Consider the following 710725-nt stretch of genomic DNA (forward strand, 5'->3'; position numbering starts at 1 on the left):
CATGGATCTTCACCCAGTTGTTTCAGGCCGAGTGATACGCGAGTACGCTCACGATCAAACTTCAGAACTTTAACGTTGATTTCATCACCAACATTAACGATTTCTGATGGGTGCTTAACGCGTTTCCACGCCATGTCAGTGATGTGAAGCAGGCCGTCAACGCCGCCCAGATCAACGAACGCACCGTAGTCAGTCAGGTTCTTAACGATACCTTTAACTTCCATGCCTTCTTGCAGAGAAGCTAGCAGCTCGTCACGTTCAACACTGTTTTCTGACTCGATAACCGCACGACGAGAAACAACAACATTGTTGCGCTTCTGGTCAAGCTTAATTACTTTGAACTCGAGCTCTTTGCCTTCCAGGTGAGACGTATCACGTACTGGACGAACGTCAACCAGTGAACCCGGTAGGAACGCACGGATGCCGTTCAGTTCTACGGTGAAACCACCTTTAACTTTACCGTTGATAACACCGTTAACGGTTTCAGCTTCTTCGTACGCTTTCTCTAGCTGGATCCAAGCTTCGTGACGCTTAGCTTTCTCACGAGAAAGCTGAGTTTCACCGAAGCCATCTTCCACTGCGTCCAGGGCTACATCGACTTCACCGCCTACTTCAATTTCAAGTTCGCCAGCAGCGTTCTTGAATTGATCAGCCGGAATGGACGATTCAGATTTCAGGCCTGCGTCAACCAGAACGAAACCGTTCTCGATAGCAACAACAGTACCCTTAACAATAGAACCTGGGCGAGTTTCGATTTCTTTTAGAGACTCTTCAAAGAGTTGAGCAAAAGATTCAGTCATTATATTTAAATCTTCAATTTAATAAACGTCCACGGGTATCCTACCGCATGGGGTTGTTAAATATGTTAGCTATCATCCTTGCAGCTAACGGTTATAGACTGCTTATGCAGCCGATAATTTACTTTCAATAAACGCCAACGCTTGGTCGATCACCTCGTCAATAGACAATGAGGTTGAATCCAACACTAAAGCATCTGACGCAGGGCGCAATGGGGCCACCGCTCGATTGCGGTCTCGATCATCACGCTCTTGAATTTCACTTAAAAGGCGGTCAAAGGTAACATTAACCCCCTTGCCTTGCAACTGATGCTGACGCCGGCGTGCACGCTCTTCTGCACTGGCATCTAAGAAGATTTTAGCTTGCGCATGGGGAAAGACGACAGTACCCATATCACGGCCATCGGCAATCAACCCTGGCGCTCCCACAAAGGCGCGTTGGCGACGTAATAACGCTTCGCGAACACGCGGCAACGCTGCAACCTTTGACGCTTGGTTTCCTACTTGCTCGGTACGTAAGGTGCCGGAGACATCCTCGCCTTCCAATACCACCTTGACTAAATCACCTTCTGCCAAAAATTGTACGTCTAAGTTCGCGGCCAGAGGCACCAATGCATCTTCTGATGCGGTATCCACATCGTGATGAATCGCCGCTAATGCCAGTACGCGATAGATAGCGCCTGAGTCTAGCAGGTGCCAGCCTAGCCTATCAGCCAGTCGCATACACAAGGTTCCTTTCCCTGCACCACTCGGTCCATCTACTGTAATTACAGGCGCCTGTGTCGGCATAAATCTCTCCACGTTCGTCTACCCCACTCGCCATGCCCGCTCCTGAAACGTTACGGACACATCGATAATTCGGCGCATAGTATAGAAGAAATAGGCAAGGAAATCATTGCTGCTGAGCGATAACCTCAGCAGCAACGTCTAACCGTTCGTGATTACTCGTGTAAGCTAATCGCCGCGAGTTTATCGAAATAATCAGGGAACGTTTTCGAGGTACAGCCAGGATCATTAATAGTGACGGGGGTATCACTCAATGCCACCAGTGAGAAGCACATCGCTATGCGATGATCGTCGTAGGTGTCAATCGCAGCATGCGCCAGCTGCTCAGGTGGCTCAATGTAGAGATAATCGTCACCTTCCTCGACCATAGCGCCTACTTTTTTAAGCTCAGTCGCCATTGCATAAAGACGATCGGTTTCTTTGACACGCCAATTATAGACATTACGGATCCACGTCGGCCCGTCTGCAAACAAGGCGGCAACGCCAATCGTCATCGCGGCATCGGGAATATGATTAAAATCCATATCGACGCCTTTAAGCGTTTGTCGACGAGCGAGAACATAGTCATCTCCCCACTCAATCTCGGCGCCCATGGCTGCCAGTGCATCGGCAAACTGAATATCGCCTTGTACGCTGTTACGGCCAATCCCCGTGACTTTCACTTCACCGCCTTTGATCGCTGCTGCCGCGAGGAAGTAAGACGCTGAGGACGCATCGCCTTCCACCATAAAGTGACCTGGCGATTGATAACGCTGTCCAGCTGGGATCACAAACGCTTGGTAGTTATCATTTTGTACCTCAACACCAAACTGCGCCATGATCGCCAGAGTTATATCGATATAAGGCTTTGAGACCAAGTCTCCTTTAATGGTAATCCGCGTTTCTTGGCGCGCAAACGGAGCCGCCATTAACAATGCAGTAAGAAACTGGCTGGAAATGCTGCCGTCAATGCTCACATCGCCACCTGCCAGTCCGGTGCCTGTGATGTGCAATGGCGGGTAACCCTCCGTTTCCAAGTAACGGACATCAGCGCCAATGGCCTTGAGCGCTTCTACCAAATGGCCAATCGGGCGTTCTTTCATCCTTGGCTCACCGGTTAAGGTGACCTCGCCTTCGCCAAGGCAAAGTGCGGCCGTTAACGGCCGCATTGCGGTTCCGGCATTTCCCAAAAATAGCTCAGTCGGTTCTGCTACTTGAAATGCTTGCCCTAAGCCTTCCACAACGCACTCTGTACGATCGGCTGAAAGCTGATATTGCACACCCAATGAAGTAAACGCGTTGAGCATATGCCGCACATCGTCGCTATCCAGTAGGTTAGTTAACCGGGTCGTCCCTGAGGCCAATGCGGCAAGCAGCAACGCTCGGTTGGACACGCTCTTAGAGCCGGGAAGATTAATCTGACCGTTAACAGAAGAAATCGGGGAAAGTGTCAGTTGCTCCATTCTGGTTTATATCCGTGATGCTTAGTGCCCCCAGAGTAACCAAAATCCAAGCGATCTCACAATTATTATTTTTATCAAATCCTGTTACACGTCCAATCAAAAAACCGCTTCCTGTCAGGAAGCGGTCAAGGCTGAAAAACGATCAGTCACACGGTTAACAGGCCGCCACTCACCCATACCGGCTCGCAACGCCTACTGTTTACAATAGGTCAAACAACTAACCGTGTTTTTTCTCAAACACACGCATGAAGTCAACCAATGCTTGAACCCCTTCTACCGGCATCGCGTTATAAATAGACGCGCGCATTCCACCGACATCACGGTGACCTTTCAAAGCGTGTAGGCCCTGTGCGGTAGCGTCAGCAAGAAACACCTCATCGAGTTCACTGTTGGCCAGCTGAAAAGGGACGTTCATTAACGAACGGTTGTCTGGGTGGATCTCGTTACGATATAAGTTTGACTGATCAATGGCATCGTATAATAACGCCGCTTTTTGCTGGTTACGTGCGTATATTGCTTCAATACCACCTTGTTTTTTCAACCACTTAAAAACTTCAGCTGCCAGGTACCAGCCAAAGGTTGGCGGGGTGTTAAACATGGAATCTTTATCAGCCAATACCTTGTAGTTAAGCACACTCGGTAATACGTCTTTAGCAAGGCCTAAGAGATCATCTCGGACAATAACCAGTGTCAGCCCTGCAGGACCAATGTTCTTTTGCGCACCCGCGTATATGACACCGTATTTAGACACATCAATCGGACGCGATAAGATCGTTGAGGACATATCCGCGATAATCGGTTTGTTCGTCTCTGGCAGATCGTTAATTTCAATGCCGTCAATGGTCTCATTTGGGCAAAAATGGACATACGCGGCGTCATCACTTAGCAACCAGTCTTTGGCTGGCGAGATAGCTCGTTTACCTTCGCGCTCGCGTCGAACGTTAATCACATTCGGCGTGCAATAGCGCTTAGCTTCTTTAACGGCGCTCTCAGCCCAATAGCCACCATCAACATAATCGGCAATGGTCTGGTTACCCATCAGATTCATCGGCACCGCGGCAAATTGCGCACGCGCCCCACCTTGGCAGAATAGAATGTGATAGTTCTCTGGAATAACAAGCAATTCGCGAAGATCCTGCTCAGACTGACGAGCTAAAGATAAAAATGCCTGACTACGATGCGAAACTTCCATCACTGATGTACCAAGATCTTGCCAGTTCATCAGCTCTTTTTGCGCTTTAAGCATGACCTCACGCGGCAGCATCGCGGGGCCGGCTGAAAAGTTGTATACCTTATCCATGTTGGGGAGGGGCTCCTGCTTTTTTGTCATCACTTGTGTCTGTTGGACAGCAAGGATATTTTCTATTTTAAACGGCGTATGAATGATTTAACACGTTTCACCCTCATTTTGAAAGCATCCATGTGTATTCACACTCTGATTTCCTTTACGGTCTCTGACAATAGATAATAAAAAAGGGCGCAGTTCACTGCACCCTTAATCTTTAAACGCGTTCTGTGTTAAGCGTCTTGATCATCATCGGACGCTGGCGCGTCGTCCTGATGCTCGCTACTTTCTGACGAATCGGCATTTTCTGCCTTATTGGTCGCAGCAGCTTCATTCGCTAAGGCTTCCATTTCTTCTTCGTCAGGTTCCTCAATGCGCTGCAAACCAACGACTTTTTCGTCGTCGCTAACACGAATCAGACGAACCCCTTGAGTGTTACGCCCCACTTGGCTCACTTCTTCAGCGCGTGTCCGTACCAAGGTCCCGGCATTGGTGATCATCATCAGCTCATCGCCTTCACAGACTTGGATGGCACTCACCACCTCGCCGTTACGCTCGGAGACTTTGATAGAGACTACACCTTTGGTTGCACGGCTCTTAGTGGGATATTCATCCAACGCTGTGCGCTTACCAAAGCCGTTTTCGGTCACGGTCAAGATCTCAGCGCCTGCTTGAGGGATGATCAGCGAGACTACTTGGTCGTTCTCAGCTAACCGAATACCTCGAACCCCTGCAGCGGTACGACCCATTGCCCGCACGGTATCGTTTGAAGCGACAAAACGCACCACTTTACCGAATTGCGAGAACAGCATTACTTCACTGCTATCGTCCGTGAGCTGCGCGCCAATCAGGCTATCGTTGTCACGTAAGTTGACCGCAATAATGCCCGCACTACGTGGGCGGCTAAAGTCAGTCAATGGTGTTTTCTTCACTGTACCGTGGGCTGTTGCCATGAAGACATATTTATCTTCTTCGTACTCACGGACAGGAAGAATTGCGGTAATTCGCTCGTCTTCTTCCAGAGGCAGTAAGTTAACAATCGGCTTACCACGTGCATTACGTGAGGCATGCGGCAACTGATACACTTTCAGCCAATACATGCGGCCACGGGTAGAGAAGCATAAAATCGTGTCGTGGGTATTGGCGACCAACAAGCGCTCGATAAAGTCTTCATCTTTCATGCGCGTCGCGGATTTACCTTTACCACCACGGCGTTGCGCATCATAGTCACTCAAGGCTTGATATTTCACATAGCCATCGTGTGACAATGTCACAACTACATCTTCTTCGTTGATCAGATCTTCGATATCGATGTCGGCACTCGCCGCGGTGATCTCAGTGAGGCGTTTGTCACCAAAGCTATCACGCACCACTTCAAGCTCTTCGCGGATCACTTCCATCAAGCGTTCGGTACTGGCCAAGATATGCAATAATTCTGCAATTTGCTCCAACAGGCCTTTGTACTCGTCCAAGATTTTCTCGTGCTCAAGCCCAGTCAGCTTGTGCAAACGTAAATCAAGGATCGCCTGAGCCTGCTGCTCAGTCAGATAGTAGGAGCCATCATCACGGGCACCAAATTCCGGCGCTAGCCATTCTGGCCGGGCGTTTTCACCCCCAACCGCTTCAAGCATTGCCGACACACCACCGAGTCCCCAGCCTTGCTCCTGCAGTTCTTGTTTTGCTACCGCGGGAGTGGGTGCTTGACGAATAAGCTCAATCACCTCATCGATGTTCGCCAGCGCGACCGCGAGTCCTTCAAGGATATGGGCTCGATCACGCGCTTTACGTAATTCGTAGACAGTACGACGGGTTACCACTTCGCGACGGTGGTTAACAAAGCACTCCAACATATCTTTTAGGTTGAAGAGCTTAGGCTGGTTGTTATCCAGCGCCACCATGTTAATCCCGAATGATGTTTGCAGCTGCGTTTGCGCGTAGAGGTTATTCAGAACCACTTCAGCAACGGCGTCACGTCGGCATTCAATAACGATCCGCATACCATCTTTGTCAGACTCATCACGCAGCGCTGAAATGCCTTCGATCTTTTTATCTTTAACAAGCTCCGCAATCTTCTCAATCAAGCGGGCTTTGTTCACCTGATAAGGGATCTCATTAACAACAATGGTCTCTTTACCATTCTTGTCTGCTTCGATATCCGCCTTGGAGCGCAGGTAAATTTTACCGCGACCGGTTTTGTAGGCGTCTTCGATCCCTTTGCGACCATTGATCATCGCAGCGGTTGGGAAGTCAGGACCGGGAATGTACTCCATCAACTCATCGATGGTGATATCTTCATTCTCGATATAGGCCAGACAACCATTAACCACTTCAGTTAAGTTGTGAGGTGGGATATTGGTTGCCATCCCGACCGCGATCCCTGAGCCACCATTAACAAGGAGGTTAGGTACACGTGTCGGCAACACATCTGGGATTTGCTCCGTCCCGTCATAGTTGGGCACATAATCCACGGTTTCTTTATCTAAATCGGCGAGCAGTTCATGGGCGATTTTCGCCATGCGTACTTCGGTATAACGCATCGCCGCCGCAGAATCGCCGTCGATAGAGCCGAAGTTACCTTGACCATCCACTAACATGTAGCGTAGTGAGAAAGGCTGCGCCATACGAACAATCGTGTCGTAAACCGCACTATCACCATGAGGGTGATATTTACCGATAACGTCACCGACCACACGGGCCGATTTCTTATATGGCTTGTTCCAGTCGTTGCCTAGTACATTCATCGCGAATAATACGCGGCGGTGTACTGGCTTTAGGCCATCACGCACGTCAGGAAGAGCTCGACCCACAATGACGGACATTGCATAGTCGAGATAAGAGCTTTTTAGCTCCTCTTCGATATTGACTGGCGTGATCTCTTTAGCAAGATCGCTCATGGAGCCAACATCCCTTAAAATAATGTTTGCGTATTCAAATACGTGACCACGGAGAATAACACAAAGCCAACCACGAGACACGTTAATATGGCCAAGATGTATCACGGATCTCGTTAGTAAACGCGCTGAGCGAGTCTACACGGATAAAAACCCACCACTTCCGTATCCGGCTATGCATTTCCACGAATAAAAGCCCACAATCTGTCTGAGCGCGTCGGGGCGTACATGGGATGACAGTACGATTGGCGTCTTTTTATCGTGTTGGATTTCGCTATAATGCTGCAAAACCGATAAGGAAGCTGCAGTTATGACCCAGGTATCTAATGTCGATCCGGCAGAAATTCAAAAGTTCGAGGACATGGCATCACGTTGGTGGGACTTAGAGGGTGAATTTAAACCCCTACATCAAATTAACCCCCTGCGCCTCGATTATGTGATGGATAAAGCCGGTGGGCTGTTTGGTAAAAAAGTCCTGGATGTCGGCTGCGGCGGCGGGATTTTGGCAGAGAGCATGGCACAAGAAGGGGCTGATGTAATGGGGCTTGATATGGGGAAAGAGCCGCTCACCGTCGCGCGCCTCCATGCCCTTGAAGCAGGGGTTGATGTTCAATACATTCAATCAACGGCCGAAGAACACGCAAGCCACTATGCCCAGCAATACGATGTCATTACTTGCATGGAAATGCTGGAGCATGTACCAGAGCCTGCATCCGTCATTCAAGCTTGCGCTCAAATGGTGAAGCCTGGCGGCCATGTGTTCTTTTCAACCCTTAACCGAAACACCAAGTCTTGGTTATTTGCGATCCTCGGTGCCGAGAATATCCTGAAGTTGGTCCCCAAGGGGACGCATGAACATCATAAGTTTATTCGTCCCTCAGAGCTGATGAATATGATAGATGCCACTTCGCTATCAGCTACTGACATGACGGGGCTGCACTACAACCCGCTGTTCGATACCTATAAGCTTTCTAACGCTAACGTTGATGTGAACTATCTCGTTCACACGGTAGCCTCATAACCGAAAAGGAAGCAAGCTGGCATGACTCCGTCGACCGTTCTATTTGATCTTGATGGTACCCTACTCGATACTGCACCTGATATGGGAGAAGCGGCCAACCGTGTCTTATCCGAATTTGGCTTATCCCCTTTGACACAAGAGCAAATTTATACCCATACAAGTTTTGGGGCGAGAGGCTTATTAACAGCCGGATTTGGCGACCAGGCCAAACATCAGGATCCAGTCGCCCTGCGCGCTCGCTTTCTTTATCACTACGGCCAAGACATTTGCCAAGGAACGCAAATTTACTCAGGGATCGATGCTCTACTCGATAAGCTGGATCACTTAGGTGTTCCTTGGGGTATCGTCACCAATAAACCTGAAGGGCTCACGCATCAGTTACTGGCATTTTTCCCGCGTCTACAAAGGGCAAGAGTCATCGTCGGTGCAGACACCTATGCCCATGCGAAACCGCATCCAATGCCACTGCTCGAAGCCGCTAAAACCCTTAATTGTGTGCCACAACAGAGCCTCTATGTCGGAGATATCGAAAACGACATATTGGCAGCACGGGCCGCCAATATGGGATCTGTGGTTGCAGGATGGGGCTACGTGGGCGATCCTGCGCTTATTCGTAATTGGGAAGCAGATCATATTTTCTCTTCTCCAAATCAGCTTAGTGCCTTTCTTGGATCCTAGTCACACCCCACAAACTGTGGGGTTTGCTGGCTTTTCAATCAGTTAAAACCGATCACTGATCATCACGGAGATCAATCAAAATAAATTTTTTTTATTGCCAATTTTTGCCTTTCAGAGATTGAAATTTTCACTAATCTTGACGGCCTTGCGTCACTAGGTTGGTGATTACTAACTTTACGTGTGGCATCCCCAAGATATCCACACCTATCGGCACAAACCCTCGCTTGCAAATATGTGACTATATCACTATCTTGTAATCGACTCAGACGCCGACCCCTATATATAGTGTATGAGCGACATAATGTCCGCATAGAGGCCGACCAAAAAATCATCAGCATTTTATAAGAACTTGCGAAAAAGAGCAGTTTGGCAAGGAATTATTGGGAAAGCATACAAATGAACCAAGAAATTACCGTATTAAAGCGTGATGGACGCAAAGAAAATTTAAACCTCGACAAGATCCATCGCGTAGTGACTTGGGCTGCCGAAGGCCTCTCAAACGTTTCCGTTTCTCTGGTTGAGATGCGCTCTCATATCCAGTTTTACGATGGCATGCGTACCGAAGATATCCACGAGACAATCATTAAAGCGGCTGCCGATCTCATTTCTGAAGAAAGCCCAGATTATCAATACCTAGCAGCCCGTTTGGCCGTCTTCCATCTACGTAAAAAAGCCTATGGTCAATTCGAGCCACCTAAGCTGGTTGATCATGTGAAAAACATGGTAGAAAAAGGCAAATACGATAAACATATTCTGGAAGATTACAGCGAAGAAGAGCTCACCACGCTAGATAGCTATCTTGATCACTGGCGTGACCTGAACTTCTCCTACGCGGCTGTTAAGCAGCTTGAAGGTAAGTATTTGGTTCAAAACCGTGTCACTGGCGAAATCTACGAAAGCGCACAGTTTTTGTATATGATGGTGGCGACATGCTTGTTTGCGTCCTATCCCAAGGACACCCGTCTTGATTATATTCGTCGTTTCTATGATGCGGCCTCGCAATTCAAAATTTCTTTACCAACGCCGATCATGTCAGGGGTACGTACCCCAACACGTCAGTTCAGCTCATGTGTACTGATCGAATGTGACGACAGCCTGGATTCCATCAATGCAACGTCAAGCGCGATTGTACGTTATGTCTCACAGCGTGCTGGCATTGGCATTAATGCGGGCCGTATCCGTGCGCTAGGTAGCCCGATCCGGGGGGGGGAAGCCTTCCATACTGGCTGTATCCCGTTTTATAAATATTTCCAAACCGCAGTGAAATGCTGCTCTCAGGGTGGTGTTCGTGGCGGCGCTGCGACCTTATTTTATCCTATCTGGCACCGTGAAGTGGAATCACTGCTGGTATTGAAAAATAACCGAGGGGTAGAAGAAAACCGGGTTCGCCATATGGACTACGGGGTGCAAATTAACAAGTTGATGTATACCCGTCTGCTTAAAGGTGGCAATATCTCGTTGTTCTCACCGTCGGATGTACCTGGGTTGTATGATGCCTTCTTTGAAGATCAGGACGAGTTTGAACGTCTGTATACCCAATATGAAGCGGATGCATCAATTCAACGCGAAACAGTCAAAGCGGTCGATCTCTTCTCACTCATGATGCAAGAGCGCGCCTCAACAGGCCGTATCTACATTCAAAACGTCGACCACTGTAATACGCATAGCCCGTTTGATGCGTCTGTCGCCCCAATTCGCCAATCCAACTTGTGCCTAGAAATAGCACTGCCAACGAAGCCGTTAAACAATGTTGAAGATGAGAACGGTGAAATTGCGCTCTGTACGCTTTCTGCTTTCAACTTAGGCGCTCTTGAATCTCTGGATGAACTGGGCGAGCTGGCCGAGCTCACTATTCGTGCGCTGGATGCCTTGTTGGATTACCAAGATTATCCATTACCTGCCGCGCGTAAAGCGACCATGAACCGCCGTACGCTCGGGGTCGGTGTGATTAACTTTGCTTATCACTTGGCGAAACATGGGGTCCGCTACTCAGATGGCAGCGCTAACGGTCTCACCCACCGTACGTTCGAGGCGATCCAATATCACCTATTGCGTGCATCGGTTGAACTCGCGAAAGAGAAAGGTGCCTGTCCAGCCTTTAATGAAACCACGTATGCGCAGGGTATTCTCCCTATCGATACGTATAAGAAAGACTTGGATGCCATTTGTGACGAGCCGCTACACCTGGATTGGGAAACTCTGCGTCAAGATATTCAGACCCATGGTTTACGTAACTCAACACTGACCGCGCTAATGCCGTCAGAGACGTCATCACAAATTTCTAACGCCACCAATGGTATTGAGCCCCCACGTGGTTTTGTCTCGGTCAAAGCATCAAAAGATGGCATCCTGAAGCAGGTAGTGCCTGAATACCATAAATATAAAGATAACTACGAACTGCTCTGGAACATTGGTAGCAATGATGGTTACTTACAGTTAGTCGGTATCATGCAAAAATTCGTTGACCAAGCGATTTCTGCCAACACCAATTATGATCCGAGCCGGCATGCAAGCGGTAAAGTTCCTATGAACCAGCTGCTTAAAGATCTGCTCACAGCGTACAAATTGGGTGTAAAAACCCTGTATTATCACAATACCCGTGATGGCGCGAGCGACGGTCAACCCGAATCAAGCGTTGTGCAAGCTGCCGATGATGATTGTGCCGGCGGTGCATGTAAGATCTAACACAATATGCTAAGGGCCCTGGGGCCCTTTTCCAGAGGTTAATAAGATTCATGGCTTACAGTACGTTTTCAAAAATCAACAATGATCCACTTAAAGAGCCCATGTTCTTGGGTCAATCCGTCAATGTTGCCCGTTATGATCAGCAAAAATATGAAATTTTTGAAAAACTGATTGAAAAACAGCTTTCGTTCTTTTGGCGTCCAGAAGAAGTAGACGTATCAAGCGATCGTATTGATTACAACAAGCTGCCGGAACACGAAAAGCACATTTTCATCAGTAACTTGAAGTATCAAACCCTGCTGGACTCGATTCAGGGACGTAGCCCAAATGTGGCCTTGCTACCACTGGTGTCTATCCCTGAGTTAGAGACCTGGATTGAAACCTGGAGTTTTTCAGAAACCATCCACTCGCGCTCTTACACCCACATTATTCGCAATATTGTGGCGGATCCTGCGGTCGTGTTTGATGACATCGTGATGAATGAGCACATCCAGAAGCGCGCGGAAGACATTGCCCAATATTATGATGACCTAATCCAACTGAGTAACTACTATCACCAGTTTGGCGAAGGGACGCACACTGTTAATGGTCAAACAATGACTGTTAGCCTGCGCGCACTTAAGCGTCAGCTGTATCTGTGCCTGATGTCTGTTAATGCGCTGGAGGCGATTCGCTTTTATGTCAGCTTTGCGTGCTCGTTTGCCTTTGCCGAGCGGGAGCTAATGGAAGGTAACGCGAAAATCATCAAGTTTATTGCGCGTGACGAAGCCCTACATCTGACCGGCACCCAGCATATGCTCAATATTCTACGCAGTGGTCAAGATGATCCTGAAATGGCTGATATCGCCAAAGAGTGTGAGCAAGAGTGCTTTGATTTATTCAAAAAAGCCGCAGAGCAAGAGAAAGACTGGGCAGCGTACTTATTCCGCGACGGGTCAATGATCGGCTTGAATAAAGACATTTTGTGTCAATACGTGGAATACATTACTAATCTGCGTATGTCAGCCGTTGGTCTAGCGCCTGCCTACGACAACGCAACACAAAACCCAATCCCTTGGATTAACGCATGGCTATCATCTGATAACGTGCAAGTCGCACCGCAAGAAGCTGAAATTAGCTCTTACTTGGTCGGACAAATCGACAATGAAGTCAGTGTCGAAGAGTTTGGTGATTTTGAACTATGACCCGTATAACGATAGCGGTGAATGGCATGGAGGTGGGTGGCAACACCCACCAAAACTTGCTAGAACAGCTTGAAAATGCGGGAATACAACCAGAATATCAGTGTCGTAATGGTATGTGCGGAGCCTGCCGTTGTAAGCTCCATCAAGGCTCAGTCACGCAGGGCGATGCGATGGCGTTTGTGATGCCTGGTGAGATCCTCGCGTGCCAAAGTGCACCACAAACCGATATCTCGGTTGTGTTTGACTATCAACCCGCGGTGGTGAAAAAACAAGTTAACGAGGCGTGATAGCACATCACCGCCTCGCATTTCACCCTTTGCTCGTTTATCTCACATCACACTGCTTCTGATCGCAGCGCCCTAGTGTTAGTCGAGCGTGTTGGCGTCGATAAAGATGTCATCATGGCGTGTGAGAGACGCATAATCGGCGATCACTGGGTATCCACAAAGATAACGCCGCAACATGTCCAATAAGGCTGTCGCCATATAGCAACGCGCATCATCATTAGAAAGGTGCCGCTTGAAACTCAAACGTTGTCCCCATTCGCCCTCTGGGGTCGAAATAGCCACACATATTTGGCCATGAAGCTCCGGACCACAAGCGAGCCCTATTTGTCTCTCTCCTGGTGTAATCGTTGCACTCGCCATGGCCAATGACGCGGCTAACGGGTTCGCCACTGCCTGCTCAGGGATATGCACATTTGACATGACCCAGCCTTGCTCCACAAGATGTGCCGCTTGGCCATTTAATGTGCTCGACAGCCAACCTCCCGTAAACTGCTCGGCAACTTTCAAAACCATACCGTGACGGTTTACCTCAAAGGCCAGCGCTGCTGTCATTGGTTCATCTGACGAGACAACATAGTCAGCCAGTCGGTGCCGTAATGCATCTAGAATCGTGTCTTTTTCCGCATGATCAGCATCAATAAACAACTTCACTTCAATAAAAGGCAAGCTAGAGCGATACCCTAGAGTCACGTTTTCTGGAAGCACTAATGATGCCATCACATCGCTGATCCCGGACTCTGACAGGCCAAATGTAAACAAACGGTAACAAGATCGCAATTTGGCATGGTAAGTATGTAACAATTCAGGAAGGATCTGCTGTTCAACCATCGAAAAGAACTCAGACGGGACTCCTGGTGTAAAATAAAAGTGACACCCATTAAGCTCACAGTGGAAGCCACACGCTGTTCCTTTAGGATTGTCAACTAATCGTGCACCTTCTGGTAACATCGCCTGTTTGAGGTTACTCTGCGCCATGGGCTGGCCTCGGCGCTCAAAACGCTGTTTCAACTCATCAAGCCACGCTTCATTGAGGGTTAACTCAACCCCCATCGCCGATGCCATCGCAGCGGTGGTTAAATCGTCTGTCGTTGGCCCTAATCCACCATTAACAATCACGATCTCTTCCGTCTGTGATAAACGCACCAACTCAATCGCCATATCGTCCAATTCATCACCGATGGTGACACGGCGAGACATAGCAAGTCCGTTTTCAAATAAGACCCTTGAAAGCCAAGCTGCATTGGTATCCGTAATATCACCCAGCAATACCTCTTCTCCGGTAGAGAGCATTGCTATTCGTGGCAATGGGGCTTTATGTTGTTGATTATCCACCTTGCCGCTCCTTTTTTGTCGCGATCATCCGCTCTTGATTATGACATTAGACCGTGCAATGCACTACCCCACCCTGATCGTATACTTTACTTTACAACTCCGTACCTTTAACATTACACTCATCAGTTTTTTTATCTGCATAGGCAGTGCACAATGCGTATAAATTCACGTTATCTTTTGTGCGAACACAACAATTAACTTTTTATTAACACTGGTTAAACATAATATGAATAAAGTACTAGGAAGTTCGCTAATTATTGCAGGCACAACCATTGGTGCTGGCATGCTGGCTTTACCGCTCGCGTCAGCAGGCATTGGCTTTGGTGCATCCATGGCGTTGATGGGAGCCATGTGGGCATTAATGACCTATACCGCATTACTCATGTTAGAAGTGCATCAATACGCGGAGGCAGACGCGACGTTGCACAGTTTGGCAAAACAGTTTCTTGGTGATAAAGGGAAGTGGGTGGCTTCGTTTGCAATGCTTTTCTTGTTCTACTCCCTATGTGCCGCATACATTGCAGGTGGCGGTAGCCAACTGAATGAGAAACTTGCTCAATGGTCAGTCATCGAGCTCCCTCCTGCCGCAGGCGCGGTATTGTTCACGTTTGTTTTCGGCCTTATTGTCACACTGGGGACCAGTAAAGTGGATTTAATCAATCGAGGGCTATTCACTGTTAAAGTGCTGTTCTTGATTTTGGCTTTAACGCTACTGACGCCTCACGTTTCGAGTATCAATTTAGTTGAAATGCCGGTCGAGAGAGGGCTCCTAGTAGCCGCTTTACCGGTTATTTTTACCTCTTTTGGCTTTCACGGCAGTATCCCTTCTATCGTGAGATATGTCGGTATCGATTTGCCCTCACTACGGAAAGTCATGATTGTGGGATCCACTCTCCCCTTGGCGCTATACATCTTTTGGCAAGTCGCCAGCTTGGGCACTGTGGCGCAGTCTACCTTGATACAAAACGGTGAACTGTCTCAGTTCGTGGCGCTGATTCAATCCGTGGTGCACCAGGATTATATCGCCTCTAGCATCTCTCTTTTCGCGGATTTAGCGTTAGCAACCTCTTTCCTTGGAGTCAGCTTGGGTTTGTTTGACTTTATTTCAGACAGCTTTAATCGCCAAGACAGTGTGCGTGGACGCTTGCAAACAGCCGCCATTACCTATTTACCGCCTTTGGTGTTTGCACTGTATTATCCGCAAGGCTTTATTACAGCATTAGGATACGCGGCCATTGCGCTCGTTATCCTTGCTGTCGTCTTACCGGTTTTGATGGTACGTAAAGCGCGTAAAACAGTTTCAACCGACGAACACTATCAGGTCGTGGGCGGGAATATTGGTTTAAGCTTGGCCATGGTCGGCGGAGTCACTGTCGTTATCGCGCAATTTATTGGCTAGCCCCTCACTCTGTCTTTCGCCACACTCTTTTGTGGAGTGTGGCATTTATCCGCTTATCAAGCCTCGTACTAACGTACTTACCCCCGCTAAGGTACACAGTAGTAACATCGCACGACGCACAAATAGCGGCTTGACCCTTGGGGCGACGCGATAGGCTAACCAGGTTGCTAGCAACACAGCTGGCACTGCCAATACAGCCTGCTTTACATGCCACCAGGTCAGGTAATCGGTAGCACTTAAGGCCACTAATGAAAGAATACAGCTGACCACAAAGTAGCCAGCCAAACAGGCTCGCATTTTATTGACATCAGCATGTTGCAATACCAATGCCATCGGTGGTCCGCCAATACTGGTGGTGGTCCCCATCACGCCCGACGTGAAGCCGGCGACGAAAAAATTACGCCGATTCGGTGCAATATTAAAGCGCATCACACTCGCTACCACGGCAAGCAACACTGCCGTACCAATAATAATTTCAAGCATTTGCGTGGTCACCACCAGCATGATGCCTCCCGCCACCGCAGTACCAGGGACACGGCCCAGATACGCCCAACTCAGATCGCGAAACGAAAGCTGATGGCGGTATTGCCAGGCATTAATACTGGCCAACATCAGTCCGACCATTGAAATGGTCGTCGGCACCAGTTTCGGGTCGATCATTAAAAGAAGCGGAGCAGCAACAATTGCCATTCCAAACCCCATCAAACTCTGGACAAAGCAGCCCAATCCCAGGATCAGGGCCACGGCTATCGATACGCCGATATCTGGCATAATAAAGTTTCTTCACATTAAGTTAGATGGAGGGAAGTGTAACGATTTCTTTTCATTTCAGCGAGCACTGCTGGACAAGAATAAACTCGGACGTTGTCAATTGTATGTAACACGTCATACATGCGCCTGAATAGTCCACCGATTACTTTTCCGCATGAATAAGAAGATTACGCGGTGTTAACTGACGATCACAAAACTGCGTCAATGTGACCCGATAGCCGTGTTGCTGAAGAAACAAAACACGATCAAGTACCAGCCAATACTCCATGGCTCGACGGAACGCGCTTTTCACCACATTCATTTGTTCAAGTATGACAAACCTTGCTTGGCCTCGCGTATGATATTCAGCTTCATCAAAGTCGGCGGGAAGTATTAACCCTTTTTGTTCAGCTCCCCACCGACAAAACTCACCAAATCCGTGAGTGAGTTGTGACTTTTTAAGTGCCGGCAGTGGTAAGTATTGGTCACTCCCCTGCCAGTCACGTTGCCATTCATCAAAGCCCAATCGATACGTAACTTCTTGCTCTCGTTGACGACATACACGCCGCCCACCCGTTACGGCTTCTTGTACCGCAAGCTTAAGATCTGCTTTTGAGAGCACCAATGATGCGTGCTGAGCCTCAGAGGATAACGGTTGATATCTCTCGCCACTGATCAACTGATAACAACAGGGGGATACCGTGATCGCCTGCATGTCTGTGGCGATCGCTTTTTTGAGCAATTGCACATGTAGATCCCCACATGCATGGAGAGCCAGTCCATGATCGCAGCCCGCAATCACGGCCGCCGCCTCCTCGCTCATGGCATCCAATGGATGAAATTGCATGGGCAATGCTTTTTGCTCTGCGAATAATTGCCCTTGTTCACAAAGCGCAGCTTGCCACTCCAAGCTTTCCACTGGCTTACCGGTTGCCGCCGTGATACCTCGCCCTAAATAGCCTTTACCGGCACACCACTCTAGGTACCTTACCGTGCTATCCCTTTTGGGCATCGCACTCAAATATGCTTGAATTTGCGCCCATTTTCGTCCCGGGACTCCGACCCCTAATCGCGCATTGATATTGACGGTAACATGATTGGCAATCGGTACCGTCGTTAAATCCGTTAACTGAGCCAGTGCTGGCCACCATGTCGCTAGCGTTTCGATCACAGCATCTGGGTGCGCTTTAAGCGCCGCCATCTGAGTGTTCTCTAACGTTGCAAGCCATTGGCAAAGCGGCTCTGCATTTTGCCAAGGGAGCTGCGTATGTTCCATCGGTATTGGCCGCCATAGCCACTGAAATTGGGTAAGGATTTGGGTCAATTGACGAAACTGGTGACGATACAATAAGGATGACATGGCTAATCTTGAGGCTTTGGCTAACGCGTGATCAAAAAAGGCTGCCTAAGCAGCCTCGTCTATAAGGGCAGAGTCTATCGAACCGGCAACGGAATGTCCTTAAACATGTCGTCTATTTCTTGGTTGGTGCGAAGCACGACTGCCTTATCAATCATGTTACGGGTCAAGTGTGGTGCAAAACGCTCAATAAAATCATACATATAGCTGCGAAGGAACGTCCCCTTACGAAAACCAATTTTGGTAGTGCTCGCCCCAAAAATATGGCTCGCATCAATGGCGACCAAGCCCGAGTCGGCTTGGCTATCCATCGCCATACTCGCAATCACCCCCACCCCGAGACCTAGCTTGACGTAGGTTTTAATCACATCAGCATCCGTTGCCGTGAACACTATTTTCGGGGTGAGATTGGCACGATGAAACGCCTCGTCCAGTTCAGATCGCCCAGTAAAACCAAACACATAGGTTACTAGCGAATAAGCCGCTAAATCTTCAATTGTCAGGTTTTTCTTTTGTGCCAGCGGGTGATCTGGGGTCACGATGATCGAACGATTCCAGTGGTAACAAGGTAGCATCACCAGGTCTTCATAGAGGTGGAAGGCTTCGGTCGCAATGGCAAAGTCTGAGGTGCCTTTCGCCACGGAGCTCGAAATCTGAGTCGGTGTCCCTTGATGCATATGCAGTGACACTTTGGGATAGCGCGCAGTAAACGCTTTGATGACATCCGGTAATGCATAGCGCGCTTGAGTATGAGTCGTCGATATATTCAAGTTCCCCATTTCAGGGTGGGTATGCTCACTGGCAACCGCTTTAATGCTCTCAACACGCGACAAAATGCTCTGGGAGATCTCAACAATCGATTCACCGGCGGGAGTCACTTGCGTTAAATGCTTGCCACTCCGCTCGAATATTTGTACGCCTAACTCGTCTTCTAACAGCCTGACTTGCTTGCTGATCCCAGGCTGAGAGGTATAAAGACTCTCCGCGGTCGCAGATACGTTAAGGTTATGGTTAACGACTTCAACGATATATCTAAGCTGTTGTAATTTCATAGTGCAGACGCGTAAGCCTCGTGGGTAAGTGACAGCATTGGGTACATTGTTGATTATTTATATACCCAAACGCGGCTATTTAATAGGTTTTGGTTATATAAACGTTAGCGATTGCACAGTCACTAAGCAATTCGTTGCGCCACTATGCGCGGTTAGATCGCTAAAACCACATTATTCCCGTCACTTTATCGCAGATTCGAATATTATGAGCCACACTAATAGCAGCGTATGCGACGAAGCCGAAATGCAAGAATTAGAGGCGGATCACTCATGCTGCCTTCACCCCTGTATTGACGCTATCTCTGTCAGTTGAGATCGTGTATCTTAACCAGTTGAGTTTATTACAAGGAACATCGACGCTAAATTATGAATATTGCCTTGATAGCTGGCCTTTGTGTCATATTGCTCGGCCTGATTGTCGGCTACAACATATTGGCTCAACAACGTAAACAAATAGAGTCTCATAAGCGCCAAGAAATGGCTAAGCACATCGCCGTCATCGACGCGACCGAAGAGCTGATTGGTAATGCGCATAATCTGCCCTATAGCGGGACACTGTTAGTTTGTTTGAATAAGAAGATCTTGGATTCCTTGAAAGCCATGCATGAGGTTGATGGCTCTGATAAGTCGCTCAAGCAACGCATTAATGCAACACAATCACAAATGGATCAAATTAAACAAAGTTATTCCAACCGAGAATCGACGTCTTTTCGCGTCCCTGACAACGATCGGCAAGCGATCTCCATGCTAAAATTGGTAAAACGCCTTCGCTCAGTGGTTAAAGCGGAGCACTCAAAAGGGCGACTGGCCACTCAAGCATTTGTGACCGAAAATGCGCGTCTTGAGCAAATGCAATTGAAGATCAACATTGAAAACGTCATCAAGCGTGTCAATGATGCCAAAAATAAAGGCCAAATGGGCACCGCTCAACAGTTATTGAAAAAAGCCATCGACGTTGTTAGCCCAAAAACGGATGGATACTCGATGGAAATGAAACAGCATTTAGAAAAAATGCACAGCGACATTACTCATACTCTCAATACGGGTCATGAGAAATTGCAGTCTGAACAAGAAGAAGAAAAAAGTGACTTGGACGAGCTGTTTGCTCCCAAGAAAAAATGGTAGTGAGTGTAGCAAGATAGAGATTCAAAAAGGCGCTTTAACGCGCCTTTTTCGTTTTTGACCGTACCGCATCACAGTACTATCGCTGGCTGACTATATGGTCTAATACGCCATCGGCGGCCTGCTCTAGCAAATCAAGCACATGTTCAAAACCATCGTCGCCGCCATAGTAAGGGTCTGGGATAGGCCCATCCGTGTGCTTGCCCCAGCTTAAAAACAAAGACAGTTTATCTTGCTCGCTGTCCGGGCACTGCGCCTTTAAATCTGCCAAATTGCTGTCGTCAGCCGCCAAGATCATATCATGACGTATAAAATCTTCCTGACGGACTTGGCGTGCCCGGATGCCTTCAAACGAGTAACCTCTTGCTTGACCCGCTTTTTGGCTTCGTTTATCGGGCGGGTTCCCCTCGTGATAACCGGCTGTTCCCGCTGAATCGATATGCACCGTCAGACCTCTCGCCTTGGCACGGGCCCGCAGAACTGCCTCTGCCGTCGGTGAACGACAAATATTGCCTAAACAGACGACCAACACACTTGGCGACTTACCTTCGCTCACCATCGATAAAAACTCCTTCCAATAAACCTCTATTTTATCAATTAGGTACTGACCTTCCTAGTCTTCTCCCTCTATCGTCCCCGACGATTATTCCGGTGTTACGTTATAGTCCAACACAATAATATCTTCTAGGATGGGGCGAAAAACCGCTTTTAAGGCCGTATGCTCAGGATGCGGTAAATAGTGTTCACGTGCTACATGATCGCGAAACGTCATGAGAATAACATGCGAGTACCCCTGATCTTTTCCTTCAGGGCTATTATTTTCTCCCCACTCTACCGATTCAACACCATCAACTAAGCTTGGCATCGCCTTAAATTTTTCTTTCAGCGCTTGAATTTGCTCATATCGCACGTTAGAAATAAAACGCACCAGCAACACATGGCGAATCATTTTTACTTTCTCCTCTTCGCCTAAGCGATATCTATCGTTGATCATTCAAAAAGGTTTTAAACGCCTGCCACGCTTTTTGATCAGCGTGCTCTCGATAACGATCAGAGCCAAAAACGGTGAACGCATGAGGCGCACCTGAATAAACTTGTGACCAGTAAGTCACGTTAGCGCTCTCTAGTTCGTCAATAAAACGAGCAAAGTCAGTCATCGGTACCGCTTTATCAGCCCCGCCATGAGCGATAAATATCGGCGCGACACTTTCACTATAACGCTGTCCTTCCGGCGTCTCTAGTCCACCGTGAAAGCTAGCATAACCACTGACAGATATATCCCCCGGATTACGTGCTAGTTCCAATGCAACGCTCCCCCCAAAGCAATAACCGGCCACGACAGGCTTGGTGACCCCTTGGGCCTGGGCCGCCCGCATTCCTGATTCAATCAATACTTGCATACGCGCTCTGTCTTTATAAAGCTCGCTCGTCGCTGCCTTTTTCGCCTCTAATGTTTGCGGGCGATTGCCTGAACCGTACATGTCTAAGGCAAATACGCGGTAGCCTATGTCCGCCAACATATCAGCGCGTTGTCGCTCGTAATCCGTTAATCCATCCCAATCATGGACGATCACAACACTGCCTTTTTCCTCCACTTCTGGTATTGCCAAATAGCCAGAAAAGGCCTCACCATCTAGCTGGTAGTCAATTGAGGTACCGGCAAGGACGGGGAGCGAAAAAATAACCACTGAAGCACAGAGAGCGCGAATATATTTAGTCATCATTGTTCCTTTATCTCGTGGGTAGCGCGAACCATAGCGTCCCTTTACTATAGACATAAGTTCATCAACGATTGGAAATCAAATGTCAGAACAGGGTCATAAGCAACGTCAGCAAAAACTGAAAGAAAAAGTGGATGCCCGTATTGAGGCCGCTCAACAAGAAAAGGGGCTGCTTCTTATCATCACCGGAAACGGGAAAGGAAAATCGACTTCAGCATTTGGTACCGTCGCACGAGCGGCAGGTCATGGACTCAAATGCGGCGTTGCCCAATACATTAAAGGGACTTGGGCCTGTGGAGAGCGGGATTTACTAAGCCAACACGGTGTCGACTTTCATGTAATGAGTACCGGTTTCACCTGGGATACCCAAGACAAAACAGCCGATACTCAGGCCGCTCAGCAAATATGGGCGGCATGTAGAGCGATGCTCGCCGATGAGCGTTACGATTTAGTGGTCTTGGATGAGATCACCTACATGATCACGTACGACTATATCGACCTCGATGAGGTCATAGAGGCCTTACAACAACGTCCTAGCGAACAATCAGTGATCATCACCGGACGGGGTGCGCACCGTCGTTTGGTTGAGATGGCAGATACGGTTTCCGAAGTCAGAAACGTGAAACACGCTTTCGACGCTGGCATCAAAGCCCGCCAAGGCATTGATTGGTAAGCAACCAAGCCACGATATATAAAACGCTGCCCTGTACGATGTCACGGCAGCTTTTATCATGTTACCTTTCAATAAACACAGGTTATTGGATTTTTGAAGAGTGCGTCTTGGCTGATATCGAATGCGCCCACTCTACGTTATTCTCCCGACAAGGTTGGCGACATAGGCGAGCATCGATGCCTTGGTCACCGAGCAAACGCTGCCATAAAGCAGGGAGTGCACTCTCATCCAGCGGACCAGGCTCAAGCTGTTTCGGTGTCACTAACTGCCACTGCCCTTCTCCGTTTTGCTCCGCGAGTAAAAATTGAAAAGGCTGATAGCTCGCCACACCAAAGCGCAAATCGGTGACCACCTGCTGCCCGTCTCGGTCTTCAAACCGTATAAAGTCACGCGAAAACGTGCGAAGATCGGCCAACGTCTGAGAATCGGCTAATGGCCACTCACCCCGAGGCTGTATGACCCAATCTATCTGCTTATCTTTATCTAGTCGTGAAGCGAGTCCTTCCCAATAGTGGTCTTCTCCTATAACGATAACGCGCCACAGCACGGTGTTAAACGGCGTGGGCATAATAATGAATGGTTGCCCAGCCAACACGGTTCCAGAGGTTTGCGCTGTCACACGTGCTTCTATTTTTTCAAGCTGATACACAGAGCTTGCCAAGTAGGCCGTAGAAAGCACCAACCCAATACCACAGGCTTTTGCGCCACGATGTCGCCACATTAACGCCACCATCACACTGACCAGCAAGGGCACAGTGTACAAAGGGTCAATGATAAAGAGACTAGCGACTGCCACAGAGGGCACCTCTAACGGCCAGAACAACTTGGTGCCATAAACAGTCATTGCATCAAGCAACGGATGCGTAATAAGGACCGCTAACACCAGCGTCATCACTTGCCATAGCGGCCACTGGCTTCGCCAGCGCCACCAACACCAAGCAATCAATGCCCCGACCCAAGGCAACACAAATAGAGAATGACTAAACCCGCGATGATTCACTGTATTCGCTACCGGATCACCGTAGTCAATCAGCACATCTAAGTCAGGTAACGTCCCTAACGCAGCACCGGCCAATAACACGGTTGGGGAACAGCGTTTTCCCGCAACCAATCCAGCGACCGTTGCCCCCAGTGCCGCTTGGGTGACAGAATCCATAAAATGTCCTTTTCAGGGTTTTGCTTACCAAGATTAGATTACATAGCCCGATAGGTATTAAACCGATCATTGGAATAAATTAAGCAGTTTATCTGCGGTTTCTTTTACCTTGTCATCATCGGCTTTGTCGCCCAGTAGCTTTTTAATTCCACGTTGGGCTTCTTTACGTGCTTTTTCTTCCAAGACCTTGTTACTGCTTAGCAATTGCTTAATATCTAATTTGTAGCTCGGGGCCTGCCAAGTACCAGCCACGGTGACAGGAATCGTCACATCACGCAGCTCATCAATATCTTTACCACCTTGTCCTTTGCTCGATTCAACCACCGATGTAAATACATCAAAATCGAGTGTCTCTTTGAGCAGATCGGTTTGCCCCTCACTACGCACCCGCAATGCAGGCGCTTCTAATAGCAGATCATTGGTGCGTGCCATCCCATTGCCGAGGGTAAAGCTCGCAGTCAGTGCACTAAAGTCGGTTTTGCGCACTTCATTAGCGGCCGCCGCCGATTCGCCTTTTAGTGTCGCTTTGGCTTCTCTCAACATTTGTGCCAAATTAATTCCATTGATCGCACCATCTTCAAAGAAAATCGCTGCACTCCCTTGGATCGCTTGACGCAATGCATACGGCGATAAACCTTTGCCTTGTACATTGATATCGACGTTGCCTTTTCCCTCAAGCAAGTCAACCTGTGCTGCGTCTTTCAATAAAGGTAAAATGGCAATGTCGCGAGCTTGTTTACTTACTTGGTAGCGTGCTGGTGTCAAAGTCGTGTCCAGCACTCCTTGTGCAGTGACTGTCCCTTGGTATGCCTCGGTGGTGAACTCAGAAAGATCCACTTTCCCACGATTGATAGACACCTTTGCTTGCGTTTTACCAAGAGTAATATTGCTGATTTTAAGTCCTTTCATCACAAGAGAACCCGCGATATCAACCTGTTTCAACGCAGATAAGTCGGGTTCTTGTCGACTTAAAGAAGCCGTTGCGGTCTTCTTGCCTGCCGCATCGCGACTGTCAACCTGCTCACCTTCCGCTTGTTGCTCGGTGTCGTTACGATTTTTTGTCGCTAATAACGCATCCAGATCGATCCGGTTGGTATTGAGTGCAAAGCGGATCTTCGGTATCTCAGTAAGTTTTATGGCGACTTTCCCCTTCATCACCACATCGTCTGTATTCAAACGGCTTGTCATCTCAGTGATATCAAGGGTTTGCTGACTCACATCAAATACAATATCAGCCGCGAGTTCTTGGCTCAGTGACTGATTTGGCAATGCATCCCCTGAAAGCTGCGTGAGCATATCTAGCCCTTGCACCGTGACTTTGTCTTGCGTCTCAGCCACTGTGACTTGCGCTTTTCCAGAAGTTTCAACCATCATATCCGCCGTTTGCGCATTGACGTTAAAACCTAGTGTCGTCGCTTGGCCAAGCGAAAAACGATCTAACGTTATATTTGCCTCGTTGAGAACACTCTCACCTTGTTGTGCTGAGACCGTAAACGCGAGTTCACGCAATTCGCTGAGCATGGGATCAGCGGCCAATTTCAATTCCCCCTGACCTTGTGCGCCAAAGGTCGCTGCATTCTGCTCTCCGCGCAAGGACATTGAGAAGGGTGTCCACACATCGGTCTTCAAGTTGCCGACTTCAATATTGACATCGCGTAACGCTGTTTGGGTGGCGGCCTGATCATCTTTAATCACCACACTGGCATTCGTGACTCGCAATCCTTGCAGAGAAACGGTCCAAGCGGCACTTTGCCCCTTGCTGTCCGAGCTTGCTGACGCTGGGCTAGACGGTTGCTCGGGCGCAGCTTGAACAGGCTCTTGTCGCACTGGGACCAGGTTGGAGTCACCATTGACCAACGTCTGAATAAAAATATGAGGATCTTGCAACACAATCTCACCGACCTGCAGTGTCTGAGACATCAGTGGCAGCACATCAACGGATAATTGCGCCTGCGATAAACGCATCAGATCAGGCTCATCAAACGCTGGACGGTTTTTGATCGCCACATCAGCGATCGAAACCCCTAAGCTAGGCCAAAGTTGCCACTCAATATCGCCACCAATGACCAGATCATAGCCCGTCTGTTTTTCCACTTGCTCAACCAGCAAGGGTTTAAATTGGTTTGGATTAATGGTGGCAATCAGGGTCGCTAAAGCGCCAATTATGACGACCACCAATGCCGTTAAAATAAGGGCGATTTTTTTTATCATTGCGAGATGCTCCTTGTTCGCGAGACTCGATATGGCTAGCGAGGGTATTAGCGTTATCGACCATTATTTAACAGCCGGGTTCCTCGTTTTAAAAAAAATGCGCCCGAGGGCGCATTCCTATCATTCAGCCTTAATCTTGGCTAATGCGAGAGGCAACGGCCCCTTGCTGATTCTTATACTTGGCGTTATCCCTTTTATTATAGGGCTTATCTGCCGACCCTGACATGGGTTCAAAGCTTAATGCCCCAATCGGCATGCCTGGACGTAACGCCAACGGTAATCGACCATTGTTGTAAAACTCCAAGACAATACGCCCCGACCAGCCTGGATCAATCCGGTGAGCAGTGACATGGACCATTAACCCCAAACGCGCCAATGATGAGCGGCCATCTAACCAGCCGACAATATCATCTGGGAGCGTCACCGACTCATGGGTGACTGCCAATGCCAGTTGACCCGGGTGAAGATAAAAAGGATCACCATCGGCAATTTCTATCTCGTCACTCATGACACGCTCTAGTTGCGCATTCACTTCTTGTTTCTGACCCGATAAATCAATGAAGGCGGCACCATGATCATTAAACACTCGGAATTGATTACCGAGGGTCACATCAGCAGTGACACCCGAAATAGCTTCTTCAGCAGGGCGGGGATCTATTTTGATGCGGCCATCATCAAGGTGTTCTTTGATATGCCTGTCGCACAGTCGCATCGGACATTCCTCACGGTTAATAGATGGAGCGATGCTTGTCGCACCGCAATCATTCGACACGTTAGCCTAGCCCTCACCATGACAATAAAGCAATGTATGACGCCTTATATTACATGGTGAGCCACTCAGGATGATCGTTATCGTGCCTTACGCTTTCAGTAAACGTGCGATATGCGCTTTTAACACATCGATCGCAATCCGATTTTTGCCACCCCGTGGCACAATGATATCGGCGTATTGTTTCGACGGCTCAATAAACTGCATAAACATAGGGCGGACCGTCTTTTGATATTGCTCCATCACTGAATCCATGGTGCGACCCCGCTCAGCAACATCACGTTTCATTCGGCGTAACAAACAAATATCAAGTGGGGTGTCCATAAAGACACTCGCATGAATCAAGTTACGAAGGCGAGGATCGGTAAGCAAAAGGATCCCTTCGAGAATAATCACTTTCTTGGGTGTCATAGTGGTTGTGTCACCCATCCGAGTGTGCTCTGAGTAACTATAGACAGGCACATCGACCGATTTGCCTGCTACAAGCCCTTCCAAGTGTTCACACAGCAAATTATGATCCAGTGCTTGTGGATGATCATAATTGGTTTGTACGCGCTCTTCCATGCTGAGGTGGCTTTGATCACGATAGTATCTATCCTCCGTGATCACGCCGATTTGATGATCGCCGACTTTTTCCTTTAATTCCTTATAAATGGTGCTGGCGATCAGGCTTTTACCGGAAGCAGAGGCACCTGCAATACCGATAATAACGCAGTGGTGGTTGTTATCACTCATAATATGAATACCCAGAGGAAGCGTGGCGGAATCAACATAAACCGCCTGATTATAGGGAGTTGAAGCCGCTGGCGCCAGAGAAAATCACGCTTGTCTGACTGACCCGCCGCTTTAAGCCTGCTATCGCTGCGTATTGCTCAATCAGGGCGACACCGTTTGTACACTTATTTGTTCAGGTCGTGTTTCACCTTGCCAATAGAGCTGACTCGCCACCGTCGCCGCCATCTGCTGATATACAGCAGCATGATCACTGCCAGGGCGCGCCACCATACTCGGAGTTCCTGCATCGATATCTTCTCGAATAGCAACATGAAGTGGAACTTGGGCCAAAACCGGCACACCCTGCTCCCGTGCCATTTTCTCTGCGCCGCCAGTGCCAAAAATGGCTTCATGATGACCGCATTGCGAACAAATATGGTAGCTCATGTTCTCCACCACCCCAAGAACCGGCACCTCCACTTTTTCAAACATCGCCACGCCTTTTATCGCATCAGCGAGCGCGAGATCCTGTGGTGTGGTCACGACTATTGCGCCGGTCACGGGGAACTGCTGCGCCAAGCTGAGCTGAATGTCACCGGTGCCTGGCGGCATATCAACCACCAAGTAATCGAGCTCCGGCCAACGCGTTTCATTAATCAGCTGCGCAAAGGCCTTCGATGCCATTGGGCCTCGCCACACCGTTGCATTGTCTGCTGGCACCAAATAACCAATCGAGTTAGAGGCAATGCCATGGCGCATCACAGGTTCCATCAGTTTGCCATCATGGGTTTGCGGCTCACTATCTTTGGCTCCGAGCATAATTGGCAGCGATGGGCCATAGACATCCGCATCGACAACCCCTACCGATGCCCCTTCCGCCTGCAGTGCCAGTGCCAAGTTGACCGCGGTGGTCGATTTCCCCACACCGCCTTTGGCCGAGCTGACGACCAACAAATTTTTGACGCCCTTAATGAGCGACTTGTCGCCACTTTTTAGCGGTGCCACTCGCTGTACCAGATGAAACTGCTGCTTCAGTGGCGCAGACTGCGCGTTTAACCACTCTTCGAGCGCACGCATCACTGACGCCGCTGCAAATGGAAACGTCACCTTAAAGCCATTTTTATCCGCGCTGACCCAATGCGGCTGACTTGCCCACTGCTCCACCAGTTGTGGATGTGAAAACTGATTTAATAAGCTAACCGCGTCGTCCACATTAGCGAGCGGGGCAGGCGTGTCTTCTTTTTGTGTTTTTTTCTTTTTTGAGCCAAAAAACATGCATCACCATCCCATTGATTAAAATATGTTAGGCCAGACTGGCAGCGTTTAACCGATAAACGCCCTCACTCACGGCCTGCACTAGGCAAGGCATATCGTATCAGGTAAGATTTCCGCAATCATTCCATTCATATCATAAGAGCGAACAAACAAGATTATGGCTGCAAACCCACGGAAAATTCTGGTGACCTGTGCGCTGCCTTATGCGAACGGCTCGATTCATCTGGGCCACATGCTCGAGCATATTCAGGCAGATGTATGGGTCCGCTATCAGCGCCTGCGTGGCAATACCACTCACTTTATCTGTGCCGACGATGCTCACGGTACGCCTATCATGTTGAAAGCGCAGCAAATGGGTGTGGAGCCAGAAGCCATGATCGCCGGTGTGCAACAAGAGCACCAAGCCGACTTTAATGGCTTTGATATCAGCTTCGACAACTATCACAGCACCCATAGTGATGAGAACCGCGAACTGGCCTCATTCATTTATACCCAGCTACGCGATAAAGGCTATATCACCAGCCGTACTATTTCTCAGCTGTTTGATCCGGAAAAAGAAATGTTCTTGCCGGATCGCTTCGTCAAAGGCGAGTGTCCGAAATGTCACGCCGACGATCAATATGGCGATAACTGTGACAATTGTGGTGAAACCTACACCCCTGCCGAATTGATCAACCCTCGCTCAGCCGTGAGCGGTGCCACGCCTGTGATGCGTGATTCAGAGCACTTTTTCTTCGATTTACCACAGTTCGAGCAAATGCTTAGCGAGTGGATAAAATCTGGCTCGCTGCAAAGCGAAATCGCCAACAAAATGAATGAGTGGTTCGAAACCGGTCTTCAGCAGTGGGATATCTCCCGCGATGCGCCCTACTTTGGTTTTGAAATCCCCGACCAACCCGGCAAGTTTTTCTACGTGTGGCTTGATGCGCCGATTGGCTACATGGGGTCGTTTAAAAACTATTGTGACAAACGCGGCGATATCGACTTTGACGAATACTGGAAAACCAACAGTGATACCGAGTTGTACCACTTCATTGGTAAAGATATCGTGTATTTCCACAGCCTATTTTGGCCAGCAATGCTCGACGGTGCCGGTTTCCGTAAGCCAAATAACGTCTTTGTGCACGGCTATGTCACGGTAAATGGTGCAAAAATGTCCAAATCTAAAGGGACATTTATCAAAGCCAGCACCTACTTAAAGCACCTCGATCCTGAGTGCTTGCGTTATTACTACGCGGCCAAGATCAATAGCCGTATCGACGACCTCGATTTAAGCTTGGATGACTTTATCCAGCGCGTGAATACCGACATCGTCAACAAGGTCGTGAACCTGGCATCACGGAATGCTGGCTTTATCACTAAGCGCTTTGACGGCCAGCTGTCTCCTGTTTGCGCTGAGCCTGAGCTGTATCAATCATTTATCGATAAAGCCGAGCACATTGGCGAGCTCTACGAGGCCCGTGAATTCAATCGCGCTATTCGCGAGATCATTGCCCTTGCGGATAAAGCCAACCAGTACGTGGACGAGAAAGCGCCTTGGGTGATCGCAAAAGAAGAAGGTAAAGAGGCCGAACTACAGGCAATTTGCTCTGTGGGTATTAACTTATTCCGCGTGCTGATGACCTACCTAAAACCCGTGATGCCAAAACTGGCCGAGCGCGCAGAAGGCTTCTTGAACGATACCTTGACCTGGGAAAGCATTGCGACACCGCTTACCGGCCATCAAATAACCAAGTTCAAGGCGCTATTTAATCGTATAGATCCTAAAGCGGTTGAAGCAATGATTGCCACTAGCAAAGAAGATGCCGCCGCGGAACAAGCCGAGAAGGCCAAAGCACAAGGCCCGTTGGCGGATGATCCTATTGCTGATGAAATCGAGTTTGATGATTTTGCCAAAGTCGACCTTCGTATTGCCAAAATTCTTGAGTGTGAAGCGGTGCCGAAAGCAGACAAACTGTTGAAGTTTAAACTAGACATTGGCGGTGAGACACGTCAGGTATTCTCTGGGATAAAATCGGCCTACCAGCCCGAGGATCTGGTCGGTAAGCACACAGTGATGGTCGCCAACTTAAAGCCTCGCAAGATGAAATTTGGCATGTCAGAAGGCATGATTTTAGCAGCCGGCCCTGGAGGCAAAGAGATTTGGATCTTAGAGCCGCATGAAGGGGCTCAGCCCGGTATGCGTGTGATGTAAGCCAATACTCACTGGCACCGCGTCACCTTACGGTGCTGAAATGAGCGTAAAAGAGAGCCTTGATGGCTCTCTTTTTTATGCGCGCTTTTTATCAGGTATCAGTGAAACATTCAGCGATGCGTCAAAACAGTGCACCACTTCACCAGCACAGTGCGAAAACGGTTCATTTTTCTTTCATTATCGGCTACCCAGCCCCTTGCACAGGGCGTGACAAATATCTCATTTTAGGCACGATTCCTGCTGAATAAGTCATATCAGCGACTGAAACGCAAGGAGCGACTATGGAATGGCTATTAATGATAGGAACATTAGCATTGAGTATCGCAGTGGTGGTGGCGGTACAGCTTTTTCGTCAGCGTCCAGATTTGCACTTACACCAACTGCATGAGCTACGTGTGCTGTTACAGCATGCTCAGCACTTAGCCACCCAACCCAGTATTAGCTCAGACGACTATCAAGTGCTGTTGAACCAAACGCGTCACCTTCACCAACTGGCTCCCCAAGCACAAAAGCCGATGTATCGACTCTTTTTTCACCACCTTCATGCCTTACCGTCTTACGACAACGACACCCAAACGCGTATGAAAAATCGGGCACTGCAGCACATCGTCTACTTGGTGGATGAAGCAGTCCCGCCTGCATTGATCGCGCAACGCGACGACACCCGTTTGGAGGCTTATCAGCAACTTTGGTATGCCATTTTAGAACTACTGCAAGCAAGACAGCGTTACAGCCATGCGGCATACCAAGAGCAACAATCTGTGCGCAATGCCCAGCAATCTCTTACCTTACACCAGCAAATACTCGCGAAGCGCTTACGCCAACTACAGGCTTTGTCATTGGCCGACGACATCCAGCGAGAGATAACCGAGGTGTTAAACCAGCTCGCGCAGTCAGAACAACTGCCCTTTGAGCATAAAGTTGCGCTATCGCAGCGTGTAAACCGAATTATGCTTCACGTGCTCGACAGCTTTATCGCACGTGTACTGACGCGCTATCCCTGCCAACACGATGATGCACTTAGCCCCATCGCGCCGTTTCCTCAGTCAGGTTCGGGGCAATGACCTGCCTCAACAGCGTGTCGTCACCCCAATAAAAAGGGCCGGCAATCATGCCGGTCCCTTACTTTTTTAATTCCTTGACCACATTAACCAATGTGCATTTGACCGCCCATGTATGGACGCAATACCTCAGGAATTTCAATGCGGCCATCTGCTTGTTGGTAGTTTTCTAAAATAGCTACCAGAGTACGACCAACGGCCAAGCCAGAACCGTTCAAGGTATGCAGTAACTCAGGTTTTTTCTCACCTTTGCGGCGGAAACGCGCCTGCATACGGCGTGCTTGGAAGTCTTGCATGTTTGAGCATGAAGAAATCTCACGATAGGTGTCTTGTGCGGGCAACCAGACTTCCAGATCATAGGTCTTGGCAGCGCCAAAGCCCATATCACCGGTGCAGAGCAACACTTTACGGTATGGCAGGTTAAGCAACTGCAATACTTTTTCTGCATCAGCAGTCAGTGATTCCAGTGCTTCCATTGAGTCTTCTGGCTTAACAACCTTGACCAACTCGACTTTGTCGAACTGGTGCATACGGATAAGCCCACGCGTATCACGCCCGTATGAGCCCGCTTCTGAGCGGAAACAGGGGGTATGCGCTGTCATGCACAGCGGAAGATCCGCTTCATCGATGATTTCATCACGCACCATGTTCGTCAGTGGCACTTCGGCAGTTGGGATCAACGACATCCCCACCCCTTCTTCCGTCGCTGGCTGGGTATGGAAAAGGTCTTCGCCAAATTTAGGCAACTGACCCGTGCCATACAGGCTATCCGCATTGACCAAATAAGGCACATACATCTCGGTATAACCATGCTCATTGGTGTGCAGGTCGAGCATAAACTGCGTAAGCGCACGATGCATACGCGCCATTTGGCCTTTCATCACGATAAAACGAGAGCCAGACAGCTTCACTGCACTGGCAAAATCAAGACCACCGGTGAGTTCACCAAGATCGACGTGATCTTTGACCTCGAATTCAAATTGACGGGGCTCGCCCCAGCGTGAGATTTCCTGGTTCTCAGATTCATCTTTACCGCTTGGTACGTCTGCCGCAGGTAGATTGGGCACACCCATGACCACGTCATTCACTTTTTGCTGCAGCGCCGCGAGCTCTTTTTTCGCCGCATCCAATTCATCACCAAGGTTTGACACTTCTTCTAGCAATGGTGCAATGTCTTCACCCTTTGCTTTAGCCTGGCCAATGGACTTCGATCGGGAATTACGCTCAGCTTGCAGTTGTTCGGTGCGAATTTGCAGCGCTTTACGTTGTTCCTCGAGTTCACGCATAGCGCTAACATCAAGCGTAAAGCCACGACGAGCGAGTTGTTGAGCCGTTTCTTCCAGCTCGGTTCGAAGTAATTTGGAATCCAGCATGCTAATCCTGTGCTTTCGGGTTAATGACTGTAAATTGACGAATTTAAACCTTACCCAAAAAGGGTAATCTTGCCTAGCGCTTTTGCGGGCTTTTTGCATCCTGCTCAGCGAGAAAGGTGAGCTTTTCGGCGATTTTGATTTCTAGCCCACGATTGACGGGCTGATAGTAACGCACTACCCCTAACTCTGGCGGCAGATAGCGCTCCCCCGCCGCATACGCATTCGGCTCATCGTGGGCGTACCGATAGCCCTCACCATGGCCCATTTCTTCCATGAGCGCCGTCGGCGCATTACGAAGATGCATGGGAACGGCGGCATTAGCGGTATCTTTGGCATCACGCAAAGCCTGTTTCCACGCGGTATACACAGCGTTGCTTTTGGGCGCACTGGCTAAATACACGGCGGCTTGCGCGATCGCGCGTTCTCCTTCCGCTGGCCCCACGCGCGTAAAACAATCCCATGCGTTCAATGCCACCTGCATGGCACGCGGATCGGCGTTACCCACGTCTTCAGAGGCGATCGCTAACAATCGACGCGCCACGTATAAGGGATCACCACCCGCGGACACGATACGGGCATACCAATACAGCGCACCATCAGGACTCGAGCCGCGTACCGACTTGTGAAACGCAGAAATTAAGTCATACCACGCGTCACCCTGCTTATCGAATTGCGCCACTTTCTCACCGGCCACGTCTTTAAGCATTGTCATGGTGATCGGGCCATCGGCCATGTCTGCCAACATTTCCAGTAGGTTTAACGCCATCCGCGCATCACCACTGCACGCTGCTGTTAACGCCGCTTTCACGCCATCATCAAACGTTAAGGACTGCTCACCAAGGCCACGTTGTGAATCGGCAAGCGCTTGCTCAACCACCGCTTCCAAATCGCTCTCGTCAAGGCTGGTTAAACGGTACACACGGGCACGCGATAGCAACGCGTTATTAAGCTCAAACGAGGGGTTTTCCGTGGTGGCGCCAATAAAGGTCACTGTGCCTGCTTCTACATGCGGTAAAAAGGCGTCTTGCTGACTTTTATTAAACCGATGCACCTCATCGACGAATAAGACCGTCCGTACACCCGCTTGCTTATTTTGCTCGGCGCGACCAATGGCATCGCGGATCTCTTTCACCCCAGACGTTACCGCAGAAATTTGCTCAAGCTCAGCGTTGGCTTGACGCGCGGCAATATCGGCCAAGGTGGTCTTGCCCGTACCTGGTGGTCCCCAAAATATCATCGAGTGAAGCGTACCCGACTCAATCGCACGGCGAAGCGGTTTGCCTTCCGCGAGCAGATGACGCTGGCCGATGTATTGGTCAAGGTTAAGGGGCCGCATGCGCGCAGCGAGTGGACGAAAATCGTCAGCAAAATCGAGCGGTAAAGTCGACACGGTTACCTCCGGGGCAATTATCGTGGCTGGCGTTGATCGTCAACCATCACCGATTCCGGTGGGGTAAACGAAAACAAGTCCGCCTTTGGTGCCTGTCGGCTAAACTGGCTCAGCACGAATTGGCTCTGTTGCCCATCTTGTTCAACCACCTTAAAGCCCGTCAAAGTGCCATCCGGCTTCACGGTGACGTCAAATTCGCCAATCGTGCCTGTGGTTTTTGGCGTTAGGGTGAAGGTGTCGCCTGACTGTGTGATTTGGTAGGCCTGCCAATCACTTGGTTGATTGCGGGTCAGCAACACAAACGGTGTTTGCGCCGTTGCCTCTTCTAACCACATGGCGGTGACTTGCTCAACAAACGGGCTGTAGTACCACAAGGTTTCACCATCTGAAATCATAATGGTTTCATCTGGGGCCGTGGTGGTCCAATTAAACAAGTTTGGCCGCTCAATCGCCAACCGGCCTTTTGCTTGATGGATAACCTCCCCTTCAGGGCTTTGCACCGTTTGCGAAAACTGCGCAGTGAACGCATCAACTTGACTGAGTCTTTCCATCAAGTGTTGTTGCGCCTGTGTTTGCGCTTGCGCCGTGAATGCAATAAGTAGAGATATCACCGCCAATAGGTGGCGGACAGCTGAGAATCGAGTCATGAAACCTTCCATTCAATCAATCTTTGGGGGGCGGTGGCGCGATGACTTCGCGATTACCGTTATGGCCTGGTGAACTTACGACACCATGCGCCTCCAGTTGTTCCACAATGCGCGCCGCACGGTTGTAGCCGATTTTAAACCGACGCTGCACACCAGAAACAGACCCTCGGCGGCTTTCGGTCACAAATTCAACCACTTGGTCGAAAAGCTGATCCAGCTCTTCGCCATCGCCGCCCTTTGGCGCTTCTCCAGGTAGCAAGGTATCGGCTCCTTGCTCCCCTTTAGTTATTTCATCAATATATTGCGGCTTACCACGCGCTTTCCAGTTATTAACTACTCGGTGCACTTCTTCATCACTGACAAAAGCACCATGCACACGGATCGGGTGGTTGGAGCCATTAGGCATAAAGAGCATGTCACCCATCCCCAGCAATGATTCTGCTCCACCTTGATCAAGAATGGTGCGAGAATCCGTCTTGGTAGACACCGTAAAGGCCATACGCGTTGGGATGTTCGCTTTGATTAAGCCGGTGATCACATCGACGGACGGACGCTGAGTGGCAAGAACAAGGTGAATCCCCGCAGCCCGCGCTTTTTGTGCCAAGCGCGCAATCAGCTCTTCCACTTTTTTGCCCACCACCATCATCAGGTCCGAGAATTCATCGACCACCACGACGATATAAGGCAGCTTTTCCAGTTTAGGCGCTGATTCATCCATGCTGTCACCCGGTTTCCACAGAGGATCAGGGATAGGGTTGTTCGCCGCTTCTGCCGCTTTGACCTTCTCGTTAAAGCCTTTCAGGTTACGTACCCCGAGCGCGGACATCAGCTTGTAGCGACGCTCCATTTCTCCGACACACCAGCGAAGTGCATTACCGGCATCTTTCATGTCGGTCACCACTTCCGTCAGCAAGTGCGGGATCCCCTCGTATACCGAGAGCTCGAGCATTTTCGGGTCTATCATGATAAAGCGTACATCTTCCGGCGACGCTTTATACAGCATACTCACTAGCATCACGTTCACGCCCACCGACTTACCTGAGCCTGTGGTCCCCGCCACCAACATATGCGGTGCTTTACCTAAGTCGGTGATGATCGCTTCGCCAGCAATGTCATTACCCAGCACCACAGAAATGGGTGAGTGATTGTTCTTAAACCGCTCACTGCCAACCACTTCTGACATAAATACCGTTTCACGATGCTCGTTCGGTAACTCAAGGCCGATGTAAGGCTTACCTGGGATCACCTCGACTACGCGTACGGCAGTCGTGGATAAGGCGCGCGCCAAGTCTTTGGATAACCCCGATATACGGGAGACCTTCACCCCGGGGGCCAAATCTAGTTCAAACCGTGTGATCACCGGGCCTGGGTACACACCCACCACCCGCGCTTGTACTTTAAAATCTTCTAACCGCGCTTCAACCAAGCGGGCAATCTGCTCTAACTCTTCACGCGTCGCCTGCTCTGCGGTATGGCGGGCGGGATCGAGCAAGTCGAGGGTCGGGAACGGTTCCGCGGGCCTAGGAAGGTCAGGCTCATCTTTAACCAAGAAAGGATGATCCAACCCAGCCGCCTGCTGCTGAGCTTTTTGTGCTTGGCGAATCGTTTCTTGGAACGGGTCCTCATCGTCATCCGTACCGCCGCTCGCCTGCTCGGCGCGCTCAAGCTCTGACAGGCCATCTTGATTGCCATAGGTGGTGTCAGCGTGGCTGTTCGCCGATGCTATGCGCTCACTGTCCGGATTCTCGGTTTGCGATGCTTCGCGGGTTGCATCTTGATGGGCGGACGCAGGATCAACGTGTGCCTCATCAACCTCAACGCGCGAAGACGATACAGACGTAGATTCCTCGTGATCGATGGCGACATGCCACTGTCCTAATGACGGCTCGTCTGATTGATCGTCATGGTTAGCGGCAACACCCGGCTCGTCGGCGGTACGTTGGTCTGCTGCTGAACGCGCTTGCCCACCAAAGATGATCGGCGACTCGGTCTTGTCAGATGAACTCTCATCAGCAGTCGTGCTCCCCCCCTTATCCGGTGTTGTCGGTGTCAGACGGCGTAAATCACTTAGCTCCATCGGCTCAGATGCATTGTGTGTCGTGCTCGATGCACGCTGTATCTCCGTTTCTACACGCACGCCTAACTCGGTAGGCGCGTCCCCGCGTATCCGATTCACCGCCCACGTCACGCCATTGAGTGTCATCGCGCCAAGACGATCAACAACGGTTAACCAAGAAATGCCGGTGAACAGGGTAAATCCCGCCGCCCAACCAAACAGCATCACCAAGGTGGTGCCTAAGACGTTAAATAACGGCAAGGCTAAACTGTTGGTCACATCGCCCATGACCCCCCCCGATGAAAAGTGCCAAAAGTCATCAAAGTTAAGATCGGCCAAAGAACCACTGGTTAAAAACAGGATAAACAGCCCCAATATGCGCGCGCCAATAATGGTGTAGTTGATGGGCTCATCGTCGCTGCGGCGACGTAAGAAAACCCAGCCACCAAGGATTGAGGCTGGCGGCAAAGGGTAAGCAAGTATACCGAAGGAAAAGAAAAGACTGTCCGCAAGCCATGCGCCCATGGCGCCCGCTGCATTGTGCACATCACCATGCCAAGCAGTTTGCGACCAGGATGGGTCGGCAGGATTAAAAGATAACAAGGCCACCATGGTAAAAACTGCTGCCGCGAGCACCAAGATAAACCCACACTCTTTTAATCGCTGAACGCCATCTAAACGCGCTTTCGGCTGAGCCGCTTTCGGCTCTCGACGTAAAGAAAACTCCATCATCACCTGTTTAATATTGTTCGTTAACCGCATCCCTCACCCTGATTTGAGGCTTGCTTCTATTGCTCTGACTTTATCACATTCATGCCATGACGGCAGGCATGATGCGTGTTTACGCGAAATCTTTACCGAGATATCACATATTCTATCCATTCCGCACAAAAAATAAGCCGAGCTCAAGGCTCGGCTTTATTATGCATTGCACCATCCTGTCACTACACCACTAACGCGTGTGGATCACCAGGTGGTTGCTTTGTTTAACCTCTTCCATAACGACGTAGGTACGTGTGTCATTCACGCCGGGTAAACGCAGCAACGTTTCACCCAATAACTTGCGATATGCCGACATATCCGCTACTCGTGTTTTAAGCAGGTAGTCGAAATCCCCTGACACTAACGAACACTCTTGGATGTCTTCGAGTGTCTGCACGGCTTTATTAAATTGCTCAAACACATCAGGCGCACCGCGGTTGAGTGTGATTTCGACAAACACCAACAGTGATGCGTCTAAATACTGGGGGTTAAGCAGCGCAGTGTAACCAAGAATATAGCCTTGACGTTCTAAACGTCGAACACGTTCTAGGCAGGGGGTTGGAGAAAGACCGACACGTTTTGATAACTCAACGTTGGAGACGCGTCCATCCTTTTGGAGCTCGTTCAGGATGTTGCGATCAATACGGTCCAATTCCTTGGAGGGCTTGTTTTTGGTATCTACCATTTTTTATTCCACCTTGTTACTTCCTTGCAAAAAGATATACCAAATTAAATAACATCTAAACAATCTTTAGCATCAAATGCTGGTTTGTTCCCTTTATACTAGCTTGAAAATTGACAATATCAATAACAAGCCAGCCGATAACACTGAATAAACAAGAGGTGACAGCATGATCATTGGCGTTCCAAAAGAAATCAAAAACCACGAGTACCGCGTTGGTATGGTGCCAGCGAGTGTTCGCGAGCTTATTTCTCACGGCCACTCTGTCTACATTGAGACCAACGCTGGTAACGGTATTGGTTTCTCTGACGACGACTACAAAGCCGCCGGCGCATCTATCCTTTCTACGGCTGCTGACGTCTTTGCCAAGGCAGAGATGATCGTCAAGGTTAAAGAACCACAAGCTGTTGAGCGTGCCATGCTCCGTGAAGGGCAGATTTTGTTCACCTATTTGCATCTTGCACCAGATTTTCCGCAAACAGAAGACTTAATTAAAAGTAAAGCCATCTGTATTGCCTATGAAACGGTAACAGATTCTAAAGGTCGATTACCACTACTTGCGCCTATGTCTGAGGTCGCAGGTCGTATGTCTATTCAAGCAGGTGCACAAGCACTTGAGAAGTCACACGGTGGTTCAGGCATGTTGCTCAGTGGTGTACCGGGCGTTGAACCTGCGAAAATCGTGGTACTAGGCGGCGGTGTTGTTGGCTCTAACGCCGCACGTATGGCGGTCGGCCTCCGTGCCGACGTCACGATTCTCGACAAGAATGTCGATACTCTACGCCGCCTGGATGAAGAGTTCCAAGGCCGTGCCAAAGTGGTCTACTCCACAGAAGAAACCCTTGAACAACACGTATTGAACGCCGATCTGGTTGTCGGTGCCGTGCTGATCCCAGGTGCTGCCGCACCCAAGCTGGTTAATGAAGACCATATTCAGCGCATGAAGCCAGGTGCTGCCGTGGTGGATGTCGCTATTGACCAAGGCGGTTGCTTTGCAACATCGCATGCAACGACACACGCCGATCCCACTTATATCGTCGATGACGTTGTCCATTACTGTGTGGCTAACATGCCAGGTGCCGTGGCGCGCACCTCAACGGTGGCACTCAACAACGCGACCCTGCCGTACATTGTGAAGCTGGCGAACAAAGGCTATCGTGATGCATTGGTTCAAGATGAGCACCTGCGTAACGGCCTCAATGTTATCGATGGTCAAGTGACCATCAAGGAAGTCGCAGAAGGCTTTGATTTACCTTACGTCACAGCCATTGATGCGCTTAAGTCCGCGCATTAATCGGTAGCACCAATACGAGAAATAGAGGGCACCATCACGGTGCCCTTTCTTTACCTTTCTAATTTACCTACAATCAGTCCATTCAAAAAACGAACCTCTTTCCTGCTCGGAGACGTGAATGAGTAACATTAAGCATGCGAACCTGTTGATCCTGGGTTCAGGCCCGGCTGGCTATACCGCCGCTGTTTACGCCGCGCGCGCTAACTTAAACCCTGTGATGGTGACCGGAATGCAACAAGGTGGCCAACTCACGACCACCACCGATGTTGAAAACTGGCCTGGCGATCCTGAGGGACTGACCGGACCGGCATTGATGGATCGTATGAAAGCCCATGCGGAAAAATTCGAGACTGAGATTATCTTTGATCACATCAATGACGTGGACTTATCCTCACGCCCGTTCCGCTTAAAAGGCGATAGCGGTGAGTTCACCTGTGACGCGTTGGTTATTTCTACCGGTGCCTCTGCGCAATATCTTGGGCTTCCATCTGAAGAGGCGTTTAAAGGACGGGGTGTCTCAGCCTGTGCGACCTGTGATGGTTTTTTCTATCGCAATCAAAAAGTCGCGGTGATTGGCGGAGGGAATACCGCGGTCGAAGAAGCGTTATACCTATCGAACATTGCCGCTGAAGTACATGTGGTACACCGTCGCGAGAACTTCCGTGCGGAGAAAATCCTCATTGATCGGATGATGGACAAGGTCGAGAACGGGAATATTGTCCTTCATACTAACCGCGTGTTGGATGAAGTATTAGGCGATGATATGGGCGTCACCCAAGCGCGCTTGAAAGACACCCAGAGCGATGAAACCGAAACACTGGATGTGATGGGTGTGTTTGTTGCCATTGGCCATAAACCGAATACCGATATTTTCGCGGGCCAATTGGACATGGAAAATGGCTACATCAAGGTCGAGTCGGGCCTTAATGGTAACGCCACCCAAACCAGCGTTGAGGGTGTCTTTGCCGCCGGTGATGTAATGGACCATATATACCGTCAAGCAATTACTTCTGCTGGAACCGGTTGTATGGCCGCATTAGATGCCGAGCGCTACCTCGACGCATTGGCAAATAAATAAGCCCACACTCTCATGCAGGTCACCACTCGGTGGCCTGTTCAGCCTGTTGGCAGGCATGCATAAAATAATAAGACGATATGGATAAATCTAAACAGCGGGCGCTAACCCAATGGCTCAAGTCGCAGAGCACGTTAGCCAAACCCTGGTTAGTTGCGACGATCAGCATTGCACTCCTCTCTGGTGTGCTTTTGATTGCCCAAGCAGCACTTCTCGCCCACCTGCTGCATCAACTGATTATTGAACAAACAGATAAATTTGCCTTACTCCCAAGCTTTATCACCCTTGCTGGGGTCGTTGTCGTTCGCGCAGTATGTAGCTGGGCGAAAGAGCAGACCGGTTATCGCTGTGGTGAAGCCATCCGGCAGCACATTCGTCAGTTAATTTTAAATCGTCTCCATGCTCTCGGACCGGTCAGTATTCAAGGGCGCCCTGCGGGCAGTTGGGCGAGCCTCATACTGGAGCAAGTCGAAGAATTACAGGACTTTTTTGCTCGGTATTTGCCCCAAATGGCGATAGCCGTTTTGATCCCATTCGTTATCCTTGTGGCTGTTTTCCCAATCAATTGGGCATCAGGGCTGATTTTTTTGATCACCGCCCCACTGGTCCCATTTTTTATGGCATTAGTCGGCATCAAAGCCGCAGACGCGAACCGCAAGAATTTTAAAGCTCTGCAACGTCTGTCAGGTTATTTCTACGATCGCTTGCGTGGGCTCCCCACACTCAAGCTCTTTAACCGAGTCGAGGCCGAAGCCGAGCAACTACACCTAGCCTCACACACGTTTCGCCAACGTACCATGGAAGTGCTTCGCCTCGCTTTTTTATCATCGGCTGTGCTGGAATTCTTCACCGCGATTTCCATTGCCGTGGTCGCGGTCTATTTTGGTTTTAGCTTTATTGGTGAGCTTGATTTTGGTCACTACGGTGCCCCGATTTCGCTGTTTACCGGTTTATTCGTCTTAGTGCTGGCGCCCGAGTTTTACCAGCCATTGCGCGATCTCGGCACCTTTTATCACGCCAAGGCACAAGCCATTGGTGCCGCCGAGTCTATCGTGGATTTTCTTGATGCCCAGCCAGACACTGGTACACAAGGTGATGAGACACCAGATTTATCGGCGGTTGCAATCAACGCGCACGATCTTGAGGTACTCAGCCCAGACGGCACGGTATTAGCGGGACCAATGAGTTTTCATATCCAACCCGGAGAACATGTGGCTCTCGTGGGGGTCAGTGGCGCAGGTAAATCAAGCTTGCTTAATGCGCTTTTAGGGTTTCTTCCTTACCGAGGCAGCTTAACCATCAATGGGTACGAGCGCAGTGAACTTGCTTTGTCCCATTGGCGTCAGGCAATTAGCTGGGTGGGGCAAAACCCACAGCTATTCCATGGCACTATTCGCGATAACATTGCGCTGGCTAACCCAGACGCGAGCCCAGAATCCATTAATCATGTGATGACACAAGCTTACGTGGATGAATTTGTGATGAGGCTGAAAGACGGTTTAGCCCACCCGATAGGTGACCGCAACGGCGGTTTATCCGTCGGTCAGGCTCAACGTATTGCCGTTGCACGCGCTTTACTACAAGAAGGGGCTTTTTGGGTGTTAGACGAACCAACCGCAAGCTTAGATGCCCATAGTGAAAAGCTGGTCATTGAGAGCTTACAGTCTGCCACTCAGGGTAAAACCTGCCTGCAGGTCTCTCACCGCTTAGATGTGCTAGCTAACAGTGACCAAGTCTGGCTAATGGCTGACGGACAATTGGTTCAACAAGGTCGTTATCAGGAACTGACTAAAACGGGGCCACTGGCTGACATGCTGGCCTCTGCTGATAGGAGAAATCTCGATGCGTGAACTACTACCCTATCTGCGTCTTTATAAACGCCATTGGTTTGGGTTGAGTCTAGGCATGGTGTTGGCATTCGCCACACTGTTTGCCGCGATTGGCTTGCTAACACTCTCGGGATGGTTTATTGCCGCCGCCGCAGTTGCAGGCATCGCCGGTATTGCCACCTTCAACTACATGTTACCAGCCGCTGGCGTTCGGGGATTTTCGATTGGCCGTACCTTTGGCCGTTGGGCGGAGCGCGTGGTCAGCCACAACGCAACCTTCAAGTTGCTCGCGGATCTACGGGTTTCCTTTTTCCGCAAGTTAGCGCCTTTGGTCCCAGATCAGAGTCTCAACATGCGTGACGGTGATTTGCTAAACCGTATGGTGGCAGATGTCGATGCCATGGATCACGTTTATTTACGCTTAATCAGTCCCATCGTGGTCGGCGTCCTTGGCGTGCTCGCTATCAGCCTGTTCCTAGGCTGGTTTGACCCCACGCTCGGCCTTGCTCTTGGGCTGAGCCTGCTGACTCTACTTATCGGCCTACCTATTGTCTTTTACCGACTGGGCAAAGAGCAGGGGCGAGATCAGTTAGAGCAAAATGCGGCAACACGTATTGCTCTGCTTGATTGGTTACAAGGTCATGCGGAATTGGCACTATTCGGTGCCCGTGAACGCTATCGAGCACGCATCGATGATAGCGAACAAGCGATGTTAAACGCACAAGCGCATATGGCGCGTATTACCGGCCTCGCGAATGGCGTCCTGGTGGCAGCCACTGGTTTAACCCTGGTACTGATGATCTGGCTCGCCGCAGACGGCGTGGGAGAGCGTATGCCAGGCGCGATGATTGCAATGGTCGCTTTCACCACAATGGCCAGCTTTGAGTTAATGATGCCAATCAGTGCGGCGTTCCAGTACTTGGGGAAAACACTGACAGCCGCAAAACGACTCAACGCGATCACTGAACGCGAGCCCAGTGTGCCTTTTCCATCAAATGGGCATATGGGCCCAGCAACAGGCGCTATCGTGTTTGATAATGTCAGTTACCAATACCCTGGGGCGGCACACGACGCCGTGTCAAATATTTCACTGCAGATCACCCCAGGCCAAACCTTAGCACTGTTAGGCCGCACCGGTTGTGGTAAATCGACATTGCTCAGTTTGCTCACACGCGCTTGGGACCCAACCCAAGGTCAGATCCACTTGGACGGTGTGCCTTTGACCGAATGGCACGAATCCGCGCTACGCGATGCGATGTCAGTCGTCACTCAACGTGTCGACCTCTTTAATGGTTCATTACGTGACAATCTGTTACTTGCCTGCCCACACGCATCGGACAGCGACTTGGCTCACACACTTAAGCAAGTCGGCTTAGCTCGCCTATTGGACGGTCAAGGGTTGAATGCATGGTTAGGTGATGGCGGACGTCAGTTGTCGGGGGGTGAGCGCCGCCGTTTAGGGATTGCGCGTGGGTTACTACACCCCGCACCGATCATGCTGCTTGACGAGCCGACTGAAGGTTTAGATGTGCAAACTGAAGCGGAGATCCTATCCTTACTAGAAACCCATTGCCAAGATAAAACGGTGATTATTATTACGCATCGGCTTGTCGGCTTGGAAATCATGGATACCGTCTGCTTAATGGATGCGGGTCAGATTGCCGAACAGGGTACGCACCAGTCGCTCCTTGATGCTGACGGACGGTATGCGCAATTAATGCGCCGCCTTTAATCAGAGCGTATTATATGACTCTCTTCTTACCGTCTTTAGCACAAGACGATTTTCGATTTCCGCCCGTGACCGACGCTCTGACCCATCCCGATGGTTTGCTCGCTATAGGGGGCGATCTATCAGCAGCTCGGCTCATGTCTGCTTATCGTAGCGGTATTTTTCCTTGGTTTGGCGAGGATGATCCCTTGTTATGGTGGTCCCCTAGCGAACGAGCAATTATTCAACCGACTGATTTTCATGCCAGTAAAAGCTTACGAAAAGCGGCTAAAAAATCTAAATCCATCATTACGTTAAATCGTGCATTTGATGCGGTGATCGCCACATGTGCAGAGATCAGAGGACCAGATCAAACTTGGATCACTGAGCAAATGCAAACTGCGTATTGCCAGCTTCATCGTCAAGGCGATGCCCATAGTGTTGAAGTGTGGCGAGGCAATGATTTAGTCGGCGGGCTTTATGGCGTGTCAGTTGGTCGTATTTTCTGTGGCGAATCCATGTTTTCACTAACCACGAATGCATCTAAATTCGCACTGTGGCAATTTAGCCAGTATTTCGCGCAACAGGGCGGGCAGTATATTGATTGCCAAATGATGACCCCACACCTTGCCTCCCTGGGTGCAAAACCTTGGCCCCGTGATGCCTTTATCAATGCCCTCAAGGCACATCGCGACCCACCGATCCTCCGTGGGGAGCTTTCACACCCTATTGCCGATTGGAGTAAGAAATGAGTGTTGGGATCCAAGTTGGTGTCACCCCCATCTCGTCTTGCCAATACCTGGCGGATCAAAATGAACAGCTCGCCGTCGTATTGTCTGGGGACTATCATCAGCCTGAACGCTATGGTGCATTGTTGGCCGCCGGTTTTCGTCGTAGCGGCAACCTTATCTACCGACCCCACTGTCCCCAGTGTCAGGCGTGCCAAGCTCTGAGGGTAGATGTGGCTCATTACCGCCCATCAAAAAGTCAAAAACGGCACCGCAGCCAACTTAAACGCCTGACTCTGCAGGTCAGCGAAAACCTCGATGAAAATTGGTTTGCCTTATACGACAGTTATATCACCTCTCGTCACGCGACGGGCAATATGTACCCCGCTAATCGCCAAGATTTCTTGGACTTTATCAGTAGTCAGTGGCTATCACCGCGTTTTATCCACTTGTATCAGGACGAAGAAAAGGGCTTGCGCTTAGTGGCGGTAGCGGTGATAGATGTGGTGGATGATGGCCTTAGCGCGTTATATACCTTTTTCGATCCTCACCATGCTTTTTCTCTGGGGCGCGTTTGCATTCAAGCCCAGATACAACTCGCTCATGCCTTACATTTACCTTGGTTATACTTAGGCTATCAAATCGATGCCTGCACAACCATGCGGTACAAAGCAGACTACTATCCCCATCAACGCTTTATTAATCAGCAGTGGCGGGCGTTTTCCTGGACGGTTATTCCACAATAGTGGCTATTTTTTCTAGCAAGGAGCGTCCCAACAGGGTAAAATTCGCACCCGAACTTTACAGACTTTCAGAATAGAGGCATTATCTGTCGGTCAAAAAATTGGCTATCAGAATAAGCCTAAGAGGATTCAATGGCAAAAGAAGACGTAATTGAAATGCAAGGCATCGTATTGGATACGTTGCCTAATACTATGTTCCGCGTAGAACTAGAAAACGGTCACGTGGTGACTGCCCACATTTCAGGCAAGATGCGTAAACACTACATTCGCATCCTGACCGGCGACAAAGTCACTGTTGAAATGACCCCTTACGATTTGTCGAAAGGTCGCATCGTTTTCCGTTCGCGCTAATCCTCCCGAACGCGGTCAAAAAAAACCCGGCGCTCACGCCGGGTTTTGCTATCTAAAGGATCGCTCTCGCGATTACGCGGGCTCCATTTGGTCACTGAATTGAAAATCCAGCCGGTTGTTTTTCAAGACAACACGAACGGTTCCGCCATTGACCAAACAGCCAAAGAGCAACTCATTCGCTAAGGGTTTTTTCAGATTATCCTGAATCACACGCCCCATGGGTCGCGCGCCCATCGCCTTGTCATAGCCCTCTTCTGCTAACCACTGTTTGGCTTCAGACGTGACCTCCAGTGACACACCTTTTACATCCAGTTGCGCTTGTAACTCGACAATAAACTTGTCCACCACTTGCAGGATCACTTGTTCATCCAAGTGATTAAACCAGATGATGTTATCTAAACGGTTACGGAATTCCGGTGAAAACACCTTTTTGATTTCCGACATCGCATCGTGGCTGTGATCTTGCTGAATTAGACCAATCGATTTGCGTACCGTTTCCGCAACACCCGCATTGGTCGTCATCACTAAGATCACATTACGGAAATCCGCTTTACGACCGTTATTGTCAGTCAGAGTCCCGTTATCCATCACCTGCAGCAGCAAGTTAAACACATCTGGATGCGCTTTCTCGATTTCATCCAGTAATACGACACTGTATGGGTGCTTAATCACTGCATCGGTCAGTAAGCCGCCTTGGTCGTAACCCACATAGCCTGGAGGCGCACCAATCAAACGGCTTACCGTGTGACGCTCCATATACTCAGACATATCAAACCGTTGCAGTTCGATACCCATGGCACGAGCCAACTGTACCGTTACCTCAGTTTTACCGACGCCTGTCGGTCCCGCAAACAAGAACGAACCAACCGGCTTGTTATCGTCTCCCAGGCCCGCACGGCTTAGCTTAATCGCCTCAGATAAGGCAGTGATGGCGGTATCTTGTCCAAACACCAGCATCTTTAGCTTATCGTCTAATGACTGAAGTACATCTTTATCGGATGAGGAAATGGATTTCTCCGGGATCCGTGCCATTTTTGCAATCATGGTTTCAACGTCGGGGACATTGACCGTTTTTTTACGTTTACTGGCAGGCGCCATGCGACAACGTGCGCCGGCTTCATCGATCACGTCAATGGCTTTATCGGGCAGGTGACGCTCGTTAATGTATTTTGCCGACAATTCCACCGCTGCGCGGATGGCTTTATTGGTGTAACGGACTTCGTGGTGTGCTTCATATTTGGGCTTAAGGCCCATCAATATTTTGGTGGTGTCATCAATTGATGGCTCAATGACATCAATTTTTTGGAAACGACGTGCCAGCGCGCGCTCTTTCTCAAAGATCGAGCCATATTCTTGATACGTCGTTGAACCAAGACAACGGAGTTTCCCGCTACTAAGTAAAGGCTTGATCAGATTTGCAGCATCAACCTGACCACCACTTGCCGCTCCCGCCCCAATGATGGTGTGGATCTCATCAATGAACAGCACGGCATGATCTTCTTTCTCAAGCTGTTTTAAAATGGATTTGAAGCGTTTCTCAAAGTCACCTCGATACTTCGTACCAGCAAGTAATGACCCAATATCGAGCGAATAAATAACACAGTCTTTGATGACATCTGGCACTTGGCCTTCAACGATTCTCCATGCTAAGCCTTCCGCAATAGCCGTCTTACCGACTCCCGCTTCACCGACTAACAATGGGTTATTCTTCCGACGACGACACAACACTTGAATGGTACGTTCCAACTCTTTGTCTCGACCGATTAGCGGATCGATGCCGCCCACCCGTGCCAACTGATTCAGGTTAGTCGCAAAGTTCTCTAACCGATCTTCACCCGGATCGGCGCCAGCCTCTTCTGTGCCCATATCACTGCTAGGGAGATCTTCACTGTCATCTTTGGTCGTGCCATGAGAAATGTAGTTAACAACGTCTAGTCGGCTAACATCATTCTTTTTAAGCAGGTACGCCGCATGAGATTCTTGCTCACTAAAAATTGCGACTAACACGTTCGCACCGCTGACTTCGCTACGGCCCGATGACTGCACATGGAATACCGCCCGTTGCAGGACACGCTGAAAGCTCAATGTCGGCTGTGTTTCACGCGACTCATCATCCACAGGGATCAGTGGGGTTGTTTGTTCAATGAATGCGTCTAGTTCTTTGCGTAGCGCCTCCAGGTCAGCCCGACATGCTGTCAGTGCATCATTCGCTGCCGTATTTTCGATCAACGCGAGAAGCAGGTGCTCCACCGTCATGAATTCGTGACGTTTCTCACGCGCACGTGCAAACGCGCCGTTCAAACTGGCTTCAAGTTCTTTGTTAAGCATAAAGGCACCTCCCTCAAAAACCGCGCTACAGTGTGATGGTTCCGCTTACGCTTTTTCCATCGTGCACAGTAGCGGATGGCCATGCTCTTTGGCATACATCATTACCTGTGCCACTTTCGTTTCAGCAACCTCGGCAGTAAACACGCCACAGACCGCTTTTCCTTCATAGTGCACCGTCAGCATCACTTGTGTTGCTTTGTCTACGTCCATGGAAAAAAACGTCTGGAGCACATCGATAACAAACTCCATGGGCGTGTAGTCATCGTTCTTTAGCACCACCTTATACATCGATGGCGGTTGTAACTTTGTTTTTTCTGACGCTTCGATGTCTGCGTCAGGCAAACCCCATTGATTCCAATTACTCATAACCACTTCGTTGCATTTTAGGGTGTCAAGGTAAGTATTGGTGTGGCGGGGCACTCACTGCCTTCCACGACTCCCGTCCACCTATCTTTAAAGTTAAGCCACAGATTGTATTCCAGCAACCTTTTCAATGCGAACATCGTCTGCCTGAGCAATTGTTAATCACGTTTGATGATGTCTTTGTATAGTGTCCAAATCATCAATTCGTTCACTATTAACGATAAAGAAGCTAACGATAAAGAAGCGCGCCACCGCCCTGCATAGTGATGCATAAAAAATAAGGCACCCTCTGGTTGATGGTAGCAGCTCGCCTTCATCATGGACGGCGAACATTTAGCCAAAACCGATTCAGTTCGCCTACTATTCCAATATTCACAAAACGTTCATGTTTAATCACTTATGCGTCACCACCTCTCAGTTATTCTCAATGGTTCCAACAAAACAAAAACAAGATTAAAGACAAAAAAATGGTATTAAAAACACCAAAACCGGCATTAAAGTGGCTTTAAAAACCTAATACGGCGAAATAATCAGAACTAAAACAGATAAAAATACCTAAAAACTATGCAATTGAGCTGTCGGTTTCTTTATGAGAAATCGCCTCTCCCTCACACTTTTTCGATTTGTTATTACATTAGTGTTATAAGTTATAGCCAACACTTGACTGCCTAAAAGTATCTACTAAAGTGAAATGTGTGGTAGATAAACTGACCACGTTGTTTTTGGTCGCACGGTGCGCTTATGCTAATGCGAAGCAAACGTCGACTAGAAGAAACGAAGGCATTTATCGCAAGGTATGCAAAGTTTGATGCAAGAAGGATGTGTCGCATGGAAACTGGTACAGTAAAATGGTTTAACAACGCAAAAGGATTTGGTTTTATTTGTCCGGGAGAGGGAGAAGGCGATGTGTTCGCGCACTACTCTACAATTCAAATGGATGGATACAAAACATTAAAAGCGGGTCAAACCGTCAGTTACGAGGTTCAGGAAGGACCAAAAGGCTATCACGCCAGCCAAATTGTGCCAGCCGATCAAGAGGTTGCGAAGTAATACCGAAAGCGATCGGCAAAACCAGAAAGAAAGGCGAGTCCGTTTACTCGCCTTTTCTGTATCACGCCTTTACAAATACTTAGAGCAACCCAAGCATTTGCTTGTAATGGCGGCGACAAACAGAAACGTAGCGCTCGTTCCCACCAATAACAACCTGATCACCATCAGCGATGGCGTTTCCCTCTGGATCTTGTCGAACCACACGACTTGCCTTTCGTCCGCAATGACAGACCGTTTTTAATTCCACGAGCTTGTCCGCCCAAGCAAGAAGATACTGCGATCCTTCAAAAAGCTCTCCCAGGAAATCAGTGCGTAGTCCGTAACACAGTACAGGGATACGTAACTTGTCGACGACATCCGTCAACTCCAAGACCTGTTGTTTGGTCAAAAACTGGCTCTCATCAATTAATAAACAGTCTACCTTCTCCTGACCCAAAATCGTGGCAACATGCTCAAACAACGACGTTTGGCTGTCGTAAAGGTGAGCGTCTGCTTCTAGTCCGATGCGTGAACTGATCTTTCCGTATCCATCTCGATTATCGATAGCAGCCGTAAACAGCAAAGGCTGCATTCCCCGCTCTTGGTAGTTAAACGCCGATTGTAAAAGTGTGGTCGACTTACCTGCATTCATTGCAGAATAATAAAAATATAACTGAGCCATAAGTGTCTCTACACGTAACGCCCTCTTTAAGGGCTAACATCATTTAATAAACAGGCATGCTACCGAACTGGTCCAAAAAGAAAAGCCCCTGCTTAGCGGGGCTTAAATTATTAGGCTTTTCGTTTGCTAGGCCGCTTTTTCAGCCACAACAAGCCTGCACAAAGCATGATGAAAGCAAGCGTTGTAGCAGCCAGTGACCACAGCAAGGACGCGGTAAAGCCTAGGACCAAGAAACCAAACGTTGACACTACGGCACCGCCAATGGCGTATGGCAACTGAGTGGCCACGTGGTCGATATGTCCACACCGAGCCCCTGTTGATGACAAAATGGTCGTATCTGAGATCGGTGAACAATGATCGCCAAAAACGGCACCGGCTAATACCGCAGAAAGCATGGGTAACATCAGAGCGATGTCGGTGGCCGCGGCGAGATCACCAGCAATTGGCAGCATAATCCCGAATGTCCCCCAAGAGGTACCCGTCGCGAACGCCATCACTGCCGCCAGCAAGAACAGTACAACAGGTAGCAATTGTGGAGATAAGTTACCTTGTACCAGCGATGACAAATACTGGCCGGTTTGTAAATCACCAATAATGTGACCAATGGACCAAGCAAACAATAAGATAAGGATCGCACCAAACATCGATTTCGCACCGACCCATAAGGTCTTAGCAATATCTGGCACCGCGATACGTTGTTTAATGGTCATGGTCAGCGCGACGAGTAATCCGGCAAGTCCTCCCCAAAGCAATGACATGCCCACATCAGTATTTTCAAATGCGCCCAAAATAGAAAACGCATGATGGTCTGCGGCTAATGCTTGCCCACCGGTGAACAACATAGCGCCGACGGTCGCGAATACGAGCATGACAATCGGTGCCACCAAATCGGCAACCGTGCCATTAACACTCTCTTCGATACCTAAATCATCGCAAATATCAGCACAGTGTTCGCTTTCATCCCCCAACCGGCTTCCCTTCTGTGCCTGATACTCGAATTGGCGCATCGGGCCAATATCAAGCTGGAACCATACAACGGCAAAGACCAAGAGCAGAGCAAAAATGGCGTAAAAATTCATCGGGATCATGGTGACAAACGCCCCTAGTGCCGAGTAGTCAGTCACACCATGGGCCACCAAAATAGAGCCAATCACGGTGATGATATAAGCCCCCCAACTTGATGCCGGCGTAATCACACACATAGGCGCCGCCGTAGAGTCGAGAATATATGCTAGCTTAGCACGGGAAACATGGAAGCGATCTGTCACGGGACGAGAGACGGCACCAACGGCTAAGCTATTAAAGTAATCGTCAACAAAGATGAAGACCCCTAAGAAGGCAGCAAGCAACGTGGCACCACGTTTACTTTTAATTCGACTCTGCGCCCAATTGGCAAACGCACGCGTCCCGCCCGACAGGGACAGCAAAGCCGTGATCATGCCTAATAAGATTAGAAAGGCGAGAATACTCAAATTCCAGCTATTTAATCCACCATCGGCGATGAATAGCCCCGTAATCACATCGAGTAAATACTGGCTAGCAGGTATTAGCGAGGCGTCATTGAGTAAGACAGTGCCAAGGACTATCCCCATACCTAACGACAATAAAACACGCCGTGTCGCTATCGCTAGGCCTAAGGCCAGCAAAGGGGGGAGTAATGATAAAGCGGATGAAGAAAAGTCTGTTAAATTCATGATCTCAGTGTCAACCAAGTGGTTGGAGATCTACTGCAGAAACGAAGACGGTAAGGCGTGGTATCACACGGCAAACAACTTGCCTCCTACATACAGTAGCGCTCCATAGTGTGTTTCTAAATACTATGGCAGTGCTGATCCTATTCGGTAACAGCCCCAGCTCAATCGGTGTGATGTCCTGATTGGCTTCGGCGTTGCTTCCTTTTATGCACCCTCATCGGTATCACCCTCTTGTGCATGACTCATAAACAACGCACCTCTACGTTAAGCGTGGTGCATTCTACACAACGTGCTCACTATCGCAACTCTTTATGTTTGAAAAACAGGCGGATTAACCTCTCCCCCTACCATGCCAATTAAAACATTCTCATATTCTATTTTTTTAGACACAGGATTCAAAAAGCCTCCCAACATTTAAACTTGGATTGCGAACAACTTGAAAATAATGAACAATATAGCGTATTAATATATGTAATATTGTATATTTCATTTATACTGCTATCATTCTTTCAATTAACATATAAATCAAATAGGAACCAATAATGTCTGATGCAATGAAAGCCTTACTTAACTTACGCAGCCTACGTGCCCTTGCTAAAGAAATGTCGACTGAACAACTGAATGAAGCGCTAGAAAAACTGCAAACCGTCGTAGAAGAGCGTAAAGTTATCGATCGCCAAGCAGAAGAGCAAGAAAAAGAACGCTTAGAGAAACTTGAAAAATATCGCGAAATGTTAGTTGCTGATGGTATTGAACCAGAAGAATTAATGACATTATTGGGCGGTACCACTAAAGCAAAATCACCAGGTAAGCGCGCCGCGCGCCCAGCGAAATATCAATACACAGATAATGATGGTTCACATAAAACATGGACTGGCCAAGGTCGCATGCCAAAAGTTATCCGTGAAGCCACAGAAAGCGGTACGGCTAAACTCGAAGATTTCCTGATCCCAGGACAAGAAGCTTAACACCCACAGAACCTGCATAAATAAAAAAAGAGGCTTATGCCTCTTTTTTTATGTCTCTTTAATCAAATTTAATTCTATCGGCTAAATGGCTTACCGCAAGCGCAAAGTAATGCGAGCGGTTCCACTTCAACAAGCTTTGATAGTTGTTATAAACTAAATAGGCTCTACCTTTTTCATCATCAGGCTGGATAAGCCAAGCTTGGATATCGACGTTAGGCAATGCTTGCCCACTCATCCGTCTGACGCCTTTGGCCTGCCAGTCACTTAATGATAACGCTTTTTCACTATCCGTCCCTAAATAAGCGCGATCCAGCCGTGTTGGTAATTGGACTTGTCGCCCCCAAGTATAGGTATCATCCCAGCCCGCTCTTTTGAGGTAGTTAGCAGCAGACGCAAAGACATCTGCTTCTGTTTGCCAAATATCCTTCTTACCGTCTTGGTTGCCATCAACCGCATAATTGATAAATGAGCTTGGCATAAACTGGCATTGTCCCATCGCCCCCGCCCAAGATCCTTTCATCTCTTCTGGCGCTATGTGTCCTTGCTGCAATATCGTTAATGCCGCCATGGTTTCTTTACGGAAAAACGCTTCACGACGACCATCAAATGCCAACGTAGATAGTGCTTCAATCACATTATAACTGCCTTGAAGCTTACCGAAATTACTCTCTACACCCCATAATGCGACAATAAAGCGTGGCTGAACTTGATATTGCTCACCCACCTTTTTTAACGCATCGTAATGTTGATTGTAGAGTTTTTTTGCTTGTGCGACCTTCCAGTCTGGCACCGCACGAGGAATATACTCATCTAGCGTTAGACGGCGCTCGGGTTGATTTCGGTCTGAGCTTACAGCGCGCTCATGATATTCGATGCCTTGGAATGCTCGTTCCAACAGCACATCGCTAATCCCTGCCTCACGAGCTTCCTCTTTCAATGAAGCCACATATTGATCAAACCCAGGCTTCGCCATTACCGGGCTAACGGCTAAAGCAGCCGCTATACAGGCTGAAATCATACCTTTGCGCATAGTCTTCCTTTTACAGTTTTTCGTTTCTATTACGAATGGTCTGCAATGCCGTATCGGGGGGGGGGCAATTGCACAAAAAACCCGTCGGATTCCAGACTTTGTTTCACCTTATTGATATCGACGACTGCAAGCTTCTTTCGCTTATTTAAGTCGATCATCATGGCAAATTCTGGTTGCCCGAAGCTGTTCATCAGCGCGTCAGGCACTGCATCAAATTTATCTTTCTCTACTAGATAAAGATAGGTGCCTTCTTTCTTTTTGCTACGATAAATTGCGCAATACATCTCAAAAGTCCTCACGAGCATGCCATAAAACAGGCGATACATTGTCATCCTCGGGTTAAGGTTTGTTAAGCTCTGCCACAAAATGTGTCAAAACACGTATTTGCGATTATTTCTCACTATAAAGCCAAAAACATCATTAAAGCGAGAAATACAGCTCGAATAGCAAACCTTACTTGCCGCATCCGTGCTGTGAATATACCATGCTATCCAACGTCTGATAATGCGCGTCTGACTCGTGTTTCAACGACAGAACCGGGATCGAATAACATGCTCAAACAACCGGAGTTGAAAGGCTCAACTTTTACCCTATCCGTCCTCCATCTGGTTGACGATAACTTTAATGCGGCTGCCGACATTTTGGCCGAGAAGGTTACCCAAGCACCTGGCTTTTTTGAAGGTGCTCCCGTCGTGGCTGATATTAATCGCCTTTCTCAATGCCCTGATATCAACGCGTTAAAACGTTGTTTACAGGCAACAGGGATGATCTTGGTCGGATTGACGGGAGTGACACACAACAATACGCGACAACTGGCTCTCGAATCGGGGCTAGCCGTATTAAAGTCCAGCAAACAGTCACGGATTGCAGATCCTATTCAAACACCAGCCAAGGTGATCACTACTCCTGTTCGTTCCGGTCAGCAAATCTATGCCAAAAACGCAGATTTGGTCGTTCTCAATCACGTCAGCGCCGGTGCTGAAGTGATCGCCGATGGCAGCATTCATATTTATGGCGTATTGCGTGGCCGAGCGATAGCTGGGGCAAGCGGACAAAAAAAAGCGCGTATTTATTGCCAGAACCTTCAGTCAGAATTATTGTCAGTGGCTGGTAGCTACTGGCTTAGCGATAAGATCCCTCAAGAACATGTAGAGCGGCCAGCAATGGTTTCGCTTAATCAAGAAAGCTTACAGATTGACCCCCTCACGCTATAAGAGAATAAGGACGAGGAATGGCACGAATTATTGTAATTACCTCTGGGAAAGGTGGCGTTGGAAAAACAACCTCAAGCGCCGCATTAGCGACCGGATTAGCATTAACTGGCAAAAAAACAGCGGTTGTCGATTTTGATATCGGCTTACGTAACCTCGATCTCATCATGGGTTGTGAGCGTCGTGTTGTCTACGATTTCGTGAATGTCATTAATGGTGAAGCGAACCTTCATCAAGCACTGATCAAAGATAAGCGCGTTGAAAACTTGTTTATCTTACCAGCATCTCAAACACGAGATAAAGACGCGCTAACCAAAGAAGGGGTTGAGCGTGTATTAAGAGATATGGACGAATTAGGTTTTGAATACATTATTTGTGATTCGCCTGCAGGTATTGAGGCGGGTGCATTAATGGCACTGTATTTTGCTGATGAAGCCATTGTTACAACCAATCCTGAGGTTTCTTCCGTTCGCGATTCCGATCGAATCCTCGGTATTCTCGATTCAAAATCTCGCCGTGCGGAAAATGGCGAAGAGCCGGTCAAGCATCACTTATTGGTTACCCGCTACAACCCTGCACGTGTCACCAATGGTGAAATGCTCAGTGTTGAAGACGTCGAAGATATTCTGCGTATTCCATTACTGGGGGTCATCCCAGAGAGTCAATCGGTATTGCATGCCTCCAATAAAGGTGAGCCTGTTGTGCTCGACCAAGAGTCTGACGCAGGTCAAGCCTATGAAGATGCCATTGCGCGATTATTGGGTGAAGAGCGTCCCTTCCGCTTTATTGAAGAAGAGCGTAAAGGCTTCTTAAAACGCTTATTTGGAGGCTAATGTGGCATTGCTAGAATTCTTCCGGCCCTCTAAGAAAAAATCTGCCAATATCGCCAAAGAGCGTTTGCAGATTATTGTTGCCGAGCGTCGTAGTGCGGACAGCCCTGCCCCTACCTATCTGCCACAGCTTAAGCAAGATATCTTAGATGTGATCCGCAAATATGTTGATATTGCGCCTGATCAAGTCTCTGTCAGTCTCGAGCAAGGCGATGACGATCTCTCAGTATTAGAGTTAAATGTTACCTTGCCAGAGGAAGGCAAAGACGTCTAAGTTCGGCGGTTGTCTTTCATCATGAAGGAGCGGTGCAATTGCACCGCTTTTTTGTTATGCACCTGGCTTTGTGGGGATTATCGTTAGCAGCGCCTTCCCCACTAAATGGTAACGCCAACCTCTGGCCAAATCAGGACGAGTATCGTCATCGCTTTGCTCTCTCCATACCCAAGTAATGAGCTGGTTGAGCTGTTTTTTAGAGCCAATAAACTCAGGCACTAAGCCAGCTTGATCTGCCACCTCTTGTACCTGCTCCTTAATGGCCTTAATCACAGCTTTATAGCCTGGCTCATCCACTAGCCGAACAATCTCAGATGGACACTTATCCGCTGGCACTTTATCCGCTTGTGTCGCTATTTTAATCAGCGTTTGCGCGTGATAGCGGACTTCAAACTTGTCAAACCCGTGCTCATTCATTTGCTCAACACTGCGGATTTGGTATCGCGCCATTTTCCAAAGGTGTTGTTCTTTAACAATAAAATTAAGCGCCATATTACGACGACGAGCCTCTTTGGCTCGCCACTTCGCCAAGGCTTGCAACACGGCCAATTGTTGTGGTTTAAGCTGCCACGCATATTTTATGTCAAGAAATGCGGCTTCATCCTGTTTAGGCTGCTGTTTTTTACGACAAAGAAGCTCACACTCTTCCAACATAGCCGCTTGCCATGGGGTTTGTGCTAGAGCCTCTGATAATGCCCGATACAGCGGGAGTAAATAATAAACATCCGCCGCGGCATAATGCTTTTGCTTCTCCGTTAGTGGCCGAGCACACCAATCCGTGCGTGATTCGCCTTTATCTAGCGCCACACCCACGTAGCGTTCGACTAAACTTGCAAATCCTTCAGACACACCATGTCCTAAGAAAGCCGCCATTATTTGAGTATCAATCACTGGCGTGGGCAGCGCCCCTGCATAGTGTTGAAACACCTCTAGATCTTCACTACTGGCATGCAATACCTTAGTGACAACAGGATCCGCCATAAGCGCCCACAAGGGAGAAAGATCATCAATCGCGATCGGATCTACCAGCACCAAGCTCTCCCCATCATAGAGTTGGATTAGGCCTAACTGTGCATAAAAGGTACGAGTACGCACAAACTCGGTATCTACCATCACGGTTGTTTGCTGACGCAGGCGGATGCAAATATCCGCGAGCTGTTGATCAGAGGTAATTTGTCGATAGTTCACAAAAAAGCCCATAAAGAAAATGCCGGCAGCGCCGGCATTTTGTGATTCGTTGAAGACAGTTTACCCTTTTCTGGGCAGGTGCGCATTAGGCCGACGCTTTTTGCTCGGTTGCGTTAGGTTCGTCCCTTAACTCACGCCGCAAAATCTTCCCAACGTTCGTTTTGGGGAGTTGTTCTCTAAACTCAACCAAACGCGGGACTTTATAGCCAGTTAAATGCTTACGGCAATGAGCCACCAAATCATCACGGGTCAGCGACGGATCTTTTTTGACTACGCAGATTTTGACCACCTCACCAGAATTCTCATCTGGCTGACCAATGGCAGCGACTTCCAACACTTTGTCATGCAATGCAACCACATCTTCTACTTCATTCGGATAAACGTTGAAGCCAGACACCAGGATCATGTCTTTCTTACGATCCACAATGTGCAAAAAACCATCATCATCAAATTGCACGACATCACCCGTTGCCAACCAGCCATGCTCATCAATACTATCTCGCGTTGCTTCAGGACGGTTCCAATATCCCTGCATGACTTGTGGTCCACGAACCAGTAATTCACCTGGTTGATTATCGGCGACATCCTCCCCCTGATCATCGACAATGCGTACTTCGGTAGATGGCACAGGCAACCCGATCGAGCCATTATAATCACGTAAATCATAAGGATAAGCAGCCACCAAGGGTGAGCACTCGGTCAAGCCATATCCTTCCAGTAAATACTTACCGGTCACTTTCTTCCAATTTTCAGCCACAGCGCGCTGTACCGCCATGCCGCCACCAACAGTTAAACGTAGGTTTGAAAAGTCTAGCTCGTGGAAATCCTCATTGTTGAGTAAGGCATTAAACAAGGTATTCACACCGGTAATGGCCGTAAACGGATATTTATTCAGCTCTTTAATAAAGCCTGGAATATCACGAGGATTGGTGATCAATAGGTTCTGTCCACCCATTTCAATAAACAGCAGGCAGTTTACAGTCAGTGCAAAAACATGATAGAGCGGTAACGCTGTCACCACCAGTTCTTCGCCCGCCTTCAATACGGGTTGGTAGGTCCCTTTAGCTTGGTATACGTTAGCCAGCATGTTGCGATGGGTCAAAATAGCGCCTTTCGCCAATCCAGTGGTTCCACCCGTGTACTGGAGGAAAGCGACATCTTCACCTTTCAAAAATGGCTTAACATATTGCATCCGGCGGCCACGACGAAGAGCCTGACGCATCGAGGTTGCGTGGGGAAGATGATACTTCGGCACCATTTTCTTGACATACTTAACGACAAAATTTACCAAGGTGCCTTTGGCGCGTGGCAGCTGTTCGCCTAAGCTGGTCAAAACCACATGTTTTACTGGCGTATTGTCGACGACTTTTTCCAAGGTATGAGCAAAATTACTCACAATGACAATCGCTTTCGCCCCGGCGTCAGTCAACTGGTGCTCCAGCTCACGTGGCGTATATAACGGGTTAACATTCACCGCCACACAACCGGCACGTAAAATACCAAACAACGCAATCGGATATTGCAGTAAGTTTGGCATCATGATGGCTACGCGATCGCCCTTTTTCAGTTTCAGCTCATTTTGTAGATAGGCAGCAAAGGCGCGGCTGCGCTCTTCCAACTTACGAAATGTCATAACCTGCCCCATATTGATGAAGGCAGTTTGGTCCGCATAGTGCTGAACAGAATGTTCAAACATCTCAACGAGAGAGCGATGGGCATCTGGATCTATTTCCGCCGGCACATCCGACGGGTAACGATTAAGCCATACCTTTTCCACTGGCTTTCTCCTATATTTTAGCTTGCAGGCTATATTGCCTGCTTCGATCGACGCGAGGCATAATTCAAACAGGCGTTTAACCTATACACCATAGCGTTAACATTATTGTTACACGAGCATTTTAAGTGCGCGTTTGAATTTTGGTCACAAAATCCGTTATCAACGACACAGTTTGTTGCGGTTGTTGAAGGTGGCAATGATGCGTCCCCGGAAGCTCCTCGAGGGTCAGTTGCTGGAACCATGTTGCTCGGCGCGCCGCATCGGCTGAGCGAAGCGCAGGATACCCATCTGTCGCCCGAATCGCTAGTACAGGACAGTTGATCGCTCGAATAATCGACTCACTGTGACCAGGCGCCATCCGATAGAGGGCATCCTCTTTTAGCTTAGGATCATGGCGCCAGCGCACGCCTTGCGGGCAATTCATTACTCCACGAGCGATCAAGGGTAAGAGTTGTTCACCAGCCACTTTGTTTATCGACGCACGTAATTTTAACGCCTTAACTGCGGAGTCAAAGGTTCGGGGCGCTTTTTGGCGCGACATGAATCGCTGGTTTAGGCTGCTCGTGATCCGTTCGGTGATTTTCAGCTCAGGCTCCGCGATCGGGCCTAACGCTTCTATGGTGACTAAGGCATCTGTCGCATTAGGGAAACTGGCGGCATAGCAACTCGCTACTAGCCCTCCTAGCGAGTGGCCAACCAGCACCACGGGACCACACCCTTTTTGCTGGTGAAAGACAGGATGATTGAGCACTTGATGCAAATCATCGAGATAATCAAAGAACGGATAGTAATAATCACCGGGCTTATGATCAGACAAGCCATGCCCAGGCCAATCGAACAAAACGAGGCCGTCATCTTGAGGCAGTAGGGGAATTAATGAATGGAAGCTCGCCAGGTTATCCTGCCAACCATGCATCAACACTAATGTAGGTGCCGATCCTCTAGCGGGGCGTACTGCAGCAGCCACATTAACGCCATTTAACGGAATGTGAACCGGTACGAGCCCCGAAGAAAGGCCTAACAGGTGTGGTTCACGATCCAGTAAGGCATCAAGGGAAGAAGTTAGTTGGGCTGGTGTCATAGCTCGCGCAATTCGTTATACAGCTAAGGGAGCGTAATCACACTTTGAACGCGCCCAGTGCCCACACCAATGCGCACTCGGGAGCAGTGCAGCCCATAGCAATATGGTCTGTCGTCATCAACGACTTGCTGATCGATATTCCATAATTGATGACCTTTGACCTTGAGCACGGGATAATCATACTTGTAATCATCGACCTTACCCGTTTGACGAGATTGAAAGTCACCCAATACAGTAATGGGTCGCCCTTGGGCATAATCAGCAGGCTCCACAAACCCATCAAAAATAGCTTTAAAACGCCCAAGGGATGAGGCATTAATCTGTGGACGCCCTACTTGTGAGGTCGGTAGTGCAACGATTTCTACGACAGAATCACTCTCGCGATTCTTAACGTCAACAATCATTCCCCCCAAACGTACCTCTTCCCCTTGATTAGCATGAGTCATTTTCGCCACCACTGCATACTCAGTAACAGGTTGATCCATGCGGCCTTTTAGCGTTTCAGGCAAGGTTGTGCAGCCACTTAACGTCAGGATACCTAAAGCCATTGTGAACAGATAAGACTTCATCGAATACGCTCCTTGAAAGCGATATTACACATAGATATCGACCCCAACCAACGTCATCAGTTCCTCTCGTCTCGCTTGGTTTAACACCGCGAAATAAGATTCCATCGCTTGTCGGCCACGACCATCAGGTAAATCATATTGCACATACTGTTGCGCTTGCTCAGCGTGTGCAACGGAGACAGGATCGACTCGTTGGCGAACGGCTTTCGCCACTTGTGTTGTTTGGGGCGTCTGCTTACGGTTCGCTTTATTTTTGTTCGCCGTGCGTTGAGATTGCTGAGGCCGGGCCGACTGTGGGGACGATACACCGTTAATCGATACCATATTCGTTTCCTATGCTTTCCGGCCTACAACAGGCTTATTCTCGCCCTGGTAGCTTCTTCCACGTCACTTTATCGCGTAGGTACGTGGGGCTTGCCAATTCTGCTGCTACCGCATCACCTGCTTGGTAGGCGTGCTGAGCAATGTCTATCATATCTTGCGCTTGAGGGTATAGCACCTCTGACACAACACTTTGCAGCGCCAAGCGGCTTGCTAGATCAGGATAGGCTGACCAGCCGGTTCCTGCCAATGTCCACACGCCTTCACTAGATTCAGGAGCCAGCGCTTCAGGCGCAACAACAGCCTCTTGGCCTAGGCGCTGCCAAAGACCAGTTTGTGTACGTTGGTACTGACCGACGTACAACTCTCCCATCCGCGCATCAATCGCGGCCAAGACATGGGTTGCACCGCTAAGGCGATAACTTTGTGCCGCCATGGCTTCCAACGTAGAAACCCCAATCATGGGTAAGTCTGCGCCAAAAGCCAAACCTTGTGCAATACCAATGCCAATCCTTACGCCGGTAAAGCTACCCGGCCCTCGGCCAAAAGCCAGTGCATCCAATTGGGTTAACGCAATCCCTGCCTCCGCCAGTACTTCATCAACCATCGGCAAGATCTTAGTGGTGTGTTCGCGAGGGGCAATTTCACTGCGTGCAATCACTTGATCACCACAGCAAAGTGCAACTGAACAGTTCTCCGTCGCCGTATCAACGGCAAGTATTTGTAGCGTCATTTAACCCTCTATAGGTTGATGTAATGGATGCGAATTCACGTTTTCAGTCTCAGTCTCGATCTCGGTGCCCGACAAAAAAGCGTCAATATGGTTAAGATCCCGAGTTCGAGGAATGGCAGGTAAACTGCGTAAAAAGGTCGCGCCATAGGCACGGGTCACTAATCGATTATCACAGATAATTAATGCCCCATAATCCTGTTGATCACGAATCAACCGCCCTACACCTTGTTTTAGCGTGATCACGGCCTCAGGGATTTGCACTTGCGCAAAGGGGTCACCACCTTGCAATTTACAATCTTCGATCCGTGCTTTTAATAAAGGATCGTCCGGGGAGGCAAAAGGAAGTTTATCGATGATCACACAGCTCAGCGCTTGCCCACGCACATCAATGCCTTCCCAAAAGGCTCCCGTTGCCACCAGCAATGCATTGCCCAACGACAAATATTCTGCCAATAGGCGCTGCTTGGGCATCTCTCCTTGCATGAGGACGGGCAATGACAGCTGCTCACGAAACAAGGCTGACAGCTCTCGCACCATTTGATGCGAAGTACATAAGAAAAAACAACGGCCTTGGTTACGTTCAATCACCGGCCCCAATAACGTAGCCAACTTGTTGGCTCGACGGTAGCTATTGGTCTCGGGGACATGGCGAGGCACGCAAAGCCTAGCCTGATTGGGGTAGTCAAAGGGGCTTTCCAATGTCATTTGTTGCTTGGCATCGATCCCTAGTCGATGATTAAAGTGAGAAAAATCTCCTTCAACGGCCAAGGTGGCAGAGGTAAAGATCCATGCGCCACCCTGTTCGGCCATTTGCTCACGGAAACGATCCGCAACGGATAATGGCGTAATGTTCAAGCTGAAATGATGGCGCGTGCATTCATACCAGTAAGAATAGCCGGTCACGGACGTATCTCGTAATCGAGTCAGACGCGCCTTAAATAGAGTAATACGGTCGAAAGCTGCGTCAAGTAATTGACACCTTCCCAGCGATAGTTTGACCACATCATGGACTAAATCCAGTGCATCGGCCAACCGTACCAACTCTTTTTCGACCACAGGTGACACTTGAAGCTCGCGCCAATTACCTCGAAACCCTGGCTCCCCCATCACTAACCGCATATCCATCGACGCTTGCGAGAGACGATCTGCCACTTTTTCAAGTTGGCGGGTGTCACGAAGCTCGGTCCGGTAGGCGATATGAATGTCTTTGGCGGCGTCTTGGAGCTGGCGACTCGATAAAGACTGACCAAAATATTGGCTGGCGATATCTGGCAATTGATGCGCCTCATCAAACACCATCACTTCCGCCTCAGGGATCAGCTCACCAAACCCGGTTTCTTTGATCGCCACATCCGCCAAAAATAAATGATGATTCACCACCACCACATCGGCATCCATCGCACGACGTCGGGCTTTGACCACGTAACAGTCTTCATAGCTGGGGCACTCTTTCCCCAGACAGTTATCATTGGTGGAGGTCACAACAGGAATGAGCGGGCTATCTTCGGCAAGGGCATCACATTCACTCAAATCTCCCGATTCAGTATACGATGACCACTCACGAATTTTGACCAACTGACTAAGGTGTCCAGGCTCACTATCAGGGCGATGACATTCGCTGATTTGCCGCTCTAAACGTTCAGGACAAAGATAATTCACCCGGCCTTTCAGTAACGCTGTAGTACCAGTATAGCCCAGTGTCGATTTCATTAACGGCAAGTCACGATGATAAAGCTGTTCTTGCAGGTTTTTCGACCCGGTGCTGATGATGGCTTTTTTGCCACTCAATAAAACAGGCGCAAGATAGGCATAGGTTTTCCCGGTCCCTGTGCCCGCTTCAACCACTAACTGACCTTGATCGCGAATAGCCGTATCAACGGCAATCGCCATATCTGTTTGCGGCTGACGAGGCACAAAGCCATCAATCGCTTTAGCCAGCGCACCAGCCTCTGAGAAAACCTTACGGATCATTGAATAAATACACAGGGGGAAAGCGGGCATTATGCCAAACCCCTTAAAGGGATGGAACCATTCACAACGTAAACCGGATACAACAAAGAAAATCACTTTGACCTGGTAGGCCAGACAGGGTAAAACCAAGGGTTTAATAATAAGTAGCACACTATCAACATGGAACGAAAAACACTTCTCACGGACTGTCCTGACGCCCAAGGTTTAATTGCCACCATTACCACTATTTGTTACAAGCATCAGCTCAATATTATTCATAATCGCGAGTACGTGGATAATGCCACCGGGCAGTTTTATATGCGCACCGAGTTAGAGGGAGTTTTTAATGATCATACCCTGCTACTCGACCTTGACCACGCTCTACCACCAGGCAGTCAACGCCAATTGGTTGGCTCACGACGCAAGCGTGTGGTGATTATGGTGACCAAAGAATCGCATTGTCTTGGTGATATTTTGATGAAAGCCTATGATGGCTCACTCGATATCGAGATTGCTGCTGTCGTGGGAAATTACGACAAGTTACAACGCTTAACGGAGCGATTTGATATCCCGTTTCATTATGTTAGCCATGAAGGTCTGAGCCGTCACGCGCATGAACAAGCGATGCTCAAGGCCATTCAAAACCACCAGCCTGATTATATCGTCTTAGCGAAATATATGCGGGTGCTGACACCTGACTTCGTTGCACAGTACCCCCACAGGATCATTAATATTCACCATAGCTTCTTGCCTGCCTTTATTGGGGCCCGTCCCTATCACCAGGCCTTTGAACGCGGAGTTAAAATCATTGGTGCGACTGCCCACTTCGTGACTAATGACTTGGATGAAGGTCCCATCATTGGTCAAGATGTGATTCACGTTGACCATAGTTTTAGCGCACAGGATATGGCAAAAGCCGGCCGCGACGTAGAAAAAAGCGTCCTCAGCCAAGCTATCGCTTGCGCGGTTGAAGATCGCGTGTTTGTCCACGGCAACAAAACCGTGATCCTGTAGCTAGATCATCACGCCGTAAAGCCGGCGATTAAACGCTGGCTTCACTGGCAATAATATCGCTTAGCGAAAAGGGATGGAACTTGACACACACGCCGTTTTCTTTGAATGCAATGGTTGGGTTCGCTAATCGCTCGCCACTCGCTCGCGGCTCACTGCGCTTTATTTTTACCGTCTCAATGCATGCCGCGCGCGCTAATAGCCCCGGAAAGTGTGTTGTCAGTGCCTTTTCCAACTCGGCCATTGTCGCCGCGAAGCATGGCACAACAAACTCCACATGCTCCCAGCCTTGCTGCTCATACCGCTTTTGACTCGGAAAGGGCAGTTCAATCAGCGCCGTTTGCCATCCGCCAAGCTTAATCGGCGCCTTTAATTGGTAAATATGGATCGGCCGTCCATTCACTGATGCTTGCGAGATCAATGTTCCTTGCTCGGCTAAATCGTCGGCTAGCCTTAACGTCAATGCCTTATCATGCGTACGGATCGCAATGTGATCGAGTGTGAGTGCAGAACAATCAATCGCAAGGTTATCAAGCAACTGGTTGATTTTATCTGAAAATGTGGCTTTATCTCGCATCAGCGATGTCCAGTTGATGGCATCATGCATAGTGACCTCTCAGGGTTAAAAGGTGCTCGTTGTATTCCGGCGCGTAAAGATATCAAGGAAGGCGTTGAATAACTATTGCCAATGCCTGCTGTTTTATGGGTATCATTAGGGATTGTCCGCGTCGATTGACGTCATGGTTCGCAACACTACAGCATCCCGCCAACACTGTGCTTGCACGCTCAATGATGCTTCAGTGCAGTGTTGGCGGATTCTTGTATTAATAAGCTGGAAGCCCACATAACGGGTCGTTCATAATCAGCCCGGCTAGTAGTAAAGGTAAGCAAGTGAATATTCAAAGTCTTCTCAACGAAAAAGTTTCTGCTGCGATGGTTGCGGCGGGTGCGCCTGAGGGCACGCCAGCGGCAGTGCGTCAGTCTGCAAAACCACAATTTGGTGATTATCAAGCCAATGGCGTGATGGGTGCAGCTAAAAAGCTAGGATTTAACCCACGCGAATTTGCTCAAAAGGTATTGGATACACTCGACCTTGGTAGCATGGCAAGTAAAACGGAGATTGCCGGTCCCGGCTTTATTAATATCTTCTTAAATGATCAGTGGTTAGCCAAACAAGCTGATGCCGCACTCTCTGATGATCGCCTCGGCGTTCAACAACAGACAACACAAAATATTGTGGTGGACTATTCGGCGCCAAACGTCGCCAAAGAAATGCACGTCGGCCACCTACGTTCCACCATTATTGGTGATGCGGTGGTTCGCACACTGGAGTTCTTAGGCCACAAGGTAACCCGAGCGAACCATCTTGGTGATTGGGGCACCCAATTCGGTATGTTAATCGCCAACCTTGAGCTACATGAGTCACGCGGTGATGATGTATCAATGGAACTCGGGGATATTGAAAACTTCTATCGTGAATCTAAAGCGCGCTATGACGAAGACGAGGCATTTGCGGCAACAGCACGTGACTATGTCGTACGCCTACAGCGCGGTGATGCGTACTGTAAAGAAAAATGGGAGAAGCTGGTTAAAGTGACGCTAGAGCAAAATCAGCAGAACTATGACCGTCTTAACGTCTCCCTGACCCAAAAAGATGTGATGGGCGAGAGCCTTTACAATGATATGCTCCCAGGTATTGTTGAAGACTTAAAAGCCAAAGATATCGCGGTCGAAGATGATGGCGCGCAAGTAGTATTCCTAAACGAATACAAAAACAAAGATGGCGAGCCAATGGGTGTTATCATCCAAAAACGTGATGGTGGCTACTTGTACACCACAACGGATATCGCCTGCGCTAAATATCGTTATGAACAATTTAATGCTGATCGCGTGCTGTATTTTATTGATTCGCGTCAGCATCAGCACCTGATGCAAGCTTGGACGATTGTTCGCAAAGCAGGCTATGTGCCAGAGTCAGTCAGTCTTGAGCACCATGCATTTGGTATGATGTTGGGCAAAGATGGCAAGCCATTCAAAACACGTTCAGGTGGCACCGTTCGTCTTGCGGATCTGCTCGACGAAGCTGAAACCCGTGCTAAAGCACTGATTGCCAATAAGAATCCAGAGATGGATGCCGACTTACAGCGTGAAATTGCAACCACAGTCGCGATGGCCGCGGTTAAATATTCGGATCTGTCGAAGCACCGTACCACTGACTACATCTTTGACTGGGACCACATGCTGGCCTTTGAAGGGAATACCGCTCCCTACATGCAATACGCCTATACGCGAGTTGCCTCGGTGTTCGCAAAATCAGGGGTCGATCGTGACTCCCTTGACGGCGAAATGGTCATTGAGCATGAAAAAGAGAAAGCATTGGTTGCTAAGCTACTTCAATTTGAAGAAGCCGTGAAATCCGTCGCCCGCGAGGGTCAACCACACTTAATGTGTAGTTACCTTTTTGAACTTGCTGGGTTATTCTCCAGTTTCTATGAAGCTTGTCCGATCTTGCTTTCAGAAGGACAAACACGCCAAAGCCGTCTACGCATGGCAGCACTGACAGCGAAAACCATCAAGCAAGGCTTGTCACTATTGGGTATCAACACGCTTGAGCGTATGTAGCTCCTGCCTATCACCAATACGCAACCATCTGCACTAGCCAAGAGCCCACCCCTAATAGGTGGGCTGTTTATTCACCTTGACCAAAACGCTGTTCAGTCTCACTCAGCCATAGGCGTTCCTCTGGCGTTGATAGCCGCCCCATCACCGCATTACGATGCGGGAACCGACCAAATGTACTGATAATATCGTAGTGTTGGCGTGCATAATCATAGTACTGCTCATACCAATGCCTCGCCTCGACACTTACGTGTTGACGCAATTGATCAAACCGGAACAAGGCTTCTTGTTGGTCCGCTTCATCTTCAGCGTGCTCTAACGGAAGATAGAAAAAAACACGTTGCAGGGGTGCCAGAGTTTGGTCATCCCCTTTCGCCAAGCCTGCTTTACAAAGCGCCAGCGCTAACGCGTCATAGCGATATGCGGCAGAAAGGCCGCGATAGAGGTTACGCGGAAATTGATCAAGCAAGATGATAAGCGCTAGCCGCCCTTCCGCGGTATCGACCCAATGATTCAGTGAGCCAGCACCCGCTGCACTGACCCAAGTTTGAAAGCGCGATCGAATAATGTCATCTGTTTCCGAGCCTCCACCAAACCACCGCTCTTGGCATTCGGAGGAGGGGATTTGGCGCTCATCGTCCTCACCAAACCAGAAAACTAAGACGTCTTGATAGTGCATGCCACCTCCTATCGTGCTTTAACACGGGCTTTAATATCAATGGCCTGTTCTAAGCGTACGTGCTTTTTAAGTGTGATGACCTAATTCCTAGCGCAGAGTTAAGACTTTGTGACCCTCTAGTGGGTTGTGATGTAAGCTAGACGCATGTATTTCAATACGGGGTCTATATGTCTTTTTCACTTCACTCACGTTTAGCGGCCGACAGCACTTATGTTGGTGATTTTCCACTCTGTCAGTTACGTCTCGCTCACGCTGATATTGGCCCATGGCTGTTATTGATCCCTAGACAACCTCATTTAAGGGAAATTCATCACCTTGGCCCAACGGATCAACACGCTTTATGGCAAGAATCCGCTCAAGTATCTCGTTGCCTAGAAACCCTCTTTACTCCCGATAAACTCAATATTGCCGCGATTGGGAACATTGTGCCACAGCTTCATCTTCACCATGTCGCCCGATACCAAAATGACGCGGTGTGGCCCAACCCTATTTGGGGTCATCTAGACGTCAGCCACCGCCCTGAGTCGCAACAAGCCACACTGGTGGCGCAGTTTCAAGATGCATTAGTCCCCGAAGGATTAGTCATTTATCCCTAGGCACGCTTCGTTACTTTCGTCAAAACCCCCAAGCCAAGACCATAAAATAATTAAAAATCAACAATTTATTTTTTATGAGAGATTGGCGGATTTTTCATAACAGTGGCAGAAAGAATTGGGTTAAATTAGAGGCCTCTTGATAACCATTTCAACTGGGTGGGCTCGCCCCACCTCCGGCAGCAAGCGAAGGTGTCTTTGACACCCGTGGCATGGCTCCCCGGCTGTGCCACGTTTTTCTTTTCACACTATTGTTAACTATTCGCACGTCAAAGCGTCGGCCTGGATTATCAATCAACCCTATCGGCCACCGTCGACTTAGCCATAGATCGCCTATAATACGACGGGCTCACCCCAAAGTGGCTTTTGAAGCGCTGGCTGAAATACGCAGGGTCACGATAGCCACACGCCTCGGCCACATCCGCAACCGCATTGCCTCGTTGCAGTAACACGGCAGCATCACTGAGCCGTTTCTGCGTCACGTAGGCTTTCACCGTTATCCCGAAATACTGACGACACTTACGCTGTAAATTACGCTCAGACATTGCCAATGCTTCAGCGAGTGCGACGGTTGAAAAATCCGGCTCTCTGTACCGTACCAGTACGGCTTGTTGAAACTGTATTACCCATGCCTCGCTTGGCTGCATATCCGGCTTGGCACACTCAAGGCGTGGATATATAGATAAATCAACGTGGGATTTATCCGTTAACGAAGGTCGGCGGCTCGCTGTCAATACAGATGGCTCTGGCTGGTCCATACATGGGTAAGTTTGCCTTGCTTGTTGGTTTTGTTGCTTGAAAGCCAGTACCACTGCAGCCATCACTAAACTGCTAAAAAACATAAGTACAAGCCCATTCACCATATGTGGCAGAACAGGCATTGACACGGCAATATCTAACATCGTATGAGATGCGCCATCTCGTGGAATAGCAATGCGTAATTGGTAGTTACCCCCTACCATGTTCGCCAATGAGATGGTCTCGCTACCTGTTTGTTGCCAAGCAGCAAGCTTATCAGCCATCGGTTGATCTGATTGCCGGTAAGGGACTAATTGATAATGCACTCGAGTGACTTGTCGCTCTGGAGGCCAACTCCCCCATGCCAGTTTGGCAGGGCTTTGCTCAAGGAGTGTCACCGCCGTTTTTTGGCGCGGCCCAATTCGCCATCGCTTGTTTTGCTGCCAGACGGCACCCACCACAACCTGTGGGGGTTTACGTAGAGAAAACGCAAGTTGATCGGTATCAACCCGGTATTGATTGCTCCCGGTCATGATTGTTAACTGGTGAGGACGTGTCGCATAACATGCCACCCGTTCAGATTCAGTCGGTAAACGAAAGGTCCGTACAAAGCCCCGAGGTGTGATATGAATTAAAGCTTGATTACTGTAAGCCCAAATTCCATCATCATTACCCGTAATACAACGAAAGCCCTCATTTGACTGCGATAGATACGCAACAGAGGTCGATTCAGCCAAGTTTGGGGCGTACTGATAAACCCCCTTTGCACTCGCTAACCATAAACGTCCGCGTTCATCGGTATACATATCCGATATCGGGAGCAGCGGTTTTGCTATGTCTACCGATTGGAACTGACCGTTCCGATAACGCGTTAATCCTTGACGATGGCGGATCCAAACATTGCCTCTTCCATCATCGTAAAAACCCAGTATCTCCTCCGCATCAGGCTGCCAACGCGTACCATAATCAATTAAGGCCTGAGAATCCGGCCAATAGCGCATAAGCTGATTATCGAGTGACAGCCATATCACGCCTCCCGCATCAGCATATAACTGTTGGGCGGCGAGTGTGGCTAGACGATCAGGAAGCACGACCTCCTTACCCGTTTGCGTGTTGATCCCCTGCACCCCTGCAGGGCTCGACCACCATAAGCGCTTTTCATCACGTGTCGCACTATAGTAGTTAACGACGTTATTATTCGCTCCCGTTACAGTGCGATAACCATTTAAATCCTGCCAGCCATCCCGATAATGGCCCCACGGATTACTACTTGCCATAAAGCCTTGTGTTAAGGCAGAGGGAAAGTCTTGGTGATCATGAGCAATCCAACGCTGGCCTGGGGCGCGATATCGGGTGGATTGATCCGTTGAGAACCATATTCCGCCTTCAAAATCGGCCCACAAAAAGGTCACCGCGTGACCTGGAATGGCATCGTCTCCTGGCTGCCACACAGGCGTCGCGACACCATCAAGTGAAAGACGAAATAGCCCCTGCGCATTGCTAGCCCAAAGCCCACCAGATCCAACCGTCAAGCGTTGATATCCACCTTGCCTATTCAGTAGATGTCGTGCTTTTACCTCAAGCTCCGACAACGCTAATAGATACACGCCTGATTGGGTGCTCACCCAAGCTCTGTCTATCTTCCCTGTTATCGCAGTAATAGGAGTCTTAAATCGCGTAAGCTGCCTAATTCCCCCATCACCAAGCCGATACAAGCCTTTTCCTATCGCAACCAGCCGATGTCCAAGAGTAAGCCAAGTCTTATCAGCCCGCCAAGGACCCGCTCGCCAGATACGAAACGTATCGGCTTTCACTTGATAACGGCTTAGTTGCCCATCTTGAATGTGCCAAAGCGTATTGTTCACCGCCGCCAGTCGGGGCACACTCGCTAATGATGAATCCAGCCCTTGTCCTGCTTGTGACAACGCGTAGCGTATGAGGGTATTGTCCCCCGGCTGAAAGCGATAGATCCCATGTTGACCCGCCATCCAAAGCGATTGATGTGCATAAGCGATTGTCAGGATTTTTTCATCGGGGACGTTCAAGACGTCTTTCAACGGGTGGGACTGATGGCCATCAAAGAAGTAAATATCTCCTTGATTATCAAGCAACCACATGCCTCCCGTTGATTGGACTGCTACATCACGTACGTCGCCGAGTGCATTGAGGCCATCATAGGATTGAAATGAGGTTTGCAACGCATCATGCGCCTGCAAAGGTAGACAAGGTAAAACCAGAGCTAGCCAGATTAAACAAAGACATTGGCGTTTCATGTACAAGGAGCGAGACAGGGTTGCAGGGTTAAGTCGCATAGTGTCCTGCGAGCGGACACTAAATAAAACCCTGCCTCCCTAAATGTGAGCGAGCCCTCACATTATTGATATTTCTTAGCCATTCAAACGCCGTGACAGTGCTTGGTGAGCACGCTTTGCCTGACGCTGAAACTCAGGGCGCTCTGCATCCGGTACAGGGTGCGCTTCTGGCAGCGGCACTTTCATTGCATTCACTGGATGGTCATATTTTAATAGCTCAAAATGAAGATGCGGACCGGTAGAGCGACCCGTATTTCCGCTCTGTGCAATTCGCTGCCCCATTGAGACATGGTCGCCAGGCTTGACCAAGATACGGTGCAAATGGAGATAACGGGTTGAATATTCACGGCCGTGCTTAATCACCACATAGTTGCCGGCTAACGGGTGTTTACGGGCCTTAACAACGACGCCATCGCCTGCAGCTAATACCGATGTACCCACGGGAGTGGCAAAATCCGTTCCGTTGTGCGGTGAAATTCGCCCAGTAATTGGATGCTTTCGATGCGGGTCAAAGGACGAACTAATACGGTAGCGTTTTGCGGTTGGGATACGGCGAAGCGCGCGGTCGAGGCTCTGCCCTCGCTCATCATAAAAACGACCATCACTGTGCCGATACACAAAAATATCGCGATTACCTGCGCGGTATAGCATGGCAGAGACAGCGCCTGATGATACAGGCTGATTATCGATAAACTCTTTATCTACCTGAACGGCAAACTGGTCGCCCTGATGAGATTGCCGACCAAAATCGAACCGCCATTGCAATGCAGACACAAGGTTTTGGATTTGGTTCGGTGTTAGGCCGGCTTGACGAGCTTGCTGATAAAAGCTGCTATTCACCCGCCCAATCAATGTGACTTTCTCAACGTCACCTTTCGTTTCTAGACGTTTATAATCGACACCCCCCTTATCAAAACGATACTGGTCGCGGTATTTAAGCGATTGATAGAGGGTCAAGGTCAATAAACGTCCTTCATCATCGACCTGCCATTCCATTTTCTGACCACGACGAATATCTCCCGCCTTTTCATTTGCATCAAGCATCTGATAAAGCTGACTGATCGCCAGTCCATATTGGGAGAAAATGTCACCTAAGGTGTCGCCCGTAGTCACCGTATGTTGATGGGTTCGTGGTGCCTCCGATGTGATGTCTTTTTCTAGTGCGTCCTCCGGCACAGTCAGTGCGGGATCATCAGCCTCTAAGCCTTGTTCTATCGGTTCGCTGCGTTCAACAGCTGTCGAGCTTTGCGTGTCGCTAGAAACCGGTACCGGCTGACGATCATGAGAAGACGTAAAAGGATGAGGCTGCCACATCAAGGCAGCGCCAACTAGAAGGGACAGTGATGCAAGTGCTAGCTTGTGCTGGCGCGGTAACTTGGCCGTGACAACTAGCCAATTAGTTAGTGGTTTCATGCTTTAAACAACGTGTGAAACGCTTTCCCATATCTTTTAAAAACACCTGATAGCCATCAGGTGTCACCTGGATTGACGTAGCTAATGGATCAAGTTCAAGGACATTGACGTCATTATGTCGGGTCACAGCCTCAATCAATGCGGGATTAAACTGCGGCTCAGTGAAGATACAGGTCGCATCATGATTAAGCAATCCTCTACGAATGGTCACTAACGTTTTAGCCCCCGGTTTTTGGCTTGGATCGACGGTAAAGTGCCCCGTTTTTTCCAATCCGAACGCATCCTCAAAATACCCATAGGCATCATGAAAAACAAAGTAACCAGACTGTGTGCGTGCTGACAGCTCACTTTCAATTTCCGCCATCGCCTGCTCGATCTGGACATTAAAGCGGTTTAGATTCGCACGATATTGATCTGCTTTATTAGGCGTCGCATCAATCAATGCCTCGGTGATTGCCCGTGCAGCGACACGTGTGACGTCAGGACCCAGCCAAAGATGCGGATCGATATTGTGATCACCGTGATCATGCCCATGATGATCATGCCCGCCATCATAATGGCGTAACGGTAGCCCCTCGACCTGTGTCAACGTCAGTGCAGAAGGTTGGTCAGCCAACAGTTTACTCAGAAAAAGTTCAAGCTCTGGCCCTACCCATATCGTGACATCAGCTTGATTCAGAGCTCGTATATCTGATGGCTTTAACGCATAACTATGCGGCGAGGCGCCAGGGGGAAGCAGTACGCTCAAGTGATCGTCCTCAGCAATCAAACCTGCCGCAATGAGCTGAAGTGGTTTGATAGACGTCATGACAGTAGTCGCTTGGGCCGGTAACACTAGCAATAGAGCAAAAAATGCTCCAATGATTCGAGCAGTCATCGTTCCTCTCATTCTTTTTGTTTTCTCAATGGCAAGAAATGTTATAATATAACAATTACAAATCACAATGCTTTTTTTCACTATGACTGACCCACTCGTCTCGCTTGATGCTGTAACCGTGACCTATAATGGCCGAAATGTGTTAGATAAGGTCTCTATGCAATTAAAACGAGGGCAAATTACCACGCTAATTGGCCCCAACGGTGCTGGTAAGTCGACCTTAGTAAAAGCATTAATTGGCTTGGTTAAGCCCGCATTGGGCACGGTTCGCGTTGCTAAAGGCGTGAAAGTCGGTTATGTCCCACAAAAGCTCCAGCTTAACCAAACACTACCACTAACTGTCGATCGTTTTATTCGGTTAGGAACGCGCTATACCAATAAACAAATAGATAAAGCCTTAACAACTGTTAATGCACAATCTCTGCAATACGCGAACATGCATACACTCTCTGGGGGCGAAACACAGCGCGTACTGTTAGCGCGTGCCATATTAAAGCAACCCGATGTGCTGGTCTTAGACGAGCCAGTACAAGGAGTCGATGTCAGTGGCCAACTGGAGATGTATAGCCTCATTGGCCATCTGCGCGACACCCTTAAATGTGCAGTATTAATGGTCTCGCACGACTTGCATTTAGTGATGGCAAAAACTGATGACGTGATATGTCTTCAGCATCATGTCTGCTGCTCAGGCGAACCCGATGCGATTTCTCAGCACCCATCGTATGTTGCGATGTTCGGTCGACAAACCAGTGAGCAACTCGCGTTGTATCATCACCACCACCATCATAAACACGATCTTGCCGGCCAACCTGTAAGCTGCGAGCATCAAGGACATCAACATGATTGAGTTCCTACTTGCCCCCATCATGGGTGGACTACTTATCGCCGCGATTGCAGGGCCATTAGGCTCCTTTGTGGTATGGCGACGCATGGCCTATTTTGGCGATACGCTGGCGCATGCCTCACTATTGGGGTTAGCGCTAGGCTTTCTACTGCAAATCGATTTAAACCTCGCACTCGTAGTAACTTGCTTACTCCTTGCGATTTTATTAGTTGGACTACAACGCCAGCACCTTGTCTCAACCGATACTTTATTGGGTATTTTAGCCCACAGCGCCCTGTCTTTAGGGTTGGTTGCGGTCAGTTTTCTCGACAATATGCGGGTCGATTTAATGGCCTATTTGTTCGGAGACCTCTTGGCTGTTTCATTTGCCGATCTCACTTGGCTGGCAGTCGGTGCCTGCTTCACCCTTGCTGTACTGGCCTATTATTGGGAACAACTTCTGTCGATGACCGTCAGTGAAGAGCTGGCCAAAGTAGAAGGCATTGCAGTCGAGAAGTTGCGGCTTTTATTGATGCTATTGATTGGTTTAGTGATCGCATTAGCAATGAAGTTTGTTGGGGCACTTATCATTACATCAATGCTGATCATTCCAGCGGCAACAGCCCGGCGGCTTGCCTCAACACCCGAGCAAATGGCCGCATTTGCGAGCTTAATTGGTATGTTTGCGGTGATGTTAGGGATGGCAGGATCATGGTTTTATGACACACCTGCGGGGCCATCCGTGGTTGTCGCGGCAGCCAGTGTGTTTATGCTCACGCAACTGGTCCCCTCTCGCGCTGTCCACTGAGCATCTTTCACATGGATAGCACTTGATCTGATGACATCTTCCCTGGCTCCGATAATAAAAAAGCCGCTCGAACGAGCGGCTTTTGATGACTGGGAATGATATTTACCAGTTGGTTTTTTCACGTAGTGCTTTACCAATATCGGCCAAGCTTTTCACGGTCGTAACACCTGCCGCTTCTAGGGCGGCAAATTTATCGTCTGCAGTCCCTTTACCGCCAGAAATAATTGCACCCGCATGGCCCATACGTTTACCTGGAGGCGCAGTAACACCGGCGATATAAGCCACCACCGGCTTGGTCACATTCGCTTTAATATAGGCAGCCGCTTCTTCTTCTGCTGTACCACCGATTTCACCGATCATTACAATGGCTTCGGTCGCAGGATCTTTTTCAAACATCTCCAGGATATCGATAAAGTTTGAGCCTGGAATAGGATCACCGCCGATACCCACACAAGTTGATTGGCCAAAACCTTCGTCAGTGGTTTGTTTTACCGCTTCGTAAGTGAGCGTCCCTGAACGTGACACAATGCCTACTTTACCAGACTGGTGAATGTGTCCCGGCATGATACCGATTTTAGACTCGTCGGGTGTAATCACGCCTGGGCAGTTTGGCCCGATCATACGGACACCTGCTTGATCTAGCTTGACCTTCACTTCCAGCATATCCAACGTTGGAATCCCTTCCGTAATACAGACGATAAGCTCAATACCTGCGTCAATCGCCTCAAGGATCGCGTCTTTACAGAAAGGCGCAGGAACATAAATGACCGAGGCGGTCGCACCGGTTGCTTCAACCGCATCTGCGACTGTGTTAAAAACAGGTAAACCTAGGTGAGTCGTCCCGCCTTTACCGGGTGACACACCACCGACCATCTGCGTACCATATTCAATCGCCTGCTCTGAATGGAAAGTTCCTTGGCCACCAGTAAAGCCCTGGCAGATGACTTTGGTCTCTTTATTAATCAGCACTGACATTGTTATTTACCCTCCGCTGCAGCAACGACTTTCTGTGCGGCTTCGGTTAGCGATGTTGCCGCAATGATGTTCAAACCACTATCGGCCAGTTTTTTAGCACCTACCTCGGCATTATTACCTTCTAGGCGGACCACAACTGGGACCTTAACACCGACTTCTTCAACGGCACCAATAATGCCATCAGCGATCAGATCACAGCGCACAATACCGCCAAAGATGTTAACTAAAACCGCCTTCACGTTGCTGTCAGACAGAATAATTTTAAAGGCTTCTGTGACACGCTCTTTTGTTGCACCGCCCCCAACATCGAGGAAGTTTGCAGGACTACCACCATGCAAATTGACAATATCCATGGTACCCATTGCCAAACCAGCACCATTGACCATACAACCTATGTTACCGTCGAGTGCAACATAGTTCAGCTCCCATTGCGCCGCATGGGCTTCACGATCATCGTCCTGGCTTGGGTCATGCATTGCACGGACCTTCGGCTGACGATAAACCGCATTACTGTCGAGAGACAGCTTGGCATCCAAACAATGCAAATCACCTTGTTCAGTAATCACTAACGGATTGACTTCAACCAAGGCCACATCTTTATCCAGGATTAACTGACCAATGCCGACAAAAATTTTGGTGAACTGCTTAATTTGCTCGCCCTTCAAGCCCAGCTTAAATGCCAGTTGACGGCCTTGATAAGGTTGCGGGCCGACCAAGGGATCAATTGCCGCTTTGTGGATCAGCTCGGGAGTTTCTTCAGCGACTTTCTCGATCTCAACCCCACCTTCAGTCGATGCCATAAAGACAACACGGCGTGAGCCGCGGTCAACCACCGCGCCCAAATACAACTCTTGATCAATATCGGTACATGACTCGACGAGAATTTTGCTGACTGGCTGACCTTTCTCGTCAGTTTGGAATGTCACCAAGTTTTTGCCCAACCATTGCTGCGCAAACTCGCGAATTTCTTCTTTTGAGGTAGCGAGTTTTACTCCTCCCGCTTTTCCGCGGCCACCGGCGTGTACTTGACATTTAACAACCCACTTGTTGCCGCCAATTTTATCGGCTGCTTCAGCAGCTTCTTGTGGTGTATCGCAAGCGTAGCCTTCTGAAACTGGTAGACCATATTCAGCGAACAGCTGCTTTGACTGATATTCGTGCAGATTCATGATGTTCTATCCGTGTTAGTGTCCATTATTGTGTCTTTGTGCTTTCCAAATAAGGGGACCTCCGTCCCCTCAAAATGGGCCTGTCAACCCATGTGCTGGGTTGATAGCCCCATTAAACGTCTAGAAGCAGACGTGTAGGGTCTTCTAGAAGTTCTTTGATGGTGACCAAGAAACCCACCGACTCTCGGCCGTCGATTAGACGGTGATCGTAGGAAAGTGCGAGGTACATCATTGGCAAGATTTCAACCTTGCCATCCACCGCCATTGGACGGTCTTGGATTTTGTGCATGCCAAGGATGGCAGCTTGAGGCGGGTTAATGATCGGTGTTGACATCAATGAGCCAAATACACCGCCATTCGTCAGGGTGAAGTTCCCCCCTGTTAATTCGTCAACGGTTAACTTGCCATCACGACCTTTAATCGCGAGATCACGAATACCTTTCTCTACATCCGCAAACCCAAGCTTGTCGCAGTCACGCAATACTGGGGTTACAAGACCTCGAGGCGTCGATACCGCCATGCTGACATCAAAGTAATTGTGATAAACAATCTCATCACCATCGATCGACGCATTCACTTCTGGGTAACGCTTCAGTGCTTCAACGACTGCCTTGACGTAGAACGACATAAAACCGAGACGAATATCATGACGTTTCTCAAAGCTTTCACGGTATTGCTTACGCAATTCCATAATCGGCTTCATGTTAACTTCATTAAACGTGGTCAACATCGCCGTGCTATTCTTGGCTTCCAATAAGCGCTCAGCAACACGTTTACGCAACCGTGTCATGGGTACACGCTTCTCACCACGCTCTGCCACTGGCGGTACGTCTTGCGTTGCCGCTTTCTGTTCACTGCCCCCGGCAGGCTGTTTTTTAAGATGTGCTTCCACATCTTCACGGGTGATACGACCACCCACGCCGGTACCTTTCACCGCATCCGCTGACAAATCATGCTCAGCAAGCAGACGACGTACTGCGGGGCTTAGCGTATCGTTACTTTCTTCTTCTAGCGAAGCTGTGTGGCGTTTATCCGGCGATGACTCTGATTGTGCAGGCACATCTTTAGTCGGTTCTCCGGCTACCGCGCCTTCTTTAATCTTGGCAATGGCTTGCTTCGCCAATACGGTTGACCCTTCATCTTCAATGATGGATTCCAGCACGCCATCAGCAGGGGCTGGGACTTCCAGCACAACCTTATCTGTTTCAATATCAACCAGTACTTCGTCACGGGTTACCGAGTCACCTGGCTGTTTGTGCCATGTGGCAATGGTCGCATCAGCCACAGATTCGGGTAAATCGGGAACCAGAATTTCGATTGTCATATCGTAGTTATCCTTAATGTTCTAGTTCTTGCTTTAGGGTCAGAGCGTCTTGTACTAACGCTTTTTGTTGTTTCTGATGGACAGACATATAACCTACCGCAGGCGAGGCCGATGCCACGCGCCCTGCATAAGCGAGTGTGGCGTCATCTGGTAAAGCGGCACGGAAATTGTGCTGACTGCTGTACCACGCCCCTTGATTTTGTGGCTCTTCTTGACACCAAACAAAGTCTTTTGCATTGCTGTAAGGGGCAATGACGTCTTTTACTGCCTCGAGTGGGAAAGGATATAGCTGCTCAATACGGACAATGGCAACATCGTCTATCTCTTGCTCACGGCGTGCTTGGAGTAAGTCGTAGTAAACCTTACCCGCACACATCACCACTCGCTTAACCTTGCTCGGTTCAAGCTCATCCATCTCACCGATCGCAGGTTGAAAATCCCCGTCGGTGAGATCCTCCAAGCTGGAGACACAGAGTGGATGGCGCAATAAAGATTTGGGTGACATCACCACCAGCGGCCGACGCATAGGACGAACCACTTGACGACGCAGCATATGATAAACTTGAGCCGGACTTGATGGTACGACGACCTGCATATTTTGTTCTGCGCATAGCTGTAAGTAACGCTCAAGACGTGCTGAGGAGTGTTCGGGACCCTGCCCCTCATACCCATGCGGTAATAGCATGGTCAGGCCGCACATGCGACGCCACTTTTGTTCACCTGAGCTAATAAATTGGTCGATGACAACTTGTGCGCCATTACCAAAATCACCAAACTGCGCTTCCCAAACGGTCAAGCCACCAGGCTCTGCAGTGGCGTAACCATATTCAAACGCCAATACGGCTTCTTCAGACAACACCGAATCATAGATCTCGAATGGCCCTTGTTTGTCATGAATATTAGCAAGCGGAAGGTAGGTGCTCCCATCGTCTTGATTATGCAATACCGCATGACGGTGGAAGAACGTCCCGCGACCAGTGTCCTGACCTGTGATTCGAATACGCTTACCATCATCTACCAGCGTGGCATACGCCAGTGTTTCTGCCATGCCCCAGTCAACAGACTTTTCGCCATCAACCATCGCCTTACGATCTTTATACAGCTTAGAAACACGGCTCTGCAGCTTGTGGCTATCAGGCAGCTGGCAGATACGGTTACCGAGCTCTTTTAAGCGCTTGGCATCAAACTTATTGGCCCATTCCACTGTCCAGTCATGGCCCAAATAAGGAGTCCAATCAACCGAGTGCAGTACCATTGGACGCCACTCTTTCACCACACATTCACCACTGTCGAGCAGATCACGATATTCATTGATCAATTCGGTCGCTTTTTCCAAGTTAGCGATGCTCTGTTGATCAAGCACGTCGGCATAAAGCTTACGTGGCGTGGGGTGCTTCTTGATCTTTTGGTACATCATCGGTTGAGTCGCATTAGGCTCATCCGCTTCATTGTGACCGTGGCGACGGTAACAGACCAAATCAATCACAACATCACGCTTAAACTCATTGCGAAAATCGAGCGCTAAACGCGATACAAAAGCAACGGCTTCAGGATCGTCGGCATTAACATGGAAAATCGGTGCCTGAACCATCTTGGCAATATCGGTACAGTATTGCGTTGAGCGCGAGTCAGCTGGGTTAGAGGTGGTAAAACCAATCTGGTTATTCACCACAATCCGCACCGTGCCTCCAACTTGGAAACCTCGGGCTTGAGACATATTAAAGGTCTCTTGCACGACGCCTTGTCCCGCAATCGACGCATCACCATGGATAGTGATCGGCAAAACGCTTGAGCCCGTGCTGTCTTCGAGTCGATCTTGGCGTGCACGCACGGAGCCCATGACGACCGGATTGACAATTTCAAGGTGAGACGGGTTAAAAGCTAAAGCAAGGTGGACATCACCACCCGGCGTAGCAAAATCAGACGAGAAGCCCTGATGATATTTCACATCGCCGGTACCCCAGCTTTCGTCTTGTTTCCCCGCGAATTCATCAAATAATTCTGAAGGTTTTTTACCTAGAACATTAACTAAGACATTGAGTCGACCGCGGTGAGCCATTCCAACAACAACCTCACGCCCACCTTTGCTACCCGCATGACGGATGAGCTCTTTGAGCATAGGAATGAGTGAATCTCCCCCTTCAAGAGAGAAACGTTTTGCCCCTGGGAACTTGGCACCTAGGTATCGCTCAAGGCCTTCTGCTGCGGTTAGCTCTTCCAAAAAGGTGAGCTTTTCCTGCTCAGAAAATTGAGGCTGTCCAACGACGGATTCTAATCGGCTTTGGATCCAGCGCTTTTCTTCCGTGTCAGTAATGTGCATGTACTCGGCACCGATAGATCCGCAATAGGTTTTTTTCAGTGCATCATACAACTCACCCAATTGCATATTGTCTTTACCAATCGCAAATGAGCCAACATTAAAGGTTTCGTTGAAGTCCTGCTCGTTGAGAGAGTGAAAAGCAGGTGATAGATCAGGTACAGGTTTGCGTTTCCATAACCCAAGAGGGTCTAAGTTGGCCTGTTGGTGGCCGCGGAAACGGAAAGCATTAATAAGTTGAAGAACTTTGACTTGTTTCGCGTCTACGTCTGGGTCATTGACTGAAGCACTTGCACGCGATGTATCGGTAGCTAAGCGTCGAAAGTAATCACGAACTCGAGAGTGAGGTTGTTCTACCGCGGTGTCATTCACCACAGGCAGTTGGTCAAAGACCGCTCTCCATTCTTGATCAACTAACTCCGGGTCACTGAGGTACATTTCGTAGAGATCTTCTACGTACGTTGCATTGGCGCCAGCCAAATGAGAGGACTCCATCCAAGCCTTCATCACGCCATTTTGCATTGTTATCCCTTAACCACTAGTTATTTATCCAAACACCGGTCTGAGGCCGGGTTACCTGTTATAAGCCCCGTCCTAAAACGGGGCATTTTATCTACGTTGTTGGTTCAGCGTTTTAAACGCCGCGCTGAATCAGCATCGACTTAATATGCCCAATTGCCTTGGTTGGATTAAGTCCTTTTGGACACACACTGACACAGTTCATGATCCCGTGGCAACGGAAGACACTAAAAGCGTCGTCTAGATCAGATAACCGTTCTTCGGTTGCCGTGTCACGACTATCCGCCAACCAACGATAAGCGGCAAGCAAGCCCGCAGGGCCAACAAACTTGTCAGGATTCCACCAAAATGAAGGGCATGCGGTACTACAACATGCACACATGATGCACTCATACAAGCCATCAAGTTCCGCGCGATCTTCCGGCGCCTGCAGGTGCTCACGCGATGGCGGTGTCTCATCATTCATCAGGTAGGGTTTGACACGCTCATAGTTCTCATAGAACTGTCCCATATCAATAATAAGATCACGCACCACCGGTAGACCGGGTAGCGGACGAATCACGATTTCGGACTTGTCCATCAGTGAGGACAGCGGCGTGATGCATGCAAGGCCATTTTTACCATTCATATTAACGCCGTCAGAGCCACACACACCTTCACGGCACGAGCGACGAAATGCCAAAGTAGGATCTTGCTCTTTAAGCTGGATGAGCGCATCCAGCAGCATCATGTCAGACCCTTCAGGCACATCCAGCGTGTAGTCTTTCATGTATGGCGCATTATCTACATCTGGGTTGTAGCGATAGATAGAAAACTTAACATTCATCGTTCTCGACCCCTTTAGTAACTGCGGACTTTCGGTGGGAAAGGCTCACGGTGCACTGGCGCCATATTGACGTCGCGCTTCGACATGGCTTCGGTTTCTGGGTTATAGATGGAGTGGCATAGCCAGTTTTCATCATCACGGTCTTGATAGTCGAAACGCGCATGTGCGCCACGGCTTTCAGTACGATAATGGGCTGATACCGCCGTTGAATACGCGGTTTCCATCAAATTCTCCAGCTCCAAACATTCGACACGCTGGGTGTTGAACTCGGTTGACGTGTCATCAAGACGCGCCGACTTAAGGCGTTCGCGAATTTCCTTCAGCTCTTTCAGCCCTTTTTCCATGGCTTCACCTTCTCGGAACACAGAGAAGTTTTCTTGCATACAGGCTTGAAGATCTTTACGTATTTCGACCGGATCTTCCCCTTTCTGCGTACTATTCCAGCGATTCACACGCGCCAGCGAGGCTTCAATATCGGATTCGCTCGCTTCTCTTGCTTCAACTTGCGCCGCCAAAGTTTCGCCAAGATGTAAACCGGTTGCTCGTCCAAAAACGACAAGATCGAGTAAAGAGTTGCCGCCTAAGCGGTTGGCACCGTGCACAGAGACACTGGCGATTTCACCACAGGCATAGAGCCCTTGTACTTCGATGTCATTGCCAAGTGGGTCTTGTTTAATCGCTTGCCCTGATACCTGAGTAGGGATCCCACCCATCATATAGTGGCACGTTGGAATAACGGGGATAGGTTCCTTGATGGGATCGACGTGCGCAAAGGTACGCGACAGATCGAGGATACCGGGTAAACGGGACTCAAGGACATCTTTACCCAAGTGATCAAGCTTGAGTTTAAGGTGTGGTCCCCATGGGCCGTCGCAACCGCGTCCTTCTCGAATCTCGATCATCATCGAACGAGCGACCACATCGCGGCCTGCCAAATCTTTCACATTAGGGGCGTAACGCTCCATAAAGCGCTCACCATCTTTATTAAGAAGGTACCCGCCTTCACCACGGCAACCTTCCGTCACCAATACGCCAGCGCCAGCAATACCTGTGGGATGGAATTGCCACATTTCCATATCTTGCATCGGCACACCTGCGCGCAGCGCCATACCGACACCATCCCCAGTGTTGATGTGTGCATTCGTGGTCGACTGATAAATGCGCCCCGCGCCTCCAGTCGCCAATACGGTGGCTTTGGATTTAAAATAACAAATCTCCCCGGTTTCCATACACATCGCCGTCGCACCGACGATCACGCCATCTTGGTTTTTCACCAAATCGAGCGCGTACCACTCAGAAAATATCGTGGTTTTATTTTTGATGTTCTGTTGGTACAAGGTATGCAGCAACGCGTGTCCGGTCCGGTCTGCCGCAGCGGCGGTGCGCGCAGCTTGCTCACCACCAAATTCTCTTGATTGACCACCAAATGGGCGCTGATAGATCGAACCATCATCAAAGCGTGAAAACGGTAACCCCATTTTCTCAAGCTCAATCACAGATTGTGGACCCGTTTTACACATGTATTCAATGGCATCCTGATCACCGATATAATCGGAGCCTTTCACCGTATCATACATATGCCACTGCCAATTATCTTTGTGCGAGTTACCCAGCGCTACCGTAATACCGCCCTGCGCAGACACTGTGTGGGAACGAGTTGGAAACACTTTAGATAGCAGTGCGCATGTCAGGCCCTGCTCTGATATTTGCAGCGCCGCGCGCATACCCGCACCGCCTGCTCCAATAACAATTGCGTCAAATTCGCGAACTGGAATACTCACTTACACACCCCACAATACAAAAAAACCGGCAAACACATAAATCAGTAGCGTTGCAACGACACCAAGCTGTAACACTCCGCGCAGCAAGGCTGGCTTAATGTAGTCAGTAAGCACTTGCCACATTCCGATCCAGCCGTGGATCAGCACAGACACTAACGCCAACATCGTGAAGACCTTGGTGCTGGTCTGGCCAAAAAAGGCTGTCCAAGAGGCATACGTGATCTCAGGGCCGAAGACGGCAAAACCGACCATGTAAAGTGTGTAAAGTGTGATAAGGATCGCAGTAGCACGGATCAGCACATAATCGTGCACACCGTTACGACCCACCGATGAAATATTTTTCGTTACCATACCAAAACCCCCGCCAACACAGACAGCACGCCAGTCACCACAAAGGAGACTTGAGCACTTTTCGCGCCTGACTCTAACTCCTCAAAATAACCCATATCTTGGATTAAATGACGCACTCCCCCGACGATGTGATAGGCCAGCGCTGTCAATATGCCCCAAAGCACAAATTTGACAAAAAAGCTGTCAACGATCGCAGCAGCAGATTGGAATCCATCAGGCGAAGAGAGAGAGAGGCTTAGTAGCCATAGTAGGATGGCGATCGAGACAAAGGTGATCACACCTGATACCCGATGCAAGATAGACGCAATCGCTGTAATGGGAAAGCGAATCGTCTGGAGGTCGAGGTTTACGGGTCTTGACTTTCTTTCTTTCACGATATTGCCCACTCAGCTCCATTGAAGCATTTATAGTTATTACACTCTCTGAACCTCAGTACTCAAAGCGTAAGACCTGCAACATCTGCGTAACGCGCTTCATGTACCTTATTGCTTATAACTGCAATTATCGGTGAATGGATCACGTCATTTAAGAAAGGTGTTTAAGCCCCTAAACGCCCTAGGATACTGATTTGCCCAGAGACCTCGAAAAAGTATACGTGTCGTAACAGACAATTACAAACGCACAAAATTGACCGGAATCTCACAACAGATATTTAACGCGCATTACAAATAAGTTATTAACTGACGCACACATCGATAGGTTAAAAATTGACATCATAGGGGGCGATCGGTACAACGGTCGGGTCCGTATCCTGGATGGGATTATAAAATAACAAAGGAGATTGTTATGGCAGAGAAGAAAGCTACCCTCCACATAGAAGGGAAAGCACCAATCGAACTGCCGATTATCGGAGGCACAGTCGGCCCAGACGTCATTGATGTGCGTAACCTGGTTAACGAAGGCTACTTTACGTTTGATCCCGGTTTTGTCGCAACAGGCTCTTGCGATTCGCAGATCACCTATATTGATGGCGCAGCTGGCGTTTTACTGCATCGCGGTTATCCGATAGATCAACTTGCCAATAACGCTGACTATTTAGAAGTCTGTTATATCCTGCTTTACGGTGAAGTCCCTACGAAAAAGCAATATGATGAATTTCGCTCGATGATCGTCCGCCACACCATGGTCCACGAACAAATAGCGAGCTTCTTCCATGGTTTCCGTCGTGACGCCCATCCTATGGCCGTGATGGTCGGGGTTGTAGGTGCACTTGCCGCGTTCTACCACGATTCACTTGACATCAATAACGATCAACATCGCGAAATTACGGCGTTCCGTTTATTGTCAAAAATGCCAACACTGGCTTCCATGTGTTACAAATATTCAATTGGACAGCCTTTTATTTATCCACGTAACGATCTCGACTACGCAGAAAACTTCTTGCACATGATGTTTGCCACACCATGCGAAGAGTACGAAGTTAACCCTGTGGTTGCACGTGCCATGGATAAAATCTTTACTCTTCATGCTGATCACGAGCAAAATGCTTCGACATCGACAGTGCGTCTTGCCGGTTCATCAGGCGCTAACCCATTTGCTTGTATTGCCGCAGGGATTGCCTCGTTGTGGGGGCCTGCGCACGGCGGTGCCAATGAAGCTTGCCTACGTATGCTCGAGCAAATCGGCCACGTTGATAACATTCCTGAGTATATTGAACGTGCCAAGGATAAAGATGATCCTTTCCGTTTGATGGGCTTTGGTCACCGGGTTTACAAGAATTATGACCCACGCGCAACGGTGATGCGAGAAGCTTGTCATGAGGTTCTTGAAGAACTACAAATTCAAGATCCGCTGCTAGATGTCGCAATGGAGCTAGAACGTATTGCGCTGTCAGACGGTTACTTTATCGATAAAAAATTGTATCCGAATGTCGATTTTTACTCTGGCATTATCCTCAAGGCCATCGGTATTCCAACGTCGATGTTTACGGTGATCTTTGCTATGTCACGGACCATAGGCTGGATTGCCCATTGGAACGAAATGCACACGAATCCGAATAAGCGCATAGGACGTCCGCGTCAGCTGTATACGGGTTACACGCAACGTGAATTCACACCTATCGATAAACGCAGCTGAATCAGGCTGTATTATCATTATAAAGCCGCCTAGCCAGGCGGCTTTTTAGTATCCAGCGATAATCAACCGCCTTCACACCTCAATACGATGCTCCATAATTCGCCGCCCTAGGCAAAACCAATTACACCGGATTATCAATATCAACAAAATGCACCGTTAAACCATGGTTATCAACTAACCACTCTCCCAGTGCTTTAACACCATAGCGCTCGGTTGCGTGATGCCCTGCGGCGAGATAATGCACACCCTGCTCACGCGCCGAGAAGGTCGTACGCTCCGAGACTTCGCCTGATAGATAAGCATCCATCCCTTGAGACGCGGCTAAATCAATAAAATCTTGGGCTCCCCCGGTACATAATCCAACCGTCTCAATCCGTTTTTGCTGGCCACCGTCAATGACCAGTGGAGAACGATTTAGTACGGTTGCCACCTGTTGCTCAAATTGACTCAATGTCATGGGTGACGAGAGCTTTCCATAGACAGGAATTGAAACTGGGTTACCTGGTTCAAGCCCCCCAATGAGCTCTATGCCTAGTCGTTTCGCTAATTGGGCGTTGTTACCTAATGAGGGATGGATATCAAGCGGTAAATGGTAACCGTATAAGTTGATACCGTTTTCAATCAACATTTTGATACGTTGGTATTTCATACCGCGGATTGATTGCGGTTCACCTCGCCAAAAGTAGCCATGATGAACCAGGATGGCATCCGCTTGGTATTCAATTGCCTTCTCGATTAACTCTTGGCAGGCCGTCACCCCAGCCACGATTGTTTGAACGTTATCGCAACCTTGAACTTGCAACCCATTCGGGCTGTAATCTTTAATCTGCTCAGGCTTGAGTTCTGCGTTAAGTAGTGCTTCCAGTTGAAAATTATTCATAGCAATCACATTCGCTTGCGAGACATTGACAACAGTGTAACCTGACACACGAAGATAAAAAAAGCGGCTAGCATCACTGCTAACCGCCTTTTTCAAAGACAAAACTTGCCAACTAGCTCAATGGGTCGTAGCGATTAAAAAAAGCCACCTACTTTCTCAGACTCAGCCAGCCAAACAGGCTTGGTACTGTCCTTGAGCCATACTTGATGTAAATGACTATAAATGCGAGACGCCAGTGGCGGGACAATCAGTGTTGGCAGGCAAGTGATGCCCGCAGCTACGACAACACTACGGCGTAGAACAACACGGGTTTTATCGAACGGTTTATACATAGCTAACCTCACTCATCTGACCAGTTATGTGTGGATGTTATCATTAGTTTTGTATCATTACTACATTTCTGGTGAATTTTTATCCTAAAAGCACCATTTTGTTATTAACAAACAATTAACAAGGTAATAAAGTTACACTATGAATGAGCCACGTGGGCATCTTATCGATATCGAATTATTTACGAATACCGCGCAGATACGGGCTGATATGCAATGGTTACTGACCCAGGCCCCTCTGCTATCACCCCACCAATTTCCCATGCTCCCAAAAACGCTCTGGTCGAACGTGCCGCTACCGATCCCAAAACCGTATTCAGGGCCCAAACGCATTGGCTTTTATTATCAGTGGTTGCTTACCGAGTTAATCAACCATCATCCTCAATTGCGACTTGAAGCAGAGGAAATACAAGTGAATGAGGCAGGAAAAACCCGGGGAGCAATAGACTTTCTGATTGAAAATCAAGGTCACTTAGAACATTGGGAAGTCGCGGTAAAATTCTATCTCGCCTATGAGAACCGTTGGTTGGGCCCAAATGCGAAAGATGCATTAGATATAAAAGTCACGCGGATGCTCGACCACCAACTGGCCTTGTCGAGCCACCCAAGCTTTCGTCAGCAGTATCCTCACTGGCAACCCACGCAAAAACGGCTGCTGGTACAAGGTCGGCTTTACCGCCACTACGGCTACAACATTGGATTGCCTGATTGGTCGCCTGTAAGCACAGAGAGTATTGGTGGTTGGTGGTGCTGGCCTGAAGCGCTCCCAACAGACCGTGCCTTTGGCATTTTGGCTCGTGACCAATGGTTATCACTGCCTCCGTTTAGCGACCTACCCAAAGTGGCGGCTAATACGCTCAACGAGATCACCCGTGCCCACCATTTACTGGATGAAACGCAAACGCCTTGGTTTGTGGTGCCTAAAGGTTGGCCCAACAACGTTCCGCCATTGCCTCCTATGGCCTAAAAAAACGCGCACTCAAACCGTGCGCGCTTTATGCTGCCAAAATAGAGGGTCAGTCACTAAACACCTTGATCATTAAAAACACGGTCAACAATTTGTTGTGCTTCTGTCTCAATCAAACGTAAGTGCTCAGCCCCTTTAAAGCTTTCGCAGTAGATTTTGTAAATATCTTCTGTGCCTGATGGGCGTGCCGCAAACCAACCGTAATGGGTAACCACTTTTAGCCCCCCAATAGCAGCGCCATTTCCTGGAGCGTGGGTAAGCTTCGCAGTGATCGTATCTCCCGCGAGCGTCTCTGCCGTCACCATTTCAGGACTAAGCTGACTGAGCACTTGCTTTTGTTGTGCATTGGCCATCGCTTGTAAACGATTATAAGCGGGATCACCGTGCTTATCAGCCAACGTTTGATAATACGCTTGCGGGGTTAACCCTGTAACTGCCAAGATTTCAGCGGCCAGCAAACAAAGGATAATACCATCTTTATCGGTTGACCAAGGCTGACCATCAAACGTCAAGAATGAGGCCCCGGCACTCTCTTCGCCACCAAATCCCAAAGTTCCTTGATGCAAGCCTGGTACAAACCATTTAAAACCCACCGGTACTTCAACAAGCGGACGCGATAAATCCCCCACCACTTTATCAATGATGGCGCTGGAGACCAGTGTTTTACCGACGCCCAATTCTGCATGCCATTGCTGGCGGTGGCGGAACAAGTAATCAATACACACGGCCAAATAATGGTTCGGGTTCATCAACCCAGCAGGCGTCACAATGCCATGGCGGTCGAAGTCCGGATCATTACCAAACGCCAAATCATAGTCGTCTTTATACGCAAGCAAACCGGCCATTGCATAGGCAGATGAACAGTCCATGCGGATCACACCATCCCCATCGCGAGGCATAAAGCCAAAGGTGGGATCAACATGATCATTGATTAAGGTAATATCGAGATCATAATGTTCAGCAATAGCCTGCCAGTAGCGAATACCCGCGCCACCAAGTGGATCGACAGCCAGTTTTAATCCTGCCTTTTGGATTGCACTAATATCCACCACATTGACCAAACCCGAAACATAGGGTGTCACCAAGTCTTTTTCAACGTAGTAATCACTCGCCATCGCTTCATCGATATTTGTCTGTTTGACGCCCTCTAAACACGTATCGATATAGTGGTTTGCGCGTGACTCAATCGCCTGGGTTATTTCGCCCTCTGCTGGCCCCCCATGTGGGGGGTTGTATTTAATTCCGCCATCTTGAGGCGGATTATGTGAAGGCGTAATAACAATACCATCCGCCTTTACGGAATGTTCACGGTTATACGCCAAAATCTGCTGTGAGATGCCTGGTGTCGGCGTATAACCCTGATCAGCCTGCACGACGATCGTAACTTGATTGGCCGCAAGTACTTCAATGACGGCACCAAAAGCGGGTGCAGAAAGCGCGTGGGTATCTTTCCCCACAAAGACAGGCCCCGTGATATCTCTTGCCTGGCGCTCATCACAGATCGCTTGAGCAATCGCTAAGATATGATCACGATTGAATGTCGTATTTAATGCGCTTCCACGATGGCCAGATGTACCAAACGCAACCTGCTGCTCTGGTTGGCCAGGCTGGGGTTGAGCTTGGAAAAAACGCGTAACAAGCGCAGGAATATCACACAAGTCTGAAGCTTGTGCGCGCTGCCCTGCTTGGGGATGCACTGCCATAAATCTCTTCTCCCATGAGTGGCATAGATTAAATCGCGTTCACAACCTTTTCAGTCAGATCACTCGGGAACTGCATTCTTTCCATCAGCTGCTCCACCATCTGACGTTTACGGCCAGTATTGGTATTGGTAATGACCCAAAAAGGTGTGTCTGGGATCTGCTTGGGCTTAGTCGTTTTACCGCTTTCCAACAGTGTTTGTGGGTTATCGGCAAAATACAGGCGAGTACGGCCTTTCAGGGCCATGCCATCAGCAAACCCTTGTTGGTCGACACGGTATAAGGTAGTAAGCGCTAGCATAAAGCGGCCAATGGCGCGATCTTGAGCGGCAAACTCATCCGAAATAAGTAGCGTTCTCATCGCTTTGACACGGTCAACAGACACACTCCGACCCGCATCCTTACTGACAACAATGCCGCTAGAACGAGAGGGCGTTGTCGATGCTGCTTGACTTGGCTTCGGAGCCGAATCCGACAGCAATAGGCGACGTAAAATGTCTGATGCACTCTCGCCGATATGCTGGGTTTGGCTGGCAATATACCGGTATAGATCGTCGTCAACCTCAATCGTCTTCATTGTTTTTCATCGCGTCCTGTTTATCGTTTGACGGGGCGATTATACAGAGATAGATAGGTATACTCTACGTCAAAGCCAGTAATCTGAGAGAAAAGCAACGTGTTGTTAAATGGAAAATCTCGCGGTGAGGGGTCACCGCTCGTATTAATCCACGGTTTATTCGGCGATCTGGATAATCTGGGCGGGCTGGCTAAAAGCCTCGCTGAGCATTTTTGTGTGTATCAGGTTGATCTGCCCAACCATGGACAGTCCTATCATACTGAGAACATGAATTATCAAAACCAGTCAGATGCGGTAATCGCTTGGATGGACCAGCAAGGCCTGGAGACGGTGACCTTAGTGGGACATTCTATGGGCGGCAAAGTGGCGATGGCCCTTGCTCAACGTTTCCCTGAGCGAGTCACACAACTGGTTGTGATGGACATTGCCCCTGTGGATTATCAAGTCAGTCGACATGACAATGTGTTTAATGCGTTGCACGACACGCAAAAAGTAACATTAGAAAGTCGTCAACAAGCACAAACAATCATGAATACGTCGATAGAAAACCCGGGCGTGACCCAATTTTTATTGAAATCACTCTATAAAACCGATCACGGTCACTACGACTGGCGCTTTAATATTGATAATCTTTATCAGAGCTATCGTGACATCATGGGATGGACAGCTTTTGGACCGTATTCAGGCCCGACCTTATTTGTGAAAGGACAGAACTCTGAGTATATACAGCCTGAGCATCGCGATACCATTGTCGCGCAGTTTCCCCATTCAAAAGCGCATATGGTGGCAGGCACAGGGCATTGGCTACACGCGGAAAAACCAACCGTCGTATCCAATGTTATCGCGCGCTTTTTAATGCCGGACGAGCGTTAACAGTTAAGCAACCCTTGTGGTATATTGCGCCGCAGAAGTCGGTGCTCAATGGAGGCACGCATGCTTTACGAGCACTTTCAATTGCTCGAGAAAATTGGTCTAGATCTCGTCTTCGCCGCGATTTTCTTTTTTATCGGCATGGCAATCAAAGACGTGTTGCGTGAGGGCAACGTACCAGTATTCGGTCGGCGTATCGTCTGGTTTGTTCTCACTCTAGGCTGTGTCGGCTTTATCGTAAAAGGGGTCATTCAATTGGTTTGGGAAGGGGTCGGTATCGGCTAACCAAACTGACAATGATCACCTAGGCATATGGGTGTGAAAAAGCATGGCTTTTTCTTAAATTCGAGTTAGTTGCAAACAGCAACCCACTGACAAAAACGGGTATTTTTTATATGGCGAGTGTAGGTCTCTTCTTTGGTAGTGACACGGGAAACACGGAAGCAATTGCGAAAAGCATTCAAAAGCAGCTGGGCAAAAAAATGGTCCACGTGCAGGATATCGCGAAGAGCAGTAAAGAAGACATTGATAACTTCGATCTGCTGCTGATCGGGATCCCAACTTGGTATTATGGTGAAGCACAGTGTGACTGGGATGATTTCTTTCCCGAGTTAGAGCAAATTGACTTCTCCACTAAACTCGTCGCCATTTTTGGCTGTGGCGACCAAGAAGATTATGCAGAATATTTCTGTGATGCGATGGGCACAGTGCGTGATATTATCGAAGCCAAAGGGGCAACGATTATCGGCCACTGGCCAACAGAAGGATATGAGTTTGAAGCCTCGCAAGCCCTAGTAGATGATAATCACTTTGTAGGCTTGTGTGTGGATGAAGATCGTCAACCGGAATTGACCGATGAACGCGTGAGCAAATGGGTGACGCAAATCCATGAAGAGATGTGTTTAGCCGAGCTCGAAGACTAAGGGCCCGCGACGACAGTACACTGACAAGCGCCAAGGCAAATTCAGCCTTGGCGTTTTTGTCCACTACGCGGCCTGTTTCGGTGAAGCATCACGGTACTGCCGCTTCTTTCTCACATAGAGAGTACGCTTCACTTCTGCGATAACCTCGCCATGTGCATCTTTCACATGCACCACAAATTCGGGTAATACTTTATCGCCGCGCCCCGCTTGCTGTTGGATATCAGTGAGCACCGCATCACTGATCACAAAGTCAGCATACAAATCCGTTGTCCCCGGCTTGATGAAATTGATGTCTGCTTGCTTGTCCCAAACATGATACTGAGGCCCCAAAATCCCCATCAACATAAGCGCATAGACAGGATCCGTTAATGAGAATATACTGCCCCCATATTGGGTACGATTCGCATTTTTATTCCACCAGCGTAACTTCAAACGCATGTTTACACGTTTAAAATCCTGACTGATCATATCAATATGAATACCTGCGCCCCAAAATGGTGGCCAGCTGTTGAGCGCCCACTTGACGATGCGTGGCTTATAGAAACGATACATGGCGTATTGACATCCTTATCTGGTCCAACCAGGCAATATTCACATCTTGCAAACATTGACGCAACCACAAACGAACAAATTTCGCACGAAGAAAGCTTGGCTGATGTAGCGAGACCAGCGCAATTTTGATAGGCTTGTAAGATATTTTCCTTGCTAATCCAACTGTCTTCACTCAGACAGAAAACAGGTAGATACACATGTCAGACAATAACCAGGCGTTGAAGCAAGCTGGACTGAAAGTCACACTCCCACGGCTCAAGATCCTAGAAGTGCTGCAACAGCCAGATTGCCAGCACATCAGTGCCGAAGACCTGTATAAGAAATTAATCGATCTAGGCGAAGAAATCGGTCTCGCAACCGTATACCGCGTATTGAACCAATTTGATGACGCAGGCATTGTAACGCGTCACCACTTTGAAGGTGGAAAGTCGGTCTTTGAACTCGCAACACAACATCACCACGACCACTTAGTGTGTCTTGATTGCGGTAAAGTGATTGAGTTTTCTGATGACTTGATCGAGGAGCGCCAGAAAGAAATTGCCGCACGCTTTAATGTGAAGCTGACTAACCATAGTTTGTATTTATATGGACACTGTCAGGAAGGTGACTGTAAAGCTGATCCGTCAATCCATAACGCAGGCTAATTCGACATCTCAGACACACCTAAAAAAGCCGGCGTCACTCACGCCGGCTTTTTTGTTATTTATGTCCCGTCCTGAAATACGTTGACATAAAGAGGACTTCTTTATGACAACATCAAGTAATTCAAGCCGTAAGCGCACGCAACGTGATTACACCTTAGCCTTTAAATTAGGCGTTGTAGAGCGTGTTGAAAAAGGCGAAATGACGTACAAACAAGCTCAAGCCCGTTTTGGCATTCAGGGCCGCTCAACGGTACTCGTCTGGCTCAGAAAACATGGTAGACTCGATTGGTCGAAGCCATTTCAGCATCCCCTTATGCCACATTCAAAAGAAACCCCATCCGAAACTATCAAGCGCCTTGAGCGTGAGTTAGCCGAAGAGAAACTGCGTAACCAAATCCTCAATGGTATGGTCGATATCATGGACAATGAGTACGGAGCCGGCCTCAGAAAAAAGTACTTATCCGGTACATCTGGCAAGCCAAAGCCAAAAGTAAAATAAAGTTAGCGGCGGCATGTCGTGCCACAGGCATTTCTCGGCAAGGTGTCTATCAAGCCGTTGCTCGAATGGAAAGCCGAAGAGCTGAACTATCAATCATCAGAGACTGGGTCCAATACTGGCGTAAGTATATGCCGAGGTTAGGGGCGCGTAAGCTCTACGCGTTGGTAAAGCCCAAGCTAGTTGAACACGAAATTAAGCTAGGGCGAGACGGGTTTTTTAGCTATCTGAGAAGCGAAGGCTTACTGGTTAAACCCAAGAAAAGCTACACAAAAACTACGTGTAGTAAGCACTGGATGAAGAAGCATCCTAACCTGCTAAAAGAAGACGGACTGCATGATGCTGCGCATATACTGGTCAGCGACATCACTTATGTTGAATCAGACCAAGGTGTGCACTATCTGTCACTGGTGACCGATGCCAACTCACGCAAGATAGTGGGTCATCACGTTAGCGAAGATATGAAAGTCGACAATGTAGTGAAAGCGCTGAAAATGGCCGTCAAAGATAAGCGCTATATCGGCAATGCGGTACATCACTCAGACCGAGGTTCGCAATACTGCTCAGCCGTTTATCAGAGTGCGCTACAGGAGAGTCAAATCCAGCCGTCGATGACGGATGGTTATGATTGCTACCAAAACGCGTTAGCGGAAAGAGTCAATGGCATACTGAAGCATGAGTTTTTACTGTACCGGTGTAAGACACTGACAGAGCTTAAAATATTGGTAAAAGAATCGATAGCGATATACAACGAAATGAGACCGCACCTAAGTTTAAGTATGGCAACCCCCAATCAGGTGCATAATAAAAAAGGCCAGCTACTGGAGCTGGCCTAAAAACTGTCAACCTATATTAGGACGGGACATTACCTTCTATCTTCGCCCAAGTATCTCGTAAGCCAACCGTCCGATTAAAGACGAGCGCATCAGAGCAACTATCTTTGCTGTCCGCACAGAAGTAGCCCGTGCGCTCAAACTGGTAGCCCTTCTCTGCTGGCACATTCTGCATGCTTGGCTCAACAAAACCCTGTTGTACCTGCAATGACTCAGGATTGATTGTCTCAGCGAAGTTATCGGCACTTGCTGGGTTTGGTACCGTAAACAAGCGATCATACAAACGGAATTCTGCAGGTAGCGCTTCATCGGCAGAAACCCAATGGATCACGCCTTTCACTTTACGCCCATCACCAGGATCTTTACCTAGGGTGTCGGGATCGTAGCTGCAGTATATCGTCGTAATATTACCGTCTTCGTCTTTGTCACAGCGCTCTGCCTTGACCACATAGGCATTACGCAGACGGACTTCTTTATCTAATACCAAACGCTTATACTTCTTGTTAGCTGATTCACGGAAATCTTCGCGTTCAATCCAAATCTCGCGAGAAAATGGCACCTGGCGAGTTCCCATTTCTGGCTGGTTCGGGTGGTTTGGCGCTTCAAGCCACTCCACACCGTCCGCTTTGTTTTCAATCACCAATTTTATCGGATCCAAAACAGCCATTGCGCGTGGTGCGTTTTCGTTAAGATCATCGCGTACACAAGACTCCAGTGAACTCATTTCAATGGTGTTGTCCTGTTTGGTGACACCAATGCGCTGACAAAACTCGCGAATAGAGGCCGGCGTATAACCGCGGCGACGTAAACCTGAAATGGTTAACATGCGCGGGTCATCCCACCCATTAACGAGCTGCTCTTCCACCAATTGGTTGAGTTTGCGCTTTGACATCACGGTATACTCGAGATTCAAGCGGCTGAACTCATATTGACGCGGCGTACAATCGATAGTGATGTTTTCCAACACCCAATCATACAAACGGCGATTATCTTGAAACTCTAAGGTACAAAGAGAATGTGTGATCCCTTCAAGCGCATCAGAGATACAGTGGGTAAAGTCATACATTGGATAAATGCACCACTTATCACCCGTTTGGTGGTGATGAATAAAACGGACACGATACAAAACAGGGTCACGCATCACCATAAAGGGTGACGCCATATCTATCTTTGCACGTAGGCAAGCTTTTCCTTCTTCAAATTCCCCGGCACGCATCTTTTCAAACAGCGCTAAGTTCTCTTCGACGGAGCGCTCGCGATATGGGCTGTGCTTACCTGGTTCCGTCAATGTGCCACGATACTCACGGATCTCATCAGGGGTTAACTCTTCAACGTACGCCAACCCTTTTTCAATCAGTTCAACGGCGTAACCATAGAGCTTGTCAAAATAGTTTGAGGAGTAACGAACCTCTCCCGCCCAATCAAAGCCCAACCATTGCACATCACGCTTAATTGATTCGACGTACTCAACGTTTTCTTTCTCTGGGTTGGTATCATCAAAGCGCAAGTTGCATTCACCCTGATAATCTTGAGCAACCCCAAAATTCAAACAAATTGATTTTGCATGGCCAATGTGCAGATAGCCATTTGGCTCCGGAGGGAAACGTGTCACGATCGATGTATGTTTCCCGTCCGCCAAATCTTTATCAATGATTTGACGAATAAAATTAGTGGGACGAGCTTCAGCATCACTCATCAAGGTTACCTCGTATCAAAAATGCGAATTTTAAAGCTACACAGGCTTTATGATCTCCTATTCCGCCCTGCGACTCAACCTGTTGTTGTGATTGTCGTCGTAGCATACGTCTATTTGTTACTTTTTTGCGCGAAAGCGGGGGTAACAAACGAAAAAAACGCCCAGTGGTTAGCTGGGCGTTTTGTCTCTGATTACCGCGATGAGTGATGGGTTACCTCACTTAAGGCAGTGCCACTTTCGACAAATCTTCATCTTCTGGGATTTGTTTTAGTTCACCAGCAATAATTTCGGCTAATGGGCCTAGGATAACTTGCAAGTTATTTTCACCTAGCTTGACAACGCCCATCGCACCAATGGCTTTCAATTTCGCTTCATCGACCACCTCACGGTCAGCAACCGAAAGACGTAGGCGAGTAATACAAGCATCGATAGATGTCAGATTTTGATGGCCACCAAGTGCTTTTAGGTACTTACGCGCTAATTCACGGTTGTCGCTCTTACCGTTGCTATTCACACTTGACGGCACACTTTCAACCGCTTCGTCTTCTCGACCCGGCGTTTTCAAGTTCATCGCCATGATGGCAGCACGGAATGTGGCGTAGTACAGCACAAAGAACACTAGCCCCATGAGCGGTAACATATACCATTCATTAGCAACGGGGTTTTTCGATGACAACACCAAGTCGACAAGACCGGCAGAAAAACCGAAGCCCGCTGTCCAATTGAACGTGGCGGCAATGAACAAAGAAATACCCGTCAAGAACGCATGCAATACAAACAGCACAGGTGCGACGAACAGGAAGGCAAACTCAAGTGGCTCAGTCACACCGGTAAAGAAAGACGCAAAACCCGCTGCAATCATGATAGACGCAACACGTGCTTTATTCTCTGGACGTGCCGTGTGGTAGATAGCCAGAGCCGCACCCGGTAGACCGAACATCATCACAGGGAAGAAACCAGCCATGTACATACCAGTTGTGCCTTTAATGGCTTCACCTGTTTCAAGGCCTTGTGCACCCATCCAAAAACGACCAAGGTCATTGATACCAACCGTGTCGAACCAGAATACCGCATTTAATGCATGGTGAAGGCCGACTGGGATCAGTAAGCGGTTAAAGAAGCCGTAAATACCAGCACCGGCCGCACCCAGGTTGGTGATGCTTTCGCCAAAGTGAACCAAACCACCGAATAGTACGGGCCAAACGAACATCAATACAAACGAGATGATGATCGCCACAACAGACACCAAAATCGGCACCAAACGCTTACCGCTAAAGAACGCCAAGGCTTTTGGCAATTCGACACTGCTATAACGGTTGTAGAGTTCAGCAGAAACCACGCCGATTAAAATACCGATAAACTGGTTGTTGATTTTGCTGAAAGCGAGCTCATTGTTGCCCAGTGAAACATCCACCAGCCCAATTTGACTCACCGCACCGGGCGCGCAAAGCGTGGTGATGACCATAAAGCCAACAAAGCCAGCGAGCGCTGCGGCACCATCTTTATCTTTTGACATACCATAAGCCACACCAATGGCAAACAGTACCGACATATTATCGATAATCGCAGCCCCTGATTTAATCAGGAACGCTGCCAGGGCGTTGTTGCCCCCCCATCCAGTTGGGTCAAGCCAGTAGCCGACCCCCATTAAGATCGCGGCTGCAGGTAGTACCGCTACCGGCACCATCAGCGCACGACCTATACGTTGTGCATAACCAAGAATATTCACCGTCGTTCCCCCTGTGTATTTTTCTGTGCTCTGCAAAATGTCCGCTTATCGCGCCTTTGCTTGAACAACCGCTTGAGCATTAGCCCAAGGACTTTTTGTTAAACCACTTCTTTTGTAAAGCAATGTTAGTCAACTGCAGTTTATGTCAATAAATTCGCCTCGCAAATTAAACCCGCATTATTTGTGAGAATCATCACCTAATCCTCCTAAACCAAGAGAAAATTGTTAGCCTGATCATAAAACTTATTTTATGATGAAAATAAATGAGCATATCCGTTATGCTGTTTCCACTGACTCAGACATGATTACCGAGGTGACCGATGCGACTCATCCCTTTACAAACTAGCCAGCAAGTCGGCCTTTGGTCGGCGCGTTACATCGTCGATACCATCAACAAATTTTCTCCGACCACCGATAGACCCTTTGTTTTGGGCTTACCTACCGGAGGCACGCCACTCAACACCTACAAACAACTCATTGAACTTCATAAAAAAGGGGAAGTGAGCTTTGAGCACGTGGTGACATTTAATATGGATGAGTACTGCGGGATCCCGGCCGACCATCCACAGGCGTATCGTACATTCATGTACGAAAATTTCTTTAATCACATTGATATAAAAGAAAAAAACATTAACTTGCTTGATGGAAATGCGACAGATATCGATGTGGAATGTCAGCGTTATGAAGAAAAAATCAAATCGTACGGCAGTATTCATTTATTTATGGGAGGCGTAGGCAATGACGGTCATATTGCGTTTAATGAACCCGCCTCATCATTAGCATCCCGAACGCGCATCAAAACCTTGACCGAAGACACCCGTGTGGCAAACTCTCGCTTCTTTGATAATGATATCAACCAAGTGCCTAAGCATGCCCTCACTATCGGTGTCGGCACGTTGCTAGATGCAGAAGAAATCATGATTCTAGTGACGGGTAACAATAAAGCACAAGCGCTCGAAGCGGCTGTGGAAGGATCGGTTAACCATCTTTGGACAGTCTCTGCTCTACAGCTTCACCCAAAAGCAATGATTGTGTGTGATGCCCCCTCGACCGCAGAGCTTAAAGTAAAAACCGTCAAGTACTTTCAAGAGCTTGAAGCCCAAAATATTCACCATTTATAAGGAATTTAAGCATGTATGCGTTAACCCACTGCCGGATTTTTACTGGCCATGAGGTGCTAGATGATCATGCCATCGTCATTCGAGATGATCGGATTGAAGACGTCTGTCCACAACATGCTCTGCCTACTGACATTGAAACACGTAGCTTAGACGGTGCCCTTGTGAGCCCTGGATTTATTGATCTTCAACTTAATGGTTGTGGTGGCGTGATGTTTAATGATGTCATCACGTCAGACACCATCAGCACCATGCACCACGCCAACCTTAAATCGGGTTGCACTAACTTTCTTCCGACACTGATCACTAGCTCAGATGCAGACATGAAAACGGCTATTGAGGCAATGCGCCATTATAAAACGCAGCATCCTCACCAAGCCCTGGGTTTGCACTTAGAAGGTCCTTACTTAAATAACCAGAAAAAAGGGATCCACAGTACGGATTATATTCGCCCTAGTAACGATGAGATGATTGCTTACTTATGCGATAACGCCGATGTGATCACTAAAGTAACGCTAGCGCCTGAACTCGCGCCCAATGCACATATCCGAGCACTCACAGAGGCGGGTATCCTTGTTTCAGCGGGTCATACCAACGCAACCTATGCGCAAGCCAGAGAAGGTTTTGCGAATGGTATTCGCTTTGCGACCCATCTGTTCAATGCCATGACATCGATTACGGGTCGAGAGCCTGGTGTCGTTGGCGCCGTCTACGACACCCCTGAGGTCTATACCGGCGTGATTGCCGACGGCTTTCATGTGTCATACGCTAACATTCGGCTCGCGCAACAAGTAAAAGGTGAGAAATTAGTGTTAGTTACTGATGCGGTTGCACCTGCAGGAGCCGACATGGATCACTTTATTTTTGTAGGCAAGAAAGTATATTACCGTGACGGTAAGTGTGTTGATGAAAATGGCACGCTTGGCGGCTCAGCACTCACCATGAACCAAGCTGTCCATAACAGTGTTGAGCATATTGGGATCGCCTTGGATGAAGCGTTGCGGATGGCGACACTCTATCCCGCACGTGCAATCGGTATCGATCAACACTATGGCAGTATTCGTCCGGGGAAAGTTGCGAATCTTGCCATTTTCGACCGATCAATTAACATTCAAGCGACGATCGTAAACGGACAATATCTAAAAAGCTAGGACACCTATGACTGGCGGAAAAATCGGGAATGTCGATCTAGTAAAGCAACTTAACGGTGCTGCCGTTTATCGATTAATTGATCAACAAGGGCCTATTTCACGCATACAAGTTGCCGATGTCAGCCGATTGGCACCCGCAAGCGTGACAAAAATAACCCGCCAGCTCCTTGAGAGGGGCCTGATCAAAGAAGTGGCACAGCAAGCGTCAACGGGCGGACGCCGTGCCATTTCGCTCACCACAGAATGTGCCCCCTTTCACACCCTCGCGGTCCGCTTGGGGCGGCATTTTATTGAACTATCGCTGTATGACTTGAGTGGTATTTCACTGGCTGAACACGGTGAAACCTTCCATTACCACGACCAAGATGAGCTGGTGAAGGGCTTACTACACATCGTGGGCAAATTTCTTGATACTCACCAACACGCTCTCAGAGAGCTCATCGCCATGTCGGTTGTCATGCCAGGTTTGGTCGACCCAGACTCTGGGGTGGTAGAGTACATGCCCAATATCAACATCCAACAACTTGCACTCGCCGAAACACTGCGTAATGAATTTGGCGTGCAGGCTTTTGTCGGAAACGATATTCGAGGCCAAGCTTTGGCTGAGCATTACTTCGGTGCTAGTCAAGACTATCATGACTCGATGCTGGTCAGTGTTCATCATGGCACTGGGGCCGGTATTATTGTTAATGGACAAATTTTTCTGGGACATAATCGGAATGTCGGCGAGCTCGGCCATGTTCAAATTGATCCTCTCGGCAAAAAATGTCAATGCGGCAACTTTGGTTGTTTAGAAACCGTGGCATCTAACGAAGCGATCATCGAACACGCGCAGCAATTGCTGGCTCAGGGGCATCCAAGCAATCTCAGTTATGACCAAAGTTTAACCATTGAAGCGATTTGCCAAGCGGCTGAGCAGGGTGATGAGCTGGCTCGCCAAGTCCTGGTCAAAGTCGGTAATCACCTCGGCAAAGCGATCGCCATGACGGTTAACCTGTTCAATCCACAACTCGTTGTGATTGCAGGAAAAATAACCGCAGCAAAAAGTGTGGTTTTCCCCGCAATTGAACGCTGTGTAGAAAACCAATCACTGCCAAGCTTTCACCAGAAACTATCAATCGTCAGTGCTAACCTCGAATCGCAGCCAACCATGGCAGCATTCGCATTGGTTAAACGCGCGATGCTTAATGGCGAACTGCTTCAGGAGTTGCTCGAAGAGTAATCTATGCGGGCTTGGCGTTGAGCAAGCCCGTTACTTCTCCTCCATATTTCTATTCTATATCCAGTTCAAACCTATTTTACATTCACATATTAGCCACAAAACGTGTACATTATAGCCACGTCACCGACAATCCCTTGTCCTACTCAACTTTAAAATAAGTGCAAGATATGGAACTGGTTTTTATTTCTGCCGCTTTTATTAGTGGCTATATTTTAATGCGCTGCCATCTCCCTCCTTTAGTTGGCTTTCTGATTGCGGGCTTTGCTCTGCACGCAATGGGTTATCACTCTACGCCTGTTATCTCGCAACTGGCGGATCTTGGGGTAACACTCCTGCTATTCACTATCGGGTTAAAGCTTGACGTCAAAACTCTGCTTGCTAAAGAAATCTGGTTTGGCGCAACCGTCCATAATGTGCTGACAACCGCTTTTTTCACGTTGGCATTAATGGGACTCAAAGTGCTGAGTATTCCCATGCTATCAGGCATGAATATGTCAGAAATGCTGTTGCTTGGATTCGCTTTATCTTTTTCTAGTACCGTTTTTGCGATTAAAGCCTTGCAGGAAAAAGGCGAACTTAATGCGACCTATGGCACACTGGCCATTGGTATACTCATCATGCAGGACATCTTTGCTGTCATCTTTCTCACGGTGACTTCGGGGAAAACGCCTGAACTCAGTGCCCTACTTTTATTTGGGCTGCCCCTCCTCAAGCCTTTATTAGGCAAGCTACTCGATAAAGCGGGCCATGGTGAAATGTTAGTTCTCTATGCCATCTTCCTCTCACTGGTTGTTGGCGCTGGGTTATTTGAAGCAGTAGGCGTAAAACCTGATTTAGGTGCATTAATTCTGGGGATGCTGCTCGCCAGCCATCCACGTGCATCGGAAATGGCTAAGTCTCTCTTTAATATGAAAGAGCTTTTCTTAGTCTGCTTTTTCCTCAATATTGGCTTATCCGAGCAGCCGACCTGGCAGAGCTTTAGTTTTGCCCTGATATTGATGCTGCTACTCCCCATAAAAGGTATGCTCTATTACTGGATCGTGAGCCGATTTCGTTATCGTGTTCGTACCTCCTTATTTACGACACTCACTTTATTCAACTTCAGTGAATTTGGTTTGATCGTCGGAGGGCTCGCTTACCAAACCGGATTAATGCCTGGCCCTATTCTCGTCTCTATTGCCATCGCCGTGTCGCTGAGCTTTGCCTTTTCAGCACCGCTCAATACCTTTAGTAACCCACTGTATACCTGGGCATCGCGCTGGTTACCTGAACGTGCGCCTGAGAACCTTCACCCTAGTGAACAGCAAATCAATCTCGGCGATGCCAGTATTTTGGTCTTGGGGATGGGCCGTATTGGCTCAGGGGCGTATGACGAGCTCGCCACCACACACCATCAGCCGATTGTGGGGATTGATACTCGAGAAGAGTCGGTCAACCGCCACCAGCAAGAAGGACGACGCGTTATTCTCGGCGATGCCACCGACCCTGACTTTTGGTCTCGAGCGGTCTCAGATGGGAACATATCATTGATTTTACTTGCAATGCCTCACAGCCAAGCCAACACACTGGCGTTAGAGCAAATTAGACAAACGCCGTTTGCGGGTAAAGTCGCGGCGATTGCCAAATACCAAGATGAGCTCGATCAACTCAAAGCACTAGGTGTTGACGAAGCATTCAATATCTACCAAGAGGCTGGCAGTGGTTTTGCTCGCCACGTACGAGATCGCTTTTCTACTAACGCTTAATATAGCCATTTAAACTTGCTCCCCCTTCTTTAACGCACAAGTGGCTGCCTGCTTCTTGTGCGTTTTTGCACATAAACCGTACCATTTTTAACTTTTATTCGTTATTTACGTTATTTTTTAAATTTTATACATCATTAACTCGATTTTGATAATGAATTTGTTTTGCATACTTGTGTCTTTTATCCGCGCAAGGCAGAGTGTGGTTAACCAGTCGATGCCGAGATGGCTTAATAAGAGAAAGAGAGGGAAATTATGTGTTCAATTTTTGGGGCGCTAGACATTAAAACCGATCCGCAACAATTGCGAGAGGTTGCGCTAAAGATGTCAAAAACCATGCGTCACCGTGGTCCTGATTGGTCTGGTATTTATTCATCAGACAAAGCCATTTTGGTGCACGAGCGCCTTGCGATTGTCGATCTTAACAGTGGGGCGCAGCCTCTTTATAACTCAAACCACACCCAAGCCTTGGCTGTAAATGGCGAGATCTACAATCACAAAGAGCTCCGTACAGAATTTGCAGCCGATTACCCTTTTCAAACCGAGTCAGATTGCGAAATTATCCTTGCCTTATACCAAGAAAAAGGCACGGATCTGTTGGATTATCTAAACGGTATTTTTGCCTTCATCCTCTACGATGAAGAACAAGATGCGTATTTAATTGGTCGCGACCATATTGGCATTATTCCGCTTTATCATGGGCATGATGAGCACGGAAACTATTACGTGGCTTCTGAGATGAAAGCACTGACGCCCATTTGTAAGACTATCAGTGAATTCCCTCCTGGCCATTTTTTATGGAGCAAACAAGGTGAGCCCGTTCGCTATTACAAACGCGAATGGATGGAATACGATGGGGTCAAAGACAGCACCACAGACAAAGCGGCACTCAAAGAAGCACTAGAAAACGCGGTACACCGTCAGTTGATGACCGACGTGCCTTATGGCGTATTGTTATCTGGTGGGCTCGACTCCTCGGTTATTTCCGCCATTACGAAACAGTTTTCAGCTAACCGGATTGAAGATGATGATCAAAGCCAAGCTTGGTGGCCACGTTTACATTCTTTTGCTATCGGCCTTGAAGGAGCGCCCGACTTGAAAGCGGCAAAAGAGGTGGCCGATCACTTAGGCACCGTTCACCACGAGTTCACCTACAGTATTCAAGAAGGACTCGATGCAATTCGTGACGTCATTTACCATATCGAGACATACGATGTCACCACCATTCGCGCATCGACACCAATGTACCTAATGTCGCGCAAAATTCACGCGATGGGGATCAAAATGGTACTTTCCGGTGAAGGCGCAGATGAAGTATTCGGGGGATATTTGTACTTCCATAAAGCCCCGAGCGCACAGGCGTTCCATGAAGAAACGGTACGCAAACTGCTTGCACTCAACATGTTCGACTGTGCCCGTGCCAACAAATCAATGGCGGCATGGGGGGTAGAAGCCCGTGTTCCTTTCCTTGATAAGGAATTTTTGGAAGTGGCAATGCAAATCAGACCGGACGACAAAATGTGCGGCGATGGCAAAATGGAGAAACATATTATTCGTGAGTGCTTTAGCGACTTGCTGCCTGAGTCCGTTGCATGGCGCCAAAAAGAACAGTTTAGTGATGGCGTGGGTTACGGTTGGATTGATACGTTGAAAGCCATCGCGGAAGAAAAAGTCAGCGATAAGCAATTGGTCACGGCCCAATTCCGCTTTCCATATAACACGCCGACGACCAAAGAAGCGTATATGTATCGTGAGATTTTTGCCGATCTTTTCCCACTTGATGATGCCGCCAAGTGTGTACCAGGGGGACCTTCCATTGCTTGCTCCAGTGCAAAAGCAATTGAATGGGATGAGTCATTTAAAAACCAGGCCGATCCATCAGGCCGAGCGGTACGGAATGTCCATACCAAGGCCTATCAATAACCGAACTCAATGACCACACACAAAAAAACCGCCGATTAGGCGGTTTTTTGTATTCATTCTCGTTGTAAGCTTATCCGTCCTAACGTTCCCAATACGCCTCTTCGAGGCTATCTTCTCGTTCCGGCAAGCCACGTGATAAACGCGGTGAATGCTGAGCAAGGACTTCATAACTCACACGGTTTGCATACTTACAAAGCTGAGAGAACGACGAATAGGTTAAAAATGGATATTGATGCTTGCTCGAATTAGGCACGTTATCTCGGTGATAACGGTTCGCGGACATATCATGCAATAGCGCAGACAAGGCACCATCTCCCGCTCCATTGGTGTTCTTGATTCGCTCTGGGCCACCCATGTAAGGCGCTATATGAGAATAGATTTTGAGTGGTGATTCACAATCAGCTTTCATCATTGGACGGCTAAACTCATGCATATTGAACTCTGCAATTGCCCCTGGTAACAATGGCAGAGAGGTTTCTCGTTTAGCCTTTTCTTCGCTGTAGCCAGCCATATATAAACCAATAGGGCCTGCCGTGCATAACACCATATCGACCCATTGCAAGGTCGCATCAGCGGCCAATAATGGGTCACTTTCACCCGTTAGCGCTTCGCCTTCATCTTCGTTCATGGCAACAACACTGACGTGCTCAGCAAGAAAGTCACGCCACCATTGCGGATTTTGTTCAATCACATATTTAGTGCCAAGGGTCATTACGACTGGAACGTTATACTTTTTCGCATACTCAATCGCACGCATGGTGGCTTCCGGCATCGGATCGCCTTCCTTACAACGCACCAGGTATGCCGTCAGTACTAACGCAGAGGCATGTTCAAAGATATGCTCCGGAATCGAATCAGGATGCAGCTGATTCATCAGCCCTTCATTAATTGCAAAGGTACGCTCACCGCAGTCGCCAATCAGCGCATAGCAACGGCCAATTGGACCTTGAACCGGCTGTAGGTAGTTCAAATCCATTCGGCTGGACGTATTACACAAATAACGATAAGAGTAGCTACCAATTCGGATGTCTTGGCTCATCACCCCCAGTAAGATCGACTGATCGTCGGCCAGGGCTGAATAATTGTGTAAGGTATTGCCAATGGTGCCACCTGCAAATTCATGCGTCACCAAGTTGTTATCTTTTAGCTCTTGATACAAAGCTTCAGCACGCGCATCGTCAATGACCAATGAGTGTCCTTTGCTCAAACCATAACGCTCCAGAAAATCATCACTTACTTTTGCTTCTATATCGACCAAGGTTTGGTCAATACCAATCACATGCGGACGTTTGAAGCCGCGCTCGCTGGCAGGGTTAAGCAAAGGGTCCCGGGCATGAACCGGAAAGTAGTGTTTAGACTTACGTTGTCCTGGAAATTTCATGGTTCGTGTAACTAGCTAATGGAAGGGAGGCGCGAATTCTACCACAGAATTTGCGCCTGCATAGCGTCTGTCCGACGAATTTCTCGCGCTACCAGCCTTGTGTATGGTCTGCCACCAGTGACGCCATTAAATGAATATGTGCTTCGTCATCATTTAAGCATGGGATAAAACGAAAGGCTTCGCCACCGGCTTCTAAGAAAATATCACGACACTCTGCTGCAATTTCTTCCAACGTTTCCAAGCAGTCAGACGAGAATGCGGGGGTCATGATGTCCAATGTTTTAATCCCTTTTTCCGGTAACCCCTCTAACGTTTTATCCGTGTAGGGCTTGAGCCACTCTTCGCGGCCAAAGCGCGATTGATAACTCATCATTATCGCTTGGTCAGGCAACCCTAGCTCCGCTTGTAACAAGGCCGTGGTTTGCTCACAGTGCTGCGGATACGGGTCGCCATTATCGGCAAAACGCTGAGGGATCCCATGATAAGAACACAGTAACAGATCGCCTTGTCCATGCGCTTCCCAGTGCCTTTTTACTGAGGCCGCCAATGCTGACTGGTAAGCAGGATGGTCATGATAGTGATGAACATAGCGTAGTTCAGGGATAAGTGGCTGTCCTTTGAGCGATTTAGCCACTTTATCGAATACTGCAGCGGTGGTTGTCGCCGAGTATTGCGGATAGAGGGGCAAAATCATCACTTTGTCACAGCCTTGTTGCTGTAGCTCATCAATACCCTGCGCGATAGACGGCGTGCCGTACGTCATTCCCAGCGCGACTGGATTATCTATCTGCTTAGCTAGCGCATCACGCTGTCGCGTGGCATACACCATCAATGGCGACCCCTCCTCCATCCAAACACTTTGATAGAGTTTCGCCACCTTGGGGGAACGTACCGGTAAAATCACACCATGCAGCAGTGGGCACCATAACCAACGTGTTAAATCGACCACACGATGATCATGCAAAAATTCGGATAAAAAACGCTTTACGGAAGAAGAGGTGGGCGCATCAGGCGTCCCCAAGTTGACCAGCAATACGCCAACATGGGTGTTTTTTTCGGTCATGATCATTGTCCTTGGCATCGGCTCATTCAAAGAGCGTATTTTTTCATATCATTAGGGATTAGTGTGCCATAAAAAAACCGGAGCGACTCATCGTCTGCTCCGGTTTCTGACATCAGCAATCCCGATGAATATCCGAATCGTTACAAGGCGCTATTCAATTAGCCCAGCACTTTTTGGATTTCTTCGCTTACCTGCTCAACGGCTTGGGTACCGTCAAAGGTCACAAATTGGGTGTTACCAGCGTCCGCTTCTTTTTTGTAATAAGCAATCAATGGCGCTGTTTGATTGTGATACACATTCAACCGTGCGCGTACTGTTTCTTCCTTATCATCATCACGTACTACCAGCGCCTCGCCAGTCACGTCATCTTTCCCTTCCTCTTTTGGTGGGTTGTAAACAACGTGGTAAGTACGACCTGACGCAAGGTGAGCACGGCGACCACTCATACGCTCAACAATTACGTTATCCGGAACCTCGAATTCGAGTACGTAATCAATCACAACACCGATCTCTTTCAGTCCATCAGCTTGTGGAATGGTACGAGGGAACCCATCTAGCAAGAAGCCGTTGGCACAATCATCTTGCGAGATACGCTCTTTAACTAGGCCCAGAATGATGTCGTCAGACACCAACTCGCCAGCATCAATAACCGCTTTGGCTTGTTTGCCAAGCTCAGTGCCCGCTTTAATCGCGGCGCGCAACATATCACCAGTCGAAATCTGCGGAATCCCGTATTTTTCCATGACGAACTGCGCTTGCGTCCCTTTACCCGCGCCCGGTGCACCCAACAGAATGATGCGCATAGTGATCCCCTTTATCATTATTTAGGTTTCGTTAAACTGCGTCTATATTCGCAAAGACCCGAAACATACACGCTTAACTAAACGCTATCAAGCCCGGCAATCCGGCCGGGCTTGTTCGTTAGTCACTGAGTATCTGTTCTCGACAGTCGTCTGTCGATTATACCTTAGTCAGAAGCTGGTTGACCGATGCAAGGAAGTCTGACGGATCGTCCATGCTGCCTTTTTCTGCCAGCATCGCTTGGCCCAGTAGCATTTCGACCCAAGTGCCAAATTTCTGCTCATCGCTTTCATCCGCCATACGTTTAATCAACTTGTGCTCTGGATTAAGCTCGAAAATATATTTAACATCAGGCGCTTGCTGTCCGGCCGCTTCTAGCAACTTCGCCATCTGCGTACCCATCTCAAACTGATCGGTCACCACCACCGCTGGGGTGTCAGAGAGCTTAAACGTCGTACGCACATCTTTCACCCGATCGCCTAGGTGCGATTTCACCCGCTCAATCACAGACTCAAACGCTTTTTCAGTTTCTTCGCGTTCAGCCTTCGCTTCTTCGTCATCGAATTGGCTCAGGTCAAGGTCAGCTTTGGTGATCGCTTGGAACGATTTGCCGTCGAATTCGGTCAGGTAGCTCATTAACCATTCATCAATGCGATCGTACATCAAGATCACTTCAATGCCTTTGGCTTTAAACTGCTCCAAGTGTGGGCTATGTTTGGCCGCATTGTAGCTATCCGCGGTGATGTAGTAGATCTTATCTTGCTCATCTTTCATGCGCGACACATAGTCGGCCAACGACACGGTTTGATCCGCGCTGTCTTCGTTCGTTGACGCAAAGCGTAGCAAGCCGGCAATTTTTTCTTTATTGCTGAAATCTTCCGCTGGGCCTTCTTTCATCACCAAGCCAAACTCGCGCCAAAATGTTTGATACTTGTCCGCATCGTTTTTGGCCAGTTTTTCTAGCATCGACAAAACACGCTTGGTACACGCGCCACGCAGTGACTGGGTGATCTTATTATCTTGCAGGATCTCACGCGATACATTGAGCGGAAGATCGTTAGAATCAATCAAACCACGGACGAAACGCAAGTAACTTGGCATGAATTGTGACGCATCATCCATGATAAACACGCGCTGTACATAGAGTTTCAGTCCATGTTTGTGCTCGCGATTATAAAGATCCCAAGGGGCTTTTGACGGGATATACAGCAAGCTGGTGTAGTCGTTTTTACCCTCAACCCGGTTATGACTCCAGGTCAGCGGCTCAGCAAAATCATGAGAAACATGCTTATAGAACTCTTTGTATTCGTCTGCCGAGATGTCTGATTTAGAACGGGTCCAAAGCGCTTGTGCTTTGTTAACTTGCTCCCATTTACCTTCACCGGTCTCGTTGCCTTCCTCATCTTTCTCTTGCGTCCACATTTCTACCGGAATACCGATGTGATCTGAGTACTTGCCAATCACTTCACGCAGGCGCCAGTCGTTGAGAAACTCTTTCTCATCGTCTTTTAGGTGCAGGGTGATTTCTGTGCCACGTTCTGTTTTGTGGGTAGGCTCGAGGGTATATTCGCCTTCCCCAGTAGACTCCCACTGCACCGCCTCGTCAGCCGCGAGGCCAGCGGCGCGAGTGCGTACTGTTACCTTATCGGCCACAATAAACGCGGAGTAAAAGCCAACACCGAACTGACCAATCAGGTTAGAATCTTTGCTTTGATCTTCGTTCAGTTGCTTTAAAAACTCTTCCGTGCCGGATTTAGCAATGGTACCAAGATTGGCAATGACATCATCACGGCTCATACCAATGCCATTATCAGTTACGGTCAAGGTGCCTGCATCGTTATCAAACGATAAGCGCACACGCAGATCACCCTCGTTTTCATACAACTCAGGCGCTGATAGCGCTTTAAAACGTAGCTTGTCGGCGGCGTCCGATGCGTTTGAGACTAGCTCTCGAAGAAAAATCTCTTTGTTTGAGTAGAGAGAGTGGATCATCAACTGCAGCAATTTGGAAGTATCTGAACCAAACTGGTGTTTTTCTGGGGTTTTAACGCTCATGTCAATCTACCTAACATTATGATGTTTAGAAGGCTGAGTGGGCAGTCGCCCACATCACGATGAATTCATATTCAGTATCCCTGGATATAAGGGCCACATCAGACGCTTTCAAGGTGTAACTGGTCAAATAAAAGCCAGTTAATACCAATTCAAGCAAAGAAAACGTGAGGTAAAGAAAAAGCCTAACCGAGCGGCTAGGCTTTAGCGTGTCATGGCAGCTTATGCGGCGACCTTAACGGTACTTTAATTGTTGGCGACCAATGATCGAATGCGATAGCGTGGTACCATCAACCAATTCAAGCTCACCGCCCATAGGCACACCATGGGCAATTCGACTCGCCCCCACTTGGTGCTCTTGGCAAAGCTCAGCGATATACTGCGCCGTCGCTTCCCCTTCAACCGTCGGGTTAGTCGCCAGGATAAGCTCCTGAATAGGCTCGGTTTGGAGGCGTTTTTCAAGCACATCTAGACCGATATCTGCAGGACCAATCCCATCCAGCGGAGACAGATGCCCCATCAAAACAAAATAGCGCCCCGAATACTGGCCTGTCGCTTCAACCGCCGCAATATCACCAGGGCTTTCAACCACACAGATCAATCCAGTTTGCTGCCGTTTAGGATTGTCACAAATCGCACAAACCTCTTGCTCAGTAAACGTACGACACTGGCTGCAGTGGCCGATGTCTGTCATTGCCGTGCTCAGTGCTTGCGCGAGGGCCAGCCCACCTTGGCGATTTCGTTGCAACAGGTGGTAAGCCATCCGCTGCGCTGATTTTGGGCCTACGCCAGGTAAGCAACGCAGGGATTCCATCAGTTGTTCAAGTAACTGGCTGGTTCGCATCGTTTAAAAGGGCATTTTCATGCCTGGTGGTAACTGCATACCGCCTGTCACGTCAGCCATTTTTTCTTTCTGTTGCTCTTCGACACGGCGCGCCGCATCGTTGAATGCGGCTGCAATCAGGTCTTCTAGCATATCTTTATCATCTTCCATCAGGCTGTCGTCAATGTCGACACGACGGATGCTGTGGCTACCTGTCATGGTCACTTTCACCATCCCGGCCCCCGCTTCGCCGGTGACTTCCATGCTGGCAATTTCTTCTTGTACTTTCTGCATGCGCTCTTGCATTTGCTGCGCCTGCTTCATCATGTTGCCCATTCCGCCTTTACCAAACATAATTCTCTCTCTGGTTAGGTGTCTTAAATTGGTCGAATGCTGTCTTCTTCTAACTCCGCTGCAAAGCGTTGGAGAATAAAGGTGACATTCGGATCATTATGCAGGCTGTGTGTCGCCTGCGCTAACTTTTGTTGATAGAGTTGCTCTCGCCGCTCTAAAGGTGTTATCCCCATCTCGCCGAGTTGTACCTCCAACGTTATGGGGGCGCCAAGCGCCGTCGTCAAGGCCTGAGTTAACTGCTGCTGCGCTTTTTCGGTATTGAGATGTGATTGATCAGGCCTTAAGGTGAGCCGAACATGGTCACCTTCTCGGATCATCGCGGCATTGAGTGCCATTTGTTTGACCAAGCGTTCAACCGCTAAGCTATCGGCCAGCGCACACCAAGCGTCTTGCTGGTTAGTTTCCTGTACCAGTTTATCGCGCATTGCCGGCGTTTTCTCATGCTCAAGCGCCTGCTTCAGTGTCTTTGGTGTAAGCGAAGGCGTTGCCTCTGTGTGCTGCGTAATAGGCTGTGAAGGTCGCCACTGATAGGGCTCAGACGACGCTTTTTCCTCTCTTGGTTCAACCATTGGCGCTGACGCAGAATTTGGCGTTTGATGAGCAGGGGCGGACACAGGCGATACATTCTCTGTGGCAGTCGCTACGCGATCGAGCACAGATAAAGCATCAGTCTTGGCCGGTGTCCGCCCCGCCTTTTTTGTCCCAGTCCCCGTTTGATCGGCTTGACGCTTCATACGGCTACGTAGCTGATTACGCGCCTGAATTAGACTGGACGCGGGCGAGGAAGCAGGTGGTTCACTCGCTGCTGTTGGCGCATCGCCGGACACTAAGGCATCAACTCTCGGTTGGCCCTGCTCGGCGACATTCGCTTCGCGTGAGTCTCTACCGGAGGTGTCTTCGCTGGGCGTCTCCACGCCAGACGCCTCTGGCATCGACTGCTGAGGAACCGCCGCGTGTGTGTCAACGACTCCTTGGGTGTGGTCTGCCATATCCCGATTATTGTTCATCGGGGCACCACCAATGGATCGCGGCTGTTGCGCCCGATCCTGGTTTTGCGATCCAACACTGACCGATGAGACTTGGGCTTTTAACGCATTTAGCGCTTGTGAAGGATCTTTGGCTGCTGGCTGCTCGGGCACAGATGCAGGATCCTGGGCTGGTACCGACACGGTAACCGGTTCATACGGCACCGTTTTAACCGGCTGAAAAGCCAACATACGGAGCAAGGCCATTTCCAGCCCTGCCCGTCCATCAGGGGCATAGGGTAAATCTTGTCGCCCTTGCAGGGCTATTTGGTAACACAGCTGCACATCTTGTGGTGCCAATCGCGATGCTAAGGCTTGAATACGTGCTTGCTCGCCACTGTCGTCATCATGCGTCTGTGGCAGTGCTTGGGCGAGTGCGACACGGTGAAGCTGGCTGGCTAGCTCTTTGAGTAAACCATCCCACTCCACGCCGACTTGCGCAATTTGCGCCAGCATGTTCATCAACTCAATGGCGTCATGGTTGGCTAAGGCCTCAAGGAGCAACAGTGCATTATCCGTACTCAAGGTCCCCAGCATCTCAGCCACAGCTTGAGTGCTAATCTGGCCGTTACCCAGCGCAATGGCCTGATCGGTTAAGCTCAATGCATCCCGCATACTGCCTTCCGCGGCACGTGACAGCAGCATCAAGGCACGTGATTCAGCTCCTACCCCCTCTTGAGCAAGAATATGCTCTAATTGTGTCTGGATCTGGTTAGCGTCAAAATGCTTTAAATGAAACTGCAAACAACGCGATAAGATGGTGACAGGTAGCTTTTGCGGATCCGTGGTCGCCAATAAAAACTTCACATATTCAGGCGGCTCTTCCAGCGTTTTCAACAACGCATTGAAGCTATGGCGTGACAGCATGTGTACCTCATCAATCAGATACACCTTATAGCGCCCACGTGCTGGTTTATATTGGACGTTGTCCAATAATTCACGCGTGTCTTCCACCTTGGTACGAGAGGCGGCGTCAATCTCTAACAAATCAACATACCGCCCCTCATCAATTTCACGGCACGTGCTACATTGACCACATGGCGAAGAAGACACCCCTTGTTCGCAATTGAGCCCTTTGGCAAAAATGCGCGCAATCGTGGTTTTACCCACACCGCGAGTACCGCTGAACAAATAAGCATGGTGCAAACGATCATGATCGAGTGCATTAGCTAAGGCTGTTAGCACATGGCTCTGCCCTGCGACAGAGTCAAAGTTATGGGGTCGCCACTTACGTGCGAGGACTTGGTAACTCATGTCAATCCGCTTCCTGTATGCTTATTGCTAACGCGAGATCCAGCATATTGAGTGGCATTAATGACCTGCAAATTCGCACAAGCTATAAACACGGATCCCTAGCGCTGTCAATTTCTCTTCACCGCCAATATCCGGCAAGCTTATCACAAAACCGGCGTGTTCCACTGTGCCACCTAAACGGCGTACCAGCTTCACGGTGGCTTCTATGGTGCCGCCTGTCGCCAGCAGATCATCGATCACTAGTACTTTATCATTATCGTCAATCGCATCACGATGGATTTCCAGGGTATCTTCACCGTATTCCAGCTGGTAATTTTCACTGATCACTGCCCGTGGTAACTTGCCAGGCTTACGAACCGGCACAAAAGGCAGCCCGAGCGCAAGCGCCAATGGCGCGCCAAATAAAAAGCCGCGCGACTCGGTACCAATCACTTTGGTGAACCCTTGATCTCGGTATTGCGCGACCAATGCATCAATGGTGGCTTGATACGCAGCTGGGTCTTCCATCAAGCTGGTGACATCACGAAATAAGATGCCAGGCTTGGGGTAATCAGGGATGGTTTGAATACTTTGTTTAATGACATTCAAGCTGTCGGTGCTCATGGCCAATTCTCGCCGATAAAAAACGCAAACCGCAATGTTATGAATTTTCGGCCGAGCCAGCAACAGATTCCGTTTCAGGTAGGCGGAGAAACCAGCACAAGAGCACAATTAGGCAGGTAACCAGTAAAGCTTTCAGCCACATCGCTCCGACGATATAAATGGAGAAGCTAAAACTTGCCAAGATCATCAAGGTGGCACGCCGCTTGACTTTACGGCTAATCGCGCGCTTTTGGTACCAATCGGTCAATATAGGCCCAAATGTGGGATGCGCGTGGAGCCAATTAGCGATTCGGGGAGAGCCGCGCATAAAACAACCACTGGCGAGCAATAAAAACGGCGTGGTGGGTAAAACAGGCAAAAATGCCCCTGCCGCGCCCAGCGCGACCCATAACCACCCTAACCCGTTCCATAACCAACGCCACAAGACTGTCGGTGCCTGCTGCATAGTCTTTATTACCTTTCAATGCGCTTTGGTTGCCCTTGTTCACTTACGCTAAGTGTAGTGGCAGAGACGATACAGGTACAGTATTGACGGTCGGAGTAAGGAGATAGACAAATAAGGCGGTGATTAGCCGCCAAAAATAATACCTAACCAAGTTAAGCTTGCCGGTAACGTGGGGATCAGCAAAACCAGCAGGAAGCCGATGAAGTACTTGACGTTATAGGGCTCTTTAAAATCATGTTCCATTTTGTTACTTCACTCACAACAGCATAACAACAGTGAGCCGCTACTATAGCTCAGCTTAACACCGCTAAAAACGGACTGTTTGTAAGGTTTTAACCGGATCATTGATTTACATCAGGGTAACAACTTGTGTGACTGCGTCATGATAAACGTCATTTTAGCCAATCAAGCGAACTGACCATGGATACAACAACCCTTGCCCAGCTTGGGCGTGAGCTTAACCGCGAGCGCACTGAACTGGTAGCAACATTAACGACGCGATTGCGTGAAGACTGGGACAAGCATTGCGAAAACCTCACCATATCGGATCTGATTAAAGAAAGCCAAGGGGTACCTGGCGCCATCCGATACCTCGGTGAACGTTTAGAAAAAGTCGATGCGGCTTTATGTGCCATGGATTTGGAGATTTATGGCTTATGTGCCGATTGTGAAAGTGAAATCCCACTGAATGATTTAATTAAAGATGCCGCGGAGCAGCGCTGCCCACAATGCCGTGCGTCGAATTATTATCATCACGATCCAGCCACTCGCCGCGCCACAACGGGAGCACGTAAAACCGTGTGATCGCGAGGTTGACTTTCGCTTGTCTCATCGTGGCTTAAACACAACGCGCCCAGCTGATGCTGGGCGCGTTTTTTTGACTATTCAACAAGGCAGCAAAGCAGCAAGGAAGGGTACTTACTATCAAGCATCAGCCTACAACGCTTAATCTTGGTCAATAATCCAACGACGGAACGACTTGCGCTCTTGGTCACTGGCTTTGGTATACCAAAGCTTCAACTGAGAAAGCGTGTCACCCTTAATCGACGCTTGGCCTTGATCGTCCACCTCGACCAATACATCGTTGAGGTTCTTGCTTTCACCTTGGTCGAAAATGATGCCATTCTCACGGTTATACTCCGCCACCAGCGCTTCCATATCCGCATAGGCGGCAAAACCATCACCTTTTAGCTCGATGGCGTCTAAAGGCATCACATCGCCGTTATCGAACTCAGCCTGCCATTGTGGGTTATCGTCAAAATAGCTAGTGGCTTGGCTTTTCACCCGCAGTTTCGAGTCAATATTGATAGTAGCATCGCGGTCATCGACGTCCAGCTCAAACAGATAGGGGCGAGAGGTAAAGATAACGTCTTGACTCCCCCTCTTCACTTCTCCGTCAAAGCGCATCACTAATTGATGGATGCCGTTATCTAGCTCAATCGTCTGCTGCGGAGCCCAGTTTTCAAAACTGATTTCCTTGCCATCCACCACCACAAACTCAATATTACGTGCTGAAGTAATTTCTGCCGCATTAACCACACTCGATGCTATGAGAGTACTCAGCATTAAGCCCATACCTACTACGTTTTTCATCTCTACTCCAAACCGTGATAATAAAAAAGCCGCCCTAAGGCGGCTTTTACAATCAGTGCTACATTTAACAGTGATAGTATAAGTTCAATTAGAACTTAACTTCCATGCCTGCTACGTAGCCGAAGTCTTGTTCATCACCGTCGCTGTCGCCAAGTTCTGCGTAAACGTGTGCGTTACTGTGCAGAGCATAAGTCACGTTAGCGTAGTAACCATTAAGATCTGTAGAAGTACCATCTGCGTCTTGGTTGTCGTAGCCAACACCAAAGGTGGTTTTGCCCATTGTGTAATCAGCGGCGAGTGATACATAGTCTGTATCTACGTCAGTAGCACCAGTTTTATCAGTGGTACGACCATACGATGCTGCAATTCCTACATTCTCGATACCTGCGTATTCGATTTCGAAGTTATAAGCTTCAGTATCTGCATCAGACACACGGCCCAAGTCTTCAGCCAACTGATAGTAAACACGTGCATCTACGTCAGCAATACGATAGCCTAAACGGCCTTCGTAGATAGTTTGATCGTCAGTAGTGTCATCACCTTCACTGTAGTCAGTGTAAGTCACTGCACCGTAAAAAGAACCGTTATCATAAACGTACTTACCAACTTGAGCGGCTTGGTTGATATCTACACCAAAACTATTTACTGACAACTCGTAATCTTTAGTGATACCAGAATCGTCCATCAATAGGTACTGACGACCTGCAGTGAACTGACCCCAATCACCTTTAAAACCAACATAGAGTTCGTCGTTTTCAACATCACCGCGGTTTTCTAAGTCATTACTATCTGCTTTTAAATTTTCAAATTCGAACGCCATTGCGCCGATTACAGAAAGCTTGTCTGAAACGGCAACTTCAGTGTTGATAGCAAAGTCACCGTCATCTAGACGCCACTTGCCGTCTTGGTTGTTGCCGATGTCTTGGATGTACTGAACTTCAGCTGCACCTGACGCGTCTACTTTAACGCCTTCTGCGTCATACAGGTTGATGCTTGCTGATGCTGAGCCAGCAGCCAGCAGAGCTGGTACTGCCATTGCTAGAATAGTCTTTTTCATGGTTAATCCACTGCCTTTTCTATTTAGTCATTATGAGTTCCTTCTTGGAACTCTGTTTTATGGTGACTGTCACTCTATTACCAGCAGCAAAAACGCTGCGAAGAACAAAATGCCAGTTCACTGAAACTTCGACGCTAATCGTGCAGAACATTTGTGTTTCTGTCAACTCGCTGGAAGCGCATTACAATCTAGACAAAAAAACCTTAAAAACAACAATATAGCAATATTTAATGAACTAAGATCACAGTTTAATTCACCCAAACCATCCTTTTTGATGAAAATAAACAACAAACACCAGAAGAATAAAACACTAAAGTTTATTGTTTAAAATACAATTAACAGGATAAAAAACTAATCAATAGCTTAAATCAGGCGTTTTGTTAATCAAACGGCAGATCAGCAAGATAGCGAAGAATGGTTCAAATTAAATTCGTGACCAAGGTCTCATATCTGTAAGGAAAACTTACATTTCGAGATCGTTTTCACGTTTTTGACCCGTGTTATACTGCGCATCAACCTTTGCAAATCGGACCTGTTGATGCTCAGCCCTGCCGTAAAATCAGACATTCGCGCGTGCTACCAAACGCTACAAGATCAACTTCCCCACTTTATTCCGCGTAAAGCTCAAAACTATTTAGTGGCCGAGCTGGCGAAAACTCTGGCAGGTGATTATGACCCTAAACGCCGCCTATTAGTGGCAGAGGCAGGCACTGGGGTCGGCAAGTCAATGGCCTACCTCATGGGCGCGATCCCATTTGCACTCAACAACAATAAAAAAGTGGTCATTTCCACCGCGACGGTGGCGTTGCAAGAGCAGCTTGCCAATAAAGACATTCCGTTTTTTCATCGCATCTGCCCCAAACCGTTTGATTTTATCTTGGCCAAGGGACGCCAACGCTATTGCTGTGCGCATAAACTAAGCGCGGTGGCGGACACGGAAAGTATTCAAGGGGCGCTATTCACCCAAAAACCCAAGCGTAGCGAGCAATTATTATTGAATGATCTCTACGCGGCACTCAGCCGTGGCAAATGGGATGGCGACCGCGACAGCTGGCCAAAGCCCATTGCCGATCACCTTTGGCAGGCAATCGCCTCTGATAAGCACACTTGTCATGCCGGTTTGCCCGCCCACCGCGGTTGCCCATTTGCCAAAGCGCGCGAAGCGATGGATAAAGCGGATGTGGTGGTCGTGAACCATAGTCTGCTGTTAGCCGATTTAGAGCTAGGGGGCGGTGTTATCTTGCCCGAGCCAGAACAGTGCCTGTATATGATTGACGAGGCGCATCACTTGCCCACCGTCGCGCGCGATTTTTCTGCGGCCAGTGCCAGCTTACTCGGTGTCATTGGTTGGTTAGAAAAACTCAACCAAGCCGCCACTAAACTCGGGAACACTGCGGATATCAAACGTGCGCACCGCTTTGTTGACAGCTTACTCGAGGCGATACAAACCCTGATCCCAGGGTTACGCGAGGTTAAACAACTGCTCAGTCAACTACCGCTCAACGATGATGGTTGCTACCGTTTTGCCGGTGGCGAACTTCCCGATACACTTATCTCACCCAGTGAGCAGTTAAAAGCCGCGAGCAAAAAAGCGCATCAAGCATTAGGCAAGCTCCATGATTTGATCAATGAGCGTCTGAAAGAAAATGACATTTCGGCAAAACTGGCCGATCCAGCCCTCGCTGAAACCGCCTTTTTCCTGCAACGATTAGAAAACCTTGAGAAAGTGTGGAGCTTAATGGCCCAACCCAATTCGGATAAAGGGGCTCCCTTGGCACGCTGGGTACAAGCGTGTCGAGAGCGTGAAGGGGATCTTTGGGTCCATGTGTCCCCCTTAGAAGTGGGTTGGCGCTTAGACCAAATGCTTTGGTCGCGTGCAGCGGGCGTCGGTCTGTTCTCCGCCACCTTGCGTGCCCTCAACCGGTTCAGCTATTTCTGCCGTCAAGTTGGCTTGAGCGAAACAGACGGCTCGCGTTATTTAGCCTTGCCCTCACCGTTTGATTACGCCAATAAAGCGCGCTTGGTGATCCCCACTATGCCTTGTGAGCCCCAAGCCAGTGCCTTTACTGGTGCGCTCAGCGATAAAATACTCGAACACCTGGAAGGCGAACGTGCCTCTTTGGTGCTCTTCGCTTCTTATTGGCAAATGAAGCAAGTGACACAAGCGATAGAAAGCACTTGCAAGCAACGGGGCTGGCAACTCCTCTGCCAAGGGAACCAATCACGCACCGCGCTGCTAGACGCCCATCAGAAAGCCGTGAGTAAAGATAAAACCAGTATTATTTTTGGTACCGGTAGTTTTTCGGAAGGGTTAGACTTACCCGGTAACTTATTGACGAACCTTATTATTACCAAAATCCCCTTCGCTGTGCCGACGTCCCCGGTGGAAGAAGCGCACGCCGAATATATTGAGCGCTGTGGTGGCAACCCGTTTTTACAAATTGCCGTGCCAGAGGCAAGTAAAAAGCTCGTACAATCAGTGGGTCGTCTACTGCGCAAAGAGGAGGATTCTGGTAAAGTAGTGCTCCTTGACCGGCGCATTATCACCCGTAGATATGGCCAATCCTTACTCGACTCGCTGCCGCCCTTTAAGCGCGTGATCGAACCTTAAACTAACGAGTTAACATGCTGGAACTGATTGACCTCTCTACCTTAGTTATACTGGGGCTCACTGCTTTTGTCGCTGGGTTTATCGATGCGGTAGCCGGCGGCGGTGGCATGCTGACTGTCCCTGCTCTCTTATCGCTTGGGCTCCCGCCGCATGTCGCGCTGGGTACCAATAAGCTGGCCGCAACCTTTGCCTCAAGCACCGCGGCTTTCACCTATTATAAGAAACGCCTGTTCTCGCCCTTGTTTTGGCAACATGCATTTTGGGGCACCTTGATTGGCGCAACGGCCGGCACTTTGCTGGTTGACGTGTTAAGTACTGAGTGGTTAGAAAAAGCCATTCCGATCGTGGTATTAGTCGCTGCCGTTTACACCATCTGGCACCCACATCCAAAGGGAGATAACAATCAGCTGCCTGCTTGCTGCCCGAAATTACCAATAAAACAATGGAGTCAGGGTTTATCACTTGGCTTCTACGACGGGGTGGCAGGTCCGGGAACCGGTGCATTTTGGACGGTTTCCACCATGTCGCTCTATCGGATGAATATTTTACTGTCCTCAGGGCTGGCAAAGGCGATGAACTTCACCAGTAATATTACGTCGTTAGTCGCTTTTGCACTCTTGGGCCACGTGAACTGGGCACTCGGTCTCACCATGGGCGCGTGCTTAATGCTCGGGGCATTTATTGGTGCGCATTCGGCAATTCGTTTTGGCAGCCAGTTTATTCGCCCTGTTTTTATCACCGCTGTCGTGATTTTAGCGGGTAAACTTGCGGTCGATGCTTGGTTCTAATGCCAAGCCTTTTTAGCACCTGGCTTCACTGAGAGAGACATACGATGAAAGCGCAAATGGATGCTATGTCCCAACACCTTGAGCAACTGGCAATTCAAGCCGCAGACGTCGACCGGCGTCGTGGGGAAGCCAATGCGCCTTTATTTGCCACGACCCTTTTTCACTGTAAAGGCAAGCTCCTCACCCCCTGTGTAAACGAAGCCCAAGGATTGTTAGCGGTCATGCAGCGCGATCATCAACAAGGCACGCTAACCGATGCGCGCGCGACCCATATTTGCGAGACCCTCTTATCGCAAATCACGGCCCTGCAGCGTGAACTGGCAACACAACCGTTGCGTAAGCAAGAGCAGGCTAAACGCGGGCCACGACGCCAGTCTATCGCCGAGCTCTATCAAGATTTGGCTAAACACCAAGACTGGGAGCGACGCCTGTCAGATAAACTTCGTGATGCAAATGCAAGCCTCGATATTGCGACCACCCCGGCGGTGCGACAACAGTATCAAAAGCAAGTCCTCGCCTTGGAACAGCGTCTTATGCGCTGCACAAAAGCGCGTGAACGTATTGAAACCACGATCAGTTATCGAGAAAAAAGGTAGGGCTTCGACCCTAAGATAAAACAAAAGGAGAGACACGTGCTGCCATTGATTTATCATCCCGTGTACTCGGACTTCCCTCTTCCCGAAGGGCACCGCTATCCATTACAAAAGTACCGGCTCTTATTTGAACGCCTACAAACTTTGGCGCTCCCCGTCCGCTTTCATCAGCCGGCACCAGCAACACGAGAGGTCATTGATGCGATCCATGACCCGAATTATGTCAGTCAGTTGTTGGAAGGCCATTTGCCCTTAGTGAAAATGCGTCGGATAGGCTTCCCTTGGAGCCGAGCCCTGATAACACGTAGCTTAACGTCGCTCGGTGGCACCACATTAATGGTGGATCACGCGCTGCGTTCAGGCTTTGCCATCCACCTTACCGGTGGCTATCACCACGCTCATTATGACTTTGGCAGTGGGTTTTGCCTGTTTAATGATTTAATGATTGCGGCTCGCCATGCACTCACTCAGCCAGGTGTAGACAAAGTGATGATTATTGACTGTGATGTTCATCATGGTGATGGTACCGCTGCATTAGCCGCCAATCATCCGGATATTATGACGTTCTCTGTCCATTGCGAGAAAAACTTTCCATCACGAAAGCCTCCCTCAGATTTGGATTTACCGCTACCTAAAGGCACACAGGACCAAGATTATCTAGACGCTTTTTTACCTTTATTAGATCTCGCGCTCGCACAGCATCGTCCTGATATGGTGATCTATGACGCTGGTGTCGACGTGCACCAAGATGATGCGCTTGGCTATTTGTCATTATCGGCCAACGGCATCTATCAGCGTGACGTCGGTGTGCTCTCTCGTTGCGCATACAACGATATTCCGGTCGCTGCGGTGATTGGTGGTGGGTATCACGATGATCAGCATCATTTAGTGCCTTTGCACGAGCAATTAATCCAAGCAGCGATCAACGCCTTTCCTGCAACTATTTCTCCCTTGGAGGTGTCATGACACAACCCCACTCTGCCCACTCTACTGGATTAGAAAATGCATCAGATGACGTCAAATTAGCGGTTGACCTTATCTATCTACTCGAAAGTCACAATATTGATCCGGACACGGCCTTGTCGGCTCTCGAGATCGTCAAACGGGATTTACTCACTAAAAAAAATGACTAACATCCGGCTAACTGACCAAACACGCCTAGTTTTTAAGCCGAGATACCTTTGTATAGCGTGATGCGAACGACTTTATGATGAGGCTTTGATCACATTTTATTCAGGATAAAAAGATCTAATCATTCGTCATCAATCGCGTGATATTATTCGAAGAATCGAAATATGACCGCTTTAACATCAAGTAATTAGGGTGAAAAGCATTACATTTCATTTACAGTTATTACTGCTATTATTAACGCCCAGCACCGTTCAAAAAACCACCAAATCAATAATCATCTAGTGTTTTGTCTCACAAATATCGGTATTATCCGGCGTGCTCCACGTAGTGTATCGATGTGCTAAGACATCGGTATTACCCCTAGTGGCGCACTCTGGCAACAGCCGAGCATGGATTCAAAATGCTGTTGCAGACTCAGCGTTCACTCGTTATATCACGCCACGATACATGGCTAAATCGAGTGTCTCGTTGCTCACCTGCACGGACAGCAGTGATCTCACATGGACAGTGGTTGTCGACCCTCGCTTCTTCACGATGAACGATAGGTTCGCGTTTTACGGAGCAAGGCGTCTCCCAACAGACAAAACAGAGTTTAATGATGGAACTACTTAAAAATCTATTTGTGTCCATAGTCGATACAGGTAACAGCCTCCTTTGGGGTAGCGTATTGATTTACCTTTTGATTGGCTTGGGTCTGTACTTCACCGTACGGTCTGGCTTCATTCAATTCCGTAACTTTGGCCACATGTTCAAACTAATGGCGGACAGTCGAAATGGTGCATCCGGCGGCATCTCGTCTTTCCAAGCTTTTAGCACAAGCCTCGCAGCCCGTGTGGGTACCGGCAATATGGCAGGGGTGGCCGTAGCCCTTTATTTAGGCGGTCCGGGAGCGATTTTTTGGATGTGGCTAACGGCATTGGTCGGTATGGCAACCAGCTTTGTCGAGTCAACCCTAGCACAAGCATATAAAGTTAATCATAACGATAAAACTTATCGCGGTGGCCCGGCTTACTACATTGAAAAAGGGTTGGGTCAACGCTGGCTGGGTATCCTCTTTGCGCTCTGCCTTATCATTGCCTTCGGCCTAGCCTTTAATGGTGTGCAGTCCAATTCTATTGCCGCTGCAATGAATACCGCGTTTGGTTTTAATGATTTAGCGGTTGGCATTGGTCTGGCTCTAGTGACCGCACCGGTCATTTTTGGTGGTATGCGCTCGGTTGCCCGGGTGGCTGAACTCATTGTGCCCTTTATGGCTCTAGCTTACTTGTTGGTTGCGCTCGTCGTCGTTGGGATGAACATTGAGCAACTCCCTGCCGTGCTCTCCAGCATTGTTAAAAGCGCCTTTGGCCTTGAACAAGCCGCAGGTGGTGCGATGGGCTACGCGATTGCACAAGCCATGATGCATGGTATCAAACGAGGGTTGTTCTCAAACGAAGCAGGTATGGGGTCCGCGCCGAATGCGGCAGCAACCGCGACGACCAAGCCCAACCACCCTGCAGCACAAGGCTACGTCCAGATGTTGGGGGTCTTTATTGATACCATCGTAATCTGTACCGCAACCGCATCGATTATCTTAATGTCAGGCATGCTCGAGCCAGAAAGCGGCCTAACCGGGATTGCGCTTACCCAAGAAGCCTTGGTCAGCCAAGTGGGTGATTGGGGTGCCGCCTTTATCGCAATCGCCATTCTACTTTTCGCGTTCACCTCGATTATTGCCAACTATTCCTATGGCGAATCGAACATCGAGTATATCTTTAAGTGCCGTAAAGCCATCTTATTATACCGTATTGCTGTACTTGCCATGGTATTGATGGGTGCAGTGATGGATCTGCCGTTGATTTGGAGCTTTGCTGACTTATCGATGGGGATGATGGCGGTGATCAACTTGGTCGCTATTGCGTTACTATCAGGCGTCGCCTTCGCGCTGATGAAAGACTATGAAGACCAGCGTCGCGCAGGCAAGAAACCAACGTTTGATCGCACTAAGTTTCCGAAACTGGATAAACAGATCGATAAAGACGCTTGGTAAAACCACGTTGCGTAGAACAAAACGTTTGAATAAAAAAACCACCGCATGCGGTGGTTTTTTTATTCGGTCATTTCCGCTTAGCGCGTTGATTGGTGCTACGGCTTTATCGGCTGAGCCAATATCCGATCAAGACAGTAAAAACCAAACAAGCGCCGGCATAAAAACCCAACTCGATTTTACGTGCCGTCATATCTTCTGCTTCTTCTGGCTTGAGGGTGAGCCCCCAATAGGCAAAACCAATCGACGATGACAACAACAGTACCCCAAGACCAAACACTAGGCCTTCAATTGCATGGATAAATGTCATTTATGTTCCTCTTACTTTCCGTCACTGGCTTTGTGGCACATAAAATTATACGCCTCATTGGCCACTACGGAAACCGTGCAGGAAGGGTTCAGTACTGGTTTCTTTTTTCGGGTGCGCACGTACTCGGCAGCACGAAAGGAGATAATCTTAACGCCATAACTCACTAATGGGTGTATCGGGTGAAAAGTCGTACGCGATCTGTGCTTGTAGCAACTCGGCGGTTGCTATGGCATCGGTGAGCGCATGGTGGCTTTGGTAAAAAGGCAAATGATAACGATATCGACTATCTGCGAGTCGAATCGATTCTGGAGGACGACGAACGACCCAATCCATAAAGCTTCGCTTGCCGGTTCGGTGTTTTCGCGCTTCTAGCTCCATGGTATCCACCATTGGAAAAATAATCCCCTCTCCTAAGCGCTGTTTTATTGCACGATCTAAAAACTCTCGTTCAATACGTCGATAATGCACTACCACCACTGAACCTGCCAACGCACTGAGTAATGGCTCAATCACATGAGAAAAGTCAGGCGCATTAACAATATCAGAGTGGGTGATCCCATGGATCACGATCGACGATTCCGCGAGCGGTCGATTGGGATTTACAATCCAGTGATGCGCATTTTGGCAACGAATACGGTTTAGCGTAAAAGGAACTAAGCCGATACTCACAATCGCATCTTGCTGACTATCAAGCCCTGTGGTTTCAAAATCCAATGCCACAAAGGACACTTGCGAGACAGGTGTATCGGGCGATATCCAGCCCTGTTGATAAAACGCTTGTAACGTCTCATGTTGCACGGTCTCCCGCTTGGTTTCCAACATGGCACGCCAGTCAACGTAGTCGGCATCCTCTTTTTTCCTCAAATCGAAATGAAGCATACCCTCCCCTTAAGACCGATTAGGCTGATAGCGGAATTTCAAGAACTTCTGCGCGTTACTTAATATCTGAAAAGCATCCTTGAGATTCCGACGCTCGAAATCAGACAAGTTTTCAGGCTCAATGTTATTGTCAGGTTCACGGCCCGCTTCAATATCCAATGCTTGATGACGGATCCTGACCATAGAAATAAACTCCATCGCATCACGCAAGTCAGGGCCTCGACCTTTAGGTAAGATCCCTGCTTCGATAATATCGTCCAAACGTTCGAAAGAGTTTTGTGAACGCGAATCCGTCGCCAAAGCGTGCACACGTATCAAGTCGGCTAAGGGTGCGGTACCACGACGTTTTAAGTTAATCGAATTATTATGGCGACCGTCTTGCTCCATCACAAAATCTTTAAAGAAACCGAGTGGTGGTGTCCGGTTCAAAGCATTACGTGCCATCGACGCCAAAAAACGATTATTTCGACGCGCGCGACGACCCACGAAAGCTTTAAGCTGCTCGGCCCAGTTAGTGCGGCCATGCACACCATCTAAGTCGAAGAAAATATTACTGTCGAGTAATGAGCGCGGGCTAGGATGATCAATCCAATCGGCAAAGCACTGCTCCCACTCTTTTAACGTTTTACGCCACTCGGGGTTGGTTGCCATAATATTGCCGGTGCAATAGGTATAGCCACACGCATTTAAACCGTCTGAGACCCGCTTGGAAAGCGCTTCAAAATAAGTATTGTGTTGGCGGTGATCATAGTTGTCATCCAAAATGATCGCGTTATCTTGGTCGGTGACAATCAGCTGTTCATCTCGTGCCATTGAGCCCATGGCGAGAAAGCAATAAGGTACCGGCGGCTCGCCTAGTTCCTCTTCGGCAAGTTCCAACAATCGTTGCTTAAAGCTACGTCCAATCACCGATAAAGCCGAACCAATCATATGTGAATTAGCATCTTCATTAACCATACGCACAAAGCAATCTTTTACCTGCTGTGACAAGATCACCAAGTCGTCAACTGATTGCTGACGGAAGATACTCGCGACTAAGAACAAACTGTTTTGTGACTCATAACGGGCAATATCGGATAAGGCAACGACGCCAATCGGTTTGCCATGCTGAATCACCGGTACGTGGTGCAGATTAGAACGTAGAATGGTTAACATTGCCTCGAAAATATAAGCATTGTGATCCAAGGTTATTAATTGAGGCGACATGATCTCCTGAACCTGTGTTTCATAAGGCAGCCCTTCTGCCAGCACACGATTACGTAAATCTCGATCGGTAATAATCCCCAAAACAGGCTTAAAGCCGGTATCTGGGTCAGGCTCATCTCCCATCACCAAAATGGAAGACACCGTTTCTTGTGACATAATCTGGGCGGCATATTGCACCGAGTCTGTACTCGCAATCATCACTGGATCACGAATAATCAGCTTTTTAACCTTAGAAGTGGTTAAGTCGTTGGCTTCATTATGGCTAGATACCGCTTGCCGTAATCGTGTTCGGTCTTCAACTTCAACAAAATCAGCAAAGTACTCAAAGTCATCAAACAAGCGATTAAACGTGGCTTCTGGAATAAAATAAATCAAGGTGTCTTCAATTGCTTTGGCTGGCATCCGCACCCGGTTATTCATTAAAAGGCCCATTTGGCCAAAAATGTCACCTTCAGAAATGCGATTATACAAGGTGCCATTACGGCGGAAGAGCTCCACGGCCCCGCTACGCAAGATCGCTAAGTCGTGAATCTCATCGCCGTAAGCAAAGATATCGGTCCCCGCACGGAAGTAGCTAATTTCAATGCTGGTCGCGACGTCAGCCACCACGTCTTCTGGCATTGAATTAAATGGGGCGTACTGTGCAAGGAATGTAGCAATTTCAATTTGTTCAGCTTCCATAGCGCTCACCTAAACCTGCGATATTATTCATGGAGTTAATGCCACGTGTCACTCCGTGGCAGCAACGCAATGCGCCTGCCCCATGCTATAAAAAAAGGCAGCCCCATAGGCCTGCCTTTTCTATCTTAGCTAACAATCAAGCAGTTAGCACACATCTTTATTATTTCGCACGAGGCTCAGAGGCGAGCCCCTTGAACAGCGATACCGTCGCGACAAGCAGTACCACCGCAAATGGAAAGCCTGTCGAGACCGCCATTGCCTGCAGGGCCACGAGCCCACCTCCTAGGATAAGCGCAACCGCAACCAAGCCCTCGAACACCGCCCAGAAAACGCGCTGGGAAACAGGGACATTCATTTTACCACCGGCAGAAATCGTATCGAGAACTAAAGAGCCTGAATCCGATGAGGTGACAAAGAAGACGATCACCAAAATAATACCAATAAACGACGTGATGTCAGCAAAGGGCAAGCCTTCCAACATCGCAAACAGCGTCAATGATAATTCAGCATCCACCACCGCGGTGTATCCTTCATTAACAAACTGATTAATCGCTGTACCACCGAAGGATGTCATCCACAACACACTCGCTGCCGATGGGATTAATAAGACACAAGTAATGAATTCACGCACCGTGCGACCGCGCGAGACACGCGCAATGAACATGCCAACGAATGGGGACCAAGAAATCCACCATGCCCAATAGAACGAGGTCCAACCTTGAGTAAAGTTGGCATCTTCACGGCCGAATGGCATTGCTAGCGCAGGCAGGTTTTGAAGGTAAGCACCGAGATTACCAAAAAAGCCTGTCAAAATAGCGACCGTAGGACCCACCGCGATTACAAAGATCAGCAATAAGAATGCTAATCCCAAGTTAATCTCCGACAAGCGCTTGACCCCTTTGTCAACACCCGCAACCACGGAAAAGATCGCCATCGCGGTAATCCCAATGACGAGCAGCACTTCGGTTGTATTTCCAAGTGGCGTATCGAATAAATAATGCAAACCACCCGACGCTTGCGACGCGCCAATACCCAGTGACGTGGCCAGGCCGAAAAGGGTTGCAACAATCGCCAGAACATCGATCACATGACCTGTCCATCCCCAAACGCGCTCACCAAATAGAGGATAAAACACGGAGCGAATTGTCAATGGTAGACCTTTGTTATAAGCAAACAAGGCTAAGCCCAATGCCAATACCGCGTAAATTGCCCATGGATGTAGGCCCCAATGAAAAATGGTTGCCGACATGCCCAGGCGCCGAGCCGCTTCTGTATCACCGGCTGCAGCCCCTAATGGCGCCCAATCAGTACGCATGCTATCAGCGCCAACCGTCCCCTCTAAGGCAGTTTGAAAGTGTGTCAACGGCTCTGAGACGCCGTAGAACATCAAACCTATGCCCATGCCGGCAGCAAAAAGCATCGCAAACCAACCACTATAACCGTAATCCGGGGTCGCTTCTGTCCCCCCGAGCCGTACCTTACCTAATGGCGAGAAAATCAATATCAAGCAAGCGATAACAAACACATTACCTGCAGAGAGAAAGAACCAATCTAGGTTCGCTGTCAACCAAGCACGCATATCACCAAAAATAGGGCTCATTTGGTTTTGAAAGGCTAAGGTCACAAAAACGAAGGCCATAATTGCCAGCCCTGAGACCATAAATACTCGGTTGTGAATATCAAAACCAAACGGCCCGAGTTTAAGGGCAACGTTATCCTGCCCGACCTGATAATCAGTGTCGATCGGATTTACTTGTCCGTCTGGTGTCATCATATCTTCATGGCTTTTATCGCTCACGCGTTTAACTCCTTAGTCCGTCTAGTCGGAAGCCTGTGAGTATTGGTCGACACTGCCTAAAGTGCTTGATATTTAAGCAAGAGTTAAATACCAAAAAGGGTGGCAATGACAACATCATCAGCAAGGATACCACAGCGCAATCTCTGTTTAATTAGGCCTCGAAGAGCTTGGTTAGTTTGCAACCACTCTTTCAGTCCAGTTGCCCTCACGGTGGTTATTGAATGCGCTAACCACACATTTATTCGTAGTATTGGTGGGCAATACACACCGCGAATAAAGAAGAGATAAAAAAAGGAAGGGAATACTTAAAGTTGGGGATAAAAAAAGGCAGCTACAAAAGCTGCCTTTTTGGATTAACGAACAGTTAATACGTTCGTATCATCTTATCTCAATTAACCACGAGGTTCTGACGCGAGGCCTTTAAACAAGGATACGGTCGCAACCAATAGTACTATCGTGAACGGGAAGCCTGTTGAGACTGCCATCGCTTGCAGTGCTACCAAGCCACCACCAAGGATCAGTGCAACGGCAACCAAGCCCTCAAACGAAGCCCAGAACACACGCTGTGGTACAGGCACATTCACTTTACCGCCTGCAGAAATGGTATCGATAACCAGTGACCCTGAGTCAGAAGAGGTCACGAAGAAAACGATAACAAGCATGATGCCAATGAATGACGTAATTTCAGCTAATGGCAAATCATCGAGCATCGCAAACAGTTTCAGCGAGAGCTCTGCATCTACGACCGATGTGTAACCTTCGTTAACAAACTGGCCAATGGCGGTACCACCGAATGCTGTCATCCACAACACACAAGCAGCTGAAGGAATGATCAAGACACAGGTGATAAACTCACGCACGGTACGTCCGCGTGAAACACGCGCAATAAACATACCAACAAATGGGGACCAAGAAATCCACCACGCCCAATAGAACGATGTCCAGCCCTGGGTAAAGTTCGCATCTTCACGGCCAAATGGCATCGATAGTGCTGGTAGGTTTTGTAGATATGCCCCTAGGTTACCAAAGAAGCCCGTAAGAATCGCAATCGTCGGGCCTACTGCAATCACGAAAATGAGCAGTAATAGTGCGAGGAACATGTTGATTTCGGATAGGCGCTTAACCCCTTTATCCACACCAGCAACGACTGACAGGATCGCCATACCGGTAATCCCCATGACCAGAAGTACTTCGGTGGTATCGCCTAACGGCGTATCAAACAGATAGTGAAGACCTGCTGATGCCTGTGATGCACCTAGCCCCAGAGAGGTAGCGAGACCGAACAAGGTGGCAATGATTGCGAGAATATCAATCACGTGACCCGTCCAACCCCAAACGCGCTCACCAAATAGTGGGTAAAACACCGAACGCATAGTGAGTGGTAAGCCTTTATTATACGCAAATAAGGCTAAGCCCAACGCCAATACCGCATAAATTGCCCAAGGATGTAAACCCCAATGGAAAATAGTGGCTGACATACCCAAACGACGTGCGGCTTCAGCGTCACCTACTGCAGCACCCAGAGGCGCCCAGTCTGTACGAAGGCCATCGGGACCTGTTGCTGTCCCTCCTAATGCGGTTTGAAAATGCGTCAGTGGTTCTGACACACCGTAGAACATCAAACCAATACCCATACCGGCAGCAAACAGCATCGCAAACCACGCGCCATAGCTATAATCCGGTTTTGCCTCAGTACCACCGAGTCGTACTTTACCAAGTGGGGACACAATCAAAACAAGACAGGCAACGACAAAAATATTACCCGCAGAAAGGAAGAACCAGTCTAGGTTTGAAGTGAGCCATCCACGTAGGTCACCAAAAACAGGGCCAATCTGGTTTTGAAACGCCAGGGTGACAAAAATGAAGGCCATAATGGCCAGCCCTGAAATCATAAATACTCGGTTGTGAATATCAAAACCAAACGGGCCGAGTTTTAGCGCTACGTTATCCTGACCGACCTGGTAATCAGTATCGATCGGGTTAACCTTCCCATCTGGTGTCATCATATCTTCATGGCTTTTATCGCTCACGAGTTAACTCCTTAGTCCGTTTATTCGGAAGCCTGTGAGTGTTGGTGGTGGACTCATTATTTATTGATATTCAAGCCATCTTTAACATCAATAAAAGACCAGCGCTCACCACACAATCGATAATATTAACACATCTCTAAAAAAATTTAATTAGGCCCCTAACCAAATGTTTATTTTGTGACCAGCAACTAAGAAAAAACATCCCTCATTGCCCCGTCCCTACTGGCTTAACAAGTCATTTGAACTCTTTATTTCAGAACAATAAACAATCGTGTCATTAAGGAAATTGACACAACAATGAGATCTTAGAAATCATAGCTGTATTTCCTGATGTTGTGCATAAAAAATAGCCTCTTTTCGACAGAGACTTTTGATGTATGTCTCAACGCACCCATTGTTAAGTTAAATAGACAGGCAATTATCCTTCCACCTAAACCGTCACGCAATATTCAAACGCCACCACAAACGACGTAGCAATACCGACACAAATGCAACAAAATGAAAACATAAAACAAAAAAGTGACTCTTGTCACAATTAAAAAACTGCGTACAATACCTCCGCAATCGTTTTCCACCTCAAGTTTAACGTTTGCGGAGCTTACCATGCAGTTAGGCATTGGCCTTTTGGGGATCACTGTCCTCTTCCTTGTCGCGGTCGCGTTTTCTGAAAACCGCCGAGCGATCAACTGGCGAACCGTTGGAGGCGCTTTTCTCATCCAAGTCGCTTTTGCAGGCTTTATTATTTCAGTGCCTGTTGGTCAAAAACTTCTCGCCTCCGCGTCGCGCGTCGTCTCTTCCATTATTAGCTACGGTGACATTGGTGCCGCGTTTTTATTTGGCGATCTCGCTAAGTTCAAGCTGGGTTTTATCTTCGCATTCAACGTCCTACCAACTATTGTCTTTTTTTCAGCCCTGATAGCGGTGCTTTATCATCTCGGGATTATGACGTGGGTCATCCGATCAATCGGTGGTGCTCTTCGTTATGTTCTAGGTACATCACGTACGGAATCAATGTCTGCCACCGCCAATATCTTTGTCGGATCTGTCGAAGCACCGCTGGTTGTTAGGCCTTTTTTAGCCACCATGACGCGGTCTGAACTTTTTGCGGTCATGGTGGGCGGTTTAGCATCAGTTGCAGGCGGAACCATGGTCGGTTACGCCGGTCTAGGTGTAGAAATGAAGTACCTGATTGCCGCTGCTTTCATGTCAGCACCAGCAGGACTGATGATGGCGAAAATCATGGTCCCACAAACTGAGGAACCGATGAGCCAAGCACAGCATCAATCTGTTGAGGACGCACAAGATAAGCCTGTCAACCTAATTGATGCTGGCACACAAGGTGCTTTGAGTGGCTTACAAATCGCGATGGCCGTAGGTGCCAGTTTATTGGCCGTGATCAGCATGATTGCACTCATTAATGGTGGCTTGGGCAAGCTTGGCCCTATTATAAATCTGCCTCAGCTAAGCCTCGAGTGGCTATTTGGTTATCTCTTCGCGCCTGTAGCTTGGTTGATTGGCATACCTTGGCAAGAAGCCATGGCCGCAGGCACCTTAATCGGTAAAAAAATTGCCGTTAATGAGTTTGTCGCTTTTGCCGATTTTATGAACTTAAAAGACCAGTTATCCGCCCATAGCCAAGCCATTGTGACATTTGCACTCTGTGGGTTTGCTAACCTTACCTCGATTGCGATGCTGATGGGAGGTCTAGGCGGCATCGTTCCAGAGCGCCGTGGTGATATTGCCAAACTCGGCATGCGTGCCATTCTTGCCGCGACACTGGCTAACCTAATGAGCGCAACCCTCGCGGGATTATATCTATCACTTTGCTGACTCACATACGCCCTTTCATCAACCGCAAACCACTCAGCCATAAACGGACTCTCACCATGGACGGTGAGCCCTTTCTTCTACTCGAAGGATCCCCCAAAAGTCTGTTACACTCTTTTTACTTCATATAAAGAGAGTTAGACCAATGCGATATCCTTGGGTGCTTTTTGATGCCGACGAAACCCTCTTCCACTTTGATGCTTTCGCAGGCCTCCAGCGACTGTTCTCGCACTATGATGTCGACTTTGATCGCCAAGCTTTCGCTGAATATTCAGACTATAACCAACCTTTATGGGTGCAATACCAAAATGGTGAAATCGACGCCAAGACTCTACAAACCGAGCGTTTCACCCTGTGGGGACACCGTCTTAACGTGGCACCTACCACGTTAAATCAAGGCTTTTTAGAAGCCATGGCCGATATTTGTGAGCCGCTTCCAGGAGCACATGCGCTCATCAATGCGATTAAGCCTCATGCACATATTGGTATCATTACTAACGGATTTACCGCTCTCCAGGATATCCGCTTAGAGAAAACAGGGTTAAAGTCTGCCATTTCGACACTGGTCATTTCGGAACAAGTAGGGATTGCGAAACCGGATCCTCGGATCTTTGAACACGCCTTTGAAAAAATGGGTCACCCGCCAAAAGAAAAAATATTAATGGTTGGCGATAATCCCCACTCTGATGTGCTGGGAGGAATGCGTGCAGGGATTGATACCTGCTGGCTTAATATAGATAACACGCCGGCGCCAACGGAGATCACCCCGACTAGACAGGTTGAGTCACTGTATGAACTAAAAGCGTGGTTAATGTCGCCCACGACATAAATCGTCACATAAAAAAAGAGAGCGATTATGCTCTCTTTTTATCATCAATCGCTCATCGTTGAGACTTAGCTGTGATCGCCACGGACAAAGGCCGCTTTTTCAGCGCGCTCGCCTTGGTCAGTGTTCGCAATATAGTTTACTGTACGGCTGTTCTGGTTTTGGGCGTGAATGAATACGCGACCAGACTCGTCAGTCACTTTTGCATCAAGGCCTGATTCACTGGTGACTTTTGCCCCCTTAACGGCTTGGCCTTGTTCCGTGACCGTCACCCAAGCGCCCCCTTCAGCAGGGTTCACATCGAGGTTTAGACCACTAGCCATCACAGACGTTGAAGCTAATGTTAGGGCAAAGACTGCAGCAAGTTTTTTCATGGTTATTTCCTCTTTCGTAACGGGTTGAATGCTATTAAACGCGAACCGCGCCGGTGATTTGTCACCTCAATGTCTCTATTTCGAAAACATGTGTCTGGAAGCCAGAAGCGTTGCTTTCAGTGGGTCGACAAATGGTCTGCGCTGTCGCCTTAGGACAAGCACTAGACTACGCCCGAGAAAGTGTGCGGACAATCACAATTATACGAATGACTCGTTCGAAAAATTTCACATGAATATCAGTGAAATCAGGCGTAAAAAGGAAAACCCTACCCAACAATACCTCTCGCTAAGTGATCGGCTTCTCGTTTGCCTTCGTTTTGTTCAAAGCAGTACATCAATCAGTCCCAAGTAGTCATCCGCGGATTGCACAGTCGCAGTTTGGCGTGGTGGGGAGCTAAATAGCAAAAGGGAGAACAATGATGTTAAGACACGCAATGACCAAGTTCGCAGTGATAACGACATTCCTAGCTGGTATGGGAACAGCGGTTGCGGCTCACCACAAAGGTGAGCATGATATTGTTGATACCGCAATGAAGAACGACGATTTTTCAACACTTGTGGCTGCGGTCAAGGCCGCTGATCTCGTCGAGACCTTGAAAGGCGACGGACCATTTACTGTTTTTGCCCCCACCAATGCGGCCTTCGACAAGTTGCCAGAGGGGACAGTGGAAACCCTGCTCAAACCAGAAAATAAAGATAAATTGACCGAAATACTGACCTATCACGTCGTGCCAGGAAAAGTCACCGCCGAACAGGTGATGGGCATGTCATCCGCCACCACCGTACAGGGGAGTGATGTGATGATTAAAACATCTTATGGCAAGGTAAAAGTGGATAACGCAACGGTCATCAAACCCGATGTGATGACCTCTAACGGTATTATTCACGTCATTGACTCGGTGATAATGCCGTAAAATAGCGCACAGTGATTTATGGGTCGGTCGTGAGATTAAAAAGGCCTGCTAGAGAAGCAGGCCTTTTGTATGGTGAGACGAAGGGCTGACTCGTGGTGAGTTAGGCCGCTTTGTCTGTATCGTTTTTCTGAAACTTACCCAGTAAGGCATGATAAAAATCATGATCGGAAAGCGTACCGAGCAATTGGCCATTCTCGACCAATAACACTGGGGTATTGGTGTTGTAACGAATTTCAATCGCGTCACGCATCTCAATATCCGGTGACGCCACGACAATGGTGTTATCACTGATTTGTGACAAGTCCAAAATGTCTTTTTTCCACTCTGCCACACGTAACGCTTGATTATCCGCGGTCGCGGAGAAAGTACCATTATTCTCAGCCGTCACCCAGATTTCACGCTGATCACACACTTTCCAACGATTATCAGTATGCGTCAAGTTATCAACCGTTTTCATCATTGAGCGACCCTTTAGGACATTCAATGGGTTAGTATGGGCGACAAAGTCACGGACATAGTCAGTTTCTGGACGTAAAACGATGTCTTCCGGCTTACCGTGCTGGATCAATTGGCCGGATTCCATAATTGCAATGTTATTGCCAATCTTAAGCGCTTCATCCAGATCGTGGCTCACGAATAAAATGGTTTTATTCAGTTTTTTCTGGATTTCTAAAAGCTCGTCTTGTAACTGTGCTCGGATCAAAGGATCGAGTGCAGAGAAAGGTTCATCCATTAACAGTATATCGCTGTCCATGGCAAAGGCCCGAGCGAGACCTACACGTTGCTGCATACCACCAGAGAGTTCATGAGGATACTGATACGCCCACTCTCCCAAGCCAACCAGTTCTAGCTTCTCAAGCGCTTGCTTGCGGCGTTCTTTTTTCGTGATGCCTTTCATTTCCAGGCCAAACGCCACATTATCGACCACAGTCATCCATGGCATCAGCGCAAATTTCTGGAATACCATAGAAGCGCGATTGGTCCGTAAATGACGCAAGGTTTGCGAATCAACACTTGCCATATCCACCATTTGGTCACCATCACGAACTTCAAGGCTACCCCGGCTAATGGGATTCAAGCCGTTAACGGCGCGTAACAAGCTTGATTTTCCTGAGCCAGACAGGCCCATCAGTACACAAATTTCGCCTTCTTTCACATTTAAAGAGACGTTATCGACACCAACCACTTGGCCAGTTTTTTCGATAATTTCTGACCGAGTCAGGCCTTTATCAAGCAGATCTAGGGCTGGCTGTACATTATCGCCAAATACCACATCTAAATTTTTAATTGCGATTGCGTCCATGGTTTCCCCCTTATTCGTTGCCTTGGTTTGGTGCTTTACACAAGCGGTCAAGAATGATGGCTACCAATACAATCGCTAGACCTGCTTCAAAACCTTGAGAAATATTCACTGTGTTTAGTGCTCGTACAACCGGCTTACCCAGGCCATCTGCACCGACCAATGCCGCGATAACCACCATAGACAGTGACAACATAATGCACTGGGTGACACCCGTCATAATGCTTGGCAAGGCCGCTGGGAGTTCCACTTTAAATAACAGTTTCATGCGAGTGGCACCAAATGCACGCCCGGCTTCGACCAACTCTTCCGGTACACGTGTGATCCCGAGATACGTCAAACGGATCGGTGCCGCAATGGCGAAAATAATGGTCGAGATTAAACCAGGTACAATCCCCAAGCCAAACAACACCAAGGTTGGAATGAGGTATACAAACGGAGGCACAGTTTGCATCAAGTCAAGCATTGGCCGCATCAAGGTGTAAACCAAAGGCCGGTGTGCCGCCATTATCCCCATCGGTATGCCAATTAATACGGAAATCGTTGTCGCGGCAAAAACCAGAACAAAGGTTTCCAGCATCTCTTGCCAGTAGCCCAGGTTGAGGATCAACAAGAGCGCACTCACAACAAAAATCACGATGGAAATCCGACGTTGCAGGTACCAAGCAAGGGCTGCCGTCATAAGGATAGGCCCTGCCGCTGGCATCCATTTAAAGATGTCGACCAGTAACGTGATGCTGGTATCCAAGCCGATAGAGATCGCATCAAAAAAGCCGGCGGCATTCATGGTTAGCCAGTCAACACCATTTTCCATCCATTGACCGAGTGGGATCTTGTTATCTGTAATAATATTCACAATAAAACCTTAGGGGCGGCGTTCACACCGCCCTCTCCTCTACACTTTTTTATTTACGCTTCAGTCTTTTTTAGGTATTCAGTGACCGCTTCAACGGCGTCTTCACCGTCAACCGTGGTGACACCGTCTAGCCACTTGTTCAACACACTTGGGTTGTTACGTAACCATTCACGTGCAGCCATCTGTGGCTTCTCACCGTCGTTGAGAATTTTGCCCATCATTTCGTTTTCCATCTTGAGACTAAACTCAAGATTCTCGAGCATTTGGCCCACGTTCGCGCACTGCTCTACATAGCCATTACGCACGTTGGTATGCACCGTTGCGCCGCCGTAGTTAGGGCCGAAGTATTCGTCTGCGCCAGACAGGTACTTCATATCAAAATTGCTGTTCATTGGGTGTGGGGCCCAGCCTAGGAAGGCAACCCATTTATCACGACGTACCGCACGTGACACTTGTGACACCATGCCGGCTTCACTTGACTCGATCAGACGGAAATCACCCAGATCAAAATCATCGGTATCAATCATTTTTTGAATTTGACGATTGCCGTCGTTACCTGGCTCGATGCCATAAATGCGTGAGTCAAACTTATCAGCATATTCCGCGATATCTGCGACACTCGTAACACCCGCATCGTAAACATACTTAGGCACGGCTAGCGTATATTTTGCACCTGTCAGATTGGCGCGAATGCTGTCGATAGAGCCATCTTCAAGGTACTTTTTAATATCGCCTGTTTGTGTTGGCATCCAGTTACCGAGGAATACGTCGATGTCGCCCGATGCCAGTGATGAAAAAGTCACAGGCAGTGACAGTAAATCTGTCTCTGTGGTATAGCCCATGCCTTTCAGCACTTCAGTGGTGATAGCCGTCGTTGAGGTGACATCAGTCCAACCGATATCCGAGAAACGCACGGTTTCACACTGATTGGCTGCGGCGCCAAACGCCATCATTGAGCTTAAGCCAGCCACGGTCATCAGCGTTTTGGTGGTTTTACGTTTGTTCATTGACATCTTAATTTCCTTGTAATGCTTACTGATTAGTTTCTAGTGTGTGCTCACCCTTGGGTGGCATCGTCACTCTGCGCGTTTTGATTGCGTTGCTTGTTCTGCCACTCAGCCGCAATCCATACTGGCACCTGCTCAGCAGGTAAGAGTGGTTTTTCAAGGATCATGTCAGCGGCGCGCTCCGCTACCATGATAGTTGGGGCATTGAGGTTGCCGTTTGGAATCGTCGGGAAGACCGATGAATCCACCACTCGCAACCCTTGAATTCCACGTACACGGCATTGCTCATCAAGCACCGCCATGACGTCGTCTTCCGCACCCATTTTGCAGGTACACGATGGGTGATACGCGCTTTCCACGTTCTCTTTCACCCAGCGGTCAATCGCTTCATCAGACTGAACATCATTGCCCGGCTGAATCTCATCGCCGCGGAATGTATCCATCGCGTTTTGATCCATGATTTCACGGGTTAAACGAAGGGTGTCACGCCAATCTTGGCGATCTTGCTCGGTGGTAATGTAATTAAATAAGATTGATGGTTTATCATGCGGATCCGCTGATTTGATCCGAACATGACCGCGGCTCTCTGGCTTGTTAGGGCCGACATGCACCTGAAAACCATGGCCATCAAACGCGGCTTTGCCGTCATAACGCATTGCGGCAGGCAAGAAGTGATACTGCACGTTTGGCCACTTCAACCCTTCGCGAGAGCGAATAAAGGCGCAAGACTCAAAATGGTTGGTCGCGCCCAGACCTTTACGGGTCAGGATCCACTCAGTACCAATCATGCCTTTGCTGATAAGACCCAGTTTGCTGTTCAGCGTGATTGGTTGCTTACAGTGAAACTGGAAGTAAACCTCTAGGTGGTCTTGCAAGTTTTCACCTACGCCCGGCAGCTCGTGCTGAACATCAACCCCTGCGCTTTCAAGCACGTCACGCGCACCAATCCCGGATAGTTGCAGAAGCTGAGGAGAGCCCACTGAGCCGGCGCTGGAGATCACTTCTTTATCGGCCATTACATGCTCGATGTTGCCGCCTTTCTCAAATTCCACACCCACAGCACGCTTGCCTTCTAGCAAGATCCGGCGCGTCACCACCCCTTTTTTCAAAGTGAGGTTGCTACGCTTCAAGGCACGGCGCAGATAAGCGTTCGACGTAGAGGCACGCACGCCTTTATCGACGGTCATGTGCATGGGGCCAAAGCCTTCTTGCTGATAACCGTTGTAATCGTTGGTTTCGGGATAGCCTGCTTCGACACCCGCATCAATAAAGGCTTGATACAGCGGGTTGAGTTTCATGTCGTTACCGTTACATGTGCCCACAGGCCCCTGACCGCCACGATAGGTATCGGCACCGCCAGACCAGGTTTCTGCACGCTTGAAATACGGTAAACAACTTGCGTAATCCCAACCATTGGCACCGTGCTCAACCCATTCTTCATAGTCACAAGCGTGACCACGGACATACACCATGCCGTTAATCGATGAACTGCCTCCCAGCACCTTGCCACGTGGACAATGCAGTTGGCGCCCATCAAGGCCTGGCTCAGGCAAGGATTCAAACTGCCATGCATAGCGTTTGGTATTCATTGGAATCGACAAAGCCGTCGGCATCTGAATAAAGATGCTCTTATCAGTACCACCTGCTTCAAGCAGCAACACTTGATGTTGACCCGACTCGGTCAGCCGATCAGCCAATGCGCAGCCGGCCGAACCCGCGCCGACGATAATATAATCGTAGCGTTGTGACATATTGGTCGCTCCGTTAAAAATTAGGCGTAAGGACTGGCGAAGTCGCCAAGCTCAATGAATACACTCTTGGTTTGGGTATAGTGCGTGAGGGTTTCGACACCATTTTCACGACCAACGCCTGAGTGCTTGTAACCACCGACTGGCATCTCTGCGGGTGAATCACCCCAGGTGTTTACCCAGCAAATACCCGCTTCAAGCTGATGAATAACTCGGTGGGCACGTGATAGGTTCTGAGTAAAGATACCTGCCGCGAGGCCATAGTGCGTGTTGTTAGCGCGTGCTACCACTTCATCTTCGTCAGAGAAACGCAGTACCGACATCACAGGGCCAAAGATTTCTTCACGCACATGGGCCATGCTGTCGTCACAATCAGTGAAAATGGTGGGTGCCACAAAGTTACCTTTGTCTAAACCATTCTCAGTGACACGGTAACCACCAGCTAGCAAGGTCGCGCCGCTTTGTTTTGCGGTTTCAATCGCCGTCATCACTTTATGAAGATGCTCGGTTGAAATCAGTGCCCCCACTTGGGTATTCATATCGGTCGGGTCACCAATGACGAGCTTTTCAGTACGCGCTTTTAGCTGCTCAACAAAGGCATCGTAAATGCTGTCATGCACAAACACACGCGTGCCGTGCGTACAGACTTCGCCTTGGGTATAAAAGTTAGCAACCATGGCGGCGGACACTGCGTTATCAAGATCCGCATCATCAAACACGATACAAGGTGATTTTCCACCTAATTCCATCGTGACGGATTTCAGTGTTTTGGCCGCATCACCCATCACGGTTTTGCCTGTGCCGACTTCACCGGTAAACGATACTTTGGCGATCTCTGGATGCGCGGTCAGCATTTGCCCGACACGATAGTCACCCTGAACCACGTTAAATACACCAGCAGGCATACCTGCCTCAGCAAAGATCTCTGCCAGTTTCAGTGCGGTCAAGGGCGTTTCTTCTGATGGCTTAAAGACCATCGCATTACCCGCGGCCAATGCTGGTGCTGACTTCCACATCGCAATCTGAATAGGATAATTCCACGCACCAATACCGGCACAAACACCCAACGGCTCGCGTCGTGTATAGAAGAATTGGTTGTCTGATAACGGCTGTTGCTCACCCTGCATAGAAGGAACCAGGTTAGCAAAGTATTCAATAGCATCCGCACCGGTGACCACGTCAACCTCGACCGCTTCTTGCATCGGCTTACCGGTGTCTAGTACTTCAAGTTTCGCCAGTTCATCATTGCGCTCACGTAGCAGCGCAACCGCTTTCAGCAAAATACGGCTACGTTCCATGGCGGTCATACGCGACCACACGGCGAAGCCCTGCTTCGCGGCATCGACCGCAGCTTGTACATCGTCTGCCGAGGCCTGGCCAATTTGCGCCAACGTTTCACCCGTTGCCGGGTTGACTGTTGCAAACTGCTCGCCGCTCGTTGCGGTGGTTAGCTGGCCATTAATAAAAAGCGTTTTCGCATCCATGATTAATCCTGAATTCTTGTCTATTCGTATGTGCATGTAAGGCTATAAGCGGTCTTAGCGCTGAGGGCGACCATAAAAGGTCAGTTGCTTATCTAAATAATCATTGATGATGGTGCGTGCGTTATTGGCATCAATACCTTTAGGGTTCAATGCACCACGCAACCAAATACCATCAATCAATGCGGCAATTCCCTGAGCGACCATCGCAGCCTGCTCTTCTGGCAATAGTGCGCGAAGCTCTATTCGCAAATGAGACAGCAAGCGTTTTTCGTTCACACGTTGTAAACGATGTAACTCATTGTCATGCATGGCATAAGACCAAAACGCCAACCAGGTTTTAACCACATCAGACTTTGCCTGAAACCCTTCAAAGTTCGCGTTGATGATCGCGTTGATACGCACTTGGTGATGATGACGAGGGATCTCACGCAATGCACCGATCACTGTTGCTGACAGCTCGCGTAGAACCACACGCATCGTCTCTTCCAGTAAGCCATGCTTACCACCAAAATAGTGGTTAATAATGCCTGTTGATACGCCGGCTTCCTTACTAATCAAAGAAATACTTGCCGCATGTAGCCCCACCCGACCAATCACCGTCATCGTGGCTTTAACTAACTGCGGTTTTCGTACTTCCGGCATCCCTACCTTAGGCATTTTGTCTCCATTCATTTTTAATTGAACGATTAGTTAAAGATAATCTTACACGCTAATCATTAGATCTCAAATATTATTTTTAACCAATTTGCTACACCTAACCCCACCAAAAAACAGCTAGATAAAGACAAAACAATGATTTAGGTCAATTCTAGCCACACTGATTCCACGACTAATATTTTGTGTTGATAGCACTATTTATGACCAAGGCGACGAAAAAACACACAACCCTACTCCCTAAACCAGGGATTAATAAGAGCCATAAAGAAGATCATTTCGTTACTGACTGTATGTAAAGAAGACTGGATAACTTTGAAAAAGACGATTTAAGCGGCAAAAATGCGGAAATTAGCGACAAATGCCTACACAGTATAAGCATTAAAGCACACTTACTCCTATAGACATCAAATAACATCAAGAGAAAGGACTGACACCAATGGGCAAACAGACAAACAAATGAGGTGTAATAGTTAACACCCTAAACGTTTAGGGTGACAAGTTTTTTTATTGATAGGCTTGGCTGAAAGAGTCAATGTCAGGATAGAGAGGAGGTAACGTGATGTAATGCTTTGGTGACGTGACTCACCAGATAAGAAAAGGCATAAGAAAGCGCTCAGACGTTATAAAAAGTCTGAGCGCCTCGGTGGTTACATTAACGTGGTATTAATCGTAGTTAAGCTCAGTTGCTTTACCCGAGAACACTCGGTAGACAAACAAGGTATACAAAAAGATCATCGGCAAAACGAACATCGCGCCGTAACCGACAATCAGTAATGTCCCTGTTGCACTCGCCGCTTCTTGTGCCGTCATCACCCCTGGCACAATGTCAGGGAAGAAGCTATACGCCAACCCGAAAAAGCTTAACGCGAAGAGACAGATAGCGCCAATAAATGGGAATTGGTATCCCACGTCATTCTCAACCGGCACATGGCGTAAATAGCGATCGACCAACAACATGATCACTAAACATACCAACGGAACCGGTGCGAGTAGCAAAATCTCAGGAAAGCCAAACCAACGCTCAGCCACGGTATTGCTAACCAACGGGTTAACGATACTAATGGCTAACACACCCAGTGCCGCCAACCAGCCTCCGCGACGAGACCACTTAGCGGCGCGCTTTTGTAAGTCACCCTCGGTTTTCATCACCAACCAAGTCCCACCAATATAGATGTAGGCGGCGGTAACACAAAGACCACTTAGCAGCGCAAACAAGTACGCACCTGTGCTGTCATCAAACGCCAGTACATAGCGACCAATCATGTAGCCTTGCGTCATAGACGCGATAAAGGAACCGGCTTTAAAGCAGCGGTCCCAAAGGTCTTTGCGCTCCGGCTTCACTTTGGCTCGAAAATCAAACGACACGCCGCGCAAAATAAGACCCGCCAACATCACGGACGTGGGCAAATACAACTCGGTCAAAATCAGGCTATGTGCAGTCGGAAATGCAATCAACAATATCCCGACGGCCAGCACTAACCACGTTTCGTTGGCATCCCAAAAAGGCCCAATGGATGCAATCATCCGATCACGTTGCGCTTGGTTACAGCGGGGAAGCAACATACCAACCCCTAAATCGTACCCATCTAATACCGCATACATAAATACCGTAAACCCAAAGAGCAATAGATAGATCTCTGGTAAATGAGGAGTGATGGTCATACGTTCACCTCTTTGGTTGGCTGTGCATTGCTTGCGTCGTCGAATTGATACTCTGGCAAACGTTTTTTCGCCAAGAAGAAAAGGGTGCGAATGTACGCGATCATTAGCACCGCATAGAGCGTGAGATAGATAGTCAACGAAATCCCCACATTGGCACTGGAGACTGTCGTGACTGCATCAGCAGTTTTCAGCACGCCTTGCACTAGCCAAGGCTGACGGCCAATTTCCGTCACATACCAGCCAGAAAGCGTAGCGACCCAACCAGAGAAGGTCATTGCCACCAAACCTATTAGGTGCCATTGGGGCATCGGGTGGTTACGCCACACACGATAAGCCGTAAACCAGCTCACCAGCAGCATTAGTACACCCACACCCACCATGATCCGGAAACCAAAGAACAGTGGCTTTACCGGTGGATGATAATCAAAGCTTTCCAAGCCTTTAATTTCACCATCGAGTTTGTGGGTTAGAATCAAACTGGCCAGGTTCGGGATCCCGACTTCATAGTCGTTTGATCGCGTTTCTTCGTTAGGCACCGCGAACAATAGCAAAGGTGCCCCTTGTTCGGTCTCCCACACACCTTCCATCGCCGCAATTTTCTGTGGCTGGTGCTCCAGGGTGTTTAACCCGTGCATGTCCCCCACAAAAATTTGTAACGGGATTAAGATAGCCGCGGCCGTTATCCCGACTTTCAGTGGCTTATCCGCCACATTGGATGTCGGTGACTTCAGTTTTTGATACGCCGAGATCCCGGCAATCAAGAACGAGGCGGTGAGGCCAGACGCCAGCAGCATGTGGCTCAAACGGTATGGCATCGATGGATTAAAAATCACCTCAAACCAGCTGGTTGGGTGAACAACCCCTTCAATGATCTCAAAGCCAGTCGGTGTGTGCATCCAACTATTGAGGACTAAAATCCAGAATGCAGAAATGGTGGTCCCAATCGCCACCAACAACGTGGCCAATGTGTGCACCCAGTTTGGCACACGGTTTTTACCAAACAGCATGATACCGAGGAAAGTCGCCTCCATGAAAAAGGCGGTCATGACCTCGTAACCCAACAACGGCCCCGCGATATTACCCACTTTTTCCATAAAGCCAGGCCAATTGGTACCGAACTGGAAGCTCATGGTGATCCCAGAGACCACCCCCAGCGCAAACGTCAGTGCAAAAATTTTGACCCAGAAATAATACGTATCGAGCCAAATTTGTTCACCCGTACGGTTGTGTCTAAATTTAAAAAATACCAGCATCCAACCAAGTGCAATCGTGATGGTGGGAAACAGGATGTGGAAGCTGATATTGGCCGCAAACTGGATCCGCGACAACATGAATGTATCTAACATGACATTACCCTCAGGAGTTTAACTACCCGATTCTTCGTTGGATTTGCTGTGAAACAACTTGCCCGACAGCTCAAGGAGCTTGCCGACGCTGCTGCCCAGCTTCATCAAATTTTTCAGATGTTCAGGTTTCATTTGCTGAACATCATCAAACCAATGGTTAAACAGCTCTAAAAGATCGTGGATCTCATGCAGCTGCGTCACCGCGTGACTGTCTGCGTCATCCTCACTTCGCATGAAATGCGAGCGCAGCATGGATAAGGTAGGGTCGACTTCCCGCTTCTTCCTTTCGGCGAGAACTTGCTGCGCCAACTCCCAAATAGTGCCATTAGGCACAAAGTAATCCTTTCTATCACCGGGAGTACGCTGAGAGCGGATCAAGTGCCAGCCTTGTAACTCTTTGGTTGCCATACTGACATTGCCACGAGAAATAGTGAGCGCAGAGACAATATCGTCAGCACTTAGCGGGTGCTCACTAAGCACGATCAGCGCAAGCATCTCGCCGACCGAGCGATTAAAGCCCCAACGGCTACCCATTTCACCGAAGTGCATAACGACATTTCGTAACTCTTGTGACAGCTCCATCTTGATCTCCCTCGCAGTACGTCTGAGAAATAATACGGAGTTTCTTTGTGGGGGATCAATGAAAATTTGGAAATTTCAGAAATTATTGAAAATAGAAAAGCGAAGTTGTAACTAAAGGTAAGGAGAGATTGTAAATACGTTACACTAACGAGCGATAAAACATGATCGAAGTCACACAGAGTACGTATGCATCAGGAGAAAAGAAAGGGCCAAAACACACATAGATACACAATTGTGGGATTTATAAACAGAGCGTCTCTCAACAGAAATGGTTTTTGATACTGGAACCACGATTTGGGAGGGGTACTATCACGTGAAAAACACCACAAGGTTCTACACTTGTAAATGTGCGCAGTCTTATAACTATTCAACATGACGCGCCTATCATTAATACCTGAACAAAAGGAAGTTTGCTGTCATGTTCAAAACGACGCAGCGAGAGCTGGACACCTGTCGCTCCGAAAAAGCCGCTCTCCAAGCAGAACTCGATGCTATCAATACGCATATTGCAACCATTACATTTACACCCGACGGTATCATCACCGGTGTTAACGACAAACTCTTAAGTATTATTGGCTACGCCCGCGATGAGGTCATCGGCCAGCATCACCGCACTGTATGCTTTGACGAGACCAGTCAGGCACCCAGCTATCGGCAGTTTTGGCAATCACTCGCGCAAGGAAAGTCACAAAAAGGGGTTTTTCGTCGCCGCCATCAATCCGGGCAAGAAATTTGGCTGGAAGCGACTTATGTGCCAATCAAAGATGCCAGCGGCAATGTAGTCAGTATTCGCAAGTTAGCCGCTGATGTCACCAAACAGCACCAGGATTCACGCCGACAAGAAGCAATATTAACGGCCATTAACCGCTCACTCGCGGTGATTGAATTTGAGCCAGATGGTTCCATTATCCGCGCAAATGATAACTTTCTCGCTGCAGTGGACTACCAAGATAACGAGATTAAGGGCCAACATCACCGTATGTTCTGTGATCAGGGCTTTTACGATGAGAACCCTGATTTCTGGGCGGATCTAGCGCGTGGGCAATTCACTTCTGGGCAATATTTGCGCCGCGATAAATATGGCAACGAAGTTTGGTTAGAAGCCACCTATAATCCCGTTTTTGATGCAGAAGGGAACGTTCATCGGGTGATCAAGTTCGCCACCGCCATCACCGATACGGTGAAACGAAACCAAGCAGTCAACCAGGCCGCAGAGCTCGCACAAGCGTCTTCCGAACAAACACTCAGCCATAGTGAGAATGGCAGAGCCCTGTTACAAGAAGCGGTGAAATTATCACAAAACGTTACGGAGCAAGCCGTTGAGGCGGCGAACCAAGTCAATCAATTAAGCGAACACGCACAAAGCATTGAAAACATAGTAACCACCATTAAACAGATAGCAGAGCAAACGAACCTCTTAGCTCTCAACGCAGCCATTGAAGCCGCACGAGCCGGCGAGCAAGGACGTGGGTTTGCGGTGGTCGCCGATGAGGTCCGCGGGTTATCACAACGCACCAGCAAATCCACCACCGAAATTGCGGATGTGGTCGATGAAAACCTGCAACTCATTAAAGGAGTCAGTGAGGCGATGGAAAGAGTCACTGAGCAATCTTCAATGGGGCAAGAAAAAGTGACCGCTGCCGACACTGTGATGGCTGATATTCATGCTGGTGCAGAAGAAGTGTCGGCCACCGTTCACCGCCTCACCCATTAAAAGCACGCCTACAGCATCAGAGAATGATGGGCGAAAACGGATAAGGAAACACGATGCAGACCCGGCGAAGTGACACGACAGAGTTGAAGTTATCGGAGCTTATCCTCGCTTTGAGCACAGCGCTGGACATGACGGAAGGACAACCACCCGAACACTGTATGCGCTGTGCTTGGTTGGGGATGAAGATCGCTGATGCATTGCGGCTAAATGATCAGGAGCGTCACGACCTTTTCTATACTCTGCTGCTCAAAGATGCAGGCTGCAGTAGTAATGCGGCGCGCATCTGTGAGCTGTATCTCACCAATGATTTGACCTTTAAGCAAAGCTATAAAGTGGTCGATGGTAGTTTATCCAGTGTGCTCAATTTCGTGCTTAAAAATACTGGGGTTAAGCAAGGCTTTATGCAAAAGCTCTCGACCACACTTGATATCATCCGTAACGGTGATATGTATGCACAAGAGCTAATTGAAACCCGGTGTACCCGTGGTGCCGATGTCGCGCGCGATCTGCGTTTCAACGAAACCGTCGCTGAAGCCATCTATGCGCTTGATGAGCACTATGATGGAGGCGGCCGTCCAGACCAATTACAAGCAAACCAAATCCCCTTTTTTTCACGCATCGCACTGATGACACAAGTGATTGATGTGTTCCGAACAGAGTCAGGAATCGATGCCGCACTCAATGAACTAAAAAACCGTCGCGGCACTTGGTTTGATCCCGAGCTCGTCGATACCTTTTTGCTTGTGGCTCGCGATCCACAATTTTGGCAGCAACTGGATAGCCCTACGTTAAAAGAAGAAGTGCTGTCGATGACGCCTGCCGACACATGCATTTGGGTTGACGATGATTATATGGATGACATCGCGGCTGCCTTTGGGCGTATTGTTGATGCCAAAAGCCCTTTTACCTCAGGTCATAGTGAACGTGTTGCTGTATACGCCAGCTTAATTGCTGACGAGTTAGACATCAGTGAGCAGGATAAGAAATGGTTAAAGCGTGGCGCTTTGCTGCATGACATTGGCAAATTAGGGGTGAGTAATGACGTGCTCGACAAGCCAGGCAAACTTGATGACGATGAGTGGGAGCATGTCAAACGACATGCAGCGTTGAGCAAAACGATTTTGTCTCAGATTCACCAGTTTGAGCACCTTGCCAACTTCGCCAGTGCCCACCATGAAAAGCTCAACGGCTGCGGATATCCAGAGGGGATACAAGGCGATGAAATCTCCCTGCTCACACGCATTATTACCACCGCAGATATTTTTGATGCCATCACCGCTGAGCGACCCTATCGTGGTGCTATCCCGATGAACAAAGCCTTATCTATCATGAAAGAAGAAACAGGCACAGCAATCGACGCACGCTGCTTACAGGCTTTAATCGCGGGGTTAGAGCGTCTACCTGAACACTTTATTGTTCATGACGATACATTGATCACATCATAGGCACGCCCTATCACGTATATAGGTTAACTCCATTTTCTTTTTTTATCTCGGATAGTTACTCTATCCACATCGTTCGGAACAACACCGTTTCCAGTGCTTGACGCTCGCGACTATGCGATGGGTCAAACACCTTGATTTTGCCACTTAAGGAGGCATTAGATGAGTAAACAAGCAGCATTGATCGGACTAGACAGCAGCAAAGCCGCAGATCTAGGCGCACGTTTGGATACGCTATTGGCGAATTACCAAGTGCTGTACACGAATGTGCGTGGTTTTCACTGGAACATTAAAGGCAACGACTTTTTCGAACTACACATTAAATTTGAGGAGATCTACACGGATCTTCAAACCAAAATCGATGAAGTGGCCGAGCGCATTCTCACCATCGGTGGCACAGCCGAGCACCGCTTCAGCGAATATCTCAAGGTCAGTGAAATCAAAGAGCACGCACCAGAGGCGAACGGCCAAGCGGGCTTACGCGCCATTGTTGATGGGTTTAGTGTATTAATTGGCTTACAACGCGACATCATGAACCTCGCCGGTGAAGCCAACGACGAAGGGACATCCGCGTTGATGAGCGATTACATTCGCGAACAAGAAAAACTGCTTTGGATGTTCAACGCTTACCTTAACTGATCAACACTCAGTATAAGAATCGGTAATCCATAATAAAGAGGCCCGCGTGAATGCGGGCTTCTTTGTGCACGGTTAACCCCCTCACTCATTCTTAACGGATCGAGTCAGTGGCAACGCCAACCACTCAACATATTTCACTTTGATCGCGCCTTGATACTCAAAGTGGCTGACGGTTGCACTGAAGTGCTCGGCATTGTCAGGCGATGTTGATGGGAGTTTTATCATCGTTGGCGCGTGGGAGGTTTCTGAGCGACCGGACACATAAATCGGCGTTTGCTCAACCCAGCGATAGGCATCGTCAAGCCACAGCCAGTGCGCAGCTGCCGGCGAGCAACTCGAAGGCGTATCGGGTAAATCGAACGACAGTTGTTTTTCGGGATGGCCAATCAGCTTTACCCATGGCCGACGAGGCAGCCCATACACCACCAAACTATAGTGCTGACCACCCATTGTTAATTCATAAACACCCGGGATAATTGGAGTGAGTAATCGATCTGACTCTATTTCTTGATAACCGCTTTTCGCGTTCAAGATCTCATTGAGCACCGTTTCTCCGGTTGGATCAGTGAGTGTCAGCAGCGTGTTACGCTCGACCTCCTCTGCGGAGAGCTTAATTTCATAACCAATACTTGACGCGCCTGCCCAGCGCATAAAAGCAATAGTCAGCCCTTGAGGGACCCCTTTGCCATTGGGCTCCGTTAACTGTTGGCCACAATCTGTTTGATTGATGATCGCGTGCTTTATCTTAGACCAACGCTCAGTCGGTATTGTCTGCTGAGACAAAGCAAACATAAGCTCTTGCCACGCCACCTTTGGTCGATCAGCCAACAATGCTTGGTAGGTTTCTTGCATCGGAGTTTTAGGGAGCCATGCTTGCTCAGCTCGGACATTAACGCTTAGTACCATGCATACAATGACCAGTAACCGGTATCTATTTATCTTCATTGCGCCACCAACCTGTACCCCACCCCGCGGTGAGTTTCGATAGCCAGGTCGGGAATTTTTTGCCGCAAACGCAATACATGATTATCCACGGTACGCGTCGTCGGAAAGGCTTGATAGCCCCAGATTTTATTCAGTAGCTCCTCTCGGTGGAAAACTCGCCCTTGGTTTTGCAAAAGTAACAACAGTAAATCAAACTCTTTGGGCTTTAGCGTGACCGCTTCGTCTTGCCAATATACCGCGCGTGATCCTGGCTCAACCTTAATCTCGCCGTAGAGCAATTGGCTTTCTCCAAGAGGGCGAAGCTGTGCATAAATACGGGCCAGCAACTCTTGATGCGCAAAGGGTTTAACCACATAGTCTTTGGCCCCTGCCATTAAGCCTTCAACACGTTGCTCTACTTCTATTTTTGCGGTCAACACAATGACAGGCAACGCTTTCAAAGCCAGCCAAGTGGGCAAATGTGCCAAGCTATCGCCATCCGCAAGTTGCCGATCTAAGATCACTAAGTCGGCGTGATACCAATGCTTCTCAACCTTTGCGCTTTCCATCAGCCAAGTACAACTGAAGCCTTGGTTTTCCAAAAACTGGCGTAAGCCCTCACCCAGTAATTTATCGTCCTCAATCAATAACAAATGGCTCATTGGGGTAACTCCAAGATGCAGCAAGTCGGATGCCGTTTGAGCAATAGCTTTCCGCCCATTTGACGCATTAAACGCGCCACCAAAAATAACCCGATCCCCATATTGTGTTCAGATTTTGGCGCTTTACAACGTCGCCATAATCGCTGCCACCATGAAGGAAACATACCATCATCATAGACACAAACACGCACGCGCTTACCGACACAGACTCGGATCCAAACCGTTTCTCCGCCATGCTGATGTGCATTTTTAATCAGGTTTTCCAAGCAAATAGATAACCAGTAAAACGGTAAGGTTAGCGTGCGGTCGTCTTCTAGCACATAGTCAATGCCAAAGGGTTCACACACATGATCGAGCCAATCAGAGACTAATGCGGTTTGGGTCTTAAATTGTTCACTCTTGTCAGTGCTCAAATACCCTTTGCTGGTTTCGGTCAGTTGACTCAATCTTTGATGATCGGCCAGTAACCGCCATAACACATCTTGCGCATCTTCGCTTAAGTGATCGAATTGATTTCGCAGCATTTCGACCGTTAACCCTAAGCTCGCAATCGGCGTGCGCAACTCATGCGTCAGTAGTTGAAGAATAAATTGCCGTTCTCGACGCTGTTGATAGCGATCGTAAAGGCTACGAGCAAGCCCGACCACCAAGGCGATAAAGATCATGACCAGTACTGCGGTAAACACACCTTGATAGGCTGGATGCAACTGGTTACAGATATTGCCGTAGCGATAATCGCACCCCGTCGCGTCGGTCGACAGGCTCAGTCGATAGTGTTCAGCAATGGGCGACCACACCGATTGGGGCAACACCTTCCAACCCAATTCCCCATTCAACCACAGCTGATGATCATCTAGGTACGCTCGGTAACCACTGAGTAACGCGTCACGCCCCTGAGCACTCAGGGCGCTTAATGCTTGGTGCAGCGGATGCTGTGTATTATCAAGTGTTAGGCGTTGGGTTATCTCTGGTGGCGGCGATGCCATAGGATGCTCAGCGAGGTAGCGGTCAGCGTAACTGCCTCCTGCGGGGTGCAATAGTGGGTTTTCGACAAACCATACCGGCGGCAGTGACCTCCCGCTGCACAGTGCGAGCTCAAAACGCTGAGCAATCAATAAATGTGGATCAACAATGCGGGGGTTGGCCTGACACCGTTGCACAACCTGATGCAACGCAGCGAGATCTTGCCAGTCGAAACGCTCAAAGCCTGGATACTGCGCTTGGCTTTCCAAGAGATTTTGCGAATAGGCATTAAGCGATGGCTGAGCTACCACCAAGGTACCCGCTTGCCACGCTTCATCATAAAAGCCTTTGAGTTGCGTTTGCAGCTCACTGGCTGCCGATTGGCTGCTTAATAAAGCGAACAGTAACGCAACTAACGCTCGAAAAACCAATCGACTCTCCCCAGACCTATCATTGCGACTCCTGATTAAATCATAGCTAAGCGGTAAAGGGGTGTGTCACCCGAGTGTCAACATCACCGTTCATCAAGGGGACAACGTATCGCATGAATACATCATAAGAGGGGCACACGGCGAAGCATAAGAAAAAAAGAAGATGTTGCCAACACCATAAACCTTCAAAGCTAAAAATTGAGAACAATGGTTTACGATATTTATGACACCATAAGTTTGCAAATTCGTTTAGTACTGAAGATGCAATTGTGTAGCCTTTAAATCTTTGTCTCTTATAAGATTTAAGTCAAAAACAACAAGCGCATTACATAGTAAACTCAATCACTCAGTATGAAGGGAGAAGATTATGCCAGGCGCTTTTGCTCATATCACTGCAGTTAACGTTGCTTCTGCGAACAACGTTTTGATGTCTCTAAAAATGTCCCTAGCAGCAAAAAAGGCTTTAGCTCAAAACAAAAGGTATTTGGAGCTAGGTTGCGTCAGCCCTGATTATCCTTATCTGGTTCTGATGGATTCAGCCCAAAACAAATGGGCTGACGAAATGCATTACAACAATGTCGGCAAGTTGATAAGTGCTCTCGTTCAGCAAGTGAAATCAGTAAATAGCGAACATCACGAAAAAGCCTTTGCATGGTTATGTGGCTTCGTCTCACACGTCGCTGCTGATATTACCATTCATCCCGTGGTTGAGATGAAAGTTGGTCCTTATGCTAAAAACGCTAAAGCCCACCGTGTTTGTGAAATGAATCAGGATGCCTATATCTGGTCTTCTCGATTGAGGCTGGGCGATATTGGCATGGCTGATCGTGTAAAAGAAAACATAGGCAGCTGCGTAGATATCAACAACGACAGTGCCATTGATCCAATTATCAACGACATCTGGCACATCGCACTCAATGCTGCCTACCCAGACTACGCCAGTGAATGTCAGCCAAACATCAACGCTTGGCATCAGGGTTTCCAAACAGTTGTAGATAACGCCGAGGAATCCCATCGATTGTTTCCTTGGGCTCGGCATGTTGCTTCACAACAGGGCTTAACCTACCCCCTTCCCGGTGAAGTCGATACAACTTTTATCGAAAGCCTCGAAACGCCCGATGGTGCTAAACACTATGACGAGATTTTTGATAAGGCCGTCGACACAGTCCAGTTATTTTGGGAGAAAGCCGCAGCAGCTGTGTTTGAAGACGCCGAAACAGACTTCTTCAAAAATTGGAATTTAGATACAGGTCGCTGTGAAAACGGCCAGCTGACAGCTTGGGGGAATCAATGCGATTAATCACTGCTCTTGTAATGCTTATGGCTATAGCGTCTTGCTCCACGCAAGCTAAATACTCGAATGAAGTGATGTATGACATGGCATCTATTCTTAAAGATGTATCCCAAGCTGTTGACGGTGAGCTTAAGTGGGGAAATACCGAAGGACTCAGCCAAGAAAAGATTATCTCAAATGCCACCTTGACCAACCCCAGTCAACTACCAGAGCTCGAAGTGCTCGCCAAAGAAGCGAAAGTGACTAACTATCGATTACTACAGGAGTTTCAAGGGGGCAATGCGGTCATGCTGATATGTGACGGTGACGTGGCACTTATGGAGGACGCTGGCTGCAACGCCGAATTTGACAAGATCTATTGGAAGTCGCCGAGACCAAATACCTGTAGCATTAACCTTGATGCCGCAGCACTTTGCTCAAACTAAAGCCTTATTGAGGGTAAGCCTGTCCTTGCCCTTCAATTCTGCCTGCAATTGCCCACGAGACATTAACGCCAGCGCTTTGGCTTTTCGCACCCCGATAGACACATGAATCCGTTGTGGTAGAAGGCTAACCCACTTGATGTCACCACTTTGAGCAACTGTACTTGCATAACATTTATGCCAACAATACCTGTATAACAGTGCAACAGCTTTAGATTGTATAGGACTGAATTAACTCTGATTTGGTTATCGGTTACCAGTTAAAGAGGACATCCCAAAGACTTCGCTACAGCCATCTTGCCGACAAACTTCCGACGATACTCATCCCCGTCAATTTAACTGGCAGGCTTTATCTCCAGAAATGCCTCACTCCCACCTTTATAGCTAACCCAAAAATCTGGCGTTTAAGGCAACTTTTTGCCTTCAAATTGATAGTAAAAACCTTCTGGCTGAGCCTCGAAACACACAATTTCTTTGCAATATTCGAGTGAAAGCAGGTATCGAACTCTAATGAGGATTCAACGGTAAGAATGGTACTGTTCTTTAAGCTTCAGAACTTAAAGTGATTTTTGACGCGGGAGTGCTTTAGATTGCGACGATACATGGGCGTTTACCACATGTTGTTTTATTACAAATAAATGTAGTTGTGCAAGTTTATGATGCTAATTGCAAACTTATGGTGTCAGAAAGAGAAAGTCACAAAGGGCGGAGACCTCCCCAGCTACATCCCGGCACACACGTCCCAAGCGCGAGCTGCTTCCTTCCGGACCTGACCCAGTACACAAGATAGTGTTGCGGGAGAACCAAGGAGGCCTCCATCGATATGTCGTTAAGCTTGCTTAACTGCGGGGCATTATGTGGCATGGCCGAATGCAATGCAAGAAGGATTCAATATCTCGGTGATTAACTGTTGATCTTCTAAGCAATTGTTCTTTATTCGTCATCAGGATCGTCCATAAGTAAGTACTCTCCAACCCAAATAGCTGCAAGCATAGCAGCCCATGCCACCAGTAAAGACATGGTTAACTGCCAGGGGGCAACCCAGGTAATCACCAAAAACGGTATCCCAGGCAATACATGCAACGCAAGATGGCGAGAACGCGCAAAATGAGGAGTCATCCCTACCCATTGCAGTAACCAAATCATGGCCACGATCGAGGCACTCCACAGTGCGGATGGCCACCCCACGGTTACGGCTAAAATGGGTAACACCAACCAAGCACCGTGTCGCGGCGGTTGATAGCCAGGCCAATAAATAATCGCGAGCCATACCCCGAGTAATGCCACGATTTGAAGCGCCAATAGCCAAGGTGAACCCCCTAATTTTGCTTCAGACTGCAACGCCATCATGCCTGCAAACATGGCAATCATCACAGCCCCCAATAGGTATTTAACGTGTGGGTGCCTATCAGGGTTAAACCATAACGACAATGCAGGCAAAAGCAATAAAGTACTGGCCGCCAGTAACGCCGGTAATTGGGGCAATGCATAAGCAAACGCCGTCATCGCCAGGACCAATAACCAACTAGCCACTTTTTCGGGATAGAAGAAGAATAACGAGGGGGCAACGATCGCCAAACCATGCAGCGAATAATCAGCACTGATACCCGCTGCGACCGCTATCGTTGCAACCAATGAGGGCCATATAAACGAGGTGATCCGCATGCACACTCCTTGTGCGGTGATTAGCACCTTTAGTGTAGCGATTAGTCGCTAGCACGTACCAGCATTAGCGTAGGATCATAGGTGTGATTCGTATCCGTGATCACTTTATTGACAGTGTTAGTGATAAATAAAAGACGCTCACTCACATCCACTTGTGCAGTGATCACATAATCATGCGAGGCAGAAATTTGGCGAGGATCATAGTTGAGAGAAAAATGCAGGGGGACTTGTTGCCCTTCAGTCACAAACGATTGACGACTGATTACCTTGCCTGGTGCATTCATATTTTTCATTTCCACCAAACGGACCGTCACACTGGCATCGTCAGGTAAGGCAAGGCGTTCACGGTAGACTAGCCCTCCTGAAATACTAGCCAAATCATTAGGCTGGCTATTCCCTGAACAGGCAGTAAACACTAAGGCAGTGAATAAGGCGAATAACAGAAACGTTAGTTTCTTCATTAAAGAATCCTCACTGAAGCGCGTTCAAATGCGGCAAAAACACTAAGGTTATGATAGCTTGAACAATAACAATGGAAGCATAGCATGAATCAAGGACTTATGAGCCAACCACTAAAAGAACTCTTACAACTGCTGCAGCTTGAGCGATTAGACACAGGCCTCTACCGCGGCCAAAGTGAGAACCTTGGGCTACCCCAAGTGTATGGCGGGCAAGTGATTGGACAAGCGCTATCCGCCGCGAAAACCTCGGTAGACCCCGTTCGCTTTTTGCATTCATTCCACAGTTATTTTCTGCGTCCAGGCGATCCTGAACAGCCGATCATCTATGATGTTGAGATACTCAGAGACGGAAAAAGTTTCAGTACACGGCGAATAAAAGCCGTACAGTACGGGAAGCCGATTTTTTATCTCACCGCTTCTTATCAAGAAGAGGAAGAAAGCTTTGAGCATCAAAACACCATGCCGACAGACGTGCCAGCGCCCGAGACCTTGCGCTCGGAGCAGTCACTTGTCAATGATATCGCTCACAAGCTTCCCCCTAATGTGGTCAAAGCCTTTGGGGGTGATAAGCCCATTGAGGTACGTCCCGCGACGGTGATCAACCCACTTAAGCCCCATGCCGCGCCGGCTAAGCAATATCTGTGGATCCGCGCCAATGGTGAAGTCGGGGACGATTTTCATGTCCACCAGTATTTACTCGGCTATGCCGCCGATTGGGGCTTTTTGGTCACGGCGTTGCAGCCTCACGCAGTGACGCTGCTTACGCCGGGCATGAAAGTGGCCACCATTGATCACTCGATGTGGTTCCATCGTCCGTTTAGAATGGATGAGTGGCTGCTGTTTGCCATCGAAAGCCCCTCCGCCAGTGGTGCGCGTGGCTTTGTACGCGGCGAACTTTTTAATCAGCAAGGCGATCTTATCGCCTCAGCGACCCAAGAAGGCTTGATGCGTAAGATCTCCTAACCATCAACGTCTCGAGCGTGAGTGAGTCTGAGCAACACAAAAAGGGGCATTGCGCCCCTTTTTGATTGCTTCACTCATGGCTGGACCGCTACACCTGCGCCTCTTCCTCCAGTGCGGCTAAATGCGCGCTGGCTTGCTGGAGTTGATACATCTGCCAGTAGCGACCTTGCTGACGCAGCAGGCTTTGATGACGCCCTTGCTCAATCACGCGGCCACGATGCAAGACGAGGATGTTATCGGCCTCGGCAATGGTCGATAAGCGGTGCGCAATCACCACCACTGTCATCTGTTGGCGTAACCGATTCAGCGCCTGTTGCACAAGCTCTTCAGTACCGGAGTCGATATTGGCGGTGGCTTCATCAAGGATCAGAATTTTAGGCTGACGCACTAACACGCGCGCCAGAGCCAACAGCTGGCGCTGACCGGCAGAAAAGGTCATTCCGCCCTCACCAAGTAAGATATCCAGCCCCGCTGGCAACCCTTTCACGTAATCTGCCAACGCCACTTGTTCGAGCGCATGCCAGATTTTTTCATCGTCCAGCGTCTGCCCCAGCGCGATGTTTTCTCGCAAACTCCCGGTCAGCATGTGCGGGTCTTGTTGCACCATGGCAACGCCCTCACGCAAGCTTTGATGACTCAAGCTTTCGATCGGTAATCCACCCAGCGTCAGCGTCCCCTCACCTGCGCGATAAAACCCCATCAGTAACGACGCCAAAGTTGATTTACCGCTGCCCGTATGTCCCACCAACGCAAGAAAGCCGCCCGCAGGGACGTCTACATTCACGTCTGACAACACCGGTGTTTCACCATCATAGGAAAACGATACATTCTGCAGTGCAATGGCTCCATCAGGGATCGGCGTGGTGTCATGGCCATATTGCTCAGGCGGCGTATCCATCATTTCGAAAAGCCGCTCACCGGCCGAGATAGCCTGCTGAAGCAGTGACAGTTGCTGCATCATTTCAATCAATGGCTCGGTGATCCGCCCCAAATAGCTTAAAAAGGCGTACAGCACCCCGACCCCAATTACTGCTGTGCCGCTAAAACCGAAGATCGCCACCAAAGACAGCAACGCGGCCCCTGCCAATAAATCAATCAAAGGGCGAAGATAGATCCCGTTCAGGCGTTGAATAGTCACCATGGCATCTAGGTGATCCGCAGTCATATCACTGAATCGCGAGGAGAACGCCCGCTCTTGCTGCATTAGCTGAATCAAATTCATGCCGAGCACAGATTCGTTCATCACCCCGTTGATGTCTGCGAGTCGATCTCGCGCCCGACGATACGCAGGCGCTGAACGTTTTTGATAGCGCGCCATCACCAGCACCACACACGGCAGTAGCACCAACACCACCATTGTCAGTTGCACACTGAGCATCAGCATCGCCACCAGCATCACACCAATCAGTGCGATGTTACGTAAAAAGGTAGAAAGCACCGACACATACAGCTCTTTTAACGACTCGGTGTCATTGGTCAAGCGCGATACAATCCGCCCCATTGGCACGTAATCAAAGGCTGACAGAGGCTGTTTAATCACGTTGGCGAACACCGCTTTACGAATACGTTGAATGATGGCCACCGCCATGGTGTTAAAACGCAGCTCGTACTGATACTGAAAGCCCGCGGAGACAATGGTCGATACGATATAACCCACCGCCAGTGCCCACATGATCACCGCCGGATAATGGTCTTTGGCGACATAATTATCGAGAAAGATTTGCACCAAATAAGGCCCCGTCACTTCGGCCACAGCCGCCACCAGCAAGAAAACCGTGGCAATCACAAATTGACGCCTGTCGCGGCGCATGTAGGTTAGCAATCGAAATAAGATCTCTCGCTTAGTCATGGCGCGGTTCCTCATCGGCTTCCAATGCCGCTTCCAGCTGCTGATATTGGTGCATTTCTTGATACCATCCTGGCTGTTGAATCAATTGGCGATGCTGGCCACGCTCTCGGATTTGCCCGTGGCTGAGTACCACAATTTCATCGGCGTTTTCGAGTGCCGATAAGCGGTGGGCTATCACAATCGTGGTACGGGTGTGCTGATGCTGTTGCAGGTTCTGCAAAATGCGGTGCTCGGTGTCACCGTCAACGGCTGACAAGGCATCATCCAAAATCAAGCACTCCGCTTCCACCAACAAAGCGCGGGCAATGGAAATACGCTGCTTTTGACCGCCAGATAAGGTGATCCCTTTTTCACCGACTGCGGTTTGATACCCGTGCGGCAGCTGACGGATGTCTTCATCAATACAGGCAAGTTTCGCCGCCTGTTCGATTTCCGCTTGGGTCGCATCCGGACGACCAAGAGCGATGTTTTCCGCAATCGAGCGCGAAAACAAAAACGGCGTTTGCGTCACTACCGCAAAACGTTGTCGCCATGACGACAAATCAGCCTCCGCTATCGACACATCACCATAGCGAATATCGCCCTTTTCAAGCTGGGTCAGATGAAGCAGCAACTGCAATAAAGTTGATTTGCCACTGCCGACTGGGCCGGCAATCCCCAGCATGGCCCCAGGCGGGAGCGTCACATGGATGTCGTTAAGCGCAAAACTGTCATCCGGTTGCCACTTAAACTGCTCAATGGCCAGCGTCAACGGCTGCATGGTGTCAGGCAACGGCGTGTCACCACCAACAATGTCCGGCTGTTCTTGCAGCAACGCATCAATCCGCGTCCAAGCGGCACGCCCACGCTCAATGATATTAAACAGCCACGCCACTGCGAGCATCGGCCAAATCATCAAGCCTTGATACAAGGTAAATGCGGTAAGATCCCCAAGCGAAATCTCACCAGTGGCGACCATGTAGCCGCCGCCAGACACGGTTAGGAAAAACGAAGCACCAATGGTGCCTTGGATCACCGGCGAAAACAGCGCATCCACCCGCGCCACCGCGAGGTTTTTCTCCCCGGTACGATCGGCAACTTGATTAAACTGATTCATCTGGTGCTGCTCTAAGCCGAATGCGCGCACCATACGCACCGCCGACAGTGAGGACTGACTCACTTCTGACAGCTCAGAAAACGCCGCTTGCGACTCGGTGAAGGTGTGATGCAAACGGCGACCAAAGCGATTGACCAGCACCGCCATCACCGGCATCGGTAACAGGGCTAAGAGTGTGAGCTGCCAGCTAATTTGGCTCACCATCACAATGAGCACGGCGACGCCTGTGATAATAGAATCCCCAGCGGTCAGGACCCCTTCACCGGCCGTCATTACCACCGCTTTCACATCATTGGTGGAACGCGCCATGATATCGCCACTCGGATAGCGACGGAAAAAATGCGGGGATTGGCGGGTAAAGTGATCATAAAGCCGATTGCGCAGCACAGTGCCAAGTTCAGCCGCGGCACCAAACAGCCACACTCGCCACACAATGCGTAGCACATACACCACCACCCAAATGGCCAGCATGCCTGCGAGTAGCCACATCAGTAGCTCAGTCGAAATCTCTCCCGCGACCACGCCATCAACCACATGGCCCACGGCCATCGGAGGGATAAGCTCGAAGACAGAGACAAATACCAAAATAATCATGGCACCGACATAACGACGCCATTCACGTTTAAAAAACCAGCCTAACTGCCAAAACACCTTCATGAGGTCTCCTTTTTATCCCCGCCTTTTTATCATCAGAACGACCTATCGGATCGGTAAGGCGGTGGTGTACTTAAGCGCTTCCATGGCGAATGTTGATGTCACATTATTCAGACTTGGCACAGAATTGACCAGCTTTTTATAAAAATGATCAAATCGAGTCATATCAGCCACCTGCACCTTCATCATGTAATCATATTCTCCCGCCATACGGTAGAATTCCATCACCTCTGGGAACTCGGTCACCACCTCGGTAAAGGTCTTGTACCACCGCTCACTGTGATCATTAGTTTTGATGTGGACGAAGGCGGTAAACGCGAGGCCAACGGTTTCGGGATCAAGCAATGCCACCCGACCACGGATCACCCCTTGTGATTCCAGCCGTTTCAGCCGCTTCCAACAGGGAGTCGTGGTTAGATTAACCCGTTCGGCCAACGCAGCCACAGACCAGTTGGCATCTTCCTGCAGCGCCGCGAGTAAAGTGCGATCTATCTCATCTAAAGTGATAGCCATAAAAAATTATTTCCACCAATCGTTATATAGGAGTTTATTTTTCTCTTTTGTTGGCATTATAGAGCAAAAATAGCAAGGTTTTTATCCCACGCTTTGCGTAAACTGGTGCTAATTACGCATTCGGAGACGCATGATGACAACCCCACATCCTTGCCATACTTGGGTCGGTAACGCGATTCGCCTCATTGAAGCCGACTTTAAACGCTCTGCAGATACTCATTTAATTAAGCTCGATCTCCCTAGCTTTACGGACATTGATATCTATCTGAAAGACGAGAGCACTCACCCGACCGGCAGTTTGAAGCACCGCTTGGCGCGTTCTTTGTTTTTGTACGGCTTATGTAATGGTTGGATTGATGAGCACACCACCATCATTGAAAGCTCATCGGGCAGCACCGCCATTTCCGAAGCGTATTTTGCTCGCCTGATCGGCTTGCGTTTTATTGCCGTGGTGCCGAAAAACACCGCGTGTAAGAAGATTGAGCAAATCCGTTTTTATGGCGGTGAAGCGCACTTTGTCGAGCGCTCAGATCAGATCTATGCCGAGTCTCGTCGCCTTGCTAAGGAGCTCAATGGCCATTACATGGACCAGTTTACGTATGCCGAGCGAGCGACCGACTGGCGTAGCAATAACAACATTGCCAACCGCATTTTTGATCAAATGCAGTACGAGCGCTTTCCGATCCCTCGCTGGATTGTGATGAGCCCGGGCACCGGTGGCACCTCAGCGACCATTGGCCGCTACATTCGTTATCGTTGCCAACCCACTCAGCTGATGGTGGCCGATGCTGAGCATTCGGTGTTTCACGATTACTACCTCACCGGCGACAGCGCACTGACCACCGATAAAAGCAGTCGCATTGAAGGGATTGGACGGCCACGTGTCGAGCCCAGCTTTATTCCCGGCGTGATTGATAGAATGACCACAGTGCCGGACACTCACAGTATCGCCACCATTCACTGGTTAGAAAGCCAGCTTGGCCGCAAAGCCGGCGCGTCCACCGGTACCAACCTGTACGGCGTCTTGATGTTGGCAAATGAAATGCGCGCCAACGGCGAAAAAGGCTCTATTGTCACCTTGCTATGTGACAGCGGCGAGCGCTACCTAGACACCTACTACAACCCTGATTGGGTACGCGAGCACATTGGGGATCTCGACCAAGCGACTCATGATTTACAGACCTTGTTGGGGTAATAGGCACAACAGCCTTATGGTTTGTGGTAGCGACGCTCCGGGCGACCGACGCTACCATAAGCCACCTCAGCGCAAAGCTCATCTCTTCCGACCATATATTCCAAGTAACGACGCGCTGTTGTTCGGCTTGCGCCAATTTGCTGCCCAACCTGCTCGGCATTTAGCGCTATCGTGGGAGCATTTAAAACCTCACGAATTTTATTCAGTGTAATCGCGTCTATGCCTTTTGGTAGTCGCGGTGAATAAGGTTCGCTCTTCTCCTTTACGCCCGACGCCAGTAGACCATCAACTTGGCTTTGAATGAGTGAATCCATATTTGCAAGCTTTTGAACATGCGTAGAATATTGGTTTAAAGACGTTTTTAATCGCTCGAAAACAACGGGCTTTAAAATATAATCAAATATACCGTTGTGCATGGCGGTGCGAAGAGTCTCTACCTCCTTAGCTGCCGTCACCAATATCACATCTGTATGCGCACTCTTGGCGCGCAATTCCCTCAGTAACTCCAGACCTGTGCCCTTGGGGAACTGATTGTCGAGAAGCAGTAATTGAGGTCGAAATACATCAAGCAAGTCTCTTGCATCATCCAAGTCATGGGCAATTCCCACTACATCAAACCCTTCGATTTTATCGATAAAGCGACGCTGAATCTCTGCAATTTTCGGATCGTCTTCTGCAATGACAATACTGATTAATTCTGTCATGTGTTGTCCTGATATGGATGTTGATCGAGCTCTTGCCATTTAGCTCTAGGTATATAAACCGTAAAGCGGCTTCCTGATAATCTACCTTGCTTATCACGCATATTCGGCTCAACTGTTACGATACCACCTAGGTGTGCAACTTGACGCTGAACTAAATCCAAGCCAATGCCATGACCATCGGTCTCTTTTGTTGTGTAACCACGCGTGAATATCGCCTCTGCTTGTTGGTGAGATAGACCTGCCCCCTGATCATTCACTTCGAAAATAAGCTCTTTACCGTAGTCAGAAAAACTCAGTGTGACTTGGCCATCGGGACCATAATGGTCCAGCGTTGCTTCTAGGGCGTTATCAACGAGGTTACCTAAAATACTGACCAGCTGCTCACGCGGCAAAGCCTCTGGCAAATCCTGCATATGGCTTTCTTTATCAACGGTTAATCGTAAACCTAACTCTCTTGCTCGATTATATTTACCCAACAGGCATCCCGCCAGAATGCTATCTGAAGTGACCTGCATCACCCGTTGAATAAAGGATTGGTGGCCTGAGGTTTCCTGGCCGATCATTCGCAACGCCTCATTTGTCGCCCCCATGTGGATCAGTCCAGCAAGAGTATGTAATTTGTTGTTGTACTCATGTGCTTGGCTGCGCAAGGACTCCGCATACTGTTTGATTCGCGTCAGCTTACGGCTTACCAAATCCACCTCGTCTTTCAACCTAAAGCTAGACACGACCCCCGTGATGAGACCGTTTTGCCGCAATGGAATCCGGTTAACAATAAGATTGTGATGATGAAGCCAAATCTCTTGATCAAAATCAGGCTCTCCCTCCACCAGTACAGTTTCCATTCCGGTGTCGGGTAATACATCCGTAATATGACGACCAATGTAGGGTTGGTCTTCTGGTAACGCCAGTGTCTTTATGGCTGCATGGTTAAATGTGGTGATATGCCCAGATTGGTTAATCGCAACAATCCCTTCGCGAACAGTTTCTAATGTCACATTACGCTCCTGAAACAGACGCGCAATTTGCTCAGGCTCGAGATTGAAAATCGCTCGACGAAAATGATTAGCGAATAAGATCGCGGTAATAACACTAAAGATAAAGGCTGCGAGGATGGCGAAGAACATTGTACTGGTGTGATGTATGACGATTGCATCAACAGTGTCTAGTAAGTACCCCACCGAGACAATGCCGATAATCGATTTCCCGTCAGGACTGAAAATAGGCGCCTTCCCGCGCACAGACCAACCCACACTTCCCTCGGCTTGCGCAATGTACGCTTGACCATGAATCAGCGCAGGGGCATTGGTATCTCCGTCATCATCGGCCATCGATTTCCCTAAACGATCAGGTAAAGGGTGAGCAAGCCGAATCCCCACCTCATTGCCAAACACGACAAACCGTGCTTGAGCCGAACGTGCGAGAGCAACACTTAAAGGTTGCAAAAATGTTGAGTTCTCTTTTGATACGGCTTCAACCACATCAGGCATCGCCGCGATCGTCATCGCGACCCGCATCGCTTGCTGACCAATTTGCTCATTAAGGACTCTATCGAGGTAATTGATAGCAAAGTAGCCAAGCGTCCCTGTTTGTAGGATGGCAATCACACCTAAAATCAATACCATGCGCTGCTTTAGCTTCAAGCGACGCAATGAGAGAAACTGACGCATTGTGGTGGCGAGCTCCTTTCACCCAAGCATTCTCATGTTCTGTTAGTTTATCTGCGTTATGTTTTTATTGCAGTGAACAATATGAACAAAACCACCAAAACATTTTTTATTCACATTATTTTTACAATATATGAAATGCTCAACAACAGCATTAGAGTCCTCATGAGGAAGCAATCAATACATGAGGAATCACAATGTTCAAGCAATATCGAAAAGGTAAATCAACAGCCATCATCGCAGGTGTGATAGCAGCCGCGCTAAGCATTAACGTCCAAGCGAGCGTCGACAACATTCATTTTCTAGTACCAGGTGGCGCGGGTGGTGGTTGGGACAGCACAGCACGTGGCGTCGGGGAAGTACTTTCTAAATCTGAGCTTGTCGAACAGGTTTCGTACGAGAACATGTCCGGCGGTGGCGGAGGTAAGGCCATTGCGTACCTGATCCAAACCGCTGAGCAATCTACCGACACGTTAATGGTTAACTCCACACCGATTGTGATCCGCTCTCTTGCCAAAGTTTTTCCGCAATCGTTTCGTGATTTGACCCCAGTAGCGGCCACTATTGGTGATTATGCTGCGTTCGTTGTACCCAAAGACTCAAAATACCAAAGCTTTACCGATCTTGTGGAGCAATACAACAACGATCCTCGTTCCGTTTCTGTTGCCGGTGGGTCAGCGCGCGGCAGTATGGATCATTTAGTGGCAGCGCTTGCATTTAAAGCAGGTGGCGGCGACCCACGACAAGTCAAATACCTCGCCTATGATGCCGGAGGAAAAGCCATGGCAGGGTTGCTATCAGGCGAAACTCAGGTGCTCTCAACCGGTTTAAGTGAAGCGTTGACGCTTGCAGCAGCAGGTGAAGTTCGTATCCTCGCGATGACAGGGGAAGAGCGCTCTCCCGTTGCACCCAATGTGCCTACCCTCAAAGAGCTGGGCTACGACGCGACGTTTGTCAACTGGCGTGGCTTTTTTGGCTCCCCAGAAATCAGTCAAGCACGTGCGAAAGAGTATGCACAAGTACTGGGTGAGATGTATGACACACCTGAATGGAAATCCGTGCGCGATCGATACGGCTGGACCGAAATCTATAAGCCTGGCGACGAATTCATGCACTTTCTTGAACAACAAGAAAAAGAAATCGGCGCCTTGATGACTGAGCTTGGTTTCATGTAATCGCCTTACCGCAGCGTCGCCATGCTTCTTGGCGCGCTGCTTCTCCATTTTATTGGTTCATCTAGAGAGGGAGCTCCAATGACGATAACCAAAGACCATATCGGCGGCCTAATATTTCTGAGCTTTTCGCTTGCTTACGGTTATTACGCTAATCAAATAGCGCTTATTCCTGGCGATGAGTTTCAGCCCTTTCATGCCCGCACCCTCCCCAACTTTCTTGCCGTATTAGGGAGTGTGCTCGCGCTACTACAGTTGCTCACCGCCACAAAAAGTCGACACTCAACGCTTTCATTAGCCGGCTACGATTTTTGGCTCATGAGCAAACTCTTATTATTGATGGTCGCGTTTTCGCTTGCACTGAAATGGGTCGGTTTTTTGGTATCCACCGCGCTGTTTCTTGCTGGCGGTTATTGGTTGCTTGGTGAGCGGCGCCCCAAAGTTATTCTCTTGGCCTCCGTCCCTTTTGCTATCAGCTTCTGGTTTTTATTGACCCAAATGCTCGATATCTATCTAGCTCCTGGTCAACTTTTTCGCCTAGCACAAGGAGGGTAAGCGATGTTTGATGGAATTATGTCTGGGCTTGGTACTGCTATCATGCCCTTCAACTTACTCATGGTAATTGTTGGCTGCTTTGCCGGCACCTTTATAGGGATGTTACCCGGACTCGGCCCCATTTCAGCGATTGCCCTAATGATCCCGATCACTTACGGGCTCGACCCATCATCCGGTATTATTCTGATGGCTGGCGTTTACTACGGTGCCGTTTTTGGCGGATCGACTTCCTCCATTCTTATCAACGCTCCGGGATGTGCCAGTACCGTTGTGACCGCGTTTGACGGTTATCCATTGGCGCAACAAAAACAAGCTGGAAAAGCCTTGGCGCTTGCCGCCTATTCCTCTTTCACCGGTGGCACGATCGGCGCCATCATCTTACTCTTTGCCGCGCCTGCGCTAGCAAAAGTATCTTTGAGTTTTCAATCCAGTGACTACTTTGCACTTATGGTGCTGGGACTCACTGCTGTGGCTGCATTTTCCGGTAAAGGGCGCGTGCTTAAAGCCATGATGATGACTGTCTTTGGCCTGATGATCGCGACAGTTGGCATTGATGTGATGTCAGGCAGCCCACGATTTACCTTTGGAAATGTCGATTTAATTGATGGTATCAGCTTCTTATTACTAGCAATGGCAACCTTTGCATTAACGGAAGTTGTGATGACAGTGCTGAGGGGGGAGCACAAAGAAAAAGACGCGCAGATCGATATGACCTCACTCGGCAGCATGAAGCTAAGCAAAGAAGAAATAAAACACGTCGCCCCGACCGTCGGTCGTTCATCATTTTTTGGCTTTCTTGTTGGCGTATTACCCGGCGCAGGCGCAACGATCGCCGCCTTTTTAAGCTATGGCATGGAAAGAAACTTTGCGCCTAAGGCACTTAAAGAAAGATTTGGGCGCGGAGCGTTGCGTGGGCTTGCCGCCCCAGAGTCTGCTAACAATGCCGCCTCGACAGGATCCTTTGTTCCTCTACTTACGCTTGGTATTCCGGGCTCTGGCACGACCGCCATTATGCTCGGGGCACTAATCGCTTATGGCATTCAACCCGGTCCACGCCTTTTTATCGACAATCCTGATGTGTTCTGGTCCGTGATTATCTCGATGTACTTCGGTAATCTGGTTTTGTTAATTCTCAACCTACCGCTGATCCCTTACATCTCTCGTCTGTTGGTGATCCCACGCCCCGTTTTAATCCCATTGATATTGTTTTTCTCCATCACGGGCGTTTATCTGGTCAGTTTTAATGCCTTCGATATCCAAATGATGGTCGTCATCACCATCATCGCCACCTTTTTGAAACTGCTAGACTTTCCAATGGCTCCCATGCTTTTAGGGTTTATTCTAGGCGATATATTGGAGAAAAATCTTAGCCGTACACTGACACTGACGGATGGTAGCTATGCATTCCTATGGGAAAGGCCACTAACACTTACCATCATGCTGTTAGCGGTACTCGCTTTGTTACTGCCTGGCTTTATCGCCGTCTGGGATAAAAAACGAGGTAAGAAAAGCAGTACAACCCAAGCGACCGAGCACGCGACAGATTGATAAAACGCACAAAAGTATTAATGCGCTAGTCCGTATCTTTATCTATCCGCGTCTGCAGGGCATCAAACTTGTCGTGCAGGCGCATTAGTTCAAGCTCGAGTTTTAGATTGATTTCGTAGGTGGCTTTTTGCTCCATCCTGTCTTTTGCCGCTTGGCGGTTTTGCGACATCATGATGATCGGCGCTTGGAAAGCCGCCAGACTGGATAACCCAAGGTTCAGTAAAATAAAGGGATAGGGATCGAATGACGCGTCTCCCACTAACCAAACCGTATTCACGACAATCCAGCCTATGATGAATGCGAAGAAAAGTCCGATAAATGACCAAGAACCGCCAAATGAGGCAATTTTATCCGCCACCATTTGCCCGGTGGTCAGACTTTCGTGAAAAGACTTGTTGACGTTCTCAGACACTGCGGTGCTATTGGCAATGCTTTCAATAACTTTTTGTTCTCCCGAGCTAAGGCTACCAAATGGCTGGCCGAGCAAAGCTTTGGCTAAGTTCTCGAAATATTTTTTCATCTGTGACTCCATGTCAACGTGCACGATACCAATAAGGCATCGTGCAGACTTAATCATTAAGCGATTGAAATAGAGTAGATTAACTTAGAGGCTTAGCAAGCAGAGTATCCTTTATCATACAAACTAAATCCGGCGGGCGCGAATAGTGCGACCTTTAACTTTTCCATCATTGAGTTTACGCAATGCGGCTTTGACGCAGGATTGTGACACAGCAATAAACGCCACATTGTCGAGCACATTGATTTTTCCGACCTGCTTACCGTCAATGCCTTCTTGGCCGGTCAGCGCGCCCAAAATATCACCCGCGCGTACTTTTTGTTTCTTGCCTGAGTCAATCATCAAGGTTGCCATCTCAGGTTGATAAGGCGCGGTGTCGAGCAGGTGCTGCGGCGGCAGGGCTTCGGGGAGAAAATCGCGGTCATACTGATCGCCAATCAATGCTAGTTTATAGTGCTCAGCATCGCCATATAGCGAACACGCCACGCCTTTTTTGCCCGCACGACCGGTACGGCCGACGCGGTGAACGTGGGTTTGCGGATCGTGGGCGAGTTGATAGTTGATCACCATATCCATGTCATCAATATCTAAGCCTCGCGCAGCGACATCGGTCGCCACCAGTACAGAGGCACTTTTGTTGGCAAATTTTACCAAGGTGCGCTCTCGGCCACGCTGTTCAATATCGCCATGCAAGGCGACGGCGCTAAAACCATCGTCTTCTAAATCGTCACACACTTGTTGTGTTTGTGCTTTGGTATTACAAAATACCACACAGCTTTGCGGTTGAAAGTTCAGTAACAGTAACTTTAACGCCTGATAACGCTGCTTGTTATCATCGACCTTGTAAACGTGTTGTGTGATCGTGCTCTGCGTTTGCGTGTCTTCCACTTTCACCGATACAGGGTGACTTAACACACGCTGAGCGATGGTCTTTATTGCCGGCGGGAAGGTGGCGCTGAACAGTAAGGTTTGACGCTGCGTGGGTACGTCCGCAATGATGGCATCCAAGGTATCTTGGAAGCCCATATCCAGCATCTGATCGGCTTCATCCAACACCAAGGTCTCAACATCATCAAGGCGCAAGGTGCCTTTGCGTAAATGATCATCCACACGCCCCGGAGTGCCGACAATAATGTGTGCACCATGCTCCAGCGAGCCAATTTGTGGGCCAATCGATACACCACCACACAGCGTCAGTACTTTGACGTTATGGCGGCCACGCGCCAACTTACGCATATCTTCAGCCACTTGCTCGGCCAGTTCGCGCGTGGGGCATAACACCAGTGACTGAATCCGAAAACGTTTCACATTCAGTTTGGCTAACACGCCAAGGCTAAACGCCGCCGTTTTCCCCGAGCCTGTTTTTGCTTGGGCAATAATGTCTTTGCCACTGAGCACAGACGGTAAGCTCTGCGCCTGAATCGGAGTCATTTCGGTGTAACCCAGCGTCGCCAAGTTATCGAGTAAATCAGCAGGTAACGCGAGCGAGGAAAAAGCAGTATCAGTCAAAGTCGTATCCACAGCAAAAGTAAACCAGGCCAAGCAAGGCCAAAAAGGGGACGTATCATACCAGAGTCTGATTGCTGCCACATTAACCAATTAGCACCACACACTTGATAACCGCTTTGTCGCCTCATGTATTTTGTTACGTAATTGTTAGACCAAGCTCCGTATTTACCTTTGCGCGGCTTGTCTTGTCATTGTGCTTGGTGTGCAATCAAGACACACAATTAAGGAGGATTGTCTTGTGGCAAATATCCCAGTAGAAAACTACCCGCTCTCTCATACGCAGGCGATTGTCTGGAACGACATGGATGCCCTGCAACACATCAATAACACCGTGTACTTTCGCTATTTTGAAGATGTACGTGTGGTGATGCTTGAAAAACTGGAAGTATTCGAGCTAGCCAAACGGCTGCATGTAGGCCCCGTGGTCGCCTCAACCCGCTGCGATTATCGCGCCCCTTTGGTGTATCCAGATACCATCACCACCGTCGCTTGGGTCGAGGATATTCAAGAAAAGCGCTATGCGATGAAGTATGAAATCTACAGTCACAATCAAGAACGCTGTGTGGCCGAGGGCGAGGCCTTGATTGTCTATTGCGATTTTAAAACCGGTAAAAGCTGCCCTATCCCAGCCGAGACGCTCGAAGGGTTAAAAGCCTTTGTGGCGAAATAGTAACTTTATTCCAAACTAATCTCTTCAGGCTCGCCCACTCTGGTCACGGACGGCGCGCCTGGGGCGTTCCAGCGAAACAAGGTGATATGCCAAGTGCTGGGATCTTTTCGCGACGGGTCAATTAAGCCAATTTCATTACCACTTCTCAGCGTATCGGCCACCAACCAACTGGATGATGATTCGCCTTTTACTAAGGAGGCTTGCCAATCAATGCTGGATAAGGCTTTGTATTGCTGAAGTTCAGGATGACGCAAATCCACCAGCTCACAGGGGTCAACCTGATACCGCACAAGCACGCGTGGCGTTGTGATCTGGCTGGCGTACTTTTGCATTGCCACGCGCGCACTCTCTACACTCTCGGTCAAATACAGCGCACTTTCGCCCTGACGATTATACCGACCGTTCGGTCTGTCTTTACTTTCTCGCATCAAGGCAGCGTCGATGTGCTCAGGGTGACACACTCTGACAAAAATACCCGAGATAGGCGTGCGGCACAGAAAGGGGATAGCTTGCGGTTCAAGTCCGTCCATGACTTGTGAATGTCCTTTATAAATCAACCATCAAGGCGTAGCTTAGCAAACAAAGAGGGGGGCAAATTGCGTGCTGACTAACGGATTGCATCATCGCGTCTGGCTTGCTGTCGATACCGCACAGGGGTACCATCCGTGCTCTGTGTAACACTGGGTAAGTAGCACCGCCAAAGGACAAACTGATGAAAAAAGCCGTTGTGGTATTTAGCGGAGGACAGGATTCAACCACCTGTTTGATTCAAGCGCAGGCAGCGTACGACGAAGTGCATTGCCTCACGTTCGACTATAACCAGCGCCACAAACAAGAAATTGATGTTGCCCGTGAGATTGCTGCAAACCGCAACGTCAGTGCGCACAAGGTACTGGATGTTGGTTTGCTCAATGAATTGGCGATTAGCTCGCTCACACGCGACAACATTCCCGTTTCCAATGCGCTGAACGAAAACGGCCTGCCCAATTCCTTTGTGCCGGGACGTAATATCTTGTTTTTGACTTTAGCGGGTATCTACGCCTATCAAATTGGCGCTGAGGCGGTGATCACCGGTGTCTGCGAAACTGACTTTTCTGGCTACCCTGATTGTCGCAATGATTTTATTCAATCAATGCAGCAAGCCCTTGAGCAAGGCATGGACAGAAAACTCGCGTTGGTCACACCACTGATGTGGCTGAATAAAGCCGAGACTTGGGCACTGGCCGACCAGTATCACGCCCTCGATTTTGTGCGCGACCACACCCTAACCTGTTATAACGGTATTAAAGGCACGGGCTGTGGTGAGTGTCCAGCCTGTCACTTACGTCAGCGTGGCTTAGATGAGTACCTCGCCAACCAAGCGGACGTTCAAGCCACACTGCAGCGAAAACAAGCCGAAAACGCGTAACTGCGCGCATCCACTGGCAGCGACAAGAAATAAAAAACCGCCTCACAATGAAGAGGCGGTTTTTGTATCGAGAATACAACAGCGGTTATTTATGCGGCTCATCATGCGGATGGGTATCAAACTCACCATGACTGGCCCGATGCACAGTTTCCACCGCGAGCGCTTTATCCAACTGCTGTGCCACATACTCAGGCGAGTGAGTATGAATGGAGAGCAGACGATACATCGCAGGGATTACCAACAAGGTAACAAAGGTCGCAAAGGCCATGCCGGTGAAGATCACCGTTCCAACCGCGATACGACTTTCCGCCCCCGCACCGGTGGAGAGGATCAGTGGGATCATCCCTGCCAAGGTGGTAAACGCCGTCATCAGAATCGGTCGCAAGCGACGGACTGACGCATCGATAATCGCTTTTTCAAATGCAATGCCACGGTCACGCAGTTGGTTAGCAAACTCCACGATCAAAATACCGTTTTTAGTCACCATCCCAATCAGCATAATCAAACCAATTTGGCTGTAGATATTGATCCCTTGGTTGGTCAGCCATAGGCCTAAAAAGCCGCCTAGCATCCCCATAGGCACCGTCAACATCACCACCAAGGGGTTAATAAAGCTTTCAAATTGCGCCGCTAACACCAAGTACGAAACCAAGAGCGCTAACCCAAACACCACCAGCACACTGGTTTGGTTGTCACGAAAATCTTTCGACTCCCCTGAATAGCCCACCGAGATATCGGCCGGCAGGTTCTCAGCCGCGATTTTATCCAGATAATCAAGCGCTTGACCCAGTGTCACATCCTCGCCTAAGTGCGCCGATAAAGTGATCGACTTTTGCTTGTTAGTATGGCTTAAACGCTGCGCGGACGCTGTTTCTTCCACCGTAGTCACTGCATCGAGCGAAACCAACTTGCCGCTGCGGCTACGCATATAAATACGGGTAAGATCCCCTTTGCTGCTAAAGGCCTTTTCATCGCCGCGCACATACACATCGTATTCTTCACCGCGATCCACATAGCTGGTCTGTGCCCGGCCACCAAGCATCACCTCTAAGGTATCGGAAACATCCCGCACCGAAATCCCAAGTTCAGCGGCGCGACGACGGTCTACTTTGACCACTAGCTCAGGGGTATTTTGGTTGTAGTCGTAATCGGGGCTGTCAATCATGCCCGCCTCGCGACCCATTTCGCCCAGCTTCTCGGCCCAGCGATGAAGCTCAGGGTAGTCCGGACCACTTAATACAAACTGCACGGGCTCTGAACTGCCACCCCCAAAGCCGGGCGCAAACGGGAACACTTGCACATCTGGCACACCGTTTAACACCTGACGCACTTCTCCGAGAATGGCTTGAGCGGAGCGATCGCGCTCATCCCAATCCGGCAATAGCATGATCACAAAGCCTGTTTGATCGCCGGCCCGACCACCAAACGCTGGTGTTTGTAAGCTGACCGAGCTCAGAGTCCCCGCATCGACCAAAGGCATTAAGCGCTGCTCAATTTGCTCGATATTGCCCACCATACGGTTGTACGCGGTACCTTCTGCCCCCTTCACAAATGCCAACAGTACCCCGCGATCTTCTTGTGGCACTAATTGCGACGGTAAGTGCTGCATCAATACGCCACTGCCGCCAATACAAAGTAGAATCACTACAGGTGCTACCCAACGCCAACGCAGTACATGCCCCAACGCGCGTCGATAGTAACTTTCAAGCACATCAAACCCACGGGTGATCACGCGATTCACAGGACTGGATGTTACATTTAAGCGTAGCAATTTACTGCCAAGCACCGGCGTGAGCGTCAACGCGATTAAGGACGAACAGAGCACGGTGACGGCGAGCATCACTGCAAACTCGGTGAACAACTTACCAATCATGCCATCCATGTAGGTAATGGGGAGGAACACCATCACCAACACCGCGGTGGTGGCGATCACTGCAAAACCCACCTCCCGTGCGCCACGGTAAGCGGCCACCAAGGGTTTATCGCCTTGTTGTAAGTGGTGGAAGATATTTTCGACCACCACAATGGCATCATCCACCACCAAGCCAATCGCCAAAATCAACGCCATCAAGGTCAGCAGATTGATTGAGAACCCAAGAGCAGAGGCCACAATAAACGCCGAAATCAAGGATACGGGCACAGTCACGGCCGGGATGAGTGTCGCACGTGCTTGGCCAATAAAGATATACAGCACCAATACCACCAATGCGCCCGTTATAAATAAGGTGCTATACACCTCTTCAATCGAGCGCTCGATAAACACAGTGGTGTCATAGTCCACCCATAAGCGCGTGCCTTCAGGCAGAAAGGCCTGCATTTCATCGACCAGCTTATGCGCCCGATCAGAAATATCGAGTGGGTTAGCGTCTGATTGCGGGATCAGCGCCAAACTTAAATTATTGATGCCGTTGTTTTTGTAGGTGGCATCTTCGTTACGTGAGCCAATCGCCACCTCCGCCACATCCGACAAGTAAATCGCAGTGCCGTTCGCCGTGGTGCGTACCACCAGTTGGTTAAAATCCGCCGCATCACGATACAAACGATCGCTACGCACCGGCATGGTCATCACGTCATTACGAATTTCTCCACCCGGGCTCTCTAAGTTTTCATCACGTAATGCGTCAAGAATATCTTGGGTGGTGACACCATGCCCCGCCATTTGGGTGGGATCCAGCTTCACATACATCACCTTATACAGCGCGCCGTATAAATCGACGGAGCTCACCCCAGAGATCAAACTGAACCTGTCTTCCAGCGTACGCTGCGCGTATTCCGTGAGTTGGTTGCGGTCCATCTCAGACGAGGCCAAGTTGATATAGACAGCCGCTTCACCGGTGCCGTTGTCTTTATACACAATCGGATCGTTGGCATCATCAGGCAGTCCCCCTTGTGCGCGCGCCACGGCATCGCGCACATCGCTCACCCCTTCGGTCAGCGGGTGATCCAGCTTAAATTCCACCGTTACGCGCGATGAACCGTTACGACTGACAGATGTGATTTCATCAATACCACTGATCCCAGACAGTTCATCCTCAATTAACTGAGTGACCTGGCTTTCCATAATACTGGCCGAGGCCCCTGAGTAACCGGTATAAATACTCACCACCGGGCTATCGATATCTGGCATCTCACGCACAGAGAGAGTCGAAAACGACACAGCACCAAAGACACATAACAGCAAACTTAAAACAATCGCCATCACTGGCCGTTTTACAGAGACATCAGACAACCACATTTAGCTGGCCTCCGTCTCAGACGCGGTATCATCGATACGGCTTTGGTCATCACCTTGATCTTTTGGCCGTTCTGCATTTAAAACAGACACTTGTGCACCATCACGCATATTAACCAAACCTTGCACCACAATATGCTGACCAGGTTCAAGCCCTTTACTCACCACTACTTGGTTATCAATCCGTGCACCCAGTGTAATTTCAGTACGATGGGCGATACCTTCGTCATCCACGCGAAACACATAACGGCGTGTTCCTGAGTATTGCAGGGCTTGTACGGGCACGATCACCGCCTGCTGTTTCGGCAGCGTCAATTTGGCTTCCATCAACATACCCGGCTGCAATTTTCTTTCGGGGTTGTTCAGCGCCACGCGTGCACTTACTGAAAGCGCATCCAGGTTGACACGCGAATCCACGACACTGATTTTGCCGGTAAAGGCCTGATCTGGCCAAGCTTGTGACGTCACAGTCACCGGCATTTGAGGGTATAAACGGCTAAAGTACTGCTCTGGGACTTGTATGTCTAAGTTCATGCGCGAGAGATTATCCAGGCTGAATAAGGTTTCACCCACATCTACACGCTGACCGACGCTAAGATCAAACAATCCTATCCGCCCTGAAAATGGCGCAACCAATCGGTGATCATCTAAATCAGATTGCGCAGATTGCAAACGGGCCTTGGCAATATTGACACTGGCTTGCTGTGCTTCTAGTTCGGTTTGTGTCAACGCACCACGCTGCGCGAGTTTGGTGTACTCTTTTAGCTTACGCTGTTCATCATTGAGGTAAGCCGACGCTTCCAATACGGCGGCTTGTGCTTTCGCGCGATTAAAGGTGACCAAAGGCGCGCCTTTTTGCACCGTCTCGCCCGGTTTTACGTGCACGGTTTCAATGCGTGCCGACACCTCTGATTCGATATTAATCTGCTGGTGGGCTTTGACATTCCCTACCAACGACAACGACGGCGCAATCGGTTTGGTTTCAACTTGTGCCGTCATCACGTCCACAGAGCGCGCACTTGGCGCTGGCGCCGCAGCGTCTTCGCTCACCGGCTTCGATCCGCCCCACAGCCAGAAAGCAATCCCCGCCAACATAACGACGCCTAATAGCATCCCTTTTTTCATTGCATCACACCTTATGTTTTTAATAGCACTAGTGTACTGATCTACTTTTTTTTGTCCTTAAAGAATTGTAAAGACGTTGTTTTTTATAGTTATTACATACAAATCTGAGAGTTAACTAGACGGAGTTAAGACTGTGAGAAATCAAGCAGGTTTCAAAAAACGATAAAAACTACACTTACTATCCGATTTAGTCCCCAAGGCGTTGAAAAAAGCACCAACCAACAGCTGAGATAGAGAAAACCCTTTACAGAGCCAATCGGTTTGGTAAGATTCGCCTCGTTCTCGTGGTGGAGTTCCCGAGCGGTCAAAGGGATCAGACTGTAAATCTGACGGCTCAGCCTTCGAAGGTTCGAATCCTTCCTCCACCACCAACTTTACAAAGCAAGACTCCGTGGTGGAGTTCCCGAGTGGTCAAAGGGATCAGACTGTAAATCTGACGGCTCAGCCTTCGAAGGTTCAAATCCTTCCTCCACCACCAACTTTACAAAGCAAGACTCCGTGGTGGAGTTCCCGAGTGGTCAAAGGGATCAGACTGTAAATCTGACGGCTCAGCCTTCGAAGGTTCAAATCCTTCCTCCACCACCATATTTAAGGGCCAGCATCTGCTGGCCCTTTTTCGTTCTATCTGTTCCTATTAACTAGCCATTTAAAGCAGCACGACCATGCGGTAGCCATAAATCTTGCTCAGGGCCTTTGGGAACAATGCGCGTTGGGTTGATGTTGCCGTGGCTATAATAGTAATGGGTTTTAATATGATGCATGTCGACCGTGTCAGCCACGCCTGGCACTTGGAATAACTCTTTCATATAACAAAATAAATTGCAGTAATCAGCGATACGTTGCTTGTTACACTTAAAGTGGCCCACATAGACAGGGTCAAAACGAATCAAAGTCGTGAACAGCCGCCAATCGGCTTCAGTGATCTGATCGCCTGCCAAATATCGATTGCGGCTTAAATGATCGTCCAATACCGTTAATGCGCTAAAAAGTTGATCAAACGCATCTTCGTATGCGTCTTGCTCAGTGGCAAACCCGCATTTATAAACGCCATTATTCACGTTCGGGTAAACAAACTCATTCCACTGATCGATCGCCGCGCGCAAGTTTTCTGGGTAGTAATCGTCATAATTACCCGTAATGGCATTAAACGCCGAGTTAAACATCCGAATGATATCGGCCGATTCATTACTAACAATCGTCTGGGTTTGCTTATCCCATAAAATCGGCACGGTGACTCGACCCGTGTAGTCAGACTTCGCTTTGGTATATAGCTGATGTGCGTAGTCAAAACCATATAAAGGCTCTGGCTCTGAGAAAGTCCAACCATGCTCCAGCATTTCAGGCGCGACGACCGTAACCGCTATATGAGGCTCAAGTCCTTTTAAATGGCGCATAATCAGGGTGCGATGCGCCCACGGACAGGCGAGAGAGACAAACAGATGGTATCGGCCCGATTCAGCGTGAAAGCCCGCATCACCACTTGCGCCAGCTTGCCCATCAGCGGTCACCCAATGGCGAAACCCCGCATCTTCACGAACAAAACGACCACCCGACGACTTGGTGTCATACCACACATCATGCCAAACACCGTCAATTAGTTTTCCCATATGTCCTCCTTTTGCTGCCACCAGTATAAGAAGCATCAATGAGAAAGTCGGCAGACCCACTTGTTGGAGTTATTCGAAAAAGCTGATCAAGTGCTTATTTTAAACCGTGTATTCATTTCTCCCGTGCTCTTTTTCGTTGTCATATCGAATAAAGACCCACCTCTGCATAAAACTTGTCAATATAAACCCAGATATTTCACCCCATTTCCAAGCTGAAAATGATAAAGCCGCTATAGTAAAAGAGTCTTGTCATCACAGTATGGGCTTATAATGAAATGGATGTATAACCTTAAAATGCGACTGAAACTCATGATCGCATTTGGTATTTTGGTATTATTAACCGCTCTGGTCACGCTGAATGCTGTTACTGGCGTTGCCCAACTCAATGACGAAGTCTCGGCCGCTGATGACCTCAATCGGATCGTCAAATACATAAAAGAAGTGCGGATCACCGAAAAGAATTTCATCTTACGCAGCGATAGCCGTTATGTATCTGAAATAAAACAACTGACCGACACTATCAATCAGCAAACGGCAACCACCAAAGCAAAAGTCAGCGATAAAGAAACACAAACCCTACTGACGAAAATCATGGCAGAAAACAAAGCTTACCAAGCTGCCATGGACCAGTATGTAGCGCAATTTGATAAGCTCGAACAAGCCGAGTCGAGTATGCGCGATCAAGCGCGGCGCGTTGAGCAGGCACTGATCGATATTCGCCAAACACAAAAAGATAAAGTCGAACGCTACCTCGCCCAAGGGCGATCGCCAGACGAGATCATCGCTACGCTGAAAGTCGCCGATGAGGCAAATCGCTTAATTAAATGGATGCTCGAATCTCGTCGTGCAGAAAAAAACTTCATCCTTTCTAGCGACGGACAATTTACCGATGCGATCAATACAACCTTGATCGATATGAGTAACCTCATCAACACCCTACCGGACGAGATTGATACCTCACGAGTGAGCCAAGGGGTAGAAGCCTATCGCAACGCTTTCCAAACCTATGTGAACGCCTATCAGCAGCGCCGCTCAATTAATGACACCATGTTAACCAAGGCCAGAGCGGTGGAAGATCTCGCCGAGAAAGGCCGCGACATGGGGAAACAGAAACTGGCTAAAAACGAACAAACCATGTTAGTGACCAACCTCGTACTAGCGGGCGTTGCCATTACGATCGGTGTCGCTGTCTCGTGGCTGATGACCGCGATGATCGTGCCACCTTTACAACGAGCGGTCGAAGCTAGCCAGAAAATTGCCAATGGCGATTTGAGTGTGAATATCGCCACCGATAGAAAAGACGAAATTGGTGAGCTACTCGGATCCATTTCCACCATGTCGACCCGCCTAAAAACAATGATTGGTGATTTGTCTGACAACATCACCCGCATCGCCAACTCTTCAGAGGAGCTATCTTCGCTGACTAACGAAACCTCCAACGGGGTTAAAACACAGAAACAAGATATTGAACAAGTTGCCGCGGCTGCCACACAAATGAGCGCCTCAGCGCAAGAAGTGGCCCATAAAGCGGAAGCAACCTCGGACTCGGCACATCAAGCTAACGACCAAGCACAGCGCGGTAATACTTTAGTAGGCACCACTGTGACAGGTATTTCGACACTGGCTGATGCTATTGGGCAATCTGAGTCAGTGATCAACACCGTCAAAGATGATAGCGAGAACATTGCCTCTATTTTGGATGTCATTAAAGGCATCTCGGATCAAACTAACTTACTGGCACTTAATGCGGCGATTGAAGCCGCACGGGCAGGTGAGCAAGGCCGAGGCTTTGCGGTGGTTGCGGATGAAGTCCGTTCACTGGCACAAAAAACCCAAGAGTCGACTGTCGAGATCGAGAAAATGATCGAAACCCTCAAAGCAGGCGCCGAGTCGGCGGTGAGTGAAATGGTGAAAAGTAAACAGCAAGTCGGAGAAGTGGTTGAACAAACCGAACAAGTGCGTGAAGCCCTTGAATCCATTTCGTCAGAAATTAGCAATATCACGGAAATGAACACTCAAATAGCACAAGCCGTGAAAGAGCAAGGACACGCGGCGGAAGATGTCAGCCAACGCATGAATACCATTCAAGATGTGGCCGACCAAACGTCGCAAGCGTCCGAGCAGACCTCGGTGGCCAGTCAAGACTTGGCATCAGTCGGTGAAGAGCTGCGTCGCCTCAGTACCGTGTTTAAATGGTAACCGAAATGCCACCCAGTCCACTGGGTGGCATTTTTCACAGGTCTGTCATGACGAAGGCTACAGAGGTTGCGGTTGACGATTCGGTAACCACAGTGAAATCACCGTGGTGATCAGTAAAAATACAAACGACACCCAAAGACACGCGGCGAGTCCCCAGACTTGAAAAACCCAACCGGATAACACGGTGCCAATTAAGCGTCCCATCGCATTTGCCATGTAATAAAAGCCCACATCTAGCGACACCCCATCGCCATTAGCATAGCTGACAATCAAGTAGGAATGCAGCGAGGAATTAACGGCAAAAATGGCCCCGAACACCATGAGACCAACGATAATCACCCCTTGCGGATACCACTGCTCACCAATCGCGTAAGCAATCGCACCGGTCACTACAGCGAGCGCCAATGCCCAACCTAACGCTGCTTTGCCGCCAGGCGAATGGCCAGATTGGCGCCCAGTAATTTTCGGGGCAACGCCTTGCACCACGCCGTAACCAATCACCCAAACCGCAAGGAACCCCCCGACCATACTGTGGCTCCAGCCAAAGGTGGTGCCAAGATAAATCGGTAACGCCACCACAAACCAGACATCTCGGGCGCCAAAGAGGAACATCCGTGCGGCGGAGAGAATGTTCACGCTGCGCGATTTAGAAAAGATTTCCGAAAACTTGGGCTGACTTTTGGCTTTCCCCAAATCGGCATGGAGCGATACCAGACTGCCGATAAACACCAAGACCAATACACCCGCCATGGCTGCCACTGCGTACTGAAAGCCAATCAGAGAGAGCAGTGCGCCACCAACAAAAAAGCCCACACCTTTGAGTGCATTCTTCGAACCCGTCAAGATCGCAATCCACTTAAACAACGCTCCCTGTGCGTCGTCAGGCACTAAGGTTTTAATCGCGCTTTTAGCGCTCATTTTATTCAGATCTTTCGCAATCCCAGACAAGGCTTGAGCAGCCATCACCCAGGGAATGGTGAGCCAAACGGCTGGCACGGCTAACATGGCAAGCGCGATAATTTGCATGCCAAGGCCAATATTCATGGTGCGATTGAGGCCTAAACGCGCACCGAGCCATCCACCGATAAGGTTGGTGACCACCCCGAAGAATTCGTAAAACAAAAACAGCGAGGCGATTTCTAACGTGCCGTAGCCCAACTCATAAAAATACAGCACCACCAGCATCCGCAGTGCGCCGTCGGTGATGGTAAAATTCCAATAGTTAAAGGTGACCAGCATATACTGGCGCACGGATTGGCTTAATTGAGCAAACATAGTGGTCATCGATTCACATACAAAAAAGGGCGATGCGGCACGGGGCACGCATCGCTACCCTATAAAAAAGCGATTACTGATCAACGCCGCCGACGTTGCGCACCAACTCAGCGGTGCGCGTGGCATACCCCATTTCGTTGTCATACCACGCATAGATTTTGACCATACGCTTACCCACCACCATGGTGGATAAACCATCGACAATGGTGGAGCGCTGATCGCCACGGTAATCAATCGAGACTAACGGACGCGCCTCAAAGCCAAGAATGCCGTTGAGCTCGCCGTCCGCGGCTTCTTGCAGCAGGGCGTTCACCTCATCAGCAGTGGTATCGGTTTCCACGTCAAAGATCACATCCGTCAGCGACGCATTGGCGAGTGGTACACGCACCGCATGGCCATTAATCTTGCCTTTTAGATCCGGGAAAATTTCCACGATGGCGGTCGCCGATCCTGTGGTGGTCGGGATCAAGCTCATACCGCACGCGCGGGCACGACGTAAGTCTTTATGCGGCGCATCTAAAATCGTTTGAGTATTGGTTAAATCATGAATGGTGGTGAAGGTCGACTGCGCAATTCCCAGTTTTTCATGGATCACTTTCACAATCGGAGCCAAGCAGTTCGTGGTACACGACGCTGCGGTAACGATTCGATGTTTACTCGGTTCAAATATCGCGTCATTCACTCCCACCACAATATTCGCCACTCGCTCATCTTTGACTGGCGCAGAGACAACCACACGCTTTACGCCTTGGTCCAAGTATTTTTGCAGCAAATCCGCGTCACGGTGTTTTCCTGTGGCCTCAATCACCACATCGCAGCCTGACCAATCGACTGCATCAATCGCTTTTTCTTGGCTTGTCGTCAGTGTTTGACCGTTAATCTGGATACGGTTGCCTTCGGTATTCACCGCGTGATACCAGCGCCCTTGTACCGAGTCAAACTCCAGCAAATGCGCCAGCGTTTCCGTATCTCCCGCCACATCATTAATGTGCACAAATTCGAGCTCTGGCCAATCAAATGCGGCCCGCAGTGCCAAGCGGCCGATACGACCAAACCCATTGATCCCGACTTTAATTGTCATTGCCTTCTCCTTTACACGCAGCAGGTGGGGCGAGACGCCATCTTGGCAAGCCGCGTGATATCTTCTTGATAAGTATCTTTTAGGCAGTTGGAGTCCACCAGCCCTTGAATTTGTTTGCGCATCCAGCCGGGTAAATCGGCAGCTAAACGATAAAACACCCACTGCCCTTGGCGCGTATCAACCAACACACCGCAGGCACGTAATTGCGCCAAGTGGCGTGAAATCTTCGGCTGCGAGGTGTCCAGCGCTTCGGTGAGCTCGCACACACATAACTGCCCTTCACGAGCAATTAACAGCAAACACCGCACGCGCGTTTCATCGGCCAATAATTTGAAAAACTGGTGAGGCAACATAGGCTCTCTCATAACGCTTTACTAAATGCATATATGGATATGCGCATATTAATAGACCCAAACATGCATGCAACTGGGACAGGCAGGAATTCATAAAAGCTTCATATTAAATCGTATAACGCCGCTTCATCCTTAGCGCGACATTCACCAAGGCAATCAATACGGGCACTTCTACCAGTGGCCCTATCACCCCCGCAAAGGCTTGATCAGAGTGAATGCCAAATACCGCGATCGCCACCGCAATGGCTAACTCAAAGTTATTGCCAGATGAAGTAAACGCAATTGACGCATTACGGTCATACGGGATCCCCAATTTTTTGCCCACAAAGAAGCTAATAAAGAACATCAACACAAAGTAGGTCACTAGCGGTACAGCGATACGCAACACATCAAGCGGCAACGCAATAATCGCTTCCCCTTTGAGGCTAAACATCAACACAATGGTCGCCAACAAAGCGATTAACGTCATCGGTGAGATACGTGGCAGAAAGACATCTTCGTACCATTGCTCACCCTTTTTAGCGACCAACACGGCTCGTGATAGGTAACCCGCTACAAAAGGGATACCCAAGTAAATCAGCACACTTTGTGCGATTTCCCCCATGGTGACATCCACCACAAAACTTTGTAGGCCCAGCATGGGGGGTAAAACGGTGATAAATAGCCATGCCATCACACTGTAAGTCAGGATCTGAAATAAACTATTCAGTGCCACTAGGGCTGCGCCATACTCTTTGTTACCGCCACTGATATCGTTCCACACCAAGACCATGGCGATACAACGGGCAAGACCAATCAATATCACTCCCGCCATGTAGCCTGGCTCATCACGTAAAAACAGCACCGCCAGTGTGAACATCAGAATAGGGCCTACCACCCAGTTCATGATCAGCGACAGCGTGATGGCTTTTTTATCGCGCGTGACCGAGCCCAATAAACGATAATTCACTTTTGCCAATGGCGGATACATCATTAAGATCAAGCCAATCGCCAGCGGTACATTGGTGCTGCCGACCGATAAGCGCTCACTGAGGGTCGCCACTTCTGGATAAACCCACCCTATACTGACCCCTATGGCCATAGCGAGAAAAATCCATACCGTTAAATACCGATCAAGCCACCCCATCTTTTGGGCGGCCGACGGCGCACAGGTTTCAGATTGAGTCATATTACAAATCCTTGGTGATTACTGACGTTGAATAACAGGCACCCATCATGATGCGAGAGGTTAACTATTGATGATCCTCACAAGCCGTCTTTCCCTGCATCACAGGCGTGACAGGGCTCAGAAGCGAGGGATTATTGATGGCAGTGGTGCGCAAAACACCGCTCATCCACTCAGGTAAGGCTGGATGCAATTGGTAGTAGACCCACTTTCCTCGACGCTCTCCGACAACCAATTGGTGCTTACGTAGCTCCGCCAAATGCCGAGAAATCTTTGGTTGGCTTAGGGCTAACGCCTCCATCAGATCACATACGCATAGTTCACCGTGCTCTGACAGCAGCAAGAGAGAGGTGAGCCGAGTGGGCTCAGATAAGGCCTTGTAAAAAGTGAGTGTGTGACACATCTGCATTTTCTCTTTCCGATATATACGATTAATCATATATATGAAAAATCATATGTCAAATGACGTACAGTATGCAGACAGGTAACGTATCACGAGCAAATACACCTATTTAGCGACGAATCCGTGGTTATCTAAAAAACCCTTTACATCGTCATAAAATGCTGTAGTGTGACCAAAGCTCTAGATACGGAGCATCAAAAGACATCAAGTCAAAGTCGAGACAGACCACGCTATTTCCCGCATAGACTCTCTGCAGCAATCCACTTTCGCTTTTTTCCTAGATTGATAACCCGTTAACTGAACACTTTGCTATAAACCGTTCGTTGGCATCACTTTATCTACTGTGATGCGGAATCGACATGGGCTGACTCATTAGCGGCACATGCGATTGATTGCAACACGCGATAACTCGCCACGAACCTTTAAACCTATGGAGATCCAATATGGCTGCAACAAACGGCAGACTGCGTCACTGGTATCATTTACGCCGTGCGCAAACACAACCACAAACACCATCAACCACATTAAAATCAGTAAGGAACGCCATTGATAGTTAATTTTTCTCTTCCTAACCTTGCCAACTGGCAAGTCGCGATTCATCAGTTCAATGGGGATATTATCCTCAAGCATTTGCTTCATCGTCTTCCAGTTTTGTCTCAACCTACCCTGCGTTTTGACCCCCGCACCCAAGAAGGCGCGATTTTTAGTCAAGGTGAGTGCTTAGGCGCCTTTTCGATCGCAAGCTAACCTCCCCTTTTATTCACGTACCGCGCATTCTCGTCACTTTTCGCCGAGCATTGCATTGAGGCCGCCTTTCCGTTCATTGAACGAAGCTGGTAAAGTGTCTTGCTATTAACAAGACAACAAAGGCAGCCTCACACGTGAAAATCATCTCCTTTAATATCAACGGTATTCGTGCGCGTTTACATCAACTACAAGCCTTGATTGAAAAGCATCAACCTGACGTGATCGGGTTGCAAGAAACCAAGGTGCATGATGATGCCTTCCCGCTCGCCGACGTCGAAGCAATGGGTTATGAAGTGCACTTTCATGGCCAAAAAGCCCATTATGGCGTGGCAATGCTATGTAAAAAGTCCCCTATCAGCGTGCAAAAAGGCTTTCCTACTGATGACGAGGACGCTCAACGCCGGATGATCATGGCGACCTTTGAAGACGAAAACGGCAAGCCAATCACTGTGCTCAACGGTTACTTCCCGCAAGGGGAAAACCGCAGCCATGAAACCAAATTCCCCGCCAAGCGTAAGTTTTATCAAGACTTAATGACCTATTTAGCTGGCCGTGATCCGAGCGAGCAGTTGGTGGTGATGGGCGATATTAATATCAGCCCGAAAGACGATGATATCGGCATTGGTGAGCAAAATGCCAAACGCTGGTTACGCACCGGCAAGTGCTCATTCTTGCCCGAAGAGCGTGAGTGGCTGGGCACTCTGATGGACTGGGGGTTTGTTGACACCTTCCGTGCCCTGCATCCAAGCGTGAACGATCAGTTCTCGTGGTTTGACTACCGATCGCGCGGCTTTGATGATAACCGTGGCCTACGCATTGATGTGGTGTTAGCCACCCAAGATCTTGCCAGCCGCTGTATTGATGCGGGGATTGACTACGAGCTGCGCGGGATTGAAAAGCCCTCCGATCACGCGCCAATTTGGGCCACCTTTAAATAAGCCCCCGATTGGCACCGAAAGCGTGCTTAACAATGCCGCTTAATAGTATTACGCCGCAGCACGGCCATGCTGCGGCGTTTTTCGTTGATAGCGATAAGTCTGTGCTTATAGCGACGAGCCTGTAGTGAGCACTAACTTAATGGCCGCATATGACGTAAGAAGCGACGCTCGGCCAATCGGAACATCCAGAGGATGCTAAATGTCAGCGCCATATAAAATACACCGGCGGTCAAAAACGATTCAAACGGTGCATAATAGCGCGAATTCACAATCCGAGCCGCCCCAGTGAGATCAACAATGGTGATAATGCCCGCTACGGCTGAGCCATGTAGCATAAACACCACTTCGTTACTGTACGCCGGCAACGCACGACGCATCGCACTGGGCAAAATGATCCGTGAAAAGGCTTTATAAGGACTCATGCCATAGGCAATCGCCGCTTCCACTTCCCCTTTGGGCAAGCCATTGATGGCGCCACGAATAATTTCAGCGGTGTACGCGGCAGTGTTGAGAACGAACGCGACGAGCGCACAAAACCATGCATGTTGCCACAACGAGTCTTCAACATTGACCACTTGGCTTAACCCGTAGTAAATCAAATACAATTGGATCAGCAACGGTGTACCACGGAAAAAGTAGATAAACGCCCAAGCTGGATAACGCCACAAAGGGAATTGTGCATTGCGTGCCACCGCCACGGGTACCGCGACGAGTAAGCCAATCACTAGCGCTGACGCCACAAGCCAAACCGTGGTCCAGAGTCCATCAAGATAAATCGGCCAGGTCTCAAGTACTAACGAAAAATCCATGTGCACCTACCGCGTATGAATACTAAAGCGACGCTCCATCCAGCGCAGCCCGGTGGTCGAGATGCTGGTAAAGAGCAAGAAAATGAGCGCAACGGTAAAGTAAAAAGTAAATGGCATCTGGGTCGAGCCGGCTGCCAATGCGCCTTTACGCACCATATCATCGAGGCCAATAATGGAGACCAATGCGGTGGTTTTTAATAGCACCAGCCAGTTGTTGCCAAAACCGGGTAACGCATGACGGATCATCTGCGGTAATAAAATTCGACGAAACGCCAGACTGCTACTCATCCCATAAGCACGTGCGGCTTCCATTTCACCGGAGTCCACCGCCATGATAGCGCCACGGAAGGTTTCCGCCATGTAAGCACCAAAGATAAACCCGATGGTTAGGATCCCGGCAATAAATGGGCTCACATCAATATAGTCAGGTAAATAAGATGTCCAGTCGTGATTGGGATTTTGACCGGCCATGTATTCGTTCAGCCACTCATTCATGCCATATAAGCTGTTATTCAACAGCATTTGACCGCCGTAAAAAATCAGCATCATTAGCACCAGATCAGGGATCCCGCGTATGACCGTGGTATAGACCGTCGCTATCCCACGCAGCCAGCCAAATTTGGAGAGTTTCGCCAGTGCGCCCAGCATACCCAGTAGCATGGCAAGACCTAACGAGAGCAGCGCAACCTGAAGGGTCACCCATGCGCCTTCAAGCAGGGACCACTCGTAACCTTTCAAATCAATCATATGATTCGGGCAGCACTTTCATGCTGCCCGCCTGCCTATTACTCGCCGTAAACGTCGTAATCAAAGTACTTGGCAGCAATCTCGTCATACACGCCTTTTTCACGCAACGAATCGATCGCTTGGTTAAGCTTCTTGGTCAGTTCTTTGTCTTGCTTACGTGTCGCAATCCCAAAGCCGTCACCAAACCACTCAGGGTCAGTGAGCGATGGACCAATAAACTCAAACTCATCGCCGCCGTCTTTATCGAGCAAACCTTGTTGCAATGCAGAAGCATCACCCAAAATGGATTCAATACGGCCCGCTTTTAGATCAAGATAAGCTTCATCAAAGGTGCCATAACGGACGATATCAACCGCGTCGCCATAGTTATCAGTCAGGTATTTGTCGTGGGTGGTTGCACGTTGTACACCGATTTTCACACCCTCTAAGCCTTCTTTGGTAAAGGTCAGATCCGTGCCTTTTTCGGCCACAAATTTGTTAGGGATCAGCGCATACTTGTTGGTGAAATCAACTTTTCGCTTACGCTCTTCTGTGATCGACATCGCCGCGATGATGGCATCGTATTTACGTGCCAGCAGTGATGGAATAATGCCATCCCAATCCTGGGCCACAATCTTACACTTGGCTTGCATTTCCTCACACAGCGCATTGGCCATATCGACATCAAAGCCTTTGAGGTCACCTTCATTGGTGGTCCAGCTAAAAGGAGGATAGGCGCCTTCAATACCAAAACGTACGACCTTCCAATCCTTGGCTGCAACGGAGGTTGACCCAACCGCGGCCATCACGGCGGCGGCAACTAGCCATTTTTTCATTTTCCTGTCTCCTGTCGTTTTACGATGTTGTGTGGGCATCTGCCCAATTGCATGGTTATGCTATTGATAACTCTATTTAATTAATCAGTATATGGAGGAGATAAACTGCTGCAGGCGCTCTGACTCTGGCGCATCAAACAGCTCTTTCGGGTTGCCCTGCTCTTCCACCAACCCTTGATGCAAGAACATCACATGGTTCGACACATCGCGAGCAAAACTCATCTCATGCGTGACCACCAGCATCGTCCGCCCTTCCTCCGCTAACGAACGCATCACACCGAGGACTTCGCCTACTAGCTCAGGGTCAAGCGCGGACGTTGGCTCATCAAACAACAACACTTCTGGTTCGACAGCCAACGCGCGGGCTATCGCAGCACGTTGTTGCTGGCCGCCAGAAAGGTGTCCAGGATAGTAATCGCGTCGCTCGTAAAGCCCCACACGATGCAATAATGCCTCCGCTTCTTCAATCGCCTGCGCTTTGGGCACCCCAAGCACGTGAACCGGGGCTTCAATCACGTTTTGCATCACCGTCATATGTGACCACAAGTTAAACCCCTGAAAAACCATCGCTAGGCGCGAGCGAATACGCTGAACTTGTTTATCACTAACGGGAATAGGCTCTCCGGCACGGTTATTTTTCATTTTGATCAACTCGCCATTGACCCAAATTTCGCCGCCAGTTGGGGTTTCTAATAAATTGATACAGCGTAGGAACGTGCTTTTTCCTGACCCAGATGAGCCGATGATTGAGATGACGTCGCCACGGTGAGCGTCAAGAGAAATGCCTTTGAGAACTTGATGTTGGCCAAAGCTTTTTTTGAGTGACTTAACCTGTAGCGCTACTGCATCCGTCATGCGCTAACTCCTATCATCCGTGAAATCTACTGTGTTGAGTTTATGGACTGAAAATATCACCCCTTCCTATAATGAGCAACATTTTGTTAACCTCCATAAGGCTGTTATCATAGTCAATATTACTGCATAAAAAGTCAAACAAAAAATTAACTACTGAAAAAAACAACAAAGGCTTGGTTGGTGTAGGCTCACAAACTTATCGGCCAGTGTCCCATAAGTATAGGGGGTCAAGAGCGGAAGACGGCTGTTTTTCACTTATCAAGCGAATATCAATTCGCGTTGTAGGGAGGGGATAGAGATGCACTATTTTTATTTAATCGAGATATAAATATGTGACAAAAACTGTGAACACGCTGACATGCCCTCTATATAACGATACAAGAACATCTGCAATACTAGACAGAACTTAAGACGTACGCACCTCTCGCTGTTTTGCGCGCTTCGCTTTAAGAAGCTGCAACGTTTTACGCCAGCGCTCTGCAAGCCCTGATGGATCGCGCGCTTCCCACTGATCTAGCGCGTACTCTGCAAGCGCATAATCACCCGCTTTGATCGCACTGATCGATAACCATTGCCACAACATTCGATCATCTTTCAAGCCGTATGATAGCGCCACTTGTGCCGTATCAATAACCTCTTTCCAATGGCTTAACTGGTAAGCCAGCATCACTTGCAGTTTTAACGTCTGCTTGTCTGGCTCAGTCAAATTCACCTCACTGATACGATTGAGTGCAGCAACACGTTGACGGTCTTCAATCAGGTAGCGCACCATTAACAGTTGTTCATCTCTGGTCGGAACACGACCAAGCTGCTGTAAGCCTTGTCGCCAGTACAATAACGCTTGCTTCGGCTCATCGTCATCCAGGGATGATAAGGAGAGCGTACGGTACAGCGCAATATCCGCGTTGGCACGCGCAAGATACTGTCGCGCGGCTGAATGGGATCCGGCTTTAGCATGGGCACGCGCGGCTTGTTCTAACCACTTGGGCGCGATCGTCATATCACTGGTAAGTCTATCAAAGGTCGCTGCTGCCGATTCATAACGCGACAATGCCATCTCGCTCAGTGCTTTAGTTTGTAGCGTAAAACCATCAACCGCGTCTAATGTTTGAAGCTGCCGCGCATAATCGATCGCTACATCAAATCGAGACAGCGAATAAGCAGATTGCATCGCAAGACGCCCCGATGACGGTTGTAACGTATGCTGCTCGCTAAGTTGTCGGGCGTAGTTCAACACCTCCTTGTATTGATTGACGCGAAAGGCCAAACTGATCACCGCCGCGAGAGCATCGGCTTCACTCTCTTTATTGAGCGCGTTCAGCCCTAACGCCTCCTGATAAGCACGGTAGGCGGCGGCTCGTTGCCCAAGATAGAGGTGCGCGATGCCTTGTAGACGCCACAGCTCTGCACGTTGTGAGGGTGAGAGTGCCTGTTCACCTTGCTGAGTGAGTAAGCCCTCCGTATCAGAAACGGCTTGCTGATAGCGGCCCTCTTCAATGGATTCACTTACTGTCCCAATATCGGCCGCCTGTACCTGCGCGAGAGGCAATAGCAAACATAGCATCACTGCATACCTGCAATAGACAGGGATGATCGTTCGATAATCCGTGAAGGAGGGAAATAATCGCCGCACCATGAAGATCCATTTTTAGAGGACAATACTTCGACTATAACCTATCTTTTTTATTCACTACAGCGCACTTAAAGGCGTTGTCTTTATTTATTGACACAGGTTCAAGCGACACACCACTGGAGGATACACCTAAACAACATTATCTTGCTGTTTTGTGGCACATATTTATCGCCAACATCAGTAATTTAATTACAAAATAGCCGATTTAATGGCATGATAGTCGCGACAACAGGTCTAAAACCTCGGCATAAGCTGCCGTAGCACGTAAAAAAATTACACGGTAATGATCTAAGTCAACATTCGTGAACCACCCTGTTGTTAGCATGCTGATAACGAAACAGAACACGGCCACAAGGCCAGCGTTAAAAACAAACCAAGACTGGCTAAGTCGCTGTTTCGAAAGCTTTTGCTTTCTGTAGACGAGGAACTTATGGCAACACATGCTCAAGACCGCAGTGTGAGTCACGATGAAAAGAGCGAATATCAAAAGAAGCACAAACCGGCTTCTTCATTTGCCTCCCGCGCTGACTACCTGAATCACGAACTACAAATTATGCGTCCGCGCCGTTGGGGCTTAAACCTGCCTGGCCGTGACTTCCGTTTTGAACTTGAGGATCTTGTTCCCGCACTCGCTGGTACCATCGGCATCATCGCAATGTATTCTGCGGTAATGATGTCATGGGCTGAGGGGCTTACCGCAGCGTGGGATCATATCACTTTGGGTAAAGCGTTTGCCGTTGAGGTCGCTCGCGTTGAAATGCTAATCCCTGCCCTGCTTTTTTGTGTCCTTTTGTGCGGGTTTATCAATCCACGTGCTAACTTGGCCGGTAACCACGGTCCAATGATCCCGCTTGTGGGTACCATCGCATTAGCCGGTGCGCATCCATTAGCATTGGGGATTTTGATTGGTGCCTTCGGCTTGATACTGAGTTACCTTAAAGGCGGCTCTAAATTAGTGAACCTAACGAGCCAGGGGGTGGCTGGTGGTTTGCTGATATTCTTGGGCTTTGGTGGTGCCAAAGGCCAAATTGAGAGCCTACTGGCCTGGGGTGCTGACATTAACATGGGCTATATTTCCATTTTAATTCTGGCCGTATCGATTGTGATTTATGCCTTTTTGGCACGGATCGGTAAACGCTGGTTAGCGATTCCCGTTTGTGCGGTCACTGGCGGCTTAATTGCGACCGCTCTGGGTGCTGGTTCATCATTAGACTTTGTCACTCAACCTGGCGTGCCAAACCTCAACCCTGTTTACTGGTGGGGTTCAACCGAGCAAGGTTGGCAGATGGGTTTACCTAACCTCTCGCACTTTCTCGCATCGTTGCCATTTGCGCTGCTCGCTGTCGCCATGTGGTCGCCCGACTTTCTCGGTCACCGTATTTTTCAGGAACTTAATTACCCGAAAAAGGCCGAAAAGGTATTGATGGATGTTGATGACACCATGACCGGTTGCTCTATCCGCCAAATTGTCGGTGCATCTGTCGGTGGCGGTAACATCACCTCATCGTGGGGCACTTATATGATCCCAGCGGCGATTGCGCGTCGTCCGATCCCTGGTGGGGCCATTGTCTTGGGTCTGTTATGTATTGCAGTCGCGTTAATTGGCTATCCAATGGACGTGGCAACCTGGCCACCAGTGATGACCATTGCGCTCTTATCAGGCGTATTCCTGCCATTGCTTGAGGCAGGTATGCAAATGGTGAAAGACGCCAAGTCGAGTCAATCAGCCGGTATTTGTATTTTCGCTTCCATGGCTGTTAACCCAGTCTTTGGTTGGGCAGTCACTATGCTCTTGGACAACAACGGCCTTATCGGTGATAAAGAGCGTCCTCAAACGCTATCTACCGTTGACCGTCTGGTGATTCCAACCGCCACAGTGATCATTTGTATTGCTGCCATGTTGGCAGTCGGAATGATTCCCGGCATTCCATCTTTATTGTAATAAATCACCCCGCTTTCGGGCGGGGTATCCGGATAAAATCGATGGGTCGCAGGCGTCAGCCATATTGACACAACACTATGACTGGACCTGGCCCCAACACATATCTTTTTGAAAAGACTACAGGTAGGTGCAACATGTCTGAGCACGTTTCTAATGCATGGGAAGGATTTGTTGAAGGTAACTGGAGCAAAGCCGTTGACGTTCGCGACTTCATCCAGAAAAACTATACCCCTTACGAGGGTGACGAATCATTTCTAGTTTCAGAGCCAACTAACGCGACGAGCCAACTATGGGCACGCGTAATGGAAGGCATCAAGCAAGAGAACGCGACGCATGCACCGGTTGATTTTGATACGTCTGTGGTTTCTACCCTGACGTCTCACGACGCCGGCTACATCGAGAAAAATCTGGAACAGATTGTTGGTCTACAGACTGACGCGCCGCTAAAACGCGCTATGCTGCCTTACGGCGGTATTCGTATGGTTCAAGGTTCATGCGATGCGTATGGCCGCGAGCTCGATCCACAAGTGAAGAAAACCTTCACCGAGCATCGTAAGACCCACAACCAAGGGGTTTTCGATATCTATACCCCTGAAATCATGAAATGCCGTAAATCTGGTATTTTGACGGGTCTACCGGATGCCTATGGCCGTGGCCGTATCATCGGTGACTACCGTCGCGTCGCGCTATACGGCATCGACTTCCTGATGAAGGACAAAAAAGCGCAATTCGATTCTCTGCAAGAGAAATTCGAAAACGGCGAAGATCTGCAAATGACCATGCAATTGCGTGAAGAGATTGCAGAGCAGCACCGCGCACTGGGGCAATTGAAGCAAATGGCAGCCTCTTACGGCTGTGACATTTCTCGCCCAGCAGAAACGGCTCAAGAAGCCATTCAGTGGACCTATTTCGGTTACCTGGGTGCTGTTAAAACGCAAAACGGCGCGGCGATGTCGCTCGGTCGTACCTCAACCTTCCTTGACATCTACCTACAGCGTGATGTTGAAGCCGGTAAACTGACTGAAGAACAAGCACAAGAGCTGATTGACCACTTCGTCATGAAACTGCGTATGGTTCGCTTCCTACGTACGCCTGAGTATGATGACCTGTTCTCTGGCGACCCAATTTGGGCCACCGAATCGGTTGCCGGTATGGGCCTAGACGGACGTACTCTGGTCTCTCGCACCAGCTTCCGTTTCCTCAACAGCCTTTACACCATGGGTCCAAGCCCAGAGCCAAACATCACCGTGCTTTGGTCTGAGCAACTGCCTGAAGGCTTCAAAAAATTCTGTGCCAAAGTGTCTATCGATACCTCGTCTATCCAGTACGAGAACGATGATCTGATGCGTACTGACTTTGATTCTGACGACTACGCGATCGCATGTTGTGTTTCCCCGATGATCGTGGGTAAACAGATGCAGTTCTTTGGCGCTCGTGCCAACTTGGCTAAAACGCTCCTTTATACCATCAATGGTGGTATTGATGAGAAGCTGAAAATCCAAGTCGCACCAGAGCACGCTCCGATGACTGACGACGTGTTGGACTATGACAAAGTCATGGACCGCATGGATCATCTGATGGACTGGTTGGCGAAGCAGTATGTGACTGCGCTGAACAGCATCCACTTCATGCACGACAAATACAGCTACGAAGCGGCGCTGATGGCATTCCATGACCGTGATGTACATCGCACCATGGCGTGTGGTATCGCAGGTCTATCCGTGGCGGCTGACTCACTGGCTGCGATCAAATACGCAAAAGTGAAGCCAATTCGTGACGAAGACGGTATCGCTATCGACTTTGACATCGAAGGTGAATACCCAGCGTTTGGTAACAACGATGAGCGTGTTGATACGATTGCCTGTGATCTGGTCGAACGCTTCATGAACAAGATTCGTTCACTGAGAACCTACCGTGACGCGGAGCCTACCCAGTCCATCCTGACTATCACATCAAACGTGGTATACGGTAAGAAAACGGGTAATACCCCTGACGGTCGTAAAGCCGGTATGCCATTCGGACCAGGTGCAAACCCAATGCACGGCCGTGATGAAAAAGGCGCGGTAGCATCACTCACGTCAGTGGGTAAACTGCCATTTGCACACGCCAAAGACGGTATTTCTTATACCTTCTCTATCGTGCCAAATGCACTGGGTAAAGATGAAAATACCCAACGCGCTAACCTGGCAGGCTTGATGGATGGTTACTTCCACCATGAAAGCGGCCAAGAAGGCGGCCAGCATCTAAACGTGAACGTCATGAACCGTGATATGCTACTTGACGCGATGGAGCATCCTGAGAACTACCCTCAGCTGACTATCCGCGTATCTGGTTACGCAGTCCGTTTTAACTCGCTGACGAAAGAACAGCAACAAGACGTGATTACCCGTACCTTTACCTCTTCACTGTAAGAGATAAATAAGGGTTAACGCCCAAAGAAAAACCGCCGGCAATGCTGGCGGTTTTTGTTTATCTGTCCCTTAACAGCTATACATACCAGCTAAGCGCAATCAGCGATTACACCACTTCAAAATGATCCAGTTTACTGTCCAACTCTCGGGCGGAATCAGCAAGCAATTGGCTTTGCTCTGCAAGGTGCGACGCAGCACCACTGATCTCGTTTGCCGAGTTGTGAATGTTACTCACATTTTGATTCATTTCTTCAGACACCGTGCCTTGCTCTTCTGCGGCCGCGGCAATCTGTACCACACGATCATTGGAACCATGCAACGCACTCACCATATCCTTGAGTTGCTGCTGTGTCTCTAATGCTGTATCAACACTGGCTTCACTGGACTGATGGCTCGACTTCATCGCTTCCGCAGCCTCAATCGCGTTATTAGTCAGCTCTTCAATCGTGCCTTGAATCTGAGTAGTGGACTTCTGTGTCCCTTGAGCTAATGAGCGGACTTCGTCGGCCACCACCGCAAATCCACGGCCTTGCTCACCCGCACGTGCCGCTTCAATCGCCGCATTAAGCGCCAACAGGTTCGTTTGCTCAGAAATCCCCTGGATCACCGTCGCGACATCACTGATTTGCATCACCCCTTGTTTCACTTGATTTACCAGTTTATCCGCACTGGCAATACGCTCAGCCACTTCTCGAATACTCGCCACCGTACTATCCAGCTTATGATTTCCGTCTTCCGCCATAGCGGAGATATCATTCGTCGCTTGCGCAGTTTGCTCTGCATGATCAGCCACATCGGCGACTGTCGCTGTCATTTCATTCATCGCTGTCGCCAGTTGCTCCAACTCAGCACGTTGTGATTGAATGCTTTGCGCACTTTGTTCACTGGCAGAAGCAATCGACGAGGCCATCGTGGATGACTGCTTAGCTTCGTCGTGAGCGATACGCAAGGCTTCGCGAACACTGGTCATTGCGATATCCATTCGCCGAGCCAGTTTACCGATTTCATCGTGGCGGGTATAACCGCACTCAATACGCAAGTCGCCCCCGGCAATCTGATCAAACTTTTCCACCAAATCATCCAATGGCACCACAATATCGCGGCTAACAAACGCACCAGCAATCAAAAGGATCACCGCGGCAATCGCAGTCAACCCACCAATTTGCCAAGCAGATTGTATAAACTGTGCTTCGATATCACTGACATGTACACCTGAGCCGATAATCCAGTTCCACCCGTTAACACGCTTCACATAAGAAATTTTGGGCTTCATCTTACCTTCGGGTGACCGCCACGTGTAATCCAGCACACCCCCTTGTGCGCCTTTGCTCACCGCCACCATTTCACGCCAATGATATTTCCCTTCACCATCCGTTAAACCATTCGCACTGGTGCCATTTAAATTTGGCTTAATGGGATGGCTAACAATGGTTAAATCTGGCTTAAGGACCCAAAAATAGTTATCGCCGTCATAACGAAGCTTATTGAGCTGTGCTATCGCCCGCGCTTTCGCTTCTTCCTCCCCAATTTGCGATGCTTGCTGTCGATAGTAATTCACCACACTTTGTGCCACTTCAATATTGGTACGTAGCGAGGCCGCTCGCTCCGAGTAGGATTGATCGCGCTCTTTTTTGATCGTGTACGAACTGATCGCGGCCAGCAATGTGATCGCAATCAGCATTAGTGCAACAAGCTTATTTTTCACTCTCAGATCACTGATTCTTTTCATTATTTATCCTAGCATTTGCCGTTGATCCTGGTCTGACACCAAGCGTACATGCAGCCTGGATGGTGCATTAATACTTTGACGTGTCGCACGTCATTTTGGACAAAAAACCAAGAGCACACAAAAACCGTATGGAAATTATCTGGATCACATCTCACTGTGCTGGCACAGAAAACTGGAACTGTGATCAACCTATAGACAGGTGTGCAACATACAGGTAACGTCTGGATAGAGGTGTGCGAAAAAGGGCGAATTTCCTTACGTTAAGACCGGTTTTTGTAATAAAATGACACCATAGCAATTCGCAGTCTGGAGACAGTTATGTCGGCAATTGGTCGCATCCATTCCTTTGAATCTTGTGGGACCGTAGATGGCCCCGGGATACGTTTTATTGTCTTTATGCAAGGCTGCTTGATGCGGTGCAAGTATTGCCATAACCGCGATACCTGGGACACCCATGGCGGCAAGGAAGTGACTGTCGATGAGATCATGAAGGATGTGTTGGCGTACCGACATTTCATTACAGCATCAGGCGGAGGCGTCACCGCTTCTGGGGGCGAAGCCATGCTACAGCCTGAATTTGTGCGAGACTTTTTCCAGGCCGCGCAAGCCAAAGGCATTCATACCTGCTTAGACACCAACGGATATATCCGCAAGCACACGCCTGTGATTGATGAAGTGCTTGATGCGACCGATTTGGTGATGCTCGATCTCAAACAGCTCAATGATGAAGTTCATGAAGATTTAGTCGGCGTATCCAATCGCCGTACTCTCGACTTTGCTCACTACCTACACAAAATCGGGCAAAAAACCTGGATTCGCTATGTGGTGGTTCCCGGCTATACGGATGATGATGATTCCGCTCACCGGTTAGGAAAGTTTATCAAAGACATGGATAATATCGAAAAAGTTGAATTGCTCCCTTATCACCAGCTTGGTGAACACAAATGGGAAGCACTGGGTTACGAATACGAGTTAAAAGACGTCAGCACACCATCAAAAGAAATGATGGATAACGTCAAAAACATTATTGCCAGTTATGGTCATAAGGTAATGTATTAACCTACGCGCCTCTGCGCTCTCTCTATCCGCCGGTCACCTTGTGGCCGGCTTTTTTACACTGACATCTCGCGTCTTTATGATTAAATTTCAAGTATTTATGATCACATCTCGCGCCGACGGGCTTTAGTCATTCGAATCGCTTCTCGAATAATACAATCACGCAACGGGTTATCTGCCGCATCCGCACGCCAAATAAAGGACAACGTGCGCCGCATATTCAGATCCGGTACGTTTAACGCCACCAGCTCTTCGCGCTCAATCCATTTCTCAACGTCTAGGTACGGCAAGCAACTAAGGTAGTTAGAATTCGCCACCAAGGTTCTTAGCACGGAGACCTGTTCATACTCTCGTCGGACATCAAGATCTTCGATCACCCCATGAATCGCGCTATCAAAGCTATGCCGTGTCCCGGCACCGGGTTCACGCAACACCCACTGGGCTTGTTCCAATTGCGCTAAGCTTACCTGATCGCGCTGCGCATAGGGATGATGCTTCCCCGCCACCACCACCAAGTGGTCATGACACCAGACTTGCTGCTTTAAACGGCTATCATCACACCGCCCTTCAATGATCCCCAGGTCATGCTGATAGCGCCGCACACTATCAATGACTTTTTGGGTATTTTTCACCGTAAAGTCGATTCTTAACTCTGGGAAATCACTATCAATAATACTGATAAGGTCTGGGATCAAATGCTCTGCTGCGGTCTGACTGGCAATTAAGGCAATATCACCACTAATAATGTGCTGACCATCAAACCCAGCTTCTATTTGTTGCGCATCAAACAATAACTGCCGTGCTTTGGGTCGCAGCCAGGCCCCCCAATACGTTAACGGCATTTGCTTCCCTTGCCGCTCGAATAACGGCCGCCCTAACAACTTTTCCAGTTGAGAGAGGGCCATGCTAGTAGCTGACTGCGTCAAAGCTAGTTGGTCGGCTGCTCGGCTCACACTGCCCGTCGCAGCAATCGCTTCAAACACGGCTAATTGCTTCAATGAGTACCGCATCCAGGCTCCTTATTGTCTTATTTTGATGGCAATAGACTATCAACTTTTGTGATAGTGACCCTAAGCAATATCAATTTTACTCCTGATAGACATGCGAATAGGCTGGATTTATTCACATTAGGTCTAAAAAGGAGTACAACTCGTATGTTGATGTGTCTTTGTCCTCGGGCACCCAGTGCCGAAAGAGGAGACAGCCAATGGTAAGTCCAACCCCAATTAAAACAGAGGGCCCCGCTGCATTGCTCGCCAACGCTGAAGCTTATGCAGAGAGTAAAACTCATAAATCGACCCGTATGGCGGTTGGATTGGCCATGATGGCAGGTCTCTTTATTGGGCTGGCTTTTGTGTTCTACCTCACGGTCACCACGGGCAGTAACGCCGGCTGGGGGATAACCCGATTGATGGGCGGGCTTGCCTTTAGCATGGGCTTAATATTGGTCGTGCTTGGCGGTGCAGAGCTATTTACCAGCACAGTGCTGTCTATGCTGGCTCGTGCCAATGGCAAAATCTCAACCCGCGGCCTGCTCTATACCTGGGCAAGAGTGTATTTCGGTAACTTGTGCGGTGCTCTACTGTTGGTGTTTATCGTGATGGTGGCAGGGCTATACCAGCTCGACGATGGCCAATGGGGATTAAACGCATTACATGTGGCCCAGCACAAGCTCCATCACAGTTGGATACAAGCCTTTGCACTCGGTGTGTTGTGTAACTTACTGGTCTGCTTGGCGATTTGGATGACCTTTACCTCGCAAAACCCGCTCACCAAAGCGGTGATGGTGATTCTTCCGGTTGCCATGTTTGTCAGCACCGGCTTTGAGCACAGTGTCGCCAATATGTTCATGGTGCCACTGGGCATGAGCATTGCCACCTTCGCGCCCGACAGCTTCTGGCAAGCAATAGGCAGCTCGCCCGCTGCTTTTAATGACCTCAACCTGATGCAGTTTATCAGTGCCAATTTAATCCCTGTCACGCTCGGCAATATCGTCGGTGGCGCGGGCCTAGTTGGCATGGGTTATTGGCTGATTATTAATCCCGAGAGAGAAAACAAAACAGCGCAAGTTTCATCATTGACGCTACCGTCTGCGACTTACCCTGAGAGAATGACTATGACCCAAGAAACCTTGACCATTGAAAAAAACATGAAGCCTGTCCAATGCGCCTTAAAAAGCGACCAGTTTGTGGCCGATGCATTGGAGCAACTCAACCGCTATCAATTACAAGGCGCACCGGTGGTCGACAAGCAAAATGAATTAGTCGGCTTTTTCTCGGTGCAAGATGTATTCGTCGATTTATGGTGGAACGATTACCAGCCTGATATGGATACTAAAGTCGAAGATTTAATGCGCACCGAGGTACAGACGGTTGAAGCAGACCAATCGGTGATTGAACTGGCGCAATACATGAGCATTGACAACCAAGTACTGTATCCAGTCAGTGATGCGGGTATTGCCACGCGCTTTACCACCCAATCCGCGTTAGAGCGTGCTAAAACGCAAACACTATCTCGTCCTTACGTTTATCCCGTCATGGAAGACAACGTCTTAGTTGGCGTCATCAGCCGCTCGGATGTGGTACGAGCTCTAGCACCACTTTATGGTAATACGATGGATATTCTCCCTGCCGATGCCAAAGATGGGCTCGTGACCGCCTAATAAAAACGCAAACACGCCTCAGACCGGTCACTGAGGCGTGTCGCTTTTAAAGTCAGTCGTGGTCAGGCTGCACTCAAATTAGGCATTTGACGACGCCCTCTTAGGTAAGCGATCCACATATACACCGCGGTACTGAGCAAGCAACTAGCGAGGTACATCATCAACCCTTGCTCACCAGAAAACGCTTGATGCGCCAGCACAGGGCCACTCACGGAGCCAACGCTGTAAGCAAGTAAAAGCGCCTCCGTGGCGGCGACGATCTTACCCGGAGCTAGCGTTGCGCAGGCGTAAGCAATGGCTACGGGATAAATAGCAAATACGGCACCACCCAGTATCACAAGCCCGACGCCAAGCCACCAATGACTGTTTGCAACCATAATGGTGACGATAGCCAGCAACCCCACCACCGATAAGTAAAACATCAAAAGAACTCGGTTCACTCTTGTCGAGATGCCTCCCAGCAGCGGCTGACCCCCCATTCCGCCGACAATGACCAACGCCATCATCGCACCGATCTGCTGGTGATCGTCGACACGTTCCGCGAGATAAAGCGGTAATAAACCGTAGATCGCCCCCAACGTGAGTCCCGACACCATACAGGCGATATAGGCGGCTTTACGAATCGACCTCAATGTTCCCGAGTGTTCAACCGGCCCCATTTCTTGTGGCGGCTCACCATGGCGTACAAACAGGGGCACAATAATAGCAGCCGTCACGAGGCTACCGATCAACCAATAAGGCTGAGCGCCAGTGACGCCAACATAGCCAACTCCAAGCTGCCCCAAAGCATTCCCTCCATACAGAGCTGCCATATAAAAGCCCAAACGCTTGGCTCGTTGGCGCTCAGAATCGGCGATCAGTAACCAGGATTCAATCGTGACAAAGACTCCCGCTACCGCCATCCCTGCCACAAACCGTGATAATAGCCATACCCCTTGTGCTTTGATCGTGGCCATCGCGGCAATCGACAACAGCAGCACACTCATAAACAGCACTAATGCTTGGCGATGGCCGAACCGCGTGACAATACGCGCACTCCACAGGGCACCAAACAATAATCCCGCATAAAAGGCGCTCGCCAGCCACGCGGCCAATTCAGGCGGCAAGCCAAGCGGCATTAATGCTAATGGGATCAAGCTCATCAAATAGCCACTGGCCACAGCGAAGGCCGTTAAGCTCGCTAATGGCACCCATGGAAACGCAGACAGCGCCATACCGCTGCCACTCTGTGCAGATGGTTGATTGTTCATGACAGTTCGTTCAATTCTCAGATAAGTGGCACGGACGGCCGGGGCCGCTAATATGTGCCATTATTGAGGATGAATACAGCGAGCGTTTTTATTCGTCTCGATAAGAAAATTTGATGGATATAACCAGATGGCGCTCAACCTTCTGCCATCAACGCTCTGGCGACAAATACTCTCTATCATAAAAGGTACGCAACCAATGAGGGCGATACACTGCCATCACGGTCACCGCCATACCGTTAAGTAACGCCTCGGGAAACCACATCAGTAACGCAATTTGCAGGTAGTTATGCACAATCTCATGCCAGCTGTGACGATCGGCAGCCCAATACCAGAGCGAGGTCACCGATAGCTGGAAAACGATTGTCAGTGCCGCGCCGATAAACGCCGCAATAAAAATATAGATAAAAAGGTGACGGGTAAGATAATGATAACTCAGTGCGAAAATCGCATAGCTAAACAAAATAGGTAACACAGCCGTAGTCAGTGCTGTCATGCCGATATCGGCCAGCGGCATCAGCCCAAAAACGGCCATCAACGCTAGCGGAACAGTGGTAATCCAAATGGCAATCCGCCAGCCATGGCACAACGCCAAGGTCGTCACGCCCAAAAAGTGGATATCCAGCCCTTCTTTAATACCGGCCTGCAGTGCCCATAAAGCAAACAAAACCACTGCCGATGAAAACGCCAAGTGCTGATAACCCGATTCATCATGCAGCTTAGGGAAAAATTCACGCGGATAGGTCACAAACAACACACCCGCCCAAACTAACCAACCCATCCATTGCCAACCGCTAACTTCGGCTAACTCAAACATATTGCATCCTTAGTGAACCACTATGTGATAAAACCCAACGCGTGGGTGATAAAACCCAACGAGCGGGTGATAAACGTGCTACGGATATAGCTCAGATCAAGATCTCGTGAACATAGAGCTGTTAATCTCTGTCCATACCCTCATCGTTTGATGAATGATTATTGTACCTTTGAGAGTTAAGAGGCCAACCACCATGGATATGACCCCTGCACAACGTTTAATTTTATCTAACCAGTACCAACTAATGTGCCACCTCGATCCTGCTAACAACGAAAAGTACCGTCGCCTGCAAACCATTATTGAGCGCGGCTACGCGTTGCAAATGGCCGAGGTGATCAGCCAGTTTGAGGCACTGTGCGAAACACAATGCCGCGAGGTGATTGATATCATGGAAATGCACCATGCCATGCAAGCCTCTTATAACCTTCTTGATGAGGCCAATCAATCAGCCTTGTCGCCACGTCGTGTGCAATTTTGGGGCTTTGATGCTGCCACTGAAGGTGCTTTAGTACACTACGTGCGCTTTTTAGTCGATACAGAAGGGCTGTACCCGCAATTTGACCAAGGTGAACATCACTTTAACAGCCAAATGCCAATGCGTGACAAATACCGCCGCATGCTCGACGTATGGCGTAACTGCCCACGCCAATTCCACCTGAGCTTAACCGAAATCGAGAAGATACTCGCCGCCTAGTGGATTGCGCCAACCGCTGACATTGATAGCCAGAGGCGCTTAACCGCATCACACTATGCATTCGATTACGCAGCCGCCCTACTTGGCGGCTTTTGGGTTTCTCACCGCGCGAACTTGTCGAACGCCACACAAGCCCGTACCCTTAAGCGCATCAAAACCAAGACATAGATCCCCATGATTTATCAATGCCCGCTGTGCCAACAGCCCCTGCAAGCCAAGCCACGTGGTGCTTATTGCGCTGACAATCATCAATTTGATCGCGCTAAAGAAGGCTACCTCAACCTATTGCCCGTGCAATTCAAACGCTCCAAAGATCCGGGTGACAACAAAGCCATGACCCAAGCGCGTCGTGCATTTTTAAACGCAGGGCACTATGCGCCGATGCGACAAGCGATGATCGACGCCCTCACCCAAGCACTCGACCAAGAGAGCCAAACCATTTTAGACGTCGGCTGCGGCGAAGGGTATTACACTCATGCGATCGCCGATCAAACCGCCTCACAACAGTGGTCCGTCTATGGGCTCGATATTGCCAAAATTGCCATACGTTATGCGGCTAAGTGGTATCCACAATGTCAATTTTCGGTCGCTTCGTCGCAACGTCTACCCTTTGCCGACAATAGCCTAGATGGTGTGGTCCGTATTTATGCCCCCTGCAATGGCGAAGAGCTTGACCGTGTGATCAAGCCCGGCGGCGTCGTTGTCACGGTAACGCCGGGTCCTCGTCATCTATTTCAACTGAAAGCGGGTATCTACGATGAGGTGCGCTTGCACGAAACACCACCTGAAGCACTGCCCGGCTTCCAACTTGAAAGTGAGCGCTCGCTACACTACCCCATGACACTGACGGGAGAGCAAGCGATAACATTGTTACAAATGACGCCGCTTGCATGGCGTGCCTCCGATGCATGGCGTAACACCTTGGCGAATGCCATCGACTTTGAATGTGAAGCCGACTTTACCTTGCGTGTTTACCGTCATCACGCAGGCCCCCATTAAGGCGAAAGGAGACATATGATGCATGCTCGCCAGCGAATCACTCACTATGCTCGTTACCGTTTGTCATACGCCGCCTGCATAGTGTTTGCAGTCGGTTTAGTGCTAAGCCCAGCCGTCCAAGCAACGCCTGATTCCGTGAATACCTTATATGATTATCAAGCAACCACGCCAAGCGGTCAGCCTCTTAGTCTGATCCAAGTAGCAGATCACGTTGAAAACGCAGATATAGTACTGATTGGTGAATGGCATAGTCATCCAGGGGTGCATCGTTTTCAGACTGAATTACTGAACCAACTCGCCGATCGTCACCCAGTCGCACTGTCTATGGAACAATTCAGCCGCGATGCGCAACCGGTTGTCGAACAATACCTATCGGGTGACATAGGCGAAGATACCTTCAAGCGTCGTGCTAACGCCTGGGATAACTATGATGGCAGCTATCGTCCATTAATGGAGTTAGCCAAGCAGCGCCAAATCGACGTCATTGCAGCAAACGCACCCAAATCGATGGTCAGTTGCATCGGTCAACAAGGCTTGACCTACTTAAGCGGACTGTCTGATGAGCAACGCAGCTGGTTTGCCAAAACGATTGATACCCAAGATTCGCCTTATAAACAAAAGTTTAAAGCCAACATGCACCATGGCACCTCCAGTCAGACCAACGCACAGTACGCAGCCCAATTAGCCTGGGATGCCACCATGGCAGAAAGCATGGTGCGTTATCATCATCATCACCCTGACCGCCAAATTGTGCATATCGCGGGGCGCTTTCATATCGCCGAAGGCATAGGCACAGCCGCTCAAATCCAAGCACGTGACAATGATCTGACTATCGCGCTGATCACCGCAGTCAGTGATAACACCACACTAATGAAAGACGCCCCTGATTATCGCTTACACGTCATGCCCATGCCTCAACGCTGGCAATCGATGGAAGAAATGCGCAAGGCCGTGGGCACGATGAAGCGTAACGGCCCATCTCGCTGCCAATCAGAAAATAGCGATATATAGACACATCAACAGCTAAAAAAACGCGCGCCCAACGGGGCGCGCGTTTTTTTAGTTGGTTCTCGTATGGCAGCGGACTAATCGGTTAGCGTCTCAGGGCTTAAAACCAACGGTCTAATGCCGCTCGGTCAACCTTAAAGGCACGACTAAGAGCTTGAGCCAGCTCTTTATATTTGGGCTGATTTTTGATGGGCTGCATCGTGTGCCCTTCACTGGTAATTTTTTGGTGAAGCTCACGGTACCACCCCGCTAACGCTGGGGGAAGTGGGGTATCACGGCGCTTGCCTAACCACCATAAGCCTTGAAGGGGTAAGCTCAGGGCAAATAAGGCGACAATCACCGCTTGCGGCATACCCTGCATGTTATTAGCAGCCATCTGTAGCAACACACTAATCGCCGCCACAGCAGGCATAACCTTAATCGCGAAGCGTGTCATGGTTATCACCCGGTTCTCTGGGAAAACCGGCATTAGCTCCTTACGCATCGGCCATTCCTGCATATATTTCTGACCGTCTTGCAGGCAGCGCCAGATTGATTTGTTCGTTGCCATACCTACCTCACTTGTTCAGTGTGACTAAAGTTGACTGTCACTCAACTTTTACAATAAAAACTAAACAAAATGTTTAAAAACTTTCAAAATTAGCCAGTATTGCTCAAAAAATTTTTGTTATCTGTATCAAGTCCCGCTATCCTTAGCGCACTTTATCATTGTTGCTCGGATTCGATTGTCTCGCAACCTAATCCGGTTGTGCTCAATGGAGCGTTCACTTATCCAGGACGGATTAAAGATAGTTCTTTCCCCGCGACAAGGCATGAGATAATTCTTTTTTGAAAAGGTAGTGTCTCAGTTTGTCCACTATTCTTTTTGTTCCATACACTCTGTCTCACGAAACATAGGTAGTCATACATGTCAAAGCTGGTTCTCGTACTGAACTGCGGAAGCTCCTCTTTGAAGTTCGCCATTGTCGACGCACAATCAGGCGATGAGCATCTCACCGGTCTTGCCGAATGCCTTCACCTTCCAGAAGCCCGCATCAAGTGGAAAATGGACGGTAAGCATGAAGCCCTACTGGGCAACGGCGCTGCGCACACTGAAGCCCTCACCTTCATTGTAGACACAATTCTGGCCTCGAAACCTGAGCTAGCCGAGAACCTAGGAGCTGTCGGCCATCGCGTTGTTCACGGCGGTGAACACTTTACCCAATCAGCATTGATTACGGACGAAGTGTTGAAAGGGATCCAAGATGCTGCGAGCTTCGCCCCATTACACAACCCAGCGCACATCGTAGGGATTGAAGCGGCGAAAAAAGCGTTCCCTGCACTGAAAAACGTGGCAGTGTTCGATACCGCGTATCACCAAACCATGCCAGAAGAAGCGTATCTGTATGCGCTACCTTATAAATTGTATAAAGAGCACGCTATTCGTCGCTACGGCATGCACGGCACTTCACACTTCTTTATTGCCAACGCCGCCGCTGAGCAGCTCGGTAAGCCTGTTGATGAAGTCAACATCATTAACTGCCACCTCGGTAATGGCGCGTCTGTTTGTGCGATTAAAAACGGCAAATCCGTCGATACCTCGATGGGGATGACCCCATTGGAAGGCTTGGTCATGGGCACCCGTTCCGGTGACCTAGACCCAGCGATTATCTTCCACCTGCACGATGCATTGGGTTACAGCGTTGAGCAAATCAACACCATGCTGACCAAAGAGTCCGGCCTGCAAGGCTTGACCGAAGTGACCTCGGATTGCCGCTTTGTCGAAGACAACTACGGCGAAAAAGAAGAAGCCACCCGTGCAATGAACGTGTTCTGCCACCGTCTTGCTAAGTACGTAGCAAGCTACACCGCAACCTTAGATGGCCGCCTTGACGCAATCGTCTTCACCGGCGGTATCGGTGAAAACTCAGGTCCAATCCGTGAATTGGTGCTAGAGCGTCTATCTCTACTCGGTGTTGACGTCGACAAAGAACGCAACCTAAAAGCTCGCTTTGGCGGTGAAGGGGTGATTACCACTGACGAAAGCCGTGTGCCCGCAATGGTGATTTCAACCAACGAAGAGTTGGTCATTGCGCAAGACACTGCGCGCCTAACTGGCCTGTAAGACCATTTCCAACGGCTGATTCCACTCAGCCGTTTTTGTATTCGTGCCGGACCTCCGGCACGCCAATCAGATAGTAAGAGGAAGTCAACGTGTCCCGTACTATTATGCTAATCCCTATCGGCTCCGGCGTCGGCTTGACCAGTGTCAGTCTTGGCGTCATGCGAGCGATGGAGCGTAAAGGCGTTCGCGTCTCGTTTTTCAAACCCATTGCCCAGCCACATCACGGCAATGACACCGATGTGACCGATCTGACGACAGAAATCATTCACGCTAACAGTGATATGAAAGTCGCCGAATCCATGTCGATGAATCAAGCGGAAAACTTGCTGCGTTCGGATCAAGAAGATGTGCTGCTCGAAGAAGTGCTCGCGCGCTTTACCCGTGCCACTGAAAACGCAGAAGTTGCGCTCGTCGAAGGCTTGGTCACCACGCGTAACCATCCATTCGCGAACCAGATTAACTACGAAATCGCCAAGACGCTGGACGCGGAAATCGTGTTTGTGACCACCCCTGGAACAGACAACCCTGCCCAGCTGAAAGAGCGTATCGAGTTTGCCTGCACCAACTTTGGTGGCAGCAAAAACGGCAATATCTCTGGTGTGATCATCAACAAGCTTAACGCCCCTGTTGACGATGCTGGCCGTACGCGCCCTGATCTGTCAGAAATCTTTGACGAAGCGGACGGCGCACGCCCCACCAACGTTGAAGTGATGCAAATCTTCAACTCCAGCCCAATTCGCGTGCTGGGTTGCGTGCCATGGAAAATCGATCTGATTGCCACCCGTGCCAGCGACATGGCGAAGCACTTGAATGCTACCATCATCAACGAAGGTGAAATTCACTCACGTCGCATCAAGAGCATTACTTTCTGTGCGCGTTCAATTCCAAACATGGTTGAACACTTCCGCCCAGGCTCCTTGCTAGTGACCTCGGCTGACCGTCCTGACGTTATCGTTGCAGCCTGTTTGGCCGCGATGAACGGCGTGGAAATCGGTGCGCTGCTATTGACCGGTGGCTATGCCATTCCTGATCAATTAAAAGCCCTGTGTGACCGTGCTTTCGAAACTGGCCTGCCAGTATTCACCACCGCGGGCAACACCTGGCAGACCTCACTCAACCTGCAAAGCTTCAGCCTCGAAGTCCCGGCTGACGATAAAGCCCGTGTTGAGTTTGTGAATGATCATGTCGCTAGCCACATCGATGGTAACTGGATTGAATCGCTGAGCTCGGGATCTAACCGCGAGCGTCGCCTCAGCCCGCCTGCGTTCCGTTATCAGCTGACTGAATTTGCACGCCGAGCCGCTAAGCGCATTGTGCTACCCGAAGGTGACGAACCACGCACCATCAAGGCAGCGGCTATCTGTGCCGAGCGTAAAATCGCGGAATGTGTGCTGCTGGGTAATCCAGAAGAAATCAAACGCGTTGCCGACCAGCAAGGTGTCACCCTAGGGGCAGGCGTCGAAATTATCGATCCGGTGAAAGCACGCGATAAATACGTGGCACGCTTGGTCGAATTGCGTAAGAGCAAAGGCATCACCGAGGTGATTGCGCAAGAGCACCTAGAAGACACCGTGGTACTAGGTACCATGATGCTGGAAGCCAACGAAGTGGACGGGCTGGTCTCTGGCGCGGTTCACACCACGGCTAACACCATCCGCCCACCGCTGCAGATCATCAAGACAGCCCCGAATGCCTCATTGGTTTCCTCGGTCTTCTTCATGCTGCTGCCTGAGCAAGTACTGGTATACGGTGACTGCGCGATCAACCCGGATCCAAATGCAGAGCAACTGGCTGAAATCGCGATTCAATCTGCCGACTCTGCCGCCGCATTCGGTATTGAACCGCGCGTCGCGATGATCTCCTACTCAACCGGCAGTTCAGGTAAGGGGGCAGACGTGGATAAAGTTCGCGAAGCCACCCGTCTCGCCAAAGAGAAACGTCCTGATCTGATCATTGATGGCCCGCTGCAGTACGACGCCGCGATCATGGAGAACGTAGCCAAATCGAAAGCGCCGGATTCACCGGTTGCCGGTAAAGCGACTGTGTTTGTCTTCCCAGACTTGAACACCGGTAACACCACCTACAAAGCAGTACAACGTTCTGCCGAGTTGGTCTCTATCGGTCCAATGCTGCAAGGCATGCGCAAGCCAGTGAATGACTTGTCACGTGGCGCACTGGTTGACGATATTGTCTATACCGTGGCACTGACAGCGATTCAGGCTAAGCAAGCAGAAGAGAAAGGCCAAGCGTAAGCCTCGCTCTCCTGTCTGAACAAAAGCCAGCGCCCAGTCGCTGGCTTTTTTGCGTCTTATGTCCCGTCCTGAAATACGTTGACATAAAGAGGACTTCTTTATGACAACATCAAGTAATTCAAGCCGTAAGCGCACGCAACGTGATTACACCTTAGCCTTTAAATTAGGCGTTGTAGAGCGTGTTGAAAAAGGCGAAATGACGTACAAACAAGCTCAAGCCCGTTTTGGCATTCAGGGCCGCTCAACGGTACTCGTCTGGCTCAGAAAACATGGTAGACTCGATTGGTCGAAGCCATTTCAGCATCCCCTTATGCCACATTCAAAAGAAACCCCATCCGAAACTATCAAGCGCCTTGAGCGTGAGTTAGCCGAAGAGAAACTGCGTAACCAAATCCTCAATGGTATGGTCGATATCATGGACAATGAGTACGGAGCCGGCCTCAGAAAAAAGTACTTATCCGGTACATCTGGCAAGCCAAAGCCAAAAGTAAAATAAAGTTAGCGGCGGCATGTCGTGCCACAGGCATTTCTCGGCAAGGTGTCTATCAAGCCGTTGCTCGAATGGAAAGCCGAAGAGCTGAACTATCAATCATCAGAGACTGGGTCCAATACTGGCGTAAGTATATGCCGAGGTTAGGGGCGCGTAAGCTCTACGCGTTGGTAAAGCCCAAGCTAGTTGAACACGAAATTAAGCTAGGGCGAGACGGGTTTTTTAGCTATCTGAGAAGCGAAGGCTTACTGGTTAAACCCAAGAAAAGCTACACAAAAACTACGTGTAGTAAGCACTGGATGAAGAAGCATCCTAACCTGCTAAAAGAAGACGGACTGCATGATGCTGCGCATGTACTGGTCAGCGACATCACTTATGTTGAATCAGACCAAGGTGTGCACTATCTGTCACTGGTGACCGATGCCAACTCACGCAAGATAGTGGGTCATCACGTTAGCGAAGATATGAAAGTCGACAATGTAGTGAAAGCGCTGAAAATGGCCGTCAAAGATAAGCGCTATATCGGCAATGCGGTACATCACTCAGACCGAGGTTCGCAATACTGCTCAGCCGTTTATCAGAGTGCGCTACAGGAGAGTCAAATCCAGCCGTCGATGACGGATGGTTATGATTGCTACCAAAACGCGTTAGCGGAAAGAGTCAATGGCATACTGAAGCATGAGTTTTTACTGTACCGGTGTAAGACACTGACAGAGCTTAAAATACTGGTAAAAGAATCGATAGCGATATACAACGAAATGAGACCGCACCTAAGTTTAAGTATGGCAACCCCCAATCAGGTGCATAATAAAAAAGGCCAGCTACTGGAGCTGGCCTAAAAACTGTCAACCTATATTAGGACGGGACATTACCTCACAACGTAATGAGCCACCGAGATCTAGCATAACCCTCCATCCTTGTTTTGGAGTCGATGATGGCGATTAATTTTGATCCCGTTAGGCTACGCCGCACCCTGCACCAACACCCTGAATTGTCCAACCACGAAGCGCAAAGTGCCCGCACGATTGCCGCTCAGTTACGTGCCTTTGGTTTTACCCCTCATACCGATATCGGTGGGCATGGCATTGTGGTAGACATTGCAGGTCACGAGCCGGGACCAACGACCTTGTTACGCGCCGATTTTGATGCCTTACCCATTCAAGAGCGTGCCCCGCTGGAGCATGCCTCCTGCCACGATGGCATTATGCATGCCTGTGGCCACGATGGGCATGCCACTGCTTTATTGATGGTGGCACACACCCTCGCGCAACAACCGCCGCAGCAAGGCTCCGTCTTACTCGCCTTTCAACCCGCCGAAGAAACCGGCGAAGGCGCGGCACGTCTGTGTGCCGATCCGCTTTTAGCCACCCGCCACATCGATAATGTGTATGCCTTTCATAACCTACCAGGCTTTGCCCAACATCAGATCGTGGTGCGCCCAGGCACCTTTGCCTGCGCCTCAACCGGTGTGGCGATAAAACTGCATGGCAAAACGTCCCATGCTGCTTACCCAGAGCGCGGGATCAGCCCTGCAAACGCCATGAGTGAAGTGATGACATCTTTGATGCAACTGCCGGAGCAGCATCAACCTGCGTTTAGCCTTGTCACCTTGGTCCATGCACAGCTTGGTGAGCTCGCCTTTGGCGTATCGCCCGGTGATGCTATCGTAATGGCCACACTACGCAGCGATGACAACGCCACCTTCCACGCGATGAAATCTAGCCTCACGGCCACGATTGACACGATCGCTAAGCGTGCAGAGCTTGAAGTATCCATTGAATGGCATGAGCCCTTTACAGCCGCCTACAATCATCCGGCTCATCACACGCATGTAGTTGAAGCGGCGAGCGCCCTCGATTTAACTATCGAAACACTGGCTGAGCCCATGCGTTGGTCGGAAGATGTGGCTGAGTTTCTCGCCCGTTGGCCCGGCGCATTATTTGGCATTGGCAGCGGCGAACACCATCCACAGCTACACAACCCCGACTATGATTTCCCCGATGCAATTTTATCCACGGCACATGATCTATTCTGCGCCTTGGTGGCACGCCATCACGGCATGGAAATATCCCCTATGGCAGAATAAAAGCTCGTAGAATAGAAACTCGCGTAAATAAAAAATAGGCCTTTTACGGTATTCGCAAAAGGCCTGTGCATCGCACTCAGCGCATTATCAGCACGCTAACTCACCACCGTTAGAACGACCACTGAGTGCCAATGGTAATGGTGCGGCCCGGATCCGGCATGCTCACCACCGAGCCAGGCTGGATGGTATAACGATCCGTCAGGTTATTAACGGTGATAAAAACACTGGCATCCGGCGTGATGTCGTAGTGGCTATAAATATCCACCAAATATTCTGACGGGATCGCCACCACAGGGCTTGCAGCGCCGGTGCCTGTCAACCAATCCGCAGGGTTAGACTTGCCGCTGTGATAACGCACCGTGGTACCGATATCAAGCCGATCATCCAACCATTTATGGCCAATGTTAAGGTGCCATTTACGCTCTGGGGGGATCCGGGTCGGCGTAGTACTCCACGCAAAGCCCAAGCCGTTACAACGTGCCATGCCAGAGCGTTCGGCCTGATCTTGCGAACACACCTGTACCCTGTCGTAAAACGTGGCGGAGAAGTGGCTATAGAAGCCTTGGTACGCGTAATGCGCTTGCAACTCGAACCCAGACAGCGACAACTCGTCATAATTGGTAAAGGTAAAATTACTGCGCCAAGACGGCAGGTTAGGGGTACGATCAAGCACGCCACCCGAAATAAAATCACTGACATGATTATTAAAGTAAGACACCGTCATGGCGGCGCGACGTGTTTGCGCCAGCCCCAGTTCTTGTAACCAAGCTCGACCATCTAAACTCACGCCGTACTCTTGGTTGAACGACACTTCAGGGTCCAGCGGGTTGTAAGGGTTATAGCTGAACACCTCGTTGGATATGGTCACTTCATACAAACTCGGTAACCGCGCGGTGCGAGAGAGTTTGGCAAACACAGAAGCCGAAGGGTTGATGTCATAATGCAACTCGCCCATCAGATCCCACTCGCCGCGATAGTGCAAGGATTGCTGGGTTTGCTTATCCAGCGATTGCGCCTCATGCCAGTTCACCCCAAGTTTTGCGGTCACCGGCGAGAGATCAATTTCACTATTGGCAAACACACTCCATTCTGAGCGTTTTCCGTGGCGTGAGGTCGGTTCAGTGGTATAGAACTTGTTGGTGTCACCGCGCGGTTCAAGGGTTTCTTTAGTGTAAGACACGCCATAATCCACACTTACCGGTAAGTTTTCCCATTCACTGCGGTTGGCGATGCTCGCACCGTGACGATCATTCTGATATTCATGCAGGTATTGCTCAGCATTACTGCCTTTCGCCCACAACCCGTTGTATTGATTGAGCTTAGCCGACGTATGCCAGGCATTCGCGTGCAGATTCAGCCAGCTTTGCGATGGCGAGGTGTAGCGATAATTCGCGCTATAAGCATCCACATCCGCCGTCCCCAATCCCCATTGGGGCATGACAGTACCTTCTTCTCGCTCATCGGTATACCAATAGGCCATCAGCACTTCGCCCGCTTCTTGGCGGTGGTGTCGATAGCTAATATCCGCTTGATGCCCATTACCAAATTCTTTGTCCAGTTTGGCCAACCAGGAATCACTCTCAAAGCTGGTATTACCCACTTCTTGGCCCGCGCCAATCACAGGTTCTTCGTAGCGTTCAATGCCCTTTTTACCGGCAAAGTGGTTGCCTTTTTTACGATGGCTAAATGCCAGCACACCACCGAGCCCATCACCCTGATACCCCAGCCCTACCATTGCAGAGCCATTATCAAAGCCATGATGATCACTACGATCGGCCAAGCGATAACGCAATTGTTCGACGGTATCATCACTCACGCGCGGCGAACGACTATTATTGTGGGCACGCAATTTCACCACGGCGCCGAAGCCCTCGCCATCGCGAACAATGTCTGTGGCATTGAGTGTGGTGGCCGTTATCGTGCCGCCAATCGCGCCACTGGCATAGGCCGAGCGTCCAATCGTCGCTCCCTTTTCGACCGACAGAGACGACAACAAATCCGTATCAATATAAGTGCGATCACTGACACCCTGATAGCCACGCGACGTATGCGTCGACTGCAAACTGCCATCAATCAGCATCGCTACTCGCCCATGCCCTTGCAGGCCACGAATACCCGGGTCAATCGCCCCTGCTTCGTTATGCATGTTATTGAGCTGAATACTGGTGTTGCCCGAAAACACATCCGCGTTACTGATCCCGCGAACCTTATCCAAATCATCGCGTATCATTAGCGCATCGGAAAAGCGATCAGCATTCACCACCACGGTATCGATCGGCGCGTCTTTTTCAGGCGTCTCCTCTGCCGGTGCGGCAAAGGCGAAAGAAGGAAAAGCAAAAAAGGTAAGAATAAAAGAGGCGACTGGCTTTAACTGCATTGAACATTCCCCGTCAATAAAAAGCGACGGGGATGATAATGCAAATAGTTATCGTTTGCCAATCTTATTTAACGCGAATAATTAAGTAACAAGACGCTCAACAACATACAGGGTAGGCGCTCACCCCAGCGCCAGCCAGACGCCCACGCCCACCATCAAGGTGCCCGCGACACGGTTGAGTAATTGCACGTTGCCTCTTTGCTGCAAAAACTGGCGCAACGTGCGACCACCGCTGGCATACAGCATCAAGCAGCTAAATTCGGTCAACAGAATAATCAACACCAGCACACTTAACTGGCTAGGCAGTGCCAATTTAGGATTAATAAACGGTGGCAACAGCGAGATCATAAATGCCCAGCCTTTCGGGTTGGCAATCGCGGTGACAAACCCTTGGGTCGCCAATGACAACGCAGACGCTTCACTGGGGCTAGCGTCATCATCCTCTTCGGGAATGGCCATTTTCCCGCGAGATCGCCACATTTGTATCCCAAGAAACGCCAGATAGGCACCACCGACGTACTTGAACACTTGGAAGATCGAGGGATAGTTGAGCATCATCGCCGCCACCCCAATCACCGAGGCAATGGCTACCAACCCAACCCCAATTAATTCGCCCCACATCATATGCAGGCTACGCTTAACGCCGATGGTCATTCCCAGCGTCATCGAGAGGGTCATACACATTCCAGGCGTCACCGAGACGAGGAAAAAGGTGGGGATGAACAAGGAAAGCATGGTGGTATCAATCAAAGCAGTTGGCATAAAGTATAATCAGAACAAAGCACTACAGGGGCTCTTAGTAAACGCCCTTTGCCGTTTAAGATCAAGCCTACTGTTGAGTTTATAACCAGATATTTAGCCTTATTGCCATTTAGACGTCCAGAAGTAAAAATATCCATTGACTTCATTTTGACGAACTCATAGCATCAATAACCAGAGCGACGGCAAGAATGCGGGATAAGCCGCTGAGTGAGTCTGCTGTGATCAAATTTATCGCCAAGGACATGTGATGATTGAGATAACCAAACTCAACAAGGTATTCGAACTCGGGGAACGCCGAATTCATGCCCTTAACGACATCAACTTATTTATTCCCAAGGGGAAAGTATTTGGTGTGATCGGTGCCTCCGGTGCAGGGAAAAGTACCCTGATCCGGATGGTTAACCTGCTCGAACGCCCCACCAGCGGCTCGGTCAAAGTGGGAGGGGTTAACCTGACCGCGCTGCCAAACCGCCAGTTGACCCAAGCGCGCCGTAAAATCGGGATGATTTTCCAACACTTTAATCTGCTTTCGTCACGCACCGTGTTCGACAATATCGCCCTGCCGCTTGAGCTAAGTGGCTCGAGCCGCGATGAGATTGAAACACGCGTGAGCGAGCTGCTCGATTTGGTTGGATTGACAGACAAACGTGATGTCTACCCTGCCAGCCTCAGTGGCGGACAAAAGCAGCGTGTGGCCATTGCTCGTGCACTGGCGCCAAGCCCAAATGTGTTGCTCTGTGATGAAGCCACCAGCGCACTAGATCCAGCCACCACCCAATCGATTTTGTCGTTGCTGCAAACCATCAACCAAAAGCTCAACCTCACCATTTTACTGATCACCCACGAAATGGATGTGGTCAAACGTATCTGTGACGACGTCGCTATCATTGGCGATGGCGAGCTCGTCGAGTCCGGCCCAGTTGGCGAGATTTTTGCGCATCCCAAATCCGACTTGGCCAAACAATTTATTCGTTCAACCCTCGACTTGTCAGTGCCGCATGATTTTGCCCAGCGCTTACAAAAAGAATACTTTGAAGGCAGCTACCCCTTGGTGCGCCTCGAATTTACCGGTGCGACGGTCGATGACCCATTAATCAGCCAGATCTCGCGTCTGTTTGATATCGACATCAGCATTTTAAGCTCAGATATCGACTACGCCGGCGGCGTGAAATTCGGCCTACTGCTTGCGGAAATTATGGGTCCGAAAGAGGCGGTTGAAAACGCCATTACTTACCTCAACAAGCATCATGTCAACACGGAGGTACTTGGCTATGTTGATTGATCAACTCACCCAATGGGTGAATGAAAACACCGCCCTTATCAATTTGCTGCTCGAAGCCACCGGCCAAACTCTGTATATGGTGTTTGCCTCTGGCATCATGGGCTTTGTGATTGGCATCCCATTAGGCGTGTTACTGCATGTGACCAAACCCGGTGGTTTGCTGGGCCAACCACAAGTTAACCAGGTGCTCGGCGCGATTGTGAACATTGGTCGCTCCATCCCTTTTATTATCTTACTGGTTGCGATTATTCCGTTTACCCGCATGGTGGTTGGCACCTCGATTGGTACCGCGGCGGCGATTGTGCCACTTACCGTCGGCGCCATTCCGTTTATTGCCCGCTTGGTTGAAGGCGCCTTACTGGAACTACCGGCTGGGCTGGAAGAAGCGGCCAAAGCGATGGGCGCGAACCCATTCCAAATTATTTACAAAGTGCTCATACCTGAAGCGTTACCCGGCATCATCAATGGCGCAACCATTACCTTGGTCACCTTGGTGAGCTACTCGGCCATGGCCGGTGCGGTCGGCGGCGGCGGTCTCGGGGATGTGGGTATCCGCTATGGCTATCAGCGCTTTGACACCACCGTCATGCTGATCACGGTTGTGATGCTGGTGGTCTTAGTACAAGCGATTCAATCTTTTGGTGATTACTTGGTGCGACGCGCCGATCACCGCTAAATCAAACACAATAATGATGAATATGTTTCGAACAGGGAGATAGACAATGAAAACCACCATTAAAACACTGCTAGCCACACTCGGATTGGCATCAACCCTTGCCCTTACCGGCTGTGGTGAAAAAGAGCCTGCCGTGCAAGACAACAGCAAAATCACCGTTGGCGTCATGGCCGGTGAAGAAGCACAAGTGGCTGAGCATGCAGTGAAAGAAGCGAAAAAGCTCGGCCTTGATGTAGAGTTAGTGACTTTTACCGATTACGTCTCGCCGAACGCGGCACTGGATGATGGCTCGGTCGACGTGAATGCTTTCCAACACAAACCTTACTTGGACGCACAAATTAAAGACCGTGGTTATGAGTTCGCGATTGCCGGCAACACCTTTGTGTATCCGATTGCGGCGTATTCTTACAAGCTAGATAGCGTCGAGGATCTACCAGAAGGCGGTAAAATTGCCGTGCCTAACAACCCATCGAACCTGGGCCGTTCACTGGTATTGCTTGAGCAGCAAGGCATCATCAAGCTCAAAGAAGGCGCAGGCATCAACGCCACCAAACTGGATATCGTTGAGAACCCGAAAAACGTAGAAATCATCGAGCTAGAAACCCCACAACTGCCTCGCTCATTGGAAGATGTGGACTTGGCTATCATCAACAACACCTTTGCCGCCGGCGTGGGCCTAACGCCAAGCAAAGACGGTATCTTTGTTGAAGACAAAGAATCACCCTACGTGAACCTGATTGTGGCACGCAAAGACAACGTCGACGCAGAAAACGTCAAAACCTTTGTTAAAGCCTACCAAACTGATGCGGTTTACAACGCCGCGATGGAAATCTTTGACGGCGCAGTGGTAAAAGGCTGGTAAGCCACTAAGCTCAACACACTGAAATGACGAAGCCCGCGCTGAAAAGTGCGGGCTTTGTTTTTAGTGGTGGCATTACAGCTCCCGGTAATCCCCCTCACCGCTCAACACATTCAGCATTACTTGACCCCCATAGCAGCGGCCAGTCATCATACTCTCCCCATTTTTACGCTTAGTGTGCGGTCATGCGTCTTGAATACACCGGCCCGATGCCAGAATGTATCGGCTTTCTTTTACTGCCCCGCTTCTCGATGATGGCCTTTTTCTCTGCCGTCGAGCCACTGCGTATTGCCAACCAAATCAGTGGCGAAGCGCTATTTGATTGGCAAATGATCAGTGAAGATGGCAAACCGGTGAAGGCCTCTAACGGCATGTCACTGCTGGCTGACAAAGCGATTGATGCGGTGCATGACCTGCCCTCGCTGGCCGTGTGTAGCGGGTTCGATCCTGAAGCCTATTTAAGCCGCCCCTTAATGCGCTGGCTGCACCGTCTTGATGCGGCGGGGTGCGCGCTCGGCGGGCTCGATACCGGCTGCTTTTTGCTAGCCGCTGCCGACTTGCTTAAAGGGGAACGTGTCACCTTGCATTGGGAAAGCCTGCCCTCGTTTCAAGAGCGCTTCCCGGAGGTGAAAACCTCAGATGAGCTATTTGAACTGGGACCGCGGCGCTTCTCATGCGCGGGGGGCGCAGCTGCGATGGACATGGCACTGGATGTGATTGCGCGTCGTCACGGCACCCAACTAGCCATCGACGTCTCTGAGCAGCTGGTGCACGAGCGCATTCGTACTCGGCGCGATCAGCAGCGCATGACACTCGCCCGCCGTTTAGGCACCCATCGACGACGTCTGGTCGAAGCGGTGGATGTGATGGAACGCCATATAGAATCGCCCCTGTCTTTGGCCGAGGTGGCTCAGCGCAGCGGTATTTCACTTCGTCATTTGCAACGGCTTTTCGACAGCGAGCTAAAACAGTCCCCGCGAAGCTGGTATGTGGGATTAAGGCTAGAGCGAGCCCGTTACTTGCTAAAAGAAACCGATCTCGATGTGTTATCCGTGGGGTTGGCGTGTGGCTTTAGCTCAAGCTCGAGTTTTTCCCGCGCGTTTCGCACCCATTACGACGTGTCGCCGCGCCAGATGCGCAAAGCCCAAAACCAGCCGCTCACCCCGCCACCTTAATCAGCAACGGAATGAGCAGCTTGTCTCGCGGTTAGCGCGTCACGGTGCGACGCCTTAAACCGCTATTTGTTGACGACTCGCTATTTTTTAGCGGCCACTAGCGAGCGGCGCGATTCACCAAACAGCGAGATCAGCACCCCGGCAGTCATCACCAGGATCACCACGCTCAGTGGCAAGGCAGCGGCGATCAACGCCGTCTGTAGCGCTTTAAGGCCACCGGCCATCAGCAGCGTCGCCGCCACCAAGCCAATCACCACGCCCCAGATAATGCGGAAACGCCGCGGCGGCTCTTCGTCACCCAGAGATAAGATGGTTGTCAGCACCAGGGTGCCTGAGTCCGACGAGGTCACAAACCAGCTCATCAGCAAGAACACCATCAAGGCCGAGAGTATCCAGCCGAACGTTCCCGTACCAACAATGCCATCGGCAGCCGCAAACAGAGCCGCTGGTAATTCCCAAGCATTGACTAAGTCAATAATGCCGGCACTACCCACGCCGCCACTGGCATACAGCTCCTGATAAATCGCATTGCCGCCAAAAATCACCAACCAGACAAAGATCAGCAAGGTGGGCACAAACAACACGCCCAGCACGAACTCACGTAGCGTCCGCCCTTTGGAAATACGCGCAATAAACAGACCCACGAACGGTGCCCAAGCCAGCCACCAGCCCCAATAGAAAATGGTCCAGGCCTGCTGCCACTCCACCGTGCCAGGCTCATCGGCAAACCACAGCCCCATCGGGATAAAGTTAATCGCATAGTCGAGCAAAGTCTCGCCGAACGCGCTGATCAGCCACAGTGTGGGGCCGCCAATCAAAAAGATACCGACTACCAGCACCGATACCCAAATGTTCATCTGGGAGATAATACGGATCCCGCGGCGCACCCCGGAGACTGCCGACATAATCGAGATCGCCGAAATCACTGCAATCAAGATCAACTGCGTCGACAAACCGGAGGTGATACCGATCAGGCGCTCCAGCCCCACCGCCATTTGACTGACGCCAAGCCCGAGCGAAGTCGCGACGCCGAACACGCAGCCCAGCACCCCGAGGATATCGAAAAGATGCCCCCAGACGCCGTAAATGCGCTCGCCAATAAAAGGATAAAGCGCCGAGCGCAGCGCCAAAGGCAGTTGCTTACGGTAGGCAAAATACGCCAGCGACATGCCGACAATCACATAAATAGCCCAACCATGCAGGCCCCAGTGGAACACGGTGACCCGCAGCGCATCAATGGCGCGCTCGTAGCCAATGGCGGCCGCGCCAGCCATATCCGCGTGAGGGTTATTGGGATAGCCAAATCCGCCGGTGTTATCGAGGTAAAAAATCGGTTCGGCCACCCCAAAAAACAGGATGCCGATACCGATGCCAGCAGAGAACAGCATCGAGAACCAAGAGAAGTTACTAAACTCCGGACGACTGTCGTCAGGGCCAAGGCGCACGTTGCCGTACTTACTGAAAACAATAAAGCCGCACACGGTCAATAACAGCATCACGGTGACCAGGTAGTAACCACTAAAGGTGCTTTCAATCCAGGTGCGCGTCGTACCAAACAGGACACTGGCCGTCTCCGATTGAAAGCCGGTGAATAACACAAAAGCGAGCACCAGCAGTGCAGAGCAAATGGTCATGCCACGGTGCATGCCTTGGAAAAAGCCATCCTGAGCAAGCTCGGTGACGGTATAATCGGTCGATACTTCAGCCTGGTGGCTGTCACGACGCTTGGGTGAGTGTGGTGGGGTTGGCGTAGCGATAATAAATCCTCCTTGAGCCGGAAGTCGGGCCGGCGATCCCGTTAACCGCTCAGCCTCTACTGAGCGGGACTTGATAACTCTTTAGCGCCCGATGGCAACGTGGTTCAATGCCGCTTGGGTAACCCGATACGACGGCCGGCACTCTCGGGCCAATCACTCTCAACCGCGCAAGGCAGGGTCTCAATGAGGCTGGCGACAACATCCGGAAACGGCGCGGGACGACCGGTTTGCGTATCGATGCCCATCAGCATCTGCTCGCTGGTGGCCAGTACCTCACCTTGGGTATCACACATTTGCATAAACACATGCAGGCGCTTTTGATCACGCGCTAACACGGTCACGTCGACCACCAAGGTCTGCCCTTGATGCGCCTCACGTCGGTAACACAAATGGGTTTCGAGGGTATAAATCGTGTAGCGATGCTGGGTGCGGCCTGCGTCATCTAAGCCAATGGTGGCCATTAGCGCATCGACACCCAGCGAGAACACACGCGCGTACTCGGCGTCGTTCATGTGCCCGTTATAATCGACCCATTCTGGCGCCACGTCTATCTTTAATAGTGCCATTAGATGCGCCCTTCCAAACCTTCAGCCTCGGGCCAGTACTTCTGCGCCAAGTCTAAAAGCTCGACCAAGAAGGCATCACGGCGACGGTCTAGCTCAGAGACGGGACGACCCGCGGCTTGGTGTTCACAGCCGTCGACCACTTTATCAATCAGATCATCGGTCAGCTCAGGCGCTTCGAGCTTGGTCCACGGCAGTTTTAGCGCCGGGCCGAATTGCTCTAGCATATGGCGCATACCCTGCTCGCCACCGGCCAGATGGAAGGTTAAGAAGGTGCCCATCAGCGACCAACGCAAGCCACAGCCGTAAACCACCGCGGCATCAATCTCCTCGGTAGTGGCCACCCCATCGTTAACCAGGTGCAAGGCTTCACGCCACAGCGCTTCCATTAAACGGTCAGCAATGTGCCCCTCGATTTCACGCTTAACCACCAAGGGACGCATTGCCAATTCTTGGTAGAGTGCATGGGCGCGATCAATCTGATCCGATTGAGTGGCTTCGCCGCCCACCAATTCCACTAACGGCAGCAGATACACCGGATTAAAAGGATGCGCGACGATGACGCGTCCAGGAAGATGATCACAATCACTCTGCAGCTCGGTAGGCTTAAAGCCAGAGGTCGATGAGCCAATAATCGCGTTTGGCGCCGCAGCCGCATCAATTGCCGCCAAGGTCTCACGCTTAATATCAATGCGCTCCGGCACGTTCTCTTGAACCAGATCGGCCTCTTTCACCGCCTGCTCAAGGCTATCAACAAAGGTTAACCGAGCAGGATCTGCGTCTTCAGCAAGGCCTAGCTTTTCTAACGATGGCCAGGCATTGGCCACGAAGGCACGGGTGCGAGTAGGCGCTTGTGGGTCGGGATCATAAGCAACCACGTCCCAGCCTTGCGCCAAAGCGCGCGCAATCCAACCATTACCAATCACGCCAGTGCCGATGACCGCTAACTGCTTACTCATTGGTCACCTCCTTCAACCGGTTTACCGGTTTTAGGGTCAACCAGTTTCAGCGCGGCGCGCGTTTGTGCAGGGGTCATAATACGACCGCCGAGGTTTTCAATGATGGTGCTCGCCTTTTCTACCAAGCCGCCGTTGGTCGCCATTACCCCTTTTTCTAGGTAGAGGTTATCTTCCAAGCCCACGCGCGCATGGCCACCCAGCAACATGGCTTGTGCGACCATCGGCATCTGGTGGCGACCAATTCCAAACGCCGCCCAGTTGGCGTTTTCCGGCAACTTATTGCGCATGGCCAGCATGGTTTCGGTGTCCGCTTCCGCGCCCCATGGAATGCCTAAGCAAAGCTGAAACAGCGGATCGCCCTCGAGCAAACCTTCTTTTTGTAGCTGACGCGCAAACCAAACGTGGCCTAAGTCAAAGCACTCCAGCTCTGCTTTCACGCCCGCGGCCTGGACCATACGGGCTTGCTCACGCAGCCAGTCAGCGGTGTTAATGTACACCATGTCGCCAAAATTCAGGCTGCCGCAATCTAAGGTACAAAGCTCAGGCAAGAGCTCGCCCACTGGCGCATGGCGCTCGGCTGGGGTTTGCATATCGGTGCCCGGGCCACCACGGCTTGGGTCTTGGGCATCCGGCACCCAATCCCCGCCACCACCGCCGGTGATGTTCATGACAATATCGACGTCTGATTCGCGAACACGTTCCATCACCTCACGAAAGTGATCAATGTTGTGGCTAATGCCGCCCGTTTCAGGATCACGCACGTGAATATGAGCGACACTGGCACCAGCACGCGCCGCCTCAATACAGTTGTCGGCAATCTGTTTTGGCGTGATTGGCACATTGGGGTTTTTGCCCGTGGTATCGCCCGCACCGGTGACGGCGCAGGTAAGAATGACACTGCGATTCATGTTCGGCCTCTTGTCGCTTGATTAAACTGGCCACAGTGTGTCGGGAATACCACGCCACAACTTGACACTAAGCGACATAAAAGACGCATAAAGAGACATTATGGGAAGTTAATGTTGTAAGGTGTGGGATGAAGTTCAACTTAGCCAAAGCGGTGGAAAGCAAGATAAACATCAAGTCTTTTTGTTAATTAAAAGATATTGATCTTTAAATTTTTGATAAAAAATTGAAAAAATAATTCCAATTAGAAAATATGAGATATCAATTCAAAAAAACACCAATGCAGTCACTTTTAGCCAAAACAGTTGGTATATTTAGGCATCAATCCCATATATGAAATCATATTAGGAAAAACAATCATGCCAGCTCATTACATTTTATCGAAGAGGATTTATGAGTAAATCTGACAAATACCTTTCATTAATCACATTCTTATTTATCACTCTCGCTATATCACTGACTAGTGGCTATCAATACATTGGTGATTTTGTAGAGAAAGGATTAAGCGCACTAAGCATGTTCATCGGCTACTTTGTCCTTATCGCATTGTTTTCCATTTATAAAGACGTATCTTTGTTTACTAAAAAACAGCTGATGTCCATTGCTTTTCTATCAGTATTCATCACACTCGCGTCTTATATCTATCCATATTTTAAATACTCAGAGCAAAACCCAAGCGACCTAATGTCAACTTTTATCTATGACGTTGTAATAAACGTGATAATTTTTACTCTTCTCTTTAAGGAATCAAAGCGTGAACGTAGCTAAAATCGTCTCTGAGCTGAGAGCTGGCGCACCATTTTTTACCCTATTCAAAATGATGAAGGGAGTTTTTGATGATAAATACGAAGCTGAAAAACTCTATAAAGAACTAATACCGGTGCTTCAGGACTTTTTAATGCAAGGTCGACGATTTAACGATCCGCAAGTTCAGCATTTAGTCAATATTTTAAGAGAACTGCCGCAGTATGGTGCGCAAAGAAGGAACTTTGAGAAGCTTTACTTGCAAGACGAGTATGGCTTGAGAAAGCTACCCAAAGATCCAAATGACATACCCTATGGGCACTGGCATTAAGAATCAGGCGATGTAACGTTAATCATCTCTGACGACGTATCAGTCGCTGGTAGGCCTCCAAGCTCAACATACTGAAATGCTCAAGCCCGCGCTGAAAAGTGCGGGCTTTTTGGTATTAGGCGCACTCAAAACAAATTACGAATAAGCTACACTCAAGCGGTAATCTGGTGCCAAGGAGAGACAGACCGATGCTAACCGCTCCAAACGCAAAGCTTCTCACTTTTGACTCAGCGGCGTTCTTGGACGATAAAGAAGCGCTTCAAGCCTACTTAGACGAAGCGGTGCAAACGGGCGATCCCGCATTTATCGCCGATGCACTGGGTGTGATCGCACGCGCTAAAGGAATGGCAGATATCGCCAAGCAAACTGGTCTTTCACGGGAAACGCTCTACCGCACACTCGGCCAAAAAGGCAATCCCTCGAGGCACTGATAGCGATTGTGAATGCGTTAGGGGTGGCGTTGAGGCTTTATTCCTGGAAAGCAGGTAACAAACTTGTAATGGTTTATAAACCCTAAGAAAATGACGTGATATCTGTTTCCATCGCTCTTACCTCACGATTAATAATCGACCAGAACGCACTTTTAAGATCTTGATCTGTAAGTTTCACCTTATGAGGTCTAGTTCCTCTATCATAAGCTACAACCTCTCTCATGCTTTTATAATTATATTCATCGAAATTGGGAAAGTAACTGCTCTCCCACTTTTCATGTTTTATAACATGAATAGCACGAGTAAGCTTTTTCACCCCCTTATATTCAACTCGATGTCTAGCACAAAGATTTTTTATCATATTATCCATTTCAAAGAGCATAGGCATATCATTCATTTCTGAAAAGAAAAAAAGCCAACCTTTTCTCTTTCCATTAGATATACACCCTGTGATTCTTAGGTTTAATTTCCAAAAAAGTAGAGCCTTAGATTTTTTCTTTCCAGCATTTGCGTACAGAGTAAAAATAGAGGCAATCGAGTCTTGAAATCTTTTTCGGCTCGAACCCCTAACAGAAATATTAGTTTTCTCTTTTTTATTAACTTCCTTTGTTTTTACATCACAATTATATAGGTATCCTAGATAAGAAAACTCATTAAGAATACTTTTAACTTCAGTTTTACCATCAGAATTATTTTTTTCATGAATAGATAAGTTTATGCTTTCCACTTTATCTTTGAACTCTTTGTATATAGCTTCAGAACTGGAGCTACTACAAAATATTAGAACATCATCGACATATCTCTTGTAGAAAAAAGGCCTACCTTTAAAGCTTTCGTCTAGTTCTAAAAAGTATATTTCAGCAAGAATGTTTGATATCGACAACCCTTGAGGGATGCCACATTCATTTAAAGATTTCTTTTTAAAACCATTTTTTACTGCACTTTCTATTAAAGTTATTGCCTCTTTTTCAATACCTAATACTTTTAGCTTTTCCTCAAGAATAGAGTGATCTATGCTAGGATAGAAATCCTTTATATCTATTTTAATAACTTTCTCATATTTTTCAGAGTTAATGGCTAATTTAACCTCTCTAGTTACCTGCTGCGGAACTTTCATACTCAACCTATCAGATAATCTCCTATGAAGGTAACCCTGCAGAGTCTTAAGAGTAATTCTATCTCTTAGCGTAGGTATTGCAATCTGCCTAGGAAGTTTATTTGCTCCTTTTAATATAAGCTTCTCTTTATACCTAGTGAATTTATACTCTTCAAAATAGACTTTGCTTACAATCCTTGATAGTTCTTCATTCTGATTTCTAGAAAAATGCTTGGGTAAAATATTATCTACCCCTGTGACCTTTGTTTGGCTAAAGCTATCAATATATATACGTCTTAGGTTTTCTAAAGTGAAAGTATTAGATATAGATTGGCTAGTCATAATAGTTCATAAAAAAAATGAGGTTTAAAACAGGAAAAACAAAAAGGAAAACAGGAAGAAAAAAGTCCCAAAATATAAGAAAATAGTATATAAAAAAGTCTTTCCCACATGGTATTATGGTAAGGCTTGATTTTTCTACAGAATTCTGATAAACATCAACTTTTGCTCTCAAAAAGTCCAGTGAAGTATGATTTTCACAAGAGTCCAATACTTTCGTATAATTTTTAAAATGTTCATCATCCATCCTTTCACTTTTACATTTCTTTTTTGAATTCAAGATCATATATATTCGTTGCAACTCAATATATCCAGCTTTAAAACTATTAGCTCTTTCTCTAAAACGTCCTAAGGAGCTGAATAACGAGAAGCCAAAAACAAAAACTGAGAAGCAGACAAAAACCTTAGATATTATCTCAGGTTGCTTTTCACCAATAAATATTATGGAAGAGGCGACTCCCAAAAGGGAGTACCAGAACATAAAAAAATCTGAATATCGGGCATGTTTAAGTAGACGCTCTTCTGCTTTTATCCAACATTTCCTTGTCCACCAAACATTATCTTTATTCATTTACTCCTCCTAAAAGAGCTCCGCTGGGAAAACTTTGAGACCGTTAACGCCTCTAAGTCTTTACTTGAGGCTACTGCCACCTTCATGACAGTAAGCGATAGAATCGCCTCTTGATTAGAGCCACCTCCACTCTATCTAAGGGAGGCTTATTCAGTCACACACCAGCGGAGCTAGAATAAATACTAGCAGCTGTAAAAAGTCCATACAATTGAAAAAGTAAACGTGAGTGACTATGGATTTTTTAAACAAACGTAAATCAATAAATACAGTGGAAGTTCATATCCTCCCCCCTAATCCTTCCTATGCTGACTCTCCACTTCTTCGGCGAGCATGCCGTAGATCACGATCAGGTTATAACTGACCATGCCGAGGACTTGGCCGTTTTCGATCACGGGGGCGCGGCTAATGCCGAAGCGTTCGAATAAACGGGCGCAGTATTTCACATTCATATTGGGAGAGACGCTGAGCGCGGGTTTGGTCATAATTTCATAAACATTCACCCGTGATGGCGCGCGGTTTTTGGCGAGCACTTTTTTGGCAATGTCGTTCATTAACACAATGCCGAATTCATCATGCTCATCGCGTTTATTGACGATAATCGCTTTCACTTCTTGTTCGCGCGCAATGCGGATCGCTTCTTCGACCGTGGTGAGCCCATCAATACACACGGCATTGGCATGCATCACATCTCTTACCGTTTTATGTTGTTTCATAACTCGTCCTTCACCACTTCGGTTAATTCTCGCATTTGGTGGGCCACGCCCACGGCATCTTCCACATCAATTTGCACCGCGATGCCACTGCCGGAGGTGGCATCAAACTCGCCCACGTCATTAATGGTTTCGAGTATGGCGCGTGATAAGTGCTCTTCCACCAGGAAGATGGCCACGTCTCGCTGCACATCCAGCGTCAGCCCTAAAAAGGTTTTCTTTTTCACCAAGCCTTCGCCACGCGCGTTGTTAATAATGGTCGCGCCGGTGGCACCGGCCTGTCTGGCGGCGTCGAGCACCGCATCAGTTTTGGCATCTTCAATAAACGCCATGATTAATTTGAACCGCATAGGCTCTCCTTACGATGAACGCTGTGCGTGCTTTTTCTGTAAATAGGCTGTGATTTGGGCATAGCCCATCACGGTGATCATCGGAAACAAACTGGCAAACGCAATTAAGCCAAACCCGTCAAGCATCGGGTTTCTTCCCGGTACGGTAGAGGCTAGCCCCAACCCCAGCGCCGTCACCAAAGGCACGGTCACGGTTGAGGTGGTCACCCCTCCAGAATCATAGGCCAAAGGCACGATAAACGGCGGGGCAAAATAGGTTTGGATCACCACCACCACATAGCCGGTGATGATGTAATAATGGAGCGAATCGCCCACCACAATGCGGTAGCACCCCAAGGCAATCCCCATCGACACGCCGAGCGCCACCGAGGCGCGTAAACCGTTTACCCGGATCGCCCCGCCCGAGACTTTGGCGGCTTTAATGGCCACAGCGATCAATGAGGGCTCAGCCACTGTGGTGCTAAAACCTATCGCTGCGGCAAACAGATACACCCAGTAATAGGCTTGCCAGTCGATCTCGCCGCCTGCTTTGAGCGCTGCGCCGACAAAATCGGGAGCGGTCAGCTGCTCGGCCATCGACGATCCCAGTGGGAACAGCGCCAGCTCTAGCCCCATTAAAAACAGGCTTAAGCCGAGAATGACATAGAAAAAGCCGAGAAAGATCCGTTTGGGATTGTTAAGCGCTTTGCGCAATACAAACAGCTGAAAGCCAAAGATGATCGCGATAATCGGGATCACATCGCGCACGGTGGAGAAAAAGGTGTCGAGAAACAGGGTGAGTGGATTGTTCATGCCACCACCATGCCGTAGGCCATCACGAAGATCATCGGTGACAGAGAGGCAAAGGCAATCAAGCCAAAGCCATCCACCATAGGATTACGCCCTTTGATCACGGTTGCCAGCCCCACCCCGAGCGCGGTGACCAATGGCACTGTAATCGTGGAGGTGGTTACCCCACCCGAGTCGTAGGCGATGCCGATAATACTCGGCGGTGCGACCATAGTCATTGCCACCACCAGCAAGTAGCCGCCAATGATTAAACGATGAATCGGCCAACCTTTCATGATTCGCACCACACCCAGCACAATCGCAAAGCCGACCGAGAGCGCCACCGTCAGCCGCAAGCCGTTGGCATAGTTGTCTTTGGCCGCTTCGCTGGTGTGTATCATCCCGCCATTGGCGGCGACATCTGCCGCCTCTGCCGCCACCGCGGTGAGTGCGGGTTCGGCAATGGTGGTGCCAAAGCCGAGCAAAAACGCGAACGCAATCAACCAGCCTAAGCTACCTTTATGGGCAAGGGAGTGCGCCATCGATTCGCCAATCGGAAATAGCCCCATGTCTAAGCCGTATACAAATAAGGTCAGCCCCACGACCACCAGCACCAACCCAAAGGTAATTGAAATCCAATTGGGCAGCGGTTGTTGCAGAACAATCACTTGAAAAAAGCCAATCACTAGGATGATGGGTAACAGATCGCGAAAGCTTCCTAGCAATGATTTGAATAACGCTTGCATGTAGGCGACATGACTCCCTGCGTAATAAAATGAAAAACACACCTTTTATGTGCCTATTTATGTTAGCACTCCCACTTTGGCGTGCGAGGGGCAGAAGAGAAAACTGCGCGATCAAACCGATTTTGGTTGCGGTACGTAACAGGATACAAAGCAATCACTTGCGCTAAGTCTAAAACCCTCTTAGCGTTACCTATATCACCCTTTACCCGACGTTAGGACATCAGGCATGAAACTCTTAATCACTGGCGGCACTGGCCTGATTGGTCAGGCGCTAATTCCGCGCTTGCTGACCGAGCATCAAATCACGGTGTTATCGCGTTCCAAGCAAAAGGTCACCCAGTGCTTTGGCGATAAGGTCACGCCGTTAGAACGGCTTGATGATCTCCCTCACCTGAATGATATTGATGCAGTTATTAACCTAGCAGGCGAGCCGATTGCCGATAAACGCTGGAGTGAGCAGCAAAAAGGGATTATCTGCACCAGCCGCTGGGGGTTAACCGAAAAGCTGGTCGAGAAAATTCATGCCAGCAGCACCCCACCTCACACCTTTATTAGCGGCTCGGCAGTGGGTTACTACGGCGATCAGCAAGACCGCAGCTTTGATGAAACCTTGATGGTGCATGCCGATGACTTTCCGCAACATGTGTGTCATCACTGGGAAAAAATTGCCCTTAAGGGCGCGTCGCAAGAAACACGCGTCTGCTTGCTGCGCACTGGCGTGGTGTTAAGCGCTGACGGCGGCGCACTAAAGCGGATGATGCTGCCGTATAAGCTTGGGCTGGGCGGCCCGATTGGTAAGGGGCAGCAGTATATGCCGTGGATCCATATTGATGATATGGTCGGCGCGATTATCCACCTGCTCACTACCCCTGAGCTCAAAGGGCCGTTTAATTGCACCGCGCCAGAGCCGGCCACTAACAAGCAATTTAGCCAAGCACTCGCCCATGCGTTAAAGCGTCCGCATGTGTTCTTTGTTCCTACAGTGGCGATTAAAGCCATGATGGGGGAAGCCTCTCAGCTCCTACTGGATAGTCAACGTGCCCTGCCCCATGCGTTAGAGGATGCGGGCTTTCAGTTCCAGTACCCCAAGGTGGAAGAAGCCATGCAGTCACTTTTTAAATAGCGGCCCTTTCCTTTCCCGCCAGCGTGTTGCTAGCCAGATTTTGCTAGACGTTGTACACAAAAAAGCGGGTATCAATTCTCTTGATACCCGCTTTGCTATGTTTGAAACGAGAAGGCTTACCGCCCCCTGTTAACGCCGTTGCGGGTCAATCAGTTTACGCAGCATCGAGGCGACAGTGACAAACACCAGCGCCACCGCCAACACCGGCAACACCGCCCAGAGCTCAGGATGCAGGCGTACCTCCATTTCAAAGCCCCATTTCAGCAGGCCAACCATCGCCGCTTCTGCGCCGAGCACTGCCATTAAGCCCGATACGAAGGCCATCACACCGTATTCGCTCCACAAGGTGCGTTGAATACGGGTGCGGCTGGCGCCCAAGGTGCGATAGAGGTTTATCTCCTGCTGGCGTTCGCTCAGGCTGATACGCAGCAAAGTCAGTAGCAGCAGCAAGCCGCTGATCACCGCCAGCCCCGCCAATACCGAGAGCGACAAGCCAATTTGACGCAAAATCGACTGAATACGGCTGCTCATGGTGCGCAAATCAAGCAGCGTGACGGTCGGATACTCCCGTGCTAAGCGATTGAGCAGCGGCGTTTGTGATTCATCGAGCCTGAAGCTCACCAGCCAGTTGGCCGGTTTGTCGGCGAGCGTCTCGCGGTCGAAAATAAAGTAGAAGTTAGGCCGCATATTGCGCCACTCGACTTCACGAATCGAGTTCACCGTGGCGGTAAAGTCTTGGCCGGTCACGCTAAAGGTCAGGCTATCGCCAATCTCAATCTCCAAACGCTCGGCAATGTCGGCCTCTACCGACACGCCATTCTCGGTTGGCCAGTCTCCGGCAATCACCTCGTTGTGCGACGGCAAGCTGTCACGCCAGGTAAAATTAAGCTCGCGGCGCAAGGCCTCATCCGCTTCATCGCGCTCGGCCTCGTCGGTTGGGAGCTGATAACGCTCACCGTTTTTGCCCACCAGCCGGCCACGCACGATGGGGTAGGCATCGGAGCGCATTAGGCTGGCTTCGTCGAGTTCACTCACATAGTCTTGCTGCTCACTCGGGGCGATATTCAGCGCAAACACATTAGGCGCATCGGGCGGCAGCATCCGTCCCCAATCGGCAAGCAAATCGGTGCGCAGCAGCCAGATAATCGCCAAGAGCATAAAGGAGATCGCCAGCGCCCCTAACTGCACGCTGCTAGCCAGTTTGTTGCGGGTAATTCGGCTTAAGGCGAGCTTGACCGACGGCGCACGCACCCGTGATTTCACCAACCGGAGCAGGCCTAACCCTGCCAGCGCTAGCAAGACGATCATCACCGCCATCGCCCCCAGCACTGTCCATAGCAAGGTGTTGTCAAACGCCCACAGCGCAAGCGCCCCCACCGGTATCGCAATCAAAACAGCCGCGGTGCCACGACGGCGACGTCCGATGGCAGCCTGCGATTGCACGGCGGCCAACGCGGGCGCATCCAGCAGTTTCAGCAGCGGCACACCCAAGGCAGGCAGCGCCACCAACAGCGCGACACCGGGCGCGAGTACCCAAGGCACCCAGCCATAGCTTGGTAATGGCGAGGGCAGCACATCGGTCAGCGGCAAGCGCAAGAGCACTTCAAGCGTATAACCGGCGGCCAAGCCCACGGTGGTGGCAAGGACAAACAATAAGGTTAACTGCCGTGCCAACCAGCGCCGCACCCATTGCTGGCTAGCGCCGAGGCTTTTTAGCATCGCCACCAAGTCCGCACGGCTTTTGGCATAGTGCTGACAAGTTAAGGTTAACGTCGCCGCGGCCATCACAATCACCAGCACCACGGTTAATGACAAGTACTGACGGCTGCGATCCAGCATATCGCCGGTGCGATCGGAGGTGTTTTCATCCACCCAGCGCTCGCCATCTTGCAGCGTGTAGCTGGCTTTGGCTGCACTTAAGCTGGGCTCGTCACCGGTTAAAAAGTAGCGATAACGCACCCGGCTGCCTTCACGCACCACGCCCGCAGCCGGCACATCATCGCGATGCATCATCACCGCCGGCATTTGGCTAAAGGGGTTAAACGACAGCTCCGGCTCAGCGGCCAATGTGCCGCTGACGTTCAGATCGAGATTACCAATCGAGACGGTGTCACCGGGTTTGACGCTCAGCAAACTGAACACCCGCTCAGACAGCCATAGCTCACCGGGTTGAATGCGTCGGTCACCGCCAATCGCTTGGCCGTTTTGCTCCAGCACTAAGTCGCCACGCAGCGGATAAAGGCTATCCACCGCTTTTACGCTGACCAGCTGCATTTTTTGCTCGCTGAACGCCATGGTGCCAAAGCGGGTTTGTGCAGATACCGTGGCGCCGGCTTGTTTAAACGCATCAATTTGTTCGGTGTTAAGCGGCTGGCGAGTGCGCAATACGGTATCGGCAGCAATCAGATTGCGCCCTTGCTGGGTGAGCACGTTTTCAATGCGGTCGGCCAATGCCGACAGCGCAAACACACAGGTGATGATCAGCGCCAGCGCCACCGCCACTGGCCAAATTTGCCCGTGTAACAGTTCGCGCCACGCCCAGCGGTTGAGTAGTCCGTTCTTACTCGCCATTCACTCGCTCCTGTAGTTTGCCGCTGTCCATCATCAAAGTACGCTGACAACGCTTTGCCAGCGCCGGATCGTGGGTGACCAACACCAAGGTGGTGCCATGCTTTTCGTTCAGCTCAAACAGTAAGTCGATGATGGTCGCCGCGGTTTTTTGATCGAGATTGCCAGTCGGCTCATCGGCAAACAGCACGTGCGGGCGAATAATAAATGCACGCGCCAAGGCTACTCGTTGTTGCTCCCCGCCAGAGAGTTGCGACGGCAAGTGGCTTTCGCGCCCTTGCAAGCCCACCGAGGCCAGCAGTTGCTTGGCGCGGGTTTCATCTTCTTCCTCACCGCGAATGGTCAGCGGCAGCATCACGTTCTCAAGCGCGTTCAGTGAGGGCACCAGTAAAAAACTTTGGAACACAAACCCCACCGATTCAGCACGCAGCGCCGCGCGCGCATCTTCATCCAAGGTGGAAAGCTTGTGGCCAAGCAGATCGACCTCGCCTTCACTGGGCGTATCTAATCCTGCAAGCAAAGTCATTAAGGTGGATTTTCCTGCGCCGGACACGCCCATTAATGCAATCGACTCGCCTGCCTCGATTTGTAGCGAGACATCCTGCAGAATGGTAAGCGGCTGTTCGCGTGTCACGACATGTTTTGCAATTTTTTCGGCTCGAATAACAGGAGAGGCCATGTTACGCATCCTTACTTTGTTGTGTTTTTTGTGGGTGAGCAGTGCCAGTGCACAAACGCTCCTTGTCCTTGGTGACAGCTTAAGCGCTGGCTACCAAATGGCGGCTGAACAAGCCTGGCCTGCTAAGCTACCGCGCGCGCTCAACGACCATGATGTCGAGGTTGAGGTGATTAACGCCAGCATTTCCGGCGATACCACCGCCAATGGCCTGCAGCGTCTGCCTCAGTTATTAGAGCGCCACCAGCCCGAATGGGTGCTGATTGAACTCGGCGGCAACGATGGCCTACGCGGTTGGCCATTTAATCGTATACGAGACAACCTTAAGCAATTGATCACTCAAACCCGCGCCGCCGATGCCACGCCTTTGTTGGTACAAATCCAAATCCCACCTAATTATGGTCAGCGCTATGCACAAGGATTTGCTGATATTTATCCTACACTGGCAGAGCAAACACAAACCCCCTTGCTGCCCTTTTTTATGGAGACTGTGATCCAAAAGCCTGAATGGATGCGTGATGATGGCATTCACCCGATGCCGGCCGCACAACCTTGGATTGCTGATTTTATGGCGGAAAAGCTCACGCCTTATTTGTCTGACGCAACCGAATCATGAATGAGGATCTTATGGACACTGCCTCACCGCTGAATAACGCCATTTTAATCACCGGCTGTTCTACCGGCATCGGCTATGCCTGCGCCAAAGCCTTGCATGAGCAAGGACACACGGTGATCGCCAGTTGCCGAAAGGCTGACGATGTCAGCCGTTTACAGCAAGAAGGCCTAACTTGTATTCAGTTAGATGTGTCAGACACGGCCAGCATCAACCAAGCGGTCGGAACCGTCGAGCAAATGACGGGCGGCAAACTCTTTGCGCTGTTTAATAACGGCGCTTACGGCCAACCCGGCGCGCTGGAAGATTTGCCCACCGACGCCTTACGCGCCCAGTTTGAGACCAATGTATTTGGCTGGCACCATTTAACCCAAGCCTTGTTGCCGATGCTGCTGAATTACGGCGAGGGACGCATTGTGCAAAACAGCTCGGTGCTGGGTATCGTGGCATTGAAATACCGCGGCGCGTATAACGCCAGCAAATTTGCCCTCGAAGGCTGGACCGACACCCTGCGCTTAGAGCTCAGCGACACGCCGATTAAGGTGAGCTTGATTGAGCCCGGCCCGATTGAAACCGCGTTTCGTGCCAATGCACTCAGCGCCTTTAAACATTGGGTAGACCCTAATAAAAGCCGTCATCAACAGGCCTACCAAGCCCAACTTGACCGCCTTGCGGCGGATGAGGGCGGCAACAAATATACCCTGCCCGCCGACGCGCTCGTTGCACCACTGACGCATGCCTTGTTCTCGCCTCGTCCCAAGATACGTTATCGGGTCACTCAGCCCACGGTGTGGATGGCGGTTCTAAAACGCGTGTTACCCAGCCGTTGGCTGGATCGGGTATTGCTCAAAGGCGGTTGATGCAACAGCAAAAAAATCGCTAAAAAAGCGTGGTTGCTGTCGCATTTGTCATACTTTTGTCATAGACGCGATGTAATCTTGGTTGCACTGGTGGGAAACGCTCGACTTGTAATAAGTGGTCGCTCTTTGTCCTGCGAGATCGAAACAATACTGACAATAACAAAATAAAAGGAGCCAGCTGATGACCTTGCATCAACTGAACTGGCTCTGCTTGAGCGTCGCTTTGTGCGTGGTGCTCGTGTTGTAACCCGCACTTGTCATCATTGATGACTTCGCTTGCAGACCAACGAAATAAGCCACCATTTAGGTGGCTTTTTCGTTTTCCCCCATTCCCTTCAGCTTCACGCGCAATTAGCAGGCCAGTTGCTTGAATTTCTAAGCGTTTGCCCCCACTCTTAATGGCAAATCCATTTCGTCAGGATCCATGATGAACGCAAATTACATCGTCGAATTAACTGAGCATAACTTTCAGCAAATTTTAGAGTCATCATCACACGCGCCTGTGCTGGTGTACTTTTGGGCCAATATGATGCCTGAAAGCGTGGAGCTGAAAACTATCGTGGAACAAATCGCCTACGACAGTCATGGCACCTTTACACTCGCCACTATTGACTGTGAAGCCCAACAATTAATTGCTTCCCAATTTGGCGTACGAGCCCTGCCGACCCTCGCCTTATTTAAAGATGGCCAGCCCGTTGATGGTTTAGCTGGCCCACAAAACGAAGACACCGTACGTGAGATGCTGAATAAGCACCTGCCGAGCCCGGAAGATCAGGCCTTTGAGCAAGCGCGCCAGCTCATGGCCGAAGGCAACTACACCGATGCTTTGGTGATTTTAAAGCCTCTGGAAACCAGCCACGGAGATAAAGGTGAGTATAAATTGGCAGTCGCTGAGTGCTTGGTCGAAACCCATCAATTTGACGCGGCACAGGCCCTACTGGACACCGTGCTGATGCAAGATCAGGACGCGACCTACAAAGGACTGATCGCTAAAATTGAATTGCACCATCAAGCGGCCGATGCACCTGAAATTCGTCGCCTGCAGTCTGCATTGGAAGAAAACCCAGATGATGCCAACGTGGCGTATGAACTCGCTATACAGTTTAATCAAATCAATCGCAGTGAAGATGCGCTTGAGTTGCTCATGGGCATTATACGTCGAGACATGAACTATGCCGACGGCGATGCCAAAAAGACGTTAATGGATATTCTAGCCGCACTCGGCCAAGGCAATGAAATCGCCTCACGCTACCGTCGCCAGCTTTATTCGCTACTTTACTGATCCTTTAATTGACAAGTGACGATGCTGCGACCGACGAGCAGCAGCTTGAGGCATCGGCGTCTAAATCGCCTAGCTCACTGTCACCGCGTAGTGCTTCGATAATCGGGCACTGCGCGTCACCATCGCCCGGACACGCTTGAGTTAAGGCGTGCAGGGTGGTTTTCATCGCCGCTAACTCTGCAATTTTCTCATCAATTTCAACAAGTTTACTCTCCGCACGTGCTTTGACATCCGCACTGCGTAAAGACGGATCGCGCGATAACGCCAACAAGCCGGCACTTTCTTCCAAGGTAAAACCTACCAGCCGCGCACGGCGAATCATTTGCAACTCACTGACATGTTGCTCTCGATAATCTCGGTAACCATTCTCGGCACGGTGTGGCGGGGTGATCAGCCCTTTCTGCTCATAAAAACGAATGGTTTTAGTGGTTAAACCGGTTTTCTCTGCCACTTGTTGAATTTTCATTTTGCTCGCTTGACCTTCCAGTAGCTATAAGGTTTACAGTTTAGCCTAACTGAAATTGCGACAATCGCCAACATCGAAGCATGTCTGGTGGTAAGGAGAGGCAATGACCACGACTGATACTAACATCACCTATTACACTCTGCCGCTCAGCGGCTTAAGCTGCCAAGGGTGTGTGAAAAAAGTGACCAAAGCGCTTGAGGATATCGACGGGGTGCGCATTGAGGATATTGATACCCAGTCAGTCTCGCTAGAAATACTGGGGGAAAGCACTGAGTACCCACTGCGCCAGGCCGTCTCCGCGATTGAAGCGCTCGGCTATCAGGTCGGCGACCATCATCACTTCACCTTGATCGGGCTAAACTGCGGCCGCTGCGTGGCTAAAGTGGAAGAGACGCTAAATGCACAGCCCACGGTGTTTTCACACACAGTGAGTAAAACTGAGGCTCACGTGCACACCAGCTTGAGCGCCGGTGCCGTAATCAACATTATCGATCAACTTGGTTATCAAGCCACACTCGCGTCTGACAATGATGAAGCCATAAGCACTGACACTGAATCATCTTCAGAGGCGGACACCAATAACACCACGTTATGGGCCTCAGAGGCTACCCCATCATCCGTCGATGACTCGGTTCAATCAACCCGTACAGAGCCAACCCAAGCAGAGTCGACAAGCAAAACGACGCGTCAGCAATACGTGTTGTCTGGGATGACTTGTGCCAGTTGTGTGAGTAGTGTTGAAAACGCGATTCGTGGTGTCGATGGTGTCGCGAGTGTGAATGTGAATTTGGCCGAGCGTAGCGCGATCGTCAAAGGGCATGCCTCACCAGAGCGTATAGTCCACGCGGTACAAAACGCCGGTTATGGCGCTGAAAAAGTCGAAGATGATAATGATCGCCGCGAACGCCAGCAACACCAGCAAGCTGCCGAGTTAAAGAGCTTTAAACGCAGTACCATTGCCGGCTTAGGCCTCGGTGCACCGCTGATGGCTTGGGGCGTATTTGGTGGCAGCATGACCATTCAGTCTGCTCAGGATCAGTGGGCGTGGGGTGCCATTGCGGTAGTGACCCTCTTGCTCCTTGCAACCGGTGGCCGTCACTTCTTTGCCAATGCCTGGCAAGCACTGAAGCACAAACGTGCCACCATGGATACCTTGGTGGCACTCGGGACGGGTGCAGCATGGCTGTATTCTACCGCCGTGGTGCTTGCTCCGGCTTTGTTCCCCGAGCAAGCACGGCATGTTTATTTTGAAGCCTCAGCGATGATCATTGGTTTGATTAGCTTGGGCCATGCGATTGAAGCGCGCGCACGTGCCAATACCTCTAAAGCCCTTGACCAGCTGCTTGATTTGCAGCCACCCACAGCCTTAATCATTGAAAACGGAAAAGAAATAGAGCGTCCGCTTGATGAAGTGAAACAGGGAATGACACTGCGAGTTAAACCTGGCGCTAAGGTACCGGTTGATGGCGAAGTGGTTGATGGCAGCAGCTATATCGACGAATCCATGCTGACCGGTGAGCCTGTGCCTGTTCACAAAACAGCGGGAGACACGCTTCATGCCGGGACCGTGAACCAAAAAGGTGGCTTAACCTTTAAAGCGACCGGCGTCGGTAGCGATACCATGCTAGCGCGCATTATCGATTTAGTGCGCGAAGCACAAAGCAGTAAACCCGAGCTGGCCAAGCTTGCCGACCGCATTTCCGCAGTGTTTGTGCCCATCGTGGTGGCTATTGCGCTGATCACGGCAGCTATCTGGTATGTTGTCGGCCCTGAGCCATCGGTCAGCTATATGCTAGTCACCGCCACCACGGTATTGATCATCGCTTGTCCGTGCGCACTGGGCTTGGCCACGCCACTCTCTGTGACCGCTGCCGTCGGTCGCGCCGCCGAATTGGGGGTGTTAATCCGTGATGCGGATGCGCTGCAAACCGCTGCCAAAATCCACACCCTGGTGTTTGATAAAACCGGAACATTGACACGCGGCCAACCCGAAGTGACCCATGTAAAAGCGATTAACGGCGACCAAGAGCGTTTGATAGCAATCGCCGCCTCGCTAGAGCAGCATTCTGAGCATCCGCTGGCGCAGGCTATTGTTAATTATGCCAAGGCACAGGATCTCTCACTGCCAACATCAAACGACTTTAACAGCGAATCTGGCAAAGGGATCCAGGCACAGATCGATGGGACGCGCTACTTCATTGGCAACCAAGCGTGGATGGACGCACAAGGGATCGAGACTGCCTCCCATCAAAGCGATATCGACGCCATGACTCAGCGTGGCGAGACCGCCATCTATCTTGCCAATGCAGACAGTGTCCAAGCGCTGATTGGTGTCAGTGATCCTATTCGTGACGATGCCATTGAGGCGGTTGCCAACCTGCAATCGCAAGGGCTCGAAGTGATCATGCTCTCTGGTGACCATCCTGATACCGCCAATGCCATTGGTCGTCAGCTAGGCATTGATCATGTGATTGCTGGGGTGCTACCCGATGGTAAATCGGAACAAATTCAACACCTGCAACAGCAAGGCAAGCGTGTGGCGATGGTCGGCGATGGCATTAACGATGCCCCTGCACTCGCACAAGCCGATGTGGGTGTCGCCATGGGCAGTGGCAGTGATATTGCCATAGAAAGTGCGCAAATCACCTTGATGCACCAGCACCTAGGGGCATTGGCCAACGCGATTGCTTTGTCTCAAGCCGCCGTGCGCAATATGAAGCAGAACCTCTTTGGGGCCTTTATTTATAACACCTTAGGGATCCCAGTCGCGGCCGGCATCCTTTATCCCTTCACTGGCATGTTGCTCAGCCCGGTGATTGCAGGGGGCGCGATGGCGCTGTCTTCGATTACGGTTGTCACCAACGCCAATCGACTACGTTTTTTCAAAATAAAATCAAACGACACATAACAAGGAGCGATAATGAAGCGTTTACAACTACTTGCAGCAACCGTGGGTCTGATGAGTGCCTCAGCGATGGCCGCGAGCGGCGTGGTGTATAAATCGCCCAGCTGTGGCTGTTGCGACGATTGGGTTGAGCATATGGAGCAAGCCGGTTTTGAGCTAGAGGTCAAGCCACATGATGATATAGCGTCCATCAAGCAAGAGATGGGCGTACCTGCCGATATGCAGTCATGTCATACTGCTCGCATTAACGGCTATGTGATTGAAGGGCATGTGCCAGCCAAAGAGGTGAAAAAGCTACTCGCTACCAATACTGGATTAGAAGGGCTGGCGGTAGCCGGCATGCCAATCGGCTCGCCAGGCATGGAATATGGCGACCGTCACCAGCCCTACACAGTGATGGCGTTTGATGACGCAGGCAACACGCAAGCCTTCAAGCATTACCCAAAACCATAAACACCCTGCCACTATAACGACAAAACCCCAGCCAAAAGGCTGGGGTTTTAAGTTGGTCGGTGAAGAGGGATTCGATTGGACCGGCTTCCGGACCCCGACTAAATGCGCTCTCCACTACCCGAATAGTGGTCGGTGAAGAGGGATTCGAACCCCCGACCCTCTGGTCCCAAACCAGATGCGCTACCAAACTGCGCTATTCACCGTTAATGCTTTTTACGTCAGCCAAGTAAGTTTGGATTACTGGGCTTTAAAATAGTGGTCGGTGAAGAGGGATTCGAACCCCCGACCCTCTGGTCCCAAACCAGATGCGCTACCAAACTGCGCTATTCACCGACATCTCTAACAAGTTTTACGAATACGTAGCAAACTTGTCAAGCAGTCTAGTCTGCGTTTAAGTGCATCCTACCTGCTGAGGTCGCCTATCATACTCAAGCATCGCGAAACCTCAAGCCCTAGCCGCGTATTTTTTCACTCAACCGCTTTAAACGGTGAAAGTCGCATCAGTTGCGCGCAGTTTGTGATCAGATCGTTGTTAACAAATGTTGATAAATTGTTCACCACTTCTCTTGATCCTGATCAGTATTCAATCCACTTCCTATTGGCATCCTGATCCTACATTAACGGACACGAGGGTACAGACTATGGACTTTTGGCTTGATCTACTTTTCGGCAACGCCGTGGGCTTGTCATCCATGATTGTCATCATCTGTACATTTGGCCTGTTCAGCTTTTTCGGCGGCTATTTTATCTACAAAGTGATGACTTCCAAACCTCAATAACCTGTTTTATTGCCTACCTATCTTTAAGCGCATTTGCTTAACCTAGAGCCACATGGTTGGTCACAGAGTGTAGCTCTAGGTTTCTTTTTTTATTTTCGTTTATACTGTCTCAAAATGACTCCACGACGCACATGGCACTGTAGTGATGAGTGATAAAAACGAATTTGAGCTATTCCGAGAAATGATGTCTGATGTCGCCCCCATAGCGCAAGATACGGTTGAGGATCAAACTGGACCGCATCAGCCTACAGAAGCTCAACTGGCGCGACAACGCGCGGCGCAGAAGCTAGCTCATAGTGATCCCGAGTATCTATCACTCGATTATGCCACCATGGTTAAACCCGACGAGGTGATGGCTTATAAACGGGATGGCGTACAAGAAGGGGTATTTAGGAAGCTTCGCCTAGGTAAATATGACATTAATGCGCGACTTGACCTGCACAAGATGTCGTTAGAGCAAGCCCGCGATGAAATTCTACGCTTTCTGAAACAATGCCAACGCATGGATGTTCGCACCGTGATTATTGTGCATGGAAAAGGCGAGCGCAGTAACCCACCGGCAATGATGAAAAGCTATGTCTGTCAGTGGTTGCAACAAATCTCCGACGTGCTGGGCTTCCATTCGGCGCTTCGCCACCAAGGCGGTTCGGGTGCGCTATATGTGATGCTTAAAAAAAGCCAAGAAAAAAAGCTGGAAACCCGTGAGCGGCACTTGAGCCATCGCCCCTAAACCAGAAAAAGACTGGCCGCTTGCCAGTCTTTTTCGCACTCTAGACAACGGCTTTACGAGTATTGCAGCGTGACGATCACTCGTATTGCTAATGCGAGGAGTACCAGCCCAGAAAGCTTATCAACCCAAACCGCGTGTCGACGCAGTTTATCCACCACCCCCGCGCTGGAAAGCAAAAAAGCAATCAGGGTGTACCACAACCCGTCAATGAACAACGGCGTCAACACAATCACACTGCGGCTAAATAAATCCGTGCCCACCGCAACGAACTGGCTGAATAAGGCAATAAAAAACAGCGCTAGCTTTGGGTTAAGCATCGAGATCATTGCGCCATCGCGCGCCGCCTCACCTAAGCTTGCTGGTTTTCCGGCTTCTAATTTTGCAGCCACACCGCCTTTACTCAGCAGTGACTTTATCCCGAGCCAAGCCAGATAGCCTGCCCCTGCGTAGGCAATGACAGTAAACAATAATGGCGATTGCTTGAAGATAACCGCCAATCCCAACATGGTAATCAGTGCATAAAGACCAACGCCAAAAGCATGCGCCCATGAGGCCACAATGCCATGTAAGCGGCTATTGGCAAGGCTATGTTTTGCCATCACTACTAAACTGGGACCAGGTGACATCGCCCCCAGCATGCAAACTAATGCGAGTGATGCCCAAATGGTGAATGTCATAATTACTTATCCTCCTGTTTAACCGCCAATGGCGGCATACTGGCCTGCCGTCAATGACACGAGATCGTTCGGTGCCAATTCAATTTCTAAGCCACGGCGTCCTGCGCTGACGCAAATGGTCGTAAACGGCTTTGCTGATGCATCTAAAAAGGTGGGAAGACGTTTTTTCTGTCCAAGAGGACTGATCCCCCCGACCAGATATCCCGTTGCACGTTGCGCTATTTGCGGATCTGCCATGGTCGCTTTTTTACCTCCCGCGGCTTTTGCTGCCGCTTTAAGATTGAGGCTACCTTTCACCGGAACCACGGCCACAGCAAGCTGCTTACTGTCACCATTGATACAAAATAACAAGGTTTTGAATACGCGTGCCGGATCTTGCCCTAACGCTTGGACAGCCTCGTCGCCAAAGTTTGGGTTACTTGGGTCATGTTCATATTGATGAACATCGAAGGCAATACCCTGTTTTTCCGCTATTTTTATTGCTGGCGTCATCATATTTCTCTGCTGCTACAACACACCGCAATATCATTACACAAAAAAAGCGGCACCGCACCGGTACCGCTTTATCATCGCAATCTTATCAAGATTTATTTGTAAACAATCTCACCCTTTGGTGCATAGTCATTCACGTCAATAGGACTATTGGCTTCTAGATAATCTTTCAACACTTCCGCATCAACAAAACCGGTGTTCACGTTACCTGGATGGTTAGTCAATTTTGGATAACCATCACCACCAGCGGCGTTAAAGCTTGGCACGGTAAAGCGATAGGTCTTATCCATATCGATAGGCTCACCACCAATCTTCACATCATGGACTTTACCGTTTTCAACGACCATAGAAACGCCTGCGAATTGAACATACGCTCCCGAGTCAACCGGCTTGGTGCCCACGACATTGAGGTAATCCATCACTTCTTCACCGCTCATGTCGGTGTAAGTCACCATGTTGCCGAATGGCTGAACTTTAAGCACATCTTTGTATGTGATATCGCCAGAGATGATAGAGTCACGAACTCCCCCTGAGTTCATCACCGCAAAATCAGCATTGGCGCGCTCCATGTGGGATTTGGCAATCAAACGACCGAGGTTGGTCTGCTGGAAGCGAACAACATTGCGATCACCTTCTAACTTACCGTTACTCTCGGCGATCTTAACATTGAGCTTCTCTTGACCTTTATCTTGATAAGGCTTCAAGAAGTCATACAAAGCTTGGTCTTTTTCAATTTCATCTTGGATAAAGACGCGCTTTTTCTCACCATCAACCTTGATTTTTTTCTTCAGGTTCACCGGGATCAGATCGTAGCTCACGAGGCTCAAATCACCGTTTTGGAATTCAAACTCTGCCTTACCAACGTACTTGCCCCACTCATGGGCTTGCATGATCCAAGCGCCATTTTGTTGATCAGGCGTACAGGCATCACCAGGCTCGAAGCTCTCGTTGTACATGTTCGGACCTTCCATACACACCGGCTCTTGTGAGTGGCCGCCGATGATAAGGTCGAGATCGCCTTCGTCCATGTAACGCGCGAGCGCCACATCACCTGGGGCATTGACACCACTTTTACCGTCTGCGTAGTGACCCATGTGAGTCGCCGCGATAATGATGTCAGGCTTCTCAGTTTCTTTCAGCTTGGCGATCACTTTTTTCGCTTCTGCTTTCGGATCACGGAAATCGAGCGAACCTATGTATTCTGGGTTACCGATCTTAGCGGTATCTTCTGTAGTCAAACCGACGACTGCGATTTTCAGGCCGTTACGTTCAAACATCTCGTAAGCCTGGAATTTACGCTCGCCGGTCTCTTTGTCATAAATGTTGGCTGACAGCATTGGGAAGTCAGTCCATTGCATTTGCTGTTTCAGCACGCTTAATGGATTATCAAACTCATGGTTACCAATGGCCATGGCATCGTAACCAATTCGCGTCATCCCTTTAAAATCGGGCTCTGCTTGCAGCAAGTCAGATTCAGGGACACCGGTGTTGATATCGCCCCCAGAGAGCAGTAACACTTCACTGCCTTCGGCCTCGGCTTCAGTGCGTAGCTCGTCAATCAACGTTTTACGCGCTGCCATGCCATATTCGCCATAGCGGTTGTGCCAGAAACGACCGTGGTGATCGTTGGTATGAAGAATGGTAAGTTTATAAGTGGTATCTGGCGCCCAACCTTGCTCTTGTGTCTCCGAGCCAGAGTTGGCACACCCTGCCAAAGATGCAATTAACGCAGCACTCACTGCTGCCTTCAAACAAAGACGTTCCTTCATGATCATAGACCTTTTTAGCGATGGAAAAACCACCATCGACATCACTGTCGGTGGTTAGAAAACGCTATCTAGTCTAAAAGAATTGATGCTACGGTGCTGAGTCATTTCATATTTTTGTTGTGATGATCACCCTACATATACCATATAAGCTCACTTTGGTGATCAGGGCAAAACTTCTAGAGTCAGCACTCTAACCCAATAAAAAACGGCGCAGCCTTTGCTTGTCTATTTAAACAGGCAAGGACAACGCCGTTGGCTGTACCGTTAAGCGACTAGGTGCGACGTGCTTGCCACCAACGGCGGCTAATCACTGCCATCAGCGCCGATATGGCCAAGAAGAAACAATAGTACGAATGGCTGACGATCACTAAGGGAGAAAGGCCAAAACTTGCCCCTAATAATAGGATTTGCGCGCCATAGGGGATCATGCCTTGCACCACACACGAGAAGATATCGAGTAAACTCGCGCTCCGCTTTGCTGGCACCCCGTGTTCGCTGGCAATGTTCTTTGCAACTTGCCCTGACACCACGATCGCAACCGTGTTATTGGCAGTGCACAAGTTGGCAAATGAGACTAAAAGCGCAATGCCAAACTCGCTGGCACGAGAATGATGCTGACCTTGGTTTTTCTGAAAACGGGCAATCACTTTGTTCACCGTTTGAGTCAGAAAGCTCAAGCCGCCCTGACAACGCATCAGCTCGGCAATCCCACCGATCATTAAGGAGAGCAAGAAGATTTCTTGCATGCTGGAGAAGCCCGCTTTTATCTCCTGGCTAAAGGTCATCAGCGTGAAGTCAGGGGTGCCCATAAGCCCGATACATAACGCCAACACGATACCAGCGGTCAGGACCACGAACACATTCAACCCTGCCAACGCAAGAATGATAATCGATAGATAAGGCACTACCGCCAGATAATTGATGCTCTCTGGCGCTTCAACGGGCGCACTTTGGTTGTTAAACACGAACAGCACAATGGCCGCGACCGCTGCGGGAATGGCAATCCCCACGTTTTCTTTAAACTTATCGCGCATGCTACAACCTTGTGAGCGAGTAGCAGCAATGGTGGTATCCGAAATAAAGGACAGGTTATCACCAAACATGGCACCACTCAGCAGTACGCCAGCCATGACCGCGGGCGCTTGGCCCGTCGCGGTTGCCATGTTAAGCGCAAAGGGAGCAAGGGCGGCAATGGTGCCCATGGACGTCCCCATCGCGGTGGAGATAAAGGCGGCAATTACGAACAGACCGGGTAAGATCAAGCTTTCTGGGATCAAGGCTAAGCCGAGATTGACGGTAGCTTGTACCCCACCCGTCGCATCCGCCACTGACGAAAACGCACCGGCCAATAAATAAATTAAGCACATGGCAATAATATCGCCATGCCCCATTCCACGAATAAGCTGCTCAATGGCGGTGTTCAGTCGCTCACGGCTCAAGCCTATGGCAAGAATCACAGCGGGTAGAATAGCCACGTGTGCCGGCAATTGATAAAAGGCGTAATCTGCGCCCTGCAAAGTAAAGTAAACGCCAGCGCCAATGAAAAGCGTTAAGAACAAAAGAAGGGGGAGCAGTGCAATCGCAGAGGGCTGCGGTGTCGTATTTGCTGATGTTGTCATGGCAGTTTTTGTCATACCTATTATAAAACTGTGATCAAGGTTACAGACCGCTAGCCGTCCAGTCAACAAATGGACGTCTAAACATCTAAATATCTTGATTGCTCGTACTCGATGCTAGACAACGCCTCGCACCAAAAAGGTATTTCAGGCAAACGATACGGTATAAAAACGAAATGATAGCGCGAGAAAATTGAAGATAGAAATGAGACCGGGACGACGTCGTTTATCGATAAAAAGAACACCCATCAGGAAAGGATAACCAGGGAGACGGTAATTTACCGTTGATAAAGTGATTTTGATGTTCGTAAGACTCATGCACGTCTGGTTATCGACCGGTTCGGCGATCATGGGCAATGCTAAACACCCCTCCCAAATAACGCTTCACATTGATGAGTGTGGACGCGTCGCTTGTCTATCTGGAGGCATGCCTAAACGAAGACACGAAACAAGGTGTGAACTCTAAAAGTGTCTAATCTATTCAACATAAAAAGCAAATTGCTGGACAAAAAATAGAAGTGTGCTAAAAGCTTTGTCTATTTTTCTACGTCACAGGAGTTAAAATGAAAGGGGTAATAAAGAGCTTTGACAACACAAAGCGCGAAGGTCTCATCACAGGTGAAGACGGGATTGAATATAATCTAACAATGGACGAGTGGAAATCTGGCACGCTACCAGAGGCTGGTATGAATGTTGATTTTGCGCTATCCAATGGAAAGGCTACCGCTGTATTCGGTGAAGCAGTATCCCCGACCAGCTCAAAGAAAATACCAGCAGCCTTGTTGGCTTTCTTCTTTGGGGCATTTGGCGTACATAAATTCTATCTTGGCTATACCAAAGAAGGCCTAATCATGTTGTTAGCCTTCCTATTTGGCTTTATCTTGCTGGGTATCCCTAGCATAGTTATCGGGACTATTGCTTTTGTTGAATTCATCATTTACCTGATCAAAACAGATAAAGAGTTTGAAGCGACCTATGTAAATGGCCACAAAGGCTGGTTTTAACTGTGCTCTCTGACTAAGTGCCATCTACTTTTGCATAATCATATTTGCGAATGAGCACAAGAAAGCTGCCAATTCGGCAGCTTTTCACTTCATCAATCTAGCGCTATACCTTAGCGAATATCGATATCTTCAAAGCTTTTAATCACATCATCCAGTGATTTCATTTGAGCGAGGAATGGTTCAAGCTTGTTCAGCGGCAATGCTGAGGGGCCATCGCAACGAGCGTTATCTGGATCTGGATGTGCTTCGATAAATAATCCGGCAATTTTGGTGCCTAAACCTGCACGCGCCAAATCAACGGTTTGCTGGCGGCGTCCACCAGATGCCGCGCCCTGCGGATCACGACATTGCAGGGCGTGAGTCACATCAAAAATAATCGGGCTACCGTTTGATGCTTTCTTCATCACGTCAAAGCCCAGCATATCGACGACTAGGTTATCGTAACCATGACAGCTACCGCGCTCACACAAAATAACCTTTTCATTACCACATTCAGCAAATTTATCGACAATGTTGCCGACTTGACCTGGGCTCATAAACTGTGGCTTTTTAACGTTAATCACCGCATCGGTTTTCGCCATGGTTTCAACCAAGTCAGTTTGACGGGCTAAGAAGGCGGGCAATTGAATGACATCCGCCACTTCCGCCACGGGTGCAGCTTGATATTGCTCATGGATATCCGTGATCACTTTGACGCCAAAGGTACTTTTCAGCTCTTCAAAGATCTTTAGCCCCTCTTCCATGCCTGGACCACGGTAGGAGTGCACTGACGAACGGTTTGCCTTATCAAAAGAGGCTTTAAAAACATAGGGAATGCCAAGCTTGTCAGTCACCTTGACGTAGTGCTCGCAAATTTGCATAGCAAGATCACGAGACTCCAGCACATTCATGCCAGCAAACAGAGTGAACGGGCGATCATTCGCAACGGGTGTATCGCCAATGTGGACGGTTTTTTGCGTCATACGGGTATCCTTTATCATGTGCTCTCACGCATCAATGTAACGTCGGTTGCTCTTCGTTAAGCGCTTTCACTTGCATTTTTAGCAGCTCTGCCGCCGGATCGTCCGGACATTGCTCAATAAAATACTCGTAGTCGGTGGCGGCCACACGATCGCAATCCAACTGTTGGAAAATATAGCCGCGATCACGGATCTCATAAGGGTCATCGGGGCTAAAAGTCAGTGCTAATTCACTACAACGCAGTGCCATTGCATACTTTTCTTCACGTAATAACGCACTTTTAGCCACTGTTAACCAACGGCCTATAATCGTGGGATTATCGCTAGGCAATAGGTGTGACGATTCCAACTCCGCTAGCGGCCCTTGGCTTCCTTTCAACCAACCACTGAGAATACGCTGGCTCACGCGTTCGCCATTAAAGGGATTAATAAACACAGGTGCTTCATCAAGCTCATCAATCCGAAGCACTAATTGGCTCGGAAAGGCAACCGGTTTAACCGGCAGTGACAGGCGATCGCAAAGATATAGGAATACCGCGCCAAGTGATGCTGGGATCCCGACTTTACGATCCAGGACTTTATCTAGAAATACATTATCGGATGAGAAGTATTGCTCGATATCTCCCTTAAACTGCCACTGGTGATAAAACAGGCGACATAATCCATCAAGACGTAATGCCATGTCAGGTTCGGCACCAAGTTGATGCTCCGCTTCGTCAGCAAGGCGATCGAGTGACGCTTTCACTTGATGAACATCAATCGAGGCGTCGATGGCATGGTTCAGGGTCGCGGCCCCTTCTGCCAGTGTGAGCGAGTCTAATTGTTGATCGGTTAATGGCATCATGCTTATCCCATTAGGTGTGGAACTTTAATCAGTGCCAGGTTGGCCGCTGCATAGGCCCAGCCCAAGGCACCAAAAAACGCCAGTGTTCGGAACAGTTTGCCGCGGCTATAGTGCAAGGCCACAAAACCTAACGCTATGTACGCCAGTACACAGGTCAGCTTTTCGGTCAACCAAGCACCAGACTCTGTAAACGGTATAAAGCCTGTCACAAAAATGAGGGCAACTCCTGAGGTCAGTAATAGGGTATCGACCACATGCGGCGTGACCTTGACCCATTTTTTATTCATCATCTCGCTATCACGCATCACCCAAACAAACCGGATCACGAATAAAGAAAGGCTTAATACCACAGTCAGTAAGTGGGTGTGCTTTAGGGCCATATAGATCATAACGATTCCTGCTTCCTGTCAGTCTCAATTAAATATGCTGAGCTAGGGTGATCCTATCCAGCCCGGCATAGTCTTGTTGGGTGTTGGCACCTTGCCAACCGGCGTCTTTCCATGCGGTACGCACCGCTTCACCTTGGTTGTAACCATGCTCGACCATCAACCAGCCGCCTTCGACCAGATAGTTCGGTGCTGTTTGGCCAATGTAACGAAGTGCCGCCAAGCCATTTTCCTCGGCAACCAAGGCACTGGCGGGTTCAAAGCGAACATCGCCCTGTTGAAGATGCGGATCGGCACCATCGATATACGGAGGGTTACTCACAATCACATCAAATGGGTTCATATCGCTGAGCGCACTGAACCAGTCACTTTGAATAAAATGTGCGTTTTGGATGTGGTTATCGTGGGCGTTGCGACTTGCTAAAGAAACAGCCTCGGGCATCAGATCTACCCCCACAACAGTCACATCGGGTCGCTCGCTGGCAATCGCTAAGGCCACGGCGCCCGTTCCAGTGCCTAAATCCAAGACTCGGCAGGGTGTGGCAGGCAATGCCATCAGTGCCTGCTCAACTAAGAGCTCCGTTTCAGGGCGCGGGATCAAGGTCGCGGTTGACACACTGAGTCGTAACGTCCAAAAGTCACGGTAACCCAGGATGTACGCCACAGGCTCTCCCTGTAACCGGCGTGCAAATAATTGACGAAATTGTGCCAGTTGCGCCGCGGTTAGCTTTCGCTCTGGCCAAGTGTAAAGATAACTGCTTGGTTGTCCTAACACATGGCAGAGCAAGGCTCGCACGTCGATCGCTGCAGAGCTCCCCGACAAGGCGGTCAGCTCTGTGGTGCTATCTGCCAGTAACGCACTGATTGTTGTCGTCATTATTGATGCTCAGACAAGGCCGCTAGCAAATCCGCTTGGTGTTCTTGGATCACCGGATCCACCAAACTATCAAGATCGCCCTGCATCACATCATCTAAGCGATATAGCGTTAAGTTAATGCGATGGTCTGACACTCGCCCTTGCGGATAGTTGTAGGTGCGAATACGGTCTGAACGATCCCCGGACCCTAGCAGGTTACGGCGCGTAGAGGCCTCTTCAGCGGCACGTTTCTCTTCTTCTGCTTTAATTAATCGCGCTGCCAACACTGACATCGCTTTGGCGCGGTTTTTATGTTGTGAGCGCTCATCCTGGCACTCGACCACGGTGCCGGTCGGCAGGTGAGTAATTCGAATCGCAGAGTCCGTCGTGTTAACGTGCTGTCCACCCGCCCCGGATGCGCGGAAGGTATCCACTTTTAAATCGGCAGGGTTGATTTCAGGCGCTTCGGTTTCTGGCACTTCTGGCAAAATCGCCACCGTACACGCCGAGGTGTGCACGCGCCCTTGCGATTCAGTGGCGGGAACACGCTGAACACGGTGGCCACCGGATTCAAATTTAAGGACACCATATGCACCGTCACCCGCAACACGCGCAATCACTTCTTTAAAACCGCCGTGCTCGCCTTCACTAGCGCTGATAATTTCTAACTTCCAGCCACGCCGCTCAGCATAACGGCTATACATACGGAATAAATCACCCGCAAAAATCCCGGCCTCATCGCCACCGGCCCCTGCTCGGATTTCTAAAAAGCAGTTGCGATCGTCATTGGGATCTTTAGGCAGCAATAAGATTTGCAGCTGATCGGTTAAATCGACGATGGTTTGTTGGGCGTGAGACACTTCCTCTTGCGCCATTTCACGCATTTCAGGATCATCTTCACTCGCCATTTCCTCTGCCGCCGCGAGATCCTCTTTGGCCTGCTTGAACTCGCTAAAGCACTTAATCACCTCTTCCAGCTGCGCGTACTCTTTCGACAGAGTACGGAACTTGTTCTGGTCATTAATGATCTCAGGCGTTCCGAGTAAGTGCTGAACTTCCTCGTAACGCTCAGCCAGCGATTCTAGCTTCGCTAATATTGATGCTTTCATAAATCTCTTCGTTAGTTATCACTGTCCAGTCCCAAACAAGCACGCATCACGGCCAGTTTATCGGGCTCACCATTTTGTGCAGCTTGCTGCATCGCCTGCGTGGGGGGATGGATCAGTTTATTGGTCAGACGGTTACTTAATTGGCGTAACACGCTTTCTGCGTCAGCACCATTGGCGAGTGCTTGGATACTTTGCGCCAGCTCCGCCTGTTTAATGTGTTCGGACTGTGTTCGATATTGCTTGATGCTATCGACCGCTTCTCGTGAACGTAACCAGCGCATAAAGTCTGCACTTTCTTCCGTCACTATCGCTTCTGCCTGGATCGCGGCCAGTTTTCGCTGTTCACGATTATGTTCTACTATCGATTGCAAATCATCCACGCTGTAGAGATACGCATCAGATAAGCTGCCTACACCCTCATCAATGTCTCGTGGCACCGCGATATCGATCAACAGCATGGGTTGATGGCGACGCTGTTTCAAGGCTTTTTCAACCATTGCTTTTTCGATCAGTGGCAATGGCGAGGCGGTTGAGCTGATCACGATATCAGCTTGGCAAAGCTGCTCCGACAATCCATCGAGCCCAATCACTTTAGCGTCAAACTGCTCTGCTAAGCGTTGCGCGCGCGCCTCTGTACGGTTGGCAAAAATAATCTGACTGCATTGGTGCTCTTTTAAATGCCTGGCCACCAGCTCAATGGTCTCGCCCGCCCCCACCAATAGCGTGGTGACATCCGACAACGATTCAAATATCTGTCGCGCCAGCGTACAGGCAGCAAAAGCCACTGACACCGCGTTGCCGCCAATCTCGGTTTCCGTTCGGATCCGTTTAGCGACAGCGAACGCCTTATGAAACAACTTTTCCAGCGAGCCTGATATCATATCGGCATCATTGGCACTGGCGTACGCTTGCTTTACCTGACCCAGAATTTGTGGCTCACCTAACACTAAAGAGTCTAATCCACAGGCAACCCGCATCAGGTGCTTCACCGCTGATTGCTCTTCATGATAGTAAATGCTTGCCATCAAGCTATCACTACTGAGCTGGTGAAAGCGCGTTAGCCATTCGACTAAGACCCCGACCCCTGGCTGATTCAGCTCGGCGTATATCTCAGTGCGATTACAGGTTGAAACGATCACACAACTGTTCACCTGCGGATGCTCGGAAAGCAGCCCTAACGCCCGCTCGAGTTGCTGCGGCGAAAAGGCGACCTTTTCCCGCAATTCGACGGGGGCCGTTTTGTGATTAATTCCGAGAACTAACAGGCTCATGAAGCGTTGTTACCGACAGCACCAGTAAGGATTGGAGCGGGGGATTTTACTTGATGCCCCCCGTGAATTAAAGCGAACATTGTATCGCAGTATTTTCGTGGCACGGAAATGTGAAGCCTCACGAGATCGGTGGCGGAGTGGTCAACAGCATACATACCCATTCTTTCCTCCCGCACGGCTAAGTGTCCAACTGGCTTCTCTCACCTCGACGCTTGTGGCAAAGTAGCATGAAATGCGACTCACCACCTGGTGACGATAACAAAAGGATACTCGGTTTCATGTTCTCCTGTATACGCATCTGCGTGTTAGCGCTGCTTTTTACCGTGATCGCTGGCTGTGCAACCGCCCCGGCCCCCACGACCAAGTGGCATACCCATCGCGCCGCGCTTGACGCCATTGATAGCTATACCGCCATTGGAAAAGTCGCATTTATCTCGCCTGATACACGCTTTTCTGCCAACCTTTATTGGCAACACGCTCCCGCACAATCTCAATTAAGGCTCACCAACTTTCTTGGTACCACCTTATTGTCATTGACCATGAATGATCAGGGCGCAATCTTGGTGGATGATCAAGGCAAGCAATATCAAGACACTAACCCCGCGCGCCTTATCGCCTATTTGACTGGGGCTCACTTACCCGTTGAGGCTCTTGCCCCTTGGTTAGTGGGTCTGCCACGTACACAAGACCGCTTTTCTCTCGGGCCAGATAACCGTGTTGCCGCCCTCAATGGTGCGCAAGGTTGGAATATTGATTACCAGGACTACAGCGCTGAGACACAACCTGCTCTCCCCACGCGTATTACCCTTATCAAAGACCAGCAAACCATTAAGTTAATGATTTCTGATTGGACGCTCGATAATGACTAAACCCACCTTTTGGCCCGCGCCTGCCAAGCTTAACTTGTTTCTCTACATCACCGGCCGTCGCGACAATGGCTATCATGAACTGCAAACCCTGTTTCAGTTTCTCGACCATGGCGACACACTGGCTATTACGCCGAACGCGAGTGGCACGATCAGCCTCAGTCCCGCGATAGAGGGAGTCAGTGAAAACGACAATTTGATTGTCAAAGCCGCGAAAGCGTTGCAACAGCACACAGGCTGCCAACAAGGCGCGCATATTGCGTTGGAAAAGCGCCTCCCGATGGGTGGCGGTCTTGGCGGTGGCTCGTCCGATGCCGCGACGACGCTCGTCGCACTCAACCATCTCTGGCAAACCCAATTAAGCCAACAAACGCTTGCCCAAATTGGTCTGACACTGGGTGCCGATGTGCCGATTTTTATTTATGGCCAGGCCGCGGTAGCTGAAGGGATTGGTGAAGAATTTACCCCAGTGACACCGCACGAGAAATACTACCTGGTGGTAAAGCCTGACGTGTCTATTTCCACCGCGGCAATTTTTACCCATCCAGATTTGCAAAGAAACACGCCAAAGCGCACAGTTTCTGAGCTAATGAAGCAAAATCACGAAAACGATTGCGAAAAGATAGCCCGTAAACAATTCCCCGAGGTTGATAAGGCTGTTTCCTGGCTGGTAGAATATGCGCCGTCTAGGATGACTGGGACAGGCGCGTGCGTGTTTGCCGAGTTTGATACCGCACAAGATGCCCAGAACACACTCGACACTATGCCTAACTGGCTGACAGGGTTTGTTGCACGAGGGTTGAACCGATCGCCCTTACTTGACGCGCTACAGCAACAGCCGTCAGCCAGTGACTATTAAATGGATGCAACCCGAGGTTTCCACCGTGCCTGATATGAAGCTGTTCGCTGGTAACGCGACACCCGTTCTCGCCCAACGTATCGCAAACCGTCTTTACATGTCACTGGGTGACGCCACTGTTGGCCGTTTTTCTGACGGTGAAGTGTGTGTTCAGATTAACGAGAACGTGCGCGGTAGTGACGTGTTCGTCATCCAGTCTACCTGTGCGCCGACCAATGACAATTTAATGGAACTGGTCGTGATGATAGACGCGTTTAGACGTGCGTCGGCTGGCCGTATAACTGCAGTGATCCCCTACTTTGGTTATGCCCGCCAAGACCGCCGCGTTCGTTCCTCTCGTGTCCCTATCACCGCAAAAGTTATTGCCGATTTTCTTTCTAACGTGGGTGTCGACCGCGTCCTCACCGTGGACCTCCACGCAGAACAAATCCAAGGCTTCTTCGACGTCCCTGTCGACAACATCTTTGGCACCCCTGTTTTGCTTGAAGACATGCTGGCGAAGAACTTGGAAGATCCTGTGGTTGTCTCCCCAGATATTGGCGGCGTAGTCCGTGCGCGTGCAACCGCTAAACTGTTGGATGATACCGACATTGCGATTATCGACAAACGCCGTCCACGAGCGAATGTATCGCAAGTGATGCACTTGATTGGCGATGTTGAAGGCCGTGATTGCATCATTGTTGATGACATGATCGATACCGGTGGCACCCTGTGTAAAGCCGCAGAAGCACTGAAAAACCGTGGGGCTAAGCGTGTCTTTGCTTATGCTACCCACCCAGTGTTCTCAGGTGATGCGCCGAAAAACATTGCGGAATCTGTGATTGACGAGATTGTGGTCACCGACTCCACACCATTGAGCGCAGAAATTCAGGCCACGGGCCGTGTGTCGCAATTGACCCTCTCTGGCATGCTGGCTGAAGCGATTCGCCGCATTAGCAATGAAGAATCAATCTCTGCCATGTTTAATTCTTAACACATTGGCGCAGATAGACGATAAACACCCTGCCCTTGAGCAGGGTGTTTTTTATTGCGCATTTTTCGGTGCTGGCTCGACCGTCTAGCCACAACAATGGTAGGATATGACGCCTTTTTGCGTGGGCTCGACGCTCACCGGCGACGATGAGTAGACAAATAGCGAGAAACGTTGTGAGTAATCAGATCCGCTTATTAGTAGGGTTAGCTAATCCAGGCCCTGAATACGCCCAAACGCGTCATAATGCGGGCGCTTGGGTCGTACAGGAGCTGGCACGTATTCACAACGTGCCATTGAAAGAAGAGAAAAAATTCTTTGGCTTGACCGGTCGTATTAATGTGCATGGACAAGATCTGCGCGTGTTGATCCCAACCACGTATATGAATTTGTCGGGGAAAGCCGTGCAAGCACTGGCTAACTTTTACAATATTCCCGTCGACGCCATCATGGTGGCGCATGACGAGCTAGACTTACCCCCCGGGGTGGCCAAGTTTAAACAAGGTGGTGGGCACGGCGGCCACAATGGGCTGCGTGACATCATTAGCAAATTAGCAAATGATAAATCGTTTTACCGACTTCGGATTGGCATTGGTCATCCGGGTCACAAGGACAAGGTGGCGGGCTATGTGCTAACCAAAGCGCCCGCCAATGAGCAGAGCCTGCTAGAGCAGGCCACTGATGAGGCAGTACGCAGCCTCGAGATCCTGTTCAAAGACGATCTTGCCAAAGCGCAAAATCGTCTACACACCTTCAAAGCACAGTAATTTTGATTAAAGGGTTACCATCTCATGGGTTTTAAATGTGGCATCGTGGGCCTACCAAACGTAGGTAAATCCACTCTGTTTAACGCACTGACTAAGGCCGGCATTGATGCGGCTAACTTTCCATTTTGTACGATTGAGCCAAACACGGGCGTGGTGCCTGTGCCTGACTTGCGCTTGGATGCGTTAGCCAAAATTGTGAACCCACAAAAAGTGCTACCAACCACCATGGAATTTGTGGATATCGCGGGACTGGTTGCCGGTGCATCACGCGGTGAAGGCTTAGGGAACAAATTCTTAGCTAACATCCGTGAAACCGATGCCATTGGTCACGTTGTACGTTGTTTTGAAAATGACAATATCGTCCACGTTGCCGGTAAAGTGGATCCGGCTGATGATATCGACGTGATTAACACCGAGCTTGCGCTGGCCGATCTTGAAAGCTGTGAGCGCGCGATGCAGCGCAACGCTAAAAAAGCCAAAGGTGGCGATAGTGACGCTAAATTTGAGCTGACGGTCCTTGAAAAACTGCTGCCCGTTCTTGAGGAGGGCAACATGTTGCGCTCGGTCGAACTGACCAAAGAAGAAGCGGCCGCGGTACAATACCTCAACTTTTTAACGCTCAAGCCCACCATGTACATTGCCAACGTTAACGACGATGGCTTTGAAAATAACCCATACCTCGACAAAGTGCGTGAGATTGCCGCCCAAGAAGGCGCGACCGTGGTGGCCGTGTGTGCGGAGATTGAAGGCGAGATAGCAGAATTGGACGCTGAAGAAGCGGCCGCGTTCTTAGAGGAAATGGGGCTTGAAGAGCCTGGGCTTCACCGCGTGATTCGCGCCGGTTACGAGCTGCTCACCCTACACACCTACTTCACGGCGGGTGTAAAAGAAGTACGTGCCTGGACGGTGCCGATTGGCTCTACCGCGCCACAAGCAGCGGGTAAAATCCATACTGACTTTGAAAAAGGCTTTATCCGCGCCGAAGTGGTTGGCTATGAAGATTACATTGCTAACAATGGCGAAAGCGGTGCCAAAGATGCCGGTAAATGGCGTCTAGAAGGGAAAGAGTATATCGTCAAAGACGGTGATGTGATCCATTTCCGCTTCAACGTTTAATACGCATACGCGTGACGCGCACAGGGTGAATTGTCGAGACCCCACCCTTTATTATTTAGACCAGCCTTAGGGCTGGTTTTTTTTATCATAGCAAGAGAGCTTTCCCCCCCGACACTATGCTGATTAACACGCTGTCTTTGTTGGTAAAACAAGCAAACTGGTGATTATTGCAGCCAGCAGGACCAAAATCATAAAAAAAATCGTGGGCAGGCTTGACGCTCTTTCTCTCAATCCGCATAATTCGGTCCGTCTTGAGGCTTTGGCCTTATAGCATGGCTACGTAGCTCAGTTGGTTAGAGCACATCACTCATAATGATGGGGTCACAGGTTCGAATCCCGTCGTAGCCACCATTTATTTTTGTAATTTGGCAGCGCTTTTTTTTATTGCCGAGTTACCCACCTTTTGCGGAGGTGGCGGAATTGGTAGACGCGCTAGCTTCAGGTGCTAGTGTCCGAAAGGACGTGAGGGTTCAAGTCCCTCTCTCCGCACCAAGTTAGGCAACGCCTACTGGGGTATCGCCAAGCGGTAAGGCAACGGGTTTTGATCTCGTCATTCCCAGGTTCGAATCCTGGTACCCCAGCCATATTAAAAAGCCCACATCATGTGGGCTTTTTTGCGTTTAGGATTCGTATTCGCTTAATCCGCTACACCACGATCCCCATCTTGGCCAGTTCTGCGCGACCTTGCTGTGCGTCGGTAAAGGGGATGCCCGCCATGCCTAGCGCTTTGGCACCCTCGACGTTCGCGACTCTGTCATCCAAAAACACGCAAGAAGCTGGGTCGAGGTGGTAATCATCCAACAAGCGGTGATAGATGGCGGGTTCGGGTTTTAAGCACCCTACTTCGGCCGATACAATGGCCCCATCAAACAGTGACCAAAACGCATAGCGCTGCTTTAAGAACGCCACGATTTCGCGCACATTATCGGTTAACGCATAAACACCGTATCCGGCCTGTTTGGCCGAACGAAGCAAATCAACACTGCCGTAAAGACAAATTTGGGTCTGTTTGATGTAATAAAACAGCGCCTCAAGCTGTGCGGGGCTAAGCGCCGTATCATCGGCAAAACACTGCTTGGCTTGCGCCTCGGTGAACATACCGCGATTCAGCGCTTGCCAGGTATCACTCTGGAAGATTTGATTAGCATAAGCGTGCGTATCCGCCGCTTCCCCCAAGGTTAAGCGGATAATTTCTTCTGGTGACCAACGCACGATCACATTGCCAATATCAAAAATAATATTCTGGTAGCCAGTCATTTAATCTCCTCGCCACGATGATTAGAGCCCAAGTGCATATTTCAACACGTGCTTTTTCACCGGCCCACTGTGTTCAGCCAGTTTAAACACCGCATTACGCGCCAGTTTTAAAGGCGTGACTCGGTTACTGAACGCGGCATAAAACACATCCATCCCTGTTTGCATCATCATGTTATCGGTGCGGCGTGCTTTTTCGTATGCCGCTAACGTTGACTCCGCTTGCCATTCTGCGCCCGCATCCGCACAAGATTCCAGCAATGCGGCGACGTCTTTAAAGCCTAAGTTCACACCTTGCCCTGCAAGCGGGTTAATGGTGTGGGCGGCATCACCAATTACCACGGCCCCATTGCGATGGTACTGCTGCGCATGGCGGCGCGTCAGTGGAAATGCGCCCCAATTGATGGGGGTGACGTCACCGACTTCCGGCGGGAAATGACTCACTATCTCAGCTTTAAGCTGGTCGGCATTGCATTGACGCAACTGTTGGATTCGAGCTGGACTGTCGTACCATACCAACGAGGCATTGTGGCCGCAAAGCGGCAATAGCGAGCGCGGCCCTGTAGGGAAAAACTGCTGCCAAGTAATGTCTTGTTGGGGCACAGCGGTTTCCACATGAATCAACATGCAATGCTGACGATAATCCCAACTGGTGAGGCCGATTTGCGCATAGTCTCGCACTTTCGAGTGGGCACCGTCGGCACCAATCAACCAGGGCGCTTCTAGTGTTTCACCACTGTCTAATTGGATTTGATGCAGATCGCCCGCCTGCGTCATATCGGTGATAGAAGCCGGTGAGACAAGGTGCAAATTGTCAAAGCGCGAAAATTGCTGCCACAGGCCGAGTTGAATCAAGCGGTTCTCGACCATATATCCTAATTGTGGTAAGTCGAGTTGGTCGGCACTGAAACACACTCGGCTGTCTTCGGCTTCCCAGGTTTCTAGTCGGCGATAGGGACAGACTCGCATCGCTTCAATGTCGGCCCACGCGCCTAAGTCTTGAAGCAAGCTGACAGACGCATGAGAAATTGCAGAAACCCGTAAATCCATCGGTTGTGACGCCTGGAAAGGAGCCGGTTCTTGGCGTTCTATCAATGCCACCTGCCGACCTTGGCGGGCAAGTCCTAATGCTGCAGCGGCACCGACCATGCCACCGCCAACGATAATAATTTCAAATTGCTTCATGACCGTCTCTTTGTGCCGTTAATGCAAGCATTCTACTGAAGGTAAACGAGAATTCGATATCAATCCGATCAAAGTGAGGTCAAATTCGCTTTTTCAATGCGCCTTTGTTTCGTCGGTTCAGGTGCTTAGCGTGATTAGCGTGATTTCTCCGGCCCTGCGATCTGGTCAGCGATATTGGAAAGCAGTACAATACGCGGCTTGCCAAACTGATTGATTGGTTAAAAACCACACAGTTTGAATGGGTAATGTCGACCATAAGATTAACAATGAGCGTGAAGTTACATGGCTAAGAAACTGCTGATCAAAACCTGGGGTTGCCAAATGAATGAGTATGACTCATCCAAAATGGCAGATCTGCTTAATTCTGCCGGTGGCTATGAGCTGACCGAACAACCAGAAGACGCAGATGTTCTCCTCCTTAATACCTGCTCGATTCGTGAAAAAGCACAAGAGAAGGTATTCCACCAACTTGGTCGTTGGAAGACACTCAAAGACAAGAACCCAGGGCTGGTGATCGGCGTGGGCGGTTGTGTGGCAACCCAAGAAGGCGATCACATCCGTGAGCGCGCGCCTTATGTGGACGTCATTTTTGGCCCCCAAACGCTGCATCGTCTGCCCGAGATGATCAAACAATCACGTGGCGATAGTGGGCCGGTGATGGATATTTCCTTCCCTGAGATTGAAAAGTTTGACCGTCTGCCAGAGCCGCGAGCCGAAGGGCCGACCGCGTTCGTCTCGATTATGGAAGGCTGCTCAAAATACTGTACCTTCTGCGTGGTCCCGTACACGCGTGGCGAAGAAGTCAGCCGCCCGCTGGATGACGTATTATTTGAAATTGCACAGCTTGCGGAACAAGGTGTGCGCGAAGTGAACCTGCTGGGTCAGAATGTGAATGCCTATCGCGGTGATACGCACGATGGCGACATCTGCAGTTTTGCTGATTTACTTCGCTATGTCGCAGCTATCGACGGGATTGATCGCATTCGCTACACCACCAGCCATCCGGTTGAGTTTACCGATGACATTATTGAGGTGTATCGTGATACCCCAGAGGTTGCAAGCTTCTTGCACCTGCCAGTACAAAGCGGCTCGGATCGGATCCTAACGATGATGAAACGTCCGCACACGGCGATCGAATACAAATCAAAGATCCGAAAATTGCGTCAGGTACGCCCAGACATCACCATCAGCTCAGACTTTATTGTCGGCTTCCCGGGTGAAACCGAACAAGACTTTGAAGCAACCATGAAGCTGATTAAAGATATCGACTTTGATATGAGCTTTAGCTTCGTTTATTCCTCTCGCCCAGGGACGCCAGCGGCAGATATGCCTGACGACACCCCTGAGTCGCTGAAGAAAGAGCGCTTGTATCGTCTACAGCAACAAGTGAACAGCCAAGCGATGCGCTACTCGCGCTTGATGCTGGATACCGAACAACGCATTTTGGTTGAAGGCCCATCACGTAAGAATCTGATGGAGCTGCGTGGCCGTACTGAAAACAACCGAGTGGTCAACTTTGAAGGCTCGGTCGATTTGATCGGCCAATTTGTTGACGTCAAAATTACTGAAGTGATGCCAAACTCGCTACGCGGCGAACTGGTTCGTACCGAAAAAGATATGGACTTGCGTGTCGCCGTCTCGCCAACCGAAATCATGGCGAAGGCGCGCAACGAAAACGAGCTTGGTGTTGGTGTTTACACGCCATAACGCGTTCATCAATTCAACGGCGCCGGATAGCCGGCGCCGAAAGCGAGGATAATCTTGTCTAAAATCATCTCTCTTGACCTTAATTTAGAACCAGCCGATAACACCCGTCTTGCTAATTTATGTGGCCCGTTTGACGATAATATCAAACAACTTGAGCGCCGCTTAGGTGTTGAAATTAGTCATCGCCATAATGCGTTTACGGTAATGGGTAAGCCCCATACTGCTAATGCTGCGGTAGAGATCCTAAAACGTCTTTACGTAGATACGGCTCCCGTACGTGGTAGCTCTCCCGACGTTGAACCCGAAGCCATTCATTTGGCGATCAAGGAGTCGGGCGTGTTGGAGCAGAACACTGAGTCGAGCATTCCTTACGGTAAAGAAATCAACATTAAGACCAAAAAAGGGGTGATTAAACCGCGCACGCCCAACCAAGCGCAGTACATCGCTAATATGGTCAATCATGATATTACCTTTGGGATCGGCCCTGCGGGGACGGGTAAAACCTATCTTGCTGTCGCGGCTGCGGTCGATGCGCTAGAGCGTCAAGAGATCCGCCGTATCCTGCTAACTCGCCCAGCGGTTGAAGCCGGCGAAAAGTTAGGCTTTTTGCCCGGTGATTTAAGCCAAAAAGTCGATCCTTACTTACGCCCACTCTACGATGCTCTCTTTGAGATGCTGGGCTTTGAACGGGTTGAAAAATTGATCGACCGTAACGTGATCGAGGTGGCACCTCTGGCTTATATGCGTGGCCGAACCTTGAATGATGCCTTTATTATCTTGGATGAAAGTCAAAATACCACGGTCGAGCAGATGAAAATGTTCCTGACTCGGATTGGCTTTAATTCACGCGCAGTGATCACGGGTGACGTAACCCAAGTCGACTTACCGCGAAATGCCCGTTCAGGCCTTCGCCATGCGATCGAAGTACTATCTGACGTGAATGAAATCAGCTTCCATTTTTTCCAAGCTGACGACGTCGTACGCCATCATGTGGTCACTCGCATCGTCCAAGCCTACGACAAGTGGGAATCAGAAGACGCTAGGGCACGTAAAGAAGCAGAGGCACGCCGTCGTGAAGCACGAGAGGCCCAGCAAATTGCAGCACAACCTGCCGTGCCAGGCTCACAGGAGCCGTCATGAGCTACTATGTCGATGTGCAAATTGCCTGTGAGAACGCGCAAGGCTTGCCCAGTGACGATCAGCTCCAAGCTTGGTTTGAACAGGCAATACACGCCGCGCGGCCCCAAGCCGAAATCACGATTCGTATCGTGGACGAAGGTGAGAGTCAGAGCCTAAATCGCGATTATCGTGGCAAAGATAAACCGACAAATGTGTTATCTTTTCCGTTCGATGCGCCCCCAGGGGTGGAAATAGATTTACTCGGTGATCTTGTCGTATGCCGCCAAGTTGTTGAGAAAGAAGCTCAACAGCAAGGTAAAGCGCTGATGGATCACTGGGCACATATGGTTGTCCATGGTAGCTTACACTTACTGGGTTACGACCATATTGAGGATGATGAAGCCGAGCAAATGGAAGCCTTGGAACGAGAAGTCCTGGCGACTATGGGGGTTAATGACCCTTATGCAAACGACTTCATCGAGCGTTAACTAACTGAATGAAACTGAATGAACGACGATAATTCGCAAAACGCAGACGGTCCGAGTAGGAAGACCTTCTTCGAGCGGCTGAGCCAGTTTTTCCAAGCTGATCCAAAAGACAGGCAAGAGCTGGTGGACGTGTTTCGAGACTCAGAGCAAAACGCGCTGATCGACCACGATACACGGGACATGCTGGAAGGTGTGATGCAAATCTCTGACATGCGTGTGAGAGAGATCATGATACCCCGCTCGCAGATGGTAATCGTTGAACGATCGCAGTCTTTGGAAGCGATCATTAATATTATTATTGATGCCCAACACTCTCGTTATCCTGTGATCAGTGATGACAAAGATCATGTTGAAGGTATTTTGCTTGCGAAAGATTTATTACGCTACCTGCGCCCTGATGCCGAAAATTTTGACATCGAAAAGGTCTTACGCCCTGTCGTGGTGGTGCCGGAAAGTAAGCGGGTTGACCGCCTACTGAAGGAATTCCAAGAAGAGCGCTACCATATGGCGATCGTCATTGATGAATTCGGTGGGGTCTCTGGTGTTGTCACCATTGAAGATATTCTCGAAGAAATTGTGGGCGAGATCGAAGACGAGTATGACGATGAGGAAGAGCAAGAAATTCGCCAGCTCAGTCGCCATACCTTCTCGATGAAAGCACTCACCACCCTAGAGGACTTTAACGAGCATTTTGGCGCCCAGTTCCAAGATGACGTTGTCGATACCATAGGAGGTTTGGTGATGACCAGCTTTGGCCATCTCCCTGATCGCGGTGAAGAAGTCGATATTGGTGACTTTCACTTTAAAGTGACGTCGGCCGATAGTCGTCGTATCATTCAGCTACAAGTCACCATCCCAGACAGTAGCGAATCGAACAGTGAAAACGCCTAACCTTTTACGCCAAAGTGGGCAGTCATTACTGGCTGCCGCTTTTGGTGCTACCGCCACCCTCGCCTTTTCCCCTTTCTCTTATTGGCCATTCATGTTGGTCGCCTTATGGGGCTTATTTATTTTGCTGCAAACAGCATCGCCCAAGCGCAGTGCTTGGCTAGGCTTTTGCTGGGGGCTGGGCCAATTTGCCACTGGGGTGGGTTGGGTTTACGTCAGTATTGATCACTTTGGTGGGATGCCTGCTATCGCAGGGCTATCTTTGATGGCACTGCTTATCGTCTATTTATCACTTTACCCCGCTCTATTTAGCGGGTTGATCAATAAACTGCCCATCACGCAACGGAGTATAAAATGGCTGATACTTGCGCCTGCGTTGTGGCTGGTCATCGATTGGCTCAGAGGCTGGCTCTTTACGGGGTTTCCATGGTTGTGGCCAGGTTATAGTCAGATCAATAGCCCCTTAGCGGGAATCGCTCCCATATTAGGTGTACAAGGTATCACGCTGGTATTGGTGTTGCTTGCCGGATTGGTCACCTTGATCACGCCACGCTGGGGGCCTTGGCAATCGCGTGCCCGCCTCATAGGCATCGGCGCTGTGATTAGCCTTTTCGCTGTAAGCTATGGGCTGGCATCAATCCAGTGGGCAACAAAAACGGATCAGCAGCAAACGGTATCGCTGATCCAAGGTAACGTCCCTCAAGCGCTAAAGTGGCGAGCCGACCAACGCTGGCCAACCTTAATGAAGTATCTGGATTTAACCCGCCAACATTGGGACAGTGACGTGGTCATATGGCCAGAAGCTGCCATTCCGGCATTAGAACGAGAACTGCCACGCTTTTTTTCTCAGTTAGATCAGGCAGGCAAGAATAACCAAACTACGGTGATCACGGGCGCACTCGATCAACGTGAGGATGGCACCTATTTTAATAATGTACTCGCGCTCGGCGCACAAACGCCACGTTATCACTATCCCGCACCGGCGCAGTACAGCAAACACCACTTACTGCCTTTTGGCGAGTTTGTGCCGTTTGAGTCGTTACTTCGTCCGTTAGCGCCGTTTTTTAATCTCCCCATGTCATCATTCTCTCCGGGGTCAGCCATTCAACCGGCTTTGCCCGCAAACGGCTGGGAATACATCACCGCTCTTTGCTATGAAATTGCTTTTCCTGCACAAATCCGAGCCAACCTCACGGCCGACAGCGACGCGATCATTACCCTTTCAAATGATGCCTGGTTTGGGCGCTCTATTGGGCCTTGGCAACACCTGGAAATTGCTCGCATGCGCGCGCTTGAGTTCGGCCTGCCGGTGATCCGAGCCACCAATAATGGGGTGACGGCTTTGATCGATGAACGCGGGCAGATTCAAGCATCACTGCCACAGTTTGACACTCAGGTCCTGACCACCCAGGTCACGAAGACACAAGGCATAACACCTTATCGCCAATGGGGAAGTGGGCCGCTTTGGATCTGGGTGATCATCAGCAGCCTGATCGGTGTTATTGCTTGGCGTCGCACTATGTGCCACCCGATAAAAATGCCTACACGTTCCTGACAATACCAAGAAGAAACTGACGTAGCCTGCTCCTGCTATTATTCATTTGATTAGACACATAAGGATATTAAGCATGACACGTTTTTCTTATCGTTGGTTTGCACTTGCTATCGTCGCACTGGCAGCGTTGAATGGCTGTGCTTCGAGTTCACAGCAAGATCAAATCCGCCAAGCGGATCTAGCACGAGAGCAGTTTTATCAATACCCTCAAACACAGCCCTTTTTCGATAATGCCTATGGCTATGCTGTCTTTCCATCAGTCGGAAAAGGGGGCTTCTGGGTAGGTGGCGCCTACGGTAAAGGCGTGATCTATCGCCAAGGGAATCCGGTTGGCGCTGCCGAACTTAAACAAGTGTCAGTGGGGTTAACCTTCGGCGGGCAAGCATTTAGCGAAATTGTCTTTTTTGAAGATAAAACTGCCTATGACCGTTTTATGAAAGGGCAAGTTGAACTGGGTGCTCAAGCGTCAGCGACCGCCTTAACCGAGGGTGCTTCCGCGCAAACCGGGACATCGGGCACCTCAGCATCAGCCAGTAATCGTCAATCGAAAGCCTACTACGTGAACGGGCTTACCGTGTTCACGCACGCTAAGGGAGGCTTGATGCTCGAAGCCGCATTAGCAGGCCAACAGTTTACGCCAGCCACTTGGTAACGGCCGGAATAAACGCGCTTTATGAAAAAGGCTAGCGTTGACGGCTAGCCTTTCATGATTGGAATAACATTTATAGGGACACCAACGCTTACTGCGAAGGTTGCCACACAAACCACAAACGTTTATCCATGGTGCGTTCCGAAGCAGACAAGGTTGCCATCCGATCGTTTTCGTTTGGCATTTGATTGACAGGCTCACTCCCCCCCTCAGAAACCGGCACCATGCTATCTTGCCCTTCACCGGAGACCCTAGGTTCGGTTGCGTTATTCATCCGCATTGCACGCTCTTGAGGTGCCATTAAACGTATTTCTCGGTTTGCTGTCAGCTCGTTGATCAGCGCTTGCTCTGACGCCGCTAATCGAGCATCAAAGACCAAGGTATCATCTTTAAGCTCACCCAGATGGACATTTTGCAACGCGTTAAGGCCCGCTAAAGTTTGCTCAAGAGCAACATAATCTTTGCCACTACTGACACCGGCTATCGCAATCACGATCGATGCACTCTCATCATGTTGATCAAGGAGCACTCCCGTCTGGTCCGCATAATAATCGGCGACCATATCAATCATCGCTTGCGCATCACGGGCCTGCCCACGCTCTTGGCTCATTGACATTTGGCTAGCATCCGGAAAAAACTGCCACCGTATCCCTTGCTCAGTGAGTTTACCAATCACAATGCCATCCGGCTGATAACGTTGACTGGCTTGTTCCACAGGCTGGATAAAGCCCCCCCATAAATCACTGCTAGAGATCGCCATGAGATCATCGAAATCCCCGACAGGAATGAAGACAGGTAGGCCTCGTGCTGCCGCTTTATTGCGCAACCGTTCAATGACTGGGTGATCACTTTGCTCCCAGATAATTTGCCGCTCACCTTCTCGAGCATCGACTAACCAAACCAGTACTGATGGCCGCGGGCTCCCCCACAGAGGTAAGCCTGCATCACGTAACACTTTACGGATCTGTTGGCTATCAAATCCGACTTCTAACGTCCGCTGAGCAGTCCCATCCGTTTGACCAGCGCTTTCGCCATATCCTAATTGAGTGATGAAGCTATCGACATCTTGCAGCGCTTGCTTGACTGCAGGGTTATCTGGCACCTCTCGCTGACCGGATACTTTGGTGAGCACCGCGTTCAAGCCCTGTTTTTTTGCCGCTTGCTGCGAGGTTTGCGCACCGTTATCCAACGGAATGCTGGCATGATAAAGGTTGTTTGCCATCGCGCCTGGTAACCATAAACAGGCAACTACGGCCAACACAAATCGATTCATAATCTTTCCACATGGATAAATGGGAGTACAGCGATCATAAGCTTACTTCTCCTCATTCAGCAATCCTCTCGCGCAAAAAAGATAAGATAATTGGCGTCGTGCTACGAACGCCATGTCATTGAGGCGATATCATTGAGATCGTCCTGTCCACTCAGTATCAACGACGTACCTCATTAGTCTATTCCTTTCGGTGTTCAAGCCCCCGCTCGTCACAATGAAATCCGTTACATCATTTATTTGCTAATGATCTCACATTTAAAAATATGACAGGAATCACAGAAACGCTTTGTGCTAGCATTGCGCGATTTTTTTTGGAGGTGAGATTATGATGCAAGTTTTACAAGGGGCACAAATGCTGTTCGTCGCATTTGGAGCCTTGGTGTTAGTGCCGCTGTTAACGGGGTTAGACCCGAACGTCGCACTCTTCGGGGCCGGGATCGGTACCCTTATTTTCCAAGTCATCACCCGCCGCTCTGTTCCCATTTTCCTCGCCTCTTCCTTTGCTTTTATTGCCCCTATTCTTTACGGCGTTAACAATTTTGGCATTCCAGCAACCATGGGCGGTCTAATGGCTGCTGGCGTTATCTATTTGATCATGGGGGCCATTATTCGCGTTAAAGGTGTCGATATTATTCACAAACTTTTGCCGCCTGTGGTGGTCGGTCCCGTGATTATGGTGATTGGTCTAGGCTTAGCCCCCACGGCCGTCAATATGGCACTCGGTAAAACAGGTGATGGCAGTGAGCAGTTAATTGCTGGCGATATCGCGATTTGGATCTCTCTGCTGTCACTGATGACGACGATTGCCGTGAGTGTATTTGCTAAGGGCTTTTTCAAGCTTGTTCCTATCATCGCAGGGATTGCGGTCGGTTATGTGGCTAGTCTCATTATGGGCATTGTGGATTTTTCCGAAGTGACCAGTGCCAGTTGGTTGATGATGCCCGCCTTTACCCTACCCGAGTTCAATATCAATGCCATCTTATTCATGATTCCTGTCGCCATCGCCCCGGCGGTTGAGCATGTTGGCGATATGCTGGCGATTTCAAATGTGACTCGAAAAGATTATCTGAAAAAGCCTGGTTTACACCGCACCATGGCCGGTGACGGTGCGGCAACCATTGCCGCGTCTTTGTTCGGCGCACCACCTAACACCACCTACAGTGAAGTGACGGGAGCTGTGATGTTGACCAAAGCGTTTAACCCGAAAATAATGACTTATGCTGCGCTCACTGCGATTGTATTGGCCTTTGTCGGTAAGCTTGGTGCAATGCTACTCACCATTCCTTTGCCTGTTATGGGGGGATCATGATCCTATTGTTTGGGTCTATCGCCACGGTGGGCCTAAATACCCTAATCCGCAATCAGGTCGACCTTCATGATTCACGTAACCTGGCGATTGTTGGCGTGACCTTGGTATTTGGTATTGGCGGTATGGCCTTTGGCATTGGCGACTTTAGCCTACAAGGAATTAGCTTATGTGGTGTGGTGGCGATTGTGCTTAACTTGATACTCCCTCGCCAAATGGGCGAAAACCATATTGTTGATAGTGCGCAAATGGAAGAAGAAAAGCACTAACCCCCTAACCTTCCCCCCATTAAAAAGGGCGCTGAAGATTCAGCGCCCTTGTCTTTATCGGTCAAACTGATTCGCCTAACCTTAAAGATAAATCGGTTTAGCTTTGCGCCGCGCGCGCTTCAACCAGCTTGATCGCTTGTTCGATGCGTGTAACCACTCGATCTTTACCAATCAGGTGCATCACAGCATCAACGGACGGGGATTGACCGCCACCGGTCACTGCCACACGTAATGGCATGCCCACTTTACCCATGCCAACGTCAAGATCAGCGCAGGTGTCTGCGATCGCGGCTTTAAGTGACTCAACGCTCCAATCATCTAGCGCTTCAATCTTGCCTTTTGCCACTTGCAACGGCTCTAAAGCAACAGGGCGAAGATGTTTTTTCGCAGCAGAGGCCTCAATCTCATCAAAATCTTGATAGAAGTAGCGGCTTTGCTCAGCCAGCTCAACCAAGGTATCACAGCGCTCACCCACTAGTTGGATCACATCGGTCAGTTCAGGGCCTGTGGTTGCATCAATACCCTTTTGATCCAAGTGCCATTGCAGGTGCTTCGCGACCTCTGCCGGATCACCATGCTTGATGTAATGGTTGTTCAACCAGTGCAGTTTTTCAGTGTTAAACGCTGACGCCGACTTGCTGATCGCACCCAGTGAGAAAAATTCAATCATCTCTTCCATCGAGAAGATCTCTTGGTCACCGTGCGACCAACCAAGACGAACAAGGTAGTTACGCAACGCTTGCGGCAAGAAGCCTTGATCACGGTACTGCATCACGCTGACCGCACCGTGGCGTTTAGACAGCTTGGCACCATCGTCGCCCAGAATCATCGAGCAATGGGCAAATTCAGGCACTGGCGCGCCCAGTGCTTCGTAGATATTAATCTGACGCGGAGTATTGTTAATGTGATCTTCGCCGCGTACCACTTGGGTGATCCCCATGTCCCAGTCATCCACTACTACGCAGAAGTTATAGGTTGGGCTGCCATCCGTTCGGCGAATGATCAGATCGTCAAGCTCGCTGTTGGCAATCTCAATACGGCCACGAATTTTGTCGTCAAACACCACCTTGCCATCTTTTGGATTACGAAAACGGATAACATGTGGGTCGTCAGACTTAGCATTGCTATTTGCCTCAATCACCTTCGGGTGATTCGCATCATAACGTGCTTTCAAGCCACTCGCTTTTTGCTCTTCGCGAATCGCGTCCAACAGGTCTTTGGGAGCGTAGCACTTGTAGGCTTTGTCTTCTGCCAGCAGTTGATCCACTAATTCATTGTAGCGATCAAAGCGCTTGGTTTGGTAGTACGGTCCTTCATCCCAGTCAAGGCCTAGCCATTTCATACCGGCTAAGATGGCATCAACCGCTTCTTGGGTTGAGCGTTCAATATCAGTATCTTCAATACGCAATACAAATTGACCGCCTTGGCTACGTGCTGCGAGCCAAGAATACAGTGCGGTACGGGCACCGCCCACGTGCAAAAAGCCGGTTGGGCTGGGGGCAAAGCGGGTTTTGATAGTCATTAGGATCCCTATCCCAGTGCTGAGAATGATGAGTAACGATTAGTTTACCAGTACAGGTAAATTCCACAATCAGGCCATGTACAGAGGCTGCACATGGCCATGTAAACTATTGGTTGATTAAGGCGATCATCGCGTCTTCGTCGAGGACTGTCACGCCCAGATCTTGTGCCTTGGTCAGTTTAGAGCCAGCGGCTTCACCGGCAACCAACATATCGGTTTTTGCCGAAACACTGCCAGTGACTTTCGCGCCTAGCGCCTGCAATGCGGCTTTCGCGTCGGTACGTGACATTTGTGACAGTGTTCCTGTCAATACCATGGTTTTGCCCGCCAAGGGCTGCGCGTTTTCGTCTGACGGTACACTCACCGCTGACCAATGAATGCCCGTGTTAAGCAGTGCATCTAAAACCGCTTGGTTATGCGGCTCGGCAAAGAAGCGGACAAGGTGACCCGCCACAACCGCCCCGACATCTGGCACTGCAATCAGAGCCTCTTCATCGGCCGCGCGCAGTGCGTCTAAGGTTTTAAAATGCAGGGCGAGGTTTTGCGCGGTTGCCTCACCCACCTCTCGGATCCCAAGCGCATAGATAAAGCGTGGCAAGGTCGTCGCTTTGGCTTTTTCCAATGCATCAACCAGGTTCTGTGCTGATTTCGGCCCCATACGGTCTAATTGGGTCACCCGCCCAGGGGTTAGAGTAAATAAATCAGCCGGGGTTTCGATGAGTTCTTTTTCAATTAATTGCTCGACAATTTTATCGCCCAAACCATCAATATCCATCGCTTTGCGTGAGGCAAAATGCTTGATCGCTTCTTTGCGCTGTGCCAAACAAATCAACCCGCCAGTGCAACGTGCCACCGCCTCACCCTCTATCCGAGTCACAGCCGAATCGCAGACCGGACACGAGGTGGGAAATTCAATCGGTTTAGCGTGCTCAGGACGTCGACTTTCCACCACGCCGACGACTTGCGGGATCACATCACCGGCGCGGCGGATCACGACCGTATCGCCTATGTGCACGCCTAAGCGTTCGATCTCATCGCCATTGTGCAAGGTCGCATTACTCACGGTCACCCCACCGACGAATACGGGTTCCAGTTTGGCAACAGGCGTGATCGCACCGGTGCGACCGACTTGAAACTCGACATCATTAAGGGCGGTGATTTCTTCTTGCGCCGGAAATTTATACGCAATCGCCCAGCGCGGTGCTCGAGCGACAAAGCCCAGCGTTTGTTGGCTGGCGATGCTGTCCACTTTGATCACCACCCCATCAATTTCATACGGCAGTTCATCACGGCGGGCGAGAATATCGTGATAGTACGCCTTAACGCCCTCGAGTCCAGCGACTTGCTTTACTTCAGGGCTCAGCGCAAGGCCCCATTTTTTAAGCCGATTTAAGCGTTCACTCTGCCCGTCTCCGAACGGTGTCGACATCACGCCCACCGCATAGGCATAAAAGCTCAGCGGCCGATTGGCGGCTACTTTTGAATCCAGTTGACGCAAGCTACCGGCGGCGGCGTTCCGTGGATTAGCAAAGGTTTTATCCCCGCGCTTCAACGCTGCGTCATTGAGCGCTTCAAAACCCGCTTTCGGCATAAACACTTCACCACGGATTTCAAGGCGTTCAGGCCAATCACCGGCTTGCAACGTTAGCGGCACATTGCGGATCGTTTTCACATTATGGGTAATATTTTCCCCGGTGGAGCCATCACCGCGCGTTGCGGCCTGCACCAATACACCGTTTTCATAAATCAGGCTGACTGCCAAACCATCGAGCTTCGGCTCACAGGTATAAGTGACGGATTCGGTGTTACCCAGTCTGTCTTTCACACGGCGTTCAAAATCAGCGAGATCATCATCACTGAACGCGTTACCCAGCGATAACATGGCCAGCTCATGCGTGACAGTTTCAAACGCACTTAGCGGCGCGCCACCCACCCGCTGGCTGGGTGAGTCTGCCGTCACCCATTCTGGGTGTTCAGCCTCAATGGCCAGTAACGTTTGCATTAAACGATCGTACTCTGAATCAGGCAGTTCAGGGCTATCTTCAACGTAATAACGGTAGGCGTGATAGTTAAGCTGATGCTTGATGTCATCAAGTTGTTGTTTGCTATAAGCCATGGTTTGGTTCGTCGTATCGGCAGAGTTGCGGGCAGTATATCTGTAAATGGCGAACAGCGGGAGCGATGTCCCACTGTCCGTTTAAGCAATCACCAATAACGCTGGGCGAGCGCGTTATGATGCGTTAAAAGCTTTGACGCGCTCTCGGTATTCGTCCAAGCGTGATGGCGTCATCATCGATCGCGCATCATCTAACACCAAACCACCGAGCTCATCCGCGATTTGCTGTGCGGTTTGCAACATCAGCTTAAAATTCTGTTCGGGTTCGCCATAGCAAGGCAACGTCATAAAAAAGCTGATCCCCGGCGTTTCAAAGCTTTCTGAGTGGCTCACATCAAATGTGCCCGGCTTCACCATATTGGCAACGCTGAACAGCACTTTGCCACTGCCAGATAAATCTGAATGGCGGTGATAAATCCCCATGTCGCCAAAACGCAGGCCGTATTGCTCTAAGGTTGGAATTAAATCCAAACCACTAAACACAGCATTATTATTTGCATGCACGTGCAGCACCAATACCTCGGTATCATCAGGCGTCTCTTCCTGCTCGGCCTCATGTTTTACCTGCTCTTGTGGCGCATCATGCAGGGTATTATCGGTGTGCGTTGAGGCATCAGGATCAGGCTGAGAAGAGGGGGCCGTATCCGTGAATGTCCCCCCGTTGGTACCATTGGACTCATTCGACGCGGTAACAGACTCTGAGGCGACAGCAGCGTCATCGTCAGTCGCAGACATTGAGGGGTAAAATGCCTCGTCAGTATCCGCCTCTGTTCGTACCTCTCCGGCGAACAAGGGATCGACGTCTGGCTTATCACCAAAGCTCACCGCGGGCTCCTGACGCGCAGGCTTTTCCTTCTCTCCCTTGGTGCTACTCACCACTCTCACTGCGCCAATACCATCTTGATCAAACCGTTGAGCGTCATTATCGTCATCCAGTTTCCCCAAGGGCTTTTCGCCAAATTTGGTTGTCTTTTCTTTCTTGTTTGTCCAGAGACCATGCAAAAGCAAAGCTGCAATCGCTAATGCTCCCAAAACAATCAGTACAAGGCGCAATTCCTGCATCATCGATTCTCAAATCTATCTATGTTCAGCGTTTTGATTAGCTTATGTCACAACGTCTACAGCTTTGCAAACGTTAGTGGGATCATAAGCGGGGCCCGTTGGCTGACGCAATGCGTTAATGGTCAACTTAGTTAACTGTATCAAAAGTTGGCGAGAATTTAACGAATAGAGACACATAAATCCGTAAACTTTCCCGTTATGGGGTCGTTGTCATCTCGGTGACTCCCCCTTTACTATAGCGCTAACCTTCCACTCGATATCAATCGCTTGAGCGCGGGTTGTTCTCGTGATCACTGTTCTTGCGATGATTTTTATCAAGGAGATACCATGACTAATGGTGTACGTCCTCGCCCTCAAAGTGGCGCTGGCTACCTGTTTCAGGGGTTTTCATTAATGATGGCTCCAGGCTTACGCCGATTTGTGATCATTCCAATCTTAGTGAATGTCCTTCTACTCGGCGGGGCATTTATTTACTTACTCTCGCAATTTAATGAATGGATCGACCATTGGATGGCCGCGCTTCCCGAGTGGTTATCTTGGCTATCCTTTATTCTTTGGCCGCTCCTTGTGATCGGTATCTTAGTGGTGTTTTCCTATCTATTCAGCACGCTTGCCAACTGGATAGCAGCGCCGTTTAACGGGCTATTAGCCGAGCACCTTGAAGCAAAGTTAACAGGCGCCCCAGCCCCCGACGATGGGATCGCAGGCCTTATCAAGGATGTGCCACGCGTCATGAAGCGTGAGTGGCAAAAGCTGATGTACTACATCCCTAAAGCACTCGGGTTGCTGTTGCTGCTTTGGATCCCCGCGATTGGCCAGACCTTAGGCCCTGTGTTGTGGTTTTTATTTAGTGCTTGGATGATGGCGATTCAGTATTGCGACTACCCGTTCGATAATCACAAAGTCGCGTTCCCAACCATGCGCGACACTCTCAAACAGCAACGAGGCACCTCCTTGAGTTTCGGCATGGTAGTCATGTTATTTACCATGACCCCCTTGTTAAATCTCATTGTCATGCCTGCAGCGGTATGTGGTGCAACGGCCATGTGGGTCGATCGCCATAAAGCATCGTTAGGGCGTCACTGATGCCTTTCCATGAATGCGCTCACAATAGGAGTAGGTTTTTGTGGCGGTTTGATAGCCCGTTATGGGGCAATGTCACAATAAGATATAACCAACCGATCCTTTCAAAAACAAGCATCAACGATATGCTTGAATCAGTAATTTAAATCGGTGTCATGAAGGAACGATACAATGGGCAAGATTTACGAAGACAATACTCAAACAATTGGTCATACCCCGCTGGTGCGCCTTAACCGTGTGGCTAACCCTAACGTGTTGGCCAAAGTGGAAGCTCGCAACCCAAGCTTCAGTGTGAAATGCCGTATTGGCGCTAACATGATCTGGGACGCGGAGAAAAAAGGCACACTAAAGCCAGGGATCGAGCTGATTGAGCCGACTAGCGGTAACACCGGGATTGCCCTCGCGTATGTCGCGGCGGCACGGGGTTATAAACTGACCCTCACCATGCCTGAATCAATGAGCCTTGAGCGCCGTAAGTTGCTTAAAGCGATGGGCGCGACCCTAGTGTTAACAGAAGCCCCAAAAGGGATGAAAGGGGCCATTGCGAAAGCAGAAGAAATCATGGCTGCAGAACCAGGTAAATATCTGATGCTCCAGCAGTTCGATAACCCCGCCAACCCTGAGATCCATGAAAAGACCACAGGGCCTGAAATCTGGGAAGATACCGACGGCGATATCGACGTCTTCATCGCCGGTGTCGGTACGGGCGGCACTCTAACCGGTGTCAGTCGCTACATTAAGCACACCAAAGGCAAAGCCATTACCACAGTGGCGGTCGAACCTGCCGAGTCACCGGTGATTGCACAAACCATCGCGGGTCAGGATGTACAACCGGCGCCCCATAAAATTCAAGGTATCGGTGCGGGGTTTGTGCCGAAGAATTTAGATATCGAGTTAGTCGACCAAGTCGTCTCTGTGAGTTCGGATGAAGCCATTGCGATGGCTCGTCGCTTGATGGAAGAAGAAGGTATTTTAGGCGGGATCTCATCAGGTGCAGCCGTAGTAGCAGCCAACAAAATTGCTGAGCTCCCCGAGTTCAAAAATAAGAAGATTGTCACAATTTTGCCAAGTGCAGCAGAGCGTTATCTCAGCTCTCCACTGTTTGCCGGCATGTTTACTGAACTGGAAACCGAGCAGTAACAGCAGGTTAGCACTTTACCTTCCATAATCGCTCATCGACCAAGGCCCAAATCGGGCCTTTTTTGTTTGATTTTTATATTAAGCTTTAGTAAAACACGTCTGCCTTTTTATTTTCCGCATCGAAATAAAAGCCCTTTCGCTTAATAAGTGAAAGGTCAAAAATGGTAAAAAGATGACATGAAATTGACATGGATTAAGCTATAGGGTCAATTTCTTGGTTAGGTTAGCGTCAACGGATAGCGAAGTCGCCCGTTAGCGGTTAAGCTGACCTTATATTTAATACATAGATTTAAAAAAATAGAGAAACGGGGTGAATCATGTATCAGAAGCAAGTTGAAATTTCTGCAGAAAACGGCCTACACACTCGTCCAGCGGCGCAGTTCGTCAAAGAAGCGAAAAGCTATGACGCTGACATCACCGTCGAATCAAACGGTAAGAGCGCGAGCGCAAAAAGCCTATTTAAACTTCAAACCCTTGGCTTGACCAAAGGCACCAAGGTGACTATCTCTGCTGAAGGCGCGCAAGCGCAACAAGCCGTAGATCACCTGGTAAAACTGATGGACGAGCTGGAGTAATCCGGCTCTTTTTCTATCGGTTTTAAGTTGGATAAACGTAAGGTAAAGCTATGATTTCAGGCATCCTGGCATCACCTGGTATTGCTTTTGGTAAAGCACTGCTGTTGCAAGAAGAAGACGTCGTCATCAATAAAGACAAGATTGACGCGTCTCACATCGACCAAGAAATTCAGCGCGTATTGGATGCTCGCGAACAGTCTAAGACGCAACTCGAAGCGATCAAAGACAAAGCAAGGGAAACCTTCGGCGAAGAGAAAGAAGCCATCTTCGAAGGTCATATCATGCTGCTTGAAGATGAAGAGCTCGAAGAAGAAATTGTCAACTTCATCAAATCCAATCATGCTACGGCTGATCATGCAATTTACGCTGTGATTGAAGAACAAGCGGTCACGCTTGAATCTCTAGATGATGATTATCTCAAAGAGCGTGCTGCAGACATCCGTGATATTGGCTCACGTTTCGTCAAAAATGCACTTGGCATCAACATGGTGTCACTCAGTGCGATTAGCGAAGAAGCGATCCTGGTAGCGAATGATCTGACACCTTCAGAGACAGCACAGGTTGACCTGAATTATGTGCTTGGGTTCATCACCGATATTGGTGGCCGCACGTCTCACTCATCGATCATGGCACGCTCTTTAGAGCTACCCGCGATCGTGGGTACAAACGATGCAACGCGCAAAATTCAAAACGGTGACATGCTGGTTCTTGATGCAATTAACAACAAAATTGTGGTTAATCCGTCTGAAGCAGAGCTCAACAAGTTTAAGGCTATTCGTGATCAACACGTCGCGGAAAAAGCGGAACTGGCGAAACTAAAAGACTTACCTGCAATCTCTTTGGATGGTCATCAGGTTGAAGTATGCGGTAACGTCGGGACAGTAAAAGACTGTGACGGCGTGAATCGTAATGGTGGCGAAGGCGTAGGCCTTTATCGCACCGAGTTCCTATTCATGGATCGTGATTCATTACCTACCGAAGAAGAGCAATATCAAGCTTATAAAGCGGTAGCTAAGGCGATTGATGGCCACCCAGTGATCATCCGCACCATGGATATCGGCGGTGACAAAGACTTGCCATATATGGATTTGCCAGAAGAAATGAACCCATTCTTGGGCTGGCGCGCCGTTCGTATTAGTCTGGATCGTCGTGAGATCCTTCGCGATCAGCTACGTGCTATTCTACGTGCATCGGCACACGGTAAAATTCGCGTGATGTTCCCAATGATCATTTCTGTTGAAGAAATCCGGGAACTGAAAGAAGCGATTGAAACTTACAAAGTCGAGCTTCGCCAAGAAGGCCTAGACTTTGATGCCGATCTTGAAATCGGTGTAATGGTGGAAACACCGGCAGCCGCTGCTATTGCTCACCACCTCGCAAAAGAAGTGGCATTTTTCAGCATCGGTACCAACGACTTGACACAGTATACCTTAGCCGTCGATCGTGGTAATGAGCTTATCTCTCATCTGTATAACCCATTGTCTCCAGCCGTACTCACTGTCATCAAGCAAGTGATTGATGCCTCACATGCGGAAGGTAAATGGACAGGGATGTGCGGAGAGCTTGCAGGTGACGAGAAAGCAACGTTACTATTGATGGGAATGGGTTTGGATGAGTTCAGCATGAGTGCCATCTCTATCCCTCGCATCAAGAAGATTATCCGTAATGCCAACTTTGCTGATGTGAAAGCGATGGCCGACAAAGCACTCACTCTGCCCACTGCGGCAGAAATCGAGGCCTATGTCGAAAAATTTATTGCGGAAAAAACCGCCTGCTAATATACAATCAGCAAAGAATTACTGCTTAGGAGCAACACTATGGGTCTGTTCGACAAACTGAAGAAGTTGGTGTCTGAAGACAGCAACGACGCTAGTGCCATTGAAATTATTGCCCCATTATCGGGCGAGATCGTCAACATTGAAGACGTGCCTGACGTTGTGTTTGCTGAGAAAATCGTCGGTGATGGTATTGCGATCAAACCATCTGGTGACAAAATGGTAGCGCCAGTAAACGGCACTATCGGTAAGATTTTCGAAACCAACCACGCGTTCTCAATCGAGTCAGATGACGGCGTTGAGCTCTTTGTTCACTTTGGTATCGATACCGTTGAGCTAAAAGGCGAAGGCTTTAAACGCATTGCGGAAGAAGGTCAAACCGTGAAAGCCGGTGACACTGTGATTGAGTTTGATTTAGGCGTACTGGAAGAGAAAGCTAAGTCAACGTTGACACCGGTTGTCATCTCGAATATGGATGAAATCAAAGAGTTAACCAAACTCTCAGGTGCAGTCACTGTCGGTGAAACGCCAGTACTACGCGTCACCAAGTAAGTGAGATAAAATAGACCTTTTAGGTTTAAAAACGCAGCCAGTTGGCTGCGTTTTTTTCTTACGCACGCTCCCGATATGGAAGCGAAAACTGATTAAAAAAGCGCTTTACGCGACGACTTCTCGCCCAATACAGGCTTGCCCATGCCAACCACAACCCATGTAACGCAAGTAACCAGTCAAACTGGCCTTCCGTTGCTGCTAACGTAAAAGCGACTTGAAAAGCTTCCCATCCCCATAGAAACCACACTAACCAATAGCCACTCGACCACGATTTTTTCAGCCACGCTGGTGCTCTATCACAATTCCCAATCAGGAAAAGGAAGCACAATGGCATCAAGCCTATCGCTAAGCTTAAATAAAAGGCTGACTGATCCGGATAAATAAGGGCCAGTAGCTCACTGCCATGCTGACGGCTGACCCCCGCCATCGCAAGGAGCCACCATGATCGGCTTAGCAAAAGCAGACAAACAACGGCAATCTGTGGTGCTTTTATATAGCCTTTGTCGTCAAAATGGTGAAACGTATCCATAAAGTTATTGGTTGAGAAATTACGCATTTACCATGGCGACATGCGATAAAAACTGCAAGCAATAAGATAAAATTTGTTATCCTGAAATTTAAAATTCTTATTAGTGCCTGATGGAGCCTTCATGGCAAAGCCAAAAGCAACGATCTCACCGGAAACGCAGCAAGAAGCGATGCGCGTTGCCAGAGCCACGCAAAAGCCGGGACAAACAAAAGCGCAAACCAAACTGATTGCACAAGGAATAGAGAAAGGGATCGCGCAATATAAAAAGGAACAAAAAGCAAAAGCACGCGAGCAGGATAAAGCACGTAAGAAACAACAACAAAAACCGTCAGACGCCGCCCATGTAAACGCCTCCCAAACACCCATCGATTCCACCCCCGCTCCAGCTGGGTTGGATAAGAGCTACAGCAGTCTGCCTTGGCTTTTACTTGTGATAAGCTGGATAGGGTTCATTGGCTATGTATTTGTGAGGGCGTAATGTGGAAGCGACTGGTAACCGTAATAGGGATCATCACTTTGGTTGGCTGCAGCAAAGGAGAGACGATGGCTAAACATCCCCCGGTGACGGCCTGTGGCGATAGTCCTAATTGTGTATCCACTGCAGATACACGAGAAAAATTCCAGCTGGCACCGCTTTATATCGCAAACGACAGCGTGACGTTTTCAACCATTATCGCGCATATCGCGACCATGCCACGTGCTGAGGTGGTCACCTCACAAGACAACTACGCGCACTTACGCTTCACCACCAAGGTGCTGCGCTTTGTGGATGATGTTGAAGTTTCGCTTGAGAGCAATCAACTCGCCCTTCGCTCTGCGTCTCGGATTGGCTACTACGATTTTGGTGCCAACCGTCAGCGTGCCGAGGTTATTCGCCAACGTTTAACCGACGCCGAGCTTATCAAGCCTTAAGCGGTCAGCTAATTGATATAAGAGCGAATATCCCGCTTTTTATCTTCCACCCAATCACGGCGGAATGGTCCCCAGTCTTTGAGCTGGTAGTAACCATCGTTATGGCGCTTGCCATCTTGGATAAATGTCATGTCGATTCCTAGTCCAGAGAGCGACTTCAATACATCCTGAATAGTGCGACGCGGCCACCCTGTCGCCTCGATAAGACGCGGAACATTTGGGCGTTCCATTTCTTCCACCAGCGCGGCAAGATAAAGACGCCGAGCGAATACTGGGTTTAATTCCATACGAGCCTCCAACAATTTCGATTGATCCCATTATTCATGGTGCCTGATAAGAGGTTTTGCGTTTGATCAAACCGCCATCAAATCGACGTGCTGCAAGCTCATTTAACCGTATTTTTCACACGCTTTTTTGTTCTCGAACAAGCCTTATCCGCCCCGTCCTAGGTATTGCGTTCAGTGGCGAGCAGTGTCACTCTTAAATGTCCACAAACAACGACGATAAAGACCATGACTACTGTATTTGGCATTAAAAATTGCGACACGCTAAAGAAAGCCCTTAAATGGTTAGATAATCAGGGCATTGCCTATCAGTATCACGATTACCGTAAAGATGGTTTAGATGCCGATATGCTACAAACCTTTGTCGCCGAGTTGGGCTGGGAAGCATTGATCAATAAACGTGGTACTACCTACCGCCAACTCAGCGACGAGCAAAAAAACCACTTAGACCAGGTTAGCGCACTCATTATCATGCTAGACAATCCAGCAATCATTAAGCGCCCTCTACTCGTACACAAAGGTAGTTACTATCTCGGCTTTAAAGAGAACCAATACGCGGATATTTTCGCGTAATGTGATAGTCGATTCATTTTTTGCTGTAAGGAAACCCCAATGACTGACACTGCCACGCTGGCTTTGGCGAAAGATTTAATCAACCGAGAATCGGTCACACCTGAGGACGCAGGTTGCCAAGCGCAAATGATTACTCGACTGGAAGCCTTAGGCTTCACCATCGAATCCATGGTATTTGAAGATACGACCAACCTGTGGGCGAGACGTGGTACAGAAGGGCCTCTTTTTGCCTTTGCGGGTCACACCGATGTGGTCCCCTCCGGTCCCCGCGAACAATGGCACACGCCGCCTTTTGAAGCGACGATCATTGATGATCACTTGCATGGTCGTGGTGCCGCAGATATGAAAGGCTCACTCGCTGCCATGATTGTGGCTGTCGAACGTTTTATTGCTGAGCACCCTGACCATTCTGGCTCCATCGCATTTCTGATCACTTCCGATGAAGAAGGACCATTCATTAATGGCACCACGCGTGTGGTCGATACGCTGATGGCTCGAAATGAGAAAATCGACATGTGTATTGTCGGTGAGCCCTCAAGTACACATCACGTCGGTGATGTCGTCAAAAACGGTCGCCGTGGCTCAATTACAGGGGATCTCTACGTCAAGGGCACACAAGGCCATGTTGCCTACCCGCACCTTGCCACTAACCCAGTGCACCAAGCGATGCCGGCACTGACAGAGTTAGTACAAACGCTATGGGACAACGGCAACGCTTTTTTCCCACCCACTAGCTTTCAAATCCCAAACATTGAGGCAGGAACCGGCGCAGCCAATGTGGTTCCAGGTGAGTGCCACGCGCAATTTAACTTCCGGTTTAGTACCGAGCTGGACAGTGAAACCATCAAACAGCGGGTTTATTCCATTCTCGATGCACACGGGCTCGACTACACCTTAGAGTGGACGCACAGTGGTGACCCGTTCTTGACCGATGAGGGCACCTTGCTAGATGCGGTCGTCTCTGCGGTTGAAGAGGTGAATCATCAAACGCCACAACTACTGACAACCGGTGGTACCTCAGACGGTCGTTTTATTGCGCAGATGGGTGCCCAAGTGATTGAGCTTGGCCCTGTCAATGCCACTATTCATAAGGTCAATGAGTGTGTCAGCATCCCAGATTTAGAGAAGTTGACCGACATGTACCAAAAAGTATTGGAGAAGGCGCTACCGTGAGCCTGCGTGCAGCACAGCTGACTGGACAAGACGCTTCAGCCCTTCAGCCCATGAATCCCCGCCCTAATGCGCCTTGGCTGCATCAGGGCGTCTTAGAGGATTTAGCTGCCTTACAACAGGCGGCGACCGATGCAGGGTTCAACCTTCGGGTCGCCAGTGGGTACCGCGCTTTTGAACGTCAATTGGCGATCTGGAATGGCAAATTTAATGGGGAAAAACCCGTTCTTGATGCCAACAGCCATCCTCTAGACATTATCCATTTATCGGAGAGTGAACGGGTCAAGGCGATTTTACGTTGGTCAGCCTTGCCGGGAGCAAGCCGTCATCACTGGGGAACAGACATGGACGTGTTTGATCAAAATGCTATTGCACCTAATCAATCCTTAGCTTTGACTCCTCATGAGTACGACAGTGGCCCACAAGCTGCCTTCTCTTCCTGGCTAGAGGACAATGTGTCAGCATTCGGTTTTTTTCTTCCTTATGCGAAAGACCAAGGCGGTGTCGCCAGGGAGCCGTGGCATATTAGCCACATCACCACCAGCTCCATCATGTTATCGGCGTTTAGCCAAAACATGCTCGCCACCGCCATCACTCATGCCCCCATTTGTGGTAAACACACTATTCTTAATCAGTTGGATTGGATATATTCAACGTACGTCACCAACCTATGTGAGGTGGAATGATGGAATGGCTAACCAATCCCTACGTGATCATTACCATTGTTGTCGCTGTGGTCGTGAGCAACATCATGGCCCTCAAGTATACGGCAAACGCCAAGTTTGGGCTGAAACACAAAGACAAGCCGGATAAGGATAAACAGTCAACATCCGACAAAAACGATGAAGATAGCGCACAGTCAGATAAAGACGAAGATCGGCACCATCAACGTGGTGACCAATAAACTCTTCGTTGCTACAGCAACCTGATTTTTGGAACCAGTCGATGAAGCCATTCGTCTAAGCTTATGATCTGCGACCCATAAAGACCTAACCAGGGCAAACACATGGGAAGAGCTCGCGGTAAAATCACCAACGCTCTTTCTCAGGAATCGAGATAAATCGATATCCACAGTATCTATCCCGAACTAATCATACAATCGGCGTATATGATCATAGCTAGAGGAGATCGTCAAACTGGTCTTTTTTGGTTAAAAACGTTCGCAATCTCGCTCTAATAACGTACATGATGACAAACGTAATATCTATTATGATAAGTGTGTTCCATTTCAGTAAAAATTTTAAGGGGTAATAGGCTATGGTATCAGCCTTTTTATTTTTCTAGAGAAAGCGGGTGCGTGATGATATTTACTCACAGCCTCACTAATATCAAGGCCTTCGAGCAATTCACAAACTCGAGTACTTTTCATTTTGTCTATCTCCCAGACTGTCTTTCACTAGCGTTGGCTCAGGTTATCGCGTTGACAGTATTTTTACTCAGGGGTATATTTCTTCTCGCATGAATTTAGCTGTTTACGCTTATAAATAAACAATGCAGTTCAGTAACTTTAACCTGTGTAGTACGTCTTAAGGATATAATTAGTATGAATAAAAAGAGTCTGTGTAAAAAATCGTGTCTTTTATTAGTGGCGAGCTTTTTTGCTAATGCTTCATTTGCACAAGAGTGGCTAGAGGGCGTTTATATCAATCAAGAAAAAGATTCTCTTATGGAAGAAGTAGTTTTCTGTAAAGGTGGTAAAGCATATGCAGGTATGTCGCCTAGAAAGTATGAAATGACAACGAAGAATGATGAAAAGCTCGTTGTGCTGAAATCAAACGGTGTATTTACTTTTAAAGTATCTGATGATAACAAAGAATTGTTCCCTGCCGATGATTTCACCAAAAACTGGTTTACAGAAAAAACACTTCTTTTAGATAGTAATCGAACAGATACTTGTAAATAGAAGAGATCATCGTCGTTCACGATGAGGTAGTGTTAAGAGTTCTGTGTCATTTCGTTAGACTGTATCAAAAAGGGATGGCACATGACAAAACCAACATTCGATATGGATGCCGCCTTGCAAGCTTTGCGTGAAGGTAAAGATCTCACCGGTAAGGATGACATTTTAACACTACCGACGTTGTTTCCTAAATCATTGAACTTATCACTCTAGCGAGGCGTTGTTGAACAAATCATTCACCTAGCGCACTGTTCCCAGAGGAATATATCCTATCGCTCAACTCGGTAATTAACAAGCATACCGAGTCTTATGGCTTTGTTCGTCGCTTTCACGTTGGCCAATGCTTCGCCAACTTGTGCATCGTAAATCTCAATTACGATGCAGATATCAAAGCACAATGGAAACAGAACCGGGATGCAATGATCTGGTAGAGAGATAAAAGCTGGCTGATATTAACGGATCAGAGGTGAGTCAATGAAAGTGATTCTGTGATGGTCTTGTCAGCAAAAGTTTCGCCTTGTATCTGTCAGTTTTTAGGAGAAGCCCCAAAAACAGTAAAAAATGAGAAACCAATTGCTCTGTTATATGTGATGATTGAGTGACTTAACCCCATAAAAAATATGAAGGTTTCAATGTATTACCGTACTTTCAAGTCATTTCCTGTTGTCGCTGTTTTAGCAGCAACCAGTGGATTTAGTGCTCAGGCAGAATCGATTTATCCGTATAAAGCAGCTGAACAAAATGTCATATATCAACGATTCAATAATCGTCCGGCACAGCCGTTAGCAAATGCCAAAGCCGCAGATTTTCAGCTGTTGTATAAAGGGCAGGACATTGCTATCGGCTACTCCTCCGGCAATTATTATTGTAATGCAGACCAGTTACCTGCCGGGCTGGATACGGATTCTGCACGTATCATAGGCAGTTTCCTTGTAACAAATGTAGGGTCATTCGCTTTGTGTAAGCAAACTGTAGATATCGACCTGGAGCATTTTCAGGCTCTGAATCATCCGTTTTACCGAAATGGAAATACAATTTTACTGATTAGCGGCAAGGTACTGAAAGGCGCAGACGGTAAAACATTTAAGAGTGCCTACGGGCACGGATATGATGCAAAAAATTATTTCTATGTAGCGGAAAAAACGGTCAAAATACCCTATCAACATCAGGTGAAAATTTCTGAAGACTGTCGAGGTTGGGCTACGATTGATGGGAAAAGCTATTACTCCGGCGAGCTACGCAATGATGTGGATGCATCTAGTTTTAAATGCCTGAGTTTTAATGCTGCCGCAGATAAAAAAGGGTTTCTGATTGCAGGGAAGCGGAGTCTGGAATTTCCTGCTGACGTTGACATGAAAGCGCTTAAAGTGCTTGAAGGTAATTTTGTTTCGGATGGTCATTATGTCTGGTTTGCCGGTATTGAACCTTACTCATTTAAGGGTATTTCGGCGAAAACAGTGAAAGTGAACGGAACGACCATTTCTGATGGAAAGCAGAGCTGGCAGTGCGAAACTTATCACTCCAGTGGGCAGCCAATGTGTCAGAAAACTCAATAATGCAATCATCGGTTTATCTTTACTTTTCCGGAAGTATATTAACCAGCGAGGCCTTATTTGGCCTCGCTGAAGTCAATATTCCACAGCAGTACATCTGACAGAACTGAGCCAGTGCCGTTGTGATTGCCCGTGGTAATGACCCCACAGCGCTTGCTCTCCCCGCCAGACAATATCACCTTGTTCATTACACAGCTCTTGGGGTGTACCCGCGTGGTCAGTCACGATGTAATGCAGTTCGCTGCCTTGATTATGGTGGGTCACTTGCGCCATCGGGCGGAAGCTACCAGGCTCGTAGAGGTATTCGGTTTGTTGTAGGACTTGCCCATCAGCCGTGGCCTGTTGTTGCTGCACAATATGCGCGCCGTCCCACAGGTAGTGGGTTTGTGTGTCGCTGTGCGCACATTCTTTGGCGATGCGTCGCCCAAACGGGTCGTAGCGGTAGCGATACCGCGTGCCGTTGGGCAGTTCAATGTGGGTTAAGGGTGTCTAGTACACGCCCTCACGGTCATGGCGGCGTTTTTGGTGCTGCACGCAAGCATGTTGCATGAATCAGAAAAGTGGACACCTCCAATGCAAAACTGGAACGTGACGCTGCTGCAGCTAATCAGCAACGTCGATAGAGGGTTATGTGAGTCTGTGATTACTCGGTGACACAGAACTATGAACACCCTCGTTTTTCTGTAACGTTATGCCTAGGAAAAGATCATATCTGGGCACTCCTGATGTTCTCGTAGCCTCACTGCACTAGCTGCGTTACCATATCTGGCTTTCCAAAACCAACAAAACCACTTTCCTTATCATCAAAAGCTCCGATCACCTTAAAAAGTAAACCACCACTCTGAACAACATTATCTAGAATATTGCGATCAATATAGTCACTCGCGTCCCAACCAATACAAAGAGTATAATCAATATCAAAACTATCGGGCACAGCCACTATGTACGAGCATGGCTCCTCAGCTATAGCTTTAACAATAGAATCTATAGATAACTCTGAGCAACAAGTAGCAGCAAAGAATTTTAATTTTCCGTCACTTTCCTTCATATGCTCGATAGATTTAGTGGTATGGGTAACTTCTATCCCTCTAGCTTTAAGGCGTTTAAACAACTTTTTATGACGGATAATACGAGTATCACTCTGCCAAGCAGAGTCGCCCACAAAATACCACAGCTTTAAATTAGGCATTTTCGCAAGGATCAAACTAAAAATTATTTTCAACACAGTGAGACGGGCCTCAAAATGGCTTCTAGAAGGTAGAAGCCAACTACAGGCTCCGACCTTCATACTTGCCGGAAGTTTATCTTCACTAATGTGATACGTATCATTTTCCTTCGATACGTCCGTCGTACTTGTATGTTTAAGATTAGTAGTCAAAGTGATCACCTACTTCGTTGTTGAAATGAGAGCCTCTATTTTGAGGATTTCCAGGACCGTAATCATGACCGCCAGCATCATCACGAATTTTCACAGTTCTGGTACCACCTCCTTCAGCAGGCACCTCAAACTCGTATAATTTTCCAGGCTGAACCTTTCCTCGTTTATCTAGGTTTGGCCCCACTTTGCTCGGTTGCTGACTAGTAGGAATACCTGACTGACGTTTAGCTTCTTTAAATGCACCAGTTCGACCTGCGCCTGGTGGGCTTAAATTTGCTGGAGGTGTTCCCTTTGTAACATCTTCGCCCTCACCACCATGAGCAGCACCCGCCAACCCCAACGGATCCACCCACTCCAGTGGGTTGGCAACATACGCCTGTGGCCTTAATCCGCCTGCAAACCCTATCGGGTCGGGGCTTAGGTATTGGCCACTGTCTGCATCGTAATAACGGTTTACGTTATAGTAAAGGCCCGATTCTGCGTCTTCGAGTTGTCCTTGGTAGCGAAGGTCACACTGTATACTGTCGTTGGCCGCTTCTTCGCGTCGTTGCCAGTGGCGTTGTGATTGCCCATGGTAATGGCCCCATAGCGCTTGCTCGCCCCGCCAGACAATATCACCTTGTTCATTACACAGCTCTTGCGGTGTGCCCGCGTGGTCAGTCACGATGTAATGCAGCTCGCTGCCTTGATTATGGTGGGTCACTTGCGCCATCGGGCGGAAGCTGCCGGGCTCGTAGAGGTATTCGGTTTGCTGTAGGACTTGCCCATCAGCCGTGGCCTGTTGTTGCTGCACAATATGCGCGCCGTCCCACAGATAGTGGGTTTGTGTGTCGCTGTGCGCACATTCTTTGGCGATGCGTCGCCCAAAGGGGTCGTAGCGGTAGCGATACCGCGTGCCGTTGGGCAGTTCAATGTGGGTTAAGCGGTCATCCGCGTTCCAGCTAAACCGCGTTACCTGTGGCCGGTAACCTGCTTTGTTCTCGGTCTTTTCAATCACCCGGCCGCAAGCATCATAGCGATAGCGAAAACGGCCGGTTTCTAATACACGCCCTGCGCGGTCATGGCGAAGCTTTTGGCGCTGCACACAAGTATGTTGGAGGCTTCAGAAAAGTGGATACCTCCAATATAATACTGGAACGTGACGCTATCGCAGCTAATTAGCAACGTTGAAGATCGACTTGATGATCATATAAATATATGAAAAATTGGCTGACAAAGAATATTGAACACCCTCGTGCAGAATTGGAACCTGACATTGTCCCAACTGAGCATCCACTTCGAAGGACGGTTCGACGACTACGTAGATCTTTAAACGTTGGGTGACACAGAACTATGAACACCCTCTCTAATACCCTTGTTATCTCAAATAACTTTTAATCATTATTTATATCAACTAGTTTCATTATCTTTTTTTCGATTTGAGAACCCCTCCATACAGTAACCGGTGTCGAAATTTTTTCATTATAACTGCTAATACATATTTCACCTTGACAATCTACTCTCCTCCACCTCTTCTTTTGAATAGCTAGACCTGACGTGACTAAAGGCTCCATTAATAAATGATCAAATATTCTTTTATCTACACTATTTTTCCAACCATCAATCTCACTCGATATGATTATCTGTAAACCAATTGAATCTTCTTTCCTTACCACTGCACAATATGCAAAACTAGAACTGATATTCTGAGGTTTCATTTTCGACATAGATGTCGCATCTGAAACATCTAGTATTCCTAAAGGGATAGCATACACATCTTTCTCTGATACGTTTCTCATGACAAGTCCGCTTTACTTATTACATTCTTTCCTGGGTTTTCTTCCATTAATATCAATCTTAGCTTTATTATACTCATCATTAAAAGCTACTCCTCGGGCATCTACTCTTTCTTTATCAAAAGAATTAACTTTATTACCGCGATTTGTAATTGATATATCTTTTCCTCTGACACCAGTTTTAGTGCCATATTCTTCAATGTACGCCTGTTCATAACCTCTCGCTTGAGCATAGTTTAAATCACTCTCTAACACGACTAGCTGAGCATCTCCAGCTAAACGGCCAGAAGATAAGTGCTGTAACTCTCGTTTAGTAGGGTTATTTGATAACCCTATATAGTACGGTTTACTAGCACCTTCATCATACAAACCATAGAACGAGAATCCCCCCTGATTTAATGGGGTCAACCCCAGCGGATCCACCCACTCCAGTGGGTTGGCAACATAGGCCTGCGGCCTTAACCCGCCCGCAAACCCTATCGGGTCGGGGCTAAGATACTGGCCACTGTCTGCATCGTAATAACGGTTTACGTTATAGTAAAGGCCCGATTCTGGGTCTTCGAGTTGTCCTTGGTAGCGAAGGTCACACGCTATACTGTCGTTGGCCGCTTCTTCGCGTCGTTGCCAGTGGCGTTGTGATTGCCCGTGGTAATGGCCCCATAGCGCTTGCTCGCCCCGCCAGACAATATCACCTTGTTCATTACACAGCTCTTGCGGTGTGCCCGCGTGGTCAGTCACGATGTAATGCAGCTCGCTGCCTTGATTATGGTGGGTCACTTGCGCCATCGGGCGGAAGCTGCCGGACTCGTAGAGGTATTCGGTTTGCTGTAGGACTTGCCCATCAGCCGTGGCCTGTTGTTGCTGCACAATGTGCGCGCCGTCCCACAGGTAGTGAGTCTGTGTTTGGCTGTGTGCACATTCTTTGGCGATACGTCGCCCAAACGGGTCGTAGCGGTAGCGATACCGCGTGCCGTTGGGCAGTTCAATGTGGGTTAAGCGGTCATCCGCGTTCCAGCTAAACTGGGTTACCTGTGGCCGGTAACCTGCTTTGTTCTCGGTCTTTTCAATCACCCGGCCGCAAGCATCATAGCGATAGCGAAAACGGCCGGTTTCTAATACACGCCCTGCGCGGTCATGGCGGCGTATTTGGTACTGCACGCAAGTGTATTGGAGGCATCATAAAAGTGGATATCTCCAGTGCAGAACTAGAACGTGACGCCGCCTCAGCTAATCGGCGACGTCGAGGGGCGTAGCGAGGGTTATGTGAGTCAGTGATTACTCGGTGACACAGAACTATGATCACCCTCAAAAAACACAGAAAACCGATTCAATAATAACTAGCTTACTTAGGAGAAGGATAATGTTCTATTATGTAAACATTATCGACATCACATTCAGGATATATCCATTTAGCCCAATTATCGATAAGCCAATCTTTTTTAATAGCTCTCTTCTCATTATGTTCACTCTCTTTTGGCAACCGAACTAATACCAACCCTGCTTTGTGGCCTGTTGATATTACCAAACCATATTCAGAATCATCATCAGGCATACTCACAACAAGTAAATCTAGGTAATCTTCATATGGCCAAACGGCTGGAAATCTAAAGATAGCACCTCTAGAAACACTATCAGACTCATAATCAACTAATTTCATAACTATTTGACCCTTAAATCATGTCCACCGCTTTTATCTAGGCTATTAGGGATCTGATTAAGTCCCATATCAACTTCACCCATATGGTTTCCTTTTTTCATTCCTATTTGCTCAAAACGTCCATGTTGCGTGTCAACAGAGTAATAAGACTTTCCATCTGTATATACTGTCCTTCCAGGGTTCAACTTTTCCACTCGTTTTACTCTTTGCCAATTATGAGACTCGGCTACTTTTTGTGACATAACCTTTACAGCTGCAACTCTCTCATTTGCAGGTAGCTTTACTAAGCTTTTTTCAAAATCTGCAACGCTCTGCCCATTGGGTAAAGGACACCCTGCCAACCCCAACGGATCCACCCACTCTAGTGGGTTGGCAACATACGCCTGTGGCCTTAATCCTCCCGCAAACCCTATCGGGTCGGGGCTAAGATACTGGCCACTGTCTGCATCGTAATAACGGTTTACGTTATAGTAAAGGCCCGATTCTGGGTCTTCAAGTTGTCCTTGGTAGCGAAGGTCACACTGTATACTGTCGTTGGCCGCTTCTTCGTGTCGCTGCCAGTGGCGTTGTGATTGACCGTGGTAATGGCCCCATAGCGCTTGCTCGCCCCGCCAGACAATATCACCTTGTTCATTACACAGCTCTTGCGGTGTGCCCGCGTGGTCAGTCACGATGTAATGCAGCTCGCTGCCTTGATTATGGTGGGTCACTTGCGCCATCGGGCGGAAGCTGCCGGGCTCGTAGAGGTATTCGGTTTGCTGTAGGACTTGCCCATCAGCCGTGGCCTGTTGTTGCTGCACAATATGCGCGCCGTCCCACAGATAGTGGGTTTGTGTGTCGCTGTGCGCACATTCTTTGGCGATGCGTCGCCCAAAGGGGTCGTAGCGGTAGCGATACCGCGTGCCGTTGGGCAGTTCAATGTGGGTTAAGCGGTCATCCGCGTTCCAGCTAAACCGCGTTACCTGTGGCCGGTAACCTGCTTTGTTCTCGGTCTTTTCAATCACCCGGCCGCAAGCATCATAGCGATAGCGAAAACGGCCGGTTTCTAATACACGCCCTGCGCGGTCATGGCGAAGCTTTTGGCGCTGCACCCGCGCATCGGCCAGCGACACGACTTGTTGCTGTTGGCTGTATTCGGTCGCAAACCCCGTCTCATTGAGGTTCAGTTCGCTGTCGTAACCAAACAGGTGCATAAATCGCCCGTTTGGTTGTGACGCTTTTTGTTGTCGAGCCCCAACCACTTGGCCATTAGGGTTAAGCGTAAACCGATGACTGCCACGGTGGTTATCATCGATTCCAATTAAGCGGTCAAGGGCGTCGTAGTGGTAACGCCGCAACGGGTCTTGGTGTTGGCCCAGCCCTTGTTGTGTTAGTAGACCTCGCTCACTCCATTGATGGGTTAAACGAAAGCCTTGTTGGTTACCTCGCTGTTGCTCTTGCCCTTGTGGGGTATAAGCAAAATCAAGCGGCTGGTGAGCACCGATTTGAACCTGTGTCAGCTGATGATGGTGCCAGTCATACTGGCGCGCGGTTTCTGTGCCTTTGGCCTCTATACGGCGTCCCGCTTCATCGTACTGATAGGCCAGTGTGGTGCCATTAAGGGTTTCTTCCACCAATAACCCTGCTGGGCTATAGCGTAGCCCTACCCACGCGTCACCATTTTCGGCGTAGGTCAGGCGAGAGGCCGCGTCGTATTCGTACCAGGTTTGCCCCGCTGGTGCGCCCGACGCATCGAAGGTGTGGATGTGGCTAACCCGCCCCCCTTGGTCGTAGTCGTATTGGTGTTGATAGCCATCGGGTTTGGTGTGACGACTCAGCCGCCCTGCTGCGTCGTACTCGTACTGCTCAACGCGCTTATCATAGTGCTGCTGGCTAACTACACGCCCTTGTTTATCAAAGGTGTAGCGCCAGTCATGGCCTTGACTGTTGGTGACCCCAGCAAACTCTGCTTCGGCATTGTAGTGGTAGCGAGTCACCGCCCCGAGAGGGTCAATCGCCTGAGACAATAAGTCAAACGCGTCGTAATCGAACGACTGGCTATGCCCCAGTGCATCGGTGACTTTAACCAGATTGCCTTCAATGTCGTATTCAAAGTAAGCGGCAGTGCCATCTTCGTAACAAACGCTGCTTGGGGTGAGGCTATCGTTTTGGTAGTGCCACGTCCGGACCAAGTTATTGTCACTGATGCGTCGGCATAACCGCCCTTGGCGATCGTATTCAAACCGCATACCCATGCCCACTTGGGGCTCTACGCGGGCCAATAATCCGAGTTCATTGTAGGTATAGCGCGTGGTGGTGCCATCGGGCTCCGTTAGGCTTTCTCGATGCCCTTCTGGGGTATAAGTCAGCGTGGTTTCCCGCCCTTCAGGATCAGTTGCGGCAATCACATCCCCTTGTGGGTTGTATTGATACGTCCATGTCGCACCTTCAGGGTCGGTATAACCGAGTAGATGGCCTTCCTCGTTGTACTGATAAGCATGCACCGCCCCATCCGGTAGCATTACGTCGGTTACATTCCCCCAGTCATCGTAGGCATAGAAGGTTGTCTCACCCAATGCACTGGTTTGGCTAATCAGGTTGTCGTTATCCCACGTTTGAGTGATGGTGCTACCATCTGGCGCCACGGTTTTCACCACGCGGTTGCGTTCGTCTAAGTGGTAAGCGGTAATGCCACCAAACGCATTTTTGTAGTAATGGATCCGCTGCTCGTCGTCGTAGCGGATGTGGTCGCTCCAGTAGTCACCCGCACAACGTGTCGCAAGGGCTCGGCCTTGCTCATCGTAATCATGTTCAACCCAAGTCTTGGCCTTATCTTGCCAACGAATAAGGTGACCGGCTTGATTGTATTGGTAGTCAAAATTCCGCCCCGCTTCCGCGCGCACCGAGAGCAAAAAGCCTTGCTCGTCATATTGATACTGCGCCAATTCACGGATCACCGTTTTATCGCGCTCACACAAGGTTAAGGCGGTAATGCGGTTACGCTCAGTGGCAACCTTGATTAAGCGCTGATCTGTTAATACCACCCACTTTAATGTGGCGTGCTGATAAACAAACTGGGTGCTGTTACCGTAGCTATCTTGGATTTTGGTGACTTTGAGTACGCTGCCCGCGGCAAAGCCAAAGTGATAACTCAGCCCGGTTTTGTGCTTGAGTACCAAGTGCCCAGATGGGTCTCGGTGTAAGCGCCAATCAGGCTTCATCGCCGATTGGGTTGGCGTCGCGGTAAACGGAAGCGGGAAGCGTGCTTGGGTATAGTCTTTGTCTATCCATAACGCCGTGTCGCCTTCAATGGTCAGACTGATATCCCAACTGCTTCGCCATAGTCGACCCATCAGGCCAGTGTGACGCTCTCCGCGCGAGTGATAGTAGCGCTCGTGTGACACAGGCAAGTGAGCCGCAACGGTAAAGTCTTCCCGTAGCTCAAAGGCTTTACCCGTTTGCATATCAACAGGTTCGCCTTTTCCCGTACATTTATTGGAAGGCTGACAGGCTCCGTCCCCGTCGGTTTTATTGGCTTGACGATTAGCCTTATCTTGCGTTTCTTGATGAGGGTCTGCCTTGCCTGCGTTGGTGTTTTCTGGCGCCTCAAGGGTCTCTTTAGGGTGCGCGGTGCCGGGCTTAACCGTAATAATTTTGCCCTTGAACTCATCAAATTTTCCTTTGATCCAATCGAGCATGTCATCGATTTTTTGAAGCAAGGATTTCAAGCCATCAATCATTCCAAGGATGGCACCGGACGCAAGACGCAGGATCCAGCTATCGCTTTGCATCACCACTTTTTCTAAGCCAAAAATGGTTTTGTTGATTAACTCTTTCGCTTCCTTGGCGCAACTTTTAAGCGTTTTATCAAAATCGGCCAAATACTTGACGAGGTTGCCATTCGACAAGCTTCGGATGATTTTCATCGCCAGTTGAATTGCCCGAGAATCGGCTTTTTTGAGGGCATCTAAAATGGCACAGCCGGTTTTTTTCGCCGCATCCCCTAACCCAGGCACGAAACCGATGGCTATCAAGGTTCCCTCGGCCCAATGCCAGTTATCTAATGACTCTTGCTCATAAGTCCGCCAGCTCCAATCGCCCAAATCATATAAATCAATGGCCTGTCCGACCACAGGGACGCAACCTAACGCGATTTCAACAAATAACAATAAGGCTGGATTATCTTGCGCCATACCTGCCGTCTCACCGGCTAGGCTGCTATACATTTTTTGAACCGCTTCTTTTTGCTTGCGTGTCCCTTGGTTTATTTCACGGTGAAGAACCCAAAACCGCTCATAAGCGGGCTCATAGTCATCGGGGATCCACTTTGTCCAGCTTCGATCAACGTCAATGCTATCCGCCGAGCTGTCGTCTGCATCGTAAAACAGATAGCCTTTACGGTTTAAAAGGGTATAGAGGGCGAAGTATTCGCCAGCCAGTGCCGCATATTCCGGCGAGTCTTGCAAGACGGGATTGTTCTCCAGCACTTCTTCTGGCTCGAACTCATCGTCTCCCTCTTGTAGCAAAATCTCATAGCCCCCACACCCCATGTTCTGGATCTTGCACAGCCCCTGATCGTCGGTTTTCCCTTCAATTTGCGTTTGCTTGCTATCAGTCAACACAAAGGGGGCATTGGGCACGGGCTTATCATCGTCGTAATGGTAACGAATAAACGTTTCACAGGCACACTCAACGCAGCCACCTTCTAATATGTTGTCTGTTGAAAAGTTTTGTTGGGCGGCCTGTGAACTCGAGAGCAAAGCGGCCTTTGCATTACTGCTCATGACGACGAAGATTCCTTATCTAGTAGAATTAAAGCTTGCTCAAATAGACGATCCATAGGCGTTTTTTGCCCATCGATAATGGGTCGGGTAATGATCTTCTGTGCCCACGCCTCTTGATAGAAGGTATCGCCTAGCTCGATTTTTAAGCTAAGAAAACGAACAATATCTTGCTGTTGCTGAAATCCGTTGGCGCTTGCTTCGCTCACACCGGTTTCAATGAATTGCGTCCATTGCGTCTCTGACCATGCCTGTGTGCGCTCATGGTGGGTCTGTAGATGCGTTTTGTAGGCTTGATACTGCTTTGGCAGTGATAGATTCAAGAGAGCGGCATATTGCGCCTCGCTCAGCGCACGCGGCAATGGCGGACAGGTGGCCTTTTCTGCCGATTCTGGACGCAAGGGGAGGGTTTCTCCCTCGGTATCATTAAGTGTACCGAACAGCGCATATTTAAACGGCCCACTTAATGCCTGCTTTTCTGTGTCTGATGAGGCCTGCCATAGCGCTTGAAACACCTGCCTATCGAACAATCGCAGCAATACGGTTTGTTGATAGGTATCCTTAACCTGTATCCACGTTTGCCAAAAACGCTTCGCACGAATGAAGAGACTCTCTTCATCTTGGTTGATAAGCGGATCATCAAACACAAAGGCGATGCCCCAGTTCGGCTGCTCTTCACTCAGCGTCACTAGCCAATCTATGCTGGGATTGACCAGCAAGTAAGGCGATAGCGAATGGTGGATCTCGCCCATTTTGCCCCAATACAACCGATGGGTCGCGAGTGCGTCGTCATCGATTGCTTGGAAAACTTGCGGACACACCGCCGCATCAACCACCGCGCAAAACGGTGCTGATAACCGATTGACTAATGAATTCTCGGACGCTTGATTAGGCATCATATTTACTCTGTGATCAGTGTGGCGCGGCCTTCAATGCCTAACCATCCGCGGGTGGTATATTTTGTTTTGAGCAACTCATCGCCTTTGTGCTTGTTATAAAACACAGTAATGGCTTTTTTTATCGGGAAAATCGTTAGTAGACGCTCAAATTCCGGATGCTGATAGAACTTATCACCGAGGTAAAAACGCGTGTGTGCGAATGTTTCCCACTCGTTTCGTGTCGCATTGGGATATTTTTCACTGGCAATATGCAGGCCTTCGATAAAGCAGTTTCTAACGTTTTGCCTTTTCAGTAACCATGCGTAATTAGGGGCTAAGTCAGAGTAAACAGACGCAATTAGCTCTTCAACTCTTTCTGGCCAGAAGAAGATATCGTGCTGTTCAGGCGTTAAGACGATGGGCGACGACAAAGCGTCTTGTGGCGCCCAAGGCGAACCCGTTTCCTCATCCCAACACGGTAAAAGCATCGGCTTGTCATCAATCACATCCGGCATATAGAGTGCCTCATGCGCCCCTATAAATGCGCCTCTCTGACCATCGGTGAGAACGTCAAAAAGTTCTAGCAACACACTGGTGTCGTAAAAGCGCAGCATTCGGGATGTGCCTGACTTATCGATAATACTCACCCACTGTTGCCAGTGAGAATGAAGCGAAGCCATCGAGCCATTATAAACGCCAACAAGACCGGCATTTGGGAAGCGTTGGGTATAATCATGGATCCAATAAAGTAGTGTTTCTCCGGGCTTACCTTCTTTGATCTCAATGATGAGTGGTGAGGCATCCATAAGGTGTGCATACTCTGTACCCTGATAAAGATACTCCCACGCCACATCGTTTCCAGACGCCATCGCTTCCCAGAATGTTCTGGCTTCGGGGTTTTGCACAGCATCAAAAATAAAATAAAACAGTTTATCTTTTGATTGTGACAATACTTCAAAGGGGGTTTTATGCGTAGTATCTACCATATAAAATGCCTAACTGACTCTGTTAATATTTATAATTTGGCGTCAATGCCATAACGCTCTCGCAGTATCTTTTCATCCTGCTTTTTAGATGCGTCTGATTGTGGTGCTAGAAATTCATTTTCACCCACAAGCTTACATTCACTGCGTGTTAAATAGCCTTCAGGATCGTCACACCACACAATATCGAGTCGATAACGTTCTCCATATGGCGTTAAAGCGGGAAACTGTACACCGAGCGCAATCATCTTTTGCTGAATATTCAGCATTTTTTGATACGCGCCGGTGGATTTATCCATGCTCTCCAAGCGCTCTTGAACTGCATAAGCGGCCGTTAATCCACTGTTTTTCATAATAAAAGGGTCAGCGCCATGCTCTAAAAGATACAGTGATTCATCAAACTTTACGCTGATAAAATCTAATAAAGGTGTTTGTCCTAAACCGTCTCTAGCATTCACATCAGCACCAAATTCGATCAATAGTTTCAGTGAGTCGTTATCTTCTAAATTCGGCACGTCAAAAATCAGTGTCTCACCATATTCATCGGTCAAATTCGGATCCATTCCCGCCTCCAACATCGCTTTAAATGCATCTGTCGTTTTGCGCCACATGGCAAAGTAAGCAACAGACTGTTCCCCCTCGCCTTCACCGAATTTGGCAGCAGGGTCGGCTCCTAGTGACATCAGCATCTTGATAGCTGGAATATTGGTATCAGCCACCGCAAAGGCTAATAGAGTGAAATGCTCGTTGCCTGGCGCATCAATCTCTGGCAGTTTTTCCGCCAATGCTTTCGCCCTATCGATATCATGGGCTTTCATCGCCTCGGCAACGGCCAATAATTCTCCCTCAAAAAAGACCTCTGGATAGGGTTTACTGCGGAATAGATTAAAAGCGCCGGCTTTTGCTCCCCAGAGCAAAAGCACAATCCCTATTCCGATGGCTGTTACCTTTAACACCTTATAGGCCTCGCTTATAGATTGGCATCGATGCCATAACGCTCTCGCAGTATCTTTTCATCCTGTCGTTTAGATGCGTCTGATTGTGGTGCTAGAAATTCATTTTCACCCACAAGCTTACATTCACTGCGTGTTAAATAGCCTTCAGGATCGTCACACCACACAATATCGAGTCGATAACGTTCACCATATGGCGTTAAAGCGGGAAACTTTACATCGAGCTCAATCATTTTTTGCTGAATTTTCAGCATTTTTTGATATGCGTCGGTGGATTTATCCATGCGTTGCAAACGACTCTGAACTACGAAAGCGGCAGTTACTCCGGAGTGATCCATCACAAAGGGATCGGCCCCGTTCTCCAAAAGATAGAGTGCCTCATCAAACATAACCCTTATAAATCTGAATAAAATCGTTTCTCCGAGACTATCTTTAGCATTCACGTCCGCGCCAAACTCAACCAACAGCTTCAGTGCGTCATTATCTTCTAGGTCCGGTACATCAAAAATCAGCGTACCACTGCCTCTCTTTATTTCGGTATCCATGCCAGCTTCCAACATCGCTCTTAGTGGCTCTGTGGTTTTAAGCCTCATTGCCAAATGCGCCACCGTTTCTGAAACATCCGTATCGGCTATCACGGCGTTATCAATTTTGGCGGCAGGATCAGCTCCCAGCGCCATCAGCATCTTGATAGCTGGAATATTGGTATCAGCCACCGCAAACGCTAACAGGGTAAAATGGTCATTACCGTGAGCATCAATATCCGGCAGTTTTTCCGCTAATGCTTTCGCTTTATCGATATCATGAGCTTTAATTGCTTGGGCAACGGCTAATAATTCCCCCTCAAAAAAGACCTCTGGATAGGGTTTACTGCGGAATAGATTAAAAGCGCCGGCTTTTGCTCCCCAGAGCAAAAGCACAATCCCTATTCCGATGGCTGTTACCTTTAACACCTTATAGGCCTCGCTTATAGATTGGCATCAATGCCATAACGCTCTCGCAGTATCTTTTCATCCTGCCGTTTAGATGCGTCTGATTGCGGTTTTAGATAAGGATGCGTCCCTTCCTCTTCACACTCTTCGCGAGGGCGATAACCTCTTGGTTTAACGCAGTACACAATATTGTTTCTAAAACGCTCTCCATATGGCGTCAAAGCGGGAAACTGCACACCGAGCTCAATCATCTTCTGCTGAATGTTCAGCATTTTTTGATATGCTTCGGTGGATTTATCCATACTATCTAGTGACTGTTGAACCGAATAGGCTGCACTCAGTCCACCATTGTCTATCACAAAAGGATCAGCACCGTTCTCCAAGAGATAAAGCACTTCATCCATGTTTACTCTGATGAAATCTAATAGCGGTGTTTGTCCTAAACCGTTTCTGGCATTTACATTCGCGCCAAACTCAACCAATAATTTCAGCGCGTCATTGTCTTCTAGGTCTGGCACATCAAAAATCAGCGTCTCACCATATTCATCGGTTAAATTTGGATCCATTCCCGCTTCCAACATCGCTTTAAGTGCATCTGTCGTTTTGCGCCACATGGCAAAGTAAGCAACAGACTGTGCCTCCTCGCCTTCACCGAATTTGGTGGCAGGGTCGGCCCCTAGCGCTATCAACATTTTGATGGCTGGAATATTGGTATCAGCTACCGCAAACGCTAACAGGGTAAAATTCTCGTTTCCTGGCGTATCAATCTCTGGCAGTTTTTCCGCTAACGCTTTCGCTTTATCGATATCATGGGCTTTCATCGCCTCAGCAACGGCCAACAATTCTCCCTCAAAAAAGACCTCTGGATAGGGTTTACTACGGAACATATTCAGCACTCCTGCTTTTGCGGCAACTGACAGTACAATACCTGCCAAGATAACTAAAAAAATGTATTTCATCGCGGTTTAAACCTGCTTGGCTAGCATGTGTAAATCATCGACTTTACGATCTTCGATAGCTTCGCGCATCATATCCATACCATGTAAATTGACTCGCTCTTTTAGCGTAACGTCGGTATTTTCTGCTATCGCTACGTTAGTACCAGGAGCCGCGCCAACGCTTTGCGTCTGAGCTGTTAATGATTTCGGCTTGGAAAATGTTTGGGTGGTATTACCAACCGCGCTTGGTAAACGCCTTAAAACGGGCATCTTTTCTTGCGCATGGGTAAGCACTTCCCCCTCTATTCGATAACGAGTAATATTACCATCACTGCCTTGTTGTACTTTGGGTACCCCATATCGCTCAACGGTCTTTTTATGCAATCCAGCACTGTTAAAGGTGGTGGCAGGAAAATTACCGGCTTTCGAGGCCGCAGAGGCCAAACCGCCCCCTAATGAGTGTCCAGCTATATCAATCGGTATACCTTTATTTTTAATTCTATCGCCCAGTTTAACTGCTTGTTTATAGTATTTTGACCTTCCCATAAGGCCTTGAGGAATATTGCCTTTGGTCCAGTCTCCCAACGCTTCTGTGCCTCGGAAAACCAATACTGGCTTCGCCTCCGACCCAAACACTTTGTGATCTGGCATATACACTTGAGCTCGGAAATTACTTCCTTCAACACGTAAGTCTTTACGTGACAAGCCTAAATCATTTAAGTCATCGTCACTCGCCAGCTTCCAGCCTGAGTCATGTTTAAAATCCTCGGCGACTTGTTGACGATGTTTTGTTAACTTTTCCTTCGGTTTATCGAGGGTATAGATATGTTCACTGAGCATCGCTTTTTCAGCCGCGTCCATATCTTGCGTAAATCGTTCAGCAACGTCTGGCTCTTTCTCGCTGGCACGCTCAGTGATCGCTTCTCGTGCTTTGCGTCGCTTGGCTTTAGTGGTGCCTTTTTCTAACACATACAGCATTTGTTCGGGTGAGCCGCCACTTTTTACCAACGACGATAAGTCTTGACCGAGAGGTGGTAATTCCTCGGGTAGCGCTTGCGTGATGGAGCCCTTGAGCTGCTGCTCAGCCACAGACTTAAAGTAGCCAGGGCTGTAAATCGGTTTTGACCAAAGTGCTTCAACCGGGTTGACCAAAGGCAAGATCCGCAAAAAAGGCGCATTGCTTTTAGCCGCCCCCTCACCACAATCATGTGATGGTGACTGGTAAGGCGTATCACCAATAAACACGTCGCCTGAACCCGCAGCAACCTGACCGCCACAACCAATGGCATCGCCGACCCGTGAGGCCGGCTTTCCGTTGATGGAAACATTCGACGACCCTGCACTAATGCTACGCCCATGAATACCGTGGGGCATTTTCGGACAAGGGCAAGCATGAAGCAGTACAGGGTCACCTTTACGTGCTGCTGGCTTGCCATTGATTGACACATCGGGGCTACCGCTAATAATGGGGGTGGCAGGGAAGCAACCATGCCCTGCCGCACTGTCTCCGAGTCTTCCAGCACTTGGCATAATTACCCCCGTCGGTCCGGATCATCAGGCTGCTGAGGCTTATCTGTCTCATCAGGCTGAACCATGGTGGGTGCCGTGCCTTTACCGGGAGAGCCGCCTTCATTGATCTTCACTTTGGTGCCAGAGATAGTGATCCCGCCGCCGTCAATTTTGACAAAGCCACCGGGGCCTTTAATCGTTAACTCATTGCCAGCTTCCAGCACAATGTCTTTGGCGGTTAAGTAACTTTCATTACTGACTTTGGTCCGTTGGTTAGCACCGATCTCTTTCTCTTCCGAGGCCGTGGCTTGTGTGACGATCCCGCCTTCAACTTTGGTGATCATGCCGCCAGAAATAAAGCGACTCAGTTTACCCAAGATACGCTGCACGAGGTTGCGGCCAATTTTCTGGTGGTGATCTTGACCAAATTCTTCAACGACATTTTTGCCAACCATGCGATGGCTGTTTTCTGTCACAGATTGATAAGTGTTGCGCCCGACTTGACGGTGACTATCCACTCCCACAAATTCGCGATGGATGTTTTCGGTGACAATATCTTGGTCTTTCTGAGCATGAATGTAGATTTGCTCGATGGACGCTTGGTCTTCAAAGCGGATTTCATTCGACCCTTCACCCTGGTGGGTTTGCGTTTTGAGTACCGTGCGCGTTTTGTGGTTAGGGAGCAAATACGGTGGCACGTTCGTCGCGTGATACGTGCGCCCAGTAATAATCGGTTGATCTGGATCGCCGTTAAGGAAAGACACGATCACTTCATGGCCGATGCGAGGGACCGCCATAAAGCCGTATTGCGCGCCCGCCCAACCTTGGGACACCCGTACCCAACATGAGCTGTGCTCATCTTGTTTGCTTTCTCGATCCCACGGAAAGTGCACCTTCACACGGCCGTGCTCATCACAAAATATCTCTTCGCCTTTCGGGCCGACCACTTCGCCAATCATGGGTCCATCAACTTGTGGCTTAGGCTGTGGCGTGGCACGCCATTGTCGTGTGGCAGGGATCACTTTGAAATGGTTATGGTACGTGGTTGCACCGGTTCCGCCTTCTTCTTCGAGCGCCTGAGGTTGCGTACCCACATGCGACACACTCACCACCAACCAATCTCGGTTAGCCGGTTTGTGCAAGCTTTCAATCAAGTCAAATTTCACACCCGCTTGCAGTGCAGGCACATAGCTTTGTCCCTGGGCGGTTGAGGCCTCGCGTCGTAAAAACTCGTTACGAATGCGAGTAAAGGCTTTGCCACTGGCATCATCTTTGTAACGACCAGGGGCATCAAAATATTCATAATCCGTGCGCTGATAGGCGGTGCCATCCGCCTCGTGAGGCTGAAGAAAACTGTAATCCGGTTTTTTAAAGCTATAGTCCTTGAGGACGGTTTTGTTTGACTCACTTTGGTCACTGATATCGATGTGGCGAACATAAGGGTCGCTGTAAGTACCCCCTGCCCGGCTGTTGTGCTCAACAGGCTTGCTATATTTATCAATCAGCGAAGAGTCGTCGTAGAAGTGAACAGTGTGCTTATCTTCTAGATGAGTAAAGTAATAGTTAATCCCTTCTTCAGCCGCTAAGCGATGCAAAAACGCTAAATCGCTCTCTCTGTATTGCACACAGAATTCACGCTCAGGTAAGTCTCGCTTGAGAGTAAAGCTAACATCAGTAATTCCCATCTCCGTTAACAAGGTTGAGAGGATATCTTTCACTGTCTGGTGTTGGAAAATACGGCTATTTCGACGTAATGATAAGCGCTCTAGCGACGGTACCAAGATAAGAGAATAAAACGTGTGATGGTGACCAATCTCTTTGTGCGTAAAGCGACGGACAATACCGTGTACGTACTGCACGGGTTCTTCATTGCGAAATACCGTCAGTAGCGCCTTCTTATCAACGGTTTGTTCGGCAGTGATCCCTGGTTGGCGGCTGGCGAGTGCGATGTCATAGCGATAACCATACAGAGGATGACCGTCTGCATAACTATCAGACACGGACTCTCGCCCTTGATATTCACGCACAACAAAGGTGTCTTCTGATAAACCGTCTACAACCAGTGAAAATCTCAGCGTTGCCATTATTAATGTCTACCTCTATATGATGAGAAAGCAAGTAGCCCACTGTGCCAGTGGGCTACTCGATTTATATCGCGACGTGTTGGATTTACGCCTCGATCGGCTTACGCCAGTCATCTGACCCTGAAGTGCCCGCGTTGACGTGATCCCATGTCACTTTACGGTAAGACATAGATACGGTCAGATTCTGAGTGAAATCTGACTTTGCAGGGTCTTGGCAGTGTGGCATTTCACAGTGGATATCGACGATAGAGGCGTTTTCCAGCTTGGTGGTAAAGAAGTTTTCTTGTTTACCTTCAATCGAAGTGCGATACCACTTCAGCTCGACGGTAGACATTTTCTCACCCGAAGACAGCGCGTTATAAAGCAGAGGAACGGCTTTGTTTAGCGCAACGGTAAACTTGAATGGTTTGTGAACACGTTGACCTGATGGCTGACCAGACTGTGGGTCAGTTGGAACAGTAACATTGTGATCAAACTGCTGAACCAGCATTTCATCTTCGTGACCTTCAACGAATGCATCACCGATTGAATCAGCGGTGCAGGCACCGGCAGTAATCAAACCCTGAGTTTCACCTTCAATCGAGATATAACATGGCGTTGGCATAGTTGCTCCTATCAGTTTTTAGTATTAGGCATAACCACCTTGGTTACGCATCATCCCTAACGTGCCAATTTCATGCCAGTTTTTTAACTCTATAATTTCAACAACTTAAGATCATGCTGACCAATTTTTTGTAAGCACTGAGCAAGAAGTTGCCCAAGCTGAGCAACTTTTTGCTCGCATAGAAAGAGGGTTGGATTAATGATGGAGAATCAAAAAATAGCGCCATAGTAGGCGCTATTTTATTAACACAAAAAGCAAACGTTTGCTTTTTGAGCCGAAAAATTAGAGCGCTAAGCCGATACGCTTTGCCACCTCAATGTATGCATCAACAACACCACCTAGGCCTTGACGGAAACGGTCTTTGTCCAGTTTTTCACGGGTATTGGCGTCCCACAAGCGACAACCGTCTGGACTAAACTCATCACCGAGTACGATATTACCTTGATGATCGACACCGAACTCCAACTTATAATCGACCAACAACAAGTCACCCTCGGCAAACAAGGCTTTAAGCACGTCGTTCACTCGGTACGTCAGTGATTTCATGGTCGCGAGTTGCGCTTGCGTCGCAAACCCGAGTGATTCACACAAGGATTCATTGACCATAGGATCATGTAGCGCATCATTTTTTAGAAACAGCTCGAAGGTCGGCGGAGTCAGTGCCGTGCCCTCTTCGACCCCAAGACGACGACATAGTGAGCCCGCGGCAATATTTCTCACCACACACTCAACAGGGATCATATCGAGCTTTTTAACCAGACACTCGGTCTCTGACAACAGCTGATCCATCTGCGTTGGGATCCCTGCCTGTTCAAGTTTTTGCATGATGAAGTGGTTAAACTTGTTGTTCACTTCCCCTTTTCGCTCAAGTTGCTCAACACGTTCACCATCAAATGCGGACGTATCATTGCGAAAGTGCAGAACAAAGCGGTGTTGATCATCTGTTGCGTACACAGATTTGGCTTTACCGCGATACAACTCAGCACGTTTTTCCATTACCCATCATCTCCATTAGGCACTAAAAGTAAGGGACGCTCTGCAGCGTCCCTATAAAATTACGGTGATGCCACCTGATTACGTTTCGCGATAACCGCTTTCAACGCTGGGCTCAGCGCTTTTAATGTGGCTTCGTCAACGGGTTTACCATCACTGTTAGTCACATTGAGTGACGTGCGGTTCCCCAAGTCACCCAGCAATAGCGTATAACTGTTATCTGGGAACGAAATAGGCTCGACACTCAGTGCTTGCCAGCGCTCATCACTTGGCGCAACGTGACGCGTTTTAACGGTGCCTTGCGACTGATTTCGGCTTTCGACCGAGAAGCCCAAGGGTTCGATAATGGCTGGAAGCTTTTCCCACACGACATCGTAAGGCGCACGCGCGATAATGACCGGTAACCCGCTGCGATCAGAACCAAAACTGATCGGGATATCCGACTGGCGCTGCTCAGCCAAACGACGTGCCTCTGCACGCAAAGCCGCGTCATGGCTCACCGTGATCACGTTTGTCATTAGGGTGTTGTAACGTTCGCGAAGTGCAGGTGTGAGTGGCTCATCATTGGCTTTCGCACGAGACTCAATCATGTTGACGCCCAATGCAAATCGACGACCCTGCTCTAATCGAGACAAACGAAATCGCGCTTGATGCGCACTGTCTTCTTTTTCCCAAGCAATCCAACCGGTTTCAATTTGGTCTGCTGTTTGTGCCACAACCGGAATGGCCTCATCTTCCGCAAGACCCTCGACAGTTTGCCATAGTTGAGCCAGTTGTTTTTCGTTAGCAACAGCAATGGTCACACCACGGCTATCTCGCTCTATACGGGCTCCAGGAACTAAATCGAGCACTTGTCGCGGCGGACGAATATCGACATTTTTGCCGATTTCGCCCTTAAAGTCTTGCTCAGGTATTTGATAGTTGGTAGAAAAATAAGGCGCTTGTTCTGGCAACGTTTTCCACTGTGACAGTGGGGTTGTTTGCAAGTAGCCAAAATCATCTTTGGCTTGACGGCGCTGCTCGACGCCACCACTACAGGCCACCAAACCGGTGGCCATGATGGCACAAAGGCCGAGCTTAAATACTGGTTTCATTGACACTCCAACGGCTTAAACAGCACCTGCAATCTGTATGGCCTCTCGAACATCTGGACGCAAGTGCTCGCTTAATTCGGTTAATGGCAGACGAAGATGGCCATCGGCAATCAAGCCCATCTCTCGGACAGCCCATTTCACAGGGATCGGATTAGCTTCATCAAAAAGGTGGCGATGTAAGGGGATTAGCGTCTCGTTAATTGCATGTGCTTGCTCCGCTTCACCCACACGTGCCAATTTAATCATTTTGGCCATTTGCGCGGCCGCAACGTTATTGGTCACTGATATCACCCCGTGCCCTCCTGCTAGGACAAAATCGAGGCCTGTTAAATCATCACCACTGAATAAGAGGAAGTTCTCGCCACAAAGTTCCCGATGAATGGCGACTCGACTCACATCGGCCGTTGCATCTTTTAAGCCGATGATATTGTCAAACTTAGCTAGACGTGCCACGGTTTCAGGTTGGAGATCAACCGCCGTACGACCGGGAACGTTGTAAAGGATCTGGGGCAAATCGGTGGCTTCAGCAATGGCTTTATAGTGCTGGTATAGGCCTTCTTGGGTAGGCTTATTGTAATAAGGGGTAACGCTAAGGCATGCCGCAACACCCGAGCCGGCAAACATTTTACTGAAAGTGATTGCTTCATGGGTGGCATTGGCGCCAGTTCCCGCAATAACCGGAATACGTCCGTTAGCAAATTCCAAGGTTTTCAGCACAACTTTAATGTGCTCATCCACGGTTACTGTCGACGACTCACCTGTCGTGCCCACTGCGACAATCGCATCAGTGCCCGCTTGGATATGAAACTCGACCAGTTTTTCCAGGCTAACGTAATCAACTTCGCCGTGTGCATCCATTGGTGTGACGAGCGCCACAATGCTTCCAGAAACCATGTTCGTCTCCCTTATTGGTTATGCTTGCAATGTTACTTTTGGCGCAGGGTAAACACAAGAATAACCCTACGCCCAAGCGTGTCTTATTCGATATTTTTTCGTCGTCAAATTCAGGCTTTGAATTTTATAATCGATTAAGATACCAGCCAGCGTCAATAAAAGGTAAAACCCTGTCAGGCCCGTGATCGCATTATCAAAAACTTGCGTAATTCCTCGCACGCTCTATCATCTTGAATTCGGTTTACCGACAAAAAGGAAACGCAGCGCATGCAAACATTAAACGAAGGCGCCCAAGCGCCCGATTTCTCACTGCAAGATCAAAATGGCGACACCGTCACCTTAAGCCAGTTTCAAGGCGAAAAGCGCGTGCTGGTGTATTTTTACCCTAAAGCGATGACACCAGGCTGTACCACTCAAGCGTGTTCCTTGCGGGATACCAAAGCAGAGCTTGACGCGTTAGATACTGTGGTGCTGGGGATCAGTCCGGATCCAGTAAAAAAATTGGCGCGCTTTGTGGAACGTGATGCGCTTAACTTCACACTGTTGAGCGACGAAGATCATGCCGTAGCGGATGCATTTGGTGTGTGGGGACTGAAAAAATTCATGGGTAAGGAATATGATGGTATTCATCGCCTGAGCTTTTTGGTCGGTAAAGACGGGAAGATTGAACATGTGTTTAATAAATTTAAGACCAAAGATCATCATCAAGTCGTATTGGATTATTTGAACCAAGCCTAAGGCGAGATTCCAGCCGATCCATTAAAAAAGCGCACGGTCACCCGTGCGCTTTTTCATTGGTTAGGATCAACCAACGGGCTTCGCTAAAGCCTCTGGATACCCTCGCCGAACGGCAAATTCACACGCTGTATCCACAATGTTGGCTGTCGATGGCCGAGTCAACACATGATAAGACGTGGGTGAAATCCAGCCGGCATCCTCAAACTGGATGAGTATTTTGTTAATAGCAGTTAAGGCCGACGAGGCTTTCACAATTTCCATCCGCGCATAACGCTCACCATCAAAAGAAACATCTGAAGCACGTAATGATGGATCTTCGCCAGGAATTTGCTGTGCACCGCATAAGGGTTTGCCGCCAACTTCAGCCTGTTTAAACGCGGGTAACCATTGAGCAAAGTGCTCAATGGCGCGATCCGTACGCTGACACACTTCTTCCCAATCCCAGCCTTGATCAATATTTTTCACATACCGCGCGTCAACATTAGGTTGCGCGGATGCCGTCGAACTGTGCACTAATCCACGCTCAAAGAGCGTCACATCTTGTGTCATACCATGCAATTGGAAAAAACCATCAGGATACGGTGTTAACTGGGCCATGCCTTGTGGGGTGCCACGTTGGCCATGGACAATGATTTCTGGCCATTGACACTCAGTGCGTGTCCAGTGGGCGACATAGGCCGCTTTATACTCAACCAGACGCTGACGTCCAAAACCTGCCATGTCATCAATGGTGCCAGTGCGGAACCCGGCAGCATTAATCAAATAATCGACCTCGGTGGTTTGTATCTGCCCGGCCTTATCTCGGTACGTGACCTGCCAACCTGAACCCGTTGGCTCGGTATCGATCACTTTGTGATTAAAATTAAGCTGACAGTGCGGTGTATCGGCAAGCGTTAATTGCGCTTCCGCCGCTAAGCGAAACACACTAAGCCCATACTCTTGCACGAGCACCAGCGGGTATTTCATCGCACTTAAATCGAGCGACTGTGCCACTGGCCACATCCATTGATCCGCCGAATCCGTCAGGCTGTCATAATCCTGAGTGCGCAATGCTTCCAACGTGTCTTGCTGATATAAGCGAAAATAATCATTGGGTTCACCCATGACCTTATTATCACCGTCGATCTCGACCAGTTGCTTGTAACGCTCACGTAAGGTTTCTAACCGAGCGATCACACTGTCCAATGAGCCTGGATCTTGCTTCGGCACTGCCAATACGGTCGGGCGCCGGTTCACAGAGTGCGGATACATACGCACGGTCGCGACAGACTGTTCGAGGAGGGTTAAGCACTGATCGAGAGAGATTTCTCGGTAAAGGTTACCGCCCGCATGAAGATGACAAATTGGCGGACCACTAACCAAGCCCGTTCCCGCCTCAAACACCTGGGTGTCAACACCACGCTCGGCCAGTCGCATTGCTGCTGTTGTACCTGCCACTCCGCCACCGATCACCGCGACGCGGAACCCTTCTAATTGCGATTGTTCTTGACTGTGTTGTGCCATGCCAACCCTGTTTTCATTTCTACTTCTGTGGGCCAAACTGATCGCGGTTAACGCTTACTCTCAAGCCGCTCAGCCCCATTATTTAGGGGGCTGCCAGCAAGATGGATCACTCAACACCTACCTTTGGATCATCGTCGAGTTCAATCACTGGTAGTGCTTGCCACACCGCTTTCACTAAGGTCGCCAATGGAATGGCAAAAAATACCCCCCAAAAGCCCCAGAGTCCACCGAAAACCAGTACGGCTATTATAATGGCCACTGGGTGTAAATTCACCGCTTCAGAGAAAAGCACGGGGACAAGAACGTTGCCGTCCAGTGCTTGAATGACGCCATAAGCAATCATCACATACCAAAAACCAGGCTCCAATCCCCACTGGAACAAGGCCACAATCGCGATGGGAACAGTGACAATGGCTGCGCCAATATAGGGCACAAGCACGGAGAAACCGGTTGCAACGCTAAGCAGTACGGCATAACGCAGTTCAAGAAGCGTAAAGGTGAGATAACTCGCGCTACCCACAATAATAATCTCTGTCACTTTGCCACGAATATAATTAGAGATCTGTTGGTTCATCTCATGGCCCACTCGCGACGCAAGGCGGCGGTTACGAGGAAGCAACCCTTTAAACATGGCCAACATTTGCGCTTTGTCTTTAAGTAGAAAGAAGACCAAAAGCGGCACTAAAATTAGATAAACCGCCACTGCCACTAAATTGACTAACGAAGAAAGAGAGCCTTTGACTAAGGTTTCTCCTAAGTTAAGCACCTTGTTTTGCAGCGTATCCACAAACGTATTCACCATGTGGGGGTTAATCAACTCCGGGTACCGTTCAGGCAGGCTCAGCATCAGTGATTGCATGTTATTAAACATGTTCGGCACATCGGCGACAAGGCTCACCCCTTGGTTCCAAATGGTCGGCACTAAGCCAAACAACGCCATCAGTGTTAGGCTCACGAACAACGTAATCACCACCAGCACCGACAACGTGCGTGGAAGCCCGAGACGACTGAGGCGATTGACAGGCCAATCGAGCAAATAGGCCATCACAATCGCAACCAGCAAAGGCGCTAATAAGTTGCCGAAAAAGTAAATCGTAATAAAGCCAAATAAGAGGATCGCAACCAAGCTGACGGCATGAGGATCAGAAAATCGTCGCCGATACCAGCGATGTAACATATCAAACATAAAAGGCCCGTTATTATTTGGTGACGTGTAAACGCGAGGCTGGCGTATCTAACCAAGCGATGGTAAACCCTTCGCGAGTGAAGTACTTTGGAATATCATCTTTCGCACCTTGATCGCCCAGTAAAACAACTAATTGTTCTCCCTCACGTAACGACGCCGCGGCACGCTTTGCTAAGATCAGTGCCATTGGACAAACATGCTCCCGTAAATCAAGTGTTTGACATTCCATTCTGTCTCACCGGTCGGTATTATCGTCAGTATTGTAATGGACATTAGATAGAACGCCAACGAAACCCATACAGGTTTTATCGGTCTGTACTTAGGTATCGCCCACTTTTTAAAGGTAATCACGCTTATGTCGCCACGCGCACCTGACTCTTGGAAAAAGAAAAAGGCTCGCCGCCTAGTCACATATGCGCTCGCTGGCGTCCTCGCAAGCGCGCCTGTGTCTGCGAGCGTTGAGTCATACCAAAGTGACTTACCCGACATTGGTACCGCCGCCGTCAGTACGCTGTCTGTCGCCAAAGAAAGAGAGTTTGGTGATGCCTATATGCGGATGCTGAGGGCCAGCAAACCCATTATCGACGATCCGGTGCTCAGTGAGTACGTCAATGCACTGGGTCATCGTCTCGTGGCCAACGCGAATGATGTTCGCACGCCATTTCGATTTATTTTAATCGATAATCAAGCCATCAATGCGTTTGCATTTTTTGGCGGCTATGTTGCCATGCACTCAGGTCTGTTCTTGCATGCCAAAACAGAAAGTGAATTGGCGTCGGTGATGGCGCACGAAATCGCGCACGTGACTCAACGTCATCTGGCTCGCAGTATGGAAGAGCAAGCGCAGACGTCTCCACTTACGGTGGCGGCACTAGTTGGCTCCTTGATGCTCGCGATTGCGGCTCCCGAAGCCGGCATTGCGGCTGCCCATGCGGCCACCGCTGGCAGTATACAAAATCAAATCAATTTCACTCGTCGTAACGAAGAGGAAGCCGATAGGATCGGCATTGAAACGCTAGCTCGCGCTGACTTTAATGTTCAAGCCATGCCGCGATTTTTCTCTCGACTTGCTGATGAGTACCGCTACGCTAGCCAAATGCCTGAGTATTTTAGTACTCACCCATTGCCCGTATCTCGGATCACCGATTCGCGCGCACGAGCAAGGCAATATCCTCAGAAGCGGGTGCCTGAATCGCCAGATTACCAGCTCGCCCGAGCGCGAATCGTGGCGCGATACAGTGGCATCGCCAACCGCTCTGCGATGGACTGGTTTGAGCGGCGTTATCAAGACGCATCACCTGCTGAAAAACACAGCCTCGACTACGGGATGGCTCTGCTTGATATTGACGCTCGCCGCTTTGATAAAGCACGTGAGAAATTAATACCGCTTATCAAAGCCCAACCCAATAACCGATTTTTCATTGATGCAATGACTGATCTGAATATCGGTGAAAAGCAGTATGACAAGGCCTTATCTCGTCTCGAAAAAGCGTTAAACCATCAACCCAGTAATCGCGTATTACTACTTAATCATGCGTATACGCTGGTCAAAGCGAAACGTGGATCCAGTGCAATTAAAGCCTTAGAGCGCTATACCCACCAGTACGCCGATGACAGCAATGGGTGGTTTTTGTTACAACAAGCGTACGAGAGCACGGGAGCACATCGTGACGGTGAGTTAGCTGCGCAAGGGGAACGCTATGCCTTACGCGGTCAATGGAGTAAAGCCATTCGTAATTATACGCAAGCCGCTCAGCTGGCTGAGTTAGGCAGCTTGACACAGGCACGTTATGATGCACGACTCGACCAATTGCGTCATAAGCAAGCACGCTTTAAAACGCTCAGTGATCGTTAATTCATTTCAAAAAAGGATAGATGTTGTGACCACTATTACGCTGTACCACAACCCACGCTGCTCAAAAAGCCGAGAAACCCTCAAACTGCTTGAATCTGAGGGCGTCACGCCGAACATTGTGAAATATTTAGACTCACCATTATCGGCTGAGGCTCTTTCCATGTTGAAGCAACAGCTGGGCGTTGCGTCATTTCGCGACATGATGCGCACCAAAGAAGCCGATTATAAGGCAGCTAATTTGGGTGACGCGTCGGTGGAAGAAGCGCAACTGTTAGAGGCGATGGTCAATAATCCAAAATTGATGGAACGCCCTATTGCCATTAAAGGCGAAAAAGCAGTGATTGGTCGCCCACCTGAAAATGTATTAGCGCTCATCCAATGACACAGGTTCTCGTACTCTATTACAGCCGCTCGGGTAATACCCGCAAGCTCGCCCAGCAAGTTGCGCGGGGAATTGAAGCTCAGGGCGTGGAAGCGGTGCTGCGTACCGTGCCAGAGCTACCTGCTTATGCCGATGGTAAAATGCCTGAAACCGTGGCGAAAGACCCCTTTGTGACACGCCAAGATTTGTTGAACTGCCATGGCTTAGCCCTCGGAAGCCCTGTGCGCTTTGGTAATATGGCGGCACCATTAAAGCAATTTATTGACAGCACCAGTAGTGAGTGGCTGTCTGGCACCTTGATTGACAAACCTGCCGCAGTATTTGGTGCGGGGTCAATGCTTCATGGTGGACAAGAAACCACACTGCTGACAATGACCGTACCACTGCTCCATCATGGCATGATGCTGATGGGTGTTCCTCACAGCGAAGCGGCCTTACACACCACAAAAGGAGGGGGATCGCCCTACGGCGCATCCACTGTGGCTGAGTCTCATCAGCCATTAATGGCTGACGAAAAACAAATCGCTAAAACGCTAGGACAACGCCTGGCACGTGTGGCGCACACCTTTCACCAACATCTGGGATAAAAGGATACAATTGTGACTGACCCTCGGCTCGCATTAATGCGTAAGCTCTCGTTGCTGAGTAACCTAGGTCTGATTGCCTGGGTTGTCATTTGGCACGCTTATTTATCACCTCATCCTCACCTCAATGCATGGGCCGTCACCATTGGCTGGACCCTTCCCCTGCTCTTCCCGTTGCCAGGGATCATAAAAGGCAAAGCATTTACCCACGCGTGGGCGAACTTTATTTTAATGTTCTATTTTTTGCATGCCTTTACCATCCTCTACGTCGATGAAGGAGAACGATGGCTGGCGGCAGCAGAACTGCTATTGATTACTTGCGCCTTTGCCAGCAACATTGTTTTTGCACGCTGGATGGGGAAATCCCAAGGCCTCAAGTTACCTCGTCTCTCGCAAGTGGAGAAAGAAGAGCGCCAGCGCTATGAAGGTAATAACGACACGCCTTCAAACCCCTAAAGGATCGCTCAAATACGTCGACAAAGCCAAGCATCACGCTTGGCTTAAACAGGGTAAGGACGACGGGAAAAGTAACGATGCCCACATTGGGTGCAAGGGGTAATCACATCCACTCGGCTGTGACGGGTTTGATGTTGGCACTGCTCACACTGTAAAACCCCTAAGCCTACAATTTCACCGGCCTCGTACACGCCATGGTGTTGGAGGTCATCAAATACTTCACGCCACTCGAGCTGAGTGCGGTCGGTGATTTCCGCTAACTGTTCCCAAATCGAATTCGCGATAAGATCGTTAAACACCTGGCTATCAATGTCTTCAGTCTGTGCCTTATCGTATTGCTCACCAAAGGCTTTCACATCACGGTTAAAATACGCTTCGATCAATGCCCATTCATCCTTGGTGAGATCGGCCGCGGCTTTGAGATATTGGTCGGACAATGTCACCCAGTGAGACAATGCCTCGGGACTGTTCTCTAACGCCGCTTTGACCCGTTCGATGATACTTTGTTGGGGATCTTTCTCTTTATTCATGGCCCTGTCCTGATTCAAGTGTTGTTGCGGTCTCTGCCTTTCGTTATTCTATGACGATATTTCTCTTTCAGGTTTTACCTTTCTCACAGAATCTCGGAAGCCATCGATGCAAGAACAATATAGCCCGCAAGATATTGAACAAAAAGTTCAAGCCCATTGGGATGACAATAAAACCTTTGTGGTTCATGAAGACCCTAACAAAGAAAAATTCTACTGTCTTTCTATGTTTCCCTACCCAAGTGGCCGACTGCACATGGGGCATGTCCGTAACTACACCATCGGTGATGTCATTTCCCGTTACCAAAGGCTGCAAGGCAAAAATGTGATGCAGCCTATTGGTTGGGATGCATTTGGTCTTCCAGCCGAAGGTGCCGCGATCAAAAACAAAACGGCCCCGGCACCTTGGACTTACGAAAACATTGATTACATGAAAGGCCAGCTCAAAATGCTGGGGTTTGGCTACGATTGGAGCCGTGAAGTTGCCACCTGCAGCCCGGATTACTATCGTTGGGAGCAAAAATTCTTCACCACGCTTTACAACAAAGGCCTGGTTTATAAAAAGACCTCGTCGGTGAACTGGTGCCCACACGATCAAACAGTACTCGCCAACGAGCAAGTTCACGAAGGTTGCTGCTGGCGCTGTGACACCCCTGTTGAGCAAAAAGAAATCCCTCAGTGGTTCATTAAAATCACTGATTATGCAGAAGAACTACTGCAAGACATCGACAAACTGGACGGTTGGCCTGACATGGTGAAAACCATGCAGCGTAACTGGATTGGTCGCTCAGAAGGTGTCGAACTGACGTTTGATGTTGAAGGCGAGCATCCGGCACTCGACGTGTATACCACGCGTCCAGATACGCTGATGGGCGTCACTTACGTGGGGATTGCAGCCGGTCACCCTCTCGCGGAGGCCGCGGCCAAAGACAACCCTGCTCTCGCTGAATTCGTCCAAGAATGCCGTAACACCAAAGTCGCCGAAGCAGAGCTGGCGACCATGGAGAAAAAAGGCATGGCGACCGGTTTGTATGCCACGCATCCGTTGAACGGACGTCGTGTACCTATCTTTGTCGCTAACTTTGTATTGATGGATTACGGCACTGGCGCAGTAATGGCGGTACCCGCTCATGACCAACGCGACTTCGAATTTGCCCACAAGTACGCACTGGACATTGAACCGGTGATCCTCGATGAAAACGGCAATGCGCCCGATTTGTCAGAACAAGCGTATACCGAAAAAGGCAAACTGTTTAACTCTGGTGAGTTTGACGGGTTAGACTTTAACACAGCCTTCGATGCCATTGCCGCTAAGCTCGAAACCCTCGGCAAAGGGAAAAAAACGGTTAACTTCCGCTTGCGCGACTGGGGCGTCTCTCGCCAGCGTTATTGGGGTGCACCGATCCCAATGCTGAACACCGAAGATGGTGAGGTCGTGCCCGTCCCTACCGAAGAGCTTCCTGTCATTCTGCCTGAAGACGTGGTCATGGATGGCGTACAAAGCCCGATTAAAGCCGACAAACAATGGGCTCAAACCCAGTACCAAGGGAAGCCTGCGCTGCGTGAAACTGATACCTTTGATACCTTTATGGAATCGTCGTGGTACTACGCACGTTATTGCTCACCGCAAGCGGATCAAATGCTGGATCCAAGCGCTGCCAATTATTGGCTTCCGGTTGATCAGTATATCGGCGGCATTGAGCACGCATGTATGCACCTCTTATACTCACGCTTTTTCCATAAGCTATTGCGCGACGAGAACATGGTCGACAGCGATGAGCCATTTAAGCAGCTACTATGCCAAGGCATGGTACTTGCCGATGCGTTCTATTACACCGACGAAAAAGGCGTGCGCGTGTGGGTATCACCGACCGACGTAACCGTTGAGCGTGATAACAAAGGGCAAATCGTTAGTGCGGTCGACAACCAAGGGAACACCGTCACCCACGCAGGCATGACCAAGATGTCGAAGTCGAAAAATAACGGCATTGATCCACAGTTAATGGTGGAAAAATATGGTGCCGACACAATGCGTCTGTTCATGATGTTTGCTGCGCCCGCTGATATGACCTTGGAATGGCAAGAATCAGGGGTTGAAGGCTCACACCGTTTCTTACGCCGCGTCTGGAAACTGGTCTACGAACATAACCAGAAAGGACAGGTGGTTGCGCTGGATGTAGAGGCATTGAACAACGATCAAAAAGCGCTACGACGTGATGTGCACAAAGCCATTGCTAAAGTCAGTGACGACATGGGCCGTCGCCAAACCTTTAACACGGCCATTGCCGCCATCATGGAGCTCATGAATCGCTTGGTAAAAGCCCCACAAGACAGTGAACAAGACCGTGCCGTATTGGATGAAGCACTAAAAGCTGTCGTTGTGATGCTTTACCCTATCACGCCGCATGTTTGCTTTACGTTGTGGCATTCGCTGGGTGAAAGCGATATTGACAATGCCGCTTGGCCGCAGGCCGATAAAGACGCCATGGTCGAGGACGAGAAGCTGATCATTGTGCAAGTGAACGGTAAGCTTCGTGCTAAGATCACCGTCGCCGCCAACGCGGAGAAAGAGTCCGTTGAATCACAAGCGATGACCGATGAAAACGTGGTGAAATTTACCGAAGGCAAAACGGTTCGCAAAGTCATTTATGTGCCAGGCAAACTGGTTAACATTGTGGCTAACTAACAAGGAGCGCTGGAGTGACTCTGTTTAACACTGTACTTCGCTCCCTGCTCGTCGCGGTGGTCTCTTTGACCATCGCGTCTTGCGGGTTTGCCTTGCGTGGCAGCTACAACCTGCCCGATGAGGTGAATAAGGTGTCATTAACAAGCTTTGACTCTTACGGTGAACTGACCCGTCAAATGCGAAATGTATTGCGCCAACACAAGGTACAAATCGTGTCACCATCCAAAGAGGTGGCCAATATCCATTTACTCAGTGAAAGCAACAGCGAGCAAACCTTGTCGCTGTATCAAAACAGCCGGGTCGCGGAAAAAGAATTTCGCTATGTGGCGCGATATCGTGTCACGGTACCGAATAAAGGCAGTTATACCTACAACACCACATTAAGCCGTAACTTTCTCGACAACCCACTGACCGCATTGGCTAAATCGGTAGAGCAAGATAAACTAGTGGCAGAGATGCGCACCGAAGCGACCCGTCAAATTATGCGCCAACTGTCTCAACTGAAGGGCGACATCGCGGAGTTTGAGCGCCAACAAGCAGAGCAAGCCGCGCTGAAAAAATTGGAGCAAGGAGCGTCTCCTAGTGAGCCAAACGTTATCATCGAAACGCGTCAAACTGAGTCAAAGACTGCACAATGATGAGAACCTACCCTGAACAATTGGCGCAGCAGCTTAATCAGCCACTGCGCCAAACCTACTTGGTATTTGGCTCAGACCCATTGTTAAAGCTGGAGGCTCGGGATGCTATTTGCCAGGCAGCCCGAACCCAAGGGTTTGAAGAGCATCATCGGTTCCTTATCGATGGGCAGCTGAATTGGCAAGACGTGTTTGATTGCTGCCAAGCGCTCAGTTTGTTTTCTTCTCGGCAAATCATTGAATTAACCTGCCCTGAAAATGGTCTGAGTAGTGCTCAAACCAAACAGCTTACCGAGCTAGCAAACAACCTGCATCCTGATATTCTTTTATTAGTGCAAGGTGAACGGCTCAATAAAAAACAAGAAAGTGCCAAATGGTTTACCACACTGTCGAAAAAAGCGCTGTACGTGGTGTGTCATACCCCAGACGCCCGTCATTTTCCACGCTTTATAGAGCAACGCTGCCGTGCATTGCACCTACAACCCGATCAACCCGCCCTGCAATTATTAGCACAGTGGCACGAGGGAAATCTGCTTGCTCTGGTTCAAAGCCTGCAAATCTTACAGTTGCTCTACCCCGATGGCACCTTAACACTGCCCCGAATTGAAAGTGCGCTTTCACGCCACCATCACTTTACACCATTCCAGCTGACCGATGCGCTACTCGCAGGAAAAGCGCAACGTGCGCAACGTATTGTCGAGCAATTACATGCAGAGGGTGAAGAGCCCACGCTACTATTACGCTTAATTCAAAGAGAACTGAAACAGCTCTATACCCTTCAAGAGCAAGGGCAACAAGGTCGGCCTCTTAATATCGTCTTTGACCAACTTCGAGTTTGGCAAACACGTCGCCCGATGATCACCGCGGCGCTTAAGCGATTAAACCTACCCCGCTTGGCGGCTCTGTTACGCCACCTCGCTCAATTAGAAATACGACTTAAAACCGACTTTAGTCGTGACCCTTGGCCCGATCTGCACTATTTTTGCGCACTCATGTGCCAGGAGCCCGAACCTCTGGCGCACTAGCATGTCCAAAAAGCTGCCAAATGATATACTGTCACTTAACAAAACGCGCACACATATATAGAGGTTCTCTTTGCAAGCTAACGAACTAAAGCAATTTGTCGCTGACAAGGTCGACGAATTAAAAGCCAGCGATATCGTGACCTTAGATGTACGAGATAAATCTTGTATCACTGATTTTTTAGTCCTTTGCACGGGTAACTCACGCCGCCATGTTGCGTCCATTGCCGAACACGTTTGTGAACAAGCACAAGCGATTAAAATCGGGACGATGGGCACCGAGGGCCGAGACGATAGCGAGTGGGTCGTGGTTGACCTTGGTGACGTGATGGTTCATGTGATGCAAGAAGAGCAACGCCAACTATATCAACTGGAAAAACTCTGGAACTAAGCCATGAAAATCCAGTTAATCGCTGTTGGTAATAAAATGCCAAAGTGGGTGGAGCAAGGCTTTAACGAGTATCAACGCCGCTTCCCTAAAGATATGCCACTTGAACTGATTGAAGTGCCAGCAGGCAAGCGCGGTAAAAATGCCGATATTGCCCGGATCCTGCAAAAAGAAGGAGAAGCGATGCTTGCCGCCGTTAACCGTGGCAGCCGTGTCATTACCTTAGATATCCCAGGCAAGGCCTGGGATACGCCACAATTGGCTAACCAGCTGGAAAAATGGAAGCTTGATGGCAGAGATGTGGCCATCTTAATTGGTGGCCCTGAAGGTCTCGCTCCTCAATGCAAGGCGGCGGCAGAGCAAAGCTGGTCACTCTCTCCCCTCACGCTACCTCATCCGCTGGTCCGTGTGATTATGGCTGAAAGCCTTTATCGCGCTTGGAGTTTGACCACCAATCATCCCTATCATCGAGAATAACGACAGATGAAGCGCCAACGAGTTGAAATCCGAGACCATCGCGCCGAGGCCGCGTTGTTTGTGCGCCGAGCTATTGTCTGCTTTATCGGTATTATGGCGCTTGTTGGTGTGCTGCTCACCAACCTCTATCATATCCAAGTGACCGAGCATCAAGACTACCAGACTCGCTCGAATGATAATCGAATCAAAGTGGTTCCCGTCGCACCAAATCGTGGCCTCATTTATGATCGTGATGGCAAACTACTGGCCGAAAACCGTCCTGTCTATCATCTGGAAGTCACGCCCGAGCAAGTCGATGATATGCCCGCGACGTTGGCACAACTTAAAACCTTGTTGTCACTGAGCGATAAAGATATCGCGCATTTCCAAAAAGAGCGCCGTCGATCTCGCCGTTTTAATGCCGTTGCGCTCAAAACCCAATTAAACGATAAAGAAGTGGCTATTTTCTCCGCCCACCAGCACCAGTTTTCTGGGGTTGAAATCAAAGCCTACTTAAAACGTTACTACCCCTATGGCGATGCGCTGACTCACGTGCTCGGCTATGTGGCTAAAATCAATGACCGCGATATTGCCAAACTCAGACAAAAAGAGGTGTTAAATAATTACAAAGCCACCCGTGACATCGGTAAATTAGGAATTGAGAAATATTACGAGTCAACCTTACACGGTAAGGCCGGCTACCAAGAAGTGGAGGTCAATAGTCGAGGGCGGGTCATTCGCACACTCAAGTATGTCCCCCCCCAACCGGGTAAAGACTTGATCCTCAATCTGGATATCGATTTGCAGCTCTATGTGCGCGGTATTCTTGGTGACCGCCGAGGGGCCGTGGTCGTGGTTGACCCTGACACCTCCGGAGTCTTAGCGATGGTATCGACACCAAGCTACGATCCCAATTTGTTTGTACACGGCATTTCAGGTAAACAGTACAGAGGGTTACTGAACAACAAGGATCGCCCTCTGGTTAATCGTGCCACTCTCGGCATTTACCCCCCCGCATCAACAGTTAAGCCTTTCATTGCGGTCTCGGCACTTGAAGAAGGTGTGGTCACCACAAAAACGACACGCAACGACCCTGGTTACTGGCGGATCCCAAACTCAGATACTCGCCCCTTCCGTGATTGGCGAGCATGGGGCCACGGCCGGGTGAATATCGTCCAGTCTATCGAAGAGTCAGTGGACACTTTTTTCTATCAGATCGCCTACGATATGGGGATAGATAAATTGTCGATGTGGATGGAAAAATTCGGTTTTGGCCAATATACGGGCATTGATATTCACGAAGAAAGCAGTGCCAATATGCCTAACCGTGAGTGGAAAATGAGCCGCTACCGCCAACCTTGGTACAAGGGCGACACGATTCCCGTTGGCATTGGTCAGGGGTATTGGACTGCCACGCCAATGCAAATCGTCAAAGCGCTGACGGTACTGATTAATCGTGGCGACGTTAAAGCACCTAAATTGTTGATGAAAACCCGAGATGAAACGGGTGAGCATAAGCCCAAAGCCGAACCCTTTCCGCCAATAAAAGGGGTGGAAGATAAATACTGGGATGTTGGATTAAAAGGCATGCAATTGGTGAACCATGGCCGCAGAGGGACGGCTCGACGATCTTTTCGCTCCGCTGAGTATTTGTCAGGCGGAAAGTCAGGCACGGCACAAGTCTTTGGCTTAGGCGAAAACGAAGAATACAATGCTGACGAAATTGCCGAGCATCTGCGAGATCATGCACTCTTTATGGGCTTTGCTCCTTTTGAAAACCCAGAAGTCGCTGTCTCTATGGTGCTTGAAAATGCGGGTGGTGGTTCTAGCAATGGCGGCCCTATCGCTCGTCGTATCTTTGATCATGTCCTGTTAAAAGAGAAAGAGACAGAAGAGGCAAAACAATGAGTTCGTTAGCTCAGGTAAGCACGAAACGGTCTTTGTTTGATCGTTTACACCTTGACCTCCCTATGTTGGTAGGCGTTCTCTTACTGATGGGCTTCGGGCTAGTTGTCATGTACAGCGCCAGTGGCCAAAGCATGGTAATGATGGAGCGCCAAGCCATTCGTATGCTGCTGGCGTTAGCGGTGATGTTTGCCCTCGCTCAAGTGCCGCCACGCCACTATGAGTTTTGGTCGCCTTATTTGTATGCCGTAGGGGTCGTGTTACTTGCAGCGGTATTGTTGGTTGGCGAGACTGCAAAAGGCGCCCAACGTTGGCTTGATCTTGGCTTTGTGACCTTTCAACCCTCAGAAATTATTAAGCTTGCAGTCCCCTTAATGTTGGCTCGATTTATTAGTAAGGATCCGCTTCCGCCTAAGTTTTCCCGCTTATTGATCGCACTTATGCTGCTATTTGTGCCTACGATCATGATCGCTAAGCAGCCAGATTTAGGAACCTCAATTCTTATCGCCGCATCCGGGGTTTTCGTGTTGTTTTTAGCAGGGATAAGCTGGAAGCTCATCACCGCCGCGGTGGTCGCTCTCGCCAGCTTTGTTCCTGTGCTCTGGTTTTTCTTGATGCATGATTATCAACGCACACGAGTGCTGACTTTGTTTAACCCCGAGTCTGATCCGCTCGGCGCAGGCTATCACATCATTCAATCCAAAATTGCAATAGGTTCGGGAGGCATCGCGGGAAAAGGCTGGTTACAAGGCACACAATCGCAGCTCGAGTTTCTTCCTGAACGACACACTGACTTTATTTTTGCAGTGATCGCTGAAGAGTGGGGCTTGATCGGTGTCTGTGTGCTGCTCGCTCTATATCTTTTTCTTATCGGCCGCGGGTTAATGCTCGCAAGCCGAGCGCAAACCGCATTTGGCCGAATGATGGCTGGCAGTATTGTACTGAGCTTTTTTGTTTATGTTTTTGTCAATATTGGCATGGTAAGCGGTATTTTGCCGGTGGTTGGCGTACCCTTGCCCTTAATCAGTTATGGCGGAACGTCAATGGTCACACTGATGGCCGGTTTTGGCATTCTGATGTCCATTCATACCCATCGTAAAATGTTATCCAGGGCATAAACATGCGAGTTATTCTTATTTCTAGCGCTATCGTCTTGTTAAGCGCATGTAGCAGCCAGCAAGGGCGCTACGACATGCAAAGCGACAAAGCACCCGAGAAGGTGCCGACCATTATCCATGCAGAGGACGCGCATCCAAGGTACGAGCCCTTTAGCCTAGCCGGCAACAAAGATTACACCTTAAATGGACAAACCTACCAAATTTTACGTGATCCGGAAGGTTATCAGGAAGCAGGAATAGCCTCATGGTACGGTGAAAAATTTCACGGGCATCGTACGTCTAATGGCGAAGTTTACGATATGTATTCTATGTCGGCAGCCCACAAAACCTTGCCTTTACCCAGCTATGTTGAGGTTACCAATCAAAACAATGGCAAGCAGGCTATTGTTCGAGTCAATGACCGTGGCCCCTTCCACAATCAGCGCTTGATTGATCTCAGTTATGCCGCCGCAAAAAAACTTGGCGTGTTAAACACAGGGACAGCACCAGTATCATTGCGACTCCTCTCACCCAAGAAGCCCGCACAAGACGAATGGCATTCTGCAAGGCATCACGCCTATTACGTGCAGTTAGTCGCACTCTCCGATGCATTAAAAGCCAATCAAACCGCGGAACAATTGGCGAAGGTTCATGGTCTACCTACGCATATCGCCCATCGTGATACCGTCTACCGTGTCCGATTTGGTCCCTTTTACGACCGCGATCAGGCGCAGCAAGCAATGCGCACGGCAAAACAGCACCAGTTACCCGGGGCGTTTATCGTCACTGAAGCACTGAGTAATACTGATACATCAGTAACAAAGGCGAAAACAAACAATCCGTAAGATAAAGGAATCGAGCCTGTCTCTCTATACGCAATTTGGTATAGTGGTGGCACAGTATCGACATCGATAACCGACAAAAGTACTAACAATGATGAATAAAACCGTTTTCCGTATGCGCACACTGCTCTCCGCAGCTCTGTTCGCCTCTGCCACCGCGCAAGCTGCTCCAGCTGTTGTTCCTGATGCACCGCAAATTGCGGCAAAAGGCTATGTCCTGATGGATTACCATTCAGGCGAAGTGCTAGCAGAAAATAATGCTTATCAACGCCTCAATCCAGCCAGTCTCACCAAGATGATGACCAGCTACGTGATTGGTCAAGAAGTTGAGCGTGGTAACATATCCATGGACGATGACGTCGTCATTAGTGAAAATGCCTGGGCAAAAAACTTTCCTGGTTCATCAAAGATGTTTATCGAGGTGGGCACGACGGTCAAAGCAGCAGACCTTAACCGCGGTATCATCATTCAGTCTGGTAATGACGCCTGCGTCGCCATGGCTGAACACGTCGCAGGGTCCGAAGACGCCTTTGTTGATCTGATGAATCGCTGGGGAGAAACGCTGGGCATGGACAGCTCCCACTTCTCTAATGTTCACGGCTTAGACTCAACAGATCTCTATACCACCCCGTATGACATGGCGTTACTTGGCCAAGCACTCATCCGCGATGTCCCCGATGAATACCGTATCTATAAAGAAAAAGCGTTTACCTACAACGGCATTACCCAATACAACCGCAATGGCTTGCTCTGGGATAAAAGCCTGAATGTGGACGGGATAAAAACAGGCCACACCGATGGAGCGGGTTATAACTTGGTGACCTCCGCCACTGAAGGCGATATGCGCCTTATCTCAGTCGTGATGGGAACCAAGAGCGCCAATGCCCGAAAAGCAGAGAGTAAAAAACTGCTGAACTACGGCTTCCGCTTTTTTGAAACCGTGGCCCCACACAAGGCTAACGAAACGTTTGTGACCGAGAAAGTGTGGATGGGGGATACCGATGAAGTCGCGCTAGGCCTGACAGAAGATACCTTTGTCACCCTCCCTCGCGGCAAAGCCCAAGATCTGAAAGCCAGCTTTGTGTTAGAGCAAACACTCGAAGCGCCCATCAGTAAAGGGGATGTTGTTGGCAAGTTGTTCTATCAAGTGGATGATGAAGATATCGCTGAATATCCACTGGTTGCTCTCAACGATGTAGAAAAAGGCGGCCTATTTAGTCGTTTGATCGATTACATTGTGATGATGTTCAAAAACTTAGTCGGCTAACCCCGCCCCTCACCGTCCACCCGACTGGGTGGGCGGCTTGTTTTCTCGCTCTTGGCGGATTAGTATTTCGCGTTAATCGTGATCAATCGCACAAACGCGTGCCATAACCGGTATGCAATTGGGAGTTAACATGCAAGAGCAACCAAAGTTAAAAGATCTGCTGGCGTTTCCTTGCCAATTCACCTACAAGGTGGTGGGCCATGCGAAACCCGAATTACCGGATCGTGTGCTGACCGTTATCCAGTATCACGCCCCGGGTGACTACAGCCCCGCGGTCAAGCCTAGCGCAAAGGGCAACTACCATTCAGTGTCGATTACCATCAATGCCACTTCAATTGAACAAGTTGAAACGCTTTATAAAGAGCTGGGTGAGATTGATATCGTGCGCATGGTTCTTTAATTCAAATACCCACACGACTGGCGGCTTTAAATCACGCTGCCAGTCTCTATAATATCGTCACCGACAACAATATGGGAAATGGGTTTGCAGCACCAACTCGTTGTGAGACACCTCGGACGCCAACCGTATCTGCATGTCTGGGAACAGATGCGCGACTTTACCAACACGCGTGATGAGCAGACGCTCGATGAGATTTGGTTGGTGGAACATGATCCGGTTTTTACCCAAGGACAAGCGGGAAAAACCGAGCATGTGCTGGTCCCAGGAGAGATTCCCGTCGTACAATCAGACCGAGGTGGGCAAGTAACCTACCATGGTCCCGGGCAGCTGGTTGTCTATTTCCTCATCAATCTCAAACGAAAGAAAGTCGGTGTGCGGGAGCTTGTGAGCCATATTGAAGATCTTGTGATCGGTACATTGGCTCACTTTCACGTTGACGCTAACGCCCGCCCCGATGCGCCAGGTGTTTACGTTGACGGAGCAAAAATATGTTCTCTTGGGCTCCGTATCCGTCGCGGATGCTCATTCCATGGATTGGCACTAAACATCAATATGGACTTATCACCGTTTCAGCGTATCAATCCATGTGGCTACGCTGGTATGGCTATGACGCAACTGAGCGATCAGGTTGAAAATGTCACTCTCGCTGACGTACAACCTGTGCTGGTAGACACTTTAACTCAACAATTGAGTTACTCTCAGGTTGAGTTTACAACGGAAAGCAGCAATTTATGAGCAAACCGATACAGATGGAACGCGGCGTTAAGTACCGCGACGCCGATAAAATGGCGCTTATCCCGGTCAAAAATATGCAGACCGAGCAAAAAGAAGTGCTGCGTAAGCCTGATTGGATGAAGATCAAGCTCCCAGCTGAAACCGCGCGTATCAAAGAAATCAAAGACGCGATGCGTAAAAATAACCTCCACTCAGTGTGTGAGGAAGCATCCTGTCCAAATTTGGCTGAGTGCTTTAGCCACGGCACAGCGACCTTTATGATCTTAGGCGCTATCTGTACGCGTCGTTGCCCATTCTGCGATGTCGCCCATGGCCGACCTGTAGCACCAGACAGCGAAGAGCCAAAACATTTGGCACAAACGATCAAGGATATGAAGCTTCGATACGTGGTCATTACCTCTGTTGACCGAGACGACTTACGTGATGGCGGCGCCCAGCATTTTGTCGATTGCACACGTGAAATCCGCACGCTTAATCCTGATATTCAAATCGAAACTTTGGTCCCTGATTTCCGTGGCCGAATGGATAAAGCACTCGAGATTCTGCGAGATAATCCGCCCGATGTTTTCAACCATAACCTAGAAACCGCGCCACGCTTGTACCGAAAAGCACGGCCTGGGGCTAATTATCAATGGTCATTGGATCTGTTGAAAAAGTTTGGAGAAATGCACCCAAACGTACCAACCAAATCGGGATTGATGATGGGTCTCGGTGAGACCAAAGAAGAAATTATTGAGGTGCTTAAAGACTTACGCGCACATGGTGTCACTATGCTAACGCTAGGACAGTATCTCGCCCCAAGTCGTCACCACTTGCCGGTTGAGCGCTATGTGCCGCCAGAAGAGTTTGATGAGCTTAAAGAGATCGCACTGGGTCTTGGCTTTACTCATGCAGCCTGTGGCCCGTTTGTTCGCTCGTCTTATCATGCAGACTTGCAAGCTAAAGGGGTTGAGGTTAAATAAATGTTATCCTCCCACTGCTACTGATAGCAAAAAGCCGCAGCATCGCTTGCGGCTTTTTGCCTAGTTAGCCCCGCCTTCACGGGACGGCTAACGCGATAAGTAATCGGCTTTACCCACCCATTTATAGGTCGTCAACTCTTCCAGACCCATTGGGCCTCGGGCATGGAGCTTTTGAGTGGATACCGCCACTTCAGCGCCAAGACCAAACTGCGCACCATCGGTAAAACGCGTTGATGCATTGACATACACTGCCGCTGACCCGGCACCGTTGATAAAGGCTTCAGCCGATTGTAAATCATTGGTCAGTATGGCATCGGAGTGACTCGCGTTATGGGTCCTCATGTGCGCAAGCGCCTGATCCACATCATCGACAACGGCCACACCCAGTGTCGGCCCTAGCCACTCAGTATCAAAGTCACCCGTTTGTGCTTCACGTAACTGTTCAACACCATCAAGATAGGGCAGTGCGCTAGATGCTGCAATAATACGTAGACCATGTTGATTAAAAGGCGCAACCAGGCGTGCAAACAACTGTGCCGCCACCTCTTTATGGACAAGTAACGTATCTAACGCATTACAGGCTGACGGACGATCAGTCTTCGCATTGAGGATAACATCCGGAGAGCGCGCCAAATCGGCACTGTGATCAACGTAAAGATGACTAATCCCAAAACCGCCGATAATCACGGGAATGGTACTGTTTTGTTTGCACATTTTATGTAGCCCAGCCCCTCCACGAGGAATAATCATATCGACGTAGTCATCCAGCGTCAGTAGCTCTGAGACTAATGCTCGATCGGGCTTTTCAATATACTGAACCGACGTATGTGGGAGACCCGCTTTTTTTAGCCCGGTCTGAATCACTTGGACAAGAACCTGATTGGTGGCAAACGTTTCCTTTCCACCCCGTAAAATACTCGCATTACCGGTTTTTAAACACAGGGCAGCGATATCAATGGTGACATTCGGACGGGCTTCATAAATCACCCCGATAACGCCCAACGGTTCACGGCGCTTTGATAAGGACATCCCATTTTCTAGCAGCTTGTGATCGAGCATTTGTCCGACAGGATCGGCCAACGCAATCACTTGCCTCACATCGCTGGCCATATTGGTTAAACGTTCTGGGGTCAGGGTTAAGCGGTCCAACATCGCTGGATCCATCTTTGCCTCCCGTGCAGCGGCAAGATCACTTTCATTGGCGGCTAAGATCACCGTTTGCTGTGCATCAAGCTCATCCGCAATAATCGCTAGCGCTTGGTTTTTGGTGGCCGTGGATGTCACAGCCAATTGATGTGCAGCCTCTTTAGCCGCTTTCCCCATATTTTGTAAATTCATTGTGTCCCCGTCTTTGCTTTTTTAATTGTCTACCACCACAAGATCATCACGGTGCATCGCGACTGGTCCATATTCATAACCAAGAATATCAGTGATTTGTTGGCTATGCGCACCGGCAATACGGCGCAAGTCGCTGGCGGTATAGCGACAAATCCCTCGCGCGACGCATTTCCCCTCCACCGACAGAATACGTACCACCTCGCCGCGTGCAAACGTCCCTTTCACCGCAACGATGCCTTTGCTCAACAGGCTACTGCCTTTTTGCGTCACCGCAGTAATAGCGCCCGCATCGACGACGATATCACCCGCAGGCGGAGGTCCGGCAAGGATCCAGCGTTTACGGCTTTCTAACGGGCTTTCTAACGGCAAAAAGCGTGTGCCCGCGTTGTCGCCTGCGGTAACCTTTTGAATCACTTCAGGCTTACTGCCTGCGGCAATAGTCACTTCGACACCGGCTCGACGGCCAATATCAGCCGCTTGAAGCTTGGTTGCCATCCCGCCGGTACCAAGACCTCCGACACTGCCCCCCGCTAATTTGCGGAGAGTTTCATCAATGGTATGTACTTCTCGAATCAGCTCGGCATCGGGGTTTGAACGCGGATCGGCCGTGAATAGGCCGGGTTGGTCAGTTAACAGTAGGAGTTTGTCTGCATCAGCGAGAATCGCCACCAAGGCAGATAAGTTATCATTATCGCCCACCTTGATTTCGGATGTCGCAACGGCATCGTTCTCATTCACAATCGGAATAATGCCATTATCCAGCAGCGCATGGAGCATATCACGGGCGTTGAGAAAGCGTTCGCGATGCTCGAGATCCGCGCGCGTTAGTAGCATTTGTCCAACCTGAAAACCATACAGCCCGAATAAGTGCTCCCACGTTTGGATCAAACGGCACTGGCCGACCGCGGCGAGCATTTGCTTATTCGCCACCGTATCCGCTAACACAGGGTAACCAAGGTGCTCACGGCCTGCCGCGATCGCGGCTGATGAGACAATAATCACTTGGTGACCTTGCTGTCTTAACCGTGCACATTGACGCACGAGTTCAACCATATGTGCCTGGTCTAAGCGTGTCGATCCCCCAGTCAGTACACTGGTGCCCAATTTTACAACGAGAGTTTGAGGAGAAACGCCAGCCGCAAGGCCACCGTCTTGAAATGCGTCTTGAATTGTCATGGTTGCCTGATCCACAAAAGCTTAGGTCTCTCTTTTATCAATCTCTTGCACATTTCACAAGAGACGGGATCAGGCAATGTGCAGTTATGACTCGTTACCGGCGAGTTCTGGCTCAGAGAGGGTTTGGCTGGGCGATAATGTTCGTGAGAGATCATCGTTCACCAAGGTACAAAGCTTGGCGTAAAAGTGAGTCAACGTTTTGTCGACCGCTTCTCGTGCATCACTGGGGATAGGTTTGGCCACCCACACCCCTTCTTTATCAAAAAGGCCAAAGCCATAGTGATAATTGAAACCTTGATCGGATGGCGTTAATTCAAACCACCATCCCCAGAATTCCCGTACATCAGGCTCTTTATTGGCATCAACGCACACTGAAAGGCTATCGAAAAAGTAACGATCTGGCTCCGATAACCCCTCACGAAAATAGGGGCCTAGTGCAGTAAAGCGCGTTTTTAATCGTCCATGTGAAAGCGTGAAGTTATCGCTCATCGTGTCCTCCGGTGGCACTGTAACGTCCTTGTTTACTGTATATCATGCGCTTAGTCATCAGGTGAACGTGAATCTCCCGCTTTCGGCGATGGATCACACCTTACGCTTCGGCTCAACGCGCACGACCATTCCGTTCAGAGCATGCCTACAAACCAATCCACTGTCTCCGTGAGTGCACGATGGTAACCATCATGTAGCGGTGTATTAGGTAGCGTGATCGCTTTTCCTCCTCGGCTATATCTCGCAATCATCTGATTATCCGATTCAGGACAAACCGGATCCTCTTTGAGGCTTAGCGCCAAAATTGGCACTTCAGTGCGCCGGCCGGTGAGTAGGCCTTGGTTTTTTAACGACCACGCTTGTAAACGCGTCTTTAATGTATCAATGGGAATGCGACGGCCCAAACGAGATCCTAAGGTATCTAGATACATGGGGGGCATTTTCTTCATCAGTGTCGCATCAGTCAGTAATGCATGCACAATACCGCCCAATGAAGCACTCGCCTTAACACGATGAGGCTCTAGAAATGCCATTCGCACCGCAGGGTTGGCACCAAAACGGATCCCCATGGTACCGACTCGATGGTGATCGACCCAAGGCACATCGGCGAGCTTATCTAGCATCGCAGTATGTAAGCGGCTAGTATCTTCGTTCAAATGCCAGTGACTACTATGGCCAACCGATGGCATATCGAGGGTAAGCACAGCAATATCCGCCGGTGCAAAATAATCAACAAATAAACGCCAGAGATCCGTTTGTAAGCTATCCAAGCTGCCACTTAAGATCACAACGGGCAACGTTGCATCGGTACGGGGTAAATAGAGATACCCTTTTAATGATTTCCCATCTAATTGGGTTTCTACCGTCTTCACGGTAAATGGCAGTTGCGACATCGCTTTCTCGAATGCTTTAAACGCCAAGGTTTCGGATTGTAGTGCTAGGCTGTCCCCTTTTAGATGCGGATAAGCAGCAATCCCAAAATAGGTGCAAGCTTGTAGCCATTGTTCACTCGCCTGCTCAGCTTTCCCTTCATCCGATAAAGCCTGTGCTTTTTTTTGATGCTGCATGCCCACAGCCGTCCATTCGTAGTTCCAATTACCTGCACGGTAGCCTTCTACCGTATCCAGTAAAGCATCAACTGAACGCGAGTTATCCGAATGGGCAATACGGGAGAAAATCGCTTCCATCTCAACCGGGTCGACTCCCTGCCAAGTCCACTGACCTCGACGACGCATACGATACCAACTCGACTCGCTATCGCCGTCAAATGCCGAGTAGTTCGCTTGCTGGGTTTGTTGAACGGCACCAAATAATGTCGATGTCTCGGTGGCATGCCTATGTTTGGCAAATAGCTTCACCGATAAGTTTTGTGATTCGTTCTCGGACACACCCACTCCTAGGCTTTTTGTAACGTGATGTTAGTTTAAACCATACACACATCAAGACCATGATTTTCAGCACTTATCACACGCTATATAAAAAAAGCGCCGCGTGAAAATGCGGCGCTTTTTTGTAAGCAGTTTCTCTTTCATTATTTAGCTATCGGCTCGACATAACTGACAGCCATATCCCAGGGTTGTTCAATCCACGTATCTTGGGCAATATCCACGACGTAATCATCAACAAGAGACTTACCAGCGGGTTTCGCACTCACGGTCACGAAGCGTGCCTTTGGGTATAACTGGCGAACCATCTCTGCAGTGCCACCCGTATCGACGAGATCATCAACCACGATAAACCCCTCACCATCACCAGGAGCTTGCTTCACCACGCGCATGTCGCGTTGATGATCATGGTCATAACTTGAAATGCACACGGTGTCGACATGACGAATACCCAGTTCACGGGCAAGAATCGCCGCAGGGACGAGACCACCGCGGCTCACGGCAATAATCCCTTGCCATTGCTCCGCGGGTAGCAGCTTTTCCGCTAATTGGCGCGTGTACATCTGCATCGTGTCCCAAGTGATAATAAACTTATTGCTCATGGTGAAAACCTCGTGGCGACTCTCGCCTTATTATAACGTCAATGTGGGCAGTTGTTTTACACCAAGAAAACGAACTTGAGTAAGAACAACCCCGCCAAAATCCAAATACTGACAGGGACTTCTCGCCCTTTGCCCGCAAAGGTTTTCACGGCACAAAATGCAATAAAGCCAAGCCCAATACCGCTTGCAATCGAATACGTCAGCGGCATCAACAAACACACCACCACAACAGGTGCCGCCTCAGTAAGATCACGCCAGTTAATGCTAACCAAGCCCGACATCATCAGGATCGCTACATAAAACAGTGCGCCTGCTGTCGCATAGGCAGGCACCATTCCCGCAAGCGGTGCAAAAAAGAGTGCCAGCACAAACAGGATACCAACCACAACAGCAGTTAACCCAGTACGACCGCCTGCAGCGACCCCTGATACGCTCTCAATATAAGACGTTGTATTTGACGTGCCTAAAAGCGCCCCGACCGATGTCGCGGTACTATCTGCCAGTAATGCACGATTTAAGCGCGGTAGTTTACCATCTTTATCCAAAAGTTCCGCGCGCTGTGCCACACCCACTAAGGTTCCAGCCGTATCAAACAGGTCCACAAATAAAAATGCAAACACAATCGACAGTAACCCTACTTCCAGAGCCCCAGAAAAATCCAGTTGCATAAAGGTCGGTGCTAAGCTTGGTGGTGCCGACATGATACCGCTGTATGGTACATCACCAGCAACAATGCCAATGATAGTCACGGCTAAAATGGCAATCATCACCGCGCCCTTCAAGCCACGATGTACTAAACCAATGGTGAGAAAGAAACCCAATGCCGCCATAGCCGGCGCAAACGAGGTGACATCGCCTAGAGCAACCAATGTTGCAGGGTGATCAACCACAATCCCCGCGTTTTGCAACGCAATCAACGCTAAGAACAGTCCAATGCCTGCAGAAATCCCTGTTCGTAATGACATAGGGATCGAATTGATTATCCATTCTCGCACCCGCAATAGGCTCAGCAAAATAAAGCACAGCCCAGAGATGAAGACCGCAGCCAGAGCAACTTGCCATGAGTGCCCCATCTGCAAGACCACCGTATAGGTGAAAAAGGCATTCAACCCCATACCTGGCGCTTGTGCTACTGGGTAATTCGCCACAATTCCCATCACCAAACAACCAATCGCTGCAGCGAGACAGGTTGCAACAAAGACTGCGCCTTTATCCATTCCCGTTTCAGCCAAAATCGATGGGTTGACGAAAATGATGTACGCCATTGTAAGAAAGGTTGTAAACCCAGCAATCACCTCAGTACGAAGATCAGTGCCATGGGCCTTAAGTTTAAATAAACGCTCTAACATCGGTTTTATCCCAAACTAAAAGTGATGTATCGCTAGATACCAAAAGGAAAACGTTTGCGTGCTAAATTTTGGCGCAGATATTACCGATCGGTGACGGAAATTTCCAGCGTAAAAGGCAGGAATGGCGGTAAATATCAGTGATGGGAGTAAGTCACTATCAAAATCATCAGTATAACTAGATAGCAGCAGCTTCCAGATAAAAAAAACGCCACACTGTGTGTGGCGCCAGAATGAAAGCATTTGCTTCTGGATCAGAAATATCTCTGTAAGAGCGGGGGAATCGTAAAACTTACTTTCGGTACCCGAACGATGCCGGATACGTAAAACCTTGGGTGTAGACTGACTGCTGATTCCAGTAGTAGCTTGATACCATGCCTTCCATTTTTACCTCTCTCAAGTTTAAACCAATGTTGTTCACATTTATCTCGGTTCCTTGGAGGCGAATACTCGGGTTCACTCCATGAACAACTGGCAAGCGATGTTGCCAATGTCTAGATAATAAACCAACAGTAATTTATTTACAAGACCTAGAGTGACATAAGTCACAAAAGATTCATATATGTAATTAAGTTACATCATTTTCGCCTAATAAAGTTGGCACTTATCAGTTTTAGCCTATGACTGTTGCCACTACACCGACAGTGATATGCTTGGGTTTGTTTTTCCATTTCAGTGAGGCCTGCTGCATAAAAGGCCAACCATAAAATATAATGGAGTCTACCGTGTCTGAAATCAGCCAATTATCACCTCGCCCGGTTTGGGCGTTTTTCGACCAAATCTGTGCTATCCCCCATCCTTCTTATCACGAGTCACAGCTTGCCCAATTTATTATCGACTGGGCAAAAGGACGAGGCCTAGACGTCCGCCAGGACAAAGCGGGCAACCTATTTATTCGGAAGCCTGCAACCCCCGGTATGGAAAACCGTAAAGGGGTGGTTCTGCAAGCCCACCTAGATATGGTGCCGCAGAAAAATGAAAATACGGATCACGATTTTACCCGTGACCCCATTCGCCCTTATGTGGATGGTGACTGGGTAACTGCCGATGGCACCACGCTGGGAGCAGACAATGGTATGGGGATGGCATCTTGTCTGGCCGTATTAGATGCAGATGACATCGAACATGGCCCTCTTGAGGTCTTGCTGACGACCAATGAAGAAGCCGGAATGGATGGCGCATTTGGCTTGGAAGCCGGGTGGCTAGAAGGCGACATCTTGCTCAACACGGATTCGGAACAAGAAGGGGAAGTCTATATGGGCTGTGCCGGCGGCGTCGATGCCAGCATGCATTTCCCTCTTGAACGACAATCAGTAGCGAATGAGCTAGCACGTTTCACGATTGGTATTAAAGGGCTAAAAGGCGGACACTCTGGCGTCGATATCCATACAGGAAGAGCCAATGCCAATAAACTACTGGCTCGCCTGCTAAGTCATCACCTCGGTGAGGTAGACATGAGCCTGATTGCAATACGTGGTGGCACGTTGCGTAACGCGATTCCTCGTGAAGCCTTTGCTGATATCGCCGTGCCTGTTTCGCAAAAAGAACAGCTCGCAGCGGCAATCGACCAATTCGCGATGCTAATGAAAGATGAGCTCGACCGTTTGGAAGGTCAGGTCACCGTTATCATGGAAGCGAGCGATAATCCGATCGCACCACTGACACGCGCTGTGCAATCACGCTTATTAGCCGCCTTAAATGCCGCACCTAACGGCGTGGTAAGAATGAGCGATGATGTTCCAGGCGTGGTCGAAACGTCACTCAACCTCGGTGTGATCAATACGGAAGATGATAAAATCACAGCCCTATTCCTAATCCGTTCTCTGATTGATTCAGGCAGAGAAAGAGTTCAAGGAATGCTGCAATCATTGGCAAGCTTGGCGAATGTTAGCGTTACGTTCTCAGGCGCATACCCTGGCTGGAAGCCTGACCCAGATTCACAAATCATGCATATCTTCCGCGATACCTATGAAGGGATTTATCAACGTAAACCCGATATCATGGTGATTCATGCAGGGCTTGAGTGTGGTCTGTTTAAACAACCCTATCCGACTATGGATATGATCTCATTCGGTCCCACCATTAAATTCCCTCATTCTCCTGATGAAAAAGTAGACATCAAGAGCGTCGGACATTATTGGCAGCAAATGCAAGCGATTTTAAAAGCGATTCCAGCCAAAGCCGATTAACCAAGTAAACTGAGTTGGGGGGCATTATCGTCCCCCAAACCGACGGATAAACCGATCAAGCGGATACCTCGCCCTTCACCGCGATAAAAGGCTTCGTGTAACAAGGTATCGAACAACGCCCTATCCAAGGACTCACACCGATGTGCGACCGTGGTGGTTTGAAAGTCGTTAAATTTAATCTTGATCCCTTGCCGGCAGATACGGCCATTTGCATCGGCTTTCTCTAATCGAATCAATAACTCATCGTATAAACGCTCAATCCAAGGTAAACAGTTGTCAAGCTGATCAATGTCTTCGGAGAGTGTGCGCTCAACCCCAACGGATTTACGAATACGTTCGACTTCCACCTCTCTCCTATCGATGCCATGAGCGCGCTGCCATAATACCGCCCCAAATTTGCCGAATCGTTGGATCAGCGTTGATTGCTCTGAGGTTTGGATATCATGACAGGTAAAAAGGTTACATTCGTGAAGTTTAGTCAAGGTGACTCTCCCCACACCAGGAATAGACTGTAAAGGAAGATCACGAACAAAATCATCGACCTGATCAGGCGATACCACACAAATCCCATCCGGCTTATTTTTATCAGACGCCACTTTTGCCACAAATTTGACCGGCGCAACTCCCGCTGATGCAGTTAACCCCAACTCCGCCTGAATATCTTTCCGGATCGCGTCTGCCATGAGCGTTGCCGAGTTGTGATAACGCTCAGTATGGGTGACATCGAGGTAAGCTTCGTCCAAGGAAAGGGGCTCAATGATATCGGTATAGCGATGAAAAATAGCATGTAATTGCTGTGATACTCGGCGGTATTTAGCCATATCACCACGCATGACCGTCAAACCAGGACATAGCTTAAGTGCTTGGGCCGTCGCCATTGCCGATCGGATCCCAAACCGTCTGGCAGGGTAGTTACAGGTCGCAATAACACCGCGACCATCAGCGGAGCCGCCAATAGCTAAGGGGATCGCTTGTAAGGCCGGATTATCCCGCATTTCTACGGCAGCATAAAAGCAATCCATATCAATATGGATAATTTTTTTGCTCATTACCCGGCCTTTCTCATAAGACATCATCACTGGACGTTTATGGTCGTCCGCAGGCGTAACTCTCCTAGATGGAGAATACCTGTGCTAGATAATTTGGTTTTTCTTCCACTCACGCGTTTTTTCTGCGCGCGCTTCACGTTTTTTTCGTGCATCACACGGTTCAGGGCAATCACACTCTTTTTCGATACCGATAGCCCCTAACCCACCACAGCTACCACTAATGGTTTTTTGCTGTACGATGTAGCCGATTGACATACCTGCAATAACAAGAATGAAGACGGCGAAGGTGATAAGAAAGACTGACATAATTGCTCACCTATTATTGGGTAGTCACACGCAAGCACCCGTTGGGCGCTTGGTGCTAGTGACACGCTTAATGCGAGTTTATACGTCAATGCTGGTTCAGCACTAACGCTTTAAAAAGGGTTTAAATGCCTCAGAAGCGATTTCTTCAAACCCATCGTCGGTTTTAATCACCATGAAAGCAGGAATATTAGCCTGATGGGCTAGCTCCATCGCTTTTTCTGGCCCAAGCACCATAAAGCCTGTGGCTAACCCGTCCGCCGTCATACAAGACGGATCTAATACCGTGACGGATACCAAGTGATGGTTTATCGGGCGTCCTGTATCAGGGTCAATGATGTGCGAATACCGCACCCCGTCATGCTCAAAGTAATTACGATAATCCCCAGAGGTCGCGACCGCCATATCACCCGGCTCAATGATCTCTTGCACCGATTGTGTCCCTGCGCTCGGTTTTTCGATGGCAATACGCCATGGGACTTGGTCTTGATTGACACCCTTTAATTGTAACTCACCACCAATCTCAACCAAATAGTTATTCAGGCCTAAGCTGCCAAGATAGTTCGCGACAACATCTACGCCGTACCCTTTCGCGATGGTCGACAAGTCGACATACAGATCCGGGTTGGTTTTGGTCAACGTGTTACCTTCCAACCGTAGATGTTCCAAGCCAGTCATCGTCATACGTGATGCGATGTCTTGATCAGTAGGAATACTCTCCGGTCGTTTTTCGGGCCCAAAACTCCAAAGATTAACCAAAGGACCCACCGTGACATCTAGTGCACCTTGAGTGAACGTATTGAGCCGAATCGCTTCTTTGACAACCGTCGCAGTGGCGGAAGATACGGTGACCGCAGAATCAGCCTGATGCTGGTTAAATTGGCTTAACTCAGAGTCATCACGATACGTCGACATCTGGTCGTTGACGGTTTCTAAGCGCTTGTCGATGTCGGCTTGAATAACATCTGGCGAGGGAGAGGACTCCGTGGCGATATACTTGATCGAATAATAGGTCCCCATCGTCTCGCCCGTTAGGTGCACGAGCTCAGGGGAACGTTCACAGCCGCCAAGGCCAACAACCACGGCAATCACTGTTGCACAGCGTAACCAAAACTTCTTCATAGTGGTGTCCTTCGACATCGGATTAATACGTAAAATGGCTGGCCCTGAGGCCAGCCATTAAAAGGTAAAACAGATAACCAGTGTTTATCCGCCGAAATCATCCAGCAAGATATTTTCGTCTTCAACACCCAAGTCTTTCAGCAGACCAATCACGGCTGCGTTCATCATTGGTGGCCCACACATGTAGTATTCACAGTCTTCCGGCGCTTCATGATCTTTCAAATAGTTTTCATACAGCACGTTGTGAATAAAGCCGGTGTCGCCTTCCCAGTTATCTTCGGGTAATGGGTCTGATAGCGCACAATACCAATTGAAGTTATCGTTTTGCTCTTGAAGCATATCGAAGTCTTCAACATAGAACATTTCACGCTTAGAGCGCGCCCCATACCAGAAAGTAATTTTACGATCGGTGTTCAGGCGCTTAAGCTGGTCAAAGATATGTGAGCGCATCGGTGCCATACCGGCACCACCGCCAACAAATACCATCTCCGCATCGGTATCTTTGGCAAAGAACTCACCAAACGGACCAGAGATCGTACACTTGTCACCCGGTTTTAGTGACCAAATATAAGACGACATTTGGCCAGGCGGTACGTCTGGATTACGTGGTGGTGGCGTCGCTACCCGTACGTTAAGCATGATAATACCCTCTTCTTCCGGGTAGTTAGCCATAGAGTACGCACGAATAATGTCTTCATCGACCTTCGACTCGTAACGGAAAAGATTAAACTTCTCCCAGTCTTCTCGATATTCCTCAGGGATATCGAAATCCGAATATTTGATGTGATGCGCTGGCGCTTCAATTTGAATGTAGCCACCCGCTCGGAATGGGACAGATTCACCATCTGGGATACGCAGTTTCAACTCTTTGATAAAAGTGGCTTTATTATCGTTAGAGATAACTTCGCAATCCCACTTCTTCACACCAAAAATTTCTTCAGGAAGCTCAATTTTCATGTCTTGCTTAACCGCAACCTGACATGACAGACGCTCACCCTCGCGGGCTTCACCTTTGGTAATGTGATCAAGTTCGGTTGGGAGGATATCACCACCACCGTCTTTAATTTTCACGCGACATTGTCCGCATGAACCACCGCCACCACAGGCAGAAGAAACAAATACACCCGCACCAGCCAGTGCACCAAGCAGCTTGCCGCCTGGTTGAGTCACGATCGCTTTTTCAGGATCGTCATTGATATCAATTGTGACGTCTCCGGTTGGTACCAGCTTGGATTTGGCAAATAAAATTACCAGAACCAATGCCAGCACAATCAGAGTAAACATCACTACACCAAGAATAATGTCCATTGACTATTCCTTTCCTCGCAGTTTACCCGGTTTACAATTGCACACCAGAGAAAGACATAAAGCCCAACGCCATCAGGCCCACAGAGATGAAGGTGATCCCCAATCCCCGCAGTGCAGGCGGCACATCTGAATACTTCATCTTCTCACGGATCCCCGCAAGGGCGACGATGGCTAACATCCAGCCCACACCAGAGCCAAAGCCATAAACCACTGACTCAGCGAAGTTGTAATCACGCTGTACCATAAATGATACGCCACCAAAGATGGCACAGTTCACTGTGATCAATGGCAGGAAGATACCTAGGGCGTTATAAAGTGGCGGGAAGAATCGATCGAGAACCATCTCCAAAATTTGGACCAAGGCGGCAATCACACCGATAAAAGTCACAAAGTTTAGAAAGCTTAGATCCACCCCTTTGACTAACGCATCTTCACGTAAGATAAGGTTATAAACCAGGTTGTTAACCGGTACTGAAATAGTCAATACCACAACGACAGCGACACCGAGACCGAACGCGGTTTTTACTTTCTTAGACACCGCCAAAAAAGTACACATGCCGAGGAAGAATGCCAGCGCCATGTTCTCAATAAAAATTGAACGCACCAGCAGGCTTAGATAATGTTCCATGTGCTGTTACTCCTTGGCTTCAACTTGTTCTGGTTTGAAGGTACGCACAATCCAAATCAAAAAGCCGATAAGGAAGAATGCAGAGGGGGCCAATAGCATCATACCATTAGGCTGATACCAACCACCTTCGCTTACCACCGGCAGGATTGATACGCCAAAGACAGAGCCAGAGCCAAGCAGCTCACGGAAGAAAGCGACTGTCATCAGAACGAAACCATAACCCAATGCGTTACCAATACCATCCATAAAGGAGGGCAACGGTGATGACTTCATTGCATAGGCTTCTGCGCGTCCCATCACGATGCAGTTAGTGATAATGAGACCGACGAATACCGACAACTGCTTAGAAATGTCATAGACAAACGCTTTAAGCGTTTCATCAACCACAATCACTAATGAGGCGATGATCGCCATTTGGACGATGATACGTACACTATTAGGAATATGGTTGCGAATCAGCGACACGAAAAAGTTCGACATGGCTGTTACAAACATAACCGCCAGTGTCATAACAAAAGCTGTCTGCATCTGCGTGGTCACCGCCAGTGCCGAACATACACCGAGAACCTGCAAGGCAATCGGGTTGTTGTCTAGCACCGGTGACAGCAGATTTTTCTTCAGTTCTTTCGCTTCAGCCATTGCTCAGGCCTCCCTCACGAACTTTTGCTAAGAATGGGCCAAAGCCCAAATCACCTAGCCAGAAGTTAAATTGATTCTGAACACCGTTACTGGTCAGCGTTGCACCAGAAAGCGCGTCAATACCGTGCTCACTACCTTGAGGTGCGCCACCTTTGACGATTTTGATAGCCGGCTCGCCTTGTTCGTTGAACAGCTTTTTACCGTCCCACTTCGCGCGCCATTTAGGGTTTTCAACTTCGCCACCCAAGCCTGGGGTTTCCCCTTGCTCATAATAAACGATATCAGCCACCGTATTACCGTCCGGTTCAACCGCCACGAAGGCATACATCATGCTCCAAAGACCAGAGCCTTTAACGGGCAAGATAAGCCGTTGAACTTCACCCGAATCGTCTTTCACCACGTAGACTTTCGCGACATCAGCACGGCGACCGATATCCGCAATATTCTCATCGCTACTGAGTTTTTTCGACAATTCAGGGTCTTTCGCTGCCGCACGCTGATCGTAATCAGCAGCCTCATCGACATTGACAGCGTCAGGGCTAATATATTCCCCTTTTTCAAGGCTAACTAAGCGCGTTTCAATGTACTTTTTGTATGCATCGTTAATCGCACTCTTACCACCTGCCACTTCGACGCCAGCGACCGAAAGGATGTTTTTTTGTACGTCCAGCTTTGCATTCATTTGCTGCAAAGGACGTAACGCCACCGCCGCTCCGGAAACCACGATTGAGCACACCAAGCTCAACGCGATCACAACGATCAGCGTCTTCTTAATACTATCGTTACTACTTGCCATTACGAGCCAGTCTCCGTTTGATGTTGCCCTGAATCACCAAGTTATCGAACAGAGGCGCAAACAGGTTAGCGAACAGGATCGCCAGCATCATACCTTCTGGATATGCTGGGTTTACCACACGAATGATTACTGCCATGGCACCGATCAGTGCGCCATACCACCATTTCGCTTTGTTGGTAAACGCGGCAGATACCGGGTCGGTAGCCATGAACATCATACCGAAGGCAAAGCCACCCAAGACTAAGTGCCAATAGAATGGCATGCTGAACATTGGGTTTGAGTCTGAGCCAATCAGATTGAACAAGGTCGCTGCCGCGGCCATGCCCACAAACGTACCCACAATGATACGCCAAGAGGCGATACGCATGTAGACCAACGCCGCACCACCAATCAAGATGGCCAGAGTTGAGACTTCACCTATCGATCCAGGGATATTGCCGATAAAGGCGTCCATCCAAGTCATGGTTTTTTCAGTGACGTTATGCATTAACGCCCCTTCACCACCACTCGACCATTGACTCAGCGCTGTTGCACCTGAATAACCATCGGCTGCCGTCCACACCAAATCGCCCGAAATCTGAGCAGGATAGGCAAAGAACAAGAAAGCGCGACCGGCTAACGCAGGATTTAGGAAGTTGCGACCCGTACCGCCGAAGATCTCTTTTGCCACGACCACACCAAAGGTGATACCGAGCGCCGCCTGCCACAAAGGTAGTGTTGGCGGAACAATAAGGGCAAATAAGATGGAGGTGACGAAAAAGCCTTCGTTGACTTCGTGTTTACGCACAATGCAAAACAGGACTTCCCAAAAACCGCCAACAATGAAAACAGTGGCATAAATCGGTAGGAAGTAGGTAGCACCAAGAATTGTCTTGGTTCCCCAGCCTGCAGCCGCTAACGACCCAGCAATGGACTCGGTTAACCAATAATGCCAGTTCCCATTAATCACTTGAGCAAGCTGATCGCCTGTGTACAAGTCCATGAGACCCATGACGGCCTGGTTACCAGTGTTGTACATGCCCCAGAACATGGCTGGGAACACGGCAAACCACACCATAATCATGATGCGTTTCAAATCGATACTGTCACGCACATGCGCACCAGCTTTAGTCACCATGCCTGGTGTGTATAAAATGGTCGCAACCGCTTCATACAAGGCAAACCATTTCTCGTGTTTGCCGCCTGGCTCAAAGTGTGGCTCGATTTGCTCTAAAAAGTTTTTCAGGCTCATCTGTTACCCTTCCTTCTCAATCTTTTCCAGGCTCTCGCGGAGCATTGGACCAAATTCGTACTTGCCTGGGCAGACAAACGTACAAAGGGCTAAATCCTCAGGATCCAACTCCAGCGCGCCTAGCTGTTGCATGCTATCCACATCACCAGCACAGATATCACGCAGCAGCATTGTCGGCTCGATATCCAGTGGCATCACTCGCTCATAATTACCGATGGGTACCATGGAACGATCACTACCATTGGTCGAGGTGGTCAAATTGAAAAGTTGGCCTTTAAACAAGTGACCGAGATACGCTCGCGTGACTGAGAAGCGGTTTTTACCTGGTGATAACCAGCCAAAGAGCTCTTTCTCATTGCCTTCACGTAATACCGAGACTTGCACATGGAAACGGCCAAGATAAGCATGAGGACCGGACGCTTTGGTGCCAGAAAGTACGGAGCCAGAGATCACTCGGCTTTCACCGGCCATCAGCTCGCCATCAATCAGATCATCCAGGTTTGCCCCGAGTTGGCTTCGCAACAAGCGTGGTTTGTTCACCATTGGGCCGGCAATCGACACAACACGATCCGTATTGATTTCACCAGTCAAAAAGAGATGACCAAATGCAATCACATCTTGATAGTTTAGGTGCCACACCATTTTCTCCATGCTCGCTGAACGCAAGTGGTGAATATGAGTACCCACTAAGCCTGCTGGGTGAGGACCAGCAAAAACGTGTTGCTCTACATTCGATTGTTGGCTGTTTGGAAGTTCGACATCGGCTTTACAAACAAAGATTTTTTTGTCAGTTAAGCGAGAAACGACGTCAAGACCAGCAATGAATGCCTCTTTTTGCTCGTCAATGATCACCTTTGGATCCGCAGCGAGCGGATTGGTGTCCATTGCGTTGACAAAAATCGCTTCAGGGACCGCATCAATCGCTGGAGAGCGGCTGAATGGGCGGGTGCGAAGCGCAGTCCACATCCCCGAATCAACCAATTGGTCTACAACGGCTTGGCGATCTAAAGAGGCCAATTGCGACGCTTCGTACTTGTTGAAGGTAACTTGCTCGTTGCCATCGATTTCAATGACGACAGACTGAAGAACACGTTTGGCACCGCGGTTGACTTCAACCACTTTACCAGCTGCGGGCGCAGTAAATTTCACGCCAGGGTTTTTCTTATCTTCGAAAACCACCTGACCTTTTTTCACTACATCGCCCACTCGCGCATGCATTGTGGGGCGCATTCCAACGTACTCTTCGCCAAGCAAGGCGACTTTCTTGACGGCTGGGCCATCACTTATCACCTGAGTAGGAGTCCCAGCGATGGGGATATCCAAACCCTTTTTTATTGTAATCATACGCACTTGCACTACATTAACGGGAAAAAGAATTCTGTTATTGCGCAGTTAAAGACACGACTTTCGACTGAATGGTGGCCTGGGGCGCACCGTCGCAACATCCTGCTAACCATTTAGTTACACAAAGGTAGCCTAGGTTAGTCTTTAAGCACGATATTCTATCATCAACCCCAGCACGGATTCTATGGGTATTGTCACTAGGGCGTGGCAATTATCCATACCTGTACAAACAATGCTCGCTGTAAGCTCACAGTTTTACTGTTGTTTTTTTGCTCTCCACAGGCGACTTTCACCTGACTCAAGCCTTTATCGTGCCCTGTCAGTTAACACGCACTAACACACGGCTTATCGTATCTTTGTGTAAGAATTTGTTGCCATAACGTGAAAAGTCAATACACCAATAGCCTGACTGTCAGTGACTATTTTTGTCCGCCCCCTCGACACGCTGGCGAGTCCGGCGCTTGTATCTGCGCTTGCCACTCTTGTGGCGTATAAGTATGGATAGCAAGCGCATGAACCTCACCGGCAAGCTCATCCGCCAAAGTGGTGTTAATCGCACGATGGCGCTGTATTAAACGCTTGCCATCAAACTCATCCGATACCACAACCACCTTAAAGTGGCTCTCGGACCCTTCTGGGACATTGTGCATATAGCTTTCGTTGCGGACATCCAAGTGAACTGGCGCAAAAGCGTGCGTCAGTTTTTCTATAATTTGCGTTTGAATTTTCATGACTTCCCCATCGATTCAGGGCAAGTTGCCCAGATCTTAGTCGTTATCAATAAAATTGCGAATCGAAGTGCCCTCTTGTTCAATGACAAACAGTTCACCCCGGGTTTAAATTGCAGTTGTTGCTTGAGTGCGACAATATACGCAGTCTGTGACTTACGACGCAAACGCTCCCATGAAAACAGAACTCCCGATCCTAGGCCGCGAATCAGCCCTAACAGTGCATCGCTATCCGCGCCGAAACAATGAAACCTTACAAGCCTTTGATGCGGCTGATGAGTATTTGATTGAACACGCCAGCGCTTGGGTATTACGTGCTAATGCACGCATTTTGATCATTAACGATCAATTTGGCGCTCTCAGTTGTTGGGCGAGTCAACAGGGCTTTGACGTCATCCAAGCCAGTGACTCCATCATTGCGCAACGCGCTACGATTGATAATATTACGCAAAATCAGCTACCTAGTATCACCCAATTAACAAGCATGGATCCCTTTCCTAGTGGTATTGATGCAGTGATAATGCGCGTGCCTAAAAACAATAAAATGCTGACTTGGCAGCTACAACAGCTTGCCAGCATTACCGACGAAAACACCTTAGTGCTCGCAGGCGCAAAAGCGAAAGAAATCCATACGTCAACGCTTAATCAGTTTGAACATTGGCTCGGTACCACAACCACGTCGTTAGCGAAGAAAAAAGCGCGATTGATTTTCTCTACGCCAAACGGCCAGCCATTAAAAACCAATGATCCAATGAGCTATGTGGATGTCCCTGACTTCTCAATGCGCTTAGCCAATTGGCCCAATGTTTTTTCCGCAAAAAAGCTAGATATTGCGGCTTATCTGATGCTGCCACATATCCCGAGCCATAGTAGCCTCAAGCGCATTGTGGATTTGGGCTGCGGCAATGGCGTTTTAGCTGTGCAAGCGGCACGTAATAATCCTGAAGCGTTTATTCATGCTATCGATGAAAGCCATATGGCGATCGCGAGTGCCAACCGGAACTTGAAGACGCACGGCATTGATCCCGACCGCTTTCTCTGCGAAGCCAGCGATTGCCTTACGGATTTTAAACACCAAGACGTTGACTTGGTACTCTGTAATCCTCCGTTTCACCAGCAACAAGCCATTACCGATCATATTGCTTGGCAAATGTTTTGTGACGCAAAACGTGTTCTGACCACGAATGGTGCGCTTTTAGTCATCGGTAATCGCCATCTCGGCTATCATACTAAGCTAAAACGTCTTTTTGGTAATGCCTCTGTCGTTGCGTCAAATAAAAAATTCGTTATTCTCAAGGCAGTAAACGCCTAATTTTAAGAAAAGGATGCTGAACCCCATGAAGAAACTGATTATTGCCGCCGCCGTGTTGGTCCTTGCTGGCTGCTCAACACCTCGCGAGCCACAATTAACCATTGCACCGTCTCCAGCGTCATCGAATCAGCAACAGGTCAACAACCTTCCTGTGGTGGTGAAGAGTAAGGATTTGCGTACCGCACAGTTTGTTGCTGTGATTGATAGCGGTCGCTCTAACGTCAAACCGCTTCATGCAAGTCAAAATTTGCGTGTTGTGCTAGAAGATACCTTGTCACGCCAGCTGTCCTCACAAGGATTCCGCGTGGTCGCTAATGGCCCAGGTATACTGCGCTTAGATATTCTTGATGCCTTGGTACGTGTAAAGCACACCGTGTTTAAACATGATATGGAAGCATCAGTACAACTTCAGCTGGTGGCTGAATCTCCAGACGGACGCTTTGTAAAACGTTACACGGGTAAATCAACCCAAAGTGGTGTCAGCAGCGCCTCTCCTGATGATATTGAAATGGCGCTCAACAACCTGCTTGAAGCGGTCTTACAAGATATTGCTAATGATGAACAACTCCTTGACCACATGAAAGCGCACTTTTAATCATGAAGTTACCTTCACTTTTATGGGTGCTTGCACTGGTGATTACACCGGTGCAAGCCAGTGTCATGGTTAAGGTTGAAACCACGATGGGTGACTTTGCCGTGAAGCTTAATGAACAAAAAGCGCCTAAAACTGTGGCCAACTTCTTACGCTATGTCGATGATGGCAGTTACGTCGGCACCCAGTTTCATCGTGTGATCCCACGCTTTGTTGTGCAAGGGGGCGGCTTTGATAAAAACCTGAAACGTCGTCCGGTTTACGACACAGTAAACAATGAGTCTACCAACGGTCTGAGAAACCGCCGAGCCACTATCGCGATGGCGCGCACGCAAGATCCCGATTCTGCCACGCGACAGTTTTATATCAATGTCAGTGATAATGGATTTTTAGACGCCACCCCTAACAAGCTGGGATATACCGTGTTTGGCCGCATCGTCGAGGGGTTTACGACGATTCAAACCATTACCCAACAGCCGACAGTGACCATTCCGAGTAAACGCATGCAAGATGTGCCGCAACAACCGATTGTTATTACAGATATCTACAAGATGTCCTCTCAATAGTTTTAAGTAGGCGACTCTCTATGCCGTTAGCCAAGTTTAAGGCGACATTGGCTCCTTATGCCGATCGTCGCTTACTTTTCGTTTTCTTAATGGGGTGCTGTAGCGGCTTCCCTTGGGTATTGATAGGTTCTAACTTGAACGGCTGGTTAGCCGATGAAGGCCTGTCACGCACTGCCATCGGTTTATTTGGTTCTGTATTCGTGCTGTATGCAGTTAACTTTTTATGGGCGCCGTTGTTAGATAGAATCAAGGTGCCTAGGCTGAGTAAACCGCTTGGTCAGCGCCGTAGCTGGATCCTAATAACTCAAATTGTGATGTTAGTTGCCACACTGGCATTATCGCAGCTCGATTTACAAGGCTTAACCGCCATTGATCCTTGGATGACGACCGTGGTGCTGTCCTCGCTGATCTTTGCTATTGCACTCGCGTCTGCCACCCAAGATATCGCTATCGATGCTTTTCGAATTGATAACTTTGCCGAACACGAAACGGACAAATTCCCACTCGCCTCGGCCATGTCGGTGATCGGTTGGTGGACAGGCTATTCTGTACCTGGCTATATCGGCTTTATTAATGCTGATGCCATGGGGTGGAATCATGTTTATGTGATTATGGCTGGGTTTGTCGGCTTAATGCTGCTAGCCACCCTTTACGTCAAAGAGCCAGAAAGCGATCGAGAGCAGCGACAGGATGCCGCAACACGTCATTACTTGGAGCAAGGTTACAGTGGACTTCGAGCATGGTTAGCGGTCACGGTAGTTGAACCTTTCGCCGAGTTTTTCCGCCGCAATGGCGTCAAGGTTGCACTAACGCTGCTGCTTTTCGTCTTTTTATTCAAACTCGGTGAAGCCTTTCTCGGCCGGATGTCGATTGTATTTTACAAAGATATTGGTTTCACTAATGAGCAAATTGGGTACTACTCCAAGCTGATGGGTTGGGGACTAACCGTGTTCTATACCCTGATTGGCAGCTATATCAACCTGCGTTTTGGTGTGATAAAGGGCCTATTTATCGGTGGAGTGGCAATGGCGTCCAGTAATCTCATGTTTGCTTGGATTGCCATGGTCGGGCCTGACGAACACTTACTGGTTGGCGCCATCTTGGTCGACAACTTCACCTCAGCCTTTGCCACCATCGCTTTCGTCTCTTTCTTAACCTTCCTGACCGGTCGGGCTTTCTCGGCCACCCAGTATGCGCTGCTCGCGTCCTTGGGGAACTTAGGTCGCACCACGGTCGCCTCTTTCAGCGGCATGATGGTGGATTGGTTGGATAGTTGGTCAACATTTTTCGTAATAACCGCGTTAATGGTGATCCCCGGTCTGGTCATGCTGATCTACATCGGCAGGCAGTTCCGTCGATCATCGTCACAAAATGGTGAACCATCTGGACACTGCCTAGATTCCCGTCGCGACTAACCTCCCTATATCACAGTGGAGTGCAAAAAATTGCGCTCCACTGACCATCAATAATTAACAAAGATCACATAAAACTGTTATGCAACCCGTTACAAACTGCAGCTGATCACAGTGTATTTGTGTGTCTATCTTTATTGCATTCTTTACAGTGAACTAAATCAATATACTGCTTTTATCCCATGCGCATCGCGCAACAAAACAATGAGACAGAGGCAGTCACCATGAAAAAATCCCTACTCGCACTCGCCGTTATCGCCGCCAGCGGTGTATCCGTTGCCAACGCCGCCGATTACTCGGATGACATTTACAAAAATGATCACAAATGGCTTCAGTTTAATGCCATGTATGCCATTAACGAAAAGCCGCAATTTGGTGATGACACCGATAAAGACCACAACTATCTAGAAATGGAGTTTGGCGGCCGTAAAGGCGTGGTCGATCTCTATGGTTATGTGGATATTTTTGACTTGGGTGAAGACGATAGCAGTAACAACAATAAAAAAGGTGCATCTAAAGCGTTCATGAAGTTAGCGCCACGCTTCTCAATTGATGGTATCACTGGGCAAGACTTGTCGTTTGGCCCCGTACAAGAAGTCTACTTCTCGACCTTGTTTAACTGGGGCGGTGGCGATAGTGATACTAACAACTCGTTCTGGGGGGTCGGTGCCGATGTTGAGCTACCTTGGTTTGGCAAAGTGGGCATGAACCTTTATGGCTTGTATGACATCAATAAAAAAGATTGGAATGGCTATCAGTTCTCGACTAACTGGTTTAAACCTTTCCACTTTTTCGACAATGGCAGCTTCCTGTCATACCAAGGTTATATCGATTACCAATTCGGTGCTGACGATACCTTTAAAGGCAGCAGTCAGGCGACCCATGGCGGTGCGATGTTTAACGGCCTGTACTGGCACTCAGACAACTACGCCCTCGGTTACGGCCTAAAAGCGTACAATGACGTCTACTTAATTGAAGATGCCGGTACAACTGAAAGCTCGGGTATTTCTCACTACCTTAGCGCGACCTACAAGTTCTAATCTATCCAGCGCCGGCTCCTGCCGGCGCTGTGCTCCCCGCTCTATATTGTCTGTGATACACTGGCTTTTTCATCGATAGGCAAGTGTCATGCGGATCACCTTGATAGGCGCCGGTGCCATCGGCACCTTATGGGCGGTAAAATTAAGCCAAGCGGGTCATCACGTTCATCTTATCACCCGCGATAACGCTCATCAGCGAGTGCTCAATCTGGACGGTGCCTCCCTTACCTTGCCCGCCAACCAACCAGACATACTTCGATGCAGTGATCTTTGGCTGGTATGCACCAAAGCCTATGACGTGCAAGCAGCCTTAACGCCGTGCTTTCCTGATCTTGAGCCGGAGACCATGGTGATGTTGATGCATAATGGCATGGGGCCACACCAGTGGCTAACCGACTACTTACCTGCCAGCCAGCCGCTACTGCTCGCGACCACTTCACAGGGCGTGTTTCGCGCTGAAACAGGCGAGTATCAGCACACAGGCAATGGCCCCACGGCGCTCGGGGCTGGTAACAAAGCCGGTGAAGCCTGTCAGTTTCTCGCCGATGTGTTTGATCATGCCTTGCCAACAGCAACCTGGCAGAGCAATATTATTGAATCGCTGTGGTATAAACTCGCGGTCAATAGCGTCATCAATCCGCTTACCGCCTTACATGGGATAAGAAACGGTGAATTGCTCAAGCTAGACTACGACCCTATCATTGACGCATTGTGCCAAGAATTAGCCACTGTGATGCGTGCGGAGCGGATCCTCGCCTCTGCCACCGAGGTGCGTCAACGTGTGGAAACAGTCGCCAAGGCAACCGCAGACAACTACTCTTCAATGAATCGCGATGTGTTTTACCGTCGCCCGACAGAGCTGGAATACATCACGGGCTATGTGTTGCAACGCGCCAACACGCACCAGATTTCAACCCCACATCATCAGCAGCTATACCAAGCGATACAACAAGCGGAAAAGAATAAGGAATCATCATGAGTAACAAGCAGCGTATCCTGATTTGTATGGCCAACGGCACAGAAGAAATGGAAGCCGTGACTGCCATTGATGTCATGAAACGCGCGGACTTTGACATCACCGTTGCCAGTGCCGATCCCGATGGCGCGCTGACCCTTACCTGCTCCCGTGGTGTCAAACTGGTCTGTGACACCGCGCTAGCAACGGTGGCCGACCAACCGTTTGATTGTGTGATATTGCCCGGTGGTATTGAGGGAGCCCAATGCTTAGGGGACAGTAACCTGATTACCGAGATCGTTAAGCAGCAACAGAGCGACAATGCCTGGGTCGCTGCGATTTGTGCCGCACCAGCTCTGGTGTTACAACGCCACCAGCTATTCCCGACCTCTCATATGAGCTGTCACCCGAGCGTGAGCGATCAGATCCCAGCGCAGTGGCTAAGCCGGCGCCGCGTAATGACCGATTATGACCATCATTTGATTACCAGCCAGGGGCCAGGCTCGGCAATGGAGTTCGCGATTGAAATCGTCCATGTGTTGGGCGGCAAAGCTTTGGCATGGCAAGTGGCTGAGCCAATGATGCCCCTGCCACAACTGCATTATGAGAAAAAATTCACTGAAAGCTAAATTCACTCAGGGCTTAATCGCAAACAGGCAGCCAATTGGCTGCCTGTTTTTATCGTGTACAAGGGTTAGACTCGGTACACTTTGACGTTCTCATAGCCCATATCTTTAAGGTACAGCGCCTGCAAACGGCTCATCACCCCGCGCTCACAATAGAGTAAGTAAGTTTTCGTTTGATCAAGGTCGCCAAACTGAGTGGCCAGTTTGAAGAAAGGAATGTGCACCACATCGGCGTCTTCAATGACCAGTGGCTTATCCTCTTGCTCTTCACGGCTGCGAATATCAAGCACGACCGCACCGTTTTCCACCTCATTGACCAGCTCCGCTTCCGGCGCTTTTTCTTGGCTCAATGCTTCAATATCACGGATATCCATCACTGTGGCGTTATCAACCACTTGCTCAAGCAATCTAAAATCAAACTTGGTTTCTTCGTGCTCCAGCTTGGCTTTTTCGGCTTTCACCGTAGGCTTTTTGGAAATCACGCCACAATACTCAGGCATGGTTTTGGCAAAATCTTCTGTGCCAATTTTACGTGCCGTTTGAATAATGTCTTCTTTGTCCCAGTTAATCAGTGGGCGCAAAATCAAGCTATCCGTGACGTTATCAATCATGCGCAGGTTGGTCAGCGTTTGGCTCGATACCTGCCCTAACGCTTCACCAGTTACCAGTGCCTGAATACCAAACCGTTTCGCCACCATGGCCGCTGCACGCATAAACATACGTTTAAGCACCACGCCCATCTGCGCATTATCGATATTTTCCAGGATGCTGTTGACGACCGGCTCAAAATCAATAGAAATAAATTTCACTTTGGCTGAAGAGCCAAATTTATTCCATAGGTAATGAGACACCTGCTGCACGCCCGTTTCATGCGATTTGCCGCCTAGATTAAAGAAACAGTAGTGCACTTTGCTGCCACGTTTGATGTGCAAGTAGCTGGACACCCCTGAGTCGAACCCACCAGAAATCAAGCTCAATACATCTTCCTGTGTACCGAGCGGAAAGCCCCCCAAGCCTGCGTGACGATGTTTCACCACGTTGAGCTTGTCGTGGTCCACTTCCATCATTACGGTGACATCCGGTTTTTTCAGTTGCACGCTGGCCGACGGTACGGCTTGGTTTAATCCGCCACCGACATAGCGCTCAAGATCGATAGAGGTAAAGTCATGCTGCCCACGACGCTTAGCGCGCACACAAAAGGTTTTCCCTTCAATTTGATGACGTACGCCCGCCAATGTGAGCTCATAGATATGATGTAAATCGTTAAACAAGGTTTGCTCAACCTCAAGCACGGTTTGCACCCCTGGCGTGTTGGTTAACACATCCAGAACCAATTGGCGCTCGTTAGGTTGTTTTAACGTCACCTCAATGTGATCCCGACGGTTATATACCGCCGTATTATCAGTCCGACGCTTTAAAATATTACGAATATTGCACTCGAGGATTTTTGTAAAACGCTTTCTGACTGACTCACTTTTTATAATCACCTCAGGGTGAATTTTAACGATAAACTTCATAACCGGTTCGATACAGCAGGGAACAAAGCCGCGGATTATACAATAACCAAAGCTCTGCTGAAACCGGGTATTTTTGCATCTATCAGAAAGATAAAACACAGACGAGAACTTGTCTTAATAGACAATCAGTTAAAGCCCATGTTTTAGTTTAGGGCACCACCTCTGCCGCGTTGTCCGTAGAAATCTCGTCTGAATACGTCGGTTTCCCTTGAATCACTGCAATTTCCACACGGCGATTGGAAGCACGGTTATCCGAGGAGTTATTAGGTGCTCGCGGCTGCGTATCCGCCAAGCCTTCCACTTTCATACGTAAGTGATTAAAGCCAGGCACTTTTTCCATTTCTTGCGCGACGGATACCGCGCGCTGTGCGGAAAGATCCCAATTGGAGCGGTACAATTCAGACTCTAGAGGCGAGCTATCGGTGTGGCCAGAGACTTTAATTTCACCGGGGACATCTTTCACTAGTTGCGCTATTTGCCTGACCATTGGGCGAAATTTTGGCTGTAAAAACGCAGAATTCTGAGGGAATGCGCCTTTTTCGCGGATCCGTATCACCAACTGTTGCCCCAGATTTTCAACTTCCACCGCCCCTTCATCAATTTCGCGTTGCAGTGCCTGCATCAGTGCCTTTTGCAACTGCTCCAGTTGCTGCTGCATTCTCTGCTGCTCTAATTGCGACGCCACTTGCGCGCTAGTGCCGCCCTCTTTATCAGACGTATTGCGTTGTGAGCCCCCCGAGCGATCATCTTCCCCTTCTTGGAAGTCCAAGGTGCGTTGCGTCATATCAATGGTCTGTTGCATGATCACTTCAATGGGGGTCGGCTCTGGACGACCCGGACGGAACTCTTGCGCGATCACACTGGTCCCTTTGGGAATATCTTTCACTTCGAGCACATTTTGTACCCCAAACGCAAACTTCATCGAGCCAGCAATTTGCTTAAACTTGAGGACATCCATTTCAGAAAAAGATAACAAAAGGACGAAAAAGCACATAAGAAGTGACATCAAGTCAGCAAACGTCCCCATCCACGGCGGTAAGCCGGGCGGTGGACATTTACATTCCTCTTCTTCTTGCTGTTGTGCCATGAAGACTCCTTACTTCTCGCTCTTTATGGTAACGACCACAAACCGATTAATTATCGACATCAACCGCACGCTTGCTTTCATTGAGGTAATTTTTCAAAAACCCATCGATCACACGCGGGTTTTGGCCATCTTGAATCGCGAGTAAGCCATCCATGATCAAGCGTCGATTCAACTTCTCTTGTTCTTTACGTAATGCCAATTTATTCGCTATCGGCGTGGCAACCATGTTTGCCAGCATCGCCCCGTACATGGTTGTCAACAAAGCAACCGCCATTGCGGGACCAATCGCTTTAGGATCATCCATGTTCGACAGCATGGCCACCAGCCCTATCAAGGTCCCTATCATGCCCATCGCCGGAGCGACATCCGCCAAAGCGCTATAGAAGCCGATCCCGTGGTCGTGGCGCTCTTCGGTCAGATTAATATCTTTGTGTAACGTGGAACGGACCACATCCGCATCATGGCCATCAACCAACAAGTCGACGCCTTTTTGCATAAAGGAGTTTTTCACTTCCATTTCTTCTAGGGCCAAAAAGCCCCCTTTGCGGGCGGCATCTGCCATTTCAATGATCTTGGCAATCAAATCTTCCGGATCATCGGCGCTAAACATAAAAGCCTTGCCGGCGATCTTAAAGCTGCCGAAAAACTGCCCCATGGTGTATTTGGTCAAGACAACAAATAAACTGCCCCCGATGACGATCAGTACCGATGGTACGTCAAAATACATGTTCATGGTGCCGCCCAACAGCATCGCCATTATTACGAATGCAAACGAGCCAATAATGCCGATGAGCGTCGCTATATCCACGTCAGTCTCCCTTAAATTACATCAAGTCATTGTTTTTCATTTTTTAGGGTATTGGTTATATCGGCAACCAACCCTATAGGTTTAGCGTAAATCCGCAGATAGCAACAAGGATAACATGCCATTCGCAGCTTAGGCGTTGAGAACACAAAATCATGCTGAGCGGTTTGACCACTTTTCATCGCTGGGTTACCGTCTAGCCTCTCTTCTCTAATTTTATGGCATCATGGCTGTGAAGAAACCAGAAAATATGACCTTTGAGGACACGCTCAAAGAGTTAGACACCATTGTGGGAGCATTAGAGTCCGGTGAGCTCCCGCTTGATACGGCAATGAAGCGCTTTGAGCGCGGTATCGCCTTAACGCGACAAGGACAGAAAACCCTGGCTGATGCTGAGCAACGGGTAGAGATCTTGCTCTCGCAAGAAGATAATGGGCCACTGACTGAGTTTTCTCCCCAAAACGATGACTAACACTGTTGTACAAGATGCCTTACAGAAGGCACAAACGCGAAGTAATCAGCAACTTGAAATGTGGCTTGAGACCCTAACGTCCCAAGAGCAACCTCTTATCCAAGCGATGCGCCATGGATTATTGCTCGGCGGCAAACGGATTCGCCCTTTTTTAACCTATGCAACGGGGCAACTTTTCGGGCTTGCTTTAGAACAGCTCGATACACCGGCTGTCGCGGTGGAATGCATTCATGCTTACTCTTTGATTCATGATGACTTACCTGCGATGGATGACGACAGTTTGCGGCGTGGTCAGCCAACTTGTCATGTCGTCTTTGACGAAGCCACTGCGATTCTGGCTGGCGATGCCTTACAAACGCTGGCCTTTACCGTGCTAGCCGAAGGCCGGCTCAGTCCAGCTGCCGCCCCTTACCGTATAAACATGGTGAAGGCTTTAGCCGAGGCGAGTGGCGCAGCAGGTATGTGTTTGGGGCAATCGCTGGATTTGGCCGCTGAAGGGCGTGCTGTTGATCTTGAAGCACTCAAACGTATTCACCGTAATAAAACCGGTGCGCTAATCAAAGGGGCGGTGAGACTCGGCGCCTATGCCGCTGGCGATCCTGGGGTCGCCTACTTAAATCAGCTTGATAACTTTGCCGACGCTATCGGGCTAGCATTCCAAGTGCAAGACGACATCTTAGACATTACCAGCGATACACAAACCCTGGGCAAGCCGCAAGGATCGGATATCAATGCGGATAAAAGCACCTACCCGGCCTTGTTGGGTCTCACTGGTGCGCAAGAAAAAGCGGAACAACTTTACCAAGAAGCACTACACGCCTTAGAGGCAATCCCCTACAATACCGAACAACTGGAAGTTTTTGCCCGATATATCATCGAGCGCAACAACTAGTATTACCAATAAAAGCGCCGAACCATTATGACACTGGATATATCAAAATACCCAACTCTCGCTCTTGCTGATACGCCGGAAGAATTGCGTACCTTACCACGCGATCACCTGCCACAGCTTTGTGAGGAGTTACGTACCTATTTACTCAACACAGTCAGTCATTCAAGTGGCCACTTTGCTTCAGGGCTTGGCACCGTGGAACTTACTGTGGCGCTGCACTATGTCTATAACACACCGTTCGATCATCTCGTCTGGGATGTAGGACACCAAGCCTATCCTCACAAAATATTGACCGGTCGGCGGGAGAAAATGCCTACGATCCGGAAAAAAGAGGGACTCCACCCTTTCCCTTGGCGAGAAGAAAGCCCTTATGACGTACTTTCTGTTGGCCATTCTTCAACCTCGATCAGTGCCGCATTAGGGATGGCGATATGCGCGCAAAAGGAAGGGCAAAATCGACGCGTAGTCAGTGTGATTGGCGATGGTGCCATTACCGCTGGTATGGCCTTTGAAGCCATGAATCATGCTGGCGATATCAAGCCGGATATGCTCGTGGTCCTTAACGACAACGAAATGTCGATTTCTGAAAATGTCGGCGCGCTAAATAATCACTTTGCTCAACTCCTCTCTGGCAACGTCTATACCAGCATTCGAGAAGGCGGTAAGAAAGTATTGTCGGGCGCGCCACCCATCAAAGAGTTGGTGCGCCGCGCGGAAGAACACCTTAAAGGCATGGTTGTCCCAGGTACCATGTTTGAAGAGCTAGGATTCAACTATATTGGCCCGATTGATGGTCACGACGTAGAAGAGCTAGTCAAAACCCTCAAAAATATGCGCCACCTAAAAGGGCCACAGTTTTTACATGTGATGACCAAAAAAGGGAAAGGCTACGAGCCGGCGGAAAAAGATCCTATCGGTTACCATGCTGTACCTAAATTTGACCCCAGTGTGCACACACTGCCTAAATCTAAGCCGGCCAGCCCAACCTTTTCTAATGTCTTCGGTGACTGGCTATGCGATATGGCAGAGCAAGATGATAAGTTGCTCGCGATTACCCCTGCCATGCGTGAAGGCTCTGGCATGGTACGCTTTTCTAAAGCGCACCCAGACAAATACTTTGATGTTGCCATTGCTGAGCAGCATTCCGTGACACTGGCCGCGGGCATGGCAATCGGTACATACCATCCTGTGGTGGCGATTTACTCAACCTTCTTGCAGCGCGCGTATGACCAAGTCATCCACGATGTGGCGATTATGAATTTGCCGGTATTGTTTGCCATTGACCGTGGTGGGATTGTTGGCGCAGATGGTCAAACCCACCAAGGGGCCTTTGATTTAAGCTACTTACGCTGCATTCCCAATCTGGTAGTGATGACGCCAAGTGATGAAAACGAGTGTCGTCAAATGTTGTATACCGGCCACATACACACTGGACCCGCCGCTGTCCGTTATCCTCGCGGAAGCGGCATAGGCACAGAAGTCGAAGATATCATGCAAGCGTTACCAATAGGTAAAGGCGTCGTTAAACGTCACGGGGAACGTGTTGCGATACTTAACTTTGGGACATTATTACCGAGCGCAATCGTCGCGGCAGAAGCACTCGACGCGACTGTTGTCGATATGCGCTTTGCCAAACCATTAGATGACGCTCTTATCGCAGAAATGGCGAAAACGCATGATTGCCTCGTTACGATAGAAGAAAACGCGATCGCGGGTGGTGCAGGCTCCGGGGTGATTGAAGCCTTGATGCGTCATGGCGTTATCAAGCCTGTGCTACAAATCGGCCTGCCTGATCGCTTTATCTCTCAGGGCACCCAGCAAGAGGCACATGCTGAACTGGAGCTCGATGATGCCGGCATTGAGGCACAAATCCAACGTTATTTAGCCAAACTGGCTGAGTAGACTAAGAGATAAGGCTGATAGTCAGTGGGTGATAAAGCCCTAACGATAAAACCCGCTACCAGTGAGCGGGTTTTTTTAATGCTTCACCACGCTATTCACGCAATGGCATAAGACGATAACTCAGGTTTACTTGGTACCAAAAATCTTATCGCCTGCATCACCAAGACCAGGAACGATGTAACCTTTATCGTCAAGCTTTTCGTCGATCGCTGCGGTGTAGAGTTCAATATCAGGGTGCGCTTTTTTCAATGCTTCAATCCCTTCTGGCGCAGAGACCAGCACCAATACCTTGATGTGCTGGCAGCCTTGCTCTTTAAGCAAATCGATCGTCGCAATCATCGAGCCACCAGTCGCCAACATGGGATCAACCACTAAGGCCATACGTTCATCGATATTGCTTGCCAGTTTATGGAAGTACGGCACTGGCTCAAGGGTTTCTTCGTCACGATACACACCCACGACGCTGATCCGCGCTCCAGGGACATGTTCGAGTACACCATCCATCATGCCTAAACCTGCCCGCAGGATAGGAACAACCGTTACTTTTTTGCCTTTTATTTGGTCGACATCAACCGGGCCATCCCAGCCATCGATCGTTACTTTTTCTGTATCGAAGTCTGAGGTTGCTTCATAAGTCAGCAGGCTGCCCACTTCAGTGGCAAGCTCGCGAAACCGCTTGGTACTGATATCGCGCTCACGCATCAAGCCGATTTTATGTTTGACTAACGGATGCCTTACTTCCACGACCTTCATCTTAGACTCCTTATAAAAAACAAATTCTCGGTAGTATACATGAAACGATTTTGCTAGCGTAGGCATAGGGCTTGATATATCGTCCATATTCTCACCAAACTGCTTGCGCAAACGTTTTCCTTTCTCTAACTGCACTGATAGAATAGCGCCGACTTTTGACTTCCAACTCCGGCGAGGAATTGCAGTGAGCGGTAAACAATCATCTCTTAGCTATAAGGACGCTGGTGTCGATATTGACGCTGGTAACGCACTAGTCGACCGCATTAAAGGGGTAGTAAAACAAACACACCGTCCCGAAGTCATGGGAGGCCTAGGCGGCTTTGGTGCACTTTGTTCATTGCCAACCAAATACAAAGAGCCCGTACTGGTCTCTGGTACAGACGGGGTAGGTACCAAACTGCGCTTAGCGCTGGATGCGAATAAACACGACACTATCGGCATCGATCTGGTTGCGATGTGCGTTAACGATCTGATTGTGCAAGGTGCTGAGCCTCTCTTTTTCCTCGACTACTATGCAACAGGCAAGCTGGATGTTGACGTGGCAGCAGACGTTGTAACGGGTATCGCGCAAGGTTGCCAGCAAGCAGGCTGTGCATTGATCGGTGGTGAAACAGCTGAAATGCCAGGCATGTATAGTGGCGACGATTATGATGTCGCGGGGTTTTGTGTCGGTGTTGCCGAGAAATCCGCAATCATTGACGGTAGCAAAGTCAGCGATGGCGATGCCTTAATTGGACTAGCCTCTAGTGGCCCGCATTCAAACGGCTACTCACTGATTCGCAAGATCCTCGATGTCAGTCAAGCAAACCTGAGTGACGACTTGGAAGGTCAACCACTTATCGAGCACTTGTTAGCGCCAACCCGCATTTATGTCAAATCGGTATTAACGCTTCTTGAGCAAACTCCCGTTCACGCTATTTCCCATATCACCGGTGGTGGTTTTTGGGAGAACATCCCCCGCGTGCTACCCGCAGGCACCAAGGCGGTGATCGATAATACTAGCTGGCAATGGCCTGCAGTGTTTAACTGGCTGCAAGAAAAAGGCAACGTCAGTGACTACGAAATGCTACGCACCTTTAACTGTGGTGTAGGTCTGGTGATTGCGCTCCCTCAGGCAGAAGCCGACAAGGCGATTGCTCTATTGAATCAAGCAGGTGAAACCGCTTGGCAACTGGGTCATATCGCGCAGGCGACAAGCGACGAAGCCCAGGTGGAGCTCAAAGCATGAAGCGCATTGTCGTATTAATTTCCGGCAGTGGGTCTAACTTGCAAGCATTGATTGATAGCGTCCACCCGCAACATGCGCATATTGCCGCGGTGATAGCCAATAAGGCTGATGCCTATGGCCTCACTCGTGCAGAGCAAGCGGGCATCTCAGCTCAAGTGGTCGCCAACACCGACTATGCGAGCCGGGAAGATTATGATGCCGCGCTTATTCGAGCGCTAGATGCTTATCAACCCGACCTCGTGGTACTGGCGGGCTTTATGCGTATTTTAACCCCAGGTTTTGTTGCCCACTATGCGGGCCGAATGCTGAATATCCATCCGTCACTGCTTCCCAAATACACAGGGTTGCATACCCACCAGCGCGCCATTGACGCTGGCGATCAGGAGCACGGCACATCGGTGCATTTTGTCACTGAGGAGCTTGATGGTGGGCCCGTGGTGCTCCAAGCTCGCGTGCCTATTTTTGCCGATGACGATGCAGAGTCGGTAGCAGCACGCGTGCAGCAACAAGAGCACAGGATCTATCCACTGGTGGTCAAATGGTTTGTTGGTGGTCGCCTAAAAATGAAAGAGGAGCGCGCCTGGCTTGATGGCCAGGCTCTCGGCCCGGCAGGTTACGCGGCAGAGGCATAGGAGGCATAGGCCGCTCTCCCGTTAATATCAAAAAATAAGGCGCTAACACGCCTTATTTTTTTGCTGGCTAAGAGGCCGATGCGTGGTTGGCACAATATACCTCGCCGAAGTGAAACACACAGTATTCCCCTTCTGTCATCTTATGCCAGCGTTCATTATTAGTCAGCGGCTGGGTGGCTATCACGGTTACTACGTCGTTCGGCGTGGTCTGCTCATGAAAGTCAACCGTCATTTCTTGGTCTATCAAGCTCGCTTGACCAAACGGTGCCCGACGCGTGATCCAATGGAGATTATTGGTACAATATGCCATCACATAATCCCCATCGCTAAACAGCATGTTGTAGATACCTAGCGAGCGCAACCGATCACAGCGTGATGCGATAAAATCAAACACCTCACACATGTTATCTGGCTGCTGCGGATAGTGCTTGAACAGCTCATTCAACAACCAACAGAACGCTTTCTCACTGTCCGTCTCTCCCACAGGTTTAAAATGTCCGGTATCCAAGCTCTCAAATCCAGACAGCTGACCATTGTGGGCAAAGGTCCAATGACGTCCCCAAATTTCACGAGTGAAAGGATGTGTGTTTTCCAGGCTGACACCACCGCGATTCGCTTGGCGAATATGGCTGACTACCGCACAACTTTTGATCGGATAACTGGTCACCAATTCCGCCACTTTAGACTGGCTGCTCGGAGCAGGATCTTTAAAGGTACGAAACCCCTTGCCTTCGTAAAAAGTGATCCCCCATCCATCACGATGTGGGCCCGTTTTACCGCCGCGCTGGATCAAGCCAGTAAAGCTAAAACAAATATCGGTTGGGACGTTGGCGCTCATGCCAAGCAGCTCACACATTCTTTCATCTACCTCCGCGAATTATGCTGCCATTTCCTTTTCCACCAGCTGGATAAGAATATGGATAATTTTAATATGCACTTCTTGGATACGATCAGCGTAGCCAAAGTGGGGAACACGAATTTCAATATCAGCTAGCCCAGCCATTTTACCGCCGTCTTTCCCCGTGAGCATAATGGTCTTCATGCCTTTTTGTTTAGCAACATCAATGGCATTGAGAATATTTCCCGAATTGCCCGACGTTGATAGCCCAAACAACACGTCGCCTTTCATCCCCACCGCTTCGAGATAACGTGAGAAAACATACTCGTAGCCAAAGTCATTCGAGACGCACGAAATATGGCTTGGATCTGAAATGGCAATCGCTGGATAACCAGGGCGATTTTCTCGGTAACGCCCCGTCAATTCTTCAGCAAAATGCATCGCATCACAATGCGAGCCACCATTACCGCAAGAGAGCACCTTGCCACTTGCCTTAAAGCTATCAGCTAGCAGTTTCGCTGCTTTCTCGATTTGCTGAATGTTAGTGTCATCACTTAAAAACGCGGTTAACACATCGGCCGCTTCTGTCAGCTCGCCGCGAATAATCTCTTGGTACATGGCACTTCCCCATTGTTAACAAATATCTCGCCTAGTCACGCAGGTTAGGCACAAGGCATGACAACCGCCAGTGTACCCGTATCGTTTTATGGCTGTCGACTGCCGTCACCTCCCTGCAAGCGAGCCAGGTCACGTTTGCTTGAATGGCAACCTATCTTGCCATCGGCACAAATACCAAGGTGGTGATTTTCTCACCTTGCAAGCCAGGTCACACCGTATCATTTTACAATTCGTTAATTATTTGCTTACATTGAGTGGTACGACCTCTTACCACGAAGAGTAAGGGCTAACCAAACCTAAGGAGATGACGTGATGGCAACAGGGTTATATATCGCCGCCATGCTAATACTGGCCGGTGTACTCGCATACCATCGTGCTAAGTTACTCGTTTCGACTGCCGTACTCGCAGCCGGGCTAGTTGTAGGGACAATCATCGGCAGTGTCGGGCAGATCACCTGGTTGATCTTCGCCGTATTTGCATTGCCGCTTAATATCGTGACGTTTCGTCGCAACTGGCTCAGCAAGCCGGCGTTCAAAGCATTTAAGTCCGTGATGCCGGAAATGTCAGCAACGGAAAAAGAAGCGATTGATGCGGGTACAGTCTGGTGGGAAGCCGATTTATTCCGCGGCGCACCGGATTGGAACAAACTGCATGACATTCCCGCTCCCACACTGAGCGCCGAAGAGCAGGCGTTTTTAGATGGGCCGGTCAACGAGGTCTGTCGCATGGTGGATGACTATCAAGTCACCCATGAATTGGCTGACCTGCCCGAGGAGGTCTGGCAATATTTGAAGGACAATCAGTTCTTCGCCATGATCATCAAAAAGCAATATGGCGGCCTAGAGTTTTCTGCCTACGCACAATCTCTGGTCCTGCAAAAACTATCTGGCATTTCTGGCGTGCTGTCATCCACTGTCGGTGTCCCTAACTCTCTGGGGCCAGGTGAACTGCTACAGCATTATGGCACCACGGAACAAAAAGACCACTACCTTCCTCGTTTGGCCCAAGGTAAAGAAATACCTTGTTTTGCGTTGACTAGCCCAGAAGCGGGCTCTGATGCAGGATCTATCCCTGACTACGGGGTAGTGACGAAAGGTATGTGGAACGGCGAAGAAGTCCTGGGGATGAAAATCACCTGGAACAAGCGCTATATCACCCTCGCTCCGGTCGCCACTGTGTTGGGTCTGGCTTTCAAGCTACGCGATCCTGAACACCTATTAGGCGATCAAGACGAACTTGGCATTACTTGTGCGCTGATCCCAACGGATCTTGAAGACGTTCAAATTGGTCGTCGACATTTCCCATTAAACGTGCCGTTCCAAAATGGCCCAACCCAAGGTAATGAAGTCTTCGTGCCAATGGACTTTATTATCGGTGGCCAGAAAATGGCTGGCCAAGGCTGGCGTATGCTGATGGAATGCTTGTCTATCGGCCGCGGCATTACCCTGCCCTCGAATACAACTGGTGGACTCAAGTCTGCGGCATTAGCAACAGGGGCCTATGCGCGTATTCGTCGCCAATTCAAATTGCCGATTGGTAAAATGGAAGGCATTGAGGAGCCTTTGGCTCGAATCGCAGGTAATGCCTATGTAATGGATGCTGCCAGTGCCTTAACCGTCACAGGGATTGATGCAGGGGAAAAACCTTCGGTTATCTCAGCTATCGTCAAATACCACTGTACCCATCGCAGCCAACAAGGTGTGATTGACGCGATGGACGTTGTCGGCGGTAAAGGCATCTGCCTCGGCCCGAAAAACTTCCTGGGACGCAACTACCAAGGCTCACCAATTGCCATTACGGTGGAAGGTGCCAACATCCTGACGCGTTCAATGATCATCTTTGGCCAAGGTGCGATTCGTTGTCATCCATTCGTGCTGGATGAGATCCGCGCGACCGAGAACAATGACCAACAAGCGGCCCTCACAGCGTTTGATAAAGCATTATTCGGCCATGTGGGATTCGTATTTAGCAATGTTGCCCGCACACTTTGGCTTGGTTTAACTGATGGCCGTTTATCCAGGGCACCACGCAAAGATGCGACGCGTCGTTATTACCAGCAGATGAACCGTTACAGCTCTGCACTTGCCTTACTTGCTGATGTTTCGATGGCAGTGCTCGGTGGTAACCTCAAGCGCAAAGAGCGCTTGTCAGCGCGCCTTGGCGATGTGCTTAGCCAGCTTTATCTTGCTTCAGCAACCATGAAACGCTATGCCGATGAGGGCTATCAAAAAGAAGACCTCCCGCTGGTTCATTGGGGCATGCAAGATGCCATGTACCAAGCTGAACAAGCACTAGATGGTTTTCTGGCTAACTTCCCCAATAGAGTAATTGCAGGGCTTGTTCGTGTGCTGGTTTTTCCTCTCGGTAAAGGTCGCCGTCGGCCTGGAGACCGTCTTGATGGTAAACTAGCGGTGATTTTACAATCACCCAGTGCAACCCGTGATCGTATTGGTCGAGGCCAATTCTTAGAGCCAGGTAATGCGATTGGCAATATCGAGAAAGCGCTGCATGACATCCTTAACGCCGAGCCTATCCACAAGAAAGTGTGTGACGGTATGGGTGAGAAGCTGCCATTTATGTTCCTCGATCAAGTCGCGGATAAAGGCTTGCACGCAGGGGTGATTTCAGAGCAAGAAGCAGCCTTGCTCCGCGAAGCCGAACAAGGCCGACTTGAAACTATCAATGTTGATGATTTTGATCCTGCCGAGCTACCTGCTGCTTCGATTAAAGAGAATAAAATGCATAATGCTGCTTAATCGTCATATGCATAGCCTATAAGACAAAAAGAGAGGGACTTCCCTCTCTTTTTTTATCTCTTTTTGATGCTGACTAATCCTTTTTATTGGGCCCATCCATATCAAGATCGAGATCATCCATGTTATCCGTTGTCTCTCCCTCTTTATCAGGAGGCGGAGCCTCAAGCTCATGGGCGGCTTCTGCTAACTTACGCGCTTTGCGTTTTCGCAATATAAACCAAGTAGCGCCACCCATCAGCATAACCAACAAATTCCCCAGTCCAATGATCAGCAAAGACGTAGTTCGCGCTTCTTCTCGCTCTCTTTGTTGACGACGCTTCTCTGCCGCTTCCATCATGGATTTTTCACGTGCTTCTCGCTCCGCTTCCGCTTGTTCTAGTGCCGCATAATCCGTGACCGCAAAGGTTTGTTCAGGAAGTGGAAAAACCAATGGGCGCCCAGATAGCTGATCAGTCGCATAAATCGTTGTTCGCCATTTATACTGCCCTGGCGTACTAGCGTAGGGGATATCTAGCATGATCGTCTGCTGTTTTTCCTCAGCCGTGGTTTGGTAAACCGTGGTTTCCCCTTCTGTATTGGTAAACTTTGCGTGAACGGAAACACTGCCAGGCTCAATACTGGCCTGCTCAGACTGAACGATCAGTTTGTGCGGCTCGCCCTCTTCTTGGCTTTGTTTGAACGTCGCCATCAAAGGCGTTGGATAGACCAAGACTTGTTGCTCTAGTGTACGAAAAAAAATCCCATTACCCGATGTCACGCGTGCACGATATTTGCCGGGCATCACGTTAACGGGCAAAGACACGGTAAACACACCATCATTAGGGGCTTCGTCAAGCCCAGTCCCATCATCACTAAACTGCCCCAACGATTTGGGTTTTGGACGCTGGTCAGGGTTAAGCGACTCGGGATTTTCGATGAATTCGGTAAAATTAACAGTGAGGGCAACACGTTCAATAAAGTCACGAAGAATAAGCGGCTTATCCCCCAGCATTAACTGGGCCGTGAACTTAACCGCTTCACCTTGATAGAGCCGTGTAGGCAAATCATCAACTTGCATTCGCAGATCACTCAATACCCTCACTTTATTGTCTGGGCTAACTCGCCCAATCGCTTGCCAAGGGCCCGGCATCGGCTCAGTAATAGACACAATATCCATATCCGCCTCTTGGTGCCAAGACACTTTATCAGGATGACGCCATGCGTAATATTTAGTGCCATCAGGGCGGACTAGCACAACTGGCATACTGGGCTTTTCTCGATATATAACAAAAGCCGCACGCTCAATCGTTGGATCGACACGAAAACGGTTTTCTAGCAGCCGAATTTCTTGTTCATTGGCGTGAACCAACAAGGGGAAACAAAAACACACTGCCCACCACCGCTTTTTCATGCCTACTCCTACTGCCGCCAAAGGCAGCTCCCGTTTTGCTCAATAAAGTCTAAACGCGCTTCATGCGCATTCATTTCATCGGCCGACGCAGGGATAACCTTTAGCGATTTCTGACGTTTAACCGTTCTTGGCGCCATCGGACTTGCGTTATCTGTGTCGGTACCGGCATTAAATGAAAGATTAGTTTGCCCACCGGTCATCAACAGGTAGACGTCAGCTAAAATCTCCGCATCCAGCAATGCCCCGTGCAAGGTGCGCCTTGAGTTATCAATGCCATATCGGTCACATAACACATCAAGGTTATTACGCTTCCCAGGGAAGATTTTCTTCGCCATCGCAAGGGTATCAGTGATCGTACATATCTCATTGGTGTGCAGCGAGACACCTATGTTTTTAAATTCGTGATCCATGAACCCCACATCAAAGGGAGCATTGTGGGCAATCAGCTCCGCCCCTTGAATAAAATCAACAAAGGCTTGATGGATTTGGGCATATTGAGGCTTGTCAGATAAAAAGGCATCAGTGATACCATGTACCGAAATGGCTTCGGGATCGATAGTACGCGTGGGCTTAATATAGGCATGAAAGTGCCGCCCCGTCAGCTTGCGATTGATAATTTCAACCGCGCCGATTTCAATAATATTGTGGCCTTGGTAGTGCGGCCCCCCTTCGCGGTTCATACCCGTGGTTTCGGTATCAAGCACGACGAGACGATCATAATTCGCTTTCATGGCAATAACTGTGTCAAACTTGGCTCAGACGAATAGACCATAGTATCAAAGATGACCAAGCAGGTAGAAATTTTCACAGATGGCTCATGCCTCGGTAACCCTGGACCTGGTGGATATGGCGTGGTGATGCGCTACAAACACCATGAAAAAACGCTTAGTGCTGGATTCACCCTCACGACCAACAACCGGATGGAGTTGATGGCAGCAATCATGGGATTAAAAACGCTAAAAAGCCCCTGCGAAGTGGTTCTGACCACAGACAGCCAGTATGTCCGCCAAGGTATTACTCAGTGGATCCATAATTGGAAAAAGCGTCAGTGGAAAACGGCTGGGAAGAAACCAGTTAAAAATGCCGATTTATGGCAGCAATTAGATCAAGCGGCGTCCCAGCATCAGATCACTTGGAACTGGGTAAAGGGCCATGCTGGTCACCCTGAAAATGAGCGTTGTGACGAACTCGCACGCCAAGCGGCTAATCACCCGACAGATATCGATGAAGGCTATCAGCCATCCGAATGAGAACCATCAACTAGCCACCGTTAGGGACCACACCACCTAGCGGTGAAACTGCTTGCTTTAATTTCCAACGTGGTTTAATCGGTTTGAGCGGATAACTGCGTTTGCGCGCCATCATCACATAAATAGACCCAAGTACCGGGGTGAATAGGCTACCACTACTTTCAACCCATGCATGGCGCGCTCTAGGGTATTGCGTCGGCCATAGTCCCATTTGGTGTGCCGCAATCACTTCGTAATTCATCACACTTAACCAATCTTTCACCCGCAATGGTGAAAACATACGTCCTCCCCAGGGCAAACGTTGATGCCGGCCTCGTATCAACTTTTTCACGCCGAATAAGCTGGTTGGGTTGATGCCCGACAAAATCAAACAGCCATCATCAATCATCACGCGATCCACTTCTCTTAATAATCGGTGAGGGTCATCGCTATAATCAAGTTGATGCGCCAATATGCATGCATCGAAAGACTTTTGGATGAAAGGCAATGAATAATGTGCCGCGGTGATGTTACGCATGGGGTTGTGTTTATCGACACAGACTTGGTGTTGAATGTTACACTGTTCACTGATCAGCTCGCAGCTTAATCCGCCCAATTTAAGCATGTGATACCCGAATAAAGTCGGTAGCCATTCATCCAATCGGGTTTGCAATTGGGTGCGCGCCCAATCACCGTAAGCGACCTGGTCCCAGGTGTAGGGATAATCAAACTGATGTTCAATGCGCGCTGGTTTCATTGTTAAGGCTCATTCTATCGCTGGAGAACCCAATGCTTCACGTCAAAAGCATACCTGCATTTAACGATAATTACATATGGCTCATTATTAGTGAAGATAATCGATGCGCCGTGGTCGATCCCGGTGAGGCAAGTCAGGTTATTGACTATATTAAGACTCATGATCTGACTTTATCTTGCATTCTCATCACACACCATCACTGGGATCACACCAATGGCGTTGAAGATCTTGTACGCTTTGCACCTAATGCCAGTGTCATTGGACCGGATGTAAAGCCCATTCCTCGTCTAACGATGGCAGTCGGTGACAGTGACCAAATAGACGTCTTCGATCATCGGTTTTTAGTGGTCGGTGTCGAGGGGCATACAGAGGATCATATTGCCTTTGTCGGTGATGGAAAGCTATTTTGCGGCGATGCACTGTTCTCTGCGGGTTGCGGTCGTTTATTGGGCGGAACGGCAGAACAAGCCATCAATTCGCTGAAGAAATTAGCTTCATTACCGATTGAAACAGAAGTCTATTGTGCTCATGAATACACAGCAGCAAATGTGGCTTTTGCACTGACCGTCGAGCCAGAAAATGATGCGCTTCATTTATACCGTGAAGAAGTAAACCGACTACGAGCACAGGAAAAACAAACACTTCCGAGTACTATTGGACGAGAAAAACGCATTAACCCCTTCCTACGCACACAAGAGCCTACGGTTATTCAAGCAGTCAGCGGACGTGCACAAGGGGAAAGTGAGTTAGACGTTTTCCGAGCCCTGCGACAGTGGAAGGACGAATTTTGAGCTGAGTCTCTTGTCATCAATGAGGCCAACCCCTATCATCATCGGCTATTTTGGACGAAGGTTTTATGCAATGAAGTACCGTTTTGTTTTATTGAGCACGCTGTTGCTGAGCGGATGTCAGTCAACCGGTGACGCTCAAAACACGGATATCGCCCCTAAAGCGCCCCCTGTTGCGGCTCAGAAAACCTCAAAAACGTCCGCTGAAACTGCGACAAAGCGAGATGTAACCGCCTCTACAATCCCAACGGTACTTTCACCGCAAAAACAAGATGATGTTTGGCAGCGGATCAGTATGCAGCTCTCCCTACCCGTTCCAAACAATGCGTCAGTAAGGCGCTATCGGAATTGGTATTTAAAGTACCCTAATCATATCGCGACCGTCGCTGAACGCGCGACCCCATTTCTGCACCTTATCGTTGAAAAGGTGGAAGCTCGGAATATGCCGTTAGAGCTGGCTCTGCTACCTATTGTCGAGAGCTCGTTCGATCAGTTTGCTTACTCTCACGGTCGAGCAGCCGGTTTGTGGCAATTCGTCCCAGCAACGGGACGCCGTTTTGGTTTAGAGCAAAACTGGTGGTACGACGGTCGGCGTGATGTGGTCCAATCAACCGATGCAGCGCTCGACTATCTCGAATACTTACACGGGATGTTTGATGGTAACTGGCTACACGCACTTGCCGCTTACAATTCAGGAGAAGGACGTGTCTCCAGAGCGATCCGTCGTAATGAGCAACGGGGAAAACCAACTGATTTTTGGCATCTGGATCTTCCCAAGGAAACCAGTAGCTACGTCCCCAAACTGATCGCCCTCGGCGATGTACTTCGCCATAAAGATAAATACGGTTTAAATGTGCCAGCAATCCCTAACCAACCAGCGTTGACCATGGTTGATCCTGGCATGCAAATGGATCTCGCATTAGCCGCTAACTACGCAGGTCTTAGCGTATCCGAGCTGCAGAGTCTGAACCCCGCATATAATCATTGGGCGACGTCTCCGTCAGGTCCTACTCATTTATTATTACCGACCAATAACGTTGCGCGCTTTAATACAGAACTGACCAAGAATGATAATCAAGGGCTGCGTGTCGAGCGCTATGCGGTGAAGTCAGGTGACAGTTTGAGTGTGATTGCCGCCGAGTACAACACAACCGTCAAGGTACTAAAGCGCGCTAACCAACTGCGCTCTTCACGTATTCATATTGGCCAACGCTTGATGATCCCTGTTTCACTAAAAGACGAATCGCAATACACGCTCAGTGCGCCTCAACGTTTAGCCGCGTTACAAGCCGCTGAGCGTGACGGGTACAAACGTACGCACACAGTACGCCGAGGTGATAGCTTCTGGACTATCGCTCGCCGTTATGAAGTCGACTATCACCAACTCGCCAAGTGGAACGGCATGAGCCCTCGCGATACTTTAAGCATTGGTCAAGAATTAGTGGTGTGGGACAATGAAGCAAACGCTCAGCGCGTTCGGACTATCACCTACCGTATTCGCCAAGGTGACTCACTGAGCAGTATTGCCCACCATTACAATGTGTCGGTGTCTGATTTAGTAAAATGGAACCAGTTACGCCAGAACGCTTACATCCAACCAGGACAGCAGTTAACGCTTCATATTGATGTATCACGGAGTAGCGGATCATGATGGAAGCATCAAACAATCCTTTTAGCGCTTTACGAGACATCGTGCTTCGCCCGAGCGCCTGCTTTGCCGCCTTAAGTCAACGACCGGCATGGGGCTGGTTCGCTTACTTGCTGATGTGTTTAAGCGCGATTGCATTTTGGAGTGCTTATTTTGATCACACGGATCTTTCTGCTCTTCAGCAAGCACTGGCTCAACAGCTATCCATGCCTCAAGCAGAAGCGCAAAAGTGGTTACAACGAGAAACACTCTTAGCCTCTGAAGTATTGGGGGATTGGTTTGGTCGTGCCGCGGTGATTTTTGCCTTAGCGCTTTGGTTTCGGTTAGCCACGAAACAAGAAGCCCCTAATTTTGGTTATCGTCACTGGCTCGCGGCATCTTGCTTTATCTTTTTACCGGCCGTGATTGGGGATTTGGCAAGCTATACCAACATGACGCTCTCCCCGAGCTTTATTTTGCCCGCTCATGCTGATCTTAATAGTCTAAATGGCCTGCTCAAGCTGCCGCTGACGTCACCTTGGACAGCCTGGGCAACCAGTTTGCCATTGTTACTTCCATGGTATTGGGTATTAAGTATTACTGCTGTTGGGACGTGGACGCCTCTCAGTCAAGGTAAAGCGATTGTCGTCGCCACCTTGCCTTGGGTGGCGGTCTTTGGTGGTTGGGCGATCACTATTGCCCTGAGTTAAGTCATAATCTCCGACTAACTCAACCAATAATTTTAAGTTGTGCCTCCATCGCTGCGTGATCGGAGGCACCATTATCCACCGCACTCGCTTGTTCAACCGCTAAACCTCGATAAAAAACATGATCTAATGGCAGTCCAAACTTTGTCATGCGTTGATCAGGTTGAAAGTGCATTTCTTGTAGTGATAATCGTGAAACCATCGCCCTGACAGCTTCTAACCGCCGTTGTGACCACGTATTAAAATCTCCCGCCAAAATAATCGGTCCATCAACACGTGACAACGCTTGTTCCAGCGCTGCTAATTGCTTTTTATAGGCTGCCATCGCATAAGTGAAATTGATACTATGAATATTAACCACAGCAAGTCGCTGACCATTTGAGAGCTGATATTCACTGTACAATGCACTTTTCGGTAAGCGAAGATAAGGCTCAACCGCTGTATAAGCACAACTATGTAAGGGGTTGACCTTAGACAAGTTCATTACTCCGGCTACCGCATCTTGCATCGCAAACGCATAGGCTTGATCATAATGAAGCGATGATTGCGTGATCCAACGCGCTAATTGCGGCCCAAAACTGGCCTCCTGCAATAACATGAGCCGATGGGGATCACTGTACTGATTCAATGCCGTATCCCACTGTGGGCGTTGCTGCTTATAAATATTCCAAACCAATAACGAAAAACGCCCTTCCTCATCTAATGGTAACGAGTGCGTATAATCAACACACTGACGATAAATACCAGATACCGTGTGCAACTGGGCACCGTCCGGCACGGTAAAGTAGCCATTAACGCCAACGACAGCGGCAGGCACTAAAATTGCACTGCCCCAAGCTACTACTTTGCCAATACGCCGTTTCATTACTTGATCACCACCATAAAGATCGCCACTGTGAGTATAGGTTGCCACGACAACGGGCGCCGATTTTGCGATCGTTCACATCTAAATACAAGGGATAAACGATCGTTATGACTTGCCGCCTACTTCCTCTCAGGGATAGGATAGAAGTGTAATTATAACAAGGTGTATTCATGGAGCGACGCCTATGCTCAACAACCTCTTCGTATACGGAACACTCTGCCCAGAAGGCACAAACCACCATGTGCTTGCTGATATCAAAGGACAATGGTTTACTGCGAGCGTACAAGCGGTACGTACTGACCGTGGCCGAGGATCGGCCTCGGGCTACCCTGGCATCGAACTCAGTGACTCTCCAAATGACCGTGTAGAGGGCTGGCTTTTAAAAGCAGCAGATTTATCTCACGATCTGCCCAATATCGATGTATTTGAAGGCTCAGGTTATCAAAGGGTAATTGTGGAAGTAGAGTACCAGGGTGACAGCGGTCAAAAGCCAATGCACACAACAGCATTTGCCTATGAACTCTGTTTTAACCATCAAACCGATGCAACCGGCCCAAGTCAGTTCGTGGCCAAAAACTATTAGAAGAGTCGTTGAATAGATAAAAAAAAAGCACTGACGGATGTCAGTGCTTTTTAAGTGGCAGGGGTAGAGGGATTCGAACCCCCAACACGCGGATTTGGAATCCGCTGCTCTGCCAGTTGGAGCTATACCCCTATAAAAAGTGGCGGAGTGGACGGGACTCGAACCCGCGACCCCCGGCGTGACAGGCCGGTATTCTAACCAACTGAACTACCACTCCGCACCAATTCTGTCTCATCAAAGTCTTACGTCAATCTGCTTTGATGCTCAAATTGCGAGCTATGCGCAGTGAGTTTTGAAGCGAGACGCACAATGTATGCCAATACATGAGCATCGCAGCTATCAAAAATCGCAAGCAATAGGCGCAATTTATAATCAAAGCCTGGCGATGTCCTACTCTCACATGGGGAGACCCCACACTACCATCGGCGCTGCTTCGTTTCACTACTGAGTTCGGCATGGAGTCAGGTGGGTCCAAAGCGCTATGGTCGCCAAGCAAATTCGGTAATCTAGAAAGCTGTTCGTTCTCGCCACAATCAACTGGCTTATTTCGAGTCCAACCCAAAACCTCTTGGGTGTTGTATGGTTAAGCCGCACGGGCAATTAGTACAGGTTAGCTCAACGCCTCACAGCGCTTACACACCCTGCCTATCAACGTCGTAGTCTACGACAACCCTTTAGAGAGCTCGAAGCTCTAGGGATGACTCATCTCGGGGCCAGCTTCGCGCTTAGATGCTTTCAGCGCTTATCTGTGCCGAACTTAGCTACCGGGCAATGCGTCTGGCGACACAACCCGAACACCAGCGGTTCGTCCACTCCGGTCCTCTCGTACTAGGAGCAGCTCCCCTCAATCATCCAACGCCCACGGCAGATAGGGACCGAACTGTCTCACGACGTTCTAAACCCAGCTCGCGTACCACTTTAAATGGCGAACAGCCATACCCTTGGGACCGACTTCAGCCCCAGGATGTGATGAGCCGACATCGAGGTGCCAAACACCGCCGTCGATATGAACTCTTGGGCGGTATCAGCCTGTTATCCCCGGAGTACCTTTTATCCGTTGAGCGATGGCCCTTCCATTCAGAACCACCGGATCACTATGACCTACTTTCGTACCTGCTCGAGCCGTCACTCTCGCAGTTAAGCGGGCTTATGCCATTGCACTAACCTCACGATGTCCGACCGTGATTAGCCCACCTTCGTGCTCCTCCGTTACTCTTTGGGAGGAGACCGCCCCAGTCAAACTACCCACCAGGCACTGTCCTCACCCCCGATAAGGGGGCTAAGTTAGAACATCAAACATACAAGGGTGGTATTTCAAGGTTGGCTCCGCGACAACTGGCGTCGCCGTTTCAAAGCCTCCCACCTATCCTACACATGTAGGCTCAATGTTCAGTGCCAAGCTGTAGTAAAGGTTCACGGGGTCTTTCCGTCTAGCCGCGGGTACACAGCATCTTCACTGCGATTTCAATTTCACTGAGTCTCGGGTGGAGACAGCGTGGCCATCATTACGCCATTCGTGCAGGTCGGAACTTACCCGACAAGGAATTTCGCTACCTTAGGACCGTTATAGTTACGGCCGCCGTTTACCGGGGCTTCGATCAATGGCTTCTCTTGCGATAACCACATCAATTAACCTTCCGGCACCGGGCAGGCGTCACACCGTATACGTCATCTTTCGATTTTGCACAGTGCTGTGTTTTTAATAAACAGTTGCAGCCACCTGGTATCTGCGACTGCCCATAGCTCCATCCGCAAGGAACTTCACCGTGGGCAGCGTACCTTCTCCCGAAGTTACGGTACCATTTTGCCTAGTTCCTTCACCCGAGTTCTCTCAAGCGCCTTGGTATTCTCTACCCGACCACCTGTGTCGGTTTGGAGTACGGTTCCTACTTACCTGAAGCTTAGAGGCTTTTCCCGGAAGCATGGCATCAATGACTTCACCACCTTGGTGGCTCGACATCGGGTCTCGACCGTGTGTAATCCCGGATTTGCCTAAGATTACAGCCTACACCCTTGAACCTGGACTACCATCGCCAGGCCCACCTAGCCTTCTCCGTCCCCCCATCGCAGTAAGCAGCAGTACGGGAATATTAACCCGTTTCCCATCGACTACGCCTTTCGGCCTCGCCTTAGGGGCCGACTTACCCTGCCCCGATTAACGTTGGACAGGAACCCTTGGTCTTCCGGCGTGGAGGTTTTTCACCCCCATTATCGTTACTCATGTCAGCATTCGCACTTGTGATACCTCCAGCATGCCTCTCAGCACACCTTCAACGGCTTACACAACGCTCCCCTACCCAATACGATAAATCGCATTGCCGCAGCTTCGGTGTATCGCTTAGCCCCGTTACATCTTCCGCGCAGGCCGACTCGACCAGTGAGCTATTACGCTTTCTTTAAATGATGGCTGCTTCTAAGCCAACATCCTGGCTGTCTGAGCCTTCCCACATCGTTTCCCACTTAGCGATAACTTTGGGACCTTAGCTGGCGGTCTGGGTTGTTTCCCTCTCCACGACGGACGTTAGCACCCGCCGTGTGTCTCCCGGATAGCACTTACTGGTATTCGGAGTTTGCAAAGGGTTGGTAAGTCGGGATGACCCCCTAGCCTTAACAGTGCTCTACCCCCAGTAGTGTTCGTCCGAGGCGCTACCTAAATAGCTTTCGGGGAGAACCAGCTATCTCCGAGTTTGATTGGCCTTTCACCCCTAGCCACAGGTCATCTCCTAACTTTTCAACGTTAGTGAGTTCGGTCCTCCAGTTGATGTTACTCAACCTTCAACCTGCCCATGGCTAGATCACTCGGTTTCGGGTCTAATGCAAGCAACTGTACGCCCAGTTAAGACTCGGTTTCCCTACGGCTCCCCTATGCGGTTAACCTTGCTACTTACATTAAGTCGCTGACCCATTATACAAAAGGTACGCGGTCACCCCACAAAGGAGGCTCCCACTGCTTGTACGTAGACGGTTTCAGGTTCTATTTCACTCCCCTCACAGGGGTTCTTTTCGCCTTTCCCTCACGGTACTGGTTCACTATCGGTCAGTCAGGAGTATTTAGCCTTGGAGGATGGTCCCCCCATGTTCAGACAAGATATCACGTGTCCCGTCCTACTCGTTTTCACAGATATGGCGCCGTCGGTTACGGGGCTATCACCCTTTGTTGCCAGGTTTTCCAACCTGTTCACCTAACGCCAAGTCTGCTTAAGGGCTGTTCCGGGGTCGCTCGCCGCTACTGCCGGAATCTCAATTGATTTCTTTTCCTTCGGGTACTTAGATGTTTCAGTTCCCCGAGTTCGCCTCTTAGCGCTATGTATTCACGCTAAGATACCTGCTTATGCAGGTGGGTTTCCCCATTCGGACATCCCAGATTCAAATGGCTTTTACTGCCTTATCTGGGCTTTTCGCAAGTTAATACGTCCTTCATCGCCTCTGACTGCCAAGGCATCCACCGTCTACGCTTAGTCACTTAACCATACAACCCCAAAAGGTCTTGCTTATTTACTTTCACTTTTAAAAAGTGAAAACAAACGGTTTAAACAACTAAGGTTTTGTTTTTGCCGGACTCAAAATAGAGACTTTGCTTATTGCTAAGACAAAGCCCAAGCACACTTGATTGTGTGAGTGACATTACATGTCACTGATTGAGAACTTTACTGTCATTCTTAAAGAATGACTTTGTCAGCTTTCCAGATTGTTAAAGAGCATGTGTGTTTATCACACTTTATTTTTTGCTTTCAGACAGCGGTCATCGCAACAGGATTTAACTGCTGTAAAAACAAAAGAGAAAGTGGTGGAGCTAAGCAGGATCGAACTGCTGACCTCCTGCGTGCAAGGCAGGCGCTCTCCCAGCTGAGCTATAGCCCCAATAGTCGTGCTTTTCTCTGAGAAGAAAATGGTGGGCGATACCGGGCTCGAACCAGTGACCCCCTCCTTGTAAGGGAGGTGCTCTCCCAACTGAGCTAATCGCCCATCTTTCAGACTTGGTGGAGCTAGGCGGGATCGAACCGCCGACCTCTTGCATGCCATGCAAGCGCTCTCCCAGCTGAGCTATAGCCCCGTGCCTGAGAAAATGGTGGGTTGTACAGGATTCGAACCTGTGACCAATTGATTAAAAGTCAACTGCTCTACCAACTGAGCTAACAACCCATTGGCGTCCCATAGGGGAGTCGAACCCCTGTTACCGCCGTGAAAGGGCGGTGTCCTAGGCCTCTAGACGAATGGGACACGCTGATATGTTTGGGAACATATCCTCTTATAACTTCAACCTATACAATCTGTGTGAACACTCGCAAGAATAGCGTCAGTAAGGAGGTGATCCAGCCCCAGGTTCCCCTAGGGCTACCTTGTTACGACTTCACCCCAGTCATGAACCACACCGTGGTAAACGCCCTCCCGAAGGTTAAGCTATCTACTTCTGGTGCAGCCCACTCCCATGGTGTGACGGGCGGTGTGTACAAGGCCCGGGAACGTATTCACCGTGGCATTCTGATCCACGATTACTAGCGATTCCGACTTCATGGAGTCGAGTTGCAGACTCCAATCCGGACTACGACAAACTTTAAGGGATTCGCTTAACATCGCTGTCTCGCTGCCCTCTGTATCTGCCATTGTAGCACGTGTGTAGCCCTACTCGTAAGGGCCATGATGACTTGACGTCGTCCCCACCTTCCTCCGGTTTATCACCGGCAGTCTCCCTGGAGTTCCCACCATTACGTGCTGGCAAACAAGGATAAGGGTTGCGCTCGTTGCGGGACTTAACCCAACATTTCACAACACGAGCTGACGACAGCCATGCAGCACCTGTCTCAGTGTTCCCGAAGGCACCAATCCATCTCTGGAAAGTTCACTGGATGTCAAGAGTAGGTAAGGTTCTTCGCGTTGCATCGAATTAAACCACATGCTCCACCGCTTGTGCGGGCCCCCGTCAATTCATTTGAGTTTTAACCTTGCGGCCGTACTCCCCAGGCGGTCTACTTAATGCGTTAGCGCCGAAAGCCAAAGTCTAAAACCTCAACCTCCAAGTAGACATCGTTTACAGCGTGGACTACCAGGGTATCTAATCCTGTTTGCTACCCACGCTTTCGCATCTGAGCGTCAGTCTTTGTCCAGGGGGCCGCCTTCGCCACTGGTATTCCTTCAGATCTCTACGCATTTCACCGCTACACCTGAAATTCTACCCCCCTCTACAAGACTCTAGCCTGCCAGTTTCAAATGCGGTTCCGAGGTTGAGCCCCGGGCTTTCACATCTGACTTAACAAACCGCCTGCATGCGCTTTACGCCCAGTAATTCCGATTAACGCTTGCACCCTCCGTATTACCGCGGCTGCTGGCACGGAGTTAGCCGGTGCTTCTTCTGCAGCTAACGTCAAGCAATGCACGTATTAAGTACACTACCTTCCTCACTGCTGAAAGTGCTTTACAACCCGAAGGCCTTCTTCACACACGCGGCATGGCTGCATCAGGGTCTCCCCCATTGTGCAATATTCCCCACTGCTGCCTCCCGTAGGAGTCTGGGCCGTGTCTCAGTCCCAGTGTGGCTGATCATCCTCTCAAACCAGCTAAGGATCGTCGCCTTGGTAAGCCTTTACCTTACCAACTAGCTAATCCTAACTGGGCCCATCCCAACGCGATAGCTTACATGTAGTGGCCACCTTTGGTCCGTAGACATTATGCGGTATTAGCCGTCGTTTCCAACGGTTATCCCCCTCGTCAGGGCAGGTTCCCAGCCGTTACTCACCCGTCCGCCGCTCGACGTCCAGTAAATCCACCGAAGCTTCAATACTGCCGTTTCCGCTCGACTTGCATGTGTTAGGCCTGCCGCCAGCGTTCAATCTGAGCCATGATCAAACTCTTCAATTTAAGTTCTTTTGTTCGCTTTCCCATAAGGAAAGACAAACGGCTCGATAAATACTGTTTTGTTCGTCTCCTAAGAGACAAACGAATTGACTGTGCCGAATAACTAAAAGTTATCGTTTGGTCACTCAGTTCATCGAATAAATCTTTTTGTCTATTCTCAACGAGTGCCCACACAGATTGCATAGGTCAAATTGTTAAAGAGCGCTGCTCAATGTTGAGCGGGAGTGGCATTTTACGCCACGTTGGCAGTGAGTCAAGCTTTTTGTTTTACTTGTCTGCTTTGCCGTTGTTAGCGCGGTTTACCGTGCCAACGAGGAGCGAATTATAGAGCGTTGATTTTTTGATGCAAGTGTTTTTGTTCAAAAAAAACTAAGCGGGCAAATAATCGCCAAATCCAGTCTTTAGGTGCTTCTTTTAACGGTTAGACAGTAAGGCAGGGACATCGGCAATAGAGTTAACAACCTCAGTGGCCAATGCAATGCCTTGCTCAGTAACGGGCTTCCCGGAGCGAACAAGAAAACGCGTTGCGATTCCCGCAGCGTCTGCGGCTGTCATATCGTCCGTTTTATCTCCCACCATGACAGAACGAGAAAGATCGATATTGAGCTCTTTCGCCGCGTCTAAAAACATACCAGGTTTAGGCTTTCGACACTCGCAATCGACTCGGTACTCTCCAACGCCCTCGGTCGCATGGTGGGGGCAATAGTAAATACCATCAAAGTCGACACCTTTGTCGGCAAAGTTCCAGTCCATCCATTCGGTCAATCGCAAAAAGTCTTGCTCCGTAAAGTAACCCCTCGCGATACCCGCTTGGTTGGTCACCAGTACAAGTAAATAGCCTTGTTCTTTTAGCGCTAGGCATGCCTCAAACACACCCTCAATATATTCGAAGCTATCGGTACTGGACACATAACCGTGATCGACATTCACGACGCCATCACGATCGATAAAAACTGCTGGAAGACTCACGCATTGTTCCCCTCGGTAAATAATGCTGAGATTATGTCATGCTCAAGACTGACTTGCATCCATACACCCCTCCTCTATCGCATGCTAGAGTATAGCGACGTTGTTTTAGGTTTATTAGGTTATGTGCTCCCAGTTTTCTATCACGCCGATCGGCACACTCCACTCTCCTTTTAAAGAGAAATTTGCGGTCCCCCGTCAACCCGGACTCGCGTCCAGCGCGCTGTCTTACCTTCGTCTACACGATGATGCCAATCAGATTGACGCCGTGCGAGGCATTGAACAATTCTCTCACCTTTGGGTGCTGTTCCTTTTTGACCAAAACCTAGATAAAGGATGGCGACCTACCGTCCGTCCGCCCCGTTTAGGTGGAAACGAGAGAATGGGCGTGTTCGCGAGCCGGGCAACCTTTCGCCCTAACGGTATAGGCATGTCAGCCGTAGAGCTGGTTGATGTCACTCAAGATAGCGGGCAAGTCATCTTGGTATTACGAGGGTGTGATCTTGTTGACCAAACTCCGATTGTCGATATTAAGCCATATATTCCTTACTCTGACAGTATTGCCGACGCCCAAGGCGGATTTGCTCAAACCAAACCTACTCCGCTCGATGTTCATTTCTCTGACCGCGCCTTATTGGCATTATCTCCATATCCTCAGCAAGCATACTATCAAAGCGTGATTGCTGAAGTCTTAGCGCAAGATCCACGCCCGGCTTACAGAAAAGGTCAACCGGATAATCGCCGCTATGCGGTTCACCTGTTCGACTTTAACGTCACGTTTTACGTTCAAAACGCGCAAATCGAGGTGGCTTCCATAGAAGCTTTTGTCGAAACTCCCCCACGCTGTTAATATGCTTGGACTTATTGATCGCCAATATCAACGGATAACTTTACATGCGTACCAGTCAATATCTGCTTTCTACTTTGAAAGAAACCCCTAGCGACGCAGAAATTGTCAGCCACCAGCTGATGCTGCGCGCGGGGATGATTCGAAAACTCGCTTCAGGCCTTTATACTTGGCTGCCCACAGGTGTTCGCGTCCTTCAACATGTTGAGCGTATCGTACGCGAAGAGATGAACCGTGCCGGTGCCGTTGAGACTATGATGCCTGTCGTGCAACCCGCAGATTTATGGCAAGAAACTGGACGTTGGGAAAAATTTGGCCCTGAACTGCTCCGCATCGCTGACCGCCATCAACGCGATTTTGTCTTGGGCCCTACGCATGAAGAAGTGATTACGCACTTAGCGCGTAACGAAATTAATTCTTACAAGCAACTGCCGCTCAACCTGTATCAAATCCAAACCAAATTCCGTGACGAAGTACGCCCACGTTTTGGCGTGATGCGCTCTCGCGAATTTACCATGAAGGATGCGTATAGCTTCGATATCGATAAAGCAGGCATGGAGCAAAGCTACGAAAAGATGCGTGCCGCTTACTGCGCCATCTTTGATCGTATGGGATTAGATTATCGCGCGGTGCTGGCTGATACCGGTGCAATTGGGGGGTCAGCCTCGCACGAATTCCATGTCTTGGCAGACAGTGGTGAAGACCTGATTGCTTTCTCGACGGAGTCTGAATACGCAGCGAATCTCGAAAAAGCCGAAGCGCTCGCGCCGAAAACACAGGCTGATGCGCCAACCCAAACCATGGCGTTGGTCGACACACCAAATGCCAAAACCATCGCTGAATTGATTGAGCAGTTTGGACTGCCGATCGAGAAAACGGTGAAGACTCTTTTCGTCAAAGCCTCTGAAGAGGTCGAATCTAATCTGATCGCTTTGATCATCCGTGGTGATCATGAGCTCAATGAAGTAAAAGCGGAAAACTTACCAGAAGTTGCCGCACCGCTCACGTTCGCCACCGAAGAAGAAATTCGCGCGCTTGTTGGCGCGGGCCCTGGCTCTTTAGGCCCCGTTAACTTACCTGCGCCCTTTATCGTTGATCGTAGTGTGGCGGTGATGAATGACTTTGGCGCTGGTGCTAACATCGACGATAAGCACTACTTCGGTATAAACTGGGGACGCGATACCGAGCTTGGCCAAGTGGTCGATCTGCGTAATGTTATCGAAGGCGATCCGAGCCCGTGTGGCAAAGGTACATTGATGTTTAAGCGCGGCATTGAAGTGGGTCATATCTTCCAGTTGGGTAATAATTACTCGCAAAAGATGAATGCAGGCGTATTAGGCCAGGACGGTAAAAATGCCATGTTAGAAATGGGCTGTTACGGTATTGGTGTTACGCGTGTTGTGGCAGCAGCGATTGAGCAAAATCATGACCAAAACGGCATTATCTGGCCTGATGCTATCGCACCATTCAAAGTCGCGATTGTGCCCATGAACATGCACAAATCTGAGCGAGTGCGTGAAGCGGCTGAAAAGCTATACGCCGATCTCTCAGCGGCAGGTATTGATGTACTCTTTGACGACCGTAAAGAGCGTCCAGGTGTAATGTTCTCTGATATTGAGCTTGTCGGCGTGCCTCACACGGTAGTGATTGGTGAACGCAGCATGGACAACGGTGTATTCGAATATAAACACCGTCGAGAGGGCGAAAAAGTGCCTTTTGCTATCGACGATGCACTGACGTTTATTCAATCTAAGCTTAGCTAAGTCGGAACTGACAGTTCCATTTTAATGCCCCGCTCTGCGGGGCATTTTTGTATCAGCTAGTTGTATCAGCTAATCGTCTCAAGCGCTTTTTGATATGCCTTTTCAGCGAAGTCCCAGTTAACCACTTTCCACCAAGCGTTGACATAATCAGGGCGCTTATTCTGGTAATTAAGATAATAGGCATGCTCCCACACATCACACCCGAGCAGTGGCTCCCCTTTCACCTCAGCAACATCCATCAATGGATTGTCTTGATTAGGTGTCGATGTAATTGCAAGCTGTCCATCTTCTTTCACCACCAGCCACGCAAAGCCTGAACCAAACTGACCAATGGCCGCCTGACTAAAGGCCTCTTTAAACGCATCAAGTGAGCCGTAGGTCGCTACAATGGCATCGTAGAGCGGCCCTTCTGGTGCACCCTTAGGGTTAGGTGTCATTGATTGCCAGTACACCAAATGATTGTAATAACCACCGCCATTATTACGGATGGCAGCAGGCAGCGTTGAAATCTCAGCAAACAAAGCCTCAAGCGATTCACCATTACGCGCCGTCTCTTCGATCGCCGCAACAAATTTATCGTAATAGGTTTTGTGGTGACGCTGATGATGAATGCGCATCGTCGCCTCATCAATGTGGGGCGCTAGCGCATCGTAGGCATAAGGAAGATCCGGAAAAGGATAAGTCATAGTGTCACTCCATTGATGATTAAGACACCACCAGCCTAGATCGAATTGATAACAATTTTCAACCTCATTATCATTAATGACATTTAGGGTCTGTGATATACCGCCGCGCGTGAGATAAAAGAGCATCTATAATCAAACTGTTAGAATGGTAATTGTGGTAAGCGTATGTCGAAAAACAAACCCAAGATTGCCTTGGTGCTCACCGGCGGCGGCGCACGTGCTGCTTACCAAGTTGGTGTACTCTCTGCTATTGCGCAGTGGTATCCGCGTGTGCATACCAGCCCTTTTTCCATTTATTGTGGAACCTCTGCCGGTGCCATCAATGCGGTGTCTCTGGCAAGCTATGCGTCATGTTTTCGACTAGGCGTCAAAAAATTGTCTTGGCTGTGGCGCCGGCTCGATACGTCTCGTGTTATTACCAGTCAACCCAGCGGCCTTATCGGCCACTTGTTATCACAAACAGGGCAACGTTTTCAGTCTCATTATCAACCTACCTTACCATTTGGTTTGCTGAATAATCGCCCTTTACGCTGCCTGCTTAATCAAACCATCAACTTTAATAAACTTAATTATCAGCTCCTTGCGGGGCATTTACACGGGCTATCCGTGACCGCCTCTAATTATCAAACGGGGCAGTCCGTCAGCTTTTTCCAAGGAGCCCCCCACATTCAACCATGGGCACGAGCACGTGCAGTTGGACGACGCAGTCAAATATCGACGGAGCACTTACTCGCCTCTTCGGCGATCCCGTTCATGTTTCCAGCATCCAGGATTGGTCATGAATTTTATGGTGATGGTGCGATCCACCAAATATCTCCCTTACGCCCAGCAGTTAAAATGGACGCAGAGCGGATTTTAATTCTCGATCTGACCACAGGTATACGACGGCCTGAACAAGTAAAACACACAGCGCCTGGTCTGGCCATGCTAGGCGGCCACCTGATGAATGCTATCTTTGCTGACACCCTTTCGGCAGATTTAGAGCATTTACAACGACTTAATCACGTTGCCCATGCTTTATCTCCCGACCAAACGGAGCGCTTAGGATTACGGCATATAGATGTCCTCCATCTTCGACCTTCCGAGCCGTTTGAGCCAATGGCAAACCGCTTTTACTCACATATGCCAATCGCCTTACGCAGTTTACTCAAACTATTAGGGATTAATGCGGGCCAAGATGCCACTTTAGCGAGTTATTTGTTATTTGAGCCGGCATATTTACGCCAGTTGATTGACATCGGTTACCGCGATGCACACAATCATCGGTCCGACATTCTTTCCCTATTGACCGATTAATTATCTATAAAACAACGCCATTAATCGCATCTACCAGCCACGACTATCATGGGCACGAAAGGCTGGCATGATTTCTGCTTTATCACTGTAAATAGACGTAATTGCATAGTTGTTGATTCTTGATGAATGCCTCGCATATAAAACAATACACAAATTCTGAAAGAGTACCGCGGATTGTTCCGCTCGGTGCCGATCAGCGTTTGTTATTGCTACAAAAGCTGCAAGGCCATCTTGATATTAAGGTGCTCTTTGAGGTTTATGCACGAGAGCTGGAAAAGCAAATCGATATCGGCCGTATTATTTGGGAGCATGATGAAACCTCCAATATTATTCGCCGCGGTGAACAACACACCTTTCGCCAGACTTTTTCGATAAAATTCAATAAGCAGCCGCTTGGTGTGCTCCAATATTCCACCCCCTATAAGCTTGATCCAGACGAAATCAGCTTACTGCACACCTATCACAAACTGTTAGCCGGCCCTCTCAATAACGCCGTCGAATATACTCGCGTGAAGAATATGGCATTGCTCGATGGTTTAACGGGCCTACACAATCGCACCAGCTTTGAACAAGACCTTCAACACGCCGTTGCCGTATGTGAACGGGAAAATATTGGACTGGTGATGGTGATGTTCGACATGGATAACTTTAAGCAAGTTAACGATACCTATGGTCATTTAGACGGTGATAAGGTACTCCGTCGATTTTCATTGCTGGTTAGAGAAGCCGTCCGTGGTAGTGATCGTTGTTATCGACTCGGTGGCGATGAGTTTGCGGTTATCTTACAACCGGCGAGCAAAACCTCCGTCAAACATGTCACAACACGCGTTAAACACTTTGTCAGTCAAGATCACCTGCTATCCAGCCATCAGATCTCCGCATCGGTCGGATTTTCTGAGTATCGACAAGGCGATAATAATCTCTCCCTTTACGAGCGTGCTGACCAGAGCATGTACCGCCAAAAGCGCGCACGTTAACGCTTTCCTCCTCCTGGTGAGATTGGGTATAGTGATCCACATCATCACTTGAGGAGACAATCATGAAAGTTGCAGACTGCTGTGATCTTATTCGCCAACGCTATGCCGAAATAGGCAGTGGCGAGCAAGGCTATATTCCCGCGGCTATCCACTGCGCGCTAAATACCCTAAACGACGTTGCACAAGATCCGTCGATTCCTGAGTCACGTCGCGACCAAGCTGCCTTTGCAGCCGCCAATTTATTGATTAGCGATCACGAGGATTAAGATGGATTTAAACAATTACGCGACCATGGATCCTGTGATGCTGATGAGCATCATCAACATGAAGCTGCGTGATGAGTTCGATGGCTTAGACGATTTGGTGCGCTATTACGATATAGATAAAGCCGCACTCTGCACTCGACTTAAAGACGCGGGGTTTGATTACCTGGAAGAAACGAAGCAATTCCGATAAATCAGGGCTAAAACGAGAAAAGCGGACATCGCGTCCGCTTTTTATCTCTATTCATCCTGTGTGCGTGTTCGCTTAACCCAGTGAAACCCACAATACCGTTGCCACTAAGAGAGGACACACGAACTTCACATAGGCAGGCCAAATTTTCCAAAACAGACTCTGTTCAATCGCTTCATAGCCCTCACGCAAGGCAGACAACTTGCGGTCACGCGCCCAGATCCACCCCCCAAATAAGCAAAACAGTAATGCAGCAACAGGCTGGAAGTATTGGGTCGCCACCTTTGCCACCAAACCGAACAAAGTACCAAAGTGGAAAACAATCACTGCACTAAACGCAGCAATCAAGCCACCGAGCACCCAGCTCGTCAGTTTACGGCTCGATCCTAAACGCTCACTGGCCAATGCAACCGGGCACTCGAGCATAGAAATAGAAGAGGTCAGCGCGGCAATCGTCATCAATAAGAAGAAGATCAAGGACACATAGGGGCCGGCGGCACCTAAACTCTCAAATAACAAAGGGAGCACGGTGAACACCAGGGTATCAGCACTTAACAAGCTACCGTCTTGACCATAAATCTCGACGCCTTGATTCATTGCAACAAACATTGCTGGCAATACCACTAAACCCGCGACCACCGCCACGGCAGTATCTACCAAGGTCACACTTAAGGCCATCTTCGGCAAGTTTTCTTTTTGACTCAGGTAAGAGCCGTAGATCAACATCGAGCATCCACCAATCGTCAGTGAAAAGAAGCCTTGTCCCATCGCGGCTAGCAATAAGTCTTTGTCCATGATCTTGCTAAAGTCTGGAATGAGATAGTGCTTTAGCCCTTCTGTCGCGCCTGGCAATGTCATGATGTAGATGAACATGGCGGCGAACAAGACAAACAATGCAGGCATTAAACGCGTTGACCAGCGTTCGATCCCTTGCTTTACCCCTGCTTGCACAATAAAAATGGTCAAAATATAAAAAAGGATAGCGCCAAACAAGTTGCGTGAGGCCGAAAAGCCTTTTAACCAAGCCGCCGCATCAGTCAAATGCAGGATATCTGCGACCGCGGCGAGTAAAAATGATACTAACCACCCCCCCACAATGCTATAAAACGCCAACACCATACAAGGCACCGCTAGGCCAATAAGACCCACACCACTGCCCAAGCGCTTCATTAGCGGGTTGTCACTTAATGCGCGCATACTATCTAGGGGGTTGGCACGACCATGACGACCAATCGCCATTTCGACCACCAACATGGGAAAAGCCACCAGTAAAATCATCAACAGGTAGACGAGTAGAAAGGCGCCCCCGCCATTGCTGGCTGCTTGTGTAGGAAAGCCCCAGATATTCCCCAGTCCGACCGCAGCTCCCGCTGCAGCAAGAACAAAGCCAATTCTAGTGCCGAATAATTCGCGACTTGATGCCATTACTGCCCACCTCATGTATCATTAGACTAGTACATTAAGTAATTCGGCGTGATTAAGCAAGTCAAGACAGCTTAACTGCTCAATTAATCATCACGAGTATGGCACCCTACTGATCCGGTGCTTATTCCGTGGTTTGTATTGGCGAACACTGCCAAACAAGTCGCCACTGCTGCCCACTCGCCGACTGGCTGACAAAATGATCCGCAACGGCAATTACGCCTTGATCATCACAGATAATCGGTTGCCGACGGCGTAACCAACTAGGGATCCCTGCTTCTTGGTAGAGTTTTTTTAGTTTACGCCGCCCTTGTCGCCCGACAGGGTGCATCGATAAGCCACTCGGTTCAAAGTGCACGTTTAGACGGGATGACGTTAGCCTTCCTAGCGCTAAACCAGACGCTATCGCCTCGTAGGGCAACAAGTGCAACTGTCCAAGCCCATCCGGTAACGTTAGGGGCTGGCCCGGAGCAAGCTCTCCCTGCCACTGCGATAAGTCGGCACAAGGCGTGACAACATAGAGTTGCTGCTGATACCGACGAATACTGACATCTGCGATGGTCAAACACGGGTTGGCATCTTGTTTGGCGTAGACCACGTCACGGATAAGTGCCTGTAACTGTGCGTAAGTGAGTACCAACTCATGGCGTTTTAGCCAATAACGAAGTAGCGCATGCGTCAATGCCGGATCCTCTTGAGGGAGTACCGCGATTGATAATGCGCCCGAATCACTGAGTGCATTTTCCACTATCGGTGCGATAAAGCGGGTCAGCAGCGAGGATTGCTCTGCACATAGGCGCTGTGTGCGTTGAACGGCTTGTCGAAAGCCAGGCCAGCGCGCACCGGCTTGCGGTAACCAGTGCTGACGTAAAAAGTTACGGTCAAAGCGGGTTTGCTGATTGCTAGGGTCATCAATCCAATTCAACCTATGGCTGCTGGCATAGCTTGCGAGGGAGGCACGTGATTGAGCTAAAAGGGGTCGCACGAGCAAGCCCTGTCCTAATGGACGCACCTCGGGCATCCCCGCTAATCCGTCGAGGCCGCTGCCACGCTTTAGCGCAAGGAAAAATGTTTCAATTTGATCATCGCTATGCTGCGCCGTTAACACTAAGCCTTCCGGCTCTAGGTGTTGTTGCAAGGCCTGATACCTTGCTTCACGCGCGGCATGCTCAATACTGAGTGCGTCGTCTAATTCAACATATTCGACCCGGTAGTCAAAGCCCGCTTGCTCCGCCCAGTGTTGACATTGTGCCGCCCATTGATCTGCCTGTGCCTGCAAACCATGGTGGACGTGAACCACCCGATAACGATGTTGTGGGTGCTGGTCACAATACTGCGCCAATAGATCCAGCAGTACCCGTGAGTCAAGCCCACCGCTCAGCGCCAAAATGATTTGTCGTGGCGTAGTCGTTAAGGGTGCTAAGCAGTCACAAAGTTGGTGGTAAAGCATAGAAATTCACTATAAAGATAATGCGCTATTGTTGCCGCCCTTGAGGAAAAAGAAAAGGGCCCACAGGCCCTTTCATACACATAAAAAAAGAGAGTGCTAACAGTAACCGTAATTAAGCAGACGTTGGTAACGGCGATCCCGCAAGCTCTCAGTATCCAAGCTTTCTAAATCAGCCAGCTGAGTCATCAGTGTTTGTTTGATGCTCTCTGCCATAGTTTGAATATCGCGGTGTGCACCACCCAGCGGTTCGCCAATCACCGTATCAATTAAGCCTAGTTCTTTCAGTCGAGGAGCCGTGATCCCCATCGCATCGGCCGCTTGCGGCGCTTTGGCAGCATCACGCCATAAAATCGAGGCACATCCTTCAGGCGAAATCACTGAATAGGTGGAGTACTGCAGCATGTTGACGTAATCCCCCACCCCAATCGCCAACGCGCCACCTGAGCCACCTTCACCGACGACGTTACAAATCACGGGCACTGTGAGGCCGGCCATTTCTTTAAGGTTACGGGCAATCGCCTCTGATTGGCCACGTTCCTCTGCACCAACGCCTGGGTAAGCGCCTGCGGTATCGATAAAAGTGATCACCGGGATATTAAACCGTTCCGCCATTTTCATCAGGCGTAGCGCCTTACGATAACCCTCAGGTTTAGGCATGCCAAAGTTGCGTTTCACTTTTTCGTTAGTATCACGGCCTTTTTGATGGCCAATGACCATAACCGGGCGTCCTTCAAGACGAGCCAATCCCCCCACCAATGCTTTATCGTCGGCATACGCACGATCACCAGCCAGTTCATCGAACTCGTGAAAAATGCGATCTAAGTAATCATAGGTGTAAGGACGCTGTGGGTGCCGTGCTAATTGAGCCACCTGCCAAGCGCCTAAATCACCGAAAATCTTTCGAGTGAGTTCTACGCTTTTTGTTTCTAATTGCTCGATTTCTTTATCCAAATTAACCGCGTCTTCTCCACCACGCTTAGACACGGCGCGAAGGGCCTCAATTTTGGCTTCTAATTCTGCGATCGGCTTTTCGAACTCTAAAAAATTAAGACTCATACCAAGAGAATCCTATTGGTCACCGCCAGTGTACGCGATACGTCACCAGCCTGGCTTAGTTAAACTCTAATTCGACTTGCTCATTGCCGAGCAAGCCTTTCAAGGTGTCGATCAATTCATCGGTTGGCGTTACGCGCCACTCAGCGCCCAAACGTAACCGTGCACGCGCATCTTCGCGCTGATAGTAAAGATTCACCGGTACCGTACCAGAACGATAAGGTGCCAGCGCATCATGAAACCGTTCAAAAAATGGGGCATCGACTTGATCGGCTATCATCGATATGCCCAAACAACGCGCATATTTTTCACGTGCCTGACTAATGTCCATGACTTCACGGGCGGTCATTTTAAGCCCCCCATTGAAGTCATCAAAGCTGACCTGTCCTGAGACCACCAGAATGCGATCTTTCTCCACCAAATCGAGATATTTGTCGAGCACGTCAGAAAAAAGCATCACTTCCATACGACCCGAACGATCATCCAAGGTCAGAATGCCCAACCGGGATCCTCGTTTCGTGGTCATCACCCGCGCCGCAATGACCAACCCTGACACCGTCGAGATCACATCGCGTTTGGTGGCATGCGCATCTTCTAACCGCCAGGTCACATAATTTTTCAGCTCTTTACGGTAACTATTAATGGGATGTCCGGTTAAATACAACCCTAACGTTTCCCTTTCCCCCTCTAGCCATATTTTATCTGGCCAAGGGGCCGCATGTGCGTAAGCATGCTCAACTTCTTCAGGCGCGTCGGTTAGTACACCAAACATATCGGTTTGCCCGTGAGCTTCTGCTTGATGGTGTTGGCTCGCAGCGCGGATCGCTTCATCCACGGACGCCATCATTGCTGCCCGATGTGGGCCCAGTTTATCCATTGCTCCCGCACGGATCAGCCGCTCAATCACGCGTTTGTTCACTTTTTTGGTATCAATGCGAGCACAAAAATCGAACAGATCACGGAAATAGCCATCCTGCTTACGAGCAGCCACAATCGTGTCAATGGGCCCCTCACCGACCCCTTTAATCGCCCCAATACCGTAAACAATCTCACCCTGATCATTCACGGTAAAATGATGAAGGCCGGCATTCACATCAGGCGGTAATACCGTCAGCTTCATTCGGCGACACTCTTCCACCAGACCCACCACTTTATCGGTGTTATCCATATCTGCCGTCATCACCGCCGCCATAAATTCAGCGGGGTAATGGGCTTTTAACCACAGGGTTTGGTAAGAGACCAGTGCGTATGCTGCCGAGTGCGATTTGTTAAAGCCGTAACCAGCGAATTTTTCTACCAAGTCGAAGATGCGCATCGCCAATTCGCCATCAATGCCGTTAGCTATCGCCCCTTTCTCAAAGATGTCTCGCTGCTTGGCCATTTCTTCTGGCTTTTTCTTACCCATTGCTCGACGCAGTAAGTCTGCACCACCCAGGGTATAACCAGCCAAGGTCTGGGCAATCTGCATGACCTGCTCTTGATAGAGGATAATGCCGTAGGTCGGCTCAAGCGTTTCTTGCAAGGACTCGTGTTGCCACTTTTCATCCGGATAAGAAACCTGCTCACGACCGTGCTTACGATCGATAAAGTTATCCACCATACCGGATTGCAAAGGTCCGGGGCGGAACAAGGCCACCAGTGCGATCATATCTTCAAAGGAATCGGGTTGGAGCCGCTTGATCAGCTCTTTCATACCACGCGATTCAAGCTGGAATACCGCTGTCGTCTCAGCTTTACGCAGCATCGCAAAGGAAGCCTGATCGGCCATCGGTATTGCGGTAATATCAATGGGATCCTGCCCTTTTGCTTTCAAGCGAGGATTGATCATGCCAAGCGCCCAGTCGATGATCGTCAGGGTCCGTAAGCCCAGGAAATCAAACTTCACCAAGCCAGCTGTTTCAACGTCATTTTTATCGAACTGGGTAACGGGGTGGTGTCCCTCACTATCACAATAGAGCGGAGAGAAATCGGTGATCGTTGTGGGGGATATAACGACCCCACCCGCATGCTTACCCGCGTTACGTGTGACCCCTTCCAGCTTCCGCGCCATGTCGATCAGCGCTTTAACTTCTTCATCATTATTATAGACTTCGACCAGCTGAGGCTCGGCCTCAAACGCCTTTTCAAGGGTCATGCCTGGATCGGGTGGCACCAGTTTAGAAATGCGGTCCACAAAACCATAAGGATGGCCCAGCACACGCCCGACATCTCGTATTACCGCTTTGGCGGCCATGGTCCCAAAGGTGATGATCTGTGAGACCGCATCACGTCCGTACATTTCAGCGACATGGTCAATCACCAAATCGCGCTTATCCATGCAGAAATCAACGTCAAAGTCAGGCATGGAAACACGTTCAGGGTTCAAGAAACGCTCAAAAAGCAGGTCAAATTGTAGCGGGTCTAAATCGGTGATCTTGAGGGCATATGCAACCAACGAACCGGCCCCCGAACCACGCCCCGGACCAACGGGAATATCGTTATCTTTTGACCATTGGATGAACTCCATGACGATCAAAAAGTAACCGGGGAAGCCCATTTGATTGATCACACCCAGTTCTCGCTCTAGGCGTGCATCATAGTCGGGACGTCGACGTGCTCTTTCTGCTTCATCAGGAAACAAAAAGGCGAGACGCTCTTCCAATCCTTCTTGCGAGCGTTTAACGAGATACTGATCAATTTCCATCCCTTCGGTCGGGAAATTGGGTAAGAAGTATTCGTTGAGCCTAACTGGCACATTACAGCGTTTGGCTATTTCCACACTGTTGGTCAGTGCTTCGGGAATATCCGCAAACAGCTCACACATTTCTTGCTCAGTGCGCAAATACTGCTCTGCACTGTAGTGTTTTGGCCGACGCGGATCGTCTAACGTAAAGCCATCATGAATGGCGACGCGAATTTCGTGAGCATCAAATTCGTCTGGCGAGAGAAAACAGACTTCATTGGTCGCCACGACGGGTAAATCATGCTCGGCAGCAAAATCCACCGCAAAATGAAGATAGACCTCTTCATCTTGGCGCCCGGTACGCACCAACTCCATATAATAAGCGTTGGGAAAATACCTTTGGTAGAAATGTGCGCACTGTTCAGCGAGCGCTTGATTGCCTTTCAGTAAAGCTCGGCCCAAATCACCCCGACAGCCACCAGACAGAACAATCAAGCCTTCGGCATGCTCAACGAGCCATTGTTGATCAATCACAGGGCGATGCTGCACATGGCCGCGCAAATACGCTTTGGAGATCAGTAAAGTCAGGTTTTTGTACCCAACTTTATTGGTGGCAAGCAGGGTTAGCTGACATAACTCATCACCAAATGCGTCAGACTGAACATTAAAGTCAGCCCCAATGATAGGCTTAACACCCACATTATTGGCGGTGTTATAGAACTTAACCAATCCACATAAATTACTGAAATCGGTCAGTGCCATGGCTGGCATGCCCATTTCCGCCACTTTTTTTACCAATGGCGGCACCTTGGACACCCCATCAACCATGGAGTAATCACTGTGGATGCGTAAGTGGACAAAACGTGGCTCAGACATAAAACTCGCTACTTCACTATGATTGGCAGAGATTAACGACGCGCACTAGTCAATGCCCAGCGCGCGTTTAACCGGCTTAAAACTCTTGCGGTGCATTGGCAGTGCACCATATTCAGCTAAAGCGGCCATATGAACTTTGGTTGGATAGCCTTTATGTTGGGCAAACCCGTAGTCTGGATACGCCGCATCCAGTAACGCCATTTCATGATCTCTATCGACTTTGGCTAAGATCGATGCAGCACTGATCTCCGCCACCCGCATATCCCCTTTCACGACTGCTTGTGCCGGCATCAGTAAGTCGGGAATTCGATTGCCATCAATCAGCGCATAATCTGGTGTGACCGACAAACCAGCTATCGCACGCTGCATCGCAAGCATAGTCGCGTGCAGTATATTGAGTGAATCAATTTCATCAGGCTCAGCGCGACCTACCGACCATGCTAAGGCTTTTTCCTTAATTTCATCATAGAGCGCGAGGCGTTTCTTCTCGCTCAATTTTTTTGAGTCGGTTAAGCCAACGATTGGTTGATGAGGGTCTAAAATCACGGCTGCCGTAACGACGGCGCCAATAAGTGGGCCACGCCCGACCTCATCAACACCGGCAATCACGTTGGCGTCTGGGTACACAAAAGGTTGTTCAATCATGGTTATCTAATAACGTTAATACTGCGTTAGCTGCGGAAACATCGGCATTTTTACGAATAGTTTGATGTAACTCAGTAAAAGTAGCCAGCAATGCTTGGTTGTCGCTATCAAGCTGCTCGCTAACAGCATCGGCCAACGCCTTAGGCTGACAGTCTTCCTGCAGCAGCTCAGGCACCAGCGGAGCGTCTGCAAGAATATTGGGCAACGAAACGTACTGTGTCTTGAGTAGCCGTTTTGCCAGCCACGCTGTCACCGGTTTAACACGGTAGCCGACCACCATAGGGCGTTTAAGCAACATACATTCTAGGGCCACGGTGCCAGAGGCCAACAATACGGAATCGGCCGCACTGATCACCTGGCGCGCCGTATCATCGACGAGGGTAAACGGCAACTCAGGTGCGATCGTTTGCCAAGCTTGCTCAAACTGTTCGCGACGGGCAGGGTTAACCAGAGCAACCACAAACCCGAGATCAGGATAACGAGTGGACAGTCGCTGACAGGCTTGTAAAAAAGGGGGCGCTAGCATCGACATCTCACTGCCACGGCTGCCGGGGAGCACAGCCAGCCAGCGCTTGCTGCTATCCAGCCCAAGGGCTTGCTGTGCAGCCTGCTTGTCGACCTGCATCGGAATACTGTCGGCCATGGTGTGACCGACAAAGGCACAAGGCACGTCGAACTTATCGTAAAATGCTTTTTCAAAGGGCAGAAACGCTAAGACAAGATCCGTGGCGGCCGCAATTTTAAAAATCCGTTTTTGTCGCCACGCCCAAACAGATGGGCTCACATAATGGACAGTTTTAATCCCAGCTTGCTTCAACGAGGCTTCTAATCGTAGATTAAAATCCGGTGCATCAATACCAATAAAGACATCGGGAGGGTTCGCTGCGAAGTATTTCACTAGGGCCGACTTCACTTTCAATAAGCGCGGTAGTCGGCCCAGCACTTCCACCAGCCCCATCACGGCAAGTTCTTCCATATCGAACAAGCTATGACACCCTTGCGCCATCATTCGCGGACCACCAATGCCCACAAACTCAATGTTTGGGTGTTGGGCACGCAGTGCCTTAATCAAGCCTTCACCTAAAACATCGCCGGAGATTTCTCCGGCGACGATTCCAACCCGTAATGGACGCTCACTCGGTAACATTAACGAATAACGCCTCGCGTTGAGCGTTCAAAGAAGTCGATGAACAACGCCAGAGCGGGTTCGTGCTCAGCTTGCTCAGCGAGCTCTTTTTTCACTTCTTCTAAGGTTTTACCGGAGCGATACATGTTTTTATACACCGCACGAATGGCACGAATGGCGGGCTTGTCGAAACCACGGCGCTTGAGGCCTTCCACATTGATGCCAAATGGCGCGCAGTGATTGCCTTGTGCCATTACATAAGGCGGCACGTCTTGAACCACAATGGATCCGCCGCCGAGCATGGCATGGCTACCAATCACACAAAATTGATGAATGGCCGACATCCCACCCACAATCGCATAATCGTCAACGTGAACGTGACCGGCCAAGGTGGCGTTATTGGCAAAAATACAATGATTACCCACCACACAGTCATGCGCGACGTGAGCATTTATCATAAACAGGTTATCGTCGCCAACCTTGGTTTCACCCTTATCCTGGACGGTGCCCCGATGCATGGTCACGCTTTCCCGAATGGTATTACGATTACCGATTTCTAGCGTGGTTGGCTCACCAGCATATTTTAAATCCTGGCATGCTTCACCAATCGAGGCGAATTGATAAATCCGGTTTTCACAACCAATACGCGAAGGTCCTTTGATCACCACATGGGTCATCACTTCGGTTCCGGCACCGATTTCCACGCCCTCTCCAACATAAGAAAAGGCGCCAATTTTTACGTTTTCACCCAGGACTACGCCGTCTTCGACAACAGCTGTGGGATGAATATAGGCAGTTTCGTGGATCACAATTAGATCTCTCTTCTTGCGCACTTCAGTTGGGCCGAGCAGACAACATCACCGTCTACTTTTGCTACGCCAGTAAAGGCTGCAATGCCGCGGCGTTCTTTAATAAACTCCACTTCTAAAACCAGTTGATCACCCGGTGAGACTGGTCGACGGAATTTAGCATTATCAATGCTTGCAAAATAGTATAGCTCGTTGTCTTTCGGCTTACCGAAGGTCTTAAATGCTAACAAGCCTGTCGCTTGTGCCATCGCCTCTAAAATGAGTACGCCAGGGAACACAGGCAACTGCGGAAAATGGCCCGTAAACTGGGGCTCGTTAACAGTGATGTTTTTTATCGCGTGAAGGTATTGCCCTTCTTCAAAATCGGTAACGCGATCAATCAATAAAAAAGGATAGCGGTGTGGTAACAGCTCTTTGATTTCATTGATATATAGAACTTGTTTTTCGCGAGTCAAGGTAGTATTCCCGTTCAAATCCAATACTGACTTCATTAACGCAAAACGGCCCGCGTTGCTAAGGCGGGCCAGTCAATCTCGGCGTTAAGCTTGTTTGTCGAGCTGATTTTCCAGCTCTTTAAGTCGCTTGTGCATCTCATCGATTTTGAGTACACGCGCGGCTGTTTTCCGCCACTCGCGGTTGGGCTGTAACGGAATCCCGGACGAATACATGCCCGGCTCAGTGATTGGCCGCATCACCATCGCCATTCCCGTGATGGTCACGTTATCTGTGATTTCCATATGGCCATTAAACACGCTGGCACCACCAATAATGCAATGCTTGCCTATTTTTAGGCTGCCTGCCATCACCGTTGCACCCGCGATTGCCGTGTTCTCACCAATCGACACATTATGCGCAATCTGGCACTGGTTGTCGATAATCACGCCGTCAGCAATTTCAGTATCATCCAATGCGCCTCGGTCAATAGTGGTACAAGCACCTATTTCAACGCGATCACCGATCACTACCCGTCCAAGTTGAGGGATTTTCACCCACTGGCCTTTATCATTGGCATAGCCAAAACCATCTGCTCCGATCACCGTGCCGGCTTGGATCAGACAATCTTGTCCTATCACTACCTCATGATACAGCGTGACATTTGCCCAAAGTTTACTTCGAGCCCCGATTTTTGCCCCTTTACCGATAAAGCAGCCGGCACCAATTTGTACGCCATCACCGATGAGTGCACCAGACTCAATCACCGCGTTGGGGCCAATCGCCACCCCTTCCCCAAAGACGGCATCGTCAGCCACCACCGCAGAGGCGGCAATATCGGTGGCACAAGCCGGCGTCGAGTCGAGAATTTGAGCAACCTTAGCATAAGCTAGGTACGGGTCTGACACCACCAAGGCATTGCCTTGGCAATACGACAGATCGCCCTCTTTTAACATCACGGCACTGGCATGGCATAACGCCAAGTTTTTACGGTATTTAGGGCTGGATAAGAAGGTAATTTGCCCTTCTCCCGCTGAATTCATCCCTGCAAGCGAGGTTATCGTTACAGCACCATCTCCATGAAGCTGTGCATCCAGTTTTTCCGCTAATTCAGCGAGAGTAATCGAAACCATGGGCTCCTCGACGATTATTTAACTGCGTTGATCACTTTTTCAGACAAGTCATCACTTGGGTTTGCATATAAGACGGCGTTAGCGTCAACCACCATGTCGTAGCCTTCTTGCTCCGCGACTTGGTCGACCGCTTTTTTCAGCTTTTTGACCAGTTTAGACTCTTCTTGACCACCACGCTTACGTTGATCTTCTTGCAAGGCTTTAACCTTCAGTTTGTAATCCGATTCCATTGATTGAAGCTTACGTTGTAGCGTCACTCGCTCATCTTCACTCATCAGCTCGCCATTACGTTTGAGCTTCTCTACCCCTTCAGACAGTTTCTCTTTCAGGCGCTCAATATCAGCCACACGATCTTTAAATTCACCGCGTAGTTTTTCATTAAGATTATTTTTTTGAGCCAGTTGCGACATCACGGCCCCTGTTGATACGTAGCCCACTTTCTGAGCCGCATCAGCCGCTGATGCGTACATGGACGTGGTCAATACCGCGACACTCAGTCCCGCTGCTTTCAAAAATGATTTCACAATAGTCTCCTTTCTGATCATCAGAATGTGCGCCCGATCGTGAAGGTAAAGAACTCTTCATCGTCGCCAGGCTGGCTAGTTATAGGTTTTGCGATGGAGAACACCAAAGGTGCCATCGGTGACATCCACTGCAGTGCCATACCGTAAGAAGCACTGATATTAGATGGATCTGAGTAGTCTTTGACGCCACTAATGCCACTGTAATCGGCAGCCGCCGATACATCATATTCAGTGTCCCACACTGATGCGGCATCAATAAACACACTGGTGCGGATTTGCTCACGCGCTTCATCCGAGGCAAACGGCGTTGGTACAATCAGTTCAGCACTGGCGCGCGCCATGGCGTTACCACCGACGGAGTCTGAGGAACCATAGCTTCCTTCATTTTTTTCAACATCATCACTATTTGGCTGAGTTGACCCACCGGCCTCATAGACTGCCTTGGGTCCAACCGAGTTCGAGCGGAAGCCGCGCAGTGAGGAGAAACCACCCGCATAGTAATTTTCATAAAACGGCAGCATATGGTCTTGACCATTAGTTTGACCATAACCATTACCATACGCGAGACGACCACGCATCAATAGCGTAAATTCATGCTCTTGCGTCAGCGGTACGTACTGGCGAATATCGTACTGCATTTTGAAATACTGGACGTCTGAGCCCGGCACTGTCATGCGGTAAGACGCTCGCTGATAGTTACCCGCGGTTGGAAAATAGCCGCGGTTAAGGTTGTTACGCGTCCAAGACACGGACATATCAAAATCATCGACTTCGAGTCCATCATTGTTCGTACGGTGATCGTCGTGGCGTTCAAGAAATTTCTCGATTTGGTAGTACTTACCAATATTTTCAATTTTGTTGTGGGTGTACCCCAGCGAGAAGTCGATCGAATTCAGCTCATCGGTCCAAAAGCCCCACGTCAGATTAGTCCCATAACTCTCGTTGGTATACTCAACAATATTCGCATCACGCGCTTCAAATTCGTTGTAGAAAACCTTACCGCCCAAACTCACTCCATCAAGAGTAAAATAAGGATCACGGTATTCCAACGTCAGGTTTTTACGGTAATCGTTGACCATGGCATTAATGCCAAAGCGATTCCCCGTCCCAGCAAAGTTATCTTGCTGCAAGCCTAGCTGTAAACTGGCACCAGATTCAGTCCCGTAACCGATACCAAAGTTGATGCTGCCTGAGTTGGCCTCTTTCACTTTATAGCTCACGTCGACCTGATCGTCAGTCCCCGGTACACGCTGCGTATCTACCTCGACATTTTGGAAAAAGCCGGTACGGCTTAAACGCTCTTTACCCCGTGTCACCGCTTTTGAATTCAGCCAGGTTCCTTCAAGCTGTCGCATTTCACGGCGCAATACTTCGTCTTTAGTGATGGTATTGCCGGAGAAACGGATATTACGCACGTAGATGCGTTTACCTGGCTCGACATTGACGGTCAGCGAGACTTGCTGATTATCATCATCGAAGGTCGGTAAGGTATTCACTTTCGGGTAGGCAAAACCGGTTTCGCCGAGTTGGCGCTTAATCGCCTCCTCAAGTGCGGTCACCTTATCGCCATTATAGGTATCACCACGGGTGAAATTGACCAACGAACGATAGATCTCTTCGTTTTGCGGATCGCCTCGAAAGTCTAGATCGGCGACTTGGTAAGGCTGGCCTTCATTGACATTGAGGGTAATATAAACCCCTTTTTTATCCGGCGAGATGGCCACTTGCGTCGATTCAACGCGGAACTTTAAATAGCCGCGATTTAAATAAAAACTGCGCAGTTTTTCTAAATCACCTGCCAAAACCTGCTTTTGATACTTTTCATTGGCTAAGAAGTTCCACCACGGCACGTCAGCACGTAGATCAAAGTTATCGCGCAGGGATTCATCACTAAAGACATCATTACCCACGAAGTTTATCTGCTCAATCTTGGCAGACACCCCTTCGGTAAACACAAACTTCAGGTCCGCGCGGTTACGCGGTAAGGGAGTGACAACCGCTTTTACTGACGCACTATACTTACCGACACTGTAATAGAAATCTTCTAAGCCTTTTTCGATGTTACTCAGCTTGGTGCGATCCAACGCCTCACCGACGCGTAGCCCGGAAGAGGTAAGGTTCTCTTTTAACTGCTCTTTTTTGATAGCTTTGTTACCAGAAAACGAGATGCTAGCAATGGTGGGACGCTCCACCACTTTAACCAGTAACGCTTCGTCATCACGATACACGCGCACATCTTCGAAATTCCCCGAGGCAAAAAGAGCGTTGATAATATCAGCAACATCCTCGTCATCGACGTTATCCCCCACACGTACCGGCATTGACAGCAATGCTGCCCCTAAGCTGACACGCTGCAGGCCCTCAAAGCGGATATCGCTGACTTCGAATGCGTCAGCATGCGCCATACTGCTGCTCACTAAAAGAGACGCTATTAATAGTTTTTTCATCGCCATGTGCTATCTGACTTATCCTTGAATACTTACCGTTTAAAGTCGGGCGAAGTCGTTAAACAATGCCACTGCCATCACCATCATCAACACGGCAGCGCCGATACGATACCCAAAGTCCTGTACACGCTCGGAAACCGGTTTTCGTGTGACAGCCTCAATCCCAAAGAACAGCAAATGGCCGCCATCCAATACAGGTAGAGGGAGTAGATTGATAATGCCTAGGTTCACACTGATCAGTGCCATAAACCCTAAAAATGAGATCAGTCCGATCTCTGCTGTCATGCCCGCGCCTTTGGCGATCGATATCGGGCCACTTAGATTATTCACGCCCACATCACCAATGATCAGCTTTTTGATCATATTCACCGTCATACCGATCACTTGCCATGTTTTACTCACGGCTTCAGGGATCGCCGCTACCGGGCCATATTGTTGTATAAAACGGTATGACTCTGGCCAAGCCGCCATTTGCGGTGCAATCCCCGCATAACCACTAACTTGTCCTTGCTGCTCACGCGCATCGGGCGTCAACACCAGTGTTTGTCTTTCGCCATCACGCGATACCGTCAACGATAACGCCTGATCTGGGCTAGCTTTAATCACCTCAACCAAGCGCATCCATGACTCGAGCTTGGTGTTATCCACCGCTACAATCTTGTCGCCTTCCTGAAGCCCTGCGCGAGCGGCGGCACTGTCTTCTACCACTTGAGCCACCGTTAAGGTGATCGCCGGCCGATAAGGCGTGATACCCAAAGTGGTTAAAGGTGATTGCTTTTCTGGATCAAACTGCCATTGACTTAAATCCAGCGGATAATCTCGATCAAATGTTGCCGCTGAGTCTGGCTTCGCGGTGAGGGTCATACTCTCATCGCCAATATGTCCGATCAACGCAAAATTAACCGCTTGCCAATCTGCGGTTTCGACGCCAGAAACTTGGGTTAGTTCCATTCCGGATTCAATTCCCGCTTCAGCAGCTATCGAGTTGGGGGATATTTCACCAATGATGGGCTTAACGGCAGGGACGCCAATCATCATTACTATCCAGTAAGCAAAGACAGCAAAGACAAAGTTAGCGATGGGACCGGCGGCAACGATCGCACTGCGTTGCCACAAAGGCTGATTATTGAACGCACGAGGTTTATCCTCTTCAGAAACCACTTCAATACGCTCATCAAGCATTTTGACGTAGCCTCCCAACGGAATTGCCGCAATCACATACTCGGTATGGTCTTTACCATACCAGCGCCATAGCGCTCGGCCAAAACCGATAGAAAAACGCTCAACTTTGACGCCGCAGCGACGGGCGACCCAAAAATGGCCATACTCATGAATTGCCACCAGTACCCCAAGGGCAACGATAAACGCCGCCGCATTCCATAGAAAAGCGCTCATTTTGCCACCTTTGAAATCTGCTCATTTGCAGTGATACGCGCTATTCTATCCAGCTCAAATAAGCAATCCAAGCTTGTTGGCGTGGGAAGCGATGATTGGGTCAATACCTGCTCATTGATATGCGCAATATCCATAAAACCTATTTTCCCTGCTAAAAACGCCGCTACGGCCTGTTCATTCGCCGCATTCAAGCTAGTCGTTGCCGCTTGTCCCTGCTCACACGCTTCCATGGCGAGAGATAAACAAGGATAGCGGTTGGCATCTGGCGCCATAAAGGTAAATTCCCCAATTTGGGTAAAATCCAGTGGTGCGACGGATGTTTGAACACGCTCGGGGTAGCCCATTGCATGTGCAATCGGAGTACACATATCCGGGGTGCCTAGCTGCGCGAGGACAGAGCCGTCGCACATTTGTACCATGGAGTGGATGACCGACTGAGGATGGATCACGACATCGAGTTGATCGGCTTGAGCATTAAAGAGCCAGCGCGCCTCTATATACTCCAACCCCTTATTCATCATGGTGGCGGAGTCGACCGATATTTTAGGGCCCATCGACCAATTCGGGTGGGCAATCGCTTCTGCAACACTGACTGCCGCGAGGCTTTGCGGATCGCGATAGCGGAATGGACCGCCAGAGCCAGTCAGCAAAATTTTACTGACGCCCTCTGCATGCAAATCACAGCGTCCCGGTTGTTGTTGAGCACGATCGGGTAGGCATTGAAAAATTGCATTATGCTCACTATCAATAGGGAGCAGCTCTGCGCCATATTGATACACGGCATCGATAAAGAACTGCCCAGACATCACCAACGCTTCTTTATTGGCCAGGAGGACACGCTTACCCGCTTTCACCGCTGCCATGGTCGAGGATAAACCAGCGGCTCCCACAACGGCAGCCATGACCATATCAACATCAGGGAGTGACGCGAGGTGGGATAGGCTCTCCTCCCCCGCGAGCACCTCGGTGCGTAGCCCTTTTGCACACAAAACCTGACGCAGTTGTTGTGCAGCATCGTGATTGGCCATCGCCGCGTAAGCAGGTTGCCAATAAACACACAAGGCAACCATTTTCTCTACATTGGTATGGGCCGCCAACGCCGTGACTTCAAACTTTTCAGGGTTGGCTTCAACCACTTTTAACGTACTGGTGCCAATAGACCCAGTTGCGCCTAATACGGTGATTCTTTGCATGTCGAGGACTCGTTTCACTTAATTCGCAAAGGCGAAGTACAACACGGTAAAAACGGGGAACGCCGCCGTCAGGCTATCGATACGATCCAGGATACCACCATGCCCAGGAAGCAGATTACCACTGTCTTTGACCCCCGCCACACGTTTGAACATGCTCTCGGCCAAATCACCTAGCACAGACGCCAAGGCTGTCACGATCGTAATGCCCAGCAGTACAGCCACATTGGCAAAATGGATATTCAACAAATGGGCACCAAGCCAAGTCACGGCCACAGCCGCGGTGAGTCCACCGAGCAGCCCTTCCAGCGTCTTATTCGGACTCACCGCAGGGGCCATTTTATGCTTACCAAACTTTTTGCCCGCGAAATAGGCACCGCTATCAGCGCACCAGACGAGAACAAAGACTAAGAGCACTAATTTAGCACCATAAAAGGTAGAAAACTGATAGTCGGTGGCGCGCAATAACAATACACTCCACATAAAGGGCAGCATAGTCAGTAAGCCAAAGAGTAACCGGAGTAACTTACTGTGCGTCCAATAGGCCCCTGAACGCGGAAACGCGAGGACTAACAGTGTCGCGAACAACCACCACGCCGCCCCTGTGGCCGCCAACGCGAAGGGGGGTAACGTGACATGCCCTAACGCCATGGCACCAAAAGGGAGACTAAATAGGGAAAGCGCCAGCGCTGCGGCGGGGATAATAAAGGTTAAAAGGCGTGATGACGCCGATACAAATTGCGTCCACTCCCAAAGTCCGATCAGAGTGACCACCGCTATCGCTGCAACAAACGCAGGAAACGGTAAGTAGAATACTCCCGCGACCACTAACGGGACTAACAAGGCCGCGGTTAAAACACGTTGTTTGAGCAAACTGATTCCTCGTAGTTACTTATCCGTTGTTATCATGGCTTTGATCTGCTCGCCTGTGCAGCCGAATCGTCGTTCACGATTGACATACCAAGCCACCGCATCATACAAACTCTGTTCGTTAAAATCCGGCCAATACTGCTCAGTAAAACATAACTCGGCATAGGCGGCTTGCCACAAAATAAAATTACTGATGCGACATTCGCCACTGGTGCGGATCATTAAATCCACATCAGGCAAATCTGCCAGCATTAAATAACGCGCAATATCTTGTTCACCGATATCATTCGGTTGCAACTGTCCGGTGGCGACCTCTTCGGCAACGCGACGTGTTGCCTGGGTAATATCCCACTGTCCACCATAGTTAGCGGCAATATTCAGTACCAAGCGATCATTCTTCGCCGTTAGCGATTGGGCTTCGGCGATTTTCGCTTGCAAAGAGGGGCTGAATCGAGAGGTATCGCCAATGATGCGTAGTTGCACACCATGGCTATCTAGCCGTTTGACTTCACGTGACAGCACATTGATAAATAACTCCATCAAGACGCTGACTTCATCTTCTGGTCGACGCCAATTTTCACTGCTGAACGCAAATAAAGTCAGGGCTTTTACCCCAAGTTCAGATGCCGCCTTAACGGTTTTACGTACCGCTTTGACACCCGCTTTGTGGCCAAACACTCGGGCTTTGCCTCGTGCCTTAGCCCAGCGCCCATTACCATCCATGATTACGGCAATATGCTGCGGTAGGGCGGCAGATTCGATCTGCGCATCAAGAGACTGGGAACTCATGTTTCTCCTTGGCAAATAAAAAGCGCTGTACTGCACGCACAGCGCTTTAGCATTGGCGGTAAAGTCTAATGAGATTTAGACTTCCATCAACTCTTTTTCTTTTGCATCAAGAAGTGCATCAACATTCTTGACCGCTTCATCGGTCAGCTTTTGAATATCATCTTGCGCGCGGCGCTCATCGTCTTCTGAAATTTCTTTGTCTTTCAGCAGCGCCTTAAGATCACTGTTGGCGTCACGGCGAATGCTACGCACAGCCACACGGCCTTGCTCACCTTCAGCACGGACAACCTTGACCATATCTTTACGACGCTCTTCAGTCAAAGGTGGCAAAGGAACACGAATAACAGTGCCAGCAGAAGCAGGGTTAAGCCCTAAATCTGAAGTCATGATCGCCTTTTCAACCGCTTGGGTGACTTGCTTGTCGTAAACGCTGATCGCTAGAGTGCGTGCATCCTCGGCGATGATAGATGCCAATTGGTTTAAAGGCGTTTGCGCACCATAGTATTCGACAGTGATGCCTTCAAGTAAGCTTGGATGAGCACGCCCAGTACGCAATTTACCGAGAGTATGCTTAAGCGCGTCTACACTTTTATCCATACGCGCTTTGGCGTCGTCTTTTATGTCATTAATCACGGGAATATCCTTGCGATTGAATTAGTTTGTAAGATTATGCCACCAATATCGGCTTAGCTGTTAGTGATCAAGGTGCCTTCTGCCTCACCCATCACGACACGGCGTAATGCACCTGGCTTATTCATGTTAAACACACGAAGCGGCAATTTATGATCTCGTGCCAATGTAAATGCGGCCAAATCCATCACTTTCAACTCTTTTTCTAAAACATCTTGATATGTCAGTGAATCGTATAATGTGGCATCCGGGTTTTTGGTTGGGTCATCGCTGTATACGCCATCGACTTTGGTGGCTTTAATCACAATGTCCGACTCGATTTCGATACCACGTAAACACGCAGCTGAGTCCGTGGTAAAAAACGGGTTGCCTGTCCCCGCGGAAAAAATCACCACGCGGCCATTACGAAGCTGGCTGATAGCTTCCGCCCAATTATAGCTATCACATACACCATTAAGAGGAATGGCTGACATGACTCGTGCGTTCACATAGGCACGATGAAGTGCATCACGCATCGCCAAGCCGTTCATCACGGTGGCTAACATACCCATGTGATCGCCCACAACACGGTTCATCCCTGCCTCAGCAAGACCCGCACCACGAAACAGATTACCGCCACCGATGACCAATCCTACCTGAACACCCAGCTCGACCAATTCTTTAACTTCTTGTGCCATGCGATCAAGCACGGCCGGATCGATACCGAACCCATCTTTGCCCTGCAGGGCTTCACCGCTGAGTTTAAGTAAAATTCGTTGATATGCAGGCTTAGGATTTGTAGTCATTTCACTACCTTTCTATTAGGCACTAATTAGGGAAGATGGTTATGGAAGACCGCGGCGAGCACCGCGGTCTGAGTCAAAAGACTTAGCTTTGTTGTACTGCAGCCACTTCTGCAGCAAAGTCTACTTCTTCTTTCTCGATGCCTTCGCCCACTTCAAAACGGATGAAGTTGGTCACTTCTGCACCTTTTTCTTTCAACATTTGACCCACCGTTTGTGATGGATCCATCACGAATGCTTGACCCGTTAGAGAGATCTCGCCGGTGAATTTCTTCATGCGGCCAACAACCATTTTCTCGGCGATGTCAGCAGGCTTGCCTGATTCCATTGCGATATCAACCTGAATTTTTTTCTCTTTTTCTACCACATCGGCAGGCACATCTTCAGGGTTAACATAGTCAGGCTTAGACGCCGCAATATGCATTGCTACGTGCTTGATAGTCTCTTCGTCCGCTTTTGCAGCAACGATAACACCGATGCGGCCACCGTGACGGTAAGAGCCGACTTTCTCGCCTTCGATGAATGAAACACGACGGATGTCCATGTTTTCACCGATTTTCGCAACCAGATCAGCACGCTGCTGTTCGAATTTTTCTTTCAGCGCGTCGATGCCGAGGCTTTCAGCCAGTGCAGCTTCAGCCACTTGGTCAGCAAATTCAGCAAAGCTTGCGTCTTTAGCAACAAAGTCAGTTTCACAGTTGATTTCAACGATTGCTGCTTTGCCGTCGCCTTCTTTCACTAGAATGACGCCTTCAGCGGCAACACGACCAGCTTTTTTCGCTGCTTTTGCTGCGCCACTTTTACGCATGTTTTCAATTGCCACTTCAATATCAGCATTTGCTTCTACGAGTGCTTTTTTACATTCCATCATGCCAGCGCCAGTGCGCTCGCGTAGTTCTTTAACCAGGGCAGCGGTAACAGTTGCCATTGTTCAATCCTCGATTCGAAACTATTTTGGGTAAAAAACAGGGGCCCAATATCGGCCCCTGCTAACCATACTTAGCTTACAGTATGAATAATGACACACTGATGGCTAAGAACGCTCACAAGGAGCTGTCATCTTACTCAGCGACTTCAACCAGCTCGTCTTCTGCTTGCGCAACGATGTCTTGGCTACGGCCTTCTTTGTAAGCATCAGACGCTGCGTTCAGGTACAGTTGGATAGCGCGAATTGCGTCATCGTTACCTGGGATTACGTGATCAACGCCGTCTGGGTTAGAGTTAGTATCTACCACTGCAAATACTGGGATACCCAGGTTGTTCGCTTCTTTGATTGCAATGTGCTCGTGATCAGCATCAATAACGAACATTGCATCAGGCAGGCCGTTCATGTTCTTGATACCACCCAGTGATTTGTCAAGTTTTTCCATCTCACGGGTGTAGGTCAAAGCTTCTTTTTTAGTCAGCTTCTCAAACGTACCGTCGGTAGACTGGTTTTCCAGATCTTTCAGACGCTTGATAGATGTACGAACGGTTTTCCAGTTGGTCAGCATGCCACCCAACCAACGGTTGCTTACATAAAACTGCTCGCAGTTTTCTGCTGCCGTTTTTACCGCTTCGCTTGCTGCGCGCTTAGTACCAACGAACAGGACTTTACCTTTACGCTCACCGATTTTTGACAATTCAGCCAACGACTCGTTGAACATTGGTACAGTTTTCTCAAGGTTGATGATGTGCACTTTGTTACGTGAACCAAAAATGAAAGGCTTCATTTTTGGGTTCCAGTAGCGAGTTTGGTGACCGAAGTGTACACCGGCCTTGAGCATGTCGCGCATTGAAACAGTAGCCATGATAAATTCCTCTTGGGGTTAGGCCTCCACATATCCCATTCACCGACCCGCTAATGGGCACCCCGGTCAATGTGTCGATATGTGTGTGATTTAAATAAAAAGTTATGAGTGAAGACTGTCAAACTGAAACCTAGCGTCGCTAAATTGATCACAATGACGGTTTTCGGCGCGCTTTATATCACAAAAGCACGCCTATAATCCAGCTAAATCGTGTATTCAATTCACCCCACCAGCCCGTCGACACGCTGCTGATTAGATCCCTTTCTGTTTCCAGAAGACACATGGCTTGATACCATATAGCTACCGCCATACGGCAGCCTATCCCGAATGACTGTGAAAAGCGTAGCAGGGCTACGGCTGCTGTGCGCAATGATATGATGTATGAAATTACCCACATGTTGATTAGCACCGTATCATTGCGCTATCCGAATAAAGTGAGAAAGCAAAATGACAATCCCAATTAAAACAGAAGAAGAAATTGAAAAGATGCGCGTGGCCGGTCGCCTCGCCGCTGACGTGCTCGTCATGCTCGGGGAGCACGTTAAGCCCGGTGTCACCACTCGTGAGCTAGACGACATCGCTCATAAATATATGACAGAGGTCCAGGGTACGATTCCTGCGACCTTGGACTATCACGGTTTTCCTAAATCAATGTGCACATCAATCAACCATGTTGTCTGTCATGGCATCCCGTGTGATGAAGACGTGCTGCAAGACGGTGATGTTGTCAACATTGACGTGACCGTGATTAAAGATGGCTACCATGGCGATACCTCAAAGATGTTTTTAGTGGGTGATGTCTCTCTCGAAGACAAACGTCTTTGCCGTGTCACTCAAGAAAGCCTGTATCATGCCATCAAGAAAGTAAAACCAGGTACAACGGTAGGTGATTTAGGCTCCGCGATTCAAAAGTTCATCAAAAACAGTAATACCCGCTACTCGATTGTAAAAGAGTACTGCGGTCATGGCATTGGCGCGAGCTTCCACGAGGATCCCCAAGTCGTGCATTACAAAAATAATGACCGCACCCTGCTTAAACCTGGCATGTGCTTTACCATTGAACCTATGATTAATGCAGGTAAATACGGTACCGTACTCGACGAAGACGATGGTTGGACGGTGTATACTATCGACGGTAAAAAATCGGCCCAGTGGGAGCATACCCTGCTAGTGACTGAAACCGGAGTAGAGGTCTTAACGCTGCGAGAAGAAGAAAGCCTTCCGCGTTACATCAACCCCTAATCCACCCCATAAAAGCCGGTTCCATTCCGGCTTTTTTTTGCGCAAAGGACTGCCATGACAGACACAGTGATTACGCCACAGCTCTTAGGGGATGAACAGCTCGCTCCCGTGACTTTAAAAGCACAGTTCCAGCAACTGCTTGAGCAACAAAAGCAGGATTTTTTGGCTAATGTGCCAGTCGCAGAATTGGTTTACCAACGCACCGATTATATGGATGCATTGTTGGCAAGATTATGGCGTCACTTTGGTTTCGAGCAATCCTCACTCGCATTGGTCGCCGTAGGGGGCTATGGGCGGCGCGAATTACACCCACTGTCTGATATTGACTTATTATTGCTCTGCCCAACACCGCTAGATACACAACAGCAACAACGTCTCAGTGATTTACTCACACTGTTGTGGGATTTAAAACTTGAAGTGGGCCATAGCGTGCGGACCGTCGACGAGTGCATTCATGTCGGGCTGGATGACTTAACCGTCGCCACCAACCTACAAGAATCTCGGCTTTTGTGCGGTAATGCTCAACTTTTCGAAGCACTGGAAACCCGTGTGCATGATGACAGCTTCTGGCCCAGTGAACGCTTTTACCAAGCCAAAGTTGAAGAACAAAAAGCCCGTCATCGTCGCTATCATGATACGGCTTATAAACTCGAGCCCGATCTCAAACTCAGCCCAGGTAGCCTGCGCGACATTCATACCCTATCTTGGATCGCCCGCCGCCATTTTGGTGCCACCAGTTTGCGGGAAATGAGTGACTTTGGTTTTTTGACCGATGCCGAGTTTCGCGAACTGAACGAATGCCAAAACGTGTTATGGCGGATCCGCTTCGCACTCCATCTAGAGCTACGCCGCTACGACAATCGATTGACATTTGCACACCAAACATCGGTGGCGGAACTGCTCGGCTACCGCGGTGAAGGCAATCGCGCGGTCGAAACCATGATGAAAGATTTTTTTCGTACCTTGGGGCGTGTGGGTGAGTTAAATAAAATGCTGCTTCAGATCTTTGATCAAGTGATCATTGATAACGGCCACACTGGCGACGTTGAAGTATTAAGTGACGATTTTCAGCGTTGCGGACGCACGATTGAAGCGCGCAAACCCGCGCTATTTCAAGCTCGGCCAGAGACCATTCTGGATATGATGCTGCATATCGCTAACGATACCTCTATCGAAGCAATTGCGGCCCCCACATTACGCCAACTACGTACGGCAAGACGGCGGCTTAATCACTTTTTGTGTCAGCAAGAAGACGCTCGAGAGAAGTTTATGGCCTTGGTGCGTCACCCCAATGCTCTGCACAAAGCCTTTGGCTTAATGCACCGCCACGGGGTGATGTCCGCCTATCTCCCGCAGTGGAGTCAAATCGTCGGACAAATGCAGTTTGACTTGTTCCACGTTTACACCGTCGATGAGCACACCATTCGCCTGCTCAAACATATGCGTTTGTTCGACGACGAAGCAAATCGTGAGCGTCACCCTATTTGTTGTGATGTTTTCCCCCGCCTGGCACGGCGCGAGCTTTTACTGGTTGCAGCCATTTTCCATGATATCGGCAAGGGACGCGGTGGCGATCATAGTGAAATTGGCGCCATTGAGTCACATGACTTTTGCTTAGAGCATGGCCTGTCAAAACCAGAAGCGAACATTGTTAGCTGGCTCGTCCGCAATCACTTACTGATGTCAGTCACCGCACAGCGCCGCGATATTTACGATCCTGATGTGATCACCGACTTTGCCAAAGAAGTACGAGATGAAGAGCGACTGGATCTACTGCTGTGTCTGACGGTGGCAGATATTAATGCGACCAACCCAGATTTATGGAACAGTTGGAAGCGGACACTGATCGCGGAACTGTATTACTCGACACAAAAAGCACTACGCCGTGGCTTAGAAAACCCACCCGACGTGCGTGAACGCATCCGTCACAACAAGCACCTAGCCGCCGCTATGTTGCGTAAACAAGGCCATAGCCCCAGAGACATTGAAGTCTTGTGGCAGCGCTTTAAAGCGGACTATTTTCTTCGCCATACCCATAAACAAATCGCATGGCATAGTGAGCATCTACTGCATCATACCGACGAAAAACCGCTCGTGCTCGTCAGTAAAAAAGCGACGCGGGGGGGCACAGAAATATTCGTCTACTGCCAAGATAGGCCCAGCTTATTTGCCCGAGTGGTTGCTGCTTTGGACAAGAAAAACCTCAGTGTCCACGACGCACAGGTAATGACTAGCAAAGATGGTCATGCGCTTGATACCTTTATGGTATTGGATCAGAACGATGAGGCTATCCCATTAGACCGTCACCCGAGAATCATTGAAGGCGTTGATAAGGCACTTGGCGAAACGGGAAAAATTACCATCCCTAAACGTCGCGCCTCGCAAAAGCTTCAACATTTTTCAGTCAAGACCCAAGTGCTTTTTTTACCTACTAAGAACGGGCGTCGCACCCTGATGGAGCTGGTCGCGCTCGATACGCCTGGATTGTTGGCACGCGTAGGGGCGGTGTTTGCTCGGCAAGATGTATGTGTCCACGCTGCGAAGATTACGACCATCGGCGAACGCGCGGAGGACTTTTTTATTGTCACTGACGCACACAACCAAGCGCTCACGTCAGAGCATCAAGCGCAATTAAAGGCGGCACTCGAAAAAGCCCTTACACGAGCAAAATAACATGATTAAGCGGTGAGTACTGTGCTCACCACGATAACGATGTCTAACCATGAGGTGACTATGTACCAACAGTTAAAAAACATCGGTGTTGAACATCCTGAAAAAATCGAGCGCTACTCGCTACGCCAAGAAGCGAGTTATGACACGCTCAAAATTTATTTTAGTAAACAAAAAGGCGATCTTTTTGCACGGAGCATGAAGTTTAAATACCCACGACAACGCAAAAATGTGGTGGTCGATAGTGGCACCGGCCGCTCACGGGAAGTCACGGAGATCAACCGTAGTCTTTCCTTGGTCATTGATGAACTCGATCAAATTGTCCAACACGAGCACACTGAGCAAGATGTGAAACAGAAAGTGCTCACAGACTTACGTCACTTAGAAAAAGTGGTCACCAGTAAGATCGCAGAAATTGAAGCAGAGCTAGATAAACTTTAATCGACGATACAAAAAACATGGGTAGCACAATAGGGTGAACCACCCTATTGTGATGACGAAGGCGCTTCCCAACCCAGTGCGTACAAGATGTGTTGCCAGGTTGTATCCACAGGCGCATGAATATTAATAAGTGCACCGCTTACTGGATGCGTGAGGGTCATCTCGCTGGCATGTAATAGCAGCTGGTGACAATTAAAATGCTCCCGGAATACCCGATTATGTCGACCATCGCCATGGGTGGTATCGCCGACAATCGGATGGCTTAAATGATGCATATGACGACGCAATTGATGCTTACGTCCAGTATGAGGCTGCATTGCCACCAGGCTATAGCGACTGGTCATATATCGTCCAGTTGCTATCGGTAACTCAACCGTCGCCAGAGGCTGATAATCAGTCACCGCCGGCTTTGCCGTCGGTGGTTGACTGGCATGTTTATCCGCTATTTTGTCTTGTTCTTCCACCAGCGGGTAATCGAGTTGGCCGGCATCGGAAACCCAGCCTCGTACAATGGCATGGTAAGCTTTTTTGACCTGCCCTTCGGCAAACTGTGGCATCATCTGAGAGGCCACCTCACTAGATAACGCAAACACCAAGACCCCGGATGTGGGCTTATCGAGCCGGTGCAGAGGGTAAACGTACTGACCGATCTGATCCCGCAATGTTTGCATCACAAATCGGGTTTCCCCTTTGTCCAACCAAGAACGATGGACCAGCATCCCTGATGGTTTATTCACCACCACCAAATACTCATCTTGGTATAAGATGTGAAGCGGTGTGTCTGTCATTGATCGGAAAACAAGTTATCAATGCGAACAACAACGGCAACCACATCACCGTGGCCTGCATGCCCTTTCATTGCTTCTTCCACGTACGGTGAGATTTCGAAGTTACGTGGTAAAGTTTGCTCTGTATCGATAAGTGCTCGCATATTAGGCACAAAAATCCATTGCAACCATTCGTGACATAAAAGTGTGTCGACGGCAAACGGTTCGGTGCTGGCCAAACGCTCCGCAGACGGTGGCGTCGACTGCCATAACGCGTGATCGTTTAGCACTTGTTCTAGTTCATCAAGGAGTGGTTCACATTGTTGGCGAAGAGTCATTGACAACCTCATCATCATTCGAAAGATAAAGCGCGAAGCATAGCACGAACCGATCAAAGACAACATCAACAAGGCGAGCATAGCAGGGATAAAAACTGATATACTCGCGGCTAATTAAGCGATAACGAAGAGCGGATATCATGCAAACGGTTCACGCCCTCAGCACCCTATTTGATCAAGCAGGTTGCCAATTCAGTGTCTATGATTTAGGCCGCCGTGTTTGCCGCCTAAATGATACATCATTTCGTGCCGTCGAAGACAATCAACAACCTTACCCTCATCCATTACGCCAACACGCCCATATGGCCGTGGCTTTTTGGCCACAAGGTGGCGCACCTTGGGTATGGTTTTTAAAAATGCCTTTAGATGAGCGAGGGTTATTAAATCACACCGCAATGGGTGATTTCCTTCAGTATGTCAGCGCTGCAATGGGCGAGAGTCTGACCGCAACGCCAAATAAAGCACAGCGAGAAAAATTAGCCACTAATCCTTATACCTTTACCCCTACGGATGACAAAATGGCGATGTTTCATGCTGCACTGACTTATCAGCTCGGCCGTCCCGCTAGTCAGTACTATGATCATGCTCAGCATTATTTAAATGGCGAATTAGGCTGGGATAATTGGCAAGGTGTCGGCCTACAGGGGCTGGCAGATACGTGCGTACGCATGCAAGAACAAAACAATGCGACCCGAGTACGCAAAGCACTCAACAATCTACCCACTACACCACTATACGCGCTGCTTGGTTGCTTAGAGCACTGTGACGTTAACGACAAACTGGCGGGCAATTTACGCGAAATGTTCACGCGTATGTGCCAAAGCCGAGAAGTCGATATCTTTTTGGTGAGTGCATTACTTCGAGCTCACGCCGGCGCGCCAAACGCCACTCGTCACCTTTTCATTGAGGCCGTACTCGAGAAACCAGAGCTACAGCATCGAGAAATATTTGTCGCAATAGCTGGTCGCTGTTGGCAAAGTTTGACTGACGATACCGTCCTCGAACGCTTCTTGATCGCCTTGGCGAATCAACACGACTCAGCATTCTTTCAGCAAATTTACGCTGATTTAGTCATGCTGCCGCCACTACGTGGTGCATTATTAAATCGATTGTATGGCAATACATCTCCAGCGCTGACTCAAGCAATGGCTCAAATGCAACAGGCCGTGACGCGACCCTCATGATCACTGATCTTTTGACAATCTTACTGGTGATATTCGTCGCACTGTTGTTTTGGCAACAGCGACGACAATCCGAGCAAGCCCATCGTCACATTCATCGGTATTGTCAGCGAATGGAGTTACAGTTGCTGTCGATCGCACGCGGGCGTCATGCCATGATTAAGACCGAACACGGTTGGCGTTGGGTGACGCATTACTGGTTTGAGTTTTCAGCAACTGGCCACGATCACTACACCGGCCAAGCGCAACTCAGTGGGCTAAAGCTCAAAGCCATTGAGACACCTGTACATGCTATGCCTAGCCAATAGAAAGTGACTCTCTACCGTGCCGATGTTGTCGGCCATAAAAAGTTGTGATGATTCGATAAGAAGAGAATTCGCACGTTAAGATAAGCTGTACTAGACTAGAAGTATGATGCACACGCGGACGCTGTGTTTAGCAGAGCGTGACAGGGAGTCACCGATGTGTCGAGCCAACAGCCTCGGCCGCCGGCTTTAAAAAGGAAAGGGCGCAGCTTGCGCCGCGCCCTAGAGTTTTACTTGCAGCCATCCTGCTACTAAAAGGTGCTCCCTGCATCATTCCTTGATCAGTCGCCGATTCCTTCAGCGTCGTTCCATGTCTCTCCGTCTTGGAGGTGTCCTTTCGTCATCCTGACAAACCGAAATTCCCATTTCCGATAAGCTCTCCATCCTGGAGGTGTCCATGACTTCGTCCTGAAGTGGTCCTTAAGCCCCCATCCTGGGTTGTCCTAAGTCTTCCTGACTTACAAGCTTCCTGCTTGTAAAGAACGGCTCCATCCGTTGTCCTTTTTGCAATCCTTGCCAGCGCTTCATCCTGAAGTACTGCCTCATCCTGAGGTACCAGATCCTTGGTGATTCCTGTTCCCTGTGTCAGTTCCCTTCCGACACCCATAAGATTACGCGAATGAGCATTTGGAACAAGTCACTGTCACGTGCTTTATCTCTCACTTTCAACCCAAAACAGAAGGTTTGAATTTAACTTGTTGATTTTAATTGAAAAAAATAAAAATAATACTGATTATCTCAGTGAGATTCTGCTTATGTCCCACGCGCTTGTGAGAGATCTCTTACGCAGGGAGAGGGCTTTTATCTCAGGTTCAGTTTTTCTCGTGTACTCGTGAAGAGGATGCGGAGGTATAACGCTCTAACAATTGCTATAGTGAGGATGACCCGTATCACACTGTAGGAGGCACGATGGAAACCTTCCAACACGACTTACAGCACCTATTTGAGCAACTCGGCTTGTCGACAGATAAAACAGCTATCGAACATTTCTTATCAAGTCACTGCTTGGTAGACGGACAAACTCTGGTCGACGCCCCTTTTTGGAATACGGCGCAACGTGCATTCATTGACGAGGCAATAAAAGACGATGCCGACTGGGCAGAGCAGGTTGATATGCTTGATGCGCTGCTGAGAAAGCCCTAACCTTGCTTTTTCATGGTATCGCTAGGATTGACTGATGAGCTATCAAGCAGAACTAGAGCGAGCACTCAAGGTGCTTGCCGCAAAAGGACAGAGCGCCACTGTGGCAACATTAAAAGCCCAGCTCAATACGCAAGTTCCCTTACCCTTGATTATCCAAGCGGTGAAAAGCGCGAAGACTAACACCCCGCTGCCACAGCTGCCTACCGTTGACGTGGCGGTGTCTGACACTGAGCGTATTAGCCAACTCGAACGGCAGGTTGCCGACTTGAGCCAACGATTAGCGACGCTCGAAACGCAGTGCGAAACCCCCTGACAACACACGGGTGCTATACCCCTCACTGGCTCAGGGCTACGACAATTTAAAGTCCCAAGAAAGATTAGAGACCAAGCGGCAATTATCACACTTAAATAAGAAAATATCGTGTAGCGGGCTCTCAAGCCGCCAAGGCTGACCGCACTTGGGACATGGACGGTTAAGCTCGCTCTCTTTATCCTTCCCGCCAACACGATATTGATAATAATAAGTCGGTGTGCCGGTTAAGTACTCTATTCGCCCACGTAGGTCCCAACCGCGTTGAAATAAACGCGTGTTTGGGTTTTCAATTTCTTTTAAGCCTGCAAATTCGGCATCACTCGCCCCTGCCATCTGTAGTTCATCACACGCTTGCCACTCCGTTTGCCACTTAATCACCGCTTTATGATCACCATTAAACGTCGCCGGTAAGCGATACAGCGGGATCGGTAACAGGGAGTCCCCACAACGCAACGGTGAGCAGGTATGCACAAACGTTGTGTAAAGCACCTGCCAGCTCGGTGAGACACTCGATGCCGCCTGCTCGGAGTTCAGGTCACGACCCAATAGACGCACCTTGGGCTGGGTCAAACACGCATCTGCCAGTTGTTGCAACGCCTGTTTGACTTGTGGACTGTTAAATTTAGGCTGCAACGCTTCCTCATCAGGACAGACAACACGTAGCTGAAACTGACCATCTTGCATCAAGATAGGAAACTCTCGCCCAAGCACTTGGCCGTTATAACGAAGCGCATCCATTAACCCATTAAGCGTACGATCGACCGCGCTAACGGTCGTGTTATCAAAGCACTCAAAGGTAAGCTCAGTTAGGATCATGTCACATCAACCTCCAAAGCTGCGATAAATGCCTCGGTATCTGGTGCGATCACGTCTCGCGTCCCTTTATTAAGCGCTTCTCTCACTACCTTTCCGCTCATGTTATCAATAGAGATAATGGTCATTTCATCATCAGTGGTCGCAATAAACACACTTGGGGTCAACTTACGCTGACGTTGCATCATGAGGTGCCCCAATATATTTTCTTGTAAACGCGCCAAGTCCTCATCACTCCAGACTTGAACCAAGCTGATCGCTTCACCCTGAAAACGAACGGGCAAATCAGCACAGTAGAGACCGTTATAAAAATCTTTGATATCACTATGTAAACGCAGCGCTATAGCCTTTTCCACGTTCGCAAAGTCTGCGGGCGTATCACGCTTAACCGGCTTCCACTGCACTTGGTGCGCATTCTCGCTAACGGTACACGGCGACAATAGTCCAATATAGTCTTCTGTACATGGCAAACTTTGATGATCGTGTTGCCATGCCGCAACATAATCCTGTGCTAGCGCCCAAAGGGCACGATGTAATGTGTTCTCCATTCGCAACCTATAGCAAGATTCAGTAAACTTCACTTATTCTACTTGAATCAATAGCAGAACCGTATGAGCAATTATCAAGATGCCGACGCCCTGGCCAATTTATCACTAGGCCAACAAACTGATTACCCTACGCAGTATGACCCTTCACAACTTCGTGCTGTCCCACGCGAATTAAATCGCCAGGCTATTGGCCTCGACAAGACGCCCCTGCCTTTTACCGGTTACGACACCTGGACCTTGTATGAGCTGTCATGGCTAAACAATAATGGCTTGCCCCAGGTCGCAATTGGCGAAGTCCGTCTACCGGCATCGAGCCCAAACTTAATTGAATCGAAATCATTTAAGTTATACCTCAACAGCTTTAACCAAACCCGTTTTGAAAGCTGGCAGCACGTCGCTAACGCGCTACAAACCGATCTTTCCGCCTGTGCGGGTGAAGAAGTGGATGTTACCCTCTCCCCTCTCAGTGAACTGGAAGGTGAAACCATTGCCGGCCTATCTGGTGAATGTATCGATCACCAAGATATCAGTATCGACGACTACGCTTTCAATCCTGATTGGCTCGACGGTGCCGCTCAAGGCGCTGTGGTGTCTGAGACGCTTCACAGTCACTTGCTTAAATCCAATTGCTTGATCACGAATCAGCCTGATTGGGGATCGGTACGGATTGCCTACAAAGGCAAAAAAATCAATCGAGAGAAGCTACTTCGTTATCTGGTCTCATTCAGAGAGCATAATGAATTTCATGAGCAATGCGTTGAGCGTATTTTTATGGATATCATGCGCTTCTGCCAACCGGAGAGGTTAACCGTCTACGCTCGGTATACGCGGCGCGGTGGATTGGACATCAATCCATACCGTACCAATATGGGAAAAACACCCAGCGAAAACAATCGCTTAGCGAGACAATAGCCACATTCGGCTGCTTACCAGCAGCCTTTCTATCACGTTTATACACAGAGGATGGCGCATGCGCATCAGCCGACTACTTGTAGGCCTGCTTTTTTTAATCACGTCAATGACGGCGTTCGCTTCTATCCACTCCTCGCCAGTTCTGACTAATGCAGAAAAGCTGCTGGAAACGTCACCCGCCCAATCATTAGAAATCAGTAACCGATTTCTTGCCCAGCGTCGCTTGACCACAGGCGCTAACCGGTCACACGTTAATAACGATACAGACCGCTCCATTCGCACACCACTTCACACTGTTTATGCCTACTTGATCAGTGCTCGCGCTTATGCGCACCTAGATCAGCCCGTTGAATCAAAAGCCGCGCTCCAAAAAGCGTATCAGGTTGTGGAAGAATACGATCTAAAACATACCCGGGTACAAGTGATATTGACGGAGGCAACTCTGATCTGGCATTTAGATCAAGATGGTGAGCGTGCTCTCGCAACATTAGCGACTGCGAAAACAGCGATCGATGCCTTGCCCGATAACAGCTTAAATGGCCAAGATAGCCGTTTTCGTAGTGCCTTATTACGCGCCAACATTTTAGCCGCTACGTCAGACAGTGAGAGTGCATTAGTCGCCTATGAAAATGCACGTAGCCAACTCAGTAATGACCCCCAAGACCTTCGTGATAAAGTCGAATTCCAACTGTCACTTGGGCATTTTTTACTCGCCCAAAAGCGACACGAAAGTGCATTAACTGAATTACTCAGCGCTTTTTGGATCGCCAGCGAGAATGAATATACAGCACTGATTGCCAGTGCCAATATGAAACTGGCGCAGCTCTACTATCAGCAAGGAGTGCTAAATCAAGCACTCGAACATGCCAACCAGGCCGCTGCATTTTTCGAACACTTTTCACTGAGCCGACGACTGTCTGCATCTCAACGCTTATTAGCCACGATATACGAACAGCAATCACGTTATAACTTTGCGCTGGTGCATTATTTTAATGCACTAGAAATTGAACAATCACTTGGCCGCACTCAGCCTCTGGCTAATGTGCACCTCGCCATCGCACGTACTTACTTTCAGCTAGAGCACTTTCCCCTCAGTGATCGTTATATACAGGATGCCTTGCGACTGGTAGGCAGCTTACCCAGATCACCACTCACTACTCAGGCAATGCTATTGCAAGGTCGTATTCATTTGGCGCTTGCTCAGCCCAAACAAGCGGAAAAAGAGATCGATACGGCCCTTGAGCGTGCGGAAATTGAAAACGATCAGCTCACCATGACTCGCGCCTATCGTGCACTCTCAAAGGCGCTAGAAGCTCAGGGGCAATATCAAGCAGCATTAGCGATGCAACGCGAGTATGAGCAATTACGCTCGCAGCAGACCCAATCAGAACAGCAGCAACAAGCCGACACTTTTAAACAACAACAGCGAGTGGTTGAGCGTCAATTACAAATGGATGAATTACAGCGCCAACTTGATACGGCTCACCAAGAGCAACTTCACTTACAAAAAGTGAATTATTTCCTTTTAGGGAGCCTAGGGGTACTGATTGCCATTGTCTACCTGCGTCACCGTGCGGCTGTGTTGCGTCAAGGCGAGCTAGCGCAACTGCGTGATGATTTTTACACTCACCCACGGACAGGGCTGAGAAATTTACGTATGCTTAACGCGAAGCTGCCACACTCGCTAGAAAAAAGTAATGCGAACTTCGAACAGTGGTATCTCAATGATATGATCCACCAGCCGTTAAGTGATCGATTACGCTTTGCGATGTTTGATGTGGCCTTTCTTAAAGAATTGTTTTTATTTCATGGTTATCAACGCGCTCAAGATATCGAACGCCAACTCGGCGAATACTTGTCCAAACGAGTCACCCAATCTGGGCGTCTCTACCATTTTGCCGATACCCTTTTTATCTATATAGAGACCAATTGGGAAAAGGACGCGAAACCTGACGCCCTCGCACATTTTGTACAATCTCTAATTGAAGACTTTGTTACCCAGTACCAAGACAATACGCCTATACCAGATGACATTCCCCGGAATGATACTGACGAGATGCCACGTGACGATTTTGATACTATCGCGCCTCAAGCGAACCACTTGACGTCACAAGTCGCGATTGGACTGGCGGAATATCCGTTCTTACCACGAGCGTATACATCAATAAACGATCAAGAACTGATAGAGATATTGCTAACGGCAACACATCAAGCCAGTGATCTGGCTCATCAGAGCGGAGGAAGTCATTGGGTGCATTTTAGTGCGATTAACACAGCGCCAGCCGCAAGCTTCGTCAACACGAACCTTCGCCAAGCGTGTTTGAAAGGCATCAACTCCGGCTTGGTGAAGGTCAAAACATCATCGAATGACCTAATGAATTGGCAGAAGGATCACGGATCTGATAAAAAGCAATCATCTGTTATTGATGACGATAGCAATAAGTCGGTATAGCTAACAGTCGCTGGCGAAACTTTCTCGCTAACTATGGCACCAAATCGCGAATATAATCAGGTAGTTCCTCGGCAAAATGACTAAGTCTACTCTATCACCGTTGTCGGCACAGGCCGCGCAGGCGGATCATCATGAAACGCCCTCAGCGTATCGAGATCTGGCTTTAAAATCGCGCCGAGAAATCCATAGTTTAAAACGCTTAGTTTCGCGTTTCATCGCCACGTGTACGGGTAAAAATACCTTAGTCGATCAAAAACTGACTGAGTTCCGTGACGTATTATATTCAGCACAAGATGTTAGCGCGCTGCTTCCGCGTTTAGCTGTTATTGAACGCATGGTGGGTCATCAAGACATGACACAGAAAAAAGCACTGTCACATCTCGACGAGCAGTTTCATACAAGTGGAGAAACGCTACAACGCGTGACTGGCCTTCCCGCGCAACTCAAACGAGACTTGCGTGATTTGCTCGCTCAACCGATGAGCAGTGACACGGAGCGCACACAGCATTTAATTAAATTACTTCAGCTCTACGAGCGTGCAGTGACATTACAAGTGGCACGCCCTCGCGCTCAACATGCGCAAGTCGAACTCGACAAAGACCAAATTCGTCGTGTCGCCGATGAGTTGCAAAATCTGATCACCGAGTTAGATATTGATGGCCAAGCCGGTGATAAGCTTCTTGAAATCCGTCGCCAGTTGTTGACGGACGTATCGCCTACCAGTGTTGTATCATTGACACTGACCTCACTCCGGCTAATTTTAGAGGCTACGCAGGCCGAGCGCCACGCCTCTCAGCAGTTCCTTTCGCAAGTGAATGATGACTTGGTTTCTATCAGTCAACAAAATACACGCGCTTACGATCATGCTAGCCAATTACGCATGGCACACCAAAGCGTGGACCAACGGTTAGAGCGCACGATTACCGATATTGAACATGAGATCAGTCTACAAAGTGCGCCGGCTGCTGATCCAGAAGCGGCACTGATACGCGCACTCGATGAGCTTAAAGTGATCGCACAAGAGAACGAAGCACTAAAAAATCGCGAGCAAGCACTTGAAGAGCAGCTCGCCCATAACCAGAATCAACTCAGTACATTGGCTGAACAAACGATGGACCAACGTCGCCACGTCGGCGACCAAGAACGAAAGCGTCTACTCGATCCTCTGACACGAGTATATAATCGAGCGGCACTCAACGACCGTCTCGAGCACGAATATCGATTATGGAAGAAATACCATCGAGAGTTCTGCCTCGCCGTGATTGATATTGATCACTTCAAACAAGTCAATCAGCAGTTTGGTTATGAAGTCGGTGACAAGGCACTCAAGGTTATCGCCCGCAGTATTTATCAATGCTTGCGCGATACTGACTTTATTGCTCGGTTTGGTGGCGAGGAGTTTGTCATTTTACTGCCCGATGCTAACGATGATACTCGCACCGATATTCTGGCTAACATCAGCCAGACAATTCGTAAGTTACCGTTGAAGTTCAAGAACGAACGTGTCTCTATTACCGCGTCTATTGGTGCCACCTTGTTTAAAGATCAAGATACCCCAAAACCGGTTCTTGCGCGTGCCGACCAAGCACTTTATCAAGCAAAGAATAGTGGACGTAACCAAATCATTTGGTGTTAATTTTTGCTGGTCAATTGTGGCTGCCGTGTGTATTTTTAATTAACACACTGATTTTTATAGCACCGCTTTATCTCCCTTACTTGGCTTTCAATAGGGGATCGGTCAGCAAGAGGTTGTCGCTATGATCACACACATTAGCCCCATTGGAACGATGGACCTGCTTTCGCAAATTGAGGTCGATCGCCTAAAAGCCAGCGCCAGCAGTAACTTGTACCGCTTATACCGAAACTGCTCATTGGCTGTTTTAAATTCAGGCAGCCACACTGATAGCTCCAAAGCGCTGCTCGAAAAATACGAGAGTTTCGAGATCCGTGTACTGCGTCGTGAACGCGGTATAAAACTGGAATTGGTCAACCCACCTGATCACGCCTTCGTTGATGGGAAAATCATTCGAGGCATCCAAGAGCACATGTTTTCTGTGCTTCGAGATATTATTCACGTCAATGTGCAACTTGAGCACAGTCCCGCGTTGAACCTAGATAGCTCACCACACATTACCAATTTGATTTTTGGTATCCTACGTAACGCGAAAGCTCTACGTCCACGCGTTGATCCTAGCCTTGTTGTTTGCTGGGGTGGGCACTCCATCAACGATATCGAATATCAATATACGCGTGAAGTTGGCCATGAGCTTGGACTGAGAGAGCTTGATATTTGCACCGGCTGCGGACCTGGTGCAATGGAAGGCCCTATGAAAGGAGCCGCCATCGGCCATGCCAAACAGCGGACGTATGATAGCCGCTTTATTGGCTTAACAGAGCCATCTATCATTGCCGCAGAGCCACCGAATCCAATAGTGAATGAGTTGGTGATCATGCCGGATATCGAGAAGCGCCTAGAAGCCTTTGTTCGTATTGCCCACGGTATCGTTATCTTCCCTGGAGGGGCCGGCACTGCTGAAGAGCTATTGTATATATTAGGCATTATGATGCACCCTGATAATCGCTCGCAGCCATTACCCATCGTGCTCACTGGACCAAAGGAAAGCGAAGAATACTTCCTTGATATTGATGAATTTATCCGTGATGTCCTGGGTGAAGAAGCGACACAGTATTACCAGATTGTCATTGACGACCCAGCCAAAGCCGCACGCTTAATGAAAAACGCCATGCCTGCGGTTAAAGAGCATCGAAAAGCAACGGGTGATGCCTATTCGTATAACTGGTCACTCAAAATTGAACGTGGGTTTCAGCTCCCTTTTGAGCCGACACACGAAAATATGGCGAACCTTAATTTACATATGAATCAACGCCCCGAGCTTCTCGCTTCCGCATTGCGCCAAGCTTTCTCTGGCATCGTCGCAGGTAACGTCAAAGATGAAGGAATGCGTAATATTGAACGCAATGGGCCATTTAAGATTAATGGCGACAAATACTTGATGGCAAAAATGGATAAATTGCTGAAAAGTTTCGTGGCACAACAACGCATGAAATTGCCAGGCACGGTGTATGTACCATGCTACGAGATTGTTTCCTAGCCCACATTTAACAAGGTTTAACACACTGCGTGTTAATCAAAAAACAGGTATAATGCGTGGCTTGCTGCGCATTATTTCCGGTTTTTGTTATGTCTAGGCTCCATGTTGTTATTATTGATGCGATGAACTTAATCCGCCGTGTCCACGCGGCCCAACCTGATCGTGTACCTCTCGATAGCACGGTCCAGTCATGCCTCAAAACGCTCGACAAAATTATCAATCATAGTGAGCCTAGTCATATTGTTGCGGTATTCGATCATACTGGCATCGATCGCGGTTGGCGGGCCGAGATACTCCCTTCCTATAAGCAAAGCCGTAAACCGATGCCCACCGAGTTAGAACAGGGACTCGATAAGATCCAAGACGCATTTTGGCAGCGTGGTGTCGATTCCCTGCTATCCCAAGGGGATGAAGCCGATGATATGATTGCCACATTGGCATTAAAAGTGGCGGAGCGTCGGCAGAAAGTCACTATCGTTTCAACCGACAAAGGTTATTGCCAGCTATTACGACCAACGTTGAGGATCCGTGACTATTTCCAGCATCGGTGGTTAGACTTAGAATTTGTCCAAACCCAGTTTGGTGTGCGCCCCGAACAGCTCTGTGATTTTTGGGGGCTAGCTGGGATCAGCAGTAGTGAGGTTAGCGGTGTTCCAGGCATTGGTCCAAAAACGGCGGCGATGCTTCTTGGCTCTTATCCCACATTGGAGGCCGTCTTCGCAGCGGACGATCTGGAGCCAAAATGGCAAAAAAAACTCACTGGGCATCAAGACTTAGCACAGCGTTGTAAAAAAGTGGCCCAATTAAAAACGGATATCCCATTAGGCTTTAACCTTCAAGATATCCGCTTCGAACGCTAACGCTGACGTTTTATCCGTCGTACATGCACAGTGATCTCTTCACGATCATGGTAGAGATGCTTAGCTCGCATTTCATAAGGCACATTATAATCGTCCAAAAAGGTCCCCAGCGTTTCCAGATTCTGTGACACTTGCTCATAACGCCGACTCATCGGCAACTTCAAGTTAAAAATAGCCTCCTTGGCCCACCCTTCAATCAGCCACTCTCCCATCAACTGAGCCACACGCGATGGCTTTTCAATCATGTCACATACCAACCAGGTGACATTTTTGCGCGTTGGTTCGAATTTGAAACCATCTTCAGCATGATGAAATACTTGCCCTGTTTCCATTAAACTTTCGGCCATTGCGCCGTTATCCACCGCATGAACAAACATGGACCGCTTCACAAGCTGATAGGTCCAACCGCCGGGACAAGCCCCTAAATCTACTGCCCACATCCCAGGTGCCAAACGGGTATCCCACTCTTCTTTAGGAATAAAATGATGAAAAGCTTCTTCAAGCTTCAATGTGGATCGGCTGGGCGCATCGGCGGGGAATTTCATCCGTGGTAGACCCATATAGTGCGACGAGTTATTCGTCGTCAATGAATACCCCACGAAGCAGGTTCCCGGTGCGGTAAAGCATAAATGAATCACCGGTTTTTTGGGGTTATCTTTGGCTAACATCACGCCCTGCTTACGCAGGGACTGCCGTAGCGGCACCGTAAATTTACGACAAAATTTTAATAGGGCCTTCGCTTCATCGTTATCTGGGGTTTCAACCCGTAAATCCCCTCCTTTAGGCAAGCTATCACCAACCGCCAGGATGGGTGAGATACGATCGTCTGGGTCAAGATCAGAGAGTGTTGCGGTCACCGCAATCATTTGGCGAGAAAAAATGAGCGAGTCCAAGGGAAGATCACGTACGATCCGATCGGCGTCACCGTATTGATAACACTCAAACAAAACATACGCACTGTTATTCATCACGCGCGGGAACCCATACACTCCCATCTCGGTGGTTTTCTGTTGGATTTCTGCCGCACAATCTTTTTCAAACCCTGCACGGCAGTAAAGCAAAACCTGATTCATCACACCCTCTGGTTCGAGCACATTGTCACGCTATGTGACAGTAAAAATAAGCTGCGCATTATATCTGCCATCCAGGCGAGAATGAAACGCTCTCATGTGTTTTTATCTTGACGGCATGAGCGTTCAAGCATTCGCTCTCCATGCGCCAATGGCCAGTCCCCCCCATCCAATCAAAAAGCTCACCCCACCTAGAGGCGTAATGGGTCCTAGCCAAGGTATATCCGTTACCGCAAGCAGGTATAAACTGCCACTAAAACACACGATGCCAACCAACCACGACCAGGCCACAATCGCAAACATGCGAGTAGATAACTTTGATGCGAGTGCACAAGCTCCGAGCAAGGCCAAGCTATGCCACATCTGATAATTGACTCCCGTTTTGAAAATGGCCAATTGATAATCAGACAATATGGTCTTCAGGCCATGTGCGGCGAACGCACCTAGGCCAACGGCTAAACCTGCACCAATCGCGGCAATGCTCACCCAATGATTTAATTTCATGCTCACTCCCCGTGTTGTGCGATAAATCGCACTAAACTATCCACCGCCAATTGCCGGTTATCCGATTCTGTATAGCTAGAAGCTTTCCGGGGTTTAAAGCTATGATCACCGTCAGGGATAAACACTAGCTCAATACAGGATGACAGCGGAAAGTCGATAACTTCGTCTCGACGGCCAAAAGCATCGCGCTCTCCTTGCACGATTAAAAGTGGCTTTTTCACCGTCACTAGGTGTTCACCTTTGTAATTCTCTGGCTTACCGGGTGGATGGAAAGGAAACCCGAAACATATCACACCACTCACTGACGTGTTTTCAATCAGGTGACTAGCCATACGCCCTCCCATGGACTTGCCTGCCAACCATAAGCGACTGCCGATTGGGCGTAAGCCATCGACCGCGTCAATGACAGACTCATAGTGCGCCAGCAGTTTAGGGGCTCGATCGGGTGGACGCTTTTTCCCATCTTCTTTGCGCTTCTCCATATAGGGGAAGTTAAATCGAACAACACGACAGCATGTACTGATCCGCTCTGCAGTATCAGCCATGAATTCATGCTCTTTTCCAGCTCCTGCCCCATGCGCGAAAATCACCCAATCCGTTGCCGTTTCTGATCCATCAAGTTGTAAACCCATCATAAGTTCATATTCTCTTGTTCTTTAGCCGCGGTAGCTAACATCCACTCGCGAAACGCGGTAATTCGGCCAGTATCCGCGTCTCTTTGTTGGCTGACTAAGTAAAAACCGTTGTCGCTCTTTAAAACCGGCTCGAAGGGTTGAACCAAGCGTCCAGAGGCTAATTCTGGTTGAGAGAGAACATTATTGCCTAGGGCAACACCCTGTCCATGCGCCGCCGCTTGCAACACCATCGACGAGTGGCTAAAAATAGGTCCGTGGTCAACGTTGATCGCATGAAGTTGGTGCGCCTTCGCGAAGGCCTTCCATTCTTTACGAGATCGATCATGCAGTAGAATATGGTAAGCCAAATCCTCTGGAGTGTTTAGGGGGTGACCAGATTCCAATAACAGCGGTGAACAAACGGGCAGTAAACATTCCTGATATAACAAATCACAACGTAACCCCGTCCAATGCCCTCGCCCATAGTAAATGGCAACGTCAACATCATCCGTTAATGATCCCTCCTCCAAATCAACCGCTTTTATCCGAACATCAATATCAGGATGTGCTTTATTAAAATCGGCTAAACGAGGCACCAGCCATTGAATGGCAAAGCTCGGCGGCAAACTAATGGTTAAAGCCCCTTTTGCGCTGCGCTCCAAGACTTTATCCGTCGCATACGACAACTCGGAGAAAATGTCTTTAATATCAAGAAAATAGCCTTGACCTTCCTCCGTCAATAACAAAGAGCGATTACGACGACGGAACAGCTTCAAACCTAAGAACTCCTCTAAGGCTTTGATTTGATGACTCACCGCTGCTTGAGTCACAAATAATTCTTCTGCAGCACGGGTAAAACTCAAATGTCGTGCTGCCGCTTCAAAAACCCGAAGCGCATTGAGTGGGGGAAGACGCCTTGCCATATGCTGACACCTCTATTCATTAATTTTTCTAATCATTGGCATTATAAATTGTCGATTGCTGATATACCAGTAACCCCCTATAGTTCACCCCGCATCCACTTGTGACGTCTCTCTATTTAGACTGTTTCCGTGGTTGCGATGTTGTGTTTGCATTTGTCTAACACTGGTTAGACAGGTAGTCGTATCTACCACTTTTAACTTCCTGTATTTTGACATTGTCTGTCATTACATATTTGTTGGCACTGAGCTTAGCTCAGTGCTTTTTTTTGTCCGATTTTCGGCTAAAACATCTAACAAGCTTGAGTTACTCCTGCGAGATAGCGATCATAAGCAGGATTTCATTTCGGACGATGACTATGACAGACGGTTTTGATCCCTATGCCTTACGTGCCCAGTTCCCTGCGTTTAACACCCCTGACTGGGTATATTTAGACAGTGCCGCCACTGCGCAAAAGCCGCTAATGGTTATTGACGCTATTTGTCAAAGCTACATGGCACCAGTGGCCAATGTTCACCGTGGTCAGCACCAGGCCTCTCTCTCCACGACGGCGCAATTTGAGCAAGCAAGGCGCGATGTTGCCCATTTCATTGACGCCAACCCGAGCGATATCATCTGGACACGTGGCACCACGGAAGCGATCAATCTGCTCGCCTACAGCCTGAGCCACACCCTAACTGCGCACGATCAAATCCTTGTTAGCGAAATGGAGCACCATGCTAATTTGATCCCTTGGCAACTAATGGCACAGCGCACGGGTGCGCAGCTCGTCAAGATCCCCTGTTGTACCAGCTCGGGGGGATTGAACTGGGAGGCTTATCAGCAAGCCTTAAATACCAACACCCGTATTGTCGCGATCAGTCATGTCAGCAACGTCACAGGGACCCGTCACCCGATCGAGAAAATGACCGCACTCGCGCATCGTTATGGTGCAACTGTGATCATTGATGGTGCGCAAGGGATCGTCCACGAGCCTATCAGTATGCAGACACTAGACGCAGACTATTATGTTTTCTCCGGTCACAAGCTCTATGGTCCCACCGGCATTGGCGTTCTGTATGGAAAACCGGAGGCACTTGGCGCGCTCGCGCCTTTTCATGGCGGAGGAAAAATGATCTCAGAGGTCACATTTGACAGCCACACCCTAGCACCGATCCCAGCACGTTTCGAAGCTGGAACGCCAAATACGGCGGGAGCCATAGGCCTTGCGGTCGCTATTAACTGGCTAAAATCACAAGATAACCAGGCCATTCATACACACTTAACCGCTTGCTATCATCAGCTGATTGATGCCTTAAAGGCACGGCCTCAAATCACCCTCATTGCGCCTCAAGCGACAAGTACCATGGTGTCTTTTGTAGTCCAAAACGAGCACCATTCTGATGTCGCGGAACTTCTGAGCCAACAAGGTATCGCAGTACGCTCGGGCCACCATTGCGCTCATCCTTTTCTCAAAGCATTAGGCATAGACGGGACAATCCGAGTCTCTTTAGCCGCCTATAATACGCAGGAGGATGTTGAATGCTTCATTGTCGCGTTAGACAAAGCGCTTGCTCTTTTAGATAGTTAATCGTTTAGTAGGATAAATAATGTCATTACCTAACCACCCTTTTGGCACCGAACTGGATCAATCGACTGTTGCTACGGTGCTGACACAACACACAAGTTGGGAAGATAAATACCGACAGCTTATTCTCTGGGGAAAGCAACTCCCAACCTTTACCGACGAACAAAAGCAGGTAGCCAGTCCGGTTAGCGGATGTGAAAGTGACGTCTGGCTTTTACATCAATCGGTCGACGATATGCATTACTTCGCTGCCGATTCAAATGCGCGCATAGTTAAAGGCTTATTAGCGGTAGTGCTGGCTTGCGTCCACGGCCAAACGCGCGACTCTATTCGTGTACTCAATTTGAACCATTTTTTTCAGCAAACGGGATTGTCGCACCATTTAAGTGAGTCAAGGGCAAACGGTTTGCACGCCATCGTGCAGCATATACATCAAATCACGCAGTAGCATACTGCCACTTATGGTGGCCACCTACTGAACCCATACATAGTAGCGGTGGCCTCCAGCTCATTCAGCAACCAATAGATTGATTATCAACCAAAATTGTCTATATAAAGATACAAAAAAACAAACCGCTAACACGATCCCCCCCTTCTCTCTCTCCATTTCAACACCTTATCAGCCCTTACCGCCCCACACTTAAATTAACGCAAATTAAACATAACAAAACAAATTATTAACAATGGGTTGCATTATTACCCGTCAAACTTGACCTGGATCCCGAATGCGTAACCGAAGTCTTTTATACTTTGCGTATTCGTCTAGATTCGTTAGCTTAGAAGCAGGCAGTCATAAAAGGGTCACACCAATAAGTTAGTCTGCCTAACAATATCGGCAGCATGATTATTTAAGTATTGGCACAAGTCTTGCTGCTGTTATCAAATAACAAGGATGACTGTAATTCTGGCTTGAGTGGTTCCAGATGCGGCTTCAGGCATCTCGTAAAGTTTGCTTGTTGTAGTGAATGGAGTCATAGATGAAAAAACTGGCATTAGTAACTGGCGCCAAAGGCGGCATCGGCTCAGCGATCACCGAAAAATTAGTTCAGGATGATTATCGCGTCATCGCTACGCACTTCACAGGCGGTGCGGAGTGCGCAAAAGAGTGGTTCGACGAAAAAGGGTTCAACCAAGACCAAGTGCTCTTGTTCGAGCTTGATGTCACTGACACAGAGCAGTGCGCCACACGCATTGCTGAGCTTCTTAGAGAAGAAGGTACTGTCGATGTACTCGTGAACAATGCGGGCATTACCCGCGACAGTGTCTTTAAAAAGATGGATGCCGCACAGTGGCATGACGTCATTAATACCAATCTCAATAGCCTCTTTAACGTCACTCAACCCCTCTTCGCTGCTATGTGCGAAAAAGGGGGAGGACGTATCATTAATATCTCATCCGTCAATGGTCAAAAAGGCCAATTTGGGCAAGCCAACTATGCCGCGGCCAAAGCAGGCATGATGGGCTTTAGTAAGTCACTTGCCGCTGAAGGGGCACGTGCAGGCGTTACGGTTAACGTTGTCGCCCCTGGTTACACGGCAACACCGATGGTGACGGCCATGCGCGAGGAGGTGCTGGAATCAATCACCAACCAAATCCCAATGAAACGCCTGGCGAAACCAGAAGAAATTGCAGCATCGGTGGCTTACTTAGCAAGCGATGCGGGTGCGTATATCACAGGTGAAACGCTGTCGGTCAACGGCGGCCTGTACATGCAATAAATCAAGGATAGATTGATGGAACGCATTTTTATTGTGGCGGCAAAACGTACCGCCATCGGTGCCTTTTTAGGCACACTCAAAGATGTCCCAACCGGACAACTCGCAGCACACGCGATAAAAGGTGCATTAGCAGAAAGCACACTAAGCGGTGAGGTCATTGACGAAGTTATTGTGGGTAACGTCGTCAGCGCCGGACAAGGAATGGGCATCGGCCGTCAAGCGGCGATCTATGCCGATATCCCTGCACATGTTCCAGCCTACTCGATCAATATGGTCTGTGGCAGTGGCATGAAAAGCATTATGGACGGGGTTACCCATATCCGTGCTGGTGATGCTCAACTGGTAGTCGCTGCCGGGGTAGAGAACATGTCACAAATTCCATTTGCAGCCGCTGGGAATCTGCGTACCGGGCAAAAGATGGGTGACGTTGCCATGAAAGATTTACTCATCAATGACGGCCTCACTGATGTGTACAATCAATATCATATGGGCGTCACCGCAGAAAACGTCGCGAAAGAAGTCGGCATCAGCCGTGAGCAGCAAGACCAGTTCGCCTTGCAAAGCCAACAAAAAGCAGTGGCGGCGATAGAAGCCGGCCGCTTTAAAGATGAAATAACCCCCGTCGACATCAAGCAGCGTAAGCAAACCATAACCTTTAATACCGATGAGTATCCGAAGACAAACGCTACACTCGATGGCCTAAGCAAATTACGACCCGCTTTCGACAAAGAAGGCACGGTAACCGCCGGTAACGCGTCTGGGATTAACGATGGCGCGAGTGCTGTCATCTTGGCGTCGGAATCAGCCGTCAACAAACATGGACTGACCCCGTTGGCAGAAGTGACCGCCTATGCGCAACACGGCGTTGATCCAAGCGTGATGGGTCTAGGGCCTGTCGGCGCGGTCAATACAGCCCTCGATAAAGCAAACCTCTCCCTCGATCAGATAGATTTGTTTGAACTCAACGAGGCGTTTGCCGCACAAGCGCTCGGCGTGATTCATCAATTAGCTGACCACCACAATACATCCCCAGATACCATCTTGGCACGTGCCAATGTTAATGGCGGTGCTATTGCACTGGGTCACCCTCTCGGGGCCTCAGGCAACAGAATTGTGGTGACCTTGCTACACGAGCTAACGCGAAGAGGCGAAACCCACGGCGTCGCTTCTTTGTGCATTGGCGGCGGTATGGGTACAGCTTTGGTTATTAAGCGTACACAAGCATAAACGGACACTTGCGACCTTGGGTAAAACACCCAGAACAACACTATCAGGAGATACACCATGTACACAGATATGTTTAAAGCGTTTTCTGAGCAATCTGAGAAAGCTCTGGCTCCCTATGTAAATTTCAACAAGCTAGTAGCCAAGAATGTCGAGACGCTCACCGAGCTGCAAATGAACGCAATGCGGACTTACAGCTCGTTGGGCCTTGAGCAGATGAAAGCCGCTAGCGAAGTGAAAGATGTCACCAGCATGACGTCTTTTAGCAGCCAGCAACTGGCAGCACTGACCAAGCTCTCTCAGCAAATGATGGATGACAGCACCAAGCTGCAAAACATCGCGAAAGAGTTCAAAGAAGACATCGACAAAATCACGGCTGAAAACATGAAAGCCGGCACCCCAGCGTAAAGGCAGGGTTAGTGCACTATCGCCTGCTACTCACCGTAGCAGGCCTTTATAGTGCTTATCCGATCAAGAGGGCAAGACTATGTTTCATCACTTCTTTTCGGACTACCTTGCCAGGCTGCAAGAACAAAACCAGCAATGGTGGCAGGATCTTGAGCAGGGCAAGGCAGCCGTAGACACACCGTTTAACCAAGCCATGCAGGAAGTTAGCCTGCAAGACACTGCTCAGTTGCTGGAAGGAGCGGCTCAACAGCCCGCTGCGCTTCTACAAGTACAGATGCAGTGGTGGGAACAACAGATGCAAATCTGGCAAAACGCCATGCTCGCCCGTGATAATACGGAAGAGGTGGTTAGCGAAGGTAGTGACGATAAACGTTTCAAGGACAAAGCTTGGCAGGAAGATGTCCTCTATAACTTTATCAAACAGTCCTATCTACTATTTGGACGGACCTACATGGAAACGATCGAAGCCATCGAAGGCCTCGATGATAAAACCCGTGAGCGTTTGTCCTTTTTCTCTCGCCAAGCCATTAATGCCATGGCACCCAGCAACTATATAGCGACCAACCCTGAACTGTTGAAAATGACGTTAGACTCACAAGGCGAGAATTTGCTGCGGGGGATGGAACAGTTAAAACAGGATATGGAGTCAAGCGCAGATATTCTGAAAGTGCGCATGACTAACAATAACGCGTTCCGTGTCGGTGATGATGTCGCGAATACCCCCGGGGACGTTGTTTATAAAAATGAGCTTTTTGAGCTGATTCAATATCGTCCAGTGACCGAAAAGGTCAATGCCACGCCCGTGTTAGTGGTGCCTCCTTTCATCAACAAGTATTACATTCTCGACTTGCGCGAGAAAAACTCACTGGTTCGTTGGTTAGTTGAGCAAGGGCACACGGTGTTCTTGATGTCTTGGCGCAACCCTTCCGCTGAACAGGCTGAGATTGGCTTCGAAGACTATGTCACACAAGGGACAGTCAAAGCAGTCAGTGCCATCGAAGATATTACCGGCCAATCGCAAATAAATGGCGTTGGCTACTGTATTGGCGGAACCGTATTAGCTTGCACTATTGCTTACTATTCCGCCAAACGCATGAAAGCACGCATCAAGTCAGCGAGTTTCTTTACTACTCTACTCGACTTCTCACAACCTGGAGAGATTGGGGCGTACATTAATGATAGCCTGATCCGTGCGATAGAGGCGCAAAATACTGCGCGAGGCTATATGGATGGCCGCTCTTTGAGCGTGACCTTTAGCTTGCTGCGCGAGAATAGTTTGTACTGGAACTATTACATTGAGAATTACCTTAAAGGCAATAGCCCCGTCGACTTTGACTTGCTGTATTGGAACAGTGACAGCACCAACGTCGCTGCGAAAACGCATAACTTTATTTTGCGTGACCTGTACCTTGAAAATAAACTGGTGCAAGACAAAGGCGTGAAAGTGGGTGGCGTCTGGATTGATCTCAACAAGATAAAAGTGCCTAGCTATTTCATCTCAACCAAAGAAGATCATATTGCTCTGTGGCAAGGCACTTATCGTGGTGCATTGAATGTTGGTGGCAATAAAACCTTCGTGTTAGGTGAATCAGGCCATATTGCAGGGATCGTTAACCATCCAGTCAAGAAAAAGTACGGCTTTTGGACCAATGATCATCTTGCTGATACTGCTGACGAATGGCTGGAAGGCGCGTCTCACCACACAGGCTCATGGTGGACACATTGGGAAAAATGGCTACGTAGCTATAGTCCTGAAGAGCAAGTCGACCCTTACTCAATAGGGTCAGACAATTACCCAACCCTTTACGTCGCGCCGGGTGAGTATGTTCGTCAAGTCCTCCCGATAAAATCTGACACAGAACAAAATAAAGCTGATCCAGAGCGAGTCGAAGAAGAAGCTTAACGGTTCTCTCATTCGTGACTCAAAGTGACGCCCTTACTAGTAACAGCTAGGTGGCGTCACTTTTTTATTTTAAGTGCACTATACTCAAATGCATCACAGAGCAACGGCACGGGGGCAACATGGAAAAGACCTGGCACTGGCTGTTATTAGTGCTTTTTTTCATTCCTATAGCTATACAAGCACACACACTTCGCCTCACATCCGGTGAATATGCTCCTTTTATCTCTCAGAGTATTTCTGGTGGAGGCCCCATTACAGAAATTGTCATGCAAACCGCACAAGAAGCCGACTTTGATGTGTCATTGGGCTATTTCCCTTGGCATGAATCGATGAGTCTTGCTCAGCAAGGAAAGTGGGATGGCACCATAGGTTGGGCATATACGCCCGAGCGTGCAGATAATTTTATCTATTCCGACCCTATTTATACCGAAAGTGTCGGCTTTTTCCATCTCACCACGCTTGATTTTGATTGGCAGTTACCGCGTGACCTCGATGGACTATCGATAGGTGTAACAAAAGGCTTTATCGACGTCAAAGCTTTAGAAGAGCTACAAAAGTCCGGTATTGATGTGAAGATTCAAGAGTTTCTCGAAGAGAAAAATAAGATTAATGCCCTGCTCAACCGCCAAATCGATGTGGCACTAGGTAACTTGGATGTACTCAAAAAAGTCATCGCTCAGCATGTTGCTTCCTCGGAGCAACAACGCTTAGTTCACCACCCTCGTCCAATGCGGATCACTCCTTTGTATGTCTTGTTTAGTCGCGCAAACAAGTCAGGTTATGATAATGCCGCCCGCTTTAATAAAGCGCTCCGACAGCTAAAAGCGGATGGTCGGTATCAATCCATTTGGAGCAAGTTTAGAAACACCCTGTACACCGATTAGTCTTGTCCGACACGACGTTGGCATAATGGATACTGGGCAGGTGACGTGATACGCGCTTTCTTGACTCTCAACGTTACTTCATTGTCTGAAGGCGCTTATCGGCCTCTACCAACTTCTGCAATATGCGTGATACCGCCACAAAGCCAAAGCTGGCCGTCACCATGGTCGCGGCGCCAAAGCCACTCGCACAGTCCATCCGTTTCGGACCTTCTGCAGACGATTTACTCTCGCACACACTCCCATCCGGCTGCGGGTATTTGAGCTGCTCGGTCGAGTAAACGCAGTCAATACCGAACTTACGCCCTTGGGTTTTAGTAAAACCATGAAAACGACGAAGGTTGTTACGCAGTTTAGCCGCCAATGGGTCTTGAATGGTTTTGGTCAGATCCGCCACTTGGATCTGAGTCGGATCAATTTGCCCGCCAGCACCGCCAACCGTCAGTACTTTTATCTTGTGTCGCTTACAATAAGCGAGCAAAGCCGTTTTCGGTTTAATGCTATCAATGGCATCCAGCACATAATCAAAGCGCGTATCGATGTATTCGGCAAGATTGTCGGGGGAGATAAAGTCATCTATCACGGTAACTTGGCATTCGGGGTTAATCGCTATAATACGTTCCGCCATCACCTCGCTTTTACTTTGACCGACCGTGTGTTTTAGCGCATGAATTTGACGATTGGTGTTGGTGACACACACATCATCCATATCAATTAATGTGATTGCGCCAATCCCTGTCCGAGCCAGCGATTCCACTGCCCATGATCCCACGCCACCAATACCAATGACACAAATATGGCTCTGGTGAAACACCTCAAGCGCACGGCGTCCATATAAACGAGCCGTACCGCCAAAACGTTGCAGATAGGATTCTGATAGGGAATGTGTCATAACTATAGTCTTCGTTGATCGCGCTGACAGGCGTTATACCGACTTGCTGATGGGATGTCTAGCCGGATCCATATTGAGGGCATCATACAACCAATTGATCACGTGCATAACCGCTGGCGAGCGCTGCTTATACCGCGCGCTGTAAAGATAATAGCCATAGCCGCTGTCGATACTTAACCCCAAGGGGTTCACAATCTGATCGTTTGACAGGGCCGCTGAGGCCATAAAGGTGGGGATTAACGCCATCCCCATCTGTTGTTTTACGCCTTCAAGCGCCATAAAAAAGTGCTCAAAGCCCGCTCCGTATTGCGGATTGCTGTCAGCCAGCCCGAATTGTTGCCAAAATTGCTCCCACAGTGAAGGGCGCGTTAGATGAGATAAAACCGGCACTTCCGATAACAACGCGGCCCGATCCAAAGGTTCTGGCAGCAAGGTCACTGATGCGACAAGCGATAAGTGCTCGTGAATTAAACAAACTCCTTGCGCGCCTGCCTGCTGATGAGGCTGACAGCGGATTAAAATATCCATTTCACTCTCTTTCCCTTGCGGCACATAATCACTGGCACTGACCACCACAGAGATATCAGGGTACTGCGATTTAAACGCTGGGAGCTGAGGAATCAACCAAAGGCTGGCAAACGAAGGCGGCACCAACAAGCTGACTGACTCTTGCCTTGCACTTTGCTGACGCGCTTGCGCCGTGGCATTAGCGATATCATTGACACTGGCCGATATCATATTTAAGTAAGGCTCACCGACTCGGTTTAGTCTTACTCCTCCTGCATGTCGCTCAAAGAGTGGTTTACCAATCCCTTCTTCGAGCCGCTGTATTTGCTTGCTCACCGTACTTTGGCTGACATGCAACACCTTCGCGGCTTCTGAAAAGCTCCCCGTTTGAGCCACCGCAATCAATGTTTGTAGCGAGCGCATCGACGGTAAACGCACATTCATCATCCCATTCCTTTTTTGCATGCCTGGTGAAAATATATCCTTTGTGACGCAGAACACAACCAGCCCATACTGAGATATTAACACCACCACGAGACGCCAGTATGAGTCAGGTATTCCATCGTCACTGCCATCAAACACTGCCCACTGTCGCAAGCGGCCACGGCGTGTACCTCACCGACACACAAGGAAAGCACTACCTTGATGCATGTGGCGGCGCAGCGGTCTCTTGCCTTGGCCACAATCACCCTGCGGTATTGGATGCGATTCGCGCCCAATTAGACACTATTCCCTATGCGCATACTGGCTTTTTTACCTCCGCGACCAGTGAAGCGCTCGCTGATATGCTCACTGGCTTAGCGCCAAGTACGATCAATCATGCCTATCTGGTGAGTGGTGGATCGGAGGCGATGGAAGCGGCACTAAAAATGGCGCGCCAATATTGGGTGGAAGTTGGAGAGCTGCAGCGCCAACACTTTATTGCTCGCCGCCAAAGCTATCATGGCAACACGCTCGGCGCGTTATCCGTGGGTGGTAATGCATGGCGTCGCGCGCCCTTTGCCCCTTTGTTGATGGACACCAGTCTGATCGCGCCCTGTTATGCCTATCGCGATCAACGCGCCGATGAAAGCGCGTATGAATACGGCCTGCGTGTGGCGAACGAGCTTGAAGCCATGCTGCTAGAAAAAGGACCAGAAACCGTGATTGGCTTTATCGCTGAGCCCGTCGTCGGGGCTACAGCCGGTGCATTGACCGCGGAAACAGGCTATTTTACGCGTATTCGTGAAATCTGCGACCAGTACAACATCTTACTGATTCTCGATGAAGTGATGTGCGGTACGGGACGTACTGGGCGCTTTTTCGCATTTGAACATGAAGATATCATTCCGGATATAGTCGCGATAGCCAAAGGGCTAGCGGCGGGCTATCAACCCATTGGGGCAACACTCGCGGCGGATCACATCTATGACGCTATCGCCAGCGGATCAGGTTTTTTCCAACATGGCCATACCTTTATGGCGCACCCCACCGCATGCGCAGCTGCTTTGGCGACGTTAAAAACGCTTAAACAGGATGGTTTGATAGACGCTGCTGCGCAGCAGGGAAAAGCGCTAAAATCTGCGCTGCAAGGTACGTTTTCTTCGCACCCTTTTGTCGGTGACGTTCGTGGCCGTGGGCTATTTTTAGCTCTCGAGCTCGTGGCAGATAAACAAACGAAGCAGCCATTTGCCTCCCAGCGGCCGCTGGCTAAACAAATAAAGCAAACCGCATTCGACAATGGCCTGATGTGCTACCCCATGGGCGGCACCATCGATGGTAAACAAGGCCACCATATTTTATTGGCGCCCCCTTACATCATTGAACAGTCGCACATTGATGAAATCACCGAGAAACTGATGATAACTATCAATACGTGCACATCGCAGTAGGTTGTCAGTGAGAATAGATTGATGAATCAAGATCCAAGGAACGAAGATGATGGAAACTCGCACAATTATGGTCGCCCCTAACGGTGCTCGTCTGCAACCCTCACAGCACAACGCCGTCCCTATTGATACGCCATCACTGATTGACTGCCTGCAAGCCTGCGCCGATGCGGGGGCGACCATGGCACATATTCATGCCCGAGATGAGTCAGGCGCTCACAGTTTGGATCCGGCCCTTAATCGCCACCTTTATCACAACGTTCAAGATGCTGTTGGTGATCGCATGGTCATTCAGCTCACCACGGAAGCAGTGGGTCGCTATCGTCCCTCAGAACAAATCGCGTTAGTGAAAACGGTGGAACCTGAAGCCGTCTCTGTTGCACTTCGAGAGCTTGCACCCGATCCAATCGATACCAAAGAAGCCAGCGCCTTTTTTGCCTGGTTACATCAGCGCGGCATTTATACTCAATTTATTCTTTATCATCCCCAAGACATTGAGCGCTACCGCCAATTGCGTCACTCAGGCGTCATTCCGTCCCGAGGGCATCATTTACTGTTCGTCGCAGGCCGGGATAAAAGCCCACCATTTGGCAACCCAGAAGACATCGTCGCCATGTGGCAAGCGCTTGTTGACAAGTCAAATGTGAGCTGGTCAGCCTGCGCTTTCGGCCACAATGAGATACGCTGCTTAACAACCGCGGCGTTGCTAGGAGGCGATGTACGGGTTGGCTTTGAAAACAATACCCAACGCCTTGATCAAAGCCAGGCAATGGATAACGCATCTCAGATCACAGATTTACGCAACACACTGGAAAAGCTGGGATATTGTACTAAACCTGTACAAGCACTAAGGCAAACCATGACCCAATCGTTTTAACCCAATACTATTGCTTGCAAATATTGTTAAAAGATTGAAAAAATAGCGTGGTGACACTTTTTTGTCATGTTCACATAAAGTGTCATACCCACTTCGAGGGTGCGCCCGGATAGCAACCTCTAACTTAAAAAGGAATCTTAAGCATGAAAGCGATGAAACCTACTCTGATTGCGCTCAGCTTTTCTGCCGCATTAGGAACCGCGGCGACCGCGCAAGCTAATCAGTTTGTGACCATTGGTACTGGCGGTGTGACTGGCGTTTATTACCCAACCGGTGGTGCTATTTGCCGTCTGGTTAACAAAAGCAAAGATGACCACGGTATTCGCTGCTCAGTAGAGAGTACGGGAGGTTCAATCTACAACATTAATACCATTCGTGCTGGCGAGTTAGATATGGGTATCGCTCAGTCTGACTGGCAATACCATGCCTATAAAGGTACCAGCAAGTTTAAAGATCAAGGCGAGTTTAAAGATCTTCGCGCCGTTTTCTCTATTCACCCAGAACCGTTCACCGTGGTAGCACGTGCCGATGCAGACATTACAACCTTTGATGATCTGGAAGGTAAACGCGTTAACATTGGTAACCCAGGATCAGGTCAGCGTGGCACCATCGAAGTACTGATGGATGAAATGGGCTGGGATATGGACAAATTTGGCCAGATCTCAGAGCTAAAAGCAGCTGAACAATCAAAAGCCCTGTGTGACAACAAAATCGATGCCATGGTCTATACCGTGGGTCACCCAAGTGGTGCCATTCAGGAAGCGACTACCGCGTGTGACAGTGTCTTGGTCGAAGTCGCAAACGATGCGGCTAAACAACTTATCGAAGACCGTGACTACTACCGCCAAGCGATCATTCCAGGCGGCATGTACCGTGGCAACGACAATGACGTCACCACCTTTGGTGTGGGTGCAACCTTTGTATCTTCTAACCAAGTACCTGAAGACGTGATCTATAACGTAGTGAAAGCGGTATTTGAAAACTTTGACGACTTCCGTCGTCTGCACCCTGCGTTTGCCAACCTGAAGAAAGAAGAGATGGTAAAAGACGGCCTATCTGCCCCCCTTCACCCAGGTGCTGCGCGCTACTACCGTGAAGCCGGATTGATTGAATAATCAACCCCCGCTTACCAAAAAGCGAGCGTTTAACGCTCGCTTTTTTTATTTCCTCAGGAGTCTCTCCTAACCTTGGCCTTTAGGGCTGGCTCACCACTTGTGGCGCTAAGGCATCTAGCTTCCAAACCCGACCAAAGTGTTTGTAATGGCCGGCTTGCTCGCCTGCTTCACGACCCATGCCATGGTATAAATCCAAGTGATTTTCTTTCACCGCGCCACCGGTATCCAATGCCATTAACAGCTTGAGTACATGCTCGCCCGTCCAATTTCCTTGTTCATCAAGCTGGGGCACTTCGGCAAGCAATACACTTCCCATGGGTAAATAACGTCGATCCGCTGCCACAGACGCCCCCGCTTTCAACGGAATACCTGCCGTGCCACTGACTGGGGCAGCCGCTTTTGGCGTAAAGAAAACATAAGAGGGGTTTTGCTCGAGTAATTCACGCACTTCATCTTTACTGTGGGCAGCCACCCAATCTTGGATCGCTTTCAGCGACATTTTTTCGCGCGGGACTTCCCCGTTCTCAATCAAGACTTTGCCAATGCTGACATACGGGTGACCATTCTTGCCACCGTAAGCAAAGTATTCTAGTTGGTCGTTGTCGCCAAAATGGACAAAGCCACTCCCCTGCACTTCCATAATAAAGTTATCAATCAACGAAGCGCTGTATCCAAGCACTAGCCCTTGTTCTTCAAGCGCACCGGCATAAATTGCGGCCCTATCCGGACAGTCAAACTCACATTCCGGTTTGGCATACACGGGATAACGAAATAAGGCATCCGGTTGGTGACGCATCTCTATCACAGGAGAAAAGTAACCTGTAAACATCACGTTACCAAAGTCATCGCCGCCTCCCATTTGATTCACGCCCAAACCATAGTCAGCAAGCGCTTCAATATCTCCACCAGCGTCTAACCAAGCTTGTAGACGTTGATAGACAGCCTGATGTTTGGCTACCAAGGAGGGCGACTTAACCTCGACTTCAGCAAGCTGATCCTGAAATAAACTGAAATCGCGCGGGCTCTCCGATACCACCTGAGGAACTGGCGTTAAAATGCGTTCAAAACGCCCATCCTGATACTGCTGCCCTCGATCGGTTGGACGGACACAACCCGCCAGTGCTAACACACACCCTACTACTGCTAACGCTTTAATCACACCCGTTCCCAATCAATTGATTTATAGCGCTAAGGCTCGCAAAAAGCAGTGAGCTTGGCAATCACTTCTCGTTCTCAAGTTGTAACTGTCTGCAAAACAATACAGAAATATTGTGATGCTATTCAGATTATCTCAGCCAGGGGGGCGGTGTTCATCAAAGTGTCATATAATTATTATGTACTGTCCTTGCAACAAAACTGCATAGAAAGTGCAACATAAAGGAGTAAAGCTGTGATGGATTTAAAAGTTGGTCGTTCAACGCTACTTGATAGCGATGCAGTGGAATACCAGTGGATTCGCATGATGGCCAGTGAAGGATGCACCCGCCATGTTATCAATACCAGTATCCAACGCTGCCTAGGTGGCGATCCAGAAACCGCAGATTTACTACGACGCATCGCCACCAAGCAATGTTCGGTTAATGAATTATTATCGACTCTTGAATCGTAAAAGTACTAGTCCAGTATGCTATACGCCCTGAAACGCAAAATATAAACGCCAAGTAGGATATGTCACGCATCTAGAATATGGTGCCTGGCATCAGTCAGCTTTAATGAAAAAAGAGGTGTAATGGGCCGGCGATAAGCGTTCTAGGGTGCTTTTGTTTTCAATCCGATAAACATAATTCTGAGAACCAATCGAGTAACGAAACTGATCTCCATCAAACTGGTACTCGGTTGTAATTTGGCTGCCATTTGTATAGACGCCATCAGGTCGGATCTCAAACCGATCAGCCGCATATGGCGCGACATCTTTTTCAACCCACTCACCATATAAATCAGACAGGCCAACATCGGGGGCAAATATTGCTGGCTGGGTCGCCACTAAAAAGCCCGTACCACCAAATAGGATAAATAAGAGTAAAAGAACAACTTGTTTCGTTTTTCGCACGCGTTTACCCCTCAATGCATTTTTAGCACAGTTTAACTGACCCATTACTTTACTTTAGACGCTGAGAGCCAGATTGTGATCTCACTTCCGTAACCCACCCGTTGAAGGCAAGCCAGTACTCGCCCTTCTAGCGAAGTCTCTGGCACCGTGAAAGACTTGACATAAACAGCAAAAAAAGCATAAAAAGGCATGATTAATGAATAATTAAACGGACATGCACGTGAAGATAAGAAGTACCGCCCTGGTTAAAGGATTTCGCCAATCGGCGCCGTATGTCAATGCTCACCGAGATAAAACCGCGGTGATCATGCTTGGCGGCGAGGCAATGGCGGATGAGAACTTTCAAAATATCGTCAATGATATCGCGCTACTCAATAGCCTAGGCATGAAACTGGTATTGGTCTTCGGCGCCCGTCCACAGATTAATCGCGCTCTCAATCAGTACGGACTGGAAACGCCTTATCACAAAGCAATACGCATCACCGACAGCCACGCGCTTGAAGTAGTCAAACAAGCCGCCGGCCAAGTGCAGCTCGACATCACGGCGCGTTTATCCATGGGGCTCAACAACACCCCAATGGCGGGCGCCCAGATTAATGTGATCAGTGGCAATTTTGTTATTGCTCAACCGTTGGGCGTCGATGAAGGGATTGATTATTGTCATAGTGGCAAAATTCGCCGCATCGATATTGATGGTATTCAGCGACAATTGGATCAAAACGCGATCGTGCTGATGGGGCCGGTAGCCAGTTCAGTGACAGGGGAATGCTTTAATCTCACCTCCGAAGAAGTGGCGACTCAGGTCGCGATTCGGTTACGCGCAGACAAGTTGATTGGCTTTTGTTCCGAGCAAGGGGTGCTGAACCAAGATAATGAAGTGATTTCTGAGTTACTCCCTACCCAAGCCCTTCCGCTCTTAGAAGCCAGAGAAGCTGCTGGCGATACTGGCTCTGGCACCAGTCGCTTTTTACGGGGCGCGATTGCTGCGTGTCGCGCGGGCGTTACGCGTAGCCATTTGATCAGCTATAAAAAAGACGGGGCCTTGATCCAAGAGTTGTTCTCGATTGAGGGGATCGGCACCCAGATCGTGATGGAGCGTGCCGAAAAAGTGCGCCAAGCCCAAATTGACGATATCGGTGGGATCTTGGATTTGATCCGGCCTTTGGAGCAACAAGGGATCCTGGTGCGCCGCTCACGAGAACAATTGGAGCAGGAAATCCCACGCTTTACCATCATCGAACGGGACGGGTTAGTGATAGGCTGTGCGGCGCTCTACCCATTTAGTGACGCGCGCACCGGCGAGATGGCATGCGTCGCCATTCATCCGGACTATCGTGATGGCGACCGCGGCGTCATGCTGCTCAATCACCTCAAACAACGCGCCAAAGCCAAAGGGCTCGAAACCATTTTTGTGCTCACCACCCACAGTCTACATTGGTTTTTGGAACAAGGTTTTTTGCTCTCCGATGTGTCAGCGCTCCCTAACACCCGTCAAGAGCTATACAACTATCAGCGCCGCTCTAAGGTACTGACCCTATCGCTTTAACTGGCTTCGCTACTATAAAGGCGCCAACAAAGCATCTGGCAAGCCGCTATAACGAGCGGTGCGTGCGCCCACACCGTGACGTAATACCGGCCAAGACGCGTAGAGATCAAGCTGGCGCTTCGCCCGCGTAATGCCGGTGTAAATCAGCTCGCGAGTGATCACCGGTGAAATCGTAGGCGGACACACCAGCACTGTGTGCGCAAACTCCGAACCTTGTGATTTATGCACCGTCATCGCAAACGCGGTTTGATGGGCGGGCAGGCGGCTGGCAAGCAAATAGCGCACTTCGCTATCGTGGGTTTCAAACGCCACCCGCGTGATCCCCTCATGCTGCACCGCAATCCCAATATCACCGTTATACAACCCTAGGGCATGGTCGTTTTGCAAAATCATGATCGGCCGACCGTGATACCAGGTATCTCGCTCTTTAGCGATCAACCCTGCGGACGCTAAATGCTGCTCAATGGCTTGGTTGAGGCCAGCGACGCCAAACGGACCTTCAGTCAATGCGCATAACAATCGAAATTGGCTAAAGGCACTCAGCACATCCACCATTGATGACGGGGTTTCGAGCGTCGCATTATCGAGTGTCGTTAAGTAATCGCGATATCCTGCCACCGCTTGTTGCATCAGGGTCTGATAGCTGTCATCACTCAGCACATGGTGGGTAATATCGCCATAGCCGCGTTTTAACACCGCCCCCACCTCAGCCATTTCTCCTCGGTTCACCGCAAAGGCAAGCTGACCAATGCCGGATTGGGCATCAAAACGATAACTTTTGCGCAGCAGGCAAAGGGCACTGGCAATCGCTGGCGCGTGCGGGTTGTCTGGTACGTCAAAGCCTGTCAGTTGGCTTAAACGCGCTGCTTGCGCCGCTGGATAGCCCGCCTCGGCGTACTGACAAATATCGCCTAACACCGCCCCTGCTTCCACAGAGGCAAGCTGATCTTTATCCCCCAGCAAAATAATGCGTGTTGAGGGCGCCAAGGCATCGAACAGCTGCGCCATCAAAGGCAAGTCCACCATTGAGGCTTCATCGACAATCAACACATCCGCATGCACGGGATTATTTTTATGATGGCGAAACGCTACTCGCTGCGGAATCGCCCCTAATAATCGGTGAATGGTACTGGCTTGGGTCGGCAGCGCCGCTTTCACGTCATGATCAACAGGCAAGGCGGCAATCGCCCGTCCCAGTGATTCGGTCAATCGGTTGGCCGCTTTACCGGTCGGGGCGACCAATTTGATAGTGAGCGCTGCAGACGTTGTACGCTCGGCGTGGTGCGACGCCATCAGCGCCGCCAACAAACGGGCGACGGTGGTGGTTTTACCCGTGCCCGGGCCCCCTGAAATCACCGCAAAAGGCTGGGTCAACGCGGTGGCTGCCGCCACTTTTTGCCAATCAATCTCCGCCTGTGAGGCGGCAAATAAGCTATCCAGGGTTTGTCTGGCCTCATCCGGTACCGATAGCGCCGTGAGACGCTGGCGAATATGTCCCGCCACTTGCTGCTCTGCATGCCAGTAGCGATGTAAATACAGTCGGTGTCCGGCAAGCACCAAGGGCGTTGACTGCATCCCATCGGATACGACTGAGGCCTGCGCCAATTGCTCGCTTGGCGCTTGGCTATCAATATGTTCCAGCAAGGGCTGCCACGCGACATCAACGGGTGGCTGCCACTGGCGCAAGTCAAGGCAGACATGGCCTTTCCCCACTTCGCGACTCAACAGTGCCGCCCATACTGTGATAGCCGCCTTATCTAATTGGGTTTCTTCTTCGCCCATCAAACAAGCAAATTGCACATCAATCGCTCGCAATTCCCCACGCTGGTAAAGCGCCATTAATGCTTGCTTCATACCGACTCTCCAGCAAAGAGGTTGTCCAAGGCGTCAATCAGCGCCTTATCGGGACGGTGCGCGAATACGCCGGTCTCGCCGCTATCGCTGGCGCCCCGTAAAAAGAAATAAAACACGCCCCCCACATGGGTGTCGTAGTCATAATCTGGGATCCGCTGTCGCAAAAAGCGGTGCAACGCCAAGGTATAGATCTGGTACTGAAAGTCGTATCGGTGTGCGATCATCGCCTCTTTGAGCGCCTCAGGATGGTAATCGGCCACGCTATCCCCCAAATGGTTCGACTTCCAATCCAGCACGTAATACTTACCATCGGCGCGGAAGGTTAAATCGATAAAGCCTTTTAGCATCCCGCGCGCCGTGTCAAAGGTGAGCTGGCCAGCACGCGCTGATAGCGCATCGTATCGCGCGGCGAGTCGGTTCAATCGCTGGCAGTCTAGTGCGGCCAAAGGCATCACGAACTCCATCTCCGTTAATCGACTGGTATTATCAATATGGTTGAGCATCAACCCGTGCTCATTGAGCGGGTGTTTCAATACCTGTGTCATCCACTGCTGCAATATCGGGCACCACTGTGGGTCATAGTTTTCCAAGCTAAGATGATGGGTAATAAGCTCAGCGATTTCTTCACTCATCAAATCGGCGGTAAAGTCCACCTCTTCAAATAAGGTATGTAAAAAGGTACCGGCTCGCGCCCCTTTGGGAAACGCAAAAACCGACCAAGGATCCACCGCCACATCCGCCGTCTCCTCGTCAGCGAGATCATCGTCCGCGTCCAAGTCATAACTGGCCAATGTTGGCAAGGCACTGATGTGATGGCTTTGTTTTAGCAGCCCTGAGTAACTGGTTAAGCGCCACTGACGGTCAATCTTGCCGTCGAAGTGACGCGCGCTTAGCGCCTCGTGGGAGCCTGTTTGAGGGGCATAACGGCTATCATCCGGCTCAGGCGGGGCGACCACAGCCACCGCATCGCTCGCGCTTGCTAATCCAGCCAAACTCTCGGCCAGCAGGCTAGCATCACCGGCTTCTCCATGCTGGATCAAATACCCAAGGGCCGTTAGGTGCAAGGCCGAGTCTTTTTGCCGACTGTTACCTTGTTTAAGGGGCGCACAGCCAATAAAACACCCATACACGGCACGGGTCACCGCCACGTACAGCAAGCGGATATCTTCAGCCAGCCGCTCTTTTTCAGCGCGCTCTTTGCCTTCATCGACATTATCCAGCGCCAGCACCGGCTGATACTGTTCATCGTGATAAAACGGTTGGCTGCTTTCGCGATACTGACAAGCAAACGGCAAGTAAACCAGATCGTATTCCAAGCCTTTCGATTTATGGATGGTGACGATTTGCACCAAATCACGCTCCGACTCCAACCGCACCTGCTGCTCTTCCGATTGTTGAACCGGCTCGGCCATTCGCTCTTGTAGCCAGCGGATCAGCGCGTGTGGGTTGTCCAATTGCTGGCTGGCACTTTGCAGCAACTCCGCGATATGCAAAAAGTCGGTCACACAGCGCTCGCCTTGCGGCATCGCCAACCAGTTTTCTGCCACTTGGCGGGCACTGGCGACTTGGCGAAGCATCGGCATCACCCCACGGCGCTGCCAAGTGTCACGGTAATGGCTAAAGGCCACCACCTCTTGCTCCCACAAGGCTTCGTCTTGATTGAGTAACGCCAGCTTCTCGGCGGTCAAGCCAAATAAGGGGCTGGCTAGTGCCGCTCGCAACTTACGCTCGTTTTCAGGCTGCATCACCGCCACTAAGATGCGCTCAATATCACTGGCGACAGGGCTGGCGAACACATTATCACGGTTAGAAAGATAGACAGACGCCACGCCTTTTTCGGCCAGCGCTTGCTTGACCAGCTGTGCCTCGCGTCCGGTGCGCACCAACACAGCGATATTGTGCGGCTGAATTTCGGCTTGGCCGGAAGGAGTTTGTAGATAACTATTGCCCGCCACCGATTGATTGAGTACCTGAGTGATATGCTGTGCGGTACTCACCGCTAAGGTCTGTTCAAAATCTTGCTTGGCACACAATTCATCCGGGCTGTGATGCCAAAAGGTGAGCGCGGGCTGCTCGTTTCCCTCCACCACCAGCGCTTTTTGTTTGGCGCTAGGCGAAGAGGCCACCGCTAAAAAGGGAATGCTGTCTTGATAAACGAACGGCGCCTTAGCACGTGAGAACAAGGCATTGACCCCGCGCACCATACCATCTGTCGAGCGCCAGTTAGTAGCAAGGTTGTAGTGATCACTCACCTGCGCACGGGCATGAATATAGGTGAAGATGTCGGCACCACGGAAGGCATAAATCGCCTGCTTAGGGTCGCCAATCATCATTAAACCGGTGCACTCACCCCCTTCTTCTTGCTCTTCGAATACAGGGGCATCGTCCGCCACTGGCGGCTGATAGACAGTGCTAAAAATCTGATATTGCAGTGGGTCGGTGTCTTGGAATTCATCAATCATTGCCACCGGATATAAGCTGCGAATACGCGCAGCCAACTGGCCTTGGCTATCTTGGTCAAGTGCGCTGGCAAGTTGAGAAAGGAGATCGTCAAACGAGAGCCACCCTTGGCGGCGTTTTTCTTGGCGGAGCAGCTGCCGCACGTCTTTAATCGCCAGTGCGGTTAATCCCGGCTTTAACGTCGGCGGCTGATCAACCAATGCCTGAATGTGATCAAATAGCGCCAGACTCGGTGGCTCGGCTTTGCTCTTGGCCGCTAATGTCTGTTGGGCGAATTTTTCTAATTTGTCGGGTAATTGGTAATCAAGCGTCTCGGCATTAGCCCATTGTTCCATCGCATTAAGCCAATTCGCCAGATGATCTTTACGATAACTGCGGCCATCGAGCTTGGCGGCGCTGAGCTGGTCGGTGATCTGCTCCCCGGCCTCGCGCCATGCGCGCTTCACCGCATCAATCTTGGCAATCGCCGCTTGGTGTGCCGCCATGAGATCTTCGCCGAGATCAGGCGCCTTAACCGTGACAGCCGGCCCGGATAAATAGGGCGCAATCTCTTTTAATAAGGCCTCTGGTGCGGGCCAGTAGCTGCTCACCACACCGGCTAACGATTTTGGCAGCGGATAAAAACGACGACGCCAAAAATCGGCCGCCGCGCGCGCTTTAATTTGTCGCTCGTCGGTGACAAATTCATGACTGAAGAGGCTGCCCGATTCAAACGCATTTTGGGTCAGCATCCGCTGACAAAAACCGTGAATGGTATAGATAGCCGCTTCGTCCATCTGACGCTCGGCCTCTAACAGTCGCTGCGCCGCGGTTTTATGATCGCTAATCTCTGCTAGTAAAGGGCCAATGATAGGATCGTCACTCTCCCCGCGCATAAAGGCAAAACGTGCCTCATGGATACGACGCCGAATACGGTCTTTTAGCTCTTGGGTTGCCGCTTCGGTGAAGGTCACCACCAGTATTTGCTCGACCCGACACGGCGCTGCGCGGCCATGCCCAAGCAACAATCGCAGGTACAAGCCAGCAATGGTAAATGTCTTGCCGGTGCCAGCGGAGGCTTCGATTAATCGGACGCCATCAAGTGGCAAGGTGAGCGGGTTGAGGATCTGCGGTTCCATATCATTATTTCATCGCCTAGTCTGCTCGCTATTGTAGCAACCCCTTGGGGTAAAACATATTCCAACGAAGCTAACCAAGCGGAGCCCACTAACGTTACGATCAAAAAAGGCCAGCATGGCTGGCCTTGGTTCGTTTATTGAGACTCAACGCTTACGACTGAAGCCACACTGGGTTGGTCCATGCCGTGCTGCCGTCTTTGTCTTCCACTTCTAGGTTGATCCAACCTTCTGCATCCGCAGGGATTGGCAGTGACAGCTCAAGACGCTGGGTGCTCTCTTCCGGGTTTATGGTGACGCTGTTTAGCACCTCACCACCTTGACCGATTAAGCGCACTTCTTTGAGGCCGTCAGCGGCGACGACGTTAATATCCCATTTATCACCTGCCTTGGCGCTTTCACCAAACATGATGTTTTGTGGGTATAGAATTGGCCCCTGCGTGGCATAGCCGTGACCGGCTTTTAACGCTTTAGCAAAGGCGAGAGGCGTTAGCTCACCATCAACATTGGCCATCATACGAATACGACCGGTTAGCTGATTCCACGCATCATGAGTATCGGTACCCGCAGTCAGGTACATGGCTTCGCCGCTATCCCACATATCATGTGCTTTTTTCAGGGTCGGCTCGTTATCAACACGTGCGTTGAGCTCCATCAGGTCGAAACGATCGGTCTCGCCGCCTGGTACCGCATCTTTAGCGATGTTGGTGAAGTAACCATAATCGTTATATGGGTGGTTCATTGGCACCACTTCTGCGCCCATCTCATGCGCAGCATCAATCAAGGTGTGCACGTCATCAGTACCCGGATCGACCGTCAGCGCCGCGCCATTATCGATGGGGAACGGGTTCATGTGACCCCACGATGGCGAAATCTCAATCGATGGAATGAAAGGCACACCACGTTTTGCTGATAGGTCAGCAAACACTTTGTGATTAATGGTGGAGTCATGATCACTGATAAAGGTCAGATCCAAGTCAGTTGCCAACTGAGCACGCACCACGATTTCTGGAGGTGTTACTCCTTCCAGCACATTGCCGTGGTGGTGCAAGTCAGCGCCATACCAATGGTTACGGTTCGGGAAAGTCACCTGAGGCACTTTCACCACTTGTTGGTTGGTTTTGCCCGATTCGAGCGTCACGTCCAAGGTTTGTGATTCGGCGGTAAAGCCCGCACCGGCGTTAATGCCCAGCTTGTATTCACCCGGTGCCAGTTTTAGCTCAGCATGGCCTGCTGGCAGCAAATCAGTGAAGAAGGTGCGTTTACCCAAAAATTCAACCGGTGGCGCTTGGCCTTCGATGATGGTGACACGCGCATCTTTGGCCACACCAGAGGCCGCTTCTTCAACGTTAAGCGCAAGCGTCGCTGGGCTTTTCAGCGATGTGAAGTCCAATGTTTGCTCACTATCAGCACCCACGGTAATAGATTGCAGCTGGCTGTTCGCATGTCCTGTTGCCGTGCCATACACTTGGTACTTGCCTTCTGGCAATGCCATGTTGTATTGACCATCTTTGGCAAGCGTCCACGCATAAGGGTGACCGTCTTTTTCAATCATCACAATCGCATCTGCAGGGACATTGCCATTGTCAGCAAGAAGTTGGCCTTGAATCGTGCCCGTTGCTTCGCCATGACGCTCAGCTTCTGCTTTAACAATCGGTGCCATATCACCATTAGGAACAACTTGCAGCTGGGATTCGAAGGTACGGCTTTCACCGGCTTTGAGCGTGTGACCCAGATACATATCGCGGCCATTATACTTAATGCGATCAAAGTCAGGCGCATGCAGTGCAAAGGCCCAATCCCGGTCATACGCGACCATGCGATCCGCGAGGGCATTATCCGCCATCGCTTCTTCATTGCCTTCAAGACCCGGGACCGCGAACTGATAGCCCGTATCCGGCCAAATCGTGTGGCCAGATTCCAGCTCAAGATCGTCTTCGCCTTGGTTGGTCATCACGGTTTTGAGCCCGATCGCGTCAGAGCCAGCTTCCAGCGTGTACCAAGTGGTAATGTCGACCTTGTCAAAGTTACGGCTCACTTTGATCACCGCTTTTTCATCGCTATCTTCGACAATATCAATCGACTTGCGATCGTTCGGCCAAGCCGACCAACTGTTGGGGATGAAATCTGCAAAAGCGACTCGGTCTAGATCAATTTTGCCATTTTTCACCGCCGCGAGATCCACTAAGGTGCCACGTGGCACACCCCACGGTGGCGCAGACTCAACTGCCAATGCGAACGCGACATACTCGTTTTTTACCGTGATGTCTTGGGCATGCGTTGCCTCACCATCTGGGATTGCAGTCTTACCTTGAGTAATGCTGACGTCGGCGTGCGCTGACGCACCTAACAATAGGCCAGACACTAAAGTCGCCACTGCGCTTTTTGAGAATTTATGCATGAAGGCACATCCTTTTTTTCATGGTTTGTTATATGAATTTTCGATGACATTGTGCGTTAAGTTAATTACACGTTCAAATAAAAAACAGAATAAAGCCCCCTATAAACAACACAAAAACGATGCCCTCTAACCATTATTTTAAATATAAGAGTTTAATTTTAATTAAAATTAAAACACAACCCTGCATTAAAATGATCGTTTAAAAAATATTTAGACCCCAAATAGATTGAACCCTAACGAGCAGCAAAATGTGCAATGTTTAACCAACACGATGATAACAAACATGACAAAAAGGATGGTTGTATCGACGAACCACCCATTTTCTCTATCCTAGTATCCAACCTCTTTAAATGAATAAAAACTTAGAAATAAAGAATAAAAATAGCTAAAGAAGCCATGCATAGACTTGGCTAACAGGGAGATGAGTGGGAAAGAGAGTGGAATGGGGGGAAACGGCGCCGCACTATTCCTACGAGGCGCCTTTGGTGATTAGCGTATTTGTCGCTGCGCAAGCATCGGCAGTACGTGTTGATCGCCTTTTGCTAACAGCGCGAGACAGAGACTCTCGTTCCATTGCGGCCAAACACGATACACATAGGGGTCTTGTCCTTCACCAAGGCTAAAGCCCCCCACAAAGGCATCGCGTATCGCTTTCAGCGCTTTGTCTTGCCCGGTTTCACTGTTATCAAACCCTTTTTTACTATCTCGGGCTTTTATCCCCGCCCCGATTGAGCTTGGCAGATAGGTAAGCGGCTGATTCAAGCCCTGTTGATAGTCTTCAACCAAGGCTTGTAGGTGTGCTCGCGCGTCATCTTTGCTGAGTGGGGAAAACTCGATGGTTTCTTTCACTCCCACCAGCGTACTCGGCACGGCTTCGCCCATTGCGCATTGGCATAAATGATCAATCCATACTGAAAGCTGATGACGTACAGTCAGATCGCCACAATGAAAGCGAACCAAGCTGTCTTGATAACGCCGATTGAGCCAACCTTGCAGTTGTACCTCACCCAAGGCAGTAGGAAGGGTCAGATTGAGTTCAAGATCGGGGCGCAGCGCGGCGAGCAATGGCGTTAAGCGTTGGTACATATCACGGATCACCATAACTTGCGTATCCAAGGTCAATTCGCCAAAGTACGCTAAGGGCAACTTGCCCTGTCCTCGCTGTCGGGCCATAAAGTCCTGCACACTTTGGGGGCTGTCATCGGTTTCAATAAAGTGGGCTAACAGCTGATCGCGCAGCTGAAAACGGTGCAAGGTATCTAAGCGAAAGGGTTCAAATTCTTCTAACGGCGCTTCTAACTGCTCAAAGAAGACTTTCAAGCGGCGTTGGAAAAAATAGCGCACGGGCAACCGCCAAAAGCGCTGCAACTCAGCCAACTCAATCACAGGATCAGTATGGCTATCCGGATCTGGGCTTAATGCATCATCCATAAATGCCGGTAGTTGCGTCCCTTGTCCTTTGGCAGCCGGTAGCCACTCTTGCGCGTAGCTACCATCATGAGCAAACGCCTCTGGGCTAAAGGGAGTGAGTGGATGAGTCTGGATAAGCCTCTCTTCCAGCCGCTGACGTGACTGGACTTCGGGTAAGTCGCGGTCACCGGCCAAACAGTAGCCTTGGGTACAATATTCAAGCAGCTCGGTAACCAGCACCGACGGGACTTTTAAGCTGTTATCTTGCACTGAGCGCCCGACATAACTGATATATAAACGCTGCTGTGCTGACTGCAGCGCTTCTAAAAACAGGTAACGATCATCGTCGCGACGCGAGCGATCCCCTGCCCGCGTGCGGCCCACCATTAAATCAAAACCGACGCTAGGCACAGTGCGCGGGTACACGCCATCATTCATCCCAAGCAAACACACCACATCAAAGGGAATTGAGCGCATCGGCATCAAGGTACAAAAGTTGACCTGACCGGCCAAAAAGCGCTGGCTGACTCGCTCGTTGTTGAGGCGACCATTAAAGTAATCGCGCACCACGGGCAACGTTAGCGTGTGGGTAAAGGCTGCATCGCTAAGCTGTGTCAGCCAACTGTCTAACTGGGTACGGATCAATTTGACCGCTAACTCTTCATCCCCTTCAATGGCGAAGCAGTCATCCAGCATTTGGGTCAATCGCGCCACCCACGCCTTGCCATCGCACTCAATCGCTAACTGCTGCTGGTAGTAAATTAAGGTGTCGATAAACAGCCCTAAACGCCCCGCCAGCTCCGCATTAAGCCCTTGGACTTCATCATAAGGGACGGTGTCTGCAAACAAGCCAGCCTCACTCGGCATCGCGTAGCCGAGTAGCATGCGTTTCAGGCCAAATAGCCACGTATTCTGATACTGCTCGGGCAAGGCAAATTGACTCGCGGTATGGGTATCAAGCCCCCAGCGAATGCCGGTTTCTTCCACCCACTGCTTAATCTGATCAAACTGTTGGCTGTCGATGGCAAAACGGCGCGACACCGCCGGCACCTCAAGAATTTCCAATAGCTCCGCCGCACTGCATCGACTATCAGGCAGGGTGAGCAGGCGCAAAAAGGCGGCTAATACCGGGCTTTCTTGATCGGCGCTGCGATCTGAGATGGAAAAGGGAATAAAACGCTCACTCGGCGCATTACCAAACACCGCTTGAATGGCGGGGCTGTAGGCATTGATATCCGCCACCATCACAATCACATCGCGGGGGCTCAGTGATGGGTTGGCCTCAAACATCGCGAGTAGCTGATCGTGCAGCACTTCGACTTCGCGCATCGGGCTGTGACAGGCATGGATTGCGATGGATGCATCATCTGGCTCGATTTCTGTTTTCACCGCACTGGTTTCAGTCTGCTTGGGATCGCCCGGCTCATTCAAATCCAAAATATCGGCTTGGATGTGATGCAGTAGATTATCGCGGTTAATAGGTACAAAGCCGCTATCAATCTCATTACAGGCCATTTCCGAGAGCAGCAGTAAGTTGTCGCGCCCCAGTTTTCCCATCGACGCCAGCAAGCTGTTCCCTACTTCACCGTGCTCGGGCTCATCAAGTCCCAGTGCCAATTGGCTCTCGGCGGGGATGTTTTCAATTCGGCTGATCTTATCCCGCGCCAATGCGGCACGTTTAGCCAGATAGCGCTTGTCGCGAATATCGCCCCAATAGTAACGGCATGGGTTGGTGAACATAAAATGCACCTCCACATGCTCGCCCAGTGCTTGCAACGCATCCAGATAGCGTGGTGGGAGCGCGGAGATGCCAAACACAAACACCCGTTCAATATCAGCCAGCCCCGCAGGCTTGTGCTGATGGCTGGTTAAGGTATCGATAAACTCTTGATACAAGTTAGCGCGATGGTAAGGCGATTGGCCCAGCGCCAATGTGTGATCGTATAAGCGACGCCACAGTTTTTGCTGCCAAGGCTGCACATCGTCAAGCTCGGGTACCGGTTGCTCTTGCTCCCATGCCAATACCCACTCGGGGCGATAGACCAAATACTGGTCGAAAATATCGGCCACTTTTTCGGCCAGCTGGTAAGCACGCTGCTGATCCTGGCTATCTTCCAAATACGCGGCTAAATCAGCGAACTCTGGCGCATCCAGACAGCTGGGTAAGATGTCCATTAGCTTCCATGTCATCGCCTCTTTATTGAAATCACTGCGCTCAGGCACGCCATCCAACACCCGAATAAACAACTGCCAGATAAAGGTGGCGGGAAGTGGGAATTCGACGTTTGCAACAATCTGCTGCTCGTTGGCGAGTGCCATTTTTAACCACTGCGCCATGCCGGGGCTTTGCACCAGAATAAGTTCTTTTTGAAAGGGGTCAGACAGCGGACGCTGCTGGATCAGGGAGACCAACAGCGATTTTAACAGATCGAGCTGATTAGAGTGATAAACAGTAAACACAAGGCGCTCACATGGGAAAGATAACTGGCATCGATTGTGGCCGATTGCCGTACTAAGCGCAAACCGCTACCGACACACCGCGACCTCGCACACGACTTGTTAAGCGCGTGATAATGCGGCAAATCGCTGAGCGATTACACGCGATTGTCACCCACACTGAATGCGATCAGCTGGCTGATATGGTTCAGTGAACGCCCCGACTCTTGCTGCCACTCATTAAATGCCTGTTGCGCTGCTTGCATCGCCCGCTTGGTCTCTCGACCGCTATCAACGATTTTAGTCGCGCGCAGGTAGTGCTCGATATCACGGGTGAACAAGAAGGTGTCCTTGCCCATTCGGCGCAAGGTATAAGCACCGGTATTACCGCCTAAACGCTTACCGTGTTTTTTTAAATACTGCCATAAACCGACAATATCCTCGCTGGGCCAATCGGCGACAAACTGGCTAAAACTGCCGTGCGATTGCTGCACGCGGTGGATCATTTCCGCGTTGTGCGGAATCGTCATCACCTTGGTAAGGTGACGAATAATCGCTGGGTTGGTGGCTTTTTCTTCCCACATTTCCGGTGGCATCAGCAGCATTTTCTCAATATCAAAGCCCCAGAATACCTCTTCGAACCCCGGCCACTTTTTACGGACGACCTGCCAACTAATGCCCGATTGAAACACCTTCTGACTAAACGCCGCTAACCAGCGATCATCCGGTATCTCACACAAGGCATGAGGCGCAAGCGGTGCCACCAACATGCGCTCTACCTCGCGTTGACCGCCTTTGCGCTCAGCGGCACGTTGATAAATGGTGCTAAATTTTTCTCTCATGTCACAATCATGGCCGGGTCAGTGGACAATGGCCCTTATCCTACTGTATAAAAAGACAGTAAATCAACGAAGAGAGGGTAATTATGGCCGTTATCGTCAAGTACGTGGTCGAACGCGAGGGAGAAGAAAAGATGACATTTACCTCCAAAGCTGAAGCCGACGCCTACGACAAAATGTTGGATATGGCAGATGCCATGTTCGATCTGATTGGAGAAAGCGAACTGGTAGACGACGAAGAAAAGCGTGAAGCCTTGTCGCTATACCTTGCTCAACACAAAGACTCGGTGCTTGAAGCACTGGGCGCAAAACGCAAGGCGGCAAAGAAAAAGCCGGCAAAAAGCGAGAACAAAGCGGACGAGAGTCGCGACGACAAAGACGCCGATGCGGCCTAAAGTTGTGATTGCTGACCCTTTTAGCATCCGCGAAAGAGCAAGCCCATTTGGCTTGCTTTTTTTATGCCTGTCTCCTGATGACTATGCATCAACATGAATCGGTGCGCTGACCTGTAACGGTTTTTGCCTCCGCCAGCCGTTAAGCGCTTCCAACCACCGCCGCTTGTCTTTAAGATGAAGTGTTTGATGTTTTAAGCCCAACGACACAAGGAGATTCCCCCCAATGGCAAGCTTTGCTCTGGCACTCGGTACCGCCACTCAAAACCAGGACGGTAAAATCATTGAAGCCTATTTCCCAGCGCCCCTGCTTAATCCTAGTGATGATCTGGTAAGTGCCCTAAGCGCGCTAACCGATTATAGCGCCGGTAATCAGGTACTAGAGGTTGCACCAGAAACCTGCGCTGCAATCAGTGAAGCCTTCGCCGCCGCTGGCGCTCAAAAGGCAGCTAACTTTGCGAGCAAGGCTCAACAAACCACACAGCCACTGGTGCTGGTTATTCTAGAAAACGACAGCAAACCCGCATCGGTGGCTGAAGGCTTCCTCAAGCTTCAACTGATCTCGCACCGCTTAGTCAAACCACACGGTGTGGTGCTAGACGGACTCTTTGGCCTGCTGCACAACATTGCTTGGACCAACCAAGGCCCAATCGACTTGCCGGAACTGCCTGAGCGTCAGATGGAAGCGCGTCTGAAAGGCGAAACATTAACCGTTGAGTGCGTGGATAAATTCCCGAAAATGACCGATTACGTGGTGCCTGCCGGTGTGCGTATTGCTGATACCGCCCGTGTTCGCTTGGGCGCCCATGTGGGTGAAGGCACCACGGTGATGCACGAAGGCTTTATCAACTTCAATGCCGGCACCGAAGGCAAGAGCATGATTGAAGGCCGTATCTCTGCGGGTGTGATGGTCGGTCAAGGTAGCGATATTGGCGGCGGTGCATCCATTATGGGGACGCTGAGTGGCGGCGGCCAGATTGTGATCTCAATTGGTGAGAACTCACTGTTGGGTGCCAATGCTGGCCTTGGCTTCCCATTAGGCGATCGTTGCACCATCGAGTCAGGACTGTATGTCACCGCAGGCACCAAAGTCACCATGCTCGACGCTGACGGCAATGTGGTCGAAAGCATCAAAGCACGTGATTTGGCCGGTAAGTCGGACCTATTGCTACGCCGCAACTCAAAAACGGGGGCGGTTGAATGCTTAACCAACAAAACGGCAGTTGAGCTCAACCATGAGCTACACGCCAATAACTAATCAAGCCCGCTTTTAGTTCTTTTCAACGGCGGCCAACTTGGTCGCCTTTTTTATGCCGACTTTGCCTTAATGACTATCGCGTCACCGCAATACGCCAAAAAGCACAAGCAGGTTTGTGGCACATTTTTAACCACAAGCGAAAACTAGGAAAATAAACAGGCGCGAGGCGGCCCTGACTGGCGGGTAAATCAGCGTTCGTGATCTCTCCCAACGTAGCATTTTTGGCATTGATTTCAAGGCTTTTCCGGCCTTTTCGATGTCAGGATTCGCGAATGCTCACAGATCCTCCTATCGAAAAACTCCCCCCCTTTAAACATGAGCCAAGTCACGTTATCAATGGCGTAAAGCGGTAATCTAAAGATGAACCTAATACAGGGGAACAAAGAGGAACGAGTATGAGAGTGGAAATTGCAGGCAAAAACATCGAAATCACTCCCGCCATCCGTGAGCGCATCGAAAGCCGCTTTGACAAGTTGGCCAAGTGGCAGGTGGCACTCATCAATCCTCATGCTGTGATCAGTAAAGAGCCAAACCACCAGTTTAAAGTAGAAGCCAAAGCTGGGTTGCCGGGTTCAACGCTGGTTGCCTCAGCGGAAAGCGATGACATGTACAAAGCGATCAATGACGTAGGCCAAAAGCTGGAGAAACAACTCAATAAAGTCCAACACAAGGGCGAGGCGCGTCGTAACGAAAAATCTGCCGCGACGGTTGCGATGGAAGAAAACCCATCCGATGAGGAAATCTAGACCCTCAACGCAACACCAAATATGCTAAACATGTCAGCCCCGCTCTTGCGGGGCTTTTTGATCCTTGACACGCCTGCCCGCGCCCCATATGGTTAATCCATACGCAAACATAACAACACAACGCCCAATGCTGATGACCGCCCATTTTTTTCGCTTCTTTTTTATCTCGCTAACGCGGGAGGAAGCGTGCTAAGCCCAATCAGCCTGGCGCACTAACCTCCCAACCGGGAGGTTTTTTTGTATTAGAACAAGGATAATGTATGCCAGACACACCACGCCCATTGGATGAAATACGCACGCGAATAAGCCAGCTTGATCAAGAGCTGCTGACACTATTGGCCGAGCGCCGTCGCTTAAGCCTGGATGTCGCCAAAAACAAAGTCGCCGTGCAAAAGCCCATTCGCGATCAAGCTCGTGAGCAAGCCTTATTAGAAAAACTGGTGAATAAAGCGCAAGATCACCAGTTAGACGCTCACTATGTGCTGAGCCTGTTTCACACCATTATCGAAGATTCGGTGCTTATCCAGCAGCGTTATCTGCAAAACCTGGCCAACCCCGACAATCAGCGTCCAGTGGCACGGGTTTCTTTCCTGGGCAACCAAGGCTCTTATTCCTATCTCGCCGCGCGCCAATACTTTAGCCGCAAGCAAACCGAACTGGTGGAAATGGCCTGTGACAGCTTTAAAAAGGTGGTAGAAACGGTAGAAACGGGCCATGCCGATTACGGCATCTTACCCGTAGAGAACACCAGTTCTGGCTCAATCAATGAAGTGTACGATCAGCTGCAGCACACACGTTTATCGATTGTCGGTGAGCTCACGCTGCCTATCGACCACTGCCTGCTTACCGTCGGTGACCAAGATCCAAACCATATTGATACCTTGTATGCCCACCCGCAGCCGCACCAGCAATGCAGCGAATACATTGACACTTTGGGTAAAGTGAAGAAGATTTATTGCTCCAGCACCGCTGAAGCCATGCAACAAGTGGCGGATTTAAACCAGCCCAATGTGGCCGCGATTGGTCATGCGGCAAGTGGTGAGTTTTACGGTTTAACCGCGATTAAGAGCGAGATAGCCAACCAACAGCAAAATCACACCCGCTTTATTGTCGTGGCCCGCAAGCCGGTTAAAGTGTCGTCACTGACCCCGGCCAAAACCACTTTTATTATGTCGACCTCGCAGCAAGCCGGCTCCTTGGTCGAATGCTTGATGGTACTGCGCGAGCGCGGCATCAATATGACCAAGCTCGAATCTCGGCCCGTGCTTGGCAACCCATGGGAAGAGATGTTTTACGTCGATGTTGAAGCCAATATGGCTAGCAACCTGATGCAAAGTGCGCTGGACGAACTCACCACCCTGACCCGTTATCTAAAAGTGCTCGGCTGCTACCCGTCAGAGACCATTTCCCCCACCGAGGTATCGCTGCCGGACAGCAATGAATAATAATAAGTTACCAATAAAAAAAGCCCACGATGTGGGCTTTAATTATTATCAATACCAATGCCCATATGGGATATCTCTGGCGTCTTTAGGCAACTTTCTTAATGTGTACTCATCTTTTAAGTATAATTTTTCAAAATTATTTCTTCTAGCTCCAGCTGGGGGCATATCTCTAAGTATTTTAACAATTGATTGTATTTCCTTAGACTCAAATCGATACCCGCGCGATAAAGCATCATGTAGTATGGGAATTAAAGCATTATATTTCTCATTTGCATCTTTTTTGTCTTCTAGTAGTCCATACATCATTTCCAAAGGTGTAGCCAAAGGAGATGCTTTAGATATAGAGCCTAAAAGTGACTTAGGATTCATACTCATTTTATAATGACCTTTGCTATCGCAGCATTAATGCCAACCTCGATTAAAAAAAGAGAATAATGACTAGAACTAAAGCTCTGATCCCAATATCTTAAAATGGGATATAAATAGTCAGCAATAGTTATTGCAACATATGCTAAAGCGATAATTTTACACTCTAAATCGCTAAAAATGGCTATATTTCTATACTTTGAATATAATGCGATAATGACAAAAAACATCACAACAGGTGATATGAAATTAATCGCGTGCTCTACATAGTCTCCAACTGTAGACATTGAAAATAACAACGAAGAGCTGAATACTATATATATGAAACCCACTAACGGAAAATATCTATTCTGCATAAAATTCTTATTTAAATTAATCTTTAGATAAAAGAACAATAAAAGCCGAAAAACACTACCAATATATAAATAAAAAATCGATTGAAAAATCACTCCTCATTGGAGATATAATGTTTTTTAGGATCAATATCTCACTCTAGTTACCTCATTATTTTTATTCCATTGCTATTTATGACAGAGAAGGTATTTCTACGCTATCAAAAAACCAGCCAAGCGGCTGGTTTGAGTATAGATTTATCATCTATTGTCGGGGGGGGGGGTTAGGTACGCTAGGTCGCGGTGCGGTGGGTCGCATCGTTAGCTTGTCGCAACAGGCCTTGGCTTTCTTGTAAAAAGCGTGGCGCGTAGTCACCAAACCAATTTTCGACTTGCGCGAAGGCATCAACAAACGTGGACTTATCATGTTGTTCAAGCAAATCAATCGCTTCGCCAAAACGCTGGTAAAAGCGTTTGATCATCGCCAGGTTTTGCGGCGAGGACATAATAATATCCGCATACAGACCCGCATCTTGGGCGAACAAGCGCCCCACCATCGCAAGCTCTAAACGATAAATCGGTGAACTTAGCGCGGTGAGCTGATCTAAATTGGGGTTTTCTTCTGCCAGATGGACCCCGTAAACAAACGACGTAAAGTGACGTAGCGCTTGGATCAGCGTCATGCCCTCATCATGCTCAACGGCACTGATCCTGTGCAGTCCCGCCCCCCAAATACGAAATTGCTCGAGCAGCCATTGGTAGGCTTCTGGCTCGCGGCCATCGCAGTAAACAATGACCTGTTTAGCCAGGCTAGCCACATCGGGGCCAAACATCGGGTGTAGACCGACCACTGGGCCTGAATGCGCGGCTAACATCGCTTGTAGCGGACCTGATTTGACTGAGGTGAGATCCACTAATAAGCAGTCATCTGGCAGTTGGGTCAATTGATTAATGACCGTTTCCGTGACATCAATGGGCACAGACACCACCACCATACCCGCGTCAGCCAGCAAGGTATCCGCATGCTCCCAATCGTCTTTATCCAGCACGGTGACTTGATAGCCAGAAAGCGCAAACAAGCGTGCAAATAAGCTACCCAGTTGGCCTTTACCGCCAATCACCACCACCTGGCGCAAATCAGGGTTTAAACACTTAAAGCCAGAGTCATTTTCACTGCTGTACGACTCACGCATGGTACGACGCAGCACGTCTTCAATTAAATCCGGTGGCACGCTTTGCGACTCGGCTTCTTGACGACGCGAAGCGAGCATCGCCGCTTCACGGTCTGGTGCATAGATGGGCAAACCATGTTGGCTTTTCACCTCCCCCACTTCTGCCACCAGTTCTAAACGGCGCGCGAGCAAGCTCACCATTTGTTTGTCGACATCATCGATTTGATCGCGCAGTCGGCTCAGTTCTGCCACCATGATTTAGCCCTGTTGAATACGTTGTTGAAGAGAGGTTGCCAGCTCTTGGTGAGCATGACGCAACAATTGTTCAGTAGACGCCCAATCAATGCAAGCATCGGTGATCGATACCCCGTATTCCATTTCGTGTTTGGGTAAGTCTGCCGATTGGTTACCCGCGTTGAGGTGGCTTTCGATCATCAGCCCAATCACGGAGCGGTTACCTTGTTTAATTTGATGGATCACATCTTCTGCCACCAGCGGCTGACGACGGTAGTCTTTGCGCGAATTCGCGTGGCTGCAATCCACCATCAAGGACGGATTCAGTCCCGCTGCTTCCATTTGCTGCTCGCATTCGGCGACGGAGACTGAGTCGTAGTTGGTTTGCTTACCGCCACGTAAAATCACATGGCCATTGGGGTTACCTTGTGTGGTCAATAATGCCACTTGGCCGGCTTGGTTGATCCCCATAAAGCGGTGACCTGAGGCGGCGGCTTTCATCGCATTGGTGGCGGTGGCGAGATTGCCATCTGTACCGTTTTTAAAGCCGATTGGCATCGACAGGCCACTGGCCATTTCACGATGGGTTTGTGACTCGGTGGTACGTGCGCCAATCGCCGCCCAGCTAAACAGATCCCCAATGTATTGCGGGCTGATCGGATCCAGCGCTTCGGTGGCCAGCGGGATCCCCATTTGCGCTAAATCTGTGAGTAGACCGCGCGCTTGTTTAAGGCCTGATTCAACATCAAAGCTGCCATCCAGGTGCGGATCATTGATTAACCCTTTCCAGCCAGTGGTAGTACGTGGCTTTTCAAAGTACACCCGCATCACGATAAACAAATGATCGCTCAGCTCATCCGACAAGGCTTTCAGACGGTGAGCATAATCTTTGGCTGCCTCAACATCATGAATCGAACACGGTCCACACACCACGAGTAGGCGATGATCGCGCTTGTGAATAATATCTGCCACGGTTTGACGCGCGTGACTGATCGCCGCCCGGGTACTTTTTTCAATCGGAAATTGCGCGCGAAGCTGCTCTGGTGTCAGAAGCACCTGCTCATCGCGGATATGGATATTGATCACCGAATCTTGCTGCATAGCCTCGCCTTAAATTGTTCATTAAGTTTTACAACGACAATACCAGTCTCCATTTTAAAAGCAATAGAGGTGTACCCTTTTATTTACTGTGTAAAGTTTTAATTACAAAAGCGATTAATATAGAGTCTTAAACCGTCAACCGTTACTATAACCTATCCGTCTTCTTTGTGTGGGTCGTTATGGCACTGGTTCTCTCACTTCTTCAGCAGATGAGCGTCTATCTGGTGATCGCCTATTTGCTGAGTAAAACGCCGGCGTTTATGCCACTGCTGAGTATTTCTGGACGACTGTCGCATAAGGTCGCTTGTTACTTCCTCTTCTCTGGCTTTTGTATTCTCGGCACCTATTTTGGGTTGGGCATTCAAGATGCAATTGCCAACACACGGGCGATCGGGGCCGTGATGGGGGGCTTGCTTGGCGGGCCGATCGTGGGCTTTTTGGTTGGGCTGACCGGGGGCTTGCATCGCTATAGCTTGGGTGGTTTTACCGATCTCGCCTGTGCTATATCGACGACTGCCGAAGGGTTGATTGGTGGGTTAATGCATCGGTACTTGGTGTCACGCAATCAAACTAGCCGTTTGTTTTCTCCTGCTGTCGTGTTAGCCGTGACCTTTGTCGCTGAGCTGGTGCAAATGGCAATTATCCTCGCGGTGGCTGAACCCTTTAGCCGCGCATATGAACTGGTTAGCGCGATAGCTGCCCCCATGGTGATTGCCAACTCCATTGGCGCGGCAATGTTTATGAGCATTATTGTCGACCGAAAAACCTTGTTTGAACGCTATTCGGCGGCTTTTTCCAGTAAAGCGCTTAAAATTGCTGAACGCTCGGTCGGCATTTTAAGAAGCGGGTTTAATCAACAAAGTAGTGAACAGGTCGCCGCCATTATCCAGCAAGAGACCGGTGTCGGGGCTGTGGCAATCACGGATCGCGAGAAAATCCTCGCCTTTACCGGCATTGGTGATGACCACCACTTACCCGGTACTCCAATTGCGTCGGATTATACCCGGCGTGCCATTGCGGATGACCAACTCATCTATATTGACGGCGCGGATACCCCTTATTGCTGCTCACTGTCTCCCCATTGCAAACTTGGCTCTGTGTTGGTGATCCCCTTGCGCGGTGGAGATGGCTATGTGCTTGGCACTGTCAAGCTTTATGAACCTAAACGTAAACTCTTCTCGGCAATTACTGTCACCATGGGAGAGGGGATCGCGCGGTTACTCTCCAACCAGATTTTGACTGGGCGTTATCAGCGCCAACAAAGCTTGCTCACCCAAGCCGAGTTAAACTTGTTACGCGCCCAAGTCAATCCGCACTTTTTGTTTAATGCTTTAAACACCATTAGTGCGGTGGTAAAGCGCGAGCCGGAGCGCGCCCGCCAGTTAATCCAACACCTCTCGACCTTTTTTCGCAGTAATCTCAAGCAAAATCGCGAGACCGTCTCGCTTGCACAAGAGCTGAATCACCTCGATGCGTATTTAGAGATCGAGCATGCTCGCTTTGCTGATCGTATGAGTGTTGACAAGCAGATTGACCCGGCTATCTTGCAGGCGGTGATCCCAAGCTTTACCTTACAACCTTTGGTCGAGAATGCGGTTAAGCATGGGATCAGCCAATTGATGGCGGACGGCAAAATTATTATTCGGGGCTGGCAAGAAAACGAATGCTTGTATCTACAAGTGGAAGACAATGCTGGGCTTTACCAACCGGCGGCACAGCACTCAGGACTGGGGATGCGTATTGTCGATAAGCGCGTAAGAGGGTTGTTTGGTGGCCAGTACGCGCTGAGAATGACCTGTCAGCCCGAAGTATGGACGCGGGCAACTGTTACCCTACCCTTGACCTATCAAGCGCCCAGCAAGGAGAGAGAGGCATGATAAAGGCATTGATTGTCGATGATGAGCTTCATGCGCGTGAAGCATTAGAAGACGAGTTACTCGCACTCGGTGACGTTGAGGTGATTGGGCAATGCAACAATGCCATCGACGCCCTGAAAACCATCAATCAAACCCGCCCCGATGTGGTGTTTTTAGATATTCAAATGCCTCGCGTGACAGGATTAGAGCTGTTGGCTATGCTCGACCCTGACACCATGCCCAAGGTCGTCTTTGTCACCGCCTATGATGAGTACGCAGTGCAAGCATTTGAGGAAAATGCATTCGACTATTTGCTCAAGCCTGTTGAAACTGTACGGCTAAAAAAATCACTGGAAAAACTGACCCGAGAGCTAAGCCAAAAAAATGATTACCAAGTGATCACTCCCGCGTTGGATTTACTCCCTTGCGCAGGGCATAACCGGATTATCTTGATCCCTCACCAAGACGTCGAGGTTGCAAGAACGACCGTAACGGGTATAGCCCTGCTCACCACCAACGGCGAATCGACTACGCACTTGAGCTTAAAGGTGCTAGAAGATAAAACGCCGCTCATGCGCTGCCATCGCCAATATTTGATTCACCCAGGCGCCATCCGAGAGATCCGTTTATTGGACAATAGCCTAGCAGAGGTCATCACCGTCTCTGGGCATGTAGTACCCGTAAGCCGACGCTACTTAAAAGCGTTAAAGGATAAACTCGGGCTCTGCCCGTAGCGCACCACCACCAGTCGTCACTGCTCAATAAAACAGACTATTGGCTTGGCTTTGAAAATCGTTGTACCCACGCTGCCACTCCATTCTAAAGCGCTGTGAGCCAGGGCGACTTTCACACACGCCCATATACGGATTTCCATCTAATCCTAGTTGGTAAGCATGCTTGGGGTCACAATAGGCGTCAATACCATGGATGTAGCCCTGTTCGTAATCCAAGTAGTTAGCATTCATGGTGTCGCCCGTTTTTCTGGCTAAGGCTTGCAAATCGTTGAGCGTGCGCTGCGGTAGACCACGCTGCCCATCTTGCTCACCTAACCCGTACCAATTCTGGTCTTCCACCAAGCCTTGTGTCGTGGAAGCAGCACATCCAACCAAAAATATTAATAGCAACAGTGAAAAAAGCGTCTGTTTCATGCCCTGTCCTTACCCAGATGAAAAAGCCTCAGCAAAAGCTGAGGCTTAGATCTTAGCGCACTTAATTGAATATTGCTTGAAGACCAAGCATTTAGATGAGAATACCCTCTCGTCGGCGATTATTTCTCATCCGCTATCAACTGCGGGTTAGGCTTATAGCCAATAAAGAAGGCGATAGTGGCCGCTATCGTGGCACCCACACCAATCATGGTGGCGATATTCATTGGTAGGCTAAAGCCAATTTCGGCATTGGCCAGGTAAGTGATTGTGACTGCAGTCATGAACATCGCAGGGATGGTGCACACCCAGTGTAACTTATCGCGTTTAATCAAATAAGCAGCCGCGGCCCATAGCATAATCATCGCGGTGGTTTGGTTGGCCCAGCCGAAGTAACGCCAAATCACGCCAAACTCCGCTTTGGTGATCAAAAAGCCCACCACAAACATAGGGACTGCAATCATCAGTCGCTTAACCATCGGTTTTTGCTGAATGTTCAAAAAGTCGGCGATAATCAAGCGTGCAGAGCGGAATGCCGTGTCGCCAGAGGTAATCGGTAACACAATAACACCCAATACTGCCATGATTCCGCCAACGGTACCAAGCAGCGAGGTGGATACCTCATGCACTACCGCGGCCGGGCCACCATTCGCCAGTGTTTGGTTCAGTGCTTCGCTCGATTCATAGAAGCTCAAACCTAGGCTACACCAGATAAGTGCAATGACGCCTTCGCCAATCATCGCCCCATAAAAGATAAAGCGGCCTGACTTTTCATTCTGCATACAACGCGCCATCAGAGGGGACTGAGTGGCGTGAAAACCTGATACCGCCCCACACGCAATAGTGATAAACAGCAGTGGCCACAGTGGCAGGTCAGTCGGGTGGAAGTTGGTAGCAAAATCCAGCCCTTGGCTGTAAAAGCTGTGATCGCTAACCGCCAAACCAATAATTAATCCTACTGACATAAATACCAGCAAAGCACCAAATACGGGATAGAAGCGACCAATAATTTTATCAATCGGTACCACCGTCGCCAGCACATAGTAGGCAAAGATAATGCCCACCCACATGGCAACGCTCATCTCTGATAGGCTACCCAGCAACTTAGCCGGACCAAGTACAAAGACCACCCCAACTAACATCAACAGCAACACCGCAAAGAAGTTCATAAAATGTTTAGCGAAGTTACCCAGATGCTCACCCACCACGGAGGGCACAGACGCGCCATTAGCACGAACACTGAGCATGCCAGAGAAGTAGTCGTGCACCGCACCAGCGAAGATACAACCAAATACAATCCACAGCATCGCTACTGGGCCATAAAGTGCGCCAAGGATCGGACCAAATATAGGCCCGAGACCAGCAATATTTAATAGCTGGATGAGGTAGACTTTTTTATCTGACAATGGCACAAAATCCACGCCATCGTTCATGCTCATTGCGGGGGTCGCTTTTTGCGGCTTAGGCCCAAAGATCTTGGTGATAAAGGTGCCGTAGGTGAAATAACCGACAATCAAGGTCACCACACAAAGTAAAAACCAGGACATAGTTGCTCTCCGTGTCGTTAGCAGCGATTCTGCCAATTTTTTAGTAAGGTACACATGCCATTCTGCCGGGTTATTGGTCGAACTCACGTCCTTTCGCCGCGAGTGGTCGCATGCTCAAATAAGCGGTTGTGAGGAGAATTAAGCGGCACAGACATGGGGAATAGCTTTGTGTCAGGTAACGTTATCTCAGGTAGCTTTGGGGAGTTCGCTTTGGGGGAGGTTTATAGTAGCGGGAAAGTTTATAGTGTGTCCCGTCCTAATATAGGTTGACAGTTTTTAGGCCAGCTCCAGTAGCTGGCCTTTTTTATTATGCACCTGATTGGGGGTTGCCATACTTAAACTTAGGTGCGGTCTCATTTCGTTGTATATCGCTATCGATTCTTTTACCAATATTTTAAGCTCTGTCAGTGTCTTACACCGGTACAGTAAAAACTCATGCTTCAGTATGCCATTGACTCTTTCCGCTAACGCGTTTTGGTAGCAATCATAACCATCCGTCATCGACGGCTGGATTTGACTCTCCTGTAGCGCACTCTGATAAACGGCTGAGCAGTATTGCGAACCTCGGTCTGAGTGATGTACCGCATTGCCGATATAGCGCTTATCTTTGACGGCCATTTTCAGCGCTTTCACTACATTGTCGACTTTCATATCTTCGCTAACGTGATGACCCACTATCTTGCGTGAGTTGGCATCGGTCACCAGTGACAGATAGTGCACACCTTGGTCTGATTCAACATAAGTGATGTCGCTGACCAGTATATGCGCAGCATCATGCAGTCCGTCTTCTTTTAGCAGGTTAGGATGCTTCTTCATCCAGTGCTTACTACACGTAGTTTTTGTGTAGCTTTTCTTGGGTTTAACCAGTAAGCCTTCGCTTCTCAGATAGCTAAAAAACCCGTCTCGCCCTAGCTTAATTTCGTGTTCAACTAGCTTGGGCTTTACCAACGCGTAGAGCTTACGCGCCCCTAACCTCGGCATATACTTACGCCAGTATTGGACCCAGTCTCTGATGATTGATAGTTCAGCTCTTCGGCTTTCCATTCGAGCAACGGCTTGATAGACACCTTGCCGAGAAATGCCTGTGGCACGACATGCCGCCGCTAACTTTATTTTACTTTTGGCTTTGGCTTGCCAGATGTACCGGATAAGTACTTTTTTCTGAGGCCGGCTCCGTACTCATTGTCCATGATATCGACCATACCATTGAGGATTTGGTTACGCAGTTTCTCTTCGGCTAACTCACGCTCAAGGCGCTTGATAGTTTCGGATGGGGTTTCTTTTGAATGTGGCATAAGGGGATGCTGAAATGGCTTCGACCAATCGAGTCTACCATGTTTTCTGAGCCAGACGAGTACCGTTGAGCGGCCCTGAATGCCAAAACGGGCTTGAGCTTGTTTGTACGTCATTTCGCCTTTTTCAACACGCTCTACAACGCCTAATTTAAAGGCTAAGGTGTAATCACGTTGCGTGCGCTTACGGCTTGAATTACTTGATGTTGTCATAAAGAAGTCCTCTTTATGTCAACGTATTTCAGGACGGGACAGTGCGATTAAAAAAGCCCGTCCTGTCGGACGGGCTTTTTGAGCAATAAACGCCAAGGGCGATTATTTCTTGTTAAGACGCTCTTTGATTCGAGCTGACTTACCAGAACGCTCACGCAGGTAGTACAGTTTGGCACGACGTACTGCACCGCGACGTTTAACAGTAATGCTGTCGATAACTGGCGAATGGATTTGGAAGGTACGCTCTACACCTTCACCGCTAGAAATTTTACGTACGGTGAATGCAGTGTGCAGGCCACGGTTGCGCTTAGCAATAACCACACCTTCATATGGCTGCAGACGCTCACGGTTACCTTCTTTTACTTTAAGCTGTACCAGGACAGTGTCACCCGCTTGAAACTCAGGCAGGTCTTTTTTCATTTGCTCGTCTTCGAGCTGCTTGATGATGTTACTCATTATTTATAACCCTAGAATAAACTGAAACTCAATTTGATTCGGCACTTGCACGCTGTTCGTTAACGAATTCGGCAAGTAATGATTCCTGTTCGTCAGTCAGAGCTAGGTTTTCCAGGAGCTCTGGTCGTCGTAGCCAAGTGCGACCTAGCGATTGCTTTAATCGCCAGCGACGAATGTCCTTATGGTTGCCGGATTTTAGCACCTCAGGTACCACCAACCCATCTAACCGCTCAGGACGCGTGTAATGTGGACAGTCTAGCAACCCGTTGGCAAAGGAATCTTCCTCTGCTGACGCCATGTCGCCCAATACGCCCGGTACAAACCGTGCAACGGCATCGACTAACGTCATCGCGGGTAGCTCGCCTCCACTGAGCACAAAATCGCCCACTGACCATTCTTCGTCAACGTGAGTTTGAATAATGCGCTCGTCTACCCCTTCATACCGGCCGCAAATCAAAATAAGTTTGTCATTGCTAGCCAGTGATTCAACCCCCGCTTGATCGAGCTTGCGCCCTTGCGGAGAGAGGTAAACCACTTTCGCTTTATCGCCTGCGGCGTGTTTGGCTGCGTGAATGGCATCGCGTAAAGGCTCCACCATCATCAACATACCTGGGCCACCACCGTAAGGTCGATCATCAACCGTGCGATGTTTGTCTTGTGTGAAGTCACGCGGATTCCACATCTCGACGTTCAAAAGCCCTTTTTTTACCGCTTGGCCCGTGACTCCAAAATCAGTGACCGCTCGGAACATTTCTGGAAACAGGCTGATAATGCCAACCCACATATTTCCGCTCGCTTACTGTTGGAGTTTAAAAACCAGGATCCCAGTCAACTTCGATCCGTTGAGCAGTGCGATCAATCGACTTGATGACCTGCTCTTCAAGGAACGGAATTAAGCGTTCCTTTTTGCCAAAAGCATCTTTTAGGTTGGCTTTGACGACGAGTACGTCGTTTGAGCCAGTTTCTAGCATGTCTGTCACAGTACCGAGGTGATAGCCTTTTGCATTCACCACGTCCATGCCAAACAACTCGCGCCAATAAAACTCTTCATCCGATAGAGCAGGAAGTGCTTGTGCACTGACTGCAATCTCAGCATTGGTCAGCATCTGCGCATCTTCGCGCTGATCCAGCCCTTTGAGTTTGGCAACATACCCTTTGTTGTGGCGTTTCCAGTCTTCAATCTCGAAACGTTGCCACTGCCCGCGCACCTGGATAAACCAAGGTGAGTAGGCAAAGATGCTGTCAGCTTCTTCAGTGTAAGAAAAAATCTTGAGCCAGCCTCGAATGCCGTAAGACGAGCCAAGCTTGCCGACGACGATAGTTTCTTGCTCACTCATTTCTTCTTTTAACCCTGACACTGATTACTTACGCTGCTTTCGCGGCGTCTTTAACAAGCTTAGCGACACGGTCAGAAACCGTTGCGCCTTCGCCAACCCAGTGATTTACACGATCTAGGTCAAGGCGTAATTTCTCTTCCTGGCCTTGAGCAACCGGGTTAAAGAAACCAATTTTCTCGATGAAGCGACCGTCGCGCGCCTGGCGGCTGTCAGCTACAACGATTTGATAAAATGGGCGTTTTTTCGCGCCATGACGTGCCAAACGAATGGTTACCATATCGTCCTCATTTGCATTACTTAATAAAATTGGCCCCGTTTCGCGTGAGCAATGCGGGGCCTCGTGCCAAAATAAAGCTCGGGAATTTTACTCTTTATTGCTGTGAATGCAACTGGTTTAGTCAAATTTCCACCAGCTGTCCCAAGCCTCACAGCGAGTTATCATGCCTGCTAGCACTGGGCTAACAGGCAAAATATCGAATCTAATTAGCCCATGAATCCGCCAGGACCACCTGGACCACCGCCCGGTGGCATCATCCCCTTCATTTGGCGCATCATGTTGCGCATCCCACCTTTCTGCATTTTCTTCATCATTTTCTGCATCTGGGTAAACTGCTTAAGGAGACGGTTCACGTCTTGCACTTGCGTCCCCGAACCGGCGGCTATCCGTTTTTTACGTGATCCCTTGATGATTTCAGGGCGCTGACGCTCACGTGGCGTCATCGAATTGATGATCGCTTCCATCTGTAAGAACATCTTATCATCAACGTTGTCTTTTACATTGTCAGGTACATTGGACATGCCAGGTAGCTTGTCCATCATTCCCATCATGCCGCCCATCCCTTTCATTTGTTCAAGCTGGTCGCGGAAGTCTGCCAAGTCAAAGCCTTTTTTCTGCTTAAACTTCTTGGCCATTCTCTCTGCTTTATCTTGATCGACATTGCGTTCAAGATCTTCAATAAGCGAGAGCACATCGCCCATCCCCAATATACGGGATGCCACCCGGTCTGGATGGAATGGTTCAAGAGCATCGGTTTTTTCCCCTACACCCAAGAATTTAATCGGCTTGCCAGTGATATGACGGACAGATAACGCCGCACCACCGCGGGCATCACCATCAACCTTAGTCAGTACCACGCCGGTTAGTGCCAATGCGTCGTTAAAGGCTTTTGCCGTATTCGCCGCATCTTGACCCGTCATGGAATCGACCACAAACAAGGTCTCAACCGGATTCACCGCACTATGAACGTCTTTAATTTCGCCCATCATGGCGTCATCGACGTGCAAACGGCCCGCCGTATCGACGATGACGACGTCATAAAATTTTAGTTTACCGTGTTCAAGTGCCGCTTTGGCGATGTCCACAGGATCTTGATCGGCACTCGACGGGAAGAAGTCCACCCCCACTTCGCTTGCCAAGGTCTCTAGCTGTTTAATCGCCGCGGGGCGATACACATCCGCTGACACCACCAATACTTTCTTTTTCTCTTGCTCGGCAAGCATTTTACCCAGCTTGCCCACACTGGTGGTTTTACCCGCCCCTTGCAAGCCCGCCATCAAAATTACCGCGGGTGGCTGCGCAGCCAAGTCGAGTTTTTCATTAGCATCGCCCATCACCGCTTCGAGCTCGGCTTGGACAATCTTGATAAACTCTTGCCCTGGGGTCAGGCTTTTGGAGACTTCAATGCCTACGGCGCGTTCTTTGACGCGTTTGACAAAATCACGGACCACAGGGAGCGCGACATCGGCTTCCAGCAGCGCCATACGCACTTCGCGTAGGGTTTCTTTGATATTGTCTTCCGTTAATCGACCGCGGCCGCTCACATTTTTGAGCGTCCGGGATAAACGTTCTGATAAGTTTTCAAACATGCGTTACTCGCCCACTCGTCCTATTGGCCCATGATTTTTCATCTGGGTGCAATCGCTGTCGCGAAATTACTGAGATTATACCGCAATCCCCCCATCACTTGCATGTATCGATAGCGACAGAGATTGAGGCAAGGTATACTCACACCTTCATTCTTATTGATTAACTGACTGATCGGTGACGATGGAAATTCTGACAGCCTTATTCGCATCACTGCTTTATCTGGCCGCCATTTTGCAGATCATCCCCGGCTTGTCCAGCAACAATCAAATTAGTGCGAAGCCGGTCTTTTTCACCGCATTGGCTGCGCTGGCGTTACATGCTTATCTGCTTAAAGATCTGATTTTATCAGGCACCGGGCAGAATCTTAGCATGCTTAACGTCGCCTCCTTGGTGAGTTTTATCATTGCGATGATGACCACCGGGCTAATTTTCCGATTGCGGCTGTGGTTCTTGCTGCCGGTGGTTTATGCCTTTGCGGGCTTAAACCTTGCGAGCGCGACCCTGCTGCCTGGTGCCTTCATTACGCATCTTGAATCACACCCAGAAGTGCTATTGCATATCTCTCTGGCGCTGTTCTCATACTCAACATTGATGATCGCGACCCTATATGCCTTACAATTAGCATGGCTGGATTATCAGCTCAAACACAAAAAGCGTCAGGTCATTAATCATAATGTTCCTCCTTTAATGATGGTGGAACGCCAGCTTTTCAACATTATTTTAGTCGGACAGGTATTATTAACCTTCACTCTAATTTCTGGGTTTGTCTTTGTCGATGACATGTTTGCGCAAGGGAAAGCGCACAAAGCCTTCCTCTCAATGGCGGCTTGGGTCGTGTATGGTGTTCTGCTTTGGGGTCACTATCAATCAGGCTGGCGTGGACGTCGGGTGGTCTGGTTTAGTATTGTGGGCGCCTTTCTACTCACATTGGCCTATTTTGGCAGCCGATTTGTTCGTGAGATTTTGATCACTGGCTAAATGTAGCATGCTGGTGGCTAGGCTGACCGGCCACCCAAACGCGCGTCTATAGTATACACTCGAGCATACGCTCGGATTTTCAAACAAACGTAAGGAACAGTTCGTTGGACGACATATCGACGGGAATATTAATTTCCCTTTTGGTATTGCTTATCGTCATTTCCGGTTATTTTTCCGGGTCTGAGACAGGCATGATGGCACTCAACCGATACCGGTTACGCCACCTTTCTAAATCAGGCCACAGTGGCGCTAAGCGGGTCGAAAAACTGCTTACTCGGCCAGACCGACTGATCGGACTGATCCTGATCGGTAATAACCTGGTGAATATTCTTGCCTCTTCGATCGCAACCGTCTTAGGGTTACGCCTCTATGGGGATGCGGGGATTGCGATTGCAACCGGTGTCCTGACCATGGTGATCTTGGTCTTTGCCGAGGTCACGCCAAAAACACTTGCTGCCCTTTACCCTGAACGTGTGTCTTTTATCAGTAGCTACGTGCTGACGATTCTGATGAAGGTATTCTATCCGCTCGTGAGCCTAGTGAACTTTATCACCAATGGCTTTTTACGTTTGCTCGGGCTGGGGGCGAAAGCCGATAGCAAAGATAGCTTAAGCACCGAAGAGCTGCGTACAATTGTAAACGAGGCAGGTAGCTTGATCCCTCGTCGTCACCAGCATATGTTGCTGTCTATCCTTGAGCTTGAAGAAGTGACCGTGGATGACATCATGGTACCGCGCAATGAGATCACCGGGATCAATATCAATGATGACTGGAAATCAATCATGCGCCAATTTACGCATGCCCCACATGGGCGAATGGTGCTGTATCGCGATACAATTGATGAAGTCGTCGGGATGCTACGAGTCCGCAAAGCCTATCGCTTGATGGTAGAGAAAAACGAATTTAATAAAGAGACACTGCTTCGCGCCGCGGATGAAGTCTACTTTATTCCTGAAGGCACACCATTAAACGTGCAAATGCTTAAGTTCCAGCGTAACAAGCAACGTATTGGTTTGGTGGTTGACGAATATGGCGACATGATTGGCTTGGTCACCTTAGAAGATATTTTGGAAGAGATCGTAGGCGAGTTCACTACGTCTCTATCACCTAGCCTGGCGGAAGAAATCACACCACTCACCGATGGTGGCTATTTAATTGAGGGCAGCGCCAATATCCGCGATTTAAATAAAAGCCTTAACTGGGCATTGCCAACCGACGGGCCTCGTACCCTAAATGGCTTGATCCTCGAGCACTTGGAAGATATTCCTAACAATCGCTTGAGCATTGAAATCGACGGCCATCATATTGAGATTGTCGATGTGGCTGACAATATGATCAAACAAGTGAAAGTGTTACCCGCCAAACAGCCAGCAGCCAGTCTGTAGCGAGGCGAGATACGATTCGGAACTCGGTTTTATCGCCCATAAAAAAGGTGTGGTCATTGACCACACCTTTTTCGTATGGAATGAGATCAAACAGGCAGCCCACTCATGACAACGGGGTGTGTTCCATTTGCTTTAGGTGGCGTAGAGCCTCTATAAAGCTGGCTTCTTTGATAGGCTTTACAATTACGTAATTAGCACCGGCCCGGTAAAAGGCCTCATGTACGCTACCATAGGCATCGGCCGTGCACGCATAGATAGGAACACTAAGGCCAAGCGTTTCACGAATCGCCCGCGTTGCCTCGACACCACCAAGGTTGGGCATATGGTTGTCCATCAATACCAGGTCATAGTGAGCGTGATCAAGGCTAGCCAAGGCTTGCTCACCGTCTTTTACCCACTCCACATCAATATGGTATTTATGACAAAACGCTTGGGCGACCATGGCATTAATTTTGTTATCTTCCACCAATAAAACCCGCTCAATACCGAGTAAGGCAGGATCAAAGGGCTCCTCCTCGGGGGCTTTTTCCGGCTTTTCATCAACCAGGGTGAGTGGTACGTCAACCACAAAATGGCTACCTTTTTCAGGCTCACTGGTGACGTCAATCTCACCTTCCAGCAAGTCTAATAGGCTTTTGACAATAGAGAGGCCCAGCCCGCTCCCTCCATAAGTACGCGTGACACTGGAATCTGCCTGTACAAAGGGGTCAAATAAGGATTCAAGCGCCTGTTGGTTCATTCCCACCCCTGTATCGCTCACTTCAAAGCGCAATATTGATGGTCGATGAGTATGCTGAGGATCCTCATTTTTTGTCTCACGTTGATTCAGGGTAACGGTTAATCCCACTTGTCCCACATGCGTGAACTTAATCGCATTACTCATCAGATTAAAAAGGATTTGAGTTAGGCGTGATTGATCCGAACGCACCATGGTATCAGCAGCAATCGGTGCATCGATATTGAGCGAAATATGCTTACTCTCACAAAGCGGGGTGTATATATTTTCCACCGTACGAATAATATCCAGCAGATAAAACTCACCGTACTCTATCGTCATTTTGCCTTGTTCTATTTTAGACAAATCGAGAATATCATTCAGTACTGTCAGTAAGTGCTCACCACTTTGATACAAACTCCCCAAAAGCTCTTTTTGCGCCTTATCTTCAGCTCTATCGTTCAATATTTGGGTGATCCCCAAGATGCCATTAAGTGGGGTACGTATTTCATGGCTCATCTTGGCTAAGAACTCTGACTTCGCACGCGCAGAAGCTTCTGCTGCCTCTTTTGCTCGTTGACTTTGTTGCTCGGCTTCGATCAGTGAGGTGATTTCTTGGCCCTGGCCAATCACAGCTTTGACTTGATTATTCACCATCAAAGGCGCGAGGTTCCAGCGATAGACGCGGCGGTCAATATCAATGTTCACCCCTTTGAGGATGGTCCCATTAACGGCACGTTTTAAGTGGGGTGAAATCGCATACATAAACTGATCGTAAAGCCAGCTAGATGTATGTATTTGCTCATCGTAGTTGAGCTTAAGCTTCGCCGCCGGGTTGATACGAGTAATTTCAAAATCCGTATCCCAGACAATAATCGGTGACAGCGCGTAATCAAATAGGTCTTGCAATGAGCGCTCTTTTTCATACAGGGCATCAAAGGTCGACTCTAAGGTTTTACCGATATGGTTAAATTCTTCGATATCCGAGCCACCAAACGGCAAGGTACGTTGACGTGAGCGGGCTCCCTGGGTGTAACGCATAAGTTTATCGAGCGAGTCTGCAATTCGGGTTTTCACAAACCGGTTAACCCAAAAAGCCGCCACTATAATCACCAACGTGGTGAGTAATAAATTAATACCCATTTGTCGCTGTAACGCGATGACATTGTCGTTGCGCTGGGCCGAGAGTAGCGAAATCTTAGATGGCTCCCCTGCGATACGTAACTTGACTTGACTGACTAAATAGTGCCTAAACGCTTGACTACTCTCTTCACTTGGCAAAGTCAGATCATTACCAATATCATCATTGCCACTCAGAGTGGATGCTAACGTCACATTGTCCGCCGAGAGCCACACGGCTTGCGTACCACTAGCACGCTGTAGGCTTTTAACAAAGGAGAAGTTACCATTGAGCATGACCACCACATACAAGTAGCCGCCTAACTTACCGTTTGCCTGAAAGACGATAGGCGTTTTTCGCATTAACAGGTAGCTTTGCTCCATGTCGGTGGTCATGGTCGTCAGTGTCCAGCGATTAATCGCTCGCAGTTGAAGGCGAAGCCGCTCTAAGTCTGCACTATCAATGCCGTGAAACAGACTACTACCATCATGCCAAAGGACGCGATCGTCCTTGGCAATAAAGCGAAAATCTGGGGTGTTCGCCACGTCTTGCTGCTCTTGCTCAATAAAATAATCATCAAGTGCGTAGCTGTCTTCACTGTTGACCAGCGATTGCAGTGTCATGCTGGCGGCATTCGTATTTTGGTGTATTTGTAGGGAAGTTAAACGGCTATCAAACACGTTTTGCAGTAAGCGAGAAGTCTGGGTCAAAGTACGGGTGATCTCTTGGTTAATCCCGGCCAACGTAAGTTGGTAACTTTGAATATAAACCCCCACAGTCACAAACAAGAAAAAGACCACGATTAAGCGGGTCAGTAATTGCGACAGTGATAACTTAGGTGAACCAGAGAGGGGCATGTTCTAATCCGAGTATCTGAATGCGTGTTGTTTGAGTGTCTCTATCCGTTCAGGATCGTCATACCGAGTCACCACTTCAAATTGGCCCGAATACACCACAGGTACCGGCTGCTGTTGCAGATCGCGCTTAATAGCCTCGGCCATTGCAATACCCGTATCATCGTTCATGCGCATGACCGTTGCATCCAGTCGTCCGGCAGCAATCGCGTCAAGTTCCGCGGAGCCGCCTCCCCAACCGTTCAGCCCAACAGCCCCTCGATTCAGCTCCTCAAGCGCTTTCATTGCCCCAAAAGCCACATCCGTCGCACAAGCATAAATAAAATCTAGTTGCGGATTATTGTTTAACATCGCCTTTGCAGCCTGATAACCAGAGTCCTGATCACCTTTGGTATAATACGCAGAGAGCAAGTCATTGTTCCCCTGACGGCTCATTGCATCGATAAAGGTATCACCACGCGCATCGCTCACGTACCCCTGAGAGAAGTATAAGACCGAATAGTCTGCCCCTTTAGGATATCGTGCCTGATAGTATTCTGCCAATGCACGACTCCCGCGTTGGTGATCAAATCCGACATAAAGAAAAGGTTGATTATCCTGCCACGCTTTTACCGGAGTAGTGATGTTTTGTAGGATGAGTTTGGTTTTTTTCTGCGACAGTACATGGTTTATAAACTTACGATGACGGACGCTATTTAACGTAAACACCAAGTAATCCGCACCATCGCGCAACGCCGAATACAAAGACGCACTCTGCTCACGTATATCGTTATTGGGACGCGTCGTCACTTCTTTTAATTGGTAGGGAATATTAAGCGCTGTTAGTCGACGCTCAAATGCGCGCACATTACGTTGCCAGTAATCAGAAATTTGTTGGCCAGGTACCACCACGGAGATTTTTACCGGCTCCTGAGTGTGCTGCATCGGCACAGGATCGGTTTGCACTTGGCTATCCAGCTCCGCGGTTAAGGCTTTTTGTGCCGGGTGTTTTGCAAGGTACTCGTCATACGACCAATAGCCGTTTAACGACGCTTGCGCACTTGGCATCATCACCAGTAATGTTACCCCGAACAACCAACGGGAAATACAGGTGGCGCAATTGGGATGTCGTGTGCGTAAACTCACTTTGTCTCTCACAACCTTTCTTCATGCTTAAATCATTATCAGCTTAGCGAAACCCGTGAGAGTACGCAGCGACAAAACACAGAAGCGTGCTTGATCAGGCAAAAAAGCTGCAACAACGCCTACACTTCCCAATAATTTATCTAACAACCAAGACAGGTTATGTGGAAAATCTAATTAAATCAGGAAGGAGCGGTAACACAAAACATTGCATTACCGCTTAGAATGGCATCAGGGAGAAGTGCTAGTCGACACGCAATGTTTTCAGCATCGATTCCGGCAAGGCGAGGTCATCATTTTTATTAACCGTTACGCCCGCATCAATAATGGCACGTGCAATATCCTTAGCCTCATTCAATGAATGCATATCGTACGTTCCACATTGATACTCATTAAGCTCAGGGATTTTATCTTGTGACGGCACGACCAATACGTCTTCCATCGCGAGTTCCCAAGCTTTGGCAACCTCCGGCTCTTGTGGCTCACCCACTAAACTCATGTAAAAGCCGGTTCGACACCCCATCGGTGAGATATCAATGATTTCCACCTTGTCGCTATTAAGGTGATTACGCATAAAACCCGCAAAAAGGTGCTCTAGTGTATGGATCCCTTTTTCTGTTAGGTGCTCTTCATTGGGACGACAAAATCGTAAGTCAAAGACGGTAATGGTGTCACCGCTTGGGGTTTGCATCGTTTTTGCGACCCGTACTGCAGGTGCACTCATGCGGGTATGGTCAACGGTAAAGCTATCTAGTAGTGGCATCTTACCTCCTTCATTCGTCACTGCGGCCCTAAAATGGCCACCAGCTCAGATTGTCCTCTAATTGTTGGCGGCATCCTTTCAGTTGCCAACCGTAGTCCTTTGCTTGTTGCTCTACTTTACGTGCAACACGTTTTAGCCCAGGTTTACGCTCAAACGAGCCACGCTGAAATCCGCCTCTTCCTTCATGGTAAGCCAAATATTGTCGATAAACATCCCATTTGGACACCCCAAGTTGGCGATAGGTTTCATCGGTATACCAACCAATAAACTGTAGTGCATCGGCAAAGTCAGTACGAGATCCACCATTGTCTGTGGCTTTTTGATAATCAGACCAAGCGGGATCCTGCGCCTGGGCATAACCGTAGGCACTACTGACACGCCCCCAGGGTAGGATACCTAACACATAATCTCTCGGTGGTAAGGCATCATGAACAAACGCGCTTTCTTGCTTGACGAACGCCATCGCCACTTGGATGGGCGTCCCCCAATCTTCTTCCATGTCGACTGCCGCTTCAAACCAATCAGGATGTTGTTCGAAGATAGCACAAACATTATTGGGGTTATCCGGAGGCGGTGTCGCACACCCGGATAACAGCACAATCGCAGCGATGAGACTTAATCGACTGAGAAAACGCGTCCTGCTCATGTCAGTCGACCCCAGTTACCAGCTTTCTGCCATGGGCACATCTTTAAAATAAGCATTTAAAAATTGTTCAAAGCTCTGCGTATCACTGGCTTCTACCGCTTTTTGACGTGCACAACTCTCTTCCGCTTCCTGCAAAAAATCCGCATCACTATGAACACGGTAAGGCGCATCAGCCAAGGCTGCTTTGTGTGTACTGGCAAGGCCTAAGCCCACGCTACCAATGCCCCCTTGGGCGATGACATCCGTGAGAACACGCCCAGACAAGGTGAGCTCAGGATTGTCGAAGCACGCAATCATCTTGTCGCACACTGTCTCATAGCGGCTATCACCAACGGCTTGATCCATCACTTTTGCCAACTGTTTGAGCTCTGCCATCACCTGATGACCCCACTGAGCTTGAGTTAAGGTGTCGCCGTGACAACCTGTAGTCAAGGTTAAGCCTGGTTTGCGTCCTTCGAGAACAATTTTGTTCCAATTATCGCGCCAACAATTCAGTTCAGGATCCGTCATCGGCTCGGAAGGAGAGAGGGCACACCAAGACACAAATAAATCGAGAAAATGAATTTGGTCTTCTTCAATACCGATAGGGCTATAAGGATTCACATCGAGCGAACGCACTTCAATATACTCGACACCACCACGTTCAAGCGCCTCGGTCGGCTTCTCACCACTCTCAGCATTACGCTTGGGCCGGATAGGCGCATACAGCTCGTTTTCAATTTGCAACACATTGGTGTTGAGCTGGCGATAGGTCTCGCCGTCACGAATACCTAATTTGGCAAACGCATGTGACGGTGTACGAATCGCGCTTCTTAAGCCTTCAAGGTATTGTTCTAGCGTATTGAAGCCAATTTTCAGATCGGCTTGTGCATTATTGGTATACCCCAAGTCACTCAAGCGTAGCGAAGTGGCATAAGGAAGGTAACAAGTCCCCGAGGGCATATGCTCAAACGGCAGTTGGCTTTCGGCATGTTTGATAAACGACCCACATAAGGCTGGCGAGGCACCAAATAGATACGGGATCATCCAGCCATGGCGATAATAGTTACGGATAAGATCAAAGTAGCCTTGTGTCACCGATGCTTGGCTTACCGTATCTGAGTGGTATAAGTGCTGCCAAAATGTCTCTGGCAAAGAGATGTTAAAATGCACCCCTGAGATCACTTGCATCACGCTACCGTAGCGATGCTTGAGCCCCTGACGATATAAGGTCTTCATACGGCCAATATTCGAGTTACCGTATTGCGCTAAGGTAATATCGTCTTCCGATGCCACCACGCACGGCATCGACATTGGCCACAGCTGCTCGTCGCCCATTTGCTGATAGGTAAATCGATGGATGTCTTGTAACTCATCCAACATGCCGTTAACCGACGTGTTGACTGGGGTGATAAACTCCAACAATGACTCGGCGAAATCGGTGGTGATCCAACGATGCGTTAGTGCTGAGCCAAGCGCGCCTGGATGCGCGGTCTGTGCCAACTGGCCATTCGGTGTGATGCGAAGTGCTTCACGCTCTAGCCCTCGGCCAATCCCCTTTAATGCGTCTGGGTTTTGCGCTAAACGCGCTAACCGTTGGGTGAAATCAGTCAAAATGTGTCTCTTATCTTTATGCTGCGTGACGGTCAATATAAACAAGCTATTAGTCAAAAGCCATCACGCAGCGCTGTGAGTTTATCCAAATGGTGTTAACGATAATCTAATGTCAGTGTGTTAACTGGCAAGCCTAGTTGACGCAAGCTATCACGAAGACGTGCTGCATCGCCAACCACCACGATTTGATAATCATTGGGATCGAACCAGCGTGATGCTTGTGCATTAAGTTGCGGTAACGTCAGCGACTGGAGTAACGCTTTTTGCGCCTCACGGTAGTTGTCGTCCAATTCAAACTCTTCCAGGTGGGCAATCAACCCCGCTTTTTCCCATGGCGTTTCATAACGTAACGCATCCTGCTGGCCACTCGATTGGCGTAAATAGGTGAGTTCTTGTGCCGTAAAACCATTTTCTTTTACATGGGCCATTTCTTGCCAAAGTTCTTTTATGGCGTCGACACTCGCGTCTGCACGCACATCGGTACTGACTTCTATCGTTCCTGTTTGACGACCACCGTAGACACCACTATGTGCACCATAGGTATAGCCTTTATCCTGACGCAGATTCTGGTTTAGTCGGGCATTGAAGTTGCCGCCGAGGTTAAAGTTGGCTAAGCGGGTTTGATACATTGCTCCTGTCGCATCATATGGCATGCCATGACGCACCATACGAATACTGGTCTGTGGGGCTTGTGGTTTATCGACCAACCAAATTTGTGCGTGATCATAATCGCGCGGCACTGCTCGCGCTGGCTGCGCATAGCCCTCAGGCGCACGTTGCCAAGGTTTAATGCGGTTAGCGAGATTAATCGCATGTTCACGGGAAAGGTCCCCGACCACCACCAGCTGGCTTCCTTTTAATACGTAGTGACGACGATAAAAGCGCTTGACGTCTTCAACCGTCATCCCAGCGATATCGTCGGCCACACCGCCTTGAGGGGCGCGGAAAGTCGCATCCTGATACAACAACTGGTTAATGGCTTGATCGGATAACCAACCGGCATCGTCCGCACGTGACGCCATACTCTCCAGAAGCTGGTTTTTTACCCGCGCAAAGTCCTGCTCAGCAAACGTCGGCGCACTTAACACGTTATTCACCAGTTTAAGGGTTTCACCAAGATGCTTTTTCAGTGACGTCACGGTCAATGTCGTATGATAGCTATCTGGGTTAACACTTACTTGACTCCCAAGTTTGTCCAACGCTTGGGTCAACTCAGCGGCAGACATCCCTGCCGCACCTTCCGTGATCATTTGGGCCGTAAGGTTAGCGACACCTCGCTTGTCATTCGGCTCCATCAATACCCCAGCCGGTAAGCTGAGTTGCAAGGTGACCGTCGGCGTTTCGCGACTCACCGTCCCAGCAAGATGAATACCGTTATCCAGATCCGCTCGATAGATGATCGGGACGTTCACAGTCACACTGCCATTTGGCGGTGGGATTTGGTAACGATCGAAATCTACAGGGGTTTGGCGTAACGCCAGAGTATCAGCTTCATGTTGGTCAGTAACCTGACGATAATCGGGACGCTGATAGATGAAATTTGCAGGCTCCGCCACTAGGTCTGTACGCCCCTCGGGGACCACACTAAGGGTGACCGCCGGTTGGTTTTTCACCCACTGCTGATAGCTGGCCATCACATTGTGTGGGTTAACCGCGTCCAAACGCGATAAGCGCGGCTCCAGGCGGCTAGCGTCGCCGAACAAGGTATAATCGCTCGCCAGTTGTGAGACCTTGCCATCAACGCTTTGCAGGGCAAAGATATTGTCCGCTTCCACCATCGCTTTGATTGGCGTGATATCGTCTGGGCTGACACCCTGTGACTCAAATTGCGTCATACTCTGTCGCAATAGCGTACGTACCTCAGCTAACGACTGCTCTTGGCTACCTACACCATATATTTCAAATGTACATGCAAGTTCACCACATTGGTGGGAGGCACCCGCACTAAGAAGTTGTCCAGTTTGCACCAAAGACTGATATAACACGCTATCTCGTCCTTGCCCGAGAATGTTAGCAAGGACGCTTAAGCGGGTACTGGTATCCGTTTCGGGCGTGCCTGTAGGAAAACGCATCACCAACACAGGCTGTGACACTTTATCTTCTAACGTGACAAATCGATTGGCATCCAGCGTGACGGGTTGAGGCTCAGCGGCGGGGATTGATGGCCCGGAGGGAATATCACCAAAGTATTTGTTCACCCACGCCAAGGTTTGTTGCACATCAATATCGCCTCCGACGGTCAAAGTCGCATTATTGGGGCCATACCAGCGTAAAAAAAACTGTTTAAGATCGCTCACATCAACTCGATCAAGATCTTCAACATAGCCAATCACTGGCCATGAATAAGGATGACCATCGGGATAAAGCGCTTGGTTAAGGGTTTCATTAACTCGGCCATAGGGGACATTATCAATACGAAAAGCGCGTTCGTTTTTCACCGTGTCACGCTGCACTTCGAACTTGCGTTGAGATACCGCGTCTAACAAAAAACCCATACGATCAGATTCTAGCCAGAGCACTCGCTCTAGCTCATTTGCCGGCACAGTTTGATAATATTGGGTGGTGTCACGGTTGGTCGAGCCATTGTTATAGCCCCCGACTTCTTTGATTCGCTTGCCGTGATCATCAACATGCTCCGAGCCTTCAAACATCATGTGTTCGAAGAAATGGGCAAACCCAGACTTACCGGGCTCTTCACGCGCCGATCCCACATGATAGCGCATATCAACATTGACCAAGGGATCCGAGTGATCTTGGTGAAGCAAGACCGTGAGTCCATTATCGAGCTCAAATTGCTGATAAGGCACTTGGGCGCTTCCCGCTGGCGGCGAGACCGTTTTTATCCAAGTGACACCGTCAGGCGTCGCAGTGGGGGATGAGCCAATAAACTGACACCCAGTGAGTGCCGAGACCACGAAAAAAGCGACGAGCAATAAACGTTGCATATGATAATTCCTACCCTGCTACCCAACGGTATGACCCGACAATGATCAGGTAGCGCGATGCTTTGGCGATAAAAATAACTAACCAGCACCATGATTGACGCAAACGAAGCCAACCTGCAACCACGCATAATGGATCACCAATCACGGGTACCCAACTTAAAAGCAAGGCCGCATAACCATAGCGTTGAAGGCCGGCGAGTGCACGACGGTGCCAGCGCTGGTGGGGGTGATAATTCGGTATCCAACGCCCTATTGCATAATTGGTCATCCCACCGAGAGTGTTTCCTACAGTGGCGATCGCAATGATCAGTCCGTCAGTAAATTGGTGCTGAGTTAACAGATAAACGAGATTGGCTTCAGAGCCACCGGGTAACAAGGTTGCGCTCAAAAAGCTGGTAGCAAACAACATCACCAGCGCAGTCCAATCGCTCATTCGACCTCATGTATGATTATTGGTTCAGAGCGATGATGGATCCACACCATGAATCGCCACTGTGCATTTCCGCTCACGGCTTGCTATCTCGCCTACGATGACGGCATTTCCAAGACTCGCTTACCACGTGTATGACCAGATTCCAGCGCTTTATGTGCTTGCGTCCCTTGCTCTAGCGGATAAACAGCGGCGATGTCGACCTTGAGTTCTCCCTGATCGAGCATATCGAGCAAACGCTGAGTCTGCCATGTGTTTGGCTCAACTAACATACTTATGGCTTTCAATCCTCGCTCGGCAGCAGCCGAGGTAATGGTATCTTGGGTATTAGTTGGTACCGTTACAACGCGTCCGCCTGTTTTGAGACAGGCAAGAGCTTCAATACCGGTATCACCACCGACTAAATCAATCAGTACATCAAACTCACCGTTGGACGTTGCCCAATGGATCTGGTGGTAATCTATCGGTGTGGCATCCAATTGATGCAAAAACGCATGATTGTCCGGTGATGCTGTCGCATAAACCTGAGCGCCCGTTCGCACTGCCAATTGCACCGCCAGATGGCCCACTCCCCCAGCGCCCGCCAAGATCAGGATTCTCTCATCACGGGCGAGCTTGGCGTGCTCAAGGGCTTGCCAGGCAGTAAGGCCAGCAAGTGGCACGGCAGCGGCATCCACCATGGGGACACTGGGTGGAACCGTTGATAGCCGTCCTGCATCAGCGACGACATATTGGCTATAGCCTCCGCCATCGGTAGGAAAACCGATCATACCCGCCACCCGATCACCGACATCGAATTTGCTTTCATTCGTTCCGTTAGCGACCACGATGCCAGACACATCGTAACCTGGTATCCAAGGTAGCTTGTCTTTGTTATGCGCGGCGGCCCAACCCAGCCCCGCTCGAGTTTTGGCATCGATCGGGTTCACCCCTGCGGCTTTTACCTGGATCAACACCTGCTCTTCTGAAGGTGATGGAATAGAACGATTGACGGGATTAAGAACCTCTGGTCCACCAAATTCGGTGATCGCCAGAGACAGATTATTCGACATATTGACTCCTTTCGCATGCCGTTGTGCTGATTGGTAATACACATGCTTCTTCGACGACGCGTTAGCGTGATTACCAAGCACAGGGTCATAGCAAAGCATAAACCTCTAGTCTTAACAAAAAAAGCGGCAGACTCAATGCCTACCGCTGTTTTCTTTTCACTGCCGAAGCCGAAGAGGCATTACCCGACCAAGGCCAACAGTATACCCGCTGCCACCGCAGAGCCCAGAACGCCAGCTACATTGGGGCCCATCGCATGCATCAACAGGAAATTATGTGGATTGGCATCGAGCCCAACCTTGTTGACGACCCGTGCTGCCATCGGCACCGCGGAAACCCCTGCCGCACCGATTAAGGGGTTGATAGGATCGCGACTAAACCGGTTGAGGATCTTCGCCATTAAAACGCCGGTTCCGGTGCCAATACTGAACGCGACAGCCCCCAGAACCAGGATCCCTAACGTCTCGAACTGGAGAAATTTGTCCGCCTCGAGTTTTGAGCCAACCGCAAGTCCCAAAAAGATGGTCACAATATTGATCAATTCATTTTGTGCCGTACTCGACAAGCGATCGACGACGCCACTCTCGCGCATCAAATTGCCTAAACAAAACATACCCACGAGAGGTGTGGCTGATGGCAAAAATAAGATAGTCATCATCAATACCGCCAGCGGAAACAGCACTTTCTCGGTTTTCGAGACGTGGCGAAGCTGCTTCATTTCAATTTGGCGTTCTTGTGGTGACGTAAATAGTTTCATGATCGGCGGTTGAATAATCGGCACCAACGCCATATAGCTGTAGGCCGCGACAGCGATCGCACCAAGCAGATCCGGCGATAGTCGGCTAGCCAAGAATATCGCTGTCGGCCCATCTGCCCCCCCAATAATCGCAATCGATGCGGCATCTTGGAGACTAAATTCCATGCCAGGGATCAGGTTAAGCAAAATCGCCCCGAACAGGGTCGCAAAAATACCAAACTGTGCAGCCGCCCCGAGGAGCAAAGTCCGCGGGTTAGCAATCAAGGCCCCGAAATCGGTCATTGCACCGACGCCCATGAAGATCAATAGCGGGAAAACCCCAGTATCAATCCCCACATGGTAGATGTAGTACAACAAACCACCAGGTTCGTTAAAGCCGGCATTGGGAATATTCGCCAGTATTGCGCCAAAGCCGATGGGCAAAAGCAGTAACGGTTCGAAGCCACGCCGAATCGCAAGAAAAAGCAACAAACAGCCAACGGCAATCATTACAAGCTGTGGCCACTGGAAATTCGCCAGCCCCGTCTCTGACCACAGGATCATTAATCCTTCCATGCTGTCCTCTTATCCTAAATGTAAAAGCGGCATTCCAACAGTCACTGCATCGCCTTCTTTCACTTGCACATCTTGGACCGTGCCAGCACGCGCCGCCCTCACTTCCGTTTCCATTTTCATTGCTTCTAAGATGATCAGGACATCACCTTCTTGGACATGCTCTCCGGCGGTCACCATGACTTTAAAAATATTCCCAGCTAAAGGCGCCGTCACAGGATCAGCATTCACAGACGTAGGTGGTGATACGGGAGTATTTGTCGCCGTAGCGGCGTCGGTTGGTTGAATATCACCGAGTGTGCCATCCGGCCCCACATCGACTTTATAAACTTGGCCGTTCACACGCACACTGTATGTCTCCACCTCGGTATCTTCGCTTGGATGAGTATCCGTGCGAGCCACAGGAGGGCGTTCACCGGTCGGAACGGGTTCAAACGCATCAGGGTTGCCACGATTTTGTAGAAACTTCCACCCCACCTGAGGAAAAAGCGCATACGTAAGGACGTCATCAATCGTATCGTCAGCGAGGCTCACCCCTTCCGTCTCCGCCTTATCGGATAATGCCTGAGTCAACCTCTCCATTTCCGGCTCAAGCTTATCTGCTGGTCGACAGGTAATTGCTTGCTCACCGTCTAGCACGCGCGCTTGTAACTTAGCATTCACTGGCGCGGGTGCTTTGCCGTATTCACCTTTTAATAATGCTGCCGTTTCTTTGGTAATACTCTTGTATCTCTCACCAGTAAGCACATTGATGACGGATTGCGAGCCAACGATTTGCGACGTCGGAGTTACCAGTGGGATATAGCCTAGATCTTCGCGAACACGCGGGATCTCTTCCAAGACCTCGTCCATTTTATCGGCGGCCCCCTGCTCTTTGAGCTGGCCTTCCATATTGGTCAGCATGCCACCAGGCACCTGCGCAATGAGAATGCGTGAATCGACGCCCTTTAACTGCCCTTCAAACTGTGCGTATTTTTTACGCACTGTACGGAAGTAAGCAGCGATAGACTCCAGCTTGTTCAGATCAAGGTGGGTCTCACGCGCCGTTCCTTCAAGCATGGCCACTACCGTTTCAGTCGGCGTGTGTCCATAGGTTTGGCTCATTGAGGAAATCGCAGTATCTAGGACATCCAAGCCAGCTTCTACAGCTTTTACCGCCGTCGCTGTTGATAGCCCAGTGGTGGCATGGCAATGCAGTGAAAGTGGAATGTCACAGGCGGATTTAATCCGACTGACAAGTTCATAGGCTTCATAAGGCTTTAACAAGCCAGACATGTCTTTAATACATAGAGAATGACAGCCAAGATCTTCTAACTGCTTCGCTAAATCTGTCCACGTATCCATCGTATGAACAGGGCTGGTTGTGTACGAAATAGTGCCTTGGGCATGCGCTCCCACGTCGACGGCAGCACCAACAGCCGCTTGAAAGTTACGTACGTCGTTCATGGCATCAAAGATGCGGAATACGTCCATGCCATTAGCATGTGCGCGTTCAACAAACTTGTGTACGACATCGTCAGCATAGTGGCGATAGCCTAATAGATTTTGTCCGCGTAATAGCATTTGCATCGGGGTATTGGGCATGGCTTTTTTCAATTCACGCAACCGCACCCAGGGATCTTCACCTAAATAACGAATACAAGCATCAAAGGTCGCCCCTCCCCAGGTTTCCAATGACCAAAACCCGATTTGATCGAGTTCGGCGGCAATCGGCAACATATCGTCCAAACGCAGACGCGTGGCAAACAACGACTGATGGGCATCACGTAATACCACATCGGTAATAGCTAACGGCGTAGACATAACAAACTCCTTTTTATATGTGCCTTACCACTCAACGATGGCGTTGGCGGTACTGCTGAACAGCGACAGTGATCGCGGCAACGACATCGGGTGAAAGCGTGTCCGATGCAGATTGTGCTTTAGGTTGAGGGATCGCTTTAGTAGCGGTTGGCGGGGTCGGATCACCAAAACGTTCCAGTTGGCGAACCAAGAAAATTAAAATAGAGAGAAAGACAAACACGACAGCCATGCCAGTCAGCATCAACATCAGTGCCTGTTCTAAAAGTGGGCCTAAATCCATGGTTATCTTCCTTGTTACACTCACTCTTGCTTACAACGAAGCGGTGATTACCACTGTTATTATCTGTTTATCTTGGTGGCAAATTCATCATCGGCGTTCAAAATACTAACAATTCGCATAAATGACAATCTGGCGTTACGTTTTTGTTACCTTACAACGCCCGTTTTTAGGCGATTATTCTCGTTTATTTGTTGTAATAACCGTGTGCGTGTTTATGCAAAAACAGCGTCGCCCTGTACGGTGGTGACAGCGTTGACACCTATGCGTGTGATGGACAGTTCACGATTGGCGAGATGCACACTATGCCATCTTTGGAAAAAGCATTTTTCCGTCATCAACATTTGCCGAGATAAGAAGATACGAGGGGACTGATAGCCGGTAAAGCGAGAATAATGCGATTATATGATCAATGTAACGCGTCAAATCACTCGAAGCGTAAAAATATCACGAAGACTAACGTCCACCAGACATCATCTAGACGTTATAAAAAGAAAGGGAAACTAAAAACAATGATTGAGGAGAGGATGCAAAAATGGCGCGTCCGGGAGGATTCGAACCTCCGACCGCCTGGTTCGTAGCCAGGTACTCTATCCAGCTGAGCTACGGACGCGCTGACAGATTTGCATTGATTGAAGATGGCGCGCTCGGGAGGATTCGAACCTCCGACCGCCTGGTTCGTAGCCAGGTACTCTATCCAGCTGAGCTACGAGCGCGTGTCGTCAATCTATGTTCGTCCTGAACAATGTTGCGGGTCTTCCGTGAAATGATGGCGCGTCCGGGAGGATTCGAACCTCCGACCGCCTGGTTCGTAGCCAGGTACTCTATCCAGCTGAGCTACGGACGCACATCTTGTACAAGGCAGGCTTGTAATCAATGGCGGTGAGGGAGGGATTCGAACCCTCGATACGGCTACAAACCGTATACTCCCTTAGCAGGGGAGCGCCTTCAGCCACTCGGCCACCTCACCGCAAGTAGTGGCGCGTCCGGGAGGATTCGAACCTCCGACCGCCTGGTTCGTAGCCAGGTACTCTATCCAGCTGAGCTACGGACGCGCATCTATCTTGCTTGCAACAACATGGCGGTGAGGGAGGGATTCGAACCCTCGATACGGCTACAAACCGTATACTCCCTTAGCAGGGGAGCGCCTTCAGCCACTCGGCCACCTCACCGTCGCTGCGGGAGCACATATTACTTTGAGCCACACATATGTCAAACACTTTTCTGGCAAAAACTGTCTCGCCACCAACAAATGGACAATTATCATCCATAGTGTGTTTTTATTGTTGGTTTTATCGCCGTTTCATTTTGATTTTATAGGAAAACCGTCCATAAAAAAGGCCGACCTTAGTCGACCTCTTTTGCCTTCTTAGTAGTCGCTTTGACTACTCGCTGGCGTACCTTTTTCGGCCTGAATACGCATGTAGATCTCTTCACGATGAACAGAAACATCTTTCGGTGCATTCACACCAATACGTACTTGGTTACCTTTTACACCCAACACGGTGACGGTGACTTCATCACCAATCATCAAGGTTTCGCCAACACGGCGAGTCAAAATCAGCATGCTTCTACTCCTTGAGTATCAATCTTTTACTTATTCAATTAGTGTCTGAGCCAGATAACCCGCCAGCGTATCGGCCCGTTACCTGTAATCGTTGGATTATTTCCCTGCTCGTGATGCCAATGCGGACGTTATTATCGTACGCACTTCACACTATGGCCGAATTATCACACCATATCCAGAAAAGGGCAGAGAAATTTACTGTTTTATCATCATGCCGTTAGCCGTTAGGCCGATTGACCTGAGATAACAGTATAAGAGAAATCTGTGTTGCACTGGCCAGCAAAGCGACAAAATCTAAGCGATATCACCTCTTAGAGCCGGCACATCGCCTAAGGCGTTGCACTATACAGAATCAGAAAAAAAGTGCAATTATTAATCTAGATCACAAAAAAAGGTCGCGACTCGCGACCCTCTTGACATTTTCGATATGACTATCAGGCAATCATAAACGCTCAGTTAACCAAGCATCCGCAGAGGCTAATGCACTGGGTAACGCACTGATATCGCTGCCCCCTGCTTGCGCCATGTCTGGGCGACCTCCGCCTTTGCCACCCACTTGTTGCGCGACAAGGTTTACCAGCTCACCGGCTTTGACTTTGCTGGTCAGATCCTTGGTGACACCCGCGATCAGACCCACTTTGCCATCAGACACGTTGCCGAGCAGCACTATGCCGCTATCCATTTGGTTTTTCAGGTCATCGACCATACTACGTAGCGCTTTGTTATCCGCACCATCAAGTTGGCTAATCAGCACTTTCACACCGTTTAGCTCACGGACTTGATTGATCAGCCCAGCACTTTCTTGTGCGGCCAGTTTCTGCTTAAGCTGCTGAATTTGCTTCTCTAGCGCTTTGGCTTTGCTCTGGGCATCGTCAAGCTTGGCTTCATAGTCCGCCTGTTGCTGATAAACGCTATCAATGGCCTCTTGCCCAGTAATGGCTTCAATGCGGCGCACACCGGCCGCGATACCCGCTTCCGATACGATTTTAAACATGCCAATATCACCCGTGCGGCTCGCATGCGTGCCGCCACACAGCTCGATAGAGAAGTCGCCCATGCTTAATACGCGCACCTGGTCATCATACTTCTCACCAAACAGTGCCATTGCGCCTTTTTGTTTAGCGGCCTCGACATCCATCACCTCAGTGTGCACGGGGCTGTTTTCTCGGATTTGCTGATTGACTATCCGCTCAACCGCTTTGAGTTCGTCAGCAGTGACGGGCTCAAGGTGTGAGAAGTCAAAACGCAACCCATCAGGGCGGACTAGCGAGCCTTTCTGCGCAATGTGCTTACCCAACACCTCACGCAGCGCGGCGTGCAGTAAGTGAGTCGCTGAGTGGTTCATCGCCACCGCATGACGACGCTTGGCATCGACTTGCGCGGTCGCTTTCGCACCCACATTCAGTTGCCCTTCCGACAAGCTACCGTAATGCGCAATGGCTTGCCCTGCTTTCTGGGTATCGGTTACCGTGAAACGTCCTTGGGCTGTGTCAATCACCCCTGTATCACCACACTGGCCACCGGCTTCGGCATAGAAAGGGGTATGATCTAAGATCACAACTGCTTTATCACCTGATACCAAGCTATCAACAGTGCCACCGTCGACAAAAATCTCGGTGATCTGACCGGTGCCTTCTGTCCCTGTGTAACCACAAAAATCAGAGCCATGCTCCACTTTTATTGCTTGGTTGTAGTCAGTCCCAAACTGTCCGGCTTCCCGCGCGCGCTGACGCTGGGCTTGCATCGCCGCTTCAAAGCCGGCTTCATCAATGCGATAACCGCGCTCACGAGCAACATCATTGGTTAAGTCTGCCGGGAAACCGTACGTGTCATAGAGTTTGAAGACGGTTTCGCCATCAAGCTCGTCACCCTTAACCTTGTCCAAGGCCTCTTCCAACATCAACATGCCACGCTCAAGGGTGCGGCCAAAGTTGTCTTCTTCAATCTTTAGCACCTTTTCCACCATGGTTTGCTGTGCTCGCAAGTCTTCACCTGCCGTGCCCATGATGGTGGCGAGAGGGCCAACCAGTTTATAGAAAAACGCGTCTTTGCTGCCCAGTTTGTTGCCATGGCGAACCGCACGGCGAATGATACGGCGCAACACATAGCCCCGCCCTTCGTTCGATGGCATCACGCCATCAACAATCAGATACGCGCATGAACGGATGTGGTCTGCTACCACACGCAAAGACTGGTTGGTCAGGTCTTCAACCCCGATAACCTCAGCCACTTGCTTAATTAATTGCTGGAAAACATCAATTTCATAGTTGGAATGGACGCCCTGCTTAATTGCTGCAATGCGCTCAATTCCCATGCCGGTATCAACCGACGGCTTAGGCAGATTTTCCATGGTGCCGTCAGCTTGACGGTTGAACTGCATAAAGACGATATTCCAGATCTCAATGAAGCGATCTCCGTCTTCTTCTGGCGTGCCTGGGGGGCCGCCCCAAATATGATCACCGTGGTCATAAAAGATCTCACTGCATGGCCCACATGGTCCAGTATCACCCATTTGCCAAAAGTTGTCTGACTCGTAAGGCTTACCACCTTCCTTATCGCCAATACGCACGATGCGATCCGCAGGCACACCGATTTTCTGGTGCCAAATATCAAACGCTTCGTCGTCGGTTTTGTAAACGGTCACCAATAACTTTTCTTTCGGCAAACCGATGGTCTCGGTTAAGAACGCCCACGCATAAGTAATGGCGTCTTTTTTAAAGTAATCACCAAAGCTGAAATTACCTAGCATTTCAAAAAAGGTGTGATGGCGAGCAGTAAAACCGACATTTTCGAGATCGTTATGTTTACCACCTGCGCGAACGCAACGCTGAGCGGAAGTCGCACGCGTGTAGTCCCGTTTCTCGACGCCTAAAAAGGTGTCCTTAAATTGGTTCATCCCTGCGTTGGTGAACAACAGTGTTGGGTCATCGGCAGGCACGAGCGACGAGCTAGGCACAATCTGGTGCCCTTTGCTTTCAAAGAACTTGAGAAACGCGGTACGGATCTCATCAGTGCTCATATACATTGGCTAATCCTGATAATCGAATATTGCGTTAGCAACCGGTCATGGTCGTGACGCGATGGAAGCATGGAATTATTTACGCCATTGTAAACAACCGATCGCGTGTGGAAAAGAGACAGAGTGGGATTGGTTTAGAAATGTGTGTCGATGTCGTCGTGATTTAGCGCATATTGGATTTGATCGAAGTTGAAACCACGCGACTGCAAAAAGCGCATGCGTTTCGCTTTCACCTTGTGCTCAACAGGAGGAAGACAGCCATCTTGATCCGCATATTTACGTAACGCTGTTTCTTTGGCGAGTAGGTACCAATCCACTTCAGCGTCCTGCTCTGCACGAGCTAATAGCTCAATATCAATGCCTTTACGCTTCGCATCTTGGCAGATACGCAGCCAACCATGGTGTTTGTTGACCCCTTGCCGCAGTAAGCTGGCGGCAAAGCGCGCATCATCCAACCAACCACGCTCTAAGCACTCACTTAACGTGGTGTCGATAGTGTCATCATCAAATCCACGTTGGGACAGCTTCTGTTGTAATTCGTGAACGGAATGGTCGCGGCGGGCAAGTAAGCCCACCGCTACCTCTTGGCACGATGCCGCCATTACAACTTATCGTCTTCAGTTTCTGCTTTAGCGTCAGCATCAACTGCTTCATTGTTTAGCGCGGTTTGTAACAACATCTCACGCAATGTGGTATCAATTTCTTGAGCGATATGCGGGTTTTCTTTCAGGTATTTACACGCATTCGCTTTGCCTTGACCAATTTTATCGCCCTTGTAGCTGTACCACGCCCCAGCTTTTTCTACCAGCTTGTGTTTCACCCCTAAATCCACCAACTCGCCTTGCAAGTTAATGCCTTGGCCATAAAGGATTTGGAATTCAGCTTGCTTAAACGGCGCGGCAACCTTGTTTTTCACCACTTTTACGCGGGTTTCGTTCCCCACCACTTCATCGCCATCTTTGATAGCACCAATACGACGAATATCTAGGCGAACGGACGCATAGAATTTCAATGCGTTACCGCCAGTAGTGGTTTCTGGGTTACCAAACATCACACCAATCTTCATACGGATTTGGTTAATAAACACCATCATGGTATTGCTGTTTTTGATGTTTGCAGTCAGCTTACGCATCGCTTGTGACAACATACGAGCTTGTAGACCCATGTGTGAGTCACCCATCTCGCCTTCAATCTCCGCCTTTGGTGTCAAGGCCGCGACTGAATCGATAACAATCATGTCTACGGCACCCGAGCGGGTCAGCGCATCAGCGATTTCGAGCGCTTGCTCACCGGTGTCTGGCTGAGAAACCAGTAGGTTATCGATGTCGACACCCAGCTTACGTGCGTAAATGGGATCCAATGCGTGCTCGGCATCAATAAACGCACACGTTTTACCCATTTTTTGCGCTTCAGCGATCGCTTCTAGCGTCAATGTCGTTTTACCTGATGACTCTGGGCCGTAGACCTCAATGATCCGACCAAAAGGCAGGCCACCTGCACCCAGCGCAATATCTAGAGACAAAGAGCCGGTCGATACAGTTTCGATGTCCATGGTACGGTCATCACCCAGGCGCATGATTGAGCCTTTACCAAATTGCTTTTCGATTTGCCCGAGTGCGGCTGCGAGCGCCTTTTCTTTGTTATCGTCCATTTCAGTCTCCAGGAAATAAAACGCTATCTATATGAGATGAAAGCTATCATTAATGGGGGTAAGTATACTGTCCATTTATACAGTGTCTAGCCCTGTTTAGAAAAAATCTATCTGATGCGACATGCCTCCAGTTACGGCGTTAGTCGATTAAGGGCATAGGCCAACGCATGTTCAATCGTTTGTTCTCTCACAGCACGTCGGCCACCATCAAAATGGCAGACCTCTGTATCGGTTTCACCATGATGCCATGCCCACGCAAACCACACGGTACCAACAGGCTTATCCGCGCTGCCACCGCTTGGACCTGCAACCCCACTCACGGCAATCGCCAAATCCGCCTCTGCGTCTGTCAGTGCACCTTCTGCCATCGCCATGACCACGGGCTCACTGACAGCACCATATTGCGCCAATAAACTCTCTGGTACATGCACCTGTTGGTGTTTGGCTTGATTACTGTAGGTCACCCATGCTTGATTAAACCACTGAGAACTGCCCGCCACATCGGTTAAATAGTAGGCAATACCACCGCCTGTACACGACTCAGCAGTGGTTACCGTTAATTCAGCATCAATCAGTGACGCTCCCAAACGCTTAGCCAGTGAGAATAGATGCTCCACAGCAATCTCCTCTATTCGTGGTTGATAAACCGATACCGCAACTTTACCCCTTGCCGTACTATCACGTATTCTAATCGCCCTTAACGTTCCATTTTGCAGGTCTAGTCGTGACAGTACAAGCGCTCGAAAAGCACACGCCCATGATGCAACAATATCTCAAACTAAAAGCTCAGCATCCTGAAGAGCTGCTGTTTTATCGTATGGGGGATTTTTACGAACTCTTTTACGACGATGCGAAACGTGCCTCTCAGCTTCTGGATATCTCGCTGACAAAACGCGGCAGTTCTGGTGGTGAGCCGATCCCAATGGCAGGTGTGCCGTTTCACGCGGTGGAAGGCTATTTAGCTAAGCTCGTACAGCTTGGTGAACCTGCCGCTATCTGTGAGCAGATTGGGGATCCCGCCACAAGCAAAGGCCCCGTTGAACGACAAGTGGTACGTATCGTCACCCCTGGAACCGTATCAGATGAAGCATTATTGAGTGAGCGGGTGGATAATTTGGTCGCAGCGCTAACCTGCGATAAAGCGCGTTTTGGCTTTGCCACACTGGATATCACTTCCGGTCGCTTTGTGCTCACCGAACCGGCCACGCTTGAGCAGATGCAGGCGGAGTTGCAACGCACTCAGCCTGCTGAGCTGCTTTATCCTGAGGATTTCCCTTACCCCGACTTACTGTCGGTCTGCAGAGGGGCTCGCCGCCGCCCCATTTGGGAGTTTGATCTCGATACCGCACGCAGTCAGCTTACCAGCCAATTTGGCACCCGTGATTTGGTAGGATTTGGCGTCGAGGATTGTCCGATCGGTCTTAGTGCGGCTGGCTGTGTCTTGCAATACGCTAAAGAAACCCAGCGTACCGCATTGCCTCATATTCGTGCCATCATCAAAGATCAACAAGATACGTCGGTGGTGTTAGATGCCGCGACCCGTCGCAACTTAGAAATCACGCAGAACCTGTCCGGTGGTAGTGACAATACCCTAGCCGAAGTACTGGACCGTACGACAACACCGATGGGCAGTCGCTTACTGAAACGGTGGCTCCACCAGCCACTTCGCGATCGTCGAGTGCTCAACCAGCGCTTAGATGCTATCGATGCCTTATTGGAAAGCGGTTTGTTTACTGATTTGAGTACCGCGCTTCATCCCGTGGGCGATATTGAGCGCGTCCTGGCTCGCCTAGCGATGCGATCAGCACGTCCACGTGATATGGCAAGACTGCGCACCGCGCTTGCACAATTACCCGACATTCAAACCCTATTAGCTGAACTCGATCACATTGCGTTTGCCGATCACCAAACCGCCACCACACCAATGCCTGAGCTGCTAGATTTGCTCACCCGTGCCGTGGTAGACAATCCGCCAGTCGTGATCCGCGATGGCGGCGTCATCGCGCCAGGTTATCATGCGGAACTGGATGAGTGGCGCGACCTCTCGGAAGGGGCTTCACGCTACCTGGAAGAGCTAGAGCTCCGAGAGCGCGAACAATACGGTATCGACACGCTGAAAGTCGGCTATAACCAGGTGCATGGCTTTTATATTCAAATCAGTCGCGCGCAAAGTGATCGGGTGCCTGCGCACTATATTCGCCGTCAAACACTCAAAAACGCAGAGCGCTACATTATCCCTGAGTTAAAAGAACACGAGGATAAAGTATTAAGCTCTCGGTCAAATGCTTTGGCACTCGAAAAACGCCTATGGGAAGAATTGTTTGATCAATTGCTCCCACACCTCGCGCAATTGCAGCAGGCATCAGAGTCATTGTCAGCACTAGATGTGCTGTGTAACCTCGCCGAACGCGCTGACACGCTTAACTACCACCGCCCCACCTTGGTCGAACAACCCGGGATCCATATCGAGGCTGGCCGCCACCCAGTCGTTGAGCAGGTGATGACTGACCCTTTTATTCCCAACCCAATAGCATTAGCCCCTGAACGACGGATGTTAATCATCACTGGGCCAAACATGGGTGGTAAATCCACCTATATGCGCCAAACCGCGTTGATTACGTTGTTAAGCCATATTGGCGCCTACGTCCCGGCAGAGTCTGCAACCATAGGCCCTGTGGATCGTATATTTACCCGTATTGGCGCGTCTGATGACCTCGCCTCTGGCCGCTCCACGTTTATGGTCGAAATGACGGAAACGGCCAATATTCTTCATAATGCTACCGCCCATAGTTTAGTATTGATGGACGAAATTGGCCGTGGCACCAGCACCTATGACGGTCTGTCGCTAGCCTGGGCCAGTGCTGAATGGTTAGCAGAAAAGATCCACGCAATGACGCTGTTTGCCACTCACTATTTCGAGCTCACCGAACTCCCTGGGCAAATGGAAGGTTTGGTCAATGTCCACCTAGATGCCATGGAGCATGGCGATGAGATTGCCTTTATGCACGCCGTTCAAGAAGGCGCGGCCAGCAAGTCTTATGGTCTAGCGGTTGCCAGTTTAGCCGGCGTACCGAAACCCGTTATTCGTCGCGCTAAACACAAATTGAACCAATTGGAACGCAGTGGCCAGCACACATTGAATACTGAGCCCAAACACGATGACAGAGCGCCAGCCCAATTGCCATTACTGTCTGAGCCAAGCGAGCTAGACAACGCGGTCGATGCATTGACGCCAGATGAAATGACCCCTCGCCAAGCCTTAGATGCGCTTTACGCCCTCAAAGCTTTGCAACAATCTCGCTAATCGACCAGGCCCGGCAACATCATGGCTACAAACAAAAAGGGACAGCAAACGCTGTCCCTTCTTTTTCATCGGTTAATTAATCCACGCCTACTCAGCGAAATTGATATGTTGCTTACTGTTCAACGTTAAAGAGCGATTCGATGCTTAATCCTTGATGAGTCAGCATATCACGCAAACGGCGCAAGCCTTCAACTTGAATTTTGTCCCGTCCTGAAATACGTTGACATAAAGAGGACTTCTTTATGACAACATCAAGTAATTCAAGCCGTAAGCGCACGCAACGTGATTACACCTTAGCCTTTAAATTAGGCGTTGTAGAGCGTGTTGAAAAAGGCGAAATGACGTACAAACAAGCTCAAGCCCGTTTTGGCATTCAGGGCCGCTCAACGGTACTCGTCTGGCTCAGAAAACATGGTAGACTCGATTGGTCGAAGCCATTTCAGCATCCCCTTATGCCACATTCAAAAGAAACCCCATCCGAAACTATCAAGCGCCTTGAGCGTGAGTTAGCCGAAGAGAAACTGCGTAACCAAATCCTCAATGGTATGGTCGATATCATGGACAATGAGTACGGAGCCGGCCTCAGAAAAAAGTACTTATCCGGTACATCTGGCAAGCCAAAGCCAAAAGTAAAATAAAGTTAGCGGCGGCATGTCGTGCCACAGGCATTTCTCGGCAAGGTGTCTATCAAGCCGTTGCTCGAATGGAAAGCCGAAGAGCTGAACTATCAATCATCAGAGACTGGGTCCAATACTGGCGTAAGTATATGCCGAGGTTAGGGGCGCGTAAGCTCTACGCGTTGGTAAAGCCCAAGCTAGTTGAACACGAAATTAAGCTAGGGCGAGACGGGTTTTTTAGCTATCTGAGAAGCGAAGGCTTACTGGTTAAACCCAAGAAAAGCTACACAAAAACTACGTGTAGTAAGCACTGGATGAAGAAGCATCCTAACCTGCTAAAAGAAGACGGACTGCATGATGCTGCGCATATACTGGTCAGCGACATCACTTATGTTGAATCAGACCAAGGTGTGCACTATCTGTCACTGGTGACCGATGCCAACTCACGCAAGATAGTGGGTCATCACGTTAGCGAAGATATGAAAGTCGACAATGTAGTGAAAGCGCTGAAAATGGCCGTCAAAGATAAGCGCTATATCGGCAATGCGGTACATCACTCAGACCGAGGTTCGCAATACTGCTCAGCCGTTTATCAGAGTGCGCTACAGGAGAGTCAAATCCAGCCGTCGATGACGGATGGTTATGATTGCTACCAAAACGCGTTAGCGGAAAGAGTCAATGGCATACTGAAGCATGAGTTTTTACTGTACCGGTGTAAGACACTGACAGAGCTTAAAATATTGGTAAAAGAATCGATAGCGATATACAACGAAATGAGACCGCACCTAAGTTTAAGTATGGCAACCCCCAATCAGGTGCATAATAAAAAAGGCCAGCTACTGGAGCTGGCCTAAAAACTGTCAACCTATATTAGGACGGGACATTTGACGAACACGCTCACGTGTCAAACCAATTTCACGACCCACATCTTCGAGGGTTGAAGCCTCATGACCTAGCAGCCCAAAACGACGCGACAACACCTCACGCTGCTTAGGATTTAGCTCTTGTAACCACTGAACAATCGATTTTTTCATGTCATCGTCTTGCGTGGTGTACTCAGGGCCGTCTTGCTTCTCATCAGGAATAATATCCAATAGTGCTTTTTCTGAGTCACCACCAATAGGATTATCCACTGAACCTATCCGCTCATTGAGACGAAGCATACGGTTCACATCTTCTACCGGCTTATCAAGCTGAGCCGCAATGTCTTCAGCCGTCGGTTCATGATCAAGCTTTTGCGCCAATTCACGGGCAGTACGTAGGTATACATTTAACTCTTTGACCACATGGATCGGTAAGCGAATGGTACGTGTTTGATTCATGATGGCGCGTTCAATGGTTTGGCGGATCCACCACGTCGCATAGGTTGAGAAACGGAAACCACGCTCTGGGTCAAACTTCTCGACCGCGCGGATCAGGCCAAGGTTACCCTCTTCAACCAGATCTAACAGCGCCAGACCACGATTGGAATAACGACGGGAAATTTTCACCACCAAGCGGAGGTTGCTCTCAATCATACGCTTGCGAGCCACTTCGTCACCACGCAAAGCTCGGCGCGCGTACAGTACCTCTTCTTCCGCAGTTAGGAGCGGTGAAAAACCAATTTCACTCAGGTAAAGTTGGGTGGCATCTGAAGCCTTTGAGGTGGCCGCTTGTTGCTGAACAGCCTCCTCGACTTCTTCGACCACTTCTTCAGCTTGAGAACGCGCCTCAACGGTGTCGAACTCCACGTCTTGATTCAAGCCGTCCAGTCTCTTTGCGGTATTTGTTTGGCTCATAGCGCCTCCCTTATGACGTAGCAGCAAAGCAGAATTCGTTTCTGCTTTCACCGGCCCCGTCACATTGTGGCTGCGCGATATCACCTTGGTTTCCCTGTGCTACCGCTTTGGCAGATAATGCAACGGATTGACCGATTTTCCTTTGTAGCGAATTTCAAAATGCAACCGAACACTGTTTGCACCAGAACTGCCCATTGAAGCTATTTTTTGCCCCTTTTTGACAGTACGGCCTTCTGAAACATAGAACCTATCGTTGTGCGCATAAGCACTCAGATAATCATCATTGTGTTTCACTATTATTAATTTACCGTAACCTCGAAGTGCGCTTCCGGCGTACACGACTTTACCATCCGCCGCCGCCTGAATACCCTGTCCTCGTTGTCCAGCAATATCTATGCCCTTATTGCCTCGCTCTGTGCTAGAAAATCGGGACACCATCCGGCCTCTTGTTGGCCATTGCCAGCTTATCTGTTGGTTCGATGAGCTCGCGGTCCGCTTGTTAACATTTTTTTTACTTTTTGCTTTAGTTTGACTGTACCCCGACGAAGTCCCCGATTCAACGCTTTTTGTGCGTTCAGTCGCGGTTTTTGACTTATTTTTCTCCTCAAATTTGCTAAGTTCAGCGCTTTTTCTAGAAGATGCTGCTACTACACTTGCGCTTGCAGCCGAATTTGTAGCTGAGGCCACAGAAGCGGCACTTGATGCCGGTGTCGACACCAGAGAAGAAGAGCTCGATGTCGACGTCGCCACATCAGGACGCTGGTAGGCGGGCTTCCACAATGCTAGCGTCTGCCCGGGATAGATGGTGTAGGGGCGCTGTAAATCATTATGCTCGATGATGTCGTCGATATCGCGATCAGTGATGTAGGCGATGTAATAGAGGGTATCGCCCTTTTTCACTTCGTAATAACTGCCGCGATAGCTGCCTCTATCAACGCTGGTATAATCGGGGGTCACACTAGATACCGGTGCCGGCCCTCGCCAGGAGCAACCAGATAAAAAAACTAGTAGTGACAGAAAAAACGCGATTTTCATCTGTTTTAAAATACAGCTCCATCTCTGAGGCAGTTTATGCCAGCTCACCCGCAACAAGGGGAACAAATTTAACCGATTCAACTGTCTCGGTATGGAAAGCGGTTCCCTGGCGCGTGACCTTCATCAACGCTTGATCAGTATCGCCAATCGGGATAAGCATCACTCCGCCTTCATTCAGTTGATCACACAACGCCTCGGGTATCGTCGTCGCGGCAGCAGTCACCATGATGGCGTCATACGGACCTTTCGTTGGCCAACCTTGCCAGCCATCGCCGTGTTTGGTCGACACGTTATAAATATCCAATTGTTTTAAGCGTCGTTTGGCTAGCATTTGTAGTTGCTTGATCCGCTCGACAGAGTAAACATGATCCACCAAATTAGCGAGGATCGCCGTTTGATAACCGGAGCCCGTCCCAATTTCTAAAATGCGACTATCGCGTTGCAAATTGAGAAGTGATGTCATCTTAGCCACAATATAAGGTTGTGAAATGGTTTGTCCCCACCCTATGGGTAATGCATTGTTTCCATAAGCTTGGTGGGTCATGGCTTCAGAGACAAATAAGTGTCTGGGTACGGCCTGCATGGCACCGAGAACATCAGTGTCCGTCACACCTTGTTGCCGCAAAAATTGAATAAGTGATTGCGCTTGACTCAACGTCTGCTTCCTTTATCACTGAGTATTAATCGATTGATAGAGTCGCCGATCATTGCGGCTGACCCTCTGTAGCACGCCCAGCCGCTATTCTGTTAGCCACTGAGAGAACGCGCCAAGGGTATCGTGCGCGGTTAAATCCACTTGCAGTGGCGTAATAGAAACATATTGCCCGGCAATCGCATGGAAATCGGTCCCTGGCCCTGCATCTTGTGTTTTCCCCGGCGCTCCAATCCAGTATATCGGTTTGCCACGTGGATCGCTTTGCTTTATCACGTCTTCCGCATGATGACGAGCACCAAGGCGAGTCACTTTCCAACCTTCGAGGCTATCAATAGGCACATCAGGCACATTAATATTAATCAAACGGTGGCTCGGGGCCGCATGGCGCTGATTCTTTGCCAAAAACTGCTTCACTACATGGGCCGCGGTCTCAAAGTGTTGATGTCCGCAAAGCGAGACAGCAATGGCCGGTGCGCCCAGGAAGAATCCTTCAGTGGCCGCGGCGACAGTGCCCGAATACAGCACGTCATCACCTAAATTCGCACCATGATTAATCCCCGTGATCACAAAATCGGGCTCCCAAGGCAACAACTGGCGTAATGCTAAATGTACCGAGTCAGTGGGGGTGCCCTGAACAGCATAACGCTGAAGACCTAGCTCGCGCACACGTAAAGGGTTTTCTAAGGTGAGTGAGTTTGACGCACCTGAACAATTGCGATCAGGCGCGGCAACCACCACATCAGCGATGGTCGATAACGCCTCGGTCAAGGTTTGGATCCCTTGAGCATGGTAACCGTCGTCGTTACTAATCAATATTCGCATGGTGCTCTCCTTGTTGGCTTGCGACGACTAACTCCCGCATTACCGCAGTGGCAAATGCGCCAGCAGGTAAAAAGAAACTCACCGTTAATGTTTGGGCATCGTGCGTCCAAGTCATCGCTTGGGGAACTAAAACTATCCGACGACGATCGTGGCGCATGCGATTATCACGGATCAACGCGAGTAAGTCTGGCTCTTGATCCACTATGCGTTGCTCAAATTGCTCGGCATCGGCTGTGGTCGGCAAGGCATTATCCCCTGTTAATGGGGCGGTAATATGTTGCTGATGCTGTCCAGCTTGATCAATCACCTCAATCTGTTGCTGCTCATTCAAGCAAAGATCGCCCGCTAATGTTTGCTCAAACAAACCGGCTTCTAATCGGGCAGAAACGACGTGGTTAAACAATAATGCACGCGCTGCCGAGAGATAAAAGCTACGTTTATTTTTATCCCGTACTTTGTGCTCTCCCCGCCCCCATGCGCGAGCCGTCTCCACATTATTGCCACCACGACCAAATCGCTGTGCGCCGAAATAATTAGGAACCCCTTGTTTTGCAATCGCTTCAAGGCGTGGTATCAGAGCTTGCGGATCCTCCAGTTGACGGATACATAAAGTAAACTGATTCCCCGTCAAATCCCCCGGGCGTAGTTTGTGCTGGTGACGCGCAGTCCCTTCAATACTGACGACCCCTGGGTGCATCTCGACGAATTCACGTAAATCTGGATCGTCTTTACCTGGTAGGTGAACGCTAAACCATTGCTCAGTCACGGCATGTCTATCTTTGAGGCCCGCCCAACTCACTTGACGCGAGGTAACGCCGCAGGCTTTTGCCAGTTCATTGGCCACATATTTGGTGTTTTCACCCCGCTTTTTAATGCGTACCAGAAAGTGCTCACCTTGTCCGGAAGGCGAGAACCCCAAGGTTTCCGAGACAATAAAATCATCAGGGGTCGATTTTAACACCCCCGTTTGAGAGGGCTGGCCGTGTAGGTACGCCAGAGGAGTCAGTAAGTCTGTCATAGGACCTCTTTATTGAGTAATACGACCGCTTCACACGCGATACCTTCTTTTCGACCGGTAAACCCAAGGCGCTCCGATGTCGTGGCTTTGACATTGATGGTCTCCATCGCTGTGCAAAGATCCGCCGCAATGGCGGTACGCATTGCCTCGATATGCGGGCCCATTTTAGGGGCTTGAGCAATAATGGTGATGTCTGCATTACCAAGCTGGTAACCTTTAGAACGCACTTTGCTATAAACATCGCGCAGCAACATGCGACTATCGGCACCTTTCCATTCATCACTGGTATCAGGAAAGTGCTGACCAATATCACCCGCAGCAATCGCCCCCAGTAACGCATCGCAAAGCGCATGCAGGGCAACATCACCATCAGAATGAGCCACTAGGCCTTGTTCATAAGGCACAGCGACCCCACCGATGATGACGGGACCCTCGCCGCCAAATTTATGCACGTCGAACCCGTGTCCAATTCGAATCATGATTTGCCTTCTTGTTGTGAAAGGTAAAACTCCGCCAACCACTTATCTTCTGGGTGCGTGACCTTAATATTACTCGCACTCGCCGGGACAAGAACGGGCTGCCCGCCTATTGCTTCGACCGCGGAAGCCTCATCGGTGACGGTATCGTCCGCCTGAATAAGCGCTTGTTTGAGCGTTTGGGTTAAAAACATCTGTGGCGTCAGTGCATGCCAAAGCGCTTGGCGATCTACCGTGTACGCCACCCGACCTTGCGCATTGGCGCGCTTCATGGTGTCTCTCACAGGGGCCGCCAGTAAAGCGCCATCATCATGGGACTGAGCGTGAGTGATTAAAGCATCAATATCTGAATGAGTGATACAAGGCCGTGCTGCATCATGGACCATCACCCACTGCGTGGTGACCGCTTCCAATCCTGCTTGGACCGAGGTGGCACGTGTCGCCCCACCCAGTACAACCCGCACATTCGGGTGCTCACTTAAGCCTGTTTGTGCAAAATAAGTATCTTTAGCACCAATGGCAATGATCACTGTATTGATCGCCGGGTGCGACAATAAACGCTCAACGGTATGCTGAATAAGCATTTTGCCGGCTAAAGAGAGGTATTGTTTGGGACAGTCTGTCTGCATCCGACTACCCACGCCTGCCGCAGGGACTACCGCGCTGATACCAGGCAGCAAAGAGGTTTGTTCGACCACAATTTATCTTCTTCGGTTATACCGCTATCAAGCGATGAGTAGGTTATTGCGTTTTATCGACCAGTCGGAAAAAAGTCTCATCAGGTTTGATCATGCCAAGTTCGTTACGTGCACGCTCCTCTATTGCTTCTTGGCCACGCTTCAAGTCCGCAATCTCAGCATACATTTGCTGATTACGCGTCACTAATTTTTGGTTAGCTTGTTGCTGCACGGCGACATTCGCTTCAATTTGCCAATAATCCGTCACGCCATTTTTGCCTAACCACAGTTCGTACTGTAGCCAAACGAGCGTGAGAAATAGCGCAACCGATAGCAGCCTCATACCTGTACTCCTTCCAACATCGGCTCAACGTATTCACACAATGATTGTTAACCGCATAGGCTAGCGGATCAGCTAGCTGGTGTCATGGTTTTCCTAAATGAAAAAAGCCGCCCCGAGGGACGGCTTTATCGCAAAAAAGTGTCTAAACGCCGATTATTGGCCTTTCACTTCTTTTAGACCGTTGAACGGGGCTTTTTCGCCTAGCGCATCTTCGATACGAATAAGCTGGTTGTACTTAGCCACACGGTCAGAACGGCTCATCGAACCGGTTTTAATTTGGCCCGCTGCGGTACCAACCGCCAAGTCAGCGATGGTCGCATCTTCCGTTTCACCAGAACGGTGAGAGATCACGGCAGTGTAACCCGCGTCTTTCGCCATCTTGATTGCCGCCAAGGTTTCGGTCAAAGAACCGATTTGGTTGAATTTGATCAGGATAGAGTTCGCCACACCTTTGTCGATACCTTCTTTCAGGATCTTGGTGTTGGTTACGAACAGGTCATCACCCACTAGCTGAAGTTTGTCACCCAGCAGTTCAGTTTGGTGCTTAAAGCCGTCCCAATCTGACTCGTCGAGGCCGTCTTCGATAGACACGATTGGGTATTCTTCAGCCAGTTTCGCCAAGTAGTGGTTAAACTCTTCTGAAGTAAAGGTTTTACCTTCACCCTTCATGTTGTAGATGCCTTGCTCTTTGTCATAGAACTCAGACGCGGCACAGTCCATCGCTAAGGTAATGTCTTTACCCAGTTCGTAGCCTGCTTGCTCAACCGCTTCTTTAATCGCGGCAAGCGCAGCAGCGTTTGATTCGAGGTTAGGCGCGAAACCACCTTCATCACCGACTGCCGTGCTCAGGCCTTTGGCCTTCAGAACTTTTGCCAAGTTATGGAAGACTTCCGCACCGATGCGTAGTGCTTCTTTTAGGGTTTTAGCGCCCACTGGCTGGATCATGAACTCTTGGATATCAACGTTGTTATCCGCGTGCTCACCACCGTTAAGGATGTTCATCATTGGTAATGGCATAGAGAACTGACCGGCTGTGCCGTTTAGCTCAGCGATGTGCTCGAACAAAGGCATGCCTTTTGCGGCAGCAGCGGCTTTTGCGTTCGCCAAAGAGACCGCGAGGATTGCGTTCGCACCGAACTGAGATTTGTTCTCTGTACCGTCGAGATCAATCATCACTTGGTCGATATCGGCTTGGGCTTTTGCGTCTTTACCTTGCAGCGCTTCAGCGATTGGGCCATTAACGGCTTCAATGGCTTTGAGTACGCCTTTACCCATGAAACGTGACTTATCGCCATCACGCAGTTCTAGCGCTTCGCGAGAACCGGTAGAAGCACCAGATGGTGCCGCCGCCATACCGACGAAACCACCTTCTAGGTGAACTTCTGCTTCAACGGTTGGGTTACCGCGTGAATCAATGATTTCACGACCTAGAACTTTAACGATCTTAGACATTGTGATTCCTCTCGTCTGTCATTGTTTTTTAAAAAGTAAAAAGCGGCTGCCTACTAGGCCCACCGCTCGAATGTCGTTTATAGCTCACCGCGCTGTTTTTTGCCTGCAGCGGCAACAAATCCAGCAAATAGCGGATGCCCGTCACGCGGTGTCGATGTGAACTCTGGGTGGAATTGGCACGCCACAAACCATGGGTGTGCTGGGTTTTCTATGATTTCCACCAGCTTTTTATCGGCAGAAAGGCCTGAAATCGAAAGGCCGGCTTTTTCTAGTTGAGGGCGCAGCAGGTTATTCACTTCATAACGGTGACGATGACGCTCATGGATTTGAGTATTACCATAGAGCTGATGCGCTTTCGACCCTTCAGATAGATGACAAAGCTGCGCGCCTAAGCGCATCGTACCGCCGAGATCAGAGGTCTCACTGCGCTCTTCTACTTTGCCTTCTTCATCGACCCATTCAGTGATCAGACCAACCACTGGATATTTACTCTCTTTGTTAAACTCGGTCGAGTTTGCTCCTTCCATGCCCGCAACATTACGCGCGTATTCGATAAGAGCCACTTGCATGCCAAGACAAATGCCCAAGTAAGGCACTTTGTTTTCACGGGCATATTGTGCCGCGAGGATCTTGCCTTCCACGCCTCGGTCACCAAATCCGCCGGGAACTAGGATTGCATCCAAATCTTGCAGCATTTCAGAGCCACGCGTTTCAAGATCTTGAGAGTCTACATACTTGATGTTGACGGTCAGGCGGTTTTTCAACCCACCGTGCTTCAGGGCTTCATTGACGGACTTATACGCATCCGGCAACTCGATATATTTACCCACCATACCAATGGTCACTTCGCCCATTGGATTCGCATCTTCGTAGCTCACTTGCTCCCACTCTGACAAGTCAGCTTCTGCGGCTTCAATGCCAAAGCGGTTGCACACCAAATCATCCAACCCTTGTGAGCGAATAATCGATGGGATTTTATAGATGGAATCAACGTCTTTCATGGTGATAACGGCTTTTTCCGGCACATTACAGAACAGCGCAATTTTCGCGCGCTCGTTAGCCGGAATGGGTCGCTCGCTACGACACACCAACACGTCTGGCTGAATACCAATCGACAGTAGCTCTTTTACAGAATGCTGTGTCGGTTTGGTTTTTACTTCACCCGCCGCAGCCAAATAAGGGACTAATGTCAGATGCATGAACATCGCGTGTTCACGGCCTACTTGCACTGTCAGCTGACGAATGGCTTCCAAAAATGGCAGTGATTCAATATCACCGACCGTACCGCCAATTTCAACGATCACGATATCGTGACCCTCTCCACCCGCGATGATGCGATCTTTGATCGAGTTGGTGATGTGCGGGATAACCTGAATGGTGGCCCCCAGGTAATCTCCACGGCGCTCTTTACGCAGTACATCCGCATACACACGACCGGAGGTAAAATTATTACGCTTGGTCATTTTGGTACGAATAAAGCGCTCGTAGTGACCGAGATCGAGGTCGGTCTCTGCACCGTCTTCCGTGACGAACACTTCCCCATGCTGGGTAGGGCTCATTGTCCCTGGGTCAACGTTGATATAAGGGTCGAGTTTCATGATGGTGACGTTAAGGCCACGCGCTTCAAGAATGGCTGCTAATGAGGCTGCAGCAATACCCTTACCGAGGGAGGATACAACACCGCCCGTAACAAAAATGTAGTTCGTCGTCATGCTAAACCTGAGAGTTGGATTTAGAGGAAATTAATGAAGTTCTGGACGGGATATTATGATACCAGACCCCACTGACTCCCACAATGTGAAAGCTAACACACACACCCGTGTTTTTAATTGTCACAAATCAATTATGACAATTACAGAATATCGTCTTACTCGCGCTTTTTAACCGACTGCCATGTCGATTCTAGTTCATCTAACTGACATTGTTGAATGTTTTTCCCATCATCACGTAACTTCTTTTCAACATGACGAAAGCGACGTTCAAATTTTTGGTTCGCGTGACGTAATGCTTGCTCGGCATCAGTGCCTAAGTGGCGGGCCAAGTTCACAACCGAAAACAAGAGGTCGCCCATTTCTTCATCGACGCGAGCTTGATCAATGTGCACCTGAACGAGCTCTTGTTCAATTTCTTCAATCTCTTCCCGCACTTTATCTATGACCGGGGGCACCGTTGACCAATCAAATCCCACTCGCGCACACCGTTTTTGTAAATGATGAGCGCGTGTCAACGCGGGCAGACCTTGCGTGACGCCGTCTAATACGCTCATTGGCTGTGTCGAGGGGTTTTTCCCTGCACGTTCTTTCGCCTTAATGCCTTCCCAATCAGGCTCCATTAATGGCTGACCTTCAGCATCTTTGGGTCCAAACACATGAGGATGACGGCGCGTAAGCTTGTCGCAAATAGCACCGACCACCTCATCAAAATCAAACTGATTTTCTTCCCGTCCCAATTGACTGTAGAACACGATTTGAAAAAGGAGGTCGCCCAGCTCATCTTTTAGGTCTGACCAGTTTTCACGTTCAATCGCATCCGCCACTTCGTAGGCTTCTTCCAGCGTGTGCGGCACAATAGTGGCGAAGGTTTGTGCTTTATCCCAGTCGCAACCATTTTGGGGATCACGTAACGTCGCCATAATAGAAAGTAACTTGTTGATCGATGCCATATGCGTCCTTTGTAAGGAAAACGCCCTGTCAAAACAGGGCGAGGAGAGGAGGTTAACGAAGGCGCTTGGCTTCTATCACATCTTTGACTTGCTCAAGCCGGTTAACAATGCGACTTAAGGTGTCTAGATCAGAAATTTCCAAGTCAAAGTCCATAATGGACATCTGCTTTTTATAATCAATGCGACTTTGCATCCCCGCCACACGCGCTTTCTCGTTGCTTAACACGTTATTGATATCTTTGACCAGTCCGGTTCGCTCGTTTGCAGAAAGGCGAATGCGTACATGGTATTGACCAATATGGCCTTTTCCCCACACCGTTGCGATAATCCGCTCTGGCGCATGATGGCTAAGTTCATTAAGTTGCTCGCAATCCGCACGGTGCACAGATATACCCCGCCCTTGAGTGACAAACCCTTTGATATCATCGCCCGGTAACGGCTGGCAACAACGGGCGAGGTGCGTCATTAAGTTATCGACCCCTTCGACAACCACAGCATCGCGGTGGGCCTTACCGGTGCTCGGCTTTTGTTCGCTTTGTTGCAGTTTCTCTAACAACTGCTGCTCTTCTTCCTCCAAGCTCGGTTTATTAATCAGACCATTAATATGATTTACCACCTGATTAATGCGCAAATCGCCGCTCCCAACCCCTGCATAGAGTTCGTCAAGCGTGTTCACATTAAACCGTTTTAGCGCCAAGTTCGCATCTTTACTGATGCCGCCTATTTTCTGCAACTCGGTATCTAAGATCTCCTTGCCTGCGGCAATGTTCTTGTCTTTGTCTTGCTTACGGAACCAAGCATTTATTTTGGCACGCGCGCGACCGGAATTGACAAAACCATGGCTTGGGTTGAGCCAGTCACGTGAAGGATTAGGCTCTTTTTGGGTAATAATTTCTACCTGATCGCCCATCTGTAGATGATAGGTGAAAGGAACGATACGCCCTTCTACCTTGGCACCAATACAACGGTGCCCCACTTCTGAGTGGATATGATAAGCAAAATCTAATGGCGTCGCACCGTTTGGTAAGTCCACCACATCGCCACGCGGGGTAAAGGCGTAAACCCGATCATCAAAGACCTGACTACGCAATTCGTCCAGCATCTCACCGGAGTCAGACATTTCTTCTTGCCACGCCAGTAGTTTACGCAGCCAGGTGATCTTCTCATCGTATCCACTACGGCCACTAGCAGCGCCTTCTTTGTATTTCCAGTGCGCTGCGACCCCCAGCTCAGCATCATCATGCATTTGCTTGGTGCGGATTTGGATTTCAACCGGTTTTCCTTCAGGCCCTAGTACCACGGTGTGAATGGACTGATAGCCGTTCGGTTTTGGATTAGCGACGTAATCATCAAACTCTTTCGGCAGATGACGGAACTGCGTATGCACAGCTCCAAGCGCGGCATAACAATCCTGTAATTCCTCGGCAATGATGCGAACAGCACGTACGTCAAACAACTCATCAAACTGCAGGTTTTTCTTCTGCATTTTTCGCCAGATGCTGTAAATGTGCTTGGGTCGCCCATAGACTTTCGCATTGATATGAGAGGCTTCCATTGCCTGCTGCAGACCTTCAACAAAAGCGCTGATATAACTTTCTCGATCGATCCGTCGTTCAGCTAATTGCTTAGCAATTTGCTTATACGTTTGCGCATGCTGATAACGGAACGCGTAATCTTCCAGCTCCCACTTTAGCTGACCAATCCCTAATCGGTTCGCTAAAGGCGCATAGATGTTAGCACTCTCTTTCGCGGCTTGTTGGCGAACAGGTTCCGAGGCATCCTTCACTTCACGTAAGTGACAAACACGCTCAGCCAGCTTAATCACCACACAACGGAAGTCTTCCACCATGGATAACAACATGCGACGCACATTATCGACCTGAGAAGAGGTCGCCTCGTCATCCGTTTGGGTGTTTAGGTGACGAATTGCCGCCGTTTGCTGGACGCCACGGATGAGGTTGACGATCGATGTTGAGTAGGTGTCAGAGAGGGTCTCCAAGGTCACCAGTTTTGCCTCAACCACAGGGAAAAGCAACGCAGCCAACAAGGTGTCTGCATCCATGCTCAACATCACCAGGATTTCAATCATCTCTCTGCCTCGCCACAAAGGTAGGCGGAGCGCTGATTCCTCCTCGCTCAATGATCGGCAATATTGATAACCATCCAGCAAGGCTTGTGTCGTGGATGGATCCTGCCCGAGTCGCCTGACCCAAGTATTCAGATCAAACGCTTCGTCTTCGTGTAGGTGGGCTTCTCGTACCGCAACCATAAGTGTTCCTATCCTTAAATCTCTCGTCCTGACAAGAGAGGCGTGCCCATATCGACAGGCCACTGAAAGCCTATGCCCGTTTTTTTGCCACCGGCTTAAATAAGGCCATCGACTCCATATGTCCTGTGTGTGGAAACATATCTAACATTCCAAGCTTGACCAACGCGTAGCCCTTCTCTAGGAGTACGCGAGTATCACGTGCCAGCGTCGCGGGGTTACAGGACACATAAACAATATGTGAAGCGCTAGATTGTGCCACAAAGTCTATAACACCCACAGCCCCTGCGCGTGCGGGATCGAGTAAGATTTTAGTAAAATCAGTGTGAGTCCAGTCCCCGACTAAGGCATCGTTGTCTAAGTCGGCCTGATAAAAGTGCGCATTATCACAGCCGTTCGCCAACGCATTGCCTATGGCTTGGTTGACCATCGCTTGTACACCTTCAACCCCAACAACATGGTTAGCCTGTTTGGCGATAGGCACACTAAAATTACCCAATCCACAGAAGAGATCCAAGACGTCATCATCCTCACTGAGATCTAGCCACTCGATAGCTTGGCGTACCATGCCTTCATTTATCTCAGGGTTGACTTGAATAAAATCATTTGGCTCAAACGCCAACCGACACTCCGCCACTTGATAATATGGCGCAGGCCCAGCGACACGCTCGGGTTCAGCATCTCCTTGATGCAAGTAAAGCGTACATGCTTCTGTCTTCGCCCAGGCACAGAGAGCTTGATAATCCTCGTGATGTAAGGCTTTGGTCGTACGCACAGACACGACACGGGTATTGTCAGCATCAATTAAGTCGAGGTGCCCCAATATCCGTCGACCACGTAGACCATCTAAGCAAGCTCGAAGTCGCGACAGCAACACGTTCAAAGGATCGCTTAACACCGGGCAGTGGCTAACATCAATAATCGCACTGCGTTGGCGCGCACGAAACCCCATCGTCAAGGCCCCTTTTTTGTCGATCTGCAAACTGATACGCGCACGACGGCGATATTGCCAAGGTGTCCCTACCATCGGTGTTGATAAGGTCGGATCATCGCCCGCAATTTTTTGCATGAGTTCGTTCAGGGTTTGCTGCTTGTGTACCACCTGACCGTCATGGCTGAGATGCTGAAGACTACATCCTCCACACTGTTGATAGAGTGGGCATCCAGGTTCAACACGCTGTGTCGCATGGTTATCGAGTTTTATCAACTTGCCACGCGCATACTGCCGCTTTTGCTCCGTCAGCTGAACTAAAGCTTGTTCGCCAGGTAGCGTACCAGGAATAAACACGGGCTTTTTCTGCCAAAAGCCGACCCCATCACCATGATGGTCTAACCGTTTTATCGTCAACAGCTGATGCTTTTGCTCAACGTTTTTCTTTTTCTCGGGTTTAAAAAAGCGCGCCATTTTTGATTCCAGTGTTAAAAGCTTGTCGCCAAGCGAGTCAAGAGATCCTGCCAGTGGGAGTTGTGATAGTTCGCTGACTATTTTGTGATTGAATCATGTACACTGGCGCTAATTGTCGTGATTATTTTCCCATAGTTTATCTAGCATGACCAAATATGGCCTCCGCACCCGTGTTTCCGTTCTGACCATTGCACCGACGTTAATTGTCGGCTTACTACTGAGCGCGTTTTTTACCAGCACCCGCTACCAGGACCTTGAGCAGCAGCTGACGGTCACCGGCTCTGCCATCATTGAGCCCCTGGCAATTGCCAGCGAAGTCGGATTAAAAAATGATAGCCGTGAAAATGTGCGCCGATTAATTGGCTTTGCCCACCGCCAGCACTCGCAGTTTGTGCGCAGTATTGCTGTTTTCGATCGCAGAAATGAACTCTTTGTGACCTCGAACTATCACCGTGATCTTGCCATGCTCTCAGTCAACAGCGGCCAACCCATCCCGACTCAACTACAGATAAGCCAACAACAAGATACCTTAATCCTACGCGCCCCTATCCTGGAAATAGGGCGCTTTACGCCCGGGCTCAATGTCGAACGCCCACTCGGCTATATTGCCATGGAGTTGGATTTAAGTTCGGTGCGATTAAAGCAATACCAAGAGATGATCACCGCACTGGTGATGGTGGCATTGGGCGGGATACTGTCGTGCTTTTTTGCCTATCGCTTAATTGCCGATGTGACCCACCCGATTGGCAACATGGTCACCTTGGTCGATAGAATTCGACGCGGCCACCTCGATGTGAGGATTGAAGGCGAGCTACTTGGTGAGCTCGACACCTTGAAAAACGGCATCAATGCGATGGCGATTTCGTTGTCGGAATACCATTTAGAAATGCAGCAGAGCATTGATCAAGCGACCTGTGATCTACGCGAAACCCTCGAGCAGCTTGAAATTCAAAACGTTGAGCTCGATATCGCCAAGAAAAACGCCCAAGAGGCGGCACGGGTCAAATCTGAGTTCTTGGCCAATATGTCACATGAGTTGCGTACTCCGCTGAACGGGGTGATTGGCTTTACCCGTCAAATGCTCAAAACCGAGTTGAGTAGTAGCCAACGTGACTATTTGCTCACCATTGAAAAATCGGCCAACAACCTACTCACCATCATCAATGATATTTTAGACTTCTCCAAATTGGAAGCTGGCAAACTGCTGCTGGAGAATATCCCCTTTGATGTTCAAGACATGCTCGATGAGGTGATGCGTCTGCTTGCGCCCATGGCACACGAGAAAAGCCTCGAGCTCACTTTACGCACCGATGCACGTATTCCTGCTGGTGCTGTGGGCGATCCACTGCGTATTCAACAAGTACTGATTAACCTCATTGGTAACGCGGCTAAATTTACTGAGCGCGGTAATATTGATGTCAGTGTCGACCTCAAGCAGCTTCACGATGAAACCGTTGAGCTACAGTTAATGGTCAAAGATACCGGTATTGGCATTTCCGAGCGCCAGCAAGCACAACTTTTCCAAGCCTTTAGGCAGGCGGATGCCAGCATCTCACGTCGTTATGGCGGCACTGGACTTGGTCTCGTCATCACCCAAAAGCTGGTGCAACAAATGGGTGGCGACATTGGCTTTACCAGTCGTCTTCACCAAGGGTCGTCGTTCTGGTTTACGCTCCAGCTAACACAAACCGATTTACCGGTTTCTCAACCGCTCGATATTGAGCCCTTGGTGGGTCGCGATATCGTGATCATCGAGCCGAATGCCCGCACCCGAGAAATTTTGCGTAAGCGCCTGACGCAAGTGGGACTAAATGTCGATACCGCCTCAGGCACCAATGTGCTCACCGATCGCCACTACCACTTTGCGCTCCTGTGTTTTGACGCGGGGAGCATGCCGGATCTGAATGCGATGCAACAAGCCGTTCGCGTCTGTGAAACGCAAGCACAATCGGTGGTAGTTTGTCTTCCCACCACGGAATTAGAAGCCTCTGAGCACCTTTTAAAAGCTGGGGTGAGAGCATGCATTGCCAAGCCTATCCCGCAGCGTAAACTGCTAGAAGCTTTAATTGGCTCGCCGGAGCCCACGCCTTTACCCTTGCCCAAACCGAGTGCCACGCAAAAAGCGCCTTATACGGTGATGACCGTCGATGATAATCCCGCCAACTTAAAGCTGATCACCGCATTGCTCGCTGAACGGGTCGAGAAAGTGGTCACGGCTGAAGATGGCGTTAAAGCCGTCTCTCTTGCGCATCAGCAGGCGTTTGACATTATTTTAATGGACATTCAAATGCCAGAAATGGACGGCGTCACCGCCAGCCAGGAAATTCGTAAAGCTGGCTTTAACCAGCAAACGCCAATTATTGCCGTCACCGCCCATGCAATGCCCGGTGAACGTGAGCGCCTCCTGGAAGCAGGCATGGACGATTACCTCACCAAGCCCATTGAAGAGGCGATGTTAGAAAGCACCCTCGCACGTTGGCTACAACTGGATGATCCGCTCACGGCCCATCACCAAGCGACCCCATTATCCGTGAGTCAAGATCAAAGTGCCAAACACCTTGATTGGCAACGTGCACTTCATCAAGCCGCCGGTAAAGCCGATTTAGCCAAAGAGATGCTAGAGATGCTACTGGCTTCCTTTGTGCCAGTGAAAAAGACAGTGACGAGTGCACTGAGCGGGGAGAGTGATACCGATAGCTTATGGCAAGCCATCCACAAACTGCACGGTAGCTGTGCCTACAGCGGCGTACCACAGCTTAAGGCTCTCTGTAATGAGTTAGAAACACAGCTTAAAGCTGGGCGGGATATCGACGCGGTTGAGCCTGAGCTTTTAGAGCTACAAGATGAGATTGCGCACATTGAACAACTCGCGCCACAATACCTAGACACCCCTCAAGGCTGTTAAACGTGAGCGGTCAGCGACACCCCATGACGTGTGCATGGGGTTAGCCTGTTTCCAGTACCACGTAGGCCACTGCATAGGCTTTTTCGTCAGAGAGTGTGAGCCAACAGTGCTCAACGCCACGTTCACGTGCCAGCTGAGCTGCACGGCCCGATAAAGTCAAAACAGGTTGCCCTGAAGGCTGATTAGTAATGATAAAATCATGGAAGGTCACGCCATTGGCAATGCCTGTGCCCAAGGCTTTCGCCGCCGCCTCTTTAGCAGCAAACCGCTTAGCTAGGTAACGCGCTGGCGCTTGATGTGTTGCCATATAAGCTTGCTCGCTGTCGGTAAGGATGCGTGCGGCAAAGCGCGATTGGCGTGCGAAGGCTTTTTCAACACGCGCAATATCAACAATATCTGTCCCAACCCCGACAATGGCCATTTAGTGACGCGCCGCTTCCATAATCGCCTTCATGTCAGCAACGGCTTTTTGCAAGCCATCGAACATGGCACGGCCAATGATCGCATGACCGATATTTAGCTCGTGCATCTCTGGCATGGCTGCAATCGGGGTGACGTTATGATAGGTCAACCCATGGCCCGCATTCACTTTTATGCCGAGATCTACAGCAGAGCTCGCCGCGGCAGAAATCTTTTTCAGCTCAGCTTGGCGATCGTTGTCGTTAGTGGCATCGGCATAATGGCCCGTATGCAACTCAATAAAAGGGGCGCCACACTGGTGAGCCGCTTCGATTTGCTTACGATCGGCATCAATGAATAACGAGACCTTGATCCCCGCCTCTGTTAGCCTCTGAGTCGCTGCTTTCACTTTATCCAGCTGACCAGCAACATCTAGGCCACCTTCGGTGGTAAGCTCTTCACGCTTTTCCGGTACCAAGCAGACAAATTCAGGTTGAGTCTCGATTGCTATCTCTACCATTTCATCGGTAACGGCCATTTCTAAGTTCATGCGCGTTTGTAGCGTCTCTTTGAGCAAGCGCACATCGCGATCGGTAATATGGCGACGATCTTCTCGCAGATGTACAGTGATCCCCGCAGCCCCCGCTCGCTCGGCTAATTCCGCAGCATGAACAGGGTCTGGGTACGCCGTCCCGCGTGCATTACGAACCGTGGCGATGTGGTCAATGTTCACACCCAAGTAAATTTTATCCATGATTATTTCCTTCTAAACAATTCTCTGCTTTTGAGCGGCTTGGGACCAAGATAGGGCTTGAGCGCCATTCGAGTAAAACGCTTCGCTGCGCGCAACTGGGCAACCGTTTCAAAGTGTCGAGTCGCCAGTGCTCGAAGATCAGCACCGGTAAATTGCCGATGTTGGCTCTTCATGATGGACGCGACAAAGCCTTGCTGCTCGCGGTATAGATACGTCATGTTATCGTTAATCGGGGCACCGCTACCAGCACAATAAGAAAAATCAACGCCATAGCCTAACGCTTCGAGTAACGCGAGCTCAAAGCAGCGTAGTGCTGGCTCAGGGTTGTGATAACGAGCGAGTTGGGTCAACGCCGTGACATAGTCGAGGAATAACGCCGGGTAAGGGATGTGAGGCTCAAGCACCCGCATCACCAGCTCATTAAGGTAGAAGCCGGAGTAAAGGGCGTTGCCCGATAAAGGCAGTCCGAGACCGGTCGCCTCGGCACTTCTCAGCGTACGTAGCTCGCCCCGCCCTCCCCATTTAAGCAGCAAAGGCGTAAAAGGCTGTAACGCCCCTTTTATTGCCGAGCGGGGTCGGCGGGCGCCTTTCGCAAGGAGGGTGACGCGTCCTTCATGTTCTGAAAACACATCTAAGAGCAGACTCGATTCACTATAGGGGCGCGTATGTAGCACAAATCCACGTTGAAACCCGTCCACTCAAACCCTCCTGAGTGCGTACACCCGATGAGCGGGTTGCTTAAAGATCGTCGATATAGCCTAAGCTACGCAGTGCGCGTTCGTCATCTGCCCAGCCGGATTTTACTTTAACCCACAGCTCAAGGTAGACCTTGCGCTCATAAAGCTCTTCCATATCTAAGCGTGCTTCCCGGCCAATACGTTTGATCTTTTCTCCGCCTTTACCAATGACCATTTTCTTTTGGCCATGACGCTCAACCAAAATGAGGCCATTGATATGAAAGCCGTCAGTTGATGCATTATAATCAAAACGCTCAATTTCAACGGTGACCGAATAAGGCAACTCTTCGCCGGTAAAGCGCATTAGCTTTTCTCGGATTATTTCAGAAGCCATAAAACGCTGAGAACGATCAGTGACATACTCTTCGGGGAAGTAAAATTCACTTTCAGGCAACGCATCACGCACACGTTGCTCAACCACGTCGATATTGGTACCGCTCTTGGCCGAAACAGGGATCACATCCACAAACTCCATCTTGTTTGATAACGTCTGTAGGTGAGGAAAGAGCTCTGTTTTCTCTTTCACATTGTCCACTTTATTGACCAGTAAGACAGTCGGTAGGCCTGAACGCGCTAGCTTGTTCAGCACCATTTCATCGTCTGGCGTCCAGTGCGTGCCATCAACCAAGAAGAGCACCAATTCCACATCCGTTAACGAGCTGTTTGCGGCCCGGTTCATCAGACGGTTAATGGCGCGCTTTTCTTCAATATGAAGCCCAGGCGTATCCACATAAACAGCCTGGTAATTATCACGGGTATCCACCCCCATGATGCGATGGCGTGTCGTCTGTGGTTTACGCGAGGTGATGGAGAGCTTCTGTCCCACCAAACGATTCAATAATGTCGATTTCCCTACATTGGGGCGGCCGACAATGGCAATAAAGCCGCAGCGCTGTGTCTCAGTCATTATGTCAACTTCTGTAATGCGAGTTCTGCAGCCGCTTGCTCTGCCTTGCGGCGACTGCTACCTTTTCCAATCACAGAACGCTCCAGTCCTGATACTTGGCACTCCACCGTAAATTCTTGGTTGTGTGCCTCACCACGTACTTTCATCACCGTGTAAGACGGTAAGGGTTGACGTTTACCCTGTAAGAGCTCTTGCAGGCGGGTCTTGGGATCCTTTTGACTCGCACCAGGTTCAATGGTATCTAAGCGATTCTGATACCAGAGCAAAATAATGTCTCTCGCCTTATTGATATCACTATCTAAAAAGATAGCGCCAATTAACGCTTCTACGGCGTCAGCGAGAATCGAGTCACGACGGAATCCGCCACTTTTAAGTTCTCCTGGGCCAAGGCGCATGACTTCGCCCAGAGAAAACTCGCGCCCAATCTCTGCCAGTGTATTGCCTCGCACCAAGGTGGCACGCATTCGACTCATGTCTCCTTCATCCACTTTCGGGAAACGATGATAAAGCTCTTCGGCAATCACGAAACTTAAGATTGAGTCCCCTAAAAACTCAAGACGCTCATTGTGGGTACCATTGGCACTGCGGTGAGTCAGTGCCAGTTCAAGTAAGGCCGCGTTGCTAAACTGATAGCCAGTATCACGCTGCAATTTATCTGTTAGTTTTGTCATCATAGTCCAGAATTAATTAATCCCACCAATACGGTTAAAGCGAACGCCGGTAGGCACCCAAGACGGTAACCAACTATCACTAGGACGTTCAAATTCAAAGCTTATCCAAATCGCAACCGCCTTGCCGACCAAATTACGCTCAGGGACGAACCCCCAGAAACGACTGTCCGCACTGTTGTCGCGGTTATCTCCCATCATAAAATAATGCCCTTCCGGCACCACCCAGCGGTTAACGCCTGGACGAGGCTGATAAGCACTTACTCGATCGCGCTTATTGGGATGGACAAGAATCTGATGCAATTGCTCTCCCAGTTGCTCCTGTGCTTTCACAAGGCTCACACCACCTTGTGCAAACTCACTCGACTGGATGTCATCGATTGGAACCGGCTGACACTGTGTTTCTCCCTTGGGTTGAATACACAAACGCTTCTCTTTGGTGTAAACCACGGTATCACCCGGGAGCCCGACGGTTCGCTTGATATAATCGATATTCGGTTGTGGTGGATATTTAAATACCACGATATCACCACGCTCAGGCTTACCGGTTTCGATAAGTTCAGTGTGAAAGGCAGGATCACGTAACCCATAAGCAAATTTTTCCACCAGAATGAAATCGCCAACCAATAAGGTTGGCATCATTGATCCTGATGGTATTTGAAACGGTTCATAGATAAATGAGCGAAGGACTAACACCACGGCAATCACAGGAAAGATAGATGCCATATTCTCAACCCAACTGGGTTGTGGCATCACTTTAGCCACTTGCTCAGTATCCAGTTCCGTCTCTGCCACTTTGAGCGCTTTCCCGGCAGCCTGGCGGCGGCGTGGTGCCCAGTGGTATTTATCTAGCGCCCAAACAATGCCGGTGACAATCGTCACCAGCACCAATATCAAGGAGAACGTATTAGCCATAATGGAATCCGTTATTATTTATCTTTGCCTACATGCAAAATGGCTAAAAAGGCTTCTTGCGGCAGTTCAACATTACCGACCTGCTTCATCCGTTTTTTACCTTCTTTTTGTTTTTGCAGTAGCTTTTTCTTACGACTCACATCGCCGCCGTAACATTTTGCAGTGACGTTTTTACGCAACTGCTTAACCGTTGAACGGGCAATAATGTGGTTGCCAATCGAGGCTTGGATCGCAATATCAAACTGCTGACGCGGAATAAATTCTTTCATTTTTTCCACCAACTCGCGACCACGTGGCTGCGCGTGGGCGCGGTGAGTGATGATCGCGAGCGCATCAACACGCTCTCCATTCAGCAAGATATCCACCCGCACCATGTCGGATATTTCGTAACGTTCGAAGTTATAATCTAACGAGGCATAACCGCGTGACGTTGACTTAATACGGTCGAAAAAGTCCAACACGACTTCCGCCATCGGTATGTCGTACGTCAGCGCAACTTGATTGCCGTGGTAGACCATATCCACTTGGGCGCCACGTTTCTCAACACACAAAGAAATCACATTGCCGACGAATTCATTGGGTACCAAGATATTACAACGCGCGATCGGCTCACCAATGGCTTGAATGTCGTTCACTGGCGGCAGCTTGGCTGGGCTATCTACATAAATCACTTCGCCATCGTTTTGAGTGACTTCGTAAACAACCGTGGGTGCCGTGGTGATCAATTCAAGATCGTATTCTCGCTCCAGACGCTCTTGAATGATCTCCATATGCAGCATGCCAAGGAAACCACAACGGAAACCGAAACCAAGCGCTGCAGAGCTCTCAGGCTCAAAGAAAAGAGACGCATCATTGAGGCTTAACTTATCCAAGGCATCTCGGAAGTTTTCATAATCATCAGATGAAATCGGGAATAAGCCCGCGTACACCTGAGGTTTCACTTGCTGGAAGCCTTCAATGCGCTTTTCACAGCCATTTTTCGCATGGGTAATGGTGTCACCCACTGGGGCACCGAGGATATCTTTGATACCACAAATCACCCAACCCACTTCACCGGTTTGCAAACCATTAAGCTCTTTACGCTTAGGCGTGAAAATACCAATGCTGTCCACGTTCCATTCTTGGCCCGTGCTCATGATTTTGACTTTGTCGCCTTTTTTAAGTGCCCCTTCGCGGATACGAACCAACGAGACCACACCGAGGTATTTATCAAACCAGGAGTCAATAATTAGCGCTTGGGTTGGGGCGTCGGGGTTACCTTCCGGCGGTGGAATAAGGCGAACAATATCTTCTAGCACATTATCAACGCCCACCCCTGTTTTCGCAGAGCAACGCGTTGCATCAATGGCTTCAATACCAACGATGTCCTCGATTTCTTGCGCAACGCGATCAGGATCGGCGGCCGGTAAATCAATTTTGTTCAAGACAGGCACCACTTCAAGGTCCATGTCCATCGCGGTGTAGCAGTTGGCCAGCGTCTGTGCTTCAACCCCTTGTCCTGCATCCACCACCAGCAAAGCACCTTCACATGCCTTCAGTGATCGCGAAACTTCGTAAGAGAAGTCAACGTGTCCTGGCGTATCGATGAAGTTCAACTGATACTCATTGCCGTCTTTGGCTTTGTAGTTCAGTGTCACACTTTGTGCTTTGATGGTGATACCGCGTTCACGTTCCAGATCCATAGAATCAAGGACCTGCTCTGCCATTTCCCGGTCAGTGAGGCCGCCGCATACGTGAATGAGTCGATCTGAAAGCGTCGACTTACCGTGGTCAATATGAGCGATGATCGAAAAGTTACGAATATACTTCATAAGTGGGTGTGACTTACTCGTTATCAATAAGAATGGGATCCTAAGATCAAGTGGACTGGATTCTACCGAAAATAGTGGCTAGTCGCTATCCTGGTGTGTTGTATTTATCATCGCTAAGCCCGAAATAGGCTCACCCATGACACGTAAAAGCGCTGGCTGTTGTTGATCAGCGCTTCCTACATGTGGCGCTAACCGTTGGGCGATAACAACCCCCAACGCCCCGCACCCTAGGCTCAGGGCAATGACCCCTCCTTCACCACTTCCAGCCAAGGACGCAAACAAAAACTGCCCCAGTAATGCCCCCACTAACATCATCACAAGCGGCACCATATACACCACCAGCGCCGAACGTAATAAGGTGGCCTCACCCAGGCCTATTTCAACTAACGTGCCAACAGGAAGAGGTTGCGGAGAACGAACACTGACATGGTTGACTTTTCCCGGCAGCGCCTTGGAAACAATCCCAGTACCACATTGGCTTTGCGATTGGCAGCTACCGCAGCTAGTTTGCTGCTGGCAAGCCAGTGACAACCACCCATCGTGATAACCGGTAACCTCCGCCAACGCTTTGATCATGGTGAGACCTTTTTTTCTGCTTCTGATGTGGGCATACGATTGATACGGACAGATTCAGCAATCCGTTTAGCCGTCTCTGGCGGAATGTCGCCAACCACGGTAATTTCTGCGTTCCCGCTTGTCACGCTGTGCAAGGTACGCCGCCCTTGGCGCACAATCTGTTTACGCACAGAAACATCGTCCGCTTTCGCCAAGTAAACAGAAAAGCTAAATAAGCCATCGCTAAACATCTGGCTCTCAACCGCACGTTTCGTCATCATTAATCGGTGGCGATTGCTATAAACGGGTTTGAAGCCATTAGGCAACGCCGTCACCTGCCAATCCAATTCAGAGCGATTGGTGGTTAGCGGTAACGTCAGTACCGGTGGCAAAGTCAACTCGGTCAATTTTTGCATCGACTCATTGATTTTCGGGGTAACAACCAATGACAAAGCTCGATACTGCTCTAACGGGTCACCATCTCGGTCTAGTAAATCGGCTCTAACGGGCAAGTAACTTTGTTCATCCAACCATAGAACATAGGAATACCGCTCACCATCTTTGGGGGTAATACGCACAACATGACAATCTATCCCCGCTTCACGTGAATGTCCCATAGAGACAAAATCATAGTGCTTTGCCAAGATATCAATATCGGCTTGGATGAGCGTTGGCAAGGGAGCCACCATATGATCGCTGGCGATGGTAAAGGGGTCATAGCCAGGCTCAAAGTAACTGATCTCGCCGCCGCGACGAATCACTTCCCGCGGCGGGCCACTTAAGTACATCAAATGACCATAAGCGTTGCCATCTATCTGAGCATGACGAAAGCGTAGCGGCTCTAAGCTGTTTTTACCTACCAGAATGTAGGACACTTCATAGTCTAGGGTATCGCTTGCGGTATCCATTTGATGTAACAAAGCCTCGGCAGAGGGGTCGGCCGAGGCTTGCGCAGACATCAAACTGACCAGCGCAAGCGCACCGATCAGAGTTTTTTTCATTGATTATTACTGCTTGTCGACGGTGCCAGTGTCTGATGATCAGACAGCCTATCTTTATTCAACCGTAGCTGCAATTCATAGTCTTTCAGCATTGCATTCACACGACGGCGCTGCTCCATCATTTCGGCCTCTGAAGGCGTCGCGCGTAAATCATCACGGCTTAAACTGACTGGCTCAGCAGCTCCGGCAAAAGGAATCGTTTCCAACACAGGCGGTTGCGTTTGCGCGCTCACCACCGGTGAAGTACTTTCAGACTGATTATAATGCTGCACACCGACAATGACCGCGAGTGACACACAGGCGGCGACACTCACTTGTGTGAGCTGCTGTAGCCACCCAGGTAGATGACGACGTGCTTTTTCTGGGCGCGGCTGCGCCTCATGCATTGGCAATACATTGCTATCACGACTTTCGCCCTGATAAGCAGGCTCTGCTTCCAATGCAGATGCTACAGAGTCGGCAATGTTCCATTGCAACGTACTGGGGGCGTCACCACGCATTACATCACGAATGGTGCCAAAATCACTCCAGGTCTGTCGCGCGTTATCATCTCGCTCAATATCGTGGATTACCGAAGTATCCACGAGTTCACCATCTAATAACGCCGAAATCTTTTCTTTATCCGTCATTCAAGTCACCGTCATGCAGTCAGCAAAACTCGTTACCGTTTCATCAGTGGTCGGATGCGCTTTTCAACCGCTTCACGCGCTCGGAAAATACGCGACCGCACCGTACCGACTGGACAATCCATTACCTGTGCAATTTCCTCATAGCTGAGCCCGTCGAGCTCCCGTAAGGTAATTGCGGTTCTTAAGTCGTCAGGCAGTGTTTCTATAGTCGAAAACACTACCTGTCTCAATTCATCTGACAACATCAAGTTTTCAGGGTTCGATATTTCTTTTAATGAACCACCACTTTCAAAGTTTTCTGCTTCATCGGCATCAATATCACTCCCCGGCGGACGCCTTCCTTGAGCCACCAAGTGGTTTTTTGCTGTATTCACCGCAATGCGATACAGCCAAGTATAAAACGCACTCTCGCCACGAAACCCCGGTAACGCACGGTACGCTTTAATAAACGCCTCTTGTGCAATATCCGGAATGTCACCACTGTGTGTGCCTACATAGCGGGCGATAAGGTTACATACTTTATTCTGATATTTGACGACTAACAGATTGAAAGCTTGCTTGTCACCATTCTGTACACGTTCTATTAGAACCTGATCGGTTAGCTGCTCGCCCATTCGAGCGTTTACTCCTTGGTTGATCTTTCCGCCCGATTATCGAAATTCTATGCCCGACGTTGTCAGAGCGCGGTTAAACCCGCTTGCGAGCTTTCGCTATGCATTCGATAACCTCTTGGGAGGAAAGTTCCTCACCATGTTGGTTTTATTATGCGTTGAATCACATTACTGTGACGGAATGGCCAAAGCATCTTCCTTTGGCAGCGTGTATTGTCGCCCAAACAATGGCACGGTTGCAAACTTTCAACCAAGCTAGGCAGGATTTGATCTTACCGCGCGCGGCTGCGTCAAATTGGTGTAACATTGGGAGCGCAGAAAAAGGATTAGGGATCATGACGACCACAACTCAAGAACATCAATGTGACGTGTTAATCATCGGCAGTGGTGCCGCTGGCTTATCACTGGCGTTACGTTTGGCACCCACACACAAGGTTATCGTATTGAGTAAAGGCCCACTCAGTGAAGGGGCAACACTCTATGCGCAAGGGGGCATCGCGGCTGTTTTTGACGAGCAAGACTCGGTCGAGTCTCATGTTGAAGATACGCAAATAGCTGGGGCTGGCATCTGTGATACCGATGTCGTCGATTTTATTGCCCGTAATGCCAAAGACTGTGTTCAATGGTTAATTGATGGCGGTGTCCCCTTCGACCAAGAAGACAGTGATGACGAAACCCCTCGCTACCACCTTACTCGCGAAGGGGGGCACAGTCATCGACGGATCCTTCACACCGCCGATGCCACCGGTATGGCGGTGCAGAACTCACTGCAAGATAACGTCCGCCAGCACCCTAACATCACACTGCTCGAGCGGCATAACGCGCTAGATATTATCACGCGTAAAAAAGTCGGTTTAGGCGGACCTAACCATGTATTAGGGGCCTATATCTGGAACCGCAACCAAGAATTGGTAGAAACGGTCCGCACCAACCATATGGTCTTGGCGACTGGTGGCGCATCGAAAGTCTACCAATATACCTCCAATCCCGATGTTTCTTCCGGTGATGGCATCGCCATGGCATGGCGAGCGGGATGCCGAGTCGCTAACCTCGAATTTAATCAGTTTCACCCAACTTGCCTTTATCACCCGGATGCGCGCAACTTTTTGCTCACTGAAGCATTGCGCGGTGAGGGCGCACACCTAAAACGGCCCGACGGTTCGCGCTTTATGGCAGACTTCGATCCACGAGGGGAACTGGCCCCCCGTGATGTGGTAGCACGCGCGATTGACTATGAAATGAAGCGCATCGGGGCGGACTGTATGTATTTGGACATCAGTCATAAAGATCCTGACTTTGTTATGAAACACTTCCCCACGATTTATGAGAAGTTGAAGCAATATGGCATCGATCTGACCCAAGAAGCGATTCCGATTGTCCCTGCCGCCCATTATACCTGTGGTGGCGTCGTGGTCGACAAGAATGGCACCACCGATTTACCCGGCCTCTATGCCATTGGTGAGGTAAGCTATACTGGCCTACATGGTGCCAACCGTATGGCATCCAATTCATTGCTAGAGTGTGTTGTTTATGCATGGTCTGCCGCGGAACATATCAAAGCCCACTCGGGGCACATTGAACCCCACACTGCGCTACCGCCTTGGGATGAAAGCCAAGTCATTTGCTCAGACGAAGAAGTGGTCATTCAGCACAATTGGCATGAGCTGCGCCTGTTTATGTGGGACTACATGGGGATTGTTCGTTCAACCAAGCGTCTTGAACGAGCCTTACGCCGTATTGAACTGCTAAAGCAAGAAACGCACGAGTACTATGCCAATTTCCGCGTATCAAACAACCTGTTGGAGTTACGTAACCTACTGCAAGTGGCAGAATTAATGGTGCGCTGTGCGATACAACGCAAAGAAAGCCGCGGCCTGCACTACACCATTGATTATCCAGAGCCCAAAGAACAATCAGGCCCCACCATTCTCACACCGGATCAACCTTGTTAGCGTGATAATCTCATCCGCTACCATCAAAAATGGCCAGCTTGCGACTGGCCGTTTTTTTAGCTTTTAAATTCACTCACGGCACGCTCTAAATTAGCGGCCTCTGCAGCGACCTGATGTGCGGCTTCACGGTTCTGACTTGCCCGCTCGGTGCTCGTTTGAGCGATATCTTGAATATTATGTACATTCTGATTGACCTCTTTAGCCACCGAGCTTTGCTGCTCTATCGCCGTCGCGATGTGCGTGCTCATATCCATAATATGTTGCATGTCTTCCATAATTTGCGACAGCTCTTGCGACGCAGACTCAACCTTGGTCACAGAGGTTTCACCATCTTCCCGGCTCTGCTCCATCCGATCGGATACGGATTGAGTTTGCTCTTGCAAGGATGTGATGATGCCAGAAATTTCATCGGTCGACTCGCGAGTACGGGTGGCCAGTTGACGCACCTCATCAGCGACCACCGCAAAACCTCGCCCTTGTTCACCCGCACGCGCGGCTTCAATTGCGGCGTTGAGCGCTAACAAGTTGGTTTGTTCTGAAATATCTTTGATCACATCCAACACTGAACCGATAGTTTCAGACAACTTACTCAACTCAAGCACCTCGTTGCTAGTATTGCTGAGTGTCTCAGACAAGGTCATGATCATAGCACGCGTATCATCGACCACTTTTTGTCCATTCTCCGCACGACTTAAGCTGGTCCGCGCATTGTCGGCAGCTTGATCCGTGTTACCCGCGATATCCCGAATCGTACTCTCCATTTCATTCATGGCGGTGGCCGCATGGGTTGTTTCATCTAACTGCGTCGCCAACGCATTTCCTGTCTGCTCCGTCCGAGACTCAACTTGCTCCGCACTTTGGTGTAATGCCTGTACGGCTCGACTGACATCAACCACCATTTTCTGAACGCTACCCAGCATCTGGTTGACATCCTTGGCCATCAATGCAATTTCATCACGTCCCGTTTCATCCGCGCGCAACGTGAGATCACGTTGTTGTGTAATCGCGGCCATCTGCTGACTAAACCGCGCAATGCGCAGTTGAATGCCGCGGTTCATCCATAAAGAGAGCACGGTCATAATGAGTGCTAATACCAACACAATCGAACCAGTCAACATCATGGTCTGACGTAAGCTTTTATCAACCGCCTGCTCATATTCTTTGCTCAAAGCATTAAACATATCTTCAACTTGGTGCGTTTTACTCCGGATTTCCCCCAATAGCCCTTTATCTGCGGCTAGACCCAATGTCTTTTTCTGAGCGACGATTTTGTCGACTTGCGCCTGATGGGCTTGGAACAACGCCAGCAGATCCCCCCGTAGGTAGTCCGCTAGCTCTTGCATTTGGCTTTGATATCCATCGATGTATTCTAGGTTACTGCTTTGCACAAACAGCTTGGCATCCGCCGCTAAAAGACGGGCGTTACTCTCGAGCACGATGTCATTTTTTGTCGCGTCCACCATTTTCTTGCTTGCGCTTTGCATCTGCCCTCGCAGCCCTTGCTCAGGCGTTAAACCCAATAATTGATATCCTTTGCCCAGGTTGCGAAACCCGTTCGCATAACCTTTCATTGCGCTTTTAACGTTATCAATCGTCACCGTGTTTAATCCCAGTGATGCACTGCGTGCGCGAAAGTCACTGAGCAGCTCGTTGAACGAATCCACATTGTTATCAAAACGGGAGAGATATTTGGGATCCATGCGAGACAGGAAGTCTTTCTCATTGCGGCGCAGATTGAGCAGTATCACTTCAAGGTCTGAAACCGTTGTTAATTGGCTATGCATTTTTTGCAACCGTGTTTCCGCCTTCCATGCCACCGCCGTGACAGCCAAGAGTGCCAGCACCGACATCAAGGTGAGTGACAAGAGTTTTTGTTTAATATTCATAGCGACCCTACAGCATTCTCTGAGCAAGAGAGGTTTTTACTCGTGTCCTTTGAATATCGGTGATAACGCCAGAAAGTAAAGTGGCGTTATCGGTTTGTCACAAATATGTCACACGTTATCCTAAAGTCGTTGGCAGCAGTGCCGAAAAATAAGACGAAAATGATAATCAGGGAGGCCATAACGCCACAGATGTAGATAATACGTACGATCCTGAGAGGCAAACACAAGTAACCAAGGCGTGGCCCAAATACATGCCATGTGAAGATGCTGGCCGTGAGGTAATCGCACCCAACCATCGGAGGAAAAACGGAAGTGGCCCTCGCTGCTCGCAAGCCGGTGATGGAAATTAAACAGCTCTCGTGTCGCCAATAGCGTTAGTTGGGCGCGCGCGCAGAGCGGGAGAGAAACGTGCACAGCAAGCAGCCATGCCACCATCACGCCAAATAGCAGTAAACCGATGGTGACATAACGAGGACGGTACAGTTGGCTATGTACGTAGTTGACTTCGATTATAGGCGACAACCTTATCCACAACGGACTTCATCTTCGGGTCGTCAGGTTTACCATGCCCCATGAGCCAAGCAAACAAATCCGGATCAGCACTTTCTAAAAATGCGACAAAATCCTGTTTTTCCTCTTCATTCAATGTATCAAAACACGCTTCAAAATACGGCATAACCAATACATCTAATTCCAACATGCCTCGACGGCATGCCCAACGGATCCGTGCTTTATCCTCGGTGTTAACCATGTGTACCTCTATCACTGATGTCAGTGGATGCATATTATCAACGCCAATGCCGGGCGACTACTTTTCCCGAAAAACAAACGGCGGATCTGAGAGCTCCCCAGCGTTAATCCATTGCATGGCGCAATACCCTTACAATACAAAGGCTGACAAGCCCGTAACGCACGATTACTATACGGAGTAGAGCCTATGTTTTCTCAACGGAGAGCGTGATTTATATGAGCGAATGGTATCAAGCCGTGGCATTTCAGCCTGCGGACAAACAACTGAATGATCAAACGCCTGATCTTGCCATTGTTGCACTCGATAATTGGGCGTTAACTAAAGTCAGTGGCGACGACACCAAAAGTTACTTACAAGGACAGCTCACTTGCGATATAGAGCGCCTTGCAGACGACCAATCGACTCTCGCCGCCCACTGCGACCCCAAAGGAAAGGTCTGGTCTGTTCTACGCTTTTTCCACTTTCAGGATGGACTGGCGATGGTGCAACCTGCCTCCATTGAGGCCACCCAACTACAAGAAGTCAAAAAATACGCCATTTTCTCCAAGATAGCGTTTGATAAAGTAGACTACGTGTTACTTGGCATTGTCGGTCCCCATGCAGACAAGTTGATTGACGACCACATTGGCACGCAGGGCAACGTGCGCCACAGTGAGTGCAGCACAGCGGTTCTGATTGAACCCAACCGTTGGTTGCTCGCCATTGAGCCTGCCGCCGCAACAGAGCTAGTTCATCAGTACCAATCCCACGCCACCCTGCTAAGCGCTGAATACTGGGACCAGCACGACGTCGATGCTGCGCTTCCTCGGATTGAGTCTGCCACCTGTGGTGAGTTTATTCCGCAATCTTTAAACCTACAGGCTCTCGGCGCCATCAGCTTTACAAAAGGCTGTTATACCGGCCAAGAGACAGTGGCACGTGCAAAGTATAGAGGCATGAACAAGCGGGCCATGTATAAGCTTACTGGGCAAGCCGCACGCACACCGGTCGCAGGCGATAAAATAGAGCGAGCCGTTGGCGACAATTGGCGCTCAGGTGGCACCGTGATTGCAGGTTACCGCGATGCGAATGACCAAGCAGCCGTATTAGCCATACTCCCGAACAACCTGGATGACGATACGGCATTTCGCCTTGCCGATGCACCGGCAAATATATGGCAACGCCAGCCACTTCCTTATTTATTAGAAGACAGTGATTAAACTGTGACACTTGCTTCAAACGACCCTCATTGGCAAACACAGGTGACTGCAGTGCTTGATAGCGCCCAGGTCACCTACCAAATATTGTGGCAGTCACACGCGACACAGTCCATTGAGCAGACGGCGGCACAACGAGGCATTTGCCCCTCCCAAATGCTAAAAACTATCGTGCTGCGTGATATGGGAGGGCGCTATGCAATGGCCTGCGTGCCTGGTGACCAACAAGTCAGCCCTCCCAAGGTACGGCAGTATCTCGGATGCCGACGAATGACCTTGGCTAATGCTGAGCAAGTGCGCACAGTAACAGGCTATGAACTCGGTGCGGTCGCGCCGTTGGCAACGCCTCACTCACTGCCTGTATTTTTTGATCGGCAAATATGGGCGTATGATACGGTGACCATCAGCAGTGGGGATCGACATGCTGGGCTGTGGGTGAAAGTAGAAGACTTAATTGCACTCTGCCAGCCCACCCTCGCCGATATCTGCCGAGCCAAAAGCAGTGAAGCATATTGAACAAGGAAGTACGCAACGGATGGCACAAAGACAGTGGCGCAAATATGACCTGAATTTATTAGTGACTTTTGTCACTTTAATGGAAACGCGTAGCGTGACCCGCGCAGCTGAACGCCTGTCGCTAGGCCAGTCAGCGATGAGTCACAGCCTTTCACGCCTGCGTACCATGCTAGATGACCCGCTCTTCGAACGGCGAGGACACCAAATGGTCCCCACCGCGCGTGCATTAGATATCGCGCCCAAGGTTGAGGCATTACTCGCTACACTCGCTACTGATGTATTGACGTCACCGCAATTTGATCCGACAAGCTTTGATGGCCAAATCCGACTGGGGCTCACCGACTATGCCGAGCTTATTTTTGCACCTAGCTTGTTCGATACACTTAACCAGCAACTCCCAATGGCACAACTGAGCCTACGCCCGGTTGATCGCCAGCACTGTCTCAGTGCCCTCAAAAACGATGACGTCGATGCCGTCATAGGCGTTATCCCTGATGATTCAGGCCTGTTAGATAGCAAGGTATTGTACCGCGAACAACATGTCTGCTTGTTTGACCCTCACAGTACTGGGCTAACCCCGCCAATTAACTTGGTTGACTTTATTTCAACCCCACATGCACTTGTCAGTGCCAACGGGAAACTTTCCAGCCCCATTGACACCACCTTGAGTGAACAGGGTTACCACCGACACATTGTGATGGGATCACAACGCTTTTTAACCGTCCGACAACTGCTCAAAGGGCGTCAATTACTGTGTACTGTCCCTGAGCTGATGGCCCGGTTAGATACCTTTAATGATGCCCACGACCTTACCTTTAGCCAGCCACCGATTGACGTGCCTGGGTTTGATATTGGCCTAGCTTGGCGGCGCCAAGCCAGCGGTGACCCCAAGATAAAATGGCTGACAACACAAATTACCGCCATCATTTCTCAGCGCGTTTCTGTGCTAAAAGCACAAAAGAAGTAAATCGTATTATAGGAAGAAGCGCGTCAGACATGACCTGTCTATACTCACGCCTTAGTCGGCATCCTGATCGCCCAAGGTTTCTTCATAATCTTGTGCATCGAGCAAGGCATCGATTTCAGATTCATCGGTCGCTTGAATTTGGAACAACCAACCGTCACCGTATGGATCACTGTTGAGCAATTCAGGATTGCTATCAAGCTCTTCGTTCACCGCCATCACTTGGCCTGAGATAGGCGCATAGATATCAGACGCTGCTTTTACCGACTCGGCAACAGCACAGTCATCTCCCGCATCAAACGTGTCACCCTCATCTGGCAAATCAATAAAAACCATATCCCCGAGCAGGGCCTGGGCATGATCTGAAATGCCAATCGTAAAGAGGCCTTCCCCTTCAGGACGAATCCATTCATGGGTGGCGGTAAATTTTAGTTCGGATGGGATATCACTCATAATTTTGGTCCTTGTTATACCCAATGACAACGTTCATCGTCAGTTGGTAAATTCAACATCTCGCGCATAGTCACATCATGTCTCAATGCTATTTAGCATATTCTTTATTTTTCGCCAATTTCAGCCATCACGCAATCACGAAAAAGTCGTTCTCCGAGTGGCTGGTTTGGCAAGTTCGGGAAGCTCTCCCACCAGCCCTAATGCTCGAGCCATCAATGGCTGTTTTGCTCCTGGCAAATGATTCACCGCACGCATGCCAAGACCACGAACAAGTTTTTTCATCGGGTTATCGCCATCAAACAAACTACGGAAACTTTGCATCGCTACAATCATCTGTGCGGCTTCAGCCTTACGCCAACGTTCGTAGCGACGTAGTGACGCGTATTGACCGATATCTTTCCCTTGCTCTGATAACAGACTGATTGTCTGTGCCAAGGCTGCCGCGTCCAGCATGCCTAAATTCACACCTTGACCCGCCAATGGGTGAATTGTATGGGCGGCATCCCCTACTAACGCGACACGCTCAGCGGCAAAGCACTGCGCATAGCGCATGGTTAAGGGGTAACTGGCACGTGGGCCGATCACCTCACACATGCCGAGTTTGGCATCAAAAGCAGCAGTGAGTGCGCGATTAAATATGTTGGCCTCCATGTCAATATAGTCAGTGGCCTGTTCGGGGGGCACTGACCAAACAATCGAACATAAGTGTGCGTCGGAGAGTGGCAAAAAAGCGAGCGGGCCATCGGGGGTAAATACTTGACGGGCTACCCCCTGGTGGGGCTCTACCGTACGCACCGTTGCCACGACAGCATGGTGCCCATAATCTCGCTGAACCAAGGGAAAGTGCGCGTTTTCACGCACCCATGAACGCGCACCATCAGCGCCGACCACTAATTTAGCCGTGACCCCACTGCCCGAAGCCAAATGTAACCAGGTTTCGCTCTCGCCTTGCATCATTGATTGACACTGCTCGGGCATCAGCAAAGTCACATTGCTCTGCTTTTGCACCCGCTCGAGCAGAGCCAGTTGAATAACACGGTTCTCGACAATATGACCAAGATTTTGCTGACCGAACGCCTTGGCATCAAAGTCAATTTCCGCAAAGCTGTCTTGCTCCCAGACGTGCATTTTCTGGTAGCTCGCCATACGGCGTGAGGCAATCCCCGGCCATACGTCCAAGGCTCGGAGCAGGTGCTCGCTTGCTCGACTCAGAGCTGAAACTCGGTTTTCTGGTATTGGATCCAAGGTCAGTGCCGGCGAATGCCCTTCAATAACAACCACTCGTAAGTCCGTCTCCGCAAGCGAAGCAGCCAGTGTTAATCCCACCATACCGCCACCGACAATCGCGACATCTGCATTAATCATTTTCATCTCGGCTCCACCCATCCCATGGTGCGTTGCACAAGGGGTTGTTTGACTCGTTCCAGTGCCGACATGACTCCCAGACCTGCATTCCTAGCCCCCGCCAATAGCATACTATCGTTGGAAAAGAGGTGAACAAGGCCTGATGTTAGCGCCACTGTGCTGTCTCTGTCTGAGGTACGTCGTTTGGCGTAATCCATTAATATTGGCATCGCCCCAATATCGTCACCCTGCTCCGCTGCCGCACTCAGAGTGTCAGCCAATGTGATGACATCCCGTAACCCAAGATTAAACCCTTGCCCTGCAATGGGGTGTAAGCTTTGTGCTGCGTTACCGACCACCGCCACTCGGTGACTAACAGGACGCACCACCTGATTAAGTGCCAGCGGATAAATATGTCGCTCGCCAACATACAGCAACCGACCTAAGCGCCAGCCAAATACCTGCTGTAAGCGCTGCAAGAAAACCGAATCACTGGCTTCCATCAATTGTTGGGCCTCGCTTGGCGCTACACACCAGACTAAGGAACATCGCCCCTGTGACATCGGTAACAGTGCAACGGGACCCGTTTGCGTGAAGCGTTCAAAGGCTTGTCCCTGGTGAGGAAGCGCGGTAGACACATTGGCAATCACCGCGACTTGGCCAAAATCATGTTGTTGACGCGGTATGTTCAACTGTGCACAACACGGGGATCGTCCACCGTCTGCCGCGACAAGTAAGGATGCCACTATAGGCTGGCCCTGTTTTAAGGTGACTGTCACCGCGTCGGGAGAGCGAGTAATGGCAACCACCGCATCGGGGCAAAAGACATCGATCGCCTCGCGATTCTTTAGTTTTTGATGCAGTACCGCCCCAGCATCCGCCAGTTCAATCACTTGGCCAAGATAGGGGACGCCCAGAGAGGACGCATCGATACGTGTTTGTCCGGCATGGCCGCGATCCGACACATGAATATGTTGAATCGGGGTGCCAAAAGGTGCTAATGCCTCCCATAAACCGAGCTTGGCAAACGCAGCACAGCTCCCTTCGGCCAGCGCGATGCTACGAGCATCGTAACCCGGGTGATCTCCATGGTCAGGTAACATCGCCTCTACCACCGCAATACGCAGTGTGCCGCGGCTAAGGGTATCCAATGCCAGTGCTGCCGTTGCCCCAGCCATCGCCCCGCCGGCAATCACTATATCGTAGGCTTTCATCCCATTCTTACCTCGCCGGTGTAACAACTACGCATCTATATTGCAGATGCCATTCAGATTAATGGAGAGTTTTGGGGGTATCGTCGTTATCAGGACGCGCACCTAACTCAGCATGGACAACCATACAGCAGACACGCACATGCTCGACAACCTGCTCAAGCAACTCCGCTTGCTCTTGCATATCTCCGTCTTCATCAATGCCTAATTGAGCCACTTCTTTTAAATCGGTCAGCGCTTCGGTAACGTCTTTGGATAACGTACGCCCCCGAGTACCAATCAGACCAACACCAGCTAAGAATGCATTGATCCATTCCACTAATGCTTCTGCACGGGCAACAACTCCTGACTGTTCGTCGTCAGGGATATAAATATCCAAGTCTAAATCATTGCCAGTAAACTGACTTTTGAGCAGGTGATAGCTTTGCATCGCCAGGGTTTTGGACTCTGTCGGCCATCCCATCCCTTGGTGAGTATAATCGTAAAGCATGGTTAGCCAGCTACCGTCTTCTAGCTCCAAGCCACCACTGAGCATGCCTGCTATTAAGCCATGCATCTCCGCCGGTGAGACCGCCAAGCTATCAGCGGTGAGTGCCTCTACGGTTTTCGCGTACGCAGGTAAACGGGTCTCAGTCACAATCTTGCCCCTAGTCATGCTATAAAAAAGAAGTGGCACAGTTTAGCATCTCACACCACCAGGCTGAATCACTCGCGTCAAAAACCCATCTTTCATCGACTCCCCAGAAAATCGCGTTAATACGGCATCAAGTGTAAAAGCGCAATGGATACAGTCACGATGACAAAGATCAACACCAACGTTGGGAGCTGTTATAGCAAAGCGAGTCAGTTCACACTTATGCTAAGTAACCGCCATGCCAAAGAACCTCATAACACCAAAGTGCATGAGTAGATAAGCGTTAATCGCTCTTATTGATTAACAGCAGGGAGGTGGATAGCGCCGTGAATCGTGTATTTTTTGTCTAAATTCCCTGCATCAACACCACTCGCGGTTTTCTATGTAGTGTATTCGGGCAAATAATTGCTAGAATAGCGCCACGATATTGTGTACTGGCCTTTACCTTATAGGCCGGATGAGGAGCCAGCTTGGGACTATGAACACACAACCGGTTGAAATAAAAATCCTGGATCGTCTTGTTCGCGTCAATTGTCCGCCCGGGCAAGAGCAAGCGCTTAAAGATGCAGCAAGTGAGTTCGATCAACGGTTGCATCGGCTGGCAGAGCGCACTAAAGTAACCAATACAGAACAGCTCATCGCAATTGCCGCTCTGAATGTCTGTCATGAGCTCAATGACGCTAAAGAGGCATTAGAAGCGGTGGAAAATCAGGTGGAGCAACGAAGCACCCTGATGATGTCACAATTGGACAATGCGATAGCCGTGCAAAGCGCACAAAAATAATCCGAATTCCCTGGGGTGTTTGTCAGCGGATCTACGTCCCTGAGCCGATAAGCAAACCAAAGGGTGAGTTGTTATAAGCTACTGAGCAAGCTCGGCTCGTACCGAGAAGCCTACGGTTTATACTACCCACCCGCCTTGAACCAGCGGGTTCAAGGGCCATTGATCCCAACGGCACCCTGGGGCTCCCTCCTCCCTCTTTTGGCTAGCATCAAGGACACCTATGCAGCCTAGACAAATTCGACAGCAGGTCCGACAAGCTCGCCGTCAGCTATCGGGTGAACAGCAACATCAAGCCGCTCAAGCAGTGATGGCAAAGTTTATGATGCTGCCTGATGTCATCAACGCAGAACACATTGCGCTCTACTTATCGTTCGACGGTGAGCTTGATACCCGCCCAGTAATTGCCGCTTGCTGGCAAGCAGAAAAAAGCGTCTATCTGCCCGTTATTCACCCATTCAGCCGCGGACATTTGCTTTTTTTACACTACAGTCCGTCGACAGCAATGTGCATCAATCGTTATGGCATTGCAGAGCCTGTGCTGGATATCCGAACACTGATTCCCAGTTCAAAACTCGACGTGATTACGACCCCGCTAGTGGCATTTGACTCAAGCGGTCAACGCCTTGGCATGGGAGGCGGGTATTATGATCGTACCCTCGGATTATGCGCGCCCGATGCCGTCGCCGTTGGGTTGGCTCATGACTGCCAGCATTGGAGTGAGTTGCCGACTGAACAATGGGATATACCGTTGCCGCATATCCTGACGCCAAGTCAGCACTGGCATTGTTCTGCTTCGCTGCCGCCAACGTGATTTCGCGACCTATACCCTGACGCCACCATTCGGCTTCGCTATAATCACGCCTTACCCCCCCTTTATGTAGGAGTTATCATGACCCAGGACGAAAAGAAAAAAGCCACCGGCGAAGCCGCTGTAGAGTATGTTAAGCCAGGCAGCATTATCGGCGTCGGCACAGGCTCTACTGTCAATTACTTTATTGATGCACTCGAGCCAATTAAAGAAACCATCAAAGGCGCGGTATCAAGTTCTGAGGCTTCCACTGATCGTCTGAAAGCATTAGGGATTGACGTGTTCGATGCCAATGAAGTCGGCTATTTAGATATCTATGTCGACGGGGCCGACGAGATCAATGCACGCCATCATATGATTAAAGGCGGGGGCGCAGCCTTAACACGCGAGAAAATTGTTGCTGCGATTGCAGATAAATTTATCTGTATCATCGATGATACCAAACACGTTGATGTCCTTGGTGGATTTCCATTACCGATTGAAGTGATCCCAATGGCACGCTCTTACGTGGCACGTGAACTGGTTAAATTGGGCGGCGACCCTTGCTATCGTCAGGGTGTCGTGACCGATAACGGCAATGTCATCCTTGATGTACACAACCTCAAAATCCAAGATCCAAAAGGGTTAGAAGACACCATCAATGGCATTGCCGGGGTAGTGACCGTGGGACTGTTTGCGAATCGTGGCGCTGATATTGTCCTAACAGGTACAGACTCTGGTGTGAAAAAGGTTGCGAGCTAAATGCATAATTCGGCAAATCAACAGCTTATGATTTTCCTACAGGAGCCATAAAGCCAAACGTTTGCGTTTATTGTAATCAATAAGTTAAAAGCACCTTTTTAAGGTGCTTTTTTTATGTCCTAGAACGGATAATTCTTACCCCTTATGTAAATTTTTGTTATGTTGGTCACTGTTCTGATACCGGCACATCGCATTCCCTACTGCGGCTTGGCGTCAAAGATCAGCCCACTGACCACGTCTATAAACCGCCTCCTCTTCAAAGGGGCGCTAGGGTATAGGGTTACGATGCGCCCCGGCACTCAGGCGCAACATTGCTACCACTATTGTTTCTAAGGAAGAGAACAGCCCGCATGTCACACTATTCACTGGACAAGAATAAGATCAAAATTCTGCTACTCGAAGGCGTCCACCCCACTGCAGTTGAAGCATTCAAGCAAGCGGGTTATACCAATATCGAGTATCACAAAGGCTCACTCACAGGTGAAGATCTCGAAGATGCGATAAAAGACGCCCACTTTGTCGGTTTACGCTCTCGCACACAGCTCACCGAAACGGTATTTAAAAAAGCCAACAAACTGGTTGCTGTTGGATGCTTTTGTATTGGCACCAACCAAGTGGATCTCGACGCTGCAGCCAAGCGCGGTATTCCTGTTTTCAATGCACCCTTTTCGAATACCCGCAGCGTGGCAGAGTTGGTGCTGGGTGAGATCCTATTACTGTTACGCGGGATCCCAGAAAAGAATGCCAAAGCGCATCGTGGCGAATGGCAGAAATCAGCGGATCGATCGTATGAAGCCCGAGGAAAAGTGCTGGGTATCATTGGCTATGGCCATATTGGTACCCAGCTCAGTATCTTGGCGGAAAACTTGGGAATGCGCGTTTATTACTATGATGTCGATAGCAAGCTCTCACTCGGTAATGCCATTCAAGTCAACTCATTGACCGAGCTGCTAAACCGGAGTGATATTGTCTCTCTACATGTCCCTGAGACGCAGAGCACGCAAGATATGATTGGCGCTGAAGCATTTGCTCGTATGAAGCCTGGCGCTATCTTTATTAACGCATCGCGTGGCACCGTCGTCGATATTGACGCTCTCTGTGGGGCACTGGAAAGTAACCACCTTTCCGGCGCAGCGATTGATGTCTTCCCGGTTGAGCCAAAAACCAATAAAGACCCGTTCAGTTCACCATTGCAAGCGTTTGACAATGCTTTACTGACACCACATATCGGTGGTTCGACCCAAGAAGCCCAGGAAAATATCGGCCTGGAAGTTGCGGGGAAACTGGTTAAATACTCAGACAATGGTTCGACCCTATCATGTGTCAACTTTCCTGAGGTCTCTTTACCCGAGCACCAAGGTCGCTCACGCTTGCTGCATATTCACGCCAATCGCCCCGGTGTGCTGACCAAGATCAACACCACCTTTGCCGATGAAGGCATCAACATTGCTGCCCAGTACCTGCAAACGTCCGCCCATATTGGTTATGTGGTGATCGACGTCGAAAGCGAACATGCGTACAACGCATTGCAAAAATTGAAAGCGATTGAAGGCACTATTCGTGCGCGTATCTTGCACTAATGTCCCCGTCTACCTTTCACCTAAAACTAAAAAAGCCCCAGAAGGGGCTTTTTTAAAATTTAATATTCTATGCTTCACTGTTCGTCACGCAAAAAAACAAGTTCATTCCCTTTCGAAAGTGCTTCGTTGAACGCATACCCTGCAACATCAAACCTTTTAATGTCTTCGATCGACGTCGCGCGCTGATCGATGAGGTAGCGCGCCATCATCCCACGAGCTTTTTTCGCGTAAAAACTGATCACCTTGTATTGGCCGTTCTTACAATCTTTAAATACCGGCGTGATGATCTCACCATGAAGTTTCTTCTTGTTAACCGCTTTAAAATACTCATTCGATGCCAAATTAATCAGTAACGAACTCTCTTGCGTCGCCAGTATTTCGTTGAGGGTGTCGGTGATAATATCCCCCAGAATTGATAAAGGTTATCGCCACGCGGCGTAGCTAACTTGGTGCCCATCTCTAAACGATACGGTTGCATCAAGTCTAAAGGGCGCAACAGCCCATAAAGGCCGGACAGCATGCGGAAATGCGCTTGCGCCCAATCGAAATCTTGCTCTGACATCGAGTTAGCATCAAGGCCCGTATACACATCACCTTTGAACGCCAATGCGGCAGGGCGCGCATTGTCGGTGGTGAACGTCGGAGACCATTCTGCAAAACGCACGGCGTTGAGACTGGCAATTTTATCGCTCACCTTCATCAGCGACCCAATGTCTGCGGGTGTTAGCTGACGGCAGACCTCAATCAACGCCTCTGAATGCGCCGTAAGCTGTGGCTGTGTATAACGTTCGGTTGGTAACGGTGACTCATAATCCAGCGTTTTTGCGGGAGAAACCACAATCAGCATCTTGCTAACCCCTCTATTATCTATCTGTCGCTAAGCCTATCATTCCGGTATTAAAAAAACACCGTTGACTCACTAGCGCTTGGGAAGCGGCCAAGCCTTTTCATCTAATTGGCTATGTAACTCAGGGAACCGGCGGCTATCAAACACGGGAACCCGTCCTAGCGAGCGCTGGGTGTGATAGTCCGTTGCCAAACGTTTAACAATCCCTGAGAGCAATAAAATCGCGATCATGTTGACTAACGCCATCATCCCCATCGACGCGTCAGCCAGGGTCCACACTAGCGGCAACTCAGCTAATGCACCAAACATGACCATCCCTAAGACCAGGGCACGGAAATAAGGCAGTGCCGGACGCAAACGGTCATTAATAAACAGTAAATTCGTCTCTGCATAAGAATAATTGGCAATGATTGAGGTAAAGGCGAAGAAGAAAATCGCGACAGCGACAAATTGCTCCCCCCAATCGCCAACTTGTGCACTCAGCGCACGCTGTGTTAATTCCACGCCTGTGATCTCCCCGCCGGGGATATACTCCCCGGAGAGAAGAATAATGGCCACCGTCGCGGTACAAATCACCAAGGTGTCGACAAAGACACCCAACATTTGCACATAACCCTGAGAGACAGGATGAGGGGGATAAGGCGTCGCTGAGGCTGCGGCATTAGGGGCTGAGCCCATTCCCGCTTCGTTAGAAAACAAGCCGCGTTTAATGCCCTGAATCATCCCTTGCGCCAAGGTATAACCCAAAGCCCCCGATGCCGCTTCGTGTAAACCAAACGCACTTTTTATGACAAGACTAAACACCGCCGGGACTTGGTCAAGGTGTGTACTGACCACATACAGCGACAGAGAGAGATATAACAATGCCATCACAGGGACAATGATTTCTGCCGTCCGAGCTATTTGGCGTAGACCGCCATAAATAATCAATCCACTCACCAGCACCAGTCCAGCGCCGACATAAGCCGGTGGCCACCCAAATGCCACTTGTGCCGCTTGTGAAATGGAATTGGCTTGAACTGAGTTAAACACCAGTCCGAAAGCAAGGATCAGTAAAAGAGAAAAGAGAATGCCCATCCAGCGCATCCCTAGGCCAAGCTCCATATAATAGGCCGGTCCACCACGAAAGTAACCATCTGGATCTTGCACTTTATACACCTGAGCCAAGGTGCTTTCTGCAAAAGCGGTCGCCATCCCAAGAAAAGCCATTAACCACATCCAAAATATAGCGCCTGGCCCCCCCAAAGATAGCGCCACTGCCACCCCCGCCATATTGCCGGTACCGACTCGCGCCGCGAGCCCGGTACATAGGGCTTGGAAAGACGATATGCTGCTCCCTTCACGACGGCGGCTATGACGCATAACTGAAAACATATGGGAGAAGTGACGAAATTGCAGGCCGCCCAACTTTAGCGAGAAAAAAACGCCGCCGCCAATGAGCACATAAATGAGGACGGAGCCCCAGATCAGGTCATTGATAAAAGTGAGTAGGCTCAACTGACTGTCCCTCGTCATGATTAAAAGGAATGATTTTACGCGGCGCAATCTTCGCGTGAACCACTCACAAGGTCAATTTAAACCCGTTGCGGTTGGGTGAATAGTCACTATTTTAAAAAATCAGTGATAATGCTCTCATAAAAACTTCATCTTGCTGCCATAAATGAGAAATAGTTCAATTTTATGTTGGGGGCTAGTGTGGTATTTAAAACCTAACCGCAAGGTGAAAAGAGGTGAATATGGAAAACATTGCCTTTAACGATCTGTTCGAGCAAGACAAGCCACAACGCAGCGGACGCGCAAAACCAGTCAAACGTAAATGGAGAGAAATTGAAGCGCTGAAAGATAAACAGCGGCTAAAAAAAGAATTGGAGGACATCGATATTTTTGGCGACTTCTCTCAACTGGACCTCGATTAACTCACCCTCAACATAGGATTGCTAAAAGGTGCTCGGCGAGCACCTTTTTTTTCACCCGCCATGTAACCTCAATGACTACGTATCCTCTAAATGAGGCTGCCAGTCGATAGGGGCTTTCCCCTGCTCAGCCAACAGTGCATTGGTTTGAGAAAAGTGCTTGCAGCCCAAAAAACCACGATGAGCTGAAAGCGGAGATGGATGAGGCGCGGTCAATACATGGTGACGCGTTCTATCAATCGCTTTGCCCTTTTTCTGCGCATGAGCGCCCCACAATAAAAAGATAACGCCCTCACATTGCTGATTGACCGCCTCTATCACGCGATCGGTAAAGGTTTCCCAGCCGAGTTTCGCGTGGGAGTGAGCGTTGCCCTGCTCCACGGTAAGCACAGTATTGAGTAACAATACTCCCTGCTCCGCCCAGGTTTTTAAGTAACCATGCGTTGGTATCTGAAAGCCTTCAATATCAGTGGCAAGCTCTTTATAAATATTGACCAATGAAGGCGGTGTTTTCACGCCTGGTAACACAGAAAAACACAGCCCATGCGCTTGGTTAGGACCGTGATACGGATCTTGACCAAGAACGACCACTTTAATGTCCCCGAGTTCAGTAAAGCGAAAAGCGTTAAATACATCCTCTTTAGGAGGAAACACCGTCACGCCACTGGCTCTCGCGTTTTCAACATAGGCCAGCGTATCGCGAAAATACGCTTGTTGTTTTTCATCGGCCAGCACTTGCTGCCACGTTTGCGCCTGAGTCATGGTTACTCCTTATCATCACGTTAGCGCTATTTTAACGAGGCAGCAGGGGAAAATCAGTGTGTCGTGCGATCTTTTGTTCGCTCCGTGTGTGCGTGGTAGTGACGCTGACAGCGACCTTGAACGGCCCGATTTGGGGTCGGTAAGCTAGCGCGTGTGATCGTCATGGTTGGCTTCATCATAGGTCGCTCCTTATCTCTGCGAACGGATTTCTCTGCGAACGAATTGCCTTTATGCAAAGGCAAGGTTAGCTATGAAATATTGATGCCAACTTTATAAAAACAATAAAATCATACACTTAAAAATATACAGTGCATTTTCACACCACCATTGTACCTAGGTGGTGCAATACTGCCTCTTGATGGCACATAAAGCGAGACTTTCATTTGTGGTAAAATAACAACAATATAAACATCATCAATACAAGCACGCATGCCTCTTCGTCCCCCAATGGGCGACCACATACCAATAACACGGCTTTCTTTTGATACAAGATAAATATCAAACAATTAAAGCAGATTAAAATTTGACCCAAATCAAAATACCCACATCAATAACAAGGTATATATAAGGTTCAAAAATGATGAAATCTTACATCATTAAAGTCACTATCAATAAAGGGGATAGGCCATGATCACCGGCATTCAAGTAACCTCAGCGGCCAATGATGACCTTATTAACTCTATCTGGCTGATCAATAAAGACGCAGATCAAGCCCGTTGTGTTTGTGCTAAGCAGGGCTTTGAAGCAGATCAAGAAGTTGCTTTGTCTTCTTTGGGTGAGTTTGACTATCGCGAAGTCAACATCGAAACCCAAGCCGTTAACGAAGGCGGTCAGCATCTCAATGTGAATGTATTGAAGCGTGAAACCTTGGAAGATGCAGCGAAGCATCCAGAAAAGTACCCTCAGCTGACCATTCGCGTATCAGGGTATGCCGTCCGTTTTAACTCGCTCACGCCTGAGCAACAACGCGACGTCATTACCCGTACCTTTACCAGCTCACTGTAAAAGGTCGGTATGTTAATCAAAAAGCCCGCTGAATCAGCGGGCTTTTTGGGGTTAAGTGTTTGCGTTCAATGTAAACAAATACGCCCTTAAAGCTTCAAAGTCGGCATCTTGCTCGCTCGACAAAAGTGCCATCTTTGCATGCTTAGCCAACGGACCAGGCAGTGGAATGTCTTTTCCTAAAATCGCGTCGACCGACTCTTTAAATTTTGCCGGATGAGCCGTGCACAAGAATATTCCCTCTTCATCCGCGTCGAGTTGCTGCTCAAGTAACCGATAGGCAATCGCCCCATGCGGCTCACATAAGTAACCCGCTTGTGATAATGCACGTAAGCTTTCAGCCGTCTCCTCATCGTCTAAGCGGCCAGAAGCGAGATCGCCCAGAGCCCATTGCTGACGGCGGAAAAGCTCTTCAATTCGAGGCCAATTATTAGGCTGACTGACATCCATGGCATTAGACAAGGTCGCCACAGTTTGGTGCGGCGTCCACTCGCCCGACGCCAAATAACGCGGTACGGTATCGTTCGCGTTCGTGCCTGCGATAAAACGCTTAATGGGTAATCCCATCGCCTTGGCCAACAAGCCAGCCGTCAGGTTACCAAAGTTCCCACTCGGTACCGACACCACCAATTGGTCACGTTTATGCTTCGGTATCTGTGCGACCGCCTCAAAGTAGTAGCAAATTTGCGCCATTAAGCGACTAATATTGATCGAGTTCGCCGAGTTAAGCCCAATGGTCTGACGAAGCTCACCGTCATCAAAGGCTTGCTTAACCAAGTGCTGGCAATCATCGAAAGTGCCGTTAATGGCCACGGTATGGATATTGCCACCTAGGGTACAGAACAGTTTTTCCTGCAGTGGGCTTATCTTTCCTTTCGGGTACAGGATCACCACATCAATATTGTCGATACCATAAAACGCATGAGCAACCGCGGCGCCGGTATCGCCTGAGGTGGCCGTTAAGATAGTGATCTTTTTACCATCAGAGACCGCGGCAATCGACTGCGCCATAAAACGGCCGCCAAAGTCTTTAAACGCCAAGGTTGGACCATGAAAGAGCTCCAAGGCATGTATACGCTCACCGATTTTTTTAACTGGCGCTTCAAAATCAAAGGCTTGAGAGACCAGTTCACTGACTTGGCTTTTTGGCAGTTCATCACCAATCAGTGCCGATAGAATCTCAGTACTGCGCTCAACCAATGGCATAGCCAGTAAGGCGTCCATATCGTCAAACTGAGGCAAAGCATCGGGAAAAAATAGCCCTTGCCCGCGCCCTAGGCCTTGCTGAACCGCTTGAGAGAAGGACACGGTTTCACTGTGATCTTTGATGTTGTAAAGCTTCATGCATGACTTCCTATTTCTTTTGCGCCTTGTCCATCAATGCGACATACATGAACAAAGCCATCATTATTTTGTACGTACTGCTCGCGCAGCCATTGCGCTAAACGCTCTGCCACCTGCCGATCGTCACAGATACTAAACAAGGTCGGCCCTGAGCCAGAGATGCCTGTTGCCAGTGCGCCACAGCTTTCCGCGTACTCTCTCGCCTCGGCAAAGCCAGGGAGTAATTTTTGACGGTACGGTTCTGCAATGACGTCGCAAATTAAACTGGCCGCTAGTTTAGGCTGTTGGGTGTGACAGGCATGAATAAATCCCCCGAGATAACGGCCATGTGCGATCAGATCCTGACGGCGGTATTGCGCGGGCAAAATGCTACGCGCCTCAGCCGTTGATACCTTGATCCCAGGGTACGCCATCACCCAATACCAGTTGGCAAAATGTGGCACCGCTTGGCTAATCACACCTTGGCTTTCGAGCATCAACTGTAACCCACCGAGATAACAAGGTGCGACATTATCATAATGTAAGCTGCCTGATATCGACGCTTCCATTTCGCCCATTAACGCCAGCATAGTGGTTTCATCCAGCGCATGATGGTGAAAACGGTTTAGTGCATCCAACGCGGCCACGATTGAACAAGCACTAGAGCCTAGCCCCGATCCGATCGGCATATTTTTTTCCAATAACATGGCCACCGGTTTCACTGACTGATTCTTTGTCTTCAACGCCTCGGCATACGCTAGGTAAGCTTTGTAAACAATATTATCTTGCTCGTTACGCGGCAGTTTATCGGTAAAACGTCCTTGGCAACGTAATGAAAAGGGCGATTCTCCGCCATCTGCTACCTCAACGACATCACCGAGTAAGCTCCCATCAATAGGGCTCACTGCCGCGCCCAAGACATCAAATCCAACACTCACATTGCCAATCGATGCTGGCGCATACACACGTACTGTCATGGTTACACTCCTAACTTCCAGCCAAGCGTACGCATTAAGTCAGCAAACACCCCTGCGGCAGTGACCGCCGTACCCGCCCCGTAACCACGAAGCACGAGCGGGATCGGCTGATAATAGCGGCTGTAGAATGCCAGTGCGTTTTCACCGTCTTTAATTTTATTCATTGGATCATCCGCTGCGACCGCTTGGATTTTGACAAAGCATTTGCCGTTTTCGATTCCACCAATATAACGCAATACTTTTCCGTCTTGTCCCGCTTGCTCTGACCATTGCTTAAAGTAAGCATCCGCTTCAGGAAGCCGCGCCATAAAGCTATCGACGTCGCCGGATTGATCAAAGCCTGGAGGTAAGGCTGGCTCGACATCGACGTCATCTAGCTCAAGATCCATACCGGCTTCACGGGCCAATATAAGCAGCTTGCGCGCCACATCCATTCCTGAAAGATCATCGCGTGGATCCGGTTCGGTAAAGCCATTTTCACGCGCCACATTCGTGGCCTCGCTGAAACTGGCACCTTCGTCCAGTTTGCCAAAAATATGGGAAAGTGAGCCAGACAAGATCCCAGAAAAGCGTGAAAGTTCATCCCCGGCTGCGATCAGGTTTTGCAGATTTTCAATCACCGGCAAGCCTGCACCCACCGTGGTTTCATACATAAATTTACGGTGCGTCGCGCGTGCTGCCTGACGTAATTGATGGTAATACGCCATGCTACTTGTATTCGCCTTTTTGTTGGGCGTGATCACATGGAAGCCAGCCCGCAAGAAGTCCGTATATTGATCGGCGACCTGCTGATCCGCGGTACAGTCAATCAATACTGGGTTAATAATGTGGTTACGTTGTACTAGTTGGATCATCCCTGCCAAACTAAAGTTCGAAAGGTGATTCGGCAACTCATCACGCCAGCTATTCAAATCGATACCTTGGCTGTTCAGCCACATGCCTTTGCTGTTGGCTAAACCACACACCCGCATCACTATCCCTTGCTGTTGCAGTTTGGCCTGCTGACGGCGAATTTGTTCGATAAGCTCGCCACCGACTCCACCAACACCCACAATAAACACATCCAAGTGATGCTGGCTATTAAATAAGTTCTCATGGCAGGCTTTCACGGCTTCTGACACTCGCTCAGAAGGAACCACGGCTGAAATCGCGCGCTCGGATGAGCCTTGGGCAATAGCAACAATATTGACGTTGACTTCCGCCAGTGATGTGAAAAAGCGTGAGGCCACCCCTTTTGAGGTCCGCATCCCATCACCCACTAAGGAAACAATCGAGAGATCATCAATAAACTCGACCGGTTCGAGTAAGCCATCTTTCAGCTCGAGTTCAAAATGGATGCTCAGTGCTTTCTCTGCTTTTGCTTTATCTTGGCTTTGAATACAAAAACTGATGCTGTACTCAGAGGAGGATTGAGTAATCAAAACAATCGACACGCCTGCCGACGACATGGCGCCAAACACGCGCGAGGCCATCCCTACCATCCCTTTCATACCTGGGCCGGACAAATTAACCATGCTGAGATCACTTAATGTCGTGATCCCCTTAATCGCTAATTTGTCTTCACCACTGTCTTCGCCAATCAAGGTGCCTTCGCCTTGCGGATTAGCGGTATTTTTAATCAAACAAGGAATATGGAAACGGGCGATCGGCGCAATAGTTTTGGGGTGCAACACCTTCGCGCCAAAATAAGACAGCTCCATAGCTTCTTGATAACTGAGCGATTTTAGCAAACGAGCGTCAGGCACAAGGCGCGGATCACAGTTATAGACACCATCAACATCGGTCCAAATCTCACAGCATTCCGCTCGCACACAAGCAGCAAGCACCGCCGCTGAATAGTCGGATCCATTGCGCCCTAAGGTCACCAGTTCACCACTTTCATTACCGGCCATAAAACCAGGCATCAGACCAATATGCTGTGCGGGAATGGGCGATTGCTTAAAACGCTGTGACGACATTTCAATATCCACCTCAGCACTTAAATAGTTGCCCGAGGCGGCAAAATAATCCACAGGATCAATATCGAACACCGCATATCCACGTGCCTCTAACAAGGCATGCATGGCTGCTACCGATAACCGCTCACCTTTACTAACAACTCGCGCATAAGTGCTGTCTGGGCACAAGCCTAACAGGCTCATACCGTGGACATATTGGCGTAACTGCCCAAGGCTACGTGTCAATTTATCGAACAGAGGCTGGGTTTCAAGGTTGGGTTGTCGCTCGGCGAGACCATGAAATAAATTGATAAAACGCTGCTCTAACTCTTTAAGCGGTAACTCTGCCTCACCATACTTGACAGTGTTCTCAATCACTGACACTAAAATATTGGTAACCTTAGCAGGAGCAGACAACACCACGGACACGTCACTCTGTCCTTGATTACTCACGATGATATCGGCAGCGCGACTGAATCGCTCGGCATCAGCTAGTGATGTACCACCAAATTTTAAAACTCGCATCCGTTTACGACCTCTCTCTTTAAGATAAAAAAAAGCCCGTACCTGGGAGGGTACGGGCTTTTTTTGGAATTCTGTGCGTATCAGCCCGCACCAACACAAAATGTGCCAGTAATAATGGTGGTTGTGGTGGTCAGGGTGCTGATCGTTAGTTGCATGTGTGCTGCGTTTATCATTTATATTGTTGAGTTCCTCTTAGGTGTATCGAATCATGCCGCCGAGGTCAACAAAAAAGTGATGCTGATTGCTTTTTCAACAAAACTCTGCGAGCTTGAACGAGGGAAAAGCGATGTCCACAAAGGAGCGCAAATGACACAGGAAGCCATGGCGCAACTGGTAGCGAACACCATATTACAAGGCTCGGATGCCATGTATGGCCGATTTTTAGATGTCACCTCCGGCGCACAAGAGCGCTTTGAGCAACAAGAATGGAAAAGTGTTCAGCTTGCGCTTAAAACACGTATTCATTTTTATGATCATCACGTTGGCTTAGTCAGCCAACAGCTCCGTGCCATGCTAGGAAAAGAGCACACCACACGTTCGTTTTTGATGGCCGTGAAAGCCGCTTATATCAAGCTGCTGGACGACTATCCTCGCTACGATATTGCAGAGAGTTTTTTTAACTCTGTCTACTGTCGAATTTTTGAACATCGCAATATTCGCCGCGACAAACTCTTTGTGCAAAGCGCTCAGGGGGGGCGGATCCCGAAGTACCCCACTCCGCTGCTACGCCGGTTTCAATCTCAGGCGGGTATTTATGCAACGTTAGAACGGATGTTAGATAGTACGCCCTTCACATTACCTTGGCGAGATAGGGCCGGTGATATCAAGCGCATCACCCAGATACTGCAAGCGCGCTTTGGCCCTCAGCTCACCATGAGCTTTACTCTCGAAATGGTGCGCCAGCCCTTTTTCCGTAATAAAGGGGCGTACCTTATTGGTCGGTTAGATATGGCGAATCAACGCCGGCCTTTAGTGTTGCCGTTGGCCATTTCTGAGCAAGGCGAGCTGTATATCGATGCCTGCATCACCGACAGTGATGATGTTAGCATTGTGTTTGGCTTTGCCCGCTCCTACTTTATGGTATATGCCCCCGTCCCTGCCGCCTTGGTCGACTTTCTCAATCAATTAATGCCCAATAAAACGCCCGCAGAGCTTTACACCGCCATCGGCTGTCAAAAGCACGGCAAAACCGAGCTATATCGTGAATTTCTTCACCATTTGGACAACTCAGACGACTTATTTGATATCGCCCCGGGGGTGAAAGGCATGGTGATGTCGGTATTTACGCTGCCCTCTTACGGCTTTGTATTTAAAATCATCAAAGACAAGTTTGCGCCACAAAAGCAAATGACTCACGCCCAAGTCCGAGAGAAGTACCGGCTGGTAAAAGAGCATGATCGTGTGGGCCGTATGGCGGATACCCAGGAATACCGTAATTTTATTTTCCCACGAGATCGATTTAGCGATACGTTAATTGACGAATTGCTCGAGGTCGCTCCTTCATGCATCACGGTAACCGATAGCGAAGTGCGTATTCGCCATCTTTATATGGAGCGACGCATGATCCCACTCAATATTTATTTAGAACAAGCAACGCCGGAATCCATCACCCAAGCGGTGCAGGAATATGGGGATGCGCTAAAAGAGCTGGCCGCGGCCAACATCTTTGCGGGAGATATGTTATTTAAAAACTTTGGGGTCAGCCGCCACAATAGAGTGATTTTTTACGATTACGATGAAATCGCCTACCTCACTGACGTCAATTTCCGGCGCATTCCACCGCCCCGCTACCCTGAGGATGAATTAGCCGCAGAGCCCTGGTATAGCGTGGGAGAAAACGATGTATTTCCTGAAGAATTCCGCACTTTTTTGCTGGTCAATCGCGCCGTCGCGGAAGAATTTGATCGCTTGCATCCAGCACTTTTTGACGCGGCATATTGGCAAAAACTGCAAAGTCAGGTGAAGGCGGGATATTTTCACGACGTCCGTCCATATAGCGACAATAACTGTTTAAAGCCTACGACGATGTCGGTAAAACCGGCGTAATTATTGCTTTTCTTTATATTGTTAGAGGTCGTCAAAAAATCGTTTAACGTCTCCGCGTTGTATCACGTCGATGCGCCAGAACGCCAAGGTGACAACGATATTGATCGACAAATATTTGGCGGTTCTCTCTCGATGTTGTCGCATCAAGATCGAAGATATTTCTATGTACAGATATAACTATCGACAAATCAGCATATTTTTTGTCTACACTGAAAGCATCGCGATAAGCGCGAGTCACTCCCCAGCTAAGCGTGAATAAAAAGAATGAGGCAAAGGATTTGAGCGTAAAACAATTCGGATTGTTGGCCCTCGCCTTACAAACTGTGGCAACGTCTGCGTGGGGCAATCCACTCACTTGGCAAACCGTGCCTGAAATGGCGTCGGAGCACTTTTTTATTCAGTCCATTCCATCAGCCAGTCAAGGCTTTGACAGCTGGACTATCCAATCAGGTTATCGCTATCCGTTGAATAAAGTCGCTATCTATATGGGGACGCAGATACAAAGCGAGAATCCCCAATCGACGACGAAACATGGCTTACTCAGTGGCATCGAGTACCACTTTACTAACAAGTTACGTGTATCCAGCCAGATCAGCCGAGGCAATAGTGACACCTTGATTAACCAATGGGGCGTCAGCAGTCGCTATCAATTTAGCGAGTCTGTGGGAGTGAATGCTGGGCTTGATGTAGAGTTTCGTCGCGAAGCGGACCCCGAATCTATTTATCAACTCGGGGTCGGATTAAACTTTTAATTTAGGCGCTTAACGGATTCGCACACACGACCACACCATTGAGATCGGCATACAGATACATCCCAGCCGTCATGGTGACCCCTTCAAGAGTGATGGATACATCCACATCCCCTTGGTCTCGTTTTTGGGTTTTTATGGGGCAGACACCCAGCGCCTTGATCCCCACTGGCAACGTTGCCAACGTAGCAACATCACGCACTGGTCCGGCAATGACAATGCCAGCCCAGCCGTTATCAACCGCACTTTGTCCTATTAAATCTCCTAATAAAGCGCGATCCATCGCGCCTGAGCCATCAACCACCAGCACCTGTCCATCGCCAGGCGTGGCTAACAACGCCTTCACTTTCGAGTTGTCATGATAACAGCGTACCGTTCTCACCCGTCCCTCAAACGTGTTCACCGCACCATAATCACGCCACTGGATTGGCACCCATTGCGCCTCATCTGGATAGTGATCGCATAGATCAGGGAGTTTATCGTCCATGTCTCTCTTCTCCTTCGGGTTACGCGTTTTTCACGCTGAACAGTGATGAAAAACGCACGTTTAGCGATTGAGGCGTAAACTCCGTCATCAATGCAGGCAATAACCACAGAGTATCCGCTTCAACCCAATAGATTGCGTTTTGCTCCCATTTTTTCGCTAACGCCACGGCATCAGACTGTTCAAGCGCTACCGCAAATCCAGGCTCAAACCAACTGCCATCGGGTGCACCGCCATTCATCGGCCAATAACGAGTCCCCAATCGCTCCATTTCTTCAGCTAACCGCGCATTACGTAATTGATTCTCTTTCTCAGATAAGGGTTGGCTACGTGGGTTAAATGCGGTAAGAATAGCAAATGCTCCTGTACTGGGTGCTTGAGGAGCATGAAATGCGATCGATTGGTAAGTTTTCCACAAGTCTTGCTGATTATTTTGATCACACACTGTTTACACCCATTCGCGAGTAATATTATGCTTAATTGCTAATTATGCGCTAACATTCATAAAGTTAAATGAATAACGGCCTCTAACTGACACGCAACATGCTTTTGATTGGGGTCAATAAAGGATGAAAAAAATCATCAAGCATCATCCTAATATATTGTTAGCGTGCTGTTAAATGAATACAATTAGCGATAATTAATGGAAACAAGAGCGATCGGCAAGGCATTGACTCAAGCCCGCCATGCTCTATCTCGGCTGGAACACACGGTGCGTTGTCTAGCATCGACGAACACTTCTCTATGGATGGCGTGCCATATGTGAGTTGCGAGGTTCGCGGTAGACATTCCTCGCATTTTTGTAATTTTTTTTCATGGGCTAGGGCATCTAGACTGTGAAGAGTAACTGATTCTATTTAGATATTAGGTATCGCCAATGCAAACCCCGCAAATTCTGATTGTAGAAGATGAACAGGTCACACGTAACACGTTGAAAAGTATCTTTGAAGCGGAAGGTTACAATGTGTTTGAAGCCAGTGATGGCGACGAAATGCATCAAGTCCTGTCCAATCATCATGTTCACCTTGTGATCATGGATATCAACCTGCCCGGTAAAAATGGCCTGCTACTGGCACGCGAACTGCGTGAGCAAGGTGACATGGCATTGATGTTCCTAACGGGTCGCGACAATGAAGTAGACAAAATCCTTGGGCTAGAAATCGGCGCTGACGACTATATTACTAAGCCGTTCAACCCACGAGAATTGACGATTCGTGCCCGTAACCTACTCACGCGTGCATTGAGCAGTGTTAACGGTAGCGAAGAAAAACGTAATGTTGACGTGTATACGTTTAACGGTTGGACACTCGACATTAATAGCCGTTCATTGATCAATCCTGAGGGCGAGACCTTTAAGCTACCTCGCTCTGAGTTCCGTGCGTTGCTTCACTTCTGTGAAAATCCAGGCAAGATCCAAACGCGTGCTGAACTGCTGAAAAAGATGACAGGACGTGATCTTAAACCGCATGACCGCACGGTCGATGTCACAATTCGTCGGATCCGTAAGCACTTTGAATCGCATAGCGACACGCCAGAAATCATTGCCACTATTCATGGTGAAGGTTATCGCTTCTGCGGTGAGATTGAAGAGCAATAGGTCTTCAATCGTATCGGAAAGTAAAAAGGCGCTTACGATAAAACGTAGGCGCCTTTTTTCATCCGGTCCCGTTAGGTATCAGGCTCACATTGCTCGTCTAGCCATGCCTTGAGCACCTCGAGATCATGCGGATAACCGGCTTTTATTTCATCGATCCAATCAGCAATGTTCTCCCACCAAGCAGGCAGATCGGGTGATTGCGCTTTTTGCGCCACTTTTTGAATGTGCTTTAATCCTACCGAACCTGCTGCCCCTTTAATCTTATGTGCCTCAGAGACAATGCCGTCTTGATCCCGTGCCGTCATATTCGAATCTAAGATCGCGATATACTCTGGCATGGTCGACTCAAACATCTCGATGCTGTGTCGAACCGGCTCGACACCCACCAGATCGACATACCCCATGAGCATATCCATATCGAGCAAACGTTCTGCTTGTTCATTCGCTTCAGGCCGCTCAGTTTGCTGTAACGGTCCACGCTCGGACGATCCGTTTGATACTCCCTCGACAGACAAAGCGTGATGCTCAATCACTTGATTCAGTGCCGCAACACTCATTGGCTTGCTGATCGCATCATCCATGCCTTGAGCCAAATAGCTGTCTTTATCATTAATCACATTGGCCGTCAGCGCCACTAAGGGTGGCAATTCAGGATGATGCTGTCGCCACGTTGCCGCCACATCAAACCCTGTCATGTCGGGCAATTGAATATCGAGCAAGACCAGATCAAATGCATCGGGTAAGAAAGTACTCAATGCCGACTGGCCATCACGTGCAACGGTCACTTCATGACCCAAGCTTTCAAGCAAGCTGGTCGCAACAGTAATATTTAGCTCAATGTCTTCTACCAGCAAAATTCGCAATGCACTGGCCATCGGTGTGGGCACACTCTCTTCTTCCTCTCCTTGTTCACTCAGAGGCACACTGACGGTTACCCTAAAGGTACTGCCTTCACCCTCTTCGCTCTCTAAGTCGATATCGCCCCCCATCATGCGAGCTAGCTTACGAGATACCGCTAAGCCAATTCCTGTCCCGACAGCATGCAGGTTTTCGCCCTCTTGTTTTACCTGGTAATACATGGCAAAAATCTTATCTTGCTCGGCAGCAGGGATCCCAACCCCACTGTCTTCCACCTCAAAACATAAATGCACGTGATCGCCTTCAACGTCAGCGCTCACGGTAATAATGACGCAGCCTTTCTTCGTAAACTTGACTGCATTTCCAACGAGATTCCAGAGAATTTGCCGTAACCGAGTCGCATCTACCGCAACATATTTTGGCAAATCCGTCACACGCTCTAATTCAAAACGCAGACCTTTTTGTGCGGCCATGAGCCCAGAGATATTATCTATTTCAGTGACAAACTCGCGTAGATCGATGCTGGTTGGATGCAATGACAAGCGCTTTCGGTCTGACTTGTCCAAGTCGATAATGTCGTTAAAGATATTCCCCAGCGTGATAGCACTGACATAAATAGTGCGTAGGTAATTGCGTTGTTTGTCGTCTAGTTGCGAATCCAACAATATTCGGCTCAGTCCCACTATTCCATTCAGCGGCGTCCGCAACTCATGGCTGATGGTGGAAATAAATGCGGTTTTTTCTCGACTGGCTTTCTCTAGCGCATCTTGATAGCGCTTACGTTCAGTGATTTCTCGGCCAAAGCCAAGTAAACCAAGGTGACGCCCATCTCGAGCGAAGAACGGGACTTTACGCAACTCAAAATAGGCTTTGCGTCCATCTTGGTATTCAAGCCATTGCTCGTACGTAATAGACACATTGGAGTCAAAAACTTGCTGATCCGTTTCCACCACTTTTTCAGCAATATCTTCACGATAAACATCCCACGGGGTTAGGCCTTTAAGGGTCTTTTCATCATAACCGGTCAGTTCCTCCATCGCCCGGTTACAGCCAGAGAACTGCCCCTGAGCGTTGCGGTAATAAATCAAGTCCGGAGAAGCATCAATGAATGAACGTAATAAAGCCGTTTGCTCGGCCAACTCTAACTGCGCCTTTTCACGTTGATAAACCTCATTCTCGAGATCTTTGATCGCTTGCTGACGCGCGTTTTCAGCCTTTTCTCTCTCTTCGATCTCCAAGTTGAGCTGCTCGATGTTTTCAGTCAATTGCCGATTAAGACGCATATCACGCGCCCGCATTTCCTCAAGTTTCGAGACCAGTTTAGACAGGCGTTGGCGTGACTCTTCAAGCTGATCCACCACCACAGACAAAAAATACACCGCCCAAGGCGTGATAATTAAACCAAAAAAAACAGACCGGATGATGTCTATATTTTGTACAGCCCCCTCAAGCACTAATGTGATGCCCACTTGTACTACGACAGCGAGCGCAACCAAGGCCAATGCTAGCAGCATGCTAAACCGCATAATTCCCAGCTTAACCAGCAAGTCGACATAATATTGCGCGAGTACTTTCAGTTGTTTCATAAAGGCTTATTTATCTTAAGTCAGTAGGCTCAGCGACCGAGGTTCGCTGAGGAATAGATGAGCGCGATATTGGCATCTTTTTCATCACGCTCACGCGATTTCGGCCATTTCGTTTCGCTTGATATAAGGCACTATCGGCTTGTTGGATCAAATCACCATAATCTCCATCAGGCGACGGGACCACACAAGCCACGCCGAGACTCATGGTGATTTTTCCGGCAATTACCGCATCGTGATGCTCAATATCTGCCGACAACACCAACTCGCGCGCGCGCTCTGCTACTTGGATCGCGCCATTTAAGTGGGTTTGTGGCAATACAATTGCAAACTCCTCGCCACCATAGCGTGCGACTAAATCCAGTGGTCGGTGAATGGCTGATTTTAATGCATTGGCAACTTGTTGTAAGGCCCAATCACCTTGTTGATGACCATAGTGATCGTTGTACAGTTTAAAATGATCAATATCGCAAAGAATAAAGGCAAGAGGCGTACTTTCGCGAGTCTGTGAACGCCACAGTTTGCTTAGCTGTTCATCTAAACTCCGTCGATTCGCCACTTGGGTTAAGCTGTCGATAAAACTGAGTGCCTGTAGGGCCATGATGGCATCAGCCAACTGCTGCTGCGTTTCTTTTCTCTCGGTGATGTCTCGCGCCATGAGTAATATGGCAGGATCCAATGTCACGGGATCTTCAATACGTGATTTGGTCACTTCATACCACGTTTGTCCCCCCGCCTCATTGATGACCACATCTTCGTAGGTCACGGTTTCACTCGTTTCTAGTACCTGCTGATCGCGTATTTTGTGTTGGTCAAATATTTCGGGGTCAACGACGTGCTGCGCGGGCGCATTTTCTAATGCTTCGATCGTTGTGCCCAATGCATCAGCATAGGCTTGGTTACAAGCAAGGTGATAATAATCTTGGTCAAAGATCCCGATAGGGTCCACGCTCGATTGAAAGATAGCACTGAGTAAGTTACTGCGTTGCTCCAACACCTGCTCAACGGATTGACGCTGTTGCGCTTCTTTTTGAAGCCGCTCCTGCATTTGGTGCCAATTGGTCACATCATGGCTAATACACAAGGTACCAATCACTTCCTGTTTATCATTTTTAAGCGCAGTAATATTGGTTTCTAACAAACAACTTTCATCGTTATTCTGCGTCGCCCACGTGCGATCAGTTCGCGGTCGCGTGAGTGGTTGAGTTGCTTGCCAAACAATCGCCTCTTGCTCACGTCCTTGCCAAAAGCGGTCAAATGCCGCATTGGTGCCCACCACATTACCTTCCACATCTTGAAAGCAAACCAATTCTTCCAACGAATTGATCACGCTTAACAGTACCCCTTGCTCTTGTTCTTGAAGGTGCCAATGTCTGTGCTTCTCAGCCGCAGATAAAGAGACCAACCACGCCCGCTTACCTCGACAGCGAATGGGTAATCCGGATAGCTGGACATTGACACGCACACGATTAGCACCAGGTGCTCTGACTTTCGCCTCTACGCGAGAAAAAGGTTGTGGCCAAGGCTGTCCTGCAATAAAAGCCTGAACAGCTTGCTGTTGTCGGGGGGTGGCCGTCTTAAATTGATGATCGCGCCCCACCAATGAAAAGGTTTCCACACACGCGTCGTTCGCATACAAAATCTCACCGTGTTCAGCGGTGACGATCGCATGCGGTGTGTCTAAACCGGCCATATACACTCGCCAATCTGATAGCGCTAATGTTGCTTGGCGCGCCCGCCATCCATAACCCAAAGCACCACCGACTAACAAAAAAAGGAATAAAGTAAAAAACGCCATGCCGCTCCTGTGTCACTATCGTTGTCCTTAACAATGAATGCCTACCCACTACTGGCGACGTATTCTGCCACAGTTTCGATCACGCGCGTGATTACTCTGTTCACAGCTTTATGAATATCATTTGTTATTTTATTACATCAATCTCTAGTGGTATTCGCTATGAAATAGAAAGCCTAAAACGTACCCTTCTTTGTTTCTTTATAAAACTAGAACATTTACTCAAAATGACTTTAAATTAATAATTATTTAACAAAAAAGCATAATTACGAATAGCTATTATTTACGCGATTTACGGTTTAAAGGCACGAATAATCATCGAGTTAAATAAAAAAAACCCGTGTTATGCATGAATAAAGGTTGCATACAAAAATTTGACCTTTGTTGGGTTTACCGTTAATTTGGAAGGTCGCTGAATTGTGTTTTGCCCTTATTTATCTTGGTTATTTTTTAAAAAACAGTTAGTTAAAGAAAGAATAACCCGCGTTTCTCGTTAAAAAATCACAACATAACGGGAGCACAGCCACAAGGCTAAACCCATTTAGAGTGGTCAGGAGGATCACGACAATAAATGCAATCACTGCGCGTAACGCAGTAGCAAGGGAGAATTGCAATGTCGCTGTACAACCCAATGCTGGAAAAAGATAACTGTGGTTTTGGTCTAATCGCCCATCAAGAGGGGGAGCCTAGCCATAAACTGGTTCGTACTGCTATCGCTGCACTTGACCGCATGACCCACCGAGGTGGTATCAACTCAGACGGTAAGACAGGCGATGGTTGTGGATTGCTGCTACAAAAGCCCGACCGCTTTTTCCGCCTTATTGCTGAGCAAAATCAATGGAATCTAAGCCGCCTTTACGCGGTAGGCATGATCTTTCTCAGTACCGATCCAGCAAAAGCCCAACAAGCCAAGCAACGCTTCGAGCAAGAAATCAACACTGAAACATTGTCAGTGGTGGGGTGGCGGACCGTACCGACCAATCCTGATGTGCTCGGAGACATCGCTAAACAGTCTCAGCCGGTCATTGAACAAGTCTTTATTAATGGCCCTGCTGGCTGGCGAGCCCGTGATCTGGAACGTCGTCTCTATATCGCTCGTCGGCGCGCAGAAAAAGCCCTTGAGGACGATGCGGACTTTTACGTCACCAGCCTATCGACGCAAACTATTGTCTATAAAGGCTTGTGTATGCCGGCTGATCTGCCGCGTTTTTACACCGATCTTGCGGATCTTCGTCTTGAGTCTTCAATTTGCTTATTCCACCAGCGCTTTAGTACCAATACACAGCCCCGCTGGCCGCTCGCTCAGCCATTTCGTTATCTTGCCCACAATGGCGAGATCAATACCATAGACGGGAACCGCCAGTGGGCACGCACTCGAGCCTATAAGTTTAATTCACCATTACTGCCAGATTTGCACCAAGCGGCACCTTTTGTGAATGAATCAGGCTCAGACTCCTCCAGCCTTGATAACATGATGGAGGTCTTTCTTTCTGGTGGGATGGACTTATTCCGTGCCATGCGTTTACTCGTACCACCCGCATGGCAAAACCACCCCGACATGGATGATGAGCTTCGCGCGTTTTATGATTTCAACTCGATGCATATGGAACCATGGGATGGGCCTGCCGGTATCGTGATGTCGGATGGCCGCTATGCCGCCTGTAACCTTGACCGTAATGGTCTGCGTCCGGCGCGTTATGTGGTCACTAAGGACAAGTTTATTACCCTCGCCTCTGAGATAGGTATCTGGGATTACGCCCCTGACGAAGTGTCAGAAAAAGGCCGAGTGGGGCCGGGTGAGCTTTTAGTGATCGATACCCGAGAAGGTAAAATTTGGCATTCGGGCGAAATCGATGACGAGCTAAAAAGCCGTCATCCCTATCGCAAGTGGTTGGATCAACACGTCCGTCGCCTCACCCCGTTTGAAGATTTGGATCCTGAAACCAGTGAAGGCAGTCGTAACCTTAAAGACGCCCAGCTTAAGACCTATCAAAAGCTGTTTGGGATGTCGAACGAGGAAGTGGATCAGGTCGTCAAGGTACTGGGCGATATTGGCCAGGAAGCAACTGGCTCGATGGGCGATGACACTCCGATGGCGGTGCTTTCCTCTCGCCCACGCAGTGTCAGTGATTACTTCCGACAAAAGTTTGCCCAAGTAACAAATCCCCCTATCGATCCCTTACGTGAAAACCACGTGATGTCGCTCGCTACCTGTATTGGTCGTGAGATGAATGTATTCTGTGAGACCGATGGACACGCTGAACGCGTTGCCTTTAAGTCGCCAGTACTCTTGTTCTCTGATCTCGTACAATTGCTTGAGCTAGACGATACCTACTATCGCAATAGCATCCTCGACATTAACTACGATCCGAGCCAGAAAACCCTACACCAAGCGATCCTCGATTTATGTGATCAAGCGGAGCGCTGTGTCCGTGATGGCACGGTGCTAGTCGTACTCTCGGATCGCAGTATCAACAAGGATAGTCTGCCCATTCCAGCGGCCATGGCTGTGGGGGCCGTTCAAAAACGCCTCGTCAGTCAGAACCTACGCTGTGATGCTAATATCATTATCGAAACCGGCAGTGCACGTGACCCGCATCAGTTTGCCGTGTTACTCGGCTTTGGCGCCACTGCCGTTTATCCTTATTTGGCCTATGAAACCTTAGCCAATTTGGTCGACATTGGGGCCGTCAACAAACCATATCGTGACGTGATGGTGAACTTCCGTAACGGCATTAATAAAGGCCTTTACAAAATCATGTCGAAGATGGGGATTTCAACCATTGCGTCTTATCGTTGTTCGCAGTTGTTTGAAGCCATTGGCTTGCACGATGATGTGATTGATCTTTGCTTTAAAGGTGTGGCAAGCCGTATTCAAGGGGCTAACTTTGACGACTTCCAACAAGATTTGATCAACCTTTCACGCCGAGCATGGATCAAACGCAAACCGCTCGAACATGGTGGCTTGCTCAAATATGTGCATGACGGTGAATACCATGCTTACAATCCAGATGTCGTGACCAACCTACAAAGTGCCGTCCGTTCGGGTGAAGCCATGGATTACAAAACCTATGCTAAAACCGTGAACGAGCGCCCTGTCGCGACCTTGCGTGATTTAATGCAATTGAAAAAGGCGGACACACCGATTGCACTCGATCGGGTCGAGCCCGCCACTGAGCTGTTTAAACGCTTTGACTCTGCCGCCATGTCAATTGGGGCCTTAAGCCCAGAAGCGCATGAAGCACTGGCCATTGCGATGAACCGATTAGGCGGCCACTCTAACTCTGGAGAAGGCGGTGAAGATCCACGTCGCTTTAACAGCGAGCGAAATTCTCGCATCAAGCAAATTGCTTCGGGCCGCTTTGGTGTCACCCCGCACTATTTGACCAATGCGGACGTATTGCAAATTAAGGTAGCACAGGGAGCGAAACCAGGCGAAGGCGGACAGCTACCCGGCCATAAAGTGACCGCAGAGATCGCCAAACTACGTTTCTCCGTCCCAGGCGTGACCTTGATTTCGCCACCACCGCACCATGATATCTACTCGATTGAGGACTTGGCACAGCTGATCTTCGACTTAAAACAAGTCAATCCACAGGCGTTAGTCTCGGTCAAGTTAGTCTCTGAACCCGGTGTCGGCACGATTGCAACTGGGGTGGCGAAAGCCTATGCCGACTTAATCACCATCTCTGGTTATGATGGAGGAACGGGTGCCAGCCCGCTGACATCAGTCAAATATGCAGGTAGCCCTTGGGAGCTCGGACTAGCCGAAACCCAACAAGCATTGGTCGAAAACGGCCTACGCCATAAAATCCGCTTGCAAGTCGATGGCGGCTTAAAAACCGGCCTCGATATCATCAAAGCGGCGATTTTAGGTGCAGAGAGTTTCGGCTTTGGTACTGCCCCGATGGTGGCGCTTGGTTGTAAATACCTCCGTATTTGCCACCTGAATAATTGTGCGACAGGTGTGGCCACGCAAGATGAAACCTTGCGTAAAGACTACTTCAAAGGTCTCCCAGAGCAGGTGATGAATTTCTTCAAAGGCTTGGGTGAAGAAGTACGTGAACTGCTGGCTGAGCTCGGTGTCGAGAAACTGACCGATCTGATTGGACGTACCGACCTGTTAGAAGCTGTTGATGGTTTCACTGCCAAGCAACTGAAGCTGGATTTAAGCCATATTCTTGATGCACCTACTCCTTGGCCAGGAAAAACCCTGTACTGCAGTGAGCCCAATACGCCATTTGATAACGCCGCACTGAACCAAGCGTTACTCAGTGAGATGCGTGAAGCGATTGAGGCCAACCATAGTGCAAGCATCTATCGTTCAGTAAGTAATACCGACCGTTCAGTCGGTGCCAGCTTATCTGGTGCCATTGCTAAGCGTTATGGCAACCCAGGGATGGCCGCTAACCCTCTTGATATTCAGTTACAAGGCACGGCGGGGCAATCCTTGGGCGTATGGAATGCTGCTGGAGTCAATATCACCTTAGTGGGGGATGCGAACGATTATGTGGGCAAAGGCATGAGTGGCGGTCAGATTGTGATTCATCCACCCGTGGGATCAGCCTTTGCAAGCCATGAATCTACGATTATGGGGAACACCTGCTTATATGGCGCAACGGGGGGGAAACTCTTCGCCGCTGGTAAAGCGGGTGAGCGCTTTGCGGTACGTAACTCAGGCGCCCATGCCATTGTGGAAGGTGCGGGCGATAATGCCTGTGAATATATGACCGGCGGTATTGTGGCGATTTTAGGTCGTACCGGTGTCAACTTTGGTGCCGGAATGACCGGTGGCTTTGCGTATGTGCTTGATGAAGACGGTGACTTTAGTGCCCACATCAACCCCGAATTGGTTGAAGCACTGTCACTGGAATCACTCGCGATTCACCAAGAACACCTACGTGGCCTGATAGCCCAACACCTCGAATTGACTGGTTCTGACCGGGCACAACAGCTGTTAGATGCTTTTGACCATTGGGTGCATCGCTTCTATCTGGTGAAGCCAAAGGCGGCAGATGTGAATACCTTATTAGGCCATCAGAGTCGTAGCGCGACGGAGTTGCGCGTTCAGGCGCAGTAAAAGGAGGGACCCATGAGCCAGAACATCTATCAATTTATTGATGTGCAGCGCATTGATCCGCGCAAAAAAGCGATTGAAACGCGTAAGATTGAGTTCGTCGAAATCTACGAACCTTTCACAGAAAAAGAAGTATCCGCACAAGCCGATCGTTGCCTTGATTGCGGTAACCCTTACTGTGAATGGAAGTGCCCAGTGCACAATTACATCCCGCAATGGCTGGAGCTAGCCAACCAAGGGCGCATTATTGAAGCGGTTGAACTGTCGCACCAAACCAACAGCTTGCCCGAAGTCTGTGGCCGAGTGTGCCCGCAAGATCGCCTTTGCGAAGGCGACTGTACCCTCAACGATGACTTTGGGGCAGTCACGATCGGCAATGTCGAAAAATACATTACCGACAAAGCGTTTGAGATGGGCTGGAAGCCAGACATGTCTCATGTCGAGTGGACAGATAAAAAAGTGGCGGTGATCGGCGCAGGGCCAGCCGGACTTGCTTGTGCGGATGTTTTGGTGCGTAACGGGGTGAAACCCGTGGTCTTCGACCGCTATCCTGAAATCGGTGGTTTGCTCACCTTTGGGATCCCATCGTTCAAACTCGAAAAAGACGTGATGCGTCATCGTCAACGCGTCTTCACCGAGATGGGTGTGGAGTTCCGCCTCAACACCGAAGTGGGTAAAGACATTGACATGCAAACCTTGGTTGATGACTACGATGCGGTTTTCTTAGGCGTGGGCACCTACAAATATATGCGTGCGGGCCTCGCCAATGAAGATGCTCCCGGCGTCTTTGATGCGCTGCCGTTTTTGGTCTCCAATACCTATCAAGTTATGGACTTGGAAAACGCGCCTGACTTTATCGATATGGCAGGGAAACGAGTTGTTGTGCTTGGTGGCGGCGATACCGCAATGGACTGTGTCCGCACCTCGATTCGCCAACAAGCCGCCAGTGTCACTTGTGCCTATCGCCGTGACGAGGAGAACATGCCTGGATCACGTCGCGAGGTCAAAAATGCTCGTGAGGAAGGCGTCAACTTTATGTTCAACCTTCAACCACTCGGCATTGACGTGGATGATAAAGGGAATGTCCGTGGCGTCACGGTGGTGAAGACCCAGCTCGGCGCACCCGATGCGGCGGGCCGTCGTCGTCCAGAGCCCATTGAAGGCAGTGAACATATGCTTGAGGCCGATGCGGTGATCATGGCATTTGGCTTCCAACCCCACGCGATGGAATGGTTAGAACCGTATGATGTTGCACTCGATGAGCGTGGTCGAATTCAAGCGCCTGATAAGGGTGAGATCTTATACCAAACCACCAACCCAAGGATTTTTGCGGGGGGGGATGCGGTACGAGGGTCCGATTTAGTGGTCACCGCTATCGATGAAGGGCGTAAGGCTGCAGAAGGGATCATGGATTACCTCGAAGTTTAAGCATCACCGGCATCAACACGATGACCCTCTCTCAGAAGTGCCTCAAAGGAGGCACTTTTTTATTGCCTCATGTACACTAACGGCATTTACGCCCGAACAGGATTATAACCATGAAAATCGGCATCATTGGCGCAATGGAGCAAGAAGTGACTCTGCTGCGCGACAAGCTGGCTAATCTGAGTACTCACCATGAAGGCGGTTGCACCTTCTTCTCGGGCACCTTACAGGGCCATGATATCGTTTTGCTACAATCCGGTATTGGCAAAGTCTCGGCGGCGATTGGCACGAGCTTATTACTGTCACAGTACAAACCAGATTGGGTGATCAATACCGGTTCTGCGGGTGCTTTTGAGCCCTCGCTCAACTTAGGAGACGTGGTCGTGTCTTCTGAGGTTTGCTATCACGATGCTGATGCAACCGCATTTGGTTATCAAATAGGCCAAGTCCCACAACAACCCGCGGTCTTTAAATCCGATGAAGTTTTAATGCAATTGGCAGAAAAAGCAGTCGATCCTAATACCCACGTTGTTCGTGGACTGATTTGTACCGCAGACACCTTCGTACATACCGACGCCCATCGACAACACATTTATTCTCACTTCCCTGATGCCGTTGCCGCAGAGATGGAAGCCGCGGCAATTGCTCAAGTTTGCGCACAGTTCAAAACACCGTTTGTGGTCGTACGTGCTATCTCTGACGTGGTCGCGGAAAAAGAATCACCTATGACATTTGAAGAATTCTTACCACTAGCGGCCAAAAGCTCCTCGGCAATGGTCGAAAACATGGTGGCGATGATTAACGCATAACGCGACAAACTCTAACTCTCATGGATGCTTTGCTTAACCCGCAACAATGGATGATGCTGGCCGCCAACCACGGTAGCTTATGGGCGCTGTGGTTGGCCGTACTCCTGCATTGGCTGTTACCCCTCTCGAGCCAACACTCGCCTTTTCAGTACTGGCAACAGTATGGCGTCTTACTCGCCAGTCAGGTCAACAAAGACACCGATCCAAAACAGCAGCGCAAACTCGCCGGCGGTCTTGCCCTAGCTCTGATGTGTGGGACCTTGGGCATTTTCTTTATTGCCACTCGCGAACTGGTTTGGTCACGGCCACTTTTCGATGCAATTTTGCTTTGGTTAGCGCTGGACTGGCGGCCTATTGATCAATTTGGGCACGCGCTCGCGCATGCGATTGATGATCATGACAAGGGCGCAGCCCGAGCTTTACTGGCCACGCGTGTGAACCGAGACACTGAGTCGTTATCATTGATAGGGATCGGTAAAGCGGGTGCGGAGACCCTCGTCCTCGGCACAGCGCGGCATGGGGCTTGTGTGATTTTTTATTATTTGATCGCCGGGGGAGTGGGTGCCTTGCTCTATACCAGTTTGGTACACCTTGCCCGTGTCTGGTCGCCAAGCCGACTCATGTATTACCCCTTTGGACTCGCAGCAGCCCGCTTACTTAACCTGCTAGACACACTCCCGATGGGGCTGTTTGCCATTGTGTTAGCCGCGGGTCGCACCCCCTGGACCCATCTTAAAGCGTGCTGGCAACAAGGCCGCCGTTGGCGTACGCCTGGTCCTGGTTGGCTGCTCGCCTGTGCAGGAAGTCGTTTCCAACTATCACTCGGCGGCCCTGCTGTCTACCAAGGCACCAAAACCCTCAGAACCAAAATTGGCTATGGGGTGACACCTGCTTGTTACCATCTTTTATTATTGCGATCCAAATTAAAACACAGTGTTTTAATTTGGATCGCATTAAGCTCTCTGTTTCTACTCCTCTAAGGACACTGATTTATGCGTTGTTTTCGTGCCCTTTCCGCGTATCGCCCTTTGTGTGAATCTTTACTTATCGTGTTGCTGTGGGGAGCGATGTTCCCTGTCCATGCCAACAACTCGCTTCGAGTGATTAGCCTCGCGCCTCATGCCACCGAGTTGGCTTATGCCGCGGGACTTGGCCCAAACCTGGTCGCCGCCAGTGCTTATAGTGACTACCCTGAACGCGCTCAGTCTCTCGAACGCGTCGCCAATTACCGCGGCGTCAAGTTAGAACGGATTATCGCCTTAAAGCCTGACTTGATCTTGGCCTGGCGCGGGGGCAACCCACCCAAGCCGTTAGAAACATTGGCCACCATGGGATTTAAGGTACGTTATCTCAACCCAGAAACGCTTGAAGATATTGGCCAATTTATTCGCGAGCTGGGCCACTATAGCGCGACACCCGACATAGCAGCAGCGAACGCAAAGGCGTTTGATAATAAGCTCGCGCAATTGAAAGCACGCTATCAGAACGCCTCACCCGTCCCCTACTTTTACCTACTCAGTGACACACCGTTAATGACCGCCAGTAACCGAGCTTGGCCAAGCCAGCTGTTTACGGTGTGTGGAGGAAAAAATATCTTTGCGGATAGTCCCGCCGCCTACCCACAAGTGAATATGGAGCAGGTCATCACGCGCGCGCCACAGGTGATGTTCCACACCGGTGAGAAGCTACCTAGCAGTTGGCAATCAATGACCGATTTACTGCCCGACAACGCACAGCGCTTTACTTGGTCACTGAATCCAGACTGGTTAACCCGAGCTACACCTCGCGCACTCAATGCCGCTGAACAAATTTGTACCGCCCTTGATAACGTACGTCACGCGCAATAGGACCTAGCATGACACAAACCATGATTTTGTATGTATTCGATTTGTTTGGCACGGCTGTGTTTGCCATTTCAGGCGTTTTAGTGGCGGGTCGATTACGGATGGATCCCTTTGGTGTCGTCGTCCTCGCCTGCGCAACCGCCATTGGTGGTGGCACAGTCAGAGATATGGCGATGGGCGCCACGCCCGCATTTTGGATCACGGACACCCTCTATATTTGGGTGATTTTAGCCACCTGTGTGGCGACCATGCTGCTGATTCGTCATCCACGACGTCTGCCTTGGTATGTGCTGCCTTGTGCGGATGCGATTGGTCTGGCGGTTTTTGTCGGGATTGGTGTCGATAAAGCCCTTAGCTACGGTGCCTCACCACTCGTCGCGGTGATCATGGGCGTGATCACTGCCTGTGGCGGCGGCATTATTCGCGATGTTCTGGCGCGAGAAGTGCCCATGGTGCTCAGAACAGAAGTCTATGCCACTGCTTGTATTGCTGGCGGCATCGTTCACACCCTCGCCGTTCAAGTGAGCCCGGATACCATCACTGCCTCGCTTGCGGGCATGCTAACCACCTTATTGATCCGGCTGGCGGCCATTCGCTGGCATTTATCACTGCCTCCTTTTGCCCTTGATCGTTAAATTTACGCGATGACGACAATCGCAAACCATAACAATATACGCAGCGGTTGAAATTTAGGCGATGTACCCTAAGGTCAGAGTAGACACCCTTGATAAAGGAGCCACTATGATCAGCATTGCCATTATCTATCACTCTGAGAGCGAGCACACGCATGCGCTAGCCACCACCATTGCGGAGGGCATTCATGCCGGTGATGCCGAGCCGGTAATTTACCGCATTGAACCAGAAATGATAGAAAATGGACGCTTTGTCGATGACAAGGTGTTTGAAAAGCTTAAAGACGTCGATGCGATTATTTTTGGTGCGCCCACCTACATGGGTGGACCGAGCGCCCAATTTAAGGCGTTTGCCGATGCCTCTAGCCCCACCTGGGAGCGCCAAGACTGGCGAGGAAAGTACGCGGCTGGCTTTACGGTGGGCACCTACCCAGGAGGTGACCAGCCACAGACACTGCAGTATTTCCAAACCTTAGCCAGCCAGCATGACATGCTGTGGTTAAGTCTAGGTCGCGCCAATATAGGGGTAGAAAACATTAATCCAAGTGGCACAAGCCTTGGGGTGACCGCACACACGCCAGACGATGATCAACCTAACGAAGCCTGTCTACAAACAGCGTTTTATCTTGGTCAACACATGGTACGTGCACTAAAAGGCGTCTGGCACACATAAACTTGTCTTGTTTGTCCCGTCCTAATATAGGTTGACAGTTTTTAGGCCAGCTCCAGTAGCTGGCCTTTTTTATTATGCACCTGATTGGGGGTTGCCATACTTAAACTTAGGTGCGGTCTCATTTCGTTGTATATCGCTATCGATTCTTTTACCAGTATTTTAAGCTCTGTCAGTGTCTTACACCGGTACAGTAAAAACTCATGCTTCAGTATGCCATTGACTCTTTCCGCTAACGCGTTTTGGTAGCAATCATAACCATCCGTCATCGACGGCTGGATTTGACTCTCCTGTAGCGCACTCTGATAAACGGCTGAGCAGTATTGCGAACCTCGGTCTGAGTGATGTACCGCATTGCCGATATAGCGCTTATCTTTGACGGCCATTTTCAGCGCTTTCACTACATTGTCGACTTTCATATCTTCGCTAACGTGATGACCCACTATCTTGCGTGAGTTGGCATCGGTCACCAGTGACAGATAGTGCACACCTTGGTCTGATTCAACATAAGTGATGTCGCTGACCAGTACATGCGCAGCATCATGCAGTCCGTCTTCTTTTAGCAGGTTAGGATGCTTCTTCATCCAGTGCTTACTACACGTAGTTTTTGTGTAGCTTTTCTTGGGTTTAACCAGTAAGCCTTCGCTTCTCAGATAGCTAAAAAACCCGTCTCGCCCTAGCTTAATTTCGTGTTCAACTAGCTTGGGCTTTACCAACGCGTAGAGCTTACGCGCCCCTAACCTCGGCATATACTTACGCCAGTATTGGACCCAGTCTCTGATGATTGATAGTTCAGCTCTTCGGCTTTCCATTCGAGCAACGGCTTGATAGACACCTTGCCGAGAAATGCCTGTGGCACGACATGCCGCCGCTAACTTTATTTTACTTTTGGCTTTGGCTTGCCAGATGTACCGGATAAGTACTTTTTTCTGAGGCCGGCTCCGTACTCATTGTCCATGATATCGACCATACCATTGAGGATTTGGTTACGCAGTTTCTCTTCGGCTAACTCACGCTCAAGGCGCTTGATAGTTTCGGATGGGGTTTCTTTTGAATGTGGCATAAGGGGATGCTGAAATGGCTTCGACCAATCGAGTCTACCATGTTTTCTGAGCCAGACGAGTACCGTTGAGCGGCCCTGAATGCCAAAACGGGCTTGAGCTTGTTTGTACGTCATTTCGCCTTTTTCAACACGCTCTACAACGCCTAATTTAAAGGCTAAGGTGTAATCACGTTGCGTGCGCTTACGGCTTGAATTACTTGATGTTGTCATAAAGAAGTCCTCTTTATGTCAACGTATTTCAGGACGGGACAGTTTAAATAAAAAAGCCCTCGCATCGCAGCGAGGGCTTTTTACTCAACTCAAGCAACGCAATTCAATCAGCCTAGCGTCACCCGAGCGAACTTGCGCTTACCCACTTGATAAACAGCCTCACCCGCGGCGGGGACGAGTTTGGTGTCTTCCACTTTTTCGCCGTCAATTTTCACTGCACCTTGGCGAACCATACGTAGTGCATCGGAGGTGGAATTAACCAGCCCAGCCTCTTTTAGCAGGTTAGCAATCGCAATACCTTGCTCGAAGGTAAAGCTTGGCATTTCGTCCGGCATTGCCCCTTTTTGGAAACGGTTGATAAAGGTTTGCTCTGCCGCGTCAGCATCAGCGTCTGAGTGGAAACGCGCGATGATCTCCTTGGCCAGCAAGATCTTAATATCACGTGGGTTTTTACCCGCCTGAACGTCTTGCTTGAATTGCACCACGTCTTCGAGCGGGCGGAATGACAAGAGCTCGTAGTAATCCCACATTAGATCGTCAGAAATGGACATAATCTTACCGAACATGTCATCTGGGCGCTCGCTCACACCAATGTAGTTGTGCGCTGACTTGGACATTTTCTTCACGCCATCAAGACCCACTAGTAGCGGCATGGTCATCACCACTTGGGGTTTTTGGCCCGCTTGCTTTTGCAGCTCACGCCCCATCAATAAATTGAACTTTTGATCGGTGCCACCCAGCTCAACGTCTGCTTCTAACGCCACCGAATCGTGACCTTGAAGCAGTGGGTAGATGAACTCATGGATAGCAATCGCTTGGTTGCTGGTATAGCGCTTTTTAAAATCATCACGCTCAAGCATGCGAGCCACGGTCGAGCTTGCCGCCAGACGGATCATGCCGTCAGTCCCCAACTGACCTAGCCATTTCGAGTTAAACTCGATACGCGTTTTTGCCGGATCCAGAATTTTAAACACCTGCTCTTTATAGGTTTCTGCGTTTTCGAGCACTTGCTCTCGCGTCAGTGGTGGGCGAGTGGTGTTTTTCCCGCTCGGGTCGCCGACCATGCCGGTATAATCGCCAATCAAAAAGATCACTTCATGACCAAGCGCTTGAAAAGCTCGAAGCTTATTCAGGATCACCGTGTGACCGAGGTGGATATCCGGTGCGGTGGGATCGGCACCGAGCTTGATGCGAAGAGGACGATCCTCTTTCAGCTTTGCCACCAGCTCATCTTCCGGGATTACTTCATCTACGCCACGTTTTAGTTCTGCTAGCGCGGCTTCAAGGCTCGCCATAGTCTCTTGCTCCTACCCAATAGGCAAAAATGTGATAAACAGACATATTACTCGAATAGCGACAGTTTTTGAAACCAGTTAAACTGATCGTTAACGTGCCGGGTGCGCGCAGCGGCTACCGTCAAAGAATGTTTGTCGTCTTTGTGTCAACCGTGTCAAAAATACTTCAGGGCATCACCCCCAATAAAACTGATTGGGAGTCTGACTGTCATAACTTTATTCGTAGCGATTCAACATAGTCTTCATGCCGTTAAATAAACTCGCAGCCTTACCCAAATTACATAAACTCATTATCGGTGCTCTGAGCGCATTCGTTGTTTTATTAATCCTGGTACCGGACGGTGCCAATACACCGCGTCCTCAACCCAATTTCGAACCCGGTAAGCATTACCCATTACCCGTCGATGCGGTCTCATTATTGCCGCCACAAGATGAGATGCCCGCTCAATTTAGCCGCAATATCCATTGGACCACTTATGAAGTGCAGCCTGGCGAGAGCATGGCACTGCTTTTTAATCGTGCAGGCCTCAGCCCAACCACGCTTTATCGCCTTGTCAATGCCGATGAAGGAACACAAAGCCTCGCCTATCTGAACCCTGGGGATGAAGTGCGATTAGGTGTGAATGACGACGGAGAATTGGTTCAGCTCATTCAACCGCGTGGCACCAACGAAACCTTAATAGTCAATAAACTTGATGACACCTATCAGTCCCGAATTGAAACCAAACACGTTGATACTCAGATCAACTTTGCGCGTGCCACCATCAAATCGAGCTTTTGGCAAGCCGCTTCCGGTGCCGGTCTCAACCCGAATCAGATCATGCAGCTGGCCGGGATTTTTGGTTGGGATGTCGATTTCGCGCTCGATATCCGCAATGGCGATAGCTTTTCAGTTTTGTATGAAGAGGAATTTGTCGAAGGTGAGCACATTGGTAGCGGTAATATTCTTGCCGCGACATTCACGAATCGCGGCGAAACCTTTACTGCAGTACGGGCCAAAAACAGTAAATACTATACGCCGACCGGTAAAGCGATGAAGAAAGCGTTTCTCCGCTCACCGGTTAACTTCCGGTATGTCAGTTCAAACTTTAATCCACGCCGTTTGCACCCGGTGACGGGACGGGTTAAACCGCACCGGGGAACGGACTACGTCGCCCCAGTCGGTACCCCCATCAAAGCGGCCGGTGACGGCGTGGTCATGAAAGCCTCTTACAATCGTTTCAACGGTAACTATGTGTTTATCCGTCATAGCTCGACGTATATTACTAAGTATTTGCACCTGACTAAGCGCAAGGTCAAAACCGGTCAGCGAGTTAAACAAGGGGATATCATTGGCACTCTCGGCTCAACGGGACGTGTGACGGGTGCCCATTTGCATTACGAGTTCTTGGTTCACGGAGTGCATAAAAACCCGCGCACCGTCGAATTACCAGAAGCGAAGTCGTTACAAGGCAAAGAAAAACGTACGTTTGTCCGTTTGGCCGAATCACGCATGGCGCAACTGAGTAAGTTTAACCAACTGCTAGCGACGGTAGGCAGTTTGAACCATTACAATCGTGGCGGCTAACAGGGTTGCTATCCATGAAAAACGGCGCTCATCGGCGCCGTTTTGGTTTCATGGGATAAGAAAGCGTCTACATCGTATAGCGGAGAAGGCTAGACACTAAACGAAGCACCGCAGCCACACGTGGTGGTGGCATTGGGGTTATCGATGAAAAAGCGTGACCCTTCTAATCCTTCGGTATAATCCACTTTTCCACCCATCAAATACTGCAGGCTCATAGGGTCAACCACCAACATGACACCGCTTTTCTCGATCTCCATATCGCCTTCATTGACGCTTTCATCAAAGGTAAAACCATATTGGAAGCCGCTACAGCCACCACCGGTGATGTAGACACGTAACTTCAGGTTTGGATTTTCTTCTTCCTGAATCAGCGTCTTTACCTTGGTTGCCGCGGCCTCGGAAAACTCTAACGGCAAAGGTGCTTCGCTCATTGTTACCTCACATGCTCTTTGTGCTAAGTATTGGATTATCTAATACCTGAGTAAAGTGTTCAAGTATTGCGCGCTTGATCGCAATTGTGATCAGTACGTATTAATTGCCAATCTTGTCTCATTGAAATCATACTCTACCTCGCCAGCGTTCCATATCTTTGGTTAAAATACGCCAGCGTAATATTCGGCGAAGCCTTACCTAACAGGATATGTCATGACCAAATCAGCACAACTTTTTCAACAAGCTCGACGCACCATTCCCGGTGGCGTGAATTCTCCCGTGCGTGCATTTGCCGGTGTCGGCGGCGACCCTGTCTTTATGGAACGTGCTGACGGCGCGTACATCTTCGATGCCGACGGTAAAGCCTATATTGACTATGTGGGATCATGGGGCCCCATGATCCTCGGCCACAACCACGCCGCTATTCGTGAAGCGGTCATTGATGCCGCTCAGCGTGGTCTCAGCTTTGGCGCGCCAACCGAAAGCGAAACGACCCTGTCTGAATTGGTCGCTGAGCTTGTACCGTCAATGGAAATGGTTCGCATGGTGAATTCAGGAACCGAAGCAACCATGAGTGCCATTCGTCTCGCCAGAGGCTTCACCAAGCGAGATAAGTTCATCAAATTTGAAGGAAACTACCACGGCCATGGCGACTGCTTACTGGTAAAAGCAGGCTCTGGTGCACTCACCCTCGGCGAACCAAACTCGCCAGGGGTGCCAGCAGACTTTGCGAAACATACCTTAACCTGCACGTATAACGATCTCGACTCGGTCCGCCATACGTTTGAGACTTACCCAGATGAAGTGGCTTGTATCATTGTCGAGCCCGTTTCGGGCAATATGAACTGTGTGCCACCGCAACCCGGTTTCTTACAAGGCCTACGCGAACTGTGTGACGAGTTTGGTGCTCTACTGATCTTTGATGAAGTCATGACAGGCTTCCGGGTTGCCCTAGGGGGAGCGCAAGCCTATTACGGGGTGAAGCCAGATTTGACTACCTTAGGCAAGATTGTTGGTGGAGGGATGCCTGTCGGTGCGTTTGGTGGCCGTCGCGATGTCATGGAATACTTATCGCCAATGGGCCCTGTTTATCAGGCTGGTACGCTAGCGGGCAACCCCGTTGCGATGGCTGCTGGATTCGCTTGTTTAAGTGAATTACGCCAACCAGGCAATCATGATTATCTCACCGATGTCACCAACCAATTAGCTGAAGGCTTCAAGGCCTTGGCAGACAAACATGGTATTGCCTTGGTCACCAACCAAGCAGGTGCCATGTTTGGCTTCTTCTTTACAGATCAAGCGTCAGTAACGTGCTTTAAAGACGTGCAACAGTGCGATACCGACCGCTTTAAGCGTTTCTTCCACTTAATGCTTGAGCAAGGCGTTTATCTAGCACCGTCAGCGTTTGAGGCCAGCTTTACCTGCCTTGCTCACGGTCAAAAAGAAATTGATGCGACACTGGCGGCGGCAGACAACGCATTCGCGACCCTTGCCGCAGATGCTGCCTAACTAACAGCGCCGAATACTCGGACACAGCAGTAACATCACGCTGTCCCTGAAACACAAAGCCCCGCTAACCGTGCATGCGGGGCTTTTTATTCGCCGGTATCAAGAGGGAACCCTAGGGTCAGAAAATAGAGCGCCCAATCCGAGCAGATAACAGTTCTAAAGCAGCGGTGCCTGCCAACGAGTTCCCTGATGGATCAAGCTCTGGGGACCAAACAGCAATCGACATTTCCCCCGGTACAATGGCAATGATGCCTCCTCCCACGCCAGACTTTCCTGGCATCCCGACGCGATAGGCAAACTCGCCAGCGCCATCATACAAACCACATGTGGCGAGAAGTGCATTCATCTGCTTGCTTTGCGTGGGGCTTAAGATTGGCGTGCTGTCAGACAATGGCGTCCCTTTATTCGCAAGATAGAAGAACCCCTTGGCTAAATCGACACAGCTCATCTCTAATGCACAATAATGGAAGTAATTGGTCAATACGGGGACCACTTCATTATCAAAGTTGTCAAAAGCACGCATCAAGTAAGCAATCGCGGCATTGCGATCACTGTGCTGCATTTCAGAGTCGGCCACCTCCTTGTCATAACAGAGGTGTGGGTTCTCTGCCAAGCTTCGTACAAACTCTAGCATTCTCTGGCGTGGCGCTGACTGACGGGTATGCAGCATATCACTCACCACCAGCGCCCCCGCATTAATAAAAGGATTGCGTGGGATCCCCTGCTCCATTTCAAGCTGGATTAATGAGTTAAAGGCCTGGCCAGAAGGCTCTTTACCCACTCGCGTCCATATCTCTTCAGCCCGATAACTCTGCATGGCGAGCGTTAGGCTCAACACCTTAGAAATCGACTGAATGGAAAAAGCTTCATCCGCATCCCCCGCGGTTATCACCGACCCATCGTTGTAGCAGACCGCAATGCCCAATTTGTGATTGGGAACATCGGCCAAAGCAGGGATATAGCCAGCCACTTTTCCACGACCGATTAAGGGTCGAACATCGTCAAGGATTTGTGCTAACAACTGAGAGCTGGGTTTCACCGGCAGGATCCTTCTTACTGCATGGGACAAAAAAGCCAACCTCAGGTTGGCTTTTAGAACTAAGGATAATTTGCGCCTTGATAACGCATCAAGCAATACGCGTGTACTTAATATCCCACACGCCATGGCCAAGGCGCTGTCCGCGCTGTTCGAACTTGGTCAGTGGGCGCTCTTCAGGACGAGGAACATAGTAGCCATCTTGCGCAATATTTTGATAGTGAGGCGCCGCCTCCATCACTTCAACCATGTGTTCGGCATAATTTTCCCAATCCGTCGCCATATGAAACACACCGCCGACGTTGAGCTTGTCTCGGACCATTTCAGCAAACGGTAGCTGCACAATACGGCGTTTATGGTGGCGCTTTTTATGCCACGGATCAGGGAAAAATAGCTGAACCGTGTCTAAGCCCGCTTTCGGCAACATTTGCTCAAACACCTCAACGGCATCGTGACACATTACACGTAAGTTAGTCACACCCGCATCACGTGCTGCCATCAAACATGCACCGACTCCGGGCGTGTGCACCTCGATACCCACAAAGTTTTTCTCGGGGGCATTTTTTGCCATCTCGACCAGTGACGCGCCCATGCCGAAACCAATTTCCAACACCACGGGGTTATCATTACCAAACACCTGCTGCCAATCAAGCACAGCCGTGTCAAAGTCAATGCCCATGGTAGGCCAGGATTCGTTCAACGCTTGCTCTTGCCCTTTGGTTAAACGGCCTTCGCGACGCACAAAGCTGCGTACTTTACGAATAACTTTGCCATCCTCGGTCAGTTCGGTTTTAGTGACTTCAGTCATGATTGGGTGCCTGTGATGCAGAATGAATGATAGCGATAAAAGTGGCCATCAATTGTTGGAAATCTAAACGGGACTGCGCATTATGCAAAGTTTTCACCATTGCGCAAGTTAGACGCGCTGATCCTATTAGTGCGCCCTCTCGTTAGTGTACCCTGTGGCCTGCCTTTGTGCACGTGTGAGCAAAATCATAAGAGAGAGCACAGTGAGTCAATCTTTTTCCGACGCCATCTTAAATTGGTATGAACAATATGGCCGTAAAACCTTGCCTTGGCAGCAAAACAAAACGCCCTATAAGGTATGGCTGAGTGAGATCATGCTACAGCAAACGCAAGTTAGCACAGTGATCCCTTACTTTGAACGCTTTATGGCGCGCTTTCCAACCGTCATTGATTTAGCCAATGCCGAGCAAGACGAAGTACTTCACCTATGGACAGGCCTAGGATATTACGCCCGAGCACGTAACCTTCACAAGGCCGCACAAGTGATTGCCAACGACCATGATGGGGAATTCCCTACCACGCTAGACGCGGTGATGGCCCTCCCCGGTGTAGGACGGTCGACAGCCGGTGCGGTACTATCTTTATCACTCAATCAGCCTCACCCTATTTTAGACGGCAACGTCAAACGCACCCTCGCACGTTGCTTTGCGGTTGAAGGCTGGCCGGGGAAAAAACCGGTAGAAAACACGTTATGGGAAATTGCTGAAACACTGACGCCCACAACGAATACGGACAAATACAATCAGGCCATGATGGATATGGGCGCTATGGTGTGCACACGCAGTAAACCCAAGTGTGAGTTGTGCCCAATCGCTGAGCGATGCGACGCGCGAGCACAAAGCCGCCAGCTCGATTTTCCTGGCAAGAAACCGAAAAAGACCTTACCCGTCAAACAAACCAGCTTTCTACTGATCCAATATCAAGATGAAATTTGGTTAGAACAACGCCCGCCTAGTGGCTTATGGGGCGGATTATGGTGTTTACCTGAAGCGAATGAGAACCAGGCAGAGGCGGACATTGCCGAGAAGCTTCAAGGAATGAAACCGGTACATACCGAAGTGTTAACCGCCTTCCGGCATACCTTTAGCCATTTCCACCTAGACATTGTGCCGATTAAAGTCGCTGTTGCTGAGCGACCACCATTCATCATGGAAGCCAACCAAGGGCTTTGGTATAACTTATCACAACCTGCAAAGGTAGGATTAGCGGCCCCAGTGAAAAAGCTGTTAACCTTGCTTGAACATGAGCGCCAACAATCTCTAACCGGCGATGACAAGGAGCCTAGATTATGAGCCGTACCGTATTTTGCCAACGCCTTCAAAAAGAAGCTGATGGCCTTGATTTTCAACTCTACCCTGGTGAGCTGGGTAAGCGTATTTATGACAATATTTGCAAAGAAGCCTGGGCGGAATGGCAAAAGAAGCAAACCATGCTGATCAATGAAAAGAAGCTCAATATGATGGATCCTGAGCACCGTAAAGTCATTGAACAAGAAATGGTCAACTTTTTGTTTGAGGGAAAAGACGTGCAAATCGATGGATATGTACCGCCCGAAGCGTAAATTACGCGGTGTCGCCCACACCTAGGCGGCTTGACCACAGCAACGCACCCGCATTGTGTTAAGCTCAGTGCGGGTGTTTTTTATCCAAATGCAATCAAAGATGACACGAAAACTCTGTTTGTTAGTGTGCTGCTGTAGCGCATTGCTCGTCGGCTGTAGCCGAGAGAGCGTAGAAAAGTATGTGGGGGTGGACTACCAAACCACCAACCGCTTCGCTCAAAATCTGGCACCGATCCCTGGGCAGTTTGAAAAAGACATCGACGCGCTAAACCAGCTTATCAGCCAATTTACGGGCAAAATAGAAGTACGCTGGGGCGAAGATCAAGTCTTTGTCTCTGGTAAACGCGATTACGTCAAATACACCGATAACTACAAAAGTCGCGCGCGTATCGACTTTGAGCGCGGCGTGATCCAAGTAGAAACCGTGGCCACTGACGATCCGAAAGATCACCTCAGACAAGCCATTGTCACCACCCTATTAACCCCCCGAGATCCTGCCTCTGTGGATCTTTACTCTGCCGCCAAGGTCCCCCTGACAGGGCGCCCGTTTCTCGAAGGACAAGTGGTTGATCACGAGGGTAAAGCTATCACCTGGGAATGGCGTGCTAACCGCTTTGCCAATTACCTGATTGACCAGCGTTTGAAAAAGAAAAAAGTACGCTTTCAAAACATGTATTTTGTCACTATCCCCATGGTAAACGATCATGCTGCCCAACGAAGCTACCAGTATGCCGATATTGTCCGCCGAGCCTCTGAGCGTTACGGTATCTCTGAAAAACTCATTTACGCCATCATTAAAACAGAGAGCAGCTTTAACCCGTATGCCGTCAGCTGGGCCAATGCGTATGGCTTGATGCAAGTGGTGCCGAAAACGGCCGGACGTGACGTATTTAAACTGGTCAAGAAACGTGGCGGGCAACCCTCTCCGAAATACCTTTTTGACCCAGAAAAAAATATCGATACAGGCACCGCCTATTTTTACATATTGAAAAATCGCTATTTAAAGGCGGTGCGAGACCCACTCTCTCTGCACTACAGCATGATCTCTGCCTATAACGGTGGCACGGGGAATGTACTGCGCACGTTTGACCGAGATCGTCGCCGAGCCATGCAGGATTTAAATAAGCTAAGACCTAACCAGGTATTTTGGGCACTCACTCATCGCCACCCCTCTTCGGAGTCGCGGCGCTATTTACAAAAGGTAACCCGTTATCAAAAAGAGTTCGTTAAACTGCCCTAGTGAACCGCGTTTGTTATCGGTTTTTTGCGTGTTTTTATCGCACTTCGCTGCCTTTTTATCCAAACAATGCGATATCCAGACTTTTTTCAAAAAAACAGTTGACGGTGAGACCGAAAATCCGTTTAATAGCGCCCCGTTAGCCCGGATAGCTCAGTCGGTAGAGCAGGGGATTGAAAATCCCCGTGTCGGTGGTTCGATTCCGCCTCCGGGCACCATATAATGAAATAATGGTGTGACACACAGTATTTCGCGATTTGTGTGCCGGCTTAGCTCAGTTGGTAGAGCAACTGACTTGTAATCAGTAGGTCGCCAGTTCGACTCCGGCAGCCGGCACCATTGCCTCGATAGCTCAGTTGGTAGAGCAGGGGATTGAAAATCCCCGTGTCGGTGGTTCGATTCCGCCTCGAGGCACCATTATTCCCCCATAGTTCAGTTGGTAGAACGGCGGACTGTTAATCCGTATGTCACTGGTTCGAGTCCAGTTGGGGGAGCCACATAAAGAAAACGCTAGCCGAAAGGTTGGCGTTTTTTTTTGTTTGGCTATCGCCAAATATGTCACTGGGCTAGGCGCCCCCGTTGAGTCCAGTTGGGGGAGCCACATAAAGAAAACGCTAGCCGAAAGGTTGGCGTTTTTTTGTTCTAACCAAATAGCCCCTTACAAGCGATCCTCGTGATTCAGTTCTATCACTCCGTTACCGACCCCTTCTCAATTTAAAAACCACGTCTACCCGTCTCCCCTCATCACTATAGGTCACCTTGTCACAGATTGAGCGCACCAAGGTTATCCCACGTCCAGACAAACTATCCGCATCATGGTTTTTTTTATGTAACTGATGCTCAAAATCAAAGCCGTTACCGCTATGGGTTAACCCCATCATGAAATAGTTTTCTGCGGGTTGATAGGCCAACTCGAGCAATATGTAATGCTCATCACTCAACGCTGAGAGTCTTTCTTGACGCTGAATAAAATAATGAAACAGACCATCCACATCGTTTTTTTCTACCGCCTGCATACCTAAAATGCCGTAGTCTAATGCATTGGTGATAAGTTCAGAGGCAACAGTGCAAATGAGATCTAAATCCGTGCTCTCACCAACAATACCTTTGACACGTCCACGCAAGTCCGTGATTAGATCGGCCTCTTTTAATAAATGCGTATCAAACGTGATCTGCGCGGTGGAGGGTACAATCGAGTATGGCTGTAAGACGTCTTCCTCATCCTGACGTTGAGGACACTCGATGGGAAAGGCCAGTTCGAGCATAGACACATCGTCCGTCACCCCAGCTTCCCCCGCAAAAGCAGTCAGCGTACGCTGAGTTTGCGCGATCAGGCTTCCTTGGCAGCCACTCAAGGTACGAATAAGCCCGACTTCCCCCAACTGCTTGCCTGTATGATTACGCGCTTCTATCACCCCATCAGTGGCAAAGAATAAGCGTTGACCCGGCTTTAATTGCAACCGAGTGATGGTAGCATCAAATTGACCTCGTCCTTGCGCGCCTAGAGCCATATGACGCCCCTGATAAGCGGTAAGCACCTGTCCGTACTGGTCCAAACAATATGCATCCGGCAATCCGCCACTCCAAAAGTTAACGCTTAAGCCGTCAGGCATCACTTCAAGCAAGACACTCGCAAGCAGCGTACCGACCGGCATAAAGCTACGAATATGCTCATTTATTTCAATGGCGATATCACCGACAGGTAAACCACGACGAGCCGTTGCAATAAAGGTTTTCACAGCAGGAATCGTGCTTATCGCCGCAGGGAGACCATGCCCCGTCGCATCCGCAATCATGATATACAGCCCCCCTAGTGGACGATGTAGGACCATGGTTACATCGCCATTAAAGAGACTGAATGCCCCCGAGAAGGCGTTAATACCAGGGACACCATCAACATTAAAAGACATCAAGCGCTCAAAGATCTGACTGGCCATCGCGTGTTCGTATACCGTTGTTTCCTGGAACTGCTTGAGTTGGTCTCGTTGATGACTCACTTCTCGAAATAAACGAATATGGCGAAAATGGGTGCGAATTTTGGCGATAAGTGCTGCGATATCGACTGGTTTATTGAGAAAATCGTCACCGAACTCAAGGCACTTGGTAAGGGTATTCTGCTCATCAACTCCAGTGAGAAAAACAATCGGTAGAAGCGTTTGTGGGTGCCGCCCTCGTATCTCAGCGGCCATCTCAAAACCATTTATTTTAGGCATATTGACGTCAGAGATAATTAAATCAGGAAACATCCCTGGATCTACTTTTTCTAACATACTCAATGCTTCACACCCATCCATTGCCAGGATAATATTGTCCGCTTCGTCCTTTAACGCTGCGGCGATGTAGTGCAACAAAGCTGGCTCGTCATCGACCACTAACACGTTCATAAGCGCTCACCCATATGTTCACTCAATACGAAACTTTTTTTCAAATTTAGCGATAAAGAGAACATGCTTGATCGCATCTGGACAATTAATAAGCCTTATTTCCCCATCGGATTTTTTTAAGTAATCTTGCATATTAAGAAGAATACCAAGCCCTGCGCTATCCATATAAGTTGCTTCACGTAAATCAACCACTATGTCTTCATTATTAAGATCGACATAAGCCTCTCGCATTTCCTGAACTAAAGCGAAGTTAAACTCCCCTTTAATTTTCAAAACGGCCTGCTTTCCTCCAGGCGTCATTTCACGTTTAATCCTCATACATAATCCTCAAAAAAGTTCGATATCGCCTTCATCAATAGATTGTTGTTTGGCAGGCGCACGTGCGGCCGACCCTGCTTTTTGTTCAATGTCATTAATCTGATTATTCAATGTGTGCCAATCAATATTATCTTCTGACATTGTTTCGACAATTAACGCATTTAACTCCTCTAATATGTGTAGATTATCGAGTATGTGCCCGCCTTGTTGCGAAATAATGTCTGCGAACTGCAGGTTTTTGATACAGGAATTAATTTCTCTTTGAACATGTTCACCCAGTGTGGATACACGCTCAATTTCTTTTCCGACTTCCTCATTCACCTCTTTCACCCCCTCAAGCAAAGAATCAATATAATCCTTCGAACGAATTGACTCCGTCATATCGAGTGAGGCGATTTCACCAACAGTATCCTTGGTTTTATCAACACTTTCCTGAGCTAAGTTGATGTGTTTATGAATTTCAGTATTCAGATCTGTCGCTTTGATTGCTAACGATCGAACTTCTTGTGCAACCACCGCAAAGCTACGCCCATTTTCCCCAGCTCGTGCTGCTTCTATTGCTGCATTCAGTGCCAATAAGTTGGTTTGATCAGACATCGCCTGAACATCATCTAATAGCTTAAAGACCTCGTTGAGCTTACTCGACATATCTTCAATGGTATAAATGGATGACACACTTTTATCGCTCACCTTCACCATGATATCGATATAACTATCAATCGCTTTCTCGGTGGCAGGCAATACTTTCGCCAAACTGTACTCACTTTCATCATTATGGAGTAATTCATTCGCCATCTTAGTGGCTGTATTGACTTGGTCGCGACAAGCACTTTGCATGGTAAAAAAGCTGCTATTGAGGCTTTCTACCGAATTATCAATGACCTCACGCTGGCGTGCCAATTGCTCTCGGATCGGCACAAGTTCAATCGAGAGGATATGATGGATTCGCCGCAGTATTTGTTCCGGTGCCCCCTTTTTCACCATCTCATTATCTTGTTCAGGGAGAGAGGTTTGTTGGCGAAGCAGGATAAGCTGCAGAACCATGAGTGCCATAACCAACACCGCTAACACTCCGGCCTGCCAGGTCATTGACCAAAGTGCAAAGCCGCCAACGCCTAGTACCACAAGTATCGGTGACCAAATAAGCGCATTACGATGACTTTCCATAAATGGCCTCCACTAGAAAATTCGCAACCTCAGATAAACACAGTGTTTGACTCACACCACCCAGCTCAATCGCAACTCGAGGCATCCCCCATACCACTGAGCTCGCCTGATCTTGAGCCGCCGTGAGCGCGCCTTGCTGATACATTTGTAATAAACCATTCGCACCATCTCTGCCCATGCCGGTTAGGATCACACCAATAGATTTTTCGCCGACCGACTCCGCGATAGAAGAAAACATCACATCGACCGATGGACGATGCCGCTCAACCGGATCACTGCCGGACAGTTGGCAATAAAGGTGTCCCTGTCGATTGATAACCGTTAAATGTTTATCGCCGGGGGCAACGTAAACATGCCCCTTAATTAAAGGCATACGATCGACGGTGACTTCTTCAACATGTAAACGACAAGCTCGATCCAGCCGTTTGGCAAAAGGCCCACAAAATGCAGCTTTAATATGTTGAGTCACTACAATCGGAGGCATATGTTCAGGCAGACGCTCAAGCACACCCCGCAAGGCTTCCGTCCCGCCTGTCGATGCACCAATCGCGATAATATTGATCCCCTGACGGTTGTAATGGTGCCGATTAAGTGTGACGTTAGGTTGCTTACTCCATATCGTTTGTCCCACATTGGCTTGCGCAGCCGCTTTGACTTTACTGACTAGTTCATCGCGTTCTTGAGTCATTGCCGTTGCGATATTGACGGAGGGTTTAGGTACATAATCCACCGCACCAAGCTCCAATGCCGATAATGTGGCATCCGCCCCGTGTTGAGTCAGTGTTGACACCATAATCACTGGCATAGGCCGTAAACGCATCAGGTTTTTTAGAAACTGAATACCATTCATTTTGGGCATTTCCACATCCAAAGTGAGGACATCTGGGTTCAGTTTTTTGATTTTTTCGCGTGCTTCATAAGGATCAGAGGCCGCGCCCACCACTTCTAGCGATGAGTCACTCTCTAGACATTCTCTAATTAGGGTGCGGTAGAGGGGAGAATCATCCACTATCAACACCTTATAGCGGTATTGACTCATTAAAATAGCTCCACATCTTGGTCATCTTCGCCACTGCTGAAAGATTCTTGCAGTAAGCGCTGATTATATTGTGTTTCTTCCGCCACCAGCTCTTGTTGACTGAGTGATTGAATTTTCTTCACCCAAGCTTTGCCTGTCCGTGGCTCAAATAAAACGCGACGAGGGAAGCTCTGTCCTAAGTCTTCTGAGATAAGAGGTAGTTGTTCATTGGCAACATACTGGCGAACAAAGTCAATATTCTTGCTACCGATCGCAATATTTTGCCCCATAATATTCCCTCCACCAAAAAGTTTGACACGCAAACGATTTTTAATCGCGCCCTGTTGAAGCAAGGAATTAATTAATATTTCCATCGCATAATTTCCATAACGGGCAGCAAGAGATAAATATTGCTCGGGACTCCACGGTTGTTGCCCATCTTCATTTTTAAGCGGCAACATAAAATGATTCATCCCCCCCACGCGAGATAAAGGATCCCAAATACAGGCAGCAATACATGAGCCAAGCCCCGTTGCAATGAGCTCATCGTCCGAACTCACATAAACATCTCCCGGCTTTAACTTCACCATATGCTTACCATGCTCAGGACTGAAAAAACGTTTCAGTGTTTTCTCTTGCGCATGGTGATGTAACTCCAATGCTTGATGCATATCACTCCCGTTTTCGGTACATGGTATGGCCCAAGTTTTCAAATTTATCTGCCATTTTTCCGATCCCCTCGGAATGGCCAATGAACAAAACGCCCCCAGGTGTCAGTTGATGCCAAAAACGCTCTATCAGCCATTGCTGTGTGTCACGCTCAAAGTAAATCATCACATTACGACAGAAGATCGCGTCCATTGTCTGCTTGTGAGGCCAATCTCCCTTAAGGTTTAACTGTTTAAAGCTAATGGCATCACGTAATGTTTGCTTCGCTTTAAACAAGTCTTGCTTCACGCCTTTCCCTTTTAAAAAACCCTCTTTTAAATAGGCTTTAGGGATCGTATGTGCCACCTCAAGACTATAAGTTCCATTATTTGCGGTGTTCAGCACTTGCGTATCGAGATCAGTCGCCAATATTTGCACATCAAGTTGTCCTCCATTTAGCATCCCATGCCCTGAAAGCACCGCAGCGATGGTGTAAGGTTCCTCACCCGTCGAACAACCGGCCGACCAAATCCGGATACGCTTTTTCTTTGCTTGTTGCCACTGGGGGATCAACTGATGCGCTAAAAATTCAAAATGATGACGTTCGCGAAAGAACTGCGTTTTATTGGTCGTTAACGCATTGATAAACGCCACACGTTCATCCATGCTTCGCTCCACCATCGCGAAATAGTCATCAAAGTTCGCCATACCAGTGCGGCGCAAGCAACGAACCAAACGTCCATACACCATGCTTTTCTTCTTATCTGCGAGAAAAATCCCCGTCTCATCAGACATAAATTGCTGCACATATTTGAAGTGACGTGAGCTAAAGTCGTAGGTACTCGTAGAGGAAGCGCTAACTGGTGTACTCACCCTTAAAATTCCTCCCACTCATCACTCAATTCAGAGCCGGAAGACTTCCTAGTATTCACTGCTTTTAAACGCGTTGACGACGCATCGCCATTACGGTAAAGGTCAGTCTGTCCCTTGGTGCTTAACGTGGCAGAGTGCGTGGGTGTATGTTTATGCTTAACACTGGAAGGCTGGATATTTGCTAGCTTTTCGGCATCTATATCCACTTGGAAGAAGCCAATCAGATTGATTAACTCGGCGCCTTCTTCACGCATCGATTGACTCGATGCAGCAGCCTCTTCTACCAGAGCGGCGTTTTGCTGGGTCATTTGGTCCATTCTTGCCACTGAACGAGTGATTTCATCAATCCCCGTCGCTTGCTCTTGGCTTGCCGCATTGATCTTATCAATCAATTGAGAGACTTCAGACACCGATGCAACGATCTCTTCCAGCATGTCACCTGATTCATCGACCAACTTCGAACCTTGTGTCACTTTTTCGACGCTATCTTTGATCAAGTCTTTGATTTCTTTGGCTGCTCCAGCACTACGTTGAGCGAGATTTCGCACTTCGCCGGCAACCACAGCAAAACCTCTTCCTTGTTCGCCCGCTCGCGCTGCTTCAACAGCCGCATTCAAGGCGAGAAGGTTGGTTTGGAAGGCTATTTCATCAATCACTCCAATGATATCGGCTATTTTTTTACTCGCATCGTTGATTTCCGACATCGCTTCAACGGTTTCCTTAACAACATCGCCACCTTTTCGTGCCTTTTCACTCGCTTTCGACGACAAGCTATTCGCCGATGCAGCACTCTCCGCATTTTGCTTCACGGTCGCTGTCATTTCTTCCATACTGGCAGCCGTTTCTTGCAAATTAGCGGCTTGTTCCTCGGTACGCTCACTAAGATCGTTGTTCCCTTCGGCAATTTCTGCTGATGCCGATGCCACCCGCGCAGACGAATGCGTTATCTTCTCAACCATGTTGCGCACATTATTGATAGAGGCATTCACTGCTTGACTGAGATCTTCAAAGTCACCTTTGTAATCCTCAGGCATATTGGTTTTTAAATCCCCTTTAGACACACCACGCATGACACGGATACATTCATTGAGCGGATCCATAAAGCTATCGAGTAACTGGTTAATGCCTTTCCCTAACTTAGCCATTGAACCACGGTATTTACTGGTTTCCATCCGATCGCTTAAATTACCGTTGGCGGCTTTAGCGATTAACCTCTCAACCTGGCGCTGACCATCCATTTGCTCGGTAATATCTTCCCACTGCAATGCGGGGCCAATGTATTCATCATCGTCGTCATAGAGCGCTATACAGTTAAGTGAGAATTCCAATTCACCGACGGTAATTTCTGCCCTAAATGGCATACGGTCTGGATTCGCAATAACCGATTGCTGATGCGCCGGGTTTTTATGGAATTGGTCAATACTGGTGCCCACCAACTTATTGGCAGAGAAGCCGGGAAATATCTCGCGCATTTCATCTTCACGGCTATTAAATAGTTCGATTACGGCTGGGTTGAGGTAGCGGATGATGCCGTCTTTATCCGCCAGCATGACATTGGTCGTCATCCCTTCAACAACCGCTGCGAGCAATGAACGCTCCGACTCTTTGCTCCGTCGTTCGGTCACATCCCGCCACTCAATCGCCGTACCAGCATGTTTACCCTGCCGGTCATAACTGGCAGTGGCATGGAATTCAAAACGCGCACCTTTAAATCGAATATCGCGATTAATCGGCATGTTGTCAGCCGAAAGGAATGTGTCGTTTTGAAGTTGTGGAAAGAGGTAATCAATGTGCTTGCCCAGAATGTCATCGCGATTTGCTACAAACGCACTGTTTTTAGTCCGGAAGGTTTTCTCATGCTGCTTGCACAGCTTTACCGCTTGCTCGTTGACATGAGTGATTTCACCATGAAGCCCGAGCAACACAAAGGCACTATGGGTATTATCAAGCGCCCCTTTTAACCGTTGATGTTCTTCATTTTGGTGCGCACGGGCCGTCACATCACACAGTTCAATGCTATACCCTTGTCCTTCGCCTATTTTACTGGCGGAAACGCGCAGCTTCCCGGCCCCCAGTTCGATCGTTTGCACAGACGGCTTCTCATCGACCAACTGCAGCCATTTTTGATAGTCCACAAGATCCGCCGGTAACACCGCACTCATCGGTTGACCAAACAGCACGTCACTTTGCGCTGAAAACTCGACATTCCCGTGTTCTCGAATCGCCGTTTGATAACACTGCAAAAGCTGCAGCGCACGCCGATTAACCAAGGTAATTGTCTGCTGGCTATCGAGCATAACCAGGGCAGCAGGCGCGACATTGAGTGCCGCTAATAATTGCACATTCTGCTGGGTCTGTTGGTTGTCTTTCGTTACTTCCCTTTTAAACCAAGCCATATTTTAGTCCTCGTTTGCGCTTTCGGGTTGTGCGCTTTGCTGTAAATGATCAAAGTCGAACAACTGTTCCAGATTAATCAACACCATATGTCTATCATTCACTGACGCAATGCCTTCCATGTACCACTCTTCTCGTCGGTGTAATCCCGGTGGCGCTTTGATTTGTCTTGTTTCCAGGTTATGTACTTCGGCCACCGCATCGACCACAATTCCCAAAGATACGCCTCGATGATTACGCACGATGATAATCACACTCATTGCGGTCAACGTTGCGGGGGGCATACCGAAGCACTGGCGAATATCCATGATCGGGATGTATTCACCTCGTAGTTCTAGGACCCCTAGCATTTGCGGCAAAGAGTTTGGTATACGACGCACTTCAGACCACCCTCTCACCTCTTTTACATCGAGAATGTGTATACCGTATTCCTCATCCTCGAGGAGAAAGCTTAAGTATTCTCGTGATTGCCCCATGCTCTTCACCTATATCCACCGTTCGATACGCAGTAACTCATCAACATTGACTAATGACATCACGCGCTCTCCGACATTGAGCAATCCACTCACGTAAGCAATGACCTGTGAATCCCCAATCGGTGGCATGATTTGCCCTTCCCCGTGATCCACCACATCGGAAACCGCATCGACCACCACTCCCATGATTTTATGGTTAGCCGCTTCACTCGCACGTAGTACCAACACCACCGTTTCGCGATGATAATCCACTTGCTGAGTATCAAAGCGGAGGCGTAAATCCATGACAGGGACGATCATGCCGCGAAGGTTGATAACCCCTAAAATAAACGCAGGTGAACGAGGCAGTAGAGTGGGCTTTTCCCAAACACGGATTTCTTCAACCGTTTGGATATCCACCCCATATAGTTCGCCATCCAATTCAAAGCTCAAATAGTCACTGCCTTGTAACCGATCTACACGATCGTCAATATCGAGCACCTCATCGGGTTCCATCACTGTCTGCATACCCCCTCCTTATGCCGCTGCAATATGCCCATTCGCATCGCTGACACGGGCTAAAAACTGAGTAATCAGTCCTTGAACATCTAAAATAAGAGAGACGGAACCGTCACCTAAAATGGTGGCGCCGGAAATACCGGTGACGCGCGCATAATTCGATTCAAGACTTTTTATCACCACTTGTTGCTGTCCTAATAATTCGTCGAGTAGAAGGCCAACTTTCTTATCACCCGCCTCGACCAAACACAGCAATTTTTTATCCAAGTCATCCCCACAGCTTCCCAGCTCAAACTCTTCTTTGAGGCGTAAAATGGGAATATTTTCCTCTCGAAGTCGATATAGCTGCACGCCAGACGCCGTTTTTACCTGCTGGCTATCAATCTGCAGTGACTCAATAATTGAAATAAGTGGAACAACGTAAACTTGCCCCCCCACTTTGACTAATTGGCCATCTAAAATCGCTAACGTGAGCGGTAAGCTAATTTTGAATGAACTGCCATTTTCTGGTGCGGATTGCACATCAATATTGCCGCCCAACTGCTCAATATTACGCCGTACGACATCCATCCCTACACCACGTCCAGAGACATCAGACACCTGATCTGCTGTCGAGAAACCAGGGGCAAAAACGAGGTTAAACACATGAGAATCAGTCAATTCATTGAGCGGAATATCTTCAGAGATGAGCCCCTTATCTAAGGCTTTTTGCCAAATTTTTTCTTTATTGAGCCCAGCCCCATCATCGCTCACTTCGATGACAATCGATCCGCCTTGGTGGTAGGCATTAAGATGAACCATCCCGATTTCTGGTTTGCCTTTTTGGGCGCGCACTTCGGGAGTTTCTAACCCATGATCAATGGCATTCCTTACCAAGTGAACCAAAGGATCAGAGATACGCTCTAACACGGTTTTATCAAGCTCGGTACTCTCCCCTTCAATGACCAGTTCGACACGCTTACCCAGTTGCAACGACAGATCTCGGATCAAACGAGGAAAGCGATTGAAAGCAAAACTGATCGGGAGCATGCGAATATCCAGCACACTCTCTTGTAGCTCTTTAGTATTGAGCATGAGTTGCTCAAGCCCAGATTGAAGCTGCTCGAGCCGTTCAGGCGAAAAATCACTACTCAGCTCAGCGAGCATCGATTGGGTAATGACCAGCTCTCCCACTAAGTTGATCAAATTATCAACTTTGTCGATTTCCACCCGGATGGAAGAAACATTCGCCTCACTTTTAGCGGGCGGTTTATGGGTCTTTTTCGCGGTAGGTTTTGGCTCAGTCGGCGTGGTAGGAGACACCTTATTATCGTCTTCAGGTTCGGGTGGTTGAGGCGACGAGGTCGGTTCAATCACCTCCACTTCGGCGTCAGTTCCCTGGGGCTCATCCGTTCGAGTAATAAGCAGCTCACATTCATCTTCTACCCACTCGAAGATCGCTTCTATCTCATCAAGCGGCACGTGACCGTCGACACGAATATGCCACTGTAGGTATAACTGTTCAGGATTCAGACTATCAAAATCGGGAAGACAAGAGGGATCGCAGCTGACATCAGCCCCCCCTGGCAAGGCATGGATCTCACGCAAGATACGTACGGGATCATTGCCAGAAAACAGCATATCGGGATGCGGTGTAAACGTGATCGACCACTCTTCTGTCCCGCTTGTAACCGGAACGGAGGGCGATGTCTCTTTTGTCACTGGCGTTCCCGATGTTTGGGACGGATCACTGCCCATGATATCGTTTAGCGCCGCCGTCACTGCATCCCGTTCACTTTTGTCGTACTCAGTATTATTTTCGTACGATTCCAGCATCGCGAGAATACAATCACCACCGCGCAACAACACATCAATGGTGTGGCCATCCAATTGCCGCTTCCCCTCTCGCGACTCATCAAGTAGGGTTTCCATATCATGGGTGAAGTGGCTAATCTCATCGAGATTAAACGTCGCTGCGCCTCCTTTAATTGAGTGCGCCGCACGGAAAATGGTGTTGATGGACTCAAGATCAGTGTTTTCCGGATCCAGAGCTAGGAGCTCACGCTCCAACACTTCAAGATTCTCGCGGCATTCTTCATAAAAGATACGCCGCAGCTGGTCCATATCCATGGCCATATCACCCTCCGTTGATGCGCCTTACAACACGCGCTGTAGTGTTTTTAGCAAGGTATCTGGATTAAACGGCTTAACAATCCAGCCAGTCGCGCCAGCCGCTTTCCCCGCTGACTTTTTCTCGGCGGAGGCTTCCGTCGTGAGCATCAGTATGGGCGTGAATTTATACTGCTGAACGCCCCTCACTTGCCGTACAAACTCAAGGCCATCCATTATTGGCATGTTTACGTCTGAAATAATCAGATCAAATTTTTTGGCCTTCGCTTTACGCAGTGCGTCAGCTCCGTCATTGGCCGTTTCAACTTGATAACCTGCATCTTTCAACGTGTGGCTAACCATCTGTCGAATGGATACTGAATCATCCGCTGCTAGTATATTTGCCATCCTCTTACTCCAACTCCATGTATCAAGTGTTTAACTTTAATAGTGAGGTCATGCCTGCGTGTTGAGCCGCGGCATACAAACAGTCTGGAACATTGCGCCACTGCCACTCTTTACACGCAATCACCATACTGAGTAGTAACTGAAGCCCTGCACTATCCACACGGCTAAGCTTAGCCGCATCAACTTCACATACTTCGCCACTCGCTATTTGGCTGGCAAGCTCGTCCTTTATCAGTTGTACCTGTGTGATATCTAGCCACTCCCCCAGCTCAATACGCATAATTTGGATTACCCTAACCTGTTGTAAAAAAAGACACGTTATCCAGCCACAGAAATAAGTGTAGCAATAATTAGTCACATGGCTTTTTTTCAACCTTGTTTTTAGTGTTCCTTTTCAATATCCCAGAGAAAAAAACGCAGTGTTACGTTATTTTTTAAATAAAAAACAGCAAGTTAAATAAACCGTTGGTATTGCGGTGATAAAAAACAATCTGTGTCTCTTTTACTGTTCATCCAAAAGAACGAGGAAAATCACAAAACACAGGGACAACATGAAAATAAGAATGGAAATTATTTGTCATGAAAAAGAAGACGTTAAAATTACTTTGACATGATGAAGTTAATGCTATTTAATACCCGCCTTGGCCCGGATAGCTCAGTCGGTAGAGCAGGGGATTGAAAATCCCCGTGTCGGTGGTTCGATTCCGCCTCCGGGCACCATATTTAAGAAAAATCCCTGCTCACACGAGTGGGGATTTTTTATGCCGACACCGTGTCGGTGACCTTGCAGGTCGCGATCTATTCCGCCTCCGGGCACCCTATACAGAAAAGCCCTGCTCAAACGAGCGGGGCTTTTTTATGCTAGTCTAATAACTTAGTCTTTCTATCGTGACGCATAAACTCATGGATCGAGTGTCATATTCTCATGTCGACAAATAGCATCAAACTTTCTACCGAAAGGCTTCAAGCTGGCCTCTATATTAAGCTCCCGCTTAAGTGGCGCGATCACCCTTTCATGCTTAACCGCTTTCAGATAGAAAGTGACGCCCAAGCCAAGGTAATACGCTCACTACCAGTAAGCTTTGTTTACTACTACCCTGATAAAAGTATTGCCTCTCCCTTGCCAGCGTTGTCTGAAAAAAAAGATAACGCTGATCAGGTTGATCCTAATGCAGTCAGCCGCAAAAAAGAGGAAATGGAGCGGGAGAAACAAAAGCAAATTGAAGAGCAACGCCGATTTCGAGCACGCATACAAAAGGTTCAAAAACATTATCAACGCTCAATGGCCCAACTACGCGCCATTAATATGAAAGCTTCAAACCGTCCACAAGCGGCTAACGAGGATGTGCGCATGTTAGTTGATAGCATGATGGTGTTTGGTAGCGAATCCGCTGTCACGCTACATCTGATGGATGATCCTACATTGGCAGAGGATATGTATGCGCATTCGCTGAATGTGGCAGTATTAGCACTGATGCTCGCACGCAGTCATGACTATGATAACAATAAAATACGCGCGCTCCTCACCGGAGCGGTATTGCATGATATCGGCACCAAAAAAGTACCGTCAGCCATTGTCCGAAAAAAAGAACGCCTGACCGATCCAGAGATGAACTATTATCGCCAACACGTGAATTACGGCACTGAGCTGATCGCGGAAATGGATGAATGTACACCTGACGTCAAAATTATCATCGAACAACACCATGAGTTTGCCAACGCCAGTGGTTTCCCAAAAGGGTTATGCGGTGACGATATTGACGAGGTAGCTCAAATTGTTGGCATGGTTAATTTTTTCGATAGGCTCTGTCGGCCCCAATTCGGAGCTCCGGTTCGTATGCCTTTTGCCGCTTTATCGCATCTATTTAAAGACAATAAAGCCAAGTTTAATCCACGGTTACTGGCCTTATTTGTAAAAATGATGGGGGTATACCCTCCAGGGACGGTGGTAAAACTGTCGAATGAGGACGTGGGTATCATTATTTCAGTCAATAGCTCAGCGCTGTTAAAACCGAACGTGATGATTTATGACCCGGATATTCCTTCGGATCAAGCCACCATTATTGATATGCGCGATAGTGAACTAGAGATAGACACCGCTGTGCCTATCTCTAAGTTGCCAGAGGAAGTGAGGGAATACCTAAAACCACGCACCCGAATCTCTTACTTTATGGATGCTGACGGCTAAGAAGCGACGGCTGCGGATCAGTCGCCGCTGATATCTGCTTTGTCAGCCTTATCGGCAGCGCGGAGAAGATCAACCGTTAAGTTATCGATTAAACGTGTATTACCAAGATAGGCGGCCACTAAAATCACGGCTTGACGACTTTCTTCGCTAATCTGTGCAAGTGAGGAGGCGTCACGAATATAGAATTCGTCTGGCTTTAACCCAGCCGCACGCAACTGATCGTGGGCATCTTCAATCAGATCATCCAGATCGCGGCGCCCATTACGCATCTGTGCACTCATCCAACGCATGGTTTTTGCCAGTACTGGCGCACGTTGGCGTTCATCGACCGTCAAATTGTTGTTGCGAGAGCTCATCGCTAGGCCATCACTTTCACGCACCGTCGGTACACCGATAACCTCAATGGGCATGGCCATATCAGCCACCAATTTACGGATCACCGCAAGTTGCTGAAAGTCTTTTTCGCCAAAGCAGGCAATACTCGGCTGAACCAAGTGAAATAGTTTACTCACCACGGTAGCAACGCCACGAAAATGGCCGGGACGAGATGCCCCTTCAAGCATGATTGACAGCTTTGGCACCTCAACCGTTGTGTGTGCTTCAACCCCTTGCGGATACAAGGTGTCAGGCGTGGGTGTGAACACAAGATCCACCCCTTCTTCGCGTAACTGGGTTAAGTCTTCATCCAGTGTACGTGGATAGTTAGCCAGATCGTCTGCCCGGTCAAATTGCATCGGGTTAACGAAAATACTCACCACCACAATATCGCCCTGCTCTCGGGCTTTACGGACCAAGGTTAAGTGACCTTGGTGTAAATTACCCATGGTCGGAACAAACGCAATGCGTTTATCCATCTTTTTCCACTGGCTAACCTGATCGCGCAGTAGCGCAACCTCAGAAATCACCTGCATACTCGGTCTCTCTATTTAAACGTGTGGGCGGGACCGGGAAATTCGCCACTCGCCACTTCTTGCACATACTGGGCAACCGCTTCTCGGGCATCTCCGGTTTCTGCCAAGTAGTTTTTCGAGAATTTGGGCATGTAATTAGCCGATACGCCGAGCATATCATGCATGACCAAAATCTGACCATCTGTGTCACCGCCTGCGCCAATACCAATGACAGGCACCGATACGGTCTCAGTGATCCGTTTCGCTAACGAGGCTGGTACGCATTCGAGTACAATCACTTGCGCTCCCGCCTGCTCAAGGGCGACGGCATCAGCCAGCATTTGCTCCGCTTTGTCGTCATCACGACCTTGAACACGAAAACCGCCAAAAATATTCACCGATTGTGGTGTAAGCCCTAAGTGAACACAGACAGGGACTGCGCGCTCAGTCAGCATTTTAACGGCATCCACCAACCATGATCCGCCTTCAATCTTGACCATGTTCGCGCCCGCTTTCATTAATTCAGCCGCATTAGCGCAGGCCTGCTCAGGGGTCGCACAGCTCATAAACGGCATATCTGCCATCAGAAGGCTATTCGGGCTTCCTGTTCGCACACAACGTGTATGATAAGCCAACTCGGCAACAGAGACCGACAGCGTATCGCTTTTACCTTGAAGGACCATGCCTAACGAGTCGCCAACAAGCAATACAGGCACATCCTGTTGCTCAAACAGTTGAGCAAAGCTCGCATCATAGGCGGTCAAAGATGCAAACTTTTGTCCTTGTTGCTTCCATGTAATCAGATCGGTAATTGTGATTTTTTTCATTGTATCTCCCAAAGCCTGAAACTGGGGCCCACCGGTTAAGCGTGATCGCTGATACGGGTTAAGCCGTTGCAATCAATGCGCGTCAGGCACGCGGCGAGAGTGCTGCCGTCTGGCAAACACAAGTCGGGGGCAATATCGGCAAGTGGATAAAGCACAAATTCGCGTTCTTTCATGCCGTAGTGTGGCACTGTCAGTCGCGGGTGCTCGATAACACGGTCACCATAGAGCAGAATATCAAGATCCAAGGTTCTTGGTCCCCAACGTTCTGCTTTGCGCTTCCTGCCATAATTAAGCTCAATGGCTTGCGTTGCATTCAATAGTGTCAAAGGGTCGAGGTGGGTGTCCAGCGCGGCAACTGCATTGACATAGTCAGGCTGATCCGCGGGCCCCATCGGCCGACTGGTATAAAGAGGAGAGACGGCCACAAAGAGACTTTGCGGCAGTGCTTTTAACGCAGCAATCGCCTGTTCCGCTTTTTTTACTGGCTCACCGAGATTGCTGCCAATGGCGATGTACACCCGGTTCATGCGTCTGAGTTTGACTGTGGTTTACGCCGACGTGGCGGTGCTTTACGACGGCGTGACTTAGGTTTACGCGTATTACTGGTTTTATTGATCGCACGCACCATTTTTTGGCGGCCCCCCTGGTCCGCTCGCTGGAAGTCTCGCCACCACGCGCAAAGAGCCTCCGCTTCATCCCCTTCTACGGCTCCCCGCATTTCCAGCAGATCAAAGGCGGCTCGGAACTTTTTCTCATCTAGCGTTTTGAAGGCACGCGCCCCTGTACGACGGGTCATACGCATCTGTAATTGCCATACTTCTCGCACCATGGCGGTGAAACGGCGTGGGACAGCAATGGTTTTAACTTGTTCATCAACAATGTCGCTGGCCGCTACCATGAAGGCATCGTAATAACTAAGCCCACTTTCGGATGCCATTTCTTCAGCACGTGTCACCAACGGATACCAAAGCATCGCCGCGAACAAGAAAGCCGGGTTAATTCTCTGATCGTTAACAACGCGCTTATCGGTTGAGCGTAACACCTGCTCAAGCATTTGCTCAGTTTGGCTAGTTTGAGCCTCGGTAAAATGAGCGGCCACTGCGGGGAAGAGTTGCTGAAACAAGTTATACTCACGCAGCATTTTGTAAGTGTCGAGACCTTGCCCTGATTGCAACAGTTTCAGGCTTTCTTCAAACATACGTGCTGCTGGGATGTCTTGTAATAATGGCGCTAGCTCCGCAATCGGTGCTGCTGTCGCACTATTGATAGTCATATCCAGCTTGACCGCAAAACGCACGGCCCGCAGCATCCTTACCGGATCTTCGCGATAGCGTGTCTCTGGATCACCGATCAAGCGAATCACGCGGTTATTCAGATCCTCAATACCGCCAGCATAATCACGAATAGAGAAGTCAGCGATATTGTAATACAGGCCATTAACTGTGAAATCTCGACGTTGTGCGTCTTCATCAATGGTGCCGTAGACATTATCGCGCAGCAGCATGCCGTCTTCCGAACGGGCCGTTTGCTTGTCTTTTTCGCCTTTACCGTGATGGCCACGGAACGTCGCCACTTCGATGACATCACGCCCGAAAAGAATATGAGCAAGACGAAAACGGCGCCCGATAAGACGACAATTACGGAATAACTTTCGGACCTCATCCGGTGTGGCATTGGTGGCGATATCAAAATCTTTGGGTTCGCGATCCAAAAGCAGATCTCGCACTCCTCCGCCAACGAGGTACGCTTCAAAGCCCGCTTTATGCAGGCGATAGAGCACTTTCAGCGCATTTTCGCTGATACCTTTTCGCGAAATGCCATGTGCTTTGCGGGGGATAACTTCCAACTTAAGATCCTCAATTGCTCGTGTTTTACTATCACGATTCAGAACCTTACGGCAAAAGCTGGTCACTCGATTAAAGATAGCTCACCTCGTATTGATTGTTCGGGCCATGAAACAGCGGCATATAATATATCAGGGTGGGCCATTTTAGAATCCTGTTATCACTTCCGTTTGTCTCGGTAAGTGCATTAACGACCAGGTATTGACCGCAAGATTAAGTAATTCAGTGGTCGTCGCCACCTCTTCGCTTGCCACTGACTGCAAACCAAGAAACGTCATTGCTGCGCGCAACGCAGGAAGAGGCGCTTGATTATTAATCGCAGGGGCACGATTTTGCTTAGATAGTTTCTGTCCACCCACATTCAATGCGAGAGGAAGATGTAAGTAACGGGGCGCCGGCTCACCCAATTGAGCATATAAAGCAATATGGCGACCCGTTGGCATAATTAAATCAGCCCCTCGCACAATATCCGTGATCCCCTGATCAAGATCGTCTAATACAACAGCGAGGTTATAAGCATACAAACCATCACGACGCTTAATGATAAAATCTTCGTTTGCCAGGGTCGCATCCAAATGCAGCGTACCATGAAGGCGATCATTAAACGCCAACACTTCTACTGGGCTTTTAAGCCTAACAGCAGCATGCGTTGCCCCCAGCCCTTTATCTCGACACGTCCCTAAATAGACGCCTCCCGACGCTTTAATTTGACGACGCGTACACGTGCAATAATAGGCTTGCCCCGACGCCAACCACGCATCAATTTGTGCTTGGTAATCGCCCAAATGCTGGCTTTGGTAGCGGACGTCACCATCCCAGTGTAATCCGTATGCTTCAAGTGTTCGCAATATATCGCTGGCCGCTCCCGGCTTTTCTCTGGGTGGATCAATATCTTCAATTCTCACCAACCACTGGCCATGATGGGCTCGGGCATCCAGATATGACCCCAGCGCGGCCACCAAGGAGCCAAAATGTAATGGCCCCGATGGCGAAGGAGCAAAGCGGCCAATATAAGAAGAGAGCGGAGTCATGATAGGCGCATAAACAGTGATATCAATGCCAATGGCGATAATGAATAGCGCAAATTGTACGGGGATCTTGCACTAACACAAGCACCCTAAAACACAAAAAGGGAGCCGAAGCTCCCTTTTATCTGATTGAGTGGTCGTTGCCAGAGACAAACTCGCGCAAGCGCGATCCGTCAGCGATTAACCCGCCATTTGCTTTTCTTTCAGTTCAGCCAGCGTTTTGCAATCAATACATAACTCGGCTGTCGGACGTGCTTCTAAGCGACGTACGCCAATTTCGATACCACATGAGTCGCAAAAGCCGAAGTCATCGTCATCGATACGCTGCAGTGTTTTATCGATCTTTTTAATCAACTTACGTTCGCGATCGCGATTACGTAGCTCTAGGTTAAATTCCTCTTCCTGTGCTGCACGATCAACAGGATCGGGGAAATTTGCCGCCTCATCTTTCATATGATTCATGGTGCGGTCGACTTCTTCCCTGAGCTGATTACGCCACGCATTGAGGATTTTACGGAAATGCTCGAGCTGTGGCTCGCCCATATATTCCTCTCCAGGTTTCTCCTGGTATGGCTCTAATCCGGCAATGGCCAGGATGCCCAGCGATTTCTTTTCTTTGCTTTCTGGCATTCAGCTTCTCCTAAAAAACCTTGACATGACCCGTGTCTGTCAAATGAGGGCGCTATCTATAGCAGAAAGCCTTTAGGGTGGCAATCTTTGATTTACGCCCTGCAACGCCCAATGTGAACATGCTTACACTTTTGCCGTATTGGTAACAAAAGGTACGGAATTAACCAGATTTAGCTCACTCGGCGACACCTGTGCTTGATAACACATTACCTCGACACCTGACGCCAACGCATGATTTAGTAACTGGTTATAATCCGGGTCGATATGGGGGGCGCCAGTCACTTTTTCAATCCCTGAATGTAAAACAGCAAAAAACAAGACAGCACGGTGACCTTGTTCAACCATCGCAACGAGTTCTCGTAGATGTTTTTGCCCGCGGACTGATACGGCATCAGGAAATGCCCCCCTGCCATTGTCCTCCAACAAAGTCACACTCTTTACTTCTATATAGCAGTCAGCTCTGTCATCGTCACGTAATAGGATATCTATCCGGCTGTTTTCGCTGCCATAGCGTACTTCTGTCTGTAATTGTCTATAGCCCGCTAGTTCAGGAATACACCCGGCTTCAATGGCCTCAACAACCAATGAATTAGCACGAGCCGTATTCACACAAATCCAATGCCCGTCCTGAGTATGGTTAAGCTCCCAGCTGTGCGGGTACTTGCGCTTTGGATTATCAGAGGTTGAGTACCACACTGTGTCACCGGGTGTCGCGCAACCGGTCATCGCGCCAGTGTTAGCACAATGCATCGTGAGCGTCTCACCATCGTGCAAAGTGACATCGGTCAAAAACCGTTTATACCGGCGCACTAATGTCGCCGACGCTAGAGGCGGGGAAAATTGCATCTTCCGTTCCTGCTCATGACTCACAACAAAGATCGAACTGGTGCAGGCATTGATATAACACCCGCCCCTCACTATCTCGCAGCACATGCTCACCTGACTGCGAGGAAGGCGAAGCATATAACCCATATCGCCGGCAGGCAAATGTCTGGGCAGGAAGAGTCGGTAAGTCCAGCGCATTGGCATCTTTAACACCACGACGCAAGGTAATATGCGGGGTAAACGTATGACTGTCCGCTTTCGCGGGCCAAACGGGTAAGGCCTGTAAATGATGAGCCAGCGCCAATAAGGCTTGCGGAGAGGGCGCTAACGTTGCACAGACAATCCTCGGATGAGCCCATACTTCAACTGTCGAGGCCGTGATGGAAAAGGCGGGCAGTTGAAGGTCTTGCACCGCGGCTTGTAGACGAGGAATATATGCATCCGGTACATCTCCCAAAAACGCCAAGGTGAGGTGTAAATTCTGATCCGGCACGGCTCGCCCTATCCCGCACAGGCTGTTTTTATAGCTCGTAAGTTGAGCTCGGGCCGCTTGATTGACGTTTTCATCCAAGCCTAACGCGAAAAATAACCGCATGGGGTCTCCTTTTGCGTTCAGTCCGTTAAAATAGCAGTTTTGATTCTGACACAAAGGGCGAATGTTTGTCTCTGCTTCCCATTGATGCCGTGATTCCGCCGTTAATTGACGGCTTACGCCAGTACCCACAAATCATCTTATCGGCACCACCGGGCGCCGGTAAGTCGACGCGCCTGCCACTCGCCCTACTAGAGCAAACACAACTTCCCGGTAAAATATTATTACTCGAGCCCCGACGTCTTGCTGCTCGCAATATTGCCAGCTTTCTTGCCCAACGCTTAAATGAGCCAGTAGGAAAAACCATCGGCTTGAGGATGCGTGGTGATACACAAGTGAGTGCTAACACACGTTTAGACGTTGTGACCGAGGGGGTCATGACACGCTTATTGCAAGCCGATCCCATGCTTGAAGACGTGAGCCTGATTGTATTCGATGAATTTCACGAGCGGAGTTTACACGCCGATCTGGCGCTGACCTTGAGTCTCGATAGCCAAGCAGGCCTGCGTGAAGACTTACGTTTAATCGTGATGTCGGCCACCTTGGATAATCACGCTTTGTGTCAGTGTCTACCTGACGCACTGACGCTCTCCACCGAAGGACGCAGCTTTCCGATCCACTATCATTATCAGCCGATCACTCGCCGCGACCAATGGGAAAGTGCCGTGGCACGCGCCAGCTTGGACTTTATCCATCAACACGCAGGCTCAGCACTGATGTTTTTGCCCGGGATGCAGGCGATACGCCGCGTCCATCAATCGCTGCAAAACACGCTCCCCGAAGACATGGATTTACACCTGCTTCACGGTAGCCTCGATTTTTCTGCCCAACAAGCCGCTATCGCACCTGCACCTACGGGAAGACGAAAGTTAGTGCTTACCACCAATATTGCTGAAACCAGTTTAACCATTGATGGGGTTCAGCTGGTGATTGATACCGGCCTTGAGCGTTTGGTGATTCATCAAGCACAGACTGGCATCGATAAGCTCGTCACGCGGCACATCGCCCGCGGTTCGGCTATTCAGCGCGCGGGACGGGCCGGACGACTGAGTGAAGGACATTGCTTACGCCTTTACAGTGAGGAGCAATTCCAGCGCCTGGTGGCAGCCCCTGACGCCCCTATTTTGCGCGAAGACTTGACCGACTTGGCGCTCAATGTGATCCAATGGGGCTGTGACGTCCAAGATTTACACTGGCTTGACGCACCACCCGCTAAACATTGGCAAGCTGCCTGTCAAAGGCTGACACAATTGGGCCTGACTGACACACGTCAGGCATTAACGTTACTAGGACAACGGGCGAGCCAGTTAGCGGCTCAACCTCGCGCAGCAGCAATGCTCGCACGCGTCGAAACGGCAGCCACATCGGTACAATCGACCGCCTGCTGGTTAGCCGCTTGGGTGGATAAGCCGGTGAGCGCGGGCGGATCATTGTCACTTATCGATCAGGTGCGCGCCGCCATGTCATCACGAGAGCATCAATCACGGGCAACGTCACTGGCTAACGTGCTTGGCATCCGTTTGACCCACACACTTGATGAGCAGGCGTTGCCTTTATTAGCCGCCTTCGTTTGGCCGGATAGGATCGCGCAATCACGTGGGCAATCGGGGCGCTTTGTGATGGCAAATGGTCACGGCGTGACGCTAGACAGCCAAGATCCATTGAGCCATACCGACACGCTAGTGATCGGTGATGTGATGGCCGGCGAGCGCAGCGATAGCCGTGCCTACTGTGCCATTGCGCTATCACTAGTGACCTTGAATGAGGCCCGTCCTGATCTGTTCACACACCGAGAAGTGATCGCGTGGGATGATCAGCGCGGGACGCTACGTGCAGAAAAACAGCAGTGTTTGGGAGAGCTGGTACTCAGCCGCCAACCACTCGATACCTTAACCGCAGAACAACAGGTACAAGGGTTGCTCGATGCGGTTCGTCAAAAAGGCCTTCAAGCATTGAACTGGCAGTCAGAGAGTCAGTCCTTACTGACACGTGCGCGCTGCGCTCAAGCATGGAACCTCGACATTGCGCTACCACCTTTAGGCGATGAGGACGTGCTCGCCACACTCGATACCTGGCTTGCACCCTTTATGCACGGCCTATCGCGTTGGCAAGCGCTCAAGCGACTGGATCTTAAACCAGCGCTTGAGGCCTGGTTTGGATATAAGGCGACGCAGCAATTAAATGCGGCATTGCCCACGCACCTAACGGTGCCTACCGGATCGCGCTATGCTCTGCGCTATGAGGAAAATAATGCCCCAGTACTTGCGGTAAAAATGCAAGAGATGTACGGACAAGCACAGACGCCAACGCTTGCCAACGGCAATATCAAAGTTCAGATAGAATTGCTCTCGCCAGCTGGGCGCCCGTTGCAAATCACCCAAGACTTAGCGGGCTTTTGGCAAGGCACATATAAAGATGTACAAAAAGAAATGAAAGGGCGGTATCCCAAACACCTTTGGCCAGATAATCCGGCCACGCACGAGCCGACCCGAAAAACCAAACGCCATTTTAATAAGAGTTAACCCATTGTATGGCAGAGAAAAAAACACGTACACGCGCAAGCAACAAAAAGCGCTCACCACAAAAGCGTCCGGCAAAGAAAACGACCACTAAGCCTCGTTGGACAAAACGCCTGTTAATGTTGGGGCTAAAGTGCAGTTTAGTCGGGATTGCCGCGGTGGTCATTTTAGGTATTTACTTGGATGGCAAAATTCAAGACAGGTTCAGCGGTCAGATTTGGCAGCTTCCTGGCGTGGTATATGGTCGGGTGATCAATTTGTCACCTGGCAGTGACTTTTCCCTCACGCAATTGCGCCAACAACTTGCTGCACTCAATTACCAAAAAGTGCGTACGCCCAAACGTCCCGGCGAATACTCAGCCTCACAAACGCGGCTAGAAATCATCCGTCGTCCGTTTGACTTTGAAGACGGCCCCGCCCCTGCGCGCCACGCCATGCTGAGCTTTAGCGGCAGCCAAGTGAACAAAATCACTGACGTTAGCAGCAATCAGTCACTTGGGTTGTTGCGTATCGAACCCAAGTTATTGGGAATGATGGAGTCTGGCATTCGTGAGCAACGTTTATTTTTGCCACGAGAGCGCTTTCCCGAATTTTTAGTTGAAGCCTTAATTACCACCGAAGACAGAGACTTTTATCATCACGAGGGGGTCTCTCCTACAGGTATTTTACGTGCCTTGGTCGCCAATATTCGTGCTGGGCGCACCGTACAAGGAGGCTCGACACTGACCCAACAATTGGCAAAAAACCTCTTTCTGACCCGTGACCGTACCTTGTGGCGTAAGGTTCAAGAAGCCTATATGGCATTAATCTTGGATTTTCGTTATAGCAAAGACAAAATCTTAGAGGCCTATCTCAACGAAGTGTATCTGGGACAAAGCCGAGGTGAACCCGTTCATGGTTTCCCGCTAGGCGCTCGACTCTATTTTGGTCGCCCCATCAGTGAGCTACGTGTCGATCAGCTCGCGCTGTTAGTCGGCATGGTAAAAGGCCCATCCTATTACAACCCGTTCCGTCACCCTGAGCGCGCCAAAACGCGGCGTGATCTCGTGCTGCGGTTGATGCTGGAGCAAAACCGGCTCACCAGCGTCAATTATGATGCAGCCGCGAGTCGTCCGCTCGATATCCAAAAGACGCCAAGTCTATCGCGTCCGCAGCCAGCTTACTTTGACCAACTCAAAGAAGAAATCCGCCATAACGTCGGCGATAAATATGCCGCTGGCGCTGGTCTGCGGATTTTCACTACCTTAGACCCAGTGTCACAACAAGCCATTGAAGATGCTGTGATCGATAACGTCAAGGGGCTAAAAAACCGGGCGGGGAATAAACTGGAGGCAGCGGCTGTGATTGCGGATCGCCGCAGTGGTGAAGTTAGAGCGATGGTTGGCGGTGCCCGCCCAGGATTTGCTGGCTTTAACCGCGCCTTAAATGCTAAGCGCCCTATTGGTTCACTCGCCAAACCTGCGGTTTACCTCTCCGCGTTAAATCACCCTGATCGCTTTCAGCTCACCAGTAACATTGACGACAAGCCCATTCGATTAGAAGGCAGTCAAGGCAGCAGTTGGCAGCCTCGTAACTATGACCGCCAATACCGAGGCAGTGTGTCTTTGCTCACGGCACTGGCCAAATCGTATAACGTGCCCACGGTTAACCTCGGGATGCAACTGGGCTTAGGTGAAGTGATTGAAACCTTTGGCAAGCTAGGCGCGAATACCGATGCCATTCCACACGTGCCATCCGTGCTGCTTGGCACTTTCAGCATGAGTCCGTTTGACGTCACTCAGATGTATCAGACGCTCGGGAGTGGAGGACAGCGCGCGCCATTAACCGCGCTGAGGGCCGTGACCACTAAAGAGGGACAAGGCCTGTATCAAAACTGGCCGAAAGCGGAACGTGTTGTGCCTGAACAAGCCGGTTGGCTGACCTTGTATGCGATGAAACAGGTGGTGAAACAGGGCACAGGGCGCTTCTTGCAGCAACGCCATGGACAGGCAGCACTTGCAGGAAAAACCGGAACGACAGACGATAACCGAGACAGCTGGTTTGTCGGTATTGATGACCATGAAGTCACCACAGTATGGCTGGGTCGCGATGACAACCAATCGACTGGGCTGACGGGCGCATCAGGCGCATTACGCGTCTATGACGATTACCTTAACCGTCGCGGCGCCACAGCATTGACTCTCCCCTGGCCCGCGGACATCACCACCGTGGCGGTTCGCCAACAAGGCAGTCAATACACCTTAAACTGTCGCGGTGAGACGTCGCTGCCCGTGTGGGACAGTAACGGAAAATTTGCCAAACAGTGTAGCCAGTCCGATCCGGTGGGTTGGCTAAAAGGCTTGTTTAATTAACATTTAGCCCACGAGATAGACGCTTCTATCCGAACAGCGAGTAATAAAAAGCCCCAACCAACATGGCTGGGGCTTTTTAGCACACGCCCGGTGAGGTCGTTAACTCCGCAGGCCTGTGCCTTTAGAAATCAATCCCCAAGCCAGTGCATACAAACCGATAATAAACAGCAATAGCACGCCAAATGACGTCATAATGCCCACATCTGATACGCCTAAAAAGCCGTAACGGAAGGCGTTCACCATGTACACAATTGGGTTCATCTTCGATACACCCTGCCAGAATTCAGGCAACAGAGAGAGCGAGTAAAAGACCCCGCCCAAGTACGTCAGTGGTGTCAATATGAAGGTGGGAACCATGCTAATGTCATCAAAGGTCTTGGCGAAAATTGCGTTAATCAGGCCACCTAAGGCAAACACGGCCGAGGTCAGCACCACGGTAGCGATCACGATCAACGGGTGTGCAATGTGTAAATCAACGAAGAACAAAGACGTCATCGTCACTAACGCGCCCACCGCTAACCCACGGCACATGCCCCCTCCGATGTAGCCAGCAATAATCACATAATGAGGGATAGGTGCCACCAATAACTCTTCGATATTATGCTGGAACTTGGCACTAAAGAAAGATGACGCCACGTTGGAGTAGGAGTTGGTGATCACCGACATCATGATCAAGCCTGGAACGATATACTCCATGTAACTGAAGCCTTCCATCTGGCCAATCCGCGAACCAATCAAATTACCGAAAATGATGAAGTATAAGCTCATGGTAATCGCTGGCGGGACCAAGGTTTGCACCCAAATCCGTGTAAAGCGTGCCACTTCTTTGTGAATAAGGGTTCGAAACGCCACCCAATACAAGGCATTCATACGCGTGCCTCCCCGTTTTGCTGAATTAACGTCACAAATAACTCTTCTAAGCGGTTTGCTTTGTTTCGCATCGACAGCACCTGCACCCCTTGCTGTGATAACTGGTCAAACACCGGAGTTAGGCCAACAGATTTACTCACTTCCACCTCTAGGGTGTTGGTATCCGTTTTTTGCCAGTTCACCCCGTCAAGGGCATTCAGTTTGTGCCCAGGCTGTAAATCGAGAATAAAAGTCTCGGCATCCAACTTAGATAACAGGGATTTCATTGAGGTATTTTCGACCAGTTCCCCCCGGTTAATAATGCCAATATTACGGCATAGCGTTTCAGCTTCTTCCAGGTAGTGCGTGGTAAGAATGATGGTGATCCCTTGACGGTTAATCTGCGTTAAGAAATCCCACATCGAGCGACGTAATTCGATATCCACTCCAGCAGTAGGCTCGTCCAAGATTAACAAACGTGGCTCATGCATTAGGGCTCGGGCAATCATTAAACGCCGTTTCATCCCTCCAGATAAGTTACGCGCTGGCTCATGACGCTTGTCCCACAAGTCCAGTTGCGAAAGGTATTTTTTCGCGCGCTCTTTGGCTTCGGCACGTGGCACACCGTAGTAGCCGGCTTGGTTCACCACAATCTGTTCCACTTTCTCAAATTGATTAAAGTTGAACTCTTGCGGAACCAGACCTATTTGTTTTTTAGCCTCGACCTTTTGCGTGTCTAAGTCGTAGCCAAAAATACGTACCTGCCCCTGGGTTTTATTGACCAATGAGCTCAATATGCCAATGGTGGTGGACTTTCCCGCTCCATTTGGCCCCAATAGCGCATAAAAATCGCCCTCCTCGACGGAGAGCGAGACACCTTTTAGCGCTTTAACACTGGCCCCGTAGGTTTTGACCAGTTCATTGATTTCGATGGCTTTCATAAGCTCCCGTTCTTTTAAAGCATGACGTCTGTCACCCGATGCGCAGCGCGGAGTGCGTCATAACGGCTATCAAAAGTATGATCATCGGTAAGCCAATTTTTAACATGCAAGCGCTCAAGCTGATCCCGTGTTTTTTGATGGGGACAGAGCAAAAAAACTTGGCAATGGGCTTCGACTGCATCTTTGATCGCGTTTTCCAGCGCGAGGCCGACGGTCATGTCAATCATGGGCACGTCACTGAGGTCTAAGATCATGACATCAAATTCCTCAATCTTGCTATGCTGACGTGCGATCGCTTTGGAGACACTGAATATCATTGGGCCTGACAAGTAGAAAAACAACACTTTTCCGTTAGCACTGTCCAATAAAGATCGTTCCATCTCACTCAATGGCACGTCATCTTCATCTGCATCGCTGATTGCTTTGACCTGCTTTTCTTGCTCACGGCTAAGGTGCTCAATCGCAATAATATTGGCAATAAATACACCGACACCAACGGCCACGATTAAGTCCACCAGCACCGTCAATATCATCACACCATACATGATAACGGTCTGATGAAGGCTGACTTTATGCGCACGTTGGATAAAGGTGCGATCAAGAATATTGAACCCCACATAAATCGCGATACCAGCTAACACCGCCATCGGAATGGGCTCAGTCAAAAATCCCGCGACCAAGATCACCGCTGCCAAAATGAGCGCACGCACAATGGCCGACAAGGGCGATCGGCCTCCTACTTGCACATTCACCACCGTGCCCATGGTGCCACCCGCGCCAGGTAAGGCACCAAATAACCCCGCGATCATATTGGCTAATCCCTGCCCTCTCAGCTCTTTGTCTGAATCATGCTCTTCGCGCGTTAATGAATCCGCAATCACTGCGGACAAGAGCGTATCAATACAGCCGAGAGTGCCCAGCACCAAGGCATCGACCATCATCGTGGTCAACATCTCACTATTGAACTGCGGCAATACTAAAGCTGGCAACCCTGTGGGGATCACCCCGATTCGACGAATCGCATCCAGATCGAACCACCACATAGATAGCAAAGTCACGATAACGAGCGCCACTAACTGCACGGGCATATAGCGACGATAGCGCTGCGGAAACGAAAATAAGATGCCCAGCGTCAGAAGGCCGAGTAATAACTCGCTTTGCTGGGTATGCGCAATCAGATCCGGCAGCCCCTTTAACGTCCCCAACACGCCACCTTCAGGTGTGGTTTGCCCCAATAGCGGCGGAAGTTGAAGGATAATTAAGATCACGCCAATGCCCGACATAAAGCCAGATATCACACTATAGGGCATCAAGGTGACATACTTTCCCAACTTAAGCGTCCCCAAAATCACCTGAAAAAGCCCAGCCATCATCACTACCGTGAAGCCCATTGCCATCCCACCCTCAGGATAACGAGACACCATAGTCGTCAACACAGCGGTCATAATGACAGTCATCGGGCCGGTCGGCTCAGAGATAAGCGTCGAGGAGCCACCGAATAATGCAGCAAATAACCCCACAAGGATCGCTCCCCACATACCGGCTTCAGCCCCCGCGCCGGACGCGACCCCAAATGCCAGCGACAGAGGCAGCGAAATCACCGCGGTCGTTACCCCCCCAAACAGGTCTCCTTTGAGGGTCCAGTTTTTGAATCGTTCGAATTTCAAACCCATTGATCCTTAACGTTTTATGCAGTGACTGGCCATGACGGCTTTACTTACTGGCACGGGGGTCCCCCAATGCGCGCGCCAGTATATAGGAATGTGCGTAAGATCAAATCAGGTGGGAAAACGCATGGTTAGATTTCAACCAAAAAGAGCAAAATGATGAGAAACGTGGCAAATATTCACTAAATACATTGTATTTAAGTGATCGTGTTTTCGGTTATTTGGCATCAGACACGTGCTTAGAGCCTTAGGTAAGCAGGGTGACAATGGCACTCGTCAACGAAACCTATTGACGAGCCCCAGCGCGTGAGTATGCTCGGTAAATTGAGCAGCGCTCTACGGCATCACTTCCACCAAGCGGTTGGCCGCCTCAAGAGCAGGTTTGCGGGTCGTAAAAATATGTGCCTCTCTCACCCAGTCACCAATGTGTAAGCGCTGCAGGTGTTCACGCGTTTCATTATGCGGGCATAACAAAAATACCGTGCAATCAGCCTCACGTGCATCTTTAATGGCGTTCTCTAACGCCAAACCAACAGTCATGTCTAACATGGGCACGTCGCTTAAATCCAAGATCATCACGCGAAACTCATTGATATGCGCATGCTGACGCGCAATCGCTTTTGAGACGCTGAAAATCATGGGGCCAGACAAATAGAAAAAGAGGACTTGGCCATAACTGGCGTCAAGTAAGGCGCGTTCCTCGTCATTTAGCGGCACTTCATCGTCTTCTGCATCACTGATCGCTCGCACTTGTTTCGCTTGTTCGCGGCTTAAGCGCTCAATCACCAGTAAGTTAGCAATAAAGACCCCGAGCCCCACCGCGACAATTAAATCGACAAACACCGTTAGCGCCATCACGCCGTACATAATACCAGTTTGCTGCAAGCTGATTTTGTGGGCGCGATGTAGAAAGCTCCAATCGAGAATATTAAAGCCGACATAGAGTGCAATACCGGCAAGCACTGCCATCGGGATCGGTGCGGTGAGCGCCCCCGCAACTAGCACCACCGCCGCCAAAATGGCCGCGCGGACGATGCCTGAGAGTGGTGAGCGCGCCCCCACTTGTACATTCACCACGGTGCCCATCGTGGCCCCTGCTCCTGGTAATGCACCAAACAGACCCGCGATGATGTTGGCTACGCCTTGTCCGCGTAATTCACGGTCTGAATCATGCTCTTGCCTTGTCAGTGAGTCCGCAATCACCGCGGTTAATAACGTATCAATACAACCCAAGGTGCCTAAAACCAGCGCATCAATGATCATCGCGGTGAAGTGCTCAGGGGTAATATGTGGGATCACGAGTGACGGCAAGCCGGTTGGGATCTCACCAATACGACGAATGCTCTCAGTATCAAAGAGTAAAACTGACACTAAGGTAATACTGACAAGAGCCACTAATTGCGCGGGAATAAAACGGCGGTATTTTGCAGGAAAGTAAAACAAAATCCCCAGCGTGAGCGCGCCGAGGAAGACTTCTTTCATGTCGGCATTAACCACTAAACCCGGTAAGGCTTTTAAGGTGCCTAGCACACCGCCTGACGGTGCAGCTTGCCCTAATAGCGGCGCAAGTTGGAGTAGAATTAATATCACGCCGATGCCCGACATAAACCCAGAGACGACACTATAGGGCATTAAGGTCACGTATTTGCCCAGTCGTAAACTACCAATCAGCACTTGAAACGCGCCGGCCATCATCACTACCGTAAAGCCCATGGCAAGGCCGCCTTCGGGATAGCGAGCCATCATGGCGGTCAAAACTGCCGTCATGATCACCGTCATCGGGCCAGTGGGCTCTGAAATCAGGGTGGACGAGCCACCAAATAGCGACGCAAAGAGCCCGACTAAAATTGCCCCCCATAATCCGGCTTCAGCTCCTGCCCCAGAGGCGACACCAAAGGCTAACGCCAAAGGCAATGAAATAATGGCAGTCGTCACGCCGCCGAACAGATCGCCCTTTAATGACAGTTGTGCAAATCGTCCTTTATCAAACACGCACTACCTCTACTGCGGTTAAGATCATGATGGAGCGAACAGTATACGAATTTTCTCGCGTTAACCTATCCGAGCAGTGGGATCAGACACAGACAGCGTGATCTATCGGGCGTGATAGATGTAAAAAAATGTGAATATTGATCTCAGTATATTTCACATCCAGTCATTGAGGTATAGTGGCAAATGATAACTTTGCCAACAGACTGAGTGAGTATGGCCCAGATAAAAGCGTTGTTTGCCAACAATAAAGCCTGGTCAAAAGACATTCGTGATACCAACCCACAGTTTTTTGCCGATCTTGCTAAAGAGCAACACCCTGAATATTTGTGGATTGGTTGTTCGGATAGCCGCGTGCCCGCAGAGCGTTTGACAGGATTAGACTCTGGCGAGCTCTTTGTGCATCGCAACGTCGCCAATCAAGTCATCCATACCGACTTAAACTGTCTATCAGTGGTGCAATACGCCGTCGATGTATTACAAATCAAACACATCATTGTCTGTGGCCACTATGGTTGTGGCGGGGTGCACGCCGCGATAGAAAACCCCGAGCTGGGGTTGATTAACAATTGGTTGCTGCATATTCGCGACCTCTATCTCAAGCATAAAAGCTACCTAAGCCAACTGCCGGCACAGGTACGTGGTAACCGACTTTGTGAGATCAATGTTGCCGAGCAGGTGTACCACCTCGGCAATTCCACTATTTTGCGCGCCGCATGGCAGCGCGGCCAAGATGTGAAGGTACATGGCTGGTTTTACGATACTACCGACGGGGTATTGCGTGATCTGGGGATGACGGCCGATAGCCGAGAGTCGCTTGAAATTAACTATCAAGCGGCGATGAGTCATTTAGTACCCGATGCTACCCATGTCCCCTGTGATAATTGACAGAGTGCTGACACTGTAAGACTTGTGATCAGTGGCTGATCGTCGTACAACACCGCCATGACTCCGAACGCGCACGCTTCATCATCAACCACGCACCGCTCTCCGCTACTTTTGTGGCTGATAGCGGGCGTGATGCTGTTTGCGGTGATCGCGAATGCTGTGGTGCAATCTCATGTTTCGCCATTTCAGCCAAGTAGCCAAATCCATGCGCTGCAACACACACCGGCCCTGCTTTCGGCTGCGAGAGCCAGCGTCGCCTTGCCTGCTGCGTTACCTGATGACGATACCCAGCCGCCACATTTAGCCGCCATTACTCACCCCCCGCACATTCGCCTTGCTTGGCACTTGATTGCCTTTTTGTGCGTACTTGGGGTGTGTCTGCCACGCCAGTATCTTGCGTTTTCACTCCCCCGCCTCGGAGGCTGGCGAGAACACAACCTGCAATACCGCTTTATTCATTCGCGTTAACCGTTCGCTTTCCTGAAGAAGGCCTTCGCGCCTTTACCCCTAATTACAATATCGAGCTGGCGCTCGGTATTAGGCTTTGCTGTGCGTGATGCACAGCCAAGGAGAACGAATGAATAAATTATCCCCCGTTAATCGGTATTCTTTATGGCACTACGCCGCATTAGTCCTGATGTTGATCGTCCTGACCGTGCAGGCGTTACCAAGCTTTTTTGGCGACCACCCAGTGGTGAGCGTGTCGCATCACTCGCATCAGGGACTACAAAACTGGCTTAAAGCCCATCCTGAGGCCGTGAGTGAAGTGCGTTATGACTCGCAAGGGACGGTTACCTTAATCACGCCCGATATTAGCCAGCAACAGAACGTACAACAGCAATTAAAAGGCACTCTAGGACCCGACGCGGAAATCACCCTCGATTATTTATCCGCAGCACCCACATGGCTGTCGCGCCTCGGCGCCGAGCCGGTAAAACTAGGGCTCGATCTACGCGGCGGTGTGCAATTGTTGCTTTGGGTTGATACCGACCAAGCACTCGCCCATCAAGCCGAAGCGTTAGTACAAGGCCTCAACTTATGGTTAGACAGCCAGCACTTACCGGCTAGCGCCACGGTCAACACCAAAGATAACACCACGGTGCAATTGCCGATGCTCAGTGCCAGCGATCGCAGCAAAGCCAGCGCTTGGTTTACCGAGCATTATCCGCAATGGCGATTCAATAGCGCCGCAAATGGCTGGCAGATGACCGATACCGAGCAAGACGCGATGAGTCATCAAGCTGTGCGTCAGAATATCGATATTCTTCGCAAACGTATCGACGCTTTAGGCGTGGCTGAGGCGAGTGTACAACGTCAGGGTAAAGACTATATTCGTATCGAACTGCCCGGGGTGCACGATCCTAAGCAAGCCAAAAATGTCATTGGCGCGACAGCCTCACTCGCGTTCTATGCCCTCGATGCCACAAGCCCGAAACGCCTGTATGACGCACAGCACAATGTGGTGCCGTTAGCACGTCACGCCATTTTGGGTGGGGAACACATTATTGATGCGCGTACAAGCGTCGATGAAATGCGTCGTCCACAAGTTGATATTCGCTTGGATGGCCCCGGTGGCGAGACCATGTTGGCCTTTACCCGACGTCACTTGGGCGATCCCATGGCCACTGTGTACCGTGAGTATCAAGCCAATAAGCAGGGTGATCTGGTTGCCAATGAACGGGTGATCAACGTCGCGACAATTCAAAGTGCGCTCAGCGATCGATTCCGGATCACGGGCCTGTCGAGCCCAGAAGAAGCCCGTAACCTCTCGATGTTGCTGCGTGCTGGCGCACTCACCGCGCCGATTAAAATCGTTGAAGAACGCGCGATTGGTCCAACCTTGGGCGCCGATAATATCAAGGCAGGATTTTCTGCACTGGCCGTTGGCATGATAGGTATGGCTCTCTTTATGATGCTTTGGTATCGCCGCTTTGGCTGGGTCGCGATTGTTTCACTGGTTGCCAACTTGATGATGCAAGTCGGCCTACTCGCACTGCTGCCCGGCGCAGTGTTGACCCTACCGGGCATCGCCGGCTTAGTGTTAACCGTGGGCATGGCGGTCGATACCAATGTGCTGATCTTTGAGCGTATTCGCGATCGCTTACGTGCTGGCGCAAGCCTAGCCAATGCCATTGATACGGGTTATCGAGCGGCCTTTAGCACCATCTTTGACGCCAATATCACCACCTTAATTTCCGCGGTCTGCTTGTATACGGTCGGCTCAGGTCCATTACAAGGGTTTGCCACCACACTGATTCTGGGACTGTGCGCCAGCATGATCAGCGGCATTGTCGGCACGCGAGCGATCATCAACCCGATTTGGGGACGCGACCGCCGCCGCGCCGTGACCATTTAAGGAGCTACGTTTATGAAACTTACACAAGTCCGCTATGCCAGCTTCGCCCTATCGGGGTTGCTCACCGTGCTCAGCCTCTGGGCGATTGCTTCTTATGGCCTCAACTTGGGCATCGACTTTACTGGCGGTATCGTGATTGATTTCACTCTACCCAGCTTAGCTGGCAGTGATACACTGATCGCTGCCCTGCACCATCAGTTTGGCGAGTTGGCAACACTCACGCCAAGCACCACTCATGGCCAGTGGCAGCTCATTTTACCTCATGCGTCTCAATGGCAAGATCCGCAACAGGTGATCGCACAAATCAGCAGCGCGCTCGCCATGCCCGTCACCTTAGTTCAAGCGAACGTCGTCGGCCCTCAAGTGGGTCAGGTGCTATTTGAACAAGGGGGGTTGGCTCTGCTGGTTGCTTCGTTGGCTATCATGCTTTATTTGGCTATTCGTTTTGAATGGCGCCTTGCCTTGGCGGCAGTAGGGGCGTTGGTGCACGATGTGATCCTCACCTTGGGCCTGCTGGCGATACTGGCTGTGCCGATGGATCTCAATGTTATTGCCGGGCTCCTCGCCGTTATTGGTTATTCACTCAATGACTCTATTGTGATCGGCGATCGACTGCGTGATGTGCTTAGAGCCAAACCGGATCAATGTGTGTATATCAGCACCAATATTGCGGTCTGTGAGACTTTCTCGCGCACCTTGATCACCGCCGGCACCACGCTGTTTACCATCGGATGTTTGTTGGTGTTAGGTGGCGATGCTTTGTATGGCTTTGCGCTGACGCTCTTTGTTGGCGTACTCACTGGCACTTGGTCATCGGTCGCGGTGGCGTCTTGTCTACAAGAAATGCTGGGGTTGTCCCCCGCGCATTATCAGCGCGCCTCTGCACCAGAGCGAGAAGGCGCCTACTAACTCAATGATGGGGCATAAACAAAAAAACCGAGCAGATGCTCGGTTTTTGGTTTATCTATCGTATGACCGCTTGGCTAATCCTGCGGAATCACTTTCCCCACATACGGGAGATGGCGATATTTCTGCGCATAATCAATACCAACGCCCACCACAAATTCATCTGGAATGGTAAAGCCAAGCCAATCGACCTTAACGTCTACTTCACGACGCTCTGGTTTGTCCAATAGGGTACAAATACGGACAGAGTTTGGCTCACGCAGCGAGAGGATCTCACAGACCTTGCTGAGCGTATTACCCGTGTCGATGATGTCTTCGACCAAGAGAATATCTTTGCCTTTGATATCGTCATCTAGGTCTTTCAATATTCGCACATCCCGTGTGCTTTCCATACTGTTGCCGTAACTTGATGCTGTCATAAAATCGACTGCATGTGGCATATCAATCGCACGGCATAAATCCGCCATGAAAACAAACGAGCCGCGTAACAGCCCCACTAAGACGAGCTCTGAAGAGTCTTTATAGTGTTCGCTGATCTCGGCACCCAGGGCTTTTACTCGCGCCTGTACATCCTGCTCTGAAATCATCACTTCAACGGTGTGTTTCATATCTGCCCCGATGGTTGTCTCTCCACGATAGGGAGGTCACTAACAAAGGTGGCATAGTCTAGCACTAAATCGATTGCGGATCCCAGCCAGACAGTTTTCCTCGCAAATGCACCCACACACTAGTTGGTTATCACACTGATTGATAAGAAAAAATAATGACTGCCTGTGTTTTTAATAATGAGTGACTTTTTTTGCAGACAAAATTACCATTTTACGGCCCAGATCAGGCCTCTAGACGTTGTCAGGCGACAAATAGCTGGTATAAACTCAATTTTCGCTAATAAGAAAATTGTTAGCACAAACAATAATTAATTTGTACAAACCAAAAAAATAAGTTGGCAGGTTTTAGGATGGCTCAATCAAATGAAAGAACAAGGACGCGACTGTCGCCCGAACGCCGCAAAGAGCAGTTATTAACTTGTGGCTTAGATGTCTTTGCTAAACGCGGTATCGGTCGTGCAGGCCATGCGGACATCGCAGAAATGGCAGACGTATCAGTCGCCACTGTATTTAATTACTTCCCGACTCGGGAAGATTTAGTGGAAGAGATCCTAGCTCAAACGGAGAAGCACTTCATTACATTGATTAATGAGTGTACCGCACAGGATCAATCCATGCGGGCGTCACTAAACTGCATCACGTCGCAGATTATCGACACAGCACTCGCCGATAAAGCCTGGATGAAAGTCTGGTTTGAATGGAGTACCTCGATTCGCGAGGATATTTGGCCACGCTTTGTGAAAGGCAGCCGAGACGCGATGGATCAGTTCGAACACGTGTTTGAGCACGGGATGGCAAAAGGTGAGATGGTTGATGGCCATCCGCCACGTCGACTAGCCAGTATGTTGGCCGGTGTTTGCTACGTGCTGTTTTTACAAGCACATCAGCAACCAGATAAAGCCGCGTTGAACTCAATGGCCCAAAATTACATTGATGTATTGTGCCAACAGAGCTAACTCGCGCAACCCAGTAAAAGCCAACCCGTCGGTTGGCTTTTTTGGTTCTTCACCGATCAACACTCGCCATCGATAAAGCTCGGCCCATCATGAAACAAGACAGGCTCGTGAGCGCGAATATTCAACCTCACCCTCTCGCCCACGGATAAGGGCTCTCTCGCATGCACCGATAATTTTTGCCCATGAATATCAATGGTGTAACGACTACTGTCACCCATAAATTGCTGCGAAAGCACCTGCCCCTCACCTTGCGCATCAGCACGGATACTCAAAAATTGCGGGCGAAGCAACCACCAATGCGGACCGGGATGACAATGTACTGGGCGCGGCCATGGACCCAGAGGCGTCTGCATTTGCTCTTGCGCCGAGACGGTGACAGGCACATAGGAGCCTTGGCCGAGAAAGTCCGCTACAAACCGGCTGGCAGGCTGATAGTAAACCTCAGTGGTGTCACCAAACTGCTCGATCAGACCTTGATTCATCACAGCTAACTTATCGGCAAACGCAAACGCTTCTTCACGACTGTGGGTAACGAGGATTGCCGTGACCCCTTGTGACTTAAAGATGCGTCGGATTTCTTCAATTAAGTCATGACGAACCTGGGTATCAATGTTTGAAAAAGGCTCATCCAGCAATAACAGATCCGGCTCATAAGCCAGTGCCCGAGCAATCGCTACTCGTTGCTGTTGACCACCGGATAATTGATGCGGGTAACGATCCCCAAGGTCAGTTAAATGAACCAGTTTAAGCATGTCAGCCACTTTGCTCGCTCGCGCTTGAGCGGCCAACTGTGAAAGTCCAAATCCAATATTCTCTGCCACGGTCAAATGAGGAAAGAGAGCGTAGTCTTGAAAAATCATACCAATATTACGCTGCTCTGGTGGAACAGAGTGATGCTCGTTATCCATGACTTTACAGCCAATCGATAGCGTCCCTGCCGATAGTGGCATTAAACCTGCCATCGCCTTCAACAAGGTGGTTTTCCCACAGCCACTGGCCCCGAGCAAGCAAACAATTTCTCCCGGTGCGACTTGCAACGACAACGCCTTTAAGACCGGCGTGCCATTATAGCTACAAGTCAGGTTTTCAATCGACAGGGCACACTTCATTGATATTTCTGCTCCAATGATCGGTTAATCAGGATTAGCGGTACCAAGCCTACCACTACCAGTAATATCGCCGGTAATGCCGCGTACTCTAGGTGCTCATCAGAGGTAAAGTTGTACACATAGGTGGCCAGTGTTTCAAAGTTGAATGGGCGAAGTAGAATAGCAGCATTAAGCTCCTTCATTGATTCAATAAACACCAACAACATCGCGATTAAGGTGCCACGACGGATCAAGGGTAAATACACACGACGAATCACACCGGTTGTGGTACATCCCATGGTCCGGGCCGCCATGTCGAGAGAGGGAGGGATCTTCGCCATGCTGGACTCAATGCTGCCAATCGCGACCGCACTGAAACGCACAACAAACGCAGTTAACAGTGCCACCATGGTGCCAGATAACACTAATCCCGGCCGGCCCCATCCATAATTCGTAGCAAGATCATTGATCAAGTGATCCCCGCGCGTCAGTACCAACATCACCCCAATGGCCAAGACGGTTCCAGGGACTGCGTAGCCCATTGAAGCCAAACGCATCGGTGTCACACTGAAGCCATGGCCACGCAGACGACGATAAACATTCACCGTCCAAGCAATGGCAACCGCAATGAAAGCAGCCAAACTGGACGTATAAAAGCTGTTATAACTAAAGGTTGCAAAATCACTGATGGCATTTTTTTCATAATAATGCCAAGCGTAAATAACCAACTGTAACAGCGGTAAGATAAAGGCTAGAGATAATATGCTCCAACACCAAGCCACCACACCTGCTTTGCGCCACCCATATAATGGTATTTTCTCGATCGCATCACTACTGGAGCTCGGACTAAATTGCGCTTGCTTGCGACGTCCATAACGTTCAGCACTGATCAATAAGAAAATAGCCACCAGCATCATCGCTGATATTTTAGCGGCCGCCGTTAAGCTTGAATAACTCAACCAGGTGTCATAGACCGCAGTCGTCAGTGTGCTAACGGCAAAGTAATTGACCGTACCAAAATCCCCGAGCGCCTCCATAGCAACTAAGGATGCCCCCACTGCAATCGCGGGCCGAGCTAACGGTAAGGAAATACGGCGAAAGCTCTGCAATGGAGAGCAACCAAGTAGACGTGCAGAATGCGTCAAAGTCACACTTTGCTCCATAAAAGCAGCACGTGTGAGTAGATAAATATAAGGATACAACACCAACGCTAAGACAAAGCACGCGCCTAGCAAGGTGCGCATATCCGGGAACCAATAATCGGTCACGCTCTGCCACTCAAATAAGTAACGCAAAGCACGCTGTAATGGACCTGCATAGTCGAACCAATCGGTATAAATATAACCGATAATATAGCCAGGCATCGCTAAAGGAAGCACCATCGCCCATTGTAATTGACGACTTCCTGGAACCTGATACATCGCCAGCATCCATGCAGTGGGAACGCCAAGTAACATGGCAATGGCGACCACGCCTGCCACCAAAAGGGTGGTATTTAGGGTATAAGTGGGGAGCACAGTCCTAAACAGATGAGGAAAAATATCACCTGTATCACCAACTGCGGTATAAAAGATCGCTAAGATCGGCAAAACCAGCAATAGGGCAATGCACCAACTGCTGGTTTTTATAATGGGTAATCTATCTCGCATGGCCTACTACATTAAGGCGTCAGAGAAAGACAATAGGGGTGATTCACCCCTATGCAATGGCTTACAGATCGAACTGAACTTCATCCAGCAGTTTCACTGACTGACTATAGTTATCAGCAATCGCCTCTAGTGGCATAGGGTCGTGTTTATAATCCCCCCATGATGCCACCAGATCAGACTTCTCAACACCAGATTTCACTGGCTCTTCGAAGTTCACCTTTGCATACATTTGCTGTGCTTTGTCTGACGTTAAAAATTCCATGAGTTTAAGCGCGTTTGCTTCATTCGGTGCGTACTTCGCCATCGCCATACCACTCACATTCACATGCGTACCGTGAGTATTTTGGCCAGGGTAGTTTAGATAAACCGCTTCCGCCCACGCTGTTTGCTCTTCGTCGTTCAGCATTTTACCTAAGTAATAGCTATTACCTAGCGACACATCACAGAGCCCTTCTTTAATCGCTTTCACTTGTGCGCGATCGTTACCTTGTGGCTTACGCGCGAGGTTGTCTTTTACTCCTTCAAGCCACTCTTTGGCTTTCGTTTCACCATGGTTCTCGATAATGGCTGATACAAGAGAGACATTATAGGGATGCTTACCTGAACGGGTACAAATCTTGCCTTTCCATTCTGGTTTTGCCAAGTCAAGATAATCAAAATCATCGCCCAACTTGCCCACGCGCTCGCGTGAAGAGTATACCGCACGCGCACGTGTTGTCAGTGCTACCCACTTATCGTCACTATCACGGAACTGCTCCGGCACGTTTTGATCGATCGCTTCACTATTAACAGGCTGAACCACATCTTGGTTTACCAACTCTTGAAGACGCGAAATATCAACGGTTAGAAGCACGTCGGCAGGGCTGTACTCGCCTTCTTGCTTGACCTTTTCCGCCATGCCTTTTTTGGCAAACTTAACGTTCACCTTGATGCCGGTTTGTTCGGTAAACGCATCGAACATAGGTTCAATCAAAAAAGGTTGACGATACGAGTAAACATTGACTTCTTCGGAGGCGACCGCTGCGCTAGCTCCCAGTAGGCTTGCGGTTACAGCCGAGGTAATCAGTAGTTTTTTCATCGTGGCAGTCCTTAAATATGATGATAAATGATAACGAATCTCAGTTTCGTTAGTATACAACTAATGATTCCCGACTCAATATGGCTGAGCATAAAAAAAACGAAACCCGACATGAAAAATGTAAGGTTTCGTTTCAGAGTTTAACGGTGTCTTAGGCGTGTGGCTATTTCACGCTGACAAATTCGGGATATGCATCAATACCACAATCATGTAAGTCCATGCCCGACATCTCTTCTTCTTCGGTCACTCGGATACCCATGGTTTTTTTCAAGACCAGCCACACAATGAAGCTAGCACCGAAGACCCAAGCAAAGATCACAGCCGCACCTAATAGCTGCGCGCCAAACGTCGCGCCTGTATTACTCAGAGGCACCACCATCAGACCGAAGAAACCACATACACCGTGCACAGAGATGGCACCAACAGGGTCATCGATTTTCACCTTATCCAGTCCAATGATGCTAAAGACGACAATGGTACCGGATACCGCACCGATAATCAGCGCTGCCACCGGTGAAGGCGACAGTGGATCGGCCGTAATGGCAACCAAACCGGCTAATGCGCCGTTCAATACCATGGTCAGATCGGCTTTCCCCCATAGAGTTTTACAGACAAGCAGAGCGGCAATCGCCCCTGTTGCGGCGGCAGCATTCGTATTGAGGAAGATTTGCCCTACTGCAGTGGCGTTTTCAAAATCCGACACCATCAACTGTGAGCCACCATTGAACCCAAACCAGCCAAACCACAAGATAAAGGTACCCAGTGTTGCCAGTGGCAGGTTAGATCCTGGAATGGGGTTAATTTTGCCGTTTTTACTGTATTTGCCTTGACGCGCACCCAACAGTAAGACCCCTGATAACGCCGCAGCGGCACCCGCCATGTGAACAATCCCCGAACCGGCAAAGTCACTGAAACCGGCCTCCGATAAGAAACCACCGCCCCATGTCCAATAGCCTTCAACCGGATAGATCACGGCAGTCAATACCACGGAAAAGACCAAGAAAGCCCACAGCTTCATACGCTCCGCAACGGCACCAGACACCACAGACATCGCTGTCGCGACAAACACCACTTGGAAGAAGAAGTCTGATTCAAGCGAGTGGTCAGCATCCGCGCCTTGGGTACCAATCAGGGTACCAAAAGACGGCACAAGGCCTCCGCCGCTGTTGTCTACATACATAATGTTGTAGCCCACCAATAGATACATGGTACAGGCGATGGCATACAAACAAATATTTTTAGTCAGGATCTCAGTGGTGTTTTTCGAGCGCACTAAGCCCGCTTCTAACATGGCAAAGCCTGCTGCCATCCACATGACTAACGCGCCGGATAAAAGAAAGAAAAAGGTGTCGAGCGCGTAGCGCAATTCTGTCACCGTGTTTACCAGTTCCATTGTCTTTACTCCCTGTAATTAAATTGCTTCCAGATCCATCTCACCAGTACGGATCCGTACCGCCTGCTGAAGATCAAAAACGAAGATCTTACCGTCACCGATTTTCCCGGTTTGGGCGGCGTTAGAAATCGCTTCAACCACGGCATCCACACTCTCGCTCTGAACGGCAATCTCCAGTTTGACTTTGGGTAAAAAGTCGACCTGATACTCAGCACCACGGTATAACTCTGTGTGCCCTTTTTGGCGGCCAAAGCCTTTTACTTCTGAGACAGTCATGCCATCAATACCAGCATCGGCCAACGCTTCACGAACGTCATCAAGCTTAAACGGCTTGATAATGGCGCTAATCAGTTTCATATCCTTCTCCTGAGTCCTTGTGTTTGCATCCCTCTGTCGGTATCAAGAGCCGTGCCAATATTTAACCCACATTAAATCAATCAGTTAGAAACAGGTTTGTCGTGAAAGTATTAATTTGCACCATATAAGTGCGAGGTATTCACCAAGACAGCGCACGCTTCTAGGATCAGCTTTCCGTTGCACCAAGGGAGAACAGAAAGCAAAACGTTGCAGGGAGAGAAGAAAAACGCGAGGGAGTCGATTTAGTCCGTAAGAGACACGCGTAACAATACACGTGCTAACGTGCCCGTTGCTGGATCAACACTGAGACGGCTTAGCGCCGCCCGTATCGAGTAATGAAATCTTGGTAAGCTTCTAGCATTTCTAAAAAGTCTTGATAACCACATGCCGCGCAGCTTTCTTCATCATAAAAGTCCAGCGCTTGTTCGCTGAGCGTGGCTTGCACTTCGTCTGAGGCTGGCTGCAGCATGGCATTGGCCATCACGACCACTTCATCGCGGTTAGCGGTGAGTGTAAACGTATGCCCGCGCCACTGCCGCTCCGAATTGAGTTGCTGTAATGCGTGTAGACATGATGTAACTCGGGTAAGCTCCGTGCCGAGCTCATCCAATAACCAACGCCCCATGGCTTCATGCCCCATAGAAAAAACAATCCGGTAGCTGTCATCAAAACTGTTGCGAGAAAATTCGTAATCCACACTGACCTCCAAATTTGGCAGGCTATTGTCCGGCTTTTTGCCAAAATTGCCAAGCCAGAGCTGTCATCAAAATATCACTTCAACCATACTTAAATAGAATAAAAGTAAGCAGTAAAGGATAGGCTTATGCATATCGTGATCGCGCCTGATTCATTTAAAGAGAGCCTTAGCGCTCCACACGTTGCTCAAGCGATTCAAGTAGGTATGGCATCAGTGCTACCTAACGCACAATTTTCACTGCTCCCCATGGCAGATGGTGGAGAGGGATTTGCGCAAAGCTTTCTCGAACGATTAGGCGGCGAGCGCTTTCATTGTGAGGTCACCGGCCCTGACTTTCGCCCCGTGACGGCCAGTTTTATCATCAATCGTGAGCACCGCATTGCAGTACTCGATGTTGCTAGTGCCTCTGGGCTTCCCTTGATTCCGCTTAACGAGCGAAATCCTCGCCATACCACCAGTTTGGGAACGGGCGAGCTGATACGAACCGCGCTTGACCATGATATTGACGAAATCATTATTGGCCTAGGCGGTAGCGCCACCAATGATGCCGGCGCCGGGATCCTCACCGCGCTAGGTGCAAAGCTCCTCGATGGCACGGGTAACCCCATTCTCCCAACGGGTGAAGGCCTTGGGGCGCTGATGACTGTAGATCTTGGCGCACTGGATCCACGCCTTAACACCGTCACGCTCACCGCCGCCTGTGACGTCGATAACCCCTTGTGCGGCCCGCATGGAGCTACGACCGTCTTTGGGCCGCAAAAAGGTGCCCAAGAAGAGGATATCCGGACTTTAGAACAATATCTGCATCGCTTTGCTAGCATCTGCCACTTACAGCTGGGCCAGTCAATTTCACACTTTTCTGGCGCTGGTGCGGCTGGAGGAATTGGCGCGGCATTGGGTGGGTTACTCGGCGCGCGACTTGAACCTGGCGTCGAGCTGTTGCTCTCACGCACGCATGCCCATCACCTGCTAGCGGAAGCTGATTGGGTGATCACTGGCGAGGGCCGAATCGATGGGCAAACCCAGCACGGCAAAGTACCAGCCGCTATCGCCAGAATCGCGCACTCTTACCACACTCCCGTCATCGTGCTCGCCGGCAGTGTCGGTGACGATTGCGAATCGCTTTACCAGCAAGGAATTAAAGCGATCTTCCCCATTCAAGCTGGCCCCTGTGCATTAAGCGACGCGCTGATGGACAGCAAGAAAAACCTCATGCGCACCAGTGAAAACATTGCACGTATGATCCAATTAGCGGGTCACTCATAGCGTGATTACCCAAACGCTGAGCAAAAAAAAGCGCCCCTAATATTGGGGCGCTTTCAGTCAATCTACGAGTAAATGGCGGTTATACCGCGGCTTTAATGATCACATCATCTGCTTTTTTGGTGTACTCATCCATCCGATGGAAATTGAGATAGCGGTACGTATCACTGGCGGTGGCATTAATTTGCTCGGCGTACTCCAGGTACTCGGCTCGGGTGGGGATCCGACCTAAGATCCCACCAACCGCAGATAACTCTGCCGACGCCAGATAGACATTCGCCCCCGTCCCTAGTCGGTTGGGGAAATTCCGCGTCGAGGTAGACAACACGGTGGATTTTTCTGCCACACGCGCTTGGTTACCCATACACAATGAACATCCTGGCGTTTCGATCCGCACACCTGCACGACCATAAATGCCGTAATAACCTTCGGCGGTGAGCTGATCCCGGTCCATTTTAGTCGGTGGTGCCACCCACATACGGGTAGATAAGCTCCCCCCAAATTTATCCAGCAGTTTACCCGCAGCACGGAAGTGGCCAATATTGGTCATACAGCTGCCAATAAAGACTTCATCCACACTGTCCCCAGCCACATCTGACAAGGTACGAGCGTCATCCGGATCGTTCGGTGCACACAAAATCGGCTCTTTGATGTCAGCCAGATCGATTTCGAGCACATGTGCGTACTCGGCATCGTTGTCCGCTTCCATCAGGTTTGGACTCTCAAGCCATTGCTGCATCGCTTGAATGCGGCGCTCAATGGTACGGCGGTCGCCATAGCCTTCCGAGATCATCCATTTAAGCATCACAATATTAGACTCGAGGTATTCAGCCACTGAGTCTTGCGATAACTTAACGGTACAACCGGCAGCAGAGCGCTCCGCTGACGCATCCGACAGCTCAAAGGCTTGCTCCACGGTGAGGTGCTCAACCCCTTCGATTTCCAAAATACGGCCAGAGAATTCGTTAATCTTGCCCGATTTCTCTACTGTCAGCAGCCCTTGCTGAATACCAAAGTAAGGGATTGCATGAACCAGATCACGTAAGGTGACCCCAGGTTGCATTTCGCCTTTAAAGCGCACCAAAACCGACTCAGGCATGTCCAACGGCATGACCCCAGTGGCGGCAGCAAACGCGACCAGGCCAGAGCCGGCTGGGAAAGAGATCCCGAGCGGGAAGCGGGTGTGCGAGTCTCCCCCCGTCCCCACGGTATCAGGCAATAGCATACGGTTCAGCCACGAGTGGATCACACCGTCACCGGGACGTAGCGCGACGCCACCACGATTCATAATAAAATCAGGTAATGTATGGTGGGTTTCGACGTCAACCGGCTTTGGATAAGCCGAAGTATGGCAGAACGACTGCATGGTTAAATCAGCGGTAAAGCCAAGGCATGCCAAGTCTTTTAGCTCATCACGCGTCATTGGACCGGTCGTATCTTGCGAACCCACGGTGGTCATTTTCGGCTCACAGTAAGTGTTAGGACGCACGCCCTTCACCCCACAAGCTTTGCCAACCATTTTTTGTGCCAGCGTGAAGCCTTTGGTGGAATCGGCCACTGGACGAGGGCGACGGAAGACCTCAGACGGTTCAAGACCCAGTGTTTCTCGTGCTTTATCGGTTAGGCCACGACCGATGATCAACGGAATACGGCCACCGGCACGCACTTCGTCATAAAGGATATCGGTTTTCAGCTGGAACGTAGACAGCACCTCATCAGTGCCGTGCTTGCACACTTTGCCATCGGCAGGGTATAGGTCAATCACATCGCCCATGTTGAGCTTGCTTACATCAAGCTCAATCGGCAGTGCCCCCGCATCTTCCATCGTATTAAAGAAGATTGGAGCAATTTTTCCTCCCAAACAAAAACCGCCGTAACGTTTGTTCGGGACATTCGGAATATCTTTGCCCATAAACCAAAGAACCGAGTTAGTGGCTGATTTCCGTGATGAGCCCGTCCCTACCACGTCGCCAACATACACCAGCGGATGGCCTTTTTCTTCCAGCGTTTTCATTTGCTCGATAGGACCAATGTCACCAGGTTTATCCGGGTGAATGCCGTCTCGTTCATTTTTAAGCATGGCTAACGCATGCAAAGGAATATCCGGACGCGACCACGCATCGGGCGCCGGAGAAAGATCATCCGTATTGGTTTCGCCCGAGACTTTGAACACCGTCAGGGTCACTTTTTCAGGAATTTGCGGTTTGCCCAAATACCAATCAGCATTCGCCCACGATTCCATCACTTGCTTGGCGTAGGCATTCCCGGCTTTCATTTTGTCTTCAACGTCATAAAACGCATCAAACATTAATAAGGTATGAGACAACACGTCTGCCGCAATAGGGGCAAGTTTGTCGTCATCGAGCAGGGTGATTAACGGCTCGATGTTGTAGCCACCTTGCATAGTACCGAGCAACTTAGTGGCACGCTCGGGGCTAATCAAGGGTGATTGCGCTTCGCCTTTGGCAAGGGCGGCAAGAAAGCCTGCTTTCACATAAGCGGCTTCATCGACACCTGGCGGGATTCGATTTTCCAGCAAATAAACGAGGGTTTCTTCTTCGCCAGCAGGCGGGTTTTTCAAGAGTTCTATCAGACTGGCGGTTTGCTCAGCGTTCAGCGGTTTAGGCACAATACCCTGAGCGGCACGTTCTTCGACGTGTTTACGGTAGGCTTCAAGCACGACTATTTCCTCTTTTCTCGGTCAGACCGTGTGGCCCAACATCCTTGGAAAGTGTTAGTACTCGTATCACGCTTATCCGGCGAAGTTTATTCAAATTTCCAGCAAGACGAGGGTTCGAGCACGTAACCGCTGCGTGAGGATAGCATTTTTAACCTAAAATTAAAATCTACCCGTTTTATGAAACATACGGCTTAGGTTTCAGTGACGCAGCACACTATTCCTACCCTTGAATGAAATGATCACAATGGATGTCGCCGTTGTCATTGATTATAAACTTTTTTTATCTTAGCACTGTGATCACCGCTGTATGACTGCGGGGGCACATAGCCAACACGCACGCCCTTACTTTTATCGGTTTGTGTTGAAATCGCGAACCCAGTGTCGTTTTCATCAATAAGTATGGGAAAGGGCTTCAATTTTATCGTCTCATCGCCGATACATTAAAAACGATGAATACAACTCTGCTAACTTAGACGTTAGTGCCATATACATCGTCACTTTTTTGTCACGCTAACTTGTCAACTTTTCGATGAATACAAAATAGCGCGTGATAGACCACATAGAGAGAAAGGCATGAAGCTAAAGCAACTCACGATAAAACAGAAACTCGTGCTGGCGTTTGTCTCAGCGGTGATCGCCTCTACCGCAATCATCAGTTATATGAGCTTAAGCCAAGCACGCGATATCATGGAAAAACGGCTACTTGAAAACGAACTACCCACTACCCTCACCCAGTTTAGAGACACCATTGATAGTGAGGTGAACCAGCTCCAATCTGCCGCACGCCAACTGGCCTCAAACCCGGTGATGCTAGATATTATCAGCCAAGATATTACATCGGCCGAAGAAGCGCGTGTTGTGAAGCAACTCAACGTGCTACGTGACCAATACGACCTCAATGACGCGTCAATCGCCAACCGTAATACGGGCCAGTACTGGAATCAGAATGGCTTTTTACGCGTATTAACACGAGAAAAGGACGGTTGGTTTTACAACTTCCTCGACAGTGGCAATGCCACCATGGCGCAAGTGTTTCAAGAAGATAATGGTGAGCTCAAACTGTTCGTCAACTTTCAACAGCTCAATGGCAAAGGCTTAGCCGGTTTTTCTCGCTCCTTAGAAGATATGACCCGCTTTTTGAATCAGTTCAAAATCGAACAATCAGGGTTTGTCTTCTTGGTCAATGCTGATGGTCTGGTACAGCTTCACCGTGATACCAATCTGATGGGCGAACAAACACTGAGTGATGTGTATGGATCGCAAGTCCGCAGCTTGCTGCAAAAAGGGGACTTTAACCTCCTAGACACCAGTATTAACGGCGAAGACGTGTTACTCGCGTCGAGCTATGTTCCTTCTATGGATTGGTTTGTTATCGCGGATGTTCCCGCAGAAGAAGTCTACGCCCCCCTCAATGAAACGCGTAACCAGATCCTGATGGTGTCGCTAGTCGTGGGCCTGATTTTCATCGTGGTTGCCGTTTGGCTCGCTGCCACCATCACCAAACCCATCCAATATGTCGCCAATGTGTTCCGTGAAATCGGGGAAGGTGAAGGCGATTTACGTCAGCGTGTGGATATTCATAGCCAAGATGAAATTGGTCAGCTCGCCTCTGGCTTTAATAGCTTTGTGGAAAAAATCCATCGCCTCGTTTCGGATGTCGCTAGCACCGGGGGGGAACTTCGCAATGCGGCTGAGCAAGTCTCGTCACAAGCCAGCGCCACCCAGTCGCAGAGTGAGTATCAACGTGATCGCACCGTTCAAGTGGTCACCGCGATCAATGAAATGGGGGCCACGGTGAATGAGATTGCGGGCAATGCCGCCAATGCGGCCAGTGCGGCCAACCAAGCTTCTGATGATGCGGCAAGTGGCCAAGGCGTGGTCACCCAAGCACGCGATACCATCGCCAGCCTGGCTGACGACATGGAGAACATGTCGAAAGTGATCAGCGCCCTGGCTGAAAACACCGATTCTATTGGCGGTATTTTGGATGTGATCCGCGGCATCTCCGAGCAAACCAACTTACTGGCGCTGAACGCGGCGATTGAAGCGGCACGGGCAGGTGAACAAGGACGCGGCTTTGCGGTTGTCGCCGATGAGGTCCGTAACCTTGCTAGCCGCACGTCAGATTCAACCGATGAAATACAAACCATGATCGACCGCCTCCAGACAGAAGCACACAATGCGGTTCAAGCCATGGAGCAAAGCCGCACTATGACCGCGGAAGGGGTGAATGCATCCGATGAGGCTTCACAATCACTGAATGCGATCAATGAGCAGATTGTGCAAATCTCGGACATGAACACGCAAGTAGCAACCGCGACAGAAGAGCAATCGACCGTGGTCAACGATATTAACCAAAATATCGAAGAGATTAACCATAGTTCACAGCAAACCGCGGATACCGCCAATACCATGGCAGAAGCCAGTGAGTCATTGCGCGATCTTTCCAAACGTCTTGATACCCTGGTAGGCAGCTTCAAACTCTAAACCATTGTAATCCTACCCACTAACGTACGAAGCGGGCCTTAGCCCGCTTTTTTTGTTCACGACCAAGTACATGACAGATATAAAAAAGCCCCGCATGGCGGGGCTGAGTCAGAAAAATATAGACGCGTAGTTTATTTCTTTTTCTTCGCTTTCGGGTTAGGCATATCGGTGATTGAGCCTTCAAACACTTCTGCAGCCAAACCAACCGATTCGTGCAAGGTTGGGTGGGCATGAACCGTCAGTGCGACATCTTCGGCATCACAGCCCATTTCGATCGCAAGGCCGATTTCACCCAACAGCTCGCCACCATTAGTGCCGACAACGGCACCACCGATGACACGGTGCGTATCTTTATCAAAGATAAGCTTGGTCATACCGTCAGCGCAGTCAGATGCAATCGCACGGCCTGAAGCCGCCCATGGGAAGGTCGAGGCTTCGTAGTTGATCCCCTCTTCCTTACATTCTTTCTCGGTTTTACCCACCCAAGCCACTTCTGGCTCAGTGTAGGCAATCGATGGGATCACTTTTGGATCGAAGTAATGCTTCTTACCCGAAATGACTTCGGCAGCCACGTGACCTTCATGCACACCTTTGTGTGCCAACATAGGTTGACCCACGATGTCACCAATCGCATAAATATGCGGCACGTTAGTGCGCATCTGCTTATCTACATTGATAAAGCCACGATCGTCGACTTCAACACCGGCTTGACCTGCATCAAGCAGTTTACCGTTCGGGCTACGGCCAATCGCCACCAGCACAGCGTCATAACGCACTGGCTCAGCCGGGGCTTTTTTGCCTTCCATCGTTACGTAGATGCCATCTTCTTTGGCCTCTACTGCGGTGACTTTGGTTTCCAGCATCAGGTTCATTTTCTTGCTGATACGCTTGGTAAAGACTTTGATCACGTCTTTATCGGCCGCTGGGATCACCTGATCGCACATTTCGACCACATCAACCTGTGAACCCAATGCGTGATAGACTGTGCCCATTTCTAGGCCAATGATACCACCACCCATCAGCAACATTTTTTCTGGCACATCTTTAAGCTCTAGCGCGTCGGTTGAGTCCCAGATACGCGGGTCATCATGCGGAATAAATGGTAGCTCGATAGGACGAGAACCCGCCGCGATGATCGCGTTGTCAAAATTGATAGTGGTGTTTTCTTCACCTTCGACTAACAGGGTGTTCGCGCCGGTGAAACGGCCTTTGCCATTCACCACGGTCACTTTACGCTGCTTGGCCATACCGCCCAAGCCGCCGGTAAGCTGACCGATGACCTTATCTTTCCAAGAGCGGATTTTATCGATATCGGTTTGTGGCTCGCCGAAAACCACGCCGTGATCCGCCATGGCTTTGGCTTCTTCGATCACTTTGGCAACGTGTAGTAGGGCTTTAGAAGGGATACAGCCAACGTTTAAACACACACCGCCTAGGGTGTTGTAACGTTCAACCAGCACTGTTTCCAAACCTAGGTCGGCACAGCGGAAAGCGGCGGAGTATCCAGCAGGACCAGCGCCAAGGACGACGACTTGCGCTTTGATTTCTTTACTCATTCTGACCTCGTTGTAGTCTTATTCCCTGACAGGCTAAGAGCGGTAATTTATTATTGTTGTGGGTATTTGAGAGCCACAGTTTACAGCCATGTTAATGGGCTGAAAAATAAAAACCCATAGCCTGTGAGCTGCACAACAATTCCCAACCGACCCATCACGGGCCGGTGGGGTTGTCGGTGTTGCGATTACAGTACCAAACGGCGGATATCAGACATTAGACCGTTAAGGTAGCTAATAAAGCGCGCACCTTCGGCACCGTCGATCACACGGTGGTCGTAAGACAGTGACAGCGGCAGCATCAGGCGAGGTTCGAAGTCCTTACCATTCCATACTGGCTTCATTTCTGACTTAGACACGCCCAAGATAGAGACTTCTGGCGCGTTGACGATAGGGGTAAATGCGGTTCCACCCAGGCCACCTAGGCTTGAGATAGTAAAGCAACCACCCTGCATGTCTGACGCGGTCAGTTTACCCGAACGGGCTTTCTTCGAGACCACCATCAGCTCTTCAGACAGCTCATGAATGCCTTTCTTGTTCACGTCTTTAAAGACTGGAACAACCAGACCATTTGGTGTGTCAACCGCGATACCGATGTTGACATACTTCTTCATGATCAGGCTCTCACCGTCTTCAGACAGTGACGCATTGAATGAAGGGAAAGCTTCCAGCGCTTTAGCTGCCGCTTTCATGATGAACACCAGTGGGGTGATCTTCATGCCAGAGTCTTTCTTCTTCTCGATCGCGTTTTGTTCTTTACGGAACGCTTCAACTTCAGTGATATCCGCGTTGTCCCACTGGGTTACGTGCGGGATCATCACCCAGTTACGTGCCAGGTTCGCACCTGAGATCTTCTTAATGCGTGACAATGGCTTCACTTCGGTTTCACCGAATTTGCTGAAGTCCACTTTTGGCCAAGGTAGCAGACCCAGTGCGCTACCGTCGCCTGAGCCAGACGCTGCACCCGATTCAAGGCGTTTCAGGGCGTCTTTTACAAAGCTCTGAACGTCTTCTTTCAATACGCGCCCTTTACGACCCGTCCCTTTAACCTTGGCAAGGTTAACACCGAATTCACGGGCAAGACGACGAACAACAGGAGATGCATGCGCGTACTCTTTGTTTTCTACAAATTCGTCTTTACCGGCGTCAGCTTTGGCAGCAGGTGCTTCAGCTTTAGGGGCTGGCGCAGGGGCTGCTTTCTCTGCAGGTGCAGATGCCGCAGGCGCTGCTGGGGCGCTACCAGCCACCTCGAACACCATGATGTGCGAGCCGGTGGACACTTTATCGCCCGCCGCAATTTTGATCTCTTTGACCGTACCCGCAAACGGTGCAGGGACTTCCATTGACGCTTTGTCGCCTTCAACGGTGATCAGTGACTGCTCTTCTTCAATGGTATCGCCAACGGCAACCATGATGTCAGTCACTTCAACTTCATCACCACCAATGTCTGGCACGTGAACGTCTTTGGATTGTGCTGCTGCAGGCGCTGCTGGCGCGTCTACGGCTGGAGCACCGCCACCGACTTCAAACATCATGATCAGTGAGCCGGTTGACACTTTGTCGCCCGCGGTGATCTTGATCTCTTTGACGGTACCCGCGAACGGTGCAGGCACTTCCATTGAGGCTTTGTCGCCTTCAACGGTGATCAGTGACTGCTCTTCTTCAATGGTGTCGCCGACCGCGACCATGATCTCGGTGACTTCAACTTCATCGCCACCGATATCAGGCACGTGCACTTCTTTGATTTCTGATGCGGCCGCTGGTGCAGCAGCAGGGGCGGCGGGTGCCGCCTCTTGCGCCGGAGCGCTTTGTGCTGATGCTTCCGCTTCAAAGATCATAATCAAAGAACCAGTGGTGACTTTGTCACCCTCGGCAATTTTGATTTCCTTGACCACACCCGCTTGTGACGCAGGGACTTCCATGGATGCTTTATCACCTTCAACGGTGATTAACGACTGCTCTTCTTCTACCTTGTCACCGACGCTGACAAGGATCTCAGTAACTTCTACTTCATCCGCACCGATGTCAGGTACATTAATCTCGATTGACATTGTTTCAGCCTCTTACGCGAACAGCGGGTTTACTTTGTTGGTATCGATGTCGAATTTCTTAATCGCTTCTGACACGACTTTCTTATCAACATCACCACGCTTAGCCAGCTCGTTGAGTGCCGCAACCACTACATAGCCTGCATTCACTTCGAAGTGACGGCGTAGGTTTTCGCGGCTATCAGAACGACCAAAGCCGTCTGTGCCCAGCACTTTATAAGACTCCGCTGGGATAAATGCACGAACTTGGTCAGCGTAGTTTTTCATGTAATCAGTCGCAGCAATTGCAGGCTCAGATCCCATGACCGTTTGGATATAAGGCACTTTGCTTTCTGCATCTGGGTTCAGCATGTTGAAACGATCAACATCTTGGCCGTCACGTGCTAGCTCGTTGAATGAGGTCACGCTGTAGATGTCAGACGCTACGCCGAATTCATCGCTAAGCAGTTTCGCCGCTTTGCGCACTTCCGTCATGATGGTGCCAGAGCCCATTAGCTGAACTTTTGCTTTGTCGCCCGTGTAGGTTTCTAGTTTGTAGATACCTTTACGGATACCGTCTTCCGCGCCCTCTGGCATCGCTGGCTGATGATAGTTTTCGTTCATCAGCGTCAGGTAGTAGTACACGTTTTCTTGATCAGGGCCGTACATGCGACGGATACCGTCTTGCATGATCACTGCCACTTCGTACGCGAAGGTTGGGTCATAAGACACACAGTTAGGCACCGTGCTCGCCAGAATATGGCTGTGACCGTCTTCGTGCTGAAGGCCTTCACCGTTGAGCGTTGTACGGCCTGCGGTGGCACCCAATAGGAAACCACGCGCTTGCTGATCACCCGCCATCCACGCCATGTCGCCAACACGTTGGAAACCGAACATGGAGTAGTAGATGTAGAATGGGATCATTGGCAGGTCATTGGTGCTGTAAGACGTCGCCGCCGCTACCCACGATGACATCGCGCCTAGCTCGTTAATACCTTCTTGCAGTACCTGGCCGCCCTGCTCTTCTTTGTAGTAAGAGACAACGCCACGGTCTTCTGGAGTATAGGTTTGTCCTTGCGGATTATAGATACCCACCTGACGGAACAGACCTTCCATACCAAAGGTACGGGCTTCGTCCGCAATGATTGGCACAATGTTTTTGCCAATGCTTTTGTCTTTTAGCAGCACATTCAGAGAGCGCACAAACGCCATAGTGGTAGAGATATCACGCTTCTGTTCAGACAGTAGTGCTGAGAAATCATCCAGTTTTGGCAGGGTCAGTTCTTCAGTGAACTTTGGTAAACGCTGTGGAGTATAACCGTGCAGGGCTTTACGACGTGCGTGGAGGTATTCGTGCTCCGCAGACCCTTCTTCCAACTTCAGGTACGTCAGATTTTGCACATCATCGTCAGACAGCAAATCTTGCAGGCCCAGACGATCACGCATAGCGTGAACATGGGTCATGTCCATTTTCTTCACTTGGTGCGCGATGTTTTTCCCTTCAGCCGCTTCACCCATGCCGTAACCTTTCACGGTTTTCGCCAGGATCACGGTTGGACGGTCGTTGCACTCTTGTGCCGCTTTAAACGCTGCGAACAGTTTTGATGGCTCATGACCACCACGCTTCAGTGCAAAGATTTCTTCGTCGGTCATATCGGCAACCAAGGCTGCAGTTTCAGGATATTTACCGAAGAAGTGCTCACGTACGTAGGCGCCATCTTTTGATTTGAAGGTTTGATAATCGCCGTCGATGGTTTCGTTCATCAACTGCAGCAGCTTACCTGAGGTATCTTTCGCCAGTAGTTTATCCCAGCCAGAGCCCCAAACCACTTTGATCACGTTCCAGCCAGCGCCTTTAAATAGGCCTTCTAGCTCTTGAACAATCTTACCGTTACCCATCACAGGCCCATCGAGACGCTGGAGGTTACAGTTGATCAAGAAACATAGGTTATCCAGTTTTTCACGCGCGGCAAAAGAAAGCGCACCGCGTGACTCTGGTTCGTCCATCTCGCCGTCACCCAGGAACGCATAAACGCGCTGCTCTGAAGTGTCTTTCAGGCCACGACCGTTCAGGTACTTGAGGAAACGTGCTTGGTAGATAGACGCAATGGGACCCAGACCCATAGAAACGGTTGGGAATTGCCAGAACTCAGGCATCAGTTTCGGGTGCGGGTAAGAGGAAATACCTTTACCGTCGACTTCTTGACGGAAATTGTCGAGCTGATCAGCAGTTAGACGCCCTTCCACAAACGCACGTGCGTAAATGCCTGGAGAGATATGGCCTTGATAATAAACCAGATCGCCACCATCTTTCTCGTTAGGCGCACGGAAGAAGTGGTTAAAACAAGTTTCATAGAACGCAGCCGATGACTGGAATGACGCCATGTGGCCACCCAGCTCTAAATCTTTCTTGGACGCGCGCAACACGATCATGATTGCGTTCCAACGAATGATAGAACGGATACGACGTTCCAAGTTCACATCACCTGGGTAAGCAGGTTCTTGATCCGCAGGGATGGTATTTACATAGTTGGTGGTCACGCCCGTTGGCATGTCAACACCGTCTAAACGTGCTTGCCCTAAGACTTGCTCCAGAAGGAACTGGGCACGTTCTACACCTTCTTCACGAACGACTGACTCAAGAGCTTGCAACCACTCTTGGGTCTCAAGTGCGTCCACGTCATTTTTCATGACTTCAGACATGGCGATCTATCCTTTCGTTGATTGACTCGTACAAAACAAACGTTGTCGCAGCTGAGGGGCTCCCTTGCCTTTATATGATGGCGAATAGGGTTCACTCCAGCTCGTCCTTGCGTTGTTGAATTCGGCGTAGAGACCGTTCGCGACGGCTTTCTTCTCGACCAAGATCCAACAGAGTTTCCTCAATGTAAGCTAAGTGTGCATGCGATGCCTGCCTGGCTTTTTCTGGCTCACCAGCGGTAATTGCATCCACGATCTCAGCTCGGTGTCGGCTGACGTTTTCTACCGTCTCTTGACGGCGATAAAGTAGCTCAAAATTCTGTAAAATATTCTGTTCCAGTAACGGGGCGAGGCTACGCATAATATGAAGTAACACCACATTGTGCGCCGCTTCCGTTACGGCAACGAGATACTGCATCACAGCCGATGCTTCGGCCTTTAAATCCCCATCTTTCTGCGCCTGGCGAATCGCATCGTGGCAGTCTTCTACACGCAAAAAATCTTCTTCCGTGCCGCGCAGTGCAGCAAAGTAAGAAGAAATGCCTTCCAATGCATGACGGGATTCCAACAAATCAAGCTGGGTTTCAGGATGATCCGCCAATAACTCTAGCAGGGGTTCTGAAAATCGCTGCCACAGCCTTTCGCTCACAAAGGTACCGCCACCTTGCTTGCGGGTTAGCAACTTTTTTACTTCAAGCCGCTGAATCGCTTCGCGTACCGATGGACGAGATACATCAAATTGCGTCGCTAGCTCTCGCTCAGGTGGCAGCTTCTGGCCGGGGGATAAGGTCCCTTCCAAAATCAAGCCTTCGAGCTCTTTTTCAATTACATCTGAGAGTTTGGGTTGACGAATTCGCTGATATGCCATTGTTTTTATTGACCATCCACATTGAAAGTAATGACTTTCAACCGCAGAAACTGACTGATTGTAAATTGGTAAGACCAATTACTTTATTATTCTCTAAAGTTACCAGACAGCGGATATTCTGTCCACCTGAACTTTGATTGACATCATGGAAACCGCTGTATTCATAACGTAACAGTCTCTATAACTGAACACATCGAAATTGGTAAGACCATTTTTTTTGGATTGCTTTATTCGTCGATCCCAAGTAGAGAATGTAATTTTTTCCAGTCAAAAGCTTCGCCTGGATCTGTTTTACGTCCAGGGGCTATATGTTGATGTCCGGTGATTCGATCACGGGTAATGGCTGGATAATACTGCATCAGCGTCTGCGTGACCGCCGCTAACGATTGGTACTGCTGTTCTGTGTAGGGAAGTGTGTCCGTGCCCTCAAGCTCAATCCCGATAGAAAAATCGTTACATTGCTGCCGACCGTTAAAACACGAAGCGCCAGCATGCCATGCACGTGCATTGAATGGTACAAACTGGATCACACTTCCATCTCGTCGGATCAGTAGGTGTGCCGAGACGCGCAGAGCTGTAATTTCCGCAAAATAAGGATGCGTGTCTGGATCCAACCGCCCCTGAAAAAACTGCTCGATATAGGGGCCATCGAATTGACCGGGGGGCAGACTGATATTATGTATCACTAGCAAGGAAACATCCTCGCTATCCGGACGTTGGTTATAATGCGGGGACAGGCAAGCACGTGCGCTCACGAGCCAATGTTCATCGATTCGCATACAAGGCATGCAGCCTCCCAGTCAGCAAAAGTGATCTACTTTATCTGGGTAGCAGGCAGATTGGAATATAAGCAACACCGCTCGCCAGGATGCGTCTTGGCATAATACATTGCCGAATCCGCTTGGTTCATCATTTGCTGTAACTCAAGCCCGTCGGTGGGGAAGCAGCTGACACCGATACTAATTGCTAATGACAGCTCGATATTATCAATCGTGATGGGGGCATGCATTTCATCTTGAATGCGTGTGATCACCTCATTTAAAGCCTCTTTATCAGTTAATAAATCCAGCCAGACAATGAATTCATCCCCACCCAGACGACCGACTAAATCAGAGCGACGAAGCGCTTGTTTAAGACGCAGGCTGACCACCTTGAGTAACTCGTCGCCTATACCGTGTCCATACGTATCGTTGACTTGTTTAAAATTATTAAGATCGATAAATAAGAGCGCAGCATTCGTGTGCGCTCGGTTGGCCCGCATCAAAGCCACATCGACATGTGATTCAAATGCCCGCCGGTTAAACAAGCCTGTCAACTCGTCATGCTCGGCCAAAAATTTAAGCTGATGCTGCTGCTCACGCAGCTGTTGCGTTTGCCGTGCAACCTCTTCGCTCAGTTGGTTCTTGTCAACCATGGTATGACTCAATACCTGCTTCATCTCATTGACGTGATCCGCCAGTTCGGTCAATTCGTCTTTATCTGTCAGTATTAATTCCGAGGTGAGATCCCCTTTTTTAATCTGAGAGATAGTGGCATGTAACGCTTTCAAGCGATGCGTTAGTCGTCGCCGCAAGCTGGTGACAAAAACAGTCACCAGCAATGCTAAGATCACCAATATGCCACCATGAACGACCAGTAGCATTTTCTGCTGTCTACTGGATTCATGCATGACTTGCTGACGCACGGAGAATGCCGCCTCACTCATCGCTTGCAGTAACACATTAAAACGCGAAAAAAGCATTAAACGGCCTTCGTCCACCGTCTGATTCGCACCAAACTGATCGGCTGTTATATCAAGCAAGCGACCAACATTATTGGCAGCTTGAGTAATTGATTGTACTGACTGGCGTGGAATCGCATGCTGATCACTGGATAACTGAGCGCGTAAGGCCTTTACTGATTGGTGAGCATCCTGCCGTGTTTGCGCACTGGGGTATTGACGATATAACCATAAACGCCCACGTAAGCTGTCTATTTGTGAGTGAACCGCAACAATACTGTCTAACCGGTTTTGTATCTGATTTTGCTTATAAAAAAGCTCTACCGTGATCAATAAAGTCACTAGTGTTAAAGCCGTACATGCGTAAACAACGATGTTTAACTGCTGACCGATTTTCATTCTAGTAAGCTCACTTTTTGAGTTGCTTCAACCAGAGGACCAGGATTCAGTAAGTGACGATATGACGGCGTTGGCCCTTCGACCAAACCAGCACGTTGTGCCCATCTGGCTTGGTTTTTTAACCGAAGAAGTAAGGAATCATTTAACGAGAGGCGAAATAAATAATCCTGCCAAAGCCAACTGAGCTTGTCGTCTGACATAGAAAGATACGCCGATACTTGTGCCTTCGCGAGATCGGGCTGCTGATGAATAAGACTGACCGCTTCATCTAAGGCACGAATCACCCGCTGCATATCTTGGTGTTGTTTGTTCACTAGTAACCGACCGCTTACCAACAAAAAGGATAAACTGTGTAGGCCTTTACTATTCAATGACTGTACGGGCTCTGCGGCGCGCTTTAGCAGCTGGTATCCGTAAGGCTCCCAAATGGCAATCGCATCCACGTCGCCATTAAGCAGCGCCTCGGGCAGCGCCTCTGGTAGATAGTCGATTTTCTCTATCGTTTCCCTAGGAATATTATGCAGCTGCAGTAATGAGTCGAAAAAATATTCGCTGGCGCTCGACGCAACAATGCCAATTCGCCCACCTTTGAGAGCATCGGGAAGCGAGCCGCCGATCGCACGCTTAATAGACCAAAGTTTGACGTCATTGTCTGACTCAACAAAACTGGCCAAAATATTAAAATCATTTCGCTCAAAGCTATTGAACATCGCAACCGTCTCTGACGTCGTCGCTAAGTCCGCTTCTCCCTTGGCCAATATTTGAAAGCTTTTCACGCCACCGTGTACAGGTTTCAACGTCATATCAATGCCGTATTTTTCAAACAATCCCTGCTCCTTAGCAACGATGATAGGTGCAGACAACGGGGTGAGAGAAAGAGCAATAGTCAATGGCTCAAGTGGTTCAGAAATAGGTAACCTTGTGTATTGCCAAACGCTATACCCCCCAAGAGCCATCAACATCACTGCAACCAGAGCCAGTCCACGTTTCATGGTGCTACCTTTTTTACCTTTACTGACCAAAGTGTAGACAACTAATAAGACAGTGCATGAGTAAAAAAGAAGACAATAGACGGGAAACAAGAGAGAAAAGCTGCATTTCGTCATTACCAGGGTTATCATTCCGCCACGTTTTTTATCACCGCGGTAAGCCATGATGACATCGACCCCTTTTCATACTGTTCATGACAGCCAAAGCCGTCTTGCCTATCTCACCTCTCATCTCAAAACAGATGTACCCCGCGCTGTCACTGAGGCATTACGTGAAGACTTGGGTGGCAATATTGACGCCAGCAAAGACATTACTGCGACCCTGATCCCCGCCGATTCGGTGTCGACTGCGGTGCTAATTACGCGTGAGGATGGGGTCTTTTGTGGCCGTGATTTTGCTGACGAAGTGTTCAAGCAACTGGGGGGCGAAGTCACTTTGACATGGCATGTGACCGATGGTGACGCGATCAGCGCTAATCAATCGCTATGCACTTTAAAGGGACCATCACGCGTGTTATTAACGGGTGAACGCAATGCGATGAACTTTATCCAGACCTTATCAGGCTGCGCCAGTAAAACAGCAACCTATGTGGCACAGTTACAGGGGACGGAGACCAAGCTATTGGATACCCGCAAAACCGTGCCTGGCCTGCGTAGTGCACTCAAATATGCGGTGGCTTGTGGCGGCGGACACAATCACCGTATTGGTGTGTTCGATGCGTATCTCATTAAAGAAAACCACATTCTTGCCTGCGGGGGGATTGCCAATGCGGTGAAAGAAGCTCGCCGTCTGAACCCAGATAAGCTAGTCGAAGTGGAAACAGAAAATCTGGATGAGTTGCAACAAGCGATGGATGCCGGCGCCGACATTGTGATGTTAGATAACTTTAGCGTGCCGATGATGCGTGAGGCAGTGGCACGCAACCAAGGCCATGTGGCACTGGAGGTTTCTGGCAATGTCACTCTGGATACACTGGCGGAATATGCGTCCACAGGGGTGGATTATATTTCGGTTGGCGCTTTAACCAAGCACGTGACCGCACTCGATTTATCCATGCGTTTTCAATAACGCTTACGCTAACCAAGGTTCAACTGGGCTGCCCGTATTGGGCAGCCTTTTTTTATAACAATTTTGTGACAATAATTTTGTGGTCTGTCGAACACTACAACAGAAAAAACCGCCTGTTACATCAAGCTTTTATCCTTCACTCTCAAACTCATGTTTACCCTCTTTTTTGCGCCACACACAAGCGTAAAGTCGCTGCACTCGCGGCCACCGCATTGGCGGCCGATCATCATTGAGAGGAGAGAAGTCACATGCAAAAGCAACAAGGGTTTAGCTTGATTGAGTTACTGGTGGTATTAGGCATTATTGGCGCACTGACTGCCATCGCCATTCCGCAATACCAGAAGTATCAAGACAAAGCCAAAGTCACCGCCGCGATTGCCACGCTGACCAATATGCGCTCCGTGGTAGAAGCGCAGATAATGGAAACGGGCGCGTTCCCAAAAAACGACCCAAAAATCAAAGAAAATCTTGGAATTCCTGGTGATGTAGAGTTCACTGACATTACTGGCGTTAAAGGAGACATGAAATTAGACGTACAGGGGATGCCGAAGGGTAATAAAGTCATACTCGCACGGAGCAAGAAAGGCAAGTGGACGTGCGAGCAACCATCGACAACCATAGAAGTCAATGGCTGCAAGCAAGCGAGTAAGAACCAGCCAACACCTTAAGCGAATATAAAACAGGGACTCACGATGATCCCAACCGCTCCGTTGTATCAAGCCGGTTTATTGACCGATGCCCAGCGCGATGTGCTGGGCATCGGCAACAATGCGTCGCTCAGTCTCGCACATTTACTCGATGCTGGGGTTGACCCCACCGCGCTCGCCAACACCCTCGCTAACCTGCACCATCTTCCGTTTGCAGAAAGCCATCAGTATCCGTTTAAAGACACCTGCTATGCGTTAGACCGGCGCGATTTGATTCAGCGTCATCAAGTGCTGCCGCTTGCCCAACAAGGCCAAGAGCTATTGCTTGGCGTCAGTGACCCAGATAACACAGAAGCTGTCGCCGACTTTCGTTTTTCTACTGGGCTCAATGTCCGTTTGGTGGTGCTCAGTCAGCAAGATTTAGATGCCGCTTTGCGTCACTTATACGGGGCAGATATCGATGGCACCGGCGATGGCATCACCATCAGTGATCAAGACTTAGCGGCGCTCACTATCACCGATAGCCCACACGATGACAGTACGGAACTGCAAAGCGATCAAGCCCCGATTAGCCGCTATATCCAGCAAATTTTAATCGATGCGGTGCGTAAAAAAGCGTCCGACGTTCACTTTGAGCCCTTTGAGGATCACTATCAAATACGCTTTCGCCAAGACGGCTTACTGCAAACCTATGCTCATCCTCCGGCAGGGGTATCACGCCGCTTATCCACTCGACTCAAAATCTTAGCCCAACTCAATATTGCCGAGCGACGCTTACCGCAAGACGGACGCATCAAGCTGACCCTCACCGCTGAACATACGGTCGATATGCGGGTATCCACTTTGCCGACCGTCTGGGGTGAAAAGGTGGTCGTACGCTTGCTCAATAATGATCAGCAATCGTTGAATTTTGAGGATCTTGGTTTTACTGATTGGCAGCGCCACCACTATCAAACAGCGCTCGACCAACCGCAAGGGCTGATCTTATTCACTGGACCCACAGGGAGTGGTAAAACCGTCTCGTTATACAGTGGCTTGCGCTACCTCAACCAGCCGGAAAGAAACATTGCCACCGTTGAAGATCCGGTCGAGATCCAGCTTGATGGCATCAATCAAGTCAATGTCAATACACAGATTGGACTCGATTTCGCGACCGCACTCCGCGCCTTTTTGCGTCAAGATCCTGATATCGTTATGGTCGGGGAAGTGCGAGATACAGAGACCGCCGAAATTAGCATTAAAGCGGCACAAACGGGGCACTTAGTACTCTCCACGTTGCATACCAACTCTGCCGCTGAGAGTATTACCCGTTTAGCACATATGGGGATCGCGCCTTACAACCTCGCCAGTTCATTGACCTTAGTCGTCGCACAACGACTCGTACGTCGGCTTTGTCCGGTTTGTAAACAACCTCATCCGTGTGACGATCCCAGTTTGAAACCATTAGTGAGTCTATATCCTCGCTTCGATCCTACCCAAATCTATCAAGCGAACCCCAGCGGCTGTTATCGGTGCTATCAAGGCTATCAAGGTCGCACTGGGATCTACGAAGTACTGCCTATCGACGACACCATTGCCAACGCGATTTATCGCAATGCCAGCGCAAGTGAGCTCACCACACTCGCCTGTCAACAAGGCATGTGGCGGCTAGCAGAGTCAGGGATAGACAAACTCAACCAGGGGATCACCAGTGTGCAAGAGCTCACTCGCGTGATCCAATTGGCATAAGGAATGAGCATGCCCAAGCCAAGCTTATTTATATTCCATTGGCGCCAAGCTGTCGCCATTGGTTCCGTTCAAAAAGGCCAAGTGTTCGCGTATTCGGAGCATGATGCTCGTCAACAATTGGCCAGCCAATCTATCCTGCCTACTCGTCTCGTTCGCAGGCGTCTTTCCAGTTGGCAGCAACGCAAACACAAGGCAAAAGCCGCCGATGTTACTCAGTTTTCTCGCGAGATCACCACATTGTTGGAGTCTGGTATCCCCATTATTCAGGCGCTAAACCTGATAGAGGAGAATCAGGTCAAAGCAGAAATGCGGTTAGTGGTTCGCCACCTTCGTCAGCAACTGGAAGCCGGCACGAGTTTAAGCACGGCCCTAGCGCAAGCCAGTCCCCTGTTTGACCGCTTTTATTGTGAGCTGGTTGCCACCGGCGAACAAACCGGTCAACTTCCTTTGGTGTTTGCTCGCCTCGCACTGTACCGAGAAAAGCAAGCGCGGCTGCGTAGTAAGGTGATTAAAGCCATGATTTATCCCACTATCGTAATCGGCGTGGCACTCGGCGTTAGCACTTACTTACTCTTGTTCGTGATCCCAAAATTTAAGCAGATTTTTGATTCTTTTGGTGCGCCACTTCCTTGGCTAACGCGGCAAGTGCTGGCATTGTCTGATTGGATGCTCGCGCATGCACTGGTCGTTGCCGCCATCCTGGTTGCCCTCACGTTGTCACATAAATGGCTACAACGGCGGCGTCCGCGCTATCGGTATCACTACCACCGATGGCTACTCAAGCTCCCCATTATTGGTGAGGTCTTGGGCAAAGCCTGTATCGCGAAATTTGCCCGCACACTGGCAACGACTTTTAGCGCAGGGATCCCACTGATTTCGGGGCTAAAATCGGCAACCAACATTCTCACTAATGACTATTATGCTCACGGACTCATCACTGTCTCTGCGCACACCGCAACGGGGATACCGCTCTATCAAGCGTTACGCGAAAGTGGACGCTTCCCCAATATGATGACGCAAATGATCATGATTGGTGAAGAGTCCGGCTCGTTAGACACCATGCTTCACCGAGTGGCGCTAATTTACGAGGAGGATGTTGACAATATTGTTGATAATCTCGGGAAAATCATCGAACCACTTCTGATTTTAGTGCTTGGACTACTCATTGGCGGTTTAGTGGTCGCCATGTATCTTCCCATTTTCAATCTTATGTCTGTTCTCGGCTAAGCCAAGATAGAGTCTCGATACGTAACGCGCTATGATTTGCGCACAAGCGATGATTCACGCACAACAAGTAATAAGCAGGTGTCATGTTGGTGTTCTCTTCCCCGTTTTTTATTGTGATAGCCGGCCTACTGGGTCTGATCTTCGGCAGTTTTTTAAACGTGGTTATCGCCCGTTTACCGACAATGATGGAACGCCAGTGGCGCCAAGAATGCCGACTTAGCTTTCCAGAAGCCAATATCGATGCGCCAGACGACACACGTTTTGACCTGAGTTTACCCGCGTCCCACTGCCCGCAGTGTCACACATCAATTGCTTGGTACGACAATATCCCGCTGGTTAGCTGGCTAGCGCTCAAAGGTCGCTGTCGGCACTGTCAGGCTCCCATTAGCAAACGTTATCCGATCGTTGAGCTCATCAGCGCCCTTCTCTGCGCGCTTCCGGCCTGGTTGTTTTCCTCGCCTGAGTGGGCGATCGCGGTGATGGGCGCAAGCTTGACATTACTGGCGCTCACCGTGATCGACTGGGAAACATTGCTGCTTCCTGATCAACTCACCTTGCCTCTCCTTTGGGCTGGGATCGCCTTGGCATTAACCAACATTAGCCCAGTGTCATTGACCGACAGTGTGATGGGGGCCATGGCCGGCTATGTCAGCCTCTGGAGCTTGTTTTGGGTGTTCAAATTGATCACCGGGAAAGAGGGAATGGGTTATGGCGATTTTAAGCTTTTTGCCGCGTTAGGCGCCTGGATCGGGTGGCAAGCCTTGCCACTACTGATTTTATTGGCCTCACTGAGTGGTGCGATTGTTGGGGCATTATTGCTTCGCCAACAACAAAAAGGTCTACAACATGCTTTTGCCTTCGGTCCTTTTATTGCGGTCGCTGGCTGGCTTGGCCTGCTTTGGGGCGATAGCCTGTTACACTGGTATCTTTCGCTTGTATTAGGAGTTAGCTAATGGGGTTTGTGGTCGGGTTAACCGGTGGTATTGGCAGTGGCAAAACCACGGTAGCCAACCGGTTTGCCGCCAAAGGGATTGATATTGTCGATGCCGACATCATTGCGCGTGAGGTCGTCGCTCCTGGCAGTAAAGGACTTGGGGCGATTGTCGCGCGTTTTGGTTCACCTGCCTTAAACCAAGACGGCAGTTTGGATCGTGCATGGCTACGAGAACGCGTATTTAACCATCCCGACGATAGGCAATGGCTCGATAACTTATTGCATCCCCTGATCCGAACACGCATGATCCAAGACTGTGCCACTAGCAACGCACCATATTGTTTGCTTGTGGTGCCCCTATTGGTCGAAAATAATCTCATGTCATTAGCGAATAGGGTATTGGTGGTTGATGTTGATAAGCCAACCCAAATAGCGCGAACGTTAGCTCGCGATCAGGTCAGCGAACAGCAGGTCCAATCTATCTTGGCCGCACAGGCCAGTCGTCAACAACGCCTCGACGTCGCCGACGATGTTGTCGATAATACGCAAACCGAGGTGGAACTTGATCGACAAGTTGATGCCTTACATCACATGTATTTAACCTTGGCAACCCAGGCAAACGCCGGCAAATAGCCGGACAGGATCGCTAAACGCTTATGACCAGCCTCACTGTGTATGAACACCCACTCAATGAACAGGTGCGTATTTACTTGCGCCTGGAGTACCTGCTCGACCAACTGGATGAAGTGAGCGGGCTTTCAGCCCCCTGCCACCATATTCAATTTTTCCGCAGTTTATTTGATTTACTGGAAATTTTAGAACAGGTGCCAGTGAAAGCCGACTTAGCCAAGGACTTGGATAAACTCAAGAAGAAACTTAACGCGTGGTCAGATGTTCCCCAAGTGGACCAAGCACAACTTAACCAATTATTAGAGCAACTGGCCGCGCACCAGCGCTCGGTGCTACAAGCCAAACGATTTGGTCAAGCTCTGCGAGAGGATCGCTTCTTAACCAGTATTAAGCAGCGCTTTTCCATTCCTGGGGGCAGCTGTAGTTTTGATTTACCTATATTCCATTATTGGCTCCACCAGCCTCTCGCGGCGCGCCAAAATGCGATTCAAGGGTGGATGGAAACCTTATCTCCATTGCGCCATGCCCTCACCTTCTGGCTACAGCTAACACGTGAAAGTGCCCACGGCGGGACGGAAAATGTGCAACACGGTTTTTATCAGCAAGAAGCGGATGGTGCTTGTTTAATTCGACTGTCATTAGCCCCGGATTTTGGTGTCTATCCGTTAGTTTCTGGGCACAAAAATCGCTTTGCGATCCGGTTCATGCCATTTGACGATGATCTCGAGGTCGCCGACAATATGCCTGTTCATATCAGTGTCTGTTAAGGAGAAGCACGTGAGTGATGCCCCCACTGTGGTAAAATGTCCGACCTGTCAACAGCCTGTGGTTTGGGGAGAGGTGAGTCCACATCGTCCATTTTGTAGTAAACGCTGCCAACTAATTGATTTAGGCGAATGGGCGAGTGAAGAAAAAGCCATTCCTGGTCCGGTCGATGTGTCGGACGATGATCTTTGGTCAGAGGAGCAGCACAACTAACCGAACTGCCCCAATCTCGCCCATCGGGCTCAAAACCGTGCGCGAATTTTCTCAAGAACAGCGTCGTTCGCTTCAGGAAACGCATAGTCATCCAATTCAGCGATCGGCGCCCAAACGCCCTCTTGCCCCTCACAACCAGTAGGCTCTCCGTCAAAATCACAGACTAAAAAGAAATCCAAACTCAATGCTTTGTCTGGAAAATCAAAGTCCAACGAAATAAACGGGCTCACGTCCTTAGCGTCAATTCCCACCTCTTCTTGTAGTTCACGGAGCAAAGCGCGTTTAGGCGTCTCGCTACCTTCAATTTTTCCACCTGGAAACTCCCACTTGCCACCTTGATGCGCTTGGGCATGACGACGTGTTATAAACACTTTATCTTGAGCCAGGTTGACAATGATGCCTGCGGCAATACTCACCCGTTTCATGAATTCTCCTGATAATAAAAAAAGGCCGATAAAACGGCCTTTTTCGATAATGCATGGTCAGGGTCTAGATTCTACCGTGACACTGCTTAAATTTCTTCCCTGAACCGCAAGGACAAGGCTCGTTTCGGCCCACTTTTCGTCCATCACGGACCACGGTATCATTACCCGGCTCTCCAGCTTCGCCATCATCAAACTGGTTTTCAGCTTGCGCGTGATTGACTTGTTGCTGACGTGCCGCTTGTTCCGCCCGTGCTTGGCGTTCTGCTTCCATACGTTCAACTTCGTCAGGCTGTTGAACACGGACACGGCTCAATGTAGTCACAACATCGGTTTTCAATGCGTCTAACATGCCCTCAAACAGCTCAAACGACTCGCGCTTATACTCTTGTTTAGGGTTTTTCTGCGCATAACCACGCAAATGAATGCCTTGACGAAGATGGTCCATAGCCGCTAGGTGCTCTTTCCAAAGCGTGTCCAGCGTTTGCAACATGACGGCCTTTTCAAAGTTGCGTAATGTTTCGGCGCCAACAGCGTCTTCTTTGCCTTTGTAGACCTCAATCAAGGCGGTCAGAATACGTTCACGCAGCAACTCTTCATACAGCTTGTCATCGTCATCCAACCATTGCTGGATAGGTAGTTCAATGTCGAAATCAGCTTTAAGACGCTTTTCAAGGCCAGGGATATCCCACAGCTCTTCTAGTGACTGTGGTGGGATATATTGATTAACAATGGTATTGACCACATCTTCGCGGTTGTGCTCAATCATCTCACTGATATCGGTTGAGACGAGAAGCGCGTCACGTAATTCATACACGACTTTACGCTGATCGTTGGCGACATCATCGAACTCGAGCAACTGCTTACGAATATCAAAGTTACGACCTTCGACTTTACGCTGCGCATTTTCGATCGCTTTGTTCACCCAAGGGTGTTCAATCGCTTCGCCTTCAGCCATACCCAGTCGCTTCATCATGTTAGAGACTTTTTCTGAGGCAAAAATGCGCATCAGTGAGTCTTCCATTGAGAGATAGAAGCGAGTTGAGCCCGGATCGCCTTGACGACCGGCACGACCACGTAGCTGGTTATCAATACGACGAGATTCGTGGCGCTCGGTACCAATGATATGTAAACCACCGGCTTCGACGACTTGATCGTGCAGCTGTTGCCATTTTTCTTTCGCTGCTTCAACTTGTGCATCGGTCGGACTTTCTACCTCACCCAGCACCTGTTTCCAGCTACCACCCAGAACGATGTCGGTACCTCGACCGGCCATGTTGGTCGCAATAGTGACCGCTCCTGGATAACCGGCTTGTTCAACAATGTCGGCTTCGTGGGCGTGAAACTTCGCATTCAGAACCTGGTGCTTAATGCCGTCTTTGTTAAGCGCATCAGACAATAGCTCGGACTTTTCGATCGATACCGTCCCCACCAACACAGGCTGACCTGCTTTTGCGCGTGCTTTGATATCTTCAGCAATCGCGACAAACTTTTCTTTCTCGGTCATATAGACCTGATCCGCATGATCTTTACGTACCATCGGACGGTTAGTCGGAATAACGACAGTATCGAGGCCATAAATCGACTGGAACTCAAACGCTTCGGTATCGGCGGTCCCAGTCATACCCGATAGCTTGTCATATAGACGGAAGAAATTCTGGAAGGTGATCGAGGCGAGGGTTTGATTCTCATTTTGAATCTTCACCCCTTCTTTAGCCTCCACCGCTTGGTGTAAGCCTTCCGACCAGCGACGACCCGGCATCGTACGGCCCGTATGCTCGTCGACAATAATCACTTCATCGTCATTCACGATGTAGTCGACATCACGCTCAAATAACACATGCGCACGTAGCGCGGCATTAATATGATGAATAAGACTGATGTTTGCTGGTGAGTACAGGGTATCGTCTTCACCCATCAGGCCATTTTTCTTCAGCAGATCTTCAACGAACTCTTGTCCGTTTTCAGTCATGTAAACCTGCTTCGCTTTCTCATCAACCGTGAAGTGGCCATCGCCTTGATAATCTTCGGTGTCTTCTTCTTCTTGCTGTTTCAGGCTCGGGATCAAGGCATTGATACGCTGATACATCTCCGAGCTATCTTCCGCCGGACCCGAGATGATCAACGGCGTACGTGCTTCATCGATCAAAATTGAGTCAACTTCATCGACGATGGAGAAGTAACGATCGCGTTGTACTCGATCTTCGGCGCGAAATGCCATGTTGTCACGCAAGTAATCAAAACCGAATTCGTTATTCGTCCCGTACAATACGTCACATCCATAGGCGGCTTTCTTGGCTTCAGGTGGCATATTAGGGACGTTCACTCCAACCGTCATCCCTAAAAACTCAAACAAGGGACGGTTGGTTTCCGCATCACGCTCGGCCAAGTAATCATTGACGGTGATGATGTGCACCGACTTACCGGTTAAGGCATTCAGGTATGATGGGAGCGTGGCAGTCAGGGTTTTACCTTCCCCCGTGCGCATTTCAGCGATTTGGCCGTTATGTAGCACAATACCGCCAATCATCTGCACATCAAAATGGCGTAGACCGAAGACACGCTTCGAGGCTTCGCGGACGGTGGCAAAGGCTTCTGGAATAAGATCATCCAGCTCAGCACCTTGGTCTAGGCGCTCACGGAATTCAATGGTTTTAGCTTTTAGCGCATCGTCGTTCAACGCTTCAAATTGGGGTTCGAGTTTATTGATTTCATCAACAACTTTTCGCAGCCGACGCAAGGTGCGGTCATTACGGCTTCCGATAACTTTAGTCAGGACTTTCGATAACATGGCGTTGTCGGTACTCTTTTTAATGGTCTTCCCACATGGGCGGCCGCTACACTGCCACAATGCTGGCGTGTTTCAGTTCATCGCGGATTGGCTTAAGCTCATCGATTCAACAAGAGATACCAATACGCATCTCTTTTAGGTGGAGCCAAATCGGATAGAATTCAAGGGCGCTTACGCCGCTTCACAACAATTTCTACGTGACTGATTATAAATGTGATAGGCGGAGCGATAAAACACGCCCTCATCGCCTTACCCATGCGACACTTACCTGTGAATGATTGTTCTATACTGTGCTCACCTCAGGGAAAAGCCAGTATTTCAGTTGGTAGGCTGCATGCTGAGGTGGTGCATGTATGATAAGGTAAATTACCTTCACATCCTATGACAAATCTAGGATTCAAGGGATCAATTAGCGAAAATTAGACGCTGTGCGCCCGTTCAAGCACCGAATAGATGATAAAAAAGGCAGTTATCGCGCTATGAGAGACCATCGCCCTCGCTCAACTTTACACCTATTGGAGAGCGACCCAAACAACATTGCCCAACGTGCTGTTGAGCTAGCCAAGTTAAACACGTTGATATTGTCACTACTTCCCGGTGAAACCTCCAAGGCCTGTCGTGTTGCCAATTATCGTGACGGTGTGTTGGTGGTTGAAGTCGGCAGCGCGGCATGGGCAATGCGGCTCAACTACGAGCGGCAACACCTGCTGTCTGTGTTGCGAAAAAAAGGACTCGCCAGTCTAACAACCATTGAAGTGAAAATTAATCCGGCTTTGGCTGCCGTAGACAGAAAAGACGATAAAAAGGTAGCCTCGCGTCATCTGAGTCAAGCCTCTGGTGAGTTACTCCGGGCGCTCGGTGAAAGTGCATCCCCAAAACTCAAAACACGGCTTAATGCGCTCGCCAAGCTCGCCGCAGATCAAAAAAAGCCAGAGTAATCTCTGGCTTTTTCATCGTGTGAACGCTCAAACATGGTGCGTTGCACCCTTGTTGGGCAGCGTCTTAGGCTAGCACCATTCCTGGCTCCGCAAATGCGACTGGTGATGTTTCAGTTTCTTCAAACGTCACCCACTCCCACGCTTCTTGATCGGCCAACACAGCACGAAGCAACTTGTTGTTTAACGCATGACCAGATTTGTACGCACGCATCTCGCCGAGAATACTATGACCGCACATATACAAATCACCAATCGCGTCAAGCACCTTGTGCTTAACCAGTTCATTATCAAAGCGCAGCCCTTCTTCGTTCAAGATACGGTAATCATCTAAAACGATGGCGCAGTCAAAGCTGCCGCCGAGGCACAAGTTTTGAGACTGTAAGTATTCAATGTCACGCATAAAACCAAAGGTACGTGCGCGACTCAAATCCTTAATAAAAGATTGGCTTGAGAAGTCTAACACCAAATTTTGCTGTTCCGATTCAATCGCTGGATGGTCGAATTCGATAGCAAAGTCAAGACGGAAGCCATTGTATGGCAGGAGTTCCGCCCACTTATCGTCGTCTTCAATGCGAACAGGCTTTTTAATACGAATGAAGCGTTTTGGCGCATTTTGGACATCAATGCCCGCAGACTGCAGTAAAAAAATAAACGGGCTTGAGCTACCATCCATAATTGGAATTTCTGGCGCATTCACTTCGATAATGATGTTATCGATACCCATACCTGCAATCGCGGCACTCAAGTGCTCAACGGTTGAGATGCGAACACCCGCGTCATTGACTAAGGCCGTACACAACATAGTGTCGCGCACATCTTTAGGATCGGCCGGAAAATCAACCGGTGGCTCCATGTCAGTGCGACGATAAATCACACCCGTGTTTGCAGGAGCCGGACGCAGAGTAAGCGTAACCTTACGCCCAGAGTGGAGACCCACACCAGTCGTTTGGACCATACTTTTCAATGTTCGCTGTCTAATCATCGGCTTATCTCAACTTTTTCTCAAAAAAGTGTGCTCTGCGTCACTCATTACCCTGTCACCTTAGACATGGGGAGCGTGATGGTAGCACATCACTGGCTACAAACCAAGCAATTGCGATTAGTCAGCTTGCTTACGCAAAAACGCAGGAATATCGAGATAATCATGCTCGGTCTGCGATTTTGGTGCCGCATTCGATGACGATGCAGCCGGCTGCTCTTTCGCCGCAGGGTTTGTACTTGCCGCCTTAGGTTTATCTTGCAAAGGCTGTGCCTTTTTAGGCTCGGCCTGTGCTTGCCCTGACTGTGCATTGGTGACTAAGGTAATATCTGGCTTACGTTCATTGCCAATCCCGGTCGCCACAACAGTCACTCGCAGCTCGTCGCTCATTTCTGGGTCCATCGATGTTCCGATGACCACGGTGGCATTGTCTGACGCAAACGCTTTGACAGTGTTACCCACGGTCTCGAATTCGTCGAGTCGCATATCAAAGCCTGCGGTAATATTGACCAGGACACCACGTGCACCCGCGAGATCGATATCTTCAAGAAGCGGGCTCGAAATCGCCATTTCTGCAGCTTCCTCCGCACGGTCTTCGCCGGTTGCCACTCCACTGCCCATCATGGCGTGTCCCATTTCTGACATCACGGTCCGGACGTCAGCAAAGTCGACGTTGATGTGACCAGGGCGAGTGATCAGCTCAGCGATCCCCTGTACCGCATTGCGTAACACATCATTTGCTTTCGCAAATGCATCTAACAACGTAATGCCACGACCTAACACCTTAAGCAGCTTTTCGTTAGGAATCGTGATAAGCGAGTCGACTTGCTTCGACAGCTCTTCAATCCCCTGCTCGGCGAAGGCTAATCGCTTCTTACCCTCAAAGCTAAATGGTTTGGTCACAACCGCAACCGTTAGGATCCCCATTTCTTTCGCAATTTCTGCGATCACAGGGGCACCACCGGTTCCGGTCCCACCGCCCATTCCAGCTGCGATAAATACCATATCGGCACCTTCGAGCTCAGCTTTAATGGCATCGCGATCTTCGAGTGCAGAATCTCGACCTACTTGCGGGTTTGCCCCAGCGCCTAGGCCTTTAGTAATATCACCACCAATTTGAATGACCGTACCTACGCTACTTTTACGTAGTGCTTGGGCATCTGTATTAATGCTAATGAAGTCAACCCCTTCGATTGACTCACGCACCATATGTTCAACGGCGTTACCGCCGCCACCGCCAATGCCAACGACCTTAATCACTGCATCGTCAGACATTTCCATCATCGGTTCAAACATGAGTTCTCTCCGTCCTTCCTGTTCGCATCAGGGTTAAAATTCTTTCTTGAACCAGCTACTCAGCTTGTTAATCCAGCTAGCCACAGCCCGCTTTTGTTCTGGTTCACTCGTTTCTGTTAGTAAGCTTTCTTTACCGTAATGTAAAAGTCCAACCGCCGTTGCATAACAAGGGGATTGCACGTAATCAGTCAGTCCAGTCACATTCACTGGTGGCCCGACTCGGACCTGGTTTTGGAACACGCGTTCTGCGCATTCAACCAATCCATGCATCTGTGATGCTCCTCCTGTGAGCACAATCCCAGCCGCCATTTGGTGTTTTACCCCATCGCTACGTAATTTTTCTTGGATAGCGACTAACTTTTGGTTCACCAGCCCCAATAATTCGGAGCAACGCGGCTCTATCACCTCTGACAAGGTTTGTCGTTGCAACGTGCGTGATGGGCGTCCTCCTACACTTGGCACATTCACCTTTGCGTCTTTATTCACCAACTCACTCAATGCACAGCCATATTTCACTTTAATGTCTTCTGCATCAGCCAGTGGTGTACCGAAGGCATAAGCAATATCACTGGTAATCACATTACCCGCGTAGGGGATCACTTCTGCATGTCGAAGTGCGCCTCCCGTCCATACTGCCAAGTCCATGGTGCCGCCGCCGATATCGACAACGCACACACCCAGCTCTCGTTCATCCGGTGTGATCACGGCATGGCTTGCTGACAGCCCGGAGAAAATCAGTTGATCAACGCTAAGACCACAACGCTCAACGGCTTTCTCAATATTTTTTGCCGTGTCATTGTGACATGTGATGAGGTGCACACTTGCTTCCATTCTCACCCCGGACAAACCGAGCGGATTCTTGATCCCTTCTTGGTAATCAATTTTGTACTCTTGCGGGATCACATGCAGTACGCGCTGCTCATCACTGATCTTGACCGACTTCGCGGTATGAATCACGTTGTCTATATCATCTTGGGTAACTTCTTCATCCGAAATCGTCCCCATCCCTCTCTCAGTTTGGCAGTGAATGTGCTTCCCTGACAAAGAAAGATAAACAGAGCTGATTTGGCAATCTGCCATCATTTCTGCTTCATTCACCGCGCGCTGGACAGATTTAACCACAGATTCTAAGTCGTTGACGCCACCCTTATCCATGCCACGGGATGGACTGCTTCCGACACCAAGTACGTTGATGGTGCCATCTGGCAGCACTTCACTCACCAGCGTAGACACTTTGGACGTACCGATATCGAGCCCAACTATCAGTGACTTATCTGTCGTTTTATTCATTCACACCATCTCTTAATCTTGGCTATTCGCGTCGTCTGTCTCTGATTTCCAGCCTACGGCTGCACCCGTGTCATAACGTAAATCAACGTAGGCAATGGCTTTATCCTGCGCTTTAATCCGTGGGTATAAACTCACCAATCGCGCGAGTCGCTCTTGTCTTGCCGTTCGCCCTAACTCAATCCGTACGCCATCTCGTGTTATAATGCGCCATGAACGCCGTTTGTTCAGTGATAACGCCTGAATGGATAGCCCAATGTGGCGAAGCTCATCTTCCAGTTCACGGCTCGTGCGCAACACTTCTTCTGCCGAACCCTTGGTGCCATGTAACGAGATAAGCGGTGTATCCGCGACATCACTCGGTGCGCCTTGAAATACCTCAGCGTCTGGTGTCAGCAGTTTTTGACCATTCCAAATTGCACTGGCACGATACTCGGTGATATGTGCCTTTAAAGTATCCGGCCATTGTTTTCTTACCGCGACATGTTTTACCCAGGGCAGCGCTTCAATACTGGCCTGAATCCGATCCACGTCCTGCAACATAAAACTTTTTAAGTTGCCGTCTGATAACACCGCATCACGGACTTGCATCGCCGTTACATGCGCCTGGTCACCTTCTACCACCAGTTGTGATAAAGGGAGCTGCTGTTCATCACTCATCCAATTCATGACACGGACTAAACCGAACAACATCAGGATAATAACCCCCATCAAAAATGCGAATGACGCACCTTTCTGACGATCCAGCTGTATCATTGCTTGCACACGTGTAAGGGCATTGACCATGCTCATACCTATCTTATCGCCTTGTGTCGGCTCTGCTTGACACCCTTAGCGAAAAAACCGACTGATTATAGCGATCCCGCGTCGTGCACTCCAATACAGATACACACTTTAATGAGCAAGCTGGGATCTATTGCGAGCAATTTTGCTCCCAAATACGATAAAAAAATACTTTTTCATCGTAATAACCTATATAAGCCGTTATTTTTATCCTGCTCGCATGCTTCTTATTGTGCCATTTTAGCCTTGTCTAGCTGTTTGGCTGCCAAATTTTTCGCGACTTTACCAATATCTCCCGCCCCTTGTGTTAAAACCAAGTCATTAGGTTGCAGAACATTCGCCAACGCTGAGGGTAAAGCCTCTGGATTAGGGACAAAAATAGGATCCAGCTTACCGCGAGCGCGAATACTACGACATAGACTTCTACCATCGGCACCTGCAATCGGCGTCTCTCCCGCAGAGTACACGTCTAGCATCAGCAATACGTCCACTTTTTCCAACACATTGGCAAAGTCATCATAAAGATCCCGCGTCCGGCTATATCTGTGCGGTTGAAAGATCATGACCAAACGATGGTCTTGCCAACCAGCGCGAGCCGCTTTAATGGTGACATCTACTTCGCTCGGGTGATGGCCATAATCATCCACCAACAATGCAGCCCCGTCATCGACCGGAAACTCCCCTAATTGGTCGAACCGTCGACCCGTCCCTTCAAAGAGAGCAAGAGCACGTAAGATTGCCTCATCGTCCACGCCGTCTTCGGTGGCCACCGCAATCGCCGCCGCGGCATTGAGTGCATTGTGCTGACCAGGAGTATTCAACCGAATAGTTAAGGTCTCGCGACCGGGTCGTGCCACTTTAAACACACCACACTGACCATGCTGTTGGTAATCATGTAAACATACATCCGCATCTTCGGAGAACCCATAGGTGATCACTTGGCGTCCAATCGCAGGAATCAACTCACGGACAATAGGATCATCAATGCACACGACGGCTAAGCCATAGAACGGTAAATTATGGAGAAAGTCGATAAATGTCTGCTGCAATTTTGCGAAACTACCGCCATACGTATCCATGTGGTCAGCTTCAATATTGGTGACAATCGAGACCATTGGCTGCAAATGCAAAAACGACGCGTCGCTTTCATCTGCTTCAGCAATCAGGTAGCGACTGCTGCCTAATCGCGCATTGGTACCGGCACTTTTCACCAAGCCGCCGTTGACAAAAGTGGGATCTAACCCCGCTTCTGAGAATATCTGCGTGACCATGGCGGTAGTGGTGGTTTTGCCATGTGTGCCAGCAACGGCAATACCGTGCCGATAGCGCATCAACTCGGCAAGCATTTCTGCCCGTCTCACCACCGGAATACGCAACGCTTTTGCCGCTTCGACCTCTGGGTTGTCGGGCTTGATCGCAGTCGACACCACAACAACGCTGGCTTGTTCGATATGGCTGGCTTGATGACCGATAAAAATCTGCGCCCCCATGGATGCCAAACGTTCAGTGACGATATTCTGTGCAAGATCCGAGCCGGTTATTTGGTAACCTTCGTTAATCAGCACCTCAGCAATACCACACATGCCTGCACCGCCAATTCCCACAAAATGGATCTGTTTAACCCGGCGCATTTCCGGGATCATGGTGCGAAGTTTTTCTAGCTGCTGATTATCCAATTTACCCATTATCTGTTCTCTATTTGTTTGCGTGCGCGGTAATCGCATCCGCGACGCGGGCATCTGCATCAATGATGGCAGCGTGGCGCGCTGCCGTGGCCATCGCTAAAAGGCTGTGGCGATCTAAACGATTGATTGTCTCAGCAAGCGAGCGAGCAGTCAGTGATGGTTGTTCAATCATCAAAGCCGCCTTTCGGGCCACGAGGTAATCACCATTGAGTGCTTGTTGACGATCGGCATGCATAAAGGGCACAAAGATCGCCCCCACACCGGCAGCCGCCAGCTCAGACACAGTCAAAGCACCACTGCGACAAATCACGACATCCGCCCACGCATAGGCCTTAGCCACATCATCAATAAACTCGCTCACCGCCACATCACTGACACCTGCACGTTGATAAGCGTCACGTGTCTGGTCGGCGTTATTTTTTCCTGCTTGATGACGAACCGTGACCGTTTGGTCAGTCAGCGCCATCGCCTCGGGGACAGTTTGGTTTAAAATACGCGCCCCTTGGCTGCCACCCATCACCAACACCCGCAGGGCCCCCTTACGCTCACTAAAGCGTTGCTCAGGGGCAGCGATCTCACAGACGTCTCGGCGCACGGGATTACCCACCACCGCTTTTCCATCAAAAGCCCCTGGAAACGCTTGTAACACTTGCTTGGCTACCTTGGCTAACCAGCGGTTGGTTAACCCCGCGACTGCATTTTGTTCATGAAGGATTACTGGCACACCGCTCAACCACGCTGCGATCCCACCGGGCCCACTGACGTACCCTCCCATGCCTAATACCGCATCAGGCTTAAAGCGTTTAATCACTTGGTGCGCCTGCCAGATCGCACTCAGGATCATCCAAGGGGCTCGTAGCTTGCGCATCAGCCCGGAACCAATCAAGCCTTTCACGCGAATAAATGCGATCTCGATACCATATTTCGGCACTAAGTCAGCTTCCATGCGATCGGCTGTGCCTAGCCAGCAGATTTCCCATCCCTGATTTTCTAAGAAAGTTGCAACCGCAAGCCCGGGGAAAACATGCCCCCCAGTGCCACCTGCCATTACTAATAATCGTTTTTTACTCATTGTTATAATCTTTACCTTGATAAGGATTCTTTTGGTGTGCCTGGGCAGTGGCGAGACGATATTCATAATCAATGCGCAATAAAAGTGCCACCGCGACCGCCATAATGACTAGGCTTGAGCCTCCGTAACTGATCAACGGTAACGTTAGCCCCTTAGTCGGCAACATTCCGGCTGCCGCCCCGACATTGACCATGGTTTGAAAGGCAAACCAAATACCGATCCCAAAAGCCAAAAAACCACCGAAGAGTTGGCTTTGCTCAAGACAGCGTTTACCGATAAAAAGGGCTTTAAATACAAGGCAAAAAATCAAACACAAAATAAGGCTCACGCCCACTAGCCCGAGCTCCTCGGCGATGACGGCAAACACAAAGTCGGTATGCGCTTCTGGCAAGTATTCCAATTTTTGGATTGAGTTACCTAACCCTTGTCCAAACCAATCACCACGACCAAATGCCATCAACGACTGAGTGAGCTGATAGCCACTACCAAACGGGTCTTGCCATGGGTCCAAAAACGCCGTTACACGCCGCACTCGGTAGGGTTCGGCGATAATCAAGCCTCCTACCAAGGTCAGGCCGGTGATCAATAGCGCAATAAACTGCCATAACTTCGCTCCCGCAATAAACAACATGCCCACAGTGGTGACAAACATCACCACCACTGAGCCTAAATCGGGCTGTGCCAACAGTAAGCTTGCAAAAAACAGTAGAACGGCAAGCGGTTTAGCAAACCCACGGAAATGCTCTCGCACTTCACCATGACGGCGTACGAGATAGCCGGCCAAAAACACGAAGAGAGATAACTTGGCGATCTCAGCGGGTTGGATATTGATCCCCGCAATAGAGATCCAGCGCGCAGCGCCATTGACCGAACGTCCAATCGCCAATACGGCCAACAAAAGGATGGATGAAACTAACAACATCCACCCGCTATAGCGCTGCCACAGTTTTACCGGGACGTACATCACCACAATGGCGGCGACAATCGCAACAGTCAGATATAAGGCATGCCGTTTGGCAAATAAAAACGGGGCATCCGCTAATCTCAAAGCAACAGGGATCGACGCGGAGGTCACCATCACTAGCCCGATGACCATCAACAGCAACGACGTCCACACTAATTGACGATCGTACAGCGCGCCCGGAGATGGCGTCCGAAGCCACTGCCAACAGTGTTGAGGAAGGCTGCGGACGGTCATGCGTGCCTCGCGATAATTGATTCCACACCCGCGATAAAGGCATCACCACGGGCGGCAAAATTAGCAAATTGGTCCAAACTTGAGCAGGCAGGCGATAACAGCACCATGTCACCGGGCGCCACTTGGTTAGCGGCCGCTTCCATCGCTTGTGGCAGGGTATCCACACACTGCGCGCGTTGATCAAGTACCGCTAACTGTGCTTTATCTTTACCAAAACAGTACAGCGACACATCCAACTTTGCTAACGCGGGTTGCAAGGCACTAAAGTCTGCGCCTTTACCATCGCCCCCCACTAGCAAATGCAAGTGCCCTTTTAGCTCAAGCCCATCCAAGGCGGCTAGTGTACTCGCCACATTGGTGGCTTTTGAATCATTCACCCACACCACGTTCTGGTGCTCGGCGACCTTTTGACAACGATGTGGGAGGCCTGCGTACGTGCTGAGTGCCGCTTTTTGTCCCTGTTGGCTGATGCCGACACTGTCAGCCAGTGCCATGGCCGCCAACCCATTCGCCACGTTGTGACGTCCCACCAATCCCAACGACGAAACGGGTAGTAATGGGTCGCCATGTGCCGATAACCACGCCTCCCCTTGGTGGGTGATGAGGCAATAATCGCCTTGGTGGAAACCAAATAAACGCATGGAGGAGGCGCTATTCGTTTGCAGATCATCGTGCGTTTGCGGATCATCGGCATTGGCAATCAAGGTGGTCGCATGGGTGAAAATACGGCACTTGGCGGTCCGATAATCAGCCAAGCTCTCGTACCTATCCATATGATCTTCTGAGAAATTCAAGAACGCTGCGCCATCGAGCACCAGCGAGTTGGTAGTTTCGAGTTGAAAGCTCGAGAGCTCTAACACATACAGCTCGTGTCCACGCTCGAGTAAATCTAACGCTGCGACACCAATATTGCCACCCACTCCGACGTCAATCCCGCTCGCTTTCGCCATTTCGCCCACCAGCGCCGTGACGGTGCTTTTGCCGTTGGAGCCGGTGATCGCCACTACCGGCTTATCGCAGTTCCACGCAAATAGCTCAATGTCTCCCACGACAGGTGTACCCGCTGCATGGACTGGCGCCAACGCTGGCGTCTGCAGCGAAATACCTGGGTTAGCCACCACCAGATCAGCATCCGCTAACCACTGGGGCAACCAGCTTCCGGTGTGCAACGCGACGTTATCGGGCAACTGATCTTGCCCGGGCGGCTGAGCCCGTGAGTCCATCACGCGAATGCGCGCTTGAGGGTGATGACGCGCAATAAAGCGCACCACGGATAACCCAGTAACGCCCAAGCCCATCACCACAATATGGCGAAACTCGGTGAGTGAACGCTGGAACGCGGCTGCCATGATTAACGTACCTTGAGTGTCGCCAGGGCAATCAGCACTAGCATCAACGATATGATCCAAAAGCGCACGATCACTCGCGGCTCTGGCCAGCCTTTTAATTCATAGTGGTGATGAATCGGTGCCATGCGGAAAATACGTTGGCCGCGCAATTTATAGGAGCCAACCTGCAAAATCACCGATACCGTTTCCATCACGAACACGCCGCCCATGATGATCAGCAACAGCTCTTGGCGCACCAACACCGCGATGGTCCCTAGCGCGCCACCTAATGCCAACGAGCCGACATCGCCCATGAACACTTGTGCCGGATACGTGTTAAACCACAAAAAGCCTAAGCCAGCACCGACAATCGCGGCACACACGACCACCAGCTCGCTGCTGTATTGGATATATGGAATATGCAGATAGCTGGCAAAATTGACGTTACCAGTCGCCCAAGCAATAAAGGCAAACCCACCGGCAACCATGACAGTAGGCAAAATGGCCAAGCCATCTAATCCGTCAGTCAGGTTCACCGCATTGCTGGTGCCGACAATCACAAAGTAGGTAAAGACGATGTAGAAAAGCCCAAGCTGTGGCATCACGTCTTTGAAAAACGGCACCACCAACTGGGTGGCGGCGGTGTCACTGCCATGCACATAGAGGGCAAACGCCACGCCTAATGCAATGGCGGATTGCCAGAAGTACTTCCAGCGCGCCACGAGCCCGTCGGTATTTTTACGCACCACCTTGCGGTAGTCATCGACAAAGCCCACCGCGCCATAGCCAAGCAGGACAACCATCACCGCCCAAACATAAGGGTTGGCCAAGTCTGCCCATAAAAAGACCGTCAAACTGATGGCAGCCACGATCAGCACTCCGCCCATTGTCGGCGTGCCGCGTTTGCTAAAGTGAGATTCGGGCCCTTCTTCGCGCACTACTTGACCAATCTGCATCGATTGTAAGCGTTTAATCAAACGCGGTCCGGCCCATAGCGAGAACAACAACGCGGTCAATGCACTCACAATCGCTCGGAAGGTGAGGTATTCAAACAAACGCATTGAAGGTAAGAGGTTTTGTAGCGCCTCCGCTAACCATAAAAGCATTAGCAAGCCTCCTTGATGGCGGCAACAACGGCTTCCATCGCCATCCCGCGAGCGCCTTTAATTAGAATTGTGTCAGGTGTGTGTGTGTTCATCATGGCTACTACATGCGCAATGAGCGCCTCTTTACTATCAAAATGGTCACCGCCACAGCATTCGCTGATCACACGGCTATCGTTTCCAGTCGTGAAAACCTGGGTTAATTGCGCTTTCGCGGCATGCTCTCCCACGTCACGATGCATTGGTTCACTGTACTGCCCAAGTTCAGCCATATCGCCGACAATGAGCCAACGCTCGCCCGGGTAGCTAGCCAGTACATCGATCGCGGATTTCATCGCTGGCACACTAGCGTTATAAGTGTCATCTATCAGTCTCAACCCAAGACGAGGTTCACTGACTTGGGTGCGGCCCGCCACGTTTTCTACCGTGGCTAAGCCATTCACCACATCGTCCAAGCTTACGCCAGGTAACTGCATCGCTGCACAACCGGCCATCAGCGCATTGGTAATATTGTGCTGACCGGGCAACGGGAGCGTCACTGTTTTCTGGTCTTGCCCGTCACTCAGCGAGATCTGATAACAGCCCGCATCAGTGAGGATGCTATCGACAACGGTCAGTGGTGCCGCCTCGGTGGCAGTCACTGGGATCACCTGCTTGTCGGCCAGCACCGCTTGCCACTTGTCAGCGCCATGGCTACGTTGATTCACCAGCGCGATGCCGCCCTCTGGCAAACCTTGATAAATCTCGCCTTTGGCAATCGCCACTCCTTCCATCGAGCCAAATCCCTCAAGGTGGGCAGCGGCTAAGTTGGTGACCATGGCGATATCGGGTTTGACCAAAGACGTGGTGTAGGCGATTTCGCCAATATGGTTTGCCCCCAGCTCAATCACCGCATACTGATGCTCAGGCGTCAGTCGAAACAGGGTCAGCGGCACACCAATATCATTGTTGAAGTTGCCGGCAGTGGCTAAGGTTGGCCCTTTTTGCGCAAGGATAGCCGCCAGCATTTGCTTCACCGTGGTTTTACCGCAGCTACCGGTAATGGCAATGGTGGGCACCTGACACTGGCTTTTCACCCAGGCGCCCAGTTGGCCGAGGGCAATACGCGTATCCTCAACCAGCAATTGTGGTATCGCAACATCTAGCGGGCGGTCGACCACCATCGCTGCAGCACCGGCCTCTTTGGCTTGCTCCGCAAAATGATGTCCATCAAAGCGCTCCCCTTGCAGGGCAACAAACAGTGCACCTTCGCCAAGTTCACGGGTATCGGTCGTGATGGCATCAATCTGGGTATTCGCTGGCAACCGTTCACGCTGTAAAACCGTCGCGTTCGCCGCGTGAACGAGGGTATCGAGTGGGGTCCGAATCATGATAACTCCTTGAGTTGCGCCGCCACCGTCTCTCGATCGGAATAGTGCACCTTGCCATGCGCCAAAACTTGGTAATCTTCATGGCCCTTGCCCGCGACCAGGACAACATCCTCGGCTTTCGCTTGTTGGATGACCTGGCTCACCGCCTCTGCGCGGTCGTGTTTTACCCATGCACGCTCTGGCGCCTCCATGCCTGCTAGCATGTCTTGGGTTATGGCTTCCGGATCTTCACTGCGGGGATTATCATTGGTTAACACCGCATGATCCGCGTGCTGCTCAGCCAAACGAGCCATTAACGGCCGTTTACGTGTATCACGATCGCCGCCGCAACCAAAGATGCACCACAGTGCCCCTTTACAATGACGTCGCAACGCAAGCAATGCTTTTTCTAGTGCATCGGGCGTGTGAGCATAATCAACCACCACTGTGGGTTTGTCAGCGGCAAGAAAAACCTCCATCCGCCCGGTGACAGCTTGCAGCTGCGGGCTCACGGCCAATAACGGCGCGAACGGATGGCCCAGCCCCAATAAGGTGGCTAAGCTCACCAGCAGATTGCTGACATTGAAATCACCAACGAGCGCCGCATGGATCTCACCCTGCCCCCACGATGAATCGACCTGTACCTGCACCCCGTCGCTGGCATAGGCCACCGAGGTTGCGTGCACAAACGGGCCCGCGTGTCCTTCCAGTGAGGCAGCATCCATGGCCACAGCGATAGCGTCTGGCCATTGCTTAAGCCAAGTGCGACCGACGTTATCGTCAGCATTGATGACTTTAAGTGGCGAGCCTAACTCAAACAGTTGCTTTTTCGCCGCCGCATAGGCTTCTAGGGTATGGTGATAATCTAAGTGGTCGTGGCTTAAATTGGTAAAGACAGCCGCATCAAAGGCAAGGCTTGCCACTCGCCCTTGCACTAGGCCGTGCGAAGAAACCTCCATCGCCACATGGCTTGCACCTTGTTGGGCAAAGTCAGCAAGCTGGGATTGGATACTGATCGCATCCCCGGTGGTGTTATCGGCCGCTTTAAGCGCGCCAATAAAACCGTTGCCCGTGGTGCCCATCACAGCTGTGCGTTGTTCTAAGGCATCAAGCCACTGAGCGATCAGTTGCGACACCGTGGTTTTACCATTGGTCCCGGTCACCCCAATCATACGCATGTGCTGTTGCGGGTGCTGATAGAAACGCGTCGCTAATGCGGAAAGCGCCTCAGGCAATACGCGCAAACTGATCAGTGGCACCTTCTGGTACCACGCCACACCGTCTTGCTCGCCTTGCTGCACGATAGCTACCGCACCTGACTGGATCGCCATATCAATAAACTGGCGACCGTCAACCTGGTGCCCATTGATGGCAATAAACACATCACCATTACCGACTCGACGACTGTCCAAAGTGATATGCCTAACCGGAAGACTAGGTACATCCGCTAGCCAAGGGCTTAACCATTGGTTTAAATCATTCATTTCCATTCACTTCGTTCGCGTACTTTGCCACTTGCAACGCGGGGCCAGTGCCCGCATCGGGTGTAATATTCAAAATCTGAAGCGCACTTTTCATCACGCTCGAAAACACGGGAGCCGCAACCTGACCGCCATAATACTTGTCACCTTGGGGCTCATTAATCACCACTACCATGGCCAGCTTCGGATCGCTGATTGGAGCCAGGCCGGCGGTATAACCGATATATTCATCACCATAACCACCGGCAACGGCCACTTTCGCAGTTCCCGTTTTTGCGCCTACACGGTAGCCGTCTACCGAAGCACGACGAGCACTCCCCCCTTCCTGGGTTACCCCTTCGAGCATTTGCAAGACTTTGTAAGCATTCGCGCGCGAGGCAACTTGCTTCCCTTCGGTGACGCCTTCTCGCTTTAAAATGCTTAGTGGGCGGTTGATGCCCAGCGATCCGAGGGTGGCGTAAGCGCGGACAAGTTGCGCCGGTGTCACCGATAACCCATAACCAAAAGCTAACGTGGCACGTTCGAAATCCGACCAACGACGACGTGAAGGAAAGTGGCCCACCGACTCACCCACCAGCTCGACGCCGGTACTCGCCCCTAAGCCAAAGCTACCGTACTCACCCAGTAATGTTTCCACTGGCATTGCCAAAGAAAGTTTACTGACGCCGATGTTGCTCGATTTTTTGAGGATCCGTGCGAGATTGGCCTTGCCCACTTTAGAGACGTCGCGCACCCGGCTTCCGCCGATTTGCATAATGCCATTGCCGGTATCAATCACGGTGTCCATATCCGCGACACCATTCTCTAACGCAGTCAGTACCACAAAAGGCTTCATGGTCGAGCCAGGTTCAAACACATCCGTGATGGCTCGGTTACGCATATTAAAACTTTTTAGCGAGCTGCGATTGTTAGGGTTATAGGAGGGGGCATTGACCATGGCCATCACTTCGCCGGTTTTGACATCGACCATCACCAAAGAGCCAGAGGTGGCGCGATAATCGGCTACCGCTTGCTTAATCGCGCGGTAGGCGATGGCCTGCAAGCGCTGGTCAATACTTAGCGTCAGCGATTGGCCTTCTTTTTTGTCTTCAGTGGCAATGTGCTCGACCACACGGCCAAATCGGTCTTTGCGCACGGTGCGCTTGCCATGCTCTCCGGCAAGCCAATCATCAAAACGGCGTTCAATGCCTTCAAGGCCATGCCCGTCAATGCCCGTCATGCCAACCAGATGAGCACTGACTTCTGCACTGGGATAAAAACGACGAGATTCAGCTTTTAGCCCCACACCAGGCAGGTCAAGTTGATTGACATAAGACGCCATTGCGGGACGCACTTGGCGCTGCAGATAAATAAAACGTCGCTGGCGGTTCGCTTGAATCTTATCAATCAAAGCTTGACGGTCTAAGCCCAGCACATCGGCCAGAGCGTACCAGCGTTCAACGTTTTTCAACCCCTGATGTTTAAATACGGTCACAGGGTCCGCCCATACGGCCTGTACAGGTACACTGATCGCTAACGGCTCGCCTTCGCGGTCGGTGATCATCCCTCGCGCGGAATGCACCTCTTCGGTCCGTACAGAGCGTAAATCTCCTTCATGACGTAACCGATCAGGCTCAATCACCTGGATATAAGCAGCTCTGGCAACCAACGCAACCAAAGCCAACGCAATAAATACGCAGATAAGACCAAAGCGCCACTGAATCAGTACAGGTGGCGCTTTGGGCGTGCGACGGTTAGTTGGCTTACTAGAACGTTTCTTCACCGGTCCTTACTCAAAGATCGTTTTACAATCACTTCGTTATCATTGGTTGGCCGAATCATGCCAAAAGATTCACGCGCCACGGACTCCACATGGCTATGCTCTGACAATGAATTCTCCTCTAACAATTGATTACGCCATTCCACTTCAAGGGTTTCTCGCTGATCCAACAACGTATCCTGTTTGGCGATCAAATTGCGCGTCGATTGCGTCATCGATACCACCGCGATCGCTGAAACCAGTACCGCCACCAGTAACCCCAACGGCAACTTGCCTATCGCCAGTAAATCCTGACGTATTTGTTTGGCGAGACTTGGGCGCGGTTTCATGATTTACCCTAACTTCTCCGCCACTCTTAACACCGAGCTGCGGGCGCGCGCATTCTGCTCCACTTCCGCTGAAGACGGTTTAATCGCTTTACCGATAGGCTTCATCGCCGCCGATCCCATTTCAGCAATCTGCGCTTCAGTCAGCGGCACGCCTTTCGGGACGTCCGGCCCTTTACTTTGTTTGCGGATAAAACGCTTCACCATCCGATCTTCTAACGAGTGAAAGCTAATCACTGACAAGCGCCCACTGGGTGCTAAACTTGCCAGCGCGCCTTGTAGTGCTTGTTCGATTTCATCCAATTCACTGTTGATATAAATGCGAATCGCTTGGAAGCTACGGGTCGCTGGGTGTTTTTTCTTTTCTCTAAACGGCACCGCATTATCAATCAGCTTGGCAAGCTGATTGGTGGTCGAGAGCGCGGATGACTCTTCATCTTCACGGTGACGAACAACAGCATTGGCAATTCGGCGTGCAAAACGTTCTTCGCCAAACACTTTGAGCACCCAAGCAATGTCATCGGCACTGGCGGTTTCTAGCCACTGCGCGGCCGATTGCCCTGAACTCGGGTCCATGCGCATATCCAAAGGGCCATCATGCATAAAGCTAAACCCTCGACTAGGATCGTCGAGCTGAGGCGAGGACACGCCAAGGTCGAGAAGAATCCCGTCCACCTTTTCAGCTAAATCACGCTCACTGAGATATGCTTCTATGTCAGAAAAAGGACCGTGAATAATTTGGAAGCGTGGATCATCGATCGTCTTGGCCTCTTCAATCGCACGAGGGTCGCGATCTATGGCGTACAAGCGCCCGTTTTCACCCAATTGGGAAAGAATATGACGAGAGTGACCGCCGCGACCAAAAGTACCATCGACGTAAATGCCGTCTGGCTTTATCGCAAGGCCGTCTACCGATTCATTCAATAGGACGGAAACATGGGTATATTGTTCTGACATAAGTTCACTTCATTATTTACAGAGAGAGGTCAGCTAACCGCTCACTGAGAGTCGGGTTTGATTCCGCCTGTGTGTCCATATCTTGGCGAATTTGAGCCTGCCACGTTTGATCATCCCAAATCTCAAATTTATTGAGTTGGCCAACCAGCATCGCTTTTCCCTCTAGCCCCGCATACTGCCGCAAGGTCGCTGAGAGTAATAAACGGCCTTGTCCGTCCATCTCGCAGTCAAACGCATGCCCCAGTAATAAACGCTGCAAGCGTCGCTCTGCCGGCTGAAAGCTGGATAACTGCGATAACTTCGCCTCTATCACTTCCCACTCCGGGACCGGATACAAGGCCAAGCAAGGGAGTTGGTGATCGATCGTGCACACAAACTGACCGTCACAATGGCTGATTAACCCATCGCGATAGCGTGTTGGCAGGGCAAGCCGCCCTTTTTTATCGACCGATATGGCACTGACGCCGCGTAGCATGGCGCTATTTTCCCTTTTCCACCAAGATTATCCACTTTACACCACATTTTCCCACCTAGAAGTGTACGTAGCAGGTAAAAAGAAAGTCAAGCAAGCCATGACAGTGACCAATATCACATTTATAGATATTGAAGAGGGTTTTCAGCAGCTTAATCAGGATATAAACAAACCAGTCACATCAGGTTATAACCAAATAGTCTGACTCGATGGCTGAAAAAGAGAGGGCGAGCCCAAAAGGCTCGCCCTAAAAGGAGGTGAGTTGGCCTGTAAGCCGGGTTCTGTACCGTAAAACGGCGGTAACCATTCGTCTAGGCCTGCAATCGCTCACAGGCTCCAGCAACCTACCCGTCCCCAAACGCGGGCCGCGCCAATAGGGACCTATTTGGTCTTGCTCCGGGTGGAGTTTACCGTGCCACGAACTGTTGCCAGTCGCGCGGTGCGCTCTTACCGCACCCTTTCACCCTTACCTGTGCTCCGAAGAGCCATCGGCGGTATACTCTCTGCTGCACTGGTCGTAGGCTCGCGCCTCCCAGGCGTTACCTGGCACCCTGCCCTGAGGAGCCCGGACTTTCCTCCCCTTTATCAGTCTCCCAAAGGACATCAATAAAGCAGCGATTACCCGGCCAACTCGAGCGGGGGAGTATATAGAAGAATAACCACGCAAGCCAGCGCAAATCACGCTCAGCTACAGATTCTCTAAGCCCCATTTATAAAGTGCGTTTTTTTTCACCGAATATAATTCAGCCACCAGGGCGGCGGCCTTTTTGAGGGGCAATTCCGCCGCCAATAATCCAAGAGCATGACAAGCCGCCGTCGGTAACGCGGTTTTATCGGCACGGTGGCCGGCCACTAATAACACCATTTCGCCACGTAAACGGTTGGCGTCTTCACTTAACCACTCGATGAGTTCTCCCAACGGTGCCCCATGGATGGTTTCAAACGTTTTGGTCAACTCACGTGCCAACACCACACGACGATCATCGCCTAGCACCTCACGCATATCGGCCAAGCTGTCACGAATACGGTGCGGTGACTCATAGAAAATCAGGGTGCGCGGATCATCCGCTAACGCGCGGAACGTATCTTGACGTGCTTTTGTTTTCGGTGGCAGGAACCCTTCAAAACTAAAACGGTCTGAAGGCAGACCAGAGGCACTTAATGCCGTGACCACCGCGCAAGCGCCGGGCAATGGAACCACTCTCACGCCCGCTTCACGACATTGAGTGACCAGGTGATAGCCCGGATCGCTAATCAGCGGTGTACCGGCATCAGAGACTAATGCAACCGACTGACCTTGTTGCAAACGGGCCAATAATGCGGCAGCTTTTTGTTGCTCATTATGCTCATGAAGCGCAAAAGTTTTCGCGCTGATAGAAAAATGCGAAAGCAGCCGAGCGGTATGACGCGTATCTTCAGCCGCGACCAGATCGACACTGGCTAATACATCGAGAGCACGCTGCGTGATGTCCGCCAAGTTGCCTATCGGCGTCGGCACAATATAGAGCGTGGGGTGAGCATGGTCGGATAGATTTGCATCAGTCATTTGTTTAACAACCCTTCGGCGATTAAGATAGGGGCAACGTTGTCACGGTTGAAACATGTTCATGGTTAAACTTACCCAGAAGCGTCAAAGTGTAACACGACTTATCACCCCTGTAGCCTTGGCGTTAGCGCTGGCCGCGTGTAGTGCGCCATCCATTTCGCCAACAGCGCGAGATGTCATCAGTCAGCCGGCCACGGAGAATTCGACATTTTATCTGTTGCAAGCAGAAACCAATCAAGGTGAAAAACAAAACGACTGGTTTTTGCTCGCGATTAAAGCACTGCTCAACGAACAGCAATTTAATCAAGCGGATGTGCTACTGCAACGATTATCTGAGCGCCAACTCACCACTGACCAACACATTGAGTGGACGCTTTCTCGTGCCCGATTATTGGCCCAAACCGGCAAGCTATCCCAAGCTGACCAAGCTTTGGTGCTTTCACCAGAGTGGCAATTAACAGATAGCCAATATGTGCGCTTTTACCAACAAAAAGCCAAGATTGCACGCCAGCAAAACAACGCCTTAGATGCGGTGAAAAGTCAGCGTAGCCTCGCCAGTTACGTTGAGAAAGATCGGGCACAGCAAGCATGGAATACCTTGTGGCAAGATTTACAATCACTCAGCCAGGGCGAGATTAAACACCTTCAGTCGAGCCAAGATGACGTGCTCGCCGGTTGGGTCAATCTACTGGATATCGCGCGTCGTTACTCTGACGATTTAGCACAAATGCAAGACCAGTTAGATGCCTATTTACAGGCTCATCCCATGCACCCAGCCAACCAGTATCTACCTGATAACTTGGCTGACATTCAAGCTCTGGCGATTACACAGCCGACCAACGTTGGCGTGATGCTTCCACTGACGGATAAGTTTTCCGATCAAGGCGACGCAATTCGTGATGGATTTGTTGAAGCCATGCTCGATGCGGATACGGAACAACTGCCTCGTGTACGTTTTTACAATACCAACGCCATGAATATTGACGCGCTAGAGCAACGCCTTCGCGATGATGATATCGATTTTGTCGTCGGGCCATTGCAAAAGCATAAAGTCGCCGCGGTGAGCCAAGCCATCGCAGGCCGAGTCCCCATGTTAGCGCTTAATCAACCGACGGATGAACGCTACACACAAGGTGTATGCTATTTTACCTTGTCACCAGAGCAAGAAGCGGCCCAAGCCGCCGACCGCTTGCATCAACAAGGTTACCAGTTCCCGCTAGTCCTTTATCCTGATTCTGCATTTGGCCAACGTATCCGCGATGCGTTCTCCGCCCGCTGGCAGGCACTAACGGATACAAAAGTAGAGCAAGCCCCTCTTGGCGATCGTGATAAGATGCAAGCGCGTATTCGTGATATCTTCGGTTTAGACGCAAGCCAGCGTCGGATTGCACAGATGAAGCAACTCACCGATTTACCCTTGCAATCGCAAGCGCGTAGCCGTCGCGATATCGATGCCGTTTATATGGTCGCGGGTGCCGCGGATCTCACCTTGCTGAAACCATTTATTGAGGTAGCCATAAACCCTGACGTATTACCACCTAAGCTGTACGCAAGCTCGCGCAGTAATAACCGTGCCGATGGGATGGGCCAGTTAGCCGAACTACAAGGTATTGAGTTCAGCGATATTCCTTTATTAATCAACTCACAAAGTGAGGCCTATAAAACATATCAACAGCGCCATCCTTCTCCGAGCAACAATACGACACGCTTACATGCGTTAGGTATGGATGCCTATGGGCTACTAAAAGGGCTCCCACAAATGCAAGCACAACCCGGTTATCAGCTAAACGGACAAACGGGCCAGCTCTCATTATCGGAAAACTGTGTGATCCATCGTCAACTCGACTGGGCGCGATTTGGCCAAACCGCCATTGAGCCTATCGAAAAAGACACACACGGAGAGGCGCAGTGAAACAACCTCAGCCCAGAGCGACAGGACAGGCTTATGAAGCACAAGCCTGTCATTATCTGATACGCCATGGGCTGGCTGTCTTAGATAAAAACGCACACAGTCGTCGTGGCGAAATTGATCTGGTGATGCAAGATGGCAGCTGTTTGGTGTTTGTGGAAGTCCGTTTCCGACGCGGACAAGGTTTTGGCGGCGCTGCTGCCAGTATCACAGCAACCAAACAACGTCGCTTAATCCTTGCCGCAGAGCGATGGATGCAATGCCATGGCGTGAAAAGTACACAAACAGAATTTCGATTTGACGCCGTCACCTTTGAGGGCAGCGTTGAAGCGGTCAACTGGATTCAAAACATTGTTCAAGGGTAAGTCATGCTAGAAAGCATTAAAGAGAGCTTTACCGAAAGTATTCAAACCCAAATCGCAGCCGCAGAAGCGATCCCCGAATACCTGTCACAATCCGCGCAAGTGATGGTACAAAGCCTACTGAATGGCAATAAAATCCTGTGTTGCGGCAACGGCGGCTCGGCGGCCAATGCTCAGCATTTCGCCTCTTGCCTGTTGAACCGCTTTGAAACTGAGCGTCCCAGCCTGCCTGCGTTAGCGCTGACGACAGATACCACCACGCTGACCGCTGTCGCGAATGACTATAGTCATGACGAAGTGTTCTCTAAGCAAGTGCGTGCGCTAGGACAAGCAGGCGATATCTTGCTGGCGATTTCGACCAGTGGTAACAGCAAAGACATCATCAAAGCGATGGAGGCAGCGGTGACCCGTGATATGACCATCATTGCCATGACGGGCAAAGATGGTGGAGAAATGGCAGGGCTATTGGGGCAACGTGACGTGGAAATCCGCATTCCCTCACAACGTACTGCCCGAATTCAAGAAGGGCACCTGCTGACGGTGCATTGCTTGTGTGATCTGATAGACCAAGTGCTCTTTCCCTCTCACGGAGAATAAACATGCGCGTGATCATGATCTTGCTATTCGCCCTGACTCTGCAAGCCTGCTCGGCGATCTACTCGTCCGATCCACGCACCACAGGGGAAGAGTGGCAAGACACTCAAATCGGTCTCAACACCGCGGGGATCGTTAATAAGCCACCGTTTAGAAACAAACTCCGCGTGAAAGCTGCCGCTTTCCAAGGGCAAGCGCTTTTAGTGGGCCAAAGTACCGATCCGGCGCTTACCGAACAGCTGATACAACGGATCCGTGCGATTGATAGCGTCGACGTTGTGTATAACCAAATCCGTGAGGCACCGATGCTCGGTTTGGCCGATATGAGTACCGATGGGTGGCTGACGACTCGCGTCAAAGCGGCCCTAGTCGCGGATGATCAGCTTCGTACGATCAATATAAAAGTCATCACCGAGGCCAGAGAAGTCTTTTTGATGGGAGCCGTTACCCAAGCACAAGCGGATCAAGCGGTCGAGATCGCTCGCAACGTGCGCGGCGTTGAGCAGGTGATCAAAGCGTTTCAGTATGTGGACACCCCTTAGCCTGGATAATATGAGTAATGGCTGACTCAATATAATGAATAAGCCGGTCTCGTAGCCGGCTTTTTACGGTTTCCCCCTCGCCTCGTTCCTGCGTTCGTGCCCCATTCTCCCACGTTAATTTACACAACCGAAACATCACCCGGCAAATAAATACATAGACAAACAAACCACTAACATTACTGGTTTTTTCTCTTTTTATTGGTCATTTCCACTATCCATTGATATAGTCTCCGCAAATAAATGATAACTATTTGCATAGGAGTATGAAATGCATTTACGTTTAAGTCCGATCACTCTTGCTCTCCTCACCGCGGGAACCCTCAGCCTGCCCACTCATGCCCAAGATTCACAGCCCGTCGAAACAGTGACGGTCACCGCTGATAGCCTGAAAGGCAATATGGCGGTTAACGCCGAAGCGCTTGAAGCGCGTCAAGCACAAGATCTGGAAGACATGTTCCGCGACAATGCCAGCATTAACGTCGGTGGCGGAGTTGGCGCAGGGCAAAAGGTTTACCTTCGCGGTGTCGAAGACACCAACCTCAACATCACCGTTGATGGTGCCGCACAAGGGGGTTACTTATTCCACCACCAAGGACGTTTAAACATTGAACCCGAGCTACTCAAGCGGGTCGGGGTCGAGTCAGGTCCCGCGAGTGCTGACAGTGGTCCCGGCGCGCTGGGTGGCAGTGTGCGTTTTGAAACCAAAGATGCCCAAGACATGCTGCGTCCGGGGCAAACCATCGGTGCACGCCTCTCAGGTGGCCTTGAAAGCGCGGCCAATGCCACCTCTGGTAGCTCTGCCGTCTATGGCCGATTGGGAGAATCACTCGGTATTCTTGCTTACATGAAAGGCAGTAACAGTGATGACTATCGCCACGGCGGTGGTGACTTGCAGCCAGCGACAGCCAACCAACAACGTAGCTACCTAGTCAAGTTGTCACTGCTCAATCACGGCGATCACGATGTCCGTGTCAGTGCCGAGCGTCGTACCGATCAGGGCGATTACTTTGTCCGCGCTCATATGCCCTACTTCAGCCGCCAGTCTCGCAGCTATCAAGAAACCGAGCGAGAAACTTTCTCTTTCCAACACCGCTGGGCGCCGGATTCCGACTGGATCGAACTGACCACCAAATTGTATCAAAACACCTTAGATCTGGATCGGATTGAAAGCGAAACCTTTAGCCGTTCGCGCAATATCGGTGGCGATATTCGTAACCTGATGCACTTTGAGACCGGCGCGGTACAACATGCGCTCACCACGGGCATCGACATGTTCGAGCAAAAAACCGAAAACCTCGATTACGCTGAAGACAGCGGCGCCAATAACCAAGATGAAGCGCGCAATATCGGCCTGTTCTTGCAAGATAGAATGACAGTCGGCGACCTTGGCATTGCCTGGGGCGCCCGCTTTGACGACTACCACACCGATTATGGCCAAGCGGGCGAGGTCGATGGCAGTGAAGTTTCACCCAACTTGCAGCTGAGCTATCAAGCGACGGACAACCTCCGTCTTCATGCCGGTTACGGCGAAGCCGTACGCGGTGCCAAAACGCGTGAAGTGTTGCTGATTGGCGGTGCCGTTGCAGTAGATAAAGACTTAAAGCCCGAGCATGCTAAACAAGCTGAAATCGGGGTTGAATGGCAAGGTTATGGGATGCTAGCCGAGCAAGATACGCTCAACCTTGCCTTGACAGGATTTAATACCCAAATAGAAAACTACCAAGCGTATGATCGTCACAGTGATCCAAATTACCTTTACAACCTAGAGGGTGATGTGACGAGCCAAGGCGTCGAAGCCAGTGTTAACTGGATGCTCAAGCAACTCGATACCCGTCTGAGCTATAGCTACGTCGACATGGAAGATGAAAATGGCGATCCTTTAGGCGACGCAATGGCAATAGGCGCGTCAGTCGGCAACACTTGGGTATGGGATACGCAATACCAACTGGTCGATACGGATGTGAGCTTAGGTTATACCCTTACTGGGGTGGAAAGGCTGACCGATGTGCCAGAAGGTAAACACGAGAAGCCTGGCTATGTAGTGCATGATGTGCGCGCACAGTGGCAACCAGCGGCCTACCAAGGGCTCACGGTTTCATTGGCGGTCAATAACTTGCTCGACAAGGAATACAGCGAGCACAGCTCGTTCACCTTAAGCAGCGGTAATAGCATGCCCGAGCCAGGACGAGACTTTCGTTTGGGTATGAGCTATCGCTTCTAAGCCATTGGCCTAACGCCCTATATTGGGTGGCCGCTCATAAAAAACGGGCCGACATAATATCGGCCCGTTTAATTTTTGTGAGGGAAGTTATAGCTTACGCCGCAGTAGCAATAAAGAAATAGCCAGGAAAATCAAACTCGGTGTGATTGCTCCAAGCACGGGCGGCAGCTTATAGACCAAACTCATCGGTCCAAACACCTCATTAGAGATATAAAAGCTAAAGCCAAAGATCACACCTGACAATACCCTCGCCCCCATGGTGACGCTTCGCAGCGGGCCAAACACAAAGCTTAGTGCCAACAACATCATGACGGCAATCGACAACGGTTGTATCGCTTTACGCCACAACGCCAATTCGTACCGTGACGCATCCTGCTGTGAGGCTCTCAGGTACGTGACATAACTGTACAATCCCGATAATGGAAGCTCTTCGGGTTTCACTGTCACAACCGCTAACTTGTCTGGCGTCAGCGTGGTTTTCCAGACCAGTTGATCTTTCTCAACGTTGGAAATAACATCCCGATTTTGCATACGGGTGATCGTGACGTCTTTAAGCATCCAGCTGTCTTTACTCAAAAAGTCGGCACGCTCAGCAAACACCACATTATTCATGTTCTGCTGCTCATCAAACTTCCAAATGCTCACGCCCGTGAGATTATCTTGCTCATCCGCGCGGGCAATGTAGATAAAATCATTGCCGTCTTTGGCCCATACCCCACGCCGTACCGACATCACATTACCGCCTGATTTGGCGATAGCACGGAGCTCACGCGCCGCTTTTTGTGCATCCGGTGCGCCCCACTGACCCAAGATCATCACAACCAACATCAATGGAATTGCCGTTTTCAGCACCGACATACCGATTTGCAGCTTAGAGATCCCCGCCGCCTGCATGACCACCAGCTCGGAGCTAGACGCCAGCATACCTAAGCCAATCAAGGCACCGAGCAATACCGCCATAGGGAAAAACATTTCAATATCACGCGGCATGCTGAGTAAAACATATAAAATGGCTTTACCCATGGTGTAGGTGCCATCGCCCACCGAGCGCAGTTGTTCGACAAACTTGATGATCGCCGACAATCCTACCAAGGTGGCCAAACATAAGGACGACGTGCCTATCAACGTACGGCCAATATACCAATCAAGAATGCGAAACATCAGGCGGATCCTTTTAAGCTAGCTTTGAGTTTTCGCACCGGTAGCGAATCCCAACTGGCGAGTATCAAAGCCAACAGCAAGGCCGATACGTTGACGCTCCAAAGCCCGATATGCGCAGGCAAGTCGCCATCTTCCACCGCCGATTTGGCGGCACTGATCGACAAAAAGTAAGCCAGATAAATCAAAATGGCCGGAAACAACTTGGCAAATCGCCCTTGGCGTGGATTCACTGCCGACAACGGCACCACAATCATGGTCATCAGCGGAATACATAATACCAACGAGATCCGCCATTGCAGCTCTGCCCGGGCGTTTAAACTGGGCTCGCCAAATAACTGCAAGGTGGGCACCGCATCCCAATCGCGACTCTTTTCTCGTATTTCACGCTGGCCGATCAATACTTGATAGTTTTTGTAGGTGGTCACACCATAGTTTAGGCGGGTCGGGATCCCCTCGGTACGGGTGCCATCAACCAGATCTAACACCTGGCGACCATCGGCTAACTCAGCAACATACCCTTTATCGGCCACCACCACATTGGGCAATAAAGAACCACGCGGCACCGGCTGAGCGACAAACACCTGGTTTAGCGTTTTGCCGTCATCCTCAATGTTATCGACAAAAATCACCGCCTCACCTGACGGCGCGCTTTGAAATTGCCCTTGCACCAGCAACTCCAAGCCCGACTTTGCCTCAAGCTGCTCCATCACTTCTAACTCTTGATTATTAGCCCACGGAGTGAGCCACAACGCATTAAAAGCAGCGACTGAGCCGGTAATGATCGCCAAATATAACGCCGCCCGGATCAAGAATTCATTGCCGATCCCGGTGGCGTTCATCACCGTGATCTCACTCTCGGCATACAAGCGGCCAAAAGTGATCAATATCCCGATATACAAACTTAGCGGTAGCATCAGCATCGCCATCGACGGCATATACAAACCCACTAAGGTGATAATTTGATCACTGGGGATGGATCCCTCCGTGGCATTGGCCAGCACACGGATGAACTTTTGGCTGAAAAAGACCAGAAATAGCACAAATAAGACTGCAACTTGTGTCTTAACCGTCTCCCGGATCAAATATCGAACAATTATCAAAGCGAAGGCACCTATGGAAAACTTGTTTTTTTACTCGAATAACTATAGTTTCTGGTTTAATTAGTTGTTTTCTAATCTTTCGGCCATTTGTTGACCGCCGGCTTATCCGGGCGCATATAGCGCGTTCAACAACATATAGAGGCGGCATTATCTAACATTTGGTCTCAATTGTCTTTAGGATCTAGGAGTACAAATGGAGTTCAGTGTAAAGAGCGGTAGCCCCGAAAAGCAACGCAGTGCCTGTATTGTCGTTGGCGTGTTTGAGCCTCGCCGCCTATCCCCGGTGGCTGAACAGCTCGATAAAATCAGCGACGGCTACATCAGCGCCTTACTGCGCCGTGGTGATCTCGAAGGTAAACCCGGCCAGGTGCTCCTACTGCATCATGTTCCGAATGTTCTGTCTGAGCGCGTACTGCTAGTCGGTTGTGGTAAAGAACGCGAGCTGGGTGAGCGCCAGTATAAAGAGATCATCAAAAAAACCATCAACACCCTCAACGAAACCGGCTCGATGGAAGCGGTGTGCTTTTTAACAGAGCTACATGTAAAAGGGCGAGACACCTACTGGAAGGTCCGTCAAGCCGTTGAGAGCACCAAAGACAGCCTCTACACGTTTAACCAATTCAAAAGTGTCAAACCAGAAATTCGTCGTCCATTGCGCAAAATGGTGTTCAATGTGCCTACACGTCGTGAGCTCAACTTGGGTGAACGTGCCATTGCACATGGCTTAGCCATTGCCTCGGGCGTGAATGCCTGTAAAGACCTCGGTAACATGCCACCGAATGTTGCGAACCCAGCTTACCTCGCCTCTCAAGCACGACGCCTTGCCGATGACTATGATGCGGTGACCACTCGAATTATTGGCGAAGAGGAAATGGAAAAGTTTGGCATGCATTCCTATCTCGCCGTCGGCCGAGGCTCCAAAAATGAATCGATGATGTCGATCATGGAGTACAAAGGCAGCCCTGACCCAGAGACGAAACCCATTGTGTTGGTGGGTAAAGGCCTCACCTTTGACTCGGGCGGTATTTCCATCAAGCCGGGTGCCGGCATGGATGAGATGAAGTACGACATGGGCGGTGCCGCCTCCGTATTTGGGGTAATGCGTGCCTTGGCCGAGCTCAACCTGCCTATCAATGTCGTGGGCGTGCTCGCTGGTTGTGAAAACATGCCAGACGGTCAAGCGTATCGCCCCGGTGATATTCTCACCACCATGTCAGGACAAACCGTGGAAGTGCTCAACACTGACGCCGAAGGCCGCTTAGTGCTGTGTGATGCCCTCACCTATGTCGAACGCTACGAGCCTGAGTGCGTAATTGACGTTGCGACACTCACTGGCGCATGCATCATGGCCCTCAGCCACCACATCAGTGCCCTGATTGCCAATCAGAACCCACTGGCACACGACATCATTAACGCCTCTGAGCAAGCGGGTGACCGCGCATGGCGCCTGCCAATGACCGATGAGTTCCAAGAACAACTCGATAGTCCATTCGCAGATATGGCCAATATCGGCGGTAAAGGCGGCGGCACAATCACCGCTGGATGTTTCTTGTCACGCTTTGCCAAGAAATACAACTGGGCGCACTTGGACATCGCGGGCACCGCTTGGAAAAGTGGCGGGAAAGAAAAAGGCTCTACCGGCCGTCCCGTTCCCCTGCTGGTGCAATTCTTACTGAACCGCTCCGGCCTTGACGTGGAAGAGTAAATACCGAAAGGAGGCCAATCGGCCTCCTTTTTTCTCCACCCTTTATTCGACACTGGTGTCGACGCGCACAATCAGCTATGTTGATGACTTCACGCTACCCGGACACCCCGCTGCTGGGACGGAGGCCGTTTCTCACTTTTAGGAGCGTATATGCCCACCGCCACCTTTTATTTGCTATCACCGCCCGATTCGGCGGACGATACGGAACACTCGGGGCTTTCCCTCGAGCAACAACCAGGGCGTGAACAGCAAATACGTGAGCAGCAAACACGTGAGCAGCAAACAATAGTCGAGACCGCTATTGAGCTAGCCTTTTACTACTATCAACAAGGGCAGCGTATTTATCTGGCCGCCAGTGACCAACAACAAGCGCATCAATTGGATGACGCATTGTGGCAACGCGATCCAGACATATTTATGCCCCATAACCTGGTCGGTGAAGGCCCACGAGGCGGAGCCCCTGTCGAAATTGGCTGGCCTGGCGTACGCCATACCGGTCATCGCAGTGTGTTAATCAATTTGGCGACAGAGCCATCAAATTTTGCGCCTTCGTTTGCACAAGTGGTAGACTTCGTTCCTTGCGATGAGACGCTAAAACAACACGCGCGTCACCGATATAAAGCATACCGACTGGCAGGCCTGCAACTTCATACCCTGGCCATCGACCAATCGCCCAAACCTTGACGATCTTTCAAGAGCGCTATGGAAAAGACATATAATCCACAATCAATTGAAAAAGCGCTGTATCAGCGCTGGGAAGAGGCGGGCTATTTCCGACCTCATGGTGATACCAGCAAAGATGCCTTTAGCATCATGATCCCGCCACCCAATGTGACCGGTAGCCTACATATGGGCCACGCGTTTCAGGATACCATCATGGATACCCTGACCCGTGCCGAGCGCATGAAAGGCAAAAATACCCTATGGCAAGTGGGAACCGACCACGCCGGTATAGCCACACAGATGGTGGTGGAACGTAAGATCGCAGCCGAAGAAAACAAAACCAAGCACGACTACGGCCGTGACGCGTTTATTGACAAAATTTGGCAATGGAAAGGCGAATCCGGTGGCACCATTACCCAACAGCTGCGCCGTCTAGGTGCCTCTGTGGACTGGGATCGCGAACGCTTTACCATGGATGACGGGTTCTCTAATGCCGTCAAAGAAGTGTTTGTTCGCCTGCATAAAGAAGATTTGATTTATCGCGGCAAACGCTTGGTCAACTGGGATCCAAAACTGCACACGGCCATTTCAGATTTGGAAGTGGAAAACAAAGACAAGAAAGGCCACATGTGGCATTTCCGTTATCCACTGGCCGACGGCGCTAAAACCGCAGACGGTAAAGACTACATTGTCGTGGCCACCACCCGTCCAGAAACCATGTTGGGTGATACCGGTGTCGCGGTAAACCCTGAGGATCCGCGCTACAAAGATCTGATTGGCAAACACGTCTTACTGCCGGTGGTGAACCGCCGTATTCCCATTGTGGGCGATGAACACGCCGACATGGAAAAAGGCACCGGGTGTGTGAAAATCACCCCCGCACACGACTTCAATGACTATGAAGTCGGTCAACGCCACCAGCTACCGATGATCAACATTTTGACCCTGAACGCCGATATCCGCGACAGTGCCGAAGTGTTTGATCACAAAGGCCAGCCAAGTGATGCCTACGCGAACGACCTTCCAGCCCACTATCAAGGTTTGGAACGTTTTGCGGCGCGTAAAGCGATCGTTACCGAATTTGACTCTCTCGGCTTACTGGGTGAAATCAAAGATCACGATCTGACCGTCCCTTATGGCGACCGTGGTGGCGTGGTCATTGAGCCAATGCTGACTGACCAATGGTACGTGCGTACCGCGCCTCTCGCCGAACCTGCCGTCAAAGCGGTAGAAGATGGCGATATCCAGTTTGTGCCTAAGCAATACGAGAACATGTACTTTGCCTGGATGCGCGATGTGCAAGACTGGTGTATTTCGCGTCAGCTTTGGTGGGGTCACCGCATTCCGGCCTGGTATGACGACCAAGGCAATGTCTATGTGGGCCGTGATGAAGACGAAGTCCGCCGTGACAACCAGATTGGCGACGACGTCGCGCTGCGCCAAGACGAAGACGTGCTCGATACCTGGTTCTCCTCCGCCCTTTGGACCTTTGGCACGCTTGGCTGGCCAGAGGATACCGATGCACTGAAGACCTTCCACCCCACCGATGTGTTGGTGTCAGGCTTCGACATCATCTTCTTCTGGGTGGCGCGCATGATCATGATGACCATGCACTTCATCAAAGACGAAAACGGCAAGCCACAAGTCCCGTTTAAGACCATCTATATGACTGGCCTTATTCGCGATGAAAGCGGTGCCAAGATGTCAAAATCGAAAGGCAACGTGCTTGACCCGCTCGATATGATTGACGGTATCGGCATTGATGAGCTTGTTGCCAAGCGCACCGGCAACATGATGCAGCCGAAACTGGCAGAGAAGATCGAGAAAGCGACACGCAAAACCTTCGAGAACGGCATCGAGGCCCACGGCACCGACGCACTGCGCTTTACCCTCGCAGCACTGGCCTCTACCGGCCGTGACATCAACTGGGACATGAAGCGTCTGGAAGGTTACCGCAACTTCTGTAACAAACTGTGGAACGCCAGCCGTTACGTGCTGATGAATACCGAAGAGCAAGATTGCGGTATGAACGGCGGCGAGATGCAATTCTCACTGGCTGATCAGTGGATTGAATCGCAGTTCCAGCAAGCGGCGAAAGACTTTAACACCCATCTCGACAACTACCGTCTCGATATGGCAGCGGGTGTACTGTATGAGTTTATCTGGCATCAATTCTGTGACTGGTACTTAGAGCTGACCAAGCCCGTATTGTGGAAAGGCAACGACGCGCAGCAACGCGCCACCCGTTGCACTTTGATCACCGTGCTGGAAAAAACCTTACGTCTAGCGCACCCCGTGATCCCATACATCACGGAAGCGATTTGGCAAAGTGTGAAGCCGCTGGTTAATGGCGTTGAAGGCGACACCATCATGCAGCAGCCACTGCCGCAATATGAGGCAAGCCGTGTTAACGCACAAGCGTCAGAAGACATCGAGTGGGTGAAGCAGTTTATCATCAGCATTCGTAATCTGCGTGCCGAGTACGATATTGCGCCAAGCCAGCCGCTTGACGTGATGCTAAAGGCCGCGGATAACCGTGACGCTGAGCGTGCAAATAGCAACAGCACCACCTTGAACGCGCTAGCCAAACTGGGCAGCTTCACGGTTCTCGACGGCAGCGAAACCCTGCCTGCGTGTGCCTCTGCCTTGGTCAGCAGCTCGGAGATCTTGATCCCGATGGCGGGCTTGATTGATAAAGATGCCGAACTGGCGCGTCTGGATAAAGAGATTGCCAAAATCGAAGGTGAGATCAAGCGTGTTGAAGGTAAGCTTGGCAATGAAGGCTTCGTCGCGAAAGCGCCCGAAGCCGTGGTAGCGAAAGAGCGTGAAAAGCTCGATGGCTATCGTGACACCTTAACCAAGCTCGGTGAGCAGAAGGTCACCATCGCCGCGCTGTAACCCTCGGTTCATTTAGCCTATTAAGCCACACCCCTCGGTGTGGCTTTTTTTATGCCCAACACCAGCACAAATGGGCTTGGTCACTTTCTCAACGGTTGTTGTACCCAGCACTGATCGCCCTTGATAGCCCTTCTCTATCTAAAAGATAGTGAGAACCGTTTTTATTTATCGACATGAGCAGTACATACTGTCATTGTTGATTAAACGCGTGTTGCCGAGAAGGAGCTACACCATGAAGAAAACACTCAGTTTCGCCGCTATCCACTTTTCGATCGCCTTTACCGTCGCCTATGTGCTGACCGGCGATATCATCCTAGGTAGCTTGATCGCCATGACCGAGCCCACGGTCAATACCGGTGCGTTTTATCTTCATGAAAAAGTGTGGCAGCTAAGTCGTCAGCCACGCCCTGCAATTAAAACCGCCAGTTTTGCCGTGATCCACTTTAACGTCGCCTTCTTGGTCGGCTATTTGATCAGTGGCGATTGGTTAGTCGGTGGCGCACTGGCGCTGGTTGAGCCGAGCATCAACACCTTGGCGTACTTCTTCCATGAAAAGGTGTGGCAGCGTCGCCATGCGATAAAACCCGCACCGGTGCACCTTGGCCACCACCACTAAAACACATCGGCACATTGAAGGTGCCGATGGCTTTTTGCCCTTTGCGCTTGTTAGCGATCCACTAGCGGGCGCTTTGAATGGCCTCAATACGTGCTTTCATACCAGGGTGCGTACTTAGCCACTCTAACTGTTCCCCAGAACTATTTGACTTACCGATCCGTTTGAGCATCGCCTTCATTGCAGTGGCATCACCATAGATAGTGGTCATGTGTTGACGAGCATAGGCATCGGCTTCTCTCTCATCATCACGCGAGTAGCCTTTCGTCAGAAGAAAGACCCCACCCCCTAATAAATTATCAGCTAAGCCAGTACTTTCGCCGGTCAACAAAGCAACAGTGGTCGATAGCAAGGTCGCGCGTATTAGTGACTTTAGCGAGTGCTGGTGTGCCAAATGCCCAATCTCATGTAACAAGATGCTATCCAGTTGTTCTGGCGTGTCTGCTAACGCAACGAGTGCATCAGTGACAATAATGGTGCCATCACTGAGTGCTAACGCATTCGCCGTTCCCTCCCACTGCCTAAACACAAGACTTGGCTTTAAAGGAAGCGCCGGCAATTGCTCAACCAAACCGTCAAATTGTTGCTGGACGCGATCTTGAGTTTGCTCAGACAACTGAGTTGGCAACAGCATATGCTCATCCAAGGCATCCCGAGTTTTTTGACCAATTTGATTAGGTACTTCATCAGGGACCAGAGGCACGAGGCCACGACTGAGAGCAGGTAAACCATGGCTAAATAGCAGCACGACCAATAACACAACTACCAGCAAGCTTGCCAGAATCGCTAACTTATGTTGCTCCAACCAATGCAAGCGCTTTCCCTTCCGATAAGGCCCGAGTGCATCAGCAAGAGATTGACTCTCGTCGGGAATGAACGTATCCCTCTCAGGAAAGGTCAGTACCAACGGTAAGCTCCCCACCGGCACCGACACATCCATATCTGCAAGCGACCAGACATGTTCACCCTGCTCAGTGGTGACATGCACATGGCGATCACCTAGCGTTAGCTCAGCATTGAGCTTTGTCGCACTATGGGGGGGATGATAGACACCTCGCCAACTCATCCAATTCCCACTCCTAAGTCAAAGGCATTAGCTACTTCATCAGCCACAGCGTTGTTCTGAGTCACAGCTTCTCCCTCAGCTTGAAGCTGCGACAAATCACCGATAACGAAAGTCACATTGGCAAGATAGGCCGCGGTGCGCACTTTTACCCATGGCGTAGCAATACCAATGGTGACAATCAGCAACGCCAAGTTCGTCATGATCAAGTACAACAGACCACCCACTGTCATACGTGACGCCAATTGATAAACAGGGCTGTCGCCAACTTCTACTTGACCAAATAGGTAGTTGCGGATCCGTGTCCGAATAAAAGCGTTGATAATCATCACCGTCATCGCCAAGAATAAATAGGCACCGATAATTAACAGCGGAAAGCTCCCGCTGACTGGCGATGTGAAGACACCCACATCCGTCCCTATAACCATTAGTGCAATAATCCCTGCAATAGCAGAAAGGCCAAACCAAATGAGGCCTGATTGTAAATAGGTTTTAGCAAATATCTTCCAGCTTACCTCAGCCTTAAAATGATGGTTTCCATAGGTATAGTGATTGAGGTAATAACTTGCGACTTTCGATGCAATCCATGAATAAGCCAAGAAACCAAGAACAATGGCGAATAAAAGGAGCGTTATCCCTAACCCAAAATGGCCAGCTTTGAGTTGTGACCCACCAAAGAATGACACTACACCCACACTGAGGTAGCACAGCACGGGTAGCCCCAAGAACACAAGGTAGGCTGATGCCAGTTTGCCAGTAAAGCCGAATCGAACATTACGATAGCTAGTCATGCTTGCATCAAAACGCGCATTGTTGCGAAGTAGCCATGGCATCAAGCCCACACCTACCGCCAGCAGAGCCAGAGACGCAATAGGGAAAAACTGATTGGCAATCACCCAAACCACCACGCAAACAGCAGCGATAATACGACCAATCAAAATCTGCTGAGGTAAAGCGTGATAACTAAATCGATCGCCTGCAATTTCCGTATTGCCATAAAAATACTGATTAGTTCGTACTTTCGCCCATGCTGAATAAATGCCTAATGTCGCACTAGACAACAGCATATTTACAATCCATATGCCGAAGAATTCTTTCCCTTGGCCATAGAATTTAACCTTGTTTTCCATCCACTTATCTCTTAATCAATAATAAATTGCGAATTAACATTGCAATGTCCAAAAAATCGGCTGAGATTATGCCACAGCCCTTCAATGTTTGGTCAAAAAAATGGACAAAAATACAACCAGTATCCCGCTAATGTTGCGGTAAAAAGTCACTTACAAAAATGAACTGATAATCATTGAAATAGCGCCTCATAACAAACGAGGACGATAGCGTGGTGGCCTTCTGAGCGCGCCGAGTTGTGAAAGCGAACCCAGTGAGATAGATTGTCGATAAATCTATTATCCGGAGTGTATTAGTGGCTAAGGATCGCCCCCAAAATTTACGCAAGGCTGACTCACACGCCCCTGCGTCCCTCGACGTGCGCTTAATTTTGCCGAGTGATAACCCTGCCATTGCCGATGTCATTCGTCGCGTCTCTGCCGAGCATGATCTCAGCGCCGATGCCGGGTTTAGCGCAGCGGATCCCACCCTTGATACGCTTAGCGAGCAATATACTCACCCGCACGCCGCCTATTGGGTAATTGAGGAAGACGGGATGATCCTCGGCGGTGGTGGCGTCGCCCCATTAGCGGGCCACGATAATGTGTGTGAACTACAGAAGATGTACTTTCTGTCGGCATTACGCGGCAAAGGCATGGCGAGGCAGCTCGCCATTAAAGCCATGGAGACAGCGCGAGCGTGGGGCTATCAACGCTGCTATCTTGAGACCACCGCCAACCTCACCGCGGCGATTGCGCTGTATCAGTCACTCGGCTTTGTGCCGTGCGAGCGAATGGGCAACACCGGCCACGATAGCTGTGAAGTCACCATGATAAAGGCACTGTAGCCCGCTCAAGGCACAAAAAAAGCCACGTTTATGTGGCTTAATAAAGAATCCGTGATGTCGCGTGGTCGCGCGTTACTCGCCTTCTGGGTCTTCGTCTTCACCCGATTCGAAGTAGGTGCCCCAGCCGTCGTAATCAATGTTGTGCTTATCGGCTAACGCCACTAGCTTTTCGACTTGCTCATCAATGCGCTCAGCATTCAATGCCGTTTCCATCACCGCATCAAAGCAAACGATAGTGCCGCCCTCTTCCAGCTCAAGCTCTTCGGCCTCAGCCACTTCAAAGCCCATTTTAAAGGCTTCTACCGCCGCATCTTCCAGCGCTTCAAAGGTATCGGCACACAGGTGGTGCTCAATGGTATACAGCGCATCAGGATCACTGCCATCGGCGAGAAGCTCCTCGATGATCATCCGCGTTTCTTGGTGTTGTTGTTCGATAAGTTCAGCCTGTGACATAGACGCGACTCCAGAAAATGAATACGGGCGCAATATGGCACGGTTTAGCAAAAAATGCCACGTTCTATCATAGTGTCACTGATGAGAAAACCGCCAAGTTAATGAATTTTCTGTGAGCTTGCTAGTCCGGCGAGATTGTTAGTGATTTGTAACATTGACCTCCCCCGAGAAGGTTGTCATTATTCGAGCATCCAAGGAGGAGATGAGACACGCCCACCCAGTGCAAACGGCCTGCATTCCCACCTAACCGGTGAGCACACGTCCCGTGTGTGCAAGACGCTGTTTGTCTCATTACCTGGCCCGTATTAAGGAAAAAGAGGACCTACCATGAGTGAGTTTTACGTTGGATCCGAAGTTGGGCAACTGAAGCGCGTGCTGCTTCACCGCCCTGAACGAGCGTTGAACCACCTAACGCCATCTAACTGCCATGAGCTATTGTTTGATGATGTGCTGGCCGTTGAGCGCGCAGGCGAAGAGCATGACATGTTCGCCCGCACACTGACCGACCAAGGCGTACACGTTTACCTACTTCACGATTTACTGGTCGAAACCCTGGCCGTGCCAGAAGCCAAGCAATGGCTGCTCGACACCCAACTCAACCAATACCGCCTCGGTTATCAGTTTGCCAGTGATGTGCGCGCCTACATGACCGATATCGACCACAATACGCTCGCGGAGATCCTGCTAGGTGGCTTAAGCTACATCGACTTACCCGTGCAATCATCCTCGATGATGCAAGCCATGCACGATAAAACTGACTTCGTGATTGAACCACTGCCTAACCATTTGTTTACCCGCGACACCTCGTGCTGGGTGTATGGCGGCGTATCACTCAACCCCATGGCCAAGTCGGCACGCCAACGTGAAACCAATCACCTGCGCGCGATTTATCGCTGGCACCCTGAATTTGCCGATAGCCCATTTATTAATTACCTCGGCGATGAAGTGCGTGACTACGACAACGCCATGATTGAAGGCGGCGATGTGCTGGTCATTGGCCGCGGCGCGGTATTAATTGGCATGTCCGAGCGCACCACCCCGCAAGGGGTTGAGCAGCTGGCGCGCAGCCTGCTGTTTAGTGGCCAAGCCAAAGAAGTGATTGCGGTACAACTGCCGAAAAATCGCTCGTGCATGCACCTTGATACCGTGATGACCCACATGGATATCCATACTTTCTCGGTCTACCCCACCGTGATGCGCCCCGATCTGCCATGTTGGCGCTTAACCCGCAAAGGCGAAGACAGCCTGAACGTGGAAGCGCAGTCTTGCTACCTCACCGCGATTGAAAAAGCGCTCGACGTCGGTCCGCTCAACATCATTACCACCGGCGGTGACAGCTACGCTGCCGAACGTGAGCAATGGAACGATGCTAACAACGTGCTCACGGTCAAACCTGGGGTGGTGATTGGTTATGAAGGCAACACCTACACCAACGAGAAATACGACAAAGCCGGGATCAAGGTGCTCTCGATCCCGGGCGACCAACTAGGTCGTGGCCGCGGTGGCGCGCGCTGTATGAGCTGCCCGCTTGAACGCGACGGCATTTAAGCACTCAACGCCGCCAGTGCAATGCTGGCGGTTCTCTCCTACCTTTTACCGTCTGCTATCGCGTTTATGACTTATCCGCACGGCCTACAACATTGATGTTTCTTTTCCCACTCCCACTCATCGCTTCATTTCACCAATCAATCAGTTACGGGTTAAAACTGTCAACGTTCACACCGGCCGATCACTAACAATCTCATTCTTTTTTATTAGTGAGTATTTACTCCAATTCCAAAAATGACTAATTTCGCATTAGAATTTCAGTTTTTTTGTGAACTGTACTCACAGCCCTTTTTATTTGAGATAGCGTGTTTAAAGACAAGCATCGCAAGATACAAAGCGTTAGCCCCGCTAACGTCAGTTGGAACACAACAAAAAGGAAATGCGATGAATAAAAAAATACTGATCTCGCTGCTATTCGCCGGCCTTACTCAGGTTTTCACCCCCGCTTTTGCCGGTAGCGCAGATAACAACGTGGTAGAGATAAAACGCAATACCGCCAAGCAACTGAGCCAAGACTATGCGCAGATCGCGCCGACGCTGCACCGCAGCATTAATAGCTATGGCTTGAATGCATCATTATCAGCACTAACACAGCCTCAAGCACGTAGCTCACGCAGCAAACGGAGCTTGGATTCACAGCTACACAGCGCAGACCGCGCCCTCCGTGAAGCACAAGGCGTCGAGCAAGTGGCCGATCAACTGCTCGAAGTGCGCTTAGCCGACCCAAGCATGCTCGCGCGCTGGCAGGCTGGCCAAGCCCCTTTGTTTGCCTTTGAACCAGCAGGCGATGAGAAAACCTGGACCCAGATCGAAGCGTTTGATATTGAAGGCAACACCCACTGGCTGGATGTAAACCAAATGCCAGACCGCCCAGTGTTAGTTGTCGATACCAATGGCAAAGCGGCATTAAAGGCAGGCCTGGAAGTGATGCGTCGCACCTTAGCCGAGCAGAACCCTGCGCCACGTGTCCGTCGCAGTGCACCGATGATGGCACAAGGCCCCGCCCAGCCCATTGACACTACCGTACTGAAAACCATCCGCTTGGAAGACGATCAAGAACCGTGGATCTCCGGCGCGGCAGAAGTGTATGCGATTGTCACCGGTGTGAACCCCAGCCGCGATGAACCCACGCTCGATATTGTCGATATGCCGTATTTGGATTACGACAAAACCACCTATTACCCCAACCAAGTGATGATCCATTGGGATCGTTATCGCTGGGGCGCGGCGGACGTGATCTTAATGGAGCAAGACGACGGCACCAACTACAAAGAGCTCGCACTCAAACTCAACGAGGTAGCCAGCGACATCATTGCCGCGATCCCTGACTTAGAAGTGCAAGCCTATGGCGTGATCACACAAATCACCGGCAAAATCATTGAAGCCATTCCCGACGGCTGGCTGACCAACGATGATGACTTTGTCGATGTGTTCTACACCCTGCTTAAAGGTCGTGAATATCCAGACCAACATGGCGCCGGCGGCAACGCCACCGCCTCGTGGGAGCCACTGACCATCGAGCCGACAGAGTAATGATGGGTTGAATTGGTTGGTTTAGATAAACAAAACGCAGCCATGGGGCTGCGTTTTTTGTGTCGGAGTGGACTCACCTAGCCGTGGTCTCGATCGCTCAGATGATCAAGTAAGTACTCAGTATAATAAAGTGGCATCACGACATGCTTTTGCTCGGTTGTAGGCGAGCCTTGCGTGCCTGTTAATTTGATCGTCTTGTGGGGCTTGCACTTGTCGATGTAAGACTGCAATGATTTTGCACGGGTTCGCTTACCGCTCTTAACTTCGACAGGCACGATACGACCTAGGTCATCCGCGATAATGAACTCTATCTCCGCTCTTGCATCTCCCCAAGAAAAGCTTGGCTCAATACCTAAGGCAGCGATTTCCTGCTGAACATAGTTCTCGGCGACATATCCCTTATATTCATAGCCTTGCTGTTTGATTTCACGGTACCCGGTGCCGAGCATATGGTTCAATAATCCGACATCAAAGAGAAACAGTTTAACCGTATTGTCCTTCTGATAAGCCGCTAGAGGCGAACGAGGCTGTCCTTCAATCGGATAATTCTTTAGCGCAAGCCGACACTTGTGAAGCCATGTGATCGCACTTTCATATTCCGCATAGCGCGACTTACGTTCGTGAACGCCTTTAAATTTGAACCGCTTTACGGAGTCGTCGTAGACCGAAGATAGCTGAGCAGGAATGCTTCGAAAGACAGACTCGATTAACTGCGCATCCACTTTGCCAGCGTACTTCCCGAAATCCCGTATGTAGCCCTCAATTAAGTTCCGATGAACTTCAGAGACGGCGTCAATGCGTTCAAGAATGCTACGCTCTGCGTTTTCGAACCACGAGTTCACGGCTTCAGGCATGCCGCCAACGAAGTAATAATCGGTTAGCAGCTCGATTAACTTGGAATGAGCCGCAGAAGAATTCAGCTTTTGCTCAAACGCTTTTTGCAATGCTTGTTCTCCCGAGGCCCACAAAAACTCCCGGAAAGTCAGTGGTCTTAAGTTGTGCTGCTCAACTTTTCCAACGGGAAAGGAGGTGAGCAATCCGATGTTTGAGCCACTGGCAGCCACATAGGCATTAGGCGCCTTTTCTGCAAAGTACTTAAGCGCGGTAACCGCTCTTGGGCATTCACCAATTTCATCTAAAATAAGGAGATCGGTTGATAGCTCGACGATCTGTCCGGTTAAGAGTTCAATGTTGGTGATGATGTCATCGGGGTTAAGAGATCCTGAGAAAGCGTCCATTAACTCCGGGCTTTCGAGAAAATCGAGTCTGACGACCTTGTCGAAGGCACTGCCTAACAGTTCTTGCAATAGGAAGGTTTTGCCCGTTTGTCTCGCGCCGTCAATCAGTAAAGGCTTCCTATTCGGCTTGTCTTTCCAGGCCAGTAGGTTTTCAAGTAGTGCTCGTTTCATCTAACCACCCAGTTTAAGCGCTCATCTGATTGGTTGTTTATTACACAAAAACGCGCAACAAAATGCAAGATAAAACATTTTTACGCGCATAAAAATGTAAACATAGACACTTTTATGCGCACTAAAGTGTACTCTCTTATTCTCACGCTCCTACGTGGGAATGCATACGGGATTTGAACCATGGCATAAGCGTTACAAAACCATCAGGCTGAACTTGTCGAGTTTGGTTACTCTGATTTTGCTGAACGGATCCCTGATCTTACACGCTCTAACACCGTGGCCAATTTGGGGCGGCCACAACAATGACAAAATTTATACATCGATGGCGCCATTGGCGTAGGTGACACAAGCCCCGGTAAGATGTCAATAATGATGCACTATGCCGCCTGGGCGCCTGTCACGTTTGGCGCCAAATTTAACATCGAGGTTAATCTTTGGCTTTGATGTCGGATGGCGCGCGGCGGAAATCACACCAAGCTTGCGCGTTCGAGAAGGCGCTTATACCGACCTACGCGTACTTTAACGTCGGTGGTACCATTTTACTCGTTGCCGCGCTCCTGCGGGGGAATGCATACGGGATTTGAACCATGAACTGAAATCGTTACAAAATCATCAAGCCAAACTTGCCGAGTGTGGTTGCCCTGACTCTGCTGAGTTTCCGATACGTGAAGTTATGGCAGATAGCAGAACGGCACTGCACGGAATCTCCCACTTTCTCGCATAATCAGAGTTTCTAACCAACGACTTCCTCCAGCATTGTTATACAAACATGCAGGAACGCATAGATTAGATATAAACGTATTCGTGTTAGCAAAAATGATCGTATAGGGTTGTTAAATCAAATTGGATATTGACGGTAGCTTACCATGGAACTCTCCTTGTGCTCCCATAAAACCAAATGTATAAGGTTTAACCTTATCGTTGTTTCGACCACCAAATCCTTGCCTTTCTCGAAGCTTACCAAACAACCAGTTATCCAACATACCATTGATCTCGACAAACTCATCTTTCGTCAGCTCAGCTTTGAAGCTGGTGAGAAATGCTTCATCATCATTGGCTGGTAGGTTAATGACTCGTTCTTGAAGACCATTTAACACTTGCGTCGTAAAATAAACAGGGAATCTAGCCCCCTTTACAAATGAGGTTTGCTTAGGCAACAAAAGATTACACTCGTTGTTTGATCCTATCTTGATGAGACTGAGCTTTTCCAATTTTCGAAGGTACAGATGTGTTGAAGCATCGTTCAACCTGTACTTTTCTTTGATTTGTTGAACGGTAAGTTCTTCTGCTAGTTCTGACCAGAATGAAAAAAGAGATGGATTATCATAAAAAGCATCATCTTGTTCTTGCGAAAAAACAGGAATTGAAGAAATGTTCTCTTCAGCCTCAGAAAAAAGCTTCGATACTGGTGTCTCTGTAAGATTAACAATAGCTATCAACCTTTGTATGGAAAGCGGTTGTAAGTTGTTTAGCAACCTTTTGACACTGACTTCTGATACTTCGAGTTCCGTAGCGAGTGTGCGATACGAAATATTGCACCTCTTAAGCTCTCTTTTGAGTAATTTACACACCTCTAATGATAGTTGTTCATCCATTTCGTCTGAATTATTCCTATATAGATACTGAAAGTATCTTAATACTATCCTTTTTATCTTTAGATTGCACAGATGTATCAAAATAGGATGATGCAACTTGAGTAAGAGAGGGGACACACTGATGAAACGAAGCGAGTTGGTTATACGATTTGGCATACAACAAGGCCTGCACTGGATGATAGTTGGGTTACTTATCCCAGTAATAACACTTATTTTTCAATCTAGAGGGCTAAACCTAACGGAAATTGGTTTTGTAATGGCGGTGTGGATCGGAAGTACTGCGATATTAGAAATACCTCTAGGTGGTGTCGCCGACACCTTTGGGCGCAAAAATACATACTTGTTTTCTCTAGCACTTAATTTGTTGGGTTGCCTTGCTCTTTTCTATGCAAGTAGTTTAGGGGATATCTTGGTTAGCGCTATATTTCTGGGAGCTTCAAGGGCTGTTTATTCTGACAGTCTAGACGCTTGGTTCTACGATTCTTTTGTTAACTCTATGGGGGAATATTCGTACCACGCAGCAATCGCGAAAATAAATGTATTGGTTACTGTTGGGCTGGCTACAGGGTCTTTAATAGGTGGGGTTCTACCTAACAGTATTGTTAGCTCATACATTGAAACATTTAGCGTATATGACATCAATATTTTCGTAGCTAGCCTATCTAGTATTGCCTTGTTTTTTCTGACATGGGTGCTGCTTCCTGAGCAGAAAAATATCAAAGAAAATACCCAAAATACCCAAAATACCATAGCCATCGCGATGCAAACTAGTATTACGGCGCTTACAGTTTCTTTAAATCAATGGACTTTAAGATTGCTTCTTCAGGCAACATTCGTTTTTGGAGCAGTGATGAGCGCTGTTGAAAGCTTCTGGCAACCTTATCTAGCAGATTTGATAGGAGCGGCACCTGATGACTTGACTCTTTTTGGCATCATATCAGCACTGTATTTCTTGATGTCGGCTTTATCATCAGTACTCTCTATTCCCTTATTAAAAATATTTTTCGGTTCACATAAGGCCTTAATATTTACAACTAGATCACTTGCTGGGTTTTCACTTCTCTTGCTTGCGAACGCTACCAATACCACAAGCTTTTCTTCATTATACTTGACGTTTTTCTTTCTCTTCACAATGGGAAATAACTCCGAGCAAGTATTACTTAATGAGAACACTCAAGAAGAGATTCGCGCAACCACTTTATCCATAAGTTCTTTCGCTGTTACATGCGGTGGGATGTTTGCTTCTTTGACTATGGGGGTCATTTCCGAGCACTTCGGGATATCGATTAGTTGGATATTGTGTGGTTCGATACTCTTAATTTCCTCGCTGTATTTCCTTGTTATCCGTGAAGTAAGCAGAGCAGAATCTACGTAAAATGTTTTCGAACTGGGCAAGTCATAATCTTTCTGAAAATCAATTTTTTACGTGTAGTGCGCAAATATCGGACTGTGTTTTTATGCGCTAATCCTGCATAGAATAAACTAAAGAAATAATCTGTGAGCGGCAGGTTTTGTCCATTTTCTTGCATTTCAGGCACGCTGATCAGCGGTGCCTGATTGCGTTTTGATATAGCCTGGAGGTAAGTCAGTCGCCTGACAGCCATCAATCACATGTTTTCGTTGAACGACATCACGAGTCGCGATATAGGCACGATCGAACAGCTCTACGCTCAGTGTCCTCGTCTTCCCAATGCGAGTTAACTCAACATTAGCGACGTCCAAACCAGCTAGCTTGGCTAATGTCATGCAGAAGAACTCATTAACAGCAATACACGGTGCTTTACCGCTTTCAAACTTCAGAATACAGTTGGAACTTAATTTTCCCTCCCCAAACCCCCATTCATCGCCGCGCTTAAGTACGTTTAACTTGTTTTGCACACCAGCAACCGAAAGGCGAACCTTACCGTCCCAATAAACCAATGGCGCAAAGTTACGCTCTAGTCGGTCTACCTACTCCTCATTAGGTACAGGTCTAAAGCGGATTTCTTGAGGCTCCGAATCTGGCACTCGAAAAGATAATGCGCCAGATGTTTCTGCACCAAGCTTACGAATCAGTCCGAACGTGTGCCAATAAACACGTCTAACTGTTGTAACTTACTCATACCAACCGTCCTCACTGCTTATCACGCTGTTTTCAGCTTGGGAGGCTATTTGGCTATGTGGACGAGCAAATAGGTTTAGGTCGATAAGGCGTAACGACAGCCCTAAGATGTCCATGAGGACAAGTACATTGGCAAAGGTGACACTGGTATCGCCTTTTTCTATCTTCATGACTGTTCTGCGAGATAAGTTGGCTTTTGAAGCGAGATCATCAATACGCCAGCCTCTATCGGTGCGCTTTGAGCGAATGGCGCTCCCCAGCGTTTCCATACTAAACTCGGTATTCAAATCAGGCATAGGTTGTGCCTTTACCCTCTTACCTTTTTTCATAAGTGCCTTTTAGTGTACTTTTGTCACTTTTAAGTTCGCCTCACCACATAAGTTCACTATAAATCACTTTTGTGATGAATGTATAAGAAATCACCTATAAGTGCAGTTTAAGTTACTTATGATTGGTTTGCGGGTTTAATCTCTCTTTGTTCTCTATGGGAGAGATTTATCCGCCAGAAGGACACATTTGGCAACAGCGTAGTATTGGGAGCAGACAGAGAAGAGTGCGTGATCGGGGCTTACCTGACCCATTACCTGACCAAAAATCGTCAGGTACAAAAAAGGTTAGTAAACACTACGCTTACTAACCTTCTAGAATCTGGTGGCCCCTCCCAGACTTGAACTGGGGACCAATCGATTATGAGACGCTTTTTGGGTGTTTTTGCATGAACCGCAGTGAACAAGAAAGAACAGTTTAACCCAATATTATCATGCACTTATGTAGTTTTCTTTGTTTTTCCTTGTTCATCAAAATTCATGGAAGTATGATTGATTTGCTACATATATGCTACACAGAATCGATGGGTAGACACCAAGGACGCAAAGCATCATGCCTCTTAAAAAGAAGATCACCGCGAGCAGTATCAAGCAGTTTTCGGTTGAGGATAAACGCATCAACGATACCGAGATTCATGGCTTTCATGCTCGTATCTCAGCAACGGGGCGCATTGTTTACTACCTCTACTACCGACATGATGGCAAACAGGTTAACTACAAGCTCGGAACGGCGTACGACCTAACCCCAGCTCAAGCGCGTGACCTTGCTAAACAAAAAGCAGGTGACGTTGCCAAAGGGAACAACGTGCATGATGAAAGGAAGCAAGCACGCCAAGAAAGCCAACGCCGCAAACACCTCAAACTACCCGTTTACCTAGACGAGCGATACCTCCCCTACTTGCAAACCCGTAATCCGAAAACAGCCCAGCGTATTGTTAACCACATTAAAAGCCGCTTTGCGTTTTTGATGGATAAAGAGCTCGACCAAATTACCGCATGGGAAGTTGAGAAGTGGCGAAGTGAGCAACGGAAAAAGGGTAAAGCCGCGTCGACAATTAATCACAGTGTGAACTCACTTAAAGGCGCATTATCTCGCGCCGTTGAATGGGGATTAATCGAATCACACGAACTGACCAAAGTGAAAGCCATCAAGGCCGACAATACCCGCCTACGCTATCTCACCGACATGGAAGAGAAACGATTACGGCATGCTATCAAGCATCGAGACCAAGATATTCGCCTAGCTCGCCGTTCGGCCAATGAGCATCGGGCTATACGTAATTATTCGTTGTATCCGTGCTTAGATGATGTCACGTTCGTGGATTATGTAGAGCCTCTCATCCTGTTAGCTATCAATACGGGGCTACGCCGAGGCGAACTACTCAGCCTTGAATGGCGTGATATCTACTTTTCTGAACGCTATCTACAAGTGCGCGGCGGGAATGCAAAATCAAAAGAAGGCCGCATAGTACCACTCAACAATGAGGCCTATAACACACTGGCAAGCTGGCGCGAGCAAAACCCAGAGGCCATCTACCTCTTTGAGGGCAAAAACGGCCAACCGCTCACCGACGTTAAAAAGCCGTGGGGAACCGTGTTAGGGCTTGCAAATATTGAAGGTTTTAACTTCCACGACCTACGACACCATTTTGCCAGTAAGCTGGTGATGGCAGGCGTCGACCTCAATACCGTTCGGGAGCTACTAGGCCACGCCGACCTAAAAATGACGTTAAGATATGCCCACCTAGCACCAGAGCATAAGGCAGCGGCTGTTAGCCTTATTGGGGGCTAATAGATGTTAATTGGAATAACAGATAAAGAGTATTAGATGCAAAACCGTCGCTTTTACCGCCTAGATGAAATCCACGATATCACCCCTATCACCAAAGGCGACCTATTGGCCGCTGTCGAGCAAGGGGAGCTTTCCCTGTGCGCTTGGGTAGATGAAAAATCGATGGGGGCGATGCTTGCCGCCAACGAGGGCCATAGGCCTGCACTGGCAAACCTGTTCGCCTACAAGGGCGTAATAGGCCTAACACAAGACCAGTCAATAGCCTGTATTCATTCAAAAACCGCCCCAATTCGTCACGCCCAAATACTGGAACCTGACCACGTAAGCCACTGGCGGGAGGTCAAAAACGATTTCCCAGACGCCGAGAGCGGCATATTTAGTCGGGTATCCTCCCTGCCCCAGAGGCCTATGGCCCCCTTTATGGCCTATGGGGCCATAGGCACCAAGGCGACCTATGGGCAAGAAGCGAGGCAACTAGCCCAAGCAGGCCCAGAGGAATGGAGTCGTCAGGGATTTTCAGGCCTATGGGACGCCCTAGCCAAAACAGGTAGGGCGTTAGAGGCCAAGCCATTGGCGATAGATGCTGACCAATTACGGTTTGATTTGCAGGCCGTCAATGCCGCCTTTGACCTACGCCCTGAGGGCGAAACAGGCCGAAGTATTTCTATCCCTGATATCAGCAAAATTGAAACCCACCCCATTAAAGTCATGATCCGTAAAATATTAGCTGTGGATCGCGACGCTGAAGCCCGCAAAGTTTTGTATGCCATCAGGCGAGACCATGAAAATAACGCTCACCAGATTGACGAGGATGGCCTCATTGTGGAGATAGGCCATGACAGTGTCGAGTGGTTTGGCATAGATGGCACACATCGGATCAATTACAAGACCTTCTCCAACTACGTCTCAGCGGTACGTAAAACGCTTTAGCTAAAAACTCTCCCAACCAGAGTCCCAACCAGCGTCCCAAGCTAGTTGGGACGGTTACGGTATCTCCCAACGAACACACGGAGATATCGTTATGCACACTGAACACACCCAAAAACGCGCATACACAGAACAAGAAACCGCTGCTTATATCGGTATGAGCCGTTCTTTCCTGCGTCAATCACGCATGGAAGGCCACCGACTCAACCGCACCGAAGCGCCACCATTTATCAAAATTGGCCGAGCGGTACGTTACCTAAAAGAAGATTTGGATAACTGGTTAGATCAGCACCGCAAACAGGCACACCTCAGCTATGGAGAGCGTGAGCATGCCTAAGCTGAATAAACATCAACAAGCGGTTATCCGTGCGATGCAAGCGGGGCATTGGTTTGAGCTATGTGCCGATTATCGCGTCAATCAGGCCGGATACATTGGCGCAACAGGGTTTGATATGAAATTAAACCCACGCACTGTCTTTAAGCTTTATCGAGAAAAGCTCATCACGTACCGAACCACCTACCCCTACGGTATCAAGTGGTATGTTTTTGAGCTCACACCAGCAGGGAGGGCATTGGATGTTAGCCATTCCTGAAACTGACTTTGCTCAAATTGACTGGGATGATAAGGCGTTCGTCAAAGAGCGCCTTTGTCGCTTGCCGGATAAAGCGCAAAAAATCCTGTTCAAGCACTATCTCGCCATTTCCAACAAGCAAGCGCGAAACACCTACCTACGCGAGCTCACCGACAGCCTGATGAGCAAGCTCACCGTGTCGCCCGAAAAGCTAAATCTCAATATCTCAGAAGATGCCTTGCGAGAAGAGGCGGAAAACCTTGTTGATTCTGCACTGGCGATTAGGCGTGAATTAATGGGGGACGAACAGCAAACAATCACAACCCTTCACGCCCTATGTGCCAGCTTTGGCGTGCTGCCTCCCGATGAGGAAAAATACACCCTAGAGGGTCGGCTGCGTCGTATGTCCGATAAATCATGGTGGCTGCGCAAACTTCGAAAAGCCCAGCGTAAGAACATTGAAACCGTGATGCGACACCTCAATGAAGTAAACCGTCGCAAGTCTATCTACTGCTCCGAAGAAACCCTAAGCGCCCGCGCTTCTCAAAAGTTTCATCAAGAGCAATACCTTGCGAACACGACTGTTACCAATCAACTAGGGCAAAGTTTTAGCCTGCTGGAATTATCGAAAAAGGGCGTTGCTGATCCGAAAATTCGCAAAACTGAGCTCATGGTGAGGGCGCGAGGTTTTGAAGACCTAGCCAATGAGCTCGGCCATGTGGCGACCTTTCTCACTATTACTTGCCCGTCTAAATACCACCGCAGCTATGCGACAACGGGCGATGAAAATCCAAAATGGGGAGGCTATACGCCTGCTGAGGCTCAGGATTATCTCAATGATATTTGGAAGCTTATGCGTGCCAAACTACAGCGCGAGGATGTGCGATTCTATGGCTTTCGGGTTGTGGAGCCACAGCACGACGGTACACCCCATTGGCATTTATTGTTGTTCGTCGAACCTGCGCATTACGACACCCTCATCACTACCATGAGAGATTACGCTTTACGGGAAGATGGCGACGAAACAGGCGCCGAGCAGCACCGCTTTACGGAAGTGAAGATTGACCCAAACAAGGGCTCAGCGACGGGGTATATCGCGAAATACATTTCAAAGAACATCGACGGTGATCATCTTGATGCAGGTATCTACGGTGAAGACCCGAAATGTGCAGCGGCGCGCGTCGATGCATGGGCGGCATGCTGGAGCATTCGCCAGTTTCAACAACTGGGAGGATGTTCGGTGACGGTTTGGCGTGAATTACGCCGTTTAAAGGCAATGATGGCAGAAAGTCAGCTAGTGCAGGATATTCACGACGCAGCCGACAAAGGCAACTGGAAAAGCTTTACAGATTTAATGGGTGGCGTATTCTGCAAGCGCACAGAGCAGGCTATAGCCCCTCATTATGAGCTGGCTTTTGATAGTGATACAGGCGTGGTGAAAACGTCCATGTATAGCGAAGACGAGCTTCTAAAGGTGCTTAAAGGCATCTCAGCAGGCGGAAAGGCCATCATCACCCGCACGAACGAATGGCATCTGTCTTGAAGACAGATGCGCTTTTACTTGGAGTTCTGTGAATAACTGTATTTTTGGAAATTTGATATGTTTAGCATCAAGCTAGCGATAGAAGGTTACGCGATAAAACATCGATAAATACATATGAAAGGACTTTGTGTCGCAAATCATTCACGCCGAGACCAAACCACTAGCACTTCAAAATAGTGATGGATGGTGGCTAACAAGCACACTAGTAAGCTTTTTCTCCAATGTTCTATTATCCATTGATACCAATGGGCGGGAATAGAATATATACGGCTCGTACATGCGATGAGCCTCGCTCAATTATGAAGAGACACTCCAACGCCTTGTAAAGGGACAATGTAATACAGAAACCGCTTCAAATCTCTTCAATCACTTAAACCAAAGCATAGTGAAAACACTATGCTTTGCGAACACTTTCGAATACTTTGTTAAATTTACTTTTCCGTTTTTTGACAGACTAAATTCATAATTTCCATTTGTGCAGAGTTTGAACGAATAACAGATAAGACATTACCACGGTATTTAAATTTTAGCTCGATTGAGTCTCCATCACTATAGTTACGAGTTACATGCCACCGTTCTGTTTGTGCAACCATATATTGGTTGTTTTTAGGTAATCCGTTAATTTCATACACATTAAATGAAATAATATCATTTGAAGGATATAACGCTATCTCACTTTCTGACACAACTAGTAAAGCACTTTTGTCTAGGTTACTTTCACCTATATAAGTGCATTTCCAAATACCAATAGCCTCACTGCGAAATATTTCTTCGCCTCTCTTTTGCATTTCCTCAATTTTTTTTGAAAATGAGTCTTCACCACTAGAAAATACCATTGAAGAAAATAATGTAAAAAGGACTACTATAATCTTGTACATCTGCTGAATTACCTATAAATTTAACGTTCACTTAAGAAGCAGCCGACGCTACTACCCATCTTAAGCATAGCGCGTAAACCACTTAAATCAACGCACAATAAAATACCGTGCGCTGTAATTCCCTCTTGAAAAATTCATTAGATTTTTGAAGATCCATGATTACTAGGAAAGAGAATAGATAAATCGGACAAAAAGTTTCGCATTTTCACTTTCTAAATCGGCAAACTCATGACTCAACGTCTGTAGCACTCCAAAATCTTTAACTGTTAGCCCTTGTAGCTGTTCTCGCCTAACATCCTCGTTCATGCTTGGGCTTGAATTTTGAAATAGGAGTAATGTTTTCATAGCTATTTTCTTTGCTGACCGTAATCCAATCACTTCGAAGCCTTCAATTGCGTGAAAAATATTGTCACCATCACAGCTGTCAAAGTATTGATAAAAACCACCATTCAAAACCTGACCTTCAAGCGCTAATGTATAGAAAAGATGCCTTTCACTTTCTGATAAGCAACTAAACTCCGTATCTCTCATTGTTTTTGAGAACAGAAACTCATAAACACAGTATATAAGGTCGCTATCGCTCAAGTCTCCTTGCTTGTGTTTTTCAATTAACTCTTTCATTGCTGCAAACCTCAAATTAAGCATAAAGAATAACATGCCCCGCTCGAAGAACAGAAATTAGGTATGGGTTTGAAATTGGAGGCACCCCGCGGATTCAAACGGGCAATTTACAAATACGTTTCGTTCAAAACTTTCCATATTTGATCACCAAACCTTATCCTTTAGGCGGGTGTGGATCTTTGCCATAACTATTCTTTTCTCTAATTTTCCCATCTTTACCATGGATATAGAGTTCAGTTTTTTGATTCTTCGCTACACCTTTCGCCCATTGAATGGCTTCTTCCTGTGTATTGAAGTGTTTAGATGCTCTGTCAGAACCACTTTTTTTAACGTCCCATCCACCTTGTGAGTTACTGACTACATGTTGTGTTTCTTTACTCATAGTTTTCTCCTAAAAACATAACGCCTGCAGCATGCGCGCCCATGAAATGGAGCCGAAGGCGCAATGTAATGGGTGTCGCCGTGCCTGCACTGGTTAAGCATTATTTTCGGCAAGCCCCCTGAGTCGGCGTTCTAAACCGCTTTTGAGCTCCCTGTAGCTCTCGAAAAATATAATCGGATAGTCCTTCAGGTCGAACTCAAGCTTTGTTCCTGATCTCGCTATGTAAATCGGTAGCTTTCCAATCCCTTGGGCATATCCTGCCTCGTAAAATACGTTAGGTCGTGACTCAGTCAAATCCACAATAACGTATTCAGCTTTTTGTATGGACTCCAATATCCGATCTGTTATTCGCTCATTTGCCTGTGCTTCATCCACTCGCTCAGCATTCAGACCACAACGCTGGCATGCCTCTTTTACAGCATCGAGTACGTCGTCGAACGGATTCTCAGGCCCGATAGGCATTGCTACAAAAACATAGCCTTGTTGAATCTGAAATTTGACTTCGGGCTCATTGCGCGCGGTTTTCTCCTCAGGAGGATGTGTTTTCCATTCCTCTAGCACTCCAATGGTCTGATTTATCATGTCGCGAACGTATGGGTTTAGACTACGCAAGTAGACACGTTCAAAAATCATGTCAAAGGGATTAACGTTTTGCATGACCATTCCACCAACTGCCGGTGGGGGAGAAACTGTAATGGTATGCAGACAACCAGCTTCCAATACTTCCCTTTGCACGCTTGGTCTTGCACGACTAATCCGTGACCGTATTTCTTCTGGATGCTCTTCTTCCCAGGCATCCAGCAGTCCGAGAAAATCGGTAAGTTTTTCAATTCTTTGGTCTATATTTTCCATTGGAACACCTGGTATTGCTTAACGCTGAGCACAGTTGCAGAAATACATGGCGCTACATTTTGGGTACCAAAATTCGTGACATGTACTTTTGTCAATTGATGCGATTTGTTATGCCCGCCGTTCAGAGAGCACTTCTTTGAGTGCAAACATACCATTTAGTGCTGCTGGAAAACCGGCATAGACTGACATTTGTATAATTACTTCTTTCAGCTCTGTCTCTGAACAACCAACATTAAGAGCTGCATGTAAATGAACTTTTAATTGCGGTATGCAATTACCCATTGCAGTTAAGGCTGAAACAGTAGCTAATTCTCTTGATTTCAAATCTAACCCTGAACGAGAATAAATATCTCCAAATGGGTATTCGATTGTGTATTTACCCAAATCAGGACAAATATCTTCTAGGCTATCGATAACTTTTTGCCCAGCTTCACCGTCAATTTCTGATAATAGCGCTAAACCTTTGTCGAAACGTGAATTTTCCATTTTGTGTGCTCCTGTTTTATGAATACCAGCACACTTTACTAGTTAGAGTTAACTCTAAGTCAACTCATTTCTCCACTTTTATATAAATTAATTTTTTCATCCAATGCTTTCAGGTGCTCATTTTGCTGCATGATATGCTTTACTAGATTTTCTTGATGATTTTCTAGCAGCGCTTGCCGCTCTTTTACTGTTTGAGCTCCTAACTCCCTTAAAGAGGCATATGTCTGAATCTCTTCAAGAGGCATGCCCGTGTCTTTAAGTCGTTTAATAAAACTTACCCAATCAATATCTCTATTTGAATAAACCCGATGACCACTAGTATTTCTTTGGACATGTTTGAGTAAACCAATTTTTTCGTAATAACGAAGGGTATAAGCCGATAATTCGACTTTATCCGAAAATTCTCTCATGTTCATGATATCTACCTAGGGCATAACGCCGCATTAAGTGGTGAGCAACGCCTGCCACCCGACCTAAGCCATTGTGCCGTAAATACTAAAGTCGAATCAAACCGAAAATGCCAAGCGTTGGGAATCCGTCTTAAATGCTTTATTATACAAACACTGTTAGCAAGCACAGACCAAAAACCAAGAGAACAAACCCAATAAACATTAACGCTATACGATAGCTATAGTGCTTGTTCAAACGTTCGCTTTCTAGGCGCTGTCCGTCTGGAGTTTCCCAAGCAAAACCATTTGGTTGTCGTACAGGAAAATCACCGAAGTACTCCTGAGACAAATACTCGATGTCATTCTTAACTTGGGATAGTCTATTCAATGAGTAAACAGAAAGACCAAGAATGTATGAGTAAACAAGCAAAATTGATTTTAACAAGGTAAATTGTTCTGAATTGACTGAATAGCCAACAAGCACAACGAACGAAACCGAGAAAGCTATAAGCTTCAACCGTGACGGACTGAGTAATTGCATGACCGCTTTAAAGTTTTCTACCGCTTTTCTAGGATGTTCTTGCTTACTCATATTTTGTTGCTGCCTCCGTTTGTATAACGCTTTGCGCAGCGGCCGATTTGTGGAGCGCAGCGGAACAAAACGGTCCGACTGACGCTGCTGGTTATGCTTTCATTGAGCAGGGGAACAGATGCCTGAGCACCGCTTTGAGAAAAGCACTGGTGTTATTGTTCTCTACCCTCTCGGGGCTTTCAGTCTCGACACGCAGACCTTGCGTCACGTTCAACTGACTCTCCTCACATCGCCTATCAATGTATTCGGCGACGGGGAACAAATATTGGTCCAATGTTCCTGGGCTTGCGGTGTCTACCTCATTTGCAGATAGCTGAACGAATAGAGCTCCTTGATCGTCCGTCCACAGGTGGTAACGAATTGAACCATCACCTTTAATCTTTGGCGCCTCGCCTTCGAACCGTTCTACTTTATTCATACTTCTTCACCGTCAATTTGTGGCATAACATTGTATTAGTGCGCACGCACGATTTCCCAAAACCGTTATACGCAATCTTTTCTACCTAACCGATTGTTCCTATAAGGATTTTCCATCTTTAATGAATACTGCTCTTCCGCGAAAGTGTGCATGCCGCCTATCTCTATTCTGGTACTCACACTATCTCCAAGCGTAAGTATGTAAATGCCTGACTAATAGGTTCTTTTTGTCATCCGTTCTGCGATAGTGTGAATCTGTCACGGATAAACGCGCACGCTTTCGGCTGCATCTAGCCGATAAGCTGATTAAGCATCCAGTGTTTAGCCATGCTACCGCCGATCAGTTGTCGGCACCTAACACGCCATCGAGTTGGCAGATTTGGGACTAGTGTATCAAGGGCTGTTTTGGTTTTCGTGCGCTATTGTCCAAAGTGTTAGATAAGCCATATTTTGTGAGATGGATTAAAAAGGCGGACTGTTCGAAAGCTGTGCTTAAGCAAGCTATCACTAATATCGAACCTGAGAATGGGTATGGCAGGTGGGGAGTGCGAATCAAAAGGACGTTTAAGAACGATTAATTTGCTACATATATGCTACACAGCAAAATAAAAAGCAAAAGGCCTGAGTGGTTACTAACCTCTCAGGCCTTGCTATGACTGGTGGCCCCTCCCAGACTTGAACTGGGGACCAATCGATTATGAGTCGACTGCTCTAACCACTGAGCTAA

At 49.4% G+C, this 710725-nt stretch carries 632 protein-coding genes, 27 tRNA genes, 3 rRNA genes, 3 other RNA genes, 4 pseudogenes, 1 riboswitch and 1 other annotated feature (1 of these 671 only partly in view); of the genes and pseudogenes, 268 read left to right on the plus strand and 401 right to left on the minus strand.

Annotation, left to right across the window (positions count from 1 at the left end; genetic code table 11):
- The 5 genes from rpsA to gyrA form a co-directional block, all read right to left on the minus strand.
- Positions 1 to 800: the 5' portion of a 30S ribosomal protein S1 gene (gene rpsA / locus BUQ98_RS06090; RefSeq protein WP_021022391.1), read on the minus strand. 871 nt of this gene lie to the left of the window's left edge; only the first 800 of its 1671 coding nucleotides appear in the window; the start codon lies at positions 798 to 800; its stop codon lies off the left edge, out of view.
- A 102-nt stretch (positions 801 to 902) separates the two neighbouring features.
- Entirely contained in the window at positions 903 to 1586 is a 684-nt protein-coding gene (gene cmk, locus BUQ98_RS06095; RefSeq protein ID WP_074212963.1) for a (d)CMP kinase, read from the minus strand.
- A 152-nt stretch (positions 1587 to 1738) separates the two neighbouring features.
- Positions 1739 to 3025 carry a 3-phosphoshikimate 1-carboxyvinyltransferase gene (gene aroA / locus BUQ98_RS06100; protein WP_074212964.1) on the minus strand — a complete coding sequence of 429 codons (1287 nt, stop codon included), beginning with the start codon at positions 3023 to 3025 and terminating at the stop codon, positions 1739 to 1741.
- A gap of 217 nt (positions 3026 to 3242) precedes the next feature.
- Positions 3243 to 4325, minus strand: coding sequence for a 3-phosphoserine/phosphohydroxythreonine transaminase (serC, locus tag BUQ98_RS06105; protein ID WP_074212965.1), 1083 nt, complete (start codon positions 4323 to 4325; stop codon positions 3243 to 3245).
- A gap of 218 nt (positions 4326 to 4543) precedes the next feature.
- On the minus strand, positions 4544 to 7204 hold the full coding sequence (gyrA, locus tag BUQ98_RS06110; RefSeq protein WP_074212966.1) for a DNA topoisomerase (ATP-hydrolyzing) subunit A: 2661 nt from the start codon (positions 7202 to 7204) through the stop codon (positions 4544 to 4546).
- Between the two features lie 307 nt (positions 7205 to 7511).
- On the opposite strand from gyrA, the gene ubiG reads away from it, so the two are divergent.
- The 5 genes from ubiG to yfaE all read left to right on the plus strand — a co-directional run bounded on the left by ubiG (position 7512) and on the right by yfaE (position 13056).
- The gene (gene ubiG, locus BUQ98_RS06115) at positions 7512 to 8222 is read left to right on the plus strand and encodes a bifunctional 2-polyprenyl-6-hydroxyphenol methylase/3-demethylubiquinol 3-O-methyltransferase UbiG (RefSeq protein ID WP_074212967.1); all 711 of its coding nucleotides are present in this window, start codon (positions 7512 to 7514) and stop codon (positions 8220 to 8222) included.
- 21 nt (positions 8223 to 8243) lie between these two features.
- Positions 8244 to 8900, plus strand: a complete 657-nt coding sequence (gene gph, locus BUQ98_RS06120) for a phosphoglycolate phosphatase (RefSeq protein WP_074212968.1) — start codon at positions 8244 to 8246, stop codon at positions 8898 to 8900.
- Positions 8901 to 9296: 396 nt separating this feature from the next.
- On the plus strand, positions 9297 to 11585 hold the full coding sequence (gene nrdA / locus BUQ98_RS06125; protein ID WP_074212969.1) for a class 1a ribonucleoside-diphosphate reductase subunit alpha: 2289 nt from the start codon (positions 9297 to 9299) through the stop codon (positions 11583 to 11585).
- A gap of 50 nt (positions 11586 to 11635) precedes the next feature.
- Positions 11636 to 12769, plus strand: a complete 1134-nt coding sequence (nrdB, locus tag BUQ98_RS06130) for a class Ia ribonucleoside-diphosphate reductase subunit beta (RefSeq protein ID WP_074212970.1) — start codon at positions 11636 to 11638, stop codon at positions 12767 to 12769.
- Positions 12766 to 13056, plus strand: a complete 291-nt coding sequence (yfaE, locus tag BUQ98_RS06135; protein ID WP_074212971.1) for a class I ribonucleotide reductase maintenance protein YfaE — start codon at positions 12766 to 12768, stop codon at positions 13054 to 13056. The genes nrdB and yfaE overlap by 4 nt, the downstream gene beginning before the upstream one ends.
- A 78-nt stretch (positions 13057 to 13134) precedes the next feature.
- Here the strand turns inward: yfaE and BUQ98_RS06140 are convergent, their stop codons facing one another.
- Positions 13135 to 14388, minus strand: a complete 1254-nt coding sequence (locus BUQ98_RS06140; protein WP_254813883.1) for a CinA family nicotinamide mononucleotide deamidase-related protein — start codon at positions 14386 to 14388, stop codon at positions 13135 to 13137.
- A 226-nt stretch (positions 14389 to 14614) separates the two neighbouring features.
- On the opposite strand from BUQ98_RS06140, the gene tyrP reads away from it, so the two are divergent.
- Positions 14615 to 15787, plus strand: coding sequence for a tyrosine transporter TyrP (gene tyrP / locus BUQ98_RS06145; protein WP_074212972.1), 1173 nt, complete (start codon positions 14615 to 14617; stop codon positions 15785 to 15787).
- A 45-nt stretch (positions 15788 to 15832) separates the two neighbouring features.
- Here the strand turns inward: tyrP and BUQ98_RS06150 are convergent, their stop codons facing one another.
- The 3 genes from BUQ98_RS06150 to cysB form a co-directional block, all read right to left on the minus strand.
- Positions 15833 to 16558: a sulfite exporter TauE/SafE family protein gene (locus BUQ98_RS06150; protein ID WP_074212973.1), complete on the minus strand. Its 726-nt coding sequence runs from the start codon at positions 16556 to 16558 to the stop codon at positions 15833 to 15835.
- Between the two features lie 142 nt (positions 16559 to 16700).
- Complete coding sequence (locus BUQ98_RS06155) at positions 16701 to 17897, minus strand: methyltransferase (protein WP_074212974.1); 1197 nt, start codon at positions 17895 to 17897, stop codon at positions 16701 to 16703.
- 74 nt (positions 17898 to 17971) lie between these two features.
- A complete protein-coding gene (gene cysB, locus BUQ98_RS06160; protein WP_074212975.1) occupies positions 17972 to 18946 on the minus strand; it encodes an HTH-type transcriptional regulator CysB in 975 nt (324 codons plus the stop codon).
- A gap of 366 nt (positions 18947 to 19312) precedes the next feature.
- On the opposite strand from cysB, the gene BUQ98_RS06165 reads away from it, so the two are divergent.
- Complete coding sequence (locus tag BUQ98_RS06165; protein ID WP_074212976.1) at positions 19313 to 20071, plus strand: DNA repair protein; 759 nt, start codon at positions 19313 to 19315, stop codon at positions 20069 to 20071.
- A 76-nt stretch (positions 20072 to 20147) separates the two neighbouring features.
- On the opposite strand, the gene BUQ98_RS06170 is transcribed toward BUQ98_RS06165, so the two are convergent.
- The 3 genes from BUQ98_RS06170 to BUQ98_RS06180 all read right to left on the minus strand — a co-directional run bounded on the left by BUQ98_RS06170 (position 20148) and on the right by BUQ98_RS06180 (position 21789).
- Entirely contained in the window at positions 20148 to 20627 is a 480-nt protein-coding gene (locus BUQ98_RS06170) for a low molecular weight protein-tyrosine-phosphatase (protein WP_074212977.1), read from the minus strand.
- Positions 20628 to 20711: 84 nt separating this feature from the next.
- Positions 20712 to 21017: a Dabb family protein gene (locus BUQ98_RS06175; RefSeq protein ID WP_074212978.1), complete on the minus strand. Its 306-nt coding sequence runs from the start codon at positions 21015 to 21017 to the stop codon at positions 20712 to 20714.
- A 31-nt stretch (positions 21018 to 21048) separates the two neighbouring features.
- Complete coding sequence (locus BUQ98_RS06180; RefSeq protein ID WP_139294650.1) at positions 21049 to 21789, minus strand: dienelactone hydrolase family protein; 741 nt, start codon at positions 21787 to 21789, stop codon at positions 21049 to 21051.
- 82 nt (positions 21790 to 21871) lie between these two features.
- On the opposite strand from BUQ98_RS06180, the gene cobO reads away from it, so the two are divergent.
- On the plus strand, positions 21872 to 22462 hold the full coding sequence (gene cobO / locus BUQ98_RS06185) for a cob(I)yrinic acid a,c-diamide adenosyltransferase (RefSeq protein WP_074212979.1): 591 nt from the start codon (positions 21872 to 21874) through the stop codon (positions 22460 to 22462).
- Between the two features lie 82 nt (positions 22463 to 22544).
- Here cobO and BUQ98_RS06190 read toward each other — a convergent pair whose 3' ends face one another.
- The 5 genes from BUQ98_RS06190 to apbC all read right to left on the minus strand — a co-directional run bounded on the left by BUQ98_RS06190 (position 22545) and on the right by apbC (position 28587).
- Positions 22545 to 23618 (minus strand): metal-dependent hydrolase, encoded by a 1074-nt coding sequence (locus BUQ98_RS06190; protein WP_074212980.1) that lies wholly within the window; start codon positions 23616 to 23618, stop codon positions 22545 to 22547.
- Positions 23619 to 23684: 66 nt separating this feature from the next.
- The gene (locus BUQ98_RS06195; RefSeq protein ID WP_083605218.1) at positions 23685 to 25829 is read right to left on the minus strand and encodes an AsmA family protein; all 2145 of its coding nucleotides are present in this window, start codon (positions 25827 to 25829) and stop codon (positions 23685 to 23687) included.
- Positions 25830 to 25959: 130 nt separating this feature from the next.
- A complete protein-coding gene (dcd, locus tag BUQ98_RS06200; RefSeq protein ID WP_074212981.1) occupies positions 25960 to 26541 on the minus strand; it encodes a dCTP deaminase in 582 nt (193 codons plus the stop codon).
- A gap of 147 nt (positions 26542 to 26688) precedes the next feature.
- The gene (gene udk / locus BUQ98_RS06205) at positions 26689 to 27333 is read right to left on the minus strand and encodes a uridine kinase (protein ID WP_074212982.1); all 645 of its coding nucleotides are present in this window, start codon (positions 27331 to 27333) and stop codon (positions 26689 to 26691) included.
- Positions 27334 to 27474: 141 nt separating this feature from the next.
- Positions 27475 to 28587, minus strand: coding sequence for an iron-sulfur cluster carrier protein ApbC (apbC, locus tag BUQ98_RS06210; protein WP_083605219.1), 1113 nt, complete (start codon positions 28585 to 28587; stop codon positions 27475 to 27477).
- Between the two features lie 157 nt (positions 28588 to 28744).
- On the opposite strand from apbC, the gene metG reads away from it, so the two are divergent.
- From metG to BUQ98_RS06225, 3 genes are all read left to right on the plus strand, one after another.
- Positions 28745 to 30781, plus strand: a complete 2037-nt coding sequence (metG, locus tag BUQ98_RS06215; protein WP_074212983.1) for a methionine--tRNA ligase — start codon at positions 28745 to 28747, stop codon at positions 30779 to 30781.
- A gap of 62 nt (positions 30782 to 30843) precedes the next feature.
- Positions 30844 to 31029, plus strand: a complete 186-nt coding sequence (locus BUQ98_RS06220; RefSeq protein WP_074212984.1) for a hypothetical protein — start codon at positions 30844 to 30846, stop codon at positions 31027 to 31029.
- A gap of 33 nt (positions 31030 to 31062) precedes the next feature.
- Positions 31063 to 31845, plus strand: coding sequence for a hypothetical protein (locus tag BUQ98_RS06225; RefSeq protein WP_074212985.1), 783 nt, complete (start codon positions 31063 to 31065; stop codon positions 31843 to 31845).
- Between the two features lie 83 nt (positions 31846 to 31928).
- Here the strand turns inward: BUQ98_RS06225 and serS are convergent, their stop codons facing one another.
- The 5 genes from serS to lrp all read right to left on the minus strand — a co-directional run bounded on the left by serS (position 31929) and on the right by lrp (position 38755).
- Entirely contained in the window at positions 31929 to 33215 is a 1287-nt protein-coding gene (gene serS, locus BUQ98_RS06230; protein WP_074212986.1) for a serine--tRNA ligase, read from the minus strand.
- A gap of 73 nt (positions 33216 to 33288) precedes the next feature.
- The gene (locus BUQ98_RS06235; RefSeq protein ID WP_305794047.1) at positions 33289 to 34551 is read right to left on the minus strand and encodes a replication-associated recombination protein A; all 1263 of its coding nucleotides are present in this window, start codon (positions 34549 to 34551) and stop codon (positions 33289 to 33291) included.
- A 71-nt stretch (positions 34552 to 34622) separates the two neighbouring features.
- Complete coding sequence (lolA, locus tag BUQ98_RS06240; protein WP_083605257.1) at positions 34623 to 35252, minus strand: outer membrane lipoprotein periplasmic chaperone LolA; 630 nt, start codon at positions 35250 to 35252, stop codon at positions 34623 to 34625.
- 16 nt (positions 35253 to 35268) lie between these two features.
- Complete coding sequence (locus tag BUQ98_RS06245) at positions 35269 to 38037, minus strand: DNA translocase FtsK (RefSeq protein WP_074213607.1); 2769 nt, start codon at positions 38035 to 38037, stop codon at positions 35269 to 35271.
- A 223-nt stretch (positions 38038 to 38260) separates the two neighbouring features.
- On the minus strand, positions 38261 to 38755 hold the full coding sequence (gene lrp / locus BUQ98_RS06250) for a leucine-responsive transcriptional regulator Lrp (RefSeq protein WP_074212988.1): 495 nt from the start codon (positions 38753 to 38755) through the stop codon (positions 38261 to 38263).
- A 166-nt stretch (positions 38756 to 38921) separates the two neighbouring features.
- Between lrp and ald the strand changes: the two genes are divergently transcribed.
- The 7 genes from ald (at position 38922) to infA (ending at position 46480) form a co-directional block, all read left to right on the plus strand.
- Entirely contained in the window at positions 38922 to 40046 is a 1125-nt protein-coding gene (gene ald, locus BUQ98_RS06255) for an alanine dehydrogenase (protein ID WP_074212989.1), read from the plus strand.
- A 118-nt stretch (positions 40047 to 40164) separates the two neighbouring features.
- On the plus strand, positions 40165 to 41124 hold the full coding sequence (gene trxB / locus BUQ98_RS06260; RefSeq protein ID WP_074212990.1) for a thioredoxin-disulfide reductase: 960 nt from the start codon (positions 40165 to 40167) through the stop codon (positions 41122 to 41124).
- A gap of 77 nt (positions 41125 to 41201) precedes the next feature.
- Positions 41202 to 42971 carry a heme ABC transporter permease/ATP-binding protein CydD gene (cydD, locus tag BUQ98_RS06265; RefSeq protein ID WP_074212991.1) on the plus strand — a complete coding sequence of 590 codons (1770 nt, stop codon included), beginning with the start codon at positions 41202 to 41204 and terminating at the stop codon, positions 42969 to 42971.
- Complete coding sequence (gene cydC, locus BUQ98_RS06270; RefSeq protein ID WP_074212992.1) at positions 42964 to 44682, plus strand: heme ABC transporter ATP-binding protein/permease CydC; 1719 nt, start codon at positions 42964 to 42966, stop codon at positions 44680 to 44682. Before cydD ends, cydC begins: the two co-directional genes overlap by 8 nt.
- A 14-nt stretch (positions 44683 to 44696) precedes the next feature.
- Entirely contained in the window at positions 44697 to 45410 is a 714-nt protein-coding gene (aat, locus tag BUQ98_RS06275) for a leucyl/phenylalanyl-tRNA--protein transferase (protein ID WP_074212993.1), read from the plus strand.
- On the plus strand, positions 45407 to 46132 hold the full coding sequence (locus BUQ98_RS06280) for an arginyltransferase (protein WP_074212994.1): 726 nt from the start codon (positions 45407 to 45409) through the stop codon (positions 46130 to 46132). Before aat ends, BUQ98_RS06280 begins: the two co-directional genes overlap by 4 nt.
- 129 nt (positions 46133 to 46261) lie before the next feature.
- A complete protein-coding gene (gene infA, locus BUQ98_RS06285; RefSeq protein WP_025672815.1) occupies positions 46262 to 46480 on the plus strand; it encodes a translation initiation factor IF-1 in 219 nt (72 codons plus the stop codon).
- Positions 46481 to 46552: 72 nt separating this feature from the next.
- Here infA and clpA read toward each other — a convergent pair whose 3' ends face one another.
- Complete coding sequence (gene clpA, locus BUQ98_RS06290) at positions 46553 to 48808, minus strand: ATP-dependent Clp protease ATP-binding subunit ClpA (protein ID WP_074212995.1); 2256 nt, start codon at positions 48806 to 48808, stop codon at positions 46553 to 46555.
- Between the two features lie 45 nt (positions 48809 to 48853).
- Entirely contained in the window at positions 48854 to 49174 is a 321-nt protein-coding gene (gene clpS, locus BUQ98_RS06295) for an ATP-dependent Clp protease adapter ClpS (RefSeq protein ID WP_074212996.1), read from the minus strand.
- Between the two features lie 825 nt (positions 49175 to 49999).
- Between clpS and cspD the strand changes: the two genes are divergently transcribed.
- Positions 50000 to 50221 carry a cold shock domain-containing protein CspD gene (gene cspD / locus BUQ98_RS06300; RefSeq protein ID WP_074212997.1) on the plus strand — a complete coding sequence of 74 codons (222 nt, stop codon included), beginning with the start codon at positions 50000 to 50002 and terminating at the stop codon, positions 50219 to 50221.
- Positions 50222 to 50300: 79 nt separating this feature from the next.
- On the opposite strand, the gene BUQ98_RS06305 is transcribed toward cspD, so the two are convergent.
- Both BUQ98_RS06305 and BUQ98_RS06310 read right to left on the minus strand, forming a co-directional pair.
- A complete protein-coding gene (locus BUQ98_RS06305) occupies positions 50301 to 50882 on the minus strand; it encodes a thymidine kinase (protein WP_074212998.1) in 582 nt (193 codons plus the stop codon).
- Between the two features lie 110 nt (positions 50883 to 50992).
- Positions 50993 to 52576, minus strand: coding sequence for a Na+/H+ antiporter NhaC family protein (locus BUQ98_RS06310; RefSeq protein WP_074212999.1), 1584 nt, complete (start codon positions 52574 to 52576; stop codon positions 50993 to 50995).
- A gap of 88 nt (positions 52577 to 52664) precedes the next feature.
- Positions 52665 to 52846: riboswitch (Lysine riboswitch) on the minus strand.
- 272 nt (positions 52847 to 53118) lie between these two features.
- Here BUQ98_RS06310 and BUQ98_RS06315 point away from each other — a divergent pair.
- Positions 53119 to 53544 carry an H-NS family histone-like protein gene (locus BUQ98_RS06315; RefSeq protein ID WP_074213000.1) on the plus strand — a complete coding sequence of 142 codons (426 nt, stop codon included), beginning with the start codon at positions 53119 to 53121 and terminating at the stop codon, positions 53542 to 53544.
- A 58-nt stretch (positions 53545 to 53602) separates the two neighbouring features.
- Here the strand turns inward: BUQ98_RS06315 and BUQ98_RS06320 are convergent, their stop codons facing one another.
- Both BUQ98_RS06320 and BUQ98_RS06325 read right to left on the minus strand, forming a co-directional pair.
- Positions 53603 to 54574 (minus strand): lytic murein transglycosylase, encoded by a 972-nt coding sequence (locus BUQ98_RS06320; protein WP_074213001.1) that lies wholly within the window; start codon positions 54572 to 54574, stop codon positions 53603 to 53605.
- 29 nt (positions 54575 to 54603) lie between these two features.
- Positions 54604 to 54858: a YcgL domain-containing protein gene (locus BUQ98_RS06325; protein ID WP_074213608.1), complete on the minus strand. Its 255-nt coding sequence runs from the start codon at positions 54856 to 54858 to the stop codon at positions 54604 to 54606.
- A gap of 267 nt (positions 54859 to 55125) precedes the next feature.
- On the opposite strand from BUQ98_RS06325, the gene minC reads away from it, so the two are divergent.
- Genes minC through minE form a run of 3 tightly spaced genes read left to right on the plus strand, consistent with a single transcriptional unit; the run spans position 55126 to position 56889 of the window.
- On the plus strand, positions 55126 to 55788 hold the full coding sequence (minC, locus tag BUQ98_RS06330) for a septum site-determining protein MinC (protein WP_074213002.1): 663 nt from the start codon (positions 55126 to 55128) through the stop codon (positions 55786 to 55788).
- Positions 55789 to 55805: 17 nt separating this feature from the next.
- On the plus strand, positions 55806 to 56618 hold the full coding sequence (minD, locus tag BUQ98_RS06335) for a septum site-determining protein MinD (protein ID WP_074213003.1): 813 nt from the start codon (positions 55806 to 55808) through the stop codon (positions 56616 to 56618).
- Between the two features lies 1 nt (position 56619).
- Positions 56620 to 56889: a cell division topological specificity factor MinE gene (minE, locus tag BUQ98_RS06340; RefSeq protein ID WP_074213004.1), complete on the plus strand. Its 270-nt coding sequence runs from the start codon at positions 56620 to 56622 to the stop codon at positions 56887 to 56889.
- 54 nt (positions 56890 to 56943) lie between these two features.
- On the opposite strand, the gene rnd is transcribed toward minE, so the two are convergent.
- The 7 genes from rnd to BUQ98_RS06375 all read right to left on the minus strand — a co-directional run bounded on the left by rnd (position 56944) and on the right by BUQ98_RS06375 (position 64529).
- Entirely contained in the window at positions 56944 to 58077 is a 1134-nt protein-coding gene (rnd, locus tag BUQ98_RS06345; RefSeq protein WP_074213609.1) for a ribonuclease D, read from the minus strand.
- Between the two features lie 85 nt (positions 58078 to 58162).
- Positions 58163 to 59854 carry a long-chain-fatty-acid--CoA ligase FadD gene (gene fadD / locus BUQ98_RS06350; RefSeq protein WP_074213005.1) on the minus strand — a complete coding sequence of 564 codons (1692 nt, stop codon included), beginning with the start codon at positions 59852 to 59854 and terminating at the stop codon, positions 58163 to 58165.
- Between the two features lie 121 nt (positions 59855 to 59975).
- Positions 59976 to 60935, minus strand: a complete 960-nt coding sequence (locus BUQ98_RS06355) for an alpha/beta fold hydrolase (RefSeq protein WP_083605220.1) — start codon at positions 60933 to 60935, stop codon at positions 59976 to 59978.
- Between the two features lie 23 nt (positions 60936 to 60958).
- Positions 60959 to 61504 carry a Slp family lipoprotein gene (locus BUQ98_RS06360; RefSeq protein WP_074213006.1) on the minus strand — a complete coding sequence of 182 codons (546 nt, stop codon included), beginning with the start codon at positions 61502 to 61504 and terminating at the stop codon, positions 60959 to 60961.
- A 24-nt stretch (positions 61505 to 61528) separates the two neighbouring features.
- On the minus strand, positions 61529 to 61828 hold the full coding sequence (locus BUQ98_RS17135) for a hypothetical protein (RefSeq protein WP_074213007.1): 300 nt from the start codon (positions 61826 to 61828) through the stop codon (positions 61529 to 61531).
- A 34-nt stretch (positions 61829 to 61862) separates the two neighbouring features.
- Positions 61863 to 62558, minus strand: a complete 696-nt coding sequence (gene tsaB / locus BUQ98_RS06370; RefSeq protein WP_074213008.1) for a tRNA (adenosine(37)-N6)-threonylcarbamoyltransferase complex dimerization subunit type 1 TsaB — start codon at positions 62556 to 62558, stop codon at positions 61863 to 61865.
- Positions 62559 to 64529 (minus strand): ATP-dependent DNA helicase, encoded by a 1971-nt coding sequence (locus tag BUQ98_RS06375; RefSeq protein ID WP_074213611.1) that lies wholly within the window; start codon positions 64527 to 64529, stop codon positions 62559 to 62561.
- Positions 64530 to 64688: 159 nt separating this feature from the next.
- Between BUQ98_RS06375 and purU the strand changes: the two genes are divergently transcribed.
- Positions 64689 to 65522 carry a formyltetrahydrofolate deformylase gene (gene purU, locus BUQ98_RS06380; protein WP_074213009.1) on the plus strand — a complete coding sequence of 278 codons (834 nt, stop codon included), beginning with the start codon at positions 64689 to 64691 and terminating at the stop codon, positions 65520 to 65522.
- 28 nt (positions 65523 to 65550) lie between these two features.
- On the opposite strand, the gene BUQ98_RS06385 is transcribed toward purU, so the two are convergent.
- A complete protein-coding gene (locus BUQ98_RS06385; RefSeq protein ID WP_074213010.1) occupies positions 65551 to 66126 on the minus strand; it encodes a VOC family protein in 576 nt (191 codons plus the stop codon).
- Positions 66127 to 66410: 284 nt separating this feature from the next.
- Here BUQ98_RS06385 and argS point away from each other — a divergent pair, with 284 nt between their 5' ends.
- Positions 66411 to 68141: an arginine--tRNA ligase gene (gene argS / locus BUQ98_RS06390; RefSeq protein WP_074213011.1), complete on the plus strand. Its 1731-nt coding sequence runs from the start codon at positions 66411 to 66413 to the stop codon at positions 68139 to 68141.
- 67 nt (positions 68142 to 68208) lie between these two features.
- Here the strand turns inward: argS and BUQ98_RS06395 are convergent, their stop codons facing one another.
- A complete protein-coding gene (locus BUQ98_RS06395; protein ID WP_074213012.1) occupies positions 68209 to 68817 on the minus strand; it encodes a DUF924 family protein in 609 nt (202 codons plus the stop codon).
- Positions 68818 to 68984: 167 nt separating this feature from the next.
- Here BUQ98_RS06395 and BUQ98_RS06400 point away from each other — a divergent pair, with 167 nt between their 5' ends.
- Positions 68985 to 69413: an HIT domain-containing protein gene (locus tag BUQ98_RS06400; protein WP_074213013.1), complete on the plus strand. Its 429-nt coding sequence runs from the start codon at positions 68985 to 68987 to the stop codon at positions 69411 to 69413.
- Between the two features lie 287 nt (positions 69414 to 69700).
- On the opposite strand, the gene BUQ98_RS06405 is transcribed toward BUQ98_RS06400, so the two are convergent.
- The 3 genes from BUQ98_RS06405 to BUQ98_RS06415 all read right to left on the minus strand — a co-directional run bounded on the left by BUQ98_RS06405 (position 69701) and on the right by BUQ98_RS06415 (position 74750).
- Positions 69701 to 72460, minus strand: a complete 2760-nt coding sequence (locus BUQ98_RS06405; protein WP_074213014.1) for an AraC family transcriptional regulator — start codon at positions 72458 to 72460, stop codon at positions 69701 to 69703.
- A 75-nt stretch (positions 72461 to 72535) separates the two neighbouring features.
- Complete coding sequence (mepM, locus tag BUQ98_RS06410; RefSeq protein WP_074213015.1) at positions 72536 to 73873, minus strand: murein DD-endopeptidase MepM; 1338 nt, start codon at positions 73871 to 73873, stop codon at positions 72536 to 72538.
- Positions 73857 to 74750 (minus strand): zinc ABC transporter substrate-binding protein ZnuA, encoded by an 894-nt coding sequence (locus tag BUQ98_RS06415; protein ID WP_083605221.1) that lies wholly within the window; start codon positions 74748 to 74750, stop codon positions 73857 to 73859. The genes mepM and BUQ98_RS06415 overlap by 17 nt, the downstream gene beginning before the upstream one ends.
- Before the next feature lie 82 nt (positions 74751 to 74832).
- Here BUQ98_RS06415 and znuC point away from each other — a divergent pair, with 82 nt between their 5' ends.
- Together znuC and znuB are read left to right on the plus strand one after the other, a co-directional pair.
- Positions 74833 to 75597 carry a zinc ABC transporter ATP-binding protein ZnuC gene (gene znuC, locus BUQ98_RS06420; protein ID WP_074213017.1) on the plus strand — a complete coding sequence of 255 codons (765 nt, stop codon included), beginning with the start codon at positions 74833 to 74835 and terminating at the stop codon, positions 75595 to 75597.
- Entirely contained in the window at positions 75590 to 76381 is a 792-nt protein-coding gene (gene znuB, locus BUQ98_RS06425; protein WP_074213018.1) for a zinc ABC transporter permease subunit ZnuB, read from the plus strand. Before znuC ends, znuB begins: the two co-directional genes overlap by 8 nt.
- Before the next feature lie 102 nt (positions 76382 to 76483).
- On the opposite strand, the gene sucD is transcribed toward znuB, so the two are convergent.
- From sucD to sdhC, 8 genes are all read right to left on the minus strand, one after another.
- A complete protein-coding gene (gene sucD / locus BUQ98_RS06430; RefSeq protein ID WP_074213019.1) occupies positions 76484 to 77356 on the minus strand; it encodes a succinate--CoA ligase subunit alpha in 873 nt (290 codons plus the stop codon).
- Positions 77357 to 77358: 2 nt separating this feature from the next.
- Positions 77359 to 78525, minus strand: a complete 1167-nt coding sequence (gene sucC / locus BUQ98_RS06435) for an ADP-forming succinate--CoA ligase subunit beta (RefSeq protein WP_074213020.1) — start codon at positions 78523 to 78525, stop codon at positions 77359 to 77361.
- Between the two features lie 112 nt (positions 78526 to 78637).
- Positions 78638 to 79849: a 2-oxoglutarate dehydrogenase complex dihydrolipoyllysine-residue succinyltransferase gene (odhB, locus tag BUQ98_RS06440; RefSeq protein WP_074213021.1), complete on the minus strand. Its 1212-nt coding sequence runs from the start codon at positions 79847 to 79849 to the stop codon at positions 78638 to 78640.
- 13 nt (positions 79850 to 79862) lie between these two features.
- On the minus strand, positions 79863 to 82688 hold the full coding sequence (sucA, locus tag BUQ98_RS06445) for a 2-oxoglutarate dehydrogenase E1 component (RefSeq protein ID WP_074213022.1): 2826 nt from the start codon (positions 82686 to 82688) through the stop codon (positions 79863 to 79865).
- 112 nt (positions 82689 to 82800) lie between these two features.
- Complete coding sequence (locus BUQ98_RS06450) at positions 82801 to 83511, minus strand: succinate dehydrogenase iron-sulfur subunit (protein WP_074213023.1); 711 nt, start codon at positions 83509 to 83511, stop codon at positions 82801 to 82803.
- Positions 83512 to 83525: 14 nt separating this feature from the next.
- Complete coding sequence (sdhA, locus tag BUQ98_RS06455) at positions 83526 to 85292, minus strand: succinate dehydrogenase flavoprotein subunit (protein ID WP_074213024.1); 1767 nt, start codon at positions 85290 to 85292, stop codon at positions 83526 to 83528.
- Positions 85293 to 85643 (minus strand): succinate dehydrogenase, hydrophobic membrane anchor protein, encoded by a 351-nt coding sequence (gene sdhD / locus BUQ98_RS06460; protein WP_074213025.1) that lies wholly within the window; start codon positions 85641 to 85643, stop codon positions 85293 to 85295.
- Positions 85637 to 86029 (minus strand): succinate dehydrogenase cytochrome b556 subunit, encoded by a 393-nt coding sequence (gene sdhC, locus BUQ98_RS06465; protein WP_074213026.1) that lies wholly within the window; start codon positions 86027 to 86029, stop codon positions 85637 to 85639. Before sdhC ends, sdhD begins: the two co-directional genes overlap by 7 nt.
- 400 nt (positions 86030 to 86429) lie before the next feature.
- Here sdhC and BUQ98_RS06470 point away from each other — a divergent pair, with 400 nt between their 5' ends.
- Positions 86430 to 87719: a citrate synthase gene (locus tag BUQ98_RS06470; protein WP_074213027.1), complete on the plus strand. Its 1290-nt coding sequence runs from the start codon at positions 86430 to 86432 to the stop codon at positions 87717 to 87719.
- A gap of 121 nt (positions 87720 to 87840) precedes the next feature.
- Here the strand turns inward: BUQ98_RS06470 and BUQ98_RS06475 are convergent, their stop codons facing one another.
- Both BUQ98_RS06475 and BUQ98_RS06480 read right to left on the minus strand, forming a co-directional pair.
- A complete protein-coding gene (locus BUQ98_RS06475) occupies positions 87841 to 88599 on the minus strand; it encodes a Nif3-like dinuclear metal center hexameric protein (RefSeq protein ID WP_074213612.1) in 759 nt (252 codons plus the stop codon).
- Positions 88600 to 88733: 134 nt separating this feature from the next.
- Positions 88734 to 88931: a DUF2517 family protein gene (locus BUQ98_RS06480; RefSeq protein WP_074213028.1), complete on the minus strand. Its 198-nt coding sequence runs from the start codon at positions 88929 to 88931 to the stop codon at positions 88734 to 88736.
- A gap of 139 nt (positions 88932 to 89070) precedes the next feature.
- Here BUQ98_RS06480 and BUQ98_RS06485 point away from each other — a divergent pair, with 139 nt between their 5' ends.
- Positions 89071 to 89895 (plus strand): DUF1853 family protein, encoded by an 825-nt coding sequence (locus BUQ98_RS06485; RefSeq protein WP_074213029.1) that lies wholly within the window; start codon positions 89071 to 89073, stop codon positions 89893 to 89895.
- Between the two features lie 56 nt (positions 89896 to 89951).
- Here BUQ98_RS06485 and pgm read toward each other — a convergent pair whose 3' ends face one another.
- Both pgm and seqA read right to left on the minus strand, forming a co-directional pair.
- Positions 89952 to 91598: a phosphoglucomutase (alpha-D-glucose-1,6-bisphosphate-dependent) gene (gene pgm, locus BUQ98_RS06490; RefSeq protein ID WP_074213030.1), complete on the minus strand. Its 1647-nt coding sequence runs from the start codon at positions 91596 to 91598 to the stop codon at positions 89952 to 89954.
- Positions 91599 to 91626: 28 nt separating this feature from the next.
- Positions 91627 to 92172, minus strand: coding sequence for a replication initiation negative regulator SeqA (gene seqA, locus BUQ98_RS06495; RefSeq protein ID WP_074213031.1), 546 nt, complete (start codon positions 92170 to 92172; stop codon positions 91627 to 91629).
- A gap of 99 nt (positions 92173 to 92271) precedes the next feature.
- Here seqA and BUQ98_RS06500 point away from each other — a divergent pair, with 99 nt between their 5' ends.
- The 3 genes from BUQ98_RS06500 (at position 92272) to fldA (ending at position 93965) form a co-directional block, all read left to right on the plus strand.
- Entirely contained in the window at positions 92272 to 93045 is a 774-nt protein-coding gene (locus BUQ98_RS06500) for an alpha/beta fold hydrolase (RefSeq protein WP_074213032.1), read from the plus strand.
- A gap of 60 nt (positions 93046 to 93105) precedes the next feature.
- Positions 93106 to 93327, plus strand: coding sequence for a DUF2788 domain-containing protein (locus BUQ98_RS06505; protein ID WP_021022467.1), 222 nt, complete (start codon positions 93106 to 93108; stop codon positions 93325 to 93327).
- 110 nt (positions 93328 to 93437) lie between these two features.
- Entirely contained in the window at positions 93438 to 93965 is a 528-nt protein-coding gene (fldA, locus tag BUQ98_RS06510) for a flavodoxin FldA (RefSeq protein WP_074213033.1), read from the plus strand.
- Positions 93966 to 94028: 63 nt separating this feature from the next.
- On the opposite strand, the gene BUQ98_RS06515 is transcribed toward fldA, so the two are convergent.
- On the minus strand, positions 94029 to 94517 hold the full coding sequence (locus BUQ98_RS06515; RefSeq protein WP_074213034.1) for a DUF4442 domain-containing protein: 489 nt from the start codon (positions 94515 to 94517) through the stop codon (positions 94029 to 94031).
- A gap of 197 nt (positions 94518 to 94714) precedes the next feature.
- On the opposite strand from BUQ98_RS06515, the gene fcrX reads away from it, so the two are divergent.
- Together fcrX and BUQ98_RS16780 are read left to right on the plus strand one after the other, a co-directional pair.
- Positions 94715 to 95161 carry a ferric iron uptake transcriptional regulator FcrX gene (gene fcrX / locus BUQ98_RS06520; protein WP_074213035.1) on the plus strand — a complete coding sequence of 149 codons (447 nt, stop codon included), beginning with the start codon at positions 94715 to 94717 and terminating at the stop codon, positions 95159 to 95161.
- A 103-nt stretch (positions 95162 to 95264) separates the two neighbouring features.
- Positions 95265 to 96493 (plus strand): IS3 family transposase gene (locus BUQ98_RS16780; protein WP_139294628.1). Its coding sequence is split into 2 segments (ribosomal slippage): positions 95265 to 95616 and positions 95616 to 96493, totalling 1230 coding nucleotides; the frame shifts between segments, so codons are not numbered across the junction.
- Positions 96494 to 96509: 16 nt separating this feature from the next.
- Here the strand turns inward: BUQ98_RS16780 and glnS are convergent.
- Together glnS and nagE are read right to left on the minus strand one after the other, a co-directional pair.
- Positions 96510 to 98186: a glutamine--tRNA ligase gene (glnS, locus tag BUQ98_RS06535; RefSeq protein ID WP_074213036.1), complete on the minus strand. Its 1677-nt coding sequence runs from the start codon at positions 98184 to 98186 to the stop codon at positions 96510 to 96512.
- A gap of 220 nt (positions 98187 to 98406) precedes the next feature.
- Positions 98407 to 99915 (minus strand): N-acetylglucosamine-specific PTS transporter subunit IIBC, encoded by a 1509-nt coding sequence (gene nagE / locus BUQ98_RS06540; RefSeq protein WP_074213037.1) that lies wholly within the window; start codon positions 99913 to 99915, stop codon positions 98407 to 98409.
- Between the two features lie 320 nt (positions 99916 to 100235).
- On the opposite strand from nagE, the gene nagB reads away from it, so the two are divergent.
- The 5 genes from nagB (at position 100236) to asnB (ending at position 107071) form a co-directional block, all read left to right on the plus strand.
- A complete protein-coding gene (gene nagB, locus BUQ98_RS06545) occupies positions 100236 to 101036 on the plus strand; it encodes a glucosamine-6-phosphate deaminase (protein ID WP_074213038.1) in 801 nt (266 codons plus the stop codon).
- 11 nt (positions 101037 to 101047) lie between these two features.
- A complete protein-coding gene (gene nagA / locus BUQ98_RS06550) occupies positions 101048 to 102184 on the plus strand; it encodes an N-acetylglucosamine-6-phosphate deacetylase (protein WP_074213039.1) in 1137 nt (378 codons plus the stop codon).
- A 7-nt stretch (positions 102185 to 102191) separates the two neighbouring features.
- Positions 102192 to 103406: a DNA-binding transcriptional regulator NagC gene (locus BUQ98_RS06555; protein ID WP_074213040.1), complete on the plus strand. Its 1215-nt coding sequence runs from the start codon at positions 102192 to 102194 to the stop codon at positions 103404 to 103406.
- A 167-nt stretch (positions 103407 to 103573) separates the two neighbouring features.
- Positions 103574 to 105151, plus strand: coding sequence for a cation:proton antiporter family protein (locus BUQ98_RS06560; protein ID WP_074213041.1), 1578 nt, complete (start codon positions 103574 to 103576; stop codon positions 105149 to 105151).
- A gap of 252 nt (positions 105152 to 105403) precedes the next feature.
- Positions 105404 to 107071 carry an asparagine synthase B gene (gene asnB, locus BUQ98_RS06565; protein ID WP_074213042.1) on the plus strand — a complete coding sequence of 556 codons (1668 nt, stop codon included), beginning with the start codon at positions 105404 to 105406 and terminating at the stop codon, positions 107069 to 107071.
- 79 nt (positions 107072 to 107150) lie between these two features.
- Here asnB and BUQ98_RS06570 read toward each other — a convergent pair whose 3' ends face one another.
- The 9 genes from BUQ98_RS06570 to BUQ98_RS06610 all read right to left on the minus strand — a co-directional run bounded on the left by BUQ98_RS06570 (position 107151) and on the right by BUQ98_RS06610 (position 116872).
- A complete protein-coding gene (locus BUQ98_RS06570) occupies positions 107151 to 108452 on the minus strand; it encodes an inosine/guanosine kinase (protein WP_074213043.1) in 1302 nt (433 codons plus the stop codon).
- 88 nt (positions 108453 to 108540) lie between these two features.
- On the minus strand, positions 108541 to 109521 hold the full coding sequence (gene hemH, locus BUQ98_RS06575; protein WP_371515112.1) for a ferrochelatase: 981 nt from the start codon (positions 109519 to 109521) through the stop codon (positions 108541 to 108543).
- Between the two features lie 152 nt (positions 109522 to 109673).
- The gene (gene adk, locus BUQ98_RS06580) at positions 109674 to 110318 is read right to left on the minus strand and encodes an adenylate kinase (RefSeq protein ID WP_074213045.1); all 645 of its coding nucleotides are present in this window, start codon (positions 110316 to 110318) and stop codon (positions 109674 to 109676) included.
- A 157-nt stretch (positions 110319 to 110475) separates the two neighbouring features.
- The gene (gene htpG, locus BUQ98_RS06585; RefSeq protein ID WP_074213046.1) at positions 110476 to 112371 is read right to left on the minus strand and encodes a molecular chaperone HtpG; all 1896 of its coding nucleotides are present in this window, start codon (positions 112369 to 112371) and stop codon (positions 110476 to 110478) included.
- A gap of 232 nt (positions 112372 to 112603) precedes the next feature.
- The gene (gene recR / locus BUQ98_RS06590) at positions 112604 to 113212 is read right to left on the minus strand and encodes a recombination mediator RecR (RefSeq protein ID WP_074213047.1); all 609 of its coding nucleotides are present in this window, start codon (positions 113210 to 113212) and stop codon (positions 112604 to 112606) included.
- 3 nt (positions 113213 to 113215) lie between these two features.
- Positions 113216 to 113545 carry a YbaB/EbfC family nucleoid-associated protein gene (locus BUQ98_RS06595; protein ID WP_021022483.1) on the minus strand — a complete coding sequence of 110 codons (330 nt, stop codon included), beginning with the start codon at positions 113543 to 113545 and terminating at the stop codon, positions 113216 to 113218.
- 23 nt (positions 113546 to 113568) lie between these two features.
- Entirely contained in the window at positions 113569 to 115824 is a 2256-nt protein-coding gene (gene dnaX, locus BUQ98_RS06600) for a DNA polymerase III subunit gamma/tau (RefSeq protein ID WP_074213048.1), read from the minus strand.
- A gap of 57 nt (positions 115825 to 115881) precedes the next feature.
- On the minus strand, positions 115882 to 116427 hold the full coding sequence (gene apt / locus BUQ98_RS06605) for an adenine phosphoribosyltransferase (protein WP_074213049.1): 546 nt from the start codon (positions 116425 to 116427) through the stop codon (positions 115882 to 115884).
- Positions 116428 to 116464: 37 nt separating this feature from the next.
- Complete coding sequence (locus BUQ98_RS06610) at positions 116465 to 116872, minus strand: YbaN family protein (RefSeq protein WP_074213050.1); 408 nt, start codon at positions 116870 to 116872, stop codon at positions 116465 to 116467.
- A gap of 420 nt (positions 116873 to 117292) precedes the next feature.
- On the opposite strand from BUQ98_RS06610, the gene BUQ98_RS06615 reads away from it, so the two are divergent.
- The gene (locus tag BUQ98_RS06615; protein ID WP_074213051.1) at positions 117293 to 117676 is read left to right on the plus strand and encodes a hypothetical protein; all 384 of its coding nucleotides are present in this window, start codon (positions 117293 to 117295) and stop codon (positions 117674 to 117676) included.
- Between the two features lie 141 nt (positions 117677 to 117817).
- Here BUQ98_RS06615 and BUQ98_RS06620 read toward each other — a convergent pair whose 3' ends face one another.
- A complete protein-coding gene (locus BUQ98_RS06620; RefSeq protein WP_074213052.1) occupies positions 117818 to 118465 on the minus strand; it encodes a YccT family protein in 648 nt (215 codons plus the stop codon).
- A gap of 88 nt (positions 118466 to 118553) precedes the next feature.
- Positions 118554 to 119522 carry a porin gene (locus BUQ98_RS06625; protein ID WP_074213053.1) on the minus strand — a complete coding sequence of 323 codons (969 nt, stop codon included), beginning with the start codon at positions 119520 to 119522 and terminating at the stop codon, positions 118554 to 118556.
- A 538-nt stretch (positions 119523 to 120060) separates the two neighbouring features.
- On the opposite strand from BUQ98_RS06625, the gene dinG reads away from it, so the two are divergent.
- From dinG to BUQ98_RS06655, 6 genes are all read left to right on the plus strand, one after another.
- Positions 120061 to 122133, plus strand: coding sequence for an ATP-dependent DNA helicase DinG (gene dinG / locus BUQ98_RS06630; protein ID WP_074213054.1), 2073 nt, complete (start codon positions 120061 to 120063; stop codon positions 122131 to 122133).
- 14 nt (positions 122134 to 122147) lie between these two features.
- Positions 122148 to 122921: a sulfite exporter TauE/SafE family protein gene (locus BUQ98_RS06635; RefSeq protein ID WP_074213055.1), complete on the plus strand. Its 774-nt coding sequence runs from the start codon at positions 122148 to 122150 to the stop codon at positions 122919 to 122921.
- 44 nt (positions 122922 to 122965) lie between these two features.
- Positions 122966 to 123517, plus strand: a complete 552-nt coding sequence (locus tag BUQ98_RS06640) for a primosomal replication protein (RefSeq protein WP_254813884.1) — start codon at positions 122966 to 122968, stop codon at positions 123515 to 123517.
- Positions 123518 to 123553: 36 nt separating this feature from the next.
- Complete coding sequence (locus tag BUQ98_RS06645) at positions 123554 to 124480, plus strand: histone deacetylase family protein (RefSeq protein ID WP_074213056.1); 927 nt, start codon at positions 123554 to 123556, stop codon at positions 124478 to 124480.
- The gene (gene rsmS, locus BUQ98_RS06650; RefSeq protein ID WP_074213057.1) at positions 124477 to 124647 is read left to right on the plus strand and encodes a pleiotropic regulatory protein RsmS; all 171 of its coding nucleotides are present in this window, start codon (positions 124477 to 124479) and stop codon (positions 124645 to 124647) included. The genes BUQ98_RS06645 and rsmS overlap by 4 nt, the downstream gene beginning before the upstream one ends.
- Before the next feature lie 596 nt (positions 124648 to 125243).
- Entirely contained in the window at positions 125244 to 126674 is a 1431-nt protein-coding gene (locus BUQ98_RS06655; protein WP_074213058.1) for an alanine/glycine:cation symporter family protein, read from the plus strand.
- Positions 126675 to 126777: 103 nt separating this feature from the next.
- Here BUQ98_RS06655 and BUQ98_RS06660 read toward each other — a convergent pair whose 3' ends face one another.
- The 5 genes from BUQ98_RS06660 to BUQ98_RS06680 form a co-directional block, all read right to left on the minus strand.
- Positions 126778 to 126981 carry a hypothetical protein gene (locus BUQ98_RS06660; RefSeq protein ID WP_074213059.1) on the minus strand — a complete coding sequence of 68 codons (204 nt, stop codon included), beginning with the start codon at positions 126979 to 126981 and terminating at the stop codon, positions 126778 to 126780.
- A gap of 147 nt (positions 126982 to 127128) precedes the next feature.
- Positions 127129 to 127860, minus strand: a complete 732-nt coding sequence (locus BUQ98_RS06665) for a 3'-5' exonuclease (RefSeq protein WP_074213060.1) — start codon at positions 127858 to 127860, stop codon at positions 127129 to 127131.
- A 9-nt stretch (positions 127861 to 127869) separates the two neighbouring features.
- Positions 127870 to 129747 carry a DUF294 nucleotidyltransferase-like domain-containing protein gene (locus BUQ98_RS06670; RefSeq protein WP_074213061.1) on the minus strand — a complete coding sequence of 626 codons (1878 nt, stop codon included), beginning with the start codon at positions 129745 to 129747 and terminating at the stop codon, positions 127870 to 127872.
- A 160-nt stretch (positions 129748 to 129907) separates the two neighbouring features.
- Positions 129908 to 131545 carry a BCCT family transporter gene (locus tag BUQ98_RS06675; protein WP_074213062.1) on the minus strand — a complete coding sequence of 546 codons (1638 nt, stop codon included), beginning with the start codon at positions 131543 to 131545 and terminating at the stop codon, positions 129908 to 129910.
- Positions 131546 to 131937: 392 nt separating this feature from the next.
- A complete protein-coding gene (locus BUQ98_RS06680; RefSeq protein WP_217693641.1) occupies positions 131938 to 133551 on the minus strand; it encodes a BCCT family transporter in 1614 nt (537 codons plus the stop codon).
- Between the two features lie 627 nt (positions 133552 to 134178).
- Between BUQ98_RS06680 and BUQ98_RS06685 the strand changes: the two genes are divergently transcribed.
- The gene (locus tag BUQ98_RS06685; RefSeq protein ID WP_074213064.1) at positions 134179 to 135405 is read left to right on the plus strand and encodes a NupC/NupG family nucleoside CNT transporter; all 1227 of its coding nucleotides are present in this window, start codon (positions 134179 to 134181) and stop codon (positions 135403 to 135405) included.
- A 142-nt stretch (positions 135406 to 135547) separates the two neighbouring features.
- Positions 135548 to 136231, plus strand: a complete 684-nt coding sequence (gene yjjG / locus BUQ98_RS06690) for a pyrimidine 5'-nucleotidase (protein ID WP_074213065.1) — start codon at positions 135548 to 135550, stop codon at positions 136229 to 136231.
- Positions 136232 to 136296: 65 nt separating this feature from the next.
- Here yjjG and BUQ98_RS06695 read toward each other — a convergent pair whose 3' ends face one another.
- Entirely contained in the window at positions 136297 to 136602 is a 306-nt protein-coding gene (locus BUQ98_RS06695; RefSeq protein ID WP_074213066.1) for a hypothetical protein, read from the minus strand.
- A gap of 473 nt (positions 136603 to 137075) precedes the next feature.
- Between BUQ98_RS06695 and BUQ98_RS06700 the strand changes: the two genes are divergently transcribed.
- The gene (locus BUQ98_RS06700; protein ID WP_254813913.1) at positions 137076 to 137516 is read left to right on the plus strand and encodes a fasciclin domain-containing protein; all 441 of its coding nucleotides are present in this window, start codon (positions 137076 to 137078) and stop codon (positions 137514 to 137516) included.
- 100 nt (positions 137517 to 137616) lie between these two features.
- On the opposite strand, the gene choV is transcribed toward BUQ98_RS06700, so the two are convergent.
- The 9 genes from choV to BUQ98_RS06745 all read right to left on the minus strand — a co-directional run bounded on the left by choV (position 137617) and on the right by BUQ98_RS06745 (position 148158).
- Positions 137617 to 138819, minus strand: a complete 1203-nt coding sequence (choV, locus tag BUQ98_RS06705; protein WP_074213067.1) for a choline ABC transporter ATP-binding protein — start codon at positions 138817 to 138819, stop codon at positions 137617 to 137619.
- A gap of 10 nt (positions 138820 to 138829) precedes the next feature.
- On the minus strand, positions 138830 to 139672 hold the full coding sequence (gene choW, locus BUQ98_RS06710) for a choline ABC transporter permease subunit (protein WP_074213068.1): 843 nt from the start codon (positions 139670 to 139672) through the stop codon (positions 138830 to 138832).
- 53 nt (positions 139673 to 139725) lie between these two features.
- Entirely contained in the window at positions 139726 to 140679 is a 954-nt protein-coding gene (locus tag BUQ98_RS06715) for a choline ABC transporter substrate-binding protein (protein ID WP_254813914.1), read from the minus strand.
- Positions 140680 to 140729: 50 nt separating this feature from the next.
- Positions 140730 to 142430 (minus strand): choline dehydrogenase, encoded by a 1701-nt coding sequence (gene betA, locus BUQ98_RS06720; protein ID WP_074213070.1) that lies wholly within the window; start codon positions 142428 to 142430, stop codon positions 140730 to 140732.
- Between the two features lie 20 nt (positions 142431 to 142450).
- Positions 142451 to 143911: a betaine-aldehyde dehydrogenase gene (gene betB / locus BUQ98_RS06725; RefSeq protein WP_074213071.1), complete on the minus strand. Its 1461-nt coding sequence runs from the start codon at positions 143909 to 143911 to the stop codon at positions 142451 to 142453.
- 54 nt (positions 143912 to 143965) lie between these two features.
- Entirely contained in the window at positions 143966 to 144568 is a 603-nt protein-coding gene (gene betI / locus BUQ98_RS06730; RefSeq protein ID WP_074213072.1) for a transcriptional regulator BetI, read from the minus strand.
- A gap of 663 nt (positions 144569 to 145231) precedes the next feature.
- Positions 145232 to 146230 carry a cytochrome d ubiquinol oxidase subunit II gene (cydB, locus tag BUQ98_RS06735; protein WP_074213073.1) on the minus strand — a complete coding sequence of 333 codons (999 nt, stop codon included), beginning with the start codon at positions 146228 to 146230 and terminating at the stop codon, positions 145232 to 145234.
- Positions 146227 to 147576 (minus strand): cytochrome ubiquinol oxidase subunit I, encoded by a 1350-nt coding sequence (locus BUQ98_RS06740; protein WP_074213074.1) that lies wholly within the window; start codon positions 147574 to 147576, stop codon positions 146227 to 146229. Before BUQ98_RS06740 ends, cydB begins: the two co-directional genes overlap by 4 nt.
- A gap of 18 nt (positions 147577 to 147594) precedes the next feature.
- Positions 147595 to 148158, minus strand: a complete 564-nt coding sequence (locus tag BUQ98_RS06745; protein ID WP_074213075.1) for a GbsR/MarR family transcriptional regulator — start codon at positions 148156 to 148158, stop codon at positions 147595 to 147597.
- Between the two features lie 418 nt (positions 148159 to 148576).
- On the opposite strand from BUQ98_RS06745, the gene BUQ98_RS17240 reads away from it, so the two are divergent.
- The 3 genes from BUQ98_RS17240 (at position 148577) to BUQ98_RS06760 (ending at position 151953) form a co-directional block, all read left to right on the plus strand.
- A complete protein-coding gene (locus tag BUQ98_RS17240; RefSeq protein WP_074213076.1) occupies positions 148577 to 149872 on the plus strand; it encodes a methyl-accepting chemotaxis protein in 1296 nt (431 codons plus the stop codon).
- Positions 149873 to 149925: 53 nt separating this feature from the next.
- Positions 149926 to 151317 (plus strand): HD-GYP domain-containing protein, encoded by a 1392-nt coding sequence (locus BUQ98_RS06755; RefSeq protein ID WP_074213077.1) that lies wholly within the window; start codon positions 149926 to 149928, stop codon positions 151315 to 151317.
- A 159-nt stretch (positions 151318 to 151476) separates the two neighbouring features.
- A complete protein-coding gene (locus BUQ98_RS06760) occupies positions 151477 to 151953 on the plus strand; it encodes a Dps family protein (RefSeq protein ID WP_074213078.1) in 477 nt (158 codons plus the stop codon).
- 81 nt (positions 151954 to 152034) lie between these two features.
- Here BUQ98_RS06760 and BUQ98_RS06765 read toward each other — a convergent pair whose 3' ends face one another.
- From BUQ98_RS06765 to BUQ98_RS06775, 3 genes are read right to left on the minus strand one after another with little or no spacing between them, the layout of a single operon-like run.
- On the minus strand, positions 152035 to 152898 hold the full coding sequence (locus BUQ98_RS06765) for a DUF2861 family protein (RefSeq protein ID WP_083605223.1): 864 nt from the start codon (positions 152896 to 152898) through the stop codon (positions 152035 to 152037).
- On the minus strand, positions 152895 to 153539 hold the full coding sequence (locus BUQ98_RS06770; protein ID WP_074213080.1) for a response regulator transcription factor: 645 nt from the start codon (positions 153537 to 153539) through the stop codon (positions 152895 to 152897). Before BUQ98_RS06770 ends, BUQ98_RS06765 begins: the two co-directional genes overlap by 4 nt.
- Positions 153536 to 154933 carry an ATP-binding protein gene (locus tag BUQ98_RS06775; protein WP_074213081.1) on the minus strand — a complete coding sequence of 466 codons (1398 nt, stop codon included), beginning with the start codon at positions 154931 to 154933 and terminating at the stop codon, positions 153536 to 153538. The genes BUQ98_RS06770 and BUQ98_RS06775 overlap by 4 nt, the downstream gene beginning before the upstream one ends.
- A 367-nt stretch (positions 154934 to 155300) precedes the next feature.
- Here BUQ98_RS06775 and BUQ98_RS06780 point away from each other — a divergent pair, with 367 nt between their 5' ends.
- Together BUQ98_RS06780 and BUQ98_RS06785 are read left to right on the plus strand one after the other, a co-directional pair.
- Entirely contained in the window at positions 155301 to 156233 is a 933-nt protein-coding gene (locus tag BUQ98_RS06780; protein ID WP_074213082.1) for a zinc dependent phospholipase C family protein, read from the plus strand.
- A gap of 20 nt (positions 156234 to 156253) precedes the next feature.
- Entirely contained in the window at positions 156254 to 156652 is a 399-nt protein-coding gene (locus BUQ98_RS06785) for a hypothetical protein (RefSeq protein ID WP_254813885.1), read from the plus strand.
- A 709-nt stretch (positions 156653 to 157361) separates the two neighbouring features.
- On the opposite strand, the gene ffs is transcribed toward BUQ98_RS06785, so the two are convergent.
- The 3 genes from ffs to BUQ98_RS06805 all read right to left on the minus strand — a co-directional run bounded on the left by ffs (position 157362) and on the right by BUQ98_RS06805 (position 158775).
- An RNA gene (gene ffs / locus BUQ98_RS06795) (signal recognition particle sRNA small type) lies at positions 157362 to 157458 on the minus strand.
- Between the two features lie 124 nt (positions 157459 to 157582).
- The gene (locus BUQ98_RS06800) at positions 157583 to 158314 is read right to left on the minus strand and encodes a VP0952 family biofilm-associated protein (protein WP_074213084.1); all 732 of its coding nucleotides are present in this window, start codon (positions 158312 to 158314) and stop codon (positions 157583 to 157585) included.
- Between the two features lie 41 nt (positions 158315 to 158355).
- Entirely contained in the window at positions 158356 to 158775 is a 420-nt protein-coding gene (locus tag BUQ98_RS06805) for a YbaY family lipoprotein (protein WP_074213085.1), read from the minus strand.
- A 99-nt stretch (positions 158776 to 158874) separates the two neighbouring features.
- On the opposite strand from BUQ98_RS06805, the gene tesB reads away from it, so the two are divergent.
- Positions 158875 to 159738 (plus strand): acyl-CoA thioesterase II, encoded by an 864-nt coding sequence (tesB, locus tag BUQ98_RS06810; RefSeq protein WP_074213615.1) that lies wholly within the window; start codon positions 158875 to 158877, stop codon positions 159736 to 159738.
- A gap of 88 nt (positions 159739 to 159826) precedes the next feature.
- Here the strand turns inward: tesB and BUQ98_RS06815 are convergent, their stop codons facing one another.
- From BUQ98_RS06815 to BUQ98_RS06825, 3 genes are read right to left on the minus strand one after another with little or no spacing between them, the layout of a single operon-like run.
- The gene (locus BUQ98_RS06815) at positions 159827 to 161587 is read right to left on the minus strand and encodes an ABC transporter transmembrane domain-containing protein (RefSeq protein ID WP_074213086.1); all 1761 of its coding nucleotides are present in this window, start codon (positions 161585 to 161587) and stop codon (positions 159827 to 159829) included.
- On the minus strand, positions 161580 to 163340 hold the full coding sequence (locus tag BUQ98_RS06820; RefSeq protein WP_074213087.1) for an ABC transporter transmembrane domain-containing protein: 1761 nt from the start codon (positions 163338 to 163340) through the stop codon (positions 161580 to 161582). Before BUQ98_RS06820 ends, BUQ98_RS06815 begins: the two co-directional genes overlap by 8 nt.
- Positions 163341 to 163382: 42 nt before the next feature.
- Positions 163383 to 163850: an Lrp/AsnC family transcriptional regulator gene (locus BUQ98_RS06825; protein ID WP_074213088.1), complete on the minus strand. Its 468-nt coding sequence runs from the start codon at positions 163848 to 163850 to the stop codon at positions 163383 to 163385.
- 130 nt (positions 163851 to 163980) lie between these two features.
- On the opposite strand from BUQ98_RS06825, the gene BUQ98_RS06830 reads away from it, so the two are divergent.
- Positions 163981 to 165045 carry a PLP-dependent cysteine synthase family protein gene (locus BUQ98_RS06830; protein WP_074213089.1) on the plus strand — a complete coding sequence of 355 codons (1065 nt, stop codon included), beginning with the start codon at positions 163981 to 163983 and terminating at the stop codon, positions 165043 to 165045.
- Between the two features lie 14 nt (positions 165046 to 165059).
- Here the strand turns inward: BUQ98_RS06830 and BUQ98_RS06835 are convergent, their stop codons facing one another.
- Positions 165060 to 165749: a response regulator gene (locus BUQ98_RS06835; protein WP_074213090.1), complete on the minus strand. Its 690-nt coding sequence runs from the start codon at positions 165747 to 165749 to the stop codon at positions 165060 to 165062.
- The gene (locus BUQ98_RS06840) at positions 165746 to 167419 is read right to left on the minus strand and encodes an ATP-binding protein (RefSeq protein ID WP_074213091.1); all 1674 of its coding nucleotides are present in this window, start codon (positions 167417 to 167419) and stop codon (positions 165746 to 165748) included. The genes BUQ98_RS06835 and BUQ98_RS06840 overlap by 4 nt, the downstream gene beginning before the upstream one ends.
- Before the next feature lie 194 nt (positions 167420 to 167613).
- Between BUQ98_RS06840 and BUQ98_RS06845 the strand changes: the two genes are divergently transcribed.
- The 3 genes from BUQ98_RS06845 to BUQ98_RS06855 all read left to right on the plus strand — a co-directional run bounded on the left by BUQ98_RS06845 (position 167614) and on the right by BUQ98_RS06855 (position 170691).
- Positions 167614 to 168591 carry a tripartite tricarboxylate transporter substrate binding protein gene (locus tag BUQ98_RS06845; RefSeq protein WP_074213092.1) on the plus strand — a complete coding sequence of 326 codons (978 nt, stop codon included), beginning with the start codon at positions 167614 to 167616 and terminating at the stop codon, positions 168589 to 168591.
- Between the two features lie 78 nt (positions 168592 to 168669).
- A complete protein-coding gene (locus tag BUQ98_RS06850) occupies positions 168670 to 169143 on the plus strand; it encodes a tripartite tricarboxylate transporter TctB family protein (protein WP_074213093.1) in 474 nt (157 codons plus the stop codon).
- Positions 169144 to 169146: 3 nt separating this feature from the next.
- Positions 169147 to 170691, plus strand: a complete 1545-nt coding sequence (locus BUQ98_RS06855; protein ID WP_074213094.1) for a tripartite tricarboxylate transporter permease — start codon at positions 169147 to 169149, stop codon at positions 170689 to 170691.
- Positions 170692 to 170716: 25 nt separating this feature from the next.
- On the opposite strand, the gene BUQ98_RS06860 is transcribed toward BUQ98_RS06855, so the two are convergent.
- Positions 170717 to 171211, minus strand: coding sequence for a DUF1003 domain-containing protein (locus BUQ98_RS06860; protein WP_074213095.1), 495 nt, complete (start codon positions 171209 to 171211; stop codon positions 170717 to 170719).
- 123 nt (positions 171212 to 171334) lie between these two features.
- On the minus strand, positions 171335 to 172717 hold the full coding sequence (gene dbpA / locus BUQ98_RS06865; protein WP_074213616.1) for an ATP-dependent RNA helicase DbpA: 1383 nt from the start codon (positions 172715 to 172717) through the stop codon (positions 171335 to 171337).
- 238 nt (positions 172718 to 172955) lie between these two features.
- Between dbpA and BUQ98_RS06870 the strand changes: the two genes are divergently transcribed.
- Positions 172956 to 173387 carry an acyl-CoA thioesterase gene (locus BUQ98_RS06870; protein WP_254813886.1) on the plus strand — a complete coding sequence of 144 codons (432 nt, stop codon included), beginning with the start codon at positions 172956 to 172958 and terminating at the stop codon, positions 173385 to 173387.
- A 5-nt stretch (positions 173388 to 173392) separates the two neighbouring features.
- On the opposite strand, the gene BUQ98_RS06875 is transcribed toward BUQ98_RS06870, so the two are convergent.
- Positions 173393 to 173917: an RES family NAD+ phosphorylase gene (locus BUQ98_RS06875; protein WP_074213096.1), complete on the minus strand. Its 525-nt coding sequence runs from the start codon at positions 173915 to 173917 to the stop codon at positions 173393 to 173395.
- A gap of 182 nt (positions 173918 to 174099) precedes the next feature.
- Between BUQ98_RS06875 and queC the strand changes: the two genes are divergently transcribed.
- A complete protein-coding gene (queC, locus tag BUQ98_RS06880; protein WP_074213097.1) occupies positions 174100 to 174795 on the plus strand; it encodes a 7-cyano-7-deazaguanine synthase QueC in 696 nt (231 codons plus the stop codon).
- 85 nt (positions 174796 to 174880) lie between these two features.
- Here queC and BUQ98_RS06885 read toward each other — a convergent pair whose 3' ends face one another.
- The gene (locus tag BUQ98_RS06885) at positions 174881 to 178030 is read right to left on the minus strand and encodes a multidrug efflux RND transporter permease subunit (RefSeq protein WP_074213098.1); all 3150 of its coding nucleotides are present in this window, start codon (positions 178028 to 178030) and stop codon (positions 174881 to 174883) included.
- A complete protein-coding gene (locus BUQ98_RS06890; protein ID WP_074213099.1) occupies positions 178031 to 179152 on the minus strand; it encodes an efflux RND transporter periplasmic adaptor subunit in 1122 nt (373 codons plus the stop codon). It lies immediately after the preceding gene.
- Between the two features lie 286 nt (positions 179153 to 179438).
- Here BUQ98_RS06890 and BUQ98_RS06895 point away from each other — a divergent pair.
- The 3 genes from BUQ98_RS06895 to BUQ98_RS06905 all read left to right on the plus strand — a co-directional run bounded on the left by BUQ98_RS06895 (position 179439) and on the right by BUQ98_RS06905 (position 179737).
- Positions 179439 to 179523 (plus strand) — tRNA-Tyr (locus BUQ98_RS06895).
- 22 nt (positions 179524 to 179545) lie between these two features.
- Positions 179546 to 179630, plus strand: a tRNA-Tyr gene (locus BUQ98_RS06900).
- Positions 179631 to 179652: 22 nt separating this feature from the next.
- Positions 179653 to 179737: transfer RNA gene (locus BUQ98_RS06905), tRNA-Tyr, on the plus strand.
- A 53-nt stretch (positions 179738 to 179790) separates the two neighbouring features.
- On the opposite strand, the gene BUQ98_RS06910 is transcribed toward BUQ98_RS06905, so the two are convergent.
- Positions 179791 to 180759, minus strand: coding sequence for a glutathione S-transferase family protein (locus tag BUQ98_RS06910; protein WP_074213100.1), 969 nt, complete (start codon positions 180757 to 180759; stop codon positions 179791 to 179793).
- 294 nt (positions 180760 to 181053) lie between these two features.
- Between BUQ98_RS06910 and BUQ98_RS06915 the strand changes: the two genes are divergently transcribed.
- Entirely contained in the window at positions 181054 to 182958 is a 1905-nt protein-coding gene (locus tag BUQ98_RS06915; RefSeq protein WP_175566293.1) for a methyl-accepting chemotaxis protein, read from the plus strand.
- A 57-nt stretch (positions 182959 to 183015) separates the two neighbouring features.
- Here BUQ98_RS06915 and arsJ read toward each other — a convergent pair whose 3' ends face one another.
- From arsJ to BUQ98_RS06940, 5 genes are all read right to left on the minus strand, one after another.
- Complete coding sequence (gene arsJ / locus BUQ98_RS06920; RefSeq protein ID WP_074213618.1) at positions 183016 to 184233, minus strand: organoarsenical effux MFS transporter ArsJ; 1218 nt, start codon at positions 184231 to 184233, stop codon at positions 183016 to 183018.
- Positions 184234 to 184306: 73 nt separating this feature from the next.
- The gene (locus BUQ98_RS06925) at positions 184307 to 185314 is read right to left on the minus strand and encodes an ArsJ-associated glyceraldehyde-3-phosphate dehydrogenase (protein WP_074213102.1); all 1008 of its coding nucleotides are present in this window, start codon (positions 185312 to 185314) and stop codon (positions 184307 to 184309) included.
- Positions 185315 to 185325: 11 nt separating this feature from the next.
- Positions 185326 to 185667 (minus strand): metalloregulator ArsR/SmtB family transcription factor, encoded by a 342-nt coding sequence (locus BUQ98_RS06930; RefSeq protein ID WP_074213103.1) that lies wholly within the window; start codon positions 185665 to 185667, stop codon positions 185326 to 185328.
- A gap of 106 nt (positions 185668 to 185773) precedes the next feature.
- Complete coding sequence (arsB, locus tag BUQ98_RS06935) at positions 185774 to 186835, minus strand: ACR3 family arsenite efflux transporter (RefSeq protein ID WP_074213104.1); 1062 nt, start codon at positions 186833 to 186835, stop codon at positions 185774 to 185776.
- 64 nt (positions 186836 to 186899) lie between these two features.
- A complete protein-coding gene (locus BUQ98_RS06940) occupies positions 186900 to 187235 on the minus strand; it encodes a metalloregulator ArsR/SmtB family transcription factor (RefSeq protein ID WP_074213105.1) in 336 nt (111 codons plus the stop codon).
- Between the two features lie 546 nt (positions 187236 to 187781).
- On the opposite strand from BUQ98_RS06940, the gene BUQ98_RS16925 reads away from it, so the two are divergent.
- Both BUQ98_RS16925 and xthA read left to right on the plus strand, forming a co-directional pair.
- Positions 187782 to 187982: a hypothetical protein gene (locus BUQ98_RS16925; RefSeq protein ID WP_139294654.1), complete on the plus strand. Its 201-nt coding sequence runs from the start codon at positions 187782 to 187784 to the stop codon at positions 187980 to 187982.
- 134 nt (positions 187983 to 188116) lie between these two features.
- Positions 188117 to 188920, plus strand: a complete 804-nt coding sequence (gene xthA, locus BUQ98_RS06950) for an exodeoxyribonuclease III (protein WP_074213107.1) — start codon at positions 188117 to 188119, stop codon at positions 188918 to 188920.
- 131 nt (positions 188921 to 189051) lie between these two features.
- Here xthA and BUQ98_RS06955 read toward each other — a convergent pair whose 3' ends face one another.
- The 5 genes from BUQ98_RS06955 to BUQ98_RS06975 form a co-directional block, all read right to left on the minus strand.
- Positions 189052 to 189729 carry an ABC transporter permease gene (locus BUQ98_RS06955; protein WP_021024004.1) on the minus strand — a complete coding sequence of 226 codons (678 nt, stop codon included), beginning with the start codon at positions 189727 to 189729 and terminating at the stop codon, positions 189052 to 189054.
- Between the two features lie 6 nt (positions 189730 to 189735).
- Positions 189736 to 190476: an ABC transporter permease gene (locus BUQ98_RS06960; RefSeq protein WP_074213108.1), complete on the minus strand. Its 741-nt coding sequence runs from the start codon at positions 190474 to 190476 to the stop codon at positions 189736 to 189738.
- 38 nt (positions 190477 to 190514) lie between these two features.
- Positions 190515 to 191291 (minus strand): ABC transporter substrate-binding protein, encoded by a 777-nt coding sequence (locus tag BUQ98_RS06965; RefSeq protein ID WP_074213109.1) that lies wholly within the window; start codon positions 191289 to 191291, stop codon positions 190515 to 190517.
- Positions 191292 to 191375: 84 nt separating this feature from the next.
- Positions 191376 to 192146 (minus strand): ABC transporter ATP-binding protein, encoded by a 771-nt coding sequence (locus tag BUQ98_RS06970; RefSeq protein ID WP_074213110.1) that lies wholly within the window; start codon positions 192144 to 192146, stop codon positions 191376 to 191378.
- 406 nt (positions 192147 to 192552) lie between these two features.
- Positions 192553 to 193710, minus strand: a complete 1158-nt coding sequence (locus BUQ98_RS06975; RefSeq protein WP_074213111.1) for a tetratricopeptide repeat protein — start codon at positions 193708 to 193710, stop codon at positions 192553 to 192555.
- A gap of 499 nt (positions 193711 to 194209) precedes the next feature.
- Between BUQ98_RS06975 and BUQ98_RS06980 the strand changes: the two genes are divergently transcribed.
- Both BUQ98_RS06980 and pflB read left to right on the plus strand, forming a co-directional pair.
- Positions 194210 to 195721 carry a DUF3360 family protein gene (locus BUQ98_RS06980; protein ID WP_074213112.1) on the plus strand — a complete coding sequence of 504 codons (1512 nt, stop codon included), beginning with the start codon at positions 194210 to 194212 and terminating at the stop codon, positions 195719 to 195721.
- Positions 195722 to 195855: 134 nt separating this feature from the next.
- Entirely contained in the window at positions 195856 to 198132 is a 2277-nt protein-coding gene (pflB, locus tag BUQ98_RS06985; protein WP_074213113.1) for a formate C-acetyltransferase, read from the plus strand.
- 106 nt (positions 198133 to 198238) lie between these two features.
- On the opposite strand, the gene BUQ98_RS06990 is transcribed toward pflB, so the two are convergent.
- Complete coding sequence (locus tag BUQ98_RS06990; protein ID WP_074213114.1) at positions 198239 to 199861, minus strand: methyl-accepting chemotaxis protein; 1623 nt, start codon at positions 199859 to 199861, stop codon at positions 198239 to 198241.
- A 318-nt stretch (positions 199862 to 200179) separates the two neighbouring features.
- On the opposite strand from BUQ98_RS06990, the gene pflA reads away from it, so the two are divergent.
- On the plus strand, positions 200180 to 200920 hold the full coding sequence (pflA, locus tag BUQ98_RS06995; protein ID WP_074213115.1) for a pyruvate formate lyase 1-activating protein: 741 nt from the start codon (positions 200180 to 200182) through the stop codon (positions 200918 to 200920).
- Between the two features lie 101 nt (positions 200921 to 201021).
- On the opposite strand, the gene BUQ98_RS07000 is transcribed toward pflA, so the two are convergent.
- Positions 201022 to 201927, minus strand: coding sequence for a LysR substrate-binding domain-containing protein (locus BUQ98_RS07000; RefSeq protein WP_074213116.1), 906 nt, complete (start codon positions 201925 to 201927; stop codon positions 201022 to 201024).
- Between the two features lie 197 nt (positions 201928 to 202124).
- Between BUQ98_RS07000 and focA the strand changes: the two genes are divergently transcribed.
- A complete protein-coding gene (gene focA / locus BUQ98_RS07005) occupies positions 202125 to 203579 on the plus strand; it encodes a formate transporter FocA (protein WP_074213117.1) in 1455 nt (484 codons plus the stop codon).
- 62 nt (positions 203580 to 203641) lie between these two features.
- On the opposite strand, the gene BUQ98_RS07010 is transcribed toward focA, so the two are convergent.
- Positions 203642 to 204829 (minus strand): MFS transporter, encoded by a 1188-nt coding sequence (locus tag BUQ98_RS07010; protein WP_074213118.1) that lies wholly within the window; start codon positions 204827 to 204829, stop codon positions 203642 to 203644.
- Between the two features lie 148 nt (positions 204830 to 204977).
- Positions 204978 to 205643 (minus strand): energy-coupling factor ABC transporter permease, encoded by a 666-nt coding sequence (locus tag BUQ98_RS07015; RefSeq protein ID WP_074213119.1) that lies wholly within the window; start codon positions 205641 to 205643, stop codon positions 204978 to 204980.
- Positions 205644 to 205836: 193 nt separating this feature from the next.
- Here BUQ98_RS07015 and BUQ98_RS07020 point away from each other — a divergent pair, with 193 nt between their 5' ends.
- From BUQ98_RS07020 to BUQ98_RS07030, 3 genes are all read left to right on the plus strand, one after another.
- Positions 205837 to 206337, plus strand: coding sequence for a YfbU family protein (locus BUQ98_RS07020; protein WP_074213120.1), 501 nt, complete (start codon positions 205837 to 205839; stop codon positions 206335 to 206337).
- Between the two features lie 174 nt (positions 206338 to 206511).
- On the plus strand, positions 206512 to 207336 hold the full coding sequence (gene rlmA, locus BUQ98_RS07025; RefSeq protein WP_074213121.1) for a 23S rRNA (guanine(745)-N(1))-methyltransferase: 825 nt from the start codon (positions 206512 to 206514) through the stop codon (positions 207334 to 207336).
- An 18-nt stretch (positions 207337 to 207354) separates the two neighbouring features.
- Positions 207355 to 208347 carry a ChaN family lipoprotein gene (locus BUQ98_RS07030; RefSeq protein ID WP_083605225.1) on the plus strand — a complete coding sequence of 331 codons (993 nt, stop codon included), beginning with the start codon at positions 207355 to 207357 and terminating at the stop codon, positions 208345 to 208347.
- Positions 208348 to 208444: 97 nt separating this feature from the next.
- On the opposite strand, the gene yfbV is transcribed toward BUQ98_RS07030, so the two are convergent.
- Positions 208445 to 208894: a terminus macrodomain insulation protein YfbV gene (yfbV, locus tag BUQ98_RS07035; RefSeq protein ID WP_074213122.1), complete on the minus strand. Its 450-nt coding sequence runs from the start codon at positions 208892 to 208894 to the stop codon at positions 208445 to 208447.
- A gap of 357 nt (positions 208895 to 209251) precedes the next feature.
- On the opposite strand from yfbV, the gene BUQ98_RS07040 reads away from it, so the two are divergent.
- The 4 genes from BUQ98_RS07040 (at position 209252) to BUQ98_RS07060 (ending at position 215276) form a co-directional block, all read left to right on the plus strand.
- A complete protein-coding gene (locus BUQ98_RS07040; RefSeq protein ID WP_074213123.1) occupies positions 209252 to 210448 on the plus strand; it encodes an acetate kinase in 1197 nt (398 codons plus the stop codon).
- 104 nt (positions 210449 to 210552) lie between these two features.
- On the plus strand, positions 210553 to 212700 hold the full coding sequence (gene pta / locus BUQ98_RS07045) for a phosphate acetyltransferase (RefSeq protein WP_074213124.1): 2148 nt from the start codon (positions 210553 to 210555) through the stop codon (positions 212698 to 212700).
- 100 nt (positions 212701 to 212800) lie between these two features.
- Positions 212801 to 214029, plus strand: a protein-coding gene (locus BUQ98_RS16785; RefSeq protein WP_139294610.1) for an IS3 family transposase whose coding sequence is annotated in 2 segments (ribosomal slippage) — positions 212801 to 213152 and positions 213152 to 214029 — 1230 coding nt in all. Because the reading frame shifts where the segments join, the coding sequence is not laid out codon by codon here.
- Positions 214030 to 214121: 92 nt separating this feature from the next.
- Positions 214122 to 215276, plus strand: a complete 1155-nt coding sequence (locus BUQ98_RS07060) for an amidohydrolase (protein WP_074213125.1) — start codon at positions 214122 to 214124, stop codon at positions 215274 to 215276.
- 109 nt (positions 215277 to 215385) lie between these two features.
- Here the strand turns inward: BUQ98_RS07060 and BUQ98_RS07065 are convergent, their stop codons facing one another.
- Together BUQ98_RS07065 and BUQ98_RS07070 are read right to left on the minus strand one after the other, a co-directional pair.
- Positions 215386 to 217653, minus strand: coding sequence for a TonB-dependent receptor domain-containing protein (locus BUQ98_RS07065; protein ID WP_074213126.1), 2268 nt, complete (start codon positions 217651 to 217653; stop codon positions 215386 to 215388).
- A gap of 120 nt (positions 217654 to 217773) precedes the next feature.
- On the minus strand, positions 217774 to 218415 hold the full coding sequence (locus tag BUQ98_RS07070; protein WP_074213127.1) for a LysE family translocator: 642 nt from the start codon (positions 218413 to 218415) through the stop codon (positions 217774 to 217776).
- A 247-nt stretch (positions 218416 to 218662) separates the two neighbouring features.
- Here BUQ98_RS07070 and metN point away from each other — a divergent pair, with 247 nt between their 5' ends.
- The 4 genes from metN to BUQ98_RS07090 all read left to right on the plus strand — a co-directional run bounded on the left by metN (position 218663) and on the right by BUQ98_RS07090 (position 222407).
- On the plus strand, positions 218663 to 219697 hold the full coding sequence (metN, locus tag BUQ98_RS07075; protein ID WP_074213128.1) for a methionine ABC transporter ATP-binding protein MetN: 1035 nt from the start codon (positions 218663 to 218665) through the stop codon (positions 219695 to 219697).
- Entirely contained in the window at positions 219687 to 220373 is a 687-nt protein-coding gene (locus tag BUQ98_RS07080; protein ID WP_074213129.1) for a methionine ABC transporter permease, read from the plus strand. The genes metN and BUQ98_RS07080 overlap by 11 nt, the downstream gene beginning before the upstream one ends.
- Positions 220374 to 220419: 46 nt before the next feature.
- Entirely contained in the window at positions 220420 to 221235 is an 816-nt protein-coding gene (gene metQ / locus BUQ98_RS07085; protein WP_074213130.1) for a methionine ABC transporter substrate-binding lipoprotein MetQ, read from the plus strand.
- Positions 221236 to 221417: 182 nt separating this feature from the next.
- The gene (locus BUQ98_RS07090) at positions 221418 to 222407 is read left to right on the plus strand and encodes a GlxA family transcriptional regulator (protein ID WP_074213131.1); all 990 of its coding nucleotides are present in this window, start codon (positions 221418 to 221420) and stop codon (positions 222405 to 222407) included.
- Positions 222408 to 222487: 80 nt separating this feature from the next.
- Here the strand turns inward: BUQ98_RS07090 and BUQ98_RS07095 are convergent, their stop codons facing one another.
- From BUQ98_RS07095 to BUQ98_RS07110, 4 genes are all read right to left on the minus strand, one after another.
- Positions 222488 to 224041 (minus strand): BCCT family transporter, encoded by a 1554-nt coding sequence (locus BUQ98_RS07095; protein WP_254813888.1) that lies wholly within the window; start codon positions 224039 to 224041, stop codon positions 222488 to 222490.
- Between the two features lie 227 nt (positions 224042 to 224268).
- Positions 224269 to 224730: a thioesterase family protein gene (locus BUQ98_RS07100; protein WP_074213133.1), complete on the minus strand. Its 462-nt coding sequence runs from the start codon at positions 224728 to 224730 to the stop codon at positions 224269 to 224271.
- Positions 224730 to 225686 carry an L-carnitine dehydrogenase gene (locus tag BUQ98_RS07105; RefSeq protein ID WP_074213134.1) on the minus strand — a complete coding sequence of 319 codons (957 nt, stop codon included), beginning with the start codon at positions 225684 to 225686 and terminating at the stop codon, positions 224730 to 224732. The genes BUQ98_RS07100 and BUQ98_RS07105 overlap by 1 nt, the downstream gene beginning before the upstream one ends.
- Positions 225683 to 226594: a beta-keto acid cleavage family enzyme gene (locus BUQ98_RS07110; protein ID WP_074213135.1), complete on the minus strand. Its 912-nt coding sequence runs from the start codon at positions 226592 to 226594 to the stop codon at positions 225683 to 225685. The genes BUQ98_RS07105 and BUQ98_RS07110 overlap by 4 nt, the downstream gene beginning before the upstream one ends.
- A 752-nt stretch (positions 226595 to 227346) precedes the next feature.
- On the opposite strand from BUQ98_RS07110, the gene BUQ98_RS07120 reads away from it, so the two are divergent.
- Together BUQ98_RS07120 and BUQ98_RS07125 are read left to right on the plus strand one after the other, a co-directional pair.
- Positions 227347 to 227667 (plus strand): hypothetical protein, encoded by a 321-nt coding sequence (locus BUQ98_RS07120; RefSeq protein ID WP_077457292.1) that lies wholly within the window; start codon positions 227347 to 227349, stop codon positions 227665 to 227667.
- A 188-nt stretch (positions 227668 to 227855) separates the two neighbouring features.
- Positions 227856 to 228098: an addiction module antidote protein gene (locus tag BUQ98_RS07125; RefSeq protein WP_254813889.1), complete on the plus strand. Its 243-nt coding sequence runs from the start codon at positions 227856 to 227858 to the stop codon at positions 228096 to 228098.
- An 82-nt stretch (positions 228099 to 228180) separates the two neighbouring features.
- On the opposite strand, the gene BUQ98_RS07130 is transcribed toward BUQ98_RS07125, so the two are convergent.
- The 6 genes from BUQ98_RS07130 to BUQ98_RS07155 all read right to left on the minus strand — a co-directional run bounded on the left by BUQ98_RS07130 (position 228181) and on the right by BUQ98_RS07155 (position 232678).
- Positions 228181 to 229536 (minus strand): RNA-directed DNA polymerase, encoded by a 1356-nt coding sequence (locus BUQ98_RS07130; protein WP_074213137.1) that lies wholly within the window; start codon positions 229534 to 229536, stop codon positions 228181 to 228183.
- Positions 229529 to 230104 (minus strand): SLATT domain-containing protein, encoded by a 576-nt coding sequence (locus BUQ98_RS07135; protein ID WP_074213138.1) that lies wholly within the window; start codon positions 230102 to 230104, stop codon positions 229529 to 229531. The genes BUQ98_RS07130 and BUQ98_RS07135 overlap by 8 nt, the downstream gene beginning before the upstream one ends.
- A 290-nt stretch (positions 230105 to 230394) precedes the next feature.
- A complete protein-coding gene (locus BUQ98_RS07140) occupies positions 230395 to 230817 on the minus strand; it encodes a CBS domain-containing protein (protein ID WP_074213139.1) in 423 nt (140 codons plus the stop codon).
- Positions 230814 to 231164: a P-II family nitrogen regulator gene (locus BUQ98_RS07145; RefSeq protein ID WP_069587355.1), complete on the minus strand. Its 351-nt coding sequence runs from the start codon at positions 231162 to 231164 to the stop codon at positions 230814 to 230816. The genes BUQ98_RS07140 and BUQ98_RS07145 overlap by 4 nt, the downstream gene beginning before the upstream one ends.
- A gap of 9 nt (positions 231165 to 231173) precedes the next feature.
- Positions 231174 to 231956, minus strand: a complete 783-nt coding sequence (locus tag BUQ98_RS07150; RefSeq protein WP_074213140.1) for a DUF1538 domain-containing protein — start codon at positions 231954 to 231956, stop codon at positions 231174 to 231176.
- Positions 231953 to 232678: a DUF1538 domain-containing protein gene (locus BUQ98_RS07155; RefSeq protein ID WP_074213141.1), complete on the minus strand. Its 726-nt coding sequence runs from the start codon at positions 232676 to 232678 to the stop codon at positions 231953 to 231955. Before BUQ98_RS07155 ends, BUQ98_RS07150 begins: the two co-directional genes overlap by 4 nt.
- A gap of 226 nt (positions 232679 to 232904) precedes the next feature.
- Between BUQ98_RS07155 and BUQ98_RS07160 the strand changes: the two genes are divergently transcribed.
- Positions 232905 to 233801, plus strand: coding sequence for a TIGR01777 family oxidoreductase (locus BUQ98_RS07160; protein WP_074213142.1), 897 nt, complete (start codon positions 232905 to 232907; stop codon positions 233799 to 233801).
- Between the two features lie 129 nt (positions 233802 to 233930).
- Here the strand turns inward: BUQ98_RS07160 and BUQ98_RS07165 are convergent, their stop codons facing one another.
- Together BUQ98_RS07165 and BUQ98_RS07170 are read right to left on the minus strand one after the other, a co-directional pair.
- A complete protein-coding gene (locus BUQ98_RS07165) occupies positions 233931 to 236372 on the minus strand; it encodes an ABC transporter permease (protein WP_074213143.1) in 2442 nt (813 codons plus the stop codon).
- Positions 236362 to 237048 (minus strand): ABC transporter ATP-binding protein, encoded by a 687-nt coding sequence (locus tag BUQ98_RS07170; RefSeq protein ID WP_074213144.1) that lies wholly within the window; start codon positions 237046 to 237048, stop codon positions 236362 to 236364. The genes BUQ98_RS07165 and BUQ98_RS07170 overlap by 11 nt, the downstream gene beginning before the upstream one ends.
- Between BUQ98_RS07170 and tesA the strand changes: the two genes are divergently transcribed.
- The 3 genes from tesA (at position 237047) to BUQ98_RS07185 (ending at position 239800) form a co-directional block, all read left to right on the plus strand.
- Entirely contained in the window at positions 237047 to 237661 is a 615-nt protein-coding gene (gene tesA, locus BUQ98_RS07175) for a multifunctional acyl-CoA thioesterase I/protease I/lysophospholipase L1 (protein WP_074213145.1), read from the plus strand. The genes BUQ98_RS07170 and tesA overlap by 2 nt on opposite strands.
- 29 nt (positions 237662 to 237690) lie before the next feature.
- Complete coding sequence (locus tag BUQ98_RS07180) at positions 237691 to 238518, plus strand: SDR family oxidoreductase (protein WP_074213620.1); 828 nt, start codon at positions 237691 to 237693, stop codon at positions 238516 to 238518.
- A 427-nt stretch (positions 238519 to 238945) separates the two neighbouring features.
- Positions 238946 to 239800: a co-chaperone YbbN gene (locus tag BUQ98_RS07185; protein ID WP_074213146.1), complete on the plus strand. Its 855-nt coding sequence runs from the start codon at positions 238946 to 238948 to the stop codon at positions 239798 to 239800.
- A gap of 4 nt (positions 239801 to 239804) precedes the next feature.
- Here BUQ98_RS07185 and cueR read toward each other — a convergent pair whose 3' ends face one another.
- Positions 239805 to 240266 carry a Cu(I)-responsive transcriptional regulator gene (gene cueR, locus BUQ98_RS07190; protein WP_074213147.1) on the minus strand — a complete coding sequence of 154 codons (462 nt, stop codon included), beginning with the start codon at positions 240264 to 240266 and terminating at the stop codon, positions 239805 to 239807.
- A gap of 103 nt (positions 240267 to 240369) precedes the next feature.
- Here cueR and BUQ98_RS07195 point away from each other — a divergent pair, with 103 nt between their 5' ends.
- Positions 240370 to 243174, plus strand: coding sequence for a cation transporter (locus BUQ98_RS07195; protein ID WP_074213148.1), 2805 nt, complete (start codon positions 240370 to 240372; stop codon positions 243172 to 243174).
- Between the two features lie 12 nt (positions 243175 to 243186).
- A complete protein-coding gene (locus BUQ98_RS07200) occupies positions 243187 to 243624 on the plus strand; it encodes a DUF411 domain-containing protein (RefSeq protein ID WP_074213149.1) in 438 nt (145 codons plus the stop codon).
- Positions 243625 to 243750: 126 nt separating this feature from the next.
- Here the strand turns inward: BUQ98_RS07200 and BUQ98_RS07205 are convergent.
- Positions 243751 to 243827, minus strand: a tRNA-Pro gene (locus BUQ98_RS07205).
- Between the two features lie 53 nt (positions 243828 to 243880).
- Positions 243881 to 243957 (minus strand) — tRNA-Pro (locus BUQ98_RS07210).
- Between the two features lie 308 nt (positions 243958 to 244265).
- Here BUQ98_RS07210 and BUQ98_RS07215 point away from each other — a divergent pair.
- A complete protein-coding gene (locus BUQ98_RS07215) occupies positions 244266 to 244403 on the plus strand; it encodes a DUF3149 domain-containing protein (protein WP_074213150.1) in 138 nt (45 codons plus the stop codon).
- Between the two features lie 145 nt (positions 244404 to 244548).
- Positions 244549 to 245133 carry a DNA endonuclease SmrA gene (smrA, locus tag BUQ98_RS07220; RefSeq protein ID WP_074213151.1) on the plus strand — a complete coding sequence of 195 codons (585 nt, stop codon included), beginning with the start codon at positions 244549 to 244551 and terminating at the stop codon, positions 245131 to 245133.
- A 53-nt stretch (positions 245134 to 245186) separates the two neighbouring features.
- On the opposite strand, the gene BUQ98_RS07225 is transcribed toward smrA, so the two are convergent.
- The 4 genes from BUQ98_RS07225 to BUQ98_RS07240 form a co-directional block, all read right to left on the minus strand.
- Complete coding sequence (locus BUQ98_RS07225) at positions 245187 to 245810, minus strand: LysE family translocator (protein WP_074213152.1); 624 nt, start codon at positions 245808 to 245810, stop codon at positions 245187 to 245189.
- An 18-nt stretch (positions 245811 to 245828) separates the two neighbouring features.
- Positions 245829 to 246302, minus strand: coding sequence for a Cys-tRNA(Pro) deacylase (gene ybaK, locus BUQ98_RS07230; protein ID WP_074213153.1), 474 nt, complete (start codon positions 246300 to 246302; stop codon positions 245829 to 245831).
- A gap of 95 nt (positions 246303 to 246397) precedes the next feature.
- Positions 246398 to 248071 carry a bifunctional UDP-sugar hydrolase/5'-nucleotidase UshA gene (gene ushA, locus BUQ98_RS07235; protein WP_074213154.1) on the minus strand — a complete coding sequence of 558 codons (1674 nt, stop codon included), beginning with the start codon at positions 248069 to 248071 and terminating at the stop codon, positions 246398 to 246400.
- Positions 248072 to 248343: 272 nt separating this feature from the next.
- On the minus strand, positions 248344 to 249690 hold the full coding sequence (locus tag BUQ98_RS07240) for a Na+/H+ antiporter NhaC family protein (protein ID WP_074213155.1): 1347 nt from the start codon (positions 249688 to 249690) through the stop codon (positions 248344 to 248346).
- A gap of 560 nt (positions 249691 to 250250) precedes the next feature.
- Between BUQ98_RS07240 and BUQ98_RS07245 the strand changes: the two genes are divergently transcribed.
- Positions 250251 to 250691, plus strand: coding sequence for a TM2 domain-containing protein (locus BUQ98_RS07245; RefSeq protein WP_074213156.1), 441 nt, complete (start codon positions 250251 to 250253; stop codon positions 250689 to 250691).
- A gap of 110 nt (positions 250692 to 250801) precedes the next feature.
- Here the strand turns inward: BUQ98_RS07245 and kdsA are convergent, their stop codons facing one another.
- Genes kdsA through hemA form a run of 6 tightly spaced genes read right to left on the minus strand, consistent with a single transcriptional unit; the run spans position 250802 to position 256116 of the window.
- The gene (gene kdsA / locus BUQ98_RS07250) at positions 250802 to 251653 is read right to left on the minus strand and encodes a 3-deoxy-8-phosphooctulonate synthase (RefSeq protein ID WP_074213157.1); all 852 of its coding nucleotides are present in this window, start codon (positions 251651 to 251653) and stop codon (positions 250802 to 250804) included.
- Positions 251654 to 251684: 31 nt separating this feature from the next.
- Complete coding sequence (locus BUQ98_RS07255; protein ID WP_074213158.1) at positions 251685 to 252494, minus strand: SirB1 family protein; 810 nt, start codon at positions 252492 to 252494, stop codon at positions 251685 to 251687.
- Positions 252495 to 252496: 2 nt separating this feature from the next.
- Positions 252497 to 252880 (minus strand): SirB2 family protein, encoded by a 384-nt coding sequence (locus tag BUQ98_RS07260; protein WP_074213621.1) that lies wholly within the window; start codon positions 252878 to 252880, stop codon positions 252497 to 252499.
- 31 nt (positions 252881 to 252911) lie between these two features.
- Positions 252912 to 253757, minus strand: a complete 846-nt coding sequence (prmC, locus tag BUQ98_RS07265; protein ID WP_074213159.1) for a peptide chain release factor N(5)-glutamine methyltransferase — start codon at positions 253755 to 253757, stop codon at positions 252912 to 252914.
- Positions 253757 to 254845 (minus strand): peptide chain release factor 1, encoded by a 1089-nt coding sequence (gene prfA / locus BUQ98_RS07270; protein WP_074213160.1) that lies wholly within the window; start codon positions 254843 to 254845, stop codon positions 253757 to 253759. The genes prmC and prfA overlap by 1 nt, the downstream gene beginning before the upstream one ends.
- 11 nt (positions 254846 to 254856) lie before the next feature.
- Positions 254857 to 256116, minus strand: coding sequence for a glutamyl-tRNA reductase (hemA, locus tag BUQ98_RS07275; protein WP_074213161.1), 1260 nt, complete (start codon positions 256114 to 256116; stop codon positions 254857 to 254859).
- Positions 256117 to 256394: 278 nt separating this feature from the next.
- On the opposite strand from hemA, the gene lolB reads away from it, so the two are divergent.
- The 8 genes from lolB (at position 256395) to BUQ98_RS07315 (ending at position 261278) form a co-directional block, all read left to right on the plus strand.
- A complete protein-coding gene (lolB, locus tag BUQ98_RS07280; protein ID WP_074213162.1) occupies positions 256395 to 256985 on the plus strand; it encodes a lipoprotein insertase outer membrane protein LolB in 591 nt (196 codons plus the stop codon).
- Positions 256978 to 257841: a 4-(cytidine 5'-diphospho)-2-C-methyl-D-erythritol kinase gene (ispE, locus tag BUQ98_RS07285; RefSeq protein ID WP_175566294.1), complete on the plus strand. Its 864-nt coding sequence runs from the start codon at positions 256978 to 256980 to the stop codon at positions 257839 to 257841. Before lolB ends, ispE begins: the two co-directional genes overlap by 8 nt.
- 25 nt (positions 257842 to 257866) lie before the next feature.
- On the plus strand, positions 257867 to 258814 hold the full coding sequence (locus BUQ98_RS07290) for a ribose-phosphate pyrophosphokinase (protein WP_139294721.1): 948 nt from the start codon (positions 257867 to 257869) through the stop codon (positions 258812 to 258814).
- Between the two features lie 173 nt (positions 258815 to 258987).
- The gene (gene pth / locus BUQ98_RS07295; protein ID WP_074213164.1) at positions 258988 to 259578 is read left to right on the plus strand and encodes an aminoacyl-tRNA hydrolase; all 591 of its coding nucleotides are present in this window, start codon (positions 258988 to 258990) and stop codon (positions 259576 to 259578) included.
- Positions 259579 to 259602: 24 nt separating this feature from the next.
- Positions 259603 to 260694: a redox-regulated ATPase YchF gene (ychF, locus tag BUQ98_RS07300; RefSeq protein WP_074213165.1), complete on the plus strand. Its 1092-nt coding sequence runs from the start codon at positions 259603 to 259605 to the stop codon at positions 260692 to 260694.
- Positions 260695 to 260968: 274 nt separating this feature from the next.
- Positions 260969 to 261045 (plus strand) — tRNA-Met (locus BUQ98_RS07305).
- Positions 261046 to 261099: 54 nt separating this feature from the next.
- A tRNA-Leu gene (locus BUQ98_RS07310) sits at positions 261100 to 261186 on the plus strand.
- A 17-nt stretch (positions 261187 to 261203) separates the two neighbouring features.
- Positions 261204 to 261278: transfer RNA gene (locus BUQ98_RS07315), tRNA-Gln, on the plus strand.
- A gap of 61 nt (positions 261279 to 261339) precedes the next feature.
- On the opposite strand, the gene BUQ98_RS07320 is transcribed toward BUQ98_RS07315, so the two are convergent.
- Both BUQ98_RS07320 and BUQ98_RS07325 read right to left on the minus strand, forming a co-directional pair.
- Positions 261340 to 261951, minus strand: a complete 612-nt coding sequence (locus tag BUQ98_RS07320) for an HAD family hydrolase (RefSeq protein WP_074213166.1) — start codon at positions 261949 to 261951, stop codon at positions 261340 to 261342.
- A 21-nt stretch (positions 261952 to 261972) separates the two neighbouring features.
- Entirely contained in the window at positions 261973 to 263133 is a 1161-nt protein-coding gene (locus tag BUQ98_RS07325; protein WP_074213167.1) for a 2-octaprenyl-3-methyl-6-methoxy-1,4-benzoquinol hydroxylase, read from the minus strand.
- Positions 263134 to 263415: 282 nt separating this feature from the next.
- Between BUQ98_RS07325 and miaB the strand changes: the two genes are divergently transcribed.
- From miaB to BUQ98_RS07355, 6 genes are all read left to right on the plus strand, one after another.
- Complete coding sequence (miaB, locus tag BUQ98_RS07330) at positions 263416 to 264840, plus strand: tRNA (N6-isopentenyl adenosine(37)-C2)-methylthiotransferase MiaB (RefSeq protein ID WP_074213168.1); 1425 nt, start codon at positions 263416 to 263418, stop codon at positions 264838 to 264840.
- A gap of 54 nt (positions 264841 to 264894) precedes the next feature.
- Entirely contained in the window at positions 264895 to 265980 is a 1086-nt protein-coding gene (locus BUQ98_RS07335; protein WP_074213169.1) for a PhoH family protein, read from the plus strand.
- Entirely contained in the window at positions 265977 to 266447 is a 471-nt protein-coding gene (gene ybeY, locus BUQ98_RS07340) for an rRNA maturation RNase YbeY (protein ID WP_074213170.1), read from the plus strand. The genes BUQ98_RS07335 and ybeY overlap by 4 nt, the downstream gene beginning before the upstream one ends.
- Before the next feature lie 18 nt (positions 266448 to 266465).
- Positions 266466 to 267338, plus strand: coding sequence for a CNNM family magnesium/cobalt transport protein CorC (gene corC, locus BUQ98_RS07345; RefSeq protein ID WP_074213171.1), 873 nt, complete (start codon positions 266466 to 266468; stop codon positions 267336 to 267338).
- A complete protein-coding gene (gene lnt / locus BUQ98_RS07350; protein ID WP_074213172.1) occupies positions 267325 to 268890 on the plus strand; it encodes an apolipoprotein N-acyltransferase in 1566 nt (521 codons plus the stop codon). The genes corC and lnt overlap by 14 nt, the downstream gene beginning before the upstream one ends.
- A 73-nt stretch (positions 268891 to 268963) precedes the next feature.
- Positions 268964 to 269542 carry a lipid-binding SYLF domain-containing protein gene (locus tag BUQ98_RS07355; protein ID WP_074213173.1) on the plus strand — a complete coding sequence of 193 codons (579 nt, stop codon included), beginning with the start codon at positions 268964 to 268966 and terminating at the stop codon, positions 269540 to 269542.
- 88 nt (positions 269543 to 269630) lie between these two features.
- On the opposite strand, the gene BUQ98_RS07360 is transcribed toward BUQ98_RS07355, so the two are convergent.
- Positions 269631 to 270812 (minus strand): DUF2066 domain-containing protein, encoded by a 1182-nt coding sequence (locus BUQ98_RS07360; RefSeq protein ID WP_074213174.1) that lies wholly within the window; start codon positions 270810 to 270812, stop codon positions 269631 to 269633.
- 325 nt (positions 270813 to 271137) lie between these two features.
- Here BUQ98_RS07360 and BUQ98_RS07365 point away from each other — a divergent pair.
- A pseudogene (locus BUQ98_RS07365) lies at positions 271138 to 272387 on the plus strand (uracil-xanthine permease family protein).
- Between the two features lie 97 nt (positions 272388 to 272484).
- Here the strand turns inward: BUQ98_RS07365 and gltX are convergent.
- The 3 genes from gltX to zipA form a co-directional block, all read right to left on the minus strand.
- Positions 272485 to 273909 (minus strand): glutamate--tRNA ligase, encoded by a 1425-nt coding sequence (gltX, locus tag BUQ98_RS07370; RefSeq protein WP_074213175.1) that lies wholly within the window; start codon positions 273907 to 273909, stop codon positions 272485 to 272487.
- Between the two features lie 106 nt (positions 273910 to 274015).
- Complete coding sequence (gene ligA, locus BUQ98_RS07375; RefSeq protein WP_074213176.1) at positions 274016 to 276025, minus strand: NAD-dependent DNA ligase LigA; 2010 nt, start codon at positions 276023 to 276025, stop codon at positions 274016 to 274018.
- A 114-nt stretch (positions 276026 to 276139) separates the two neighbouring features.
- Positions 276140 to 277090: a cell division protein ZipA gene (gene zipA / locus BUQ98_RS07380; protein WP_074213177.1), complete on the minus strand. Its 951-nt coding sequence runs from the start codon at positions 277088 to 277090 to the stop codon at positions 276140 to 276142.
- A 324-nt stretch (positions 277091 to 277414) separates the two neighbouring features.
- Here zipA and cysZ point away from each other — a divergent pair, with 324 nt between their 5' ends.
- The 5 genes from cysZ (at position 277415) to crr (ending at position 282212) form a co-directional block, all read left to right on the plus strand.
- Complete coding sequence (gene cysZ, locus BUQ98_RS07385; protein ID WP_074213178.1) at positions 277415 to 278173, plus strand: sulfate transporter CysZ; 759 nt, start codon at positions 277415 to 277417, stop codon at positions 278171 to 278173.
- 168 nt (positions 278174 to 278341) lie between these two features.
- On the plus strand, positions 278342 to 279310 hold the full coding sequence (cysK, locus tag BUQ98_RS07390) for a cysteine synthase A (protein ID WP_074213179.1): 969 nt from the start codon (positions 278342 to 278344) through the stop codon (positions 279308 to 279310).
- Positions 279311 to 279627: 317 nt separating this feature from the next.
- Positions 279628 to 279885 carry an HPr family phosphocarrier protein gene (locus BUQ98_RS07395; protein ID WP_025673281.1) on the plus strand — a complete coding sequence of 86 codons (258 nt, stop codon included), beginning with the start codon at positions 279628 to 279630 and terminating at the stop codon, positions 279883 to 279885.
- Between the two features lie 50 nt (positions 279886 to 279935).
- Entirely contained in the window at positions 279936 to 281663 is a 1728-nt protein-coding gene (gene ptsI, locus BUQ98_RS07400; RefSeq protein ID WP_074213180.1) for a phosphoenolpyruvate-protein phosphotransferase PtsI, read from the plus strand.
- Between the two features lie 39 nt (positions 281664 to 281702).
- Complete coding sequence (gene crr / locus BUQ98_RS07405; protein ID WP_074213181.1) at positions 281703 to 282212, plus strand: PTS glucose transporter subunit IIA; 510 nt, start codon at positions 281703 to 281705, stop codon at positions 282210 to 282212.
- A 58-nt stretch (positions 282213 to 282270) separates the two neighbouring features.
- On the opposite strand, the gene BUQ98_RS07410 is transcribed toward crr, so the two are convergent.
- Positions 282271 to 282768, minus strand: a complete 498-nt coding sequence (locus tag BUQ98_RS07410; RefSeq protein WP_074213182.1) for a DUF2919 family protein — start codon at positions 282766 to 282768, stop codon at positions 282271 to 282273.
- Between the two features lie 94 nt (positions 282769 to 282862).
- Between BUQ98_RS07410 and BUQ98_RS07415 the strand changes: the two genes are divergently transcribed.
- Both BUQ98_RS07415 and BUQ98_RS07420 read left to right on the plus strand, forming a co-directional pair.
- Positions 282863 to 283219 carry a DUF2956 domain-containing protein gene (locus tag BUQ98_RS07415; protein ID WP_074213183.1) on the plus strand — a complete coding sequence of 119 codons (357 nt, stop codon included), beginning with the start codon at positions 282863 to 282865 and terminating at the stop codon, positions 283217 to 283219.
- Between the two features lie 65 nt (positions 283220 to 283284).
- Positions 283285 to 283653, plus strand: a complete 369-nt coding sequence (locus BUQ98_RS07420) for a DUF1499 domain-containing protein (protein WP_175566295.1) — start codon at positions 283285 to 283287, stop codon at positions 283651 to 283653.
- 8 nt (positions 283654 to 283661) lie between these two features.
- Here BUQ98_RS07420 and BUQ98_RS07425 read toward each other — a convergent pair whose 3' ends face one another.
- On the minus strand, positions 283662 to 283940 hold the full coding sequence (locus tag BUQ98_RS07425) for a winged helix-turn-helix domain-containing protein (protein ID WP_025740011.1): 279 nt from the start codon (positions 283938 to 283940) through the stop codon (positions 283662 to 283664).
- Positions 283941 to 284165: 225 nt separating this feature from the next.
- Between BUQ98_RS07425 and BUQ98_RS07430 the strand changes: the two genes are divergently transcribed.
- The 7 genes from BUQ98_RS07430 (at position 284166) to BUQ98_RS07455 (ending at position 289136) form a co-directional block, all read left to right on the plus strand.
- Positions 284166 to 284510, plus strand: a complete 345-nt coding sequence (locus BUQ98_RS07430; protein WP_074213185.1) for an ArsC family reductase — start codon at positions 284166 to 284168, stop codon at positions 284508 to 284510.
- A 39-nt stretch (positions 284511 to 284549) separates the two neighbouring features.
- Positions 284550 to 285683, plus strand: coding sequence for a succinyl-diaminopimelate desuccinylase (gene dapE / locus BUQ98_RS07435; protein ID WP_074213186.1), 1134 nt, complete (start codon positions 284550 to 284552; stop codon positions 285681 to 285683).
- Between the two features lie 2 nt (positions 285684 to 285685).
- Complete coding sequence (locus BUQ98_RS07440; RefSeq protein WP_371515113.1) at positions 285686 to 286366, plus strand: M15 family metallopeptidase; 681 nt, start codon at positions 285686 to 285688, stop codon at positions 286364 to 286366.
- Positions 286363 to 286584, plus strand: a complete 222-nt coding sequence (locus BUQ98_RS07445; RefSeq protein WP_175566296.1) for a DUF2897 family protein — start codon at positions 286363 to 286365, stop codon at positions 286582 to 286584. The genes BUQ98_RS07440 and BUQ98_RS07445 overlap by 4 nt, the downstream gene beginning before the upstream one ends.
- A gap of 639 nt (positions 286585 to 287223) precedes the next feature.
- On the plus strand, positions 287224 to 287583 hold the full coding sequence (locus BUQ98_RS07450; RefSeq protein ID WP_074213188.1) for a hypothetical protein: 360 nt from the start codon (positions 287224 to 287226) through the stop codon (positions 287581 to 287583).
- Between the two features lie 81 nt (positions 287584 to 287664).
- Positions 287665 to 287793 carry a hypothetical protein gene (locus BUQ98_RS17200; protein ID WP_256359496.1) on the plus strand — a complete coding sequence of 43 codons (129 nt, stop codon included), beginning with the start codon at positions 287665 to 287667 and terminating at the stop codon, positions 287791 to 287793.
- Between the two features lie 419 nt (positions 287794 to 288212).
- The gene (locus BUQ98_RS07455; protein ID WP_074213189.1) at positions 288213 to 289136 is read left to right on the plus strand and encodes a hypothetical protein; all 924 of its coding nucleotides are present in this window, start codon (positions 288213 to 288215) and stop codon (positions 289134 to 289136) included.
- Positions 289137 to 289208: 72 nt separating this feature from the next.
- Here the strand turns inward: BUQ98_RS07455 and BUQ98_RS07460 are convergent, their stop codons facing one another.
- The 19 genes and pseudogenes from BUQ98_RS07460 to dapA all read right to left on the minus strand — a co-directional run bounded on the left by BUQ98_RS07460 (position 289209) and on the right by dapA (position 310565).
- Complete coding sequence (locus tag BUQ98_RS07460; RefSeq protein WP_254813891.1) at positions 289209 to 289487, minus strand: RHS domain-containing protein; 279 nt, start codon at positions 289485 to 289487, stop codon at positions 289209 to 289211.
- Positions 289488 to 289544: 57 nt separating this feature from the next.
- A pseudogene (locus BUQ98_RS17205) lies at positions 289545 to 289610 on the minus strand (hypothetical protein); the annotation flags it as partial.
- 262 nt (positions 289611 to 289872) lie between these two features.
- Positions 289873 to 290511, minus strand: coding sequence for a hypothetical protein (locus tag BUQ98_RS07465; protein ID WP_139294662.1), 639 nt, complete (start codon positions 290509 to 290511; stop codon positions 289873 to 289875).
- On the minus strand, positions 290501 to 291595 hold the full coding sequence (locus BUQ98_RS07470) for an RHS repeat-associated core domain-containing protein (protein ID WP_074213191.1): 1095 nt from the start codon (positions 291593 to 291595) through the stop codon (positions 290501 to 290503). Before BUQ98_RS07470 ends, BUQ98_RS07465 begins: the two co-directional genes overlap by 11 nt.
- A 289-nt stretch (positions 291596 to 291884) precedes the next feature.
- On the minus strand, positions 291885 to 292289 hold the full coding sequence (locus tag BUQ98_RS07475) for a hypothetical protein (protein ID WP_074213192.1): 405 nt from the start codon (positions 292287 to 292289) through the stop codon (positions 291885 to 291887).
- A 12-nt stretch (positions 292290 to 292301) separates the two neighbouring features.
- The gene (locus tag BUQ98_RS07480) at positions 292302 to 293444 is read right to left on the minus strand and encodes an RHS repeat domain-containing protein (protein WP_083605230.1); all 1143 of its coding nucleotides are present in this window, start codon (positions 293442 to 293444) and stop codon (positions 292302 to 292304) included.
- 184 nt (positions 293445 to 293628) lie between these two features.
- Positions 293629 to 293943, minus strand: coding sequence for an Imm45 family immunity protein (gene imm45, locus BUQ98_RS07485; protein ID WP_074213193.1), 315 nt, complete (start codon positions 293941 to 293943; stop codon positions 293629 to 293631).
- Between the two features lie 2 nt (positions 293944 to 293945).
- Complete coding sequence (locus BUQ98_RS07490; protein ID WP_074213194.1) at positions 293946 to 298706, minus strand: RHS repeat-associated core domain-containing protein; 4761 nt, start codon at positions 298704 to 298706, stop codon at positions 293946 to 293948.
- The gene (locus tag BUQ98_RS07495; protein ID WP_074213195.1) at positions 298703 to 299602 is read right to left on the minus strand and encodes a DUF4123 domain-containing protein; all 900 of its coding nucleotides are present in this window, start codon (positions 299600 to 299602) and stop codon (positions 298703 to 298705) included. The genes BUQ98_RS07490 and BUQ98_RS07495 overlap by 4 nt, the downstream gene beginning before the upstream one ends.
- A gap of 2 nt (positions 299603 to 299604) precedes the next feature.
- Positions 299605 to 300567 carry a DUF4123 domain-containing protein gene (locus BUQ98_RS07500; RefSeq protein WP_074213196.1) on the minus strand — a complete coding sequence of 321 codons (963 nt, stop codon included), beginning with the start codon at positions 300565 to 300567 and terminating at the stop codon, positions 299605 to 299607.
- A gap of 29 nt (positions 300568 to 300596) precedes the next feature.
- A complete protein-coding gene (locus BUQ98_RS07505; RefSeq protein WP_254813892.1) occupies positions 300597 to 301520 on the minus strand; it encodes an ankyrin repeat domain-containing protein in 924 nt (307 codons plus the stop codon).
- A 14-nt stretch (positions 301521 to 301534) separates the two neighbouring features.
- Positions 301535 to 302470, minus strand: coding sequence for an ankyrin repeat domain-containing protein (locus BUQ98_RS07510; RefSeq protein ID WP_254813893.1), 936 nt, complete (start codon positions 302468 to 302470; stop codon positions 301535 to 301537).
- Between the two features lie 14 nt (positions 302471 to 302484).
- Positions 302485 to 303408, minus strand: coding sequence for an ankyrin repeat domain-containing protein (locus tag BUQ98_RS07515; RefSeq protein WP_254813894.1), 924 nt, complete (start codon positions 303406 to 303408; stop codon positions 302485 to 302487).
- 6 nt (positions 303409 to 303414) lie between these two features.
- Positions 303415 to 304917, minus strand: coding sequence for a Tle-like phospholipase domain-containing protein (locus BUQ98_RS07520; RefSeq protein ID WP_074213197.1), 1503 nt, complete (start codon positions 304915 to 304917; stop codon positions 303415 to 303417).
- A gap of 2 nt (positions 304918 to 304919) precedes the next feature.
- Positions 304920 to 306980 carry a type VI secretion system Vgr family protein gene (locus BUQ98_RS07525; RefSeq protein WP_074213198.1) on the minus strand — a complete coding sequence of 687 codons (2061 nt, stop codon included), beginning with the start codon at positions 306978 to 306980 and terminating at the stop codon, positions 304920 to 304922.
- 85 nt (positions 306981 to 307065) lie between these two features.
- On the minus strand, positions 307066 to 307584 hold the full coding sequence (gene hcp-2 / locus BUQ98_RS07530; protein ID WP_074213199.1) for a type VI secretion system effector Hcp-2: 519 nt from the start codon (positions 307582 to 307584) through the stop codon (positions 307066 to 307068).
- Between the two features lie 282 nt (positions 307585 to 307866).
- Positions 307867 to 308580: a phosphoribosylaminoimidazolesuccinocarboxamide synthase gene (purC, locus tag BUQ98_RS07535; protein ID WP_074213200.1), complete on the minus strand. Its 714-nt coding sequence runs from the start codon at positions 308578 to 308580 to the stop codon at positions 307867 to 307869.
- A 59-nt stretch (positions 308581 to 308639) separates the two neighbouring features.
- Positions 308640 to 309671 (minus strand): outer membrane protein assembly factor BamC, encoded by a 1032-nt coding sequence (bamC, locus tag BUQ98_RS07540; RefSeq protein ID WP_074213201.1) that lies wholly within the window; start codon positions 309669 to 309671, stop codon positions 308640 to 308642.
- A 15-nt stretch (positions 309672 to 309686) separates the two neighbouring features.
- Positions 309687 to 310565: a 4-hydroxy-tetrahydrodipicolinate synthase gene (gene dapA, locus BUQ98_RS07545; RefSeq protein WP_074213202.1), complete on the minus strand. Its 879-nt coding sequence runs from the start codon at positions 310563 to 310565 to the stop codon at positions 309687 to 309689.
- Positions 310566 to 310832: 267 nt separating this feature from the next.
- On the opposite strand from dapA, the gene bcp reads away from it, so the two are divergent.
- Positions 310833 to 311303 (plus strand): thioredoxin-dependent thiol peroxidase, encoded by a 471-nt coding sequence (bcp, locus tag BUQ98_RS07550; protein WP_074213203.1) that lies wholly within the window; start codon positions 310833 to 310835, stop codon positions 311301 to 311303.
- Positions 311304 to 311369: 66 nt separating this feature from the next.
- On the opposite strand, the gene BUQ98_RS07555 is transcribed toward bcp, so the two are convergent.
- From BUQ98_RS07555 to BUQ98_RS07565, 3 genes are all read right to left on the minus strand, one after another.
- Entirely contained in the window at positions 311370 to 312806 is a 1437-nt protein-coding gene (locus BUQ98_RS07555; protein ID WP_074213204.1) for an FAD-dependent oxidoreductase, read from the minus strand.
- 106 nt (positions 312807 to 312912) lie between these two features.
- The gene (locus BUQ98_RS07560) at positions 312913 to 313992 is read right to left on the minus strand and encodes an AI-2E family transporter (RefSeq protein ID WP_074213205.1); all 1080 of its coding nucleotides are present in this window, start codon (positions 313990 to 313992) and stop codon (positions 312913 to 312915) included.
- A gap of 13 nt (positions 313993 to 314005) precedes the next feature.
- Positions 314006 to 314221, minus strand: a complete 216-nt coding sequence (locus BUQ98_RS07565; RefSeq protein WP_074213206.1) for a sulfurtransferase TusA family protein — start codon at positions 314219 to 314221, stop codon at positions 314006 to 314008.
- Positions 314222 to 314347: 126 nt separating this feature from the next.
- Here BUQ98_RS07565 and BUQ98_RS07570 point away from each other — a divergent pair, with 126 nt between their 5' ends.
- From BUQ98_RS07570 to BUQ98_RS07585, 4 genes are read left to right on the plus strand one after another with little or no spacing between them, the layout of a single operon-like run.
- The gene (locus tag BUQ98_RS07570) at positions 314348 to 315847 is read left to right on the plus strand and encodes a beta-barrel assembly-enhancing protease (RefSeq protein WP_074213207.1); all 1500 of its coding nucleotides are present in this window, start codon (positions 314348 to 314350) and stop codon (positions 315845 to 315847) included.
- A 25-nt stretch (positions 315848 to 315872) separates the two neighbouring features.
- Positions 315873 to 316229: an arsenate reductase (glutaredoxin) gene (gene arsC / locus BUQ98_RS07575; RefSeq protein ID WP_074213208.1), complete on the plus strand. Its 357-nt coding sequence runs from the start codon at positions 315873 to 315875 to the stop codon at positions 316227 to 316229.
- Positions 316226 to 316816, plus strand: coding sequence for an NAD(P)H:quinone oxidoreductase (gene wrbA, locus BUQ98_RS07580; protein WP_074213209.1), 591 nt, complete (start codon positions 316226 to 316228; stop codon positions 316814 to 316816). Before arsC ends, wrbA begins: the two co-directional genes overlap by 4 nt.
- Positions 316817 to 316852: 36 nt before the next feature.
- Entirely contained in the window at positions 316853 to 317269 is a 417-nt protein-coding gene (locus tag BUQ98_RS07585; RefSeq protein WP_074213210.1) for a DUF2069 domain-containing protein, read from the plus strand.
- A gap of 44 nt (positions 317270 to 317313) precedes the next feature.
- On the opposite strand, the gene BUQ98_RS07590 is transcribed toward BUQ98_RS07585, so the two are convergent.
- Entirely contained in the window at positions 317314 to 317799 is a 486-nt protein-coding gene (locus BUQ98_RS07590) for a zinc ribbon-containing protein (RefSeq protein WP_074213211.1), read from the minus strand.
- A 106-nt stretch (positions 317800 to 317905) separates the two neighbouring features.
- Here BUQ98_RS07590 and leuS point away from each other — a divergent pair, with 106 nt between their 5' ends.
- The 12 genes from leuS to lipA all read left to right on the plus strand — a co-directional run bounded on the left by leuS (position 317906) and on the right by lipA (position 330191).
- Positions 317906 to 320482, plus strand: a complete 2577-nt coding sequence (gene leuS / locus BUQ98_RS07595) for a leucine--tRNA ligase (protein WP_074213212.1) — start codon at positions 317906 to 317908, stop codon at positions 320480 to 320482.
- 14 nt (positions 320483 to 320496) lie between these two features.
- Positions 320497 to 321120 (plus strand): LPS-assembly lipoprotein LptE, encoded by a 624-nt coding sequence (gene lptE, locus BUQ98_RS07600; RefSeq protein ID WP_083605232.1) that lies wholly within the window; start codon positions 320497 to 320499, stop codon positions 321118 to 321120.
- Positions 321120 to 322142, plus strand: coding sequence for a DNA polymerase III subunit delta (holA, locus tag BUQ98_RS07605; protein WP_074213627.1), 1023 nt, complete (start codon positions 321120 to 321122; stop codon positions 322140 to 322142). Before lptE ends, holA begins: the two co-directional genes overlap by 1 nt.
- Positions 322143 to 322212: 70 nt before the next feature.
- Positions 322213 to 322530, plus strand: a complete 318-nt coding sequence (gene rsfS / locus BUQ98_RS07610; protein ID WP_074213213.1) for a ribosome silencing factor — start codon at positions 322213 to 322215, stop codon at positions 322528 to 322530.
- Positions 322531 to 322533: 3 nt separating this feature from the next.
- A complete protein-coding gene (gene rlmH, locus BUQ98_RS07615) occupies positions 322534 to 323004 on the plus strand; it encodes a 23S rRNA (pseudouridine(1915)-N(3))-methyltransferase RlmH (RefSeq protein ID WP_074213214.1) in 471 nt (156 codons plus the stop codon).
- A gap of 6 nt (positions 323005 to 323010) precedes the next feature.
- The gene (mrdA, locus tag BUQ98_RS07620; protein ID WP_074213215.1) at positions 323011 to 324891 is read left to right on the plus strand and encodes a penicillin-binding protein 2; all 1881 of its coding nucleotides are present in this window, start codon (positions 323011 to 323013) and stop codon (positions 324889 to 324891) included.
- Positions 324888 to 326006 (plus strand): rod shape-determining protein RodA, encoded by a 1119-nt coding sequence (gene rodA, locus BUQ98_RS07625; RefSeq protein ID WP_074213216.1) that lies wholly within the window; start codon positions 324888 to 324890, stop codon positions 326004 to 326006. The genes mrdA and rodA overlap by 4 nt, the downstream gene beginning before the upstream one ends.
- Before the next feature lie 2 nt (positions 326007 to 326008).
- Entirely contained in the window at positions 326009 to 326830 is an 822-nt protein-coding gene (locus BUQ98_RS07630; RefSeq protein WP_074213217.1) for a septal ring lytic transglycosylase RlpA family protein, read from the plus strand.
- A 112-nt stretch (positions 326831 to 326942) separates the two neighbouring features.
- Positions 326943 to 328094, plus strand: a complete 1152-nt coding sequence (locus BUQ98_RS07635) for a serine hydrolase (protein ID WP_371515114.1) — start codon at positions 326943 to 326945, stop codon at positions 328092 to 328094.
- A gap of 130 nt (positions 328095 to 328224) precedes the next feature.
- Entirely contained in the window at positions 328225 to 328494 is a 270-nt protein-coding gene (gene ybeD / locus BUQ98_RS07640; protein WP_074213218.1) for a DUF493 family protein YbeD, read from the plus strand.
- An 84-nt stretch (positions 328495 to 328578) separates the two neighbouring features.
- On the plus strand, positions 328579 to 329229 hold the full coding sequence (lipB, locus tag BUQ98_RS07645; RefSeq protein WP_139294664.1) for a lipoyl(octanoyl) transferase LipB: 651 nt from the start codon (positions 328579 to 328581) through the stop codon (positions 329227 to 329229).
- On the plus strand, positions 329226 to 330191 hold the full coding sequence (gene lipA / locus BUQ98_RS07650; RefSeq protein WP_074213220.1) for a lipoyl synthase: 966 nt from the start codon (positions 329226 to 329228) through the stop codon (positions 330189 to 330191). Before lipB ends, lipA begins: the two co-directional genes overlap by 4 nt.
- 87 nt (positions 330192 to 330278) lie before the next feature.
- Here lipA and BUQ98_RS07655 read toward each other — a convergent pair whose 3' ends face one another.
- The 6 genes from BUQ98_RS07655 to BUQ98_RS07680 all read right to left on the minus strand — a co-directional run bounded on the left by BUQ98_RS07655 (position 330279) and on the right by BUQ98_RS07680 (position 336530).
- A complete protein-coding gene (locus BUQ98_RS07655; protein WP_074213221.1) occupies positions 330279 to 331529 on the minus strand; it encodes a glutamate-5-semialdehyde dehydrogenase in 1251 nt (416 codons plus the stop codon).
- Positions 331530 to 331550: 21 nt separating this feature from the next.
- Positions 331551 to 332705, minus strand: coding sequence for a glutamate 5-kinase (gene proB / locus BUQ98_RS07660; RefSeq protein ID WP_074213222.1), 1155 nt, complete (start codon positions 332703 to 332705; stop codon positions 331551 to 331553).
- Positions 332706 to 332789: 84 nt separating this feature from the next.
- Positions 332790 to 333194 (minus strand): sigma factor-binding protein Crl, encoded by a 405-nt coding sequence (gene crl / locus BUQ98_RS07665; RefSeq protein WP_074213223.1) that lies wholly within the window; start codon positions 333192 to 333194, stop codon positions 332790 to 332792.
- Between the two features lie 134 nt (positions 333195 to 333328).
- Positions 333329 to 334582, minus strand: a complete 1254-nt coding sequence (gene frsA / locus BUQ98_RS07670; protein WP_074213224.1) for an esterase FrsA — start codon at positions 334580 to 334582, stop codon at positions 333329 to 333331.
- Between the two features lie 143 nt (positions 334583 to 334725).
- Positions 334726 to 335181, minus strand: coding sequence for a xanthine phosphoribosyltransferase (gpt, locus tag BUQ98_RS07675; RefSeq protein WP_074213225.1), 456 nt, complete (start codon positions 335179 to 335181; stop codon positions 334726 to 334728).
- 56 nt (positions 335182 to 335237) lie between these two features.
- Positions 335238 to 336530 (minus strand): NCS2 family permease, encoded by a 1293-nt coding sequence (locus BUQ98_RS07680; protein ID WP_074213226.1) that lies wholly within the window; start codon positions 336528 to 336530, stop codon positions 335238 to 335240.
- A 722-nt stretch (positions 336531 to 337252) separates the two neighbouring features.
- On the opposite strand from BUQ98_RS07680, the gene BUQ98_RS07685 reads away from it, so the two are divergent.
- Positions 337253 to 338716 (plus strand): aminoacyl-histidine dipeptidase, encoded by a 1464-nt coding sequence (locus BUQ98_RS07685; protein WP_074213227.1) that lies wholly within the window; start codon positions 337253 to 337255, stop codon positions 338714 to 338716.
- Here the strand turns inward: BUQ98_RS07685 and dinB are convergent.
- From dinB to bolA, 10 genes are all read right to left on the minus strand, one after another.
- Positions 338713 to 339765, minus strand: a complete 1053-nt coding sequence (gene dinB / locus BUQ98_RS07690; protein WP_074213630.1) for a DNA polymerase IV — start codon at positions 339763 to 339765, stop codon at positions 338713 to 338715. The two genes, BUQ98_RS07685 and dinB, sit on opposite strands and share 4 nt — an antisense overlap.
- Positions 339766 to 339849: 84 nt before the next feature.
- A complete protein-coding gene (nqrM, locus tag BUQ98_RS07695; RefSeq protein WP_074213228.1) occupies positions 339850 to 340071 on the minus strand; it encodes a (Na+)-NQR maturation NqrM in 222 nt (73 codons plus the stop codon).
- A 102-nt stretch (positions 340072 to 340173) separates the two neighbouring features.
- A complete protein-coding gene (locus BUQ98_RS07700) occupies positions 340174 to 341190 on the minus strand; it encodes an FAD:protein FMN transferase (protein WP_074213229.1) in 1017 nt (338 codons plus the stop codon).
- A gap of 84 nt (positions 341191 to 341274) precedes the next feature.
- On the minus strand, positions 341275 to 342498 hold the full coding sequence (nqrF, locus tag BUQ98_RS07705) for an NADH:ubiquinone reductase (Na(+)-transporting) subunit F (RefSeq protein ID WP_074213230.1): 1224 nt from the start codon (positions 342496 to 342498) through the stop codon (positions 341275 to 341277).
- A gap of 31 nt (positions 342499 to 342529) precedes the next feature.
- The gene (gene nqrE / locus BUQ98_RS07710; RefSeq protein WP_021024137.1) at positions 342530 to 343126 is read right to left on the minus strand and encodes an NADH:ubiquinone reductase (Na(+)-transporting) subunit E; all 597 of its coding nucleotides are present in this window, start codon (positions 343124 to 343126) and stop codon (positions 342530 to 342532) included.
- 6 nt (positions 343127 to 343132) lie between these two features.
- Positions 343133 to 343765 carry an NADH:ubiquinone reductase (Na(+)-transporting) subunit D gene (locus BUQ98_RS07715; protein WP_021024138.1) on the minus strand — a complete coding sequence of 211 codons (633 nt, stop codon included), beginning with the start codon at positions 343763 to 343765 and terminating at the stop codon, positions 343133 to 343135.
- Positions 343758 to 344561, minus strand: a complete 804-nt coding sequence (locus BUQ98_RS07720; protein WP_074213231.1) for a Na(+)-translocating NADH-quinone reductase subunit C — start codon at positions 344559 to 344561, stop codon at positions 343758 to 343760. Before BUQ98_RS07720 ends, BUQ98_RS07715 begins: the two co-directional genes overlap by 8 nt.
- Positions 344551 to 345792, minus strand: a complete 1242-nt coding sequence (locus BUQ98_RS07725; protein WP_074213232.1) for an NADH:ubiquinone reductase (Na(+)-transporting) subunit B — start codon at positions 345790 to 345792, stop codon at positions 344551 to 344553. Before BUQ98_RS07725 ends, BUQ98_RS07720 begins: the two co-directional genes overlap by 11 nt.
- Before the next feature lie 3 nt (positions 345793 to 345795).
- A complete protein-coding gene (locus BUQ98_RS07730) occupies positions 345796 to 347136 on the minus strand; it encodes a Na(+)-translocating NADH-quinone reductase subunit A (RefSeq protein ID WP_074213631.1) in 1341 nt (446 codons plus the stop codon).
- 419 nt (positions 347137 to 347555) lie between these two features.
- The gene (gene bolA, locus BUQ98_RS07735) at positions 347556 to 347867 is read right to left on the minus strand and encodes a transcriptional regulator BolA (protein ID WP_074213233.1); all 312 of its coding nucleotides are present in this window, start codon (positions 347865 to 347867) and stop codon (positions 347556 to 347558) included.
- A 172-nt stretch (positions 347868 to 348039) separates the two neighbouring features.
- On the opposite strand from bolA, the gene BUQ98_RS07740 reads away from it, so the two are divergent.
- From BUQ98_RS07740 to BUQ98_RS07770, 7 genes are all read left to right on the plus strand, one after another.
- The gene (locus BUQ98_RS07740) at positions 348040 to 349176 is read left to right on the plus strand and encodes a methyltransferase (protein ID WP_074213234.1); all 1137 of its coding nucleotides are present in this window, start codon (positions 348040 to 348042) and stop codon (positions 349174 to 349176) included.
- Positions 349177 to 349201: 25 nt separating this feature from the next.
- Positions 349202 to 349771, plus strand: coding sequence for a YajG family lipoprotein (locus BUQ98_RS07745; protein WP_074213235.1), 570 nt, complete (start codon positions 349202 to 349204; stop codon positions 349769 to 349771).
- A gap of 2 nt (positions 349772 to 349773) precedes the next feature.
- Positions 349774 to 350334 (plus strand): peptidylprolyl isomerase, encoded by a 561-nt coding sequence (locus tag BUQ98_RS07750; RefSeq protein WP_074213236.1) that lies wholly within the window; start codon positions 349774 to 349776, stop codon positions 350332 to 350334.
- 20 nt (positions 350335 to 350354) lie between these two features.
- The gene (locus BUQ98_RS07755; RefSeq protein ID WP_074213237.1) at positions 350355 to 351749 is read left to right on the plus strand and encodes an AmpG family muropeptide MFS transporter; all 1395 of its coding nucleotides are present in this window, start codon (positions 350355 to 350357) and stop codon (positions 351747 to 351749) included.
- A 221-nt stretch (positions 351750 to 351970) separates the two neighbouring features.
- Positions 351971 to 352786, plus strand: coding sequence for a nucleoside-specific channel-forming Tsx family protein (locus BUQ98_RS07760; protein ID WP_074213632.1), 816 nt, complete (start codon positions 351971 to 351973; stop codon positions 352784 to 352786).
- Positions 352787 to 352874: 88 nt separating this feature from the next.
- On the plus strand, positions 352875 to 353765 hold the full coding sequence (locus BUQ98_RS07765; RefSeq protein ID WP_074213238.1) for a 2-dehydropantoate 2-reductase: 891 nt from the start codon (positions 352875 to 352877) through the stop codon (positions 353763 to 353765).
- Complete coding sequence (locus tag BUQ98_RS07770; RefSeq protein WP_074213239.1) at positions 353762 to 354370, plus strand: DJ-1 family glyoxalase III; 609 nt, start codon at positions 353762 to 353764, stop codon at positions 354368 to 354370. The genes BUQ98_RS07765 and BUQ98_RS07770 overlap by 4 nt, the downstream gene beginning before the upstream one ends.
- A 65-nt stretch (positions 354371 to 354435) precedes the next feature.
- Here BUQ98_RS07770 and thiI read toward each other — a convergent pair whose 3' ends face one another.
- The 3 genes from thiI to pomA all read right to left on the minus strand — a co-directional run bounded on the left by thiI (position 354436) and on the right by pomA (position 357779).
- On the minus strand, positions 354436 to 355884 hold the full coding sequence (thiI, locus tag BUQ98_RS07775) for a tRNA uracil 4-sulfurtransferase ThiI (RefSeq protein WP_074213240.1): 1449 nt from the start codon (positions 355882 to 355884) through the stop codon (positions 354436 to 354438).
- Positions 355885 to 356032: 148 nt separating this feature from the next.
- Positions 356033 to 356971 carry a flagellar motor protein MotB gene (locus BUQ98_RS07780; RefSeq protein ID WP_074213241.1) on the minus strand — a complete coding sequence of 313 codons (939 nt, stop codon included), beginning with the start codon at positions 356969 to 356971 and terminating at the stop codon, positions 356033 to 356035.
- A 46-nt stretch (positions 356972 to 357017) separates the two neighbouring features.
- A complete protein-coding gene (pomA, locus tag BUQ98_RS07785; protein ID WP_074213242.1) occupies positions 357018 to 357779 on the minus strand; it encodes a flagellar motor protein PomA in 762 nt (253 codons plus the stop codon).
- Positions 357780 to 358002: 223 nt separating this feature from the next.
- Here pomA and xseB point away from each other — a divergent pair, with 223 nt between their 5' ends.
- Genes xseB through dxs form a run of 3 tightly spaced genes read left to right on the plus strand, consistent with a single transcriptional unit; the run spans position 358003 to position 361042 of the window.
- Positions 358003 to 358248, plus strand: a complete 246-nt coding sequence (xseB, locus tag BUQ98_RS07790; RefSeq protein ID WP_074213243.1) for an exodeoxyribonuclease VII small subunit — start codon at positions 358003 to 358005, stop codon at positions 358246 to 358248.
- The gene (gene ispA / locus BUQ98_RS07795; RefSeq protein ID WP_074213244.1) at positions 358241 to 359140 is read left to right on the plus strand and encodes a (2E,6E)-farnesyl diphosphate synthase; all 900 of its coding nucleotides are present in this window, start codon (positions 358241 to 358243) and stop codon (positions 359138 to 359140) included. The genes xseB and ispA overlap by 8 nt, the downstream gene beginning before the upstream one ends.
- A 27-nt stretch (positions 359141 to 359167) precedes the next feature.
- Entirely contained in the window at positions 359168 to 361042 is a 1875-nt protein-coding gene (gene dxs / locus BUQ98_RS07800; protein ID WP_074213245.1) for a 1-deoxy-D-xylulose-5-phosphate synthase, read from the plus strand.
- Positions 361043 to 361168: 126 nt separating this feature from the next.
- Here dxs and upp read toward each other — a convergent pair whose 3' ends face one another.
- A complete protein-coding gene (gene upp / locus BUQ98_RS07805) occupies positions 361169 to 361795 on the minus strand; it encodes a uracil phosphoribosyltransferase (protein WP_074213246.1) in 627 nt (208 codons plus the stop codon).
- A 184-nt stretch (positions 361796 to 361979) separates the two neighbouring features.
- On the opposite strand from upp, the gene purM reads away from it, so the two are divergent.
- Together purM and purN are read left to right on the plus strand one after the other, a co-directional pair.
- The gene (gene purM / locus BUQ98_RS07810; RefSeq protein WP_074213247.1) at positions 361980 to 363023 is read left to right on the plus strand and encodes a phosphoribosylformylglycinamidine cyclo-ligase; all 1044 of its coding nucleotides are present in this window, start codon (positions 361980 to 361982) and stop codon (positions 363021 to 363023) included.
- Positions 363020 to 363655, plus strand: a complete 636-nt coding sequence (gene purN, locus BUQ98_RS07815; RefSeq protein WP_074213248.1) for a phosphoribosylglycinamide formyltransferase — start codon at positions 363020 to 363022, stop codon at positions 363653 to 363655. Before purM ends, purN begins: the two co-directional genes overlap by 4 nt.
- Positions 363656 to 363722: 67 nt before the next feature.
- Here purN and BUQ98_RS07820 read toward each other — a convergent pair whose 3' ends face one another.
- Complete coding sequence (locus BUQ98_RS07820) at positions 363723 to 364511, minus strand: class II glutamine amidotransferase (RefSeq protein ID WP_074213249.1); 789 nt, start codon at positions 364509 to 364511, stop codon at positions 363723 to 363725.
- 21 nt (positions 364512 to 364532) lie between these two features.
- Positions 364533 to 365111 (minus strand): D-sedoheptulose 7-phosphate isomerase, encoded by a 579-nt coding sequence (gene lpcA, locus BUQ98_RS07825; RefSeq protein ID WP_074213250.1) that lies wholly within the window; start codon positions 365109 to 365111, stop codon positions 364533 to 364535.
- 312 nt (positions 365112 to 365423) lie between these two features.
- Here lpcA and fadE point away from each other — a divergent pair, with 312 nt between their 5' ends.
- Positions 365424 to 367868 (plus strand): acyl-CoA dehydrogenase FadE, encoded by a 2445-nt coding sequence (gene fadE, locus BUQ98_RS07830; protein ID WP_074213251.1) that lies wholly within the window; start codon positions 365424 to 365426, stop codon positions 367866 to 367868.
- Positions 367869 to 367941: 73 nt separating this feature from the next.
- On the opposite strand, the gene BUQ98_RS07835 is transcribed toward fadE, so the two are convergent.
- Together BUQ98_RS07835 and dnaQ are read right to left on the minus strand one after the other, a co-directional pair.
- A complete protein-coding gene (locus tag BUQ98_RS07835; protein ID WP_074213252.1) occupies positions 367942 to 369258 on the minus strand; it encodes a TIGR03503 family protein in 1317 nt (438 codons plus the stop codon).
- A gap of 8 nt (positions 369259 to 369266) precedes the next feature.
- Entirely contained in the window at positions 369267 to 369989 is a 723-nt protein-coding gene (gene dnaQ, locus BUQ98_RS07840; RefSeq protein WP_074213253.1) for a DNA polymerase III subunit epsilon, read from the minus strand.
- A 51-nt stretch (positions 369990 to 370040) separates the two neighbouring features.
- Here dnaQ and rnhA point away from each other — a divergent pair, with 51 nt between their 5' ends.
- Complete coding sequence (rnhA, locus tag BUQ98_RS07845; RefSeq protein WP_074213254.1) at positions 370041 to 370508, plus strand: ribonuclease HI; 468 nt, start codon at positions 370041 to 370043, stop codon at positions 370506 to 370508.
- Between the two features lie 10 nt (positions 370509 to 370518).
- Here rnhA and BUQ98_RS07850 read toward each other — a convergent pair whose 3' ends face one another.
- Positions 370519 to 371244, minus strand: coding sequence for a class I SAM-dependent methyltransferase (locus BUQ98_RS07850; protein WP_074213255.1), 726 nt, complete (start codon positions 371242 to 371244; stop codon positions 370519 to 370521).
- 32 nt (positions 371245 to 371276) lie between these two features.
- On the opposite strand from BUQ98_RS07850, the gene gloB reads away from it, so the two are divergent.
- The 3 genes from gloB (at position 371277) to BUQ98_RS07865 (ending at position 374369) form a co-directional block, all read left to right on the plus strand.
- A complete protein-coding gene (gloB, locus tag BUQ98_RS07855; RefSeq protein WP_074213256.1) occupies positions 371277 to 372035 on the plus strand; it encodes a hydroxyacylglutathione hydrolase in 759 nt (252 codons plus the stop codon).
- 70 nt (positions 372036 to 372105) lie between these two features.
- On the plus strand, positions 372106 to 373683 hold the full coding sequence (locus BUQ98_RS07860; protein WP_074213257.1) for a lytic transglycosylase: 1578 nt from the start codon (positions 372106 to 372108) through the stop codon (positions 373681 to 373683).
- Positions 373680 to 374369, plus strand: coding sequence for a YIP1 family protein (locus tag BUQ98_RS07865; RefSeq protein ID WP_371515105.1), 690 nt, complete (start codon positions 373680 to 373682; stop codon positions 374367 to 374369). The genes BUQ98_RS07860 and BUQ98_RS07865 overlap by 4 nt, the downstream gene beginning before the upstream one ends.
- A 19-nt stretch (positions 374370 to 374388) precedes the next feature.
- Here the strand turns inward: BUQ98_RS07865 and BUQ98_RS07870 are convergent, their stop codons facing one another.
- Positions 374389 to 375279 carry an endonuclease/exonuclease/phosphatase family protein gene (locus BUQ98_RS07870; RefSeq protein WP_083605233.1) on the minus strand — a complete coding sequence of 297 codons (891 nt, stop codon included), beginning with the start codon at positions 375277 to 375279 and terminating at the stop codon, positions 374389 to 374391.
- A gap of 136 nt (positions 375280 to 375415) precedes the next feature.
- Here BUQ98_RS07870 and BUQ98_RS07875 point away from each other — a divergent pair, with 136 nt between their 5' ends.
- Complete coding sequence (locus BUQ98_RS07875; RefSeq protein WP_074213258.1) at positions 375416 to 375814, plus strand: gamma-glutamylcyclotransferase family protein; 399 nt, start codon at positions 375416 to 375418, stop codon at positions 375812 to 375814.
- Between the two features lie 55 nt (positions 375815 to 375869).
- On the opposite strand, the gene BUQ98_RS07880 is transcribed toward BUQ98_RS07875, so the two are convergent.
- The 11 genes from BUQ98_RS07880 to gmhB form a co-directional block, all read right to left on the minus strand.
- Positions 375870 to 375946 (minus strand) — tRNA-Trp (locus BUQ98_RS07880).
- An 8-nt stretch (positions 375947 to 375954) separates the two neighbouring features.
- Positions 375955 to 376031, minus strand: a tRNA-Asp gene (locus tag BUQ98_RS07885).
- 160 nt (positions 376032 to 376191) lie between these two features.
- A 5S ribosomal RNA gene (rrf, locus tag BUQ98_RS07890) occupies positions 376192 to 376307 on the minus strand.
- A gap of 86 nt (positions 376308 to 376393) precedes the next feature.
- Positions 376394 to 379283 (minus strand): 23S ribosomal RNA (locus BUQ98_RS07895).
- 316 nt (positions 379284 to 379599) lie between these two features.
- Positions 379600 to 379675 (minus strand) — tRNA-Ala (locus BUQ98_RS07900).
- Positions 379676 to 379704: 29 nt separating this feature from the next.
- A tRNA-Val gene (locus BUQ98_RS07905) sits at positions 379705 to 379780 on the minus strand.
- A 12-nt stretch (positions 379781 to 379792) separates the two neighbouring features.
- Positions 379793 to 379868: transfer RNA gene (locus tag BUQ98_RS07910), tRNA-Ala, on the minus strand.
- A gap of 13 nt (positions 379869 to 379881) precedes the next feature.
- A tRNA-Lys gene (locus BUQ98_RS07915) sits at positions 379882 to 379957 on the minus strand.
- 2 nt (positions 379958 to 379959) lie between these two features.
- Positions 379960 to 380035 (minus strand) — tRNA-Glu (locus BUQ98_RS07920).
- A gap of 80 nt (positions 380036 to 380115) precedes the next feature.
- Positions 380116 to 381670: ribosomal RNA gene (locus BUQ98_RS07925) — 16S ribosomal RNA — on the minus strand.
- The 16S, 23S and 5S rRNA genes sit together here with 7 tRNA genes alongside, the layout of an rRNA operon.
- Positions 381671 to 382081: 411 nt before the next feature.
- Positions 382082 to 382636 carry a D-glycero-beta-D-manno-heptose 1,7-bisphosphate 7-phosphatase gene (gene gmhB / locus BUQ98_RS07930; protein ID WP_074213259.1) on the minus strand — a complete coding sequence of 185 codons (555 nt, stop codon included), beginning with the start codon at positions 382634 to 382636 and terminating at the stop codon, positions 382082 to 382084.
- A 121-nt stretch (positions 382637 to 382757) separates the two neighbouring features.
- Here gmhB and tsaA point away from each other — a divergent pair, with 121 nt between their 5' ends.
- Both tsaA and BUQ98_RS07940 read left to right on the plus strand, forming a co-directional pair.
- A complete protein-coding gene (gene tsaA / locus BUQ98_RS07935) occupies positions 382758 to 383483 on the plus strand; it encodes a tRNA (N6-threonylcarbamoyladenosine(37)-N6)-methyltransferase TrmO (protein WP_074213260.1) in 726 nt (241 codons plus the stop codon).
- A gap of 44 nt (positions 383484 to 383527) precedes the next feature.
- Positions 383528 to 385243, plus strand: a complete 1716-nt coding sequence (locus tag BUQ98_RS07940; protein WP_074213261.1) for a proline--tRNA ligase — start codon at positions 383528 to 383530, stop codon at positions 385241 to 385243.
- 65 nt (positions 385244 to 385308) lie between these two features.
- On the opposite strand, the gene BUQ98_RS07945 is transcribed toward BUQ98_RS07940, so the two are convergent.
- Positions 385309 to 385929: a superoxide dismutase gene (locus BUQ98_RS07945; RefSeq protein WP_074213262.1), complete on the minus strand. Its 621-nt coding sequence runs from the start codon at positions 385927 to 385929 to the stop codon at positions 385309 to 385311.
- Positions 385930 to 386094: 165 nt separating this feature from the next.
- Here BUQ98_RS07945 and BUQ98_RS07950 point away from each other — a divergent pair, with 165 nt between their 5' ends.
- From BUQ98_RS07950 to BUQ98_RS07965, 4 genes are all read left to right on the plus strand, one after another.
- Positions 386095 to 387225 carry a patatin-like phospholipase family protein gene (locus BUQ98_RS07950; protein WP_074213263.1) on the plus strand — a complete coding sequence of 377 codons (1131 nt, stop codon included), beginning with the start codon at positions 386095 to 386097 and terminating at the stop codon, positions 387223 to 387225.
- A gap of 122 nt (positions 387226 to 387347) precedes the next feature.
- The gene (locus BUQ98_RS07955) at positions 387348 to 388202 is read left to right on the plus strand and encodes a GGDEF domain-containing protein (protein ID WP_074213264.1); all 855 of its coding nucleotides are present in this window, start codon (positions 387348 to 387350) and stop codon (positions 388200 to 388202) included.
- A gap of 62 nt (positions 388203 to 388264) precedes the next feature.
- The gene (locus BUQ98_RS07960; RefSeq protein WP_074213265.1) at positions 388265 to 388468 is read left to right on the plus strand and encodes a YaeP family protein; all 204 of its coding nucleotides are present in this window, start codon (positions 388265 to 388267) and stop codon (positions 388466 to 388468) included.
- A 1-nt stretch (position 388469) separates the two neighbouring features.
- Positions 388470 to 388658, plus strand: coding sequence for a DUF4250 domain-containing protein (locus tag BUQ98_RS07965; protein WP_074213266.1), 189 nt, complete (start codon positions 388470 to 388472; stop codon positions 388656 to 388658).
- Between the two features lie 72 nt (positions 388659 to 388730).
- Here BUQ98_RS07965 and BUQ98_RS07970 read toward each other — a convergent pair whose 3' ends face one another.
- The 19 genes from BUQ98_RS07970 to rpsB all read right to left on the minus strand — a co-directional run bounded on the left by BUQ98_RS07970 (position 388731) and on the right by rpsB (position 410680).
- Positions 388731 to 390080: a sodium-dependent transporter gene (locus tag BUQ98_RS07970; RefSeq protein ID WP_139294666.1), complete on the minus strand. Its 1350-nt coding sequence runs from the start codon at positions 390078 to 390080 to the stop codon at positions 388731 to 388733.
- 121 nt (positions 390081 to 390201) lie between these two features.
- Positions 390202 to 391527 carry a tRNA lysidine(34) synthetase TilS gene (tilS, locus tag BUQ98_RS07975; RefSeq protein WP_074213268.1) on the minus strand — a complete coding sequence of 442 codons (1326 nt, stop codon included), beginning with the start codon at positions 391525 to 391527 and terminating at the stop codon, positions 390202 to 390204.
- Between the two features lie 96 nt (positions 391528 to 391623).
- Positions 391624 to 392583 carry an acetyl-CoA carboxylase carboxyl transferase subunit alpha gene (gene accA / locus BUQ98_RS07980; protein ID WP_074213269.1) on the minus strand — a complete coding sequence of 320 codons (960 nt, stop codon included), beginning with the start codon at positions 392581 to 392583 and terminating at the stop codon, positions 391624 to 391626.
- A 55-nt stretch (positions 392584 to 392638) separates the two neighbouring features.
- Positions 392639 to 396118, minus strand: a complete 3480-nt coding sequence (gene dnaE, locus BUQ98_RS07985; protein ID WP_074213270.1) for a DNA polymerase III subunit alpha — start codon at positions 396116 to 396118, stop codon at positions 392639 to 392641.
- A 45-nt stretch (positions 396119 to 396163) separates the two neighbouring features.
- Complete coding sequence (rnhB, locus tag BUQ98_RS07990; protein ID WP_074213271.1) at positions 396164 to 396763, minus strand: ribonuclease HII; 600 nt, start codon at positions 396761 to 396763, stop codon at positions 396164 to 396166.
- Positions 396756 to 397910 (minus strand): lipid-A-disaccharide synthase, encoded by a 1155-nt coding sequence (lpxB, locus tag BUQ98_RS07995; protein WP_074213272.1) that lies wholly within the window; start codon positions 397908 to 397910, stop codon positions 396756 to 396758. Before lpxB ends, rnhB begins: the two co-directional genes overlap by 8 nt.
- The gene (gene lpxA, locus BUQ98_RS08000) at positions 397910 to 398698 is read right to left on the minus strand and encodes an acyl-ACP--UDP-N-acetylglucosamine O-acyltransferase (RefSeq protein WP_074213273.1); all 789 of its coding nucleotides are present in this window, start codon (positions 398696 to 398698) and stop codon (positions 397910 to 397912) included. The genes lpxB and lpxA overlap by 1 nt, the downstream gene beginning before the upstream one ends.
- A 2-nt stretch (positions 398699 to 398700) precedes the next feature.
- The gene (gene fabZ, locus BUQ98_RS08005; protein WP_074213635.1) at positions 398701 to 399153 is read right to left on the minus strand and encodes a 3-hydroxyacyl-ACP dehydratase FabZ; all 453 of its coding nucleotides are present in this window, start codon (positions 399151 to 399153) and stop codon (positions 398701 to 398703) included.
- An 84-nt stretch (positions 399154 to 399237) separates the two neighbouring features.
- Positions 399238 to 400263, minus strand: a complete 1026-nt coding sequence (lpxD, locus tag BUQ98_RS08010; protein WP_074213274.1) for a UDP-3-O-(3-hydroxymyristoyl)glucosamine N-acyltransferase — start codon at positions 400261 to 400263, stop codon at positions 399238 to 399240.
- 14 nt (positions 400264 to 400277) lie between these two features.
- A complete protein-coding gene (locus BUQ98_RS08015; protein WP_074213275.1) occupies positions 400278 to 400787 on the minus strand; it encodes an OmpH/Skp family outer membrane protein in 510 nt (169 codons plus the stop codon).
- Positions 400788 to 400807: 20 nt separating this feature from the next.
- A complete protein-coding gene (gene bamA, locus BUQ98_RS08020; protein WP_074213276.1) occupies positions 400808 to 403240 on the minus strand; it encodes an outer membrane protein assembly factor BamA in 2433 nt (810 codons plus the stop codon).
- 33 nt (positions 403241 to 403273) lie between these two features.
- Positions 403274 to 404629 carry a sigma E protease regulator RseP gene (gene rseP / locus BUQ98_RS08025; protein ID WP_074213277.1) on the minus strand — a complete coding sequence of 452 codons (1356 nt, stop codon included), beginning with the start codon at positions 404627 to 404629 and terminating at the stop codon, positions 403274 to 403276.
- Entirely contained in the window at positions 404626 to 405822 is a 1197-nt protein-coding gene (gene ispC, locus BUQ98_RS08030) for a 1-deoxy-D-xylulose-5-phosphate reductoisomerase (protein WP_074213278.1), read from the minus strand. The genes rseP and ispC overlap by 4 nt, the downstream gene beginning before the upstream one ends.
- 18 nt (positions 405823 to 405840) lie before the next feature.
- On the minus strand, positions 405841 to 406692 hold the full coding sequence (locus tag BUQ98_RS08035) for a phosphatidate cytidylyltransferase (protein ID WP_074213279.1): 852 nt from the start codon (positions 406690 to 406692) through the stop codon (positions 405841 to 405843).
- A gap of 15 nt (positions 406693 to 406707) precedes the next feature.
- The gene (locus tag BUQ98_RS08040) at positions 406708 to 407478 is read right to left on the minus strand and encodes an isoprenyl transferase (protein ID WP_074213280.1); all 771 of its coding nucleotides are present in this window, start codon (positions 407476 to 407478) and stop codon (positions 406708 to 406710) included.
- 75 nt (positions 407479 to 407553) lie between these two features.
- Positions 407554 to 408111, minus strand: a complete 558-nt coding sequence (gene frr, locus BUQ98_RS08045; RefSeq protein ID WP_074213281.1) for a ribosome recycling factor — start codon at positions 408109 to 408111, stop codon at positions 407554 to 407556.
- Positions 408112 to 408164: 53 nt separating this feature from the next.
- Positions 408165 to 408893: a UMP kinase gene (pyrH, locus tag BUQ98_RS08050; RefSeq protein ID WP_074213282.1), complete on the minus strand. Its 729-nt coding sequence runs from the start codon at positions 408891 to 408893 to the stop codon at positions 408165 to 408167.
- A gap of 82 nt (positions 408894 to 408975) precedes the next feature.
- Positions 408976 to 409818: a translation elongation factor Ts gene (tsf, locus tag BUQ98_RS08055; protein ID WP_074213283.1), complete on the minus strand. Its 843-nt coding sequence runs from the start codon at positions 409816 to 409818 to the stop codon at positions 408976 to 408978.
- 133 nt (positions 409819 to 409951) lie between these two features.
- Positions 409952 to 410680 carry a 30S ribosomal protein S2 gene (gene rpsB, locus BUQ98_RS08060; protein WP_074213284.1) on the minus strand — a complete coding sequence of 243 codons (729 nt, stop codon included), beginning with the start codon at positions 410678 to 410680 and terminating at the stop codon, positions 409952 to 409954.
- A gap of 447 nt (positions 410681 to 411127) precedes the next feature.
- Between rpsB and map the strand changes: the two genes are divergently transcribed.
- Genes map through BUQ98_RS08075 form a run of 3 tightly spaced genes read left to right on the plus strand, consistent with a single transcriptional unit; the run spans position 411128 to position 415033 of the window.
- Complete coding sequence (gene map, locus BUQ98_RS08065; RefSeq protein WP_074213285.1) at positions 411128 to 411922, plus strand: type I methionyl aminopeptidase; 795 nt, start codon at positions 411128 to 411130, stop codon at positions 411920 to 411922.
- Between the two features lie 54 nt (positions 411923 to 411976).
- Positions 411977 to 414595, plus strand: a complete 2619-nt coding sequence (gene glnD, locus BUQ98_RS08070; RefSeq protein WP_074213286.1) for a bifunctional uridylyltransferase/uridylyl-removing protein GlnD — start codon at positions 411977 to 411979, stop codon at positions 414593 to 414595.
- 60 nt (positions 414596 to 414655) lie between these two features.
- A complete protein-coding gene (locus BUQ98_RS08075) occupies positions 414656 to 415033 on the plus strand; it encodes a DUF3461 family protein (RefSeq protein WP_074213287.1) in 378 nt (125 codons plus the stop codon).
- Between the two features lie 44 nt (positions 415034 to 415077).
- Here the strand turns inward: BUQ98_RS08075 and truC are convergent, their stop codons facing one another.
- Together truC and BUQ98_RS08085 are read right to left on the minus strand one after the other, a co-directional pair.
- On the minus strand, positions 415078 to 415821 hold the full coding sequence (gene truC, locus BUQ98_RS08080; RefSeq protein WP_074213288.1) for a tRNA pseudouridine(65) synthase TruC: 744 nt from the start codon (positions 415819 to 415821) through the stop codon (positions 415078 to 415080).
- On the minus strand, positions 415818 to 416138 hold the full coding sequence (locus BUQ98_RS08085; protein ID WP_074213289.1) for a YqcC family protein: 321 nt from the start codon (positions 416136 to 416138) through the stop codon (positions 415818 to 415820). The genes truC and BUQ98_RS08085 overlap by 4 nt, the downstream gene beginning before the upstream one ends.
- A 140-nt stretch (positions 416139 to 416278) precedes the next feature.
- Here BUQ98_RS08085 and BUQ98_RS08090 point away from each other — a divergent pair, with 140 nt between their 5' ends.
- From BUQ98_RS08090 to BUQ98_RS08110, 4 genes are all read left to right on the plus strand, one after another.
- The gene (locus BUQ98_RS08090; protein ID WP_074213290.1) at positions 416279 to 417322 is read left to right on the plus strand and encodes a DUF3549 family protein; all 1044 of its coding nucleotides are present in this window, start codon (positions 416279 to 416281) and stop codon (positions 417320 to 417322) included.
- Entirely contained in the window at positions 417319 to 417627 is a 309-nt protein-coding gene (locus tag BUQ98_RS08095) for a DUF3301 domain-containing protein (protein WP_074213291.1), read from the plus strand. The genes BUQ98_RS08090 and BUQ98_RS08095 overlap by 4 nt, the downstream gene beginning before the upstream one ends.
- A 906-nt stretch (positions 417628 to 418533) precedes the next feature.
- Entirely contained in the window at positions 418534 to 418767 is a 234-nt protein-coding gene (locus tag BUQ98_RS08105) for a DUF2789 family protein (RefSeq protein WP_074213293.1), read from the plus strand.
- 34 nt (positions 418768 to 418801) lie between these two features.
- Positions 418802 to 419080, plus strand: a complete 279-nt coding sequence (locus BUQ98_RS08110; protein ID WP_074213294.1) for a hypothetical protein — start codon at positions 418802 to 418804, stop codon at positions 419078 to 419080.
- A 36-nt stretch (positions 419081 to 419116) separates the two neighbouring features.
- On the opposite strand, the gene BUQ98_RS08115 is transcribed toward BUQ98_RS08110, so the two are convergent.
- Both BUQ98_RS08115 and syd read right to left on the minus strand, forming a co-directional pair.
- Entirely contained in the window at positions 419117 to 419896 is a 780-nt protein-coding gene (locus BUQ98_RS08115) for a Zn-ribbon-containing protein (RefSeq protein WP_074213295.1), read from the minus strand.
- Positions 419893 to 420441, minus strand: coding sequence for a SecY-interacting protein (syd, locus tag BUQ98_RS08120; protein WP_074213296.1), 549 nt, complete (start codon positions 420439 to 420441; stop codon positions 419893 to 419895). The genes BUQ98_RS08115 and syd overlap by 4 nt, the downstream gene beginning before the upstream one ends.
- Positions 420442 to 420504: 63 nt before the next feature.
- On the opposite strand from syd, the gene queF reads away from it, so the two are divergent.
- The 5 genes from queF (at position 420505) to xni (ending at position 427778) form a co-directional block, all read left to right on the plus strand.
- Entirely contained in the window at positions 420505 to 421353 is an 849-nt protein-coding gene (gene queF, locus BUQ98_RS08125) for an NADPH-dependent 7-cyano-7-deazaguanine reductase QueF (RefSeq protein WP_074213297.1), read from the plus strand.
- A 58-nt stretch (positions 421354 to 421411) separates the two neighbouring features.
- The gene (locus BUQ98_RS08130; RefSeq protein WP_074213298.1) at positions 421412 to 423805 is read left to right on the plus strand and encodes a tetratricopeptide repeat protein; all 2394 of its coding nucleotides are present in this window, start codon (positions 421412 to 421414) and stop codon (positions 423803 to 423805) included.
- A 76-nt stretch (positions 423806 to 423881) separates the two neighbouring features.
- Positions 423882 to 425441, plus strand: coding sequence for a GGDEF domain-containing protein (locus BUQ98_RS08135; protein WP_074213299.1), 1560 nt, complete (start codon positions 423882 to 423884; stop codon positions 425439 to 425441).
- A gap of 121 nt (positions 425442 to 425562) precedes the next feature.
- Entirely contained in the window at positions 425563 to 426918 is a 1356-nt protein-coding gene (gene ppnN / locus BUQ98_RS08140; protein ID WP_074213300.1) for a nucleotide 5'-monophosphate nucleosidase PpnN, read from the plus strand.
- A gap of 89 nt (positions 426919 to 427007) precedes the next feature.
- Positions 427008 to 427778 carry a flap endonuclease Xni gene (gene xni / locus BUQ98_RS08145; RefSeq protein WP_074213301.1) on the plus strand — a complete coding sequence of 257 codons (771 nt, stop codon included), beginning with the start codon at positions 427008 to 427010 and terminating at the stop codon, positions 427776 to 427778.
- Here the strand turns inward: xni and rlmM are convergent.
- The 4 genes from rlmM to BUQ98_RS08165 all read right to left on the minus strand — a co-directional run bounded on the left by rlmM (position 427775) and on the right by BUQ98_RS08165 (position 430889).
- On the minus strand, positions 427775 to 428851 hold the full coding sequence (gene rlmM, locus BUQ98_RS08150) for a 23S rRNA (cytidine(2498)-2'-O)-methyltransferase RlmM (protein ID WP_074213302.1): 1077 nt from the start codon (positions 428849 to 428851) through the stop codon (positions 427775 to 427777). The genes xni and rlmM overlap by 4 nt on opposite strands.
- A 123-nt stretch (positions 428852 to 428974) precedes the next feature.
- Entirely contained in the window at positions 428975 to 429352 is a 378-nt protein-coding gene (locus BUQ98_RS08155; RefSeq protein ID WP_074213303.1) for a DUF423 domain-containing protein, read from the minus strand.
- Between the two features lie 2 nt (positions 429353 to 429354).
- Positions 429355 to 429987, minus strand: a complete 633-nt coding sequence (locus BUQ98_RS08160; RefSeq protein WP_074213304.1) for an alpha/beta family hydrolase — start codon at positions 429985 to 429987, stop codon at positions 429355 to 429357.
- Positions 429984 to 430889 (minus strand): transcriptional regulator GcvA, encoded by a 906-nt coding sequence (locus BUQ98_RS08165; protein WP_074213305.1) that lies wholly within the window; start codon positions 430887 to 430889, stop codon positions 429984 to 429986. The genes BUQ98_RS08160 and BUQ98_RS08165 overlap by 4 nt, the downstream gene beginning before the upstream one ends.
- A 356-nt stretch (positions 430890 to 431245) precedes the next feature.
- On the opposite strand from BUQ98_RS08165, the gene BUQ98_RS08170 reads away from it, so the two are divergent.
- The 7 genes from BUQ98_RS08170 to BUQ98_RS08200 all read left to right on the plus strand — a co-directional run bounded on the left by BUQ98_RS08170 (position 431246) and on the right by BUQ98_RS08200 (position 438591).
- Positions 431246 to 432457, plus strand: coding sequence for an aminotransferase class V-fold PLP-dependent enzyme (locus tag BUQ98_RS08170; RefSeq protein WP_074213306.1), 1212 nt, complete (start codon positions 431246 to 431248; stop codon positions 432455 to 432457).
- A gap of 19 nt (positions 432458 to 432476) precedes the next feature.
- Positions 432477 to 432902: a cysteine desulfurase sulfur acceptor subunit CsdE gene (csdE, locus tag BUQ98_RS08175; protein WP_083605234.1), complete on the plus strand. Its 426-nt coding sequence runs from the start codon at positions 432477 to 432479 to the stop codon at positions 432900 to 432902.
- Positions 432903 to 433431: 529 nt separating this feature from the next.
- Positions 433432 to 434172 carry an SDR family oxidoreductase gene (locus BUQ98_RS08180; protein ID WP_074213308.1) on the plus strand — a complete coding sequence of 247 codons (741 nt, stop codon included), beginning with the start codon at positions 433432 to 433434 and terminating at the stop codon, positions 434170 to 434172.
- Positions 434173 to 434187: 15 nt separating this feature from the next.
- Entirely contained in the window at positions 434188 to 435399 is a 1212-nt protein-coding gene (locus BUQ98_RS08185; RefSeq protein ID WP_074213309.1) for an acetyl-CoA C-acetyltransferase, read from the plus strand.
- Between the two features lie 57 nt (positions 435400 to 435456).
- Positions 435457 to 435804, plus strand: coding sequence for a phasin family protein (locus tag BUQ98_RS08190; protein WP_021022030.1), 348 nt, complete (start codon positions 435457 to 435459; stop codon positions 435802 to 435804).
- A gap of 79 nt (positions 435805 to 435883) precedes the next feature.
- Positions 435884 to 437707, plus strand: coding sequence for a class I poly(R)-hydroxyalkanoic acid synthase (gene phaC, locus BUQ98_RS08195; protein ID WP_074213310.1), 1824 nt, complete (start codon positions 435884 to 435886; stop codon positions 437705 to 437707).
- A gap of 119 nt (positions 437708 to 437826) precedes the next feature.
- On the plus strand, positions 437827 to 438591 hold the full coding sequence (locus BUQ98_RS08200; RefSeq protein WP_074213311.1) for a substrate-binding periplasmic protein: 765 nt from the start codon (positions 437827 to 437829) through the stop codon (positions 438589 to 438591).
- A gap of 73 nt (positions 438592 to 438664) precedes the next feature.
- Here BUQ98_RS08200 and tcdA read toward each other — a convergent pair whose 3' ends face one another.
- Both tcdA and BUQ98_RS08210 read right to left on the minus strand, forming a co-directional pair.
- On the minus strand, positions 438665 to 439480 hold the full coding sequence (gene tcdA, locus BUQ98_RS08205; RefSeq protein WP_074213312.1) for a tRNA cyclic N6-threonylcarbamoyladenosine(37) synthase TcdA: 816 nt from the start codon (positions 439478 to 439480) through the stop codon (positions 438665 to 438667).
- A gap of 33 nt (positions 439481 to 439513) precedes the next feature.
- Positions 439514 to 440434 carry a LysR family transcriptional regulator gene (locus BUQ98_RS08210; RefSeq protein WP_175566297.1) on the minus strand — a complete coding sequence of 307 codons (921 nt, stop codon included), beginning with the start codon at positions 440432 to 440434 and terminating at the stop codon, positions 439514 to 439516.
- A 98-nt stretch (positions 440435 to 440532) separates the two neighbouring features.
- On the opposite strand from BUQ98_RS08210, the gene BUQ98_RS08215 reads away from it, so the two are divergent.
- The 3 genes from BUQ98_RS08215 to BUQ98_RS08225 all read left to right on the plus strand — a co-directional run bounded on the left by BUQ98_RS08215 (position 440533) and on the right by BUQ98_RS08225 (position 443847).
- Positions 440533 to 441858 carry an aspartate aminotransferase family protein gene (locus tag BUQ98_RS08215; protein ID WP_074213314.1) on the plus strand — a complete coding sequence of 442 codons (1326 nt, stop codon included), beginning with the start codon at positions 440533 to 440535 and terminating at the stop codon, positions 441856 to 441858.
- 46 nt (positions 441859 to 441904) lie between these two features.
- On the plus strand, positions 441905 to 442732 hold the full coding sequence (locus tag BUQ98_RS08220; RefSeq protein WP_074213315.1) for a beta-keto acid cleavage family enzyme: 828 nt from the start codon (positions 441905 to 441907) through the stop codon (positions 442730 to 442732).
- Positions 442733 to 442875: 143 nt separating this feature from the next.
- Entirely contained in the window at positions 442876 to 443847 is a 972-nt protein-coding gene (locus BUQ98_RS08225; RefSeq protein WP_074213316.1) for a TAXI family TRAP transporter solute-binding subunit, read from the plus strand.
- A gap of 79 nt (positions 443848 to 443926) precedes the next feature.
- Here the strand turns inward: BUQ98_RS08225 and mltA are convergent, their stop codons facing one another.
- Positions 443927 to 445006: a murein transglycosylase A gene (mltA, locus tag BUQ98_RS08230; RefSeq protein ID WP_074213317.1), complete on the minus strand. Its 1080-nt coding sequence runs from the start codon at positions 445004 to 445006 to the stop codon at positions 443927 to 443929.
- A gap of 234 nt (positions 445007 to 445240) precedes the next feature.
- Between mltA and BUQ98_RS08235 the strand changes: the two genes are divergently transcribed.
- Positions 445241 to 445456, plus strand: coding sequence for a hypothetical protein (locus BUQ98_RS08235; RefSeq protein ID WP_074213318.1), 216 nt, complete (start codon positions 445241 to 445243; stop codon positions 445454 to 445456).
- A 90-nt stretch (positions 445457 to 445546) separates the two neighbouring features.
- Here BUQ98_RS08235 and BUQ98_RS08240 read toward each other — a convergent pair whose 3' ends face one another.
- The gene (locus BUQ98_RS08240; RefSeq protein WP_175566298.1) at positions 445547 to 445897 is read right to left on the minus strand and encodes a DUF2850 domain-containing protein; all 351 of its coding nucleotides are present in this window, start codon (positions 445895 to 445897) and stop codon (positions 445547 to 445549) included.
- A gap of 214 nt (positions 445898 to 446111) precedes the next feature.
- Between BUQ98_RS08240 and argA the strand changes: the two genes are divergently transcribed.
- Complete coding sequence (argA, locus tag BUQ98_RS08245) at positions 446112 to 447443, plus strand: amino-acid N-acetyltransferase (protein WP_074213320.1); 1332 nt, start codon at positions 446112 to 446114, stop codon at positions 447441 to 447443.
- 12 nt (positions 447444 to 447455) lie between these two features.
- Here argA and recD read toward each other — a convergent pair whose 3' ends face one another.
- The 5 genes from recD to BUQ98_RS08270 all read right to left on the minus strand — a co-directional run bounded on the left by recD (position 447456) and on the right by BUQ98_RS08270 (position 459961).
- Positions 447456 to 449297: an exodeoxyribonuclease V subunit alpha gene (gene recD / locus BUQ98_RS08250; protein WP_074213321.1), complete on the minus strand. Its 1842-nt coding sequence runs from the start codon at positions 449295 to 449297 to the stop codon at positions 447456 to 447458.
- Positions 449294 to 452875: an exodeoxyribonuclease V subunit beta gene (gene recB / locus BUQ98_RS08255; protein ID WP_074213322.1), complete on the minus strand. Its 3582-nt coding sequence runs from the start codon at positions 452873 to 452875 to the stop codon at positions 449294 to 449296. The genes recD and recB overlap by 4 nt, the downstream gene beginning before the upstream one ends.
- 151 nt (positions 452876 to 453026) lie before the next feature.
- Complete coding sequence (locus BUQ98_RS08260) at positions 453027 to 455273, minus strand: CehA/McbA family metallohydrolase (protein WP_074213323.1); 2247 nt, start codon at positions 455271 to 455273, stop codon at positions 453027 to 453029.
- Between the two features lie 489 nt (positions 455274 to 455762).
- On the minus strand, positions 455763 to 459143 hold the full coding sequence (recC, locus tag BUQ98_RS08265; RefSeq protein WP_074213324.1) for an exodeoxyribonuclease V subunit gamma: 3381 nt from the start codon (positions 459141 to 459143) through the stop codon (positions 455763 to 455765).
- Positions 459144 to 459277: 134 nt separating this feature from the next.
- The gene (locus BUQ98_RS08270; RefSeq protein ID WP_046074136.1) at positions 459278 to 459961 is read right to left on the minus strand and encodes a DNA-3-methyladenine glycosylase I; all 684 of its coding nucleotides are present in this window, start codon (positions 459959 to 459961) and stop codon (positions 459278 to 459280) included.
- 83 nt (positions 459962 to 460044) lie between these two features.
- Between BUQ98_RS08270 and BUQ98_RS08275 the strand changes: the two genes are divergently transcribed.
- The 4 genes from BUQ98_RS08275 (at position 460045) to pheA (ending at position 463799) form a co-directional block, all read left to right on the plus strand.
- Entirely contained in the window at positions 460045 to 460353 is a 309-nt protein-coding gene (locus tag BUQ98_RS08275) for a YebG family protein (protein ID WP_046074135.1), read from the plus strand.
- A gap of 223 nt (positions 460354 to 460576) precedes the next feature.
- On the plus strand, positions 460577 to 461608 hold the full coding sequence (gene dapD, locus BUQ98_RS08280) for a 2,3,4,5-tetrahydropyridine-2,6-dicarboxylate N-succinyltransferase (protein ID WP_074213325.1): 1032 nt from the start codon (positions 460577 to 460579) through the stop codon (positions 461606 to 461608).
- Positions 461609 to 462003: 395 nt separating this feature from the next.
- Positions 462004 to 462354 (plus strand): ribosome hibernation-promoting factor, HPF/YfiA family, encoded by a 351-nt coding sequence (hpf, locus tag BUQ98_RS08285; RefSeq protein ID WP_025673399.1) that lies wholly within the window; start codon positions 462004 to 462006, stop codon positions 462352 to 462354.
- A 260-nt stretch (positions 462355 to 462614) separates the two neighbouring features.
- Complete coding sequence (gene pheA, locus BUQ98_RS08290) at positions 462615 to 463799, plus strand: prephenate dehydratase (RefSeq protein WP_074213326.1); 1185 nt, start codon at positions 462615 to 462617, stop codon at positions 463797 to 463799.
- A gap of 48 nt (positions 463800 to 463847) precedes the next feature.
- On the opposite strand, the gene BUQ98_RS08295 is transcribed toward pheA, so the two are convergent.
- The 3 genes from BUQ98_RS08295 to BUQ98_RS08310 form a co-directional block, all read right to left on the minus strand.
- The gene (locus tag BUQ98_RS08295) at positions 463848 to 464174 is read right to left on the minus strand and encodes a hypothetical protein (protein WP_131826387.1); all 327 of its coding nucleotides are present in this window, start codon (positions 464172 to 464174) and stop codon (positions 463848 to 463850) included.
- Between the two features lie 616 nt (positions 464175 to 464790).
- Complete coding sequence (gene tyrA / locus BUQ98_RS08305; RefSeq protein ID WP_074213329.1) at positions 464791 to 465924, minus strand: bifunctional chorismate mutase/prephenate dehydrogenase; 1134 nt, start codon at positions 465922 to 465924, stop codon at positions 464791 to 464793.
- 3 nt (positions 465925 to 465927) lie between these two features.
- Complete coding sequence (locus BUQ98_RS08310) at positions 465928 to 467004, minus strand: 3-deoxy-7-phosphoheptulonate synthase (RefSeq protein WP_074213330.1); 1077 nt, start codon at positions 467002 to 467004, stop codon at positions 465928 to 465930.
- Positions 467005 to 467183: 179 nt separating this feature from the next.
- Between BUQ98_RS08310 and BUQ98_RS08315 the strand changes: the two genes are divergently transcribed.
- On the plus strand, positions 467184 to 468881 hold the full coding sequence (locus tag BUQ98_RS08315; RefSeq protein WP_074213331.1) for a sensor histidine kinase: 1698 nt from the start codon (positions 467184 to 467186) through the stop codon (positions 468879 to 468881).
- Entirely contained in the window at positions 468878 to 469594 is a 717-nt protein-coding gene (btsR, locus tag BUQ98_RS08320; RefSeq protein WP_074213332.1) for a two-component system response regulator BtsR, read from the plus strand. The genes BUQ98_RS08315 and btsR overlap by 4 nt, the downstream gene beginning before the upstream one ends.
- Positions 469595 to 469618: 24 nt before the next feature.
- Here the strand turns inward: btsR and BUQ98_RS08325 are convergent, their stop codons facing one another.
- The 8 genes from BUQ98_RS08325 to ffh all read right to left on the minus strand — a co-directional run bounded on the left by BUQ98_RS08325 (position 469619) and on the right by ffh (position 476716).
- Positions 469619 to 470008, minus strand: a complete 390-nt coding sequence (locus tag BUQ98_RS08325) for a DUF2799 domain-containing protein (protein WP_074213333.1) — start codon at positions 470006 to 470008, stop codon at positions 469619 to 469621.
- Positions 470009 to 470127: 119 nt separating this feature from the next.
- Complete coding sequence (locus BUQ98_RS08330) at positions 470128 to 471552, minus strand: carbon starvation CstA family protein (RefSeq protein WP_074213334.1); 1425 nt, start codon at positions 471550 to 471552, stop codon at positions 470128 to 470130.
- 276 nt (positions 471553 to 471828) lie between these two features.
- A protein-coding gene (locus tag BUQ98_RS16790) for an IS3 family transposase (RefSeq protein ID WP_139294628.1) occupies positions 471829 to 473057 on the minus strand; the annotation gives its coding sequence in 2 pieces (ribosomal slippage) (positions 471829 to 472706 and positions 472706 to 473057; 1230 coding nt in all).
- Between the two features lie 102 nt (positions 473058 to 473159).
- A complete protein-coding gene (gene rplS / locus BUQ98_RS08345; RefSeq protein WP_074213335.1) occupies positions 473160 to 473513 on the minus strand; it encodes a 50S ribosomal protein L19 in 354 nt (117 codons plus the stop codon).
- Between the two features lie 28 nt (positions 473514 to 473541).
- Positions 473542 to 474297, minus strand: coding sequence for a tRNA (guanosine(37)-N1)-methyltransferase TrmD (gene trmD, locus BUQ98_RS08350; RefSeq protein WP_074213336.1), 756 nt, complete (start codon positions 474295 to 474297; stop codon positions 473542 to 473544).
- A 25-nt stretch (positions 474298 to 474322) separates the two neighbouring features.
- Complete coding sequence (gene rimM, locus BUQ98_RS08355; protein ID WP_074213337.1) at positions 474323 to 474850, minus strand: ribosome maturation factor RimM; 528 nt, start codon at positions 474848 to 474850, stop codon at positions 474323 to 474325.
- 28 nt (positions 474851 to 474878) lie between these two features.
- Complete coding sequence (rpsP, locus tag BUQ98_RS08360; protein WP_069363486.1) at positions 474879 to 475127, minus strand: 30S ribosomal protein S16; 249 nt, start codon at positions 475125 to 475127, stop codon at positions 474879 to 474881.
- Between the two features lie 206 nt (positions 475128 to 475333).
- Positions 475334 to 476716, minus strand: coding sequence for a signal recognition particle protein (gene ffh, locus BUQ98_RS08365; protein ID WP_074213338.1), 1383 nt, complete (start codon positions 476714 to 476716; stop codon positions 475334 to 475336).
- A gap of 181 nt (positions 476717 to 476897) precedes the next feature.
- Here ffh and BUQ98_RS08370 point away from each other — a divergent pair, with 181 nt between their 5' ends.
- Together BUQ98_RS08370 and BUQ98_RS08375 are read left to right on the plus strand one after the other, a co-directional pair.
- Positions 476898 to 477695, plus strand: coding sequence for a cytochrome C assembly family protein (locus BUQ98_RS08370; RefSeq protein ID WP_074213339.1), 798 nt, complete (start codon positions 476898 to 476900; stop codon positions 477693 to 477695).
- Between the two features lie 104 nt (positions 477696 to 477799).
- Positions 477800 to 479080 carry an HlyC/CorC family transporter gene (locus BUQ98_RS08375; protein ID WP_074213340.1) on the plus strand — a complete coding sequence of 427 codons (1281 nt, stop codon included), beginning with the start codon at positions 477800 to 477802 and terminating at the stop codon, positions 479078 to 479080.
- A 103-nt stretch (positions 479081 to 479183) separates the two neighbouring features.
- Here BUQ98_RS08375 and BUQ98_RS08380 read toward each other — a convergent pair whose 3' ends face one another.
- The 22 genes from BUQ98_RS08380 to BUQ98_RS08485 all read right to left on the minus strand — a co-directional run bounded on the left by BUQ98_RS08380 (position 479184) and on the right by BUQ98_RS08485 (position 500561).
- Positions 479184 to 481772 (minus strand): LuxQ periplasmic sensor domain-containing protein, encoded by a 2589-nt coding sequence (locus BUQ98_RS08380; protein WP_074213341.1) that lies wholly within the window; start codon positions 481770 to 481772, stop codon positions 479184 to 479186.
- Between the two features lie 3 nt (positions 481773 to 481775).
- Positions 481776 to 482819, minus strand: a complete 1044-nt coding sequence (locus tag BUQ98_RS08385) for a substrate-binding domain-containing protein (protein WP_074213342.1) — start codon at positions 482817 to 482819, stop codon at positions 481776 to 481778.
- 316 nt (positions 482820 to 483135) lie between these two features.
- Complete coding sequence (gene luxS, locus BUQ98_RS08390; protein ID WP_074213343.1) at positions 483136 to 483654, minus strand: S-ribosylhomocysteine lyase; 519 nt, start codon at positions 483652 to 483654, stop codon at positions 483136 to 483138.
- 28 nt (positions 483655 to 483682) lie between these two features.
- Positions 483683 to 484300, minus strand: coding sequence for a transglycosylase SLT domain-containing protein (locus tag BUQ98_RS08395; protein ID WP_074213344.1), 618 nt, complete (start codon positions 484298 to 484300; stop codon positions 483683 to 483685).
- A 15-nt stretch (positions 484301 to 484315) separates the two neighbouring features.
- The gene (gene gshA, locus BUQ98_RS08400; RefSeq protein WP_074213345.1) at positions 484316 to 485893 is read right to left on the minus strand and encodes a glutamate--cysteine ligase; all 1578 of its coding nucleotides are present in this window, start codon (positions 485891 to 485893) and stop codon (positions 484316 to 484318) included.
- A 95-nt stretch (positions 485894 to 485988) separates the two neighbouring features.
- Complete coding sequence (locus tag BUQ98_RS08405; RefSeq protein ID WP_074213346.1) at positions 485989 to 488838, minus strand: M16 family metallopeptidase; 2850 nt, start codon at positions 488836 to 488838, stop codon at positions 485989 to 485991.
- 10 nt (positions 488839 to 488848) lie between these two features.
- The gene (locus tag BUQ98_RS08410; RefSeq protein ID WP_074213347.1) at positions 488849 to 489271 is read right to left on the minus strand and encodes a YqaA family protein; all 423 of its coding nucleotides are present in this window, start codon (positions 489269 to 489271) and stop codon (positions 488849 to 488851) included.
- Between the two features lie 92 nt (positions 489272 to 489363).
- The gene (locus BUQ98_RS08415; protein WP_074213348.1) at positions 489364 to 490320 is read right to left on the minus strand and encodes an NADP-dependent oxidoreductase; all 957 of its coding nucleotides are present in this window, start codon (positions 490318 to 490320) and stop codon (positions 489364 to 489366) included.
- A 179-nt stretch (positions 490321 to 490499) separates the two neighbouring features.
- A complete protein-coding gene (locus BUQ98_RS08420; RefSeq protein ID WP_074213349.1) occupies positions 490500 to 491630 on the minus strand; it encodes a sodium ion-translocating decarboxylase subunit beta in 1131 nt (376 codons plus the stop codon).
- 9 nt (positions 491631 to 491639) lie between these two features.
- Positions 491640 to 493430, minus strand: coding sequence for a sodium-extruding oxaloacetate decarboxylase subunit alpha (gene oadA, locus BUQ98_RS08425; protein ID WP_074213350.1), 1791 nt, complete (start codon positions 493428 to 493430; stop codon positions 491640 to 491642).
- A gap of 31 nt (positions 493431 to 493461) precedes the next feature.
- A complete protein-coding gene (locus BUQ98_RS08430) occupies positions 493462 to 493710 on the minus strand; it encodes an oxaloacetate decarboxylase subunit gamma (protein WP_074213351.1) in 249 nt (82 codons plus the stop codon).
- A 533-nt stretch (positions 493711 to 494243) separates the two neighbouring features.
- Positions 494244 to 494320, minus strand: a tRNA-Arg gene (locus tag BUQ98_RS08435).
- 26 nt (positions 494321 to 494346) lie between these two features.
- Positions 494347 to 494423, minus strand: a tRNA-Arg gene (locus BUQ98_RS08440).
- Between the two features lie 54 nt (positions 494424 to 494477).
- Positions 494478 to 494554: transfer RNA gene (locus BUQ98_RS08445), tRNA-Arg, on the minus strand.
- Positions 494555 to 494584: 30 nt separating this feature from the next.
- A tRNA-Ser gene (locus tag BUQ98_RS08450) sits at positions 494585 to 494677 on the minus strand.
- Positions 494678 to 494685: 8 nt separating this feature from the next.
- Positions 494686 to 494762 (minus strand) — tRNA-Arg (locus BUQ98_RS08455).
- A gap of 24 nt (positions 494763 to 494786) precedes the next feature.
- Positions 494787 to 494879 (minus strand) — tRNA-Ser (locus BUQ98_RS08460).
- 197 nt (positions 494880 to 495076) lie between these two features.
- Complete coding sequence (gene csrA, locus BUQ98_RS08465) at positions 495077 to 495274, minus strand: carbon storage regulator CsrA (protein ID WP_074213352.1); 198 nt, start codon at positions 495272 to 495274, stop codon at positions 495077 to 495079.
- Between the two features lie 442 nt (positions 495275 to 495716).
- Positions 495717 to 498299, minus strand: coding sequence for an alanine--tRNA ligase (gene alaS, locus BUQ98_RS08470; protein WP_074213353.1), 2583 nt, complete (start codon positions 498297 to 498299; stop codon positions 495717 to 495719).
- Positions 498300 to 498427: 128 nt separating this feature from the next.
- On the minus strand, positions 498428 to 498895 hold the full coding sequence (locus BUQ98_RS08475) for a regulatory protein RecX (RefSeq protein WP_254813895.1): 468 nt from the start codon (positions 498893 to 498895) through the stop codon (positions 498428 to 498430).
- Positions 498895 to 499944 carry a recombinase RecA gene (recA, locus tag BUQ98_RS08480; RefSeq protein ID WP_074213354.1) on the minus strand — a complete coding sequence of 350 codons (1050 nt, stop codon included), beginning with the start codon at positions 499942 to 499944 and terminating at the stop codon, positions 498895 to 498897. Before recA ends, BUQ98_RS08475 begins: the two co-directional genes overlap by 1 nt.
- A 131-nt stretch (positions 499945 to 500075) precedes the next feature.
- Entirely contained in the window at positions 500076 to 500561 is a 486-nt protein-coding gene (locus tag BUQ98_RS08485) for a CinA family protein (protein WP_074213355.1), read from the minus strand.
- A gap of 140 nt (positions 500562 to 500701) precedes the next feature.
- Here BUQ98_RS08485 and mutS point away from each other — a divergent pair, with 140 nt between their 5' ends.
- Together mutS and BUQ98_RS16795 are read left to right on the plus strand one after the other, a co-directional pair.
- Positions 500702 to 503248 (plus strand): DNA mismatch repair protein MutS, encoded by a 2547-nt coding sequence (gene mutS, locus BUQ98_RS08490; protein ID WP_175566299.1) that lies wholly within the window; start codon positions 500702 to 500704, stop codon positions 503246 to 503248.
- Between the two features lie 242 nt (positions 503249 to 503490).
- A protein-coding gene (locus tag BUQ98_RS16795; RefSeq protein ID WP_139294628.1) for an IS3 family transposase occupies positions 503491 to 504719 on the plus strand; the annotation gives its coding sequence in 2 pieces (ribosomal slippage) (positions 503491 to 503842 and positions 503842 to 504719; 1230 coding nt in all).
- 6 nt (positions 504720 to 504725) lie between these two features.
- Here the strand turns inward: BUQ98_RS16795 and rpoS are convergent.
- The 13 genes from rpoS to rlmD form a co-directional block, all read right to left on the minus strand.
- Positions 504726 to 505643 carry an RNA polymerase sigma factor RpoS gene (gene rpoS, locus BUQ98_RS08505; protein ID WP_083605236.1) on the minus strand — a complete coding sequence of 306 codons (918 nt, stop codon included), beginning with the start codon at positions 505641 to 505643 and terminating at the stop codon, positions 504726 to 504728.
- A gap of 99 nt (positions 505644 to 505742) precedes the next feature.
- Positions 505743 to 506678, minus strand: a complete 936-nt coding sequence (locus BUQ98_RS08510) for a peptidoglycan DD-metalloendopeptidase family protein (protein WP_074213357.1) — start codon at positions 506676 to 506678, stop codon at positions 505743 to 505745.
- Positions 506679 to 506712: 34 nt separating this feature from the next.
- On the minus strand, positions 506713 to 507333 hold the full coding sequence (locus tag BUQ98_RS08515; protein ID WP_074213358.1) for a protein-L-isoaspartate(D-aspartate) O-methyltransferase: 621 nt from the start codon (positions 507331 to 507333) through the stop codon (positions 506713 to 506715).
- A gap of 84 nt (positions 507334 to 507417) precedes the next feature.
- Positions 507418 to 508155 (minus strand): 5'/3'-nucleotidase SurE, encoded by a 738-nt coding sequence (gene surE / locus BUQ98_RS08520; RefSeq protein WP_074213359.1) that lies wholly within the window; start codon positions 508153 to 508155, stop codon positions 507418 to 507420.
- Positions 508139 to 509173 carry a tRNA pseudouridine(13) synthase TruD gene (gene truD / locus BUQ98_RS08525; protein WP_074213360.1) on the minus strand — a complete coding sequence of 345 codons (1035 nt, stop codon included), beginning with the start codon at positions 509171 to 509173 and terminating at the stop codon, positions 508139 to 508141. The genes surE and truD overlap by 17 nt, the downstream gene beginning before the upstream one ends.
- Positions 509170 to 509652 carry a 2-C-methyl-D-erythritol 2,4-cyclodiphosphate synthase gene (gene ispF, locus BUQ98_RS08530; RefSeq protein WP_074213361.1) on the minus strand — a complete coding sequence of 161 codons (483 nt, stop codon included), beginning with the start codon at positions 509650 to 509652 and terminating at the stop codon, positions 509170 to 509172. The genes truD and ispF overlap by 4 nt, the downstream gene beginning before the upstream one ends.
- Positions 509649 to 510326, minus strand: coding sequence for a 2-C-methyl-D-erythritol 4-phosphate cytidylyltransferase (ispD, locus tag BUQ98_RS08535; RefSeq protein ID WP_139294725.1), 678 nt, complete (start codon positions 510324 to 510326; stop codon positions 509649 to 509651). The genes ispF and ispD overlap by 4 nt, the downstream gene beginning before the upstream one ends.
- A gap of 64 nt (positions 510327 to 510390) precedes the next feature.
- Positions 510391 to 510669, minus strand: coding sequence for a cell division protein FtsB (gene ftsB / locus BUQ98_RS08540; RefSeq protein ID WP_074213363.1), 279 nt, complete (start codon positions 510667 to 510669; stop codon positions 510391 to 510393).
- Between the two features lie 153 nt (positions 510670 to 510822).
- The gene (gene eno / locus BUQ98_RS08545) at positions 510823 to 512121 is read right to left on the minus strand and encodes a phosphopyruvate hydratase (protein ID WP_074213364.1); all 1299 of its coding nucleotides are present in this window, start codon (positions 512119 to 512121) and stop codon (positions 510823 to 510825) included.
- Between the two features lie 77 nt (positions 512122 to 512198).
- Entirely contained in the window at positions 512199 to 513833 is a 1635-nt protein-coding gene (locus BUQ98_RS08550) for a CTP synthase (protein ID WP_074213365.1), read from the minus strand.
- Positions 513834 to 513988: 155 nt separating this feature from the next.
- The gene (gene mazG / locus BUQ98_RS08555) at positions 513989 to 514783 is read right to left on the minus strand and encodes a nucleoside triphosphate pyrophosphohydrolase (protein ID WP_074213366.1); all 795 of its coding nucleotides are present in this window, start codon (positions 514781 to 514783) and stop codon (positions 513989 to 513991) included.
- A gap of 52 nt (positions 514784 to 514835) precedes the next feature.
- Positions 514836 to 517052 carry a GTP diphosphokinase gene (gene relA / locus BUQ98_RS08560; RefSeq protein WP_074213367.1) on the minus strand — a complete coding sequence of 739 codons (2217 nt, stop codon included), beginning with the start codon at positions 517050 to 517052 and terminating at the stop codon, positions 514836 to 514838.
- Between the two features lie 70 nt (positions 517053 to 517122).
- The gene (gene rlmD / locus BUQ98_RS08565; RefSeq protein ID WP_074213368.1) at positions 517123 to 518454 is read right to left on the minus strand and encodes a 23S rRNA (uracil(1939)-C(5))-methyltransferase RlmD; all 1332 of its coding nucleotides are present in this window, start codon (positions 518452 to 518454) and stop codon (positions 517123 to 517125) included.
- Positions 518455 to 518599: 145 nt separating this feature from the next.
- Between rlmD and barA the strand changes: the two genes are divergently transcribed.
- Positions 518600 to 521359, plus strand: coding sequence for a two-component sensor histidine kinase BarA (barA, locus tag BUQ98_RS08570; protein ID WP_074213369.1), 2760 nt, complete (start codon positions 518600 to 518602; stop codon positions 521357 to 521359).
- Between the two features lie 40 nt (positions 521360 to 521399).
- Here barA and acpS read toward each other — a convergent pair whose 3' ends face one another.
- From acpS to rpoE, 11 genes are all read right to left on the minus strand, one after another.
- Entirely contained in the window at positions 521400 to 521780 is a 381-nt protein-coding gene (acpS, locus tag BUQ98_RS08575) for a holo-ACP synthase (protein WP_074213370.1), read from the minus strand.
- Entirely contained in the window at positions 521781 to 522512 is a 732-nt protein-coding gene (gene pdxJ / locus BUQ98_RS08580; protein WP_074213371.1) for a pyridoxine 5'-phosphate synthase, read from the minus strand.
- Between the two features lie 2 nt (positions 522513 to 522514).
- Entirely contained in the window at positions 522515 to 523210 is a 696-nt protein-coding gene (gene recO / locus BUQ98_RS08585) for a DNA repair protein RecO (RefSeq protein ID WP_074213372.1), read from the minus strand.
- Positions 523211 to 523250: 40 nt separating this feature from the next.
- Complete coding sequence (era, locus tag BUQ98_RS08590; RefSeq protein ID WP_074213373.1) at positions 523251 to 524156, minus strand: GTPase Era; 906 nt, start codon at positions 524154 to 524156, stop codon at positions 523251 to 523253.
- Positions 524156 to 524827 carry a ribonuclease III gene (gene rnc, locus BUQ98_RS08595; RefSeq protein ID WP_074213374.1) on the minus strand — a complete coding sequence of 224 codons (672 nt, stop codon included), beginning with the start codon at positions 524825 to 524827 and terminating at the stop codon, positions 524156 to 524158. Before rnc ends, era begins: the two co-directional genes overlap by 1 nt.
- 12 nt (positions 524828 to 524839) lie before the next feature.
- The gene (gene lepB, locus BUQ98_RS08600; RefSeq protein ID WP_074213375.1) at positions 524840 to 525739 is read right to left on the minus strand and encodes a signal peptidase I; all 900 of its coding nucleotides are present in this window, start codon (positions 525737 to 525739) and stop codon (positions 524840 to 524842) included.
- Positions 525740 to 525753: 14 nt separating this feature from the next.
- The gene (gene lepA, locus BUQ98_RS08605; protein ID WP_074213376.1) at positions 525754 to 527550 is read right to left on the minus strand and encodes a translation elongation factor 4; all 1797 of its coding nucleotides are present in this window, start codon (positions 527548 to 527550) and stop codon (positions 525754 to 525756) included.
- A gap of 78 nt (positions 527551 to 527628) precedes the next feature.
- Positions 527629 to 528126 carry a SoxR reducing system RseC family protein gene (locus BUQ98_RS08610; RefSeq protein WP_074213377.1) on the minus strand — a complete coding sequence of 166 codons (498 nt, stop codon included), beginning with the start codon at positions 528124 to 528126 and terminating at the stop codon, positions 527629 to 527631.
- Entirely contained in the window at positions 528123 to 529106 is a 984-nt protein-coding gene (gene rseB, locus BUQ98_RS08615) for a sigma-E factor regulatory protein RseB (RefSeq protein WP_074213378.1), read from the minus strand. The genes BUQ98_RS08610 and rseB overlap by 4 nt, the downstream gene beginning before the upstream one ends.
- The gene (locus BUQ98_RS08620) at positions 529103 to 529735 is read right to left on the minus strand and encodes an RseA family anti-sigma factor (protein ID WP_074213379.1); all 633 of its coding nucleotides are present in this window, start codon (positions 529733 to 529735) and stop codon (positions 529103 to 529105) included. Before BUQ98_RS08620 ends, rseB begins: the two co-directional genes overlap by 4 nt.
- Before the next feature lie 32 nt (positions 529736 to 529767).
- Positions 529768 to 530349: an RNA polymerase sigma factor RpoE gene (rpoE, locus tag BUQ98_RS08625; protein WP_074213380.1), complete on the minus strand. Its 582-nt coding sequence runs from the start codon at positions 530347 to 530349 to the stop codon at positions 529768 to 529770.
- 332 nt (positions 530350 to 530681) lie between these two features.
- Here rpoE and nadB point away from each other — a divergent pair, with 332 nt between their 5' ends.
- Positions 530682 to 532298: an L-aspartate oxidase gene (gene nadB, locus BUQ98_RS08630; RefSeq protein ID WP_074213381.1), complete on the plus strand. Its 1617-nt coding sequence runs from the start codon at positions 530682 to 530684 to the stop codon at positions 532296 to 532298.
- Between the two features lie 56 nt (positions 532299 to 532354).
- Here nadB and BUQ98_RS08635 read toward each other — a convergent pair whose 3' ends face one another.
- From BUQ98_RS08635 to BUQ98_RS08640, 3 genes are all read right to left on the minus strand, one after another.
- Positions 532355 to 534184: a methyl-accepting chemotaxis protein gene (locus tag BUQ98_RS08635; protein WP_074213382.1), complete on the minus strand. Its 1830-nt coding sequence runs from the start codon at positions 534182 to 534184 to the stop codon at positions 532355 to 532357.
- A gap of 120 nt (positions 534185 to 534304) precedes the next feature.
- On the minus strand, positions 534305 to 534706 hold the full coding sequence (locus BUQ98_RS16940; protein ID WP_139294668.1) for a hypothetical protein: 402 nt from the start codon (positions 534704 to 534706) through the stop codon (positions 534305 to 534307).
- Positions 534672 to 534935, minus strand: coding sequence for an FAD assembly factor SdhE (locus BUQ98_RS08640; RefSeq protein ID WP_074213383.1), 264 nt, complete (start codon positions 534933 to 534935; stop codon positions 534672 to 534674). The genes BUQ98_RS16940 and BUQ98_RS08640 overlap by 35 nt, the downstream gene beginning before the upstream one ends.
- 215 nt (positions 534936 to 535150) lie before the next feature.
- On the opposite strand from BUQ98_RS08640, the gene ygfZ reads away from it, so the two are divergent.
- The 3 genes from ygfZ to BUQ98_RS08655 are packed head-to-tail and all read left to right on the plus strand — an operon-like array spanning position 535151 to position 537614.
- Complete coding sequence (ygfZ, locus tag BUQ98_RS08645; protein WP_074213384.1) at positions 535151 to 536134, plus strand: tRNA-modifying protein YgfZ; 984 nt, start codon at positions 535151 to 535153, stop codon at positions 536132 to 536134.
- A 3-nt stretch (positions 536135 to 536137) separates the two neighbouring features.
- Positions 536138 to 536647, plus strand: a complete 510-nt coding sequence (locus BUQ98_RS08650) for an aminoacyl-tRNA deacylase (RefSeq protein ID WP_074213385.1) — start codon at positions 536138 to 536140, stop codon at positions 536645 to 536647.
- 19 nt (positions 536648 to 536666) lie between these two features.
- Entirely contained in the window at positions 536667 to 537614 is a 948-nt protein-coding gene (locus BUQ98_RS08655) for a LysR family transcriptional regulator (RefSeq protein ID WP_074213386.1), read from the plus strand.
- A 51-nt stretch (positions 537615 to 537665) separates the two neighbouring features.
- Here BUQ98_RS08655 and gcvH read toward each other — a convergent pair whose 3' ends face one another.
- The 4 genes from gcvH to BUQ98_RS08675 form a co-directional block, all read right to left on the minus strand.
- On the minus strand, positions 537666 to 538064 hold the full coding sequence (gcvH, locus tag BUQ98_RS08660) for a glycine cleavage system protein GcvH (protein ID WP_074213387.1): 399 nt from the start codon (positions 538062 to 538064) through the stop codon (positions 537666 to 537668).
- A gap of 135 nt (positions 538065 to 538199) precedes the next feature.
- The gene (locus BUQ98_RS08665; protein WP_074213388.1) at positions 538200 to 539435 is read right to left on the minus strand and encodes an FAD-dependent 2-octaprenylphenol hydroxylase; all 1236 of its coding nucleotides are present in this window, start codon (positions 539433 to 539435) and stop codon (positions 538200 to 538202) included.
- Complete coding sequence (ubiH, locus tag BUQ98_RS08670) at positions 539432 to 540622, minus strand: 2-octaprenyl-6-methoxyphenyl hydroxylase (protein WP_074213389.1); 1191 nt, start codon at positions 540620 to 540622, stop codon at positions 539432 to 539434. Before ubiH ends, BUQ98_RS08665 begins: the two co-directional genes overlap by 4 nt.
- A gap of 58 nt (positions 540623 to 540680) precedes the next feature.
- Complete coding sequence (locus BUQ98_RS08675) at positions 540681 to 541256, minus strand: UPF0149 family protein (protein ID WP_074213390.1); 576 nt, start codon at positions 541254 to 541256, stop codon at positions 540681 to 540683.
- A gap of 475 nt (positions 541257 to 541731) precedes the next feature.
- Here BUQ98_RS08675 and zapA point away from each other — a divergent pair, with 475 nt between their 5' ends.
- From zapA to serA, 5 genes are all read left to right on the plus strand, one after another.
- Complete coding sequence (zapA, locus tag BUQ98_RS08680; RefSeq protein ID WP_074213391.1) at positions 541732 to 542037, plus strand: cell division protein ZapA; 306 nt, start codon at positions 541732 to 541734, stop codon at positions 542035 to 542037.
- 4 nt (positions 542038 to 542041) lie between these two features.
- Positions 542042 to 542224: non-coding RNA, 6S RNA (gene ssrS, locus BUQ98_RS08685), on the plus strand.
- Positions 542225 to 542257: 33 nt separating this feature from the next.
- On the plus strand, positions 542258 to 542848 hold the full coding sequence (locus tag BUQ98_RS08690; protein WP_074213392.1) for a 5-formyltetrahydrofolate cyclo-ligase: 591 nt from the start codon (positions 542258 to 542260) through the stop codon (positions 542846 to 542848).
- A gap of 78 nt (positions 542849 to 542926) precedes the next feature.
- The gene (gene rpiA, locus BUQ98_RS08695) at positions 542927 to 543586 is read left to right on the plus strand and encodes a ribose-5-phosphate isomerase RpiA (RefSeq protein WP_074213393.1); all 660 of its coding nucleotides are present in this window, start codon (positions 542927 to 542929) and stop codon (positions 543584 to 543586) included.
- A 350-nt stretch (positions 543587 to 543936) separates the two neighbouring features.
- The gene (serA, locus tag BUQ98_RS08700; protein ID WP_074213394.1) at positions 543937 to 545166 is read left to right on the plus strand and encodes a phosphoglycerate dehydrogenase; all 1230 of its coding nucleotides are present in this window, start codon (positions 543937 to 543939) and stop codon (positions 545164 to 545166) included.
- A 74-nt stretch (positions 545167 to 545240) separates the two neighbouring features.
- On the opposite strand, the pseudogene yaaA reads toward serA, so the two are convergent.
- Both yaaA and BUQ98_RS08710 read right to left on the minus strand, forming a co-directional pair.
- A pseudogene (gene yaaA, locus BUQ98_RS08705) lies at positions 545241 to 546013 on the minus strand (peroxide stress protein YaaA).
- A gap of 72 nt (positions 546014 to 546085) precedes the next feature.
- Entirely contained in the window at positions 546086 to 547510 is a 1425-nt protein-coding gene (locus BUQ98_RS08710; protein ID WP_254813896.1) for an alanine/glycine:cation symporter family protein, read from the minus strand.
- A 239-nt stretch (positions 547511 to 547749) separates the two neighbouring features.
- On the opposite strand from BUQ98_RS08710, the gene BUQ98_RS08715 reads away from it, so the two are divergent.
- The gene (locus tag BUQ98_RS08715) at positions 547750 to 547929 is read left to right on the plus strand and encodes a DUF3545 family protein (protein WP_074213396.1); all 180 of its coding nucleotides are present in this window, start codon (positions 547750 to 547752) and stop codon (positions 547927 to 547929) included.
- A 75-nt stretch (positions 547930 to 548004) separates the two neighbouring features.
- Here the strand turns inward: BUQ98_RS08715 and ung are convergent, their stop codons facing one another.
- Positions 548005 to 548688 carry a uracil-DNA glycosylase gene (ung, locus tag BUQ98_RS08720; protein WP_074213397.1) on the minus strand — a complete coding sequence of 228 codons (684 nt, stop codon included), beginning with the start codon at positions 548686 to 548688 and terminating at the stop codon, positions 548005 to 548007.
- A 53-nt stretch (positions 548689 to 548741) separates the two neighbouring features.
- Entirely contained in the window at positions 548742 to 548867 is a 126-nt protein-coding gene (locus BUQ98_RS17210) for a hypothetical protein (protein WP_256359491.1), read from the minus strand.
- A gap of 448 nt (positions 548868 to 549315) precedes the next feature.
- Here BUQ98_RS17210 and grcA point away from each other — a divergent pair, with 448 nt between their 5' ends.
- Positions 549316 to 549693, plus strand: a complete 378-nt coding sequence (grcA, locus tag BUQ98_RS08725) for an autonomous glycyl radical cofactor GrcA (protein WP_074213398.1) — start codon at positions 549316 to 549318, stop codon at positions 549691 to 549693.
- Positions 549694 to 549744: 51 nt separating this feature from the next.
- Here the strand turns inward: grcA and thrC are convergent, their stop codons facing one another.
- Genes thrC through thrA form a run of 3 tightly spaced genes read right to left on the minus strand, consistent with a single transcriptional unit; the run spans position 549745 to position 554452 of the window.
- Positions 549745 to 551034: a threonine synthase gene (gene thrC, locus BUQ98_RS08730; RefSeq protein WP_074213399.1), complete on the minus strand. Its 1290-nt coding sequence runs from the start codon at positions 551032 to 551034 to the stop codon at positions 549745 to 549747.
- Positions 551031 to 551990, minus strand: coding sequence for a homoserine kinase (thrB, locus tag BUQ98_RS08735; RefSeq protein ID WP_074213400.1), 960 nt, complete (start codon positions 551988 to 551990; stop codon positions 551031 to 551033). The genes thrC and thrB overlap by 4 nt, the downstream gene beginning before the upstream one ends.
- A 2-nt stretch (positions 551991 to 551992) precedes the next feature.
- Positions 551993 to 554452 carry a bifunctional aspartate kinase/homoserine dehydrogenase I gene (thrA, locus tag BUQ98_RS08740; RefSeq protein WP_074213401.1) on the minus strand — a complete coding sequence of 820 codons (2460 nt, stop codon included), beginning with the start codon at positions 554450 to 554452 and terminating at the stop codon, positions 551993 to 551995.
- Positions 554453 to 554477: 25 nt separating this feature from the next.
- Positions 554478 to 554594 (minus strand) — a sequence feature (Thr leader region).
- Between the two features lie 164 nt (positions 554595 to 554758).
- Between thrA and aceK the strand changes: the two genes are divergently transcribed.
- Positions 554759 to 556498 (plus strand): bifunctional isocitrate dehydrogenase kinase/phosphatase, encoded by a 1740-nt coding sequence (aceK, locus tag BUQ98_RS08745; RefSeq protein ID WP_074213637.1) that lies wholly within the window; start codon positions 554759 to 554761, stop codon positions 556496 to 556498.
- A gap of 278 nt (positions 556499 to 556776) precedes the next feature.
- Positions 556777 to 557250 carry a hypothetical protein gene (locus tag BUQ98_RS08750; RefSeq protein WP_074213402.1) on the plus strand — a complete coding sequence of 158 codons (474 nt, stop codon included), beginning with the start codon at positions 556777 to 556779 and terminating at the stop codon, positions 557248 to 557250.
- A 1-nt stretch (position 557251) separates the two neighbouring features.
- Here the strand turns inward: BUQ98_RS08750 and BUQ98_RS08755 are convergent, their stop codons facing one another.
- Both BUQ98_RS08755 and BUQ98_RS08760 read right to left on the minus strand, forming a co-directional pair.
- Complete coding sequence (locus tag BUQ98_RS08755; RefSeq protein WP_074213403.1) at positions 557252 to 557734, minus strand: putative 4-hydroxy-4-methyl-2-oxoglutarate aldolase; 483 nt, start codon at positions 557732 to 557734, stop codon at positions 557252 to 557254.
- A gap of 19 nt (positions 557735 to 557753) precedes the next feature.
- On the minus strand, positions 557754 to 558176 hold the full coding sequence (locus BUQ98_RS08760) for a DUF3293 domain-containing protein (protein WP_074213404.1): 423 nt from the start codon (positions 558174 to 558176) through the stop codon (positions 557754 to 557756).
- A gap of 432 nt (positions 558177 to 558608) precedes the next feature.
- On the opposite strand from BUQ98_RS08760, the gene arcA (BUQ98_RS08765) reads away from it, so the two are divergent.
- The gene (gene arcA, locus BUQ98_RS08765) at positions 558609 to 559328 is read left to right on the plus strand and encodes a two-component system response regulator ArcA (protein ID WP_074213405.1); all 720 of its coding nucleotides are present in this window, start codon (positions 558609 to 558611) and stop codon (positions 559326 to 559328) included.
- A gap of 71 nt (positions 559329 to 559399) precedes the next feature.
- On the opposite strand, the gene arcB is transcribed toward arcA (BUQ98_RS08765), so the two are convergent.
- A complete protein-coding gene (arcB, locus tag BUQ98_RS08770) occupies positions 559400 to 561772 on the minus strand; it encodes an aerobic respiration two-component sensor histidine kinase ArcB (protein ID WP_074213406.1) in 2373 nt (790 codons plus the stop codon).
- Between the two features lie 10 nt (positions 561773 to 561782).
- Complete coding sequence (locus BUQ98_RS08775) at positions 561783 to 563567, minus strand: diguanylate cyclase domain-containing protein (RefSeq protein WP_074213407.1); 1785 nt, start codon at positions 563565 to 563567, stop codon at positions 561783 to 561785.
- A gap of 610 nt (positions 563568 to 564177) precedes the next feature.
- Here BUQ98_RS08775 and gltB point away from each other — a divergent pair.
- From gltB to BUQ98_RS08810, 7 genes are all read left to right on the plus strand, one after another.
- Entirely contained in the window at positions 564178 to 568644 is a 4467-nt protein-coding gene (gene gltB, locus BUQ98_RS08780) for a glutamate synthase large subunit (RefSeq protein WP_074213408.1), read from the plus strand.
- A gap of 12 nt (positions 568645 to 568656) precedes the next feature.
- Positions 568657 to 570069 (plus strand): FAD-dependent oxidoreductase, encoded by a 1413-nt coding sequence (locus BUQ98_RS08785; protein WP_074213409.1) that lies wholly within the window; start codon positions 568657 to 568659, stop codon positions 570067 to 570069.
- A 110-nt stretch (positions 570070 to 570179) separates the two neighbouring features.
- Positions 570180 to 570875 carry a 5'-methylthioadenosine/S-adenosylhomocysteine nucleosidase gene (gene mtnN / locus BUQ98_RS08790; RefSeq protein WP_074213410.1) on the plus strand — a complete coding sequence of 232 codons (696 nt, stop codon included), beginning with the start codon at positions 570180 to 570182 and terminating at the stop codon, positions 570873 to 570875.
- A 29-nt stretch (positions 570876 to 570904) separates the two neighbouring features.
- The gene (locus BUQ98_RS08795) at positions 570905 to 571855 is read left to right on the plus strand and encodes a cobalamin biosynthesis protein (protein ID WP_175566300.1); all 951 of its coding nucleotides are present in this window, start codon (positions 570905 to 570907) and stop codon (positions 571853 to 571855) included.
- Positions 571856 to 571867: 12 nt separating this feature from the next.
- Positions 571868 to 572722: a vitamin B12 ABC transporter substrate-binding protein BtuF gene (btuF, locus tag BUQ98_RS08800; RefSeq protein ID WP_074213412.1), complete on the plus strand. Its 855-nt coding sequence runs from the start codon at positions 571868 to 571870 to the stop codon at positions 572720 to 572722.
- Between the two features lie 20 nt (positions 572723 to 572742).
- Entirely contained in the window at positions 572743 to 573354 is a 612-nt protein-coding gene (locus tag BUQ98_RS08805; RefSeq protein ID WP_074213638.1) for a TRIC cation channel family protein, read from the plus strand.
- Between the two features lie 106 nt (positions 573355 to 573460).
- Positions 573461 to 574024, plus strand: a complete 564-nt coding sequence (locus BUQ98_RS08810) for a flavodoxin family protein (protein ID WP_074213413.1) — start codon at positions 573461 to 573463, stop codon at positions 574022 to 574024.
- A gap of 41 nt (positions 574025 to 574065) precedes the next feature.
- Here BUQ98_RS08810 and BUQ98_RS16800 read toward each other — a convergent pair.
- Positions 574066 to 575294, minus strand: a protein-coding gene (locus BUQ98_RS16800) for an IS3 family transposase (protein ID WP_139294610.1) whose coding sequence is annotated in 2 segments (ribosomal slippage) — positions 574066 to 574943 and positions 574943 to 575294 — 1230 coding nt in all. Because the reading frame shifts where the segments join, the coding sequence is not laid out codon by codon here.
- A 107-nt stretch (positions 575295 to 575401) separates the two neighbouring features.
- Positions 575402 to 576589, minus strand: a complete 1188-nt coding sequence (gene tyrS, locus BUQ98_RS08825) for a tyrosine--tRNA ligase (RefSeq protein ID WP_074213414.1) — start codon at positions 576587 to 576589, stop codon at positions 575402 to 575404.
- A 244-nt stretch (positions 576590 to 576833) separates the two neighbouring features.
- On the opposite strand from tyrS, the gene BUQ98_RS08830 reads away from it, so the two are divergent.
- A complete protein-coding gene (locus BUQ98_RS08830) occupies positions 576834 to 578156 on the plus strand; it encodes a peptidoglycan DD-metalloendopeptidase family protein (protein ID WP_074213415.1) in 1323 nt (440 codons plus the stop codon).
- An 89-nt stretch (positions 578157 to 578245) separates the two neighbouring features.
- Here the strand turns inward: BUQ98_RS08830 and erpA are convergent, their stop codons facing one another.
- A complete protein-coding gene (erpA, locus tag BUQ98_RS08835; RefSeq protein WP_025674139.1) occupies positions 578246 to 578587 on the minus strand; it encodes an iron-sulfur cluster insertion protein ErpA in 342 nt (113 codons plus the stop codon).
- A gap of 214 nt (positions 578588 to 578801) precedes the next feature.
- On the opposite strand from erpA, the gene hemL reads away from it, so the two are divergent.
- Entirely contained in the window at positions 578802 to 580097 is a 1296-nt protein-coding gene (hemL, locus tag BUQ98_RS08840; protein ID WP_074213416.1) for a glutamate-1-semialdehyde 2,1-aminomutase, read from the plus strand.
- A 118-nt stretch (positions 580098 to 580215) separates the two neighbouring features.
- Here hemL and glsB read toward each other — a convergent pair whose 3' ends face one another.
- Complete coding sequence (gene glsB / locus BUQ98_RS08845; RefSeq protein ID WP_074213417.1) at positions 580216 to 581136, minus strand: glutaminase B; 921 nt, start codon at positions 581134 to 581136, stop codon at positions 580216 to 580218.
- Between the two features lie 88 nt (positions 581137 to 581224).
- Positions 581225 to 581941: a tRNA (guanosine(46)-N7)-methyltransferase TrmB gene (gene trmB / locus BUQ98_RS08850; protein WP_074213418.1), complete on the minus strand. Its 717-nt coding sequence runs from the start codon at positions 581939 to 581941 to the stop codon at positions 581225 to 581227.
- Between the two features lie 202 nt (positions 581942 to 582143).
- Here trmB and mutY point away from each other — a divergent pair, with 202 nt between their 5' ends.
- The 7 genes from mutY to BUQ98_RS08885 all read left to right on the plus strand — a co-directional run bounded on the left by mutY (position 582144) and on the right by BUQ98_RS08885 (position 585235).
- A complete protein-coding gene (gene mutY / locus BUQ98_RS08855; RefSeq protein WP_074213419.1) occupies positions 582144 to 583232 on the plus strand; it encodes an A/G-specific adenine glycosylase in 1089 nt (362 codons plus the stop codon).
- Complete coding sequence (locus BUQ98_RS08860; RefSeq protein ID WP_074213420.1) at positions 583229 to 583501, plus strand: oxidative damage protection protein; 273 nt, start codon at positions 583229 to 583231, stop codon at positions 583499 to 583501. Before mutY ends, BUQ98_RS08860 begins: the two co-directional genes overlap by 4 nt.
- Before the next feature lie 100 nt (positions 583502 to 583601).
- Positions 583602 to 584741 carry a membrane-bound lytic murein transglycosylase MltC gene (gene mltC, locus BUQ98_RS08865; RefSeq protein ID WP_139294672.1) on the plus strand — a complete coding sequence of 380 codons (1140 nt, stop codon included), beginning with the start codon at positions 583602 to 583604 and terminating at the stop codon, positions 584739 to 584741.
- A 139-nt stretch (positions 584742 to 584880) separates the two neighbouring features.
- Positions 584881 to 584956: transfer RNA gene (locus BUQ98_RS08870), tRNA-Phe, on the plus strand.
- 45 nt (positions 584957 to 585001) lie between these two features.
- Positions 585002 to 585077 (plus strand) — tRNA-Thr (locus tag BUQ98_RS08875).
- A gap of 2 nt (positions 585078 to 585079) precedes the next feature.
- Positions 585080 to 585155 (plus strand) — tRNA-Phe (locus BUQ98_RS08880).
- Positions 585156 to 585159: 4 nt separating this feature from the next.
- A tRNA-Asn gene (locus BUQ98_RS08885) sits at positions 585160 to 585235 on the plus strand.
- Positions 585236 to 585433: 198 nt separating this feature from the next.
- Here BUQ98_RS08885 and BUQ98_RS08890 read toward each other — a convergent pair.
- From BUQ98_RS08890 to BUQ98_RS08945, 12 genes are read right to left on the minus strand one after another with little or no spacing between them, the layout of a single operon-like run.
- Positions 585434 to 587122 (minus strand): SpoIIE family protein phosphatase, encoded by a 1689-nt coding sequence (locus BUQ98_RS08890; protein ID WP_074213421.1) that lies wholly within the window; start codon positions 587120 to 587122, stop codon positions 585434 to 585436.
- A gap of 18 nt (positions 587123 to 587140) precedes the next feature.
- A complete protein-coding gene (locus BUQ98_RS08895; protein ID WP_074213422.1) occupies positions 587141 to 587440 on the minus strand; it encodes an STAS domain-containing protein in 300 nt (99 codons plus the stop codon).
- 9 nt (positions 587441 to 587449) lie between these two features.
- Positions 587450 to 588607, minus strand: a complete 1158-nt coding sequence (locus BUQ98_RS08900; protein ID WP_074213423.1) for a methyl-accepting chemotaxis protein — start codon at positions 588605 to 588607, stop codon at positions 587450 to 587452.
- On the minus strand, positions 588591 to 589646 hold the full coding sequence (locus tag BUQ98_RS08905) for a protein-glutamate methylesterase/protein-glutamine glutaminase (RefSeq protein WP_074213424.1): 1056 nt from the start codon (positions 589644 to 589646) through the stop codon (positions 588591 to 588593). The genes BUQ98_RS08900 and BUQ98_RS08905 overlap by 17 nt, the downstream gene beginning before the upstream one ends.
- Complete coding sequence (locus BUQ98_RS08910; RefSeq protein ID WP_074213425.1) at positions 589646 to 590296, minus strand: chemotaxis protein CheD; 651 nt, start codon at positions 590294 to 590296, stop codon at positions 589646 to 589648. The genes BUQ98_RS08905 and BUQ98_RS08910 overlap by 1 nt, the downstream gene beginning before the upstream one ends.
- A gap of 1 nt (position 590297) precedes the next feature.
- Complete coding sequence (locus tag BUQ98_RS08915; RefSeq protein WP_254813897.1) at positions 590298 to 591146, minus strand: CheR family methyltransferase; 849 nt, start codon at positions 591144 to 591146, stop codon at positions 590298 to 590300.
- A gap of 2 nt (positions 591147 to 591148) precedes the next feature.
- A complete protein-coding gene (locus BUQ98_RS17245; RefSeq protein ID WP_074213427.1) occupies positions 591149 to 593542 on the minus strand; it encodes a methyl-accepting chemotaxis protein in 2394 nt (797 codons plus the stop codon).
- 3 nt (positions 593543 to 593545) lie between these two features.
- On the minus strand, positions 593546 to 594016 hold the full coding sequence (locus BUQ98_RS08925; protein WP_074213428.1) for a chemotaxis protein CheW: 471 nt from the start codon (positions 594014 to 594016) through the stop codon (positions 593546 to 593548).
- A gap of 9 nt (positions 594017 to 594025) precedes the next feature.
- Positions 594026 to 594523, minus strand: a complete 498-nt coding sequence (locus tag BUQ98_RS08930; protein ID WP_254813898.1) for a chemotaxis protein CheW — start codon at positions 594521 to 594523, stop codon at positions 594026 to 594028.
- Positions 594524 to 594532: 9 nt separating this feature from the next.
- On the minus strand, positions 594533 to 596629 hold the full coding sequence (locus BUQ98_RS08935; protein WP_074213429.1) for a chemotaxis protein CheA: 2097 nt from the start codon (positions 596627 to 596629) through the stop codon (positions 594533 to 594535).
- Positions 596630 to 596650: 21 nt separating this feature from the next.
- Positions 596651 to 597010 (minus strand): response regulator, encoded by a 360-nt coding sequence (locus tag BUQ98_RS08940; protein ID WP_025673137.1) that lies wholly within the window; start codon positions 597008 to 597010, stop codon positions 596651 to 596653.
- 22 nt (positions 597011 to 597032) lie between these two features.
- Positions 597033 to 597290 (minus strand): STAS domain-containing protein, encoded by a 258-nt coding sequence (locus BUQ98_RS08945; protein ID WP_074213430.1) that lies wholly within the window; start codon positions 597288 to 597290, stop codon positions 597033 to 597035.
- Between the two features lie 364 nt (positions 597291 to 597654).
- Here BUQ98_RS08945 and BUQ98_RS08950 point away from each other — a divergent pair.
- Together BUQ98_RS08950 and BUQ98_RS08955 are read left to right on the plus strand one after the other, a co-directional pair.
- Positions 597655 to 597730 (plus strand) — tRNA-Phe (locus tag BUQ98_RS08950).
- A gap of 205 nt (positions 597731 to 597935) precedes the next feature.
- Positions 597936 to 599198: an HD-GYP domain-containing protein gene (locus tag BUQ98_RS08955; RefSeq protein ID WP_074213431.1), complete on the plus strand. Its 1263-nt coding sequence runs from the start codon at positions 597936 to 597938 to the stop codon at positions 599196 to 599198.
- Between the two features lie 17 nt (positions 599199 to 599215).
- Here BUQ98_RS08955 and panC read toward each other — a convergent pair whose 3' ends face one another.
- From panC to thpR, 8 genes are all read right to left on the minus strand, one after another.
- Complete coding sequence (gene panC, locus BUQ98_RS08960) at positions 599216 to 600109, minus strand: pantoate--beta-alanine ligase (RefSeq protein WP_074213432.1); 894 nt, start codon at positions 600107 to 600109, stop codon at positions 599216 to 599218.
- An 11-nt stretch (positions 600110 to 600120) separates the two neighbouring features.
- Positions 600121 to 600915 carry a 3-methyl-2-oxobutanoate hydroxymethyltransferase gene (panB, locus tag BUQ98_RS08965; RefSeq protein WP_074213433.1) on the minus strand — a complete coding sequence of 265 codons (795 nt, stop codon included), beginning with the start codon at positions 600913 to 600915 and terminating at the stop codon, positions 600121 to 600123.
- A 35-nt stretch (positions 600916 to 600950) separates the two neighbouring features.
- Entirely contained in the window at positions 600951 to 601442 is a 492-nt protein-coding gene (folK, locus tag BUQ98_RS08970) for a 2-amino-4-hydroxy-6-hydroxymethyldihydropteridine diphosphokinase (RefSeq protein WP_074213434.1), read from the minus strand.
- Positions 601439 to 602803 carry a polynucleotide adenylyltransferase PcnB gene (pcnB, locus tag BUQ98_RS08975; RefSeq protein ID WP_217693644.1) on the minus strand — a complete coding sequence of 455 codons (1365 nt, stop codon included), beginning with the start codon at positions 602801 to 602803 and terminating at the stop codon, positions 601439 to 601441. The genes folK and pcnB overlap by 4 nt, the downstream gene beginning before the upstream one ends.
- Before the next feature lie 102 nt (positions 602804 to 602905).
- Positions 602906 to 603790: a tRNA glutamyl-Q(34) synthetase GluQRS gene (gene gluQRS, locus BUQ98_RS08980; protein ID WP_074213436.1), complete on the minus strand. Its 885-nt coding sequence runs from the start codon at positions 603788 to 603790 to the stop codon at positions 602906 to 602908.
- Positions 603791 to 603967: 177 nt separating this feature from the next.
- Positions 603968 to 604417: an RNA polymerase-binding protein DksA gene (gene dksA / locus BUQ98_RS08985; RefSeq protein ID WP_074213437.1), complete on the minus strand. Its 450-nt coding sequence runs from the start codon at positions 604415 to 604417 to the stop codon at positions 603968 to 603970.
- Positions 604418 to 604540: 123 nt separating this feature from the next.
- Positions 604541 to 605263: a DNA/RNA nuclease SfsA gene (sfsA, locus tag BUQ98_RS08990; protein ID WP_074213438.1), complete on the minus strand. Its 723-nt coding sequence runs from the start codon at positions 605261 to 605263 to the stop codon at positions 604541 to 604543.
- A gap of 13 nt (positions 605264 to 605276) precedes the next feature.
- Complete coding sequence (gene thpR / locus BUQ98_RS08995; protein WP_074213439.1) at positions 605277 to 605837, minus strand: RNA 2',3'-cyclic phosphodiesterase; 561 nt, start codon at positions 605835 to 605837, stop codon at positions 605277 to 605279.
- 65 nt (positions 605838 to 605902) lie between these two features.
- On the opposite strand from thpR, the gene hrpB reads away from it, so the two are divergent.
- Entirely contained in the window at positions 605903 to 608356 is a 2454-nt protein-coding gene (hrpB, locus tag BUQ98_RS09000; RefSeq protein WP_074213440.1) for an ATP-dependent helicase HrpB, read from the plus strand.
- Positions 608357 to 608364: 8 nt separating this feature from the next.
- Positions 608365 to 610704 carry a penicillin-binding protein 1B gene (gene mrcB, locus BUQ98_RS09005; protein WP_074213441.1) on the plus strand — a complete coding sequence of 780 codons (2340 nt, stop codon included), beginning with the start codon at positions 608365 to 608367 and terminating at the stop codon, positions 610702 to 610704.
- Positions 610705 to 610803: 99 nt separating this feature from the next.
- Here the strand turns inward: mrcB and BUQ98_RS09010 are convergent, their stop codons facing one another.
- From BUQ98_RS09010 to BUQ98_RS09025, 4 genes are all read right to left on the minus strand, one after another.
- A complete protein-coding gene (locus tag BUQ98_RS09010) occupies positions 610804 to 611574 on the minus strand; it encodes an ABC transporter permease (protein ID WP_074213442.1) in 771 nt (256 codons plus the stop codon).
- Complete coding sequence (locus BUQ98_RS09015; protein ID WP_074213443.1) at positions 611571 to 612494, minus strand: ABC transporter ATP-binding protein; 924 nt, start codon at positions 612492 to 612494, stop codon at positions 611571 to 611573. The genes BUQ98_RS09010 and BUQ98_RS09015 overlap by 4 nt, the downstream gene beginning before the upstream one ends.
- Positions 612495 to 612508: 14 nt before the next feature.
- Positions 612509 to 614161 (minus strand): SulP family inorganic anion transporter, encoded by a 1653-nt coding sequence (locus BUQ98_RS09020; protein WP_074213641.1) that lies wholly within the window; start codon positions 614159 to 614161, stop codon positions 612509 to 612511.
- Between the two features lie 336 nt (positions 614162 to 614497).
- A complete protein-coding gene (locus BUQ98_RS09025; protein ID WP_074213444.1) occupies positions 614498 to 616153 on the minus strand; it encodes a SulP family inorganic anion transporter in 1656 nt (551 codons plus the stop codon).
- A 213-nt stretch (positions 616154 to 616366) separates the two neighbouring features.
- On the opposite strand from BUQ98_RS09025, the gene can reads away from it, so the two are divergent.
- From can to secF, 4 genes are all read left to right on the plus strand, one after another.
- Positions 616367 to 617038 carry a carbonate dehydratase gene (gene can / locus BUQ98_RS09030; RefSeq protein ID WP_074213445.1) on the plus strand — a complete coding sequence of 224 codons (672 nt, stop codon included), beginning with the start codon at positions 616367 to 616369 and terminating at the stop codon, positions 617036 to 617038.
- A 57-nt stretch (positions 617039 to 617095) separates the two neighbouring features.
- Complete coding sequence (locus BUQ98_RS09035) at positions 617096 to 617506, plus strand: hypothetical protein (RefSeq protein WP_139294675.1); 411 nt, start codon at positions 617096 to 617098, stop codon at positions 617504 to 617506.
- Positions 617507 to 617615: 109 nt separating this feature from the next.
- The gene (secD, locus tag BUQ98_RS09040) at positions 617616 to 619394 is read left to right on the plus strand and encodes a protein translocase subunit SecD (protein ID WP_139294677.1); all 1779 of its coding nucleotides are present in this window, start codon (positions 617616 to 617618) and stop codon (positions 619392 to 619394) included.
- 12 nt (positions 619395 to 619406) lie between these two features.
- Positions 619407 to 620303 carry a protein translocase subunit SecF gene (gene secF, locus BUQ98_RS09045; RefSeq protein WP_074213448.1) on the plus strand — a complete coding sequence of 299 codons (897 nt, stop codon included), beginning with the start codon at positions 619407 to 619409 and terminating at the stop codon, positions 620301 to 620303.
- A 74-nt stretch (positions 620304 to 620377) separates the two neighbouring features.
- On the opposite strand, the gene hpt is transcribed toward secF, so the two are convergent.
- A complete protein-coding gene (hpt, locus tag BUQ98_RS09050) occupies positions 620378 to 620908 on the minus strand; it encodes a hypoxanthine phosphoribosyltransferase (RefSeq protein ID WP_074213449.1) in 531 nt (176 codons plus the stop codon).
- 350 nt (positions 620909 to 621258) lie between these two features.
- Here hpt and BUQ98_RS09055 point away from each other — a divergent pair, with 350 nt between their 5' ends.
- Positions 621259 to 621864: a TetR/AcrR family transcriptional regulator gene (locus tag BUQ98_RS09055; RefSeq protein ID WP_074213450.1), complete on the plus strand. Its 606-nt coding sequence runs from the start codon at positions 621259 to 621261 to the stop codon at positions 621862 to 621864.
- Positions 621865 to 621920: 56 nt separating this feature from the next.
- On the opposite strand, the gene BUQ98_RS09060 is transcribed toward BUQ98_RS09055, so the two are convergent.
- The 6 genes from BUQ98_RS09060 to BUQ98_RS09085 all read right to left on the minus strand — a co-directional run bounded on the left by BUQ98_RS09060 (position 621921) and on the right by BUQ98_RS09085 (position 628126).
- The gene (locus tag BUQ98_RS09060; protein ID WP_074213451.1) at positions 621921 to 622973 is read right to left on the minus strand and encodes an ABC transporter ATP-binding protein; all 1053 of its coding nucleotides are present in this window, start codon (positions 622971 to 622973) and stop codon (positions 621921 to 621923) included.
- A complete protein-coding gene (locus BUQ98_RS09065) occupies positions 622970 to 624601 on the minus strand; it encodes an ABC transporter permease (protein ID WP_074213452.1) in 1632 nt (543 codons plus the stop codon). Before BUQ98_RS09065 ends, BUQ98_RS09060 begins: the two co-directional genes overlap by 4 nt.
- Positions 624602 to 624662: 61 nt before the next feature.
- A complete protein-coding gene (locus BUQ98_RS09070; protein WP_074213453.1) occupies positions 624663 to 625679 on the minus strand; it encodes a Fe(3+) ABC transporter substrate-binding protein in 1017 nt (338 codons plus the stop codon).
- A gap of 163 nt (positions 625680 to 625842) precedes the next feature.
- Positions 625843 to 627072 (minus strand): ammonium transporter, encoded by a 1230-nt coding sequence (locus BUQ98_RS09075; RefSeq protein ID WP_074213454.1) that lies wholly within the window; start codon positions 627070 to 627072, stop codon positions 625843 to 625845.
- Between the two features lie 18 nt (positions 627073 to 627090).
- Positions 627091 to 627429, minus strand: a complete 339-nt coding sequence (locus tag BUQ98_RS09080) for a P-II family nitrogen regulator (RefSeq protein ID WP_074213455.1) — start codon at positions 627427 to 627429, stop codon at positions 627091 to 627093.
- Positions 627430 to 627742: 313 nt separating this feature from the next.
- Positions 627743 to 628126, minus strand: coding sequence for a YacL family protein (locus BUQ98_RS09085; protein WP_074213456.1), 384 nt, complete (start codon positions 628124 to 628126; stop codon positions 627743 to 627745).
- A gap of 126 nt (positions 628127 to 628252) precedes the next feature.
- Here BUQ98_RS09085 and BUQ98_RS09090 point away from each other — a divergent pair, with 126 nt between their 5' ends.
- Positions 628253 to 629392, plus strand: coding sequence for a glycerate kinase (locus BUQ98_RS09090; RefSeq protein WP_074213457.1), 1140 nt, complete (start codon positions 628253 to 628255; stop codon positions 629390 to 629392).
- Between the two features lie 79 nt (positions 629393 to 629471).
- On the opposite strand, the gene acnB is transcribed toward BUQ98_RS09090, so the two are convergent.
- Positions 629472 to 632069: a bifunctional aconitate hydratase 2/2-methylisocitrate dehydratase gene (gene acnB, locus BUQ98_RS09095; protein ID WP_074213458.1), complete on the minus strand. Its 2598-nt coding sequence runs from the start codon at positions 632067 to 632069 to the stop codon at positions 629472 to 629474.
- 573 nt (positions 632070 to 632642) lie between these two features.
- On the opposite strand from acnB, the gene BUQ98_RS09100 reads away from it, so the two are divergent.
- A complete protein-coding gene (locus BUQ98_RS09100; protein WP_074213459.1) occupies positions 632643 to 634556 on the plus strand; it encodes a methyl-accepting chemotaxis protein in 1914 nt (637 codons plus the stop codon).
- 131 nt (positions 634557 to 634687) lie between these two features.
- Here the strand turns inward: BUQ98_RS09100 and lpdA are convergent, their stop codons facing one another.
- The 7 genes from lpdA to BUQ98_RS09135 all read right to left on the minus strand — a co-directional run bounded on the left by lpdA (position 634688) and on the right by BUQ98_RS09135 (position 644815).
- A complete protein-coding gene (gene lpdA, locus BUQ98_RS09105) occupies positions 634688 to 636112 on the minus strand; it encodes a dihydrolipoyl dehydrogenase (protein WP_074213460.1) in 1425 nt (474 codons plus the stop codon).
- Positions 636113 to 636297: 185 nt separating this feature from the next.
- Positions 636298 to 638160 (minus strand): pyruvate dehydrogenase complex dihydrolipoyllysine-residue acetyltransferase, encoded by a 1863-nt coding sequence (gene aceF, locus BUQ98_RS09110; RefSeq protein WP_074213461.1) that lies wholly within the window; start codon positions 638158 to 638160, stop codon positions 636298 to 636300.
- A gap of 12 nt (positions 638161 to 638172) precedes the next feature.
- Entirely contained in the window at positions 638173 to 640839 is a 2667-nt protein-coding gene (gene aceE, locus BUQ98_RS09115; protein ID WP_074213462.1) for a pyruvate dehydrogenase (acetyl-transferring), homodimeric type, read from the minus strand.
- A gap of 91 nt (positions 640840 to 640930) precedes the next feature.
- Entirely contained in the window at positions 640931 to 641704 is a 774-nt protein-coding gene (pdhR, locus tag BUQ98_RS09120) for a pyruvate dehydrogenase complex transcriptional repressor PdhR (protein WP_074213463.1), read from the minus strand.
- A gap of 227 nt (positions 641705 to 641931) precedes the next feature.
- Positions 641932 to 642492 carry a 1,6-anhydro-N-acetylmuramyl-L-alanine amidase AmpD gene (gene ampD, locus BUQ98_RS09125; protein WP_371515106.1) on the minus strand — a complete coding sequence of 187 codons (561 nt, stop codon included), beginning with the start codon at positions 642490 to 642492 and terminating at the stop codon, positions 641932 to 641934.
- 26 nt (positions 642493 to 642518) lie between these two features.
- Positions 642519 to 643823, minus strand: a complete 1305-nt coding sequence (locus tag BUQ98_RS09130; RefSeq protein ID WP_074213464.1) for a diguanylate cyclase domain-containing protein — start codon at positions 643821 to 643823, stop codon at positions 642519 to 642521.
- The gene (locus BUQ98_RS09135; protein ID WP_074213643.1) at positions 643820 to 644815 is read right to left on the minus strand and encodes an ABC transporter substrate-binding protein; all 996 of its coding nucleotides are present in this window, start codon (positions 644813 to 644815) and stop codon (positions 643820 to 643822) included. The genes BUQ98_RS09130 and BUQ98_RS09135 overlap by 4 nt, the downstream gene beginning before the upstream one ends.
- Positions 644816 to 644975: 160 nt before the next feature.
- On the opposite strand from BUQ98_RS09135, the gene nadC reads away from it, so the two are divergent.
- The 8 genes from nadC (at position 644976) to yacG (ending at position 652025) form a co-directional block, all read left to right on the plus strand.
- Entirely contained in the window at positions 644976 to 645881 is a 906-nt protein-coding gene (gene nadC, locus BUQ98_RS09140; protein WP_074213465.1) for a carboxylating nicotinate-nucleotide diphosphorylase, read from the plus strand.
- A 248-nt stretch (positions 645882 to 646129) separates the two neighbouring features.
- Entirely contained in the window at positions 646130 to 646549 is a 420-nt protein-coding gene (locus BUQ98_RS09145; RefSeq protein WP_074213466.1) for a pilin, read from the plus strand.
- 24 nt (positions 646550 to 646573) lie between these two features.
- Positions 646574 to 648256, plus strand: a complete 1683-nt coding sequence (pilB, locus tag BUQ98_RS09150) for a type IV-A pilus assembly ATPase PilB (RefSeq protein WP_074213467.1) — start codon at positions 646574 to 646576, stop codon at positions 648254 to 648256.
- Positions 648257 to 648265: 9 nt separating this feature from the next.
- Positions 648266 to 649483: a type II secretion system F family protein gene (locus tag BUQ98_RS09155; RefSeq protein ID WP_254813899.1), complete on the plus strand. Its 1218-nt coding sequence runs from the start codon at positions 648266 to 648268 to the stop codon at positions 649481 to 649483.
- Positions 649484 to 649566: 83 nt separating this feature from the next.
- Entirely contained in the window at positions 649567 to 650436 is an 870-nt protein-coding gene (locus BUQ98_RS09160) for a prepilin peptidase (protein ID WP_074213469.1), read from the plus strand.
- Positions 650436 to 651050 carry a dephospho-CoA kinase gene (gene coaE / locus BUQ98_RS09165; RefSeq protein WP_074213470.1) on the plus strand — a complete coding sequence of 205 codons (615 nt, stop codon included), beginning with the start codon at positions 650436 to 650438 and terminating at the stop codon, positions 651048 to 651050. The genes BUQ98_RS09160 and coaE overlap by 1 nt, the downstream gene beginning before the upstream one ends.
- Before the next feature lie 23 nt (positions 651051 to 651073).
- Positions 651074 to 651814, plus strand: coding sequence for a cell division protein ZapD (gene zapD / locus BUQ98_RS09170; protein ID WP_074213471.1), 741 nt, complete (start codon positions 651074 to 651076; stop codon positions 651812 to 651814).
- A gap of 10 nt (positions 651815 to 651824) precedes the next feature.
- Complete coding sequence (yacG, locus tag BUQ98_RS09175) at positions 651825 to 652025, plus strand: DNA gyrase inhibitor YacG (RefSeq protein WP_074213472.1); 201 nt, start codon at positions 651825 to 651827, stop codon at positions 652023 to 652025.
- A gap of 29 nt (positions 652026 to 652054) precedes the next feature.
- Here the strand turns inward: yacG and mutT are convergent, their stop codons facing one another.
- A complete protein-coding gene (mutT, locus tag BUQ98_RS09180) occupies positions 652055 to 652450 on the minus strand; it encodes an 8-oxo-dGTP diphosphatase MutT (RefSeq protein WP_074213473.1) in 396 nt (131 codons plus the stop codon).
- Positions 652451 to 652514: 64 nt separating this feature from the next.
- Positions 652515 to 655238: a preprotein translocase subunit SecA gene (gene secA, locus BUQ98_RS09185; protein WP_074213474.1), complete on the minus strand. Its 2724-nt coding sequence runs from the start codon at positions 655236 to 655238 to the stop codon at positions 652515 to 652517.
- Positions 655239 to 655717: 479 nt separating this feature from the next.
- Between secA and BUQ98_RS09190 the strand changes: the two genes are divergently transcribed.
- On the plus strand, positions 655718 to 656176 hold the full coding sequence (locus BUQ98_RS09190) for a DUF721 domain-containing protein (protein ID WP_074213644.1): 459 nt from the start codon (positions 655718 to 655720) through the stop codon (positions 656174 to 656176).
- A gap of 64 nt (positions 656177 to 656240) precedes the next feature.
- Here the strand turns inward: BUQ98_RS09190 and lpxC are convergent, their stop codons facing one another.
- The 17 genes from lpxC to rsmI form a co-directional block, all read right to left on the minus strand.
- A complete protein-coding gene (gene lpxC / locus BUQ98_RS09195; protein ID WP_074213475.1) occupies positions 656241 to 657158 on the minus strand; it encodes a UDP-3-O-acyl-N-acetylglucosamine deacetylase in 918 nt (305 codons plus the stop codon).
- A gap of 117 nt (positions 657159 to 657275) precedes the next feature.
- The gene (gene ftsZ, locus BUQ98_RS09200; RefSeq protein ID WP_074213476.1) at positions 657276 to 658451 is read right to left on the minus strand and encodes a cell division protein FtsZ; all 1176 of its coding nucleotides are present in this window, start codon (positions 658449 to 658451) and stop codon (positions 657276 to 657278) included.
- 33 nt (positions 658452 to 658484) lie between these two features.
- Positions 658485 to 659741 carry a cell division protein FtsA gene (gene ftsA / locus BUQ98_RS09205; RefSeq protein WP_074213477.1) on the minus strand — a complete coding sequence of 419 codons (1257 nt, stop codon included), beginning with the start codon at positions 659739 to 659741 and terminating at the stop codon, positions 658485 to 658487.
- Positions 659742 to 659753: 12 nt separating this feature from the next.
- Positions 659754 to 660524, minus strand: a complete 771-nt coding sequence (locus tag BUQ98_RS09210; protein ID WP_175566301.1) for a cell division protein FtsQ/DivIB — start codon at positions 660522 to 660524, stop codon at positions 659754 to 659756.
- Between the two features lie 224 nt (positions 660525 to 660748).
- Positions 660749 to 662206 carry a UDP-N-acetylmuramate--L-alanine ligase gene (gene murC, locus BUQ98_RS09215; protein WP_074213479.1) on the minus strand — a complete coding sequence of 486 codons (1458 nt, stop codon included), beginning with the start codon at positions 662204 to 662206 and terminating at the stop codon, positions 660749 to 660751.
- 10 nt (positions 662207 to 662216) lie between these two features.
- Entirely contained in the window at positions 662217 to 663278 is a 1062-nt protein-coding gene (gene murG / locus BUQ98_RS09220; RefSeq protein ID WP_074213480.1) for an undecaprenyldiphospho-muramoylpentapeptide beta-N-acetylglucosaminyltransferase, read from the minus strand.
- Positions 663271 to 664476 carry a cell division protein FtsW gene (gene ftsW / locus BUQ98_RS09225; RefSeq protein WP_074213481.1) on the minus strand — a complete coding sequence of 402 codons (1206 nt, stop codon included), beginning with the start codon at positions 664474 to 664476 and terminating at the stop codon, positions 663271 to 663273. The genes murG and ftsW overlap by 8 nt, the downstream gene beginning before the upstream one ends.
- Complete coding sequence (gene murD / locus BUQ98_RS09230) at positions 664473 to 665825, minus strand: UDP-N-acetylmuramoyl-L-alanine--D-glutamate ligase (protein WP_074213482.1); 1353 nt, start codon at positions 665823 to 665825, stop codon at positions 664473 to 664475. Before murD ends, ftsW begins: the two co-directional genes overlap by 4 nt.
- Before the next feature lie 2 nt (positions 665826 to 665827).
- The gene (gene mraY / locus BUQ98_RS09235) at positions 665828 to 666910 is read right to left on the minus strand and encodes a phospho-N-acetylmuramoyl-pentapeptide-transferase (RefSeq protein WP_074213483.1); all 1083 of its coding nucleotides are present in this window, start codon (positions 666908 to 666910) and stop codon (positions 665828 to 665830) included.
- Positions 666910 to 668277: a UDP-N-acetylmuramoyl-tripeptide--D-alanyl-D-alanine ligase gene (gene murF / locus BUQ98_RS09240; protein ID WP_074213484.1), complete on the minus strand. Its 1368-nt coding sequence runs from the start codon at positions 668275 to 668277 to the stop codon at positions 666910 to 666912. Before murF ends, mraY begins: the two co-directional genes overlap by 1 nt.
- On the minus strand, positions 668274 to 669746 hold the full coding sequence (gene murE, locus BUQ98_RS09245; RefSeq protein ID WP_074213485.1) for a UDP-N-acetylmuramoyl-L-alanyl-D-glutamate--2,6-diaminopimelate ligase: 1473 nt from the start codon (positions 669744 to 669746) through the stop codon (positions 668274 to 668276). Before murE ends, murF begins: the two co-directional genes overlap by 4 nt.
- Positions 669733 to 671499 (minus strand): penicillin-binding transpeptidase domain-containing protein, encoded by a 1767-nt coding sequence (locus tag BUQ98_RS09250; RefSeq protein ID WP_074213486.1) that lies wholly within the window; start codon positions 671497 to 671499, stop codon positions 669733 to 669735. Before BUQ98_RS09250 ends, murE begins: the two co-directional genes overlap by 14 nt.
- Positions 671496 to 671825, minus strand: coding sequence for a cell division protein FtsL (gene ftsL, locus BUQ98_RS09255; RefSeq protein ID WP_074213487.1), 330 nt, complete (start codon positions 671823 to 671825; stop codon positions 671496 to 671498). Before ftsL ends, BUQ98_RS09250 begins: the two co-directional genes overlap by 4 nt.
- Before the next feature lie 3 nt (positions 671826 to 671828).
- Positions 671829 to 672779 carry a 16S rRNA (cytosine(1402)-N(4))-methyltransferase RsmH gene (rsmH, locus tag BUQ98_RS09260; RefSeq protein ID WP_074213488.1) on the minus strand — a complete coding sequence of 317 codons (951 nt, stop codon included), beginning with the start codon at positions 672777 to 672779 and terminating at the stop codon, positions 671829 to 671831.
- A gap of 16 nt (positions 672780 to 672795) precedes the next feature.
- Positions 672796 to 673254 (minus strand): division/cell wall cluster transcriptional repressor MraZ, encoded by a 459-nt coding sequence (mraZ, locus tag BUQ98_RS09265; protein WP_074213489.1) that lies wholly within the window; start codon positions 673252 to 673254, stop codon positions 672796 to 672798.
- Between the two features lie 251 nt (positions 673255 to 673505).
- Positions 673506 to 673885, minus strand: an RNA gene (gene rnpB / locus BUQ98_RS09275) — RNase P RNA component class A.
- A gap of 54 nt (positions 673886 to 673939) precedes the next feature.
- Positions 673940 to 674797 (minus strand): 16S rRNA (cytidine(1402)-2'-O)-methyltransferase, encoded by an 858-nt coding sequence (gene rsmI, locus BUQ98_RS09280; protein WP_074213491.1) that lies wholly within the window; start codon positions 674795 to 674797, stop codon positions 673940 to 673942.
- Positions 674798 to 674858: 61 nt separating this feature from the next.
- Here rsmI and BUQ98_RS09285 point away from each other — a divergent pair, with 61 nt between their 5' ends.
- From BUQ98_RS09285 to BUQ98_RS09305, 5 genes are all read left to right on the plus strand, one after another.
- Positions 674859 to 676709 carry a penicillin-binding protein activator gene (locus BUQ98_RS09285; RefSeq protein WP_175566302.1) on the plus strand — a complete coding sequence of 617 codons (1851 nt, stop codon included), beginning with the start codon at positions 674859 to 674861 and terminating at the stop codon, positions 676707 to 676709.
- Positions 676706 to 677071 (plus strand): YraN family protein, encoded by a 366-nt coding sequence (locus BUQ98_RS09290; protein WP_074213493.1) that lies wholly within the window; start codon positions 676706 to 676708, stop codon positions 677069 to 677071. Before BUQ98_RS09285 ends, BUQ98_RS09290 begins: the two co-directional genes overlap by 4 nt.
- Positions 677072 to 677074: 3 nt before the next feature.
- Positions 677075 to 677665 (plus strand): phosphoheptose isomerase, encoded by a 591-nt coding sequence (locus BUQ98_RS09295; protein WP_046073955.1) that lies wholly within the window; start codon positions 677075 to 677077, stop codon positions 677663 to 677665.
- 2 nt (positions 677666 to 677667) lie between these two features.
- A complete protein-coding gene (locus BUQ98_RS09300; RefSeq protein WP_074213494.1) occupies positions 677668 to 678204 on the plus strand; it encodes a BON domain-containing protein in 537 nt (178 codons plus the stop codon).
- A gap of 268 nt (positions 678205 to 678472) precedes the next feature.
- Positions 678473 to 680425 (plus strand): TonB-dependent receptor domain-containing protein, encoded by a 1953-nt coding sequence (locus tag BUQ98_RS09305; RefSeq protein ID WP_074213495.1) that lies wholly within the window; start codon positions 678473 to 678475, stop codon positions 680423 to 680425.
- An 87-nt stretch (positions 680426 to 680512) separates the two neighbouring features.
- Here BUQ98_RS09305 and lptG read toward each other — a convergent pair whose 3' ends face one another.
- Both lptG and lptF read right to left on the minus strand, forming a co-directional pair.
- A complete protein-coding gene (gene lptG / locus BUQ98_RS09310) occupies positions 680513 to 681586 on the minus strand; it encodes an LPS export ABC transporter permease LptG (protein ID WP_074213496.1) in 1074 nt (357 codons plus the stop codon).
- The gene (lptF, locus tag BUQ98_RS09315) at positions 681586 to 682686 is read right to left on the minus strand and encodes an LPS export ABC transporter permease LptF (RefSeq protein WP_074213497.1); all 1101 of its coding nucleotides are present in this window, start codon (positions 682684 to 682686) and stop codon (positions 681586 to 681588) included. The genes lptG and lptF overlap by 1 nt, the downstream gene beginning before the upstream one ends.
- A 193-nt stretch (positions 682687 to 682879) precedes the next feature.
- Here lptF and pepA point away from each other — a divergent pair, with 193 nt between their 5' ends.
- The 4 genes from pepA (at position 682880) to BUQ98_RS09335 (ending at position 688568) form a co-directional block, all read left to right on the plus strand.
- Positions 682880 to 684391 carry a leucyl aminopeptidase gene (pepA, locus tag BUQ98_RS09320; protein WP_074213498.1) on the plus strand — a complete coding sequence of 504 codons (1512 nt, stop codon included), beginning with the start codon at positions 682880 to 682882 and terminating at the stop codon, positions 684389 to 684391.
- 150 nt (positions 684392 to 684541) lie between these two features.
- Positions 684542 to 685075, plus strand: coding sequence for a DNA polymerase III subunit chi (locus BUQ98_RS09325; protein WP_074213499.1), 534 nt, complete (start codon positions 684542 to 684544; stop codon positions 685073 to 685075).
- An 18-nt stretch (positions 685076 to 685093) separates the two neighbouring features.
- Positions 685094 to 687952 carry a valine--tRNA ligase gene (locus tag BUQ98_RS09330; RefSeq protein ID WP_074213500.1) on the plus strand — a complete coding sequence of 953 codons (2859 nt, stop codon included), beginning with the start codon at positions 685094 to 685096 and terminating at the stop codon, positions 687950 to 687952.
- 232 nt (positions 687953 to 688184) lie between these two features.
- Entirely contained in the window at positions 688185 to 688568 is a 384-nt protein-coding gene (locus BUQ98_RS09335) for a DUF2061 domain-containing protein (protein WP_074213501.1), read from the plus strand.
- A 61-nt stretch (positions 688569 to 688629) separates the two neighbouring features.
- Here the strand turns inward: BUQ98_RS09335 and BUQ98_RS09340 are convergent, their stop codons facing one another.
- Both BUQ98_RS09340 and BUQ98_RS09345 read right to left on the minus strand, forming a co-directional pair.
- A complete protein-coding gene (locus BUQ98_RS09340; RefSeq protein WP_074213502.1) occupies positions 688630 to 689631 on the minus strand; it encodes a M48 family metallopeptidase in 1002 nt (333 codons plus the stop codon).
- Positions 689628 to 690695, minus strand: coding sequence for a YjgN family protein (locus tag BUQ98_RS09345; protein WP_254813900.1), 1068 nt, complete (start codon positions 690693 to 690695; stop codon positions 689628 to 689630). Before BUQ98_RS09345 ends, BUQ98_RS09340 begins: the two co-directional genes overlap by 4 nt.
- 356 nt (positions 690696 to 691051) lie before the next feature.
- On the opposite strand from BUQ98_RS09345, the gene BUQ98_RS09350 reads away from it, so the two are divergent.
- Positions 691052 to 691582, plus strand: coding sequence for a GNAT family N-acetyltransferase (locus tag BUQ98_RS09350; protein ID WP_074213504.1), 531 nt, complete (start codon positions 691052 to 691054; stop codon positions 691580 to 691582).
- Between the two features lie 72 nt (positions 691583 to 691654).
- Here the strand turns inward: BUQ98_RS09350 and rraB are convergent, their stop codons facing one another.
- The gene (rraB, locus tag BUQ98_RS09355) at positions 691655 to 692035 is read right to left on the minus strand and encodes a ribonuclease E inhibitor RraB (RefSeq protein WP_074213505.1); all 381 of its coding nucleotides are present in this window, start codon (positions 692033 to 692035) and stop codon (positions 691655 to 691657) included.
- Between the two features lie 327 nt (positions 692036 to 692362).
- Between rraB and arcA (BUQ98_RS09360) the strand changes: the two genes are divergently transcribed.
- Both arcA (BUQ98_RS09360) and BUQ98_RS09365 read left to right on the plus strand, forming a co-directional pair.
- A complete protein-coding gene (arcA, locus tag BUQ98_RS09360; protein WP_074213506.1) occupies positions 692363 to 693583 on the plus strand; it encodes an arginine deiminase in 1221 nt (406 codons plus the stop codon).
- Between the two features lie 384 nt (positions 693584 to 693967).
- Positions 693968 to 695116, plus strand: coding sequence for a DUF3103 family protein (locus BUQ98_RS09365; RefSeq protein WP_074213507.1), 1149 nt, complete (start codon positions 693968 to 693970; stop codon positions 695114 to 695116).
- A 77-nt stretch (positions 695117 to 695193) separates the two neighbouring features.
- Here BUQ98_RS09365 and BUQ98_RS09370 read toward each other — a convergent pair whose 3' ends face one another.
- On the minus strand, positions 695194 to 696525 hold the full coding sequence (locus BUQ98_RS09370) for an ATP-binding protein (RefSeq protein WP_074213508.1): 1332 nt from the start codon (positions 696523 to 696525) through the stop codon (positions 695194 to 695196).
- Positions 696526 to 697358: 833 nt separating this feature from the next.
- The gene (locus tag BUQ98_RS09375; RefSeq protein ID WP_074213509.1) at positions 697359 to 698120 is read right to left on the minus strand and encodes a helix-turn-helix domain-containing protein; all 762 of its coding nucleotides are present in this window, start codon (positions 698118 to 698120) and stop codon (positions 697359 to 697361) included.
- A gap of 121 nt (positions 698121 to 698241) precedes the next feature.
- Here BUQ98_RS09375 and BUQ98_RS09380 point away from each other — a divergent pair, with 121 nt between their 5' ends.
- Complete coding sequence (locus BUQ98_RS09380; protein WP_074213510.1) at positions 698242 to 699495, plus strand: MFS transporter; 1254 nt, start codon at positions 698242 to 698244, stop codon at positions 699493 to 699495.
- A 194-nt stretch (positions 699496 to 699689) separates the two neighbouring features.
- Here BUQ98_RS09380 and BUQ98_RS17160 read toward each other — a convergent pair.
- Both BUQ98_RS17160 and BUQ98_RS09390 read right to left on the minus strand, forming a co-directional pair.
- Positions 699690 to 700187: pseudogene (locus BUQ98_RS17160) on the minus strand (HipA domain-containing protein); the annotation flags it as partial.
- Between the two features lie 27 nt (positions 700188 to 700214).
- Positions 700215 to 700550 (minus strand): helix-turn-helix domain-containing protein, encoded by a 336-nt coding sequence (locus tag BUQ98_RS09390; RefSeq protein ID WP_074213511.1) that lies wholly within the window; start codon positions 700548 to 700550, stop codon positions 700215 to 700217.
- 550 nt (positions 700551 to 701100) lie between these two features.
- On the opposite strand from BUQ98_RS09390, the gene BUQ98_RS09395 reads away from it, so the two are divergent.
- The 5 genes from BUQ98_RS09395 (at position 701101) to BUQ98_RS09415 (ending at position 705381) form a co-directional block, all read left to right on the plus strand.
- Positions 701101 to 702339, plus strand: a complete 1239-nt coding sequence (locus BUQ98_RS09395) for a site-specific integrase (protein WP_074213512.1) — start codon at positions 701101 to 701103, stop codon at positions 702337 to 702339.
- A 36-nt stretch (positions 702340 to 702375) separates the two neighbouring features.
- A complete protein-coding gene (locus BUQ98_RS09400; RefSeq protein WP_074213513.1) occupies positions 702376 to 703269 on the plus strand; it encodes a hypothetical protein in 894 nt (297 codons plus the stop codon).
- 91 nt (positions 703270 to 703360) lie between these two features.
- Positions 703361 to 703603 carry a helix-turn-helix transcriptional regulator gene (locus BUQ98_RS09405; protein WP_074213514.1) on the plus strand — a complete coding sequence of 81 codons (243 nt, stop codon included), beginning with the start codon at positions 703361 to 703363 and terminating at the stop codon, positions 703601 to 703603.
- A complete protein-coding gene (locus BUQ98_RS09410; RefSeq protein WP_074213515.1) occupies positions 703596 to 703859 on the plus strand; it encodes a hypothetical protein in 264 nt (87 codons plus the stop codon). The genes BUQ98_RS09405 and BUQ98_RS09410 overlap by 8 nt, the downstream gene beginning before the upstream one ends.
- Positions 703843 to 705381: a replication endonuclease gene (locus BUQ98_RS09415; RefSeq protein WP_074213516.1), complete on the plus strand. Its 1539-nt coding sequence runs from the start codon at positions 703843 to 703845 to the stop codon at positions 705379 to 705381. The genes BUQ98_RS09410 and BUQ98_RS09415 overlap by 17 nt, the downstream gene beginning before the upstream one ends.
- Before the next feature lie 431 nt (positions 705382 to 705812).
- Here BUQ98_RS09415 and BUQ98_RS09420 read toward each other — a convergent pair whose 3' ends face one another.
- The 9 genes from BUQ98_RS09420 to BUQ98_RS09460 form a co-directional block, all read right to left on the minus strand.
- Entirely contained in the window at positions 705813 to 706259 is a 447-nt protein-coding gene (locus BUQ98_RS09420; RefSeq protein WP_139294681.1) for a hypothetical protein, read from the minus strand.
- Positions 706260 to 706421: 162 nt separating this feature from the next.
- On the minus strand, positions 706422 to 706880 hold the full coding sequence (locus tag BUQ98_RS09425) for a DMP19 family protein (protein WP_175566303.1): 459 nt from the start codon (positions 706878 to 706880) through the stop codon (positions 706422 to 706424).
- A gap of 154 nt (positions 706881 to 707034) precedes the next feature.
- Positions 707035 to 707262 carry a DUF2188 domain-containing protein gene (locus BUQ98_RS09430; protein WP_074213519.1) on the minus strand — a complete coding sequence of 76 codons (228 nt, stop codon included), beginning with the start codon at positions 707260 to 707262 and terminating at the stop codon, positions 707035 to 707037.
- Between the two features lie 93 nt (positions 707263 to 707355).
- Positions 707356 to 708114 carry a hypothetical protein gene (locus BUQ98_RS09435; protein WP_074213520.1) on the minus strand — a complete coding sequence of 253 codons (759 nt, stop codon included), beginning with the start codon at positions 708112 to 708114 and terminating at the stop codon, positions 707356 to 707358.
- A 108-nt stretch (positions 708115 to 708222) separates the two neighbouring features.
- Entirely contained in the window at positions 708223 to 708600 is a 378-nt protein-coding gene (locus tag BUQ98_RS09440; RefSeq protein WP_074213521.1) for a carboxymuconolactone decarboxylase family protein, read from the minus strand.
- Between the two features lie 59 nt (positions 708601 to 708659).
- Complete coding sequence (locus tag BUQ98_RS09445; RefSeq protein WP_074213522.1) at positions 708660 to 709016, minus strand: MerR family transcriptional regulator; 357 nt, start codon at positions 709014 to 709016, stop codon at positions 708660 to 708662.
- Between the two features lie 136 nt (positions 709017 to 709152).
- Positions 709153 to 709581, minus strand: a complete 429-nt coding sequence (locus BUQ98_RS09450; RefSeq protein ID WP_074213523.1) for a hypothetical protein — start codon at positions 709579 to 709581, stop codon at positions 709153 to 709155.
- Positions 709582 to 709672: 91 nt separating this feature from the next.
- Positions 709673 to 709999 carry a hypothetical protein gene (locus BUQ98_RS09455; RefSeq protein WP_074213524.1) on the minus strand — a complete coding sequence of 109 codons (327 nt, stop codon included), beginning with the start codon at positions 709997 to 709999 and terminating at the stop codon, positions 709673 to 709675.
- A gap of 656 nt (positions 710000 to 710655) precedes the next feature.
- Positions 710656 to 710725 (minus strand) — tRNA-Met (locus BUQ98_RS09460).

It is taken from the genome of Salinivibrio sp. ES.052, from assembly GCF_900141775.1.
Taxonomy (GTDB): Bacteria; Pseudomonadota; Gammaproteobacteria; order Enterobacterales; family Vibrionaceae; genus Salinivibrio.

Excerpts from the sequence above, each read along its gene's own strand:
- barA (WP_074213369.1), top strand. The coding sequence starts at position 518,600 with ATGACCAAATATGGCCTCCGCACCCGTGTTTCCGTTCTGACCATTGCA.
- BUQ98_RS09435 (WP_074213520.1), bottom strand. The coding sequence starts at position 708,114 with ATGGAAAATATAGACCAAAGAATTGAAAAACTTACCGATTTTCTCGGA.
- BUQ98_RS06850 (WP_074213093.1), top strand. The coding sequence starts at position 168,670 with ATGACGATAACCAAAGACCATATCGGCGGCCTAATATTTCTGAGCTTT.
- BUQ98_RS07865 (WP_371515105.1), top strand. The coding sequence starts at position 373,680 with ATGATGGAAGCATCAAACAATCCTTTTAGCGCTTTACGAGACATCGTG.
- BUQ98_RS06175 (WP_074212978.1), bottom strand. The coding sequence starts at position 21,017 with ATGATTCGCCATGTGTTGCTGGTGCGTTTTATTTCTAACGTGCGATAT.
- BUQ98_RS06475 (WP_074213612.1), bottom strand. The coding sequence starts at position 88,599 with ATGAATAATTTTCAACTGGAAGCACTACTTAACGCAGAACTCAAGCCT.
- betI (WP_074213072.1), bottom strand. The coding sequence starts at position 144,568 with ATGCCTAAGGTAGGGATGCCGGAAGTACGAAAACCGCAGTTAGTTAAA.
- BUQ98_RS06485 (WP_074213029.1), top strand. The coding sequence starts at position 89,071 with ATGAATGAGCCACGTGGGCATCTTATCGATATCGAATTATTTACGAAT.
- BUQ98_RS08635 (WP_074213382.1), bottom strand. The coding sequence starts at position 534,184 with ATGAATATTAAACAAAAACTCTTGTCACTCACCTTGATGTCGGTGCTG.
- BUQ98_RS08295 (WP_131826387.1), bottom strand. The coding sequence starts at position 464,174 with ATGAGTATGAATCCTAAGTCACTTTTAGGCTCTATATCTAAAGCATCT.
- hcp-2 (WP_074213199.1), bottom strand. The coding sequence starts at position 307,584 with ATGCCAACGCCATGTTATATCTCGATTGAAGGTGAAACTCAGGGTTTG.
- BUQ98_RS07200 (WP_074213149.1), top strand. The coding sequence starts at position 243,187 with ATGAAGCGTTTACAACTACTTGCAGCAACCGTGGGTCTGATGAGTGCC.
- BUQ98_RS07560 (WP_074213205.1), bottom strand. The coding sequence starts at position 313,992 with ATGTTTGATATGTTACATCGCTGGTATCGGCGACGATTTTCTGATCCT.
- BUQ98_RS06760 (WP_074213078.1), top strand. The coding sequence starts at position 151,477 with ATGAGTAAACAAGCAGCATTGATCGGACTAGACAGCAGCAAAGCCGCA.
- BUQ98_RS06640 (WP_254813884.1), top strand. The coding sequence starts at position 122,966 with ATGAAAGCGCAAATGGATGCTATGTCCCAACACCTTGAGCAACTGGCA.
- BUQ98_RS06655 (WP_074213058.1), top strand. The coding sequence starts at position 125,244 with ATGGAACTACTTAAAAATCTATTTGTGTCCATAGTCGATACAGGTAAC.
- BUQ98_RS07410 (WP_074213182.1), bottom strand. The coding sequence starts at position 282,768 with ATGCGTAATTTCTCAACCAATAACTTTATGGATACGTTTCACCATTTT.
- BUQ98_RS08310 (WP_074213330.1), bottom strand. The coding sequence starts at position 467,004 with ATGCAGCAAGATTCGGTGATCAATATCCATATCCGCGATGAGCAGGTG.
- rpsB (WP_074213284.1), bottom strand. The coding sequence starts at position 410,680 with ATGGCTACTGTTTCAATGCGCGACATGCTCAAGGCCGGTGTACACTTC.
- BUQ98_RS08135 (WP_074213299.1), top strand. The coding sequence starts at position 423,882 with ATGACTAAGTCTACTCTATCACCGTTGTCGGCACAGGCCGCGCAGGCG.
- rsmH (WP_074213488.1), bottom strand. The coding sequence starts at position 672,779 with ATGTCAGAACAATATACCCATGTTTCCGTCCTATTGAATGAATCGGTA.
- BUQ98_RS07720 (WP_074213231.1), bottom strand. The coding sequence starts at position 344,561 with ATGGCAAGTAGTAACGATAGTATTAAGAAGACGCTGATCGTTGTGATC.
- serC (WP_074212965.1), bottom strand. The coding sequence starts at position 4,325 with ATGGATAAGGTATACAACTTTTCAGCCGGCCCCGCGATGCTGCCGCGT.
- serA (WP_074213394.1), top strand. The coding sequence starts at position 543,937 with ATGTCACACTATTCACTGGACAAGAATAAGATCAAAATTCTGCTACTC.
- rlmH (WP_074213214.1), top strand. The coding sequence starts at position 322,534 with ATGAAAATCCAGTTAATCGCTGTTGGTAATAAAATGCCAAAGTGGGTG.
- BUQ98_RS07500 (WP_074213196.1), bottom strand. The coding sequence starts at position 300,567 with ATGGTAGATACTACGCATAAAACCCCCTTTGAAGTATTGTCACAATCA.
- thpR (WP_074213439.1), bottom strand. The coding sequence starts at position 605,837 with ATGCGGTTATTTTTCGCGTTAGGCTTGGATGAAAACGTCAATCAAGCG.
- BUQ98_RS08115 (WP_074213295.1), bottom strand. The coding sequence starts at position 419,896 with ATGATCCTAACTGAGCTTACCTTTGAGTGCTTTGATAACACGACCGTT.
- sdhD (WP_074213025.1), bottom strand. The coding sequence starts at position 85,643 with ATGGTAACGAAAAATATTTCATCGGTGGGTCGTAACGGTGTGCACGAT.
- ushA (WP_074213154.1), bottom strand. The coding sequence starts at position 248,071 with ATGAAGGAACGTCTTTGTTTGAAGGCAGCAGTGAGTGCTGCGTTAATT.
- rplS (WP_074213335.1), bottom strand. The coding sequence starts at position 473,513 with ATGAGTAACATCATCAAGCAGCTCGAAGACGAGCAAATGAAAAAAGAC.
- BUQ98_RS06360 (WP_074213006.1), bottom strand. The coding sequence starts at position 61,504 with ATGAAGTCTTATCTGTTCACAATGGCTTTAGGTATCCTGACGTTAAGT.
- BUQ98_RS09065 (WP_074213452.1), bottom strand. The coding sequence starts at position 624,601 with ATGCGAGATAGATTACCCATTATAAAAACCAGCAGTTGGTGCATTGCC.
- BUQ98_RS07745 (WP_074213235.1), top strand. The coding sequence starts at position 349,202 with ATGAAGAAACTGATTATTGCCGCCGCCGTGTTGGTCCTTGCTGGCTGC.
- sucD (WP_074213019.1), bottom strand. The coding sequence starts at position 77,356 with ATGTCAGTGCTGATTAATAAAGAGACCAAAGTCATCTGCCAGGGCTTT.
- BUQ98_RS08165 (WP_074213305.1), bottom strand. The coding sequence starts at position 430,889 with ATGGCAAGGCGTCTTCCCCCACTCAATGCGCTTCGGGTTTTTGAAGCG.
- mraY (WP_074213483.1), bottom strand. The coding sequence starts at position 666,910 with ATGCTTTTATGGTTAGCGGAGGCGCTACAAAACCTCTTACCTTCAATG.
- mepM (WP_074213015.1), bottom strand. The coding sequence starts at position 73,873 with ATGAAACCACTAACTAATTGGCTAGTTGTCACGGCCAAGTTACCGCGC.
- BUQ98_RS06310 (WP_074212999.1), bottom strand. The coding sequence starts at position 52,576 with ATGAATTTAACAGACTTTTCTTCATCCGCTTTATCATTACTCCCCCCT.
- mraZ (WP_074213489.1), bottom strand. The coding sequence starts at position 673,254 with ATGCTACGCGGCGTCAGTGCCATATCGGTCGATAAAAAAGGGCGGCTT.
- lepA (WP_074213376.1), bottom strand. The coding sequence starts at position 527,550 with ATGAAGTATATTCGTAACTTTTCGATCATCGCTCATATTGACCACGGT.
- rsmI (WP_074213491.1), bottom strand. The coding sequence starts at position 674,797 with ATGACTGATGCAAATCTATCCGACCATGCTCACCCCACGCTCTATATT.
- BUQ98_RS07165 (WP_074213143.1), bottom strand. The coding sequence starts at position 236,372 with ATGGCGAGTAAGAACGGACTACTCAACCGCTGGGCGTGGCGCGAACTG.
- BUQ98_RS17135 (WP_074213007.1), bottom strand. The coding sequence starts at position 61,828 with ATGGTATCGATTAACGGTGTATCGTCCCCACAGTCGGCCCGGCCTCAG.
- tyrA (WP_074213329.1), bottom strand. The coding sequence starts at position 465,924 with ATGGTGGCAGAACTGAGCCGACTGCGCGATCAAATCGATGATGTCGAC.
- BUQ98_RS17200 (WP_256359496.1), top strand. The coding sequence starts at position 287,665 with ATGACAAAACCAACATTCGATATGGATGCCGCCTTGCAAGCTTTGCGT.
- BUQ98_RS06980 (WP_074213112.1), top strand. The coding sequence starts at position 194,210 with ATGGCAACACATGCTCAAGACCGCAGTGTGAGTCACGATGAAAAGAGC.
- BUQ98_RS06555 (WP_074213040.1), top strand. The coding sequence starts at position 102,192 with ATGACTGGCGGAAAAATCGGGAATGTCGATCTAGTAAAGCAACTTAAC.
- BUQ98_RS06835 (WP_074213090.1), bottom strand. The coding sequence starts at position 165,749 with ATGACAGAATTAATCAGTATTGTCATTGCAGAAGACGATCCGAAAATT.
- BUQ98_RS07415 (WP_074213183.1), top strand. The coding sequence starts at position 282,863 with ATGGCAAAGCCAAAAGCAACGATCTCACCGGAAACGCAGCAAGAAGCG.
- BUQ98_RS07090 (WP_074213131.1), top strand. The coding sequence starts at position 221,418 with ATGCGTCTTGAATACACCGGCCCGATGCCAGAATGTATCGGCTTTCTT.
- BUQ98_RS08810 (WP_074213413.1), top strand. The coding sequence starts at position 573,461 with ATGATCAGCATTGCCATTATCTATCACTCTGAGAGCGAGCACACGCAT.
- pflA (WP_074213115.1), top strand. The coding sequence starts at position 200,180 with ATGTCGGCAATTGGTCGCATCCATTCCTTTGAATCTTGTGGGACCGTA.
- dapA (WP_074213202.1), bottom strand. The coding sequence starts at position 310,565 with ATGGTTTCTGGAAGCATTGTGGCGCTCGTCACACCAATGGATGCACAC.
- BUQ98_RS09400 (WP_074213513.1), top strand. The coding sequence starts at position 702,376 with ATGCAAAACCGTCGCTTTTACCGCCTAGATGAAATCCACGATATCACC.
- gluQRS (WP_074213436.1), bottom strand. The coding sequence starts at position 603,790 with ATGACTCCGCTCTCTTCTTATATTGGCCGCTTTGCTCCTTCGCCATCG.
- upp (WP_074213246.1), bottom strand. The coding sequence starts at position 361,795 with ATGAAGGTCGTGGAAGTAAGGCATCCGTTAGTCAAACATAAAATCGGC.
- rnhA (WP_074213254.1), top strand. The coding sequence starts at position 370,041 with ATGACCAAGCAGGTAGAAATTTTCACAGATGGCTCATGCCTCGGTAAC.
- btsR (WP_074213332.1), top strand. The coding sequence starts at position 468,878 with ATGATAAAGGCATTGATTGTCGATGATGAGCTTCATGCGCGTGAAGCA.
- ispE (WP_175566294.1), top strand. The coding sequence starts at position 256,978 with ATGACTAAACCCACCTTTTGGCCCGCGCCTGCCAAGCTTAACTTGTTT.
- BUQ98_RS08090 (WP_074213290.1), top strand. The coding sequence starts at position 416,279 with ATGCAAACGGTTCACGCCCTCAGCACCCTATTTGATCAAGCAGGTTGC.
- cydB (WP_074213073.1), bottom strand. The coding sequence starts at position 146,230 with ATGACCATCACTCCTCATTTACCAGAGATCTATCTATTGCTCTTTGGG.
- BUQ98_RS07095 (WP_254813888.1), bottom strand. The coding sequence starts at position 224,041 with ATGACCATTTGCTCTGCACTGCTGGTGCTCGCTTTTGTGTTATTCACC.
- BUQ98_RS08235 (WP_074213318.1), top strand. The coding sequence starts at position 445,241 with ATGGATTTAAAAGTTGGTCGTTCAACGCTACTTGATAGCGATGCAGTG.
- BUQ98_RS08270 (WP_046074136.1), bottom strand. The coding sequence starts at position 459,961 with ATGAGAGAAAAATTTAGCACCATTTATCAACGTGCCGCTGAGCGCAAA.
- BUQ98_RS08170 (WP_074213306.1), top strand. The coding sequence starts at position 431,246 with ATGACAGACGGTTTTGATCCCTATGCCTTACGTGCCCAGTTCCCTGCG.
- ptsI (WP_074213180.1), top strand. The coding sequence starts at position 279,936 with ATGATTTCAGGCATCCTGGCATCACCTGGTATTGCTTTTGGTAAAGCA.
- miaB (WP_074213168.1), top strand. The coding sequence starts at position 263,416 with ATGGCTAAGAAACTGCTGATCAAAACCTGGGGTTGCCAAATGAATGAG.
- BUQ98_RS08225 (WP_074213316.1), top strand. The coding sequence starts at position 442,876 with ATGAAAGCGATGAAACCTACTCTGATTGCGCTCAGCTTTTCTGCCGCA.
- BUQ98_RS07765 (WP_074213238.1), top strand. The coding sequence starts at position 352,875 with ATGCGGATCACCTTGATAGGCGCCGGTGCCATCGGCACCTTATGGGCG.
- BUQ98_RS08315 (WP_074213331.1), top strand. The coding sequence starts at position 467,184 with ATGGCACTGGTTCTCTCACTTCTTCAGCAGATGAGCGTCTATCTGGTG.
- folK (WP_074213434.1), bottom strand. The coding sequence starts at position 601,442 with ATGAACCGGGTGTACATCGCCATTGGCAGCAATCTCGGTGAGCCAGTA.
- BUQ98_RS08895 (WP_074213422.1), bottom strand. The coding sequence starts at position 587,440 with ATGAGGATTAAACGTGAAATGACGCCTGGAGGAAAGCAGGCCGTTTTG.
- cobO (WP_074212979.1), top strand. The coding sequence starts at position 21,872 with ATGTCAGAACAGGGTCATAAGCAACGTCAGCAAAAACTGAAAGAAAAA.
- BUQ98_RS06890 (WP_074213099.1), bottom strand. The coding sequence starts at position 179,152 with ATGAAAAAAGGGATGCTATTAGGCGTCGTTATGTTGGCGGGGATTGCT.
- aceF (WP_074213461.1), bottom strand. The coding sequence starts at position 638,160 with ATGTCAATCGAGATTAATGTACCTGACATCGGTGCGGATGAAGTAGAA.
- mrdA (WP_074213215.1), top strand. The coding sequence starts at position 323,011 with ATGAAGCGCCAACGAGTTGAAATCCGAGACCATCGCGCCGAGGCCGCG.
- gyrA (WP_074212966.1), bottom strand. The coding sequence starts at position 7,204 with ATGAGCGATCTTGCTAAAGAGATCACGCCAGTCAATATCGAAGAGGAG.
- recR (WP_074213047.1), bottom strand. The coding sequence starts at position 113,212 with ATGCGAACCAGCCAGTTACTTGAACAACTGATGGAATCCCTGCGTTGC.
- BUQ98_RS09410 (WP_074213515.1), top strand. The coding sequence starts at position 703,596 with ATGCCTAAGCTGAATAAACATCAACAAGCGGTTATCCGTGCGATGCAA.
- BUQ98_RS06885 (WP_074213098.1), bottom strand. The coding sequence starts at position 178,030 with ATGTGGTTGTCTGATGTCTCTGTAAAACGGCCAGTGATGGCGATTGTT.
- alaS (WP_074213353.1), bottom strand. The coding sequence starts at position 498,299 with ATGTATATGAGCACTGATGAGATCCGTACCGCGTTTCTCAAGTTCTTT.
- hemH (WP_371515112.1), bottom strand. The coding sequence starts at position 109,521 with ATGATCATGACCGAAAAAAACACCCATGTTGGCGTATTGCTGGTCAAC.
- BUQ98_RS06925 (WP_074213102.1), bottom strand. The coding sequence starts at position 185,314 with ATGACAATTAAAGTCGGGATCAATGGGTTTGGTCGTATCGGCCGCTTG.
- eno (WP_074213364.1), bottom strand. The coding sequence starts at position 512,121 with ATGTCTAAGATCGTTAAAGTTCTAGGTCGTGAAATCATTGATTCACGC.
- BUQ98_RS07850 (WP_074213255.1), bottom strand. The coding sequence starts at position 371,244 with ATGAAACCAGCGCGCATTGAACATCAGTTTGATTATCCCTACACCTGG.
- sucA (WP_074213022.1), bottom strand. The coding sequence starts at position 82,688 with ATGCAAAATGGCGTGATGAAGGCTTGGATGGAGTCCTCTCATTTGGCT.
- BUQ98_RS07100 (WP_074213133.1), bottom strand. The coding sequence starts at position 224,730 with ATGGCACTATTAAAGATAGACGTGGCGCCAGAATGGGTCGATTATAAC.
- map (WP_074213285.1), top strand. The coding sequence starts at position 411,128 with ATGACAATCCCAATTAAAACAGAAGAAGAAATTGAAAAGATGCGCGTG.
- BUQ98_RS06785 (WP_254813885.1), top strand. The coding sequence starts at position 156,254 with ATGGCTATAGCGTCTTGCTCCACGCAAGCTAAATACTCGAATGAAGTG.
- glnD (WP_074213286.1), top strand. The coding sequence starts at position 411,977 with ATGACAGACACAGTGATTACGCCACAGCTCTTAGGGGATGAACAGCTC.
- BUQ98_RS09330 (WP_074213500.1), top strand. The coding sequence starts at position 685,094 with ATGGAAAAGACATATAATCCACAATCAATTGAAAAAGCGCTGTATCAG.
- BUQ98_RS09445 (WP_074213522.1), bottom strand. The coding sequence starts at position 709,016 with ATGAACATGAGAGAATTTTCGGATAAAGTCGAATTATCGGCTTATACC.
- lepB (WP_074213375.1), bottom strand. The coding sequence starts at position 525,739 with ATGGCTAATACGTTCTCCTTGATATTGGTGCTGGTGACGATTGTCACC.
- dinG (WP_074213054.1), top strand. The coding sequence starts at position 120,061 with ATGCTCAGCCCTGCCGTAAAATCAGACATTCGCGCGTGCTACCAAACG.
- BUQ98_RS06780 (WP_074213082.1), top strand. The coding sequence starts at position 155,301 with ATGCCAGGCGCTTTTGCTCATATCACTGCAGTTAACGTTGCTTCTGCG.
- ispF (WP_074213361.1), bottom strand. The coding sequence starts at position 509,652 with ATGATTCGAATTGGACACGGGTTCGACGTGCATAAATTTGGCGGCGAG.
- BUQ98_RS08105 (WP_074213293.1), top strand. The coding sequence starts at position 418,534 with ATGGAAACCTTCCAACACGACTTACAGCACCTATTTGAGCAACTCGGC.
- cysK (WP_074213179.1), top strand. The coding sequence starts at position 278,342 with ATGGGCAAGATTTACGAAGACAATACTCAAACAATTGGTCATACCCCG.
- BUQ98_RS07955 (WP_074213264.1), top strand. The coding sequence starts at position 387,348 with ATGAATGCCTCGCATATAAAACAATACACAAATTCTGAAAGAGTACCG.
- BUQ98_RS06245 (WP_074213607.1), bottom strand. The coding sequence starts at position 38,037 with ATGGAGTTTTCTTTACGTCGAGAGCCGAAAGCGGCTCAGCCGAAAGCG.
- nqrF (WP_074213230.1), bottom strand. The coding sequence starts at position 342,498 with ATGGACATTATTCTTGGTGTAGTGATGTTTACTCTGATTGTGCTGGCA.
- clpA (WP_074212995.1), bottom strand. The coding sequence starts at position 48,808 with ATGCTTAACAAAGAACTTGAAGCCAGTTTGAACGGCGCGTTTGCACGT.
- BUQ98_RS07760 (WP_074213632.1), top strand. The coding sequence starts at position 351,971 with ATGAAAAAATCCCTACTCGCACTCGCCGTTATCGCCGCCAGCGGTGTA.
- BUQ98_RS07945 (WP_074213262.1), bottom strand. The coding sequence starts at position 385,929 with ATGACTTATCCTTTTCCGGATCTTCCTTATGCCTACGATGCGCTAGCG.
- BUQ98_RS06825 (WP_074213088.1), bottom strand. The coding sequence starts at position 163,850 with ATGGCTATCACTTTAGATGAGATAGATCGCACTTTACTCGCGGCGCTG.
- hpt (WP_074213449.1), bottom strand. The coding sequence starts at position 620,908 with ATGAAACACACCGTTGAAGTGATGATTTCAGAGCAGGATGTACAGGCG.
- BUQ98_RS09415 (WP_074213516.1), top strand. The coding sequence starts at position 703,843 with ATGTTAGCCATTCCTGAAACTGACTTTGCTCAAATTGACTGGGATGAT.
- BUQ98_RS06820 (WP_074213087.1), bottom strand. The coding sequence starts at position 163,340 with ATGAAGGTGTTTTGGCAGTTAGGCTGGTTTTTTAAACGTGAATGGCGT.
- murF (WP_074213484.1), bottom strand. The coding sequence starts at position 668,277 with ATGATTCGGACCCCACTCGATACCCTCGTTCACGCGGCGAACGCGACG.
- BUQ98_RS08785 (WP_074213409.1), top strand. The coding sequence starts at position 568,657 with ATGAGCCAGAACATCTATCAATTTATTGATGTGCAGCGCATTGATCCG.
- trmB (WP_074213418.1), bottom strand. The coding sequence starts at position 581,941 with ATGACTGAAGTCACTAAAACCGAACTGACCGAGGATGGCAAAGTTATT.
- lpcA (WP_074213250.1), bottom strand. The coding sequence starts at position 365,111 with ATGTACCAAGAGATTATTCGCGGCGAGCTGACAGAAGCGGCCGATGTG.
- zapA (WP_074213391.1), top strand. The coding sequence starts at position 541,732 with ATGAACACACAACCGGTTGAAATAAAAATCCTGGATCGTCTTGTTCGC.
- BUQ98_RS08655 (WP_074213386.1), top strand. The coding sequence starts at position 536,667 with ATGGCACAAAGACAGTGGCGCAAATATGACCTGAATTTATTAGTGACT.
- BUQ98_RS06470 (WP_074213027.1), top strand. The coding sequence starts at position 86,430 with ATGGCAGAGAAGAAAGCTACCCTCCACATAGAAGGGAAAGCACCAATC.
- rnc (WP_074213374.1), bottom strand. The coding sequence starts at position 524,827 with ATGACAAAACTAACAGATAAATTGCAGCGTGATACTGGCTATCAGTTT.
- BUQ98_RS17210 (WP_256359491.1), bottom strand. The coding sequence starts at position 548,867 with ATGATGAAGCCAACCATGACGATCACACGCGCTAGCTTACCGACCCCA.
- murE (WP_074213485.1), bottom strand. The coding sequence starts at position 669,746 with ATGGAAATGAATGATTTAAACCAATGGTTAAGCCCTTGGCTAGCGGAT.
- BUQ98_RS08260 (WP_074213323.1), bottom strand. The coding sequence starts at position 455,273 with ATGCATAAATTCTCAAAAAGCGCAGTGGCGACTTTAGTGTCTGGCCTA.
- BUQ98_RS09335 (WP_074213501.1), top strand. The coding sequence starts at position 688,185 with ATGAAGAAAACACTCAGTTTCGCCGCTATCCACTTTTCGATCGCCTTT.
- BUQ98_RS07770 (WP_074213239.1), top strand. The coding sequence starts at position 353,762 with ATGAGTAACAAGCAGCGTATCCTGATTTGTATGGCCAACGGCACAGAA.
- BUQ98_RS07450 (WP_074213188.1), top strand. The coding sequence starts at position 287,224 with ATGAATAAAAAGAGTCTGTGTAAAAAATCGTGTCTTTTATTAGTGGCG.
- BUQ98_RS07355 (WP_074213173.1), top strand. The coding sequence starts at position 268,964 with ATGACACGTTTTTCTTATCGTTGGTTTGCACTTGCTATCGTCGCACTG.
- BUQ98_RS08860 (WP_074213420.1), top strand. The coding sequence starts at position 583,229 with ATGAGCCGTACCGTATTTTGCCAACGCCTTCAAAAAGAAGCTGATGGC.
- BUQ98_RS06305 (WP_074212998.1), bottom strand. The coding sequence starts at position 50,882 with ATGGCTCAGTTATATTTTTATTATTCTGCAATGAATGCAGGTAAGTCG.
- BUQ98_RS08610 (WP_074213377.1), bottom strand. The coding sequence starts at position 528,126 with ATGATCAAAGCGTTGGCGGAGGTTACCGGTTATCACGATGGGTGGTTG.
- BUQ98_RS08210 (WP_175566297.1), bottom strand. The coding sequence starts at position 440,434 with ATGATGAATGTGCGTTTACCGTCGATGCGCTCGCTACAAACATTGATT.
- BUQ98_RS07780 (WP_074213241.1), bottom strand. The coding sequence starts at position 356,971 with ATGGCACAACAGCAAGAAGAAGAGGAATGTAAATGTCCACCGCCCGGC.
- BUQ98_RS07070 (WP_074213127.1), bottom strand. The coding sequence starts at position 218,415 with ATGCCAACTGCTTTGATTGATACCACCATGCTTTCCTTGTTCATCCCC.
- BUQ98_RS07585 (WP_074213210.1), top strand. The coding sequence starts at position 316,853 with ATGCGTAAGCTCTCGTTGCTGAGTAACCTAGGTCTGATTGCCTGGGTT.
- BUQ98_RS06860 (WP_074213095.1), bottom strand. The coding sequence starts at position 171,211 with ATGAAAAAATATTTCGAGAACTTAGCCAAAGCTTTGCTCGGCCAGCCA.
- rsmS (WP_074213057.1), top strand. The coding sequence starts at position 124,477 with ATGACACAACCCCACTCTGCCCACTCTACTGGATTAGAAAATGCATCA.
- erpA (WP_025674139.1), bottom strand. The coding sequence starts at position 578,587 with ATGAGCGAAGCACCTTTGCCGTTAGAGTTTTCCGAGGCCGCGGCAACC.
- lipA (WP_074213220.1), top strand. The coding sequence starts at position 329,226 with ATGAGCAAACCGATACAGATGGAACGCGGCGTTAAGTACCGCGACGCC.
- tyrS (WP_074213414.1), bottom strand. The coding sequence starts at position 576,589 with ATGGCGAGCCTTGAAGCCGCGCTAGCAGAACTAAAACGTGGCGTAGAT.
- BUQ98_RS08510 (WP_074213357.1), bottom strand. The coding sequence starts at position 506,678 with ATGAAAATCGCGTTTTTTCTGTCACTACTAGTTTTTTTATCTGGTTGC.
- BUQ98_RS06770 (WP_074213080.1), bottom strand. The coding sequence starts at position 153,539 with ATGAGCCATTTGTTATTGATTGAGGACGATAAATTACTGGGTGAGGGC.
- grcA (WP_074213398.1), top strand. The coding sequence starts at position 549,316 with ATGATCACCGGCATTCAAGTAACCTCAGCGGCCAATGATGACCTTATT.
- ybaK (WP_074213153.1), bottom strand. The coding sequence starts at position 246,302 with ATGACGCCAGCAATAAAAATAGCGGAAAAACAGGGTATTGCCTTCGAT.
- BUQ98_RS07590 (WP_074213211.1), bottom strand. The coding sequence starts at position 317,799 with ATGAATAAAGAGAAAGATCCCCAACAAAGTATCATCGAACGGGTCAAA.
- BUQ98_RS06595 (WP_021022483.1), bottom strand. The coding sequence starts at position 113,545 with ATGTTTGGTAAAGGCGGAATGGGCAACATGATGAAGCAGGCGCAGCAA.
- dxs (WP_074213245.1), top strand. The coding sequence starts at position 359,168 with ATGACACTGGATATATCAAAATACCCAACTCTCGCTCTTGCTGATACG.
- apbC (WP_083605219.1), bottom strand. The coding sequence starts at position 28,587 with ATGTTTTTTGGCTCAAAAAAGAAAAAAACACAAAAAGAAGACACGCCT.
- BUQ98_RS08095 (WP_074213291.1), top strand. The coding sequence starts at position 417,319 with ATGATCACTGATCTTTTGACAATCTTACTGGTGATATTCGTCGCACTG.
- fadE (WP_074213251.1), top strand. The coding sequence starts at position 365,424 with ATGGCAACAGGGTTATATATCGCCGCCATGCTAATACTGGCCGGTGTA.
- pepA (WP_074213498.1), top strand. The coding sequence starts at position 682,880 with ATGGAGTTCAGTGTAAAGAGCGGTAGCCCCGAAAAGCAACGCAGTGCC.
- rraB (WP_074213505.1), bottom strand. The coding sequence starts at position 692,035 with ATGTCACAGGCTGAACTTATCGAACAACAACACCAAGAAACGCGGATG.
- BUQ98_RS07195 (WP_074213148.1), top strand. The coding sequence starts at position 240,370 with ATGACCACGACTGATACTAACATCACCTATTACACTCTGCCGCTCAGC.
- mtnN (WP_074213410.1), top strand. The coding sequence starts at position 570,180 with ATGAAAATCGGCATCATTGGCGCAATGGAGCAAGAAGTGACTCTGCTG.
- smrA (WP_074213151.1), top strand. The coding sequence starts at position 244,549 with ATGAGTGATAAAAACGAATTTGAGCTATTCCGAGAAATGATGTCTGAT.
- udk (WP_074212982.1), bottom strand. The coding sequence starts at position 27,333 with ATGAGTGATAACAACCACCACTGCGTTATTATCGGTATTGCAGGTGCC.
- pdxJ (WP_074213371.1), bottom strand. The coding sequence starts at position 522,512 with ATGGATAAAATTTACTTGGGTGTGAACATTGACCACATCGCCACGGTT.
- BUQ98_RS09425 (WP_175566303.1), bottom strand. The coding sequence starts at position 706,880 with ATGAAAGAGTTAATTGAAAAACACAAGCAAGGAGACTTGAGCGATAGC.
- lpxC (WP_074213475.1), bottom strand. The coding sequence starts at position 657,158 with ATGATTAGACAGCGAACATTGAAAAGTATGGTCCAAACGACTGGTGTG.
- BUQ98_RS08925 (WP_074213428.1), bottom strand. The coding sequence starts at position 594,016 with ATGGGGCAATCACGAGAATACTTAAGCTTTCTCCTCGAGGATGAGGAA.
- metG (WP_074212983.1), top strand. The coding sequence starts at position 28,745 with ATGGCTGCAAACCCACGGAAAATTCTGGTGACCTGTGCGCTGCCTTAT.
- BUQ98_RS08935 (WP_074213429.1), bottom strand. The coding sequence starts at position 596,629 with ATGGCCATGGATATGGACCAGCTGCGGCGTATCTTTTATGAAGAATGC.
- acpS (WP_074213370.1), bottom strand. The coding sequence starts at position 521,780 with ATGGCCATTGTCGGGGTTGGGACAGATATTGTTGATATTGCGCGTGTT.
- BUQ98_RS06320 (WP_074213001.1), bottom strand. The coding sequence starts at position 54,574 with ATGCGCAAAGGTATGATTTCAGCCTGTATAGCGGCTGCTTTAGCCGTT.
- BUQ98_RS06415 (WP_083605221.1), bottom strand. The coding sequence starts at position 74,750 with ATGACTGCTCGAATCATTGGAGCATTTTTTGCTCTATTGCTAGTGTTA.
- tyrP (WP_074212972.1), top strand. The coding sequence starts at position 14,615 with ATGAATAAAGTACTAGGAAGTTCGCTAATTATTGCAGGCACAACCATT.
- infA (WP_025672815.1), top strand. The coding sequence starts at position 46,262 with ATGGCAAAAGAAGACGTAATTGAAATGCAAGGCATCGTATTGGATACG.
- BUQ98_RS06970 (WP_074213110.1), bottom strand. The coding sequence starts at position 192,146 with ATGACGGATGCAGTAGCGCTACAGGTTAAGTCACTCAAAAAAAGCTTT.
- purU (WP_074213009.1), top strand. The coding sequence starts at position 64,689 with ATGGAACGAAAAACACTTCTCACGGACTGTCCTGACGCCCAAGGTTTA.
- BUQ98_RS08900 (WP_074213423.1), bottom strand. The coding sequence starts at position 588,607 with ATGGAAAGTCATCGTAATGCGCTTATTTGGTCACCGATACTTGTGGTA.
- mazG (WP_074213366.1), bottom strand. The coding sequence starts at position 514,783 with ATGGCATCGATCAACAAGTTACTTTCTATTATGGCGACGTTACGTGAT.
- fcrX (WP_074213035.1), top strand. The coding sequence starts at position 94,715 with ATGTCAGACAATAACCAGGCGTTGAAGCAAGCTGGACTGAAAGTCACA.
- BUQ98_RS07065 (WP_074213126.1), bottom strand. The coding sequence starts at position 217,653 with ATGCAGTTAAAGCCAGTCGCCTCTTTTATTCTTACCTTTTTTGCTTTT.
- minC (WP_074213002.1), top strand. The coding sequence starts at position 55,126 with ATGCTCAAACAACCGGAGTTGAAAGGCTCAACTTTTACCCTATCCGTC.
- BUQ98_RS09300 (WP_074213494.1), top strand. The coding sequence starts at position 677,668 with ATGCGCGTGATCATGATCTTGCTATTCGCCCTGACTCTGCAAGCCTGC.
- gph (WP_074212968.1), top strand. The coding sequence starts at position 8,244 with ATGACTCCGTCGACCGTTCTATTTGATCTTGATGGTACCCTACTCGAT.
- lolA (WP_083605257.1), bottom strand. The coding sequence starts at position 35,252 with ATGACTCGATTCTCAGCTGTCCGCCACCTATTGGCGGTGATATCTCTA.
- BUQ98_RS06765 (WP_083605223.1), bottom strand. The coding sequence starts at position 152,898 with ATGAAGATAAATAGATACCGGTTACTGGTCATTGTATGCATGGTACTA.
- BUQ98_RS08905 (WP_074213424.1), bottom strand. The coding sequence starts at position 589,646 with ATGAGTCAATACCGCTATAAGGTGTTGATAGTGGATGATTCTCCCCTC.
- BUQ98_RS07030 (WP_083605225.1), top strand. The coding sequence starts at position 207,355 with ATGCATGCTCGCCAGCGAATCACTCACTATGCTCGTTACCGTTTGTCA.
- BUQ98_RS06220 (WP_074212984.1), top strand. The coding sequence starts at position 30,844 with ATGGCTCTCTTTTTTATGCGCGCTTTTTATCAGGTATCAGTGAAACAT.
- BUQ98_RS09440 (WP_074213521.1), bottom strand. The coding sequence starts at position 708,600 with ATGGAAAATTCACGTTTCGACAAAGGTTTAGCGCTATTATCAGAAATT.
- aceK (WP_074213637.1), top strand. The coding sequence starts at position 554,759 with ATGACACAGGAAGCCATGGCGCAACTGGTAGCGAACACCATATTACAA.
- BUQ98_RS06280 (WP_074212994.1), top strand. The coding sequence starts at position 45,407 with ATGAGTGTTGGGATCCAAGTTGGTGTCACCCCCATCTCGTCTTGCCAA.
- aat (WP_074212993.1), top strand. The coding sequence starts at position 44,697 with ATGACTCTCTTCTTACCGTCTTTAGCACAAGACGATTTTCGATTTCCG.
- trxB (WP_074212990.1), top strand. The coding sequence starts at position 40,165 with ATGAGTAACATTAAGCATGCGAACCTGTTGATCCTGGGTTCAGGCCCG.
- prfA (WP_074213160.1), bottom strand. The coding sequence starts at position 254,845 with ATGAAAGCATCAATATTAGCGAAGCTAGAATCGCTGGCTGAGCGTTAC.
- nadC (WP_074213465.1), top strand. The coding sequence starts at position 644,976 with ATGATGACATCGACCCCTTTTCATACTGTTCATGACAGCCAAAGCCGT.
- fldA (WP_074213033.1), top strand. The coding sequence starts at position 93,438 with ATGGCGAGTGTAGGTCTCTTCTTTGGTAGTGACACGGGAAACACGGAA.
- BUQ98_RS08130 (WP_074213298.1), top strand. The coding sequence starts at position 421,412 with ATGCGCATCAGCCGACTACTTGTAGGCCTGCTTTTTTTAATCACGTCA.
- BUQ98_RS07155 (WP_074213141.1), bottom strand. The coding sequence starts at position 232,678 with ATGCAAGCGTTATTCAAATCATTGCTAGGAAGCTTTCGCGATCTGTTA.
- BUQ98_RS08325 (WP_074213333.1), bottom strand. The coding sequence starts at position 470,008 with ATGAAACAGACGCTTTTTTCACTGTTGCTATTAATATTTTTGGTTGGA.
- oadA (WP_074213350.1), bottom strand. The coding sequence starts at position 493,430 with ATGTCTACGCCGTTAGCTATTACCGATGTGGTATTACGTGATGCCCAT.
- purN (WP_074213248.1), top strand. The coding sequence starts at position 363,020 with ATGAAGCGCATTGTCGTATTAATTTCCGGCAGTGGGTCTAACTTGCAA.
- secF (WP_074213448.1), top strand. The coding sequence starts at position 619,407 with ATGAAACTTACACAAGTCCGCTATGCCAGCTTCGCCCTATCGGGGTTG.
- BUQ98_RS09035 (WP_139294675.1), top strand. The coding sequence starts at position 617,096 with ATGACTCCGAACGCGCACGCTTCATCATCAACCACGCACCGCTCTCCG.
- BUQ98_RS06375 (WP_074213611.1), bottom strand. The coding sequence starts at position 64,529 with ATGATCCGTAAGGTTTTCTCAGAGGCTGGTGCGCTGGCTAAAGCGATT.
- lptG (WP_074213496.1), bottom strand. The coding sequence starts at position 681,586 with ATGTTTCGCATTCTTGATTGGTATATTGGCCGTACGTTGATAGGCACG.
- dapD (WP_074213325.1), top strand. The coding sequence starts at position 460,577 with ATGGCAAGCTTTGCTCTGGCACTCGGTACCGCCACTCAAAACCAGGAC.
- BUQ98_RS08075 (WP_074213287.1), top strand. The coding sequence starts at position 414,656 with ATGTACCAACAGTTAAAAAACATCGGTGTTGAACATCCTGAAAAAATC.
- BUQ98_RS08180 (WP_074213308.1), top strand. The coding sequence starts at position 433,432 with ATGAAAAAACTGGCATTAGTAACTGGCGCCAAAGGCGGCATCGGCTCA.
- rseB (WP_074213378.1), bottom strand. The coding sequence starts at position 529,106 with ATGAAAAAAACTCTGATCGGTGCGCTTGCGCTGGTCAGTTTGATGTCT.
- BUQ98_RS08550 (WP_074213365.1), bottom strand. The coding sequence starts at position 513,833 with ATGACGACGAACTACATTTTTGTTACGGGCGGTGTTGTATCCTCCCTC.
- ispC (WP_074213278.1), bottom strand. The coding sequence starts at position 405,822 with ATGCAAAGAATCACCGTATTAGGCGCAACTGGGTCTATTGGCACCAGT.
- BUQ98_RS08370 (WP_074213339.1), top strand. The coding sequence starts at position 476,898 with ATGGAAATTCTGACAGCCTTATTCGCATCACTGCTTTATCTGGCCGCC.
- BUQ98_RS08930 (WP_254813898.1), bottom strand. The coding sequence starts at position 594,523 with ATGCAGACAGTGATGGAACCCGATGAGGTGCTCGATATTGACGATCGT.
- BUQ98_RS07875 (WP_074213258.1), top strand. The coding sequence starts at position 375,416 with ATGCTCAACAACCTCTTCGTATACGGAACACTCTGCCCAGAAGGCACA.
- tesB (WP_074213615.1), top strand. The coding sequence starts at position 158,875 with ATGAGCCAACCACTAAAAGAACTCTTACAACTGCTGCAGCTTGAGCGA.
- ffh (WP_074213338.1), bottom strand. The coding sequence starts at position 476,716 with ATGTTTGAAAACTTATCAGAACGTTTATCCCGGACGCTCAAAAATGTG.
- BUQ98_RS07635 (WP_371515114.1), top strand. The coding sequence starts at position 326,943 with ATGCGCACACTGCTCTCCGCAGCTCTGTTCGCCTCTGCCACCGCGCAA.
- ychF (WP_074213165.1), top strand. The coding sequence starts at position 259,603 with ATGGGTTTTAAATGTGGCATCGTGGGCCTACCAAACGTAGGTAAATCC.
- BUQ98_RS06960 (WP_074213108.1), bottom strand. The coding sequence starts at position 190,476 with ATGATTGATTTGAAAGGTTACGAGTGGTCCCTGCTTGAAGGCGCATGG.
- BUQ98_RS08395 (WP_074213344.1), bottom strand. The coding sequence starts at position 484,300 with ATGAGCAGGACGCGTTTTCTCAGTCGATTAAGTCTCATCGCTGCGATT.
- BUQ98_RS08830 (WP_074213415.1), top strand. The coding sequence starts at position 576,834 with ATGCCGTTAAATAAACTCGCAGCCTTACCCAAATTACATAAACTCATT.
- BUQ98_RS06180 (WP_139294650.1), bottom strand. The coding sequence starts at position 21,789 with ATGACTAAATATATTCGCGCTCTCTGTGCTTCAGTGGTTATTTTTTCG.
- wrbA (WP_074213209.1), top strand. The coding sequence starts at position 316,226 with ATGACACAGGTTCTCGTACTCTATTACAGCCGCTCGGGTAATACCCGC.
- BUQ98_RS06615 (WP_074213051.1), top strand. The coding sequence starts at position 117,293 with ATGGATACAACAACCCTTGCCCAGCTTGGGCGTGAGCTTAACCGCGAG.
- recB (WP_074213322.1), bottom strand. The coding sequence starts at position 452,875 with ATGGAACCGCAGATCCTCAACCCGCTCACCTTGCCACTTGATGGCGTC.
- BUQ98_RS07105 (WP_074213134.1), bottom strand. The coding sequence starts at position 225,686 with ATGAGTAAGCAGTTAGCGGTCATCGGCACTGGCGTGATTGGTAATGGT.
- BUQ98_RS08190 (WP_021022030.1), top strand. The coding sequence starts at position 435,457 with ATGTACACAGATATGTTTAAAGCGTTTTCTGAGCAATCTGAGAAAGCT.
- csdE (WP_083605234.1), top strand. The coding sequence starts at position 432,477 with ATGTCATTACCTAACCACCCTTTTGGCACCGAACTGGATCAATCGACT.
- BUQ98_RS06195 (WP_083605218.1), bottom strand. The coding sequence starts at position 25,829 with ATGATAAAAAAAATCGCCCTTATTTTAACGGCATTGGTGGTCGTCATA.
- mutS (WP_175566299.1), top strand. The coding sequence starts at position 500,702 with ATGATGCAACAATATCTCAAACTAAAAGCTCAGCATCCTGAAGAGCTG.
- BUQ98_RS07630 (WP_074213217.1), top strand. The coding sequence starts at position 326,009 with ATGCGAGTTATTCTTATTTCTAGCGCTATCGTCTTGTTAAGCGCATGT.
- clpS (WP_074212996.1), bottom strand. The coding sequence starts at position 49,174 with ATGAGTAATTGGAATCAATGGGGTTTGCCTGACGCAGACATCGAAGCG.
- BUQ98_RS06400 (WP_074213013.1), top strand. The coding sequence starts at position 68,985 with ATGTCTTTTTCACTTCACTCACGTTTAGCGGCCGACAGCACTTATGTT.
- zipA (WP_074213177.1), bottom strand. The coding sequence starts at position 277,090 with ATGATGCAGGAATTGCGCCTTGTACTGATTGTTTTGGGAGCATTAGCG.
- BUQ98_RS06875 (WP_074213096.1), bottom strand. The coding sequence starts at position 173,917 with ATGGACGGACTTGAACCGCAAGCTATCCCCTTTCTGTGCCGCACGCCT.
- phaC (WP_074213310.1), top strand. The coding sequence starts at position 435,884 with ATGTTTCATCACTTCTTTTCGGACTACCTTGCCAGGCTGCAAGAACAA.
- BUQ98_RS09060 (WP_074213451.1), bottom strand. The coding sequence starts at position 622,973 with ATGAAGTGTGCCCTGTCGATTGAAAACCTGACTTGTAGCTATAATGGC.
- hemL (WP_074213416.1), top strand. The coding sequence starts at position 578,802 with ATGACCAAATCAGCACAACTTTTTCAACAAGCTCGACGCACCATTCCC.
- BUQ98_RS07395 (WP_025673281.1), top strand. The coding sequence starts at position 279,628 with ATGTATCAGAAGCAAGTTGAAATTTCTGCAGAAAACGGCCTACACACT.
- BUQ98_RS09405 (WP_074213514.1), top strand. The coding sequence starts at position 703,361 with ATGCACACTGAACACACCCAAAAACGCGCATACACAGAACAAGAAACC.
- aroA (WP_074212964.1), bottom strand. The coding sequence starts at position 3,025 with ATGGAGCAACTGACACTTTCCCCGATTTCTTCTGTTAACGGTCAGATT.
- cysZ (WP_074213178.1), top strand. The coding sequence starts at position 277,415 with ATGACTAATGGTGTACGTCCTCGCCCTCAAAGTGGCGCTGGCTACCTG.
- BUQ98_RS06670 (WP_074213061.1), bottom strand. The coding sequence starts at position 129,747 with ATGGAAGCTGAACAAATTGAAATTGCTACATTCCTTGCACAGTACGCC.
- yjjG (WP_074213065.1), top strand. The coding sequence starts at position 135,548 with ATGCGATATCCTTGGGTGCTTTTTGATGCCGACGAAACCCTCTTCCAC.
- trmD (WP_074213336.1), bottom strand. The coding sequence starts at position 474,297 with ATGTGGGTTGGCATTATCAGCCTGTTTCCAGAAATGTTCCGAGCGGTC.
- BUQ98_RS09295 (WP_046073955.1), top strand. The coding sequence starts at position 677,075 with ATGCTAGAAAGCATTAAAGAGAGCTTTACCGAAAGTATTCAAACCCAA.
- BUQ98_RS06955 (WP_021024004.1), bottom strand. The coding sequence starts at position 189,729 with ATGGATTTTTCGTTAGTACTTGAGACCTGGCCGATTTATCTTGATGGA.
- BUQ98_RS07490 (WP_074213194.1), bottom strand. The coding sequence starts at position 298,706 with ATGAGCAGTAATGCAAAGGCCGCTTTGCTCTCGAGTTCACAGGCCGCC.
- BUQ98_RS07320 (WP_074213166.1), bottom strand. The coding sequence starts at position 261,951 with ATGACTGGCTACCAGAATATTATTTTTGATATTGGCAATGTGATCGTG.
- BUQ98_RS07140 (WP_074213139.1), bottom strand. The coding sequence starts at position 230,817 with ATGAAACAACATAAAACGGTAAGAGATGTGATGCATGCCAATGCCGTG.
- zapD (WP_074213471.1), top strand. The coding sequence starts at position 651,074 with ATGACCAGCCTCACTGTGTATGAACACCCACTCAATGAACAGGTGCGT.
- BUQ98_RS07525 (WP_074213198.1), bottom strand. The coding sequence starts at position 306,980 with ATGGCAACGCTGAGATTTTCACTGGTTGTAGACGGTTTATCAGAAGAC.
- serS (WP_074212986.1), bottom strand. The coding sequence starts at position 33,215 with ATGCTGGATTCCAAATTACTTCGAACCGAGCTGGAAGAAACGGCTCAA.
- BUQ98_RS07475 (WP_074213192.1), bottom strand. The coding sequence starts at position 292,289 with ATGAGAAACGTATCAGAGAAAGATGTGTATGCTATCCCTTTAGGAATA.
- recA (WP_074213354.1), bottom strand. The coding sequence starts at position 499,944 with ATGGACGATAACAAAGAAAAGGCGCTCGCAGCCGCACTCGGGCAAATC.
- znuC (WP_074213017.1), top strand. The coding sequence starts at position 74,833 with ATGACTGACCCACTCGTCTCGCTTGATGCTGTAACCGTGACCTATAAT.
- ald (WP_074212989.1), top strand. The coding sequence starts at position 38,922 with ATGATCATTGGCGTTCCAAAAGAAATCAAAAACCACGAGTACCGCGTT.
- BUQ98_RS07520 (WP_074213197.1), bottom strand. The coding sequence starts at position 304,917 with ATGCCAAGTGCTGGAAGACTCGGAGACAGTGCGGCAGGGCATGGTTGC.
- BUQ98_RS06515 (WP_074213034.1), bottom strand. The coding sequence starts at position 94,517 with ATGTATCGTTTCTATAAGCCACGCATCGTCAAGTGGGCGCTCAACAGC.
- surE (WP_074213359.1), bottom strand. The coding sequence starts at position 508,155 with ATGCGAATATTGATTAGTAACGACGACGGTTACCATGCTCAAGGGATC.
- BUQ98_RS08385 (WP_074213342.1), bottom strand. The coding sequence starts at position 482,819 with ATGATGCCAAGTGCGCAAGCGTCGTTAAACGGCTATTGGTCGTATGAC.
- murG (WP_074213480.1), bottom strand. The coding sequence starts at position 663,278 with ATGAGTAAAAAACGATTATTAGTAATGGCAGGTGGCACTGGGGGGCAT.
- ligA (WP_074213176.1), bottom strand. The coding sequence starts at position 276,025 with ATGGCTTATAGCAAACAACAACTTGATGACATCAAGCATCAGCTTAAC.
- BUQ98_RS06150 (WP_074212973.1), bottom strand. The coding sequence starts at position 16,558 with ATGCCAGATATCGGCGTATCGATAGCCGTGGCCCTGATCCTGGGATTG.
- BUQ98_RS17245 (WP_074213427.1), bottom strand. The coding sequence starts at position 593,542 with ATGGCTTGGTTTAAAAGGGAAGTAACGAAAGACAACCAACAGACCCAG.
- thiI (WP_074213240.1), bottom strand. The coding sequence starts at position 355,884 with ATGAAGTTTATCGTTAAAATTCACCCTGAGGTGATTATAAAAAGTGAG.
- nqrE (WP_021024137.1), bottom strand. The coding sequence starts at position 343,126 with ATGGAACATTATCTAAGCCTGCTGGTGCGTTCAATTTTTATTGAGAAC.
- BUQ98_RS06315 (WP_074213000.1), top strand. The coding sequence starts at position 53,119 with ATGTCTGATGCAATGAAAGCCTTACTTAACTTACGCAGCCTACGTGCC.
- murC (WP_074213479.1), bottom strand. The coding sequence starts at position 662,206 with ATGGGTAAATTGGATAATCAGCAGCTAGAAAAACTTCGCACCATGATC.
- BUQ98_RS06235 (WP_305794047.1), bottom strand. The coding sequence starts at position 34,551 with ATGCGGCCCCTTAACCTTGACCAATACATCGGCCAGCGTCATCTGCTC.
- BUQ98_RS09075 (WP_074213454.1), bottom strand. The coding sequence starts at position 627,072 with ATGGAACTGGTAAACACGGTGACAGAATTGCGCTACGCGCTCGACACC.
- rlmM (WP_074213302.1), bottom strand. The coding sequence starts at position 428,851 with ATGAATCAGGTTTTGCTTTACTGCCGTGCAGGGTTTGAAAAAGATTGT.
- ygfZ (WP_074213384.1), top strand. The coding sequence starts at position 535,151 with ATGAGCGAATGGTATCAAGCCGTGGCATTTCAGCCTGCGGACAAACAA.
- xni (WP_074213301.1), top strand. The coding sequence starts at position 427,008 with ATGTCTAGGCTCCATGTTGTTATTATTGATGCGATGAACTTAATCCGC.
- panC (WP_074213432.1), bottom strand. The coding sequence starts at position 600,109 with ATGCAGGTGATTTCTGAGGTTGCGCTACTGCGCGATCAGGTTAGCCAG.
- secA (WP_074213474.1), bottom strand. The coding sequence starts at position 655,238 with ATGTTATCGAAAGTCCTGACTAAAGTTATCGGAAGCCGTAATGACCGC.
- BUQ98_RS07425 (WP_025740011.1), bottom strand. The coding sequence starts at position 283,940 with ATGGAATTAAACCCAGTATTCGCTCGGCGTCTTTATCTTGCCGCGCTG.
- BUQ98_RS07740 (WP_074213234.1), top strand. The coding sequence starts at position 348,040 with ATGAAAACAGAACTCCCGATCCTAGGCCGCGAATCAGCCCTAACAGTG.
- BUQ98_RS07225 (WP_074213152.1), bottom strand. The coding sequence starts at position 245,810 with ATGACATTCACCATTTGGGCATCACTCGCATTAGTTTGCATGCTGGGG.
- cueR (WP_074213147.1), bottom strand. The coding sequence starts at position 240,266 with ATGAAAATTCAACAAGTGGCAGAGAAAACCGGTTTAACCACTAAAACC.
- BUQ98_RS06325 (WP_074213608.1), bottom strand. The coding sequence starts at position 54,858 with ATGTATTGCGCAATTTATCGTAGCAAAAAGAAAGAAGGCACCTATCTT.
- pflB (WP_074213113.1), top strand. The coding sequence starts at position 195,856 with ATGTCTGAGCACGTTTCTAATGCATGGGAAGGATTTGTTGAAGGTAAC.
- BUQ98_RS07755 (WP_074213237.1), top strand. The coding sequence starts at position 350,355 with ATGCCGTTAGCCAAGTTTAAGGCGACATTGGCTCCTTATGCCGATCGT.
- crl (WP_074213223.1), bottom strand. The coding sequence starts at position 333,194 with ATGAGCGATAACTTCACGCTTTCACATGGACGATTAAAAACGCGCTTT.
- pilB (WP_074213467.1), top strand. The coding sequence starts at position 646,574 with ATGATCCCAACCGCTCCGTTGTATCAAGCCGGTTTATTGACCGATGCC.
- hemA (WP_074213161.1), bottom strand. The coding sequence starts at position 256,116 with ATGAGCCTGTTAGTTCTCGGAATTAATCACAAAACGGCCCCCGTCGAA.
- lpxD (WP_074213274.1), bottom strand. The coding sequence starts at position 400,263 with ATGGTTTCGATTACTCTCGCTGAATTAGCGGAAAAACTGGATGCACAG.
- rnhB (WP_074213271.1), bottom strand. The coding sequence starts at position 396,763 with ATGATTGAACAACCTTTTGTGTACCCAGACGCCAACGTGATTGCCGGT.
- lpxB (WP_074213272.1), bottom strand. The coding sequence starts at position 397,910 with ATGTTACCGAGTGAGCGTCCATTACGGGTTGGAATCGTCGCCGGAGAA.
- queC (WP_074213097.1), top strand. The coding sequence starts at position 174,100 with ATGAAAAAAGCCGTTGTGGTATTTAGCGGAGGACAGGATTCAACCACC.
- BUQ98_RS09390 (WP_074213511.1), bottom strand. The coding sequence starts at position 700,550 with ATGAAAAAAGGTAAGAGGGTAAAGGCACAACCTATGCCTGATTTGAAT.
- BUQ98_RS08665 (WP_074213388.1), bottom strand. The coding sequence starts at position 539,435 with ATGAAAATGATTAATGCAGATGTCGCGATTGTCGGTGGCGGTATGGTG.
- BUQ98_RS09420 (WP_139294681.1), bottom strand. The coding sequence starts at position 706,259 with ATGTACAAGATTATAGTAGTCCTTTTTACATTATTTTCTTCAATGGTA.
- BUQ98_RS08945 (WP_074213430.1), bottom strand. The coding sequence starts at position 597,290 with ATGCGTATTGAGCTGGGGGAGTGGCTAGATATCACACAGGTACAACTG.
- minD (WP_074213003.1), top strand. The coding sequence starts at position 55,806 with ATGGCACGAATTATTGTAATTACCTCTGGGAAAGGTGGCGTTGGAAAA.
- BUQ98_RS08185 (WP_074213309.1), top strand. The coding sequence starts at position 434,188 with ATGGAACGCATTTTTATTGTGGCGGCAAAACGTACCGCCATCGGTGCC.
- BUQ98_RS06815 (WP_074213086.1), bottom strand. The coding sequence starts at position 161,587 with ATGACTAAGCGAGAGATCTTATTTCGATTGCTAACCTACATGCGCCGC.
- arcA (WP_074213506.1), top strand. The coding sequence starts at position 692,363 with ATGAGTGAGTTTTACGTTGGATCCGAAGTTGGGCAACTGAAGCGCGTG.
- argA (WP_074213320.1), top strand. The coding sequence starts at position 446,112 with ATGCACGTGAAGATAAGAAGTACCGCCCTGGTTAAAGGATTTCGCCAA.
- ftsB (WP_074213363.1), bottom strand. The coding sequence starts at position 510,669 with ATGAGGCTGCTATCGGTTGCGCTATTTCTCACGCTCGTTTGGCTACAG.
- ung (WP_074213397.1), bottom strand. The coding sequence starts at position 548,688 with ATGACTCAGGCGCAAACGTGGCAGCAAGTGCTGGCCGATGAAAAACAA.
- mutT (WP_074213473.1), bottom strand. The coding sequence starts at position 652,450 with ATGAAACGGGTGAGTATTGCCGCAGGCATCATTGTCAACCTGGCTCAA.
- BUQ98_RS06695 (WP_074213066.1), bottom strand. The coding sequence starts at position 136,602 with ATGAAAAAACTTGCTGCAGTCTTTGCCCTAACATTAGCTTCAACGTCT.
- BUQ98_RS08890 (WP_074213421.1), bottom strand. The coding sequence starts at position 587,122 with ATGAACGTGTTAGTGGTCGATGACGAGCCAGCTTTGTTGCACTACATC.
- BUQ98_RS06700 (WP_254813913.1), top strand. The coding sequence starts at position 137,076 with ATGGGAACAGCGGTTGCGGCTCACCACAAAGGTGAGCATGATATTGTT.
- dinB (WP_074213630.1), bottom strand. The coding sequence starts at position 339,765 with ATGAGCAAAAAAATTATCCATATTGATATGGATTGCTTTTATGCTGCC.
- cydC (WP_074212992.1), top strand. The coding sequence starts at position 42,964 with ATGCGTGAACTACTACCCTATCTGCGTCTTTATAAACGCCATTGGTTT.
- BUQ98_RS06405 (WP_074213014.1), bottom strand. The coding sequence starts at position 72,460 with ATGCGACTTAACCCTGCAACCCTGTCTCGCTCCTTGTACATGAAACGC.
- ftsZ (WP_074213476.1), bottom strand. The coding sequence starts at position 658,451 with ATGTTTGAACCGATGATGGAAATGTCTGACGATGCAGTGATTAAGGTC.
- nrdA (WP_074212969.1), top strand. The coding sequence starts at position 9,297 with ATGAACCAAGAAATTACCGTATTAAAGCGTGATGGACGCAAAGAAAAT.
- BUQ98_RS09145 (WP_074213466.1), top strand. The coding sequence starts at position 646,130 with ATGCAAAAGCAACAAGGGTTTAGCTTGATTGAGTTACTGGTGGTATTA.
- pyrH (WP_074213282.1), bottom strand. The coding sequence starts at position 408,893 with ATGACTACAAATCCTAAGCCTGCATATCAACGAATTTTACTTAAACTC.
- BUQ98_RS06505 (WP_021022467.1), top strand. The coding sequence starts at position 93,106 with ATGCTTTACGAGCACTTTCAATTGCTCGAGAAAATTGGTCTAGATCTC.
- tsaA (WP_074213260.1), top strand. The coding sequence starts at position 382,758 with ATGTGCTCCCAGTTTTCTATCACGCCGATCGGCACACTCCACTCTCCT.
- BUQ98_RS07185 (WP_074213146.1), top strand. The coding sequence starts at position 238,946 with ATGAACGCAAATTACATCGTCGAATTAACTGAGCATAACTTTCAGCAA.
- rlmD (WP_074213368.1), bottom strand. The coding sequence starts at position 518,454 with ATGGCGCGCTTTTTTAAACCCGAGAAAAAGAAAAACGTTGAGCAAAAG.
- rpoE (WP_074213380.1), bottom strand. The coding sequence starts at position 530,349 with ATGGGCGAGCAGCTAACCGATCAGGTTCTAATAGAACGTGTACAGAAT.
- arcA (WP_074213405.1), top strand. The coding sequence starts at position 558,609 with ATGCAAACCCCGCAAATTCTGATTGTAGAAGATGAACAGGTCACACGT.
- yfaE (WP_074212971.1), top strand. The coding sequence starts at position 12,766 with ATGACCCGTATAACGATAGCGGTGAATGGCATGGAGGTGGGTGGCAAC.
- BUQ98_RS06610 (WP_074213050.1), bottom strand. The coding sequence starts at position 116,872 with ATGCAGCAGGCACCGACAGTCTTGTGGCGTTGGTTATGGAACGGGTTA.
- BUQ98_RS08690 (WP_074213392.1), top strand. The coding sequence starts at position 542,258 with ATGCAGCCTAGACAAATTCGACAGCAGGTCCGACAAGCTCGCCGTCAG.
- rpiA (WP_074213393.1), top strand. The coding sequence starts at position 542,927 with ATGACCCAGGACGAAAAGAAAAAAGCCACCGGCGAAGCCGCTGTAGAG.
- tilS (WP_074213268.1), bottom strand. The coding sequence starts at position 391,527 with ATGCTTTACCACCAACTTTGTGACTGCTTAGCACCCTTAACGACTACG.
- accA (WP_074213269.1), bottom strand. The coding sequence starts at position 392,583 with ATGAGTCTTAATTTTTTAGAGTTCGAAAAGCCGATCGCAGAATTAGAA.
- BUQ98_RS06940 (WP_074213105.1), bottom strand. The coding sequence starts at position 187,235 with ATGTGTCACACACTCACTTTTTACAAGGCCTTATCTGAGCCCACTCGG.
- sucC (WP_074213020.1), bottom strand. The coding sequence starts at position 78,525 with ATGAATCTGCACGAATATCAGTCAAAGCAGCTGTTCGCTGAATATGGT.
- BUQ98_RS06155 (WP_074212974.1), bottom strand. The coding sequence starts at position 17,897 with ATGTCATCCTTATTGTATCGTCACCAGTTTCGTCAATTGACCCAAATC.
- gltX (WP_074213175.1), bottom strand. The coding sequence starts at position 273,909 with ATGACTATCAAAACCCGCTTTGCCCCCAGCCCAACCGGCTTTTTGCAC.
- ampD (WP_371515106.1), bottom strand. The coding sequence starts at position 642,492 with ATGCCTTGTATGCGAATCGATGAACATTGGCTCGTGAGCGCACGTGCT.
- BUQ98_RS06170 (WP_074212977.1), bottom strand. The coding sequence starts at position 20,627 with ATGGTGAGCGAAGGTAAGTCGCCAAGTGTGTTGGTCGTCTGTTTAGGC.
- BUQ98_RS07725 (WP_074213232.1), bottom strand. The coding sequence starts at position 345,792 with ATGAGCCTGAAAAACTTTTTAGAGCAAATCGAGCCACACTTTGAGCCA.
- BUQ98_RS09370 (WP_074213508.1), bottom strand. The coding sequence starts at position 696,525 with ATGAAACGAGCACTACTTGAAAACCTACTGGCCTGGAAAGACAAGCCG.
- adk (WP_074213045.1), bottom strand. The coding sequence starts at position 110,318 with ATGCGCATCATTCTGTTGGGTGCACCGGGCGCGGGTAAAGGGACGCAA.
- lrp (WP_074212988.1), bottom strand. The coding sequence starts at position 38,755 with ATGGTAGATACCAAAAACAAGCCCTCCAAGGAATTGGACCGTATTGAT.
- BUQ98_RS07420 (WP_175566295.1), top strand. The coding sequence starts at position 283,285 with ATGGCTAAACATCCCCCGGTGACGGCCTGTGGCGATAGTCCTAATTGT.
- gpt (WP_074213225.1), bottom strand. The coding sequence starts at position 335,181 with ATGAGCAATAAGTTTATTATCACTTGGGACACGATGCAGATGTACACG.
- BUQ98_RS09015 (WP_074213443.1), bottom strand. The coding sequence starts at position 612,494 with ATGAAAGCCATCGAAATCAATGAACTGGTCAAAACCTACGGGGCCAGT.
- BUQ98_RS07750 (WP_074213236.1), top strand. The coding sequence starts at position 349,774 with ATGAAGTTACCTTCACTTTTATGGGTGCTTGCACTGGTGATTACACCG.
- BUQ98_RS06395 (WP_074213012.1), bottom strand. The coding sequence starts at position 68,817 with ATGCACTATCAAGACGTCTTAGTTTTCTGGTTTGGTGAGGACGATGAG.
- BUQ98_RS09450 (WP_074213523.1), bottom strand. The coding sequence starts at position 709,581 with ATGAGTAAGCAAGAACATCCTAGAAAAGCGGTAGAAAACTTTAAAGCG.
- relA (WP_074213367.1), bottom strand. The coding sequence starts at position 517,052 with ATGGTTGCGGTACGAGAAGCCCACCTACACGAAGACGAAGCGTTTGAT.
- BUQ98_RS09155 (WP_254813899.1), top strand. The coding sequence starts at position 648,266 with ATGCCCAAGCCAAGCTTATTTATATTCCATTGGCGCCAAGCTGTCGCC.
- BUQ98_RS07655 (WP_074213221.1), bottom strand. The coding sequence starts at position 331,529 with ATGAATTTACAAAATATGGGGAAAGCGGCTAAAGAGGCTGCACATCAA.
- BUQ98_RS08110 (WP_074213294.1), top strand. The coding sequence starts at position 418,802 with ATGAGCTATCAAGCAGAACTAGAGCGAGCACTCAAGGTGCTTGCCGCA.
- BUQ98_RS06990 (WP_074213114.1), bottom strand. The coding sequence starts at position 199,861 with ATGAAAAGAATCAGTGATCTGAGAGTGAAAAATAAGCTTGTTGCACTA.
- syd (WP_074213296.1), bottom strand. The coding sequence starts at position 420,441 with ATGGAGAACACATTACATCGTGCCCTTTGGGCGCTAGCACAGGATTAT.
- BUQ98_RS08040 (WP_074213280.1), bottom strand. The coding sequence starts at position 407,478 with ATGAGTTCCCAGTCTCTTGATGCGCAGATCGAATCTGCCGCCCTACCG.
- bamC (WP_074213201.1), bottom strand. The coding sequence starts at position 309,671 with ATGAAACCAGTATTTAAGCTCGGCCTTTGTGCCATCATGGCCACCGGT.
- BUQ98_RS08410 (WP_074213347.1), bottom strand. The coding sequence starts at position 489,271 with ATGAGCGATTGGACTGCGCTGGTGATGTTGTTTGCTACCAGCTTTTTG.
- rpoS (WP_083605236.1), bottom strand. The coding sequence starts at position 505,643 with ATGAGCCAAACAAATACCGCAAAGAGACTGGACGGCTTGAATCAAGAC.
- BUQ98_RS08940 (WP_025673137.1), bottom strand. The coding sequence starts at position 597,010 with ATGGCAAATATACTAGCAGCGGATGATTCAGTATCCATTCGACAGATG.
- ybeD (WP_074213218.1), top strand. The coding sequence starts at position 328,225 with ATGCAAGAGCAACCAAAGTTAAAAGATCTGCTGGCGTTTCCTTGCCAA.
- arsJ (WP_074213618.1), bottom strand. The coding sequence starts at position 184,233 with ATGTTTGCTCAATTAAGCCAATCCGTGCGCCAGTATATGCTGGTCACC.
- choV (WP_074213067.1), bottom strand. The coding sequence starts at position 138,819 with ATGGACGCAATCGCAATTAAAAATTTAGATGTGGTATTTGGCGATAAT.
- dnaQ (WP_074213253.1), bottom strand. The coding sequence starts at position 369,989 with ATGAAAGCGAATTATGATCGTCTCGTCGTGCTTGATACCGAAACCACG.
- ubiG (WP_074212967.1), top strand. The coding sequence starts at position 7,512 with ATGACCCAGGTATCTAATGTCGATCCGGCAGAAATTCAAAAGTTCGAG.
- corC (WP_074213171.1), top strand. The coding sequence starts at position 266,466 with ATGAACGACGATAATTCGCAAAACGCAGACGGTCCGAGTAGGAAGACC.
- BUQ98_RS07110 (WP_074213135.1), bottom strand. The coding sequence starts at position 226,594 with ATGAATCGCAGTGTCATTCTTACCTGCGCCGTCACCGGTGCGGGCGAT.
- metN (WP_074213128.1), top strand. The coding sequence starts at position 218,663 with ATGATTGAGATAACCAAACTCAACAAGGTATTCGAACTCGGGGAACGC.
- BUQ98_RS07125 (WP_254813889.1), top strand. The coding sequence starts at position 227,856 with ATGCTAACCGCTCCAAACGCAAAGCTTCTCACTTTTGACTCAGCGGCG.
- BUQ98_RS06910 (WP_074213100.1), bottom strand. The coding sequence starts at position 180,759 with ATGGGAAAACTAATTGACGGTGTTTGGCATGATGTGTGGTATGACACC.
- pdhR (WP_074213463.1), bottom strand. The coding sequence starts at position 641,704 with ATGGCATATCAGCGAATTCGTCAACCCAAACTCTCAGATGTAATTGAA.
- BUQ98_RS06740 (WP_074213074.1), bottom strand. The coding sequence starts at position 147,576 with ATGTTAGATACATTCATGTTGTCGCGGATCCAGTTTGCGGCCAATATC.
- BUQ98_RS09010 (WP_074213442.1), bottom strand. The coding sequence starts at position 611,574 with ATGAATGCCTTGTATTGGGTGGCGTTTCGAACCCTTATTCACAAAGAA.
- BUQ98_RS09090 (WP_074213457.1), top strand. The coding sequence starts at position 628,253 with ATGCATATCGTGATCGCGCCTGATTCATTTAAAGAGAGCCTTAGCGCT.
- BUQ98_RS06660 (WP_074213059.1), bottom strand. The coding sequence starts at position 126,981 with ATGACATTTATCCATGCAATTGAAGGCCTAGTGTTTGGTCTTGGGGTA.
- BUQ98_RS08775 (WP_074213407.1), bottom strand. The coding sequence starts at position 563,567 with ATGGCGTTTTTTACTTTATTCCTTTTTTTGTTAGTCGGTGGTGCTTTG.
- yfbV (WP_074213122.1), bottom strand. The coding sequence starts at position 208,894 with ATGGCAACGAACAAATCAATCTGGCGCTGCCTGCAAGACGGTCAGAAA.
- bcp (WP_074213203.1), top strand. The coding sequence starts at position 310,833 with ATGCAAACATTAAACGAAGGCGCCCAAGCGCCCGATTTCTCACTGCAA.
- BUQ98_RS07010 (WP_074213118.1), bottom strand. The coding sequence starts at position 204,829 with ATGAACAATCAACCATCTGCACAGAGTGGCAGCGGTATGGCGCTGTCT.
- pta (WP_074213124.1), top strand. The coding sequence starts at position 210,553 with ATGCTAATCCCTATCGGCTCCGGCGTCGGCTTGACCAGTGTCAGTCTT.
- BUQ98_RS09395 (WP_074213512.1), top strand. The coding sequence starts at position 701,101 with ATGCCTCTTAAAAAGAAGATCACCGCGAGCAGTATCAAGCAGTTTTCG.
- dksA (WP_074213437.1), bottom strand. The coding sequence starts at position 604,417 with ATGCCAGAAAGCAAAGAAAAGAAATCGCTGGGCATCCTGGCCATTGCC.
- BUQ98_RS06620 (WP_074213052.1), bottom strand. The coding sequence starts at position 118,465 with ATGAAAAACGTAGTAGGTATGGGCTTAATGCTGAGTACTCTCATAGCA.
- BUQ98_RS08420 (WP_074213349.1), bottom strand. The coding sequence starts at position 491,630 with ATGGAAGGATTAATGATCCTGTGGTCAGAGACGGGGCTGGCGAATTTC.
- betB (WP_074213071.1), bottom strand. The coding sequence starts at position 143,911 with ATGGATGCGAAAACGCTTTTTATTAATGGCCAGCTAACCACCGCAACG.
- cmk (WP_074212963.1), bottom strand. The coding sequence starts at position 1,586 with ATGCCGACACAGGCGCCTGTAATTACAGTAGATGGACCGAGTGGTGCA.
- BUQ98_RS06930 (WP_074213103.1), bottom strand. The coding sequence starts at position 185,667 with ATGTTGCCTCACCAGTTTTTCAAATTATTGGCCGATGAAACGCGCGTG.
- bolA (WP_074213233.1), bottom strand. The coding sequence starts at position 347,867 with ATGAAAATTCAAACGCAAATTATAGAAAAACTGACGCACGCTTTTGCG.
- BUQ98_RS06635 (WP_074213055.1), top strand. The coding sequence starts at position 122,148 with ATGCTGGAACTGATTGACCTCTCTACCTTAGTTATACTGGGGCTCACT.
- BUQ98_RS07455 (WP_074213189.1), top strand. The coding sequence starts at position 288,213 with ATGTATTACCGTACTTTCAAGTCATTTCCTGTTGTCGCTGTTTTAGCA.
- ubiH (WP_074213389.1), bottom strand. The coding sequence starts at position 540,622 with ATGAAAGCCTACGATATAGTGATTGCCGGCGGGGCGATGGCTGGGGCA.
- nadB (WP_074213381.1), top strand. The coding sequence starts at position 530,682 with ATGACGACCACAACTCAAGAACATCAATGTGACGTGTTAATCATCGGC.
- nqrM (WP_074213228.1), bottom strand. The coding sequence starts at position 340,071 with ATGTCAGTCTTTCTTATCACCTTCGCCGTCTTCATTCTTGTTATTGCA.
- thrB (WP_074213400.1), bottom strand. The coding sequence starts at position 551,990 with ATGACAGTACGTGTGTATGCGCCAGCATCGATTGGCAATGTGAGTGTT.
- queF (WP_074213297.1), top strand. The coding sequence starts at position 420,505 with ATGAGCAATTATCAAGATGCCGACGCCCTGGCCAATTTATCACTAGGC.
- BUQ98_RS06355 (WP_083605220.1), bottom strand. The coding sequence starts at position 60,935 with ATGACACCAGCCCAACTAACTTCTTCCCTTGATGCCTTACTGGATCGT.
- BUQ98_RS08155 (WP_074213303.1), bottom strand. The coding sequence starts at position 429,352 with ATGAAATTAAATCATTGGGTGAGCATTGCCGCGATTGGTGCAGGTTTA.
- metQ (WP_074213130.1), top strand. The coding sequence starts at position 220,420 with ATGAAAACCACCATTAAAACACTGCTAGCCACACTCGGATTGGCATCA.
- BUQ98_RS07170 (WP_074213144.1), bottom strand. The coding sequence starts at position 237,048 with ATGGCCTCTCCTGTTATTCGAGCCGAAAAAATTGCAAAACATGTCGTG.
- BUQ98_RS08085 (WP_074213289.1), bottom strand. The coding sequence starts at position 416,138 with ATGACTCTTCGCCAACAATGTGAACCACTCCTTGATGAACTAGAACAA.
- arsB (WP_074213104.1), bottom strand. The coding sequence starts at position 186,835 with ATGACTCAATCTGAAACCTGTGCGCCGTCGGCCGCCCAAAAGATGGGG.
- BUQ98_RS08160 (WP_074213304.1), bottom strand. The coding sequence starts at position 429,987 with ATGATGGGTTTACAACTTGATGGATCAGAAACGGCAACGGATTGGGTG.
- BUQ98_RS09325 (WP_074213499.1), top strand. The coding sequence starts at position 684,542 with ATGCCCACCGCCACCTTTTATTTGCTATCACCGCCCGATTCGGCGGAC.
- ftsL (WP_074213487.1), bottom strand. The coding sequence starts at position 671,825 with ATGAAACCGCGCCCAAGTCTCGCCAAACAAATACGTCAGGATTTACTG.
- era (WP_074213373.1), bottom strand. The coding sequence starts at position 524,156 with ATGACTGAGACACAGCGCTGCGGCTTTATTGCCATTGTCGGCCGCCCC.
- BUQ98_RS17240 (WP_074213076.1), top strand. The coding sequence starts at position 148,577 with ATGTTCAAAACGACGCAGCGAGAGCTGGACACCTGTCGCTCCGAAAAA.
- BUQ98_RS07555 (WP_074213204.1), bottom strand. The coding sequence starts at position 312,806 with ATGGCACAACACAGTCAAGAACAATCGCAATTAGAAGGGTTCCGCGTC.
- znuB (WP_074213018.1), top strand. The coding sequence starts at position 75,590 with ATGATTGAGTTCCTACTTGCCCCCATCATGGGTGGACTACTTATCGCC.
- bamA (WP_074213276.1), bottom strand. The coding sequence starts at position 403,240 with ATGGCGATGAAAAAACTATTAATAGCGTCTCTTTTAGTGAGCAGCAGT.
- purC (WP_074213200.1), bottom strand. The coding sequence starts at position 308,580 with ATGGAAAAACGTGCTGAGTTGTATCGCGGTAAAGCCAAATCTGTGTAC.
- BUQ98_RS06685 (WP_074213064.1), top strand. The coding sequence starts at position 134,179 with ATGCAGTTAGGCATTGGCCTTTTGGGGATCACTGTCCTCTTCCTTGTC.
- BUQ98_RS09345 (WP_254813900.1), bottom strand. The coding sequence starts at position 690,695 with ATGCTGTTGTCTAGTGCGACATTAGGCATTTATTCAGCATGGGCGAAA.
- truC (WP_074213288.1), bottom strand. The coding sequence starts at position 415,821 with ATGACAGACACACCGCTTCACATCTTATACCAAGATGAGTATTTGGTG.
- BUQ98_RS08200 (WP_074213311.1), top strand. The coding sequence starts at position 437,827 with ATGGAAAAGACCTGGCACTGGCTGTTATTAGTGCTTTTTTTCATTCCT.
- seqA (WP_074213031.1), bottom strand. The coding sequence starts at position 92,172 with ATGAAGACGATTGAGGTTGACGACGATCTATACCGGTATATTGCCAGC.
- BUQ98_RS07000 (WP_074213116.1), bottom strand. The coding sequence starts at position 201,927 with ATGCGGTACTCATTGAAGCAATTAGCCGTGTTTGAAGCGATTGCTGCG.
- ispA (WP_074213244.1), top strand. The coding sequence starts at position 358,241 with ATGACTAACACTGTTGTACAAGATGCCTTACAGAAGGCACAAACGCGA.
- odhB (WP_074213021.1), bottom strand. The coding sequence starts at position 79,849 with ATGACAATCGAAATTCTGGTTCCCGATTTACCCGAATCTGTGGCTGAT.
- BUQ98_RS09430 (WP_074213519.1), bottom strand. The coding sequence starts at position 707,262 with ATGAGTAAAGAAACACAACATGTAGTCAGTAACTCACAAGGTGGATGG.
- BUQ98_RS07495 (WP_074213195.1), bottom strand. The coding sequence starts at position 299,602 with ATGATGCCTAATCAAGCGTCCGAGAATTCATTAGTCAATCGGTTATCA.
- BUQ98_RS07570 (WP_074213207.1), top strand. The coding sequence starts at position 314,348 with ATGTCGCCACGCGCACCTGACTCTTGGAAAAAGAAAAAGGCTCGCCGC.
- BUQ98_RS07950 (WP_074213263.1), top strand. The coding sequence starts at position 386,095 with ATGTCGAAAAACAAACCCAAGATTGCCTTGGTGCTCACCGGCGGCGGC.
- BUQ98_RS07715 (WP_021024138.1), bottom strand. The coding sequence starts at position 343,765 with ATGGCTGAAGCGAAAGAACTGAAGAAAAATCTGCTGTCACCGGTGCTA.
- BUQ98_RS06165 (WP_074212976.1), top strand. The coding sequence starts at position 19,313 with ATGAATATTGCCTTGATAGCTGGCCTTTGTGTCATATTGCTCGGCCTG.
- BUQ98_RS07940 (WP_074213261.1), top strand. The coding sequence starts at position 383,528 with ATGCGTACCAGTCAATATCTGCTTTCTACTTTGAAAGAAACCCCTAGC.
- focA (WP_074213117.1), top strand. The coding sequence starts at position 202,125 with ATGGTAAGTCCAACCCCAATTAAAACAGAGGGCCCCGCTGCATTGCTC.
- tsaB (WP_074213008.1), bottom strand. The coding sequence starts at position 62,558 with ATGACGCTACAAATACTTGCCGTTGATACGGCGACGGAGAACTGTTCA.
- BUQ98_RS06915 (WP_175566293.1), top strand. The coding sequence starts at position 181,054 with ATGCGACTGAAACTCATGATCGCATTTGGTATTTTGGTATTATTAACC.
- BUQ98_RS07255 (WP_074213158.1), bottom strand. The coding sequence starts at position 252,494 with ATGATGCCATTAACCGATCAACAATTAGACTCGCTCACACTGGCAGAA.
- BUQ98_RS07215 (WP_074213150.1), top strand. The coding sequence starts at position 244,266 with ATGGACTTTTGGCTTGATCTACTTTTCGGCAACGCCGTGGGCTTGTCA.
- BUQ98_RS07730 (WP_074213631.1), bottom strand. The coding sequence starts at position 347,136 with ATGATTACAATAAAAAAGGGTTTGGATATCCCCATCGCTGGGACTCCT.
- BUQ98_RS09135 (WP_074213643.1), bottom strand. The coding sequence starts at position 644,815 with ATGAAACGTGGACTGGCTCTGGTTGCAGTGATGTTGATGGCTCTTGGG.
- BUQ98_RS07245 (WP_074213156.1), top strand. The coding sequence starts at position 250,251 with ATGAAAGGGGTAATAAAGAGCTTTGACAACACAAAGCGCGAAGGTCTC.
- BUQ98_RS09285 (WP_175566302.1), top strand. The coding sequence starts at position 674,859 with ATGGTTAAACTTACCCAGAAGCGTCAAAGTGTAACACGACTTATCACC.
- BUQ98_RS07515 (WP_254813894.1), bottom strand. The coding sequence starts at position 303,408 with ATGAAATACATTTTTTTAGTTATCTTGGCAGGTATTGTACTGTCAGTT.
- dnaX (WP_074213048.1), bottom strand. The coding sequence starts at position 115,824 with ATGAGTTACCAAGTCCTCGCACGTAAGTGGCGACCCCATAACTTTGAC.
- BUQ98_RS06855 (WP_074213094.1), top strand. The coding sequence starts at position 169,147 with ATGTTTGATGGAATTATGTCTGGGCTTGGTACTGCTATCATGCCCTTC.
- BUQ98_RS07135 (WP_074213138.1), bottom strand. The coding sequence starts at position 230,104 with ATGAATAAAGATAATGTTTGGTGGACAAGGAAATGTTGGATAAAAGCA.
- rpsP (WP_069363486.1), bottom strand. The coding sequence starts at position 475,127 with ATGGTAACCATTCGTTTGGCACGTCATGGCGCGAAAAAACGCCCATTT.
- BUQ98_RS06225 (WP_074212985.1), top strand. The coding sequence starts at position 31,063 with ATGGAATGGCTATTAATGATAGGAACATTAGCATTGAGTATCGCAGTG.
- rodA (WP_074213216.1), top strand. The coding sequence starts at position 324,888 with ATGAGTTCGTTAGCTCAGGTAAGCACGAAACGGTCTTTGTTTGATCGT.
- BUQ98_RS07565 (WP_074213206.1), bottom strand. The coding sequence starts at position 314,221 with ATGGAATGTCAAACACTTGATTTACGGGAGCATGTTTGTCCAATGGCA.
- BUQ98_RS08415 (WP_074213348.1), bottom strand. The coding sequence starts at position 490,320 with ATGTCGAATAATCTGTCTCTGGCGATCACCGAATTTGGTGGACCAGAG.
- nagB (WP_074213038.1), top strand. The coding sequence starts at position 100,236 with ATGCGACTCATCCCTTTACAAACTAGCCAGCAAGTCGGCCTTTGGTCG.
- BUQ98_RS06715 (WP_254813914.1), bottom strand. The coding sequence starts at position 140,679 with ATGAACAAACGTAAAACCACCAAAACGCTGATGACCGTGGCTGGCTTA.
- dcd (WP_074212981.1), bottom strand. The coding sequence starts at position 26,541 with ATGCGACTGTGCGACAGGCATATCAAAGAACACCTTGATGATGGCCGC.
- BUQ98_RS07965 (WP_074213266.1), top strand. The coding sequence starts at position 388,470 with ATGGATTTAAACAATTACGCGACCATGGATCCTGTGATGCTGATGAGC.
- BUQ98_RS07080 (WP_074213129.1), top strand. The coding sequence starts at position 219,687 with ATGTTGATTGATCAACTCACCCAATGGGTGAATGAAAACACCGCCCTT.
- tcdA (WP_074213312.1), bottom strand. The coding sequence starts at position 439,480 with ATGACACATTCCCTATCAGAATCCTATCTGCAACGTTTTGGCGGTACG.
- BUQ98_RS09100 (WP_074213459.1), top strand. The coding sequence starts at position 632,643 with ATGAAGCTAAAGCAACTCACGATAAAACAGAAACTCGTGCTGGCGTTT.
- BUQ98_RS07445 (WP_175566296.1), top strand. The coding sequence starts at position 286,363 with ATGATGGAATGGCTAACCAATCCCTACGTGATCATTACCATTGTTGTC.
- BUQ98_RS06845 (WP_074213092.1), top strand. The coding sequence starts at position 167,614 with ATGTTCAAGCAATATCGAAAAGGTAAATCAACAGCCATCATCGCAGGT.
- BUQ98_RS06680 (WP_217693641.1), bottom strand. The coding sequence starts at position 133,551 with ATGATGACACCAGATGGGAAGGTTAACCCGATCGATACTGATTACCAG.
- BUQ98_RS08330 (WP_074213334.1), bottom strand. The coding sequence starts at position 471,552 with ATGTCCTGGTTTTTACTTTGTGTGGTGACCTTGATTGTCGGTTATTTC.
- ftsW (WP_074213481.1), bottom strand. The coding sequence starts at position 664,476 with ATGACCGTCCGCAGCCTTCCTCAACACTGTTGGCAGTGGCTTCGGACG.
- holA (WP_074213627.1), top strand. The coding sequence starts at position 321,120 with ATGAGAACCTACCCTGAACAATTGGCGCAGCAGCTTAATCAGCCACTG.
- BUQ98_RS06480 (WP_074213028.1), bottom strand. The coding sequence starts at position 88,931 with ATGTATAAACCGTTCGATAAAACCCGTGTTGTTCTACGCCGTAGTGTT.
- BUQ98_RS08955 (WP_074213431.1), top strand. The coding sequence starts at position 597,936 with ATGTCGACAAATAGCATCAAACTTTCTACCGAAAGGCTTCAAGCTGGC.
- arcB (WP_074213406.1), bottom strand. The coding sequence starts at position 561,772 with ATGAAACAACTGAAAGTACTCGCGCAATATTATGTCGACTTGCTGGTT.
- gltB (WP_074213408.1), top strand. The coding sequence starts at position 564,178 with ATGTCGCTGTACAACCCAATGCTGGAAAAAGATAACTGTGGTTTTGGT.
- murD (WP_074213482.1), bottom strand. The coding sequence starts at position 665,825 with ATGGCAGCCGCGTTCCAGCGTTCACTCACCGAGTTTCGCCATATTGTG.
- cydD (WP_074212991.1), top strand. The coding sequence starts at position 41,202 with ATGGATAAATCTAAACAGCGGGCGCTAACCCAATGGCTCAAGTCGCAG.
- BUQ98_RS08805 (WP_074213638.1), top strand. The coding sequence starts at position 572,743 with ATGATTTTGTATGTATTCGATTTGTTTGGCACGGCTGTGTTTGCCATT.
- rlmA (WP_074213121.1), top strand. The coding sequence starts at position 206,512 with ATGATTTATCAATGCCCGCTGTGCCAACAGCCCCTGCAAGCCAAGCCA.
- BUQ98_RS07240 (WP_074213155.1), bottom strand. The coding sequence starts at position 249,690 with ATGACAACATCAGCAAATACGACACCGCAGCCCTCTGCGATTGCACTG.
- BUQ98_RS07040 (WP_074213123.1), top strand. The coding sequence starts at position 209,252 with ATGTCAAAGCTGGTTCTCGTACTGAACTGCGGAAGCTCCTCTTTGAAG.
- BUQ98_RS06570 (WP_074213043.1), bottom strand. The coding sequence starts at position 108,452 with ATGAAATTTCCAGGACAACGTAAGTCTAAACACTACTTTCCGGTTCAT.
- coaE (WP_074213470.1), top strand. The coding sequence starts at position 650,436 with ATGGGGTTTGTGGTCGGGTTAACCGGTGGTATTGGCAGTGGCAAAACC.
- BUQ98_RS06450 (WP_074213023.1), bottom strand. The coding sequence starts at position 83,511 with ATGAATGTTAAGTTTTCTATCTATCGCTACAACCCAGATGTAGATAAT.
- dnaE (WP_074213270.1), bottom strand. The coding sequence starts at position 396,118 with ATGTCTGAGCCACGTTTTGTCCACTTACGCATCCACAGTGATTACTCC.
- lpdA (WP_074213460.1), bottom strand. The coding sequence starts at position 636,112 with ATGAGTAAAGAAATCAAAGCGCAAGTCGTCGTCCTTGGCGCTGGTCCT.
- mltC (WP_139294672.1), top strand. The coding sequence starts at position 583,602 with ATGACACGAAAACTCTGTTTGTTAGTGTGCTGCTGTAGCGCATTGCTC.
- sfsA (WP_074213438.1), bottom strand. The coding sequence starts at position 605,263 with ATGCAATTTTCCCCGCCTCTAGCGTCGGCGACATTAGTGCGCCGGTAT.
- rseP (WP_074213277.1), bottom strand. The coding sequence starts at position 404,629 with ATGAGCGCTTTTCTATGGAATGCGGCGGCGTTTATCGTTGCCCTTGGG.
- BUQ98_RS07015 (WP_074213119.1), bottom strand. The coding sequence starts at position 205,643 with ATGTTTGAGTTAGCCGAAGTTAGCGGTTGGCAATGGATGGGTTGGTTA.
- pheA (WP_074213326.1), top strand. The coding sequence starts at position 462,615 with ATGCCAGACACACCACGCCCATTGGATGAAATACGCACGCGAATAAGC.
- BUQ98_RS07960 (WP_074213265.1), top strand. The coding sequence starts at position 388,265 with ATGAAAGTTGCAGACTGCTGTGATCTTATTCGCCAACGCTATGCCGAA.
- BUQ98_RS06755 (WP_074213077.1), top strand. The coding sequence starts at position 149,926 with ATGCAGACCCGGCGAAGTGACACGACAGAGTTGAAGTTATCGGAGCTT.
- BUQ98_RS06965 (WP_074213109.1), bottom strand. The coding sequence starts at position 191,291 with ATGAAAAAATGGCTAGTTGCCGCCGCCGTGATGGCCGCGGTTGGGTCA.
- BUQ98_RS09380 (WP_074213510.1), top strand. The coding sequence starts at position 698,242 with ATGAAACGAAGCGAGTTGGTTATACGATTTGGCATACAACAAGGCCTG.
- BUQ98_RS06805 (WP_074213085.1), bottom strand. The coding sequence starts at position 158,775 with ATGAAGAAACTAACGTTTCTGTTATTCGCCTTATTCACTGCCTTAGTG.
- BUQ98_RS07430 (WP_074213185.1), top strand. The coding sequence starts at position 284,166 with ATGACTACTGTATTTGGCATTAAAAATTGCGACACGCTAAAGAAAGCC.
- BUQ98_RS09365 (WP_074213507.1), top strand. The coding sequence starts at position 693,968 with ATGAATAAAAAAATACTGATCTCGCTGCTATTCGCCGGCCTTACTCAG.
- luxS (WP_074213343.1), bottom strand. The coding sequence starts at position 483,654 with ATGCCACTACTAGATAGCTTTACCGTTGACCATACCCGCATGAGTGCA.
- ftsA (WP_074213477.1), bottom strand. The coding sequence starts at position 659,741 with ATGAATAAAACGACAGATAAGTCACTGATAGTTGGGCTCGATATCGGT.
- BUQ98_RS07325 (WP_074213167.1), bottom strand. The coding sequence starts at position 263,133 with ATGAAGCAATTTGAAATTATTATCGTTGGCGGTGGCATGGTCGGTGCC.
- BUQ98_RS06385 (WP_074213010.1), bottom strand. The coding sequence starts at position 66,126 with ATGCATGATGCCATCAACTGGACATCGCTGATGCGAGATAAAGCCACA.
- BUQ98_RS08475 (WP_254813895.1), bottom strand. The coding sequence starts at position 498,895 with ATGGCGGCATCGTGCCAAGAGGTAGCGGTGGGCTTACTTGCCCGCCGC.
- cspD (WP_074212997.1), top strand. The coding sequence starts at position 50,000 with ATGGAAACTGGTACAGTAAAATGGTTTAACAACGCAAAAGGATTTGGT.
- leuS (WP_074213212.1), top strand. The coding sequence starts at position 317,906 with ATGCAAGAACAATATAGCCCGCAAGATATTGAACAAAAAGTTCAAGCC.
- BUQ98_RS09130 (WP_074213464.1), bottom strand. The coding sequence starts at position 643,823 with ATGAAAATCGGTCAGCAGTTAAACATCGTTGTTTACGCATGTACGGCT.
- BUQ98_RS07160 (WP_074213142.1), top strand. The coding sequence starts at position 232,905 with ATGAAACTCTTAATCACTGGCGGCACTGGCCTGATTGGTCAGGCGCTA.
- pgm (WP_074213030.1), bottom strand. The coding sequence starts at position 91,598 with ATGGCAGTGCATCCCCAAGCAGGGCAGCGCGCACAAGCTTCAGACTTG.
- prmC (WP_074213159.1), bottom strand. The coding sequence starts at position 253,757 with ATGACGACAACAATCAGTGCGTTACTGGCAGATAGCACCACAGAGCTG.
- BUQ98_RS09070 (WP_074213453.1), bottom strand. The coding sequence starts at position 625,679 with ATGAAAAAACTACTGATTACCTCGGCTGTAACCGCAAGCCTACTGGGA.
- can (WP_074213445.1), top strand. The coding sequence starts at position 616,367 with ATGGCCCAGATAAAAGCGTTGTTTGCCAACAATAAAGCCTGGTCAAAA.
- BUQ98_RS08755 (WP_074213403.1), bottom strand. The coding sequence starts at position 557,734 with ATGGACGATAAACTCCCTGATCTATGCGATCACTATCCAGATGAGGCG.
- BUQ98_RS09210 (WP_175566301.1), bottom strand. The coding sequence starts at position 660,524 with ATGGTCAATGCCCTTACACGTGTGCAAGCAATGATACAGCTGGATCGT.
- BUQ98_RS07020 (WP_074213120.1), top strand. The coding sequence starts at position 205,837 with ATGGATATGACCCCTGCACAACGTTTAATTTTATCTAACCAGTACCAA.
- BUQ98_RS07970 (WP_139294666.1), bottom strand. The coding sequence starts at position 390,080 with ATGGCATCAAGTCGCGAATTATTCGGCACTAGAATTGGCTTTGTTCTT.
- BUQ98_RS08910 (WP_074213425.1), bottom strand. The coding sequence starts at position 590,296 with ATGCATCAAGCATTGGAGTTACATCACCATGCGCAAGAGAAAACACTG.
- BUQ98_RS08430 (WP_074213351.1), bottom strand. The coding sequence starts at position 493,710 with ATGGATTTAGGCCCACTTTTAGAACAGGCACTGATGTTGATGCTGACT.
- BUQ98_RS07145 (WP_069587355.1), bottom strand. The coding sequence starts at position 231,164 with ATGCGGTTCAAATTAATCATGGCGTTTATTGAAGATGCCAAAACTGAT.
- BUQ98_RS07820 (WP_074213249.1), bottom strand. The coding sequence starts at position 364,511 with ATGTGTGAGCTGCTTGGCATGAGCGCCAACGTCCCAACCGATATTTGT.
- BUQ98_RS09160 (WP_074213469.1), top strand. The coding sequence starts at position 649,567 with ATGTTGGTGTTCTCTTCCCCGTTTTTTATTGTGATAGCCGGCCTACTG.
- thrA (WP_074213401.1), bottom strand. The coding sequence starts at position 554,452 with ATGCGAGTTTTAAAATTTGGTGGTACATCACTAGCTGATGCCGAGCGA.
- gcvH (WP_074213387.1), bottom strand. The coding sequence starts at position 538,064 with ATGAGTGATATCCCATCCGAACTAAAATTTACCGCCACCCATGAATGG.
- dapE (WP_074213186.1), top strand. The coding sequence starts at position 284,550 with ATGACTGACACTGCCACGCTGGCTTTGGCGAAAGATTTAATCAACCGA.
- glnS (WP_074213036.1), bottom strand. The coding sequence starts at position 98,186 with ATGAGTGATGCTGAAGCTCGTCCCACTAATTTTATTCGTCAAATCATT.
- BUQ98_RS09080 (WP_074213455.1), bottom strand. The coding sequence starts at position 627,429 with ATGAAACTGATTAGCGCCATTATCAAGCCGTTTAAGCTTGATGACGTT.
- BUQ98_RS07680 (WP_074213226.1), bottom strand. The coding sequence starts at position 336,530 with ATGTTAGAGCGTTTATTTAAACTTAAGGCCCATGGCACTGATCTTCGT.
- ybeY (WP_074213170.1), top strand. The coding sequence starts at position 265,977 with ATGAGCTACTATGTCGATGTGCAAATTGCCTGTGAGAACGCGCAAGGC.
- BUQ98_RS06800 (WP_074213084.1), bottom strand. The coding sequence starts at position 158,314 with ATGCGGATCACCTCGTTTATATGGCCCTCATTGGTTGCAACGATAGCG.
- BUQ98_RS08380 (WP_074213341.1), bottom strand. The coding sequence starts at position 481,772 with ATGCCCCTCTCTGGTTCACCTAAGTTATCACTGTCGCAATTACTGACC.
- BUQ98_RS07060 (WP_074213125.1), top strand. The coding sequence starts at position 214,122 with ATGATGGCGATTAATTTTGATCCCGTTAGGCTACGCCGCACCCTGCAC.
- BUQ98_RS09190 (WP_074213644.1), top strand. The coding sequence starts at position 655,718 with ATGAGAGACCATCGCCCTCGCTCAACTTTACACCTATTGGAGAGCGAC.
- betA (WP_074213070.1), bottom strand. The coding sequence starts at position 142,430 with ATGTCACAACGCTACGATTATATTATCGTCGGCGCGGGTTCGGCCGGC.
- imm45 (WP_074213193.1), bottom strand. The coding sequence starts at position 293,943 with ATGAAATTAGTTGATTATGAGTCTGATAGTGTTTCTAGAGGTGCTATC.
- BUQ98_RS07360 (WP_074213174.1), bottom strand. The coding sequence starts at position 270,812 with ATGAATCGATTTGTGTTGGCCGTAGTTGCCTGTTTATGGTTACCAGGC.
- BUQ98_RS08405 (WP_074213346.1), bottom strand. The coding sequence starts at position 488,838 with ATGCAACGTTTATTGCTCGTCGCTTTTTTCGTGGTCTCGGCACTCACT.
- BUQ98_RS06975 (WP_074213111.1), bottom strand. The coding sequence starts at position 193,710 with ATGCTATGTTTGCTATTGCCTCTCGCGCAGGTACAGGCGGCCGATATT.
- BUQ98_RS06830 (WP_074213089.1), top strand. The coding sequence starts at position 163,981 with ATGATGACAACCCCACATCCTTGCCATACTTGGGTCGGTAACGCGATT.
- BUQ98_RS06560 (WP_074213041.1), top strand. The coding sequence starts at position 103,574 with ATGGAACTGGTTTTTATTTCTGCCGCTTTTATTAGTGGCTATATTTTA.
- gloB (WP_074213256.1), top strand. The coding sequence starts at position 371,277 with ATGCTTCACGTCAAAAGCATACCTGCATTTAACGATAATTACATATGG.
- BUQ98_RS08640 (WP_074213383.1), bottom strand. The coding sequence starts at position 534,935 with ATGGTTAACACCGAGGATAAAGCACGGATCCGTTGGGCATGCCGTCGA.
- ppnN (WP_074213300.1), top strand. The coding sequence starts at position 425,563 with ATGATCACACACATTAGCCCCATTGGAACGATGGACCTGCTTTCGCAA.
- BUQ98_RS08275 (WP_046074135.1), top strand. The coding sequence starts at position 460,045 with ATGGCCGTTATCGTCAAGTACGTGGTCGAACGCGAGGGAGAAGAAAAG.
- BUQ98_RS09375 (WP_074213509.1), bottom strand. The coding sequence starts at position 698,120 with ATGGATGAACAACTATCATTAGAGGTGTGTAAATTACTCAAAAGAGAG.
- proB (WP_074213222.1), bottom strand. The coding sequence starts at position 332,705 with ATGACAATTCAAGACGCATTTCAAGACGGTGGCCTTGCGGCTGGCGTT.
- nrdB (WP_074212970.1), top strand. The coding sequence starts at position 11,636 with ATGGCTTACAGTACGTTTTCAAAAATCAACAATGATCCACTTAAAGAG.
- htpG (WP_074213046.1), bottom strand. The coding sequence starts at position 112,371 with ATGAGCGTTAAAACCCCAGAAAAACACCAGTTTGGTTCAGATACTTCC.
- secD (WP_139294677.1), top strand. The coding sequence starts at position 617,616 with ATGAATAAATTATCCCCCGTTAATCGGTATTCTTTATGGCACTACGCC.
- hpf (WP_025673399.1), top strand. The coding sequence starts at position 462,004 with ATGAGAGTGGAAATTGCAGGCAAAAACATCGAAATCACTCCCGCCATC.
- BUQ98_RS06665 (WP_074213060.1), bottom strand. The coding sequence starts at position 127,860 with ATGCTTCATTTCGATTTGAGGAAAAAAGAGGATGCCGACTACGTTGAC.
- BUQ98_RS08220 (WP_074213315.1), top strand. The coding sequence starts at position 441,905 with ATGATGGAAACTCGCACAATTATGGTCGCCCCTAACGGTGCTCGTCTG.
- crr (WP_074213181.1), top strand. The coding sequence starts at position 281,703 with ATGGGTCTGTTCGACAAACTGAAGAAGTTGGTGTCTGAAGACAGCAAC.
- BUQ98_RS08215 (WP_074213314.1), top strand. The coding sequence starts at position 440,533 with ATGAGTCAGGTATTCCATCGTCACTGCCATCAAACACTGCCCACTGTC.
- BUQ98_RS06840 (WP_074213091.1), bottom strand. The coding sequence starts at position 167,419 with ATGCGTCAGTTTCTCTCATTGCGTCGCTTGAAGCTAAAGCAGCGCATG.
- kdsA (WP_074213157.1), bottom strand. The coding sequence starts at position 251,653 with ATGACGCAAAAAACCGTCCACATTGGCGATACACCCGTTGCGAATGAT.
- BUQ98_RS09305 (WP_074213495.1), top strand. The coding sequence starts at position 678,473 with ATGCATTTACGTTTAAGTCCGATCACTCTTGCTCTCCTCACCGCGGGA.
- panB (WP_074213433.1), bottom strand. The coding sequence starts at position 600,915 with ATGAAAAAAATCACAATTACCGATCTGATTACATGGAAGCAACAAGGA.
- btuF (WP_074213412.1), top strand. The coding sequence starts at position 571,868 with ATGCGTTGTTTTCGTGCCCTTTCCGCGTATCGCCCTTTGTGTGAATCT.
- thrC (WP_074213399.1), bottom strand. The coding sequence starts at position 551,034 with ATGAAGCTTTACAACATCAAAGATCACAGTGAAACCGTGTCCTTCTCT.
- tesA (WP_074213145.1), top strand. The coding sequence starts at position 237,047 with ATGTTACGCATCCTTACTTTGTTGTGTTTTTTGTGGGTGAGCAGTGCC.
- BUQ98_RS06745 (WP_074213075.1), bottom strand. The coding sequence starts at position 148,158 with ATGGAGCTGTCACAAGAGTTACGAAATGTCGTTATGCACTTCGGTGAA.
- cysB (WP_074212975.1), bottom strand. The coding sequence starts at position 18,946 with ATGAAATTACAACAGCTTAGATATATCGTTGAAGTCGTTAACCATAAC.
- BUQ98_RS08715 (WP_074213396.1), top strand. The coding sequence starts at position 547,750 with ATGGAAAACATTGCCTTTAACGATCTGTTCGAGCAAGACAAGCCACAA.
- BUQ98_RS07700 (WP_074213229.1), bottom strand. The coding sequence starts at position 341,190 with ATGAAGAAGTTTTGGTTACGCTGTGCAACAGTGATTGCCGTGGTTGTT.
- nagA (WP_074213039.1), top strand. The coding sequence starts at position 101,048 with ATGTATGCGTTAACCCACTGCCGGATTTTTACTGGCCATGAGGTGCTA.
- tsf (WP_074213283.1), bottom strand. The coding sequence starts at position 409,818 with ATGGCAACTGTTACCGCTGCCCTGGTTAAAGAACTACGCGAGCGCACT.
- lolB (WP_074213162.1), top strand. The coding sequence starts at position 256,395 with ATGTTCTCCTGTATACGCATCTGCGTGTTAGCGCTGCTTTTTACCGTG.
- BUQ98_RS09340 (WP_074213502.1), bottom strand. The coding sequence starts at position 689,631 with ATGAGTTGGCGAGGTGTCTATCATCCCCCCCATAGTGCGACAAAGCTC.
- xseB (WP_074213243.1), top strand. The coding sequence starts at position 358,003 with ATGGCTGTGAAGAAACCAGAAAATATGACCTTTGAGGACACGCTCAAA.
- recD (WP_074213321.1), bottom strand. The coding sequence starts at position 449,297 with ATGAAGCAAGCATTAATGGCGCTTTACCAGCGTGGGGAATTGCGAGCG.
- BUQ98_RS07860 (WP_074213257.1), top strand. The coding sequence starts at position 372,106 with ATGAAGTACCGTTTTGTTTTATTGAGCACGCTGTTGCTGAGCGGATGT.
- BUQ98_RS09055 (WP_074213450.1), top strand. The coding sequence starts at position 621,259 with ATGGCTCAATCAAATGAAAGAACAAGGACGCGACTGTCGCCCGAACGC.
- truD (WP_074213360.1), bottom strand. The coding sequence starts at position 509,173 with ATGACAGACTTACTGACTCCTCTGGCGTACCTACACGGCCAGCCCTCT.
- BUQ98_RS06190 (WP_074212980.1), bottom strand. The coding sequence starts at position 23,618 with ATGGATTCTGTCACCCAAGCGGCACTGGGGGCAACGGTCGCTGGATTG.
- BUQ98_RS07150 (WP_074213140.1), bottom strand. The coding sequence starts at position 231,956 with ATGAACAATCCACTCACCCTGTTTCTCGACACCTTTTTCTCCACCGTG.
- csrA (WP_074213352.1), bottom strand. The coding sequence starts at position 495,274 with ATGCTGATTTTGACTCGCCGTGTTGGCGAAACCTTGATGATTGGTGAT.
- BUQ98_RS06625 (WP_074213053.1), bottom strand. The coding sequence starts at position 119,522 with ATGAAAAAGACTATTCTAGCAATGGCAGTACCAGCTCTGCTGGCTGCT.
- BUQ98_RS09455 (WP_074213524.1), bottom strand. The coding sequence starts at position 709,999 with ATGAATAAAGTAGAACGGTTCGAAGGCGAGGCGCCAAAGATTAAAGGT.
- BUQ98_RS07835 (WP_074213252.1), bottom strand. The coding sequence starts at position 369,258 with ATGAAAAAGCGGTGGTGGGCAGTGTGTTTTTGTTTCCCCTTGTTGGTT.
- aceE (WP_074213462.1), bottom strand. The coding sequence starts at position 640,839 with ATGTCTGAAGTCATGAAAAATGACGTGGACGCACTTGAGACCCAAGAG.
- BUQ98_RS07130 (WP_074213137.1), bottom strand. The coding sequence starts at position 229,536 with ATGACTAGCCAATCTATATCTAATACTTTCACTTTAGAAAACCTAAGA.
- BUQ98_RS08620 (WP_074213379.1), bottom strand. The coding sequence starts at position 529,735 with ATGACGGATAAAGAAAAGATTTCGGCGTTATTAGATGGTGAACTCGTG.
- asnB (WP_074213042.1), top strand. The coding sequence starts at position 105,404 with ATGTGTTCAATTTTTGGGGCGCTAGACATTAAAACCGATCCGCAACAA.
- apt (WP_074213049.1), bottom strand. The coding sequence starts at position 116,427 with ATGAGCACCGACAGCTTGAATGTCATTAAACAAAGTATTCAAACCATC.
- mrcB (WP_074213441.1), top strand. The coding sequence starts at position 608,365 with ATGGCAGAGAAAAAAACACGTACACGCGCAAGCAACAAAAAGCGCTCA.
- rimM (WP_074213337.1), bottom strand. The coding sequence starts at position 474,850 with ATGAGTGAGCAAGAAACTATCGTCGTCGGCAAGCTTGGCTCGTCTTAC.